Source organism: Candidatus Bipolaricaulis anaerobius, assembly GCF_900465355.1.
Lineage (GTDB): Bacteria > Bipolaricaulota > Bipolaricaulia > Bipolaricaulales > Bipolaricaulaceae > Bipolaricaulis > Bipolaricaulis anaerobius.
In genome coordinates, this window is the sequence record NZ_LS483254.1 from 57672 (window position 1) to 963852 (window position 906181).

The following is a 906181-nucleotide window of genomic DNA, read 5'->3' on the forward strand; positions in this document are numbered from 1 at the left end:
ACGTGGCTCACCCCTCACGATGTCCCCTGCCCTGAGGTGCCCGAGACCGGGCCGACGTTCGCGGCCAACGCGCGCCTCAAGGCCCAGACGATCGCCATCGCCACCGGATACGCGACCCTCGCCGAGGACTCGGGCCTCGCGGTGGATGCCCTCGGGGGGGCGCCCGGGGTGCGCTCAGCGCGGTACGCGGGCGATCCTCCCGATCCCGCTGCGAACAACCGCAAGCTCCTCGCGGCCCTGGCGGGCGCGACCGACCGCCGCGCTCACTTCCGGACCGTGGCCGCCCTCGCCCTCCCCGATGGCCGCGTCTGGACCGCGGAGGGCGTGCTCGAGGGGACGATCGCGGAGGCCCCGCGGGGGCACGGTGGATTCGGGTACGACCCCCTGTTCATCCCCGCGGGGGAGAGGCGCACCCTTGCGGAGATGTCCCCCGCGGAGAAGGACGCGATCTCCCACCGCCGCCGGGCGCTCGAGGGGCTGCGGCCGGTGCTGGCCGCCCTGGGGGAAGACGGGTAGTCCGTACCAAGTTGATTCCAAAAACTACTGCGCGGGGGGAAGCGAGCTCGTGAGCTCCTCGAGGAGCTTCTTCTGCTGACGGGTGAGCTTCTGGGGGACGACGACCTTGAGCCGCACGCGGAGGTCGCCCCGCCGCCGACCGTGGGGGAGGCCCTCCCCGGGGAGGGTCAGCACCGTATCCGGATCGGTGCCGGCGGGGATCCTCAGGTCGGCCTCGCCGCCGAGGGTCGGCACCTTCACCACCCCCCCCAGGACGAGCGTCCCGTAGTGGATCGGCAGTTCCACCTCCAGATCCGGGCCGCGACGCTTGAACACGGGATGGGGCTGGACCTCCACCGTGACGTAGAGGTCCCCCGGTGGCCCCCCGGCGATCCCGGCGTTCCCCTGCCCGGCGAGCCGGAGGCGCGCCCCGTCCTCGACCCCTGGCGGGATCTCGATCACGATCTCCGCCTTCTCCCGCACCCGGCCCTCCCCGCCGCAGTTCGGGCAGGGCGACTCGGCGAACTCGCCCACCCCGCCGCACTCCGGGCAGGCCCGCACGTTGACGAACATCCCAAACATCGACCCCTGGCGGTATTCGATCTGGCCGCGGCCCTTGCAGGTGGGACAGGTCTTGAGCCCGGTCCCCGGCGCAAGGCCCGACCCCCGGCACCGGCTGCAGGCGGCGTAGCGGGCCGCCGTGGCGCGGAGCTTGGCCCCAAACGCCGCATCCTCGAGCGATAGCCGCACCCGGTACTCGAGGTCCTCCCCCCGCTGGGCGCGACCCGCCCGGTCGCGGGTCCGTACCCCCTCCCCGAAGAACATGTTGAACAGGTCATCGAACCCGCGCCCGCCGAAGAACTCGCCGAACGCCTCCCGGGTGCGCCGGAAGTCCCCCGGGCCGAAGTCGAACCCCTGCTCGGGGCCGGCGTGCCCGAACCGGTCGTACTGAGCCCTCTTCTGGGGGTCGGAGAGCACCTCGTACGCCTCGGCGATCTTGCGGAACCGGCGCTCCGCCTCCTTCTTGTCCCCCTGGTGGGCGTCGGGGTGGTACTCCTTGGCCAGGCGGCGGAAGGCACGCTTGATCTCGTCGGGTGAGGCGTCGCGCTTCACACCGAGGGTCTGGTAGTAGTCCTCGGGCAACGGCTACTCCTTATCCTCCTTGTCGTACGGGATGTAGTCCCCCCGCCCCGGCGTCGGGCCCCCATTGTCGGTCTGGGTGGCCTGTCCTGCACCCTGGTAGGCAGCCGCGGCCACTTCCCCCGCCAGGCGGCGGAGTTCCTCCATCCCGGCCCGGATCGCGCCCGTATCGGCCCGCCCGTCGAGCTTCTCCCGCAAGCTGCGGATTGCCGCCTCCACCTCGCCGCGTTTCGCGGCGGGGACCTTGTCCCCCAGCTCGCCGAGGGTCTTCTCGACCGTGTGCAGGAGGGTGTCGGCTTGGTTGCGCGTCTCCACTTCCTCCACCCGCCGCCGGTCCTCCTCGGCGTGCTCCTCAGCGTCCTTCCTCATCCGCTCGATCTCGGCCTCGGTCAAGCGTGACGTCTCCTTGATCTCGATCGAGGCGGACTTGCCCGTCGCCTTGTCCTTCGCCGTCACGTTGAGGATCCCATCCGCGTCGATTTGGAACGTGACGTCGATCTGGGGCACCCCCCGCGGGGCAGGGGGGAGGTCCGTGAGCTGAAACCGCCCCAGCGACTTGTTGTCGGCGGCCATCTTCCTCTCCCCCTGGACGACGTGGATCTCGACCTGGGTCTGGAAGTCGTCGGCGGTGGTGAACGTCTTCGTCTTCTCCACCGGGATCGTCGTGTTCCGCTCGATCAAGGGCGTCGCCACCCCGCCCAAGGTCTCGATGGACAGGGTGAGCGGGGTCACGTCGAGGAGGACGAGGGACTGCATGTCCCCGGCCAACACCGCGGCCTGGATCGCCGCGCCGAGGGCGACCACCTCGTCGGGGTTGATGTCCTTGTTCACCTTCGCCTTCCCGAACACCTCCGCCACGAGCTCCTGGACCTTCGGGATGCGGGTTGATCCGCCCACGAGGACCACCTGGTCGATGTCCTTGGCGCTGAGCTTCGCCGCGGACAGGGCGGAATCAACGATCCGCATCGTCCGCTCGAGGTAATCGGAGATCATCGCCTCGAACTTGGCGCGGGTGAGGGTCCGCTCGAGGTGCTTCGGGCCCTTGGCATCAGCGGACAGATAGGGGAGCGAGATCCGCGCCTCCATCCGGCTGGAGAGGTCCTTCTTCGCGGCCTCGGCTGCGTCCCGCAGGCGCTGCATCGCCTGGGGGTCCCCGCGCACATCGATCCCCGTCTCCGCCTTGAACTCCTCGACCAACCAGTCCGCAATCCGCCGGTCGAAGTCGTCGCCCCCAAGCTGGGTATCGCCATCGCTCGCCACGACCTCGAACACCCCCTCCCCGATGTCGAGGATCGACACGTCGAACGTGCCGCCGCCGAGGTCGTAGACGAGGATCTTCTGGTCCTTGTTCTTATCCAGACCGTACGCCAACGCGGCCGCGGTCGGCTCGTTGATGATCCGCAGCACCTCCAGGCCCGCGATCTTCCCGGCGTCCTTCGTCGCCTGGCGCTGCAGGTTGTTGAAGTAAGCGGGGACAGTGATCACCGCCTTCGTGATCTTCGTCCCGAGGAGCTCCTCCGCATCGCGCTTGATCTTCTGGAGGATGAACGCCGAGATCTGCTCCGGCGTGTACTCCTCCTCCCGCCCGTTCACCTTCACCCGGAACCGCCAGTCCGTGCCCATCTTCCGCTTCACGGAGAGCACGGTGCGGGTCGGGTTGAGGACCGCTTGGCGCCGGGCGAGCTGCCCGACGAGGACCTCCCCTCCGTCCGTGAACGCCACTGCCGACGGGGTGATCCGCTCTCCTTCCGCGTTCAACAGCACCTCGGGCCGTCCCCCCCGCACGAGGGCACCGCAGGAGAACGTCGTGCCGAGGTCAATCCCGATGATCTTCTCTTTCTCCGTCACGTTCGGACACCTCCTGATCTCTTCCCAAACTCACCTTCACCTTGGCCGGTCGCACCACGCGGCCATCGCGCACAAAACCGCGCTCGAATTCGGCCAGGATTACGTTCCTTTCTGCATCGGATTCCTCCACGAACAGGGCCTCGTGGTAGAGGGGGTCGAACGCCTTGCCCACCGAGTCGTACCCCTCGCACCCCAGCCGGCGCAGGGCCTCCTCGACCAGTCCCTGGACCTGGATCAGGCCCTCGCGGAGGGGGGAGGGTTCCTCATCGGCGTGGGCGAGGAGGGCCCGCTGCAGGGCGTCGTACACCGGGAGCAGCGCTAGCGCCGCCTCATCCCGTGCCTTCTCGCGGAGGATCTCCTGCTCCCGGGCGATGGCCTTGCGGTAGTTGTCGAACTCCGCCGCCAGCCGGACGAGAGCAGAACGCAGGCGCTCGATCTCCTCCCCCGGGGCGCCCGGCGCTTCCGGCCCCCCCCCCTCGGCGAGGAGCGGTTCGTCGTGGCGGTCTTCCGTCATCCTTCCTCCTTGGTCGAGCCGGCGGCGAGGAGCGCCCCCAGCCGGCCGGCCACGTACCGCGCTGCGGAGAGGGCACGTGCGTAGTCCATCCACAGCGGCCCGAGCACCCCTGCCACCCCGCTCCCCCCCAGGTAGGGGGCGGACACGAGGCTCAGGTCGGCGAGCTCGGGGATCGAGCCATCCCCCACGTGCACCGCGATCTCCTGCCCGCGGTCGTTCCCCAGCGCGCGCACGAGGTCCACGAACGCCGTCCCTTCCTCGAGGACGCGCAGCAACGCCTGGCCCCGATCGAGGGCCCATTCCGGAGATCGCACGGCGAGCTCGGCGAGGAGGTGGGGCCAGCCCTCGACGTAGAGCCCGTGGTCCGGTTCTCGCTCCGCCAGTTGCCGCAGGATCGCCAGTGCCGCCACGGCAGCCCGGCTGTGCCACCCCTCCGGAACCGGCCGCGCACCGAGCGGCGATTCGGCCAGCGTGTGATCCTGGAGCCAGCGGCTGAGGAACCCCTCCGCCTCCGCCAGCTCCTCGGGGGCGAGGTCGAGGTCGAGGGGGAGGAGCCGCGACTCCACCGTGCCGAGCTCGGACACGGTCACCGCGAGCACCGCCCCTGGCCGCACCCGCCGCACGAAGAGCGAGCTCGTGCGCATGTGCTCCCGCGGCGGGGGGATCACAAACCCCAGCTCCCGCGTCATCGCCGCAAGCAGGGTCGCCGCGCTGCGGAAGAGGTCGGGGAGCATCCCCAGCTCCACCTCGTGCCGCTCGGCAGGGACGGACGATGGCCCCTCCCCCAGCTTCGCCAGGTCGAGGAGCCACTCCGCGAAGAACTTGAACCCTTGGGCGGTGGGGACCCGCCCCGCCGAGGGGTACGGCTTCACGAGGTAGCCCTCCCCCTCGAGCGCAAGGAGCTCGTTGCGGATCGTGGCTGGACTGAACCGGTGCCGGTACTCCGTCACCAGCTCCCGCGACGAAACGGGCTGGCGGGTCCGGATGTACCGGTCCACGACCTCGATGAGGAGCCGCGCTCGCCGTCCCTGCACTTAGCACTCACCACCTTTGATTGCTAACTTGATGATAGACGGTCCACCCCGAAGTTCAAGTCAAGGTGGCGGCGTATCCTGGACGGCAGCCACGGTCCGCCGGGGGATGGTTCCCCCCTAGGTGGTCTTCCCGCAGCAGTGCTTGTACTTCTTCCCCGACCCGCAGGGGCAGGGGTCGTTGCGGCCAACCTTGTGCTCCTCGCGCCCGACCGGGGCGGTCGAACTGCGCGCCGCTCGGGCAGTGGTGGAGGTGGTGGCGCTCATCACCGGCGTCCGCACCGGAGCGGGCTCGGTGCGGACGGCGAGGCGGGGGTTGAGGAGGAACCGCAGCGCCTCCTCCTCCGTGCGCACGATCATCTCCTGGAAGAGCCGATGGGCCTCGCGCTTGAACTCGATGAGGGGGTCCGTGCCCCCGTAGGCGCGGAGCCCGATCCCCTCTCGCACCTCGTCGAGCTCCAGGAGGTGCTGGCGCCAGTTCTCGTCCATCGTCCGGAGGAGGACCATCCGCACGATGAGGGGGTAATGGGGGGAGAGCCTCGTCCACTGGGCATCGAGCTGGGCCTGGACGAGGTCGCGCACCGTCGCCACGAGGTCCTCGCGGCGGTGGAGGGGGAGCTCCGCCGGGGGCTGGGCGAGCACCTGACCGAGGTCCCGCTTCAGCCCGGCGAGGTCCCATCCCTCGGGGGCCGAACCCGGCGCGTAGCGGTCCACGAGGATCTCCCCGAACTCGCCGGCCATCTCCGCGAGGTGGGAGCGCAACGCCTCGTCGTCCGGGGTCTCCCCGGCCTCGGGGAGGAGGAACCTCTCCCGGAGCGCGTACACCGCCTCGCGCTGCTTGGCCATGATCTCGTCGTACTCCAGGAGCCGCTTCCTGATCTCAAAGTTCCGCTCCTCGACCCGTTTCTGAGCTCTGCGGATCGAGCGGGTGAGGAGGTCGTGGGTGATCGCCTCCCCCTCCTTCACCCCGAGGCGCTCCATGAGGGTAGCGAGGCGCTCCCCGCCGAAGATGCGCAGCAGGTCGTCCTCCAACGAGAGGAAGAACTGGCTCGAGCCGGGATCCCCCTGGCGGCCGCAGCGACCGGCGAGCTGGTCGTCGATCCGCCTCGCCTCGTGACGCTGGAACCCGACCACGGCGAGGCCTCCCCGCTTGATCGCGCCCTCCCACTCCGCGGCCCGGAACGGGCGGCCCACCTCGGCGCACCATTCCCGGATCCGTTCCAGCGCCGCCTTGTGGTAGGCGGGGTCGTCGTCCGCCGCGGACACGATCGCCTCCCGCTCCGCCGCGGCCTCCGCTCGGTACTTCTCCAGAAGCTCGCGGTACCGCTCCGGCTCCACCTCCGGGTCCGCCTCGGCCCGCGCCCGGGCCTCGGGGTTCCCGCCGAGGACGATGTCCGTCCCCCGCCCGGCCATGTTCGTGGCGATCGTGATCGCCCCCGCTCTCCCCGCCTGGGCGATGATGTGGGCCTCCTTCTCGTGGTACTTGGCGTTCAGCACCTGGTGGGGAAGCCCCCGCTTCTTGAGGAGCCGCGACAGGTCCTCCGAGTCCTCGATCGAGGTCGTCCCGATCAGCACCGGCCGCCCCCCCTGGTGGAGCCGCTCCACTTCGTCCGCCACCGCCTCGAACTTCCCCTTCTTCGTGCGGTAGATGATGTCGGGGAGAGCTTCCCGGATCAGGGGGCGGTTGGTGGGGATCTGGACGACGTCGAGGCCGTAGATCTCCTTGAACTCGTCCTCTTCCGTCTTCGCCGTGCCCGTCATCCCGGCAAGGCCCTTGTAGAGGCGGAAGTAGTGCTGGAGCGTGATCTGGGCGAGGGTCTGGTTCTCGCGCTGGATGGGGAGGTTCTCTTTCGCCTCGATCGCCTGGTGGAGGCCGCCCGAGTAGCGACGGTCCGGCATCAGCCGGCCAGTGAAGTCGTCGACGATGATCACGCGCCCATCCTTCACGATGTACTGCTGGTCGCGGTGGAAGAACATCCGCGCCCGGAGCGCCGTCTCGAGGTGGTAGCGGGCGGTGGTGGCCCCCGCGTCGGCGATGTTGTCGAACTTCAGGAGCTGCTCGGCCTTCCTCCACCCGGCCTCGGTGAGGGAGAGGCGCTTCTGCTCCTCGTTCACCTCGAAGTCCTCCCCCGGCTTGAACAGCTTGGCGAGCCGGGCGAAGTCGCGGTACTGGCGGGCCGTGTCCGCGGTGGGCCCGGAGATGATGAGCGGCGTCCGTGCCTCGTCGATCAAGATGTTGTCGATCTCGTCCACGATCGCGTAGTCGAGGGGCCCCTGCACCATCTGGGAGCGGCTGACGACCATGTGGTCGCGGAGGTAGTCGAACCCGAACTGGGCGTTCGTCCCGTAGAGGATGTCGCAGGCGTAGGCTGCCCGCCGCTCATCGGGGGGCGTCGTCTCCTGGAGGAGGCCCACCGTGAGGCCCAGGAACTCGTACACCGGCCCCATCCACGCCCGGTCGCGGCGGGCGAGGTAGTCGTTCACCGTCACGATGTGGACCCGCCCCACGAGGGCGTTGAGGTAGGCGGGCATGGTCGCGACGAGGGTCTTCCCTTCCCCCGTCTTCATCTCCGCGATCCGCCGCTGGTGGAGGACGATCGCCCCCATCACCTGAACGTCGAACGGGCGGAGCCCGATCGTGCGGGCGGCCGCCTCGCGCACCGAGGCGAACGCCTCGGGGAGGAGATCATCGGGGGTCTCCCCCGCGGCGAGGCGGGCGCGGAACTCGTCAGTCTTCGCGCGGAGGTGAGCGTCGGACAGGGCCCCGGCCCGGTCCGCCCACGCGTTCACCTCATCCACGCGCGGGAGGAGTTTGCGCAGGCGCTGTTCGTTCGTTTGTCCGAACAGGAAGTCAATCCCATACCGAAGGGAAGGCATAAACGACTATACGACTCCCCCCGCGGGGCCGCAACCGACCGGGAAGGCCCGGTCACGCCGTGGGTTCTCCCCCCTCACCTTCGGCTCCCCTCTCCCGCCGGGGGAGAGGCAGGTGAGGGGGGCGTGGCCCCCGGTCGCGCGCTAGAACCAGAGGGCGAGAGCCACCGCCGCCAGCGCGAGGACGACCCCCGTCACCCCGAGCACGAACGCCGTCTGCGCCTTCTGCGCTGCCTCGGCCCCCGCTCCCTGGGCGACCTGCGCGATCTGGACCTGCAGCGCCTGGACCTCGCGGTTCAGCGCCGTCTCCAGCGAGGAGACGCGCGTCGTGAGGGTCGTAATCTGCGGGGTCAGGTCCACCCCAGACCGCGTGCCCTCGAGGTTCTTGATCGCCCGCGACAGCCACTGTGCCGCGTCGTAGCGGAGGAGGGGCGCATTCCCGGAGAACTCGCCGCCCGCCCCGATGACGATGATCCCCCGTTGAACGAGGTCCTGCACCGCAGAGTAGGCGGGATGGGTCGTGGGCACATCCACGAACATCCCGCCGATGCCTGCGTCAGCGAGGCCAGGGGTCATCGCCCACAGCGAGAGGGCCACCATTCCGACTAGCCAACACACCACACGTCGCATCGCTCGATCGCCTCCTTAGGTTCAACGTGACCCACGCTACGGACCCGACGCCTCCCCCTCAAGGAAACGGGTTCCATCGCGAGGGGACGCGCGCCCGGAGAACAGGGAACGGGGTAGAATGCCCCCATGGCGGAGCATGGGAGGAAGAGGAGCTGGCAGGAACTGGCCCCCCTCGACCGGGGGGGGATGGCCGAGGCCTTGGCCGGGTTCCCCGTCCAATGCCGGGAGGGGCTGGCGCTGGGGGAGGGAGTGCCCCTGGACGGGCTCGCCGGGTTCTCGCGCGTGGTGGCCCTCGGGATGGGCGGATCGGGCATCGCCGGCGCGCTCCTGACGACCCTCCTCCCGGTGGAGGTCGTGCCGGTGCGGGACTACACGCTCCCCGGTTGGATCGGGGAGGAATCGCTCGCCATCGCCCTCTCCTACTCCGGGGACACGGAGGAGACCCTGTCCGCGTTCGACGAGGCACGGACGCGGACGAAGCGCGCGGTGGCGGTGACCTCGGGCGGGGAGCTCGGCGCGCGATGTAGCGCGAACGGCATCCCGTGGATCCGGATCCCGCCTGGCCACCAGCCCCGGGCAGCCCTGGGGTACCTCCTGTTCCCCCTCCTCGGCCTGTTCCGCCGCCTCGGGCTCATCCCTGACCTTGGGGAGGCCCTGGCCATCCTCGACGAGCTCGCCCGTGAGCTCGCCCCGGGAGGGGAAGAGAACGAGGCTCAACGGCTCGCCCAGCGCCTCGCCGGCCGCGTCCCGCTCGCCTACGGGGCAGGGCCCACCGCGCCGGTCGCGGTCCGCTGGAAGACCCAGGTGAACGAGAATGCCAAGGCCCCTGCGTTCTGGGCCGAGCTCCCCGAGCTCTGCCACAACGAGGTCGTGGGGTATGAGCTCATGGGCCGGCTCCTCCCCCAAGGGACCGTGGTCTTCCTCCGCTCCCGGCACGACCACCCACGGGTCGCGCGGCGGATCGCGATCCTCGAGGAGATCCTCACCAACCGGGGCCTCGACTGGATCGAGGTCTCCGGCCGTGGGGAAGGGCTTCCCGCCGAGCTCCTATCCCTCCTCTACCTCGGGGACTGGACGAGCTACTACCTTGCCCTCCTCGGGGGGGTGGACCCGACCCCGGTCGCGATCATCCGCGACCTGAAGGACCGCCTCTCCCGCTAGGGTCCAAGCCCTGGCCGTTCCCCTCCGCCCGCCGGAGCCCTGGAGGCTTCAGGCGTGGACCTCCCCTGCGAGGGTCATCTGGGGCACCCCCTCCTTGACAGGGAACCGCCTGGCGGAGTATCATCCTATCAATTCCGCAAGTGGCAGCGAGGGGGTGAGAACGGGGCACACGGGGCGGGGCAGAATCGACTTCGTACTTTCCCAGTACACGAGTGACGTGAAGGAGGAGGTCGTAGATGAAGAAGAGGCTGGGGTTGCTGCTCGGGCTTGTCCTGGTAGCGGGTTTGGTCGGCGTCGCGGCGTGTCCTTCCGTAGGTCTTCCTGTGGCCAAGGTGGATGCCATCGGCGGCGGCAACTACATCGTCTGGGTCCAAAACACCACCACCTGCGATGTGACGACGATCAAGGTGTTCCTCATGGTCCCCACGACGACGTTCCAAGTGCTCCCCTTCGGGCCGGCGGCAACGGCCACCGGTGCTGGCAGCGTTTGGACGATCCAGATCGCCGCCCCTGGGCTCAAGCCAGGTGGGCTGATGCTGCTGGGCCTGAAGGGTGTTTCCCCTGTTGTGCCGGGCACGTGTGAGGCGCTCGTGAAGTACCTATTCGTCAGTCCTCCGTGCCTAGAGTAGGGCGCCGGGGGACGCGGAGTAGCCTTGTGACTGGAACGCAGTAAGGAGGAACGAGGATGAAGAAGCTACTCGTAGGGGTGTTGATGGCGACCCTGGCGCTGGGGGCCGTAGCCCGCAATGGCGCGTGGGTTGACGAGATCGTGATGACGGAAGTCGTGCAGCTTGGTGAGGGCGTGGCAAAGCTCGCTGCCGGTGATCTTGATGTTTACGCATTCTCGATCACCGACCGCAACCTGTTCAACCAGGTGCGGGCGAACCCCGGGCTGAAGTACTATAGCTCGTTCGGTTCCTACAACGACCTCACGTTCAACAACGGGGGGGCGGGGGGCGCGTTCTTCAGCGATGGGCGCCTGAACCCGTTCGGGGTGGCCGCGATCCGCGAGGCGATGAACTGGCTCATTGACCGCGACTACATCGCCAACGAGATCATGGGGGGCCTCGCCATCCCCAAGTACACCTTGATCAACTCCGCGTTCCCGGATGCGGAACGGCACCGCGACCTGATCGAGGCCGTGGAGGACTACTACGCCTACGACTTCGCCAAGGCGGAGGCCGTCGTCACCGCTGAGATGGAGAAGCTCGGTGCGGTGAAGGTGGACGGGAAGTGGACGTACAACGGGAAGCCGGTCGAGATCATCGGCCTCATCCGCAGCGAGGATGAGCGCACCGGGATCGGGAACTACTTCTGCGACCAGCTGGAGAAGCTCGGGTTCACGACGGTGCGCCGGATCGCGCGGAGCGCGGATCTCGCCCCGCTGTGGCAGCGCACCAACCCCGAGGAAGGGAAGTTCAGCTTCTACACCGGCGGCTGGGTGGGCGGCATCGTGGACCGGGATGTGGGCGACAACTTCGACCAGTTCTACTCGAACCGCGTCATGCCCTACGCGCAGTGGGTCCAGGCCCCGTGGCCGGAGGACCTCCTCACCTACTCTGACCGGCTGGCCCGGAAGGACTACACCACCATGGACGAGCGGGCTGCTCTCCTTGAGCAGATGGTGTGGGCGGCCCTGAAGTTCTCGAACATGATCTGGGTCGTTGACCGCACGGGGTTCAACCCGGTCGTGGCGGACCTCTTCCTCGCGGCGGACGTGGCGGGCGGCATCTACTACTCCACGGAAGTCGGCCCCACCATCCAGTACCAGAAGGATGGGGTGCCGGTGGAGGGGGGGACGGTCCGGCTCGCCATGCCGACGCTCCTTCAGCAGCCGTGGAACCCCCTCAACGGGTCGAACTTCGTGTACGACATGTTCCCGATCCGCATCACCTCCGACACGGGCGTCGCCACCGACACGCGGGACGGGCTCTTCTGGCCGAAGCGGATCGAGAAGGCGGAGATCACCGTCCTCAAGGGGCTCCCGGTTGCGGCAACCCTGCCGTGGGTGACCCTCAACTTTGTGGACAAGATCGAGGTCCCGGGTGACGCGTGGGTGGACTGGGACGCCGCGAACCAAAGGTTCATCACCGTGGCGGAGAAGTACCCGAACGGGCTCCCGGAGGAGATGGCTCCGAAGCGGTACTCCCGGGTCTACTACCCGGCGGACATGTTCCAGACCGTCAAGCTGCACGATGGGAGCCCGATCTCGGTCGCGGACTTCGTGATGTTTATGATCCTCACCTTCGACCAAGGGAAGCCGGAGAGCGCGATCTACGACGAGGTCATGGTGCCGGAGCTTGAGCAGACCCTGCGGTCGCTCTGCGGCGTGAAGATCGTGTCCACGGACCCCCTCATCATTGACTACTACTCGACCATCTGGTACCTCGATGCGGAGTGGGCAGTGGCCGACTGGTGGCCGTACTACTCGCAGGGGCCGGGGTTCTGGCACGTGCTCGCCGTCTCGATCCTCGCTGAGGCGAACAAGGAACTCGCCATGTCGGAGGCCAAGGCGGATCTGTTGGGGGTCGAGTGGACGAACCTCATCGCGGGGCCGTCGCTGTCCATCCTCGCCAAGTACCTCGACGAGGCCATCGCCACCACCTACATCCCCTACGCGCCGACGCTCGGGCAGTACATCACGGCGGCGGAGGCTCAGGCCCGGTACGCGAACCTGAAGAAGTGGTACGAGGAGAAGGGCCACTTCTGGGTCGCCGATGGGCCGTTCTACCTTGAGAAGGCGTACACGACCGAGAAGATCATCGTCCTGAAGAGGTTCGAGGACCACCCCGATCCGGCGGGGCGGTTCGACTTCCTCCTCCAACCGAAGCAGTAGGGAGAACGACCGTACGCTTTTGGGGAACAACGAACGCCGGGGGTTGATCCCCCGGCGTTCTCTTAGTACACTGACGCCTCCAAGCCCTGCGCCATTGGAATCGGCGTAGGCTCAAGGAGAGGTGAGCGGGTCCCTATGAGAGCGAATCTACTGCAGCTCATGCGCTACTCCATTACCAAGGCCATCATGCTCGGGATCGCGCTCGTGATCGCGCTCTATCTCACGATCCTCATCGTCAACATGGGCGGGAGGCTCGACGAGGTCCGCAAAGCGGAGATCTCGTTCGCGGTCTCGCAGGCTGTGCTGGCCGATCCCGGCAACGCGGGGATCCCTCCGTCGGAACTGAAGAAGCAGATCGATGCCCGGACGGAGATCGAGTTCCGCAGACTCGGCCTAGATAAACCCTTCCTCCTCCGCAGCTTCAGCTACCTCACGACGGCGATGTCCCTCAGCCTCGGCCGCGCCGAGCAACTCGTGAGCGACAGCGGCTCCCGGCTGGTGAGGCTCATCATCCTCGAGCGCCTCCCCGCAACGCTCGTCCTCTTTGGGACAGCGAACCTCCTCATCTTCTTCACCACCCTGTGGGCCGGGCTTGCCCTGTCACGCCGCTACGGGAGCTGGGTGGACCGGGTGGTGGTGACCCTTGCCCCGACCTCCGCCGCGCCTGGCTGGTTCTACGGGATCTTCCTCATCCTCATCTTCGCCGCGGCCCTGGGGGTGCTGCCGTGGGGAGGCATGGTGGATGCCCCTCCCCCCAAGACGACGCTCGGCTATGCGGCCAGCGTCCTCCGCCACATGATCCTCCCCACGCTGGCCATGTTCCTGAGCGCGTTCTTCTCCTCGGTCTACGCCCGACGGACCTTCTTCCTCATCTACGCAAGCGAGGACTACGTGGACCTCGCCAAGGCGAAGGGGCTCCCCTCCCGGGCGATCCAGAACAGGTACATCCTCCGTCCTACGCTTCCCACGATCATCACCAGCTTCCTCCTCATGATCATCGCGATGTGGATGGGGGCGATCATCCTGGAGACCGTGTTCAACTGGCCCGGTCTGGGCAGACTCTACATGCAAGCCGTCAACATCAACGACACGCCCACCATCGTCGGGGTGATGGTCATCTACGGTTACCTCCTCGCCGCTTCCGTGTTCCTGCTCGAGTTCATCTACGCCATCGTCGACCCGCGGGTGCGGATCGGGGCGGGCGCGAAGAAGGGGGTCTAGGAATGCTTCAGAGGCTGAAGACACTCCAACGCTATCCTTCGGCCATCATCGGGATCGTCGTCCTCGCGATGCTCTTGACCGTTTCCATCTACGCCGTGATCGCCATCCCTTACGGCGAGGCGATCCGCCTGTGGCGCGGCGGGCCCGGGGTATGGGATGACAACCCACGGAACGCAGCCCCAGTCTGGTTCGACTGGTTCACAGGCGACAAGCTGCCGCGGACGATCATCGTCAGCACCGCGGATGCGGGGGTCAAGCGGGTCGAGCCGATCGCGGGAGGGAAGAGCCGCGTCGAGATCACGCTCCCGTTCACGTACAACTACGATCGCTTCCCAAGCGAACTCATCCTCAACTCGGAGGCCGTCTCGGAAAGCAGTACCCGCACGCGGTTCTCCGTCTTCTGGCGAACGCCGGCTGGGGACATGGTTCCCCTCGCCACCAACCGGGCGATGCGGGCCACCGATAACTACTACATCTCCCAGGACCTGAACGTCTCGTCCCAGCTTCCGGCGGGGACGGCGCGACCCGAGGTCGGCCTGTTCTCCGATTACGCCGTTTCGGCCCCCGAGAAGGAACGGACCCCCGTCAAGGGGAACTACGCCGTCGTGATCCAGGCTGAGATCCCCGAAGGGGCGGACTACAACGCGCGCCTCGTCGTGTACGGTACCGTGCACGGCGTGGCGGGGACGGACCACCGGCGGCGCGACCTGACGGTGGCCCTCCTGTGGGGAGCGCCGTTGGCCCTCGTGTTCGGCCTTGCCGCCGCAGTCGGAACCAGCCTGATCACGTTCGTCCTCTCGGGCATCGGCACCTGGTACGGCGGGGCGCTGGACGCCCTGTTTGAGCGGCTCACCGAGATCACGATGATCATCCCGTTCTACCCGGTCCTGATCATGATCGGTCAGTTCTACAATCGGAGCCTGTGGATCATGCTGGGGGTCACCATCGCGCTCAGCATCTTCGGGGGGGCGATGAAGACCTACCGGGCGATGTTCCTCCAGGCCAAGGAAACCCCGTACATCGAAGCCGCCCGAGCCTATGGAGCGGGGAACATGCGGATCGTGTTCCGCTACCTCTTGCCGCGGATCGTCCCCGTCCTGCTCCCCACCTTCGTGACCATGGTCCCCAGCTTCGTCTTCCTCGAGGCGTCCATCTCCGTGCTCGGGCTGGGCGATCCAGTGCTCCCCACGTGGGGGAAGATCATCAACGATGCCCAGACGAACGACGCCCTGTACAAGGGCATGTACTACTGGGTGGTCGAGCCAGCGGTGCTCCTCATGGTGACCGGATTCGCGTTCTCGATGCTCGGTTACGCGCTGGATCGGGTCTTCAACCCGAGGCTGAGGACGGTATGAACCAGATCAGAGCCATAAACCAGACCAGCACGTCCTCCCCCCGGCAGGGTTCCCCGGACCAAGGCAGCCAGAGCCTCCTCGACGTGCGAAACCTCTGCCTCCATTTCCGGACCTCGCGTGGCGTTCTCCAAGCCGTCGACGACGTGTCCTTCTCCATGCGGCGTCGACGCTCGATCGCCATCATCGGGGAGTCAGGATGCGGGAAAACGTCCCTCGCCCGGGCCATCCTCCGGCTCCTGCCGCGGAACGTCCACACCTACAAGGGGGAGGTCTACCTTGACGGGACGGACGTGATGAAGCTCTCCGATGAGTGGTTCCGGCAGAAGGTGCGCTGGACGAAGGTCAGCATGGTCTCCCAGGCGGCGATGAACGCCCTCAACCCCGTGCTCAAGGTGGGGGCCCAGGTCGCTGAGCCGCTCATCGTCCACGAGCGGATGACGAAGCGGGACGCCCTTGCTCGCGCCCGGGAGGTGTTCCGGATCGTCGGCGTGCCGGAGGACTTCCTCCAGCGCTACGCGTTCGAGCTCTCGGGGGGGATGCGGCAGCGGGCGATCATCGCCATGGCCCTGGTCACCAACCCCACCCTGGTGATCCTCGATGAACCGACCTCCGCCCTCGACATGCTCACCCAGGCCAACATCTTCAATGCCCTCAAGGACATCAAGAACCAACTCGAGGTGGGGTTCATCCTCATCACCCACGACATCTCGACCTCGAGCGACCTCGCCGATGAGGTGATCGTGATGTACGCCGGCCAGCTCGTGGAGCACAGCCTGTCCACCACAGCCTACCGTGCTCCGCTCCACCCCTACGCGCGGGGGCTGATGTCGAGCGTGCCCACGCTCCGCGGGGACAAGAAGCTCGAGTTCATCCCGGGCCAGCCGCCGAGCCTCATCAACCCGCCGAGTGGGTGCCGGTTCGCAGTTCGCTGTCCGCAGCGGTTCGAGCGCTGCGACCAGGAGCCCCCCACCTTCACCGTGGGTGAACACGGGGAGCTCGTGAAGTGCTGGCTCCACGCCAAGGAGTAGCCGAAACCATGGCCAACGATGTTCTTCTGTCGGTGAAGGATCTCCACACCTGGTACGAGCTCAAGAAGTGGGGGTTCCTCCACGCTGGCTACGTGAGGGCCGTGGACGGGGTCAGCTTCAGCCTGCACCGGGGTGAAGCCCTGACCATCGTCGGGGAAAGCGGGTCCGGGAAGACCACGCTCCTCAAGACGATCCTCGGCCTCGCCCCCAAGACGAAGGGCGAGATCGTGTTCGCCGGCCAGAAGCTCGATGGGAAGAAAGGGAGGATCGAGCAACTCCGGTCCAAGGTCGGTTTCGTTCAGCAGGATCCCTACGGGGCGCTCCCGCCGTTCATGACCGTGCGCAAGATCCTCGAGGAGCCGATGCTCATCAACAAGTTCGGCACGGGGGCCGAGCGCGAGCAGCGGATCCGTGAGGTCATGGAGGAGGTGCGGCTCCTGCCGGTGAACGACTTCCTGGCGAAGTACCCCCACATGCTGTCGGGGGGGCAGCAGCAGCGGCTGGTGATCGCGCGGGCGATGATCCTCCAGCCGTCGCTCATCGTGGCCGATGAGCCGGTGTCCATGCTCGATGCCTCGGTGCGGGTGGAGGTCCTCGAGCTCATGCGGCGCATCCAAACGGCCCACAACCTCGGGGTGATCTACATCACCCACGACCTCTCCACCGTTCGCTACTTCTCCGAGCGCGTGTTCATCATGTACGCGGCGAAGGTGGTGGAGCAGGCCGGGGTGGATGAGATCGTGCACAACAGCCTTCATCCCTATGCGAAAGCCCTCCTCGCCGCGATCCCGGACCCCGATCCCGACAACGCGCACCGGTACCGGGATGTCCCGTCGGGCGAGCCGCCGAGCCTCGTCAACCCGCCGAGCGGGTGCCGGTTCCATCCCCGCTGCCCGGTGAAGATCGAGGGCCGATGCGAGGTGGAAGTGCCCCCGGCCTTCGAGCCGGTAAAGGGCCACTTCGTCGAGTGTTGGCTCTACAAGGCATGATGCGCGGCCCGCGGGGACAGATCGCGAGCGCCGTGGTGATGATGGTGGTGGCGGTGGTCCTCGCGTTCCTGATGGTCCTGCGCCTGATCGAACCCACCCTCGGGTTATGTTTCGCCTCGTTCATCCTGTCGGTGGGGGGGATCCTCCTCGGCATGATCGGGCTCTCCCACTACGTGCGGCCCAGGGATGGGGGCAAAGGCTAGCCCCGTGACGTCAGGGTCGCACATCGCCTTCCGGGGCCGGGCGATCTCCGTCGCGGTGCGGGCGACCCCGGCCGGGCGGCGGGAGGTCGTGCTCCACCCCGGGGCGGCGGCGGCGCTCGTCCGCGATCGCGCGGGTCGGGTCCTCCTCGTGCGACAGCAGCGCGAGGGGGCCGCCGGTCCGCTGTGGGAGATCCCCGCCGGCGTACTGGAGCGAGGGGAACGACCGCTCGCCGCTGCGAAGCGGGAGCTCCTCGAGGAGACCGGCCTCACCGCCCGCCGCTGGCGCTACCTGGGGACCGTGTACCCCACGCCCGGCTACTCCACCGAGCGAACGTACCTCTTCCTGGCCGGGGATCCGTCCGGGGAGCCGGAGGCCCGGTCGGAGGTGGACGAGGTTTGCTTCCTCACCGTGGCCGAGGTCGAGCGCCTCGCCCGGTCCGGCGCGGGCGATGCCAAGACCCTCGCCGCGCTAGCGCTGGCCGGGGAATCCCCCTGAGTGGGAACCGCCTCACCGGCGTCCACCGGTACGGGAAAGCTCCCCCTCACCTCCCCTCGCCCCCTTGGGGGGAGAGGGACTACGGGTGAGGGGCGCGATCCGACATCGAACGCCGGGGGATCCGCACCCCGCGCTCGCGGGCAACCGCGATCGCCTGCTCGTACCCCGCGTCGGCATGGCGGGCGACCCCGAGGCCGGGATCCACGGTGAGCACCCGCTCCAGACGGCGGTCGGCGGCCGCGGTGCCATCGGCGACGATCACCATCCCGGCGTGGATGCTCTTCCCGATCCCGACCCCCCCGCCGTGGTGCACGCTCACCCACGTCGCCCCACACACGGCGTTGAGGAGGGCGTTCAGGATCGGCCAATCGGCGATGGCGTCGGAGCCGTCGAGCATCCCCTCGGTCTCCCGGTACGGCGAGGCCACCGATCCGGAGTCGAGGTGGTCCCGGCCGATCACGATCGGGGCCTTGATCTCCCCCTTCCGGACGAGGTCGTTGAAGAGAAGGCCGGCCTCGGCCCGCTCCCCGTACCCGAGCCAGCACAGCCGCGCCGGAAGCCCCTGGAACCGCACCTTCTCCTCCGCCTGTTGGATCCAGCGGCGCAGGCCATCGTCCCTTGGGAAAAGCTCCACCACTGCCCGATCGGTGCGCTCGATGTCCTTGGGATCGCCGGAGAGCGCCACCCACCGAAACGGCCCCTTCCCCGCGCAGAACATCGGGCGGATGTAGGCCTGGACGAACCCGGGGAAGGAGAAGGCGGTCTCGTGGGCGAGCCCCCCCTTCTCCGCCTGGGCGCGGAGGGCGTTCCCGTAGTCGAAGACGATCGCCCCCCTCTCCCTCATCTCCGCCATCGCCCGCACGTGGCGGACCATCGAGGCGTAGGAGAGCTCGATGTACCGTTGAGGATCGCGCTGACGCAGGGCAACGGCCTCGGCGTAGGCCATCCCGCCCGGCACGTACCCCGCGAGCTCGTCGTGGGCCGCGGTCTGATCGGTGACCACGTCCGGGATCGCCCCCTGCCGGAGGAGCTCCGGGTAGATGTCGGCGGCGTTCCCGAGGAGCCCGATGGAGATCGGCTCACCCTTTTCCTGGTGCTCGCGGGCGATGCTGAGAGCCTTGTCCAGGGAGTCGGTCCAGGTGTCGAGCTGACCAAGGGAGAGGCGGCGCTTTATCTTGTCGGGGTTGATCTCCACGATCAGGCCGACCCCATCGTTCATCGTGATCGCCAGCGGTTGAGCTCCCCCCATCTCCCCGAGCCCAGCGGTGAGGACGAGCCTCCCGCGGAGGGTGCCGCCGAAGTGCTGCCGGGCGCACTCGGCGAGGGTCTCGTAGGTCCCCTGGAGGATCCCCTGGGTTCCGATGTAGATCCAGCTCCCGGCCGTCATCTGCCCGTACATGGTGAGCCCCTGCCGCTCGAGCTCCCGGAATACCTCCCAAGTTGCCCACTCGGGAACGAGCATCGCATTCACGATGAGGACGCGCGGCGCATCCTCGTGGGTCCGGAACACGGCCACCGCCCGGCCGGACTGGACGACGAGCGTCTCGTCGCCTTCGAGCTCGCGGAGCGACCGGACGATCTGGTCGAAGTCCGCCCACGACCGGGCGGCCTTCCCCGTGCCCCCGTACACGATGAGGTTCGCCGGGTCGCCGGCCACCTCGGGGTCGAGGTTGTTCATGAGCATCCGCAGGGCGGCCTCCTGGGGCCATCCCTTGCAGGAGAGGTTCGTCCCCCGCGGGGCGCGCACCGTCCGCGCGTTCGTCTTTTCCATCGCGAGCGTGATGGTAGAACGAACCGCCGCCCCGGTAAAGGCCGTTCGCCCCGCCGGGGCCGTCTCGGGTAGAATGGCCGCCATCCACTAGGAGGTGGCAGATGAAACGGTCGTTCGTGTTTGCCCTGCTTTGCGTGGTAGGGTTTTCGCTCGCCCCGGTGTGGGGGGCGGAGGGGGGACAGGCGGGGAAGCTCGGGGTCGGGGGGAGCTTCAACCTCGCGCTGGGATCGCCGATCCTTGACGTGTTCTATGAGATGCCGACCGGGGACAACTCCGCTGCTCGGTTCACGCTGGGCGTGTGGGCGTTCGCCCAGGGGGCGATGGCGTTCTCGGTGGACGCCTCGTACCTCATCCTCCCGGCGCTCGACGGGTTCGCACCCTACTTCGGCGGCGGGGTGGGGGGGATCGCGGCGATGGCGGGGGGAATTGGCGGTGTCGCCCAGATCAACCTCTCCGCGAACGGGATCGCGGGGGTCTACTTCGCCCTGTCGGATACGTTCGGGCTCTACGGCCAGATCCGGCTGATCGGGATCGTGAGCCTGGCCAACATGCAGATCGCCGCCCTCCTCATGCCGGGGGTCGGCCTGTACGTCATGTTCTAGAACCCACGATCTTCGCGACCATGGCCGGGGCAGGCTCGCGGGCCTGCCCCGGTTCGTTTCGACCGGAGCGTCCCCTGGCGAGGGGTGCGCCGTCCTTCCCCGCGCTGCGCGACGCCCCTACCCTCATGACCGGTGGAGGGAAGAGCACAGTTGAAAGCCGTGATCGGTTCGCTCGTCCTGGTCGGGCTCCTCCTCGGCCTGGCCGCCCTCCTCGTGGGGACCGATCCCCCCCCGGCCGCGGTCGCGGACTACCTTCGCCTCCAGGAGGCCCGCGATCGCCTCCCCGGATCGCTCTCCGAGCTCGCATCACTGGCTGACCGTGACGATGGCGTGGGCTGGCAGGCCCGGGTCGCCCTCGGCCGGTGGCACCTCGCCCACGGGGCCCCTGCCCTGGCGGTGCCCATCCTCCGCTCCGCCCTCGCCCTCTACCCCACCTCCGACCTCCGGGCGGACCTCGCGCGGGCCCTCGAAGGAGCGGGCCGGGCCGCCGAGGCGCGCGGGGAGTGGGAAGCGCTCCTCCCTCACCCGGACGCGGTCCAGGCCGTCCTCCGGCTGGAGGGCGATCCCCTCCGGGCGGCCGCCGCTCTGACGAAGGGAGGGGCTCCGGGCGAGGCCCTGACCGTGCTCGCCGCGGTCGGGGGGACCGAGGCCGCGCTCGAACGGGCGCGGGCCCTCGCCGCCCTCGGCCGGCCGAAGGAGGCGCTCCCGGAGTTCGAGCGGTACCTTGCCTCCATCCCCGGGGATCGCGGGGTCCACCTCGAGTACGGCCGCGCGCTCGAACGGGCCGGGGAGCTGGACCGGGCCCTCCTCGCCTACCGCGCCGCCGGGGCGGCGGGAGCCTACGCAGCCGGGCTCGTCCTCGAGGCCCAGGGGCGGGCGGAGGAGGCGATCGCCGCCTACCGCCAGTCCCACGAGCCGGAGGCGAAGTGGCGGGCGGGGCGGCTCCTCGAGGCCCAGGGGCGCCCCCGCGACGCGATGGACCTCTATTGGGAGCTCGCCCGCGGCACCTCGCGCGTGCGCGACGATGCCGCCCTCCGCCTCTACCTCCTCCACCGGGAGCGGGGGGAGGCGACCCAGGCGGCGGACGCCGCCCGCCTCCTCTCCCCGGCCCTCGCCTGGCTCGCCGGCGTGCCGGCCGCTCCGTTCGCCACGGCCGCGGACCCACTCCCGTCGTTCCCCCCAGCCATGGCGCTGGCCGATGCCCTCCTCTCTGCGTCCCCGAGCGGGGACGGGCGGCAGTGGGCGGAGGTGGAGCTCGCGATCGCGGAGAGCCGCGGCTCCCCAGCCGACCGGCTCGCGATCGGCGAGTGGCACCTCCGGCACGGCGACTGGCGCGCCGCGTTCCGGGTCGGGAGCGGGGTCCTCCCGAGCGTCCCCTCCCCCCGCGCCTACCGCCTGGCCTATCCCCTGGCGTGGTGGGACACCGTGGTCCACTGGGCGGGGGAATACGGGGTGGATCCGTACCTCGTCCTCGCCGTGATCCGTGAGGAGAGCGGCTTTTCCCCCACCGCCGTCTCCTCCTCCGACGCCCGGGGCCTGATGCAGCTCCTCCCCTCCACCGCCCGCTGGATCGCGGAGGAGAAGCTCACGATCCCGTACCGGGAGGGGGACCTCTTCTCCCCCGCGGTCAACATCCAGCTCGGGACGTGGTACCTCGGCTCCCTCCTCCGCGAGTCGGGGGGGGACCTCGCGTGGGCCGTGGCCGCCTACAACGGGGGCCCGGGGAACCTCCGTCGGTGGACGGCCGGGGGGATCGCGAGCTCGGCCGACCTCCCGGCCCACCTCCGCGCGACCGAGACCCGCGAGTACCTGGGGAAGGTCCTCACGAGCTGGCTCACCTACCGTTGGCTGTACGGGAGTTGACGGCGATCGTCGGGGAGGGGGCGACCACGGTGGTGTGGGGCGGGATGTCGGTCCGCACCACAACCCCGGCCCCGATCCGCGCCCCCTCCCCCACCCGGATCGGCCCCAAGAGCACCGCCCCCGCCCCGATCACGACCCCGTCCTCGATCGTCGGGTGGCGCTTCCCGCGCTTCCGCGACACGCCGCCCAGGACGACCCCGGAGTAGAGGTGGACGTCGTTCCCGACCTCGGCCGTCTCGCCGATCACCACCCCCATCCCGTGGTCGATCGTCACCCTCCATCCGAGCCGAGCCCCGGGGTGGATCTCGACCCCGGTCGCGGCCCGCACCCCGTGGGCGAGGACCCGCGCCAGAAGCCGCAGCCTGTGATTCCACAGCCAGTGGTGGATCCGGTGCAGCCACACCGCATGGAGCCCGGGGTAGCAGAGGACGACCTCGAGCGAGGACCTCGCCGCCGGATCGCGGGCCCGCATCGCGGCGATGTCGTCGCGGATCCGGCTAGCCACCATCCCCTCCCGGGACCCGGAACAGCGGGGTGGAGAGGTACCTCTCCCCTCGGTCGGGGAGGACCACCACGACGGTCTTCCCGGCGCACTCCGCCCGCCCGGCAACGCGGAGCGCCGCGGCGAGGGCGGCCCCGGACGAGATCCCGGCCAGGATCCCCTCCGTGCGGGCGAGCCGCCGCGCCATCGCCTCCGCCTCGTCCGCGGCCACGGGGAGGACCTCATCGAGCACCGCCCGATCGAGGACCGGGGGCACGAACCCGGCCCCAATCCCCTCGATCCGGTGTACGCCCGGGCTCCCCCCGGCGAGGACCGGCGACGCCTCCGGCTCCACCCCCACGATGCGGACCCCGGGCCGGCACCGCTTGAGGAACCGCCCCACGCCGGTGATCGTCCCGCCGGTCCCGATCCCGGCGACGAACACGTCCACCTCCCCGCCGGTGTCCCGCCAGATCTCCTCGGCCGTGGTGCGCTCATGGGCGCGGGGGTTGGCCGGGTTTTCGAACTGGTTCGGCAGGAACGCCCCCCGCGCGGCCAGCTCCTGCGCCGCGCGCACCGCCCCGGCCATCCCCGCCGCGGCGGGGGTGAGGACGAGCTCCGCCCCGAGGGCGGCGAGGATCGCCCGCCGCTCGGGGGACATCGCCTCCGGCATCGTGAGGACGAGCGGGTACCCGCGGAGCGCGCACACGAAGGCGAGGCCGATCCCGGTGTTCCCCGACGTCGGCTCGACCACGGTCGTCCCTGGCACGAGCGCGCCCCGCTCCTCGGCGTCGGCGATCATCGCCCACGCCACCCGGTCCTTGACGCTCCCGAGCGGGTTCCACATCTCGAGCTTGGCGAGGATCCGCGCCCCGGTCCCCTCCCCGAGCCGGAGACGGACGAGGGGGGTGTTCCCGATGAGCTCGGTCACGGCCAGATGGACGGGCACCCTAACCTCCCGGGAGGCGATGAGAAGATCCTGTTCCGAAGTGGACTACCGCGACGGGGGGACGCCGCGACAAAGGCGACCACCCCGGCAGAACCCCTGTCCCCTCACGCGCACGCACCCCCGTGACCGAAGTTGGGGCGGAGGGTAGCGCGTCCCCGCCCCGCCGTCAACCCCGTATCCTCTTGGCCGTTCCCGCCCGGGGAGATCCGCCTGCCGTGGCACCCCCGGTCGGGGGCCCTTCCCGGAGACCCTGGGTCGGCGCCGCTCGCCCCGCCCTCTCCCCCAAGTTCCTTTTCCCCTTCCTTGAGGGAGGGGCGCGGGGGAGGGTGACCCCCTCACCCTCCCCTCTCCGGGGGGGAGGGATTGAAGGTGAGGGGGCGGTCGCTCGCGGAGCCCGGCCTCCGCCCGACGGCCCCACCGCCCACGGTGACAGCCATCACCCCGGAACTCTTGACAGGGGACGGCGGGGTCACTATCATCGGCCATGTATCCTCTGGCAAAGGGAGGTGGTGGGCGGGACGAAGGGACTCATGGGTTGGCGGGGTTTCGGGATCCCGAATGTGTGGAACCACAAACTGAAATTGACCTAGGTACTAAGGAGGATGGATCTATGAAGCGGGCTCTCGCAATTGCAGTTGCGCTTTGTACGTTGGGAATCGTGGGGTTCGGTCAGATCACGGGCAAGTGGACGGGCAACGTGTGCCTCCTGCCTACCACCACGCTGACGAGTGGCCTGACCATCGGGTACACGATCAATGGGATCACGATCACGAGCATCAGCAGCTTCGGCGCCACGGGGCTCACCGGGGAGCAGTTCGCCCTCACGGGCGCGTTCGGCCCGTTCAACCTCAGCGGCAACATGTACTTCGATGTCACCGATGTTGCCTACATGGGGAGCAAGATCTCGACGAGCTTCGACTTCGCCGGGGTCGGGGTCGGCCTGAAGGTCCTGCACTGGGACTCAACCTACACCGCCAACATGTTCACCGACAGCAGTGTGTTCCCGTACACCCGGCCGTTCCGGGAGTACCCGATCCTTGTAGCAAGCCCGTGTCAGACGGAGCCGGGCGTGTGGGGCATGATGTACATCCTGACGGGGAAGGTGGAGCCGCTCAACGTCCGGGCCTCGTTCGTCGACTGCTGCGAGGGGATCGAGTTCTACGACCTCTATCTGTGGCTGGACGACGTCTCCCTGTGCTGCGGGATCGCCCTCGATGCGGAGGTCTACTTCCTGAAGGAGGGCGGCTTCCAGTACCTGTCCCTCTCCGGGTTCAGCATCCCGCTCTGCTGTGGCGTGTACTTCGACTTCGGGATCGAGTTCGGGGTGGACTACAAGGAGATCTCGTTCACGCCAGGGTTTGAGGGGCTCGGGGTCGAGGGGTGCTTCACCGTGTACGGCGACGCCCTGTTCGACGAGGACGCGCCGATCTGGGAAGGGATCGAGATCTACGGGTTCAGCCTCAAGTGCACGCTCGGCGACTGCAACTACTTCGAGATGATCGAGGCGTTCGACCCGGGGTGGATGAACACCTACGTCCTCTCGAGCGCGGATGACTTCAACATCGGGTGCGGCGAGTTCGAGCTCATTAAGCTCGGGTTCTGCGGCGCGGCTTGCTGCGGCGGCCAATACACCGTCGACCTCAAGATCTGGTTCGGCGAGGCGGGTGGCCTGTTCGACATCACCCGGTTCGGGTTCGCGGCGGGGATCCCGCTCATGCAGAACCTGACCCTCAACGTGACGGGCGCCATGCCGGCCGGCGGCACCTGCCAGGTCACTTCGACCTTCTGCGTCGGCTGGACGTTCACGTTCTAGTTTAGTTTCTGTAGTCGGGGCACGTCCCCGACGACGATCACGGGCCCCGGACTCCGGGGCCCGTTCTTTTCCCCCTCACCCTGCCCTCTCCCCCCATCGGGGGGAGAGGGATTGAAGGTGAGGGGGGGGAGGGAAAGAGAAGGGCCCCGGCTTGGCCGGGGCCCCCACAGCTCGATCCGACTTAGCGGCAGCCCGCCTCGGATTCGACATACTCGATGTCGTAGTGGATGAACGTGCAGTCAGGCCAGGTGGCGCGGCCCGAGCAGAACCCGACGCGGAAGTTAGCCGACGGCAGGAGCGCCGAGGCCCCCGGCCGTGCGCTCAGGATGAGCGGGTTCGCCCCACCCGGCGGGTTCACCTTGCACGACCGCAGGTAGACGATGCTCTGGGGTCGCGAGGCTGGTTTGGCCACCCCGTCGCCGTCGGTGTCGAGGTACAGGGTGAGCTGCATCGAGGTCGCCCCGGTGAGGTCGAACGCGAGGTCGGCCCACCCGGAGCCGATCGTCCCCGTCCACACGAGCTTCGTGATGCCACCGGAGGCAGTGATCGCCGGGCTCGGCCCGGCGGGAGTGAACACGCGGTTCGCGAACGTCCCCCGGGTTTCGAGGGTCACCGCGAACGGCCGCGGGGAGGTCCAACTCGCGTCGCCGGCGACGGTGACATGCCACTTGTTCTCCACGTCGCCCCACACGTAGATCCCGGGGCGGTCGATCGTCGGCATCCCGGGGAGGGTGGGAGGAGGCGGCGGTGGCGTGCCAACCTGGATCGTGCGCGTCGTGGTCCCGGTGGCGCCGAGGTTGTCGGTGACGGTGAGGGTGACGACGTAGACCCCGGCCAAGGTGTAGGCCTTGGTGATGGGCATCCCCGTCCCGGTCGTGCCATCGCCGAAGCTCCAGCTGTAGGCGGTGATCGTCCCATCCGGATCGGACGAGGCCGCTGCGTTGAACGTGACGTTCTCCCCCGGATCGGGGTTCGGCGGGGAGAAGGTGAACGACGCCGTAGGGGGCTGGTTCGGCGTCCCCACGGTTACGGTGCGGGTGGTGGTGGCGGTCGCGCCCCGGTTATCGGTGACGGTGAGGGCCACGGTGTAGGTGCCACCGGAGCTATACCGCTTCTGGATCTGGGATCCGGTCCCGGTCGCCCCGTCGCCGAAGTTCCAGGCCCAGGATGTGATCGTGCCGTCGGGGTCGCTCGACCCCCGGCCATCGAACGTGATCCACTGGTTCGGAAGCGGATTCGCTGGCGAGAAGGTGAACGACGTCGTCGGGGGCTGGTTCGTGGGAAGGATGATGGTGAATGGCGCGCTCGCCTCCGCCCACGAGCCACTGGGCACGTTCGCGGCGAGCCAGGAGCGGACCTGGGATAGGAACAACGCCCCGTTCGTGGCGAGGATCGGGAACCCCGTGCCGTAGCTCGTCGGGAAGTAGGGGATCACCCGGTCGGAAGCGAACCCGACGATCTGCTCGGGGCCCACTGGCTCCGCCGTGGTGTAGGAGTAGGCCGTGGTCCGCGGGAGCTGGGTCGTCCCCGCGGGAAGCTGGGGGCTTGGCTCCCACCGGTTGGGGAAGATGAACACCGCCCGCCCCGCCGCGTCGAGCTCGATCAGGTACACGTAGCTCGCCCGGGACAGGGTCACCGTGACCCGCACCGGCTCGCCCACGGCGTAGGTGGACTTGTTGGTGGCGACGGTGAACCCGAGCGCCGGCACGGCCGCGGTGATCGTCACCGGACGGGTGTTGTTCGCCTCGTCCGATTCGCTCACCTGACCGTTGGCGTCCGCTATCGCGGTGAACGTCTCCGGGGAGGTCGAGAGAGGCAGGCTGAACGTCCGCATCGTGGACGCCCCGGCCGCGAGGGACGAGACCGTCGCGTCCTGGTACGAGGCCGCTCCCTGGAGCCGCAGGACGAACGAGCCCGCGGAAGCGGACCCCTGGTTCCGCACCGTCACCTGGAACGTGACCGTGGACCCGAGGGTCGGGGTCGGCGGACTGTAGGTGATCGCGTCCACCACGAGGTCCGGACGGGCCACCGGCCCGGTCACGGTCACCGGACGGGTGTTGTTCGCCTCGTCCGATTCGCTCACCTGACCGTTGGCATCCGCCGTGGCGGTGAACGTCTCCGGCGAGGTCGAGAGCGGTAGGCTGAACGTCCGCATCGTGGACGCCCCGGCCGCGAGGGACGAGATCGTCGCGTCCTGGTACGAGGCCGCTCCCTGGAGCCGCAGGACGAACGAGCCCGCGCTCGCCGAACCCTGGTTCCGCACCGTCACCTGGAACGTGATCGTGGACCCGAGGGTCGGGTTCGGCGGACTGTAGGTGATCGCGTCCACCACCAGGTCCGGACGGGCCACCGGCCCGGTCACGGTCACCGGACGGGTGTTGTTCGCCTCGTCCGATTCACTCACCTGACCGTTGGCATCCGCCGTGGCGGTGAACGTCTCCGGCGAGGTCGAGAGGGGCAACGTGAACGTCCGCATCGTGGACGCCCCGGCCGCGAGGGACGAGACCGTCGCATCCTGGTACGAGGCCGCTCCCTGCAGCCGCAGGACGAACGACCCCGCGGAAGCGGACCCCTGGTTCCGCACCGTCACTTGGAACGTGACCGTCTGCCCCAGGGTCGGCGTCGTTGGACTGTAGGTGATCGCGTCTACGATGAGGTCGGCCTGGGCCACGGTCTGGGGCCGGGCCTCGAGCCGGCCCGCGCCGAACGCATACGGATCCCCCATCGGAACGCAGAACGCAAGGATCCGGCTCGCAAGCGAGCTCCGGTTCAGGCTCGGTGCCTCCGCCTTGAGCAAGGCGGCGACCCCGGCCACGTGTGGCGCCGCGGCCGACGTCCCGGGGAACGGGCTGTAGTAGCTCACCCCGGTCGTGACGTTGTCCGGGGCGGCGAGGTCGGGCTTGGCGCGCCCGTCCCCGGTCGGCCCGCGCGAGGAGTAGGGGGCGATTGGCCCACTCGTATAGTTCGTCCAGTTGATCGCCCCCACCGACAGGACCTCAGCTGCGTTCGCCGGGGCGGGCATGCTCGATTCGGACACGGCGGGAGTGAGGTCGTGGACGATCGAGAACACCGAGAGGCGTCGCGTGGCCCCGCTCGCCTTCTGGATCCGCACCCGGTACGTCCCGCTCGACCCGGCGGTCGTGGTGATGCGCTCCGTCGGCTGCTCGGTCCCGCCCTGGGTAGCGGTGGAACTCGCGACAAGCGTGCCGGTCGGGCCAAAGAGGTAGAGGTCGTAGTCGTCCCCCGTCGCCGGCCAGGCGTCCCACGTGAGGTAGAACGCGATCTGCTGCCCGGCGGTGGCGGCGAAGGTGACTTCGGTGTCGTGCCATCCATCGGAGTTCCCATCGGTGAACGTGGCCCCGTAGTGCTTCTGGCCACTGTTCCCCGCCGCCTGGATCCACAGGATCCCGGCCGAGGTCGCCCGGCGGGCGATGTCGGCGATGGTCCCGGTGCCATCGTAGAAGTTCGTGTTGTACCAGCCCAACGAGTGGTTGATGATGGAGATCCCCTCGGAGATGCAGTACGTCACCGCGTTATCGAGGTCCACTTCGTTCCCGATCTTCACGAGGTAGAGCTGGGCATCGGGGGCGATGTCGTACACGATCTGGGCCACGGCCGTGCCGTGGGAGATCCCGGTTTCGATCCCGGTCCCGGTGAAGTCGCGGGTGACGACGGAATAGGGGAGATCGCCCTGCGCTTGCGAGGTGGCAAGGCCGCTGAACCCGAGGTCGATCACCGCCACCTTCACCCCCGACCCGCGGATCCCGGCGGAGTGGAACGCGGATGCGCCGACGAGGCTCGCCCCTTGGGACGTGACCGCGAGCTCATGGGGGATGTACGGCAGCCGCACGTAGACCCCCGGACCGACCTGGGCGAGGAAGCTCTCCAGCTGGGAGAGGGGGACCGACACCTTCGTCAGTCCGAGGGGGGAGGAGACCGGCTCCACCGCGACCCCGAGCGGGGCCACCCCGCCCTTTGACTCGATGACGAGGGTCACCGCGTCCCCGGCCGGGGAGAGGGGGATCCCGAGCATGCCCGCCACCTTCGTCAGGGCATCGCGGGCCTGGGCCGGGACCTTGGTGAGGGCGGTGAGGACACCGGTCGACACGACCTGCCGCGTCGCGGCAACAAACGTCTCCAGGGCTCCATCCACATGCGGGTTCCTCTTCTCCGTCTTCGTGATCGTGACGGGTCCGATCGAGAGGGGAACGCCCACCCTCGTCGCCTCCGGCGCCCTGGTGCCCCCCGCCGGGAGGTAAGTAAGGAGCTGGACCGATTCCTTGACCCGCGTCGAGCGGGCCGACACGCCGGCGAACGATTCCGCCCGCCACGGGAGGACGACGCCGATCGCCCGCCCCCCGTACCGGTAGATCTCGAGGCCAGCGGCCTGGAGCTGGGAGGCGTAGGGCGTGAGGTCGGCGAACCGCGCGGCGACGTTCGGCGCCCAGGTCGTGAGCGCCTGGGCGACGTCGAACCTCGCCATGCCGATCCCCACGAGGAGGTACACCTGGTTGTAGAGGGCGGCCTCGTTGTAGTCCTTCACGGTCGCGGCGAGCCCGGCCCCCGCCGCTTGGGCAACGACCGCGTCCCACGCCGCCCGGTCCGCATCGAGGGCGACGATCTCCACCTGGCCCAGTCCGGCACACCCGAACGCCAGGATCAAGGCCACGGACAGTAACGTCGGGGCTCGTCCCCGACGAACGTTCTTATTCCAGCGCTCTCTTGTCATCCTCATCTTCCTCACCCCTCCGCCGGGTACGGGGTGAACGGCGGTCGCACCGCCCTCACCGCCGGATCGCGGCCCAGTTCAGGGAGGAGGCCGATCGGGATGAGGAGGTCCATCAGCTCCCCCGTGGAGCTGAGGACGTACGGCTCAAGGTCCTCGGCGAGCGCCCCGCTCGCCTCGGCCACCACCCGCACCCGGAGCCCCATCCGCTCCAGGCCATAGTCCCGCGCCGCCCCGAACCAATCCGGATGCTGGACGAGCGCCCACAGGGTCGGATCGAGGTTCACCCCCTCCGGCACGCGCGGGAGCTTGAGGGGAAACTCCACCACGGTGAGGGTGACCGAACACCCCCTCTCGAGGAGCCCGAGCTCTTGGAGGAGGGAGACGAACGCCTCCCGCGGCGGGACCATCACGTCGCCCCCCGTCCACACGATGAGCTCAGCGCGGTCGCGATCCCCGCGCAGGATCGCCCTCTCGATCCCCTCCTCCATCCCCACGAGGAAGTGATCGCCGTCCAGGTACAGGTAGACCCCTCCCGCGAGGAGTTCTTCCTCGTCGTCCGCGCCGCGCACCACGAGCCCGTCCGCGGTGAACACTGCGGTCGGGGTCCCGAGGTCCTCCGCCCGCGCCGCCAGTTCATCCACCGCTCCGGCGGGCGGGGCGACCTCGCCATAGAGGTAGACGGGCGTCTCTGCAAACGCTGTCCCCGTCACCAGAACGACCGCCAGCACGACCACCATCCGCTTCACCATGGGTATCCCCCCTTGTGCTCGAGGGAATATACAGTGCGGAGGCCGGACCGGTTCCCCTCGCCCCCCGGCGCCGTGGGGAACGGCCCCCCTCACCCTGCCCTCTCCCCCGGAGGGGGAGAGCCCCCCCACCTTGCCTCTCCCCCCGCTGGGGGGAGAGGAATCAAAGGTGAGGGGGAGCCGTCGTAGCGGCGGGGCGCGCCCCCACTTGCCCGCGGCCCGCGGGCGGGAAACAATCGGGGCATGACGGGATCGCGGTTCGCGCGCCAGATGGCCCTCCCCGCGATCGGCCGGGAGGGCCAGCGCCGGCTTGGGGAGTCCTCCGCCCTCATCGTGGGGTGTGGGGCGCTCGGGTCCCACACCGCGGAGGCCCTCGCCCGGGCCGGGATCGGCCGGCTCATCCTCGTGGACCGGGACCTCGTCGCGGAGACGAACCTCCACCGCGTCGCCCTGTTCACCCCCCCCGACCTCGGGCGGCCGAAGGCGGAGGCCGCGGCGGAGGCCCTCCATCGCCTCGCCCCGGACGTCGCCATCGCCTCCCACGTCGCCCATCTCGGGCCCAAGCTCGCGGAGGAGGTCGTCCCGCAGGTGGACGTCGTCCTGGACGGGCTCGATAACTTGGAGACCCGCTACCTCATCAACGACGCCTGCGTCAAGCACCGCGTGCCGTGGGTCTACACGGCGGTCCTCGCCACGCACGGAATGACGATGCCGATCGTCCCCGAGCAGGGGCCGTGCTTGCGGTGCCTGTTCCCTGACCTCCCCCCGCCCGGGACGATCCCGACCTGCGCCGAGGCCGGGATCCTTGGCCCCGTCCCCGCCGCCCTCGCCGCCTGGCAGGCAACGACCGCGATCCAGATCCTCGTCGGGAGCGCGGACCTCGCACCAGGGCGGCTCGTCCACCTCGACCTGTGGGCCGGTCGGGCGGAGACGATCTCCGTCGCCCGCGCCGCGGGGTGCCCATGCTGCGGGGAGCGCCGGTTCGGGTTCCTCCCCTGATCCTCCGCCGCGGCCTACGGGCGAGGGTACACTGGGCCCCATGGACCGGACCCAGGTCGTGATCGTGGGCGGGGGGCCGGCGGGGTACGTCTGCGCCCGCCGGCTGGGGCAACTGGGGGTGGAGGCGGTGCTCGTCGAGAGGGCGCACCTCGGCGGGACGTGCCTGAACGAGGGCTGCATCCCCACCAAGGCCCTCTACGCAGCCACGTCCCCGTTCGGCCACCGTCGGACGTTCGCCCGGATGGGGATCGCACTCGACGTCACGGCGGACCTCGCGGCGATGCGGGCGTGGCTGGACGAGGTGATCGTCGGCCTGCGGGGCGGGGTGGAGAAGCTCCTCGCCGGATCGCAGGTGGACGTGGTCGCCGGCGAGGCCCGGATCGCCGGGGCGGGGGAGGTTCGGGTGGTCACCCCGCGCGGGGAGAGGACGCTCGCCGGCGACGCGATCGTCCTCGCCACGGGATCGAGCCCGATCGAGCTCCCCGGCCTCCCGTTCGACGGGGAGCGGGTGTGGTCATCGCGGGACGCGCTGGAGCTTCCACGCGTGCCGGAACGCCTCGTCGTGGTCGGGGGCGGGGTGATCGGGCTTGAGCTCGGGACCGTGTACCGGCGGCTGGGGAGCGAGGTGTGGGTGGTGGAGCTCCTCGACCGCCTCCTCCCCGGGGTGGGGCTGTCCCGCCGCGGCGAGGCCCTCCTCCGTCGCGCCCTGACCGCTCAGGGGATCGAGGTCCGGCTCGGGGCGCGCGCGGAACGGCTCACGGGAAGCGGGGTCGTCCTCCGCACCGGGGCAGGCGAGGAGGAGGTCCCGGCGGATGCCGTCCTCGTGGCGGTGGGCCGGAAGCCCCAGCTTGACAAGCTTGGCGTGGAGAACGTGGGGGCGAGGATCGAGCGAGGGTACGTGGCCACGGACCGCGCGTTCGCAGCTGCCCCGGGCGTGTACGCGATCGGCGACGTGCGCGGCGGATGGCTCCTCGCCCACAAGGCGTCGCACGAGGGCCTCGCCCTCGCCGAGCTCCTCGCCGGGGATCGGGTGGCAGGGGGGGAGGCAGTGGTCCCCCAGGCGATCTTCACCCAGCCCGAGGTGGCCCTGGTGGGGATCCCCCTCGATGAGGCCGCCGCCCAGGGCCTGCCCGGGGGGAGGTTCCCCCTGGCCGCGCTCGGCCGGGCGTGGGCGGAGGGGGAGACCGAGGGGCAGTTCCAGGTCGCGGCCGACCGCGACGGAAGGGTCATCGGCGCGGAGATCGTGGGGCCCCACGCCTCGGACCTCATCGCCGAGGCGACGCTCGCGATCCAGGCCGGGCTCACGGTGCGCGAGCTCGCGGAGACGGTGCACGCCCACCCCACGTTCCCGGAGGGGCTGTGGGAGGCAGCCCTCGCCCTCCTCGGCCGGCCGCTCCACACGTCCTAAACGGGGGTTCAGGAGCGACCGGCGAGCCACATCGCGAGGATGAGGAGGACGAGCAGGACGAGGGGCACCGCGATCGCTGGCCGGGCCCACCGCCGGAGGATCGCCTTCTCGGGGGGGCTGACCTCCCCCGCCCGCGGGTAGCGAACGTCCAGGTGCTGCGCCTTCTTCAGCATCTTCACGGACTGGGAGATCTTCCCCTGCCGGCGGTACACGACCCCCAGGTTGTGGTGCGCGGAAGCGTGGTGGGGATCTTCCTCCGTCGCCCGAAGGTAGGCGTGCTCGGCCCGGGTCAGGTCCCCGCTCGCGAAGTAAAGGTTCCCCAGCCGGAACAGGACCTGGGCCTTCGCCTCCCCGTAGCGGAGGGCGTCCATGAGGAGGGCGATCCCCTCCTCGTAGCGGCCCGCGCAGCGGAGCTCCTCCGCCCGGGCGAGGGCGTCCTGCACGACCTCCGCCCGCGCCGCCGGGGTCAGGCCCGTGGGGTCGGGCAGAGGAGCGAGATCCGTTCCTTCACCGTCTTGATGTCGAGCCATGTCTGGTATTTGGGGCTCCCCTTCGCCTTGCTCGCGTTCCGCAGGAGGTAGCTCGGGTGGTACATGGGGAACACCTCGATCCCCCCCTTCCAGCGGTGGAAGGTCCCCCGCACCTGGGTGATCCCCTCGCTCCCCCCCAGGAACCACTGGGTCGGGGTGTTGCCGAGGGTGACGATGACCCGGGGTCGGATGAGGGCGATCTGGGCAGCGAGCCAGTCCCAACAGGCCTCCACCTCCTGGCGCGTGGGGACCCGGTTCCCCGGGGGGCGGCACTTGACCATGTTCGCGATGTACACCCCCTCCCGGGACAAGCCCACCGAGGCCAGGATTTGGGTGAGGAGCTGCCCCGCCGGGCCGACGAACGGGCGGCCGGTCTCATCCTCCACCTCCCCCGGCCCCTCCCCCACGAACAGGAGCGGGGAACGAGGGTCCCCCTCCCCGAACACGACCGTGCGCCGACTGTCCGCAAGCGGGCAGCGGCGGCAGTCCGCCGCCTTCTGAGCGAGGAGGTCCAAGGTGAGCTCAAACCCGCCGGACACGAACACCCCCGGAAAACTCGGTTCGATGTGAGGTGGAGCGGGCAACGGGGATCGAACCCGTGACCTGCAGCTTGGGAAGCTGCCGCTCTACCAACTGAGCTACGCCCGCTTCGGCAGCACCATCATACCTCCCCCCGCCGCAGCCAGTCAAGGAAATGCCCAGCGCCGGCCTCACGCCGCCCGGAGGGGCTCCAACGCGGGCATGGATTTCCCACGCAGGAAGTCGAGGGTCGCTCCGCCCCCGGTGGACACGTACCCAAACCGATCGGCAAGCCCGAGCTTCTCCACCGCCTCCCCCGTCTCCCCGCCCCCGACCACGGTGAACGCCGGGGAGGAAACGAGGGCCCGCGCGACCGCGGCCGTCCCCGCAGCGAACGGAGGGTGCTCGAACGCCCCGAGCGGGCCCGTCCACACCACCGTCCCCGCCCGCGCCACCACCCCCGCGAACCGCTCCACCGTGGCGGGCCCGATGTCGAGGCCCATCCACCCATCGGGGATCGCGTTGGCGGGGACGACCACCGTCTCCGCGTTCGCCGCCAGCTCGCGCGCCACGACGAGGTCCTCGGGGAGGACGATCTCCGTCCCCCTCTCCTTCGCCGCCCGCAGGAGAGCGCGGATCGTGTCCACGAGGCTTTCATCCACCACCGACTTCCCCACCCGGTGCCCCTGGGCAGCGAGGAAGGTGAACGCCACCCCTCCCCCGATGAGGAACCCATCCACCCGCGGCAAGAGATCGGTGAGCACCCCGAGCTTGTCCCGCGCCTTCTTCCCGCCGACGAGGATGTGGTACGGGCGGCGGGGGTTGTCGCGGATTCCGGACAGGACTTCCACCTCCCGCTCCATGAGGAACCCCGCGTAGGCGGGGAGGAACCGCGCCACCCCGACCGTGGACGCGTGGGCACGGTGGGCCGTGGCGAACGCGTCGTTCACGAAGGCGTCGAACGGAGCGGCCAGCTCCCGCGCGAATGCGGGGTCGTTCTCCTCCTCTTCGGGGTGGAACCGCACGTTCTCCAGCACCACCACCCCCCCCGGCGGGAGGCCCTCCACCGCCCGGGAGACCTCGTCCCCCACACACTCCGGCAGGGCGCGAACGTCCGTCCCGAGGAGCTCCCCGAAGCGCTTGGCCACCGGTGCCATCCGCAGCTCCTCGACCACCTTCCCGTCCGGCCGCCCGAGGTGGGACAGGACGGCGACCCGCGCCCCCCGCTCCTCCAGCCACCGCACCGTGGGGAGCACAGCCCGGATGCGGCCGTCCTCCGCCACCTGGCCGGCGGAGAGGGGGACGTTGAGGTCGGCCCGGAGGAGGATCTTCAGACCCCGCGGCGAAAGATCACGAACCGTACGCAGTTCCATCGCAACCACCGCCCCCATTCTAGGTTCCGGACGCGGGAGGGACAAGGCAGTGGGGTATGATTGGCCCGTGAACGGATGGGTGGTGGCGGCGGTGTTGCTCCTCGGGGGGGTCCTCGCCCTCGCCCCCACCGTGTGGTCGTGGCTGGATCCCGCGTCCCCCGCCCGCACCGTGGAGAGGCTGTTCGTGGTCCTCAGCTCGTGGAACGGGATCCGCGACCTCGTGGCGCACGTCGTGCTGCGGGGCGTGGAGGGGGAGACCGCGGCGCGGGTGACCTTCCTCGCCCCCGCCAACCTGCGGCTGGACGTCCTCGCCCCCGAAAGCCTGGCCGGGACAGTGTTTGCCCTGCGCCCCGTCGGGGAGGAGTGGCTGTTTGTGCACTATCGGCCAGGGATGGACCTTGGGATCGAGGCCCGGATCGCAGCGCAGGAGCTCACGGAGTCCCTCCACCTGCCGGCGCTCGCCGAGGTGGAGGAAGCCTTGCGTCGCGGCGAGGTTCAGGTGAGCTACGTCCCCGCGGGCGGCCTCGCCGATCCCACGTTCGATGAGTACGACCTCGGCGGACTCCCTGGGCCCTTCCCGCGGATCGTCCTCCGCGTGGATCCCCCAACGTCCCTCCCGCGGGGGGTGGCCCTCTACGCTGATTTAGCCCAGACTCCCACCCTCACGATCGAGGTGGCACGGGACTCGGGAGCGGCCGACCCCACCGGGGAGTGGCTCATGGAGGTGAACACCGGCCTCGAGCTACGGGACGTGTTCCGGCTGGACCCCCTCCCGCACCGCTGGCTCGCCCCACTTCCCCCGGGAGGCTAGCTGTCCTTCGCTGCCAACCGCCGGATCTCGTCCAGCTTGAGGTCCTTCTCCACAAACTCCTCGAACTGCTCCTCTTCCACGAACGGGGACTCGATCGCTGACTTCTCAAACACCGCTTCCTCGATGAAGATCGGAGCTTGGGTTCGCAACGCCAACGCCACCGCGTCGGACGGGCGGGCGTCGATGTCCCGGGTTGCCCCCGCCGCATCCCGCACCACGAGGCTCGCGTAGTAGGTGTCGTCCTTCACGGACGTGATCACGGCCCGCTCGAGGTTCCCCCCCAGCGTGTTCAGAAGCTCCTTCATCAGGTCGTGGGACAATGGGCGAGGGAACGTGTGCCCTTGGAGCTCGATGGCGATGGACATCGCCTCCTGCTCTCCAATCCAGATGGGCATCGCCTTCGTCGAATGGCGGTCCTTGAGGAGCAGGACCGGCGTCTTCGTCGTTGGATCGAGAAGCAGCGCTCTCACCTCGGCTTCCCTCATTCCTGGCCTCCTCTTCCTCTCCTAAGTCGCGAAGATTATAGCAAAGCAGAGGAGGACAGACCATGGCCTGCGTTACACTCGCGGGAGGGTGGCACGCCGCCCCCGGCAGAGGTAGCCTCGCTGGGCCATGGCCCGTGACCTCATCGCCCGCAACCGCCGCGCCCGCCGCGATTACGCGATCGAGGAGATCTACGAGGCGGGGATCGCGCTGCGCGGCTCGGAGGTGAAGTCCCTCCGCGCCCACCGGGCGTCCCTCGATGAATCCTACGCGCGGGTGAAGGACGGGGAGGTGTGGCTGTTCGGGGCCCACATCGCGCCCTACGGCCCCAGCGGGGGCTACGGACACGACCCCGAGCGGCCGCGCCGCCTCCTCCTCCACAAGCGGGAGATCGCCCGGCTCATCGGCAAAGCGGGGCAGGCGGGGTACACGCTCATCCCCCTCTCCCTCTACTTCAACGACCGCGGCTACGCCAAGGTGGAACTGGCCCTCGCCCGCGGCCAGACGAAGGTGGACAAGCGGCGGAAGATCATCCAGGAAGAGGAAGAACGGCGGGCCCGCGAGGCCTTGAAACGGTTCCGCTAGTCGGCGAGCGTCTCCGCAACCTCGGCGGCGAGGATGGGTTCAATCAAGGGATCGAGGTCCCCATCCAGGATCTCGGCCAGGCGGTACACGGTGAGCCCGATGCGGTGGTCGGTGACGCGGGCCTGAGGGAAGTTGTAGGTGCGGATCTTCTCCGAGCGGTCACCGGTCCCGATCTGCTTCCGGCGGGTCTCGCGCAGCTCCGCGGCCCGCTCGTGGTCCTGGATCTCCCACAGCTTCGCCCGGAGGACCCGCAGGGCGAGCTCGCGGTTCCGGTGCTGACTTCGCTCATCCTGACAGGAAACGACGATCCCCGTGGGGAGGTGGGTGATGCGGACCGCGGTCTCGTTCTTCTGCATGTGCTGGCCGCCGGGGCCACTGGCGCGGTACGTGTCCATCTTCAGGTCGTCGGGGCGGATCTCGACCTCGACCTCCTCCGCCTCGGGGAGGACCACCACGGTGGCGGTGGAGGTGTGGATGCGGCCGCTCGCCTCTGTCTCCGGGACGCGCTGCACGCGGTGAACACCGGATTCGTAGCGGAGCCGGCCGTACGCTCCCTCCCCCTCGACCGCGAACACGACCTGCTTCATCCCCCCCAGGGGGGTGGGGTGGGTATCCATCACGCGCACGGTGAACCCCTTCCGCTCCGCGTACCGGCTGTACATGCGGAAGAGCTCCGCCGCGAACAGGGCCGCCTCTTCCCCTCCCGCGCCGCCCCGGATCTCCACGATCGCGTTCTTGCGGTCGCTCGGGCTGTCGGGGAGGAACAAGCGGAGGAGCTCCTGGGATAGGGCTTCCGCCTTCGCCCGATCGCGCTCCAGCTCCCGCCGCAGGTCCTCGCGCAGGGCATCGTCCGTCTCCTCGCGGAGGAGCTCCTCCTCCTCAGCGATCGAGCTGAGGAGCCGCCGCAGGTCCCCGCCCCGGGCGACGATCTCGCGCAGACGGGCATAGCGGCGGGAGAGGTCAGCGAAATCGGGGCGGGAGACCACCCCCGGCTGGGAGAGCTCCTCTTCCAGCCGCCGCAGCTCAACCTCTGCCTCCTCCACCCGGGAAACGATCCGGTCCACGGGCGAAGGGTAGCCGAAAACCGGGGGACCGACACCCGGCACAGCGATTCAGGTAGCTCTCCGGAGGTGGCGTACCCCATTCGGGCCGGCCACGAAGAGGTCGGTGGCAAGGCCGAGGAACAGGCCATGGGCGACGATCCCCGCCCGTGCCTCGAGCCCGCGGGCGAGGCCATGGGGGTCGCGGATGGGCCCGAACCGGCAGTCGAGGATGAAGTTCCCCTGGTCGGTTCGGAACGGCTCCCCAGCGGGAGCACGGCGCAGCGCGACCGCGGCCCCGCGGGATTCCAGGTACGGGATGTGCGTCTTCCACCCGAACGGGATGACCTCCACCGGGAGCGGGGATCGCGTCCCGAGGGCAGAGGAGAGCTTCCCCTCGTCCACCACGATCGCCTCCCGCTCGCTCGCCTGGGCGACGACCTTCTCCCGGAGGAGCGCCCCTCCACCGCCCTTGATCAGGTTCAGGTTGGGGTCCACCTCATCCGCCCCGTCGATCGTGAGGTCGAGGGTGGGATGCTCATCGAGCGTGGTGACGGGGATCCCGAGCTTGCGCGCCTCGGCCTCGACCTGGGTCGAGCAGGGGACACCGGCGATGTCCCGCAGCGTGCCCGCGCGGAGAAGCTCAGCGATCCTGACCAGGGCCTGGTGGGCGGTCGTCCCGTGCCCGAGGCCGAGGATCATCCCCGACCGGACGAGCTCCACCGCCCTCTGTGCCGCTTCCCTCTTCAGTCGGTCGTCATCGCTCATGGCTCCCCGCAGGATCCCATCCTATAATGGGGATGGAGGTATTGCCAGTGAGCATTCGCAATCTCGACAAGATCTTCAACCCCCACCGGGTGGCCGTGATTGGGGCGAGCAGCAACCCGGGCACGGTGGGCTATAGCGTTCTGCGCAACATGATCAACGCTTCCTTCAACGGCGTCGTGTACCCCGTGAACCCGAAGCGGGAGTCGGTCCAGGGCATCCAGAGCTACCCCGACGTCGCCTCCCTGCCGCGCACGCCGGACCTCGCCGTGATCTGCACCCCCGCGACCACGGTGCCAGGCCTGGTGCGGGATTGCGGGGCGCAGGGGATCCGCGGGCTCGTCATCCTCTCCGCCGGGTTCCGCGAGACGGGGGCGGAGGGGAAGGCGCTGGAGGGCGAGGTGAAGGCCGCCGCCGCCGAGTTCGAGGGGATGAGGATCATCGGCCCCAATTGCCTCGGGATCATCGTCCCCCGCATCGGGATGAACGCGACGTTCGCGGCGGGGCATCCCGCGGACGGGAACGTGGCGTTCGTCTCGCAATCGGGGGCGCTGTGCACTTCGATCCTCGACTGGGCGGTAGAGGAAGGGATCGGGTTCTCCTACTTCGTGTCGGTGGGGAACATGCTCGACGTGGACTTCGGCGACCTGATTGACTACTTCGGGGAGGACGAGCACACGCGCTCGATCCTCCTCTACATCGAATCCGTGACCGAGGCGCGCAAGTTCATGTCCGCATCGCGGGCGTTCGCGCGCTCGAAGCCGATCCTCGTGTACAAGGCGGGCCGGTTCGCCGAGTCGGCGAAGGCGGCGAGCTCCCACACCGGGGCGATGGCTGGGGAAGACGCGGTGTACGACGCCGCGTTCCGGCGGGCGGGGATGGTCCGCGTGTACGAGATCGGGGACCTGTTCGACTCCGCCGAGCTCCTGGCGCGGATCCGCCCGCCCAGTGGGTCGCGGCTGGCGATCCTCACCAACGCCGGGGGGCCGGGGGTGATGGCCACCGACGCCCTCATCGCCCGCCGGGGGACCCTCGCTCCCCTCGCCGCGGAGACGCTCGCCAAGCTGAACGAGATCCTCCCCCGGTTCTGGTCCCATGGGAACCCGGTGGACGTACTGGGGGACGCCCCCCCGGAGCGCTATGCGGCGGCGCTGGAGATCCTCCTCGCTGATCCGAACGTAGATGCGGTGATCGCAATCCTCGCCCCGCAGGCGGTGACCGATCCCACCACCACCGCCCACGAGGTGAGCGCGATCGCCACGAAGTCCCCCAAGCCGGTCCTCGCGGCGTGGATGGGGGGGCGGCTCATGCGCGAGGGAGTGGAGCTCTTCAATCGGGCCGGCGTCCCCACCTACGCCACCCCCGACCAGGCAGTGGAGGCGTTCATGCACCTCGTGGACTACGCGCGGAACCTGGAGCTCCTCTACGAAACCCCGCGGGAGATCCCGGTCCGGTTCCCCCTCGACCAGGCGACGATCCGCACGCAGGTGGCCCCCCTCCTCAGGAAGGCGGAGATCCTGTCCGAGGCGGACTCGAAGAAAGTCCTGGCGGCCTATGGGATCCCGGTGGTGCAGCCCCTCATCGCGGGCACTGCGGACGAAGCGGTGGCCGCGGCGAAAAAGGCGGGCTACCCGGTCGTGCTGAAGATCCTGTCCCCGGATATCACCCACAAGACCGACGTCGGGGGGGTGGCGTTGGGGCTTCACTCCGACGACGAGGTGCGCACGTCGTTCGCGCGGATGTTGGATGAGGTGCGCGCCCGCCGGCCTAAGGCGCGCCTGGAGGGGGTCACCGTGCAGCGGATGATCGATACCTCGCGAGGGTTCGAGCTCCTCGTGGGGGCGAAGAAGGATCCCACGTTCGGGGCCGTGCTCATGATGGGAATGGGGGGCATCGCCGCTGAGGTATACAAGGACACAACGCTGGCGCTCCCCCCCTTGAACGAACGCCTCACCCGGCGCCGGCTGGAGTCGCTCCAGAGCTGGCCCCTCATCGAGGGGTACCGCGGCCGGCCCGGCGCGGACATCGATCTCCTCGTGGAGACGGTCATGCGCGTCTCGTACCTCGTCGCCGACTACCCGGAGATCAAGGAGCTCGACATCAACCCCCTCGTTGCCTCGCCCGATGAGGTGGTGGCCGTGGACGCCCGCATCGTCGTAGACCAGGAGGCGCTCAAGAACCCACCCCGGCCCTACTCCCACCTCGCGATCCGCCCCTACCCCGAGGGCTACACCCGCCAGGCCACCCTCCGCAACGGGACCAAGGTCCTCCTGCGGCCGATCCGCCCCGAGGATGAGCCCCTCTGGCACGAGATGCTCGCCGTCTCGTCGCGGGAATCGATCCGGTTCCGGTTCCGGTACCTGTTCAAGGAGTCCACGCACCAGATGGCGATTCCGTTCTGCTTCATCGACTACGATCGGGAGATGGCGATCGTGGCCGAGATCGAGGACGGGGGGAGGAAAAGGATCGTCGGGGTGGGACGGCTCGTCGTGGGCCCGGACCCCACCACCGCCGAGTACGCGGTGTTCGTGGCCGACCCGTGGCAGAACCAGGGCCTGGGGGGGGTGCTGACCGACTACTGCCTGGAGATCGCCCGCAACTGGGGCGTGCAGGTGGTGACAGCGGAGACGACGCCGGACAATGTGCGGATGATCGCGATCTTCCAACACCGGGGGTTCAAGATCGAGCACCGCACGCAGGACGGGGTGGTCCTCGCCCAGCTCCTCCAGGGCTCGCCCTCGCCGTAGCGGGGCGCGGTGGTGTCCCCGGGGGGATTCGAACCCCCGTTTCCGGATTGAAAGCCCGGTATCCTAGACCACTGGACGACGGGGACAGGGGCCAGCTGTAAGTCTACAGGTCTGGCCATCCCCCGCCAAGCCCGGCCCCCGCTGCCGTTGTGGGTCGTGCAGGATTCGAACCTGCGACTCCCGGCTTAAAAGGCCGGTGCTCTACCGACTGAGCTAACGACCCCTACCCCAACCGCACGTCGCGGACTTCCCGGGAGTGGAGGCGACGGCGTGCCGATTCGCTACCTGGTGGGTCGTGGAGGATTCGAACCCCCGGCCCGCGGATTAAGAGTCCGCTGCTCTACCGACTGAGCTAACGACCCCCTGCCCCAAGTCCACGGAACAACCCCCACGCTGACCCAGGGTGATTGGCGACGGTATGGTACGGGCGATGGGCCAGCTCCGTCAAGGTGCTACAATGGGCCTGAATGGAAGGCCTGTGGCAGGGTCGGGCGCCCCTGGCGGAGCGGCTGCGGCCGCGCAACCTGGGGGAGGTGATGGGGCAGCGGCACCTCCTCGGGGAGAGGGGGCCCTTGCGGGCGCTCCTCGAGGGGGACGTGGCCGTCCCACTCGTGTTCTGGGGGCCGCCGGGCACAGGGAAGACCACGGTCGGCCGGCTCATCGCCACGCACTGGGGGGCACGGTTCATCCAACGCTCGGCGGCGTTGGCCACCGTGACCGAGGTCCGCGAGGCCCTCCTCTCCTCCCGCGACACGTGGCGGCGGGCCGGGCAGAGGGACCTCCTGTTCCTGGACGAGGTCCATCGCTGGAACCGCGCCCAACAGGATGTGCTCCTCCCGTTCCTCGAGGAAGGGGCAATCCTGTTCATCGGAGCCACGACCGAGAACCCGTCGTTCGCCCTCCGGTCCGCCCTCCTCTCCCGGGCCCAGCTGTTCCTGTTCGAGCCCCTGTCCGCGGACGAGCTGCGCGCCCTTCTGGCGCGGGCGCTGGCCGACGAGCGGGGCTACGGCGGTCGGGTCTCGCTTGAGCCCGAGGCCGGTGAGTTCCTCATCCGCCATGCCGACGGCGACGCACGCAGACTCCTCACCGCGCTCGAAACGGCGGTGGCGGCGCTCGGGGAAGGGAAGCTCTCGCTCGCCGCGGTGGCGGAGGCGGTGGGGAAGAAGGCCCCCCGCTACGACCGGGCGGGGGAGGAGCACTACAACCTGATCTCCGCCCTCCACAAGTCGGTGCGGAACTCCGACGTGGACGCGGCCCTCTACTGGCTGGTGCGGATGCTGGAGAGCGGGGAGGACCCGCGCTACGTCGCCCGGCGCCTGGTGCGGATGGCGAGCGAGGACGTGGGGCTCGCGGATCCAAGTGCGCTATCCCTCACCGTAGCGGCAGCGCAAGCCGTGGAGCAGGTGGGGATGCCGGAGTGCGCCCTGGCCCTCGTCCAGGCAGCGGCTTACCTCGCCCTGGCCCCGAAGTCGAATGCCCTCTACCTCGCCCATCATGAGGTGAAGCGCGACGTTATGGAGACGATCAACGAGCCGGTGCCCTTCCACCTCCGCAACCCGGTCACGGAGGAGATGAAGGACCAGGGCTACGGGAAGGATTACCGCTACGCCCATGACGAGCCGCAAGGGGTGGCGGCGATGCCGAGCCTCCCCGAGGGCCTGCGCGACCGGGAGTACTACCGCCCGAAGGACGTGGGATGGGAGGGCCGGATCTCAAAGCGGCTCCAGGCACTGCGGGCGCTCATCCGCAGTCGGCCCCGCCCGTAGGTTCGCTTATACTCGGGGCGTGAAGGTCACCGTGAAGCTGTTCGGGGAGTTCCGCGCCGCGGCGGGAGCGGACCAGATCGAGCTCGACCTCCCACGAGGGGCGACCTGTGGCGAGGCCCTCCGCACCCTGGCCGAACGCGAGCCCTCGCTCGGGGAGCTCCTCTTCGCGGGCGACGCTCTCCACGACCACCTCCACGTGTTCGTGAACGGCCGGAATGTGGTCCACGACCAGGGGCTCGCGACGCCCCTCTCCCCGGGCGACGTGGTGACCTTCTTCCCCCCCCTGAGCGGGGGATGACACGTTGCGCCGCAGGCTAGGGATGGCTATGCTGGACGCAGTCCGCGCCAAAAGCGGCGCGTGAAGGAGGGCAGGGATGGCTGAGGTTCGGCTGAACGAGGTCACGAAGAAGTTCGGGAACTTCACGGCGGTGGATCGGGTGACCCTCGAGGTCCACAACGGCGAGTTCGTCGTCCTCGTCGGGCCCTCCGGCTGCGGGAAGACGACGAGCCTGCGCATGGTGGCGGGCCTGGAGGACGTCACGGCGGGGGATATCTACATCGGTGAGCGGCGCGTGAACGATGTCCCCCCCAAGGACCGCGACATCGCGATGGTGTTCCAGAACTACGCTCTCTACCCCCACATGGACGTGTACAACAACATGGCGTTCGGGCTCAAGCTCCGCAAGGTCCCGAAGAAGGAAATCGAGCGGCGGGTCCACGCCGCAGCGGAACTCCTCGGGATCAAGGAGAAGCTCAAGGCCAAGCCGCGCGAGCTGTCGGGAGGGCAACGGCAACGGGTCGCCCTCGGGCGGGCCATCGTCCGCGACCCAAAGGTGTTCCTGTTCGACGAACCCCTGTCCAACCTCGATGCCAAACTGCGCGTGCGGATGCGGGCTGAGCTCGCCGAGCTCCACCTCCGCCTCAAGACGACCACCGTGTACGTGACCCACGACCAGGTCGAGGCGATGACCTTGGGACAGCGGGTGGCGGTGATGAAGGACGGCGTCGTCATGCAGTACGACAAACCGCAGACGATCTACGATCGCCCGGCGAACATGTTCGTCGCGGGGTTCATCGGCTCCCCGGCGATGAACTTCCTCGAGGCGCGCCTCATCTCCGAGGATGGGCGCCTCTACGTCCAGGGCAAGGGGTTCAAGCTCGTCGTCCCGGAGGAGAGGGCATCGGATGGGCTGCGGGCCTACGTGGGCCGGGACGTGGTGTTCGGCATCCGTCCGGAGGACATCCGCACCCCGGAGATGGTGCACGAGGAGAAGGCCGGCCGGACGTTCTTGGGCAAGGTGCGGGTCCGGGAGCCCCTCGGTGATGAACAGATCATCTACGCCGACGTCGCAGGCGATGAGATCGTGGCCAAGCTCGACCCCCGGCTGGCGATCGAGCCTGGCCAGGACCTCACGTTCGTGGCGATGGTGGAGCGGCTGCACCTCTTCGACAAGGAAACCGAACGGGCGATCGCCTGACGAGGAACCCAGCGGAGCCCGGACCAGCGAGGTTGAGGATATGGCGCTCAGGCAGACCTACCTCAGCATGAAGAGCAAACTCCCCCCCGGCGCGGAAACGGTGCTCGTGATGCGTGGCCGCGGGAACGATGACCTGGCCCCAGCGGAGGAGCTCTTCCACGAGTTCAGTGAGCTCAAGGGGGAGTTCGTCCCCGGCTGCGGCTACCCAAGCGCGATCCACTATGCGTGGGAGAAGAGCGACTACGAACGGCGCTTCCGCTCCCAGATCCGCGCGAACCCCCGCGCCCTGGCACGCCTCAAGGAACTGGCGGACCGCGCCACGACGCGCGACATCTTCCTCATCTGCTACGAGGGCGAGGACAAGCCCTGCCACCGCCACCTCTTGCTCGAGATCGCCCAAGAGGAGTTCGGCGCAATCGTGGACCCGCGGCCGTTTCGGCCAGCGGGAGATCCGAACTCTCCCTGACGCGGGCTTCGTCCCACAATGCGCGCCTCTACGCCCGTTGTGACAAGCGGAGGCTTGCCAGTTCCTCCTCCACCACCTGCCCGAGGCGGCGAACCCCCTCCTCCAGCTGCTCCGTCGTAGCGCTGGAGAACGAGAGGCGCATCGTGTTGTGGCCCGTGCCGTCCACGAAGAACGGGGCCCCGATCACGTACGCCACCTTGTGGTCGAGGGCGCGGGGGAGCATCCGCTCCGTGTCCAACTGGTCCGGGAACCGCGCCCACAGGAACAGGCCCCCCTCGGGCTTCGTCCATGAGATCCCCTCGCGGCGGGGCATGTAGCGGTCGAGGGCGCGGAGCATCGCATGGCACTTCATCCGGTAGTGGTCGCGGATCGTGCGCATGTGGCCCTCCACGTCGTAGTCCTGGAAGAACCGGACGGCGAGGCGCTGGGTGAGGGACGAGGTACAGAGGTCGGTGGCCTGCTTCATCGTCACCACCTTCTCCAAAATCTCCCGCGGCCCGGCCAGCGCCCCCAGGCGCAGGCCAGCGGCGAGGACCTTGGAGAACGTGAACAGCACGACCACCCGCCCCTCAGGGTCCAGCGAGGCCACGGACGGCACGGGCTCTCCCGTGAAGCGGAGCTTGCGGTACGGCATGTCCTCGACGATCACGAGGTCCTCCCGGCTCGCGATCTCCACCAGCCCGCGTCGCTTCTCCTCCGACCATGTGACCCCTGACGGGTTCTGGAAGTCGGGGACGACGTAGATGAGCTTCGGGGTCTGCCCAGCCCGCCGGGCGGCAGCGATCGCGTCGGAGAGACGGTCGAGGTCCATCCCGTCATCCTCCAGCTCCACCCCGACGAGCCTCGCCTGCATCGCCTCGAACGCCTGGATCGCCCCGATGTAGGTGGGGAGCTCAACCAACACCACATCCCCTGGATCGAGGAACACCTTGGCGATGAGATCCAGCCCTTGCTGCGACGCGCTCGTGATGAGGATCTGGTCAGGAGAAAACCGCATCCCGTCTTCCGCAAACCATCGTGACAGGGGTTCCCGGAGGGGGAGCTTGCCCTCCGTGGTCGTGTACTGGAGGGTCTTGCCTGGGTTGTTCCGGATCTCATCCGCGGCCACCTGGGCGAGGAACTCCCGGGGGAACGTGTCCGGGTCGGGGAGTCCGCCCGCGAACGAGATGATGTTCGGCTGCTCGGTGAGCTTGAGGAGCTCCCGGATCACCGACCGGCGCGCCGTTTTCATACGCTCCGCGTACAACGGGTTCATGCCATCCCTCCTTCGGTCACTGCACGAGCCGAGCGAACAGGGGCAGGAGCCCATGGGCCACACACGTCCCGAGCAACGCCCCCCCCACGATATCGAGCGGGAAATGTTCCCGCAGGTACACGCGCGACAAGCCAATCAGCGCCGCCATGATGTAGAGCACCACTACATTCGGCCACCACGGGTAGAGCCGCAGGATGAGGTACGCCATCGCGAACGCGACGGTGGTGTGGTTGGAGGGGAACGAGGCGTCGGTGAGGAACTGGTGGTGAAAACCATGGCGCGAGAACTGTGGACGAGGCCGGCCGGAAACGGATTTCGTCATCTGGGAAAGGAACACAGAGGTGATGACCACCCCCAGACCGATGAGCACGTTCGCCTGGTCCCCCTCCGTCCCGAACGCGATGAGGGCCAGGGCCAGCGCGCCCCACAGGTAGCCGTAGCCGAGGTAGGTCGCCACGACGAGGAGGGGATCGAGACGGCGCAGGATCCGCGACGCGCTCACGATATCCATCAGCTCCTCGTCCCACTCCCACACCCGCTCCGCCCACCGGTCGAGGCGGCGGCCGATCCGGCGGAACGGGAAAGCGTGGGCCGCGGTCATCGCAGGGGCGGGAACGCCAGCACCTCCCGGATCGAAGGGGCATCGGCGAGCACCATCACCAACCGGTCCACCCCGAACCCGATCCCCGCCGCCGGGGGCATCCCCAGCTCCAGGTCGCGCAGGAAGTCCTCGTCCAGGGGGTGGGCCTCCTCGTCGCCGGATGCGCGGAGCGCTTCCTGCATCGCAAACCGCTCCCGCTGGTCATCCGGGTCATTCAGCTCCGAGAACGCGTTGGCGACCTCGCGACCGGTGAAATAGAGCTCGAACCGCTCCACCAGGTCATCCCGGCCCCGCTTCCGCTTGGCAAGCGGCGAGATGTCGAGCGGAAAGTCGAGGACGAACGTCGGGTCCCACAGGTGGTCCTGCACCTGCGTCTCCAGGAGGTGCTCGATCACCTTCCCTTTCGGCCCCCGGCGCAGGGGAGGCGGGATCGGGATCCCCCGCCGGTCGATCTCCTCCAGGAGCTCGGGGAGGGGCTTCTCCACGTCGCAGCCGCTCCCCTGGGCCACCAGCTCGAGGAGCGAGGCCCGCCGCCATGGCCGGGTGAAGTTCACCTCCCGGCCCTGGTACGTGATGCGGGTCGCCCCGGCCACGGCGAGGAGGCAGGCCTCGACCATCCCCTCTGCCAGCTCCATCGCCCGCTCGTAATCTTCGTACGCCTCGTAGGCCTCGAGCCCGGTGTACTCCGGGTTGTGCATCGAGGAGATCCCCTCGTTGCGGAAGTTGCGGCCGATCTCGTACACCTTCTCCAGCCCCCCCACGAGGAGCCGTTTCAGGTAGAGCTCCGGCGCCACCCGCAGGTACAGGTCGCGGTCGAGCGCGTTGTGATGGGTGATGAACGGCCGCGCCGTGGCCCCGCCGTAGATGGGCTGGAGGATCGGGGTCTCCACCTCGAGGAACCCCTCCCGGTCGAGGTAGGCACGGCAGGCGCGCAGCGTGGCGGCCCGGACCACGATCGCCCGCCGGGCATCGTCGTTGGCGATGAAATCGAGCGCCCGCTGCCGGTACCGCGTCTCGACGTCCCGGAGGCCATGCCACTTCTCCGGAAGCGGCCGCAGGGACTTGGCAAGGAGGGCGAACTCCCGCACGTCCACCGTCAGCTCCCCGGTCTTGGTCGTGAACGGCTCTCCGGAGATCCCCACGATGTCCCCGAGGTCGAGGTCCACGAACCGCCCGTACGCGTCCGCACCCAGGCCGTCCGTCGCGGCGTAGACCTGGATCCGCCCCGACCGGTCGAGGACGTTCCCGAACGCCGCTTTCCCCATCCGGCGGAGGGCGACGAGCCGCCCGGCGAGGCTCACCTCGGCCCCGGTGCGCTGGTGGGGGCCCAGGGACCCGAACGCCGCCCGCACCTCGCCCACGGTGTGGGTACGGGGATAGCGGTAGGGATAGGGGGCGATGCCCTGGGCCCGCAGGCGGTCGAGCTTCTCCCGGCGCGAAGCGAGGAGGTCAGCCTCGGCCACGGACATCCCCGCCGTGGACCGCTCTCCGGCGCATCCCCTTCCCCAAGCTGCGGGTGGCCATCGTCAACGGCGCTCGATCCCCAAGATCTTGTACTTGATCTTCTTCCCCTGGGTTTGGACCGTGATCATCTTCCCCTTGCTGTACGTCTGGAGGGCTTGCCCGACAGGGGAATCCACCCCGATCCGGTTCTGGAGGAGGTCCACCTCGGCCGGGGGGACGAGGGTGTAGGTCGCGACCTCGCCGGTCTCCACGTCCTCCAGGATCGCTCGGGCGCCGATCCCCACCTCGTCCGGGCGAAAGTCGTCCTCGGTGATGATGCGCGCCGTCTCGAGTAGCTCCCGCAGGGCACGCGCCTCGGCCTCGATCATGTCCTGTTCCTGCTTCAGGTACAGGTATTCCCTGTTCTCCCGCACATCGCCCCCGCCGTGGTCCTTCGCTTCCTTCAACCGCTGCGGGATCTCCTGGTACAGGCGGTGCTCGAGCCGTTCGAGCTCAGCCTTCTTCTGTTGGTAGCCCTCTTTCGTGAGGAGGGTTTCTTTGGCCATCGCTCACCTCCCGGAACTCTTCGACCAGCCGCTCGCTCAGGTCCCCTGGGCGCAGGCGCGTGGCCTCTTTGCGGGGGATGACCACCGTGTCGAGGTAGGCGAACGCCTCCTTGTGGAGGCGAAACCCCTCCCGCACCGCCCGCTTCACGCGGTTCCGCGTCACCGCCCCCCCCAGACGCCGCCCCGCGACCACGAGGAGCCGGGGCGTCGGCTCTTCCTTGCGGAGGATTCGGAACGAGAACAGAGGAGCTTCCAGGCGTTGACCGCGTTGAAACACGGGGGCGATATCCCGCCGTCGGCGGAGGCGGTGGTCACGCCCAAGGGTTGGGCTCATGTTCATCATGAACGATACCCGTTCTCGGGACCGGCATCAACTGGTCCCCCCCTGCGACCGGCGCTAAGCTGGAGGCTTGTATGAAGCGGACGAAGATCGTGGCCACGATCGGCCCCCGCTCCCGCGATGAGGAGACCCTCGCCGCGCTGATCGCGGCTGGGGTGGACGTCGCCCGCGTCAACACCTCCTACGGCGGCCACGACGACCATGCCTCCCTGGCGCAGCGTGTACGGGCCGCGGCGGCCGCGGCGGGGCGGACGGTGGCCCTCCTCCTCGACACGCGCGGGCCCAAGGTGCGGGTGGGAACCCTGGCCGATCCGATCCCCCTCTCGCCGGGGGAAGAGGTGGTCCTCGGCGAGGGAGGGATCCCCCTCACCCATCCCCAGGCCGTGGACGGGCTCGCGAGCGGGGTGAGGATCCTCCTCGCCGACGGGATGCTCGAGCTCGCCGTGGTCGGTCCGGTGCGGGGGGGCGTGCGGTGCCGGGTGATCCGGGGCGGCCTCCTCCACGGGGGGAAGGGGGTCAACATCCCCGGGGTCGCCCTGTCCCTGCCCGCCCTCACCCCGTTCGATCGGGAGTCCCTGGCCCGGGCCGGGGAGATGGGGTTCGACTGCGTGGCCCTGTCGTTCGTCCAACGCCCCGAGGAGCTGGCCGAGGCACGACGGATCGTGGGGCAAGGGCTGTGGGTGCTGGCCAAGGTCGAGCTCGCCGAGGCGGTGCGGCGAATGCAGGAGATCGTGACCTCCTCCGATGGGGCGATGGTCGCCCGCGGCGACCTCGGGGTGGAGGTGGACCTCTACCAAGTCCCCCTCGTGCAGCGGCGGCTCGTGGACCTGGGCAACACACAGGCCAAGCCAGTGATCGTGGCGACCCAGATGCTGCGGTCGATGGTGGACTCCCCGGTCCCGACCCGCGCCGAGGTCGCCGACGTGGCAAACGCTGTGTGGGACGGGGCGGACGCGGTGATGCTCTCCGAGGAGACGGCGGTCGGGAACCACCCTCTGGCGGCGGTGCAGGCGATGGCGGCGGCCGCCCGGGCGGCGGAGTCGGGCGACGTGCCGATCCGCGTCCCTGGGCTGGAGAGCGGACTCGTGGGGGAGGTATCAGCAGCGATCGCCTGCGCGGCGGGACGGGTGGCGGCCGAGGTCGGAGCACAGGCGATCGTGTGCGCCACCACCTCCGGGTGGACAGCCCGCCTCGTCGCCGCCCATCGCCCCTCCGTCCCAGTGGTGGCCACGACGCCCCACCGGGACGTGGCGCGGAGGCTAGGGCTCGTGTGGGGCGTCCTCCCCCGCGAGATCGCCCCGGCGCGGGACGAAGGAGACCTCATCCATAGCTCCCTCACTGCGGCGCGGGAGGCAGGGGCGGTTTCCCCGGGGGACCGCGTCGTCTTCACCGCCGGGCTCCCGTTCCACGAGCCGGGGACGACGAACCTCGTCCGGGTCCTCACAGTACCGTGATCGGCGGGCCTCGCCGAATCCACGGGGAGACGGGCCCGGGGCCACGGTTTGCCGCTAGAACGGGGGTTCGTCGGACGGAGGTCCTTCCTTCTCCGCCTCCGCCGCCTCGCGCTCCAGGCGCTCCGTGATCTCCCGCACCTGCATCTCCGCGGCCGTGATCTTCTGCCGGCACAGGGTCACGAGCTCCGCCGCCTCCGCCACGAGCCCGGACAGGGCATCGATATCCACGTCCCCGTCCTCGATCAGGCGGAGGATCTCATCGAGCCGGGCCACGGCTTCGCTGTAGGAGCGATCCTTTTTGGCCATCCCGTCACTCACCTCCCTCTTCCCCCTCCGAGCGGGCGCGGAGGGTCCCCCGCTTGAGCTGAAGTCGCAGGAGCGCCTGGGGTGGGGCCTGACGGGGATCGGTGACCACCGCCCCCTCGGCCAGGCGCACGATCGCGTACCCTCGCTCCACAACCCGCCGCGGGTCGAGAGCGTGGAGACGCTGGGCATGTCCTTCCAACCGTTCCCCGGCCCACACGAGCCGCATCCGGGCCCGCGCGGGGACGAGGAGGGTGACCTGGGAGACCCGTTGGCGGGCGAGGGACAGGTCGCGGTTCGCCCCGCGCCCGACCCGCCCCGCCACGTCATCGAGGCGCGCAGCCGTTCGTCCGAGGAGGGCGTCGGTGGACCTCGGGAGGGCGAGGCGGAACCTCATCACGTCCTGCTGTGCCCCCTCCAGGCGCCCCCGCACCCCGCGGCGGAGGCGCCGTGCGCGGTGGACGAGCTCCCGCCTCTCCTCCCCCACGCGAACGGTGGCCGCCCGCACCAGCCGCTGCACCCGCTGGCGGTGGGCCCCGTTCTCATCCTCAACCCGCACCCGCGCCCGGCCGAGGGCCTGCGCCGCCGCCTCCTCGATCCGGCTCAGGGCCTGCCGCACCCGCTCCACGACGAACTGGGCGGCGGCCGTGGGGGTCTTCTGGCGCCACCCCACCTCGTCCAGCACAGAGCGGTCCTCCTCATGGCCGATCCCCACCACCACCGGGAGGGGAAAGGTGGCTACCGCCCGGCCGAGGGCCTCCGAGTCGAACCACGCGAGGTCGGTGCGGGAGCCCCCGCCCCGGCAGATGAGCACAGCGTCGAACTCGTGGGCACGATCCCGGAACCAGTCGAGCGCGTTGAGAACCGATGCCTCCGTGCTCGGGCCCTGGACCCGCGCCCCATGGACGACGATCTGGAACGAGAACCCCGATTCCTGGAGCGTGCGCAGGACGTCGTGTTCCGCATCCGAGCCGAGGCTTGTCACGAGGCCGATCCGCAACGGGAGCTCCGGAAACGGCAGCGATCGGTTGCGGTCGATGAGGCCCTCCGCCGTGAGCCGGCGCACGATCTCCTCGCGGCGGCGCGCGACCTCGCCCAAGGTGTAGGCGAGATCGAGGTCGCGCACCGCAACTTGGTACCGGCCCCACTCCGTGTGGAGGTCCACCGTCACCAGGACGCGTACCTGGACCTCGTCCTCCAACTGAAACGGGGCCCCCCCACGCTGTAGCTTCGCCTCCAGGCGCTGGCGATCCTCGGGGGACAGGACGGCCTCCACTTGGGCGAGGACTTCGCCGCCCGGCTGGCGCTCCACGAGTTGGAAGCTGACCCATTTCTTGTGGGCGTTCCGGTTGAACCCACTCACCTCCCCCACCACCCACAGTGGGGAAGGGAACGCCATCAAGACAGCATTGCGGACCTGGAGGTTGAGTTGGGACACGGTGAGGTGCTGACCCAACTCTCCCCGGCGGGCCTCGTACAGCCGGCGCGTCTCCTCGTCGAACGTGAACCCCTCGGCGCCCAGGAGCTCGACCGTCGCCGCGACGTGCTCCGTGGGCACCGTCCAGCATTTCTCCCCCTTGTTCCACTGCCGCCCGGGGAGCCCGCGCACGAGCGCGACGAGCCGAGGGTCGTAGGGGAACTCGATCCGGAGGAGGCCGCGGTCGTCAGCGGTCACCCGGCGGGTCGGGGAGGAGTTCCTGGTGGGGTCCATGCCCCCACCGTAGCCGCGGAGGGAGAGGACGGCAAGGGGGAAGGACGGCCATTGGGGCCCGCGGGGGGCACGGCGTATCATTCTTGACAATGGACAAACAATGGGACGTGGTCATCGTTGGAGGCGGGCCAGCCGGGCTTTCCGCCGCGATCTATGCCCCACGCGCCGGCCTCGCCACCCTGCTCGTGGAGGGGGCCGTGCCCGGCGGCCAACTGCTCGAAGCCCCCGCGATCGAGAACTACCCCGGGTTCACGGAGCCGATCCCCGGGATCGAGCTTGCGGAGAGGATGCGGGGCCAGGCCGAGCGGCTGGGGGCGCAGTTCCAGGCCGCCACAGCCAGGGGGCTCAGCGGGCGTGGTGGGGGATGGGTCCTTGCGACCTCGGATGGGGAGCTGCGGGCGCGGGCGGTGATCGCGGCCACGGGTGCCCATCCCAAGGAGCTCCCCGCCCCAGGGGCTACGGAACGCGTCGGGCGCGGCGTCTCCTACTGCGCGATCTGCGACGGGTTCTTCTTCCGGGGCAAGGACGTCCTCGTCGTCGGGGCGGGCGACGGCGGCCTCACCGAAGCGCTCGTCCTCTCCCACCTCTGTTCCAAGGTGTACCTCGCCGTCCGCCATCCCCAAACCGATCCCCACGCCATCCGCGCCAAGGCGGCCCTCCGCGAGCAGGTCCTGGCTCAGCCGAACGTGGAGGTGCTGTGGAACGTGGCTGTGGACGAGGTGCGCGGCGAGGGGAAGGTGGAGTCGGTCGTCCTGCGAAACCTCGCCACGGGTGAAAAGCGCGAGCTCCCCGTGGACGGGGTGTTCGTCAAGATCGGGTGGAAGCCGAACACGGACTGGCTCCGCGGCGTCGTGGAGCTGAGCCAAGCCGGCTACGTGACCACCGACTCCCTCATGGCCACCTCTCGCCCCGGCCTGTTCGCGGCGGGGGACGTGCGTGATCCCGCCGGGCGGCGGGCCCAAGCCGTGATCGCAGCAGCAGAAGGGGCGTTGGCTGCCCTATCCGCGGAGTGGTATACTCGCATGCTTTGATCCTTCAAGCCGATCGAGGAGGATAGAGATGCCGACGCGGTTCAAGCGTCACATGACCATACCGGAGTTCTTGGCACGTTCTGTGCAGCAACATGGGCGACGGGTAGCGGTGCGGGTCCCTGTGACCCGGGGCGGCGTCCAACAGTTCCAGGACGCCACGTACCGCGAGCTGTGGGATCTGTCGGGGAAGCTGGCGGCGTGGCTTGCCGGGCAGGGGATCGGCGCGGGCGACCGCGTAGGGCTGATCTCGAAGCCGTCGGTGGGATGGGCGGTCGCGTTCTTCGCCGTGCAACGGCTGGGGGCGGTAGTGGTGCCGATGGACGCTGGGCTCCAGCCGGGCGAGGTGGCACGGCTGCTCACCGAGTGCGAAGCGAAACTCCTCTTCTGTTCTCCTCAGCGCTACCACGAGTTCACCCCCCTCACCCAGTCGGTTCCGACCCTGAACGAGGTGATCTCGGTGGACGTCGCCCTCGGCGCAGTATCCCTGTGGGATGTCCTTCCCGACCGCGAAGTTGCGGTTCCCGATGCGCATCCCGACTGCGAAGACCTCGCCGTCCTCATGTACACATCCGGCACCACCGACGACGCCAAGGGCGTCATGCTCTGCCACCGCAACATCACCTCCGACATCGAGGCGTTCCTCAAGGTGGTCGAGTTCACGTCCGAGGACAGCCTGGTGACGATCGTCCCCTGGTACCACATCTACGGTCTCACCACGACCCTCCTCGCCCCGCTGTGGGTGGGAGCGACCGTGACCTACACCGACGATTATCGAAACCTCATCGCCCTCGCGCGGCGGGTGGGGGTGACCGTGCTCGTCGGCGTGCCCAAGCTTTACCACTCCCTGTACCGCCGGATCCTGGAGAACATCGAGGGGAACACAGCCCGCAGGATTTTGCACCGCTTCGTGCCGCGCCTTGTCGGGAAGCTCCTCAAAGACAAGCTCCTCGGGCCCCAGTTCCGGTTCTTCGTGTCCGGCGGGGCCCCCCTCGCCGCCGACGTGGGGGCGGGCCTGCGACGCCTGGGGATGGGGATGATCGAGGGCTACGGCCTCACCGAGACCGCGCCCGTGCTCACGATGAGCGATCCGTTCACGCCCATCCCTGGCAACGTTGGGCGGCCGCTCCCCGGCGTGAAGGTGAAGGTGGACAAGCCCGACCTCGAGGGGTACGGCGAGGTCATCGTCTGGGGCCCCAACGTGATGCTCGGCTACTACAAGAACCCCGAGCGCACGGCCGAGGTGCTCACACCCGACGGCTGGTTCCGCACGGGCGATATCGGGAAGCTCGACGTGGAGGGGCGGTTGTTCCTCGCTGGCCGGAAGAAGAACCTCATCGTGCTCGAGTCCGGGAAGAAGGTCCACCCTGAGGAGCTGGAGTGGGAGTTCTTGCGGATCCCGGAGGTGGAGGAGGTCCTCGTGTACGAGGACCGAAGCCGGGGCGAGCCGATGGTGGCAGCGATGGTGTACCCGAACTGGCAGGTCCTGAAGAAACAGGGGATCGAGACTCCCGACCAAGCGAAGGCGCGGGTGTGGGAAGCGATCCGGGAAACGCAGCGGAACATCGCCCCATTCAAGCGCCTGCGGGACAAGGATTGCATCAAGATCGTCGACCAGCCGTTCGAGAAGTCAACCAAACAGGACATCAAGCGGCACCTGTACGTGAGGGCGTGACCTGCTTTCGCCACGCCAGATGGGGTGTAGTCCCCAGAAGTGCACCAGTCCGAGTGAGAGGACCCTAGGGGCATGCCCCCATCTGCGGTCTACTCATACGGTCCAAAGCAACTTTTAAAAGTGCTGAGTAGTTTGGCAAGCTAATGTACGACCGCCTTTCATTGTCCCCCCCCGCCATCTCTCGATCGCCGTCCTCGCTTCCGAACCAGTGTCGGTTCAGACATTCATTCCACAACCGCCCGTTGAAGGTCGACCCGGCTGTCTCCACCGCTTGCGGTGACAGCGCGGGCAGACTCAGCCTCCCAAGGCCTGGACCCCCTAGGGTACGCCCCCAGCGGCCGCCTCCCCATTCAGCGTTTCTTCATCTGCCATCTCCGCATCATCCGGTAGGCTTCGCCTAAAGTCCCTCCTAGAGGCAGCATCCATTCCGGAGGACTTGTCGGACGCACTGTGATCCAGAACGTGTCTGTACCGGATCTACCGCGGTGTTGGGGAGTATGCCCGATTACGTGTTGCCGCAGAGTCTCCTTCGAGATGACCCAACAGTGCGCTTTGAACGGCGACACACCCAGACATACAGCGAAATCATAGTTCTGATCACGAATTTGCTGGAACTTGTAGACACCGGTTTCCCACAGCGTCGAGAACTTGATCTCTACCCGCTGCCCAGCGATAACCCGGTCAGCTTCTCGATCATGGGTGGCTGTAACATCGAGGCCTTTTGCTGCACACCAGCCCGCTACAAGCTGTTCCCCGATCTTCCCGATCTGACGAGAGGGTCGCGCTTAAATCCAGGCAAACGGACTTCCAGCCCAGGGGTCCTCTGTTCCCTCGCGAGTGTAATCAGGTTTGAGCTCACTTGCGATCGAAGCGAGCAACAGAACATCAGCATCCGTAATCTCAGGGCACATCTGGATGTCCCTGTGAAGAAGGTGGAGCTGAGAACAGGGTCGGCTGGCACTTCTGCCCGCGATGTAGTTGAGGATCGAAACCCACCCATTCGATTCTGTCTACGCCATCGAACCGCTTGGCCATGACCGCAAGAGCTTCGGGGTTGTTATCCACAAGGACAAACCGCCGGCCAAGCTCAAGGGCCGCGACACCCGTGGTCCCACTCCCAGCAAAGAAGTCGAGGACGAGGTCGCCTGGTCTTGAGGATGCCCGGATGATGCGCCGCATAATCCCAAGAGGCTTCTGGGTGGGATAGCCTGTCTTCTCTGAACTGTTCGTAGGAACAATCGTGTGCCACCATACGTCTGTTGGAAGCTTGCCTCGGGCTGCCTTTGCTGGACCAACCAGGCCAGGCGCCAGATACGGGATGCGCTCGATTTCATCGCTATTGAAGACGTAATGAGTTGGGTCTTTCACATAGAACAGTATGTTGTCATGCTTCGGAGGCCATCGGTTCTTCGGTCTTCCGCCATAGTCGTAGGCCCATATTATCTCGTTAATGAAGGAGTCTCGTCCGAAAATCGAATCAAGAAGGACCTTGCAGTAATGCACTTCTCGGTAGTCAATGTGGAAATAGAACGCGCCGTGCGGAGCCAGTACACGCCGAGCTTCGAGAAGCCGCGGTTCCAGAAAACCAAGATAGTCATCGAATACATCGGAGAACCGCTTCGTTCCCAAGGCAATCGTCCGGTAACGGTCGCCCTGGAACCCCACGCGTTCACCGTCTACTGCGCGAACTGTCCTCAGTTGTGTCCTCTGCTGTACCTTGCCTGTGTTGAACGGAGGGTCAATGTAGATCAGGTCGACAGATGCTGATGGAAGCATCTTGAGTACTTCGAGATTGTCGGAGAAGAAGATCTGGCCGACTACCGTGTCCTTCATTTGCTCCCCCAGTCCCTATCGGCCGGCATCGACGGATGGAATTTTGCCAACCCATCTCTCACGGTAGAGCCACCCCGCCTTCCCCAACAGGATCGTCCTCTCATAGTACTCCCCACGATAACCTCCTCGCCCTGCCCCGACAGGCAGTGGCTCACGCCTCCAATAGTCTGCTCAGTGCTTCCCATTCCTCCTTGGGGATGGTGTAGGTGTGCTCGCGGCCGGGGAAGGCGCCGCCCTTCACGTCCTTGATGTAGGCCTGGAACGCCGCAAGCATCACCGCCGACACGTCGGCGTACTTCTTCACGAACTTCGGGGTGAACGCCTCGAACAGCCCCAAGATGTCATGGACGATCAGGAGCTGCCCGTGACAGGCCGGCCCGGAGCCGATGGAGAGGATCGGGACCTTCGCCCGCCCGGTGATGACCTCGGCGACCTTGGCCGGGATCGCCTCCAACAGGATCGAGAACGCACCAGCCTCCTCCAGGCACTTCGCGTCCTCGATCAACGCCTTGGCGGTGGCGGCGCTCCGGCCCTGGGACTTGAGCCCGCCGATCGCGCTCGCCGCTTGCGGCGTGAGGCCGATGTGCCCCATCACCGGGATCCCCGCCTTCACGATCGCCTCCACCCGCTCCGCCATCCGCGCCCCACCCTCGAGCTTGACCGCGTCGGCCCCGCCCTCGGAGATGAACCGGCCGGCGTTCACGATCGCGACCTCGTTCGAGGGCTGGTAGGACATGTACGGCATATCGCCCACCACGAACGCCCGCGCGGCGGCCCGGCTCACGGCGGCGGTGATCGTGACCATGAACTCCATCGTCGCGGGGAGGGTCGTCCTGTGCCCAAGCAGGCACATCGCCCCGGAGTCGCCGACGAGGATCATGTCCATCCCCGCCCGGTCCTCCAGGAGCGCTGTCGGATAGTCGTAGGCGGTGAGGAACGTGATCTTCTCCCCCCGCTCCACCATCGCCCGCAGCTCGGGGATCGTCACCTTAGTCCGCGTCTCATCCATCGCTCCTCCTTGTGGTGGATGGTAGCGTGGCCCCCGACCGGGGCCAAGAGCCAGCCCGGGTGGTCGGGAGGTCGGTCCCAACGTAGGCTTTCCGCCATGGTTGGGCAGCTCAGCGGGGAGGAGGTGAGGGCACCCCTCCTCGCATGGTTCAGACGAAGCGCACGGGACCTCCCCTGGCGAAGGACCCGCGATCCCTACGCAATCCTCGTCTCGGAGATCCTCCTCCAGCAGACGAGGGTCGAGCAGGCGCTCCGATACTACCCCCGGTTCATGGCGGCGTTCCCCAACCTGGGCGCCCTCACCCAAGCGGCAGAGGAAGATGTGCTGCGGGCCTGGGCGGGAGCGGGCTACTACCGGCGGGCGCGGAGCCTCCACCGGCTGGCCCGGATCGTGACCGAGACCGGCCTCCCCACCCGGGCAACGGAGCTCGCCGAGCTCCCTGGGATCGGGCCCTACACCGCGGCGGCGGTGGCCTCGATCGCGTTCGGGGAGCCGGTCGCCGCGGTGGATGGGAATGTGCGGCGGGTCCTTGCGCGCCTGTTCGCCGCGGAGGACCCGAGCGCCCGCTGGCTGCGGGCTACGGCGGAGGGGCTCCTCGATCCGGAGGATCCCCGTTCGTGGAACCAGGCGATGATGGAGCTCGGGGCGACCGTGTGCACGCCGAAGGATCCCCGTTGCGCCTCCTGCCCCGTGGCGGGGTCCTGCGCGGGGAAGAACGACGCGGGTCGGTACCCCGCTCCCCGGGCACGGAGGCCGAGGTCGGTCCTAGCGACGGCCCTCGTCCTGCGCGCGCCGCAGGGGTACGTCCTGGAGAAACGTGATGGGCAGGCCCTCGGTGGCCTGTGGGGGGTCCCGCTAGCCGAGGGAGCGGACGGGCTGAACGCGCTCCTCTCCCGGTACGGGGTTCGGGATCCGCAGGCGTTGGGCACGGTGAGGCATGCCTTCACCCACAAGCGGCTCTCCGTCGCCGTGTACGAGGCAAGTTGGGAGGGCCCCGGCGAGGACCCGCAGGCGCGCCCGCTCTCCCAGCTCGACCGGAAGATCCTCGCCCTGGCCGAGTGCGGACGGTGACCGTAGCCCCCGCTACCGGCGAAACGGGATCCGCCCGAGTTGCGCGGGAAAAGGGGGCGATCGAAAATCCTCCTCGGGAGGTCGAGATGAAGGTCGTGGCGGTCATCGGACACAAGGGAGCGGGGAAGACGACGTTCCTCCGAGAGCTCATTCCGGTCCTCATCGAGCGCGGGCACCGCGTGGGGACAGCGAAGCACGTCGCCCCGGACGTGGAGCCGGACCATCTCGGAAAGGACACCCAGCTCCACCGCGAAGCGGGGGCGGAGCGCGTGCTCCTCTACTCCGACCGCCACGGGGCCCTGTTCTGGGACCACGAGGGCACGCCGCTGAAGGACTACCTCGACCGGTACATGGCGGACCTCGACCTCGTCCTCCTCGAGGGGTTCAAGACCTCGGACTACCCGAAGATCGAGGTCTACCGGTCCGGGGAGCCCCTCGCCGGGCGGATTCCCGTCCTCGCCGTGGTCTCGGATCGCCCGGTGCGCGTCCCGGATGGGACCGAGGTCCTCCCTCTCGACCCGGAAGCCGTGGCCGATTTCCTCGAGGCGGAGATCCTCAGCCCCTGACGCGTCGTGAGGGGAAGCGCGTGAACGAGCTCTACGCAAGGATCTATGATCTCATCCGCCACATCCCGCCGGGCAGGGTGGCGACGTACGGGGACATCGGGGCGTGGGCTGGGTGTGGGGCGCGCACGGTGGGGTACGCCCTCGCCGCACTGCGGGGGAGGATGGAGCCGCCCGTCCCGTGGCAGAGGGTGATCAATGCTGACGGGGCGTGCAGTCTGGGTGAGGAGCAGCAGCGCTTCCTCGAAGAGGAGGGCGTGGTGTTCGGCCCCGATGGGCGGACCGACCTCGCCTTCTTCAGCTGGGACGGTCCGTGACCCAGGCCCGGGCTAGGGGATGACCCACGGCAAGATCGCGAGCGCGATCCACGCCACCAGGAACGCCATCGGGAGGAGGGCCGTGGTCAGGCCGGCCAGGGCGCGGGAGAACCAGCCCAGACGGGTGACCCCGGGGTACCACTCGTCGAAGTGTGGGGTGATCCGGGGGCTACGGACCGGCTGCCCGATGAGGAGCCGGAAGCTACTGCGGTGGAACTCCGCCCCGGCGAACTCCCCCTCCAGCTGCCTGAGGAGCCCCTGCCAGTGGGCGACCTCATGGGCCATCCGGTGCTGGAGGGCGAGCCAATAGGTGCTGATCAAGACCCCAAACCCCGCCACTACCGTGGTCAGGCACTGGAGGGCTGTGGTCGCAACGTATCCATTGTAGGCGTCCTCGACAACGGCGATCCCGAGCACGACGCCCAGGATGAGGAGGAGAACGCTCACAACAAGACACGTCCCGCCCAAATTCCAGTACGTGCGCTCCTTATTGGCCGCCGTCGCGCTCACGGCCTGGTACACCGACAACCATTCGTGCAGTTCCACCGCGGCACCCCCTCGTGGGCTTGCCCTGACCTTAGGCGGGGACGACCCGGACCAAAAGGAATCGGTTCAATCTTCGATTGGACACTTGTCCCCCACCGGGCCAAGGGCGTTGTGGGGAACTGGAAAGAAGTCCTCCCCTTGGCCCCGTTGGAAGTTGACGCGTTCCTGTATCCCGCACTAAACTGCATCGCTGTGGGCGAGGTGCTACCGGGTTCAGGGCGTTGTCAACTGTATTCCGCAGAGGATCGTGCGGAGAAGGCGTGCGGGGCCATCCTGGAGTCGATCGCCGATCTTGCACTGCGGCAGACCCCGTTTCGCCGGGTCGTGGTCAGCGCCTACGATCCCCCTCTGACCCGAGCGGGGGAGGTCTCCCGCGTCGTGGCGTACGCCGCGCGCGGGCTCACCCCCGAGGACGAGGCCCTGCTGCGTCGCTTCGTTGAGCAGGGTGGAACCGTTACTGCCTCTCGCTTCCCCCCCTCCTACCGGGCCAACGCCTCCTACTACATCCCCGCCGGAGCGGCCGCAGCGGAGGTGGCCCCCGCCGTGAAGAGCCGCCGCCGGTTCATCGTCCCGGGAGGCTGGCACCAGGACGACCTCCTCCTCACCCCGGTTGAATTCGAGGGGCAGATCCTCGGGGCGATCTCGGTGGATGACCCCCGCGACGGATCTCGCCCCACCCCAGCCACGCTCCGCGCGCTTGCGGAACTGGCACGGATGGCGGCCACCTCCCTCTCCCGCACCGAGGTCCGCTGCGACCCCGACCAATCCCTGCTCCGCATCCTCGCCGAGCACTGCATGGCTGGATTCCTGGTGACGGATGGGGATAGCCTCTCCTACGTGAACGGACGGATTGTGGAGCTATTCGGCTATTCACGGGAAGAGCTCCGCGCCCTGCGGCCGTGGTGGCAGCTCATCCATCCCGACGAGCGGGCGATGGTCCTTCACCCGACGGGGGAGATCCAGCGGACGGGAGTGAGGGCGCGCGGCGTGCGCAAGGACTCAACCACGGTGTGGCTCCTCGTGCGCTCTTACTCCCTGCAGTGCCTGGACCGCCAGGCGCACCTGCTGGACGTCCTCGACATCAGCGACCAGGTTCAAACCGAAGAGCTCCTGCGGGAGAAGGCGATGCACGACCCCCTGACCGGGCTTCTCAACCGGCACTACTTCGACGAGACCATTCACACAGAGCTGAAGAGGTCCCAACGCTACAAGAGGTCGTTCACCCTCCTCCTGACCGACCTGCGGGGGTTCAAGCGGGTGAACGACCAACTGGGGCATGCGCGGGGGGATGACGTCCTGCAGGCCATCGCCCAGCTCATCCGCCGGACGCTACGCGAGAGCGACTGGGTCGTGCGGTACGGGGGGGACGAGTTCCTGATCGTCCTCCCCGAGACGGCGGCCCCGGTGGACGCCGTGGCCCAGCGGCTGCGGACCGCGGTCGAGCTGTGGAACCGCGAGCACCTGCCGGAGCTCCCGATCGCATTGGACATGGGGTGGGCCACCTGGACCCCCGACCGTCCGTGTACGATCCGCGACCTCCTCGAGGCCGCCGACGCCCAGTTGTACGCGGAAAAACAGCGACAGGGCCTGCGACCCTAGCGGTGGGCCCGGTCATCCCAGGATGAGCGCGCGATGAGAAGATGGGCGCGCATCGTGGCGTTCATCGCCCTCGCCGGGCTGGAGACAGCCCTGACCAGTGCGGCTCCCCTCCCGGAACGGATGATCCTCACGGGGACGCCTCCGTTCGGCCCGACGTGGCTTGCCACCGGAGAAGGAGCTCCCATCCCGGCCGGGTGCGGACCAGAGGCGGCGCGGATCCTCCTCGCTTACTACGACCGCCGCTACGGGTACCGGTTCGTGGGGGACGATCCGGGCGGGGCGATCGGTGAGATCCACGGGCGGATGGGGACAGTGACCGTTCTCTGGGGGGGAGTGCGCCAGGGACTCACCTGGCCATGGTCGTTCGTCCCCGGTCTCGCGGCGTACGTCACCGCCCGCTACCCGGGCGGGGCGACGATAGGGACCTTGGACGGGGATCCGGGTGCGGCCTTTGCGCGATCGGTGGACCTGGTGCGCCGGGGGGTCCCGCACGTGATCCTGTTCGACTGGCAAGGGACCGGGGGGATCTTCCCCAACCACTACGCGGTCGTGGTGGGCTACGACACGAGCGAAGGCCGCCAGCTCCTCGTCCTCAACCCCGGTTGGGGGTACGACTTCCAGCTCCTCAACATGAGCGATCCGGCAGTGGCGCCGGTGACCCTGTTCTGGATCGAGGAGATCCGCGATCCTCCCGCTGCCGAACCGGGGATCCCAATCGGGCCCCCGTCGGGGGTCGGGATGTGGGAGGTGGACGCGGCGGGGCGCCTCCAGTTCCGGCCGGTCCTCCGCCTCCACCACGACCCCCGGAGCGCCGTGCGCTGGCCAGCCTCGTCCCAGGTGGAGTTCCTGGTCCCCGGCGCGGATGACCTGGCGATCGTCACCTGGGACGCCCACTGACCCCGTCCAGGTTGGCGGGAGGAGGTGAGGCCGCTACAGTGGCGGGGTGAGACCATCGTGACCACGCCCACGCGCAACTTGGCCCTCGAGCTGGTCCGGGTGACGGAGGCCGCCGCCCTGGCCGCGGGGAGGTTCATGGGCCGGGGCGACAAGACCGCCGCGGATCGGGCAGCCGTCGAGGCGATGCGGTTCATGCTCGCCAGCGTCCCGATGGACGGGGTCGTCGTCATCGGAGAGGGGGAGAAGGACGAGGCCCCCATGCTCTACAACGGGGAACGGGTCGGCACAGGTGATCCTCCTCCCGTGGACATCGCGGTGGATCCCATCGATGGCACTCGTCCCCTCGCCACCGGCAACCTGAACGCGATCTCCACGGTGGCGATCGCCCCCCGGGGGACGATGTTCGACCCCGGGCCGTTCGTGTACATGAACAAGATCGCAGTGGGGCCCGACGCGAAAGGGAAGGTGGACATCACCGCCCCGGTGGAGGCGAACCTGCGGGCGATCGCGCGCGCCAAGGGAGGCCGGGTCGAGGACCTCACCGTGATCATCCTCGACCGGCCGCGGCACGAGGAGCTCATCGCGCAGGTGCGCCGCCTGCGCGCCCGGATCCGGCTCATCCCGGATGGCGACGTGGCGGCGGCGCTCATGACGGCATGGCCGGAAGCGGGGATCGACGTCCTCCTCGGGATCGGTGGGACGCCGGAGGGCGTGCTGGCGGCGTGCGCCCTGCGGGCGATGGGGGGGGAGATCCAGGGGCGGCTCGTGGCCCGCACCGCGGACGAACTCCGCCGAGGTCGGGAGATGGGGTTCGAGTTCGATCGCACGTTGACCATGGATGACCTCGCGGCCTCGGACGACGTGTGCTTCGCCGCCACCGGGATCACGGACGGGGAGCTCCTGCGGGGCGTGAAGTACTCCGGCGGCGGGGCGACCACGGACAGCCTCGTCGTGCGCGGCCTGTCGGGCACCGTGCGCCAGGTGCGGGCCATCCACCGTCTGGAGAAACTGAACCGGATCAGCCCGATCCCGTACTGAGGGCTAGCCCTCGAAAACGGGCACGAAAGTTGAGGTACGCGGTGGGAGGAGTAGAGTTCCCATCATGCGCGTAGGCTACGTGCAGTTCGCTCCGGAGTTCGGGGAGGTGAGGCGGAACCTGGACAGGGTTACGGAGCTCCTCCTCCGCGAGCGGGCCGACCTGTGGATCCTTCCGGAGCTATTCAGCACCGGCTACCAGTTCGCCACCGTCCGTGAGGCGGTGGATCTCGCGGAGCCGGTGCCGAAGGGCCCCTCCACGACCCGCCTCCTCGCCCTCGCCCGGGAGGGTACCTGCCACCTCGTGGCCGGGCTCGCCGAACAGGCGGGTGGCCGCGCCTACAACTCCGCGGTGCTCGTCGGCCCCACGGGCCTCATCGCCCGCTACCGCAAGGTCCACCTCTTCTACGAGGAGAAGCGCTTCTTCGCCCCGGGGGATCTCCCGTTCAAGGTCGCCGACATCGGCCGGGCGCGGGTCGGACTCCTCGTGTGCTACGACCACTTCTTCCCCGAGGCGGCCCGCGCGCTCGCCCTCCAGGGAGCCGAGCTGATCGCCCACCCCGCGAACCTCGTCATGCCCGGGCTCGCCCAGCTCACGATGCGGGTGCGGGCGATGGAGAACCGCGTGTTCACCGTGACCGCGAACCGGATCGGGGTCGAAGCGCGCACCGGGGAGACGCTCCGCTTCACTGGCCTGTCCCAGATCGTGGCCCCCAACGGGGATGTGCTCGTCCAGGCTTCTCAGGACAGAGAAGAAGCGCGGGTGATCGAGATCGACCCCGCTCAAGCGCGGGACAAACACCTCACGCGTCTGAACGACGTGTTCGCCGACCGCCGCCCGGAGTTCTACCGTTGCCTGGTCCAACCAGACAGGGCCGAGGGGTAGAGGGGCCGATGTTCAAGGTCGCCACGTTCAACGCGAACTCCATCCGCTCCCGGCTCCCCGTCATCGCCGCCTGGCTCGCCCAGGAGAAACCGGACGTCCTCTGCCTCCAGGAGACAAAAGTCCAGGACCACGAGTCCCCAGCTGCGTTCTTTCGGGAGAGGGGCTACCACGTCGTGTTCCGCGGGCAGAAGGCCCACGCCGGGGTCGCCCTGGCCAGCCGGGCTGAGCCCACGGACGTCCGCTATGGGCTCGACGACGGCGGCCCCGCGGACGAGGCGCGCCTGATCCAAGCCACGGTGGAGGGGATCCCGATCGTCAACACGTACGTCCCCCAAGGGCAGTCCGTGGACTCCCCCCTCTTCGCGTACAAGCTGGAGTGGCTCGCGCGGATGAGGGACTACTTCACCCGCCACTTCTCGCCTCGGAAGCCCCTCCTCTGGTGCGGGGACTTCAACGTTGCCCCAGAGGAGATCGACGTCCATGACCCGCAGCGCCTCCAGAAGCACGTGGACTTCCATCCCGAGGCCCGGGCGGCCTTGGAGCGCGTCCGGGAGTGGGGGTTCGTGGACGTGTTTCGCCAGCACCACCCGGGCGAGCACGGGCAGTTCACGTTCTGGGACTACCGCGTGCGGGGTGCGTTCGAGCGAAACGTGGGGTGGCGGGTAGACCACATCTGGGCCACGCCGCCCTTGGCGAGGAAGTCGGTTCGGTCCTGGATTGATCGCGAGGCGCGGCAGGCGGAGAAGCCCTCCGATCACACGTTCCTCGCCGCCGAGTTCGCTCTATAAGACCCCCCGCGCCCGGCGGGGATCGCACGCGGCGTTCCCCCCACTCCCCCCGGCCGTGGTAGGATTCGGGTGGAGGTGATCCACGGTGAAGGAGTTCTCATTCATCCTCGGGAACAACCCAGGGGCCCTCGCCGAGATCTCGGAGGAGTTGGGGGCGGAGCACGTGAACCTGGAGGCGGTCGCTGGCCTGACCGTCCTCGATGAGGGCGTGATCTCGATCGTGACCGACAACGCCGACAAGACGCGCAAGGTCCTGCGCGCCAAGGGGGTCGAGTTCGAGGAGAGGGAGGCGCTGGTGATGGCCCTGCCCCATCAACCGGGGCAGCTCGCCTCGATCCTCAGCCGGCTCGCCGATGAGGGGATCAACGTCCTCTCCTGCTACTGCACCGTGGAGAAGAACCAGATCGTGCTCACCGTAGACCAGGTGGACCGGGCGAAGGCCATCTTCCGCATCCCCTGACCGGGATAGATGAGCGAGCCGTGCCCAGTGCCTCCGTCCGCATGTACGGGGAGCTGAACGATTTCCTCCCGCCGGGATGGCGCCAGGAGGCGATCGCCTACACCTTCCAGGGGACCCCGGCGGTCAAGGACGTGATCGAGTCCCTCGGCGTCCCTCACGTCGAGGTGGAGCTCGTGCTCCTCAACGGCGAGTCGGTGGACCTCGCAGCGCGGCTCGGCCTGGGCGACCGGCTGGCCGTGTACCCGAAGTTCGAGAGCCTCGATGTGACGGGGCTCCTCGCGGTGCGGCGGGAGCCCCTCCGCCGGATCGCGTTCCTCCTCGATGGCCACCTCGGGAAGCTCGCTCGGTACCTGCGGCTACTCGGGTTCGACGCCGCCCACGCCAATGGGTTCCCGGACGAGGAGCTCGTCGCGGCGGCATCCCGCGAGGAGCGGATCGTCCTCACCCGCGACCGGGCGCTCCTCAAGCGCAGCGTCGTCACCCATGGGTACTGGGTGCGGTCCACGGACCCCATCGAACAAGCGCGGGAGGTCGTGCGACGGTTCGACCTCGCAGGCCACGTGCGCCCGTTCACGCGGTGCCTGGTCTGCGGCGGCCCCCTCGCTCCGGTGGCCAAGGAGGAAGTCGTGGAGCGGATCCCCCCCCGCGTGGCCGCGTGGCGGGACGACTACCTGCGGTGTACTGGCTGCGGGAAGCTCTACTGGGAGGGGACCCACCACCCCCGGCTCCGGGCGACGGTGGATCGGATCCTGGAGGGAAGCGCAGTCAGTGGTCCAGGTTGAGGCGGAGGAGGGGGAACTCCGGATCGTCCCGGAGGATCTGGAACCCGTGGCGGAGGTAGAACGCAGCGGGACCGGACGGGTTCTCCGCGCTCTCTTTCCGGGCAAACGTCTCCAGCGTGCTCAACCCTCGGCTACGTAGCTCGCGCAGGATGTCCTGGAGGAGGAGGCTCCCCCAGCCGCGTCCGCGGTGGGCGCGAGACGGGAAGAACAGGCACGCCAGGAACACGGCGTCGTCGCTCACCGGCCCCGCTGGGCAGGATCGCGCGTTGGGGAAGAAGCTCGGGGGACCGTACTGGGCGTAGCCCACGGCCTGGCCGTCGGCATAGAGGAGGCGGCCGCACTCCCCGAACTCCGCCCGCACCCGGCGGACCCAGGCGAGCTTCCGTTGGAAGGCCTCCGCTCGGTTCCCCGCCTTGGGATCAGCCCAGAGCTCAGGGTGTTCCCAATACAAGCAGTACTTGCAGCTCCACGGGGGAGCGTCCCACTCCGGCGCTCCGGCAAGGTTGTCCTCTACAAGCGGAAGAGCAGTCATGTCTTGAGGGAGTCAGTATTCCACCTGGACTTTCCCCGCTTCGGTGGACAGTCTAGCGCTTGACGCCCACGCTGTCTGCCTGACCGTGGTCGTCATCCGTGACCCCTGTATTCCACTGACCCTACACCAACGGGTTCTCCCGTCTCCTCAGCAACGCTCCCTTCCCGGTGGTACCTCCGTTCGTACCCCGTCGGGGTCTCGTACCCCAACGCCGAGTGCCGTCGGTGCGGGTTGTACCACCCCTCGATGAACGCGAACACCTCCCGTCGCCCCTCATCCCGGGTTTCAAACCTCTGGCGATCGAGAAGCTCGCACTCCAGGGTTGCAGAGAAGCTCTCACAGAGCGCGTTGTCGTGGCAGTCTCCCACGGATCCCATCGACGGCCGGATCCCGGCCTCCCGGCACCTCTTCCCGAACGCAACGGCCGTGTACTGGCTCCCGTGGTCGGAGTGATGGATCACTTCCCGCGGCTGGCGTTGCCCGATCGCCATGTTCAGGGCCTTGAGCACGAGTTCCGTCCGCAGAGGCGCCTCCATCGCCCACCCCACCACCCGCCGGCTGAACGCATCCACCACCGCCGCTAGGTACAGGGTCCCTTCCCCGGTCGGGATGTACTCGATGTCCGCGACCCACAGCCGGTCCGGCGCCTCGCTGGTGAACTCCCGCTTCACCAGGTCCGGGGCCGGCTGCGCCTCCGGATCCCTCTTCGTCGTCCCCCGGCGCCGACGCCGGCTGGTGCCCGCCAGCCTCCCGCATCAGGCGAGCCACGCGCTTGCGCCCCACTCGGATCCCTTGCGCCCTGAGCTTCGCATGGATCCGTGGTGCGCCGTACGTCCCACGGCTGCGGGCATGGATCGCCTCGATCCGTTCCCGAAGCCGCACGTCCTCCCGCGCCTGCCGCGACGGGAACCTTCCCATCCACGCGTAGTACCCACTGGTGGAGACCTCCAGCACGCGGCACATCGTGGCCACCGGATAGCGAACCTGGTGTGCGCTCATGAACTCGTAGACCCGGGTGGTACCGAGCCGGTCTCCCGAGCGAACCAGGCCGCGGCTTTTGCCAAGATCTCCCGCTCCAGGCGGAGCTGTCGGTTCTCACGGCGCAGCCGGCGCAGCTCTTCTCGCTCCCCCGTCGTCATCCCCGAAGGGTCGCGGCCCTCATCGCGGTCCGCCTGCTTCACCCAACCCCGGATCGTCTCGTAGGACGGCTCGAACTCGCGGGATAGCTCCCGCGCTGCCCGTCCTGCCCGCACCAACTCCATCTCTCGCCGGAACTCCGGCGGGTGCGGCGGACGTGTCCTCGGCATCGTCAACATCTCCCATGCAAGCCTAAGGGTGTCCACGAAACCGGGTCAACTCCATAGCTACAGCTCCCTCCTAACCCATATAATGGTGTCAACCCACGGCGGGTCCCGAGCAACAGGCACCGCGGGGGGGGCGGACTATGAAGGCAGAAGGCAACAGGAGCGCGAAGCACTCGTCCAAGAATAGGAGAGCTATTCGTGGCGTCAATGGGACACCGAGTCGAGCAGAATCGAAGGCCCGTGTTGGCGACTCCGTTCCGGCTGTGGGCCCGGAAGTGAAGGCTCTCCGTCCCAGATCACCTAGCGGGGACTTCTCGAGTCACGAGCTTGTTACCCTTGCAGTCTATCTTCTTGGGGGAGGCTCACATGCTGTCGATACCGAGGATGTTGCTGTCAAGGTGAACGAGCTCGCTCCCGGCAAGTTTGTGTGGAAGCGTTACCCTGCCCAGATAAACCTTGAGATCGTCCGCGTCTACCTCTCTGACGCAAAGAAACAATCTAAGGGCGCCTATCTGACGGGGTCCGGTACTAATGGATGGCGGATCACCCGGCGGGGGCTGGAGTTCGCTCGGAGACGAATCGGTGAGCTGCAAGGCGAAGGCGCGCCTCAGTCAGTCGCCAGGCAGCGAGATGGGCGATGGCGGTCGCGCGAAAGGAAGCGATTGCTTGCATCAGATGCCTACGCTCGCTTCAGGACCGGCGGCGCGAGTGCTGTCAGTCGACAGGACGCAGAGAGGTTCTTCCGTGTTGACGAGTATGTAACTGGACCTGCTCGGGAGACGAAGGTGGCTCGCATCTTAGAAGCCTTTGGAGATGATCCCAGGCTAGGTAAGGTTGTGCGGGCAGTGGCAATCCTTCTTGAGGGGGCGATGAGCGATGGTTGACGGAACACAGCACCTTCTTGTTAGGTCCCATGTCGCACGAGATCTCCTTCAGAACGCAGCGCTGTTCAAGACCGACAAGCTCGTGGTCTGGGAGTACGTCTCCAACGGGCTGGAGTACGTTGATCCGGTGGTGAACCCGGTCGTCCGGGTGGAACTGGATAGTCGTTCGAAGCGTATCACAGTACAGGACAACGGAAGGGGGATGGACTGGGCGGGGCTTGAGAACTTCTTCCTGATGCACGGAGAGAACGTTGATCGCAAGCTAGGTAGGCCCGGCCGTGGTCGGTTCGGGACAGGCAAATCTGCAGCCTTTGGAATAGCAGATGTCTTGCGAGTGACCTCTGTACGAAATGGTCGGTGCTCAAAAGTCGAGTTGCGGCGAAAGGACATTGAAGCTCATAACGGTGAAGGCCCGATCCCTGTGAACGTGCTAGAGAGGGACAAACCCGTATCAGAACCTAATGGCACGGTTGTGGAGATAGAGAGTATCCACCTCCAAGCGCTGGACCAACCTGCGATTATCCGCTACATTGAACGGCAGATTGCACGGTGGCCACGCAATGTGACTGTAATCGTCAACGGCCAGGTGTGCTCTGTTCAGGAACCAGCTGCCTGCAGGGAGTACATCTTCAAGCCGACTGGTTCTCTGCTCCAAAGACTTGGCGATGTCCAGCTCGTTGTGAAGGTGTCGAAGACACCCCTAGATGAAGAGCAGCGAGGGATAGCGGTCTATTCCAAGGGGGTTCTTCACGAAACAACACTGGGTGGCAATGAGAATCGCGAGATGTCGCAGTACATCTTTGGCTTGCTTGATGTACCGGCGCTGGATGATGATCGGTCACCGATACCCGCCTTTGATCTGAGTCGCTCCATGCGGCTGAACCCCAACAACGAACTCGTCCAATCCATCCATGCCTTCATTGGACAGAAGGTCGACGAAGTCCGAAGAGAACTTGTGGAAGAGGAGAAAAAGAGGAGAAGAAGCGAGGAGGCCCGCACCCTTGCCCGCCGGGCGGATGAGATTGCGAGAGTCATCAACCAGGATTTCCAGGAGTTTCTTGAGCGGGTGGCGCGCATTCGCTCCCTCGGGCATGGAGTCCCGGAACGCACTGGTCAGCAGGCGCGGTCCGGGAGCGACCAGAGAGATTTGGTCATTGGCGGGGATCTGCCCGCTCAGGTGATTGCCTCGACCGGCGGCCTTGGTGCAAGTGGTGAGGGTGGAAATCGTGGTGGGACCCCTAGGAGTATCAACCCAGAAGTAGCTCCCGGTGACGCAAACAGCGAGGTAAGGGGACGACCTGCTGGAGGACGTGGGAACCGTTTTGGTGTGTCCACCGGGGGGTTCAGGGTCGAGTTTCAGAGGATGGGACCGGAAGAGCGCCGCGCTCATTGCCTTACAGACAGCCGGGTGATCTACGTCAACCTCGATCACCCTCAGATCGTGGCTGCCCGTGAGGGTAACAACATTAACGACCCTGGCTTCCTGCGGCTTGTAACGGAGGTTGCCTTCACGGAATACGCGATAGCGCTTGCGCATGAGCTTGCCAGTCGGGGTGAGTTTATCGATTTCACAGACCCAGCGGTACATATCCGCGAGACCCTCAACCGAGTTGCCCGACGAGGAGCAGCTTTGTACTCCTAAGGTGATCGGTCGTGACCACTGGTCGGTTCCCACGTCGTGGGCAAACGATCGCGCCCGCCCTCCTAGCAGACATCCTCAGCTGCCGGGCAGGCGACTACGTGTCAGGCCTGCCCCCAGAGGCTGCACAGGAAGTTCTGTCCAGGTTGAGCAAAGAGACTTGGCAGAGGTTCCAGCCAACGGTTTGTGTCCTTCTCGGAAAGGCGGTGGTAGCGCGCACCGCGAAGGTGATCTCTGGTGGCTCACCCGAACTCCGAGCGGCTCTTCTGAAGAGGAGGCTTCCTCAGCTCCCCGGGTCAGTTCACGTGGATGATCTGTCAATAGAGGCAAGAACGCGCGGGGTATTGATGAGAGCCGGGTTGGGCCAGATCTCCGAGGCCCTAAGCAGAGAGACCGCGGTTGGGGACCTGCTGGACCTGCAGGGTCTTGGAGCACACGGGTTAGTCGACCTGTTGGCCGGTCTCGATGGCTACCTCGAGGGCGGCCCACGGACCGAGCGCCCAGCTCCCGAATCCTATCTCTTGCGGGCACGCCTCCGTCACCCGCGTCGCGCGTGGCAGAAGGGACCGCCTCGCAAGAATGAAGGCGACGACCTCTCCGTAACATGCGAGCTCATCCAGCAGGCGTCGTCTCTGTCTGAAGTCACGGCTGATGACCCCCGATTTGGCGCGGCGATTCGTTCACTGTGCCCAAGAGCCAGAACCCTCCTCGAGTGCGCCCGAGAGCTAGAGCGTTGTAGTCGTCCAGAGGAGCGGCGATCGTCACTCGCTGAACGACTCCTTGAACTTGCTTCACGGCTCGAGAGCGCACAGGCGTCATGTCTTGAGCAAGAACTGAGTGAGATAGCCACAGCCGTGAGTGGGAGGCGTAGCGGACGGATCACCACAAGGCGCCTCGGCTGGGACGGCAGGGGGGGAACGACTCTGCAGAATCTTGCAGACGAGAATGGAGTCACTCGAGAACGGATTCGGCAGATTGTCGCGTCGTCGTGTGAGAGGCTGGCTGGTGTCCGTGTCTACGCACCTGTGCTTGACAAGGCACTCTCACTCGTTCGCGAAACGATTCCGTCACCTGCAAAGGCCGTCCAGGAAACCCTTCTGAAGCGTGGGATCACCAGGTGCGCCTTTGACCTCCGCGGCCTCGTGAGTGCTGCCGAGGTACTTCGACCGACTGTCTCCATCTTGCTGTGTGGCCGACTGATCACTTCCTCTGTCGACCGAGGTGACATTGCGGCGATTGCCAGAGGAGCGCGGCAGGCGGCATCGCGGCGGGGTATGGCAACTGTCAAGACCGTGCAGGAGGGCGTGCGGGTCACTACCCAGCGCTTGGTGTCTCCCTCGCTGGTTCAGCACATCCTGCAGGGGGAGCGGGACCTGCGCTGGCTGGACACTGAGCACCAATGGTTCTGTTTCCGCAGATCCAGCCGCAACGCTGCGGCCACTCACATCAAGAGGATCCTCTCTCTGGTTCCCAGGATCCATCTTGAAGAGCTTCGGGAAGGAGTGTGCCGCCCTCATCGGATGAGAGGGATGTGGCCCCCTGTAGATGTTCTCAAGGAATTCTGTGTGGGTCTTCCGTTCTGCACCGTGGATGGCGACTTCGTAGCGCGAACCGTTCCCCTTGACTGGCGGCAGGAGCTGAGCGGACGCGTGACAACGATTGTCCACATCCTGTTTGAGAATGGCATGGTCATGAGGGTGGACGATCTCGAAGATGAGTGCCTGAAGCGAGGCATGCCGCGCTCAACATTCTGGAGTTACATCAGTTACTCGCCCGTTCTCCAGAAGTATGCAGACTCTGTGTATGGGATACGTGGCGCTGAGGCAAGTCCTGGTGTGATCCAGGCTTTGATCCGCAAGAGGGATCCCCGACGGCATCTGAAGGACTACGGCTGGACTCCGACTGGCGCCGTCTGGATGATGTTTCGAGTCTCAGCGGCCATGTTGCGTTCTGGGGTGCTCCCGGTGCCATCGGCGATGAGAGACCAGTTAGCAGGGGAGTTCTCCTTGAAGAGCGCCGACGGAGCGACCGTCGGGAGGCTCGTCTCCAAGGCAACAGGGACGTGGGGCCTTGGGCCACTGTTCCGCCAGCACGGGGCGAGCCCTGGTGACTTCCTATTGCTGACTGTGGATCGACAGAAACGTGAGGCGGTGGCGTGGCTTGGTGACCGAACCCTCATCAACCAGGTCCTTGCCGCTCTGGGCGCGCCCATCCATGCATCAGAAAGTTCCCCGTGATCTGCTGTGAACCGCCCCGGGTTCACCGGAGGGTACTTCATCTGAGTCCGGCCACGAGGGCCGGAGCCTCCTTGGGGTGGTAGTGTAGCTCCTCGAACGCGGCGGGTGAGATGTGCCCGATCGGCTCAAGCAGCCGCTTTGTGTTGAACCAATCCACCCAGTCGAGTGTCTCGAACTCGACATGCTCCACCCCCCGCCACGGTCCCCGCTCCTGGATCACCTCCGTCTTGTACAGTCCGATGATCGTCTCAGCGAGAGCGTTGTCGTAGGAGTCGCCCACGCTTCCCACCGACGGCTCGATCCCCGCCTCCCTCAGGCGCTCGGTGTAGCGGATCGAGAGGTACTGCACACCCCGGTCGCTGTGGTGCACGAGCCGCTGCGTGTCAGGCCGGGCGTACAACGCCTGCTCGAGGGCATCGAGCGCCAGGTCGCTCCGTAGAGACCTCGACACCCGCCACCCGACGATCCGACGGGAGAACGCATCGATCACGAACGCCGCGTACACGAACCCCGACCAGGTAGCCACGTAGGTCAAGTCCGCCACCCACAGCTGGTTGGGTCGGCTGGCCGTGAAGTCACGCTCGACAAGATCAGCCGGACGCGCTAGGGCTTCCTCGGGGATCGTCGTGCGGATCCTCTTCCCCCGGACAGCGCCCACCAGCCCCATCCTCCGCATCAACCGCTCCACCGTGCACCGCGCTACCGTGACCCCTTCTCGCCCGAGCTTCCGCCACACCTTCCGCGCTCCGTAGATCCGCCGGTTCTCCTCACACACGCGCTGGATCTCCTCGCTCAACGCTGCGTCACGGTGAGCACGCTCGGGTAGCCGTGAGGGGTTCCTCTCGCGTGCCTTCTGTTCGTAGTAGGTCGACGGGGCGATCGGTAGCACCTCGCAGATCGGCTCGACCCCGTACTCCTCCCGGTGCGCATCGATGAACGACGTCATCTCTTCCGTCGGCGGTCGAGCTCCGCTTGGGCGAAAAAAGCTGACGCCTTCCTGAGGATCTCGTTGGCGCGCCGCAGCTCGCGGTTCTCTCGCTCGAGTTCCTTCATCCGCGCCCGCTCATCGCTCGTCACTCCGCCGCGACGTCCAGTGTCGATCTCTGTCCGACGCACCCACGTGCGCAGCGTCTCCGGCGTACACCCGATCTTGCCGGCGATCGACACGATCGCTGCCCACTGGGACGTGTGCTCCCGCTCGTGCTCGAACACCATCCGCACCGCCCGCTCCCGTACCTCCGGGGAGTACCTCGCTGACTTCGCCATGTCCCCATCCTCTCAAGCTGACAGGCCTCCGGCAATCTCGGGGCGGTTCAGCTGGCTTGAATGGGGCGAAGGACCCCATTCCGTCTACTCAGCCCGTGCCGTATGGTACCCGCGGCTTCCATCGGAACTTCGTGCTAGAGCGCGCCTGGGCAGGGAACGTGACATGCGTGAAGCGTGCGCGGGGATCAAGGACAGGATCTCACCGAGAGACAGAGGAAGAACTCGCGGTTGCCGGCCGGGCCGAGGAGCGGCGAGGGGGTACTTCCCCGGACCGTCCAGTCCAGTTCCTGTTCGGCGAACGCGGCGATCCCGTCCACCACCGCCTCATGCACGGTCGGATCGCGGACCACGCCCCGGCGCACCGCTTCCCGCCCGGCCTCGAATTGAGGTTTGACGAGGGCGATCACGTCTCCTCCCGGTTTCACGATCGTCGCGAGCGGCGGGAGAACGAGCCGGAGCGAGATGAACGACACATCGACCGTGGCCAGGTCCACCCCTTCCCCGATGTCCTCGGGCCGGAGGTAGCGGGCGTTCACCCCCTCCCGCACGACGACCCGCGGGTCGTTCCTGAGCCTCCACGCGAGTTGGCCCCGTCCCACATCCACCGCATACACCCGCTCCGCCCCGCGCTGGAGGAGGCAGTCCGTGAACCCCCCGGTCGAGGCCCCCACATCGAGGCACGTCTTCCCTTGTGGATCGACCCCGAACGCGGCGAGCGCGGCTTCGAGCTTGTCCCCGCCACGAGAGGCGTACCGCGGAGGGGTGGACACCTCGATCACGGCGTCGAGCGGGACTTCTGTTCCCGGCTTGTCGCGAAGGTCCCCGGCCACCCGCACCCGGCCGGCGCGGATGAGGGCCTGAGCCTGGGCCCGCGACGGGGCGTAGCCCCGCGCGACGAGGAGGAGATCCAGCCTCTCCTTTCCTCCCTTCATTGCCTCGCCGCGCGCGGACTCATCCCCTCCCAGCCACGACCTCCCCGGCCCGCGCGCGGTTGAACGTAGAGAGCCCGTCGGCGAGGACCGCGCACGCCCGGCGCAGGTCGTCCGCCTTGAGGACGTACGCCCCACGGGCCTCGTCCTTCCCGAGCCCCGGCGTCACGTAGAACCCGCTCCCCGGGGCGAGCATCACCGTCTCCGGGCCGGGGTAGTCGGTGAGCATCCAGCGGATGAACGCCTCGGAGTCCTCCACCGGGAGGCCCATCATCACGTAGAACGCCCCCTCCGGGACGCGGAATGTGATCCCGGGGATGTCAAGGAGTTCTTTGCAGAACAGGTCCCTCCGCATCCGGTACTCGCCGATCATCTCCTCAACCACGGCCCGGTGGTTCGGATCGGCCATGAACGCGACGAGCCCCAGCTGCTCAAACGTGGGGGCGGAGAGGCGGATCGTGGCGCACTTGTTCGCCGCGGCCATCACGTCCTTGTTGCGGGACACGAACGCCCCAATCCGGGCCCCGCACGCCGACAGCCTCTTCGAGATCGAATCCACGAGGATCGCCCGATCGCGGACCTCGGAAAAGGTGAGGAGGCTCGTGTGCCCTCCCTCGTACACGAACTCCCGGTACACCTCGTCGGAGATGATGAACAGATCGTGCCGCAGCGCGATGTCCACCACCATCTCCAGCTCCGCCTTCGTGTACACGACCCCGGTCGGGTTCCCGGGATGGGAGAAAAGGATCGCCTTCGTGCGTGGGCCGATGTGGGCCTCGATCTCCCGGCGCGGGGGGAGGTGGAACCCGTCCTCGCGGCAGGTGGTGATGGGCACGATCTCGACGTTGGTGAGGCGGGCGTAGCCGAGGTAGTTCGGGTAGAACGGCTCGGGGACGAGGACCTGATCCCCTGGATCGCAGGCGATGGTGAGGGCGAACGTGATCCCCTCCGATCCGCCGATCGTGATGAGGACCTCCTCCTTGGCCACCTGGAGGCCACACTCCCCGTAGTAGCGGGCGAGGGCCTCCATGGCCTCCGGGATCCCGGGGGACGGGGCGTAGTCGAGCACCTTGACCGTGGCCTCGTGGACCCCGCGCATGAACGCAGCCGGGGTGGGGATGTCCGGCTGGCCGATATTCAGGTGGTACACCTTCTTCCCTCGCTTCTTTGCCTCGACGGCAAGGGGATACAGGCGGCGGATGGGTGAAGCGGGGGCAGCGACGCTGCGGGCAGAGAGCTTAGGCATGATCGAGAACCCACACCTCCTTTCTGGTGGGCAAATCAGCAGGGGTGATCGTCACCTCGGACTTCTTGACGCGCTTGATGGGCAAGCCGACCTCGTCCAGGAACTCGTCCACCGGCCGGATCGGCCAGTCCTTCACGACCTCGGTGCGGTAGTGCATCGGGATCACAACCTTGAGCTTGGGGAGCGACCGCACGACCTCGCTCGCCTCCTTGGCCCCGATCGTGAAGTGGCCGCCCACGGGGAGCAAGGCCACCTCTACATCCTGGAGGGGCTTGAGCTGCTCCGCGTTCAACGTATGGCCGAGGTCGCCGAAGTGGGCGAGGGTCACCCCATCCACCGCGAACCGGAAGATGACGTCTTGGCCACGGTCGCGGCCCCCCTTCGCATCGTGGAACGCCGCGATCCCGCGGAACGCGATCCCGCGCACCACCTTCTCCCCGATCCCGCGCACCACCTCCGGCGATCCCTTCACCCGCCCCACCGCGTTGTGGTCGAAGTGATCGTGGGACACGGTCACGATGTGGGCCGGACCCTCCGGCGCCTGGTAGGGGACCTTCTCCTCATACGGGTCGGTGAGGATCACCGTGCCATCGCTCACCTCGATCCGAAAGCAGGCGTGGCCCATCCACTTGAGCTTCACACCCGTCACCTCCTCGCAGAGCTACTCTATCCGAGCGGGGTGGGGGCAGGCAACCGGGCGAGGGCCCGGTTCAGGAGGTGGACCACGAGGTCGTCGTAGGACAGGCCGACCGCGTGGGCGGCACGGGGGAAGAGGGACATCTCGGTGAGGCCGGGAAGGGCGTTCACCTCGAGGAGGTACGGCGTCCCGTCGCGGGCGACGCGAAAGTCGGCCCGCGACAGGTCGCGACAGCCGAGGACGAGGTGGGCCTGGCGGGCGATGTCCTGGATGTGGGCGGTGAGGTCGGGGGGGAGCTCGGCCGGACAGGAGACCGCGCAGCCCCCCGGCGTGTACTTCGCCGTCCAATCGAACAGGTCGCCCTCCCGCGGCCTGACCTCGACGAGGGGCAACGCCACCACCTCCCCGTCCCGGTCGAGGATCGAGGCGGTGACCTCACGACCGGGGATGAACCGCTCGGCAAGGAACTCCCCATACCGGGACAGGAGCGCACTCGCCACCTGTTCGAGCTCCGCTCGGTCCCGGACGAGGTGCACCCCCACGCTCGACCCCTCCCGCCGCGGCTTGAGGACGAGCGGGTACCCGAGCTCCGCCGCTCGGGCGAGGGCCACGGGATCCCCGCCGGTGCAGAGGGCCCACGCCGGGACGGGGAGGCCCTTCCCTTGGAACGCCTTGCGGGACTCGCTCTTGTCCATCGCGAGCGCCGAGGCAAGCGGCCCCGACCCCACGTACGGTTTCCCCATGAGGTCGAGGAGGAGCTGCACAGTGCCGTCCTCGCCCGCTCCCCCATGGAGGATGTTGAACACGGCCGCGAACGGGGCCAACCGTTGGGGCAGGCCATCGTAGGTCCTGATGTCCACGAGCTCGGCGTCCCACCCCTGACGCACGAGGGCGGCGTGCACGCCCCGACCGGAGAGGAGGGAGATCTCCCGCTCCGCCGAGTCCCCGCCGCACAACACCGCCACCCGCGGACTGGTCACTGTCCGATCCTTCCCCCTGCCCCTCCGCGGGACAAGGCCGGAGGTCCTCCGCGAGGGGGCCGCCTGCCGGGCAACCATCCCCGCGCTCTCCGGCGTCTAAAGGAGGCGGGCCCCGAAGGCCCATCAGTCAGGAGAGAGAAGGGGCGGGATCCTTTTCAGGTCATCGTTCCGGAGGCAGGCCACCACCTCGGAGGCCGCGGCGCAGGCGGCGGGAGTGAGCCCCTCGCCGAGGGAGCGGTCGGCGGGCTGGATCCCAATGAGGACGATCTCCCCCACGCATCCCCGCACCGTGGAGAGGAGGAACGGCAGCGGAAGACCGTGGGTGGAGCCGAGCATCTGCTCCCCAGCCGCCAGCGGCAGCCGGCGGACCGAGCCGGGGGGAAGGCCCATCTCCGCCGCGTCCACCACCACGAGGAGGTCGGGGGCGATCCGGTGCACGATCCCGAGCGCGTTCTCCACACTCAGGCCGGCGGTGAGGACCTCCCAATCCGTCCCCCGCACCCCCGCGGCCACCTCCACCCCGACGCCATCGTCGCGCCGCAGCGGGTTCCCGACGCCGAGGACCACACGCCGCATGGCGCCCCCAACTAGGCGGGGGCCTCGCGGACGAAGGTCCGGAACGGCTGGGCCAGTGCCCTCATCTCATCCCGGTTCGCGATGAGGACGCGCCGGCCCGGAAGGGCCACGAACCCCCGCTCCTTGAACTCGGACAAGACACGGATCGCTGTCTCGGTGGACACGCCCGCCATCTCCGCCAGCTCCGCCCGCGGCAGCTCGACCCCGATATCCCATCCCCCCGCGGTCTCCTCGCCGAACGCCTCGGCGAGCTCGACGAGGGCCCGCGCGACCCGTTCCCGTGCAGAACGGGACGTGATCTCAACGAGCCGATCGCCGAACACCTTGTTCTCGTGGGACAGCCTCTCGATCAGGTGCAGGGCCACGCTCGGGTGACGGCGGAGGAAGGGCAAGAACTCCTCGCGGGGGATGAACATGAGGCGCGACGGTTCGAGGGCCTTGGCGTAGCAGGTGTAGGTCTCCTGATCGAACAGCGTCTTCTCCCCAAGGATCTCCCCCGGCCCGAGGAGCTTCAGGATCTGGGAGTGGCCGCCCCGGGTGTGCTTGGCAAGCTTGACCTTGCCCCGACACAGGATGTACAGCCCGAACGCGAGCATCCCCTCGCGAAAGATCATCCCCCCCGGCTCGAACTCCAGCGGCCGCATGAGGGAGATGAGTTCCTGCCAAGCGGACTCCGACAGGTCGGCAAAGATCCTGGTGCAGGCGTGGGGACAGGCCTGACAGAACTCCGTTGCCCGCGGAGACTGAACCTTGACCTCCCGCATTGTCCTCACTTGTACCGCAATCCCCGGCGAGAATCCAGTCCGCCTCGTCCCCTTACTCGCTCCGTCCCCGGGCCGGGTCCACATCGGGGGGGACCCCGCCCGAACTGGATTGGCGGATGACGAGCCCGCCGGAGATGATGATGCTCAGGGCCTCTTCCGCGGTCAGGGAAACGGGGGCGATCTTGCTGCGGGGGATGAACAGGACCCACCCCGACAGGGGGTTGGGCGCGGTGGGGATGTACACCGACACCACATCGGGCGTGAAGAGGTCGCTCACCACAGTGGCATCCTCGTTCGTGATGAAGCCAAGGACGTGGGAGCCAGGCTGGGGGAACTCCACAACCACCATCCGCCGCCCCTGGAGGATGGTGGGCTCCGGACGGAGCACGACGCGGGCCAGTTGGCGAGCTCCCCAGTACAGGTTGCGCACGCCGGGCACGGCCAGCATCACCCGCTCCACGGCCCGCAGGAGGCCTCGCCCCAACCAATGGCGGGCCGCGGCCCCCACGAGGAGCACCACGAGGAGGGTGATGGCCACCTCGGTCCCCGGGATGTACCGCCCGATGAGGCGCCGCATGAGCCCCGCGAAGGCCGTGTGAGGGCCAAACAGAGCGTACGCCAGCCGGTAGAGGAGCCAGAGGAGGTACGCGGTCAGCCCGAGGGGAAAGAGCGTGAGGAGCCCCGAGATGAACGTCACCCTGGCCCACCGTAAGAACCGCCGCATCGGCTCACTTGTACGTCAAAGTCGCCACGCCTGCAAAAGAAAACCCCGCTGGACCACGGAGCGGGATTCCGGGTACGCTACAGGCGGCGCCTGCGCAGGCGGGCGCCCACGAAAGGAGGAAATGGCCTTGTCCAGTCCGGCGGTGCTCATCGCGATGATCGGTGGCGTGGCGATCTCTCTGCAATCCCTGTTCTCGGGGGTCATCGGGTCCAAGGTGGGCGTGGCGGAGAGCATCTTCATCGTCCACGCGGGGGGGATGCTCCTCGCGGCGGTGATCATCGCCTTCCTCCGCGGGGGGAACCTCGCCGCGTGGAACACCGTCCCCTGGTACACGCTCACCGCTGGTTTCTTGGGGGTGGTGATCGTGGGCTCGATCAGCTACACCGTCCCCCGGATCGGGCTTGCCTCCACCCTCACCCTGGCCGTCGTGGCCCAGCTCGTGGTCGGGGCGATCCTCGACCACTTCGGCCTCCTCGGCGCGGTGCAGCGGTCGTTCGACCTGCCGCGGATCCTCGGGCTGGCCATCCTCGGTGTGGGCACGTGGCTCGTCATCCGCTGATCGCGGAGGGGCGTCCCCCTCGCCCGACAACGGGGTTGACGGCGCCCTCCCCAGCAGGTAGGGTTGGGCCTGCTCCAAAGGAGGAGACCCATGGTGTACCGGAGGTATGTTTGGCTCGGCTAGCTTCCTAGCTAGCCCTTTGAGGTTCTCTCCTTCCTCCCTCTGCATTCCCCCCGTGGAATCGTGGTGGCGCCCTTCGAACTGAGTCGGAGTCGCGGCTAAGGATCTAGACCAGTTCGAAAAGAGGTTTCACCCCATGAAAACGAGATTCTTGCTCCACGAGGAGGAGTTGCCCCACCGTTGGTACAACGTGGCTGCCGACCTGGATCGTCCGTTGGATCCCCCGTTGGACCCGCGGACGAACGAGCCCCTGTCTCCCGAAGCGCTGGCGGCCTTGTTCCCGCGCACGTGCATCGAACAAGAGATGTGCAGCGACCGGTTCGTGGACATCCCGGAGCCGGTGCAGGAGGTGTACCGCCGCTGGCGGCCGACCCCGCTCCAGCGCGCGGTGAACCTGGAACGGGCGCTCGGGACCCCAGCGCGGATCTACTTCAAGTACGAAGGGGGAAGCCCCACCGGGTCCCACAAGGCGAACACCGCGGTCGCCCAAGCGTACTACAACATGGTCGAGGGCACGAAGAGGCTCACCACCGAGACCGGGGCTGGGCAATGGGGGAGCGCGCTTGCGTTCGCGTGCGCCAACTTCGGCCTGGAGTGCACGGTGTTCATGGTCCGCGTTTCCTACGACCAGAAGCCGTACCGGCGGGCGATGATCCGCCTGTTCGGGGCGAAGATCCTCCCTTCCCCGTCGAGCCGCACCCAGGCTGGGCAGGCGGTCCTCGCTATGCACCCGGATTCACCAGGGTCGCTCGGGATCGCGATCTCGGAGGCGATCGAGGAGGCGCTGCACGGGGAGAGGACGAAGTACTCCCTGGGGAGCGTCCTCAACCACGTCCTCCTCCACCAGACGGTGATCGGCCTGGAGGCGATCCAGCAGCTGGACCTCGCCGGGGAGTGGCCGGACGTCGTGGTGGGCTGCGTGGGTGGGGGATCGAACTTCGCCGGCCTCGCGCTCCCCTTCTTCGGGGAGGCGCAGGCGGGACGGAGGTCGCGGCCCCGATTTTTGGCCGTGGAGCCGGTGGTGTGTCCCACCCTCACCCGGGGCGAGTTCCGCTACGACTTCGGGGACACGGCGCGGCTGACGCCCCTCCTCAAGATGTACACCCTGGGAGCGGACTTCGTCCCTCCGGCGATCCACGCCGGAGGCTTGCGCTACCACGGGATGGCCCCGATCGTGAGCCGGCTCGTGGCGGACGGGGTGATCGAGCCGCTGGCCTACGCGCAGAAGGAGGTGTTCGAGAGCGCGGTTCTGTTCGCCCAATCGGAGGGGATCATCCCCGCCCCGGAGACAGCCCACGCCGTCCACGCCGCGATCGAGCTCGCCCGCCGCTGTGCGGAGACAGGTGAAGAGAAGGTTATCTTGATCGGGTTCTCCGGCCACGGGCACTTCGACATAGCGGCGTACGACAGCGTCGTCCAGGGAATAGGCTAGGAAAGCTCGGCCCGGGCGGGCTCCTGCCCGCCCGGGCATCTCACCTAACGAGCGCTCACAGCAGCTCCCCGGCCCGCCTCAGGAACGCCACCACGAGGTCGAGGGTCGCCTCGAGGTCCGCGAGGTACAGCGTTGAGACCGGGGAGTGGATGTACCGGCACGGCACGGACACCACCCCGGTGAGGATCCCCCCCCGCTCGAGGTGGATCGCCCCCGCGTCCGTGGATCCGTAGGCGGGGAGCTTGTACTGGTAGGAGATCCCATTCTCGTCGGCGATCTTCTCCAGGAACCGGGCGAGCTTGGGCTTGACCGTGATCGAGCGGTCGGCAAGGGTGATCGCCGGTCCGTGCCCGAGGCGTACCGGCTGTTTCGCCTCCGGGACCCCGGGCATGTCCGCCCCGATCGTCCCCTCCAGGGCGAGGGCGAGCTTGGGGGCCACGCGGTACGCGGCGGCCTTCGCCCCCCGCAGCCCCCCCTCCTCGTGGACGGCGAAGTTGACGACGAGCTTGTAGGGGAGCTTCTCCTTGGCCAGGATCCGCAGCGCCTCAGCGGCCACGAGGCACCCCGCCCGGTCATCGAACGCCTTCCCCGTCACGTACCCCTCCTGAAGCCTAAGGAACGGGTAGTGGATCGTCGCCGGGTCACCGATGTGCACGCCGAACGCCTCCGCCTCGTCCCGGCTGCGGGCCCCGATGTCCACGAACAGGTCGTCGAGCGGAACGACCTTGTCCCGGTCCCCGTCCGACTGGATGTGGGGCGGGGTGCTCCCGATGACCCCGTGGACCTTCTCCCCGCTCCGGGTGAGGATCGTGAGGCGGTGGGCCATGAGGATCCGGTCGTCCCATCCGCCGAGGGCGGTGAGGCGCAGGAACCCGTCCTTCTCGATCCACTTCACCATGAACCCCACCTCGTCCATGTGTGCATCGAGCATCACCGCGTCCCCGCTCCCCCGGGAGCAGGTGAGGTTCCCGAGGGTGTCCGTCTCGCAGCTCTCCACGTACGGGGAGACCATCCCGTGGAGGACCTCCCGCGCCTCGTCCTCAAACCCTGCCACCCCGAACGCATCGGACAACTTCTGTAGCTTCTGTTCCAGGTTCACGCGCTCTCCTTTCGATCCGGTGCAGGATTATACCGGCTAGGCGTGGAGGGCCTTGTAGAGGAGCTCCGCCGTGGAGCGGGGGAGGCCAGGCACGGAGAGGAGCTCCTCGAGACTCGCCCGGCGCAGTCCGTCCACGGACCCGAACCGCGCCAGGAGCAGGGCCTTGCGCCGCGGGCCGATCCCAGGAACGGTGTCGAGGAGGCTTCCTAAAGTCCTCTTCTCGCGCAGGGTGCGGTGGTAGGTGATCGCGAACCGGTGCGCCTCATCGCGGATCCCCTGGAGGAGCTTGAGGGCAGGCGAGCCGCGGGGGAGCCGGATCGGATCCGCACGACCCGGCACGTAGACGAGCTCCTCCCGCTTGGCAAGCGCCGCGACCTCGATCCCAGACAGGTCCACCTCCGCCAGAGCCCGCTCCGCGACCCCGAGCTGGCCCTTCCCCCCATCCACAAGGATCAGGTCGGGGAGGTCGGAGAACCGGCCGCGGGCCACGGACGGATCGGAGATCTCGGCGAGGCCGTGGCGGAGCCGGCGGCGGAGGACCTCGGCCATCATCGCGTAGTCATCGGGCTTCCCCGAGATCCGCACCCGGAACTTGCGGTACGCGTCCCGCCGCGGCCGACCTCCCACGAACACGACCATCGAGCCGGTCGCCTCCTGCCCCTGGAGGTTCGAGATGTCGTACGCCTCGATCCGCCACGGGCGGGCGGAGAGGCCGAGGGCCTCCCCGAGCTCGTCCACCGCCTCCTCCTCCGCCGGGGGGGCGGTGACCTTTTCCGCCTGCTTCAAAGCCAGGGCCGCGTTGCGCTCCGCCATCTCCAGGATCGCCCGCCGCTCTGGGGAGCGGGGGACGCCGATGTGGACCCGCCCTCCCCGCCGGCCGGCGAGGTAGGCAGCGAGGGCCCCCGACTCCGCCACCGGAACTGGAACGAGGACTTCGCTCGGGATCGCTGTCGTACGCGTGTAATACTGGTCAAGGAACTCCTCCAGTGCCTCCTGGGGGGTGGAGCCGGGAGGGAGGGCGAGGGGGAACCCCTCCCGCCCGATGAGGCGCCCCGCCCGTACGATGAGGACCGCACCATGGCCTCGCTCCTCGTTCACCTCTACTGCCACCGCATCGAGGTCCACCGGTTCGGGGAGGGCCACCGCCTGCCGCTCCCGGATCCGCTCCAGGGCGTGCACGGTGTCCCTAAGGCGCGCTGCGTGCTCGAACCTCTCCTCGCCGGCCGCCCGCACCATCTGGAGGGCGAGGTCCTCCACCACCTGCTCCACCCGGCCCTCGAAGAGGAGCGCCGCCGCGTCCACTGCCCGCCGGTACTCCTCCGGGCTCACTAAGCCCGCGCACGGTCCGGAGCAACGGCCGATGTGGTAGAGGAGGCACGGCCGCTCGTAGCGCTTCTCCCCGACGGGCAGGTTGCAGGTGCGGATCGGGAATAGCTTGTGGGCGAGCTTGACCACGCGGCGCATGGAGCGGCTCGACGTGAACGGACCGAAGTAGCGGGCGCCGTCGCCCGCGGGTCGGCGCACAACGAGGACCCGGGGGAACGGCTCGGCGGTGATCTTGAGGTAGGGGTAGCGCTTGTCGTCGCGGAGGCGGGTGTTGAACCGGGGGCGGTGTTTCTTGACGAGGGCATCCTCGAGGACGAGGGCGTCCTCCTCCGTCCCGGTCACGATCACCTCCAGGTCGCGCGCCTCGCGCACGAGGAGGCGCACCTTGGGCGAGAGGGTGCGGGGGGACTGGAAGTAGGAGCGGACCCGGTCGCGGAGCGAGGAGGCCTTCCCGACGTAGAGGATCGTCCCGTCCCCGCCGCGGAACAGGTACACCCCGGGGGACTTGGGGAGGTCCCCCACCTTCGCCGCGAGGTCTTCGTTGGCCATGATCGTCCTCATTCTCCGCGGGAAGCGACGGACTTGCAGGTGCCGCCTCACCCCCTTCCTCGGGGGGCGCGAGAAGGTCCAACCGCTCCGCAACCGAGGGTCAGGACTCTCCAATGCCGGAATCCTGTTAGTACGTTGGGCGTCCTTGGCTGACGCCTGCGCCGTCCTCTTCTAGCCCAAGCATGGGGGCTTCCTCGGCCCACCAGGTCGAGCCAGGGCAGCTGTCACGGCCTCCCGGAGCTAGGGTCGCAATCCCTTTCAGGGTTCCGTAGGTGGTTCTACTGATGCCACCCCACAGGAGCACAAAGGGGTTGCCACTGGGGGGGAACATACTGACTCACAAACTTGTCGCCCACCGCCGGGTGATTCCTACCGCCGGCCGACACTTCGCCGGCCCGCTGGCCAAGCTTTCCAATATCGTGGAGGAGGCCGGCCAACGCTGCCCGAGTAGCGAGATGACGCTCGTCCGCTCCCATTGACCCCCCAGGTGCCGTCCAGTATAGGAAGGCTCAACTTGGGAGACAAGTGCGCCGGCGCGGGGGAGAGCGTGGAAGGCACGAGCAAGAACTAGAACCGGTGGGAGAGGAGGCCCCGGCAGGGGGCGAGGGCCAGGGCGAGGAGGAAGAAGGCAGTCGCCACGAGGACGATCGCTGCCCCGCTCGCGATCCCAAGGTAGAACGAGACGTAGAGGCCGATCACCCCGGCGAGGATCCCCAACACCGCCGCGAGGCCCATCATCCACGGGAGACGGCGCGTGAGGAGGTACGCCGTCGCCGGCGGGGTGATGAGCATCGCCAGCACCAACGCCACCCCCACCGCCTGGAGCGAGATGACCACCGTCACCGCGATGAGGAGGAGGAGAAGGTGCCGGAACAGCCCCGTCCGCAGCCGGAGCGTGGCGGCGAACGTGGGGTCGAACGAAACGACGAGGAACTCCTTGTAGAAGAGGACGACCAGGAGGATGACCACCGCCCCGATCCCGACCGTAAGCCCGAGGTCCGCTGGCGATACGGAGAGGACGTTCCCGAACAAGAAGTGAGCGAGATCCACCGCGTACCCGCGCACGGTCGAGATGAGGGCGATCCCGAGGGCGAACATGCCCGCGAACACGATCCCGATCGCCGTGTCCTCCTTCAGGCGACTGCGCCGGCTCACCTCCCCGATCCCAAGGGAAGCCAGGATCGCCGCTCCGAGGGCCCACAGGAGGATCGGGCCGCGGTCCCCCCGATGCACGAGGTACCCCACCGCCACCCCAGGGAGGATGGAGTGGGCGAGTGCATCGCCGAAGAACGCCATCCCCTGGAGGACGACGTACGTCCCCACCACAGCGCACGTCCCCCCCACCACCACCACGGCGAGGAGGGCCCGCACCATGAACGGGTAAGAGAACGGACCTACGAAAAACTCAACGATCCCCATGGTCGCCCCCTTCGCAGCACGTGTCGCTGAGGGCGACGGGTCCGGACGGGGTCTGGAAGATGCGCAGGCCGGTGCCGTACGCGGCGCGCAGCCGGTCGCCCGTGAACACCTCGGCGGGCGGGCCAAACCCGATCGCGCGCCCGCCCAGGAGGAGGGCGAGGGGGAAGTGGGCCTGGGCGAGGTCGAGCTCGTGGAGGGCGACGATGGAGGTGATCCGCTGTTCCCGGAGCCGGCCGAGGAGGTCGAGGATCCCCGCCTGGGCCGGGGCATCGAGGCCCGCGAGGGGCTCATCGAGGAGGAGCACGGTCGCCTCCTGGACGATGGCCCGGGCGATGAACATCCGCTGCTGCTCCCCACCCGATAGCTCCCCGATCGGCCGGCGGGCGAGGTGAGAGATCCCGACGAGGGCCAATGCCTCCGCGACCCGCTCCCGGTCCTCTGCCCCCGGCCATCGCAGCGGGCCAAGGCGTCCCGTACGGCCCATCAGCACCACGTCGCTCACCGCCAGGGGGAAGCGGAGGTCCACCCCCAGCCGCTGGGGGAGGTAGGCGATGCAGATGTGTCGCGCCGGCCGCTGCCCGAAGATCCGCACCTCGCCCACTGTGGGGGGGAGCGTCCCTGAAAGGACGCGGAGGAGGGTCGTCTTCCCCGCCCCGTTCGGGCCGACGACGGCCAGGAGGTCGCCCGGTTCGAGCCGGAACGAGATCCCAGCGAGGACGGCCTTCCCATCGAGGACGACCGCGACCTCCCGCACCTCCACCGCCGGGCCCGCGGCATGGGCGGGGTCGGGACAGGTCCGGCTCGCGCGGATCCGCTCCCTCGTCATCCGCGGAGCGCCTCCACGATCCGCCGCACGTTCTCCCGCATGAACGAGAGGTAATCCGGGGCCGGGCCGTCCAGCGCGGAGAGGGATCCCTGGAACAGGACCACCACCCTGACCCCCGTGTCGCGGGCGAGCTCGGAAGCGAGGTCGGGGTTGAACTCCGGGGACACGAACACGGCCGGCACGCCCAGGTTGCGGATCCGGTCCACGAGGATGGCCCTGTCCCGCGCCGAGGGCTCGGCGAGGGTGCTGAGGGCGGGGATGATCGCCCCCCCTACGACGAACCCGTAGCGGTCTGCAAAGTACCCGAGGGCCCAGTGATCCGTGATGAGGACGCGTCGCGCGGGGGGGAGGACGGCCACCTGTTCCTGGATCCACCGGTCGAGCGCGGCGAGCTCCTCCCGGTACGCCGCGGCGCGGGCGGCGAACTCCTCCTTCCCGGGGGGGTCAAGCCTGCCGAGGGCGGACTCGATCGTGCGCGTCCACTCCGCGACGAGTAGCGGATCGAACCATACGTGGGGATCGGTCCCGCCGTGGCCCTCGCCGGGAGCGAGCGCGCGCAGGGGGAGCCCAGCGGAGAGGTCCACCACCTTCCCCTGGAGCTCGGGGGACGAGAGGATGCGGGCCAGTCCCTCCTCAAGCCCCGCCCCGGCGATGAACACCGCGTCCGCGCGAGAGAGGGCGACGAGGTCCTGCGGCGTGGGCTCGAACGTGTGGGGATCCGTCCCCGGGGGGAAGAGGATGGCCAGCGCCACCCTCTCTCCTCCCACCTCCTTGACCACGTCCCCCACGATGGACGTCGTCGCCACCGCCGCGACGGGGGCGCCGAGTGAGGCAAGGGAAAAGGAAGCCACTGCCATGCCGACGAGCCATTTCGCTGCGGGCACAGGTTCAGTGTAGCGTTGGCTCCGCAGGAGGGCAACACAGCGCGGCGAACGAACGCGCGATCCGCGCAGCGAACCACGGAGGAGGGACATCGCACAGGACAGCGCTGGCCCCGTGAAACGAAAGGGGTGAGAATGCAGGCGAGGGGTTCGGAGCGGGGATGGATGTAGCCACAGTGGTGATCAGCGCCGCAGGGGGCCTGGCCCTCTTCCTGTACGGGCTGCGCGTCCTGAGCAGTGCCCTCAAGCGGGCGACCGGCGAGCGGGTGCGCACCCTCTTGGAGCGCCTCACCGATACGCCGTACCGCGGTGTCCTCGTGGGCATCGCCACCACCGGGGTCCTCCAGTCGAGCAGCGTGGTGATGGTCCTCCTCATCGGGCTCATCAACGCCGGGGTCCTCTCGCTCCGCCAGGGGATGGGGGTCATGCTGGGGGCAGAGATCGGGACCTCGGTCACCGCCCAGCTCATCGCGTTCCGGATCGGCGACTACTACCTGCCGATCATCGCCATCGGGTTCGTGCTGGCCGAGCTAGGCCGCGGTCGCCGGGGGGGCGATGTCGGCCGCGCGCTGCTCGGGTTTGGGCTCTTGTTCCTGGGGATGGACGTGATGTCCGATGGGCTGCGCGGCCTGGCGGAGAGCGAGATGGTGGTGAACCTCCTGTCCTCGCTCGGTACGAACGTGCCGCTCGGCGTGCTCATCGGAGCGGGCGTCACAGCGGTGATCCAAAGCTCGTCGGCGATGACCGCGCTCGTGATCGCGATGGGGTCCGCCGGCGTCCTCCCCCTTCCCGCGGCGATCGCCCTCATCCTCGGGGCGAACATCGGCACCACGGTGACCGCCCAGATCGCGTCGGTGGGGGCGTCCCTCGCCGCGCGGCAACTGGCGCGGGCCCAGCTCCTCGTGAACGCGATCGGCGTGGCCGTGTTCATCCCCCTCGTGCCGTGGTATGCCGCGCTCATGGCGCAGACCTCGCCCCTCCTCGCCCGCCAGATCGCCAATGCCCACACGCTTTTCAACGTCGCCAGCACGCTCGCCTTCCTCCCCCTCACCGGCGGGCTGGCGTGGCTGGCGGGACGGATCACCCACGGCCAGCCGCCCGTGGTCTCCACCGGCCCCGTGCACCTCGCGGAGGCGTTCCTCGCCGCACCCGCGGTAGCGCTCAGTCAGGCGCGGCACGAGCTCCTGCGGATGTCGGACCTGACCCACGTCATGATCGAGCAGTGCCGCCACGGGCTCCTCGAGCGCGAGGAGGCTCCCCTGAGCGAGGTCCTCGAGATCGAGCGCGCGGTGGACGAGCTGAAGACTGCGATCGAAGCCTACCTCGAGCGGATCCCCACCGACGCCCTCTCCACCCGCGACGAGCGGCGGTTGCACGTCCTCGACCACGCCACCGGTGACATCGAGCGGGTGGGGGACCAGGCGGTGAACATCGCCGAGCGGGGGAGGGTCATCCTGGCGAAGGGGTACCCCCTCTCCGCGCCCGCCCGTGCTGACCTCCAGACGATGTTCGACAAGGCGACGGCCCTGTACCGGGAGGCGGTAGAAGCGCTGCGGGACGAGGATCAGGACAAGGCCCGGGAGGCCCTCCGCCTCGAGGCGGAGGTGGACCGCCTCGAAAAGCAGTCCAAGGAAGCGCACTTCCGGCGCGTGGACGAGGGGATCTGCCAGGCCGAGGCAGGGGCGCTGTACCTGGAGATCCTCCATAACCTGGAGCGGATCGGCGACCACGCCGTGAACATCGCTGGCGACGTCCTCTACGCCCTATGAGAGGAGCCTGAACCGCTAGCCCACCTTCCCCACCGGGGCGAGGTAGATCGTGAACTCGTCCTCCCCGTCCACCCCCAGCAGGGCGTCCATCCTCTCCTGGTGGTAGGCACCGACCGCACACGTCCCGGCGCCGATCGCCTCGCAGGCCAGGTACAGGTTCTGGCACATGTGGCCCGCATCCATGGCGATCACCTTGTGCGAGGACACGCTGTACCGCCACTCCGTGCGGTAGGGGACGGTTGTCCACGCGAACACGACCGCCGCCTGGCCCACGAACTCCTGCCCCAGGCACCCCGCGGTAACCTTCGCCGGGAAGTCTGGATCCGAACGAAGGAATACGAGCGAGTGGTCAAGGGGGAGGTACCGGTACAGTCCCGGTGCGAGGCCCGTGACCCGGTTCACGACGAGGTACGTCTCAAACGGGTGACGCGCCCCCGCCGAGGGCACGGTGCGCAGGCTGGCCACCCCGTCACGTACGATCCGCTGCACGCCCTGGACGGACCACAGGAGGAACGTGAGCTCCTCCAGGGTGAGCGGATCCGCGGTGAACCGGCGGCGGCTGCGGCGGGAGGAGATGGCATCGCGGAGGGGAACCTCGCCCACACGAAGCGTCTGCGGATCGGGGAGCTTCACGACGGGCGCCCCGTCCGGCGCGGGCCTCTGGAGAGGGGGATGGGGGATCCCCTTCCTCTGGTCGGTCTCGATCTCCTGCGCCCTCGCCCAGGCTGTAGCCTTCAGGAACTGGCGACCAAGTGTGATTTCGTCCATCGCGCCCTCCTTCCTCTGCGCGGGTACCCAAGCTTACCCTGGACCGGGGCACCCCCGCACCGGGCGGGGACGATCCCCAATGCAGGCCTCTTTGCGGTTCCCGCGGCCCTCGCGAAGCTGGCCGGCGGGAAGAGCAGCGTCCCCTAGCTCCCCCGCTCGCGATCGAGCCACGCCTGGAGGATGAGGACGGCGGCGAGCTCGTCCCGGTGCCCTTTCCGTCTCCGGGCGGAGAGCCCCCCTTGGCGAAGGACGCGGTCGGCCTCCGAGGTGGTGAGCCGCTCGTCCACGTAGTGAAGCGGGAGGCGGGCCCGCTCCGCCACGGCCTGGGCGAGGTCGCGGGTCTTCCGAACCTGCTCCCCCTCGGTCCCATCCATGTTCAGGGGGAGGCCGACCACGAGGGCCCCGGCGCCGGTAGCATAGGCGAGGCGGGCGAGGTGCTCCGCATCCGCGTTCAGGCCCTGGCGTACGTAGACCCCGCGGCCGTGGGCGATCGTCCCCGTCTCATCGGAGACAGCGATCCCCACCCGCCGATCCCCGATGTCGAGCCCGAGCGCCCTCATCCCTTGGCAAGCAGGGTAAGGGCGCGGCGGATGAGCTCCTCCACCGAGGCATCCGGGGATTCTCGCACGAGCTTCTCCACCGCCCGCCGCGCTTCCGTCTCCGGGAACCCGAGGACCTTTGAGGTGAGGGCCTTCACCACCACCTGGGCCTTCTCCGCCGCAGGGGACGGCCCTGCGGGGGCCCACGTGGCGAGCTTCTCCGAGAGCTCGACCATCACCCGCTGCGCGGTGCGCCGGCCGATCCCCTTCACCCCGTCGAGGGCGGAGAGGTCCCCCTGGCGCACCGCTGCGGATAGCTCGGCGGGGGGAAGGGCCGACACCAGCCGGAACGCAAGCTTAGGCCCTACCTGGGGCACGGAGAGGAGGGTCACGAACATCTCCCGCTCCTCCCGCGTCGCGAACCCCCACAGCTCAATCCCATCCTCGCGCAGGATGAGGTGGGTGAGGAGCCGCACCTTGTCGCTCGCCCGCAGATCGTTCACCGTCCGGGCGGGCACTGCCACCCGCAACCCCACCCCCCCCACCGCCACCACGAGGAACTCCTCCCCCACCTCGGCGATCGGCCCCTCGACGAACTCAACCATCGCTGACCTCCCTCACCTCGCCCCACGGGAAAGCGGCGGCCTGGAACAGGGGAGCATTGGCCTCGGGGAGGACGAGCTCGATCTCCGCGCGGTCGGTGAACCGCTGGGAGAGGACACGCCCATCGTGCCTGCGGGCGAGGGAGAGGAGCGCCCCGACCGCCCCCGGCTCGGCAACAACGCGCAACCTCCGCGAAGGGACGAGAGGACGGACGCCCGCCGCAACGAGGGCCGCGCGGGCCGCATCGCGGTACGCCCGGGTGAGGCCTCCCACCCCCAGCTTGACCCCGCCGAAGTAGCGCACCACCGCGACGAGGACATCCCCCAGCTCCTCGCCCTCAACAAGGCTCAGGATCGGTTTGCCCGCGGAACCGGGTGGCTCCCCATCGTCGCTTCCCCGACCCGCGCCGGATCGGAGGCGGTACGCGTACGGGATGTGGCGCGCCGCGTGGTGTTCCCGCCGGAGCCGCCGCAGGGCCTCCTCCACCTCCTCCGCCGTCGTGACGGGGAGGGCGGCCGCGAGGAACCGCGACCTCTCGCGGACGAGCTTCGCCTCGGCCGGCCGAAGGATGGTGTTCATCCCACCTGCGGGGGCGGCTCGGTCCGGGCGAGGGTTGCGAGCTCCGCGAACGCCCGTCGGACCTTTGGCTCCTCGCCCACAAGGAGGAGGGTCACCGCCCCCGCCCCTGGCCCGACTCCCCCGCTTGCGAGGTGCGCGGCCCGCACCCCATACCGGAGCGCGATCGCCTCGACCTCGGTCACGACCGTCCCCACGAGCGGGCACAGGCCCACCGGCGACCCGGTGGCCTCGTCCACCCTTCCGATCCCCACCTCGCGGGCGAGGTCGGCCACGAAGCCGTGGATGGACTTGGCGCACGAGATCGGGATCACGATCTCCACCCCCCGGGCGAGGGCGGGGACCGCGAACTTCCCCACCGTGCCCCCGGCGGGGGAGGCCATGAACACCCCGCACACGCCGGCCGGGTCGAGGACGTTCGCCCCCTTAATGAGGACGTCCCCCCCACGAAGCTCCCCGAGCGCCTCGTCCGGGGAGAGCTCGATCGGCTGGCCGCGGCGGAGGACGAGGGGCGTCGCCTGCCGCTCCGCGGGGAGCGAGGCGAGCGTGTCTCCGATGTACCCCGCGCAGAACCTCTCCCGCTCGATCCCCCGGCCGAGGAGTTCCTCGGCCACGTAGCCGTTCGTCGTCCCGAGGGCCACGACGACAAGCCCCTCCCGGAGGGCGCGCTCTACCGCCGGGAGCTCCGCCACCCCCCGTGCGATGAGCCGCCGCGCCGCCCCTGGCGGCAGGACAACGATCGCCCGATATCCGGTTGCGTCCCCATCCCCGTGCATGCTATAACACTAGCCAACGAGGTTGACTTCGGCAAAGGAGTGATCGGATGGTCTTCACACGCGAGGAGTACGAGCGCGAGCGGCGGGAGTTCCGGTGGGACATCCCCGTGGGGTACACGATCGCCGGGGCGGTGGACGGGCATGCCCGCGCCCACCCGGACAAGGCATGCGTCCTGTGGGAATCGGAGAAGGGCGATCGGCGGACGATGACGTGGGGGGAACTCTCCGACCTCTCGAGCCGGTTCGCTTCGGTCCTGATGGGGCTCGGGGTGAAGGCAGGCGATCCGGTGATGCACATCTTCCCTCGCCTCCCAGAGGCGTTCGTCGCCCAGATCGGGACGTTCAAGGCAGGCGGGGTGGCCGTGCCCGGCACGGACATGCTGCGCGCCAAGGACATCATCTACCGTGCGGAGACGGCCGGGGCGCGCACCGTGATCGCCCACGTCTCGGCGATCGGCGAGGTGGAAGAAGCGCGGGGCAAGTGCCCGCTCGAGCACTTCATCCTCATCGGCGGGGAGAGGCCAGGGTGGATCTCGTTCGAGAAGGCGCTAAAGAACGCCCGGCCCGCGGATCCCGTCCCCCTCACCGCGAACGACCCCCTCACGATCAACTTCACCTCCGGCACCACCGGGAACCCGAAGCCGGTCATGCACCGCCACCGCTGGCTGTATGGGCACTCCCGCGTCACCGCCCGCTACTTCTGGGGGGCGAACCCCGACGACCTCATCTGGGCCACCACCGCCCCGGGCTGGGCGAAGTGGTACTGGGCGCCGATGGGGGTCGGCCTCACCATCGGCTGCACCCAGCTCATGTACCACGGAAGGTTCGACGCCGAGCGCTACCTCGACCTCCTCGCCCGCTACCCGGTCACCAAGCTCTGCGCCACCCCCACCGAGTACCGGCTCCTCATCCAGGTCCCGGACCTCAGGAAGCGCCAGGTAGCGCTCGTGGACGCCGTGTCCGCGGGGGAACCCCTCAACGCGGAGGCGATCGGGGTGTTCCGCGACGCATTCGGGATCACGATCCGCGATGGGTACGGCCAGACGGAGTCCGTGTGCTTGGCCTGCAACCCGCCGGGCCTGCCGGTGAAGCCTGGTTCGATGGGCCTCCCCACCCCAGGCCCCAACGCAACCCCCATCAACGAACAGGGGGAACCCATCAAGCCGGGCGAGATCGGGGAGATCGCCGTCCCAGTGGGGAACCCGGGGATCTTCGACGGGTACTGGAAGAACCCTCAGCTCACCTCCCAGGTCCTGTCCGGAAAGTGGTACCGCACCGGGGATCTCGTGCGCTTGGACGAAGATGGGTACTTCTTCTTCGAGGGCCGGGCTGACGACGTGATCAAGGCCTCCGGCTACCGGATCGGGCCGTTCGAGGTCGAGGACGCCCTCGTCTCCCACCCCGCCGTCGTCGAGGCGGCGGTGATCGGAGCGAACCACCCCGTGCGGGGCCAGATCGTGAAGGCATTCGTGGTCCTCGCCACGGGGTACCAGCCATCGGAGGCGCTCGTGGCTGAGCTCCAGGATCACGTGAAGAAGGTCACCGCCCCCTACAAGTACCCGCGGGAGATCGAGTTCGTGGCCGAGCTCCCCAAGACGACGAGCGGAAAAATCAAGCGCGCCGAGCTGCGGCGGCGCGATGCTGAGCGCAGGATGGGGGACTGACGAGGAGGGAGAAGTGGACGAGGCACGGCTTGTCGCGGCGGCGGTGGAGGCGCGGAGGAGGGCCTATGCCCCCTACTCCGGGTTCGCGGTAGGGGCAGCCCTCCTCTCCACGGGGGGGAAGCTCTTCACGGGGTGCAACGTGGAGAACGCGTCCTACGGGCTCACCGTGTGCGCGGAGCGGGTGGCCCTGTTCAAGGCCGTGTCCGAGGGGGTGCGGGAGTTCGCGGCGATCGCCGTCGCCTGCGGGGACTCCCCCTGCTCCCCCTGCGGGGCGTGCCGCCAGGCCCTGTACGAGTTCGCCCCCAACTTGAAGGTGATCCTCGCCGATGGAGAGGGGAGGAGATGGGAGGCGCTGCCGCTCTCCTCTCTCCTCCCCAAGGGGTTCGGGCCCGCCGACCTGGCGGGCGGATGACCCACAGCTAGAGGATCTTCATCGACGCGGACAGGTTGAAGTCCACCGACCACCCGGTCTGCCCAGGGGCCCTGCTCACCGAGAGGCCAACCCCGAGGTTCGCCTGTCCGAGGGTGAACGCGAGCTGGACGTGGGCCGACACCGAGTCCGCCGAGTCGCGATCGCGGGGTTGCACCCGCTGGAGCGCGAGGCCCGCCTGGAGGGAGGACGTCGCGCTCAGCGCCTGCTCGTAGGACGCGGTGGCGCTCAGCGTGTGCTCGTTCACGATGTCAAACGGCCCGGTGGCCACAGCGCGGAGCAGGATTTGGGCATCGGGAGTGGGAGCGTGCGCGGCGTCGGCGGAGACGGTGACAACCAGGTCCTGCTGCCCCCCGTAGGGGTCAACGAGCTCGTAGCCGAACCCAGCCTGAAGGGCCCACCCACAGTAGCGCTGCGCCGCGGTGGAGAGGATCTCGTCCTCGATCGCGAGGACCGCCCGCGGGTCAACGGAGGCCCCGGCCGCACCCTCGATCAGCACCACCACGGCCGCGGCAAGGTCCTTCGCCGCCTGGAGGGCGTCCTTCCCCTCAGCGTACTCGGCCCAGCGGCCGATCTCGTGGGCGACGTCGAGGAGCGTCTGGTCGGGGAGGGTCCGCGCGATCACCTTCCGGTCCAGGAGGAGCTTCTGGATGCGGAACGCCTTCGCGAGCGGCGTCACGTCGGCGAACCGGCCGTAGCCCGCGCCGAGGGTCAACGTCACCCCCGGCTGGGGCTGGCCGGTCGCGTAGCCCGCGTTGAACCCAGCAAACCCGAAGAAGGGCTCACCGGAAACGAAGTAGTACCGGGCTGTCCCCGCCCCCTGTGCGGCAACGCTCGCCAGGCCCAGGTTCACGAGCCCCAGTTCGCCGAGGCCGGTGAGGCTATACCCAAGGCCAGGGGAGTCGAAGAGCTTGCTCAGGCTCATCGTGGCCCGGCCCGCGTTGACATCCACCCCAGGCGTGGCCACATCATCGAAGTAGCGGTACGTCCCCGTGACCCAGAGGCTCGTCAGGTCCGTCTGCGGGGGTCGGTAGTCGCACAGCCCCACGGCCCCGAGGGCACCCACCCCAACGAACGCCACACCCACCACGGTCGCCACTGCGATTCTCATCATCCTATGATCCCTCCTCATCTGCGGTTCGCCGCAGATGAATTCCATTATACACAACAGGAGGGGGCAAGCGAAGGAACCTGTGCCCCACAGAACCGCGCGATATCGGGTCTAGCCCTGGAACTGGGCGCGGACCTCCGGGGTGAGCTCGGTGACGCCCCCCTCCCCGATTCGCACCCAGGCCGTCCCAAGCTTGAAGATCACTTTCTCCCCCAGCGCCAGGATGGGGCCGATCTCCGGGAACCTGTCCAGAAGGGAAAAGTAGGCGTCGCTGAGGTAGACGATATTCACCGTCGGCGTGTCTTCCTCGTAAGTGCTCTCCTGCCAGACATCGTCCACAAACAAGAACACCCGGCCCCCGACCTCGCGGACGTAGTCGGCCCTCTGCGCGGCCTCGGCCTCGGCGAGGGACTTCGTGGCCTGGGCGGCGCCGACTCCTGCAGGCCCGGTCGGAACTGCCATCGCCAACGGGTTCACGTACGCCGCTGTGCGCTCCTCCTCCCGCACGAGGAACGAGGTGTAGGGGGTGGCGATCCCGTACTGCGTGGCGAGCTCGATGATGATCGGCTTCAGCTCGTCCTCTGTCTTCTCCTTGAACCGGATGAGGTTGAGGAGGTGCCCGATCTTCCGCGCCGCCCACAGCCGGGGGAGGGAGCTCGCCTCGGTGGCTGCGGCGGTGAACTCCACGTTGTAGGTGAGGACTACGTCCTCCGGCCCTCGCTCGCCCGTGAGGACGATCGTCGCCGGACCGCTCCCGGTGTACCGCCCGAAGAGGGCAAGCTGGGACCCGTAGAAGAGGTCGGGGAGCTGCACCGGGTAGAGGTCGGACACTTCGCCGCCGTCCACCTGTAGCGCGAGGTCGGCCAGCGCTGGCGCGGCGATCTTCGTGTAGAAGGACGACAGCGCGAGTTCCAGGCTCTCCCCCGGCACCACGTACGTCGTTGTGCCGCGGTTCTGCTCAGCGAGGAGGTCGAGGAGCTGGGTGTTCACGTCGTAGCCCACCCCGAACGCGAACAACCGCGATCGGGACGTGTTTGCGGCCGTCACGTCGCGAACGATCGTGTCTGTCACCGTTTTCCCGGCGGTGGGAAGGCCGTCGGTGAGGAACAGGACGTACTGCGGCCGATCGGCCGGTTGGAGCCACTCCATCGCCTGGAGGAGGGACTCGTGGATGTTCGTCATTCCCCGCGCGGTGAGCTGGCGCACCTCGCGCTGGGCCGCAGCCACGTTCGCTGCACTTGCCGAGACGAGACCGGAGGTGAGGCCGAGGATCTCGTGGTCGAACGCGACCACGCCGAAGCGGTCCTCGGGAGTGAGGCGCTCGAGGATGAACGCGGCTGCATCCCGTGCCTGGACCATCTTCTCCCCCTCCATGGACCCCGACCGGTCGATCACCAGGACGAGGTCCTTAGGGAGGGGAGCGAGGTCACGAACGGCGGGCGGGGTGACGAGCACGAGGAAGAACCCGTCTTCGTCGTCGGGCTTGTAGGCGAGGAAGTCCAACCCGACGCCCTCCCCGGTCAGGGAGTAGTAGAGGATGAAATCACGATCGGGCAGAACATCCTTGTCCACGTAGAGCGCGCGGGCGCTGGTGGGCGCCTCGCGGCCAACGATCACGGGGTGAGTCGGGGAGTACACGCTCCCCACGGGCCGGCTCGCTTTCACGACGACCTCGACCTTCACTTCCTCAAGCGGCTTGGCCGAGAACCGCTCGGGGGACAAGGGATACCGGTAGCGGAAGAGGCCGCCCTCGGGGGAGAGGAGCTCCACGTATTCGAGGGCGATCCGACGCGTCTCCCCAGGCTCGATCGGGAAGATCCGGGCCCGGAACGCCCCCTGCCCGATGTACTCGAGGAGCGCCGGGTCGCGGGCCTGGCGGAGGTAGGAGAGGTAGATCTCCCGTGCCTCATCGGCGGGGAGAACGCCCCCGACCACCGGTTCGCCGTCTACCCACAGGGTGAACTCCTGGATCACCGCTCCCGAGGGAAGGGGAAAGACGTAGGTCCCCTCGACCGGGAACTCGCCATCGTTGCGGAACGCCTGGTCCACCTTGGTGGTGGCCACACCGTTCTCGATCGTCACCGTCACGTGGTGGTAGACGATCGTGAGCCAGCGCAGGGGGGGACCGGGGATGTCCGGTCGCGGGATGGGGACGATGATCCCATCCGCGAAGCCGGGTACGAGCGGCGCCAAAATCGCCACCAGCGCGACAATGAACCCCAACATTTTCCGCATGCCAACCACCTCCCAGCATGGGGATCTACACGGCGGGAGGCCCGGCGGTTACATCGGCTGGCCCTTTCCGGTTAGCATCGAAGGCCATGGGGTACGTGAAGTTCCTCGGCACGGCGGGGGCGCGGTTCGTCGTGGCCCGCCAGCTCCGGTTCTCGGCCGGGACGTGGATCGAGCTCGGGGGGACGCAGCTCCTCCTCGACCCCGGCCCGGGGACCCTCCTCCGGGCCCGTCGGTCCCGCCCTCCGCTCGACCCCGCCAATCTCGCCGCAATCCTCCTCTCCCACAAGCACCTCGACCACTCGACCGACGTGAACATCATGGTCGAGGCGATGACCGATGGCGGCTACAAGCGACGAGGGGCACTCCTCGCCCCGTCCGATGCGTTGGAGGGCAACGATCCGGTGGTCCTTCGGTACGTCCGCCCGTTCCTAGAACGGATCGAGACCTGGAAAGAGGACCACAAAATCTGCGGGGTGAGGATCCGCCCCGTGCCCCACGCCCACGGGACCGTGGAGGCGTACGGCCTCGTGCTCGACTCAACGGAGGGGAGGGTCGGCTTCGTCACGGATTGCCGCTTCGCCTCCGGCCTCGCCGCGCACTACGCGGGGTGCCATCTTCTCGTCCTCAACGTCGTCCTGAAGGACTGGAAGCCGGAGATCGATCACCTGTCCCTCCCCCAGGCGGGGGAGATCATCGCCGCCGTGAGGCCCAAGGTTTCCGTCCTCACCCACTTCGGGACGACGATGCTGCGGGCGAACCCGCGCCTCCTCGCGGCGGGCCTCGCCGAATCCCTGGGGATCCCAGTGATCGCCGCGAGCGATGGCCTGACCGTGGAAGCGGCGGAGTGGGGGGGAACCCCATCCCACTTGTCGGCCGCGGGTGATCAGGCAGACAATGGCAGCGGAGGTGGACGATGAAGCGAGTTTTGTTCACGGTGTTGTTGGGGGTGGGCCTCCTCGCGGGAGGGTGTTCTGAACCTCAGCTGGGGAAACCACCGGTAGCGGGCCTGTGGTACAACCCGTGGCGGGGAGAGGTGCCGCTCCTCGTCACGTTTGTGAGCCAATCTCAGCCGGGTGATGGCCAGATCGTGGGCTACCACTGGGACTTCGGGGATGGGTCCGTGAAGGAGGGAGGGGCAACGGTCACCCACTGGTACACGCGGGAGGACACGTTCTACCCCACCCTCACCGTGACCGACGAAGCGGGGCTGACGGCGACCACGCGCGGCGTGGTCGAGCCCGGCGTGTCGTACCCGCTCGACGTCGTGGAGTGGAGCGCGGAGGAGGAATCCTTCGGCCAACGGGTGGTCGGCCGAGTCAAGAACATCGGCGACCGCACGATCAACGAGGGCCGGGTGGTCGTTCAGTTCAGGGACAAGGACTGGATCGTCGTCCAGGAGAGGTCAAAGATCCTGGGCGACCTGGCGCCGGGGGCCGAGCAGATCTTCGAGGTCACAACCGCCCTCCACCTGAGGGAACTAGGAGCGCCCCACCACACGATCTACACCGAGGTCATCCATCGCGACCATCCTCTGTCACCGTAGGTCGGCGGGAGCGGGGATCGCGATCCCCGATTGACGGAGGACCTCGAGGAGGTGGTCGAGGTCGCGGATCATCACCGCCCACACCCCGGCCACCTCTCCCTGTTCGTTCACGAACGCGGTGAACGGGTAGCGGAGGTTGTCCGCGAGCTGGTAGCGACGGGTGACGGCGGCGCCGGGATCGTAGACGATCGGGAACGTGATCCCCCGTTCGGCGACGATCGCCGCCACCTCGGGCCACCTCTCCGGGCACACCCCCACCACCGCGACCTCGCTCCCGTAGAGGCGGTGGAACTCCTCCAGCACGACGAGGTCGTGCTTACATGCCCCGCACCAGGTGGTCCAGAATGCGATCACGATCGGCTTCCCAACTGCACCGGCCGTGGTGAAGTCCCCGCGGCCGGACAGGGAGAATGGCGGTGCCTGTTGCCCAACGATGGGGAAGGTCCCTTCGCCGGGGCGGCCCCCCGGCGGGGAGAGGAGGAGCCCGGCCCCGAGGAGGATGACGAGGACGAGGCCCACGAGGCGGAGGTCCATGGCCTCAGTCTACCTGGGGTAGGAGGCGTGGACGAGCTGGCCGAACGCGAGCCCGCCGTCCCCTGGCGGGACGAGGCGGTGGGTCACCAACCGAAGCCCCGCCCCCTCAACCTCCCCGCGGACTGTGGTCGCAATCGCGTCGTTCACCGCCACCCCGCCGGTGAGGCCCACCGTGGCGATCCCCCGCTCCCGGGCGGCCTCGATCGCCAGCTCGGCGAGGCCGCGGGCGAGGGCCGCTTGGGCCGTGGCCGCGAGGTCGGCCTCGCTTTTCCCCGTGGAACGGAGATCGGAGAGAGTTCGGAACAGGTGCACGGTGTCGAGGATCCGTCGCCCGGCGAGCTCCCGCACCGCCAGGGGAACGGGATGGACATTCCCCCTCCGCGCCGCGGCCTCGAGCCTCATCGCCGGCTCTCCTTCATACGTCCGCTCCCGCACGATCCCCAGCCACGCCGCAACCGCGTCTAGGAATCGCCCCGCACTCGTGGTGGAGGGGCAGTTCACTCCCCGGTCGATTTGGAGCCGCACCGCATCGAGTTCGACGGGGGAAAGGCCCGCTTCCGCGGGGTCGAGCCCCGCGGCGAGGAGGTAACTGGCCGCCATCCGCCCTGGGCGGAGGGTCGCCCGGTCCCCCCCGGGGAGGGGGAGCGGGCGGAGCGAGCCTATGCGTTCCCATTCCCCGCCGCGCCAGGCGATGACCTCCCCCCCCCACGCCTCCCCGTCCGTCCCATAGCCGTACCCATCAGCAGCGATCCCCACCAGCTCCTCGATCCCGTGCTCGGCGGCGAGCCCCGCGACGTGGGCGACGTGGTGCTGAACCGGGATCGCCTCCCCCAACTCGAAAGCGAGGCGGGTCGTGGCGAACCGGGGGTGGAGGTCGCACGCGATCTTCTTCGGAAGGGGAAGAGAAGTGAGGTGGAGGAGGTGATCGAGCGCCCTGCGCAGGAACTCGAGCGTATCGAGGTATTCCGTACTACCGATGTGCTGGGAGAGGTAGGCCTTGCCGTGGCCGTAGAGGGCGAAGGCCACGTTGAGGTCCCCCCCCAGGGCGAGGAGGGGCTCTTCCCCGAGGTCGAGGGCGATCGGCTCCGGGACCCAGCCCCGCGACCGGCGGAGGAAGGTCGGGGCCCCGCCCGTGAGGCGCACCACCGAGTCGTCACAGCGGGCGACAATCCGCCGGTTGTGGAGGAGGAACCCGTCGGCGACCCGCGAGAGGTCGGCCAGGATCCGCTCATCCGCGATGAGCATCGGCCGGCCTGGGTAGTTGGCGCTCGTCATCACGAGCGGGAACGGTAGCCCCCCCAGGAGGAGGTGGTGGAGCCCGGTGTAGGGGAGCATCACCCCCACTGTGTCCAGTCCCGGGGCGACCGCGGGGGCGAGGGAGCCCCCGCGGAGGGGGAGGACGACGATCGGTCGCCGAGGAGAGCGAAGGAGGGCCCATTCCTGGTCCGAGGGGGAGGCGAACGTGGTCAGCTGGTCCTCCCGAGCCATGAGGGCGAACGGCTGGCCGGGGCGGCCGAGCCGCCGCCGGAGCTCGGCCACAACCTCCTCCCGCGTCGCATCGCAGGCGAGGTGGGTTCCGCCGAGACCCTTGATCGCCACGACCTTCCCCGCCTGGAGGGCCGCCTGGGCCCGCCCGAGCGGGTCTGCGGCCTCATCGCGGCCGCCTTCAATGTAACGCAGCTCTGGGCCACAGATCGGACACGCGATCGTCTGGGCGTGGTAGCGGCGGTCGAGCGGGTCGCTGTACGCGCGCTGGCAGTCCGGGCACATCCCGAACTCGCGGAACGCCGTCCGCGGCCGGTCGTAGGGGAGGCCTTCGATCACCGTGAACCGGGGGCCACAGTCGGTACAGCTCGTCGCCCAGTACCCGTGGAACCGGCTCCCGGGATCAGCGATGTCCTTGAGGCAGGCCACGCAGGTGGCGACATCGGGCGGGATCGTCCCGCTCCCTGTTCCTCCATCCCGAGACGGGACGATCCGGAACCCGTCGCTCCCGTTGGGGGGGAGGTCCGCCTCCTCCAGGCGTTCGATCACGGCGAGGGGGGGCGCCGAACCGCGGAGCGCGGCGGCGAACCGGGCAACGGAGGCTGGATCCCCCTCGACCTCGATCTCCACCCCCGCGTCCCCCAGGTTGCGCACATGCCCGGCCAGGCCCTCGCCGACCGCGGCGCGGTACACGAACGGGCGGAATCCCACCCCTTGGACGGTACCCGTGACGTGGATCCTCTTCCGCACGCGCTCGGCCATCGAGGGACGAGTATAGACGTGGCCACCCCCTCTGTCCCCCCGCGGGCGGACGATGGAGGTTGGACGGGCGGAGGGTGAGGGGTGGAATAGAGGGCACATGGTGCGGGCCGAGGTGGACACGGGGGTGGTGCGGGGGAACCTGGAGCGGCTGCGGGGATGGCTCCCCCGCCGGGTATCCATCCTGTTCGTGGTCAAGGAGGATGCCTACGGCCATGGCCTCCTCCCCGTGGCCCGCGCTGCGCAAGGGATCGTTGACTGGTTCGGAGTCGCCTCCCTCCACGAGGCCCGGGCGCTGCGTCGCGCCGAATTCAAGCAGCCGATCCTCATCATGACCCCGCCCGTCGGCCCGAGCCTCGTCCAGGCGATCCGTGAGGGGTACCACCTGCCGCTTGGCGACAGCGGGATGATCCCCGAGCTCGAGGCCGCCTCCGCCCGCGCCGGCCGGCGGGCCCTCGTCCACATCGAGGTGGACACGGGGATGGGGCGGTTTGGCCTCCTCCCCGAAGAGGTGGATCAGGCCCTTTCCGTGATCCACCCCGGTCGGATCGAGGTCGCGGGGGTGTACTCCCACCTCTCGTCGGCGAACGGCCGGTCTGAGGAGGACCTCGAGTTCACGCGGGCTCAGGTGTGGTGGTTCCGCCACATCCTCAAGGAGTGGGAACGGCAGGGGATCGAGATCCCGTGGCGACACCTCGCCAACTCCGCCGCCGTGCTCGCGTTCGATGAGGCGACCGCCTCCCCCCTGAACATGGTCCGGGTGGGGACCGCAGCCTACGGCTACCCCGAGGGGCCGGTGGCCCCGCCGGTGGAGCTCATCCCTGCGGCGCGGGCGTGGACCGAGATCGCGGCGGTGCGGGACCTCCCGCGGGGGTGGCCAGTGGGGTATGGCCGGGGGTACGTGACCCCCGGTGCGGCGCGGGTGGCGATCCTCGCCGCCGGGTACGGGGACGGCCTCCGGCCCGAGCTCAGGCGGGTCGTGATCCGCGACCAGGCGGCGAGCCTCGTCGGGAAGCTGGGGATGGACAGCGTTGCTGCTGACGTAACGGCGATTGAGCGGATCCGCCGCGGCGACCGGGCGCTCCTGTTCGGCCCGGGCGTATGCGGACATGAGGGCTGGATCTGCCCCGTCCTCGTCCCCGTCCTCCTCTCCTCCCACCGCCGCTGGACGGGCTAGCCCTCGACGCTTCGCTGCCATCGTCCACGGACAGGCCGACGATGGCGAGGTCGCGCCCCTCGATCACCTCGGCCCGGCCCGCGCAGCGGGGACAGGCGAGCACGGGCACGGCGAAGTGCCACCCCTCCTCGCTCACGTACCTCACCGGCCCCTCGTACCCGCACCCCAAGCAGCGCACCTTCACCGGGATCCCCTCGATGCGGAGCTCCGACCCGGCGACTTCTGTCCCGTCCGTAAGGATCCGCCATGCTTCGGCCAACGCCTCTTCGGAGAGGATGAGGAGCTCCCCTTTCCGCACGTGGACTTCCCTCACCCGCCCGGCCACCGGGTGCGCGCGGAGGTACTCCGTGAGCCCGGCGAGGAGGGCATCGGCGAGCGAGTACTCGTGCACTAGAGGCCGAGGGAGGCGAGGAGCTCGTCCACCCCCCGGCCGCTCCGGGCGTCGGTGAGGACGACCTTCCCCTGCGGGTTGAGGCGGCGATAGTCGTCCACCAGGACCATCGGATCCACCCCCACGAACCCGGCCAGGTCCACCTTGTTCACGGCCACGACGTCGGTCTGGGTGAAGATCTTGGGGTGCTTGCGCACCATGTCGTCGCCCTCCGTGACGGAGATCACCACGAGGTCGCCCGCGGTGCCGAGGGGGAAGTCCGCCGGGCACACGAGGTTCCCCACGTTCTCGATGAACAGGACATCCACCTCCGCCAGCGGGAACCCTTCCAGGGCATGGCCAACGCGGTGGGCGTCGAGGTGGCAGTCGTCCCCGGTGTTGAGGTTGGCGGCAACGAGCCCGGCCGCGACGAACTTCTGGTGATCGTCATCCCCAGCGACGTCCCCGGCGATCGCCCCCACCCGCACCCCTTTCTCCTTCAATCGCTCCGCGAGGCGGAGGATGAGGAGGGTCTTCCCCGACCCGATCGCCCCCATCACGTTGAACGCCCGCACCCCACGCTCCTGGAGGAGCTTGTAGTTGTAGGACGCGAGCTCGAGCTGGTGCTTGAACACATCTTGGGTCCCCACTCGGATGTCGTGCATACGAACCCGATGATACCCCCATCGGGGGAGGACGCCGAACCGGCTCCCCATCCGATCGTAACCTGCAATCCGTTTGCACCATGGGTTCGCCCACGCTATAGTCCGGCCAGCATGCGCCGGGTGGCGGAGTGGGTGACGACGGCGGCGGGCGCTTTCGCCGTCTATCTTCTTTTCGCATCCTTCACGGGGAGCTGGGGCGTGTGGGCTCCCGACGAGCTCATCGCGGGGGCGGTGATCTCCCTCGTCATCGGCCTCTGCACCGGGGCGTACGTGTGGAAGCGGGGCGGGTGGCGCCTCCTCCAACCCCATCGCTGGTTTCTCTTCCTCATCTACCTCGGGGGCCCGTTCCTCTATGCGCTGGTCAAGGCCAACCTCGACGTGGCGTGGCGGGTGATCACCGGCCGGATCAAGCCCGGGATCGTCCGGTTCAACCCCAACCTCACGACCGACGCCGGGCGGACGTTCCTCGCCAACTCGATCACCCTCACCCCGGGCACCCTGACCTTGGACATTGACGAGACGACGGGTGACTTCTACGTGCACTGGATCAACGTGAAGGATCCCTCGCCGACGGCCGACGACGTGTGCGGGCCGTTCCCGAAGTGGGCACGGAGGGTGGCGGAATGATCGTGGCCCTTCCGTTTGCGGTGGGCGGGGTGGCCCTCCTCGTGTCCATCCTCGTGTGCATGGTGCGGCTCTCGATTGGCCCCACCGCTGCCGACCGGGCGGTGGCGTTGGATACGATCAACACCCTCGTCGTGGCGACGATGATGCTCCTCGGGGCGGCGTTCGACGAGGTGGTCCTCCTCGATGTTGCCCTCGTCTACGCGCTCCTCTCCTACGTGGGGACGCTCTTCATCGCGCGGTACCTCGAAGGGGGGCTCGATTGAACGGGCTCATCTACACATTCCTCGCGATCGGGGCCGTGTTCAATGCCCTGGGGTCCGTCGCCCTCCTGCGGTTCCCCGACGTGTACACCCGCATCCACGGGGCAACGAAGTGCACCACCTTCGGCTCGATCTTCTCGATCCTCGCCGTTGCTGTGTACGGGATCGTCCAGGGCGGCGGGGCGGGGGGCACGATGGCAGTGCGGGCGGCCCTCGCCCTTATGTTCCTCCTCCTCACGAACCCCACCGGGTCCCACGCCCTGGCGCGGGCGGCTCATCGGTCGGGGATCAAGCCGTTCCGGGCCGTGGTGGACCGCCTCGAAGAGGCCCATCACGCCTCGCCCGACGGTCACGGATCGGAGGGGGCGCGATGACGATCTGGGCCGTTCTGCAGGTCCTGATTCTCGTCCTGATCGTGGTGGGGTCGGTCCTCGCCGTGTGGCTGAAGGACCTCCTGGCGAGCGTGATCGCGCTTGGCGGATCCAGCCTCCTCCTCTCCCTCGAGTTCTACCTCCTCCAGGCCCCGGACGTCGCGATCGCTGAGGCCGGGGTGGGGGCGGCCTTGACGACGGCGATCTTCGTCCTCGCCATTCGCAAGACGCAGCGAAAGGAGGAGGAATGAAGCGCTGGCTGACGCTGGCTGCGTTCGCCGTTGTCGCGGGGTGCCTCCTCCTCGCGGGGGCGGAGATGCGCCCGTTCGGGGTGCCGCGGTCCGACCTGATGGACCGCTATTTCAACGCCTGGTCCCAGAAAGAGGTGGCGGCGAACAACGTCGTCACGGCGATCGTGTTCGATTACCGAGGCTACGACACCCTGGGCGAGGCGACCGTCTTGTTCGTGGCCGTGGTGGGGGTCACCCTCATCCTGCGGAGGATCAAGAAATGAGCGTTGTCGTGCGCACGATCGCCCGGATCCTCGTCCCGGTGATCCTCGTGTTCGGGGGGTATGTGATCCTCCACGGGCACCTCACCCCGGGCGGTGGGTTCCAGGGTGGGGCGGTGGCTGCATCGGCGGTGGCCCTCGTCCTCGTCGCGTTCGGGGCGCCGGCGGTGAAGAAGCTCAAGGCCCCGTTCTCGATCCTCGAGGACTTGAATGGGGTCGCGTTCGTGGTCCTGGGATTCCTCGGCCTGGGGTTCACGTTCTTCGCGAACTCGCTCGCCGGGATGGGGGGCCTGTTCGGGACCCCGGTCCCTCCCGGGCCCAACCCCGGGTACCTCAACACCGCAGGGACGCTCCCCCTCATGAACTGGGCGGTGGGGCTCAAGGTGATAGGCGGCCTGGGGACGGTGCTCGTCCTGTTCGGGCTGGTCGGGAGGGACGATGATCGGTAATACCCCATTTGTGGTATGCATGATCCTCGTCGCCCTTGGGCTGTGGGCCCTCCTTTTCCGGAGGAACCTTGTGAAGATCGTGATCGGGCTCACCCTCATCGAGAACGGGGTGAACCTGTTCCTCGTCGCCACGGGCTATGTGCAGGAAGGAGTCGTCCCCATCTACACCTACGCCCCACCGGACGCCACGATGGTCCTCCCCACACCGCAGGCCCTGACCCTGACGAGCATCGTGATCGGGCTCGCCACCACAGCGCTCATGCTCTCGTTCGCCGTCGTCATCCATCGCCACAAGAAGACACTCGATGGCCGCAAGATGACGGAGCTCTCCGGATGAACCTCGCCGCGCACGCCCCGATCCTCGCCATCGCCGTGCCCCTCCTCGGCGGGTTCGCGCTCCCGCTGTGGGGGAAGATCCATCCGTCCCTGCGGGACCTGTGGCTCGCCCTCGTCGCGTCCCTTACGGCGGCCCTCATGGGGTTCGTGGCGGTGCAGGTCCTCACGACTGGGATCCAGGTCTACACCCTGGGCGCCTCCTCCCCCGGGGAGACGCTTTCCCCGGGCGGGTTCCCGATCCGGATCGTGCTCACCGTGGACGCCCTCAGCGCGTTCATGGGCGCGATCGCGACCCTCCTGGCGGTGGTGGCGTTCACCTACGCGTGGCGGTACCTCGAGGAAGAAGAGGGGAAGACCCTCGCCCTCACCCTGGGCACGCTCCTCTGGGCGGGGATGATCGGGATGGCGTTCACCGGGGACCTGTTCAACCTGTTCGTGTTCTTCGAGGTGACCTCGATCGCCGCCTGTGGGCTCATCGGCTACCGCACCTGGACCTCCCGCGGGCCGGAGGCGGCGTTCAAGACGATGGTCATGTACACGGTGGGGGGGCTGTTCGTCCTCCTTGCAATTGCCCTCCTGTACGGGGAGTACGGGGCGCTCAACCTCGCCCACCTCGCCCGCCTCATCGCGGGAACGACGGTGGACCGGATCGCGCTCGGGCTCCTCCTGGGGGGGTTCCTCATGAAGGTGGGGGCAGTGCCCTTGCACATGTGGGCGCCCGATGCCTACGGTGAGGCGCCGGCCCAGGCGGTGATCCTCCTCGTCGCCAACACCCAAACGTCCCTTTACGCCCTGTTCCGGATCCTGTTCACCCTCTACGGCGGGGTGGTCGATCCCGCGATCGGGTGGCTGGTGGTGGGGCTGGGGATGCTCACCCTGGTGGTGGCGGCCCTGATGGCGGTGGTGCAGATGGACCTCGGGCGGCTCGTCGCGTTCGGGGCGGTGTCCCAGATCGGGTACATGCTCCTCGGGGTCGGGGTCGGGCTGACCGTGATCTCCTCCCAGCCCGCGTTCGGCCTCGTCGCGATCCAGGGCGGGATCTTCCACATGCTGAACGATGCGGTGGCGATCGGGCTCCTCTTCCTGGCGGTAGGGGCGGTGGAGAAGGCCGCCGGGAACCGGAACCTAGACACCCTGGGCGGGCTGGGGCACGACCTGGGGTGGACGACGGGGTTCTTCCTGGTGGGCTCGCTCGCCCTGGCGGGGATCCCGCCCCTCAACGGGTTCGCCTCAAAACTCATGATCTACGAGTCGAGCTTCGCCCTCTCCCCGATCCTGGCCGCGCTGGCGATCTTGGCCTCGATCCTCCTCTTGGCCACGTTCGTGCGCGCGTTTCAGGGGGCGTTCCTCGGGCCACGGCTCGCCCCACCTAAGCCCGTTCCGACCGCGATGCTCGTGGCGATGGGGGTCTTGGCGGTGGGCGTCCTCGCCCTGGGCCTGTTCCCGGAGCTCGTCGTTCGCCACCTCGTGGCACCCGCGGCGAAGGCACTCTGGGAAGGGCGGGAGGCCTACCTGCGGGCGGTGTTGGGAGGATGAGATGACGCTCCTCACGGGCGAAGGGTACTGGAGCCCACTCCTCTGGCTTGCCGCTGCCGCGGGGGTGGTCCTCCTCTCCCTCCTCATCTGGTCCCGCGGTCGGAAGGGCTACAACCGCGCCACGGAGCAGGACCTGCCCTTCCTCTCCGGGGAAAAGCGGGAGGGGGTTCACGTCGGGGGGGGGCACCTGTACTGGGGGTTCGTGGAGGGCCTGCGGCCGTACGTGGAGCGGCTGCGCCTCTCCCACAGCGGGTTCGTCGGCGACTACGTCGCGTGGTTCGTCGTCATGCTCGCTGTCGTGTTCCTGATCGTCCTCGTGGGGGGCTGAGATGGGCCTAGCCTCGTTCAAGCGGGCGCTGTGGGTATTCCATATCGCAACCGGCTCGTGCAACGGCTGCGACATCGAGATCGTGGCCGCCCTCACCCCCCGGTACGACGTGGAGCGGTTCGGGATCAAGCTCGTCGGCTCCCCGCGCCATGCCGACGTCCTCCTCGTCACCGGCCCGGTGACGCGGCCGATGGCGGAGCGGCTGAAGCGCGTCTACGAGCAGACGCCGGACCCGAAGGCGGTGGTCGTGGTAGGGGGGTGCGGTGCGACATCGGGCGTGTTCTACGATAGCTACAACGTGGTCGGTCCGGTGGACGCGATCGTCCCCGTGACGGCCTACGTCCCAGGGTGCCCGCCGCGGCCGGAGGCGATCATCCACGGCGTGGTGACGGCGGTGGCGCAGATCGAGGCCGCCGCGGCAGGGGAGAAGAGATGACGGTGGATCAGGTGAAGTCCGCGCTCACCCGCGGGGTGCCCGGCCTCACGATCGAGGAGCGGCCGCGCCAGGTTGGGGTACGGGAACCGGTGACCGTGGCCGAGGTGTGGGCCGAGATCGGCCGGGAGGGCCTCCTCCCGGCAGTGGCGGCCCTCAAGGCCGCTGGGCCCTTGCACATCTCGATCATCTCCGGTCGGGACAGGGGAAACGAGATCGAGCTCCTCTACCACTTCGCCGTCGGGTACGGGACGCCCGGGGGGGAGGTCATGGTTACCCTGCGGCTAGATGTCCCCGCATCCGATCCCACCGTGCCCTCGATCTGTGCGCTCCTCCCCGGAGCAGAGACGACCGAGCGGGAGAAGATCGAGTTTCTCGGGATCCACTTCACCGGGATCCCGTCCACCGACCACGTGTTCCTCCCCGACGGGTTCCCAGGCCACCCGTGGCGGAAGGGCGATCCGGAGACGGAGAAACTCGTGAAGCGGCTCGTGGAGTGGGAGGGCAAGGATGCCTGACCAGGTGTACGAGATCCCGATTGGCCCCATCCATCCAGCGCTCAAGGAGCCGATCCGGTTCACATTCAAGGTCGAGGGGGAGCGGATTCGGGGGGTGGACATCCGGCCCGGGTTCGCCCATCGCGGGATCGAGTTCATGGGGATGAAGCGGAACCTCATCCAGACCCTGTACCTCTCCGAGCGGATCTGCGGCATCTGCTCGATCTCCCACCCCATCACGATCACGCTCGCCGTGGAGCGGGCAGCGGGGATCGAGGTCCCGCCCCGCGCCCAGTACCTGCGGGTCATCTTCGCGGAGCTGGAGCGGATCCATTCCCACCTCCTCTGGGCCGGAGTCGCGGCGCACGAACTGGGGTTCGACACCCTCCTCCACCTCACGTGGAAGGTGCGGGAGAAGGTCCTCGACCTCCTGGAGGAGCTGTCCGGAAACCGCATTGACTACGCGATCCCGATCTACGGTGGGGTACGGCGGGACATCACCCCCGAGCAGTACCCGCAGGTTGAGGCGATGGTCCGCTACTACCGCGGCCTCCTCGATGAACTCCTCGACGCGTTCCTCCGCGACCCGTCCGTGGCGGCGCGCACGCGCGGGGTGGGGGTCCTCGAGCCGGAGGAGGCGGATTCCCTGTGCGCGGTGGGCCCCACCGCCCGGGCGTCGGGCCTCGCGAAGGATGTGCGCCAGGATAGGCCGTACCTCGTCTACGGCGACCTCGGGGTGAAGGCGATCACCCCCCGCGAGTGGGGCCTCGAGCCGCGCGGCGACGTGTACGACAAGGTGGTGGTCCGCCTCCTTGAGGTGGGGCAGTCCCTCGACCTCATCGAGCGCTGCCTCGTGGAGATGCCGGAGGGCGAGATCACGTCGTTCCCCAAAATCCCCGCTCTGTTGGCTTACCTGAAGAAGGCCGACGGGGAGGGCCTGGGGTGGCACGAAGCGCCGCGGGGGGAGGTCATCCACTACATCCGCCTCGAGGCGGGGGTCGAAGAACCGGTGGTGTGGAAGGTGAAGGCGCCCACGTACTCGAACCTCATGAGCTGGGTCCCGATGTTCGTGGACCAGGAAATCGCCGACATCCCGATCATCGCCGCCTCGATCGACCCCTGCATGTGCTGCATGGACCGCGTGCACATGGTGGACGACAGCTCCGCGTCCATGGTGCAGAAGGAGGAGCTCCTCCGCCTCTCCCGCGCCAAGACGGAACGGATCTGCCGTGGCGGAGGCCCAGCATGAGCGCCCTTCACCTCCTGTGGCAGGGAGCGGCGGTGCTCGTGGGTGGGGGGATCCTTGGGCTCGTGTACAAGGGATTCGACCGCAAACTCGCGGCGCGGATGCAATCGCGGATCGGCCCCCCCCTCCGCCAGCCGTTCCTCGACGTGGGGAAGCTCCTCGTGAAAGAGAGCGTCGTCCCCAAGGATGCGGTGGGGTGGCTGTTCCGGGCGATGCCGTTCCTGGCCGTGGTCGCCTCGTTCACGGTCCTCCTCTACCTCCCGTGGGGGCCGTTCCCGGCGATCCTGAGCGGCCATGGGGATGCGATCCTCGTCCTGTACCTCCTCGCTGTGCCCGCCCTCGCGATGGCCCTCGGCGGGTTCGCCTCCGGGTCGCCGTTGGCCACCGTGGGCGCCCAGCGCGAGATCGTGATGCTCATGTCCTACGAGTTCCCCCTCGCCGTGGCCGTGGTCGGCGTGGTGTGGCGGCTGGCGACCTTGGGCGGGGGGCCCGCGTTCTCCTTGGCCGCGATCGCGGCCGCCCCCCTGTGGACCCAGGTGGGTCCGCTCGGGGTGATCGGCCTCGCGATCCTCGCCTTCTGCCTCCTCATCGTGACGCCCGCCGAACTCTCCAAGATCCCGTTCGACATCCCCGAGGCGGAGACGGAGATCGCGGGTGGGCTGATGGTTGAGTACTCGGGGACGTACCTGGCGCTCTTCTACCTCGCCGATGCGGCGAAGACGATCGCCATGGCCGCCCTCGTCGTGACCCTGTTCGCCCCGTACGGGATCGCTGGCCTCCTCGGCCTCAGTGGGGCCGGGGCGCAGGCGGTGGACCTCGCGTTCCACCTCGTGAAGATCTTCGCCGTGATGTTCACCGCCGTGACCACGGTGCGGGTGGCGATGGCCCGCCTCAAGGTGGACCAGGTGGCGCGCGGGTTCTGGCTCCAGATCACGGCTGTGGCCGTGGCGGGACTGGTGCTGCTCGTTCTTGACCGGATGGTGATGGGATGATCCTCAAAACCCTGTTCTCCCAGCTCTTCACCAGGCCGGCGACGAACCGGTTCCCGGCGAAATACATGCCGAAGTCCGTGGTCGGGTTCCTGGGGCGGGTGAAGGAGGGGAAGGCGACCCTCGTCCCGCCCGTGCCCGTGCCGCCCAAGTTCCGGGGGAAGATCGCCTACGACCGGGAGAAGTGCATCGGGTGCCAGCTCTGCATCCGGGTGTGCCCGGCGAAGGTGATCGAGTTCCTCCCCGAGGAGAAGAAGATCCGGATGCACGTGGCGCGGTGCACGTTCTGCGCCCAGTGCGTGGACGCTTGCCCGGTGGACGCCCTCGCCGCGAGCCCGGACTTCCTCCTCTCCGCTACCGACCGTAGCTCCGCTGCCCTGACTGTGGAGTAGGCGCGGGAGGCCGCTTCAGCGCGGCGCGACCTCGAGCCACGCCCCTGTCTGCGCGCAATCCTCAGGGTCCCCGATGTTGGACTGCCCGCCGGTCTGTCCGACCGCAAGACCCGCCCCTCACGATGCGCATAGGATCAACCCTAGAACAACGGGAATCTAAGGGAGAGACTCCACCAGGACAGGTAGGGCCATGCTTCCCAGCGCTCGGAGATGCGGTCTCCCGGCGGTTGAGGTAGGCCAGGACCGCCACGACGATCAGGGTCTGAATCCGCGATATAGCCCTCGATGGACTTGAGCAGCAGGAGAGCTACCCCGAATCGAAACTGCCCTGTGATCCAGCTAGCATAATCGAGCTGAACCTCAACAGATGCACCTATCCAGCCAAAGCTATACCAGAGAACTGTTCTCTGTTTGTCAGACCGGTCTAGCACTGAGATGTCCGTCACCCCTCCCACATCAAAGATCAGCCGCGTTGGCAGCAGACTACTCTCAAGAAAGTGGGGGTTTAGGTAGACGCCAATGCCTGCCCCCGTTAGCGTGAGGGGTCCCGAGAAGACCAGCGGGAGAACTGGACTGAGATCACATTCCACCCAGAGAATTGGAGTGTTGACGCAGTTCTTCTGCGTAGCATCTAAGTCCGAGCAGACGAGCCAGCCCTGGAGCAGCCTTGTTCCGAACTGTGGCCCAGTCCCGTGCTTTTGACGCTGAAACCCAAGCCCTTCCAGCCAGGATGAGACGACATCCCAGAGCACAGCCTTCCCCGTCTGCTGCACCTCTATGACTCTCCGAAGCTCGGTCGCGTTCTCCGCGCCGTCACGTACTAAAGTCCTGATAGTAATGGTGGCTCCTGACTCGAACTGTGAGAGCGAGAGCCAGCCAGGCTCTATGACTCGGCCGTTCGCATAGTGTGTGATCTCTGCGATGCCGGACTCGTCTTGCGCGATCACGTCGATGAACAGAGGAGCACTGCGCGGGATTCTTCCAGGGGAAGCTGCAAGACTCCACAACACAACGACCGGTGGGGTATTGTCGGTGTAGAACGTGTGTTCCAAAATGGCTTCTTGGCCGACCTTATCTCGTACTTCAAGCCTGATACTGTGCTCACCATCTGGCCAGTTCTTCGTGTCCAGAGACAGAGAACGATCGCCGCCTACGTAGACTCCATCCACATACCACGCCATTGACGAGATGTTCTCCTCCTCGATCTCAGGACGGAGCCGCAACGTTCCGCTGACCGGAGTGCTTCTCTCCAACCCCAGAGACGTGATACGAGGCGGAGTGTTGTCAACGACGAAACCAACAGTGGCAGTCCCAGAGCGCTCCGATGGGCCCACCGCAATCGCGGTGAGTGTGTAGTGGCCATCGGCGAGTCCCCAAGTGTTGAGGACGGGCCGGGTAAGCGATCTCTCGCCGTTGAGCAGTATCGTAACGCCCATTGTCGTCTCTTCAGCTTCCACAATGACTTCAACCTCACCACTCACGACATCGCCATCTTGCGGATGAAGGATCGAGACCGCAGGCGGAGTGTTTCGAACGAAGAAACGAACGGTCCTTTCCCTAACTACCACATTCCCGCGAAGCACTCTGCATAGGAGCTGGTGCTCACCCTCAGAGAGTTGGGTCGTGTCGAGTACGAAGGGGAAGCCCTGCCACGCCATTCCGGTACCGGCGAGTTCAACCGTTACCCGATCGTACGGCCAACCGAAAACCGAACCTCTGACTATGATCCTCCCGGCGACGTACTGGGAGTCAGCCGGGTCGTAGACGGTGACGTCGACATCGTGCTTCAGGAACGATTGGTATGTGTACCAAACTCCAACTGCAGTGACAACAACGCCCAGCACCGTGATGAGTCCCAGGCCCGTGGGCGAACGCAACCACCGAAGGGCTTTCCATAGAAGTGCGAAGCCCCTACCCAGACAACCGAGCGCCTTGCTGACCATCCTGGCCAGACGGTTCATCAGACGTTTCGCGACCTCGAAAACCTCACGGGGGTTTCCCATGATCAACCACCACTGTGTCCAAGCTTGGCGCTCTAGTGTATCTTAGCCGATGAGGGAAGTAAGGGGGACGCTGGTCGCTCCGCGTCGTCCCTTCCTTGTCCCTGAACGCCGAACATCTGTATGGCAGGGTCAGACCTTCATTCTTAGGGTCTTGTGGACAAAGGATGGCCAACTTGTGAGCCTGGGGATGAATGTCTGGATCTGAAGGTCACGATGGACGCCCTCGCCGCGAGCCCGGACTTCCTCCTCTCCGCTACCGACCGTAGCTCCCCCGCCCTCATCGTCGAGTAGCCGGAGCGGGATCGGGCGCTCACCCAGGATGATCCGCTCCGGCACGGGCCTGTATTGCCTGAGGACCCGCGATGGTGGACTGCAGGACCCGACCCCCAACGCGATGAGGTTTCTTGGGTAGGGCAATAGTGGGTAGCAGCCACGTTCGTGGGGCACTCGACCCCAAAACTAGCGACGTGGCCCCGCTACGGCTGCCGGTAGTTCAGGCGCCCTTGCTGGAAAGGACGATATTCTGCCGTGTCAGCATCCGGGAAAGGAACCCCACCACGCCTATGGCAATCACCGTGATCGCCAGGTACCAGAGCGCGAACGACCACGAGGTCAAATCGAACACGCCGGTGGCCAGCCCCAGCGGTATCCCAATCATCAACCCGAAGGAGAGCAGGAACATCGGCGCGAGGGCGGCGTCTGGATCACCGGCCAACGCATAGAGTATCATGAAAAGCAGCAGCCCAAAGAACAGCAGCGGGTTGATCATCAGTCCGAGCACCACCGCCGGCACCGGCAGCACGAATCCGTAGCCGGCGGGGATACAGGCTCCCAGGTTCATCACCAGCACCACTGTGGCCGTACCAGCAATCGCAGGGATATATGCCGGTAGGAAAATGGCGAGAGACTTGCCCAGCCAGAGCGCTCGCGGGGTAAGGGGGGTGGCCATGAGACAGGCCAAGTTGCCGTTAGCTTTTTCCTTGACAACCGGCAAATTGCCAAAGGTGCCGATGAACGCGAGCAGGATAACCAGCGGCAGGAAATATAGCACTAGGCTGACGAATAGGGATATCAGCGGCGCCGCCAGTTCGTCCCCGAACCACGGCTGCAGGTTGAGAGCGGTGGTAATCCCCGCCGACGCCACCACTACCACTGCTGCCGCGGCGATGAGGATGATCCGGAAAGCTGTTGTCCGCCTTACTTCCCTGCATTCCGTCCTCAAGACGATGGTGGTGTGTTTCACCGGCCATTCCTAATTGGAAAGAATGATGTTCTCCGCCGTCAGCCTCGATCGCAGCCCGATGACGATGGTCCCAATTACCGCCGCCAGCCCGAGGTTTATCGCCAGGAACAGCCATGAACTGGCATCAATGACGTCATGGACGGCAAGCTGTATCATCACGTTGACCATCACCGGCAGGAACAACTGGGCGATCACGTTGCCGTTGGCTGCCCGGGATGTGAGCCCCACCAGGTGCACCAGCAACCCCAGCGCCAGGTAGACGAGCGGCACGCCCACAAAACTGGAGAGAGCTATCCATGGATTGAGAACGAATCCGATACCAGGCAGGAAATATACGCCGTTGACGATGACGAGCACCAGCACCGCCAGCGCACTCCCAAATAGCGTGCCCGGGACCAAAATGGATAAGCTCTTGCCCATCCAGATATCCTTTGGCCGGACGGGGGTCGCCAGCAGTGACTGCAGGTTGCCACGTGTCTTCTCGCGCACCAGCGACTGAAACGCGAAGGAGTTAAGTGTAATGCCTACACCGAGGAAGCTAGCCGCATAGACGATGATGCCCAGGTACGCTTCCAGCCGGGAACGGTCCGGCACAACCGATCCCATTTCCGGCTCCAGCAAGAGGATGCAGAACAGGATAGTGACGCCAGCGACGCAGATGAAGGTGATGGATAGTACAATGCCGAGAGCTATTTTAAGTCTCAGATTGCTACGTATGCTGGCCCGCATGATAAGCCTAGTGTAACTCATCCTTGCTCCACCTCTTTCAGGATGGTCGCGTACATTTCTTCCAGGGAGGCCTCTTTCTTCCCGGCTTTCTCAATCATGACGCCACGCGTCGCCAGAAAATTGACGATGTCTCCCACCGTAGCACCGCCCTCATCGGGTTCGAAGATGAGGCTCTTCCCGCTCATCTCGCGGAACCCAAATTGCGGCCTCTCTCTCAATTCCCCAAAGATGTTCTCCGGTACCGCTCCAGCGATCTCGATGGTGATGTCGCTTTTCCCCATCTTCCGACGCAGCCCTTCCAGTTCTCCGTAAAGCTTGATCACGCCCCGGTCGATGAGCGCGATGCGGTTGCAGATGCGCTGCACCTCGTCCAGGTTGTGGGAACTGAACAGCACCGTTTTCTTCTCCCGCCGAGCGATGTCCAGCAGGATGTTCCGTATCTCTATCTGCCCGGAAGGGTCGACTCCGGCCGTAGGTTCGTCGAGGATGAGCACCTCGGGGTTGTGCACCATGGCACGAGCCAGCGAAAGCCGCTGCCGCATCCCCCTGGAAAACGTCCCCACGCTATCCCCGGCCCGTTCCGCCATCCCCACCAGCCCGAGCACCCTCTTGATACTGGTAGCTGCGTCCTGGACGTCATAGATTTGCGCGTAGTATTCCAGGTTCTCTGCGGCGGTCATCGTGTCGTACAGGCCGTCCGGGTCCAGGGCGAAGCCTATCTTCATCCGCGTCGCGGCATCGTCAATGTCCTGACCAAAGATCGAGACGCTGCCGCTGTCAGCGCGGAGCAACCCCAACAGGATACGGATGGTAGTCGTCTTGCCGGCGCCATTGGGCCCCAGATACCCGAAGATGTCGCCGACCTGGACGTCAAAGCTGATGTCCTTGAGTACCTCCCGGTACCCTAGCGTCTTCCTCACGTCTTCAATGTGAATAGCTGATGTCATTCCGTCACATCGAGGATCTTGCTGCATCAGCATTTGTTATCACTGTTCCTGTCAGGCTGTATGCTATTGAACAGTTCAACGGTACCTTTCAGGTTTTTCTGGAGGAGGGGGATCGTGGTGATGGCAATGCCCTGCGCCAGGTCGCCGAGGACGAGCAGCTTGTCGCCCGGCGCAATGGCGAAGTCTTTCCTCGCCTCCGCCGGTATGACTATCTGTCCCCGCTGCCCAACCGTTACCGAGCCGTAGAACTTCCTGCCTTCCGGGCCTTGTAACGCCTTGTTCATGGTGCACCATCCTGTATTGTATACATGTATGAAATGCATGATATCCTAGGTGGAAAGCGCTGTCAAGAGGAGACAGGGCAGATGCGCCAAGCGATGGTGATCCACCAGGAAACACCGAATGGTTGGGGCTGCAAAGCATGCCCGACACACTGCCGGGCGGATTCCCCTGCTTCGGGTTCCTGGTCACAGCGCTCCCAGGCGTCCGTATCCACCGCTGGGGAGAAGGTGCTGTACGGTTGGCCGCGGAGGACCACCCGATCGACAAGGAAGGGGACCCGCGCCGACCCCCGTGTGGACCGGGGGCGAGGACAGGCGCATACTAACGACTCGGGGTCGCGAGGCGCACTTGCCGCGCCCGGTCGAACCGGGGTACACTCCAGGGCGAGTAGCTCAGTGGAAGAGCATCCGGCTTACATCCGGAAGGCCAGAGGTTCGATCCCTCTCTCGCCCAGTTCGTAGGTTCGGGGACGTGGTCTAGGCTGGACTAGGACACCGGATTGTCACTCCGGAGACCGCGGGTTCAAATCCCGTCGTCCCCGCCAGCAGTACGGTCGCACGTCAGTAAGTCCCAAGGCCACGGTCGGAGTTGACACGTGCGACAGGGTGCGGGCGAGGTAGCTCAGGTGGTAGAGCACACGGCTGAAAACCGTGGTGTCCCCAGTTCGACTCTGGGCCTCGCCACCACATCGGCCCGTTGAACTCCCGTGGCGGGCAAGGTAGGGTGACGGAGTCCATGGCGCATACCGCGGAGGAGATCTGGCAGAAGGCGAAAACCCTGCTCGTCAAGGAGATCCCCCCTGTGAACTTCGCGGCGTGGATCGCCGACGCCCGCGCCAAGACCGCCGATGAGGGAACGCTTGTCCTGGAAGTGCCGTCCGTCCTCGCCAAGGGAGGCATCGAGCGGCGCTACCGATCGCTCGTGGAGCGGGTGGTGGAGGACGTCGCCGGCCAGCCGCTGCAGCTCCGGGTCCTGGTCGCGGAGTCGCCGCCGGCCGCCCCTGCGCTCGACCCCCACCTCGCCCGCCGCTACCACGGGTCGCTCCCCCTCAACCCGGAGTACACGCTCGCCACGTTCGTCCAGGGGAAGAACTCCCAGCTCGCGTTCGCCGCAGCCCAGGCAGTGGCTGAGGCCCCGGCCCGCGCCTACAACCCCCTCTTCATCTACGGCAGCGTCGGCCTGGGGAAGACCCACCTCCTCCACGCCATCGGGGCCCATGTCCTCACCGCGCCCACCGATGCCTCAGTCGTGTACACGACCTCGGAGCGGTTCGCGATCGAACTGATCCAATCCATCGGCGCCAACACGACGGAAGGGTTCCGCGCCAAGTACCGGACGGTGGATGTGCTCCTCATTGACGACGTGCACTTCCTCAAGAACAAGGAGGGCACCCAGGAGGAGCTGTTCCACACGTTCAACGAACTCTACGGGAACGGGAAGCAGATCGTGCTCTCCTCGGATCGGTCCCCCGATGAGCTCCAGGGGCTCCAGGACCGCCTCGTGTCCCGCTTCCGGTGGGGCCTCGTTGCCGATATCCAGGCCCCCGACTTCGAGACCCGGTCTGCGATCCTACGCGAAAAGGCGCGGCGGCGAGGGCTGGAGGTGCCCGATGAGGTGGTCGACCTGATCGCGTCGCGGATCACGACGAACGTCCGCGACCTCGAGGGCGCGCTCATCCGTGCCCTGGCCTACGCTGAGCTGTGCCAGGGACCCGTCACCCCGGCCATGCTCGAGGAAATCCTCCCCAAGGAGGACCTCTCCCGAAAGCTCACCGTGGAGGCGATCAAGGCTGAGGTGGCGGCCGCGTACCGGATTCCGGTGAGCGATATCGAGAGCCCGTCACGGAAGAAGGAGCTCGTCCAGGCTCGCCAAATTGCGATCTACCTCGCCCGCGAACTCACCGAGACTTCGTTCCCCGCCCTGGGGAGGTCATTCGGAGGGCGCGATCACACCACGATCATGCACTCCTACCAAAAGATGCAGGAGCTCCTCCGCCAAATACCCCTCCTCCGCAGCGAGATCGAGTCCCTCCGCGCGACGATCCTGAAAAAGTACGGCCCATGAGGTTGTCCCCATCCAACCGGGGATTACCCTGTGGAAAAAGCCTTACCCGCCTGGGGATAACCCCGTCCCGGCACGGGAAAAAACCTGCGGATGACCCAACAAGAACCCTTTCCCCAACAAGGCTCCCCCGGACAAACGTCCTTTCCCCAGGTTTTCCCCAGCCCTCTCCCCACGGGCGGGCAGCCTTCCCGTGGAACGCCCCGCAGTTATCCCCAGAGACGAGGGTGTCCCTACTACAATAACAAGGGTTATGAATAAACAAGACATCTGGCAGTGGTTGGGTCCCCTCGCCCGAGGCTGGGGAGCGGAAGACGCGCTCCGGGCCCAATCCGCGGTGCTCCTCTGGCCCGCCACAGGCCTCACCGCGCTCGCCCGGCCCCTGTACGTAGACCGCGGCGTACTGCACCTCGCGGTGGCGAGCCACGTCGTGGCAGCGGAGCTCAACCTCCTCAAGGGGAAGCTCCTCGCCCGGCTGAAGGAGGTCGCCCCGCAGTGCGGGGTGGTGGACCTCCGGTTCCAGATACGGAGCGGGGAGGCGTCGTTCCACCCGATCGTCGTTCCACCTCCCACCGCGGCCGACCTCCGCGAGGCGCGACGGGAGCTCCCTCCGCGGCTCCCGCCGGAGCTACAGCGCGTGCTTGCGGAGGCAGTGGCGTGGGCTACGGCGCGGGATCGGGCGATCCTCGTCGCCGGCGGGTGGCGGTGTACGGGGTGTGGGCTCGTCCTCGTGAAGGAGAAGGATGTTTGCCCGGTGTGCGGCATTGAGCGGTTCGCAGCCCGTCGCTAGACTCAAGCGATGAGGATCGTGTCGAGCACCGTTCTCGCCGTTCGCTCTGCGGAGGGGCGGACCGCGGTCATGGCCTGCGACGGCCAGGCGACGATGGGGAGCCGGGTCGTGAAGACCGGGGCGCGCAAGGTGCACCGCATCCACGAGGGCCGCGTCCTGGTCGGGTTCTCCGGCGGCACTGCGGATGGGATGACGCTCCTCGAGCGGCTGGAGGCGGAGCTCGCCTCCCACGGGACCCTGCGCCGGGCAGCGGTGGAGCTATCGCGGGACTGGCGGACCGATCGCACCCTGCGCCGGCTGGAGGCGGTGGTGGTGGCCGTATCGGAGGAGGGCCTGTTCCTCCTCACCGGGGAAGGGGACGTGATCGAGCCGGACGATGGCCTGGTGGGGATCGGCTCCGGCGGCGGGTACGCGGTGAGCGCGGCGCGGGCGCTCCTGCGGCACGCCCACCTCCCCCTGCGCGAGGTCGCGGAGGAGGCGCTGCGGATCGCCTCCGAGATCGACATCTACACGAACGACTGTGTGACCCTGGAGACGGTGACTTGGTAGTCGGGGCAGGCGTTGTCGGCGAAGGGCGGACGGGGTAAGGTTCGGGACATCCTTTTCCTAACAGGAGGTGTGGGATGGCCACCGTGGTTTTGCCGAGCGGCGAGCTGGTCGAAGTCCGGGGAGGCGATCTCCTCGCGGTCCTCAAGGAGCGGGGGGAGACGGCCGTCGCGGTCCTCGTGGACGGGCAGCTCCAGGACCTGCGGGACCCTCTGCCCCCGGCAGGCGAGGCCCGCGCGGTCGGCTTGGACCACCCGGCAGCGCTCGAGGTGCTGCGGCACACGGCCTCCCACATCCTCGCCCACGCCGTGACCCGGCTCTACCCCGGGGCGAAGCTCGCCATCGGCCCAGCCATTGACGACGGGTTCTACTACGACATCCGGTTCCCGGAGCCGGTGAACCGCGACGATCTCCCCCGGATCGAGGCGGAGATGAGGAAGATCGTCGCCGAGAACCTCCCCATCGAACGGGTGTGGCTCTCGCGCGCGGAGGCGGAAGCGTTCCTCGCCGAGAAGGGCGAGGTGTACAAGCTCGAACTCCTCGCGGAGATCCCCGACGAGCGGATCTCGTTCTACCGCCAGGGGGAGTTCCTCGACCTCTGCCGCGGCCCCCACCTCCCCGCAACGGGGCTCGCCAAGCATCTGACGCTCCTCGACGTGGCCGGCGCCTACTGGCGGGGCGACTCCCGTCGCGACATGCTGACCCGCATCTACGGGACCGCGTTTCCCACCGCCGAGGCGCTCGCCGAGCACCTGAAGTGGCGGGAGGAGGCGCGGAAGCGGGACCACCGCATCCTCGGCCCCGAGCTCGATCTCTTCTCGATCCAGAATGAAACGATCGGGGCGGGGCTCGTCCTGTGGCACCCGAAAGGGGCGCGGGTCCGCCACGAGATCGAGACCTTTTGGCAGGGGGAGCACTACAACGCTGGCTACCAGCTCGTGGTGAGCCCGCACATCGGACGGGCCCGACTGTGGGAGACCTCCGGCCACCTCGATTTCTACAAGGACGGGATGTACGCGCCGATGGATATCGAGGGCCAGGAGTTCTACCTGAAACCGATGAACTGCCCGTTCCACATCGCGATCTACAAGACCCGTACCCGCTCCTACCGCGACCTGCCCATCCGCTACGCCGAGCTCGGGACGGTGTACCGGTTCGAGCGGTCGGGCGTGCTGCACGGGCTTCTGCGGGTGCGGGGGTTCACCCAGGACGATGCCCACATCATCTGCCGCCCCGACCAGATCGAGGACGAGGTCCTGGGGTGCCTGGACCTGACCCTTCGCATCCTGGGGGCGTTCGGGTTCCGTGACTACAAGGTTGCCCTGTCGGTGCGCGATCCGGAGCACAGGGAGCACTACATCGGGAGCGACGCGATGTGGGACGAGGCGGAGATGTCCCTCGTGCGGGCCCTGGAGCGGAGGGGGCTCCCTCACACCCGGATGGAAGGGGAGGCCGTGTTCTACGGGCCGAAGATCGACCTCCATATCCTCGACTCCCTCAAACGTTCCTGGCAGCTCACGACGATCCAGTTCGACTTCAACGAGCCGGAGCGGTTCGACATGGCCTACATCGGCGACGATGGCCAGGCCCACCGGCCGTACATGGTCCACCGGGCGCTCCTCGGGTCGCTCGAACGGTTCTTCGGGATCCTGATCGAGCACTACGGAGGGGCGTTCCCGGCCTGGCTCGCGCCCGTCCAGGCGGTCGTCCTGCCGGTGACGGAGGCCGAGGTCCCCTACGCGGAGGGGGTGACGGACGAGCTGCGGGCGGCGGGGATCCGGGCCGAGGCGTGGACGAAGGAGCGGAAGACCCTGCGCTGGCTCATCCGCGAGGCCCAGGTGCAGAAGGTCCCGTACATGCTCGTGTGCGGGGCGCGGGAGGCGGCGGGAGGGGTGGTGGCAGTGCGGCTCCGCACCGGGGAGGACCTCGGTCCCCAGCCGGTGTCGGCCGTGGTGAGCCGGATCCGCGAGGCGGTGAGCTCGCGGGGGACGACGCTGTAGGGGAGGGGATCGTGCTCACGATCAGCGCCATCAAGGCGGACATCGGGAGCGTGGGCGGGCATACGTGCCCGTCGCCGCGGATGGTGGAGGAGGCGCGGGCCGCGCTGCGGGATGCCGTCGCGCGAGGGCTGCTTGTGGACTTTGCCGTCACCTACACCGGGGATGACGTCTGTCTCCTCATGACGCATCGGAACGGGAGCGGGCATCCCGACGTCCACAACCTGGCGTGGGACGTGTTCAAGCGGTGCACGGAGATCGCCCGGTCCGAGGGGCTGTACGCCGCCGGCCAGGACCTCCTTAAGGACGCTCCATCGGGGAACGTGCGGGGAGCTGGACCGGGCTCAGCGGAGATCACGTTCGACGAGCGTGCCCCCGAGCGCAGGGCAGAGGCGTTCCTCGTGTTCACCGCCGACAAATGCGGACCCGGCGCGTTCAACTTTTCTCTGTGGGCTGTATTTACAAGCCCGCTCTACAACGGGGGGCTCATGCTTCCAGCGATGAAGAAGGGGTTCAAGTTCCGCATCATCGACATGGAACATGCCCACGGTGATCGGGTGGTGGACCTCGTCTCCCCGGAGGAACACGTGGACCTGGCGATCCTCTTGCGCGATGAGAACCGTTTTGGGATCCAGTCCATCCACTCCCGCCTCCACCCCGGCCAGCAGGTGGTGGCCGTGTCCACGGACCGCCTGCACACGATCGCCGGCGAGTACAAGGGGAAGGACGATCCCGTGGCGATCGTGCGCACCCAGGGCGTCTTTCCGGCGCCGGAGGAGGCGGTGAGCCCGTTCGTGGTCGCCCCGTACGTGGCCGGTGGGGCGCGGGGGAGCCACACCATGCCCTTGATGCCAGTTCCCATCAATACCCCCGTCACCGGGCCGTACTGCCTGCCGCTCGTCGCGTGCGTCGCCTATTCCGTGAGCCACGAGGGGAAGCTCTCTCCAGGGGTGGACGTGTTCGGGAACCCAGTGTGGGATCACGTGCGCCTCAAGGCGCAGGAGAAGGGGGAGTGGATGCGGCAGCAGGGGTTCGTGGGGGCAGCGATGCTCCCCATGACCGAGCTCGAGTACAGCGCGTTCCGCCGATCCCTCACCGAGCTCGAGGGGAGGTTCCGCGACCTCGGGTGAGAGGGCCCGCGCGGTGGGTTAGGGGCCGCTAGCTCCGATCGCGTCCGCGACGTCGGGGAGGTCGAGGGCGGCCAGGAGCCCCTTGAGGGGCACGCCGTCCCGGCTCCACCCGCGGGCCTCGTAGTAGTCGTCGAGGAGGGCCTGGAGTTCTTCCGCACTCACCCGATCCCCCGCCGATGGCCCGTCCGGGATGGGGAGCTCCATCACCCGCGGCGGGAGGTGGTCGTCCTTGCGTGAGAACCCCTCCCGGACGTTGAACGCCCGGGCGAGGTTGTACGCCCTCTCCCCGACCGTGAGGAGCTCCGCCGCCGTCAGTGCGAGGCCCGTCTGGGCCGCGACCATCTCCGGCAGGCCCTCGAGGAAGTAGATGTGGCGTGTGAACTTGCACACACCGAGGGTGTCGTACACCGCCATCAGGTCCTCGAGGAGTCGGACCTCGAATCCCTTCCCGCGAAGGGAGTGCCGGTCCGCGGTGAGCTTCCACCACGAACCCCCGTACTCCAGCCCGTACACGCCGCCGGTGAGGTGGTCTCCTCCCCGGAAGGAGACGGCGAACGCGAGCGCCACCCCCTTCGACCCGCGGATATCGTAGGCGGGGAGCTCCATCCCCTTGATGTGGATCGCGAACGAGGCGCCCTTGCCGAGCCGGTCACAGGCGGCCTTCGTCCCATCGGCGAGGAGCGCCCCTGTCTTCCCTTCCCGGCGCCCCATCTTTTCCAGCACGGCGAGCATCGCGTCGGCGTCGCCGAACTTGAGGTCGATCCCGTCGAGGTCCACCTTCGAGAGGAGCCCCCGCTCGACGGCTTCCATCGCCCACGCCACGGTCACCCCGGCCGAGATCGTGTCCAGCCCCAGGACGTCGCAGATCTCGTTCGCCTTGGCCACGGCCTCGATCGAGGCCACCTCCGGGGCTCCCCCGAGCGAGTAGAGGGTCTCGTACTCCGGCCCGTCCACCTCCGTCCCGGCGTACTTCCCCTCCTTGACCTGGAACAGCTGCCCGCAGGGCTTGGTGCAGGTTGGGCAGGCGACATTCCGTGCCACGTACTTGGGGGCCCAGTAGTACGGGTCGAGCTCGATCTTCCCGTCCGCGGCGCGGGCGTAGGCGCTCTTGAAGTACCCCCATTGCCAGTTCTTGGACGGGAACGTGCCGGACTCCCGGTTCATCCAGTCGAGGAACTCCCCGCTCCCGTAGCTCATGTCCGCCTTCGTCACCGGGTGGTCGCGGATGATCCCCTGCCAGTGGGAGACGATCTCCTTCATCCGGCCGCGGTCGTGGACAGGGACCGGGCCCGTCCCCTTGACGAGGATCGCCTTCAGCTTCTTCGCCCCGAGCACCGCCCCGCCCCCGCCGCGGCCTGCCTGGCGGCCGTCGCATTCGATCGTGGAGATGAGGGACAGGTTTTCCCCCGCGGGGCCGATGGCCACCGTGCGGTACCCCTCGCCGAACCGGGTGCGGAGGGCCTTCGCCGTCGCGCGGAGGTCGAGCCCCCACAGGTCGCTCGCGTCCTCGAACCGCGCCTGGCCGTCCTCGATGATCAGGACGACGGGCGCCTTGCTCGCCCCGGTCAGGAGGAGGGCATCCCACCCCGCCTTGCGGAGCGCGATCCCCGCCCAGGCCCCGGCGACGGAGCGGGCGAGCGTGCCCGTGAGGGGGGAGCGAAAGGTGAACGTCGTCTTCGACGCGGTGGAGATCCCATCCCCGGTGAGGAGGCCGGGGACCATCGCCACCACGTTCTTCTCCCCGAGGGGATCGGCGCCCTTGGGGATCCGGGTCCAGGCGAGGTGCGCCCCCAACCCGAACCCGCCGAGGAACAGGCGGTACGCCTGGTCCGGCAGCGTCTCCACCGCTGTCTTCCTCTGCGAAAGGTCCGCGACCAGCATCTTCCCCGTCACACCGTTCATGTCTCCCCCCTTCGTGTCTGTGGTCTGGCGCTCGGCTGTGCTCTGCCGGCCACCGTGCCCGCCAGCAAGCGTTCCGCGGCGAAGCCGCACCAGAGCCGAGTATAGCTCCACCCCTCCGTTCAGGCCCGACCGATATGCGCCGAGGTCAGGGCATGCGGCGGCGTAGAACCCTGGACTGGCTTGCGCGCGGATTGCTGCAGTGCCTCTAGCCATGGAGGGAAGTTCCCGGTCTCCCGTTACCTTGGGTCCCTCTCCCCCCGATGGGGGGAGAGGCACGGAGAGGGGGGAACGTCCTCCGCGGTGAGAGCGTATGGGGTCAGCCTTGGATCAGCCGCTCCAGGTACTCGCGGATCTCCGCCAGGCCGTAGATCGTGCGCCGGGCCTCCAGGTCATCGAGCCACGCCTCGGCCACCGTCTCGTCGCGGATCACCTCGACGTCGTCCACGTCCAGGGCAGTGAGGAGCCGCCGCGCCTCCGCCTCGATCTCGCCGTCGTGGGCCCGCACCATGAACCTGCGCATCTCCGTCTTCTCCCAAGACGAGTGTAGCCGAACTCCGCTGGTGCGATCTAGCTAGGGGAGCCTCGCGGGATCGGCTCCCGTCCAGGGTACACTCCCCACGAGGAGGCCCTGTGGAGAGACTGCTCGTCGGAGCCCTGGTAGCGGCAGTATCGGTGGTGGGCGTGGGGGAGCCACCGGCTGAGCTCTACACCTACCTCGCCGCTACGGCGGGGGAGGGGACGTGGGAGGTCCGGTCCATCCAACCGGTGGGTACGGGGCGGGTGACGGAGATCGGCCTCCGGTCCCAAACCTGGCGCGGGATCCCGTGGGATCACGTGCTGACCGTGTACGAGCCGGGAGAGGTCCTGGTGGAGGACGTTCTCGTGCTCTTCATCTCCGGGGATCCCGGGCCCGGGGACGTCCTCCTCGGGAGGACGGGGGCGGCCCTCTCCGGCCTCCGGTTCGCCATCCTCAGCGGGGTGCCCAACCAGCCCCTGTTCGGCCTACGCGAGGACGCCCTCATCGCCCATACGTTCGAGCGGTACCTGGTCGAGGGGGACCCGGACTGGCCCCTTCTCCTCCCAATGGTGCGCAGCGCCCACGCGGCGCTGGAGGCCCTGGATGCGCTCGCCCCCGGCCTGTGGGGCACGGAGCTGCGGGGGGTCGTGGTCGCCGGGGCGTCCAAGCGCGGCTGGACGGCCTACCTCACCGCGGCCACCGCGCCCGCGCGGGTGGTGGGGCTGGCCCCGATCGTGTTCGATTTCCTTAATATCCCGGCCCAGCTTCAGCACCAGGAGGAGGTGCTCGGTGGCCCGTCGCCGATGCTCGACGCCTACACGTCGCGCGGGCTCACCCGGGCGTTTGCGACCTCGGAGCGTGGGCTGCGGCTGGCGCAGATCGTGGACCCGTACACGTACCGGCATGCCCTCACGATGCCCAAGCTCATCATCGCGGGGTCGAACGATCCTTACTGGACCGTGGACGCGACGAGCCTCTACTGGCCAGGCCTCCCCGACCCGAAGCTCCTCCTCGTCGTCCCCAACGCCGGGCATGGGCTCCTCGACGTGTTCCGGGTGGTGAGCTCGGTCGGAGCGTTCGTGCGGCTCGTGGCGCGGGGGGAGATCATCCCGACGGTCCGGTTCACCTCGGACGGGGCACGGGTTGGGGTGGAGACCGATCGCGAACCGGATGAGGCGCGGCTGTGGGTCGCCGCGAGCGCGACCCGGGATTTCCGGTTCGCCCGCTGGGAGGAACGGGAGCTTAGGGGGGAGGGGCGGGCGTGGGAAACGGTGGTTACCCCTCCCGACGCGGGGTACCTCGCGTTCTTCGCTGAGCTCGTGTTCGCGGTGGACGAGCTCAAGCTCTACGTCTCCTCCCCCCCGCAGGTCCTCGGCCCGTGACGGCCGGCGCTCGCTTGGTCCCCCCTATCCTCCGTCGCAAGGAGGAGACCATGAGATGGAGACTCGCGCTCCCCGGTACGCCGGAGCCCCCTAGCTCTGGCAGCGGGGGCAGGAGTAGGTGCCCCGTCCGCCGAGCAGCGAGCGCTCGATCCGGGCCCCGCACCGCGGGCATGGTTCCCCCTCCCGGCCGTAGACGGAGAGCTCGTACCGGAACTCGCCGTTCTCCCCGGTCGGCCCCCGGTAGAGGCCGTCCGCGAGGGTCGTTCCACCGGCGGCGATCGCCCGTTCGAGGACGGACGGGATCGCGTCCTCGAGCCGGGCGACCTCCTTCCGGGACAGGGAGCCCGCGGGTCGGGTGGGGGCGATGCCCGCCCGGAACAGGATCTCCGCCGCGTAGATGTTCCCGATCCCCGCGATCTTTTTCTGGTCCATGAGCCACAGCTTGACCGGCATCCGGCTCCGCGCGAGGGCTGCGGGGAGCCAGGCGAGGTCCCCGAACGGCTCCGGGCCGAGCTCGTCCACGAACCGTTCCACGACCGCGGTGGTCCCCAGGCGGCGCGGATCCACGAGGTGGGCTCCCCCGTCGGGAAAGCGGAGGGACAGACGGACCTTCCCGGTGGGCTCCCTTGTTCCCCACGCGAGGCGGCCGCTCATCCGCAGGTGGAGGACGAGGGTTCGGTCCCCGAGGTCGAACAGGATGTGCTTCCCCCGCCGGGAGAGGGATGCCACGGTCGCGGGGAGGGCGAGCGTGGGGACGATAGGGGCGAGTTTCGGATCCCGCACTTGGACGGAAAGGATCTCCTTCCCCACCACGTGGGGCCGTAGCCCGCGGACCATCGTCTCCACCTCGGGGAGCTCGGGCAAGCTAGCCCGTCCCGGTGCGGGTGTAGATCGGTTTCCCGGCGAGGAACGTCAGATCCACCGCGAGCTCCCCCCACGGGGCCTGAGCCGGGTCCCGAGACAGGACGACGAGGTCCGCCCTCTTCCCCGGGGAGAGCGTCCCGAGGTCCGGTTCGGCGAACGCAGCGTAGGCTGCCCCTTCCGTGTAGGCGCGGATCGCCGCGGCGAGGGTGAGCTTCTGGGGCGGGTGGGGAGGATCGAGGGCGAGGCCGATCCCGTACAGGGGGTCCATCGGCATCCCATCCGACCCGAACGCAAGGGGGATCCCCCGCTCGCTGACCCAGGCATGGGGGTCCATCCGCGCCTCCCGCTCCGGGCCCAGGCGGTCCTCGTACATCCTTCCCCGTCCCGACCACTGGAGGAAGTTCGGCTGCATCGAGGCCACGAGCCCGAGGGAGGCCACCCGGTCCAGCTGCTCAGGGGTGGGGAGTTCGAGGTGCTCGATCCGATGCCGGTCCAGGCGGCCCACCCCCGCGGCGTGGGCTGCGGCGAGGGCCTCCTCGATCGCCCGGTCGCCGATGGCGTGGACGGCGAGCTGGAGCCCCGCTTCGCTCGCCTCCCGCCCCAGGCGGGCAAGCTCAGCCCGCTCGGTGAGGAGCTGTCCCAGGCCCTTTCCGTCCCTGTACGGCGTGTTGAGCGCCGCGGTACGGGCCCCGATTGAGCCGTCGGCGAACGCCTTCACTCCCTGGATGGTGAGGAGGGGGGAGCCGAACCCATGGCTCACTTGGAGCTCTTTCGCTGCCGAAAGGTTGTCCGCCGGGAGGTAGAGGAAGACCCGGGTCTGGAGGGTGCCTCGCCGCAGGGCGACCTGGTAGGCGGCGAGATCGCCAGGGCCGGCCATGTCACCAACTGCTGTCACCCCGAGCGAGGCGGCGTGGCGCGAGGCGACGGACACGGCCTCGGCGAGCGCCTCCGGATCGGGCTGTGCGGCGCGGATGAGGTCGGAGGCCGCGTCCTCGCGGAGGTGGCCCCGGTTGCGGTCCACGAACTCCCCGTTGGGGTAGGAGCAGTGGGCGAGGGCGAGGGTGTTGGCGGCCACGAGGTGCCCGTCCACCCGCACCGCGCAGCATGGCTGGTGGGGAACGGCCCGGTCGAGATCGGCCCGTTCCAGGTACCGCTTCTCCGGCCACCGCGACTCGTCCCACCCCCGGCCGACGATCCACCCCCCGGGGCGGGCCCGCGCTGTTTCCCGCAGCCGGTCCAGGGCTTCCCCGAGCGACCGCGCTGCCCCCAGCCCAACGTAGAACGTGTGCTCCAGGCCCACGCGGATGAAATGGGTGTGAGCGTCGAAGAACCCGGGGAGGACGGCCCGCCCGCGGAGGGAGATCAGGGCCGTCTCCGGCCCCGTCAGGCGGAGGAGCTCGGGGGAAGCTCCCACGGCGGCGATCCGCCCGCACCGGACGGCAAGGGCATCCGCTCCGTCGGCCCCGAACAGTGGCCCCCCATAGAGGATCAGATCCGCTCCCATCGCCGCGCCATTATCTCCCATCGGGGAGCCGGTCGGGACCGGGGGGCTTCCCTCGCCAGGGACGTGCTGTACGATTGAGGACGATGGAGACGCAGCTCCTCGCTCCGGATGAGGAAGGGATCGTCGCCGCCGCGGCCGTCATCCGCCGGCAGGGGATCGTGGCGTTCCCGACGGAGACGGTGTACGGCCTCGGGGCGGACGCCATGGTGGCGCGGGCCGTGGCGCGCGTGTTCGCGGCCAAGGAGCGGCCCCGGTTCGACCCCGTGATCGTCCACGTCGCCTCCCCCGAAGATGTTGGGACCCTGTGGACGGAGGTCCCGCCGCTCGCGCGGAGGCTCATGGAGACGTTCTGGCCGGGTCCCCTGACCCTCGTCCTCCCCCGCCGGCGGCGGGTCCCGGCGATCGTCACCGCCGGCCTGCCCACGGTGGCGGTGCGGATGCCGGACCATCCCGTGGCCCTCGCCCTCATCCGGGCGGCGGGGAGGCCGATCGCCGCTCCGAGCGCGAACCGGTTCGGACGCCTCTCCCCCACCCACCACGACGACGTCCTCTCCCAGCTCGCGGGGCAGGTGGACGCAGTCATCGCCGGTGGGCCGACCCCGGTTGGGATCGAGTCCACCGTGGTCTCGCTCGCGGAGGAGGTGCCGGTGGTGCTCCGCCCGGGGGGGACCCCGCTCGAGGCGCTGCGGGAGGTGATCCCCGAGCTGCGCACTGCCCCGCCCCTTGGCCCATCGGCCTCGCCGGGGACGCTCCCCCGCCACTACCTCCCCGCTACCCCCCTCTTCCTCCTCGATCACGGTCCTGTCCCGGAAAGGAGCGAACAGGTGGACCGGCTAGCGTGTGGGTTCCTCGCGTTCCGCGAGGAGTGGAGCGGGTTCGGGCGGGTGGAGGTCCTCTCCCCGGGGGGGGACCTCGTCGAGGCAGGGGCCCGGTTCTTCTCCACCCTCCATCGGCTCGATCGGGCGGGGCTCGCGGCGATCATCGCCGAGCCGATCCGCGAGGAGGGCCTCGGGGTGGCGATGATGGACCGGCTGCGGCGGGCCGCGGCGGGGCGGGCCTACCTGGGCGAGGGGCAGGTGTGGATGGCGCGTAACTGAAGACCGAAGGAGGGGCCGATGAGCGCGAAGGACAAACGGGTTGCAGTGCTGGTGGCGGACATGTACCAGGAATTGGAGTTCTGGTACCCCTACCTGCGACTGAAGGAGGAAGGGGCCTCGGTCGTGGCGGTGGGGCCGGAGAAGCGGGAGTACAAGAGCCGACTTGGCTACCCGGTCCCGGCTGAGCTCGCCGCGGCCCAGGTTCGCACGGCGGACTTCGAGGCAGTGGTCATCCCCGGCGGGTACGCCCCGGACTACATGCGCCGGAGCCCGGCCCTCGTCTCGTTCGTGCGCGAGATGGCGCAGGTGGGCAAGCCGGTGGCGGCGATCTGCCATGGGGGGTGGATGCTCTGCTCGGCGCGGGTGGTGAAGGGGAAGCGGGTCACGAGCGTGGCCGCGATCCGGGACGACCTCGAGAACGCCGGGGCGACGTGGGTTGACGAGGAGGTCGTGCGCGACGGGAACCTCATCACGTCACGCGTCCCGAGCGACCTGCCCGCATTCCTGCGGGCGATCCTCGCCGCCCTCGGGTAGGGCTCCTACCGGCTCCCCGGGGGAAGCCGGGCCTCGACCCGGACCACGGCGGGGCCGATGAGGTCGAGGGCCTCCCCCTCGCGGACCGGGAGGGAACTGCCTCCTGAGGCGAGGGGCAGGGCCATCCCCCGCCCGGCGAGCCAGTCCACTGCCCGGTGGATGGACACGGCGAACCCGACCTCCGGCCCGCCCTCCGCCGCCGCGCTGCCCGTGACGATCCCCACCACCTGCCCGGCCTCGTTCACGAGCGGGGCCCCGCTGTAGCCAGGCCGGAACGGGTCCTGGGTGGCGATGAGGTCGCGGAGGACCGTCGTCTCCGGCCCCACCGCCCACCACCCGACGCCGACGACGTGGGTGGGCAGGGGAAGCGGCTGGGCCGCCCCGGTGGGGTGCCCCACCGCCACAACGGCGTCCCCAACCTTCGGCCGATCCAGCGCCAGCGAAGCCACGGGGAGCGGCGGGGCGTTGTCCATCACGAGGAGGGCGAGGTCGTGGTCCGGACTGAGGGCGATCGCGGTCGCGCGGTGCCTCTGCCCTTCCCAGTACACGGCGATCTCGCTTGCCCCCCGCACGACGTGGGCGGCGGTGAGGACGTACCCGCCCGCGGCGATGCCAAATCCGGTTCCGGATCCCGTCCTCTCGCGGGGGAGGAGGCCGGGGATGAACGTGGCGAGGAGGGCGCCCGCGAGGAGGAGAGAGAGGAAAGGAACCCACCACCGCCGCGGGGGGAGGGGCTGCGGTTCCCCCTCGGGCTCGAGGGGGAGCTCGTCGGTCATCGCCGCTCCCGACGTGCGGTGAGCCGCTGGGCCCGAGCTACCGGCGATGCCTGCTGCGACCCCGTCGTTCCTCCCGACGTGCGGCCTGGAGGGGCTTCCTCTCCTGGCTCCCCGGGACAAGGAGCGATCGCAGGAGCCGGCGGTAGGCATTGGCTGCTCGTTCCAGGTCGGCCACGGGAACGTGCTCGTCGGTCTGGTGGGCGAGGGATTCGTCCCCCGGGCCGTAGCCGACGGTGGGGATCCCCCGCCGGGCGCACGACTCCACGCCATCGGTCGAGAACCGCCACACGCGCATCGGCGGCGAACCCAGTCCCTCCCAGGCCCGGCGGGCCCACGGCTGCTCGGGGTTCATCCACCACGCGGGGAAGAAGCACTCCGCCCCGAATTTCTCCCCCGTGTAGGCGACGAGCTCCAGGCGCTCGATCTTCGCCTCGACCTCGAGCCCTTCGTACGCGGCGAGGACGGACGCCGGCGTCTCGTCGCGGGAGATGCGGCGGTCGATGAGAACCCAGCACCGGTCGGGGACGACCGGGCCATCGGACGGCGTCCCGATCGCCACCGGTGTTGCTGTCTCCTCGCCGAGGAGGGGGTCGTCGGGGAACAGGGCGTCGAACGTGAGGGGAAGCGTTTCCACCATCCGCACGATCGCGTTGTCCCCGAGGTGCGGCATCGCGGCGTGGGACGCGCGGCCGTGGGCCTCCAGCCGGATCACCGCCCGGCCGCGGTGGCCGATCCCCAGGCGGAGGTCGGTCGGCTCGCTCAGCACCACGAGGTCCGGCCGTTCGACCTGGTCGAGGACCCGCGCCAGGACGACCCCTTCCGCGGTTTCCTCGTGGGGCACGTAGACGAGGAGGAGAGTTCCCTCGATCTCCTGGGAGAGGGTGGCTGCGGCCGCGACCTGGGCTGCGATCGCCCCCTTCATGTCCGCGGCCCCTCGTCCCCACAGCCTCCCGTCCGCGATCTCCCCGGAGAACGGCCCCCTGGTCCATCCTCCGCTCTCCCCCCCCGGCACCGTGTCGAGGTGCCCCTCCACCATCACCGTCGGGCCCTCCCCACGGGAGATCCTCGCCACGACCGATCCCAACGGCCCGCGCTCGACCTCGCAGAACCCTTTCAGGACCTGGATCAGTCGCTCGGCCACCTCTCCTTCCATCCCCGATGGGCTTGGGATACGTACCAGTTCTTGGGCCAGGCGCACGGGGTCAGTCATGAGAGGTGGATCTCCACGATGTCCTTGTCCTGAACCACGTGATCCTGCGGGGCATGCTGGCCCTCGAACCGGCCCGAGCCCCACAGGCGCACGTAGCGCAGCCGGCTCACGAAGTCCTTGTGAATCTGCTCGACGACGTTCAGCACCGTTGCTCCCTCCCTGATCGTGTACGGTTTCGATAGGTCGGGGGGGTGGCCCGGCTTCTTCGTGTACACCCGCACCACCCCCGAATGGCGAAAGATGAGGACCCGCACTTCCTCCAGCCCCTCTCCGGTCGCGGTGGAGGCGACCGCGGCTGGGTACCGGCCGTCGGCCCAGGCGAGGAACGCTGGGATGCGATCGCGTCCGAGGTCGGCCTTGAGCCCGAGGGCGACCGTCTGCCGCTCCACGACCCGCCAGTCCACCTGCCGGCTCGCGCCCTTCGTGAGCAGGGTGTGGTGCGCGGCGAGGAGGGCGATCGCTTCCTCCGTCTCGCGCTGCCAGCCAGGGCTCCCCAGGTCCACGCACAGCGCCACCGTGTCTGCGAGGCGGATCAGCCCGTACACCCATCCCTCGGTGTAGTCCCGGGTGATCGGTGGGAGGTCCACGAGCTGGATCTGGATGTCCTCAAACTCCATCATCCCCGGCTGCGGCCGGACGGTGGTCAGCGGGTAGGGGGCGATGTCCGGGGTGGCCCGGGTCAGGGCGGCGAGGAGGGACGACTTCCCGGCGTTGGGGACGCCAACGAGGGCCACCTGAGCCGCCCCCTCCCGCGGCACGTGGTAGCCGACCGCACCTCCCTTGCCGGATCGCCGCTGTTGTTCTGCCTTCTCCTTCAGCTTAGCGATCCGCCGCCGGATGTCAGCCTGCATCTTCTCCGTCCCCTTGTGCTTGGGGATGGTGGCGAGCATCTCCTGGAGCGCGTCCAGTCGCTCCTCATCCGTCTTGGACCGGTTGAGGCGGTCCCGGGCAGCGAGGAAGGCGGGGCTCAGGTTGGCGGGCATGTCCTCTGATTGTAGTGACCGGCTGAGTCCCCTTCTAGCGGAGCTCGGGACGGACCGGATATAGTACCGATGATGGTCTCCTCTGCGTCGGATGATGTGATCTCCGAGGTCGTGAACCCCCGCACCGGGCGGGACCTCGAGCTGGGGAAGGTCCTCGACGGGGTGGCGGCGTTCGCCGCTTCCACGCTCGGGGCCGAGGCGGTGCGCGCCCTCTCCCCGCGGTCCGACCGGGCCGCCCTGGAGCGGGAGTTCGCCCTCGTCGGGGAGATGGAGGAGGCCATCCGCGCGGGGTTCTCTCTCGGGGGAATCCACGATCTCTCCCCGCTCCTCGCCGCGGCCCGCGATCACGGGGCCCTGCCCCCGGACCGGTTCCTGACCGTCGCCGCCACCTTGACCGCGTGCGGTGAGGTGCGGCAGGCCCTGGCCGGATCGCGGCTCCTCGGGCTCAAGGCTTTGGGAGAGAGGATCTCCGACCAGACCGATCTCCTCCGCGCGGTCTGGCGAGCCGTGGATGAGCGGGGGGAGGTGCGACAGGACGCGACGCCTAAGCTGCGGGACCTCTATCGGGAGCGGCGGGGGCTTGTGGACCGGATCACCGACCTCCTCCGCCGATACCTGGACCATAACCGCGACCTCGTCCAGGAGCCGGTGGTGACCCAGCGCGGCGGGAGGTTCGTGGTCCCGCTCAAGGCCGGGGCGCGGGGGGCATCGGTGGTGGTCCACGAGATGTCGGCGAGCGGCCAGACCCTGTTCGCCGAGCCGGCGGCGGCGGTTGAGCTCAACAACCGGCTGCGGGAGGCCGATGACGAGATCGAGCGCGAGGTGCACCGAATCCTGGCCGAGCTCACGGGGATGCTCCTCGAGGAGGAGGGCCACCTGCGGCGCGACCTGGCGACCGTGGCCCGGCTGGATGGCCTGTACGCCCGGGCGCGGTACGGCCAGGCGGTGCGGGGAGCGCTGCCGACCCTCGTCGAGGATGGGCGGATCGAGCTCGTGGAGGCCCGCCACCCCCTCCTCGGGGACCGGGCGGTGCCGGTCTCGATCGCGTTCGGGGGGACGAAGCGGGTGGCGGTGATCACCGGCCCCAACACGGGCGGGAAGACCGTCCTCCTGAAGACGATCGGCCTCCTTACGGTGATGGCCCAGAGCGGGATCCCGATCCCCGCCTCGTCGCGGACCGTGCTCTCCGTGTTCCCCAAGGTGCGGTCGGACATCGGGGAGGAGCAGTCGATCGAACAGAGCCTGTCCACCTTCTCCTCCCACATGACGAACATCGTGGGGATCCTCTGCGACGTCGATGAACGGTCCCTCGTCCTCCTCGACGAGCTGGGGGCAGGGACCGATCCTCAGGAGGGGGCTGCGCTCGGCCTGGCGATCCTGGAGCGGATCCTCGAGATCGGGGCCACCGCAGCGGTGGCGACCCACCTCACCCCCCTCAAGCACTTCTCCGTGTCCCATCCCGGCGTCCTCTCTTGCTCGATGGAGTTCGACCTGGAGACCCTCTCCCCCACCTACCGCGTCCAGGAGGGGGTGCCGGGGCGGTCGTGTGCCCTCGAGATCGCGGATCGCCTCGGGCTCCCCCGAGAGCTCATCGAGCGGGCGCGCGGCGTGTTCACGTCAGGCGAGATCCGCGCCGAGGAGATCATCGCCGAGCTCGAGCGGGAGCGGGGGGCGGCCCGCCGACTGCGGGCGAACCTTGAGCTGGAGCGGGAAACTCTGAGAAAGCTGCGGGCGGACTATGAGAAGAGGCTCCTCGCCCTCCAGGAGAAGAAGACGGAGGCCATTGGCCAGGAACTGGCGCGGCTGGAGGGGGAGATCCGCGCTGCGCGCAAGGAACTCTCGGCGCTCATCGCCCAGGCCCGCGCCGCCGGTTCGGCCGAGGAGCGGAGGGCTGTTCTCAAGCGGGTGGAGGAGATCGCGGCTGAGGTCCCGGCGGCTCCTGGCCCCGTCCACCGCCCCCTCGCGGTGAGGGAGGGGATGGTCGTGCGCGTGCGCGCGACGGGGAAGGTGGGCACCGTGCTGTGGGTGGACGGGGACCGGGTCGGGGTCGAGGTGCGCGGGCGGAGGGTCGAGCTCCCCCCCGAGGCGCTCGAACCCGCCGAAAGCGTGCCCGTACCGCGGGCACCCGTGCCCACCCTCGGGCCGGTGAGGGAGGTGAGCCTGGAGCTCTCCGTGCGCGGGCTCTCCGTATCCGAGGCCGAACGCGAGGTCGAGGCCTGGCTCGATCGCCTGTTGCGGGCCGGGGTGTCCACGGGCCGCATCGTCCACGGCAAGGGGACGGGCGCGCTGCGGGAGGCCCTCCACGGCTACCTCCGCCGCGCCCCGTACGTGAAGCGGTTTCACCTCGCCCCCCCCGCCGAGGGCGGCGATGGGGTCACGATCGTCGAGCTGGGGTAGCTGCTAGCGGACCTCGACCCAGATCGGGTTCGTGTACGCCTGGTCTCCATCCGTGGCCACGACCCGCACCACGTACCAGCTCCCCGGGGTGGGGGCATCGGCGAAGGTGACCGTGGCCTCCGCCCTCCCGTCGAGCGGGAAATCGCGCACCACTTCACCGTTCTTGATCACCTGAGCGAGCGCGAGGCCCCGCGGTGCCTCGCGCGGGGCGACGAACAGCTCGGCTTGGAGCCGGATCTCCTCCCCCCTGGCGAGGACGACGGTGTCCCCCGGTCGGGCGGCCCCGCCCTGGGCGGTGAAGTCCACGAGGGGGCCGTAGGTGGCGAACGCCCGTCCCTTCCCCAGCGCCGCGAGCCACTTCTCCACGGTGAGCTCGCCCTCCACGTACACGTAGGTGCGGGGGCGGCCGTAGATGTGGGTGGGATCCTGCCAATGGTGGGCATCGCTCCCTGCCACGGCCACGTAGCGCTTCCCTTCGTTCCAGAACGCGAACAGCTGTTCGACGGCGCGCTGATCCTCTTCATCGAACTCGCTGTTGGCGATCTCGATGAGGTCGAAGTTCGGGTCGAAGAAGTCCCGTCCCAGGGCCTCGAAGTAGGGCGCCCCCGACCAGTAGGGGTGAGCGACCTGGATGAACTGGGCCCCGTGGAGGCGGGCCTCGGCGAAGGTGGGGGCAGGGGATCCCACGCCCATCCACACCATTGGCGGGATCTGTGGAACGTAGGGATCGACCGGGTACGCTGTCCAGTGCCAGCGGAAGGCGGTGATCTCGACTCCGAGGATCACCGGGAACCCGCGCTTCTTGGCGGCGGAGGCGAACGGGGCGTGCCCGTCGCCGGTGTTGTGGTCGCTCAGGAACCCGATGTCGAGGCCCGCGGCCAGCTGCACGGCGATGAGCTCGTCGGGGGGGGTGGAGGCATCGAAGCTCGCGTTGGAGTGAGCGTGGAGGTCCACCCCGTAGTAGCCCCACGCCTGGGAAGGAGAGAACCCCTGCGGGAACTCGACCTCCACCCGGACTTCTTCCCCGGCCTGGACGGTGATCTCCCGCACCTCCGCCCCCCGCGCGAAGCCAGCCCCGTGCTCGACGACCAGGGTGTAGGCCCCGGCGGGGAGGGAGAACCGGGCGCTCCCCGGGGCGACGACAGAGCTGTAGAAGATCCCTGCCACTTCGCCATCCGTGCGGGCCACCACCCGCACATCCACCGGCGAGCCGGCCAACGTCGCCCCTACCGCGACCTCGCCCGTTCCCTGGGCGAAGGCGATGGACGGCCCAACTGCACACAAAAGACACGAGAATAGCACCACAGCGCTACGCACTCGGATCCTCTGGTTCATCGAAACCTCCCTCGTTCAGTGGGCTTCTGCCGCTCACAAGGATAGCCCCACCCCCGCGCCGCACAACCGGGAGTGGGGGGCACGTGCCCCGGGACGTGCCGGATGCGGCTGCGGATCACGGGCAGTAGAATGTGAGCTGTGAACCACGAACCCAATCCTCCCCGCTGCGGGCGGCCAGGGGTGTAGGGTGTGCGGCATCTTCGGCATCGTGACGGGCAAGGACGAGGCCTTGGGTCCGCTCCTCGTCGAGGCGGGGAAGCGCCTCTCCTACCGCGGGTACGACTCCGTCGGGTGCGCCACCCTGACCTCCGACGGCCAGGTTGACCTGCGCAAGGATGTGGGGAGGATCGAGGACGTCGCCCGCCGCCTCGCTTTCCACGAGATGCGCGGGACGCGGGGGATCGTCCAGCTCCGCTGGGCCACGTTCGGGGCTCCGTCTCAGGCCAATGCCCAGCCCCACCTCGACTCGGACGGCGACCTCGTTGGCGCTCACAACGGGAACGTCGTGAACAACGTTGAGCTGCGAGAGGCGTTCATCGGCCAAGGGATGGTCGTTCGCTCCACGAACGATGGCGAGACATGCGTCCACGCCGTCGAGCGGTACGTGGACCAGGGCTTCTCGATGCTCGATGCGATCCGCCACGCGTACCACGACCTCGCGGGGGATTACGCGTTCGTGATTGGGCGGGTGGGGGAGAACCGGCTCTACGCGTTCAAGAAGGGATCCGGGCTCGTCGCCGGGGTCACTGATGGGATCTCCGTGGTGTCCTCCGACCTCCCCTCGCTCCTCCCCCTCACCCGGCGCATCGTGAGGGTCGAGGATGGGGAGATCGTGATCCTCGAGCCGGGGCGGATCGAGCTGCGGCGGGTCGAGGATGGGCGCCGGATCGAGCGGGAGGTGGAGGCGATCACGGAGACGATGGAGGAAGCGCAGAAGGGCGGGTTCGCGCACTTCATGCTCAAGGAGATCCACGAGCAGCCGCGGCGGGCGGGGGAGATGCTCCACCTCTACGACGCTTCCCCCCATGTGGCGCCGCTGGTGGAGCGGATGAAGGCGGCACGGAACCTGTACCTGGTCGGGTGTGGGACGAGCTACCACGCGTGCCTGCTTGGGGCGACGTACATCGCGCGCCTGGCGGGCCGGCCGGCGATCCCCGTCCTCGCCCCCCAGTTCGTCCCCCAGTACGTGCCGGCAGTGGGGCGAGACGACGTGGGGGTGTTCGTGAGCCAAAGTGGGGAGACGAAGGATGTCCTCCTCGCCCTGGAGGCAGCACGCGGGCGTGGACTGGAGCCCCTCGCCCTCATCAACGTCATCGGCTCGACCCTGATGCGGGAGAGCCGTGCCTACCTCCCCTTGGCCTGCGGCTACGAGATCAGTGTCCCGGCGACGAAGACGTTCCTCAACCAGGCGCTCGCGTTCCTGTACCTCGCCCTGAGGATGGGCGGCCATTCCACCGCGATGCTCCACACGCTCCCGGGCCTGATCGAGGAGACGATCGGCGCGGCGGAGGTAGCTGTAGCGGGCCTCGCCGAGTCCCTCGCGCGGCACGATGACCTGTACTGCCTCGGGTACGGGCTGACCTACCCCATTGCCCTCGAGGGGGCGCTGAAGATGAAGGAGGTCACCTACGCCCACTGTGAGGGGATGCTCTCCACCGAATTCAAGCACGGCCCCCTGTCGGCGGTGACCGACGGGTACCCGGTGATCTTCGTGGCGGGGCCGGAGGACGTGGCGCGGATCGTGAGCGGGGTGAACGAGGTCACGTGCCGCGGCGGGTGGGCGATCGCGATCGGGGAAGAGGACCCGCGGCTGCGGGCCAACGCCCACGACCTCGTCGTTCTTCCCCCGGCGGGGCCGCTTTTCAACCCTCTCCTCGCCGTGGTCCCCCTGCAACTCCTTGCCTACCGGCTGAGCGTGGCCCGCGGGCTCGACCCCGATTACCCCCGCAACCTGAGCAAGACCCTCACTGTGGACTAGAGGCGAGCTGCTCGAACCGCGCCACGCGCTCCCCGAGGATGGCGAGCCCCCCCTCCCAGAACGATCGCGCTTCGAGATCGAACCCGAACCGACCGGCGAGCTCCGCGGCGGGGTAGATCCCGACCGAGGCGAGGAGGTCGTCGTAGCGGGCCACGAACGCTTCTCCCTCCGCGAGGTACTTCTGGTACAGGGCGAGCCCGAACAGGAGCCCGAACGTGTACGGGAAGTTGTAGAAGTCGGTCCCGTAGTAGTGCGGCTTCACGGCCCACATGTAGGGGTGGTAGGTGGCCAACGCATCGCCGTACGTCACCTTCTGCGCCTCCACCATGAGCGAGCAGAATTCCGCCGCGGAGAGTTCGCGGCTCGCCCGATTCTCGAACACCGCCTTCTCGAACAGGAACCGGGAGTGGATGTCCACCACCACCTGGGCTGCCCCCTGGAGGTCGGTCTCGAGGATCGGGAGCTGTTCTTTTTCCGACAGGGCAAGCAGCGCAGCCTGGACGACGATCGTCTCGTTCATGATGCTCGCTGTCTCGGCCAAGGTCATCGGGTACGTCCTGAGGAGCGGCGGCCTCTCTCGCAGGCAGTGGTTGTGGTAGGCGTGCCCGAGTTCGTGGGCGATCGTGGACACGGAGTCGAAGCTCTCTTCGAAATTGGCGAGGATGCGGCTCTTCCCTCCCCCGATGGACATGCAGTACGCCCCACCGCGCTTTCCCACCCGAGGCTCGGCATCGATCCAGTTCTCGCGGAACGCGATCTCGGCCACCGTGGCATCCGACGCCGAGAAGGTGCGGAGCTGGCCCACGATGAACGACGCTCCCTCGTCCCACGTCCAGCGTTTCTCGCCCTTCCCCACCGGGGCGGCGAGGTCCCACCAGTCGAGCACCGCCTTCCCGAGGAGGCGGGCCTTGGCGCGGAAGTAGCGCTTCCAGATGGGGAAGCTCGCCACGACCGCATCCTGCATCGCCCCGAGGGCCTGGGGGGAGATCCGGTTCCGGACGAGAGCTGGTTCCAAGTCATCGCGCCACCGGCGCTTCCGGTTGAGGGTGGAGGCCTCGCCCTTGACCCCGTTCAACGCTGCAGAGAGCGGCACCTCGTGCGCCTTCCAGGCCGCGATCTCTGCATCGTACGCCTCCTTGCGGACCCGGGGGTCTAGGCTGTGGGCGAGGTTGCGGACCGCGGTGATGGGGAGTTCCTTCCCCCCCACGGTGGCCGTGATGAGGCTGGAGACGTTCCCGTGGAGCTTCGTCCACGCGCTCCCCCCGGAGAGGCGGAGCTCGGAAGCGAGGATCTCCTCACGCTCGCTCATCATATGCTCGGCCTGGACGCGGGCCTCGTCGAGCATGAGCTTGTACGGGCCAGCGCCGATCGCCTCCGGGTCGAGCCGCGCCAGCCACGCCGTGAGGCGGGGCCGGAGGCGCTCGTAGGCGAGGAACATCTTCTGGAGCTCCGAGAGCTTTGCCTGGGCAGCCTGGTTTGTGCTGTCCGTATCCACGTGGGCGGACACGAACGCCCGCACGGGGAGGAACGCTTCCATCATCCCGTTAATCGCGGCTGTGATCTCCTGGAACGCGGCGCGGTCGCCGTCGCGCATCGGCCGCGGGCCAACCTCGTGGCGGTCGAAGAGGGGCTCCAGGGTGTGGAGGCGGGCCTCGACGTCGTTCCACGCTGCCTGGAACTCACGGGAGTCGAGGCTCGGGAAGAGGGGCGAAAGATCCCATCGGGGCAGCTTCTTGGTCATGGGAGAAGTATACCCGGCCCGCCGCTTCGCCCACCTCCCGAGCGGATGACGGACGATGAGGACGGGCGGACGAGCCTCTCCGGCGTGGACGTCTACCCGGACGTCCTCTCCTGGGCGGCGCGGATCGAGGACGCGGGAAGGAAGCTCGCGATCTCGGCGTCCTCTGCGTGCTCAGCAGTGTGGCTAGGGTCTTCTGCCTGAGCTTGCTTCAGCAAGTCAGCCGATGAAGGTGTGCGGGTCGGCGGTGAACTGGGCGAGGCCGATCGCCTTCTCTTCTCCGGAAGCGAGATCCTTGAGCTTGATCTCTCCCCGGGCGAGTTCGTCGGGCCCTAGGATCGCCGCATAGCGCGCGCTGCGGCCAGCGATCTGCATCGTCTTGCGCAGGGATCGCCCCATGTAGTCAGTGTCCGCTGAGATCCCATGTCGGCGCAGGCTTGCGAGGAGCTTCGCTCCCTCGCGCTTCGCGTCGCTGCCGATCGGGACGAGGTACACCTCGAGGGCAGGCTCCGCCGCGCCGGGAGGGGCTCCTTGGCCGGAGAGGACGAGCACCAGGCGCTCCATCCCGCCGGCGAACCCCACCGCCGGGGCGGGAGGGCCGCCGAGGAGTTCCACGAGGTCGTCATAGCGCCCCCCGCCGAGGAGGGCATCCTGGGCCCCCAAATCCTCCGCGCAGAGCTCGAATACCGTCCGCGTGTAGTAGTCGAGCCCCCGGACCAGGGTGGGATCCAGGGTGTAGCGAATGCCGAGCGCCTGCACGAACTCCTGGACTTGGGTGAAGTGCTCCCGACAGGCTTCGCAGACGTGGTCTAGGCTTTTGGGGGCAGCGGCGATCGCGGATTGGCACTGCGGCTGCTTACAGTCGAGGATCCGCAGTGGGTTCTCCTCTAATCGCCGCCGACAGTCCGGACAGAGGTCCGCTTGCTGCGGGAGGAAGTGGCGCCGCAGCGCCTCCCGATACGGCTCCCGATCCTTGCGGCAGCCGATCGTGTTGAGGCGAAGGGTCAGCCTCTTCCGATCGAGCCCCAGCTTCTCCATTAAATACGCAGCGACATCCATCACCTCGGCGTCGAGGGCGGGATCGAGCGACCCGATCGCCTCAACCCCGTACTGGTGGAACTGGCGCTGGCGCCCGAGCTGGGGCTTCTCATAGCGGAACATCGGCCCAAGGTAGTAGAGCTTGGCGAGGTCGCCCGTGGCGTGCAGCCCGTGCTCGATGTAGGCTCTCACCACGGATGCCGTCGCCTCGGGCCGCAGGGCGAGCGGCAGCCCCTTCCGGTCGGGGAACACGTACATCTGCTTCTCCACGACCTCAGTCTCCTCCCCGACCCCCCGCGAGAAGAGCTCGGCCCGCTCCACGAGGGGGACGCGGATCTCGCCGTACCCGTAGAGGGCGAACGCGGCGCGGATCTCCTGTTCCAGCTTCTGCCACCGCGGGGCTTCCTCGGGGAGGATGTCCCGCATTCCGCGCACGCTCTCCACCTTCATCTTCCGATCGCCCGCTCCAGGTTGATCATCTCGACGAGGGCCTCCGCGGCCTGGGCGCCCTTGTTCCCCACCTTTCCCCCCGCCCGCTCCAGGGCCTGGTCCATTGTGTCGGCGGTGAGGACCCCGAACGCCACCGGGATGGGGAGGTCGAGGTTGAGTTTGGCGATCCCCTTTGCCGCCTCGGCCGCCACGTACTCGAAGTGGGGGGTCGCCCCCCGCACCACCGCGGCGAGGGCGATGACGCCGTGGAACTGCCCCGATGCCCCGAGCACCTGAGCCGCCCGAGGGAGCTCGAATGCCCCCGGCACCCACGCCACCGTGATGTCCTTCTCTGCCACCCCCAGCCGGCGCAACCGGTCGAGCGCCCCGTCGAGGAGCTCCTTCGTCACGAGGTCGTTGAACCGGGATACGGCGATCCCGACCTTGATCCCCTTTCCATCGAGCTTCCCTTCGTACGCAGCCATCGGTTCCTCCTTCGCGCTACACCTTATCGAGCTTGTGCCCGAGTTTCTCTTTCTTCGCCTTGAGGTAGCGCAGGTTGTACGGGTTGGGTTCGATCTCGATCGGCACGGTGTCCACGATCGTGAGCCCGTACCCGGACAGGCCGGCCACCTTGCGCGGGTTGTTGGTGAGCAGCCGGATCCGCTTCAGTCCAAGGTCCACGAGGATCTGGGCCCCGATCCCGTACTCGCGCAGGTCCGCCGGGTACCCCAGCCGCAGGTTCGCCTCCACCGTGTCCAGGCCCTGGTCCTGGAGCTGGTAGGCGCACAGCTTGCCCAGGAGGCCGATCCCCCGCCCCTCCTGGCGCATGTAGAGGACGACCCCGCGCCCCTCACCCTCGACCATCTGCAGCGCGGTGCGGAGCTGGTCACCGCAATCGCAGCGGAGCGACCCCAGCGCGTCCCCGGTCAGGCACTCCGAGTGGACCCGCACGAGGGGAGGCTCGTCCCCGCTCAGGTCGCCCTTGGTGAGGGCGACGTGCTCCTGGCCGGTGAGGATATCGCGGAACGTGACGATCCTGAAATGCCCGTATCGCGTCGGCAGCTCTGCCTCGCAAACCCTTTCCACGAGCTTCTCCCGCTGTTTGCGGTGGGAGATGAGGTCGGCGATGGTGAGGATGGGGAGGCCGTGCCGCTCGGCGAACGCCAGGAGATCGGGCAGGCGCGCCATCGTCCCGTCCTCGTTCATGATCTCGCAGATCACCCCCACCGGCTGGAGGCCGGCCAGGCGACACAGGTCCACGGTGGCCTCGGTGTGCCCGGCCCGGCGCAGGACGCCCCCTTCCCGGGCGATGAGGGGGAACACGTGCCCGGGGCGGGTCAGGTCCTCGGGCCCGGTGGTGGGGTCGGCGAGGGTGAGGACCGTCCGCGCCCGGTCGGCGGCGGAGATCCCGGTGGAGACGCCCCGCCGTGCGTCTACGGAGATCGTGAACGTCGTCTCGTGGCTGTCCTCGGGGGGCTCGATCATCGGCCTGAGCTCAAGCCGTTTTGCCCGCTCCCGGGGCAGGGGCACACACAGGAGTCCCCGCCCCTCGCGGAGCATGAAGTTGATCGCGTCCGGGGTCGCCTTCTCCGCCGCCAGCACGAGGTCGCCCTCGTTCTCCCGGTCCTCGTCGTCCACGACGATGATCATCCGCCCCGCACGGAGCGCTTCCACTGCTTCTTCGACTGTCGCCAGTTTCACCTCTCCCTCCACGTCCGCACGTATTTCGCCAGGACGTCGAACTCCAGGTTCACCCGCTCCCCCCCCCGGCGGTGGGAGAGGTTTGTCTGGTGCCACGTGTAGGGGACGATCGCGCACCGGAACGTGCCCTCCCCCACAGCGAACGGGGTCAGGCTGATCCCGTCTACCCCCACCGATCCCTTGTCGGCGAGGAGGAGGTCGAACCGGGGGTCGAACGCGATTTCCACCACGACTTCTTCCCCCCGCCGCTCGATCCAGGCGACCTTCCCCACCGTGTCCACGTGGCCGAGGAGGAGGTGCCCCCCGAGCTCTTCTCCCACACGGAGGGCCGGTTCGAGGTTCACCGGATCCCCTGGGCGGAGGTCGCCGAGCGTGGTGCGGCGGACCGTCTCTGCCGACAGGTCCATCACCGCCCGCCCGGCGTTCGCCTCGGTTACGGTCAGGCAGACCCCGTTCACGGCGAGGCTCGCCCCGCGAGGGAGGGCGAGCTCCCCGGCCTGGACGACGAGGTGGTGAGGGGAGCGCTCCCCCACCCGGCCCACGGAACGCACGATGCCGGTGAACATCGCGGGGGGAGTGTACGTCCGGCAGGGGGTTGTCCCAAGGCATGTTGTGGCGGGAAGCTCTCCCCGGTAAAGTCGCAAGGTTATGCGCGTGTGCATCCTTGTCCTCAGCATCCTGGCGACGATCGCGTGTCCCGTCTTCGCTGCCTCTGAGCCGGTGGAGATCCGGCGTTCGGTCGAGGAGGGGACGGAGATCGTCCAGGTCACGACGAGCCTCCTCCGCTACACGTTTTCCGCGGCGGGCGGGACCATGAAGAGCGCGTTCGTTCACTTCGCGTCCTACGGCTCGACCCCCCTCGACGCTGTTCCCGGTTGGGGAAGCGGTGCCCAGCCGACGTTGGCGTATGGGGTCAGCCTCCCGTTCGAGGTCTGGCTCGGTGAGGAGGACGCCGATCTTCGGGCCTACACGATTGAAACGACCCAGCCCACGCCGGAGGAGGCGGTGGTTCGCATCGCCTACGAGGGAGAGGGCTTGCGTGCGGAGAAGGCCTTTCGGGTGGGGTGGGATGACCTGTACACGATGGACGTGGACCTCCACATCCGCGCGCCCGGGGAGAAGATCCGCGTCATCGTCGGTCACCGCCCGACTGGGAGCGGAGTCCCCGACCTCGTCTTCCTCTACGATGGAAAGACCTCCAATGCCCCGCTCGCCCCCGGGAGCTATGCCCAGTTCCAGGGCCTGGGCCTTGTGGGCAAGGATCGGGTGTACTTCCTCCGCCTCGCTGAGGGAGATGCGGTCCCGTTCTTTGCGGTGAACGAGTCCGGCCATCCCGTGTTCGGCGTCGAAGGAACGGGCGAGATCCTCCTCCGGGGCACCCTCTACACGGGCCGCAACCGGTACGTGCTCCTCGAGAAGGCGGGCCTCGCCGCCGTCGCTCCGGTGGGCTTCTTCTCCCAGTTCCTGGTGTGGGTGATGAAGTTCTTCGAGTGGCTCTACCATTTGACCGGGAACTACGGGTGGGCGATCCTCCTCTTCACCCTCATCACGCGCATCATCATCTATCCCCTCATGCGCAACCAGTACCGCTCGATGGCGAAGATGCAGCGCCTGGCACCGAAGCTTCAAAAGCTCCAGGAGAAGTACAAGGATGACCGCCAGACCCTTCAGCAGCAGATGATGGAGCTCTACCGCCAGGAGAAGGTGAACCCTCTGGGAGGGTGCCTCCCCCTCCTCCTGCAGTTCCCGATCCTGATCCTTCTCTGGCAGGCGATCATGTACTCGGCGGAGCAGATCCACCTCTCGCCGGCGTTCCTCTGGCTTTCCGATCTCTCCCAACCTGATCCCTACTACATCATGATCGTCCTCGCTACCGGAGCCCAGCTCGTCCAGCAGTGGCTGACCCAGCGGCGGATGCCGGAGCAGCCAAAGGGTGGGGCCCAGATGGTCGGGTGGGTGTTGCCGATCGTGATGGCCCTCCTCTTCCTGAGCTTCCCGGCCGGGTTGTGGTTGTATTGGTTCGCGTCCACGCTCCTCCAGATCGGGCAGCAGATGATCTTCGACCTCGAGATGGCTCGGGAGACGGCGCGAACCGCGAAACCGGATGCCCCCCCAGCTCCTTGATGCGGCGCGGGAGTTCGGCGTGGGGCTCTTGCAGGTGATGGGAGAAGAGGGCCACGTCGAGGCTACGGCGGAGGGCGAGGGGGTGTACGTGGATCTGCGTGGGGTGCGACGCCTTCCCACCGACGCTGCGTTCCGCGCTGCCCTCTCCCGCGTTGCGCGCCTGTACCTCAAATCCCACTACGGGCAGGACGTCCCCGTCGTTGTAGACGTCAACGGGGAGCTCCTCGTCCACCGCGAGGAGCTGGCGAGGAAGGCGCGGGATGTGGCGGGCCAGGTGGTTATGGAGGGCCGCCGGATCGAGCTCGCCCCGATGCCCGCCGACGACCGGCGGGTGGTCCACATGGCCCTCGCGGACGTCCCCGGGGTACGGACGTCCTCCGTCGGCCGCGAGCCCAACCGCCGTGTGGTGGTCGAGCCCGCTACCGAGTAAGGGAGCGCGACACCGTCAGATCCGACGCGACACGAGGCTCCGGAAGAGCATCAAGACGGGGATGATCTCCAACCGCCCCACCCACATGTTGAAGCAGAGGACGAGTTTGGCCAGAAGTGGCATCCCAGGGTTGGTGATCCCCACCGACAGGCCGACGTTCCCTTGGGCCGAGGCGACCTCGAACAGGAGGTCAGCGAGTCGGAACCCGGGGACGAACCATCCCACGAGGAGCACCCCCATGAAGAGGAACGCCATCCACAGCATGGCCAGCACCCCCGCTTCGCTGATGCGGCGGTACGCGGTGAGCTCAGGCAGGGCTTGATGCCCTATCCGCAGCGGGATCAGTGCGTCGGGGGAGCGCGCCAAACGTTTGAGTTGCCAGCTTGCCCCGCGCACGAGGAACAGGAACCGCATCACCTTGATCCCGCCCGCGGTGGAGCCCGCTGCCCCGCCGATCACCATTCCCACGGTCAGAACAAGCTTTGCGATGTCCGACCACCCGTCGAGGGGGACGGTTTGGAAGCCGGTGCAGGTCAAGGCAGAGGCGAACTGGAACGTCCCCTCGCGGAATGCTGTGCCCATGGGGGCGCGCCCTAGCTGCATCCCCCCCACCAGAAGCGCTCCCCCCGCGGTCAGGAGCAAGAGCGCCCGCGTCTGGACGTCGGAGGAGAGGACCCGCGGGCCGTGCTGCAACACGTGGTAGTGGACGACGAAGCTGATCGCCCCCAGGAGCATGGCGAGGATCACGACGATCTCGATCGCCACGGAGTGGTAGTGCCCGATTCCGTCTGGCCAGATCGAGAACCCGCCGGTAGCGATGCCGGTCATGCCGTGGTTCACCGCGTCCCAGAGGGGCATCCCTGCCCCCCACAGGCCCGCGATGGCGAGGAACGTGTAGAGGAGGAAGATCCACCACATCGTGCGCACGGTGGAGATCACCGAGGGATGGATCTTCTCTCCGTGGGCTTCGGCGAAGTACAGGTTGGCGGCGGTCATCCCGGGGCCCGCGATGAGGGTGATCATGAGGACGATCACCCCCATCCCCCCCACCCATTCTGTGAACGACCGCCACCATTGGAGGGTCCGGGGGAGGAGGTCCGGCCGCAGGGCCATCGTGAGGCCGGTGCCAGTGAATCCGGATACGCTCTCGAAGAACGCGCTCGCTGGGTCGGTGTAGGGGAGGACTCCGCTACCGGGGCCGATGGACACGAGCCACAACGGAAGCGCACCCAGCGTGGCCACGACGAGCCACCCCACCGCAGCGGCGACGAGCCCGTGCTTGAGCTGTGCCTCGGGCGCCCGGCGGAACGGGAGGTAGAGGAGCGCCCAGACCCCGAGGGAAGCGAGGGCGGTCGCCCCCAGCGGCCCCAGGGCGTAGCCTTCCCCGAACACGACCGCCACGGGGAACGACCCCACCGCCATCGCCCCGACCACCAGCGCCAGGAGCCCCACGTCCCGGAGGACGATCGGGAGATCGTTCGTTCTCATGTCTTCTCGTCCACTTGCCCTACCGGCCGGGAGCTGGCCTCAGGGGGCTCGCCCGTCCTCCGCTCCGCGCCCGGTCACAGCCAAAGGAGCTGGAGGAGGATGTGGGCGGTGGCGACCGCGCTGATGCTGAACAGAGCGCCGATCTTCATGAACTCCCCCAGGCGCACCTTGTGCCCCGCCTTCTCCAGGGCCCCGCACGCGAACACGTTCGCCGTCGCCCCGACCGGGGTTAGGTTCCCACCCAGCCCGGTCCCGACGAGCATCCCGAACAGGAGGGGGAACGGGTTGGCCATCCCGATCGCGGTCGCCATGTGCGTGCAGACGGGGATCATGAGCATCGTAAACGGGACGTTATCCACGAACGACGACAGGGCCACCGAGATCCAGGTGAGGAAGACCAGGGCGAGGGTCGGGCTGTTGACCCCGAGCTTCACGATCCCGTTCGCGAGGTCCGTCAGCAAGCCGACATTGTTCACGGCGCCCACGACCACGAAGATCCCGATGATGTAGGCGAGCGAGTGCCAGTCGAACTCGGTGATGACCTTCTTCGCCCCCTTCGCCTCGATCAACAGGGCGATGACCCCCACCGCGAGCCCGATGTAGCCGATCGGGACCCCGAGGTAGGGAGCGATCGCGAGGGCAGCGATGCCGCCCACGAACAGGACGGCGGGAAGGATCCTCATCTCCACCTTCTCCACCTCGACGTGGACGGTCTTCTTCATCTTCCGCATCGTGGTCAGGTAAAGGACGACGAACCCCACCGCCACCGCCACGATCGAGATCAGCCCCAGCCCGATCCTCCCCTGGAACCAGTAGAAGTCGAAGAACGTCATCCCCGTCTGCCGCGCGAGGATGAGGGCTGGCGGATCGGCGATCATCGTCACCGTGGTCACGATGTTTGAGGAGCAGGAGATCGCGATGAGGTACGTGGTGGGAGATGACCCGGCTGCCTTGGCGAGCGCGAACCCGATCGGGACCATCATCAGCGTGACCCCCACGTTCTCCATGAACGCGGACAGGAACGCTGTTAGGACGCACAGGGCGAAGAGGGCCATCCCTTCCGTGTGCGAGCGTCGCGCGAGGTAGTTCGCCAGCCGCGCCGGGACGCCGCTCTCGGAGAACACGATCGAGACCATGAGGAAACCCCAGTAGATGGCAATCACGTTCCAGTCGATCGCTTCGAAAAGCGCGGTCTGGGGGGAGAGCGCCCCGATCGCCACGAGTAAGATGGCGGACGCGACGGATACGTAGGAGATCTTGACCTTGCGCCACAGGATCAGGCCGTAGCACACGACGAAGATCGCGAGGGTTACCCACTTCACATCCACTGCCTACCTCCTCCCCAGCCTCGTGGGCCCGTCTGGGTCAGCGCGCGCCTCCGTGTCGGTAAGCGCGTGGAGGGCCCGGTTGCGTTAGCGCCGTCTCGCGTGAATGCGCTCCGCGGTCAAGGTCCACCAGGCGATGACGGGGTTGGCGATGAAGATAGAGGAGTAGGTTCCCACCACAACGCCTACCAACATCGCGAGGGCGAACGGTTGCAGGGATCTGCCTCCAAAGATGAAGAGGACGATGATCGCGATGAGGGTTGCGCTTCCCGTGGTGAGCGTTCGGCTGAGCGTTTGGTTGATCGCCTTGTTCATCGTCTCGATGAGGGGGGCCTTTTTCGCGATCCGCGTGTTCTCCCGCACCCGATCGTAGATGACGATCTTGTCGTTGAGCGTGTAGCCGATCACGGTGAGGATGGCGGCGATTGCCGTCAGGTCGAACTCGAGCTGGGTCACTGCGAAGAGCCCGACCATGAGAATTACGTCGTGTATCAGGGAGACCACTGCCGCTACACCGTACTTGAGTCGGAACCGGAATGCGATGTAGAGGAGCATCGCCGCCAGGGAGATGAGGACGGCCTGCCAAGCGCGGGTGACGGTCTCTCCTGAAACTTGGGGGCCGATCTCGGTGATGCTGAATTCGATCGGCTGGGGGAGCCCCGAGTCAGCAGGCGGCTCTGTGAGAGCGGACCGCACCCGTTGCCATATTTCCTCCGATACGCTCGGTAGGGATATAACCTTGCCGGGGACCGACACCGTGCCCTCGCCCGGCGAGGTGCGCGCTCCGGTCACGGACTGGACACTAAGGTTGGGGGCAGGGGTGACGTCGGCAAGAAGAGGCTCCAGATAGGCCCGCACCGCCTGATCGGAGAGGGTCGTGTCCGTCGGGTAGAACACGGTCAGTTGGAGGCCGCCTGTGAAGTCCATCCCGAGACGAAGCCCCACGGTGACCAGAGCCACGATGCTTGCCACCACAAGGAGCGTAGACAGCGCGAGGAAGTACTTCGATTTGCCGAGGAAGTCGAAGTGGGTCATGGAGATCCCTCGGTCACGACTGGTCGAGGGACTTGGCGAGCCGGGCCTTCATCCGCGCTGCCCGGTTGGGGTGGATCACGCCGCGTGCGGCCGCCTTGTCCACCGCCTTCTGGAGCTGGGGGAGGGACGCACGGGCTTCATCCACCTGTCCCGCCTCCGTGAGCTTCTGGACCTTTCTTCGCCAGTACCGAACCGCACTTCGGCGCGCATCGTTGCGCCGACGCCGGGTCGCGCTCTTGCGCTCCTCACGTTTGGCCGAGCGTTTGACTGGAATGGTGGATCTCCTCCTTAGCTAGCGAATGCCAGGGCGCATGGTAGCCCTTCCCTCCCCGCGGTGCAAGGGCAGGACGAAGGTCCTCTTGCCGCCCCGGGGGATCGTGGCTAAGGTAACGCCGGTTACGTTCGCGAGGAGGACCTCGGGTGATCGAACAGGTACGGAAGCGCGATGGGAGCGTTGTCCCATTCGAGCGAGAGAAGATCGCGTCCGCCATCGGGCGTGCCCTCGGCGAGGTGGGGCGCGGCGACGCGGACCTCGCGGCCCAACTCGCAGCCCGCGTCGAGCAGATGCTCTCCGGTCGGTTCGGCCCCCTGTTCGGTCCCCCCCACGTTGAGGAGATCCAAGACGCGGTGGAAGAGGTCCTCATGGCGGCCGGGCTCCCCGACGCGGCGCGGGCGTACATCGTCTACCGTCACCAGCACAAGCAGCTCCGGGAGATCAAGGAGCTCGTAGATCCCGAGCTCGTGGGGAGCTACCTCAACGGCCAGGACTGGCGGGTACGGGAGAATTCGAACATGGCGTTCTCCCTCCAGGGCCTGAACGTGTTCCTCACCGAGAAGATCATTGGCCAGTACTGGCTCACGAAGGTCTACCCGGAGCCGATCCGGAGGGCGCATGTCGAGGGGGACTTCCATATCCACGACCTCGGCACGCTCGGTCCGTATTGTGTGGGGTGGGACCTCGCGGATCTCCTCCGGCTTGGGTTCCGCGGGGCGCGGGGCAAGGTGGAGTCGCGGCCCCCCAAGCACTTCCGGGTGGCGTTGATGCAGGCGGTGAACTTCCTCTACACCCTGCAGGGCGAGGCAGCGGGGGCGCAGGCGTTCTCCGGCGTGGATACCCTCCTCGCCCCGTTCATCGCCGCCGATGGCCTATCCTATTCGGAGGTGAAGCAGGCCGTTCAGGAGTTCGTGTACAACCTGAACGTTCCCACCCGTGTCGGGTTCCAGACCCCGTTCACCAACGTGACCCTCGACCTCCGGCCGCCGCCGCACCTGGCGGGCCTCCCCGCCCTCGTTGAGGGCAAGGAGTTCGGGACCTACGCCGAGTTCGGGCGGGAGATGGGGATGTTCAACCGCGCCCTGGCCGAAGTGATGGCGGCCGGCGATGCCCGGGGCCGGGTGTTTACGTTCCCCATCCCCACCTACAACGTAACGGGTGACTTCCCGTGGGACGACCCGGACCTCGTCCCGTTGTGGGAGATGACAGCCAAGTACGGGATCCCCTACTTCGCGAACTTCCTCTCCTCGGACATGAAGCCGGAGGACGCGCGCAGCATGTGCTGTCGGCTCAGGCTCGACGTGCGCGAGCTGCGCCGGCGGGGGGGAGGGTTGTTCGGGTCGAACCCCCTCACCGGCTCGATCGGGGTTGTGACCTTGAACCTGCCGCGGCTGGCATTCCTCGCGCGGAACGAGGGCGAGTTCTTCGATCGGCTGCGCGGGTTGCTGCAGGCCGCCGGCCGCTCGCTCATCATCAAGCGCAAGCTCCTGGAGCGGCTCACGGACCAGGGGCTGTACCCGTACTCCAAGTTCTACCTGTCCTCGATCAAACAGGAGACAGGCGAGTACTGGGCGAACCATTTCTCCACGATCGGCGTGATCGGGATGAACGAGGCGGCCCTCAACCTCCTCGGGGTCAACCTCGCCCACGAGGAAGGGATCCGGTTCGCGCGCTGCACCCTCGAGTTTGTGCGCGAGACCCTCGTTCAGTTCCAAGAGGCGACCGGGCACCTGTGGAACCTTGAGGCGACCCCCGCCGAGGGGACAGCGTACCGGTTGGCGATGCTCGATCAGAGGAGGCACCCCGGGATCCGGGTCGCCAACGACCGCGCTGTGCGGGAGAAGGGAGCGGCCCCCTACTACACGAACTCGTCCCAGCTCCCGGTGGACTTCACCGATGACCTGTTCCGCGCCCTGCAGCTCCAGGAAGAGCTGCAGGCCCTGTACACGGGGGGGACCGTGTTCCACGCCTGGCTCGGGGAGCGGCTCCCCTCGCCCGAGTCGGTGAAGTCGTTCGTGGTGAAGGTGCTCACGAACTTCCGCATCCCCTACCTCACCCTCACCCCCACCTTCTCCGTGTGCCCCCACCACGGGTACCTCCCCGGTGAGAAGCGCTATTGCCCCCAGTGCGACGAGGAGCTCATCGTGCGCCATCAGAAGGCCCAAGGAGGCGTCTGTGTCCACGTACCGTGAAGATGAACAGGGGAACCTGATCCTAGACGATGGGACCGTCATCCCGGAGGCGGAACGGGTGAAGGCGGAGGTCTACTCGCGCGTGGTGGGGTACCTGCGGCCGGTCGAGCAATGGAACATCGGCAAGCAGGCCGAATTTGCGGATCGGAAAGTGTTCCGGCTCGCCCCCGCGGACGACCGAACCGGCTAGCTGTGGAGATCGCCCATCTCCAACCCCTCTCCCTCCTCGACTACCCGGGGAAGGTGAGCGCGGTGGTGTGGACGGTGGGCTGCAACCTCCGCTGCCCGTTCTGCTACAACGCTGAGCTCGTCCTGCCTGGGTTGGCGCACGGCCTCCCCCGCCTTCCCCTGGAGGAGGTGGTCGCAGCCCTGACCGAGAGGGCGCGGTTCCTCGACGGGCTCGTCGTCACCGGGGGCGAACCGGCCCTCCACCGCGACCTTCCCCTCCTCCTCAGGGAGGTGAAGGAGCTCGGCCTCCGCGTCAAGCTCGACACGAACGGGACCCGTCCCGCCGTCCTTCGCTCCTTGCTCGGAGACGGGCTCGTGGACTACGTGGCCCTCGACGTCAAGGCGCCGTTCGCGCGGTACCCCGAGTTCACGGGCCTTCTCCCCCTGCCCCATGTAGCGTCGGAGCCTGTCCCCGACGTCGTCACGCTGGTTCGGGAGTCGGTCGCTCTCGTTCGGGAGCGCGCCCCGGACTACGAGTTCCGCACCACGGTCGCTCCCGGGCTCGCTCCAGACGACCTGTTCTCCATCGCTCACGGGATCAGGGGTGCCCGGCGCTACGTGCTGCAACCGTTCTTCGTTCCAGATGGGAAGCGGCTTGTGGACGAGGAGTGGCGGGGCCGACCAGCTCTCTCTTCAGACACGTTGCGGGCGCTCCTCCCCGAACTTCAGAAGAGCGTGCCGACCGAGCTCCGCGGCTAGTCGAGTCCCACCCGGGCTCGCACCTCGCGCATCGTCTCCCGAGCGATCGCCTGCGCCCGCTGGGCGCCGTGGGCGAGGATTTCGTCCACATCTCCGCGGGCGGCGAGCTCGCGGCGGCGCTCCCGGACCGGGCGCAAGGCGGCCATGAGGTGGGTGAAGAGGGCCTCCTTGAGGTCGCGGTAGAGGAGCTTCCCCACCTTGTGGTCGCGGCGGAACGCCTCCACCACCTCCTGTGGGGCCACGAGTTCAAGCAGGGAGAACAGGTTGGCGACACCGGGGGACATCCCCTGGCCCGGGGTGAGCCCGACGTCAGTCACCGCCGAGCGGACCTTCTTGCGGATGCTTTCCTCCGGCTCCATGAGGCCGATGTAGTGGTCGGGCCCGGCGGACTTGCTCATCTTCCGCTCCGGATCGGCGAGGGACATGATCCGCGCCCCCTCACCGAGGATCGGCTCCGGCTCGGGGAATGTTCCCCCGAACCGGAAGTTGAACCGCCGCGCGATCCGCCGCGCCTCCTCCAGGTGCTGGACCTGGTCCTCCCCCACCGGGACGTGGTCGGCGCGGTAGAGGAGGATGTCCGCTGCCTGGAGGACCGGATAGTAGAACAGGCCACCGTTGATGAACTCCTGCTCCGCGGCCTTCTCTTTGAACTGGGTCATCCGGGTCAGGTCCCCGTAGGAGGCGACACAGCCCAGGATCCAGCACAGCTCCGTGTGCTCTGGGACGGCGGACTGGACATAGAGGACAGACCGCTCAGGGTCGATCCCGCACGCGACGAGGTCGAGGGCGAGCTCCCGTCGCGCCGTGCGGAGCTCGGCGGGCACCGTGTCCTCGTTGGTGAGGGCGTGGTAATCCACGATGCAGTAGATGCAGTCGTTCCCCTGCTGGAGCTCGACCCAGCGCTCGATCGCCCCGAAGTAGTTCCCGATGTGGAGCTCCCCTGTTGGCTGGATGCCTGAGAAGATGCGCATGGATGATCGGCGGCAGTATAGGGAGCTTCGCGCCTGCCCACAAGAGACTCTCCTCGGCAACCAGCGGGACGGAGCCGAGTCGGGACTTGTTCGAGGAATGATCTGGTTGGACGAGGTTCCTTGTTCTGAGTTGACTCTTGTTCTGACTTGACTATTATGATCTTACTAAATAATAGACCGAACGATAGGTCGGCCATAGGAGGTGACCGCGCAGGATGACCGATCCGAACGCGAAGCCCTTCACTTGCACCTCCTGTGTGTCCCGCTCCAGGTGTGTCCTATCGGCAGTGGAACCCGAAGTCCTCGCGAGCTCAGCGTCACGCGTCCAGTGGGTCCGTTTCGAGAGGGGAGGGACGATCATCCACGAGGGGACTCTCTCCACGGGGTGGGCGATCCTGTGCCACGGGCGAGCCAGGCTCACCGTGAGCACAGAGAAAGGGAAGAGGCTGCACCTGCGTTTCTACGGCTCGGGCGAGCTCCTTGAGGCGTCGCTATCTGAACCTCACGGTTTCTCTGTGACGGCCGTAGCCCATTGCACCATCGGGTTTGTCGCAAGAGAGCACGTCCTGGATCTTGGTCGGCGGTATCCTGAGTTGCTCTTCCAGGTCCACCAGCGGTTCGAAGAGACACAGCGTCATCTGGCAACGAGGCTGGTGGATCTCGCCTACGCCGGCACCCGGCAACGCCTGGTGCGGGTGCTCCTGGAACTCGGGGAGGAGCACGGGGCAGCGGAGGGAGGTGGGGTGCGGATCGACATCCCGCTTTCGCTCCGCGACCTGGCGGAGATGATCGGAGCAAGCCGACAAGCGACCTGCAAGGAACTCCAGCTGCTGCGTGCCAAGGGGTTGATCGAAGTTGTGTGGCCGAGGGTCTTCCTCTCGGACCTGGAGCACCTGCGCCAGCTCAGCTGACGAATGTCCTGCTCGCGGAAGGACCCTTGTTCCAGACTGCTCTTCGCCCTCTACCTACATTCGCCTCGGCGAACGCCGTCGTTCGCCAAGACGAACGGAATCGTTCAACTTGGTGGTTGATCGCGGGTTCAGGCTTTCGGATACTATATCATTCTTAACTCCAATGTGTGAAGGAGGTGAAGTATGGTGTTTGATGTGCAAGAGCTGACAGTGGAGGAATTGAAAGCGCTGCCGGACTTAATCGGGGAACTGGCACTTGGCTGCGGCTACATCCTCTGTGGGGCTTGCGAGAAGCCGCAGTAGCCACAGGACGAGCCGAGGCCACCGTAAGGAAGCGGTGGCTCGGCTGTTGCAGGGGGGGAATCAAGTGGCAGAGAGGTGGCGGATCTGGCCAGCGCCGGGTGAGGGGCGGTTCATCGTCTTCGACACCGAAAGTCTGCGCTTCCTTGAGGTCGAGAGCAGGGTTGCCGAGATACTCGAGGGGGTAATGGAAGGTGCGCCGTATGCAAAGCTGGCGGCTGAGGCCCGCTGCTCGGAAAACGACATCTCGGCATTGCTGCTGCGCCTTCAGGGCGATTCAGCGCCAACGAACGAGGAGCCGGCGGGGCGCGTGCCAGCGCCTCTCGGCAAGCTTTCCCTCAATGTCTCGCATATCTGCAATATGCGGTGTTCATACTGTTATGCGAGAGGAGGGGACTACGGACACGGCCCCAGCTTGATGTCAGCGCAGACGGCTGTCGCGGCTTTGGAAGTAGTACGGGAGAGGTTTGGAGGCTGTCGGACGATTCAGTTCTTTGGGGGGGAGCCCCTTCTCAACTGGCCAGCGATACTCGCCGTGTGTGAATACATAGATGCTAACTGGCGGGATCTGCCTGTGCAGCCCCGCCTCGGCGTGGTTACCAACCTAGCCTACCTACCAGACCAATTCGACAAGATAGTGAACCACTTCCAGCTTCATGTGACAGTAAGCCTGGACGGACCTGCGCAAGTAAACGATCAACACCGGCTTCTGCTGGATGGAGGAGGTAGCTACCGCGTGGTTGCTGAGAATATTCGAAGGCTGCAATCTGCAACATCGCAACCCCGTGCAGTTGAAGCGACGTTCACCATGGCCCATCGGGCACAGGGTTGGACTGGCGACACGTTGCGTGCGTTTTTTCAGGATACGTTTGACATCAGCGTAGTCCTCGTCGCACCTGCGTGGGACCCCAACCAGCCGGGTCTTGCCCATGAGCTGGCGCCTTTCGTTCGGGATCGAGTGACCTGTCTTGCGCCTGGGATCACATGCCGAGAGACGGTGGACCCATCAGGGTTGTTCGACATGCTCCCCCTCGCCTCGAAGAAGAACTCCCCATACTGGTGCGGGGCCGGGCTTGCCACGCTGACGGTGACTCCCGCCGGGGACATCTACCCATGTCAGCTGTTCCTCGAACGGCCCGAGTTCAGAATCGGAAACGTCCGCCATGGAACCTGGGATAGCGGAGTTGTGGAGCGGCTTCGTGGAAACACCAAGACAGCGGATCACGTATGCCGAGCGTGCGAAGTAAGATGGGCATGCCGCGGCTGCATTGCAGTGGCGCTGGCCAGTCGAGGCACGCTGAACCCCCGCGATGAGAACTTCTGTAAGCTGATCAGGCAAGGAGCGGAAGAAACACTAAAAGGGTATAGGATCATACTGCTTTCCGATGGAGCGACAAGGCAGCGGGTACGAACCATCGTGGAACGGGCCTTCACCAGTCGAACTTATGCCTAGCCGGCTTGCTGGCTATCATCGGCTATTGGCGTTGCCGGCTTCCGTGGCTGCGGCGGCTCCGTTTGCGACTTACCTTGCCGCTTCTTCTTTGACGTTGTTCGGTGACTCCTTGTTTGAGATGGCTGTGATCTGGCACATTATGGAGGCAACGGGTTCTGCTGCTGTAGTCGGGGGGGTCGCGGCTGCGATTCAGCTACCTGTAGCGCTGAGTGCGGCTTTCGCCGGCGTGTTGGCCGACCGCTGGAGCCGGAAGAAGCTGATCGTCTTCTCGAAGGTAGCGCGAGGGAGCGTCGTGGCCAGCGTCTTCCTCTTCTATCGGCTGGGGGTGCTAACACCCTGGCACCTGCTGGCAGTTGGCGTTCTCGACTCGTTTATCCAGGTTCTAGGCGGAGCCGCCAGCACGGCAGTGATCCCGAATCTCGTGGATAGAGAGAGGGTGATGACAGCTAACTCCTGGCTTGAGGGCATACGTACGGGCACCCCGATCGCTGCGCAGGGCTTGGCCGGGCTCATCATTGCTGCCACGGGGATTGCTGGAGCTGCTGGGATTACCTCAACGCTGTTTCTCGCAGGCGCAGGGTTGTTCGCTCTCATTGCTGATGTTCGGTACGGAGGCGGAGGGAGCAAGGGTAGGCGGCTTACTGGGAGGGTCTTTGCCGTGGAGTTCTGGAACGGCTTAAGGCAGGCGCTGCGCAGTAGAGCTGTCAGGTGGTTGATGCTCGTAGGTTTGGTAACGAACCTGCTTATTGCTGGACCAATCTTCGTTTTGATGCCGTTCTACGCGTCTACGGTGTTGGAGGCGGGAGCTTCAGGATACGGGTACATGAAGGCGGCGATGACCGTGGGCTCCCTTATCGGTGCTCTCGTTGTAGGGCGTTTCGGCAGACGGATGACAGTAGGGGCATGGCTCGGAGTGGGCATCGGTGTTCTCGGAGCGCTGCTCGCTTCTCTATCATTTTCGCCTTCTCTCTGGGTGGCGTGCATCCTTTGGGCAGTCGTGGGTATATGCCTGCCTATCGTCAACATACCGGTTTTCACTGCGCTGCAGTTGTCCACGCCTGATGACCGCCGGGCCCGGACGATGACCGTCTTCATGACTCTGGCAGGTGCTAGTACGCCAGCCTCGTTGGCCTTGGTTGGTCAAGCGGTGAGAGTGGCGGGGATCGAAGGGACGTTTCTTGCTACAGGCTTGCTGGTGACTCTGGTGGGCATCGGAGCGTGGATTTGGAGAACTCGGTTCGAAATTGCTGCTACGTCGTGGTGAAGGCACGGCCCGTGCTGAACTGGGCAGTTGACGCCTGCCGGCCAGGCAAGGGCCGGGAGCAGATGGGTTTCATGTTCGTACGGCCCCTCGGCGAGACAGGGCGTTTCGCCTGTTGCGAGTTCATACCGGTTCCCGACAATCGACTCCTCCGCCAGGCACGTGATGCCATTACTTCAGACCCACTCTGCCTAATCTGGGCGTGTCGCCACGCCAAGGAGACGGGGACGGTTCTGTTCATGGTTCATACCCATGTAGCCGTGACAGCGGCGTTCTCTGAGCTAGATGACAAGACAGAACGAAGAGTCGCTCGCTGTGTCATGGAGCTAACGGGTGTGGAGCGGTTTGGAGCGGTCGTCTTGTCGTTGAAAGAGCACCGAGCGCGACTCTGGCAAAGCTGCGGCGATGATCTCGTTCAGACCGCCGTGACGCTCGAAGCCTGAGCAACGCAGAGGGGGAAGAGTGTCCTTTTCTGTAAGGAGGGGCCTTGGGGCAACGTTGATCGTGGTCGCTCACCGCCTTTCTACGATCTACATGGCTGACCGGATCTACCTCCTGGAAGGGGGACCCGTCGTCTGTAAGGGCGCGCATGGAGAACTCCTTGCGCGCTGCCACGGGTACCGCGCCCTGTTTGAGAAGCAGCTCGTGCACGAGAGCGGGGTGCGCCCCTGAAGCGGGACCACCAGGACGACTAACGACCGACGACCGACCTTCGGGTGTATTCTCCCCTGGGAAGAGAGGAGGGGTGAGGTGAGCACGCAGAACGGCAGGTACAGTTCGGCGTTCAAGTTCCAGGTGGTGTTGGAATCCCTGAAGGCTGAAGGAAAAGGCGGGGAGGCTCAGGTGGCCCGGGCGTACGGGATCCACCCAGTGACGCTGTCCAACTGGAAGAGGCAGTTCCTCCAGCGTGGACCGGAGGTGTTCGGGGGCACAGAGGAGGTCAAGGGGTACGAGAAGAGGATTGCGGATCTGGAGCGGGTAGTCGGCCAGAAGGAAGTGGAGATTGCGCTTCTCACAAATTTCTTGAAGGGGCGCTGACGGTGGACAAGAAGATCGAGCTGGTGGAGGTGCACCGTGGGAAGCACGGGCTCAACCGATGCCTGCGTGCCCTGGGGGTATCGAAGGGGACCTGGCATCGCCACCAGTGCCGTCCGGCAGTGCCCGCAGCGGACGAGAAGCTGAAAGCGGAGGTGCTATCCGTGGTGCGGGAGCATCCGGCGTACGGGTACCGGAGGATCCAGGTCGAGCTGCGGGAGCGGACCGGGGAGCGGGTGAACCACAAGCGGCTGCGGAGGCTGCTTGGCACCTGGGATCTGGCTCTGCCTCGGAAGGTGGCCCGCCCCTGGCCGAGCGGGGTGCGGCAGATCCTCAGGACGGGCCGAGGGAAGCTCGATCTGGTACAGGGAAGGGAGATGGAGCCGCTGGAGGCACTGTCGACGGACTTCACGGAGATCCGGTACGCTGGGGGAACGAAGAAGGCGCACCTGATGGCGATGGTGGATGTGGGGAGTGCGTGGGTGCCGGGGTGGGCGGTGGGGTCCTCGGCAGACCGCAGCCTGGCCCTGCGCTGCTGGGAAACGGTGAAGGAAGCGTTGGCTCACGTCGGCCGGGGAACGGAGGGGGTGATCGTGCACCACGACCACGACGCGGTGTACACAAGCTACGACTGGTTGCAGACGCTCCTCATCCGGGACCGAGCGCGGGTGTCCTACGCTGAGCGGGGTGCGCGGGACAACCCGTGGATCGAGTCGTTGTGGGGCCACTTCAAGGTGGAGAACGGTTCACTCCTCTCCGAGGCGGCGACCCTGGAGGAGCTGGAGTGGGTCATTGACCGGCAGATGCTGTACTACAACCAGGAACGGCGGCACTCGGGACTTGGCTACCGAGCGCCGATGGCGTACCTGGAAGACGAGGGGATCCACCCAAAGGTCTTAGTCGAAATCGGCCCTCGAAGTGGTTCCGTTTTAGGGGCGCAGGTCCGAGGGAGGCTGCTCCCGAGCAGAGCGCAGCAGCGGAGGGGTGAGACATGGCGGTGGCGTATGAGGTGGCAGGGCTGACAAAGCGGTACCCCGGGCCGAAGGAGGTGCTCGCCAACGACCGCATCGACCTTTGCATCGCCACAGGGGAGATCGTGGGGATCTTCGGCCCCAACGGCGCGGGCAAGACGACGCTCGTGCGACAGCTGATGGGCCTCCTCCGTCCTACCGCGGGCCAGATTCGGCTGTTCGACAACGATCTCGTCCGTGAGCCCACGATAGCCACAAATCACGTGGCCTACTTTGCTCAGGAGACCTCGTACTTCTGGTACCTGAAGCCGCGCGAGCTCTTGGCGATTACGGGCCGATTGCGAGGGCTCACGTCAAGAGAGGCGAACAGCCAGGCGTATTCGTTGCTGGGTAAGTTCAATCTAGGGAACCTGGCGGGGAAGACCCTGTCCCGCCTCAGCTTCGGGCAGGCGCGGTTCGTGGCGCTGTTATCGGTGTTCATGGGAAACCGGCCGATCCTGATCCTGGACGAGCCGACGAACGATCTCGATCCCCTGCACCGGCGCGCCTTCTGGGACTACCTGTGGGAGGTGAACAGTCGAGAAGGGACCACCGTGCTCCTCGTTACCCACAACGTGCACGAGGCGGAGCACGTGGTGCACCGGGTGGTGATCGTGGATGCAGGGCGCATCGTCGCCTCGGGTACGCCCGGCGAGCTCAAGGCGGGGCTGGAAGGTCAGGTTCGGGTGGAGGTTGCTCTGGCGGAGCCCCTCAACAATCACGAGCTGCCGACGTTCGCAGGCTGCGAGAGGCTCCCCGCGAAGCGGAACACCCTCTTGCTCCAGACGGCCCGGGAGAACGTGGAGGCGGTGATCCGTGCTGTGTACGACCGTTTCCCCTCAGGCGCGGTAAGCGACCTGCGGGTCGTCCCCCCGACCTTGGAGGACGTCTATGTGCAGACCGTGGGGAAGGAGTGGGGATGAAACGGGTGTGGACCAAAACGAGGAAACTCGTGGTGGATAGCTGGCTAGTGTTCGTCAGCCGGATGTTCGAGGTCCGGCACATGTGGGTATGGTCTGTGGTCATGATCAGCTTCTTCCCGCTCTCGATCATGGGCTTCCTACTCCTGTTCGGCGAGTCTACGCCGGAGCGGATCCTCTACATCGTCACCGGTAGCATCACCAACGCCGTTTCCCTCCAAGCAGGGCTATCGTTGGGGCAGAGGATCGGGAGCATGAAGGCCCACCGAGTGTTCGACTACTACGCTTCCCTTCCCATCTCGAAACTCTCGTTCATCTTTGGGCTCAACCTGAACGCGTTGCTTTTGTGCGTGCCTTCGTCCCTTATCCTTCTGACCATCTCCATGCTGGCCTTCCGGTTGCGGATTGTGAACCCAGCTCTCTTCGTTGCGACGTTCGTGCTCGGGGGGTTCTCTCTGGCTGGGGTGGGGGCAATGATTGGGTTCTACAGCCGCAGCGGCCAGATCGCGGGTATCCTCACCCAGGTTGTCGATCCAATCCTTGTGTTTTTCGCTCCAGTGTACATGCCCGAGGATGTGTTGCCGACCTTCCTTCGCTACACGGCGCCGTTCCTTCCCACCACGCACGTGGCACGGCTGTTGCGCGCCGCGTTCGGGCATCCCACGGAGCGGATATACCAACCCATAGTCATCCTTGTCGGGTTCATCTTCATCACGGTGATCCTTGTCCAACGCGGGCTGGACTGGCGCGGCGACCGCCCGTTGGCCTGAGAAGTGTCGATAGGGACTGAAGGCGCTGGATCCGGAGACGGTCGCGCACTTCTGCACCCCCGAACCGGAACGCAGCATGGGGTTGTTGACAGGCGCCGGAGGCGTCGAGGAGGGAGAGGAAATGTGGGAGATCCTCCATAGGGTGAAGCGGACGTTCGAACGGAGCCTGCCCGTGACCGGGCACGTGCGGCTGGAGGTGCGCACCGAGAGCGGCGACGTGGCCGTGCGGGAAGGAGCTGATGACGTTGTTCGCGTCCGGGGCCGGATCTGGGTCTCAGGACCTCGCGATGAGGTCCGGGAGGTGCTGGAGGAGATCGAGCGTCATCCACCGGTCGAGCAGATCGGTTCCACCCTCCGGATCGGCGACCTCCCCTCGCGGCTCGAGCGGGACAACTGCTCGGTGGCCGCTGACTACTGGATCGAGGCGCCTGTCGATACGGAGGTTCAGGTGGAGGTGGACTCCGGGGACGTGAAGATCGTTGGGTTACGGGGGCCGGTCGTGGCGAAGCTCGGTTCGGGCGATGTCGAGGTGGCGCGGATCGAGGGCGACCTCGAGGTGCAGGTGGACAGCGGGGATGCGGAAGGAGGTCAGCTCCGCGGGAGAGCATGGTTCGACATAGACAGCGGTGACCTCGATCTGTGCGACGTCCGGGGACCTGTCCGAGCGGTGGTCGACTCGGGGGACGTGGCGTTGGCCGATCTCGGCCCTGAGCTGGAACTGAGCGTGGACTCGGGGGACGTCAGCCTCGCCTCGGCCGTGCCCGACGGGGCACGGTGGAGGGTGTATACGGACTCGGGCGACGTCGCGGTCTGTCTTCCCCGCGGCAGCCGATGCGTGATGGAGGCGGAGGCGAGCTCGGGGGACCTCGACTGCGACCTTCCGCTGGTGGTGGAGACCGACGACGAAGGGGCCTCGGCTCGCGGTACCCTGGGAGAGGGGGCCACGGCGCGGATCGAGATCTCGACCGACAACGGGGACATCGCCCTCCGCTGGAGGGACCGGTAGACCTCGGGGACCCCATCGCACCCGGAACGCCCCGCGATCGCAGGGTGGCTCGCGAACCGGCCCGCGCGGTGAGTTAGTGATCGCATCTGCATTCCGCGTGGTTCCATCGGCATGGAGGGAGAACAGGTTGGCGACACCGGGGGACATCCCCTGGCCCGGGGTGAGCCCGACGTCAGTCACCGCCGAGCGGACCTTCTTGCGGATGCTTTCCTCCGGCTCCATGAGGCCGATGTAGTGGTCGGGCCCGGCGGACTTGCTCATCTTCCGCTCCGGGTCGGCGAGGGACATGATCCGCGCCCCCTCACCGAGGATCGGCTCCGGTTCGGGGAATGTTCCCCCGAACCGGAAGTTGAACCGCCGCGCGATCCGCCGCGCCTCCTCCAGGTGCTGGACCTGGTCCTCCCCCACCGGGACGTGGTCGGCGCGGTAGAGGAGGATGTCCGCTGCCTGGAGGACCGGATAGTAGAACAGGCCACCGTTGATGAACTCCTGCTCCGCGGCCTTCTCTTTGAACTGGGTCATCCGCGTCAGGTCCCCGTACGAGGCGACACAGCCCAGGATCCAGCATAGCTCCGTGTGCTCCGGGACGGCGGACTGGACATAGAGGACAGACCGCTCAGGGTCGATCCCGCACGCGACGAGGTCGAGGGCGAGCTCCCGCCGCGCCGTGCGGAGCTCGGCGGGCACCGTGTCCTCGTTGGTGAGAGCGTGGTAGTCGGCGATACAGTAGATACACTCGTTTCCCTGCTGGAGCTCGACCCAGCGCTCGATCGCCCCGAAGTAGTTCCCGATGTGGAGCTCCCCTGTTGGCTGGATGCCTGAGAAGATGCGCATGGATGATCGGCGGCAGTATAGGGAGCTTCGCGCCTGCCCACAAGAGACTCTCCTCGGCAACCAGCGGGACGGAGCCGAGTCGGGACTTGTTCGAGGAATGATCTGGTTGGACGACGGTACCCTGAAGCGCTGCTTGCCGCCCACCACCGACTTGCCCATGAGCAGGGCCGTCTCGTGCGGCGGCTGGTGGATCTCGCCTACGCCGGCACCCGGCAACGCCTGGTGCGGGTGCTCCTAGAACTCGGGGAGGAGCACGGGGCAGCGGAGGGAGGTGGGGTGCGGATCGATATTCCTCTTTCGCTTCGGGACCTGGCGGAGATGATCGGAGCAAGCCGACAAGCGACCTGCAAGGAACTCCAGCTGCTGCGTGCCAAGGGGTTGATCGAAGTTGTGTGGCCGAGGGTCTTCCTCTCGGACCTGGAGCACCTGCGCCAGCTCAGCTGACGAATGTCCTGCTCGCGGAAGAACTCTTGTTCCAGACTGCTCTTCGCCCTCTACATTCGCCTCGGCGAACGCCGTCGTTCGCCTAGACGAACGGAATCGTTCAGCCAGCTGATTCCCGCTGAGGAGCACACCGCCATACGCTAGTGCCAGCTGCAAGTAAGGGGGTGATCGGAATGGTGGCACTCAAGCTGAGAGTGACAACCCCTGAACGGCAAGATCCGGGGCAGCCCGTAGCCATGACCGGACACGGCCACGGGCACCATTGTCACGCCAGTCCAGACTGAGTTGTCTGGGATGCCCAGCCTGGGGCCTCAGTGCGCCGCCAAAGGACCCCAGGTTGGGCTCTGCACTGAAAGGGTGGGTGTCTGCCATGGGCATGACAGACTTTCGGACGATCTCTCTAGGCGAGGGTGCTTCTGTGGTGTTGGAGCCAGAGACCTTGCTTTGGGTGATTGCAGAGTCGAAGCAGCTCAAACAGGCTCACAGGCTGTTGAGCGATACCTATAGCGAGCTTCAAGATGATCTAAAGCAAGACACTGAGCGAATGAGGACCTCCCATCTCGTTGACATGATAGAGCTCCATCCGACAGCAGTATGCAATATGCGGTGTGCGTACTGCTACATACCGGAAGCGTACCGCAAGCGACCCTTGGTTATGAGCCGTGACGACGTTGATCGGGTTGTGCGTAAGGTACTCTCATGGGTAGAGGAGAAGGGAGGCATGAAGAGGATCATCTTTCATGGTGGTGAACCTCTCTTGGCCAGGGATTCAATCTTCCCGGTGATCGACAGGTACTGGCGTGATGTTGAGTTCGGGATTCAGACGAACGCCACGCTCCTGACTCAAGGGGATGCAGACTTCATCAAGGAGAGGAATGTTCATGTTAGTCTTTCGCTCGACGGTCACACAGCGGAAGTGAACGATAGGTGTCGTCAGTACTCCAATGGGGGCAGCACGTTTGATGATGTAGTGCGTAACATCAGCCTGTTCAGGGATTTCGAATGGAATGGCGTGATCGTTACGATCACCAGACACAATGTTGGCTATCTGGCCGAGATGCTGCGCTTTCTGTATGGAATGGGCATCCGGTCGGCTCTGTTTAACCCTGTTTCACCAGCGAATCCCGCAGCCGCTCTGCTCATGCCAAAGACCGAAGATCTCCTTGCAGGCTACAGAGGGTTGATCAATGAGCTAGTACGGCTCAATACTGTACCGGGAGCTCGCCGTTTCGTTGTCGATAACATCGAATCGCTTGTCGTTGCGCTCGTCACATCGAACATGCGGGTGCTCTACTGCCATATGACGCCTTGCGGCGCAGGAAGATTCATGTACGTCATTGACCCTGCAGGCTACGTCTACCCGTGTTCTGAGTTTGTGGGGCATGAGGAGTTCCGCTGTGGCAACATCTTCTCTGACCCTATGGCCGAAGTGCTCGATGCTCCTCCCTGTAAGCGGCTTCGCGCCAGGTATGTTGAACGAGTAAAAGGATGCATATCCTGCGAGTACCGGATGATCTGCGGGGCGAACTGCCCAGCTGCTGTTCAGAGTCTGTCAGGCAACCTGGACGGCAGATCGCCCTACTGCGAGTTCCTCAAGGGGAGCGTGAACTTGATCTTCCGAACATTCCTTGATCACGGCATCGAGAGTGCATTCTGCCTTGTGAGCACCAGATTCGAGGAGATGCTGCGAAAGAGTGCATTGCTTCTGGATGCGAGCCAAGGCGGTGCGAGGCAACCCCGTGCGTAGAGCCCTTGGGGATTATTCCCTCATCCTGCGCTCGAAGAATGTGCGCACTCTGGTTGTCTCCTCGTGCCTATTGTCCTTCATGCGTGGACCGCTGACATGGCTGTTCCCCATCCTCTTGCTGCGTGCTGGGGGCCCGCTGTTTCTAGGGGTAGCGTTCGCAGTCGCGAATGTTGATGACACAGTGATGTCGTTCGTCGGTGGCGCGATGGCTGACAGATGGGGAAGAAGACCGATCCTTCTCTTCTCTCGGCTGATGTACGTATGCGGGGCGTGTCTCCTGCTGGCCTCGATGTTCGTGGGGGGGGCCTTGAGCCGGGCTGCTCTTTTCATTGCAGTGTTGTTCGCTTACGGGATGAGTGGGATCTCTCCCGGCGCTTCTTCCGCCCTGCTTGTGGAGTCGGTAGAGCCCCGCCATGTGGGGCGAGCCTTTTCGTTGCTCAGCAGCTCTTCTCTGCTGTTCCGCAGTCTTGGATCAGCGGCCCTAGGCGTCATCTATCAACGGAGCGTGGTGGCGGGCGCCTTCATGCTCATCCTTTTCGCCCTGAGCAGCACGCTGCTGCTGTTCTGTGTGCGCGAGACGCTGCCTTCACAATCTGCTCGAGACGGAGAGCGGTTAGTCGGACACTTCGTGAACACGTTCCGCTCCGTCGGTCAGCTTGGCCTACTCGGTCTGGCTCCGCTGCTTCTTCTTGTTGTGGGGAACGGCCTTGGCCATGGAATTGGTGGCAACTACTTCGCGCCCCTGCTCGAGGAAGGTCACGGGGTTTCGCTAGCAGTTCTCGGCGGTGTCTTCTCAGCGATCCCCCTTCTCCAAGCTACCCTAGTGCTCCCCGCTGGGTGGTTGGTGGACAGACGCGGTCCCTTCCTTGCTCTGATAACTGGGAATGTGGTCGCCGGCGGGTGGGTAATGCTTGCGGGCGTGACAAAGTGCGCGGATCTTGCCGTTGCGGCAGTAGTAGTCTCGGGATCGCTAGGTGCGTTCCACGGGATAGGGTATGAGACAGCGGTGGCTAGGCTATCGAACGATCGTATGCGAGCCACTCTATTCGGAAGCCTGGAAACGTTGTGGAATGCGATGTTCATAGTAGGACCCCTTGCAGGGGGGGCATTGTATGGGTTTCGGTCAGAACTGACTTTCATCGCTGCCGGGGCGATCCTCATGTTGACTTTCTTGCCGACCCTGGCAATGAGATACCACGCTGGGCAGAGTGGACAATCACGCCGGGGCGGAGAGTCGCCTTGGTAGGCAACGAAGAAGCCCTGCGAGACACGGCGGTGGCGTATGACCCATCTTCTACAGTTCCCGGCGCTGTCAGGGGCTAGAACGCAGACGGGATCGCACCGCAGGGTGACGAGATGCCAGAACCTGGTGCCAGGGTATGTGCCGTAGGTCTTGGCATCGTCTGTTGTTCTCACTACTGTGGAGGTGGTAGGTGATCGAGGATGTTCATCCGCCAGAAGAAGGTTAGGCCGCACGTCTACCTCCAGCTCGTGGAGAACTGCTGGGAGGAGGGAGCTACCCGCCAGCGGACCGTGGCGAGCTTGGGGAGGTTGGATCGGTTGCAGGAGAGCGGGCAGCTTGAGGTCCTTCTGCGGTCGCTCGGGCGGTGTTTGCCAGCGTCGTGCACCGCCTGTTTGAGTCCGGGTCCGACCGTCAGGCGGTACGGTTCCTGCGGGACGTGGCCGTCCCGGATCGGACTCCCTGGCGCTCTACCACCTGTACCGGGCGATGCGGTTCCTGGGGGAGGGCAAAGACCGGATCGAGGAGAAGCTCTTCGCGAGGAACCGCGACTTGTTCACGGACCTCAGGATCGTGTTCTTTGACACGACGAGCCTCTACTTCCACGGGGAGGGGGGCGAGCTGGGAGCGCGGGGGCACTCTCGGGATCACCGGCCGGAGCTCAACCAGGTGGTGGTGGGAGCACTTCTGTCCGGTGACGGGCGCCCGATCAGCTGCGAGGTGTACCGGGGGAACCAGACGGATGTGCGGGCGCTCTTGCCGGTGGTGGACCGAGCGCGGGAGCGGTTCGCTCTCCAGGAGGTGTGCTTCGTCGCCGACCGGGGGATGGTGAGCGACGCCGTGATCCGGGGGCTGGAGGAACGAGGCCTCGGGTACATCCTCGGGATGCGCCTGCGGCGGGCCAAGGAGGTCCGGGACGTGGTGCTGTCCCATCCTGGGCGGTACCGGAGCGAAGAACCATGAGAGAACGGCTGCGTCGTGTTCTTGAGTTCTGGCGGGAACACGTGTTCCGGTACCGCGCGCTGTGGGGTCTCGCGTTCACGTTGCACCTCCTCTTCTTCGCGTTGAGCGGGATCCTTCCCTTCTTCTTTAAGCGGGTGATCGACGCCGTGACCGTCCTCGACCCGCGGCTGTTTGCCCTCTGGATCGCGGTGTTCCTGGGCACGGAGATCGCCCAGGTGGTCCTCCTCTACACTCGGGGCTACGCCACGCGGCGCCTCGAGCTCAAGGTGGAACAGGACGTGCAGCTGGCGATGTACCGTAGGTTCCACACTGCGCCCTACGAACAGGCGTTGAAGACGAAGGCCGGCGAGGCGCTGCAGAGGCTGACGAGCGACGTGCCGCGCGCCTCGCCCCTCATCGTGAAAAACGTGGCCGAGCTCGTCGGGCACATCGTGCTCGTGGTGATCGTGCTTTCCCTCATGTTCGCCATGGCCCCGCTGCTCGCGGCGATCGCTGTCGCGTTCGTCGCCGTGTACACGGTGGGGTTCCGCCTCTACGGGAAGCGAGCCCCCGCTCTCGCCATCCGGCGCCAGGAGGCCGAGGCGCGGTACGTCGCTACGGCCGAGGAGGGCTTGGGCGCCCTCTACTCGGTGCGCGTTCAGGCCGGCCTGCGCGGGGTGATGGACCGCTTCTCCCGGGCCCTCGGGGCCTACCTGCGGGAGGGGTTCGCCCTGTACAAGCTGACCCTCCTCTTTCAGGGCGGGTTCACAACCCTGATCACTGTCGGCTCGGAGGTGGCGGTGATACTCACCGGGGCCTGGCTCATCTTCCGCGGGGAGGCCACGGTGGGGACCCTGGTCGCCTTCAGCCAGTACATAAACTGGCTGTACGTGTTCGTGGGCTTCATGTCCGGGTTCGCCGCCGAGATCGAGCCGGCCCTCGTCTCGCTCGGGCGGGTGCAGGAGGTCCTCTCCTGGCCTGAACAATGGACGGTGGAAGAACCTCAGGTCCCGACGACGGTGCCCGATCATCCGTACGCGGTCGAGGTGCGGGACCTTGACTTCTCCGTGGGCGGGATGTCCGTCTTCCGCGGGCTCTCGCTTCGGGTGGAGCGGGGCCGGATGACGGCCGTCGTTGGGCGGAGCGGACTCGGGAAGAGTACCCTCCTCAACCTGATCCTCGGCCTGTACCCTGTTCCGCCGGAGAAGGTGTTTCTGTTCGGGCGGGACGTGACGGAGATCCCCCTCCCCGAGCGGGTGGGGATGGTAGCGGTGGTAGAGCAGGAGCCGAAGTTCGTGAGCGCGGGCGGGAGCCTGGCGGATGTCCTCGGAGCGCCGGAGGAGAGGATCCGCGAGGTGGCGCGGAAGCTGGGCCTGGACGACTTCGTTCAGGACCTTTTCGCCCGCGACCTCGCTTCGGCCAAGCTCTCCGAGCTCTCGGGAGGGGAGCGGAAGCGGCTCGGGGTCCTGCGGGGGTTCCTCCGGGAGGCCCCCCTGCTCCTCCTCGACGAGCCGACCGCGTTCCTCGACGAGCGCACCGCAGCTACGGTTCTCGACCACATCCGCACGAACTTCCCCGGGGTTACGGTAGTCGCGTTCTCCCACGACCCCCTGGTGTGCGACCGCTGCGACACCGTGATCGACCTCGAGCGCGGCGCGCCGCCGGGTTGATCCTCTTGGCTTTTGCGGGATGAGCGCGCGGAGGCTATAGTCGAAGCGGTTGATGGACGACTCGCTCGATGTCGTGGTCCTGGCGGCGGGCAAGGGGATGCGCATGCGTTCCCACCGCCCGAAGGTCCTCCATTCTCTCGCTGGCCTCCCCCTCCTCGAACACGTCCTCCGCACGGCGTTCTCCCTTTCCCCACAGCGGGTCGTGGTCGTGGTGGGCCACGGCGGCGACGCGGTGCGGGCCGCGTTCGCGGAGCGAGGGGTTATGTTTGTGGACCAAGGGGAGCCCCGCGGCACGGGCCACGCCGTCCTCGCGGCGCGGGAGGCGGTGGCCGCGGGCACGTTCCTCGTCCTCCCCGGCGATGTCCCGCTCGTCCCCCCGGAGGCCCTGCGCGCGCTCGTCCGGTTCCATCGGGAACGCAACGCCACGGTCTCCTTCCTCACGATGGAGCCCGCCGCGCCCGGCCCCTACGGCCGGGTGGTGCGGGGCGAAGATGGAAAACCGCTGCGGATCGTGGAGGCGGGGGATGCGACCCCAGAAGAACGGGCGGTTCGTGAGCTCAACTCCGGGATCTGGTGCCTGGAGAACGCCCCCGCGGTGTGGGAAGCGCTCGGGGGGCTCTCCACCGCCAATGTGAAGGGAGAGCTTTACCTCACCGACCTCGTAGCCCGTTTTGCCGAAGAGGGGACGGCCGCTGCCCTTCCCTGGCCGGACGCGGACGACCTCTTGGGGGTGAACGATCGGGCTGATCTTGCCCTGCTCGAACGCCTCGTCCGGGAGAGGATCCTCACGGCGTGGATGCGGGATGGGGTTACGGTGACGGACCCCTCTGCGGTCTATCCGTCCCTCGATGCGGCGGTGGGGGAGGACACGGTCCTCCACCCCGGCACCCACCTCCTCGGGCGCACCGTGATCGGACCGGGGTGCACCGTTGGTCCGAATGCTTACCTCATCGATTCCCGCGTCGGGGAGGAGGCGCAGGTGTGGTACTCCGTGGTTGAGGGGGCGGAGGTGGGGCCGGAGGCAAGGATCGGCCCCTATGCCCACCTCCGGCCGGGGTCGCGGATCGGGAGGGGGGCCAAGGTTGGGAACTTCGTCGAGGTCAAGGCAGCCACGCTTGGGGACGGGGTCAAGGCCGGGCACCTCGCGTACATCGGGGATGCCGAGGTCGGGGCGGGGGCGAACATCGGGGCCGGGGCCATCACCTGCAACTTCCAGCCCGGGCGCAGGGAGAAGTTCCGCACCGAGGTCGGCCCGCGGGCATTCATCGGCAGCAACGTATCCCTCGTCGCGCCGGTCCGGATCGGGGAGGGAGCGGTGGTGGGGGCGGGTTCAGTGATCACGCACGATGTCCCCCCCTACGCCCTCGCCCTCGGGCGGGCCCGCGAGGCCGTGACGCCGGGGTGGGCGCGCCCCGCCGAAGAGGGAGGCCATGCCTAGGAAGAAGGGAGTGGAAGATGTTCGGATCCTTTCCGGGAGGGCGAACCTGCCGCTCGCCCGCCGCATCGCGGAGATCCTCGGGGTCGAGCTGTGCGAGGCCGATGCCCCGGGCCAGGACGGCCCGAGCTACGCTCCGGGCCGGTTCCCCGATGGAGAGGTCAGCGTGCAGATCCGGCAGACGGTCCGGGGGAAGGATGTGTTCGTCGTCCAGCCGACCTCGCCCCCGGTGAACGACCACCTGATGGAGCTCCTCATCCTGGTGGACGCGCTGCGGCGGGCTTCCTGCCGCGAGATCTGTGCCGTGATCCCCTACCTCGGCTATGCTCGTCAGGACCGGAAGATGACGGGGAGGGTCCCGATCTCGGCCCGACTCGTGGCCGACCTCCTCGAGGTGGCGGGGGTGGACCGGGTGCTGACGATGGACCTCCATGCTGGACAAATCCAAGGTTTCTTCTCCGTGCCCCTCGATCACCTGCGGTCGGACCGGATGCTCGCCAAGTACATCTACGATCACCATCACGACTGGCTGAACAAGCTCACGGTCGCCTCCCCCGACCTCGGCGGGGTATGGCGGGCGCGGCGGATGGCGAAGCGGTTGGGGGAGCTTCAGGGCGATGGGGAGCTTCCTCTGGCCGTGGTCGTGATGCAGCGCGACGAAGAGGGGAAGGGCGTGGTGGTGAAGGACGTGATCGGGAAGGTACGGGGCCGCAACGTGCTCCTCGTGGACGATATCCTCGCCAGCGGGCGGACGCTCGTGACGGCGGCGGAGGAACTCACAAGGAGCGGGGCGAAGGAGGTGTTCGCCGCCTGCACCCACGGGGTGTTCGCCGGCGATGCGCTGCGGGTCCTCGACACGCCCCAGTTGCAGCGGGTGTTGGTGACCGATACCATTGCCCCCCGCGACGAGGTCCGCAGGGCCCCCCAGATTGAGATCGTTTCGGTGGCCGAGTTCTTCGCGGACGCGATTCGCCGCATTCACCGCCACGAGTCGATGACCGATCTCCTGGCGTACATCCCGATGTGAGTGGAGGAGGATCTGGATGCTGGTCAATGCGACACGACGGCCTCTTACCGTGAAGGCGGGGGCCCTCCGCCGGCAGGGGTTCGTCCCGGCCGTCCTGTACGGTGCCCATGTGGCTTCGCTTCACGTTTCGATCCCGGAGAAGGAGCTTCTGAACATGCTCGACCACGTGACCCGCTCCACGCCGGTCGAGGTGAAGGTGGATGGGAAGAAGACTTATCACGTCTTCCTCAAAGAGATCCAGGTCCATCCGATCACGGAGAAGTTCCTCCACCTCGACCTGTACGTCGCGGATCCGGAGCGACCCCTGGAGATGAACGTCCCGGTGCGGTTCATCGGCACGCCGCGCGGGATCAAGGACGGCGGGGTGTTCGAAGCAGTGCACAGCTACATCCCGGTCCAGGCCCTGCCGGCGAAGATGCCGCCCCGGATCGAGGTGGACGTGTCCGACCTCGGCATCGGGGATTCGATCCTCGTCAAGGACCTCCCGTGGCCGGAGGGCGTCGAGCCCCAGCTCCCCCCCGAGGACGCGGTCGTAACCGTGGCCGCGCGGCGAGCGCTCGAGGTGGAGGCCCCGGTGGCGGCGGAAGCGGCGGAGGCCGTCCCGGCTGAGGGCGCTGCGGTTGAAGAGGAGAAGCCGACGGGAGGCGAGCAACCCGCGGCTTGAGGGCCGTCGTCGGGCTGGGGAACGTCGGACCGGAGTACGCGGCCAGCCGCCACAACGTCGGGTTCTGGGTCGTGGAGCGCCTCCTCGCACGTGGTCGCTGGCGGGGCGAGACCCACCCGTGGGGGGAGGTTCATCGCAGCTCCTCAGGGTACCTGCTTCGTCCATTCACGTACATGAACCGGTCCGGGGAAGCCGTGCGCGAGCTTCTCGCCAGGTTTCCCCTCACTCCCCAGGACCTTCTCGTCGTCTACGACGAGGCCGATCTACCGGTGGGGGCCCTCCGGCTGCGGGCCCGGGGAGGGCCGGGGACGCACCGTGGGATGGAGTCCGTCCTCGCTGCCTTGGGGACGGACGATGTGCCCCGCCTCCGGGTGGGGATCGGCCGGCCGGCGGATGGAGGGGATTGGGTGGAGCACGTCCTCTCTCCCCCTCCCCCCGCCGAAGCGGATGCCCTCGCTCGCGCCGTGGACCTCGCCGGCGAGCTGGCCTGGGCCTTCCTCACCGGGGGGCTCGCCGCGGCCCTGGACCGCTTCTCCCGTGAGCGGGGAACGACGGACCGTATAATCTGACCGGAGGTCGCTGATGTACGAGAAGTTCTCCAAGGATTCCATGAAGCTCTTGGCTGCGTCCCAGGAAGAGGCGGGGGATTGGCGCCACCGCTACGTGGGGACAGAGCACCTGCTGCTGGCCGCAGCGCGTATGGAGGGATCGCGCGTGGCGCGGTTCCTCGATGCCAAGGGCCTTAACTACGAGCGGATCGCGCGGTTCGTTGAGCGGCAGAAGGGGAGGGGGAAGGTCCACGTGTCCCCCGACGAGCTCGAGCCCACCCAGCGCCTGCGGCGGGTGATGAAGCTCGCCTACGAGGAGGCGCGGCGGGACGGGGCGGAGACGATCGAGCCGGAGCACCTCGTGTTGGGGATCCTCCGCGAGGGGGAGTGCACGGCGGCGGAGATCCTGCGCTCCCAAGGGGTTGACCTCCGTGCCGCGCGGGAGTATTTCGCTCCCAGTCGGCGGGGCGGGGTGCGGGTTCGCACGAGCCATGCCCGCCTGCCCGGCGAGCTCGGCGAGTTCGGCCGGAACTTGGTCGAGGAGGCAGCGAGCGGCGCCCTCGATCCCGTCATCGGCCGGGAGCGGGAGCTGGAGCGGGTGGTGGAGATCCTGTGCCGGCGGAAGAAGAACAACCCGGCCCTCATCGGCGAGTCCGGCGTGGGGAAGACGGCAATCGTGGAGGGCCTCGCTCAGAAGATCGCCGCGGGGGACGTGCCGTCTGCTCTCGCCCAGAAGGAAATCATCGAGCTCGACATGGCGGGGATCGTCGCCGGCACGAAGTACCGCGGCGAGTTCGAGCAGCGGCTGAAGACGATCCTCAACCAGGTCATGAGCGTGGACAACATCATCCTGTTCATCGATGAGCTGCAGACCGTGGTCGGGGCCGGCGGGGCGGAGGGCGCGATCGACGCCTCGGCGATCCTCAAGCCTCCCCTCGCCTCGGGCGCCCTTCAGTGCATCGGCACGGCGACCCCCGACGACTACCGAAAGTCGATCGAGAAGGATCCCGCCCTCAAGCGGCGGTTCAAGACGGTGTACGTGGACGAGCCGTCCGTGGAGGACACGGTGAAGATCCTCCACGGGCTGCGGCACTGCTACGAGGAGCACCACGGGGTCCAGATCACCGACGATGCCCTGTGGCAGGCGGCGCGGCTGGCCGACCGCTACATCACCGACCAGTTCCTCCCCGACAAGGCGATCGATCTCATCGACGAGACCGCGGCCAAGGTGCGGCTGGCGGCGACCGAGCTCCCCCCCGAGGCGCGGGAGCTCCTCGAGGAGATCACGAAGCTCGAGGACGAGGAGGAGGCAGCGGTAGCGGATCAGAACTACGAACTTGCCGCGAGGATCCGCGACCAGCGGACGGCGAAGGTTGAGGAGCTAAAGAAATACGAGGAGGCCGGCCGGGAGCCCCTCGTCCCCGTGGTGGGAGGGGAGAAGATCGCGGCGACCGTGTCCGCGTGGACCGGGATCCCGATCCGCCACCTCCAGGAGGAGGACACGGCGCGGCTCGTGCACCTCGAGGAGAAGATCCATGAGCGGTACGTGGGCCAGGACGAGGCGGTGAAGTCCGTGGCTCGCGCCATCCGCCGTGCCTACGCCGGGGTCAAGGATCCCCGCCGCCCGATTGGATCGTTCCTCTTCCTCGGGCCGACCGGCGTTGGGAAGACGGAGCTGGCGCGGACCCTCGCTGGGTTCCTGTTCGGGGACGAGGATGCTCTGATCCGCATCGACATGTCGGAGTACGTGGAGAGGTTCGCCGTGTCCCGCCTTGTGGGCGCGCCTCCGGGGTACGTGGGGTACGAAGAGGCGGGCCAGCTCACCGAGGCGGTGCGCCGCCGTCCTTACTCTGTCGTCCTGTTCGACGAGATCGAAAAGGCCCACCGCGACGTGTTCAACATCCTCCTCCAGGTGATGGACGACGGGATCCTCACCGACTCCCAAGGGCGGAAGGTGGACTTCCGCAGCACGGTCCTCATCATGACCTCCAACGTGGGGAGCAAGTTGATCGTGGACCGGACAGGGGTCGGGTTCAGCACGGCGGACGTCGAGTCGGAGCAGGCGTACCGAGACATGAAGGCGCGGGTGATGGGCGAGGTGCGCAAGGAGTTTTCGCCCGAGTTCCTGAACCGGCTTGACGACGTGATCGTGTTCCACTCCCTCACCCGGGAACAGGTGAAGGAGATCGCTGACCTGTTCATCGACCGGTTGAGCCGACGGCTCAAGGAGGAACACGGGATCGAGCTCGTCCTGGGCGCTTCGGCGTGGGAGGTCATCACCGAGCGGGGTTACGACGAGAAGTACGGGGCCCGTCCGATGGGACGGGCGATCGAGCGCCTGCTCGAGGACCCGATCGCCGAACGGATCCTCACCAAGGAGTTCCCCCCGGGGTGCCGGGTCGTGGCCGAGGGTCAGGACGGGGAGATCGTGGTGCGGAAGGACTAGTGGCCTACCGCTGCCGGGAGTGCGGCTACCAGTCCCCAAAGTGGCTGGGCCGTTGTCCCCAGTGCGGGCGGTGGGAGTCGTTCGACGAGGTCGGCGCGCCGGCTGGGGGAGGGGGGAGCGGGGAGCCCCCGCGCTCCCTCTCGGAGGTCCCCGCCCTGTCCCCCGAGCGCCTCGCGACGGGGCTTCCGGAGGTGGATCGGGTCCTGGGGGGCCTCCTCCCGGGAACGGTGGTCCTGTTCGGGGGGGAGCCAGGGGTGGGGAAGTCCACCCTCCTCCTTCAGCTCGCCGCCCGGCTCGCGGCGCGGCACGGGAAGGTCCTCTACGTCTCCGGTGAGGAAGCCGTGGCCCAGGTCAAGCTGCGGGCAGAACGGCTGGGGATCTCCGAACCCTCCCTCTACCTCCAGTCCGAGCAGGAGCTACTCGCGATCGTGCGCGCGGTGGAGGAGATCGAGCCGACGGTGCTCGTGGTGGACTCGCTCCAGACCGTGCTCGCCCGGCCCGATGGCGGTGAGATTGGGAGCCTCACCCAGGTAAGGGAGGCCGCCGCCCACCTCGCGCGGTTGGCCAAGGGGCTGGGGATGGTCACGTTCCTCGTCTCCCACATCACGAAGGGGGGTGAGTTCGCCGGCCCGAAGACAGTCGAGCACCTCGTGGACGTGGCGCTGCAGCTCGAGGGGGTGCGGGAGGGGGACCTCCGCCTCCTCCGCTGCCTGAAGAACCGGTTCGGATCCACGGCCGAGGTCGCCGTCCTCCAGATGGACCCGACCGGGCTCAGTGAGGTCGCCAACCCTTCCCTCTTCTTCGTGTCCCAAGATCGCGCTCCCAAGCCGGGGGCGGCGATCGTCCCCGTGCTCGAGGGGTCGCGGACCCTGCTCGTCGAGATCCAGGCCCTCATCGCCCCGGGGAGCGGGTTCGGCCCGCCCCAGCGGCGCACCGCCGGGCTCGATGTCAACCGGACCTCCGTCCTCCTGGCCGTGATCGAGAAGTACCTCGGCGTCCACGTGCGGGCGATGGACGTGTACCTCGCCGTGGCGGGAGGGCTTGAGGTGCGGGAGCCAGCGGCCGACCTCGGGGTCTGTGCCGCGATCCTGGGGAGCCTGCGGGGCCGTGCCATTCCCCCTGACACCGTCGTCCTGGGCGAGGTCGGCCTGGCCGGGGAGATCCGTCCGGTGCGGAAGGGACCGGAGCGCCTCCAGGAGGTGGCGAAGCTCGGGTTCGCCCGGGCGGTGGCGCCGCCGGGGTCCCTCCCCAAGCGGCTACCCTTGACCGTGGTCCAGGCGCGTACGCTTCAGGAAGCGATGGAGGCGCTTGAACTGACCTGATATGGAGGGGAAGAAGGATCCGCGGCTGGAGTTCCTGCGGCTCACCGCGCCGGGGACGCCGTTGCGGGACGCGATCGATCGCATCCTGCAGCTCGGCCGGGGCGGGCTCCTCCTCGTCGCCAACCGGGAGGTCGCGGGGCCCCTCATCGCCGCCGGGTTCGAGCTCAATGCTCCGTTCACGCCCCAAGCGATCGTCGAGCTGGCGAAGATGGACCGCGCGGTGGTTGTGAATGAGGAACTGGAGACGATCCTCTATGCCAACGCCCACCTCGTGCCGAGCCCGACGATCCCGTCCCAGGAGACGGGGACCCGTCATCGGGTGGCGGAACAAGTGGCGCGGGAGATCGAGCGGCTCGTGATCGCCATCTCTGAGGATCGCCACCGGGTGACCCTGTTCCACGGCGAGTGGAGGTACGAGCTCCAGGACATCCAGACCTTGTTTGTCCGCGTCTCACAAGGGCTGCAGATCCTGGACCGGTACCGGCGGGAGCTGCGGGAGCTCCTCACGGCATTGGCCCCCCTGGAGTTCGAGCGCCGGGTGTTCCCGTCCCACGTGGCGGCGGTCCTCCAGCGCGCCCTGTACATGATGGAGCTGGAGCGCGATGTGGAGAGGACGCTCGTCGAGCTGGGGGTCCACCGGGAGCTCCCGGAGCGGCACCTCACGGTCCTCATGCGCGGGGTCCGCGAGGAGATGGAGCTCCTCGTGCGGGACTTCAAGTCCGACCCCCGCCCGGCGGAGGAGATCGTGGACGAGCTCCTCGCCCTGGCTCCGGAGGACGTGCTGCGGCCGGATGTGATCCTCCGTCCGTTGGGGATCACCACTGACCAGGAGCTGGAGGAACCGATCCCGTCGCGGGGGTACCGGCTTCTGTCCAAGGTCCCGCGCCTCCCGGTCTCCGTGATCGAGCGGCTGATCGAGGAGATCGGGACCGTGGACAAGGTGTACCGCGCCTCGCGACGGCAACTCGATCGGGTGAAGGGGATCGCTGAGGCCCGCGCCCGGGCGATCGAGTTCAGCCTGAGCCGGTTCAAAAACGGGTACACGGGGACGATGGACGGGTTCTAGTAACGGTTTGGGAGTATGACAGAACATATGAGAGGGATGACGATGGGGGAGATGGAGCGGATCGAGCGGGCCGCGCAAGCGCTCGCCAAGCTGGGGACGCCGGAGGTGGCGGTGATCCTCGGATCGGGCCTGTCCGGGGTGTTCCCTGTGGCGGGGGAGCGGGCGCTTTCGTTCACGAAGATCCCGGGGTTCCCCGCCCCATCCGTGCCCGGGCACGCCGGCGAGGTCGCGGTGGGGGAGGTATCCGGGCGAACCGTCCTCGTCCAGCGGGGAAGGGTCCATCCCTACGAGGGACATCCCCTGACCGACGTCGTCCTCCCCGTCCGCGCCTACGCCCGGCTGGGGGTGCGGGTCCTCGTCCTCACCAACGCCTCTGGGGGGATCGCCCACGGCCTCGAGGCGGGGGACCTCGTCCTCCTCTCCGACCACATCAACTTCCTCGGGGATAACCCCCTGCGCGGCCCGAACCTCGATCCGCTTGGCCCCCGCTTCCCCGACATGACGGAGGTCTACGACCCCGCGCTGCGCGAGGTGGCGCGGGACGTGGCGTGGGAGCTCGGGATCGGCCTCAAGGAGGGGGTGTACCTGGCGACCTTCGGCCCCTCCTACGAAACCCCGGCCGAGATCCGGGCGTTCCGGGCGCTCGGGGCAGACCTGGTGGGGATGTCCACCGTGCCCGAGGCGATCGCCGCCCGCCACGCTGGGCTGAAGGTGCTCGCGATCTCCTGCGTCACCAACCTCGCCGCCGGGGTGTCCCCTCAGCCTCTCTCCCACGACGAGGTCATCGCGACTTCCCGCCGCCGGGCAGCGGACCTGGGGCGACTCCTCACCTCCCTCATCCCCCGCCTGTAGCGGTTTGGCCGCCGCCCGTCCTCCAACCGGGATCGATGTAGAAGCGCAGGATCGGGCGGGGGGAGGAGGTCGCCCTCGTCCATGGGTTACTTCCTTGGCCCTGGCCAGTATAATCGGGGTGCGGGAGTCCCCGCGCTCGAAGCGTGGCGGACGGGAAGGGGGTGAGAGACGACCATACGTGCGGGACCTCATTCAAGTGACGAGTTGACCATTTGAAGGAGGAGACCATGAAACGGCTTACGGTTTTACTGCTGTGTGCGTTGGTGGTGGGGGGAGCGTGGGGGTGGGCCGAGGATTGGACGTTCACGATCCTCCACACGAACGATACCCATTCGCAGCTCGAGAACATGGCCCGCCAGGCGACGCTCGTCGAGGAGATCCGCGTTCAGGTGCCGGACGTCCTCTTCCTCCACGCCGGCGACGCGGTGATGGGCACGCTGTACTACACGGTGCACAAGGGAGCGGCCGAGGCGTGGGTCCTGGAGCAAATGGGGGTCACGGCGATGACGCTCGGGAACCACGAGTTCGACGGCGGGCCGGAGGGCCTGGCCCGGTTCGCGCAGGAGGTGAGCTTTCCCCTTCTCTGCGCCAACTTCGACTTCACGGGGGAGCCCCACCTCGCGGGGAAGATCCTCCCCTACGTGGTGGTGGAGGCCCCAGGCGGGAAGGTGGGGGTCCTCGGCCTGACCACGGAGGGCACGGCGTGGAGTTCGAGCCCGGGCCCCAACGTCGTGATCCGCGATCCGGTTGCCGCGGCGACGGCGGCGGTGACCGAGCTGACGGCGCTCGGGGTGAACGCGATCATCGCCCTCACCCACCTCGGCTGGGAGGAGGACCTCGAACTGGCCCAGTCGGTCACCGGGATCGACATCGTGGTCGGTGGCCACTCCCACACGTTCCCTGAGGGCTACCCGGTGGTGGTGGAACGGAAGCTCATCAACATCAACACCGCGACAGCGGAGGAGTTAGAAACGTTGCGCGGAATCGGGCCGGCGTTGGCCCAGCGCATCATCGCCTACCGCCAAGAGCATGGCCCATTCCAGGCGATCGAGGAGATCACGAACGTGAGCGGGATCGGGCCGGCCACGCTCGCCGGCATTCGCGATCGGATCTCGGTCGTGGATGCCACCGTGCCGGCCTTGGTCGTGCAGGCCGGGGAGAAGGCATCCCATCTCGGCCGGCTGGAGGTCACGTTCGATAGCGAGGGCGTCCTCGTGGCGTGGGGCGGGGAGCTCGTCCCGGTGGAGGAGCTGCCGATGGAGGAGACGATTGCGGCCCAGCTCGAGGTCTTCCGGGGCCCGATCGATGCGCTGAAGGCCGAGGTGATCGGGGAGACGACGACCGACCTCGACGGGGAGCGGGGCCACGTGCGGACGCAGGAAACGAATCTCGGGAACCTTGTTGCCGACGCAATGCTGTGGAAGGCGGCCCCGGCTGGGGCCCAGATCGCGATCTGCAACGGCGGGGGGATCCGGGCGTCCATCCCCGCGGGGAAGATCACCTTTGGCCAGGCCCTGGAGGTCCTCCCGTTCGGGAACTACCTCGTGGTCCTCTCCCTCACCGGTGAGCAAATCCTGGCGGCCCTCGAGAACGGGGTATCCCAGGTGGAGGGCGTCGCCGGCCGGTTCCCCCATGTGGCCGGGCTGCGGTTCACGTGGGACCCCGCGCAGCCCGCTGGGCAACGGATCGTGTCCGCGGAGGTCCTCACGGAAGATGGGTTCAAGCCGATCCGTAAGACGTCCACCTACAAGGTCGTCACGAACAACTTCCTCGCGAGCGGCGGAGATGGGTACGACGTGTTCCGGCAAGCCAAGGAAACCACGATCCTCGCGTTCGTGGAGGCGGAGGTGCTCGCCGAATACCTGCGGACTCACTCCCCGGTCAGCCCGGAGGTGGAGGGGAGGATCCTCGAGAAGAGGTAGGCGCAGGATCGGGGGTCGTCACGGGGCAGGGCAAAGCGCCCTGCCCTTCACTTGTCCGTTCGGGCGGTGCCATGGGGCGGGAGTTCCCCGGACCTCCCGTGGGGGGAGTAGAATCCCAGCTCATCACAGGGGGGACCATGACGACGGAGGAGATCCTGGCGCTTGCGCTCGCGATGGCGGGGCTCGATGAGGTCCCGGCGGACACGGCGATCTACTGCCCGGGCGAGGGGATCCGGCGCATCCTCGTCGGGATCGATCTCGAGGGGGCCGAGCTCATCCTGGCCAAGGAGCGGGGGTTCGACCTCGCCCTCGCCCATCACCCCGCGGGGGGAACGGCCGTCCTACGCATGGACGAGGTGTTCGCCCGCCACATCGGACTGATGGTAGAGGCAGGGGTTCCGGAGGCGGTCGCGAGGGCAGCGGTGGAGGAGAAGCGCTACGAGGATCGAATCACGGGCCAGATCCGCAACTACGATCGCCTCCCTGCCCTCGCCCGCCTCCTCGGGATCGCGTACATGAACATCCACACCCCGCTGGATGAGATCGGCCGGAGGCGGATGGCGGAGGCAGCGGCGGAGCTCGCCCCGCACGCCATCGTGGCTGACCTCATCGCCCATTTGTGCGCCCGGTTCGGCGAGTTCCGCCATGCCCTCACCGAGATCCAGTGCCTGGTCGGGGATGGTCGCAACCGGTTGGGGCACGTGGCGGTGGCCCACGGGGCGGGGACGAACGGGGGGTATCCCGTGGCCAAGGCCTACTTCGATCACGGCGTGGACACGGTGATCTACATCCACTGCCAGCCGGCGGTGGCGAAGCAGCTTGCCCGGGAGTATGGGAGCACGGGGAAGAACCTCCTCGTCACCGGGCACATCGCGAGCGACTCCCTCGGGATCAACCCGTTCCTCTCTGCTCTTGGGGAGCGGGGCCTGGAGGTTGTCCCCCTGGGGCTCGTTCCCCCCGGCGGTGGGTGATCCCCCGCCGTGCGACCGCCCTTCACGGGATGGGATCTCCTCCGGCGGCACCGCGATCTGCGGTTCCTCTTTCTCTCGAACACCCTCTGGAGCAGCGGGGCGATGCTCTACAGCTTCGTGTGGCCGAACTACGTGCGCGACCTCGGCGGGACGGAGCGGGAGATCGGGCTCCTCTCTTCGCTCATGTTCGCCACGGTCGCCGTGACCCTCCTCCCCGGGGGCTGGCTCGCTGACCGCGTCGAGCGGCGGGCGCTGATGGTCGTTACGTGGGGCCTCGCCGCGTTCGCCCCGCTCCTCTATGCGTTCGCCCGGAGCTGGCACAGTCTGATCCCGGGGGCGATCCTGTACAACATCTTCCTCGGCTGGCCGGCGATGGAGGCGTACATTGCCGATTCCGTGCCACCGGAGGCCCTGGCGCGGGCGTTTACCCTCACCGGAGCCGGGTTCTCCATGGGGGCGATCCTCTCCCCCCTTCTCGGGGGGTGGCTTCTCCCGATCATCGGGATGCGGGGCCTGTTCTTCATGGCGTTCGCGCTCTTCCTTCTCTCCACCGCCGTCCTCGCCCTCCTGGCCCCAAGCCATCCCCGTCCCCGCCCCGCCGGCCCGGCGGTCCCGCGCGGTCAGCGCCGCGAGATCGCTTGGTGGACGGCGCTCTCCATCGTTGCGGCGTTGGGGAGCGCGGCCCTTCGCCCGTTCCTCGCTCCCTACCTCGAGGACGCGGTCGGGTGGGCCCGGTCGTGGATCCTCGCCTCGAGCTCCCTCATCGCCGCGGGCGAGATCATCCTCGCGCCCGTGCTCGGCCGGATTTCGGATCGGGATGGCCGGCACGGCCTGGGCCGGGGGCTCCTCCTCACGGCGGGCGGGGCGTGCCTCCTCCTCGGCGGGCCGTGGGCAGTCGTTCCCGCTCTGCTCCTCCTCGGCGGGGACAGGGTGACGGGTTCCCTGTTCCGGTCAGCGATTGGGCGCTGGGGAGGGGCGCGGCGGGGGGTCGTGTTCGGTGGGACGCTCGTCCTGGTGAACGCAGCCCAGGCGGTGGGCCCTCTGGCCGGAGCCCGCCTCTACGCCCTCCGCCCGGACGGTCCCCTCCTCCTCGGGGCGGGCCTGTATGCCCTGGCGGGCATCGCGGTGGGGTTATGGCGCGGCCGAGGCGTGCCCGCTGCCGGGGGTACCCTCCGATGACCGGACCGTAGCCCACAGAAGAACGGGGCCGCCCGCGGCGGCCCCGTAGCCGTTCGGCACAGGCCGATCCCTACAGGCCGAGGGCCTCGAAGACGAGGGACCAGTCGAGCGCAGCCATGAACTTGTCCACCGTGTCCAGCCCGAACGAGCCGATGAGGGTCGTGAGGAGGTTCTCTATCCCCTCCGCCGGCGCAACCGTGAGCATCCCGGTGAGGACCTGCGGGCTCAGGCCGAGGCTGCCGAGGGTGTCGGCGAGGGACGTGTTGACCGTGAAGAACTGGGTGAGGAGCGAGGTGAACGCCTGGGGATCCGCGTCCCGCAGCGCGACAAGCCCGCCCGAGATGACCTTGATGAGGGCGGGCACGGTCGCGAAGTAGGGTTTGCCCGCCGGCTTATCCCCCACGAGCCACATCACGAGGGATGGCTCGGCCGTCGCCGGCTCCCAGCGCAGCTCGACGAACCCGTGCGGGGCGAGCTTGCCCTCGAACAAGAACTCCATCCCCTCATCCGTTCCCGTGACGTTCTCCAGGCCTCCGAACACCTCGACCTTCCCCACCAGCGTGACCGGCTCGTCGAAGGCGATGCGGAGCCCGGTGACGGCCTGGCCACTGGTATTGGCGAACCAGTGGATGGTCCGCGTCCCGACCGTGAACACCCGCATGTCGACCCCCTGCCCGATGGCAAGGCCCGCGAGGGCCAGGGTGAGCCCGAGGAAAAGCACACACTTCTTGGTAAACACCGGCACCACCTCCCGTCAAGATGAACAGGAATTCTAGGGACGCGACAGGTGCGTGCAACCCAGGTCAGACGACGGCCTCCCCTCTCCCGCGACGGAGATGCGCTCGATCTCACCGGCTGAAGGCTCTTCTTCGCTCCGCGGCTCCTCCACATCGGCTCGCCGGGAGGTCCACGGTCCCGCGCGATGGTGAGGGCCAGCGGACCGAAAGGAGGTCAGATGCCCCAAGGAGGGCACCATGGCAGGAAGGGGGTTGTCCTCGTGGCGATCGGGGCGGGGGGAGCCAGCCCTCGCCGCTCTGTACGCGCGTCCCCCGAGCTGACTGCCCGCGGGGGGCGTCCTTGGTCAAGGCACGGGCCACCCGTAGAATGGCCCAGGAGGAGCCGATGATGGACATTGTGGTGCCCGACCTAGGAGAGGTGGGGGAGGTCAAGCTCGTGCGGTGGCTGGTGGCGGCGGGGGAGGAGGTCGAGGCCGGGGAGGCGGTGGCCGAGGTGGAGGCGGAGAAGGCGGTGTTCGTGGTCGAGGCACCGGTGGCAGGGGTGTTCGACCGGATCATCGTCGGCCCCGGCGGGATCACCCGCCCCGGGGAGGCGATCGCCCGCCTGAGGGCCGGGTGACGGCCCTCTACGCTGACCTCGGTCGGATCCGGTACGGCCCAGCTTGGGCGATCCAGCGCCGCCTCCAGCGCCTGCGGGAGGAGGGACGGGTCTCCGACGTCATCCTCGTTCTCGAACACGAGCCGGTGATCACGATCGGCCGGGCGGGGCGCGGGGAGCACATCCTCGCCACCCGGGACGAGCTAGATCGGGCCGGGGTGGAGGTCGTCGCGATCGAGCGGGGGGGGGACGTCACGTACCATGGCCCAGGCCAGCTCGTCCTGTACCCGATCCTCGACCTGCGGGAGCGAGGGAAGGACCTCCACCTCTATGTGAGGGACCTCGAGGAGATCATGATCCGGGTCGCCCGTTCGGTTGGGGTGGAGGCGGTTCGCCGGACCGGGTTCCCCGGGGTGTGGCACGATCGGGGGAAGCTCGGCGCGGTGGGGATCCACGTCCGGAACTGGATTACAATGCACGGGCTCGCCCTCAACGTGGACCTTGCCCCGGATGGGTTCCGGTGGATCGTCCCGTGCGGGATCGCGGGGGCGCAGGCGGTGTCCCTGTCCGATATCGTCGGGCATCCGGTGCCGATGGGGGGGGCGCGGGACGCGGCGCGCACCGCGGTGGCGGACGTGCTGGGGGTCGAACTCGTCCCGGCTTTGGAGGAGGAGATCGCGGAGTGGAGGAGCGAAAGCCCGATTGGCTGAAGGTCACGGTTCCTACCGCCGCCGTGCCGGTCGCGCGCCGGGTGGGTGAGGTGCTGGACCAGCTCGGGATCCCCACCGTGTGCCGTTCGGCGCGGTGTCCGAACCTGCCGACGTGCTTTGGGGCGGGGACGGCGACGTTCATGATCCTGGGCGATGTGTGCACGCGCACCTGCCGGTTCTGTGCGGTGACCCACGGCCGGCCCGCGGCCCCGGATCCGGGTGAACCTGCTCGCCTCGCACAGGCGGTGGCCGCCCTGGGGCTGCGCTACGTCGTCCTCACCTCAGTGGACCGGGACGACCTCCCCGACGGAGGGGCGGGCCACTACGCGGACGTGATCCGCTACCTCCGGGGGGCTGTGCCGACTGCGGTCGTGGAGGCCCTGATCCCCGACTTCGCTGGCGAGCAGGAGGCGCTGGCGGCGCTGATCGACTCCCGCCCCCACGTCGTGGGGCACAACCTGGAGACGGTGCGGCGGCTGACCTCGCTCGTGCGCGACCGCCGCGCCGGGTACGACCTCTCCCTGTCCGTCCTCCGGACGGCGAAGGGCCTCGACCCGAACCTGGTGACGAAATCGACACTTCTCCTTGGGCTCGGGGAGAGGGAGGAGGAAGTCCAGGATGCGCTCGCTGACCTGCGTGGGGTGGGGGTGGACGTGGTTGTCCTCGGCCAATACCTGCGCCCGACGCCGCGCGAGCTCCCCGTGGCCCGGTACGTGCCCCCGGACGAGTTCCGGTGGTGGGAGGACCAGGCCCGATCGCTCGGGTTCGCGGCCGTCGTCGCGGCGCCGCTTGCCCGCACCTCGTTCCGGGCCGCGGAGGCCTACGCCGCCCTGCGATGAGGTTCCTCCTCGACCTCGAGTATCGCGACCCTCTTCTCAACCTCGCCCTCGACGAGGCGATCCTCGGCGCGGTGGCGCGGGAGGAGGTCCCTCCCACCCTCCGCGTGTGGCGCAACCCGCGATGCGTGGTCGTGGGCCGCGGCCAGAGGATCGAGGACGAGGCTGACCTTGAGGCGTGTGCTCGCCTGCGGATCCCGGTTCTCAAGCGGCCCTCCGGGGGAGGCGCGGTGTACCACCACGCGGGGAACCTCAACTTCTCCCTCACCCTCCCTCTCACGGCGCCCTGGACCTCGGTGCGGGAGTCGCAGGGCTACCTCACCGGGCTCCTCTCCTCCGCCCTCGAGGAGAGGTTGGGGATCGAGGCCGAACCGCGGGGGGGGGCGGTGTTCGTGGGGGAGGCCAAGGTCTCCGGGTCGGCCCAACTGCGGCGGAGGGCGCTCCTCCACCACGGGACGCTCCTCCTCTCCCCCGACACGGTCCCGATGGAGGCGCTCCTCCTCGCCCTGCGGGCGGGGTACGCGCCGCACGGCGTGCCCTCCCAGCCCGCTACGGGCGGTGACCTCTCCTCCCTCACCGGGCATAGGGTGACGATCGAGGAGGGGATCCGCCTGATCCTCAGTGCGTTCCGTCCGCTCGGGCGGGCGGGGCTCGCTGCGATCTCGCTCCGGGAGTGGGCCCTCGCCGATGCCCTCTCCTCGGCGCGGGGAGGCTCCTGAGCCGTGCTCGACCCCACCGATCTCGACACGATCCGGTGGCAGCTCGGCCGCCCGCCAGCCGGGGCCCTCGCCGTGGCCTGCCGCTGCCCGTACGGGCACCCCCAGGTGGTCCTCACCCACCCCCTCCACCGGCGGGGGGCGGAGTTCACCGTCTTTCCGACCCTGTTTTGGCTCTCGTGTCCGTTCCTCGTGACCGCGGTCGGGCGCCTGGAATCCGGGGGGGCCGTGAAGAGGTTCGAGGCCCGCCTCGCAACCGATCCGGACCTCGCGGCGCGGTACGCCGCCGCCCACGATGCCTACCGACGGGAACGCCTCTCCCTCCTCTCCCGGGAGGAGAGGGAGTTCCTATCGAGGGTTGGGGCGGGGGGGCGTTTGGAGACAGGGATCGCCGGGCTCGGGAGCCCCCATCGGGTGAAGTGCCTCCACGCCCACCTCGCCCACTTCCTCGCCCGCGGCGGGAACCCGATCGGGGAGGCGGTGGCGGCGGAACTGCCCGCGCTCGCCTGTCCTCCCCAGCGGGTGGAGTGCGTGGCGGGGGCCCACGGGGCGGGACCCTCGGGTTGCCATCCCTGAACTTCGTTCCCTATACTCCTCGTTGAAAGGAGGTATTCATGGAAGACTATCTTACGTTTCGGAAGATGCTCACCCCGGTGGCGATCCAGGTCATCTTCTGGATCGGTGCTCTGGCGTGCGTCGTATTGGGATTGGTGATGATCGTGACCGGCGCCTCGACCCACTACGGCGGCGGGGGGCAGGTGCTGTCGGGGGTCCTCACCCTCCTCCTCGGCCCGATCATGGTCCGGATCTCGTGTGAAGTACTGATCGTGGTGTTCCGCATTCTGGACACCCTGGTCGAGATCCGGGACAAGCTCCAGAGCTGAACTCGGAGGGCTCTCCCCGGTAAAGGAACGGGGCCGCCCGAGGCGGCCCCGTGATCTTGCTGCGTTTCTCTAGCTTCTACGGGTCTGCCGTGACCGAGGGCGGGTGGTTCACGTTCTGGACCAGGATCACGAGCGAGTCGCGGACCAGTTCCCCGCACGGGTCCACCACGCACAGGACGACGGTGACCTCCATCAGGTCACATCCCTCGACCTCCGGGGCGATGAACAGCGGGCACAGGGTGTCGGCGTTGGCGAGCGTGCCCGCGCTGGCCCACCAAGAGACGGCGAGCCTCTCCCCATCCGGATCCCCCGCCTTGCCGAGGATCATGATCTGCGCCTTCTCCGGCACCTGGAGGTCCGGACCGGCGTCGGCCCACGGTGCCTTGTTCAGGTTCCGCACGTGAACGCGCATCGTGTCCCTCGCCACTGCGCCGCAGGCATCGGTCACGGTGAGGGTGAGCTCGACGGTTTCCCCTTCGCAGTGGGAGACGAGCGGAGCGGTGTAGACCGGCTGCAGGGCGCGAGGGTTGTCGAGCGATCCGCGGCCGCAGGCGATCGTCCACAGGTAACTCAGGGCATCGTCGTCCGGATCGCACGCGGAGGCGAGGAGGTTCACCTTGCCGCCCTCGTCCACGGCGAGATCGGGGCCGGCGTCCACCGCCGGCGGGTGGTTCACGTTGAGCACGTGGAGGATGAGTTCGTCCTGGGCCTTCGCCCCACAGGCGTCCACGGCGACGAGGGTGACGACGACCTTCTCCCCGTCACAGGACTTGACCCACGGCGCGTGGTACGTCGTCTCGAACGCATGCGGATCGGAGAACATCCCCTTTGGAGCAGACCAGGTGATGGCGACCGCGTCCCCATCCGGGTCATCGACGTGCGCCTTGAGGACGATGCTCCCGCCCTCGACGACCGTTTTCACTTCCGCAGTTGTGGTGCACACCGGCGAAACGGGAGCCGCGGGGAGGCACTTGGCGGGCGTTGCTGGGGCGCACGGGGGCGGGGTGGGTGCGCACGGGGCGCAGGTTCCCTCGTCGTGGACGAAGTTCTTCCCCGGTCCGCCGTCGATCACGTTGCACCCTGGCCCGCCGAGGATGGTGTCGTTGCAGGGCCCGCCGAACAGCTTGTCGTTTCCGGCTTCGCCCTCGATCCGATCGTCCCCATCCTCCCCGTAGACGACGTCGTCGCCCGAGCCGCCGAACAGGAGGTCATTCCCCGGCCCGCCGACGATGAGGTCGTCCCCATCCCCACCTTGGACGAGGTCGTCCCCCGGTCCAGCGAGGAGGAGGTCGTTCCCGGAGAACCCGAACAGCTGGTCGTTTCCGCCGAGCCCCACGATAAGATCGTTCTCAGGCGTGCCGAACAGGACGTCGTCTCCATCCGTGCCCACGATGATCTTCGCCGGCGGGTTCTTCTCCAGGAAGCACAGGATGACGTTCCACATCGGGTCCGTGCACACCGGATACGGGAGATGCTCCACGAGGAGGGCCACGATCTGCGGATCCACCGTGTACGCGGCGAAGCAGTCCGGGATCGCGGGCGGGGTCGGCTCAACCGGGGACACCACCTCGCGGAACAGGGCCGGCAGGTCAGCTGGATCGTGGGCGACCACGAACTGGCCGCACCCCGCCGCGGCGAGGGCCCGCAGCGCGGCCTCGTCGGCCGAGGTCACGGCGAGGCCCACCACGTCCACCGTGTAGCCGAGCGCGCACATCCGCCGTGCCTCGGCGATCGGGTCCCCTCCACACGTTTCCCCCCCGTCCGTGAGGAGGACGATCCGCGCCGGCGCGGGCACCCGCGCTGCGATGAAGCGGAGCGACTCGGCAAGGGGGGTCTTCCCCATCGCTGTCAGGTTGGCGACCGTGGCCGTCAGAACCGACCGCTCTACCTCCCCATAGGCCCCGAATGCCGCGATGAGTTCGATATCGCGGCACGTAGCGGGTTCCTGCGCCTTTGGGATCCGATGCCCGAACACCGCGATCGCGAACTCTGCCTCCGCCGCGAGGTCGTTCACGGCCAGGGTCAAGGCCTCCTTGGCCCACGCGAACTTCGTCGTCCCGCCATCGAGGGCCAGGTTCATCGAGTCGGATGCATCGAGGATGAACGCTAGCCTCTGCGGGGCCGCCCCCGCCGTCAGGGCGAGGGCACACAACACCACGAACAACAGGGTCTTCCTCATCGTCGCCTCCCTTGGCTCATCTTCATGTGTCCACTGCCGACGCCCCACGGGGCACTCCTCCGCGGGACAGCCGGGAGGAGTATAGCGGGGAATTCGTTCCTGATCTGTAATAGAAGCTACATTTCACGCACGGACGTACTTCCGGCCCGCCAGCTCCTGGATGTGGCCGGCGAGGACGAGGTCGAGGAGGATCCGGGAGACCTGGGCGTGAGGGAGGCCAGTGCGGGCTACGATCTCCGATGGGTCGAGGGGCTCCTGGGAAAGGAGGTCGTAGACGAGCTGGCTCTCCGGGGGGAGGAGGGGAGAGGGGGGGAGGGGCAATGCCGGCATCCCGAGCTCAGACAGGACATCCTCGACCGTGAGGACGGGCTTTGCCCCCTCCTGGATGAGGCGGTTTGTGCCCCGTGAGGCGTCCGACGTGATCGGGCCTGGGACGGCGAGGACCTCCTTCCCCTGGGCGAGCGCGTAGTCCGCGGTGATGAGCGCCCCCGATCGTTCGGGCGCTTCCACCACGACTACGGCCCGGGCCAGCCCGGCGATGATCCGGTTCCGGCGAGGGAAGGTCCATTGGGCACCGCGTGTCTCCCACGGGAACTCGGACAGGACTGCGCCGCGCTTGGAGATCTCCGCGATGCGGCGCTCGCTCCCCGCCGGGTACGGGTTACCGAGCCCGGAGCCCAGCACGGCGATCGTGCGCCCGGCGGACAGGGCGCCGTCGTGGGCGGCGGTGTCGATCCCCGGGGCGAGCCCCGACACCACGGTCACCCCCCGGCCGGCCAGTTCCGCCCCCAGCTTTCTCGCCACGAGCCGGCCGTAGCTCGTACAGCGACGGGTGCCCACGATCGCCACGGCACACCCGTCGCGGGAGCCCTCCCAACGGCCGAGCATGTACAGGACCGGCGGGGAGGCGGGGATCCCCCGGAGGGGAGGCGGGTAGTCCGGGTCGTCGTGGGTGAGGATCCGCGCCCCAGCCCGCTCCGCCAGCGCGAGCTCCCGCTCCGGGTCCGCGGCCTGGCGTTCGGAGAGGACCTTGTCCCCCACCTCCTGCCGGAGGTCCGCGGGGAGCCCTTCCCCGAGGCAAAGCCACGCCTCGACCGGTCCCCCGCACCGCCGCAGGAGGAGGTCCCGCCGTCGCGGGGTCAGGGACGGGAGGAGGTTCAAACCCACCCACGCCAGCTTGCGGTCCATCACGGTGATGGTAGCCGCCCCCGCCCGGCGTGGGGTAGGATGGGCGTCAAGGAGGGCGGACATGGCACGGCATGTAGGGATCGTTGCTCTGGTGGTGGGGATCGTGGGCGCGGTGGGGGCTTCCCAGGGTGTGGTCGCGGGCAACTTCGACGAGCACGCCCTGGCGCGGGTGGGGGCGGAGACGTTCGCCGTGGCCCAGGGGCGGACGGTGGAGATCCGGTCGTGGGCGGACCCCAGCCGGGCCAGCCGGACTCTGCAAGGAGCGGAGGCGTTCGTCGTCTCCCTCGCTGCCTCCCCCGATGGCCGGCTGATCGCGGCGGGGGACAAGGACGGGCACATAATGGTGTGGGAGATCGCCTCGGGCAAGCTCCTCATGAAGGAGTACGCCCACCGGTTCTCGGTGTGGACGGTGGCGTTCTCGCCGGACGGGACGCTCCTCGCCTCGGGGGGGTTCGACAGCACGGTGCGCCTGTGGGACACGAGCTTGTGGATCGAGGTCGGGCTCCTCATCGAGCCCCGGCTTGTGAATGCGGAGTACAAGAACCGGGCCCACATGGGGTGGGTGCGGTGCGTGACCTTCTCCCCCGATAGCAGGACCCTCGCCACGAGCGGCTGTGACGGGTACGTGCGGGTCTGGGATGTGGATACGCTCCGGCTCAAACGGGATGCGATCCAGGCCGGGATCAACGTGTACTTCGTGGCCTTCTCTCCCGATGGGCAATTCCTCGGGTGCGTCACTAACCCTGGCGAGATCCGAATCTACCGCACCGACACGTGGGAAGAGGCGCTGCGGCTCCGCGCGGAGAGGGTGAGCGGCGGGAGAGCGAGTTCTGTGTACGTGATGGCCTTCTCCCCGGACGGGAAGAGGATCATCTGCGGCGGGTTCTCGAACAAGGTCGAGGTGTGGGACCTGGCGTCACGGGCGATGATCTCCGAGCACCCCGGCCACACGGACAGCATCTGGGGCCTCGTGGTGTTCCCCGATGGCGAGCGGGTGGTGACGACGTCGCGGGATAAAAGCATTTGGCTGTGGAGGATCGGGGGCTAGCTGCGCGGGGGGAGCGGGTGGTGGCCTGCCAAGTCTGCCCGCGGCTCGTCTCCTACCGGGCGGCGGTGGCCCACGCGAAGCGCCGTTCGTTTCGGGAGGAGGTCTACTGGGGTCGTCGGGTTCGGGGATCCTCGCGCGCGGCTTCTCATTGTGGGATTGGCCCCGCTCCCCACGGCGCGGGGGACTTCCTCATGGGCTCCCTCCACCGGGCCAGCCTCGCCCTGGGACGGATCGCGTTCGACGGGTGCGGACGCGCTCTGCGCGAGCTCGGGGCCGACGGACGCCTGCTCCCCTTCGCTCCCGGAGCGAGCTACGCGCCGGGCGCAGGGCTCCCGACCCTCGTTGCCTCCTCCCATCCTTTGCGGCAGAACACCCAGGCCGGCCGGCTCACCGTGGCGATGTTCGATCGAGCGCTGGCCCGTGCCCTGTCTCCTCCCGCGCCGCCTTGAGGAAGAGGATCCCGCCTGCGGCGAAGAGGGACCACAGCCCGAACCCCGGGCCCACCGGAAGCGACGCACCGGGGAGGGACGAAAGCCACCGCACCACGGCGAGGTAGGGACCGACGAGGACCCGTTCCGCCACGAATCCGAGCGGCAGAGGAACGGGGAGCGCGGCGAGGGAGAGGAGGAGGATCCCACCCCATAGGATCGCCCCCGTCCACGGGACGAGGACGAGGTTTGCGAGCACCCCGTACAGGGAGACGTAGCCGAACACGGTTCCAACGATCGGGACTGCCCCTGCTTGAGCACAAAGGGTCACCGCGGCGGTATCCGCGGCCCAGCGGACCAAGCGAGGGAGCTTTCCGCGCACCGCGGATTTTGTCCATCCGGGGAGGAACAAGAGGATCCCCGCCGTAGCGAGGAACGAGAGCTGGAAGCCCGCGTCGAACGCCGACCATGGCCACAGCGTGAGGACGACGATCGCCGCGAGCGCAAGCCCCTGCAGCGGGTCGAGCCACTTCCTCAGGACCCACCCCCGCTCCCAGAGGAGCCAAAACAGGCCGAGGACGGCGAACATGATCCCCGCCCGGATGAGGGAAACCCGCGCCCCGCCGACGAGGACGTAGAATCCAATTGCCGGAACGAGGAGGAGGTACCGCCAGCCAGGGCGGATCCGCAGGAGCCCAAGCAGCCACCACCCCCCCGCGGCGAGGATCCCCACGTGGAGCCCGGAGAGGGCGAGGACGTGGGCCACGCCTGCCATGCGAAACGCCTCCTCGTCCTCGTCGGGGAGCCGGCCCCGGGCACCGAGGAGGAGCGCGGCGAGGAGGTCCGCCGCCCGCGGGGAGAGGGCAGCGTCGAGTCGCGCGACGAGATCCTGCCGGACACGCGATGCCCACCGGGCGGGCCCTGGTCCGCCTGTGGTGAGGACCTCGAGTTCGGCTGCCCAGAACAGGCCATGAATCCCGCGCCGGGCGAGGCTCGTGCGCCACGCCTCCGGTTGCGGCGGCGCCCACTGCCCAACCAGCCTCACCCGATCCCCTGGGCCGACGCGAGGGGCCTGGGGTGCGTACGCGAGGAGCCGCACCGGGAGAGAATCCAGAGCGAGGGTGAACGACACGTTCTTCGCGCGGGGCTCGGGGATATCGAGGACGCGGCCCGTGATCTCTTTCAGATTCGGAAGCTGGAACTGAAGGTAGGGCGGGAGCGCCTCCGTGACCGGGAGGGCGAGGCCCACCGCGAACGCGGCGATCCACAGCGCCACCACCGACCGGCGCCACCCTGCGAGGAGGAGCACCGCTCCCGCCGCGGCCAAGGGAAGGGGCCCGGGGTGGAGGAGGTCACCGAAGGCAATCCCGAACCCGAGGGCTACCCCAAGCCCAGGAAGGAGAGCCCGTCCCATTGGCCATCGCCTCCGTGGGGAGTATAATCAAACTGCTTGGGGGTGACCGGTCTCGACGGGAACACCGAGGCCAGGCGGCAGGCGGAGGTCCGTCTCCTCCTAAATCCGACGGAACGGCAAACAAACGCCGACTATGCAACTGTTCCTGCTTACGCCCTGAACTAGGCGTAGGCCGTCCGCGGCGCCCCCGCCCGTGGGGTGCCGTTAGGGCGTCGACAAGACGGGCTGGTCCAGGTGGCTGGCCTTGGGCGACCTGGATGAAACCGAACGAGGCTGAGGGCCGAACGATCCCGCCCGTGGGAGCGTGACGCCCGAGATGAAAAACGCGGGCTAAGCTTGTAGAAGCCGAAGCCGAGGGGTTTTCGGACGGGGGTTCGACTCCCCCCACCTCCACCAGGCGGCGTAGCCAAGCGGCAAAGGCGAGGGACTGCAAATCCCTTATTCCCCGGTTCAAATCCGGGCGCCGCCTCCAGAAGGGCGGAGGACGGGTGGTTAGCTCAGCTCGGTAGAGCACGCGCTTGACGTGCGCGGGGTCGCAGGTTCAACTCCTGCACCACCCACCACCTGACGGCGCCTCGCCTCCGGCCGCGAACTGGGTATACTTATGCCGTGAGTTCGCGCCCTTCTGCTCAAGGCCCAATCCCACCGCATGCCTCACCTCCCAGCCTAAGCAGGAGGGCGCTGCTCATTTCTTGACGGGGAACGGAAGGGGTGGAACGTCATGACCATGGCTCAGCCGCGGTGCCTCGTGGCGGGGGTCGCGTGAGGATCGCCGTGGGCCAGTTCAACCCCACCGTGGGCGACTTCCCTGGGAACCGGGAGCGGATCCTGCGGCAGGTCGCCCAAGCGCGGCAGCAGGGCGCAGACCTCGCCATCTTCCCGGAACACGCCCTCCTCGGCTACCCGCCACGGGATCTCCTCCATCGCCCGGGGTTCCTCGATGCGGCGGACCGGGAGTTCGCTGCGATCGTGGAGGCGAGCCGCGACATCGCCATCGTGATTGGCCACATCGCCCGCGCTGGGACGCGGCCCGCCACCAAGGCCGACCCATCGGCGGCCGCGTTCGGGGGCGATCTCCTCCTCCACAACGCCGCGTTCCTCCTCGCCGACGGCAACGTCGTCGGGCACCAGGCGAAGCATGAGCTTCCCTCGTTCGATGTGTTCGAGGAGGAGCGGTACTTCACCCGTGGCACGGAGATCGTCGTGCTCGAATGGCAGGGCCTGCGCCTCGGGCTGTCGGTGTGCGAGGACTTCTGGCACGAGGGAGGGGTGCTCGCCGCCCAAGCGGGAGCGGGGGTGGATCTCCTCATCAACGTGTCGGCCTCCCCCTACTTCCGCGGCAAGCCCCTCCTCCGCTACGCCCTCGCCCGGGGATGGGCGGAACGGGCCGCTGTCCCGTTCGCCTACGCGAACCTGGTGGGGGGACAGGACGAGCTCGTGTTCGATGGCGGATCGTTCGCACTTCGGCCCGACGGGGCGTTCCTCCTCTCCGCCCCGCGGTTCGCTGAGGGGTTGTACCTGTTTGACACCGCTGCTCCTCCGGTAGCGCCCCCCCGCCCGGACGGGATGGACTGTGTGCGCGAGGCGTTGGTGGTGGGCATCCGGGACTACATTGAGAAGAACGGGATCCGGGGCGTCGTGGTCGGGATCTCGGGCGGGGTGGACTCGGCGGTCGTGGCGGCGCTTGCCTGCCAGGCGCTGGGGCCAGAACGGGTCGTGGGGACGTTCTTCCCGAGCCCGTACACCGCAGCCGAATCCGCACAGGAAGCGCGCTACCTTGCGAGGACCCTCGGGATCCGCTGGGTGGAGATCCCCATCGAGCCGATCGTGGCCTCCTTCAGCGAAGCCCTCTCCTCGCACATCCCCGTGGTCGGCCTAACCGCCGAAAACCTGCAGGCGAGGGTGCGGGGGGTCCTGTGGATGGCGCTCGCCAACGCGATGGGCTACGTTGTCCTCTCCTGCGGGAACAAATCAGAGATCGCCACCGGGTACAACACGCTCTATGGGGACACGGTGGGGGCGCTGGCCCCGATCGGGGACCTCGTCAAGGCCGAGGTGTACGAACTCGCCCACCTCATCAACGCGCAGGCCCCGTGCCTCCTCATCCCGGAGGGGACCCTCTCCCGCCCCCCCTCCGCCGAGCTGCGCCCGAACCAGCGGGACGACGAGGACCTGCCTCCCTACGACGTGCTGGATCCGATCGTGCGCGCGCTCGTTGTGGAGAACCGGTCTTGGGATGAGCTCACCCGTTCGTTCGACGAAGGCATCGCTCGGGACGTCGCCCGCCGCCTCCGCGCCTCGGAACACAAGCGGCGACAGTTCCCCCTCGTCCTCAAGGTGTCACCGAAGGCGTTCGGGATGGGCCGCCGGTTCCCCATCACCCACCGCTTTGCGGGGTGAGCCGCTGCCCTACGGGATCTCGGGCCGGCGGGAGCGGCGCAGGAACGTGGGGATGTCGTAATCGTCGCGGATCCCCTCCCGCTCCAGCCGCTCGAGGACGATCTCCTCGTTGGCCTCCATGATCTCCCCGCCCTGACCAGCGGGGAACCCGGTCGCGATCACGGTCACCTTCGCCTTCTGCATCCCCTCCCGGATCGCGGCCCCGAAGATGAGGTCAGCTTTGTCGGACAACGCCTCTTGGATCGCGCTCGCGGCCGCGGTGACCTCCTCCAGGGTGAGGTCCTCCCCGCCGGTGATGTTGAGGATCGCCTTCTTCGCGCCCTTGACGCTGAAGTCAAGGAGGGGAGAGGAGATGGACTTGCGGGCCGCCTCGCGCGTCTTGTTCTCGCCGTCGGCCTCGCCGATCCCCATCAGGGCCGTCCCTGCCCCCTTGAGCACGGCCTCCACATCCGCGAAGTCGAGGTTGATGAGCCCGGGGACGGTGATGAGCTCGGTGACGCCCTGGACACCCTGGCGGAGGATCTCGTCCACCAGCTCGAACGCCCGGGTGAGGGGCATCTCGTGGGGGGCGACCTTGAGGAGGCGGTCGTTGGAGATGGTGATGATCGCGTCCACGTTCTTCGCCAGCTGCTGCACGCCCCGCTCCGCGCGCTGGGAGCGGGCCAAGCCCTCGAACGAGAACGGCCGGGTGACGATCCCCACCGTGAGGATGCCCATCTCCTTGGCGATCTCGGCTACGACCGGCGCCCCTCCCGTCCCCGTCCCGCCGCCCATCCCTGCGGTGATGAACACCATGTCCAGCCCCTCAAGCAGGTCCGCGATCTCGTCCCGCGATTCCTCGGCCGCCTCGCGCCCGACCTCGGGATCGCCCCCTGCCCCGAGCCCACCCGTGCGCTTGGTCCCGAGCTGCAACCGGCGGTGGGCCTCCACGATCTCCAGTACCTGGGCGTCGGTGTTCATCACCACGAGCTCGACGCCCACCATCCCAGCCTGGGCCATGCGGCTCACGGCGTTCCCGCCGCCGCCGCCGACCCCCACGACCATGATCTTGGCTGGGCTCTCCCCCATCACGCTCACCCCCGGAGGAAGCTGCGGAACCACCCGAACAGCTTGCCCAGCATCCCTTTCGACCCCCGCGTGCGCTTCGTGGGCACGAAGTCCCGGGTCTCCACCGCGTACTTGAGGAGCCCGATCCCGGTGGCGTAGATGGGGGACTCGACGATGTCCCGCAGCCCGTGGATTCCCTGGGGGAGGCTTCCCACACGGGCGGGGAGCCCATAGCGCTTCTCGATGTACTCCGCGATCCCGGAGAGGAGCGCTGTACCGCCGGTGATCACCACGCCCGCCGGGATGAGGTCCCGGTAGCCGGCGTCCTCCACCTCCTGCATCGCGAGGTCGAGGATCTCCTCCACTCGGGGCTCGATGACCTTGGCGAGCTTCTTTCGCGACACCTGTTTTGTGCTCTCCCCTCCGATCGTGGCCACTTCAATCTTTTCGTCATCGCCCACCGAGTCAACGAGGCAAGTTCCGTACTGTTTTTTGATTCGCTCCGCCTCTTCGATCGGGGTCTGGAGGCCCACGGTGATGTCGTTCGTGATATGTTCGCCGGCGATGGGGATCGTCTTCGAAAACCAGATATCCCCGCCGCGAAACACGGAGATGTCGGTCGTTCCCCCGCCCGAATCGAGGAGGACAACGCCCAGCTCCTTCTCCGCTGAGGAGAGGACCGCCATCGCCGAGGCGAGGGGCTCGAGCACGATCTGGGAGATCCCGATCCCCACCGCTTCCACGCACCGCACGAGGTTGTGGACCGCGGTCACCGATCCGAGCACGATGTGCACGTCCACCTCGAGGCGGGTCCCGGTCATCCCTACCGGGTCGGTGATCCCTTCCTGGCCGTCCACGATGTACTGCCGGGGGATGACGTGGATGAGTTCCACATCCGGGGAGAGGGGCATCGTCCGTGCGGCCTCCACCACCCGCCGTACGTCCTCGGCGGTGATGATCCGGTCCGGCCGCGTGATGGATACGGTCGCGGAGTTGTTGAGGGAGCGGATGTGCTTCCCCGCGATGCCGACGTAGGCATTCTGGACCCGCACATCGGCCATGTTCTCCGCTTCTTCCACCGCTTTGCGGATCGACTGCACGGTGCGGCCGATGTCGACCACGACCCCCTTTTCCAGGCCCCGCGACGGCGATGTCCCCAGACCGATGACCTCGATGTACTCGTCGACCACGTTGGCCACCAGACAGGCCACCTTGGTCGTCCCGACATCCAACCCCACCATCAGCCGCTCCCGACTCATCGAACCACCACCTTCATCTCGTTCGCTTCAGGATCACCTCGTCGCTCACGCGGAAATCCACCGTGGCGCACTCGGCAAGCAGCCCTCGCTTCCATAGTTCCTCCAGGATAGCAAGTCGGTCCCCCAGTTGGCCAATCTCGCCCAAGAAGAGGGTCGGGGACCGGTCCCCCTTGGCGATAACATTGGTGGGGTCAGAGATATCGAACATCGGGAACCTCTCGCGCACCGTGGGATCCAGTCGCGCCACGGCCCAAGCGGCCTGCACCGCCTCCGGGGACACCCGCGCGCCATCCCGGCGGGCCCCGACCACCACGGGTGTCGTGCCGGGCTCGAGGATCACCCCCTCGGCATCCACCCACACCGTCGCCCCCCCTTGCAGCTGTACCTGCACCGCCGGTTCCCTCTCTTTGATCTCCACTTCCACCCGCTTCCCAAGCGGGCGCACCCGGATCGTCACATCCAAAACCCGGGGGTCGCGCTGAATCCAGTCCGCGATTCCCCTCGTTTGTAATCGAAGTACATTAGCACCGAGCAGAATACCTGTCAACTGTTCGGCGGCGACGTAACGCGTGGAAGAGACCCACACTTCCCCCACCCGCCACCAGCCGCCCCAGCGCAGGGCCACGCAAATGGCGATGAGGAAAGAACAAACGATGCACCCGACCCGGGCGGCGCGGATCACTCCCCCACGACCTCAAGCTCCAGCTTGAGCCAGACCCCGAACTCGCTTACGACGGTGTCCTGCACACGATCCACGAGCTCCAGGACGTCGGAGGCGCGGGCGTGGCCAAGGTTACAGATGAAGTTGGCGTGATGTTCCGAGACCACGGCATCCCCGATGCGCGCGCCCTTGAGGCCACACTGGTCGATCAGCCAGCCCGCGGACCTCCCGTCGGGCGGGTTTCGGAACACGCACCCCGCCGATGGGAGCCCCAGCGGTTGGCTCTTGGCCCGCTCCCGGAGGAACGGGGCCAGGTCCTGGCAAGGCTGGAGGCGCAGCCCGACCGCGAGCACGGGGAGGCGCAGCCGGCGGAACAGGGAGTCCCGGTAGGTGAAGCCGCACTCCGCGGGGGAGAAGGTGTGGACGCGCCCGGTGGGGAGGAGGGCCTGGACCCACACCACCTGTTCTGCGATGGAGCCGTGCCTCGTCCCAGCGTTCATCGCCACCGCCCCCCCTACCGTGCCCGGGATCCCGGCGAGGGCCCACGCCCCGCGGCGGGCGACCCGGGCGAGCGGCACCCCGGCTCCCACCCGGAGGAATTCCCCTTCCTCATGCCAGGAGCGCAACCCGGCGGTGGAGAGGACGAGGCCGGGGAACCCCCGATCGGGGATGAGGAGCTTGGACCCACCGCCCAGCATCCGCCACGGGAACCCATGGCTGCGGGCTCGCACCACGGCCTCCGCCAGCGCGTCCTCGGTGGGCGGCTCGTACAATGCGAACGCCCTCCCACCGATCCGGAACGTGGTGTGGGGGGCGAGAAGTTCCTCGGCCCTCAGCCCTCCGGGGAGGTCCCTTAGGATCCGTAGGAGAGCCCGTGCGCCATCTCCCGCGCCAGCTTCCATATGTCTCCCGCGCCGAAACAGGCCACCACGTCCCCCGGCTGGATCGCCTCCGCTGCCGTATCCAACGCCGCGTCGAGGCTGTCCCGATAGACAGCGTTCCCCCCTGCGCCGCAGATCGCCTCTGCCACGTCGCGCCCGCTCACGCCGGGGATCGGCCGCTCGAACGCTGGATAGATCCGGGACACCACCACCTGGTCCGCCCGCGCGAGCACCGTCCCGAACGCGCCGGCGAGGGCCTGGGTTCGGGAGTAGCGATGAGGCTGGAAAATGGCGACGATCCGCCGGTCCGGCCACCCCAAGCGGAGCGCGGCGAGCCCGGCCGCGACCTCGGTTGGGTGATGGGCATAGTCGTCCACGACCAGGTAGCCGTTCTCCTCGAGGACCTCCAGCCTGCGGCGCGGCCGGGCGGCCGTGGGGAGCGAGAGCACGAGGTCGCGGAGGGGGATGTCGAGGAGGACGCCGGCCGCGAGAGCGCCGAGCGCATTGAGCACGTTATGCGGGCCCGGGCCGGGGACCTCGACCTCCCCTGCCTTGTCCCCCCGCAGGAGGAGCTCGAAGTTCGATCGCTCCCGGTGGTACTCCACGCCCACCGCCCGCAGGTCTGCGTGAGGCGAGAGCCCGTACGTGAGCGGCCTGTGCTGCGACCGAGCGGCGTCGAGGGCGATTGGATCGTCGGCGCACACCGCGACACGATCGGCGCGGGCGACGAACCGCGCGAACGCCTGCCTCAGCCCCGCGAACCCGCCGTAGGTCCCGATGTGGTCCGTGTCCACTGAGGTGAGGACCGCCACCCGGGGGGTGAGGCCGACGAACCGCCCGTCGGACTCGTCCACCTCGGCCACGAACGGTTTCCCCCGGCCCAGGACCGCGGACGGAGCAGCGGGCACTTCGCCTCCGACGTAGTAGCCCCCCTCCCCGGTGACGTTCGTCACGAGGTGGGCGGTCCAGGCGGCGGTGGTGGTCTTCCCGTGGGTGCCGACCACCGCGACGAGATCCCTCCCCCGGATGATCGTCCCGAGCGCGGGCAATCGGGGCCAGCACGGGATCCCGCGCGCCGCGCGGATCTCCGGGTTGGCGGGCGAGATCGCGGACGAGTACACGATGGCGTCCACCCGGTCCGGCACCTGCTCCGCGCGGTGCCCGACGTGAACCTCGGCCCACGCCCGGAGGGCCATCGCGCGGGCCGAATCCCGGATGTCGGACCCGGAGATCGTGGCCCCCCCTTCCCGGAGGAGGTGGGCCAGCGCTGCCATCCCCTCGCCCCCGATCCCGATCAGGTGAACCCGTCCTGCGAAGCCGTTCATATTCGTATGCCCTCCACGAGTGAGATGATCGCCTCCGCCGCCCGGCGGGCCGCCTCCGGCCGGGCGGTCGCCCGCGCTGCCGCGGCCATGTCGCGAAGCCTGCGCTCGTCCCTCCACAGCGTGCTCACGAGCTCCCCCAGCTCACACCGGGCTCGTTCCTCGGGCACCACAACGCACCCCCCGGCCGCCGCCATCGCCTGCGCGTTGTCGTGCTGGTGGTGTCCGGCGGCCCCGTTCCACGGCACGAACACCGTTGGCCGACCCGCGGCCGCCACCTCCGCCACCGTCGTGGCCCCCGCCCGTGCCACGACGAGGCGTGCCTGGGCCAGGGCATCGGAGAACGGGTCCGCGTACGGCACCACCTCCGCCGCCACCCCTGCCCGGGCGAGCGCAGCGGTGGCGTCCTCAACCGGGACCGCCTGCCCGGTGACGAGGCGCAGCCGCAGGCCGGGGGTCCGCGCCAGCTCCGGGGCGGCCCGGAGCATCGCCTCGACCAAGTTCCGCGACCCAAGCGACCCTCCCACCACGAGGAGCTCGTCCCCGAGCTGGGAGGGGACCGCCGCCACCTCCCTCCGCACCGGGTTCCCGGTCACGAGCGCCCGCGCGGTCCGGGGGACCCCGTGGGTCGTCGGGAAGGAGAGGAGCACCCGGTCCGCCAGCCGAGCCAGGGTCCGATTGGCAAGGCCCATCCGCGCGTTCTGTTCATGGATCACGGTTGGAACGCGGAGGAGCCACGCCGCCACCACGGGGGAGAACGCGGCGTGGCCCCCGGTTCCAAACACGACGTCGGGCTGGAACTGGCGCACGAGGACGAGCGCGCGGAGGAGGTTCCCCGCTGCGCCCACGGCGGAGCGAGGCCACGTCCACGGCCGGCGGCGGTCCACCCCGCGTGAGGGGAGGGCGTAGAACTCGATCCAGGGGTGCCGCCGCACCACCCTCCCTTCGAGCCGAGCAGGGTCGCCGATCCACCCCACCCGGGAGAGCGCGCCCTGGGCGCGTAGCTCCTCGACCACGGCCAACGCTGGGTACACGTGGCCCCCCGTGCCCCCTGCAGCCACGAGGATCCTCATCCCTTCCCCCCCGGCACAAGCACCCCTACGGTAGAGTGCCGGCCCGCGCGGGCCACGCCGAGGATCAGCCCGCCCAAGATCAGGCTCACCATGAGCGATGACCCGCCATAGCTGAGGAACGGCAGCGTCAGCCCCTTCACCGGCATCACCCCTACTGCCACCGCCAGGTTGAACAGGGCCTGGAACCCGAGGAGGAACGATGCCCCCCATGCGTAGAGGGCCCCCAGCCGGTCCGGGGCCTGGCGGGCCGCGCGAAACCCGAGGACGACGAGGGCTCCCAGGAGGCCAATCACGCACAGCGCGCCCACGAGCCCTGTCTCTTCAGCTACGATGGCGAACAGGAAGTCGTTGTGCGCTGCCGGAAGGTAGAACAGCTTCGCCCGGGACGCCCCGAGCCCCCGGCCGAACAGGCCGCCCGAGCCGACCGCGACGAGCGATTGGAACGTCTGGTAGCCGTACGTGTCCCGGTACGCCTCGGGGTGGAGGAACGCCACCAGGCGCTCCACCCGGTACCGAGCGAGGAACAAGACCACGCCCGCCACGGGCAGCCCGCCGAGGAGGGTGAGGAGCAGGTGGCGCAGGGGGACGCCCCCCACCCAGAGGAGGAACCCCACCGTGACCACGTACAGGAGGAGCATCCCCGAGTCGGGCTGGAGGAGGAGGACCAGTCCGAACAGTCCCAGGATAAAGAGGTACGGGAGGACCCCTTCCCGGTAGTTCTTCACGCGATCCCCACGCCGGACGAGGGATCCCGCCACATACAGGATGAGCGCGACCTTGCCCACCTCGGAGGGCTGGAACTGGAATGGGCCGAGCCGTAGCCAGCGCGCTCCGTCGGCGAGGGGTGGGATGAGGGTGAGGACGAGGAGGACGAACACCCCCCCGATCAGGAGATCATCCACCTTCTCCCACACGTGGTAATCGAGCCGCCACAGCACGACCAGGCCCACCAGCCCGAGCACCCCCCCCACGATCTGGCGCTTGAGGAGCGCCCAGGGGTCCCCGGTCAGGCGGACGGAGAGGGGGAGGCTCGCCGAGGACACGAACAGGAACCCGGCCAGGAGCAAGAAAGAAAGGACGACGGCGATCCTGCCCTCGAGGCTCCCCATGGCGAACGTAGTATGGCGCACATGTCCCCTCCCCCGAAGGACCGCGGGGGCCGCTCCCCCGGCTATCGTTCCGGGGACGAGGTGTTGGCTGTCCCTCCCTCAGGGGACAGACCGGCCGCGGGCCGAGCGAGGGCAGAGAAGGCGCGCTGGAAAGCGTCCCCCCGTTGAGCGTAATTCGTGAACTGATCGAAGCTTGAGCAGGCCGGGGACAGGAGCACGGTGTCCCCGGGCCGGGCGGCGCGGTACGCCCGGCGCAGCGCGTCGGTCGGGTCGTCGGCCATCTCGTAGGGGATCGCCGCCGGTGCGAGGAGGGCGGCGAAATAGGCCTGCGACTCCCCGATGAGGACACAGGACCGCACCTTGTCCCGCAGGATAGGGACGAGGGCATCGTAGCCCCCCCCCTTGTGGCGGCCCCCAAGGATGAGCACCACCCGGCCCGGGATCGCGGCGAGGGCGGCGGCGGTGGCGTGGGCATTTGTGCCCTTGGAGTCATCCACGAACGCGATGCCCTGGACCTCCCCCACCCGCTGCAGGCGGTGGGGCTGGTGGAGGGCGGGGGCGATCGCGCGGGAGGGGGGAGGGGAGGAGGCAAGGCCTGGGTACGCGGCGCACGCCGCGGCCCACGCCGCGGCGAGATCGCGACGGAGGTGGTCGGGCATCCCATCCCCCCACCCCGCGGGGAGGGCCACCCGATCGTAGTCCACGCACCGCGCCCGCGGGGAAACCTGCGCCAGGACCTCCTGCGCCAGGACCGCGGCGTCCTCGTCCGCCTGGCGCGCGAGGAGCTTGGCCTTGGCCGCGAAATAGGCAGCGAGCGTCCCGTGGTGGTCAAGGTGGTCGGGCGCGAAGTTGAGCCACACCGCAACCGTGGGACGGAAGGCCTCGACCCACTCGAGCTGGTACGAGCTGACCTCGAGCACCCACGGCCGGCCCTCCACCTCGCCCACGGTGGAGATCGCCGGGCACCCGATGTTCCCTGCGACCACGGGATCCCAGCCCGCGGCACGGAGGATCGCCCCCACGAGCGCGACGGTCGTTGTCTTCCCGTTCGTGCCGGTGACGGCGATGAGGGCCTCCGGCCGGCCGAGGCGGAAGGCGAGTTCGATCTCCGACCAGATCGGGATGCCCCGCCGTCGCGCCTCCCCGAGCACGGCCGCCTGCGACGGCACGCCCGGGCTCGGCACGACGAGGTCCGCCTCCACCCCGCGCCCCGTGTGCCCACCCTCTTCCCATTCCACGCCGTAGCGGGAGAGGAACGCCCGCTCGTCGGGGGCAAGCGATCGTGCCTCGGAGACGAAGAGGGACACCCCGCGGGGGGCGAGGGCCTCCACCACGGCCTTCCCCGTCCGGGCGAGGCCGATCACGCTCACCCTGCGGAACGGGAAGGGTGGCTCCATCAGCCGTCCGGGGCGGAAGAAATCCGCCGCTCGAGGACCTGGTCGGGGGAGAACCGCTCCAGCCTCAGGTAGTGGTCCGCCGCCGAAAACAGCGCCTCCTCCGGGACCAGGCCCACGATCTCCGTCCCCACCACCGCTACCCCATGCCGGGCCGCCTCGCTGCGCACGAGGTCGAGGGCCCGGGCGAGGGGGGTCTTCTTATAGTTGGTGAGGTTCATCGAGACCTGGACGATCCCCCGATCCGCGAGGGCCACGCCGAGGGCCTTCACGTAGCGGAGGCCACCGGAGGAGCCGCGCACGGCCCGGGCGATCGCCTTGGCGACCTTGAGGTCGGCGGTACCGAGGTTCACGTTGAACGCGATCAGGAACTCCCGGGCCCCGATCGCGGTTGCGCCGGCGGTGGGGTGGAGGACCCTCTCCCCGAAGTCGGGGGCCCACTCCTCCCGGAGGATCTTGTCCGCGAACCCCTCGAACTCGCCGCGGCGGATCTCGGCCAGGTCACGGCGCTCGGGGCGGCTCGCCGCTTCCTCGTACAGGTACACCGGGACCCGAAACCGCTCCCACACTTCGCGGCCGACGCGCCGGGCGAGGGCCACGCAGTCGGCCATCGTCACCCCCCGCACCGGCACGAACGGGACCACGTCCACCGCCCCCATCCGCGGGTGTTCGCCCCGGTGGAGGCGGAGGTCGATCCGGGGGAGGGCGGCCGCGAACAGGCGGAGGATCGCATCTGCCACCCCGTCGGGGTCCCCGACGAGGGTGAACACGGTGCGGTGGTGGTCGGGGTCAGACTGGACGTCGAGGAGCCGCACCGTGGGCCCGCTCTGAAGTGCCGCGGCCATCGCCTCGATCGCGGCCCGATCCCGGCCCTCGGACACGTTCGGCACCGATTCGACGAGGCGCTCCCCCATCGTCAGGCCCTCCGTTAGGCGATCAGCGGGTTGGGAACAGGGCCCACAGCCGTCCTTCTACGTCCGAGGAGAGGTCGATCACGGTCGACTCGCGGCGGAACATGACCACATCCTTCGTCCTCAGGACGAGGTCGTAGCCCTTCTCGTTCGCGACCTGTTGCGTGATCTCGAGGATCTTCGCTGCCGCGACCTGGGTGAGGAGTTGATCGAGCTGTTGGAACGCCGTCTGGAGCTGCTGGAGGCGCTCGTTGAACCCGGTCATGTCGAGGATCGTGACCTGGGCTTCCTTCACCGCCTTCTCGACCTCGTCCACGATCGGCTGGGCCTGGGTCCGCAGACTCTGGAGGTCCGTCCGCAGGGTGAGGAACCCTGGCGAGGCGATCATCTTCTCGAGCATCGCCAGGTTCACCTGGAGCGAGGCCTGGATCAGTTCCGCCTGCAGGCGGAGGTACCGCTGCTGGTAGGCGTCCAGCTTGATCTTCCCCGCCGCGTAGTCGGCCTGAAGGGTTTGGATGTCCCGTGCCTTGGCCTCCATCGCCGCCCGCTCCGTCTGGACCTGGGGAAGGAACACCCGCGTGAACAGGGTCTCTGCGTCCACGACCCCGACCCGAAGCCCGCCCCCGCTCGTTGTGATCCCCGCGACCCTCGTTTCCAAGCTCGCTACCCGCTCGGTGAGCTTCGCCACGTCCCCCTCGGGGGACTTCGCCGGGAACGCAAAGCTGCCCACGAGGCCGCCCACGAACCCCAGGATCAGAGCCCCTGCGATCAAACCCACGATCCACTGTGTCTTCATTGGTCTCCTCCGTACTGGGTGAACTGTACCCTAGAACATCGGGCTCATCCCGAACTCGAACGCGGGGACCCACGTCGGATCGCGGTCGTTGGGCCACGCGAGCGAGATCCGGACAAACATCCCCGCCACATTCGCCGCGAGCTCCAGCCCGCAGGACGCCTTCACCGTCCCATCCCACGTTGCGCCGAGGTCTGTGAACAGGGAGATCCACGACCCCGCGGCGATCTCCACCCGGAACTCGCCGTTGAGGAGGCCGTGACGATCGGTGCGCACGCTCTTCGCTCCCCGCACCGAGTCCACGCCCCCCAGGCTGAACTGGTACCTCTCGGGAAGGTCCCAGCCCCAGCGGACCATCGCCCGCCAGGCGAGGACCGCCCGCGCCTCCCCGCGGAGCCCGGAGAGATCGAGGGGCGAGAACCCCGCGAGCTCCGCGTTCAGGGCCAGGTACTCCACCCCCGGGGCGAACGTCCCCGCCTTCTCGAGCGACATCCGCCCCCGGCTCCCGGTGCGGGGGAAGAACGGGCTGTCGCGGTCATCGTAGGAGAGCCCGACCTCGGCGGACGTTCGCGGTTCGAGGGCCTCCCGGTCGGGGAGGGTCCACGCCTGCTCGCTCGTCAGGCCCAGCGACAGGTCAAGGTAGGGGGCTAGCGGGTAGGCCACGGCCGCCCGGCCGCCCACGGTCACCGTGATCGGGTCCTCGTCCGACTCCTTACGGTAGAGGTCCAGGCTCACGAGGTCGAACACGGGGAACGAGTGGCTGTCAAACGAGAGCCCCCACGTGGTCGACCCCCCTCCGGTGAGGCCCCGGTCGAGCGATAGTGACAGGTCGATCGCCTTCCCGAGCACGTTCTTCTGGTTGTAGGTGAGGTTCCCCACGATCCCGTGGTCCTGAGGGGAGAACGCCAGGTTTCCCCCGATGCTCCCCAGCTTCTCGATGTCGGTGACGGTGACCTTGAGGACGAGCTCGTCGGCGGCCCACCGCGGTTCGAGGACGACGTCCTGGAAGTACCCGAGCGCCATCAGCGCCTGACGTCCGGCGGCGAACCGTCCCTCGGTCAGGAACTGGCCAGGCTGGAGGCCCATCACCCGCTCGATCACCCACCCCGCGGTGCGGGTGCCCTCGTCGACCTCGATCCGGCTGATGCGGCCCTCCTTCACCGTCACCGCGAGCCGGGTTCCCTCCACTCCCTCCCCTACGAACTCCACCATGAAGAACCCCTCCCGCCGGTAGTAGTCGTAGACGGGGCCGAGGGCCTGGAGGACATCGTAGTTCGTGGCCGGCTCCGCGGGCAGGGGTCCGATCCGGCTGCCGACCTTCTCCACGGGGAACGCCGTCACGCCGCGGAGGTCGATCCCGGTGAGGGGGGTCGGGACCGGAAGGAGGACCCGCTCTACGAGGTCCCAGATCAGCCACAGGCCGCCCTCGCCCGCTTCCGCCGCCACCGCTCCGGATTCGAAGAACACGGACCGGCCGAGTCGGCCGAGCGAGGCCTGGATCTCGGAGATCCTTCCCACCTCACCCACGGGAACGGAGACGAGCTTCCGGGCCTCCTCCTCCGGGATGGTGGACAGGCCGCGGAAGCGGTGCCCGACGATCACCAGTTCCTCGACCCGGAACACGAGCTCCCCTCCCCTGAGATCGGGCACGATCTGGACCGTAGCCCAGTCCATCTTCTGGTACTCCTCGACGAGTGCCCCGAGCGCTGCCTCGAGCTTCGTCTGGTTCAGGACCTCCCCCTCGTTCACCCCGTGTGCGGTGAGGACCTCCCGTAGCTTGGCCTCGGAGGGGCGGTTCCCGCCGCGGATGGCCTCGTTGAGCCATGACCAGAGGGTGCCTTGCCCCTTGGGCGCGGGTGGCAACCCCTCGAACACGATCCGTTCAATCTGCGGGTATTCCACAACCCTGAACCGCACGATAACCAGGTCCCCCTCGAACGCGAGCTCCGGGGTCACCTGCATGAAGTAGCCGAGCCTCTGGATATCCTGGACGGCGGCGAGCACCTCGTCCCGCGTGACCTGCTCGTCCACCGCAAACGGCACTGCGGCCAGGATGTCGTTCGTGGGGACATGATCGTTCCCCACGACCTCGATCCGCCCCACGGTGAACTCCTGGGCCAGCGCGAGCCCCGCCCAGCTTGCGACTAGAAGGATGATCCCTAGCTTCTTCACGCTGTTGCCTCCTCTGGAAACGCTCGGTACTGCAAGGCTTCCGCCACGTGTTCGGGCTCGATGGTAGCGGAGCCGGCGAGATCCGCAATTGTGAGGGCGACCTTGAGGGTGCGGACGTAGCCTCGTCCGGTGAGGGCAAAGTGGTCCACCGCCCGGCTGAGGAGGGCCTTCGCCTCCGGCCCGATCCGGCACAGCCGCCGCACCTCCCGCGGCCCGATCTCGGCGTTCGTGCGGGTCGAACCAGCGAACCGTCGTTGCTGGACCTCGCGCGCCGCGGCCACCCGCTTCCGCACCGCCTCCGATGGCTCCCCTCCCCCGTCGGCGAGGAGTTCATCCCGGGTGAGGCGGGGCACCTGGACGAACAGGTCCACCCGATCGAGGAACGGCCCGGACAGGCGCTTGCGGTAGGCCACCACCTCGTGGGGCCGGCACCGGCAGGGGCGGAGCGGGTCGCCGAGGTGCCCGCATGGGCAGGGGTTCATCGCCCCGACGAGCATGAACGACGCCGGGAACGTGATCGACGTCCCGGCGCGGACGACCGTGATCCGGCGCTCCTCCAACGGCTGCCGCAGCGCCTCCAGCACCTTGCGATCGAACTCCGGCAGCTCATCCAGGAACAGGACCCCGTGGTGGGCGAGCGTGATCTCGCCGGGACTGGGGATCCCGTGGCCACCTCCCACCATCCCCGCGTAGGACACGGTGTGATGGGGGGACCGGAACGGGCGCCAGCAGAGGAGCGGCCGCCCGGGGGGCAGAAGGCCGGCCACGGAGTAGATGCGCGACACCTCCAGCGCTTCGTCGAAGGTGAGCGGGGGGAGGATCCCCGGTAGGCACTGGGCGAGGAGGGACTTCCCCGCCCCCGGCGGGCCGACCATCAGGATGTGGTGTGCCCCGGCCGCGGCGATCTCGAGCGCCCGGCGGGCATGTTCCTGGCCCCTCACGAAGGAGAGGTCAATCCAGTCCGGCGGTTCCTCCGCGGGGACCGTCCGCGGGGCGGGAGGGATCGTGTGCTCCCCGCGCAGGAACCCGACCGTCTCGCCGAGGGACGCCACCGGATGTACGGCGAGTCCGTCCACGAGCGCTGCCTCCGCCGCCGAGGGGGCCGCCACGACCGCCCGCCCGATCCCCGCCTCGTGCGCGGCGAGGGCCATCGCCAGCGTCCCCCGCACCGGCCGCAGGCTCCCATCGAGCGCGAGCTCGCCCAAGAAGACCGTGTCCGCGGTCGCCTCCGGGCGCACCTGGCCGGTGGCGACGAGGAGGGCCACCGCCAAGGCGAGGTCGAACCCCGCCCCCTCCTTGCGGAGGTCGGCCGGGGCGAGGTTGGCCGTGATCCGGAGCTGGGGGAAGGAGAGGCCCGCGTTGCGGATTGCGGACCGGACCCGTTCCCGCGCCTCCGAGACCTCCTTCTCGGGGAGCCCGACGATCGCGAACCCGGGGAGGCCGGGGCTGACATCGCACTGGACCTCGATCAGCCGCGCCTCGATCCCGTACGGGGCAGCGCTAAGGACCTGGGCGAACATCCTCCTCCCGGAACGCATCGCGGATGTGGTGCAGGCCGTGGGGCCCTATCGCCACCACGTCGAACCGCACCGGGACCTCGGGCTCCCCCCCGAGGAAGGCGAGGGCCGTCCGCCACAGCCGATCGCGCTTGCCGCGGGTGACCGCCTCTTCCGGAGTCCCGTGCGCGTCATCGGCACGGGCTTTCACCTCCACGAACACGACCGTGGGGCCGTCCCGGGCGATGATGTCCACTTCCCCGCCCCGCCAGCGCCAGTTGCGGGCGACGACCCGCATCCCTTGGGACCGCAGGTGCTGGCAGGCGATCTCCTCCGCTCGTTTGCCGTCCATCGCTCCCGATCATAGCCCAAGTAGCCGAAAACGGTCGTGGATCCGTATACTGCATCTCGTGAGCATCCTCGTCCGCGGCACGGCGGTCGTGCAGCGTGCGGAAGACGGCGTCGTCCCGCACGCCGACGTGGTGATCGAGGGCCGCCGGTACGAGGCGATCCTCCCCTCCGGGGGGGCCACGGAGGAGTTCGACCGCGTGGTGGACGGCGAGGGATGCCTCCTCGTCCCCGGTCTCGTCAACGCCCACACCCACCTCGCGATGGCCCTGTTCCGCGGGTTGGCGCGCGACCTCCCCCTCGACCGGTGGCTGGCAAACGAGATCTGGCCTCGGGAACGAAAGCTCACCGCCAAGGACGTGTACTGGGGTTCGCTCCTCGGGCTGGCGGAGATGATCCGGGGTGGGACCACGGCGTTCGCGGACATGTACTTCTTCATGGACGAGGTGGGCCGGGCGGTGGAGGAGGCTGGGCTGCGCGCCCTCCTCTCCTACGGGATCATCGCCCCGACCCCGGAGCGGATCGAGCCCGAGCTGAAGAGAGCGGAGGAGCTCGTCCGGACATGGGAAGGAGCGGCGGATGGTCGGATCCGCACAGCGTTTTCCCCCCACGCCCCTCTGACCTGTTCCGCCGATGGATGGCGCCGCGCCGCGGCACTGGCCCGCGAGAATCGGGTCCCGATCCACACCCATCTTGCGGAGACGGAACAGGAGGTCGAGCGGATCCGCGCTGAGACGAAGCACTCGCCCGCTGAATGGCTGGAGGAGCTGGGCGTGTTCTCCATCCCCGTCATCGCGGCTCATTGCGTCCACCTCTCGGAGAAGGACATCGAGATCCTCGCCGCCCACGGGGCGACCGCGGTCCATTGTCCGACCTCGAACCTAAAGCTCGCCGCGGGGATCGCCCCCGTCCAGGAGATGCTCCGGGGAGGGGTCAACGTCGCCCTGGGTACAGACGGGGCGGCGTCGGCCGGAGATCTGAACATGATCGAGGAGATGCGGCTCGCCGCCCTGCTCGCCAAGCACCGGGCCCGCGATCCCGGGGCCCTACCCCCCGGGGAGGCCCTGCGCTGCGCCACCACCCGCGGGGCGATCGCCCTTGGCCTGGGGAAGGAACTGGGTACAATCGAGCCTGGACGACGGGCCGATGGTGTGCTCGTCCGCATGAACGGACTCCATGTCTGCCCCGGCTACGACCCGCTCGCGGACCTCGTCTACGCGGCGCAAGGGCTCGATGTCGAGGCGGTGTTCGTGGACGGACGGCCGCTCCTCTTGAAAGGGGAGATCCAGACGCTTGACGTGGACGAGATCAAGGGGCGGTGCCGACAGCTTGCCCGTCGGTTCCGCTAACTGAACCCTTCTCAGGCGCGCCAGCTTGAGATCGGGCGATTGGAGGTGGAGTGTGGCGCTTTCGAAGGAAACGAAACAAGAGACGATCAGGAAGTTCGCGAAGAATCCGACGGATACAGGTTCGGCCGAGGTTCAGGTTGCGCTCCTCACGGCGCGCATCAACCAGCTCACCGAGCACCTGCAGGTCCACCGCAAGGATTTCCATTCCCGCCGCGGGTTGCACAAGATCGTGGGACAGCGCCGGCGGCTGCTTCAGTACCTGCGTCGCACCGACCCCCGTCGGTACGCGCAGCTCATCCAGGAACTCAACATTCGAGGTGTGTGACGGGCATGCCACAGGTAGAGATGATGCTTGGGGGAAAGGCTCTCCGGTTGGAGAGCGGGACCATTGCCCGGCAGGCCGATGCCGCGGTCCTCGCGACGTGGGGCGACACGAAGGTCCTCGTGACGGTGGTCTGCCAGCCGACGACCCAGGAGCTCGATTACTTCCCGCTCCGGGTGGATTTCGAGGAGAGGTTCTACGCGGGGGGGAAGATCCCCGGCGGGTTCTTCAAGCGGGAGGGGAGGCCCTCCGACGACGCCGTGCTCGCGGCGCGCCTCATCGACCGCCCGATTCGCCCCTTGTTCCCCGATGGATACCGGGAGGAGGTTCACATTGTGGCCACCGTCCTCTCGGCGGAGAGGGATGCGCCACCGGACGTGGTAGGGCTCCTCGGCGCCTCGGCGGCGCTCATGATCTCCCCCGCCCCGTTTGCCGGGCCGGTGGCCGCGGTGCGGTTGGGGATGGACGAGGAGAGGATCGTCGTCCACCCGACCGATGATGTTCGCGAGGGAGGGCGGATGGACATCGTCGTTGCTGGGACCCGGTCCACAGTGACGATGGTGGAAGGCCACCTGCGGGAGGTTGCGGACGAGCAGGTGGTGGAGGCGATCGAGGCCGCCCACGCGGTCATCCGGGAATTGATCGCGTTCCAGGAGAAGTTCGTTGCCCAGCACACGATCGCCAAGAGGACGGCGGCGGTGCCCACCGCCGAGATCCTGGACGTGCGCGGCAAGGTGAGGGAGCTCGTGTGGCCCCGCCTGCCCGAGCTGCGGGCTGCTCCCACCAAGCTTGCGCGGGAGAGGATGGCGCAGACGCTCGCCACCGAGGCCGCGGCAGCGGTGACCGCCGGGTACCCGGAGGAGAAGCAGGCCATGATCGCTGCCCTCGTCACCCAGCTCTTCGACGACGTGTACCGGGAGTTCGTCCGTCAGGCGATCCTCGACCGGGGGGAGCGGATGGATGGGCGGCGACTCAATGAGATCCGGCCCATCTCGATTCAGGTTGGGCTTCTCCCCCGCGTCCACGGATCGGCCCTGTTCACGCGTGGGGAGACCCAGTCCCTCGGCACGTGCACCCTCGGGGCGACGCGCCGCGATGCCCAGATCGTGGACCTGATGATGGAGGAGGGATTGAAACGGTTCATGGTCCACTACAACTTCCCTCCCTATGCCACGGGCGAAGCAGGGCGGATCGGCTCCCCCTCCCGCCGCGCGATCGGCCACGGCCGGCTCGCGGAGGGAGCGCTATTGGCGGTGCTCCCCTCGGAAGATGATTTCCCCTACATCATCCGCGTCGTGTCGGAGATCACGGAATCGAACGGGTCCTCGTCCATGGCCTCCGTGTGTTCGGGGAGCCTCGCGATGATGGACGCCGGGGTCCCCCTCAAGCGGCCGGTGGCGGGGGTGGCGATGGGGCTCGTCGGCGATGAGGCGACGGGCAAGTATGTCATCCTCACCGATATCCTCGGCCTGGAGGACCACTACGGGGACATGGACTTCAAGGTCGCGGGGACCAGGGAGGGCGTGACCGCGTTCCAGCTCGACGTGAAGACGGGCGGCATCACGCCCGATCTCATGCGGCAGGCGATGGCCCAGGCCCGCCAGGCGCGGTTGGCGATCCTCGACCAGATGGACGCCGTCCTCCCCAAGCCGCGGCCGTCCCTCTCCCCCTATGCCCCGTGTCTCGACGTGGTGAAGGTCAATCCCGAGAAGATCGGGGCGATCATCGGCCCCGGGGGGCGGGTCATCCGCAAGCTCCAGGAGGACACGGGCACGGAGATCGACATCGAGGACGACGGCACGGTGAAGATCGTGGGCGATTCCGCCGATGCGGTGGGCCTCGCCCGGCAGGCGATCGAGGAGCTCACGGCGGAGGTTGAGGTGGGGATGACCTTCCACGCCAAGGTCGTGCGCACTGCCCCGTTCGGGGCGTTCGTCGAGCTGCGGCCGGGGGTGGACGCCCTCGTCCACATCTCGAACCTGTCCGATGGCTACGTGAAGAAGGTTGAGGACGTGGTCCGGGTTGGCGACGAGATCCTGGTCGAGGTGATCGAAACCGACGAGAATGGGCGGATCCGCTGCAAGGTTGTCCAGGAGAAGCCGCAGCTCAAGGTGGGGGACATCATCTCTGGCCAGGTCACGAACGTCGTGGACTACGGGGTGTTCGTGGAGATCGCCCCCGGCGTGCGTGGGCTCGTCCACAAGTCGCGCCTCGGGACGCAGGCCGAGCCGGCTGAAGTGGCGAAGAAGGGCGACCGGATGCTCGTGGAGATCATGGAGATCGAGGAACAGGGCCGGTACAAGCTGCGGCGGGTAGTGCCCACCGAGCCCTCCGCACCCAGCGCATGACCGAGATCTACCCTGGCTGCTACCGGGGGGAGACCGCCTCGGGCCTGACCGTGTTCGCGGAGCCGATGCCGTACCTCAACTCGGTCTCGGTTGGGCTGTGGGTGAAGGCGGGGGGGCGGGATGATCCTCCCGGCAAGGAGGGGCTTGCCCACTTCCTCGAGCACATGACGTTCAAGGGCACGGAGCGCCACAGTGCCGCCGAGATCGCTGAGGAGATCGACGTCCTGGGAGGGCACCTCAACGCGGCGACCACGAACGAGTACACGTTCTACTACACCGAGGTCTTGGCAGGGGGGCTCCCCGCTGCCCTCTCCATCCTCGAGGAGCTCGCTACGATCCCCCGCCTTGCCGAAGACGATCTCGCGCGGGAGCGGGTGGTGATCGAGGAGGAGATCCGCACCATCGAGGACAGCCCGGAGGACGTGGCGTTCCAGCTCCTCCACGAGGCCCTGTGGACGGGGGGGCACCCGCTTGGCCAGCCCGTGGTGGGGAGGGTAGCGTCCGTGGCCGGTCTTGGCCTGGGCGATCTGCGGGGCTTCTTCCGCAGCCGGTATGCCCCTTCCCAGATGGCCCTCGTTGCCGGTGGGAGGGTGGTCCCCGACGAGCTTTTCTCCCTCGCGTCGCGGTTCGGGTCAGCCCATGATCCGACCGGGACGCCGGGGCGCCATCCCCCGCAGCCGGGGGCGGGGGTTGCCCTCGCCGAGCGGGGCATCCAGCAGGTGCACGTCGTGGTGGGGTTTCCCACCGTGCCCATCGGCTCCCCTGACCGGTACGGGATCGAGGTGTTGAACTCCCTCCTCGGGGGAGGGGTCAGCTCCCGGCTCTTCCAGCGCGTGCGGGAGGAACTGGGGCTTGTCTACGCAGTGTTCTCCGCGACGTCGTACCACTCCGATGCGGGCCTGCTCGCCATCTATGCCGCTACGGAAGAGCGGAAGCTCCCTCAGGTCGTGGACCTCGTGGGGGGAGAAGTGGACGCCCTCGCCCACTGTCCGCCTGCGCCTTCGGATCTCTCTCGCGCCATCCAGCGCCTCCAGAACGCATTTCTCCTCAGCCTCGACGATCCCAGTGGGCGCATGGTGAGGTTGGGTACAGCGGCTGTGCTCGGACGAACCCCGGCTGCCCCGGAGGACGTCCTCCGCCGTCTGGGGGCCGTGGCCGCCGACGAAATTCAGGACCTCGCCCAGCGGTACCTCGTCCCGGACAGGGCGGCGTGGGCGGCGGTCGGGCCGTCTGCCGACCGGCTGCGTCAGCTCCTTGGGCGGCACGTGGGGGTGGCCTGATGCGCACCGCGCTCTACCCGGGGAGCTTCGATCCGATCACCTACGGTCACCTCGATGTCCTGAAGCGGGCGAAGCGCCTGTTTGACGAGCTCATCGTGGCGGTGGTGGAGAACCCGCGAAAGACCTCGCTCTTCACGGCCGAGGAGCGGCGGGAGCTCGTCGCCGCTTCCCTCGTCGAAGAGGGGGTCTGTGGCGTGCGCGTCGTGACCTACTCCGGGCTCCTCATCGAGTGCGCGAGGGAGCTGGGGGCGGTGGCGGTGGTGCGGGGGCTGCGGGCGACCTCCGACTTCGACTATGAATTCCAGTTCGCCCTCACGAACCGCGACCTCGCGAGCGACATCGAAACCGTGTTCCTGATGACCGCGGGACAGTACTCGTTCCTCTCCTCGTCGCTCGTGAAGGAGATCGGCCAGTACGGGGGCGATGTGGCGAAGTTCGTCCCCGCGTGCGTGGCCAAGGCATTGGCCGCGAAGTTTGGGACGAAGCGGAGATCCAAGGGGGCGAGGTGACCGATCCCCGCGTGGAGGCGATGGCGAAGGTCCTCATCGGGTACTCGCTAGAGGTGACGGGGGGCGACCTCGTCCAGATCCAGGGGAGCCCGGAGGGGACCCCGCTCCTCCTCTCCCTCTACGAGGAGGTGCTCGCTCGCGGCGGGCACCCTTGGGTTCAGCTCGGGCTCGACGAGGTGGATGAGGTGCTCTACACGAGGGCGAGCGAGGCCCAGCTCGACTTCGTTCCGAAGTTCGTGGCGGAGATGGTCGAGGAGATCCAGGCCTCGGTCTCGGTGTGGACGGAGACGAACACGAAGCGCCTCACCGGCGCTGATCCGGCCCGCCAGGCCCGGCGGGGGAAGGCGCTGCGCCCCTTGTCCGAGCGGTTCCTCGAGCGGGCTGCCGCTAAGGAACTGCGGTGGACGACGACCCTCTACCCCACCCATGCCTTCGCCCAGGATGCGGAGATGTCGTTGCGGGAGTTTACGGAGTTTGCCTTCAAGGCCTGCCTCGTCGGGGAGGAAGACCCGATCGGTGCGTGGAGGGAGATCTCCCGCCGGCAGCAGGCCATCATCGCCTGGCTTGAGCCGCGGAAGGAGATCCACGTTCTGGGCCCAGATACGGACCTTCACCTGACGGTTGGGGGGCGGACGTGGATCAACTGCGATGGCCATGAAAACTTCCCCGACGGGGAGATCTTCACTGGCCCGATCGAGGACAGCGTGAATGGCTCCATCCGGTTCACGTACCCGGCGTGCAGCTATGGCCGCGAGGTGGAGGATGTCTCCCTCGAGTTCAAGGGAGGCCGGGTGGTGAAGGCGACGGCGGGGAAGAATGAAGAGTTCCTCCTCGCGGTGCTCGACACAGATCGCGGGGCCCGTTACGTGGGAGAGTTCGCGTTTGGCACGAACCCGGGGATCCAGCGGTTCACGAAGAACACGCTGTTCGATGAGAAGATCGGGGGCACGGTCCACCTCGCGCTCGGGAAGGGGTACCCCGAATCGGGGAGCAGGAACAGCTCCGCGATCCACTGGGATATGGTGTGCGACCTGCGGCAGGGCGGGGAGGTCCACGTGGATGGGGCCCCGTTTGTGAGGGACGGGGCCTTCCTCGTCTAGCGATGGACGCCGGCCTTCAGGACCAGGTCGTCCTCGTCACCGGCGCCTCAGGGGGGATCGGGGGCGCAGCGGCCCGCCTGTTCGACCGTGAAGGGGCCCACCTCGTCCTCCACGGCCACCAGAACCTCGCGGCCCTGACCGCGCTCCAGGGGGAGCTCGTCGGGGAGAGCCTCGTCGTGTCCGCCGATCTGACCGAAGAAGAGGGGGTCGAGCACCTGTTCCGCAAGGCCCTCGATCGGTTCCGGAAGGTGGATATCCTCATCGCCAACGCTGGGATCTGGCCCCCGGCCGAGGAGCCGATCCACAGGATGAGCCTTGACCGGTGGCAGCAGACGATCGCCACCGACCTCACCTCCGTCTTCCTCTGTGCGCGCGCGTTTTTCCGCGTCCTGGAGCGGACGAAGCCGGAGGCAGCGGCCCTCGTGATCGTGGGGTCCACGGCCGCCGTGTTCGGGGAGGAGGGGCACGCCGACTACGCGGCCGCCAAGGCCGGGATCACCTACGGGCTCACGCGGTCGCTCAAGAACGAGATCGTGAGGATCGTCCCCCGCGGGCGGGTGAACGCGGTGTGCCCGGGGTGGGCGAGGACCTCCATGTCCGCGGCCGGGCTCTCCGACCCCGCCCACGTGGCGCGGGTCCTCCAGACGCGGGCCCTCCTGCGGATTGCCCAGCCGGAGGACATCGCCCACGCGATCCTGTTCCTCTCCTCGGATCGGCTGGCGGGGCACATCACGGGCGAGGTCCTCACCGTGGCCGGGGGGATGGAGGGGCGCCTCCTCCATCTCCCGGAGGAGATCGATCCGCGTCGGGCGTGACGCGATCCGGCCCCTCGCCTCTCCGCTGACCGGGTTCAGCCGTCCGTAGTCGCTGCCTCGACGACCGACTTCTGCCAGCCCTTCGAGAGGAGGAACCCCAACGCCACTAGACCCGACAGGACATTGGAGAGCGACATCCCCCACCATACCCCATCCGCTCCCAACCCGAGGGTGAACCCGAAGAGGTAAGAAAGGGGGATCCGCAGCACCCACAGCCGCACGACCCCCAGGATCATCGTCGGCACGTTATGGCCGGATCCGCGGTAGATGGCCATCGCTGCGAAGAACGTGCCCAAAAATGGCATGCTCACCGCAAACGCGCCGATGAACTGTGCCCCCACCGCGATCACATCCTGCCGTTCGGGGATGAAGAGGGCCACCACCGGGTAGCGAACGAGCCATAGGAGGACTGCCTCGACGGAGAGGATGACGACGAGAGCCGTGATCCCCTTTCGCACGAGGTCCCGCGTGCGGGCCATCACCCCTGCGCCGAGGGCCTGGCCGACCATCGTCGTCAGCCCCGTGCTCAGGCCGTCGGTGACGATGAACAGGATCCCCAATACGCGATCCCCGATCCCGTACCCGGCGAGGGCCACTTCCGCGTTGGGGAGCCGACTGATGAGCGCTGTCATGATCACGAACCCGAACGACATGCTCGACTGGCCGATCGCCGCCGGGACTCCAATCTGGAGGCTCTTGGCCATCCACCCCCACTCCGGGACCATCGCCGACGGCTCCAACCGCAGGTGGTCGCTCCCCCGCCCAAGGAGGATGAGGAAGGCGAGCATCGCCAGGCCCTGCGAGGCGATCGTGGCGTAGGCTGCACCGAGGATCCCCATCTGGGGGAGCCCTCCCCATCCCAGGACGAGGAACGGGTCGAGGGCCATGTTGACGAGGGTCCCCGCCCCGTTCACGAGGAGGGGGGTCACCGTGTCCCCGGTGGCAGCAAACGCAGCGTGGAACAGGCCTGGGAGGACCATCGTCGGGAGGCCGATGAAGATGACCTTGATGTACTGCGAAGCCGCGCTCGACACTGCTCCCTCCCCGACGAGGAGGTCGAGGAGGAACGGGGACGCGAAGTAGCCCCCCACCCCGAGGACGATCCCCGATACTGCGGACAGGATGAAGAGCTGATTCAGGGCGTGGTTCGCCTCCGTGGGCCGTCCTGCCCCCATGTACTGGGCCACGAGCGCGCTCACTGCCGCCCCGCCGAACCCGGAGATGAACGAGATGAGGAACCACACGATCGGCCACGAGACCTGGATCCCGGCCACCGCCGCCGCCGAGGTCTCGGGGGGGAGCCGCCCGATCCAGAACGCGTCGGTGAGGTTGTACAGGGTGAAGATGAGCGAGCCCAGAACGGCTGGGCCGCCGATCCGGGCCATCGTCTTCAAGGCCGGGCCGGTCAGGATCTCGTCGCGGGAGGGGGTTCGGAACCTCATGGTGAAGGCCGAAGTATACCCGAGACCGCTTGTGGTTGGGTTGACGCTGGCCTGGCACTTGGTAAAGGTCCGTTTCTCCACCCCGGAACAACGCCGATCCCCGCGCCCTTAGTAGGAAGCCCGTCCATGTTCCCGGTGGCGCTCATCTTTCTCGGCTCCTGTGGAGTGACGATCGCCCTCACCCGGCGCCGGCCGCACCCCTACCTGCGGCTGCGGGAGCGAGGGATCCGCGTGGAGAGCTACTTCCTGGGCGCCCTCCTCGGCCCGCTCCTCATCCTCGCCGCCTCCCTCGGCGTCCTCGCCCGGCAACTCGGGACTCCTATAATCCGAACACGGGTGGCCGATGCGCGAACCAGGGCTTGATCACTCCCACGTAGCATCGAGGATATTGTGAGCAGTCCAGCTCTCCTCCTCGCTGTGGGGGCCGCTGCCTTCTGGGCGCTGTCCCAGGTTCTCACGAAGGAGGGGCTGCGGCGGATGGACTTCGTTGCGTACGGCGTGGTCCGTCCCCTGTTCGCCTTGCCCTTCATCGTGGCCTATGGGTTCATCACCTCAAGCCTCCGTTTCCCGGAGCTGGGGCTGGTGGGGATCGCCGCCTGCGGGGGGGTCATCGATTCGTTCCTGGGCACCCTCCTCTACATGTTTTCTCTGCGGAGGATCCCGGCCCACCAGGCCGCTCCCCTGTCGAGTACGGCCCCGTTCTGGGGGGTGGTGACCGCAGTCCTGTTCCTCGGGGAGAGGCCGCACCCCATCGTGTTCGTCGCGGCCGTCTTGGTCGTCTTGGGAGCGTACTTCCTCGGGAGCCGACGATCGGGCGAGACCACGGGTCGTCCTGTCGTGGGGACCCTGGCCGCCCTGGGAGCCGGCGTGCTGTGGGGGGTGGCGGAGACGCTCCCCGCCAAGCACTGCCTCGCCCAGGGGATGACGCCCATCACCTACCAGCTGATCATGGTGGGCGCAGCCGCCGGAAGCTGGGGACTCCTGGCCATTTGGCGGAGGCGTCACCTCCACTGGTCCCCCAAGGGCCTCGGGATAGCCTTTCAGAGCGCGTTCGCCGGCTTCTTCCTCGGCTGGCTCCTCTGGCTTTCCGGTCTCTCCCTCGCTCCAGCCAGCGTGCTCGCCCCGGTCCGCGGCTCGACGATCCTGTTCTCCTTCCTCCTGAGCATCCTGCTCCTCCACGAACGGCCCTCCCTCCGCGCGGTTGTCGGGCTCCTGTTCGTGTCCGCTGGCGTTTTCCTCGTCTCCATCATGGCCTAGCGCTTGTCTCAGTGAACTGTGTGCTCGAACGGAGTTTTCCAGAGCTTGCCTTAGCGCACATAGGTTGGGCACGAAACAAGACCTTGTTCAAGTCCTGTTTCGTCCATCCACATCCAGGCCCTCTCGCTCACGCCTCTCGCGTCGGGTAACCGGTGATGAGGAAGTCCTCGCCTACGCGCTCGATCGAAAGGTCACGGACCCGGATCGCCTCGGCCGGGTCAGCGACGCCGTCCCCGCCCACCGCGGGCACGGCGTCCCGCCCGCCGAGGATCACGGGGGCATAGAAGAACGCGATCTTGTGGACGAGCCCCGCGGAGAGGAACGACCCCGCCACCTCCGACCCGCCCTCGACGAGGAGCGAGTCCGTCTCCCCCCCCAACCGACGGAGGAGCGCGCCGAGGTCCACCCTGTCCCCCTCCCCCGGTAGCCGCCACACCTCGGCCCCCCTCGCCCTGAGCTCGGCCTCGGTCTCAGCTGGCATCCGATCGCCGGTTGCGATGACGGTCCTCGCCTCGCCTGACAGGACCTTCGCTGCCAGAGGAGTCCGCCCCTCGCGGTCGAGGATGACCCGCAACGGCTGGGGCCCCTCCACCTCGCGGACGGTGAGCGAGGGATCATCGACGAGCACGGTGCCCACCCCAACGAGGATCGCCCCGTACCGCGCCCGCAGCAGATGGACCCGCCGCCGCGACTCGGGCCCGGTGATCCAGCGCGACCTCCCAGTCCGGGTGGCGATCTTCCCGTCGAGGCTCAGGGCGAGCTTCAGGACGACGAACGGGGTCCGCGTGCGGATCCAGTGAAAGAAGACCTCGTTCAGGCGCTGCGCCTCGTCGGCCAGGACCCCCTCCACGACCGCGACCCCCGCCTCCCGCAGGCGGACGAGGCCGCGGCCGCTCACGTGCGGGTTGGGATCAGCTGTGGCCACGATCACCCGCTTGATCCCAGCCTGGAGGATCGCATCCACGCACGGCGGGGTCTTCTTCCCCGGGAACGCAACGCACGGTTCGAGGTTGAGGTAGAGATCCCCTCCCCGCGCCCTCGCCCCGGCCTCGAGGAGCGCCACCGCCTCGGCGTGCGGGCCGCCGCACACGGCGTGGTGGCCCTCGGCGATGACCTGGCCATCCTTTACCACCACCGCCCCGACGAGCGGGTTGGGGCGGGTCCACCCCGCCCCGAGTTGAGCGAGGTCGAGGGCCCGCCTCATGAACGCTTCGTGCGTCCTGCTCTCGTCCATAACTCGAGCGCTGCCGCGTGGGGATCGGGCGTCCCGAAGATCGCCGATCCGGCGACGACCACGTCCGCCCCAGCCTCGACCACGTTCCGCACGTTCCCGGGGCCGATCCCCCCGTCCACGGCGATCTCCACCGCTCGCTCCCCGATCTCCCGGCGCAGAGCCTGAATCCGTCCCACGGCGTCCGGGAGGAACGCCTGGCCCCCGAACCCGGGCTCGACGCTCATCACGAGGACGAGGTCCACCATTCCGAGGTATGGGAACACCTCCGCGAGCGGCGTTCGCGGGCGGGATGAGATCCCTACCCTGCACCCGAGGTCTCGGATCGCGCGCAGCGCCTCCTCCGGCGGATCGGCTGCCTCGATGTGGAACGTGATCGAGTCCACCGGGCTGACCTGGAACTCCCGCGCGTAGCGGACCGGGTGCTCGATCATGAGGTGGATCGCGAATGGAAGCGAAGTGTGCTTTCGCAGCGCATTCGCGACCGGCGGGCCGAACGTGAGGTTGGGGACGAAGTGCCCGTCCATCACGTCGAGGTGGAGGAGGTCCACCGCCGGCTCGACCCGCTCCACCTCGCGGGCGAGGCAGGCGCAGTCCGCGGCGAGGAGCGAGGCGGCGAGCTTCACCCTTGGCGGCGCCTGGAGATGAGGAGCATGGACAGGAGCTGCAACGCCGCCATCGCCGCCGCGGCGACGTAGGTCAGGGCAGCCGCAGTGAGGACCTGCTTCACCCCGCCCAGCTCCTCCCGGGTCACGATCCCGCTTGAGCTCAACGCCGCAATTGCCCGCCGCGAGGCGTTGAACTCGACGGGCAACGTGACGAGGGTGAAAAGTACAGCTGCGGAGAACAAGATGATCCCGATGTTGACAAAGAGCTCCGACTGGAAGAGAAGCCCGATGACGAAAAGTGGTAACGCGAGCTGGCTTCCGAAGTTCGCCACGGGGACGATCGTCGAGCGGAGGGCGAGCGGGGCGTAGTCCTGGGCATGTTGGATGGCGTGGCCTGCCTCGTGAGCGGCCACCCCCACCGCAGCGACGGAGGGCGAGTTGGGGGCGGAGAGCCGCAGGGCCTTGGCACGGGGATCGTAGTGGTCGCCGAGGGTCCGATTGGTGGTCTCGATCTTGACCCCGCTCACCCCCGCCTCGCGCAGGATCACCTCGGCAACCTGGCCCGCACTGATCCGCCGCTGGAGGGGCACGTTGATGTATTTCGCGTAGGTGCTCCGCACCCTGTACTGGGCGTAGATCGCGAGGATGAGGGCGGGGAGGAGCACGAACAGCGTCTCCGGGTAAAACAGCCACAACATGAACTACCTCCTTCGCGTCGAAAGGTGGCCGGGGTAAGGGAGAGGGCCGTAGGCCGGATTCTGTCGTGGGGGGCCATTCATCTAGGCGGCCTACCCGGAGGCATCGGACGGGCCATCCTCAACCGCCTCCCTATTTGGCCTTGCTCCGGCTGGGGTTTACCGTGCCCGGGCGCCTCACGGTCCCGGCGGTGGGCTCTTACCCCACCGTTTCACCCTTGCCCGCACCTCCCCCCCACCCTCTCCCCGCAGGGAGAGGGGGATCAGGGGAGACCGTTGGCGGTCTGTTCTCTGTGGCACTTTCCAGGGGTCGCCCCCTCTCGGGTTGCCCCGAGCAGCCTGCCCGGCGGAGTCCGGACCTTCCTCAGGGTTTCCCCCGCGGCCCCCTGGCCGTCTCCCTACCGCCGGCTTGCCCTCGTGTACCGACAGCGAGGGCACACCCACAGTATACCCCCGAGCGAGGGCCGCCGCCTGAGGGGGCGCAGGCAGTGGGGACAGAGGAACGCGCGCGCGGCGAGGATGAGAGCCCCAATCCCGATCAACCCCGCCACCGCGTAGGCCCAAGCCCACGACCGCCGTCCCTCTTGAGGTTCCTGCCGCCCCGTCGTGAGGAGGGAGAGCAAGCCCGCGGCGAGGTTCTCTACAGCCACCGCTGGCTGGGCGCGGTTCGCTGTGACCCGCGCCTCCGCGAGGAGGTCCTCCCACTCCGGCTGGGGGAGGAGGGGACCTACCCTCTCCCCGGCACGGGCTGCGACCTGCCACCTCCGATCCTCTCCCCGCAGGAACACGACGAGGAGGGCATCCTTTGGGAGCCCCCACGCGGAGAAGATCGCCCGCGCGTAGAGATCGATGTCCCCGAACGGATCGTGCCAACTCGCGAGGTAGACGAGCGACACCCCGCGTTCCTTGAGGGAACCGATGAGGTGCTCCAGCTGCTCGCGATCCGCCCGCTCGAGGGTCTGGCCGTAGTCGTTGATCGCGCCGACCGGTTCGGGCAGAGGCTCGGCCGCTGCTAGGACGGAGGCAAGTAAAGGAACCGCGAACAGTGCTCGCAGGTCACGACCTCCCGCTCGGACTTCACCTTCTCCACCGTGGTCTCGACGAGGCGGAGGTGGCACCCGCCGCACATCCCTCCCACCACCGGCACCACCGGGCTCCCCCCGCTTCCCAGAAGCCGTTCGTAGTGCCCGCGGAGACGTAGGGGGACGCGCTGGAAGATCTCGTCGCGCCTGACGCGGAGGGCATCCTGCTCCGCCAGGATCGTGGCCCGCCGCCGGGCGAGCGCACCGAGTTCCTCCTCGAGCTCCCGCCGCCGCCCCTCGTGCGCGATCGCCTCCTCCCGTAGCTTTCCCTCGTCGGCGTCCGCTTCCGCCATCAGCTGGAGCGCCTCATCGGCCAGGGTGTCGAGCTGCCCGCGGAGGAAGGTCACCTGCTCCCGCAGGTGCTCCATCTCCTTGTAGGGGATGATGTCGTGGTCGAGCTTGTGCTGGTAGGTGCGGATCTTCTCGTCGGTGGAATCCACCTCGCCTGACTTGGCGAGGGCGGAGAGCCGGAGGGCGCGATGGCCCTCCTGGCGGCGACGGAACGCTTCCTCCTCGCTAGCGAGGAGGGTCCGGAGCCGTGCCTCCTCCCTCTCGAGGTCGGCCAGGCGCCCCGCGAGCGTGCGCAGGCTCGCATCGGCCTCGGCGAGGGAGAGGAGCTGGGCGAGGGACTCGTTCATCGCTCCATCACCACCAGGTCCGGAAAACGCTCGCGGAGGAGTCGCCCCACGTGGCCCACGAACGGTTGCTCCGTCTCCTGGTGGCCGAACGCGACTGCGGTGAGGCCGGATTCGGAGGCATCGCTTCCGTCGTGATAGCCGATCTCGCCCGTGAGGAAGAGGTCAGCGCCCGCGGCCAACGCGTCCTCCCACAGGCTCCCTCCGCTTCCCCCGCACAGGGCGACCCGCCGTACCTCCCGCTCCAGGTCCCCGTACACGGCGTGCGGCTCGACCCCCCCCAGCGCGCGGCCGAACCGGGAGACGACGTCGGAACCCGAGGCCGGTTGCGGTAGATTCCCCACCCTGCCCAGTCCATGCCGGGGAGACGGGTTCTCCAGGGGGTACACGTCGTAGGCTACCTCCTCGTAGGGATGGGCCCCCTTCATTGCGGCGAGGGCGGCGGGGAGCCGGTCGGAGGGGACCACCGTCTCCAGCCGCACCTCGTCGGCCCGCTCCTCCCGCCCCGCTTCCCCGAGGTAGGGATGCGATCCCGCCCGCGGGAGGAACGTGCCGATCCCAGGGGCACGGAACGAGCAGTGGCCATAGAGCCCGATCTCCCCCGCTCCTGCCCCGAACAGGGCCTCCGCCACCCGGTCCTCGTGCCCGCGGGGCACGAACACGGCGAGCTTGACGAGCCTCCCCCGGGAGACGAGGGGCCGCAGGGAGACAAGGCCGAGGGCCCCGGCCAGGGCCTCGCCGAGCCCTCCCCAGGCGATGTCGTAGGGGGTGTGCACGGAATAGCAGGCCGTCCCCGAGCGGACGAGGAGCAGGAGCTTTTCCCCGCGGGGCGTCCCGGGGAGGAGGCGGTCGAGGGGGCGGAAGAGGAGCGGATGGTGCGTCACGACGAGGTCCACGCAGGACAGGTCGCGCGCGACGTCGAGGCTGAGGTCGAGGGCGACCACGGCCCGTCGGCACGGCCCCGCGAGCGGCCCCACCTGGAGCCCGGACCGATCCCAGTCCTCCGCGAGCGCTGGTGGGAAGAGCTCGTCGAGGAAGGCCACCACGTCCTGGCGATCCATGTCGGGGCGAGTGTAGCGGCCCGGTCGCTTGCCAGGCAAGGAACAGCGGCTACCATGGCCGCCGATGGCGGGACACACAGGGACCGCGGACCTTCCCCTCCACGAGGGCCATGCCCCGCGGTGGTTGTTTGCGCGGATGGTCCTCCTGGCGCGGGAGATCGTCCTCGCCCTCGCCGATGAGTTCGGGACAGAAGGGGTGCTGGCCCGGCTCTCTGACCCCCGCTGGTTTCAAGCGTTGGGGTCCCTCCTCGGGTTCGACTGGCACTCGAGCGGCCTCACCACGACCACCTGCGGGGCGGTGAAGGAGGCGCTGCGCGCGGTGGGGGACGAGATCGGCCTGTACGGAGCAGGGGGCAAGGGGGCTGCCTCGCGGCGAACGCCGCTGGAGATTGCGGAGGCCGCGCCACGGCTCGCCGTCGAGCCAGGGCCGCTCGCCGACGCGTCGCGGATGGCGGCCAAGGTGGACTCCGCTGCCCTCCAGGATGGGTTTCAGATCTACCACCATGCGTTCTTCTTCGATCGGGCAGGGCGGTGGTGTGTCGTCCAGCAGGGGATGAGCGAGAAGACGGGCCTGGCCCGCCGCTACCACTGGTTCTCCGAGGCCGTTGCGGACTTCGTGTGCGAGCCCCACGCCGGGATCGTGGGACCGCGGTCCGATCTCGTCCTGAACCTCGTGGCGCGGGAAGCCGATGGGTTGCGGAGGGCAATCCCCGAGGTCGCCCGCGAGCCGCCGGAGCGGTTGGTGAGCGAACTCTCGCGCTTGCAGGCCCTGACCCTCCCCCGTCGGCACGCCCTCCTCGTCTCCGATCTCGACCCCCAGCGGCTGCGCACGGTGTTCCTCTCCTCCTATGCGAGCGAGGCGACGGACTTTGCGGGGCTCCTCCGCACCCGGGGGGTGGGGGCGAAGGGCCTGCGGGCCCTCGCCCTGCTGGCCGAGCTTCTCTACGGCACCCCCGTCTCGTTCCGCGATCCGGCCCGGTTCGCCTATGCCCACGGCGGGAAGGATGGGATCCTCTACCCGGTGGACCGGGAGACCTACGATCGAACGATCGGGATCCTCCGCCGGGCAGTGGAACGGGCGCGGTTGGGGGAACGGGAAGAGCTCGCCACGCTACGGCGGTTGGCGTCGGTTGAACCGGCCTTCATTCGGTGGCCCCCTGGGCGGCCACCGGGACGCGGATGACCTTCTTCTTCCACGTCCCGCGCCCGAGCCACAGGACGAGGGCGATCCCCGCCAGGAAGTTGCTGAGGGCCATCCCCGCCCACATCCCCGTCGTCCCGAACCCCAGTGGATAGGCAAGGGCCCAGGACAAAAAGACCCGCAACACCCACAGCCGGACGATGGACATCACCATCGGCGGCACGGTGTGGCCCGAGCCGCGGAACGTGGCCGCCGCTCCATCGAACAGGCCGAAGAACGGGATCGAGGTCCCGAACACGGCGATGAACCAACTGCCCTCCCGGATCACGTCGGGGTCGGCCACGAACACGCTGAATAGCGGGCGGCGCAGGAAGAAGGCCAGGCAGTACACCCCGATCAGGGAGAGGAACGTGGCGGTGATCCCCCGGCGGGCGATCGTCTCCGCCCGCTCGGTCTGATCGGCCCCCAGGTTCTGGCCGATCATCGCCACGAGGGCGTTCGCCGCTCCCAAGCTGATCACATTGACGAGGTTGATGAACCGGTTCCCCACAGTGTAGGAGGCCACGACCGCCGTCCCGAACCCGGACACGAGCCCCATCATCACCACGAACCCGAGCGAGCTGCTCGTCTGATCGAGGACGTTGGGGAGGCCCACCCGGAGGATGGGGAGGAGCCGCGCGCGGCGGGGCCGGAGATTCCTAAAGTGGACCCGTAGCCCTGCTCGGCCGGAGAAGAGGATCGTCAGTCCGACCACGGCGATGAGAACGCGCGAGAGGACGGTCGCAAGCGCCGCGCCGGCTACCCCCCACTCCGGGAAGGGCCCCCAGCCGAAGATGAGGAGCGGGTCGAGCACTGCATTCAGAAGGAGTGAGGAGACGTGTAGGTACATCATGAGGCGGGTGTTCCCCAACCCCACCATGAGGCCGCCGAACGCCTGGGCAAGGAACATGAACGGGAGCCCTGCGCACTCGATCCGGAGGTAGAGGAGCGCCAGAGGAAAGAGATCCTCCGGCGCACGGATGAGACGCAGCACCGCGGGGGCAGCCGCGAACCCGGTTGCTCCGAGGACGACCGATGCCAGGGCAAGGAAGCCTAGGATTTGTCCGGCTGACTCCTCTGCTCCCTTCTGATCGTGGGCCCCGTAATGCTGGGCTACGAACGCCGTCCCGGCAGCCTGGAATCCGCCGGCGAACGACATGAAGAAGAACAGGATCGGCCAGGCCATCCCCGGTGCGGCCATCGCTGCCGTGCTCAACTTCCCGAGCCAGAACGCATCCACGAGGTTGTACAGCGCCTGTACGGCCCCGGTGAGCATCGCCGGCCAGGCCAGGAGGAGCATCGTCGGGAGGATGGGCCCCTTCAGGATTTTCTCGCGCACGTACCTTGGGTTCATCGGCTGAAGGAGGAAGTATACACGACGGAACAGGGGAAGGAAACCGACTATTCTTGGTGCGCCCGGAGATCGTCGCCAGGCAGAGGCCATGGGGAGAAGGCAGTTGGAGGCAGGTGGTGCTCCTCTTAGGCGAGCTCGGCGGCATGGGAAGGAGAAAGGCGGCTGAGTGGAGCTCTCGCACCTGGGGAGAGATCCGCAGCGAGAATGGCCTTCTAGTAGGGAGCTGGTTGGGTGCACTACTAGAACCTGGTCTGGCCTCACTATGGGGCGGGGATGGACGGGAATCCCTCGCTCTGGAAACTGCGGAAGCTTGGATGCGATCTAGGTGAGGACTCCATGCTATTTCCACCCCTGATAGTGGGCAAGGTCAGTGCCGACAGAACAGGTTGGGGTGGTAACGACCTCCTGGCCCACTACACGAAACGCCTCAACCGCGTGCCAAGGCGAGGATGCTCTCGGGTGGCCACGGTCCACCGGGATGGAGCGGAGGTCGGAGCGGTGGCTTGACGCTTGGCATTCTATAGCGTATACTGTTGGCATAGCGTCTGGCGGGCGTTGCTCTCGACGGACGCGTCAGGAGGTGGAACATGTTGATCGAGGTGGCAAAGGTGCGGGATGTGCCGCCAGGAGGGCTAAAGGCCGTGGAGGCAGGGGGCAAGGAAATCGTCCTGGCCAACGGCGATGGGAAGATCTATGCCATCGCCCGCCGCTGCGGGCACATGAACGCCCCCTTGGAGAAGGGAACCCTGGCCGGAAACATCCTGACCTGTCCTATGCATGGGGCCCGGTTCGATGTCACCACCGGCAAGGTGAAGAGCGAACCGCCGGAGGGAGGACCGATGCCATCTGGGCTTCCCGAGTCATTCGTCCACCATATGGAGCGCCTGGGGTCCCTCATGGCCGAGATCAAGACTTACGATCTCCCCACCTATCGGGTCCAGGTGGAGGGGAACACCATTAAGGTCGAGATCTGAAATCAGCGTCGTAAGGGGGAGAACATGCCGCAAGAGATACCGTCTTTGGTCGCTGTGGGCCTCAATCTTGGGGGGTTGGCCGCTCTCCTTTTCCTAGTGGCTAACCTGGCAGTGATCTTCCATCTCGTGCAAAGGTTGATCGCCCCCAAGAGCCGCTGGGCCTGGCTCGACGGACTGCGGCGCCGCTGGCATTACGTACATTACATCGGCAACCTGGCCATGGTCGGGGCCATGATCGCCCACGCGGCGCTGTTAGGCCCGTATGCCTCGCCGTTGCATTGGCTCTTGGTGGCGCTGCTCGTCTGGATGGCCGGCGTTGGCATCACCCTACGCTTTACCAACGCCTCGCCGAAGGTCAAGCGGGGGCTTTCCCGCCTCCACTCCCGGTGGTACATGTTCGTGGCTGTGTTGGTGGTCTTGATCGCGGCGCACATCTGGTCACTCCCAAATTTCCCCTACCCCCTGGAGTAGGCGGGGTCACAAAAGGAGTCAAAAAATGGGAAAAGAGTTGAAGTATCCCCGGCTTTTTGAGCCGATCACGCTGCGTGGGGTGGAGATCAAGAACCGCATCCTCTGGCTTCCGCATGAGCCCCATTTCGGCAGCAACGACCACCTGCCCACGCGTCAACAGCTCTACTACTACCGGGAGCGGGCCCGGGGCGGCGTCGGGGCCATCGGCGTCCCCAGTTTGGGCGTCCACCGTAGCGGCACCTATGCTGGCCTGGTCGACGCCTACCGCCCGGAGAGCATCCCCGGGCTCCGGGCCATTGTGGATGCCGTCCACGCCTACGGGGCCAGGATCTATGCCCAGCTCACCCACTTCGGGAATCAAACCAAGAGCGCGGAGACGCACGGCCCGGCCTGGGCGCCCTCGGCCGTCCCAGACCTCACGGTGCGCGAGCTCCCCAAGGCGATGACGGTGGACGAAATCCAGGAACTGGTGGCATCCTTCGCCCGGGCGGCGGAAAATGTGCTCGCCGCCGGCTTCGACTGGGTGGAGATCAAGGTGGCCCACGACGGCATCCTGCGCCAATTCCTCTCCCCCGCGAAGAACAAGCGCACCGATGCCTACGGCGGCTCGCTCGAGAACCGCGCCCGGATCGTGATGGAGGTGCTGCGAGCCGTCCGGGACGCCCAGGGCGACGTCCCCTTGGGCGTCCGCCTGTGCCTAAACGAGTATATCCCCCACGGCTACGGCGTAGATGAGGCCGTGGAGTACGCCAGGATGTTCGCCACTGTGGCTGACTACATCAACACCGACGCGGGCACCTGGGAGTCCATGCACTACATGGTGCCACCGATGACCATCCCCATGGGCTACTTGCTTGGAGACGTGGCGCGCATCAAGCAGGCGGTGAACGTGCCGGTGATCGGCACCGGACGCATCGTGTGGCCGCAGACCGCCGAGCAAGCGCTCGCCGATGGGGCATGTGACATGATCGGCATGGCCCGGGCGCTCATCGCTGACCCCTACTGGGCGGAGAAGGCCCAGCGTGGGGCGCCGGAGGAAATCCGCGGCTGCATCGGCTGCAACCAGAAGTGCATCGGCCGGCTGCTTCAGAACCTGCCCATCTCCTGCGTGGTCAACCCCACCTCGGGCTACGAGCGTGAGTTCGGCGCCGAGTTTTTTTACAGGCCCACGCGACGGCCCCGGAAGGCAGTGGTGGTGGGCGGAGGGCCAGCGGGGATGAAAGCCGCCGAAACCATGGCCCGACGCGGGCATCAGGTGGTGCTCTTCGAGAAGGAGAGGCGGCTCGGCGGACGGGTGAACTGGGAAAGCGCCCTGCCCAATCGCCGCGGCGTCTCCGGTGCCGGCCGTTACCTGGAACAAACGGTGACCGGGCTTGCCCGGGTCGAGGTCCGGCTCGGCGTGGAAGCGGATGTGGATGCCGTCCTTTTGGAGCAGCCCGACATCGTAATCGTCGCCACCGGGGCGATGCCGGTGGCCGAGCTCCCGGGCGTGGAAGCCGCGGGCAACCTGTATCACACCCTGGATGCGCTCGCGGGACGGGTGGAGGGGGAAACGCTTTTGGTGATGGACAACGACGCCACCGAGGAGGGGGCCGGCGTGGTGGAACTCCTGCTCGGGCAAGGCAAGACAGTCCATTGGGTGACCCCGGTCTTTTTCAACGGACAGGACATAAACGTCGTTGTTTCCATTCCTTATTATCAGCGCCTAGGCGGCCGGGATGTCGGGCTTTATCCCATGAGCGTGGTGACCGGCTTCGCTCTGGGCACCGCAACGCTCCTCAACGTTCAGTACGGCACAAGACAGGAGATCACTTGGGTAGACGCCATCGTGGTGACGGGGGTTTGGGCCCCGAAAAACGAGCTCTATGAAAAGCTCCAGGGGCGACTGCCCCGGCTCCTCATCCTCGGGGATGCGGCGGCGCCGCGCACCTTGGCGGCCGCCCTGGGCGACGCCATGAGCCTGACCGAAGACCAAATAGAACATGGCAAAAAGAGGAGGTGAGAGACGATGAAGAAGTACCAGTGTCCGACCTGTGGTTACATCTACAACCCGGATGTGGGCGACCCCAGTGCAGACATCCCGCCGGGCACGCCCTTCGATGACCTGCCCGACGACTGGGTCTGCCCGGTATGCGGGACCCCTAAGGCGGAGTTCGCGCCTGTTGACTGAGGAGGTTAGCGTGCCCGCGTGGACAGTTGTGGCCGAAGCGGATGCCATTGGCGAGGGAGAGCTCCGGGCCGTCTCCGTGGCCGGGCTTCCCATCCTCCTCGTCCGGCGCCAGGGGCAGGTGTACGCTCTGGATGAGCGCTGCCCTCACCTTGGCTGCTCATTGGCCCGGGGGACTTTGGAGGGCTACATCCTGAAATGCCCGTGCCACGACTGGCGGTTCGATATCCGCACCGGCGAGTTCCTCGCCGCCCCGGAGATCAGGCTCCCCACTTACCCGGTCCGGGAGGCCGCGGGGAAGCTTTTCATCGTACGAGGAGACTAGCATGGAGGAGAAAAAGGTATTCTTGTACGCGATAAGCACCTGCCCGTGGTGTCGGAAGACCAAGCAGTTCTTCACCGATAACCACGTGGAGTTCGATTTTGTGGATGTGGACCTTCTGGAGGGCGAGGAGCAGGAGAAGGTGATGGACGAAGTGTATCGCCTGAGCGGGGCCCGTGCTTTTCCCGTGGTCATAATCGGCGAGACGACGGTGGTCGGTTACCGTCCTGACCGCTACAAGGAACTCCTGAAGATCCCTTGACCATCGTTCAGTCGGGAGGGGAGATGGAGATCGAGGCGCGGAAGCGTGAGCTGCGGGAGTGGTTTGGGAGGGTGGTCGATGTGCTTGGCTACAAATTCAGCCCCGACGAGGAGCTCGTGGACTTCTTGCTCGAGCAGGAGGTTTTGCTTGAGCGCAAGACCGGGGCTCCCTACTGTCCCTGTCAGGGCCGCACCGGGAACCGGGAGGAGGATATGCTGATCGTTTGTCCCTGCATCCCCTTCCACCGCAAGCACTTCGACGTGATGAAGCGGTGCTGGTGCGGACTTTTCGTGCATAAGGACGTCGCCGACCCAAGTGCTCTCCCCCAGATCCCCCTGACCGAAATCACCTAAATACCGGCCAGTTGAGCCGAAGGCTAGGGGCTTGTCCCCCATCCCGGCGGGTACACAAGTCTTGTGCCCAGTCAGCCTTCTTTTGAGAGCGGTGGGGAAAGGTACTGGCGGGCCCAGCGGTCGATGGCCCCGATGACCTCCCGGAGCGCTAGCCCAGCTTGGGTGAGCTCATAGGTGGTGTGCGGGGGCATCACCGAGTGCACTGTCCTCTTCACGATCCCCAGCTCCTCCAGCCGATCGAGCCGTTGGGCCAGGGTGGCTGGGTTGCAGCCGCCCACGGTGCGAGAAAGCTCGTTGAACCGCCGCGGCCCGTCGAGCAGGGCCCGAATGATGTGCAAGACCCACTTCTCCTGGAGGAGATCGATGGCCACCTCGGCCGGACATCGTTCCCTTTCTTCACCCATTCCAACTCAATGGTAACCCTTCGGCGTGTGATCGCGAGCTAACTCTCGCCCCCGATCGTGCATTTCCCTAGAAAGCGTGCCCAGGCCTGATTACGGGACGGTTTGGTTTGGGGCACGGCGTGGCATCTTTTGATTCTCCCAATCGTTTCCGGATCCGCGGTGTGAGATCGCGCGCCCCAGCCGAATTCTAGTGGGTGTCAAGGCGATCAGCGTCAATTTGGGCGCTACGGCCCTTCAGGTCAAGCACTGGTGCCCGTCCGTACGGCAAGGATGCCCTCCTCCCCGTCCACGGGCAGGACCTGAGCCGAGGTTGCCCCGATGGGGTTGGGGCGGTGCGGCAATTGGGTGGCAACTTCGCTTCTGAGGCCGATCGCGAGCCGGAACGGGAGCGCTAGGGTCCGCCGTGCTCCCCCCGCACCTATCCCGAACGAGAACGACCGGAAGCAGCGTAGCCTGTATCACGGAACTAACTCCTTACCGCACCTCACCATCTTCCATCGGGACCTGCCCCGCCGCCGGGTTCAAGGCAGCGAGGACCGGCAACCATGTCTTCCATGCTGGAACGAGCCATCGCCTTGATTGCCCTCGTGGTGCCACTGACATGCGCCGGCCTGGGGGCGGAAGTCAACCTCCCTCCGCGGGCCGAGCTCATGGTGGTGAACGTGATCCCCGGCGTGCCAGCGTCGTTCGAGCTGGCAGCTTCTGACCCCGACGGCGATCCGCTGACCTTCACCGTCCTTGGTGGCCCCCACCATGGGCAGTTGGTGGGGGATCCTCCCCACCTGACCTACATCCCCGAGCTGGGCTCTTGGGGAACGGACGAGATCACCTTCTCCGTGGCTGACCCCTATGGGGCGATCGACCTTGGGCTGGTCAAGCTCTGTGTCACGCCTCAGATCCCCACCCACTACATTGGCGATGCAGACGCGCTTTCCAAGGTAGGCCTGGCCGAACTGGCGGTGCATCTTGCCGGCCAGCAGGTCCAGGTGTGGTACATCTTCACCGAACGCGCGGGGGTCTTCGCTATCGGGGAGGTGATCCCAGTGCTCCTCCCTCCGGGCGGAGAGGTGAGCTGGGTGGGCATGTGCTGGGTGGGAGCTGAGGGTGTCCACCTTGAGTCGCCAGCCACGGACTGGGACGCCGCGGGGTTGCTTCATGTCGCCACGCGGTCCCTGCCAGCAGGGGCCTACATTCTGACCGTGGTCAAGCACCGTGAGGCGTTCTCGTTTCTCATCGCGCTGAAGGGAACGCCCGACGAGGGCACCCATCTCGCCGCTGGTGACCCGCGTGAGGAGCAAGGAGGATGAACATGCGTGCGTTCAGGATCATAGGTGTAGCGACTACAGTCGTGATGGCCTTGTCCGGGTGGGCGGCCGACGCTCCGATGCAGGTGGTGTTTGTCCCCTTCGACACCCCCACCTTGTTTGTCCTCGCTACGGGGGATCAGGGCCTGGCGTACACGATCCTTGAACTCCCCACCCAGGGTGTGCTCGTTGGGATCCCTCCCTACCTCACCTACATCCCCCGCGCCGGGTTCTCCGGGACGGATTGGGTGCACTACCTCGTCCAGACCGATCAAGGGCAGTGGGATCTCGGGACGGTGCAGCTCGTCGTCTTTTCACCCGGGGCCACGATGAGCCCATTCGTGTTCACCAGCGAGGCGGAGCTTGGCTGGTCCGGGCCGACGTTCGCCCTGGATAGCTACCGGTTCGTCTTCGGCGTCCAGGCACGGTTCACCTACTTCGAGCAGGCGTTGCGGGCGACCTGGACCGACGCGGGGTTCACGTCGTTCGTGGGCACGACGCGGGTCGCTCTCGATGGATCCTGGCCCAGCCCTTGGCGCCTTCCCATCACCCTCACCCTCGACTTCGATCCCACCGGTCCGACGTTCAGATCGTGGAACGTGGACGCCCGCACGACGATCGCAGGGGTGACCTGGGCCTACACCTTCTACTCTCCATCGGGGTTCCTGTTCGTCGTGACCGAGAACGTGGATGAGATCGTGACCGCACTGGCGTTGGGACAGATCGCCGATCCGCTACGCGAGGAGTTCGCGGACCATGGGTACACCCTTTCCCCTGGGGCGTCGGTGTCGCCGTCCGGGGGGGGATGGGAACTGACCAGCGGTGCGTGGATCTTCCGCATTGTGGAGGGCGATGGAACGCTGACTGTCTACCTCGAAGGGACCTACGCTACGTTCCAGGTACAGGGGGCGCTCGGCCCGATCGCGTTCGACAGTCGGACTACGTTCGTCCATCTCACCCCCACCTTCGGCGAGCAAAAGCTCACCCTCCGGGGCCCATGGATCTGTGAGGGGTGCCCCACGAATTGGGAACTGAACTTCGCGCAGACCAAAGCCGGGTTTGACCACCTGAGCCTCCTCATCAAGGACGTCGAGATCCCATGTCCAGGGTGCGGGGCCATTCAGACTTTCTTCGACATCGAGGTCACGTTCACCGTAGACGAGAAGAAGCTCGAGCCTTCGCTGCGGGTGAGTTCAGGCTTCGTGGCCTGTGTCAGGCCGCTGGTGGCCCTGGCCACGCCGGAGACAGGGTTCGGGCTGTCGGGCTTCGACCTCTACGGGATCGAGATCAAATGCGAACTCGCTAGCGGCTACATCCTGCGCCTCGCGACCTCGTTCAACCCCCTCCAGGATTCCTCCGTTACGGGGTACGCCCAGTTCTTCGAGCTGTGGCAGCTTGAGGGGCCGGTGGTCCCGTGCTGTGGGAACCCAGGCCGGTTCCAGCTATCGGCGTATTTCGGTCGCGAGAGCGGGTCCCTCTTTGGGCTGGGGATGGGGAACATCATCCTCTACTTCCCCGTGTCGCGCGAGGTCCTCGTCAACGTCGGCCTCAAGTTGGGGGAGGTGGACCCCGGCGATCCAGCCAAGACCTGGATCCTTGCCGTAGGGTCGAAGGGGCTGTTCTAGCTCGATAGGAAGAGGTCCCGGAACGCAGCGAGGACGGCCCGGTGGCGGCCGGGGATGAGGACGTGGTGGTTCCCGAGGGGCTCGCGGAGGAGGCGTGCGAGGGCCCCTTTGGGCATCTTGAAGGCGACTTGGGTCCGGCAGAGGTCCTCCCGATCTGGGTGCTCGGGGAGGACGGACCCCTCGACGAAGAACCCCTCCTCCAACCCCTTCCCCCCGAACCGGACGAGGGTGTAGGGGCCAGGGCGAACCCGCCCCGCCACGGCGAGGCCGAGCCCCGACTCGAAGTGGGTCCGCAGGCGGTAGGAGGCGACGAGGGAGAGGGGCACCGTGCAGTGGGCGAGGATGAGCCGTTCCCTCTTGAGGTCGAGGTCGGCGGGGTTGGCGAGGAACCCCGGGCTGCCGGTCAGCTCCTGCGCGACGATCAGCGCCAGCAGTGCCGGCAGGTCCCCTTCGCACCCTCCCGGGATCCCGGCATCGGACAGGCACGCCAGGGCCCAGCACGCGGTCATCCGGTGGGGGAGGAGCCCGAAGCAGGCGATGGTCAGGGCGTCCAACCCTTCCTCCTCGACCAGCTGTGCCAGGGCAGCGTGGACACGGCTCGCCATCGTTCGCTCCCCCTCCCCGATCCCCTCTCCGTTTCCTCCGATCGGGGTTGCCCCCTCCCGCGGGAGGCGGGCGAGGACGGCATCGAGCGGGAATGGACGCACGGTCCACCCGAGCTTCCCCGCGAGCGCGTCCGGGCTCGGTGAGCTGGCCACGAGCCATGGAGAGGGGTCCCCGATCAGCCCCACCACCTTCCCCCTCAGGTTCCGGGCGAGGGCCACCGCTTGCCCCAGGACGGGGAGGGCTACCTCCTCTGCCCCGAGGTGAGAAAGCCACACTGGGCGGTGGTCCTGACGTAGGCGGGCCGCGATCTCGAGCGCTGCGGGGAGGGAGTTGTGGCCGGGGTGCGTGAGGAGGACGATCGGTCCCCGCGCCCGGTCAGCGAACGCGAGGGCCTTCCTCTCCGTTCCCCCGGTGAGGATGAGGAGGAAGTGGGCCGGCTCGGCCGCGATCGCCTCCTCCTCCACCGCGACCAGCTCCACGTTCGCCCGCTCCCGAAACGCCTCGACAACGGGACGCACCAGGTCCTCCCCCGCGCCGTGAAGGCCCGAGGCGAGCGGAAGCACCGGCACTCGAATCTCAGCCATCGTTCTCTCCTCTCATCGGCACGGTGTAGCCGAGCGGGTTTGCGAGCACGAACGTGAGCTTGGGGATCCGGCGCACGGAGAGGCGGCGGGCGAGCCGGGCCCGGATGAACGCGCGGTCGTGGGCCAGGGCAGCACGGGCTTTCTCCTGATCCGCGGCCCCCCCCTGGAGGGCCACCGCCACCACCGCCTCCTCCCCATCCGGGGAGAGCCGCACCCCCATCACGGTGGGCAACGCGACGCGGAGGGCGGGGTCCTTGACCTCGAACTCGAGGATCGCGGCGACCTCGTGGGCGATCGTGGCCACGAGCCGGGAGCGGTTGTGAGTGGACATCACAGGATGGAGAGGTTGTGCCCCTCGATGTAGTAGTCCCGGCTTCCCTGGAGCGTGTCGAGGAGCTTCATCAGCACCTCATCGGTGTGCCGGCGAGCGTTGGAGAGGCAAGCGAACCCGAGGACCGCGCTTTTGGGATCGTCCAAGCTATCCAGTTCCGCTGCTGACACGTTGAATTCCCGCCTCGCTCGGGCGAGGACCGGTGCCACCACCGACCGCTTCTCCTTTAGGGTCCGCGGACCGGGGAGCCTCAGCCGCACCTGAAGCACGCCCACGGGCATCGCTCTAGACCAGGACCTCCTCGACGGTGTAGATCTCGAGGGTGTCCCCGGGACGAACATCGTTCCAGTCGCGAATGCGGATCCCGCACTCCCGGCCCGCCTGCACCTCGCGCACATCGTCGGTGAACCGCTTGAGGGATGCGATCTCTCCCACGAACACCTCTTCCCCGTTGCGGAACGCCTTGACCCTCCCCCCCCGCACGACGCGCCCCGCGCGGACGGAGCATCCCGCGACCCGGCCCACGCCTTCGATGTCGAACGTCTGGAGGACCTCGGCCTCGCCCACCTTGACCTCGCGGTACTCGGGCCCCAGCAGCCGGCGCAGGGCCCGTCCCACGTCCTGGGTGAGGTCGTAGATGATGTCGTAGGTCCGCACGGGGATGTTCCGCTGCTCGGCCAGCCGCGCCGCCTTGCCATCCACCCGCACCGCAAACCCGACGACTAGGGGCTGGCCTTCCTCCTCCGCCGCGGCGAGAAGGACGTCGGACTCCGTGATCGGCCCCACGCCGGCGTGGAGGAGCTCGAGCTCCACCCCATCGGCCTTGAGCGTTCCCAGCTCGTGCTTGGCCGCATCGAGGGCGCCTGTGCTCGCCGCCTTGAGCACCACGACGAGCTTCTTCGTCTGGGCGATCTGGATGAGCTCCTCGAACGTCTTGGGGGCCCGCACTGCCCGCCGCTCTTCCATACTGGCCCGCGCCCTCTCTGCTGCGATGCGGCGGGCCTCGTTGGGGTTCTCGATCCGCTCGACCGCCTCCCCTGCTGGGGGGACCCCATCCAAGCCGAGGATCTGGACCGGCGTTCCTGGGCCAGCGGCGGCAACGCGCGCGCCCCGGTGGTCGAGGAGGGCCCGCACCCGGCCCCACGTGCTCCCCGCCACGAGCACGTCCCGCTCCCGGAGGGTCCCGTTCTTCACCACAACCGTCGCGAGCGGTCCCCGGGTTGGGTCGAGGTTCGACTCGATGATCGTCGCCTCAAGCTTCCCCTCCGGATCCCCGTAGATCCCCTCCATGTCCGCTACGAGGAGGATCATCTCCAGAAGCTCATCCACCCCCTGCCCGGTGAGGGCGGAGACGGGGACCGTGACCGTCGTCCCCCCCCACTCCTCCGGGGTGTATCCGAGCTTGGCGAGGTCCTGGAGGACGCGGTCCTTGTTCGCACCGGGCTTATCCATCTTATTGATGGCGACGATCATCGGCACGCCGGCTGCCTTGATGTGGTCCACCGCCTCCAGGGTCTGGGCCATCACCCCGTCATCGGCCGCCACAACGAGGATGGCGATGTCCGTGACCTGCGCCCCGCGGGCCCGCATCGCCGTGAACGCGCGGTGGCCGGGGGTGTCGATGAACGTGATGAGGCGTTCGTGGACGGACACCTGGTAGGCCCCGATGGACTGCGTGATCCCACCCGCTTCCCCTTCCGCGACGTGGGCCTTGCGGATCGCGTCGAGAAGGGTCGTCTTCCCGTGATCGATGTGGCCCAGCACGGCCACGACGGGTGGGCGGGGCGTCCCGCGCGGCTTCGGAGGGGCCTTCGCTTCTGCGGGAGCTTCGCTGGGGGTGGGAGGGACCCGCTCCCGGAAGAACTCGCGGATGAGGTCCGCCTCCTCGTCGGTCACCGTGCTCACCGCTCTCAGTCCGGGCATCCCCAATGCGACGAGGGCCTCCAAGAGGTCCTTGGAAGGGATCCCGAGGTCACGGGCGATCTCGTACACGCGCTTCTTGGTCAAGCTCCTCCTCTGCCGGGCGTCACGCCGGCGTCAGCCGGTGCCGTCCCTTGCTCCTTCGCCGGGCGAGCACGGCCCGTCCGGCCGGTGTCCGCCTGCGGGCCAGGAACCCGTGGACGCGGTACCGGCGCCGACGATGGGGTTGGTAGGTGCGCTTGGGCATGAGTCCCTCCTTCTCGTCCTCTCACCGCAATTTCGCCCATTCTCCCTTGGATTCGGCTGGGGTGCAACGTGGGTTGTGGCGAAAGGAGGACCTGGACACCTCGCCACCGGGTGCGGCAGATCGGAGGGAGGGTCCCCGCATCGGCCAGCCACGAGGCGAGGTACCGCTGGACCTTGGCCTCCCCGGGGTAGCCCCACCCGAAGTCCCCGAACTGGCGGCGCAGGGCGACCACGTACCCATCCCGCACCACCTTCGCCAGGAGCGAGGCCGCCGCGACGGCCGGATGGTCGCGGTCCGCCTTGGGGACCACCGAGATTCCCTCCGGGGGGAGCCCCGACCGGGCGGAGAGGGAATCCCTGAACTTGGGGATGGCCCGCGGCCCGACCGGGGTATCCATCACGATCCGGTCCGGGGAGAGGGCGGACGCGATCCGCAGGGCTGCGTCTCGTTCGAGGGAGGTGAGGTTCTCCTGGTTCACCGCTGCGGCCGGGACGACGACCGCCCTTGCCCGGACCCCCGACCGCGCGATCGCCCGCACCAAAGCGCACCTCTCCCCGCGCGGGACGCGCTTGGAGTCGCGCGCTCCCAGCTCCCATAGTCCTAGGAGGTCCTCCTCCGCGACGCACACTCCCGCTACGACGAGGGGCCCGAGCACCGCCCCCCGCCCCGCTTCATCGATCCCGAGGACCTTCCCCACCCTCACCGCCAGGACTGGCGGTGGCGCTGCCACCGCCACCAGGTCACGAGGCCCGGGACCACCTCCCGCCGCTTGAAGGGAAAGACGAGGAGGGCTCCCGCGATGAACCCACCGATGTGGGCGAACCACGCTACCCCCTCCGCTCCCCCGAGGTCGGCCAGGCCCGAGAAGAGCTGGAGCAGGAACCAGAACCCGAGGAGCAGGAGCGCCGGGATCTCCATGAAATGGAGGAAGATGAACAGGGGGACCACGGTGAGCACGCGGGCCCAGGGAAACAGGACGAGGTAGGCTCCCAGCACCCCCGCGATCGCCCCTGACGCCCCGATCATGGGGATCGTGGAGCGGGCGCTCACCGCCGCCTGCAGCACCGCCCCCCATGCCCCGGTGAGAAGATAGAAGAGGAGGAACCTCCCGCGCCCGAGAGCGGCCTCGACGTTGTCCCCGAATATCCAAAGGTAGAGCATGTTCCCCAGGAGATGGAGCCACCCTCCGTGGAGGAACATCGAGGTGAGGATCGTGACCCAAATCGGGAACGGCACCGTAGGCGCGAGGTCCGTCCCCGACCAGAGCTCCGCGGGGATGAGCCCGAACCGAATCACAAACTGATCCCGTTCCGTGACGGGGTAGAGGCAGCCCCGCCCGTACCGGCGGTACATGACGGGATCGAGCCCCGGGGCGGACTGCCCGAACGTGGTCTCCCATTCGCAGCGATCGAGGAACACGAGCCAGCTATCCGAGTAGCTCAGGGTGTAGAGGAACGCGGCCACGTTGAGGACGATGAGGGCGATCGTGACGTAGGGCACGACCCCACTCGGCTGACCATCGCGCACCGGGATCATCTTGGGCTCCTTGAGTTCCATTCTAGCGCCCGTGAAGGGGGAGAGGTAGTTGTGTCCTCGCCACCTTCCCTATACCATGGCCGGGAGAAAAGGAGGGGTCAGTGGAGCTTCTGCGCAAGCTGTCCGAGGCGGCCGGGGTTCCGGGCCGGGAGGAGGAAGTGCGGACGATCGTCCGCGGCGCCCTGAAGGGGCATGTGGATACGGTGGAAGTGGATCGGCTCGGGAACCTCATCGCCCACAAGAAGGGCCAGGGCCCGAAGGTGGTCGTGGCTGGCCACATGGACGAGATCGGGTTCCTCGTGTCCCACGTGGATGAGGAGACGGGGTTCTTGCGGATTGAGCCCGTGGGAGGGTTCGATCCGCGGACCCTCATCGCGTCGCGGGTCACCGTCCACGCCAAAGGGGGGCCCCTTCTCGGCCTCATCGGCACCAAGCCGGTCCACATCCTCACCGACGAGGAGAGGAAGAAGGAGATCCGGATCCAGGACCTGTTCGTGGACATCGGGCTCCCCGGGAAAAAGGCGGCAAAGGCAGTGCGGGTGGGGGATCCGGTGACCCTCGTTCAGTCGTTCGCCCGCGTCGGGGATCTCGTGTCGGGGAAGGCCCTCGACGACCGGGTCGGGGTGTACGTGGGGATCGAGGCCGTGCGGCTGCTGAAGAAGCACCAGGCCGATGTGTACTTCGTGGGGACGGTCCAGGAGGAGGTCGGGCTGCGGGGAGCGCGGGCGAGCGCGTTCGCGATCAACCCCGACATCGGCGTCGCCCTCGACGTGACCCTGGCCTGCGACATGCCCGGCGTGTCCGCCCACGAGCAGGTCACGAAGCTCGGGAAGGGCGTGGCGATCAAGGTCAAGGACTCCGCCTCCATCTCCCATCCCGGTCTCGTGCGGTTCCTCGTTGAGCTCGCTGAGGAGAAGAAGATCCCGTATCAGATGGAGATCTTGCCCCGCGGAGGGACCGACGCGGGCGCGATCCAGCTGGCACGGGAAGGGGCGGCGGTGGTGACCCTGTCCGTCCCCACGCGGTACGTGCACTCCGTGGTGGAGGCCGCCCATGTGGACGATATCGAGGCTGCGATCGCCCTCCTCGCGGCATTCCTCGATGCCTGCCCTCGGGCCGACCTCGCGCTGTGAGGGCGGGCTCGCCCGGGAACTGAGGAGGATTCGCTGAAGAGGATCCTGTTCCACGACGTGGACGCGATCGCGACCTTCGACCGGGACCGGCGTGAACTCCAGGGGGGGTGGCTCCTCGTCGCGGGGAACCGGATCGCCGCACTGGGGACCGGACCTGCTCCGCGGGGGCCGTTCGACGAGGTCGTCTCCGGCCGCGACCGGGTGATGATCCCAGGGCTGGTGAACACCCACCATCACCTCTACCAGACCCTGTTTCGCGCCGTGCCGGGGGCGCAAGGTAAGAAGCTCTTCGACTGGCTTCTGTTCCTGTACGAGGTGTGGCGGGGGATCGACGAGGATGCGGTGCGTACCTCGGCGATCGTGGGGTGTATCGAGCTCCTCCTCTCCGGCTGCACCACCACCACTGACCACCTCTACCTTTTCCCCCGCGGGCGGGAGCGGCTCACTGACCTCGAGATCGAGGCGGCGGGGGAGGTGGGGATCCGGTTCCATCCCACCCGGGGTTCGATGTCGCTCTCCCGCGACGAGGGAGGCCTTCCTCCGCCGGATGTGGTCCAGAGCGAAGAGGAGATCCTCGCTGACAGCGAACGGCTCATCGCGCAGTGGCACGACCCCTCGTTCGGGGCGATGGTGCGGATCGCCCTCGCCCCCTGCTCCCCGTTCTCCGTGACCCCGGAGCTGATGCGGGAGACGGCTGAACTGGCCCGGGAGCACGGGGTCCTCCTCCACACCCACCTCGCCGAGACGACCGATGAGGAGGCGTTCTGCCTCTCGAAGTTCGGGATGCGGCCCGTGGACTACCTGGAGGACGTGGGCTGGCTCGCTGGCGACGCGTGGCTCGCCCACCTCGTCCACCTCACGTCGCACGACATCCGGCGGCTGGCGCGGGCCGGGGTGGGGATGGCCCACTGTCCGAGCTCGAACATGATCCTCGGGTCGGGGATCGCCCCTGTGCCGGAGGCCCTGCGGGAGGGGATGGCGGTGGGCCTCGGCGTGGACGGGTCCGCCTCCAACGACACCTCGAACATGGTCCGCGAGGCGCGGCAGGCGATGCTCTTGGCCCGCGTGAAGCAGGGGGCGGAGGCGATGAGCGCCCGCACCGCGCTCGAACTCGCGACTCGCGGCGGGGCGCGCGTCCTCCACCGCGAGGAGGAGATCGGTTCCCTGGAAGAGGGGAAGTGCGCTGACCTCGTCCTGTTTGATCTTTCCGCGCTCGAGTTCGCCGGCGCGGCCGACCCCGTGGCGGCCCTCATCCACTGCGGGGCCCAGTACGCCGATCTTGTGATGGTGGACGGCGAGGTCCGCGTGCGGGGGGGCAGGCTTGTGGATGAACGCCTCCTCGAGTTCATCCCCCGCCAGCGCGCGCTGTCGCGGCTGCTCGTCGAAGGCCGGTGAGGGTCGAGGTCCACATCTTCTTCCCGTTCCGCACGGAGATCGGTGAGGATCCGATCTCCCTCGACCTCCCTTCCGGGGCGGACGTCGCAGCGGCGGTGGCGGCGCTCGGGGAACGGTATCCCGTCTTGCGGGAGAGGATCTACGGACCCGATGGTCGGATCGGTCGCCACGTCTTGGCCCTCGTCAACGGGACGGCGGTCCAGTTCAAACAAGGGTTCGCGACCCCACTTTCTGACGGCGCCGTTCTCACCCTCCTCCCGCCCGTGGGCGGTGGGTAACCGGGGCCGCCCTCGTCCACGTCCCTGCCATGGGTTTGAAGGAGGTGCTCCATCGCCCTCGAGGATCCTCGTTGTGCCTCCGCACTTGGGGGCAAGGAGGAACCACGATGACAAGGCAGAAGAAGATCGTGCTGACGGGAGTCCTGGCACTCGTGGCCGGGCTCGCCACGGCGTTCGTGGTGCTCGGTCAGACCACGGATGTCCAGACAGCAGACGCAACGGCAACCCGACCCGACCTCTGGGCGAAGGTGGCCGCGAACCTCGGGATCACGAAGGATGCGCTCAGGGCCGCGTTCGACCAGGCGGAGATCGAGATGATCGATGCAGCGTTGGCGGCCGGGACCATCACCGAGGACCAGGCGAGAGAGATGAAGGCGAGGATCGAGACCCGGAGGGCGCTGGACGCGGTGCTCGATCAGGCAGTCGCCGATGGGAAGATCACCGAGGAGCAGCTGGACCTCCTGGGGGGGTGCGCCGGCCTTGGCCGCGCGAGAGAGGGAGGGTTCACGTCCCATGGCCGGGGAGGTGGGGGGCCGGGGCTCATGGGCCGCTAAGGAGGTCCCGTTTCCCCGAGCGACGGGGTGCGCCGAGCGCCCCGTCGCTCGGTTCTGCCTGTCCCCTCGCTGGCTGAGGTGAGAGGCCGTCGTTAGCGGTTGAGGTAGCGGTTGCGGGGCCCGTACAGGGCCGCGAGCTCGTCCACGGAGAACTCCCGTGCGCTGAAGTACACCGTGAGCTCGAACTCCGACTCCGCGCCGAAGAGTTCTGGACCCACCTTGATCGTGTACGTCCCTGGGGAGACAGCATGGGCTCCCGTGTACACATCGGTAAAGCTACCGGGACGGAACGTGACTCTTTTCCCCGCCGGGTCGTACAAGGTGGCACGAATCTGTTGCCCCCGCTCAAACACCAGCGACAGGGCGACGTAGCCCGGCGCGGTGATGTTCAGGTTGTAGGTGATGGTGTGGCAGCGGCCCAGGCTGAGATCGGAATCGCTGTTGCACGTGGCGAGGCGGCGGATCCGACCCCGCGCCTCGAAGATGACCGTGATGCTCGCCCCGGTCACGGCGGTTCCGGGGCCGATGGCCCCCGAGGTGCCATCGAGGGTCCACGATGCGTACATCGCCTCGGCGAGGGGGAGGTAGGTCGGGAAGAGGTCGGTGGGAGCGGTGAACGCCCATGAGTGGAACACCCTGTTGTCGGCCCCTGCCGCCACAACGCGCCATTGGCGGAACGTCTCCCCCTCATGGCTGAACTCGGCGACGTAGCCGGTCCCGGTGGGGTAACCGGTGGTGTCGATGCATACCAAGGAGCTTCCCGAGACGAGATCGCACTTGTAGGCGTTGAGGAGGTCCTGTGGGGTCTCGTAGCGGCCGCCCAGGAGGGTCGAGGCAAAACTCGCGATCGTGACCGTGGTGTAATAGGCATCCGTCCCTGCCTTGCCGGAGAGAAGGAGCGTGTAGTCGTTTTCTTTAGTCGCGACCCACTCCGCAGGATAGCGGATACAGTACCCATTCTCTTCCCAGCAGTACACCTGGTTGAGGTTGACCGTAGCTCCCGCGGTGAGGGCACAGCACATGACCATGCCCAGTATCGCCATCCACACCGACCTACCCATGGCACCTCCTTTGAGACAGTGCAGTATACACCTCGGCTGTGTGGTGAAGGTAGCCACCTTCGGACCACCGATCAGAGCCCAACCTCATCTTCACGGCTGCGCGCCGCGATCGGGGTTCACCTCGTCCGCGGTGCGGGGAGAGCGATGGGGAGATGCCTCGCCAAGAAGGAGGGCCGACCTCGGGCCGGCCCTCTATCCGTCCGTTCCGGGAGCCCTACACCTTCGGCGGGGGCGGGATGTGCCCCTGCTTCTGGAGGATCTCCACCTCGGCCCGCGCGTGACGGATCATCGTCTCGGCCTGCTTCCGGAGCTCGGCCTTCGGAAGGACCCGCCGCGCCACCCCCTGCTCGATCGCCTTCAGGCCCACCGCTACCGCCTCGTTCACGAACACGTCGAGGTCCATCATCGAGGGGACGATGTAGTCCTCGCGGAGGCCCTTCTCCTCAGCGTTCTTGGCGATCGCTTCCGCAGCGGCGATCGCCATTTCGTCGGTGATCGTCTTGGCGAATACGTCCAATGTGCCGCGGAAGATGGCGGGGAATCCCAATGAATTGTTGATCTGGTTCGGGAAATCCGAGCGGCCGGTGCCCACGATCCGCGCCCCCGCTTCCACCGCCTCCCAGGGCCAGATCTCGGGGATCGGGTTGGCGCACGCGAAGACGATGGGGTCCTTGGCCATCCGCTTCACCCACTCCGGCTTGATCGTCCCTGGGCCGGGCTTGGAGTAGCCGATGACCATGTCCATCCCTTCCATGGCCGTGGGGATGGCATCCTCGACCTTCGCGCACCGGCGGTTCTCGGCGTTCGTGCGGCCGACGATGTCCTTCGTGTACCTGAACAGGGTGTCGAAATCGGGGCGCTCACGGTGAACGATCCCGTTGATATCGGTCATCACCACGTTGCCGGGATTCACCCCCCACGCGATCAGCACGCGGAGGGTGGCGATCCCCGCCGCCCCCGCGCCGATCATGGCGATGCGGGCCTTGTGCTTGGGGATGCCCTTCAGCTTGAGGGCATTGATGACCCCAGCGACCGTCACCGCGGCCGTGCCCTGCTGATCGTCGTGCCACACTGGGATCTCCGTCTCCTCCCGCAGCCGATCGAGGATGTAGAAACACTTTGGACTTGCGAAGTCCTCGAGGTTGATCCCCCCGAACGCGGGGGCGATCCACTTCACGGCCTGGATGATTTCGTCGGCGTCCTTCGTGGCGAGCGTGATCGGGAACGCATCCACCCCGCCGAGGTACTTGAAGAGGAGCCCTTTCCCTTCCATCACCGGGAGCGCGGCGTGGGGGCCGATGTCGCCCAAGCCCAGCACCCGCGTGCCATCGGACACAACGGCGACCATGTTCCCCTTGTTCGTGTACTCGAATACCTTCTCCGGGGCTTCGGCGATTTCGCGGCAGGGCTGGGCGACGCCGGGCGTGTACCAGATCGCGAAGTCGTCGTAGCCGGTGATGGCGCACTTCACGCCCAGTCCGACCTTGCCCCGGTAGAAGGCATGCCAGGCCGGGGCCTTCCTCCCCGGCTCCTTCGCCTTGGCGAGCAGTTCCTCGACGTTCGGCTTGTTTTCCTTCATTCCCCCTCCCTAAACTATGAGCGGATCCGGGCGCGAATCCCCTTCATGTTCGCCTCGACCTGGACCGCGAGGTCCTTGTAGAGCGATTTGCCGTGGCTATCCATCGCCACGACGAGGGGCCCAAACCGCTCCACCTCCATGACCCAGATCGCCTCCGGCATCCCCAGTTCCTCGAGCCAGTGGACAGCCGCCACCCGCTTCACAGCCTTCGCCGCCAACGCCCCCGCCCCGCCGGTGAAGTGGGTGTACACCGCCCCGACCTCGCCGAGGGCGGCGAGGGTCTTGTCGCCCATCCCGCCCTTGCCGACGATGATCCGCGTCTTGAACTTGCGCAGGAAGTCGGCCTCGAAGAGCTCCATTCGGGCCGAGGTTGTGGGGCCGGCGGCGAGGATCTGCCACCTTCCCTCCACCTTCTGGGCCACTGGGCCGCAGTGGAACAGGGCCAATCCCTCCACCGGAAGCGGGCTCCCCCGCTCGAGCATCATCTTGTGGGCCTCGTCGCGGGCGGTGAACATCGTCCCCGAGACGTAGATCACGTCCCCGGCCCGGAGGGCACGGGCGTCCTTCTCCGAGATCGGCGTTGTGAGCACGCGATCCATCACGCCACCTCCATCCGTCCATCCGCGCGCACGCGCACGGTCGCGCGGCGGTGGGCCCAGCACTGGGTAACGATCCCCACCGGCAACGACGCGGGATGCCGGTGGGCGTATTCGGCGTGCACCGCCAACACGGTCGTCTTCCCCCCGAGCCCCATCGGCCCCACGCCGGACGCGTTGATGAGGTCCTCCAGCTCAGCCTCGAGCGCGGCCACTTCCGGCTCGGGGTGCCGCTGCCCGAGGGGGCGCAGGAGGGCCGTCTTCCCCAGCTTCAGGGCAAGATCAGCCCCGCCCCCGATCCCGACCCCGACCACGGTCGGCGGGCAGGGGAGGCCGCCGCAGCCCACCACATGCTCGACCACTGCCTCCTTGACCCCCTTCAGCCCGACGCCGGGGGCAAGCATCTTCAGGGCGCAGCAGTTCTCCGACCCCCCGCCCTTGGGGAGGATGTGGATCTCCGCTCCATCCCCGTCCGTCATCTCCCACGTCACGGCCGGGATGTAGCGGCCGGTGTTGTCACCGGGGTTCTTCCCGGTGAAGGGGTGGACCGTGTTGGGCCTGAGGGGAACCGCCTTCGTCGCCAGCCGCGCCGCCTCGGGGAGGGCGCCCACGAGGGCGGGGAGGTGGGGGAATCCCATCCCCAGTCTGACGAAGAACGTAATCGTCCCCGTATCTTGGCAGATCGGGACCATGCCCTCCCGAGCGATCCGCACGTTCTCCAGGATCGCCTCCAGCTGCACCCGGGCCGGTCCTGCCTCCCGGTCGCGGGCCGCCTCAAGCGCCCGCACGACATCGGGCGGAAGGATCGTCGCCGCCTTGCCGATCGCCAGAGCTAGCTCGTTGCCGAAGTTCACTTGTTCCCTCCCATCTCCGCCACCTTCGCCGCGTACATCTCGTGGTAGGTCGGTTTGTCTACGTCGACGAATTTGCCGACGAGGAACGGCTTCCCAGATACGATCTCCGCCTCCTTGGGGTCCGCCCCGTGGCGGATCACAGCGTGGTCTGCGTAGTAGCGCAGCTCGTCCAGGCCCTCCCCGATCCGGTTGCGGCGGCCGTAGTTCGTCGGGCACGGGGAGATGACCTCCACAAACGTGAACCCCTCGTGGGCCATCGCCTCCACGAGCCCCTTCTGGAGGCGGCGGCCGTCGAGCGTCGTCCACCGCGCGACATAGCTCGCCCCGGCCGAGGCGGCGAGGTGAACGAGGTTGAACGGGTGCTCGAAGTTGCCGAACGGGGTCGTCGTGGTCTTCCCGTCGAGGGGGGTGGTGGGCCCGCACTGGCCGCCCGTCATCCCGTAGTTGAAGTTGTTCACGCACACCACGGTCAGGTCGAGGTTGCGCCGCGCCGCATGGATGAGGTGGTTCCCGCCGATCGCGAACAGGTCCCCGTCGCCGGAGATCACGGCCACGTGGAGTTTGGGGTTGGCGAGCTTGAGGCCGGTGGCGAACGGGATCGCCCGGCCGTGGGTGGTATGGTACGCGTCCAATTTGAGGTAGCCGGCGATGCGGCCGGTACAGCCGATCCCCGACACGACCGCGACCTCGTCGGGATCCCACCCCAGCTCATCGAGGGCGTAAAGGAAGTTCCCGAGAACCGTTCCCAATCCGCACCCGGAGCACCAGATGTGGGGGATACGGTCCGTGCGGAGGTACTTCTCCATCGGGTGCCGGGCCCCGGGGACGATCTCGAAAGCGGGCTTCGTCTTCACCTGCATCGTGCCACCTCCTTGATCCCGGCGAGGACCTCCTCGGGGGTGTGGATCCGCCCCCCAGCGTGGGACACGCCCGCGAGAGGGACCTTGCCCCGGGTCGCCCGCTCCACCTCGCGGCTCATTTGCCCCAGGTTCAGCTCCACGACCGCGATCCCCCTCACCTGATCCGCAAGGGCCCGCACCCGCTCGTCGGGGAACGGCCACGCCGTGATGAGGCGCAGCATCCCCGCCTTGATCCCCTGCTGACGGGCCTGGGCGAGGGCTCCGTAGGCAACGCGGGCGGAGATCCCGTAGGACACGACCGCGACCTCGGCATCGTCGAGGCCCACTTCCTCGTAGAGCGTGTACTCCTCCCGGTAGCGGAGGACCTTCTCTGCGAGCCGACGCACGAGCCTGTCGTGGGCCTCGGCGGACATGTCCGGGTACCCTCGCTCGTCGTGGGTGAGGCCGGTGACGTGGACCCGGTACCCCTCGCCCGCGCACGCCATCGGGGGGACGAGGTCGGGATCGGGCTGGTAGGGGATGAACTCCTCCGGCGGGACCTGGGGCCGCCGCCGGGGGGCCAGGGGGACCTCGCCCGGGATCTCCACCCGCTCGTACATGTGCCCCACCACCTCGTCCGTCATGAGGAGCACCGGAACCCGGAACCGCTCGGAGAGGGCGAACGCGCGCACCGTGAGATCGAACGCCTCCTGGGGGGAGGCAGGGACGAGGGCGATGATCTCGTAGTGGCCGTGGGAGCCCCACCGCGCCTGCATCATGTCCCCTTGGCCAACGGCGGTGGGGAGGCCGGTCGAGGGCGCACCGCGCTGAACATCCACCACCACGCACGGGGTTTCGGTCATGATCGCCAGGCCCAGGTTCTCCATCATCAGCGAGAACCCGGGGCCGGAGGTGGCGGTCATCGCCTTGGCCCCGCCCCAAGCCGCTCCCACCACCGCCGCCATCGCCCCCAGCTCGTCCTCCATTTGGATGAACGCCCCGCCCACCCGCGGCAGGCGCCACGACAGGCGCTCCGCGATCTCGGACTGCGGCGTGATCGGGTAGGCCGCGAAGAACCGACACCCGGCGGCGATCGCCCCTTCCGCGATCGCCTCGTCGCCGTTCATGAAGTGAATCCCGGACAGGGTGGCCTTAGGCGGCATCCTTTACCTCCGCAGTTTCTTTCTCCGTCCAGATGGCAAAATCAGGGCACACGAGCTCGCAGAACCCGCACATCACACACGCATCGGGGTCCACCACCTCTGGGGGATGGTACCCCTTGGCGTTGAAGTGTTCCGATTGGGCGAGGACCTTCCGCGGACAGTACTCGATGCAGAACCCGCACCCCTTGCAGATGTCGTCGAGGACGTAGACGTGTCCCTTCGGTACCTTCCACCGCTTCGCCCCCTGCGTCATAGCAGGTCCACCATCCGCGACAGGGCCTTCTCGCCCCGGTACTCGGGGAGGAGCAGGGGCGCTTTCCGGTCCGCGGGGACGCCCGCCGACTGTAGTTGCTCCACGTACCGCCTGACGTGGGCGAGGGTAGGGGCGCCTAGGGTGGCTTTCTTGGCGTGCCCGGCGGCGGCGATCCCGGCCCTCCGGCCGAACACGTTGTAGTCGAGGAGCGAGTTCCCCATCAGCCGGTTCTTCCCGTGCACCCCGCCCTCGACCTCGCCCGCGGCAAATAGCCCGGGGATTCCCGTCCAACCGTGCTCGTCGATCACCACCCCCCCATTTTGATAGTGGAGGGTGGGGTAGACGAGGATCGGCTCCCGGGTCGGATCGATGTCGAACCGCACGTACATCCGGTGGATGGAGGACAGGGCCCGCTGGAACGTGCCCTTGCCGTGGATCATGTCCACCATCGGCGTGTCCAGCCACACCCCGACCATCCCCGTGGGGGTGGGAACCCCCAGCCCGCGGCCGCCCTTCTCCGGGGAGGCGCACTCGCGGATGAACGCCGCCGACTCCACGTCGCGCGGCTCCAAGGGGTGGACGAACACCTCCCCCAGCCGGTTCAGGGGTAAGGCGTCCATCCCCCGCACCTTCTCCGTGATGAGGAGCCCGACGAGCTGCTCCGGGTAAGCAGCGCCGGTGGGATGGTACTGCACGGCGTCGAGGTCTCGGAGCTTCGCCCCCGCCCGGTAGGCGAGGACGAGCCCATCGGCGGTGGCACCGTAGTGGTTCGTGGTCGGGAACCCCTGGATGTGCAGCCGGCCCCAGCCGCCGGTGGCGAGGACGACCGCCTTCGCCCGCACCACGGTGTACTCGCTCGTCTCGAGGTTCCACAGGACGGCGCCCACGACCTGGCCCTGGCCATCGGTGAGGAGCTCCACCGCCGGGGAGAACTCGAGCACTGGGATGCCGCGGCTTCGCGCCTCATCCCGCAACACGCGCATGATCTCGAGGCCCGTGTAGTCCTTCGCCGAGTGCATCCTCTTCCGGGACGTGCCCCCCCCGTGGATGGTGATCATCGTCCCGTCAGGCTCCTTGTCGTACATCACCCCAAGGTCTTCATGCCAGCGGATGACGCTCGGGGCATCCTCCACCAGGGCCCGTACGAGCTTGGGGTCGTTGGTGAAGTGCCCGCCCCCCAGGACGTCGAGGTAGTGGATCGCCGGCGAGTCGTTCGCCTTGTCCGCGGCCTGGATGCCGCCCTGGGCCATGATCGAGTTCGAGTCGCCGTGGCGGAGCTTGGTGGCGATGAGGATCCGCTCGGCGGGGATCCCGGACTGGTGAGCCCAGATCGCCGCCACCGTGCCCGCTCCCCCCCCGCCGATCACGAGGACGTCCACGTCGTGGTCCGGCTGCGAGACATCCACCGCCCGCGGGTCGAGGAGGGGGTACGCCTCGAGGAGGTCGGCGAGCTCATGGGGCACAGGTTCCCCCCACGATGCCCCCACCTTGAGCTTGCGCTTCCCCTCTGGCCGGTAGTCGGGGTGAAACCCCTTGAGGAGGGCCTCCTGCTCTTGAAGCGTGAGCCGCGGGGGCTTCGTGGCCATCCGTGCTGGCCGCGTCGCCTCCACGCGCTCGATGGACTCTTGGATCTCTTTGGGATAGGTGGCCACGCCTCCTCCTTAACTCTCGATCTCGCGGGCCTTGTAGGCCGCGACGAGGGCGTCCCTGCCAAGCGACAGGAGGGCGTCGAGGTCGGACTTGAACACCCCGGCGGCGATCTCCTGGACACGTTTCTGGACGTGCAGCGCCCGTGGGGTGAGGTAGGCCCCGTTGAGCCTCCGGGCGAGCTGCCACACGTGGTGGTGGGAGATCTCGGCCGGGCAACGCATCGTGCACAACCCGCACGATACGCAGTCGAACGTGAACTCCGCCACCTGGGGGATGTCGCCGCGCAGGGCCGCCTGGACGGCGTCCATCACCTCCAGCTTCTGCGGGCAGGCCTTGGTGCACGTGTTGCAGGCCACACAGCGGGCGAGCTCGGGGAACAAGGCGAGGAGGGTCTCCCCGCGGGGCTGGAGGTCGGTCAGCTGGTACGGCGGCCGCTCGGCGGGGGTGAAGGGGAGCTGGGCGATGTACATCCCGTCCTGAACCGGGGTCTGACAGGCGAGGTCGGCGTAGAGCCGGTAGTCGCCCCGCAGCCGGTACACCGTGGCGCACGCTCCGCAGTAGCCGCCCCGGCACCCGCACCCGCGGCCGAGGCGGTACCCGGCGTACTCCATCGCCTTCATGATCGTGAGGCCTTCCGGGACACGGTACCCCTTGCCCATGATGAACACCGTCACTTCATTCATCTCGCACCCCCAGAGGGAACAGGTTCGCCGGTTCGTCCGCCCCGAACGCCCACCCCAGCACCTGCCCGAGGTAGAGGACGGGGAGGGTCGGTGCCGCCGCGGGCCGGCGCTCGGCGAGGTTGAACTGGCACAGGGGGCAGGTCGTGACCACGAGGTCCGCCCCGCCGCCCCGCGCCGAGCGGAGGATCCTCCCCACCCTCTCGGTAACGATATCGGATCGGCCGACCGTGAGGTAGGCCCCGCAGCACTCCATGCGTTCCGGGAAGGGGACGGGCTCTCCGCCGAGGGCCTCCACGACGCGCTCCATGACCTCCGGCCGGTCCGGGTCGTCCACCGCGAACTCCCGCGGCCGGAGGAGGACGCACCCGTAATACGTGGCGACCTTGAGCCCGTTCAGGCTTCGCTTGACCTGGGAGGCGAGCTTTTCGTACCCCACCTCGTCGCGGAGGAGGGGGAGGAGGTGGACGACCTCGATTCCGCCCCGGAAATCCTCCTCCGTATCCAGGAACGCGTTGATCCGCGCCAGTCGCTCTTCCTCGCGCACGAATTGGGATGAACGTTTGAGCGTTCCGTAGCACATCGCGCACAGGGTGAGCACCCGTTTCTCTCCCATCCCCTGGACGCGGATGAGGTTCCGCACCGGCCCCACGTGGCGCATGAGGTCGTCCTGGGCGAGGGAGTACACCGTGCCGCAGCAGTTCCAGCGCGGGATCTCCGCGACCTCGTACCCCAGCGCGGCCAGCGCGTGGAGCGTCCCCGCCTCGTCGGGGCGGGCCTGGTCCTTCATCGCACATCCCGGGAAATAGGCGAGCTTCTTCATGGCGTGAGTTTCCTGTACGCGCCGACGAGGGCGATCTGGGGATAGGGCCGGTCCGGCACCACCGGCGCTGGGGTGATCCCCTTCCGCAGGGAGAGGAGGCGCAGCGCCTCCATCGTCTTGGCGATGTCCACGCCCTTCGGGCACCGCACCGCACATGCCAGGCACGAAGCGCACACCCACGGGGCGGAGAGACGGAGGGCCGCCTCGTCCCCGAGCTGAACCAGGCGCAGGACCTGGTTCGGGAGCGCGTCCATGTGATCGGCGAACGGGCATCCCGCGGAGCACTTCCCGCACTGGTAGCAGGCGTAGGGGTTCTCCCCCGATAGTTCCTCCACCCGCCGCGAAAACGGCGCCTCCAACCGATCCCGCGATAGGTTCAGTTCGCTAGCCATCGCTCCACCTCCGCCACCGCCCGCGGCACGGCCTGGGCCACCTGAGGGGAGAGCCCCCGCTGGAACGGGACCTTCTCCTCGACGCCGATCGCGAGGGCCCACGTCTCAGGGACGGGAAGGCCCACCGCCCGCAACGCGGCCAGCCCCTGCGCAAGGCCCAGACCGTGGAGCCAGGACCCGTGGTCCATCGTCCGTCCTCCGTCGTCCACCGAGAGCGGGATCAGGGCCACCTCCCCCACGGGGAGGGCCGGGCAGGCATCCACGACGAGGGCCCGCTCGAACCCGACGAGGGACTGGGCGAGGGGGAGCCCCCCGCGGATCGCCTCCCACACCTCGACCCCCGGCTGAGGGGGGACCCTCTCGACCACGGCCGGCCCCACGCCGTCGTCGGCGCGGTCCGGGTTCCCCAGCGCCACGATCACCTGGCGGCGCACGGCGCTAGCGGGAGATCCGGCGTTCAAGGCGCCCCTCCGCGTTGTAGATTTCGATGGCCAACGGCATCTCCCCGGGCAGGAAATGGGTCGCACAGGCGAGGCACGGATCGTAGGCGCGGAACGCCATCTCGATCCGGTTGAGGAGGACCTCGTCGAGGTCCTTCTTGCGCACCACGCCCTCCGCCATCCCCTTCACGGAGAGGCCGATCCCCGCTGCGTTGTGCGTTGTGGCCACGATGAGGTTCACCTCCGCGATCAGCCCCTGCTCGTCGAGGGCGTAGCGGTGGAACAGGGTCCCCCGCGCGGCCTCGACCACGCCCACCCCTGCCCCGGGTTCCCCGAGCTTCCCCCGGATCTCCGTTTCCGTGAGGCCCTTCTCCTCAGCGAGGGCAGCCGCGGCCTCCGCCGCCTGGACCATCTCCACAAGCCGCGCCCAGTGGTAGGCGAACGTGGCGTGGACCGGCTTCGCCCCGAAGAAATCGAGGAACCGCTCGTACTCCTCCTGGGCAAGGGGGGTCGCCATCCGCTCCGCGACGTTGAGGCGAGCGAGCGGCCCCACCCGGTAGATACCGGATCCCGCGCCGGCCTCAAACCCCGTCCACCCGGGCTCCTTCAGGTACGGGAACTTCACATACGTCCAGGGCTCGCTGCGCTCGGCGATCCTGTCCAGGGCCGCTGCCCCGTCGAGCCGGAACAGCTCCGTCCCGTCGGGGGACACGGCCCGCAGCTGGCCCCGACAGAAGCTCGGCGCAAGGTTGGGATCCACGAGGCCCAGGTAGTGGGTCGGGAGGTGGGCCTGGGGGAGGGCGAGGAGGGATTGGTAGCCCGGATCGGGGAGGACCTCCTCGTGGAAGAAGGTCACGAACGTCCGAGCGAGGGCGACCATCGCCGCGGTGTGGGAGCGGATCTCGTTCCGCTCATCGCCGGTGAGGGGGCGGGCCACGCCCCCGGGGAGGGCGAACACGGGGTGGATTGCGCGCCCACCGATGATCTCCAGGATCCTCTGGGCCCGCGCCCGCACCGTGACCACCTCCCGCCCAAGCTCGGGGAACGCCTCGAGCACGCCGAGCACGTTCCGGTTCGCCTTCGGGGTGTCCGCCGGAAGCAGCAGGTCCGGCCCGCCGAGGAACACGAGGTGGAGGAGGTGGTCGGCGAAGATGTACGTGTTGTAGAAGAGCTCCCGTTGGATCCACGCCGGCGCGGGGACCGCGGCGTTGTAGGCAGCATCGAGGGCCCGGGCGGAGGCGAGGTGGTGGGCCTCCGGGCACACCCCGCAGATCCGCTCCGTGATCTGGGGCATCTCCTCTCCCGGGCGGCCGCAGCAGAACGCCTCGAACCCCCGCAGCTCGGGGACCTGGAGCACGGCGCCCTTGAGGCCACCCGCCTCGTCGAGGTAGAGGAGGATCTTCCCGTGTCCCTCGAGGCGTGTGATGGGATCGATCGTGAGCTTCTTCAACCGCTCCTCCTCTTCGTTGTCGCGACGTAGGAAGGGAGAGAGTACTTGTAGAGCGTCCCCAATGGGTCAACGAGGGAGTCGAGGACCGCGTCCTCGGCGGCGAACGACGCCTCGCCCTCGTCCCCTGCCCGCACGAGCGAGGCGAGGGTGGAGATCATCGCCAGCCCGGGGTCGCCGGCGCGGGGGGTCGGACCGAGGCACCCCGTGCACGGCATCCCCGCCTTCGGGCACGCTGCCCCGCATCCCCCGCGGGTCACCGGCCCCAGGCAGATCATCCCCTGGTCGAGGAGGCAGGCCTCCGGATCCGGGACGAGCTCGTGGGGGCGGACGATCTTGGCAAGCACCCGGTCCTCCCAGGTGCGGGGGCACTCCTCACAAAGGGCCTTGTCGTGGGCGAACACGTGGCCCGCCGGGGGGGGCTCGCCGGAGAGGAGGGCATCGAACAGGAGCCCGATCAGCGCGGGGGGCGGAGGGCATCCGGGGACGACGTAGTCCACCGTGACCTCGGCAGAGAGGGGCTGCGCCTGCGGGAGGAGCTTGGGGGGGGCATCCTCCGCCTCTCCTCCCGGCGGGGGGGCGATCGCAAAACCGTCCCCGTAGACCCGGCGCAGGGTCTCCTCGCGGGAGACGAGGTTGGCGAGCCCCGGCACCCCCCCGAGATGGGCGCACGCCCCGAACGCGACCACGAGCTGTGATTTCTCGCGGAGGAGGTGGACCATCTCCACGTTCTCCTCCGTGCGCAGGGTGCCGTTGATGAGGGTCGCGGCGAGGGAACGGGGGGCGAACGCCTCCACGTCGGCGCGCTTCGCGTCCACGAGGGCGGGCCAGAACGCGATCTCCACCTTGGCGAGTACGTCGAGGAGGGGGGCGCCGAGTTCGAGGAACGACACATCGCACCCCCCGCATCCCCCTGTCCAGTACACGGCGATCTTCGGCTTGCCGACCATCGTCAACCCTTCCTCCGGGACGGGACCGGGGGTGCGGCGGATGGAGCCGCTTCCACGGAGTCCGTCCGTGGCCCCAGCGCCCGCAGTTCCTCCACGAACTCGCGCATCAGCCGGGCGAACTTCGCCCCCTCGGTGGCCGATACCCATTCCAGCCGCACCCGCTCCGGCTCGATCCCCAGCTCGGACAGCATCCGCTTCAGGAGGTGAACCCGGCGGCGGGCCTTGTAGTTCCCGGATACGTAGTGGCAATCCCCGGGGTGGCAGCCTCCGATGAAGACCCCGTCGGCTCCCGACCGAAACGCCTCCATCACCCACTGCGGCTCGACCCGCCCCGAGCAGTTGACCCGGATCGCCACCGCGTTCGGGGGGTAGCGGAGGCGGCTCGTGCCCGCGAGGTCGGCACCTGCTCCGGCACACCACCGGCACAGGAAGGCCACGATCCGCGGCTCGAACTGGGCCTCAGCCACCGGCCACCTCCACCGCCTCGGCCAGGGCCGCTCGGATCATCCTCTCCACCTGGAGATCGGTGTGGTTCCGCATCGTCATCGCCCCGGACGGGCAGGCGGCGACGCACGTGCCGCACCCCTCGCAGAGGAGCTCGTTCACGTGGGCCACGTCGCCGGGGGTGATCGCCCCGTACGGGCACTGGGGGACGCAGATGGAGCACCCCGAGCAGAGGTCCTCGTTCACCTCCGCCACCTCCGGGGAGTGGGTGAGGACGGGTGCGGACAGGATGGCGATCGCCTTCGCCGCCGCCCCCGAGCCCTGGGCCACCGCCTCCGGGATGTCCTTCGGGCCGTGGGCCGCGCCGGCGAGGAAGATCCCCGCGGTGAGGGCCTCGAGCGGCCGGAGCTTGGGGTGGGCCTCCTTGAGGAACCCCTCCCCCCCGCAGGCGATGCGGAGCTTGCGCGCGAGCTCCCCCGTTCCCGCGGACGGGACCATCGCCTGGGCGAGCACGACGAGGTCAGCGGCCACCTCGACCCTCTTCCCGGTGAGGGTATCCACCCCCCACACCACGACCTTATCCCCGTCCCGGAACACCTTGGCCACCTTGCCCCGCAGGTAGAGGATCCGCTCGTCCTCCATTGCCCGGACCACGAACTCCTCGTAGTCCTTTCCCCCGGCGCGGATGTCGATGTAGAACACGTACGCCTTCCCATCGTGCACGTTGTGGCGGTACAGGAGGGCGTGTTTGGCGGTGTACATGCAGCAGATCTTCGAGCAGTACGACTTGTGGAGCTCGGGATCGCGGGACCCGGAGCACTGGACGAACACGACCTCCATGGGGACCTTCCCATCGGACGGGCGGCGCACCTCGCCCTTCGTCGGCCCGCCCGCGGACAGAATCCGCTCGAACTCCAGCCCATCGATCACGTCAGGCACAGTGCCGTAGCCGTACTCGGCCATCCTCTCCTTTTCGTAGAGGTCGTAGCCGGTGGCGACGACGATCGCCCCCACGTCCTCCTCGATCCTCTCCTCCGGCATGTCGTAGTCGATCGCCCCCGCGGTGCACACCTTGGCGCACTCGCTGCAGCGGAGGGGGTTCAGCCCGAGGCAGCTTCCTTCGTCGAGGGTGTAGGAGGAGGGGACGGCCTGGGGGAACGGGACGTAGATCGCCGCCCGCTCCGAGAGCCCCCGGTCGAACTCGCTGGGGACGCGGATCGGGCAGGCCTTGGCGCAGTCCCCACACAGGTTGCACTTGTCGGGGTCCACGTAGGTCGGCCTCTTGCGGATCACGACGTGGTAGTTCCCGAGGTACCCCGTGACCTCCGCCACTTCGGAGTAGGTGAGGAGGCGGATCCGCGGGTGGCGGGAGGCCTCGACCATCTTCGGGGTGAGGATGCACTGCGAGCAGTCGAGGGTGGGGAACGTCTCCGAGAGCTGCGCCATCCGCCCCCCGATCGAGGGGGTGCGCTCGACGAGGAGGACCTCGAACCCAGCGTCGGCGATATCGAGCGCGGCCTGGATCCCGCTGATCCCGCCGCCGATGACGAGGCACTTGGCGGCATGGCCGACCTCGATCGGGGACAGGGGGTGGTTCCCCTTCACCTTCTCCACCATCGCCCGCGCGATGCGGATCGCCTTGTCCGTGGTCTCCGGTCCCTCGTGGACCCACGAGCACCCCTCGCGGATGTTCGCGATTTCGAGGAGGTATGGGTTGAGCCCCGCCTCCTCCGCCGCGCGGCGGAACGTGGTTTCGTGCATCGAGGGCGAGCAGGCGGCGACCACAACGCCGGTGAGGCGGTGGTCCCCGATCGCCTTCTTGATCATGTCCTGGCCGGGGTCGGAGCACATGTACTCATGGCGGGCGGCGTAGACGACGCCGGGGTAGTGGGCGATCGCCTCCACAACCCGTTCCACGTCCACCGTCGCCGCGATGTTCTTCCCGCAGTGGCAGACGAAGACCCCGATCCGCGGTCCGCTGCCCCCTGACCGGTGGCCGGCCTCGGGGCCGGGATTGCGGTTCGCGGGTGACGGCTCACGGCTCACGGTAGTGCTCCTTCACGTACGCGTACCCGGCCTCGAACGCCTTCTCGTTGAGGCCGCGGGTGTGGGGGGGGACGGCGGCAAGGACCGCCTTGAGAAGGGCATCCTTCGATACCGTCGGCACGGCAGCGGCGAGGGCGCCCAGGATGACCACGTTCGCCACGATCTTCCTCCCCAACCCTTCCGCGATCCGCGTGGCGGGGACGAGGAGGAGCCGCACGTCTGGGCGCGGCTCGTGCTCGACGAGGTCTTCGTCGAGGATGAGCGTGCCCCCGGGTCGGAGGTCGTGGCTGTACGTAGCATAGGCCTCCTGGGACATGATCACCGCCACGTCGGGGGTGCTGACCACCGGGTAATCCACTGCCGTGTCGGCCACCACGACCTCGGCGGCGCACGCCCCGCCACGGGCCTCCGGGCCGTAGGACTGGGTGAGGACGGCGTGTTTGCCATCGAAGAGGACCGCTCCCTGTCCCGCGATGCGGCCGGCGGAGATGATGCCCTGCCCGCCGAACCCGGCGAACCGGATTTCCTGACGCATGGTTTGTCCAAGGGTACCCCGCACGCACGGTCCTCACCATGACGGAGATCAGTCCGCAGGATGATCGTGGGCATCCGTTGGGGCGAGAGGGCCGTACCCCGCCCGTTGCCCTTGTGGGGAATGGTGGGGTAGGATCGGTCCACCACCGAAGGAGGGGCATGTGCAGACCTACGTGCTTCTGAGCCGACTCACCGACGAAGGGGCGAAGACGATCACGGAGAAGCCGGAGCGGATCCTCGAGGTCAACCGGGAGATCGAAGCCCTCGGGGCGAAGGTCATCCACCAGTACGCCGCGCTCGGGCGGTACGACTTCGTGACGATCATCGAGGCCACGGGGGCGATGGCCGTCGCCCGTGTGGCGGTGGCAATGGGGGCGCGCGGTACGGTGAAGATCGAAACGCTGAGCGCCCTTCCCATCGACGATTTCGTCGCCAGGATTCAGCAGAAGTAGGATCCGTGGTGACGATGAAGCGTGGCCTGGGGCTCGTCCTGTGCGCCGTGTGGGCGGTGGCGGGAACGGGTGGGGCATCCCTCAGCTGGTTGTGGGAGGTGGAGGCGGCCTGCCCGTGCTCCGCGACCGGGGGGACGGTCGTACAGTTTCAGGTCCCGGAGGGGTCCCCGACCACGGTCTCCCTCTCCGTGTCCGCCACCCCACCGCGGATGGTCTCCCTCGCGCCCCTTGCCCTCCTGGGCGGGGGGGCACCCGCCTCGTCCGGTTGGGGCACGGCGACCACGGTCTACACGTTCACTCCGCCCCCCGGGAGCGCGGGGCGTGAGGTGGAGATCGTGTACCGGGCCGCGGCGGATGGGGTGGCGCCCGTGGACCTGCGGATCACGGTCAGAATCGGTCCGCCGAACCCATCCTGTACCCTTCCGCCACCTTCCCCGGCCACATCCCCTCCTACCGCCCGGCTGTACTGGGAGGCGGGCCGACCGATCACGTGGGCCGACTTCTGGGGGGAGCCTCCTCCCGACCGTGATCCGCAGGCGGCGGCGGGGATTGCCCTCGCCCTCGAGTACAGCCTCACCCTGGCCACGGGACGGGAAGGGGCGGTCTGGCAGGCCCGCATCGCGAGCTCGACCGTCACGGCCGCGATGGAACGGGACCGGTCGTGGGCCCTTTCGGGCCGGCGGACCGCGGCTGGGCTCAGCCACGAGCAGAGGCACTTCGACCTCGCCGAGGCCTACCGCCGCCTCCTCGCCGCGCAGCTCCCGGGGATCGTGGGGACCGGCACCACCGAGGCCGATGCCCACCGGGACCTGCTTTCCCAGGCCGCGGCCGCGTTCCGGGATGTGAACGACCGCCACGCTTCGCTCCAGGCCCAGTACGACCGCGAGACGGACCACGGCCGCGACGACCTGCGGCAGGGGGAGTGGGAGCGGAGGATCGCGGCGTGGCTCCTTGCCCCCTCCTCCCTCCCCTAGCCCCCGGCGGCCTTGGTCAGGTTGTCCTCGATGCACCACCCGGTGTAGCCCGCGTCGAACTCCACCCGCCACCACACCCACTCCCCCGCCCTCTCCGGGCCGCCGATGACCTTCCCCTCCACCCCGGCGGGGGCCGAATCGCGGTAGTTGACGTGGGTCACTGGGGCGTTCTCCGTCCCCGGTCCCGTCCGGACGCGGACCGCGCTCGTGACCCGCACCCGGTCTCCCACCTTGAACTTCGTGGAGGCCACCGCCGGGAGGCCGACGATGAGCGGGCTCGGCTCCGCTGGGGCCTGGGTATAGGTCGTGTTCGCGTCCTTGCCCACGATGAACTGGATCGTGTACGTCCCCGGCGAGGTCACGATGAACTCCCACACCGCGGTGCCCTGCTTCCCCGCCGCCACGGTCACGTCCTTGGCGGGCAGGGTCACCGGCACGTTCGCGCTGTCCTTCACGAGTGCGCGGACGAAGAAGGTCCCCGTTCGGTTCCCCGTGTTGGTGAACGTGACGCTCAACGGGACGGTCTTCCCTGCCTCGACCTGTACTGGATTGCTCGGGCTGTAGGCGTCGATCTTCGCCGTCACCCGCCCGCACCCGGCCAGGGCGGCGACGAGGAGCCCACACGCCGCCACCGGCACCAGAACCTTGACCCATCTCTTCGTATGCTGACCCACGGTACCCTCCAGCGCAGCGAACTGTGATCTGCATTACACGGTAGCCGGTGGTTCCCTTCGGCCAAGGTCAGAGGTGACGTGAGGAAGTTCCCCGTGTCTCCCCCCCGAGCGCATGGCGGCCCGCCCGGGGCGCGGCTACCATCGTGGGTACGGCCGGCGAAGGCTCGGGAAGCGTTTCCTCACTATGGACAAGCTCATCATCCGCGGCGCTCGGGAGCACAACCTGAAGGGGATCGACGTCGAGATCCCCCGGGATCGCCTCGTCGTCATCACGGGGATCTCCGGGTCGGGGAAGTCCTCGCTCGCATTCGACACGATCTACGCTGAAGGGCAGCGCCGCTACGTGGAGTCGCTCTCCGCCTACGCCCGCCAGTTCCTCGGACTGATGCAGAAGCCGGACGTGGACTTCATCGAGGGGCTGTCGCCCGCGATCGCGATTGACCAGAAGTCCCGCTCCCACAACCCCCGCTCCACCGTGGGCACGGTGACGGAGATCCACGACTACCTGCGGCTCCTGTTCGCCCGGATCGGCCACCCCCACTGCCCGCAGTGCGGGCAGCCGATCGAACGCCAGACGGCGCAGCAGATCACGGACCAGGTGATGGCCCTTCCTGAGGGGACCGCGGTTCAGATCATGGCCCCCGTGATCCAGGGCCGCAAAGGGGAGTACAAGAACCTGTTCGACGACCTGAAACGGGAGGGGTTCGTGCGGGTGCGGGTGGACGGGGCCCTGCGCACCCTCTACGAGCAAATCGAACTCGACCGCAACAAGCGCCACAACGTGGAGATCGTCCTCGACCGGATCAAGGTCACGGACAAGAAGCGTAGCCGGATCGGGGATTCGATCGAGACCGCCCTCCGCTACGGGCAGGGGCTAGCGATCGTGGAGGTGGTTGGGCAGGGGGAGCGCCTGTACTCGGAACACTTCGCGTGCACGACGTGCGGGGTGAGCCTGCCGGAGATCGAGCCCCGGCTGTTCTCGTTCAACTCGCCGTTCGGGGCCTGCCCGACCTGCGACGGCCTCGGGGTGCGGATGGTGGTGGACCCCGACCTCGTCATCGATCCCCGCCGCTCGCTCCGCGAGGGAGGGCTCCTCCCCTGGGCGAGCACCAAGTCCCGCTGGATCGCGGCGCTCCTCGATGGGGTGTGCCGCGCCTACGCGATCGACCCCAACCGACCCCTGGGGCAGCTCCCCCCGGCGAAGCTCCACGTCCTCCTCTATGGGACTGACGGGGAGCCGGTGGAGTTCACCTACACCACGACCTACGGCCGGACCCGCGTCTACCAGCGGCCGTTCGAGGGGCTGATCCCAACTCTGGAGCGTAACTACCGGGAGGCGACGTCCGAGGAAGCGCGGGAGGGCATCGAACAGTACTTGTCCGCCCTCCCGTGCGAGGTGTGCCGCGGGGCGCGGCTGCGGCCGGAGGCGCTCGCGGTGACGGTGGGGGGGAAGAGCCTGTGGGACGTGACCCGCCTCCCGGTGCGCGAAGCGCTCGCGTTCTTCACCTCGCTTGAGCTGACCGAGCGGGAGCAGCTGATCGCCCACCAGATCCTGAAGGAGGTCCGATCTCGCCTCCAGTTCATGGTGGACGTGGGGTTGGACTACCTCACCCTGGACCGGTCGGCGGGGACCCTCGCCGGGGGGGAGGCGCAGCGGATCCGGCTCGCCACCCAGATCGGCTCCCAGCTCACCGGCGTCCTGTACGTGCTCGATGAGCCCTCGGTGGGGCTCCACGCCCGGGATAACCGGAAGCTCCTCTCCACCCTGAAGCGGCTGCGGGACCTGGGGAACACGGTCCTCGTTGTCGAACACGATGAGGAGACGATGCGCGAGGCGGACTACCTCGTCGACCTCGGCCCGGGGGCGGGCATCCACGGCGGGTACGTCGTCGCCACCGGGACCCCGGACGAGGTCGCGGCCGAGCCCCGTTCCCTCACCGGCCAGTACCTGGCGGGGACGCGGCGGATCCCGATTCCGTCCGCGCGGAGGAGGGCGGATGGTCGGTGGCTCGTCGTGCGGGGGGCACGGGAGCACAACCTGAAGGGGATCGACGTCCGCTTCCCCGTGGGGCTGTTCACGTGCATCACCGGCGTCTCCGGGTCGGGGAAGTCCACCCTCGCTGAGGAGATCCTGTACCGAGGCCTCGCCTGGCGGTTGGGGTATATGGTGGGGAAACCGGGGCTTCATGACGGAATCGAGGGGGCCCAGTACTTCGACAAGGCGATCGAGATCGATCAGTCACCGATCGGGCGCACCCCGCGCTCGAACCCGGCCACGTACACCAAGGCGTTCGACCCGATCCGGGAAATGTTCGCTGCCACCCCCGAGGCGCGGATGAGGGGGTATGAGCCGGGACGGTTCTCGTTCAACGTGCGGGGAGGACGGTGCGAGGCCTGTCAGGGCCAGGGGAAGGTGAAGATCGAGATGCACTTCCTCCCCGATGTGTACGTGCCGTGCGAGGTGTGCCACGGCACGCGCTACAACACGGAGACCCTCGCCGTGCGCTACAAGGGGCGGACGATCGCGGAGGTCCTGGAGATGACGGTCGAGGAGGCCCTCGGGTTCTTCTCCCCCATCCCCCCGATCCGGGAGAAGCTCCAGACCCTGTACGATGTCGGCCTCGGCTACATCAAGCTCGGCCAGCCGGCGACCGAGCTCTCGGGGGGGGAGGCGCAGCGGGTGAAGCTCGCCCGGGAGCTGGCCCGCCGGGCCACGGGGCGCACCCTGTACGTCCTCGACGAGCCGACGACCGGCCTCCACCCCGAGGACGTGCGGAAGCTCCTCTCCGTCCTCCACCGGCTGGTGGATGTGGGGAACACGGTGGTCGTGATCGAGCACAACCTCGATGTGGTGAAGACTGCGGACTGGATCATTGACCTCGGCCCGGAGGGAGGGGAGGAAGGGGGCCGCGTGATCGCGGAGGGGCCGCCGGAAGCGGTGGTGGGGGTCCCCGCCTCGTACACAGGCCAGTTCCTGCGCGGGAGCCTCGCGCTTTCGGAGGTGGCATGACCGGGGTCTGGGTTGCGGTCGGGTTCCTTGCGGTGATGGTGCTGGCGTTGGCCGTGATCCTCATCCGACGGCGGCCGGGTTCGGACCTCGCCCGCGAGCTTCCCACCCTCCGGGAGTCCACGCGGCTCCTCTCCGATCAGGTGAGCCAGCTCGCGCAGCTCGTGACGACCCAGCTGGGGACGCTCTCCTCCCAGGTCTCCGATCAGCTCGCGAGCACGGCCCAGCTCCTCCAGAGGCAGGAAGGGACCCTTGGCGAGCGGTTGACCGCGGTCCAGGGGGTGGTGGCCGACGTGCGGGAGAGGCTGGGAGGCCTCACCGAGACCGGCCGCCGCCTCACCGAGCTCGCCCAGGACCTCGCCTCCCTCCAGGAGATCCTCCGCGCCCCCAAGGCGCGGGGCGCGATCGGGGAGTGGCTCCTCGGCGATCTCCTCGCGGAGGTGCTCCCCCACGATCGGTACCGGGAACAGTACCGGTTCAGCACCGGGGAGGTGGTGGACGCCGCCATCTTCCTCGAGGGGACGATCGTCCCGGTGGACGCGAAGTTCCCCCTCTCCGGGTTCGAGCGCCTCCTCTCTGCGGCCACGGATGAGGAACGAAAGAAGCACAAGCGGGCCCTCGTGCGCGATGCTCAGAGGCACGCCGACGGGATCGCCGAGAAGTACATCCGGCCCGAGGAGGGGACGGCCGACTTCGCCCTCATGTACGTCCCCGCGGAGGGGGTGTACCACGAGCTCCTCATCCCGGAGGGGGATCTCGACTTCCTCGCTTGGGCGATGGGGAAGCGGGTCGTCCCCTGTTCCCCGAACTCGTTCTATTCCTACCTCCGATCCGTGGCGATGGGGTTGCGGGGGATGGCCCTGGCGCGCAACGTGCAAGAGGTGTTCGGCGAGCTGCGGGCGGTGGAGGGGTTGATGGAGAAGATGGAGGGAGAGATGCAGACCCTCGGCACCCACCTCCGCAACGCGCGGGGGAAACACGAGGAGATCGAGAAACTGGTCGGCGACATCCAACAACGGCTGACCAAGCTTGCTCGGCAGGAGGGTGAGGGATGAACGGCGTGTACGGGCGGTACCTGGATGTGGATCTCACGCAGGAGGCGCTCCGGGAACGGGAGATCCCACCCCGGTGGTACGAGCTCCACCTCGGCGGGAGGGGGATCGCGGCGCGGCTCCTCCTCGATCTCGTTCCCCCCGGGACGGACGCGCTGGCCCCGGAGAACGCCGTCATCTGGGCGACCGGTCCATTCCAGGGGACGGGGCTCGCTGGCGCGGGCCGGCACGTCGTGATGGCCGTATCCCCCAAGACGGGGTCCATCGCCGATTCCTATGTCGGCGGCTACGTCGGCCACGAGCTCGGGCGGTCCGGCTATGACGGGATCATCGTCCGCGGCCAGGCCAGGGAGCCGGTGTACCTCCTCCTCGCCGCGGGACGGGCCGAGCTCCGCGCTGCGGCCGACCTGTGGGGGAGGATGACCGGTGACGTGGACGCGATCCTCAAGGGAAGGCACCCTGGTGTGCACGTGGCCGCGATCGGCCCCGCCGGGGAAAAGCTCGCCACCCAGGCGTGCATCATCCATGACGCGAACCGGGCCGCGGGCCGGCCGGGGTTGGGGGCGGTGCTCGGATCCAAACGCCTCAAGGCGATCGCGGTCCAGGGACACCTGGAGAAACCGCTGGCAGACCCGGCCGGGTTCGCCCGGGCGCAGGCCGCGTTCGCCCACGACCTCATGGACGAGGGGACGCAGCGGTTCGGGGAGCTCGGCACAGCCCGCGGGCTGGCGTGGCTCTCCGCGATGGGGATCCTCCCCACGAGGAACTTTCAGGAGGGCACGTTCGATCGCGCGGCCGAGATCGGGGGGGAGAGGATGGCGGAGACGATCCTCATCGGCCGCGAGACCTGCGCCGGGTGCCCGGTGCGCTGTAAGCGCGTGGTGAAGACCACGTTTGGGGGGAGGGAGGTCCAGCCCGGGTACGGGGGGCCGGAGTACGAAACCCTCGCTGCGCTGGGGTCCCTCTGCCTGTGCGCCGACCTCGCGGCGATCGCGCTTTCAAATCAACTCTGCAACGCGTATGGCATGGACACGATCTCGGTCGGGGTCGCCATCGCCACCCTCATGGAGGCCTCCGAGAAGGGGCTCATCGCGGAACGCATCCCGTGGGGCGATGGGGGGGCGATCGTGGCCTGGGTGGAGAGGATCGGGCGCCGGGAGGGGCTAGGGGACGCGATCGCCGCCGGACTCGACCGCTGGGCCCGTGAGGTCGGGGCCGGGTTCGCGGCCCTGGTGAAGGGGGTTGAGGTGCCGATGCACGAGCCGCGGGGCAAGGTCGGCCTCGGGCTCTCCTACGCCCTGAGCCCGCGCGGGGCGACCCACATGGAGGGGATGCACGATACGATGCTCGAGACCGACTCCCCCACCCCGGAGCTGGGGATCACGGAGCGGATGGATCGGTTCGCCCTCCGCGGGAAGGCGCGGGTCGTGGCCACGTACGAGGACCTGCGGTCGTTCGTGAACTCGCTTGTCCTGTGCTCGTTCGTGACGCAGGACGCCGGCCCCCGCTACAACTACCCCCTCATCCGGGAGCTCCTCAGGCACGCCACCGGGATCGAGCTCGGCCCGGAGGAGATGCTCACCGTGGGGGAGCGCAACTTCGCCCTCCTGCGCCTCTACGCGGGCCGGGCCGGGCACGGGCCGGAGGAGGACCGGCTCCCTCCGCGGTTCCACGAGCCCCTCCCCCGGGGCGCCTCCGCGGGGCGGCCGATGGACCCGGCGACGTTCCGGGCTGAGGTCGCGGCGTACTATCGCCGGCGGGGGTGGACGAAGGACGGCCTGTCCGCGGCGAAGCTGAGGTCGCTGGGGCTGGAGGACCTCGCCGGGACGTGACACGGATCCTCGTCGTGAGCGATGAGGTCAGCCCTGCCCTGGAGCGATCCCTCCCCGGACAGGGGTTCGGCGAACTCGACCTCATCCTGTCCTGTGGCGACCTCCCCTACGATTACCTCGAGTACCTCGTGGATGCGTTCGATGCCCCCCTCCTCTACGTCCACGGGAACCACGATCATCCTGTGGAAACCGAGGGCCGCCTCATCACTGCCCCGCAAGGGGGGACGAACGTGGAGGGCCGCGTGGTGGAGGCGGCGGGGCTCCTCATCGCCGGCCTCGGGGGGAGCCCGCGCTACGCGCCGGGCGGTACGTACCAGTACACGGAGGGGGAGATGCGGAGGCGGGTGCAGAGGCTCGCCGGGCGGCTGCGGTGGGCCGAGCTGAGGGGCCGGAGGCTGGACATCCTCCTCACCCACGCTCCCCCGCGGGGGATCCACGACCACACGGATCCCGCCCACCAAGGGTTCCAGTCCCTCCTCCCCTTGGTGGAGCGCCACCGGCCCCGCTACCTCATCCACGGCCACTCCCCGCCCCGGCCCGGCCACCCCACCCGGACTCAGAGTGGGGCGACCGGGGTCATCCATGTCCGGGGCCATGCCCTCCTTGAGGTGCCCGATGCCTGATCCCCGCACCCCGTGGCAACGCCTGCTGGACGGGATCTTCAACCACGTCCGCCGGGAGCCGACCCTGCTCCTTCCGTTCGACTGGGTGAGGAAGAACGTGGGGACGAAGGCCTGGCGCTACAAGGGCCTCCAGGAGGTGGAGGTCGAGAAGATCGTGGGGAGCGTGAACCGCTACCAGGACTTCGACCGCGCGTTTTTCCCTATCCACGGGGCTTCCCCCCGCCTGCGGCAGATCGAGGATGCCTGGCGCAGCGGGGAGATCCTGCCCCCGGTCAAGTTGTACCAGATCGGGGACGCCTACTTTGTCGAAGACGGCCACCACCGCGTGGCGGCGGCGCGGCGGGCCGGGGCACGGTCCATCGACGCTGAGGTCGTGGAGTTCGTCCCCCTCGTGCCCATCTCCGCGACCGATACCCCGCGCGACATCCTCGTCAAGGCCGAGTACGCGGCATTCCTCGCCCAGACGCACCTTGACCGCCTCCGCCCCGACCAGGAGATCCTGTTCTCCGAGCTCGGGAAGTACAAGATCCTCCTCGAACACATCGCTGTCCATCGCTACTTCCTCGGGATCGAGCAGCAGAGGGAGGTGCCGTACGAGGAGGCGGTTGCCTCGTGGTACGACCGGGTGTACCGGCCGCTCGTGGACACGTTCCGCCGCACGGGGGCCCTCGCCCACTTCCCTGGCCGGACCGAGGCCGACCTCTACGTGTGGGTATCGGAGCACCTCCATTACCTGCGGGAGATGTACGGGCCGGACGTGGACCTCGAACAGGCGGTGCGGGACTACACCCACCGCTTCGGGATCCTGGGCGACCCGCCCCCCTCCTCCACCCTGTAATCCCCATCACGCACCAGGTTCCGCTCCCCCGCGGACCCCCTCCCTCTCCCGGCGGCGTGCGCCGGGATACACAGGGACGGCAACAGATGAAGGAGGTCCTGCCGATGAGACGACTGGGGATCGCGCTGGTGTGTGCCGCTGCTGTAACCGTGCCCTCGATGGCCCAACTGAGCGGAAGCTGGGAGGCAAGCCTCCTCATCCTCCCTTCCCCACCAGGGGTGACTCTGGAGACGTGCGTTCTCACCCTGGGGTACGGCGTGGCGGCGGGGTGGCAAGTGACAAGCACCTCGACGTTCGGCACCCTCGGCCTCACCGCTCAGGCGTTCGGGGTCCTCGGCGCGTTCGGGCCCCTCTCCATCACCGGCGGGATCGAGTTCAACCCGCAAGCTGGGACCATGGTGACGGTGACCTACCCCGCAGGGTGTACACCGCAGACGGAATCCGTGAGCCTTGTCTCTCCCGCCTACAAGTTGGCCTGGTTCAAGACCGAACTGAGCTTCCTTGGCGCCGGGGTGGCCTTCCAACTCAATCATTGGGCCTATCCCTACACCTTGGATCCCACGGATCCCGATGACGTCGAAGATTACCTCTGGCCGTGCTGCCCACCCCAAACGCAGAGCTACACCCTCCTCGCCCTCATCGTGAGCGCCCCCCCCGCGACCCTGACCGCCCGCTTCTCTGACTGCTGCACGGGGATCGCGTTCACCGATGTGACCCTGACCCTGTCGGACGCCTCCCTCTGCTGCGGGATCACCCACGATATTGAGGTCTACTTCACGAAGGCCGGGTTCGGGCACCTCCTGTTCACGATTGACCTCCCGATCTGTTGTGGGATCTCCATCGAGGCCTCGATCACGTACACCGTCACCCAGAAGGAGCTCTCCGTAAAGCCGAAGTGGAATGGGCAGGGGCAAGCGTGCTTCGAGGTCTACGGTGATGTCCTGTGGGACTGGGACGAGGAGCCGATGACCATCACCGGGCTTGCGATCTACGGGTACAAGCTTCGCTGTGACTTCAGCTCCTGCTCCTACGCCGAGTTCATGACCGCCCTCGATGTCGCCGAGGTCGAGGAGATCCTCGACGATGAAGACCTCTTCCAGGATCTCGAGTTCGAGTACATGAAGCTTGGATTCTGCGGGCCCGGGTGTTGCGGTGGAATGTACACGCTCGCCCTGGCCGTCTATTTCCAGCCTGAGGGGACCCTGTTTGGGTTCACGAGGATCGGCGCGGACCTCGGAGTCCCCCTCCTCGCCAACTTCCGGTTGACCCTCTCGTTTGGGGTCACGGCCACGGGTGGGCCCACCACCCTGGCCGTCGGGTGGGTCCTCACCTTTTGAGAGAGGATTCCTGTTTGAGTCGGGCCCCGGGTTTCCGGGGCCCGTCCTTTGTTGGGGACAGGGGGGCGCGTACAATCACGTCAACCTAAGCGCGAGACCAGGAGGACGTCGTGCGGGTGGTGGGCGCAGCATCCCTCGTCCTTGCCTTCGCCCTGGGGGCGCAGGCCCAGCCCCCAATCTCGGGGGCATTGGACCTGACCCTGGGGCTCCTTCCCGCGTTCGAGCTTCAGGGGTGCTCGCTCACCCTCAAGGCCACCGTCGCCGGGCTCGGAGTAGAAAGCGAGTCCACGTTCTACCACGATGGCCTCCGCTACCAGAGCTTCTCTTTGTCCGGACCAGCGGGCCCGTTCGATCTCGAGGGGAAGATCTACTTCCACGCCCAGGAGGTGCGCTACCGGCGGGCATGGGCCCACCTGGAGATGGCGATCGGCGATGGAACCCTCCTCCTCAGCGCCTACCACTTTGGCTCAGCGGGGGAGTACACCTCCTCCGACAAGGACAGGTTCGGGCCCTGGCCGTGTGTGAACGCGATCCCGTGGGATGAGGCGTGGCAGCACATCGGGCGCACGCTCTACGTGGAGGGACCGGTCGTGGGGTACGACGGGTCGGGCCCCCTCAAGCTGTACCTCGGCCGCCTGCCTCCCGATCCGGAGCGGCTCGAGGTCTCCATCTCCGCCGCGAATGTCGCCAAGTTCGAGGAGGCCTTGGGCCCGCAGTTCTGGCAGGGCCTTGTGGGGAAGGTCGTGTGCGTGCGGGGGACGATCAAGGACGTCCGCTACACGACCCCCCCCGCCCATTCTGCCCCCCAGGTGACCGTGTCCAGCACCTCTGACCTCACGGTGGGCTCCTGTTGCGGGCTGCGGCCGGATACGACCTGCCCCCACCCCCTCATCCTCTGGTCCGAGGTCCTTGAGCATGTGGGGGAGGCCGTGTTCATCCAGGGACCGGTGGCGAGCGTGACCTCGCCCGCGGGGTACCGTCGCCTCCGCCTCGGGGGAGGGGAAACGGTCCCCAACCGGCTGGAGGTGTACATCCCTGAGACTGCCCTGCCGGCCTTCCAGGACGTGTTTGGGGGTTCTTTCCCCAGCAGCCTGATGAATAAGACGATCTGCGTCCGGGGGATGATCGGCACGGGCCCCCCGGCGGCGGAGAACGTCGCCCGCGTGGTCCTCACCGATCCCGGCGATCTCTCGATCGGGCCGTGCTGCGGGGCGGATCTTCACACGGGAGGCCTGTTCGTGGCGCGGACTCACTTCGCGTGGGACCGCTGGTCGTTCACCGTGGACCTTTCCGATTGCGGAGTCGGCCTGGGCCTCCTCCAGGCCACGGCCGCGCTTGAGGGCTATCCCCTCGCGGACGGCCTCCGGCTCGACCTTGGGCTCACCTTCTCCAAGTGTCGCGGGCTGGACGCCGTTACCCTCACGCTTGAGGGGCTCTCGGTGGGCTGCTGCGACCTCGCCGCCGAGGTCGGGATCTCCCTCACGCCGGGGAAGAAAACCGTGACGTTCACGCGCATCTGGCCGCGGCTCTCCGGCTGCCTCACCGTGTACGGAGACGTAGATTGGAATGGGTCAAGCTTCACGGGGATCTCCTTCTACGGCTGGCGGGTTTCCTGCTCGTTCGGCCCGGTGAAGCTGGGGCTCGTCACCGCGCTCGATCCCGATGCGGTGGAGGACATGACCGACGTCACGTTCTACGCCGACGAGTTCGAGTACGTTGAGATCTCGTCCACCGGGGGTGGCTGCTGCGGAGGGTCGATCACCTCGACCACAGAACTGTGGTTCGGGGCGAAGGGGACGGTCGGCGGCCTGCAGCGGGTGCGGCTCACGCTCGAGATCCCCCTCGCCGCGAATGCGACCGTATCCGCGAAAGGGCAGTGGAACTTCGTCAAAGCCGAACCGTTGGAATGGTTCAACGTGGGAGGGAAGGTCTCCTTCTAGCGGCCCGTCTGAGAGCGCCGGCATCCTCAAGGGAGGTGGCCGTGGGGGCGGAGCCTCTCCTCGGGCTCTGCGGCGAGCCACTGGCAGAATGCGTTCAACCTCTCCGCGGCCGCGGTGAGGAGTGCCTCCCCCTTTTCCGCTGTGGCGCGGGAGGGGTTCCCCGTCGCGCCGCTTGCGGAGAAGTCGCGCGTGTCGAACCCGACCTCGATCCCGTGGAGGCGCTTCCCCCACTCCGGGGCCGCCCCGGCGATGGCGTCCGCATACCGGTTCGTGTCCACGAGCTCGGGGGCGAACGCGAGCACGGCGGAGGTCTCCATCTCCCCGGCATGGGACCCTCCCGTCTCGATTACGGCCGCGATCGTCTCCGGGATCGCCCTCCACCACGAGAAGACAAAGCAGAAGATCCCTTCCCCGCGGAGGGTCCGCGCCGCCTCGTCGAGGGCAGCGGTGTTGCCGCCGTGCCCGTTCACGAACACCATCCGGCGCACGCCGTGCGTCCCAAGCGACCGGGCGATCCCGAGGACGTAGTCCCGGAGGAGAGAGGGCTCGACCCACAGCGTACCCCAGAACTGACGGTGGTGCTCGGACACCCCCACCGGCACGGTGGGGAGGACGAGCCACCCCCCACGAGCGCTCGTCCGCCGCGCCACCTCGGCTGCGGTGAGGTGGTCGGTCCCGAGCGGGAGGTGCGGTCCGTGTTGCTCGGTGGACCCCACCGGAAGGAGAGCGACCCGCGCCTTACCCAGTCTGTTCCTCGCTTCAGCCCAGCTCATCCGAGAGAGTTCCATCCCGCCTCCTTTGAAGATCCACATTGGTTGCTTAGCCTGTGCACCATCGCTATCCTTTGCCAAGTCTAAGGAGGTACGATGCACAGAGCAATCGCGATCTTACTGAGTGGGGTGGCTCTTGTCGTGGGCGCGGCGGCTGAGCGCGGGCCCATTGTCATCCTTTCCGATGCCGATTTCACAGCCGACAACGGGGTGATCGGCGGCGCGGGAACCCCCGCTGATCCCTACCTGATCGTGGGGGGGCAGATCCGCGTCCCTGATGGGGAGCTCTACGGGATCCGGGTCGAGGATACCACGGCCGCGTTCGTCATCCGGGGGTGCCTGGTGAGCGGAGCGATGGACTCCCGCGGGGCCGCGATCTACCTCGCCGATGTGACGGGAGGGACGATCGAGGATTGCTCAGTTAGCGATAGCATCAATGGGATCCGCATCCAGACGTCGCGGGATATCGCGGTGCGCGACACCTTCCTCGGCGTGTACGGGGTCGGGTTCCAGGTGTTGGGGCTCGAGGCGGAGCACTTTCGGCACGCGGTCGAGCCGACCACCACCGTGAACGGCCAAGAGGTCCGCTACTACTACGGGGCCTCTGGGCAAGTCCTGGAGGGGATCGCCGCGGGGAACATCACGCTCGCCGCGTGTCGCAACGTGACCCTCCGGGGGGCGAAGATCGACAAGGGGGATGGGATCACGGTTGCCTTCTCCGAGGGCGTGCGGATCGAGAACGCGGACATCTCGCGCGCGATGGGGAACGGGGTGTTCATCGTCTCCTCCCCGGGCACGGTGGTCGTGGATTCCCCACGGATTGCGAACTGTGCCCAGGCGGGGATCTCGGTCCTCCTCTCGGATCGGGTGTGGGTGGAGAAGGTTGGGCTGTACGCGAACCAGGTGGGGTTGCTCGTGAACGGCTCCGACGGGGTGATGGTGCGGAACAATGCGTTCGCCGCGAATTCGATCGGCGTCCTTGTGACGGGCGGGGCGCAGGAGACGGTGATCCAGCAGGGGCTATTCTACCAGAACAACCATGGGGTGGAGATCGAGACGTCGCAGGGCGCGGTGGTGGAGGCGTGTGCGTTCACCGAATCCGATGTTGCCGTGTTCATCGAGGGCGGGGCCCAGAACCCGCGGGTGGCGTACTCGACGATGGCCCAGGTGGGTTATGGGATCTCAACCCTCGGTTCGTATGGGGTCTACGAACGGAACCTCATCGCGCGGGCGAATATCGGGCTCATCTTCGAGGAGGCCTATGGGCAGGCCACCCCCACCGGCAACACCGTCCGCCACAACGTGCTCTACCGCTCTACGGACGCGCTGTACCTCGGCACGGAGACGAGCGGGACTCGGGTCTACGAGAACCTGATCTGGGATTGCAGCCGCGCGGCGCGGGACCTCGGGAAGAACCTGTGGGCCCCCGACGGGCGGGGGAACTGGTACTCCGACTACACAGCGCCGGACGAGAACAAGGATGGGATCGGCGATCTCCCGGTCCTGTTCGGGGGCGGGGGCGAGGACGCTGCTCCGCTCCTGGACCGTGGCTTCTACCCTGGCCTGCCCGGGGTGGTGGGGACGATGCGCGAACAGGCCCTGATCCTGGCGGACGCGGCCGGGAACCAGGCGAACCTCGTAGCCCGCGTCGCCGCGCTCCCGCACGAGAGGTTCATCGGGTTCCAGGGGATCCCGAGCGAGACGGGAAAGGACCTCGCGATCCTGTTCGTGTTCGAGGCCCCCACGGTGAGCCAGTTCCACATGCAGAACGTGTTCCTCCCGCTCGACCTCGTGTTCTTCGCCGCCGACGGGGCGTTCCTCGGCCGGACGACGATGGAGGCCGATTCGAAGGACCTCTACGGGGCAGCTGATCCGTTCACATTTGCGCTCGAGGTGCCAGCGGGAAGGCTCGCCGCACTCGGGCTGGGGCGGGAGGTCACGCTCACCCGGGTCCCGTGATCCGGACTGTACTCTTCGACCTCGACGGGACCCTCGTTCGCTACCACGGGGTCGCCTTCGAGTCGAGTTGGGGCGCGCTCGGCGTGGCCGCAGGGGTCGGGGAGCTGTGGGACGATCTCCTCGCCCGCTACCGGGGGCGGCTGGATGAATATCCAGACTGGGTGAGGGAGAACGCTTCCCTGCTCCGCGGGGTGCCTCTCGCCCGTGTAGAAGAGGCCCTGTTCCCTCCCCCCTACGCCCCCGGCGTCCGCGAGGCGGTTGCCGAGCTAAAGGAGGCCGGATACGTCCTGGGGATCGTGTCCTCGGGGGTGAGCCTCGTCGCGGACCGGGTTCGGGAGGAGCTCGGCCTCGCTTTCGCGATCGCGAACGAGCTCCTCGTCGCGGACGGTCGGTTCACGGGGGAGGCGGTGGTGCGGGTGGGCCTGGGCGAGAAGCGCGCCGTGGTGGAACAGGTGGCACGCCAGCGGGGCCTGTCCCTCGGGGAGGTCGCGTTCGTGGGGGATCACCTGAACGATATCCCGGTGTTCGCAGCCGTGGGGTACGCGATCGCCTACGCGCCGAAGGAGCCGGAGGTGGCGCGGGCTGCGCACGCGGTCGTTGACCACTTCCGCTCGATTCCCGAACTGGTGCGGGCCGCGAGTTGACGGCCCATGCGGGGATCGCCACAATGGCCGGTAGGCCATGGACCGCGAACGGGGGAGAGAGGAGGTCGCCCAGAAATGGCGGGAGCTTCTCGGGGGAGTCCAGGATCAGCTGCTCCGCGCGTGCCTTCCTACCTCCCCAGATAAGGTCCGACGGGACCGCGGTGTCCTCCTGATCGAGATCGACTCACCGTTCAAGAGAGACTACGTCCAACGCAAGCTGGGGAAGCTCACCGAGGCGGTGCGGGCCGTGTTCGGGGAGGTCGAGGTGCATCTGACCGAGCCAGGGGAGCAACGCACGCTCCCGTTTGAAGAGGAGGCCACGATACCCGTGCCCGCGGAGGCCCCCGCCCATCCCATGCCGGCGCGGATCCTCGTCCTGGGGATCGGGGGTGGGGGGATCAACGCCCTCAGCCGGATGCGCGACGCCAAGCTGGCGGGGGTTCGCCTGGCGGCCCTCGACACGGATCGTCAGGTGCTGTCCTCGTTCCATGGCGGGGAGGGTCTTCTCCTCGGCCAGCGGGTGACCCATGGCCGGAGCACCGGTGGGGATCCGGACAAGGCGCGCCGGGCGGCGGAGGAGGCTGTGGCGGAGATTGAGGATCTCATCGCTGACGCCCACCTCGTGTTCCTCACCTGCGGGCTCGGGAAGGGGACGGGCGCGGGCAGCGCGCCGGTGGTGGCCCAGATTGCCCGCTCCCGTGGCGCGCTCACGGTGGGGGTGGTCACCCTCCCGTTTTCGTTCGAGGGGGAACTACGGGCCCAGCGGGCCCAGGCGAGCCTGGCGCGGTTGGCGGAGAAGAGCGATGTCCTGATCGTGGTCCGCAACGATCGCCTCCTGGAGATCGTCCCCAACGTCTCGGTGACCGAGGCGTTTCGGCTCGCCGATGACGTGCTCCTGCGTGGGGTGCGGGGCATCTCCGACCTCATCACCGTGCCCGGCTTGGTCAACCTCGACTTCGCGGATGTCGCCTCCGTGCTGCGGGGGGCGGGGACGGCGATGATGGGCATGGGGGAGGACCGGGGCGAGAACAGGGCCCTGCGCGCGGCGAAGGCAGCGGTGACGAACCCCCTCCTCGAGGGGGGGACGATCAAGGGGGCGCGGCGCGTCCTCCTCAACATCACCGGCGGGGAGGATCTCACGCTGACCGAGGTGACCCAGGTGGCGGAGTTCATCCGCCGATCCGCTGCCGCCGAGGCCGATATCACGTTCGGGGCAGTGATCCAGCCCCAGCAGAGCGGGAAGGTCGAGGTGACCGTGATCGCGGCCGACTTCCGCGAGGTCGCAGTTGAGGAGGAGGAGAAGGAGCGGCCGCGGCCCGTCATCCCCCGCCGGACCCCCGGCGAGGACCTCGACATCCCAACGTTCCTTCGGCGTTCGGAAGGCTGACGATGGCCCCTCCGGCCGCAGGCCCGCGTGGTTCGTCCCGCCGTGGGCCGCACGTCCTCTCGGTGTTATGGGCGGTCGTCCTCGCCACCGCCCTTTCCGGAACCTCCCTCGCCGCATCGGTCCGGTATGAGCTAGCGATCTCGGTCGGGGCAGGGGGGGAGATCTGGGGGGAGGCCACCGTCCGCGGGGTCGCCCCTGCCGATTGGCCAGAGGCCGTGTTCCGCCTGTACCCGGCGGCCCCCAGGGGCGACCGTCTCGCCCTCCGTGGGGCGTGGGTTGAGGGCCAGGAAGTCAGTTGGGAATGCATCGAGCCGACGACGGCGACCGTGGCCATCTCCACCGGAGCCGGGGAGGAGTTCACGGTGGCCCTCGCCTTCGCCGGGACGGTGCCGGAGTTCTCATCCACGGACGGATATGGGGCCTATGCCCGCTCCGCGCACGCGATCGTCCTCTCCCAAGCCTACCCAATCCTCGCCCCGTGGGACGGAGGGTGGATCGCCTACCCCGTCTTCCCGTGGGGCGATCCGCTGGTCGCGGAGGCCGCGGACTACACGCTCGACCTGGCTGTGCCCGACGGGTGGACCGTCGTCGCGGGCGGGACCGAGGTCGAGATCGCCCCGGGCCGGTACAGGGCTGAAGGGGAAAGCCTGCGGGAGATGGCGGTCGTCCTCCTCCATGGGTACGAACTCCAAACGGCGTCGGCGAACGGGGTTGAAGTGCACAGCTACTCTCGGCCCGAGCACGCGGAGGCGAGCCGGGCCGCGCTCGAGATCACGGTGGCCGCGCTCGACGTGTTCGCGCGCCACTTTGGCCCCCTCTCCCTTTCCGAGCTCGATGTGGTCGCGGTGCCCCTGCGGGGGGCGGCAGGGATCGAGTACCCGGGCCTCATCCTCGCCGGGGAGGGCTACTACAGCCGCTATCCGTCCGATCCTCTGTTCTTTCCGATGATCTTCGCCCACGAGGCCGCCCATCAGTGGTGGTACGCCGAGGTGGGGAGCGACCAGGTGGCCGAGCCATGGGCGGACGAGGCGCTCGCCACCTACACATCCGGCCTCTACTTCGAGTCCGAGGGGAGGTCCGCCGAGATCCTCCGCTACTGGGAATCTGGCTACGCCCAAGGTCGGGCGCGGAACAGGACCGCTGGGATCACAAGCCCAGTGTGGGAGTTCCCGAACGGGGACGGGTACGGGGGGATCGTGTACTCCGGTGGCGCGCTCTTCTTCCATGCGGTGCGGGAGAGGATGGGGGATGACGCGTTCTTCCGCGCCCTCCGCCGCTACCGGGAGGAGTTTCGGGGGCGGATCGCCTCCGGGGCGGACCTCCTCGCGGCCCTCGCCGCAGAGAGTCCTTACCCGCTCGCCGACCTCATCGCGGATTGGCTCGGGCTCTAGGCGCCGCGGCCGGACGTCCCGAGGCCGGGGACACGGAGCCTCTTCTCGACCCAGCGCATGGTCAGGGTGAGGAGGAGCACCACCGCGAGGTAGATGGCCGCCACCACGAGGAACAGCTCGAGGAACCGGAAGTTCTTCGCGGCGATCGTGCGCCCGACCCCCATCAGATCCGCCGCCCCCACCATGTACACGATGGATGAGTACTTGAGCATGTAGATGAGCTCATTCGACCATGGCGGGATCACGAGCCGCAATGCCTGGGGGATGATGACGTGGCGGATCGCCTGGAGGCGAGTGAGCCCGATCGACCGCGCGGCCATCATCTGCCCCGCTTTGACGGATTGGATCGCGCCGCGGAAGTACTCCGCCTGGTAGGCCGCGGTGTTGAGGGCCATCGCTACTAAGCCGGATACGAACGGGGTGAAGACGATTCCCACGTTGGGGAGGCCGAAGTGGACGATCATGAGCTGGACGAGAAGGGGGGTCCCCCGGAACAGGTGCACGTAGGCGCTTGCCAGCGCGTAGAGGGGGGAGAGCCATCCCCGCGCGTAGACGCGGAGGAGGGCGAGCACGATCCCCACGAGCGCCCCGAGGGCCATGCAGGCCGCGGTGAGCTCAACGGTGAGGACGAGGCCCCGACCGAGCTGGGGCAGCCACGCCCAGTCGAAGACGAGGTTCATGCCGCGTCCCCGTAGAGCTCGCTGATCTTGCGCAGGAAGTCCCCCGTCCGCGCCACTTCGGGGGAGCGGAACATCTTCTCCGGCGGCCCCTGTTCCACGATCACCCCGTGCTCCATGAACACGATCTCGTCCGCTACGCTGCGGGCGAACCCCATCTCGTGGGTGACGACGATCATCGTCATCCCCTCCTCGGCGAGCTTCACCATCACCCCCAGCACTTCGCCGATCAGCTCAGGGTCGAGGGCGCTGGTGGGCTCATCGAACAGGATGAGTTGCGGGTCCATCGCCAGGGCGCGGGCGATCGACACCCGCTGCTGCTGGCCCCCCGACAGTTCGGCGGGGTAGGCGCTCGCCTTGTCGGCGAGCCCGACCCGCGTCAGCTCCGCCATCGCCCGCTCCGTGGCCTCCTTCTTCCCCATCCCCTTCACGCGGAGGGGGCCGAGCCGCACGTTGTCCAGCGCCGTGAGGTGGGTGAACAGGTTGAAGTCCTGGAACACGAACCCGATCTGAGATCGGATCCGGTTGAGGTTGGTCCCCTTCCCCGTGACCTCGCTGTCCCCCAACCACACCCGCCCCCGATCGGGCTCGGTGAGGCGGTTGATGCAGCGTAGGAGCGTGGACTTGCCCGTGCCCGACGGGCCGATGACGACCTTCGTCTCCCCCTTCACCACCGTGAGCGAGACGCCGCGGAGCACCTCCTCCGTCCCGTACCGTTTGTGCAGGTCCTCCACCCTTAGAAGCGGCATCAGCCCCTCACCTCCAGCCCCGGCACGCGCAGCCGCCTCTCCAGAAGGCCGATCCCCCAGTTCCCAGCGTAGGTGAGGATGAGGAACATCAAAGCCACGACGATGAATGCGGGCAGGGCGAGGGGGAAGTTACGGGCAGTGAGGTAGCGGGCCTGGCGCATCACCTCCACCACGCCGATCCCGTAGGCGAGCGTGGTGTCCTTGAGCACGGACGAGAACTCGTTCGACCAGCCGGCCAGCGACAGGCGCAGGGCCTGGGGGAGGATCACGTGGCGGATGACGCCGAGCCGGCTCATCCCCAGGCTGCGCGCGGCGAGGGACTGCCCCGGTGAGATCGTCTGGATCGCCCCACGGAAGATCTGGGACTGGTAGGCTGACGAACGGAACCCCAACGCGAGCACCGCGGCGAGGAACGCCGAGATCTCGACCCCGAACTGGGAGGGTCCGAAGTAGAATAGGAACAAGAGCACGAGCTCCGGGACCCCCCGGAAGAACCATTCATAGGCGAGGGCGAGCGCCCGGAACGGGCGCGGGGCATACACCTCGACCAGGGCCACGACCACGCCGATGACGAGCCCTAAACTGAGCAGCCCGGCGAGGAGCTCGAGGTTCACCGCCAGGCCCTGAAGGAGGACCGGAACCTTGGGCCAAAGCTGAGACCAGGATTCGAGCGTCAATGGGTCAAGTCATACGGGGGAGGGGTCTGCGGCCCCTCCCCCGCTTGGGTTCACTCGGTCACCAACGCCGCGAACGTCTGGGCGAACTTGAGGACGTCCTTCTCTACGAGGAGGATGTCGATGGATGCCTCCCACGCGGCCTCGATCTCCTCCAGGCCCGGCCCAAAGTAGGCGGAAACGAGGAGGTCCCACGCTCCGGATTCCTTGAGCTTCCCCATGCCGGAGCTCAGGAGGGGAAGGATCCCCTTCGGATCGCCCTTCGCGACGAGGAAACCGAATTGCTCCCCCGTCTCGATGATCCCCGCGATCTCCAGCAGCCCCGGGTACTGGGCCACCGCCTGCCGCGACGGATCCACGTCCTGCACCACGGCGTCCAGACGCCCGGCGAGGAGGTCGAGGACCGCCTCCGGATAGGTCTCGTAAAGGACGAGGGTCACATCCGGGTACTGCTCCTCTACCCATCCCGCCCCGGTCGTGCCCCGCTGGGCTCCGACCTTGCGCCCCGCCGCCAGCGCCCCACCCACGTCGAGGCCCGCCCCGGCGCGCGTGACGACCGCCTGATCCGAGGTCCAGTACGGCTCGGAGAAGTCCACCACCTGGGCCCGCTCCTCGTTGATGGTGAACCCCGATGCCCCGATGTCCCCCTTGCCGGCGATCACGGCCGGGATGATCGAGTCGAACGGGGTATCCCGGATCTCGATCTCGTAGCCCTCCACGATCGCGATCGCTCGCATCACGTCGAGGTCGAACCCGAGGTAGGCCCCCTTGGCGGACACCCACTCGAACGGAGCCCACGCGATGTCGCAGAGGACGACGTACTTCGGCTGGCCCATGGCCAGGGCCCCCACGGACAGAACCGCCGCCAGAACAAGAACCGCGCCTCGCCTCACCTTGACCACCTCCGAAAGGATGGATGATTCAGTTGTACTATACGCGGGAGGAGGTGGGGCCGTCAACAGGGGCTAGGGGCGATCGAGGTGGCGGCGGGCCCAGTCCGCTTCCTCTCCCGGCAGGAGGAACGGCTCGGGGGGGACGAGCCGGCGGTGGCGCGCGATCTGGCGGTAGGGGAAGCGGTGGACGAGGAAGGCCCAGCTCAGGGCGAGGTCGTTGTAGGACCGGCGGGCGAGGTCCCGCTCCTCGTCGGCCTGGGCCAGGCGGTCCTGGGCCTGGCGGATGGCCTCGATCCGCTCCCGGGGGAGGCCGCGGTAGATCTGGAGGAGGACGTCCTCCACCGCCCGATCCGCGGCGGCGAGGTCGCGGGGACCGGTGGCCTGGCGCAGCTTGGCCACGGCCTCCCGTAGCCGAGGCCTCCCTTCCGGGACGTACCCCGCCTGCTCGAGCTCCGCATGCATCGCCTCGAGGGCGGTCGCTCTCTCCGCGAGCGCCTTCTCTAGCTCCCCCCACGCCGCGGTGACCCGCGCCAGGCCGCGCGTGACCCGCCGCGTCCATCGCCACCACAAGATGAGAGCCGTCCCCACGACGAGGAGGGCGAGGACGAGCCAGGAGATGGGGTTCATCCCGTCACCAGCTCCGCCCTCCCCCGCCGCCCATCCCCCCCCCGGAGAACCCGCGCCCCCCGAACCCCGACCCGCCGCTCCACCCGCCGCTATGGGCCGAGCGCGGGGCCGAGGTGGCGGCGCTGTAGGCGCTATGCTGGAGGGCGACGAGCCTCCTCCCAAACCAGTACGGGGCGAACGTGGGGAACCGCCCCTCGTACCACTGGGGAGGCTGGGCGAGGAGCCCGTCGAACTTCTTCGTCCACAGCTCGGTCAGCCCGAGGGCCATCGCGTAGGGGAGGAGCTCGTCGAAGTGCTTCTCCCGGGCCGCGAACTCGATCCGGTCCACCTCAGCGCGGCGGATGTACTCCACCAACCCCAGCACGCTCCGCAACGCCTCGGTCCCCTTCCCCGTCCGCTTGGGCATGAACGGGGCGAAGAGGAGGATGATGAGACCGGAGACGCCGAGGGCGAGGCCGAGGTAGAGGGACTGGGTGAGGGACCCGAGGAAGGCGGCGAGGACGATCGTCCCGATGCCGATCCCGTAATAGGCGCTGCGCACATGGTTGGGGTTCCCGAGGTAATACCCGTCTTCGCTCAGGTCCATGTACAGCCGGGTCTTGAGGCCTGGCATCTTGTCGTACAGCTTGTACTTGAGGTCGGAGAGCTTCCGACTCCCCGCCCCGCCGAGCAGGGCGTCGCGCAGGGCCTGCTCGTACGGGGTGAGCGGGGCATCGCTCTCCGTGGCCACGAGCTCGAAGTCGTCGGGCTCGCGAGCGCTTTCGTCTGTCCAGATCTCGCGGATCTTGATGTGCCCCTTCGTGGCTAACGAGAGGATCCCCGCCGCGAAGTCGCGCGGATCGACGCGGTTATCGAGGAGCACCCCCGCCTCGGCCGGGCCCAGGCCAGCGATCGGCGTGTACTCCGGGGCCACCGACCCCACCTTGGGATCGCGCCCTCGCTTCCACCACAGGGTGAACATCCCGACCAGGATGAGGATCGGGATCCCCGCGTACAGGTTATCTTGGAGGAACCACAGGAATCCCTGCCACGCCCCGGGGAGGGCCACCGTTCCCTCCGGGAACCGCACCGCGACCGTGAGCCCCTCCCCCGCCCGCAGCCCGGCTGCCTCGCCCACGAGAGAGCCGTCAGCCCACCCCAACTCCCACGGGCCCATGGTCCCGTACGCACCGCGGTACCCTACTGTTCTCACGTCGGTGGGGGCGACCTCAGGGGGGAACGCGATCTCGACCCGAGCCCGGGCGATGGGCATCGCCCAGTCGGTTCCGATCGCGTTCCAGTAGAGCTCGATCTCCTCGTCGTAGCGGCGCAGGGCTCGCCGGAGTTGGTAACGGATTGTATACGCAATCGGGCCGCGCACGGTGCGGTCCGGGTCGCCGATCTGGAGGACGAGGTTCTTCCCTTCCGTGTACTTCCGGTACGGAACCGGCTCGCCCTCCGCCAGGACCTCGTCCACCGTGACCCGCAGCCGGTAGGTCTCCCCCGTGGGGAGGCGGTAGGAGATGGGGATCTCGCGGTAGACCCCGTGGCGGGCGACGTCGAAGTACACCACGATCTCCTCGCGCACGGCGACGGATCCGTCCTCCCCGATCTCCGCCCGGACGGAGTAGCTCTGGATCTCCTCCCCGCAGCCGAGGATGGGGAACAGGAGGGCGAGGACGAGGGCGAAGCGCGTCATCGGCTGAAGTCCACCTTCGGCGGCTCCGCCATCGTCTCCGAGGGGAGCATGTAGAACTCCCGCTCCTTGATTCGGAACAGGTTTGCGATCATGTTCTGGGGGAACACCTTGATCGCCGTATTTAGATCGCGGACCACCGCGTTGTAGTAGCGGCGCGAACGGGCGATCTCCTCCTCCAGCTCCTCGAGCGACTTCTGAAGCGCGGTGAAGTTCACGTTCGCCTTCAGCTCGGGGTAGTTCTCCGCCACGGCGAACAGCGACTTGAGGGTCCCGGCGAGGACGTTGTCCGCCTCGGCCTGCTCCTTGGGCGTCTGCGCCTTCATCGACGCCGAGCGGGCTTCGGTCACCCGCTCGAACACCTCCCGTTCGTGGGTTGCGTAGCCCTTGACCGTTTCCACGAGGTTCGGGATGAGGTCGAACCGCTTGCGCAGCAGGGTGTCGATCCCCCGCCATGCCTCCTCCGCCCGCACCCCGAGCCGGACGAGCTTGTTGTACACCACGGTCACCCACAGGAAGAGGAGGACGAACACGCCTAGGACGATCCACCCGATCAGCGATCCGAAGTCCATAACACCACCTCGAGGCATTCTAAGCGAACTCTCTCCGGACGGCGAACCGTGGCCGGGCGCGGCGGGACCGGCTAGACTCGGAGGCGATGAAGCTCTACCTGGACACGGCGAACGTGGCGGAGATCCGCGAGCTCTCCTGGCTCGTGGACGGGGTGACGACGAACCCGTCCCTCGTGGCGCGGGAGAAGCGGCCGTTCTCCGAGGTGCTAGGGGAGATCTGTGGGATCGTGCGCGGTCCGGTGTCGGCAGAAGTCGTGGCCCTCGATCGCGACGGGATGATCCGCGAGGCGCGGGAACTGGCGCGCGTTGCCCCGAACGTGGTCGTGAAGATCCCCATGACCGAGGCCGGGATGCAGGCCGTGCAGGCCCTGGCGCGGGAAGAGGTGCACACGAACGTGACCCTCGTCTTCTCCGCGAACCAGGCCCTGCTCGCCGCCAAGTGCGGGGCGACCTACGTCTCCCCGTTCGTGGGGAGGATTGACGACGCTGGTGGGGACGGGATGGGCGTCGTGGCGGAGATCCTCCCGATCTACCGCCACTACGGGTTCCCGACCGAGGTCATTGTGGCGAGCGTGCGCCATCCCGGCCACGTCCTCCAGGCGGCCCTCCTCGGCGCGCCCATCGCCACCGTGCCCTACGAGGTCCTGAAGAAGCTGTTCGGGCACCCCCTCACCGAGGCGGGGATTGCCCGGTTCCTCAAGGACTGGCAGAAGGTCCCCAAGGCCTGACGGGTTTGCGGCCCAGATTCGACGTTCAGGGACGAACCACGGTGGGAACGACCTGGCCATCGCGGCCGGCGAGGGGGGTGGCGGCAACGAGGGCGGAGTAGATCGCCTCTTCCGTGGCCTCGGCCGCGGCCCGGTACAGGCCCCCCATCGTCGGGGAGCGATCGGCGATGAGCTCCATCGGGATACGTTCCACCCCCCGCGGGATCCGCCACCCGATGGAGAAGGCAACGGTGAAGTCCCCGCTCTCCGTGGTGGCCGGGGCCCCGGTGCGGGCAGCGCCGAGGGAGGCCCGGCGGGCGAGCCGCGACAGTTGTTCGGGGGAAAGCGGGGCATTTGTGGCCAGGACCACGATGAGCGAACCCGTCGCCCCTTGTTGATCAGGCGGGCTGGCCCTCGCCGGTGCCGGGAGGCCAGGGGGGGGACGGAGGTCTTCCCGGCGGCCCATGTTGGGGAGGGCGAGGGCGCCCACCGTGAACGAACCCACGGCGCGGGACGCCGTTCCGATCCCAGACTTGAGGCCGAACGCGACCATCCCCGTCCCGGCTCCCACACACCCTTCCTCGACATGCTCCGCCCCTGCCCCCAGGGCGGCCAGGGCGTCGCCCTCCGTCACAGGACGGGCCTCGATCGCCGACAGTCGGCCATCGTTACACTCCAAGACGACGGGGTTCACGGACCGCGCTGAGGGATGTCGGGCGAGGGTCCAGGTGAGAAGCGCATCGGCGCACCGGGGTACGGCGAGGGTGTTCGTGAGGAGGATCGGGGTCTCCAGTTCCCCGAGGTGGAGGATCTGCCAGAGCCCCAACGCCTTCCCGTGGCCGTGGAGGACGAACACCCCGGCCGGAAGGGGCTCCGCGTAGGGATCCCCGGGGGGGAGGATCGCCGTGACCCCGGTGCGGATAGCGTTTGCGCCTTCGCCGTGGGCGATCGTGTGGTGCCCGACCCGCACCCCGGGGACATCGGCGAGCGTTCCCCCCGCTCCGGGCGGGAGCTGCCCCAGCGACAGACGAGCGTCACGAAACGCGTTCACGCGTAGAGGAGGAATTCGTACGGGTGCGGCCGACCAGCGAGCTCCCGGATCTCGTCCTCCTTGACCGAGATCCAGCGGTCAAGGAGTTCCTCAGGAAATACTCCACCCAGGGTGAGGAAGTCGTGGTCCCGCTCCAGGGCCGTAAGGGCCTCGCCGAGGCTCCCCGGGAGGGATGCGATGCGCCGTTTCCCCCCCCGTGCAGCGAGGCCACCTTCCACCGGCCCCCACCCCTTCGCCACCGGATCTACCCCCTCTCGGATCCCGTCCACGCCGGCCATGAGGCACGCCGCGAGCGCGAGGTAGGGATTGGAGGTGGGATCCGGCGGCCGGTACTCGATCCGGGCGTGGGCGGGGTCGGTGAGGTAGCCGGGGATGCGGACCGCGGCGGTGCGGTTCGCCCGGCCGAACGAGAGGTGGACCGGGGCTTCGAACCCCGGCCCCAGGCGGCGGTAGGAGTTCGTGGACGGGGAGACGAGGGCGGAGAGGGCCCGGCCATGAGCGAGGAGGCCTCCCACGTAGTGGAACGCGGTCTCGGAGAGGCCTTCCTCGCCTGAAAACAGGTTCACGCCCTTTGCAGCGAGGTATTGATGGAAGTGGAGGCCGCTGCCGGCCTGGTTGTGGAGCGGCTTTGGGAGGAAGCAGGCCACGAGCCCTTCCGCGGCGGCGAGGCGGGAGATCGCGTCCATGGCCAGGGCCGTCCAGTCCGCCGCGTCGAGGAGCCTTCCCAACCCAAGTTCGATCTCCATCTGTCCCAACGCCCCCCCCTCGTGGTGGTGGTAGCGGACGGGGATCCCCCACTGGCCGAGGGTCTCCACCACCCGCTGTCGGAGGAGCCGTCCCTGGTCCTCCGGCCCGCCCGCGTGGTAGCCGGAGCGGGGGCCCGGCACCGCCCGCGGCCCGGCTGCCCCGAGCGGGCTCACCTCGACCCATTGGGCGAGGGGCGCATCCTCGATCCAGATCGCGTCGAACAGGTAGAACTCGAGCTCTACCCCGAACCGCGCCTCGTCGGCGATCCCCGCGCTCGCGAGGAACGCCTCCGCCGCCTTGGCCACCGTCCGCGGGGCGAGGGGATGAGGCCCCTCGTCGGGCTGGGCGAGGTCGCACAGGAGGACGACCGATGGCGGGTCGCGGGTCGCGTCCACGCGGGCGGTGGAGAGGTCGGGGATGAGGACGAGATCCCCTCCCGGGAGCCCATAGTGGGAGGCCGCTGCTCCCACGCCGTTGGCGAAGGTGGCCGGGGTGAGTTCGCCGGCGGGCAGGGTCAGGCAGCGCAGTCGGCCCAGCAGGTCGGCTGCGCGGAGGTCCACCCAGCGGATGTCCTCGGCCTGGATGAGGGCAACGAGCTCGCTGAACGTCATCCTCCCTCCTACGGTTGGGGGAACGCGAGGTCGGAGGGCCCCCACTGCGAGAGTACCGCCCCGGGGAGCGAGGTCTGGATGAGCTCGTGGATGATCTCCGCGTGCTTCACCTTCTCGCGGCCCCAGTCGGCGAGCATCTGCCCCGACACCCACGGCTTGTACAACGCCCCTGGGCCGGCGACGCACGCGGGGCCCGGTTCGAGCTTGAAGTAGCACGGGGCGCAGGTCCGCACCATCTCCGGGGCATCGTAGAACCGGTTGAACCCGCCGAAGCTGTCGGTGAGGAAGATGTGGAGGTCCATCGGCAGGCGCACGGCCTGGCGGATCGCGGCCAGCTCCGGCAGGTCGAGGTCCCCCACCGGATTGAACGTGTTCGCCCCCAAGCTCTCGAGGACCTTGGCCCCCGCGGCGTTCCCGTGCCCGGCGAACACCGAGACCTTGAACACGACGTCCGGGGGGAGATCCCCCGTGGCCCTCATCTGGGCAAGGAGCCACAGGAGCCCCTCGTCGAGGACGAGGAACCCACGGAACCCAACCTCCACCGCGCGCACGATGTCGGCGATCACGTAGCGCAGCTGATCTGAGCCCCGAAACCGGAGGCCGGACATGCTCCCCTCCGGCGTCACGAGCTGGCGGCCGGTGTCCCACCCCGAGCGGGGGCCGGGGGTGAGGATCACCTCCACCTTCGCCTCCGCCGCGATCTGGGCGAAGGCCTTGAGCTCGCTCCGGGTGAGGAGCGTTGCCCCCATGACCACCGAGATCATCCGGTGCACGGCGATCTTTCGCTTGCGCGCTTCGTCGATGACCGCCTCCAGGACCTCCGGCCGCTCGACCCCGGAGATCTCCATCCGGTACTGGGCCCCGTCGGGGAAACGGTGAGGGCTCGTCGGGAGATCGTACGCATCCCGGCCCGGGATCCCGTGTTTCTCCATGAGCTTTGCTACCTTCCGCTGGTCCATCGTGCCTCCTGATTCGGTTGAGGAGTGGACCGATGATACCCGCAACGGAGGGCAGCGGGGTGAGGGGCTGCACTCGCCGGATGGGCAGGAGATCACGTGCCCCCTCTCGGTGACCGGCCCGACTCGCAGCAAGACCGCGACCGAGCCTCTCGATGACGCCTGCCATCGAACTCCGCAACCTCACGAAGCTCTACGGCCCTTCTCCAGGACCGCACGGGGGGCCTAGCTCCGGACATCTCCCCGTGCTGTGCAGACCCGGTTTCGTCCCATCCCTTTTGCGCGGTACAGGGCCCCATCGGCCGCGTGCACGAGCTCGTCCGGGGTCACGCCGTGGTCGGGGAAGGCCGCGGCCCCGGCGGACAGGGTCGGACCCGTCCCGAGACCGAGGCCAGGGACCATGGCCGCGGCGAACGCGCGGCGAATTTCGTCCGCCCGCCCTACGGCCGTGGAGAGGTCCGTCTCCGGCAGGACGAGCACGAACTCCTCCCCCCCCAGCCGACAGGCGATGTCCCCCGGGCGGGTGAGGCGGGTCAACAGCCGTCCGAGCACAACGAGCAGCTCGTCCCCCACGCGGTGACCGTAGGTATCGTTCGTCTTCTTGAAGAGGTCGATGTCGAACAGCACCACCGCCAGAGGGCGGCCGTCGTGCGTGGCCCGCTCGAGGAGGCGGGGGAAGGCCTCGTCGAAGTACCGGCGGTTGAACACCTTGGTCAACGGGTCGCGGAGCGCCTGCTCCCGAAGCTCCTTCTGGAGGCGCTGGACCTCCTGAACCTGTGCGTGCAATTCCTCGTTGGCCTCCTGGAGCATCGTCTCCGATCGATACTGCCCGGTCACGTCGCGGACAACGAGGAGATGGCCAGTGGGCCCCGCGATGCCCCCCTTCAGGGGTGTCACCCGCACGTCGAGGCGGAGGAGGGGATCCTGGGACGCGGTGAGCTCGAGGTGGGACTCCTCATGCGGGAGGAGATGGGGTGCGATCTCCGGCCAGATCGCAAGCGCGTGAGCTGCTTCCGTTCCGAGGGCCTCCGCCGCCAGCGAGAGGAGAGCTCGCGCCGCTGGGTTGGAGTCCACGATCCGCCCCGCGGCGTCCACCACGATGATCCCGTCGCTCATCCGTTCGATGAGCGCCTCGCGGGCCGCCGGCACCAGCTTGAACAGGTGGAGGGGGACGATGGCGACGGAGAGGGTGAGCCCGCTCAGGAGGAAGCTGATCGGCGCGAGGTCCAGCCCCGGGACGGGGGTGAGGCCTATCGTGTACAGGAGGCCACCGAGGATGGGGAACACCGCAGCAACCAAGATGGCCGCCGTCTGCCGCCGCTGGGGAATGGGCGCGCGGAGGGCAGAGGAGACGAGCAGGGACATGGCCAGGGCGAGGTAGATGTAGAGCCCAACGACCACGATGAAGAAGGCCGGGCCGTGGTGGTAGACGAGGATGTTGGACCTCGGCGGCCCGGAGGTGAAGCCGGTCCAGATCCAGTGGTGAAGGTCGTTCGTCGCCACGAGGGCGACCTGGGCGATGGGGAGGGCCCATAGGAGCGCCAACGTGCGCCGCGACCTCCCCGCGGTCCGCCCGGTGTAACGGAGGGCGAAGAAGAGGAACAGAGCCGCAGAGCTTCCTGAGCCCGCGTATTCGAGGGTGGACAGGAGGATCTTCAGACGGAGCGGGACGGCGGCAGATTCCAGCCCCACCGCGAGCGCCCACCACGCTACGGCGAACATGGTGGCGGCGAGAGCAGGGATGCCCCGGATCCGGCGGTAGCGCATGAGGCCAATCGCCACCCCAACCGCGAGGGCACTCGTGGTAAGGAGCACGATCGCCAGGGGTGTCCATTGCCAGGTCATACTGAAGGTGATTGTCGGATAAACAAAGAGGATGGCCCGGACCTCAGTCCCTTCCCCCCTGGACTGTGGTCGCGGGCGATTCGGTCACGGCAAGCCGGACGGGGCCCTGTGTAGCTCGAAATTGAGGAGGGCATCGCCGTCGAACGTGAACCGTCCGGCGAACCGCTCGCCGCGGAGCATCCACGGGAACCAGATGCGGTCATCGGCCCACATCCGGTCGAACGGGATCTCATCCACGGGGACCCAGAACGGGATCGCCTCGTCCGATTCCCGTGGCTCGCCGCGGCAGTCGCCCGCCCGAAACACGTGGACGAGGAGGGAAAGGCCGTCGGTGAACTGGAACCGGAGCTCACCGCACGGTTCGACGCCCAGCGGGGTGATCCCCAGCTCCTCTTCCACCTCGCGCACCGCGCACGCCGCCGGCGTTTCCCCATGCTCGACGTGGCCGCCCGGGCCGTTGACCTTGCCCGCCCCCAGGCCCCGCTTCTTGTGGATGAGGAGGATCTGCCCATCGCGGATGACGAAGAGGAGCGTTGCCTCCTGCTCGGGTTCCCACCTCGCCCAGTCGATGTCTTCGATCCTCATGTCCTAGAGGACATTCTACCCGGGCCCGTGCCCGGGAGGAGCAAGTTCCCACCGGATGATGATTCTCGCGAGGTGAGCCGGGGCAAGCGAGACCTCTCCCGGTCGGTTCGATGTTTGGGGCCGTGGTGGCGCCAGGGGGTCACCGGCGGTGAGGGACGCGTCCCCCGTCTGCTGGGTCTCCCCGAAGCGGCGGATAGCGAGCCGCTCCTCTATACTCCCGATGCCCCCGGTGATCGGGGAGCCCGCGCCCTGGGGTTGTGCTTACGGCCCTCTCGCGAGCGGGGGGGCAGGGCTTGCCCGTAGGCGAAGGAGGTGCGTGAGGAAGGGGACGTTCGAGCCGGATAACGTTGAGCTGGTGGGTATCGCGGCAGCTGCCGGTCGGGGATGTGGTGTGTCCCGGTGTGGGACTACGATCACGGCGACAGCGCTGGAGCCAAGGTGGCCACCCAACCGGGGCAACTTCCACCTGCATCCTTGTTGAGGAGGGACCAGAGTGCTCAAGGACTTGCTCTATGCCTTTAGGATCCTAAGCCCCATTGTCTTCGGTCTCGCATTGTTTCAAATCCTGATCCTGAGAAGCCCCCTTCAGAAACCCTATACCCTGTTGGGAGGTTATCTCCTGACCCTTGTCGGCCTGTTTATGTTCTTGAAGGGGATCTCCCTCTGCCTGATCCCCATCGGGGAATCCGTTGGCTCCAACCTGCCGGCGTTGGGCAGCCGAGTGCTGATCATCGGCGTGGGGTTCCTGTTGGGGTACCTGTCCACCCTGGCTGAACCGGCGCTTCAAGCCTTGGCCATGGAGGTTGAGGAGGTTTCTATCGGCGCTTTGCCGAAGAGCACGCTGGTCCATGCGGTGGCCGTCGGCTTCGGCGTCGGGATGTCGCTAGGCATCGCCAAGATCCTCTTCCGGATCTCCTCAGCGAAGATCATCATCCCTCTCCTATTGGTCAGCCTTGTGCTCACGTATTTCGCCCCGGCGGGCATCGTGGGCATCGCCTTTGATTCTGCCAGCGCCACAACCGGTCCGATCAACATTCCCATCAGCATGGCGATCGGCATCGGCCTTTCCAAAGTCATTGTCGGTAGCGACCCGTTGCTGAACGGGTTTGGCTTGGTGGGCCTTACTTCACTTGGCAGCGCCATTTCCGTTCTGGTGATGGGGATGTTCAGTGGGATCTAGCTGGTTAGCAGAGAATGAGGGGGGTCCAGTTATGCACTTCATCGTTGTGATCATCGTCGTGGCCCGCGGGCAAGCTGACCACGTCGTGGAAGAAGCGAAGAAGGCGGGGGCATTGGGGGCTACCATCCTGTTCGGACGGGGGACAGGGGAGAAGGAGTTCAGGAAATTCTTCGATCTGCACATTGAATCATCCAAAGAGGTCATCTTCATACTGACCGAAGAAGAGAAGAGCAGACCGATCGTCAAGGCCGCGGTCGAGGCTGGGAGGCTCAACGATCCAGGGACCGGCATCCTCTTCACCATGCCGGTGATCGATGTCATCGGCCTGCACCATCGGGAACCCCTGTAGGTGCAACTTCCGTGGCCTCACGGGGCACCAGACCAGCGGGGGTGTCTTCGGCCGGTCGGGTGGAGGGAGCCACCGCCGCCGGGCGGGAACCCGTGGTTCCGCTCAAGGGGAGGAAGCGGGCAGCGCAGAATGCGTTTCCCCAAGCCCGAGCAGCTTGGGAACCGGAGTGGGTTCAGCTGGCCGCTCGCCCGCGCCACACACCTGGGCGCGTATAATCGGGCCCCATGACCCTCGACGAGCTGGAGGCGCGGTGCGAGGAAGTGCGGATGGAGTGGGCGCAGGCGAGCGCCGCCGCCCACGACCCAGAAGCGCTAGAGGCGCTGCGGGTCCGGTTCCTCGGCCGCAAGGGTTCGGTCACGTCGCTCTTCGACGCGCTTCGTGCCCTTCCCCCCGATGCGCGGGCCACCGCCGGGAAGCTCCTCAATGCCCTCAAGGGGGAGATCACCGCCGCGCTCGACGACCGTCGGGGGGCGCTCGAGCGGGAGGCGATCGGAGCCCGGCTCCAGGCTGAGCGATGCGACCTCTCCCTCCCCGGGACGTGGCGGCCGCTGGGGCGGCTCCATCCCCTGACCCAGGTCCGCCTCGAGATCGAGGACATCTTTCAGAAGCTCGGGTTCGATGTGGCGAGTGGGCCCGAGGTGGAGACGGACTACTACAACTTCGAGGCCCTCGCGATCGGGGCCGATCACCCCGCGCGGGACGATTGGGACTCGTTCTATATTGAGGATCGCCTCCTCCTCCGCACGCACACCTCGCCGGTGCAGATCCGGGTCATGAAGTCCCAGCCCCCTCCGGTGCGGATCGTGTGCCCGGGCCGCTGCTACCGGCGGGACGACCCCGATGCCACCCACTCCCCGGTGTTCCACCAGATCGAGCTTTTGTGGGTGGAGAAGGGGCTCACGATGGCCCATCTGAAGTGGATCATCGGGGAGTTCGTGAGCGCGTTCTTCGGCCCCGGGTACGAAATGCGCTTCTCTGCGGACTTTTTCCCGTTCACCGAGCCGTCGGCCCAGATCCACATCCGCCGACCCCCCGGGGATTGGCTGGAGATCATGGGGGCGGGGATGGTGGACCCGGCGGTCTTGGTCGAGGTCGGCTACGATCCGGAGGAGGTCAGCGGGTTCGCGTTCGGGCTCGGGGTGGAGCGGATGGCGATGCTCCGCTGGGGGATCGAGGACATCCGCCTCTTCTACCAGAACGACATCCGGTTCCTTTCACAGTTCTAGGCGCCTCGCTCGACCAGGCCTTCCGCCTCACCCCCCATCGCGGGTCGCCCATTTTTCCCTAGCGGGCACCCCAGGTGCGGAACGCTGCCTTGCCCTCCGCGGTGAGGAACGCCCAGCGGATGAGGCTCGTCCGATCGCGGTCAAGCGAGATCCCCCCGTGATCGAGCCAGGCGTGGACGGCTCCCAGGAGTTCCTTGATTCCCTGCGGTGTGGGGGCGGAGAGGAGGGCCGCCATCCGGGCAGGGATCTCCTCCGGAACGCCGAGGAGCCGCAGCTCCTCCGCCGCCCAATGGCGGGTCGGGGCCCACGAACCGCAGACCACGGCGAGGAGCTTCGTCAGAGCCACTAAGCCTTCCCCGAGGACGAGCCGCGTGGCGAGGTCGCTCCCCCGGTCGAGGCACTTCGCCGCCCGGCCGAGGGCGAACACCGTCTCCAGGTAATGGACCCGCACCCGCGTCGCTTGCACCTCCGCCGGCAGCGCTGCCAGACGGGGGAACAGCTCACCAAGCAAGCGCTGGGGATCGTGGAGGATCACCGCGTGCTGGAACGGGTAGTGGTCGAGGTCGAGGGGCGAGCGCTCCATCGCCGCGAGCTCGCTCCACGGCCGGAGGTAGAACTCGTGGTCCACCCGCCGCGGTGGCCCATCTTCGATTGCGAACACGTGCCGCTCCTCCAGCCCGGTTCGCTCATAGGCCTCATCCTCCACCGCGACCTCGAGGTCGTAATCGGAGATCCGGTCCCGGAACGGTCGGCTCGCCGAGCCGACGAGGTACACCCCGATCACCCCCGGCCGCCCTACGTACCTCTGCGCAAGCTCCCGTGCGTGCTCCATGGGCGAATCCTACCCGCGAAGGGTGGGGGAGCCGGGACAGGCCCGAGGCCCGTGGCCGGGCGTGGCTCCCCGACCCGCAGGCCCCCGCCCAGCCGTGAGGGGGCTCACCGCCCCGCGTGGCGACGGCCGCGGTCGCTAGCCCAGCCCCGGAGCACCTCCGCGACCCACATCGTACGCCCTCGCTTCCCCATCAGGGCCCACAGCGAGGAGGGTCCCGTTCGGCATGGGTTCCCATCCCGCCCGGCCGTCCACGGGTTCGGACGCCACGACCACGGCCCCGTCCCCCCCGCGCCGATGGAGGGTGTAGTAGTCTGGATCCCGGGTGTGGCAACAGAACGCGTAGAGGGAGGAGCCGTCGGTGAGGAGGAGGTTGAGGGCGGTGTAGTCGTGGATGAACCCGAGGAGCTCCCGCAGTGCCTCGACCAGCCGGTCCGGGGTCCGCGGGTGCCACGCCCCTGCGAGCCAGTCCAGGATTCGCTGGGAGTCCGTCCCGCTCCCGTCCCCGAGGGATGATGTGTCCCGCACGGTCCCGTTGTGGGCGAGGAACACCCCGTCCCGAACGAGGGGGTGGGCGTGGATCGCCCCCCGCATCGCCCGGTACTCGGGCGAGGCCTTGCGGGCGTGGGCGATGAGGAGCGTCGTCTCCGGGGACGGATCCCCGGGGAGCCCGTCGTTCCCAGCGAGAGCCCCCCCGCCCCAGCGGTGGAGCCTCATCCGACCCCGTGCGTCGCGGTAGGCCCACCCCACGCCATCGCGGTGGGGGGCCTTCGCCCCGCGGAGGCTGAGCGCGAGGAGCCCATGATCCTCCAGGAGGTACCGGCGGAGGGGGAACGGTGTTCCGGCGAGGGCCCCGACGAGCCGGCACATCGTCCGACTACCCCTCGACCTCTTCGGCGAGGAGCCGGCCCAGCTCCTGCGCCCCCTCGAGGGGCCTCTCCTCGTCCTGGGCGAGGTCCCCCCGACCCGCCACGCCGTAGTACGGGTAGCGCTTCACGGTGAGCGGGGTCATGCGCAGGGACACGGCGAACTGGAACAGGTACTGGAAGACGTCCCACGGATCCGTGCCCCCGGTCGCGGCCACGAGGGCGCACGGCTTGTCCTCGAGCAGGTGGGCTCCCTTGTGGTGGCGCAGGTCGTGAAAGTAGGCCAGGCACACCAACCGCTCGCACACCGCCACCAGCCGCGATGGGACGGGGAAGTAGAGCGGGGACCCGATCACGAGGCCGTCTGCCTCCTCCATCTTCTGGATGAGGCCCGGGAAGTCATCCTTGACCACGCACTTGTAGGGCGTCTTGGCGCAGACCTCGTAGCAGCCCTGGCAGGGCCCGATCTCGAGCTCGGACAGGTGCACGGTCTGCGTCCGCATCCGGGGCTTCGCTTCCTTGACGGCGCTCAGGACCGCCTCCACCAGCTGGCCCGTGTTCCCCTCGTTGCGCATCGAGCCGACGATGCCGAGCACCTTCATTGCGCCACCTCCGGGGCCGAGCGTACCGTCCCGGGCGCGGCGGGTGCAAACCGCCCCTTCACCGTCCGCGCTTGCGGGCGGCGAGGAGGTCCTCCACGGGAAGCGTGTTCAAGATATGTTCCGCCGTCGCCCAGCCGCGACGGGCGGTGATGACCCCGAACTCGAGGAAGTCGAGGTGGCCAACATCGTGGGCATCGGTCCCGATCGCGAGCCGGGCCCCGAACCCGATTGCCCGCCGGATGAGCTCCGCCCCGAGGTCGAGCCGCTGGGGATGGGCGTTCACCTCGAGCGCGGTCCCCGTCTTCGCTGCCCGGCGGAACACCTCGTCCCAGTCCGCCTCGCAGGGGGGGCGCTCCCCGATCAGGCGGCCGGTGGGATGGCCGAGGATGTCCACCCCCTCGTCCTCCACCGCCCGCAGGAGGCGGTCCGTCATCTCCTTCCTCCCCAGCCGGAGGTGGGTGTGCACGGAGGCGATGACGAGGTCGAGGTCCTTCAGGAGGTCGCGGGGGACATCCACCGTCCCGTCGCGGGCGATGTTCGCCTCGACGCCCGTGAGGAGCGTCAGGCCAGCTGTCTCGTTCCGGCGGCGCACCTCCTCGATCTGGCGGCGGAGGTCGTCGGCGGATAGCCCGGGGATGGCCTGGGCGAACCGGAGGTGGTCCGTGATCGCGATCGCCCGGAGCCCGCGCTCCGCGGCGGCGCGGGCCATTGCCAGGAGGGTCGCCTCCCCGTCCGAGGAATCGGTGTGCACGTGGAGGTCGCACCGGACCCGGCGCGCGTCCACGAGCTCGGGGAGGGTGCCCGCCTCGGAAGCAGCGATCTCGCCCCGGTCCTCGCGCAGCTCGGGCGGGATGTAGGCGAGGCCGAGCGCCCGGTAGATCCCCGCCTCGTCCTCTCCGGCGAGGACCTCCCCGTCCGCGGAGGTGAGCCCGTACTCGGAGAGCTTCCACCCCCGAGCCGCCGCCCGCTCGCGGAGGCGGATGTTGTGCTCTTTCGAGCCGGTGAAGTACTGGAGCGCTGCGCCGAACGCATTCGCGGGGACGAGGCGCAGGTCCACCTGGAACCCGTCGCTGAGGCGGATCGAGGACCTCTTTGGCCCCTGGGCGAGGACCTCCGCCACGTCGGGGAGGGAGCAGAACGCGCGCATCGCCTCGTCCGGGCGGTCGGACACGGCGAGGAGGTCGAGGTCGCCCACCGTTTCCTTTCCCCGCCGCAGCGAGCCCGCGGGCTCCACGTGCCGGTAGAGCCCGGTCGCCATGAGCTGCTCCACGAGGTGGCGGGCGAGGGGCCACGCCCGGCCGAGGAGGAGCCGCTTCTCCGCCCCCCGCGTCTCGGCCAGCCCTCGCCTGATCTTCTGTTCCGTCTTCTCCCCGAGGCCCTTCACGCTGCGGATCCGCCCCTCCGCGGCGGCCCGTTCGAGGTCGGCCAGGTTCCGGATCCCGAGCTCCTCATAGAGGAGGCGGGCCGTCTTCGGCCCGATCCCCTCGACCTGGGTCAACGCGCGCAGCTCCACGGGGAGCTTCGCCTTCAGCTCCTCGTGGTAGGCGAGCTTCCCCGTGGCCACGATCTCCGCCACCTTCTGCGCGATCGCCTCCCCGACCCCGGCGATCTCGGTGAGCCGCCCCTCCGCCGCGAGGTCCTCGATCGGCGTCGGACAGTCCTCGATCGCCCGCGCCGCCCTTCGGTAGGCCCGGGGCTTGAACGGGACGCCCTCCAGCTCGAGGAGGTCCGCCACCTCGTACAGGATCTTCGCCACGAGCGCGTTCTTCATTGGTGGAGCTCCGTGAAGCGGCGGAACGAACGGTCGTAGGTCCGCTCCACCTCCGGGGGGAAACAGCATGCCGGGAGCTCGCCCTGGCTGAGGTGGTAGGCGAGGCAGGCGCAGCAGTTCCCCTTGCGTGGGCACGTGGGCCAGGTGCACGGGCAGCGGGCCAGGTTATCGTCGAGCTTCGGACAGGTCGACATCGCGTCTCCCCACCGGGTCATGGGGGCTGACGGCTATAATGCCCCAGACCATGAGCAACCGGCAACAGATACTGAAACGCATCCTGGACGATACAGGCGGCCACCGCCCCCACTACGAACGGTACTCCCTCCTCGCCGTCCCGGCGACGATCGAGGCCCTGTTCGGACTCCCCACCACGGGGCCCTCCCTCAAGGCCGAGCTGGGCCTCCCCCCGTCCGAGGTGGTGATGAGCGTGATTGTGGATGGGCTCGGCTACCACAGTCTGGAGGCACTGCGCGAGAAGGGGGTGGTGGATCTCGGCCCGACCCTCGCCGGTGGTCACTACCTCCCCCTCACGTCGGTGTTCCCCTCCACGACCACCGCAGCCCTCTCCTCCCTCTCCACGGGCTTGAGCCCGATCGGCCACGGGGTGCTGGGGTACAAGCTGTTCCGGTCCGAGGTGGGGTCGGTGGTGGATATGATCCGCCTCACCACCCCCGGCGGCCGCGACAACGCGCTGGAGAAGCTGGGCATTCCTCCCGAGCGCGTGCTGCAGGCGAGCACCGTGTACCAGCGACTGGCCGCGGCGGGGGTGGCGACGACCCTCTTCCTCCCCAAGTACCTCGTGGATTCGGGCCTGTCCCGCGCCCTGTACCAGGGGGTGGAGCACACGGTGCCCTACCTCACCTCGTCCGACCTCCTCATGCACATCGCCCACGCGGGGCGGGGCCCGAAGCCGGCTCTCCTCAGCGTGTACTGGCCATCCACGGACAGCCTTGGCCACGTGTACGGTCCCACCACCCAGGCCTTCGAGCTGGAGGTGGCCCACGTGTTCCGCATCCTGGGCCAGGCGTGCGCGATGCTGCCCCGGGGGACGACCGTCCTCGTTACCGCCGATCACGGGTTCCACGAGGCGGATCCCGCTGCCGACATGGTCTCCTGCCCCGCTCATCCCGCGCTGCGGGATGGGCTCCTCCTCCCCCCGGTCGGGGATCCCCGCGCCTCGTACCTATTTGTACGGCGCGGGCACGAGGAGGAGGTGCAGGCGTTCTTCTCTCACTCGTTCCCCGACGAGTTCGCCGTCCTCGCGGTCGAGGAGGCGTTGGCCCGCCAGCTGTGGGGGCTCGACGAACCCACCCCGTCTGTGCGGGCCCTCCTCGGCGACCTCCTCGTCCTGTCGCAGAAGCGCAAGTTCCTCCTCTGGCCGACGGAGGAGTTCAAGCTGAGGGGGCTCCACGGGGCCCTCACCCCGGGCGAGCTGTACGTGCCGCTCCTGGCCAAAGTGGTGTGAAGGAGGCGAGAGTGGCGAGCGTGAAGAGGATCGCCGACATCAAGGTGCGGGATATGTCGAATGGGGCGGAGATCGTGGGCGTCCAGAAGCGGGTCCTGATCGGTCCGGCCGATCGGGCGCCGACGTTCGCGGTGCGCCAGTTCACCCTTGGCCCCGGCGGCCACACCGCGGCCCACAGCCATCCGTTTGAGCACGGGGTGATCGTCCTCCGCGGGACGGGGACCGTCCTCACCCCCACCGGCCCGGTCGAGATCGGGGAGGGGAGCGTGGTGTTCGTCCCCCCCGGGGAGCACCACCAGTTCCGGAATACCGGCCCCGGATCGCTAGAGTTCCTGTGCGTCATCCCCGTCGAGCACGAGACGTGACCGTGGATGGCGCAGCGGGTGTTGGTGGGGCTATCGGGGGGAGTGGACTCCACGATCGCTGCCCACCTCCTCCGTGAGGCGGGCTACGAGGTCCACGGCCTGACCCTGTGGCTCTGGGATCCCGCCGGTCGACGGGAGAACCCCTGCTGTTCGGTGGATACGGCTTCCCTCGCCGCCCGTGAGCTGGGGATCCCCCATGAGGTGGTCGAGGTCGGGGCGGAATTCCGCCGGCTCGTCGTGGAGCCCGCGCTCGCAGCCTACCAGAGCGGCCTCACCCCCAACCCGTGTGCGGTCTGCAACCGCGAGGTGCGGTTCTCCCTCCTCGTTCGGGAGGCGGAGGCGCGCGGGATCGCGTTCGTCGCCACCGGGCACCACGCCCGGATCCGCCACGCCGCGGACGGGGCCCACCTCTGGCGCGGTGCCGACCCCGCCAAGGACCAGTCCTATTTCCTCTACCGCGTCCGCCGCTCCGAGCTCGCGCGCGCTCTGTTCCCGGTGGGCGAGCGGACGAAGTCCGAGGTCAAGGCCCTGGCGGAAGCCCTCGGCCTGACGGCGGCCCGGCTCCGGGAGAGTCAGGACCTGTGCTTCGCCCCGGGGGGCATCCCGTCCCTCATCGCGGATTCCCCGCCCGGCCCGATCCTCGACCTCTCCGGGCGGGTGGTGGGGGAGCACCGGGGGCTCCCCCACTACACCGTGGGCCAGCGGCGCGGCCTTGGCCTGTCCTCCCCGGAGCCCCGGTACGTGGTGGCCCTCGACGGGAGGACGAACGCGGTGATCGTGGGACCGGAAAGCGCCCTGTACGCCGATGAGCTTGTGGCCACGGATCTCTCCTGGATCGCGGGGGCACCGCCGGGAGCGCAGTTCAGAGCGGAAGTCCAGATCCGGTACCGCAGCCCGGCTACCCCGGCCGAGGTCGCGATCGGGGGGGAGGAGGCCCGCGTCCGGTTCGCGCATCCGGTGCGGGCGATCACCCCGGGCCAGGCGGCCGTGTTCTACCGCGGGGAGGAGGTGTTGGGCGGGGGGATCATCGCCTCCCCCTGCTAGCGTCATTCGGGAAGGGGGACCCCGGCGAGGCGTGGATCGAGGGCGTCCCGCAGCCCCTCCCCGAACAGGTTCATCCCCAGCACGAACAGGAAGATCGCGATCCCGGGGAAGGTGGAGATCCACCATCCCCGTGCCGCGTACAGGTACTGCCGGCCGTCGGCGATGATCGTCCCCCAGCTCGCCTGGGGGGGCTGAATCCCCAATCCGAGGAAGGACAGCGCGGCCTCCATGAGCACCACCCACCCCACGCGGAGGGTTCCGATGACGATCGCGGACGGGATCACGTTGGGGAGGAGATGGCGGAACAGGATCCGGGTCGGCGTAGCGCCGATGGCGCGGGCCGCCTCGACGAACGCCGCCTCCTTCATGGTCAGGACCTCGCTGCGCACGATCCGGCACGAGGTGGTCCATTCCTTGAACGCCAGCGCGATCACCATGTTCAGAAAACCTGGGCCGAACAGGGCCATGAGCGCGATCGCCAGGATCAGGTACGGGAATGCCAGCAGGACATCCACCGTGCGCTGGATCACCGTGTCCACCCATCCCCCCACGTAGCCGGAGATGAGGCCGAGGCTGACCCCGACCACGGTGCAGACGACGATCACGAGCAGCCCAAGGGAGATCGAGACGCGCGACCCCGCGATGATCCGGCTCAGGAGGTCTCGCCCCAAGTTGTCCGTCCCCAGCGGGTAGATCCAGTCCCCCTCGGCGGACACGGCGGGCGGCTGGAGGCGCCGGGAGAGGTCCCCGCGGGTCGGATCGTGGGGGACGATCCACGGGGAGAGGAGGGCGATGAGGGTGAACGCCCCCACCAGCCCCGCCCCTCCGAGGGCGAGGCGGTTACGCCGGAACGCGCGCCACGCCCGGCCCCTCACCTCTTCCCTCCTCCCGCCGCGACGCGCGGATCGAGCCGGGCGTAGGAAAGGTCGGCGATGAGATTGAGGAAGACGTAGGTCACCGCGTACACGAGGACACAACCGCGGATGAGGGGATAGTCGCGGCTCTCCACCGCTTCCACCACCAGCCGCCCCAGGCCTGGCCAACTGAACACGGTTTCCACCACCATGTTCCCGCCCAGCAGTGCCCCCACGTTGAGGGTGATCGCGGTCACCACCGGGAGCAGGGCGTTGCGGAGGGCGTGGCGGAGGATGACCCATCGTTGGGGCAGGCCCTTGGCCTGCGCCGTGCGTACATAGTCCTGATGGATCGTTTCAAGCAAGCTCGACCGGGTGAGGCGCATCGTCATCGCCATCATCCCCGCCGATAGGGCGAGGGCGGGCATCACCAGGTGCCGCAGGATGTCCACGAACGCGGGCCAGTTGCCCTGCAACATCGCGTCCAGGAGAAGGAAACCTGTCTGCCAGTGGAGGCCGGTGCCATAGGATGCCCGCCCCGCCACGGGGAGCACCTTGAGCATCACCGAGAACACGAAGATGAGGATGAGGCCCAGCCAGAAGCCGGGCAGGGACACCCCGAGGAGGGAGACCGTCGTCCCGATCGCATCGAGCCACGTGTTGCGCCGCACGGCGGCGACCACCCCCGCCGGGATCGCCACGAGGAGGGCGATGAGCGATGCGAACAGCGTCAACTCGATCGTGGCCGGGAGCCGTTCCCCGATCAGGGTCGCCACCGGGCGGCGGTAGATGATGGACTGACCGAGGTTCCCGCGCAGGATTCCCCCGAGGAACAGCCCGTACTGCTCAACAAACGGGCGATCCAGGCCGAACTCGTGGCGGACACGCTCGATCTCCTCCTGGGACACGATCCCCGCCTGACCCATGAATAGCTGCACCGGATCTCCCGGGGTGAGGTACATGAGGAGGAACACCACGAACGTCACCCCGAGGAGCACGGGGACCGCTTGCCCCAGCCGTCGCAGGATATAGCCGGACACAGAAAGAGTGGGGAGGGGCGCCGATCGCCCCTCCCCTAACCCATCTACAGGATCAGATCCACGTCGTGGAGGTTGATCCGGCTATCCGGACTCGGCTTCCACCCGACCACCCGCGCGTTCACCCCGTACGACTCCTGCGCGACCCACAGGAACGCCATCGGAGCATCGTCGTAGATCACCTGTTGCGCGATGTGGTAGGCCACCCGACGGACCTCCGGGTCCACCGTCACCCGCTCCGCGAGGTCGATCAAGGCTTCCAGCACGCGGCTCGAGTACCCACTGAAGTTCCCGCGCTCCCCGGTCACGAGCTTGGGGATCATGATGTCGTTCGGCTCGAGGGTTGAGTTCCCCCAATCCCCGAGGTGCATCATCCGCGTCCCGGCGAGGAGCTCCGCCTGGAGGACGCCCCACTCCCACACCTGAACCTTGGCGTCGATCCCCACGTCGCGCAGCATCTCGGCGATGACGAGGGCCACATCCTGGAAATGGGCCTGTGTATCGATCGTCACGCTGAACCCGTTCTCGTAGCCAGCGCGAGCGAGGAGGGCCTTTGCCTTCGCCGGGTCGTACCCATAGGGGGGGATGGGGGCGTAGAACGGGGAGTCGGGGGACATGATCGTGGGGATGGGCGTGGCCAATCCATCGAGGATGAACTCGATGATCGTGTCCACGTCAATCGCATAGTTGATCGCCCGCCGCACGCGGACGTCATCGAACGGAGCCATGTTGACGTTCACCTCGAGGAACGTGCTGCGGGTCCCGCGTACGCTCATCACGGCGAGGTTGGGATCGGCGTCTACCGTTGCAATCAGGTCAACCGGGATCCGGGTCGCGATGTGGATTTCGCCGGCGCGGAGCGCGGCAATGCGGGTCGAGGTCTCAGGGAGGACCCGGAAGATGACCTGGTCCAGCTTCGCCGGTCCGACCGGTGGCAGGTCGGGGGGGCCGCCGTAGTACCCATCGTGGCGCTCCATCACCACCTGCTGTCCCCGATCCCAGCGCACGAACCGGAACGGCCCAGTGCCGATCGGCCGTTCCCCGAACTCGGCGTCGCCGACCGCCTGCACGTAGTGCTTGGGGACGATCAGGGTGTGGGGAAGGAACGACGGGAGCGCGGCGAACGGGACCGAGGTGATGAGCTTGACGGTGAGCGGGGAGATGGCCACGGCATCCGTCACGGGGTCGAGGAGGCTCTTGCGGGGTGAGGTCAGCCCGCCGATCCTCCCCTCCTTGACCGTGCGCTCGACCGTGAACACCACATCCTCGGCCGTGAACGGCGTCCCGTCGTGCCACGTTACCCCGTCCCGCAGGTGGAACACCCATTCCCGGTCCGAGAGGCGTTCCCAGGACACAGCGAGCTCTGGCACGATCCGGCCCTCCGGCGTCCGTGTCACCAGACCGTCGAACATGTTGCGGAGGATCGTCTCCGTCTCCCGGTGGCGGAAGTTGCCGGGGTCCATCGTCATCGCGTCGGCCTCGATCCCCACGACCAGCGTCTTGATGGCCTGGCCTGAGCCGAGTACGGAGACCGCGAGTGTGATTGCAAACAGCAGAAGATGCACAATTAGGTTCCTCTTCATCTCTCCCTCCTTGTGTGAGGTGTAGGATGACGGTTGCATCAGGGGGAGTTCGTGCCCATCTCACCTCCCCGGTTCTGTGGGATAACTGCAACCTTCAGAATACCAGTCGACCTCTCCCGGCGCAAGGCGAGGCAGGAGCGGGGACCCCAGGCGGCCTGGAGAGGACAGGATCAGGCGAGCTTCGGTGGGATGACGATCTTCCCCAGGTTCTTCTCGTACTTCTCGATGTTCTCCCCGATCGCCTCGTGGAGCCGTTTCATGTGGCGGGGGGAGAGGATGACCCGCGACACGAGGATCGCCTGCCCCCGCTCCGGGGTCTGGGCCTGGGGATCCACGAGGAGGAAGTCGAGGAAGAACTCGTCCGGCTGGTGCGAGATCACCGCCAGGTTCGCGTACACGCCTTTTCGCGTATCCATTTCTGCGCCGACCTGCATTTCCCGTTCTGTAGCCATGGCACCTCCGACGGCATCGTAGCCGTCGCGGTGAAGGCGATCAACTTCCCGCCACGCGTTCGGCTTGGCCTGCCGGGAGGATCCCGTATAATCCCCGGTCCCCATGCGTGGCATCTTCCGAGAGCTGTGGCGGTACCGCTGGCGCCTGCTCACTGGCGTCCTCGCTCTGTTCGTGGTGGATACCCTCCAGCTCATCGCCCCGCTCGTCGTGCGCAGCGCGGTGAACGACCTCGTTGCCGGGACGGGGGAGCACCTCGTCCGCTACGCCCTCTACCTGGTGGTGATCGCGGCGGTCGTGTTTGGGTTCCGGTTCCTGTGGAGGATCCTCCTCTTCGGCGCGGGGCGCCTCATCGAGCGGGACATGCGCAACCGCCTCTACGCGCACCTCCTCAAGCTCTCCCCCGCCTACTACGTCGAGCACTCCACCGGGGACCTCATGGCCCATGCCACGAACGATCTCGAGGCCGTGCGCCGCTCGTGCAGCCAGGGGGTCCTCATGGCCTCGGACGCGGTGATCATGATCTCCGTCTCCCTCGCGGCGATGATCGGGATCTCCCCCCTCCTCACCCTGTACGCGTTCGTCCCCCTGCCGTTCATCACCCTCGCCGTGGTCGGGTTCGGTCGGCTCATCCACCGCCGGTTCGAGCGGGCCCAAGCCGCGTTCTCGGCGCTCACGGAGCGGGTACGGGAAGCCCTGTCTGGGGTCCGCCTCCTGCGGGCGTTCGCGCGAGAGGAGGGGATCGAGGGGGCGTTCTCCGTCACGAACCGGGAGAACGTGGAGGCGAACATGGCCCTCACCCGGGTGTCGGGCGTGTTCGACCCTGCCGTGGGGCTCCTCGCCGGTCTCGGGACGGTGATCATCCTCTGGTTCGGGGGACGGGGCGTCCTCGGCGGCACGCTCAGCCTGGGGGACCTGGTGGCGTTCATGAACTACCTCGGGATGATGGTGTGGCCGATGATGGCCATCGGGTGGGTCGTGAACACCCTCCAGCAAGGAGCAGCCTCGATGAAGCGGCTGGACAGGATCTTCGCCGAGGAGCCGGACATCACGAGCCCCGCTGAACCGCTCCCGATGCCGTCCTCCCGGCGGATCGAGTTCCGCGATCTCACCTTCACCTACCCCGGCACAGCTCGCCCCGCCCTGCGGGACGTGAACCTCATCGTGGAAGAGGGAACGACCTTGGGCGTCGTCGGCCTCACCGGGTCGGGCAAGTCCACCCTCGTCCGTCTCCTCCCCCGCCTGTACGATCCCCCGCCGGGGACGGTGCTCCTCGGCGGAGTCGACATCCGCCTCCTCGACCTTGGGGAGCTGCGAGGGCAGATCGCGATGGCCCCTCAGGACGTGTTCCTCTTCTCGGCCACGTTGCGGGAGAACATCGCCTACGGCCGACCGGAGGCGAGCGAGGACGAGGTGTGGGAGGCAGCGCGCCTCGCCGGGCTCGCCGAGGAGGTCGCGTCGTTTCCCGATGGCCTGGACACGATCGTCGGGGAGCGGGGGGTGACCCTGTCCGGGGGCCAGCGGCAGCGGGTGGGGATCGCCCGGGCGCTCCTCCTCAATGCGCCGATCCTGATCCTCGATGACGTTCTGTCGTCGGTGGACGCCCAGGTCGAGGAGGAGATCCTCGGCCACCTGCGGGGCGTCCTGGAGCGGCGGACGGCGATCGTCGTCGCCCACCGCATCACCGCCGTCCGTGAGGCGGACCACATCATCGTCCTCGACGGAGGGCGGATCGTGGAGCAGGGGGACCACAGCCACCTCGTGCGCCTCGGGGGGCTCTACGCGCGGCTGAACGAACTCCAGCAGGCCCTCGTGCGATGAACGGACACCACCACGGCTTCGAGGACGAGCAGCTCGGCAAGGCGATCGACTTCCGCCTCCTCGGGCGGATGATCCGCTTCGCCCGTCCGTACTGGCTCCTCTTCGTCTCGGCGTTCCTCCTCGCGGGGGGGATCACGGTCATCGAGCTCGCGATGCCCTACGTCGTGAAGACGGCGGTGGACACGGTCCTCGTCCTGCCGTGGCTCGAGGTGCGGGCCGATGTTCCCCCCGTCGAGGGGGCGATCCCCTACGATCCGGGCACGTTCCTCGTGGACGGGCGGACCCTCCCCGAACCCGTGCGCGCGGCGCTCGAGAAGGAGGGACGGGTCCTCCGCCGGTTCCTCGTCGTCCCCCCCGACGGGGCCGAGGCTGAGCTCGTCGCCCGCTATCCAACGGCGTTCCGCCTCACCTCCGCGGGATACGCGGCCCCCGAAGAGACGCTGCGGGGCCTCCCGAGCGGGGATCTTCTGCGGTTGCGGGCGTCGGCGATCCAGATCCTGGGGTTCCTCACCCTCGCCTACATTGGGTTCCTCCTCGTACGGTTCCTCTTCACCTACGGTCAGGTGTACACGATTCAGTACGCGGGGCAGAGGATCCTGTACGACATGCGGCGGGCCGTGTTCGGGCATCTGCTACGGCTCCCGATGAGCTACCTCGACCAGCAACCGGTGGGGCGGCTCGTCACGCGGGCCACGAACGACGTGGCGGCGATCAACGAGGTGTTCACCCAGGTCCTCGTCCGGCTCCTGCAGGACCTTCTCATGATCGCCGGCGTGTTGGGGATCATGTTCCACCTCAACCCCCGCCTTGCCCTCCTCCTCCTCGCGCTCACCCCGTTCATCCTCGTCCTGGCGTTCTGGTTTCGGAAGCGGGCCCGCGAGGCCTACAGCGCGGCGCGGCGGATCCTCGCCCGGATCAACGCCTACATCGCCGAGTCCCTGTCCGGGATGACGATCATCCAGCTCTTCCGCCAGGAGAAGCGCAGCATGGAGGCGTTCGCCGACATCAACCTGAGGTTCTTCCGGGCCCAGATGCGCTCCATCACCGTGTACGGCGTATTCGGGCCCGTGATCTCGGTGATGCAGAACGTGGCCCTCGCCCTCCTCATCTGGTACGGAGGTCGCGAGGTGCTGGCCGGGGCGTTCACCCTTGGGGCGCTCGTCGCATTCACGAGCTACATCCGCATGCTCTTCCAGCCGATGGTGAACCTCTCCGAGCAGTACAACATCCTCCAAGCGGCGATGGTCGCTGCGGAGAGGATCTTCGGGATCCTCGACGAGCCTACGGAGCCAACGGGCACCCGCACGCTTCCCGTCCTCCAGGGGGAGATCGAGTTCCGCAATGTGTGGTTTGCGTACAGCGACGAGGATTGGGTTCTCAAGGACGTGTCGTTCAAGGTCGCCCCCGGGGAGAGGGTGGCGATCGTCGGTCCGACCGGGGCCGGGAAGACGACGGTCGTGGGCCTGATCCTCGGGTTCTACCGTCCCCAGAGGGGGCAGATCCTCGTGGACGGGGTGAACCTGGCCGAGCTCGACCTCCACGACTACCGGCGGAAGCTCGCCCTCGTCCCCCAGGAGGTGTTCCTCTTCTCCGGCGACGTGGCGGAGAACATCCGGATGTGGGACGGGGTCGTCCCCCCCGAGGTTGCCGAGCAAGCGGCGAAGGCGGTCGGGGTCCACGACCACCTCGTCCGCCTCCCCGACGGGTACGGGACCCAGGTCAAGGAGCGTGGGGTGCGGCTGTCGGTGGGGGAGCGGCAGCTTCTGTCCCTGGCGCGCGCCGTGGCGGCTGAGCCCAAGCTGATCGTCCTCGACGAGGCGACGGCGAACATCGACTCCCAGACCGAGGCCCAGGTCCAGCAGGCATTGGAGCGGGTGCTGGCCGGCCGCACCTCGATCGCGATCGCCCACCGCCTGTCCACGATCCGCAATGCGGATCGGGTCTTGGTCATCCACGAGGGGAAGCTCGCCGAGCAGGGGACGCTCGCCGAACTCCTCGCGAAGAAGGGCCTGTTCTGGGCGCTGTGGCAGCTCCAGTTCGCTGCCGGCGACGCGCCGCCCGAGCCGGCGGAATGAGCGCCTTGCCCCGGACCACCTGTTCGAGCGCCTAAGCCCCCGCTCCCAAAGGAGTGCGGGATCCAACGTTGCCCCTGCCGCTCAGGCCAGCGCCCACTCGGCTGACAGGGCCTCGGCCTGCTCCAGGACCGTCCGCGTGGCCTGCTCCTGCTTGTCCGGCGGATAGCCGTACTTGCGCAGAACGCGCTTCACGAGCACCCGCAGTTGCGCCCGCACGTTCTCGCGGAGGGTCCAGTCGATGGTCACGTTGGCGCGCACCACCCGCACCAGCTCGCGAGCGATCGCCTGCAAGGTTTCATTTCCCAGAACCTGCACCGCGCTATCGTTCGTCTCCAGCGCGTCGTAGAAGGCCACCTCGTCATCCGTGAGCCCCAGTTTCTCTCCGCGTCGGCCCGCCTCACGTAGGTCCTTCGCCAAGGCGATCAATTCTTCGATCACCTGCGCCGTCTCGATGGCCCGGTTCTGGTATTTCTTGATCGCATTCTCAAGAAGCTCGGCAAACGACCGGGCCTGCACCAAGTTCTTTCGCCCGCGTGCCTTGATCTCGCCTTCGAGAAGCTTGCGCAGCATTTCGACCGCCAAGTTCCTTTGCGGCATGCCGCGCACTTCCGTTAGGAACTCATCGGACAGGATCGAGATGTCCGGCTTCTTCAGCCCGGCGGCCGCGAAGATGTCGATGACCTCATCCGAAGACACCGCCTTCGAAACGATCTGCCGAATGGCGAACTCCACCTCTTCCGAGCTACGACGGCCTTCGCCCGTGCTCTTCGTAAGTACGGACTTCACGGCCTGGAAGAAGGCCACGTCGTGCCGAATTTCCAGCGCCTTCTCATGCGGGACAGCGAGCGCAAACGCCTTCGACAATTCGCCCACCGCCTTCACAAGCCGATTCTTGCCGTCATCCTGAGCCAGCACGTGTTCCTGCGCCGCCGGCAGCACCGATAGCCGCGCCTGCGGATCACCCGTAATCCATGTCGACCAGTCGAAGCCGTGGAATATTCCGCAACAAACCTCGTAGCGCTCCAGCATGACCGCCACGGCCTCTTCCTGATTAATAGCTGTCTGCCCCTTGCCCCCGCTCTCGGTATAGTTGGCCAAGGCCCGCTTTAGCTGGTCGGCCAGGCCCAGATAGTCCACCACCAGGCCGCCGGGCTTATCCTTGAACACGCAGTTCACTCGCGCGATGGCCTGCATCAGCCCGTGGCCGCGCATCGGCGACCGCCTCTATTTCCTCAAGGAGGATCTCAAAAGCCTCGTTGACTTCGTTCTCATCCACGGCGCTCACCTTCGAGTAGATCCCGGAACTCCAGAAATCCACGGCTGCCGAGGTAGTGGATGATCCGCTCCGCTTCCTTCCCCGCGGTGGGATTCCGCAATGCCACTGCGAGGATCCTTCGGATATGATCGCGGCTTGCGTAGAGCTTCCACCCTTCACGGTCCCCTTCGGCAAGTATCCTCAGGCATTGAGCTGATTCCACAGGATGGCTTTCCACAGTCCTTGCAAGATGCTCCAGCACCATATGTTCGGGGTCTGTCTGATGGACGAGTTGGAGCGATTCGAAAAGCTGCGCAATGGCCCAGCTCACGTCGAATTTGTCCGATACAAACCACCAGCCAAAGGCTGCCATTTCTTTCTCGAAATCGGAGGGCTGTTGTGCCTTCTTGGCGATGGCAAGACGCAGTTCCCACAACTTCTTGAGCCGATCCAGGATTTCTGCTGGAATATCCCCTTTCGTTTGCTTCAAAGCCCGCCCTACGAACTCTATGGCGTGACCCCGAAGGCCGTCTGGCGCCTTTTCCCAAAAGGCCGTAAGCAACGGCTCCCCAAGTGAGAGCTTGCCACGCCAGTAGAACACCATGAGGTGCTCCGCAAGCCTCTCGTCCGGGTTGGCGAGCCACCGGGTGTCGTCGCGACGGCAACCTATCCGCTCCACTGCATGGCGGTATTGCTCGCGGAGAATGTCCAAAACGTTGTCATAAGGCCTGCAGAATGTTACGTAAGTGTTCCACGCGGCCTCGAGAAGCGCCTCTTCCCCTTGGCCAATTGGGAAGATTCTCTTTGCATTGTCACGTGCCCACTTGGAATCCAAAAGGACGAGCCATGGGAACCACTGGCCGTAGACTGCGCGGATGGCGGGCGATGGCTCTTGCGCCACGTCGAGATGGGCGTCCAGCACTTCCCGGACCTCGGGCATCTCATCGAAGCCCCTGCGAGGCTGATCCTCGGCGTCTGCTTGACCATCCATGTGCCGCCGCACCCAAAGGGCATAGCGGACGACGGCGTGCATAGCCTCGCCCCGTGTAGTGTTAATTGAGAGCGTGGCCGGGTCCATGTCGGAGCCGCCGTAACGCTCTTCGTACTCCGGCGTAGGATCGGGGTCGTTAGTCAGTGGTTTCAGAATATGCCACACCTTTTCGCGAAGGTGGATGGGGATACTGCCCGCACCATCGTCAAAGCCGGCGGAGAGTAAGTGCGCGATCGCCTTGCGTGTCCAGCTCCAGTCGGGATCGGCCTCCATTCGCTTCACCCGCCGGCCCTCGATCTCGCGTGGCTGCGCCAGAACCCATTGGCAGAGATCGAGTACCGACTCCCAATCGAAAGCCCTGGCCTGCTTAAAGCCTTCCCGGAGGCCGAACAGGACAGCGCGGACGTATGTCGGGTCCAGGCCTTGGAAGCATTTAGCCTCGACTGCGAAAGGTCCCGGATCTTGCGCGACGACGGACGACAGCACGTGGCCCAGCCCTTCCGGAGAAGGCTCGCAGAAAACGTTGTCCGGAGGCCTCCATGTCTTGAGGAATTCCACAATTTCCGCGACGGACATTCCTTTGAGCTCGTCGGCTGACTTGGGGATCGCCGGCCCTACCCATCCGCCTTCCCTGTATATCAAAAACTCCGGATGCTCTGGCTCGCCGTAGTGCTCGACGAGCGTTCGATAGCGTTCCTGCCAATCCTGGGGCAGATTCTCAGACCCAATCCAGGCCAGCTGGTTCCGTTGCCATACCTCGCGGTAGTGGGTAATCTCCTCATCGAATGGTGCAGAACCATTATCGCCTTGCCGCTGTTCCCTGAGCCGCTCTATGTCCGGTCCCGCCTCGATCCAGCCGAGGATCTTGGTTTGGTCTTTCTCTGTAAGGCGAGAGAAGCTCGCCTGCATCAGCAGGATGTATTCGTGCTGTGTCCCAACGTCATCAAACAGGTTACGATTCGTCAGCCGTGTTGCGATAAGCGGTAAGGCCTGATCGGCAAACACCCGGAGAACGTGCAGGGCGATCCGTCGAAACACCTTCCAGGGCCTGCGCTCGAGGGCGTTAACAACTTCTTCCATATTTGCTTTACGGGAACGCACGGTAAGTTCCGCAACATCCCGGACACCAGAAACAAGGGCGTCCTTGATTGTGTGCCCGAGGTTCTGTGTATGTTCTTCAATCGCTGGGCGCCGGACGTACGAATAGTCCTCCGGCCCGTGGTCATCTTCCCGAGTCCGCGAAAACCGAATGGTCTTCTCCAAGAGATCGCATAGCACTTCCAGGGCAGGAAGACCGGCCGTCCTTACCAGTTCCGGATAGTATTTCTTGAGGATCTCCTCGTAATTCCAGGTGTCGAAGCGCGCCCGCGGCTCCGGCGGGAGCCGGCAGTCCTCTTTCGACGCGGCCTCCATGCGGCGTTCGCCCGGAAGGACATCCAGCAGCACGCTGGCCACACGCAACGCCTCCTCAGTCCGGCCACCTTTCGCCCAATGCTCGATGAGCTGCCCGAGTTTCTCCGGCAGCAGCCAATCCGGTCGCTCCGCCCACTGCGCCGCCTTTTCCACAAGTGGTGCCGACACCTCAGCCGGTATTGCAAGCATCGCGTCCACAAGGTCCCCCAGTACATTGGTGTTTTCGGTATCGTCCATTTCCCGGATGATTTCGGCTACGCGCTCCGGCTTGTGCTGAGCCATGCGGGCGAGGTACCGCGCCTCGGGCCAAGGGGGAAAACGGATCGTGCCTTCTTCATCGTTTCGGATCGGCTGAGGTGGATGTCGGAAGAAACCCTTTTGTCGAAGTGGCTCAAGCCACTCCGGGTTTTCGAGGCGGTCAAAGAAATAGCGATACTGTTCGGCGTACACAAGCAGTGCTAATGCTTGGTCGACCTGCTCAGGAGTTGGTTTGTTCCAAGATTTCATCTAAAGCCTCCACAGTCTTGAAGAATTCTCTTACCATCGCTGACAGTGCCCACTCAAAGCTCTCAAAGCGGTCTTTCAGTTCATCGCCGCCCATCTCGGCATCCTTCTGACCCCGCTCATGTGCACGTTCAACAAACCATTCGGTTGTTTTTAACCAATTATCAATTCGCGGCCTAAGGGTTGCCTCCGATACGCAGTTGTTTTGGTCGATTGCCAAAAATAGACGCCTCGCTGCTTCGCTTCTTGTCTCACGTGCCCGTTCATGATCTCTTACAAGGTTGGCCACTTTTTGGAAGACAGGGTACGGAAGTGGAATATCATCATTGGAAGGTAAGGCATCCCCTTCGCTTACTCTTGTCGGTGTCGATCCATCAAAAGGAAGGCCATGCCTTTTCCAAAGGTTGCCAATGTCATCAAGGCAGCTCTTGTAGTCGAGCCGCCATCCAGCTTTAGGCCCTGCTATGATATCCGGCAAGCGGTTTCTTATCTCTCGCACAGCATGCGCAACGAAGCGAACCCGGCCGGGGAAAGCCTCCGAAAAGATCATACGTAGTGCGCCTTCGTAGAACTCGCCGAGCGACGGAGCGTTGCTCTCGAACCATAAGCGCAAGTCCATGCGCAGTGGAGTCCAAAAGTCCGGATAGCGAACCTCCATCACAACTCCCCCCGAAATGCCCTGTCCAGAATCGCCTGCTCCAGGAGTTGAAATTCCGCGTCGGTGGTCGCCTGGATTTCCTTCAGGGCCTTGATCTTCTCCTGCACCGCCTCCAGGTGCGCCAAGATCCGCCGCTGCTCATCGAGGGGCGGGAGGGGGATGGGAATTGACCGCATTGCGCCTTGGGTCAGCTTCGGCCGAGTTGCACCGGTTAGAAATGGGCGCAGGTCATAGGCGACAAGGCAATAGTAGAGCAATTGATTGACCAGATGGTCGGGCCTGCCACGCAAAATATGCACATGATTGTTAGCCCAGAACCGGCCGCTCATGATGTAGGCGGTAGGTTCGCCGGGCCCATAAAATCCGCCGTCTTCTGCAAGTAGGACAAATTCACCAGCGTGGGTGTGCCCATCAACGTAGTCTATGACACCATTGGCGCCGCAATAGGGCACATTACCCGGGATGCGAACTTTCTTCTTGACTGGCTTTCTTAGCGTGTCCCAAACCTCACACACTTCCCCCAACCGCACCCAGCGCCAGCCGGGAGGCGGTTCGGCACCGGGGCGGGGGAAGGTCTCGGCAAGGGTGGATTGCCACAGGCGCTCGGCGTCCTCCTTGGCCTGCTGCCGCAGGCGCCGCGCCTCGCGCACCTGCGCCATCAACTCCTCGATCCGCGCCACAATGCGGCGTTGTTCGTCGAGAGGTGGGAGGGGGATTATCATTGGAGATAATGTTAAGCGGGTTATTTGCGGTTGAGCGGATCCGCCGATAGCTTCTCTGAGATCTGTTGATTTAATTACCCAATAGAGGTAATCCTTACGTAAGCCCTCAATTACTGGAGTTACAACCATTGCATTGCCAGTTATCCACGACCGGGGTGAGGACATGTTGACCGTACCACAGGTAGCACCGCGACAAGTAACAAGAACTTCAGATTCTTCATGATTGAATTGGTAGTAATTACCAATGATTCCATTAGCCCCAAAGACAGGATACGGTCCTGGGTTACGCTTCATCTCCTGCACTGTAATTGTTTTGGGCTGATACAAATTGCACACCTCCCCCAACCGCACCCACCGCCAGCCTTCGGGGAGTTTGTAGAGTCCCTCAGTCATGGGGAGCCACCTCCCCGTTGTTGTTGCCGAGGAGTTCGCTTAGCTCCTCCACGATACTCAGGATCTCCCGCTCGCGCTCAAGGAGGCCCGCCACGATCTCCACCGGCGAGGGAAGCGCCTCGGCCTCCTTGCGGTTCGGGTTGCGGGCGGTGAGGTCGTAGCCGCGCCCTTTGACCTCATCGGCAGGAACGATCCAGGAACGCTCGGAAAGGCTGGCCTCAAACGGGCCCTGGCCTTTGCGATAAGCATCCCATGCTTTCCAAAGTCGGCGGGCCTCTTCAAAGTGCTCGTCCTGGATGGGGCTTCCCTTGCTAAACTTTTTCAAGCCCCCCGGCAGAGGCAGTTCGTAATACCATATCTCCGTAGTCGGTCCGGGTCGCTCGAAGAAGAGGAGCGCTGTCTTGACATCAGAATAGGGCGCAAAGGTGCCGGGCGGGAGGCTCACCACGGTATGCAGATTGAACTGCTCCAGGAGGTCACGCTTGACGTCGGCAAAGGACCCGCCGCGAAATAGCGTCCCTTCGGGCACGACCATCCCGCAGCGGGCGCCGTCCCGGGGCTTGAGCCTCTTCATGATGTGCTGGACGAATAGGAGCTCGGTAGCTGTGGCCTGCACTGGAAAGTTGGCCTGGATGTGCCGGCCTTCTGTGCCCCCGAATGGGGGATTGGTGAGCACCACATCGTAGCGCTCGGTGACGTTGCGGATATTCTCCTCGAGGGTATTGCGCCGCATCACGCGGGGGGCGGTCACGCCGTGAAGCACCATGTTCATGAGGCCCAGGAGGGCCGGCAAAGGCTTCTTCTCCTGGCCAAAGAAGGTTTTTTCCTGCAGGGTCTTGTGGTCTTCCAGGGTACGCTCGGATTTTATCATGAAGAGGTAGGCCTGAGCCAGGAAACCACAGGTGCCACAGGCAGGATCATAAACGGTCTCGCCGATCTTGGGGGCGACGAGCTCCACCATAAAGCGCACCACCGGTCTCGGCGTGTAGAACTCGCCGGCCAGCCGGTTCTCGCTGCCCAGATGGCGTAGGAGCTCTTCGTACACCTGGGAGACGGTGAAAATGTCGTCCTGACTATGGAAGTCGATGCCATTGATGATGGTCAAGACATCCTTGAGGTTGTAACCCGAGGCGCAAACAATAACGTTGCGCTCGGCGAACACGCTGCGGATCGTCTCGCGCAGGGGATCGCCTCCCAGACTCTGAAGGTAGGGAATCAACCGGCCTTGGACGAACTCCAGCAAGCGATCAGCGGGCCAGTCCTTCGTAGCCCATGCGCTCCAGCGCAGGTCGCCATCCAGAATGCGGGTGTAGGGGCGGCCGGCAAGCTTTGCTTGAGTCTCCCACTCCTCTTCCTGGGCGTCCAAGAACCGCAGGAAGAGCAGCCAGGCCAGATGCTCGATGTATTCCATGACGCCACCGCAGTTGTTGTCGCGGCGCAAGATGTCGCAGGCCCGCCAGATTTCGTTGGCAAGGGATTCCCGAGTTTGAGGCCCGTTCATGCTGTTACCTCCTCAGCGTAGATTCGTTTTTGCATTTCCTTCAGAGACTGACCGAGTAACTCTGCACCGCCGAACCACCCGCTGATCCTGGCGGCACCGCCCCACTCTCGGAAGGGTGAGACCCCGAAAATCTCCGGCTCAAGCTGCTCGATGCCGCCAATGCGGTATTTGTCGAGGAGCTCCAGGATGACCTTGCGAGCATCTTCCTTGTGAGCGGCAATGAAGGCTTGCTCACGGTTTCGGAACCCGGCGGCCCGCTCGCTGCGGGTGCGGATAGGGCTGCCGAAGGCGATATGGCAGAGAAGGTCGAAGGCGTCTGCTTCGGGCTGGCCAAGGACTTCGGCGAGCACCTCAGGATGGATGCTGGAACGGCGCAGCTCTTCCAGGAAAGCGCGGCGGCGCGTGCTATCCACCCAGATGTCTCGCAGGGCTGTGCGGCTGTCGGCAGACCGCAGAATGCGGTGTTTGGTGTAGTCGCGGTATTGCTCGAGCGTGAGCTGCTCGCCTGTGGACTCGATCAGGAATATCGCTTCATCGGCAATGCTCACCTCGAGACCTTCCACCCGAATCCTTCCGCCCTTTTTCCTCGCCGGCTTGAGGCCAACAGCTTCCTGAATCGTCTGGTCTGTCAATGTTTCCACGACGATGGTGCGGCTCACAAAGCCCTTGGCGCTCACCATGAGCTGGAGGTTGCCAGCGGGAAGGCGGTCAAAACTGAAACGGCCATTTTCATCGGTCTGGATCGGGCCTCGCTGGCTGTTGGGCCCGGTTCGGACGCTAACTCGTGCGCCGACAATCAGGTCGTTTGTGTCGGCATGAAATACGACCCCCTCTAAGACGGCAGTCTGTGGGCCATTAGGCGGCTCCGGCGGCGGCAGTGGAGGACGATCCCATTCATCAAAGAGGCGGGTCGCGCCCGTGTAGTCGATAATACGGAACCAGTACTTGTCAGTGGCGGAATCCAGGCGACTGCCGCGTCCGATGATTTGCTTGAACAGAATGGGCGAAGACAGCGTCTTCATGAACACGATATTGCGGCACGAAGGGACATCGACACCCGTCGAGAGAAGTTCCGCCGTCGTCGCCACAACCGGGGCATGTTTGTCCGAGTCGGCGAAGGCCTCCAGCCAACGGCGACCTTCTTCGCCTTCCTCAGAGATGATGGGGACGGCGTAGTTGTCGAGCCCGGTCTCGGGTCCGAATTCGTCCTGGAGCAGGCGGGTGACCAGCCGCGCATGTTCCATGTCCACGCAGAAGACCATGGTTTTTTCCCTCGCACCGAAGCGGCGCAGGAGCCCTGCCAGATGGCGCACCATCTCCCGGGTCCGGTCCGGAAGGGTGATCTCTCTTTCGAATTGGGGCGTGGTGTAGACCTCGCGCGGCTCCACCTCTTCGGGGATAAAGACCTCCGCTCCCTGTTCTACAGCCTCCTGCAGATGCAACCCAGTCGCGTCAACAGTCGTTCGCACGCGATGCACCTTGTAAGTGGCCAGGAAGCCGTCCTCGATACCTTGCCCCAAGCTGTATTGATACGCTGGTGGCCTCCAGGTGCCCCGGCCCGGGTCGTCTGCGTCAATGGCAACCCCGGGTTCTTCGGCGCAGAAGTAAGCGTAGGTGTCCACATTTTCGTCCTGTTTGGGCGTGGCAGTCATGCCGAGTTGCATGGCAGTGCCGAAGTGATCGAGGATCTCCCGCCAGGTCCCAAAACCCGAACGGTGGCACTCGTCGATAATCACGAGGTCAAAGAAGTCTCGCGGAAATTTCTCGAAGAGGCGTTTACCCACCTCATCCGGGCCCCACAGCGTCTGATAGATCCCGAAGTAGAGGTCCCGCGTCAAGTTGGCCGGATGCCCTTCGATCTTGAAGCGAGGCTCGCTCGTTCCGTCGGCGAACGGTGCGAAGGTATTGTATGCCTGGTTGCGCAGCACGACGCGATCTGCCAGGAAGAGAACGCGCCCGGGGCGGTCGGGATGCCGGCGCTGGAGCCAACCCGATTTAACGAGCTTCCAAACGATCTGGAAGGCGACGAAGGTCTTGCCGGTTCCGGTGGCCATCGTCAGGAGGACGTGCTTCTGGCCGCGCACAAGGCGCTTGATGACTTCGCGGATGGCCACTTCCTGGAAGTAAAACGGCGTTTTCCCGCATAGGCTTTCCGGGCAGTATGGATGAAGGAGCGGATTGCTCCGCTTGCCTACGCCGTATTCCTCTGGGCGCTCGGCGACGCGCGACGCATCTGGGCTTCCCTGATTCTGTTGCCATCTCTCCCACAGCTCACGGGGACTCGGGAATCGGTCAAGAACCTGGGTTGACTTTGTAAAGAAGTCGAATTCGATGATCTGGTGACCATTCGCAGCGTAGGCGAACGCGAGCCCGAGCTCCCTGACATAGCGTTTGGCTTGTTCAAGCCCAGCCTCGGCCGCTTCCGCCTCGGACTTCGCTTCGACAACGGCGATGGGAAAAGAATCAGAAAGACGCAAAAGATAGTCCACCTTGCGGGCCTCGCCCCTGCGAACCCGATCGCCCACCAGGATGACGCGCCCCTGCGTGTACCGCTGGTCCCGCTGGTAGTAGTGCTCCCTTGTGATTTGCGTGTCAGCCCAGCCTGCGGCTTTCAGTTTCGGGTCGATGAGCGTCGCCCGCGTGTCCGCCTCGTTTCTCATGCGGTAGCCTCCACTTCTGGAAGGAGATCGTCCGCCGGCTCTCCGCCCAGGTCCTCGATGCCGGGCCGACAGAGACAGGGCGTGTCGCGAAGCTCCGTGTCCGGCTCGTACTCCACCGCCCGCGGCTTGCCGTGGATGTGGACCTCAAACAGCCCGCGTAAAGGATCAGGCGCCGTGCCAGGCTTGTGAATCTTCTTGATAACCAGCGGTGCGTCGTCGGCACGCTCAACCGTTTCCCGAAGCGCTTTAATCTCCTTGGGGGTGTAGGTGCGCTCGGTGTCGATACCTTTCAGGCGCAAGGGGCGCTCCACCGTCACCTTCCAGTAGCCGAAGGCCGCGTTGGGAAAGATCTTGGACTGCTCGGTCTCCTCAAATTTGTGGAAGGTGTCGAGGACGCGACGGATGTCCTCTTCGGATAGCTCGCAGTTCTTCTTGCCCAGGTTCTTGCGCAGGGGCTTGCACCACTGCGTGGCATCGATGAGCTGCACGCGGCCTTTACGGTGCTCGGGCTTCCTGTTCGTGACCACCCAGACGTAGGTGGCAATGCCGGTGTTGTAGAACATGTTGAGCGGCAAAGCGACGATGGCCTCGAGCCAGTCGTTTTCGATGATCCAGCGGCGGATGTTGCTCTCGCCCTGGCCGGCGTCCTCCGTGAACAGCGACGAGCCGTTGTGCACCTCGGCGATGCGACTGCCGAGCAAGGTGTCGTGCTTCATCTTGGAGAGCATGTTCACCAGGAACACCATCTGGCTGTCGCTGGTGTGGGTGATGAGCGAAAGCTCCTCGCCCGGTGCTGCACGACAAAGCGCGGATCCTTGATGCCACTTTTGCCGCCCATGCGTTCCAGGTCGCTCTTCCAACCCTTCCCGTAGGGCGGGTTGGAGAGCATGAAGTCGAACTCCCGGTCGGGGAAGGCGTCGTTGGAGAGCGTCCAATGCTCCGGCCCGCCGACGATATTGTCGGCAGCGTTGCCCTCGCCCTTCAAAAGCAGGTCGGCTTCGATGATGTTTTTGCGGATCTCGCCCTCGCCCGATTGGTTGGAGGACATCGAACCGTTGGCCAGGACGAAGCCCGCGAGCCCCGTCGGGGTCAGGTGGTAGATGAAGTGCTGGACCCAGGCGAAGTTGGCGTTCCCCGCGGGCGGGATGCCGTATTTCCAGCGCTTGTCGTCCTTGAGGCGTTCGCCACCCCAGTCGGAATCGTTGAAGGGCGGATTGGCAAGGACGAAATCGGCCTTGAGATCGGGGTGCAGATCGCGGTGAAAGCTGTCGGCGTGTTCCTGGCCAAGGTTGCCGTCGATGCCGCGAATGGCCAGGTTCATCTTGGCCAGCCGCCAGGTGGTGTGGTTCGATTCCTGGCCGTAGATGCTGATGTCGCCGATCCTGCCGCCGTGGGCCTCCACGAACTTCTCCGACTGGACGAACATCCCGCCGGAACCGCAGCAGGGGTCATACACACGGCCTTTATAGGGACTGAGCATTTCAACGAGGAGCCTGACCACGCAGCGGGGCGTGTAGAACTGACCGCCTTTTTTCCCCTCGGCGCTGGCGAACTGTGAAAGGAAGTACTCGTAGACACGGCCGAGGATGTCTTTGGAGCGGTTGGCCTTGTCGCCCAGGCCGATGTCGCTGACCAGGTCGATGAGCTGGCCGAGGCGCTGCTTATCGAGGCGGGGGTGGGCGTAGTCCTTGGGGAGCACGCCCTTGAGCGAGGGGTTGTCGCGCTCGATGGCGAGCATGGCATCGTCGACCATCTTGCCGATGGTCGGCTGCTTGGCGTTGGCCTTGAGATGAGACCAGCGGGCTTCTTTTGGAACCCAGAATATGTTGACGGCCCGGTACTCGTCGGGGTCTTCCGGGTCGGCTCCCTGGGCGCGATCCGCCTCGAGCTGCGTGTGCTGCTCCTCGAAGGCGTCGGAGATGTACTTGAGGAAGATCAGGCCGAGCACGACGTGTTTGTACTCGGCGGCGTCCATGTTGGAACGCAGCGCGTCGGCCATCTTCCACAGCTGGGCTTCGTAGCCCACTGTGGCACCGGTGGAATCTGCTCGCTGCGCGCTCTTCCTCGCCCTGGGCATGGCCGAACCAGAACGATCGTACCGACCCCGCCCGCAGCGGACAACAGGCGGCCTACGTTCAGGGGCCGGCCTCCTCCTGGGACGGGGGGCGGATCGCCCACGTCGTCCCCTCGGGGCCATCGCGGAGCTCGATCCCGAGCTCGCCCAACTGATCCCGCACCCGATCGGCAAGGGCGAACTGCTTCGCGGTACGGAGTTCGGCGCGGAGTTCGATGAGGAGCCGGATCAGGTCTTCGGCGAGGCCTTCCGTCGCTGGGCGGCCGGCCTGGAACAGGCCGAGGCTCGCCCCGAGCTCCCGCACAACCGCAGCGGCGGCCTTCGCTCCCGCCACGTCGCCCCCCTGCTGCCGACGGTGCCCCAGCCCCACGATCTCCTGCAGCACCGCGAGGGCAGCGGGGGTGGTGAAGTCCTCCTCCAAGGCGTCGTGGAACCGCCGCCTGAGCGCGTCGAGCTCCGCGGTGGGCCCGGGGGCGCCCCCGTCGGGGAGGGCCTCCGCCGCCCACAGGAAGTCGTACACCCGGTCCACGGTGCGCTTCGCCTCCGCCAGGCCGTCGTGGGAGAAGTCGAGCGGTTTCCGCCAGTCGCGGGAGAGGTAGAAGTAGCGCACGGCCTCGCTGCCGTACCGCCCGACCACGTCGCGGGCGTACTCGAAGTTCCCGATGGACTTCCCCATCCGCTCGCCGCGTACGGTGAGGAGCCCGTTATGGAGCCAGATCCGCACGAACTCCTTTCCGGTGGCCGCCTCGGCCTGGGCGAGCTCGTTCTCGTGATGGGGGAAGATGAGGTCGCTCCCGCCGGCGTGGATGTCGATCGTCTCCCCGAGGAGATCGCGGGACATGACGACGCACTCCGTGTGCCACCCGGGGCGGCCCTCCCCCCACGGGGACGGCCAGGTGGGCTCGCCGGGCTTGCCCTTCTTCCAGAGGGCGAAGTCGAGCGGATCCCGCTTCCTCTCGTCCACCTCGACCCGCGCCCCTGCCTCCTGCTCGTCCCTCACCCTCCCCGACAGCTTGCCGTACCCCGGGAAGCTCCGGACGGAGAAGTAGACATCGCCGTCCACGACGTAGGCGTGCCCGGAGGCAACGAGGCCCTGGATGAACGCCACCATCTTGGGGACGTAGTCGGTGGCCCGGGGAGCGTGGGTCGGCTCCCTTACCCCCAGCGCCGCCAGATCGCGGAAGTACTCTGCGGTGTAGTGGGCAGCCACCGCGGCCGGGGTGCGCCCCTCCTCCTGGGCGCGGCGGATGATCTTGTCCTCGATGTCGGTCACGTTCTGGACGTAGATCACGGTGTAACCACGGCTCTCCAGGTACCGCCGCAGGGCGTCGAACACGATCATCGGCCGGGCGTTCCCGATGTGGATGAGGTCGTAGACGGTGGGACCGCAGACGTACATCCGCACCGTGGTGTCGTGGACGACCAGCTCCTCGAGCTTCCGGGTCAGCGTGTTGTAGAGGCGCATCAGCTCAGCCCTCCTCTCGCTCGTGCCACGTCGCCAATCCTACGCGGGAACTGGCTCCCTCCCAAGGCCCGCTCCCGGGCATAATGCGGCCATGGACCTCGGTGCGGTGGGGCAGGTGCTTCTCCTCTCCGCAGCCCCGCTCGCGGAGCTGCGGGGCGGGTTGCCGCTCGCCCTGTCGCTTGGGTTCTCCCCGGCGACCGCCTACGTCGTCGCGGTGGTGGGGAACCTCCTCCCCGTACCGCTCCTCCTTTTCGGCCTCTCCGCGCTCATCCCCTCCGCGGGGAGGATCCCCGGGCCCCTCGGCCGGGCCGCCCGGCGCTACCTCACCTGGCAGGAGACCCGCCACCGCACACGGTTTGCGAAGTTCGGGGAAGGGGCGCTGGTCCTCCTCGTCGCGATCCCCCTCCCGATGACGGGGGCGTGGACGGGGTCCCTCCTCGCCGTCCTGTTCGGGATCCCCTGGCGCCGCGCGCTCCTCATGATCTCGCTCGGGGTCCTCCTCGCCGGGGTCATCGTCCTCCTCGCCTCGCTCGGCGTGATCGCCGTCTTGTGACCCGTTTCGCCTGATGTGGCGCGGCGCGGGATGACGGGTATAGTCGGGCATCATGGCTGAGGAGAACACCCGGTCCCTGGATATCGCCGAGCTCATCCGCCGTCACCCCGCGGAGATTGCGGAGATCCTCGCCGCGCTCCGCGAGGAGGAGGCAGTGGAACTCCTGCGCCGCCTTTACCTCCGCCGCGCCGCCGCCGCGCCGCTGGGGGAGATGGAGCCCGAGGAGGCGGCGCGGCTCCTCGCCGAGCTCAACCGGGAGGATGCTGCCCACATCCTGTCCCACATGGAGCCCGACGACGCGGTGGACCTCCTCGCCGAGCTCCCCCCGGAGACGGTGCGGGACATCCTGTCCCGCCTCGAGACGCAGGAGGCGAAGGAGCTAGGGGAACTCCTCTCCTATCCCCCCGACACGGCGGGCGGGCTCATGTCCACCGAGGTCGTGGCCCTCCCCGCGGACATGACCGCGGAGGAGGCGATCCGGGAACTGCGCGCGAGGGCGGAGGAGGCGGAGACCGTCTACTACGCGTACGTCGTGGATGACCGGGGCACGCTCCTGGGGGTCCTGTCCCTGCGCGACCTCGTCCTCGCCCGTCCCACCACCCCGCTCCGCCAGATCATGAACGCGGACGCGGTGACCCTCCCCGTGACGATGGACGTGGAGGAAGTGGCCCATCTGTTCGACAAGTACAACTTCCTCGCCCTCCCGGTGGTGGACGAGAATCGGAAGCTCCTCGGGATCGTCACGATTGACGACGTCATCGACGTGATCCGCGAGGAAGCGACGGAGGACGTGCTGCGGCTGGGCGGCATCCCGGCGGGAGAGGAGCACCCGCTCGATCCACCGTTGAGCTCCGTGCGCAAGCGCCTCCCATGGATGATGGCCTACATCCTCCTCGACCTGGCGATCGTTGCCGTAGTGGCCCACTTCGAGCAGACGATCGCCCAGATCACGTTTGTGGCAAGTCTGATGCCCCTTATCGCCGACATGAGCGGGAACGTGGCGTCCCAGGCGCTCTCGGTCGCCATCCGCGGGATCGCCACCGGGGAGGTCCAATGGTCCGATCTGCCCCACGTGATGCGAAAGGAGCTCTTGGTCGGCATCCTGAACGGACTCATGTTGGGGGCGGAGATCGGGCTCATCACGTTCCTCCTGTGGCGGAAGCCCCTGTTCGGAGTGGTGAGCGCGGTGGCCCTGATGGGAAACACGATCGCTGCCTGTTTCGTCGGGGGGGCTCTCCCCTACGTGCTGAAGCGGCTCCGGCTGGATCCGGCGATGGTCTCGGGCCCCGTGGCGACCACGGTCGCGGACATCACCGGGTTCTTCCTCTTCCTCGGACTGGCCACGGCGTTCCTCCCCTACCTCACTTGACCGGGGCCGCCCGCGGGCGGTCGCTCGCCCCCGCTGGGTACGCTATACTCCGGCTCAACCTTTTCGCTCTGCGGCGGCCGGGATCGAACGGGGTCGGGGTGCGCCTTGTGGAGCGTGGGGAGTGCGCTCGTCGCCATTCTGGATGGGACGAACGGAGCGCGTAGACTACGGGAAAAAGGAGTGATGGTATGATCGCATACGCTCAGACGGGGACCGAGACGACGACCCAGTCCATGATCACCCTCGTCGTGATGCTGGTGGCGTTCGCCGCCATCTTCTACTTCCTCCTCATCCGGCCCCAGCGCCGGCATCAGAAGGAGCATCGCGACCTCCTCGGATCGCTCAAGCGCGGGGATCGTGTGGTCACTGCGGGCGGGATCCTCGGCACGATCGAGGACATCAGCGAGGATTCGGTTCTCCTCGCCGTTGAGGATGGGAAGATCCGGCTTTCGAAGGGCAGCATCGTGGACAAGGTGCGGAAGTAGGTGCGACGATGAAACGTTCGGACTGGGTTCGGTTTGGCTTCGTACTGGCAGCCCTCTTCGCCTCGATTGGCCTCCTCTACCCGTTCTTCCCGTTCCAGGACGTGATCAAGCTCGGCCTGGATCTCCAGGGAGGGGTGCGCCTCGTGCTCGAGGCGCAGGTCCTCGACCCGGCGACGGGCGAGCTCATCCCGCTTCGCGAGTCCCAGCTCGAACCGGCGAAGCAGCAGGACGCGGTGAACCAGCTGGTGACGATCTTCTCGGAGCGGGTGGACCAGTATGGGATGGTCAACGCCGAGATCCGGCCCTTGGGACGGGATCGGGTCGAGGTCAAGATCCCCAAGGTCCAGGACCCGGAAGAGGCGCAGAGGCTCCTCGGGAGCACCGCCCTCCTCGAGTTCCGCAAGGTGATCGAGGCCTCTTCCAACCGGGAGGACCTCGAAGCGCGCAAGGGGTTCCTGTTCGATGTCCTGCCCAACAAGGACCAGAGCGAGTGGTACCTCGTCGAGGTCGAGCCGCTTCTCACCGGGGACGTCCTCGACAACGCGGTGGTCCGCACCTCCACCGACCCGCGCAACCCCGGGTTCCTCATTGCCCTCACCTTCAATCGTGACGGGGCAGAGAAGTTCGCCGAGGCCATCCGGCGCATGCAGGTGAACGATCGGTTGGCGATCATCCTCGACAACGTGGTCTACTCCGCCCCGCTCGTGGCCGACTCGATCAAGCAGGCGGCCCAGCAGGGGTGGAGGGCTGTTCAGGACTCAACGACGATCACCGGCCGGTTCACCCTCGACGAGGCGAAGCTCCTTGCGGCCGTGCTCCGGTCCGGGGCCCTCCCGACCCAGGTGGCGATCATCGAACAGCAGACGATCGGCCCGACCCTCGGCGCGGAATACGTGCGGCGGGGGATGACCGCCCTCGTGGCAAGCTTCGCCCTCGTCCTCGTCTACATGCTCGTCTACTACCGCTGGTTGGGGATCGTTGCCGACGCCGGGCTGGTGATGACGATGCTCCTCGTGTTCGCCGCGCTGCGCGCGTTCGGGGCGACCCTCACCCTGCCCGGGATCGCGGGGCTCGTCCTCACCATCGGCATGGCGGTGGATGCGAACGTGATCATCTTCGAGCGGATCAAGGAGGAGCGCCGCACGGGCAAGGCCCCCAGGGCGTGCGTCACCGCTGGGTTCGCGAAGTCCCTGTCTGCGATCCTCGACGCAAACATCACCACGCTCATCGTGGCGTTCATCTTGTTCCTGTTGGGCTCGGGGCCGGTGGAGGGATTCGGGATCACGCTGGGATTGGGGATCGTGGCCTCGATGTTCTCCTCCCTCGTCCTGTCTCGCCTCCTCCTCGAGACGACGGGGCTGGGGGAGTTCATCCCGGTCCGGTCCGCGCCAGACCGAGGGTGAACTGGTGCAGGGCAGCCTCAGGGGAGATCTGGCCGGTCTTGATCTGGAGGTCAAGCGCCTGAAGGGAGGCAAGGAGCCCGACGAGCCTTGCCTCCCCCCAGCGGCGGGCCTGGTCGAGCCGCCGCCGGACAAGCCAGGGCGGGCCGGCCGGCTCGCGGCCGTCCTCGCTCGCGGCGAGGGCAGCGAGGAGCGCCCGCACGTGGCCGACGAGGGAGAAGAAGAGGGGGGACGGGTTCCCACCCGCGGCGAGGAGACGCCGTAGCTCGGCCAGGGCGGCGGGGATCTCCCGCGACCCCACGGCGTCGAGGTACGCGTACGCCGGCCCCGAAGAGGAGGAGAGGAGCTCCCGCCACCGCGCGGGGAGCCGTTCCCCCTTCCACAGGGAGAGCTTCTCCACCTCCTGGGAGAGGAGGAGCGTGTTCCCCCCCGCCGCCTCGATGAGGGGGTCCACCACCGCGGCCGTCCCCGCCAGGCCCGCCTCGGAGAGGAGCTCGGAGGTGAGGGCCCGCAGAGTGCGGCCGGTCGGCGTGGGGAAGGACGTGGCTTCCTCGGCGGCCTGCACCACAGGGCCCCTCAGTGCAGCGCCGACGAAAGCCACCCCGAGGTCGGGCGGCACCCCCCGCGCCAGCGCCCGCACCAGCCGCTCCTCCCCCATCAGGGGGTCCGCCCGGCGGACGACGATCGCCCGCGGCTCCCCGAACAGGTCCGCGCTCCCCAGCTCCTCGATCAGCCGATCGAGGCACGGTTCGTCCCCGAACAGGACCACCCGCCGCGCTTGGCCCCACGACCCCAGCGCCCGGGCGAGGGCCCGCTCCGCAAGGAGCGGGTCCCCCCAGTAGGCGACGATCCGCGGCCCGGCCATCGCCGAACGTTACCTCCCCCCGGACACGGCTACAATGTTGAGCTTGTGGGCCCATGCGGCTACCATCCCTCCCGCGCCGAGGTGGCGGAATTGGCAGACGCGCTGTCTTGAGGGGGCAGTGGGCTTCGGCCTGTGTGGGTTCAAATCCCACCCTCGGCACCAGGACCGGTGGAGCCGCGCATCGTCGTGGACGTGATGGGGGCTGATCGCCCTCCTGCCGAGCTCGCGGGGGGGGCGATCCGCGCTGCTACGGCCCTCCCGATCCGACTCATCCTCGTCGCCCATCGGCCGCTCCTCCCACCCCTTCCCCCCGGAGTGGAAGTCCTCGAGTGCCCGCCGGCTCCCGAGCACGAGGAGGGGGCGACCCGCGTCGCACGCCGGGAGGACACCTCGATCGCCCGGGGCCTGGACGCGCTCCGCCGGGGAGAGGCGGATGCGTTCCTCTCCCCCGGCAGCACAGGGGCGGTGGTCAGCGCAGCCATCCTCCGTCTGGGGCGGCTTCCCGGGGTGGTCCGCCCCGGGCTCTGCGCCTCGCTCCCCACCCTCCGCGGCGAGGTGCTCCTCATCGACGCGGGGGCCACCGCCGATTCCAAGCCCGCCCACCTCGTTCAGTTCGCGGACCTCGGTGCGGCCTACGCCCAGGCGGTGCTCGGCATCCCCTCGCCCACGGTGGGCCTCCTCAACATCGGGACCGAGCACGGGAAGGGGGACGCCCTCACCCGGGAAGCCCATCCCTTGCTTGCCCGTACGGCGGGGTTTGTGGGCAACGTCGAGCCCCATACGATCCTCACCGAGCGGCCGGTGGATGTCGTCGTCGCGGGCGGGTTCAGCGGGAACCTGTTCTTGAAGGCGGTCGAGGGGGGAGCGGAGGCGGTCCTGACGATGGTGAAGGGCGCCCTCCGGAGCTCGGCCCGCGCCCGGCTCGGGGCCTTGCTCTCCCGTCGGGCGCTGCGCGCGGTGGCGCAGAGCCTCCGCTACGAGGAGCACAACGCTGCCCCCCTCCTCGGGGTGAACGGCCTCGTGACCGTCGCCCACGGCCGGTCCGACGCCGCGGCGATCGAGGGAGCCCTGCGACGCACGTTTCAGGCCAGCCGATCCCAGATCGTGGAGGTCCTTCGCTCCCGCCTTTCCTCCCCTCCCGCCGAGCCGGGGCTTGCCAACCCGGGGGATCCCCGGGTACCCTCCGCCACCCCCACGGCCGCGGCCTGAGGGCCGCCACAGGGGAGTGGTGTTGCGCCGTGCCGGGGGGCCCTATATAACTGGCCCACGCTTGGGACGGCGCCGCCCCGCGGTGGGGCAGCGAGGAGGTGTGGGATCTATGAGTGAGATTGCCGATCGGGTACGGGAGATCATCGCCGAGCAGCTGATGGTGGACCTCGATGAGATCACCGATGAAGCGTCGTTTGTGAACGACCTCGGTGCGGACTCCCTCGATACGGTCGAGCTGATCATGGAGTTCGAGGACGAGTTCGGGATTGAGATCCCGGACCAGTACGCGGAGAACATCGCCACGGTGGGGGAGGCGATCGCCTACATCGAGGCCCGCGTCCACGAAAGGGAAGGGGCGGGCGGGGCGTAGGGGACGCCACCCGGAGGCGGACGATGAGATCCGTGTACATCGAGGAACTGGGCCAGCACGTGGGGAGCGAGGTGCTCATCCAGGGCTGGCTCTACAACAAGCGCTCCTCGGGCAAGGTGCGGTTCGTGCTCGTGCGGGACGGGACGGGCCTCGTTCAGGGGGTCGTCACCCCCACGGCGGATCCGGCCGCGTTCGCGCTCGCGGACTCCCTTCCCCAGGAAGCATCGCTCCGCATGGGGGGGACGGTGAGGGCCGAACCGCGCGCCCCCGGCGGGTTTGAGGTCACCGTGACCCACCTTGAACCGGTCCATATCCCGACCGCGCCGTTCCCGATCGGGCTCAAGGAACATGGGCCCGGGTTCCTGATGGACCACCGCCACCTCTGGATCCGCAGCCGCCGTCAGACGCCGATCCTCCGCCTGCGGGATGCGGTGCTGTGGGCGATCCGCTCCTTCTTCCACGAGCGGAGGTTCGTGGCCACCGAGGCCCCGGTCCTCGTCGGGACCGCGGTTGAGGGGACGACGACCCTGTTCCCATTGGACTATTTTGGGACACCGGCCTACCTCTCCCAGTCCGGCCAGCTCTACCTCGAGGCGACGTGCGCGGCGCTGGGGAAGGTGTACTGGATCGGTCCCGTGTTTCGGGCGGAGAAGTCGAAGACCCGCCGCCACCTGACCGAGTTCTGGATGGCCGAGGCGGAGCAAGCGTTCCTCGACCACGAGGGGAACCTCGCCCTCCAGGAGGACCTCGTGCGCTACGTCGTCGAATCGGTGGTGGCGGAACGCCCCCGCGATCTGGACGAACTGGAGCGCGATTCGTCCCTCCTGCGCCGTGAGGTGGCCGAGCCGTTCGCCCGGGTCACGTACCACGAGGCGGTGGCCCTTGTCCAGGCGGCGGGGGTGGCGATGGAGGTTGGGGACGACTTCGGGGCCCCGGCGGAGGACGCGTTGTCGCAGCACTTCGGCCGCCCGGTGTTCGTGGAACGGTTCCCCGCTGCGATCAAACCGTTCTACATGAAGCGCGATCCGGGGCGGCCCGACCTCGCCCTGTGTGCGGACCTCATCGCCCCCGAGGGCTACGGGGAGATCATCGGTGGCTCGCAGCGCGTGGACAGGGAGGAGGAGCTCCTGGCCCAACTGCGGGAGGCGGGCCTCCCGGAGGAGCCCTACCGCTGGTACCTCGATCTCCGCCGCTGGGGTGCGGTCCCCCATTCCGGGTTCGGCCTCGGCGTGGAACGGACCGTGCAGTGGATCGCCGGAATACCCCACATCCGCGAGGCGATCCCGTTCCCGCGGACCCTCGACCGCCTGTACCCTTGAGGGTGAGGGTGGCGTGGGTTACACTGGGGGCCCTGACCCATCACGTGGGTCACCCCCGTCCACTCCCCTACGTTCGTGGAGGGGGATCTCGCCCGTGGCGGGCAGGAGACACGACGGCGTAAGGGCTGTCCCGGCTGCGCCGCCTCCTCGAATCGGCTGTACCATGAGCGTGGGCGGCTGCCCTAGCGGTAGCCGCCCACCTCAGCCCCTGACGAGCGAACGTCAGCGCTTCTTCACTGCCAACTGGCCGCGCTGATCCACCACCGTTAGGCGCTTGGCGACCAGGGTCTTCAGGTTCTTACCGGGCTTGAACGCCGGAACGACCTTCGCCGGCACCATGATCCGCCGCTGGGTCTGCGGGTTGATGCGCTGCGACTGCTTCCGCGTGCGCACCTCGAACTTCCCGAACCCCGTCAGGAGGACCTCCTCGTTGGCGGCGATGCTCTCCGTGATGATGTCAATCGTGGCATCGAGCGCCTTCCGAGCGTCCTTCTTCGTAAGCCCAGTCCGCTGTGCAATCCGATCTACCAGTTCTCCCTTGTTCATTGTAACACCCCCTCCCTGGGTCAAAGATGCGCTAGTATAGAGCTCTTTCCCGGTGTTGTCAAGTGTGAACGTACTTCCCATGCCCCTTTTCGCGGAAAAGCGGTTGACGACGCACGGCGAGAGGGGTAGAGTTCGGGGTGATACGTGATCTTTCCTGAAGGAGGGACGCCGGTGGCCGGTGAGGTGCGCGATTACGAGATGGTGTACATCCTCCGCCCTGACCTCGATGAGGAGGGGCGGCGGGCCAAGATCGCTAAGGTCCAACAGATCATTGAATCCGAGGAAGGCACCGTCCAAACGACGGACGAGTGGGGTACCCGCATCCTCGCCTACGAGATCGACCATTTCCGCGAGGGGTACTACGTCCTCGTCACGTTCGCCCTCCCGGCCGATCGGGTGCGCAAGGTGGAGGAGAGGCTGGCGATGGACGATGCCCTCCTCCGCTACCAGACCGTGCGGGTGAGCAAGAACTAGGATGAGCGACCTCAACCGGGTCGTCCTCACGGGACGCCTCACGGCCGACCCCGATCTCAAGTACACTCAGAGCGGCCGGGCGATGCTCCGGTTCGACATCGCGGTCAACCGGCGGTGGGTCAACCCGGAGAGTGGGCAACCCGAGGAAGAAGTGACCTTCCTCCCCATCGTGGTGTGGGGGAAGCAAGCTGAGAACTGCGCAGCTTATTTGCGCAAGGGACGCCAGGTGGCGGTGGATGGACGGCTTCGGGTGAGGTCGTTCACCACCCAGAACGGGGATCGGCGGCGGACCACGGAGGTGGCCGCGCAGTCGGTCCACTTCCTCGGCGGCCGGCCGACCACCGCCGAGCCGCAGCCGACGGAAGAGGGGACCGAGACCCCCCCCGATCCTTCACCCGAAGAGGAGGTTCCGTTTTGACGATGCAGCACCAACGTAAGGTCTGTCGTGTCTGTGATCAGGGATTGGAACTGCGGTACACGGATCCGGAGACGCTCCGCCAGTTCGTCAACCGCCGGGGGAAGATCCTCTCCCGCCGGGTGTCCCGCCTCTGTGCCAAGCACCAGAACTGGATGGCAACCGAGGTCGATCGCGCCCGCAAGCTCGCCCTGCTCCCCTACGAGGACAAGCCCTAACCGCCCCTCTCCCATGCCCCGCACAGTCGCCTTCCTGTTCGACAGTGGGGGCGAGGATCTGGTCGGACGGGCAAGGACGGCGTCAGCCAAGGCCCTCCTTCGCCGCATCGTGACCCATCCCCAGGTGGACGAGGTGGTGGTGGCGACCCCCCGCCCCGAGGCGTGGATGGGGGGTGGGGTCGAGGTGGAGCCCGATCCCCCGGGGCCGTGGGCGTTCGGGGCTCGGTTCAGCGCCCTCATCCGCAAATTCCGGCCGGAGCGGCTCCTCTACTTCTCCGCCGGCAGCGCGTTCCTCCTGCCCGATCCCCTGCTCGACCGCTTCATCACCGCGGCACCGACGGGATCCGCGTACGCCGTGCTCAACAACTTCTACTCCACCGATTTCGCGCTCCTCGCCCCTCCCGCCGCGTTGGGGGACCTGACGCGGGACAACCCGATCGGGACCCGGCTGTGGGGCGCAGGGTACGCGTGTTATGAACTCCCCCGATCGGCGGGGACCCAGTTCGACATCGATACCCCGGGCGAGCTGCAGTTCCTCGCGCTCCACCCGTCCCTGCCCCCTGAGCTCCGGGACGTCCTCGCGGTGGTCTCCACCGCGCGCGCCCAGCAGGTCCTCGAGGTGTTGGTGGACCCGGAGAAGGAGCTCGTCCTCCTGGGGAGGATCGGGGCCCACCTCGCCCACCACCTGGAGAGGGAGGCGGCATGCCGGACGAGGATCCTCTCCGAGGAGCGGGGGATGGAGTCGAGCGGCCGCGCCGAGCGGGGCGCGGTGAGGTCCCTCGTCGGAGCCCTGGCCCACGGCCGGACCGCGACCGAGCTCGTGGAGCTCCTCTCCCAGTTCGGGGACGCCGTGGTGTGGGACACGCGCGTCCTCATGGCCCACCTCGGGTTCTGGCCCCCCCCGGGGGAGCGGTTCGCGTCCGACCTCCTCGATCCCACCGGGCTCACGAACCCCGTCCTGCGGGAACTGACCGCGGCCTGTGCCGGCGCAGCGGTCCCGTTCCTGTTGGGTGGGCATGCCCTCGTCTCCGGGGGGATGTACCTCGCCCTTGAGCTGGCATGGACGAACGCGGACCGGGCGGTCCGGTTCCGTCCGTTGCCCTTCCCCGATTAGGAGCCTACCGTGACCGATAGCGACGTGTGGACGATGGAACTGGCGAAGGTGGATCGGGCGGTGGAGGCCCTCATCCAGGCGGAGGAGGAGCGCCAATGCCGCAAGATCATCCTCATCCCGTCGGAATCCCTGACCCCCCGTGCTGTGCGCGAGGCGATGGGGAGCGTGTTCACTTCGATCTACGCTGAAGGGTACCCGCGCGAGGAGATGCTCCGCCTTCCGGAGGACCGGCTGATGGAGATCGCGGAACAGCTCGCGTACTTTCGCCGCTACAGCGATCGCCGGTTCTACAAGGGGGTCGAGTTCGCCGACCTCGTGGAGGCCCTCGCCTGTCGCCGCGCCGCGGAGTGCTTCGCCACCCCCGACGTCAGGGCTGACGACATCTTCGTCAACGTTCAGGCGCTATCGGGCGCGGCAGCGAACATGGCGATCTACGATGCCCTCCTCCGGCCGGGGGACACGCTGATGGCGATGGACCTCTCCCAAGGGGGCCACCTCTCCCACGGGTCGCCGTTCCACCAGTCCGGCCGACGGTACCGGATGGTGCGCTACGGCGTGGATCCGCGGACGGAACGCCTCGACTATGCCCAGATCTCCGACCTCGCCCGGCAGCACCGCCCCCGGATGATCATCGCCGGGTACACGTCGTATCCGTGGGCCCCGGACTGGAAGGCGCTGCGAGAGATCGCCGCCGGCTGCGGGGCGTTCCTCATGGCGGACATCGCCCACACCGCGGGGATGGCGATCGCTGGGGCCTACCCCAGCCCGGTGGGGTACGCCGACGTGGTCATGTTCACCACCCACAAGACCCTGTGCGGCCCGCGGGGGGCGATCGTCCTCTCCTTCGATCCCGAGATCGCGGCCCGGATCGACGCGGCGGTGTTCCCCGGGGCCCAAGGGGGCCCCCACGTGAACAAGTGGGCTGGCATCGCCGCCGCGCTCGCGTTGGCCAAGACGCCGGCGTTCCGCGACCTCCAGCACCGGACGGTCGCCAACGCCGCCTCCCTCGCGACTGCGCTCCGGGAGCGGGGCCTGCGCCTCGCCTACGGCGGCACCGACACCCACCTCCTCGTCCTCGACCTCCGGGCGATCCGCCCCCCCCGTGGGGGAGAGCTGATGGGGGAGATCGCAGCTCGGATCCTCGATCTCGCCGGCCTGGTGGTGAACAAGAACACGATCCCCGGGGACGCCTCGGCCGCTGACGCCCGTGGGCTCCGGTACGGGACTCCGTGGGCCACCCAGCGGGGGATGGGGAAGGAGGAGATGGAGGAGATCGCGGACATCTCCCGCCTCGTCCTGACCTCGATCTACCCGTTCACGTACCAGGGCGTGACCGGCCCCCTCCCTCGCGGGAAGCTCCCCCTCGCGGTGCTCACCGAAGCTAAGGAGCGCGTGGAGGCGCTCGCTTCGCGGTTCAGCGGGCGCGCTTTCCGGTCCCCCAGCGGGCGACGGCCCGCGGCAAGCGGCGTCGCGGCGCTGCGGGTACGGGGCGGCCGGGCGGCCCAGCTCCTCCACGAGGCGTGCACCGCTCACGTCCTCTCCCTCGATCCCGGGCAGGGGTGCCGCACCCTGTTCCTCGATCAGGAGGGGACGATCCTCGCCGCGGCGATCGTGGGGAGGCTGCCCGACGACCGCTGGGGCCGGCCGGAGTTCGCCGTCCTCGTCCCGAGCGACCGGGGCCCCGTTGTGGCGCAGTGGCTCACGGCCCTCGCCGATGGCTACGTCCTGTTCGATCCCGACGACCTCTACCGCAAGGTGCAGGGCCCGGCGGTCGTGGAGCCCGATGCGGGAGGTGCCTCGTTCCGCCTCGCCGACGGGGCGGTTGTGTCGGCCGAGATGGACCTCTTCGCGGGCGCCCCCCGGTCGGGGGATGCGTTGGAAAGCCGCCCTGACCTCGTCTCCCCGCGCAAGCCCTACTTCATCGGGTGCCAGCGGATCCGCCTGGCGGGGGGCAAGGAGCCCTACGCGCCGCACGCTCCCAGCGCTGGCATCGCCCGCACTCCGCTCTCCGACTGGCACCGCGACGCCGGGGCGCGGATGGCCGAGTTCGCCGGGTTCACGATGCCGCTCTGGTACACGTCGGCCCTCGCGGAGCACCGGGCGGTGCGGGAGGCGGCGGGGCTGTTCGACCTTGGGCACATGGGGGCGTTCTCCGTCGCGGGCCGCTACGCGGAGAGCTTCCTCAACCTCGTGACCACGAACTACGCGGGGTGGCTCCAGCCGGGACAGTCCCAGTACGCCTTCCTCCTCACCCCCGACGGGGCGGTGGTGGACGACCTCATGGTGTACCGTCGGTCCCGCGACCACTTCCTGCTTGTGGTCAACGCCGCGAATGCGAGCAAGGATTGGGACTGGCTCTCGGCGATCAACTCCGGGAAGGTCCTCCTCGACCCTGACCGGCCGTGGGTCGAGCCGGATGGACCGGTGACCCTCCGCGACCTCCGTGGGGACAACCCCGACGCGCTCGTGGACATCGCCCTCCAGGGGCCGTGGTCCCGGGCCCTCCTCGAACGGCTCCTTACGGGGCCGGACCGGCACCGACTCACCTCCCTCCGGCGTGCGGAGTTCTGCGAGCTCAGCGTGGATGGGGTTCCTGTCCTCTGCGCCCGCACCGGGTACACGGGCGAGCCCCTGGGGTACGAGATCCTCGTCTCCCCCGCGCAGACGATGCGCCTGTGGACGACGCTCCTTGCGGCGGACAAGGAGCGCAACCTGCAGCCGATCGGGCTCGCCGCGCGGGACTCCCTCCGAACGGAGGCGGGCCTCCCCCTCTACGGCCACGAGCTGGCCGGATCCCACGAGATCCTCCCCCATGAGGCGGGGTTCGCGCCCTACGTGAAGCTCCACAAGCCGGCGTTCGTCGGTCGGTCTGCCTACCTCCGCGCCGTCGCGGGTTGGACGCGGGAGGTGGTGCGGTTCTCCATTCCCGCCGGTCAGCGGCCGGTGCGGGCGGGGACCCCGGTCGTGGACAAGGGGGGGCAGGTGGTGGGGTGGGTCACGAGCTGTGTCGTGCTGGAAACGGGCCAGGTGGGGATGGCCCTCCTCTCCGTGCGCGGGCTGGGGGAGGGGACGCCGCTGGGGTTCGTCCTCGGCGCCGAGCGAGGCCTTCCCGAGAAGATCGAGCCGGGGGCGCGGCTCCCCCTCCCGGTGTGGGGCGCGGTGCTCCCCCGGTTCCTCAAGCGGGACGCCCTCCCCATGGCGGGGGAGGACTAGTCGCTCTTCTCTTCCTTCTCCGCGCGGAGGCTTGCCCGGATCTCCGCCAGCCGCTGCGCCACGCGGTGGTAGAGCGTGCCCTCCGGGTACGTGCCATCGGGACCAACCTCGCCTGCCGGGATCCCGAACAGGATCTCCACCCCCTCTTCCACCGTGGCGCAGCTCCAGAGGTGGAACTCCCCCGCGGCGACCGCCTGCACCACATCCTCGGGGAGCATCAGCTCGTCCACGTTGGCGGCGGGGAGGATCACCCCTTGGTCGCCGGTGAGGCCGAGCTCCCGGCACACGAGGTAGTGGCCCTCCACCTTCTCGTTGACCCCCCCGATCGCCTGCATCCGCCCCTTCTGATCGATGGCTCCCGTCACGGCGACCCCCTGCCGGGCGGCGACCCCGGACAGGGCAGACAGGAGGGCGAACAGCTCCGCTGCTGATGCGGAGTCGCCCTCGACCCCGGAGTAGGACTGCTCAAGGGCGAGGCTCGCCCCGAGCGTGAGGGCCTCCCGCTGCCCGAACTGGGCGGCGAGGTAGCCCTTGAGGATCATGACCCCCTTCGTGTGGAGCTTCCCCCCGAGCTCGGCCTCGCGTTCGATGTCCACCACCCCGCTCTTGGCCGTGAACACGTTCGCCGTGATCCGCGTCGGCTTTCCAAACGCGAAGTCCCCCAGGTCGAGCACGGCGAGGCCGTTCACCTGCCCCACCGCTACCCCTTGCACGTTCACGATGAGTTTCCCCCGCCGGATCCACTCCCGGACCTTCTCGGCGAGGAGGGAGTGGCGGTACTTCCCCTTGGCGATCGCCTGTCGGACGTGGTTCGCGTCCACGGCGCTCGCTCCCGCCTCGCGGGCCCAGAAGCTCGCCTCGGCGACGAGGGAGGCGAGGGTCCCGAACCGGGTCACGAGCTTGGCCTGATCGGAGGCGAGTTCGGCCGCGTGCTCGACGAGCCGCGCCACCCCCGACGGGTCGAACGGGAGCACGGCCGGGTTTTCATCCCGACACATGCGGACGAACCGCGCCAGCGCCTGGACGGACGCGTCCGACCACGGCATCACCGTGTCGAAGTCAGCCCTGATCCCGAACAGTTTCCGGAAATCCTCGTCGTAGTGGTGGAGGAGGTGGTAGAGGTACGGGGATCCCACGAGGAGGACCTTGACATCAAGGGGGATCGGCTCCGGGCGCAGTCCCTCCGTGGACGCGAACCCGAGCATCTGGGCTGGGTCCTCGATCCGGATCTCGCCGGCCTTGAGCGCGATCTTGAGCGCGTCCCAGGAGAGGGCGGCCCGCAGCAGGTTCGTGGCGGTGAGGACGAGGTACCCACCGTTCGCCCGGTGCAGGGCCCCGCCCCGGATTTGGGTGAAGTCCGTGGTCACGGCCCCGAACTGGACCCGACGCTCGATCGTCCCGAACAGGTTCGTGTAGGTGGCGTTTCCTTCTACCACCACGGGCGCCCCTTCGCTCCCCGAGCGGTCCACGACCACGTTCACCCGGTAGCGGAGGAACCGATCCCCGCCCTCGGGGAGCGGGATCGGCACCATCGGCGGTGGCTTCTTGTTCGCAGTCTGAAACTGCTCCACGTTCTCCAGGATGTCGGCCTTCACCTCGGCCAGGAAAGTCGGCACGCGTTCGATCCCGCTGTACTTCTCCCGAAGCTGGGCGAACCGCGGCTCGACGAGGAACTCCACAGCCTGCTTCGTGAGGAGGTGCTGGGCCTCCTGCCACGTCTCGTCGAGCTTCGCCAGGCGCTGGAACGTGTCCCGAATCAGGCCCTGCAGCTCCTCCTGCCGGCGGCGGATCTCCGCGCGGTCGGCCTCGGGGAGGGAGGCGTATTCCTCCTGCGAGTACGGCGTCCCGTCGCCCTTGAGGGGGATCGTGTTGATCCCGAGGGGGGTACGCTGGAGGGCGAATCCGAGCTGGGCCGCCTTCGCTTCCAGCTCGTGGAACTCCTCGTCCCGCTCATGGGAGATCCTATCCCGTTCCTTTTTCGTGCGGGTCTTGAACTCGTCGGACTCCAGCACCCGCGGCAGTTCGTGGGCCACGAACTCGATGCACCGCTCCATGTCCTGGCGCAGTTCGCGCCCCCGCCCCGCCGGGAGGAGGAGGTAGTGGGGCATGTGGGGGACCCGGAAGTTGTGCACGTAGCAGATGTCCGGCGGGACCGGCCTCGTCCGCGAGACCTGTTCCAGGAGGCGGGAGACGGCGGAGGTCTTGCCGAGGCCCGGTTCGCCGGACACGTAGATGTTGTACCTGTGCTGGGGATCATGGAGCGAGAGCCCCAGCCACAGGGCCTCGATCGCCCTCTCCTGGCCCACGATGTCCGTAAGGGGTGCGAGGTCATCGGTGGTGGAGAACGAGAAGGTACGGGGATCGCACGTGCGGCGGAGTCGAGCAGGAGGCAGCTCTCGGTTCATAGGTCCGTTATCATACCCAGCGATGAAGCGCGTTGCCATTCTGCTCTCCTTCTTCACCTGGGCGGCCGGGGCGGTGCCCGTCGTCCCCCTCGCCACGACCCCCGACGATCCGCAATACGTCCGCTTCGTCACCGATCTCGTCGCGGGCGCGCGGGAGGAGGTCCTGGCTTCCCTGTCCGACATCCGCCGCTACACCGGGGATGGGGCAACGGAAGGCCTCCTGGTGGCCCTCGCCGACGCTGCCGCCCGCGGCGTGCGGGTGCGGGTCCTTGCGGAGCGGCGGGAGACGGATCCTCTGTTCGAACAGAGGGGAGCCGCCGAGTACCTGGCGGAGCGGGGGGTAGGGGTGCGGTGGGACGCGCCGGAGGTGACCCTTCACACGAAGTTCCTCGTTGTGGATCGGCGGTGGGTGGTGGTGGGCTCGACCCACTGGACGATGTCCGCCCTCACGCGGAGCGTTCAGCTCGACCTCGCGCTCGAATCTCCGGAGCTGGGGGCCGCGTTCGGGGAGTTCTTCGACCTCCTCTGGGAGGGGCAGCTTAAGGCGATCCCCGCGCACCCCCCGCCCCCGTGGCCGGAGCCGGCGGTGGTCCCCCTCCTCGACCCTCCTCAGGGCGGGCTCCATGCCCGATACCTCCCGGACCTGATCCGCCGGGCCGAGCGTTCCGTGCGGCTCATCCTCTACCGACTGGGGTACTACCCGACCTATTCCGATAGCCCCTCGAACCGCATCGTGGAGGAGCTCTGTGCCGCTGCGGCCCGGGGGGTCGTGGTGCAGGTCCTTCTGGAGGGGGGGGAGGATTTCGCGGATCTAGCCCACGACAATCGGGTGGCGGCGGCGTACCTCACTGCCTGCGGGGTCGCGGTGCGGTTCGATGCGCCGGGGACGACCCTCCACGCCAAGGGGTTGATCGTGGACGGGCGGGACGTCCTCGTCACCTCGGCCAACGGTTCCTACTCCTCGCTTGTCCACAACGTCGAGGCGGGGATCCTCCTCCTTTCCGCGCCCGAGGTCGGCCGGCCCCTTGCCCACTGGTTCGACGTGCTGTGGGACGAGGCCCGACCCCTGCCCTAGAAGGTGAGGGGGCCCGCCACCGGGACGCTCACGCGTTCCTTGTGGTCCCCAACGGTGACGATGCCTGTGACCGAGCACGCCAGGCGGGCCCGCGCCCTGGCCGACGGAGGGTAGAGGACATACTGGAGGACCAGCTCCTGGCCGGGATAGAGGACGGTGGCGGAGGCGGCGAGGATCTCGAGCTGCCCTTGCTCGTTCATCCGCGCCGGATCGAGCGACGTCGCTGTCCAGCCCGGCGGAACGTCCACCGTGAGGCCTGGGCCGAAGATCTCCGTTCGGGCCCGGATCACAACCGTCACCTCGGCCACATCCCCTGTCCAGCGGACCTCCCCCACGGCCCCCAGCCGGGAGTCGGCGACCACCACCACGCCGAGCTGGGAGATGGATCGGCTGCCTTGGATGACGTCCACCATGACGTTCCATGCCCCGGCGGGCACGGTCCAGTTCGCCCACGGCTGGTTCGTGGTCGCATCGGGGCGCCCATCGCCGTTGAAGTCCCATTTGAACTGGGCGCCAGCGGGGGCCCCGCTCACCTGGAAGCTCACCTCGCTCCCCGGCTCGGGGATCGCGGTGGATGGGATCAGGGCGAGGCCCTGACCAAACGAGAGGACCCCGATCATCAAGCATGCGGTCACCATGACCGTTCGCATCGTCGCCTCCTTCGGGGGCAGGCGGGGGCCGTGACCTCGGCCCCCGCCACCCTCAGTGCTGAGGAAGACCAGGTTCTGCCTAGCGGTCGCAGACCCCCGGCGCCCGGCCGGGAAGCACCTCGCAGATCGGGGTGCCCGTGAGCCAGAGGGCAATGATCGTCTTCATCGTCTCGTAGTCCACGATCCCTGGGGCACACGTCCGCGGAACCTTCGTCCCTTCGAGCCAGAACGCGATCGCCCGTTGCACCTGCGGGAACGTGATCTTGTCCGAAAGCGAGAGATCGATCGTATCCCGAACCACATCCCAGCGGGAGATGGCCACGATCACGTTCAGGCAGTCGGTGAGGTCGACCCGGCTCGCGCCCGTGACCTCGACCTCGAGGCAGGGGTGACCGCTGTCGGCGCGGCCGACGACCGTTTCCGACGACAGCACCTTACAGGGATCCGGCGGAGTGGTTTCCACCGTCACCGTGGGTGGGACCTCGACCTGGTAGATGATCGTCTTCGTCTGCCCGGCCTTGAGGGTCCCGGTGAATGCCCACTGGTCCACGCCCGGCTTGTAGGTGAAGCCGTCGTTCTGGATCGGGGTCACCCGCCACCCGATGGGGAGGTCCTCGTCGAGGCCCACGCCGTACACGTCCCGGTCCGTCGTGATCTCCACCTTGACCGTGAACCTGTTGCCGACGACATTGCCCGCCGAGTCGTAGAACCCGATGACAACGCCCTCGCACGGGATGGGGGTGATGATCCACCGTTGGGCCTGGAGGTTCGCGGGGGCCATCGTGGGGAGCGGCTGGTCAATCGCCGTACAGGATAGCGAGTACGCGGCGATGAGCTTCAGCATGTGCAGGCTGATCCGTTCGCCACAGGCCTTCACCACCGGCCGATCGGTCCGCCACAGCTCCGTGGCGCGGGCGAGTTGGTCGGCTGTGATCGCTTCCGACAGCCGGAGGTCCACCCGATCCTCTTCCCCTGGCATCGCGGCCGGGACGAGGTGGGCTACCGCTTCGAGGACGGAGAGGCAGTCGTTGACAAGGAAGCACGACTCGCCGGCGACCTCGAACTCGAAGTCGGGGACCTTGGCCTGGAAGATGCCGGTGATGCAGAACTGCTGCGGGAGGCGGATCGAGGCGAGCAGTTCGACCTCCGGCACGGTCACATCGTAGATGATGACCCGCTCAGTGCCCGCCTTGATCGGCTCCAAGAACACCCACTGCACCTCGGCCCGTTTGAAGATCGCGCCGCCGTTGGCGACCGGCGTGATCTCCCAACCCACCGGTGGGTTCTCGTCCAGCCCCGCCCCCGCCAGGTCCTGATCCGTGTGGATCCGTACCTGAACCCGAAACGCGTACCCCGGAAGGGCGGTGGTGGTGGAGATCGAGCGGACCGCGGTCACGGTGACGAGCGATACGAACACCGGCATCGAGTAGGTTGTCTCCATCCCCGTGTTGTCCACGAGCGTCAAACGGATGGTGTACGAGCCACCGGTGAGGTAGGCGTACTTCACGGTCGGTTCCGTGCTCTCCAGGTCCACCACGCCGTCGCCGTTGAAGTCCCAGCGGTAGCGGACGATGGACCCATCGGGATCCACGCTCCCCGAGGCGTCGAATGTCACCTGCTGGCGCGCCCGCGGAGCGGCCGGGCTGAGGACGAGGTTGGCCACCGGCGGCTGGTTTGTCATCCCCTGGATCACGATCGGCTCAGTCGTGTTGAGCTCAAGCCGCGTCGGGGCGTTGATGTTGCCGGACTTGACCACGATCCTCTGCACCCCGGAGAACGCGCCGGGGGTGAGGGTGATCCTGAACTCCTCTCCGAGCGGGCCGAACACGCCCCCATCCGTGCTGTTCGCCCCCCACGTCCACAGGATTTGGTACTCGCCGTTCGCGAGGACGTACTCATCGTTGAGCTCGGGCAGGAAGATCGCGAACAGGGGGAACCCCTCGTCATCCTTGACCACGAAGTCCGCCCCGATGGGGAGATCCGTCAGCGTGAGCCGCACGTTCCCGCCCGCGCCGGTGTCGGCCTTGTTCACGATGAAGAAGAGGTACAGGTCCTGCGTCGTTGGCTCCCGGTACAGGAACAAAACCAGGTTTCCCGTCTCCGCGAGCTCGTTTCCGCTGCGGGACAGCCCACCATCGTAGGCATAGAACTCAGCGGCCGCCTTCGCCCCCCCCAGCGGGGGGATCGCGGCCTTGACCGCTCCCTGGGTCACCTGGAAGTAGCCCTGCGCGCTCAAGGGCACGGCGACCATCAGGGAGACCAAGAACCATAGGCTGGTCTTCCTCACCATCGTCAACCTCCTTACCTTGTGCACCACAGCCAGTCTAGCGGCAAACTCTGTTCGTGTCTGTAACTGGGATCACCCCCCGGCGTCATCGGTGCATCAGAGGGACAGGCTACCCCGGGCGCGGGACGGACTGCGGGAAAGAGGAGGATCCTCCGCCCCCGGTTTGTCACGGGGCGAGGGGACCTGGATCACCTGGCTTCCGGTCAGAGAAGGTTACAGGGAGAAGGCAGATGGAGTCTGGGCCGCGTGCGGGTGGTCGGGCCCCGGGTAGATCTTCAGCTTGCGCAGCATCCTCCGCCCGAGCTCGTTCTTGGGGAGCATCCTCCGTACCGCAACCCGGATCGGGATCTCGGGGTGCTGGCGCTGGAGTTCGCGGTACGGCGTGGCCGTGAGGTGGCCGATGTACCCCGAATGGCGGTAGTACATCTTCTGATCCCACTTCTTTCCCGTGAGGCGGACCTTATCGGCGTTGATCACGATCACGTAGTCGCCCACGTCGAAGAACGGCGTGTACGTCGGTTTGTGCTTGCCCTGAAGGATCGTCGCTACCTTGGAGGCGAGCCGTCCGAGCGGCTGGTCCGTGGCATCCACCACGAGCCAGTCGCGCCGGAAGGTCACCCCGGCATCGCCCTTCTTGGCCATGTACGTCTTCTGCATCCCTGCCTCCTGGTATGGGGCCGGATCATAAACGCTGGCGGAGCGGACATCAACCGCGCCGGCTTGGTCACGCGATGCGCACGGCGAGGGAACCGATCCCCTCCACCGCCACCTCCACGGTGTCCCCCCGGTGGAGCTCGCCCACGCCGGACGGCGTTCCCGTCAGCACCACGTCCCCCGGCACGAGCGTCATGAACGCGCTTGTGTACGCAAGGAGGTGGGGCACAGGGAAGATCATGTCCGCGGTTTGGCCGTGCTGGCGGAGCTCTCCATTCACATGGGTGCGGATGGAGAGCGCCCGGGGATCGAGGTCGGTCTCGACCCACGGCCCCAGCGGGAGGAACCCGTCAGCTGATTTCGCGCGAACCCACTGTAGATCCGTCTTCTGGCGGTCGCGCGCTGTGAGGTCGAGGGCGCACGTGTAGCCGAGGACGTAGTCCAAGGCCTCCCGCTCGGGGACGGCCTTCATGCGGCGGCCGATCACGACCGCTAGCTCCCCCTCGTAGTGGAGGGAGTGGGTGAACGGGGGGTACGGGATCGTCTCCCCGGGGGCAGCGAGGGCATTGGGGGCCTTGAGGAACAGCCCCGGCTCGGCCGGTGCCTCGTCCGGGTGCCCCATCTCCCGGATGTGCTCCCGGTAGTTACGTCCCACGCACACGATCTTCGTCGGCCGTGCCGGGGGGAGGAGCCGGACCTCACCCAAGCGAAACGTCCGCCCGGTGGTGCCCCCGCCCGGACCACGGGTCACCCGGATCTCATCACCGTCGAGGGTCCCCCATGTCCCTCGACCGAAGCGCACGATCCTCACTTGCTACCCCGCTCGATCATCGCCTGCTCACCGGGACCGGTCCCGATGAGCGTCACCGGAACGCCGAGCTCCATCTCGACGAACCGCACAAGACCGCGGGCCGCGGAGGGGAGCTCCTCCTCGTCGCGTGCCCCCGCGATGTCCTCCCCCCAGCCGGGGAGGACCTCGTACACCGGTTCGGCCCGCGCGAGGTCCTCCACCCGGGCCGGGAACGCCGCGCCCCCCTGTCCCGCGATCGTGTAGGCCACAGCGACCTTGATCTCGTGGAGCCCGGAGAGGACGTCCAGCTTGGTCAGGGCGAGCTCGGTGAACCCGTTCACGCGGTGGGCATGGCGCAGAGCGACGAGGTCGAGCCAACCGCAGCGGCGGGGGCGGCCCGTGGTCGCCCCGTACTCTCCTCCCCCCTCCCGCAGCCGGTCCCCCACCGCGCCCAACTCCTCGGTCGGGAACGGTCCCTCTCCGACGCGGGTCGTGTAGGCCTTCATCACCCCGACCACCCGTGCCAAGTTCACGCGGACCCCCGTGCCCCACCCGATGCCGTGGACGGTGGTCGTGGAGGAAGTCACGCAGGGGTACGTCCCGAGGTCGAGGTCGAGGAGCGTGCCCTGCGCTCCCTCGAACACGACGTCGCTTCCCCCGTCGAGGGCGGTCGCGATCGCGCGTTGGGCGTCCCCGATCCGATCGGCGAACCGCTCCCGGAACCGGAGCAGTTCGCCCCAGACCTCCTTGGGGTCGGGCCCGCCGCCCGCCCGTTGTGCGCACTCTATCAGGTGATCCAGCACCATCTTCTCATCAGCGAGATCAGCCAACCGCAGGCCTCGCCGGGCGACCCGATCCTCGTAGCAGGGGCCGATCCCGCGGCGGGTGGTGCCGATGCGATCGGCCGCCCCGCTCAGCTCTTCCCGCAGGCGGTGGAAGGGCAGGACGAGATGGGCCCGTTCCGAGAGGAGGAGGTCCGGCGCGGGGCGGCGTTGAGCCTCCAGTTCCCCCAGCTCCCGCTCGAGCTCCCACGGGTCGAGCGCCACACCGTGTCCCACCACCCCCTGGCACCGCGGGTGGAGCGCGCCCGATGGGACGAGGTGGAGCCGGGCCGTGCCCCGCCCGTCCTCCACCGTGTGCCCGGCATTGGCCCCCCCGTTGAACCGCACGCACATCCGCGCGGTCCGGCACAGGTGGTGGACCACCTTCCCCTTCGCCTCGTCCCCCCACTGCGCCCCGATCACCGCGACCGCTGGCATCCCTGCCCCCCGCTGCGCTTCAGCCACACCCGCCCGGCCCGGCCGTGGACCTCCAGTTCCGCCTCGTGCTCGGCGCCTGGGAGCGCGCCCTCCCTCACCGCCACGGCGAGCACCTCATCGCGGATCCGATCCGCGAACCGGCGGAAGATCTCCCCGAGATCCCCGTCGTAGCCGATCTCGATCCGGTCCGTGACCAGGAACCCCGCTTCCTTGCGGGAAAGCTGCAGGCGGTGGACGAGCTCCCGCAGGTCTCCCTCTGCCCGAAGCGTCTCGTCCACCCGCAGATCGAGGGCCACCGCCCCCTCCGGCCCCGTGCTCACCACGAACCCCTCCACCGGCCGCCACTCCACCTTGACCGACTCCGGATCGAGCACCACGGGGTTCCCCTCCACCCGCACCTCGATCCGGCCGCGGGAGGCGAGGTCCGCCGCGAGCGTCGCCGGATCGGCCTGGGAGAGAGCAGAAGCGATCTTGGGGAGGAGTCCCCCGTACAGGGGGCCCAACCGCCGGAAGTCGGGGGTCACCTTCGGCACCCGATACGGGTCGAGGCTGTCCGTGAGGACGATGCGGGCCACGTTCACCTCGTCACGGACGAGGCCCCACAGCTCGTCGGGGATCACCTCGTCCCCCCCCTGGCGAAGGACGTGGAGGGTGGGGAGCGGTTGGCGGACCTTGACCTTCGCCACGTTGCGCGCCCCGAGGGCGAGGGAGGCCACCCGGCGCACGCGGGCCATCTGCGCCTCGAGGGAGGGGTCGCGCCCGGACGGCTCCGGCCAGTTGGCGAGGTGGATGGAGTCTGGATCATTTTCCATCCGCAGGGAAGCCCACATCGCCTCGGCGAGGAACGGGGTGAACGGGGCGAGGAGGAGGGCCAGGGTCCGCAGGGCGTCGTACAGGGTCCCGTACGCGCACAGCTTGTCCTGGGTCAGACCCTCACCCCAGAACCGCGGGCGAGAGAGGCGGATGTACCAGTTGGAGAGATCGTCCACGAGCTCGTCGATCTCCCGCGTCGCCGTGAGCGGATCGTACCCATCAAGCGCCGCCGTGACCCGCTCCACCGCTCCCCCGACCCGCGACCGGAGCCAGCGGTCGAGCGCCGGGCGGTCCGCCGGAGCGGGGACAGAGGTGGACGGAGCGAACCCGTCAATCTCCGCGTAGAGGGCGAGGAAGTCGTGGCAGTTCCGCACCGTATCGAGGAACCCGAACCGGGCCTGCCGGGCGCCGGTTGCGTCGTACCGCCGCTCGTTCCACGGCGCGGACTCGGACGCGAGGTACCACCGCACCGCATCCGCGCCGTGAGCCGCCACGATCGGCATCGGATCGAGCACGTTGCCCCGGGACTTGCTCATCTTCTGCCCTTCAGCATCGAGCCCCAGCCCCGTGACGAGCACGTTCCGGTAGGGGGCGGATCCGTGGAGGAGGACCCCCGTGACGAGCATCGTGTAGAACCAACCCCGGGTCTGATCGAGGCCCTCGCTGATGAAGTCCGCGGGGTAGGATTCCTTGAATTGGTCAACGTTCTCGAACGGATAGTGCCACTGGGCGGTGTGCATCGAGCCCGAGTCGAACCAGGTGTCGAGGACGTAGGGCACCCGCCGCATCACCCCCCCGCACGGGCAACGGAGCTCGACCCGATCCACATAGGGACGGTGCAGTTCCACGGCCCGGGCGAGGTCAGGATCGAGGGCGTGCGCGACGAGCTCCGCCCGCGAGCCGACCACCTTCATTCCCCCGCACGTGGCGCAGATCCACACCGGAAGCGGCGTCCCCCAGTACCGATCGCGGGAGAGGGCCCAATCCCTGAGCGAACTCAAGAAATCACCGAACCGGCCCCGCCCAATATGCTCAGGATGCCAGTTCACCTTCTCATTCTCCTCGATCAGTTTGTCCTGAACCTTCGTGGTGGCGATGAACCACGAGTCGAGGGCGTAGTAGAGAAGCGGGGTGTCACACCGCCAGCAGAACGGGTAGTCGTGGTCGTAGGTCTCCTCCCGGAACAGGCGCCCGCGCTGGGCGAGGTCCTTCAGGATGAGCGGGTCCGCGTCCTTCACGAACACGCCGGCGGCGAGGGGGAACTCGTCGGTGAACCGTCCCCCGCGATCCACCGGTTGAAGGAAGGGGAGCCCCTTCTCCTGGCCCAGGTCGTAATCCTCCTCCCCGAACGCGGGGGCGATGTGGACGATCCCCGTCCCCTCGTCGAGGGACACGAACGCGGCCGGCCATACCTGGTATGCATCGTTGCTCTGTGCCACACGGTACAGGGGCGTGTAGTGCCGGTGGAGAAGCTCGTGCCCTGGGAAGACGCGGAGGATGTTCGCCTCCTCCCCCAGCACTGCCGGTACCCGGGCCGCGGCGAGGATCAGCCGTTCCCCCCTGTACACGACCTCCGCGTACGAGGCGTCGGGGTTGACCGCCACCGCCACGTTCGCGGGGAGCGTCCACGGGGTCGTCGTCCACACCAACAGGGAGACATCCGGGTCATCCGCGAGGGGCATCCGCACGAACACGGAGGGGTCAGCCACCCGCTGGTACCCCTGGGCCACCTCGTGGGAGGAGAGCGATGTCCCGCAGCGGGGGCAGTAGGGCAAGATCTTGTGGCCCTGGTAGAGGAGGCCGCGGGCATGGATCTCCCGGAGCTCCCACCACAGGGTCTCGATGTAGTCATCGTGGTAGGTGACATAGGGGTGTTCGAGGTCGATCCAGAACCCCATGCGCCGGATCATCTCTTCCCAGGCCCGGATGTAGGTCCGCACAGAGCCCTTGCACTGGGCGACGAACTCCTCCACCCCGTAGCGCTCGATCTCGGCCTTGGTGCTGATCCCAAGTTGCTTCTCCACCTCGAGCTCCACGGGAAGGCCGTGGCAATCCCACCCCGCCTTCCGGCCGACGTAGCGGCCGCGCATCGTGTGGTAGCGGGGGAACAGGTCCTTCTCGAGCCGGGCGAGGAGGTGCCCGATGTGGGGATAGCCGTTGGCCGTGGGGGGGCCTTCGTAGAACACGTACCGGGGGCAGCCCAACCTCTGTTCGAGTGACCGCGCGAAGACCTGGTTCTCCTCCCAAAAGGCGAGCACGGCGGCCTCGCGCTGCGCTGGATCTGCCTCAAGCTTCGTGAACCCCACCCGTTCCTCCTACCTGTCCCCCAAATCCATGGGTTTTCTCGCTAGGGAATGCCGGCAAGATGCTCGCGGACGTTATACCTGCCCCTGGGGGGGCAGGATGAAGCAACAGATCCACGTTCGCTCAACCATCGCGATCTCCGGGCGCAGTATACCCCGCCCTGCGCACGCGGTCGAACGCCGCTCCGACGTCGCCGAGGGCGGAGCGGAGGTCGAACGCGGACCGCAGGTCCTCCCGGCTCAGCCGGGCGCGGACGATCGGGTCCGCCGCTGCCACCTGGGCGAGGTCGCTTCCGGTCGCGCGGGCCATGGCGGCGAGGCGGGACACGAGCTCGTGGGCCTCGCGCCGGCCGAGCCCCGACCGCACGAGGGCGAGGAGGAGCCCCTCCGAGAACGGGAGGCCCCGCGCTTCCTCGATCCAGGCCCTCATCCGGTCCGGGAAGATCACGAGGCCGCGCACGAGGCCAGCTGCCCGGTCGAGCATGTAGTCCACGAGGATGAAGCTCTGGGGGAGGAGGACCCGCTCCACCGAGGAGTGCGACATGTCCCGCTCGTGCCAGAGGGCGTTGTCCTCCCAGGCGGGGCCGATCCCGGCCCGTACGACACGGGCCAGGCCGCACAGCCGCTCGGAGAGGATCGGGTTCTTCTTGTGGGGCATCGCCGACGATCCCTCCGGCCGCCCCTCCGCGACCTCCCCCACCTCGGATCGGGAGAGGTGGCGGACCTCGAGGGCGATCTTCTCGACGAGGGACGCCGCGGAAGCGAGGGCGAACAGGACCTCCGCGTGCCGGTCCCGGGACACGATTTGGGTCGCGATCGGACAGGGCCGAAGCCCGAGGGAGGCGAGGGCCCGTTCCTCGGCCTGGGGAGGGTAGTGGGCATGGGTCCCCACCGCGCCGGAGAGCTTCCCCACTGCGATCCCGTCCCGCGCCCGGCGGAGCCGGGAGACCACCCGCCCCAGCTCGTCGTACCAGGCGAGGGCCTTCCGTCCGAACGTGGTCGGCTCCGCCCACTGGCCGTGGGTCCGGCCGAGGATCGGGACATCGCGATGCCGCTCCGCGAGCTCCCCCACCGCCTCCCCCAGCCGCGCGGCCTTGTCGAGGACGAGGTCGAGGCCCGCGACGAGGGTCAGGGCGAGGGCGGTGTCCTTGACGTCGGACGAGGTGAGGCCGTAGTGGAGCCAGCGCCCCTCCGGGCCCACGGCCTCCTCGAGGGCCCACAGGAACGCCAGGAGGTCGTGCCCCGTCTCCTCTTCCCAGGCCCGAATTCGGTCCCGATCGATCCTCGCCCGCGCGGAGACAGTGGCCGCTGTCCCAGCCGGGACCCCGTCTGCTTCCTCCAGGGCCGCGAGGGCGGCGAGCTCGACCCGCAGCCAGTTCTCGTACTGGGCGTCGGGCGTCCAGAGGTCCTTCATCGGGGCGAGCGCATACCGATCGAGCGTCACGGATGAAGGATAGACCGTTACCGAGTGGCGTGCCAACCCCTGGTCTCCGTGAGCTGACGGCTATAATCCTCCTGAACCGGAGGAGGGCCTGGTGAACCGAACCGAGAGTGTAGCCGTGAACGCCGTGCGATTCCTCGCTGCGGACATGGTGGAGGAGGCGAAGTCCGGTCACCCTGGGCTCCCCCTCGGCGCGGCGCCGATGGCCTATGTTCTGTGGACGCGCCACCTCACGCATAACCCCCGCGATCCGGCGTGGCCGGACCGGGACCGGTTCATTCTCTCTGCGGGGCACGGGTCGGCCCTCCTCTACGCGCTCCTCCACCTCGGGGGCTACGACCTCCCCCGGGATGAGCTGGCGCGGTTCCGGCAGTGGGGGAGCCGGACCCCAGGGCATCCTGAGGCCGGGGTGACCCCAGGGGTGGAGGTGACGACCGGCCCGCTGGGGCAGGGGCTGGCGATGGCGGTGGGGCTGGCGATGGCCGAGGCCCACCTCGCCGCGCGGTTCAACCGCCCCCCCTACCGGGTCGTGGACCACACGACCTATGTCCTGGCGAGCGATGGGGACCTCATGGAGGGGATCTCCGCCGAGGCGTGCGGCCTCGCGGGGCACCTTCGCCTGGGGAAGCTGATCGTCCTCTACGATCGGAACGGGATCTCCCTCGCTGGCTCGACCGAGCTGGCGTTCACCGAGGACGTGCCGGCGCGGTTCGCCGCCCAGGGGTGGCACGTGACCGAGGTTTTGGATGGGAACGACCTCACCGCGCTCGACCGCGCCCTGCAGGCGGCGCGGGAGGAGACCGCCCGCCCCTCGCTCATCTGTGTCTCGACGACGATCGGCTATGGGGCTCCGCAGAAGCAGGGTACGTTCCACGCCCACGGCTCCCCCCTCGGGGAGGAAGAGCTGCGGGGGGCGAAACGAGCCTTGGGCTGGCCGGAGGAGCCCCCCTTCTTCGTCCCGGACGAAGCCCGCCGGCCGTTCCAGGACGCGGCGGCCCGCGGCGCGGAAGCCCAGAAGCGATGGGACGAGGCGATGCGTGGCTACCGGACGGACCACCCCGAGCTCGCCCGGGAGCTCAGCCGCCGGCTGCGGGGCGAGCTCCCCGTCGGCTGGGATGCGGGCCTTCCCTCGTTCGCGGCAGGAGGGAAGGCGATCTCCACCCGCAAGGCATCGGAGGCGGTCCTGCAGAGCCTCGCCAAGGCCGTCCCCGAGCTCGTCGGCGGGTCGGCGGACCTCAACCCGTCCTGCCTCACCTGGCTCAAGGGGGAAGGGGACTTCCAGGCCCCCGGCCGCCGGGCGGGCATCCAGGGCGCGGTCGGCGGCCGCTGGGATCACGGTGGGCGGAACCTCCACTTCGGCGTTCGCGAGCACACGATGGGGGCGATCGCGGTGGGGATGGCCCGCCACGGCGGGGTGCGGCCGTTTGCCGGCACGTTCCTCGTCTTCTCCGACTACATGCGGCCCCCGATCCGGCTCGCCGCGCTCATGGGCGCCCCCGTCGTGTTCGTGTTCACCCACGACTCGATCGCCCTTGGCGAGGACGGCCCAACCCACCAGCCGGTGGAGCACCTCGCCTCGCTGCGTGCTATTCCCAACCTGACCGTGATCCGGCCCGCCGATGCGGGCGAGACGGTCGCGGCATGGCGGGCAGCACTTGAGCGTCAGGAGGGGCCCACCGCCCTCGTCCTCACCCGCCAGGATCTCCCCGTCCTCGATCGCTCCCGCCTCGCCCCCCCCGCTGGGCTGCGCAAGGGGGGATACATCCTGTGGGAGAGCTCCTCGGGCGCCGTGCCGGAGCTCATCCTCATCGCCACCGGATCGGAGGTCCACCTCGCCCTCGCCGCGGGGGAGGAGCTGGCGGGAAACGGCCTCCGGGTGAGGGTCGTGGCCCTTCCAAGCTGGGAGCTATTTGACCGTCAACCTGCTCCGTACCTGGATCACATCCTCCCTCCCGCGGTCCGGGCGCGGGTGGCGGTCGAGGCCGGGATCCGGCTGGGGTGGGAGCATTACGTGGGCCTGGAGGGAGAGATCGTTGGGCTGTCGTCGTTCGGGGCGAGCGCCCCGGGGCCGGTCCTCCTCCGCGAGTTCGGGATCACCCCTTCCGCCGTCGTCGCCGCGGGTCAGCGGGTCCTGGCGCGAGTTGCTGCTGCCAGAGAGCGCGACTACCATGGGCCGGCGGGTCCGTAGCTCAGGGGTAGAGCAGCCGGCTCATAACCGGTTGGTCGCAGGTTCAAACCCTGCCGGGCCCAGAACCCAGTTCGGTTGAGGAGGGGGGATGCGGAAGATCTTCGTGAACGTGGATGGCAGTTCCCACGGTAGCCCTGGGGAGGCCGCGATTGGGATCCTCGTCACGGACGAGAAGGGCCAGGTCCTCGGGCAGGAGTCGAAGCTCATCGGCCGGGCGACGAGCGACGTCGCTGAGTACAAGGCCCTCCTCGACGGGATTCGCCTCGCCCTCGCTCTCTCCCCGGACGAGGCGGTGTTCCTCACTGATAACCAGGTCGTCGCCAACCAGGTCAATGGGTTCTACCAGGTCCGCGAGCCCCACCTCGAGCTCCTGAACCGCAACGCCCTCGATCTCCTCTCCAAACTCCCGCGCTGGCGGGTGAACTTCGTGGAGCGGGAGATCAACCACCCTGCCCACCGCCTCGCGGAACAGGCGTTCCGGGAGCGGAGCCGCCAGGAGCGGGAGCGAGCCGATCTCACCCGCGAGATCGGGTACCTCCTCGATGGCCTGCCGGTGGACGAGCTGCGCCGGCTCGTCGCCTACGTGCGATCGCTGCGCCCCTAGATGCGCATCGTCCTGCAACGGGTGAGCGAGGCGAGCGTACGCGTCGCGGGGCGCGAGGTCGCCCGGATCGGCCGGGGGCTCCTCCTCCTCGTGGGCATCGGCAGGGGGGATGATGAGGATGAACTCCGGTTCTGGTCGCGCAAGATCCCTGAGCTGCGCGTTTTCCCCGACGACGACGGTCGGATGAACCGCTCACTCCGCGACGTGGGGGGGGAGATCCTGTGCGTATCCCAGTTCACCCTCTACGGGGATGCTTCCCAGGGCCGCCGCCCCGGGTTCGACCGGGCGGCGCCGGGCAGCGAGGCCGCTTCCCTGTACGAGACGTTCCTCGCCCGGCTGCGGGAGGAGGGGTTCCCCGTCCAGAGCGGCCTGTTTGGGGCGCGGATGGAGGTTGCCCTCGTCAACGACGGGCCGGTGACCTTGATCTTGGAGCGGGCGCCGGCACAATTGGGACGCACCTAAGGAGGGTTGATGGCTGCAGTTCCGAAATCACGAAAGTCCCACCGCGAGGTGAGGCTTCGCCGTACCCAGTGGCGGGCGCAGATGATGCCTGCTGCCGTGTGTCCGCAGTGCCACGAGTTCCGGCTCCCCCACCGCGTGTGCCCGTCGTGCGGGTACTACAACGGGATGGTCGTGGTCCAAACGGAGAAGAAGTAGCCCCCTACGAGACGGGGCGCCCCTCCACGAGGAGGATCGGGAGGGCCACCACCATCAGCATCGCCCCGAGGAGGAAGGCGGCGGGGAACCCGATGAAATCGGCGACGAATCCCCCCGCGAGGGCGCCCAGCACGTTCCCCAACCCCGCCACGGCGTTGTAGATCCCGAGTCCCTGGCCTTGGAGTCCGCTCGGGGAGAGACGGGAGACGATCGCCGTCACTGACAGTTGGAACAGGGCCCACGTTGCGCCGGCCACGCCCCACAGGAGAGGAAGGAGCCAGCGCGCCACGTGCGGGGTGGTGAGGGCGAACCCCACGAACATCCCGGCCCGGCCGAGGAGGGCGAGCGCCGCCGCCGGGCGGTGGCCCCACCGCGCAACCGCGCGGCGCGCCAGTCCGAACGCGACCACGCTCACCCCGTGGTGGACCACGTTCAGCGCGAACACGAGCTCGCTCGGCCATCCCAGCTCCTGGCGCACGAACACGGGGAACGGTGCGAACACGATGGAGAATCCCCCGAAGGCGAGCATCGCCGCGTAGTAGCACAGGACCAAGTCCGGCCCGAAGGCCGTGCGCCCCTGCAGGAACCGCACGAGTTGCGATGGGCGGAGGATGTCATAGAGCTGCACAGGGCCGTAGCGGAACCGCTCGTAGAGGAAATTCCCTACCGCAACCGCGATGTCCCGGAACGAAGGGGCCTCGATCTGGATGCGGGGCTCGCGGATCTCCCGCAGGGCAACGAGCAGGCCTCCGAGCGCAAGGGCGCCCACGATGATCCCCAGCGACTTGAGGCTCCACCCTTCCCCGAGGGCCCGCCCGACGAGCGCAATCCAGCCTGCACCCAACGCGAGGCCGAGGGTCCACCCCACCCCGCAGTACACGTTGAACCGGGCGATCTCCCCCTCCCAGTGCTCCTTGGGGAACCCGGCGAGGACGAGGAGGATCGATACCGACGAGGCGGCCATCCAGGCGAACGCAACCCAGCCGTTGACGAGGAGCAGCTGGGGGAGCTGCGTGATGAGCGGGAGGAGGAGGTAGGCGATCCCGACCCCGAAGAAGCTCAGCGCGACGAACACCCGCCGCCGCCGGGTGCGGTCGAGAAGCCTCCCCCACACCAGGCTTGCCACCATGTTCATCAGGCTTCCCACGGCGGCCAGGGTTCCCACCGTGCCCGCCGTCGCCCCAAGGTAATAGGCGTAAAGCGAAAGGAGGGGCGACGCCGCACCCATCGCTGCGTTGGACAGGACGTACGCCCAGTACCAGCGGGGGGCCCTCATCCTCGCTCCAGCACGGCGACCGACTCCCGCAGCCCGTCGGGATCAGGGATCTCGAGCACGATGGGGCCGCGGTACCCGGCGCTAGAGAGCGCTGCCCATGCCGCCCGCCACGGCAGGCTCCCGCGGCCGAGGGGCAGGTGTTCATCCCGCTCCCCGCGGTTATCGTGGAGGTGGACGTGGACGAGCCTCTCCCCGAGCGCGGCCACGTAGGCCGTGGGGTCCCCTCCGGTGGTGTGGAGGTGGCCGAAGTCCAGGCACGCCCCAAGCCCAGGGAACCGATCCACCGCCTGAACGTGCTCCGCTGGGGTGTGCACCATGTCCCACCCGCGGGGGCGCTGCTTGTTCTCGAGCGCGACCTGTACCCCTTTCCGCGCGGCACGGGCGAGGATCACCTCTATCGCCAACGAGAACCGGCGCCAGGCGAGGTCCCGTTCCCCCGTGAGGGGCAGGTAGTCTGAGTCTACGTGCCCGGGATGGACAACGAGGAGGCGCGATCCAAGGTCGGAGGCAAGGTCCAACGCCCCGATCACCTCCTCCACCGATGCCGCAGCGATCGCGCGCAGGGGGGAAGCGAGGTTCAGGTCATAGATCGGCGCGTGGACCGTGCTCCACAGGCCGCGCTCCGCCAACTGGTTCCGCAACCGGAGGCGCACCGCGGGCGAAAGGTCCCCCGGGCCGGCGGCGCGGGGGTCGGCCCGCAGCTCGACCCCGCCCAACCCGAGCCCAAGCGCCAATTCGAGCCACCGCTCGACGTCCATCCCCGGCCACAGGAATGTGGACAGCCCCAACTGGTGTCGGTCCATCCTACCCCATGCGGATGCCGCCGTTGGCGGAGACCGTCTCCCCGGTGATGTAGCCCGCCTCCTCCGAGCAGAGGAACGCGATCACAGCGGCGATCTCGTCCGCCGTGGCCACGCGGCCGAGGGGGATTTGGGCCCGGATCTCGTCCCCCCGCGCGGCGAGCGCCTCCTGGTTGATCTCCGTGGCCACGAACCCGGGGCACACCGCGTTCACGGTGATCCCGAACGGGGCCACGGCGAGGGCGAGGGACTTCGTGAGGCCAAGGAGGCCTGCCTTGGCGGCGGCGTAGTGGATCCCGTGGGCCGAGCCGGTGAGGGCCCGCAGGGAAGAGACGTTCACGATCCGCCCGTACTTCCCCTCCCGCATGTAGGGGACCGCGTGCCGCGAGCAGACGAACGCGGCCGTGAGCCCCACCGTGAGCATCCGTTCCCAATCCTCGAGCGACAGCTCCTCCCACGGCACCCGTTGCACGTAGCCCGCGTTGTTCACGAGGATGTGGAGTCCTCCCAGGCCCTCGGCCGCTTCGTGGACGAGGTCCCGCGCCTGTTCCAAGTCGGCGAGGTCGGCTTGAAGGATGAAGGCCCGGCTGCCGAGGCGTTGGATGGCCGCCGCCACCTCCTCCGCCGCCGTACGCTGGGTACGGTAGCTCAGCGCCACATCGCAGCCCTGCGCGGCAAGCTTCACCGCTGCCGCAGCCCCGATCCCCCGCGATCCGCCGGTGACGAGCGCACACCGTTTCATCGCATCCCCTAGGTGCCGAACAGGCGGTCCCCGGCATCCCCCAGGCCGGGGCGGATGTAGCCATGGGCATCGAGCTCCCGATCGAGGGAGGCCGCGTAGACTGGGACGTCGGGATGGGCGTTGTGGATTGCCCGCCGCCCCTCCGGGGCAGCGACGAGGCACAGGAACCGCACATCCCGCGCCCCGCGCTCCTTCACGATCGATACCGCACGGGCAGCCGACCCGCCGGTGGCGAGCATCGGATCGACCACGATCACCAACGCATCGCTCAGGTTGGCGGGGAGCTTGGCGAAGTACTCCACGGGCTTGAGGGTCGCAGGGTCCCGGTAGATCCCGATGTGCCCGACCCGGGCGCTGGGGATGAGGTCGAGGACGCCGTCGAGCATGACGATGCCTGCCCGGAGGACCGGGACGAGCACCACGGGGCGGGCGAGCTCCACCCCCGCCGTCCGCTCGAGGGGGGTCTCCACCTCGACCTGGCGGAGGGGGAAGTCCCGCGTGATCTCGTACACCATGAGCGCGGTGACCTCCTCGAGGATCTGCCTGAACTGGAGGCGGTCCGTGCGCCGATCGCGGAGCATCGTGAGCTTGGCCTTGATCAGCGGGTGCTCGACGAGGACGAACGTAGCCATGGTGGTGCCTAGGGTAGCGGGGAAGACGGCGCGCGCAACCCTAGATGAGGGACAGGTAGGGATGCTCCTCGCCGAGGACCGTATCCAGGTGGACCTGCCACAGCTTGAGGGTTTTGTAGAGGGAGGCCACCAGCCACCGCCGCACGTCGTCGCGCGGACCGACCATGGCGTGGACCCTCTCCTCGAGGGAGTTCCGCGGTGGCCCCTTCTGGATCCACTGGGCGAGGGCCTCGCCGATGTCGCGCAGGGTGGAGATACGCTCTGGGTCGAGCTTTGGGGCGATCCGGAGGGAAGGGATGCACACGAGTGCCGACGGCGGTTCGCCGTTCCCGATGCTGTGGGCGAGGCGGTCGAGGTTCCACAGTAGCGTGTAGGCACAGGGATGTTGGGCGACCACGGAGAGGGGGGCCTCCTCTCCATCCACGAGGGCGCGCGCGGGAGGGAACTGGGCCTTGTCCGCCCAGCGGTCGAGGGTTGCATCGAGCGCTGCCGCTCCCTGGCCGATCCCCAGGACGACCTCCCCCATCGCGCGGGCCGCCTCGGCCCGCTCCGGGGTGTGGGTTCCGAGCGAGCCCACGAGGGGACCGCTCCCGTTGCCGTGGTCGGCCCACTGGACCAGCCCCGTACCGAGGCGGAGGAGGTTTCGCTGTACGGAGAACGGGATGTCGCCGCAGCCGCCGAACCGCGGCCAGACGCGCCCCGCCCCGATCATGGCCAGGACCTGTTCCAGGCCCTCCAGGAACCGATGGGCACAGGGCTCAAACCCCCACCGCGGCATCCGGTCCCGGACGAGGATCGCCCACCGGGGGAGGGAGATCTCCTCGCTTAGGCTGTTCAGGTAAAGGATCTCTTCGTCGAACGCCTCGCGGCCATCGATCCCTGGGGCCTCCCACCACTCGGCGATGCGCCTCTCTGCGACCTTCACCCTCTCCCTCCCTCGCCCGTTGCCGGCGGAAACCGGCCTAGACGCGACTCGGCTTGAGATCAGGAACGACCCGAGAGCCCCATTCTACCCCGTCCCCTTGCCCCCTCAACGGACGCGGCCGAAGAGGGTTCACCCCCTCCCGCTCCGCCTCTCCCAGGGGCGTCGGAACCGGTTCTCCTTCCCTGCGATGAGGCGGCGGATGTTCTGGCGGTGGGTGTAGAAGATGAACGGCACCAACCCCACCGTCACCGCCCGCACCGCCGGATGCACGGCGTACGCGGCGGTGCGATCGAGGAGGAACGCGGCCACGGGGAGGGCCACCGCTGCGGTGAGGGACGCCAGGGAGACGATCCCCGTTCCGAACGCGACAAGGGCGAATGCTCCGGCCGCGATCGCCGTGGGGAGCGGGGCGAGCGCGGCGAGCACCCCCGCCGCTGCGGCGACCCCCTTTCCCCCCCGGAACCGAAGGTAGGGTGTGAACACGTGCCCGAGGATCGCGGCCACCCCCGCTGCCATCCCGAGGTACACCCTCTCCCCCTCCCACACGGGAAGGAGCGGCAGCAGGCCCGCGGCGAGGTAGCCCTTGGCCACATCCAGCGCCATCACCGTGATCCCCGCTTTCCACCCCAAGGTCCGCAGCGCGTTCGTCGCTCCCACGTTCCCCGACCCCACGCGGCGGATGTCCACCCCCCACAGTCGGCCGATGAGGAATGCCGTTGGGATCCCGCCAAGCAGGTAGCCCGCCGCCACGATGAACGCGTAGGAGATCACACCCATGGTTCCATCATAGCGCGGCTCCCTCCGCCGGCACCACGGATGGGTGTGGCTACTCGGTGGTCAATGCCTCTACCGGGTTCAGCCGCGACGCGCGCCACGCCGGCCACGCGCCGGACAGGGCGCCGATCACAAACGAAGCGGCGACCACGCCCAGGATGAGCGCGGGCTCGAACACGGGTCGGAACGATCCCACGCCGAGTGCTGGCCCAAGGAGGCGCGTGCCGAACAAGCTTAGGATGCCGCCCGCGATGAGGCCGAGGACGCCGCCGATGAGGCCCATCAGGCCGGAGTCCACGAGGAACAACGCCATCACCTGGCCGTCGCGGGCGCCGACCGCCTTGAGGATGCCGATCTCCCGTGTCCGCTCCAGGACCGACGTGTACATCGTGTTCATCATGCCTACCCCTCCGACGACCACCGCCACAGCCGCGATGCTCGCCAGCACGGTGGCGATCATTCCCAGGGTGCCCTGGATGCTTGCCGCGATCTGCTGCACGGAGGTCGGGGTCCCTCGTACGCCCTGCGCAGTGAGCTCAGCGGTGATGCCGGCGAGCACCTCTGCGACGTCGGCCCCAGCGGCCATCCGTGCGATCGTGGTCAGGTTCCCATCCTGGCCGGTCCACAATGCCGTTGCGCGCTCCTCGAGGACGAACAGGGAGTCGTCGGTGTTCGTCATCCTCCGCGTCAGGAACGAGGCGCCGCTGGTGCGGGCCGCATCGGTGGCGATCCGCGTCGCGCTGACGGTGGCCCCCCTGGCCGCCTCGTCGTCCGCCGCCCTCGATGGAGCGAGGATCCCGACCACGGTGAATGCCTCCCCGTCCACACGGATCGTGTCGCCCACCGTGACCCCGAGGCTCGTCGCGCTGCGCGCGCCGACCACGACCTCATTCGTCGCGGTGCCGGTGAACGAGGTGCCACGCTGGACCTCGAACCCGCCGACGATGGACGGGAACGCCTGGAGGAAGCCCTGCGACAGGGTGGTGAGCCGCAGGAACCCGCTCGCCGCCGGGCCGTCCACGCTCACCACCCGCGTGCCCACGTTGCCGGCCTCGACCAAGCCTGGAACGGCCTGCACGAGCTGCTCCGTGTCCACGGCGCTGACCGGGGGGAGCCCCGCTCCCGCGGCGTTTGCGGCGGATTGGCCGATCCGGCTGGGGTCGAATGTCCCTCCGCTGGAGGGGGGCGTGGCCGTTGCCTGGCCCCTGCCAGGCTGGGAAGCGGGAGCCGTTCCTGGTCCGAACGTCCCCTCTTCGGGCGGGCCGGCCATGCCGCCGGGGGCGATGATGATGATGTCGTACCCGATGTCCGTGAACTCCTGAAGCACAGCGCGCTCGACCCCGGTCCCGATGGAGAGGAGGGACACGACGGCGGTTACGCCGATGAGGACGCCGATTACGGTCAGCCACGAGCGCGTCCTCCGGCTGCGGATGCTCCCGATCGCGAGCTTGATCAAGGGGAGGATCACGGGCGCCCTCCGCTCCCTTCGGAGAAGGATTCCACCTTTCCATCGCGCAGGGCGATAAGGGCATCCGCCTCCCGAGCGATCTCCGGGTTGTGGGTCACGACGACGATGGTCTTGCCGGCGCGCACGAGGCTACGGAGGAGCTCGAGGATGCGCTCTCCGGTCCCCGTGTCGAGGTTGCCGGTTGGCTCGTCAGCTAGGATGAGGGGGGGATCGTGGACGAGGGCGCGGGCGATGGCCACGCGCTGCTGCTCGCCGCCGGAGAGTTTCGTCGGGCGGTGGTGACTGCGGTCGGTCAGCCCGACCACGGTCAGGGCATGGAGGGCCTTCTTTCGCGCCGTGGGCGCGGCCTCGCTGCGCAGGAGGAGCGGTAGCTCGACGTTGCGCAGTGTGGACAGGTTCGGGATGAGGTTGAACTTCTGGAACACGAACCCCACCTGGGTGGCACGGAACTCGGCTCGCCTCCGCGACGAAAGGGAGCCCAGGTCTTGGCCGTCGTAGGTCACACGGCCACTCGTCGGCGTGTCGAGGCATCCCGCCAAGTGGAGCATCGTAGACTTGCCCGAGCCGGAGGGGCCCATGATCGCGGTCAGGTGCGTGCGGGGGATCTCCACCGAAACGCCGCGCAGCGCCTCGACGCGCGTTTCGCCCATCGGGTAGGTCTTATGGACATCGTGGAACGCGATCAACGGTCCTCCTCAGGGCGTGTAGACGAACTCGGATAGCTCGACCGAGCTGAACATCCGGAACGGGTGCTCGTCGGTGGAGGCCGCGCTGTAGCGGAACACCATCTTCGCCGGGAACGGCAGCAGCCCGCGGATCGCTAGATCCACCGCGAACGCGAGATCGATCTCAACGTTCATGTAGTCGGCGTGGGTGTAGGTGCCGTGGATGACCTGAACCCCGGCGATCGTCCCCAGTTCCCCGGCTTGGAACCGGCCACCATCGGGGAGGAGGTAGTTCTTGCCCGGTTCGATCGCCGCGGAGGCGATGGTGGAGAGGGGGGAGAGGTCAAGGGTCCCGCTCGCGTCCTCCGGTACGTGGATGCCCAGCCGGGGGAGGGGGATGCCGAAGAACCCGATGTTCACCATCTCCAGCGACACCGTCTCCGTGCTCGTCGAGACGACGGAGTAGGTGCCGTCAGGAAGCAGCGTGATCTCGGTCGTGGTGGTGGAGGGCTGGATCCCTCCCTGACGGGAAATGGTGTAGGTGTACTTCAGGTAGCCGCCGGGGAACGTCCCACCCCCGAACAGGTTGACGGGGGGCTGCCCCACCCCCGGTTCGTCCGTCTGAGCGCTGCCGACCAGGGCAAACGTGGATCCGAGGAGCAGCGCGACGATGGTGGCACCGAACCGCCGATCTCCCTTCATGCTGAACCTCCTTAGGCATCGAGGGCGGCAGTGTCCGCGCGCGCGGGGAAGGTCCCGTGGCAGGCCTGTGGCAGAGCTGTGGAGGAATCGCCGGGCTCGCCGCGGGCCTCGCCCGGGCTTCTCGGCTCCGGCGGGCCGCGCGGCCGAGAAGGGGGAACGGCATGCTATACTTCCTCCCGCATGGAGCTCTGCGACGAGGTGGTGATCGAGCCGGTCCGGGATAGGGTGGGCTACCGCGCGTGCGAGCGGCTGCAGCAGGAGGTGTGGGGGTTTGCGGACGTGGCGGTGATCCCCGACCACCTCATCCACATGGTCACGAGCGCGGGCGGGCTCCTCCTCGGCGCGTTCGACGGGATCGGCCCGGGGCGGGAGATGATCGGGTTCACCCTGTCCGTGGTCGGCCTCCTCGCTGGGACGACCCTCCGCCACCACTCGCTGATGGCCGCGGTGCGGCCGGATTGGCAGGACCGGAGCATCGGCTACCGGCTCAAGTGCGCCCAGCGGGAGCGCGTGCTCGCCCAAGGGATCCGCATCATCACCTGGACGTTCGATCCGCTGGAATCCCGGAACGCCCACTTTAACCTCAACAAGCTGGGGGGGGTGGTCACCGAGTACCTGCCGAACTACTTCGGGGAGCTTCGCGACGTCCGCAACCGGGGGATCGACACGGATCGCCTTCTGTGCCAGTGGCACCTCGACTCGCCGCGGGCGAAGGGCCACCTCGCCGGGGAGAGGCCGCCCGCCCTTGCCTTGGGGGATCTGGAGACGATCAACCGCACCCAGCGTACGGCGACGGGGCTCCGTGCCCCGGCTGGGTTCCGCCCGGACCTCCGGGCCCCCAACCTTCTGTTCGAGATCCCGTCTGACCTCCAGACGGTGCGCCGAGCAGACCTCGATCTCGCCCGGACTTGGCGGCTTGAGGCGCGGCGGGCGCTCGGCGCGTACCTCGATGAGGGCTACCTCGTGACCTCGCTGTTCCGCCAGGGGGATCGGAGCTTCCTCGTCCTGGAGAAGGCCTCCCTCGCCCAAGTCCTGGAGCGGCCGTGATCCGGATCGAGCGTGCGACCCTCTCCCTCGTGGAGCTGCCCCTCGTCGCCCCGTTCGTGACGAGTTTTGGGGAAGAGAGGATGCGAACCGCGCTCCTCCTCTCCCTTGCTGCCGACGGGCTCACGGGGTGGGGGGAGTGTGTGGCCGATCGTGGGCCGTGGTACTCCGCGGAGACGACGGATACGGCCCGCCACGTGATCCTCGACTTCGCCCTCCCCTTCCTCGCGGGGAAGGGCATCTCCCATCCCACGGATGTCCCCCGGCTCCTCGCCCCGATCCGCGGGCACCCGATGGCCAAGGCCACCGTGGAGGCCGCCTTGTGGGATCTCCACGCCCAGCGGGAGGGGAAGCCCCTCGCCGCGGTCCTCGGGGGAACACAGGACAGGGTCCCCTCCGGGGTGAGCGTGGGGATCCAGCCCGACATTGCGACGCTCATCTCCCGCGTCGCGGCGTACGTTGCGGCGGGGTACCAGCGGGTGAAGCTCAAGGTGAAGCCGGGGTGGGACCTTGAACCCGTGGCCGCGGTGCGGGAGCAGTTTCCCGATCTCCCCCTGTCCGTGGACGCCAACGCCGCGTACACGCTCGATAGGGCCCCTCACCTCGCGGAGCTCGATCGGTTCGGGCTCCTCATGGTCGAGCAGCCCCTGGCCTATGACGACCTCGTCGGCCATGCCCGGCTCGCGGGGACCCTGCGCACCCCGCTCTGCCTCGACGAGTCCATCTCCTCCCCTCACCGGGCATGGGAGGCGCTCGAGCTCGGAGCGTGCCGGATCATCAACGTCAAACAGGGTCGGATCGGGGGCCTGTCTGCGGTCCTCGCCGTGCACGACCTCGCTCGGGCGAGGGGGGTCCCCTTGTGGTGTGGGGGGATGCTCGAAACGGGGATCGGCCGCGCCGTCAACGTCGCCCTGGCTTCCCTCCCGGGGTTCACGCTCCCCCACGACATCTCGGCCACGGACCGCTACTACGAGGAGGACATCGCGCTCCCCCCGTTCCGCCTGGAGGAGGGGTGGGTCCGCGTCCCCCAGCGGCCAGGCTTGGGGGTGGAGGTGGACTTGGCGCGGCTTCACCGGTTCACAGAAGCAGCGTGGGCGTGGCGCCCGTGAGGAGGGATGGATGACGAAAGCGGAACTGGCGAAGATGATTGACCACACGGTGCTCGGGCCGGAGACGGGACGCGCCGCGGTGAGGCAGGCGTGTGCGGAAGCGGCTCAGCACGGGTTCTACGCGGTGTGCATCCCGCCCGGGCATGCGGCGTGGGCGAAGTCCCTCCTCCGGGATACGGAGGTGCGCCTGTGCACGGTCGTCGGGTTCCCCCATGGCCAGCACAAGCCGGAGGTCAAGGCGTGCGAGGCGCGGGCCGCGGTGGACGATGGCGCGGACGAGGTGGACATGGTGGTGGACGTGGCCGCGCTCAAGGAGGGGGATCGGTCCCGCGCCCTCGCCGACATCCGCGCGGTGCGGGAGGCAGCGCCTCGGCCGATCGTCCTCAAGGTGATCCTGGAGTGCTGCCTCCTCTCCGCTGAGCAGAAGGTGGTCGGGGCGAAGCTCGCCCAGGAAGCAGGGGCGGACTTCGTCAAGACCTCGACGGGGTTCAGCACCGGGGGGGCGACGGTCGAGGACGTGGCCCTCCTCCGCCGCACGGTGGGGACGGCGCTCGGGGTTAAGGCCGCGGGCGGGATCCGCGACTACGAGACGGCCCTCCGCATGATCCAGGCCGGGGCGAACCGCATCGGGGCCTCGAAGGGCGTTCAGATCCTCGCCGGGGCGCCCGAGTAGGCTATGGCCGAGCTCTCCCGGGATCGGGGGATCGTCCTCCGCACCCAGGACCACGCTGAGACGGACCGGATTGCGGTCCTCCTCACCCCCCGCGGCCGGCTGGACGTCCTGGCGAAGGGGGCGCGGCGCCTGGAGGGACCGGTGGGGGCGGTGCTCGATCCGTTGCACGTCGTGGACGTGATCCACTACCGCCGCCGCGGCCTCCACCTCCTCAAGGAGGCGAGCCTCGTGCGCACCTTCCCCCATGTCCGGGGCGACCTCGAACGGGCCACGGCTGCCCTGAAAGCCCTGGCGTGGGTGGTGGACCTCGTGCCCGCCGACGCGCCCGATGATCGCCCCTACGCCCTGACGTTGGAGGCCCTCGCTGGCCTCGACGAGGGCCTCCCTCCCCCCGTGTTCACCGTGGCCTATCTCCTGCGGCTCCTTGGCGCCGGCGGGCATGCCCCCCATCTCCGCGGTTGCGTCCGGTGCGGGGCCCTCGTTGGCCTGACGTGGTCCCCCGAAAGGGGCGGGCTCCTCTGTGTGCGCTGTGGGGGCCGGGGGGAGCCCGTCCCGCCCCGCCTGTGGCGGTCCCTCGATGCCCTGGCCCGCCTCCCCGTGCCGGCCCTCGCCCGGCTGAAGCTCGCCGAGGAGGACCTCGCTGCCGGGATCCGGCTCCTCGACGAGTTCCGTGTGGCCCAGCTCAGCCGGTAGCGTCCTCGCCCAGCGGACGGAGCTCCCCCAAAAGGAAAGGGCCCTGGTTCTCCAGGGCCCTCTTCATCGGCACAGCTTGGGTCTAGCGCGGTGTCACGTTCTTGGCTTGCGGCCCCTTTGGGCCCTGCTCGACGTCTAACTCCACGACTTGGCCCTCGCGCAGGCTCTTGAACCCAGGCATGGTGATCGCCGAGAAATGCACGAACACATCTGGGCCTCCATCCTGCTCGATGAAGCCATACCCCTTCGCGTCGTCGAACCACTTCACTTTACCCGTGGCCATTCGGTTGTTCCCCCCTTTTCTTGTGTCTCGACCGTCTACATGAGCCCCTCTTCGCTGCATAGGGAAACCCCGAGCAGCCACTGCGGTGCTGCATTTCGTACGGTCCTACGGTCGCAAGTATAGCCGGGAAGGGGAGGAAAGCAACTCCCTTGGACGACCGGTTGCCCCCCGGTACACTCCGCTTGGGACGAACCATGGACACGGCTGAGCAGGAATTCATCGAGGAAGCCCAACGCCAGGATGAGGCAGATGCCCTGTCCATCTACCTCGCCGAGGTGGCACGCCTCCCGCTCCTTGAGGAGAATGAGGAGCGGGACCTCGCCATGCGGATGCGCAACGGCGATCACGGGGCACGGGAGCGCCTCATCGTGTCCCACCTGCGCCTCGTCGTGTCCATGGCCCGGGAGTACGGTGAGGTTGGGCTGGACCTCATTGACCTGATCCAGGAGGGGAACCTCGGCCTCATCGAGGCGGTGGATCGGTTCGATCCCGAGCGGGGAGTTCGCCTCTCCACCTACGCCCGGTGGTGGATCCGCCAGGCGATGGGGGCAGCGATCGAGCGCCAGGCTCAGATGATCCGGATCCCCGTCCACCTGTTCCGGGCGATCGTCCGGTTCCATCGCCTACGGGCGAGCTTCGGTGGCAGCGAGGTCCAGGAGTGGGGCGACCTCCTCCTCGCCCCGGGGATGACCCTCGATCGCGTGCAGCAAGTGGAACGGACCGTGGCGGATGTCATCTCCCTCGACAGCCCGCTCGCAGATGACGAGGGCCTGGAGACGCTCGACGAGCTCGTCGCGGATGAAACGCTGCCCGGTCCGGAGAAGGCTGCGCTGCAGGCCCTGTTCCACGACGAGCTCATCGCGGTCGTGAACCGGCTCCCGGCCCGCGACGCCCAGATCCTGCGCTGGCGGTATGGCCTGGAGGGAGGAGAGCCCTGGACCCTGGCCGAGGTCGGGGAAGCCCTCGGCGTGTCCCGCGAGCGGGCCCGCCAGCTTGAGGAACGGGCCCTGAAAAGGCTGAAGGAAGCGTGGGGGGAGAAGGCCCTCCAGTTCTACCGCCAGCTCATCGCCACCGCCTAGTAGCCGATGAGGCGGCGGAACTCCGCTTCGGTGAGCACGGGGATCCCCAGTTCGCGCGCCCGGTCGAGCTTGCTCCCCGGGTTCTCCCCGGCGACGACGTAGTCCACCTGACGTGACACGGTGGAGGCGACCCGACCTCCGCGGGAGGCCACGAGGCGCTGGGCCTCGTCACGGGTCAGCCCCCCGAGGGTCCCCGTGAACACGAAGACCTTGCCCGAGAGGGGGCCTGCCTGCGGCTCCCCGGCGCGGGGATCCACCCCGACCGCTGCCAGTTCCGCGATCAGCCGCTGGTTCTCCTCGTTTCGGAAGAAGGAAACGATGCTCTGTGCGATCTGGGGGCCCACACCGCGGAGCGCCGTCAGCTCCTCCACTGTGGCGTGGGAGAGGGCCTCCAGCGAGGGGAACCGCTCCGCGAGGAACTCCGCGACCCGCTCCCCCACATGGCGGATCCCGAGGGCAAAGATGAGCCGGGCGAGCGACATCCCCTTCGAGCGCTCGATCTCACCGAGCAGGTTCTGAGCTGACTTCTCCCCCATCCGCTCCACGGCCAGGAGGTCCTCGCGGCGCAGTCGGTACAGGTCGGAGATGCGCGCGACGAGCCCTGTCTCGACGAGCCGGTCCACGAGCTTCTCCCCCAACCCCTGGATGTCCGCTGCCCGGCGGGAGGCGTAGTGGAGGATCGCCTCCTTGATCCGCGCGGGGCAGGACAGGTTCTCGCAGCGGTGGGTTGCCTCGCCCGCCGGTCGCACCACTGGGCCCCCACACGCCGGACAGAGCTCGGGCATCTGGAACTCCCGTTCCTCTCCCGTCCGGCGTTCGGGAAGGGCGCGGACGATCTCCGGGATCACTTCCCCCGCCCGCCGCACGATCACCCAGTCCCCGACCCGCACGTCCTTCCGGCGCACCTCGTCCTCGTTGTGGAGGGTGGCCCGTGACACGGTGACCCCGGACACCTCGACCGGATCGAGGTGGGCCACGGGGGTCAGGGCCCCGGTCCGCCCCACCTGGACCACGATCTCCCGCACCCGGGTCAGGGCCTCCTCAGCGGGGAACTTGTACGCGATCGCCCATCGCGGGGCGCGGGCGATCTCCCCCAGCCTCTCCCGCTGGGAGAAGTCGTTCACCTTGACCACCATCCCATCCGTGGCGTACGGGACCTCGTCCCTCGCGGCGAGGAGCTCGCGGTAGTAGGCCCGGACCTCGGGGAGATCCCGGCCCAGCTTCCACCGTGGGTTCACGGGGAGGCCGAGGGAGGGGAAGGTGGTCAGGAGCTGGGCCTGGGAGCGGATCTCGATCCCCTCCACCCGTCCCACGTGGTAGCAGAAGAGCTTGAGGGGGCGGCGGGCGGTGATCGCGGGGTCGAGCTGGCGGAGGCTCCCCGCCGCGGCGTTGCGGGGGTTGGCGAACTCCGGCTCCCCGCGACGGGCCCGTTCCTCATTCAGCCGGAGGAACGCCGCCTTTTCCATGTACACCTCGCCCCGCACCTCGAGGAGGCGGGGCACGCTCCCGTTCACCGGGAACAGCCGCAGCGGGAGCTGGCGGATCGTCCGCAGGTTGGCCGTCACATCCTCGCCCACCCGACCATCGCCCCGCGTGGAGCCGACGACGAACACCCCGTCCTCGTACACGAGCTCCACCGATAGGCCATCGAGCTTCGGCTCGCACACGTACTCCACCTGCTCCTCCCCGAGGAGCCGCCGCACCCGGTCGTGCCATTCCGCAAGCTCCTCATCGCGGAAGCAGTTCTGGAGGGAGAGCATGGGGAGGGCGTGGGGGACGGGGCGGAACTCGGCCGCGGGCGGTGCGCCGGCCCGCTGGGTCGGCGAGTCCGGCGTCACGAGCTCGGGGTAGCGGGCCTCGAGGTCCACGAGCTCGCGGAACATCCGGTCGTACTCAGCATCGGTGATCTCGGGACGGTCCAGGACATGGTACAGGTAGTCGTGGCGCCGGATCTCGGCGCGCAACGCCTCCACCCGCGCTCGGACCTCCGTTGGGACGGCCATCCCCGCTCCTCTAGGCGCGGTCTCCGTCCGCCCCCGGCTCCCTCTCACTCCGCTCGTAGGCCTCGATGATCGCCTTCACCAAGGGATGGCGGACCACGTCCCGGCGGTCGAGGTGGACAATCGCGATCCCCGGGACCCCGGCGAGGATCTGCCCCACCTCGGCGAGGCCCGATGGCCGGCCCTCGAGGTCGACCTGGGTGATGTCCCCGGTCACGACGGCCTTCGACCCGAACCCAAGCCGGGTGAGGAACATCTTCATCTGGGTGTGGGTCGTGTTCTGGGCCTCGTCGAGGATTACGAACGCATGGTTGAGGGTCCGCCCGCGCATGAACGCAAGCGGCGCGATCTCGACCCGCCCGTTCTGGATGTGCTTGTCAAGCTCCACGGCTGGGATCATGTCGTAGATCGCGTCGTACAGGGGCCGCAGGTACGGGTTGACCTTCTGGAAGATGTCGCCGGGCAGGAACCCCAGCTGTTCCCCCGCCTCCACCGCCGGTCGGGTGAGGATGATCCGCTTCACCTGGCCCCGCTTCAGGTACCCGAGCGCCATCGCCACGGCGAGGTACGTTTTCCCCGTCCCCGCGGGGCCGATCGCGAACACGGCGTCGTTATCCCGGATCGCCTGCACGTACTGGCGCTGGCCCGCGGTCTTGGGGCGGATCGCCTCCCCCCAATGGGTGACCTGGACGATATCGGTGAGGAGACCGGCGAGATCCTCCCCGTCCTTGACCTGGGAGATGAGGTACCGCACCTCGTCCGGGGTCGGTTGGTGATTGCCCCGCACCACCTCGACCAGTTTGCCGAGGAGCCGCTCCAGCTGCCTGACGTCCTTCTCCTCCCCCTCGAGCTCGATCCGGTCCCCGCGCGTTGCGATGTGGACACCGGTAAACGCCTCGCCGAGGAGCCGCAGGTTGCGGTTGTACTGGCCGAGGACCCCTACCGCCACATCGTGGCTCCCGAACTCAATTTCAGCTACTCTGCGTCCGATCCGCCCTCACCCCCACAAGGTGTCCGGTGGCCCGCGCCACAAGGCGGGCCGGGACGATTGTACCGCGTGGTGCCGCGCATCCACGCACCTCCACCACAAGGTAGTTCTCGCTCCGGCCTCGGACAGCATCCCCTGCTACCTCCTCCGCCGCCACCTCGACCTCGGCCCCGAGGAACCGTTCCTGGGAAGCACGGGACCACCCGTCGGCGAGGGAGGCGAGCCGGGCCGCCCGGCGGGCAGCTACGGCGGCGGGGACCTGCGGCGCGAACCGCGCCGCCGCCGTCCCTGGCCGGGGGGAGTAGCGGAAGATGTGCACGTTGAGGGGCGAGAGAGAATCGAGGACCTCCACCGTGTGCGCGAACGCCCCCTCGTCCTCCCCCGGGAACCCTACCATCGCGTCCGCCCCGAGGGTGGCCTGAGGCACCGTGCGCCGGAACGCCTCGGCCCGCGCGACGTACTCCGCCGCAGTGTAGGGGCGCCTCATCCGCTCCAGGACCGCATCGTCGCCGGACTGGAGGGGGAGGTGGAGGTAGGGGCAGAGGCGGGTCTCGCCCGCGAACAGGGCGATGAGTTCGTCCGTGACCCCGTCCGGGTTGACGGACGAGAGCCGATAGCGGACGCCGGGCACGGCGAGGAGGGAGGTGAGGAGGTCGGTGAGCGTGGGGCGGGAGGGGAGGTCCTCCCCGTACTGGGCGAGGTTGATCCCCACGACCACGATCTCCGGATGTCCGGCTCGGGCGAGGGACTCCGCCTCGGCGCGGGCCGCTTTGGGCGTCTTGCTCCGCAGCGGCCCCCGCACCTGCCACGTCCGGCAGAAGGTGCAGCCCACCGTGCAGCCGTCCTGGACCTTGAGCAGGGCCCGGACCCTCGCCTCCCGGCCCGTGATCCTCTCCCCGTCGAGGTCTCCCCACTTCCCCTCGCCTGGCGGCCCACCCACTAGGAAGCGCCGGATTGCGTCCACGATCCGTTCCTTGTCGCGGTTCCCCACGAGGAGATCCGCCCCCGCCCGCGTCAACCCCGGCCCGGCTCCGTCCGCCCCGCACCCCACGGCCACGATGAGGGCCGCGGGGTGGTCGCGCCGGAGGCGGGCGATGAGCTGGCGGGACTTCCGGTCGGCGAGGGTGGTCACGGTACAGGTGTTCACCACGTGGACCTCCCCCGGGGCCTCCCCCTCCGCGAGCTTCTCCGCGAGGAGGTGGGACTCGTACTGGTTGACCCGGCACCCCACGGTGTGAACGATGGCCCTCATTCCGTGTGCCGCTCTACGGTGAACCGCCACAGCCGACATGGCTCGTCGGCGGAGATCCCAGCCTTCATCTTCGCGATCCGGAGCTGCTCCTCCACCGTGTCCACGCCGGGGAGGTCGGGGAGGAGGAGCCCCCGCCGCCATCCCGCCTCGACGATCACCCCGTACCGGCGGGGATCGAGGTCGGCCGCGCGGCACGGCTCGGGCGGGGAGAGCACATCCACCGAGAGGGAGACCTCAGGGAGCTCGTCCGGGGTGAGGGGAGGGAACCGTGGGTCCTCCGTCGCCGCACGGATCGCGTTCGCGATGATCTCCTCGGCCAGGTTCTCCTCGGTCGGCTGGTAGGTGCCGATGCAGCCCCGCAGCGCCCCTCCTTTCTTGATGGACACGAACGCTCCCCGGCGGCGGGAGGCGAGCTCCGGCGGCAGGCCAGGAGGAGGGGAGATCCGCCGCCTTTCCCTCACGTACGCCGCAATGCTCGACCGGGCCAAAGCCACGTAGGGATCCATCGGACTCACGCCCCGCGAGCGTATCCGATCGGGGGGCGGCGTCAACCGCGGCGTTTGACGAACTGCCCACTCCCTGGCTAACCTCTCCCCGACATGCGGCGTGTGGCGATCGCTATCGGGCTTGTCCTGACCGGGGTGGCGGTGACCCTGTTCATCCTGTTCTCCCAGACCGAGGTCACGCGGACCCTCCGTCAGGGGTCGCCCGTGTACGTGCTGGTGGTGGGGGTGGACGAAGGAGGCCCGAGCACGGCGCACGTGCACTCCGTGGCCGTGGCCGTTGTTCAACCAGGGGGCAGGGCGAGTTGGATCAGCGTGCCGCGGACCCTCACCTGGCCCACCGCAGCCGGCTGGACCTCACTCTATGCCCTGTATCCCTCCGAGGGCATCGCCGGCATGGCCCGCCGCCTGAGCGCGCTCCTCGAGGTCCCCCTCCCCTATTGGGTGGTGATGGACTTCACCGGGCTTCGCACGATGGTGGACCTGGTCGGGGGGGTGGAGGTGATGGTGGAGACCCGGCTCGTCTACCAGGACCGCTCCCAGAACCTGTTCATCGACATTCCCCCCGGACGACAAACGCTCGACGGGGCGAAGGCGCTCGACTTCGTGCGGTACGAGGACGGCGACGAGCTCGGCCGGCTGGCGCGGCAGCACCAGCTCCTGCGCGCACTGGGGGAGGAGGCACGGGCCATCCCCTCCGCCGCGTGGCGGACCACCGTCGAGGCCATCTACGACGCGGCGCGCACGAACCTCACCCTGTGGGAGGCCCTGGACCTGGCGCGGGCGCTTGGTGACGTCCCCCCGGAGCGGGCAACGTTCGCCATCGTCCCCACCCTCCCCCGGGCTGGAGCGAGTAGTGACCAGATCCCAGATCTGGTGCGGCTGCGCCGGCTCACCCAGTCCCTCGTCCGCGGGCCGACCTTCCTCACCCGCGACGAGATCCGCGTCCTCGTTCTCAACGGGACGGGCCAGAAGCTCCTCGCCACGCGGACCGGGGCCTGGCTCGCTGACCGGGGATTCCAGGTGACGGGGACGTCCGATGCTGACCGGTCCAACTACCCCTGCACCTACCTTGTGGTGCGGGAGGAGGACCGCGCTAAAGGGAAGGCCCTCCTCGAGGCCCTCCCCCCTGGAGTGCAAGGAGGGGTGCAGATCAAGACCGACCGTGAGTTCGACCTGGCACGGGTGGGCGGGTGGCCGCAATATACGGACGTGATCCTGATCTTGGGAGCGGGGTTCGATGTCCAATCCTGAGCGCGACCTCCTTGATCGGGCCGCGGCCCTCATCGTTGCCAAGAAAGGAGCCCGACTGACGGTGGTGGATGTGGGTGGATCCTCGATCCCCACCTCGTACTTCCTCATCGCCAGCGGCGAGAACCCGCTCCACGTAAAGGCCCTCTGTAACGAGCTCCTTTCGAAGCTGCCGCTTGCCCCCCGGCACACCGAGGGGGTGCAGGAGGGCCGGTGGGCGCTTCTTGACTACGGCGACTTCATCGTGCATGTCTTCCACGACGAGGTGCGGGCCTTCTACGACATCGAGGGCCTGTGGCCGGAACGACAGGTCGTCCCCTGGCCTGGCTTGCGCGCCTCCCCTCCCTCGGTATAATCCCGGTGGTCGTCACCCCTGGATATCCCCCAGGGGGGACGGTGTGCTTGTGGATGATAATCTGGTCCTTGAAAAGTGAATAGAGCGTCTGCTACGTAAGTATAGTAAGGGCGGACGGGGGATCCCTTGGCAGTCGAGGGCGATGAAGGGCGCGGCCAGCTGCGATAAGCCCCGGGGAGCCGCTGAGCAGGCTATGATCCGAGGATGCCCGAATGGGGAAACCCACTGGACCGTTGAGGCCCAGTATCCAGAGCCGAAACACCCAAGTAGGCTCTGGAGGCAAACCCCGTGAAGTGAAACATCTCAGTAGCGGGAGGAAAAGAAATCAACCGAGATTCCCCTAGTAGCGGCGAGCGAACGGGGAACAGCCCAAACCACGTGGGTGTAAGGCCACAGCCGTTGCCCAGGTGGGGTTGAGGGATGATCATGGAGGCCCCTGTGGGGGCCTCGGGGAGTCACCAAAGCTTTCTCTAGCCGAACAGCCAGCAAAGCCACTGGAAAGGGCGACCGGAGAGGGCGACAGTCCCGTAGGCGAAAGGGGGAGCTCTTCCTGGTGATCATCCCGAGTAGTGTCGGACACGTGAAATCCGGCGCGAAGCTGGGGGGACCACCCTCCAAGGCTAAATACCAACGACTGACCGATAGTGCACCAGTACCGCGAGGGAAAGGTGAAAAGGACCCCGGGAGGGGAGTGAAATAGAACGTGAAACCGTCCGCCTACAGTGCAGTGGGAGCCTGGGCCCGGTTCCGCAAGGGGCCAGGGACGGGTGACCGCGTGCCTTTTGCAGTATGAGCCGGCGAGTTGCGCTTCGTGGCGAGGTTAAGCCCCTCTGGGGCGGAGCCGTAGCGAAAGCGAGTCCGAATAGGGCGTTCAGTCACGGGGCGCAGACCCGAAGCCAGGTGATCTACCCATGAGCAGGATGAAGTGCGCTTGACCGCGCACGGAGGTCCGAACCCGTAGGTCGTGCAACGCCTTGGGATGACTTGTGGGTAGGGGTGAAAAGCCAATCGCACTTGGTGATATCTGGTTCTCCCCGAAATGGCTCTAGGGTCAGCCTCACGCTCGAGGCGGCCGGGGGTAGAGTACTGGCTGGGGAAGGGGGGCAACCTCCGACCTCATTCAAACTCCGAATACCGGTTTGCCGCTCCGTGGGAGTGAGACGGCGGGGGATAACCTCCGTTGTCGAGAGCGAAACAACGCAGACCACCAGCTAAGGCCCCCAAATCCAGGCTAAGTGAGCAAGGCGGTGTGACCGCCTAAACAGCTGGGAGGTTGGCTTAGAAGCAGCCATCCTTTAAAGAGTGCGTAATAGCTCACCAGTCTAGCGACCGCGCGCCGAAGATGTAGCGGGACTAAGCCTGGTGCCGAAGCTGTGGGTGGGGTCCGCAAGGGCCCCGCGGTAGGGGAGCATTCCGCTGTAGGTCGAAGCTGGGCCGCGAGACCTGGTGGACGACGCGGAAGAGAGAATGCCGGCTTGAGTAGCGAGAGATGGGTGAGAATCCCATCCACCGAATGCCCAAGGTTTCCTGGGGAAGGCTTATCCACCCAGGGTTAGGCGGGCCTTAGCCAAAGCTGAAAAGCGTAGGTGATGGACAGCCGGTCAACATTCCGGCCCCTCCGGATCAGCGTTACGAGCGAAGGGGGGACGCCGCAGGAGGACCTCCGCAGGTTCACGGTTACACCTGTCCAAGCGCCAAGCCAGGGGAGGCAGGCAAATCCACCTCCCCGAGACCGTCCTGTCTCGCCTCCGGGCGAGGCGGGACGAACAGGCGAGGCGTGATGGCGAGCCCCGTAAGGGGCGAAGGGAGGGCCCTTCAGCGGCCGAGAAAAGCCTCTAGCCAGCTGATCTGGAGTCCGTACCGCAAACCGACACTGGTAGGCGAGGAGAGTATCCACAGGTGGGCGAGCTAACCCTTGTCAAGGAACTCGGCAAAATCGCCCCGTAACTTCGGGACAAGGGGCGCCTCCTGGGTTGCCGGAAGGTGGCCTGGGGGGCCGCAGAGAAACGGCTCAAGCGACTGTTTACCAAAAACACAGGTCCCTGCTAACCCGAAAGGGGATGTATAGGGGCTGAAACCTGGCCACTGCCGGTAGGTCAAGGAGAGGGGTGCAAGCCCTGAACTGAAGCCCCGGTGAAGGCCGGCCGTAACTATAACGGTCCTAAGGTAGCGAAATTCCTTGTCGGGTAAGTTCCGACGCGCATGAAAGGTACAACGACTTGAGCGCTGTCTTGACGAGGGGCTCGGTGAACTCGAAGCACGGGTGAAGATTCCCGTGACCCGCGGTGGGACAGGAAGACCCCGTGGAGCTTTACTGTAGCTTGGCGTTGGGTCTCGGCATCTGCTGTAGAGGATAGGTGGGAGGCTGTGAAGCCTGGGCGCTAGCTCAGGTGGAGCCACCCTTGGAATACCACCCTGCAGCTGTTGAGGCCCTAACCGCAGGCCGTTAGCAGCGGCCGCGGGACCGCGTTAGGCGGGCAGTTTTGCTGGGGCGGCAGCCTCCTAAAGAGTAACGGAGGCGCACAAAGGTCCCCTCAGGCTGGTTAGCGATCAGCCGGTGAGTGCAAGGGCAGAAGGGGGCTTGACTGCGAGGCCTACAAGCCGAGCAGAGGCGAAAGCCGGTCCTAGTGACCCGCTGGCTTCCTCGTGGGAGGGCCAGCGATCATCGGACAAAAGTTACCCCGGGGATAACAGGCTAGTACCGCCCGAGAGTTCACATCGACGGCGGTGTTCGGCACCTCGATGTCGGCTCACCCCATCCTGGGGCTGTATCAGGTCCCAAGGGTCGGTCTGTTCGCCCGTTAAAGGGGTTCATGAGCTGGGTTCAAACCGTCGTGAGACAGGTTGGTCCCTATCTACCGTGGGCGTAGGAGGCTTGAGGGGGTCCGCTCTCAGTACGAGAGGACCGGAGCGGCTGGGCCGCTGGCGAACCAGTTGCCCCACCCGGGGCATGGCTGGGTAACTAAGCCCGGACCGGATAAGAGCTGAAGGCATCTAAGCTCGAAGCTGACCCCAAGATGAGGCCTCCCCATGTAAGGGCCCTTCGAGACTAGGAGGTTGATAGGCCGCAGGTGGAAGCCCGGCAACGGGTGGAGCCGAGCGGTACTAATCGCCCGATCGTCTTACGTAGCGGACGCTCTATTCACTTCTCAAGGCCGGTTTGGAGATTCCAGGCGGCAGATGGCGGAGGGGAAACACCCGGTCCCATCCCGAACCCGGCAGTTAAGCCCTCCAGCGCCGATGGTACTGGGCTGGTAACGGCCCGGGAGAGTAGGTCGCCGCCTGGATCTTTTTTTTCGCCTCCCCATCCGCTATCCTCGCAGGGTGCCCATGACCAAGCCCACGGACCACCTCTCCCTGTACCGCCGGTTCCGCCCGCAGCGGTTTGGGGAGGTCGTGGGCCAGGACCTCATCGTGGCCACCCTCCGTCGCGCCGTGGCGGGAGGGAGACTCGGTCACGCCTACCTCCTCTCCGGCCAGCGCGGGGTCGGGAAGACATCGGTGGCGCGGATCCTCGCCCGAGCCGCGAACTGCCTTTCCCCCGAGGATGGGGAGCCCTGCAACCGCTGCGAGTCGTGCCAGCGCATCCTCCAGGGCCTGGCCCTCGACGTGGTGGAGATCGATGGGGCCTCGAACCGCGGCGTGGATCAGATCCGCCGGCTGCGGGAGGAAGTGGCCTATGTGCCCGCGGGGAGCCGATACAAGGTATACATCATCGACGAGGTGCACATGCTGACCGGGGAAGCATTCAACGCCCTCCTCAAGACCCTCGAGGAACCTCCTCCCCATGTCCTGTTCATCTTCGCCACCACTGAGCCCCACAAGGTCCCCGCCACGGTGATCTCGCGCTGCCAGGCGTTCGAGTTCCAGCCGATAGCCGAGGACGCGATCGCCCAAGTGTTGGTGACGGTGGCGCAAAGGGAGGGGATCGCCCTCGCTCCCACGGCGGCCGAGCTCATCGCCCGACGCAGCCGGGGGGCGCTGCGGGATGCCCTCGTCGTTCTCGACCAGCTCGGCCACGCCGGTGAGGTGACGGAGGAGGCGGTGGTGGACCTCCTCGGGCTCCCTCCCCTCTCGCTGGTGGACGGGTTCCTCGAGGCCCTGGTCGGGCGTGATGCGGACCAAGCGCTCGCGATCGTGGCCGACCTCTCGACCCGGGGGCGGGACCTCGCCCTGTTCCTCGAGGAGGCGGCGAGCCGGGCCCGGGACCGGATCATCGCCGGTGAGGCCGCGCTCATCCCCCTCGCCCAGCGCCTGATCGAGCTCCGGGGGGAGCTGGGCCGGGCGTTCTCCCGCCGCCTCCACCTGGAGGTGGCGATCGTCGGCCTGTGCGGTCCGCCGCGAGCGGGGGCGGGAGAGCCCCGTTCGCCAGGACCCGTCCGCGAAGCGGAGCCCCCCCCGTCCGCCCCCCCTCCTTCCGAGCGGGACAGGGAACCCCGGGAGGCGCTGCAGGAGGCGATGCCCCCTCGGCCGGAGACATGGGAGGCGATGCTCCAGGCCGTCCTCGACGAGCGGGTGGCGGTGGCGGCGTTCCTCGCCCCCGCCGAGGTGATGTGGGCCGATGGCCTCCTTACGGTCCGTCTCCCCCCCGATTGCGGATACCATTATGAGTCGCTCCTCGAGCCCGCGGTTCGCGACTACGTGGAGGCCACGGCGCACAAGTTCTTCGCCCCGCTCCTCGCCGTGCAGTTCGTGTGGGCCGGGGCCCATCCTAAGCCTTCGCTCGAGGAAGGGGCGCGGATCCTCGCCAAGGCAGTGGAAGGAAGGATCCTCGGGGAGGGTGATGATGGGAGCAAGTGATCTGCGGAACCTGATGAAGGAAGCGCAGCGGTTGCAGGCCGAGGTCGCGGAGAACCAGAAGAAGCTCGCCGCGGCGGAGGTCGAGGCGACCGCGGGCGGTGGCGTGGTCAAGGCCGTGGTCACCGGACATGGGGACCTCCTGAGGGTCGAGATCTCCCCCGAGGTAGCGCGCCCCGAGGACGTGGACCTCCTGGCTGACCTCATCGTCGCGGCGGTGCGCGAGGCCCAGGCGAAAGCGAAGGAACTGGCCCACCAGACGATGGCCCCCCTGGCGCGGCTCCTCCCCCCCGGGTTCGGTCCATGAGCGAGCCCCTCGAGGAGCTCCTCGGGGCCCTGTCCCGCCTCCCGGGGATCGGCCGCCGCTCGGCGGAGAGGATCGCGTTCTTCCTCCTCGCCAAGCCGGGGGAGGGGAAGCGGCTTGCGGAGGCCCTCGCCGGGCTCGATCGGATCGGGCGCTGCCCCCAGTGTGGGAACTTCGCGAGCGACGGCCTCTGCTCGATCTGCCGGGATCCGAAGCGCGACGGGGCCACGCTCTGCGTCGTCGCCCGCCCATGGGAGATCCCCCACCTCGAGCGCACCGGGGAGTACCGTGGCCGGTACCACGTGCTGGGCGGGCTCGTTTCTCCCAGCCAGGACATCGGCCCCGAGGACCTCGCCGTGGCGGGCCTCGTGGAGCGGGTGAAGGCAGAGGGCGTGCGGGAGGTGATCCTCGCCCTTGAGCCCAAGCTGGAAGGCGACCTCACCGCGATGCATCTCCTGCGGGTCCTCAAGCCGCTGGGGATCGCGGTGTCGCAGCTTGCCCACGGGATCCCAGTGGGGCGGGATCTCGAATCGGCCGACGAGCTCACCCTCGGCCGTGCCCTCAAGGGCCGCACCCCTCTCTAGCTGGTACGCCCGGCAGGATTTGAACCTGCGTCCTCTGCCTCCGCAGGGCAGCGCTCTATCCCCTGAGCTACGGGCGCACAAGATCGGTGATCAGTGTACAGCGCAGCAGTTCTCGGTTCACACCCATCGAAGGACCGGCGGCTGCGCCTCTGGCGGAGGGACGGGGATTCGAACCCCGAAGGCCTTTCAGCCGTACCGGTTTTCGAGACCGGCTCCTTGCCGTTCGGACATCCCTCCGCTCCCGAGTATCGTCCGATCGGGGGGACGCGTCAACGGAACGCCGATCAGGAACGCTGGGACAGGATCCCGGCCATCACCAGGGCTGCCCCCACCCCCTGGACGGGATGAAGCATTTCGCCGCGGAGCAACCACCCACCGAGCGCGGCGAACACGGGCTCCATGGCGAGCACGGTCGCCATCCGCGCGGCCGACGTCCGCTGCCCCGCCCAGAGGACGAGGGCGAACGCCCCGGTCGTGGCCAGCGCGGAGGTCACCCCCACCGCAACCCACACCTGCGATGAGAACGCGAACGCGATCTCCCCGTGCCACCCCGCCCCGGCGAGGGAGAGGAGGGCAACGAGGCCGAGCTGCGGGGCGAGGAGGGTCCGGGGATCGCCGGCCTTGGCGTACCGGTCGAGGAGGACGAGGTGCACCGCGAACGCGACGGCGCACAGGGCCGTCAGGCCATCGCCAGTCCACGTCCCCCCCGCGAGCGACCCTCCGCCGAGGGTGAGGAGGGCCAGCCCAACCGCGGCCAGGGCGACCCCTCCCCACGTCCTCCCGCTCGGCCGGCGCCCGAACGCCCACCCCACCACCGGGACGAGGACCACGGACAGCCCTGTAATGAGGCCCGACTTCTGGGCGGTGGTGTAGAGGAGCCCCCACGTCTGGAGGAGGTACCCCCCACACAGGGCGAGCCCGAGGATCCCTCCCCAGCGCCAGTTGTTCCCAGAGCGAGCTTCTCGCCGTCCAACGAGGAACGGAAGGGCGAGAAGCGTCGCCAGGCTGAACCGCAGGGCGAGGAACCACAACGGACCGACCTCCTGGAGGGCATCCTTCACCAGGACGAACGTCCACCCCCACACCGCGCTGGTGAGGAGGAGGGCCAACGTTGCCATTAGGCGGAGATGAAATGGATGACGTCGCCGTCCTGGACTGTGTAGTCGCGGCCAGCGCGGTGGACCCGGCCCGCCTCGCGGAGCGCCCGCTCGGAGCCCGCGGCGAGGAGGTCCGCCAGGGGCATGACCTCCGCCAAGACGAACCGGTCGCGGAAGTCGGTGTGGATCGCCGCCCCCGCGTCGGGGGCCTTCGTCCCAGCAGGGACCGTCCACGCCCGCACCTCAGGCCCCTCCACTGTGTAGAACGTGATCACGGCGAGGAGCCGGTACGCCTCGCGTACGAGGCGGACGAGGGCCGACTCGGTGAGGCCGTATTCCTGGAGGAACGCCTGCCGCTCCCCTTCCTCGGGGCACGCCTCCCCGAGTTCGGCCTCGAGCTTCCCCCGCACGATGATCCACCCCGCCCCGCTCTCGCGGGCGACCTCCGCCACCGCCCGCGACAGGTCGTTTTCGCCGGCGTCATCCACGTTGGCCACGAACAGGACGGGCTTTGAGGTGAGGGGCGCCAGCTCGCGGAGGAGGGGCATCTCCTGGGCGGAGAAGCGAAGCGTGCGGATCGCCTTCCCGTCACGCACGGCATCCAGGAGACGATCCAGCAGGGCGACCTCCTCCTGCGCAGGCTTATCCCCGGTGCGGGCGGCCTTCGCCGTCCGCTCCCGCCGCCGCTCGAGGGTCTCCCGGTCCTTGGCGAGGAGCTCCCCTTCCACGACCTGGATGTCGCGGCGCACATCGAGCTCCCCCATGGGGTGGGCGATGTCCGGGTCCGGGAAACAGCGCACGACGTGGAGGATCGCCTCCACCCCCCGGATCTCGGCGAGGAACTGATTCCCCAATCCCTCCCCCTGCGATGCCCCCTCCACCAGGCCGGCGATGTCCACCACCTCGATCGTCGTCGGGACCTTCTTCTTCCCGGGGAACAGGGCATGGAGGCGGTCCAGCCGCTCGTCGGGGACGGAGGCGACCCCGTGGTGGGGCTCGATCGTGCAGAACGGGTAGGCCTCGACCCGCGCCCCGGCCAGGGTGAGGGCGTTGAAGATCGTGGACTTCCCCGCGTTGGGGAGCCCCACCAGGCCGAAGCTCCGGCTCACCGAAGGGCCTCCTGGACGAGGCGGGCGACCTCGGTCGGGGTGCGGGCGACGGGAATCCCCGCTTTCTCCAGCCGGTCCGCCTTTGCCTGGGCGGTATCGTCTCCGCCGGTCACGATCGCCCCGGCGTGGCCCATCCGCTTCCCCGGCGGGGCCGAGAAGCCGGCGATGTAGGCGACGAGGGGCTTCGTCCCGTTCTCCGCCCACCACCGCGCTGCCTCATCCTCCGCCCCCCCTCCGATCTCCCCCATGAGGACGACCGCCTCCGTCTCGGGATCGTCCTCGAACAGGGGGAGGAGGTCCACGAACGAGCTCCCGATGATCGGGTCGCCCCCGATCCCGACCACCGTGGACTGCCCGATCCCGGCCTGGGAAAGGTGGTGGGCGATCTCGTAGGTGAGGGTCCCCGAGCGGGACACGATCCCCACCGGTCCGGGGATGAACGCGGCGGGCGGGATGACGCCCATCTTGGCCTGGCCGGGGGAGATCACCCCGGGACAGTTGGGGCCGATCAACCGGACCGGGTAGGCGCGGAGGAGGTGGTAGGTGGGGAGCATGGCGTGGAGCGGGATCCCCTCCGTGATGCATACGAGGAGAGGGATCCCCGCGGCCGCCCCTTCGAGCAAGGCCTCCGGGGCGAACGCGGCTGGGACGAACAGGACCGAGGCATCAACCCGCTCGGCCTCCACTGCCTCGGCCACCGCGTCGTACACCGGGATCCCGTCGAGGGACGTCCCCCCCTTGCCGGGGGTGACCCCAGCCACGACCTTCGTCCCGTACGCCACCATCTGCCGGGTGTGGAACGCCCCCTCGCTTCCGGTGATGCCCTGGACAAGCACCTTCGTGTCCGCGTCAACAAGGATCGCCACGGTCCCCCTTTCGCTGCACAAGGATCACACCCTGAGGATACGAAGGAGGTGAGGGCCTAGGCAACCTGCAGTCCGGCACGGGTCCCGATCGCCATGGGGGGTCCGTGCTTGACACACTGCGGGGAGGCGGGTATAAACCCGCCGCTCGGATGATCCAGTACCTCATACGGCGGCTGCTGTGGGCGATCCCAGTTCTCCTGGCGATCATGGTGGTCACGTTCTTCCTCGCCCGCGCCATCCCCGGAGGTCCGTTCGATTTTGCTGGTGAAAAACAGCTTCCTGAGTCGGTCCGCAAGAATCTGGAACGGAAGTACGGCCTGGACCGGCCGATGTACGTGCAGCTCGGGAAGTGGATCTGGGATGGGATCCGGTTCGACTTTGGCCCATCCTACGCTTCGAGATCCCAGACCGTGAACGACATCCTCAAGCGCACGTTCCCGATCTCCTTCCAGCTCGGTTTTCTCGCCCTGCTTTTCGCTTTGCTTATTGGGATCCCTCTCGGGACGATCGCGGCCGTGAAGCAGAACTCGCCCATCGACTATGGGGCGACCTTCCTGGCCATCCTCGGGGTGTCCATGCCCACCATGATGACCGGCCCGCTCTTGATGTGGGTATTCGCCATCATCCTGGGCTGGCTGCCGACGGCGCGGTGGGGGACGGACTACACGCAACTGTACCTTGGGTTCTTCCCCAACATCTTCTCAGGGAAGTTCTGGCTCCATGCGATCCTTCCTGCGGTCACCCTTGGGCTGGCGTACTCCGCATCCATCGCCCGCCTCACCCGGGCGAGCCTCCTCCAGGTCATCCGCGAGGACTACATCAAGACGGCCTACGCGAAGGGCCTCCCGGCACGGCGTACGATCATCGTCCATGGCCTGCGGAACAGCCTGATCCCCGTCGCGACCGTGCTCGGCCCGATGTTCGCCGGCATCGTGACCGGGAGCTTGGTCGTTGAACAGATCTTCGGCATCGCGGGCATGGGGAAGTACTTCGTGACGGCTATCACCAACCGCGACTACCCGATGATCATGGGGTCAGTCCTCGTCTATTCGGTGCTCCTTGTCGCTGCCAACATCGTTGTGGACGTGAGCTACGCCTGGCTCGATCCTCGCATTCGGTACGACTGATGAGTGCGAAGAAACGGAGGGATGCTCGCGAGGAGGAAGTGAGGGGGCGGAGCCCGCTCCAGGACGCGTTCCACCGGTTGCTCAAGCATCGCGCGGGCACGCTGGGGGGGATCTTCATCATCCTCGTCATCCTGGTGGCCTTGTTTGTGGACACGACGATCCCCGCCGCCATCTTCGGCGGGGAGGTGAAGCCCCTGATCGCCCCCAAGCATTTCGCCGAGGTGAGCTTCTTCGAGCGGGATCTCCCGCCCGGAACGCCCGGCTATCTCCTGGGAACGGACTACCTGGGGCGCGACATCCTCAGTCGGACCCTCTATGGGACCCGGATCTCCTTGTCCATCGCCATAGTCGCCGCACTGGTGAGCCTCGTCATCGGGCTCACCTACGGGATCATCTCCGGTTTCGCCCCGACGCGGGTGGACAACGCGATGATGAGGTTTGTTGACTTCCTGTATGGGTTCCCCCTCATCATCTTCGTCATCCTACTCCAGGCTTACTTCAAGGCGGTCAGCCGGAGGGGAGCGACGGGGCTGGTGGGCGTGATGGTCAACATCGACCGCGCGCTCGGGGGGATGTTCTTCCTGTTCGTGGCGCTGGGCGTCCTCAACTGGATCGGCATGGCCCGCCTGGCGCGGGCGCAGACGCTCTCCGTGAAGCAGAAGGAGTACATCGAGTCGGCGCGCGCCCTGGGGGCGGGGAACCTGCGGATCGTGTTCCGCCACGTGCTTCCGAACATCCTTGGGCCGTGCATCGTTTCCGAGACGCTCGCCATCCCGGGGTACATCTCTACCGAAGCGTTCCTCAGCTTCATCGGGCTTGGGGTAACCCCGCCCACGCCGAGCTGGGGGTTGATGATCTCCGAGACCTATGCAGCCATCCGAACGTACCCCTGGGAGTCGTTGATCCCCGGGGTGGCCCTGGCCCTGACCACGCTCGCCTTCAACTTCCTGGGGGACGGGCTCCGCGATGCGTTTGACCCCAGGTTGAGGGGGACGTAGACTACTAGTAGCATATGTTGTCCCCTTGTAGGTCTGGCTAGCTCAGGGGAGAGGAGGTGGTCGGCCGAACCGAAGTGAGATGTCGCGGAAGGAAGAAGGTGCAGTGCGGACCTTGGGGTGGAGATAAAGGAGGTGCTTGATGCGGCTGAGCAAGCTTGCAGTAGTGCTCCTCGTGAGTTTGGTGGTGTGGCCCGTTATGGGCCAAGTGATCATGAACCGGAACCTGGGAACGGAGCCGCCGTCAGCAGACCCGGCGGTCAGCACGGATACGACCTCGATCGAGATCATCGAGCACATGTTCCTCGGGCTCGTGGACCTCGATGAGGTGACGATGGCCCCTGTCCCCGAGCTCGCCACGTCCTGGGACGTCTCGGAGGATGGGTTGACCTGGACGTACCACCTGCGGAACGATGTGTATTGGGTGCGGTACGATACCGCAGTGGGAAGGGTCCTCCAGGAAACAACCACCTTGCCCGATGACGCGATATCGATCCTTAAAGAGGGGGAGCGGGAGCTCTTCGTGGGCAAGGGCGCGGACGGTAGCAGCTACGTCGTTGCGCAGCGCGCAGATGCCAGTGGCTTCTTCCGGCTCGTCTCGGCCTACGACGTGGAGTACGGCGTCAAGCGGACGCTTGATCCGAGGACGGCTTCCGACTACTCCTACGTGCTGTACATCGTCCAGGGGGGCTACGAGGCGAACACGACCGATCCGACTTCCCCGGACTTCCCGGCCCTGATGGACGCAATCGGGGTGAAGGCCCTCGATGCGTTCACGGTGCAGTTCACGCTCATTGCCCCGGCAGGGTACTTCGGGCAGATCGCCTCGATGTGGATCGCCCGCCCTCAGCCGAAGTGGGCCATTGATGCCTACGGCGACTCATGGACCGAGCCAGGGAACATCGTCACGAACGGGTCCTACGCCATGAAGTCCTGGATCCACAACGACAGCATGGTGTTCGTGCGCAACCCGTACCTCCCGGACGAGCTGTGGGGCGGTGGGAACATTGACGAGGTCCATTGTGTGATGATCGTGGAGGAGTCGACGGCGTTCGCGATGTACCTCAACAACGAGCTCGATACGGGCGGCGTCCCGCTTCCGGAGATGGACCGGGTGAAGGCGGACCCCGTGCTCTCGAAGGAGCTCACGATCCGGCCGTTCCCCTGCACGTACTACTACGGGTTCATCACCACCAAGGCGCCGACGAACGATGTGCGGGTGCGGAAGGCCCTCTCGATGACGATCGATCGGCAGACCATGATCGACCAGGTCACGAAGGGCGATCAACTCCCCGCGAATACGTTCGCTGGCGGGTCGATCTTCGGCAATGCCGCCCTCGACCCGCGGATCGCTCCCTGGGCGCTCCCCGAGAAACTCGGCGGTTGGGGCTACGATAAAGCGCTCACCGAGGCCCAGAAGTTGATGGCCGAGGCCGGGTATCCAAATGGAGCAGGCCTCGAGATCATCCTCATGCACAACTCGGGTGAGGGCCACGCCCGAATCGCCCAGGCAGTGCAGGCGATGTGGACGAAGGCCTTCCCGGAGGCGAGGTTCACCATTGAGGTCCAGGAGTGGTTGGTCTACCTGACGACGATCTCCAAGGAGACCCCGGTGGAGAACATGCCCAACGTGTACCGGCTCGGCTGGTGCCAGGACTACCCAGACGAGAACAACTGGGTGCACGAGGTGTTCAACCCGACCTACGGGAACAACGATCCGCGGATGAGCCCGGACGACCCGCAGGTGGGGGCGGCCGTGGCCGAGTTCGATCGGCTGACGACGCTCGCGGGGCGGCTCACCGACCCGGCGGAGCGCCAGAGGCTGTACTTCGAGGCGGAGCGGCTCCTGTGTGACGAGATCGTGGCCATTGCCCCGATCTACTACTACACCCAGATCGCGCTCACGAAGCCCTGGGTCACCCGGCACTGGCATGACACGCCGCACTGGGACACCTGGAGCATCGATGCCGAGCTGAGGGCCCAGATGATGGGCTAGACCGAAGTGTTGAGGGTAGCGGGCCTCCCCTCGAGGGAGGCCCGTTCTTTCCCCTGCTTCCCTGAGGGATTCCGGCTATCATCCCTGCCACACGTATGGGATACCGGCGGCACCGTGGGCTGAGATCGGTCAGCTCCATCCTCCTCGGGTTGGTCGTACTCTCTCTGGCGGGGTGTGAACCCCGGCGGACCGACCCCATCCGCTCCGGATGGAGCCGGGGTCTTCCCCTGGCTGCGGCCTCCCTCGGGGACGCTCCCTCGCTCGTCGTGTCCCCGGACGCGCGGTGGATCGTGTGGGGCGACCAGGTAGCTGGGGAACCGCAGCTCCTGATGGGACGCCTGAGCCGAGAGGCCAGCCGAGAAGGGGTTACCCCCCTTCCTCTCTCAGCTACCTACCCCCACGCCCCCCGCCTGTTCCTTCGTGACGAAGAGCTCATCCTGTTCTTCCTTTTCCGCACAGGATCTGGGACCGACCGCCTCGCCAGTCAGCGACTGTCCGGGGAGGGGGAGCCGCTAGGGGTCCCCTGCCCCGTGTCTCCCGAGGACCACGACGTGGATTCGTACGCTGTGGTCCAGACAGAAGGGGGATATGTCGCCGTCTGGGAGGAACCGAGCCTTGGGCTCCACATCCAGACGATCACGGAGGATCTCGAGCTTATGGGCCCGCCGGTGCTCCTCGCGCCGCGGGGGGGATCTCCGGCCCTCGCCGTCGACCGATCGGGCGACGTTCACGCGGCGTGGCTCGTATCACCGGCCCCCGGTGTTGCCGAGCTCTACTACGGGCGGATTACGCTCGCCAGCCCATCCGTGCCCGAGCCTCGGTACCTCGGCAAGGTCACAGGGGGGTTGGGCGCTCTGTTCTTGGGCCCGGAGTTGGCCTTGGACGAACAGTGGGCCTATGCCGCCCTCTCCGTGGACTACCGCGGCGGGACCAAGGCCGGCACAGTGGAGACCCAGGTCTTCGCTGTCTCCCAGGATGCTTCGGAACAGGTTCACACGATCTCCCTCTACGTTCCCCCCCTCCTCCCCGAGACCGTCACGGATTTGGGGAACGGCCTCCTCGTGGACCCGGTGCCGGAAGCTCCGCGCCCGGGGGTGAACGTCCGTGTCCTCTCCGGCTATCCGGTAGAGGAGGATTTCGCACTGATCACAGTTGCGGCGAAACTCTCCTCCCTCCGGAAGGAGGAGTTCCAACCCGCGGTCGTGTCCTTCCAAGGCGGGCGCGAGGTGGGCTGGTGCCCGGTCGCTGTCACCCAGGGATCCCCGGCTGCCGCCGAGCTCGTGCGGTCACCTGTGGGCTGGCACGTGGTATGGCTTGACATGCACGCCTCCGGGGAGTACTCCGTCCTCTATGCCACGACCTCCTCAGCCGAGCGCGCGATCCTCGACCGGTTCTCAGCATCCGACCTCGCCCACGTCTTCTTCACTGTGCTCTCAGGCATCGTGGGGGGGCTCGCTTCCATCCCTCTTTTCCTCCTGGCAGCGGTGCCAGGGCTCCTCGTCATCGCTGGACACTACATCCTCGGTGGTGAGGGGGATCTCCGATTGTGGCGATCCAGGATCCTCCTCGCGGTCGGCCTCGTCCCCTACGCGGCGCTCAAACTCCTGTTCATCTCCGGCCTGGTCGTCGAGTTCCCGTTCGCTGGGTGGATGGCGCCGTCCGTGGCCAGGGCGCTCTCCATCGCTCTTCCCGTTGCGTTCCTCGGTACGGGCCTGCTGGCGGTGGGGGTGTACTGGCGGCGGTCCGATGAACCAGGGCTCCTCCCCGCGTATGTTCTGTTCATCGTGGTGGACATCGTCCTTTCGCTCTTTCTCGTGGGGCCGTCGCTGGCTGGAGCGTGACCGAGAAGAGCGGTGGTGGGAAGGGGGACCTTCGTCGGTTGGGGCGAGCGCGATTGTGACCCCGTAGCCCCGCCTGACGGGCACCCCTGTCGCAGGACTAAAGCGAAAGGGAGCCGCCATTGGGGATGAGGCGGACCTCGATCGGCTCCCCCCGCAGGCCCGTGACGAACAGGTCCGGCCGTTCGGTGTGGAGGGGCACCAAGATCCGCGGCCGAATCTCGCGGGCCATCGCCAGGAGCTCCTCCCCACTGGCGTGGCCGGAGGCGTGGAGCCCCCCGCCGAACGAAAGCTCCCCGTGCCCGTCCACCGCGAACCCGTGGACCTCGAACCCGAAGAGCTGGAGCCAGTTCCAAAGCCGGTGCATATCGATCGCCTGCTCCTCCCCATACGCTTCGCTCGACGAGTAGATGTACACCCCGCCCGTGGGCCGGATGTCGAGGAGATTCTTCAGATCCCAAAAGCTGAACGCGAGGAGGAACCCGCCCGGATCGGCCCGCACCTCGTCGGGCCCCACGAGGCGGGCGCGGTGCCGCTCGCGGAGGTCCCGGTTCCAGATGTCGGGCTTGACCACAACGTCATCGTACACGACGAGGTGCGGGGAGCCCACCACGCCCTCCATCCCCCCGCACCGGGCGAGGGCCTCGAGGAGGTACATGTCCTTGGCGAGGATCGCCAGCCGCCGATCGGTCGCTGCGGCGATAGCGAGGAAGGCTGTGAGCCTCTCCACGTGACGGGGGCTGAAGTCGGCGAGGACGAGCCGTCCCTTGCCCCGGACGACGATGTCGTGAGCTCGCGCCTGGACCTGTTCCTCGGTCGTGCACTCCCCCTCTGCCCGGCCGGCCCGCGTCCCCTCGCTGAGGAGGAGGGCGGGGCGCAGGGCCCGCGCCTCCTCGATGAACCGCCGCGTCGTCTCCCCCTCGGTGCCGTGCCGGCGGAGGTCGCCGGTGTACACGACCCAGCCTCGGTCGGTCTCCACGGCGTAGGCGAGGGCGCCCGGGACGGAGTGATCGACGGGGAACGCCCGCACTTCATACCCTCCCACCCGGCCCGCGAACCCGTGGATCCCGGCCGGTTCGAGGCCGCGGCCGCTCGGGCTCGGCGAGGAGGAGAGGAACTCCCGCAGCTCGGGGCCGGCCTCACCTCCGATGAATCGGATCTCCCGCCCCTGAGCAGGCCGTTCCTTGACCCCCGCGGCGGTGAGGGCGCGCCTGCTCTGGGGCACGCGGGGCACGACGTACGCCGTCTCGGCATAGAACTCGGACTTGCCCGCGTCCTGGATCGCCTTCAGAACAGCCCACCCCCGCGGGGAGGCACCCACTGGGATCTCCGGCCGTACCACGCCGAGGAGGCCACAGTGATCCATGTGGGGATGGGAAAGGAGGATGAGCTCCACGGCGAGGTCGTCTCCCGCCGGGGCGAACCCCTCCACCCAGAGATCGGGCCGGTAGAGGTCGGGGCAGGGGGGAATGAGCCCGAGCTGCCACAGGTCGGCCAAGCCCTGGGAGCTCCGCGGCTTGAGGTACTCCTCGAAGTACAGCCCGAACCGCTTGTAGTTGATCCCGAAATCGAGGAGGAGCCGGCTCGCGCCGGTGTGGAGGAAGACCTTCGTCCCTCCGATCGAGTCCGCTCCATCGAGGATCCTGAGCTCCACGGCCGCCGTATCGTACCATGGATCCCGTGCGTTGGGCTTGACCGGAGGGGAGATGAGCGAACTGGTGCGGCTGGGGAGCGGCGACGTGGTTCAGGCAGCGGAGGCCCTCGCCGCGGCGTTCCGGGACTACCCGCTCCTCACCTTCGCCTGCCCTCGCCCGGAGGAACGAGGCCAGTTGGCCCGAGCCTTCTCCCGGGTCATCCTTCACTACGCCGCCCGCTACGGGGAGGTCTACGCGACCTCGCGCGTCTTTGAGGGCGTGGCGGCGTGGGTCCCCTCGTCCCACTTCCCGATGACGTTCGGGAAGATCATCCGCTCGGTCCCCCCCTCGGCCCTCCTTGCCCTCGCTCGTCATGGGGGCAGCCGGCTGCGGGCTGCCGGGGCCCATCTCGACGCGCTGCAGCGACGACTCGCCCCGCCGGGCCACCTGTTCCTGTTCATCCTCGGCGTTGCCCCCCAGTTCCAGGGGAAAGGCCACGCGGGCCGGCTCCTCCGCCCCGTCCTCGCCAGGCTCGACCGGGAGGGCCGCCCGTGCTACGTGGACACGGTGAACGGGAAGGCGGTGGCCATGTACGAGCACTTCGGGTTCCGCATCGTCGCCGACTCACCCCTCCCGGGAACCGATCTCACCGCGTGGGCCCTGGTGAGGGACCCGGTGCCCCCGCTTCCCGGCACGAGGGGACAGGGCGCTGTTCTCCCTACCAGGGACGGGGAGGGGCCTCGGGCGAGCCCACCGGCGGGCCGAGGATCTCCCCGAGGACGATCGCGAGCTGCGGATCCGTCCGCACGAGGTCCCGAACCCTCGTGCCTATCTCCTCCGTCACCGCTTCCCCCCCGCCGGAGGCTCCTCATGGCCGCGCGGCCGCTCTTCGGGCTTGGCGATCCCCTCGCGCATCGCGGTGTCGGCCTGGATGTTCCGCAGCCGGTAGTAATCCATGATCCCGAGCTGGCCCTTGCGGAACGCCTCCGCGATCGCGCGCGGGATCTCCGCCTCAGCCTCCACCACCGCCGCCCTCCTTTCCTGAACGAGCGCCAGCATCTCCTGCTCCCGGGCGATGGCCATCGCCCGCCTCTCTTCGGCCTTTGCCCGCGCCACCTTGAGGTCGGCCTCGGCCTGGGCGGTCTGGAGCTCGGCCCCGATGTTGCGGCCCACGTCCACGTCAGCGATGTCGATCGACAGGAGCTCGAACGCGGTGCCGGCGTCGAGGCCCTTGGACAGGACGAGCTTGGAGATCGAATCCGGGTTCTCCAGGACTTCCTTGTGGGAGTTGGCGGACCCGATCGCGGATACGATCCCCTCTCCGACGCGGGCGATCACGGTCGCCTCGGTGGCGCCACCCACGAGGCGCTCGATGTTCGCCCGCACCGTGATCTTGGCGATGGCGAGGAGCTCGATCCCGTCCTTGGCCACCGCTGCCACCTTTGGGGTCTCGATCACGCGTGGGTTCACGCTCATCGCCACCGCGTCGTACACATCGCGGCCAGCGAGGTCGATCGCCGCCGCCCGCTGGAACCCCAGGGCGATCCCAGCCTTGTCGGCGGAGATGAGCGCCCGCACCACCCGTTCCACGTTCCCCCCCGCGAGGTAGTGGGCCTCGAGGTCGGAGGTGGTGAGCTTGATCCCCGCCTTCCACGCCGCGATCATGGGCATGATCACGCGATGGGGGTTCACCTTCCGTAGGCGCATCCCGATGAACGTCATCGGACCCACGGGGACGCCCGCCGCGAGCGCAGAGACCCACAGGCCCACGGGGACGAAGTAGAAGAACAGCCACAGGAAAAGGAGCGCCAACGCTCCCAGGACGATCCACAATGTCATCCCTCCCATCTAACCCTCCTTTCGCTTGCGCACGACCTTACGGAATCCCTCGTCGCGCACGACCTCGACCTCGGTCCCCTTGGGGAGGAATCCCTCCTCCGCCACGACGTCCAGGAGCTCACCCTGGAAATCGGCCTGCCCCACCGGCCGGAGATCAGTACGAGCGATCCCGGACCTCCCGACCCATTCCGTGGGCGCAACCTGCGTCTTGTCCCCGGCGTGGCTGGTGATCGCCGACTGGAGGATCACCCCCCCTAGCCGGAGCCGGGAGCGGGGGAGCCGGGTGAGGATGACCACGGTCAGCGCGAGGCCGACCAGAAGGGCAAGGGACACCGCGCCCACGGCGGGCCCAGCCTGACTCGGTTGGGTGAAGGGCCCGACCATCGCTGAATAGAGGCCAAGCCCGATCAGAACCAGCCCAACGATCCCCGCCAGCCCGAAATCGGTGGCGGTGAACACGAAGATCTCGAGCACGATGGCCACAATCCCGGCTGCGAGGAACACGAGCGACTCCCACCCTGCCAAGCCGGCGAGGTTGTGGGCCCAGAAGAAGGTGGCGACCGACGCGAGCCCGATCGCGCCGAACACCCCGAACCCCGGGGTCACGGCCTCGACGAGGAGGCCGAGGACGGCGATCGCGATGAGGAGGGCGGACAGCCAGGGGGTGGTCAGGGTCGCTACCGCGGAGTCCACCCACCGGGGGTGGTGTTCCTGCACCACCATCCCCGTCAGGCCGGCCGCGTCAAGGAGCTCGCCGAGGGTGGCTGCATCGCCGTCGGAGTACCCCCACTCGGCTGCCGAGCGGGCGGTGAGGGTGAGGAGCTTCCCCCGCTCCACGAGGCCGGGGATCTCCACCGCCGGGTCGACCATCGCCTCCGCTACGTTCGGATCGCGGCCGCGCTCCTCGGCCGTGGCCCGGAATAGGCCGCGCACCGCCGAGATCGTCTTCTCGGGCGCGGTCGTCAACTCCCCGCTCGCGTCGAAGTAGACGGGGGTGGCGGCGCCCATCACCCCCCCGGGGGCGAAGTAGATCCGGTTGCAGGCAAGCGCGAGGAGCGCCCCCGCCGAGTACGCCTCCCGGTTCACGTAGGCGATCGTCGGCACCCTGGCCCCGAGGATGAGGTCGCGGCACGCCATCGCAGCGTCGAGGTAGCCCCCGGGGGTCGCGAAGTCGAACACCACCGCCGCCCCCGCCGCCTCCGCCTCGGCGAGGCCCGTGCGCACGAAGGGAACGGTCCCCCGCCCGATCTCCCCTTCGATGCGAAGGAGCCACACCTCCGCCCCCGTGCCGACGAGGGCCACCAGGCTGACGAGCGTAACCAGGGCGAGCTTCCTCACGAAAGGATTGTAGGGCCAACCGCGGTGCTGCAACAACCGGGGAGACACGGCGTGGTTTCTTGACCGGGATCACCCCCCCTTGTCCCGCGCCGGCGGTTGGGGTTCAATTCCCGTCATGGAGGCCCCCACCGCGACACCGCGCTCCCTCTGGACGGCGGATGGCCTGTCCCTGTTCGTTCGGGTCTGGCCGGGGGAGGGCAAGGGCTGGCTGGGGATCATCCACGGCTACGGCGAGCACTCCGGGCGGTACGACGGGTTCGCGCGTTGGTTGAACGCGCGCGGCTGGTCTGTGGCGGCGTGCGACCTGCGGGGCCATGGCAAAAGCCCGGGGCGACGGGGACACATCCGCCAGTTCTCGGACTACCTCCACGACGCCACCGCCCTCCACGGGTTCCTCCAGGGGCGCGCCGGGGGAAGGCCCGTGTTCCTCCTCGGCCACTCCCTGGGCGGGCTCATCGCCATCCGGTACGTCCAAGGAGGGGCGGAGGGCTTGGGTGGGCTCATCCTGAGCGCCCCGTTTCTGAAGGCGGAGCTCCCGATCCCCACCTGGAAGGTAGCCCTCTCCCGCGTCCTCTCGCGTGGGTGGCCCTCGTTCTCCAGTCCGAGCGGCCTGGTGGGGACGCTCGTGAGCCGCGATCCGGAAATCGTGGCGGAGTACGGGCGCGACCCCCTCATGCACCGGCGGGCCACCGCCCGCTGGCTCACCGAGACCTTGAAGGCGCAGGAGGACGCATTCGCTTGGGCCCCCAAGCTTCCGATCCCCCTCCTCCTCCTCCACGGCGACGCTGACCCGATCGCCAACGTCTCCGCGACGCGCCGCTTCTTCGCCGCCGCCGGATCCCAGGACAAGACCCTGAACGTCTACGGGGGGTTCCTCCACGAGGTCCTGAACGAGATCGGGAAGGAACGGGTGTGGGAGGACATCGCCTCCTGGCTCGACGACCGGAGCCACACGGAAGACAAGATCAGAACGAAGGAGGTCATGTGCTGAAGAGGATCCCCATCCAGACCACGCGCCGCGAAGAGGCGCGGGACATCACCGACGAGGTCCAGGGAGCGGTTGCTGAGTCGGGGACGCGGGAGGGGTTCGTGATCATCTACATCCCCCACGATGCGGCGGCGGTGAGCATCCACCGCGCGCTCGGAGAGGCCAATGCCCCAAAACTTGATCAGATCCTCGACGCTGTGAACCCGGATCGGGAGACGCCGGAGTACACCAAGGCCGCGTTCGTTGCCCCCACCGAGGTGGGGGTGGTCGAGCATGGCCGGATGGTCCTCGGCGACGACCAGCGCGTGTACTTCTACGAGTTCGATGGCCCCCAGGAGCGGGCGGTGTACGTGTACGTTGGGACCTAAGTTGACGGTCCCCCCGTGGCCGCGGTAGGATTCACGTGATTCCCCGGTAGCTCAGTTGGCAGAGCAGCCGGCTGTTAACCGGCGGGCCGGAGGTTCGAGTCCTCCCCGGGGAGCCACCGGGCTAGCTGCGGATCCGGGTGGCCAGGTTCGCCTCCACTACCGGTGAACCCTTACCCTTCTCCTCGATGGTGCCTTCCAGGTGCTCCACGGGGAAGCCGGTTCCACCCGCGCTAGCGATAGCTACAGCACCTGGATCCCTCGCTCCTTTAGCTCTCCCTCGGTGCAGGGGAGCTTCAGCCCCTTATCGTAGACCACTTGAGGTTGATGGAGATGACCCGGTCCCAGGTTTCCTCGGTACAGTCGGCGGTGGGGGCCCTCCTCCCCTCGATGCCGGCGTTGTTGAACGCAACATCCAGCCGGCCAAAGTTTTCTATCGCCTGGTTTACCGCCCTTTCCACCTCGGCCGGCTTTGACACGTCGGTCCCAACGAATATGGCCTCCCCGCCAGCCTTCCTGATCGCTTGGGCCGCTTCCTCGCCTTCCTTGACCAGGACATCGGCCAGGACGACCTTGGCCCCTTCCCGGGCGAAGGCCAGCGCCGTCGCTTTCCCAATCCCAGCGGCCGCCCCCGTGACCAGGGCCACCTTGCCGCTGAATTTCCCTGCCATAACTTCCTCCCTCACATGGTCAAGACGATCTTGCCGAAGTGCAGGCTCTTCTCCATCCGCTCCTGGGCTTCCCGGGCTTTCGAAAGCGGGTACGTTTTGTCCAAGACCGGATGGACCCGTTTCTCCTCGACCAGCTTGAACACTCGCTGGATCTCATCAGGCGTGCCTCCATAGGAACCGATATAGGCGATCTCCCGCCGGTACAGATCCTGGAGGTTCACCGTGATCTCCGCCCCGGAGGTGGCGCCACAGGTGGCGATGCGGCTGCCTTTGCGCACCGCAGCATTGCTCTCCCTCCAGGTGGTGTGGCCAACCAGCTCCACAACGAGGTCTGCGCCGGAACCGTTCGTCAGGCGTTTCACCTCCTGGGAGAAATTATGAGAGGAATCCACAATCACATCGGCGCCGAGGCCGCGGAGTCTCTCCCCTTTTTGGGGATCCCGGGTGGCGGCGATGACCCTTGCTCCCAAGGCGTGGGCGATTTGGACGGCGGCCGTGCCCACCCCGCCGGTCGCACCCACCACGAGCACATCCTCACCTGGCCGCAGCTGCGCTCTGGTCACGATCATGTGATAGGCGGTGGTAAATGTCAGGAATATAGATGCAGCCTCAATGAAATTCAGGCCCTTGGGGAGAGGCCAAACGTTGGCGGCAGGAATAGCTACGTATTCTGCATAACAGCCATCGTGGGCGACCCCGATGAGCTGGGCTAAAAGGTTCGGTGTGTGGTACGCGCGAGGGGGATAGATCCACGGCGTGACCACAACCCTGGCGCCTTCTTCCACCCCGGTAACCCCGGGGCCAAGTTTTTCCACCGTTCCCGCCCCCTCCGAGCCCAGGATCCGCGGCAGCTCAACCGGCATATTCCCGGTGCGTACCCAGATGTCGAGGTGGTTGATGGCCGCCGCTTGCAAGTTGACCAAAACCTCCCCCGTCCCGGGGACGGGGTTCGGCACTTCCTCGATCCGGAGAACTTCCGGCCCTCCTGTTGAATGGATGCGCACTGCTTTCATGCTCCACCCTCCCGTGCCGGAAACCCATATGGACTGGTAGACCCAAGCACATATGTCTCCATGTATTCCCTAAGGGCCAAGGCGTTGCGGTGTTGGCGATCCTTGGCCCCATAGAGAATGGTTACGACGCCATCCCTCGCCTCTTCGGCGATGGTGGTCAAAAGATCAGGTTGAGTTGCAAGTTCAGCAAAATAGCGCCGCTTGAATTCCGGCCACCTCTCGGGGTCGTGGCAGAACTGTTTCCTGATCTCGCTATCGGGGGCGATGTCCCTGAGCCACAGGTTCACCTGGGCCCGTTCCCGGGATAGCCCCCGTGGCCACAGGCGGTCCACCGATACCCGCAGGCCGTCCTCAGGCGTCGCGGGGTCATACACCCGCTTTACCTTGATCATCTTTCCCCCTTGATCCTATTTGCCAGCTCTTCTGCCAGGGAGCGGGCCGCGTTCTCTTCCTCCTCGGTGGCCCGGCCGTGGACCCCCAGGGCGCCAATGAGTTCAATCCCGGTGGGGGCGAGGATCTCCTGGGCCTGGCGCACGGCGCCCCCGGCCCAGCCGTGGGAACTCAGCACGGCGGCGTACTTGAGGGGCGGCTTGAGGGCCCGGATGAGGTTGGCGGCGTTGAGGGCGGCGGGGTGGAGGCCGCCCAACACGGTTGGGGCCCCGAGGACGAGCGCCCGCCCGTCCACGAGGTCACCGGCGAGGTCGCCCACGTCCACCTGCGCCAGGTCGTGCACGGCCACTCGGATCCCCTCGCCGAGCAGAGTCTCCGCGACGATGCGGACGAGGCGCTCCGTGGACCCCCACATGCTCACGTAGGCGACGACGGCCTTGGGCAATGTCTCCCCTGCCGTCCACTTTCGGTACAGGTCGAGGATCCGCTCCGGATGGCGCCACAGTGGGCCGTGGCTCGGAGCGATGAGCTCGATCGGGAGATCGGTGAGCTTCTTCAGCGCCCGCTCCCCGGCCTTGTGGAACGGCATCATGATCTCGCCGAAGTACATCTGGGCGCGGACGGGAAGGTCCGCCACTTCGTCATCGTATACCCCGGCCGCGGTGTGGGATCCGAAGAAGTCACACGGGAAGAGGATCTTGTCCTCAGCGAGGTAGGTGAACATCGTCTCCGGCCAGTGGAGGAAGGGCGCGTCCACGAACCGCAGCGTTTTGCCTCCCAGATCGAGCATGTCAGCGTCCGTCACGACCTGCATCCGCTCCCGCGGCACCTGGTAGTAGCGGGCGGCCATGTCGGCACCCTTTGCGGTGAGGACGAGCCGCGCCTGTGGGCTTGCCGCGAGGACGATCGGGATCGCCCCGGCATGGTCGGGCTCAGCGTGGTTCATGATCACGTAGTCGAGCGTCGCTGGATCCGTAATCGCCCCGATCTTGGCCAGCAGCTCGCCCTCGAACCCGGGATTGACCGTGTCCACGAGGGCTGTCTTCTCCCCCTGGACGAGGTAGGCGTTGTACGATGTCCCGTGGGGAAGCGGGATCAACCCGTCGAACATCCGTCGGCCCCAGTCCTTGACCCCGACCCAGTGCACGCCCTTCCTAAGCTCGATCGCGATCGGCTTCATCGGTTCCCTCCTCCAGTTCATCCACCAGCGCTGCCGCTCGGCGGAGGTGGGGGATGACGATCGACCCGCCCACCACCAACGCGACCGACAGCGCTTCCATGAGCTCCTCCCCCGTCGCCCCTGCCTCCCATGCCCCGACGACGTGGTAGGTGATGCAGTCGTCGCAGCGCAAGACGAGGGAGGCCACCAGGCCGAGGAGCTCCTTCACCTTGCGGGGCAGCGCCCCATCTTCGTAAGCCTGGGCATCGAGGGCGAACAGCCGCTTCGTGACGAGGTCTGCCCGCTTAAGGACGATCTCGTTCAACCGTTCTCGCTCCGCGAAGAACTCTTCCCGCTTGCCCATCGTGTCCTCCTTCGCCTCCCTCAGTCGTCGAGGAGGCGCCGTTCTCCGGAGATCTCTTGGAGCGGTCCGATGTCCTGGGTCACCTCGACCGTGCCCAGGTACTCCCCGTTCGTCCCGCGCACCGGGAAGTACCGAATGTACACGAGCTTCCCCTGGAGCGGGAGCCAGAACTCGGCCTCGTCGCGCTTGCCCTCCCGGAACTCCCGCAGGATTCGGTCCACGATGTGGACGCTCTTCTGGGGGTGGCAGTCCTGCACCTTGCGCCCGATCACGGCCGGGGTGCGGACGAAGATCCGGTCCTTCGTCTGGTTGAAGTAACGGACGGTGTCGTCCTTGTCCACGAAGGTGATATCCACGGGCAGGGTGTTCAGCACCGCCTCCAGCTCATGGACGGTGAACTCGCCCGTCGGGAGCCGCACGCGGCCCTCCGTCGCCGGGCCAGGTTCGGAACGGGTAACAGGGGGCACCGGCGCGGCGGGAGTGAAGCAGCAGTAGCCGATTTCGTCGAATTGAGCCCGGATCTCATGCCACTCCCCCTCCGGGATCACCTGAAGGGCGGTCGGGAAGAGGATGCGGTTCTCCTTGAGGAAGTGGGAGGAAAGCCGTTCCCCCAAGGCCACGGAAAGCTCCCGGAGCCGTCCCCTTTCTGCGGTTTGGATCCCCTTCTTGAGCTTGCGGATCTCCTGGTGCTCGTTCCACAGGACCCGCGGTGGCTCCACGACCCCGTGCTTCTCCACCATGGGGAACAGGACGTTCTCCTCCCGCAGGTAGTGTCGCTCCGACTCCTCGAGGTGCTCGCGGATGTGGGCCAGCTCCTCTGGACTTCCTTGCCCCTGGGCTAGGCGATTGAGCTTCTCGGCGATGCGGAGGAGCTCCCGGTGCTCGGCCATGAGGATCCCCACCGGGTGCCAGGGCGGGGTAGGAACCTCCGTATTGGCGAGCGCCTCCTCGAACAGGCTCAAGTGCAGGTCACAGAGCCCCAGTAGCTCTTCCCGCGGCAATCCCTCCCGCACGAGCTCGTCCTCGAGCTGAGCGATCTCCTGCGGAGAGACGTTCCCCACGGCGTCGCGAAACGCAGCCTTGAGGCGCTGCGGGCTCTCCCCGGCATGCAGCCGGTGCAGGATCTCCTTCAGCGCCTCCTTCCTCGTGTTGCCCATCATCTCGCTCATCTCTGTCTCCTCCTTCCATTCAGGATTGACCTCGCATCCGTGCAGCGAGGGACCCGATCGTCGTCCGCTCGAAGAAGTCCACCACCTCGTCCCGGACTGGATCCCACACCTGGGCGAGCGGGCAATCCGGGTTCCCCGGGCAGGGATCCACCTCAAACGGGCATTCCCGGAACGAGGCCTCGCCTTCCGTGACCCGGATGATCTCGGCGAGGGAGATCTCCTCCGCGGGCCGGGCGAGGGCGATCCCCCCACCCCGGCCCCGGGCCGAGGCGAGGATCCCCGCCCGCACCAGCGGGGGGACGAGCTTGGCCAGGTACGGCTCGGGGACCGGTCCATCCGCGGCCAACTCGCGGACCGTGGCCGGGCCGCCACCGCGCGCGGCGAGGCGGATCAGGGTCAAGATCGCATACTTGCTCGCCAGGGAGAGCCTCATCCGCTGTCTCCAGATAATCGGATCTTCTTATCGCCTTTATAGTAGGGCCGACGCAGCTCTTAGTCAAGGGGGGGTTGCCGTCCTCCGGCTTACGGGTGGGGTCCGCTGGAATATAGCTAGCCCGTGCGGGCCTCCGTCGGGGCCAGTTCGACGGGCGCTCCTGGGGACCGAGCTCAGGCCAAGGGGTCCTCTATCACCCGCAGGGACCAGCTTACCGTTGCTCCCTTCCGGGCCTCGCGGGGTTCACCGGTATGCGTCGCAGAGGGCTCGACCGTCATCGCCCGGGGCTCCCAGGCCGATTCCGTCTCCCCGTCCTCTCGGGAGGCCCATCGGCTCCACGTATAGCGGGTTTTGGATGCAGGGGACCGCTAACCCCCCACCTGCACGGGCCGACCGGACAGTCTATGGTCGTACGTCGGGAAGTCAACATGTCGCGACAGTAGCTGGAGTGGGCGTCGTATCAGGGACTGGGCGAACTCGGTGTCTCTCCTCGATGGTTCCGTCGTTGATTGCCGGCTTGTAGTTCCCCGGCTGTCCTTCTGGCGGAGGGGGTGGGATTTGAACCCACGGCACCCTTTGGGGGTGCACCTGCTCTCCAGGCAGGTGGCTTCGGCCGCTCACCCACCCCTCCGTGACTGGATTCTAACCATCGGCTCTGGCTTCGGCAAAGCCCATGAGAACCCGTCCCCCGCTTAGAATACGTACGTACTCCTCGGCCTCTCGCCCAGTGCGGAGTTCTACGAGAGGGTGAAGTCGGTCGCCCAGAGCGTGGCCGGAGTGGCGAGGGCACACGGTGGGGGGTCAGGTCTTCATTTTTGGTGTTTCCTCGCCTCTGCCACCCGGTTGGCGATGACGCTCACCGTCGAGTAGTACAACCCCAATGCATTCGCCACTTCCTTGAGAGTGTACCCGGAACGGCTTGGTAAATCCGCTCATTTCGATCGGAGTTGTCCTTGATGCCGGAAAAGAGCTCCTCTAGTTTGGGCCGGGTCACCAGCCTCTCTCTTCGAGGAATCTCCACCGTGGGGGACCTCGGGGGACCTCCCTCGCAATAGAGGTTCCAGCGCCTCCACGAACCGCTCCGTCCCCAGGATCACCCCACCGCGAAGGTCAGCCCAGACGTCGGTCCCGCTCCCCTCCTTGACAAACTTCCGATATTCCTTCTCCGCCCGAGCACGGTCCTGGTGAAATTGGGACAATATCCAATCCGTGGCGAGAAAGTCTGAGGGTTCTTCTTCCCCGGCTGTCGCTCGGTAGCTGCTCCACCGCCAAGCGTCAGCCAAAAGTGAACACCTGCCCCCTGCGCTGTGCGTTCAAGAAGCTCAACCGGTCTTCGTCGTCCAGGAAGATATCCTGGCGGTCATTACCACGGCTTTTGATGTGGTGCACCGCGCCACCATATTCGATGCGTAACGGGCGTGCCATGCGACGAGTATATCGCGCCTAACACAAAGGGTGAAGACCTGACCCCTTCACACTCATTGATTTTCATCTATTCGGATGAAGTGAGTAGTCAACAATCCGACTCATTAGTATGCCGTTCTCCCCTTTGCGGATTTCATCCTGCATCACTCCAACGACATCGAATCCACATGCTTTGAAGAAACGAGAGGATCTCACATCACTTTCTGCCGTTATCAAGCTGACTTTCCAATAGCCTTTCGTACGGGCTTCACTGATTATATGGTTCACTAGTGTACGCCCTATGCCTTGACGCAGATTCTTCTGCGCAACCGCTATTTGGTCTATCCAGCCACCTGCTGGCCATTTCCTGAGATTGCAGTACCCGACGATGTCTTCACCTATTTCTGCAACCAACACTGTCGCCTTCTGAGAGATACTTGCTTTTGCCAAGGCTTCGGCGTTAGCCATCCAGTCAAAGGGATAGATCTGGAAAAACGCTTGCTCCGCGATTACCGCCACCTTCTGGACGTCGATAGGCACCATATTTCGAACATCTACTCGATTCACTGAAGAAATCTCCCGAATATCACAATCGGCCTAGTTTCAGTATATACCAATGTCTAATTCCCTATAGCCCCTCTTGGTCACGTCCCGTCAAGTGGTGGAGATTGGGTTCCTCGTCGGTAGTGACGAGCTAGACGGCGATCACCTCCTTCGGGACCTCCAGAGCGAGGACTTCGGGCTCCTCGGGGGGAGCTCCCGTAGAGGGCGGCCATCGACCCCAGGCTGAAGTAGCGGCGCACGGCCAGCCACTCGTCCCCCTGTTCCTCCAACACCGCCCCGATCAGCCGGAGCGCCGACCGTGCGTTCGGGAAGATCCCCACGACGTTGCATCTCCTCTTGATCTCGCGGTGCAACCGTTCAAGGACGTTCGTCGAGTGGATCCTCCGCCAGTGCGCCGGCGGGAACGCCATGTGCGTGATCACGTCCTCCCCCGCCTCCCGGAGCAGATCCGCCGCCTTGGGGTACTTCCCCTCGAGACTCCCGGCCACCAGCTCCAGTTGGTCCCGCGCTGCCTCTTGGTCGGGCTGAGCGAAGATCGTTCGCACCCATGCCCCGACCAGTGGCTGCGCTCCCCGCGGGACCAGCCCCAACAGGTTCCGCATGAAGTGCACCCAGCCCCCTTCCCGAACCTTGACCACCGTTGCATCCAACCACACGTACGGGGACTCCCCGGTCAAGGGACGGTTGCGGAACGCCTCCATCCGCTCGTCGAGGGCGGCACAGATCCTGGACACCTCGCTCCGGGAGATCCCGTCGATCCCGAGGGCCCGGACAAGGTCGTCCACCTTCCGCGTGCTCACCCCGTGGACGTACGCCTCCTGGACCACCGAGAGCAGGGCCTTCTCCGTCCTCCGCTGGGGCTCAAGCAACGCCGGGAAGTAGCTCCCGTGCCGGACCTTGGGGATCCGGAGCGTCACCGTGCCTACCCGGGTGTCCCACCGCCTCGGGCGATACCCGTTGCGGTACGTTCGGCGGCTCTTCGTTCGCTCGTACCGCTCGGCCGGGGGTCTTCTCCTTCACCTCCGCCTCCATCAGCTCTTGGACGAGAAGCACCAGGCCCTCCTTCAGGGCGTCCACCTCCGTGTCGCCCCGGTACTTGCGCAGAAGCTCCCTAAGCGCGATCCTCACATCGGCCATCGGTTGGGTTCCTCCTTTCAAACTGAGATAGCTCCCAAGGAACCCTCCGGTGGCCTTCCCGTCAAGGCCGCCGTGCCCACCTGCACGGCACACCGCCCTCACGCCACCGGATCTACACCACGTCCTGGGACTCTACCTTTTCCGGCTCATAGAGTTTCATTGGCTCTTTTTCAGCCCACCACTCAATCTTCTTTACAATAATCTTTAGCAAACAAAAGTCGTTGGATTCTGGACCATTGGGGTATACTCTACTCAAATCGAAAGCTGGGTAAACTTGGGTCCAGAGTCTCCAGAATCGCTTTTTCTCCTCCAGATTTTGGATTTGTTTAGCTTCCCCAATGACAATGGCGACTTTTTCACCTTTTGCACTATGAGGTGGTTGAACAAAGGTAAGACAAACCTTAGGATTTTGCTCTATTTGTTTCACCTTTCTTGAAGTGCCGCGTGTACCTACCCAAATCGACATATCACCTTCAACAATTGGGCTAACTGGACGTACTCTTGGTTGATGACCTTCACATGTCGCTAAATACGCGGGTTCAATCTCCTTTATTATTTCGACTATTTTTTGTCTTTCAGATGATGTCATAATATCTCTCCTTTTTAGACATTTCGCCTAACTTGGTCATCTCCGAACCGTAGTGCGGAAATCCTTCCTTGGAGATGAAATATCCGAACCGGGGTTCGCTAATTCCACCCTATCTGACTCCCCACCTTCGGCCCTTCTTTTCCCTATGATCTCATCCCAACGACTGCGGATGGCTACGATATTCCGCTCAATCACGTGCGTATAAATCTCGGTCGTCTTAGAACTATTGTGCCCCAACATCTTCTGAATGATACAAGTTTAGCGTCCGGCTGTCAAGTGGGGGAATTGCCTCGTTAAAACTGTTACCGAAGGGGTCATCGGTTCCTCATAAACTGGGTTACCGAAGTCCAAAGGAGGGACCGATGACCCGTGCCAGTATAGCAGAGTTGGTGGAGACCTGGCGGCCCGAGAGATGCGCCGAGCGAAACTCGGCGACTCTTCTGAGGTATCTACGGGCCAGCCGGAAGGAGAAGACCCGGATCCTGGACGAGTTTGTAGCCCAGTCTTTTCTCAGCCGAAGATGAGCATGAAGGCGTGAGCCGTCAGGGTACTGTAGCCCGCGGAGCGAAGGAACGGAAGAGCTTGACCTTCTCCTGGTGAACAAGGAGAGCGTACTCGGTGTCGCTGTGGCGTTGGGCGATCCGTTCCAGCTCCGCCATCGTCACCCCCGGCCGCAGGTACTGCTCGGCCTGGGGCAAGCTCTTGAGCTTCTCGTACGGCGTGAGGTACGCGTCGTAGCGCTTGCGGGTCTTCCCTTTGCGGTCCACGAACTCAGTCGCGTACCCGCACGGGCGGTGGTAGTTGAGGTGGACGTTGAGGGTCTTTCTGTAGAACGCCTGGATCTTCTCTGTCTGTTCTTGAGCGATCCACCTGTACCCCATCTGCTTGCGGACGATGCTCCCGTTCTTGCCTTCCACCAGGGCCTGATCGTCTTTCGGGCGCGGCTCTTCGTGAACGCGAACCGCAGCTTCGCCAAAAGCTCCGCCACGACGCGGTTGATGGCCGCTCCGGAGAGCCGGTTATGGGCGTTGTCCACTTCCGCCGGCAGTGCCCCGATCTTCATGGGTGTAGTTGGTAGGGAACCGGTGCCGTTGGGGCTGTATTTGTGCTGTCAGAGCGTCCCCTCCACCCAGGCGTAGGTCTCCCGCCGCGCCTCTCCCCGGAAGCTCAACGTCCCACTGGACTTGAGGAACGCCGCCCTCTCCTCCATCGTCATCACCCGTGAATCGCTCACCATGACGGTCATCGCCTCCCAGATTGGGACTCACGCGTGCCTCCGCCCCACAGCGGTGCTCACCTTGCGTGAGGACCTCGGGCCTCCCTCATGCTCATCTTGCGTGAGACAACCCTCACACTGGAAGGCGCCGATTCCCTTACTAGAATAGAGCAGTTGTTCGGGCAGTCTGGAGGGACACGCTGGGTTTCCCGAAGGAGGGGACATGGATCACGCGCGACGGCGGGAGGAGCTGGGGCGGAGAATGCGGAACCGGGGGCTGGACGCGTTCCTCGTCATCAACGTGGAGCGGTCGGATCGCCCGAACCTGCGCTACCTCACCGGGTTCACGGGCTCGTTCGGGATCCTCATCGCGGGGGAAAGATCGCTCTTCGCCACCGACTCCCGCTACACGGAGCAGGCGGGGCGGGAGATCGCAGGCCTCCCCGTGGAAGAGGTCAAGGGGCGGTGGCTTCCCTGGCTCGCCGAGCGGCTGAAGGCGCTCGGGGTCGCAAAGGTTGGGATCGGTGCCCAGAGGACGAGCCTTCACGTGTACCAGGAGCTCACGCGGCTTGCGTCCGGGATCGAGTTCGTTCCCCAGACGGGGCTCGTCGAGGAGCTGCGGCGGGTCAAGTCCGAGGAGGAGATCGCGCGGATTTCCGCGGCGGCGAGGCTCACCGACGAAGGTCTGCGCTGGGTCGTGGGGAGGCTCGCGCCGGGGCAGAAGGAGCGCGATGTGGCCCTCGACCTCGAGGTCTGGTACCGCCGTCACGGGGCGGAGGGCGTGGCGTTCGACCTCATCGTGGCCGGCGGCCCGGGGAGCGCGATGCCTCACCACCGCCCCACTGACCGGGCCATTGCCCGGGGCGATGTGGTCCTGTTCGACATCGGAGCCCAGGTCAATGGGTACTGTGCGGACCTCACGCGCGTGGTGGCGGTGGGGGACCCCGGTGGGGAGGTCCGCGAGGTCTACCGCACTGTTCTGGAGGCAAACCGGGCCGGCCTGGCTGCGGTGCAGGCCGGGAGGACGGGGAAGGACGTGGACCAGGCGGCCCGGGATGTGATCGCGCGTGCCGGACACGGCGACCGGTTCGGGCACGGCCTCGGACACGGCGTGGGCCTGGAGGTCCACGAGGCCCCCACCGTCGGGCCGTCCTCCGACGACGCCCTGGAAGTCGGCACCGTGGTCACGATCGAGCCCGGGATCTACCTCCCGGGCCGGTTCGGGATCCGGATCGAGGATCTCGTGGCGGTGACCGCGGACGGGTGCCGCATCCTCTCCTCGTCCCCCAAGGACGAGCTCCTCGTGGTCTAGGATGGACCTCGCCGACCTCGCGGCGCGGGTGCGGCAGGAGACGAGGATCAACGCCTCGCCACGGGACATGGAGCGGGTCCTCGCCGCGATCCTCACCTCCGAGGACATGTGGCGGGTTCTGGAGCTGGCGGAGGTGCCGCTCCTCGTCGTCTGCAGCGCACTGCGCGCCCTCGCCGCGGAGGGCCGGGTGAGGTGGGACACGGGCCTCATCCGCCTCACGGCGGAGGGGGAGGAGGCCTGCGCTCGGTTGGGCATCGCTCCCGTCCGGACCCTGGACTGTCCCCGTTGCCGCGGCCGCGGGGTCGAGGGGGGCTTCCTGCACGACGTGGCCACCGCGTTCCACCGGATCGCCGCCCACCGGCCCGAGGCGTCCCAGGAGTTCGACCAGGGCTACGTGACGGAGGACACGACGATCGCCAGGATCGCCATGCTGTGGAGGCGCGGCGACCTTGCGGGGAAGGACCTCCTCGTCCTCGGGGATGATGACCTGGTCTCCGTGGCGGCAGCCCTCACCCGCCTCCCGCGGCGGGTGGCCGTGCTCGATGCGGACCCCCGCATCACCTCGTTCGTGGAGGAGGTCGCCTCTCAGGAGGGACTGGGGATCGAGGCCTTCGCGCACGACCTCCGCCAGCCTCTCCCGCGCGAGGTTGAGCGCCAGTTCGATGTGTTCTCCTGCGACCCCACCGAGAGCCTGCCCGGGTTCCTCCTCTTCGCGGGACGAGGGGTGTCCGCCCTCCGTGGCCCGGGGAGCGCGGGGTACCTCGGGCTCACCCACGCCGAGGCGTCGCTCGCCAAGTGGCGGGCGATCCAGGAGGAGCTTCTCGCCTGGGGAGCGGTGCTCACCGATCTCCGGGACGGGTTCCACACGTACGTGAACTGGCCGTACGTGGAGGCGATGCGGGGTTGGGAACACCTCCCCGTGCGGCGGGTGCCGGGGAGGCTCGAACCATGGTACAGGTCCGCTCTCGTGCGCATCGAACTCGTCACGGAGGCGAAGGTCGAGCTCGGGTGCGTCCCCGGGAACATCTTCCTCGACGACGAGGCGGCGACCACGTGACCGGCAACGGGAGGAAGGGCGACAGGAGGAGGTGCTTCCCCTATAATGCGCGTAACGATGGCTCGTCAGAATAAGCAGGTGGGAGAGATCGGGGAGCCCGAACCGGGAGGAGGACGGTTTATCCCCCGCCGGGCGTTCTTCACCCGGGGTGTGGGGCGCCACAAGGAGGAGCTTCGCTCGTTCGAGCTCGCCCTCCGTGATGCCGGGATCGAGAAACTGAACCTCGTCCACGTGTCGAGCATCATCCCCCCCGGGTGCAAGATCGTCCCCCGCGCCGAGGGGCTGCGGGCGCTTGAGCCGGGACAGATCGTGTTCTGCGTGTTCTCGCGCTGTGTCTCAAACGAGCCCCATCGGCTGATCGCAGCGTCGGTGGGGTGTGCGATCCCCGCGGATCGCACCGCCTACGGCTACCTCTCCGAGTACACCTCGTTCGGGAAGAAGGAGCAGCAGGCGGGGGACCATGCCGAGGACCTCGCCGCCTCGATGCTCGCCTCGACCCTCGGGATCGAGTTCGATGACGAGCTCGTCTGGGACGCGAAGAAGGAGATCTGGAAGATCTCCGGCAAGATCGTGCGCACGATGAACATCACCCAGTCCGCGGTCGTGGACAACAAGGGCTACACCACGGTCGTGGCGGCGGCGGTGTTCCTGCCCTAGGACCATGGACCCCACCAAGCACGACTACCTCCGGACCCCGGTGGAACAGCTCGACCCGCGGGCGTTCGACCTCGTCCCCCTCCTCGACGCGATGGGGAGGACCGCGTTTCAGGCCCGCAATCTGGCCCGGGCAGCCCATACCTACGATCGGATGCTCTCGGATCCGGACTGCACGATCATTCTCTGCCTCGCCGGATCCCTCGTCAGCGCCGGCCTCGGGCGGACGATCTCCGTCCTCCTCGAACACGGGATGGCCGATGCCGTCGTGGCCACGGGGGCGAACATCGTGGATCAGGATTTCTTCGAGGCCCTTGGGTTCCACCACTACCTCGGGAGCCCCGATGTGGACGATAACGTCCTCCGCGAGCTCCACATCGACCGGATCTACGACACGTTCATCGATGAGGATGAGCTACGGGTCTGCGATCGCACGGTGACGGAGATCGCGGACGCCCTCCCTCCCCGTGCCTATTCGTCGCGGGAGTTCATCCGGGAGATGGGGCGGTGGCTCGTCGCGCGCGGGATGGGGGAGGGCTCGATCACCCGCCTTGCCTACGAGAATGGCGTTCCCATCTTCTGCCCAGCGTTCTCCGACTCCAGCGCCGGGTTCGGCCTCATCCTCCATCAGTGGCACCACCCGGACCGGCACGTGGCGATCGACTCGGTGAAGGATTTCCTCGAGCTGACGAAGATCAAGATCGCGGCGCGGGAGACGGGCCTCGTCATGGTGGGGGGAGGGGTCCCCAAGAACTTCGCCCAGGACGTGGTCGTGGCGGCGGATGTCCTCGGGGTCGATGCCCCAATGCACAAGTACGCGATCCAGATCACGGTGGCCGATGTGCGGGACGGAGGCCTGTCCGGCTCGACCCTCAAGGAGGCGAGCTCGTGGGGGAAGGTCGCCCAGGGTTTTGACCAGATGGTGTTTTCCGAGGCGACGCTCGCCCTCCCGCTGCTCGCAAGCTACGTCTACCACAAGGGCTCGTGGAGGGGGCGCACCGCGCGACGGCTGAGCGATGCGCTGGACGCCGCGTCGGTGCCCACCCGAGGCTAGCCCCCCTACGTTGGAGGGGAACGCTCCCTTCACTACAATCCCCACGCGTGACTCGGGACGGGCTGGGCCCACCCCGCAGGGAGCGGTGAGGGCCACTCGTTTTGTCTCAACCTACGTCACAGGGGGTGAACGATGCGTGGACTGGGACGGCAGCTTGTGGTCGAGCTGTGGGATTGCACTCAGAACACGAACGATGCCGAGGCGATCCGGGAGGGCCTCTATCGGGCGGTGGAACGGGCCGGGGCGTCGGTGATCGGTGTCCACGTTCATCCGTTCAAGCCGCACGGGGTGTCGGGGATGGCGATGCTCTCCGAATCCCACATCTCCGTGCACACCTGGCCGGAGATCGGGTACGTCGCGGTGGACGTGTTCACCTGCGGGGAGGACGTGACCCCCGAGGGGGCGGTGGAGGTGCTCCGCGATCTGTTCCGGCCCGAGCGGACAAGCGTGATCGAGATCCGGCGGGGGCTCCAGTGAGAGGCGGGGCGTGGGTGACGGAAGAGCAGGCCCCCGGGGTTCGGTTCTCGCTGGCCGTGGTGGAGCCCATCCTCCACCTCCGCACCCCACACCAGGAGCTCGATCTGGCCCGGACCCACGCGCTGGGGCAGGTGCTCACCCTCGATGGGCGGATCATGGTTACGGAACGGGATGAGGCGTTCTACCACGAGATGCTCGTCCACCCTGCGCTCCTCGTCCACGATCGCCCGGAACGGGTCCTCGTCGTGGGCGGCGGTGACGGTGGCGCGTTGCGGGCGGTCCTCTCCCATCCCCCCGTCCGCGAGGTGACCCTGGTCGAGATCGACGCGGACGTGGTCGCCTGCTGCCGAGCCCATCTCGCGGCCGTTCACGGGGGCGCGTTCGACGATCCGCGTGTGCGGATCGTGATCTCGCCCGCTGAGGACCACGTGCCCTCCTATCGGGGATCGTTCGACGTGGTGCTCGTGGACTCCCCCGACCCGATTGGGCCGGGCCGCGCCCTGTTCGCGCCACGGTTTCTCGCCGCGTGCCGGGCGGCGCTGCGTCTGGGGGGAGTGGTCGCCCTGCAGGCGGGGCCCCCGTTCTACCAGCCCCAGGTCCTCCAAGGTGCGGTGGGCGACCTGCGGGGCCTGTTCCCCCAGGTCGCCCCCTACGTCGGGTTCGTCCCGAGCTACCCGTCGGGGATGTGGGCGTACGTCCTCGCCAGCGAGCGCGACCTCGGGGCAAGTGAGGGAGACCTTGAGGAGCGGTTCCACGCGCGGGGCCTTCGCACGCGGTACTACACCCCGCGGGTTCATCGGGCGGCGTTCGTCCTCCCCCGGTTCGTGGAGGAGCTCGTCCGAGGCGCGGAGGGACGATGATCGGGCCGCTGCGGTTCCTCGGGCTGGACACGCCGCTTGAACGGGCGCGGGTGGCGATCCTTGGGGTGCCCGTCGAGCGCACCGTGTCCTACCGCGGCGGGCCGGCGCAGGCCCCGACCGCGATCCGCGCTGCGTCGGACTCGATCGAGCTCTACTCGCACCTCTTCCGGTGCGATCTCGCCCACGTCGGGGTGTGCGATCTCGGCGATGTGGATCCCCATGCGTCCCTGGCGGAGATGCTTCACGCCACGGAGGCCGAGGTGGGACGGATCCTTGATCTCGGGAAGGGGATCGTCGTCCTGGGGGGGGAGCACACGGTGGCGCTCCCCGCGGTCCGCGCGGCGGCGGGCCGTGGTTCCGTCCAAGTGGTGGCGCTCGATGCCCACACCGACCTGCGTGAGGAGTACGGAGGGGAGGAGGTGGCCCACGCCACCGTGCTGCGGCGGGTGAGTGAGGTCGCGGCGCGCCTCGTGATCGTGGGGGCGCGCTCGTTCTTCGGGGAGGAGGTCGGAGAACCGTTCTTCGCCCCGCCGGAGGGGATTGCGGACCGGCTCTCTCCCCGCCTCCCCGTGTGGCTGACCCTCGATCTCGATGCCCTCGATCCCGCCCTGTGCCCCGGGGTGACGAACCCCGAACCGGGCGGGCTCACGTATGGGGACGTGATCGGGATCTTCCGCACCCTGGGTCGGTTCCGGGTGGTGGGGATGGACCTCGTCGAGCTCGCCCCGCCGTTTGACCCGTCCGGCGTGTCGGCGATCACCGCAGCCAAGCTTGTTCTGGAAGCGATCGCCGCGTTTTGGGGCCGTAGCGTAGGTGAGGACGCCCGCCGCGGCTGACGGGCTAGGGGAGGGCCGGGCGAGCGAGGAGCTCCTGGACCTCGGCGGCGGTGGGGAAGGAGAGCGGCCCCCCCTGCCGCGCGGCGGCGAGGGCCGCGGCGGCCGTGGCGAACCCCGCTGCCTCGTACGGCCCCCGCCCGCCGGCGAGCTTCACGGCCAACGCTGCCCGGAACGCGTCGGCCGCCCCGGTGGGATCCACCACGGGCAGGCTGTGGCCGGGGAAGCGGGTCGCGCCCGCCCCCTCGATCAGGTAGGCCCCATCCGGGCCAGCGGTGATCACCACGCTCCGCACCCCGCGGGTGAGGAGGGCCTGTCCAGCCCGGGCCGCCTCCTCGGGGCTGCTCCCCGCTGTCGGGGAGGCCAACGCCTCCCGGCTCCCGACGAGGAAGTCCACCCGCTCCCAGGGGAGCGAAAGATCGCGGGGCGGAATCGGGTGCAGGACGACGATCGGCCGGGCGGGGGGGAGACCGGCGAGGAGGGAGACAAGCGCCGGGGCGGGGATGGCGAGGTCGAGGAGCACGGCATCCGCCTCTCGGATGGGGGGAAGGAACCGCGCAATGTACGCTTCGTCCACCCCTCCGTTCGCCCCCCCGGCCTGGGCGGCGAGGAACTGGCGGGTGGGCTCGATGAGGAGGAGCGACGCGCCGGTGGGGTCCCGCACCGAGCGCTCCACGGCCGCGATCTCGACCCCTGCTCCGCGGAGGGAAGAGAGGATCTCGTCCCCGAACGGATCTGCTCCCACGCGGCCGTACAGGGTGACCTCGGCCCCGAGGCGGGCCGCGGCGATCGCCTGCAGCGTCCCCGTCCCCCCGGGCTCGCGCCCAACGCCCCGACTGGGGACCATCTCCCCAGGACGGGGAAGGCGGTCTACCTCCGCCACGAGGTGGATGCTGAGCGTCCCGAGCACGGCGATCTTCACAACGGGACCGTCTCGTGCCAATCCGCGATGTGTGTCCGGCAGCCCGCAGACGCGAGCCGCGCGGCGAGGGAGTCGAACGCGGGGGGCTCCCCATGGACGAGGAACACCTCGCGCGGATCGGCATGAAGCGTCCAATCGACGAGGATCGGGAGGTCAGCGTGGGCGGACAGGCCCTCGATCTTGTGGACCGAGGCCCGCACCGGGACGATCGAGCCCAGGATCTCGACCCGCGATGCCCCGTCCGCGATCTCCCGTCCGAGGGTCCCCATCGCCTGGTAGCCCACGAACACGAGGGCTGACTCCGGGCGGGGGAGGTTATCGCGGAGGTGGTAGAGGACGCGTCCCCCCGTGCACATCCCCGATCCGGCGATGATGATCGCTCCCGAGTCCTCTCCGATCTTCTTCGACGCCTGTCGGGTGAGGGTGTACTCGAGGAGCTCGAAGTCGAACGGATCCTCGCGCCTCTGGAACAAGCGCCGGGCGGGGGACGGGAACCGCTCCGAGTACCGCTCGAAGATCCGCGTCGCCTGCGTGGCGAGGGGGGAATCGAGGTAGATCGGGCAGCTTGGGATTCTTCGCTCCTGCCACAGTCGGAAGAGGAGGTAGAGGACCTCCTGGGTCCGTTCGAGGGCGAACGAGGGGATGACGACGTTCCCGCCGGCGGCGAGGGCATCCACGATCGCGTCGCGGAGCTCCGCCACCGACGCTTCAAGGGGAGGATGTTCCCGATTGCCGTACGTGGACTCCAGCACCACGATGTCGGCCTTGGGTGGGTAGGATGGGTCCTCGACGAGGGGCTTGCCGCGGTTGCCGAGATCGCCCGAGAACACGACCGTCTTCCCCTCCGCGTGGAGCTCCACAAACGCCGCCCCCAGGATGTGGCCCGCATCATGGAACCGGAGGCGGACATCCCCGTTCAGGGCGATCTCCTCCCCGTACTCGAGCTGGGTCCCAAAGAGGTCGAGGGAGGCGAGGGCGTCGGCCGCGGTGTAGAGGGCGTCCTCTCCTTCTTCTTCTTGGATCCGGGCGGCGTCCATGAGCATCGCGTGGGCGATGTCCCGCGTCGGCCGGGTGCAGATCCCACGGCCGCGGAACCCCTCCCGGAACAGACGCGGGACGAGGCCGAGGTGGTCGAGGTGGCCATGGGTGAGGACGAGCCAGTCCACTCCCTTAGGGTCGAATGGGAACGGGGCTGTGTTGCGGGCCTCGAGCTCCGGGGGCCCCTGGAACATCCCGCAGTCGATGAGGATCCTCAGGTCTCCTACCTCGAGGTGGAAGCACGAACCCGTCACCGTGCCTGCCGCTCCGGCGAACGTCAGCTTCATCGCGCCCTCGTCAGTGGGAACCCCGGGCGTGGACCGTGGCCTGACACCGCGGGCACGTGGCGCTGGTGAGATGGGCGTCGAACTCCTCCCGGAACCCGACGAGGGCGCTGCGCACGGGAAGGGCCACCGATTGCCCGAGGGGGCACAGGGAAGCGGCCCGCATCGCGTCCACGATCCGCACCATCTGGTCGAGCGTCCCCCCGTCCGCTGTCCCCGCCTGGAGGGAGGAGATCAACCGCACCAGGACGTCGGTCCCGCTCCGGCAGGGGGCGCACTGGCCGCACGACTCGTGGCGGAAGAACCGCAGCACGCTCGCCAGCATGTCCACCATGCAGGCCGACTCGTCCAGCACGAGCACCGCCCCCGACCCGAGGGCGGCGGCCCGCTCGGCCAACGCGTCGAAGTCGAGGCGGACATCGAGCTCGCGCGGGGGGAGGAACGCCCCCGCCGCCCCGCCGATGAGGACGCCGTGGAGGGTCCGGCCGGGGAGGAGCCCCCCTCCCAGTTCGTAGATGAGGGTGCGGAGGGTGGTCCCCATCTCCACCTCGACCAACCCGGGGTAGCAGACGTTCCCGAGGATCGTGTACACCTTCGTCCCGGGGCAGCCGGGGGTGCCGAGGGTGCGGTACCATGCCGGGCCGCGGCGGATGATGTCCGGGACGTTCGCCAACGTCTCGACGTTGTTCACGACGGTCGGCTTCCCCCACAGCCCGTAGGTGACGGGGTAGGGGGGACGGATGCGCGGCCAGCCCCGCTTCCCCTCCAGGGACTCCAGGAGCGCTGTCTCCTCGCCGCACACGTAGGCGCCCGCCCCGGGGCGGACCTCGACCCGAAACGAGAAGTCCGTATCGAACACGCGCTCCCCCAGGACCCCCAATGCCTCCGCATCCGCGATTGCCCGCTCGAGGCGGGCGATGGAAAGCCGGTACTCGCCGCGGACGTAGATGATGCCGACGTGGGCCCCCACCGCGTACCCAGCGATCGCCATCGCCTCAAGCAGCCGGTGCGGGTCGCCCTCCAGGATGAGGCGGTCCTTGAACGTGCCCGGCTCTCCCTCGTCGGCGTTGCACACCACGTACCGTTCCCGATCGGAGGCGGTGCGGACCGCGGACCACTTGATCCCCGTCGGGAAGCCGGCCCCGCCGCGCCCTCGCAGCCCGGAGCGCTTCACGAGGTCGAGGACGTCGTCGGGCGACAGCACGGTGACGGCCCTCCCCAGCGCCTCGTACCCCCCGGTGGCGATGTATTCCTCGATCCGCTCCGGGTTGATGGCCCCGCAGTTGGAGAGGACAACCCGCGTCTGGCGGCCGAGCACGTCCGCCGGCCGCGCCACCGGGGCCATCGTCGGGAGGCGTAACCTCGCCACGGGGCGGCCCTTGAGGAGGTGCTCCTCCGCGATCGGGCGCGCGTCGGCCGGCGTGACGCCGGCGTAGTACACCCCGTCCGGCTGCACGGCGAGCACGACCCCGTGCCCGGAGATCCCGAGTGACCCCGTCTCCACCACCTGGACCTCGCCCTCCAGGCCGAGGTCGGCGATCGCCGCGCGCAACGCAAGGATGACCTCCTCCACGCCCGCCAACCGGGCCTCGTCGTCCACCCCCACGAGGACGTGCGCTCGGGCGAGGCTCATCGCTCCCCCCGGTACCGGGCCAGCGTCTCCCGCACCCGCGCCGGGGTGAGGTTCCCCACGACCTCATCGTCCACCATCATCACCGGCGCCACCCCGCACGCCCCGAGGCAGCTCGTCAGTTCGAGCGTGAAAAGGCCATCGGGCGTGGTCTCCCCGATGTCCACCCCGAGGACCCGCCGCAGCTCGGCGAGGGCCGACCATGCTCCGGCGAGGTGACAGTTCGGTGATTCGCACAGCCGGACGATGTGCCGCCCCCGCGGGCGGAGGCTGAACATGGAGTAGAACGTGGCCGCGTCACGGACGGCCGACAGGGGGAGCCCGACGTGGGACGCCGCGAGGGCCAAGTCATCGGGGGTCAAGCAGTTCCCCGCGTTCGCCGTCTGGAGGTCGTGGAGGAGGGCGAGGAGGGCCGAAGGCGAGCGCGGGTGACGGCTGGCGATCGCGTCCTTCGTTAGCGTCTCTTCCTTCATCGGGGCTCCTTCTTCACCGCGCCGAACGGGCACGCATCGAAGCATGCCCCACAGCGGATGCAGAGCTCGTCAGCGATCCGGTACGGGGCCTTCCCCGCCGTCCCCTGGGCGGCCCCGGTGGGACAGGCGCGGCGGCAGGCATCGCAGCCGCGGCATGCTTCGGGGACGACCACGTACCGCACGAGGTTGGGGCACACCCCGGCTGGGCAGGACCGGTCCCGAATGTGGGCCAGGTATTCCTCGGGGAAGTAGCGGAGGGTGGACAGGACAGGATTGGGCGCCGTCTGGCCGAGCGCGCAGAGGGACGCGTTCTTCATCATGTCCCCGATCTCGGTGAGTCGCACCAGGTCCTGCTCCGTTCCCTCGCCGGCGACGATCCGGTTGAGGATGGCGAGCATCATCTGCGTTCCCACCCGGCAGGGGACGCACTTGCCGCATGACTCGTCGGCGGTGAACTCGAGGAAGAACCGCGCCATGTTCACCATGCACGTCGCGTCGTCGAGGACGATCACGCCGCCTGACCCCATGATCGCCCCGTGGCGGGACAAGGAGTCGTAGTCCACCGGGATGTCGAGGAGGGAGGCGGGGAGACAGCCTCCGGATGGTCCGCCGATCTGGACAGCCTTGAACTCCCGCCCGGCGGGGACCCCACCCCCGATGTCGAACACGAGCTCGCGGAGGGTGATCCCCATTGGGACCTCGACGAGGCCCGTATTGCGTACCTTGCCGGCGAGGGCGAACACCTTCGTCCCCTTGCTCTTCTCCGTCCCGACGGCGGCGAACGCCGCCGGCCCTCCCAGGACGATGTGGCGCACGTTGGCGAACGTCTCCACGTTGTTGATGAGGGTGGGCTTCCCCCACAGGCCGTGGGTCGCTGGGTAAGGGGGCCGCGGCCGGGGCTCGCCCCGCCGGCCCTCGATCGAGGCCATGAGGGCTGTCTCCTCTCCACACACGAACGCCCCTGCCCCCATGCGGAGCTCGATGTCGAACGAGAAGTCGCTCTCGAAGATCTGCGCCCCGAGGAGCCCCAGCTTGCGGGCCTGGGCGAGCGCCACCTCCAGCCGCCGGATGGCGAGGGGGTACTCCGCCCGGACGTAGACGTAGCCCCGGCTTGCCCCCACGGTGTAGGCGGCGATCGCCATCCCCTCCAGGACTGAATGGGGGTCCCCTTCGAGGATCGCCCGGTCCATGAACGCCCCCGGGTCGCCCTCGTCAGCGTTGCAGATCACGTACTTCGTGTCCCCGGCCGCCGCCCGCACGAGCTCCCACTTCGTCCCAGTCGGGAACCCCGCCCCCCCCCGGCCGCGCAACCCGGACTGCTTGACGGCGGCGATCACCTCGGCGGGGTCCAGCGTAACGACCTTCCCCAACGCCTCGTACCCCCCGGTGGCGATGTACTCCTCGATCTTCTCCGGGTCGATCGTGCCACAGTTGCGGAGGACGAGCTTCATCTGGCGGGAAAAGAACGGGATCTCCTGGGGCTGGGGGGCTCCCTCTGTCCAGAGGAGCCTCCGCACCGGGCGGCCCTTCAGGAAGTGCTCGCTCACGATCTCCGCCGCGTCGTCCGGCTTCACCCGCACGTAGAACGTCCCCTCCGGGTACACGAGGAGGACTGGTCCCAGTTCGCACGGCCCCATGCAGCCCGTCTCCACGATCTGCACCTCGGACAGGAGGTCGTGCGAGCCGAGCTCATCGAGGAGGGCTCGCTTCACCTGATCGCTCCCCGACGACTGACAGGCGGTCCCCGAGCAGAGGAGGACCTGGATGCGCCTCATGGGTTCCCCCTTTCCCCGAGGTACGCCCGCAATCGGCCCACCAAGGCCTCTGCGGCCCGCCGCGTGCGGGGGGACAACCCCTCCCCGAGCGACAGGTCGCGCGCGGGCACGGTCGCCAGCCACGCCAGAGGAGCGTGGCCGAACAGGTGCTCTGCCCACGCGAGGAGGCCGCGGGGCGTGAAGGCATGGGTCAGGGCGGGGCGATCCCCAGGGCGGACCCGTTCCCACCGCACCGGGCCCGCGCCGACCCGGGCGTCCACGAAGATCACGAGGTCGGCGACCGCCACTTGCGGGATCAGTTCTGGAACGAGGTCCTGAGCTCCCATCACCTTGACGTCGTCCGTATTGTGGAGGCGGCTGGCCACCCACAGCCCCGCGCCGTCGTCCCTCCGCAAGGGGTGGCCAAGGCCAATGATGAGGATCATGCCGCCCGCACCACCTCGTCCAGGATTTCCCCGTCCGGGCCGAGGAGGACCACCTTGAGCGGCATCTGGCCCGCGGCGTGCACCGAGCAGGAGAGGCAGGGGTCGTAGGCGCGGATTCCCCCCTCCAGCCGGTTGAGGAGCCCCTCGGTGATCTTCTGTCCATCGAGGTAGTGATGGGCGATCTGGGTCACGGTGCGGTTCATGGCGAGGTTGTTGTGGCCGGTGGACACGATGAGGTTCACCCTTTCCAGGACACCGTCCTCGTTCACCCAGTAGTGGTGGAAGAGGGTCCCCCGCGGGGCCTCGTGGACCCCCACCCCTTCTTGCTCGTTCACCCCCGCCTCGGCCCGCACCCGCGGGGAGAGGATCTCCGGGTCCTCTAGATATAGGCCGATTCTCTCCAGCGCCGCCACGATCTCGATGAGGCGGGCATAGTGGTAGTGGAACGAGCTCGTCACCGCCTTCCCGTCCGCGGTGGCGCGGAAGCGGGTGAGGGCCGCGTCGGCGAGCGGGGTCCCGATCCGATCACAGCAGTTGAGGCGGGCGAGCGGCCCCACCCGGTACAGCCCGTCCGGGTACCCTGCTTCCTGGAAGTACGGGAACTTGAGGTAGCTCCACCCCTCCACCGCTTCCCCGATGTACTCGGGGTAGCGCGCCGGGTCGAGGCCATCCGCGACGATCGCGCGGTCGGCATCCACGAACCGGATCCTCCCCCCGTGGTGCTCCCACGCCCCATCCTCCCCGACGAGGGACATGAACAGGGATGGGAAATCCCCGAACGAACGGACCTCCTCCGCCCACCCTGGCACGCTCTTCTCGTACAGGGCAAGGGCATCCTGGGCGATGCGCATCGCCTCAGGGAGCTTGGCCGCCAGCCGATCGCGGGCTTCCGCGGTCAGGGGGGCCCGCACGCCCCCCGGGACGGCCCACGCGGGGTGGACCCGCCTCTCGCCGAGGGAGGAGATGATCTCCTGGCCATACGCGCGGAGGCGGATCCCGTTCAGGGCGAGCTGAGGGTCTGCCGCAGCGAGGCCGAACACGTTGCGTGCTTTGGGATCGGAATCCCATCCGAGGAGGAGATCGGGGGAGGAGAGGTGGAAGAAGGACAGGGCATGGGATTGCACGTACTGGCCGAGGTTCATGAGCCGCCGCAGCTTGTCCGCGGCCCGTGGCGGGCGGACGGCGAGGATCGCGTCGCCGGCCTTGGCCGAGCACAGGAGGTGGGACACGGGACAGATCCCGCAGATGCGGGCGGTGAGCGCCGGCATCTCCCACAGGGTGCGGCCGCGACAGAACCGCTCGAAGCCACGCCCCTCCGTGACATGGAACCGAGCCCGGCTCACCTTGCCGGCACGGTTCAGTTCCACCGTGATCAGGCCGTGGCCCTCGATTCGCGTTACGGGTACTTTGATCTCGCGCAAAGGCACCCCCTGCGTCATCCGAACCGGAGGTCCGCGCCGGTGAGCTCGGGCCTCTTCCCGGCGAGGAGCCCCTGGAGGAACACCCAAATCCGGTCCGCCGGTGGTGGACACCCCGGCAGGAAGCGGTCCACGGTCACGATGGCGTGGAGGGGGAGCGCTTGGGGAAGGAGCTGCGGGACATCGCCCTCCTCCAGCCCGGGGACCTCGCCCTCCCCGTACACCGTTCGCAGCACTTCCTCGCGGTGGATCGGATTGCGGAGCGAGGGGACGTTCCCCGTGACCGCGCAATCCCCGAACGCCACGAGGATCTTCGTCTTCCGCCGCATCTCCGTAAGGAGATGCCGCTGCTCGCTGTTCCCGATCGCGCCTTCGACGAGGAGGACGTCCACGTCGTCGGGGTACTCCTTGATGTCCACGATCGGCGAGTACACGAATTCCACCTTCGTTGCCAGCTCCAGGAGCCGCTCGTCGAGGTCGAGGAACGACATGTGGCACCCCGAGCAGCCGGAGAACCAAACCGAGGCGACGCGGACCTTAGGCACGGGGCCTCCTTTCTGTGATCTCCGCGAGGAGGGCGGGCCGCTTCTCCTGCTCGGCGGTGATCTTCCCCTTCTCGAACAGGGCGCCGGTGGGGCATGCCTGGACGCATTTCCCGCACCCAGTGCAGGTCACCGATCTTCCCCACGGGTCGCCGAGATCGGCCTCGACCAGGGTGTGGACCCCCCGCCCCGCGAATCCCCACGTGAACGCGCCCTCCACCTCCGCGCACGCCCGCACGCAGCGGCCACAGAGGACGCACCGGTTGTGGTCGATCCCGAACTTGGAATGGCTCGCATCGACCGCCAGGGCGGGGAAGCGGTAGGGGAAGGTCACGTGATCCATCCCGAGTTCCGTCGCGAGGTCCTGGAGCTCACAGTGCCCGTTGGAAACGCAGAACGCGCAGATGTGGTTCCGTTCAGCGAACAGAAGTTCGAGGATCGTCCGGCGGAGGGAGGTCAGCCGGTCGGAGTTGGCGACCACGTCGAGGCCCTCCTGGGCCGGGGTGGCACACGCGGGGACGAGTTTCCCGTTCCAGTTCCGGATCTCGACCAGGCAGAGCCGACACGCGCCGACTGGACATAGCGCCTCGAGATGGCAGAGGGTGGGGATGCGGACCCCGGCCGCACGCGCGGCGTCGAGGATCGTCTGCCCGGGCTCGGCCTGGGCCGGGACATCGTCAATGCGCAGGTTGATCATTCGTCACCTCCCGTGCCTCCACCACCCGCTCGGAGAGGGGGCGACCGTTGACCACGTGTTCGGCCACGATCCGCCGGGCGAAGGCCTCGTCCACTTCCCCGTAGATCGTGATCCGGGTCGGTTCGTGGACTTCCACGATCGGCTCTTGGGCGGCGAGCCCCTTCTCCCCGGTCTGGGTGACGACCACATCCCGGAGGTCGCGGCGGGCGACCTCGTCCAGGATCGCCCGCAGGGTCTGGCGGGCCCCGGCGGCGATGCCCGATGTGCCCATGCCGACCACGATCTTCACCCGGGACGGCCCCCCGCGGAGCCGCAGCTCGGCCTCCGCTCGCTCCCGGATCCTCCTCAGCTCATCGAGCTTCATTTGTCCTCCTTCAGCCCAACCGCGTCCATCCCTTCCCGGAGGGCCTCCTCCAAAAAACAGAGCACCTCGGGGTGGGTCAGCGGGATGTCCCCGATGCGCTCACGGATCTCGCCTGTACAGAGCCGCCACGTCCCCCGATCATCGCTGAGCTCGACCGTGAACTCAACCCCGGGGCTGGTGGCGATGAGGGGGGCGAGGGTGCCCGCGAGGTCCCCCAGGGGAGGGCGATCGGGGTGGTCCCATCCCAGGCGAGCGCGGACCCGCGTTCCCCCCTCCGGCCGCGTCTCCACCGCCCAGCTCCCCCCCGTCTCCTCCGCCGTCTGGGCGAGGAGGGGGAGGCCAAGGCCGACCTGCGATCCCTTTTTTGTCGTGTAGAAGGGGTCCATCACTCGGGCGAGCTCCGGCTTCGGTATCCCCGCCCCATCATCGGAGACCTCGATCAGGAAAGAGTCACCGCATCGGGAGAGGGAGATCGAGACGTGCCGTGCCCCAGCCCGCAGGGAGTTCTCGACGAGATCGGCGAGGTGCATCGCCAGATCCTCGATCATCCCCCGCCCTCTCGGATCTGACGGAGGATGCGCTTCGTCCTCTTGGGATCGAGTTTCCCGTAGACATCGTCGTCCACCATCATCACCGGGGCGAGGCCACATGCCCCCAGGCAGCGCACCCCTTCCACGGTGAACGCGCCGTCGGCGGAGGTTTCCTCCAGGCCAACGCCCAATTCCTCGCGGATCGCCTTGAGGATGTTCTCCGCTCCCCGCACGTGGCACGCCGTGCCCAGGCACAGGCGCAGCGTGTGCCTGCCCACCGGGTTGGTGCGGAAGAAGTGGTAGAACGTGACGACGCCCCGCACCTGGGACAGGGGCACCCCCACCACCGCGGCGACCACGGCCTGGGCCCCTGCGGGGACATGCCCAAGCTCGCTCTGGACGCGGTGGAGGGCCTGGATCAGTTCCGACGGCCGCCCCGCGTAGGCCTTGACCAGTTCCGCGACCCGGGTCTCAGTGGCTACGGTCATCCTTCCTCCTTCACTTCTCGGCTCGGCCGCACCTTCCGGCCGCCCCGGCCGCGGAACGCGTCTCGGAGCTCAGCGAGGGTCGGTGCCGCGATGAAGTACTCCGTCCACGCCCGCCCAATCTCCTCCGGGAAGTGGGCATCCGAGCCGCGCACGATCGGGCGCCCCCGCAGCGTGGGCCACGCCGCGAGCGCCTCTTCGACTGGGGTCCACGGTGCGATCTCCACCGCCTGAGGCCACTCTCCTTCTGGGAGCAGGCCCAGCACGGCGAGGAGGCCCCCCGGCACCCGCTCCACATGGGCCGGAACGGCGACCCCCCCTCGCTCCTCGACCCGGCGCACGACCTCCGCGAGCGGAAGCGCCACCGGGGAGAGGAGGAGCCGCTCCACCCGCCGCACGATCTCCTCACGCTCATCCACGACGACCTGGTCCCCGAACAGGTCCGGATCGCACGCGATATCGGGGAGGTACGAGTAGAGCTCCTCCTGGAGGAGGAGAGCGGCTTCCTCGTCGGCGAAGTACGCGAGGACTTCGACCTCTTCCGCGGTCTGAATCTCCATTCCCATGAGTACGATCGGCGCCCCGGCGGCGAGGCGCCGCACGTACCGTCCGTTCTCGGCCGCATTGTGGTCGCAGATCGCGATGAGATCAAGTTGGGCTCGCCGCGCCTCGGTCACGATGCGCGGCGGGGACATGGCGAGGCTCGCGCAGGGGGAGAGGGTGGAATGGATGTGGAGGTCGGCGCGCCACCACCTCATGGGTGAAGCACGCGGTAGAGCTTCCCCGCGACCACGAACGCGGGGTCTGCGGAGAGGAACAGGTTGACCCGTTCCTGGGCGGCACGGGCGATCACGTCCGGGGTGGGGCGCAGGCCCCGCGGGAACACGATCCCCGCGACATCGCGGAGCTTTCCTACCGCAACCACGTTGAGGTGGCGCTGGTGGGTGATCCAGAGGTCCCCCGCCTGGGCGTGGGCGAGGACGTCCGAGAGGAGATCGGAGCAGTAGCCGCCCCGGACATCCCGGGTGAGGTCAGCGCCGACGAGGGTCTCCCAGCCTAGATCCGCCACGATCTTCGCAACCTCCATCCTCCCTCCTTAGAAGAACGGGACCCCGAGGAGGATGGTCGCTCGGACCACGGTGCCCTCCCCGACGCGCGATCGGATCTCGAATAGATCGGAATTCTGTTCCATGTTGTTGATCCCAAGCCCCGCCCCGAACCCGAGCTCGCGCGCCCAGTCGGGGGCAGTGGAGTACCCAGGTTGGCTCACCAGTTCCACGTCAGCGATGCCCGGTCCGTCGTCGGAGAACAGGAGCTCGACGCGGTCCTCCTTCACGAGGAGGATGACCCGTCCACCATGGGAGTAAAGGACGATGTTCATCTCCCCCTCGAAGCAGATCACGCTCGCCCGCCGCACCACGTTGGGGCTCATCCCCAGGGCGAGGAGCTCGCGGCGGACCTCGGTGGACACCGTACCAGCCTGCTCCAGGTCGCGGGGGGCCACCGGGTAGATCCGTCTAAGAACGAGTGGCGTCCGGGGGGGCATGGTCGAGGGGCATTTGTTTGCGCTGCGCCGCGTGCAAACCAGCTTTGTAGAGGATGCCGCACGTCTCGAACATGATCCGGCGGGTGGCGAGGAGGGGGATCCCCGTTCCCATCGCGTACTCGACCGTGGCAGTGGCCGGCAGCTTCCCGCGCACGAACAGGACGGCCCCCATGTTCATGACCTCGGCGACCCGCACCACCTGGGGGGTGATCATCCCCGTGATGAGGAGCACGCCTTCTTCTTGGACCATCGCCAGGACGTCGGAGAGGAGGTCCGCGGCGAAGGCGCGGCTCACTTCCCGTTCCGCCTGATCGGCGCCGGTGATGAACTCGGCCTCAACGAGCTCTGCGATCTCCCGTAGCTTCACCGCCCCTCCTCACGCCCCAAACTTCGGGCCCAGGTCACAGTACCCGAGGAGCTGGGGCACGAGCCGGCCCGCGAACCGGCCGAGCCCGCCCCGGCCCGCGGCCCGCTCCCCGAACGCCCTGCTCCCGTCCGGTCGCACCGCCGGTCCCACGAACAGCACAGGCACCGGGTCCGCAGTGTGCTCGCCCACCGCCGGGGGGGTGGTGTGGTCCCCCGATACGCAGAGGTGGACGGCATCCCACGGGAGGTCTGCGAGGAGCGGGGCGAAGAACTCCCGGTCAGCGCGCTCGATGAACTGCCGTTTCGCCTGCGCATCCCCGTCATGGGCGGCATTGTCCGTGCCCTTGATGTGGACGAAGATGAGCGCGGAATCCTCCCGGGCCGATAGAGCGGCGCGGGCCTTGGCGCGGAGGTCGGTCTTGAGGTCGCCGGTCGCCCCGGGAACGTCGAGCACGGTGAGGCCGGCCAGCCGCGCCACCCCCTTGTACAGGGCTCCGCCGGCGATGCATACCCCCCGGATCCCGTACTCATCCGTGACCGGCCGGAGGTGGGGCATCGCCGCCGCCCCGCGGAGGAGGATCGCGTTCGCCGGAAGCTCGCCGCGGCGGGCTCGCTCCCGGTTCAAGGGGTGGTCGCGCAGGGCCTCGTGCGCGCGGCGGGTGAACGCGTTCACGATCTCCGCGGTCCTCCGCGCCCCTGCCTCATGCCCTTCCGCCCGGCTCACCGGGACGCCGACCGCGTGAGGGTCCGTCTCCGAGACGGCGGGGGAAAGCCCCGGCCCCCGCAGGACGAGGGCGCCCCGGTGCTCGGTCGAGGCGCGGAAGAAGAACTCCACCCCGAAATCGTCGAGCCGGATCCCGTTGATCGCCTCCTCGAACGGCTTCCCATCCGGGAGCCGCCCCGCGCGCCGATCGAGGACGATGAGCTCCCCGTCCCGTTCCTCCACGGTCGCGAAATTGGCCCGGAAGCAGACGTCGCCCCCGCGGACGTCCATCCCGATCCCGAGGGCCTCGAATGCCCCGCGGCCCGTGTACACGCGCTGCGGGTCGTAGCCGAAGATGGAGAGGTGGGAGGTGTCGGATCCCGGCCGGACGCCGGGGGCGACGGGGTCCATCAGGCCGAGCGCGCCGCGGGCGGCGAGGCGGTCCAGGGCCGGGGTCACGGCCCGTTCGAGGCACGTCGCCCCATTCAGGTCCGTGGGCCGCCCGGCGAGCCCGTCTAGGATGACAAGGATCCCAGTCATCTTCTTCATCCCTGGCTACCTGTCCTGGATCTCGCCGAGGAGCTCCACGGCCCGGAGCTTGACGTACCCGTTATCGAGGGCAGCCTCCCCGAGCGGGGCATCGATGATCTGCTGGAGCTCCTCCCGCGCCTGGGCCCATTCCCCGGCGGGAATGAGGTAGTACTGAGCGAAGAAGAACCGGTTCTCGAGGTAGTCGGGGTAGGAGGCGATGGCCTCCCCAAGCAGGGTCCGCACCTTCTCCGGGTCCTTGGAGAACGGGTGCTCGGCCCAGTATGCGGCGAGGGCCCGCAACGGGCCGCCGTAGATGTACCCCCGATCGAGCTCCAGACACCGCTCGATCAAGGCCACGAGCTTCTTGTCATCGCCGCGCAGCGCGGCGGCCACGAGCCCCATCCCCCCTCCCAGCTCGACCTTCCGCGCCCAGTTCGAGTACGTCCAAAAACAGGCCGCGATGTCCGTGCTCGTCCGCACGGCCTCGACGAACCCCTTTTCCTTCTCGACCCGCACGAACTCGGGGTCCGCGCGGAGGGCCCGTTCCCCGTACTCCTGGCCCTTGACGTGGACATCGGCCTTCTCCTTCTCGGGGAGGAAGATGTCGGCCAGCGTGTAGTAGCAGCGGGAGAGCATGTTCAGGGCATGGGCGTAGTTTTCATCTTGGGCGAGGGCCTGCTCGTAGAGCTCGATCGCCCTCTCCAGCATCCGTTGAAGCTCCGCGGCGACACTGGGCGTGTATTGGGTCACCCAGATCTCCTCGAACAGGGCATCGCCCTGAGCGGCGAGCTCGGCCGCGGTCTCGCCGAGGGAGGGCACGACCAGCGCGGCGAGGAGGGACACGATCCAGAGTGTTCGGCGAAACACGACACACCACCTCCACAGTGGGTTTCCGGTACTATACAGACGAGGCACGGGGGCGGCAACAGGGCATAGATCAGGTTATAGTACGCGATCAGCGCGATCAAAGGAGGCACCATGGCTGTTCGAGTGGATCAAGACATGTGTACGGGATGTGGGTTGTGTTCGCAGGTCTGCCCAGAGGTGTTCGAGGTCGGCGATGACGGGTACGCCCACGTGATCAAAGGAGCGGACCAGTCGCTCTCCTGCGTGGACGAGGCCATTGACCAGTGCCCGGTCGGGGCGATCAGTAGGTAGCTGGAACGGGCGGGCCTCGACCGTGGCCCCGCCTTACGGCCCATGAAACGCGTCGGCCTCGCCCTCAGCGCGGGCGGCCCGCGGGGGGTCGCCCACCTCGGCGTCCTGCGCGCCCTCGTCGAGGCCGAGATCCCCATCTGCGCCATCGCTGGGACGAGCGCAGGATCCTATGTGGGGGGGCTGTTCGCGGCGGGAGTGCCCCTCCCCGAGATCGGACAGTTGTGGGAGGAGCTGGGGTTCTGGCGAACGGCGCGGTTCCTCCTCCCCACGTTCCCGTGGCGGGGGTGGAGCTCGGGGGAGGAGCTGCGGCGCGTCCTCCTCGAGATCGTGGGGGAACGGCGGATCGAGGACCTCCCGATCCCGTTCGCCGCGGTGGCCACCGATCTTGGCTCCGGCGAGCCGGTTGCCATCCGCAGGGGGAGCCTCGCCGACGCGATCCGTGCCTCCCTGTCCGTGCCGGGCCTGTTCGTGCCCGTGGATCTGGATGGCCGAGCATTGATCGATGGCGGAGTGGCCCACCCCTTGCCGGTGGATGTGACACGGGAGCTCGGGGCGGAGGTGGTGGTGGCGGTGGACGTCCTCGTCCCCCCGGCGGAGAAGCACCTCACCCGGGTAACGGTGTTCGGCGTTCTCTTCCAGATGGCGACCATCTTTCAGAAACGGATCGCCGAGCTCGAGGTCGCCGCGATGCAGCCGGAGGTCCTGATCTCCCCTGACTTCAGCGACGGCCCGCCGACGTACGCATCCGTCGGGATGGCAGCGGAAGCTGGCTACCGGGCTGCCCAGGCCGCGCTCCCCGCGATCCGCGCTCTCGGCACGTGACCCCCACCCCGGCGACTCGGGCGGGCCTCGTCCTCACGCTCGGGGTCGTGTCCCTGTCCTGGGCGGCGGTCCTCATCCGCCTCACCGTGTCCCCCGCTGTGACCGTCGCTGCCTGGCGGATGACCCTCGCCGCGGCCCTCCTGGTCCCCCTGTGGGGGGTTCGCCGGGCCCGCCTCTCCCGGCGCGGGCTGGGGCTGGCCCTCGTTGCGGGAGGGTTCCTCGCCCTCCACTTTGCCCTGTGGACCGAGTCCCTCCGCCTCACGACGGTGGCGAGCTCGGTGGCCCTCGTCACGACGAACCCGCTCTTCGTGGGGCTCCTCTCCTCCCTCTTCCTCGGCGAGCGGCCGTCGCAGGCCTTGTGGCAGGGGATCGGCCTGTCGGTGGCGGGGGGCCTTCTCATCGGGTGGGGGGACTTCGCGCTCGGGGGAGCGGCCCTCCTCGGCGACGTGCTCGCCCTCCTCGGGGCAGTGGCCTCCTCCGCCTACCTCCTCGTCGGGCGACGGGCGCGGGACGAGGGACCCCTGGTGCCGTACGCGACCGTGGCGTACGGGATAGCAGCGGCCCTCCTCCTTGCGGGGGCAAGCGGGGGTGGCGATCCGCTCCCCCTGCCTACGGAGTGGCTTTGGATTGCGCTGCTGGCCCTCGGCCCTCAGCTCCTCGGGCACACGAGCGTGAACTGGGCGTTGCGCCGGTTCCCCGCCTCGGCGGTGGCGGTGGCGATCCTCGGCGAACCGGTGGGGGCGACCCTGTGGGCGTACCTTGTGTTCGGGGAGGTGCCGGGGATCCCCCAGGGGATCGGGATCGTCCTCGTTCTCCTCGGGATCGTGCGCGCCCTGCGCGGGGTGAGGCTCTAGCCTCCGAGTGACCCGGGAGCGGGGGGATCGTGGCTGAAGGGGGATGTGTGCTCTCTTTCGGGAGCGGGCTGCCGCGCGCGATCACGTCGAGGGCCTCACCTCTCCCCAGCGGGCGCACCTCAGGTAGCAGGCTGGATCGGGACGAGGATGTAGCCGGTGTTGAGGTCGCCAAAGCAGCGGTAGCCCGTCTCCCCCCAGTACCAGAGGTGGAGGGCGATGTGAGCGCAGAAGAGCGCGTCGAAGAGGTCCTCCACACGCTTCAGCTCCCGGCCGCGGAGCCCCCGCACCGTGATACCGTTGAGCAACCGATCCGCTTCCATCGCCGGCTCGCCCCGGGCCAGGGAGGCGAGGAGCCCCTTCAGGCGCTCGAGCTCCTCCCACTGCACCGCGGAGGGCCGGTCCCGGCGGGCCTTGTACTTGAGCGTCTTCTCCAGCCCGAACAGCTCGACCATCCCCGGGTGGGGGTACACCTCGACCACCTGACGGGTTGAGGCCTGGCGCCGGACCTTAGGCGTGTGGGCGAACCCGAGGCCACCCAGGCGGGTGACGAGGATCTCCCCCCGCACCTCGGGGCCGAGGCGGGCCCGGTTGGCGGGGTAGGCCCCTGCCTCACCCTGGCGGTACCTTTGGGAGAGGGCCCGGTCACAGGGCCTCGTCCCCCCCTCGTTGGGAACGACGAGTGGGGCATCGATCGCCACGAGGGCGCTCTCTTCTCCGACGCCTTGGGCGATGAAGGAGAGGACCTCTGCATCGCCTCCAAGCGCGCTCTCCCACACCCGGGGCCGGCCTGTGGTGCCATCCCAGTCGAGGACGACGGCCCCGGACGTGTTGCGGGGCGACCAGGCGAGATCCACCCCCACGAACCGCAATTCCCTACAGCGGCGGGGTCTCGGGCTCTGCCTCGAGGATGGACAGCTTGTATTCGCCGCTCCCCTCGCGCCGGACGATGCGGATGAACAGCTTGCATACGCCGTCGAGAAAGCACTCCCCGAGCGATTTACAGTCCACGCCGGGGTAGCAGGGGACGCGGATCGTGGAGGGGGAGGACACGTCCAGACACTGGGCGAGGACATCCCCGCACGGATCGTGAACGAGGTGTAGGTCTACGACGAGGCTCCCCGGGTCCACCCATACCAGGAAGGCATCTCCGTAACTCGCCTCGATCCTGTACCAATCCTGGTAGTCACCCTCGCCAAGCGTCCCTGAGTAGTGTCCGGGCTGGAGGAGGACGGCATCTTCTTCGCCTGGACCGTAGGACTCAGGGAGGTCCTGGCGGGCGACGGAGGAGAGATCGAGCCCGGGGAGGAGGCACTCCGCCGGCGGATCGCCGGGGGAGCAGAGGAAACCTGGGCCAGCAAGGCACGTCGGTTCGGGAGTCGGAGGGGGAGGCTCGGGCGGGGGGGGAGGGGTGGGCAGCGTGGGCAACGGGATGGGAGTGGCGGCCACGGGCGCGGCCCCGAAGGTGAGGCTGCCCCATGAGAAGCCCACGTGGGGATCGCACCCCAGCACGCGCTGGGCGACGATCACGAGTTCGGAGCTGGTGGGGAAGATCCGCGTCTCCCCCCGCACCGGATAGCCCACCAGACACTGGGCGGAGGCGGGGGGTGTGGCGCGGAGCCACAGTTCCGCGCGCTGCCAGTACGGATCGCCTGGGGAGCGGTAGTACAGGCGCACGAGGACGTCCCGTGCCGCTTGACACGTTGCGCAGAGATCGTCCGCTACCCCTTCCAGGACGAGGGGCAGGGCAGCCCCTGGTGGGACATTCGACACGTGCCAGGTGGCCGTGTCCGTCAGCCGGGCGTCGGAGAGCCAGCACTCCTCCCCCCGCTCCTCCCCTGAACAGAGGAACGCATCCGTCTGCACCGCCCATCCCCACGAAGGCAGGGCGAGGCAGCCCAGCGCGAAGGCGATCAGGGATATCCGTCTCACCACCCACCACCCCCTTCGGAACGGAAGCCATTCTAGGGCGCGAGGGGGGGCAGGGGCAAGTGGGATGCCCTTCCACCCGCCGCAGGCCACCGGGCAATGCTGGGTTCCGGTTGCCCACCGGGCGAACAGGTCAGGTCACAACGCCGCCTCGACCTCGGCCCGGAGGGCGTCCTTCACCCCGGAAGGGGCGAACGAAGCCGCGGCGCTCGCGATGAGGAGCGCCCGCACCTCGTCCCGGCCGAGGCCGAACGTGTCCACGACTCGCCACAGCTCCTCGGTCGCGGAGGTCTGGGACATGAGCCGGTTGTCCGTGTTCACGGTCACTGGGATCCCCAACTCGAGGTAGCGCTGGAGGGGGTGATCGGAGAGGGAGTGCATGAACCCCGAGATCTGGAGGTTGCTCGTCGGACAGGTCTCGAGCGGGATCCGCCCCGCGCGGACCCTCTCCTCCACGGCGGGGTCCTGGAACAGGTACACCCCGTGCCCGATCCGCTCCGCCCCTAGATCGAGGGCCTCCCCGATGTGCTCCGGGCAGCAGCCCTCCCCAGCGTGGAGGGTTACGTGAACGCCCGCCTCCTGGGCGAGGTGGATTGCCTCGGCATGGGGGAGGAGGGGGAACCCCCGCTCGGGGCCAGCGAGGTCGAATCCCACCACCCCCTGGTCGTGGTATCGGCCAGCGAGCCGGGCCACCTTCGCCGACCGTTCCGTTGGCTCGTTCCGCATCGCGCACAGGATGAGTCCGGTGGAGATGCGGAGTTCGGTCTCGGCGCGCCGCATTCCGGCCAGCACTGCCTCGACGACCGCGCTCGGGCTCAGGCCCCGCCGCAGGTGGAGGAGGGGAGCGAATCGGATCTCGATGTAGATCACGTTTTCGCTCGCCGCGTCCTCACAGAGCTCCCACGCCGCCCGTTCCAGGGCCTTTGCTGTCTGGAGGAGGGCGACCGTGATCCGGAACGCCTCCAGGTACTCCTCGAGCGGACAGGGCACGGGGGGGAGGACAGCCACCTCCACCTCGGTGGCGATGCGTGGCCGGTGCCGCATGGGCAAGGCATCCCACAGCTCGCGCACCGTCCCGGGGCGGAGCGAGCCGTCGAGGTGGACATGGAGGTCGAACTTCGGCAAGCGGGCCACCGTCTCCCGGCCAAGGACGCGGTCCATACCCTGATCGTAGCCTGTCCCCGCGCTCATGTCAGGGCCAGTTGACGGCGTGGCGGATCCCGTCCCTCCGGCAGCGCGGGGTCGGGTGCTGCTTTATGTGCCCTGTACGCTACACTGGGGCTCATGGTGTGGGACGTGGTGGTCGTGGGAGGGGGGCCGGCGGGCCTGTTCGCGGCCGTGTCCGCGGCGGAGGGGGGGGCGCGGACGATCGTCCTCGAGCGGATGCCCACCCCTGGCCGCAAGATCCTCGCCTCCGGCGGGGGGCACTGCAACCTGACGCACGGGGGGGAGATCGCGGACTTCCTTGACCACTACGGAGGGGGAGATCGTCCGGGCGCCGGGGGGCGGTTCCTGCGGCCGGCCCTGTACGCGTTCTCGAACGCGGCCCTCGCGGCCTACTGCGCTGAGCGGGGCGTTCCCGTGGTGGAAGATCGAGATGGCCGCGTGTTCCCCGCTTCCCGCCGGGCGCAGGATGTGCTCGACCTCCTTCTCAGGGAGGCCCGCCGCGAGAGGGTGGAGATCCGAACGGGCGTCCGGGCCCGGTCTGTGGAGGCAAAGCGGGGAGGGTTCGTCGTCCGGGCTCGTGACCGTGGCCAACCGGTGGCCGGCGGACGGACCGTCATCCTCTCCACCGGCGGCCGATCGTACCCGGCGCTCGGGGCCACCGGCGACGGCTATCGCCTTGCTGCGTCGCTCGGGCACCGGATCGTCCCACCCCACCCCGCGCTCGCCCCGCTCATCATTGAGCGGGACGCGTTTGCTCCGTTCGCGGGTTGTGCTGGGGTCTCGCTCCCGGGCATGGCAGTGGCCGTCGTTCGCGACGGATGGCGTAAGGCTGAGGCGAGGGGGGATGTCCTGTTCACCCATCGTGGCCTCTCCGGCCCCGCGGTCCTCGACCTCTCCCGCCACGTCCGTCCCGGGGATGAGCTGCGCGTCCCACTTCTTCCGAGCGGGGGCGATCTCCCCGCCGTAGCGGAGGGCCTGGGAGCGCGCATTGAGGAGCATGGGAAGCGGACCGTGGTCCGCATCCTCCACGAGATGGGCGTCCCCGAACGGCTGGCTCGGTCCGTGGTCGTTGCCCACGGCCTCGCCCCGGGGACGAGGGCGGCGAACCTGCCACGGGGTGCCCACCGCGCTTTGGCGCTGAGCCTCGCCGGGGGCCGCACTTTGGGGCACCCGTTCCCCGTTCTCGCGCTCGGGGGGTGGAACGAGGCGCTCGTCACCCGGGGCGGGGTCCGCCTGAGCGAAGTGGATCCGAAGACGATAAGGAGCCGGCTCGTTCCGGGCCTGTTCTTTGCCGGCGAGATCCTCGATGTGGATGGCGATACCGGGGGCTACAACCTCCAAGCCGCCTTCTCCACCGGCCATCTCGCTGGGCGGAACGCAGCGCGGATCGCCCTCCCTCATGATTCTCCTCCGGGAGCGGTGGGGCCAGCAGGGCGATCCTCCGCCTGAGGGAGCCATGGGGTTCCCTGGGCCAAGATCAAGGCCCGCGCGGCGAGCCTTAGCGTGAGGGTGGGAGAAAGCGAGAGAGGAGAACAACCAGGGGGCCGAGGCACGGCCCCCTGGAGGGTTGCGACCCGCGACCTACTCCTTGTAGATGCGGTAGACGTTGATGTCCATCGTGATATCGAGCGAGAGCCCCTTTACGTTCGCCCGACGCGCGGTGACCATCTCGTCCGTCATCGACCACAGTGGAACCCATGGTACGTCAATTGTGCTCAAGATCTGGACGCCTTTGTACAGCCCCGACCTCTCAGCAATATCCACCGTAGATGTGGCGAGTTCGAGCATCCACTTGTAGGCCTCGTAGTTCGGGTGATGGTTCATGAATGTCCCCATCGACTCGGGAGCCTCGGTCAACCACGGAGCCAGGAAGTTCGAGGTCTCAAGGTAGTCCGGGTGCCAGCCCAGCAGGAACATGTCGAAGCCCCCCTGTGACATGCGCTCGGAGTAAGCGGCCCACTCTAGAGACTGGATGCGTATCTTGATCATCCCAGTTTCCTCAAGGCTTCCCGCGATGACGGTCGCTACATCAGCCTCGAACGTTCCATAGTGGCTGGGCGTGTACCACAGATTGAGCTCGACCGGTCGGGCCTCGCTGTAGCCAGCCTTGGTGAGGAGTTCCCGCGCTACGGCGAGGTCCCGCTCGGGGAACGTTGGCAGGGCACCGAAGAACGGCGGATCGACATTCGGCACCATCGTGTAGATCGGGTCAACGATGCCGCTGAACACCTGGTCGATGATCGCTTGCCGGTCGACTGCGTACGCGATCGCGCGGCGCACGAGGACTTCATCCACCGGGGGTTGGGTGACGTTGAAGAGGAGGTATCGGATCCCTGGGCTGGGCGGCCAGTACTCGACGATGACATTGGGGTTCTTCTCCAAGTCTGCGATGTCCTGGGGAGCCAGGGTGCGGAACACGAAGTCGACGTCTCCGGCCTCGATTGCCGCGCGCAGGGTCGCCGCGTCGGCGTACATGACCTCGATGACCTCGCGCGATTTCGGGGCGGGTCCGTAGTACCCGTCGTAGGCCTCATACTTCACATATTGGTCGGGCTTGTACTCGACAAGCTTGTACGGTCCAGTTCCCGCGTACCGGCCCCTGGTGTATTCATTCTCGCCGACGGATGGGTCCAGGGAGTAAATCAACGCCGGGGCAACCTGACTCGTCATCCGCGACAGGAAAATAGCGTCCGCATAGGTAAGTGTGATCCGAACCGTGAGCTTGTCTACTGCCTCAATCTTCTGGATGTAGGGCTTGATCAGCCCGACGCCACCTTTTGGCCCATCGAGGCGGATCGTTCTCTCCAGCGCGAACTTCACCGCCTGCGCATCACAGTCCTTCCCATCCCAGAACTTGACTCCGGGACGAAGGTGGAAGGTGTAGACCATGCCATCATCTGAGATCTCCCAACTCTGAGCCAGATCCCCGACGATCTCCAACGTCTCGTCGTCAAGCTTGACGAGAGCACCCGTGGTGTGACGTAGCACGTGCCAAGTGTAGGCGTCATACGAGTTTTCGAACGAGAGCTCCGTGACGCGGTCTGTCGTTCCCATGATCAGAGGTTCGACGGCCCCCGCACCCAATCCGAGCAATCCGACAGCCACCAGAACGACCAACATCCTCGCCATCTTCGCCATTGTTGCCCCTCCTTGTGAGCCACGAAGGATCACCACGGAACTGGACCAATGATGTGTCCGGTTATCACCTCCCCCTAGTGCCGTATAGCACAACCTTAGTAACGCATCCTAGCACGGGAGGGTGTGCAGGTCAACTGCCCGTCCGGGCGGCGCCTTAGGGCATGGTGCCTGGCTTTTGGGGCATGGTCAGGCGAAATGCTCCTTTCCCCAGAGCGAGCCGAATGGCGAGGTGGTGCGTCTCCACCACCCCGATGACGCGGACTTCGCCCCATCGGTCTTGAGTTTGCCGCGTTCCCATTCGCCTCCGAGCGGTAGGTCCGAGCGATGCTGCCTAGGATCTCGAGAGGTCAGCGCTCTCCGGGCCAACTAGATCTTGTGCCTTCGTTTCGGATTGACAAGATCGCTTACCCCTTCTCCGATCAATCCGAATCCCAGGGAGAGGAAGACAATCATCAACCCTGGGAAGGTGATCAGCCACCAAGACCCAGATTGTAGATATTTTTGGCCATTTTGGATGTCAAACCCCCAATCAGGGGCCGGAGGTGGGAGACCGAATCCAAGGAACGACAAAGCGGCCACTGTGAGGATCGCATCCGCCAAGTTGAACGATGACACTGCCATGATCGCATTGACTGTGTTGGGCGCCATGTGACGCAAGACGATGCGGGTTCTAGATGCCCCAACGGCACGGATAGCCTCGATGTAGGTCGTTTCGCGGACCTTCAGCACCTCCGCCCGCGAGACTCGAAAGTAGGTTGGCACGTAGACAATCGCGACTGACCAGATCATCGGCTGCAACCCTGCGCCGAGGACGACGACGAGGGTGATCGCAAGGATGATCGACGGAAACGAGTAGAGCGCGTCCATCGCCAACGAAAGACCTCGGTCGAGCCATCCCCCGAAGAAGCCGGAGATCCATCCGAGAACCGAGCCCCCGACCATGCTGATGGCGACAGCGGAAAACGCGACGATCAAGGATGCTTTGCCTCCGCTGATGACGCGACTGAACACATCCCGTTGGAGCTGATCGGTTCCCATCCAATGCTGGGCTGAGGGGCCCTGCAACCGCGGCGCGCTTCGGTACTGCATCGGATCATAGGGCGTGAAGCCCGGAACCTGCCCGAGGATGGTCATGATGATGAATCCGCTCACGATCACGATTCCAACGAGGAGGATCCGCTCACGGGCGACCAGCCGTGCGCCACGGCCGATGCGGCTTATGGCTTGTGCACCCCCATGAGAGCTGGTTTCTGAGATCGGTTTCACCGTCACCTCAGTACCTCACGCGGGGGTCGATCACGGTGTAGAGAACGTCAATGATCAGGTTGATCACCGAGATGAAGATCGCGATAAAGATCACGGTCCCCTGGATCGCGGGGTAGTCACGTGCAGTGATCGAGCTCATCAGGTAGCTCGCGACCCCTGGCCAGGAGAAGACCGTCTCCGTGAGAACAGCCCCCCCCATGAGGATGGCGAACTGGAGCCCGAACACCGTGACGATGGGAATGAGAGCGTTGCGCAGCGCATGCCTCAACACAACCCCCCACTCCCGCAAGCCCTTGGCCCTTGCTGTCGTAACGTAGTCAGCGTCAAGGACCTCGAGCATGCTGGCCCGCGTCATCCTCCCCAAGAAACCCGCTTGAGCGAACCCCAGTGTGATCGCCGGCAGAATGAGGTGTCTCGCCGCGTCGGCCACCCAATCCCAGCGCCCCTGGAGCATCCCGTCAAGCAGGAAGAAGCCCGTCTTCGATTGGAAGGCGTAGGATATGTTTCCGCTCAGGGGCTTGGCCACGGGGAGCCAACCGAGTTTCACTGCGACAAACACCTGAAGCATGAGTCCCAACCAGAACAAGGGGACTGCAAAGGAGCCGATGTGGAATACCCGTATCGCATGGTCAATGACCTGGCCGGGCCGGGTGGCCGCGATCACACCTGTAACAAACCCCAGGAGAACCGCCGCGAGGAGCCCGAAGATGGCGAGTTCCACCGTTGCCGGGAGGCGGCTGAAGAGCTCCCTGAGGACGGGCTGGCTGGTGCTCATCGACGTGCCGAAATCGCCCCGGATGATCTGCCCCAAGTACTCCCCGTATTGGTGAATCAGGGGCTTGTCGAGTCCAAGCTTCTGCCGGTGCGCTTCGAGGACTGTCGGTGAGACGTTCCTTCCTCCCAGCATGGCGAGCACCGGGTCTCCGGGCATCACACGGAGGATTACGAACACAATCGTCACCAGGATGAAGAGCATCGGGATCGTCAACATCAGCCGTTGCGCTATGTACCGTGAGATTCCCCCCATGCTCTCCTCGCTCCGCTCCGCCACCCTCGGTGGCCTGAATCAAGGTCGTCAGCATACCAGGGGAAACGAGGCAGGGCAAGGGAAGAATGGCCTCATGCACAAGACGTGGTCCTCGCGTTCGCGCGTCGCCCCACGATCCCGAGGCCTGGCGCAGCTGCTTGAGCCTGCGCTGTCGGCCGGTCCGCTGGGCGACCAGGCGGGGGTTGACCGGTCGCTCCTCCTTGGGTACAATTGTTTTGTAAAACGTTTAGCCAAAATGAGCACGAATGCGACTTCTAAGCTACTTCAGGCGTTGTGGGACCCGGACGGGGCCACGCGGCGGGAGCTGGAGTCCTCCCTGGGGCTATCGCGCCCCACGGTGGACAGGGCCCTCGCCGACCTCGTGAGCCGTGGCCTCGTCGTCCCGGTGGGGACGCGATCCCTGCGGGGTGGCCGGCCGGCAACGGTGTACCGCCTCGACGGGAGCGTCTGCAGTGTGGTCGGGGTGGATCTTGAGCTTCCCCAGCTCATGTTCGTGCTGTCCGATCTGTGGGGGAACCCTCAGGAGTCCCTCCCGCTGGCGCTGGACGGTGGTTCGGAGGACCCGGTCCCCCTGCTGCGGCAGGTGGGGGAGGAGCTCACGGAGTGGCTGACAGGTCTGAGCATCACGTGGCCCCGCGTCGGGGGGGTCGGCGTTGCCCTCCCCGCGTTCGTCACCAATGGGGTGGCAAGCTTTGCGGGGAAGACGATGCCGTCCTGGCGGGGGGTAACGGTTCGGGAGATCCTGGAGCGGGAGGTTCCGGCGCGGGTGCATGTGCATCACGATACTCACGTGATGGCCCTCGCCGAGGCGTGGGGTTCGGGATGGACGGAGGGCACGCTCCTCTATGTTGCCCTCCGCCCTGGGCTCGCTGGGGAGGTCCGGTTTGGGGCAAGCCTTCTCGTCGATGGGCGCCCGTACCGGGGGGCCCACGGCCACGGCGGCTCCCTGTACCGGGCGTACGTAGCGAGAGAGGAGATGGAGGGCTGCAGCGCGAAGGAGAGGGTGGATCTCCTCGTAGAGAGGGCAGTCGGCTTCCTCGTCCATGCTGTAACCCTCCTCGACCCGGAGCGGGTGGTCTTCCATGCCGAGATGTTGGGGGCGGACGAAGAGGCATTCCTCGCCGGGTGTCGCCGGCGACTCCGGGTGGAGCTGGCCGGGGAGTTCCTGGACCAGTACAAGGTGACCCTCGCCGTGGAGCGCGGCCCAGCCGCGGCCCTCGGCGCCGCGATCGCAGTGGTCGAGCACCTGCGCGACAACCCCGAGGCCCTGTTCACAGGACAAGGAGGTGAGAGAGGGAGGAGGAGTTCTCGAGCGAAGAGGACCACGGTTACACCACGAAGAAAAGGAGGTAGCAAATGACAAGGCGACTGGTGGTTGGTCTTCTGTTGGCAGGTCTTGTGGGGGGCCTCGCCCAGGGAGCGGTGACGATCATGGTCCTGTGGAGCGGGGACGAGCTGGCGGCGTTCCAGAAGGTGGTTGACGCCTTCCAGGCTCAAACCGGGATCACGGTCCGGGTGGAGAGCGTAGGCCGGGATCTCCCGACGATCCTTGCCACCCGGGTGGCGGCGGGGAACCCGCCGGACCTCGCCGGGATGCCGAACCCCGGCCAGATGGCGGAGTTCGTGGCCCGCGGGGCCCTCATCCCGGTGGACGGCCTCGTCGACCTCGCCCAGTTCCCCAAGGCGTTTGTGGACCTGGCCACCGTTGATGGCAAGGTCTATGGGATCTTCATCTCCGCCGACCTCAAGTCCCTCGTGTGGTACAACCCTGATGCCCTCTATGCTGAAGGGCTGGCGCCAGCGGACTCCTGGAATGAGCTCCTGTACATCACCGAGGCGCTAGCCGCCCGGGGGAAGACCCCGTGGGCGGTGGGCCTCGAGTCCGGGGCAGCTTCCGGCTGGCCGGGCACGGACTGGATCGAGGACATCATGCTCCGCACCGCTGGCCCTGAGGTCTACGACCAGTGGGTAAACCACGAGATCCCCTGGACCCATCCCGCGGTGAAGCGGGCGTTTGAGCTGTTCGGGGAGATCGTCCGCAACGAGGCTTACGTCTACGGCGGCACGACTGGGGCTCTCTCCATCAACTTCGGGGACTCCCCGGCGGTGCTGTGGGATCCCACCCCGGGCGCGTATCTCCACCGTCAGGCCACGTTCATCAAGAGCTTCATCGCCGGTGCCCACCCTGAGCTCGATCTCGATCGGGATGTGGCGTTCTTCGTGTTCCCGCCGATCGACCCCCAGTGGGGGACTCCGCTCCTCGGGGCGGGGGACCTCATCTCCGCGTTCCGTGACACCCCTGAGGTGCGGGCGTTCCTCCAGTACCTGGCCGGCCCAGAGGCCCAGGTCATCTGGTGCGGGGCGCTGGGGAAGCTTGCCACGAACGTGAACGTGGATCCCAGCATCTATCCAGATCAGCTGACCGCCCAGGCGGCGGAGATCCTCAAGGGCGCTGAGATCTTCCGGTTCGACGCCTCGGATCTCATGCCGGCCGCGGTGGGGTCGGGTGCGTTCTGGAAGGGCATCCTCGACTATGTGTCGGGCGTGCCGCTCGATCGAGTGCTCCAGGAGATCGAGGCCGCGGCGCAGGCCGCGTACTAGGGTCGTAGGTCCGTGTGCGCCGGGGCGGGGCGACTCTGCCCCGGCGCACACTCCTTCCCAAGGAGACCGGCATGAACATGGGACGGGCCCACTGGCTGTACCTCGCCCCCGCCCTCCTACTCCTGGGGGTGTTCCTCGTCTACCCGAGCGCGGAGACGATCCGCCTCAGCTTTTATGGCCCACGTTCGGATACTTTCGTCGGGTTCCAGAATTACATTCAAGCCTTCACGTCCCGACCGATGATCATCGCGTTCCGCAACAACCTCCTGTGGCTCGTCGTGTTCACCACATTCACGGTTGGGATGGGCCTCGTCCTCGCCGTGCTCCTCGATCGGGTGCGCTACGAAGCCGTCATCAAGTCGGTGATTTTTCTCCCAATGGCCATTTCCTACGTGGCAGCGGGGGTGATCTGGCGGTTTGTGTACGCGTTCCGTCCGGCGGTTTCCCCCCAGATTGGTCTTCTCAACGCAATCGTGGTCGCGTTGGGGGGGCAGCCGGTGGGATGGCTCATTGAGCGACCGTGGATCAACAACCTCGCCTTGATCGTGGTGGGGGTGTGGGTGTGGACCGGGTTCTGCATGGTCGTCCTCTCCGCGGCGTATAAAGGGATCCCCAAGGAGATGCAGGAGGCAGCCCGGATCGACGGGGCCAACGAGTGGCAGGTGTTCCGCCACGTCACCATCCCCTTCCTCAAGTCTACCCTGGCCGTGGTGACGACAACGATGATCGTGTTCGTCCTCAAGGTGTTCGACATCGTGTACATGATGACGAACGGCGCCTACGACACCGATGTGATCGCCAATCGGATGTACAACGAGATGTTCCAGTTCAACAACTACGGCCTGGCGAGCGCGATCGCGGTGGTCCTGTTCCTGGCGATCATCCCGTTCCTCGTCATCAACGTGCGGCGGTTCCGGACCCAGGAGGCAGTGAGATGAAAGCCACGCGGATACTCAAGAGGCTACCGCTTCACCTCCTCGTCATCACCCTCGCTGTGATCTGGCTCGCCCCGTCACTGGGGCTCCTCGTGAGCTCGTTCCGGCCCCGGCAGGACCTCCTCTCCTCCGGGTGGTGGACGGCCCTCGTCACCCCAAGTTATTGGAGCCAGTTCACCCTCGACAACTACCGCGATGTGCTCACCAGCCAGGGGATGGGACGCGCCTTCCTCAATAGCTTCATCATCACTGTCCCCACAACTCTGCTTACCCTCGCCATCGCTGCCCTCGCTGCCTACGCGTTGGCGTGGATGAACTTCCGCGGCCGGCAGCTCCTCCTCATGACGGTGATCGGGCTCATCGTGATCCCGCTCCAGATGACCCTCATCCCCGTGCTGCGCATGTTCAACGTCCTCAAGCTCTCCGGGACCTTCCCTGGGATCTGGCTTGCCCACGCCGGCTATGGGCTCCCGCTCATGATCTACCTTCTGCGCAACTTCTTCGGGGCCCTGCCGCGGGAGCTCTTCGAGTCCGCGTTCATCGATGGGGCGACCCCGTTCCGCGCGTTCGTGAAGCTGGTGCTCCCGCTGTCGGTCCCGGTGCTCGCCTCGGCCGGGATCTTCCAGTTTCTCTGGGTGTGGAACGACCTCCTGGTGGCCCTGGTCTACCTGGGAGGGTTTGAGGAGGTCGCTCCCCTGACCCTGAAGCTCTCCCTCCTTGTGGGGTCGCGGGGCCAGGACTGGCACCTCCTCACCGCAGCCGCGTTCATCTCCATGATCGTCCCGATGATCGTCTTCCTCTCCCTGCAGCGGTACTTCGTCCGCGGCATCCTCGCCGGGGCCGTCAAGGGGTGAGCCAACTGACCGCCTTGGAGGAAGCGGGAAGGGCAGCATTGGACCGCCTTCGGGTTGAGGTCAGGATCGGCGAAGAGAACTTCCATCTTGCAAATGCGGGGATGATGAAGGACCGAGTTAGGTTTGGGATCTTTCCTCGCGATCTTCTTACCACCGGGCTCATCGGGGGTGAGGAAGCCCTGATGCGGGAAACACTGCGGTTTTGCGGCGCCACAATCGGTCGACGCCGAGACCCGCGGACCGGAGAGGAGCCAGGGCGGGTGCTCCACGAGCTTTACCCCTACGAACGTGAAGGGTTGTCGACCCGGTACAACGCCTGCGAGACGAGCCAGCTGTTCCTTATTGGGGCGGCGCAGTGCTTGCGTGGCGGTGATGAGGTGAGCTTGGCTGTGATCCGAGATGCCCTGCGGGCAGCGGGGGAGTACATGCTCCGCCACCTCGAAGACGACCTGTTCTGGGAGGACCCGCGCCAGGCGGGGGCGGAGCGGTACCTCCTCTCCTCCACCTACTGGAAGGACTCGTTCCTCCCCGGGCAGCGAAGGCTGCAGTTCCCGGTGGCGTACACCCTAGTCCAGGCCCAGACGGTCGCTGCCTTCCGCGCGCTGGCCGCGCTGACCGAGCCCCTTGACCTCGGGTTCTCCCCCGCCACCCTCGCTCGGCAGGCCCGGGCCACAGCGGGAGCGATCTGGCGAAATCTATGGGACGAGGACACCGCCTACCCTGCCCTGGCCCATGACGGGAGAGGCCTCGTCCCGGGGGTGAGCTCAGACGGGCTGCATCTGCTCGCCTACCTCAGGCCGGAGGACGTGCCCCTAGAGAAGCGGGAGCGGATCCTCGGCCGGGCGGGTGAGCTGGCCACCCCCCACGGATTCCGTACCTATGCCCCTGGTCAGCCGGACTACTCCTCCACTGGGTACCACCAGGGCGCGATTTGGCCGTTTGAGCAGTGGTTCATCGGCCGAGGGGCGATCGTCCACGGCCTCCCCGACGTCCTCGCCACCGCCGAGCGGGTGCTCTACGCGCTTGCCGACCTTGGGTTCGTTGAGCTATTCTACTGGGACGAGGAGAAAGGCCTCCGTGGACCAGGCGAGATCCCTGGCGAAGGGTGTGACCTTCAGCTGTGGTCGGCCGTGGTCCCCGAGGGGTTCCGTCGTTTGCTATCCGGAGGTGAACGGGGGGGTACCCCCTAGTCCATGGAAGCATTGGGCATCGAGCAGTACGTACCCTACGTCGGGGAGGAGATGGTGGCAGCCGTGTTCCAGGCGGCGCGCCCCCTGTACGGACTACGGCTCCTGCACGTGAACTCCACGTTCCACGGGGGAGGAGTGGCGGGGATGCTCCACTCGCTCATCCCTCTGATGAACGACGTTGGGATCAACGCCGACTGGAGCCTGCTGTATGGGGATCCTTCCCTGTTTCAGGTCACCAAGAAGCTCCACAACGCTCTCCAGGGAGAGCCCGTCGAGCTGACCGACCGCGAGGTGGCCGACTACCTGCGGGTGAACGAGGCGTTCGCTCGGTACAGCCCTCTCGCGGACCATGACATCATCATCGTCCACGACCCGCAACCTCTCCCCATGATCCGCTACCAACAGCGGGTGAACCCCTGGGTGTGGCGGTGCCACATCGACATCTCCACACCTCACGACTTGGTATGGGAGGCACTCAAACCGTTCATCCTCCGCTACGACGGGGTGGTCGTCTCGTCGGAGGCGTTCCGCAAGCCCGATCTCCCTGTAGACACCCACATCATCGCCCCGGCCATCGATCCCCTGTCTGAGCTCAACCGGGAGTTGACTACAGACGAACTGGCGAAGAAGCTCGATCAGTACAAGATTCCCCTCGATAAACCCATCCTCGTCCAGGTGTCCCGGTTCGACAAGTGGAAGGATCCGCTGGGCGTGCTGGAGGTGTTCCGGCGGGTAAGGGAAGCGGTGGACTGCCGGTTGGTGATGGTAGGGAATATGGCTACCGATGATCCCGAGGGGCCGCAGATCTTCTCTCAGGTGCAGGAGCAGGTGCAGGAGATGGGGGATGTGCACCTCATCACCCAAACCGATGCCCTCCTCGTGAATGCCCTCCAGAGGTCGGCGGCGGTGGTGATGCAGCTGTCCCGCCGTGAGGGGTTCGGCCTCACTGTGTCCGAGGCACTGTGGAAGGAGACCCCGGTCGTGGCGACCAACGTGGGGGGGATCCCCCAGCAGGTCCTCCACGGCCAGACCGGCTACCTCGTCGAGCCCGGCGATTACGAGGGGGCGGCGGGCCTCGTGACGCGGCTGCTGCAGGATCCCGAGCTTCGCCAGCGGATCGGCTCCCAAGGCCGGGAACACGTGCGCCAGAACTTCCTCATGCCGCGCCTCCTCCTTGACTGGTTGAGGGTGCTGGTTGAGCTAGCTTAACCCCGGCACCCCCGGGTGAGGAACGGGAATTGCCTCCTGGTTGGGGAGGAGAGAGCGGGCCCGCGCCGATTAGCCCTCCCGCCCGGAGCCGGGTACCATGCCCAAGAAGGAGGGATCAGTATGGCACCGAAGAAGCTCAAGGACATGCTGAACATGGCGATCTCCCGGGAGATCCAGGTCTCGATCCAGTACATGTGGCAGCACGTGCGGGCCACGGGGATCGAGTCGCTCGAGGTCACGGACCGGCTGAAGAAGATCGCGATCACGGAGATGAAGCACGCCGAAGCGATCGCGGAGCGGCTGGACTACCTCGGGGGCGAGCCGACGACCGAACCGGCGCCGATCGAGGTCGGGAAGACTCTCTCCCAGATGATCGACCTCGACATCAAGGCCGAGGAGGAGGCGATCGCCCTCTACCGCGACATCATCAAGCTCGCGATGAAGGAGGAGGACTTCACTACGAAGAAGCTGTTCGAGGGGATCCTTGCCGACGAGGAGGAGCACCACAACGAGTTCCAGGTGTTCAAGGGCCGCTAGATGGGGTGGCGGGAGCGTCTGCAGCGGGAGTACCTCGAGGCGGACCGCGAGTTCGTCGAGGAGGTCCTTCCCCTCGGCACCGTGGACGCGAGCGCGTTTGGGCTGATCGCCGATGCGACGCGGTACGTCCTCGTGCGCGAGGGGGGGGAGGTCCACATCCGCCCCGAGATCGCGTCCCTCGACGAGGTGCTGCGGTCGCTTGCCCAGGCCGGCTCCGCCGTGGCGAGGGACGATGCCCGCGCGGCGGTGATCCGCTTCGCCTCCCTCTGGGAGGGGAAGGCCCGCGCGCGGGGGAGATGGGACGAGACGGTCGGCACGGCGGAGGCGGCGGGGGAGGTCACGGCGGTGGAGCGGCGGCAGGACGAGAAGCCCTTTTGGAAGCGGCTTTTTCGTGGATAGGGGCAAACGAAAACCGGGCCTCGGCCCGGCACAAAGAGAAGTACGACAGCCGTAGCCCCTTGTCAAGGGGGTAGGGCAGATGTCTCGGTCCGTGGGCGGAGGGAGGGCCTAGCGATGGACCTCGTTGTGCGGATCGCCGGCGCGGCGGGGCAGGGTGTGCAAACCCTTGGCGACATCCTCGCGCGCAGCCTCTTCCGCCGTGGCCTGTACGTCCACGGGGAGCTCTCCTACCACTCCCGGATCCGGGGTGGGGAGAACGCGTTCACCCTCCGCATCGGGGACGCTCCCGTCGCGGCCCCGGCGCGCGACGCTGACCTCCTCCTCGCTCTGAACGAGGAGATGTTCGATCTGTACCGGTCCCACCTTCGCGCGGGGGGGCGCGTGGTCGCGGACGAGGGGGTGAAGGACGATGTCGTCACATCCGTGCCTGCGGTGCGCCTCGCCCGGGAGGAGGTCGGGCTCCCCATCGCGGCCGGGGTGGTCCTCCTCGGGGCAGCGGCGCGGCTCCTCGGGCTCGATCCGGGCATCGTGGGTGACGAGGTCCGTGGCGCATTCGGGGAGAAGGCGGAGCCGAACCTGCGCGCGCTCGCCCTCGGCTACGAACAGGTCCGGGGCGAGGTGGGGCGCCTTCCTCCTCCCCAGTTTGGGCGTGGGGAGAAGATGCTCCTCACCGGCGGGCAAGCGGTAGGGGCGGGGGCGATCGCTGCTGGCTGTCGGTTCCTCTCCTCCTACCCCATGACCCCGGGGACGCCGGTCATGGAGTTCCTCGCCCACTACGCGGCGGAGTACGGGATCGTCGTCGAGCAGGCCGAGGATGAGATCGCAGCGATCAACATGGCGCTTGGGGCCTCCTACGGTGGGGCCCGATCCATGGTCACCACCTCCGGGGGCGGGTTTGCGTTGATGGTGGAGGGGCTGTCCTTGGCGGGGATGATCGAGACCCCGATTGTGATCCACCTCGGCCAGCGGCCGGGCCCGGCTACAGGCCTCCCCACCCGAACCGGGCAGGAGAACCTCCTGTTCGCCCTTCACGCGGGCCACGGCGAGTTCCCCCGCTACCTCGTTGCCCCCACGGACCCCGAGGACGCGTTCTACCTTACGATGCGGGCCTTCGAGCTCGCGGAGGAGTACCAGGTCCCCGCGATCATCCTCACCGATCAGTTCGTGGTGGACTCGTATCAGGTTGTCCCGGCCCTCGATCCAGCGCGGGTCGCACTGCGCAGCCATGTCCTCGCCGCGGACGAACTGGCGCGAATGGAACGCTACGATCGGTTCTCCCTCACCCCAAGAGGGGTTTCGCCCCGCGCGCTCCCGGGGGTGTCCGGCAAGCTCGTCCTCGTGGACTCCGACGAGCACGACGCCTTCGGCCGGATCACTGAGGACCTCGCGATCAGGAAGGCGATGGTGGAAAAGCGCCTGCGCAAGGGGGATGGGCTCCGGGGAGAGGTTGCGCCCCCCGAGGTCTACCCGGCGGGGCGGCTCCGTGGGAAGCGGGTTCTCCTCGGGTGGGGGTCCACCTATGGGGCAATCCGGGAAGCAGTGGAGATCCTCGGGGATGAGTACGCCCACGTCCACCTCCGCGAGCTCTGCCCCCTGCGGACCGAGGAGCTCGAGCGGGTGTGGGATGAGGCTGACGAGGTCGTCCTCGTGGAGGGGACGGCCACCGGACAGATGGGGAAGTGGATCGCTGCCGAGACGGGCCTTCGACCGCGCCGGTTAGTCCCTCGTTATGACGGACGGCCGTTCACCGCTCGGGAGATCGTCGAGGGGGTGAGAGGATGAACGCGGAGCAGTACCTTGCAGATGTGGAGCTCGCGTGGTGCCCGGGATGCGGGAACTTCCAGATCCGGAAGGCGTTGGCCCAGGCCCTCTCTTCCCTGGGCCTTCCCCCGCACCGGGTCGTCCTCGTCACCGGGATCGGCCAGGCGGCGAAGATCGTGCACTACCTCACCGTGAACGGGTTCAACGGCCTTCACGGGCGGACGATCGCCGCCGCGGCCGGGCTCAAGCTCGCCCGGCCCGATCTCACCGTGATCGCTGAGTCTGGGGATGGTGACCTGTACGGCGAAGGGGGGAACCACCTCCTCCACAACATCCGCCGCAACGTGGACCTCACCGTGATCGCCCACGACAACCGTGTCTACGGGCTCACCAAGGGCCAGGCCTCCCCCACGGCCCCATTGGGATACACGACCCGCGCCCAGCCGTTCGGCTCCCTCTCTTCCCCATTGAACCCGCTTGCCCTCGCTGTGGCCCTTGGTGCCCCGTTCGTGGCCCAGAGCTTCTCCGGGGAGGTGGAGCGGACGGGTCGGCTCATCGCCGACGCCATTCGGCACAAGGGGTTCTCCCTCGTGAACGTCCTCCACCCCTGTCCGAGCTGGAACAGGGTCCAGAACTTCGCGTGGTATAAGGAGCGGCTCGCTCCCTTGGAGGAAGGGGGCCACGACAAGCGGGATCGGATGAAGGCCCTGGCGGTAGCCCTCCTCGGCGGGGAGCGGATCCCAATCGGGGTCCTGTACGAGGAGGAACGACCGACGTTCGAGGAGCAGCACCCCGTCCTCTCCGGCGACCCGGTTGGGCTCCGTCCCCTCCCGCGACCGGAGGAGGTCCGGCGCCTGGTGGCGTCGTTCTCCTAGGCCCCGAGAGTGCGGTACGGGCTCTGGCACGGGGGGCGAGCGGTGTAGTGGATCCGGCCAGCGCCGAGGTCCATGACGACGGAGAGCGATGTCCGGTAGTTCAGATCCAAGGGGAAGAGGGGGCTTTCATGCCGGCACACGGAGTCGGGATGCCCTTCGTGGTCGCGCAGGGAGTCCTGGACGCTCGCGAGCGAGAGGGGACCCCGCCCCGCCGCGCCGACAAGGAGCTCCGTCAGGCGTCTCTGGCGGAGGTCGGTCGAGCGGCGCTCCTCGGCGAGGGGCTCCCGCACGTCCAGCGTGTCCTTGGCAAGGAAGTGGTTGGCGTGGACGAGGATCCCATCAGCTGGCTCCACGCGGGCGGTTCCGTTCGGCGCTCGCTCCAACGACACAGCTTCCCCGGTCGTGGCGTCCCCGAGGAGGAAGTTCGCCGATCCCGGCGCCCCCCCGTCCGCGACCGCCGCAATCGCACGCTCGAGGTCGGGGGAAGAGAGGACGCGCCACGTTCGGACGTGGAACGGGACCCCCTCCCCGTCCCAGTGGTCGCGGTGCGACAGGAGGCCATTCACGGCGAGGCCGATCCCGGCTGAGTTGAGGCCGATCTTTCCCCCAGCGATCCCGGCCTCGGTGAACGCAATCACGGTGAGGTCGCCCCAGGCGACCCTCAGCCATAGTCCCTCCACGTCGGGGAACCAATCCCAGTTCTCCCCGAGGAGAAGCCTCCCCCCCGTGCGCGCGGGGAGGAGGGCGAACGAGGTGCACGCCGTGGCGAGCCCCGTCGCGGCGAACTCCCCGTAGAAGAGCTCGTACCGGGCGTTGAGGGCAGCGATCGCGAGGAGGGGGAACCCGGAACCCGCGGCCACGCCCTCCACCATCGCCGCGTAGGGGGGGTCCAGCTCTGCCACGCGAGCGAACCACACCCCCGCCCGGCGGAGGACCTCCTCCCACCCAAGGCCGATCTCGTCTCGGTAGCGGCGGGTGTAGAGGGCGAGGTTGGTCGCGATGAGGGCCTTCGCCCCGCGGCCATGGCCGTATCCGATCGTGTACGGATCCCCGGCGAGGTCGAGGAGGGGGCATTCCTCCGTCATGGGAGGCCCCCTGCACCCGATCCACGGCGGGGGGCGCGGGACCAAGCGCGCTCCTTGCCCATCGCGGCCTTCCCAATCTCGATCATCGCATCCCCCGACCTCCGAGCGGCCCCGCTCGAACCGCGCAGGGCTGGGCATCTCCCAGTTGGATCCTACGGGAGCCCGTGCGGAAGCGCAATCGCGGGGACATCCCCGTGAGAGGGAGGCAACTTCCCTGGGCCGCTCAGTCCGCGAGGCGATGGACGGAGCGGTACACCTCCCGCCGGCTCAGGTTCAGCTGGTCGGCCGTGATCTTGCGGGCTTCCTGGGGGGAGAGGCCGGCAGTGAGGAGGCCTTTGTACACCTGGCGCGCCCTCTCCCGGGGGACCGCAGGCGATCCTGGCTCGTCGGGAGGCCCGACCACGACCACGATCTCCCCCCGGATCTCCGCCCGCTCGGCGAACTGGCGCCGCACCTCGTCGGCGGTTCCGCGCACGAACTCCTCGTGGACCTTCGTCAGCTCGCGGGCGACGACCACCGGCCGGGCGGCCGCCACCTGGGCGAGCTCCTCCAGCGTGGCGCGGATCCGGTGGGGGGACTCGTAGAAGACGACCGTCCAGTCCACGGTGCCCACCGTCTCAAGGGCCCGCCGACGGGGGCCCTTGAGACGGGGGAGGTGGCCGAGGAAGAGGAACCGGTCCAGCGGAAGTCCCGACGCGACGAGGGCGGCGAGGAGGGCGCTCGGCCCGGGAACGGGCACCACGGGGATCCCCTCCGCCACGCACGCCCGCACCAGCGGATAGCCGGGGTCGGAGAGGAGCGGCGTCCCCGCATCCGAAACGAGGGCCACCTTCTTCCCCTCGCGGAGGAGGGCCAGCACCTGGTGGGTCCGCTCCTCCTCTGCCCCCTGGTACAGGCTGGGGGCAAACGGGGTGTGGATGCCGTAATGGGAGAGGAGCACCCGCGTCCGCCGGGTGTCCTCGCCGACGATGAGGTCAGCCTCGCGCAGGGTCTGCAGCGCGCGGAGGGTGATGTCCGCGAGGTTTCCGATCGGGGTCGAGCACACGAAGAGCGTCCCCGCCATGCCCGGATTATCGGCTCTCCTCACTGGGGATCACAGCCCCCGGTTGCAGTTGGCAGCGCCGGCGGCTAAGGTTCGCTCGTGAACGAACATCTCCGTGATCTGCGCGACCGCATTGAACGCCTCGGGCAGAGCCTCGGTGCGGATGCGCTGCGGGCGAAGGTGAAGGCGATCGAGGAGGAGATGGCCCGCCCCGGGTTCTGGGAGGATCGGGCGACAGCCCAGGGCAAGGTGCGGGAGCTCGAGGCCGCCAAGGACCGCCTCGGCGGGTACGACCACCTCACAGCGGCCCTCGACGAGGTCGAGGTCCTGTTCGAGGTCGCGGAGGAAGAGGGGGACGCGGGGGCGCAGGCCGAGGCCGAGGAGGCACTGGCCAAGCTCGCGGAGGAGATGGAGCGGGTACGGATCCAGCTCCTCCTCTCCGGCCCCTACGATGGGAACGACTGCTTCCTCGCCCTCAACGCCGGGGCCGGGGGCACGGATGCCCAGGATTGGACGGAGATGCTCCTCCGCATGTACACCCGATTCTGCGAGCGAGCGGGGTTTGCGGTGCGGCTCGTGGACGAGACGCCCGGCGAGGAAGCGGGCCTCAAGTCCGCGACCCTCGAGGTGAAGGGCCGCCGCGCCTACGGGCTTCTCAAGGGCGAATCCGGCGTGCACCGCCTGGTCCGCATCTCCCCGTTTGACAGCCAGGCCCGCCGTCACACCTCGTTCGCCTCGGTCACGGCCACGCCGGTCGTCCCGGAGGACGATCTCGTTATCTCCGAGGACGACCTCCGGATCGACTCGTTCCGCGCTGGAGGGCCCGGCGGGCAGCACATGCAGAAGAACGAGACCGCGGTCCGCATCACCCACCTCCCCACCGGGATCGTCGTTGGATGCCAGAACGAGCGCTCTCAGCTCCAGAACAAGCTCACCGCGTTGCGGATTCTCCGGGCGCGGCTCCGGGCGCTCATGGAGCAGGAACACGCGCGGAAGATCGAGGAGCTGCGGGGGGAGCTCGCCGACATCGAGTGGGGGCACCAGATCCGGTCCTACGTTCTGCAGCCGTACCAGCTGGTGAAGGACCACCGCACCGGGGTCGAGGTGGGGAACGTCCAGGCCGTGCTCGACGGCGACCTGTGGCCGTTCATCTGGGCATCGCTTGAGGCGGGACAGGCTTCGCAGAAGGCTTAGCTCGTCTGTGGCCTCCCCTTGAGAGCATCGCCCCCCGGAGGGAGGGCGTGGCACGCACCTCGCGTTCCCCCTGCCCCGCGGGTCCAGGGCGTAGCGCACCGCACGCCGAGCGACGTCAGTGGAATGCCCACTCCGCAACGGGTACGGCCAAGCTTCCCCCGGTGCTGAGGCTGATCCAGGCATTGGCCATGAAGCCCGCCCAGGGTGAGCCCCGCTTGCGGCTCCGCAGGCGCTCCTCGTCCCGTGGGCCGCTCCGGTTAGGCTCAAGCGCCATTCCTGCACGAGCAGGGTGAACGCGTAGGGCTGGCCGAACGCGTCCACCGCGAACCCTCCCGCCGGACGGGGTCTAGCCGAGCCCCAGCTGCCACGTGTATTCCCCCGGGGGCCGTTTCACGGGATCGATCGGTGTCTGGGAACAGGACGCCCTACCCACTGAGTCACAACTTGTGAACCTACCTCTAGAGGGCTAGGACCGGGGAAGTGCACCTCTCCGCCATCAACCCTCATCCGCCACCACTCGTGCCAGGGCCCAGAGAAGGTCGAGCACGTTCGCCATTCGTGCACCGTACTCATAGCGGTAGCATCCAAAGCCATCGAGTATCGTGCTTGGCTCAAGGCCAACAAACCGGATGGTTCGCTCGTGGTCGATGATCAGAGGTCCTGGACACCCGTAGTAGAGCTGGGCGATCTTCCCATCCTGGTCCCAGACGATCTCCCAAAATGGTGCGAACTTGTCAAGCCAGGCCGCTGGTGGTAGCTCCGGATCAGTGATGACCATGACGAGGGCGACCTTGGACCGGTATTCCTCAACGCCTGCTACGCTCTCACCAAACTTGCTGACTTCCTCACAGATGTCCCTCGAAGGACAGCCGGGGCAATCACGAAGCTCTCCCATGCCCGCGGCGCAGAGGCGTGGGGAGATGAGAACAACAACCGTCGCTTGGGCGCTCAGCTGGGACAAGGTGACCTCGCGGCCGTCCAGGGTTTGGGCGTTGAAGTCAGGCGCGGGCCAACCCGGAGCAAACACCGGCCGATTGCACAAGGATTGCTCAACCCGTTCTACCCGGACCCGTCGGCCGCTTGGGCTCACCTCGGCAAGGGCGTAGCATTGGGTACCGATCGCGAACGTCTCTCCCGGAAGGAACGTCTCATATGGACAGGAGGGACAAAGCCGGCCATCGCCGTCATTGTCTACAAGGACACCAGTATGTTCGATGTCGTCGTATCGACCGTCACCATTGGCGTCGTAGATGCCGTACAAGAGCGTCCTCCCCTCGACATCCAGTAGCCCCTGCTGGAATCCTCCAGAACGTGCGTGAAGGGAGTACGGGGAGAGATGCCCGGACTCGGGCATAATGATGGGGTCCCAACTGTAATCGGGCGCCGCGCTGAGGCGGATCGAATAGGGGAGATGCCCTTCTGCACCGTAGTCGACGAGAACCGTGTACTGCCAAACATATTCATGCCATCCGTACTTCCACATCCAAAGGCCGTCTCCATCGTCGGTTAGATCTCTATTGCCATTCGAGTCTAGCCAAAGTCGAGGGCCCCCGCCGTCCCCGGGCCAGAACGCAACATGGACTACGGTGTTCTCCCCGCTGCCTAACTGCAGCATGCCGTACCAGATCTCGTTTCCTCCCCGAGGCATTGCAAACAGCGCCTCGTGCGGCTCGGACGTAAGGGGAATCGTGGTTGGCTGCTCCCACCACACAGGACATCTCCCAAGCTCAGGCAGTAGCCCTATGAAAGGTTGCACCTGAGCGAGCGCGGGAACCGAACCCACCACGGCTGCGAGGGCCACCACCGCCACCTTCATCCACCGTGCCATCTCCATCACCCCCTGTGAAAGTGACTCCGATTCTAGGGTCCTGCTCTCCGTCAAGTCCAGCGGGAGGGATACGGGTCGTCTTGCTCGCCGCGGACGCTGGATCGGTGCCGGGAGCTTGGCTACGGGATTCCGAGGAAGGAGAGGATCCCGCGGAGGATCCCGTCCGCGATCTTCTCTTGGTAGGCAGGGTCGAGGAGCTTCGCCCGTTCACCGGGGCAGGAGAGGTACCCCACCTCCACAAGCGCGGTCGGGAGCGAGGCGTGGCGGAGGTAGAGGGTCTGGCGGTGGACGCCCCGGTCGGGCGCCCCGGTGGCCGCCGTTACGGCCCGTTGCACCTCCCGCGCCAGCCGCAGGCTCTCCCCTCCGGCGCCTGTATCCACCCACGTCTCGACGCCGCATACGATGGGGTCGCGGTAGTAGTTGGCGTGGATGGAGAGGTAGAGGCTCGCGCCGACGGCCGCGGCGAGTTCGAGCCTTTCGAGGAGGGTCGGGTAGGCATCGGAGGAACGGGTGAGGATCACCCGCAGGCCCGAGCTTGAGGCAGCCCTCTCTTGGACGCGGAGGGCGATCGCCAGGTTCACATCTTTCTCCTGAACTTCGGCGACGACCGCTCCCGGGTCGTGGCCGCCGTGCCCGGGGTCGACCACGACCACCACCGCCGTCGGGGGGGGCTGCGACAGGCTTGCCACGATCCCCACCGTGAGCACGACGACGAAGCTGAACAGGAGGAGGACGATGGCCGACTTGGGCACGGGGGGAGGATACGGGGGAGGGACGTGGTGGGGCGGGGCGGATGTCCCTTGCGGAGGTTCCCTTCTGCAACCCTTGACAGAGCGCCCCTTCCGGGGTAGGTTTCCATGTTGAAAATGAGTTTCGATTTCCCAGTGCCCCTGTCCTCCCTTCCCCCCGGGGGAGTGGGGAGGGTGGTGGCGGTCCATGGCGGTCGGGGTCCCTCCCTCCGCCTGCGGCGGTTGGGGGTGCGGCCGGGGGCCCTCGTCCGCGTCGCGACCGTGGGGGGATGGGGGGGCCCGGTCCTCGTGGAGGTGGATGGCTGTCAGGTCGCCCTCGGCCGCGGCCTCGCCCGGCACATCCTCGTCGAGCCCTGCGGCCCCTCACCGCGCGATGGCCACTGACCGCTGGGGCGCAGGAAAGGAAGGGCGCAACCCTCAGCGGGTCGCCCTCGTTGGGCAGCCCAACGCCGGGAAGTCCACCCTGTTCAACGCCATCGTCGGGTACCGCGCGGTGGCATCGAACTTCCCCGGGACGACGGTGGAGGCCCTGCGCGGGCGGGCGAACATCGGCGGGCGCCGCGGGGAGGTCGTGGACCTCCCCGGCACGTATTCCCTCCTCGGGGGCGACCTCGCGGAGCGGGTGACGCGGGAGTTCCTCCTCTCCGGGGACGTGGATGCGGTCATCCAGGTCGCTGATGCCTCCCTCCTCGGTCGGTCGCTTGCGCTGACCCTCGAGCTCGCCGAGCTCGGGATCCCGATGGTCCTCTGCCTGAACATGATGGACGAGGCGGAACACAAGGGGATCTCGATTGACGTGGACGCGCTCGCGGATCTCCTTGGGATCCCGGTCGTAGCGGCGGTGGCGAGCCGTGGGCAGGGGCTGAGCGAGCTCCTCGCGTCCCTCCCCGCCGCCAAACCGGCGCGACGTCCTCCCTACGCGGCCGATGTCGAGCGGGCCCTGGCCCGAATCGTGGCGACGCTCAAGGGGGATCCCGGCGCTCCGATCCACCGTGCCGCCCAGCTCCTCGGGGGGGAGGGCGGACAGGCCGCGCTCGATCCTCAGACAGCGCGCGCGGTGGAGGAGGCTCGGGCCGAGCTTTCCCAGGGGCGGGGCGAGGATCCGGGGGTGATCCTCGCCGATGAGCGCCACGCCCAGGCGATGCGCCTGTTCGAGGCCGTGGCCCGGGTTGGCCGGCCCCAAGTCGGGTGGAGGGAGAGGCTCGACGACGTCCTCATGCACCCCGTGGCTGGCTACCCCTTCCTCGTCCTCATCCTCCTCGGCCTGTTCGCCCTCGTGTTTTGGGCGGGGGGGACGGTGGAGGGGATCCTCTCCCCATGGCTGGACGGGCTCTCGGGGCGGATTGCGGCCGCGCTGGGCACGGGCCCGCTGGCGGCCCTCCTCGGCGGGGCGTGGGATGGCCTCGGGGCAGGGATCGCAATCGTCCTCCCCTACCTCGTCCCGTTCCTGCTCCTTCTCGCGTTCCTCGAGGACGTGGGGTACATGCCGCGGGTGGGGTTCCTCCTCGATGGCCTGATGCACAAGGTCGGCCTCCACGGAAAAAGCGTGATCCCGTTCCTCCTCGGCTACGGGTGCACGGTTCCCGCCGTGCTCGCCACGCGCATCCTCGATGACGAGCGGGATCGGCTTGTCACGGCCGCGTTGGCGGTGATGATCCCCTGCGCCGGGCGGACGATCGTCATCATGGGCCTCGTCGGGAGGTACGTGGGGCCCGGGGTAGCGCTCCTCCTCTACGTGGGCAACGTGGCCGTGGTCGCGCTGGCGGGGTGGGTCCTCACAAGGCTTCTCCCCGGGGAGGGACCGGGGCTGATCCTGGAGATCCCCCCCTACCGCCGCCCGCGGGCGAAGAACCTCCTCGGGAAGACGTGGCTCCGGCTGAAGGGGTTCATCGCGCTGGCGTGGCCCCTCCTCGCCGTGTCGAGCGGCCTCCTCGCCCTGGCCGAGGCGTTGGGGTGGGCACGAGGTCTCAACGCGTCCGTGCGGTTCCTTACCTGGCCGCTCGGGCTCCCCTCCGAGGCCGGGGTCCCGCTCGTCCTCGGCATCCTGCGGAAGGAACTCTCCCTGGTGATGCTCGACCGGGCGCTCGTGGGTGGGGTGGCGGCCCTGACCCACGCCCAGATGATCGTGTTCACTGTGTTCGTCCTGTTCTACGTTCCCTGCCTGGCTACCGTCGGGGCATTGGGCAAGGAGCTCGGCTGGCGGCGGACGGGGCTCGTCGTCCTCGGGACGACGGCGGTCGGGCTCCTCCTCGGGGCCTTCGTCCGGCTCCTCGTCTAGCCAGGGGAGCGGGGGCCGAAGAGGAGGGTGCCGAGGCGGATCATCGTCGCCCCTTCCTCGACGGCTACCTCCCAGTCCGCGCTCATCCCCATGGACAGGGTATCGAGGGCAAAGCCTTCGTCCCGTAGCGCCGCGAAGAGCTTCCGCATCGCCCGGAAGTGGGGCCGCGCGTCCTCCGGCCTCTCCCCGGCGGGGGGGATGGCCATCAGGCCCCGCAGGTGGAGCGAGGGGAGGGCGCGAACCTCCCGGGCGAGGGTGGGGATCTCCTCGGGGGGAACTCCCCCCTTGTGGGGCTCGCGGCCGATGTTGACCTGGAGGAGGACGGGAAGCTCCTTCCCGTGGGCGGCGCAGGATGCGGAAAGCCGCCGGGCGAGCTCGGCGGAGTGGATCGTCTGTACCCAATCGAACACCCGCGTTGCCCGGTTCACCTTGTTCGTCTGGAGGCGGCCGATCATGTGCCACGTCGCCGGCTCGAGGACAGCCCCCTTCTTCCGTTCCGCGTCCTGGACGTAGTTCTCCCCGATGTGGCCGATCCCCGCCGCGATCGCCTGTCGGACCTCGTCCGGCGTCCACCCCTTCGTCGCCGCGACGACCGTCACCCCGGACGGAACCCGCCGCAGGACCTCTCGGCAACGCTGAGCGATCGCTTCCGATGGTGACATCGCCAGCGAGGATATCCGGGGATAGGAGTGTCTTGCCAGGCCCGGACGTGCCGACGTACGATATCCCGCCATGCGCGAGGCGATGCTATGGGAAGGGGCCGGGGAGGGGCGGGTGCGGTGCGCGCTCTGCGCCCACCGGTGCCTCATCCCTCCCGGGGGGCGCGGCGTGTGCTCTGTCCGCGAGAACCGGAACGGGACGCTCCACACCCTCGTCTACGGCCGCCTCGTGTCCCAGACCCTCGACCCGATCGAGAAGAAACCCCTCTACCACTTCCTCCCTGGCTCGCCGGCCCTCTCCATCGCCGCGATGGGGTGCAACTTCCGGTGCGACTTCTGCCAGAACCACGTCATCTCCCAGTACCCGCGGGAGCACCGGGGAGGGATCCTCGGGGAACCTGTCTCGCCCGAGGACGTGGTGCGGGCCGCTCGGGACACCCACGCCCCGATCATTGCCTACACCTACACCGAGCCGGCGGTGTTCTTCGAGATGTGCTACGACACGGGGAAGATCGCCCATGGGCAGGGGATCCGGAACGCCTTCGTCACCAATGGCTACCTGACCGAGGAGGCCCTTGCCGAGGCCCAGGGCTGGCTCCACGCTGCTAATGTGGATCTCAAGGCGTTCTCGGACGACTTCTACCGCCGGTACTGCGGCGCCTCCCTCCAGCCCGTGCTCGATACGATCCGGCGGATGGTGGCCCAGGGGATCTGGGTCGAGGTGACGACGCTCGTCATCCCGGGACGGAACGACGCGGACGAGGAGCTGGGATGGATCGCGCAGTTCCTCGCCGGGGTCTCCCCCGATATTCCGTGGCACGTGTCGCGGTTCGTCCCCTCCTATCGGGCCCAGGACCTCCCGCCGACCCCGCTGGAGACCCTCCGCCGGGCGCGGGACATCGGGCGCGAGGCGGGCCTACGGTTCGTGTACCTGGGGAACTTCCCCGGCGAGGGGGAGGACACGACCTGCCCCTCCTGCGGCCGGCTCGTCATCCGGCGCTACGGGTTCCAGATCGTCAGGAACGCGCTCCTCGAGGGCCATTGTCCGCACTGTGGTGAGGCGATCCCCGGCGTCTGGAGCTAGCGGCGGAGGGTGATCCGGCGGCGGTCGTCGCCCGCGTGTTCGAGCGTGACCCACACAGCCTGGGGCGGGATGAGGTCCGCGATCCGGTCCGCCCACTCCACGGCCGTCACCCCGGCGGACGGGGGGAGGAGCTCCTCGAGCCCGACCTCGGCGAGCTCGCGGGGGGAGGTGATCCGGTAGGCATCGAGGTGGTGAAACGGGATCCTCCCCTCGTAGCTGCGGGCGAGGAGGAAGCTCGGCGAGAGGATGGCCTCCTTCACGAACAGCCCGCGGGCAAGGCCTCTTACGAACGTCGTCTTCCCCGCCCCGAGCTCCCCGACGAGGGCCACCACATCCCCATCCGTGAGGAGGGAGGCGAGCCCGAACCCCACCTCCTCCGTCTCCTCCGGGCCGTGGGTGCTGACGATCCGCTCCATCTAGGTCCGGATGCGAGCCCCGAGCGGCTGGAGGCGGGCGAGGATCCGCCCCACCGCCGCCTCGACCTCGTCCGAGGCCAGGGTCCGCTCCGGGTCGCGGAACGTGACCTCGTAGGTCAGGCTGAGGTGGCCGGCGGGGACGCCCTCCCCGCAGTAGAGGTCGTACAGGAACGCGCTCTCGACGAGCGGCTCGGCGAGGAGCTCTCCCCGGACGATCCCTTCGGGGATGTCCTGGGGCACGAGGAGGGACAGGTCGCGCTTCGAGGCCGGCGAACGGGGGAGGGGGTGGTGTTCGGGAGGGCGGGCCGCCATGCGGAGGGGAGGAAGGGCCAGCTCCAGCGCCAACACCCGCCGCTCGCCGGGGAGGGCGGCCCTCAGGGCGGGGGAGAGCTCGCCGAGCCATCCGATCAGCGTCCGCGGCCCGCGGCCCTCACGGGGCGCGAGGTAGATCCCGGCCCGGCGGTAGGGGTGGAGCCGGACGTCCTCGATCTCCCCGAGGGCGGCGTTCTCGATGCGCAGGGCGGTGAGGAGGGCGTCGAGGAGCCCCTTCAGGTCCGCCGGGGAGTGCTCCCGCTTCCCAGAGAGGGGGAGGGGGGAACGGCCGGCGAGGGCGATCCCCACGCGGTCCTCCTCCGTCACCGCCCCATCGCGGCGCAGGAACACGCGGCCGACCTCGAACACGGCCACGCCCGGCGCCTGGGCTTCGAGGTTCCCCCGCACGACCGCGAGGAGCCCGGGGAGGAGGCTCGGCCTCAGCCCATCCCCGCCCTGGGCGAGCGGGTTCCGCAGCCTCACCTCGGCCTCCTCCGCGGGGAGGAACCCCGGGGTGTAGGCCTCGACGAGGCCCAGCGCGGCGAGGATCCCCCGCACCCGGTCCGCGAACGCTTCCCGGGGGTCCTTCCTCCCGATCCGGGGCTCGGTTCGCGGGGCGAGGGCCGGGATCCGGTCATAGCCGTACAGGCGGGCGACCTCCTCGACGAGGTCGATCTCCCGCCCGAGATCCTGCCGGAACGGGGGGATCCGCGCATCCCAGGCATCCCCGCGATCCTGGACGGTGAGCCCGAGGCGGGTCAGGCCCTCCGCGACCTCGGACGGGGGCACCTCGACCCCGAGGAGCTCCGCCACGCGTCGCTTGCGGAGGGAGACGAGGCCCGCCCGTGCGGGAGCGGGGTAGGCGTCCACCGCTCCGCGGGCGATCGCGACCTCTGCCTGCTGGGAGAGGAGGGCGCAGTAGCGGCGGGACGCGAGGTCCGCCATCTCGGGGGACAGGCCCCGCTCGAAGCGCAGGCTTGCCTCGGTGCGGGCGCCCACCGCCCGCGCCGAGCGCCGCACCCGGGCCGGGGCAAACGCGGCCGCCTCGAGGAGGACCTCGCGGGTGCCCGCGCTGACCTCGCTCTCCGCCCCCCCCATCACACCGGCCACGGCCACCGGCCGCACCGCGTCTGCGATCACAAGCACCTCTGGGGAGAGGTCCCGCTCTACCCCATCCAGGGTCCTGATCCTCTCCCCCCGCCTTGCCCGACGGACGACGATCCGCCCCTCGGCGAGCTTCCCCTGATCGAACGCGTGGAGGGGGTGCCCCAGTTCGAGGAGCACGTAGTTCGTGACGTCCACCGCCAGCGCGAGCGGCCGCATCCCGCTCTTGAGGAGCCGTGCCTGGATCGGAACCGGCGATGGGCGATCGGCGATCCCCCGGATGATGCGGGCCACGTAGCGGGGGCAGTCAGTAGGATCCTCGATCTGGACATCGGTCAGGCTGGCGGCGGTGGGGGGAACTTCGGGGAACGAGAGATCTGGATCGCGCACCGTGGTCCGGTACAGGGCGGAGATCTCGCGGGCGATCCCCACGATCCCGAGGAGGTCCGGCCGGTTGGACGTGATCTTGAGGGAGAACACGGTGTCCGGGAACCCAACCAACAGCGCGAGGTCCGCCCCCAGCGGGAGGTCCGGGGGGAGATCCCAGATCCCGGCCGATTTCCCCTCCAGCCCGAGTTCCTTCTGGGAGAGGAGCATCCCCTCGCTCTTCACGCCCCGGATCGTGGCCACGGAGAGTTCCCCCCCCGGAAGGCGGGCACCGGGGAGAGCGAGAGGGAAGAGGCCTCCCGCCCGCGCGTTATCAGCGCCGCACACGACGGTCCGGTGGTCCGTCCCCGTTTCGACATGGCACAGGGAGAGGTTCCTTGCTTTCGGGTGGGGCTCGACCGCCACCACCCGGGCCACGACCACCCCCTCCGCGTCCAGGGACTCGATCCGCTCCACCTCGAGCCCGGCCACGGTCAGCCGCTCGGCGAGCGCCTCCCGCGGGACCTCGGGAAGGTCCACGTACTCGGAAACCCAGTTCAGGGATGCCCGCACCTCTCCTCCTTCCCCCTACAGGCCGACGATGCCCAGATAGAGGACGCCTTCGCCGACGGGGGAGAGGGGCCACCCGATCCCCACCACCGCCGTGAACCCGAGGAGCCCCCCCAGCGCCTCAACTTGGATCATCGCTTCGGCACCGACCTCGAGATAGGTCGGGATTATCTCCCCTCCTTCCCCCTCCCGCCACAGCCGGGCGAGGGAGGCGTAGAGGCGGGAGCGGACCTCGGTCACGAGCGCTGCCCCGCCCAGGGAGTAGTCCGGCCGGAGCGGAGGGAGCCATATCCCTAGCGAGGCGAAGGCCTTCCGGTCCCCGTGGGGCGGGTTCCCCGCGATCCGCGTTCGGAACTCGCTGAGGGCGGGAAGGAAGGCCGACGGGAGGTCGGGGCTGGCCAGGCCGACCCCCACGGTGAGGGTGAGGTAGAGATGGGGAGCGAGGCCGAGGAGCTGGGTGTGGCTGAGCTCCGCTTTCCATCCCTCCGGCGGGATCCAGAGGAGGGACAACCCGCCGCTGTGGGCGCGGGCGAGCTCCTCCTGCCATCCGAGCTCGACGCCGAGCGTCCACAGGGGCTGGCGGGCCACGGTGAACGTGAGCTCGCCCACAGGTTCCCAGTACGTTCCCGCCGAGCCAAGGCGCGGCGTGGCCCACAGGTGGCGGGTCAAGGAGATGGCCCCGACGAGGGTCTCTCCCACTGCGGCCCCCCCCGTCATCGTCCACTCGCGGCCGTAGCGGACCCATCCGCTCACCGCCATCGCCTGGGGGTACACCCCCCACCCGAACCGATCGAGGTAGCGGATCGTCATCCCCTCCGTGGCGGCGTCAGGCTGGACGAGGTAGGCATCGAGGGGCAACTCGTTCCGATCGAGCATCACCACGAACCGGCGGGGCCACGCGTTGTTGAGCCGGTCCACGTCAAGCGCACGGTGATCGGGATCCACCACCGCCTCGCGCACCGGGAACGGGGTGCGGAACTCGATTGTGGCGGACATGGCCCCCGCATCCCAGGTCTGGGAAGATCGCTCCCCCTCCGCCCCTCGGACCTCCACCGTCACGGGCATGTACCCGGTCCCGGCCCGCGTGACGTGGACGGCTGTGACGTGTTCCTCTCCGTCCCTCGCGCGCACCATCCCGGCCGCGGCGTAGTCGGCCCACGCCTCACCGTACACCCACTGGGAGAAGAACACCTCCCAGCCTTCCCCTGTCGCCCCTTCGAGGAGGGCCTGGAGGTCGGAGGACGTGAACATCCCCGACCGCGCTTGGGCATGGGCCTGGCGCAGCACCCCGTCGAACGCCTCCTCCCCCGCAAGCGACGCCGCGGCGCGGAGGACGAGGTACCCCTTGTCGTAGAGGCGCACTGCGGACGCCTGCTCGTAGCGGACTTCGCCCCCTGGCTTGACCACCGCCTCATCGAACCCCGTGAACGCGGTCTGGAGGTAGGGGAGCTCGGTCATGTGCTGGCGGAGGTTCATGAACCCCAGCTGGCGGTTCACCAGCTCCTCCCCGAGGCCGTGTCGTTCGAGTTGGAACACGTTTCCCCCGTCCGCCCCGAACGTATCCTCGTACCAGCGGAGCGCCAGGTACTGGCTCATCCCCTCGGAGAGCCAGTTCTCCGCATCGAGGTCCACCCCGATCCCGATCCCCCACCACAGGTGGGCGAGCTCGTGGGCGAGGATGTACCGGCTGTAGCGGGACAGGATCCCGCCTGCGGTGAGGTCGAACCGGCGGAAGAGCCAGCGGGGGAGGTACACGACCCCATCGGCGGTCATCGCGACCCCAATCTCGTTTGGGTGCTCGACGAGGAGGAGCCGGCCCTCGGGGTAAGGGCCGTACTTCTCCGCGTAGTAGGCGAGGATCTCCGGGAGGTAGGTCGCCAGCGCGCGGACCAGGTCCTCGTCGCCGGGCAGGGCAACCGCCTCGACCTCGATCCCCTGAAGGGGAACCGTCGCCCGGCGCAGGGTCCCCTTGGGCGCGAGGAAGAGCGACACCGAGCGCACGGGCGCGGAGAAGCTGGTTGTGAATGCGGTCCGCTCACCGTCCTCCTCTCGTGTCACCTCTCCCGGCAGGGCGGCCTCCCACCCCGCGGGCACGGTGAGCGTCACCCGGTAGTCGTGCGCCGACAGGAGGAGGGGCCACGTCCCATCCATGGGCGGCGAGGCGGGCAACGGATGCCACCCGAACCGCCACGTGTACACGTCGCCGAGTCTACCTGGCTCGCCAGCCCAGATGTGGGGGAACCTCGTCCGGAACGCGATCAAGAGGTCTCCTTCCCCCTCCGGCAGCTCGACCCGGAGGAGGACATCGTCCAGGGAGTAGGTCTGGAGCGTGGGGGGGGCAGGGTGGAGCTCGAACGGGAGCTCTTCCTCCCCATCTGGGGTGGACCACGCCACCCGCTCAATCACCGTCCACGCAGGGTCGAACCCGCTAACGTAGGACCCGTCCTGCGCCAGGGGGGAGAGGTACGGGTTCGGTTCCCGTCCGAAGTTCCCGAGGAGGGCGAACCACGCTTCTCCAGGGGAGGAGTCCCATCCCATTCGCATCGTGCCGACGATGGCGTGCTCGTCGGGGACGAACGTGGACTCGATCTGCACCGAGGAGGCCAAAGCCTCTCCGGCAAGGGTCAGCAAAAGGCAGCACAGCGCGCTCCGCACGTTGATCCTCCTAGGTGGGCTCTTCATCGGGTTGCGGTTCGGGGTTAAGGGCGAGGCGGACGGTTGTGATCTCGCGGGCGCTCGCCCGTTCGACCGTGATCTCGGTCCGTCCGATGTGAAGCTTCGTCCCGACCTCTGGGATGTCGCCCAGGCGTTCCAGGACGAGCCCGGCGATCGTCACCGCTTCGTCCTCGGGAAGGTCTGCCCCCAGGCTCCGGTTCACCGTGCGGACCTCGGCGTCCCCGCCCACGATCGCCTCGGTCGGGGACAGGCGGCGGATGAGGGGCCGGGGGCGGCGGCGGTCGTACTCGTCCTCGATCTCCCCCACGATCTCCTCGAGGATGTCCTCCAGGGTCACGATCCCCACCACCCCCCCGTACTCGTCCACGACCACCGCCATGTGGGACCGCTCCCGTTGGAACTCCTGGAGGAGGGCACCGATCGGCTTCGTGGTCGGCGTGAACGACACCGGGCGGAGGAGGGAGGTGAGGGAAACGTTCGCCGGGGGCTCCCCGAGGTGGGCAAGGAGGTCCTTGGCATGGAGGAGCCCGACGACGTTGTCCTCCGTCCCCTGGTACACCGGATAGCGGGAGTGGCCGTCGGACACGATGAACTTCACCACCTCGGCCAGGGGGGTCCCCACCTCGATCGTCTTCATGTCGGTGCGGGGGACCATGATGTCTTCGGCCGTGATCTCGTCCAGGGAGAGGATCCGCCGCATCATGTCCCCATGCTCTCGGGAGAGGGCCCCCCGTTCCTCCCCCAGCTCGATGATGGACACGAGTTGGTCCTTGGAAAGCGATGCCCGCTCCCGGGAGAAGAACTCGATCCCGAATGGACGCACCAGGTACGCCCCCGCCCTGCGGAAGAACTGCACCACGGGATGGGAGGCCCGCGTCAGCTGCCACATGGGGACGATCACCGCCATCGCCACTGCCTCCGGGCGGTTGCGGGCGATGTTTTTGGGGGTGATCTCCCCGATGAGGAGGAGGAACGTCGTCAGGACGACCGTGGAGATGAGGCCTTGCGCGTACTCGGGGAGGGTCGGGAGGAGGCGCAGGAAGAGGAGGGTGGCCAGGCTCGATGCCCCGACGTTGACGAGGTTGTTGTAGATAACGAGGCAGGTGATGAAGTCGTTGGGATCGCGCAACAGGTGCTCGAGGGCCTTCACCTTCTGTTTCGAGGAGGTCCGGCGAAGGAGGTGGAACACCCGGAGCTCGGAAAGAGCAGACAGTGCCGTCTCAGAAGCGGAGAAAAAAGCGGAGAGAAGCAGGAGAAGAAAAAGGACGATACCTTGCGACTCTGGGGTCACCTCTCCATCACCTCACTGAAGATTATAGTCGAGGTTCGCCCCGACCCTGGTCACCATCCCCACCGTGGTCGTTGTGGGTCGGTCCTGCGGGACGTAGACTTCACCCCTAGTGTTTGAGTCGTTGACCGAGCGGCTGTCCCAGGCGTTCCAGAGGCTCCGTGCCCCCGGGCGGCTCACCCCGGCAGAGGTCGAGGCCGGGCTGCGCGAGATCCGGCAGGCCCTCCTCGCCGCCGATGTCCACTACGGGGTGGTGCGCGATCTCTTGGCGCGGGTCGAGGAACGGTCGGTTGGGGAGAAGGTCGTGGAGTCGCTCGCCCCTGCCGAGCAGCTCCTGGGGATCGTGCGGGCGGAGATGGCGGCGGCGATGGGGGGCGAGGCGACCAAGCTTCGCCTGGCGGGCCGGCCGGCGATCGTCCTCCTCGTCGGCCCAGCGGGATCGGGGAAGACGACCACCGCGGGGAAGCTGGCGCGGCATCTCCTCCGCAAGGGACGCCAGCCTTTCCTCGTATGCGCCGACCCGCAGCGCCCGGCGGCGGCGGAGCAGCTCGCGACCTTGGCCTCGCGGCTTGGGATCGCGTTTGCCCGAGCGGTGGAGGACCCTGTCGTGGAGGTGACCCAGGCGGCAGAGCGGGCCCGGCGGGAGCTCCGCGACGTCCTGATCGTGGACACGCCGGGCACTCCCCCCGGAGCGGCGCCTCCCCCGTTCGTGGCCGATCTCGTGGCCGCCCTTGAGCCAAGCGATGTCCTCCTCGTCCTCGACGCGCTCGTGGGTCAGGAGGCGGTGCGGATGGGCGAGGCGTTCGCCCCCCTTGGGATCACGGGGCTCATCCTCACCAAGCTCGACGGGGATGCGCGGGGGGGGGCCGCCCTCTCCCTGCCGACCCGGCTTGGGGAGCCAGTCCTGTTCGTGGGGGTGGGGGAGAAGCCCGAGGACCTCGAACCGTTCGATCCCGGGCGGATGGCGGACCGGATCCTTGGGTTCGGCGATCTGGCTGGGCTGGCGGAGGTGCTCGCCGAGGCGGGGGGGGAGGAGGTCGCGGCCACGGCGGCCCGGGTGCGGGAGGGGACGTTCACCCTTGAGGACTTCCTCATCCAGTTCGAGGCGATGAGCCGCGCCGGACCCTTGGACCAGCTCCTCGCCAAGATCCCCGGCTTGGGTAAGGTCGCCCCCGACGAGGAGGTGGAGTCCGAGCTCAAGCGGTCACGGGCCATCATCCAATCGATGACGGTTGAGGAGCGGCGCCACCCCCATATAATCGGGTCTAGCCGCAAGCGCCGGATCGCCCGCGGTTCGGGAACTACTGTTCAGGAAGTGAATCAGCTTCTGTCCCAATACGAGCAGGCGCGGCGCCTTGTGCGCGGGCTAGGCAAGCAGCGACGGCCCCCGGGAGGGGGCGGACGCGTTCCAGTGATGAGGTGATGGGATGGTCAAGATCAGGCTCATGCGGGTGGGCAAGCGCAAGCAGCCCAGCTACCGGATCGTGGTGATGGAGGGGGCGGACAAGCAAGGAGGCCGGGCTGTGGCGACGATCGGCCACTACAACCCGCTCGCCGAGCCCGAGGAGTTCACGCTGGACACGGAGGCCGCCCTGTCCTGGCTCCGTCGGGGGGCCCAACCGTCCGCGGCCGCCCGCCGCCTGTTGGCGAAGAGCGGCGTCCTCAAGGCGCTCGAAGACGCCCGATCGGGCCGCGGCGCTGCGCCGGGCGAAGGAGATGCTGGCTGACCTCGCGCGGTACCTCGTCCGCGCGGTGACCTCGCGGCCGGGCGGGGTCTACGTCGAGCACATCCGTTCCGGGGATGTGGATTTTTTGTTCCTCCGCCTGACCGGGCCCGACGACCGAGGGCTCGCCGCCCGCGACCGGGAGGCCCTCGCCACGGTCATCGAGGCCATCGCTGCGCAGGCCGGCCAGACCGTGATTGTGGACTGGAAATGAGGTTTGACGTCGTCACCCTCCATCCGGAGATGCTTCTCCCGTTCGCCGCGGAGGGGATCCTCCGGGGGGCGCAGGACAAGGGATTGATCGAGATCCATCTCCACGACCTGCGGCTCTTCTCCCCGGAGGGGGGGATCGTGGACGACCGGCCGTTCGGGGGTGGGGCGGGGATGGTGATGCGGCCGGAGCCGTTCGCGCGGGCTCTTGCGGCGATCGGGCGCGAGGGCGGGAGGACGCCGTACACGGTGCTCCTCTCCGCGCAGGGGGTCCGCTTCTCCCAGGAGATCGCGCATGCCCTGGCCCGGGAGCGCGCCGTGGCCCTCCTCTGCGGCCGCTACGAGGGGGTGGACGAACGGGTGGCCGCGCGGTGCGATCTCGAGCTCTCGATCGGGGACTACGTCCTCGCGGGGGGCGAGCTCGCCGCGGCGGTGGTGTTGGAGACGACGGCGCGGATGGTGCCCGGGGTGGTCGGGCGCCACGAGTCGGCAGCCACTGACTCCTTCTACTCCGGGGCGCGCTTGGGGTACCCCCAGTACACCCGCCCCCGGGTGTTCCAGGGAATGGAGGTGCCGGCCGTCCTCCTCTCCGGCGACCACGAGAAGATCCGCCGCTGGCGGGAGAGGGAGGCGTGGCGGAAGACCCTCCGCCACCGCCCTGACCTCGTGGGATTGAACCTTCCTCCAGCGGAACGGGGTGAGGCGCCGTGAGCCGTGAGGGCCCGATCGTCCGCCAAGGAGGTAGAGATGCAGCTCCTTGACCTGTATGTGCTTGTCTTGCGGATTGTGGGGATCTGGGTTGCGTTCTACGGGCTCGTCTACCTGACCGCGTTTGTGAGCGCCGCGAGCGTTGGGTTCCTCATTCAGTGGGCGTTCGCCCTCGTGGTGTACGGGGCCGCGGCGTTCGTCCTCCTCCGGTATCCCTCCGCCGTGGCCAAGTGGCTGGTGCGGGACGAGGGGGAGAAGGACCTCACCCTCGGCCTCTCCGCGCGGGACCTCCAGTCCGTCCTCGTCTCCACGATCGGGTTCTACCTTGTGGTCACGGGGATCCCGGCTCTCGTGGCCTCGCTCATCCAACAAGCCCAGTACAGATCGGGGATCGTCTGGCAAGGGGTTGTGCGGCCCGCGGTGCAGCTCATCATCGGGGCTCTCATCCTGACCCGGCAGAGGTGGGGACCGCGGCGGGTGGGTGGGGGCAACTAGCGGTGTTTCGGGGTACGGTGGCGGGGTGATCCTGACCACCCGCCGGCTCACGCTTGTGGCCTGTCCCGTTGAGGTCGCCCAGGCGCTTCTCGGCGAGGGGGCGGAGCGGATCCTCGGCGCCGCGGTCCCGTCCGGCTGGCCGTCGCCGGAGCTCACGGGGATCCTCCCCCTCTACCTCCAGGAGCTCCTCCACGACCCGAGTGCCCTCGGGTGGGGGATTTGGATCCCCATCGATCGGGGAGCGAACGCGGTCGTAGGGGATGCGGGGTTCAAGGGCCGGCCGGCTCCGGACGGGACCGTGGAGATCGGGTACGGGACCGCTCCCGCTTTCCGCGGACGGGGCTACGCCACCGAAGCAGTGCAAGCCCTCATCGGTTGGGCCTTCACCCAGCCCGCGGTGGGACAGGTCGTCGCGGAGTGCGTGCCGGAGAACGCGGCCTCGATTCGCGTCCTGGCGAAGGCCGGGTTCCGGTGCACCTCTGCTCAGGCGGGATCCCTGCGCTGGGCGAGGTCGCGCCGGATATGATCGCGCGGAGATGGGCGCCCAACGTAGTCCGGTTCAGGCGGTCGTGTTCGATTTGGGCGGGACGCTGCTGCAGGAGATCCCCGGGTCCGATGGCCCGCTCCCCGACGGGCCGAGGATCGAGGCGACCCCCGGCGCGAGGGAGGCCCTGCGGGCGCTTCACGGCCGCTACACCCTCGCCGTGGCCACGAACGCTCGCCTGTCCGATGAGCGCCACGTGCGGAAGGCCCTCGCCCAGGTCGGGCTCGATCCCTACCTGGCCGCGGTGGTCACCGCGCACGACGTGGGGAAGGGCAAGCCCGATCCCGGGTTCTTCCACGCCGTGCTGGAACGCGTCGGCTGCCCTCCCGCGGGTGCGGCGATGGTCGGGGACGGATACGGGACCGACATCGTCGGCGCCAAGGAAGCCGGGCTGCGGGCGATTTGGTTCAACCCTGCTTGTTCCCCCGGTCCGCTCGTCCACCCCATCCACGACGCGGAGGTTCCGGCCTTGGGGGATCTCCCCTCTACCTTGGATCGCCCGTTTCCCCCCGATCTCGCCGCGGCCCTTGCGATCCTGCGTGAGCACGCTGTCCCCGAGAACATCGTGCGGCACTCGCTCGCCGTGGCAGCGGTCGCGCACCGGCTCGCGTGGTGCCTGCGGGCGGAAGGGATCCCGGTGGATCCCCTTCTCGCCCACCGGGGAGGGCTCCTCCACGATCTGGACAAGCTTTCCGTGGGGGACCACACCGAGCACGGGGTGAAGGCAGGACAAATCCTCCGCGAGCTAGGTTGGCCAGACCTCGCCGGGATCGCCGAGGAGCACGTCCTGGGAGCGAACCCCCACACATGGGAGGAGAAGGTCGTCCACTACGCGGACAAGATCGTGGAGGCGGACCGGGTGGTGGGGCTCGCGGAGCGGGTGAGCGGCCTCTCCCGCCGTTACGTTGCCGATAGAGACCGGATCGCGCGCGCTCTCCCCCTTCTTTGCGCCCTGGAAGAGGAGATTGTGGGGCCCCTCTCCGCGCCGCGGGAGGAAGTGATGGCCGAGCTGCGGGCGCTCGACCTTCGGCTCCCCCCGTTTGTCGCAGCGTGAGATCGGGCCTATCATCGGCCCACCTAGAGGAGGGGAGCGAAGATGAACCAGGATAGGCACGTGCGGAGCCGGTGGTGGGGACTTGCGCTTGCGGCGATGGGCCTCGCGCTCACCGGGTGTGGCCTCCTCGACCTCCTGCCGGAGCTGCCCCCGGATCAGGCCCCGACCGGGGTCGCGGCGTCTCTGGGCCAGTTCGAGGACCGAATCGAGATCTCGTGGACCGCTGTGGCAGGGGCGACCACCTACCGCGTATTCCGCGCCGAAAGCGCAGAGGGGACGGGCGTCCTCATCGGAGAGACCCCGTCCCTGGTCTACAGCGATCCGATGGGGGCAGCCGACTGGGGGCACCTCTACTGGTACCAGGTCGCGGCATGCAACTCCGCGGGGTGCGGGCCCCGGTCGCCTTCTGTCCCCGGCTACGCGGGCTACCTCCCCGCCCCGACCGGCGTCCAGGCGAGCCAGATCTACGCCGATAGGATCGTCGTCACATGGGATCCAGTGCCCGGCGCCACTTACTACCAGGTGTACCGGGATGTGACCCCGGACGGGGAGTTCGAGATCGTGGCGAACAACGTCACCGCGACGTCGTTTGAGGATCGGACGGCGGTGCCCGGGACCTTGTACTACTACCGCGTGAGGGCCTGCCACGCCACGGGCGGTAGCGCGCTCTCCCAACCCGCCCCCGGCCGCCGCGTGCGCTAGGCTCGCCCGGGCGGTTGGCCTCCCCCGCGAGCGAGGGTACCATGCTGGGGATGACGCTCGCCAATGCCCTCACCACGCTGCGGGGGCTGCTCGCGGTGCCCACCGTAATCGCTGTCCTGGGCGGCCACTGGCAGGCCGCCCTCATCCTGTTCCTGGTCGCGCTGGCGACGGACATCCTCGACGGCTGGGTAGCGCGGAAGGGCCATCAGGTCACGATCGTGGGCCAACTCCTCGATCCCCTGGTGGACAAGGCATTCTACCTCGCCCTCTTCTCCGCCCTCGCCGTGGTGGGTCGGATCCCGTACTTCGGGTTGGGCCTGTTCGCTTTTCCCCAGCTCGGACTGGCGGTGGGGGCCCTCGTTCTGTGGCAACGGCGACAGGAGTTCGTGGCGGAGTGGCCCGGGAAGGCCGCGGCCGGGCTCACTGCGCTCGCGGCCGGCCTCCTCCTCCTCTCCCCCCGTACGATCGGCGTGTTCTGGGGCGCGGTGGGGGGACAGTTCATCGCGGGGGTGTACTACCTCATCCGCCGAACCACGACGCGAACTCCGGCGGAGGTTCCGCCTCGCACTCCATCCATGCCCCGCTAGCGGGGTGGCGGAACCCAAGCCGCCACGCGTGGAGGAGCAGCGGTCCCCCTCCCCTCCCGTAGAGGGGATCGCCGACGACGGGGTGCCCGATCGTCGCCAGGTGGACCCGAATCTGGTGGGTCCGTCCCGTGCGGGGCCGGACGACGAGCAGGGCCTCGTCCTCCCGCCGGCCGAGGACGGAGAACTCGGTGTGGGCGTCCTTCGCCCCCCCGATGCGCATCCGCCATGGTCGGGCGCCATCGCGCCCGATCCGCCCGGCGATGGTCCCCTCGTCCACCGCGAGGGCCCCGTGCACGACCGCGAGGTACTCCTTGTTCACCGTGCGCGCCCGGAACTGCGCGATCAGCCCCTCCAGCGCAACCGGGGTCTTCGCCACCACGAGGGCCCCCGTCGTGGCGGCGTCCAACCGATGGACCACCCCCGGCCGGTTGGGGGCAGCGGGGGCAAGGGGCCCTCGGGCGAGGAGGATGGACACCACCGACACCGTGGTCCCAGGCCCTCCCGGGTGCACGGGGAGCCCGCGCGGCTTGTTGACCACGATCAGATCACTGTCTTCGTACAGGACGGGGATCGCAGCCGGGGTGGGGACGATCCCCGGCCCGCTCCAGGTCACCTCGATCTCCTCTCCGGCCCTCAGCCGGCGCGACCGGGAGGGCGTCCTTCCTCCGATGTGGACCGCTTCGCTCGCGATGAGTGACTGGGCCTGGGATCGGGGGATCGCCAGCCGGCGCGCGAGCAGCCGGTCCAGCCTCTCCCCGTCCTCGCCCTCCCCCACGAGGATGCGATCTCTACGAATTCCGCTCGTTGTGTCCGTCACTGACGGCAAGTATAATCCTCAACATGGAGGGGGTTCAGGAAAAGCTCGATGCACTCGTGCACCAAGGCGCGGCCGCGGCCGACCTGGAGGTGTACCACTGGGAGCTCCGCCGGGCCGGGGCCCGGGTCTACCTCACCGTGCAGGTGGATCGTCCCGGGGGCGTGACGGTGGACGACTGCGCCCGCGCCAACCGGGCGATCGGTGCCCTGTTGGATGAGGCCGATCCCTTGCCCTCGTCCTACCTCCTCGAGGTATCGTCCCCGGGCCTGGAGCGTGGGCTGTGGGAGCCGCGCCACTACGCCCAGGCGGTAGGGAAGCTCGTTCACATCAAATTGAGACCGGAAGGGACCCAGCGCGGGCGGCTCGTCCGCGCGACCGCGGAGGCGGTCACCGTCGAGAGCGATGGCGTGGAGGTCGCGATCCCGTTCGCGCGGATCACGGGTGCCCGCCTCGTGTACGAAGGGGAACAGGGGCGGCGATGAACGTCGAGTTCCTGGAGGCGATTGAGGAGATGGCCCGCGCGCGCGGCCTTGACCGCGAGGTCGCGTTCGTCGCGATGGAGAAGGCCATTGCTGCTGCCTACCAGGCTAAATTCGGGGGCGAGGAGCCGCCACCGGTGGAGATCGATCGGCGGTCGGGGGACGTCCGCGTCAATGGGGAGATCTTCGACCTCGTCCGGGAACTGGGGCGCATCGAGTCCCGCCGCGCTGAGGACTTCTTCCGCCGGGAGATCCTCCGCCATCGGCGGGAGGGCCTCTACGAGATGTACGCCTCCCGGATCGGGGAGATCCTGAACGGGTTCGTTCATCGGTTTGAAGGCCGCGATGTGTGGATCAACTTGGGCGAGGTGGAGGCGCTGCTCCCGAGCGAGGAGCGGATGCCCACCGAACGGTACGTCCCTGGCCGTCGGCTGCGCACCTACCTCTACCGCGTGGAGAAGCTCCAAGGCGATCCGCGGATCTACGTGTCCCGGGCCCACCCCGATTTCGTGGCCAAGCTCCTCGCCCTCGAGGTGCCGGAGCTGGAACAGGGGATGCTCGAGGTGGTGAAGGTGGCCCGGGTGCCGGGCACGAAGTCGAAGGTCCTCGTGCGGGGGGTGGATCCCCGCATTGACCCGGTGGGGAGCTGCATCGGCCCCGGCGGGAGCCGGATCCGGGCCGTGAGCCGGGAGCTCTCCGGGGAGAAGGTGGACATCGTGCGCTGGAACGAGGATGTGCGGCAAGTGATCCGGGGGGCCCTTGCCCCAGCCAGCACGCTGGAGATCGAGCTCGACGAACCCGCCAAGAAGGCCGTCGTCACCGTGCCGGGGAGCGACATCTCACTCGCCATCGGTCGCGATGGACACAACGTGGAGCTCGCTGCCAAGCTCACCGGGTATGCCATCACCATCCGCACGCCGTCCGGGGAACGCGCCCAAACCCGCTAAGCCTCCCCGGCTGCGGGACCGACTGTTCGCGGCCCTCGCCACGGCCTCGACCCGTTGGCCGTGGCTCATCGTTGCCCTGTTCGTGGCCCTCGCGGCCATGTCCTACGTCTACGTCCGCGATTTTCGCATTCGCACGGACTACCTCGATCTCCTCCCCCAGCAGGATCCCCTTGTCGTCAAGTTCCAGTCCGTGGAAGAGGAGATCGCGAGCACGGATGTGATCGCGGTCCTCCTCACCCTCGTCTCCCCGCCGCCGGACATGGCCGAGCGCGAGCGGGCCCTCATCGCGGCCGCGGAGCGGGTGATCGGGGAGCTCGATCTGGGGCCGTCCTCGGATCTCATCTCCGCCTCGTACCGCGTTGGGGAAGGGATCGTTGTCCCCCCCGAGCTCCTCATCTTCCGAACCCTTTCTCCGGCTGAGCTCGAGCGGCTGCGGGAGATCGCCCGTGAGGTTCAATCCCAGTTGCCGGCCCTTCCCCCGGCCCGATCGTTCGCGGAGATCCTGGCTACGGTCACCACCGCCGAGGCGACGGACCCCGCGGCGGTGCGGGCCGCGCTCAGCGAGCTCGTGGCCACCGGGCACGCCGCCCGGGATCTCCTGGAGGGGATCCTCGCGGGGCAAGAGCTGGTCGCGGAGGCCGCGACGATCGCCCGGGCCGTCAAGGACCGACCCGCCCCCCAGGAGAGAGGTGAGCCGATCCTGTCGCGGGACCGTAGCCGGCTGGTCCTCCAGATCTGGCCGTCCCGTCGGCCGACGGAATCGCTTGAGTACAACCGGGCTGTCTCCGTCGCCGTGCAGGAGGCGGTCGCGCGTGCCCAGCTGGGGGACCTCGGGGTCGAGGCGGGGATCACCGGGGCCTACGCGATGACGGTGGAGGCGGAGGACACGATCCGCCAAGACATGAACCTCGTGACGATCATCTCCACGGCGGCGGTGTTCAGTTTGCTGTTTGCCATCCTCCTCAAGCCGTCCCTGTGCCTGGCTGCCATCATCCCCATCACGCTCTCCGCCCTGTTCACCATGGCGTGGGCCAAGCTCGCGGTGGGGGGGTTCAACCTCCTCACCGTGTTCCTGCCGGCGTTGGTCATCGGGCTGGGGGATGACTTCTGCATCCACATCCTCTCCCGGTACGTCGAGGAGCGGGCCCATGGGAAGGACGTGAAGGGGGCGCTTGCGATCGCCGTGCGCACGAAGGGGGGAGCGTGTTTCACGGCCGCGGCGACCATCGCCGGGGTATTCGGCTGTCTCCTCCTCTCCCATTCCCGCGCCCTGTGGGAGATGGGGGCGATCATGGCGGTGGGGATCCTGTTCCCGCTCGCCGGAGCCCTCCTCCTCACCCCGGCTCTGGTGGCGTTGACCGTGCGCGACCGCCGCCCCCCCCGGAAGCGGTCCCTGGGGTCCACGGCGCTCCTCCACTCCGCCTACCGCCGCTTCCTCCGCCTCCGGCCGGGCGTGGTCGCGGTCGGCCTGATCCTCACGGGATCCATCGTGTACCAGGCAACGCAGGTTCAGTTCAAGTTCGCGTCGAGCGATCTGGCCCCGGTCACCCCAGCGGTGACGGTGCTGTCCACCCTCAACCGTGAGTTTGCAAGCGAGGTCTGGCTCGGCGATTCGTTCCAGTTCTTCGTTGACCGGCCCGAGGATATCGCCCCGCTGGAGGAGGCGCTCGCCAGCCACCCCTTGGTCCAGGCCACGGTATCGGTGCGGGACCTCCTCCCCCAGGAGCTCCTCGGGGGCGAGATCTCGATCCTCAACCTCCCCGTGGGCGAGGTGCGAAGCGGGGTGGAGGATCTCGGGGAGACGCTCGCCCGCTGGGATGCCACCCTCGGCGCGCTGCAGAACCTGATCGTTGACCTCGCCCAGCTGGAGTTCCTCGCCCTCCTCCAGGGGCGCCCGGCGTTGGCGGAGGCGCTTTCGGCGGGGAGCGATGATCTCATCGCGCTCCTGTGGGAGCTGGAGGGCGTGGATGCCCCGACCGAGCGGGCGCGACTCGAGGAGATCGCGGGGGATCTTGGGGCCCTCGAAGAGCTGGTGGCGAGGGTGACGGCCCTCCCCCCAGAGCCACAGCTCTTAGACCAGATCCTCGCCCTCCTCCCGGCGGAAGTGCGATCGCAGTATGGGACAAAAAACGGGCGGTACATCGTCGAGGCGAGGATGGCGCCCACCCTCTACCAGGGCCGCAACCTCCAGGAGTTCCTCGACTGGGCGGATGGGCTCGGCGTGGAGCGCCTCGGGCTCCCGGAGGTCGGCGCCCGGCTCGAGGAGTACATGAAGCGGGACTTCCTCCTCTCCACTGTCCTCGCGGTGGTGATCATCTTCCTCCTCGTGTGGCACGACTTCCCGCGGCCCTCCGAGGCAGCCCTCGCTCTCGCCCCGTTGGCGATGGGCTATGTGTGGATGCTCGCCGGGATGACCCTCCTCGGGGTCCAGTTCAATTTCACCAACATCGCCATCTCCCCCCTCCTCATCGGGATTGGGATCGACAGCGCGGTGGTCCTCCTCCATCGGGTGGCCGAGGAACGCGCTGCGGGGGGGGATGCCGTGGCCCGTGCCGCGGCGACGACCGCCATCCCCATCGCGTTCAGCTCGCTGACGACGATGGCGACCTTCGCCGCGCTCCTCACCGCCCGCACCCCGGGGCTCCGCCTCCTCGGCACCTCGGCCCTCCTCGGACTGGGGTTCACCCTCCTGTGGAGCCTGACGTTCCTCCCCGCTGCCGCCGCCCTGCTGGTTGAGAAAGAGGAACCGAAGGAATAAAGTGCTCTCTACCGAAGGAGAAGATCGTATGGCCTGGATCGGTTGGCTGGGAGCTGTGGTGTGGGCCGTGCCGGCGTGGGCGCAAGCCCAGGCCGCGAAGGCGCCTGTCCAGCCGGGCGCGCCCTTCCCCTGGCTCTCCATTGGGATCGCCCTCGCCGCCCTTGCCGTCGGGGTAGCGCTCGGGCTCCTCTTCGCCCGCCTCCGCCACCGCCACGTGAACCGCCGGGCCGAGGTGATCCTGAGCGAGGCCCGCGGGGAAGCGGAACGGGTTCACCGGGAGCGACTCCTCCTCACCCAGCACGAGATCGAGGAGCTCAGGGAGCGAGAGGAAGAGCGCCTGCGCAAGAAGGAGGCCGAGCTCGCCCAGCTCGAGGAACGCCTCCGCCAGCGCGAGGACCGGATGGAGAAGAAGGTCCAGTACCTGGAGACGATCGAGGCCTCGATCCGCCAGGACGAGGCGGAGGTTGCCCACCTCCTCGAGACCGGCCGCCAGCTCCTCGCCGAGGAGCGGGCGCTTTTGGAGCGGCTGAGCGGGCTCACGGAGGAGGAGGCCAAAGAGTACCTTCTGAAGCTTGTGGAGGCGGAGTCGGAGCGGTACTTCGCCCGCAAGATCAGCGAGGTGGAGCGGCGCACGACCCAGGAGGCGGAGCGCCGGGCTCGTCGCATCCTCGCCAATGCTGTGCAGCGCTACGCCCTCGACTACGCGGAGGAGGCCACGGTCACCACCGTCCCCCTCCCCAGCGACGAGTACAAGGGACGCATCATCGGGCGGGACGGGCGCAACATCCGGGCGTTCGAGGCCCTGACAGGGATCGAGGTCCTCGTGGACGACACGCCGGAGGCGGTCGTCCTGTCCTCATTCCACCCCGTGCGGAGGGAAGTGGCCCGCATCGCCCTGGAGAAGCTCCTCGAGGACGGGCGGATCCACCCCGCCCGGATCGAGGAGACGGTGCGCAAGGCAAAGGACCGCGTGGAGGAGGCGATCCTCGAGGCGGGGGAGAAGGCCGCCTTTGAGGTGGGGATCGAACTCCCGAGCGACCTCATCCAGCTCCTGGGCCGCCTCCACTTCCGGACAAGCTACGGCCAGAACCAGCTCCAGCATGCGCTCGAGGTGAGCTTCCTTGCCCGGCTCCTTGCCGAGGAGATCGGGATCGACCCCAAGCCCGCCAAGCGGGCGGGGCTCCTCCACGACATCGGGAAAGCGGTGGACCACGACGTGGAAGGGCCGCACGCCCTCATCGGGGCCGATCTGGCCCGGCGGGCGGGGGAGCCATGGCCGATCGTGAACGCGATCGCTGCCCACCACGGCCAGGCGGAGCCGGCGACCGTGACCGCGGTCCTCGTCCAGGCCGCGGATACCCTGTCCGCGGCCCGCCCCGGGGCGCGCCAGGAGACCTACGAACGGTACTGCCAGCGGCTGGAGGAGCTGGAGAAGATCGCGTCCGCCTATCCCCTGGTGAAGGAGGCCTACGCCATTCAGGCGGGGCGGGAGGTGCGGGTGATCGTGCGGCCGGAGAAGACGACGGATGACATGGCGGCGAAGCTTGCGTATGATATCGCGCGCCGGATTGAGGAGCAGGTGCAGTACCCCGGGGAGATCAAGGTGACCGTCATCCGTCAGGCTCAATTTGTGGACACGGCCCGCTAAGGAGGAACGGTGAACGTTCTCAAGATCGCAGCGACCTCAGCAGCCAGCCTCGCCGCCGGGGCGGTGGCGAACACGTTCCGCGAAGAGGGGATCGCTGAGCTGCAGGCCATCGGCCCCAAGGCGGTGAACCAGGCGGTGAAGTGCATCGCCATCGCCCGAGGGTACGTCGCCTCCAGCGGGGTGGACCTGTACTTCGTCCCCTCGTTCGTGGAGGTGGACGTGAGCGACGAGACGAGGACCGGTATCCGGTTCACCGTCCGGTCGCGAACCCCGGTGCCGATCCTCCGCCCCCGCCGCAAGGAGGCCCCTCCTTCTCCCCCGGAGCCGCGCCAGACGGGAGAGTGGAACGACATTTGATCCCTACGTGCGCGGGATCGGGCGGACGGGGAGGAAGGCGCGTGACCAAGGACGGGCAGGGGGATAAGAATCCATGAACTTCTTCAAGCGACATCAGAAGATCATCATCTGGCTGCTTGTGATCGGGTTCCTGGCGTCGATCGTCGTCGCCGGGGGACTGCGCTGGCTGAGCTCGCCGCCGGAAGGGAGCGCCGAGGAGACGATCCTCCTCGTGGACAGCAAGAAGGTGACCCGCGAGGAGTTCACACGGGTCTACGGGAACCTCATCGACTATTACACGCAGCTGTATGCGATGTACGGCCTGGATTTTGAATCCATGTTCCAGGGGGCGGAGGGGGCGTTCCGGATGCTGCCGTACATGGCCCAGGCCGCAGAAGAGATCGTGCGCTCGGTCATCCTCGACCAGGCAGCGCGGGAGCTCAAGGTGACGATCGCCAAGGCCGAGCTGGACCAGGCGGTGCGCGCGCAGTACCAGACCGTGCTCACGCAGTACGGGCTCACCGAGGAACAGCTCAAGGAGCTCCTCGAGTATCAGGGTTCGACGCTGGAGGCGTACAAGAAGGACCTCGCGACGAGCCAGGAGGCCCAGTTGCGCGAGGAGCGGGTGCGCCAGCTCGTGGTGGGCCCCATCGAGCCGACGGAGGCCGATCTCCTCGCTTACTACGAGGCGAACCAGGATCGGTACCAGACTGAACCGGAGAGGATCCGGGTCGGCCACATCCTCGTCCGCGAGGCGAAGCTCGCCGATGAGCTCCTCGGGCAGGCCGCCGCTCCCGATGCGGACTTCGCGGCGCTGGCCCAGGCCCACTCCCTCGATGAGGCGACGAAGGAGACCGGAGAGACGGACTGGTTCTCCTACTCCTCGTCCCCGTTCTCGGACAAGGTCACCGACGCGATCTGGTCGGCGGAGGTGGGGCAGGTCAAGCTCGTGGACGACGACGAGGGGTTCCACATCGTGAAGCTCCTCGCGCGGCAAGAGGCGGTCGTCCCCCCGTTCGCCACGATCCGCGACACGGTGAAGTCGGATTACATCCGCGACGGGGAGACGAAGCGCTGGGATAGCTGGTACACCGCGCGCCGGGAACGGATCGAGGTGAAGGCCCTCGATCCGGTCCTCTCCGCCGCGGTGGCGTATGGATCCGACAAGGCCGCGGCCCTGGCTGAGCTTGAAGCCGCCCGCAGCGCTGGCACGTCCGACGATCCCTACCTCACCTACTACATCGGGCGCCTCCACGAGGAACTCCTCACGGAGGCAGCGGCGAAGAGGATCGAACTGGAGGGGAAGGAGGGGCGCACTGCGGCGGAGGAGGAGGAGCTTGCCCGCCTGCGGACGGAGGAGGCGCACCACAAGGAGCAGGCCATCGCTGCCTACCTTGCGTTCATCCAGACGGGGATAGGCGACGAGGCGTTCTTCCAGCGCCTGCTCTCCCTCGCCCCGGAGAGCGCTGAGGCGCGGTACGCCCTCGCCGAGATGTACCGCCAGGCCGGGAAGTGGGTCGAAGCCGAGACGGAGTACCGGCAGGCGATCGCGCTGCGGCCGACGTTCGTGGAGGCCTACGTCGGCCAGGGGGACGTGCTGATGGCCCTCAACCTCTACCGCCCCGCGAGCGAGGCCTACCGCCACGCGCTCGACCTCCAGCCGGGCAATGTCACGCTCAGCCTGAAGCTCGCCACGGCGTACGTGAAGGACAACCAACCCTCCCTCGCCGAGCCCTTGCTTCAGGACGTGCTTTCCCGCGAGCCGAACAACGCCACCGCCCTCACCCTGGCCGGGGATCTCCTCCTCGCCCAGGGGGACACGGCGGGGGCGATCGCCCGCTACGATGCGGCGTACAAGCGGGGTCTGACCGCGGATGCCCTCCTCAAGCTGGCGGGGGCGTACCTCGCCGCGGGGCAGACCGGGGAGGCGAAGAAGAGGTACGAGGACGCGATCCGCCTTTTTCCGTACCGTCCGGAGGGGTACCTCGGCCTGGGCGACGTGCACCTCGAGCTGGGGGAGCAGGGCAAGGCCCTCGACTCCTACCGCCAGGCCCTCCAACGCGCGGCCGCGGTCTCGCTCAAGGAGACGATCGCCCGCAAGATCGTGGACCTCGACCCCAGTGACCTCCGCACCCGCTTCCTCCTCGCCGGGTACTTCCGCGACCAGTACAAGTACGATGGGGCGATCCCCCAGTACGAAGCGATCCTTAACCTCTCCCCCGGGAACCTCGATGCCCTGATCGGGCTGGGGGACTGCTACCTCGCCAAGGTCCAGTACGATCGGGCGCTCGATTACTACCGCCAGGCGCTCGACGTGGCGACGACGCCCCAGCAGAAGCTCTCCATCTACACCCAGATGGTGGCGGTCGAGGAGGGGAGGGCAGGAGGCACGTTGGGACCGACGGGGCTTGAGTTCCTGTGGCAGCGGGCCCAGCTCTACGCCGAGCTCGGTCGCTCCGAGGAAGCGGTGGCGGATCTAAAGCGCATCCAGACGGCCGATCCGTCCTTCCGGTCGGCCGAAGTGGCCGCCCTCCTCACGAAGCTCACCCTCCCCCAGCCGCAATGAGCGGGTCCCGTGATCCCCTCCGGGCGCTGGAGGAGCTGCTCGAGGTGATCGCCCGCCTCCGCGGGCCGGAGGGATGCCCGTGGGACCGCGCGCAGACCCACCGCACGCTCGTCCCGTACCTCATCGAGGAGGCGTACGAGGCGGCGGAGGCGGTGGCCGATGGGACGGCGGAGGAGATGCAGGACGAGCTAGGGGATGTCCTGCTGCAGGTTCTCCTCCACGCCCAGCTCGAGGCGGAGGCGGGGAGGTTCGGGATCGGTGAGGTGGCCGATGCCCTGCGGCGCAAGCTCGTGCGGCGCCATCCCCACGTGTTCGGGGAGAAGCAGGCTTCGACGCCGGACGCGGTCCGGGTGCAGTGGGAGGAGATCAAGGGGGAGGAGGGGCGCTTCCGGCGCGAGCGACGGGGGCCGACCCTGGTGAGGGCGGCGAAGTTCGTGGAGGTCCGCGAGGCGGAAGGGAGGCCGATCCCCGTTGGCACGCGGCTGCGCCTCCCGGAGGACGTGGCCGATCCGGAGAAGCTGGTGGCGGAGATCCTCGTCGAGGCTGCCGCCTTGGCGCGGCGGTTGGGCTGCGATCCCGAGCTCTCCCTTCAGCGATTCCTCGCGCGGGAGGAGGCCGATGGGTAGCCGGTTCACGGCGCTGCAGGCCCTTCCGCGGCCGTCGGACGCGGTCACGATGTGGGTGGAGACCGATCCAGACGCGATCCACTTCCTGGACGCGGTGTTCGCCGCCGGACCGGGGGTGGGCAACGTGCGCCGCGAGTACCGTGATGAGGGCCCCCGACGGATGTTCAAGCTGTTCGTCGCCCCCGGGGCAGAGGACGAGGCGATGCGCACCCTCCGCGCGGCGGCGCGGTTCGTCCGCGTGGGGGAGGTCCGGATCGAACGGTGAGGTGGGCACATGCGGACCACGTGGCACGCTCGGTCCACGAGGTGGACTACAACCGCCTTCTCCGTGACGGAATCCAGGCCATCCTCTACGACCTCGAGAACACCCTCTGCCGGTGGCAGGAGTGGGAGCTCGACGAGCGGACGCGGGCCCTCCTCCACCGGTTGGGCGAGCAGGGGGTCGCGCTCGCCGTGCTCACGAATGCCGCCCTCCCCCCCGGCCATCCCCTCGTCCGGGAGCTGGAGGGAGGGGGGGTGGTCGTGGTCACGAGGGCGCGCAAGCCGCTCCGTCGCGGGTTCCAAACCGCCCTGTGTCGCTTGGGGGTCGACCCGGGGCGGGCGGCAATGGTGGGCGATCAGGTGCTGACGGACATCCTCGGTGGGAAGCGGGCGGGGTTGGTCACCGTCCTTGTGGACCCGCTCGGCCCTGATGAATCGCGGCTGACGAAGATCAACCGTCGACTGGAACGGCTCCTCGGCCGCCGGTCCCCCGCGGGGGGGGCATCCGCCGCCCCATGACCCGCCCCCCGCCGCTTCTCGCCCTCCTCGGCCGGCTGGGGCTGGACCTGCCGGACGACGTCCTGCGCACTGCGGTGACCCACGATTCGTACGCCAACGAGCACGGGGGGGAGAGCAACGAACGCCTGGAGTTCCTCGGCGACGCGGTCCTCGACCTCGCCGTGGCCGATTTCCTGTTCCACCTCTTCCCCGAGCGGGACGAGGGGGAGCTCTCCAAGCTGCGGGCGGTCGTAGTGTCCCGGCCGGTGCTGGCGGAGGTTGCGGCGGGCCTGGGGCTGGGCGAACTCCTCCTCCTCGGGAGGGGGGCGGAGGAGGGCGGGGCGCGGGACCGGCCTTCGGTCCTCGCCGCGGCGCTGGAAGCGGTGGTCGGGGCAGCGTTCCTCCACCATGGCTACCCCGCGGCGCGGGCCCTCGCGGAGGCTCTCCTCGGCCCGCGGATCGCCGCCCACGGGGCGGAGGGAACCCCCGACTACAAGTCGCTCCTTCAGGAACTGGGTCAGGCCCGGTTCGGGGAGCTCCCCCGCTACGAGGTCGTCGCCACCGAGGGGCCGGAGCACAAGAAGGTGTTCGCGGTGCGGGCCTCCCTCCCGGCGGGGGAGGCCGTCGGCCGCGGCCGGTCGAAGAAGGAGGCCGAACAGGCAGCGGCGAAACGACTCTACGTCGGGCTGACCTCCCCGGGAACGGACTGAGCGGCCTCCCCCGGTCTGCTCGGGCGTCCCGCGGTATCATCGAACGGAGTGAAGGAGGCGACCATGCGCAAGTGTCTAGCGTTGGCGGTCGTGCTGATCCTGGGCGTGGCTGCGGTCGGGCAGATCGAGGAGGTCCGCGACCTCGGGTACGGGAACAAGCCGTTCAACCCCACCGACACGGGCCTCGTGATGCGGGCCCTGCTGCGGGATAACGACGCAGGGAATCTTGATCCAGTCTACTTTACAAGGCTAGCCGTCGCGAACGTGGGGACGGCGGCGGCGGAGTTCGAATGGGTGGAGCTGCGGATCGAGATCGCTGGGCAGAAGAGGGTCCTCGCCCGCTCGACGGGGTTCCCGATCGCGGAGGTCCTCCTCCCCCGTCCCGTCGAGGAGCGGATGCTCCCCGATGACGGGGAGGCGTGGATCGAGGTCTGGGTCAAGGTGACGGAGGACATCGTCCACGGCCACACCGTCCAGCCCCAGATCCGGTTGTGGTGGTCGGAGGGCGATGCGGGGGGGACGATCGAGCTCACCGACGGCGTCGCCGACACGTTTGTGGTGGACGAGAGCTTCGGTGCTCAAGGCCTTCCCGGCCCCGAGGGTGGGGTCCTCAACCCGGGCGATGTGTTCCTCGTCGCCGAGGCCGAGGTGTGGGATACCCCCGACGTCAACGCACACCAGATGTACGTCGTTTCGGTGCGCGTGGATGGTCCGCGGGAGCTTATCTGGACCGTGGACATCAACAACGGGGTCACCCGGATCGAGGTTCCGGCGGGGGTGGAGGTCCAGCTCCCGGAGCCGGCGTTCGTCGCCTACGACACCTACGATGAAGTGCGGCCAGGGCCGGTCCGGCTGTGGGTGACCGTGCCGCCGACGTTCCTCCCCGTGGAGCCGGTGCGGGTCGCCCCGAGCTGGGCGGTCACCGTGCGCGAGGGGGCCCAGGGCCCTCAGGCAGGGTCGTTCGCGTTCTCCGATCCCCTCCCGGATACGGTGGTGGCCGCCGGGCTGGAGTCGTTGACCGTGAGCGTGCCCGATGCGGGGCGCGTGCTCACCGTTGTCCCGGCCACCCTCGCTTACTCGACCCTCACCCTCACCGACGCCGACCGGAACCAGACGCCCATCCGGCTCGATCAGCTTGAACTCGGGGCTCGGGGGACGGTCTCCTCCCAGATCACCGCGCTCGAGCTCTACGACACAGGGGGGAGGTTCCTCGGCTTCACGGATGGGATCAAGCCTCTGCCCCTTTTCACGCCGGCGGGGAAGCCGATCCTCCTCTCGGATGACGGTTCGTTCTCGCTCGTCACGACGCTCTCCCTGGGCGGGAAGATGCCACTGGGGGGGAGCCTCCTCCTTGCCCACCGGGTGAAGGTTGAGGAGGCCCTGCCGTACGACTGGCTGTACAACTCCGCTGCGCTGACGAAGTTCGCCGGCGTGCAGGAGGTCGTGCCGGCGAAGGCGATCTTCTTTGGGCAGCCCAAGATCCAGCTCGCCGCTGTCGGATCGACGGTCGAGATCACGACCGACGGGGAGACGGTGGGCGTGTTCCAGGGCGTGCTCAGGTACACCCCGCGGGAGCCCCTCTCTCTGGAGGAGGTGTCCCTGCAGCTCATCGCCGAGCCCCCCTACCGGATCACCCAAGAATCGCTCGACCGGGAGAAGGGTGAACTCACGTTCCGGGTTGAGGCAGCGCGGGCCCAAGCGCGGGCGGGGAAGCTCGTCACGGTCCAGCTGGTCGTGGGCCGCGTCGCGGATCCAGCGGTGGAGGTGGCGGTTGAGCTCACGTCTGTGAAGCTCATCGACTGGGCGGGGATCGAGCTCCCGTTCACCTTGAGCCCGGGGAAGGCCACGATCAGCCTCACCGCCGTCACCCTCGGCCTGGAACAGGTGGAGGGCGCGCTCCGCATCACCGCGGACAGCGCGGTCATCGGGACCCTTGGGGGGGCCTTCACCTACGAAGCTGGGCAGCCGCTCTCGTTCACCCGTGTCGCCTCCCCTGAACCGTACGCAGTGGCGGCGTTCGATCCCCAGGCCGGGGTTGTCTCGTTCCGGACCGCGCTCATCCCGGGGAACGCCCCCGCGTCAGGGGAGATCCTCGTGGCGGCGTTCGCGGCGGGGGGGAAGGTAGCGGTGAAGCTCGAGATCGCTGAGCTCCTCGATGCCCAGGGGAAGCCGTACCCGTTCGCTCTGCCCGTGGATGCGGTGGAGGTGGGCCCGTAGGGGGCCTATAATCGCGAGGTGGGTCCCATCGTCTAGGGGTCGAGGATACCGGGCTCTCATCCCGGAGACAGGGGTTCAAATCCCCTTGGGACCAGAGTGAGGGGCGCTGCGTGGGCGGCGCTCTTTTTCTGTCAGCCGATGAGGGATCCGATCTTCCCCTGGACGGCGGAAAGGAGGGATCCCTCGCGGTCCGCGCGGTAGACGACGATCGGGAGCCCGTGGTCGGCGGCGATCGCCACCGCGGCCCCATCCAGTACCCGCAGCCCCCGCGCCAGGTACTCGCGGGGGGTGAGCCGGGGGAGGGGCCGCGCCGTGGGGTCCACCTTGGGGTCAGCTTCGTACACCCCATCCACCTTGGAGCCCTTGAGGACGACCTCGGCCCCCACGGCGAGGGCGCGGATCACCGCCGCCGTGTCCGTGGTCACGAACGGGTTCCCGGTGCCAGCGGCGAACAGGACGACGTGACCGGCCTCGAGCGCGGCGCGGGCCTGCCAGGGGTTCACCTCCTCCGCCACCCCGGGGCAAGGGAGGGCCGACAAGAGGAGGGACTGGACCCCCACTTCATTCAGGGCCTCGCGGAGGGCGACCCCGTTGATGAGGGTCCCCAGCATCCCGATCGCGTGGCCTGCTGTGGGCGGGAGGTGGGGGAGGGCCGAGCCGCGGGCGACGTTCCCCCCCCCGGTGACGACCCCCAGCTCGACCCCGGCCCCGCGGGCCGCCTTGATCTCGCTCGCGCAGAAACGAAGGCCCCCTGCGTCGAGGGGGCCGTCCGGTCCGGCGAGGAGCTCGCCCGACAGCTTCACCAGCGCCCGGCGGTAGCGAAGGCTCACCCCACGCCCACCTCGAACCGTGCGAATCGGCGGATGACGACCGGCTCCCCGAGCTTGGCCCCGAGGTCGGCGAGGAGGTCCTCCACCTTCAGCGCCGGGTCCCGCACGTAGGGTTGCTTCAGGAGGCAGGTCTCCTCGTAGAACTTCTGGAGCCGGCCCTCCACGATCTTGTCCACGATGTGGGGGGGCTTCCCCTCCTTCTCCGCCTTCGTGCGCTGCACCTCCCGCTCCGCGGCCACCGCCTCGGGGGGAACATCCTCCGGGCTCACCCAGCGCGGCTTGGCCGCCGCGATCTGCATCGCGAGGTTGCGGATGAACTCACGGAACGCCTCCGAATTCGCGGCGAAGTCGGTGGAGGTGTTCACCTCGAGGAGGACGCCCACTTTCCCCGAGTGGTGGACGTAGGCCTCGACCCGACCCTCCTTCGCCTCGCGGGATTGGCTCGCCAGGAATTCCTTCCCCTCCATGCGGAGGATCGTCTTCGCCTTCTCCAGGTCCCCGCCCGCCTTGGCGAGGGCCTCCTTGCAATCCACGATCCCGATCCCGGTGTCGGCGCGGAGGCGCTTCACCAGTTCCAAGTTGACGTCCGCCATCATTCCTTCCCTTCCTCTCCCGCCAGTTCCTCCCACATCTCCATGAGGTGGGTGTCCGTCTCCACGTTCAAGAGCTCCGGCTCCGGCATCCCCTGCGGTTCGCCCGGCTCGGCCGGGGCCGGCTCCGCCGTCTGCAGTCCCTCCCGCCCCTCGATCACCGCGTCGGCGATGCGGGCGGTGATGAGGCGGGTGGACTTGATCGCGTCATCGTTGCCGGGGATCGGGTAGTCCACCATGTCCGGGTCGGAATCCGTGTCGCAGATGGCGACGATGGGGATGCCGAGGAGGTTCGCCTCCCGCACCGCGTGGACCTCGACGGTGGGATCAATGAGGTACACCGCCCCGGGCAGCCGGTCCAGGGTGCGCAGGCCATCGAGGTTCCGCCGCAGGTAGTTGAGCTCCTTCTCCAGCTTGATCCGTTCCTTGAGCGGGAGACGCTCGTACTTTCCTTCCGCGAAGTTCCGCTCCAGCTCCAGCATGTGCAGGATGCGGCGGCGGATGACCTCGAAGTTGGTGAGGCAACCTCCGATCCAGCGCTGGTTCGTGTACGGGCTCCCGCACCGCTTGGCCTCCTCCTCGATCGTGGGTTGGACCTGTCGCTTCGTCCCCACGAACAGGATGGGCTTGCCCTGCGCGGACTGGCTCCGCACGAACTCGTAGGCGCGCTCGAACAGGTCGAGGGTCTGCCCGAGGTCAATGATGTGAATGCCCTTCCGTTCAGTATAGATGTAACGGGCCATCTTGGGGTTCCATTTTCGGGTCCGGTGCCCGAAGTGGACCCCGGCCTCCAAAAGATCCTTCATCGAGAGAAGCGCCAAACTACCTCCTCCTTTCGCCACATGGGGCCGTGAGTATGGGGCCAAGTATAGCCCCCCAATTCGCGCTGGGCAATGCACGTCGGGGACTGGCGGGGGCGCTCGCTGGGGAGGTATGATCGGGCCGTGGCCGACCGAGGTGAAGAGGGGATTCTCCACGTCCCGCGCAACGAGGAGGCGGAGCAGCTCGTCCTGGGAGCGGCGCTCCTCGAGCCCGACGAGGTCATCCCCACGGTGGCCGATCGCCTCAAGCCCGAGCACTTCTACTTCCGGGCCCATCAGATCATCTACCGCACCCTCCTTGACCTGTTCGAGGAGGGCGAGCACGCGGACGCCGTGGCGGTGGCGAACCGCCTCGAGGAGAGGGGGCAGCTCGCCAAGGTGGGAGGTCGGAGCTACCTTGGGGAGATGATGGGCCGGGTCACGACGATCACCGCGGTGGACCACTATGCGGGGATCATCGAGGACAAGGCCCTCCGGCGCTGGCTGATCGAGGCGGGGGGGAAGGTGTCCGAGCTCGCCCAGCAGGAGGACCTCCCGCTGGAGGGGGTGATGGATCGGGCGGAGGAGGCGGTGTTCGCCATCGCCGAGCGCCGGTCCGCTCCCAGCTTCCACTCCCTGCGCGAGTTCCTGGACGACCATCTGGAGATGCTGATGGAGGTCCACAAGGACCCCCACCGGCGGCCGGTAGCGGCCCTGTCCACCGGGTTTGAGGAGTTCGACGCCCTCACGTCCGGCCTGCGGAGGTCGGACCTCATCGTGCTCGCGGGTCGGCCGGGGACGGGCAAGACCTCGCTCGCGCTGGGGATCGTCCGCCATGCCGCGATCGTGGAGAAGAAAAAGGTTGGCCTGTTCTCGCTCGAGATGACGAAGGAGCAGATCCTGGAGCGCCTGCTCTGCGCGGAAGCCCAGGTGGACCTGCAGCGGCTGCGCGATGGGTACCTCCCCGCCGCGAAGTGGGGGCTCATCGCTGAGGCCGCGGGACGGCTCCACGATGCGGTGATCCTCGTGGATGATGCATCCACGGCCTCGGTCCTCTCCATCAAGGCCAAGGCGCGGCAGATGATGAGGAGGCACGATGGGCTGGACCTGGTGGTGGTGGACTACCTCCAGCTCGTGGAGGCGGGGATCAAGAGCGATGTGCGGGAACAGCAGATCGCCTACATCTCGCGGGCCCTGAAGGCGCTCGCCCGCGAGCTCGAGGTGCCGGTGATCGCCTGTTCCCAGCTCAATCGGGCCGTGGAGCGACGGGAGTCCAAGCGCCCCCAGCTCTCCGATCTCCGCGAGTCGGGGGCGATTGAACAGGACGCTGACCTGGTGGTGTTCATCTACCGGCCCGACTACTACGACGACCCCGATCAAACGGGGCCAGTGGCGGAGACGGAGATCATCATCGCCAAACAGAGGAACGGCCCGCTCGGGAAGTTCCGCCTCATGTTCCACAAGAGCTCGGCCACGTTCTACTCCCCGACCAAGCAGGGGGAGGTCGTGCCGTTCTAGAGATCGCGGGGAAAGGAGGGACGTTGATTCCGCAGGAGCTCCGGTACACGAAGGATCATGAATGGGTCCGCCTGGAGGGCGACAAGGCGCGGGTGGGGATCACCGAACACGCCCAGAAACAGCTGGGGGACATCGTGTTCGTTGAGCTCCCCCCCGTGGGGGTGGTGGGACGGCGTGGGGACCGCCTGGCGACCGTGGAGTCGGTGAAGGCGGTGGGGGAGGTGTTCGCCCCCCTCAGCGGGGAGGTGGTGGAGGTCAATGCTGCCCTCCCCGGGTCCCCCGACCTCGTGAACAAGGATCCCTACGGCGAGGGGTGGCTGTTCGCGATCCGGGTCGCCGCGCCCATGGAAACGGGTGAGCTCCTCGATGCCGCCAGCTATGAAGCGCTCGTGAAGGGCAGCGGATGAACCCCTACCTCCCCCACACCGCGGCCGACATCCGGGCGATGCTGGAGGCGATCGGCGTCCCCGACGTGGACGCCCTGTTCTCCGATGTCCCGGCTGCGGTCCGGGATCGGTACCGGCCCGTCGGGCTCCCCCCCCACGACGAGCTTTGGGTGCAGCGGCACCTCACCGGCCTCGCCGAGCGGTCCACCGGCCGGAGGCTGATCCCGTTCCTCGGGGGTGGGTTGTACGACCACTACATCCCGCCCGTGGTCGGCCACATCCTCTCCCGGTCCGAGCTCTCCACCGCCTACACCCCCTACCAACCCGAGGTCTCGCAGGGGACCCTGACCTGGATGTTTGAGTACCAGACCATGATCTGCGAGCTCACGGGGATGGAGGTGGCCAATGCCTCGCTGTACGACGGGGCCACTGCGCTCGCCGAGGCTGTGCTGATGGCCCATCGCGCTACAGGGGGGAAGAGGATCCTCGTCCCGCGCTCCCTCCACCCCCGTGCCCGGGAAGTCCTCGCCACCTACGCGTGGGGGGCTGGCCTCACCCTCCACGAGGTCCCCTACGACGAGGACGGCCGGCTCGCCCTCGAGGGGATCCCGGACGGGGCGTGCGCGCTCATCGTCCAGCAGCCGAACGCGCTCGGGGTCCTCGAGGACCTCACCGGGCTGAAGGATCGTCTGGGGAAGGCGTTCCTCATCGCGCATGCGAACCCGATCCCCCTCGCCGTGATCGAGCCGCCGGGCTCGTTCGGGGCGGACGTGGTGGTGGGGGAGGGACAGCCTCTTGGGAACCCGCTTTCCTTCGGGGGGCCCCTCCTCGGGTTCTTCGCGACGCGGATGGCCCACCTGAGGCGGATGCCGGGCCGCGTATCGGGCCAGACGCGCGATGTGGACGGGAAGACGGGGTACGTGATGACCTTCCAGACCCGCGAGCAGCACATCCGGCGCGAGGGGGCGACGTCGAACATCTGCACCAACTCCGCCCTCTGCGCCCTCGCGGCCACGGTGTACCTCGCCGCGATGGGGCAGGAGGGGCTGAAGCGGGTAGCGCTCCTGTCGTTTGAGCGGGCCCATGGCCTTGCGGCGCGGATCGCGCGCGTCCCCGGGTACCAGCTTGCGTTCGCGGGGCCGTTCTTCCACGAGTTCGTGGTGCGGTGCGCGGATCCCGTCGGCGCGGTGGCCAAGCTGCGGCGGGCGGGGATCGCCGTCCTCCCTCCGCGCGTCCTCGCCCCGCTCGGGATCGAAGATGGGTTCCTCGTCGCGGTCACCGAGAAGCGGACCGCAGAGGAACTGGACCGATTCATGTCCGCCCTGGAGGGAAAGTGAGCACGATCTACGACCGCGGTGCCCCTGGCCGGCGGGCGGTCGCCTTGCCCCCGCTTGCGCAGCCGGAAGAGCAGGTCCTTTCAGGTATCCCAGCCGGGCTACGGCGCCAGGGTGCGCCCCGCCTCCCCGCGGTCTCGCAGCCTGAACTCGTCCGCCACTACACCGCCCTCTCCCGGATGAACTACGGGGTGGACACGGGGTTCTACCCGTTGGGCTCGTGCACGATGAAGCACAACCCCAAGCTCCACGAGGACCTCGCGCGCCATCCCGGGCTCGCCGATCTTCACCCCCTCCTCCCCGACGAGGAGTGTCAAGGGGCGCTTGCCCTCTTGTGGGAGATGGGGGAGTGCCTGAAGGGGATCGCCGGCATGCCGGGGATCACCCTCCAGCCGGCGGCGGGGGCCCATGGGGAGCTCACGGGGATGCTCCTCATCAAGAAGTGGCTTGAGGACCACGGGGAGCTCGGTGCGCGGACGAAGATCCTCCTCCCCGACTCTGCCCACGGCACGAACCCCGCCTCGGCGGCGATGGTCGGGTTCTCCGTCGTCTCCCTCCCGTCCGACCGGCGGGGGCTGGTGGACCTCGCTGCCCTCCGGGGCGCCCTCGGCCCGGACGTGGCAGGGATCATGCTCACTGTCCCCAACACCCTGGGGCTGTTTGAGGAGGACATCCTCACCATCACCTCGCTCGTCCACGACGCGGGGGGCCTCTGCTACTTCGATGGGGCGAACCTCAACGCCTACGTCGGCCGGGCCCGACCGGGGGACATGGGAGCGGATGTGTTCCACATCAACCTCCACAAGACGTTCTCCACCCCCCACGGCGGGGGCGGCCCCGGAGCGGGTCCGGTGACCGTGTCGGAGGCCCTGCTTCCCTACCTACCTGTCCCCGAGGTTGTGCGGGAGGGTGGGGAGTTCAAGCTCGCCTGGGATCGGCCGAAGTCGATCGGTCGCGTCCACCCCTACTTCGGGAACGTGCTCGTCATCGCCAAGGCCCTCGCCTACATCCTCACCCTGGGGGACGACGGGCTGCGCGAGGTGTCGGCGGGGGCCGTCCTCGCGGCGAACTACCTCAAGGCGAAGCTCGCGGGCCCGTACAAGCTCCCCTACGATCGGCTCGCCAAACACGAGTTCGTCCTGTCCGGGGAGGGCCTGGATGGGGTGCGCACGCTCGACATCGCCAAGAGGCTCATGGACTATGGGTTCCACCCCCCGACGGTCTACTTCCCGCTCATCGTCCGGGAGGCGCTCATGATCGAGCCCACTGAGACCGAGCCACGGGAGACCCTCGACGCGTTCGCCGCGGCGATGCTCGCCATCGCCCGGGAGGCCCGCGAACAGCCGGAGCTCCTCCACGACGCTCCCCATACGACGCCGGTGCGTCGGCTCGATGAGGCGCGGGCGGTGCGGGAACCCCGACTGAAGTTGGATCTAGGGGACCGATAGGGGCTCGCCCCTAGCCGTGCCTTTCTTTCTCCCCCGCACCTAACCGGTGAGCTGTTCGATGGCGGACTGGGGGACGTGGCCCTTCGTGAACACGGTCACGTTGTCCCCGGCCCGGATCACCGTGCTGCCCGAGGGGATGACGAGGTCCCCGTCGCGCTCCACCGCGGCGATGAGGAGCCCCTCCGGGATCAGGCCCTGTTTGCCCGCCTCGCGGAGGGTGAGGTCCACGAGGGGAGAGTCGGCGGTGATCGTGATCCGGAACACCTGGGCTCCCCCGGGGAGCGCCACCAGATCGCGGACGTGGGGATGCCAGGCTGAGTGGTAGAGGTAGCCGGCGACGATGATGTCGGGGTTCTCCATGACATGGGCCCCCAGACGGCGGAACAGGTCCACGTGTTCAGGGTTGTTGACCACGGTGACGATCGTCGGGACGCCGAGGTCGCCGGCGGCGGCGACGACCATGAGGTTCGTCGCATCGTCGTGGGTGGTGGCGATGAGGGCATCGGCCCGCTCCGCCCCCGCCTCACGGAGGATGTCCGCCGAGGCCGCATCCGCGTTGAACACGAGCACATCGTAGCGACGGATGATCGCCTCCGCCTTCTTGGGGTCCCGCTCGATGACGGCCACGTTGTGCCGATCGCGCACCGCGAGGTCGATGATCGCAGACCCGATCCCACCCGCGCCCACGACGATCAAATACATGAGAATGTATGGTACCCCTCGGCCTGCGCCCGGTCCACAGCCCCTTGGTCCGCCCGGGGCAGGTCCGTTAGGATCAGGGTGTGCGAACGTTCGTGATGGTCAGCCACACCGTGCCCCTCGAGGGGGAGTTCTCCCTATCCGACCTCCCGGGCGGGGCAGGCCGCCTCGACGTCCTCTGTCGGGCGGCGAACGATGCGTTCCTCATTTCCCATGGGATCCGCCCCGCGGTGGCGTTCCACTTCGTGATCCAGGACCAGCTGACGATCAGCCTGTGGGGGGGCCGCCTGCGGCACCTGAACCCGGATGAGCGGTCCACGGGCGCCCTCCTGCGGCAGGCGCTGCGCACAGCCCACGACCTCCCTCTAGGGGAGGAACGGCCGTCCACCCCGGGGATCACGGTGCGGCGGATGGGCCTAGGAGGCCTCCTCGATGACCTCCGAGCTGCGGGGAACGCGCCCCTCGTCCTCGACGAGGCGGGGGCTCCCCTGCGCGGGGCGAGGCTTCCGGAACGCCCAGCGTTCCTCCTCTCCGACCACCGCAACTTCACCCCGGCCGAAGAGGCCCTCCTCGCCGCCCTCCCGCGGATCTCGGTGGGGCCAGTGGTCCTCCAGGGGCACCAGTGCATCACCCTCGTCCACAACGAGCTCGATCTACAGGAGGTAGGATGAGCAATTGGGAGCTGCTGACCACGGTGATCGGGTCCCCCCAGGCCGAGCTCGTGGCGAGCTTCCTGCGAGGCGAGGGGATTCCTGTCCAGTTCAGGAGCCACGTTCCACCGTCGGTGTATCCGCTCACCGTGAACGGGCTCGCCGAGGTGCGGGTCCTCGTCCCGGCGGTGGATCTCGACCGGGCGCGAGAAGTGCTCGCCGCGTTCAGGATGGGGGAGGAGGACGACCACGGGGACCGACCGCCCTGTTGAGCCCTGGCTTGCGCAGGCGCGGGAGGCCCTCGTCTCCGAGCTGCGGGACGAAGGGATCCGCGACGAGCGGGTGCTAGGGGCCCTGGCCCGGGTCCCCCGCCACGCGTTCGTCCCCCCCCACCTCCTGCCCCATGCCTACGAGGACCGTCCCCTCCCGATCGGTCACGACCAGACCATCTCCCAGCCGTACATCGTCGCCCTGTCCACGGAGGCCCTCGCCCTCCAGCCCACGCACCGCGTGCTCGAGGTCGGCACGGGATCGGGGTACCAGACGGCGATCCTCGCCGAGCTGGCGGGTGAGGTGTACACGGTGGAGCGGCTCCCCGAGCTTTCCCTCGCCGCCCAGCGGAGGTTGGGCGCGCTCGGGTACACGAACATCCGGTTCCGCGTGGGGGATGGGACGGTGGGCTGGCCGGAGGAGGCACCGTTCGATGCGATCCTCGTCACCGCTGGCGCGCCGCGGGTCCCCGACCGCCTCCTGTCCCAGCTCGCCCCCTACGGACGGCTCGTGATCCCGGTGGGAGGACGGTTCAATCAGGAGCTGGTCCTCGTCCACCGCGACGGGGGGCAGTGGGTGGAGCGGCGCCTCTGCCCGTGTACGTTCGTTCCCCTGATCGGGGAGGAGGGATGGACATGATCGATCTACGTTCGGATACGGTGACCCGGCCCACGCCCGCGATGCGGGAGGTGATGGCTGCGGCGGAGGTGGGGGACGACGTGTACGGTGAGGACCCCACCGTGCGCCGGCTCGAGGAGCGGGCCGCCGACCTCCTCGGCACGGAGGCGGCGTTGTTCGTGCCGTCGGGGACGATGGGGAACCAGACCGCCATCGCCTGCCACACCCGCCCCGGCCAGGAGGTCATCGTCGAGGAGGGGTCCCACATCTACAACGTGGAGCTGGCGACGATGGCCCGCTTCTCCGGCGTCCAGCCGCGGGTCCTCCCCGGGGAGAGGGGCGTGTTCACCGCCCGCCAGGTCGCGGCCGCGATCCGGCCCGACATCTACTACCTCGCCCCGACCGGGCTCGTGTGCCTGGAGAACACACACAACGCGGCCGGGGGCCGGATCTGGCCCCTCGCCGCGGCGCGGGAGGTCCTCGACCTCGCCCACGGGCGGGGGATCCCCGTCCACCTCGATGGGGCGCGCATCCTCAACGCTTCCGTGGCGACGGGGATCCCGGCCCGGGAGCTCACCTTGGGGTTTGACTCCGTCATGTTCTGCCTGTCCAAGGGGCTCGGCTGCCCGGTGGGATCCCTCTTGTGCGGGTCGCGGGAGTTCATCGCCGCTGCCCGCCGGACCCGCAAGGCCCTCGGGGGCGGGATGCGCCAGGCGGGGATCCTTGCCGCGGCGGGCCTGTACGCCCTCGACCACCACGTGGACCGCCTCGCCCAGGACCACGTCCACGCCCGGCTCCTCGCCGACGGGCTCGCCTCCCTCCCTGCCCTGTCCGTGTGGCCCCCGGACACGAACATCGTCATCTTTGAGATCGCGAGGGGCCCCGATGCGGAGGCCCTCTGCCAGCGGCTGCGCGACCGGGGCGTGCTCGCCTCCCCGGCCGGGGCTGGGACCTCCGCCCGGCAGGTGCGGATGGTGACGCACCTTGGGATCTCCGCCGCCGACGTGCAGCGGACGGTTGACCTCGTGGGGCGGGAACTCGGTACCGCGAGGGCGTGACGAACCGGCCCCCACTGGGGGGGGCCTGTCCTCGGATCCCCGCCCGTGCGGGCGTAGCCTCCATCACGTGAGGCTGAGATGCGAGCGATCCTGGCAGGGCTAGTGGTGGCGGCGGTGGGCGTCGCCGGAGGGGCAACGACCCTCGCGGTGGGCTCGGCGGCCCAATGGGTCTTCGTTGATGTCCCGAGCCTGAACACGTTCATCCGCCTCGCCAATCAGACGATCGCCTTCGTCAACGAACGGGCGGGGAGCGAACCCGTCCCCCCCATCCCCGCGCTCGGGCCGGGGGTCGGCCTGCGGCTCAGCGAGGCGGTGGGGGGCGTGCTGCGGGTGGGGCTGCAGATGGCAGTGGCGAACGTCGGCACCCGCACCCAAGGGACGTGGACTGCGGAGGAGACGTCGCATCCGGTGGACATAAGCCTCGACGTCGGCTTCGTCGCCTTCGCGGCTGAGCTGGACCTGGTCCTCGTGCCGGAGATCCTCATCGTGAGCGCCTCCGCAGGGTGGGGAAGCGCGCGCATTGGCTACCGGTGCGTGTTCCCGCCCACGCTGCCGACAGATTGGTCGCTCCCGTTCCTGCCTGAAGCCGAGGACACGACCTACACCGGCGCGGGGCCGGTGGGGACGGTGGCGGTCCAGGTCTCCCTTCCGCTCGGGCCGGGGGCGAGCGCGGGGTTCGAGGTCGGGTTCCGGCTCACCGCCCCGAGCGTGCCGCGGGCGGGGATGGGCGTACTCGACCTCAACGCGGATGGATTGGGCGATCCCGTTGGGTTTTCCGGTCCCTGGCTGGGGCTAACGGTGCGGCTGGAGTTCAACCTGTGAGGGGGTGTGCGATGAAGAGGATATTCGTGGTCGGGTGCGCACTCGTGGCGCTCGTTCTGGGGGGGTGCACGTCGAAGTTCCAGGCCGTCCCCCCGGAGGCCCTGTTCGCGCTTCGTCCCAGCGCTGGCGTGGCTCCCCTCACCGTGGTGTGCGACGGGTCACTCTCGTTCTCCGAGAACGGGAGGGTTGTGGAGTACATCTGGGACCTCGGGGATGGGACCCGGGCGCTGGGGCCGATCGTCTCCCACACCTACCGCCGGGGGGGGACGTTCCGGGTGACGCTCGAGGTGTACGACGAGCAGGGCCTGTCGAGCCGCCGTGATGGGCGTGTCGAGGTGCAGTTCGCCCCGCCGACGGCGAGCTTCTCCTCCGCGCCCTGGCGGCCGGGGACCGGGGAGACGATCTGGTTCGATGCCTCCACATCCACGTCGCCCAACGGAGCGATCGTCGAGTACCGCTGGGCGTTCGGAAATGGGGATTGGGACGTGGGAGAGAAGGTTGGGTACATGTACTGGTACGGGGGGGCGTACCCCGTGACCCTGACCGTTGTGGACGAGGCCGGGGCCGTGGCCTCGGTGACCCAGGTCATCGAGGTCCAGGGCGGGCCAGGTTGCGCGAGGTGAGACATATGAGGAAACGTGTGGGGGCGCTTGCCGTAGGAGTCGGGCTTCTCCTCGTCTCCGGATGCACGCCCGAGGTGGGGCCGCTGCAGAGGATCAGCGCGACGATCATCGCCTCGCCCGTCGAGGGCCAGGCCCCGCTCGCCGTGCACTTTGACGCGACCCGGTCCGCCGATCCCGAGGGGCCCCTCACCGACCACCTGTGGGACTTCGGGGACGGGAGCCCCGTCGTCGCCGGCCGGGAGATCCAACACACCTACCAGCGGGCCGGTGAGTACCTGGTCACGCTCGTCGTGGTTGGCCCCTCCGGGACCGGTCGGGCGACGACGTTCGTGCGTGCTCTCAACAACCCCCCCACGGCGGCGTTCACGTTCCTCCCCGCCGACCCGTTCCAGGGGGAACCGGTCTCGTTCGATGCCTCCGCGTCCTCCGATCCTGATTCCGACATCGCCCACTACGTGTGGGACTTCGGCGATGGTGCCACCGGCGAGGGGAAGATCGTGAGCCATGCCTTCGCCAACCCTGGGGAGTTCCTGGTCATCCTCACCGTCACCGATGCCGCGGGCGCCGAGGCGAGGGCGACGCGGCTCGTGGTGGTGGAGGACTGTAGCTCTGGGGGTTGCGGCAGACGGTAGTCGAGAGCCCGCTTCCGCACTCACCCTCCGCGCCTCCCCTGCCCAGGCGGGGGAGGCGCCCCCCTTGACGGACGGCTACTCGTTGTGGGGGATCTGGAGCGTGGTCCCCCCGATGAACTCCCGTACGAGGTGGTCGCCGGGGATGAGGGCGTGGTCCTCGGCCTCCCACAGGGTCAGCCCCGCCACCTGGCCGAGCAAGCTGCCGATGCGCCGGTAGCGGATCCGCGCATCGAGGAACGTATCGTAGGGAGCGACCTCCTCTGGCTTCGGCCAGATCCCATCCGGAAGGAAAAACGGCTTCAGCACAGGAAGGTCGAACGGCATCCCCCCGTTCACGACGTGATCGGCGAGGCCCATCAGGGGGATGATCGAGAACAGTTCACCGCTCCGCACGTAGTGCCAGTGGAGGAGGGTCTGGAGCGGGGGATGGTTGCGGTGCTTGACATCCCGCAGCATCCGGCGGAGGAGCCGCACATCCGTGAACTGGGTCAACCGTTCGCTCGTTCCGTCCCCCTCGTAGAGCATGTTCGCTGCCTCAATGTACAGCCAGAACATCGCCTCGCGGGCGATCCCGGTCGTGAGGGGGGGATAGAGCCCGTGGAGGCAGTCGAGGAGGAGGAGCTGGCCCTCCTTCAGCCGCACGAGCTTCGTCCCCACGCGGCGGCCCTCCTTGAAGCTATAGATCGGCTTCTGGATCGCCTGCCCGTCGAGGAGGGCGCGCAGGTGACGGTTGATGGTCTGGATGTCGAGGGCCTCCGGCGTCTCGAAGTTCCGATCGTTGAGCCAGTCCGTGGGGTGCTCGACGAGGGGCCAGAAGTAGTCATCGAGGTTGAGCATCAGGAATTCGAGGCCTTCCTTCCTCAGCCGCTGGAGGAGCTTGACCGTGGTCGTCGTCTTCCCCGACGAGGATGGCCCGGAGACCCAGATCACCCGCAGGTCCCCAGTTGCGGCGCGGGCGAGGACGGCCGTGGCGGCCTCGTCCACCGAGCGCTCGTACCGCTCCGTGGCGGCGGCGACAAGCTCGGGGAGGTGGCCCAACCGGACGATCTCGTTCAGCCCGGCCACGGTGTCACAGCCGTGCTCGCGGTTCCAGGCGAGCGTCTCGTGGTGGAGGGGGACCGGATACCCGTTCCCCACGAACTCGTCCATCGTGATCGCCCCCGCCCGCACCCAATACTTCCCCCACCGCCAGCACTCGTAGGCATCGGCCACGGTGACGAACCCAAAGCTCCGCAGGACATGGACCACCGTGTCCTGGATCTCCTCGACGGTGGGGGGAAAGTTGGCGATCCAATGCCGCTGATCACGGTTGAGCGTTGCCACCACGACATCGGATAGGAACTCCGCGATGTGCTCGTCGTCCCCGTACGAGAAGAGGCGCTCGTTCACCCCCGGCACGTGGTCGAGGGAGAACCCGCCCACCGACTGCACCGCCCGGAGGATGGCGTGGATGATCCGTCCCTGGTCGAACGCGACGAGCGACCGGTCGCGTTTCCTGACCTTGCGGATCCTGTTTTGCACAGCCACGCAAGGATTATACCGTTCGCCGCTCCGGGCGATCCCTGTTTCGGGAACGGCAGCGTTCGCCTCCCCACTGCTTACGGAATGGGCGTTTCGTAGATCCGCCACGTCTTGGCGAGGCGCCCGCCCATCGCCTCGCAGGCGCGGAGGATGAGGTCGTTGTCCTCGAGGAGCATGGACGCCTCGCCGGCCCGGTACCCTTTCCCCCAGGCGATCGTGAGCACCTCGTGGAACAGGACCGCGTCCACCCCCATCTTCCGGTACGGAGGGCAGATCCCGAAGAACATCACCCGCGCCGTGCGGATCCGGCGCCGCCGGGCCAGCAGGCGCAGCGCCCGCATGAGGTCGAGATCGAGCACGGGGTTCCAGGTCGGCCGGAGGGCCACGTTCGGGTCCGGGATCGCCCCGATCATCGCCGCGAGTTCCCCGTCTACGTAGGCGAACCGGATCAACTCCGGGTCGGCGATCGCCTTCAAGCTCTTCGCGAGCGCCTTCGCCTCCCCGTCCGTGATCGGGAGGAACCCCCAGTTGGCGGCCCACGCCTCGTTGTAGACCCACGCGAGACGCTCCACATCTTCCAGGAGGTGTCCCAGGTCGAACGGGCGGGTCTCGATCTCCCGGCGGGCCCGGGCGGCCGCGACGAGGCGCTCCAGGCGGGGGTCCCCGGGCTGGGACGGAGCAATCCAGTACGCATGGTAGTCCTTGACCTTCCGCAGGCCGTACCGCTCGAGGTGCTCCCCGTAGTAGGGCGGGTTGTGGGTGAGCTCCACCGTGGGCGGGGTATCGAACCCGCGGACGAGCACCGCCTGGTGGGACTCGTGGGTCGCGTTGGAGTACCCGCCCGGTCCGCGCATCGCATCTACCCCCCGCTTGGCGAGCCAGGCCCGGGCGCTATCGAGGAGGGCCTCGGTGACCGCGTAGTCCGGGACCGCTTCGTAGAACCCGAAGGATCCGAGGTTTGCGTTGTGGTAGTCGTTGAACCGGTGGTTGACCGCGGCCGACACCCGGCCCATGAGGCGGGGGCCGGAGCGGGCGAGGAAGTGCGTGACCTCGGCCGTCTCGTGGTAGGGATGGGCGGGGGTGAGGAGGCCAGTCAAGCCAAGGAGCCGGCTCCCGAGGAGGTCGGCGGTGAGGGGAGGGGTCCAATTCGGGTCCCCGCGGTGGATGTGCCACGGGACCGCAACGAACTGCCGCAACCGGCGATCCCCAAGCGGGATCTCCTCGATCGTAAGCCGGGCCATGAGCCCCCATTATCCCCGGTCTGGGCCGGGGATGCCGGTTCGCCGCCGGGGCGCATCGTAAAACCTCACCCCGCAGGGATCGGGTATAATCCCGCCGTTGCGACACCATCCAACTTGAGGTGAATCCATGAGCAAGACCAAGGTCATCATCATGGGCGCTGCCGGCCGCGACTTCCACAACTTCAACGTTGTGTTCAGGGATAACGACGCCTACGAGGTGGTTGCGTTCACCGCCACCCAGATCCCGGGGATCGTGGGGCGCCGTTACCCCGCGGAGCTCGCCGGGCGGCTCTACCCGAACGGGATCCCGATCGAGCCGGAGGAGCGCCTCCCCCACCTCGTGCGCGAGAAGAATGTGGACCGGGTGGTGTTCGCCTATTCCGACGTCTCGCACCAGCACGTGATGGAACGGGCGGCACTCGCTGCTGCGGCGGGGGCGGACTTCTGGCTCCTGAGCCCCCGCTCGACCCAGCTGGTGGCCAAGAAGCCGGTCGTCGCCGTGTGTGCGGTGCGCACGGGTGCCGGCAAGTCCCAAACCACCCGCCGCGTGGCCCAGATCCTCCACGAGCAGGGGAAGAGGGTCGCCGTGGTCCGCCACCCCATGCCCTACGGGGACCTCGTCCGCCAGAAGGTGCAACGGTTCGCGTCGTTTGAGGACCTGGACCGGGCGGAGTGCACGATCGAGGAGCGCGAGGAGTACGAGCCCCACATTCAGGAAGGGTTCGTGGTCTATGCGGGGGTGGACTACGGGGCGATCCTCCGTCAGGCGGAGGCGGAAGCCGACGTGATCCTGTGGGACGGGGGGAACAACGACTTCCCCTTCTTCCGGCCCGACTTCCTGATCGTCGTCGCCGACCCGCTGCGGGTTGGGCATGAGAACACGTACTGGCCTGGATCCGTGCTCGTCCGCCAAGCCGCTGTGATCGTGATCAACAAGGTGGATACGGCGGGGATCGAACCGGTGGAACGGCTGCGGGCCTCCCTTTCCTCCCTCAACCCGCGGGCGAAGGTCGTGGAAGCGGCGTCCCCGATCACCCTCGACGCGCCGGAGCTCGTGGCGGGGCGGAGGGTGCTCGTGATCGAGGATGGGCCCACCGTCACCCACGGGGAGATGCCGTTCGGGGCGGGGGCGGTGGCGGCACGGAAGCTCGGGGCGACCTTCGCCGACCCGCGTCCCCATGCGCAGGGGTCGCTCGGCGACGTGTACAAGGCCTATCCCCACCTCGGCCCGGTGCTGCCCGCGATGGGGTACGGGAAGAAGCAGATCGAGGAGCTCGCCCAGACGATCGCCCGCGTCCCCTGCGATGCCGTCGTCATCGCGACGCCGGTGGACCTGCGCCGCCTGATCGCGATCGAGAAGCCGTCAACCCGGGTCCGGTACGATCTTCAGGAGATCGGCCATCCCACGGTGGCCGACCTCCTCCCCCGGTTCTGAGACAGGGGTCCAGGGCCGCCCGGACAAATGGGGCCGGGCGGCCCGTCCAGTGTGCCCCGCTGGGCCCGGTCATCTCCGTACCCTCGTCCCATGAGGTGGTCTGAGATGAGAAAGCGTCTCCTGGGTGTGCTCGTCGTGACCCTGGTGTGGGGTGCCACATCCTGGTCCCAATCCCCGACCTTCTCCGGCTCACTCGGGATCGAGGTCGCCTTCACGCCGTCGTCCTCTTCGCTCGACCTCGCGTCCGCAGTCACCCTCGCCCTCGCATGCGACCGGGCGGAGGTCATCAGCCGAACGGAGCTCTCCCTCACTGGGCTTGAGGCCGAGCACCTCATGATGGGGGTCGATCTCGATGGGATCGGCCTCCGGAGTGGGATGAGGTTCGATCCGTGCTTCTCCAAGTACTGGTTCGAGGTCCGGGGTGGGTGTTGCCCATGGGAGCTCGGGGGGCTGTTCCTCGTGGAGAACCTCGCGGAGGCATGTGCGACGCCAGCCTACACGGTCGGGCTCGTCCTCGACCTCGGCGTCGCCTGGCACCCGGGGTTCTTCGCCCGCAGCCTCACTGGGTTCGGCGTGACGGGCCTCGATCACCTGCTCGACGACGACCCCACCACCGACCTCACTGCGGTGTCCGGGGTGTGGTTCGAGGAGGAGCTCCTCCACCTCGGCTTCACGAGCGCCTGTTTCCGCGCCGACTCCCGGGTCCTCCTCAACCCGTACGGCCTCGCGTGGAGCGAGCTCGGCGCGAGCTACATCTACCCGGATCCGGAGGCCGAGCTCGGGGCGCGGATCCGCCTCAATGGGAGCTTCGGCCTGAGTTGGGCCAAGCTATTCCTCGGGGTGCGGGTGCCGCCGGTCGGGATCCGGCTCGTGACCGCGTTCAACCTCGGAGGGTTCGTGTCCCAGGAGGTGTGGGTGGAGGTGGTGTTCTCCTGGGTCCGCATCCACTCCCGGACGCAGTTCGATTTCGGCGGCCTCATTCAGAGCACGGTCGGGATCGAGCTCGACTTCTGACGCCTGCGGGTTGCCGGCTCGGGAGGGGGGGCTATCATCCCTTCCATGGACGAGGAGCGGATGAACCCGTTTGGACCTGCCCCCGAGTTCACGCTGCCGTCGGCGGCGGGCGGGGCGGTGTCGCTCCCCGATCTAGCGGGCTCGTACGTCGTCCTGCACTTCTTCCCCCGCACCGGGACGCCCGCCTGGGCCGAGGACGTCCGTGCCTTCCAGGCCCTCCTCCCCGAGTTCACCTCCCTTGAGGCGCGGGTGGTGGGGATCGCGCCCGATTCCCTTTCCACCCTGGCCCGGTTCGCGGCGAATGGTGGCCTCACCCTGCTCTCCGATCCCGATTGCGCTGTGGCGAGGGCCTATCGCGCCGTCACGCCCGAGGGCCGGGTCCAGCGGGCGACGTTCCTCGTCGACCGGGCGGGGTCCATGCGCTGGGCGTGGTGGCGGGGGAAGGTGGCCGGCCACGCGGAGGAGGTCCTCGCCACGTTGCGGGCGCTGCAGGCCGCGGACGAGGCTGTCAACCCACTCATCCATAGCCGGCGGGCGTACCGGGCCCTGTCCGGAGAGCCCGTGGCCCGGGAGGCCCTCCAGCGGCTGGTCGAGGCGGCCCACCTCGCCCCCTCCTGCTTCAACAACCAGCCGTGGCGGTTCGTGATCGCCCAAGGGGAAACGTTGGACAGGGTGAAGGGGGCCCTGTCCGGGGGGAACTACTGGGCGAAGCGCGCCCCGGCGATCCTCGCCCTCGCCAGCCACCGCGACCTCGACTGCAAGCTCTCCGATGGGCGCGACTACTTCCTATTCGGATGCGGAATGGCCACCGGCCTGCTCATGATCCAGGCGACCCAGATGGGGCTCGTTGCCCACCCCATCGCCGGCTACGATCCCCACGCAGTCAAGGAGGCGCTGGGGATCCCGGAGGAGTACGTCCTCATCACGCTCATCGTGATCGGGAAGCGGGGAGAGGCGAGCACGCTCAGCGACAAGCACCGCGCGATCGAGCTCGGGCCGCGGGAGCGGAAGCCCTTGTCGGCCGTGGTGGCATGGAATAAGTTCGGTGACCTGTACCAGACGGAGGGCATATGACGAAGAACGATGTACTGAACGCGATCCGCGGCCGGAGGAGCGTGCTCCGGTTCGAGCCGAAGCCGGTGAGCGAGGACGAGGTGGAGGCGATCCTCGAGGCGGGGAGGTGGGCCCCGTCGTTCGCCAACTCCCAGCCGTGGACGTTCGTTGTGGTGCGGGACGAGGAGACGAAGGCCAAGTTGGGGGCCCTCGTGGAGCGGCTCGCCTTCGCGCGCCGCGGCCAGGTCGCCCTCACCGGGAAAGGGGTCGGCGACGCGCCGGTGCTGATCGCGGTCGTCGTTGACCCGGTGAAGGATCCGGGGCACTGGATCGAGGCGGGGGCGGTGGCGACCCAGAACATGGCCCTCATGGCCCACAGCCTGGGGCTGGCCTCGTACTGGGCGGGACTACGGGGTCGGGCGGAAGCGGAAGTGAAGCGGATCCTCGGCATCCCCCGCGGGATGAGGGTTGTGGCCCTCCTCCCCATCGGCCGGCCCGCGTACACACCGCGGGAGGTGGAGCGGGTGCCTCTCTCGGAGATCGTGCGCCGCGATCGGTTCGGAGGTTAGCCGAAGCCGCCCCCGCGCGGGTCGGAGACGACGGTCAGCACGGGTTCACCGCCTTGAGCCCGTGCCCGGTGAGGGGGAGCACGACCTCCTCCCCAGGGCCGATCGTGCCTCGCGCGATGAGGGCGGGGAGGGCAGCCACGGCGAGGGCCGCCGTCGGCTCAACCCAGATCCCTTCCTCGCGGGCGAGCTCCGCCTGCCCCCGGAGGATCTCCTCTTCCCCCACCATAACGGCATCCCCATCCACCGCCCCGAGCGCGGCCAGGACCTCCCGGCCCCGCTTGGGGCGGGGGATTCGTGCCCCCTCGGCCACCGTGGCCCGGGGGTCCGGCTCGACCGGGTCCCCCCCGCCACCGGCGCGGACGAGAGGGGCACAGGCCTCAGGCTGGACGATGTGGAGGCGCGGCACCCGTCCGATCCACCCCCGGTCGCGCAGCTGGGCGAACCCCTGGACGAGCCCGAGGAACAGTCCGCCTCCTCCCACCGGGACGACGACGTGGTCAGGGATCCGACCCTCCTCGCCTAGCTCGTAGGCGAGTGTCGTCAGGCCGGCGACGAAGTACGGCGAGGCGTTGTGCGAGGCGTAGAGGAGGTCAGGGTCCTTAGCGCATGCCTCCCGGACCACGTCCGTGGCCCGCTCCCGTGGGCCGGGCACGCGCACCAGCTCCGCCCCGAGGGCTTCGATCTGGGCGAGCTTGGGCCCCGAGGCATGGGCCGGCACGTAGAGGACGGCGCGGATCCCCGCCCGGGCAGCGTAGGCGGCGAGGGCCGCCCCGGCGTTCCCCGACGAGTCATCGGCCACCGCCCTCGCCCCGAACGACCGCAGGACGGCGACGAGCACCGCTGCCCCCCGGTCCTTGAACGAGCCGGTGGGGTTCGTCCCCTCGACCTTGAAGAGGAGGTTCACCCCCAGACGGGGGCCGATGCGGAGGGAAGGGATGAGGGGGGTCCCCCCCTCGCCCAGGGTGATGGGATCCACGGTGGGGAGGAACGGGGCGTACCGCCACACCCCGCGCCCGGTCAAGCCCGCGGCAGTGGAGCCTGCCGGCGGGTCCGGCCGGTAGTCGAGCGGGACCCGGCACGTCGGGCACGGCAGCGGCACCGCACTCGGCACGGTGCGGAAGCCGCACAGGGGGCACCGCAGTTCGCCTCTCATCCCGTGGCCCACATCCCCGCGAACCTTCGGGCATCGGAGACCATCGTGTCGTTGTTGAAGAGCACATACACGCGTTCGGCCTCCAGTCCCCGAACAGTGTCCCGCAGGCGCTCCAGGTCGTGGTCGCTGTAGGTGTAGCGGTACATCCGCGCCCCCGGCGGGGACCCATGGAGCCGCAGGTACGCGATCTCCCCCCCCGTGACGGGGAGGGTTCGGAACGGGTCGGTGCCGTGGACGAGGGAGTGCTTCCGGCACAGGGCGGCCACCCGCTCCGGCTCCTCGTCCCACTGCCCGCGAGGCTCCCACACGAGGGTGAGCCCCCCCCGGTCGACCGTGGAGAGGAACTGGGCCAGAGCCTCCTCGTGGTCCGGCTTGGGGGAGAATGCAGGCGGGCACTGGAGGAGGAGCACCCTCGCCCGCAGGGCGCGGGCCACCTCGACCGAGCGCGCGAACCCGGCGCGGGCTTGTGGGCCCTGGAACCGCGCGTAGTGGGTGATCCCGCGGTGGGCCTTGACCGTGAACTCGAACTGTGGGTTCACTCGATCGGCGAGATCCCGCCACCGGCGGACGGTCGCGAGCGGGGGGAGGCGGTAGAACGTGGAGTTGACCTCGACGAGCGAGAACTGGGCAGCATAGAGTTGGAGCCGATGCCGGCCCTGTTCCCCCCCGGGCGGCAGCGCCGACCAGCCGCAACAGCCGATGCGGACCTCCACCTCGGGATTATAGGGCCCCTCTGGCTACGCCGCGTCCCCGACGCGGATCTCCTCCTCCCACCGGCGCAGCTTGTTGAGCACGGCGTAGGCAGTGAGGTCGAGGTGGAGGGGGGTGATCGAGACGTACCCGGACAGGACCGCCCACACATCGGTATCCTCCTCGCCTGCGGGTGGGGAGGAGAGCATCTCGCCCGCCAGCCAGTAGTAGGAACGGCCGCGGGGGTCCTCGCCCCGCACGAGGTCGTCGGTCCAGATCTTGCCGCCGAGGCGGGTGACCCGGACCCCTTTGGGCACGCCGCGCGGCACGTTCACGTTGATGAGGGTGCGGACGAGCGCGTCCCGCTCCGCCAACGCCAGCCTCGCCACCCGCGCCGTGAGCGCCGCTGCTCTCTCGTAGTCTGGGTTCCCTTCCCGCCCCTCGTCGGGCCCGAGGTCGAGGGACACGGCGATCGCCGGGATCCCCGCCGATGCCCCCTCCATCGCCGCGGCGACCGTGCCCGAGTAGGTCACGTCGTGCCCGATGTTCGCCCCCATGTTGATCCCCGCCACGACGAGGTCGGGCCGGCGCGGGGCGAGGCCGAGGAGGGCGAGGAGCACGCAGTCGGACGGGGATCCGTTCGTGACGTGCACCTCCTCCCCGTCCGGGAGGTGGGCGCTCGAGAACCGCAGCGGCTTATGGAAGATGCGGGTCCGCGATGCCGCGGACCAGTTCCGGTCTGGGGCGAGCACCCATGGCTCCCCGACCGTGGCGAGGGCCCTCCGCAGGGCGAGGAGCCCCGGCGAGAGGTACCCGTCGTCGTTCGTAACCAGGATGAACGGCCGTTCCATCGTCCCCTCCGGGCGTTCAGTCTAGCTTCCCCCGCCCTCAGGCACAAACCGGTACAGGGAGAGCACCGTCTCCCCGTAGGCCCGCCGTATCTCCAGGACGAGGGGGCCGTACCGATCCGCCAGCGGCTCCTTGTGGAACGACTCCGCCACCACCACTGCCCCAGGGAGGAGGGGGCGGAGCTCGGCCAGCGCCGCGACCGTCCGGGCGGCGAGCCCGCTTCCATACGGGGCGCCGACGAACACGAGGTCGAACGCCTTCCCCTTTCGCGCGAGCGACCGCAGCGCCGTGAAGACATCGGCCTCCACTACCTCCGCCCGTGTGGCGCACCCCAGCCGCCGGATGTTCTCGCGGATGAGCCGCACCGCCTGATCCGAGCCGTCCACGAACACGGCGCGGGCCGCGCCGCGGGAGAGGGCCTCCAGCCCCACCGCCCCCGTCCCGGCAAAGAGGTCGAGGAACTGCGCCCCGGGCACGAGCTCGCGTACGGTGTCGAACAGGGCGAGGCGGACCCGGTCCCGCAGCGGCCGGATCCCCGCGCCCCGCGGTCCCACGAGCTTCTGCCCCCGGTACTCCCCCGCGTCGATCCGCACTTGCACCCTCCTCCCCACGGGCTACGATGCGTGGGTCCCCGGAGGATACCCCAAGGAGCGAGAGCGTGCGGTACGACGTCGTGGTGGTGGGAGCTGGGCCGGCTGGGCTGTTCGCGGCCCTCGAGCTCGCGGGATCGGGCCTGTCCACGGTCATCGTGGACAAGGGCCTCGCCCCGCGCGAGCGGACGAGCAACACCTGTGGGGTGGGCGGAGCCGGCGCGTTCTCCGATGGGAAGCTCAACCTCACCCCCCGCATCGGCGGCGATCCGGAGGCGATCGGGTGCTCGGTCGGCGAGCTGGAGGACCTCATCGCCTACGTGGATGACACGTTCACCCGTTATGGGGCGCCCGCCCAGTACTCGGGGGAGGACCCCGAAGCGCTCGCCGAGCTGAAGAAAGCAGCGGCGCAGGCAGGCGTGGAGTTCATCGCCGGCCGCCAGCGCCACATCGGCACGGGGCGGATCCGGGAGGTCATCGACGCCATCTACCGCGACCTCGCGGCGCGGGGGGTCGAGTTCCAGCTCGGGAGGGCGGCCGAGGAGATCCGCCACCGCGGCGGGCGGTTCACCGTCGTCGTGGAGGGGAAGGAGATCGAGGCCCGGTACGTCCTCGCTGCGCCAGGCCGGGTCGGCGCGTACTGGCTGCGGGAGGTGGCGCGGTCGCTCGGGGTCGGTCCCTCGTTTGGGCCGCTCGATGTCGGGGTGCGGGCGGAGTTCCCGGCCGAGCTCTACGACCCGATCGAGCGGGTGATGTACGACGCCAAGCTGCGCGTGCGCGCCCCGACCTACGACGACATGGTGCGCACCTTCTGCACCAACCCCCGCGGGTTCGTGGTCCAGGAGGACCACGGTGAGTTCGTGCTCGTGAACGGCCACGCCGAAAACGAACGCAAGAGCGGGAACACGAACTTCGCGCTCCTCGTGCACATCGAACTCACCGACCCCGTGGAGGACACGACCGAGTACGGCCGCGCGATCGCGAAACTGGCGACGACGATCGGCGGGGGGAAGCCGATCGTGCAGCGGCTGAAGGACCTCTCCCAGGGGCGGCGGTCCACGCTGGACCGGATCCGGCGGGCCTCCGTCCGGCCGACCCTGGAGTCGTTCACTCCCGGGGATGTGTCGATGGCCCTCCCCCACCGCGTGGTGGTGGACATCGTGGAGGCGGTGGACGTCCTGAACCGACTCATCCCCGGCCTGTCCGCGGAGGGGACGCTCCTTTGTGCCCCGGAGATCAAGTTCTACGACACCCGCTATGCGGTCGGACCGGGGATGGAGACCGCCCTCCCCGGGTTCTACGTGGCCGGGGACGCGTCGGGGCACTCCCGGGGGATCGTGTTCGCCGCCGTGACCGGGGTGTTGGCCGCGCGGCGGATCCGGGAGAAGGCGTCGCGATGAAGCGGATCGCCGTTCTCACGAGCGGGGGCGACGCGCCGGGGATGAACGCCGCGATCCGCGCCGTGGTCCGCACGGGGGTCGCGCGGGGCTGGGAAGTTCGGGGGGTGCGGCGGGGCTATGCCGGCCTCGTCGGGGGGGAGATCGTGCCCCTCGGGGCGCGGGACGTGGGGGGGATCCTCCAGCTCGGGGGGACGATCCTCGGGAGCGCCCGCTGCCCGGAGTTCCGCACCGAGGAGGGCCGGCGGAGGGCACTGCGCGCCCTCGTCGGGCAGGGGATCGAGGCCCTGGTCGTGATCGGAGGGAACGGCTCCCAAGCCGGCGCCTACGAGCTCTCCCGGATGGGGTTCCCCGTCGTCGGCGTGGCGTCCACGATCGACAACGACCTCGCCGGCTCGGAGGTTACGATTGGGGTGGACACTGCCCTCAACGTGGCCCTGGAGTCCATCGACCGCCTCAAGACCACCGCCTCCTCCCACGGCCGGGCGTTCCTCGTTGAGGTGATGGGCCGCCACTGCGGCTACCTCGCCCTCATGGCGGGGATCGCCGGCGGGGCAGAGGCCGTGGCCATCCCCGAGGTGGAGACGGATCCCGAGGCGCTCGCCCGCGAGCTGCGCGGGGCCTACGAGCGGGGGAAGAGCCACGCCCTCGTCGTGGTGGCGGAGGGAGCGCAGCTCAACGCGACCCGGCTCGCCGAGTACTTCCACGAGAACGAGAAGCGGCTCGGGTTCGAGCTAAGGGTGACGATCCTCGGCCACGTGCAGCGGGGAGGGGCGCCGGGGGCGTACGACCGGCTGCTCGCCACGCGCCTCGGCGCGGCAGCGGTGGCCGCCCTCGCCCGCGGAGAGAACGGGGTCCTCGTGGGGTGGGTCCGAGGAGGGGTGACGACGACCCCCCTTGCCGAGGTCGCGGGGCGGCAAAAGGCGCTCGACCCGGAGCTCTTCGAGCTGGCCCAGGTGTTGGCCCGGTAGATGGACCCGGCCAGGGCCGCCAGCGCGGGTTGTGCCCGGCCACGGTCGGCACAAGCGCCTCTCACAGCCAGGGGGAGAGGAGAGCGTCGGTCAGGTCCTGGGGAGGGCCGATGAAACGGATGATGCCCTGCCGGTCGAGGAGCACGGTGCGGGGGATCGCCTGGATCCCGAAGAGGTAGGCCACGGCGCGCGCCTCAGTGAAGGGAGCCCACAGGGCGATGAACCCGCGGTACCCGTAGGCCTCTAGGAACCGGGTCGCGTCTTCCTTGCGGTAGTCCAGGCTCACCGCGATCACCTTCAGCCCCCGCGGGGCGTACCTCTCGCGGAGGGACTCTAGAAGCGGGACCGAGACCTGACATGGCTTGCACCAGCTGGCCCAGAAGTCGAGGAGGACCGGGCAGCCGCGGAACGAGGACAGGTACACGGGGTTCCCGGAGAAGTCGGGAAGGGAGAAGTCCGGCGCCCGTTGCCCGACGTGGTTCCCCACCTCGATCCCTGCCACGAGGACCGGGGAGGCCGGGCACGGGGGGTCGGCGGCGTGGGCCACCGTCGCCCCGGCCAGGACGGCGAGGGTGCCCACCGCGAGGCCGAGCCAAGATGTCCAGGTTCGCATCACCGGCATGACGGAACGCTACCTATTGCCCTGTGGAGGCGCCGTGGATCGCCGGCGGAGGCCCGGTGAAGACGGTTCTCCCGCGGTCGGTTGCGGGCTCCACCGGACGTGGCGAGAATTCACGGCGCCCTCTACCAGGGAGGGATGGGTGAGCGGACGAAACCGCCGGTCTTGAAAACCGGTGAGCGAAAGCTCCGTGGGTTCGAATCCCACTCCCTCCGCCAGGATCGCCCCGGCGTTGGGCCGCGCTCCTCCGAGCCGCTCCGACCGCCTCCGTAGGTCCAACGTCCCTCCCCGAGCGGGTACCATCGGGCCCATGCCCCTGCGTGCAGCGCTCATCGACATGGACGGCACGATCTGGGAGACCCCGGTCCGGATGACGGCCGTGCGGGAGGAACTCGGGCTCCCCCTGGACGGCCGCACGATCCTCGATGGGATCGCGGACCTGCCTCCGTCCCGGCGGGCCGAGGCGGTGGAGGTCCTGCGGGCCCGGGAACGGGAGGGGGTCGAGCGGGGCTGCCTCCGAGCGGGGACGCGCGAGCTCCTCGACCTCCTGCGGTTCAGCGGCGTGAAGACCGTTCTCGTCACGAACAACTCCCGGGAGAGCACGGACGCCGTCCTCGCCCGCCACGGGCTCCCGTTCGACCTCGTGGTCACGCGCGATGATGGACCTCTCAAGCCCGATCCTGGGGCGTTCCTCGGTCCGCTCGCCCGGCTGGGGCTGAGCCCCGGGGAAGCCCTCGTCCTCGGGGATTCCCACTTCGACCTCCAGGCCGCGGTGGCGGCCGGGATCCACGCGGTGGTCCTCGTTGCGCCGCGGGAGTGGATGCGGGCCTACTTTCCCCCCGGCGCAGCGTACCACGAAGTCCCCGACCTTGACGCGGCGCGAGAGGTCGTCCGCCGTCTCCTCGCCGCAAAATGACGGGGGTGCCACCAGGGCACCCCCCGCAACCCCAGAGCTTCCCCTACGCCCAGCCACGCAGCTTGACCGCCTCGGCCACGCGCTCCACCGCGACGAGGTACGCGCCGACGCGGTTGGGGACCTTGTGTTCCTTCGCCGCGTCGTGCACGGCGTGGAAGGCCTTTGTCATCTTCTCATCCAAACGTCGGTTGATCTCGGCCACGTCCCAGTGGAAGTTGTACGCATTCTGCACCTGCTCGAAGTAGGAGACGGTCACCCCGCCCGCGTTACAGAGGAAGTCGGGGATCACGTAGATCCCCTTCTTCTGCAGGACCTGATCGGCCTCGGGGGTGGTCGGACCGTTGGCCGCCTCGGCGAGGATCTTCACCCGACCGGAGATCCGCCCCACCGTATCCGCCGTGATCACGTTCTCCATCGCGGCGGGGATGAGGACATCCACGTCCAGCCCCAGCCAGGCGTCGCCGGCGAGGGCCTCGTACCCAGCCTGTTCCGCCTTCGCGCGGTCCACGGTGCCGAAGGTGTCCGTGATCGTCTGCAGGAAGCGCGGATCGATCCCGCCCTTCTTCGTGTACGTGTAGGCCCGCCGGTCCTTGTGGTCCCAGCAGGAGACGGCGAGCACCCGCCCCCCCAGCACCTCCCGGTAATGGATCGCGGCGTACTGGGCAACGTTCCCAAACCCCTGGATCGAGGCGGTGGTGGACGCCGGGTCCATCCCCAGGGCGGCGAGCGCCTCGCGGATCGCGATCACGACCCCCAGCCCAGTCGCGCCCGTCCTCCCCGCGGATCCGCCGAGGGGGATGGGCTTCCCCGTGATCACCCCCGGCGCGGCGTGGCCGACGATCGTCTCGTACTCGTCGAGCATCCACGCCATGATCTGGGGGTTCGTGCCGACATCGGGGGCGGGGACGTCGCGATCGGCCCCGATCGCAGGGGCGAGGGCACGGATGTACCCGCGCGACAAGCGCTCGAGCTCCCCCGGGCTCAGCTCTTTGGGGTTGCACACGATTCCGCCCTTCCCTCCCCCCAGCGGCAGGTCCACGACCGCTGTCTTCCACGTCATCCACGCCGCGAGGGCCCGTACCGTATCCACCGTCTCATCGGCGGCGAACCGGATCCCGCCCTTGCACGGGCCACGGGCGTTGTTGTACTGGACCCGGAACCCCTCGAACACCCGCACCGACCCGTTGTCCATCCGCACCGGGATCCGGACGTGGAATTCCCGGAGCGGCCAGCGTAGGAGCTCGTGTAGGCCGCGGTCCAGCTTGAGCACCCCCGCCGCCTCATCGAGCTGACGCTGGGCGATCAGAAACGGGTTCAAGCTGGCTACTTCGCCGGTCACCATGCGTTCCCTCCCTTGGTGAGGTGGGGCGTTCGTGCCCTACCCCCGCGCGATGTTAGGGGATGCCAGCGGCTTTGCAAGGCGGGGAAGCCCTAGGTCGGCCACGCGCGCCGGGTGGCCCTTGGACGCTCCTCCAGCTTGCCCTGAAGCTTGGCCCAGGTATCGCGGAGGGTCACGATGCGGTTGAACACGGGGAGGCCGCGCCTGGTATCCTGGTCGACGCAGAAGTACCCCTTCCGCTCGAACTGGAACCGCTCCCCGGCCTGCGCCTCCCCCAGGCACGGCTCGAGCTTGCACCCCCTGAGGACGACGAGGGAGTCAGGGTTTAGGTTCCCGATCCAATCCTCTCCCTCCGGGACGTCGAGCGGATCGGGGACCGTGAACAGGCGGTCGTAGAGGCGGACCTCGGCGTCCACGGCGTGGGGCACGGAGGCCCAGTGCAGGGTCGCCTTCACCTTCCGCCCATCCGGGGCATCGCCGCCGCGTGTGGCCGGATCGTAGGTGCAGTGCACCTCGACCACCCGGCCGGAGGGATCCTTCACGACGCCCGTGCACCGGACGAGGTACGCGTACCGCAGCCGCACCTCCCGCCCCGGGGCGAGGCGGAAGAACCCGGGCGGCGGGTCCTCCCGGAAGTCCTCCTCCTCGATCCACAGCTCCCGCGAGAACGGGACCTTGCGCGTCCCGTACGAGGGGTCCTCGGGGTTGTTCACCGCGTCGAACCCCTCCACCTTCCCCTCCGGGTAGTTCGTGACGACGAGCCTCACGGGCTCCAAGACGGCCATCCGCCGCGGGGCGCGCTTGTTGAGGTCGTCCCGCAGGCAGTGCTCGAGGAGTTCGATCTCGCGGATGCTCTCCGCCTTGGAGACCCCGATCCGGCGGACGAAGTCCGCGATCGCCTCCCGGGTGTAGCCGCGGCGGCGGATCCCGGCGAGCGTGGGCATCCGCGGATCGTCCCACCCCCGCACGTGTCCCTCCTGGACGAGGCGGAGGAGGAGCCGCTTGCTCATCACGGTGTAGGTCAGGTTGAGGCGGGCGAACTCGATCTGGCGGGGATGGTGGACGCCGAGCTGGTCGAGGAACCAGTCGTAGAGCGGGCGGTGGTTCTCGAACTCCAGCGTGCAGATGGAGTGGGTGATCCCCTCGATCGAATCCGACTGGCCGTGCGCCCAATCGTAGCTTGGGTAGATGCACCACGTGTCCCCCGTTCGGTGGTGGCGGGCGTGAAGGATTCGGTACAGGACAGGATCGCGCATGTTGAGGTTCGGGTGGGCCATGTCGATCTTGGCGCGCAGGGTGCGGGACCCTTCCGGGAACTCCCCGGCCCTCATCCGGCGGAAGAGGTCGAGGTTCTCCTCCACGGATCGGTTGCGGTACGGGCTGTCCACGCCGGGAGGGGTGATGATCCTCTCCCCATCCCGGATCGGCTGGCCGCGCGTCCGGCTCAGCTCCTCCGGGGATAGGTCGCACACGTAAGCCACCCCCTTACGGATCAGTTCCTCGGCCCATTGGTAGAGCTGCTCGAAGTAATCGGAGGCATAGAACTCGCGATCCTCCCAATCCGCGCCCAGCCAGCGGACATCCCGTTTGATCGCTGCCACGTACTCCTCGCTCTCCTTCTCCGGGTTCGTGTCGTCGAAGCGGAGGTTGAACTTCCCCCCGAACTCCTGGGCGATCCCGTAGTTGAGGAGGATCGCCTGGGCGTGGCCGATGTGGAGGTAGGCGTTCGGCTCGGGGGGGAACCGGGTGTGAACCCGGTCGAACCGCCCCGCGGCGAGGTCGTCGCGGATGATCTCGCGGATGAAGTCCACCGGTTCGGCCATATCGCTGGGCACGGGGGCGATCTTACCCGAGGGGTCAGTCGCCGGTGAGGCGGGCCACCTCATCCTCGTCCTCCGTCCACTTCGGCTTCACCTTGACGTGGAGGGAGAGGAACACCTGGTGGCCGAGGAGCTGCTCGAGGTCCACCCGGGCCTGGGTCCCGATCTCTTTCAGCTTCGCCCCCCGGCTCCCGATGACGATCGCCTTCTGTGACTCCTTGGCGACGATGATCGTGGCGTAGACGGAGGTCAGGGGCGGGGCCTCCCGCTCCGCGATCTCCTCCACGGCCACCGCGGTGGCGTAGGGGAGTTCCTGGTAGGTCTCCGCATACACCTTCTCCCGCACCACCTCCGCCGCCACGAACGCGAGCGGGCGGTCGGTGGTCGTGCCCTGCTCGTACGCCGGCGTTCCTTCCGGGAGGTGGCCGATGATCACGGCGAGGGCCCGGTCGAGGTTCGTGCCCTTCGTGGACGAGATGGGCACGATGTCGTTGAACATCTCCAGGCGATCGTAGGCGAGCAGGGTCTCGGGGAGGGTGTTGCCCCGTGCCTGGTCGCTCTTGTTGACGAGGAGGACCTTCGGGCAGGGGAGGGTTTGGATCTTGGGGAGCATGAGCTCGTCATAGGGATCCACCTTCCCGCTCGGCTCGACCATGTACGCGACCGCGTCGAGGCCTGCGAGCGAGCGCAGCGCCTCCCGCTGGAGGTGGGCGGAGAGCTTGTTCACCGGTGGGTGGAGCCCCGGCGTGTCCACGAACACGACCTGGGCCTCGGGGGTGGTGAGGATGCAGCGGATGCGGTTGCGCGTCGTCTGGGGCCGCGGGGAGACGATGACGACCTTCCGTCCGAGGGCGGCGTTGATGAACGTGGACTTCCCCACGTTCGTCCGGCCCACCACGGCCACGGTGCCGGTCCGGTAGCTCATGTTGGGTTCAACCTTCCTTCCTGGATCGCGTGACGGACCCGCCCGATCGCGTCGCCCACGTAGCGGTCCTCGCCCGGCGGGGGGACGAGCTCGGCCAGAACGGCGTAGAGGGGCCGGCTCGCTGGCGAGAGGTCCTCCTCCCCGGCGAGGGCCACCGCCCACCGCGCGGCCACGCCCTCCAGCGCGACCTGGGAGAGCACGTTCTCCGCGATGCGGCCGGTCTTCCAGGCCGACGTCGCCCCCATCGCGTTGTGGTCCTCCTTCCCCCCCGACGTGGGGATCGAGTCCACCGCGGCGGGGTGGGCGAGGACCTTGTTCTCCGCAGCGAGGGCGGCTGCAGTGTACTGGAGGAGCATGAGCCCTGAGCTCGTCCCGGGTTCCGGGGAGAGGAACGGGGGGAGCCCCCTCCCCTCGGAGGTGAGGAGGACCGCCAGCCGCCGCTCGCACGATGCCCCGAGCTCCGCCAGTGCGATCCCCAGCCACTCCGCGGCGAAGGCGAGGATCTCCCCGTGGAAGTTCCCCCCGGCGAGGGCCGTGCCGCCCCCCTCGGGGAGGAGGAGCGGGTTATCCGTGGCCGCGTTCATCTCCACCCGCAGCCGCCCCTCCACCGCCCACAGGGTCTCCACCACCGGCCCGAGGAGCTGGGGCAGGCAGCGCAGGGAGTACGGGTCCTGCACGTCCTCGTTGGGGGAGTCGGTGAGGGCGCTCCCGGCGAGGAGCTCCCGCAGCCAGGAGGCGACCTGGACCTGCCCGGGGTGGGGCCGCGCCGCGTGGATCCGGGCATCGAGGGCCTCCGTCCTCCCGCGGAGGGCCTGGAAGGAGAGGGCGGCGCAGGAGAGCCCGGCCTGGAAAGCCCGCCAGCCCATAGTCCAGGAGAGGAAGAGGGAGGCGAGCATGTAGGACGTCCCATTGAGAAGGGCGAGGCCCTCCTTGGGGGCGAGCTCCGGGAGCGGGGCGAGGCCGGCCCGGCGCAGGGCCTCCGCCCCAGGGAGCTCCTCCCCGTGGAGGCGGGCCCGTCCCTCCCCGAGGAGGGGCAGGGCGAGGTGGGCGAGCGGCACGAGGTCCCCCGACGAGCCAACCGAGCCCTGCTCGGGGACGATGGGGTGCACCCCCGCGTTGAGGAGCCCCACGAGGAGGTCCACGAGCTCCGGCCGCACGCCCGACGCCCCCTGGAGGAACGAGTTCAGGCGGAAGAGGAGCATCCCCCGCACGAGCGGGTCGGGGAGGGGCGCGCCGACCCCCGTGGCGTGGGAGAGGACGATGTTCCTCTGGAGCCGGGCCAGGTCCGGTTCCGGGATCCGCACCGTGGACAAGGCGCCGAACCCCGTGTTGATCCCGTACACGGGCTCTCCGCGGCCGAGGATCGCGAGGAGCGCCCGGTGCGAAGCCCCAACCTTCGCCCGCACGGATGGGGCGAGGGCGATCGGGGTCCCCGCGAGGATGATCGCCTCCGCGTCCTGGGGCGTGAGATGGCCATCGAGCTCGATCACGGTCGCCCAGTATAGCCGTTCCGTACGGGGGAGCGATGCCGGTGGGTATACTCCCCGCATGGACCTCCTCGTGTACGGGATCGGCGAGCTCGCGACCCCGGTCGGCCGGGAGCCCAAGGGGGGGGCAGGGCAGGGGGAGCTGACTCTGGTCCGCGATGCCTACGTGCTCGTCCAGGACGGGCGGATCGCCGAGGTGGGGGAGGGACGGTGGCCCCGCTTCGCCGGCCCAACCCTCGATGCCGAGGGCCGGACGGTGACCCCGGGACTGGTGGACCCCCACACCCACGCCGTGTTCGCCGGGAACAGGGTCCAGGAATTCTTGGCCCGTGCCAAGGGGGAGAGGTACACGGGCGGGGGGATCCTCACCACCGTCCAGGCGGTGCGGGAGGCGCCGGAGGGGGAGCTCGTCCGGCTCGCCCGGCCGAGGCTCATGCGCGTGCTCGAGCTTGGGACGACGACGGTTGAGATCAAGTCCGGCTACGGCCTGACCCTGGAAGCTGAGCTCAAGCTCCTGCGGGCGATCCGCCGCCTGGGGGAGGAGCTCCCCCTGACGGTCGTCCCCACGTTCCTGGGCGCCCACGCCTTCCCCCCAGAGATCCCCCGGGAGGAGTACATCCGCCGGGTGGTGGAGGAGATGATCCCCACCGTCGCGGGGGATGGGTTGGCCAGGTTCTGCGACGTGTTCTGTGACCAGGGGTTCTACACCGTGGTGGAGGCCCGAACGATCCTCCGCGCGGCGCGGGCCGCCGGCCTGGGGGTGAAGGTCCACGCCGATGAGCTTTCCGGGGTGGGGGCGGCCGAGCTCGCCGCTGAGCTCGCCGCCACTTCGGCCGAGCACCTCCTCCACGTCTCGGAGGAGGGGATCGCCAGCCTCGCCAGGTCGGGGACGATCGCGGTGCTCCTCCCGGCCACGGCCTTCCTCCTCGACGAACCCTATCCCCCGGCGAGGAAACTCATCGGAGCCGGGGTGCCCGTGGCCTTGGGCACGGACTTCAACCCCGGCTCGTCCCCCGTCGCGTCGCTCCCGCTCATCCTCTCGCTCGCCGTCCTCCGGATGGGGATGAGCCCCGCGGAGGCCCTTGTCGCGGCCACGCTCAACGCGGCGGCGGCGATCGGCCTCGCCAACGAGGTGGGATCGCTCGAGCCGGGGAAGCAGGCCGATCTCGTGGTGTGGGACGCCGCATCGTACGAGGAAATCCCGTACTGGATCGGGCAGAACCTGGGGCAGGCCGTCGTCGCGCGGGGGAGGGTGGTGTGGAGGTCCTCGCCTACGCCAAGCTCAACCTGACCCTGAGGGTGGTCGGCCGGCGGGCCGATGGCTACCACGAGCTCCAGTCCTTGGTCACGGCGGTGGACCTCGCGGACCGGATCACCCTGACCCGCGCCGCCGAGGGGGTGACCCTCCGCGCCCCGCCCGAGCTCGGTCCCCCGGAACGGAACCTCGCCCTCCGCGCGGCGCACGCCCTCCTTCCTGCGGGGGAACCGGGGGTGAGGATCGAGATCGAGAAGGGGATCCCCGCGGGGGCGGGCCTTGGCGGGGGGAGCGCGGATGCGGCGGCGGTCCTGGCAGGGGTGAACGAGCTCCTCTCCCTCGGGAGGACGTGGGAGGAGCTTGCGGCGATCGGGATCACGCTCGGGGCGGACGTCCCGTTCTTCCTCGGGCCGGGCCCAGCGTGGCTGGAGGGGATCGGGGAGAGGGTGAAGCCCGTCGCGATCCCCATTCCGGCTGCGTTCCTGATCCTCGTCCCCCCCTTCCGCTCTCCGACCCCGGACGTGTACCGGGCGTTCGACGAGCTGGATCTCCCCCTGTCCCCGCGGACGGAGCCCGTGCCGGGGCCGGGGTTCCCGAACGACCTCTGGCCGGCTGCGGTCCATCTCTTCCCCGAGCTCCGACGGTGGCGGGACCTCCTTGCCCGGGTCGCCCCGGGCGGGGTGGGGATGACGGGGTCCGGTTCGGCCCTGTTCGCCCCCTTTCCCAGCCGGTCGGCCGCCGCGGCGGGGCGGCGGAGGATCCGGCCCGACGTGGAGGGGGAACTGCTCGTTGCGTCCCCGATTCGGTCGGGGTACCGTATCCGGGCATGAGGATCGCCATTGACGGGCCGGCGGCGGCGGGGAAGACAACCCTCGCCCGTTCCCTCGCCGAGGAGCTCGGGTACCTGTTCGTCCCCACCGGCGCGATGTACCGCGCGGCGGCCCTCGCCCACCAACGCGGGATTCCGGTCGAGCGCCTGGAGATCGCGGTGGGGGCGGGAGGCCGGATCTACCTTGACGGGGAGGATGTGACGGATCTCCTTACGCACCCCGACCTCGATGAGCTCTCCTCCCAGCTCGCCCTGAACGGGCGGGTCCGGCAGCGCCTCGTCGAGATCCAGCGCCGGATCGCGGCGCACGGGGACGTGGTGATGGAGGGGCGGGACATCGGGACGGTGGTCCTCCCCGATGCTGAGCTGAAGATCTTCCTCTGGGCGACCGACGAGGAGCGGGCGCGGCGGCGCCTCGCCGAGCATGGGGGGGAGTTCGCGGACGTCCTCGCTGCGATCCGGCGGCGGGACGAGCGGGACTCGACCCGGCCGGACTCCCCCCTCCGGGCGGCCCCCGATGCGGTGGTGGTGGACACCACGGGGAGGACCCCCGAGGAAGTGCTGGCCTCTGTCCTGCGGCTGGTCGAGGAGCGCCGTGCGCAGCTGGCTCGCTGATCGGGTCCGCGATCTCGCCTACGGGTTCCTCGTCCTCCTCGTCGGGCCGATCGTGGCGGTGCTCTTCCGCCTGTCCGTCCGCGGGAGGGAAGCCCTCAGCGGACGGGGGATCCTCGTCGCCCCCCACCGTTCGTACTGGGACATCCTCCTCCTCTGCGTGGCCTGCGGCCCGTTCCGCCGCATTACGTTCCTCGCCCGGGAAGGGCTGTTGCATAATCCGTTGTTCGCCCCGTTTGTGTGGGGGTTCGCGGTGGCGATCGATCGGGAGTCGTTCGGGGTCGAGGATTACCGCCGCGCGCTCGCGGCGGCGAGCCGCGCCCGCCTTCTCGGGATCTTCCCCGAGGGGACGACCCGGCCCGGTGCAGAGCCGAAGGCGGGCGCCATCCGGTTCGCGGAGCGCCTGGGCCGCCCGTTGATCCCCGTGAACCTCGTGGCCCGGGGCCCGTACCCGCCGGCGCGGTTCCTCCGGGTCCCGGTGCGCTTCCCCCGGATCGAGGTGCGGATCGGCGCCCCGGTCACGGTGGGCGAGCTCGGCCGCGGCCTTCCCCCCGATCTTTCCCGTTCCGAGCGCTACCGCCTCCTCACGGAGCGGTTGATGGAACTCATCCGGGCGACGTGATTTGAGCCCGCCCTAACGGGGCGATATGATCGACGTGTTTACCCAGCGGGGGTTCGCCGTGGAGTGCGGAGAAGTAGCGGGCCCGAACACGGGGAAACCAACGAGGTGGTGGCGGATGGTGGAGTGGATCCAGATGGAGGAGGCGCTCGACGAGAGCGACGTGCGGCTGTTCAGCCGCGGGGACACGGTGCGGGGCCGTGTGGTTCAGGAAGCGGGCCAGGACATCCTCGTGGACATCGGGTACAAGTCCGAGGCCATCCTCCCCAAGCGCGAACTGGCGCCCCACCACGAGGTGGCCCAACCGGGCGAGGAGATCGAGGTCCTCATCACCTACATCGATGAGGAAAACGGCACGGTGTACATCTCCGAGCGCCAGGCTTACCTCTCCAAGCGGTATGGCGAACTCGAACGGGCCTACAAGACGGGTGCCTCCGTCTCCGGCGTGATCCTCGATGAGGTGGGGGAGGCGGGGTACAACGTCAGCCTAGGGGGGATCCGCGCCTTCCTTCCTGCTTCCCACCTCGGCAAGGGCATCTCCACCAAGATCGAGCGCCTGAAGGGGAAGGACCTCGAGTTCCGCATCATCGAGTTCTCCCGCCGCAACCGGAACATCGTCGTTTCCCGCCGCGAGTTCCTCAAGGAGCTTGAGGAGAAGGAGCGGGACGCGCTGTTCGCCTCCCTCACCCCGGGGACGGTGGTCGAGGGGACGGTGAAGAGCGTGGTGGACTTCGGGGTGTTCGTGGACGTGGGGGGCCACGACGGCCTCGTTCACCGCACCGAGATCTGTTGGAAGGACGTGCCCGTACCACCTCCCGACAAGTTCGCGCCCGGCCAGAAGGTGCAGGTGATGGTCCTCGAGGCGGACCGGGAGGAGGGGAGGATCTCGCTCTCCATGAAGCGGCTGCGCCCCGATCCGTGGCAGGGGATCGCCGAGCGCTACCCCCCGAAGGCGCGCGTCAAGGGGAAGGTCGTGTCCGTGACCGACTTCGGGGCGTTCGTGGAGCTGGAGGAGGATGTGGAAGGCCTCGTCCACATCTCCGAGCTCTCCTGGACCACCCCCAAGCACCCGAAAGACGTCGTGACCGAGGGCGATGAGGTGGAAGTGGTGGTCCTGGCCGTGGACGCGGACCGCAAAAGGATCAGCCTGTCCCTGCGCCGGGCGCTGCCCGATCCGTGGGACGACGTCGGCCACCGCTACCCGCGGGGCGCCCTCGTCGAGGGCAAGGTCACGAACGTCACCGACTTCGGGGCGTTCGTGGAGCTCGAGCAGGGGGTGGAGGGCCTCATCCACATCTCGGAGATCTCCTGGCAGCGGGTCGGGCATCCGAAGGAAGTCCTCGCGCCGGGGCAGACCGTGCGGGCGATCGTGCTCAAGGTGGACGAGGAGGAGCGCCGGATCAGCCTGTCGTTGCGGGCGCTGCAGCAGGATCCGTGGGAGGAGTTCCTCGAACAGTACTCGGTGGGATCCATCGTGTCGGGGCCGATCACCCAGATCAAGGATTTTGGGGCGTTCGTGCGCCTCACCCCGGCCGTGGAGGGGCTGATCCACGTGTCCGAGATCTCGCCGGACCGGATCGCCAGCCCATCGGAGGCCCTCCGCCTCGGGCAAGAGGTGTCGGCGAAGATCATCGGGATCAACGAGTCCAAGCGCCAGGTGCGGCTCTCGATCAAGAAGATCGCCGAGGAAGTGGAGGACGCGGAGAAGGATAGGTTCCTCACCCCCCAGGCCGGCCGCGAGACGTTCACGCTCCGGGAGAGGCTGAAGGGGCTGACGGAGGAGGAGGAGGGGGAGTAGGCTCGATCACGACCACCGCCGCCGCGTAGCGGGCGGTGTGGGTGAGGGAGACGGGGTAGAAGCGGCCCTGCCAGGCGAGGCAGGGCCGTTCGCGGTCCACGACCACCTCGATCTCGTGGAACGGCACGGGCCGGCGGAGGGCCTTGCGGAACGCCTCCTTGGCCGCGAACCGCGCTGCCAGCCGCTGCGCGGTGAGCCGGGGGGAGGAGAGGGCGTAGGCGAGTTCAGCTTCGGTGAACAGGCGCCGCAGCCGGGGCGCCCCGCGCCGCTCGATGAGGGCGGAGATGCGGTCCACCTCCACGAGATCCACGCCTAGGGCGAGCATCGTCGGATCCGGGATCGTTCCGCGACGAGGATCGCCTCCACCCGTTCCACCGCTTCCTCCAGGCGGTCGTTCACCACCAGGTAATCGAACTCCGGGATGTGGCGGACCTCCTCTTCGGCGATCGCGAGCCGGGCGGCAAGCGCGTCGGCGGACTCCGTGCCGCGGCTGCGGATGCGCCGCACGAGCTCATCCCGGCTGGGGGGGACCATGAACACGAGGACCACCGGGTGGGGGAGCCCGGACCGGCGCAGGGCGAGCGCCCCCCTCACCTCGACGTTGATCACCACATCGCGCCCTGCCGCGAGCGGGCCCACCACCGCGGCCCGCGGGGTCCCGTACCGATGTCCCTGGTACGTGGTCCACTCGAGGAGCTCCCCGGCACGGATCATCCGGTCGAAGGCTGCGTCCGACACGAACGTGTAGTCGCGGCCGTCGGCCTCATCGGGACGGGGGGGGCGGGTCGTCGCGGACACGGAGAACACGAGGGACGGATCGCGGCGTAGGAGGGCAGCGATGACCGACGACTTCCCCGCCCCCGACGGGCCGGCGATCACGAGGGCGATCCCGTGCCCCCCCTGCACATCCCAGCCCGTGGGGAGGAAGTCCCTCATTCCACGTTCCGGGCCTGTTCCCGGATCCGCTCCACCGCGAGGCGGATCTGGCCCGCCGCCTGAGCGAGGTCCACGGATCGGGCCTTGGCGGAAAGCGTGCCCGCCTCGCGCCCCATCTCCTGGGCGAGGAACTCGATCTCCCGCCCCAGCGGGAGGTCGGAGTCAAGGAGGTCCGCGAACCGGGCGAGGTGGCTCTGGAGCCTGTCCAGCTCCTCGCGCACGTCGCTCCGCTCCGCCCACAGGACGAGCTCGGTCGCGATCCGTGCTGGGTCAGGGTCGAGCCCGAGCTCCTCGATCCGGGCCCTGATCCGTCCCTGGGCCTCGTCGAGGGCGTGGGGGGCGAGGCGCTCCGCGTCCGCGATCGCCGCCTGGAGGAGCTCCGCCTCGCGGGCGAGCGCCGCCCGGAGCGACTCCCCCTCGCTCTCCCGTGCCGCCACCACCGCCTCGATCGCCTGGCCCAAGGCCTCGTCCACGACGGGCCACATCTCCTCCTCCTCCGGCGCCGCCTCCGCGAACACGCCGAGGGAGAGGAGGTGGGCGAGGGTGGGCCGGTCCGCGAGGCCGAGCTCCTGTTGGAGTCGGGATAGGTCGTGGAGGTACTGGCGGGCCGCGTCGAGCCCGAGCTGCTTCGGGCGGCTCCCGCTCTCCCACCGCACGTGGAGTTCGAGTGAGCCCCGTACGAATGCGTCCCGCAGGCGCTCCTCGCACCTCTGGGCGAGGAGGGGCAACTCGGCGAGCCCGCGCACGCGGACCTCGAGGAAGCGGTGGTTGAGGCTGCGCAGGTCCACCTGCACGGCGTACTCGCCGCGCGTGGCCCGCGCCCGGCCGAACCCGGTCATGCTACGCAACATCGTCCACCCGCTGGAAGAGCACCGCCGCGTACCCCACCACCTGGTCGAGGTGTCCCCCCACCTCGCCCGACGTGCGGTAGTCGAGGAGCGCTGCCCCCAGCAGCCCCGCCTCCCGCGCCGCGACGAGGAGGAGGGCGATCGCCCCCACGCCGCAGATCGAGATCCGGTAGCGGAGCACCGCGTCGTAGAACCCGTCCACATCCAGGTTCAGGATCGGGACGAGGGCCCGGCGGTCCTTCTCCCGTGCCACCGGGTCCGGCTCGTAGTGGGTGAAGTCGCTCGACGCGATGAGGAGGAGCGGCCGGTGGGCGATGAGCCTTCCCAGTGCCGCGCCGGCTGCTTTGGACCTCGCCACGCTCAGGGGGTGGACCACCACCGGGACGACGGGCAGTGCGGGGAACAGGTACCGGAGGAACGGGAGCTGGACCTCCACCGAGTGCTCATCGGTGAAAGGAACATCGTTCTGGTCAGCGCCGAGGGCCTCCGCAACCTCGCGGGAGAGGTGGGCAGGCACGGGCACCTCCCCGAGCGGGGTCTCCCAGGCCCCCGGTTCCGCGACCGTGATCGGCCCGCCGAGCCCGGTGTGGTTCGTGCCGAGGATGATCGCCGCCTCCGGCTGCCCGAGCCGCGCGAGCGCCCGGTATCCCGCTCCCGCCACCGCGCCCGAGTAACGGTACCCGGCGTGGGGGAGGATCGCCCCCACGGGATTCGTCAGCGCCTGGGTGGTCAAGGTCGAGGGGCCTCGCCCCACGGCGGCCTCGATCTCCTCGCGCAGCCGCCGCGGATCGGCGGGGTAGAACGTTCCAGCGGCACACGGCCCGCGCCGTCCCATCGGACCATTGTACCGAGGATCGAATCGGGAACGCAACGGTTGCCCGTCGGGGGAGGGGGGGCTAGAATGCGCGGGCACTGGGAGATCGGCTAACGGTAGGCCGACGGGCTCTGGACCCGTTAGTGGGGGTTCGAATCCCTCTCTCCCAGCCAGGGAGGCCCGTCACCGCGGAGCGCTGTCCCCTACGGCAGTTCCGTCCACCGTAGCCAGTCGGGATCGGTCCGGTTCGCAGTGGGGGTGCTGAGCTCGGCGGTCGCATGGCTCGCCGCCCCCAGCCGTAGGTCGTAGAAGAACCACTGACCCGAGAGGAACTCATCGCGGACCGCGGGAGGGAGGTACCCCACCGGGAAGTACCCCGAGGTCTCCGGGTCTCCCGTCGTCTCGCAGAATACGTAGTACTTGCCGGCGTAGGTGTAGTAGCCGACTTCGTAGGGCGCGTTCTCGATGAACGAGGGGTGGACCTCCACGGCGGCCGCCGCATGGTGCGCGAGGAGGATCAAGTGGACCCCGTAGCCGAGCGGCCGCACCAGGGACGTGTAGAGGATCGCTGTGTCCTCGCAGTCCCCATGCCCCTCGACCAGGGTTTCGATGGGATACTTTGGCCATTCCGCCGGCTGATCCTTCGTGTAGGGGATGGCGGCCGTCACGAAGTCGAGCGTGAACTGGAGGGTTTGGTGGTAGAGTTGCCCGGCGGTGTAGCGCTCCCCCATCACCCGGGCCAACTCCGCAGCCAGAGCTTCGACATAGGCATCGTCGTTGGGATCAGTCACGTACCGATACCAATCGCAACTCTCATCGCTGCACCACGGCCGATGGGTCTGGCGACGGTAGAGCGCATACAGGTCCGTGGGGATGCGGAACTCCCAGGTCCAGGACGTGCCATCCGACTCCCAGGCGAACGAGCGGACGTAGGCCTCGGGTTCGGCGTAGAAGCACCCGGAGACGGAGCACAGCGTCCCCGCCGCCACGAGCAGTGCCCATCCTCGCCGCCGGTTCACCCTCCGCACCGCGCTTCGCCCTACGGCTCGACCTGCCACAACCGCACCACCTTGTCGGCTCCGCCCGAGGCGAGGGTGCGCCCATCGGCCGTGTAGGCCAGGGCATTGACCTGGGCCGTGTGCCCGGGGAGGGTATCCCGTTCCTTTCCCGTCGCCACATCCCACACGACGATTGTGCCGGTAGCGGAGGCGGTGGCGACCGATTTCCCGGCCGGGGCGAACGCCACGGCGCGCAGCTCGGGGCCGGCCGGGGCGAGCGTCCGGGCGAGCTTCCCCGTGGCCCCGTCCCACAGCAGGGCCTTCCCGTCCGCGCCCACGGACCCGAGGAGCTTCCCATCCGGCGAGAACGCGACGGAGCGCACCGCACCGCCGTGTTCGGTGAGGGTGTGCTTCAGCCGGCCGCTGCCCACTTCCCATACCCGCACCGTGCGGTCATCCGACCCGGAGGCGAGGGCCTTCCCGTCCGGGGAGAACGCGACCGCCCGTACCGCGCCCGTGTGTCCGCTCAGGGTGCGCCACGCCCTCCCGGTGGAAACCGCCCACAGCCGGACCGTGGCATCCGATGACCCGGAGGCGAGGGTCTTCCCATCGGGGGAGAAGGCGACCGTCCACACCCCGCCCGTATGGCCGCGCAGGACGCGCACCTCCTTTCCGGTGGCGACGTCCCACAGGCGGACCGTGTTGTCGTTCGACCCGGAGGCGAGGGTCTTCCCATCGGGGGAGAAGGCGAGGGCGTACACCCCGCCGGTGTGGCCGCGCAGGATGAGGGCCTCCTTCCCGGTCGTGGGGTCCACCACGCGGATCGTCCCGCTCGGCGCGCCGTGGGCGAGGCGGTTCCCCGCCACCGCCAGGCACAGGATCGGCTCCGACGAGGCGAGGCTCGGGACGAGGGTCAGCTCGGTCGTGATCCGGCTCGTGTTGCCCGCTCGATCCCTGAGCTCGATGACCACGGTCTTCGCTCCCGGCGCGGCCGACCCGCCGCTGCCCGCGAGGTCCCACGCCACGCTGGGCGCAAACGGCTGCCAGGGCCCCCACGTGCGGCCGTCGTTGGAGAGGCGCAGCGAGGCCACGCCGCTTCCGGGCTCGGTCCCCGCGAGGTCCGAGGCCTCGATCGTGAGCGTGACCTGGGGGGCGAACACGTGCTGCGACCCGCTGTTCCCGGCGACCTCCCCGCTCGGGGGGGTGCGATCGGCGCGGAGGAGCGCCTCGGCGCAGGCCTTCTCGTTCCGGTTCCCCGCGTGGTCCTCCAGCCACACGTACACGACGTGCTCCCCCTCGGGAGGGGAGGCGACGAGGAACGGGTTCCCGACCGCGCGGGTCCCGTCCTCGGGGCCCTGCGGCGCGGATCCGATCGTGTACCAGGCCGCTGCGATCCCGGTCAGGTCCTCCGGGGGGGCCCAGGCGATGGAGATCTCCCCCGCGGTCCATTCCTCTGGGGACACGGTCAGGCCCGTGGGGGCCGCCGGCGGATCGCGGTCGAGGGCCAATGCCGTTCCCCCGACCGTCCCGCGGGCGTTCCCGGAGAGGGAGGCGAGCGTCGCTTGGCCGGACACGGTCGCGTGGGCGTCGCCCCAGATACCGTAGCCACCGCTACCCTGGACCTCGTTGTCCCGCAGGTCGGCCAGGGAGGCGGCGATGTGGATCCCGTCCTTCCCCGCTCCGGAGACGGTGCAACCGGCGATGAGGGCTCGCGATCCGAGGGTGACGAGGATCCCGTGGTCCGCGGCGCCGGTGACGGCGGTGTCGCGGACGGTCACGGACGCGCTGCGGATGACGATCCCGCTCGGGCCCTCCACCGCGCAGTCGGAGATCAGGACGCCGGAGCTGTCCTCGAGGTGGATCCCCCCGCTGTGGACGGTCAGGCCGTGGAGGGTGACCTGGCCCGTGCCGAGGACGTACACGTGGCCCTCGATGACGCTGGGTTCGTTCCCCGCGCTGCGGATGTCGAGCGGCTTCTTCAGCCACACATCGCCGGGGTAGGTTCCCGGCTGGACGAGGATCGTGTCGCCGGGCGCGGCGGCGGCGATCGCCTCCGCGAGGCTCGTATATGGGCACTCCGTGGGACAGACGATCCATGTCGTTCCCTGGGCCAGCCCTGCCCACAGAAGAAGGCCCACCACCACCCCTCCCGCCCTCGCCCTCATGCACCGCCTCCTCGGGGCTCCCGCCCCTGGGTAGCCGCCCGTCTTATAGCCGTGGCCGGGGACCGGGTCAAGGTGGATCGAGCCACGCCTGGAGGGCTACCTCGAGCGGGGCGAGGACGGCCTCCGCCTGAGCGCGCGCGGCGGTGGAAACCTCGGAGCGGGCGCGGGCGAGCTCGCGGCGGACCGGGGAGTCGTCGAGGGAGAGGGCGTTGGCGTCCACATTCGCCACGGCGGCCTCCGCCGCTGCTCGGGCGAGGTGGACCGCGGTCGCGAGGTCGCTCCGGGCGACCGGGGGGCAAAAGGGGGCCATCGCCGCGGCGAGGGTGAGGGCATCGGCGGCGAGCCGGGCCGTGGCCAGCGGGACCTCCGCCGCCCGGGCGAGGGCCTGATGGAGGGCGGCCGAGCGGTGGGCTTTCTCCTGGGGCGTGGAGCGGGGGAGGGTAAGGGCGCTCGTCACGCCGCGGTACGCGGCGATGTCGTCGGCGGCGAGGTCCAGGAACCGCTGCTCCTGCGCGCGGGCCTGCTCGCGGTGGGCCGTGAGGGACGCCACCAGCGCGGGATCCTTGGTCCGCCGGAGGGCAAGGGAGGCCACCATGTGAAGGAGGGCGGCGGCTCCGGCGCCGGCGAGGGCGGCCACGGCCCCCCCGCCAGGGAGGGGGTCCTGGGACGCCACCGCGTCCAGGAACTGGCGAACGGTCCACTCCCCCATCGGGGCATCCGGCACCGCTTCTTCCCTCCCTCGGTTCGGCATCGCCCACGGACGTGGGCCTGCCTCCGAATCTTACCGTACCGGGCACTGAGAGGCCCGAGCGGCGCGGCTCTCCGACCGAGCCGTGGACGGGACGGTGGGGGGCGGGTAGACTGGTCTATTCCAAGTTGGAATAAGCGGGGGGATGCGGATGGAGGAGCTCGTCCTCGGGATGCTGAAGCTGGGCCCGGCCCACGGCTACGAGCTGCGGAGCCGGGTCCGCGAGGAGCTCGGGCCGGCGTGGCGTGTGGCCTCGAGCCAGCTCTACACCTGGCTCCGGCGGCTGGAGGAGGGTGGGTACGTTTCGAGCGCGCTTGCGGAACTGCCGGGAGGACCCCCGCGCCGGGTGTACTCCCTCACCCCGGCCGGGGAAGAGCGGTTCTGGCAGTGGCTCCTCAAAGGTTCGACCTCCCCCCGGCGGGCGCGCGGGTCGTACCTCATCCGGCTCTACTTCCTGATCCGGTTCGCCCCCCACCACCTCGCCACGTACGTGGCCGAGGAGCGGGCGGTCCTCGACAAGCGCCGGGCGCGGCTCCTCGCGCGGGACACGGGTGAAGACCCGTTTCGGGAGGCAGTGCGGCGGCTGCGGCTCTCTCAGGTGGAGGGCGGCCTGAGGTGGCTCGATGGCCTGGCGGATCTGGTTGCAGCAAAGGAGGAACCATGAAGGCATTCGGAGTCGGGTTCATGATCGTCGTCCTCGCGGTCGGGGGATGGGCACAGGGCCTCACCGTGGTGGACCAGGCCGGGCGTACGGTGGAGATCCCCGCCGTGCCCACGCGGGTGGCGAGCGCGTTCGCTGTGGCCACCGCGTACGTGTACTCGCTCGGAGCGGGCGACCTCGTCGTGGGGGCCCGCTACCTTGGGATCCCGGATTCCCCCATCGCCCGCGGGGTGATGGCGCGGATCGACCCGCAGTGGGAGGGGAAGGGGTTCCCCGGGGATGTCACGGTGGAGACGATCGTGGCCTTGAAGGCGGACCTCGTCGTGGCGGGGGTGAGGCACCAGAAGCTCGCGGAGCTCCTCGGGGACGTGGGGATCCCGACCGTCCTCTACGCCGCGGAGACGTTCGATGCCGTGCGCGCGGCAACCGAGCTCACGGGGAAGATCCTCGGACGCGAAGAGGCCGCGGCGCGGCTCGTCGCCCTGTTCGATGAGGTGGTGGCCGAGGTGGCAAGCGCCGTCCCGGCCGACGAGGGGGGTCCGCGCGTCCTGTTCGTGGGCACCGAGCCCCTCCGCGTGGCGGCGGCGGGGATGTACCAGGCGCAGCAGATCGCCCTCGCCGGTGGCCGCACGGCGGCGGAGGACCTCGCGGGGACCTCGTGGCAGAACGTGAGCCCGGAGCAGTTCCTCCTCTGGAACCCCGATGTGATCGTCATCGCCTCGTACGGGACTGCTGTCCCCGCGGACTACCTCGGGGATCCCGTGTTCCAGGGGATCACCGCTGTCCAGACGGGTCGGGTGTACAAGATGCCCCAGCTCCTCTTCGCGTGGGACAACCCGATCCCGGAGTCGGTCCTCGGGATCGTGTGGCTCGCTGAGCTGCTGCACCCGGGGACCCTTCCCCTGACGCTGGGCGAGTACGCCGCCCGTCTGTACCGCGACTTCTATGGGGTCGAGCTCACCGAAGAGGAGCTAGCGAGTATCATCGGGCCGTGATCGCGTCGCTGATCCTGTTCCTGGGCCTCCTCTCGTTCCCTGCGGGAGGGCAGGGCATCGTGGTGGACCAAGCCGGCCGGGAGGTGGCCCTCCCCCCGGCGGTGGAACGGGTGGTGTGCCTCCACAGCGGGACGAGCTGGATCGTGTATGCGCTGGGTGGGGGGGAGGCCTTGGTGGGGGCGTACTACGCGAGCCTCCCCTCCCTCCCCCTCGCCCAGGAGGCGCTCGCCGGGCTCGACCCGGGTTACCGAGGGAAGGAGCTCCCTGTGCAGCCGACCGTGGAGGCGATCGTCGCCCTCCAGCCGGATGTCGTCCTCGCTAGCTCCGTCGTCCACGGGACGGGATTGGCGCCGCTTCTCGAGGAAGTGGGGATCCCCACCGTGCTCTACTACCCGGAGACCCTGGGCGGGATCGAGGAGGCGATCCTCCTCACGGGGAGGGTCCTCGGCCGCATGGAGCGGGCCGAGGAGCTCGCCGCGCGGTTCAGGGAGATCAGCGCCCGGGTCACGGCGGGGACCGCGGCGCGGGAGCCCCGCCCCCGCGTGTACTTCGCCGCCTACTACACCGTCCTGAACGTGTACGCCGGGGATGTGATCCAGAACGTCCTCATCGAGCTCGCGGGCGGGATTCCAGTTGGGCGCGCCCTTTCCCCCCGGCCGGGGCTCTTCTGGCAGCGGGTGGATGCGGAGAGGCTCCTTTTGTGGGACCCGGAGGTGGTCCTCGTCCCCGTCTACAACCAGGCCGACCTCGTGGCCCTCGCGTCCGACCCGATCTGGCAGGGGGTGACCGCGGTCCGGACGGGTCGGGTGTACCGGTTCCCCGAGTTCTTCGCGTCGTGGGACATCCCGGGGCCGGAGGTCGTCCTGGGGCTCCTATGGCTCGCGGAGACCCTTCACCCCGGGTCCACCGGGCTCGACCTGGTGACGGAGGTGATCCGGTTCTACGGGGACTTCTACGGGTGCCATCTCACCCCGGATGCGGTAGCGGCCCTGTTCGGCCGATGAAGCGGTCTGTGCTGGTCGGGGGGCTTCTCCTCCTCCCCCTGCCGGTGATGTTCTTCGCCCTCATGGTCGGGCGGTATCCGATCGCGCCGGGGGAGGTATGGGCTGTGATCGGGCACGCCCTACTGGAGGGGGTGGCCCACGTTGGGGAGTGGGTCGTGGTTGGCCTCATCCGGGTTCCGGAGATCGTCAACCCGGCCTGGGCGTTCCCGGACCTTGTTGAGGAGGTGAGCCGGTTCTTTGTGGTGCCCCCCCTGGCGGGGGTGGAGCCGGTGGTCCAGGCGCTTGTCCTGCGGATCCGCCTCCCGCGGATCGGGGCCGCGGCGTTGGTGGGGGCGAACCTCGCCGTGGCGGGGGCGGTGTACCAGGGCGTGTTCCGCAACCCCCTGGTCGAGGGGCGGCTGCTGGGGGTGAGCTCGGGGGCGGGGCTGGGGGCAGCGCTGGCGTTCCTCCTCTTCCCCCAGCCGGCGGTGGTCCAGGCGTTCGCCTTCGCGGGGGGGGCGTTGGGGGTGGCCCTCACCGCGCTCCTCGGGTGGACGTTCGGAGGGGGGGTCCTCGTCCTCGTCATCGCGGGGGTGCTCGTGGATTCGTTCCTGTCCGCGGTCCTCGGGCTCGTGAAGTACGCGGCCGACCCGCTCGGGACCCTCCCCGCGATCACGTACTGGCTCCTCGGGGGGCTGAGCGGGGTCCGCGTCCCCGACCTCCTCCCCCTCGGCATCGCCTCCGGGATCGGCCTCTCCTTCTTCCTCCTCGCCCGATGGCGCCTCAACCTCCTCACCCTCGCCGACCAGGAGGCGGAGGCGCTCGGGGTGAGGGTCCGCCCGACGCGGTTCCTCGTGGTGGGGATGGGGACCCTCCTCGTCGCGTCCGCGGTCTCCGTAAGCGGGACCGTGAGCTGGGTTGGGCTGCTCGTGCCCCATGCCGCCCGGGCGGTGGTGGGGCCGGACTACGCGAAGCTCCTCCCCGCCGCGGCCGGGTTGGGGGCGGCCCTCGTGGTGGCCCTCGACACGCTCGCCCGCACCCTCCTCACCGCGGAGATCCCGTTGGGGATCCTCACCGGCCTCCTCGGGGCCCCGCTGTTCCTCGTCCTCTTCCTCAGGTTCCTCCGGGAGCGGGGGGGGTGGCGGTGAGGCTCCGGGCGGGAGGGCTCGTCTACGCCTACATCCCGGGCCGCCCGGTCCTGCGCGGGATCACGCTCGAACTTCGCTCCGGGGAGACGGCGTTCCTCCTCGGCCCGAACGGGAGCGGGAAGACGACGTTCCTCGACTGCATCGGCGGCCTGCGGCCCCCCGCGGAGGGGGAGGTCCTCCTCGACGATCGGCCGCTCGGGTCGTTCTCCGCCCGGGAGCGGGCGCAGCAGGTCGGGTACGTGCCCCAGTTCCACGAGCCCCCGTTCAACTTCACGGCGTGGGAGGTGGTCCTCATGGGCCGCGCCCCCTACGTGCGTTGGCTCAGCCAGCCCAAGGAGCGGGACCGCCGCGCCGCCGATGAAGCGCTGGCCGCCCTCAACCTGGCAGGGTTCCGGGATCGCCCCTACTACACCCTGAGCGGAGGGGAGCGGAGGCTCGTCCTCGTGGCGCGGGGGCTCGCTCAGGGGGCGGCGTTCCTCCTCCTCGACGAGCCGGATGCTCACCTCGACCCGGCGAACCAGCACCGGGTCCTCCTCGCGGTGCAGGAGGTGGTGGGGGAGGGCCTCGGCGCGGCGATCACCTCCCACAGCCCGAACAACGCCCTCCTCTACGCGGACCGGGTGGCCCTCTTCTCCACCGGGGAAGTCCTCGCCCAGGGAGCGCCGGGCGAGGTCGTCACGCCTCCCCTCCTCGAACGGGCCTACGGGATCCCGTTCGTCTCCGTGGGCGATGGCCCCGGTCCGCGGGCCGTCCTCCCCTCCCTGGAGGATCAGCGCCCCACGAGGTCGAGGAACCCCTGAACGGGAAGGTGGAGAGGGCGAGCGAGCTCCCATTCCTTTTCCCGCCGGGCAAGCTCCGCCGCCGCGGCGAACGGGGCATAGGGATCGTCCGGCCAGTACCGCTCGTCCACGAGGACCGTCGTCCCCTCTCCCAGAACCTCCCTCCACCGGGCGAGCGGGACCCAGTCCGGAGGACGGGCAAACGTGGGGTGGAGGAGGAGGAGCTTTTCCGCCACGGGGGCCGCGGCGAGGAACCGTTGAGCGAAGAGGAGGGCGTCCTCCGTCCCGAACGGGAGATGGAGGGGAGGGATGCCGGTCCGTTTGCAGAACCGGCTATCGAGGGAAGTGAAGCAGTCGAGGATCACCACATCGTCTCGCCCTCCCGCGGCGCGGTAGGCCCGGTAGGCGAGCTCGCTATAGTCCGTTGGGTGGGCCGCCGGGACCTCGACGAGCGTGATCCCCGCGCCGGCCGCGAACGCTTGCAGATCCTGAGCGAACGCGTTCGGGCACCCCCACTCCGACTCCCGCCGGGCGATCGTCGGCCCCGGCGAGGGGTAGTGGGCGAGGTAGTCCTCCGGCCCGATCCCGCCCAGGCCTCCGATCTGGAGCCAGATCCCGTCCCCGAGCTCCGCTTGGGGCCAGGGGTAGGTGCCCTCGGCGAGGATGAGCGTCCCCCCCGGGGCGAGGTGCTCGCCGATGAACTCCCGGTACGGCCGGGGCAGGGAGAGGAGCCGGACCCGGATGAGGCAGGCATGGGCGACGAGGTCTCGGTCGTGGATCGGGTCGTAGTGAACGATGAGCTCATACCGGCCGGGCGCGGCGAGCTCCCGCGCGGCGCGGGCGGTGGCGGCGTACGCCGCGAGGTCATCCGGCTGCACCTCGTGGCGGATCCCGATCAGGGCGCACACGGGGAGGAACGGGGCGTCGAGGAGGGCTGCGAGGTGTGCCACCCCCCCTCCTGGCGAGCCGAGGACGATCGCCGGGTACTCCCGGTTGGGGTAGCGCCGGACGTAGTCAGAGAAGAGCGAGTCGGGGTCGAATCCGGCGAGGGCCGTTGCCGGGTACCCCACGGAGAAGCGCATCCCCCACCCGATCACGGCCTCCCGCACCGCCGGGGGGAGATGGCGCAGCACGGCCATCACCGGGCGGGACGCCTCCGGGTAGGGGTCCCGCAGCCCGCGCCCCGTCCCGCCGAGGGCCCGCGCCACCTCCCCCACCGCCCGCGCCGCGGAATCGAACGCGAGGGGGACCACCGGGGGTGGTTGGTTCACCGCGAGCACTGCCCCGATGAGGGCCACGAGGAGCACCCACGTCATCGGAAGTGCCGATCCACCTCGTGCAGGTACTCCGCCGCCTTCACCTTGGCGTGGCGGTTCCAGAACGGCCAGTCCCCGATCGGGGCTTCCAGCACGTAGTGGAGGAGGTCCTCGAACAGGGCCCGGTCCTTGGCCCGTCGGGCGTACTCCCAGGCGTAGGCGATGTGGTTCTCGAGGTACGTCGGATCGAGGGTCAGTGCCCACTCGAAGTAGGTCTTCGCATCGGCGAGCTTGACCCCGAACAGGATCCCGTAGTCGGAGAGGTTGGCGAGGAGCGCGCCGTACGCCTGCGGTCCCGATCCTCCCCAGTACCCCGGGTCGAGCTCGATCACCCGCTCGTACATCGTACGGATCTTGCCGAGGCTCGCGAACGCCGCGAACGGGTTCATCCGTCCCAGGAGGAGGCCCCAGCTGTGCCCCGTCCACAGGATCGCGGCCGGGTCCGTGGTACGGGCGAGGAGGGCGCGGAGCTTCTCATCGGAGAGGCTGAGCCCTTCGTCGAGGCCCGAGAGACCGAGGGAGCGGAACCCGTAGTCGGCCGCGGTGCGGAGGATCGCTTCCTTTTCCTCCTCCGGTGCAAACACGGCCCGCTCGTACCAAACTTGGGCGAGCTGCGCGAGAACGGCCGCGTTCCCCGGTTCCGCGGCGAGGAGGGCCTCGTAGACCCCGATCAGCCGTTCCATGTTCGCAAGCTCGTACCGCATCGGGAACAGGGCCTCCGCCTCCGCCGTGAGGTCGGCCACCGACTGCGCCCATCCGCTCCCCGCCATCGCCGCGATGGCTAGTATCGATAGGACTCTCCGTATCATGGCCTTCGAGCGTAGCGTGCGGTCCCGGCACAGACGATCGGGGATTTGGCTAGAATGGGTTCCGTCATGAAGGCGGTCGTGCTGTGCGGGGGCGAGGGGACCCGGCTCCGCCCGTTCACGTTCACCCAGGCCAAGCACCTCCTCCCCGTCGCCGGCCGGCCGGTGGTCGAGCACGCCCTGGGGGCGGTACGGGAGGCGGGGATCCGCGAGGTGGCGATCGTCGTCAGCCCGAGCGTCGCGGGTCAGTTCCGGGAGCGGTTGGGGGACGGGGCCCGGCTCGGGCTCCACCTGTCCTACGTCCTCCAGCCCGAGCCGCGGGGCCTGGCCCACGCCGTCCTCTGCGCCGAGGAGTACGTGGGAAACGAGGCGTTCCTCGTCTACCTCGGGGACAACCTCCTTGAGAAGGGGGTGACGGGCGTGGTGGACCTGGTTCGGTCGCGAGAGCCGTCCGCCGTCGTCGCCCTGTGTCCGGTTGACGATCCCCGGCGGTTCGGGGTGGCGGTGATCGAGGGGGGGCGGCTCGTGCGGCTCGTCGAGAAGCCCAACGATCCCCCGAGCGACCTCGCCATCGTCGGCGCGTACGCGTTCACCCCGCTCCTCTTCCAGGCGGCGCGGGAGGTGAAGCCGTCGTTCCGTGGGGAGCTCGAGCTCACCGATTGCCTTCAGTGGCTCGTCGATCGCGGGCACCTCGTTCTCCCCTACATGGTGGACGGGTGGTGGCAGGACGTGGGCCGGCCGGCGGACCTCCTCGTCGCGAACCGCCTCCTCCTGGCGCAGGTCGAGCCGCGGATCGAGGGGGAGGTGGACGGGGACTCGACGATCGAAGGGCCGGTGGTGATCGAGCGCGGGGCGCAGGTGATGGGGAGCCGGGTGAGCGGGCCTGCCTTCATCGGGGCACGGGCGGTGGTCGAGCGGTCCACCATCGGCCCCCACGTCGCGATCGGGCCGCGGGCGACCGCCCGCGGGGCCGCGATCGCGGCGGCGATCGTCATGGACGAGGCGTTGGTCGAGGGCGTGGCCCTCCAGGGGTCCGTGATCGGCCGCCGGGCCGCCGTGCGGGGAGGCAGGGTAGCCGTGCAGACCTGGTTGGGAGACGACGGGGAAGTGCAGCTGGAGCCGTGATCCTTCAATCCCTCTCCCCCTCTGCGCAATCCCTCTCCCCCCGAGGTGGAGGGGGAGCACCCATGGAGAACGAACATCGTGGGGCAGGGGACTTACTTGGCATCAGCGGTTCGCCCCCGGGCAGCTAAAGGAGGGTGGATGATCCTCGTCACGGGTGGGGCAGGGTACATCGGTAGCCACACGATCAAGGAACTTCTGCGCGACGGCCAGGAGGTGGTCGCGCTGGACAACCTGTCCGCCGGGCATCGGGAGCTCGTCCTGTGCCCGGAGTTCGTGGAGGGGGACCTCGCCGATGCCGCGCTCCTTGCGCGCACGTTCCGGCGGTACCCGATCGAGGCGGTGATCCACTTCGCCGCCCATACCTCCGTCCCCGAGTCGGTGGCGAACCCGCGGAAGTACTACCAGAACAACATCGTGAGCGGCCTCTCCCTTCTCGACGCGATGGTCGAGTGCGGCGTGAACGCGATCGTGTTCTCCTCGAGCGCTGCCGTGTACGGCGATCCGGTGCGCGTCCCGATCCCCGAGGACCACCCCTGCGCCCCGAAGAACCCCTACGGCCGGACGAAGCTCGCCTTCGAGGGGATCCTTCACGACTACGGGGTCACCTACGGGCTGCGGCACGTGTCGCTCCGGTACTTCAACGCCGCTGGCTCTGATCCCGACGGGGAGATCGGCGAATGCCACGATCCCGAGACCCACCTCATCCCGATCGTCCTCGAGGTCGCCGCCGGGGTGCGGCGCGAGGTGCAGATCTTCGGCACCGACTACGAGACGAAGGACGGGACAGCTGTTCGGGACTACATTCACGTCTTCGACCTCGCGCGGGCGCACGTCCGTGCTCTGGGGGCGCTCGAGGGGGGAACGGCGGCGCCGGCCTACAACCTCGGGACGGGGCGGGGGTACACGGTGCGCGAGGTGGTGGAGTGTTGCCGGAGGATCACCGGCCGCGAGATCCGGGCCGTGGACGCACCGCGCCGGGCGGGGGACCCGGCGGCCCTCGTGGCCGATCCGTCCCGGGCGAAGAGGGACCTCGGCTGGGAGCCCCGGTTCACCACCCTCGACCCCATCGTCGCGACCGCCTGGAGGTGGATGCTCCGCCGCCGGTAACCGCGCGCCCTGTGGCCGACCGGATCCGGTTTCGGAGAACGGCGACGGCATGGGGTTCCCCGCTACCGAACGAGGCCATGCGTCGGGCTTCCTGCCCGACGGCAGTTCGGCCTAGGGTTATCCTGAAGTTAGCATTTCTTGTCCTGGCCCGATCGCCTGGCGACAATAGGGGCTGGCAGAAGGGGGGTGGGCGTGCGGTACTTCGGGACGGACGGGGTGCGCGGGGTGGCGGGGGTGGACCTCACGGCCGACCTCGCGTACCGCCTGGGGCGGGCGGCGGGGCTCGCCTTCCGCCCAGGGAACGTCCTGGTGGCCCAGGACACGCGCCTCTCCGGGCCGGCCCTTGCGGCGGCCTGTGCGTCCGGGCTCGCCGCGGCCGGCTGCGATGTGGACCTCGCGGGGGTCCTCCCCTCCCCCGCCGTGTCCCACCTCGTGGTCCAGTCCGGGTACGGGCTGGGCTGCGTCGTCTCGGCCTCCCACAATCCTCCCCCCGATAACGGGATCAAGTTCTACGGCCGCGATGGGCTGAAGCTATCGGTTGCCGACGAGGAACGGGTGGAGTCCCTCCTCGAAGCTAAGCCCCGCGCCGGCCCGGGGGGGAAGGTTGCCCCTTACCCGGCGGCCGAGGAGGGTTACCTCGCGTTCCTGCGGGAGAGGGGTGCTGGCCTGTCTCTTGCGGGCGTGAAGATCGTTCTCGACTGCGCCCATGGGGCGACGGCGCGGGTTGCGCCGATGCTCTTCGCTGACCTGGGGGCTGACCTCGTCCTCCTCAGCGCGGAGCCGGACGGGGCGCGGATCAACGCTACCGGTGCCGCGGCGATGGATGCCGTAGCCGCAGCCGTCCCCGCCCAGCGGGCCGACCTTGGCATCGCATTCGACGGCGACGGGGATCGGGCCTTGTTCGTGGACGGCCGGGGCGATGTCGTGGAGGGGGATCGCCTGATGGCGGCCCTCGCCCCGTACCTTCTCGGGTGGAACGAGCTCTCCTCCCCTCGGGTCGTGTTCACCGTGCTCGCCAACCTCGGGGCCGAGAGGTACCTCTCCGCACGGGGGTTCCGGGTGGAGAGAGTCCCGGTGGGGGACCGCAACGTGGCGTGGGCGATGCGGGAGGGGGGGAGCGACCTCGGGGGGGAGCCCTCCGGCCACATCATCTACCGCCCGTGGGCCGTGACCGGGGACGGGATCCTCACCGCCCTCCTTGTGCTGCGGGTCCTCATCCGGGTGGGGACCGACCTTGGTTCGCTCGTGGCGCCCGTGCCCCTCTACCCCCAGGTACGGGCCGACGTCCTGGTGGCCGATCGGGAGGCGGCGCTCGCCGACCCCCGGGTTCAGGCCGCGATCCAGGCCGCCAAGGCCCAGCTCGACGGGACCGGCCGGCTGGTCGTGCGTCCGTCCGGGACCCAGCGCCTCATTCGGATCATGGCCGAGGGCCCCGACGAGACCGTCCTGCACGGGGCCGTTGATCCGATCGCGGACGCCCTCGCGTCCCAGAGGATTGACACCCAACGAACCCTCCAAACTTGAGGCACGAAACAAGATCTGAGTCGGCGAGTGTTCCCCGCCCGGCCGGTGGTGGCGATACGGTTGGATAGCGAACCGCTCTCCGCGGGGACTCGGATTGCCAAGAACGCCACGTACCTCTTGGTGAGCGACGTTGGGGTGCGCATCATCACCGCGCTCGTTGGCATCCTCGTGGCGCGGTACCTCGGTCCCGAGCAGTATGGCGTGCTCTCTTTGGCCCTGGCCCTCCTCGGGATCGCGGCCTACCTGACCGACCTTGGCCTCACTCCGGTGATGATCCGCGAAGGCACCAAACCTGGGGCAAGCATCCCGGAGCTCCTTTCGGGCACCCTCCGTCTCCGGCTCCTATTCGCCGTGGCTACGACGGTTGTGATGGTCCTCCTCGCTTGGTTCTACTACCCGTCGGCCACCGTGCGGACGGTGATCCTTGTCGTGGTCCTGCCCGGGATCTGGGCAGGAGTGTTCCGGGGGATCGGCACGGGCTACTTCCAGATGACTCAGGAGATGCAGTACGTAGCCCTCATCAACGCGGTGGCCGCGCTGGCGGGGGCGGGGATGTTCCTCCTGGCCGTGCTCATGCGCTGGTCGTTCCCGGTTCTATCCATCGGTTACGGGCTTTCCGCGGTCGTGGGGGGAGTTCTCGGGTTTCTCCTGGTGCGGCGCCGGGTTGCGTTCGGCAGGGGCTGGCATCGCGGTCTGCTGACGGGCCTCCCCGCGTTCACCCTCGGGGGAGGGCTGGGCCTCCTCCTCCCCCAATTGGGCCCCCTGCTCCTCCCCCACGCCGCCGGCCTAGAGGAGACCGGCTTCTTTACCGCGGCGTACCGGATTCCAGCAGTGCTTCTGGCTGTGCCTGGCGTCGTGGCGACTGCCTTCTACCCACAGCTCTTCGCCTATGGGGCCAGCGATCGGCAGGGGCATCGAGCCCTCAGTGCCCGGGAACTTCGCCTGATGGGCTCCCTTGGGCTCCTCCTTGCCATTCCCACCTCCCTCCACGCGCGATGGATCGCGAGCGTGGTGTTCGGGGCCGCATGGGTCGAACAGGGTGGACCGGCGCTAGCGCTCCTGGCGTGGACGGTGGCCTTGGCCAGCGTGAACTGGCCGCTCGCCGATGCCCTCACCACCCAGGGGCTCCAGGTGCGACGGGCAGAAGTTCAGGCGGTGGCCGTGGTGGTGGGGGCTGGTGCGTATTGGTTCCTGGGCCGGGGCTGGGGTGCACTGGGCGCGGCGGGGGCGGCGTTGGCCGTTGAGACAGTGCTGACGGTGGGCTTCCTCGTCCTCAACCCGGACGCACGGACGCTCGTCCGCACAGGGCTCCTCTCCGTGGTCGTGAAGGCGTTGGTGTTGGTGGCGTTGGCTTGGGCCGTGACGTGGGTGGTAGGATCCGGCTGGCTCGGGTTTGGGCTCACAGTGACAGCAGGGGGGATGGTTCTGGTGCTGGATCGAGAGATCAGGGGATACACAGTGCAAGGGATGAAGATGATCGTGCGCACGGCGCGCGCCGCGAGGGTAGGTCGGGGGGTACGATGACCCCGCAGGTGTCGGTCATCATGCCCGCGTTCAACACGGGCCGATGGATCCGTCAGGCGATCCAGTCTGTCCTCGATCAGACCTTGACTGAGGTCGAGATCCTGGTCGTGGACGACGGTTCAACCGATGATACCGTCGCGGTTGTAGAAGGCATCCAGGACGAACGCGTTCGGCTTCTCCGCCAACCCGAGAACCGCGGCGTCAGCGCTGCGAGAAACGTTGCATTGGATCATGCGCAAGGGACGTGGGCGGCGATCCTCGATTCGGACGACTGGTTGGCCCGACGGGACCGACTTGCGACGCTCGTCGGTCTTGGGGCTGCGCACAAGGCGGACCTCGTGGCCGACGACCTCTACCTGGTGGAGGAGGGCAAGGACCACGCCTGGGCGACGATGCTGGGCCAGAACGCGCTCCGATTGCGGGAGCCTACCTGGGTGGACCTTCCGATGTTTGTGAAACACGACCTAAGCCCGATCAAACCTCTGGTGCGCGTGGCGTTCCTCCGCGAGCGTGGGATCCGGTACGATGAGACTTTGCGCATCACGGAGGACTGGCGGTTTTACATGGAGTGCCTTCTTGGTGGAGCCCGGTTGATCCTCTTTCCGGAGCCGGGCTATGCCTACCGCATGCGCCCTGGATCCCTTTCCCGAGGCGTGTTGCCTCTTCTGGGCCAGGTGGAGACGAACTTGTGCCAATACCTTGGCGACAAGCGGATGGCGGCATACCCAGAGGTGATCGCCCTTCTTCAGGAGAAGCTTGCCGCGGTCCGCAGCAATCTGCGGTATTACCGCGTGATGGCTCCGCTCAAGGAACGGAACCTGGCCCGGGCTCTCGCCGCGGCGATTCGCACCCCGGACTTCCCGTGGCTCTTTGCTTTGCGGGTTACGAATATCGTGGACTATCGGGTGCGGCGCCGGCGGGTGAAGTTGAGCTTGCCGGAGTGAGGATGTCACCAAGTAACCAGAGTCCGCGAATTACGGTACTCACCCCAACATTCAACCGTGTCCAACTCCTTTCGCGCATTCACCAGAGCCTCGTTGCCCAGACGGGAAGAGACTTTGAATGGATCGTCGTGGACGATGGTTCAACCGATGGTACGGGGGTGCTCGTGCAGGCGTGGGCGGCGGAGAGCCCTTTCCCCATCAGGTATGTATGGCAAGAGAACGCGGGGAAACACGTCGCCGTGAACCGTGGCGTGCAATTAGCCCGTGGCGAGCTCCTCCTCATTTTGGATTCCGACGACTGGTTGGTTCCCAATGCCCTGGCGCGCGTGGGTTACTGGTGGGGTTCCATCCCCGAGGCACAGCGCGACGAGTTCGCTGGTGTCGCTGGGTTATGCGCGTTTCCCTCGGGCGAGGTCGTCGGCACGCGGTTTCCGAAGGACGTGCTCGATTCGAATTCCATCGAGGTCCGCGTGCGATACCGTGTCCAGGGCGACAAGTGCGAGGTGTGGCGCACGGACGTCCTTCGGCAGCATCCGTTCCCGGAGGATCTGGGTTCATTCGTGACCGAGGGCCTTGTGTGGAACCGAATCGCCCGACGCTATGGGTTGCGGTTTGTGAACGAAGTGTGGATGGTGAAGGAGTACCAGCCGCATGGGCTCTCTGCGAGGAGCCTGGAGCTCCGGGTGGGATCGCCGCAGGCGGCGAAGGTCTACTACAAGGAGTTTGCAGAGACGCCGGACATGGGCATCCCCTTCACCCGCCGGCTGCGGGAGTACGCAAACTTCACGCGCTTCTCCCTCCACGGTCAGATTCCCCTGGCTCAACAGGCCATTGAAGTTCGCTTCAAGGGGCTGTGGGCTGCTGCCACACCGATTGGGTTCCTTCTGTACCTGCGGGATCGCCTCAAGCTGGGCGGTCAGAGGAGGCGCCGATGAGGGTTGCCCTTTTCTTCCCCGCCCTCCTTGGCGGCGGGGTCGAGCGGGTGATGGTGAACTTGGCCGCCGGGTTCGTGCGTAAGGGCCTTGACGTGGACATGGTGATGGGGAAGGCCGAGGGCCCACTCCTTTCTGATGTGCCGTCGCAGGTGCGGATCGTGGACCTCGGCGTGGTGCGGATGCACCGGGCCCTTCCCGGTCTCGTGCGCTACCTGCGGGAGGAGCGGCCTCACGCCCTCCTCTCGGCCTTGGATCATTCCAACGTGGTTGCCCTTTGGGCGAGGGCCATCGCGCGGGTCCCGACGCGCGTCGCGGTGAGCATCCACTGCGATACGAGCCAAGTGGTAGAGCAGGCCCACTCTCTACGTGATCGCTTCGTGCGGACATGGACGCGCCCGTTCTACCGGCGGGCTGTGGCAGTGATCGCCGTCTCCCAAGGAGTGGCGGAGGATCTCGTGCGCCACACCGGCGTCCCGCGGGAGAAGGTGCGCGTGATCTACAACCCGGTGGTGACTCCGGAGCTCTTCCTTCGTGCAGAACTCGATCCTGCCCATCCGTGGTTCTTCCCAGGGGCTCCACCGGTGATCCTCGGCGTGGGACGCCTGGCCAAGCCAAAGGACTTCGCAACGCTGATCCGTGCGTTCGCCCGAGTGCGACAGGTCCTGCCAGCACGGCTTCTCATCCTCGGGGAAGGAGAGGAGCGGTCGAGCCTCGAGCGCCTGGTGCAGGAAATGGGATTGGATGGGGAGGTAGCCCTTCCGGGTTTCGTCGGAAACCCGTTTTCGTTCATGAAGCGCGCGGCCGTGTTCGCCCTCTCGTCGCGGTGGGAAGGTCTGGGTAATGTGCTGATCGAGGCCCTGGCCCTCGGCACGCCCGTGGTCGCCACGGATTGCCCGAGCGGGCCCGCGGAGATCCTGGAAGGCGGGAAGTGGGGTCGGCTTGTGCCCATGGGAGATGACGCCGCTCTCGCGGAGGCGATCGTTGCGACGCTTGCCGAACCACGGCAGTTGCAGGCCGCTCAGGAACGGATGCGGGAAAGGTTCGGGCTGGACGCGGTTGTCGAGCAGTATCTCGATGTCCTGGGGCTGAGGTGAAGCGGGTCCTCTTCGTGATCACAGGCCTAGGCCTCGGCGGGGCCGAGACGCAGCTTGTGCACCTGGCTACCCGACTCAAGGCACGCGGTTGGGATGTACGAGTGGTCTCCCTTACGCCGCCCAGAGCTTACGTCCAGGAGCTGGAAGCAGCGGGAGTGCCCGTGATTTCGCTTGGGATCAAGGGAAAACTGCCTGATCCTCGACCTGTCTTTCGACTGGCGAAGATGATTCGCACCTGGCGGCCCGAGGTTGTCCACAGTCACATGGTGCACGCCAACCTCGTGGCACGGCTCGTCCGACTCCTGGCGCCGGTCCCGGTGCTCATTTGCACAGCTCACAACATTGATGAGAAGGGGCAGCGAGGGTCAGGGCGTCTGCGCGAAATGGCATACCGACTTACTGACCCATTATGCGACCTCACTACTCAAGTGAGCCGAGCAGGGCTGGAACGCTATGTGCGTATAAGGGCAGTACCCCGGCACAAGATCCGTTATCTCCCGAATGGCATAGACACAGAACGATTCCGCCCTGATCCTGAGCTTCGCGCGCGCCTGCGACAGGAGTTGGGATTGGAGACTGCCTTTGCTTGGCTGGCGGTGGGGCGGTTCGTCGTCTCGAAGGACTACGCTAACATGCTCCAGGCGTTCTCTCGAGTGGCCCCAGAGCGGAACGAGGGGTGCCTTGTGATAGCCGGCGATGGCCCCCTACGCCCTTCTATGGAACAACTGGCTAGCGATCTAGGAGTAACAGAGCGGGTGAAGTTTCTCGGTACTCGTCGGGATATCCCGGCTTTGATGGACGCTGCGGACGCATACGTAATGTCCTCGGCTTGGGAGGGACTGCCCATGGTGCTTCTAGAAGCCGCGGCGAGCGGCCTTCCCATCGTGGCCACTGATGTGGGCGGAAACTCTGAAGTCGTGATCGACGGCAAGACCGGGTTCCTCGTGCCGCCGAAAGACCCTGACGCCTTAGCTCAGGCGATGCTGCGTCTCATGGGTCTTCCCCCGGAGGAGCGCCGCCGGATGGGTGCAGTCGCCCGTCAGCATATTGAAGCCAACTACAGCCTGGACCGCGTCGTAGACCAATGGGAGGCTCTCTACACCGAACTTCTCGAGCGCAATGGGATAAGGCCCCGTCGGATGGCATTCCGGGGGAGGAGGGAGTGAACCGTTTTCTCTGGGCGGGAGCGTTAGGAGCATCGCTCCTGGTAGCCGTGGTCCTGCGCCAGCCCATGGTCGGCCTCCTCTTGGCCAGCTCAGCCTGTGTGGCTGCAGCTCTGGGCAGGTCTCTTCGTGTTCTGCCCTGGGTAGTCTTGGCGCTGAAGCTTGTCTTGCTCGGCGCGGTTTCACTCCTTGTGCCGGTCCTCTGGCCGGAAGGCGGGGGGTTGATCCCAGTTAACCCAGACCAGCACCTGTATGTGGAGACTGCGAACCGCATTGCGGACGCGCTTCGCGTGTCTCCCCTGAGCGTGGATTACGCTGGGATCGTCGGCCTTCACAATCGCTCCTACAGTGTGACGCTGGGATGGCTCGCCTACCTCAATGGAGGGGGGAACCTGTTCCTCTACCGTTTGTTCAACGTGTTCATCTCGTTACTGCTTGCTGGGCTCGCATATGTTCTGGCCCGCCGGCTCTATCCCCGCTCGTTGCAGGCTGCGAGCCTCGTTTTCCTGGGGGTCGCGATTCTTCCAACCGTGAATGCCTATTCGATGTTCATCCTGCGGGATGTCCTGATCGCTGCGATCGTGATGTCGGTGGCGCTTGGCCTCTTTGATCGGCGGCACTGGCTTACGATCGTGGGACTGGTTATGGCCTACTTCACACGCATCCAGTTGTTCTTTCTGTTGGTGGGAGCGGTAGCGCTCTTTGCGGCCCTGAGGTTCGTGCGACGTTTTGGGCGATACGGCCCAGTGCTGCGGGGAGTCTTGCTTGCGGCGTTCGCGATCGGTGGTTTCTACGTGGCGCCTCTCGTCTTGCCGCCAGAGTACGACTACAGCCATGCTTCGAGCCTTCTCAGTTTCGGACGGTTCCTGGTCCATCTTGTCCCTTCGCTCCTTGGACTCGATTTCCTCTTGGTTGACCCGGGATCCCTCGAGCTCGGGCGGTCCACGTTGGTGGCGGCGCGGCTCCTTTTGGTGGACGCATGGCTTGTACCGCTCTTGTTCTTGGGGATTGTTGTTCATTACCGGCGGATGGAGAGCCAGTGGCGCGAGTTCTACTTATGGGTTTGGGCGGTCACCATCGGCTATATGGCCGGGTATTGGATTGCTTACGGAACCGTGTTCGTTCGCCTTCTGATGCCGTTGTATCCACTCTTCCTCTTGGCAGTGCCAGCTGTGGTGCTGAAAGGGAAGTCCAGGGGACGAGGGAAGGCGCTAGAGAGCGTGCATGGTTGAGGAGAACCGAGCAGAGAGTAGAGGGCTGCCTCTAGCCCCGGTGTGGAACCACGTTGTGGCGTTCCGCATCCCGTTCATGAGGCTCCTCCAGAGTTGGGGCTACGAGGTCCACGCCGCGGCTTGGCCAGCGGAGGGGCGTAGGGGCGAGCTCGAGGCGGCTGGGGTGCAGGGGTGGGACATTCCATTCGCCCACTCGGACACGGGTCTTCGGAGCTTGCGCGTCCGGGAGGAGGACACTGCATGAGAATCCTGTATGTGATAACGGCCGCTGAGTGGGGTGGAGCGCCGCTCCATGTGCTTCAACTGATGGAGTACATGGTGAAGCAGGGCCATGAGGTGGGCCTGGTGGCCGCGCCGGAGCCGCGGCTCATGACAGGGGCGAAGGCGCTCGGCGTGAAGGTATTCCCCAATCCCCACTTCGTCCGGCCCGTCAGGCCGTGGAAGGATTTCCGCGCTTTGTGGCCGATCTTCCGGGCGATGAGGGCCTTCAAACCCGATCTCGTGCATGCTCACAGCACCAAGGCCGGCTATGCGGCCCGTCTGGCGTGCGCGGTCTTGCGCAAGCCCGTCATCTTCACCGCCCATGGCTGGGCGTTCACCGAGGGGCGGAGCCTTTGGAAGAGAAAACTCCTGGCCGGGGTAGAGCGCTTGGCCGCCAAGGTGACGGCCAAGATCATCTGTGTCTCGGAGCACGATCGGGAACTGGCCGTTCAATGGAACGTGGCCAAGCCGGGAAAGTTGGCCGTCGTCCATAACGGGATCGACCCTCGCCCTTTCCTGGAGGGGGGCGGCGCGCCCCTCCGCGAGGAGCTCGGGCTAGAAGGTTCAGTTGTGCTGACCTTTGTCGGGCGACTCGCTCCCCCAAAAGACCCGCTCACGCTGCTTGAGGCAGTGAAGACTTTGCCCAAAGGGGTGCTGCTGGTGGTGGGGGATGGGGAACTCAAGCCTCCAGTTGAGGAATACGTCCGGGAGCATGGCCTTGAGGAGAAGGTGCGTCTTTTGGGGGAGCGGAGTGATGTACTGCGCATTCTCGCAAGCTCCGATGTCTTTGTCCTATCCTCGCGTTGGGAAGGCCTCCCCTACACGATCATCGAGGCCATGATGGCTAAGCTTCCGGTGGTGAGCACCAGAGTGGGTGGGGTGCCGGAGCTTGTGGAAGATGGAGTTACCGGGTTCCTCGTTCCGGCCGAGGATCCCCCGGCCTTGGCCGAAGCCCTCCAGACGCTCCTCGACGATCCAGAGCTCCGCCGCCGCATGGGCGAGGCGGGCCGCGAGAAGGCCCTCAGGGAGTTCACCCTCGACCGTATGCTCCGCGAGACGGGGCGGACGTATGAGGAAGTGGTCGAGGGGAGAAGACCATGAGGGCCACGTATTGGCCCCCTCACGACGGCCACGTTGCACCGGGGCAGCGATCGCGTGCTGTTTTGACTTAGGCCATGGCTTAGCCTGCACTGGCGGTGATAGAGGTGAATTTGGATGGCCCTGCAGGTGAACATTCATGAGGCGAAGACCCACCTTTCCCGGCTCTTGGCTCGGGTGAGGGAGGGCGAGGAGATCATCATCGCCAAGGCCGGTAAGCCCATCGCGCGGTTGGTGCCAGTGGGAGAACGGCCAGTCCAACGCCTCCCTGGGAGTGCCAAAGGCAAGGTGGCCATCGCCCCTGATTTTGATGCTCCACTCCCTGAATCTGCGCTTGCGGAGTTTGAGAGATGAGGCTCCCACTGGACACCCACACGTTTCTGTGGTGGATCACCGATGACCCCCGCTTGTCTGGAAAAGCTCGCGAGATCATCGGCGACGGGAAGAACTAGCTACTCCTCAGCGCAGCCAGCGGTTGGGAGATGGCCATCAACGCTATTGAGAGCCTGCCCATCCAGATGAGCCACACCCTGCATGTGTATACCCTCCCGGAATACCACCGGGATCCCTTCGATCGCCTGCTCATCGCCCAGGCTCGTTTGGAAGAGTTGCCCATTTTGACAGCCGATCCCCAGATCTCTCGCTATCCGGTGGAGGTCATCTGGTAATCGGTGGGGAGTTGTCTCAGGTCAAGTTTGGTTTTTGACGTTTGCGCGGGAGCTCTCAACCCACCAGGCCGGCCGATCATGTCATCCGCTACCCCGACCGGTTCCTGGCGATCCTGGATGCCGCGGTGAGGGTGGTCGCGGATGGGGAACACTTGGTGACTTTGGGGATCGTCCCGGATCGCCCAGCCACGGGCTACGGATACATCCGCCGCGGGGACCGCCTCGATCAGCTGGGCGAGGTCGGTGTCTACCGGGCCCGCGGGTTCACGGAGAAGCCGGATCGGAACCTAGCAGCCCAGTTCATCTCCGCGGGCGAATACCTGTGGAACAGCGGGATGTTCGTGTGGAGGGTGGACACGCTCCTCAACGCCATCGCGAGACACATGCCTGATCTCCACGCCGCGCTGCGCGAGATCGAACCCCACCTCGGTCGGCCAGATTGGGCAGAGGCGGTGGCGCGGCAGCGGGGTAGTCATGTGCAGTTCGTACACGCTGGCAAAACCATCAAACCAGGAACGTTCAGCGAAATGCTCAGGAAAGCGGGCTGACTGTTGAACAACTGCAGGAGCTGTTCTGAAACCTGGAGATGGACTATCAGCGACTTGGTTCGGCGGCAGGCGTTTGCTGTGGCGCACGGGCGAACACGTTTGGGTCACCTCGGACGTCGCCTGGGATAAACCCGGTGGACCTGCTCAGGCCCCTGAGGGGACAATGGGGCAAGGGGTTGACGCTGTGACGGCACGGGTGAAGGGAGAGGCGTGGAAGCGCATCGCGCGCCCGGTGACGCTCGGCTACATGGGGTTCCTGGCGTACATGAGCCTGGGGAGAGCCTATCCCCCCATGCTCGACCGGGCCCTCGCCACGTGGGGGTCAACGGTGTTCCATTTCGGAGGGTACGCGCTCCTCGCGATCCTCTTCGCCTGGACGCTATCGCGGAGAGGCCGGCACCGGCCCTGGCTCGCCATTGCGGCGGCGGTTGGCTATGGTGGCCTCCTTGAGACCCTCCAGTTCCTCGTGCCGGGGAGGATGCCCTCCGGGCTGGATTTGGGGATCAACTTGGCGGGCGCGGTCGCCGGCGGAGTTTCCCTCTGGGGCGTGGCTTGCACCATGGCCCGGCGACGCAGACCGGGGCAGGAAGCGGTGGGTTCCCACTGAGTTTGTCTCCCGGACATGTGGTGTGTAGCATGGCGCTCGATGGGTGATTCGGAGAGGGTGCCGTGATCGGGATCCCGTTCGGGGTCGCCTTGGTAGCAACATTCCTCTCCACCATGGTTTTGATAAGGCTGTGTGCCCGGGCTGGGATCGTCGGGCGCGATGTCAATAAGCCCGGGCAGCCGGAGATCCCGGAGATGGGGGGGCTGGCGATCGTCGCGGGGTTCTGCGCCGGGATCCTCTTCGCGCTGGGGATGATGAGCTTTCTGCACCTCTTCCCCCAGGTGAACATGCTCCTCCTCCTGGCCGTGATCGCCACAGTCCTGATGCTCACGTTGATCGGAGTGGTGGATGACCTCCTGGATATGCGCCAATGGGTCAAGGCTCTCCTGCCCCTTCTTGCGGCAGTGCCGTTGATGGCGGTGCGTGCGGGGCATAGCACTGTGTGGATACCGTTTGTGGGCAGGATCAACTTCTGGATCTACTACCCCTTGGTGCTGGTCCCGCTCGGGGTCACCGGCGCCGCTAACGCGGTCAACATGCTCGCCGGGTTCAACGGGCTTGAGGTCGGGATGGGGATCGTGGCCATGGGGAGCCTCTCGGTGATCGCCTGGCAGACGGGACAGGCCACGGCGCTGCTCCTCCTCTTGTGTGGACTGGGGGCGCTCCTGGGGATGCTCTACTTCAACTGGTACCCGGCCCGCATCTTCATCGGCGATGTGGGGACGCTCTCTATCGGGGCAATCCTCGCTTCCGCCTGCATCATCGGCAACTTCGAGGTGGCCGGGGTGATCGTGATCGTGCCCTATGCGGTTGATTTCCTGTTCAAGGCAGCCCACGGGTTCCCGAGCAAAGGGTGGTGGGGGGATTTGGGCGAGGACGGGAAGCTTCGTTGCCCCACCCGCAGGCTGGTGAGCCTCCCCCAGGCGATCCTGAAGGTCACCGGAGGGCTGCGCGAGCGGTCGCTCGTGCTCATCCTAATCGGGTTCGAGGCGTTGTGCGGCTTCGCTAGTGTGCTCTTCTACCTCCGGGCGTGACCCGGCCCCGACTATAATCGCCCCCGGTGAACCGGGAACGGGAGGGGACATGGAGCTAAGGACGGTGCGGATCGAGAAGCCGGATGACGTGAACCTGATCCTCGGGCAGGCCCACTTCATCAAGACGGTGGAGGACCTCCACGAGGCGCTGGTGACCGCCGTGCCGGGGGCGAAGTTCGGGCTCGCGTTCTGCGAGTCGTCGGGCCCGGCCCTCGTGCGCCTCTCGGGAACGGATCCCGAGCTCGTGGAGCTAGCTAAGCGGAACGCGCTCGCCCTCGCCTGTGGCCACGCATTCATCCTCTTCCTGCGCGGGATGTACCCGATCAACGTCCTCACCGCGGTCAAGCTCGTCCCCGAGGTGTGCGGGATCTTCTGCGCCACGGCGAACCCGGTGGAGGTGATCGTCGCCGAGACGGACCAGGGGCGGGGGATCCTCGGGGTGGTGGACGGGGTGAGGACGAAGGGCGTGGAGGGGGAGGCGGACCGGGAGGAACGGAGGTCGTTCCTGCGCCGGATCGGGTACAAGCTGTGACCCTCCGCGCGGTGCTCCTCGACCTGGGTGGGCCGGTCCTGGACGAGGAGGCGGAGTATGAGGGCTGGGAAGCATCCGTCGTTTGCGCGCTCGCGGCGGAGGGGGTCACTGTCCCCCCAGCGGAGTTCGCGCGGGAGCTCGGGGCGGCGATCGCCCGCTGCGACCCGGACGCCCACCTCTCCGCGGTGTGGAGCTTCGTGCGGCCGGATGTGGACCGGTTTCGCCGGATTCGCGGCGCGTTTCGCGACCAGAGGCGGGCGTTCGTTGAGAACCCGCGCGGCGTCGCAGTCCGCCCCGAGGCGCGGGAGGCGATTCCCACGCTCGCTGCCCGCTATCCCCTCGCCATCGCCGCAAACCAGCCGAAAACGGTGCTGTCCCAGCTTGAGGAGGCGGGGCTGCTCGGCCACTTCCGCTGGCGGCGCGTCTCGGAGGGGATGGGGATCGGGAAACCCTCCCCGCTCTTCTTCCGGATGATCCTCGACGGCCTCGGTGTCTCGGCGGAGGAGGCGGTGATGGTGGGGGACCGGCTCGACTTCGATGTCTTCCCGGCGAGGCTCGTCGGGATGAGGGCGGTCCGCGTCCGCGTTGGGCTGTACGCGGGTCAGGAGCCGATCTCCCCCCTCCATGTCCCCGACCTCACCCTCGCCACGCTGGCCGAGCTCCCTGCCGCCCTGGCCTCGCTCGGGTAGCTCCCCCTTCGGGGGGGCGTGCGCGGGGAGACTTTTCGCCGGAGAATCGAGCTGTGGAACACTACGACGTGGCTATCGTCGGAGGGGGGCCGGCCGGTGCGGTGGCCGCCCGGGCCACGGCGCGGGCTGGAGCCCGGGTCCTCGTGGTCGAGCGGGCTCCCCGCCGCCCGCCGCGCTGCACCGGCCTCGTCGGGGCCCCGTTCCTCGACCTCGTGGCGGTGCCTCCGTGCCTCGTCCTCCGCGAGGTCCGGGCGGTGCGCGTCTGCGCTCCCGGCGGCGGGGTCCTCGGGTTCCGCGCTGCAGAGCCGAAGGGGTACGTGCTCGACCGAGGGGGGCTCGATCGGTGGCTCCTCGACCGGGCGGCCGAGGCCGGGGCCACCGTAGTGTGCCCGGCCGCGGCGGTGGGCGTGGCAGGCCAGGTCCTCCACACGACGGCGGGCCCCGTGGAGTTTGGGGTGCTCATCGCGGCGGATGGGGCGATGAGCGCGGTCCGCCGGTGGGCGGGCCTCTCCCCGTCCGCGGAGGTCGTGGTCGGGGTGCAGGCCATCGTCGCGGCGGCGTCTCCCGAGGGCGGGGACGAGGTCGAGGTTCACGTGGGGAACGAGCTCGCTCCCGGTGGGTTCGCGTGGGTTGTCCCGGCAGAGGAGGGGACGGTGCGGGCCGGGCTCCTCACTGCGGCTGGGCGCGGGGCGTACTCCCTCCTCGACCGGTTCCTCGCCCATCGGTTCCCCGGGGAGCGCGTCGTTCGCCGGGAGGGGGGGCTCATCCCGCTGGGCCCCGTACCGTGCGCGGCAGGGCCGAGGGTCCTCCTCGTCGGCGATGCCGCCGGCCAGGTGAAGCCCCTCTCCGGGGGTGGGCTCCTGTTCGGGGCGATCGCGGCCCGGATCGCCGGGGAGGTCGCGGCGGAACGCCCCGATCACCTTGCGGAGTACGAGGCCCGCTGGCGGGCTCTACTGGGGGACGAGATCGCGTTCGGGCTCCGGGGCCGGGTGGCGTTCGTCTCCCTTCGGGATGGGGAGCTCGATCGGATCGTCGCGGCGCTCGATCGCCCTGAGCTCCACCGCCTCGTCGCCGCGGAGGGGGACATCGATCATCCGTCCCGTCTCGTTCAGGCGGTGGCGGCGCGGCCGGGCCTGTGGCCGGCTGTGATCCCGCTCGTGCGGGCACTCGGGGGCTGGGCTCGGGTGCGGGAGCTCGCCCGCGGTTTGCCCTCCGCCGCCGGGCCGGGATAGACTCCCGCGTGCCCACGGGGAAGGCCGGGAAAGGCAAGGGACGCCGCGGCGGTCCCACGGTGCCGCCGGGCGGTTGGCTGTCCCGCCTGCGGTTCTGGGGGTTGGTGTTCTTCCTCCTCTCGATGCCCCTCTTCTTCTCGCCGTGGAACACGGAGTACGGGTACGCAAAGACGATCTACACCCTGGTCACCGTCTCGCTTCTCCTCATCCTGTGGGCAGTGGAGTCCTTCCCGCGGCGGGAGGTGAAGGTCGAGGTCTCGTGGCTCTTCCCGCTCCTCCCCGCGCTGCTCCTCGCGGCCCTCCTCTCCCTCTCCGGGGGGACGCCGGCGGGGGTGGTTCTCCAGTCGGCGACCGTCATCCTCTACTTCGGGTTCATCTTCCTCCTCGTGGTGAACGCCCCCCTCGGGGATCGGGAGGTCGTCCTCCTTCTCGGGGCCCTCCTCCTGGCGGGGTTCGGGAACGCCCTGTTCGGCCTCCTCCAGTACGTCGGGGTGGCCCCCGGGGCGGCGGGAGATCCCTTGATCGCCACGATGGGGAACCGCCAGTTCCTGGCCGGGTTCCTCTCCTACCTCGTCTTGCCGGCGGGGATCCTCCTCGTCCGGCTGCGGAAGGCGTGGGCGTGGGTCCCCGCGCTCGTCGCGATCGGGTTCATCCTCGCGGTGATGCTCCTCACCCGTCAGGTGGGGGTGCGGCTGGGCCTGGTGGCGGGGCTCCTGTTCGTCGCGTTTGGGATCGGGTTCTGGCCAAGCCGGGCCGGGACGCGGTACCGCTGGCTGGCGGCGATCGCCATTGGCACCGCTGCCCTGGGCGGGGTGCTCGGGGTTCAGGGCCTCGTCTACGCCGTAGCGGTGGGGGGAGGGGCGGCCGCAGTGTGGGGACTGGGGAAGCTCCTCCGCCGGCTCCCCCTCCTGTGGATCCCCACCGTGGGCCTGCTGGTGGCGGCGGTCGTCCTCCTCCTCCCCCCGACCACGCCGCTCGCTCCGGTGAGGGAGCTCTGGGAGCGCCAGTCGGGGGCGATCCGGGCGTGGGACCTCTGGGTCGGGTACGAGATGTGGCGCGACCAGCCGCTGTTCGGGGTCGGCCTCGGGGGGTACAAGATCCAGTTCGTCCCGTACAAACCGGAGTTCCTCTCCTCCCCCCAGGGGGCGGACTACGCGTTTCCGTTCCCGCGCGCGGATCAGGCCCACAACGAGTACGTCCAGGTGGCCGCTGAGCTCGGCACGTGCGGGGTGATCGTGCTCCTCGCCGGGCTCGCCCTCGTGGGGTACTGGGGGTTGCGACGGGTGAGTGCGCAGAAGGATCCGGCGAAGCGGGTCGAGCTCCTCCTCCTCGGCGGGGGGCTGATCGCGGTGTTCGTCCACGCTGTTCCCACGTTCCCGTTCCACCTCCCCGCGTCGAGCCTGGCGTTCGTGACGATCCTCGGGCTCGCCTTCTCGCCGCGCTATGGGCCGGTGGGGGACCTCGCGGTGACGCTCCGGGGCTATCGGCTCAAGCTGACCGCCGTGGTCCTCTCCCTCCTCTCCGGTGTCGTGTCGGTGGTCGCGGTGCGGGACATGGTTGCCGATGCCTACCTCCTCGCCGGGCAGGTTTCGTTGGGGTACGGCGAGGTCGCGCTCGCCCAGGAGCAGCTCTCCCGCGCGGTGGAGCTCGACTTCTGCCCCCGGGTGAGCCTGTACTGGCTGGGGATGGCACACGCCCAAGCGGGGGACCTCGCGCAGGCCCAGGCTGCACTGCGGGCTTGCCTCAACCGGTACCGGCCTGAGGTGCTCTACCTCCAGCTCGCGTCGGTGGACCTCGCGGTGGGGGAGACGGAGGAGGCGCGGGCGCTCCTCGCAGAGCTCCTTGCCACGATCCCGCCCCGGGAGATGGAGCTCGAGGCCCGCTACCTCCTCGCGGTCGCTGACATGTCCGATGGGGACCTCCTTTCCGCCCAGCGCCGCCTGGAGGAGATCCTCGCCCAGGACCCGCACCACGAGCTCGCCCAGTTCCAGCTCGGGGAGGTGGCGCGGATGAGGTACCGGTGGGATGAGGCACGCACCCACTACGAGCGGACGCTTGCGATCATCGCCGCGAAGGAAAAGGCCCTCCAGGCCGCGTACGGGACCCAGGTCTCGCTCGCCCAGCTCGGGGAGCTGCGGTCTCAGGCGGAGCGGCTCCGCGACCTCCGGGCGCGGGTCGAGGCGATGCTGCGCGAGATCCCGTAGCAGTCAGGCGCGGTCGGGACCGTAGCGGCGGTAGAGGATCAGGGCCGCGGGCCCTGCCCCGAACCCGAGCTCGCGGAGGATCCCCTCGATCGCGCTCCCCCGCACCGGCTCTCCGTCCCACGTCCGCACGGTCAGTCGCCGCCTGGGGCCGGAGACGAGCGTGGTGAGGAGTTCGAGCGCGGGCCGGAGTTCATTCGGGGGAAGGCCGGCGAAGTTCGTGAGCCTCTCCCCCTCGATCGCGAGCACAGGGCAGCCATCGCGCAGGACGAGGTACGAGCCAGGTCCCGTGCGGAACCGTCGACCCGGGTCCGCAGGGTCGGTGAGGGGGAACGGCGCCCCCGCCCCATAGAGGAGAGCCGGGTCGGTGGACGGGAGGAGGGACCACCCCGATCCGGGGCCCTCCAGGCCGCGGAGCACGTCCTCACGGGCGAACTGGGCTCCCGCCAGGCCCTCCACGAGGAGGCCCCGCGCGAGTTCCCCCCGCCACTCGCGGCGGGTGAGGAACGGGTAGAGCTCCCCCCACGGCACGGCGCCCCCGTCCCAGGCGAGGATCCCCCGGGAGAGGATCCCGTACCGGGTGAGGAGGAGATCGAGGAGCGCCTCGCGCTCGTCCTCGACGAGCTCCCCCCCGCCGGGCGGGAGGAGGGACCACCGTCCGGTCCCCCCGCGCCAGATCCGGGTCTTCCCGGGCCGCAGCGGCGGCGGACCGGCGTGGAGGGGGGCCAGTCCGTCGTTCGTGACGATCCCCGCCCGGGCAAGCTCCCACAGTGCCACCGCGCACTGGGTGGCGGGGAGCCCGACGTCGCCGGCGAGCTCGACGAGGAACCGCGGGCCCCGCTCCCTCAGCCGGTCCACCAGCGCCGCTTCCACCGGGGCGAGCTCCTCCTTCCGCACGGGATACGCCTTGGCAAGCCACGGGGCGTTCGCGCGGTGGGCGAACGCGACCGCGAGGTCCCGTCCTCCCCCCGGCCGGCCCAGCCACACGAACTCCCCGCTCCGCAGGAGGTCCTCGACCCACGCCGGCTGGTACCCGGTCACCCGGCTCGGGAGGACCTCCCCGTCCCACGACCTCCACGGGAGGGCGATCCCCTGGAGCTGGGTCAGGACCTGGGCGAGCCCCTCCGCCTGACGCACCCGGCCCTCCGGCGTGCGGTGCTGGTGGCGGAGGAGGAACGCCTGGAGGGCCGCCGGGGGCTGGGGGTGCACCTCGCCCCGCCGCGCGGCGAGGGAAAGCCGCTGCAGCCGTTCGAGCGTCTCCTTCCGCGTCCACACCCGCTCCCCCTGCCAGGTCCCGACCACGAACGGCGGGACAGCTACCGCAGACTCGATCACACTTTCAGGGAATGGGTACCTCTCCCGGAGGGTCGAGCGGAAAGCGAGGGCGCGGCTCGCCACGTGGCGCCGGACGATCCCGACCTGGGCCTCCTCATCCCCGGCGAGGGCGGCCCGGTAGAGGGGGAGGTCCTCTCCCGTTACGAGCCGCACCGCGGGCTTCGACCCGGGGAACTCCACCCACGCGATGGAGCCGGCAGCGAGGAGTCCGGGCACGGCGCCCCGCGCGTCGGGGGATGCCACGGCGGCGAGCTCGTCCTCCCCCACGTCCCCCACCCGGCGGAGGAGGGCGAGGAGCTCGGCCCCGGTCCGTGCCCACCGGCCCTCGCCGCTCCCGCGGAGCTCGCCGTCCACGCGGTCCACGGCGCGCGGGTCCACAAACCCGGCGAGGTCGCGGCCGAGGAGGGGGAGGAGATCGCATGAAGCGATGCCCGTGGGGACCGGGCCCGGCTTGGGCTCGTCCCACTGGTAGAGGTACGCCGCCTGGAACTCCCAGAGGAGGCTCGCCGCGAACGGGGAGGGGGCCACCCCGTGGTGGACGGCGACCTCGACCTCGCCCCGCTCCAGCCTCCCGAGCCAGTCCCGGACGCCGTCCACGGGCAGGATGTCCTGGAGGATCTCGCGGTAGGTCTCCGTGACGAGGGGGAACCCGGGCTGGGCCCGGACCGCTTCGAGGAGGTCGCGCGCCGAGAGCCGCCTCAGCCAGAACGAGCTCCGCCTCCCCGGGCGATCGCGGGGGAGGAGGAGGGCCCGGCCCGCGTTCTCGCGGAACCGAAGGCCGAACAGGGGCGAGCGGGCGAGCCCGGCGAGGAGGAGGCGTTCCACCTCGTCCCCGCGGAGCCCCTCGATGATCGCCACCGCCCGCTCGAACGGGACCTGGGTCAGCCGGAACAGGATCCCCGAGTCGCTGTGGAGGGAGGCCGGCTCGAGCCCCACCTCGTCCCGGAACCGGGCGAGGAGGGCCAAGCGCAACGCAAGGTGGAACCGCTTCCCGTACGGGGTGAGGACGGCGAGGCGCACCCCTCCCCCCTCGTCGGGGAACCCCTCGATGACGAGGCGGCGGTCGGTGGGGACGATCCCCCGCTCCCGCTGGAGGGCGACGTAGCGAACGGTGTTCTCGGCCGCGGCGGAATCGAGGGCGCAGGCCTCCCCCAGCCACGGGACGAGGTCCGGGTCGCCGAGCCGGGCCTCGATCTCCCGGGAGAGGACCCCCACCGCCTGGCCGAGGTGGAGGTCCCGGCCGTAGGCCTCGCCACGCCAGAATGGGATCTTGGCCGGCCCGTCCCCCGCCGCAACCACGACCCGGTCGTGGGTGATGTCGAGGATCCGCCACCGGTTCAGGCCGAGGACGACCACCTCCCCGACCCGCGCCTCGTACACGAATTCCTCGTCGAGCTCCCCAATTCGGTCCCCCGCCTCGGTGTACACCCCGTATTGACCGGTATCGGGGATCGCCCCGCCCGAGGTCACGGCGAGGCGCTGGCTGCCGGGGAGGGGAAGCAGAACATCGTTGACCCGGTCCCAGGCGATCCGCGGCCGCACCGACCACGGCCCGGGCTCGGCGAGCATCGTCAGGACGGAGTGGAACGCGTCCCGGGGCAGGTCGGAGAACGGGGCCGCGCGGCGGACGATCCGGAACAGGTCGTCCACCGGGATCCCCCCTAAGGCGACGATGGCCACCACTTGCTGGGCGAGGAGGTCCAGCGGCCCATGGGGGATGTGGAGCGGGGCGAGGTCGCCCGCGCGCATGGCCCGGGCGAGGGCTGCCATCTCCAGTAGGTCGGCCCGCGTCTTGGGCAGGAGCCTTCCCCGCGACGGGGCGCGGTAGAGGTGGCCGGCCCGCCCCACCCGCTGCAGCCCTCGCGCCACGCTGTGGGGCGATTCCACCTGCACGACGAGGTCCACCACCCCCATGTCGATCCCCAGCTCGAGGCTTGCTGTGGCCACGATGGCCGGGATCTCCCCCGCCTTCAGCCGCTCCTCGATCTCCCGCCGCCGCTCCTTAGCCACCGAGCCGTGGTGCACCTGGACGAGCTCGTACCCCGCCAGTTCGTTCACCTCGGCCGCGATCCGCTCCGCGGCGCGGCGGTTGTTGACGAACACGATCGTCGCCCGGTGGGCGAGGATGAGCTCGTGCAGCCGGGCATAGATCGAGGGCCAGATCGAGCCCTCGGGGAGGGCCGTCAGGTCCGGGACCGGCGCCAGGACCAGGAGGTCGAGCCCCTTCCGCAGGCCGGCGTCCACGATCTGGACCGGCCTCTTTTGGCCATCGTCCCCGAACCCGCCCAGGAACCGCGCCACTGCCTCGAGCGGCCGGATCGTCGCCGACAACCCAATCCGCTGGAACGACCGCCCGCCGGGTTCCGGTTCGCCCTTCGCATCCGCCGGGGAAGGGCTGCGGACGAGGGCCTCCAGCCGTTCGAGGAGGAGGGCGAGGAACGTCCCCCGCTTCGTCTCCGCCACGGCGTGGATCTCGTCCACGATCACGGTCCTCACCCCGGCGAGCGTCTCCCGGGCCCGGGGCGAGGTGAGCATGAGGTGGAGCGACTCCGGGGTCGTGATGAGGATGTGGGGCGGCCTCCGGACGAGGCGCTGTCGCTCGGAGGGCGGGGTGTCTCCGGTGCGGACCCCGACCCGGACCTCGGGGAGCGCGATCCCGCGCGCCCGGGCGAGGGCCTGGATCTCCGCGAGGGGCCCCTGGAGATTCCGCTCGATGTCGTAGCTGAGGGCCTTCAGGGGCGAGATGTACAGGGTGTGGACCCCGGGAACCGCGGGCGGCTGGGTGAGGAGGCGGTCGAGCGTCCATAGGAACGCGGCGAGGGTCTTCCCCGACCCGGTCGGGGCGAGGAGGAGGGTGTGGGACCCGGCGGCGATGGGCGGCCAGCCGAGCTCCTGAGCCGGGGTCGGCGTCCCGAGCTCGGTCCGAAACCAGTCCCCGACGAGCGGGCTGAACCTCGACAGCGGATCGGGGGGAGGAGCCGCCGTCCTTTCGGTCGCGGTCACAGCTCGATTCTAAGCCGCCCGCCCCCGACGGGTGGCACCGCCCCCGAGCCTCCCCTACACTTTGGGCGCTCAAGGAGGATGGATGCGCACGCTATCCCAAGTGCTCGACGAGACCGCCCACAGGTTCCCCGCTCGGCCGGCCCTGTTCTACGAGGGAAGAACGATCTCCTACCGTGACCTCGCCCGGGAGGTGGACCGCCTCGCCGCCGGGTTGGTGGCGTTGGGGATCGAGCCCGGCGATAAGGTCGGGATCTGGATGTCGAACATCCCGGAGTGGATCGCGGCCTATTTTGCGATCGCCAAGGCAGGGGCCGTGGTCGTGCCCATGAACACCCGCTACAAGACCCACGAAGTGGCCTACATCCTCGGGAACGCGGAGGCGAAGGCGGTGTTCATGTCCCAGGGGTTCCTCGGGATCGACTACGCGGCGATGCTCGCCGAGGTCCGGCCGAACCTCCCCCTCCTGCGGGAGGCGATCACCGTGGGCGGAGAGGCCCCCGGGCTGCGACCGTACGCCGACGTCCTCGCCCGCGGCGGGGACCGCGCCGCCCAGGCCGAGGTCGCGCGCCGCGGGGATGCAATTGACCCGAACGATTGCGTGTTCATCCTCTACACCTCGGGCACGACCGGCCACCCCAAGGGGGCGATGCTCTCCCACGTGAACATGGCCGAGAACGCCCGCCAGATCACGGAGGTGCTCCACGCGACGGAGGAGGACATCTTCCTCCTCCCCGTCCCGTTCTTCCACTGTTTTGGGTGCGTGATGGGGATCCTCGGCGCGGTGACGTGGGGGGCGGGGATCGTCCCGGTGCCCGTGTTCAAGGCCGATGTGGCCCTCGATCTTGTTCAGAAGCACCGGGTGAGCGTCCTGTACGGGGTGCCGACGATGTTCGTCCTCGAACTCGAGGAGCAGCGCAAGGCGGCCGCCGCCGGTCGGCCCTACGACGTGGCGAGCCTGCGTACGGGGATCATGGCCGGCGCCCCGTGCCCGGCGGAGGTGATGCGGGGGACGATGGACGACCTCGGCTGCAACGTGTGCATCTGCTACGGGCTCACCGAGGCCTCGCCCGTGATCACGATGACCCGGTTCGACGATCCGTTGGACAAGCGGGTGGAGACGGTGGGCAAGCCCCTCCCCGGGATCGAGGTGAAGGTCGTGGACGACGCGCGGCAGGAGGTCCCCGTCGGCGAAACGGGGGAGCTCGCGTGCCGCGGGTACAACGTGATGCTCGGCTACTGGAAGGACCCCGCGGCGACGCGCCAGGTGATCGACGACGAAGGCTGGCTCTACTCCGGCGACCTTGCGACCCTCGACGAGGAGGGGTACGTGCGGATCGTGGGCCGGAAGAAGGACATGTACATCGTGGGCGGGTTCAACGTGTACCCGGCGGAGGTGGAGGAGGTCCTGTTCACCCACCCTGACGTGCAGAACGTGTCCGTGGTCGGGGTCCCGGACCCCGTAATGGGGGAGGTGGGGATGGCGTTCCTCATCCCCCGTGAGGGTCACACCCCCGATCCCCAGGAGGTCGTGGACTTCTGCGCCCGGAGGATCGCGGCGTTCAAGGTGCCGCGGTACGTGGTCGTGGGCCACGAGTTCCCGATGACCTCGTCGGGGAAGGTGCAGAAGTACAAGCTCGCCGAGCGCGGGAAGGAGCTCGTCGCCTCCGGCGCGGCGCGGAGGCTCGAGCCCCGCAAGCCCGGGCGGTAACCGATCGGCGGTCGGGCAGCTCCTGCGGCTCCGGGGGGAGCCCCGGCGGACGAAGGGATCCTCCGTCCCCCTCGTGACCCGTGTATGCTTGGGGCGTGGACTTCGCACGGTACCTGGTTCACCCCGAGCGGTGGGAGGAACTCCCCCCGGAATGGGACCTTCTCTTCGCCCGGCCGGCACAGCTCGCGGTGGAAATCGGGTTCGGGAACGGGGAGTTCCTCTGTGAAGCCGCCCACGCGCATCCGGAGTTGAACTGGGTCGGGTTCGAGACGAGCCTCACCTGCATCGTCAAGGCGGGGCGGAAGCTTGCGCGGGCGGGAGCGGAGCACGTCCGCCTTGCACGGGTGGATGGCCGGTTCGCCCTGCGGGAGCTTTTCCCGGACGAGAGCGTGGAGCGGGTGGTCCTCCATTTTCCATGCCCGTGGCCGAAGCGGAGCCATGCTGAACGGCGGGTGATGGATGAGGGCTTCGCCCGGACCCTGGCCGCTATCCTCCGGCCCGCAGGGAGGTTCGAGCTGACCACGGACGTCCTTCGCTATGCCGAGGACGCGGCGGGGGACCTCGCCGCGATGGGGTTCCGCGTCGCGGGGCCCGAGGCCGTGGCCGCCGGCGGTCCGGGCACGCGCTACGAGGCCAAGTGGCGCCGGGAGGGCCGCCCGATCTGGCACCTCCGGGCGGAGCGGGGGAGGAAAGGGAGTACACTGCGCATCGCGGAGGGGATGATGCCCCATGTGCGGGTTCACCAGTCGGTTTCGGGGGACGCGGTCGCGCGTCTCGGTGGGCTGAAGGAGGCCTGGCCCGGGGGGGCGTTCGTGATCAAGGAGGCCTACCTCTCCCCCCGTGGCGCGGCCCTCCTCCGCGCGTTCTCCACCGACGAGGGGTTTGAGCAGCAGTACTTCCTCGCCCTCGTGCCCGAGGACGGGGCAACGCTTGTCAAGCTCGACGGGGCGGCGGTGCCGTTCCGCACCCCGGCCGTGAAGCGATCCGTGGCCGCGGTCGCCGCGGCGTTGGAGGGACGATGAGGCATATCCTGCTCGTGGTGGCCGTGGTGGGCGCGGGAGCGCTCGCCTGGGGAGGAGAGGTGGGGGCCCAGTTTGAGGTGGGGGAGCGGGCAAGCGGGATCGGGTGGGTCCAGCTCTCGGGCGGTGGATCTCCGGTCCAGCTGTCGGGGCGCATCGAGGGGGACCTCCTCTGCGGCTGCCTCCGCCGGGCCCAGGTCGGGGCGTCCACGGTGTGGGGCGGATGGTCCTCTGGGGTTGAGGCGGGGGTGCTCGCGAGCGGCCGGGTGGATGCCTCGGCCACGGGCTCGTGGAAGGCCGTGACGCAGGCGGACCTGGGCCTCGTCTCCGCTCAGGTGGGGGGGAAGGCGACCACGGTGGACCTCCTCGGGGGCCGGTTCTTGACCGCGGCGGGGTGGGCGTTCGGCCGGCTCGATGCCGATCCGTGGTGGGTCGAGGTGAGCGGGAACGCGGCCTGGCCGGGAGGGAGCCCCCATGCCGAACTCCGGCTCGGCCTCACGGGGCCGATGTGGGCCACCCTCTCCCTGTCCGATGCGGGAACGGGCCTCGAGTTGGGATCCGGCCCCCCAGAGATGTCCATCCAGACCTACCTCTCCCTTCGCCCGGCGTTGCAGACGGTCACGATCGGGCTCGGGAGGGAGGGCGTGCGCCTCCAGCTCCGGCTCACGGTCCGCGGGGAGGGGTTGCCATCGGGAAGCCTCACCCTGACCGCGACCGAGGCTCCGTGGCTGGGGACGGTGGTGGCCTCCTTCTCCGGGCTCGCGCTGGAGAAGGTCAGCGTCGAGATCCGGCACACGCTCGGGACGGACCCTTGAGTTAGCGCGGGCCCCACTGGGGGGGTACGTAGTCGGGGAGGGCGACGGCACCGAGGAGGCCCGCATCGTCCCCGAGTCGGGTGAGCTCGATCTCTGGCGATCCGCGGGCCATCGTTCCGACCGAAGCGAGGACCTGGGGCCCGAGGAACCCCCACGACCCGGTGAGGCCGCCCCCGAGGACGATGAGCTCTGGCTCGAGGATCTCCCACAGGATCGCGATCCCCTGCCCCAACGCCCGACACGCGTCGGCGACGAGGGCGTGGGCATGGGGATCCCCGCGCTGGGCGCGCTCCACCACCTCACGGGCGGAGAGGGCCTCCCCAAGGGCCTCGGACCCGCGGCGGGCCAGGCTCGCCCCCCCCGCCAGGGCCTCCAGGCACCCCTTCTTCCCGCACCCGCATGGTGGGCCGTCGGGGCGGAGCACGATGTGCCCGATCTCCCCCGCCTGGCCGGTCGCTCCCCACACCACGCGGCCGCCGGACACGATCCCGCCCCCGATGCCGGTGGACCAGGTGAGGTACACGAAGTCGCGGCGACGGTGGCCGAACGCGAGCTCCCCGATCGCCGCGCAGGTGGCGTCGTTGGCGAGGTACACCGGGCAAGCGAAGGCGCGCTGGAGTTCCTTCGTCACCTCGACCCCGTTCCAGTGCGGGAGGTTGGGGCATCCAAGGATCCTCCCCTCCCGCATGTCCATGGGGGCCGGGGCCCCGACCCCGATCGTGGCGGGGCGAGCCCAGCCCGCGGCGGCGAGGACCTCTCCGATCGCCTCCCGCACCTCGTCGATCCCGCGCGTGGGGAACGCCCGCCGGGCGACGATCCGCTCCCCTTCCACCGCCGCAACCCGGGTCCGGGTGCCCCCGATGTCCACCCCGATCGCCCGCGCCATGGCTCCGATCATACCGGCCGCTCCTCCCATCGGGGAGAAGGGCGGGGTATAAACGAAGGGGGGCTTTCGTGAAGAAGAGGCAGCGCCGGGTGCAACGGATGTGGGTTATGGGGGGGATCCTCCTCCTTCCCGTGGCGTTGGGGTTCATCCCCGGCGTACCCCATCCGTTCCTCAACCTGTTCCTGTGGTGGGTCCCTCCGCCGCCGCGGGTCGAGGTCCCGGCGCCGCTCCCGGGCGTGGAGCGGGTGCTCGTGATCGCCCCCCACCCGGATGACGAGCTCCTGGCGTTGGGGGGGACGATCGCCCACCTCACGGGGGAGGGCCACCAGGTCCTGGTCGTGTTCGTCACGAACGGCGACGCGAACCAGGCCGCCAAGCAGGTGTTCACCTTGAACCCGCTGCGGCGGGCCGAGGACTACCGCGCCCTGGGGTGCCGGCGCCAGAAGGAGGCGGTGGCCGCCCTGCGGATCCTCGGCGTGCCCAAGACCGCGGCGGTCTTCCTTGGGTACCCAGACCAGGGGCTGACGGCGCTCGGAAGCGAGAACTGGGAGAGAGGGAACCCTTACCCGAGCCCCTACACCCAAGCCAACTACCCGTTCTACCGCAACAGCTTCAGCCTGACCGCGATGTACTGTGGGGAGGACCTCGTGGCGGATCTGGCCACGATCCTGCACCTGTTCTCCCCGACCGTGATCTACCTTCCCCACCCCGAGGATGGCCACCCCGATCATCGGGCGGCGGCGCAGTTCACGCTGATCGCCCTGCTCCGCGGGGAGGTGGAGGGCGATCCCGAGCTGCGGCTGTACCTCGTCCACGCCCCGAGCTGGCCTGCCCCGCGGCGGCTGGCCATGGACCTCACGCTGACGGTCCCCACCGCCCTCGACCCTTGGGAGTGGAGGAGCCACGAGCTCACGGAGGAGCTGGTCGGGCTCAAGCTTCGGGCGATTCAGGCCTACAGCTCGCAGCGCATCACGAGCGGGAGGTTCCTCGCCAGTTTCGTCCGCCAGAACGAGGTCTATGCGGTATCTGCCGCATCAGATCTCCCGGGCGGGCCTGCCCTCAGCAGGTGACCAGGGAGGGGCGAGCGGGGCCCTGCTCCCCCGGGGCCATCGCCGGGAACGGCCGGGGGACAGCAGCCGGCAGGCGAGGTCCGTGATCCGGGATCGTGATCCCGGCCCGCGTCCGGGGTGGCCAAGCGCACCGTGGGCCCCGGCGCCGCGTCCAGGTGCGGTTTGGGTTGTGGGGAGCGTTTCTTGGGCGTAGAATTCCAATGTCCCCATGCCTGAACGGATTGAACCCGCGTTCATTGAAGACGAGATGGAGCAGTCGTACATCGACTACGCTGTCTCCGTCATCCGGGCCCGCGCCGTCCCCGACGTCCGCGATGGACTGAAGCCGGTGCAACGCCGGATTCTCTATGGATTCAGGGAGCTCGGGCTCCTGCCGGGGAAGCCTCCCCGCAAGGCGGCGCGCATCGTGGGGGAGGTGATGGGGAAGTTCCACCCCCACGGGGACATGGCGGTCTACGAGGCGATGGTCGGCCTCGCCCAGGACTTCTCCACCCGCTACCCGCTCGTGGACGGGCAGGGGAACTTCGGATCGGTGGACGGGGACGAACCGGCGGCGATGCGGTACACGGAGGCGCGCCTCGCCCCGATCGCGCGGGAGTTCCTCGACGAGCTCGATGAGGAGACGGTGGACTTCCTCCCCAACTTCGATGGCTCGCTCGAGGAGCCGGAGGTCCTCCCCGCCCGGTTCCCGCACCTTCTTGCCAATGGGGCGTGGGGGATCTCGGTCGGGATGACGACCCAGATCCCGCCCCACAACCTGGGGGAGCTGATCGCGGCCACGCTGTACGTCCTCGACCATCCCGATGCCACGGTGGACGAGCTCCTCCCCCTCATCCCGGGGCCGGACTTCCCGACGGGGGGGATCATCGTCGGCCGGGATGGGATCCGCGCTGCCTACGAGACTGGGGAAGGGAGGCTCACCCTCCGCGCGCGGGCGTTCGTGGAGGACGAGCGGATCGTGATCACGGAGATCCCGTACCAGGTGCGCAAATCCGCCATCATAGAGAACATCGCGGCCAAGGTCAAGGATGGGAGCCTCGAGGGCATCGCGGACCTCCGCGATGAGTCGGACCGGGAGGGGCTGCGGGTCGTGATCGAGCTCAAGCGAGGGGTGGATGGGCACCGGATCCTGCCGCGCTTGCTCAAGCTGACCCCGCTCGAGCGCACGTTCGCGTGCCACTTCCTCGTCATCCAAGATGGGGGCCCGCGCACGCTCTCCCTCCCCGAGATCCTGAAGGCGTTCCTCTCCTTCCGGCGGACGACGGTGCGGCGGCGGACCGAGCATCGCCTCCGGGTCGCCCAGGAACGGGCCCACCTCCTCACCGGGTTCAAGCTCGCCCTGGAGAACCTCGACCAGGTGATCGAGATCATCCGCAGCGCGTCCGAACCGGCGGAGGCGGAGGCCCTCCTCGCCGCCGAGATCGGCCTCTCCCCCAAGCAGGCGGATGCTGTCCTCAAGATGCGCCTCTCCCAGCTCACGAAGCTCGAACGGCGCAAGGTCGAGGAGGAGCTGACCGAGCTCGCGACGAAGATCGGGGAATACGAGGCCGTGCTCGGCGATCCCGGCCGGCTGGACGCCCTCATCCGCGATGAGCTCCAGGAGATCGCCCGCCAGTATGGGGATGGGCGGAGGACGACGATCGTCGAGTCGTCGGAGGAGGTCGAGCTCGCTGCCCTCGATGCTCCCCGCCTCGACGTGATCCTGTGTGTGACGGGCAAGGGATACGTGAACACCACCGGCTGCGAGGCGTACCGCGCCCAGGGGCGGGGCGGGAAGGGCGTGATCGGGATCCGCCCCAAGGAGGGGGACTACCTGCGGACGATGGTCACCGCCCACACCCACCAGGACCTCCTCGTGTTCACCGACCGCGGCCGCGTGTTCAAGCTCCCCCTCGCGCGCCTCGAGCCGGGCGACCGCGACTCGGTGGGGAAGAACCTGCGCCAGTTCTTGGAGATGGGCCTGGACGAGGAGATCCGCGCCGTGCTCCCCGTGGATGGCTATGACGGTGGATACGCCCTGCTCGCTACCCGCGAGGGGATCGTGAACCGCAACGCCCTCTCCGATTACGCCAACGCCCACACGAAGGGGATCCTCGCCCACTCGATCCCCGACGAGGACCGCCTCGTGGACGTGGCGATCACCCATGGGGGTGGGCAGATGGTCCTCGCCACGGCAGGCGGGCACGTGATCCGCTTCCCGGAAGAGCAGGTGCGCGTCACGCGGCGGCCGTCAAAGGGCGTGATCGGGATCCGCCTCGCCGCGGGGGACCGCGTGGTGGGGATGGTGTGGCTCCCCCCCGCTGAGACGGAGAAGCGGCTCCTCTTCGTGACGGAGATGGGACAGGGGAAGCGCGTGGAGCTATCCGATCTCCCCCTCCAGGGCCGTGGCGGACGGGGGGTCATCGGGATCAAGCTCGACGGCCATGGCGGGCCGCTCGTCACGGCGATCCTCGTCGCCGAAGACGACGAGGTGGCGCTGTCCACGGCGGGGGGGAAGGTGATCCGGTTCCCCGCGGCCCAGGTGAGCACGTTCTCCCGCTACGCGCGGGGGGTGCGCCTGATCCAGGTCGAGCCCGAGGACCGGGTGGTGTCGGCGGTGGTGGTGTGACCTCCGTCGGCGTGGGGGGGCAAGCTAAGGAAGGGTGAGGATGGATCTACGGACTGAAGTGGAACGACAACTGGCGGTGATGGAGCGGAACGCGGAAACCCTCCTTCCCCGAGACGAACTGGCCCAGAAAATCGAATGGTCGCTCCGCCAGGGGAGGCCACTGCGGGTCAAGCTCGGCATTGACCCGTCCGCCTCTCAGCTCACGTTCGGGCACGCTGTCGTGCTGCGGAAGCTGAGGGAGTTCCAGGAGTTGGGACACACCGCGGTCCTCGTGGTGGGGGACTTCACCCGCCGCATCGGCGATCCGTCGGGGAAGTCCAAGACGCGGGAGCCAATGTCGCCGGAGGAGATCGAGCGCAACATGCGCACCTACCGGGAGCAGGCGTTCCGGATCCTCGATCCCCGGCAAGCGGAGGTCCGCTACAACTCGGAGTGGTTGGAGAAGCTGACCCTGGCTCAGGTGATCGGGCTCACCGCCCGGTACACGGTGGCGCGGATGCTGGAGCGGGAGGACTTTCAGCGTCGGTTCCGCGAGGGGTCAGCGATCACGATCATGGAGTTCCTCTACCCTCTCGCCCAGGCCTACGACTCGGTGGTGGTGCGGGCCGACGTCGAGCTCGGCGGATCCGATCAGAGGTTCAACCTCCTCATCGGCCGCGATATTCAGGAGGCCTACGGCCAGGATCCCCAGGTCATCCTCACGATGCCCCTCCTCCTCGGGACCGATGGCACATTCGCCATGTCCCAGTCCCGCGGGAACTACATCGGGGTCGGGGAGGAGCCGGAGGAACAGTTCGGGAAGATCATGTCGCTCCCCGACGAGCTCATGCCCCAGTACTACCAGCTCCTGACCGATATCCCCTGGGAGGAGGTCGCCTCGTTGCATCCGAAGGAGGCGAAGAAGAGGCTCGCCGCGACCCTCGTTGGGTGGCTGCACGGCGAGGACGGGGCGCGGCGGGGCAAGGAGCACTTCGAGCGGGTGTTCGAGGAGGAGCAGCCGCCGGAGGAGATGCCGGAGGTCGCGGTGGGGGACCTGCTCGATGCCGACGGGACGGCGAACATCGTGGATCTCCTCATCGCGGCGGGGCTGGCCTCCTCGCGGTCCGCGGCGCGGCGGCTCGTGGAGGGAGGGGCGGTGGAGCTCAATGGGGACAAGATCTCCTCTCCGCGGGACCGGGTTGCGGTGCGGACGGGAGCGGTCCTCCGGGCGGGGAAGCTCCGCTTCGTCCGCCTCAAACCCTAGTCGACCTCAATCCTCCTGGCGCCAGTCGAGCTCGCCCCATTCCCCAGCGAGGAACGCGAGGTCGGCCGGACAGACGTCCCCCTTGGCGTTGTCGCGGATGGTGTTGGCCCCGCCGCGGACGCGCCCGGTGAAGACGTACCCTGCTCCGATGCAGTATCCGTGGTACAGGGCGATCCCTGCCCCCTTGCTCCCGACGATGGAGTTCCCCACGATCTCGGCCTGGGCGGAATCGCGAAGGGCGATGCCCCCGCTCCCGCCGCTCTCGGTGACGAGGCAGTCCGTGATCACGGCCGCGGCCGTCTCCCCGAGGCCGATCCCCCACACTTCGTTCTGGGTGAACACGGTCTCGCGCACGGTGGCGGTGGCCTGTTCCCCTAGCCATATCCCGCCCTGCTCGTTGCGGGATAGCCGGCACCGCAGGAGCTCCAGGGCCGTGTCCCCCACCGCGTGGATCCCGCGCAGGTTGTCGGATAGGACACAGTCGGTGACGACGGCGCGGGCATCGGCGTCCATCACCAGCCCCTCCGATCCGTATCCCACGGCCACCCCCGTCAGGGCGAGGTCGGCCCCGCCGACGAGGGACACCACCGCCGACTCGCGGGTGGCCTTCGCGGTGAGGAGGACGATCCCCTCCGCTTCGATGCGGATCGGTTTTCCGAGCGTGACCCCCGCCGGGTAGATGCCCTCGGCGAGGACGAGCTTTCCTCCGGGGAGGAGCGCGTCGGCCGCTTCCTGGATCGTGGCGTAGTCGCGGCTGGGGAAACGGACTTCCTCCCGGGACGCCGCGACAAGGGGCGCCCGCAGCGAGCCGGGGAGGTTCCCCACGAGGTCCACCCCGTTTCCCTGCATCCGGTTCCCTCCCCCCGACGGGGGAATGCGGGACAGGGACAGGATCCCCTGGGCGGTCCACCCCTCGATCCGGTTGTCGCGGATCTCCGCGTGGGCCGCGCCCCGCACGGAGATCCCCACTCCCCGCCCTCCGGAGATGGTGGACGCGACGATGGACCCCACCGCTGTGCCTTGGAGTTTGATCCCATCCCACCGGACGCGGGAGACGGTGCAGCCAGCGAGGCGGAGGGAGGACGCTTCGCGGGCCACGATGCCGTCCCACGTCCCCTCGACCGTGGACGAGGTAAGGGTCACCTCCGCCGCATCCTCAGCCCACACCCCGGCGTCGCGGTGCCCAGCGATCGTGCACCTGGTCAGGTCGGCGGACGCCTGGTCGCGGACCCACAGCCCGTAGCCCTCACAGGACGAAATGGTGGACCCGGTTGCGGTGAGATGGCTCTCGTCGCGGATCCACAGGCCGTGACCTTCACAGCGGGTCACGGTGGACTGGGTGAGGATGAGCCGGGCCGTGTCGGCGAGCCAAACCCCGCTCGAGCGGTTGTCCGCGATCGTGACTCCGTCCAGGGTTGCTTGGACCTGGCCTTGGATGTGCACGCCGTACCCGGTGTTGGCGCTGATCGTGGAGCTGTGGACCGACACCAACGCCCTATCGTGGAGTGCGACCCCTGGCCCGCGGTTTTCGGAGAAGGCGGAGCGCTCGACCTCCACCGTGGCCTCCCCGGCCACGAGGAGGCCGGCGGCCCCGCTTGCCTCGCTGAACTTGATCCCAACGATGACGACCGTCCCCTCGCCCGCGAGGGGACCCTCGATCGTGAGGGCGGGATGGCCCAGTTGGGCGCTGCGGACGATGGTCTTCGTGGGTCCCGCCCCGCGGAGGGTAGCGGGCTTCGTCACCCGGAGGCTCTCCGTCCACGTGCCGGCCCCGAGGCAGATCACCGCTCCCGGTGGGGCGAGGTCGAGCGCGGCCTGGATCTCTTCCCCCGGCCGCAGGGAGATCGTGCACGGGACGCCTTCGTCTTCCCCCGGACGGGCGCAGGAGACGAGGAGGACGGCCACGAGGCCGAGCGCCACCCACCGGAGGATCCGTGTCACGTCGCGCATGGGCGGCGATTGTAGAAACCGTCACTCCCCTCCGCCACCGCGGCGGCCGATGTCGTGCCGGCGAATCCCCACGGGTCCGCCCCACCGGCGCGGGCCGGGCTACCGCCAGCCCGTCACAGGGTGCGCATCTCCTGCGCCTTCTTCTCCACGAGTTCGTCCACCCGCTTCACGTACTCGGTCGTGAGGTCGTCGAGGGCCTTCTGCAACCGATGATGGTCGTCCTCCGCCAGCCGGCCGTCCTTCTTCTCGGCCTCGAGCTTCTCCCGCACCTCGCGCCGCACGTTGCGGAGGGCGACCTTCGCCTCCTCGGCCCTCTTCCCGACGATCTTCACGAGCTCGGTGCGGCGCTCCTCGGACAGGCGGGGGATCTTGATCCGGATCACCTGCCCGTCGTTCTGGGGGTTGAGGCCGAGGTCGGCGGCGAGGACGGCCTTCTCGAGGGCGGGGATCTGGGCGCGGTCGAACGGGCGGATCGTGATGAGATCGGGATCGGGGGCCACGATGTGCGCCACGTGCTTGAGCGGGGTGGGGGTCCCGTAGTAGTCGACCGTCACGTTCTCCACGAGCGCGGGGTTGGCCCGTCCGGTATGGATCTTGGTGAGCTCGGCCTGTAGCACATCCAGAGTCCGCACCATCCGTTCCCGTGCCCCTCGCATGAGTTCATGTTCCATGACCGCCCCCTTCGCGCGAATCCTAGCCCTGGTGCTCCCCCGCCGCAACCAGCGATAATCTGGCATGCGCCTGCGGATGGATCGTCTGCTTGCCGACCACCCGTTTGCGGGGGAGATCCTCCGCCGCCTGGAGGAGGCCGGGCATACGGTGGTCCTCGTGGGGGGCGTTGTGCGCGATGCTCTCCTCGCCGCGCAGCGGGGGGAGGAGTTCGTGGCCCAGGACGTGGACATCGCCACCTCGGCCTCCCCGGAGGAGGTGCGGAAGCTTTTCGCTGACTGGCACGTTCTCTCCGTGGGTCAGAGCTTCGGCGTCGTCGTCCTCGTGGCGCCCCGCGGGGGACAGCAGTACGAGGTGGCCACGTTCCGCACCGAGGATGGGTACAGCGATGGACGGCGGCCCGACCGCGTTGAGTGGGGGACTCTTGAGAAGGACGTGCAGCGCCGGGACTTCACCGTGAACGGCCTCGTCGCCACGGTGGAGGGGGAGGTCCTGGATTGGGTGGGGGGGATCCCCGATCTCGCGGCGGGCGTCGTGCGGGCGATCGGCGACCCGGCGGCGCGGTTCGCGGAGGACCGCCTGCGGATGCTGCGCGCGGTGCGGTTCGCGTGCCAACTCGGGTTCACGATCGAGGGGGCTACCGCTGCCGCGATCCGGACCCATGCCCCGCGGATCACGTCCGTATCCTGGGAGCGGATCCGCGACGAGCTCCTCCGCATCCTCGCCACCCCCCGTTCGGGGGAGGGGATCCTCCTCCTCGACGACCTGGGCCTGCTTGAGCCCATCCTCCCCGAGATCGCGGCCCTGCGGGGCGTGCCCCAGCCCGAGGCGTACCACCCCGAGGGCGATGTGTTCACCCACACCGTGGCCGCCCTGCGCGTGGCGGATGGGCTGTGGGACGATCCCCGGCTCAAGTTGGCCGTGCTCTACCACGATGTGGGGAAGCCCGTCGCGTTGGCACGGTCGGGGGGGGAGAACATGGGCGGGCACTGCGGGATTGGGGCGGACATCGCCGCCCAGGCCTTGACGCGGTTGCGGCTCCCGAAGCGGGATGTGGAGTGGGTGGTCCACCTCGTGCGGGAGCACATGCGGGTGGCGCGCCTCCCGGAGATGGGGCTCGGCAAACAGGTTCGCCTGCTGGGGGTGGGGGAGGACGAGCGAGCGCCCAGCGGGGACCTGCCCCGGCGCTACCCCCTGTTCGCCGATCTCCTCCGGCTCGTGGTGTGCGACGCCGAGGCGAGCGCCCACCGCGCGCGTGCCTGGCATCCCCTCCTCGCGCGCACCGTGGGGTTGCTCGTGCACCTCCGCCGGGTTTGCGGGATCCGCTACGCCCGCGAGCTCTTCACCGGGGACGATCTCCTCGCGATGGGCCTCCCCCCCGGGCCCCAGCTTGGGGAGATCCTGGACCGCGTCCAGGAGCGGATCCTCTCTGGTGAGATCGCGACGCGGGACGAGGCGCTGGGCTACGCTGCTGAGCTGGTGCGAGGTCAGAGGTAAGCCCGGGTTCGCCCCGCATGTCCCCTCGGACGCTCGCATCTCCCCTCGCCGGGATGGGGCCATCCCGGTACCGTGGGCCGCGATGAGCGTCCTCAACCTTGGCCCGGAGTTGACTGTCCCCCTCGAAGAGGTCGTCGGCCAGTGCGTCGCGATCCTCGGCATCCGCGGTTCCGGCAAGTCCAACACCGCAGGGGTGATCTTCGAGGAGCTCCTCGAAGCCCATTACCCGCTGTCCCTCATCGACATCGACGGCGAGTACTTCGGCCTCAAGGAGAAGTACGAGGTCCTCGTCGTCGGGGGGGGTGACCACGCCGATGTGGAGCTGAGCATGGCCACTGTGGGCGAGGTGGCGAACCTGTCCCTCCACGAGGGGGTCCCGGTGATCCTCGATGTGTCCGACATGCTCGGCGGGGAGCGGGAGGCGGTGGTCTTCGACTACCTGACCCGGCTCTGGTCCCTCGCGGGCCGGCTGCGGACCCCATACCTGATCGGGATCGAGGAGTGCCACGAGTTCATCCCCCAGGGGGTGCGGACCCGGCTCAAGGACGTCATCGCCCGCATCGCCCTCCGTGGCCGGAAGCGGGGGCTGGGGGCAGTGGTGATCTCCCAGCGCTCGGCGAAGGTGGAGAAGGATGTGCTCACCCAGGCGGGGATGCTGTTCCTCCACCGGGTGGTCCACGAGGCGGACATGCGCGTGTACGGGGAGCTCCTGCCCTGGCGGAAGCCCGAGGCGAAGGAGATCGTGTCCCACCTCGGGATCGGCGAGTGCATCTTCCTCTCCGGCACCGTGGCCCGTAAGGTGAAGGTGCGCCTGCGGACTACGTTCCACGGCGGGTACACCCCGTCATTTTGCCCCGTGGAGTCCCCCAAGCTGCGCCAGGTACGGGGCCGGCTCCTCGAGGCCCTCGCCCGGGCGCAGGACGCGGCCTCGCGCCCTCCCGCGGAGGCCCCGGCGCCGCTCGCGCTGCCCCCTGCCCCGGAGTGGGACCGCGCCCCCGATGCCCCCTCCATCGTGGGGAGCACGGACCTCCCCCTGCCGGTCCTCGTCCGGGTGGATCGGCTGCTTCGTCGTCTCCGCCGCTTGCCTCCAGTCCAGCAGCGGGTGGTAGGGTTCCTCGTTCGCGAGGAGCCCACCGCCTACACCACGGACGAGCTCGCGGCGTGGGTGGACTGCCCGGAGGCCCTCCTCCGGGTGGAGCCGCCGGTGGCCGCGCTCGACCTCGGCTTGGTGGCCTGCGAACGCCTGGCGCGGGGCATCACCTACCGGGGGATGGTGCGCCAGTATGTCGACGAGGCGTTCCGCGGGTTCATCCCGAGCCTCGGTCCGGAGGGGACGCGACAGCTGGTTGCCTATCTCCGTCGGCAGATTGCCGACCTCGCCCCCGTTGAACGTGATTTAGCTTACACCCCTTGACGATCCGCCCTTAAGTGTGGTAGGATGCGGAAGACCCGGGGGGTGAGTTCCTGTCATGAGGCTGCACGTCGAGGAACGTTATGCTTCGGATTCGGATGCCGTCCCCAAATACGTCGCGAAGAAGGTAGAAGCCCTCTCCCGCTACTTCGATCGGATCCTCAAGTTGGACGTCATCTTGGAGGTCGAAGGGCCGCTGCAGCGGGTGCAGATGATGGGGTACCTCGTCAACCACAAGGTGGTCAAGGCCAAGGCGGAGACGAACGACATGTACGCCTCCATTGACCAAGCGGTGGACAAGATGCAGCGCCAGCTCGTGCGGTACAAGGAGCGCCTGCGGGTGTCGCGCAAGACCGGGCATACGCCGCCCGCGGGGCGCAAGGTCACGTCGGGGCCGCAGATCGAGCTCGTGGACGACTACGTACGGGAGCCCCTCACCCCGGAGGCGGCGGTGCGCGAGCTCGAGCGAAGTGGGCGGGAGTTCCTCGTGTTCTTCCAGGCTGACGACGACCAGCCCGCGGTCCTGTTTCACCGCGGGGACGGCCTGTACGGCCTCGTGGTCCCCCGCCGCTAGATGATGCGTAAGGAGGACGGACGCTAGCGGTCGCTTTGTACTCGGGGAGTGTGGCGAGCACCGTCGCCGTACGGCTGGCGGAGCAAGCCGGGGTCACGCATCTGCGCCTCGTCTATTTTCGGTCCCCGTTCTTCTTGGGCGAGGAGGGGGTCGTCCTCCGCGCGCAGCGGTCGGTGGGCGGGCGGCGGTTTCAGTCCATCACGCTGAAGCGGGATTTCCTCGCCCTGGGGCAGCGGGGCAGCGAGCCCTCCTTCCCGTGCGGGGCATGTCGGCGCCTCCTCCTGGATCGGGTGGGGCGGCTGGTCCGCCGCCTCCATGCCGACCTCGTGGTGACGGGGGAGGTGGTGGGGAAGGGCGGGTTGGGCGTGGAGGAGCTCGTGAACCTGGATCGGGCAGCGGGGCTTGCGGGGCGGGTGCTGCGCCCTCTGTCCGCCCGCCTCCTGCCTCCAACCCATGCCACGGGGAAGATGGGAGGGAGCGTGTTCCAGGCTCTCACGGCGGGAGATGGTCTGGCGGGAACGCTCGCCGCGCTGGCCCGGGAATTGGGCCTTGTCCCCTGGGAGGACGACCGGGAATGCCTCCTCACCGACGGGGGGCTCGTGCGTCGGCTGCGGGACGTGGGTTCAGAGACTCCCCTCACGGAGAACCTGGTCCAGCTCCTCCGGTTTGAGCACTTCTACCAGTTGGGGAGGGAGGCACAGGTCGTCGTGGCGCGGACGGCCGAGGAGCAGACCCGCCTTCAGCCCCTGTTCCTGCCGTCGGATGTTCGCCTCTACGTGCAGATCCCGCGCTCACCCCTGGCGTTGGTCCGCGCCCCCTGGATGGCGAAGAGCCCGGACGAGCGGGCGTGGATCATCGCCGCCGCTGCGGAGCGGATGGCGGAGGCCGCGGGGCTCCCCCGCGCCCCGGCATGGGTCGTCCGGTTCCGCTGCGAATTGGAGGCGGAGACCCACCAGATGCGGCTTCCCATTGATGGGAGACCGGCGCCAGCCTTGATCTTGTCGTAGTTGGACCTATAATTGGCCGGTTGGTGCGACGGGACACCCCAGGAGCGCAATAAGGAGGAGAGATTATGCCCATTTATCGTTACCGCTGCTCCCGCTGTGGTACCGAGTTTCGCGAGCTGCGTGGGGTTCAGGATCGGGCCCTCGTGCGGTGCCCCGGGTGCGGCGCATCGGAGGTGACGCGGCTCCTGCCGCGGTTCGGCGTTGTGTACAAGGGGAGTGGGTTCTATACGACGGATTACCGACGGGCGCGGTCGGGGGGCGCTTCGTCCGACGGTGCGACGGATGGGGAGTAGGCCTGTTCGGCCTTTGAGGTGATGTGGAGTGGCTATTTCCGGGGATGACATCAGGCGGATCAGGCTAGGGCTGGCCTCGAGCGAGGAGATGCTCTCCTGGTCGCGGGGAGAAGTGACGAACTCCGAGACCATCAACTACCGCAGCCACAAGCCCGAGCGCGGCGGGCTCTACGCTGAGGAGATTTTCGGTCCGGAGAACGACTACGAGTGCACGTGCGGCAAATACCGCGGCAAGAAGTACGAGGGCATCACGTGCGACAAGTGCGGGGTCCTCGTCACCGACTCCGCGGTGCGCCGGGTGAACATGGGGCACATCCGGCTGGCGAGCCCGGTGGTCCACTTCTGGTACCTGAAGGGGGTGGCGAGCCCCCTGTCCCGCCTCTTGGGGATCAAGCGGCGGGACCTGCGACGCATCGCGTACTACGAGACGGAGACGTCCCGTGAGGACCTGTTCGTTGTGACGCAATCGGGGTCCCCCAAGGTGCGACAGGGGGAGACGCTCTACGGGACGGAGGTCCGCATCCTGGCGACCGCGTTCACGTTCCAGGTGGAACAGGCCTACCTCATCACCAAGGCGCCGCGGGTGGTGGCCGACGAGGGGGGGGAGGTCCAGATCGAGGTGCGGAAGCTCGCCAATGGGGAGGCGTTCCGCGCCCTGGTGATCGGCCGCCACGAGTACCCGGTGACGCCCGACGCCGAGGTGTTCGTCGAGGATGGGGATACGGTCGAGGCCGGGGAGACCCTCTGTGAGCGGCCGGCGGGCGAGCTGTGTTCGCAGACGATGTTCGAGATGCTGCGCGCGCGGTACGAGGGGGTGGAGGGGACCCCGATCCAGGAGGTCGTGGACAACCTCGCCCACCTCGTGGTGCGGGTGGGGGAGAACGTCCCCCTGCGGTTGGGCCAGGAGCTATCCACCTTGGAGGCGCGGGCCTACGAGCGGTGCTTCCCGGGCGGGTTCGAGGCCACCACGGGAGCGGAGGGGATCAAGCGCTTGCTGGGGGCGCTGAACCTGGACGCGCTCGCCGATGAACTGCGGGAGGAGCTCGATCACACGGTGAACCAAGGGGAGAGGCGACGCATCCTTCACCGCCTGGAAGTGGTGGACCAGCTCCGCCAATCCGGCAACAACCCTGGCGACCTCGTGCTCGAGGTCATCCCCGTCCTCCCCCCTGCCCTGCGGCCGATGATCCAGCTCGAGGGGGGGAAGTTTGCGACCACGGACCTGAACGACCTCTATCGGCGCATCATCAACCGCAACAACCGCCTGAAGAAGCTCCGCGAGATGGGGGCCCCGGAGATCATCCTCCGCAACGAGCGGCGGATGCTGCAGGAGGCGGTGGATGCCCTCATCCACAACGAGAAGAAGGACAACCCGATCCGCGGCCGGGACAACCGCCCCCTCAAATCCCTGTCCGAGCGGATCCAGGGGAAGCAAGGGCGCCTTCGCCGCCACCTCCTCGGCCGGCGGGTGGACTACTCCGGCCGGGCGGTGATCGTCGTTGATCCCGAGCTCAAGCTCCACCAGTGCGGGATCCCGAAGAAGATGGCGCTCGAACTGTTCAAGCCGTTCATCCTCGCCCGCCTGGAGAACCTCCCCTATGCCGACTACGATGAGATCAAGAACAAGGCGCTCGCCGGCGGGCTGCCCGAGGTGTGGGACACCCTCGATCAGCTCATCCAGGAGTATCCGGTGCTCCTCAACCGCGCGCCCACCCTGCATCGCCTCTCGATCCAGGCCTTCCAACCGGTGCTTGTGGATGGGGATGCGATCCACATCCACCCCCACGTCTGCCCGTCCTACAACGCCGATTTCGACGGCGACCAGATGGCCGTTCACCTCCCGTTGGGCAAGGAGCCAGTCCAGGAGGCGTGGGAGCTGATGCTGTCCGCGCGGAACACCCTCTCCCCGGCCCACGGGCGGCCGCTCGCGCTTCCCACCCAGGACCAGGTGTACGGGTTCTACTACCTGACGATCCTCGACCCGGACGGCGTGGGGAAGGGGAAAGCGTTCCGCTCGATCGACGAGGCGCTGAAGGCCTACGACCACGGCGCGGTCGGCCTCCACGCCCCAATCCGGATCCGCATCGACGGGGGGATCGTGGAGACCACGCTCGGGAGGGCGATCCTGAACCAGGCTCTCCCCCCCGATCTCCGCGACTACGGGGCGACGTTCGACGCCCGCCGGGTGCGGACGGTGCTCGAGCAGTGCTACCTCCGCTACGGCTGGGAGCGCAACGCGGAGGTCCTGGATGAGCTGAAGACTTTGGGGTTCCGCTACGCGACCCTGTCGGGGCTGACGATCGCTGTGCCGGACTGCGAGATCCCTCCGGAGAAGGCTGCCCTGGTGGAGGAGGCCCAGGCGCAGGTGGAGCGCATCAACCGGATGTACGCGCGGGGGCTGGCCACGGAGGAGCAGCGCTACCAAGCCGTGACGCGGGTGTGGCGGGAGACGGTGGATGCAGTGGAGAAGGCCACGATGGCGAACCTGTCACAGAAGCCGTTCAACCCGGTCCATGCCATTGTCGCCTCCGGGGCCCGTGGCTCGGCCGGTCAGGTGAAGCAGATCGCGGGGATGCGGGGGCCGATGGCCGACCCCCAGGGACGGGTCCTCGAATGGCCCGTGATCTCGAACTTCCGCGAGGGGCTGTCGATCTTGGAGTACTTCATCTCCACGCACGGCGGGCGGAAGGGCACGGCCGACACCGCGCTGCGCACCGCGAGCGCGGGGTACCTCACCCGGCGGTTGGTGGACGCCTGTGTGGACGCGATCGTGAAGGAACAGGACTGTGGGACCCGCCAGGGGGTGGAGATCGATCCGCTCTACTTCGCGCCTCAGGGGCAGGTGATGGAGGGCATCCCTGATCGGATCTACGGGCGGGTGACTGCGGAGCCGATCCGGGATCCCGCCACTGGGGAGATCCTCGTCGAGGCCGGGGTGATCCTGGATCGGGAGACTGCGCAGCGGGTGGGGACGCTCGAGGTGTCCCTCGCGCTCGATGGGGAGGGGATCGAGGACCGCGTCGGCTTCTGCAAGACGGTGGGCGACCTCTACCACCCCGAAACGGGCGTGCTCCTCGTGCGGGATAGCGAAGGCCTCTCCCCGGAGCTCCTCGACGAACTGCGGGGGGCGGGGGTTCGCGAGGTGCGGGTCCGACCGCAGATCGTGATCCGCTCCCCCGCCCTGTGCCAGACCCCAGGAGGGCTGTGTCAGATGTGCTACGGCCTCGACCTCGCGTTCCACCGGCTGGTAGAGCTGGGGACAACGGTCGGGGTCATCGCTGCCCAGTCCATCGGCGAGCCGGGCACCCAGCTCACGATGCGGACCTTCCATACCGGCGGCGTGGCGGGGCTGGACATCACCCAGGGCCTGCCCCGTGCCGAGGAGCTCTTTGAGGCGCGCAAGACGACGAAGGCGCCCCACGCCACCGTGGCCCCTCTCTCCGGCCGGATCACCCACATCGAGACGACCCGCTCCGGCCGCGAGGTGGTGGAGATCACGTCCGAGCCCCATACCGTCGTCCTGCCCCGCATATTCGTCCACGTTGCCGAGGGGGAGGAAGTGGACGTGGCGAAGTTCCGTTCCCTGTGTAGCCCGATCGAGGGGAGGGTGTTCCTGTTCGAGGAGGACGGGGAACGGTACCTGGCTGTGCTTGATGAGGCTGGACTGGACAGGATGTACATCGTTCCCCCCGAGGCCGAGATCAAGGTCGCCCACCGGGCGACGGTGGAGGAAGACGAGGCGTTGACCACGGAGTACCACATCGAGGCACCGGTTGCCGAGATCTCGGGTCGGATCACGCTCCAGCAGGAGAGCGGGATGAGGCGGGTCATCGTCCGTGGGGAACGGGGCGAGACGCGCGCGTACGAGATCCCGTACGGGTCACAGGTGCTGGTCCAGGATGGAGAGGAGGTTGAGGCGGGGAAGAAGCTCGCCACCCGGTCGCGGCCGCTCGTCCTTCGCACCGACACGGCGGGGACCGTCCTCATCGGGCCGCGCTCCGTGGCGGTGGTGGCGGGGAAGGGCCGGGCCGTGATCGCCCCCATCACCCCCGACCTCCTGCCGATGGTGGAGCACGGTGCGCCGGTGCGGGAGGGCCAGGAGCTCTTCCAGGTGACCCTCCCCCCGGGCGAGGTGGTGCTGGTGGACCGCGTGGAGACGGCGAACGAGGTGGCCACGGTCCGCGTCCGCTACCGGGCGCAGGTGGAGTGTGCTGAGGGGACGATCGTGCGGGTCGGGGACAAGATCGACCGCGGCGAACCGGTGTCGAAGGGCGTGATCCCCCCCCATTACCTGATGGAGGTGGCCGGCGTCCAGAAGACCCGCGAGTACCTCCTCGTCGAGCTGCAGAAGGTCTACAAGTCCCAGGGGGTGGACATCAACGATAAGCACTTCGAGGTCGTGATCCGGCAGATCCTGAACAACGTGCGGATCGTGGATCCGGGGGAATCCACCTTTCTCTTGAACGACGTGGTCCCGTTGGAGATCTTCCAGCGCGAGGTGCGGCGGCTCGCCGAGGAGAACGAGGCGATTCGTCGCGGCCGGGATGATCTGATCGGGGCCAAGCTCCTCGCCCCCCTCGCCCGGGGAGGGGCCACCGTGGCGGAGGCGGGGGAGACGATCACCCGCGAGGCCCTCGACCGGGCGATCGCCCTTGGCGTTCGGCAGGCCCGGGTCGAGATCCACGGCGAGGCGCAGACGGTGCGCCTCCTTGAGTACCGGATCCCGCAGGGGGAGCGGGAGCTCCTCCGCATCTCCCGGGCGGCCCTCCTCCGCAAGTCGTGGCTCGCGGCGGCGTCGTTCGAGCGCACGACGAAGGTGCTCGCCGATGCTGCCCTGCGCGGAGAAGACGACTACCTGGATGGGCTGAAGCCCTGTTTGATGGTGGGGAAGAGGATCCCCGTGGGTACGGGGTTCCCTGGCCGAAACGCTCCGGCCTCCCCGGAGTTGAAACCGTAGGTAGGGGAACCTAGAATCGCTGATGAGGAGATATGCCGACGTTTAATCAACTTGTGCGTTATGGACGGAAGCCGCAGCGGTCGAAGAGCAAGTCCGTGGCTCTCGCCGGCTGCCCCCAGCGCCGCGGTGTATGCCTGCGCGTGTTCACCCGCACCCCCAAGAAGCCGAACTCCGCGTTGCGGAAGGTGGCGCGGGTCCGCCTGTCGAACGGGCGCGAGGTGACGGCGTACATCCCCGGCGAGGGGCACAACCTCCAGGAGCACTCCCTCGTCCTGGTGCGGGGCGGACGGGTGAAGGACCTCCCCGGCGTGAAGTACCACATCATCCGCGGGGCGCTCGATGCCGCAGGCGTGGAGGGCCGCCGCCAGGGCCGGTCCCGGTACGGGATGCGCCGTCCCAAGGAGGGTTAGGTGCCCACATTCGATGTCGTCATCCCGGGTCGGGATGTAGCGGCCGACGTTCGCCAGGGCTCCAAGCTCGTGGAGAAACTCATCAACTACGTGATGTGGGACGGGAAGAAGTCGCTTGCCCGACGCACGGTGTACGAGGCGTTCGACCTCCTCGACCGCCGGGGGGAGGGTCCGGCGCTGGATACGTTCCTCAAGGCTGTGCAGAACTGTATGCCCAAGATCGAGGTCCGCTCCCGTCGGGTGGGGGGAGCTGCGTACCAGGTGCCGTTTGAGGTCCCCGCGCACCGGCAGACGATGCTCGCCCTGCGGTGGATGGTCCAGGCGGCACGGGCCCGCTCCGAGCGGACGATGCCCGAGCGGCTGGCGGGCGAGATCTCCGCTGCGGCCCGCGGCGAGGGTGGGGCCTACCAAAAGAGGCAGGAAGCCCATCGCATGGCCGAGGCGAACCGGGCGTTCGCCCACTACCGCTGGTAGGCGCCCTCCGCATCCTCGGGGCACGCTGATGGCGGAGAGTGACGTTCGCAAGATCCGCAACATCGGCGTGATCGCCCACATCGATGCCGGCAAGACCACGCTCACCGAGCGCATCCTCTACTACACGGGGAAGATCCATCGCATGGGCGAGGTCCATGAGGGGACCACCGAGATGGACTGGATGGATCAGGAGCGGGAGCGGGGCATCACCATCACCGCGGCGGCGACGACCGCCATGTGGAATGGGCACGCGATCAACATCATTGATACCCCAGGCCACGTAGACTTCACGGCGGAGGTGGAGCGCAGCCTGCGGGTCCTCGATGGGGCAGTGGTCCTCTTCTCCGGCGTGGAGGGCGTGGAATCCCAGTCCGAGGCGGTGTGGCGCCAGGCCGATCGGTACCGGGTCCCCCGGCTGGCCTTCGTGAACAAGCTCGATCGGGTGGGCTCCGATTTCTCGCGGGCGGTGCAGGACATGGTGGACAAGCTTGGGGCGACGGTGCTGCCGCTCGTCGTGCCCTGGCGGGATCGCGAGGGGCGGCTCCTGGGGATGGTGGACCTCGTGCGGTGGGCCGCCCTCCGCTGGGACCCCGCGGACCTCGGCCGGACGGTTGAGGCCCTGCCCATCCCGCCCGAGGTGGAGGGCGAGGCCACGGAATGGCGGGAACGCCTTCTGGAAAAGCTGGCCGAGGTATCGGATTCCGTCGCTGAGCAGTACCTGGCCGATGGCGACGTTGCCCCGGGCGACATGGTCGCTGCGCTCCGGCAGGCGACGATCGGCCGGCTGTGGGTGCCCGTCCTGGGGGGCGCGGTCCTCGAAAACGTGGGAGTCCAACCGGTATTGGATGCGGTGGTGGACTTCCTCCCCTCCCCGGATGACGTGCCGCCGGTGCAAGGCTTCACCGCGAGCGGGTATCCGGAGTTCCGCCGCGCCTCGGCTGATGAGCCGTTCGCGGCGCTCGTGTTCAAGGTGGCGAGCGATCCCTATGCCGATCGGCTCCTCTATACGCGCGTCTACTCCGGGACCGCGGCGGAGGGCGAGGTGGTGCTGAACGCAACTTCTGGGCGCAAGGTGCGCTTGGTGCGTCTGTTCCGCCTGCACGCCAACCACCGCGAACGCCTGGCGCAGGTCACGGCGGGGGACATCGTGGGGGTGATCGCCTCCGGCCCGGTGTTCACCGGCGAGACGCTCTCCGATCCGGAGCATCCCCTTCTCCTGGAGCGGATCGCGTTTCCCGATCCGGTGGTGTTCTTCGCCGTCGAGCCTCGCTCCGAGCGCGAGGAGGGACCTCTTCGGGAGGCGCTCGACCGCATTGCGCAGGAAGACCCGACGTTCCAGGTGCGCGAAGACGAGGCGACGCGGCAGATTTTGGTGGGGGGGATGGGCGAGCTGCAACTCGAGGTCCAGCTGCGGCGCATCCGGGAGGAGTTCGGGGTCCCGCATCGGGTGGGGAAGCCGATCGTCGCGTACCGGGAGACGCTTGCCCGTCCGCTGGAAGTCACCGAGGAGTGGGACCAGGTGCTGGCTGGCCGGAGACAGTACGCGAAGGTCCTCGTCCGGTTTGAGCCCCTTCCCCGGGGGGCGGGGTTCGAGTTCCGCGCTCCTGTCCCGGCAGAGACCCTCCCGCCGGAGTTCGTGGACGCGGTGCGGCGGGGAATTGAGGGAGGGCTCGGGGCGAGCCCGGTGGGGGGGTTCCCGGTGACCGACGTGCGGGCTGTGCTCCACGGCGGCCGGGCGCACCCCGCGGACTCGTCTGAAGTCGCGTTTGAAGCGTGTGGGACCCAAGCTTTGCGCCGCGCGCTCGAGGAGGGAGGGACCCTCCTCCTGGAACCCGTTGCGGAGGGCGATATAATCACGCCCACCGAGTATCTCGGTGAGGTGGTTTCGGATCTGGGTCGTCGCCGAGGCGAGGTCCAGTCCATCCAGACCCGAGGGGTGGTGGAAGTCATCCGCTGTGCCATTCCCTTGGGGGAGACCTTCGGGTACGCCACCCAGTTGAGGTCCCTGACCCAGGGACGTGCGGTTCATACCCTCCGGGTGACCCGTTACGACGAGGTGCCCCCAGGGATCGCGCGTGAGGTGCTGAGGAGTCGAGGATACGATGGCTAGGGAAAAGATCAGGATCAAGGTGCAGAGCTACGACCACGAGCTCGTTGACGCCGCTGTCCGCAAGATCGTGGACACCGCGATGGCGAGCCGCGCCAAGGTGAGCGGCCCGATCCCGCTCCCCACCGAACGACGTCTGTACGCGGTCCTCCGCTCGCCTCACGTGGACAAGCGATCCATGGAGCACTTCGAACGCAAGGTCCACCGACGGTTGATCGACATCAAGGAACCGACCGCGGCTACGATCAACGCGCTCATGGAAGTGGAACTCCCCACTGGGATCGACATCGAAATCAAACTGTGAGGGACGAGATGCCACTTGAGCTGATCGGTCGCAAGGTCGGGATGACGCAGTGGTTCGACGGGGAGGGGCGGGCGGTGGCGGCCACGGTCATCGAGGTCGAACCCTCGGTCGTCGTCGAGGTCAAGACCCCGGACCGGCACGGGTACGCTGCGGTTCAGTTCGGTGCTGGCGCGGTGGCCGAGCGCAAGGTGAAGCGACCGATCCTTGGCCAGTTCCGCAAGATCGGCATCCCCCCCCGCAAGCACCTCTACGAGGTGCGGGTGGATGATCCGAGCCGGTTCTCCCCCGGAACGGAGGTCGGCGTGGACCTGTTTGCGGCCGGGGAGATGGTGGACGTCACCGGGATCTCCAAGGGGAAGGGGTTCCAGGGAACGATCAAGCGCTGGCGGTTCCACTCCCGGCCTCGGTCCCACGGCCACAAGTGGTTCCGGCGGCCAGGCGCGGCGGGGCGCGGGCTGACGAAGGTCGTCAAGGGGAGGAAGTACCCCGGCCACGCCGGCGTCCAGCGGGTCACCGTGCGGAACCTGGCAGTGTTGGCGGTCGACAGCGGTCGGCGGTTGCTCGTCGTGCGGGGATCGGTCCCCGGCCCGCGGTCGGGCGCGCTGCGGATAAGGAAGCACGATGCCTAACGTTCGCATTCACCGGTTCAACGATCCGGAAGGGGTGCCGACCGAAGCGGCGGTGGCGGAGGCCGTGTTCGGCGCTCCTGTGTCGGCGGACCTTCTCCACCGGGCGGTACGGATCCAGCTCCTCAACAAGCGTCAAGGGACGGCGGCGACGAAGACGCGGGGCGAGGTCTCCGGTGGGGGGCGGAAGCCGTGGGCGCAGAAGCACACGGGCCGGGCCCGCCACGGTTCGACGCGATCCCCGCTCTGGCGCCATGGGGGCGTGACGTTCGGCCCCCAGCCGCGGGAGTGGTCGCTTGCGCTCCCGGTGCGGATGCGGCGGAAGGCGCTGGCGGCGGCCCTCTCCTCCCGCTACGGGGGGGAGATGGTGTGGGTTGTGGACCGCATGGGGTTCGACCGGCCGCGCACCAAGGACGCGATCGCCCTTTTGGGGCGGCTCGGCTGCCCAGCGAAGACGCTGGTCGTCGTCGCTCCTGAGGAGTACGGGATCCCCGTGGCGAACTCGTTCCGCAACATCCCCGGCGTGACCTGCATCCGTGCGGATGCGGTCACGGCCTACGACGTGCTGGCCCACGACGGGATCCTCCTCACGGAGGGAGCGGTGCGGGCACTGGAGGGGCGGCTGAGCCATGGGTAGGGAGATCTATCTGGAAGATGTGATCCTACGCCCGGTCCTGTCGGAGAAGACGTGGCGGGGGATGGAAGAGGGCAAGTACACGTTCGAGGTGGCGGCGGATGCCGGCAAGAACGAGATCCGTACCGCAGTGGAAGGCCTGTTTGGGGTCAAGGTGGAGCGGGTGTGGGTCATGAACCGGTCCGGGAAACCGCGCCGGACCCGGCTCGACCGACGCCACGGGCGGACGCGGGGGGAACGGCGGGCCATCGTCCAGCTCGCCCCCGGTCACAAGATCGACATCGTGGGGTGAGCTAGAATGGGCCTCAAGAAGCTCAATCCAGTTACGCCAGGGCAGCGCCACGCCGTGGCCCCCGACTACGGGGAGCTGACGCGGGACAAGCCGGAGAAGGGGCTTGTCGCCCCGCTCGCCCGCAGCGTCGGCCGCAACAACCAGGGGCGGATCACCACGCGCCACAAGGGAAGCGGCCACAAGCGCCGCTACCGGTGGGTGGACTTCGCCCGCGAGAAGCACGGGGTTCCGGCGCGGGTCGTGTCCGTGGAGTATGATCCCAACCGGTCGGCGTGGATCACCCTTCTTCACTATCGGGATGGGGAAAAGCGCTACATCCTTGCCCCGCTGGAGCTCAGGGTGGGGGACGTGGTTGAGGCGGGGGAGAGCGCGGAGCCCAAGCCGGGCAACGCATTGCCCCTCCGGCGCATCCCGGCCGGGACGTTCGTGCACAACGTGGAGCTCTACCCCGGTTCGCGGGGGAAGGTGGCGCGGGCGGCCGGGACAGCGGCCCAACTCCTCGGGCGCGAGGAGGATCGGGCGATCCTCCGCCTTCCCTCGGGTGAGATCCGCGTGTTCCACGTGGCGTGCATGGCCACCGTGGGGCGGGTGAGCAATCCCGACCACAAGAACGTGCGGCACGGCAAGGCGGGCCGGGTGCGCCACCTCGGGCGGCGGCCGAGCGTGCGAGGGGTGGCGATGGGCGCGGACGATCACCCGCACGGAGGCGGCGAGGGCCGCACCGGGGAGGGTCGGCCGTCGAAGACGCCGTGGGGGAAGCTCGCGCGGGGCGTTCCGACGCGGAAGAACAAGGCGAGCGATGCCAAGATCCTCAAGAGGAGGGAGTAGATGGCGCGGTCGAGGAAGAAGGGACCCTTTGTAGCCCGCGACGTCCTGGAGAAGCTCGCCAAGGTCAAGCGCGGGGAGATCGCGGAGATCGTCACTTGGTCCCGGAGCTCGATGATCACGCCGGAGATGGTGGGGATCACGATCCGCGTCCATAACGGCCGGACGCACGTCCCGGTCCGGGTGACCGAGGCCATGATCGGTCACCGCCTGGGCGAGTTCGCGCCAACGCGGGTGTTCCGTGGCCACGGCGGCGTGAAGAAGAAGACCGCGGTTCCGAAGTGATCGAGGTGACGGGATGCGGGAAGCGATAGCCAGAGCGCGTTTTGTGCGGATGTCCCCCCTCAAGGCGCGGCTCGTGATCAACGAGATCCGGGGCAAGCCCGTGGCTGAGGCGCGGCAGATCTTGGCCCTATCGCCGCAGAAGGCGAGCCGGTTCATCCGCAAGGTCCTCGACTCGGCGGTGGCCAACGCTCAGCATAATTTCGAGATGGATGTGGACAGGCTGTTCGTGGTGCGCGCCGTGGTGGATGAAGGGCCACGGGTCCGACGGCTGAACCCGCGAGCGTTCGGGCGCGCCGATATCGTGCGCCGGGCGATGGCCCACATTACCGTGGCCGTGGCGGAGAAGGAGGAGTAGTGGGTCACAAGACGCATCCGGTCGGATTCCGGATTGGGGTCCTCAGGAAGTGGCGTTCGAACTGGTTCGCCCCCGACGCCCTGGTCCCCGAGTACGTGGCGGAGGACTGCCGCCTGCGCGCGGAGATCCACAACGCGTACAAGGGGGCAGGGCTCGCCGAGACCCTTATCGAGCGGACGACCGAGGGGCGGGTGACGGTCACGATCCGCGCCGCTCGGCCCGGGATCATCATCGGGCGGGGAGGTGCCGAGATCGCGGCCCTCCAGGAGAGGCTGTCCCGAGAGGTCGGGCGTGAGGTGCGGATCGGGGTCATGGAGGTCGAGCGCCCGGAGTTCGAGGCTCCCCTTGTGGCCCAGGATGTCGCGTTTCAGATCGAGAACCGGATCAACCCATACCGGGCGATGAAGGAGACGTTGCGCCGGATCATCGCCGCGGGGGCCCAAGGGGCCAAGATCCGGATCTCGGGGCGCCTCGGAGGAGCCGAGATCTCGCGGTCGGTGGAGATGAAGGAGGGGCGTGTCCCGCTCCATACCCTACGTGCTGATGTGGACTACGGACTCGCCGAGGCGTGGACGAAGTACGGGGTGATCGGGGTCAAGGCGTGGGTGTTCCGCGGCGAGGTCTGGTCCATGTCCGACCGCTCCGGGTCGGAGGTGAAGTGAGATGCCGGCTCTGTTTCCCAAGCGGACGAAGTACCGCAAACAGCAGCGGGGGAGGATGAAGGGGATCGCCAGCCGGGGGGCGGAGGTCGCGTTCGGGGAGTACGGGATCCAGGCCCTGGCGCCGGCGTGGATCACGAGCCAGCAGATCGAGGCCGTGCGGACCGCGCTCGCCCGCGGCACGCATCGCGGCCGGGTTTGGGTGAGGATCTTCCCCGATAAGCCCTACACGAAGATCGCCGCCGAGTCGCGGATGGGCAAGGGGAAAGGAGCGGTCGAGAACTGGGTTGCCGTGGTGCGGCCGGGGCGGGTCATGTTCGAGTTCTCCGGCGTGACCGAGGCCGAGGCCAAGGAGATCCATCGCCGTGTCTCGTGCAAGCTGCCCATCCCGACCCAGCTCAAGGTGCGGTTCCAGTTGGGAGGGGAGCGATGAAGGCCCGGGAGCTGCGGGATCTTTCCACGGACGAGCTGCGCGCGCGGGTCGCCGAGGGGAAGAAGAAGCTGTTCACGCTGCGGTTCCAGCTCGCCTCAGGTCGACTGACGAACACGGCGGAGATCGGGAAGGCGAAGCGCGACATCGCCCGCGCGTTGACCGTGCTTGAGGAACGGGAAGATGCGTAAACAACGGATTGGCCGGGTAGTGAGCAACCGGATGATGAAGACGATCGTGGTGCTCGAGGAGCGCCTCGTCGAGGCCCCCCTCTACGGGAAACGGCAGCGGCGGCGGACCAAGTACTATGCGCACGACGAGGCCGGCCAGGCGCGGGTGGGGGACATCGTGCGGATCGAGGAGACGCGCCCCCTATCCACGCTCAAGCGGTGGCGGCTCGTGGAGATCGTGCGCCGCGCGGAAGGGTGAGACGATGATCTTCCCAACGACACGGCTCACGGTGGCCGACAACACCGGGGTCAAGGAAGTGGAGTGTATCAACGTGCTCGGCAAGAAGAGCGCGGCCGAGATCGGCGATATCGTAGTCGCTTCCGTCAAGAAGCGGATTCCGACCTCGGAGTTCACGAAGGGCAACATCGTGCGGGGCGTGGTGGTCCGGACGCGGGGCGCGTTTCGCCGCGAGGACGGTAGCACGATCCGCTTCGATGACAACGCGGTGGTGCTCGTCGACAAAACGTTGCAGCCCCTGGGGACGCGCGTGTTCGGGCCTGTGGCACGTGAACTGCGGGAGCGGGGGATGATGAGGATCATCTCGGTCGCCCCGGAGGTCGTGTAGGGAGCGGGAGGAGCGATGCGGAAGGTGCGAAAAGGGGATCGGGTCAAGGTCATCTCAGGCGACGACCGGGGGAAGGTCGGCAAGGTCCTCCAGGTCTTCCCGGAGAAGGGCCGGGTCCTGGTGGAGGGGGTCAACATCGTGACCAAACACCAGCGCCCAACCCAGGCCGTGCGCGAGCCGGGGATCATCAAGCGGGAGTCCCCCGTTCACCTATCGAAGGTGAAGGTGATCTGCCCGGAGTGCGGTGCCCCCAGCCGGCTGGGCGTGGCCGTGGTGGAGCAGCAGAAGCTCCGTCGCTGCAAGCAGTGTGGGGCGACGTTCTAGCGCCATGCTCTACACCCAGTACCGTGAGGAGATCGTCCCGCAGCTCATGAAGGAGCTCGGGTATGCCAACGTGATGCAGGTCCCGCGGGTGGAGAAGGTCGTGGTGAACATGGGCGTGGGCAAGCATGACGACCCGAAGGTCCTCGAGGGGGCGATGGCGAACCTCGGGCAGATCGCAGGGCAGAAGCCTGTCGTGACGCGGGCCCGGCGTGCGATTTCGGACTTCAAGATCCGGCAAGGGGATGCGATTGGGTGCATGGTGACCCTGCGCGGGCCGCGGGCCTACGAGTTCCTGTACAAGCTGTTCAACGTCGCCCTTCCTGGGATCCGCGATTTCAAGGGGGTTTCTCCGGATGCGTTCGATGGGCGCGGGAACTTCTCGATCGGCCTCTCGGAGCAGATGGTGTTCCCGGAGATCTCCTACGACGACGTCGTCCGCGCTCAGGGGATGGACATCACCATCGTGACCACGGCGCGCACGGACCGGGAGGGCAGGGCGCTCCTCGCGGCGCTGGGGTGTGCGTTTCGCAAGGAATAGGAGGGAAGATGGCGCGCAAGGCCATGATTGAGAAGGCGAACCGGCGCCCGAAGTACGCGGTGCGCAAGCGCAACCGGTGCCGGCTGTGCGGGCGGTCGCGGGCGTACATCGGCGATTTCGGCCTGTGCCGGCTCTGCTTCCGCAAGCTCGCGCTGGACGGGCAGCTCCCGGGCGTGAAGAAGGCGGCGTGGTGAGGAGGAACGGATGACGGTGAACGACCCCATTGCCGATATGCTCGCTCGGGTCCGCAACGCGCTCGCCCGGTCCATGACCGAGGTGACGATGCCGTCGTCGCGGATGAAGGTGGAGATCGCGCGGATCCTGGCAGAGGAAGGGTACATCGAGTCCTACACCGTGGACGAAGGCGAGCCCTTCCCCACCCTCCGCCTCACCCTCAAGTACAAGCGAGAGGGGACCCGCTTCCGCCGCCCGGCGATCCAGGGGCTGCGGCGGGTCAGCACCTCCGCGCGGCGGGTGTACGTGGGCGCTGACGAGATTCCAAACACGCGGGGGGGCCTGGGGACTTCTGTGCTCTCCACCTCGCAGGGGATCATGACCGGCCGCGAGGCGCGGCGGCGCGGGATCGGCGGCGAGCTTCTGTACGAGGTGTGGTGAGACGATGTCCAAGATTGGGAAGAAGCCCATCCGCATCCCGCCGGGGGTCGAGGTCACGGTTCGCCCGGGGCGGGTCACTGTCCGCGGTCCCCAGGGGACGCTGGAGTGCCCGTACGAGCCGGAGTTCGTGGCGATCGAGGTCGCGGACGGGGAGGTGCGCGTGGAGCGGAAGGCTGAACGCGCCCCGTTCCGGGCTCGCCATGGCCTGTACCGGGCGCTCATCGCGAACATGGTGCGCGGTGTGACCGAGAAATGGCAGAAGGAACTGGAAATCCAAGGGCTGGGGTACCGCGCCCGCGCCGAGGGCCGCGCCCTCGTCATGGAGTTGGGGTACTCCCACCCGGTGCGGTACGAGGTCCCCGATGGGATCGAGTTCTCGGTTCCCGAGCCCACTCGGATCGTGATCCGCGGGATCGACAACCGGCTGGTGGGCCAGGTCGCGGCGGACATCCGCGCGTTTTGCCCGCCCGAGCCGTACCGCGGCACCGGCATTCGCTATCGGGGGGAGGAGATCGTGCGCAAGGCAGGTAAACTGGGGGCGAAAGGGTGACGGTTATGGCCAGAACAACACGCGCCGACCATCGGCTTAAGCGGAAGGCCCGCATCCGGCGCCGGATCCACGGGACCGCGGACCGTCCCCGCCTCTGTGTCTACAAGAGCCTCCACCACGTCTACGCCCAGGTTGTGGATGATGCCCAGGGAAGAACGATCGCGTCCGCGTCCACGCTGTGTGCGGCCGTGCGGGAGCGCGGGGTGGGCAATACCGTGGATGGGGCGCGGGCCGTGGGGGCGATCGTGGCGGAGCGGGCGCGCGCGGCCGGCATCCGCGAGGTGGTGTTCGATCGCTCGGGCTATCCCTACCACGGCAAGGTTCGCGCCCTGGCCGAGGCGGCCCGGGAGGGGGGGCTAGAGTTCTGATGGCGAGGTACCCGGAGCAACCAGCGCATGAGGTCATCGACATCCGCCGGGTGGGCAAGGTCACCAAGGGCGGGAAGCGTCTTCGGTTCCGCGTCGTGGTCGTTGCAGGCGACGGCGCGGGCCAGGTCGGGGTGGGGGTGGGGAAGTCGGTCGAGATCCCCCAGGCCGTTCAGCAAGCGATTCGCGATGCCATGAAGCATCTCGTGACGGTCTCCGTGCAGAATGGGACGATCCCCCACGAGGTGCGGGGTCAGTTTGGGGCCGCCAAGGTCCTCCTCCGGCCGGCCTACCCGGGCACGGGCGTCATCGCAGGGAGGACGGTGGGGGCCGTGTGCCGCATCGCCGGGGTGCGCGACATCCTCACCAAGGCCCTCCGCTCCACGAACCCGCTCAACCTGGCGCGGGCTACCCTCGATGGGTTCAGGCAGATCGAGGGGGCAGAGATGGTCGCAGCCCGACGGGGGAAGACCGTGGCGGAGATCATGGAGGTCGAAGATGCAGAGACTCGATAACCTGCGGCCTACCCCGGGGAGCAAGCGGGGGAAGAAGCGCGTCGGGCGGGGCTATAGCTCCGGCCACGGCGGCCACGAGTCCGGGAAGGGGACGAAGGGCCAGAACTCGCGGTCCGGGGTCACGGTGCGACCCGGGTACGAGGGAGGGCAGACGCCCTTCTGGATGCGATTCCCTAAGCGCGGGTTCCACAACGTGGCGCGGGTCGAGTACGCGGTGGTGAACGTGGGCGAGCTCGATGCCCGGTTCGAGGCGGGCGACGAGGTGTCGCTTGCCGTGCTCACCCACCGCGGCCTGATCAAGGACCCCAAGTGTGGGCTGAAGGTCCTGGGCGAAGGGGAGCTCACGAAGGCGCTCGTCGTGAGGGCTGATCGGTTCAGCCGGACGGCGAAAGAGAAGATCGAGGCCGCCGGTGGGCGCGCGGAGACCACGCAGCCCGTGGCGGACCCGGGCGAGGAGGCCTAGGTGCTGGGGCGCATTCGCCAGGTGTTCGCGATCGAGGAGCTACGACGGCGGATCCTCTACACCCTGGGGATGCTCCTCGTGTTCCGGATCGGCGCCCATATCCCCGTGCCGGGGGTGGACACGAGCAAGCTTGCGGATGTCCTCGCGGGCGCATTTGGAGCGGGCCTGTTCCAGTTCATCAACATGTACACGGGCGGGGCACTGCAGCAGTTCTCATTGTTCTCGCTTGGCGTTATCCCGTACATCAATGCCTCGATCATCCTCTCCCTCCTCATCCCGGTGTTCCCCCGCCTGAAGAAGCTCCAGGAGGAAGGGCGGGAGGGGAGGAGGAAGCTGACCCAGTACACGCGGTGGGGGACGGTGGCCCTGGCGCTGGTCCAGTCTTACGCGATGGGCGTCCTGGTGATCCAGTACGGGTTAGCCCAACCGTCGGTGGGCTTCTACCTGAGCACGATCATCTCCCTCACCGCGGGCACCGTGTTCCTGATGTGGGTGGGGGAGCGGATCACGGAGAACGGGATTGGGAACGGGGTCTCGATGTTGATCATGGCCGGGATCGTGGCCCGCCTCCCCGCGGAGATCCAGCAGGCGGCGCTCGAAATCTCGGCCGGAACGGTCCACCCGCTGTGGGGGATCGGGCTGATCGTGCTATTTGTGGCCGTGATCGCGCTGACGGTGATCGTTCAGCAGGGCCAGCGGAAGATCGTCATCCAGTATGCCAAGCGCACCTCGGGGCGGCGGGTGTATGGGGGGCATACGACCCATCTTCCGTTGCGGGTGAACCAAGGGGGAGTCATCCCGATCATCTTCGCCTCGGCGATCCTCACCCTCCCCAGCTCGATTGCGACGTGGGTGCCCCAACTGAACTGGCTCCAGAGCTATGTGGCCCCCGGAAGCACGATCTACCTTGTGGCCTACGTCCTCCTCATCTTCTTCTTCACCTACTTCTACTCATCGCTCGTGTTCGATCCGAACGACATCGCGAAGAACCTGCGCGAGGCCGGCGGGTTCGTACCCGGGGTTCGGCCCGGGCAACCGACAGCGGACTACCTGGGCTCGGTGACGAACCGGTTGCTCCTCGTGGGTGGGGTGTTCCTGGCGGGGATCGCCGTCCTCCCGTTCATCTTCTCCGCTGTGTCTGGCTTGCAGGGGTTCTCGATCGGCGGGACCTCAATCCTCATCCTCGTCGGGGTGGGCATTGACACGATCATGCAGATCGAGGCCCACCTCGTGATGCGTCAGTACGAGTCCCTCATCAAGGGCTCCGCGTTCCTGGGGAGGAAGGGCCTGTGAGGAACGTGGTCCTCCTCGGTCCGCCGGGCGCAGGGAAAGGGACGATCGCGGTGCGGGTGGCCGAAGAGCTGAATCTGTTCCATCTCTCTACCGGGGATGTGCTGCGGGAGGAGGTGGCGCGCGGGACGGAGCTCGGGAAGGAAGCGCGCGGGTTCATGGATCGCGGGGAGCTCGTGCCCGATGAGGTGGTGCTGGCCATGGTGCGGGAGAGGGTTCGCGGGCGGGGGGGGGTCCTCCTGGACGGGTTCCCGCGCACGCTAGCCCAGGCCGACGGCCTGGCGAAGTTCCTCCCCGTGCATGTGGTGGTGTACCTCGCGGTGGGGAAGGATGAGGTGGTGCGGCGGCTCGGGAGCCGGCGGGTGTGCGCGTCGTGCGGGGCGGTGTACAACCTCGTCACCCAGCGCCCGCGCACCCCGGGGCGCTGCGACCGGTGTGGCGGAGAGCTCCGCCAGCGGCCTGACGACGCGCCGGAGGTGGTGGCGCACCGGTACGAGGTGTACGAGCGGGAGTCCCGCCCCCTCATCGAGCATTACGCCCGTCAGGGGCTGCTCGTATCCGTGGATGCGGCCCGGCCTCCGGAGGCTGTGGTGGCCGACGTGATCCGGGTCCTTCGCTCGTGATCGCCCTCAAGACGGAGGCCGAGCTGAGGGTTGTGGCGGAGAACGCCCAACTTCTCGCCGAGATCCTGGTTGAGGTGGCGCTTCACGTGGAGCCGGACGTGGAGACCGCGGAACTTGACAGGTTCGCGGAGGAGCGGATCCGGGCCGCAGGGGCCCGTCCCGCGTTCAAGGGATACCATGGGTACCCGGCGAGCCTGTGCGTGTCCGTGAACGAAGAGATCGTTCACGGCATCCCTTCCTCGCGCCGGATCAAAGCAGGCGACATCGTGTCGCTCGATCTCGGCCTGGCGCGGGGGGGGTACGTGGCGGACGCGGCGCTGACGGTGGGCGCGGGGGAGATCACGCCCGAGGCGGAGCGGTTGCTTTCCGTGACCCGCGGTGCCTTGCAGGATGCGATCCGAGCCGCTAAACTTGGCGCTCGCGTTTCGGATCTCTCTCACGCCATCGGCCGGCATGTGAGCCGCCATGGGTTGTACGTGGTGCGGGAGTTCGTGGGCCACGGCATCGGCCGGGAGCTCCATGAGGATCCCCAGATCCCGAACTTCGGAGAGGGGGGGCAGGGGGCGGTGTTGCGGGAGGGGATGGTCCTCTGCCCGGAGCCGATGGTGAAGGGGGATGATCTCCCTGTTCACATCAAGGACGATGGGTGGACGGCCGTGACGGCGAGCGGGTCACTTGCCGCGCACTACGAGGAGATGATCGCGGTGACCCCGGACGGGCCCGCAGTGCTGACGGGTGGGATTTGGGAGGCGTTTTGTCGAAGAAGGACGTGATCCGGGCGCGAGGAGAGGTGACGGAGGTCCTGCCCGACTCGATGTACCGGGTGAAACTGGACAACGATCACGATGCGCTGTGCGTGGCCTCAGGCCGGATGCGGAAGAACTTCATTCGGGTGGTGGTCGGGGATCGGGTGGTTGTGGAGTTTTCCCCCTACGACCTCACCCGGGGACGGATCGTGTACCGTGAGACGTGAATAGGAGGCGAGGGTGAAGGTCCGGAGTTCAGTGAAGAAGATGTGCGAGCAGTGCCGGGTCATCCGTCGCGAGGGACGGTTGTGGGTCGTATGCCGCAACCCCAAGCACAAGCAGCGACAGGGGTAGGCCATGGCACGCATCGCGGGCATCAACCTTCCGGCGAAGAAGCAGATCGCAGTCGCGTTGACCTACATCTACGGGATCGGGCCGTCGCGGGCGCGGGAGATCCTCGAGCGGACCGGCGTGGCCCCGAACACGAAGGTCATGGACCTAACAGAGCAGGATGTGACTGCGCTGCGGCGCGAGGTGGAGTCCTACCTGGTCGAGGGTGACCTCCGGCGCCAGGTACGCGCGAACATCCAGCGCCTGACGGACATCGGGTGCTACCGTGGACTGCGGCACAAGGTGGGGCTCCCCGTGCGGGGTCAGAAGACGCGGACCAATGCCCGTACCTGGAAAGGGCCCCGGCCGGCTAAGGCCGGAAAGAGGAAGTAATGGCTCAGGCACGGAAGAAGAAGACGATCCGCCTCGACCGGGCGCGGGTGCACGTCCACTCCACGTTCAACAACACGATCATCACCGTGACCGACCTCACCGGCAACGCCGTCGGGTGGCAGTCGGGGGGGACGGCCGGGTTCACCGGATCGCGTAAGGGCACGCCGTACGCCGCGCAGCTGGCGACCCAGGCCGTGGTGCGGGATCTGAAGGAGTATGGTGTGCGGTCCGTGATCGTGACCGTGGATGGCACGGGCTCGGGCCGCCAGGCCGTGGTGCAAACGCTGCGCTCGCTCGGGATCCAGGTCGAGGAAGTGCGGAACGTGACCCCGGTCAGTCACAGCTAGGAGGCGGCGAGGATGGGCAGGTACACGGGTCCGAAGTGCAGGCTGTGTCGGCGGGAGGGCGTAAAGCTCTTCCTGCGTGGGGATCGCTGCTATTCGGCGCAGTGCCCGATCTCGAAGCGGCCCCAGGTTCCGGGCCAGCACACTCGCTTCCGGCGACGGGCGACGCCCTACGCGATTCGCATCCGTGAGAAGCAGAAGCTCAAGCGGATCTACGGCGTTCGCGAGGCCCAGTTCCGCCGGTACGTGGAGGCGGGGAAGCAGTGGAAGGGCGTCACGGGCGAGGCGATCCTGATGTCGCTCGAGAAGCGGCTGGACAACGTGGTGTACCGCGCTGGCTTCGCCCACTCCCGGAACCAGGCGCGTCAGCTCATCGGCCATGGGCACATCCTCGTGAACGGGCGGCGGGCGGACATCGCCTCTCGCCTCCTCGGCGAGGGGGACATCGTGGAAGTACGTCCCCAATCCCGCGACAAGCTGCGGCCCCAGATCAAGGAAGCGGCCGAGCGCCGGCCGGTCCCGACCTGGATGACGCGCGATCTCGAGGGGCTGCGGATCCAGGTGAATGCCGAGCCTACTGTGGAGGAGATCGAGCAATCGGTCAACATGAACCTGATCGTGGAGTTCTACTCGAGGTAAGATGGCTTCCTTTGTCTACCCAGATACGGCAACGTGGGCTGAGTCGGACGATCCGTGCTATGGGCGGCTGGTCGTGGCGCCGCTGGAGCGGGGCTACGCTACGACGTTGGGCAACGCGCTGCGGAGGGCACTTCTGTCGGCGATCCCCGGAGCAGCCGTGGTGCGGGTGCTCTTCCCCGGCCACTTCCACGAGTACGACACGATCGCGGGCGTGCGCGAGGACGTGCTCCACATCATCCTCAACCTGAAGGGCCTCGCGATCCGGTGCCAGGACGAGGCCTTGCACCGCCTGTACCTGAACGCCACCGGCCCGGGGGAGGTTCGGGCAGGCGATATCGAGACCCCGACGGGGGTCGAGATCGCCAACCCCGCGTACCCCATCGCCACCCTCGACAAGAAGGGGAAGCTCGAGCTGGAGATGGAGGTCGAGGTCGGGCGTGGGTTCCGCTCCGCTGAGGAGAACAAGCGGGACGATGCGCCGCTCTCCCTCATCCCGGTGGACGCCGACTTCTCCCCGATCGAGCGGGTCAACTTCACGGTGGAGGCGACGCGCGTCGGTGGGCGATCCGGCTACGAGCGTCTGATCCTCGATGTGTGGACGAACGGGGCGATCACACCTGCCGAGGCGGTGGGCCAGGCCGTGGCCGTGCTGCGCGAGCACCTGGCCCTCCTCGAGGGCGTGCGGGCGGAGCGGGGGGGGCGGGAGGCGGAGTCCGAGGTCTCGGAGGAGCTCCTCCAGCCCCTGCTTGAGTTGGGGTTTGAGGTCCGGGCCTGCAACCTGCTGCGGGAGGAGGGCGTGATCACCCTCCATGACCTGTTGGCGCGGACCCGCGAGGAGGTCTCCGATATCCACGGGTTCGGCGAGAAGACCCTCGCCCGGCTCGAGGAGCGCCTCAGCGAGCTCGGCTACGCGCTGCGTTCGGAGAAGGAGGACTGATGCGCCATCGCTGTAACGTACCCAAGCTCAGCATGAGGAGCGACCGCAGACGGGCCGTGGTGTCCGGACAGGCGAGGGACCTGATCCTGTACGGCAAGGTGGACACCACCCTCGCCCGGGCCAAGGCGACCCAAGCTCTGGCGGAGCGGCTCGTGACGTGGGCCCGAACAGGCGAGCAGGCCGCGCAGCGGCGGGCGTTCGCCATCCTCCAGAGCAAGGAAGCTACGGAGAAGCTGTTCTCCGAACTCGGGCCGCAGTACCGCGACCGCGAGGGCGGGTACACCCGTGTCCTCAAGCTCGGACCGCGGCGGGGAGACGGGGCGGAGGTGGCCCGCCTCACCTGGACCTAGTGCCCGGCCGACCGGTGGTCCCCCCGGCAGCGACGGTCGTCGGCCCCTACTCGCCCGGCGTACAGGGGGGGCCATTCCTGTTCATCTCCGGCCAACTCCCTCTCCTCCCCACGGGTGAGCTCGCGGCGGGGCCGATCGGGGATCAGACCAAAGTTTGCCTGCGGAACATCGCCCAGGTCGTCCAGGCGGCAGGGGGGTCGCTGCGCGACCTCGTCAAGGTGACGATCTACCTCGCCAACATGGACGATTTTCCCGCGGTCAACGAGGCCTATGCGGCGTTCTTCGATCGCGATCCCCCGGCGCGCGTCTGCGTTGGCGTGAGCCGCCTCCCCAAAGGGAGCCGGATCGAGATCGAGGCGATCGCCTACCTCGGGCCTAGCCTGTAGGGTAGAGACACCCCGCCGCACGGCGACGGGAGAGCGCGGCCAGCATCTCCACCACCATCTCGGGAAGACCGTAGCGCGGCTTCCAGCCCCAGTCGGTTCGCGCGGCCGAGTCATCGATCGAGCGGGGCCACGAGTCAGCGATCGCCTGGCGGAAGTCCGGCACATACTCGACCCTGAACCCGGGGACGTGCTTCCGGATCTCCGCGGCGAGCTCTCCGGCGGTGAAGCTCATCGCGCTGATGTTGTAGGTGCGGTAGCGCAGCTTCGCCCCCGGCGCCTCCATGAGGTCCAGCGCCGCCTGCAAGCAATCGGGCATGAACATCATCGGGAGCATCGTGTCCTCGCGCACGAAGCATGTGTACGGCTTCCCCTCCACCGCGGGGTAGAACATCTCCACCGCGTAGTCCGTCGTTCCCCCCCCCGGCGGGGTTTCGCTGGAGATGATCCCCGGGTAGCGGAGCCCGCGGATGTCGAGCCCGAACCGGTGGGCATAGTAGTCGCAGAGGAGCTCGCCCGTGACCTTCGTCACCCCGTACATCGTCGTCGGGGAGAGGACCGTGTCCTGGGGGGTGCGGTCGCGGGGGGTACGGGGCCCGAACACAGCGATCGAACTGGGGTAGAAGATCTGACGGATCCCGCTCTCGCGGGCGAGCTCAAGCAGGTTGTACAGCCCATTGACGTTGACGTCCCACGCCCGCTGGGGGTGCTGCTCGCCGGTCGCGGAGAGAACGGCGGCGAGGTGGTACACCGTTTCAATCCCGTGCTCCCGGATCACCCGGGCCAGCGCATCTCGGTTCGCGACATCGAGGGACACGAATGGCCCGGAGGAGGCGAGCGCCGCGGAGGCTGGCTTGCGATGGCCCGCCGCAATCACCGCATCTCCTCCGTACCGCTCGCGCAGCACGAGGGTGAGCTCTGATCCGATCTGCCCGGTGGCCCCTGTGACGAGAATGCGCATCTGTCCTCCCTGTGGTGTGAAAGTGTTCAGATGGGCATTCTACCCGCCCACGGTTGCTTGGGCGAGGCGGGCTGGGTAAGCTGCCGCCGAGGAGGGAGCATGGGGAAGTACGATTTCATCACCGCTGAACTCGCCGATCTCAAGGCACAGGGCCTCTACAACACGATTCGCACAATTGAGAGCGCGGTCGGGGCGTGGACTGTTGTGGACGGGAAGCGTGTTTTGAACATGTGTTCAAACAACTACCTCGGGTTCGCGAACGACCCCCGGCTGGTGGAGGCGGCGCGGCAGGCGGTCGCGCGGTACGGGGTCGGTCCGGCCGCGGTGCGCTCCATCGCCGGCACGATGACCCTCCACGTCGAGTTCGAGCGCAAGCTCGCCGCGTTCAAGGGAACCGAGGACGCGATCTCACTTCAGTCCGGGTTCTGCGCGAACCTGTCCGCGATCCCGACCCTGATGGGGGCGGGGCACGTCCTGTTCACCGACGAGCTCAACCACGCCTCGATCATCGATGGCTGTCGGCTGACGAAGGCGGAGCGCGTCATCTACCCCCACCGCGACGTGGGGGCGCTGCGCAGGGCCCTCGCTGAACATAAAGCCGCTTCGCGGAAGCTCATCGTCACCGACGGCGTGTTCTCCATGGATGGGGACTTGGCCCCCCTTCGCGAGATCGTGGCCGTCGCCGAGGAGTTCGATGCCCTGGTGATGGTGGACGATGCGCACGGGGAGGGCGTGCTCGGCTCCCACGGACGGGGGATCGCCGACCACTTTGGCGTGCAGGGGAGGGTGGACATCGAGATGGGCACGCTCTCCAAGGCGTTCGGCGTCATGGGGGGGTACCTGGCGGGCCGGCGGGAGATCGTGGAATACCTGCGCCAGCGGGCGCGGCCGTTCTTGTTCTCGAGCGCGGCCACCCCAGCCGACGTGGCGGCCTGCACCACCGCCGTGGAGATCCTCGAGAAGAGCGACGAGCCGGTGCGGATGCTGTGGGACAACGGCCGCTACCTGAAGGGGCGGCTCGCTGATCTCGGGTTCGACATCGGCCACTCCGAGACCCCGATCACCCCGGTCATGCTCGGCGAGGCAACGACGGCGTGGGAGTTCTCGCGGCGGCTGTTCGCGCGGGAGGTGTTCGCCCAGGCGATCGTCTTCCCCACCGTGCCCAAGGGGAAGGCCCGGCTGCGGGTGATGGTGTCCGCCGTGCACACGAAGGAGGACCTCGACTTCGCGGTGGACGCGTTCGCCCGCGTGGGCCGTGAGTTAGCTGTGATCTAGGGAGCGCGCGTGGAGGCCCTGGAACTGTTCGCCCGGATCCTGTTCGCCGCGCTGGTGGGGGCGGCGATTGGGCTCGAACGTGAGCTGCGGGGGCGCGCGGCCGGCCTGCGGACGCACATCCTCGTCTGCGCCGGGGCGGCGCTGGTGATGGTCCTCGCCGGGGAGCTCGGCCACCCGGATGGCCCCGGCCGCGCCCTGGCCGGGATCGTCACCGGGGTAGGGTTCCTCGGGGCGGGGGCGATCGTCCGGACACGGGACATCGTGCGGGGGGTGACCACGGCGGCCTGCATCTGGCTCGTCGCCGTGCTGGGGGCCGCTGCCGGCCAGGGCCTGTACATCCTCGCGGCGGGGAGCGCCGCCCTGACGCTGCTCGTCCTGTTGGGGCTGAACCGGGTGGAGCGCCTCGTCCCCGCCCACTCCTACCACACCGTGACCGTCCACGCTCAGGGCACGGAGGTGCAGCGCCTCGATGAGCTGTGCCGCGGGGTGTTCTCCGGAGCGCGGCAACGGGTCCTCGCCCTCGATGTCCGCCTCGACCGGTCGAAGGACTTCGCCTCGCTCACGTTCTACGTCCGGAGCCGCGGCGAGGTCCGGTCAGCCCAGCTTTCGGAGGAGCTCCTTGCCCTCCCCGGCGTGTCCCGCGTCAGTTGGCAGTGAGCCGGGGCCGTTTCACAGGCCGAGTTCGCTCTGGATCCCCTGCATTGCCGTGAGGACGAGGGTGGCGAACTCGTCGAGGGTGAGCCCAAGCTGCGTGCACCGTGCGATCCCCTCCCGCGATGCCGACCGGGCGAACCCCTTCTCGCGGTAGCGGTGGACCACGTTCTGGGCGGTGAGGCCGGCCAGCCGTCCGGGGTGGACGAGGGCGGCGGCGACGATGAGGCCGGTGAGGGGGTCCACTGCGGCGAGGGCGTGTTCGAACGGGGTGACGGGCTCCTTGCGCCCGGCGTGGGCGAGGATCGCGTCCAGGAGCTCGGGATCGTCAACCCCCTTCTCCCGCAGCCGGCGCACGGTGATCTCCCCGTGGCGCTGGGGATCGTCCTTCGTCTCCTCGTAGTCCAGATCGTGGAGGAGCCCCGCCAGCCCCCACCGGTCGGGGTCGCCGCCGAACCGGGGCGCCAGCGCCCGCATCGCCGCTTCCACGGCGAGCATGTGCTTGACGAGGTTCTTCGTTTTCACGCTTTCTTGGACGAGGGCCAACGCTTCCTCTCGGGTCATCGCGTCTCCTTTTGCCCATACGGGCACACGTCGCGCAGGGGGCACGCCGGACAGCGGGGCTGCCGCGGCCGGCAGACCTCCCGGCCAAGGCGGATCAGGTGGAGGTGGAGCTCGCGCTCCTGCCCCGGCGGGACGAGGGGGGCAAGGGCGTCATGGGGGTCGCCCGTTTCGTCCGTGAGCCCCAGTCGCTTCGTGACGCGGGAGATGTGGGTGTCCACCGGGAAGAACGGACGGCCGAACCCGAACAGGAGGACCACGTACGCCGTCTTCTTCCCCACCCCGGGGAGGGAGAGGAGCCACTGGACAGCCTCCTCGTCCGGGAGCTGGGCGAGGAAGTCGAGGGTGAGGGTCCCCCGCTCGTCGCGGAGCCGAGCGAGGACGGCGTGGAGGCGCTTCGCCCGCTGGTGGTGGAGGCCAGCGCCCTGGATCGCCCCGGCGACCTCGCGCGGGGGGGCGGCGAGAACATCTTCCCAGGTTGGGAACCGGCAGCGGAGCTCGGCGTAGGCGCGGTCGCGGTTGCGGTCGGACGTGTTCTGGGAAAGAATGGTCCGCACGAGGAGATCGAGGGGGGGCTCAGGGTCGCCATGGTCCACAGGTCCGAACCGGCGACGAAGCCGGTCCGCCACCTCGACCATGTGGGCTGCGCGGTCCATGATCGGGAAGGATAGGGGCGCCCGGGCGAGAGGGCAACATCGGGCGGACCGAAGGAGGGCCATGCTTCGCGTAGATACGGAGACGACGGTCGTCGTGCGGTGTCAGGACGGGGAACGGCTTCCCGATGCCTTGCTCGGCCTCGGCCTCACGGCCGCGGGCTTGGTCGCGGGGGTCGGGATGGTGCGGGACCTTGCGCTCGGGTACTGGGACGGGGAGAAGTACGTTGAGGAGCGAATCGCGGAGCCGGCAGAGCTCCTCTCACTCCAGGGGAACCTCGGGGATGAGGGGGGGAAGCCCGTGCTCCATGCCCACGCCACCGTGGGGCTGCGGGGCGGGCGGGCGATCGGCGGGCACCTCCTCGCGGCGACGGTGCACAACACGGCGGAGATCATCCTCCTTCGGCTGCCGGGGGTGAGGATGCGCCGACGGCGGGACCCCACCGGGCTCCTCGGCCTGTACCCCGAGGCCGCTGCGGGTTGACGGGCTTCCGGGGCGGGGCTACAACCGGGTTAGCGAAGGTGGCGGAATCGGCAGACGCGCTGGCCTTAGGAGCCAGTGCCGCAAGGCGTGCGGGTTCGAGTCCCGCCCTTCGCACCACCTGGCCTCAAGAGCATTCGCCCGTATAATCCCAGGGTCAGGCGGGAATAGCTCAGTTGGTAGAGCGCCACCTTGCCAAGGTGGAGGGCGCGGGTTCGACCCCCGTTTCCCGCTCAGATCGCGCCGGGGTGGCGAAACTGGCAGACGCAGGGGACTTAAAATCCCCAGAGCGAAAGCTCGTGCGGGTTCAAATCCCGCCCTCGGCAGAAGCGGGGTGGAGCAATTAGGCAGCTCGCCGGGCTCATAACCCGGAGGTTGCTGGTTCAAGTCCAGCCCCCGCAACCAGACTGTGGCAGGAAGCCCCACCGTGAATGGACGTGGGGCGAGGGTGTCGGCGGTGTAGCTCAACCGGCAAGAGCGCGCGGCCCATAACCGCGAGGTTCAGGGTTCGACTCCCTGCGCCGCCAGTTCGGGGGGATGTAGCTCAGTTGGGAGAGCGCCGCGTTCGCAACGCGGAGGTCGGCGGTTCGACTCCGCTCATCTCCACCAAGCCTCCATCTTCGGCCCGAAGACTGGCTTGTCGTGGCGCCGCTCGCCGGCCCCCCGCTTCCCTTGGTACGTCTGATGCTCAGTCGGACAATTTGGGGATTGACAACCGCGGATGAACGGGCTACGTTGCCCATTGTGACGATTCCGAACCAGATCACCCTCGCCCGGATCCTCGCCACGCCGTTGTTCATGTTCTTCCTCTATGCGGAAGGGACGATCTTCAAGATCCTCGCCCTGGCCATCTTCGCCCTCGCCGCCATCTCCGATGCCGTGGATGGGTACCTGGCGCGGGCGTTGCACCAGGAGACGCGGTTTGGGGTGTTCGCGGACCCGATCGCGGACAAGCTTTTGGTGACCGCGGCCTTCGTTTCCTTCGTCGAGCTCGGGGAACTCACCGCTCCCCCTGTCGTGGCGATCCTGGCCCGGGAATTCCTCGTCACCGGACTGCGCATCCTCGCCATTGGGGAGGGGATAACGATCCGGGCAAGCATCCTCGCCAAACTGAAGACCCTGTCTCACATTGGCCTCGTCCTGTTCATCCTCTCCACCCGCTACTTCGGCCTCGGGCCGTGGGGGCACGGGCTGAAGGATGCGTTCCTGTACCTCGCCGTAGCGCTGGCCGTCATCTCTGGGGCGGAGTACTTCTGGCGGGCTCGGCAGGTGTTCCGCGGGATGTCCGTGCCACACTGAGCGGGGACAGAGGGGGCATGGTCGGAGGTCTTGCGACCTCCTTTTGTGCGCAACGGCCTCCTATAAACTGTTGGGGGATACCCAGGGAGGTCATCCAATGACACGACGGTGGTTGGTGTGGGGTCTCGTTCTCCTGGTGGGAGCCACGGCGTGTGCTGATACGCTGTACCTCAAGAGCGGCCAGAAGGTGGGGGGGGAGCTGTGCGGGGTAACCGCGGATTCCGTGGCGTGGTGCGCGACGGGCGGTCTCCAGGTCCGATTCCCGCTGGGGGATGTGGCGCGTGTCGAGTTCAGCGTGGATCCGGTGGTGAGCCCGCGGCTGGCGGAAGGGGAATGGCGTGCGGCGATGAGGAGCGCGCAGCGGGAGCTCACCTCGTGCCGCTCGGCGCGGTACGGTCTCATCCTCGGCGGGCTGACGTTCGTGGGGGGAGGGTACTGGCTGGGGATTCAGGGCTACGAGGCTGGCGACGTCATCATCGCCCTGGGGGCGGTGGCGGCGGGGCTGGGCGTGATCGCACCGAGCCCACGTTGTCCGCTCCTGGAGGAACGGGTGAAGGCCCTCACCCGGATCGGGCTCGACCACGGCTGGCTGTACTGACCCCGTCTTGGGGCCACGGCGCCCCTGCCCGGGGAGAACCGGGGCGAAGCCCTCCTTGACGGCTGCGCGCCCCGTCGGTATAAAAAAGCGTCCTGGGCGGACTTCCCCGAACCGTCTAGCCGTTAGTCCGGGGGCGTAGCTCAGTTTGGGAGAGCACCGGCTTTGCAAGCCGGGGGTCGGCGGTTCGATCCCGCTCGCCTCCACCAGGCCTTCGGGCCGGCGTGCCCCCTCACCCGTGTTCGTGCCCGTCGCCTGAGGAGCCCCTAGCCGCAACGCGCGTACAGACCGGGGGATAGGGCGATCCACTGGACCTCCATGGGAAGTTCGCGGTCCCTCTATCGGGCGGGAGGAGCATGCGGGCGTGGGTAGGATGCCTAGCCCGCTTCCCTCCCATCCTCCGAGTTGTCCGAGGGGCCCCGTTCGCGGGGCCTCTTCGCTCTTTTCACCCTTCTTCGCGGGGCGCCACCGGGCCCCGATGGCGGGGGAAGGGGAGGTACTCCACCGTGCGGGCTTGGTGCACCGGCTGCGGATAGAGCTGCATCAGCTTCAGTACCTCGTTTGGCATCTCCGCCGATACGGGCAGCCCCAGCCTCTTCGCCTCCTCGTAGGTGATGGGGTAGTCGTGGGTCCAGCGACCCTCGGTCAACACCTTCGCCAGCTCCTCGCACGTGTCGTCCGGGTACCGCCCGGCCAGGATCTCCTTCACCGCGGCTTGCACTTGGCGGATCGCCTTCTCCGCCGTGTCGGCCAGGATCAACGTGCGATCGTCGATCCTCTCCACCGGCTTCTCCTTGACGATCTTCAGCACCGAGGCTGCCGGGTACTCGCCGAGCTGGGGGTCCACCGGCCCCAGCACCGCGTGCTCGCACATCACGATCTCGTCCGCGGCCAGGGCGATCAGGGTCCCGCCGGACATGGCGTAGTGGGGCACGAACACGGTCACCTTGGCGGGATGGCGCCTGAGGGCCCGGGCGATCTGCAACGCCGCCAGGACGAGCCCCCCCGGGGTATGGAGCACGATGTCCACGGGCACGTCGGGGCCCGTCATGTGGATGGCCCGGATGACCTCCTCGGAGTCGTTGATGTTGATGTAGCGGAACACGGGGAAGCCCAAGAAGCTCATGGTCTCCTGACGGTGGATGAGGGCGATCACCCGTGAGCCCCGCATGTGCTCGACCTTGGCGAGCAGCCGCTGGCGGGAACTCTCCAGCATCTGCCGCCTGAGGACGGGCTGGAGGGCGGAGAGCATGAGGAAGATCCAGAAAAAATCAAGGATGGTCATGCTGTACCCCCTTCACCCGCTCCGGACCGGGACAGGCAGAGGGCAAGCGCCCGCTTCCCCCAACCGTACCCCACCTGCCGCTCTTTGTGCCCCGACATGGGAACCCGGAACATGATATCCCCGTCCCCGATCCGGATCCAAGCCCGCGTGCGGTGTGGGAACCCTCCCCGGGCGGGCGGTGTAGATCGGGTAGAGGTGATGGAGATGAAGCCATGGATCACCCTCGTCCTCGTCCTGGCGTGCTCGGCCGTTGGAGTGGCCCAATCCGGGCCATCGCCTCTCGGGTTGGTTCCCACACCCGTTCCTGGCCTGTCCGCCACCGTGTGGGTGGAGCGTTCGCAGTACACGGTGGGGGAGACGGCCCGGATCCACTTCTACATCTCCCAGGCGGCGTACGTGTACCTGTTCGACATCGAGCCCACCGGGAACGTGCGCCTGATCTTCCCGAACCCGTATTCCCCGAACGCGTACCGCCCGGCGGGGGCCCATGTCCTCCCGGACCAACCCACTTACCAGTTCCGGGTCACGCTTCCGACAGGGCAGGAGACGGTGCAGCTCGTGGCATGCACCCAACCTCTCGCGATGCCGATGGGTACCTACGCTGATCCCTACCCCCTCCTCGGCCCCGACCCGGAGTCGGGCCGGGTGGCGGTGCTCGGCCTCGTGCCCGAGCCGAGCTGCGGGTGTTGTGTGACAGCTTGGACCACATTCCAGATCGTGCAGGCCACGTCACCGGGGTTCTGGCCGTGCCCCCCCTGTTGGGGGGTCGCACCGTGTCCCCCGTGTCAGGGCATGGGGTACATCGCACCGGGCGTGGGCTGGTTCTGGCGCCCATCCGGGGGGTGGCAATTCTTCGTCGGTGAATGCCCGAGCGGTCCAGGGTACTGTTGGTACCTTGGATCCGACGGGCAGTGGAACTTCAAGATTCAACTCTGTTTTGGGAACTGCCCGTAGCGAGGGCCAGCCTCCCTTGGGGGAGGGGCCTCCCTAGCCCCTCCCCCCCCTCCTTCAACCGTCGTGCGCAGCGATCCATGCCCTGAGGAGGGTCCAGGCCGCGCCCTTGTCCATCGGCTGATTCCCGCTCCCACAGCGAGGGGAGAGCACGCAGCGCGGGCATCCCTCCTGACACGGACAGGAGGCGAGGAGGTCCGCGGTGCGGCCGACCCAGTCCCGCACCCGCGCGTGGAGGAGAGGGGCGATCCCGATCCCGCCCGGGAACGCATCGTACACGAGCACGGTCGGGAGGCCCGTATCCGGGTGGTGAACGGAGGAGGCCCCGCCCACATCGCCCGGCTCGCAGAGGGCGATGAGGGGGACGAGGGCCACGAGGGCGTGTTCGGCCCCATGGAGCCCGCCCGGGGAAGGCGTCGCAAGGGGCAAGGCCCCGTGCTGGCTCCCGCTGCGCGACGTTTGGCTGTCCCTGCCCCACGTGAGCCACACCCCCTCCGAGGTGAACTCGACCGGTGGGAGGTCGAGGGGCCGCACGTCCACGACCCGCCCCCGATCAAGGACCTTGTAGGCGGGGATCGTCTCGCGGATGGACACCGTCCCGAGCCCCAGATCGCTCGTCGGCCCGGAAGGGGGTCCTTGAATCCGCGCCTCCTCCAGGGTGAGGGCCTTCGTGGTAAGCCCGTCCGTGGACGGCTCGGCCACCGCGATCCCCGTTTCAAGGTCGAGGGAACACACGCGGAACGCCTCCCCCTGGTGGAGGAACACCGCGCCGGGGAACGCCTCGCGTCGCGCGCGGTGCTCATCCCACGTCTCGAGGACTTCCCCCTCCACGAGGATCGGCACCTGTCGTGCGGTGAGGGCGTTCAGGGACACCGCTTCCGCCGGGCGGACCCGGCCGGCGTACGACCACCCGTTGGGCGTGGTGGCGAGGAGGCCGGCCTTCTCGAGAGAAGTCGCATCCCCCTCCTCCGCCCCGAGGAGGGGGAGCTCGTCCCGGCGCAGGGGGAACTCCGCCGCCGCACAGAGGAGATGCCGCACGGCGAGCTCCTTGTGGCGCGGGTTGAGCACAGGGATCTCCACTTTCCCCGCGGCGAGCTCCCCGGGGCGACGGAGGAAGTAGCGGTCGAGGGGGTTCTCCTGGGGCAGGTAGACCACGAGGGCGTCGCGCCCCGACCGGCCGGCCCGACCCGCCTGCTGGCGGACCGAGGCCACCGACCCGGGGTAGCCGACGAGGACCACCGCATCCAGCCCGCCCACGTCCACCCCCAGCTCGAGAGCGCACGTCGCGGCCACGAGGCGCAGCGTCCCCTCCCGCAGCCCCCGCTCCAGCTCCCTCCGCTCCTCGGGACGGTACCCGGCGCGGTACGACGCGACCGCGCTACCCGATCCCGAGTCGGACGTGGCGCGTTCAGCCAGCAGCCGTTCCTTCACCGCCTGGGCGAGGGCCTCCGCCATCCGCCGCGACGGGAGAAACGCGAGGGTCTGTGATCCTTGGTGGATGAGGAACCGGCAGAGGTCCACGGCCTGCGGGAAGAGCGATCGCTCGGGATCGAGGTCCGGATCCCACGCCCACCACGTGCGTGCCCCCTGGGGCGAGCCGTCTCGGTCCACCACCGCCACCGGCCGGCCGAGGAGGCGTTCCCCGAGAAGGGAGGGGTCGCCCGTGGTCGCCGAGGCCACCGCGTAGGTCGGATCCGCCCCGTAGCGGGCGAGAACCCGCCCCAGGCGCCGCATGAGGAGGGCCACCCCTGACCCGAACACGCCCCGGTACCAGTGGCCCTCGTCCACGACCACGTACCGCACCCCCCCGAAGAACGGGGCCCAGCGGTGGTGCCACTCCAGGTACTGGTGGAGGGCGTACGGGTTCGTGAGGAGGATCTGCCCCTCCGCCCGCAGCCGGGGTCGGCGGTGGGACGGGGTATCCCCGTCGTAGACGTCCACGCGCCCCTCCACCCCCAGCGCTCGGGCGAGCTCGGTCCACTTCCCGAGCTGGTCCTGGGCGAGGGCCTTCATCGGGTAGAGGAGGAGTGCGGTGGCGGTCGGATCTTCAGCCAAGGCCGCCACGATCGGGAGGGCCATCGCGAGCGTCTTCCCCGACGAGGGGCCGGTGGCGACGACCACGTCCTGACGGGACATGAGCCGCTCCATCGCCTCCGCCTGATGGGCATAGAGCTGGATCCCCTCCCTCGTCAGCCAGGCGCGGGCCTTCGTCGGGAGCCCCTCCGGGGGCGCGGCGTACACGCCGGGCCGGGGCGGAACGACGAAGGAAGAGACGACCTGCCCGTGGTACCACGGCTGGGCAGCGAGGGCGGAGAGGAGGTCAGCCAGGGTGGGTCACCCGATCGAGGAGGACGGAGAGGAGCCGGGTCAGGGTGAGGACATCCTCCCGATTGTGGGCGATCACGGGGCGGAGGGTCGCTGCCGATCCCGTGCGGAGGTAGTTCTCGTAGAGGGCGGGGACGTGCTCCCCCGGCACGTCGAGCTCCCGCTCGACCCCGAGCACGGCCCGCTCCACCTCGCCCAGCGAGCAGTCGCGGAGCTCCCCTCCCCACCGCCGCCGGGCGAAGAAGAGGAGGTCAAGGTGCACCGGTTCCGGCAGCGGGCCCAGCCCATGGTAGGCACACCGGCCGCGGAGGTGGTTCCAGTCGTAGGCCTTCCCGTTGTAGGAGATGACGATCGGCTGGGGAGGGAGCTCCTCACGCAGGGCGGAGAGGATCGCCGGCTCCTCCCCCAATGTGCGGGCGAGGTACTGACGGACCTCGATCCCGCCGCCGCTCAGCCGGCCGATGCCGATGAGGAACGCCGGGAGCGAGGAGAGCCCCAGGGTCTCGATATCGAGGAACACAAGGTCCTCCCGGTCGGCGAACGCGAGGAGGTGCAGGAGGAGGTCATGCGACGGTGAGAACCGCCGCGAGATCCCGTCGTGGAGGAGGGCGAGGTCGCCACGGGCGAGCGCGGACAGCCAGCCGCGGGCCTGCGAGCCGTACCGAGGATGGGCAGCGAGGTCGGCGAATGTGCGGGCGCCCGCTGCCCGCAGCCCTCCCTCTCGCACCGGCCCGATCCCGAACAGGAGCGAGAACGCCTGGGCCACCGCCTCTGTGGAGAGCGACCGGTCGGGGAACGCGAGACGCGCCGGGTGGGCCGAGACGAGGGCAAGGCAAGGGCCGTACGCCGTCGCCACCTCCTCGCCCGCTCCGAGGGAGGCCGGCGCGGCCGGGGGGATGGCCGGGGCCACCCCCGCTCCCCCGAACGCGCGGGCCAGGCTGGCGAGGTACCGCTTCTCGTCCACGCCGGGATTATAGGCCCTGTGGCGGAGTTCAGCTTCGTTGCAGTCAGGCGGGAGGGACGTAACCGCCGCGGCGAGCTTTCGGGCGTGGTCCTCCACAGTGCGCAGGGCGTCCTTGAGGCTCGACATCGCGGGGAGTATAGGGGGGAGAGCGTCGCTGCGGCCAATAGCACCCCCAGAACATCTTGGCGGCATCCTCTGCTCACGCTAGAGTTGCGGACATGGCTCTGAACTGGTCGCGGGAAGAGGCGCGCCTCTATCAGCTCGCCGCCGTCGGACTGCACGGAAAGCGCTACCCCGAGGGCGAGGACGGGATCCGCGAGGCGTTCCGGGACCTCCGGGCGGTGCAGCTCGATCCGCTCCCGATCCTGGGCCGCAACCACGACCTCGTCCTCCAGTCCCGCGTCGGGGGGACGCATCCGGGGATGTTCCTCGACCTCCTGCACCACAAGCGGCTGGGGTTTGAGTACTGGGACAAGATGCTATGCGCGATCCCCATCGCCGAGTTCCCATACTTTCGGGCGCTCATGGAAGCGGGCGGGGAGCAGTGGGAAAAGCGGCGCGAGGCGCAGCTCGATCACGATCATCCGGGGGCGAAGGGCGCTGTCCTGGAGGCGGTGCAAAAGAGAGGTCCCCTCTCCACAGTGGAACTGAAGGAGCTCTCGGTCGCGCAGGGAGCCTATCGGGGCTGGAAGACGACCCAGGCCGCCGGGGCCGCGCTCGAGGTCCTGTGGAACCGGGGTCTGCTCTCGGTTTCCCACCGCACAAACTACCGGCGCTACTTCGATCTCACGGAACGGGTCGTTCCACCGACGATCCTTGCCTACCCCACCCCGCGCGGGGAAGAGTTCCTGCGCTACCTCCTCCGGAAACGGGTGGACATGGTGGGGTTGCTCCCCACGGGTGGGGCCGCCGAGACGTGGATGTCGCTCCAGCAGGCCCGCACGGATGGGCTACCCCAGCGGATGGTGGACGAGGGGGAACTGGCGCGGGTCGAGGTGGCGGGGGTGCGTACTCCGTTCTACGCCCGCCCCGACGCGGAGCTGGTCCTGCGCGCAGCGGAGGAGATCCCGCTCGACGGGCAGGTGCGGATGATTGCCCCCCTCGACCCCCTCCTGTGGTGCCGGGATGCCCTGGCCAAGGTGTGGGGGTTCTCCTACGCATGGGAGGTGTACAAGAAGCCCGACCAGCGCACCTACGGCTACTACGTGCTCCCCATGCTCCAAGGGGACCGGTTCGTGGGACGGTTCGATGGCAGATACGACACCACCGCGCAGACCCTCCACGTCCTCGGGTACTGGATGGAGCCGGATGGGCTTCCCCTGCGGCACGCTGCGATCCGGGACGGGCTCGAGCAGTTCCTGGAGTACCTTGGCGGGGTGCGGATCGCCTGGCCCCGGCGCCGGTAGCGTCGGGCTTCATGCCCGACGGCCGTTTGGGCTGGTCTATCGGGTGGCGGTGCGGCGGTGGTTCGCGGGAGAGGTTGAACGGGCTTGCCGGATCGCGACGCTGTCTGCGGGGTAGAATGATACGAGCACTCTTGGGAGGTGGATCGAATGAGGTTATTGCGGAGGATCGTGACCAGCGGCGGAGTAGCAGCGTTCTTTTTCTTTTCCTGGGTCATCATGATGCTCTGGAACAGCATCATCGTCGGGCACCTCGAGCTGACGAAGCCCCTCTCCTACCTTCAGATCTGTGGGCTGTGGTTCATGATCACCCTCTTCCTCGCCTGGACGGGGATCGGCATGGGGGGGGTCCGGTCGTGGTGGTGGGGTGAGCGCCGTAGCGAGGACTTCGGCCGCGAGATCGAGCACAGGATCAAGCGCGGCTTCGCTCACTGGGTGGGTACAGAGGAGGACATAGACTGGGACGAGCTCGGTGAGAGGATCGAGAAGAAGATCAAGTCCCGCCTCAAGGAGTGGCTTGCCGAGGATACCCACTGACGCCGTACCCTCACCGCTGGGGGGAGGAAGAATCGGACCGTGGGCCTCGGACTCCCTCGTTCCCCGGGTTCCCTCTCCCTCTATAGAGAACAGGGTGAGCTCCGGTCGGCCGCCGGGTTTATTGCGAAGCTACTCCTCCCGGCGCACGATGAGCCGCGATCGTTCCTGATCCACAACCCTCACCCGATCGCCCTTGCGGATCGGGTGCCCTTCGGCCCGGGCCCGCCAGTGCTCGCCCTTCACGAGGACCCAACCCTCGGGCGCGAGATCGTCCTTGGCGATCCCGGTCAGGCCGACCATCGTCGTGAGCGGCCGCGGCCTCCGCCGCTGGGCCAGGAGCCCCTTCGAGGCGATGAACAGGAACACCAGGGTCAGGGTCCCCACCGTGGCAGCGACCGTGCCCCACGACAGCCGTAGCGGCGTGCCCTCGAGCTCGAACAGGGAGAAGGACCCGATGAGGAGGCTCACCACGCCCCCCACGGTGAGGATCCCATTGGTGGGGGTGAAGGCATCGAGCACCATGAGCAAAACCCCGAACAGGACCAACCCGATCCCGACGAAGCTCATGGGGAGGATCTGGAGGCCAAGGATGGCGAGGAAGAGCGAGATCCCCCCTCCGACGAGGCCGATCCCGATCCCGGGGGTGAAGAACTCGTAGATGAGCCCGTACAGCCCGAGGAGGAGGAGGATGTAGACGAGGTTGGGGTCCGCGAGGTAGGAGAAGAACTTCTCCTTGAGGGTCATCCCGATCTCCCGCACCGGCAGGCCCGCGGTATGCAGCACGCGCCCATCCGGGAGGGCGTAGCCATCGAGCGCCGCGAGGAGGGAAGGGAACGAATCGGCAATGAGCTCGATCACCCCGAGATCGAGGGCCTCGGTGGCGGTGGCGGTTGCCGACTCGCGCACCGCCCGCTCCGCCCAGTCGGCGTTGCGCCCCCGCAGCTCGGCCACAGACCGGATCCGGGACACAGCGTCGTTCAGCGCCTTCTGAATCGTCGGATCGTCCTCCGGAGCCGTCTCCCCCGTGATCGCCACGGGGTGAGCAGCGCCGGTGCTCGTCCCGGGGGCCATCGCCGCCACGTCGGCGGAGATGAGGATGAACGTGCCCGCGGAGGCGGCCCGTGCCCCCGCCGGTCCAACCCACACCACGACCGGGACCGGGGAGGAGAGGATTGCCTCCATGATCTCCTTCATCGCCGTGTCGAGCCCGCCTGGCGTGTCGAGGACGAGGACGACGAGCTCAGCCCCCGCTTGGCTCGCCTCGCGGAGCCCCCGCACGACGTAGGAGCTCGTGGCCGGGTTGATCGTCCCGTCGAGGGACAGGCGCACCACCTCGCACCCCGCCGGAACGACGGCGACGATCCACACCGCAGCGGCCAGCAGAAATCGGCGCATCACCCTCGATTGTAGCGAACCCCGAACCCTCGCGATCGGCCACCTGGATCGGTGAAGGGCAGGCCGGGAGGGAGCGAGGGGGAGGCTTCCCTCCACAATTTGGCGATCGGGGGCGGATCGCTACAATGAGTGAAAAGGAGGGGACATGTCACATCGCGACATTCGGGTGAGAGGGGAGTGGGCGGGGATGTTCTGGTTCGCGGGATGGCTCTTCACCCTCGCCTTCACGAAGCTCCTGTGGTGGCAGGCGATCCTCGCCCTCGTGGTCTGGCCGTACTACCTGGGGGTCCACCTCCGCTAGCTTTGCCCCAGGGGTGAGCCGGCCTTGGGATTGCCGGAGAGTGTGGAGTTGACGGTGTCTACGGCAGGGTTGAGTTTTCCTTATCGGATGCGCTCTGCGGAGCGATAGGTACTGCCCCTTGCTCCCCGGGAACGAGCCCACCGACATCCCTTGACCTCGTGCCCCCCGCTGGGCGTGGTGAACTCGGGAGCGATGACGAGGGGCCGCCGCCCCCGATCGGATACGGTTATAGGTAGGGTGTGCGGCGGGATCGGTGAGGACTTGGGGGCGACCCACCGCCCCTTCGGGTGGTGTTCTTCCTCCTGTGGCCGATCGTCCTCATCCCGATTGGGCTTGCCCTGCGGCGGCGGTTCACCCGACGAAGGTAGGACGAAACGGTGGAGCAGCGTCTCTTCTGCTCACGGTGCGTGGGGCGCGAATAAGCCCTCGTTTACGTGACGCGGCGAGTTCGGTTCGGTAGAATCCGCTCGATGTTGCCCGTGCCGTGCTCTTCCTCCGCCCGGATCCTCCGAGGACCGTTCCGATGAGGATCGAACACCATCCCATCCTCCCCCTGGAGCGGGGCGAGCCGTTCCCGTTCACGTTCCACGGGAGGGAGCTCCCGGCGTTCCCCGGCGAGACGATCGCCGCCGCCCTGTTCGCCCATGGGATCAGGATCTTCGGCCACCACGCGAAGGACGCCTCGCCCCAGGGGATCTTCTGCGCGAACGGCCAGTGCGCACAGTGCTTGGTGATCGCGGACGGGATGCCGGTGAAGGCGTGCATGACCCTCGTCCGACCTGGGATGAGGGTCGAGCCCGCCGATGGCCTCCCTGTACTGCCGCCCGTCCCCGCCCCTCCACGGATGAACGAGATCGAGCGACTCCGAGTGCCCGTCCTCGTGATCGGCGGCGGCCCCGCCGGGATGTCGGCGGCGATCGAGCTCGGAGCCCACGGGATCCAAACCCTCGTCGTTGATGACAAGCGCCGGCTGGGTGGAAAGCTCGTCCTCCAGACGCACCGGTTCTTCGGGTCCACGGACGCCGTGTACGCCGGGACGCGGGGGACGGACATCGCCACGCGGCTCGAGGCGGAGGTCCGCCGCCATCCGTCGGTCGAGGTATGGCTGGACTCGGTCGCCCTGGCCGTGTACAGCGACCGCGCGGTGGGGATCCTCCGCGAGGGGCGGGCGTACGCGCTCGTCGTTCCGGACGTGCTCCTCGTCGCAGCCGGGGCGCGCGAGAGGTCGCTCCTGTTCAAGGGGAACACCCTTCCCGGCGTGTACGGGGCGGGGGCGTTCCAGACCCTCGTCAACCGCGACCTCGTCCGGGCCGCGGACCGGCTGTTCATCGTTGGGGGCGGGAACGTGGGGCTTATCGCCGGCTACCACGCGCTCCAGGCGGGGATCGAGGTCGTGGGCCTCGTCGAGGCGCTGCTGGAGTGCGGGGGGTACAAGGTTCATCGGGACAAGCTCGCCCGCCTGGGAGTCCCCATCTACACCTCGCACACGATCCTGTCCGCCAACGGCCGCGATCAGGTGGAATCGGTGACGATCGCCCAGGTGGACCCCTCGTTCCGGCCGATCGAGGGGACGGAGAAGACATTCCCCTGCGACACGGTGCTCGTGGCAGTCGGCCTCGACCCGGTGGACGAGTTCTACCACAAGGCCCGCGCGTTCGGGATGCCGACGGTCGCGGCCGGCGATGCCGAGGAGATTGCTGAGGCGTCGGCGGCGATCTTCTCCGGGAAGATCGCGGGGCGTCGGATCGCACAGGCCTTGGGGAAGCCCGACGTGGAGATCCCGCCGGAGTGGGAGCGGATGGCGCAGATTCTCAAGTCCAAGCCAGGCGCGCGGGGCACCCCCTCGCTTCTGCCCTTGGGGGACGTGTTCCCTGTACTGCATTGCCAGGAGGAGATCCCCTGTAACCCCTGCGCGTCGGTGTGTCCCCAGGGGCTGATCCGGATCGATCCCCACGATATCCGGAGGAGGCCGGAGTACGTGGCAGAAGGGAAGGCGTGCCTGGGGTGCGAGCGGTGCGTTGTCGTCTGCCCGGGGCTCGCGATCACCCTGGTTGACTTCCGCCGGGACCGGGGGGCCCCCACGGTCACGGTCCCATTTGAGTTCGGTGGGGAGTCCGTGCGGGAGGGGGAGCGGGTGACGGCGGTGGGCATCTCCGGCGAGGCGTTGGCCGAGGTTGTGGTGACGGGGGTGCGGGCGATCGCGCGGAACGACCGCACGGTCCTCGTGAAGCTCTCCGTCCCCGCCGCGGTTGCGACGCGCGTCGCCGGGATCCGGCTGGGATCCGGCTGGAGCACGGACGCCCTCCCCGAGGCCGTGATGCGATTCGATGACGATGAGATCCTGTGCCGCTGCGAGCGGGTGACGGTGGGGGAGGTGCGGGCCCTCATCCGCCAGGGAGTGCGCGACATGAACGAGATCAAGGCCGTCACCCGCGCCGGGATGGGGGCGTGCGGGGGAAAGACGTGCGGCCCCCTTATGAAGCGGTTGTTCCGCGAGGAGGGGGTCCCCCTGAGCGAGGTGCGGGATTATGTGCCCCGCCCCCTGTTCGTGGAGACCCCGCTCCGCCTTTTCGCCGGGGCCGAACACGACGGGGACGCGCGATGAGGGGCAGTGTGTACGATGTCGTAGTCATCGGGGCGGGGAGCGTTGGTGCCCCAGCGGCTCTCTCCCTTGCCCAGGCTGGCCTCGACGTCCTCGTGGTGGATTCCCTGCCCAGCGTTGGACAGGGGTCGAACAAGGCGGCGATCGGGGGGATCCGCGCCACCCACTCCGACCCAGCCAAGATTCGCCTTTGCCAGCGCACGATCGAGATCCTATCCGGCTGGGAAGAGGCCCACGGACAGGAGATCGAGTGGCGGAGCGGCGGGTACGTGTTCGTGGCCTACACGCCCCGCGAGGAGAAGCTCCTCCAGGACCTCCTCGTGATCCAGCACGCCTACGGGCTGGGGATCGAGTGGCTCGATGCGAAGGCCCTGCTTGACATCGTCCCCGACCTCAACCGCCGCGGGCTCATCGGGGGGACGTACTCCCCCGGTGACGGCCATTGCTCGCCGCTCCTTGCTTGCCACGCGTTCTACGACGAGGCACGGCGGCTGGGGGCCACGTTTCAGTTCGGGGAGGAGGTGACGGGGATCGAGGTCCGGGAGGGGCGGGTGCGGGCGGTGCGAACGAACAAGGGCCGCTACGGTACGCCGGTGGTCCTCAACGCTGCCGGGCCATGGGCCCGCGCGGTGGGGAAGCTCGTCGGGCTCGACCATCCCGTCCAGCCGGACTCCCACGAGGCGGGGGTCACGGAGCCGGTGGCCCACTTCCTCGCCCCGATGGTCGTGGACACCCGGCCCGCGCCCGGCTCGTCCAACTACTACTTCCACCAGCTCGCCTCGGGGCAGTTCACGTTCTGCATCACCCCGCAACCGCCGATCCTGGGCGAGGACTGCCGGGAGACGAGCGCGTTCCTGCCCATGGTCGCCCGGCGGATGGTGGACCTCATGCCGCGGCTGGGGAACCTGCGTGTCCGCCGGACGTGGCGCGGCCTCTACCCGATGACCCCGGACGGATCCCCCCTCGTTGGCTGGGCGCAGGAGGTCGAGGGATACGCGATGGCGATCGGAATGTGCGGGCAGGGGGTGATGCTTGGGCCGGGCCTGGGCGAGCTCCTCGCCCGCATGATCACCGGGGCGCTCCTCCCCACCGATGGCGAGGTCCTGAAGATCCTGTCCCCCTATCGCGCGTTCGCAGGCCAGGAGGCCCTGAGGTGATACGAGGGTGCGGGTCGGGACCGCACACGGCGGGACGAAGCGCCTCGCACGCCTTGTTGGTCGGGGCGACTGGATTTGAACCAGCGACCCCCTGCTCCCAAAGCAGGTGCGCTTCCGAGCTGCGCCACGCCCCGCTGTAAGCTCGTCGCCAACGGAACTCTACCGCGCTTGGCTCGTCCGTCAACCTCGCCGGGTGGCCCTTGTCCCGACGGGAGCGGGCCCGTACCCTTCCGATAGCATGATCCCTCAGCTCTACGTCGGACCGGGAGCCCGCGCCGCCGCCCTCGCTCAGGCGGCTTCCGAGTTGGGGGGCTCGCCCGCAGGGCACCCCGATGCGTGGTGGGGGGTCGCCGAGGCGGGGGAACTGGGGATCGACCGGGTCCGGGAGCTCATCCTGTGGGCGCGGTACGGCCCGGTGCGGGCGGCCCGCAAGGTGGCGGTGATCGGGCCGGCGGAAAGGTTGACCCGTGAGGCGGCCAACGCGCTCCTCAAGCTCTTGGAGGAGATGCCCCCCCATCTTGGGGCGATCCTGTTCGCGGAGGCGCTCGACCGTGTCCTCCCCACGGTGCGCTCGCGGTGCGCGCTCGGATGGTGTCCGGGCGCACTTTCCCAAATCCAGGCTGCGCTCCGCACGGCGGGGTACACGGAAGAGGAGATTGCGTTCATCGCCTCGCTCCTCGATGACCGGGTCGAGGATGCCGCGGCGTTCCTCGCTGAGCGCCGCGATCCGCTCCAGGAATGGCAGGAGGCGGAGGCTATGGCGAGGGGCCTCCCCCTGGCCGAGCTGGTGGCGCAGTTTGCGTCCCACGCTGCGGACCCCCTTCGCCGACGGGCATTCGGACGCCACCTCATCCAGACCCTCTCCCGCGCTACTGCGGATGAGGTCCTCTCTGCCGCGGACCAGCTGGCCAGGGATGGGAAGGGGACCGTGGCCGCGTTCCTCGGCGAGCTGGCTCGCTTCCTGGCGGTGGAGGCGCCCACGGCGTGGCCGACCCTCCCGCCCGATGTGCTCCTGTCCTGGGCGCGCAAGGCCTCGCTCTCCCGGGGGGAGCTCGACGACAACGCGAACCCGCGGCTTCTGGCGGAGGTGGTGGTCCTGTGGCCGCGGAGAAGCTAGGGGCGCTTGTCCGGCGGCGGGGGCCGCTCTGTGACATCCACCTCGCCGTGTGGGACGGGGCAGTGGGCGATCCGGGCCAGCTGTGGGTGGAGGAGGAGGGCCACACCAGCTGGCTAGCCCGGGTCCTCCAGTCCCCCCTCTGCAACCCCCCTGCCCCGCGGACGCGCCTCGTCCGCCCCGCTTCGCCGGAGGACCGGGCGACGTTTGAGGCCCGCAGCGCGGAGGCGGAGGAGCTGCGCCGGTTGGCCCAGGAACGAGCATCCGACCTCTCGCTCCCGATGCGGTTCTTGGGGGCGGAGCTCGACCTCGAGCGGACCTTCCTCCGCCTCTACTTCACCGCCCCCGAGCGGGTGGACTTCCGGGAGTTCCTCCGCGAGCTGGGGGCGGCGTTCCGGCTGCGGCTCGAGCTCCACCAGATCGGGCCCCGCGACGCGGCGCGGATCCTGGGGGAGGTGGGGCCGTGCGGGCGGCCCCTGTGCTGCCGGACGTTCCTCCACAAGCTGCGTCCAATCCCACTTGAGCTTGCGTTCGAGCAGCAGCTCTTCCTGAGCCCAGAGCGGCTCACCGGGGTCTGCGGCCGGCTGATGTGCTGTCTCGCCTACGAGCACGAGCAGTACCGCGAGGCGCTCGACGGGCTCCCCAAGATGGGGGCGCGGATCGAGGTGGAGGGACGCACCGGGAAGGTCGTCGGCCTCAACGCGTTCCAGGGGACGTTCACCGTGCAGTGGCCCGACGGGACACGGGCCGAGCTGAACGGCGAGCAGCTCCGCAACGACCGTCATCCGTAGGGTCCGAGACCGCACCCTAGAGGGCTAGGGGGCGATGCGGAGCCCGTCGGGGAGGACCTCCTTCAGGTAGACCACGAGCCCTTCGCTCGGGGAGTCAATCGCCAGGAGGAGCTCGCCCTGGCCGTACAGCCAGACCTCGCTCTCCCCAAGCTGTACCCGGTACCGCTCCGCGGGGAGCATCCTCTCTCCGACGAGGAGGCCCACCTCCTCCGGTGGGTATCCGATCAAGGGAGCCACCGTCCGCCGCCCCGACCGAACTGCGGTCACCTCCGCCTGCGCGGTGCGGGCGTGGGCCTGAAGGTACCGGTAGACAGCGAGCCACGGCCCCACCGCGTCGGCCCCGAGGATGGCGAACGGGGGGAGCGCGGCCAGGGTGATCTCCTGCTGGAACAGGCCGGACCCGAGGGTGATGCGGGGTTTCCCCTCTGTGATGCGGACGGAGACCTGCGCCTCCCCCTTCTCCCGGTAGTAGATCGGGTTCCAACCTGGGTCGAGGACGAGGCTCGCCGTGGTCTCCCCGTTCCCCCCCTGTGCCGTGGAGTCGACCCGGTAGCCGGAGTCGACGAGCCACAGCGTGAACGCCTCATCCCCTGCCCATTGGCCGGCCCGTTCCCAGGCGTACGTGCCCTCCTCGATCTGCACCCCTCCCTCCAGCCCCGGGATCTCCTCCGCACCGGGCACGAGGAGCATCACCACGCCCGCTACGATCGCCCCGATGAGCAGGATCCTCCATGGGTCCATGTTCGTCCCTCCTTACGTGGATCGTACTGGGTCCCCGCCGCCCCGGCGAGCCGATGCGGATCCGCCGAGGCCGGGAGGGGACGCTGTGCCCTCACCTCAACACGCACTCTTCACGGTCCGGCCGGCGATGATCTCCTCGGCCAGGGCGGTGGGGACGGCCTCGTAGCGGGCGAACCGCATCGAAACCTGGCCCCGACCGCTCGTAAGGCCACGGAGCTCGGTCGTGTACCCGAACATCGCCGCCAGGGGGACCTCGGCGTGGACGATCGGGACCCGGCCCCGGGGCTCGAGGGCCACGATCCTCCCCCGCCGCGCGGCCAGGCTCCCCAGCACGGCCCCCAGGTCCGCCTCCGGCGCGGTGACCTCGACGTCCATCATCGGTTCGAGGAGCCGGATCCCCGCCTTGCGGCACGCCTCGCGGAACGCGGCGGCCGCACAGGTGCGGAACGCCTGCTCCGAGGAGTCCACCTCGTGGGCCGATCCGTCGAGGAGGACCACGCGGACGTCCACCATCGGGAACCGGGCGTAGGGCCCTGCGGCCATCGCCTCGACGATCCCCCGTTCCACGGCTGGGATGTACTCCCGTGGCACCCTCCCCCCCACGACGCGGCTCTCGAACTCGAACCCCGCGCCCGCCCTGGCGGGCTCGACGCGGAGGACGACGTGGGCGTACTGACCATGGCCGCCGGTCTGCTTCACGAGCTTCCCCTCGTGCTCGACCGTCCCGATGACGGTCTCCCGGTAGGCAACCTGCGGTTGGCCAACCGTGACCTCGACCCCGAACTCGCGCCGGAGCCGGTCTACGATGATCTCGAGGTGCAGCTCGCCCATCCCCGAGATCACCACATCGCCGGTCTCGGCGTTGGGGCGCACGATGAACGTCGGGTCCTCCGCGGACAGGTCGGACAGGCCGCGGCTCAGCCGATCGCTGTCGGTCCGCCGGGCGGGGGCGATGGCGAGGTCTACCACCGGCGCTGGGAACTCGATCGGGGCGAGGACGATGGGGCTGTCCTCGCGTGTGAGGGTGTCGCCGGTGTAGGTCTCGCTGAGGCCCACCGCGGCGCCCACCTCGCCGGCCCGCAGTTCATCCACCGGCTCGCGGTGGTCGGCATGCATCCGGAACAGGCGGCCGATGCGCTGCCGCTTGCTGCGGCTGGCGTTGAGGACGAACTCCCCTCCCCGCAGAACCCCTGAGTAGACGCGGAGGTAGGTGAGCTTGCCCACGTGGCGGTCAGCCTGGACCTTGAATGCGAGCGCCGACAGGGGCTCGCTGTCGAGCGGGCGGCGCCCATCCTCCGCCCCGTCCCACGTTCCGCGGACCGGCGGGAGGTCGGCCGGGGAGGGAAGGAAGTCCACCACCGCATCGAGGAGCCGGCGGATCCCCTTGTTGCGGAACGCGGCCCCGGCGAGCACCGGGATCAGCTTGCCCGCCACCGTGGCCTTCCGTAGGGCCGCCGTGACCTCCTCGACCGTCGGCTCCTCCCCGGCGAGGAACTTCGCTAGGAGGTGATCATCCACCTCCGCTGCCCGTTCCAGGAGAGCATCGCGCGCCGTCTGCGCCTGTTCGAAGAGGGCCGTGGGCACCGGCCCGACCTCGATCTCCGTCCCCCCTGCCTCGTCCCGGTAGTAGATCGCCTCCATCCGCAGGAGATCCACGAGCCCGGCGAACTCCTCCTCAGCGCCGATCGGGATCACCACCGGCACCGCGCTCGCCCCGAGTTTGTCGCGGATCTCGCGGACTACGCCCCAGAAGTCGGCGCCGGTGCGGTCCATCTTGTTGATGAACGCGATCCGCGGCACCTCGTACTTCGTCGCCTGCCGCCACACCGCCTCCGATTGAGGCTGGACCCCTCCCACGGCGCAGAAGAGGGCCACCATCCCGTCCACCACGCGCAGGCAGCGCTCGACCTCGGCCGTGAAGTCCACGTGCCCCGGCGTGTCGATCACGTTGATGCGGTGTCCCTTCCAGTTCGTCGTCGTCGCGGCAGAGGAGATCGTGATCCCCCGCTCTCGTTCCTGGGGCATCCAGTCCATCGTCGCCTGCCCATCGTCCACTTCACCGATGCGGTGGACGCGGCCGGTGAAGTACAGGATGCGTTCAGTGACCGTCGTCTTCCCAGCGTCGATGTGCGCTGCGATCCCGATGTTGCGCACCTTCGTGATGTCGTGTTCCCCGTTCATTCCAGTTCCTCCATCCTTCAGCCAAACCAACCCCATCCCGAGCTAGCGGGAAGAGAGCCCTTCATCCCATGTTCCTCTGAAATGGATCGCGAGTACCCGACAGAGAGGCAAGGGAAATCTAGAGGGTGGCTAGGATAAACGACCGGGCGCTCCCCGTCAACGGCCCCTGGTGTGCGCGGGGAGGCCGGACCTCTTCCCACGGCCGGCGGTCCCCGGACTCCCTTCCCCCGTGGGACGTGCTATCATCGCCCCTCGCTCAAGGAGGATAGATGTCCCGATCGAGGACCTGGATCGAGCGGTTCGACCCCGCGACCGCCCGGTCGGATGCGATGCGGGGGTTTCATGCGCTATCGAACCGGATTCGTGCCGAGTGTTGGCCCGATGACCCGCCGCGTGAGCTTTCCGTGCTGCGGGCCGCGATGACGTCGGTCCCCGCATGGTGGGGCGTGCGGTGGTGGGTGGCGTGGCGCGACGGACGGGTCGTGGGCAGTGCCGAGCTCGAGATGAACTGCACAAAGGAGAACCGGCACTTGGCGTGGTTCGATGTCTCCGTCCTCCCGGAGTACCGACGCCAGGGGATCGGCACCGCGCTCCTGGGGACGATGGCCGAAGCGGCCCGCGCCGACGGTCGCCGGCTCCTTACCATGGGCACGGTCGCCACCGCCCCGGATGGGGAGGCATTTGTACGTCGCCTGGGGGCGCGGCCAGGGCTGATCCAAGAGATCAACCAGCTCCGCATCCAGGATGTGGACCGGGCGCTCCTCCACGCGTGGCAGGAGCGGGCCCCGGACGATGCGTTCCGCCTCGGGTTCTGGGAGGGCCCGTACCCGGAGGCGGACCTCGCGGATGTGGTGAAGATGCACGAGGTCATGAACACCGCCCCGCGCGGTGAGCTCGAGATGGAGGACTCTCACATGACGCCGCAGATGATCCGCGACCAGGAGGAATCGCTCCGCAAGCGCGGGGTGGAGCGGTGGACCGTCTACGCCCGCCATATCCCCACCGGCCGGATCGCTGGGTTCACCGAGGTCGCCTGGAACCCGCCCGAGCCGGAGATCGTCCACCAGTGGGGGACCGGCGTGTTCCCGGAGTTCCGCAACCACGGGCTGGGGCGATGGCTCAAGGCGGCGATGATCGAGAAGATCCTCGCCCAGCGGCCGGGGGCGAGGTTCGTGCGCACGGGGAACGCGAGCTCGAACGCGCCGATGCTCAAGATCAACCACGAGCTTGGGTTTCGCCTCTACAACACGACCACGGTCTGGCAGGTGCCGGTGGAGCAGGTCTTGACCTACGTTGCTGAGGTCGGGTAGCGGGCGGCGGAGGGTTCATCGCCGCGGCGGGGCCAACGGCTCCCCTCGGGGCTCAGGCTCGAACCGGTACACCGCGCAGTCGGCAAGTGGGCGGTACCCGATCCGACGGTAGATCTCGTTTGAAGTTGGGTTGGCGAGGTCGGTGTAGAGGGTGCAGAACGCACATCCGCGGTCGAGGAGGAGCTGGCTCAGGGCAGCCACGCACGCCGAGGCGTACCCCCTCCCGCGGCACACGGGCGGCGTGTAGACGAGGCTTACCGTCGCCCCGCGGGCCGACCGGCGGGAACTCCCGGCCATCGAGACCGGGCCCTGGTGGTCCCACACCACGAGCGTTCCCGATTCGAGGAATCGCTCCACCATCGCCTGCGGATCGGGCGGAGGATCGTGGGGGGCGGCTTCAGCGTGGAATGCGCTCGCCCAGTCGGCGAGGAGCGGGAGGTCCTCCTCCCTGGCGGGGCGCATCGTCCCGGGGACGCCGGCGGGCGGCACGACCGACCGAAGTTCGTAGATCCGCGTTCTCATCGCGATGTGGGCGCGCACTGCTCGTCGCTTCTGCCACAGGTCCGTGAAGGCGGTGGCGGCGGGGAGCGGGCCGTTGACCCCCGGGAGGTGCGGATCAGCGGTCGCGAGGTGGTCCACCAGGGCCTCGATCGCGCCGCGGTGTCCGCCCGGGGAGGCGAGGATGAGGGGAAAGGGCGGGGTGCGGATCGCGGCCGCGAAGAGCTCGCGACCTAGCCCGACGGTCAGGAAGTAGGGGGCCTCGTCCCCGAAGGCGTGGCCATCCCTCACCTGGGCCGCGATCCCGAGGATGAGGTTGTGGAGGGCCTCCTCGCGGAGGAGCGGCCCCTCGGCGGATGAGAGGAACGCTGCGGCACTGGGATGGATCGTTAATTCCATGGACCACCTCCTCGTTGGCTAGGGGGGAAGTGTACCGGGTTGGGGGGCCGAGGTTCGCTCGCGAGGGGACAGGGGGCCGGGAGGAACCCTCTCTGCCGGGCTATGCTCGAAGTGGGTGATCGCGCATGCGCAAGACTGTTCTCTCGCTGATGGTCCTCGTTCTCGTCGCCACGACGGCGTGGGCAGAGCTGGTTCGCCGGGGGCCGATCCTCATCACCTCTGACCAGGACTTCACCCCGGAGAACGGCGTGGTCGGCGGGTGGGGCGTGTTCGGCGACCCGTACATCATCTCCGGGGTCAGGATCGATGCGGGAGGAGACGACTACGGGATCCTCATCTCGGGCACGATCCGCCCCGTCCTCATCCGCGATGTGGAGGTCCTCGGGGCGCGCACGGCCGGGATCAAGGTCCAGAGTGCAAAGGGCGTCACGATCGAGGACGTCCGGGTGCGGGGCTGTGCCGTCGGGATCAGCGCCTTCCTGAGCACGGAGGTGATCGTGTCCCGGGCCTGGATCGAGGAGTGCCCTGATGGGGTAAGGCTCGTCTTCTCGTCGGGAGTGGATCTGTATGATCTGCACGTATCCCGGTGCCGAACGGGCGTGTGGTTCGCTGGGACCACCGGGTCGCTCCTCGCGGGGGCGGTGATCGAAGCGTGTGACGTCGGGATGGCGGTCGAGCTCGGCTGCGAGGGGATCGTGGTAGCCCAGAACGCGTTTCTGGGGTGCCGGCTTCCCGCGCGGTCGGACGGTGGGGCGGCGTGGGACAACGGCGTCCGCGGGAACTACTGGGAGGGATTCGTCTCCCCGGACGAGGATGGGGACGGGATCCTTGACCAGCCCTACCCTGTCGGGCCGGAAGAGGAGGACCGGTTCCCGCTTGCCTCATGGTCTGAGCTATAGGTCCGGAGCGCCCGCACGATCAGGATTCCCCCTGTCCACAGGACGAGCGCCCCGCCCACGAGCCCCCAGAACGGGATCGAGACCCGGACCTGGGTGAACCCCACCCCCACCAGGAGGCCGCCGGCGCAGAGCGCGGTCGCGCGGAGGAGCGCGGCGCGGGCGAGGCGATGGGTGGCTTCGGGCTCTCCGCGCTGAAGGCGGGAGATCCAGAGGAGACCGAGGTCCCAGCTCCACAGGGCGAGGGCGACCACGGCCAGGGCGCCCGTGAGGGGGGCGACGAAGCTCAACCCCGCGGCGAGCCCGATGGCGAGGCAGAACCCGAGCGTGAGCCAGCCCCGCTTGCGGAAGGCGATCCCCAACGCCCACGCCCCCGGCACAGCGAGGGAGAGCCACCACCAGGGAGCGAGGGTGAACCCGAGGGAGCTCCACGAGAGGAGCCATGCCGCGAGGATCCCCATCGCGGCTAGGATCACCTTGCCCTCCGCCACGCGGCCACGGCCTGGGGGGCGAGGGGGTAGCGGACGTCCCACACCAGCGGCCGGGCCCCTGCTGCGAAGGCCTGGCCGATCATCGCCCCCCGCTCGAGGGCGAGGATCCGGCGGGCCAGCTCGACCTCGGGGCCAGTTCCGCAGGAAGGCTCCGCGAGGGTCGTCGGGTCCACCACGAGCACAAGCGCACGGTAGCCCCGTGCGATGAGCACCCCGAGGTCCTCGGCATCCCCGGGGAGGAGGGGGGAGACGAGGACGATCTGCGATCCTGGCCGGAGGAGGCGGGTCGGGAGGTGGGCCAGTTCCGCGAACACCTCCGACGAGCCGATCGTGGCTCGTGCCAATTTGTGCAGAAGGCGCTCCCCATGCCGGCGGCCGTATCCGGGGAATACCCAGTCCAAATAGGCCCCGTACACGAGCAGCCCCACCCGGTGGCCCTGGGAGAGGAAGGCCTGGCACAACCCCGCCGCGGCCCGGGCGGCGTGGTCGAGGAGGTCCGGTTGCCCGTGGTACGCGCGAGCCCGCACATCGAGCACCACCGCGACGTCGGCGGCCCGTTCTTCCTCGAACTCGGCGACCACGAGCTCGTCCAGCCGAGCCGATGCCGGCCAGTGGATGCGCCGGATCTCGTCACCGGGCCGGTACTCCCGCGTTCCGAAGAACTCGAGCCCGGTGCCCCCGCGCCGGGAACGGGCGGTCCCGGATTGGGGGAGGGTGCGCCGGGGGGCGATCGCGATCCCGGACAGGACCTCAAATCGCGGCAGGACGACGAGCTCGGCCGGGCAGGGCAGCTCCTCCTCCCACGTCGCATAGCCGAGGCGGTCCTCGGCCGCAATGCGCACCACGGGCAGGGGGTAGAGGCCCCGTCGGACGCGGGCCGTGTAGCGGAGGGTGAGCGCTTCTCCCGTCGCGAGCTCCCGGATCTGCTCGGTCGTTCCGTCCACAAGCTCCAGCCCCGGGGGGAGGGGATCCGCAACAGCTACGACCTCGACCCGCGAGCCCTTGTTCTCGACCGCGACCGTGATCTCCACTTCCTCCCCCTCCCACACCCGGGCTTGAGACAGGGTGCGGTGGGCCGCCAGCCGTGGCCGGCGGTCCCAGGCGGCGAGGGCATACCCACCCACGAGGTGGACGGCGATGGGAAGGGAGAGGAACGCCACGGGCGTCAACCGCAGTCCGAGCCCGACCGCGAGGAGGAGCACCAGGATGGCAAACTCAACCCGCGCCTTGCGGCTGACCATCAGCCTGCCTTCGGGACCGGGGTCTGGGCGAGGATGTCCGCGATGATGTCCTCGGCGCGGATGTCGCGGGTCCACAGTTCGGGGGAGAGGATCAACCGGTGGGCGAGCGCCGGCCCGGCCACCGCCTTTACGTCATCGGGGAGGACGTAGTCCCGCCCCGCGAGCGCGGCCCGGGCGCGGGAAATCTTGAGCAGGGCCAGCGTCCCCCGTGGGCTTGCCCCCACCGCGAGCGAAGGGTGGCGCCGCGTCGCGGCGACGAGGGCCACCATGTACCCGAGGAGATCCGGATCCACGTACACCTCCTCCAGCGCCTGGCGCAGCGCGAGCACTTCCTCGGGACCGGTCACCGCGGGGAGCGAGACCTCCTCCCTCTCGCGGGCGATCCGGCGGCGGAGGATCTCCTCCTCCTGGGGAGGCTCCGGGTAGCCGAACCGGACCCGGACGAGGAACCGGTCCACCTGGGCCTCTGGGAGGGGGAATGTCCCCTCGTACTCGATCGGGTTCTGCGTGGCCAGCACCACGAACGGCTGCGGCAGTGGCCGCGTGTCGCCCTCCACCGTGGCCTGCCCTTCCTGCATCGCCTCGAGCAGGGCGGACTGGGTCTTGGGGGTGGCGCGGTTGATCTCGTCGGCGAGGATGAGTTGGGCGAAGATCGGTCCTGGTCGGAACTCGAACTGCCCCTCCTCGCGGCGGTAGAGGTGCGTCCCCACGATGTCCGCCGGGAGGAGATCGGGGGTGAACTGGATCCTCCGGAACGAGAGCCCGAGCGTCCACGAGAAACAGCGCGCGGCGAGGGTCTTTGCGAGCCCCGGGTAGTCCTCCAGAAGGACGTGTCCTCCGGCAAGGATCGCCCCTAGGATGAGGGTCAACGGCTCACGTTTGCCGACGATGACCTCTTCAATGCGCGACAGGACCGCGTCGCCGCGCTCCGCAACCTCACGTACCGTCAAGGTGTCCTCCTTTGGCGTAGTGGGAGAGGGCATCCACTGCCGCCGCGAGCTGTTGGGGGTAGTCGGCCGCGGGGAAGGGGAGGCGCCGGGTGGGGTGAAGGATCGAGGACAGGGCGTGGTTCGGCGGCCAGCGGCCCGCCTCAAGGTCGTCCCACGCCTGCCGCGGCGAGACCGCGTCGCGCCGGACCCTCAGCGCGACTGCGACCTGGGCCAACCGCTGGGCGAGCTCCTCGCGGGCGCGGGGGGAGGTCACCGCCCGCTCGATGACCGCCACGAGGCTCGCGAGCTCCGAGCGGTCCCGCGGTTGAGGGGAGGGGCGCCCGGTCCCGGTCGGCCGCGGTCCGGCCCGTGCCCCTAGGCGGAGGGTGAGGTAGCCGAGGGTGAGGATCACCAGGATCCACACGACCCCCTGATGGAGGGAGTCGAGGAACCAGACCACCCGGACGAGGGCATCGAACACCCACCCCGCTACCCACCGCAGGGCGTAGGCCAACCCTCCGGCGAGGAGGAGCCCGAGGGCGATTCGCTTTGCCCTACCTGCACGCCCGCTCGATCGCGGCCAGGGCGGCCAGGGCCTCTTCGCGACGGGGCTCGCTCTCCTTGTGGCCATAGCGTACCTCCTCGAACAGCCGGGTCAGGGCTCGCACCGGCTCCTCGCGGAACCCAAGGGCGACGAGCCGCTCCGCGAGCTCGTGCGGGGTGAGGCTGGGGATCCTCGTCTCCCTCACGCGCGGGGAGAGGATCTCCACCATGCGCAGCCAGCACCGGATCACGACGTCGGACACGGGGAGGCCTCGCGCGAGTTCGGCCGTGGCGGATTCAGCTGCGTCTTGGATCTCATCGGTGACCGACCCCGGGCGCGGCCAGAACCGCCGCCCCCCCCACCATGCGAGGAGCCCTCCTCCGACTCCCCCGGCGAGGTAGGCGAGCCACGGGGGCACACGGGGCGGTGGGGGGGCCTCCTCCGCGCCTTTTGGGTCCAGGCTTGGCCCGGGGAGCGCGAGGAGGGGGGCCTCCTTGCCGGCGAGGACGTCCGCGAGCGTCGGGCGGAGGGATTCCGCAACCGCGTTGGCCACGACGATGAGCGCGACGAGGAGGAGCAACCCACGCAGGCACTTCGCCCGGTACTCCCGGGAGAGGATGCACCCCACCACCTGAGCCGCGAGCAGGGCGAAGAGCGCGGCCATGATCGCGTCAAGCAACCACTCCGGGCCCGAAAGGGGGAGGGCGCCGCCCGGTCCAGGGAGGAGCCCTTCGTCCCCTCCCGCCCCACCGCGCGGCCCACGGAACTCGATCCCCGCGAGCCCGGCAAGGAGGAGCCCGAGAAGGGCGATGAGAAGCCCGCCGAGGAGGGCCAGCCGCACCCGGGTCATGGTTCCAGGCGAAGGCCGAGCTCCCGCAGCTGACCCTCATCCACCGGGGCGGGGGCATCGGTGAGGGGGCAGGCGCCGGTGGTTGTCTTGGGGAACGCGATCACCTCGCGGATTGAGTCCTCACCGGCCATCATCATCACCCACCGGTCGAGGCCGAACGCGATCCCCCCGTGGGGCGGCGCCCCGTACTCGAGCGCCCGGAGGAAGAACCCGAACCGCCGCTCCGCCTCCTCCTCCCCGATCCCCAGGATGCGGAAGATCTGCTCTTGGAGCTCGCGGCGGTGGATCCGGATCGAGCCCGAGGCGAGCTCGATCCCGTTCACCACGAGGTCATAGCACTTGGCCCGCACCTTTGAGGGGTCGCGGGCGAGGAACGGGAGGTCCTCGTCGCGGGGGGAGGTGAACGGGTGGTGCTCGGACTCCAGCCGCCCCTCTCCCTCCTTGAACAGCGGAAAGTCCACGATCCACGCGAGTGCCCAGCGGTCCTGCGGGATCAGGCTGAGTTCGGCCGCCAGGCGCAGCCGGAGGTCGCCGAGGGCGGTGGAGGCGACCTCGGGCCTGCCCGCGGCGAGGAGGACGAGGTCGCCGCGATGGGCTCCGGTCTGCGCGGCGATGGCGGAGAGCGTCTCCGCCGAGACGTGCTTCCCGAACGAAGACGTGACCGCCTCGCCGAGCTTGACCCACGCCAGCCCGGGGAGACCATGGCCCTGCGCCGCCTCCTCGAGCTTGGCTAGCTCGCCCCGCGATCTCCCGGCCCCGCCGGGCACGGGAAGTGCCCGCACCGCACCCCCCCCGGCCACGACCTCGGCGAACAGCCGGAGGGGCCCCGCGGCGAAGAGGGACGACACGTCGGCGATCTCCATCCCGAACCGGAGGTCCGGCTTGTCTGACCCGTAGTGGGCGATCGCCTCCGCGTACGGGAGACGGGGGAGGGGCAGGGCGATCTCCACCCCGATCGTCTCCCGGAACACGTAGGACGCGAGCCCCTCGAGGAGGGGGAAGAGCTCTTCCGGGTCCTCGAGGAACGCCATCTCCAGATCGAGCTGGGTGAACTCCGGCTGCCGGTCCGCGCGGAGGTCCTCGTCGCGGAAACAGCGCACGATCTGGAAGTACCGTTCGATCCCGGACGTGACGAGGATCTGTTTGAACAACTGCGGCGACTGGGGGAGGGCGTAGAACGTCCCGCGAGCCAGCCGGGATGGGACGAGGAAGTCCCGTGCCCCCTCCGGCGTGGACCGGGTCAGCATCGGCGTCTCGACCTCTACGAATCCCTCCCGGTCGAGGTAGGTGCGGATGGCCATGCAGGCACGGTGGCGCAGGCGCAGGTTGCGCTGCATCTGCGGCCGGCGCAGGTCGAGGTACCGGTAGCGGAGCCGGGTCTCCTCGCTCGGCAGGCCCTCCTCGGCGACCGAGAGCGGGAGCGGCTTCGCGCGCGACAGGACCTCCACTTCCTCCGCCTCGACCTCGATGTCCCCCGTGGGGAGGGACGGGTTCCGCGCCTCGCGGAGGCGGACCGTGCCTGCGATGCGGATCACGTCCTCCCGGGACAGGTGGGCTGCGTTGCGTAGGACGAGCTGGACGATCCCTGAGGCGTCGCGGAGGTCCACGAACGTGATCCCGCCAAGATCGCGCACCCGGTGGACCCAACCGGCGAGGACGACCTTCCGCCCCGCTGCCTCACGCCGCAACTCCCCGCACTTGTCCCGCTGCATGGTGGTCTCCTTTGTGGCCTTGTCGTCCCAGCGCTGGGCTGGGCCGATGTTCCCCTCTCCCCGCGCGGTGGACGGTCCCTAGCCGCGAACGCAAATTGTAGTGGGAACGGTCGTGGATCACAGGGGGAGGGCGGACGGGCAGATCGTGCGGTACGCGCAGGAGGAGCAAGCAGCGAACGAGGGTTTTGCCGCGAAGGCACCGGACCGGATCCCCGCTGTGGCATCGCGGATCGCGGCCAGGGCGCGGTCGGCCAGGCGGTCGGTCGGCGTCGCCCGGCCCACCACCACCTCCGGCGTGAGGAAGCGGAGCTGCACCTCGTGGGGCCGGTCCCCGAACATCCGCTCATAGCCGAGGGCATAGATCGCCAGTTGGAGCGACTCCCTTGCCCGGTGGTCGGCGGCCTCCTCCCCCACCTCGGACGTCTTGTAATCGATGATCAGGGCCTGGTTGCCAATCCGGTCCACGCGGTCCCAGTACCCGATCACCTTCGCCTCCCCCTCCACGAAAGCGAAGAACTTCTCGACGAACGTCGGCTGCGCGCCGGAGGCCTCCTCGAACCGGTGGAACGCGGCCAGGGCGGCCGCGCCGTGGCGGAGCATCTCCTCCTCGTGGGCGGCGGACAGGAACCCCTCCGAGCGCCAGGCGTGGCGGAACACGGCCTCGAGTTCGGCGAGGGGGAGGGTCCTCCCCTGGACCTTGGCGAGGTGGTAGGCCTGGATCGCTTGGTGGACCGCGTTGCCGAGGATGACGATCGGATGAAGGCGGATCGGGACGCGCAGCACATGGACGTAGCGGTACTTGAGGGGACAGGTGAGCCAGTCGTCCACCTGGCGGAAGGAGAGCTGGAGCGGCCCCGTGCCCTCGGAACCCGGGGCGGGTGGCGGGGGTTCCCCCCCTTGGCGGCGGATCCGGAGCAGGGCCGGCGCCTCGGGGGATCGTTCCCCCTGTTCGCCGAGGGCCTCGAGGACGAACCGCGACACCTTCGCCATCCGCTTTCGGGGCGCCTCGCCCGGCGGACGGTAATCATCGGCGGAGAGGAGGTACAGACGGCGTTTGGCGCGGGTCATCCCCACGTAGAACAGGCGCCGCTGCTCCTCGAGGTGGGCGATGTCCTCCGGGATGTCCTCCCCCCGCAGGCCGCGGGGGAGGACGAACGTGGGCCGCGTGATCCGCCCCGGGAAGAAGTCCTCCACCAGCCCGGTGAGGAACACGGCCACGAACTCCATCCCCTTTGCTTGGTGGAACGTCATCACCTGCACCGCGTCCACCCCCGGCTCCGCCTCCCCGACCATTGGGTTCCACCCCAGCTCCCGCAGCTCGTCCACATAGCGCACGAACCACGGCACGCGGTCGTAGCGGGCCACCTCCTCGAACCGATGCACCACCCGCTCGAAGAACTCGGCGATGTGCTCGACCGCCTGCCCGGCGGCGGGGTCATCGGACTGGGCGAGGGCCTGCAGGTAGCCGGTGCGCTCCATCAGGAACGCGTAGAGGACGCGCCCGGCCGGGTTGCCCCGCGCGAGGTCCTCGCACGCCGCGAGGTCGGCCAACGCCCGTGCGGCCGCCTGCTGGCCCTCCTCGCTCAGGGAGCCAGCGGCGACGGCCGCGGCGAGGACCTGGCGAAGCGGGCGGTGTTCCCGCTGGGAGCGAGAGGTGAGGAGAGCGAGGTCCTCCCCCCCCAGGCGGTAGATCGGGGACCCGAGGAGATGGTAGAGGGACTGGCTATCCCCGGGGTCGGCGAGCGTGCGCAGAAACGACATCATGAGCCGGATGACCTCTTGGTCGAACATCCCGGCCCGGAACCGGCCCGCGAGGGTCCACGGGATCCCCTCCTCGGACAGGGCGCGCAGGTAAGGGTCCGGGCGGTACCGGTTCCTGTACAGGAGCGCTATTTCCCGGTACGGGACGCCGGCCGCGTTCAGCTTGCGCACTTCCCTCGCCACAAACTCCGCTTCCTCTTCCACCGATGGGAACTGGCGGTGCACAGGGGGGTGCCCTGGACCGTGGATCGAGGTGAGCTCCTTGGTGATCGAGTACGGGATCTCCCCGCGGAGGGAGAGAGCCTCCAGGCGGTAGGAATTGGCGCGGATGAGCCTCGTCGCGGCATCCAGGATCCCTTGGGTTGAGCGAAAGTTCTGGGTCAGCACCACGACCTTGGCGAGGGGGAACGCGCGGAGGAAGGCGAGGAGGTTGTCCCAGGGCACCCCGCGGAACCCGTAGATTGCCTGGTCGTCGTCCCCCACCGCAGTTGCGTTCCCGTGCCCGGCGAGGAGCTCGATGAGCCGGAGCTCAGCGCGGCTTGTGTCCTGGAACTCGTCGGCGAGCACGTGGGGGAACCGCTGGTGGTACTCGGCGAGGAGCCCCGGTCGGCCCTCGAGGAGCCGCACTGTGCGCACGATGAGGTCCCCGAAGTCCATCACCCCGTCCCGCTCGAGGAGCTCCTGGTACGCGGCATAGCAGTCGGCGAGCTCGCGGTGGAGGTCGGCCTCGTCGGAGGGGAGTGAGGCCGCTGCCCCGTCGCACCACGCGCGGTAGGCCTCGGGCGACACGGCGTCGTCCTTCGCCCGTCCGATGAACGAGAGGAGCGGTGTGAGGAACCGGAGCGGCTGGCGCAGCGCCCGCGGGCGCAACGTGCGCACCGGCAGCTCCGTGAGGTGGTCGAGGAGAAACACCCGCTGATCCCACTCGTCGAGGACGCGGAAGTCGGGGGGGAGACCCGCGAGCGGTGCGTTCTCGCGCAGGATCCGCTCGCCCACGGCGTGATAGGTCGCGACCCACGCGTCGAGGGCGGCGTAGCGGACCCAGTCGAACGCCCGGTCGAGCATCTCCTCGGCCGCCTGGTGGGAGAAGGTGAACACGAGGAGCTGACTCGGGCGCTCGACGATCCCCTCGGCGATGAGGTGGGCGATGCGGCGGGTGATGACCGTCGTCTTTCCCGTTCCGACCCCGGCCAGGACGAGGAGCGGTCCCCCGCGGTAGGTGACCGCAGCCCGCTGTTCCTCGGTGAGCCCGCTCAGGATGTCCGCCATCCCCACGAGTGTATCCGCCCCGCGACCCCCCTCTGCTCCTACCCGTTGGAACCGACCGCGTCGCGAGGCTACCCTTGCCCCATGAACCCGTTCAACCTGTTCCTTGTGTTGGCCCTCGTCGGGACGATCCTCGCGGCGGGGGTGGTGGTCATCTCGGAATGCCGGGATGCGGAGCTCGTCGCCCTCTCCGCCACCGTCACCGATAAGGCGATCGTGGTCCGGGAGAAGACGGTGACGACGACGGTCCCCTCCGGAGGCTGCTCAACCTGCCCCGGTAGTGGATCAGGAGGTTCCACCACCGTGACGTCGGTCGTTCAGGAGGAGACCTTCTTCGTGACCCTCGACGTGGTCGAGGACGGCGCGGTGAGCCCGCAGCGGGTGGAGGTGTCCGAGGCCCTGTACCGTGAGCTGAAGGTCGGGGATGCCGTGGAGTGGCGGGTGCTGCGCGGCAAGGCGTCCGGCCGCCTGTGCAGCCGGCCGGAGATCCTCATCCCCGAGCCGGTGCCGTAGTACCGAGCGGGGGAGCGCCGACCGCCGTACGGGAAGGGCCCCAGGATGGCCCGGGGCCCGTTCCTCCCTGAACCGTGGCTATTTTGTGACCTCGACCTGATCCACCCGCAGGTCGCAACCGTAGTCGAGGATCACGACCGTGAGCCGCGGCTGGATCACGCGACGGTTGGCGAACGCGTAGGAGATCGTGTACCGACCGTCGTCGGCCTGGCCGTCCCCATCGAAGTCCCCGCGCTGCAGGTCGCGGCTCAGGATCTCCACCCGGAGATCAACAAGAACGTTCGTGTCGATGTCGATCGTGACCGTGTCCGCTGTCCCGTCGTGGTTTGTATCGGTCAGCCACAGTCGGTCATCGCAGACTCCGTCGAGGTCGAGGTCAGAGCCGAACGCGCATGGGAAGCTCGTCGGGTCATTCGGGTGCGTCCCGGCAGCGATCTCGTCATCATCCGCGAATCCGTCCCCGTCCGTGTCCACCGGCGTCTGCACCACCGGACGGGCGATCGGGATGAGCTGGGTGTTGCAGGGGTCCTCGTCCAGCCCGTCGATGAACCCGTCCGAGTCCGAATCGCGGTTCGTCGGGTCGAGCACCGGCACGAACCGGACATAGAAGTCCACGTCGTCTTCATCGATGAGGCCATCCCCATCGTTGTCCACCTCGTCTACAGGGTCTTCATCGATGAAGGTGTCGCCGTCGTTATCGAGGCTCACGAACAGGAGCTCGGTACACACCCAGCGCACTTCCGGCCCATCGTAGATCCAGTCGTTGTCCGTGTCGTGGTCGAGCGGGTCGGTGGGGTTGAACGGGAAGAACGATGGCGGGTTGGCCTGCCCGCGGAGTTCCTCCAGATCCGTGAGCCCGTCGTGGTCGGTGTCAGGGTCGCACGGGTTCGTCTCGAGCGGGCTCCCGTAGGCGGGGCCAGGGATCGGCCCGTGGTGGCCGTAGTCGAAGTCGCTTGGGAGGAAGTCGAAGTGCCCGTCGTGGTTCAGGTCCTCTTCCCCATCGAGGAGGCCGTCTTCGTCGGAGTCGGACGTGAGCGGGTTCATGCACCCGCAGGCAGGCTTCACGTTGTTCGCCTCGGGGTACACGACCGTGATCGGCCGCCCGAAGAGGTCCGTGGCTGGAATGAGGGATTGACGGGACACCGAGAACGAGAGGCGCTCGAACCCGTCGCCAACGGCATCGCCATCGGTGTCCGGGTTGTTGGGATCCGTTTCTCCTGAATCCCACGCGCCATCCCCATCCTCGTCCTCGCCGATCCCAAGCGGGTTCGGATGGCCACCGATCCCGGTACGGCACCGTGGGCTAACCACCACACTGGGATGGCCGCTCGTCATGTACGGGGTCCGCGCCCCGCCGTCGCACAGGCCGTCGGCATCCGTGTCACAGTTGGCGGGGTTGGTGGGGTTCGACCCGAACACCTCCGCTGAGTCGAGGAGGCCGTCGTCGTCGGTATCCGGGTCGAACGGGTCGGTCGGGATCGGCCCTCCGCCGGTCTGCTCGTGCCAGTCGTTGCGCCCGTCGTCGTCGGTGTCCCAATCACCGGGATCGGTCCCGATGGCGACTTCCTCGCCATCGAGGAGGCCGTCCCCGTCCGAGTCGGGATCGCACACATTCCAGATGGAATCATCGTTCTGCTCGCCACCGGCCGGAGTGACGACCGTGCGCACGGTTCCAGGTGCTGCATCGGTCGCGCCGGTGACATCGGCGAAGTCCTCGTAGTGGGTCCAGCTGTAGGTGACTCCGACCGCGACGAACGTGCGTACGACGACCGCACCATCTTGGATCCCGTCGTCATCGGAATCGTCGTCATTCACGAATGGGCACTGCATATCGCGGGTGCCGCCAAGGGCCCCGGCCAGCGTACTAAGACCGCTACCCGAAAACTCCTGGGGGTCGAACAGGTGATCGTCGTCGGTGTTGATGTCCAGCGGATTGCTTTCTTGATCGAACGTCCTCTGCGGCCACGTCCCAGCGATGGCGATCAGCTCATCGGAATCCATCAACGTGTCGTTGTCGGAGTCCTGGTCGAGCGGGTCGGTCCCGGTGATGTTCACCTCTTCGTAGTCTGATAGGCCGTCGTTGTCCGAGTCGTTGTCTAGTGCCGGGATTGTGGCGATCATCGAAGCACCTGCGGCTGGAACGAATGTGTACGGCCCGAGCTGGCTGTTCCTGGTTCCCGGAGGCGACCCCGCTGGTCCCGTCCCCAACGGAAGGACCGTGGAGACCGCCTCGGGTATCACGGTGTTGAATCCTGGGATCGGCCGCGGTCGGCCAAGGATCGGTCCGCCGCCAAGCAAGGCCACCTCCTCACCATCGAGGAGCCCGTCGCCGTCGGTATCAGGATTGCACAGATTGCACTCCCAGTAGTCGACGGATTTCGTCGCCTGAGACCCCCAGTCCCCGATGCTGATTCCCGATCCACCGACGCCCAGCATCCCATCGTGGTTGGCGTCCTCACCCCCATCCTGGAGGCCATCATCGTCGGAGTCGTCATCGTTGACGTACGGGCACACCAGGTCGTCGACTCCGTCCGTGCTCAGGTGCAGAAAGCGATCACTCCCGGTCCCGTTGTACTCGACGCTGTCGATCAGTCCGTCGTCGTCCGTGTCGGGATCGAGCGGATCAGACACTTGCGAGAACGTGCGTTGCGGCCACGTTCCTCCCGTGACCAGCAGCTCGTTCAGGTCGGAGAGCGTGTCGTTGTCTGTGTCCCAGTCCAGGGGATCGGTGTGGGTGACGTTCACCTCTTCGCCGTCGGAGAGCCCGTCGTCGTCCGAATCCATGTCGAGCGCGGGCACGGTATGCGCAATCGTCGCGCTGTCCTGAGACGTCACGGCCACCGAGCCTGCGCCGAGCTGCCACTCCTCCTGACCGTCGTCGAGCCCGTCGCCGTCGGTGTCTGGGTTGCAGAGATTTGTCTCCCCAGTTCCGATCGTTTGGGTGGTTCCGATCGTCCCGAGGTCGAACTGCCCGTCCTTGTCCAAGTCCTCGTGGCCGTCTTGGAGGCCGTCGTCGTCCGAGTCGTCATCGCCGACGTACGAGCACACGTTGTCCGGCACGCCCCCTGAGGTCCTCAGCATTCCGAGCCCCGAACCGGGGTACTCGACCTGGTCGGGCAGCCCGTCGTCATCGCTGTCGGGATCGAGCGGGTCCGAGACCTGAATGAACGAGCGATTCGGCCACGATGAGCCCACCACGGCAATCAGCTCGTTCGCGTCGCTGAGCGTATCATTATCGCTGTCCTGGTCGAGCGGATTCGTGTGGGTGATGCTCACTTCCTCACAGTCGGAAAGTCCGTCGTTGTCCGAGTCGTCGTCGAGCGCAGGGATCGTGGCCGTCAAGGCCGATCCGTCCTGCCCGAACACGGTCGAGACTCCGCGCGGCGCAACTGGCTTGAATCCACTGCTGGTGACCGGAAGACCGCCGAGGAGGGCGACCTCCTCTCCGTCCGTCAGCCCGTCGCCGTCCGTGTCGGGATCGCAGAAGTCTGTCTCACCGGTCAGGGAGGATTGCGTCAACGAGTCGCCGATGTCGCCCGTCACGCAGGTCCCGTTGCCGTCCCAGCTCTCGAACCCGTCCTGCAGTCCGTCGTCGTCCGAGTCGTCGTCGTTGACGAACGGGCACCCGGCTGCGATCTCGACGTCGTCCCGCAAGCCGTCGCCGTCCGTCTCCTCCATCAGTGGGTCCGCGTGGTCTCGGATGTCCGCGAACCCCCAGGTTTCGGCCTCTCCGACCGCGGCGAGGCCTTGTCCGCCGTCGATCACCGTGTCGCAGTCGGTGTCGGCCACGCAGAAGTTCGTGTGGGTCAGGCTCTGCTCGTCGCCGTCGGGGATCCCGTCGTCGTCGCTGTCCGAATCATTTGGGTCGGGGCGCCGGGACCCTCCGTAGTACCCGCTCGCTTCTTCGAGCTCGTCCCAGTCGCCCATCCCGTCGCCGTCGGTGTCCCACTTGTCGTAGTCCGTGTCGGTGACATTCTCCTCGAGGACATCGGGGAGTCCGTCGTCGTCAAGGTCGGTGTCCATCGACATGATGGCGATGTCGAGGAGGATGCCCGCGCCCGCGACGACGGCCTTGGCGATGTCGCTGTAGGGAATCGTAACGCCCGTCTGGACGACGACCCCGCCCGTGATGACCCCGTCCGGAATGACGTCAAGGACGAGAGCTGTTGTGTCAAGGCCGAGCTTCACCGCCTGCAGCGCGACCTCACTCGCGTTCAGGTCGAAGATCATCTGAGCGACGTTCTTGCCGCCGGAGCCGCAACCGTCGTCGCACTCGGAGCCGTCCGAACCGTCGCCCAGATCGTCGGGGAACTGGTCGTACCGCTCGATGTTCACGGAGCCCGTCGATCCGAGGTGGGTCCTGTCAGTCGGCCCGAACTGCACCGTCACGTTGACGAGCGGCGACGTGGTGTTGAAGTTGCCCGTGCAGGTGAGCGTAGCGCCGGAAAGGCCTGTGCACGGGTACTCGTTCGGCTGGAGCAGATGGATGTTCCCCTGGAGGATCGTGTCGGTCCCCGCATTGCCCGAGTCCTCTTGCACGGTAGCTGTATACGTCACGCCGGCTGGTGTGCCGGAACCGGTGACCGTGGTGATCGTTGGGCGCCGCTGGATGGCCTGGCCAAACCCGCCCCCGCTCGCAGCGTGGATCCCGTCATTCGGCGTGTAGTGGGCGTAGATTGTGTCGATGCCGGCATGGCCGTCAAGTCCGAGACACGTGTAGGTGAACGTTCCTGAGGGTGCGGCCCCAGAATTAGGAACCTGAGTCGCGTCACTGCCCAGGTACGATGAGTAGCTCAACGTCCCGAACGGGGCCGTCGCGGTGCCGGGGATCCCGTCAGCCTCCTCCACCGTGACCGTGTAGCTGCATTCCTGATTGACGAGGATGGTATTCGTACAGCCGTTGACGGTCACCTCGGTCGGGCGGAGGAGGACGGTCAATAGTTGGGTGGTGGACTTGCCGATGTGCACCGCCGACCCGTTATAGGTCGCGGTGATCGTGGTCGTGCCGGCATCGAACGCGCCGGGAGTGTAGATCACACTCAGATTGCCACTTCCATCCAGCGGCCAAGTGGTACCGGGGGTCCCGCTTACGGTGAAGGCTCCGTTCTTGCCACCATCATCGAAGGTCACGTCACCGGAAGGAGTGATTGGCGTTCCGGCGGCGGTGTCGTCTTCGACGTGAACCTGACAGGCGACATTCTGGAGAATGTACGCGGTCGTGGGGTCGAGTACGAGCTGGATATCGGCGGCCCGCTTGATGATCGCCTGGGCGAAGCTGCCGCTGCTTCCGCTGTGCGTGCTATCGCCGGCGTAGGTGGCGGTGAACGTGTGGGGCGTGGTCTCCCCGCTAGTCGGGGTGTAGGTGAACGTGAACTCGCCGGCATCCGCGGCGACGAGCGCGTGCGACCACGAAGTGGGTGTTCCCTGGTCGGTAGGGCTGACGCTGACCGATACGGTTCCCGTGGGCATCGAAGACGCACCGGGAGAGGTGTCCACAACGCGCACCGTGACCGTCACTGTGTCACCCACGACGAGCGCCGTGTCGGATCCCATGACGAGGGTGGTCGTCTCCCGCTTGCTCGCGGTGTGCTCGGCCGTGGCCGTGCTGCCCGCGAAGCGGCCGTCGCCCGGATATGTGGCGGTGATCGTGTGGGTGCCGAACGGGATCTGTGTGGTCACCAGAACTGCCTCGCTCTTATTGGTCCCTGAGCTCACAAGTTCCGCGCTTCCCAGAGGCGTGGTGCCGATGCTGAAGCTCACCGTGCCTGTCGGGCTGCCGCCACCGGTCTCAGCCGTGGCCGTCGCCGTTAGGGTAACCGCCCCCCCGACCACCGAGGGGTCCGGCTCGTCGGTCAGAGCCAACGTGGTCGCGACCGTGGTCACCTGGTGGGTCGTTGATCCGCTCGACCCCGCGTAGTTCGCGTCCCCCTCGTACACGGCGGTCAGCGTCCGCGTCCCCGCAGCCCCTGACGAGCTGAGGAAGCAGCTCCACGCGCCCTCCACCAGGTTCGCTGCACAGGTCTCCCCGGTGTCGTCGCGCACGGTCACCGTTCCCGTGGGGACGCCAGATCCAGGCGATGTCACGGTCACCTCTCCGCTTACCGTGTATGAGTCCCCGACCCACGATGACCCGCTGGGGATGAATGTGACTGTCGTGCTTGCCTTGTCCACGGTCTGGGTCAGCGGGTTCAGCACATTGTCGCTTGGGTTGAAGTTCGTGTCGCCGCTGTAGTGGGCAGTGACAGCCACTGGGCTTTCAATGTGCGCGAACGAGCGGGAGCACGTAGCGGTCCCCCCGCTCAGGGGACAGTCGGCTGCAATCAGGTTTCCGCTGGCGTAGAAGTCGACCGTCCCCGTGGGGGTCCCCGAACCAGGGGACACTGCCGAGACGGTCGCGGTGAACGTCACCGATTGCCCGGTGACAGACGGGTTTGTGGAGGATCCAACCGAGACGGTTGTGCTGGCCTTATCGACTTTCTGGTCAAGCGGAGATGAAGTGCTTGGGTTGTAGTCGGTCGTTCCGGAGTACTCGGCTGTGATCGAATGACTTCCAACAGAGAGGGAATTTGTGGAAAAGTTCGCTTTGCCTGTGCCTGTATCGACTGTGACGCTGCCCAGGACGGAAGTTTCATTTTTGAAAATCACCGTGCCGCCATCAGGTACGGGGTTTACAGTGGCGGTGAACGTCACAGGCTGACCGTGCACCGATGGATTGACGTCTGAAGTCAAGGTGGTCGTGGTATTGGTCGCCCCGAATCCGATGAGGCCGAGCGCAAAGACCAGGCCCAGGACCGGGATTAGCACCCGGCGGGATCGGTGACCGGCATGGCCCCGCGCATCTCGATTTCCGCATGAAAACCAGTTCATCTCTTCCTCCCTCTTGCGCATCGCTCTAGAACACATAGCCGATCGTCACTCCGAACTGGGCCAGTCCGCCGCGGCCGAACACCACCGTGAACCCCACCTGAACAGGGCTGAGGTTGAGGCCAAACCGAAGGTTCAGCGCCGAGAACGCCAAGCCCTCATTGGACTGCCACGAGTAGCTGAGCCCGTAGTTGGACGTGAACAGCCCCTGGTTGAGCGCCAGGGTGAATGACGCCCCCGTCACCCCCTTGTCAAGGGTGGCGGTGGCGGTGGCCGAGCACGAGCCGCTCGTCCAACCGGCGTTGAACTGGTGGCGGTAGCCCATGTTGAGGCTCGCGGAGGACAACCCGCCCGAGGCGTCGAACTGGAGGTTCAGCGTTCCCACCGAGGTCGGGATGCTCACCGAGAACCCGCCCCACGTGAGGCCACCGGTGATCCCCAGCGTGAACGAAGTGCCGATCGAGATGTCCTCGAACAGGGTGAGGGAGACGCTTCCAGTGAGCGAGATGAACGGATCGTCCTTGGGTTGGATCCTGAATGTGATCCCCATGCGTGGGTGGCCGATCGGCCCCACGCACCACGGGCAAGGGAACGGGATATCCGTGAACGATACGGTGAGGTACATCGCGTCGGGGTTGGCCTTCCCGCTTGTCGAGTGTTTCTTCACGGTGAACGAGCCCGCCTCGGCGCCGAGGCACATCTGTACCGTGATCTTCATCCCTGCTCCGGCATCGGCGCTGAGGGTGATCAGGCTCCCGAGGGCGAAGCTCTGGTCGGAGGCCCGGTAATGGTCGGGAGCCCCGGGCGGGTTGTATTCTGCGCCGGGGTTGGGGAAGTTGAGGTCCTGGAACACCGCGATCCACTGGACCCCCATCCCGGAGAAGTTCCCCGACGCCTCCATCCGCGCTTGGGCGAAGAGCAGATCCCCCGGGGGGATGACGGCCACGTTGGGCAGGTTGTTGGCATCCACCACTGATTCGTAGGGCACGGCGAAGCACAGCTCCGAGCTGAGCGCGATCCCCGCCCACTTGCCCGCGAGGCCAAGGGCGAGATGCTCGGGCCCGGGGATCCCGAACACCGTGCCGATGGTCACAGCAAGGGAGTCAAACGAGCACTTGAGGTTGATCCCCACTTCGAGATCCCACGCGAACACCGTTCGCTCGCACGGCGTGTCGAGCTTGATCTCGTCTACGATGCTGCACGGTAACGGGAACCCCATCAGGCTGACCGTCGTGGATCCACTCATCAGGCCAAACCCGGGTGACGACGCGAGCGCCCAGCTACCCCACCCGGCCCATGCACAGCACAAGGCCAAAACCCAACGCCGCTTCCTGCCCACCCGCCCCTCCTCGCCCTCCCCGCCCTGCGAACGTATCGTGGATCACTTTCACAAAAACGTGCGATTGTTGCGTGATCGGATGCGGTTGTCAAGTTGGGTTTTGGGCCACTATTTTCCGGTAGAAGGTGTGCTCTTCCCTTATGGTCTGACCATTTCCCTGATCCTCGATCCTTCCCTTCCCACTGGGATGGGGGTACACTCGCCCCGCACCCGATTGGGCTTCCGCCATTGGCCGCTCTCCCCGCGCTCCGCGCGAGGGGCGGAGCGAAATGAGGCGGGTCCAGGGACGGGAAAGGAAGGATCCAGTGGACAAGCGAACGATCGCCGAACCGTACAAGATCAAGGTCGTCGAGCCGCTGCGGGCGACCACTCGGGACTACCGCGCGGAGAAGATCCGCGAGGCGGGGTACAACACGTTCCTCCTTCGAAGCGAGGACGTGTACATTGACCTCCTCACCGACTCCGGCACGTCGGCGATGAGCGACAACCAATGGGCGGGGATGATGCTCGGCGACGAGGCCTACGCGGGCTCCCGCAACTTCTACCACCTCGAGGCCGCGGTTCAGGAGATCTACGGGTTCCGCTACGTCGTCCCCACCCATCAGGGCCGGGCGGCGGAGCACATCACCTCCCAGCTCCGCATCAAACCGGGCCAGTATGTCCCGATGAACATGTACTTCACCACGACCCGCGAGCACGTCGAGCTCGCGCATGGGATCTTCTACGACTGCATCATTGACGAGGCCCACGACCCGGCGAACCCGCATCCCTTCAAGGGGAACGTGGACCTCGCCAAGCTGGACCGCCTGGTCCAGGAGAAGGGTCGGGACGCGATCGCCTACCTCTCCCTCGCCCCGTGCGTGAATATGGCCGGGGGGCAGCCGTTCTCGATGGGCAATCTGCGCCAGGTGGCGGCATGGGCCCGCCGGCACGGGATCCCGATCATCTTCGATGCCACCCGGGCCGTGGAGAATGCCTATTTCATCCAGCAGCGGGAGCCAGGCTACGCGGGGAAGCCCGTTCGCGAGATCCTGCGCGAGATGATGAGCTACGGCGAAGGGTGCACGATGTCCTCGAAGAAGGATAACCTCGTCAACATCGGGGGGTTCATCGCCACGAACAATGAGGAGTTCTTCGTCCAGGCGAAGGAGATGGTGGTGGTGTACGAGGGCCTCCACACCTACGGCGGGCTTGCGGGGAGGGACATGGAGGCGATCGCCCGCGGGATCTACGAAATGGTGGATGATGCCTACATCGCGAGCCGCGTGCGCCAGGTGGAGTACCTGGGGAGCCGCCTCCGCGAGGCGGGGATCCCGATCGTCGAGCCGGTGGGGGGGCATGCCGTGTTCGTGGACGCGAAACGGTTCCTATCCCATCTCCCCCAGGAGGAGTTCCCTGCCCAAGCCCTCGCTGCCGCCCTGTACGTGGACAGCGGCGTGCGGGGGATGGAGCGGGGGATCGTGAGCGCAGGGCGCGATCCGGTGACGGGGGAGCACCGCCGGCCGAAGCTGGAGCTCGTTCGACTGACGATCCCCCGCCGTGTGTACACGAACCTCCACATGGACGTCGTCGCCGAGAGCTGCATTGCGCTCTATGGGGAACGGAGAGCGATCCGTGGCCTGAAGATGGTCTACGAGCCGAAGAAGCTCCGCTTCTTCCAGGCTCGGTTCGAGCCGATCGTCCCCTAGCCCGCGGGGGATCCAACCGTCGGCCGGCTGACGGCTCCGCGCACAAACACCGCGCCCGAACGCCTAGAGCCCGTACACCTCGCTGTACTTGGTGCGCACGTAGCGCAGGAAGGGCTCGGCGGAGAGCCCGCTCCCGGTGACCCGCCGCACGAGCTCATCGGGCAGGTACACCCGACCATGGCGATGGACGTTCTCCCTCAGCCATTCCCGGATCGGGGCGAGTTCGCCCGCCTGCACCTTGCCCCAGAACCGCGGGATCTCCCGCTCCGCCGTCTCCGTGATCTGGGCCCCGTACAGGTTCCCCAGGGTGTAGGATGGGAAGTACCCGAACATCCCCCCCGACCAGTGCACGTCCTGTAGGACGCCGTGGGCATCGTCGGGTGGGGTCACCCCGAGGTAGTCGACCATCGCCTGATTCCACCGCGCGGGGAGCTCGTCCACCGTTAGCCGGCCCTCGATGAGGTCCACCTCGAGCTCAAACCTGAGGCAGATGTGGAGGTTGTACGTGACCTCATCGGCCTCGACGCGGATGAGGGACGGTTGGGCGCGGTTCACGTGTCGCCAGATGGCGTCGGGCTTCGTCCGGGCCAGGGCCGGGAAGTGGCGGATGAGGTGGGGATGGCTGTAGCGCCAGAAGGCGCGGCTGCGCCCAATCTGGTTCTCCCAGAACCGCGACTGGGACTCGTGGATCCCGAAGGAGGCCCCCCCGGCGAGCCCGGTCCAGGCGAGCTGGGGATCCACGCCCTGGCCGTACAGGGCGTGCCCGCCCTCGTGGAGGGCCCCGAACAGCCCCGGGAACGGATCGTCCTCCTGGTAGCGGTTCGTGACTCGCACGTCGCCCGTGCCGACTTCGATCGTGAACGGGTGGACAGTGTCGTCGAGCCGTCCGCCTGCGAAGTCGTACCCGATCCACCCCAACGCCTCGCGGCACAGTTGGCGTTGGGCGTCGAGGGGGAACATCCCGGCGGGGAGCTCGTGGGGAGGCGTGCCGCGGGAGAGCTCCTTCAGGAACGCGACCAGCTCCCGGCGTAGGCTCCCCAACAGGACCCGGAGGGCCGCGGTCGTCATCCCGGGCTCGTACTCGTCCACGAGGGCGTCATAGGGGCTCTCCTTGTACCCGACCAGCTCCGCTATCTCTCGCACCAGGCTCACGACCTCGGCGAGGTGGGGGCGGAACAGGGCGAAATCGGACGTGGCCTTGGCCTTCTCCCATACGGTTTCGGCGCGGCTCGTGGCCTCGACGAACTGCTGGTAGAGGTCGGGCGGCACAGCGCGGTTCCGGGTGTAATCGCGCTTCCAGACGCGGAGAAGGGCCTGATCCACCTCTGTGGGCGCCCCATCGCGCTCGGCGGCGGCGAGGAGTTCGCCCATCCGATCGGACACCACCCGCTCGAACGCCAGCCGCTCCAGTCGGCCCAGGACCTTGGATCGCGCTTCGGCGCCTTTCTCCGGCATGTGGGTCCGCTGGTCCCAGGCGCACAACGCGATGGCCGAGTACAGCTCGCTGATCTCCCGCACGTAGTCCTTCAGTTCCTGCAGGGCGCCCATGTCACATCCTCTCCGTGCGACCGGTGAACGTGAACTGCGCGATCCGCGCTTTGGGCACGAGGACCGCCCCCACCCCTTCGCCATGGGTGATGAGCTGCAGGGTGCGGCCCACCGCCTCCACGTTCGCCAGGGCGCGCAGGCCGGACTCGGTGACGCGCATGTCCTCCACTGCCCCCTTGATCTTCCCCTCCTCGATGAGGAACACCCCGTCGCGGGTCATCATCGTGATCACGCCCCGCATCGGGTCCACGGTGCGTGCGTAGTGGAACCGCGTGACGAGGAGGCCTCGCCCCACCCCGGAGAGGAGCGCGTCATCCGTCGCCTCCCCAGGCTCCATCACGAGGTGCATCGGCATTGGGGACCACCCCGCTGCCGACGGGGGGAGCGCATGCCCGGTGGACACGGTGTTCATGAGGGCCGCGGTGCGCGAATCGTGGACCACCCCCTCCGCAACCCCGGCCCGGAAGAAGTACACCCGCGTCTTGGGGACTCCCTCGAAATCGAACGGCATCACCGTCGTCTGGGGGTGGAGGCCGTCGTCATACACGGTCACGCGCTCGGAGACGAGCTTCTGGCCAAGCTTCCCCACGAAGAAGCTCCGCTTCTCGAGGAGCGCCCGGGCAGAGAACCCCATCGAGGAGAGCATCCCCAGCAGGGTGGCCATTGCCGGCTCCTCGAGGACGACCGTGTACGCCCCGGGCTCGAGCGGCTTCCGCACCTCGGCAAGCTGTGCCTTCGCGAGCGCCCGGTCGGCGGCCTCCTCGGGCACGAAGTCGGCGAGCTTGGTGCCGGAGAACTCGGCGTACCCGGACCCGCCGCTCTTCCCCATGACCACGGTCACGAACCGTACGGAGGAGGCGCGGTGGTGGGCATCCACACCGCGCGTCGTGCGCACCCATAGCTCGCTGCCCCCGGTGGAAAGCGACCCCGAGGCGTTGAAGCCAATGGCCGCCGCCCCTTTCACTGCCCGCGCCACAAGCTCAGCCCGCTCGTCGGGATGGGCGTTCCACGTCGCCTCGTCCCAAACGCTCACGGTTGGGATCGGACGCGGGGCAGGAGGGGAGAAGCCGGCAGGGCGGGTTTGGGCCCGGGCCATCGCCGCTGCCTCCCTGGCCGCCCGTGCCAGACCCTGGGCGGTGAGGTCGTTCGTCGTCACCACGCCCGTCTTCCCCTCCACCCACGCCCGAATGTGAACGGCCGTGTCCACCGCCGCCACGTTCTGGTGGATCTGACAATCCGTGAACCGCGTCAGCTCCTCCCGGCTGCGGATGGCGACCAACTCCAGGTCGTCGGCGATCCGTTCCTTGAGCACACCCTCTAGCAATGCATCTACGTTCATCGTTCCCCCTTTCTAGTCTGACAGATTGAGCTTGCCCCTCAGTCGCGTGAAGAACGACCCTGTGCCCGCCAGGCGGACGAGGAGGGTCTCCGCCGGAGCCGTGGTCACGTTCACCATTGCCTCCGGCTCCAGCTCGCAGACGGAGTTCCCATCGAGGAGGAGGCGGCCCCGTCGCCGCAGGCGGATCGAGATCTGCGCTTGGGGGGGCACGAGGCATGGCCGGACCCCCAACCGGTGCGGGGCAAGCGGGACGAGGAGGAGACCCGCCACGGATGGGGCGAGAACCGGCCCCCCGGCGGCGAGGGCGTAGGCGGTGCTCCCGGTGGGGGTGGAGATGATCAAGCCATCGCCCTCCACGGCCAGCGCCGGCTCCCCGTCCACCGCCACTTCGAGCGCAGTGAACCGCTCGGCATCCGGTCCCACTGCCACCGCGTCGTTCAACGCGGAACGGACGAACCCCGGTCCCGCGGCCAGGAGGCGCGCCCGGCGCTCCACCCGATACTGCCCCGTCGCCACCAGATCGAGGGCGCCCTCGATCTCCTCCCCGTCGCAGGCGGCGAGGAACCCGAGGCCTCCCGCGTGCGCGGCCAGGACCGGGGTCGGGTGCGGGTAGACGAGCGCCGCGGCCCGGAGGAGCGTCCCATCGCCCCCCACCGCGACCACGAGGTCCGCTTCGCTAGGGGCTCCCTTCCCCGGAACGGTCGCGACGGCGATTCCTTCCCTGCAGCACCAGGCCAGCCCCCGCTCCGTCGCGGCGACCGCGGCCGGGCGGGCCAGATTCGGGACGAACAGGACGCGCCTAAGTGCCACCCCGCGCCCCCACGAACTTCCACCGGCACAGGACCCGCTCCCCAAGCTCGAGGACGACGTAGAACAGGAGCCCGAGCAGGGCCAACCCCACCACGCCGGCGAGCGAGATGTCCCCCCGGAACGTGTAGTACTCGATGAACCGTCCCAGACCTGCCCCCGGCCCAAGGAGCACCCCGAGCTTCGTCTCCGCGATGTAGAGCATGGTGATCCCCAGCCCGACCGATACCCGCGCCGCGGTGAGGACGCTCGGGAGGGTCGCGGGGAGGACGACGTGGCGGTAGATCTGCCACCGCGTTGCACCGGCGGAGCGGACCGCGGTGACGTGGGAGGGGACGATGTACTTGGCTGCTCCCTGGGCAGCGACGACGACCTGGAAGAAGAGGGCCATCACCACCACCACCAGCCGCACCACTTCCCCGAGCCCGAACGCAAGGTAGAGGAAGAGGAGGAGCGCCACCGGCGGCATCGGGTAGAGGAGGTAGATGAGGGGCGAAAGGTACCGATCCAGTTTGGACTCGAACCCCACGGCCAGGCCGAGGGGGAGGCCGAGGAGGAACGCCACGACGAGGGCGATCAGGAACCGCAGGGCCGAGGTCCCGAACGCGCTCGCCAGGGTGCCGATGTTGTCCACCGCCGCGGCGAAGGTGACCCACGGCGTGGGGAGGATCTCCCGCCCCCGCGATACCTCGAGGAGCCACGACACCCCCGCCCACAGCAGGACGACGACCGCCATCGCCAGGAGGTAGTTCAGCATAACCCGCAGCGTCCGCATCATGATCCGTTGCTCCCCAACAGGGCCTGCCGCAGGTGGGCGACCTGGGCCGTGAACTCCGGCGTCCCCCGGTACCCCGGCTCGCCCATCCCCGGGTTCTCGATGACCTCCACCACCCGCGCTGGCCGCGGAGAAAGGACGAGGATCCTCTTCCCGAGGAACACCGCTTCCTCCATGTCGTGGGTCACGAGGACGCCGGTGAACCCCATCTCCCACCACAGGCCAAGGATGAGGTTCTGGATGTGCTCGCGCGTGAGCGAGTCGAGGTTTGCGGTCGGTTCGTCCATGAGCATCACCCGCGGCTGGAGGGCGAGCGCCCGGGCGATCCCCACCCGGCGCTTCATCCCCTCCGAGAGCTCGCTCGGGAAGCGCCGCTCGAACCCAGCCAACCCGAGCTCGGCGAGGACCCGCCCCGCGGATTCCTTGCGCCCTTGAATGCGCAGGGCCAGCTCGGCGTTGGCGCGCACGGTCTTCCACGGGAGGAGCCCCGCGTCCTGGAGGATGAGGGCCACGTCGCGCCGTACCCCGCGCACCTCCTCCCTGTGGATCCGGATCCGCCCCGCCGTCGGGTGGAGGAGCCCATCGAGGGCGAAGAGGAGGGTCGTTTTTCCACACCCCGACGGCCCGACGACGGACACGAGCTCGTAGCTGTCCACGGCCATAGACAGGCCAGCCACCGCGGGCACGGCGGCCCCCCCGCGCCCGTAGATCAGGGTGAGGCCCTCGACCTCGATCATCCGGGAGGGGGGACGACCGCGGCCTCGTAGGGGAGCGGAGACCGCAGGTAGTTCTTCCCGAGGGCCCACGCCATTACCCGGTCGTACACCTCCGGGTCCACCGCGCCGGGCGCGGGGAAGGTTGGGATCACGATCGCCGCGATCGCGGCCTCGATCTGGGTCCGCACCTCGGGGGCGGCGGTCTCCGGCCCGCTGCCGGGGAAGAAGAGGTCCACCGCCCACGGGAGGGCCGCTGCCACCACCGACTCGCGGTCCTCGCTGTTGAGCTGCGCCACGGACTGCCGCACGGCGCGGAAGAACGCGGCGAGGATCTCCGGCTGGGATTCGAGGAGCGATCGGCGGACCACGAACACCTCGGGTGGGAAGCTCGCCCCAGGTACCCACGTCAGGACGGTGAGCGTCGGCTTGCCGGGGAAGGTGTAGGTGAGGATGTAATCCGCGTGGGGCCGCGGAAGAACCCCTACGGCCACCATCCCGAGAAGGGTCCAGGTGGAGTTGACGAGGAGGTCGTCCTGGCCAATGTACAGGTCCGCAGGGACCGTGACCCCACACTCCTGGAACACCCCGTCCACGACGAACTCGAGATCCGACTGGCGCGGAACAGCGATCTGGACACGGCTTCCGCTTGCAATGCGCGCCATAAGATCGTCCCAAGTAGCGATCCGCGACAACGCCGGCGGGGTGATGAAGGCGAGGTGATCCTTCGCCGGTTCAGGGGAGAAGGCGGTCCCCCCGATCACCGCCTCCCGGGGAGCGCTCGCCACGAGGAGGATCGCGCCGGTGAGGTCGGTCACGATCGCGTCCACCTGGCCGGCCTGGAACGCGAGCATCCGATCGCGCTGGCTGGGGAGGGGGATCAGCTCGACCTCGATCCCCTCAGCGCGGAACAGGTCCCACGCCGTGGCCATCACCACCGGCACTGCGCCCATCGCCGGCGGGAGGGACACCTTGAGGGGGGCGGCGAGGGACACGATGGGGACCGCGGTCACAACCGCGAGTACGGTCAGAGTACGCATGGCATCGCATTGTACCGCAGGCGCCGGCGACCCAGCAATCCCGCGGCTGGTGGTCCCGGGGATGGGGCCTCCCGCTCCCGACGCGGTAGCCGGGGAGGTTCTTCACCCGCTTGGGTAGGGGGGAGGGGATCCTCCGTCGTGGAGGCCGTGGAGGAGGGCGTCGGCCGCGGGGCCCATGATCTCCGGGATGTACCCCCCCTCGAGCACGCAGAACGCAGGGAGCTTCAGATCCCCGAGCACGTAGCCGACGTCGTAGAAGGCCTCCACATCCAACCCCAGCGAGGCCAGCGGATCCTCCCGGTACGTGTCGAACCCGGCGGAGATGGCGAGCTCCTCGAACCCACTCCCCGCTTCGTGGAGGGCCCGTTCGAGGGTCTCCACATACAGCGCCTTCCCACACCGTGGGGGGAGCGGGTAGTTGAGGCAGTTCCCGCGCGACGCGTGGCCCGTGCCGGGGTAGTTGTAGATGCGGTGGAGCGAGATGTAGGTCACGCGCGGATCCCCATAGAACACGGCCTCCGTCCCGTTCCCGTGGTGCCCGTCGATGTCCACGATGAGGGTCCGCTTCCCGGAGCGCCGCACGGCGATGGCGAGGTTGTTGTAGTAGCAGAACCCGCCCAAGAACGATGGCCCCGCATGGTGTCCCGGAGGGCGGAGGATCGAGAACCCGCGGCGGAGCTCGGCGAGGAGGGCTCCTCCGACCGCGAGGCGGGCGTAGAACCCGATGTTGGGGTAGTGCGGGCAGTCCGGATCGTGGAAGTCCCCGCTCTCGACGCGGCGGACGTGGTCGGGGGTATGCACGGAGAGGAGGTCTTCGTCGGTGGCCGGCGTGGGTTCCACGAACGGGTAGCCGAGGCGGGCGAGGTAGTGCTGGAGCATCCGCACCCGGGCCGGTCCCTCCGGGTGTCCCACGGCGTGGTACTCCAGGCACCTCTCGCTGAAAATGACGTCCATGGCCCCGGATTATGGTGATTCCCGCCCCCCAGGACAACGGCTGATCCTCGCCTCAGGTTCTCCGCGAAGGATCGAGCTCTTGCGGCTCCTCTGGCCGGAGTTCGAAACGGTGACCCCCGCGGTGGAGGAGGGAGAAGTGGCCGCGCCGGAGGGCCTCGTCCGGATCGCCCATCGCAAGGCGGAGCGGGTGCGCGCCCTGCGGCCGGAGGGGATCGTGATCGCGGCCGACACGGGCGTGTTCCGGAACGGGAAGGCCTACGGAAAGCCGCGCGACCTCCGGGAGGCATGGGGCGTCCTCCGGGCCCTGAGCGGCGGATGGCACTCCGTGTTCACGGGCCTCGTCGTGGCCGCGCCGGGGGCCACCCGGGAGACCCTCGTTGAGACCCGCGTCGAGTTCAAGCCCCTCTCCGACGACGAGATCCGGCGCTACCTCGCCCGGGAGGCCGTGCTCGACAAAGCGGGCGCGTACGCGATCCAAGGGGGAGCGGCCCCGTTCGTGACCAGGATTGAGGGCGAGTTCTTCAACGTGATGGGCCTCCCCCTGGCGACCCTCTACGCCCTCCTCCGCGATGTCGGATGGCAGCCCCCCGAACGTTGAGATGGCTCAGCCTGCCTACCTCGGCCTGACGGAAGGCGCGCTGCGCGAGCGGGCGGAAGGACTGCGGGCCCTCGCCTCCCCGTGCCGCCTGTGTCCACGGGCGTGCGGGGTCCACCGGGACAGGGGAGAGAGGGGGTTTTGCCAGGCCGGGCTCGCCGCCTGGGTGGCAAGCTTCGGCCCCCACTGCGGCGAGGAGGGGGTGCTGGTAGGGGAAGGTGGGTCGGGGACGATCTTCTTCTCCGGTTGCGTCCTCCGTTGCCTGTTTTGCCAGAACGCCACGATCTCCCAGCTCGGGGAGGGGGAGGAACTGCGCGTCGCGGACCTGGCGCGGATCATGCTCCACCTCCAGGAGCTGGGGTGCACGAACGTGAACCTCGTCACCCCGACCCATCAGGCCCCCCAGATCGTGGCTGCACTCTCCCTGGCCCGGGAAGCCGGGTTGCGGCTCCCTCTGGTATGGAACTGCGGTGGATACGAGTCGGTGGAGGCGCTGCAGCTCCTCGCCGGGATCGTGGACATCTACATGCCGGACTTTAAGTATGGCGATGACGCGGCTGCCGCTTCCCTCTCAGCTGCGCCGGACTATGTGGAGCGGGCGCAGGAGGCCCTCCGCGAGATGCACCGCCAAGTGGGGGATCTCGTGGTGGAGAACGGGGTCGCCGTGCGCGGGCTCCTCGTCCGGCACCTCGTCCTCCCCCACGGGATCGCCGGGTCGGAGGCCGTCTTCCGCTACCTCGCTCGCGAGATCTCGCCCCAGACGTTCGTCAACGTGCTGGCCCAGTACCGGCCTGCCCACCGGGCGTGGGAGAGGGCGGAGCTCGCACGACCCATCACCCGCGCCGAACACGAGGCCGCCCTCGCCTGGGCGCGGCGGTTTGGGCTCGATCGCGCCGGCCCGCACTGACTTGAATTGTAGATCAGTTTCGGCAATGATCCCCGCGACAAAACCTACCCAAGGAGGGGTTCATGCGTAACGTCCATAGCAGGTTGTTTACCCCGGGGCCCACCGAGGTTCGCCCGGAGATCCTCCAGGCCATGGCCACTCCGCAGATCTACCATCGCTCTCCCGAGTTCCGCGAACTGTACGCGGAGATCCAGCCCAAGCTCCAGAAGTTCCTGTACACGGAGCAGACGGTGCTCCTCTTCACGTCCTCCTCGACGGGAGCGATGGAAGCTGCGGTGCAGAACTGCGTCAAGAAGAAGTGCCTCAACCTCGTGAATGGGGCATTCAGCGACCGGTGGCACGAGATCACGGCCACGTGCGGGATCCCGTGCGAAGCCCTGAACGTGCCGTGGAACGTCGCGATCAAGCCGGAGATGGTGGAGGAGAAGCTCGCCAGCGGCGAGTTCGACGCCGTAACGCTTGTGTACAACGAGACCTCGACCGGCCTCATGAACCCGCTCCCCCAGATCGCGGAGGTGGTCGGGAAGTTCCCGGGCGTGCTCCTCCTCGTGGATGCTGTGTCGGCGATGGGGGGCGTGAAGATCGAGTTCGATGCCCTCGGCTTGGACGTGTGCTTGGCGGGGGTCCAAAAGGCGTTGGCCCTCCCGGCCGGGCTCGCGGTGTGTGCCGTCTCCGATCGCGCCCTGAAGCGAGCCGAGGAGATCAAGCCCCGCACCTACTACTTCAGCTTCCCAGTGATGGTGAAGTCCCACCAGAAGAACGAGACCCCGGCCACCCCCTCGATCCCGCACTTGTTCGCCCTCAATGCTCAGCTCGATGCGATGTTCGCCGAAGGCCTCGACCGCCGGTTTGGCCGTCACGAGACGATGGCATCCCTCGTCCAGACGTGGGCCAAGCGGCACTTCGGCCTCTACCCTGAGGAGGGATACTGGTCGCGGACGGTGAGCTGCATCACGAACACCCGCGGAATCTCCGTGGATGACCTGAACAAGACGTTGGTCAAGGATTACGGGATGCGCATCTCCAATGGCTACGGCGATCTGAAGGGCAAGACGTTCCGCATCGCCCATATGGGGGATCTCACCGTGGTTGACGTCCGCGGCCTCCTCGGTGTGATCGACACGATCCTCGGGCTGTAGGGAGGGGGTATGCGGGTCCTAATATGCGATCCAGTGGAAGAGAAGGCCCTCGCCCGGCTCCGTGGGGCCGGGATGGAGGTCGTGGTCCGCACGGGGATGGCCCCGGATGATCTCGCGGCGGAGCTCGCCAAGGGGTACGACGCGATCGTCGTTCGATCGGCGACGAAGGTGCGCAAGCCCGCGCTCGACGCGGCGCGGGGCCTCAAGCTCATCGTCCGCGCCGGGGTGGGGCTGGACAACGTGGATAGCGACCACGCTCGGGCGAAGGGGATCGAGGTCGTGAACACGCCCAAGGCCAGTTCGGACTCCGTGGCGGAGCTCGCCTTGGCCCACATGTTCGCCCTCGCCCGCTCCCTCCCCCAGGCCACGCGCTCCATCCAGGACGGCAAGTGGGAGAAGAAGGCATTCGTGGGGATTGAGCTCCAGGGGAAGACCCTCGGCGTGGTGGGGATCGGGCGGATCGGCCAGGCCCTTGCCCGGCGTGCCCTCGCCCTCGGGATGAAGGTGATCGCCTGCGACAAGTTCCTCACGGCCTCGCCCATCCCCGGCGTTCCCCTCGTTCCCTTCGCCGATCTCCTCCGGCAGAGCGACTTCGTCTCCCTCCACGTCCCGGCTGACCCGGCCGGTCCCGTGCTCGGGGGGCGCGAGTTCGCCCAGATGAAGGACGGGGCCTACCTCGTCAACTGCGCCCGCGGCGAGGTGGTGGACGAGGGAGCGCTTCTCGTCGCCCTCCGGTCGGGCAAGCTCGCCGGGGCGGGGCTCGACGTGTTTTCGGTCGAGCCACCCACCAACCTGGAACTCGTCCGCCATCCCAAGGTCACCCTCACCCCCCACATCGGGGCCCAGACGAAGGAGGCCCAGGAACGGATCGGGGACGAGGTGGTGGAGATCCTCCTCCGGCACGCGCGGGCGGGTTGACGATGGCGGTCGTCTACCCCTTCCGCGGCCTCCGCTATGACCCCTCGCTCGTGGGGGACCTCTCGAACGTCGTCACCCAGCCCTACGATCGGATCGGCCCCGACGAGGAACGGGCCTACCTTGCGCGCTCGCCCTATAGCTACGTCCGCCTCATCGGGACGAAGTCCCCTCCCCCGGACGAGGCGGACTACGCCCGCCGGGCGGAGCTCCTCCGGGCGTGGATTCGCGATGGGATCCTGGTCCACGACGAGGAACCGGGGATCTACCTCTACCGTCAGAGGTTCCGGATGTCCCTCGACCCTCATCCGTCGCTCGGGGACCGGAAACCGGAGGCCGTCCTCACCCGGCAAGGTCTGATCGCCCTCCTCGACCTCGCGCAGAGCGGGGCGAAGGCCCACGAGCACACCCTGCGCGGCCCGAAGGAGGACCGGCTGAAGCTCCTCCGGGCCACGGAAGCCCACCTCGAGCACATCTTCCTCCTCTACCGCGATCCGGCGCGCACGGCGACGGCTGTGGCCGAAGGGGCGATCGCCGGGCGCCCCCCCGACCTCACTGCGCGGGACGACTTCGGGAACATCCATGACCTCTGGTACATCGCGGATCCGGACACGGTGAGGACCATCCAGGGCGCCTTCGTTCCTCTTGAGCTCTACATCGCCGATGGGCACCACCGGTTCGAGACGGCGCGGGCGTTCATGCGTGAGTGCGGGGCCAAGGGGTGGAGACCAAAATCCCCTCAAAGTTTCACAGCATTGCCCGTCACCCTCGTCAACGTCGAGGAGCCGGGGTGCGTCATCCGTCCGACACCGCGGGTCGTGCACAGCCTGCCCGCGTTCTCCCCTCAAGCGTTCCTGAAGGAGGCGGGGCGGGAGTTCGCCGTCGCGCCGGTGGGGTCGCTCGCTGAGGCGAAGGCGGCCCTCGCCGCCGCGCAGGGGGCAAGGCACACGTTCATCCTCTACGCCGAGGGGAAGTTCTGGTCCCTCACCCTCCGTGACGAGAGCCGGCTGGACCACCTCATCCCGGGCGATCATCCCCCGGCGTGGAAGCGGCTCGATGTGGCGATCCTCCACAAGGCGATCCTCGATCCGCTCCTCGGGATCGACGATGAGGCCCTCGCCCGTCAGGCGAACGTGGACTACGCACACACCGCCGAGGAGGCGATCGCCCTCGTGGATGCGGGGAGGGGCCAGGCCGCGTTCCTCCTCAACCCGACCCGGGTCGAGGACGTGCTCACCATCGCCGACCTCGGGGTCTCGATGCCCCAGAAGTCCACCGACTTCTACCCCAAGCTCCTGTCGGGACTTGTGGCGATGACGATGGAGATCGAGAAGCCATGAGCCATCGCCCGCAGCCCCCCATGATCTTCTGGTAGGAAGAGGGTGGGGCGGAGGCACTGGCCTCCGCCCCTTGGGTGGGATCGCCGTGGATGTGGCCACGGCGGGGGTGGCAGATCCTGATCACCTTGCGCTGCCAACTTCTCTTGCCAGGAGCGCATCCTGGTGGGGCAAGGACCCCTGGGCTTGCCCGCCCATCACGGCGGATGGTGCCCCCTCGCCCTGGACGTAACGTGTAAAACCTATGGACTTCCGATGGAGGCAGGAGCGCACCGCCGAGGTTTGCGATCGGACCCGCGGAGCCACGTTGCCTGGCCGGCGCGGATGGGGGACGATCATGGGGAGGAACGACCCCGTGGACCCTGCACCGCTCCTACAGCTCCTCGCGGACGGGAACCAGCGCCACGCGCGTGGCGCCCACCGCCATCCCCATCAGGACGTGTCCCGGAGGGTGGACCTCGCCTCCGGCCAGAGGCCGTGGGCCGCGATCCTCGGCTGTTCCGACTCGCGGGTCCCGCCGGAGATCGTGTTCGACCAAGGGCTGGGTGACCTGTTCGTCGTCCGCACCGCGGGCCACGTGTGCGATGCCGCGGTGACGGCCAGCCTCAGCTACGCTGTCGTGCACCTGCACGTGCCGCTGGTGGTCGTCCTCGGCCACGGGGGGTGCGGCGCCGTTCAGGCGGCCCTCAACCGGCGTCCTGCTGAGCCCGCGGACTGCCTGTGCACCGCGATCGAGCCGGCGATCGCGGTGGCGCGCCTCGGCCCAGGTGACTTGAGTGCCCTGACCGTGCGGTTCCACGTTCAACGGACGGTGGAGCACGTGCGCGGTGCCCTGCCCGGCCTCCCCCGCGCGGATGTGGTGGGCGCGGTGTACGACCTCGCGTCGGGCATTGTGGAGTTCCTTGACCTCCTCTCCCCGCTTGACTTAGCGTGGCCACCGGGTAGGATGCCTCAGTAACTGGGACGTTGTCTCGTATTTTGAGACACGCCCCTCTTTCTGAGGAGTGATGCGCGTGGCGAAAACGTTGACGGAGAAGATCCTCGCCGAGCACATCGTGGACGGCACGCTCGGCAAGGGACGCGAAGTCGGGATCCGGATCGATCAGTGCCTGACCCAGGACTCCACGGGGACGATGGCGTGGCTGGAGTTCGAGTCCCTCGGCCTGGACAAGGTCCAGGCTGAACTGGCTGTTTCCTACAGCGATCACACCTCGCTCGGGTTCAAGGGGGAGTCCACCGACGATCACCTGTTCCTGCAATCCATCGCCTCCCACTATGGGGCGAAGTTCTCCAAGAACGGGAATGGGGTCTGCCACCAGGTCCATTACGAGCGGTTCGGGATCCCGGGGAAGACGCTTCTCGGGTCAGACTCCCATACTCCCACCGCCGGCGGGCTGGGGATGCTCGGGATCGGAGCCGGCGGGGCCGACGTCGCGGTGGCGATGGGCGGGGGCCCCTTCTACCTCACCGTGCCCAAGGTGATGAGGGTCGTCCTCACCGGGAAGCTCCCATGGGGGGTCACGGCGAAGGACGTGGCCTTGGAGATCCTGCGCCGGATCTCGGTAAAGGGGGGCGTGGGATACTTCCTCGAGTTCACCGGCCCGGGGGTGAAGATCCTGTCCGTCCCTGAGCGGGCCACGATCACGAACATGTGCACCGAGACCGGGGCTACGTCGTCCATCTTCCCATCCGATGCGGTGACGAAGGAGTTTCTGGAGCTGGAGGGCCGCGGATCGGACTGGCGGCCGCTCGTCCCCGATCCCGATGCGATCTACGATGCGACGGTCGAGATCGATCTCTCCGCGCTCGTCCCCCTCGTCGCCATGCCGGGAAGCCCCGACAATGTGGTCCCGGTGACGGAGGTGGCGGGGACGAGGATCGATCAGGTGTACATCGGCTCGTGCACGAACGGCTCGTACCGTGACATCAGGGTCGTCGCGGAGCTGCTCCGAGGGAGGCGGGTTGCCAAGGAGATCGACGTCATCGTGTCCCCCGGATCCCGCCAGGCGTGGGAGATGCTCATCGCCGACGGCAGCTTCCTTGCCCTCACCCAGGCCGGGGTGCGGATGATCGAGCCGGGGTGCAACGCCTGCATCGGGATCGGGTTCGTGCCGGGGACGAACTCGCTATCGCTGCGCACGGTGAACCGGAACTGGAAGGGCCGCGGCGGGAACGAGCTCGCGAAGCTCGCCCTCGCGAGCCCGGAGGTGGCGGCGGCGTCCGCCCTCAAGGGTGTGATCGCCGACCCGCGGGAGCTCCCCCCGGTCGCGGTCCGCGTGACGGATCTCATCGTGGACGACACGCTCATCATCGAGCCGGAAGGGGGGGCCGTCCCCGTCCGGCGGGCGCCGAACATCGTCAAGATGGCCCCTCCGCGGCCGCTCCCGGCGGTCCTGAAGGGCGAGGTCCTGATTGTGGTCGGGGACGGGGTCTCCACTGACGCGATCCTCCCCGCGGGCCCCCTCACCCAGCACCTGCGCTCGAACCTGCCTGAGATCGCGAAGTTTACCTTCCACTACGAGGACAAGACCTTCGCCGCCCGGGCAGTGGAGAAGGGCGGCGGGTTCATCGTCGCGGGGGAGAACTATGGCCAGGGCTCGTCGCGCGAGCACGCGGCCCTTGCCCCGTGGCAGCTCGGGATCACGGCCGTCATCGCCAAGAGCTACGCCCGGATCCACAAGGCGAACCTCGTCAACGTGGGGATCCTCCCCCTCGTCGGCGACACCACGGGGATCGATCAGGGAGACATGTTGGAGATCGATATCTCCGATCTCACGCGCCCGCTCGTGGTGCGCAACCTCACCAAGGGGACGGAGGTCCCCGTCCGGGCTGAGCTCTCCGAGCGCGAGCGGCGGATGGTCAAGGCCGGGGGGCTTCTCGCGATGGCCCTCGCTGGCCGCCGGTAGCCACCGGGGGAGCAGGTGAACACGCTCGACAAGGCCCTGCGGATCCTCACCCTATTGGGGGAAAGCCGGTGCGAGCTGAGCGCTGCGGATATCGCTCGCTCGCTTGCCCTCCCCCGGAGCACGGCCTACCGCCATATCCTCGCCCTCAAATCCCAGGGCTTGGTCGAGGAAGACCCGGGCACGGGCCGCCTTCGGCTGGGAGCGAGGCTCCTCCAGTTGGCAGGGGGGGTGCGGAGGCAGGGCCTCGTCGAGGTTGCGCTCCCGCAGATGGAGCGCCTCGTCGCTGAAACTGGGGAGACCGTCATCCTCGCCGGGCTGCACGGGACGAGCGGGATCTGCCTCGAGCGGGTGGAGGGACACCACGCGTTGCGCGTCTCCCACGAGCGGGGGGCGATCTTCCCCCTCCATGCCGGGGCGACGGGGAAGGTCCTCCTTGCCTACCTCCCCCGAGAGGATCAGGAGCGGATCATCGCCCAGGGCCTGCCCCGCTTCACCGCGACCACGATCACCGCCCCGGGGGAGCTGAGGGCCGAGCTCGCCACGATCCGGCGCCTCGGGTACGCGGAGAGCGACGGGGAAGTGATCCCCTACACCTACGGCCTCGCCGCGCCCATCCTGACCGGTGCGGACCGCATCGTCGCCGCGCTGGGCGCCTCGGCCCCGAGCACGCGGCTGGACGCGAAGAGCAAGGGGCCTTTCTTGAAAGAGCTTTCCGCCACGGCACGGGCCATCGCCCGGGAGCTTGTGGGCCAAGATGCGAACTAGAGGCTACCGAAGGAGGTTCACTGTGACCGAACGCGTTCGAGTTCCGGAAGGTGGCGAGCCGATCGCCATGACACCGCGCGGGCTCGAGGTCCCCCCCCGCCCGATCGTCCCCTACATCCGCGGCGACGGGATCGGGGTGGACATCACCCCGGTCATGATCCGCGTCGTGGATGCCGCGGTGGAAAAGGCGTACGGCGGGAAGAGGAAGATCGCGTGGATGAAGGTCTACGCTGGCGATGAGGCGATCGCGCACTACCATCCCGGGCTCACGGAAGAGGAGATCAAGGCCATCCCGCCTGAGGAGCGCCAGAAGCTGTACCTCCCGGAGGAGACGGCGGAGGCGATCGCGAAGCACCTCGTAGCGATCAAGGGGCCGCTCACGACGCCGGTCGGGGGCGGGATCCGCAGCTTGAACGTCACCTTGCGTCAGATCCTCGACCTCTATGCGTGCGTGCGGCCGGTGAAGCACATCGGGACCCCCGCTCCGGTGCGGGAGCCGGAGAAGGTGGACATGGTGTTCTTCCGCGAGAACACAGAGGATGTGTACGCGGGGATCGAATGGCGGGCCGGTTCCCCCGAGGCCGACAAGGTCATCGCCTGGCTGCGCAGGGAGATGAAGGTGAAGTCGATCCGCTTCCCCGAGAGGTGCGGGATCGGGGTGAAGCCGATCAGCGAGGAAGGCTCGAAGCGGCTCGTCAAGGCGGCGATCGACTACGCGATTGCCGATGGCCGGACGAAGGTGACCCTCGTCCACAAGGGGAACATCATGAAGTTCACCGAGGGTGCGTTCCGCGACTGGGGGTACGAGGTCGGGAAGACCTATCCCCAGATCGTGACCGAGGACGAGGTGGCCACGACCTACGGGGGGGTGGTCCCGCCCGGGAAGATCGTCCTCAACGACCGGATCGCGGACCAGTTCTTCCAGCAGATGCTGCTCCGGCCCGACGAGTACTCCGTCATCGCCACCACGAACCTGAACGGCGACTACATGACCGACGCCGCGGCGGCCCAGGTGGGGGGGCTCGGCGTCGCGCCGGGGGCGAACATCAACTACGCAACCGGCCACGCTGTGTTTGAGGCCACCCACGGCACGGCCCCCAAGTACGCCGGCCAGGACAAGGTGAACCCGGGGAGCTTGATCCTCTCCGCGGTCGAGATGCTGAAGTATTTGGGCTGGCGCGAGCCCGCCGACGCCATCCTCCGCGCGATCAGCGCCGCGATCGCCTCAAAGCGCGTGACCTACGACCTCGAGCGGCTGATGCCGGGGGCGACCCTCGTCTCCTGCTCCCAGTTCGGCGAAGAGATCGTGAAGCACCTGTAGGGGGAGACCATGGCCCAGAGAGGGATCCGAGAGTACGATGCGAAACGGATGCTCGCCCGCGCGATCGGTGAGTACTCCCGAGGCAAGTTCCGGCTCGACGATCGCCTCGTCCTCGTCACGCCGGAGACGGACCTCGCCACGCTCGAGGCCGACCACCCGTGGCTGGCGAAGGAGAGGCTCGTCGTGAAACCCGACCAGCTATTCGGGAAGCGCGGAAAGAACAAGCTCATCCTCCTCAATGCCGACCTCGCGGCGGCCAAGGCGTGGATCGCCGCGCGGATGGGGAGCGAGGTGACGATCGAGGGCGCCGGCGGCACGACGACCGGGGTCCTCACCCACTTCCTCATTGAGCCGTTCGTTCCCCACGACGCGGAGTACTACCTCGCGTTCACGAGCTCCCGCGATGTCGACACGATCCACTTCTCCCCCCAAGGGGGCGTGGACATCGAGTCCGTGTGGGACACCGTGGTCTCGATTGACGTCCCGGTGCTGGCCGACCCGATGCAGGTGCGCGTCCTCCCCGAACTCCCCGACATCCCCCACCGGGATACGGTCGCGGAGTTCATTCAAGTGCTGTACAGGATCTACGTGGACTACCACTTCACCTACCTCGAGTTCAACCCGCTCGCGTTCTTCCGCGGGAGGCTCATTCCGTTGGACACGGTGGCCAAACTCGACGACACGGCGGCGTTCCAGTGCGCGGAGAAGTGGGGGGAGATCACGTTCCCCCGCCCGTTCGGTCGGCCGACGACCAAGGAGGAAGCCTACGTGGAATCGCTCGACGCGAAGACCGGGGCCTCGCTCAAGCTGACCCTCCTCAACCCCAACGGCCGGGTGTGGCTCCTCGTCGCCGGCGGCGGGGCGAGCGTCATCTACGCCGACACGGTGGTGGACCTCGGGTTCGGGGACGAGCTCGCCAACTACGGGGAGTACTCCGGCGACCCCTCGACCGAGCTCACCTACGAGTACACGAAGACCCTTCTCGACCTCATGACCAGGAACCCCGATCCCCAAGGGCGGCCGAAGTACCTCCTCATCGGGGGCGGGATCGCCAACTTCACCGACGTTGCCAAGACGTTCACCGGGATCATCCAGGCCCTCGAGGAGTACAAGGACAAGCTGCAGAAGAACCACGTCAAGATCTACGTCCGGCGGGGGGGGCCCAACTACAAGGAGGGGCTAGAGAACATGCGGCGGCTGGGGGAGCGGATCGGCGTCCCGCTCGAGGTGTACGGCCCGGAGACGCACATGACGCGCATCGTATCCCTCGCCCTCGAGGAGGCCCAGCGATGAGAAACGACTACGAACTCTTCACCGCGGACACGAAGGCGTTCATCTACGGCGAGCAGCTGCGCGCCGCGCAGCGGATGCTCGACTTCGACTACCTGTGCCGGAGGGCGGAGCCGTCGGTAGCGGCCCTCATCACCCCCGAGCGCGGCGGGTTCGAGAAACTGTTCTGGGGGACGAAGGAGATCCGCATCCCGCGGATGACGAGCCTCGCCGAGGCGGCGGCCCTCTTCCCCGAGGCCGATGTGCTCGTCAACTTCGCGAGCCAGCGCTCGGCGTACGACGTCACGGTGCAGGCCCTCGACATCCCCACCATCCGCACGATCGCCGTGATCGCGGAGGGGATCCCCGAGCGCCAGTCGCGGCGGATGGCGGCCCTCGCTAGGGCGAAGGGGAAATGGATCATCGGCCCCGCCACGGTGGGCGGGGTCAAGGCCGGCTGCTTCAAGATCGGGAACGCCGCGGGCACGATGGAGAACATCCGCGAAGCGAAGCTGTACCGGCCCGGCTCGGTCGGGTTCGTGTCCGTGTCCGGCGGGCTCTCCAACGAGGCGTACAACATCGTCGCCCGGGCCACAGATGGCCTGAACGAGGGGATCGCGATCGGCGGTGATGCCTACCCCGGCTCGACCCTCCTCGATCACCTCCTCCGGTTCGAGAGGAACCCGGCGATCAAGCTCCTCGTCTGCTTGGGGGAGGTAGGGGGCACCAAGGAGTACGAGATCGCGGAGGCGGTGAAGGCGGGCCGGATCACAAAGCCCCTTGTGATGTGGGTCACAGGGACGTGCGCCAAGGTCCTCCCCGGCCAGGTCCAGTTCGGTCACGCCGGGGCACGGGCGGACACCGCGGCCGAGACGGCCGATGCCAAGAACGCCGCCCTCCGCGAGGCGGGGGTGATCGTTCCCCACTCGTTCGACGACTACGGCCTCATGATCGAGGAAACCTATGAGCGACTGGTTGCAGAAGGGGTCATCGTCCCCGCGCCCGAGGTCACGCCGCCCACGATCCCGCTCGACTATGCCCAAGCGCGGGCCGAGGGGCTCGTGCGGCGGCCAACGCACTTCATCTCCACGATCTGCGACGAGCGGGGCGATGTCCACAACTACTGCGGCGTCCCTATCGATCGGGTGATCGAGGAGGAGTACGGGATCGGTGGGGTGATCGGGCTCCTGTGGTTCAAGAAGGACATCCCCCCTTACGCCCGTGAGTTCATCGAGATGGTGATCCAGGTCATCGCCGACCACGGGCCGGCGGTCTCGGGGGCCCACAACACGATCGTCGCCGCCCGGGCGGGAAAGGACCTCATCAGCTCGCTTGTTTCGGGGATCCTCACCATCGGCCCGCGGTTCGGGGGGGCCGTCAACGGGGCCGCGGATCACTTCCTGTACGGGCTACGGAACAAGCTCGCCCCACGGGAGTTCGTGGACGAGATGAAGAGGCGCAATGTGCGGATCCAGGGGATCGGCCACCGCCTGCACTCTCTGGAGAACCCCGACGCGCGGGTCGAGCTCATGAAGGCGTTCGCCAGGGAGCACTTCCGGGCGACCCCCCTCCTTGACTACGCCCTCGCCGTGGAGGCCGTGACGACCCAGAAAAAGGGGAACCTCATCCTCAACGTGGACGGTTGCATCGGGGTCCTCCTCGTGGACCTCCTCACCGAGCTCAAGTTCACCGATGCCGAGATCGACGAGATGATCCGGGCGGGGCTCTTCAACGCGTTCTTCGTCCTCGGCCGCTCGATCGGCCTCATCGGCCACTACTTCGACCAGGTGCGGCTGGAGCAGGACCTGTACCGCCATCCGCTCGACGACATCCTCTACGACGTCCCACCGGCCCCTGAGAAGGTTGGGTAGACGAGCAGCGACTGGACGCCTCCCGGCGGTCGGGCCGCCGGGGGGCTCCACACCCGGTTCCGCTCGTTCGCTTTGGGGAGCGCAGATGCTGGTCTCTTTCGACCCGGTTGCTAGGCGGAGGGGGGGAGGCGTGAACCTGCGGCCGGACAGTGAAAAAGGATCGATCGAGCTGAACAGCCTCAGCCCATTCGCGGTCGTCCGGTCCGGGCGGGAGGGCCGTAGCCTGGCCGTGCCGATCGAGCGCGTCCCCCGAATCGGAAGCCAGGGTGGACCGCAGCCCCCTTGACCGCCACTGCGGATCCCATCACACTCTTCCCGTGGACGTCCGCCCCTCGATGGATCCGCCCGCGGTTGCGCCCGGTGTTCATCGCGCGCGCGAAGGGGGAGGCCCGGAGAAGCCCGGGCAGGCGATCCTGTTCGCCGACATCCGCGGGTTCACCTCCTACACGCGCGAACATGGGGACGAGCAGGCCTACCGCCTCGCCAAGGCGTTCACGACCCTCGCCGAGGGCCGCGTGGCGGAGCACGGCGGCCGGGTCGTGAAGACGTTGGGGGATGGGATCATGGCCGCCTTCCCCGCGGCGCCGGCGGGCGTCCTGTGCGCCAAGGGGATCCAGGAGGAGGTCGCCCGCCGCAACGTGGCCCATCCCGATGACGCTGTCACCAGCGGGATCGGGATCGCCTGGGGAACCCCCATTGAGGAGGACGGCGACCTGTTCGGCTTCGTGGTCAACCTGGCCCAACGCCTGGCGGATCGGGCACGGGGCGGCCAGATCCTCGTCTCCCCGTCCGTGGTCGAGCGCACCGCCGGGGAAGGGATCCGCTACCTCTACCTCGGAATCCACGAACTGAAGGGGCTTGGACCTCAGGAGATCTACGAGCTCATCTGGCGCGACGAGATCGCCCGCATCACGACGAAGGAGGGACGTCTGAACCTGGTCCTGACCAAGGACGCCCTGGTCGTGGAACTGGGGAAGGCAGTTCAAGAGCAGGTGCAGCTCGTCCGGAAGCTCCTCTCCGACCGCGCCGGGCGCCGTCGGGGCCTGCGCGGATTCCTCACCAACCAGACGGTGGGGTTCCTCGAACGGCGCATCCCCCAGATGGTGGATCGGGCCCTGTTCCAGGCCGGCTTCGGGCTCGAACATCCGTTGACGGACGTCACTGCCTCGTTCAGCCGGAACACGCTCACCGTGAAAATCCGTGGCCACCGCGGGATCCGGCTGGGGCCGAAGGACGTGGATCCCTGGCTTGCCGCCGAGTTCGTCGCGAAGCTATCTCAGCTCAAGGCGGGTCTGGTTCAATAGGTCGGGGTCGACCTCGCTGGGTTAGGCGTGGGGGAGCACGAGTTCGCTCACCGTGGTGATGATCCCGAGGACGAGGAACGCGGCCCCGATCACCTTCCCCAGCCGTTCTTCGGAGGCTAGGTTGGCAAACCGTGCCGCCATCCAGGCCCCAATCGCCCCACCGGCCGCCCCGATCAAGGCGGCGGATATGGGAAATGGCCCATAGAGGCTGTGGCCTACAGCGCCGGTGAACGCGGTGAACACCATGATCAGTACCGACGTCCCCACCGCGCTGTGAACGGGATAATCGAGGACGAAGAGGAGGATCAAGGACATGGCCTCTCCTCCTCCGGCTCCGACCGTGCCGCACATGAGCCCGATCCCAAGCCCGAAGAGAGCGGACCACACGGAGCTGTGCCGCTTAAATAGCGAAAGATCGACGCGTTCCTTGAATGCCTGGGCCCGTACATTGATGGGCTTCCGCATGAAGCTGATCCCCATGAGAAGGATGATGATTCCGGTCGCCCCCCCGAGGCTCGCCGAGGGGATGTACGTAGACCCCCAGCTCCCGATCAATACGCCGACCACCGCGGCGGCGGCCATGGGAAGGCTGGCGCGAAACTTGACGCGGCCATTGTGGGCGTAGGTCAATGCGGCCACCAAAGAAGCGATCACATCGGTGGCCAGGCTTACGCCGATCGCCTGGTATGCCTCGTAATCGAGAAAGGTTACAAGCATGGGGACAACCACCGTGGCCGCTGAGGCCCCGATGATCCCGGTGACCACCCCTGCCCCCCACCCGGCCAAAAGCGTGACCAAAATGGAAGTGATCATGGCCTTCCGGGAAAACTACTCCACCGTGGCCCGGCGGAAGGCAAAATGGGCCACGGCCATGAAGGCGATGGCTAACCCGACCACCACGCCCAAGCTGGGGGCCATCCCCGCCCAGTTCCAGCCCGAGATGGTGAGCTCCCGGAGCGGGGCCACCGCGTGGGAGACGGGGTTCACGCTCGCGATCGCCGCCAGCCAGCCGGGCATGGCCTCCTTGGGGAACAGGGCGTTGCTGGTGAACATGAGGGGCATGGTGATGAAGTTCACGATCGCCATCAGCGTCTCCTGAACCTTGATCGTGGCGGCAAGTGCGAGGGAAAGCCCGCTCAGGATCAGGCTGAAGCACATGGCGATCGCCAGGATCACCACCACCCCGCCCCAGCCGGCCGCGAACCGCACCCCAAGCGCGTAGGCGATGAGGACGATGATCAGCACCTGAATGCCGCTTTGGATCGCGGCGGCGAGCATCTTCCCGAACGGGATCGCCGCCCGGGAGATAGGGGAAGCCATGAGCTTCTCCAGGTATCCGATCCGCCGGTCCCAGACGATGGACATCCCGGCGAACACCCCCCCGAAGAGGACGGTCATCAGGATGATCCCCGGGGTCATGAACGCCAGGTAGTTTTCCGTCCCGAACATCTGGACCGCCATGGGATTTTGGGTCAAGCCCTGCATCATGTTCCCCATGAGCCCGAGCCAGATCACCGGCTGGATCACGGTCATGATGAGCCGCACCCGGGCCCGGAAGAACTTGATGAGCTCCCGCCAAGCGACGTACCAAACATCGGAGAGAAGGGTCATCGGCGCAGCCTCCTTTGGGCGCGGCGAGCTCGGTGGAGCTCCTCCCGCGATCCCCCTTCCTCGCGGATATCCCGGCCGGTGAAGTGGAGATAGACGTCGTCCAGGGATGGCCGCTTGAGGCGCACGGAGTCAATCCTCACCCCGTGCTGAACCGCCAAGGAGAACAGTTCCGGGATCACCTGGTCGCCGTGTTGGCGGACCACGATCCGCTGAATGCCATCCTCGGCCTGGCTCACCTCCACGATCTCGGGAAGGGAGCGGATCGCCTCGAGCAGGGACAGGGTCGCCGGCCCGGAGTCGAGGAACCTGACGGTGATCACATCTCCGCCGATCTGGGCCTTGAGGGCGCCGGGGCGGTCCAGGGCCGCGATCTTCCCGTGGTCGATGATCGCCACCCGGTCACAGAGGGCATCGGCCTCCTCCATGTAGTGGGTGGTGAGGAAGATCGTCATCCCGTGCTCAGTCCGGAGATTCTGGATGTAGTCCCAGATCACCGCTCGGGTCTGAACGTCCAGGCCCAATGTCGGCTCGTCCAAGAACAGGATCCGGGGGCGATGGATGAGGGCGATGGCGATATCCAGGCGCTTGAGCATCCCCCCGGAGTAGGTCTCCGTGAGGTCGCTTCTCCTCTCCCACAGGCCAAATAGCTCGAGGATCTCCCGCCCGCGCGCGAGGACCTCCTCCCGGGAGAGATGGAAGAACCGGCCCTGGAGGTAGAGGTTTTCCCAGCCCGTCAGCCGATCGTCGATCGCGGTCTCCTGGGCGGCGTAGCCGATGTAGCGCTTCACCGCTCCTGGATGGCGGATAGCGTCCACCCCGTGGACCCGGATCCTCCCTTGGGTGGGGCGGAGGAGGCCGATCACACACTTGATGGTCGTGGATTTCCCCGCCCCGTTGGGGCCCAAAAAGCCAAAGATCTCCCCTTCGCCGACCGCAAACGAGATATCATCCACGGCAACGAGGTTGTCGTGGTAGATCTTGGTCAGTTCCTCAACTTCGATCATGTCTTTCATTCTGAACCTCCGCGAGCCCTTCGAGCTTGGCAAACGTTTCCCCGAGGATCGCGAGGGCCCGTTCTCCCTTGCCCTCCTGAAAGGCGCGGAGGAGGAGCGAGGCCAGGCGAGGCATGATGCCCCACGGCCAGTCCTCCCCGATCGCGGTCCCAACGAATCTCTCCGCTTCCCCAAACCGCCTGACCCACTCCTCACAATTGGCCGCGGATTCCGCCAACGCGTCCTGGCCGGCCGCGGTGAGGGACCACAGGGTCCGGTCCCCCTCGCGGCGGCCTTGGATGAGGCCGGAATCGGCGAGCAGTTGAAGGAGCGGGTAGACCGAGCCCGGCGAGGGCCGCCAGCCCACCCTGACCCCAAGCTCGCGCATGACGTCATAACCCGTCCGCTCCCCTTCGGAGAGGAGGCGCAAGGTCCAATGGCGCAATAATCCTCCGGGATACACGGGATACATTGTTCGGCTCCGATATATCGGGCCCGATTATGCCCGCCCGGCTTCCTACGTCAAGGCTTCGCCGCTGCGGCCGGAGGAGGGGGGTTCCCTGCCCGTCTCCGCCGGCGCGCGGTGGTGGGCAGGTTGCAGCGAGCGGGCGCCCTCGCTATACTGCGCTTTTGTAGATCAAGATACCCCATGAAGGTCTCCGCTATCATTCCAGCATTCAACGAAGCGGAACGCATCGCGGCTGTGCTTGCCCCCCTCACCTCCTCGCCCGCGGTGGACGAGGTCATTGTCGTGGACGATGGGTCCACGGACGCGACCTCCGCGGAAGCGGAGCGGTTCGGCGTGCGCCTGGTCCGCCTGCCGGAGAACCGCGGCAAGGCGGCGGCGATGGCCGCTGGGGTGGAAGAGGCCCGCGGTGACGTTCTCCTGTTCCTCGATGCTGACCTCACCGGCCTCACCCCGTCGCACATCGCGACGATGGTGGATGCCTACCGGGCAGGGGACGCCGACGTGGTGATCGGCGTGTTCTGCGATGGGCGCCTTGGGACCGACCTCTCGCAGCGGATCGCGGGGTTCCTGTCCGGACAGAGGGTGATGTCCCGCGCTCATTGGGAGCGGGCCCGCGGCGCGGTGGAGGACACCGAGTTCGGCATCGAGACCGCGCTGACACGGCTGGCGCTGAAGGAAGGATGGCGGACGAAAAAGGTCATGCTGAGTGGGGTGAGCCACATCCGCAAGGAGGAGAAGCGGGGGTTCTGGCTCGGGTTCACCGACCGGATGGCGATGTACTGGGATGTCGTTCGGTCGTTCTTCCGCAAGCTGTGACGAGGGGGGCGGAGGCTCTGGCCTCCGCGACCCGTACGAACTGGATCGTCAGGGGTGATGTGCCATGGAGATGAGCGAGGTCCGCAGTCTGGGGTTGGAGAAGCTGACGGGACTAGCGCAGTCCCTCGGGGTCGACGGAACCGGCGACCTCTCCTCCGTTGAGCTCGAGCTTGCCGTGATGCGCGCCCTGGCTGAACGGCAGGAGTTGGTGGTGGAAGGGATCCTCGAGATCATGCCCGACGGGTACGGGTTCCTCCGCGAGCGTTCCTGCCTCCCCAGCCGGTACGACGTGTACGTGTCCCCGTCGCAGATCAAGCGGTTCGGCCTCAAGGACGGCGACCTCATCCGCGGTCCGGTCCGCCAACCGCGGGAGGGTGAGCGGTACTTCGCCCTACTCAAGCTGGATCAGGTGAGCGGGCTCGATCCGGAGCAGGTGCGCAAGAGGGTGGACTTCCAGCAGCTGACGCCGCTCCACCCCAACGAACACCTCGTCCTCGAACACGACCCCGATGAGCCCTCGACGCGGATGATCGACCTCTTCGCCCCCATCGGGAAGGGGCAGCGTGGCCTGATCGTGTCCCCCCCCAAGGCCGGGAAGACGACCCTCCTCAAGCACATCGCCCATGGGATCGAGGCGAACCACCCCGACGTGCGCCTCCTGATCCTCCTCGTGGACGAACGGCCGGAGGAGGTGACCGACTTTCGGCGATCCGTGAAGAAGGCGGAGGTCATCGCGGCGACGTTCGACATGGAACCGCAACACCACACGCGCATTGCCGAGCTCGCCACTGCTGAGGGGAAGCGCCTCGTGGAGTCGGGGTACGACGTGGTGATCCTCATGGACTCCCTGACCCGGCTTGGGCGGGCGTACAACCTCTCGATTAGCCCCTCCGGGAAGCTCCTCTCCGGCGGCATTGACCCCACCGCGCTCTACAAGCCGAAGGAGTTCTTCGGCGCCGCCCGGAACATCGAGGAGGGTGGGTCCCTCACCATCATCGCCACCGCCCTCATCGACACGGGGTCCCGCCTCGATCAGGTGGTGTTCGAGGAGTTCAAGGGCACCGGGAACATGGAGCTCGTTCTGAACCGCGATCTCGCCAACCGCCGCATCTTCCCGGCGATCGACCTCGTCCAATCGGGCACGAGAAAAGAGGAACTCCTTCTCCAGCCAGATGTCCTTCGCCGGGTGTGGATCCTCCGTAAGCTCCTCATCGAGATGCCGGACCCGGGAGCAGCGCTGGAGTTCATCAAGAGCAAGATGGAACAGACGCGAACGAACAAGCAGTTCCTGGAGCTGATGAACAGTGAGTGAGAACCCCCTCCTCGCGGCAGCGTTGGCGTTGCTGCTCTTCCCCTTGCTGTTGGCCTCGTTCCTCCCGCCGGCGTCCGTCGGCGGGCCGGTCCTCCCGATCGCGGCGACTCAGGCCACGTGGTCCACGTACACGGTCCAGGCCGGGGACACCCTGTCCGGAATCGCCCAGCAGGCCGGGGTGCCGCTCGACTACCTCATCGCCAGCAACGATGTGGATCCGTCCCGCCTGCGGCCTGGTCAGCAACTCGTCCTCCCCACGGGGGGGGTCCTGCACACGGTGAAACTTGGCCAGACGCTCGCTGACATCGCCAAGAGCTACGAGGTCGCGGAGGCTGCGATCCGACTCGCCAACCGCCTGACTGGGGAACCCACCGCCGGGATGCGGATCCTCATCCCCGTCCCTCCGGTCGTCCCCCAGGCCACGGCACTGGCGTTGGGCAAGGGTGAGGCGACGCGGTTCTCCTGGCCCGCCCGCGGCCCGATCTCCTCCCCGTTCGGCCCCCGCATCCACCCCATCTACCGTGTCTCCTCGTTTCATTCTGGGGTTGACCTCGCCATTCCCGAGGGAACGCACGTCCACGCGGCCGCGTCGGGGCGGGTCGTCACCGCGGGGTGGGAGGGAGGGTACGGCCTCCTCGTGGTGGTGGACCACGAGGATGGCTACGCCACGTACTACGGCCACCTGTCGCAGCTCCTCGTCTCGGTCGGGCAGTTCGTGGAGATCGGGCAGGTCGTCGCCCGCTCAGGCAACACCGGTCTCTCCACCGGTCCTCACCTTCACTTCGAGGTCCGCTGCGACGGTGTGGCCGTGGACCCGCTTCTGTTCCTCCCGTGATCGGGATCGAGGGCGGGCGGCCGCTGCGCGGGACCGTGCGCGCTGCGGGCGCGAAGAACGCCGCCCTGCCCGCGGTGATGGCGAGCCTCCTCACCACCGAGCCCGTGGTCCTCGAGAACGTCCCCCACCTCCTCGACGTGGACGCGGCGGTCGCGTTGGCCCAGGCGGTGGGGAAGGAGGTCACGTGGCAGGATTCGGTGATCCTCCTCCGTGGCGGGGATGAACTCGCCCCCGAGGCGCCAGCCGAGCTCGTCCAGCGCATGCGGGCGTCGTTCCTCGCCCTGGGGCCGATCCTCGCCCGCACCGGCGAGAGTCGGATGCCCCTCCCCGGCGGGTGCGCGATCGGCCCGCGACCGGTGGACCTCCACCTCGTCGGGCTGCGGCAGCTGGGGGCGACGTTCGACGTTCGGGGGGGGATGGTCCACGCCCACGCCCCGCGCCTGCGGGGGACCACGGTCTACCTCGACTACCCCTCGGTTGGCGCCACCGAGCAGCTCCTCCTCGCCGGCGCGCTGGCTCACGGGACGACGACGGTCGTCAACCCGGCCCGGGAGCCGGAGGTGGTCGACCTCGGCTGGCTCCTCTCGGCGATGGGAGCGGAGGTGACCTGGCACGAGGACCGGGTGACGGTGTGGGGACAGAGGACGCTCGGCGGGGCGACCCACCGCGTGATCCCGGACCGCATCGAGGCCGGGACGTACCTCCTCGCCGGGGCGATCACCCGCGGCGAGGTCACGGTGGAGGGCGCGCGCCCTGACCACCTCGATGCCCTCCTCGCCAAGCTCAGCGAAGCGGGGGCGCGGGTGGAGACGAACGGGGACCGGATCACGGTGGGGGTCGAGGGCCGGCCGGAGGCAGTGAACGTGCAGACCCTCCCCTACCCGGGGTTCCCGACAGACCTGCAGCCGCCGCTGATCGCGTTCCTCGCCACCGCTCGCGGCCGGTCCACGGCGCGGGAGACCGTGTTTGCATCCCGGTTCAACTACGTCGGGGCGTTGGCGCAGATGGGGGCCCAGGTCCAGGTGAGCGGGGACACCGTCCTCACCGACGGCGTGGAGACGCTCCACGGGGCGGAGGTAGAGGCGACCGACATCCGGGCCGGGGCGGCCCTCATCCTCGCCGCCCTCGCCGCGGACGAGAGGACCGCGATCCGCGGGGAGATGCACATCGCCCGCGGCTACGCCGATCTTCCGGCGAAGCTGCGGGGCCTGGGCGCGGAGGTATGGGCCACAGGCTGATCGAGGATTACCTCGGGCGGCGGGCGCGGGCCTACGGTGGAGAGAGGGTCCTCCTCGTCGACGTTGTCTCGCCTGGGTCGGACGAAACAGAGCGCATGGCGGAGCTCCGTTCTCTTGCCGCCACCGCTGGCGTCCTCGTTCTGGGAACCGTGGTCCAGCACCAGCCTCACCCCCACCCCGGCACGTTCTTCGGGCGGGGGAAGGCGGGCGAGATCCGCGACCTCGGGCACAGCCTTCAGGCGGACACGCTCGTCGTGGGGTCGGAGGTCTCCCCGGCCCAGGCCCGCAACCTCGAGGAGGCAACGGGACTCAAGGTCGTGGACCGCTCCCAGCTCATCCTCGATATCTTCGCCCAGCGGGCGGGGACGAAGGAGGCCGCCCTCGCGGTGGAGCTGGCCCAGCTCGAGTACCTCCTCCCGCGGCTGCGGGGCTGGGGGCAGGCCCTCACCGACCCCGGTGCGGGGATCGGGACGAGCGGCCCCGGGGAGACGCGCCTCGAGCAGGGGCGGAGGGCGGTCCGCCACCGGATCCAGGTCGTGCGCCACGAGCTCCGGAAGGCGGCCCAGGATCGAGCGATCCAGCAGGCGCGCCGCCGCCGCGCTGGCCCCCCCGAGGTCGTGCTCGTGGGGTACACGAACTCCGGCAAGTCCACGCTCTTCAACCGCCTCACGGGGAGCGATGTCCTGGTCGAGGACAAGCTGTTCGCGACCCTCGACACGCGGGTACGGCAGGTCGCGTGGCCCACCGGGGAGGCCCTCGTCACGGACACGGTGGGGTTCATCCGGGACCTGCCCCATGAGCTCGTGCCGGCGTTCCAGGCTACCCTCGGCGCGGTGCGCGATGCCGCGGCCCTCCTCCTCGTCCTCGACGTGACTGCCCCCGCGGCGGAGGATCACCTGCGGGTGGTGCGGGAGGTGATCGCCGACGTGCTGGGCCCGGACCGGGTCCCCCCTCCAACCCTCCACGTGCTCAACAAGCTCGACCTCGTCTCCACTCAGGAACAGGAAGCGCGCCTCGCGGCCCTGGAGAGGGAAGCGGTGCCCCACGTCGTCGTGTCCGCGAAGACCGGAGGAAACATGGCATCCCTCCTCTCCGCTCTGGACTCAATCCTCACGGTTCGCAGCCGCGGCTGAGGCGAGAGGGGTTCACCGTTCGCTTTCCGCGGCCCGGGTGGCTTGTTCGATCAGGAGGCGGAGGGCCGGGAGGGAAGCCTCCATCGCCTCCTCTCCTGCCCGGACCCCCTCCGCAGCGTGGAGGTAGCTCACCCCGACGGAGGATAGGTCGGGCCGAACGAGGAGGTCGGCCGGCCAGAGGGCGAGTTTGAGGTGCACGATCTCCTGCTCAAGGATGGCCACCGCCTGGTTGAGGATGCGGTAGATCCCCGGGACGGAACGCCCCGCACCCGGTTGTTCCCCGAATGCCTCGTCGCGGGGCCTGGCCACGGTTGCTGCCACCAAGGTCCGGGCGCTCAACTCCTTCCCCAAGCGGGCGGGGAGGCGTCGCCCGGGACGGTGCCGCTCGGCGCTCAGGGGCCGGGGGACGGGGACGATGTCCACCCCGATCACGATCTCTGCTCCGAGGTCACGGCACGCGCGCACCGGCAGGGGTTCGACGAGGCCACCGTCCACGAGGAACCGGTCCCCCCACCGGAGGGGCGGGAAGATCCCGGGGATGGCGGAAGAGGCCCGCAGGGCGTCCACCAGGGGCCCCTCCCGCAGCACGACCGCCTCCCCCGTGTCGATGTCGCATGCCACCGCCGCGAAGGGAACGGGGAGGTCCTCGATCCGGATGTCCCCGAGGGCGGAGCGGAGGTAGCTGCGCAGCCCGCTGCCCGAGCTCAGCCCGGCGCGGGGGAAGGTGGGGAGGAAGCTCCGCACCACCTTGGGGAGGTCCGTGTTCAGCCACTCTTCCTCGATCCGCTCCGGCGATAGCCCCGCCGCGTAGGATCCGCCCACCACGGCCCCGATGCTGGACCCGCTCACGGCGGAGATTGGGATCCCCTCCTGGGCGAGCACCTTGAGGACGCCGGCGTGGGCCGCCCCGCGCGCCCCACCCGACGCGAGCGCAAGCCCGATCTTCGTTTGATTCTGTTCCGTCATCCCACGCTCCCCCGCCTGAGCGCGAACGCCGCGGCCTCGCCCGGTCGGACGTCGCCCCACGACGAGCCCTTCTCTCACCGCTGCTGCGCGACCGCCTCCGCGGGGACCCCGGCCACGCGGTCTGCCTCCCGGTCGAGGTACTCGCGAACCCACACCGGATCCAGCACTTCCGCACAGGCTGCCCCGTAGGCGAGGAGCCCCTGGATGTAGGCCGGGTCCTCCAGGGCCATCTGCGCTTCGCGGTTGATCGGTTGTGGGCCGTGCCGTTTGATCAGGGGAAGGAGGAAGTCGAAATGGTCCCGATGAGGACAGGGACGGATGAGGTTGCGGGTTGCCTCGGGCTTGGTCTTGTAGCCGTAGCCCAGCTGCCACTGGCGGATGTCCGCGAAGAACGGGATCTTCATGAGGTCGTTGATCGTCCCCCCCGCCGCGTAAAGGCGGTGGATGTTCGCTCCCGCGTAGGGGATGAACACGCAGGGGGTCACATCGCCGTTCCAGTTGATGTAGAAATAGCCACCGGACCGCCCAGCTGCCACGCAGCCATGGCAGGCCGTCCCACTGTTCCAAAAGTCCATGAGGAAGACCTTCTTCGTCCGGATGACGTCCCACATCCGGCGCTGGAGCCGCAGCCGCTGTTCGGGGGTGACCATGAGGGCGAGGTCGTACCCCCGGCCGATCGGCATGTACTGGAAGATCCAGCCGTAGAGGGCCCCTTGCTCCTCGAAGTAGAACCTGACCACCTCATCCGAGAGGAGCTCGTCGCAATTGTCGCGGGTTGCGGTCATAGAGATCCCAAATGGGACCCCTTCCGCGCGGAGGTGACCGAACGCCTCCACCACCTCGGCGAACACCCCCTCCCCCCGCCGTCGTTCCGTCGTCGGTGCCTTCCCCTCCACCGAGATCGCCGGGGTCACGTTCCCCACTTCGGCCAACCGCTTGGCAACGGACCGATCGATGACGGTGCCGTTGGTGTAAACGAGGAAGTAGAGCTTGGGGTGCCGTTCCGCCACATCGAGGAGGTCGCGGCCCTCGCTTCGGTACAGGAAAGGTTCCCCACCCGAGATGACGGCGAACCGTGCCCCCCAGAGGTCCTCCATCTCCTGCACGATGCGGTCGAAGGTGCTGAAGCTCAACGTGCCTGGGCTCTCCTCGGTCCCCGCGTAGCAGCCCGTGCAATTCAGGTTGCAGGCCCGCGTCGGGCTGATGGTGAGGAAGCCGGGAGGGGACTGCCCGTACGTTTTACAAAACGCTTCCCGGGCGGGGTGCGGCCCCAACGCGTGGGCAGCGAACTCGAGGAACCCCTGCCAGGCACGGGGGGAGATCGTGCCCGTCTTGAGCCCTCGGTGGAAGGAGTAGAGGAGGGAGCGGAGGGTGAGCCACTCGTCCCGCGCCACCCCCGGCAGGTTGTCCGTACGCCGGAGGAACTCCCCCACGGCCCGGTCCGCCAGCCGCACCGCGCTCCCCCGCACCGGCCGGGCCGAGAGGACCCGGAACAGGGCGCGCAGCGCGCCGGGGCTGGGGGCGACGAGCACGGGCCGCTTCAGTTCGCGCCGAGGAACGGGAGAAGCTTCCGTTTCCATCCTGACCTCCTCATGTGGTTGGGCATAACCCGCTCCACAGGAACGCCGTGAGTTCCTGAGCGGCCTGATCGGCAACGCGCGCCGCTGACTTTCCGGACGCGGAGAGGCGCAGGGCCACTGCCTCCACCGCCCCCAACATGGCGTACGCGGTCAGCACGGGATCACAAGGCTGGATCTTCCCTGCAGCGATGCCCTCCTCGATCACTTGGGCCAGGTATCCGGCCCCCTCGTCATAGATCCGCTGGGTCTTGACGTGGAGGCCAGGGGTCGGGTCTAGCCACTCGCGGCGGATCAGGCGCGCCACGTCCTTCCGTTCTCGGAACAGGGCGAAGTGCTCCGCCATGATGGCGCGGATCTGAGCCTCGAGGGGCTCTCCCCGCGCCCGCAGCTCGTCGAGAAACCGCCGCCTCCGTTCGATCTCCCCCCGGAGGAGGCACTCGAGGATCGCCTCCTTGCTCCGAAAGTAGTGGTACACGGTGCCGATGGACACCCGCGCCGCCTGGGCTACATCCCGGATCCCCGCCCGGTGGAAGCCGCGCTCGGCGAAGAGGCGGGCGGCTGCGCTCAGGAGTCTGCGTTCCAATGCACTTTTCTCTTGATCTTTAGAACGAGCGTTCGTTCGCATGGCCCAATATCTATAGCTCATCGAGGTTTCCTTGTCAAGAGGTGGAGCCGACTGCGGCCCCGGGGCGGCCGACGGCTTCCCCCCCGTGCGGCGCGAGGAGAAGCCCGTTGCGGACTCCCGTCCGCAGGGTAAGATGGCGCCAAGGTAGGTGATCCCCATGCGAAGGATGATTGCGATTGGGGTGTTGGTGTTGGGAGCGGTGGCTGCGGCGGGCAGCCCTGTCGTCACCCTCTACTCCGGTGGCTTTGGGTATGTCCGCGAGCTGCGCGAAGTGGAGCTGGCTTGGGAGGGGGACCTCCTCCTTGATGGCCTCCCCCTCACCATGCTCGTGGATAGCCTGGTCGTGGACGGGTTGACCGTGGCCCGGGTGGATCCCCTGGAGCGGGGCAGCACCGCGATCGAGGACCTCGTCGGGGCCAGGGTCACGGTGTTCGCCCACGGGGAACGGTTTGCGGGCCGCCTCCTTGCTACGGGGCCGGGGCTCGTCCTTGCCACTGCGGACGGCCTCATGTTCCTCTCCTCCTACGATCGGATCGTGGCCCCGTTGCCCGTCGAGCCACCGCTGGTGGACCACCTCTCTCTGAAGGTCCGGTACCGGGATGCCCAGCCGGGGCGGACCGAGATCGGGGTGCGGTACCTCGCCGAGGGCCTGTCGTGGAACGTGACCTACACCGCCACGCTCGCTGACGCCGCGCTTCAGTTGCGCGGAGTGGTGGCCGTTGAGAACCGGACCGGGGTCGAGTTCAGGGGGGCGCAGGTCTCGCTCGTCGCCGGTGAGGTGTACCGTCCGACGGCGAAGGCCCCCGAAGGGCTGGGGGTGCGGGCCCTCGCCCTTTCCTCCGAGTACGAAGCCGCTCCGGCGTTCGAGTACCACCGCTACACCTTCCCGGAACCGCTCGACCTCACCCCCGGGGTCGCGTGGGCCCCGTTCATCTGCGGGACCCTGTCCTTCACCCGTGCCTACCGGTTCTCCGGCGGGGCCGTCGAGGTGAGGGTCCGGTTCACGAACGCCCTTGCGCCCCTCCCCGCGGGCGAGATCCGGTTCTACGACGAAGGGGAGGAGCTCTTCGTGGGGGCAGCAGCGATCGGCCATACCCCGCTCGGCAGCGACGTTGATCTCGCCGTGGGGGCCGCGTTCGACCTCACTGGGGAGCGGGTCCAGGAGTCGCGGCAACGGATCACGGACGCCCTCTACCGGGACACGTACCGGATCGCCCTTCGCTCGGCCAAGGACGCGCCGGTCGAGGTCGAGGTGGTGGAGACCCTCCCTGGTACATGGACGATCATCGACCCTAGCCTTCCCTACGAGCGCCTCGATGCCCAACGGGTCCTGTTCCGGGTTCTGGTGCCGGCGGGCGGAACGGCGGACGTCCACTACACCGTGGAATGGCAGTACTAGGCACCGGCTATGGAGACCCTCGAGCAGGAGCTGGCTCGATTCCCGGACGGGTATCGGCGGGCGATTGAGAAGGCGCTGGAACGGGTTCCGGTACGGAACGGGGTGGTTTCGATTCGCGATCTGTGGTTGGAGACCGCCCTCCCGATGGACCTGATCGCCGACCTCCTTCAGTCGGATGGGATCCAGATGCCTCCCCACATCGTGCGGGTGGACCTTGAGCGTTCCCCCCGGAGGGGGCGACATGGCTCTAGCAGCTAGGATCAAGTTTGGGACCGATGGTTGGCGCGGCGTGATCGCCGACGACTTCACGTACGCCAACGTGGCGCGGGTGGGAGCGGCGATCGCGGCTTCCCTCCACGATCCCCGGCGGAGTGGCCTTGCCCCCTATCGGGAGTGGGGCGTGCCGTGTCGTCCCGCGGCGGCAGGTTTGATCGTGGGCTACGACACGCGCTTCCTGTCTGCGGAGTTCGCCCGCCATCTCGGCCGCGCCGTGGCCGAGGCGGGGATCCCGGTCCAGGTCACGGATGGTCCCGTCCCCACCCCCGCCGTATCGGCTGCGGTCGTGAAGCGGGGATTGGCAGGGGGGGCGATGATCACCGCCTCCCACAACCCGCCCCAGTGGAGCGGGGTGAAGTTCAAGCCCGAGTACGGCGGATCGGCCACCGCCGAGATCACAGCCCTCATCGAATCGCACCTTCCCCCCCACGCCCCGGAGATCGGGGATCCCCCGGTGGAGGCGGTGGCGATCAAGGAGGAATACCTCGCTCGGCTGAGGGACGCGGTGGACCTGCGGGAACTGGCCCGCGCCCCCCTCTACGTGGTGGTGGACGCGATGTACGGCTCTGCGCAGGGATACCTCGCTAGCCTCCTTAGGGCGGTGCGCATCCCCCACCTCGCGGTCCGCTCGACCGTGGATCCCCTGTTCGGCGGCAAGAAGCCGGAACCCTTGCCGGAGAACGTGGTTCCCCTCAAGGCAGTGATCCGCTCCCTGCGGGCGCGGGCGCGGGGGCGGATCGTGGTTGGCCTGATCACGGATGGCGATGGAGACCGGGCGGCAGCGATGGACGAGCGAGGCCAGTTCCTCGACACCCACCGCACGGCTGCCCTCCTCGTGTGGCACCTCAGCCAGCATCGGAACCTGGACGGGATGATCCTCAAGTCGTTCGCCCTCACGGACATGATCGGGAAGCTCGCGGACCACGTGGGCGTTCCGTGGCGGGAGATCCAGGTCGGGTTCAAGTGGGCGGTGGAGGACCTCGTGACGGGGAAAGCAGCGTTCGCGGGCGAGGAGTCCGGCGGGTATGGGTACGCCTGGCACCTGCCCGAGCGGGATGGGGTGCTCTCGAACCTCCTCCTCCTCGAGCTCGTCGCTGCGACCGGCAAGCCCCTCGGCGCCCTCGTCGAGGAGCTGTTCGAGCTCGTCGGGCCGCACCACTACGCGCGGCGCGACCTTGCCCTCCCGACCCGTCTCGAGGTCATGGAGCGCCTGGCCGCCGCCCCCCCGGAACGGCTGGCCGGCCAGAGGGTGGTCAAGGTGGAGACCTTGGATGGGCTCAAGCTGCGCCTTGATCGGGGCTGGGTCCTTTTCCGGGCCTCCGGGACGGAGCCTATCTTGCGGCTCTACTGTGAGATGGACTCCCCCGCCGCCGTGCAGCTCGTCTTGGGCGAGGCGGAACGGCTGGCAAGGGGGGGGCTCCTGTGAACCAGGAATCCTACGATCCTCACGCGATCGAGGAAAAGTGGCGGGATTTCTGGCGGGAGAGGGGCTACTTCCGGGTCGACACCGCCCACCCGAAGAGGAAGTTCTACTACCTGAACATGTTCCCCTACCCGTCCGGGTACCTCCACGTCGGCCATGGCCGGAACTACATCATCGGCGACGCGATCGTGCGGTTCCTCCTCATGCGCGGCCACGACGTCCTCAACCCGATGGGGTGGGACGCGTTCGGCCTCCCGGCGGAGAACGCTGCCATCGAGCGGGGGATCCACCCGCGGGACTGGACGCTCGCCAACATCGCCTACGCCAAGAACCAGTTCCGGGCGTGGGGGATCGAGTACGACTGGGAGCGCGAGGTCACGACCTGCCTCCCCGACTACTACCGCTGGACGCAGTGGCTGTTCTTGAAGCTTCATGAGAACGGCCTCGCCTACAAGAAGCGGGCCGCGGTGAACTACTGCCCGAACTGCAAGACCGTGCTCGCCAACGAACAGGTGGTGGGTGGGGCGTGCGAGCGGTGCGGGACCCCGCCCGAGCAGAGGGAACTCGACCAGTGGTTCTTTCGGATCACGGCCTACGCGGACCGGCTGCTCGCGGATCTGGCGGACCTGGCGTGGCCCGACCACGTGAAGAAGATGCAGGAGAACTGGATCGGCCGCTCCGAGGGGGCCACGATCGCGTTCCGCTGCGAGGGGGGGGAGGAGATCCGCGTGTTCACGACCCGTCCCGACACCCTGTGGGGAGCGACGTTCCTCGTGCTCGCCCCCGAGCATCCGCTCGTGGACGCGCTCACCGTCCCGGAGCGACGGGCGGAGGTGGAAGGGTACCGACGCGCGGCGGGCTGTGCCTCCGAGATCGAGCGGCTGTCCGCGGAGCGAGAGAAGACCGGCGTATTCACGGGATCCCGCGCCCTGAACCCGGTGACGGGGGAGCCGATCCCGATCTGGGTCGCCGATTACGTGATGCCGACCTACGGCACAGGGGCGATCATGGCCGTGCCCGCCCACGACGAGCGTGACTTCGCGTTCGCGCGGGCATTCGGGCTCCCGATCCGCGTCGTCGTCGCTCCCCCGGACGGGCCGGCCCTCGACGCGCGCGCGATGGGAACCGCCTACACCGGACCGGGGACGATGGTCCGCTCCGGCCCGCTCAGTGGGACTCCGGCCGCGACGGCCATCGCGCGTACGATCGCCTACCTCGAAGAGCAGGGGATTGGGGAACGGACAGTGGTCTACAAGCTGCGGGACTGGCTCATCTCCCGCCAGCGGTACTGGGGGGCCCCGATCCCGATCGTATACTGCGACCGCTGCGGGGTCGTCCCTGTGCCCGAAGAGGCCCTCCCCGTCCTCCTCCCCGAGGTCCCGTTCATCGGGAAGATGGGGCTCGCCGACATCCCCGGCTATGCGGACACGGTCTGCCCCCGCTGTGGAGGGGAGGCGCGACGGGACACGGACACGATGGATACGTTCGTGGACTCGTCGTGGTACTTCCTCCGCTTCGTGTCCCCCCACGCGGAGGAGGTCCCGTTCGTGACGGAGGATGTGAACCGCTGGCTCCCGGTGGACCTCTACGTAGGGGGGGTCGAGCATGCTATCCTCCACCTCCTCTACGCCCGGTTCATCACCAAGGCCTTCCACGACCTGGGGTACGTGGGGTTCACGGAGCCGTTCCGCCGCCTGTTCACCCAGGGGATGGTCTGCCATACCGCCTACAAGTGCCCCCAGCATGGCTGGCTGTACCCGAAGGAGGTGGACGACCTACGGTGCACGAAGTGCGGCCGGGAGGTCGCGACCTCGTACTTCGCGATGTCGAAGTCGAAGAAGAACGTGGTCGAGCCCGCGGACATCATCCAGCGCTACGGGGCGGACACGGAGCGGCTGTACACCCTGTTCATGGGCCCGCCGGACCGGGACATCGAGTGGTCGGAAGAGGGGATCCGCGGGGCGTGGCGGTTCTTGAACCGGTTCTGGAACCTGGTGGTCGGACAACTGCCCCACCTCGCCGGGATCGCTGGAGAGCCGGACCCCTCGCGGTTCGGCCCTGCCGAGCGCGCCCTGTGGCAGAAGCTCCACGCCACGGTGAAGAAGGTGACAGAGGAGTTCGGGGAGAGGCTGGGCCTGAACACGGCGATCGCGGCGATCATGGAGCTCGCCAATGAGGCTGCGGCGTACGTGGAGGGTCCGGATCCTGACCAGCGACTCGTGCGCGCGGTGCTCTCCCGGATGATCCTCCTCCTCTCCCCGTTCACCCCGTTCCTCGCCGAGGAGCTGTGGCACAGATTAGGGGAGGAGAAGGCCATCCTCGACACGCCGTGGCCGGAGTACGATCCGCGCGCGGTGGCAGGGGACGAGGTGGAGGTCCCGGTCCAGATCAACGGCAAGGTGCGGACCAGGCTGCGCCTGGCGGCCCACGCCGCCTCCGATCCGGACGCCCTGCGGGAGGCCGCCCTCGCGGCTCCCGATGTCCAGGAACGCCTCCGCGGCCACGAGGTCCAGCGGGTGATCGCTGTCCCGGGGAAGCTCGTGTCGATCGTCGTGCGATGAGGCGCCCATGGCGGGGCAGGTGAAGCGTGAGTGAACCGACGATTACGGTCGTCGTTCCCGTGCTGAACGAGGAAGGGTTCCTTGCGGAGACGCTCCGTTCGCTCCGCGCGCAGACGTTCACCGACTTCGAGCTCATCGTGGTGGACAACGGGAGCACCGACGGGAGCCCGGAGATCGCCGCACGGTTCGCGGACCGGGTCCTCGTTGAGGGGAGGAGAGGTCCCGCGTGGGCAATGGCGCGGGGGTTCGCGGAATCCCTAACCGGCTACATCACCGCCGCCGACGCCGACACCCTCTATCCGCCGGACTGGCTGCAGAGGATGGTCGCCGCCTTGGAGCGGCCGGAGGTGGTGGCGGTGTACGGCCCGATCGGGTTCCGGGAGTACAGGAACCCGATCCGTGCCGCGACGGTCGTCGGGTATACCCTCCTCGTCTGGGCATCGCGGCCCTGTGGGGTGCACCAGGTAGGGGCCGCGAATTTCGGGATGAGGCGGGCGGCCTACCTCGCAGCGGGGGGGTATCCCCCATTCGCTGACCTCGTCGCCCCCGACTTGCGCCTCGCTCGCCGGCTAGCCCAGCTCGGAAAGGTGAGGTATGTCCCTGATCTTGTATGCTATACCTCCAACCGGCGGTTCGCGGGGAGGAACGTGGTCCCCGCAAGCTGGAAGGCATTTCGGACATGGCTCGAGGTCGCCACGGGTCAGGAGAAGCTTCGCTGGCAGAGCTTTTGGGCGCGCGGTCCGTCGGCGAAGCCTCCGCGATGAGGCGGGGGGCGATGGGATGAAGATCGGGATCTTCACGGATACCTACACGCCGGACTCGAATGGGGTGGTCACCGTGGTCCGGCTCATGGAGCGCGAACTGAGGAAAGGGGGCCACGAGGTCCGCATATTCGCCCCCGCCCATCCCGAAGTGCGGGAGAAGAGGGAGGATGTGTACCGCTTTCGCTCGGTGCGGTTCATCCTCTACAAGGGGTTGCGGGTCGCCCTCCCCTACAACCGCCGGGCCTTCGCGGCCCTGAAGGACCTGGACATCGTGCATAGCCACGACCCCTTCTCCGTGGGACTGGTTGGGTTCTGGGCTTCTCTCCGCTATGGGATACCCCATGTGCACACCTACCACACCCAATACGTGGAGTACCGCAAGTACTTGCCCTATCCCTTTCGCCCGTCGCGCCAGGTGGTGGAACGGCTCAGCCGCATGCTCTGCAATCGCTGTGATGCCGTGATCGCTCCCTCCAGTCACATTGAGCGCGAGCTGCGCCGGTACGGGGTCAAGGTCCCTGTCCATGTCCTTCCGTTTGGAGTGGATGAGGAGGCGTACACCCGTCCCCCGACGTGGGACGTTCGCCAAGCCCTCGGGCTCCCCCCAAGCTCGGAGATCCTCCTCTATGTGGGGAGGCTAGGGTGGGAGAAGAACATCGAGTTCCTGATCCGGTCCTTCCGCCGGATCGCCAGGGAGCGTTCCGGGGCGTGGCTGGTGCTTGTCGGGGATGGCCCCCACCGCCCGAAGCTGGAGGGACTCGTACGTGAGCTGGGGTTGAGCGAGCGGGTGGTGTTCGTCGGTTACCTCCCGTGGGAGCGCTTGATCGATCCCTACCGTCAGGCCACGCTGTTCGTGTTCGCCTCGAAGACGGAGACCCAGGGGCTGGTGGTGATGGAGGCGATGATGGGCGGGACCCCTCCGGTCGCGGTGGAGGCGATGGGGGTGGCGGATCTGATCGTCTCGGAGGAGACAGGGCTGCTCGTTCGGGAGGATGAAGCCGCGTTCGCTGACGCGTGTCTGTCCCTCCTCGCGGACGAGGAGCGGCGGAAGGAGATGGGGGAGAGGGCGCGGAGATGGGCGGCAGCGCACAGCGCCCGGGCGTCGGTGGCCCGGTTGATGGAGATCTACGAGGGCCTCCGGAGGGAGTGGGCCAGAAGGCACACCTGCGCTCAGATCGCTGGCCCCATGGCCTGAGCAGAGGTCGCGCTATGATCGGCCGCGCGCTCGCGGTGGGGAAACGCGCGATCCTCTCCCTGCCCTGCGGCCTGGGGGTGTTGGCCCTCCCGCTCTTGGTCGAGGTTCGGGTCGAGGGGCCTCGCCCCCATGGGCCATGTGTGCTCGCCGTGACGCACAGCGGGGGGCCCGATCCCCTCTACGTGGCGAGGGCTGTAGGTTCATGGCGCACCCCGGCCCTGTTCTCGATCGACCCGCGCTATCCCTTCCTGCGCCCGTTCTACAGGGCACTCTGGCGGTTCGAGATCCGCGAAGGAGAGAAGGAGTTCAACCGGCGGACCCTCCGCGCGGCCGTGGAGCACCTCCAGAAGGGGGGGCAGATCATGGTCTTCGCCGATGGCCCGGACTTCCGGCGCGGGACACTCAAGCCGGGGGCGGCCGTCCTGGCGCGCCGGGCGGGGGTCCCCGTTGTCCCGATCGGCCTCGAGAACGCGCACATCCTCCCCCCTCAAGGAGAGGAGCTCGCCCTGGGGCCGCTCTTTTTCCATGTCGTTCGATCGTTGCGCCGCAAGGGCTGGATTTGCGTGCACTTCGGTGCGGCCGTGTTTCCGGATCCTTCCCTCCCCGAGCGGGCGGACGTGGATCGGATGATGCGCCTGTTGGAGAGGAGCTTCGACCGCTACCACCGGCGCTTCGTGGGGCTCCCCGGACCCGTCTGGCCTAGCACGCAGCGAGAAGGTGGGTGACCTCCTCGGCCGTTTGGTCACGGTTCCCTCGGGTGAGGTGGACCACGCGGTCGGCCCCGTGGCGGATCCGGTAGGCGAGGGGATGGTTTGAGGCGCGGTGGACGGTGACGAGGAGGTTCTGGGCCTCCTCAAGAGCCCGGTCCACGGCGCGAACGAACCGTGGGGAATGGAGCTCCATCGGCCCAACCTCGTCCACCACCACGAGCCTCGCGCCTTCGATCGCCCGTTCGATGGCCTGGGCGCCGATCTCATCGAGATCGCGGAGGTTGAGGCGGTACCGCCCACACGACGGTCCAGCGGCGAGATGAAGGTGGGCGAGGATCCCTTCCGCTCCCGTGGCGAGGTCGCGCACGGAGAACCCCACCCGCCGGCCGCACTTCCTGATCTCGGCCGTGACCATGCCGCCATACGAGAGCGGCACGTCCTCCACGACCTGTCGGACGAGGGTGGACTTCCCGACGCCTGGATTCCCCGTCACCGCGATCTTCATCCCCGCTGCCCCGGACCGGATTCTACTGCCGAGGGCGTATAATGCCCGCTCCAGGTTCGATGCTCCACAACGAGGTGATCGAGGTGATGAAGATGAGCAGGCGCTCGCTGGGGCTGCGGCACCTGCCGCGGAACATCTGGGCGGTGGGCGCAACGAGCTTCCTGATGGACGTGTCGAGCGAGATGGTCCTCAACTTGCTCCCCCTGTTCCTGGCCAATGTGCTCGGCGTGGGGACAACCCTCATCGGCGTGATCGAAGGGGTGGCCGAGGCCACTGCCTCGCTCGTCAAGGTGTTCTCGGGCTGGCTCTCGGACCGGCTGGGGCAACGGAAGTGGCTCGCCGTGGCGGGCTACGCCCTCTCGGCCGCGGCGAAGCCGTTCTTGTACATCGCTTCGTCTTGGGAGGCGGTGGCCGGGGTGCGGTGGGCCGATCGGGTGGGCAAGGGGATCCGTACCGCGCCCCGCGATGCCCTTGTCGCGGATTCGATCGACGAGAAGCGGCGGGGGTTGGCGTTCGGCTTCCATCGGGCGGCGGACACGGGCGGGGCGATGGTCGGCATCCTCGGGGCCCTGGCGGCGGTGTGGATGACGCAGGGTGGGGTGGGGCAGCTCACCGCGACCACGTTCCGCACCGTCGTCCTGGTGAGCCTCGTCCCGGCAGGGTTGGCCGTGGTCGTCCTCGCCCTGGGGGCGCGCGAGGTGGGGGCGGCGAGGAGCGCACGCCCCCCCATCCGGTTCCGCGCCTTGGGGCGGCCGTTCCTCGTGTTCCTCGGGATCGTGGGCCTGTTCGAGCTCGGCAACTCCGCCGATGCCTTCCTCGTCCTGCGCGCCCAGACCCTGGGCACGAACGTGCTCGGCATCCTCGGCATGCTTGCCGCGTTCAACCTCGTCTACACCCTCGTCTCCACCCCCGCCGGCGCCCTCTCCGATCGCATCCCCCGGCGGACGGTGATCGTGGCCGGGTGGGTCGTCTACGCCGGGATCTACCTGGGCCTCGGCCTCGCCGGCGCGGTGTGGAACATGTGGGTCCTGTACACCGTGTACGGGGCGTACTACGGCGCTGCCTACGGGACAGCGAAGGCGCTGGTCGCAGACCTCGTGCCCGTCGAGCTACGCGGCACAGCGTACGGGACCTACAGCCTGGTGGTGGGGGCGATGGACCTCCCGGCATCCGTGATCGCGGGCGCGCTCTGGCAGAGCATGGGCCCGGGGGCGCCGTTCTTCTTCGGCGCCGCCGTCGCCCTCCTCGCTGCGGGCGCGCTCTGGATCTGGGGGAGGTCCCGCGTGGACCAGGCGGGGTGAGGGCTGCCCCGGTCCTCCCGTGGGCCGGATCTACCCTGGAGAGGCGGGCGGGCCCCGCGCATACTCACGCGGTACGCTCGTTTCTCTCAGGAGGACGGGGTGCGCAGGTGAGCCGAACGCAAGAGAGCCTGGAGCTGGACAAGGTTCCAGCTAAACGTTTCGCAACGTTTCGTTCGGGTACAAACCGGGAGCCGATCCCCTCTTCGTGGAGGTGAGCTTCGGCCCCCCCCGGGGTGGACGGGGGTGATCGGCGCCAATGGGGCGGGGACGACCACGCTCCTCCGTTTGGCATGCCGAGAGCTCTTCCCCCAACGGGGGACGATCCGCGCGCCGGATCATGTTTTCTACTGCGCCCGACGGACGGATGACCCGCCCCTCGAGCGCGGCGCGTTCCTTGCCTCATGGGACGGCGCGGCCGGGGCGGGGAGGACATTCCGGTTGCGCCAAGGCGGGGTTGGCGAAGGGAGGAGGGGGCGATAGTATCAAGGTCAGCGGAGCGTGGCGCAGCATGGTAGCGCACTGGCATGGGGGGCCAGGGGTCAGCGGTTCAAATCCGCTCGCTCCGACCAGGGTCGCCGGGTAGGGGGCCTGACGCGAGGGCGGGATGCCCGAGCGTTGCCACGTGTGCGGTGTCGATAGCCGATGATTCGAATTGGATTCCTCATGTCGGACACGGGCGGCGGCCATCGCGCGGCCGGGAAGGCGATCGAGGCCGCGCTCCACCACCTCTATCCGAACGCGTTCCAGTGCGAGTACTTCGACGTCTTCCGCCGCTGCGGGCTGCCCCCGTTCTGCTGGGCGCCGGAGATCTACCCGTGGTGGGTGGCCCACCACCAGCCGTCCTACGATTTCTTCGTCTCCCAGACGGATCGGCTCCTCGCGACGCGGCTCGGCCGTCGGGGCCTTCCCTCCTGGGTCCTCCGCAAGGGGCCCTGCCTCAAGGCCCTCGCGAACTGGCAGGCGATGGTCGTCCTCCACGCTGGGTTCAGCGGGTACGCCGTGGCCGTCCGCCGCGCGGCCCAGAGGGAGATCCCCCTCCTCACCGTGATCACGGACATGGCCTCCCCCCACAGCGGGTGGTTCCACCCCGACGTGGAGCGGTGCCTCGTCCCCACCCCGAGCGCGATCGAGAGGGGGCTGAAGCTGGGCTTGGCTCCGGACAAGCTGCGGCTCGTCGGCCACCCGGCGCACCCCAAGTTCGCCCTCCTCACCCAGACGAAGGCCGAGGCCCGGGATGAGCTCGGGTGGGACCACGACCTCCCCACGGCCCTCGTCGTGAGCGGGGCAGAGGGGATGGGGGCGATGGAGGCGCTCGCCCGGTCCCTCGACGGCCTGGGGGTGCAGCTCGCGATCGTCGCCGGGAGGAACGAGGCCCTCGCCGCCCGGTTGCGGGCTGTCCCGTGGCAGAACCCGGCCCACGTATACGGGTTCGTGACGAACATGGAGATCCTCATGCGAGCGGCGGACGTCCTCATCGGGAAGCCTGGGCCGGGGGTGATCGCCGAGGCGGCGATCATGGGCCTCCCGATGATTCTCACCGGGGGGATGGTGAACGAGCTCGCCAACGTCCGGTTCGTGACGGAGGCCGGGGCGGGCGTGTACGCGAAGAGGCCGGAGGAGGTGCGGGCCGCCCTCGCAGGTTGGATCTCCTCCCCCGACGAGCTCGCCCGCCGGAGGGAGGCTACCCAGAAGATCGCGTACCCCAACGCTTCGCTCGAGGTCGCCCACGAGATCGCTGCCCTCGCCCGTGCGGCGGGAGCGGGTCCGGCCTGATCGCGTGGCCTCCCCCAAGGATCAGCGGCTCGTCCTCATCGCGGGCGGCCTCCTCTGTGTTGGGTTGGCGGTTCTCGGCTGGATCCTCCCCATCGTCCCCGCGACCCCGTTTCTCATCCTCGCCGCGTGGTGTTTCGCCCACAGCTCCCCCCGCCTCCACCGATGGCTCATCGGGAATCGCCTGTTCGGACGCTACCTCCGCGACTACGAGGAAGGGCGTGGGCTCCCCTGGACGTGGAAGGTTGGCTCGCTCCTTCTCGTGTGGGGCTCGGTCGCGGTCTCCGCGGTGTTCATCGCCCGCACGGCGTGGCTCCGCCTCCTCCTCGTGGCGATGGCCCTCGGCACGACGTGGTACACCCTCCGCCTCCCCACCCGTCGGGGGTAGCTCCACCTCGTCGGTTGGCAGCCCGCTCTCTTGCCTGGGCGGCGGTCCGAACGTACCAAGGTGTTCTGGGATCCCGCTCAACCTGCCACGCTGGGGCAGGGTGAACCGACCCCCCGGGGCGCTTTCGGCGAGCGCTCGTACCGGGTAAGCTCATTTCGGTTGAAGGAGGCATGACATGCGGATGCGCGCGGTTGTGGCAGTTCTCGTTGTCCTCGGGATGGGGGCCTTTCTCGCTGGCTGCGACAAGGGAACTCCCCCCACGATTTCCACTCCGCCCACGGCCCAGACGGCCTGCGTGGGGGGGAAGGTCACGTTCAGCGTGACGGCGGCTGGCAAGGCGCCCCTCTCCTACCAGTGGAAGAAGGACGGGACAGCGATCTCAGGGGCGACCAACGCCACCTATACGATCGGCTCCGTCGCGGCGGGAGATGCGGGGAGCTACACGGTGGTCGTGACCAACGCTGCGGGCAGCATCACCTCGGCGGCGGCCGTGCTCACCGTGAACGTTCCTCCCACCATCACCGCCCAGCCCGCTGCCCAATCGGCCTGTCTGGGGAAGTCTGTCTTGTTCAGCGTTACCGCCACGGGAACCCCGCCCTTCTCCTACCAGTGGAAGAAGGACGGGACCACCATCGCTGGCGCTACGACCGCGATCTATACGATCCCCGCTGTGACCAACGCTGATGAGGGGACCTACACCGTGGTGGTCACGAACGGCTGTGGCAGCGTGACCTCGACCCCCGCCGCCCTCTCCCTGGGCGCCGCCCCCACGATCACCTCCGAGCCCACGGCCCAGACCGTGTGCGCCGGCCAGCCTGTTGAGTTCACCGTGGCCGCCACGGGAACCCCTCCCCTCACCTACCAGTGGCTGAAGGATGGGGGGGAGATCGGCGGCGCCACGGCTGCGACCTACACCATCTCCGCCGCTGCCTCCACGGACGCCGGGGCCTACTCCGCCACGGTGGCCAATAGCTGTGGGACGGTGACCTCGCGCGCCGCTGCGCTCACCGTGGGCACCGCTCCCACCATCACGGCCCAGCCCGCATCCCAGGCCGCCGTCGCCGGGAGCTCTGCCACGTTCAGCGTCACCGCCACGGGAACTCCGCCCTTCTCCTACCAGTGGCAGCGGGACAACGCCGACATCGCGGGCGCAACGGAGCCGAGCTACACGATCCCTGCCGTCGCCAGCGCGGATGCCGGTAGCTACACCGTGGTCGTCACGAACCCGTGCGGGAGCGCCACCTCGGACCCCGCCCTGCTCACCGTGACCCCCGCCGCCACGGAGCCGGTACCGCCTCCCGCCGTGACGGGCCCGTTCATCACCGTCAATGGCCATCCCCTCGACCGCGCGGCGTTCGACAGCATGCGGGAATCCATCCTCGATTACTACGCCCAGCTGTACGCTCAGTTCGGGATCGACATCGAGGTCTTCCGCGCTGGCGCGCGGGGCCGCCTGTTCGACCTCGACCTCGACCTGACCGCCCTCACCGCTGTCATCACCCGCGGCCTCGTTGAAGCCGAGGCGGAGCGGCTGGGGGTCGTCATCACGGGGGAGGAGACCGAGGCCGAGTTCCAGAAGCAGTACCAGGCGATGCTCGACACGTACGGAATGGCTGAGCAGGACCTCGTTGACTACTTCGCGATCTACGGCGGGACCCTGGAGGAGTTCAAGGAAGAGGGGCGGGCGAGCGTGACTGAGCAGCTCCTCTACGCCGCGGTTCAACAAGCGGTGGTGGGCCCGATCGAGCTCTCCGAGGATGAGCTCCGCGCGTACTTTGAGGAACACAAGGCCGACTACAGCACCGAGGAGCAGATCGAGGCCTCGCACATCCTCGTCGCTACCGCGGAGGAAGCGCAGGCGATCCTCGATGAGCTCGCTCGCGGCGCTGACTTCGCCGAGCTCGCCCGCACCCGGTCCACGGATACCGGCAGCGCCGCCCAGGGCGGGGCGCTCGGGTGGTTCGGGCGCGGGGTGATGGCCCCCGAGTTCGAGGAGGCGGCGTTCGCCCTTGAGGTCGGGGAGACGAGCGGCATCGTCCAGACCGATTTTGGGTTCCACATCATCCGCGTCACCGACCGTCGCGCCGCGAGCGAGCCCGAGTTCGAAGAAGTGGCGGACCGCGTGCGGGCCGACGCCGAGCGCGCGATCGCGCGGGAGAGGTTCGATGCCTGGCTGAAGGCAGCCCGCGAGGAGGCGACGGTCGTCATCTCTGACCCCATCCTCGAGGCGATGTACCTGAAGGACCTGGACCTCGACCGCGGGATCGCCGCGTTCGAGAGGATCCGGGACGAGGGGGTGGTCGAGGAGGAGTACATCTCGTTCATCATCGGCTCCCTGTACGAGGAGAAGATGGCGTCGCTCCAGTCCGAGATTGAGCTCCTCACGACGCAGCTCCCCGAGGGCCCCGAGCGCGAGGCCGAGATCGCCCGGGTGGAGGGGGAGGTCGAGAAAGCGCGTCAGGCCGCCCTCGCCGCCTATCAGGAGGCCCTGAAGGCTTTCCCCGACGACGAGGATGTCCAGGAGCGGATCAGCGTGCTGGAGGGGAAGGAGGCCCTCCCGCGCTAGAGGGGGAACGGGATCTCCTTCGCTAGGGCGCCCCGCCCTGGGCCGCGGGCTCAGGGCTGGGCGGTGAAGGCCTCCGTGCGGAGCTCGACCCAATCGAACTGCCACGGCCAGAGGTAGGTCGGGATCATGAAGGACCGCTCCTCACCTGGTCGGATGTCCCAGAGCTCCCGGTGCGCCTCGCCCACGAGCACGTGGCCCGGCTCGCGGTAGAAGCGGGCGTAGACTTCGGCATGGGTCACGCGCTGGTCCGCGCTCGCGTTGCGCACGACCCCCTCGATGAGGGATCCGTAGTACTCGGGCCCAAGCTCCCACCGCACCACGTCCAGGGGGTAGCTTTTCCCGTAGCGCAGGACGCGCATCGCCGGGGAGGTGCGGCGGCACACGCCCCCCTCCGTCGCCGACTCCTGGGTTACGGTGAGGGTGACGGGGAACTCCTGTTCCTCAAGCCCGTCGGGATCCCGGTCGAACACGTGCTGCACGACGGGACCGGTGCCTGTCACCCCGTCCCCGAACTCCCACTGGTACCCGACGATCTGTCCCTCGCTCGCGAATGAGTCCCCGGCGTCGAACGTCACCAGAAGGGGGAGCTCCCCTTCCTCGGGGGAAACGCGGAACGTCGCCACGGGGGGAGCCACCCCCCGGCACGGATCGGGCGCCACGCGGGTGCAACCGGAAAGGAAAAGCGTCCCTCCCATCACCACGGCCCACCATCGCTTCATCTCCTCCTCCTTGTCGGGGCGGACAGATGGCCTTGTCCTCCCTCCCCGTTCGTGCTAAAGTGTGGTCGCCTAGGCACCCATCCTCCCGGCGTCGTGCTGGGATCGTACAAGGAGGTGGGAGTTTGGCCATAGAGAGGTGTACGACGTAGTTGGTAACGGAACGGCCCGTGCTCGGCGCGGGCCGTTCCTCTCTTTCCCGTCATGCCTCCTCGGGCACCGCGAACCCGCCATGATCGGCCCGGCGATGGTAGGCCTCGATGCCCGCCGGGATTCCCTGGACATCGTCCACCACCCGGACCAGGCGCGGGTCGTCGGCCCCGATCGTCCCCTGGGCAGCGAGCGGGCCCGTGATCCAGTCCATCAAGCCTTTCCAGAACTCGCTCCCCACCAAATAGATCGGGAACGGACGGACCTTGAGGGTTTGGATGAGGGTCAGGGCTTCGAACAACTCGTCGAGCGTTCCGTAGCCGCCCGGGAACACCACGAACGCGGACGCGTACGTGACGAGCATCACCTTGCGCACGAAGAAGTAGCGGAACGAGAGGGCACGGGTTTGGTATGGGTTGGGGGCCTGTTCGTGGGGCGTGTAGATGCTGAGGCCGATGCTCTCCCCCCCTGCCTCGAACGCGCCCTTGTTCGCCGCCTCCATGATCCCCGGTCCCCCGCCGGTGAGGACGGCGTACCCTGCCTTGGCGAGCGCGGCCCCGAGGGCCTCGGCGGCGCGGTAGTACGCGGGGCGGAGGCCATCGCGGGCGGACCCGAACACGGCCACCGCTCGTTCCACGCCTGCCAGGGCCTCGAACCCGGCGGCGAACTCCCCCAGGATCCGGAACATGTGCCAACCGTTCTCCGCCAGCGCGTCCGTCACGTACTCCCGCTCCCCGCGTCGTGCCGCCATGACCCCCTATCCTACACGCGGCGCCCCGGGGAGGCCCCTGAACGCGGGCTCGGGGTGCGCTAAGCTACCCCCGATGGAACTGCCACGGTCGTTCGGGATCGTGCTTCACCCCACGAGCTTCCCCGGCCGGTGGGGGATCGGGTCCCTCGGCGCGGAGGCGCGGGGGTTCCTCGATTGGCTCAGCGCGGCGGGCGGCCGGTGGTGGCAAGTCCTCCCCCTCGGCCCGACCGGGTACGGAGATTCGCCCTACCAGTCCTTCTCCGCGTTCGCAGGGAACCCGTACCTCCTCGACCCGGAGGAGTTCCGCGCCCGCGGCTGGCTCCCCGCGGGCGAGCTTCCGTCGTTCCCGGAGGAGAGGGTGGACTTCGGCCGGATCTACGAGACCCGCTGGCCCCTCCTCCGCCGCGCCTACGCTGGCTTCCTCCGCCATGGGTCGTGGGGGGAGAAGAGGGACCTCGGCCGATTCAGCCGCTGCGAGGACGACTGGCTCCCCGATTACGCCCTGTTCATGGCCCTCAAGGCCCAGTTCCGGGGAGCTCCCTGGTCGTCGTGGCCGGCCGAGCTCGCCCATCGCGCCCCGCGCTCCCTGTCCGCTGCCCGGCGCGCCCTCGCCGAGGACGTCGGATTCCATGCCTGGACCCAGTGGCGGTTTCACCTGGCATGGGATGCCGTGCGGGCGCATGCCCGCGAGCGGGGGGTCGGGATCATCGGCGACATGCCGATCTTCGTCTCCCACGACTCGGCCGATGTGTGGGCCCATCCAGAGTTCTACCACCTCGACCAGGGGGGGAACCCCACCGTCGTCGCCGGGGTCCCGCCGGACTACTTCAGCGCCACCGGGCAACGGTGGGGGAATCCCCTCTACCGGTGGGATGTGCTCGCGGCGGATGGGTTTCGGTGGTGGATCGCCCGCGTCCGCCACGCGCTCCGCACCTGTGACCTCGTGCGCATTGATCACTTTCGGGGATTCGAGGCGTACTGGGAGATCCCCGCCACCGAGCCGACCGCGATCCACGGGCGGTGGGTCCCGGCCCCCGGGGAGGCCCTCCTCGCTGCAATCCGGGCCTCCCTCGGCGACGTGCCGATCGTCGCCGAGGACCTCGGGGTGATTACCCCGGCGGTGGAGGCCCTCCGCGACCGGTTCGGGCTTCCCGGGATGCGGGTCCTCCAGTTCGCGTTCCAGGGCGGGGACGACAATCCCCACCTCCCCCACAATTACCCCGAACACGGACGGGTCCTCGTCTACACGGGCACCCACGATAACGACACGGCCCGCGGCTGGTTCCGGACCGCCCCCGCGATGGAGCGGGAGCGGGCCCGGGCCTACCTCGCTGGGAACGGGATCCGCCTCGAGCGGGACGAGGACGCGCCAGGGGCGTTGATCCGCCTTGCCCTGGGATCCCGGGCTGCCCTGGCGCTGATCCCCCTCCAGGATGTGCTGGGTCTGGATAGTTCAGCTCGCATGAACCGCCCCGGCCGACCGGAGGGGAACTGGACCTGGCGGTACAGGAGCGGAGCGCTGACCCAGACTGCCGCACAGGAGCTGCGGACCCTCGGCACGGAAGCGGCGCGGGTTGCCCCGTTCGGTCCCGTTCGGTAGCCTAGCTCCCATCCGCACGGACAGATGCCGGGAGAGGAAACAGACATGCCGGAGAAGAACGAACTGATGGAGAAAGTTGTTTCGCTATCCAAACGACGGGGGTTCATCTTCCCGTCGAGCGAGATCTACGGCGGGATCGGTGGGTTCTGGGACTACGGCCCGCTGGGGGTCGAGCTGAAGCGCAACGTGCGTGAGGCGTGGTGGCAGGACATGGTCCGCGGCCACGACGACACGACCCCGCCCCCGGGCATGCCCTCCCCCTACGCCATGGTCGGGCTGGAGACCTCGATCGTCATGCACCCCCAGGTGTGGAAGGCGAGCGGCCACTACGATCTCTTCCACGACATGCTCGTCGATTGCCGCCAGTGCAAGGCCCGCTTCCGCGCGGACCAGCTCGCCACGAGCCAGTGCCCGGAGAAGCCGTCCAAGCGCCCCGGGGAACACACGACCTGTGACCTCACCGAGCCTCGCGAGTTCAACCTCATGTTCAAGACCTACGTCGGGGCCCTCGTGGACCCGGAGAGCGAGGCCTACCTCCGGCCGGAGACGGCCCAGGGGATGTTCACCAACTTCAAGAACGTGCTCGCCACGGCGCGGGTGAAGCTCCCGTTCGGGATCGCCCAGATCGGAAAGTCCTTCCGCAACGAGATCACCCCCCGCTACTTCACCTACCGGTCGCGGGAGTTCGAGCAGATGGAGATCGAGTTCTTCTGCCGCCCCGTGGAATCACGCCTCTGGTACGAGTACTGGCGCGACCGCCGCTTTCGATGGTACGTGTCGCTGGGGCTGTCCGGGGAGCGGCTCCGCCTCCGTGAGCACGGTCGGGAGGAGCTGAGCCACTATAGCTGCGGGACGGCGGACATCGAGTACGCGTTCCCGTTCCTTCCCGCGGGCGAGTTCGGCGAGCTGGAGGGGATCGCCCACCGCGGCGACTTTGACCTTCGCTCGCACATGGAGGGGAAGCTCGTCCGCCGTGGGGAGGAGCTGGTGGTGGAGACAGGTCCTGATGGCAAACCGCGCTATCCCGGGAGCGGCAAGGACCTCTCCTACTTCGACGAGGAGACCAAGGAGCGCCTCATCCCCCACGTCATCGAGCCCTCGGCGGGGGTGGACCGGTCGATGCTCGCCTTCCTCTGCGAAGCCTATGCTGAAGATGCGATCCCGGACGAGAACGGGATCCCCCAACCCCGGGTCGTGCTGAAGCTCCACCCCCGCCTCGCCCCGATCAAGGCGGCGGTGTTCCCCCTCATCCGCAAGGAGGGGATGCCGGAGATGGCCCTCGACCTCTACCGCGAACTGAGGAAGAACTGGAACGTGGACTATGACGATAGGGGCTCCATCGGGCGCCGCTACCGGCGCCAGGATGAGTCCGGGACCCCGTTCTGCTTCACCGTGGATGGTCAGACGATTGCCGACGGGACCGTGACCGTGCGTGACCGCGATACGACAGTGCAGGAGAGGATCCCGATGACGCAAGTCGCCCCCTTCCTCCAGGAACGGCTTGTCACGGGCTAGGGACGACCGCGCCCGGCCTCCATTGACGGATGGGGGAACCGCACTATACTCGCGATCAGTTGTCCTCACGGATGGGGCGACGAAGGAGGCGAGGCCACGATGAAGGAGAAAAAGGCGGACAAGCCGAAGCAGCCGAAGAAGCCGTGCGGCGGCTAGCACCATCGGTACGCGAAACGCTGGTCTGTGATCAGTATTCCGGATGGGGCGCGGAGTCGCCCCATCTTTTGGCGGAGGCAGCGGGCGCGGCCGGTTGCGCCCAGGCGATCGCGATTTGACGTCCCCCAGGAAACAGCATATGCTTAGCCCCAAGCTGAGCAGGACCGGGAGGCGTTATAGCAAGCGGGGGAAGCGGACCATACACAAGGAGGAGAATCCCCTTCGGGCAGCGCCGAGCAATGGCTCCCCCGATTCCGAAATGGAGTCGCCACACCGGTAGGCTACATTCACGTGGGCACGGGGCATGCTGCGGAGGGGAAGGAGGACCATGACGAAGAAGCGTATCAAGCTGTGGGTAGTGCTGGTTGGAGCTCTCGCGGTGTTGGGCTTGCTGGCGGGGTGTTCGAGCGCTAGTTTCAATCTTCCGAAGACCCTGACTGCGATGTCCATCCCGCAGGGCAGGTCGGCTACTCAGAAGATCACCATCACGCGGACCGGCGACTTCAAGGGTGAGGTCGAGTTCACCGTCACGGGCGCTCCCACTGGGATGACCGCCAAGTTCGACCCTGTGAAGACCACCACCACCGGCACCGAGACCACCCTCACCCTCACGGTGGGGGATGCGGTGGCGGTTCAGAAGTACACGCTCAAGGTCGTCGCCACCAGCGGCAAGACGAAGAAGGAAGTGCCGCTCGAGGTGAACGTCCTGGTGAAGCCAGACTTCACGCTCGCCACCAATCCGGCTTCCCTCACTGTAAAGGCGGGGGCAACTGGCACGGTGACGATCAACCTGACCCGCAACGCCACCATGACGGGGGCGATTGCGTTGACCCTTGAGGGCGCTCCGGCGGGGGTAACGGGGACGTTCAACCCGGCGTCGGTCACGGCAGCGACGAGCACCCTCACCCTCAACGTGGCCACCACGGCCGCCGGCGGGACCTACAACCTCACCGTGCGCGGGAAGGGCGACGGGGTGGACAAGACGGCGGTTGTGAAGCTCACCGTTGAGGCTCTCCCCGACTTCAACCTCGTGCCGACCCCGAACGCAGTCCAGGTGAAACCGGGTGCGTCGGCGGATGTGGCGATCGCGGTGAACCGGGTGGGCGGGTTCGCGGAGCCTGTTCAGTTCGAGATCGAGGGCCTTCCCACCGGGGTGACGGCGGCGTTCGACCCCAACCCGGCTCCGGCAGGGACGACGACGCTCAAGCTCACCTGCGGGACCTCCGCCGCTCCCGGCGCGTACACGGTTCGCGTGAAGGGAACAGCGGGGACCAACTCCAAGGTTGTCAACATCAACCTCACGATTGCCCCGTAGGGCACGCGCGAGGGGTACGATTTCGGGGGCGACAGCTCGTCGCCCCCGTCCTTTTTTCTACCCGCTGAACCAGCGGGTCCACGAGTGGTGAAGGACCCGGGCCTCGCGGGCCACAACCCGCGCCAGCTTATGGGGGTCGTGCTTCACCGTGAGCTTCCCCTCCACCTCCACCAGATCGAGGAGCGGGGCGCGGATCACCCGCAGCCCCAGCGCCTTCGCCCCGCGCAGGTCATCCAGCACCGGCACGCTCCCCTCCGCGCGGTAGCGGGCGAGGATCTCCGGCGGCGGGAGCTCGCTGTTGACGACCACGGCGTGGAACCGCCGCAGGTTCACGTACTCGGCGAGGGCGTTCAGGTGATCGCTTGCCGAGAACCCGTCCGTCTCCCCCGGCTCGGTCATGAGGTTCATGATGACCATCTTCTCCGCCGGCGCGCGGGCGATCGCATCCGCGATCCCGTCTACGAGGAGGACGGAGATGATGCTCGTGTACAGGCTCCCCGGCCCAACGAGGATGAGGTCAGCGTGGGAGATCGCGTCCAGCGCCACCGGATAGGCCTGCGCTGGCCGGGCGAGGCGCAGGCGGCGGATCGGGGTGTGGGCTTGCGGGATCTCGGCCTCCCCCACGACCTCCCGCCCATCGGCGAGTTCGGCGACGAGGTTGGTCCGGTCCAGGGTCGCGGGGACCACCTTCCCGCGCACGGACAGGAAATAGCTCGCCTCCTCGACGGCGCGGTCGAATCCCCCCACCGCCTGTTCCATCCCCGCCAGAAGGACGTTCCCCAGCGAGTGCCCGACCAGGCCTTCCCCAGACTGGAACCGATGGAGCATGAACCGGGCCATCCGCTCCTCATCTTCCGCCAGGGCCAGGAGGCAGTTCCGGACATCGCCGGGGGGAAGGACATCGAGCTCGGCCCGCAGGCGGCCGGAGCTCCCCCCCGTGTCCATCACCGTGACCACCGCGGTGAGGTTGGCGGTGTAGGCCTTGATCCCCCGCAGGAGGGTGGAGAGGCCGGTCCCACCACCGATCGCGACGACGTGGGGCGCGGCGCGGAGGATCCGCCCTTGGTACAGGGCCTCCGCCACCGACCCGCCGCGGCGTGGGGAAACGGCGTGCAGGATTGCCCGCACCGCACAGGCCATCCCCACCACCATGCCGATGAACCCCACCGCCACCACCACCGCCCCGAACACGGGCCGCCACAGGAACGGAACGTGGCGCAGCACCAGCGTATACAGGGTGCGCATTCCCTCGTCCCCAACCAAGCACACGACCCCGAACGCGACGAGGGCGATCCCGGCCAGGGCGAGGAGGAACCACCGCTTCACCCCGATCCCCGGGAGGAGGAGCTTCAGGACCGATGGGACCCTCATCCCCACTCCACCCGCACCCCGGGGCCCAACTGGGCGAGCCTCTGTCTCAGTTCGGGGCTGGGCTGGACGGCGTACTGGGGGCCGGCCTCCACGACGAGGGCTCGCTCCCCCTCGCGCAGCCGGAGCCGCGCTGGTACCGGGCCGGGGTGGTCGGCAAGGATCCCGCTCAGGTGGGCCGCCGTCTCCGGGGTGGCGAGGTCGAGGGGGAGCTCGATTACGCAGTGGGTCGGGCTGGACGCCGGAGGGACGAGGGGATCCACGTCGAGGGCCTGCAGCCGCCGCGATCCGTTCCGCTCCGACCACCGCACGCGTAGGACGAGGAGCGCCCGCTCACGGAGCAGCGCGGCCCGGGTGGCGTAGAGGCGTGCCCCCACCACTACCTCCGCTTCGCCGCTGGGATCCTCGAGCGTCAGGAACGCCATCGGCCCTTCCTGGGTGGGGACGACCTTGAGCGTTTTCACCTGGCCCGCGACCGTGAACGGGCGGCCCTCGGTCCCGGCATCGGCGAGGGGGATCGCCCCCCGCGCCCGCAGCTCCGCGGCGTAGGCATCCAGCGGGTGCCCGGAGAGGTAGAGGCCGAGGAGCTCCCGTTCGAACTCGAGGAGCGTCTCCCGCGGGAACTCCGTCTCCTCCACCGTGAGCTTCGGGGCAAGCTCCTCCGCCTCGAAGAACGACTGCTGGCCCGACGCTCGCTGGGACCGGGTGAGCTGCGCGAGGCGCATCCCCTCATAGACGAGGGCCATGAGGGCCTGACGGGGGAGCCCGAATCGGTCCATCGCCCCCGCCTTGATCAGGGACTCCACCGCCTCCCGGCTCACGCGCTCCGGGTCCATCCGCTGGCAGAAGTCGAAGAAGTTCCGGAACCCCGCACCGCGGCTGGCGAGGATCGCCTCCACGGCGCCCGTCCCGACGTGCTTGATCGCCCCCAGGCCGAACCGGATCACCCCCTCCCCGACCGGGGTGAACCCCACCGCCGACTCGTTCACGTCCGGGGGCAACACTTCGATCCCCATCCCCCGGCACTCCTCGATGTAGGCCGCCACCTTGTCCAGGTTGTCCTGGACCGAGGTGAGGAGGGCGGCCATGAACTCCGTCGGGTAGTGGGCCTTGAAGTACGCGGTCCAGTAGGTGATGAACGCGTACGCGGTCGCGTGGGCCTTGACGAACCCGTACCGCGCGAACTTCTCGATATCGGAGAAGATCTTTTTTGCCTCCGTGATGGGGATCCCGTTCCGGACGCAGCCGTCCACGAACCGGGACTCCATCTCCGCCATCTCTTCTGGCTTCTTCTTCCCCATCGCCCTCCGCAGGAGATCGGCTTCCCCCAGGGTGAAGCCGGCCAGCCGTTGGGCGAGGAGGAGGATTTGGTCCTGGTAGATGGGGAGGCCATACGTTTCGGAGAGGACCTCCTCCGCGGCGGGGTGGGGGTAGGTGACCGGCTGGCGCCCGTGCTTCCGCTCGATGTAGTCGTCGGCCATCCCCGAATCGAGCGGGCCTGGGCGGAACAGGCCGAGGATGGCGATCAGGTCTCGGAACTCCGTCGGCTCGAGCCGGCGGATGAGGGCCTTCATCCCCGGGGACTCGATCTGGAACACCCCCGTGGTCTGCCCGGACTGGATGAGCTCGTACGTTGCCCCGTCGTCGAGCGGGATCCGCCCCAGGTCCACCTCGACCCCCGTCCGCTTCTCCACCAGCCGCGTCACGTCATCGAGGAGGGTCAGGTTGCGCAGGCCGAGGAAATCCATCTTGAGGAGGCCCACCGCCTCCACGTCGTGCATGTCGAACTGCGTCACGAACTCCCCGTCGGCGAGGCGGAGGAGGGGCACGAACTTCTCCAGCGGCTCGGGGGCGATCACCACCCCTGCGGCGTGGGTTGAGCTGTTGCGGAGCTGCCCCTCCAGCCGGCGGGCGATGGCAAAGAGGCGCCGCATCTCCTCCTCCCCCTCGGCGAGCTCCTTGAGGGCCGGCACCTCCTCCAACGCCCGGCGCAGCGTCATTTTGAACGGGACGAGTTTTGCGATCCGGTCCGACTTTTCGTAGGGTAGCCCCAGCACGCGGGCCACGTCCCGCACCACCGACCGCGCCGCCATCCGGTCGAACGTGGCGATCTGGGCGAGGTGGTCGCGGCCGTACCGTTCGGCGACGTAGCGGATGACCTCGTCCCGGCCCCGGACGCAGAAGTCGATGTCGAAGTCGGGGAGGGTCACCCGGTCCGGGTTCAGGAAGCGCTCGAACAGGAGGTTGAACCGCAGCGGGTCCACCTGCGTGATGCCGAGGGCGTACGCCACGAGGGATCCCGCGGCCGAGCCGCGCCCGGGACCGACGGGGATCCGCTTCCGCCGCGCGTAGCCGACGAAGTCAGCGACGATGAGGAAGTAGGGGGCGAGGTTCATCCGCGTGATTACGTCGAGCTCGTAGTTCAGCCGCTCCTCAACCGGGGGCGGGAGGGGGTCGCCGAACCGGGCCCGGGCCCCCGCCCGCGCCTGCTCGATCAGTTCCTCGTTCGGGGAGAGGACACTCGGGTAGCGGGGCAGGAGGCGCCTCCCCAGGTCGAGCTTGAGCTCGCACTGCTCCGCCACGGCGATGGTCGCCGCGAGCGCCTCCGGGACCTCCGCGAACCGTGCCCGCATCTCCTCCTCGGTCAGGAAGTGGTAGCCATCCCCATCGAACGACCGCGCATCGGGGTCGGACAGCTTCTTTGCGGCCTGGATGTTGATGAGGACGCGGTGCGGCTCACGGTCCTCGGGGGAAAGGTAGTGGACGTCGGCCGACGCCACCACGGGAAGGTTCAGGCGCCGGGCGAGCGCGATCTGGTCGCGCACGAGCGCCTTATTCCGCTCCAGACCGTGATTTTGAAGCTCGAGGTAGAACCGGCGGGGGAAGATCTCCGCATACCGCCCCGCCGCCGCCGCGGCCTCATCCCGCCGTCCGTGGAGGAGGTGGCGCTGCACCTCGCCCGACTCGCAGGCGGACAGGGCGACGAGCCCCGTCGCGTGCTCCGCGAGGAGTTCGAGGTCCACCCGCGGCTTGTAGTAAAAGCCTTCGGTGTGGGCGCGGTTCGCGAGGACGAGGAGGTTCTGCCACCCCGTTTCATCCGCGGCGAGGGCGACGAGGTGGTACGGGGAGCGGCCCGTCGCGGGATCGCGGGAATGGCGGGAGTCCGGGGCCACGTAGAGCTCCTCCCCGAGGAGGGGCTTCACCCCGGCCTCGGTCGCCATCCGGTAGAACTTGATCACGCCCGACAGGTTCCCGTGGTCGGTGAGGGCGAGGGCCGGCATCCCCAGCTCCGCCGCCCGGGCCACGAGGTCGCGCACGCGGCCCATCCCATCGAGAAGCGAGTACTCCGAGTGGACGTGGAGATGAACGAACGCCACGCTACCTCCGCACGATGACGATCCGTTCCTCGTCGGGGAACCCCCAATGCAGCCTCTGCCGCGCCTCCCGCTCCACCACCTGGGGGAGGGGGGCCTCGACGAGCTTCTGGCGCAGGGCCGCGATCTCCGCATGGACGGCCTGGTCCCGGGCCTGGAACGCCCGGACGTCCGCCGCGGCGTCGCGGATGGCGAACACCCGCGTCCCGAACACCCATCCCAGGCCGAGGATCGTCACCACGGCCAGGGCGAGGGGGAGGTACCCCCTAGCGGGGCCACGTCGCCATCGGCGGAGCATAGGTATCCTCGATGCGCAGAAGCTCGTTGTACTTCGCGACCCGCTCCGAGCGGGAGACGGATCCGGTCTTGATCTGTCCGCACCCGGTCCCCACCGCGAAGTCGGCGATCGTCGTGTCCTCCGTCTCGCCAGAGCGGTGGGAGATGATGCAGGCGTAGCCTGCCCCGTGGGCGAGGTCCATCGTGCGGAGCGTCTCCGTCACCGTGCCGATCTGGTTCAGCTTGATGAGGATCGCGTTCGCCGCCCGGCGCTTGATCCCCTGGGCGAGCCGGTCCGGGTTCGTCACGAAGATATCGTCGCCCACGATCTGGATCGTGGAGCCGAGCCGGTCCGTGAGGAGCGACCATCCCTCCCAATCCTCCTCCGCGAGCCCGTCCTCGATGGATACAACCGGGTACGCCTTGGCCCACTGCGCGTAGAGCTCGACGAGGTCCGCCGCGCGCCGCTCGCCTGCCAGGCGGTAGATCCCGCGCTCGGGCGCGTAGAACGCGGTCGCGGCGCAGTCGAGGGCGAGGGCGACGTCCCGTCCCGGCTCATATCCCGCGTCGCCGATCGCCTGGACGAGGATGCGGAGGGCCTCCTCGTCCGTCGCGAGACGAGGGGCGAACCCGCCCTCGTCCCCCACCGCCACGGAGTGCCCCTTCCCCGTCAGGATCTTGCGCAGGGTGTGGAACACCTCCGCCCCATAGCGGAGGGCCTCCACGAAGACGGGGGCCCCGAGCGGGACGATCATGAACTCCTGGATCGCGAGGCCGCTATCGGCGTGGGCGCCCCCGTTGATCACGTTCATGAGGGGGATCGGCATCCGGCCCGGCCGGGCGCCGGCGAGGTACTTCCAGAGCGGGATCCCGAGCGACGCCGCCGCCGCCTTGGCGCAGGCGAGCGACACGGCGAGGATCGCGTTCGCCCCTAGCTCCGCCTTGTTCGGAGTCCCATCGCGCTCCAGGAGCAGGGCATCGATCTCCTCCTGCCAGAGGGGGTCGAGGCCCTCGATCTCCGGGCCGATGATCTCGTTCACGTTGTGGACCGCGCGCTGGACTCCCTTCCCCAGGTACCGGTCATCTCCGTCCCGCAGCTCGACGGCCTCGTAGGTGCCGGTGGACGCGCCGGAGGGCACAGCGGCCCGCGCCGCGGTGCCGTCCTCGAGCGTGATCTCCACCTCCACGGTCGGGTTGCCGCGGGAGTCCAGGATCTCCCGTGCCCAGACGTCCTCGATCAGGTTCATGCGTTCACCTCGGGCTGGAGTGTACGGGTTCCCGCCCGCCGGGCCAAGGAAGCCCGTCCCACCTCAACCGGCCTCTCCGGTTCTTCCTGCGGGCGGGCTCGATCCTCGCGGCGGCCCTTGGTTCCCCCCTACTGGTGGAGGTGGGTTTGGTCACCGACACGGCCCACTTCCTGACACTATACTGACCACACCGGACACGGGGGCACGGGTGGGCGGACAAACGCCTGGGGCCGGGGTAACCCCGATCCTCCGCAGCGTGATGCCGCTCACCTAGACTGGTCACCGTGCCAAGAAACCTCGTGATGAGGGGAAGATGAGTTTGATGAAGCCTACGGAACCGGGTTCCTGGCGTGTGGGCGCCGGCCGGCCCGAGCTGGGGGAGGAGGTTTGGCGATGAAACGATTCCTGTTGGTTGTGGCGGCGGTTGCCCTCGCGGCACCGGCGGTGGTGGCGCAGACGTTCAGCAATGTCTCGTTGGCCGATGCCAACGTGGCGCCGGGTTCGTGGGTGCTGGCGCAGGTGATCACCCAGACCGCCTCGGGTACGTTCACCGTGACCCAGGTCAAGGTCGTCAACACGGCGACGGACCCGCTGTCGGGAACCGACGTCGAGCGGATCGAGGTTCGGCGGGCGAGCGACGGCAAGGTCATGGGGGCGGTGGCCACGGGGTTCGCCAACTTCACGACGGCGGGGATCGAGATCCCCACCACGGCCAATAACGCGTTCAACGATGCGTTCGACCTCGAGATCTGGGTCAAAGTGCAGGTGAGTGCCTCCCTAAGACAGAAACTCCAGCTCGGGACGACCAGCACCCCAACAGTCATTACAACCAACAACCCGATGGACCACAACGTGGCCTACCCCACCGCAGCGGCCACGTTCACTACGCAGCCTGTCTGGTTCATGGATGTCCCGACCGGCGAGCTGCCTGTGTACCGCGAACAGAAGTTCCTCGCCGCCCGGTTCGAGGTCAACAACCTGTCGGTGGGGGCCTCGCGCACGGTGAGCCGGGTGGACGTCTGGAACGATGGCGACCCGATCAAGCTGACCGGGGCGTACCTGGCGAAGATCGAGGTCATCCGCGCCCGGGACGGAAACCGCCTGGGGGAGAAGACAAGTGGGTTTGGAAACTTCACTGCTGCTGGTCCGCCGCAACCGTGGGTCGAGATATCCACCGGCTCCCATAACACGATCGCCGCGTACAGCCTTGAGGTCTACGAAATCTGGATCACGCTCCGAAATGACGCTCCGACCGGGCACCGCCTGCGGCTCAAGGCGCAGGTCCGGCTTACGGGCACGGGGTACGACGTCGTCCACTCGGTCTGGGGCACCGCGCCCCGGTTCATCGTCGGGGCTCCCGTTGGGTTTGAGGAACTGACGAACCAGGATCTCACCGGCGGGCGAATCTACTCCGGGCAACGGTTCCTCGCCCAACGGATCGAGGCCCGGGACAACGACCTTGACCCGTACAACGTGACGATCGAGTCGTTCATGGTCCAGAACGTGGCCGACTCGGGGGCGCGGCTGGCGGAGACCCAGGTCGCCAAGGTCGAGGTGCGCCGGGGCAGTGATGGGGCCCTCCTCGGCGAGGTGACGGACGCTTCTGGATTGAACGCGGGCGGGGTTCGGATCCCGCCTGCAGAAACCGCGATCGGCAACAACACGGTCGCCGACGACACGTCGGAAACGTTCGAGATCTGGGTCACGCTCAAGACGGGAGTTCCCCACGGCCGAACCCTCAAGCTCCAAACGACTGTCTGGCACACCGAGAGCGGGTACCTGTCGGGTCCGGTGGTACCCGGGAACGCGGCTTTCGAGACCGGCCCGGACGCGGGTGAGGGGTTCGAAACGGCGACCCCGGTGACGATGTCCAATCGCACGGTATTCCAGGGGGTGCTGTTCCTCGCTCAGCGGCTCGACCTCCGGGACAACGATCCGGACCCGTACGACGTGACGATCACCTCGCTCATGATCCGCAACTACGTTCCGGACAACCCGCTCGCCGACCAGCATGTGGCGAAGATCGAGGTGCGCCGGAAGTCCGACGGGGCGCTCCTCGGCGAGGTTACGGACCCGGTGGGGCTGAGCCTGGCCGGTGTGCGCGTGACAACGGGTGCCAACAACCTCGTGCCGGACGATACGAGCGTGGAGCTTGAGATCTGGGTCACCCTCAAGAGCACGGCCCCATCTGGGCGGAAGCTGCAACTGGAATCGGTGGTGTGGCACACCGAGGGCACGGCGACGAAGGCAACCACGGAACTGGTGGGCCCGGCGACGTTCACCACCGCGACTGGTCAGGCGCCAACGGGGGTGGACTTCAGTTGGACGCCGGCGGCGCCGGAAGCGGGGATCGAGGTTACGTTCACGCCCGCCACGGGCATCGCCGATCCGTCGGGGGACATCACCAAGGCCACGTTCCACTGGGACTTCGGTGACGGGAAGACGGCCCAGACCACGGGCTCGGCCTCTGTCAAGCACACGTATGCGATCGGCGGGACCTACCAGGTGACCCTCACCGTGACCGGGGAGGGCGGCTTGGCGAGCTCGAAGACGAAGCCGGTCGAGGTGACCGGCAAGCAGCCTGTGGTGGACTTTACGTTCACGCCTGCGGAACCGGCTGCCGGTCAAGCGGTCACCTTCACCTCTCAGGTGACGGATCCGGCGACTCCGCCGCTCACGCCGTACACCTACGCCTGGGCGTTCGGCGATGGCGGAACTTCCACGGCCGCCAACCCGCAGCACACGTACACGGCAGCTGGCACGTACACCGTGATCCTCTCCGTCACCAACAGCCGCGGGGAGGTCGGGAGGAAGGAGAAGACGATCACGGTCGTCGCTTCCCCGGTGAACCGGCGGCCGGTGGTCACCGCGATCGCCGTCAGTCCGGCGGCGCCCGTGGTCGGTCAGACGATCACGTTCACAGCCACGGCCAACGACGCTGATGATGACGCGATCACAGGCTACGAATGGAAGCTTGGGGATGAGACCGTGGTGGCGACGACCGCGAACAGCACCACCCATACGTTCACCACGGCCAATGTTTTTCGGATCCAGGTGCGGGCTCGCGACGCGGGAGGGTTCGGGGAGTGGTTCTCGTTGGACGTGTACGTCCGCCCTCAGGGTGGGGCGGCGGTCGGGACGAAGGCTCTCGATAACCCCGCTCGGACGCAGTGTCGGATCCAGATCCTCCTCCCTCCCGGAGCGACCGACGTCTCGATCCAGATCTTCGATATGCTGGGCCGGGAGGTCCGGCGGAGCGAAGTGGCGGGCACGCAGTTCACATGGGATCTCAAGGACGGGAACGGTCGCTCGATCGCCGATGGGTTGTACTTCTACCTGATCACGGCCACCGTCGGAGAGAAGACGGAGCGGTCGGAGATCGGGAGGATCCTTGTGGTGCGCTGAGGAGGGGATGATGCGACGAGCGTTCGCGCTGTTGGGTGTGGTCCTCGTCGGGGGGGGTATAGCCCTCGGCCAGGGCTTGCCGAACCCGTTCGATGTGGGCCTCGGGGTGCGGGCGATGGGGTTCGGCGGGGCCTCTATCGCCATCGCCGAGGGGACGGAGGCCCTCCTCACCAACCCCGCCGGCCTCGGGTGGTCGAAGGGGATCCGCGCCGACTCGAGCCTGTCGAGCGTGCTTGGGCTGTACTCGGTGACGTGGCTCGCCGGCTCGGTCCCCAACTACGGGGCAGGGCTGGGGTACCTCGGGGTCGGTGGGATCACGGACCCGGAGGGCGATCCTCTCCCGTTCTCCCACTTTGCGGCGGTGGTGGGGGCAGGGTTCGACCTATCGGGGATGCGGATCTTCCCGTTCCCCGCTGCCGGCGGCGCTGCCGTCAAGTACCACCGCGCCCAGATCGCGGACGAGACGGGGAGCGGGTTCGCCCTGGACGTGGGGTTCCTCGGGCGGATGAGCACACCGTTCGGGCGGCTCCAGTTCGGCCTCGCGCTGCGGGAGTTCGGGTTCGGGGCCACGGTGGGGGAGACGGGCGATGGGTGGTCCACCGACCTCGCGGCGGGGGTGGCGCTCGTGAACCCGATGGGGTTCCTCCTCACGGCGGACCTCACCGCGGAGTACACCGCGCTCGGCGTGGGGTGGTCGGCGATGGGGCTGTTCGAGGTCCGCGCCGGCCTGCGCCTCCAGGCGGGCGTGCAGTGGGCGCTCGGCCTCGGGGTGAACTGGGGGATGTTCGTGATCGACTACGCCCTTCTCACCCACCCAACCTTGTCGGCCTCCCACCGGTTCGGGTTCGGGGCCAAGTTCTAGAACCGAACGGCGAGGGTCACGCCGAGGAACAGGGCGTGGGTTGCGTCGCTTTCGGGCGTAAGCCCGAGGATGTGTCCGAGCTCGGCGCTGAGCCCCCACATCTCTCCCACTGGCTCCGCTCCCAGCGCCACGAGCAGGGTATCGAGCGGGAGCCCGAGGTCGGCACGGGTCGTCACGTCGAGGGCCTGATCCTTTAGCTGAACGGACGTCTCCGCGGTGAGGGCCCCCGACGCGAACGGCCACGTAACGCGGTTCGTGACCGAGATCTGCTGGTCGCGGGGCTTCCAGGAGAGGGTGAGGACATCGCGCCATCCCTCAGGCTCCCATGTCAACCGAAGGACGGCCTCCTCCTTCTCCGTGACCTCGGTCGGGTAGCGGGGGTGGGAGAGGAGGGTCCACGACCTGTCCCATTGGAGGGAGGTTCGCACTCCGCGCCAACCCGCGTGCTCCCACGCGAAGGAAAGGGCCAGGGTTTGATCCGTTCGCTCGGTTACCACCTGGAGGCCCTGCCCGACCGTGACCTTGAGGCGGAGGACGACCGGGGACTGCACGAGGTCGGCCTCGAGGCGGGCCGTCCACCGCTCCTCGGTCGGGGTCTCGCTGAGGGTCGCGAAGAGCCGCGGGGTGAGGTCCCCCCCAGGGACGGGCCACGCTGGCCACCGCGCGTCGGCCTGGATCGTGCGCTCACTGCGCCACGCGTCGGTGGTGAGGTGGTGGCGTAGGGATTCCTGCCAGCTCGCGTTCAGCGAGATCCGATCGAGGGCAGAGGCCCACTTCACCGTTGCGCGGAGCGTCTCCTCGCCCAAGGTGCCCGTGGTGCGGACGGGGCGGGTCCAGCTGAGGTCCGTGGTCCATCCCGGGGCCGGCTGAAGGGAGGCGGTGGCCCCCAGCTGGCCGGCGGCGTGGAAGGTTGGATAGCGCAGGGTGCCGCTCGTCGAGAGCCCCCACGACCACGCCTGGGTCGTGTTGGAGAGCCCGGCCCGCCAGCCCATCTCCAGCCGCTCGAACGCCGCCACGCCGCTTCCGGTGACGGTGGGCGTCACGGAGAGGGACGCGGTGGGCCCGTCGGACCAGCGCCAGTCGAGGCTCGCCGTGAGCCGGCTCTGGGGGCGGGTGGTGAGGTTCACCACGTCCCACCCCCCGCGCAGTTCGAGGGTGGTGGGCCCGGCTCCCGTGTAGCGAGCGGTGAAGCTGATCCCGTGGCCATCGGACCTCCCGGACCGGCCGATCTCCTCGTATCCGGGGAGGCGGCTCGCCAGGCGCACGTCCCACTGCCAGTCGCCGAAGGTCCGGCTGAGGTAAAGCCCCCCGGAGATCCCGTACCGGGTGTGCTCGGCGGCGGGGATGTCGCGGAATCGGGAGAGGTCGCGCCCATCGAGCTTCGTCTGGGACTGGGTGAACCGTTCGGCGCGCTCGCCCACGCGCCACAGGTCGAGCCGGAAGTCCTCCCCGGCGATCGAGGCCGCCCAGACCGCTCCCTGACCCACCCCAACCGCGGTCACGGGGCCCCCTACGGCCGGGGCGGACCCGCCCTCCTGCCACAGCCCATCCGCGGCCGCGTACCAGAGCGCCCCCTCGTAGAGGGTGAGGTCGTACACGGCCTTCCCGAGAACGACCCAGCCTGCTCCCATTCCCCCGCGCAGGATGCGGATCCCGTGGTCGGAGGCCACGTACACGTCGTCCCCCCGGGCGAGGAGGTCGTGGATCGGCCCCGGGGCCTCGGGGACGTGGGTCCAGCCCTGTTCGCTTTGGACGTACAGCCCATCGGCGGCGCCGAGGTAGAGGACGCCCGCGGCCCACAGGAGGGAGGTGGGCCTGGTGTCGTCCGCGGGAAGGGTCAGCGGTTGCCAGCGCTTGGGGCTCTCCGCATCGGCAGGGGCAAACGAGGCCAGGCCGTTGTCGGTCGCAACGTAGACGAGCCCGCCCCCGCTCGCGAGGGCGAGGACCTCCGTCCCGGGCAGACCATCGTCCTTGGTGATCCTGACCCAGCTTCGCACGCGATCGAACGGGGTCGGCTCGGTGAGCCGGACCACGGTCAGCCCCCCATCCGTGCCCACGAGGAGCTGGCCGGGGAGGGCGAGCAGGGCGGATACGGCCCGCCCGGCAAGGCCGTGGGCGGCTCCGTATCCGGTGAACGCCCCGTCCTTGTACACGGTGAGCCCGTTCTGGTGGCCGAAGATGACGTACGCGCCGTCGGGCGCTTGGGCGGCTGAGATGGCATGGACCCGGTTCGGGGAAGGGATCCGTGCGTTGTCATCGGATGGAAACACGTTCTCCGCTGCCGCGACGCTGAGGCTGTACGCCCACCCAGCGACCTCGCCGGCCAGGGCGAGGGCGGCCACGGTGTGGGTGTTGGGCATGGTGCGGGTGGTAGGAAGGGGCGTGCCGAAGTCCATCGCCCGGTACACGGCGAAGTGGAGCGCGTCCCACCCCGGCACGTTCACCGTCAGCCCGAACAGGATCCGCTCGTAGTCGGTGACCACGCCCAGCCCACCGCGCTGGCGCTCGAAGTCCACCCGGAGCTCGTCCTCCGGCCCGAGGGGGGCGAAGAGGAGGAGGATCCCCGCCTCGTAGTCGAGCGTGTAGTCCGTGTTCCGCACCAGGAGGTTCCCGTTCAGGTAAACCCGTTCCGAACCGGGGACAAGGGATAGGCCAAGCGCGAACGAGCCTCCCTCCCGCTGAAAGGCGAACGTCACGCGCAGCGCCCCGTCGGTGAAGAACCCGTCGGGGAACGAGATCCGCAGGACGCCGTCCGCGGGAAGGAGGGTCCAGGCGAACTCCGCAAGGTCGGGATCGGTGGAGGGGCGGAACTCCTCCTCCCCGGGGAGGAGGATCCAGACCTCGACCGTGTCCTCGATCACGTCCCGTTCGCCCAACGAGAGGTAGCGGCGGTACTGGGCTTCGGGGAAGGGGTAGGCGTCCTCGTCCACGAGGACGGCGAGGAACGCGCTCCATTCGTCGAGGAAGCGGGCTTCGAGTTCGCTCCCCTCGATGAGGGGATAGGTCCTCCGGTCGTTTCCGGTGAGCCCGAGCCGGGTGTTGTGGGCCTCGATCGCCTCCTGGATCCGCCGCCGGGCCAGGGCAGCCGGGGCGAGGCGGAGGGCGAGGTCGTCACCGCCGTCGCGGAGGACGAGGAATTCCCCCCCCGCAAGCGGGGTCACGAGCTCGGCCGCGAGGTCCTCCTCGAGGTAGCCGAGGCCCCAGTCGGCCAGGAACGCCCACAGGGCGGCCGAACCATCCACGCGGAGCGCGACCTCGGACAGGCCCTCCACGAACTGGATCCGGAGCGGCCAGTAGGCGAGGCCCTCCACGGAACGGAGGTACGGGGCGGGACGCCACGGCTCGTCGGGGTCGTTCACCGTGAACGTCGCCTCCCCCGTGCCGCGCTCACCATAGAACGTGCGGGACTCGGAGATCCCCTCCAGCCGGGTCACGAGCGCTCCCACCGTGACCTCGTCCCCGGCGTAGGTGCCCCGCGCCCCGAGGACGCGCTTGTTGTACACCCCGAGGCCCTCTCCCTCCGCCCCCACCACGAACCGCCCCAGTTCCCCCGTCCACGGCGTGTGGTCCACGGTGAGGAGGAAGTCCTGGAACTCCGGGCCCAACTGGTCATTGAAGCTCGCGGTGAGGGTGATGAGATCGAGGGCCGTGCCCGTGATCTCGGCGCGGAGGGACTGGGTCAGTGCCGGCTGCCCCGGGGACAGGCTTTCGTCGGCCAGGAGGCCCGCGGAACCCAGCCCGAACCGGATGGTCCACGTCTTCTCCCCGGTTACGGTCAGGTTGAAGCTCGGGGTCTGTTGGGCGATGGCGGTGCAACCGACGACGAGGAGAAGGAAGATGGCTTTTCTCATCATAACCTCACTGTGAAGGATACGCGGAACGTAAGGGGCAGGACGGGAGGGAGGACGAGCGCCCAGTCCAGGGCGAACGGCCCCCAGCCGACCGTCCCCCCCATCGCGATCCCCGCCGGGCCGTACCCAGCCCGGACGAGGAGCCAACCCACCCCGAGCTCGCCCCCGACCGCGAACGACGGGCTCCCGCCCACGTCGGACACGTCGCCGGCGAGGGTAAGGGTCATCCCCCCCACGTCCACGGGGAGGGCCATCCCCACCGCCCACTCCGCGGGCCAGGCTTCGCCGGGCACGGGGGCGTGGGACAGGACGGACCTCCCCACGGCCCCGATGTGGATTGGACCGCGCCAGAGGAGGGCGAGATCGAGCGCGCCGCCGATCCCGGCGGTGGGGGCGATCGGTCGCAGGAGGCGCGCCCGCACTCCGGCGCCGACGGGCCCCAGGCGCACGCCGGCCCCGAGGACGGCGCCCGCCGCGCGGAACGCGAGGCCAGGGCCGATCGTCCCCGCATCGAGGCCGATCCCCGCCCCCCCGAGCCCGGCTCCCGTCACGGACACGGCCCCCAGATGGGCAGCTCCGAACAGGTCTGCGTAGGTGGACAGGATCTGCACGCCCTCGACCCACGGAAGGCCCGCGGGGTTCGCAAACAGAGCATCGGGGGAGGCGAGGGCGACCCCGACCCCGGCCATGCCCGCGCGGCGGGCGCCCGCGGCGAGATCGAACAGGATGTCCCCCCCGACGAAGCCCTGGCCAACCCCGACCGATCCCAGTGCCACGAGGAGCGCGAGCAGCCAGCCCCTCATCGCTGGACCACCACCCGCACGATCTCCGACTGACTCTTATCCGTGACGAGGACGGCGAGGTAGAGACCGCTCGCCACCCGTCGGCCGTCGTGGGTGGTCAAGGGCCACCGCGCCTCCCCCGCGAGGGGGCCGACGAGCTGGGTATAGAGGAGCTTCCCCGCGAGGTCGTAGATGTGGAGGCTCGCCCAGCCCGTCCCGGTCGGACAACGGTAGCTGAAGCGTGCCTCGGAGGACACGGGGTTGGCCAGGGCGATGAGGACCGGTCTCTCCACCGGCGCGGCCCCGCCGATGAGCTGTGCGGTCCGGGCGATGTCGAGCTTTCCCGCTCCCCATGCCTGGCTCGGCGCTACGCCGACCTCGGCATCGGCCCGCGCCCCGGAGGTGAGCGCATCCTTGACCTCCGCCGCGGTGAGGTTTGGCCGCCGGGAGAAGAGGAGGGCAACCGCTCCCGCCACGTGGGGGGCGGCCATGCTCGTCCCGAGGAGCATCGTGTACTCCCCGCCCGCCAGGGTGAGCCACGGCGCCGCGGTTGCGTTCTGGGACCGGGCGGAGGCGATCCAGGCCCCCGGGGCGGTCAGGTCCGGCTTGAGGCGGCCGTCGCGGGTCGGCCCGCGCGACGAGAATGAGGCGAGCGCCCCGACCTCCCCGTCGGCCGTCTCCTCTCCCGCCACCGAGGTCCAGTGGGTCTTCGTGATGTAGGCACCCACCGTGATCACGCGCGCGGCGTTCCCCGGCTCGCAGATCGTGGAGCTCGTGTCCCCCTCCCGGAACTGGGCGGCAGCGGCGTCCTCTACCCACCCGTCCACGTGCCCGCCCCCGAGGATCGGGGTCAAGGTGACCGCCCACGTCGTCCCGGGGGTGATGTCGGTGAGGGCGACGAAGATGTAGCGCGCCAGGTTGCGCGGATCGGGGAGCGAGGTGTTGTCGAGCCAGATCCCACCGGAGGAGGTGGACACCCAACGCTGGCTCCCGGGGAGGACGGTCGCGGTCTCTCCACTCGGGGACCGGACCTCGATCGAGTAGGTTGCGGTCCCGTTGTACCAGAACTGGGCCGAGACCGTACCCTTCTCCGCCTCGAGGTGCCATGTCGTCGTGGCCCACACGTCCCCCGCGACGTGGATCCTCCGATCCCCTTCGTTCCCAGCGGCGACGACGATCGCCCGGCCGGGGCGGTCGGCGAGCTCGTCGAGCATCCGCTCAAACAGCGAGCTCCCATCGTGGGGGCCGCTGTGGCCGCCCAGGGACAGGTTGACCACCGCCGGCATCCCCAGCGCCTCCGCCGCCTCGAACACGAACCGCGCCCCGTCCACCACCGTGTCGTGGTAGAACGTCGTCTTCACGACCACGAGGTCCGCGTCGGGGGCGACCCCGCGCCGCATCGCGGCGGAGGCGGAGCCGTCCCCCGCGGCGATCCCGGCGACGTGGGTCCCGTGCCCGTGCGAATCCAAGGTGGGCGAACTGCCCCTCGCAATCGCCACCTCCAGTTCCGCGCGGGAGAACGCCCGCCCGTAGTAGGTCTCCGCGCCGGCGCCGTCGTCCCCCCACCACGAGGGGAACCCCGTGGCGCCGACACCGGTCTGGTCCCACAGCCACAGGATCCGCGACCCCTCCTCGGTCCCGTTCCCGTCGCGGTCTACGCGGAAATCGCGGTGGAGGATGTCGAGCCCCGTGTCCACGACCCCCAGGATCACGCCCCGGCCGGCCGTCGCGGGGGTGCCGTACCATAAAGCGGGGGCTCCGACCTCGGGGACGGAGAGGTCGAGCGCTGGGGAAAGGGGCCGGCTCGCCTCGATGTAGACGACTTGAGGGTGGTCAGCCAGGGCGGCGAGGTCAGCGACGGCCACCTCCCCCGTGGCGAGGGTGTTCACGACCCCGTGAGGGCGAAAGAGGGGGATCGTCCAGGCTGCGCCAGGATCCTCGGTGAGGAGGAGGACGCGCACCGCCGTCCGTTCCGCGGGCCCGGGGGCCACGGGATCCCCCCCGAGGGCGACGAGGGCGGAGAGCGTCTCCGGGGAGAGGAGGGCCGCGGGCCCGTCCCCTTGCTCGGCGTGGACGAGGAGGCGGAGGAACGGATCGAGCTTCTCCGGGCCAGCGAACGCAGCGGCGGAGAACAGGATAACGGCGAGGAGACGCAGGAGGCCGGCCACAGCTTGGCATTGTAGCCATAGCATCTGGATCGAGCCAGATTCGTTGATCCGTGGGGGGGGTGGGCTACAATGGTCATTGTATGGACCGTCGTTCGATTCAGCCGCCCCGGCCCTTGCGCAGCATCACGTTCCTCCTGGTGCTGGTGATGATCGGCCTCCTGATCAGCCAGGCCTTCTGGCCGTCCAAGCCCCGGACCGTCGAGTTCTCTTACTCGGACCTGCTCGCCCAGATCCAGAGTGGGAACGTCGCAGAGGTCGTGATCCAGGGCTCACGGATCGAGGGCGTGCTCAAGGTAGCGGAGATCCGTAATTTCGTCGTCCAGGGCCCGCCGGAGGGGTCCCCCCTCTACGCCGAGTTGGCGCAGGTGATGGAGGACCAGGGCGTGGTGTACCGGTTCCAGGCCCCCGGCGGGGCATCGTGGATCCTGCCCCTCCTCGGGTATGTGCTCATCATGGCCCTATTCGCCGTGTTCTTTGCGTACATGATGCGCCGCATGCAGGGGGGGAACCCGTTCACCTTCGGCCAGTCCCGGGCCAAGCTCGTCGCCAAGGAGTTCACGAAGGTCTCGTTCAAGGACGTGGCGGGCATCGATGAGGTCCTGGACGAGGTGCGGGAGATCGTGGACTACCTACGGGATCCGGGGCGGTTCGTGCGCCTCGGGGCGAAGATCCCCAAAGGGATCCTCCTCGTGGGGCCGCCGGGCACGGGGAAGACCCTCCTCGCCCGCGCGATCGCCGGCGAGGCCGGCGTCCCGTTTTTCTCCATCTCCGGGTCGGACTTCGTGGAGATGTTCGTCGGGGTGGGGGCAGCCCGGGTGCGGGACATGTTCCAGAAAGCGAAGGCGAGCGCCCCGTGCATCGTGTTCATCGACGAGATCGATGCCGTGGGCCGCAAGCGGGGCGCGGGCTTGGGGGGTGGGCACGACGAGCGGGAACAAACGCTGAACCAGCTCCTCTCGGAGATGGACGGGTTCGAGCGGAACGCCGGGGTGATCGTCCTCGCCGCCACGAACCGCCCCGATGTCCTCGACCTCGCCCTGCTCCGCCCCGGGCGATTCGACCGCAAGATCGCAGTTCCCACCCCTGATCTGCACGGGCGGGAGGCGATCCTCAAGGTCCATATCCGGGACAAGAAGCTCTCCCCGGACGTGGATCTCTCCGTCCTCGCCCGCCGCACGCCGGGGTTCGTGGGGGCGGACCTCGAGAACCTGTGCAACGAGGCCGCGCTCCTCGCCGCCCGGCGGAACAAGGAGCGCATCGAGCTCGAGGACTTTGAGGAAGCGCTCGACCGCGTGCTCACGGGGCTGGCACGCAAGGGGATGTACATCAAGGACGAGGAACGGCAGCGCATCGCATACCACGAGTCCGGCCATGCCCTCCTGAACAAGCTCCTCCCCCGCCTGGGGCCGGTGCACAAGGTGACGATCGTCCCCCGGGGAACGGGGGTCCTCGGGTTCTCGCAGCGCCTGCTTGAGGACAAGTACTGGACGTCCAAGGACGACCTCCTCGACATGCTCACCTGGACGTTCGGCGGGCGGGGGGCGGAGGAGATCGTGTTCGGGGAGCAGAGCACCGGTGCGGCGAACGACCTCCGCGATGCGACCGAGCTCGCGACGAAAATGGTGATCGAATACGGCATGTCGGAGGGCCTGGGCCCGATCAACCTGGGGAAGGAGCGCACGAACATCTTCCTCGGTGAGGAGATCGTACGCAGCGACGCGCACTCCGAGGAGCTCGCGGCGGCAGTGGACCGCGAGATCCGGGCGATCCTCAACCAGGCCTACCGGCGGGCGAAGGATCTCCTCGCCCGGAACCGCACCGCCCTCGATCGGATCGCTCAGGAGCTCTTGCGGCGGGAGTCGCTCGACGGCGAGGAGATGAACGCCCTCCTCGCTGACCTCACCCTTCAGCCAACGGGATGAGCCCTGTTCCGCTCCGGGTCGCCATCCTTGGGGCGACGGGCTCGATCGGGACCCAAGCCCTGGACGTGATCCGCGCTCTGCGGCGGGAGGGACGTCCGCTCGAAGTCGTCGCGGTCGCGGCCGGGCGGAGCGTGGAAGCCCTGGCCTCGACCGTCCGCGAGTTCGCGGTGCGACGGGTGGGGATCGCCGGCCCCGCCGAGGCGGACCGGTTGCGGCCGCTCGTCCCTCCGGAGACGGAGATCGTCCACGGACCTGACGGGCTGGCCCATCTCGCTTCCCTTCCCGAGGTGGACCTCGTCCTGAACGCGGTCGTGGGCGCACGGGGGCTCGGCCCGACCCTCGCCGCGCTCGCCGCCGGGAAGATCCTCGCCCTCGCCAACAAGGAATCGCTCGTGATCGGCGGCGAGCTCGTCCGGCGGGCACGGCCCAGGCGCGACGCGATCATCCCCGTGGACTCCGAGCACGCTGCCTTGTTCCAGCTCCTTAGGGGGATCGATCCTCACGAGGTGGACCGCGTCTGGATCACCGCCTCCGGCGGCCCATTCCGGGACCGGTCCCCGGCCGAGCTAGCTAGCGTGACCCCGCTGCAAGCCCTTGCCCATCCGGTGTGGCCGATGGGGAAGCGGATCAGCGTGGATTCAGCGACGCTCGCCAACAAGGCGTTCGAGGTGATCGAGGCCCACCACCTGTTCGCCCTCCCCTGGGAGAGGATCGGCGTCCTTGTCCATCCCCAGGCCCGCGTGCACGCCCTGGTCGAGGTCGTCGACGGCACGGTCCTTGCCCAGCTCGCCCCTCCCGACATGCGGATCCCCATCCGCGCCGCCCTCACCCACCCTGAGCGCTGCCCCCCTCCCCCGGCCCGGCTCTCGTTCGCGGAGCTCGACCTCTCGCTTGCGGCGCTCCCGGCGGGGCGGTATCCGACTTTCGATACTGTCCTCGCGGCGGGGAGGATGGGGGGGACGGCCCCCGCCGTGGCGAACGCGGCCGACGAGGTGTTCGTGGAGGCATTCCTGCGGGGTGAGATCCCGTTCCCAGCGATTGGGGAGGGCATTGCGATCGTGCTCGACGATCATCGCGTGAGCCCTGTCCAGGACGTGGCTGACGTCATCGCCGCTGACAACTGGGCGCGGGAGAGGGCGCGAGCGGTTGTGGCACAGCGCCGCTGCAGCGTATAAACTAGGTCACTATGATTACCAGCAAGCGTTTGGGGTACGGAGTGTGCGTGCTGTACGAGCTTGCGACCCGCAAGGAGGGCTACCACTCGGCGCGTGAAATTGCGGAAGGATACAGCGTCCCTGAGGCATTCGTTCGCAAGATCCTCCTCGATCTGCGCCGGGCGGGGTTGGTTACCGCGCAGAAAGGGCGCACGGGTGGGTACCAGCTGGCCCATGCTCCGCACGAGATCGTGCTGGGGCAGGTCATCGCCGCCCTCGAGCCGGAGCCCCCGGCCCTCGTCTACGGCCGGCAGCGCGGCGGCGGGTTCGTGACCGGGCAGGACTGTCCGGTGGACCCGTTCTGGAAGGGGATCGAGGAGGCGTTCACCCAGGCGCTCGCGGCGAGCACGCTCGCCGATGTGGTGGAGAGGTCGCGCCCCCCAGCCAAGAAGCGAACGCCTGCCGCGAAGAAGACGCCGGCCCGGGGCCGGAAGAAATCCCGTCGGTAGTCGTGCCTACGGAAGAGCAGGTTCGCGCCGTCCTCCGCGGGATAACGGATCCTGAACTCGGGCTCAACGTGGTTGATCTCGGGCTTGTGTACGGGATCGAAGTCGCGGGGAAGCGGATCCGCGTGCGGATGACCCTCACCACCTCGACCTGCCCGTTCGCTGCCACGCTCCCCGCGCAGGTGGAGGAGGCACTCCGGGCCGCGTTTGCGGGGCACGAGGTGGAGGTCGTCCTCGTGTGGGAGCCCCGCTGGACCCCGGAGAGGATGTCCGAGGACGCACGCCGCCAGTTCGGCACCCCGTGACCCGCGACCTGTGCGCCATCTGCGGGGAGAGGGTCGGGGACCGGCGCTGTCCCGGCCTCGATCGGAGCTTGTGCAGCACCTGCTGCGGGGCGCACCGCGGGAGATCGGTGCGCTGCCCGCCCGACTGTGCCTACGGCCGGGTCGCCGAGGAGCGGCTGCGGGAGCGGCGCGCGCGGGAACTCGAACGGGCGTGGGTCCTGTGGTACCGCGAGCTCGCCTCATCCGGGGAGGAGGGGATCTGGCCCCACGTGGAGCTCCTCGCGGAGGCGTTGGCGGCGCTCGTTCGCGACGGAGGGGGCACCGATGCCGAGGTCGAGGGCGCGCTGCGGCATCTCGACCGTGCCCTGTCCCCCGTGGTCCTCGTCCCCACACCGCCGCCGCCGCTGGGACGGGCCCTGGCGGAGGAGGGGCTCCTCCCCCTCGTGCAGGAGGGGAAACTCGATGGGGAGGGGCTGAGGAAGGCTGTCCAGGCCTTCGTGGCGTGGCTGGCGGCCTATCAGGCCCCGGACGAGCCCCTCAAGTTCGTGCGCGGGTTGCTCGGCCTGTTCCCGCCCCTCCCCCCGGAACCCGCGGGGCTCATCGTCCGCCCGCCAGGGACCGCGTGATCCCGAGGATCCAGGCCAGGGCAGCGTAGAGGGCGACTCCCCCGGGGACCCCCACCCCCACCGCGACCCACGGTCCATACGCGGAGAGGAACGGCCGGAGGAGGAGGAGCGCCCCGGTCATTCCCCCCACGGCGAGGGCCAGCCGCCCGATCTTCCGAATGGGGACCCATCCTGGGCAGCGTCGCCACAGGAGGAGTCCGAGGAGGAGCGCATCCACCCACCCCGCCACGCCGGTGGCGAGCGCGAGCCCGAACGTGCCCCACACCCGCACCCACCACAGGTTGAGCCCGACGTTCACGACGAGGGCGATCGCCCCCGCCAGGACGGGGAGATGGGGCCGTCCGAGGGCGAACCACGCCCGTGAGAACAGGTACACGAGGGCGTAGGCCCAGAGGCCGCTCAGGTAGCCGGCGAGGGCGGCATAGGTGCGGGCCGTATCGGCAGCGGTGAACGAGCCCCGCTCGAACAGGACGGTGAGGATCGGGCTCCCGAGGACGAGGAGGCCGGCCAGGGCGGGGAGGATGAGGGCGGCGGTGGTGAGGAACCCCCGCTCGACGGCCTGCCGGAACCCTTCGGTGTCCGACCGCGCCGCGAGGCGGGACAGCCGCGGCAGGGCGGCGGTGGTGACGGATACAGCGAGGATCCCGAGCGGGAGCTGGAAGAGGCGCATCGCGTATTGGAGGGTGGCGATCGAGCCTGGGGCGAGGTACGAGGCGAGCCGGTTGTCCACGAGCGTGTTCAGTTCCGCCACCATGAGGGCCCCGATCGCGGGGAGGAGCCGCCATGCCACCCCCCCCAACGCGGGATGGGGGGGCCAGAGCTTCCAGGGGCCGCGCCACAGGGGCCGGAGCGGGGGGAGGAGGAGGAGGAACATCCCTGCTCCCCCGATGAGCGAGCCCAGGGCGAGGCCGAGGACCGGCGGGTCCATCACCCGGGATAGGACGACCGCGCCGAGGAGCATCCCCCCGTTGAGCATGGCCGGGGCGAGCGCCGGAAGGAAGAACCGGCCGTGGGCGTTCAAGATCCCCCCCGCGAGCGCGGCAAGCGAGATGAACCCGATCAGCGGGAACATCCACCGCGCGAGCGCCACGCTCTGGGCCATCGTCTCCGGCGCGAACCCCGCCGCAAGCACGGGCACGTAGGACGGGGCGAACAGGACGCCGAGGGCGCACAGGATGGGGAGGAGGAGGAAGAGGTAGACGAACGCCGAGCGGGCGAGGGCATCGCCTTCCCCCCTCTCCCTCGCCTGGGCGTAGACGGGGAGGAATGCCGTGGCGATTCCCCCTTCCCCGAGGACCTGGCGCAGCGCCTGGGGGATGAACAGGGCGACGAGGAACGCATCGTACCCGGCGGAGGCGCCGAAGGCGTAGGCGATCGCGGCATCGCGGACCAGGCCAGCGAGCCGCGACACGATCGTCCCGCTCGCCCCGCGGAGGACGTCCCCCAGAAACGACCCCCCGCCAACGTCGGCGGGGCTCAGGGGAGGTGTTCCCTCGTCCGCGGGCGCAGCGTCCGTCCCACGAGAGTCCATGATGGTCGGAAGTTCGCCCGCGCCGGTCCCGCGGTCAAGACCTGCTGGGACTCCGGGGGGTGCCCTCGGTGGCCCGATCGGCCCGGTGACCTGCTCGTTTCCCCGGCGGGAACGGGGATCGCCGGTGCGGCGACCCCGTGCGGACCCAGGCGAGCGGCTAGGCAGCTGGCGTTACGATCAGCTTGACCGTGGCCGTGATGTCCTCGTAGAGCTGGATCTCCGCCTGGTGCTCGCCGAGCGTGTCCACGGTCTCCATCCGGATCCGCTCCGGGTCGATCTTCACCCCGAACCGGTCCGCGATCTCCGTCGCCACGTCCTGCGGGCGCACCGACGCGTACAGCTTGTCCGCATCGTGAACGCGGCGGGTGAAGAGGAGCTCCACCCCGGCGAGCTTTTCGGCCAGGGCATGGGCCTGGGTATGGCGATCGGCGAGCTCCGCTTCGTACTGGGAGCGAAGTTGCCCGAACCGGGCCAGTTCGTGAGGCGTGGGGACCACGCCGAGCTTTCGGGGCAAGAGGTAGTTGCGGGCGTAGCCGTCCTTGACCTCGACGACGTCCCCGGGGATCCCCAATCCTGCTACCTCACGGGTCAACAGCACCTTCACCTGTATCCCTCCTTGACCGGCCAATGGTAGAGGCGCAGTACCGGAAGTTCAAACGGCGCTATACTTCTTCACAGGAGCGAGGAGACGATGAGGTTCGATCTTAGCGCGCTGCGGGGGGACCCGGGACGCCCGTTCAACCTGAGCCAGGATGTGGACCTTCCAGTTGTGGAATGGCAGGGGGAAGCCCTGCGCGTCCTGGGGCCAGTGCATGTTGAGGCGACCGCGGTCTACCAGGAAGAGGGGGTCCTCCTTCGGGTGTCGGTGCGGGCCCGGGTGCGTCGCACGTGCTCCCGGTGCCTGGCGGAGCTCGTAGAGAATGTGGCGGAGGACGGGACCCTGGAGGTCAACCCGGACGAGATCGCGGGAGCCTACCTTGAACTGGGTCCGTTCATCGAGGCCGGGTTGCGGCTCGGTCTCTCCCCCAAGCCCCTCTGCACACTGGGCTGCCTGGGGATCTGTCCCGAGTGCGGAGCCGATCTCAACCGCGAGCGGCACCGCGAGGGCTGCCACGGGCAGACGAAGCGGCTCGACCCGCGGCTGGCGAAGCTGCGCGAGCTCCTCGACGAGCCCCCCTCGGAACGATGACCGGTGGCGTGACGGGACTGGGCAGCGGCGCGGCGGGAGTGCGGGTCCTCGGCGTGGATCCCGGTCTCTCGGCGACCGGGTACGCGGTGGTTGAGAGGCGTGGCCGCGCGTTCGCGGTGCTCGATGCGGGCACGATCCGCACCCAGCCGGGGACCCTCCACCCGGAGCGGCTCGGACGGATCCACGATGCGCTGGCCGCGGCCTTGGTCGCCTATGGGCCCCAGGCGGTAGCGGTGGAGGACGTGTTCCTGGCACGGAACGCACCGTCGGCGATGGCCACCGCGGAGGTGATCGGGGTGGTGAAGCTCCTCGCCCGCGGACGGGAGCTCCATTCGTTCCCTCCCCGGCAGGTCAAGAAGTGGATCTGCGGGAACGGCGCGGCGCCCAAGGAACAGATGCTGGCGATGGTGAAGGCCCTCGTGTCGAGCGACGAGACAGCGATGGAGGAGTGGTCCGACCATGCCGGGGACGCGGTGGCGATCGCCCTCTGTGCGTTCTTCGCCGGAGGCCGATGACCATCTACGAGGCGCTGGGGATCGCGGAGGTCCCGGAGCGCCTCCTCGTGGTGGACGGCCATTCTGCTCTCTACCGCTCGTTCTACGCCGTCCCCGGCCTCACGACGACGCGTGGCGAGCCGGTGGGCGCCCTGTACGGCTTCTTACGCACCCTGCTCATGGTGCTGCGGGAGTATCCATCCCGCTACGTCGCCGTCGCCCTCGACGCGGGCGGGGTCACGGTGCGCCACGAGGCGTACGCGGGCTACAAGGCGACGCGGAAGCCGACCCCGGAGCCGCTTGCCCAGCAGCTCCCCCGCGTGCCGGAGGTCCTGAAGGCCTTTGGGATCCCGTGCCTCCTCGTCCCTGGCTACGAGGCCGACGATGTGATGGCCACCCTCTCCTGGGAGGCGGAGCGAACGGGGATCCCCGTCCTCCACCTCACGGGCGACAAGGACATCGCCCAGCTCGTGTCGGACACGGTGAAGCTCCTCCGCCCCGGCCGGCGGCCCGGGGACCCGTTCACCATGCTTGACCGGGCGGAGGTTGAGGAGAAGTTCGGCGTCCCACCGGAGCGGATCCCCGACCTCCTCGCCCTGGAGGGCGACGCGTCGGACAACGTGCCGGGCGTGACGGGGATCGGGGAGAAGACGGCCCGCGAGCTCCTCCGCGAGCACGGCTCGCTCGACGCCGTGCTCGCGGGGGCGGACCGGGTACCCAACCGGCGGGTCGCCCGCGCCCTCGCCGCCGGCCGCGACGACGCGCTCCTGTCGCGGGAGCTCGTGACCCTGCGCGAGGTGCCGCTCCCCCTCGCTGTTGCCGACTGCGTGCCCCAGCCGCTCGACCCGGAGGTGCTGCGCGCCGTGCTCGAGGGCCTCGAATTCCGCACGATCCTCGCCGAGCTCGCCCTCGACCGGCCGGCGACCTCCGACGGGACGTACGAGGTCGTCACGGACGAAGGTGTGTTCGCTTCAGTCCTTGAGGCCTTGGGGGAGGCGGAGGAGTTCGCCCTCGATCTCGAGACGACGAGCACGGACCCCCTCACAGCGGAGATCGTGGGGATCTCGCTTGCCATCGGACCGGAACGGGCGTGGTATATCCCGGTCGGGCACACGTACCCTGGCGCCCCACGCCAGCTCCCTCTCGCCCACGTCCTCGCCGGGCTGCGGCCGCTTCTTAAGGGGGAGCGGCCGCGGATCATCGGGCAGAACCTGAAGTACGACCTCCAGGTCCTCGCCACCCACGGGATCGAGGCCCGTGGGGTCGCGTTCGACGCGATGATCGCCCACTGGCTCCTTCACCCCGATGCCCCGGCCCACGGCCTGGACATCATCGCCCGCTCCGAGCTTGGGATCCGGGTCCAGACCTACAAGGAGCTCCTCGCGGCCGGTGGGGAGAGGGGCATTCATGAGGTTCCCCTCGACCGCGCCGCCCGCTACGCGGGCGAGGATGCCGCGGTCGTGTGCCGGCTCCGGCCCGGGCTCACCGCCAAGCTGCGCGAGGCGGGGCTGGGGGGGCTGTTCGACGAGGTCGAGATCCCACTGATCGAGGTCCTGCGCGTGATGGAGCGGCGGGGGGTTCTCCTCGACGTGGACGCCCTCTTCGCGCAGGGGAAGGAGCTTTCCCTCCTCATCGAGCGGCTGCGGGACGAGCTCTACGCGCTTGCGGGTGGGCCGTTCAACCCCAACTCCACGCCCCAGGTGCGGGAGGTCCTCTACCGGAAGCTCAAGCTCCCCATCCTCGGGCAGCGGAAGACGGGCCCCGCGACCGATGCGTTCGTCCTCCGCGAGCTCGCCTCCTACCACGAGTTCCCGGGCAAGCTCGCCGCGTACCGGGAACTGGAGAAGCTCAGGAACACGTACATCGAGAAGCTCCCGACCTGCGTCCATCCCCGCACCGGGCGGGTCCACACCTCGTGGAACCAGACCGGGACCGCCACCGGCCGCCTCTCCTCCTCTGATCCTAACCTCCAGAGCATCCCCGCTGGGCACGAGGCGGGGGTGGATATCCGGCGCGCGTTCGTCGCCCCGCCGGGGCGGGTCTTCCTCGGCGCCGACTACTCCCAGATCGAGCTCAGGATCCTCGCCCACCTCTCCGGCGACGAGAACCTGCTTGCCGCGTTCGAGCGTGGGGAGGACCTCCACCGCCGCACCGCGGCGACCCTGTTCGACGTCCCGCCGGAGGCGGTGGACGGCCGCATGCGCGCGGTGGCAAAGAGGGTCAACTTCGGGATCATTTACGGGATCAGCCCGTACGGCCTGGCGCGCGACCTCGGGATCCCCCAGGCCGAGGCGAAGGGCCACATCGCTCGGTTCTTCCAGGCCTACCCCAAGGTTGGCCCGTTTCTGGAGGGCCTCGTCGCCGAGGCCCGCCGCACCGGGTACGCGCGGACCCTCCTTGGCCGCCGGCGGCCGCTGGGGCCGGCGGGGAACGGGTTGGCGATGGCGGGTTCGGCTGGGTCCGCAGAGCGGAACGCGATCAACACCCCGATCCAGGGTTCGGCGGCCGACCTCATCAAGCTCGCCATGCTCCGGCTCCACGCGGCGTGGCAGGTGGGGGATCTTCCCGCGGAGATGATCATCCAGATCCACGATGAGCTCGTGTTCGAAGTCGACGAGCGCGACGCCGATCGCGCCGCGGGCGTGGTGAGGGAGATCATGGAGGGCGTGGGGGACCTCCGTGTCCCGTTGCGGGTTGACGTCACAGCTGGCCGCAACTGGGGCGAGATCTAGCAGGGAGTCCTTCCTTACTGCCCGATCGGGGGCTCGGGGGGGACTTCACCGGGCCCCGCCTCGCGGGCCAGTCTGCCCCTATGTTTCACGAACACGTCCTTCCAGCGCCCAGTGCGGAAGACAAGGGCCATCCCAATGCCCTGCACAATGTCGGAGGCATTGATGCCGAGCCAGATGCCCGTGGGGCCCAATCCAACCCCCCGGGCGAAGAGATAGGCGACCGGTATCCGGAAACCGAGTTGGCCGATGGCATTGATGATGGTGGGCGTTCGGGTGTCGCCCGCGCCGTTCATGGCCTGGGAAAGCACGAGCGAGAAGGTAAGAAACGGGAACGTCACAGCAAGATAGCGCAGGAACGAGCTGCCAATCGCGATGACCTCGGGGTGGTCGTTGAAGGCCCCCACGATCGTTGGCGCAAAGATCAGGAAGGACAAGGCTACTGGGACCGCGATGTATTCGTAGTACAGCACAGCGCGCCAGGCAGATTGTGTGGCTCGTTCCGGGTTTTCTGCCCCCAGGTTCTGCCCGACCAGCACCGCCGCCGCACTGGCAAATCCCGAACCGGGCACCATGATGGCTGTTCTGATACGTGATCCGATTCCATATGCTGCCAGGGTGACATCCCCAAACGAGGTGACCAGACGCATCAGAAAGAGGAACGAGATCTCCCGGACGAGGACCTGAAGCGACGCAAAGGAGCCGATGCTCACGATTCTTTTGAGCAACGGGAAGTTGGGTTTGAGACATCTGAGCCGCAACCGAAGCGTGGAGTGTCCGAAGAGGAGATGGGCGAAGAGCACCACGACGCCAATCCCTCGGGTGAGAACCGTTGCTAAGGCCGAGCCTGCTACGCCCATTGCCGGGAAGGGGCCATATCCCATGATGAACATTGGGTCAAGGATGATGTTGAGGATGTTTGCGATGATCAGCGCATACAAAGGAGTCCTGGCATCTCCGGAGCCGCGTAGAGCGTATTCCATTCCCACCGCAAGGAAGATCGCAATGGAAAAGGCGAAGTTGATGCGGAGGTACTCCGCGGCGTAGAGCAAGACGTCGCCCGTGGCACCGAAGAGCTGGAGGAGCGGTTCGACCAAGAAGAGCGCCGTGAGCAGCATGATGCCGGCCCCGATGACACTGAGGATGAACGTTTGCCCGAGGACATCGTCCGACATCTCGTAGTTCTTTTCCCCAGTGTAGTGGGAAATGACGGCCATTGTCCCCACGGCAATCCCCTGCACCAACATCATCAGTATGGCGACAACCGTCCCGGCAATCGAAAGGGCAGCTACTTCAACATGTCCCAATCCCCCCACGAAAAACAAATCTACCATTGAAAAGAGGTCCTGTAGAGCCCCGGTCACGATCATCGGGGCGGCCAGTTTCCAAATGGACCGAGAAAGCCGGCCGTCTACGAGGCCCTGTTCGATCTTTCGCTCTCGTTGCTTCGCCATGTTCGTCTTCGTAGTGACCGCGGGGTGCGGGCCGACGCCCAGTGTCCCGCGGTTCTAGGGGGTACGGCACCTGGCTCGCGCCGCCCTCCGGCTTTTCTCGCCCCCGGTCAAGAGCCGGTCGCTCTTGAAGATGCGGACCGCCACGGCGATGACCACCGCCGAGAAGACGGCCGAGTAGGCGATCCCCCCGAGCACCAATGGGTATTCGTCGAACATGAGGGCGCGGATGGCCATCATGGGGTGGGAGAAGGGGATCACAAACAGGACAGCTTGTAGTCCAAGCGACACGGTAGCGAAGTCCTTGAACATGATGAGGAACATCGGGATCATGGCCATGGCGGTGATGGGGAAGAGCAGGGTCTGTGCGCTGCGGTAGTCTCGGGCGAAGGTTCCGAGCACGATGCACAGAGCAAGGCCTGCCAGAAGCGCCAAGAATAGGGACCCCCCCACCAGAACGTAATCCAAAAGTCCAAGGGCCAACCCGTACTGGCCGAGGTCGATCGCCCCCATCTGGAACGACCGCATGTAGAAGCTGAAGCCGAGCATGTAGATGAGGGCCATGACCAGGCCCACCAGGGCGCTCCCCACGATCTTCCCGGTGACGATCGAGCTCCGGCTCACCGGCATGGTGAGCAGGGTCTCCAGGGTTTTGCTCTCCTTCTCCAGCCCCATCGAGGAGATCACCGTGCTCCCGGCCATCATCATGAGCATCATCACCAGGAGGGGGATCATGATGGATTGGGACATGAGCGTGTTCGAGATGGCAGTCGGGGAAACCCCGGCGATCGTCTTCCCCTTGACCAATGTGGTGTCAGTCCGCGTTGTGGGGTTCAGGATCACCTCGGGGTTTAGGGGGATGCTCCCTTCGAGGAGCGCGGCTGTGATCGCTTGATTCACCGCCGAAATTGCGCCCTCGACCGGGGCCGAGGAGATGAAATCCATCATGCCCAAGCCCCTCATGATCCAGTGGATCTCGATGGTGCCGGGCTCGCCCCCGAGGATCTTCTCACTGAAATCCTGAGGGAACACGAGCAGAGCCACGCCGCCGCCCTCTTCGGTGCGCCCCAGCCCCTCTCCCACGTCGGTGCCGCTATGGACGACCCGGGCGGTGGCCCCGAGGACTGTCGTAGCGATCTGGGAGAGAGGTCCCTCGTCCTGGTCCACAACCCCGATCACTGGCCTCTGAGTGACCTCTTCCCCGATGTCCCCGACCACGCCCCCCATCATGGCGAAGATGACGGCTACGACCACGATCGGGATCAGGGTCTGGGGGGTGAGGAGTTCCCGGACCTCCTTAGCTATGATGTTGCGGATGCCCATTTCACCACCTCGGCAAACACGTCCTCGATGTTCCCCGCCTCGTACTTCTCCTTGAGCTCGGCGGGCGTTCCCGTCTCCACGATCCTCCCCTCGTGGATGAGGGCGATCCGGTCGCAGAGGAGCTCCACCTCGAGCATGTTGTGCGATGACAGGAGCACGGCGCTCCCTTCCTTGGTGGAGTTTCGGATGATCCCCCGGATCTCCCGGGCATTGATGACATCCAGCCCCGCGGTGGGCTCATCCAACACCGCGAGCTTGGGTTCCGTCATCAGCGCCCGACCCACGAGCAGCCGCCGCGTCATCCCTTTGCTCAGGGTGGAGATCTTGTCGTTGATCCGCTCGCCCAGGTCCGCGATCTCCACCCCCCGTTCCACCATCTGCTTCACCTTCTCCCCGTTTCCGAAGAACCGGGCGATGAACTCCAGATACGCACGGCCGGTGAGGTTCCTGTAGGCCCCGGCCTCCTCGGGGAGGTAGCTTATGATCCTCCGCACGGCGTCGGATTCCGTTGCCACGTCGTGGCCGAACACCCGGACGGAGCCGGAGGTCATCCTAAGGAGCGTGGCCACGACCCTCAACGTGGTGGTCTTGCCGGCGCCGTTGGGGCCGATGAGCCCGAAGATCTCCCCCTCCCGAACGTCAAAGGATATCCCCTGGACCGCCTTCTGGGCGCCGTAATCCTTGCGGAGATCCCTCACTTCCACCGCCTGCATTCAATCCTCCTTATGGTGCGTGCCCGGGCGCGCTCCCTAGAACAGCCCGCGGACCTCACCCGTCTCCGCGTCCACGTCGATCCGACGGAACGCGGGGTCGGACCCGGTGCCGGGCATGAGGGCGATCGTCCCCGCCACCGGACACAGGAACCGCGCCCCGGAGAAGAGGAGCACATCCCGGATGGGAAGAACCCATCCCGTGGGCACCCCCTTCCGGTCGGGATCGTGGGAGAGCGAGAGGTGAGTCTTCACCATCATCGTTGCGTAGTCGCGGAACCTCGGATCGGACTCGAACGCCTTGGCCTTCTCCTCCGCCGCGGGGGCCCAGGAGACCCCGTCCGCCCCGTACACTTCGCGGGCGATCCGGTCCACCCGCTGCCGGAGCGGCATCTCCGGGGGGTACAGGAACCGGAACTCCGCGGGCTCCTCGCCCGCCTCGATCACAGCATCGGCCAGTTCGAGCGCCCCTTCCCCCCCCCTCCGCCAGTGCTCGCCCACGGCGCACCGCGCGCCGGCGGCCTCCACGTGCCGCCGCACGAGGCCCACCTCCGCATCCGTATCCGTGGGGAAGCGGTTGATGCACACCACCGGGTTCACGCCTGACTTGCGCACGATCGCGATGTGGTGGAGGAGGTTCGCCACGCCACGCTCCACGAGAGCGAGGCCCTCCTCTTGATACGCCTTGGGGAGCGGTTTCCCCGGCACGACCCGTGGTCCGCCGCCGTGCATCTTCAGGGCCCGGATCGTGGCCGTGATCACCGACACCTGCGGGGCAAGGCCGCTCAGGCGGCACTTGACGTTCCAGAACTTCTCGAACCCAATGTCGGCCCCGAACCCGCTCTCGGTCACGTGGTAGTCCCACAGCGCGAGGCCCACCCGGTCGGCGAGGATCGAGGACTGGCCAACGGCGATGTTCGCAAACGGTCCGGCGTGAACGAGGACAGGTTGGTATTCGACCGTCGCGCAGAGGGTGGGATGAAGGGCGTTCCGCATCCAGGCTGCCATCGCTCCCCCCACCTCGAGGTCGTCGCAGGTGATGGGATTCCCCCGTTTATCGTAGGCCACGGTCATCTCCCCGACCCGCGCCCGTAGGTCCCCGAGGTCGTGGGCGATGGCTAAGATCGCCATCAGTTCAGAGGAAACAGAGATTTGGAACCCTGATTCCATCGGGACCCCGTTCTCCTTCCCCCCCAGGCCGATCACGATCTGGCGGAGGGCCTGGGCGCAAAAATCCAGCGCCCATTTCATTTCCACCCGCCGCGGATCGATGTCGAGCCGCTTGAGGCCGCGCTTCGCCAGCCCCTCATCGGTGTAGTTCGCCTCGTGGTGCAGGCGCGCGGTGAGGGCGACCAGCGCCAAGTTGTGGGCGTTCGTGAGCGCGTCGATGTCCCCCGTGAGGCCCATCGTGAACTCGGTCATCGGGATGAGGAGTGCGTTTCCTCCCCCCGCGGCCGTGCCCTTGATGTTCATCGAGGGGCCGCCTGATGGCTGACGGATCGCCCCTCCTGCGTCCATCCCGCGCCGGGCGAGGCCCTCGATGAGGCCGAGGGTGGTCGTCGTCTTCCCCTCGCCAAGCGGGGTCGGGGTGATGGCGGTGATCTCGATGTACTTCCCGGCCGGCCGGGCATGCCGCCGGTTGAGGATCCGGCGGGAATCGAGTTTGGCGACCCGGCCGTAGGGGAGGACTTCGTCTTCCTTAAGGCCGAGCCTCCTCCGCCACTCGGCAGGGGACGGCATCCCCTTCTCCGCCTCGGCCGCGATCTGCCAATCTGCCAGCACCGTCGGATCGTACGCCATTGCGCTCACCTCGCCGGTTGGGCCTGCGCTTCACAGGCGGCCACGGTGTTGCCAAGGAGCATCGCCACCGTCACCGGTCCTACCCCTCCCGGGACAGGGGTGATGGCGGCCGCCACCTTGCCAACGGCCTCGTACTCCGTGTCCCCCACCAGTCGGTACCCCTTCGGTGCCGTGGGGTCATCCACCCGGTTCACCCCAACGTCGATCACCACCGCCCCCGCGCGGACCATGTCCGCCGTGACCAGCCGCGGCCGCCCCACCGCCACCACGAGGATGTCCGCCTGGTGGGTGAATGCCCCCAAGTCAGGCGTCGCTGAATGGCACAGGGTCACCGTTGCATCCCCCGCCGGCCCCTTCTGGGAGAGGAGGATCGACAGCGGCCGCCCGACGAGGGCGCTCCGCCCCACGATCACCACGTGTTTCCCCGCCGGAGGGTAGCCGCTGCGGTGAAGGATCTGCTGAACCGCGTGCGGGGTACAGGGGAGGAGGTACGGATCCCCGCGGACGAGCCGGCCGATGTTCTCGGGATGGAGGCAGTCCACATCCTTTGCCGGAGCCACCGTCCCGCACACGCGCTCCGGGGATAGATCGGGGGGCAGCGGGAGCTGGACGAGGACCCCGTGGAAGCGAGGGTCTTCGTTCAGGGAGGAGACCACGGCCAAGAGCTCGTCCTCCGACGTCCTCGTGGGGAGGACCGTCGTGGTGGAGAGGAGGCCCAACCCTTGTGCCGCCCTCTCCTTCTGGCGGACGTACGAGGCCGAACTCGGGTCCTCCCCCACCCGGACGATGGCCAGCCCGGGGACGATCCCCTTCCGCGCTAGATCCGCGACCCGCGTCCGGAGCTCAGCCTTGATCTGGGCCGCGATCTCCTCCCCGGAGAGAATCCGTCCCACCGCTAGGACCCCTTCTTCATGGGAGGGCGAAGCCCCACGAGCGCGACGACGATCCCCACTGCGGCGAGGGCCATCACGGGCGGGAACACGGCGACGTACGAGCTCAGGTCATGGAGGAGGCCCGACATCACGTTCCCCACGATCGCCCCCACCCCGTACGAGGTGAACACGAGCCCGTAGTTCTCGGCGTAGTGGGCGGTGCCGAACAGGGTCGCCGTCGCGGCCGGGGCGATGGCGAGCCACCCCCCGAGGTTGAGCCACAGCAGGCTGAACCCCACGAAGTACGCGACCTGGCTCCCCCCAGCCCGCCACAGGAGGAGGGCGGCGAGGAAGATGAGCACGAACGAGAGCGTGCTCGCGTAGCGCGGGGTGAGGCGGTCCGTCAGCCAGCCGAACAGAGGTCGTCCCACCCCGTTGAACACGGCGAACACCGACACGGCGGCCGCGGACAGCCCTGCTGAGAGGTTGGCCACCTCCTGACCGAATGGCGCAGCGATGCCGATCGCCATCAGGCCCGCGAGGCACCCGATGGTGTACGTGCCCCACAGGGCCCAGAACGTGGGCCTCCGCACCATCTCGCGGCGGTCGAGGTCGAGCGCAGAGGGCGCGGCCTTCCCCTGCGGGGAGGCCACCCTCCACCCGGCGGGAGGGAACACCATCGGTAGGGAAGTGAGGACCATGACCACGAGGAACGCCACCCCGAGGACGAGGAACGTGCGGAGCGGGCCGTGGGCGGAGATGAGGGCGTTCATGATCGGGGCGACGACGAGGGCCGAGGCACCGAACCCGGCAAGGGTGAGCCCCACCGCCAGGCCTCGCCGGTCAGGGAACCATCTCCCGGCCACGGCGATCGGGCAACCGTACGCCACACCGACCCCCGCTCCCGCGATCACCCCGTAGAAGACCGTCAGAACCCCGATGTTGGGAGAGAAACCCGCGAGGATCCAGCCCAGCCCGACGAGGATGCCCCCGAGGATCCCCGTCTTCCGCGGCCCCCACCGCTCGACGAGCCCCCCTGCGAGCGCCATCCCGAGGGCGAACACGGCGAGGAAGACCATGAACGGGAGGCCACTTGAGGTCGCGCTGATCCCCCACAGCTCCTCCAGCGGCTTCCGGAATACGCTGAACGCGTAGACCGCTCCCATGCACACGTTGGCCACGAACCCCAGCGCCACGTACCCCCACCGGCCCTTCTCCGCCGGCAGTCCCAGCACCCGCATCTCCTCCATACTCCCCCTCCTCGCGCGAACTCAAGGGGCGGACCCCTGGTCCGCCCCTGATCGTGCCTCCATCCCCGTGATCGCCTACCTACGCCTTGTACCCCACGGCTTTCTGGAGGTCCTCGACGCACTCCGGGTTCCGCAACGTGGTCAGGTCACCGATCGGCTCGTTGCGGACGAGCGCCTTCAGGATCCGGCGCATGATCTTCCCGGAGCGGGTCTTCGGCACGTCTTCCGTGAAGTAGATCGCCGCTGGCCGTGCCGTGGGCCCGATGTGCTGATCCACCGTTTTGATGAGATCCTTCTTCAGGTCCTCCGATGGATGGACACCCTTCTTGAGGAGGACGAACGCCACCGGGACCTCGCCCTTCACCTCGTCGGGCTTGGAGACCACGGCGACCTCGGTCACGAGCGGGTGTTGGGCGAGCGCGTCCTCGACCTCGGCCGTCGCCAGCCGGTGGCCAGCGACGTTCATCACGTCGTCCACCCGGCCCGTGATGCGGATGTTCCCCATCTCGTCCATCCGCGCTCCGTCCTTGGTGAAGTAGAGCCGGGGGCCGAACTCGCCGAAGTACGTGGCGCGGAACTTCTCGCTGTCCCCGTACAGTCCCCGCAGCAGGGCCGGCGGAAACGGCGGCTCCATCACAAGATAGCCGCCATCGCCCGTCTTCACGGGGACCCCGCCCGCGTCCACGATCTTCGCCCGGATCCCCGGGAAGGGGCGGCCGGCCACAGTGGGGATGAAGGGGCCGATGCCGGGCAGGGCCTGGACACAGGTCGCCCCGGTCTCGGTCTGCCACCACGTGTCGATGATCGGGCACCGCTTGCCCCCGATGTGCTCGAAGTACCAGTGCCATGCCTCCTCGTTGATCGGCTCCCCGACCGTCCCCAGGACCCGCAGGGAGGAGAGGTCGTGCTTGGCTGGCCACTCCTCGCCCCACTTGACGTGCATCCGGATCGCGGTCGGCGCGGTGTAGTACACCGTCACCTTGTGCTTGGCGATGATCTGCCACATCCGGCCGAAGTCCGGGGCATCGGGCGTCCCCTCGTAGACGAGCGTCGCTACCCCGTTCATGAGCGGGCCGTAGTTGATGTAGGAGTGCCCGGTGATCCACCCCACGTCAGCGGTGCAGAAGTGGATGTCGTCCTCGTGCAGGTTGAAATCCAACTTGGACGTTGCATAGACCTGGACCGCGTACCCACCGGTGGTGTGCATTACCCCTTTAGGTTTCCCCGTCGTGCCCGACGTGTAGAGGATGAAGGACAGGTCCTCGGCGTCCATCTCCTCCGGCGGGAAGTGCGTGGACTGCCCGGCGACGGATTCGTGGTACCACACGTCGCGCCCCTTCTGCATCGGGATCTCGTTCCCTGCCCGGCGGACGACGACCACCTTCTCCACTGAGGTGCCGGTCAGAGCTTGGTCCGCCTGCTGCTTGAGCGGGATCTTCTTGCCACGGCGGTAGTAGCCATCCGCGGTGATGAGGACCTTCGCCCCGCAGTCGAGGAGCCGGTCCCGGAGCGACTCCGGCGAGAACGCCGAGAACACGACCGTGTGCACGGCGCCGATCCTCACCACGGCCTGCATCGCGATCACGGCCTCCGGGATCATCGGGAGGTAGATCCCCACCCGATCCCCCTTCCGGACCCCGAGCGCCTTGAGGGCGTTGGCGAACCGGGACACCTCGGCGAGGAGCTCCTGGTAGGTGAAAATTCGGCTGGGCTCGTCCACTGGCTCTGGCTCCCAGATGAGGGCGGTCTTCCCCCCCTTCCCCGCTGCGACGTGGCGGTCGAGCGAGTTGTAGGACAGGTTAAGCTTTCCGCCCACGAACCACCGATAGGCGAAGGGCTCATCCTCGTAGGCCTTCGTCCACTGTTTGGACCACGTGAGCTGGTCGGCTTGCTGGGACCAGAACGCAATCGGATCCGCTGCCGCCTGGGCGTAGATCTTCGCATCCGATGCCCAGGCATGCACCTTCAGGGCCTCACTCGGCCAGTACCAGTTCTCGCGCTTGGGGTCGGGGACGACCCACTGCACTCCGTTCAACGTCGCTTCCTTCACCACTGTGGTATGCCTCCTTCGTCGGGTCAGGCTGGACCCGCGGCATGATACCCAAGGCCTAACCCCGTTCACAGGCGAGGCTCCACGATGGATCATTCCTCGCCGACGGTGACGAGGTCGCGGAACCCGTCGAGGGTTTTGGGACCGATCCCCGGTACGCGGGTCAGGTCATCCACCTGTGCGAACGGGCCGTGCTCCTCCCGGTAGGCGACGATGCGCGCCGCGAGGGCGGGGCCGATCCCGGGGAGCTTCTCGAGGTCCGCGGCGGAGGCCGTGTTGATGTTGATCTTCCCCGGGAGCTTGAACTCGATCGGGATGACGACTGCTGGGATGTCCACCGGTTCAAGGCGGGGCGGAACGGGAGAGGGGGGAGGGATGAGGCGCAGGCCCGCCCACACGAGGAGGGCGAACACGAGGGCGGCCGCCGCCCAGAACCGCGGCTCCGCGGGAGGCCTACGGGAGGAGCTCCTTGATCCGCTGGACACCCCACTCCTCCTGTTGGGTACGGGCGAGTTCGGGTTGGCGCTCGTACCGGTCCCGGGCGAACTTGGACTTCCAGTGGCGGAGGAGGATCTCCCGCAGCTGGGCCCGAAGGTTGGGGTCGGCGAGGGCCGGATCGCGGGCCAAGCTCTCGACCTCGGGGAGGTACACGTTCACGGACGCAGCTCGATCGAACAGGCTCAGGCTCCGCTCGGGATCGGTGGGGAGAAGGGCCAGCGCTTGGCGGAGGAGCTCGCGGCGGTGGAGCTCCTCCCGGGCCCGCTCCGCCATCCGCTGCCCGTGGGCGCGGTAGGCCGCTAGCCTCCACACGGGGAAACGACGCACCTCATGGGGACAACCGTTGTGCGAGGGGAACGCTTGAGGGTCGGCCACGATCCGGCCGTGCCACGCCAGGCAGCCCGCGCAGGTGCGCCACGATACGGCTGTGTAGCACTGCCAGAGCGAGGTTCGGCCGCGGAGTAGGTATCCCAGAATCCGCACGGAATCGGTCATCGTCGTCATGGTGCCGAGGGTGGGAGTCGAACCCACACGCCCGTCTCCGGGCACGGGATTTTGAGTCCCGCGCGTCTGCCCATTCCGCCACCCCGGCACTCAGGGGATTATAGCTCCGCGGCCCGGCATGCTGGGCACACCCCGTACCCCTGCACGACGACCTCCGCGAGCGTGAACTCGTGGCGCGCCGCGGCCTCGGTCACCACCTTCTTCAGCGCCGGGTCGGAGAACTCCACCACCCGCCCGCACCGGCGGCACACGAGGTGGCCGTGGTCCTCCCGCCCCAGCACGTGCTCGTAGTGGGCGTGGGCCTCGCCGAACGACACGCGGCGCACGAGCCCCGCCTCCTCGAGGAGTTCCAGGGTGCGGTACACCGTGGCCGCCGACGAGACCACGCCCCGCAGGGCGGCCCACAGGTCCGCCGCCTCGAAGTGGGCGGGGAGGGCGAACACAGCCTCGACCACGGCCCGCCGCGACCGGGTGACGTGGAGGCCCCGCCGCCTGAGGAAGGTCTCGAACATGTCCACCGCACGGGTCATGTCCGCACCACTGTGCCGCAGCGCTGGGCGACCGTCAACCCGGCCCGCGGAGGAAGATGAGGCGGCCCACCTCGACCCCGGTCTCCTGCGCCACCGGCGGACACTTCGCCTGGAGGAGGAAGAAGAGCGGCGCTCGCTCCGCCGATAGGCCCTCGAAGTTCCCCATCCCCTTGCTCAGGATGAGCTCTGCGCTTCGGAACCAGGTTCGGAACTGGGGCGAAGCGGAGGGAAGGCTCACCCCGGGGATGTCGGACCCGGTGGTGATGACCTCCGCGACCTCATCCAACCCGACCACGTGGGCATCGTCGGTCGTGGCGTCGTTGAGCGTGGGCCCGCCGCGCACGGCGACAGTCACCGTCAGGCCACGGGCCCGCAGTTCCTCGATGAGGATCCGATCGAGGACGATCTCCCCCGCGTTGTCGGCGAGGTAGAGGACCCCCCGCACGGCCGCAAGCGCCTCACGGAAGCGATCGTAGTCGCTCCGCGCGAACGGGAGGGCGGCCGCCGCATCCACTCCCGTCCAGTCGAGGCGGGGGTGGAGCCCGAGGTCGAGGCTGTTCCCCGCCGCGGCCAGCCGCAGCGCGTGGAGCAACGGATCGGGAGCCCGGGCGACCTCATCCTTCCACTGTGCGTACTGGGCAAGGGCCGCGGCGTTGGCCGCCTGCTTCTCCGCGTGGTACGGATCGGCGACCCCGAGGGTCCTCCGCAACGACCGGCCGGCTTCCGCCCCGACGAGGATCGGGGGCTGTGATCGGTCCCAGTACGCCGCGAGCCGGGCGACCTCCGTCGCGATCCCCCACGCCGCCGCCTCTCCAGCCCGAGCGAGGCGTGCTCCGGCCACGGTCGCCCGCAGGATGCACGGGATGCACTCCGGGTAGGTCCTCACTGGGGGCTCTCCTGCTCGCCACGGTTCTTTCGCCGGGCCCGGCCCGTGGAGGGCCCCTGCCTAGTGCCGATTGCCCCCGTTTGTGGGGCACCGATCACGAGCGACCAGATCGCGTCAGCGACCGCGAGGAACGGTTCGCGAATGCTCGGCACCAGCACCGCAGGCTGGCCTGTGTCCCCCCCGCGGACCACCTCCGGGATGAGTGGGATGCGACCTAGGAAGGGAACGTCCATCTCTCGAGCGAGCCTCTCCCCGCCGCCCGTTCCGTAGAGGTCGATCTCCCCCCCGCAGTGAGGGCAGACGAGGGACGCCATGTTCTCCACTACGCCGATCCTGTCCACGCCCACCTTGCGGGCGAACGTCACCGCCTTGCCCGCATCGAGGAGGGCCACGTCCTGGGGCGTCGTGACCACGACCGCGGTCGCTGCCTTCCCCACGAGCTGGGCCACGGACAGGGCTTCGTCCCCTGTCCCCGGGGGGAGGTCGGCGACGAGGAGGTCGAGGGGTCCCCACTCCACCTCCTCGAGCAACTGCTGGATGGCCTTCATCTTGAGTGGCCCCCGCCAGATGACGGGGGCGTCTCGAGTGGGGAGAGCGAACGCGATCGAGGCCACCGCCAGGTTGTGGGGGGTAACCACGGGATAGAGTTTCCCATCGCGGATCGGCATCGGTCGATCCTCGATGGCGAGCATCTTCGGCACATTCGGACCGTGGAGGTCGGCATCGAGCAGCCCGACCTGCATGCGGTGGGCAAGCGCGACCGCAACGTTCACGGCCACCGTTGACTTCCCCACACCGCCCTTCCCCGACAGGACCATGAGCACATGCTGTGGCTTGTTCATCTCCTCCCCCTTCGAAACCCTCTACACGCCTTCTCCCCCGCCCTGAGGGCCTCTGAACCCCTCAACCGTACGACGAGGTCGTCGTCGACTCCTTCCCCGTGCAGTGCCCGGGAGCCCCAGAGTCCTCAGCGTTGGCCAGGCGCGCTGCCGCCTCGCGGGTCCTCGGCGACGGGATCCCACCGAGGGGGAACCCACCTCGAACGAGGCGGAGCTTGGCTCCGCTGATCTCGGCGGCATGGCTCGCCGTTCGTTCCACGCCGGGGTAGGCGCACCCTAAGATGAGCACACCGCCCTGCGGCGTGGCTATCACCAGTTCGTGTTCCCGTACCGTACGGCCCATCGTCCCCATCGACAAGAGCGTTCCTCCAAGGTCGCAGGGCTCGTCCACGAGGTAAACCCCGCGCCTCGTGCCCGCTGTCGGAGGTGGGAGGCCATCCCCTCCGGGGCCCACGCGCGTACCCCTGTGGCCTTCTCTAGCACGTAGGGGAGCCTGCCGACGTGGTTGCAAGCGGCATGGTGAAGATGTCAGTGATGGGGGCCAGGTCCACGTCCATGGCCTGTGAGTTGTGCGCGAGCACCAGCCGATCTGACCCGGTATCGAATAGGAGTCTGCATTCCCTCATTTCGACGAGGGCGCAGACTCCCCCATCCCCCGCGGAGAGGGGGATAGGCTACGCTGTCGTACGGGACGAGAACGTGCATCAGCTAGCTCAACGCTCCGGTCGGACACCCGGGCAGGCACATCCCGCATCGCCGGCAGAGGGCCGAACTCACCCACGCTTTCCCATCGCCCATCTCGATTGCCCGGTGTGGGCAGGCATTGGCGCATTGTCCGCACCCGATGCACTTCGCCATATCCACGATGGGAACGCCGGTCTCCGACGTTGCGGCGGCTCTGAAGCGCGCTCCCGGGGCAGCCATTCCCTGCGCGCCGCCCCCGCCGAGCCTTCTTCCCCAGCCGCGGCCTCCGCTGCGACCCAGCCCCCTGCCTCAGCCGGCAAAAGGTCCAGTTCCGTCACCCTGCGGCATCGCTTTCCTCCTTCGCCGTACGCAATTCGCGTCCAGGGAGGGCCCGTTTTCTAGCTTCACCGCTAGCCTCGCTCATCGCTTCCTCCTTTTGGCCACTTGGGCCAGGCTCGTCGCCTCCAGGAACGCCACGATCTTTTGCCGCACCGGGTCCCACAGGGGCGCCAGGGGGCAATCCTCCTGCCCTCCACAGGGGGTGAGGGAGAAGGGGCAATCCAGCATGAGCCGGTCCCCTTCCACTGCCCTGATCGTCTCGGCCAGGGAGATCTCCTCCGGGGGGTGGGCGAAGGCGAGGCCGCCCCGTTTGCCCCGGGTGGAGGTGATGATCCCGGCCTGCACCAGGGGGGGGATGAGCTTGGCCAAGAACGGCTGGGGGATCCCGGCAGCCTGGGCCAACTCCCGGATCTTGAGCGAGCGATCCCCGGCAGCCAGCTCCGTCAGGGCCATGATCGCGTACTTTGCGGTACGGGAGAACATGTTCAAGATAAATCGACCTCTTTATCCCTTTATTATGGCCAAGTTCCCCCCCCTGTCAAGCCTGGGAGTTGCCACAGAGAACGCACAGAGCCTACCGCCAAACCACCGGGAATTGGAGGTTCCAATTCTAAAATGATCCTTTGAATCTCGGCGTCCTAGTGGTGGCTTTTTTCTCTGTAACTACGTGCAAAACCTCTGGGTTTGAGACATCACAGGGGGAAGCCGCTTACTCGAACCGGCGGGCGAGGAGCCGCATCCCCGGAACCACGAACGCCAGAGCAAAGCCCAGGAGGACGAGCGCGTCCACGTAAGCCGCCGCACCCGGACCCCAAAAGGCGCCCCGGAGCCCGTCCACGGCGTAGGTGAGCGGAAGGACGCGGGCCAGGACCTGAAGCGCCCGGGGCATGGCCGCAACCGGGTACACCACCCCGCTCAGGAAGATCATGAGGAACCGGGGGAGGTTGAGCAGCGTCTGGGCCTCGAACACCTCCCGCACTAAGACGCACAGAAGTGCCCCGAGCGAGGAGAACGCGAGGAGCGCCGGGATCGTCACCGAGATGAGGTAGACCACGTTCACAGAAAGGCCCAGGGCGAGGATCGACCCCAGGGCGACGGCGGCCGTCATTATCAAGCCGAACAAGACGCCCCCAAGCACCTTGCCCAGGAACACCGCCGGCACGCCGATGGGCGCGAGGAGCAACCGCTCGAGCGACCCCAGACGGAGCTCGAAATTGATCACCACCGCCTCGGCCGCCGTGGTGCTGAACAGTGCCGTCATAGCGATGAGACCAGGAACAAGCTCAGCGAAGTCCCGTGGGCTCCGCAGGTAAAAGGCGAGGATCCAAGTGATGGGGAACACGGTCCCCCAGCTCACCGCTGGGGGCTTGAGGTAATAGGTGCGCATGTCCTTTTGGACGATGGCCCAAACGCCGCGCAGCTCATCCCGCCACATCACTTCCCCTTCTCCTGAGTCATCGCCACTGGGCTCAGGTCGGTGATCTTGAGGAATGCGTCCTCCAAGCTAGGTTTTACGGTGTTCACGGCTTCGATCGCCACCTCCTTCTCCTCGGAGAAGGCGAACACAACCCTATACGCTTGAGCGGGATCCCCGCCCAGGATACGAAGTTCATGGCCGCTCATCGCCACCACCTGCGCGCCGGGGAGGCGGCTGGTAAACACATCCCGCGCCTCGGGCACGGGTTTTCCGAACCGGACCTCGATCACCGAATTCCCCCCCACTGCTCGCTTGAGCTCCGCCGGGGTCCCAGTCCGCACTACTTTCCCCGAAACCAAAATGGCGATCCGGTCGCAGAGGAGGTCGGCTTCCTCCAGGTAGTGGGTGGTGAGGAACACCGTCACCCCTTGGTCGTGGAGCCCAGCGATCAAGGTCCGCAGTGATCGGGCTGCGGCCACGTCGAGGCCTAATGTGGGCTCGTCCAAGAAGAGGAGTTTAGGGTGGTGAACCATGGCCGCGGCGATGGTGAGGGCCCGCTTCATCCCCCGCGAAAGCGCAGCAAAATGGCTATTCTTGCGATCCTCCAGCCGGAACATGCGCAGGAGTTCCTCTGCCCGGCGCCTTCGCTCCCCACGCGGGACCCCGAAGAGCTCCCCCATGAACAGGAGGTTATCCCTGGCCGAAAGCTCGTCGTAGAGGTTGGATTGCTCGGGGACAACCCCGATGTGTCGTTTCGCTTGGGCCGCCTGCGTGCGGATGTCAAAGCCAAGCACGCGGGCCGTGCCGGCGGTGGGCTGAGAGAGGCCGGTGAGCATGCGGATGGTGGTGGTCTTCCCAGCCCCGTTTGGGCCGAGGAACCCAAAGATTTCCCCTTCTTGGACCGCGAAGCTGATTTGGTCCACGGCGAGCAGGTCCCCGTAGGCCTTGGTGAGCCCCTCAACCTGGATCACCCGGTCCACGTTCATTCACTCTCCGCTCGCCAAGCCCGGCACCGTCTTCCAGAACTTCGGGGGCCTTCCCCCGTACCAGTAATGTGCGTATACACGCCTCACCAGTATACTCAGCCCTGCCTATTCCGCCAAAACCTTGGACGCCTTGGAGGTAGTGAATGGAGCTTGGTGAGCTCGCGGAAAAGAAACTTGGCGAGGCCCTGGACCTCAACGTGGTGGACTACTGCATCGCCCTGAGCGACGTCTATGTGGAACTCGCTGGGGGGTATCTCGGCCTCTACCACACCCCGCTCGAGGATTTTGCCCGATTCCCGTTCTGGCCCCTCTTGGGAAGCTCCGCACGGGATCTGTTCGCGCTACGAGAGGAGGGGAACATGGCCCTCCGGGCGCTCGCCTGGGCGGCGGCCAATGCCGCCTCGGTCCCGGCGCTCCGGAGGCGCACGGATCTCCTGTTCGATGCCTCCCCAATCGAGCTTCTCGGGGCGAAGGAAGGGGACAGGGTCCTCGTGGTGGGCAACATGGGCCCGTTCGCGCACGAGCTTTTGGGGTTGGGGGCGGAGGTGACGGTGCTCGAGCGCAATCCCCGCTTGCGGCATGGGGCCCTGCCCGACACGTTCATCGAGGCCCTTCCCATGGATTTTGCCGCCGCAGTGGTGACCGGCGCCGCCATCGCCGTCCCCACCTTTCCCAGGCTCCTTGAGCTCATCAAGGCCATTCCCAACCGGGCCATCGTCGGCCCTTCGGCGGGCCTTCTCCCCGCGGCCCTGCACGAAATCGGCTTTCGGCTCGTGTGCGGGGTGCTCGTCGAGGATGTCCCAAAGGTGAAGGAGTGGCTTAACCAGGGGAACTTCGTCCAAGGCGGCCCAGGAACCCAAACGGTGAAGGAGCTCGGCGGCGCTGTCAGGACTTGGTGCTCGGTGCAATAGAACCGTCTTTCGGGCCACAAGCACCGTAAAGCCCGCGGAGGCATCGTAACCCTCCCGGGGAAGTTCAAGTTCGGTAACTTGGCCTGGCGGCTGAAACAGGGTGGAGACGCAGTATTCAAGTCGAAAGCTTGTCTCTGTAAGCAATGCTTCGAGCTCGTCCAGAGTGTAGAACAGGGCATGGGAGTAGAACGGATGCCCCCTCTTCCCCTCCTCGACATAGAGCCTACCCCAGGGGCCATCTCCAATAGCTTTCTGGACGGGGCAATGCTCACGCCGATCCCCAAGCTTTCGGCGAACCGGCCGCTCCCTACCCCGACCTCGAGCCAGGGCCGGGGAGTGCCGAAAGGACTGCGCGAAACGCCTCAAGTTCGATCTGAAACGGAAGGTTTCCCTCCTCATCAAACCAGGCGTCGTACCGTTCGGCCAGCCGATCGAACAGTTCTTCGGTCCCTTTATCCTCCAGGGAATCACCCCGCACTACGGCCGGAGAGCTTGCGCAGGTAGAACCGCTCTCCACGATAGGTGAGCTCGACGAGCTTTCCCTCTGCAAGAAGTCTTCGCACCACTTCCCAGGCGGCGCGGTCTCTTGCCAGGAGTTCCTGTACGGCTTGCTTGCGCATGGGGTGAACGGCGGTGATGGAGAGGAGATCTTGGACAGCGTCCCCAATAGTGGAGAAGGCATTTCCCTCGTAGCCGATGAGGAGCTCCACTCGGGGAAGGCGTTCGCTGAATAAGGCATAGGCACGGGCCACTGCACCTTCGTCCGCGGGCTTAACCCACGCCTCTGCCGGCGGCCGCATGGGGATCGCGATGTAGGCGATAGCCGGTTCCAACTCTGCGAGGAGCTTGGCTGTCTTTTCGAGCTCCGCGGTGTCCTCATTCAAACCCTGGATTAGCATCGTCTCGCTGGCGAGCGTTCCTCGGAAAGTGCGGGCGAATTCCAGCAGACCCTGTTTGATTTCAGCCAGGTCGAGTTCCTTGTGCGGCCGATTGATCCGCCGCCAAACCGGTTCACTTGCTGCATCCACCTTGAGGGATACCCAATCCGCCTGGGAAAGCTCCTCCCGGACGGCTTCGCGGAAGATGAGCGAGCTGTTGGTGATCACGGCGACGGGGATGCTTAATTGCTTCAGCAACTCGATCTCTTGGCCCAGGTTTAGGTCCAGGGTGGGCTCCCCGTCCGGGACGAATGTCAAGTAGTCCACCGGCTCATCCTTCCTCCGCAGCTCGCTCAGCCTCGCTTCCACCGCCCGGATGATCTCCTCCGGATCGTAGAACGCATCCCGGTCCACCTGCATCCGGAACGTGCGGCCAAGTTGACAATAGACGCAGGAATAGGTGCAAATCTTTGGGGGGATGTTGTTGATCCCCAAAGACCTCCCCAGCCGCCGCGACGGCACGGGTCCAAATGCGACCTCCACCGTGTTCATCCTTTGCCAGCCATGGTGTCCGCATCCGTACTCGGTAAGAACCCACCACAGGTAGGCTCCGTGGATAACCGCTCGGTGGCCGGCCCCGCTCTTAGTCCCACCGTATCCGATAGTCTTCCCCACAGGGCGCGCATCGCTTTCGCTGCCGGGCCGCTGCCGTACTCGACGACGGGGTGCTGGGCGACGAGGGCCGCCACCACCTGCTCGTCGTAAGGGATCTTCGCCAGAACGGGGATGCCCTCTCCTTGGGCGTAGGCGTCGATCTCGTCCGCGAGATCGGGGGCAAGGTCGGCTTTGTTGATCGCGACCAGGGGCTGGGCTCGGAAGTGGCGCGCCACCGCCACCACCCGTTCTAGGTCGTGGAACGCTGACAGGCTCGGCTCGGTTACGATCAACACCGCGTGGGCCCCGGATAGGGAGGCAATCACTGGGCAGCCGATCCCCGGCGCCCCATCTACCAAAAGCAACTTCTGCCCCTCCAGCCGGGCGAGCTCCCGCGCCCGCCACTTCACCTGGGCTACGAGCTTCCCTGACGCCTCCTCACCGGGTTTGAGCTCCCCATGTACCAAAGTGCCATACGGGGACTTGGAAATGTAGATCCAGCCAGAAAACCTAGGCTGGAGGCGAACTGCGCCCGCCGGGCATACGTAGGCGCAGGCCCCGCAACCCTCACAGGACAGGGGATCCACGGCATAGGCTCCGTCGCGGCAGGAGATGGCCCCAAATCGGCAGGCCGCCTGACACGCCCCACATGCTGTACACGCCTTGACGTCGATCATGGCGACCTCCGAGCCCTCGTAGCCGATTGTTTTCTGCACCTGGGGTTGGAGGAGGAGGTGGAGGTCGGCCGCATCCACGTCGCAGTCAGCAAGCACCGCGTCGTGGGCCAACGCGGCGAGGGAGGCGACAACGGTCGTCTTCCCAGTACCTCCTTTGCCGGAGATCACAACGAGTTCGGTCATGGGGCTCGTGGTGCGGCCTGGAGAATACCGTCGTAGAGCCCTCGGAAGGCCTCGTTCCACTCCGGGAATGCTGCGACGAGCGGGATGCCATGGGCGTAGGCGGCGGCGATGCGCCGGTCCATGGGGATCCGCAGGAGCACGGTGATGCCCGCCTCGATACAGTACCGTTCGAGCGTGTCGGTGCCGATCCCATCCTTGCTGATCACAACCCCGGTCGGGATGCCGAGGATCCGCGTCACCTCGGCTGCGAGCCGGAGATCGTGAAGGCCGAATGGGGTCGGTTCCGTCACGAGAACGGCGAAGTCCGCGCCCCGGAGGGTTTCGATCACCGGGCACCCTGTACCAGGCGGGGCGTCAAGGATGGTCACTCGCTCATGGTCGATCCGTTCTTTCAGGCGGCGGACGATCGGGGTCGCCATCGGCTCCCCCACGTTGAGGACGCCGCGACGGAATCGGATGCCTTGGGCGTCTCCTTCCTCGATCCACCCGATGGTTCGCGGTACCTCCCGGATCGCACGCTCCGGACAGGCGAGGGCGCACAGCCCACACCCGTGGCAGAGCTCGGGGTGGAAGAGAACCTTCCTCGCGACCATGGCAAGGGCCCCAAACCGACATGCCGCCGCGCAGAGGCCGCAGAACGTGCACCGGCCGAGGTCTACCTCGGGGACCAGGATCTCCACCGGCTCGTGGGCGGTGATCTGCGGGGCGAGAAAAAGGTGGGCGTTCGGCTCCTCCACATCGCAGTCCACGAGCTCTACGGGAGTCCGATCGCCCAACGCTAACGCGAGGGACACGGCGACGGTCGTCTTGCCGGTGCCCCCTTTCCCTGAAGCCACGGCGATCCGCAGGGGCTCAGCCGCCGTGATCATGGAATAGGTGCCTAGCGCAGGCCTCAGCCCCGGGGAGTTTTCCTGATTGCCACGCCTGAATTGCCTCCCTCACCGTTCCTGAGGCCCCGGTACACACCTCGATGCCGCTTTCATTGAGGAGGGCGAGGGCCCTCCGGCCGAGGCCGGAACACAGGACCACATCCACCCTGCTTTGGGCGAGGAGCTCGGCGGGGAGCCCTGCGCCGCCCATGTGCTCGGAGACGTTTTCGAACACTTCTACTTCACCGGTGTCGGTGTCGTAGATCGTGTAGGTGGGAACGCGGCCAAAATGCTCACCCACCCGATCGTCAAGGCCGCCTCCCCCTGCGGTGGGTACGCATACCCTCATTTCCGTCTCCTCACCACGTCGGTGGATACGGGTAGGCCGGCGACTGCGGGCAATATGGCTGCCCCCTCATCTGGGGAACCGGTCTATACCCTCCGTAGCCCCAGTAGGGGGCGTAGCCGTACCGCCACCAACCCCTGGGGAGCCAGGGATAGAAGCGGCAGAATGGGTACGGATTGCCCATCCCGCGTCCCATCCCCCCGAAGCCGCGCCCGCGACCGTAGAACCCTCTAGGCATCTCGATCTCCCTCCTGCATCTCGCTCAGTCTCCGACGGACTTGGTCCAGCTGTTTCTCCAGATCCGCGATCCTCTGCTTCAGAGCCTGCGGATCCGCGTTCGGTCCGGGGCCCTCCTGTCCAGAAACGGCCCCTCGTCCTGCGGTGTACATGCCCCCGCCGAGCCCGCCGCCCATGCCTTGTCCCATGCCACGACCCATCCCTGCCCGACGCCCCATCCCCCTTCCGGGGCTTCCCCCCATGCCGGGGCCCGGCGCGGCCGCCCTAGGGCTCGGGGCAAGCCTCCCGGAGGTGTAGGCGAGCACGGCCTCCTGCACCGTCATCCCGCTGACGGGGATCATCTGGATCCCCGCGGCGGAGAAGACGCTCGAGACGTTCGGGCCGAAGTTGCCGGCGAGGGCAACCTGCGGCGCGTGCTTGGCGACCAGCTGGGCGGCCTGGATCCCCGCCCCGGAGCCCGCGTCCTGGAATGGGTTCGGGATGACCTGGGATCCGCGAATCTCCGCGCCGTCGAGCTCGACGATCGTGAACGTCGGAGCCCGGCCGAACACTGGGGAGATGTGGTCACCCAGCCCACCGTTCCCCGTTGCTGCCAGCAACCGTACGCTCATGCCGACCCCGCGGTGAGTTCGTCCAGCCGCGTCTTGATCTGGGCCAGTTCGGCCTCCAGTGCCTGAGCTCGGCTGGACAGGAAGGCCACCTCGTCCTCCTGGCTCGGAGCTGCCATCCCCCCTGGACCCTGCCCCCACGGGGGGGCCGGCGGAACCCCCTGAGCCCACCATGACGCGAACGCAGGCACTTGGCCTGTCTGAGCGAGGTACGCCGCCCCCGGCGGCATCCCGCCCCAGCCCGGGGAGTATCCGAACCGCATCCAGCCCGGGAGTCCGGTTGCGTAGTACATGTTCCGGTAGCGCATGGATATCACCTCGACGAACATTGTAAGCATACGCTCACAACTGTCAAGAGCGAGTATGCGAATGATTCGCACCTGCTGATTCCGTTGCTTTTCATTGCAGGATGGGATCCGGGTCACTACCATCGCTCTATGCCGAGGCCTCCCAAGCCCCGTTGGTGCGAAGCTCGTCCCCCCCAGCAGGGGTTCAAACCGGTGGGAGTGCCGCTACGCGGGCTGGAGATGGTAAACCTGTTCCTGGACGAGTTCGAGGCCCTTCGACTGTGCGACCTCCTCGGGCTCGATCAGGATGAGGCGGGCAAGAAGATGGGCGTCTCTCGGGCAACGGTGCAGCGGCTTCTCACCGCGGGACGGGCGAAGGTTGCGGACGCACTCGTTCATGGGAAGGGGATCGTGTTCACCGGGGGGGACCACATCCGCATGCCCCCGGGGCGCCATCGGTGGGGCGGCCGCCGTGGGGAGGGTACCATCGGCCCATGATGCGCTGGGGTGGGTTGATCGTGGCCCTTGCCGTCCCCGTGGTGGCACTCGCTGTTCCCGTCGAGCTCCACTACTTCTGGGCCGCCACCTGTCCGGACTGCCAGGTGATGAAGGCCTACCTGCGGACCCTGGCCGCGGACTACCCCGACCTGCGGATCATCGAGCACGAGGTCGCCTACAGCGCTAGCGAGTTCCGGCTGATGGTGGACCTCGCCGCGGCCTACGGGGTTACCGAGGTGGCCACGCCGGTGGTCGTGGTGGGGGACCTCGCAAGCGTCGGCATCGGCCGCGCGGCGGAGCTGCGGATCGCCGAGGAGGTGGCGCGGTGCGCCGCCGAGGGGTGTGAATCGCCCCTCACCCGCCTCCATCCTGTTCCCATCCCCCCTCCGGACGACGAGGGCGCCCCGCCGGGCTCGGGCTCGTGGGGCGTTGCCCTCGTGTTTGGCCTGGTGGCCGTCCTCCTCGTGGCGTGGATCGTGACGAGGTAGCCGGGGGATCGGAGGGGACTCCCGTGCCCCGACAGCCTGAACTACAATCGGGGTGATGGCGAAGGTCACGACCGGGGAGCGGTTCCAGCTCAAGACGAAGCTCAAACCCCAGGGCGATCAGCCCCAGGCGATCGCCGCGCTCACGGCGGGGCTGCGGGCAGGGCATCGCTACCAGACCCTCCTCGGGGCCACCGGCACGGGGAAGACCTTCACCATCGCCCACGTCATCCAGAACATCCAGCGCCCGACCCTCGTCATCGCCCACAACAAGACCCTCACCGCTCAGCTGTACGGCGAGTTCCGGGAGCTCTTCCCCGATAACGCGGTCCACTACTTCGTCTCCTACTACGACTACTACCAGCCGGAGGCGTACATCCCCCAGACCGACACCTACATCGAGAAGGACGCCCAGATCAACGAAGAGATCGATCGCCTCCGCCACGCTGCCACGGCGTCGCTCCTCTCCCGGCGGGACGTGATCGTCGTGGCGTCGGTGTCGTGCATCTACGGCCTTGGCTCGCCCCAGGACTACGCGGCCCTGTCCGTGACGCTCGAGGTGGGGCGCGAGTACGAGCTCGACGAGGTCCTCCGCCAGCTCGTCATGCTCCAGTACCGGCGGAACGAGCTCGCGTTCGAGCGGGCGACGTTCCGGCTGCGGGGGGACATCCTGGAGGTCATCCCTGCTTCGGAGGAAGTGGGGTACCGGATCGAGTGGTTCGGGGACCAGGTGGAGCGGATTTCAACCGTGGATCCGCTGACGGGAAATGCACTTAGCGAACGGACGCGCGCCACGATTGCCCCTGCCACGCACTACGTGACGCCGGACGAGCGCCTGAAGCAAGCCTTGGCGGGGATCGAGGCCGAGCTCGACGAGCGGCTGAAGGAGCTCCGCGCGGCGGGGAAGCTCCTCGAGGCGCAACGGATCGAGCAGCGAACCCTGTTCGATCTGGAGATGATGCGGGAGATGGGGTACTGCCCAGGGATCGAGAACTACTCCCGCCACCTCGATGGCCGCGCGCCCGGTGAACCGCCATGGACGCTCCTCGACTACTTTCCCCCGGACTTCCTCACCGTGATCGACGAGTCCCATCAGACGGTGCCTCAGATCAACGGCATGTTCCACGGCGACCGATCGCGCAAGGGGACGCTCGTTGAGTACGGGTTCCGCCTCCCCTCCGCCCTCGACAACCGCCCGCTGACGTTTGGGGAGTTTGAGGAACGGGTGGGGCAGGTCATCTTCATGTCCGCGACCCCGGCCGACTACGAGCGGCGGGTCTCCGCGAAGATCGTCGAGCAGATCGTGCGGCCGACGGGCCTGGTGGATCCCGAGATCGAGGTCCACCCGGTCCAGGGGCAGGTGGACCACCTCCTCGCCGAACTGCGGGCGGTCACCGAACGGGGGGAACGGGCCCTCGTCACGACCCTCACCAAACGGATGGCAGAGGATCTCACCGACTACCTCGTCGAGCTCGGGGTGCGGGCCCGCTACCTCCACTCCGAGATCGAGACCCTGGATCGGGTGGACATCCTCCGCGATCTGCGGCTCGGGAAGTTCGACGTCTTGGTCGGGATCAACCTCCTGCGGGAGGGGCTCGATCTCCCCGAGGTGTCGCTGGTGGCGATCCTCGATGCCGACAAGGAGGGGTTCCTCCGCTCGGCGACCTCCCTCATCCAGACGATCGGCCGCGCGGCGCGGAACGTGCGGGGCAAGGTCATCCTCTACGCGGGCGAGATCACCGACGCGATTCGCCAGGCGGTCGAGGAGACGAACCGGAGGCGAGAGATCCAGCTCGCCTACAACCGGCGGCATGGGATCACGCCCCGCACGATCGAGAAGGAAGTGCGGGACATCGTCGCCGAGTTCTCGGGCCGCCGCGCGGAGCCGATCGAGATCCCCAAGGAGCCGGCCAACCTCCCCCGCGCGGAGATCGCTGAGCTCGTGCGGGCGCTTGAAAAAGAGATGAGAGCCGCCGCGGAGCGGCTGGAGTTCGAGCTCGCCGCCGCCTACCGCGACAAGCTCCGCGAGCTGCGACGCCTCCTCTAGGGCGTTAGCGTGCCCGGCGCCTCCGCGCCGTCCCCGTGCCCGGCACCCTCGGACTACGGGACCGGAGTTCCAGAAGTCGAAGATCCCTTGATTCTCCACAGCGTCCCACGATCACCGCCACAGCTCGACCGGCTGTGCGGGGGTGAGCATCCGGTTCAGGTCAGGCCTCCGCCCGATGGGCAGGTAGCGAAGCAGGATCCCGTAGAACGCACCCTCCTCCTCGAAGAAGAGGTCGAGGAACGGATCGGACAGGACCTCCCCCACGTTGTCCCAGGTCACGGTGAGGGAGATCCCGAACGGAACCCCGTGTGCTCGGAGATACGTCATTGCTTGCTGGATGCCGCGGAACCTCCCGTTCCCCCGCCGACGGTCCGTGATCTCTTCACCCCCCTCGACGGAGATAGCAGGGGTCAGATTTCCGAGCTTCCCGAGCCTCTGCGCGACGTCAAGGGTGATGAGGGTGCCGTTCGTGAATAGGAGGTAGAGGAACCTTCGGTGGCGGGCGACAAGGTCGAGAACGTCGTCCCGTCGCTCTTGTAGAGGAGGGGGGGGCCGCCGGAGAGGACGACGAGCCGGGCGTCCCAGCGTTCTCGGCCCTCGGCGAGAACCCGGTCGAGGATGGGCCTCGGCGTAGCAGTCCGAGCAGCGAAGGTTGAAGAAAGGATGTAGAATCGACGCGCCAGGCCACCTGTCAACGCAGGGCCCATGGCTTAGGGGGTGATCTTATGGCTGCGACGTTCGAGCTCTACAAGGACAAGAGCGACAAATGGCGGTGGCGACTCCGGCACTCCAACACCAACGTGATCGCGTCCTCGGGGGAGTCCTACTCCTCGAAGGAAGCCGCGATGAACGGTATCGAGTCGGTGAAGGAGAACGCGAAGGGGGCTCCGATCAAGGAAGTGAAGGAGTAGACCCTTTTCCCCCACTGCCCTCGCTGAAGGGCAGGGACGCGCGAAGCCTGAGGGAGGAAGAGAGAGCTTGAGCTCTTCTCCCCGGGGTTTTGTAGTGGATATTGTCTGGCGAGACAGGAGGAAGCTGTGGAACTCATCAAGATGATCACGAGCCAACTGGGGGTCACCGAGGAACAGGCCAAGGGAGGAGCCGGTCTTCTCCTCTCGCTTGCCAAAGGGAAGCTGGGAGAGCAAGACTTTGCCAAGATCGCGAAGACGGTCCCCGGGGCCGATGACCTCCTCTCCAAAATCCCCTCAGGAGGCATTGGCGGGATGCTCGGGGGGCTCGCGAAGAAGGTCACCGGGGGCGGCGGGCTAGCTGATCTGGCAAGCCTTGCCGGGGGGTTCAAGAAGCTGGGGCTCGAGAGCGACATGGTAGGGAAGTTCGTCCCGATCGTCGTGTCTTTCGTGCAATCGAGGGGGGGAGATGCCGTCAAGGGCCTTCTAGAGAAGGCACTGAAGTAGATCTTCAGAAACCACCGAGGACGTACCGCCACGTCTGCGGTCGGCGGAGGAGCTCAGCCTCCAGGAGGAGGGCGGGGGGCCCGGCTGGACCCGCGAGCAGCCATTTCCCCACGGCGCGCGGCGTCATCTTTCCCCGAGGCTACCCCGGCTTTCGTCCGGCGGTGCCCCGAGGTCGGGCCGGGTGAGCTCTTTTTTCCCCCGGCACGAGATCCGTGGTCGCGGTCAGCCCCGCCACGACGTGGGCGATGAGTTTCGCCGCGTTCGCGACATCTGTCAGGGACACGACCTCGCACGGGGAGTGCATGTACCGGTTGGGGATCGAGACGAGGGCGGTGGCCACCCCGGCCCGGTTGAGCTGGATCGCGTTGGCGTCCGTCCCGGTCCCGGCGGGCGCTGGCTCCACTTGGTACGGGATCTTCGCCTTTTTGGCCGTCGCCACAACGAGGTCGAACAGCTTGGGGTTGATGTTCGGCCCCCGGGCGATCACAGGGCCCTTGCCGAGCATGATCTCGCCGAGCCTTTTCTTCTCCCCCTCTGTGCCGGGGGTGTCGGTGGTGTGGCACACGTCCACGGCGATCCCCACCGTCGGATCGAGGCCATAGGCGCTCGTCCGCGCCCCGCGGAGGCCGATCTCCTCCTGGACGGTGGCCACCGCGAACACGGCCGCCTTCGGCTTGAGGGCCTTGAGCTGGCGCAGCGCCTCGAGGACGACGAACGCCCCGATCCGGTCATCCACGCCGCGGGCGACGAGGAGGTCGTCGGACAGCCGGTCCGGATTGTGGGCGAGGACGATCGGGTCCCCGATCTCCACCTTCTTCAGGGCGTCGGCCTTCGATTCGGCACCGATGTCGATCCACAAATCCTCGACCTTGACCACCTTCTTGCGGTCCTCCTCGTCGAGGAGATGGATTGGCTTGCGGCCGATTACCCCGAGGACGCGGCCCGTCTTCGTCTGCACCCATACCCGCTGGCCGGGGAGGATTTGGCCGTCCCAGCCCCCGATCGGGCGGGCATAGAGGTAGCCCGAGTCCGTCACGTGGGACACCATGAGCCCGATCTCGTCCATGTGCCCGGCGAGCATCACCCGCGGGGCAGCGGATTCGTTGACGGACGCGAACGCGTTCCCGTGAAGGTCCACCCACGTCCGCTCCGCGAACTTGCCCGCTTCCTCCCGCCATACCGCTGCCGCCTCGGCCTCGAACCCCGACGGGCTGATCGTCGCGAGAAACCTTTCCAGGAACGCAACCTTACCCTTGTCCATCGTGCTCCCTCCCGTTCACAAGATGAAGGAGTCTACCACGTTGGGGCGACCCGCACTGGGCGAAGCGGGATCCGAGGGGTATACTGGCAGGAGAACGGGTTTTGTCGCTCCGCGAGGGGGGTGAGAGCCGTCAGAAAGGGCGTGGCGTTGCGGTCGAGAGAACCGGGAAGGCAGTGAAGTTCTAAGGAGGCAACGCACATGAAACGGGTGGCTTGGATTGCGGTAGCTCTCTTGGCGATGGGCGCGGTGGCCATGGCGGCCAATCCGGTCAAGATCACGTTCTGGACACATGAAGACCCCAACCGGACGCCGCTTGAGGAGGAGTACATCCGACGGTTCGAGGCGCTCTACCCCCACGTGACGATCGAGCGGGTGACCTACCCGTCGGCGAAGATCGCGGAGGTGCTGTTGACGGCGTTCGCGGCGGGCCAGGGACCGGACATGTTCAACCTCGAGATCAACGACGCGTATCCCTACCTCGTCATGGGCCGGGTCGCGCCGCTGCGGCCGGAGTGGGTGGGCTACGCGGACGTGGACACGATCCTCGGGGCGTACCTCGAGGGGACCCTCGATCCCGTCTATCGGGACGGCCAACTGTACGGCTTGCCGCTTGAGCTGACGATCTGGTCAGTGTTTGTGAACAAGAAGTACTTCCGGGAGGTCGGCCTCGACCCGGACACGGACTACCCGCGGACCTGGGAGCAGATGATGGAGGTCTCGGAGAAGCTCGTCATCCGCGAGGGCGAGATCATCAAGCGCCGGGGGTTCGACTTCCGCTACGGGTATTACCTTGAATGGCTGTTGCCAATGGTCGAGCAGCTCGGCGGGTCGTTCCTCAGCCCGGACGGGCAGACAGCAATCATCAATGACGAGGCGTGGCTCCAGGTGCTGCGGTACCTCCAGCAGTGGGGCCCGCTTGGGAAGAACCTCGGTTCCCCCACCTACAAGGCGGCCCGCTCGCTCTTCAACTTTGACCGGAACGAAGTGACGATGTGTTTGAGCGGCTTCTACCAGATCGCCCGGATCAGGAACGACAACCCGGCGTTCTACGAGAGCGGCGAGTGGATGGTCATTCCGTTCCCCGTGTTTGAGAACGCGGTCCAGGACATAGCTGCCCACTACTACGGGCACTACTACATGGTGAACGCGCAGAGCTCACGTGAGACCCAGGAGTGGACATGGCGGTTCATCGCCTACATGCTCTCGAACCCGGAGGAGTACCTCACCAAGGCCGGCCTGATCCAGCCTCGGAACGACCTCCTTGCCTCCGATGTGTACGCAGCGCAGCCGTTCGGCGACGTGTTCGCGGCGGACATGGCCCGCTCGTCGATGGTGCAGTTGCACGTGGCCAACCCGGAGTTCAAGCAGCTCCTGGATGACGCCGTGAAGGCAGTGATGCTGCAGGGCGTGACCCCGGAGGATGCCTTGGCCACGCTGCGGCGGAAGGCGAACGAGGTCCTCGCGGAGTACAAGTAGCCATATGGGCAGCATGGGTAACTAAGGCAGGAAGAGGGCCCGGGCGTCCGGGCCCTCGTGCTTTCTCTAGAAGACGAGGGGGCGTCTTGCGGAAAAACGGGCACACGCGGGGGATCTGTGAGCGCCGCGGCCGCTGGGGCTGGGCGTTCGTCGTGCCGAGCTTGGTCTTCTTCGGGTTGTTCAGCATCTATCCGGTCCTGAACGCCCTCTACCTCAGCTTCTTCCAGAAACATCTCCTCTCCACCGCGCCGCCGAAGTTCATCGGCTTCGGGAACTACCTGTACCTCTTTCACTCGCCGACGTTCTGGAACTCGCTTCGGGCGACCGCCATCTTCACTGGGGGGGCGTTCTCGCTCCTCGTCGGGTTGAGCCTCATCCTCGCTGTGTTCATCACCTCGCGGAGGAAGCTCCAGCGGTTCCTCCAGCTCGCGTTCTTCTCCCCAGCGGTGGTGTCCACGGTCGTGGCGGCCGCGATCTGGCTCCTCATCTTCGACCCGCGGGGGATTGCTAACCAGCTCGTGAACGCGCTCGCAGGGACGCCGGGCGTAGACCATAACTGGCTCGCGGCGCCGGCGATGCTCCAGCTTTCGACGATCCTTGTCTACGTGTGGAAGTACGTCGGGTACTTCACGATCATCTTCATCACTGGCATCGGAAGCATCCCGCGGTCGCTCTTCGAGGCGGCGCGGGTGGATGGGGCGAGCGTGTGGCAGACGTTCTGGAAGATCACGTTCCCCCTCCTCAAACCGACCACGCTCCTCGTCTCGGTCATGGCGATGATCCAGTGCTTGAGGACGTTCAGCACGCAGTATTTCTTTTCCCAGGCCGGATCACCGCGGTCACCGATCGATGTGATCACGCTGAACGTGTACCACACCGCGATCCGGAACTTCCAGATCGGCCGGGCGAGCGCGTTGAGTTTGATCCTGTTCGCGATCATGTTGCTCTTGAGCTGGCTCCAGTTCCGTCTGGCGCGTTCGGAGGAGGTGAGCTACCTGTGAGGGGGCGCCGAGGGTTGGCGAAGGGCCGGTCGGTGGTGGCCACGGTTGGGGTGTGGGTTGTCCTGGGGCTGATGCTCGTCTACGTTCTAGGTCCCCTCGTATTTATGGCCACCGCTTCGCTCATGCCGGCGAGCGAGGTGACGCGCATCCCGTACCGGTGGATCCCCAACACGTTCTACTGGCAGAACTTCTGGCAGGCGATCCGGGGGAACGATGGGCGGTTCTACTTCGTGCGGAACATGGTGAACTCCCTCTTCGTCGCCACCGCGATCACGCTGACCACGGTCGTCCTGTCCACGGTCACGGGCTACGGGCTTGCCAAGTTCACGTTCCGGGGCAGGAAGGCGATCATGCTCCTCATCGTCGCCACGATGATGATCCCGTTTCAGGTGATCATGATCCCCCTCTACATCATCACCACGAACATGGGGATGCAGAACTCGTACGCTGGCCTGATCGTCCCGTTCTTGGTGAACGCGTTCGGCGTGTTCCTCATGCGCCAGCACCTTCTCACCTTCCCCGATGAGATCCTCGATGCTGCCCGCATCGATGGAGCGAGCGAGGTGCAGATCCTATGGCGCGTCGTGTTCCCCAGCAGCTGGCCAGCGATCGCGACGTTGGCCGTCCTCACCTTCCGCACCCAATGGGATAACCTCATGTGGCCGCTCCTCATCGCCCAGAGCCGCGAGATGCAGACGATCCCGCTCTACATCACGCTGTTCGCTGAGGAGAAGTTCACCGATGAGGGGGCGATGATGGCGACCGCGGTCCTTGCCTCCCTGCCCATGGTCGTCCTCTTCCTGGGGTTGTCGCGGTACTTCGTGGGGGGAGCGCGCCTCTTCTCCGCGCAGAAGGGGTAACTCGTGAGGCTCGTGATCTCCGATCTGGGCGGCGTGGTGGTGGACAACGCGGATTCGGTGCCGGCCATCGCGGCGGAACTGGGGATGCCCGCGGAGGCCTTCCGCGCCCTCATGGGTGAGGACACGCGGCTTCTCATGGAGGGGACGATCACCCCCCTGGAGTTCTGGTCCAGATTCCGCGACCGGACGGGGCGGGAGGTTGGGGAGGACCTCTGGGAGAGGGAGTTCCGGCCGCGGACGAACCCCGCCGTCCTCACCCTGCTCACTCGGGTCCGGCGCCGGGCTCGGGTCGTGGCGGGGACGAATACGATGGAGCCCCACTGGCCTGCGCTCCAGAGGCTGGGCCTCCTCGCTGCATTCGATGCCGTGTACGCGTCCCACCGGATGGGCCTTGTGAAGCCCGATCCGCGGTTCTACGGGCGGATCCTCGCCGAGGAGAGGTGCCCTCCGGCGGAGGCGTTGTTCTTCGACGATGTCCTGGAGAACGTCGCGGGGGCGCGCGAGGCCGGGATCACCGCGTGGCAGTTCCGCGATCCAGGCAGCCTGGAGTCTGCCCTCCGCTCGTGCGGGCTCCTCAACGGCCGACCGTAGCCTCCTCCCCTAGCAGGTGAGATGGAGGAGGGCGCACACCCGCTGCGAGCGGGAGAGGTCGTTGAACGCCTCCACCGCCTCGGCCGTTTTCTCGGCGACGAGCTCGATCGCCCTCCCTTTAAGGACGCGCATCGCATCAGTGGTCACCTGGAGGAGCCCGGAGAACCCCGTGCCGATGACGATCGTCTGGGGCGAGGCGGCAAGGGCGGGTTCGAGGTCCTCCGGGTACACGCGGTGGCCCTCCCGGCGGCGCCAGTCGCGGATCTCGGTCGGGGTGACGACGAGGTCGTGTTTGTAGACGACCCCGTCCGCCTCGATGCGCCCGAAGTGGTAGTTCGCCAGTCGCATCCGTACCACCTCCTGGCCGTATGGTAGCGAGGGCCGCGGCGAGGAGCCACAGGCAGCCGTTCGGGAACCTTTTCCCCTGAGGCGTGTATATCCTAGCATGCGCTATAGCTGAGTGCTATAGTGGTCCATTCTCTTCCCGCGAGGGAAGGAGGCGGTTCTCATGAACAGCGCGTTCGGTAGGTTCGTCGCGCTGGCCTTGCTCATCACGGGGGCGCTTCTCCCCGTCCTCGGGCAGACCACGCACCAGCCGTTCCTCCAGGATGTCGCGGCTCTCGCCGAGGCTCAGGCCGCCGCGGCCGCCCAAGCGGCAGCCCAGGCCCAGGCCGTGGCCGCTTCGGCCCAACGGCTCTTGGAGGGACTCAATGTGGCCCCGTTCCTCACGGCGGCGTCCGCGGCCAGTGCGGATGCCCAGGCAGCGGCCCAGGCGGTGGCCCAGGCAGTGGCCCGCGCCGAGGCAGAGGCGCGGGCGACGGTCCGTGCATGTGCGGAGGCGGTAGCGGAGGCCGAGGCGAGCGCCCAGGCGTGCGCCGCGGCGGCCGCGCAGGCGGAGGCGGCGGCTCACGCGTTCGCAACGGCGTGTGCACAGGCACAAGCCGAAGCTAGCGCGTCGGCGGTCGCATGCGCGGACGCGGATGCGGAAGCGGCGGCCGCGGTGGCGGCGATCGTCCGGGCGTGCGCGGTGGCGAGGGCGGAGGCCGAGGCGAGTGCCGCGGCCTGTGCCGCCGCGGCGGTGGAGGTGGAGGCCTACGCCACGGCGACGGCTGCGGCGTTGGCCGAGGCGGAAGCAGCGGCCTACGCCCAGGCTCGCGCGGCCGCGGCTGCCCTCGCAGCCGCCCAGGCTGAGGCCCGGGCATGTGCCGAGGCAGCGGCCCAGGCCAAGGCATCTGCCCAGGCGGTGGCAAGCGCGCGCGCCTACGCCGCGGCCCAGGCGGCGACCTCAGCCCAGGCCTCCTCTCAGGCGCGGGATACGGCCCAGGTCGTGAAGCAGCGCATCGAGGACGCGGTCCCCTGCGTGACCGTGGTCGCCGAGATCGGTGGCACGGTGGACGCGCTCGTGACCGCGGTGGCGACGGCCAGCGCCACGGCCCAGGCCGCAGCCCAGGCCACGGCGCGCGCTGAGGCGTGGGCGGTCGCGCAAGCGGAGGCGGCCGCCCAGGCCCAAGCGCAGGCGGAGGCTCAGGCCCAGGCGTGCGCGTTCGCCTACGCCCAGGCGGAGGCGGCGGCACGGGCCGTCGCCCAGGCCCGGGCGAAGGCGGAAGCGGAGGCGAGGGCAGCAGCGAGCGCGATCGCGGTTGCCCATTCATCGGCGCAGGCTCAGGCCGCGGCGTGCGCCGCCGCGTACGCTGAGGCGGAAGCGGTGGCCGCGGCGGCTGCGCAGGCGATCGCCTCGGCGAAGGCCGCTGCTGAGGCGGAAGGGACGGCGATCGCCACTGCATGCGCCACGGCGCAGGCGTCGGCGAGCGCGATGGCCCGCGCGATCGCCTCAGCGAAAGCGCAGGCCGAGGCTCAAGCTACCGCTTGCGCCCAGGCGTGCGCCCAGGCAGATGCGGCCGCGCAGGCAATGGCGAGCGCGGTCGCGTCCGCCAGGGGCACGGCCGAGGCGCGCGCTTCGGCGGCTGCGAGCGCCTATGCCCGAGCCCAGTCGGAGGCAAGCGCGATGAGCGCAGCCGTGGCGGCGGCGGTGGCCGAGGCGAAGGCCCAGGCTGCGGCAGCGGCGACAGCAGCCGCGACCGCCCGCGCAGAGGCCACAGCCTGTGCAACCGCAGTCGCGTCTGCATCCGCATCCGCCGCCGCATCGGCGTCGGCGGCGGGGACAGCGGGGAGCACGGCCTATGCCGAGGCCTACGCTCAGGCGGAGGGGTTCGCCGCGGCTGAGGTGCTCGCTCGCGCTGCCGCGTGTGCCCAGGCCGCAGTCCAGGCCCAGGCGGCAGCGGAAGCGGCGGCGGGCGCGTATGCGCGGGCCCAGGCCGCCGCGGCAGCCGGGGTGCAAGCGGTAGCCCAGGCGGCCGCGGATGCGCAGGCAGCGGCCCTGGCGTGCGTTGAAGCGCAGGCTCAGGCGGAAGCGGAGGTTGCGGCCGGGGTGCAGGCGATGGCCCAGGCGATCGCTCAGGCTCATGCCGCAGCGCACGCGGCGGCGGAGGCGGCCGTAGCGGCCTACGCCCAAGCGGTGGCCTGTGTCGAGGCCTACGCAAGCGCGCAGGCGGAAGCGATGGCCCATGCCCACGCCGCCGCCCTCGCCCAAGCGGACGCCGAGGCGTGTGTTGCCGTCTACGCAGAGGCAGCCGCGACGGCGCTCGCCAAGGCGGCAGCGGCGGCCTACGCCTCTGCTACCGCGTTCGCCGGGGCCCAGGCATCGGCGTTCGCGTGCGTTCAGGCCCTCGCGCTCGCGGAGGCGGAGGCGTACGCCCAGGCTCAGGCCTGTGCGTTGGCCCTCGCCCACGCGGAGGCGAGCGCCACAGCCACGGCTGAGGTGAGGGTCCGCGCGGCCGCGTTCGCTGCGGCGTGTGCGGAAGCCCTTGCCCAGGCCCAGGCGATGGCCCAGGCCTGCGCGCAGGCGGCGGCCACGGCGGCCACGTCGGTTGAGATTGTCCCCACCATCGAGGCATCCATCCAGACGTTCATTGACCCGCAATGCCTCCAGCCGACGTGCGAGCAGTACGTGCCACCGACCCCCACCGGCTGTCCCGCCACGCGGGAGCTGACGTGGGACTTCGGACAGCTGACGGCGGGGAGCAGCGTGAACTCCACGAAGTTGTTCCCGGCGGATCTCGCGAGCGCGGTTTCCTCGCTGGGGGTCGTGTCCGCGACCCGCGTGAGCTCCACGTTGCCCGCCAGCCTCGCGTTCGACCTCATCCTCTCCTCGCGGCAGGGCAAGCTCTCCGGCACCGTGCCCCGCGAGGGCGACAAGTGGAGTGTCGTGTACAACTTGCTCGACCGGAACCAGTGCGTGGTCCTGCGGCTCACAGTGGTCATCTACACGGCGGCGACCACCACCCAGTGCCCGCAGTTCACCGGGCTGAAGTGGGACTTCGGCGAGGTTCCTACCGGACAGCACCTCCTCACAACGAAGGCCATTCCGGCGGGTGATCTCTCCCGGTTCCGGTCGGCGGGGATCACCCGCATCACCCGGATCTCGTCGAACCTCCCCACCGGGGCCGAGCTGAACCTTGACCTCAACCAGGGGCTTGGGATCCTCACCGGAAACCTACCCACGGCGGGGGCGAACTACGAGGTCCTGTTTGGACTCTTCGACGCTCGGAACTGTGAGCTGTTTAGGTACTCCGTCTCGCTGCGGACGGCGGCAGCCGCCCGCGTGCCCGACCTCACGGTGCAGATCCGGGTGGCGGTGGAGAAGGTATGCGACAAGGAGTACAGCCACCTCGTGACCGTATACTGGCAGGCGAGCGGGGGGACATCCCCGCTCTTCGTGGGACCGATCAGCCTCGTCTATCCGAACGGCACAACCCAAGCCCTCGTCGGGACCTTCCCCGCATCTGGGTCGGTCGGGATTCGGGCGAACCTCTCCGGGGGCGGCTCGGTCACGGTGCGGGTCCAGGCCAATGACTCGGCCGGGCGAACGCAAACCGCCGAACAGAAGGTGGACCTCGAACCATGTGTCCAAATCGTCATTCCTGGCCCGATCGTCCGCCCGCTCGGGTACACGCTCGAGGTGTACGCGCGGCGGCAGGTCAGTGTGACGCCCGGGTACGAGGAGCTGCGGGTGCCGGTGCGGATCACTGGCGAGACGGAGGACCGCGTGACCCCATTCAGTAGCATGTTCTCGGCGGGGTCGCCGGTGACCCTCAGGTTCCCAGGGCGAATCCAGGGCGGAGCGTATGGCCGCGGTCCCATCTACTACGACGAGTGGGTGGGGGATGCCACCACGCCCACGCGGAAGAACGGTACCTGGGACGCAAGGCGTGAGTACTACCTGATCACCGTGACCATGAGCGCCAAGGTGAAGCTCGTCGTCTGGTACCAGGACATCATCGGGTAAGGACGGAAGCGCGACCAAGGGGGCGGGCGCGGCCCGCCCCCTTTCGTTGGCACTGAGGGGATCGGCTGCGATGCGCTGCCCCCAAGGTTCGCGGAGCCCCACGCGCGGTTCGCAACGCCCAGCGGGAGCGGATCGCCCGGCGGCCTTAGGGGGTAGAGCCGGCGAGGATCCGCTTGGCGAGGGTCAGGTCTTCGGGGCGGGTCACCTTCAGGTTCGCCGGGTCGCCGGGGACGGTCGCCACGGGGTGGCCGAGGGAGAGGACGGCGGCCGCGTCGTCGGGGAGCTCGCGGCCGTGGTGGTGCGCCTCCGCGTAGGCCGTGAGGAGGAGGTCCCGGCGGAACCCCTGCGGGGTCTGGATGAGGACCCAGTCCCGCCGGTCCAGGGTCTCGCTCTTGAGGAACTGGTCGCGTGCCCGGCGCACGGTGTCGGCCACGGGGAGGACGGGCACGGCCGCCCCATGGTACCGCGTGGCCGCGAGGACCCGCTGGATGAGGCTGGGCGTCACAAGGGGGCGGGCCCCATCGTGAACGAGGACGTACTCCCCCCCCGCGCGGGACAGGCCTGCCCACGCCGAGTCGGCCCGGCGTTCTCCCCCCACGACCCCGTGAAGGGGGAGGCCCACTTGAGGGAGGGAGGCCAGGCGCTCTTCATCCCCACTGCGGATCACGACGACGATCTCGTCCACTGCCCCGCAGGCCGCGAAGGCCGCGAGCCCGTGCCAGAGGAGGGGCTGCCCCGCGAGGAGGGCCCACACCTTGTTCCCCGCACCGCCGAACCGCGTCCCCGCACCGGCGGCGAGGATCACCGCCGAGGCGCTCACGTTACCCCTCTGCCGGCCGGTCGAACGACAGCTTCCTGAGGCCTGTCCCGTCGGGGTTGATCGTGTACGCGCCCCACTGCCCTCCCCGGTCGGAGTTGAACAGGATCGGCCCGACCGCGGTCCAGACCGGGTTGGCATCGGTGGCCGCGTCCGACGTCACCCGGAACACGGTCCCTGTCGCCACTTCTACCGTGAAGATGTCCCAGTTGTTCTCATCCTGGACGTACATGAACGCGATCCGTTCCCCATCTGGGGACCAGCTCGGATAGACGATGTCGCGCTCCAGCGCGAGGACGAGCCGTTCTTGTCCCGTTGCCAGGTCGAGGGCGAACAGGTTGTAGCTCTTCTCGCCCTTGGCGATGTAGGCGAGGGTCGTCCCGTCCGGCGAGAGAGCGGGCTGCCAGAAGTCCACCGGCTGCTCCTCGCCGCCGAAGAACGAGCAGCCAGTCACGATCAGACCCAGCACTGCGAGGATCAACCCCTTGAACGTAATGCGTACCACATCGTCCCCCTTTTTTCGCTACAATGCGTTTACTTTGTCCCATTGTACGGGGGAGAGGTAGGGTGGCTCCAAGTACGGTTCAGACGAGGGAGACAGTGGTGCGCGGCTCCCAGGAGCTCGCCGCGGCGGGGGTCCTCGCCGCGCCCCGCGAGGCACGGCGGCTCTTCGCGCTTGCCGCGGGTTCCCCCCTAGACCTAGCGGGGACGGCGGTCCCTCCTTCGGTTGGCCGAAGGTATCGGATGCTCGTCGCCGCTCGGGCGAGGCGGGTTCCGTTCCCACTCCTCGAGGGGGAGACCGGGTTCCTCGACTTCGACGTCGCCGTCCGGCCCGGGGTGTTCATCCCCCGTCCGGAGACGGAGGAGCTCGCCGAGCGGGCGATTGTGGTCCTCCGCTCCCTCCTTCCCCACCCCCGCGCCCTCGACCTGGGGACGGGGACAGGGGCCCTCGCCGTGGCCCTCGCGCGGGCGCGGGACGATGGACAGGTGCTCGCCGTGGACGTGAGTCCGCGCGCTCTGGCCTGTGCACGACGGAACGTGAGGGCCCATCGCCTGGAGGCGCGGGTGGAGATCCGGCGATCGGACTGGTTCTCCTGTGTCCGGGAGGCGTTCCACCTCATCGTGGCCAATCCCCCCTATGTGGCTCGGTGTGAATTCCCGTCCCTCGAACCGGAGGTGCGCCTCTACGAGCCCCGTCGCGCCCTCGACGGGGGGGTGGACGGCCTGGACGCGCTGCGGGTCATCCTCAGTCGGGCCCCGCACCACCTCCTTCCTGGGGGAACGATCCTCGTCGAGATCGGGGCCCGTCAAGGGCCCGCTGCCCTCGCGATCGCCCGCCGCGTGCCCGGCCTCAGGGAGGCACGGGTGGAACGCGACCAGAGCGGCAAGGAACGGTTCCTCATCGCGCGATGCGTATAGCAATTCAGGTCTCGGAGCTGCGGTATGCGACCGACGACGGGGTGCTCGTCCTGGATGGTTTCTCCCTCGGCGTCCCCGGAGACGGGTTCGTGTTCGTGGTCGGCCCTCCCTCGTCCGGGAAGACCCTCCTCCTCGAGCTCATCCTGCGGGAGAAGGTCCCCACCGGGGGACAGATCCTCGTCCTCGGCCGGAACATGGCCCGCCTCTCCCCCCCGCGGGCGCGGGAGCTGCGGCGGCGGATCGGGTACATGCCGGAGGGCTCGGTCGTCCTCGACCGGCGTTCCGTCCAGGGGAACCTCGAGTTCAAGCTGCGCGCGCTCGCGATCGGGGAGGCCGAGGCGAGAGAACACATCGCGCGGGCCGTGGAACTGGCCCATCTCCGGGGGGAGGAGGCGACGCCGGCGGCGGCGCTGGACGAGCTCGGCCAGAGGAAGCTCGTCCTCGCCCTTGCCCTGTGCCCAGAGCCAGCGGTGCTCCTGTGCGACGATCCGTTCCGCGGGCTCACAACGGAAGGCCAGGATGAGTTCGTGGCGATGCTGCGCGCGCTCAACGAGGCGGGCGTGGCTGTGCTGGCCACGACCCGCGACCCGGATATCCCCGCGCGGCACGGGTTTCCGCCCCGCGACCGAGCCCCTCTCCTCCAGTACACGGTGTACCTCCGGCCGGGGGTGACGGGATGAGCCGCGGGCTTTGGTTCCTGATCGGAGACGTCCTGCGGCGGAGCGTCACCCGACCTGCGGCGCTCATCGGGTGGGCCCTCGCCGTGGCGGCCGTCCTCCTGAGTGGAACCGCTCTGTTCCTCATCCCCACCGGGCCCGGGGCGGCCGGGGCGGGCGCCGAGGCGTACCTCCTTGCCCAGCTGTCCACGGCCCCGTCAGAAACGGCCATCGCCCACCTGGCGAGCGAGGTCTGGACGTGGCCTGGGGTGGACGGGGTGACGTTTCGCTTCCCCGGGGAGGATGACCCCGTCCCGATCAGTCAGCGGACCCTCGTCGTGCGGCTCCTGTCCCCCGACGCCCGGGCCGCGGTGGAATCCCGGTTGCGGGTCCTGACCGAGGTCGCGGGCGTCCAGTACCACGAGCGGCCGTTCGCCCGCACCCGCGTCCCGCCCGCATCGCGCATCGTGGCCATGGTGGCACTCGTGGCCACGCTTGCCCTCGCCCTGTGGCTTGCCCAGCGTGCGGTGACGGGCACAGCGACCGCGTGGGGGAGGGAACTCGCGCTCCTAAAGAGCTGTGGGGTGAGCCCGGCCCTCCGGCGCACCCCGTTCCTCGCGCTTGGGGCAGCCGCTGGTCTGACGGGAGGAGGGCTCTACATCGGGATCTGCTGGGCCCTCTGGGCAGGGGGAGGGTCCGTGCCCTACCTTCGCGATATCGTCCCGAGTTTCCCCTACGTGTGGGGAGGCCTCGTCGGGAGCGGGCTGGCGATCGGGGTCGGACTCGGCCTCGTAGGGGCCCTCATCGCAACCCTCTCCCCTACCTCGCACGCGTAGCGAGCCTCGCCCACGCTTTCGGGATGGCGTCCGAACTCCCTCCACACCGTCTCCTCATCGGCTCCACAGCGGGCGGCTACAAGCGGGCGGCGTGTTGGGTGGATCGGCCACCGCTCTCCGCGGAAGATCGCTCCATCGGTGACCTAAAAGGAGGAGGCATGAGGATCAAGGTCGGTGTGATCGCCCTGGCAAGCGTGCTCGCGGTGGGCATGGGTGCACTCGGGCAAGCCAAGTTGGAGTCGTTTCCGCAAGGGACGACGACAATGGCCTTCCGCATCGTGGCCGAGGACTTGAGCGAACCCCAGGCCCTCGAGCTCCAGGTGATCGCCCACCCGGACGGGACCTACACGGTGCGGATGGTGCTCGAGGCCAGCGGGACGGCGGACCAGCTGTCGGCGTTCGGGTTCGTGTTCGGGGCCGCGGGGCTGCTGTATGGGGGAGGGCAAGACGTGAGCCTCGCCGCGCTCCAGACCCTGATGGACCAGCGCACCCGTCTCCAGGAGGGCCAGGAGTACGCCCTCCCCGGCGGGGGATCGTTTACCGACGTCGCCTTCGTGACCATCGCTGGCGTGCAGTGCATCGAGGGCACGATCGTCGATCCCCGCGCTCCAGATGCCAAGACCACCGTGGCGTTCAGCCTCTCCCACCCGGTGTACACGACGCCGCGGGTCTTCGTCGAGCGGCGGCGGGACGGACGCTGGCAGACGGTCTTCTCGCTGGAACTGGTCGGGTACACGTTCGTCGCGGGATGAGATCAACGATGCCTCTGCTCGACCTCCGGGGGATCACCAAGGTGTACCCGCTCGGCAAGACTTCAGTGCACGCGCTGCGGGGGGTGGATCTCACCATCGAGAGGGGGGAGATCGTGGCCGTGATGGGCCCGTCCGGGTCGGGCAAGTCCACCCTGATGCACATCCTGGGGGCGCTCGACACGCCGACGGGCGGGGTGGCCCTGCTGGACGGGCAACCCCTGCACGAGCTCTCCGAGCACCAGCTCGCCACCCTGCGCGGCCGCAAGGTCGGGTTCGTGTTCCAGACGTTCAACCTCATCCCGACGCTATCGGCGCAGAGGAACGTGGAGCTGCCGATGATCTTCCTCGGGGTCCCGAAGCGGAAGCGGGCCGCCCGGGCGCGGGAGCTCCTGATCAAGGTCGGGTTGGCCGATCGTGTCCACCATAGGCCGAACGAGCTCTCCGGCGGTGAGCGGCAGCGCGTCGCCATCGCCCGCGCCCTGGCGAACGACCCGGAGATCATCCTCGCCGATGAGCCCACCGGGAACCTCGACTCGGAGACGGGGGCAACAATCCTCGCTCTCCTCAAGAGCCTGAGCACTGCGGATGGGAAGACCGTCGTCCTCGTGACCCACGATCCCGACGCGGCCCGCATCGCGGACCGCATCGTACGCATGCGCGACGGACGCGTGATCGAGGAGATGTCCCATGGTTCGTGACTTCATGGCGTTGGCGGGATCGAGCATCCTCCACCGTCGGGTTCGCAGTTGGCTGACCGTGATCGGCGTCTTCATCGGGATTACGGCTGTGGTCGCCCTGATCTCGATTGGGCTGGGCCTCGAGCGGACCGTCAGCGACGAGGTGGCGAAGGTGTTCGGCGTGGACACGTTCCTGCTTGCCCCCCAGCGGATGTCCGATGCCGGGCGCAGTAACGGCCTCGCTCAGTACACGCTCGACCTCGAGTGGTTGCGCACGGTGGACGGTGTGGCCACGGCCGCGGCGGTGCGGCAGCGTACGGCGTTCGTGGAGGGACAGGCCGGCCCGGATGGACGCGTGACCCAAGGGTTCCTCCCCGTCTTGGGCCTCTCCCCCGAGCTGATCACGTCGTTCCCATCGTTCATCGGCCCGCTCGAGCTCGAACCCGGCGGGCGCCTGTTCGGCGAGGACGAGACCCTCGTCGCGGTGCTGGGGAGGGATGTCGCAACCCGACTGCACGTGGAGGTGGGGCAGACCATCGTGATCGCGGGGGATGGGGACAAGCCGGAGCTCACACTCACGGTGATCGGGATCGTAGCACCGTCCGCCGAACCGTCACAACAAGGGTTTGCCAGTGGCGTCTCGCCAAGTGGCGATACGATCTACGTCCCCTATGACACGATGGATCTCTTGTGGGGACCAGCCAACGACGTGCTCACCACCCTCGTGCGCACCGAACCGGGACGCGATGTGGACGAGGTCGCCGCGCGGGTGCAGTTGGAGCTGCGGGCACGGGGGTCGGAGGTGGCCGCGGTGACCTCCAGCGACATCAGCAGCGCGATCGGGACGGTGACCTCCACCGTGAGTGCGTTCCTGGCCGGGATCGCCGGGATCTCCCTCCTCGTGGGGGGGGTGGGGGTGATGAACACGATGTACACCTCCGTCCTCGAGCGCACGAAGGAGATCGGGATCATGAAGGCGGTCGGGGCAAAGAATAGCCATATCCTGTCCATCTTCCTGATCGAGTCGGGGCTGATGGGGCTCGTGGGCGGGATCGTGGGCACGCTCCTAGGGGTCGGGGTCAGTTCCCTGGCCTCGGCCGTGATCGGGCGGATCTTCGATGTTCGGGTGGCCGTGGTCGTGAGCCCATCGCTGATCGTGGCCACGCTGGCCGGGGCATTCGCCCTCGGCGCGGTCGCCGGCCTGTGGCCCGCGTGGCGGGCGGCGAAGCTGCCGGTGGTGGACGCGCTCCGCTACGAGTAGGCGGGCCGCGTTCGCGTCCTACGCAAGGAGGAAGGCCATCCGACCGGAGCGGTGGCCGCCGCGGTGCCTGGTGGTCGCGCTCGCCCTTCGCGGCGCGGCGGATGGGGTTGTGGCGGTGTGGCGTCCAGCCCCTGAGGGGCCAGAACCGGCTGCGGTGAAGGGTATCCCGGACGCGTGGATCTCCCCTTCCCCCGGGGCCGAGGCCACGGCCCCCATCCCGCCCGGAGGGGGGCCCCATGGCCCGGGTCGAGCCGGGAGGCGAGCGGGCCATCCTCGCCGGGGGAAGCCGAATCGTCGCCGCCACCTACCGCCTTCCCAGCGCCGGGGATGCTGTGCTGCTCGTCCGAGGGCGTAATTCCTCGGTGCGCGGGTCGGGGAGGGAACTGACTCCCGATACGTATCCCGCTCAGGCTATTCTCCCAACGAATTTGAGCTCGTCCCCTGACCTGCGGGGGGATCTTGATCGACCGCGACCTTGATCCGCCCCCGCCTCAGGCTGAGGAGGCCCCGCCGCACGAGGAGTTGCACTCCGATCCCCACGAGGACGAGGTCCACGAACCTGAACACGACGTTAAACGCCACCCCGCCGCTCGCGGGGATCCCGAGGAGCGTGAAAATCGCCACCCGCCCCCCATCGGTGAGCCCGAACCCGCCGGGCGCAAACCACAGGAAGGCGTTCACGAAAACGCTCAACGTGAAGTAGAGCGAGAGCTGGGGGAACGTGAACAGGGCACGCTGGGTGGAGAAGAAGAAGATCTGCGGCCGGATGTAGTTGAGGAAGACCGTGAGGAGCTGGAACCCGAGCGCGAGGAAGGTGAACCCCCGGTATTGGGTGAACGCGCGATGGATCTCGTCCTCCATGTCCGCGACGTGCGCCGCCGCGCGGAGGACCCGCTGCCGTCCGGGGAGGAATCGTGCCGTCCACGCAACCACGCCCGATAGCCAACGCGCGTTCCGGGTTAGGGGGATGAGGGCAACGACGAGGAGCAGGGCCAGGGTCCCGAGGGCGACCGCGATCGCTCCCCTTTCAGCGGCCGGGATTTGCGGGGCGGCCACCGCGAACACGGCGCCGATTGAGGCGAACGCGATCATGGCGAATCCGGCCAGGATTCGTTCCACCACCACGGTGGCCATCACCCGGGCCATGGGGACGCCCTGATCGCGGGCGACCCAGTAGGCGCGCACCGGTTCGCCACCGAGGTAGGCCGACGGAGTGAGGTACGTGACCGTGAACCCAGCGAGCAGCGGGGGCACGATGTGGCGGAACGAGGTGGCGATCCCCGCCCCCCGGAGGAGGGAGTACCAGCTCAGGGACCAGGCCAGCATTGACGCGACCACGCATAGCACCACGGCCAGGAACCCCATGATCCCCATGCGCACGATCTCCGCGAACACCTGCGCCGGACCGCTGAAGTAGATAAGGAGCCCGAACAGGGCGATGCCGCCGACCACGAAGACGAGGAGAGCGATCCAGCGCAGGGTGGCCCAACGCGAGCGCGGCGGTCGGGGATCGATCATGCGCCCCTCGCCTGTCGGAGGAGAAGCTCAAGCGCGGCCTCGCACGCCGACCAGCGGTTCCCGTCGCGCGATCCGCGGAAGCGGTGCTCCTCGACCCAGATCCCGGTTGGGGCGGCGAGGGCGACGTATACGAGGCCCACCGGCTTGTCCGGCGTCCCGCCGCCGGGCCCGGCGATCCCGCTGATGGCGAGCGCGTAGTCGGCGCTGAGCCGCTCCCGCGCGCCGCGGGCCATGGCCTGGGTGCACTCCGCCGATACCCCCCCGTGGTCGGCGATGATCTCCCGGGGCACCCCAAGGAGCCTCGTCTTGGCCTCGTTGTGGTAGGCGATGATCCCGCCGCGGAAGTACACCGATGCCCCGGGGACTGCGGTGATCCGCTGACCGAGGAGCCCGCCTGTGCACGACTCGGCCACGGCGAGCGTTCGGCCCTGTGCCCGGAGCACGTGGCCTACTTCGATCTCAAGCATCCCCACTCCCATCCCATCCGGTCAGCTACCATTCCTTCTAAGTTTCCTCTCCGATCCGGGTCCGTGCAACCGGATCCCTTGCCCGATCCCCGGCCGATGACTATCATCCTCCCCTACGCTGCGAGGGAGCCGATGGCTGGTCATTCCAAATGGGCGAACATCAAGCACCGGAAAGGGGCGCAGGACAAGAAGCGGTCCAGCCTCTTCTCCCGCATCACGCGGGAGATCATCGTCTGCGCTCGGCAGGATCCCAACCCCGAGACCAACGTCACCTTGGCCGCGGCGATCGAACGGGCTCGCGCCGCGAACATGCCCAAGGACAACATCGAGCGGGCGATCAAGAGGGGCGCGGGAAACCTGGACGGGGTTCAGTATGCCGAGGTGACCTATGAGGGCTACGGCCCAGGGGGGGTGGCGATCCTGCTGCGCGCGCTCACCGATAACCGGAACCGCACCGCGGCGGCGGTGCGCCATATCTTCGAGGGCCACGGGGGAAGCCTCGGGGGTGAGGGGAGCGTGGCCTGGCAGTTCGACCGCCGCGGGGTGGTGGAGGTCATCCCCGGGGATGCTGATCGGGAGGGGCTCGTCCTCGTTGCGGCCGAGGCCGGGGCGGAGGACTTCCTGGACGAGGGGGAGACCCTCACCTTCTACACCCCGTCGAGCGCGGTGGCTGCGGTGCGGGACGCGCTGAAGGGACAGGGAGTGACCGTGACCCGCGCCGAGATCGCCCTTGTCCCCAAAACCACCGTGCGGGTGGAGGGGAAGGACGCGGAGAGGCTCCTCAAGCTCATGGATGCGCTTGACGAGGAAGAGGACGTCCAGGAGGTCGTGGCGAACTTTGACATCCCGGACGAGGTGTTGGTGCAGGTCGAAGGAGGCTAGATGCGAGCTGTGGCGGTGGCGCTGGCGGCGGTGGTCGGGGTGGGCATGGTGGGGTGGGCCCGGCAGGAGCCGAACCCGATCCCGCTCATCCACGGGATCGCTTCGTTCGCGATCCCCGGCCTCGGGCAGTACCTCAACGAGGAGTACGATAAGGCCCTCACCCACTTCGCGGTGGACGTGGCGCTGGTCGTCGGAGGAGGGTACCTGGCCGCGATCCTGCCCTACCCCGGGTTCTCCCTGTACTGGGGCGTGGGCGTCGTGCATGCCCTGTGGGCGTTCTATTCGGGCTGGGACGCGTATCAGGTCGCGCTGCAGCGGGAGGGGATCTCCCTCGAGGTCTCGCCGACGGGGTTCGCGGTCCGCTTCTAGGGGGCCGGAAGTTCACGAGCGGATCCGGAAAGCCCCACCGCAGCCCAGCGAGGAGGGCGATGCTCGCTAGGGTTCGGGAGGCGATCCGCCGGTACGGGCTCCTTGGCCCAGGGGAGCGCGTCCTCGTCGCCGTGTCCGGGGGAGCGGATTCGCTGGCCCTCCTCCATGCCCTCGACCGTCTGCGGGACGAGCTCTCGCTCACCCTCACCGTGGCCCACCTCGACCACGGGATCCGGCCGGACACGGCGGAGGACCTCGCCGTGGTGCAGGGGGCGGCGATGGGCCTTGGCTTGCCCCTCATCTGCGACCGGGTGGATGTGCCGGCCCTCGCGCGGGCAACGAAGATCAACCTGGAGGAAGCTGCCCGCCTTGTGCGCCGGGAGTTCCTCACGCGGGCGGCGCGCGAGGTGGGTGCGGGGAAGATCGCCCTCGGCCATACGCGAACCGATGTCGCGGAGACCGTCCTCCTCCACCTCCTCCGCGGCGCAGGCCCTCGCGGGCTCAGGGGGATCCTCCCGTCCACACCTCCCTACATCCGTCCCCTCATCCTCCTCTCCCGGGAGGAGACGCGCTCCTTCTGCGCACGGGAGGGGATCCCGTTCCGCGACGACCCGACGAACGAGGACCGGAGCCTCCTGCGGAACGCGATCCGCCACGACGTCCTCCCCATCCTCTCCCGCCGCAACCCGCGGGCCGAGGAGGCCCTCGCTCGGGCAGCCGGGCTCCTCGCTGAGGCGGAGGAGGCCTTGGCCTGGGCGGCGGACCTCGCTCACGCTGAGGCCTCTCGGGAGGATGGCCTCGACCTCGAACTCCTCCGCTCCCTCCCGCGCAGCGTGCAGACCCTCGTCGTCCGGCGGGCAGGGGAGGAGGCCGGGGTCAGCCTCGCCCAGCGCCACGTTGAGGCGGTGGTGGAGGGGATCCGGCGCGGGCGGGGCGAGGTCCACCTCCCCCACGGGCTATCTGCGCGGATCGGAAGCGGGGTGCTCCAGTTCGGTTCCCCCGATCGGGGCCTCGCCCTCCCGTCGGCGTGGGAGGTGCCCGGCGAGGGAGAGGCGGTGATCGGGGAGCTCGGGTGGGCGTTCTCCTTGCGCCGCATCCCGCGGCCCCCGCGCCTCGTCCCGCCGAACCCGTTCACCGCCTACCTTGATCCCCACCGGCTCGCCCCCCCCCTCCTCGTGCGCACGCCGCGGCCGGGGGACCGCCTGCGCCCGTTCGGCCTTGCGGGGACGAAGCGGGTGCGCGATCTCCTCATGGAGGCCCACATCCCGCACTGGGAGCGGGGACAGTGGCCCCTCCTCTGCGACGGGGTGGGCATCGCGTGGGTGGTGGGGGTGCGCCCAAGCGAGGATCATCGGGTGGCGATGGAGACGGACGAAGTCCTGCGGGTCGAGGCGAGACGGCTGTGACCACGTTCCTCCTCTTCGTGGGGACGATCCTGTTCCTCGTGGGGATCCACGAGGGAGGGCACTTCCTCGCCGCGAAGGGCTTGGGGATCGCGGTCGAGGAGTTCGCGCTCGGGTTTGGGCCGCCGGTGTGGGCGCGCCAGCGTGGGGAGACGCGGTACAGCGTTCGTATTTTCCCCCTCGGGGGGTTCGTGCGCCTCGCCGGCGAGTCGGAGGCGGCCACCGAGGTCCCGTTCGAGCGCACCTACTACGGCCAGCCCGCGTGGAAGCGGTTCGTGCTCTCCCTGTGCGGCCCGCTGGCGAATGTCGTGCTCGCCGTGGCGGTGGCGGTGGGGGCGATCCTCGGGTTTGGCCTCCCGCGGCCTCAGGTAGCAGGCCTCGTCCCGGGGAAGCCGGCCGCGGAGGTGCTCCAGGTGGGGGACGTGATCCTCGCCGTCGGCGGCCGCCCAGCGTGGGCCACCGACGACGTGGGGGCGAGGATCCGGGCCCTCGCTCCCCAGCCCGTGCCGTTCCGCATCGAGCGGGGAGGGGAGGAGATGGAGGTCACCATCACCCCCACGTTCTCGCCCGCCGACGGGCGGTACCTCGTTGGGGCGTACTTCCTCCCCCAGATCGTGCTCGCGGAGATCGAAGCGCTCTCCCCAGATGCCCCCCTCGCTCGGGCCGGGTTCGCGCCGGGCGACCGGATCGTCTCCGCCTGCGGGGAACCTGTGAGCTCATTCTATGATCTGTACGCAATTTGGGAGGACGGATGCCGGGAGACGGTGGTGGACCGGGCGGGCGACCGGCTGGACCTCCCCCTCCCGGATTCGGTGGACGATCTCCTTGAGGGGACCTCGTTCCGCACGCTTGCCCCCCGCTACGAACGTCCGGCCCCTGCAGAAGGGGTGGTCCTCGCGTTCCGACAGATCGCGGACGCGATGGTGGGGTTCGTCGCAACGATCCGCGGGCTCATCACTCGTTCTATCCCCGCTGGGGAGGCGGTCGCAGGCCCAGTGGGGATCGCGGCCCTGTTGGGCGAGGGCATGCGGGCGGGGCCGGTCGTGCTCCTCCTCCTCGTGGCCTTGATCAGCCTCAACCTCGCCCTGTTCAACTTGATCCCCTTCCCCGCCCTCGATGGGGCCCGGACGGTGTTCGCCCTCTACGAGATGGTCACCCGGCGCAAGGTCTCGCCACGGGTGGAGATGGTGGTGCACGCGGTGGGGTTCGCGATCCTGTTTGGGCTCCTCATCCTGATCACGTTCCAGGATCTCCGCCGCCTGTTCGGATGATGAGGGCCACCGCCCACGCGCCGATCCCCTCCCCTCGGCCGAGGGCGCCTATCCCCTCCGGTGTGGTCGCCTTCACGGACACCGCACTTACGTCAGCGCCGAGCACCGCCGCGATCCGCTCGCGCATCGTCGGAACGTAGGGGGCGAGGACCGGCCGCTCTGCCACCACTACCGCGTCCACCTGCTGAGGCTCGTACCCCGCCGCGGCGAGCAGGGCGATGGTGCGGCGGAGGAGTTCGAGGGAGGAGATCCCCTCGTAGGCGGGATCGGTGGTGGGGAAGTGGTGCCCGATGTCGCCCAAGGCCGCCGCCCCAAGGAGGGCGTCGCAGAGTGCGTGGAGAAGGACGTCGGCGTCCGAATGGCCGTCCAGGCCGAGACTATGGGGGATCACGACCCCGCCGAGGATGAGGTCGCGCTCCGGGGCGAAGCGGTGGAAGTCGATGCCGAGGCCTATCCGGATGTCCATCCCTCTCCCAATGCCTCGTCTACGATCTGCCGGGCGAGGGCGGGGGAGAACCCGCGCCGGAGGAGGAACGCCGCCGCCCGGTTGCGGGCGACGTCGGGGGCGAGATTCTGCCAGAGGGGCATCCGCGCGGCGAGGGCACGGCGGGCGAGGTCCGCCTCCGTGAGGTCCGGTAGCGCCGCGAGGGCGGCCTGATCTGCGAGCATGGCCTCCACCCCCCGCTCCCGCAGCTCCTGAGCGATCAACCGCCGCGCGCAGGGTCTGGACAGGACCCGATCCTCAGCGTAGAGGCGGGCGAACAGGGCATCGTTCACGAGGCCCGCGTCCTCTGCATACGAGAGCGCGGCCCGCGCGACCTCGGGGGGGAACCCCTTCGCCGCGAGGCGCCGCCGCACCTCGGCCACGGTCCGGGGGCGATACGTTACAAGTCGCTCCACATAGGCCTTGGCCGCTGCCTCATCCTTCGCGCTCACGGGGCGTCGGCTCCGGCAGGCCCGCCTTCTTCCGGATGTCGCGGATGATCTGGTCGGTGAGGTCGGGGTTGTCGCGGAGGAACTGGGCCGCCTGGGCGAGACCCTGGCCGAGGCGGGTGTCGCCGTAGGAGTACCAGGAGCCGGAGCGGGTGATCACGTCCAACTCCACCCCGCAGTTGATCGCGTCCCGCTCGCGGACGATCCCCTGGCCGTAGATCACGTCGAAGCTCGCCTCACGGAATGGGGCGGCGACCTTGTTCTTCACCACCCGCACGTGGGCCTTCATCCCCACGCGGTCATCGCCCTCGGCGATCTTTCCCTCGGCCCAGATGTTCATCCGCACCGATGCGTAGAACTTGAGGGCCCGGCCGCCGGAGGTGGTCGTGCCCGGTCCCCACGGCCCGGACTGGATCGTGGACCGGATCTGGTTCACGAAGATCGCCACCGTTTTGGACTGGGCGATCGCCGCGGCGAGCTTCCTCATCGCCTGGGACATGAGCCGGGCCTGGAGCCCGACCTGGGCATCGCCCATCTGCCCCTGGAGCTCGGCCTCCGGCACGAGGGCGGCCACCGAGTCCACGGTGATGATGTCCACCGCGCCGGACCGCACGAGCTGCTCCATGATCTCAAGGGCCTGCTCGCCTGAGCTCGGCTGGGAGAGGAGGAGGTGGTCGAGGTCAACGCCGATCGCGCGCGTGTAGTTGGGGTCGAGGGCGTGCTCGGCGTCGATGAACGCCGCCGTGCCTCCGAGCTTCTGCGCCTCGGCGACGATGTGGAGGGCAAGCGTCGTCTTCCCCGATGCCTCCGGTCCGAAGATCTCGATCATCCGCCCCCGGGGGACGCCCCCCACGCCGAGGGCGATGTCGAGGGCGAGCGACCCGGTCGGGATGACGTCCACGCCTGTGGCGATCGGTTTCTCGCCCAGCCACATGATCGCGCCCTCGCCGTAGGACTTCTGGATCTGCTTCAGGACATTGTCGAGCACTTCTCGCTTTCCCATGGACCGCCTCCGCTAGGTATCGTAATGGCCATTACCTTCGTTGGCAAGGGGGCTCCGGGGACACGCGACGGGACCGCGCCATCTCGTTCCTTGATCTGGGGGGAGGGATGCCTATAATTCGTTCATTGCGTGCGCTCCGAATGCGCCCCCCCGAGAAGAAAAGGCGGTGGCATGAGCGAAGACAACCCCTACTCCACCCATCCCTGGATCCGCCATTACCCGGAAGGGGTCCCGGCCCGGGTGGAGACGCCCGCCGTGCCGGTGTGGACCCTCCTCGACCGAGCGGCCGCGGCATTCCCCCGCCGGACGGCCCTCCACTACTATGGGGCCAACCTGCCCTACCGCGAGCTCCGCGAGCAGGCGGATGCGTTCGCAGCCGGCCTGGTGGAGCTCGGCGTGCACGGGGGGGACCGGGTGGCGCTGTACCTCGTCAATAGTCCCCAGTTCGTGATCGCCTACTTTGGGATCCTCAAGGCGGGGGCGGTCGTGGTGCCGGTGAGCCCCGTCTACTCGAGCTCGGAACTCGCGTTCCAGCTTGAGGACAGCGGGGCGAGCTACGTCGTGTGCCAAGACCTCCTCTACGGGAACCTCGAGCGGTCTGGTGTGCGCCTGAATGGGGTCATCGTCACCGGAGCCCACGAGTACCTTCCCGCCCTGAAGGGGGTGTTCGCGAAGAAGCCCCCGCTCCCCACGGGCCCCGGCGTGCACCCGTTCCAGAAGCTCCTCCGGGGGAGGGAGAGCGCGTTCTCCGCCCCGTCTCTTGATCCGACCACGGACCTCGCGATCCTGCCGTACACGGGTGGGACATCGGCCCAACCGAAGGGCGTGCAGCTGACCCACGCCAACCTCGTCGCCTGCGCGGCCCAGCTGCGGGCGTTCTTCCCGGACCTCACTGAGGGCGGGGAAGTGGTCGCGGCCGCGCTTCCCCTGTACCACATCTACGGCCAGGTCGCGATCCTCCTCGTCGGGGTGACCCTCGGCGCGACCATCGTCCTGTTCACCTCGCTCGACCTGGGGCAGATCCTCGCCACCATGGACCGGGAAGGCGTGACCGTGTTCTACGGTGTGCCGTCGCTGTACGAGGTCCTCCGCAACCACCCGAAGACGACGTGGGTCAACTGGAAGAAGATGAAGATCCTCGTGAGCGGGGCCGACGCCCTGCCCGAGGCGACGGCTGCGGGGTGGGAGGAGCGTACCGGGAAGCCGATCCTCGAGGGGTTCGGAATGACGGAGACGGCCGGGGTGAGCCACGTCAACCCCCCGGCCCGCATCAAACGCGGGTCGTTTGGGATCCCCCTGCCCAACGTGGACGCTGTGGTGGCCGATCCCGAGGGAGGCGCTTACCTTCCTGTCGGCGAGGTGGGGGAGCTCCTCCTCTCCGGCCCCAACATCACCGCGGCCTACTGGAACCGCGCTGAGGAGAACAAGCGAGCGTTCCGCGAGGCCCACGGAAAGCGGTGGCTCCGAACGGGGGACCTCGTACGGATGGACGATGAGGGGTACTTCCATTACTACGCCCGCACCAAGGACCTCATCAAGTACCGCGGGTTTTCGGTGTTCCTGCGGGAGATCGAGGAGGTGCTGACCGCCCATCCGTTGGTGAAGGCGGCCGGCGTGATCGGGGTCAAGGACCCCAAGGTCGGCGAGTACCCGATGGCGTACGTGGTCCTGCGGCCGGAGGCCCGCGGCCGGGTGACGGAGGCCGATATCCGCGACTACCTCAAGGAGAGGCTCGCCCCGTACAAGGTGCCGAAGGTCGTGGAGTTCCGCAGCGAGCTCCCCAAGACCGATGTTGGGAAGGTATCGCGACGCGATCTCCGCGAGGAGCTGGAGGGGATGTGACGGAGCACTTCTTCGCGGTCGCGAACCTCTCGAAGCGGTTCGGGGGCCTGGAGGCGGTGCGGCGGGTGAGCTTCTCCGTGGGTCCGCAGGAGATCGTGGGCCTCATCGGCCCCAACGGGGCGGGCAAGACGACGGTTGTGCGGTTGATCATGGGCCTCCTGCGTCCCGACGAGGGCAAGGTCCTCTGGAAGGGGGAGGACATCACCCGCCTTCCGACGTGGAAGAGGGTGGTACGGGGGATCACGGGCACGTTCCAGAACAGCCGTCCCATGAAGCAGCTCCCCTTGATCGCCAACGTGATGGTCGCCCTCCACAACCCGCGCCTGGCCCGCCAGGGGGAGTGGGTGAAGACGGTCGAGGCCCGGGCCCTCGATGCGCTCGAGTTCGTGGGGATCTCCGATCTCGCGCTCACCCCCGCGTCGGCCGTGTCCCAGGGCGATCTCAAGCGGCTCGAGATCGCCCGGGCCATCGCCACCGAGCCCGAGCTCCTCATCCTCGACGAGCCGTTCGCCGGCCTCACCCAGGCCGAGACGCGGCTCCTCGCAAACTCCATCCACCGCCTGCGGAAGGGGGGCCGGTTTGGGCGCCTCCACAGCGAGGGGTGCGCGATGATCATCGTCGAGCACAAGCTGTCGGAGCTGATGAGGATCGCTGACCGGATCGTCGTCATGCATTTTGGGGAGGTCCTCGCGGATGGCCCTCCCGAGCAGGTGGTGCAGGACCCGCGGGTGGTGGAGGCCTACCTGGGCCGGGTGGGGGCGCACCTGCCGGGGGGGTTCTGATGTTCCAGGCGATCCAGGCCCACGAGCTGTCCGTCTCCTACGGGACGGCCCTCATCCTCCACGACGTGGGGCTGGAGGTGCGCGACGGGGAGCTGGTGACCGTCGTCGGCCCCAACGGGGCGGGCAAGACGACCCTCCTCCGGACCCTCGCCGGGCTTGTGTGGTGGGAACAGCACGCGTTTCGGCACGAGGACGTGCGGCTGAGCGGGCGGGTCTGGTTCCACGAGGAGCGCATCGATCACCTGCCCGCTCACGAGATCGCCGCCCGCGGCCTCATCCTGTGTCCGGAGCGGCGCCGGCCGTTCCGGGAGATGACGGTGCGGGAGAACCTCATGGCGGGGGCGTACCTCGTGCGCAGCCGCCGCGAGGTGGCCGCGCGCTTGGCCGAGGTCCAGCGCCTGTTCCCGATCCTGTGGGACCGGGCCCCCCAGCGGGCGGGCACCCTCTCCGGGGGAGAGCAACAAATGCTCGCGATCGGCCGCGCCCTCATGAGCGGCCCGAAGCTCCTTCTCATCGATGAGCCCTCCACCGGACTTGCCCCCGTGGTGAAGGAGCCCTTGTTCGCGCGGATCCGCGAGGTGAAGGAGCTGGGGATCGCGGTGCTCCTCGTGGAACAGGATGCGGCGATCAGCCTCTCCATGGCCGACTGGGGGTATGTCCTCTCCCAGGGGAGGGTCGTGGCGGAGGGCCCGCCGGAAAACCTTCTCGTGGATGAGGTCGTGCGCCGCTCGTACCTCGGGCTCTAGTCCCGGAGCTCGGCCCCGCACGCCCGGCACGTGCGCCGAGTGGCGACGTTCCGCACCCGGCAGCTCGGGCAAACCCGCTCAATCCGGTCCCGGACCCACGTCGTGACTCCCTGGGGCATGAACCGGAGGATGAACAGCACGATCAGGGCGAAGATGAGCATCCGGTACTGGGGGAGGACCACGTGCAGGAGATCGAGAGCGGGGAAGAGGATGAACGCGCCCGTGACCGGTCCGTAGACCGTGGCTGCCCCGCCGAAGATCGTCCAGATGATGGGCTGAAAGGACATGAACAGGTCGAGGTTGCTCGGGCCGGCGATGCGGGTGACGTGGGCGTACAGCGCTCCCGCCACCCCCGCGGTGAACCCCGAGATCGCGAACGCGAGGAGCTTGTAGCGGATCGTGTTGATCCCGAGGGCCCGCGCCGCTACCTCGTCCTCGCGGATCGCGTGGAAGATTAACCCCACCCGCGACCCCGCGATCCGCCACAGGATGAACACCACGACGAGCATCGTCCCCACGATCAGGTAGTACTCCCCGACCCGCGTCGCAGCGAGCCGCGCGATGCGCCAGATCCCACCCTCACCGCCGGAGAAGCCGGGGAACATGAACACAAGGCCGGTGAGCATGAGCGGGAACGCCAGCGTGGCCAAGGCGAGGTAATGCTTCCGCAGGCGGAGACAGGGGATGCCCACGGCGAGCCCGGCGACGGTCGCGGCCACCGCGCCCAACGGGACGGTGAGGGAAGGGGGGAGGCCGAGGTGAAGGCCGAGGAGGGCGGTTGTGTACGCCCCCGTTCCGAAGAACAGGGCGTGACCGAGGCTGATCTGGCCCGCATAACCGGCGAGGATGTCCCAACTCGTGGCGTAGATCGCGAACACGGACGCGAGGATGAGCATGCGGAGGAGGTACGGGTCCTGAGTGAAGAGGGGCAGGATGAGCAGCGCGATCACGAACGCGACGGCGATGATCCGCGTCGGGAGGACAAACACCTCGGCCCGAAGGGAGTGGAGGAACGAGCGCAGGTAGTGCACGCTACCGTTCCTCGGCGATGCTTGCCCCGAACAGGCCCTCGGGCCGGACGAGGAACACGCAGACCATGATCAGGAGAGCGACCGCCGTCCGCAGGTACGAGCCGCCGGGGACGAGGAACACCACCACCACCTCCGCGAACGCAAGGATCACGGCTCCGATCAGGCTTCCCTTCAGGCTCCCCAGCCCACCCAAGACGACCGCGGCGAGCACGATCACCAAGGGGTGCATCCACATCTGGGGTTCGACCGGGGACAGGGGCGCGATCGCCGCCCCGGCGAGCGCGGCGAGGAGGAACCCCAGCGCCATCACGATGGCTGTCACCCGGTTCACGTTGATCCCCATCAGGTTCGCCACCTCGCGATCCTGGGCCGCGGCGCGGATCGCCAGCCCGAGCCGCGTGTGGGAGAGGAGGAGCCACACCCCGGCGAGGCACACCCCAGCTAGAACGAGGGTCGCCATCTCCTGGTTCCCCACCCGCACCCCGGCGATGAGGGTGTAGCCGGGGAACGCGGGAGGCACATGCCGCAGCTCGCTCCCGAAGACCGCCATCGCTACCTCCTGGAGGAGGATCGCTGTCGCGAGGGTGGTGATGAGCACCGTCGCCTCCACCTCGCGTACGGGTTCGATGAACACCTTGTAGATCGCAAGGCCAACCGCCATGACCCCCACCGCAGTGAGGGCTGTCGCTACGGGCATCGCTAGCCCGACCTGGACGAGGTAGAAGATCCCGTACGCTGCGATCATGTAGAACGCAGTGTGGGCGAGGTTGAGCACGCGCCCGACCCCGAACACGAGCCCGAACCCAAGGGAGAGCATGGCGTAAACGCCGCTGTGGACGAGACCGTTGACGAGGATGTCGGCGACCATGGTGAGAAGGGGCCCCCGCCGGGGCCCCTCCGTACGTTTCTAGCTCCCGCTCGCCCGCCAGTGGGCCTCCACCCACGGCGGGATCAGGTAGGGGACCGTCCCCGGAGCGCTGATCACGAGGTCCGGCGCGGTCACGGGATCCGGCCGCCATTCCTGTGGCCAGAACGCCTTCGGCGCCCCGTCCTGCCACTGCACCCCGATCGCCGTGGTGTAGCCAGGCCCCCACGTCACATCGTGCACCTCGTCGAACACGAGGCGCCCGATCGTCGCGACGTAGTCGGTGGACTCGAGGGCCTGGATCACGGCATCGGTCTCAAGCGAGCCCGCCCTCTGGATCGCGTCGGCCAGAACATAGATCGCATCGTAGGTCCCCGCAGTATAGATCGGGAGCTCGCCGAACCTCGCCCGGAACGCGTCCACGAACGGGAGTGTCTTCTCTGTGACCGCCACCCCATCGGCGTAGATCCCCACCGTAGCGGCATAGGCCCCGAACCCCCCGGTGGCATCGAGCCAGCTCTGGGCTTGGGCCTCAACGTTGATCCCCACCGCGGCAACGGGAATCTGGAGGCGCCCCCAATCGCGGCCGAATACGACCCCCACCGGGCCGGAAAACACGGTGAACACGATGTGGGCGCCGGACCGCTCCACCGCCGTCAGCTCCGCGGCGACGCTCGTCGCGAGCGCGGACGGTCGCCACGTGCCGACGTGCTTCCCACCCAGCCCGCCGAGGGCGAGGGGGGTGTTCGCCATCAGTTGGACGAAGGTGACGATCGAGTTCGCCCACGCAGCCTGCTCAGCGACGATGGCCACCTTCGGCTCCGCGATCCCCAGCTCGCGCCGGAACTCCTCCATCACCTCGCCGAGGAGGATGAACGCGACGCGGGCGAGGGAGGTGGAGGGCACCGGCGTGACCCGAAACAGGTACTTGTAGCGGTTGTAGTCCTTATCCACCCGACCCGCAAGCAGGGCATCGTCCGATGCCCCGGCGATCATGAAGATCTTCTTGTAGTCGGCCGCGACCTCGGTCATGGCGAGCATCGCCTCCGTGCGGAACCCGCCAACGAGGAAGTCCACCTTCGATGCGGTGATCGCCCGTTCTACGGCGCTCACCGCGTCGGGCCCCGGTTGCATCTCGTTCGAGTCCACGCGCACGAGCTCGAGGGTGTACGTCGTCCCGCCCACGGTGATCCCACCGGCGGCGTTGATCTCCTCGGCTGCGAGCGTGGCCCCCTGCCAATGGTGGGCGCCCTGGATGTACGTCATCGGCCCCACCACGCCGATGCGGATGACCTGCCCGGATGCGCCCATCCCCACCACGGATAGCGCAACCAAAAGGTAGCAAATGAGGGATCTCACTTCGGACACCTCCCGAAACAGAAGATGAACTACAGTGTAGCCCGCATCACGGTTCCGTCAAGCGCGGAATTCTCCCGGCCAGAACGCGCTCGTACAGGGCGCAGTATTGCCGAGCCGGGACGGCCCAGGAGTGGTCCTCGCCCATCCCGCGCACCATCAGCCGTCGCCAGGCCCCGCGATCGGAGCGCCACAGGCGCACCGCTCGGCTGAGGGCGGACAGCATCGCCTCCGCCGTGTAGTCGGTGAAGGTGAACCCGTTCCCCGAATCCGTGACCGGATCGTAGTCGTGGATCGTATCGCTGAGCCCGCCCGTGGCGCGGACGACCGGCACCGTGCCATAGCGGAGGGAGTAGAGCTGGTTCAGACCAGCGGGCTCGAACCGCGACGGCATGAGGAACAGGTCCGCCCCCGCCTCGATGCGATGGGCCCACTCTTCGGAGAACTGGATGAGGGCCCGCACGCGCCCCGGGTAGCGCCGCTCCGCGCCCCGGAAGAACGAGGCGTACCGGGGATCCCCCTCCCCCAGGACGACGAATTGGATCCCGAGAGCCATCATCCGCTCGAACGCCGTGAGGACGAGATCGAACCCCTTCTGCTCAGCGAGGCGGGACACCATCGCGACGAGCGGGCCGTCCGCCGGGGCGAGGCCCAGCGCGGTTTGGAGGGACCGCTTGTTCTCGTACTTTCCGCTCGGGTCCGCCGCCGAGTAGGGAGCCCACAGGTGGGGATCCGAGCTAGGATCCCACACGACGGTGTCGATCCCGTTCAGGATCCCGGTGAGCTGGTCCCGCCTCGCGCGGAGGACCTCCTCCAGCCCCTCGCCCTGAGTGAGGATCTCGCGCGCGTAGGACGGGGAAACGGTGGTGATCCAATCCGCGGCCTGGATCCCGCCCTGGAGGAGGTTGATCTGGTCCCCTCTCGTCACGAGTTGCCAGCCGACGCTGTTCAGGCCAAGGTTCTCTCCCCTCGCCCGCGGGAACGATCCCTGGTAGGCGAGGTTGTGGATTGTGAGCACCGATCTCGCCGGAGCAGCCAGTTCCGCGCGGAGGTACACCGGGATGAGGGCGGTGTGCCAATCGTTGGCGTGGACCACGTCGGGAAGCCACCCACTGGCCGGACCGAGGTCGAGCGCGGCCCGCGCCAGAAACGCGAACCGTTCCAGCTCATCGGGGTAACCCCCGCCTCCCTCGCCGTAGATCCCCGGGCGGTCGAACAAGGGATCGCACCCCAGGGCGTACAGCGGGACCTCGCTTCGGGAGAGAGAACCTCGGAACGCCTGGCAGGTCCGTACCTCGCCCCCCACGGCGACGGGGAAGGTCGCGACGGGGGTGAGATTCCCCGCCCTCTCCGTCACCATGCGGTACTTCGGGGTTACCACCGCGATCTCCACCCCGAGGTCGGCCAGGGCCCGCGGCAGGGCAGCCGCGACATCCCCCAACCCCCCCACCTTGGCATACGGGGCCACCTCTGCGGAAACGAACAGAACGCGCATCGCACACCTCCACCATGATCATAAAAAGACGGTCCGCTCGCGGCGGACCGTCGGCGTAGCCGATGCGAACGGGCTCCTCCGTCAGCGGTCCTCGGTCACTTCCACCGTGAACCGCCACACCCCAAGGAGGGCGGACGCAGGGTCACTGCCCACGTACACCGGGATCTCCAGGTCGTAGGAGGCGAGGGTCCACGGCGCCGCGAGGGTCAGGGTGTGTTCCCCTACATCGGGGTGTTCATCGCCCTCCTTCGCCCGCAGGGTGAGGGAGAGGTGCTTCTCTTCGCCCGTGTAGAGGACGAGGGGGAGCTCTTCCCGAACGATCTCCTTCTCCTCCCCGTTCAGGGAGTAAGTGAGGGTCCACGTTCCCTCCCCCCCCGGTTCCTCAAGGAGGGAGATCGAGGTGAGGGTGACGCGGAACGCAAGGGTTGGAGCGGGGGGCTCAGGCGTCGGCTCTGGTTCGGGCTCTAGCTCTGGCTCCGGAGCGGGCGCAGGGGTGAGCGTCGGGGCCTCGTCGCGGCCTGTCCCCCCTACCTCAAAAGGGGCCTTCCCTCCTGCCGCGGGTTCGGTGGCCGGCGCGGAGTCATCCTTCCACAGGATCGCCGTCTGCACGCCCTCCCGGTTCCCGTAGAGGTCGAGCGCGTAGTACTCGATCCGGTACGGCCCCTCCGGTCCGGGGACCATGAACGGTTCAGTGTAGGACCGCCAGTCGCCGCCCTCGATCCGGTAGAAGATGTTGGCCATCCCGGATGCGTCGTCTGCTCTGAGCTCGAGCTTCGTCCGCGACGTGATCCACAGCTTCCCGTCCGGGGCGAAGTAGTGGGGGCCGTCCGCCACGATCCGCGTCACCGGGGGTTCGATGTCGAGGTAGATGACAAGCTGTTTCGTCCTCTCCTGGTTCCCGAGCTTGTCCACGGCGTAGTACTCCATCCGCACCATCGCCCGGTCGGGGAGCGGGAACGGGTCGCCGTAGGTCAGCCACTGCCCCTCGTCGAGGCGGTAGAAGATCTTGTCCACACCGACCCCGATGTCGGTGGCGACAAGCCGCACGAGGGTCCCCGGGGCGAGGGCGACGATGCCCCGCTCCCCGAGCGCCGCGAGGTCCAGGGTGCTCAGACGGGTCGCCCCCGCGGGGAGGCTCACCGGCGGCTCCATGAGCGGGTACAGGTCGGGGACGAGTTCGTACGGGGTATCCCCGATCCCGTTCTTATCGAGGTCGGTACCGCGGTAGTCGGACCAGTAGTTGCCGCGGCCGTCCTTGAACCACTGGTTCGGGACGCCCTCCGTGCGGGCGGGGAACCCGCAGTTCACGATGCTGTTCCCGTAGATCGTGTTCCCCTGGGCCGCCGGCCCGAGGACGATCCCGTGATCGCAGTACCCGATCGCGTTCCCGGTGATGACGGTCCCCGAGGTGACGAGGAGGTGGATCCCCACCCGGCCCCCGAACACGGCCGTGCCCTCGATCCTCCCGTTCCGCACGTTGGAGAGGAGGATCCCCGCCTTCTCGAGCGGGTAGCGGATCTGGCAGTCGCGGATCACGAAATGGGCCCGCGTCCCGTCCACGTAAATCCCGTAGTCGTGGCCGCGGGTATCGATGATCCACCCCTCGATGATGTAGGGGTCCTCCGGTGTGCCGGCACCCTTGACGACCCCGTTCTCCCAGGTGAACTGGGCATCACCGTAGATGTAGATCGGCCCGTGGGGCGCCCATCCTTGGCCCCAAGCGATGGCCGTGCCAAGGGCCATCGCTACCAGCATCACGGTCAACTTACGCATGGTCTCCCTCCTTGGGATGAATGCACTGCAGGGATGGTACCCCGCCATCCACGTTCTGTCTGTGATCGGTGCCACGCTCCGCCGCGGTTCGCCCTCGGGTGGGCGTTCCCGCTAGCCGAGGCTCCGCTGCCCGAGGAGATCGGCGAGGAGGGGGGGGAGGACCACGGTCCCGTCTCGCTGCTGGTTCTGCTCGAGGAGCGCCGCGAACAGGCGCGACGTGGCGAGGGCCGAGCCGTTCAGGGTGTGAACGAACCGGGGCTTGCCCCCGTCGGCGGGTCGGTAGCGGATGTTCCCCCGCCGGGCCTGGTACTCCTCGCAGTTCGAGCAGGACGAGACCTCGTAGTAGCGGTCCTGGCCGGGGAGCCACACCTCGACGTCCACCGTCTTCGCCGCCTGCTGAGCGAGGTCCCCTGCCGGGAGGAGGGCGACCCGGTAGTGGAGCCCGAGCCTCTGCAGGATCGTCTCCGCCTGGCGCACGATCTCGTCGAGGGCAGCGTAGGAATCCTCCGGGGTTGTGTAGTGGAACAGCTCGACCTTGTTGAACTGGTGGACGCGGATCAGCCCCCGCTGTTCCTCCCCGTACGCCCCCGCCTCGCGGCGGAAGCAGGGGGTGTAGGCGACGTAGCGTCGCGGGAGGTCACTTTCGGCGAGGATCTCGTCCCGGTGGAGGTTGACGAGGAGGGCCTCCGCGGTTGGGTTGAGGTAGAGGTCATCGTCGGGGCAAGCGTAGACCTCAGACGCGAACTTCGGGAACTGGCCCGAGGTCACGAACGACGGCCGGTTGGCGAGGATGGGGGGGAGGACCGGGGTGTAGCCATGTTCGCGCACGTGGAGCTCGAACATCCAGTGGAGGAGGGCGAACTCAAGGCGCGCTCCCGCCCCTACATACATCGGGAACCGCGCGCCGGTGACCTTGGCCGCTCGCTCCAGGTCGAGGAGCCCTAGATTCTGGGCGAGGGCGACATGGTGCTCGGGGGGGAACGCGAATTTCGGTTTCTCCCCGAACGTGCGGAGGATGACCTTCTCCTCCTTCATCCCCTCCGGGACCGACTCGTGGGGGAGGTTGGGGAGGGAGAGGAGCTGGGCTTCGAGCTCCTGCTCCACCACCTGGAGGCGGGCCTCGACCTCCTTCCGCTCCGCGGCCACCGCGCGCATCTTCGCCAGCACCGGATCCCGCTCCGCGGGGCGACCATCCCGTCCGAGGGCGGCGATCCGCTCCGAGGCTTCGTTCTGCTGTCGGCGGAGGTCATCCGCTCTCTGGGAGAGGGAGCGCCGCTCCTCATCGAGGGCGAGGAGCGGGGCGAGGTCGAGCGTGGGATCGCGGCGGCGGAGCCGAGCAAGGACCCCTTGGGGATCGCTGCGGATGAGACGTAAGTCGAGCATGGGCAAAGTGTACCCGTGTCTGCAGGTCGTTCCACGCAGAAGGAGCTGTCGTGAATCGCGATGGATTGCCCGGTACCATGGACCTGCCATGAAGGCGATCCTTTACTCGAAGGCGCTCTACTCGACGTGGATCTACTACGCCCCGGACCGGATCCTGTTCGACTGCGGGGAGGGCGTGAGCTCGTGCCTCGAGAACCGGGTGTTCGCGATCAAGCACGTCTTTCTCTCCCACGGTCATGCCGATCACATCTCGGGCCTGATGAGCCTCATCAACATCCGCAACAACGCGATGGGGGATCATGAGAAGGAGCTCCGCATCCATTATCCGGCGGGGAGCCATTTCGTATCGGAGCTCATCCACTACTTCGCCCGTACGAACCGCAATCTCCAGTACGACCTGGAATGGATCCCCCTCCAGGCCGGCGATCGGGTGACCCTCCTCGCCGGACGGATGCCCCGCTTCATCGAAGCGTTCGGGACGATCCACGCCCGCGGTGAGCCATCGCTCGGGTACAACGTGTGCGAGGTTCGGCGGCGCCTTAGGCCCGAGTTTCGCGATCTGGCCCAGGAGGAGATCGTGGCCCTCGTCCGCGCGGGGAAGCGGGATGAGATCTCCGAGGAGTACACGCAGTACCTCATCTCCTACGGCGGGGACTCGGTTCCCCTCAACCCAACGTCGGTTCGAGGGACAGAGGTCCTCTGCCACGAGGCGACGTTCCTTGCCGAGGAGGACCGGAAGGAGTACAAACACGCGACCCTGTGGGAGGCAGTGGAGGTCGCCCGCAAGGCGGAGGTCGAGAAGGAACTGATCGTGTACCACCTCTCCAGCCGGTACCGGGGAGAGCTCACCGCCGTCGCCCGCGAGATCGAGGGGATGGGCCTTCCGTTCAAGGTCCGCCTCATCCCACCGGGCGAGCTGGTCGAGATCGAGTGAAGGGGGACGCATGGCACGCAAGTACATCCGAGTGACGACCGAGATCCCTGGCCCGAAGTCCAAGGCGGCGCTGTTCCGCAAGGAGAGGTACGTCGCCAAACCCCTCGCCCCCCTGGCGCCGTTCTGCGCGGCGCGCGCCGATGGCCCTGTGGTGGAGGATCTGGATGGGAACAGGTTCCTCGACTTCTCGGGCGGGTGGGGGGTGATGAACGTCGGGCACAACCACCCCAAGGTCGTGGCCGCGGTCCAGGAGCAAGCTGCGCTGACCCTGCACACGGATTTCACCTCTGTCCCCTACGAGCCGTACGTGGACCTGGCGAAGAGGCTAGCGGAGCTCGCCCCGGGGCCGACCCCGAAGAAGTGTGCGTTCTTCAACTCCGGCGCCGAAGCCATCGAGAACGCGGTCAAGATCTCCCGCGTCGCCACGGGGCGCAAGGCGGTGCTCGTGTTCGACTACGCGTTCCACGGGCGAACCCTCCTCACGATGACGATGACCCACCGGGCGATCCCGTACAAGGCGGGGTTCGGGCCGTACGCCCCGGACGTGTACCGGCTGCCCTATCCCTACCCGTACCGGTCCCCGATCGCGATGGCGGCGATCGAACGGCGGATGCTGTCGCTCGTGGACCCCCAGGAAGTGGCGTGTGTGGTCGTGGAGCCGGTGATCGGGGAAGGGGGGTTCATCGTCCCCCCGCCCGAGTTCCTCCCCTTCCTGCGCGAGCTCTGTGATCGGCATGGGTTCCTCCTCGTGGCGGACGAGGTCCAGTGTGGGGTCGGGCGGACGGGGCGGTTCTTCGCCTGCGAGCATGCCGGAATCGAGCCAGACCTGATCTGTGTGGCGAAGTCCATCGCCGGGGGCCTGCCTCTGTCCGCGGTGGTCGGGAAAGCCGAGGTCATGGATGCCCCCATCCCCGGCTCGCTCGGATCCACCTACGGCGGGAACCCGGTGGCGTGCGCGGCGGCCCTTGCCGTGCTCGACGTGATCCAGGAGGAAGGGCTCCTCGCCCGCGCTGACCACATCGGGGAGGTCCTGATGCGCGAGCTCCGGGCCCTCGAGCGCACCTACCCCGTGATCGGCGATGTGCGGGGGCTGGGGGCGATGGTCGGGATCGAGCTCGTCCGCGACCGCAAGTCCCGCGAGCCGGCCCCTGAGGAGACGAAGCGCGTCCAAGGCGAGGCCCTGAAACGCGGGGTGATCTTCCCTACCGCTGGCCTGTACGGGAACGTGGTCCGATTCCTCGTGCCCCTCACGATCCCCGACGACGCCCTCCTTGAGGGGATCGCCGTCCTCGGGGAGGCGTTCGCCGCCGCGGCGAAGTAGCCCGCCCTGGGGTCCTGCGGCAGGGGAGGAACGGTCGGCGTGGCCGGCTCAGGGCAATGGCATGAACCGGTGCTGGTCGCGGAAGTGGTGCGCTTCCTTGCCCCCGCCCCGGCGGCGCTCATCGTGGACGCGACGGTCGGGACCGGGGGGCATGCGGAAGCTCTCCTCGCCCGAGGGGCGAGGGTGATCGGCATCGACCAGGATCCCGCAGCCCTCGACCGGGCCCGGGAGAGGCTGAGGCCGTACACGGATCGGGTTCAACTCCTCCCCGGGAACTTCCGCGATCTCCCCGCGCTCGTCCCGCCCGTTCCCCGAGTGGACGGGGTCCTGTTCGACCTCGGCGCATCATCGCTCCAGTTCGACTCCCCGGAGCGCGGGTTCTCCTTCCTGGCCGCCGGGCCATTGGACATGCGGATGGATCCCACCGCCCCTGTCACGGCCGCCGACCTCGTCAATCGCCTCCCGGAGGCGGAACTGGCCCGCATCCTCTGGGAGTACGGCGAGGAGCGGTACGCGCGGCGGATCGCGCGGGCGATCGTCCAGCAGCGGCCCCTTCGCACCACCACCGAGCTCGCCCGTCTCGTGGCGTGCCTCTACCCCCCCGGTCGCCACCGCATCCACCCCGCGACGCGGACGTTCCAGGCGCTGCGGATCGCGGTGAACGACGAGCTGGGGGCGCTCGAGGCGGGTCTCGCCGGGGCGGTGCGTCTTCTCGCCCCGGGCGGGGTTCTGTGTGTGATCTCGTTTCAGTCGCTTGAAGACCGGATCGTGAAGCACTTCCTCCGGCGGGAGGCCCTCACCGGGCGGCTGGAGGTCCTCACCAAGAAGCCGCTTCGGCCGGGGGAGGATGAGGTGGGCCGCAATCCTCGTGCCCGGTCGGCCAAGCTCCGCGCGGCGCGGGTGCGCGAGGTGGGCCCAGGCTTGGTCAGCTGTCCGTGATCGGGGCGGCGGCCCGTCCTACCCTCAGGGTGTGCGTCGGTCCAGGGCCAGAGTTCCGCACCCTCGGGAACGGGGTCGCCTTCGTAGCCCCGCCGGGGGAGGTGTGGTCCTCGTCATCGCGGTAGGGGCGCTCGTAGCGGGGCTTCTGTTCCTCTACCTGTGGCAAGGGGCGGTCCTGTCCGAGCTCCGGGCACAGCGGGCGCAGATCCTCCTCGAGCTCGAGGAGGTCGAGCGGGTGCGGCTCGACCTCGCCTACCAGGTGGACCGCGCCTACTCCCTGGACGAGGTCGCCCTCCGCGCCCGGGCGCTGGGGATGGTCCCGTTCGACGAGGAGCGCACCCGGTACCTCGTCCTCGAGGGGGGCAGCCATTAACCGCGCGGAGGCAGCGTTCCTCGTCCTCGGGCTGGGGGGGCTGGTCGTGGTCGGTCGCCTCGTCCAGCTCCAGGTGGTGGAACACGACCACTGGGCGACCGTGGCCCAACAGATCCAAGAGGACGTGCTCGAGATCCCCGCTCAGCGCGGCCCGATCTACGATCGAAACGGTGTTCCCCTCGCCTACGACGTCCCCGCCTACGAGATCGCGCTCGATGGCTACCTCCTCACCAAGCCCGAACTCCTGATCAGCCTCCTCGTCCGCGAGCTCGGGATGTCCTCGGAAGAGGCGAAGGACAAGGTGTACCGCACGGCGTACTTCACCTGGCTCGCGCGGGGGGTGGACTACGAGGTCGGGCAGAGGATCCGGGCCCAGGCGGAGAGTCTGGGGATCAAGGGCCTTCTCTTCTTCGACTCCTGGAAGCGGGCCTACCCGCAGGGGCCGTTGGCCCTGGCCGTGCTCGGGGTGGTGGGGGTGGATGGGAACGGGCTTGCCGGGATGGAACTCCTCTTCGACGAGGAGCTATCGGGCCGGCCGCGGCGGATGCGCCTCCTCCGCGGTCCTGGTGGGCAGATCTACGACCTATGGGAAGAGGATCCCGGCGCAGCGGGGAAGCCCCTTCACCTCACCCTCGATGCGCGCATCCAGTGGGTTTGCGAGCGGGAGGTCGCGCGCGGCATGGGGACGTACCCGGGGGCCGAGCGCGGGTTTGCCCTGGTGATGGACCCCGGCACGGGCGAGGTCCTCGCCCTCGCCCATGGCCCGGCGGTGGACCCGGCGCGCCCCGATCCGGCGCTCCTCCATCCGTGGTCGGTCACGCACGTGTTCGAGCCGGGGTCCGTGTTCAAGGCCCTCGTCGGCCTCGCAGCGTTCGACCAAGGCGTGACCGCCCCCGAGGAGTCCTTCTCCGGCGACTCGCCGATCCTCGTCCAAGGGGCCGCAGTGCAGAACGCCCGCGGGAAGAGCTACGGGACGATCACGTTCCGTCGGGCGATGGCGCAGTCCGTGAACACCGTGCTCGTCCAGGTGGCCCAGAGGCTGGGGACCGCGCGCACCCACGCCTACCTCGCCCGGATGGGGTTCGGCGAGAAGACGGGGATCGAGCTCCCCGGCGAGGTGAACGGGATCCTCAACCCGCCCGAGAAGTGGACCGAGCTCGACCTGGCCGTGACTTCATTCGGGCAAGGGATCGCCGTGACCGGGATCCAGCTCGGAGCAGCGTTTTCGGCGCTGGCGAACGGGGGGACCCTCTTCCGCCCGCGCCTCCTCCCCGGGCCGGCCGAGGTGCGGGGGCAGGTCGCCTCGCCCGACGCCTGTCGCACGATGCGCGAGGTCCTCCGCTACGCGGTGAACCCCGACCCGAACGGGGATCCCAGCCTCGGCACCGCCGCCGACGTCCCGGGGTTCGGGGTCGCGGGGAAGACGGGCACAGCCGAGATGGCCCTCCCCGGGAGGGGCTACGTCGCTGACCACGTCACAACCGGGATGGCCTCGTTCTTCCCGTGGGACGATCCGCAGTACATGGTCCTCGTCGTGTACCAGACCTCGACCAACCCCGAGTTCTGGAGTGGCTCGACCGCCGTCCCGAGCGTGGGGGAGATCGTGCGGGGGATGGCCCAGCTTGGGATCGTGCGCCCCTACGCCCCGACGACCGCGCTCGGCCGGTCCGGGTAGGTCAGGTAGAGGAGCCCTCCCCACCCATCCACGGCCCGCGCCACCGTCTCCAGCGCCAGCGCGGGCGTGTTGTTCTCCGCGGAGAGGTGGGCGAGGAGGACTTGCTCTAGCCCACTCCCCAGCAGGCGGATCGTCCGGCCGGTTTCCTCGTTCGCGAGATGCCCCTCCGGGCCGAGGATCCGTAGCTTCAGGGGCCACGGGTAGGGCCCGGCGAGGAGGAGGGGGACGTCGTGGTTTGCCTCCAGGGCCACCGTCTGGCACGTCGAAAGCGCGGAGAGAACGGTGTCCGTAATCTGCCCGAGGTCGGTGGCGATCCCGATCCGCGACCCGTTCGCCTCCAGCCTGAGCCCAACCGGCTCCCGCGCGTCATGGGGGATTGGGAACGGGAAGATGTGGATCCCCTCAAGCTCGATCCCTGGCCCGAGCGCGGTCCCCTCGATCCCCAGGGCCCGCAACGTGCCCGTGCTCGCCGCCACCCGCACCCCGCGCCGGAGGAGGGGATCGAGGCCCCGCACGTGATCCGCATGCTCGTGGGTGAGGAGGACCCACTTCAGCCCTGCGAGGCTCATCCCCGCCCGCGCGGAGCGGGCCTCGATCTCCCGCCAGGGGAGCCCAGCATCCACGAGAAGCGCCCCCCGGGGCCCCTCCACGAGGAGGACGTTCCCCGCGGATCCGCTTCCCAGCGCGCAGATTCTCAACCCTGGCTGCGCCCGTGCAGCGCGTCGAGGAGCTCGATCGGAACAGGGAACACGATCGTGGTCGCGTTCTCGGTGGAGATCTCCGACAGGGTCTGAAGATACCTGAGTTGAAGCGCCCCCGGGGCCTCGAGCATGATCGCCGCCGCCTCCCGCAGCTTCTCCGCAGCCTGGAACTCCCCTTCGGCGTTGATGACCTTGCTCCGCCGCTCCCGCTCCGCCTCCGCCTGCCGGGCAATCGCCCGCTGCATCTCGGTTGGGATCTTCACGTCCTTCACCTCGACCGTGCTCACCTTGATCCCCCACGGATCGGTGTGCTCGTCAATGATCTGTTGGAGCTCACGGTTCACCTTGTCCCGTTCGGAGAGGATGTCGTCCAGCTCTACCCTCCCGAGCACAGAACGGAGCGTGGTCATCGAGATCTGGCGGGTGGCCTCGATGAAGTCGAGGACCTCCACCACTGCCGCCTGGGGGTCCAGCACGCGGAAGTACACCACCGCGTTCACGCTGACGGGGACGTTGTCGCGGGTGATCACCTCCTGGGGCGGCACGTCGAGGGTGATCGTGCGCAGGTCCACCTTCACCATCTTGTCCACGATGGGAATGATGAGGAACAGCCCTGGCCCCTTCGCCCCGACGAGGCGGCCTAGGCGGAAGATGACCCCCCGCTCGTACTCCCGAACGACCTTGATCGCGCTAATTAGGAACAGCACGATCACCGCGATGATAATCCCTAGCGCCATGTTCATGATCCCCCCCTTGTCGCTCCCCGTGCGAAGAGCGCTGCTACGAGCCAGACAGCGAGGGTGACGATGAGCCCTCCCCGTCCCCGATTCCTTCCTTGCATACGGCATGATAGAGCCATAGGATGGGCTCTGTCAATCGCGAAAGGAGGGGAACGTGCGGACCCCGCTCGTGGCTGCGAACTGGAAGATGCACAAGACGATCCCCGAAGCGCGGGCCTATCTGGAGCGCCTGCTCGAGCTTGTGGGCCGCGAGGCTGGGGTGGAGGTGGTCGTGATCCCGTCCTTCACCTCCCTCCCCGCCGCCGCGGAGCTCCTCGCCGGGACGCCGCTCGGCCTCGGCGCGCAGGATGCCTATCCTGAACCTGCCGGCGCCTATACGGGCGAGGTGTCGGTGACCCAGGTGGCCGACGTCGGGGTCCACTACGTTTTGTGTGGGCACTCCGAGCGAAGGAACCTCTTCGGGGAGGGCGACGAACTTGTGGGCCGGAAGGTGCAGGCCGTGGTCGCCCATGGAATCACGCCGATCCTGTGCGTGGGGGAGACCCTGGACGAGCGCCGTGCCGGGGGGGTGTGGAAGGTCGTGGAGCGACAGCTGGAGAGAGGCGTCGCCGGGCTAAACGACAATCCGCGAGGGCTCGTGATCGCCTACGAGCCGGTGTGGGCAATCGGGACTGGCGTGGCGGCGCAGCCGTCCGATGCCCAAGCGATGGCGGCGCGGATCCGGGTCTGGCTCCGGAAGCGGTTTGGAGCTCGTGGCGATCGGGTCCGCATCCAGTACGGAGGATCCGTTAACACGGACAACGCGGGGGGGTTCCTCTCCCTCCCTGACGTGGACGGAGCCCTCGTGGGTGGGGCGTCCCTCGACCCCGACACATTCTGGGCGATCGCCCGCTCCGCCCACCGCTGAGCGGGAGCCACACCGCAGAGGCCATCACGGCCGTTCCCGATGGCTTCCCAACGGGATTCAGATCCCCCCGGCCCAGCTCCCCGGGGAGACCCGTCCTAACCACTCATCCAGGCTGCACCGGGTAGAGTCCCAGGACGTGGTGTAGATCCGGTGGCGTGAGGGCGGTGTGCCGTGCAGGTGGGCACGGCGGCCTTGACGAGAAGGCCACCGGAGGATTCCTTTGGAGCTATCTCAGTTTAGAAGGAGGAACCCAACCGATGGCCGATGTGAGGATCGCGCTTAGGGAGCTTCTGCGCAAGTACCGGGGCGACACGGAGGTGGACGCCCTCAACGAGGGCCTCGCCCTCCTCGTCCAGGAGCTGATGGAGGCGGAGGTGAAGGAGAAGACCCCCGGCCGAGCGGTACGAGCGAACGAAGAGCCGGCGAACGTACCGCAACGGGTACCGCCCAAGACGGTGGGACACTCGGGTGGGGTCGGTGACGCTCCGGATCCCCAAGGTCCGGCACGGGAGCTACTTCCCGGCCTTGCTTGAGCCCCGGCGGAGGACGGAGAAGGCACTGCTCTCGGTGGTCCAGGAGGCGTACGTCCACGGGGTGAGCACGCGGAAGGTGGACGACCTCGTCCGGGCCCTCGGGATCGACGGGATCTCCCGGAGCAAGGTGTCCAGGATCTGTGCCGCCCTCGACAAGCGGATGGAGGCGTTCCGCAACCGTCCCTTGACCGGGGAGTCCCCGTACGTGTGGTTGGATGCAACGGTGGTCAAGGTCCGGGAAGGGGGCCGGGTGGTGAACATGGCGGCGGTGGTCGCCGTGGGAGTGACCTCGACCGGAGAGCGAGAGGTCCTGGGGTTCGACGTGGGGGCTGCGGAGAGCTACGGGTTCTGGGTGTCGTTCCTGCGGGGACTCGCCAGCCAGGGACTCGCTGGGGTGAAGCTCGTGATCTCCGATGCGCACGTCGGCCTCAGGCAAGCCTTGTCCGAGGTTTTGGCGGGGGCCTCTTGGCAGCGGTGCCGGGTGCACTTCATGCGGAACCTGTTGGGGCTGGTCCCGCGGGGAGCGCAGCCACTGGTCGGGGCATGGGTGCGAACGATCTTCGCTCAGCCCGACCAAGAGGCAGCGCGGGAGCAGCTGGAGCTGGCCGGGAGTCTCGAGGGGAAGTACCCCAAGGCGGCGGATCTGCTCCGGGAGGCGGGGGAGGACGTGATCACGCACATGGCGTTCCCCCAGGCGCACTGGCGGAGGATCCACTCGACGAACGTCCTTGAACGGTTGCACCGCGAGATCAAGAGGAGATGCAACGTCGTGGGGATCTTCCCGAACGCACGGTCGACGCTCCGGCTGATCGGGGCGGTGCTAGAGGAGCAACAGGACGAGTGGCTGGCCGTGCGCCGCTACTTCAGCCTGGGGTCGATGGCGGTTCGCTACCGGGGCTCCCCGAAGGACCCGGAAGTCCCCGCTCTGGAGGTCCCGAAGGAGGTGATCGCCGTCTAGCTCGTCACTACCGACGAGGAACCCAATCTCCACCACTTGACGGGACGTGACCCTACTCCTCGTGGTTGAACCTGATCGAGGTATTGTTCAACCTGGTACAGGCAAAGGTCCTGTGCCGGGGATGTTTCCATCTAAGGAGACGTTAGTCAAGAAGACCCTGGAGTACATCGACCAGTTCAACCAGGAGGGGAACTTCTTCCAGTGGACCAAGCCGGCGGAGGTCGTCTCCCGTTTAATCATCCGACGCGATACTAGCCTTCTTGTTCCTCTAGCACTAGCGTCCAGATGCGCTTGAGCGGTAGCTCGGACTGGATCTCTGGGCTCAGTCTTTCATATGTACGGTAGATGGCTTGGACGAGGTCCGACTGGTCCCATAGCGAGATCGAGAACGCATGTTGCCGTGCCTCGCGCAGCGCTTCAGTGGTGAACCCACTCCACGAGACGAGGAGCCCCTGGGTCGCCCTGAAGCTCGACATCGTCCCCTGCAGGGCACGCAAGACGGTGACGCCGGTGGGCTCTTCCGTTGCCTTGACCTGGACACACAGCACGGGCTGGTCGAGCCCAAGTGGCCCACGCCCAGCCAGGATGTCCACTCCTCGGTCAGGCCCTGGGGGGGACACGGTACCTTTGAACCCTTCTGCCTCCAGAATGGCGGCGACGAGCCGCGTCATGTCGTGACCGGTGAAGTGCTTGCGCACGTAGGCGATAATCTGGTCGTGGGCAGCCTGAGCGATGTCCAGGATTGGCGCTTCCTCGTCCGTCGGGAATTTCCCCTCGGCAACCAACCCGGGGTCCGCCTTCCCCGCGAGCACAGCCGCCACCCTTGCTTCCGCATCATTGCGACTGATCCGGCACACGGTCATGAACGCACGGAATGAGTAGAGAAGGTCTTGTCCGAAGGCCGATCGGGGCACCGTGCGCTCCCAGCTGACCTGCCGGATGTGGCGCATTTCTTCACCGAGCCTCCGATATTCGTACGGTCCCTGAACACGACCAAGCGCGATCTGCCCGGGGCGAGTTTTGCGCGGCAGGACGACGATATCGCCCACCGTCATCTCTTCCCGAAATGCCCACAGCTGCCGGGCCAGGTTCGCGGCTCGGTGGATCGAGGCTTCTGGATCGGCTGCCTGCAGTGTGGCTACCAGGTCCTCCAGCGTCCGGAACTCGTTGAGGTCGCCCACGTCCCGAAAGCCAATGATCGCCAGGCCTTCCGAAAGAGCCATCTCCTCGTCCTCTCCGTGGACCCCTGCACGAGCTAACCACACCGGCCTCGCTGTCAATTCCTTCGCCATAGCTCCTCTCTCCCCTTATGATACAACGCGAACGTGGGCGAAGGCCTGTCTTACCCCCTATTAGCCGCCAATTCTTCGTCGGCTGCCCCGTTTTGGGGGCAGCGCTTTAGTTTTAGTGTTCCATGAGGTCATAGCATGGCTTCACTGTTGGGGCTTCTTGGCTTGGGTGATGCTGGAACTAGCCACGCTGATCGTGGGTACGCGACGCCAGGTCACGTCCCGTCAAGTGGTGGAGATTGGGTTCCTCGTCGGTTGTGACGAGCTAGACGGCGATCACCTCCTTCGGGACCTCCAGAACAAGGACTTCGAGCTCCTCTGGGGAGCTCCCGTAGAGGGCGGCACAGATCCTGGACACCTCGCTCCGGGAGATCCCGTCGATCCCGAGGGCCCGGACAATGTCGTCCACCTTCCGCGTGCTCACCCCGTGGACGTACGCCTCCTGGACCACCGAGAGCAGTGCCTCCTCCATCTACACCACGTCCTGGGACTCTACCCCGTTTTTGCCTTTCAGAATAGGTTATGGGAGAAGATGATCTCGCCGGCGCGGAGCGTGGCCCCAACGGTGAGGTCCGGGTCCAGGAGGACGAGGTCGGCCGTCGCCCCCACGGCAAGGGCCCCTCTCTCGCCACCGATCCCGAGGACATGCGCTGGGTTCGCGGTGACGAGGGAGAGGGCATCCTCAAGGGGGAGGTTCGCGAACCGGATCGCGTTCCGGATCGCCCGGTCGAGCGTGAGGGCCGACCCGGCGAGGGTCCCATCGGCAAGGCGGACCTCCCCGTGCTGCAGCCGGACCTCCCGGTTCGCGAAGCGCCACCTCCCATCCGGCATCCCCGCAGCGGATGTGGCGTCGGTCACCAAGCACAGCCGGTGGAGGTCCCCCCGCCCGCGGAGGAACTCGACCACAAGGTGGACGAACGCCGGATGGACGTGGACCCCGTCGCAGATGAGCTCGAGCGAGGCCGCGGAAAGGAGCGCTGCCCCCACACACCCTGGACCCCGATGGTGAAGCCCACCCATCGCGTTCCCGAGGTGGGTGACATGATGTGCCCCATGGCGAAGAGCGACGGACGCCTGTTCGTACGTGGCGGCGGTGTGGCCGATCGCAGGGACGGCCCCGATCCCTTGGATCTCGGCGACGAGGTCGAGCGCCCCGGGGAGCTCGGGGGCGAACGTGACGACCCTGACCTCGGTCTCGAACCCCGCGACGAGCTTCCGGAACGCCTCCCGACTCGGTGGGAGGAACCCCTCCGGATCGAGGGCGCCCGCCTTCTCCGGGTTGAGGAACGGCCCCTCGAGATGAACCCCCAGGATCCCCGGCACGCCGGCGAGGGCGGCGATCGCCTTCCGCATCCGCTCCACGGGGGCAGACGCGATCGTGGCGAGGAGCCCCGTCGTCCCGTGCCCGGCGTGGAACCGCACGATCGCCTGCGCAGCCTCCGGGTCCCCATCCGCGAAATCGGCTCCCGCCCCACCGTGAACGTGGAGATCGAGGAACCCCGGGGCGAGGTACCGGCCGTCGGCATCGAGCACGCGGGTCCCCGGCGCCTTCACCTCGCCCAGGGCGGCGATCTTCCCCTCGCGGACGAGACAGTCCCCGTCACGGACTCCGGACGGGAAAACGAGCCGCGCCCCCCGGATGAGGAGGCCCGCCCTCGCCATGTCAGCCCCGCCTCAGCCGGGGCGGCGGACGACGAGCCGGGTGTAGTCGCGGACGGAGGCGAACTCCTCCACGGCGAGGGTCGCCCCGATCAGCTCCTCGCGCTCTCGCTCGGGGAGCGCGTCCCCTACGTTGGCCCGGAACTTGGCGAGGAGTTCGGCATCGGAGAGGGGTCGCTCCGGCTCCCCCTTGGCGAAATCCTCCACCCGGCGGAAGCTCCGCCCGTCGGCGAGGGCGATCGTCACGATCGCCCGCTTCACTTTGGGGAACAGGGCGTCGATCTCGGGGTTCTTTACGACCTTAATCTTCCCAAGGAGCTCCCGCACGAGGGGGTCGCCGAGCGCCTCCGCGGTGAAGTCACTGGGGAGGACGTTCCCCTTGGCCAGGGCGACGGCGATGCAGTAGGGGAGGGAATGATCCGCCGTCTCCTTCGTCGTAGGATGGTACTTCTCCGGGTCGGAGAGGATGTCCGCCCCGCGGGCCGTCGTCTCCACGAGCACGGAGGCCACCGCGCGCGGTTCGATGGCGTGTTCGGCGCGCAGGGCCAACACGGCGGTGATCGGCTGGTGGGTAAGGGCCTCGGTGGGAAACGCCTTGTAGGCGCACTCGGTGATGAGGAACTTCTGCCCGAGGCCGGAAACGAGCGCCTCCGGGTCCCACTTCACAGTGTGAAGGACCTGGAACAGGCCCTCCTTGCCCTCGAACACCTCCCCTGGACCGGTGTACCCCTCCGCGGCCAGGAGCGCTGCCCGCACCCCGGCCTCCACGGCCAGCGGGTCCGCCGCGTTCTTCATGTTCGTAAGCTTGCCCGCCACGACTCCCCCGAGGGTGAAGTGGCTCGACCCGGAGATCCCCACCGCAGCCACGAGCTCGTCCAGGGAGAGGCCGAGCATCCTCCCCGCGACAAGGGGGCTAGCGAACTGGGTCAGGCTGGCGTGGTGCCACCCCACCTCGCGGATCCCGGGGTGGGCAGCGAGGCAGAGCCGCATCTCGAGCTCGTAGGCGAGGACAATCCCCACGAGGAGGTCCTTCCCAGTGAGGCCGCGCACCTCAGCCGGGGCCAGCGCGGCGGGGATGAGGTCCGAGGGGTGGGACGGGTCCTGCTTCCAGTAGATGTCGTTGTAGTCGAGGGCCCGAATGAGGAGGGAGTTCATGAGCGCGGCGAGGGGGAGGTTGGTACGGGTCCCGTAGCCAAGGACGGTCGCCTGGCCCGCCCCCCCGAGCTTTCCCACGTAGCGATGGGCGGCCTCCGTGTCCGGGAGGCCTTGGGCGGCGAGCGCACACCCGATCGAATCGAGGAGGAACCGCTTCGCCTCCGAGCGCGCTGCGGCGGGGATGTCCCCGTAGCGGAGCTCACGAGCGAACCGGGCCAGCTGGCGGCTGATCGTGTCCATGATCCCTCCTACTGGGAAGCGGCGGCGATCGCTTCGGCCATCGCGTCGGTGGAGGACGTCCCGCCCATGTCGTAGGTGCGCACCTTCCCCTCGGCGAGGACCCGCGCCACGGCCCGCTCGATCCTCGCCGCCCGCTCCCCCTCGCCCAGCCAGTCCAGCATCATCTTCCCGGCGAGGATGGACGCGATCGGATTCACCTTGTGCTGCCCCGTGTACTTGGGGGCCGAACCGTGGGTCGGCTCAAATACCCCGAGCTCGTCCCCGATGTTCCCCGAACAGCCGAACCCAAGCCCGCCCACCATCTGGGCGCACAGGTCGGAGATGATGTCCCCGTAAAGGTTTGGAGCGACGAGGACGTCGTAGTTGAACGGGTTCTTGAGGAGCCACATGCACAGGGCATCGATGTTGGCGTGGTCGAACGCGATCTCGGGGTAGTCGGCCGCTACTGCCCGCGTCACCTCAAGGAACAGGCCGTCCGTGGCCCGCACCACGTTCGCCTTGTGGACCGCGGTGACCTTCTTCCGCCCGTGCGCCCGGGCGAACTCGAACGCGGCGCGAGCGATCCTCTCCGATCCGCGACGGGTGTTGATCTTGCAGGAGATCGCGTACGCGTCGGGCGGGAGGTCCCGGAACGGGGCGAACGGCTTCGCCAGCCTGTTGAGGGTCTGCGCAAGCTCAGTCGGAACGGGCCGGAACTCGACCCCCGCGTAGAGGTCCTCCGTGTTCTCCCGGAACACGACGAGGTCGATCCCCTCCCGGTAGTTGAGGGGGCTCCCGGGGTACGCCTTGCATGGCCTCAGGCACACGTAGAGATCGAACAGTTGGCGCATGCGCACGATCGGCGACCGGTAGGTGAGGCCCTTGCCGCGCAGGGCCGGGGAGAGCTCCGCCTCCGCCTCCGCGGCGGGCTTGGACGTGATCGCCCCGAACAAGGCGGCGTCCACCGTGTGGAGAAGGTTGATCGTTCGCTGCGGGAAAGGATCCCCCTCCTCGCACCAGAACCGCCACCCCACATCGCCAGGGATGTACTCAGCATCGAACCCCACAGCATCGAGGACGAGGCGGGCCGCCCCGAGCACCTCGGGCCCAATGCCATCCCCGGGAAGGTACGCGATTCGGAACTTGGCCATTCATGCCTCCTTGGCGAGTTGGCCCCTCAGGTAGGGGATGAGTCCACCGGCGGCGAGGATCTCCTGCACCACACCGGGGAGGGGCGGGAACGGGTACTCCTTCCCGCGGTGGATGAGCACCCCCCGCTCGGGATCGATCTCCACCCTGTCTCCAGACTGGATCACATCCACCGCGTCCGGGATCTCCAGGACGAGGAGGCCGGAGTTGATCGCGTTGCGGAAGAAGATCCGCGCGAACCCCTTCGCCACCACGGCTCCCACCCCAGCCGCGACGAGGCACGTCGCCGCCTGCTCCCGGGATGAACCGCACCCGAAGTTGCGGCCGCCCACGATCACGTCCCCCGGCTTCACCTCCCGCGCGAACGAGGGGTCAAGGTCCTCCAGGGCGTGCTTCGCCATCTCCGCGGGCTCCATCCGCGCGTAGGTGTACCGCCCGGGGAAGATGACGTCCGTATTCACGTTGTCCCCGTACTTCCAGGCGCGTCCAGCGATCATCTCTCCTCCTCCAGAAGCCGCCGGGGGTCGGTGATCCTCCCGGTCACGGCCGCCGCCGCGGCCACCGCCGGAGAACCAAGGTACAGCTCAGCATCCGGTGACCCCATCCGTCCCTTGAAGTTCCGGTTCGAGGTCGCCAGGCCGACCTCACCGGGGGCGAGGACGCCCTCGTGGGCCCCGAGGCACGGTCCACAGCCGGGGTTGAGGACGAGGGCCCCTGCCTCGGCGAACAGGGCGAGCAGGCCCTCCTCGGCAGCCTGGATCCACACCTCGCGGGATGCGGGTACGATGAGCATCCGCACCCCCTCCGCCACCGGCTGGCCGGCCATCACCTCCGCCGCCAGGCGCAGGTCGTCGATCCGACCGTTCGTGCACGTGCCGATCACCACCTGGTCCACCCTCTTCCCCGCAACCTGCGAGATCGGCACCACATGGTCCACGTCCGGCGGGCACGCCACCTGGGGCTCAAGCCGGCTCACGTCGAACCGGATCGTGTCCTGGTAACGGGCGTCGGGATCGGGGTAGACGGGGGTGAAGGTACGGTCGGTGCGCGCCGCGAGGTAGCCAAACGTGATCTCATCCGGGGCGAAGAACGCGTTCTTGGCCCCCATCTCCGCGGCCATGTTCGTGATCACCATCCGGTCGGGGACCGTCATCCGCGCGACGAGGGAGCCCGTGAACTCCACGGACTGGTAGAGGGCGCCGTCGGCGCCAAGCTTTCCGATCACGTGGAGGATCACGTCCTTGGCGGTGACGAGCTCGGAAAGGGTTCCATCGAGCTCGATGCGGAGGCTCGTCGGGACCTTGAGCCACAGCTCCCCGGTCGCCCACAGGGCGGCCATCTCCGAGCGGCCGATCCCGGCGGAGAACGCCCCCACCGCGCCGTAGGTCGGGGTATGGGAGTCCGCCCCCAGCACGAGGTCCCCCGGCCCGGCCAACCCCTCCTCCACCACCACCTGGTGGCACACCCCGCGCCCAACGTCGTAGAACCGGATCCCCTGCTCGCGCACGAACTCCCGGATCTCCTTATGGTTCTCGGCGTACTCCACGCTCGCGGCGGGCACGACGTGGTCGAGGATGACCACGAACTTCTCCGGCTCCTTGACCCGCTTCCGGCCGATCTTCCCGAACAGCTTGGCGATCGCCGCCGTGTTGTCGTGGGACATCCCCAGGTCCGGCCGCACGGTCACGATCTGCCCCGGCTCCACCGCAGCGAGGCCTGCCTTCTGGGCGAGGATCTTCTCGGCGAACGTCTTTCCCACCGTGCCTCCTTTACGGAATCGCGTCGAACGTGATGAAATCCGCGTGATGGACCACCGCCCCCTCGGAGGAACGGGGGTAGGGGTCCCCTTCCTTGGAGTGGACCGCGATGATGTGCACCACCTCCGGGGGGAGCCCCGCCGCGTAGGCGAGGGCCGCTCCGGAGAACGGATGGCGGAGGGCCTTCCCCGACCGGGACTTCTGGAACACTCCTCCCACCTCCTCCACCTCGACGAGCTTCCCCACGTCGTGGAGGAGGGCCCCCGCGAGGAGGACGTCCCGGTTCAGGGGGACGCGGCCCCCGAACACGTCCTGAAACGTGTCGCAAGCGGCGCGGGCGATCCGCGTCACGGCGCGCACGTGCTCGACGTAGCTCACCCCCGACGCCTTGAGGAGGGTGAACGGGATCCGCACCATGTCTTCCGGCTCCCATCCCCCCTCGGCGAGGGCACGGGTGTAGGTGGCGAGCACCCCCTCCCGCAGGGCTCGATCCTCGATCCACCCCACCTCCGGCAGGAGCCTTTGCAGTTCATCGGTCATTGCCATCCCTCCACCTTCCGCACCACGTCGATCACCGTTCCATCGCGCCACTGAATCACGCCCACAACCTCGTCCCCGAACAGGGGCTTCTTCCCCGCCCCCACGAGTCGCTCCGCTTCCTCCTTCATCTCGGTGAGGGTTCGCACGGGGAGCCCTGCCCGGCGGAGGTCGGCGGCGAGGTCGGCCCGACGGGGGTTCACGGCGATCCCGCGCTCGGTGACCACGAGGTCGATCACCTCCCCCGGGGTGGTGACGGTGGTCACCTGGTCCCGGATCATCGGCACCCGCCCCCGCAGGGTGGGGAGGGTGATCACCGTCACCCCCGCCCCGCTCGCCACGTCCTGGTGCCCCCCGATCCCGTGGAGGAGCTGCCCATCGGAATGGGTGTTCACATTCACGTTGAACTCGAGGTCCACCTCGGTCCCCCCCAGGAACGCGAAGTCGAGCATGTAGGTGGCACACCCAAGCGAGTTGTAGTCCGCGTAGAACCCAGGGGTCATCGGCTGATGGCGGGGGTGCGTGCGGTGGGAGGCGATCGCCTCCTCGTCGAACGCCTGCCCATCGAGGATCGTCCCCACGAGGCCCTCGTTGAGCATCGCCACGAGGTAGCGCGTTGTCCCGCCGATCGCGAACGCGGCCCGGACTCCGGTCGCCCTCATCCGGCGGGTGAGGAGCTCGAGGGCGGCGAGCGAGATCCCCCCCGCGCCGGCTTGGAACCCCATCCCGTTCCGCACCAGTCCTGCCGCTTCCACCGCCCGCACCGCGAGGTCGGCGATCTTGAGCTGGGTTGGGGAGCGGGTGATGCGGAGGGTGCCCGTGACGATTCCCGCCGGATCGCCCACCTGATCGACCACCACCACCTGGTCCACGTACCCCTGTTCGATCGTGGGCGGGACGGCGGGGTAGGGGGCGAGATGGTCGGTGACGACCACCGCGTGATCGGCGCACCAGGAATCGATGACCGAGAACGAGATCGGGCCGCAGGCGTGAGGACCGTTGATCCCATTCGCGTTCCCGTAGGGGTCGGCCTCGGAGGCGGCGATGAACGCGACGTCGATCCCCACCTCACCGCACGCCACCGCCCGCCAGCGGCCGCCGTGGGAACGGAGGATCGGGGGTTCACGCAGCTTCCCGCCCTGCGAGACGAACGCCCCGATCGGGCCGTTCAGCGAGCCCTCGATCCGGGTGAGGACCCCCTCCTGGATGTAGCGGACGAGGGGCTCGTGGCAGGGGAAGAGGGCGGTGGCGAACAGCCTCAGGTCCCCGATCCCCAGCTGGGTACAGGCATCGACGACCTGGAGGACGAGCCGGTCCCCATCGCGGAAGCAGTGGTGGAAGGAGATCGTCATCCCATCGCGGAGGCCAGAGCGGCGGATGGCCTCCTCCAGGGACGGGGCGACCTTGTCCGCCCCGGGGCGGATCGTCTTCAGCGGCCCCCCGGCCCGACGGCCCGCGGGGACGGTGACGAACGCCCCTTGATACGGCCGCAGCGGCCGCCCGCCCAGCTCCTCCGGGATCTCCCGTCCGAGTGCGTTAGTCGGCATCGTTCCCCTCCCCGACCTGGGCGAGGATCCTCTTCGCCCGCTCGAGCACCGGGCGATCGATCATCCGCCCCTGGTAGGCGATCACCCCGCGCCCCTCCTTCGCAGCGACCGCCGCCGCTTCCACCGCCCCGCGCGCCCACGCCACTTCCTCGGCGCTGGGGGCGAACGCCCCGTGGACGGTCCCGATCTGGAGGGGATGGATGACCCCCTTCCCGTCGAACCCGAGGTCCCGCGCCCGTTGCGCCTCCTCACGGAGCCCCGCCTCGTCCTCCACGTTCGGGTACACGGTGTCCGATGCCTGGACCCCGGATGCCTTGGCGGAAGCGACGAGCTGGGAGCGCGCCCAGAGGAGGGTCTCCCACGACCGCCGCGCCCCCACCTCGCGCGTGTAGTCCTCGGCGCCGAACGCGAGGCAGGCCACCCGCTCCGAAGCCCGGGCGATGTCCGCGGCAGTGAGCACCCCCCGCGGCGACTCGATGATCGGCATAATCCACAACGGCCACGGGACGGAGTACGCCGCCTCGAGCGAGGTAAGGAGGTCGGCGAGCGCGAGCACCTGGGCTGGGTCCTCGGCCTTGGGGAGGCAGATCCCGTGAGGGCGACTCCCCACGACGAGGGCGAGGTCATCCGCTCCCCCTGCGTCGAGGGGGTTGATGCGGACCCACAGCTCCGTTCGCCCGAAGTCCATCGTGGCGAGGACCCGGCGCACGAGGAACCGGGCGCTGTCCTTCTCGGGGAGGGCCACGGCGTCCTCCAGGTCGAGGAGGAGGCAATCCGGCCCGAATGAGTCCGCAAACGCGAGCAGCCGCGCTCCTCCGCCGGGCACGTAGAGGCGGCTCCGCCGGAGTCGGGAGCGGGATGTGGGCGTGCGGTCCACGACCGGGAGGGAAGACCGGAACGGTTCCTCGCTCCCCAGCGACCGGGCGAGCGCTGCCTCCAGCCGGGCGAGGATGACGTGGTCGTACGCCCCCTCCTCCCCGATCTCCACGTGGGCTCCGTCCACCCCGTACCCACGGAGGGCCTGGCGGATCAACGTTACGACGTGTTCCTCGTACATGGGGCCGGTCCTCGTCCGCACGGAGACCGTGAGGCGACCCGCGGGCCGCACCCGGACGAGAGCATCGGACCGATCCTCCGTTCCCGCGCTCGCTTCTTGAGTGGGACGCATTTCACCTACCTCCCGCTTCCACGCCCGGCCCGGGGGCTCCCCGGGACCGCAACAGGGGAAATGGCACTGCCCCGCGTCCTTCCCCAACCTCAGTCGTTACTAGATTGTACGCCCTCCGGGAACGAGGGGCACGGCGGAGGAAGGGGACACGGGCCACCCTCGCTGGCAGGTGCCGGCCGTTATAATGGCCCAACTTGACGAGGAGGTGGGCGATGGAGAAATGGGAATGCACCGTATGTGGGTGGATCTACGACCCAGCCAAGGGCGATCCGAGCCAGGGCATTTCGCCCGGGACGGCGTTTGAGGATCTCCCCGAGGATTGGCTGTGCCCGGAGTGTGGTGCCCCGAAGGACATGTTCGAGCTCGTGGGCTAATGGCGTTCGTCGTGGTGGGTGGGGGGGTGGCCGGGTTCACCGCGGCCCGCACGGTGCGGTCCCTCGAGCCGGGGGCGGAGATCACGGTCGTCGAGGCCGAACCGGCCCCGTACTACCTGCGCCCTGGGTTGATCGAGGTCCTCGCCGGGCGGAAGACCCTTGCGGAGATCACCCCGTTCCCGCGGGCGTGGTTCGAGCACCGACGGATCGCCTTCCGGTCGGGGGTTGCCGCGGTCCGCCTCGACCCGAGGCCGCACCGGCTGCGCCTCTCCTCGGGCGAAGAGCTCGCCTACGATCGGCTCCTCCTCGCCTGTGGGGCGGAGGCGGTTCAGCCGGAGGTGCCGGGCGTGCACCTTGCGGGCGTGTTCACCCTCCGCTCGGCAGCGGACGCGGAGCGGATCCGGACGAGGGCCGAGGCGGTCGCGGCCGCAGCCGTCATCGGGGGCGGGTGGCTGGGGATCGAAGTCGCCCGCGCCCTGCACGACCTCGGCCTCGCGGTGACGCTCCTCGAGCGAGGGGCGTGGCTCCTCAACCGGCAGCTCGACGAGGGCGCGGCTCGTATCCTGACGGGGATCCTCGCCGACCAGGGGATTGAGGTCCGCGTCCGGGCGGCGTGCGCAGCGGTGCTGGGGACGACGGAGGTGACCGGGGTTCTCCTCGCGGACGGGAGTGAGATCCGTGCCGGGCTCGTGGTCGCCGCGGCCGGGGTTCGACCTCGGATCGCGCTCGCGGCCGAAGCGGGGCTGGCCACCGGCCGGGGGGTGATCGTGGACGATCACCTCTCTACGTCGGACCCCGACGTTTTCGCCGCGGGCGATGTCGCGGAATGGCGAGGCCACGTATACGGGATCGTCCCTGCCGCGCGGGACCAGGGCGAGGTCGCGGCGCGGAACATGGTCCAGCCGCGCTCGGTTCAGTACCCGGGAACCCCCCCCTCGAACAAGCTCAAGGTGGCCGGGGTGGACCTCCTCTGCCTGGGCAATACCCAGCCCCAGGGCGGGGCGCTCCGCGAGATGCGTCACGCCGATCCGGTGGCCGGGCGGTACGTGAAGTTCGTCCTCGGTGAGGATGGGGAGCTCGTCGGCGCGATCCTCCTCGGCGCCGCTGACCTCGCGAGGCCGGTGGAGGAACTCGCCCAGGCCGGGGTCCCCGCCGAGGACGATCTGAAGCTCCTCCTCGCGTCCTAGCGCGGACCGACGGCCCGGCCCATCGGGGGGACGCCCACCCGCGGCCTCCATGGATTCACCACAACCGTGAACGGAGCGCTCCACACGGGCCGGGCAACCTCGTACCCTGACCAAGGAAGGAGGCACGATGAGGAAACAGACGAAGAGGGCAGCGGTGGGCCTGGTGGCCCTGGTAGCGGTAGCGATGGTGACGTTCGCGGTCTTCGCCCAGACCGATTCCGGAACCGCAGTCTCCGAGTCGAAGGGGTTGCTCGCGAGGGTGGCAGCGAACCTGGGGGTGAGCGTGGACGAGCTCGTGGCGGCGTTCACGACCACCCGCCTGGAGATGATTGACGAGGCGCTGGCCGCCGGGGAGATCACCGCGGAGCAGGCCCAGGCGATGAAGGAGCGGATCGAGGCCCGTCAGGCGCTGCGCGACGTGCTCGCCGCGGCGATCGAGGACGGGACAATCACCCGCGATCAGCTGGCCCTCCTCCGCGGGCAGCCGGACCGGGGGCCCTGGAAGATGAGGGACCGGCGGATGGATCGGGACTGCCGGTAGCGGAGGCGCGGGGACAGGGCCGATCAGCCCCCCTGGTTGAGCGCGGCGCGGTAGAGCTCGCAGTACTCCCGCACCATCCGCCGCGTGGAGAAGCGAGGGGCGATGGTCCTGATCGCTTCCTTCATCACCCGCACGAACCGATGAGGGATCTCGTCGGGGCCACGGTCGTAGTAGAGCGGGACCACCTCCCGCTCCAGTAGCTGGTACAGGGCGTCGGCATCGGCGGCGGTGCGGTCGCCGGGGATTCCGTCCCCTCCGAACGCCCACCCGTTCGTCCCGGTGTACCCCTCGGGCCACCACCCATCGAGGATGGATAAGACGGGGACGCCGTTCACGGACGACTTCATCCCGCTCGTCCCGCTCGCCTCGAGCGGTGGGAGGGGGGTGTTGAGCCACACGTCCACCCCCGCCACGAGGTACTTGGCGAGGTGCTGGTCGTACTCCGCCACGAACGCGATCCGGCCGGCGAACCGGGGGTCGAGGGCCAGGCGGTACACCTGCTGGATGAGGCGCTTCCCCTCGAGATCAGCGGGGTGGGCCTTGCCGGAGAAAACGAGCTGCACGGGCCGGAGGGGATCGGCGAGGAGCCGCTGCAACCGGTCAAGGTCGTGGAGGATGAGGGTCGGCCGCTTGTATGCGGTGAACCGGCGGGCGAACCCGACGGTGAGGACGTGTGGATCGAGGAGGGTGCCGGCGGCGATGAGGCTCGCTGCGCTCGTCGTCCCACTCTGCCAGCGGCGGCGAGCCCGGGCGTCGATCTCCGCGATGAGCGCGTTCTTCCGCTCCTCGTGGACCCGCCACAGTTCCTCGTCCGGGATCCCCTCCACCCCCTCCCAGGCCGCGGGGTCGTCGGGCCGCTCCCGCCACGCCGGGCCGAGGTAACGATCGAACAGGGCTTGGACCCGCAATGGCTCGCTCCACGTTGCGAGGTGGACTCCGTTCGTGATGGCGCGGATCGGCACGGCCGTGTCGTCCCACCGCACGCCTGACCACATCCCGCTCGCCACCGCAGCATGACGTCGGCTGACGGCGTTCGTGGTATGGCTCAGGCGCATCGCGAACGCGGTCATGTTGAACCCCGCTCCGGGATCGGCCGGGTCAAGCCCGAGGGCGAGGACACCATCGCGGGGGATCCCGGACCGCTCGCAGTACGGCAGGAGGTACCTCTCGACCAGCGGGAACGGGAAGAGGTCGGTCCCCGCCCGGAGGGGGGTGTGCGTGGTGAACACCGTTGTCCCCCGCACCGTGGAAACGGCCTCCGACCAGCTCATCCCTCCGGCGGTGTGGGCCGCCAACCGTTCCAGAGAGGCGAACGCGGGATGCCCCTCGTTCAGGTGCACAGCCGCCGGGGTCTCCCCCAACGCGCGCAGGGCCTGCATCCCTCCGATTCCGAGCACGATCTCCTGGCGGAGCCGTTGCTCGATGTCCGCGGTGTACAGATCGTGGGAGATCGCCCGATCCCACGGCTGGTTCTGTGCAAGATCGGTGGTGAGGAGGTAGAGGGGGATCCGCCCGACCATCGTCCGCCATACCCCAATGTAGATTGGGGGATCGAAGAGGGGAACGGGGACGAGGAGCGCGTTCCCCTCCCGGTCGGCGGCGCGACGGAGCGGGTAGGCGGAGGTGTCGAAGGGCTCGCGGATCTCCTCCTGCCACCCATCGTCGCGGAGCCGCTGGCGGACGTAGCCGTGGGAGTAGATGAGCCCCACCCCGACCAGCGGGAGCCCGAGGTCGCTCGCCTCCTTGAGGGTATCCCCGGCGAGGATCCCCAGCCCGCCTGCGTAGACGGGGAGGGAGACGTGAACCCCGAACTCCGCGGAGAAGTAGGCCACCGACCCCGGCGATGCCTCGGGGTGGCCGGGGAACCCGCGCGGCGGGGTCCCGGTCTCGCGGCGAAACTGCTCCATCACCCGGTCGTAGAGGGCAAGGAATGCCGCATCGCCGGCGGCCCTCTCGAGCGCCTCCGGGGAGATCAGGCTCAGGATTCGCACGGGGTTGTGCCCGCTCTCGCGGTACGCCTGGAGGTCGAGGGCCCGCCAGAGCTCCCTCGCCTCGGGGTGCCAGCTCCACCACAGGTTGTAGGCAAGATCGGCCAGGCCGCCGATGCGTGCCGGCAAGTTGGGGATTGGATCGTTCTCCATCTTGAGCTGGATTGTAGCCCCGCCCGCACGAGACCCCCACACCGAGAGTTGTGTTTGTGGGAACTGCACCCTATCATGACGGACCGACGGGAGAACGGACGATGGGGGATCGCGAGGTGCGCATCGTGGACGGGGAGCCGACCTTGCTCACAGAGCAAGACCTGTGGCTGTTCGCCGAGGGGACCCACACCCGGCTGTACGAGGTCCTTGGCGCCCACCCAATCACCGTCGAGGGGAAGGCGGGGACCCTGTTCGCGGTGTGGGCCCCCGATGCGGAGGCAGTGTCCGTGGTCGGCGACTTCAACCGGTGGGACCCGGAGCGCCACCGGATGCGACCCCACCGACAGTCAGGGATCTGGGAGTGCTTCGTCCCCGGTGTTGGCCCGGGCGCCCTCTACAAGTACCACCTCACCTCACGCCATGGCCCGCGCCTCCTCAAGGCCGATCCGTTCGCGTTCCATTCCGAGGTCCCCCCCCGATCAGCGTCGGTGGTGTGGGATCTCGCTTACCGGTGGGGGGACTCCGCCTGGCTCCAGGTGCGGGGCGAGCGCAATGCCCTGGGCGCCCCGATCTCCATCTACGAGCTCCATCTCGGCTCCTGGCAGCGCACCGAGGATGGGCGCTACCTCACGTACCGCGAGCTCGCACCGCGGCTGGCGGCCTACCTCGAGGAGCTCGGGTTCACCCACGTCGAGTTCCTCCCCGTGATGGAGCACCCGTTCTATGGGTCGTGGGGGTACCAGATCACGGGCTACTTCGCCCCCACCTCGCGCTACGGGACGCCCCAGGACTTCATGTACCTCGTCGATTACCTTCATCAGAAGGGGATCGGGGTGATCCTCGATTGGGTCCCGTCCCACTTCGCCACGGATGGCCATGGGCTCGGGCAGTTCGATGGATCACACCTCTACGAGCACGCCGACCCCCGCCGCGGGATCCATCCCGACTGGGGAAGCTTCACCTTCAACTACAACCGGCACGAGGTGCGGAGTTTCCTCCTCTCCAGCGCCCTGTTTTGGCTCGAACAGTACCACGCGGATGGGCTACGGCTGGATGCGGTCGCCTCGATGCTCTACCTCGACTACTCCCGCGCGACGGGGGAGTGGATCCCCAACGAGCAAGGGGGACGGGAGGACCTCGCCGCAATCGCGTTCCTGCGCAAGCTGAACGAGGAGGTGTACCGCCAGTTCCCTGACGTGCAGACGATCGCCGAGGAATCCACCGCCTGGCCGATGGTGTCCCGTCCCACCTCGCTCGGGGGGCTCGGGTTCGGGCTGAAGTGGGACATGGGGTGGATGCACGACACGCTCCACTACATGGCCAAGGACCCCATCCACCGCAAGCACCACCACGACAAGCTCACGTTCCGCATGCTCTACGCCGCCCATGAGAACTTCGTCCTCCCCCTCTCCCACGACGAAGTGGTCCACGGGAAGGGGTCGCTCCTCGGGAAGATGCCGGGGGACGAGTGGCAGAAGTTCGCGAACCTCAGGCTCCTGTTGGGCTACATGTACGCCAGCGCAGGCAAGAAGCTCCTCTTCATGGGGGGGGAGATCGGGTCGTGGCGGGAGTGGGACCATGAACGGGCGGTCGAGTGGGCCCTCCTCGACCACGCCCCCCATCGCGGCGTCCAGCGCTGGGTGGCGGACCTGAACCGACTCTATCGGACGGAGCCCGCGTTGCACACGCGGGATTGCGGGGACCTTGGGTTTCAGTGGGTGGAGGCGAACGACGCTTCCTCGAGCGTGGTCGCGTTCCTGCGGTGGGGGCGCGAAGGCCGCGACGTAGTCCTCGTGGTGGGGAACTTCACGCCGGTGGTGCGCTCCGGCTACCGCGTCGGGGTCCCGTACCCGGGCCGGTGGGTGGAGCTCCTCAACGGGGACGCGACGAGCTACGGCGGAAGCGGGCAGGGGAACTTGGGTGGGCTGGACGCGGAGCCGATCCCCAGCCACGGGTTCCCGCACTCGCTTCCGTTGACGCTCCCCCCGCTGGCGACGCTCTTCTTGAAACCGGGTCCCGCGCAGTCTCCCTAGGGGTACGGGAGCGCGTCACGCCCCTGTCTCCTCTCCCTCCGGGATGAGCCCGATCCGGCGCACCGCCCCGCGCAGGTTCTTGGCCAGCCGCTTGTACTGCTCCTCCAGGTCCGGGGTCACCGAGCGCGGCGTTTTCGCGAGCGCCTGCTCGAAGTGGAGCATCGTGACCTCGCGCGCGGTGAGGGCCTCGCGCAGGGCGATCCGACCCGCCTTGCGGCACACTTCGGCGATGTCGGCCCCCGTGTAGCCGGCGGTGGCCGCGGCGAGCTTCTCCAGGTCCACGTCGGGGCCGAGCGGCATTGTCCGCGTGTGGATGCGGAAGATCGCGAGCCGCGCTCCCTGATCGGGGACGGGGACGTAGATGAGCTCGTCGAACCTCCCGGGGCGGAGCAGGGCGGGGTCCACGAGGTCAGGTCGGTTCGTGGCCCCGATCACCACCACCCCCCGCAGCTCCTCCAACCCGTCCATCTCAGCGAGCATCTGGTTCACGATCCGCTCCGTGGCGTGGGGCTCGCCGAGGGCGGACCCCCGGCGGGGGACGAGGGCATCCAGCTCGTCGAGGAACACCACCGCCGGCGCGACCTGCCGGGCGCGGCGGAACACCTCGGCGATCCTCTGCTCGCTCTCCCCATACCACTTGGAGAGGAGCTCGGAGCCCTTGGCGGTGATGAAGTTGGCCTGGGACTCGCTGGCCACCGCCTTGGCGAGGATCGTCTTCCCCGTCCCCGGCGGACCATAGAGGAGGATCCCCTTCGGCGGCGTGATCCCCAGCCGCCGGAACGCCTCGGGGGTGGTGAGGGGGAGCTCCACCGCCTCCCGCAGGAGCTGCTGGACCTCCTCCAGCCCCCCGATGTCGGCCCACGTCACGGTCGGTACCTCCACCATCACCTCCCGCATCGCCGAGGGGCGAACCTCCTTCAGGGCACGATCGAAATCCTCCCACCGCACCACGAGCTCGTCGGCCACCTCGGGGGGGATCCCCGCCTCGTCGAGGTTGATCTTGGGAAGGAGCTTCCTCAACACGTTCATCGCGGCCTCGCGAGCGAGCGCCGCGATGTCGGAACCGACGAACCCATGGGTGAGGCCGGCGAGCCTGTCCAGATCCACATCGGGAGCGAGGGGCATCCCCCGCGTGTGGACCATCAGAATCTCCTTGCGGCCGTCCCGATCCGGGACCCGGACCTCGATCTCGCGGTCAAACCTCCCCGGGCGGCGCAGGGCAGGGTCGATCGCCTCCACGCGGTTCGTGGCCGCGATCACAATCACGTTCCGCCGCTGCCGGAGCCCATCCATGAGGGTGAGGAGCTGGGCCACCACCCGCCGCTCGACCTCGCCCGTCACCTCGGCTCGTCGCGGGGCAATCGAGTCCAGTTCATCAATGAAGATGATCGCGGGGGCGTTCTTCTCCGCCTGCTCGAAGATCTCTCGCAGCCGCCCCTCCGACTCCCCGTAGAAGCGGGACATGATCTCGGGCCCGGAGATGGCGATGAAGTGGGCATCGGTCTCCGTGGCCACCGCCTTGGCGAGCAGCGTCTTCCCCGTCCCCGGCGGGCCGTGGAGGAGGACCCCCCGCGGCGGCTCGATCCCCAGGCGATCGAACAGCTCAGGCTTCTTGAGGGGGAGCTCCACCATCTCCCGGATCTTCTGGATCACGTCGCGCAGGCCGCCGATGTCCTCATAGGCCACCTCCGGGACGTCCCGGCCGCGCTCCGCCACCTCGACGTGCTCGGGGAGAAGCTCGATCCCCGTGTCGGGGGTGATGCGGACGAGGCCGCCAGGCTGGGTGCTGACCACCTTGAGGTGGATCTCCCCCAGGCCGAAGGCCGGCCCCATCTGCTGCGTGAACTCCCGGAAGATGCGCTCGAACAGGAGGTCGCCCCCGAACGGGCTCCCCTCAGGCCGGGCCGCGGTGGACACGACATCCCCCGTGCGCACGACGCGGCCGACGAGGACGGCCCGCAGGCTGTCCGGGGGAGCCACGAGGTGAAGCCCCTTCCGCGCTGGGGCGAGGGTCACCTGGGTGGCGGGTTTCCACTTCGCTTTCCGTATCTGCACCGTCTCCCCCACGCCGACGCCCGCGTTGGCCCGGATGAGGCCATCGATGCGCACGATGTCGAGCCCGGCATCGGCCTGGTAAGCGACGGCGGCGATGGCCCCCGTGACGCGGGCCCCTTCGAGCTCGATCGGCTCGCCCGGCGAGATCCCGAGTGCCGCGATGTGTTCGGCGGTGAGGCGGGCGATCCCCCGTCCCACATCCGGCTGGTGGGCCTCGGCCACCTTCAGTTTCAGTTCAACCTGTTCTTCCTTCGGTGTCATCGGTATCCGTGGTTCACCCGACGAATGGTAGCGTGGCGCCGCCGGCTCGACCATAGGGATGGCTATAATCGTCAGCGTGCGCCTGTTCTACTGCGTGGAACTGGGAGATGATGTGCGGGCGGGCATCGCCCGGAGCGCCCGCTCGCTTCAGGCTAGGATCCGAGCCGGGACATGGGTTGCGCCGGAAAATCTCCACGTCACGCTCCGGTTCCTGGGGGAAGTGGGGGAGGACCTCGTCCCACCCCTGGAGGAGCTCGGAGCGGAGGCTTCTTCCCAGCTTACGCCGTTCGAGCTACGCTTCGACCGGTTCGGGGCGTTCCCGAGCCCGTCCCGGGCCCGCGTGTTGTGGGCCGGGCCGACTGTGGACAGTGCCCCCTTCGCGGCCCTCGCCCACCGGATTGAGGAAGGGGTGCAGGCGCTCGGGTTCCCGCCGGAAAGGAGGCCGGCCCATCCCCACGTGACCCTGGCCCGGCTGCGGGTCCCGCAGGACCTCGCCCCCGCGCTCGCGGAGGCCCCTCCCCCTGATCTGCAAGCATGGGTGGACGATCTCACCTTGATGGCGTCTGAGCTCCGGCCCGAGGGCCCCCTCTACACCCCGCTCGCGCGGTGGTCCCTGGGGGGATGATGCCGTACGAGATCCTCGACCACGAGGCCGATGCCGGGGTGCGGGGGATCGGGGCGACCCTCGACGAGGCGTTCGCCGAGGCGGCGCGGGGGATGTTCTCCCTGATGGCGGACCTCGCTCAGGTTCGCGCGGAGAGGGAGGTGGAGATCGAGGCCCACGGCGATACCCTGGAAGGGCTCCTCGTGGCGTGGCTGGGGGAGCTCCTGCGGGAGCGGGACGTGCGGGGCATGCTCTTCTCCCGGTTTGCGGTGTGCATCGTGGGGGAGGACAGCCGGTGGCACCTTGTCGGCCGGGCCTGGGGGGAGAGGATGGACCCCGGGCGGCACGAGTTGGGGGTCGAGGTGAAGGCAGCCACCTACGCCGGCGTGCGCGTCGCGAAGAGAGGGGATGCCTACATCGCCCAGTGCATCGTGGACCTGTAAAGGAGGGAATATGGAGCTGAAGAGGATCGGCGACTTCGCATGGGAGCTCCCCCGGGCCGGGGAGATGCGGGTCCCGGGGTGGATCTTCGTCTCAGAGGAGCTCCTCCGGCCCCTCCTCTCCGGAACGGAGGGAGGGGAGGACGAGGGAGGCGGGCACGAGTGGAACGCGCTCGTCCAGGTGAGGAACGTGGCCTGCCTCCCCGGGATCGTGACGGCCTCGATCGCCATGCCCGATATCCACCCCGGCTACGGGTTCCCCATTGGAGGGGTCGGCGCGTTCGACCCCGATGGGGGGGTGGTGGCGATGGGCGGGGTCGGGTTCGACATCAACTGTGGGGTACGGGTCCTGACAACCCCCCTCTCCCGATCCGACGTCGAGGACCGGAAGGAGGAAGTGGCCGATTCCCTGTTCGCCCACGTCCCAGCGGGCCTCGGGTCGGAGGGGAAGATCCGCCTCACCCTGAACGGGGTGGACGAGGTGCTCAAGAAGGGGGCTGCCTTCGCCCTCGAACGCGGGTACGGGCTTCCCGAGGATCTCATGTACATCGAGGAGAACGGGCGGATGGACGGCGCCGATCCCGGTGCCGTATCCGCGAGGGCCAAGGAGCGGGAGTTCCGCCAGATCGGGACGTTGGGCTCGGGGAACCACTACCTCGAGGTCCAGTACGTGGAGGAGATCGCCGACCGCGCGGCGGCCCGCGCCTATGGTCTGGAAGAGGATCAGATCCTCGTCGCGATCCACTGCGGCTCGCGGGGGCTGGGGCATCAGATCGGACAGGACGCGCTCCCCGAGCTGGAGCGGGCGAGCCGCAAGTACGGGATCCCGATCCGGGAGCGGGAGCTCGTGTGCGCTCCGATCCGCTCCCCCGAGGGGGGGAAGTACCTCGCGGCGGTGTTCGCGGGGATCAACTGTGCCTTTGCCAACCGCCAGGTCATCGCCCACCTCGTGCGGGAGGTCCTCGCCCCCCTGTTCTCGCTCCCCCATGGGGCGATCCGCACCCTGTACGACGTGGGGCACAACAACGTCAAGTTCGAGCGCCACCGGGTGGACGGGGAGGAGCGGACGCTCCTCGTTCACCGCAAGGGCTCCACGCGCGCCTTCGGCCCCGGACGGAGGGAGAACCCAGATCGGTACCGGGCCGTGGGTCACCCGATCTTCGTAGGAGGGACGATGGGCACCGCCTCCTACATCCTCCGAGGGACGGAAGTGGGGATGGAGAAAGCATTCGGGTCCGGGATCCACGGGGCAGGGCGGGCGATGTCCCGCGCCAAGGCCAAGAAGCGCTGGCGGGGCCAGGAGCTCGTCCAGGACCTGGCCAAGCAGGGGATCACCGTCCGCGCTCATTCCTATGCGGGGGCAGCGGAGGAGGCGCCCGGCGCGTACAAGGACGTGGACCTCGTGGTGGAAGCGGCGGTGGGGGCGGGGCTCAACGCGCTCGTGGCCAAGGTCCGGCCGCTTGTGTGCATCAAGGGGTGAGGGATGAAGAGGACCCTCTGGATCGCGCTCGCAGTTGGGTTGGGGGCGATCGGCGCGCCCGCCGATCCCGTGGCGACGTGCACCCTCCGCTGGCTTGCCGCGGTCGGGTTCTCCCCCGATGGGTCCCTCATCGTGACCGCGTCCGACAACGGGCTCGTTCACCTCTGGGACGTGAGCGAGATCCTCACCGCACCGTGACGATCGAGGATTGGATCCGGGGCCACGTTCCCGTGGAGGCGAGCACCTCGGCCGCGCTCCGCTACGAGCGGATGATTCGGCAGGCGGCCGAGCCCCTGCCGGGGGTCCACCGCCCGGCCGACCCCGCTCAGCCGTTCGATTGGGTGGAACAGGCGCAGATCGGGGCGTTCCTCGCCGCCCTCGGCGAGGCCCGTCGCGTGCTCGACATCGGCACCGGGGACGGGTGGCCCGCGCTTCCCCTCGCGCGGCGGGTGCCGGAGGTGGTAGCCCTCGATCCCTCCCCCCGCCGGGCCGCCCATGCCCAGGACAACGCGGTCCGCCTCGGGCTCAAAAATGTGGAGGTCGCGTGCGCACCCGCTGAGGAGCTCCCGTTCCCGGACGGTTCGTTCGACGGCGCCGTCGCGGCGTGCGCGATCGAACAGAGCACCGATCCAGCGCAGGCGCTTCGGGAGGCGTTCCGGGTCCTCCGATCCGGGGGGCGGTTCGCCGCCATGTTCGAGGACCTGTCCGCCGAGCTGAGGAGCCCGATCGAGGAGACGGCTGAGCTGTACAGCGACGGGGAGCAAGCAGTGTACCGGCTCGTCCACCGCTCGCTTGCCCCCCTCCGCGAGGTGGAGTACGAACTCCGGTTCCGGGCGAGCCCCGGCCTACGTTCCGCTGCGGAGGAGGTGCGGCCCGTGCCCACGTTCCGCGCTACCCCGGCCGAACCGGGGCTGAGGCCGGTGGCCCCCGACGATCCCGTCCTCGGGATCCCCCTCCTCGAGGCGTCGTGCGACGAGCTCATCGCGGCGCGGTCCTTCGAGCTCCGCCACCGCTCCCCCGCGGAGACGATCGCCCTCGTCGCCGAGGCAGGGTTCGAGGGGACCCGGGCGTATGGGAACATCACCTGGCTCGCGCGGGACTTCTTTGGCCCCGCCCACCGCGACGGCCTCCTTGCCGAGCTCGCCCCACACATGGACGGGATCACCCGCGCCTTCGGTCACCTCTATGCCGCCGTTCCCGTGGGGAAGACATCGGTGTTCTTCCTCGTAGCCAGGAAACCGTGACCCGCGCCGGGGGGCGCGGAGATCTCCGTCCACGCGCTCGGTGAGGACCGGGCGATCGCAACCCGCCTCGCTAGTTCGTCCCCTCCCGGAGCGCAGCTTGGGAGATCTCGTCCTGGACCTGGACGAGGTTCAGGCGCCGGTACAGGCCATCGTGGGCCATGAGCTCAGCGTGATTCCCCCGCTCCACGATCCGCCCGTCCCGCAACACGACGATCTCGTCCGCGCGGCGTACGGTGGACAGGCGGTGGGCGATGACGATCGTTGTCCTCCCCACCATGAGCCGTTCCAACGCCTCCTGGATGAGGAGCTCCGTCTCCGTGTCCACCGCCGAGGTCGCCTCGTCGAGGATGAGGATCGGCGCATCCTTCAGGACGGCGCGGGCGATCGCGAGTCGCTGCCGTTGGCCGCCAGATAGCTTCACCCCCCGCTCGCCGATCATCGTGTCGTACCCCTGGGGCAGCTCGGCGATGAAGTCGTGGGCGTTGGCGACGCGGGCCGCCTCGATCATCTCCTCCTCCGTAGCGTCGGGCCGGCCGAAGAGGATGTTCTCCCGCACCGTCCCGTGGAACAGGAACACCTCTTGGAGGACGAGGCTCACCTGACGGCGCAGGCTGGCGAGCGTGAGGTCGCGGAGGTCGTAGCCGTCGAGGGTGATCCGCCCCTGACACGGGTCGTAGAAGCGGGGGATGAGCATGACGATGGTCGTCTTCCCCACCCCGGTCGGGCCAACGAGGGCCACCACCGACCCGGGGGCGATGTCGAGGTTGATGTCCTCGAGCACCATCTCCCCCTCGCTGTAGCGGAAGCTCACTCCCTCGAACCGGATCGCGCCCTTCGCCCGGCCGGGGAACTCGATCGCATCTGGACGCTCGGCCACGTCGGGCTCCTGCTCGAGGAGATCGGCCACCCGCTCCGCACCAGCGACCGACTGTTGGATGCTCTCCCACACGTTGCTCAGCGCCCGCACCGGCTGGTAGAGGAGCTCCAGGTAGAGGAAGTACGCAACGAGATCCGCGATGGGAAGCGTCTGGTTCAGGACGAGCCTCCCGCCAAAGTAGATGAGAACGATTGTCCCGAGCGACGCAGCGAGCTCGACCGCGGGGTGGAATACGGCCATCAGGCGCAACGCGTGCAGGAGCGAGTCCCGATAGCGGACGATCCGGGTCCACACGCGGTCCGCCTCCGCCTCCTCCCGGGTGAAGGCCTGGATCTCGCGGATCCCCGACAGGTTGTCGTTGAGGGCGGCGTTCAGTTCCCCCAGTGCGACCTGGCGCTGGCGGAACGCGGGCCGCACGTAGCGGGCGAACCCGCGCATCGCGAGCACGATGAACGGGATGGGGATCATCGAGAGGAGCGCGAGCTGCCAGCTCATGCTCATGAGGACAGCTGTGACGCCGGCGAGCATGAGCACGTTGACGAACACGTCGGGGATGGCGTGGGCGACGAGCTGCTCAAGGAGCTCGGAGTCGTTGACCATCCGCGACATGAGCTGGCCCGTCTGTTTGTCCTCGTAGAAGCGGAGCGACAGGCGCTGGAGGTGGCGGTACACGTCGTTGCGCACGTCGGCGACCACGTGCCAGCCAGCGACGTGGGCAGCGTAGGAGCGCGTGAACTGCATCAGGGCGCGCAGGATGTACACGGCGAGGGCGAGCAGGGCGAGCCGCGCCACGAGGGTGAGCGCCTCCGGACCCGCCCCCGGATCCGTGACCGCGGCAACCATCGTCCGCACGATCCACGGGGCAACGAGCTGGACCCCGACCAGGACGAGCATGCTCGCCACGGTCAGCACAAGCGAAAGCCGGTACCGCTTTGCGTACTGGAAGACCCAGGCCAGTCCCTTCACCGCCCCTCCTCACGGGAACGTCAGGGGCATCCCCCTGGCGAACCAGGCCGCATTGTACCCGCGTCCGCCTGGGCCCGCAGTCCCTCGCGTCCGGTGCGCGATGCGGTGTTCTACCCCCGCCCTTGCCCCTCCACGGCCCGGGCCCCCCCGCGGCACGGTGAAACCGCGGGTGCCCCGACGGTGTAGAATGCGGCGGAGGTGGTAGCATGATGAAGCGGGCAATTCTCTCGACACTGGCGATCGTGCTGCTCGGGGGAGGTCTGGCGCTAGGACAGGTGTGCTGCCCTCCGCCCCCGTGCTGTCCCCCTCCCCCCCCGGAACCACCCTGTTACACCACGTTCTGGGTCGGGGAGCCGCTCTTGGTGGAGCTGGTCATCCCGTGGGGCCTGTTCTGCTGTTGCTGCTGTGGGACGACGACGATGATCACGGGGTGGTCGGTGGAGGCGTTCAGCGGGGGGGTCGTGTACCAGTACACCTACCCCGCTCCGGTGAGCGCGGACACGCAGATCGTGTGGGACCAGAAGGATCTCGCCGGGGTCCAGGTCGCACCGGGGTTCTACACGATCACGGTCACAACCACGGACAAGGTGGTGCAGACCTACGTGAAAATCGACGAGAAGCAGAGCGATTGCTGCTTCTTCCTCTGCACACCGCTCTCTAGGCCGTGCGGGATCTCACTCTGTGATCCGTACCTCAAGGTATCGCGGGCCCCAACCTGCACCACGTGTGGCGATCCGTGTTGCGGCCCGTGCGGCTGCCTCCCGTTCCTGTTCTTCCTCGGCATCGGGAAGTGAGTTGCCGGAGCTCCCGGATCTGGAGGTCGTGCGGGACATCCTCTCCCCCCGGATCGTGGGGCAGGCGGTCCGGGGGGTGGAGGTCAACCGTCCCGATCTCCTCCGCACCGGGGAGGGAAGTGTATCCCTCCTCGTAAGGAAGGAACTCCACGCGATCGGGCGGCGGGGAAAGTACCTCCTCTTCTCGTTTGGGCCGGAGGCTCACCTCCTCGTTCACCTCATGCGCTGGGGATGGCTGTGGCACGGTCCGCATGGGTACACGCCGACCACGGCGACCCAGCTCCGGCTGATGTTCGACGATGGGTCCGATCTCCGCCTTATCGAGGCGCGGTCGCCGTACCTGGCGGCGGCGTGGGTGGTTCCCGATCCGAAGACCGCTGAGCCGTTGCGGGGCCTCGGCGTGGAGCCCCTGTCCGCTGAGTTCACCCCGGAGGTCCTGCGCCACCTCATCGCGGGGAAGCGCCGGCCTCTGAAGCGGTTCCTCACGGACCAGTCGCTGATCGCCGGGATCGGGAACGCCTACGCGGACGAGATCCTGTTCCGGGCTCGGCTATCCCCGGTCCGCTACACCCATACCCTGACGGAGGACGAGCTCGACCGTCTGTGGCACGCGATCGGGGAGGCCCTGCGCTGGGCGATCCGCGAGATCCGGGCGCGGGTGGGGGACGTACTGTTCGATCGTGAGGTGCGCGACTTCCTCTTCGTGCACGGAAAGAAGGGCGACCCGTGTCGGGAGTGCGGGACCCCGATCGCGGAGATCCTGTTCGAGGACGCCCGGACCAACTACTGCCCACGCTGCCAGGGCCCACGCGTCGCCCCTCCGCTCCGTCGCGGGTGAGACCATCAGGAGAGGAGGAGGACGAGGATCGCCTTCTGGGCGTGGAGGCGGTTCTCGGCCTGATCGAACAGGACTGAATTCTCGCTCCGGGAGGCCTCGTAGGTGATCTCCTCCCCATAGTGGGCCGGGAGGCAGTGCATGACGAGGCAGCCCCGGTTCGCCAGCGCCAGGAGGTCGAGGTCGATCGTGAACCCGCGGAATGTCCTCCGGCGGGCCTCGGCTTCGTCCTCCTGGCCCATGCTCGCCCAGACGTCGGTGTACAGGATGTCCGCGCCCCGCGCCGCTTCCCGCGGGTCGTGGACGATGTCCACCGTCGCCCCACCGCTCCGCGCGGCCTGGACAATGTCCGCGTTGGGCTCGTGCCCCACGGGACAGGCGATCCGGAACTGCAGCCCGAACGCGGCCGACGCCTCGAGGAGCGAGTGGGCGACGTTGTTCCCGTCACCGATGAACGCCAGGGTCAGGCCCGGTAGCGATCCCACCTTCTCGCAGACGGTGAGCATGTCCCCCAGGGCTTGGCACGGGTGATGAAGGTCGGATAACCCGTTGATCACAGGGACCGTGGCGTAGCGCGCCAGCTCCTCCACAATGTCGTGGCCGAACACCCGCGCCATGATCCCATCGGCGTACCGGGAGAGGTTGAGGGCGATGTCCTCCGTCGTCTCCCTCTTCCCAAGCTTGATGTCCTCGGGCCCAAGGTAGAGGGCGTGTCCGCCGAGGTGGGTCATCCCGACCTCGAACGAGACGCGCGTCCGGAGGGATGGTTTTTGGAAGACCATGGCGAGGGTCTTCCCCGGGAGCACGTCGCGGTGCGAGATCCCCGCCCGATGTTCCCGCTTGAGGTGCCGCGCGAGATCGAGGGCTTCCCGCAGTTCGGGAGCCGACCAGTCAGCGAGGCGCAGGAAATGCCGGTTCACGGCCTACCCCCTCTCACGAAGACGACTCCACTTCCCGCACGGCGATCCCCCGCCGGGCGAGGTCGGCGATGAACTCTGGGTAGAGCTCACTCGTGATCGCGTCCTCCGGGGGCACGATCCCCCGCCCCCGGATCTTCCCTGCCCCCACGAAGCGGGCGCCGATCGCGGCTGCGAACCCGGTGACGCGGGCCATGGACGAGATCCCCGTCACGGGGTCCGCCTCGTCCCACAGGTAGTAGTCCACCCGGGCCTGCCGGCCGGCCTTCGTTCCCAGGACCGTGTTCCACATCACGCATACGTCCCGCTCGCCTGGTCTCGGTTGGAGCCGCGGGGTGAGCAGCCGCGCCAGGAACTCCCGCGGGACGACCGCCATCCCATCGAGGCGGACCGGGTCGAGGTCGAGCAGTCCGCACTCCCGCAGCACGTCCACCGCCGCGTAGTGGCCCGGCCAGCGGATCGTTTTCTCCGCGAAGTCCCCGAGCTCCGGCCGGGTATAGATGAAGGAGGGCATCCCGGGGGTGATCGCGCACTCCAGGGTCTCGTTCACTCCGAACTGGCGGAACGGGAACGTCTCCCGGTCGGTGAGGGCGTCGACCTCCACCACCCGCCCGTTTTTCTTCACCTGGACCTTGATCATGTACTCGCGCAGCACGTGGTCGAACGCCCACGTCACCATGTACCGCAGGGGATGACGGGCCGCGGCCGCCTTCTCCGGGATCCCCCCCACCCGCGCCACTGCCGACCGGGCCCGGTCCAGCTTGCGGATCCCCTCCCCAACGGTGATGTTGGAGATCCCGGGCGCGAACCCGATCCCGTCCAAGAACGTGACCTCGTTGCGGAGGGCCTGTTCGTGGAGCCACTCCCCGTACTCCTCGGCCGTCATGCCGGGGGGGAGTTCGAGCCCCTCCGTCTCGTAGGGGTCTGGCCGGCGATGGTACTCCTCGAGCATGTCCACAACGTGCACCCCGTGTTCGATGGCCTGGTGGGCCGCCCGGTAGCTCGTGCGGCGATCGGGGAGGGCATTCACCACCACGTCGTAGTCAGCGAGGACCTTCCTCACGCCCCCGCCCGCCACATCGCCGGGATGGAGCACGACCTTCTCGCTCCCGATCCACTGTTTCGTCCGCTGGAGGGCATCCGGCGACCGGGAGACGAGGCCCACGGCCTCTACACTGTCCTCCCGCACCAGATCCCAGGCCACCGCCGCTCCGATCTTCCCTGTTCCCCCGAAGACGAGGATCTTCATGCTCGTTCACATCCTTTGTACGGATCGCACACTAGTCGGTGAACTTCTTCGTCACGATGTGGGTGCTCGTCGAGGACACGCCCTCCACCTTGCGGATCTCCTCGGTCACGATGTTGTGGAGCTCCGCCACGGAGAAACTCGCGGGGAGCTCCTCGAACTCGAGGTAGGCGATGATGTCGTAATCGCCGAACACGGTATCCACCCGCTTCACGTGCGGCTTGGTGCGGAGGATCTCCGCGATCTTCCCCTCTGTCGCCCCGCGACAGCGGACGAGGACGTATGCTGCAACTGCCATCAATGACCCCCTTCTTTCCGGTCCAGATGGTAGCCGGCCGCGGCAGAGGAGGCAAAGGTCCTTGGGACCCCCGGAGGCGGGCGGTAGAATGCGGCCCATGGATCCCGTGCGCGTGCGGTTCGCTCCCAGCCCCACCGGATACCTCCACGTGGGGGGGGGACGGACCGCCCTGTTCAACTGGCTCTATGCTCGGCACCACAAGGGGACGTTCATCCTCCGCATCGAGGACACGGACCGCACCCGCTCCACCGACGAGGCGATCGAGCAGATCTTCGCCTCCCTGCGCTGGCTGGGATTGGATTGGGACGAAGTGTACCGCCAGACGGACCGCTTCGATCGGCACCGCGAGGTTGCCGCCGAGCTCACACGCCGGGGGGCGGCCTACGAAAAGGACGGCGCGCTATGGTTTAGGATCCCCAGGGACGGGGCGACGACCGTCCATGACCTCCTCGCCGGCGACGTGACGGTGCAGCACACGGAGCTCAAGGACCTCGTCATCCTCCGCTCCGATGCCACCCCAACCTACAACTTCGCGTGCGTGGTGGATGACCACGACATGGGGATCACCCATGTCATCCGGGGGGCGGAGCACCTCAACAACACCCCCAAACAGCTCCTCATCTACGAGGCGCTGGGGTGGACCCCCCCAGCGTTCGCCCACGTCCCGCTCATCCTCGGCCCGGATCGGACGAAGCTCTCCAAGCGCCACGGGGCGGGGTCGGTCCTCGACTACGACCAGCGGGGGATCCTCCCCGAGGCGCTCGTGAACTTCCTCGCCCGCCTGGGATGGTCCCATGGGGACCAGGAGGTGTTCACGCGCGACGAGCTCGTGGCCCTGTTCGACCTCCCCGGGGTCAACACGTCGGCGGCGGTGTTCGACGAGGAAAAGCTCCTCTGGCTCAACCATGAGTGGCTGCGGCGCCTCGATCCCCACCGGCTGGGGGACCTCCTCGCGGACCGGATCGTGGGGCGGGGGGTGGCGGATCGGGCCACGGTCGAGGCAGCGGGGAGGGACAAGCTTGCCCGGGCCGCGGTGCTCCTCCGCGAACGGGGGAAGACCCTCGTGGAGATGGCGGATCGCGCCCGGCCGTACCTCCCTGGCCCGATCCCCCTCCCCGACGACGCTCTGGACCTGTTCACTTCCGATGTGAGGGCCGCACTGCGCATCCTGGCGGTGCGGGTGGGGGAGTTGGACGACCCGACGGCCCACGGGTTCGAGACCGCGCTGCGACAGGTGGCGGACGAGCGGGGCCTCCCGTTGAAGACCCTCGCCCCCGCGGTCCGTGTCGCGGTGACGGGGTCGCGGGTCGGACCGGGGCTGTTCGACGTGCTGGCGGTGGCGGGCCCGGAGATCGTCGCAGCCCGGGTGGAGGCCGCCGCGCAGGAGGACCGATCGTGAGGGTTGTTCTGGCCGCTCTTGTGTTGTGGAGCGCCTGGGGCCTCGCCCTGGGGGAGGAAGTGCGCCTCGCTCCGGCCCCGGAGGGGATCGCGGGCGACTGGGCACAACCGCTCATCCCCCTGCGCCTGAAGGCCACCCCGGCCCAGGCGGTGCGGTTCGATGGTCCCCCCCTCGCCCTCGCGCAGTGGGGAGAGGTCACGCTGGGCACCGCGCACTACCCGTTCCTCCTCGGGGTACGGGCCGATGGGCAGGCCGACCTGTGGGTGGATAGGAACCGGGATCAGGTGATCTCCGGCGACGAGCTCGTCGCCGGCGCCCGCGCCCCCGAGTACGTGGAATGGGGATCCGAACTTCAGGCCACCCCTGCCGGGGGAGAGCCCTTCCCTTACCCGCTCACCGTCCTATGGCCCGCGGGGCGCGGGTACGTCTACCTCCTCGGCGGGGCCCCCCGTCACGGCGAGCTCGGGGTGGACGGGGCCCGCGTCGCGTTCGTGCTCGTCGATGGCGACCTCGACGGAACCTACGGGACGAAGGGGGACTTCTACGCGGTGGACGTGGACAGGGACGGGATCATCCACGGCGATCCCGACGGCCACGAGCGGTTCGCCCTCACCGAGGCGTTCACCGTGGGGAAGGAGAGCTACCGCCTCTCCCAGATCCACCCCGGCGGTGCGTCGGTGACGCTCACCCCCACCGGCTACGTCTCGCCCAAGCCGCCCCTCATCCCCGGCTTCCCCGCCCCCGAGGTGCGTTTCACCGCGTTCCCCGATGGCGATCCGGTGGCCCTGTCTGACCTGCGGGGGAACATCGTCCTCGTGGACTTCTGGGCCACGTGGTGCGGGCCGTGCATGGCCGAACTCCCCCATCTCCGCGAGCTGTACGCGGCGTACCACGACGCGGGGTTCGAGATCATCGGGCTCAGCCTGGACACGAGCGAGCAGGAGCTCCGCACCGTGCTCGATAGCGAACGGATCCCGTGGCCGGTGGCGTTCGAGGGCCGCAGCTGGGACAACTCGCTCGCCCAGCTCTATCGGGTCTACCAAATCCCCACATCCTACCTCCTCGACCGGGACGGGATCATCCGCTACCGCGACCTCCACGGGGAGGAGCTCGCGGAGAAGCTGACCGAACTCCTCGCCGCGGCCACGCCCGAGCCGGAGATGGCGCCTGCTCCGATCGCGTCCGGCCCGCCCGTCCCGATCCTGGAGATCGTGGTCCCGCCCGAGGTCAGCCTCGCCGCGGGTGAGCCGCAGGTCCTCGCCGTGAAACTCGTCAACACCGCCCCTTACGACGCGGAGGAAGTGAAGGTCTCCGTCCAGGGGCTCCCGACCCAGGTCGAACTGGAGGTGGGGACGATCCCCGCGTTCGGGGAGCGGGTGGCCGAGCTTGCGGTCGCGCCCCCCGCCGAGTCGCAGTCTTGCTCGGTGGCGGTTGTGTACCACTACTGCATCGGCGATTCCTGCTTCCAAATCGAGGACGCGGTGGGCGTCGCGTTCGCGCTCGGGGAGCCCGCACGGCAGCCGTCCGGGATCCCCGTGGGGTGGATCCTCATCGCCCTCGGGGTGGGGTTGATCCTGGCGGTGGTGCTGCGGGGCCGCGGGCTGTTCGTCGTCGCGCTATTGTTGGTCGGCGTGGCCGGGGCGAGCCTCGCCGTGGGGATCCTCCGCGGGCAGGCGACCCAAGCGAGGCGGATCGGAAGCGTCCTCTGCACGGCGTGCGTGGGGATCGAGGAGGTCCGCACCGAGGCGCCGACCCTCTCCCCCGCGGAGCGGGAGGCGTTCGCCGCGTTCCGGGGATCCGCGCACCTCGTCGTGTTCCACACCCCGTGGTGCCGATCGTGTCCCTATGTCCAAGCCCTCGTCGCCGAGGTGGCACGGGCCAACCCGCGGATCAGCTATGAGCTTGTGGACGCTGATCAGGATAGGGCACGCGCTGAGGCGGCCGGGGTCGCCGCAGCGGGGAAGGTCGTCGTCCCGGCGATCCTCGTCGCGGAAACGGGACGGGTCCTGTTCGGGACGAGTGACCTTTCGGCGCGGATCCTCGCGGCCCTCGGGGAGATCCGGTGACACTGCGCACCGTCCGCCGGGGGACCCAATCCCTGGGGATCCTCCTCGGTATCTTCGGCGCCACCGGGATCGGGATGACGCACCTCATCTTCCCCGGACTCCACTGTTACGCGTGTCCACTCGCGATCACCGTGTGCCCGATCGGGCTCATGCAGAACCTCATCATCTCCGGGACGGTCCCATTCTACTTCCTGGGGGCGGTCGCCGCCTATGGGCTCCTCCTCGGCCGCGGCTGGTGCGGCTGGTTCTGTCCGTTCGGGACGGTGAACGACCTCCTCTCGTTCCGCAAGGTCCGCTTCGTGCGGGCCCTGTCGCCCCTGAAACTCCTCGTCCTGGTGGGGACGGGCGTGGCCGCGTGGCGCCTCGCCGATACGTGGTTCTGCAAGCTGTGCCCTGCGGGATCGCTCACCGCCTCCCTCCCCTACCTCGGGCTCGGCGTGGCCGAGGTGAACGCGCCGTTCCTCCTCCACATGGCGACCCTGGCCGCGGTGGTGGGGGGGATGGTCCTCGTCTCCCGGTTCTGGTGTCGCTACCTCTGTCCGATGGGGGGGCTCCTCTCGTTGTTCAATCGGGTGAGCTTCTTTGGCCTGCGGCTCCGCGGCGAGCGGTGCACGGAGTGCGGCCTGTGCACCCGCTCCTGTCCAATGGGGATCGAACCCCACCGGAAGATCAACTCCGCGGACTGCATCAAGTGCGGGGAGTGCGTGGGGTCGTGCCCAACCACGGCGCTCTCCATCGGGTTCTCCCTACCGGGGGCGAGGGGCCGTGATCCGCTACGCTCTGCTGGGTCTCCTCCAAGGGCTGACGGAGTTCCTCCCCGTCAGTAGCTCCGGGCACCTCGTCCTCGCCCAGGCAGCCCTGGGGGTAGACGCGCCGGGGGCGGCCCTCGAAGCGGCCGTCCACCTCGGGACCCTCCTCGCTCTCCTCCTCCACTTCCGCCGCGACCTCACCCACCTCGTGGTCCGGGCGGGCCAGCGGGGGGAGGAACAGCGGTACATCGGGTACCTCGCCCTCGGCACGCTGCCGGTGGCCGTGGTGGGCCTCCTCGCCCGCGGACCGATCGAGCGGGCGTTTGCCTCCCCATCGCTCGTGGGAGGGATGCTCCTCGTGACGGCGCTCGCCCTTCTCCTCGGCGACCGGTGCGCGGGACGAGCCGCGCGGGAGAGGGTGCGGCTGCGCGATGCCCTCGCCGTGGGGGTGGCCCAGGCGGTGGCCCTCCTCCCCGGGATCTCCCGGTCCGGGTCCACGCTGACGATGGGGATCGGGCTCGGCCTCCGGCCGACCGTGGCGGCGCGGTTCTCGTTCCTCCTCGCAATCCCGGCGGTCGCCGGCGGGAGCCTGTTTGCCCTCCTCGGGGCGATGACCGAACCCGGCCTGGATTGGATCGGCCTCGCTGTGGCCATGGGCTGCGCGTTGGGGAGCGGGCTGATCACGATCCGCGCCTTCCTGCACATCGTCCGGTCCGGCGTACTGTGGCCGTTCGCCCTCTACTGCGCGGTCCTGGGAGGGGCGGCGCTCGTGATGGGATGATTGACCGCCCACGGCTGGACCTATGACCGCCTGCGGCGCGGACGGGAGGCCGCAGCGAGGTAACCTACATCCACCCCCCCGAGTACACCGGACGTTGGCCCCCCCAGCCCGGAACCCGACACTCGCAAGGCCATGGTTGGGACCTCTACGTGGAAGCTCGCGGTACTGGGTGGGCTGCTCGGGGTAGCGGGGGCGATGGGCTATGGGATGGCCCTCCCCGCGGAGGGGTTCTGGACCAGTGGGGAGAGGTATGCGGATTGGTACTGGCTTAATCCGCAGTGCGGGGCCCAGTGGGACTTCCTCAGTCTCCCTACCGGTGGCGATTCCCACATCGCGGTCGAGGCGTTCCTCTGCCTTTCCCTCCCGAACGGGAGTGCGCCCGCGGAGATCGAGGTCCGGTTCCAGATCGGAACCGCAGCGGAGAGGGGTCGGCTGTGGGTGGCCCGCCTCCAGCGGATCCAGTGGGAGGGGGGGCACGCGCTGTACTTCGGCCAGCTCTTCCTCTCCCGGCGGGAGATCGGGCTCGGATCGCGCCTCACGGTGCGGCTGGACGGTTCCCAGGCGGGGATTCCGTTAGGGATCCATCCAACCTCGGTTCGGATCTCGGTGGGGCCAGGAGGAGGGCTCTCCCCCGTCCTCGCCGCCGCGACCCCGAACGGACAAGGGGGAGGACAGGACGAGGTGGTGGCCGCCGGGATGGCGACGGAAGTCTCCCCTACCCGGACCCTGCCCGATTCCAACGCCGCCGAGTCGGCGCCGTTCCTCGCCCCCGGGACCTACCGTGGGTCGTTGGGGTGGGCGGGACCGTACGCGACGCTGAACGGGAAGGGCGTGTACCGGGTCAACCTGCGGGCGGGCGAGATCATCACTGTGCACATCGAGACGGGGTCCCCGTGTGCGCTCTCCCTCCTCGATCCCAGCGGACGGAAGGTGGGGGAGATCGAGGGGAGCTCGTGGCTCGGGTTGGAATACCGGGCCCACGCGACCGGGGCCTGGCAGATTGTCCTCTCCTGCCGGGAGGCGGGTTCCCGCTTCCCCTACACCCTCTCCCTTGAGATCCGCTGACCGGTCCGCTAACGGCCGAGGCGATGGGCGAGGTCGGTCCATTCCAGCCGGACCGCCACCGGGCGGCCGTGCGGGCACCGTGCTGGCTCCTCGGTCGCCTTCCAGTCGCGGATGAGCGCTTCCTGCTCCGCGGCGGGCAGCGGCTCCCCAGCCCGGATCGCCGCCGCGCACGCCACTTCCCGCCATAGCTCAACGAGGGGCGGCTCCCCGTCCAGCAGTCGCTCGGCCACCGCTCCAATCGGCTCCTGGAACCCAAGCCGCGATTGCCGCTCGGCGAGCGGCGCCGGCCAGCCGCGAAGGAGGAACGCCCGCTCCCCGAACGCCTCCAGGTGGATCCCCAGGCGGCGGAGGGCCGGGAGCGCCCGGCGCAGCGCCTCCGCCCGATCGAACGGGACCTCGATCTGCACCGGGACGAGGAACTCCTGGGCCGGGACAGTGGACCCGGTGTCAGCTCGCTCGAACAGGACGCGCTCGTGGGCCGCATGTTGGTCCACGATCTCCAGGCCGTCCGCTCCCTCGACGACGATGTAGCTCGCCTGGGCCTGCCCCACCACCCGCCACGGTTGACCGGCCGGGCCGACAGGCGGGGCGAGGAGGGGGACCGCGGGACCGATCTGCGCGGAGGGCACGAGCCCCCCACTTGGCTCCCCCGCACCCGGCCGCTCCGGCATCCCCCGCCCGCCGAGGGCGCGCAGGGCAGCCCGTCGGAGGAGATCCATCACCGCCCGCTCTGATCGGAACCGCACTTCCTCCTTCCGGGGGTGCACATTCACGTCCACCAGCTCGGGGTCCACCTCGAGGTAGAGGAAGAACGCCGCGTGCTGCCCCCGAGGGACGTAGCGCGCGTAGGCCTGCGCCACCCCGAGGGCGAGGACGCCGGGGCGGATGGCGCGTCCAGAGAGGAACAGGTGCTGATCCACCCGCGTCGGACGGGCGAGTTCCGGCGGGCCGAACCACGCCCGCAACCGCAGCCCCGGCTCGTCCATCTCCACGGGGGCGAGCTGGGAGGCGAACGCCTCCCCATACACGTGCCCAATGCGCACGGACGGATCCCGCGCCGGGGGCACGTCGAGGAGAGGGCGGCCTGCGGAGCGCACGGCGAACCCGATCTCGGGCTGGGCGAGCACGATCCGGCGCAGGGTGGAGAGGAGGCGCCGCGCCTCGGCCGGCGGGGAATCGAGGAACTGGCGCCGCGCGGGAACGTTCCAGAATAGATCCCGCACCTCGACCGTCGTCCCCACCGGCCGCGCCACAGGCCGCGCCCCCGTGATGAGCCCCCCCTCGACCCGGATCTCGTGGCCCTCCTCCCCCCCAGCCGGGCGCGACGCGAGCGTCACCCGGCCGACGGCGCAGATCGCGGCCAACGCCTCGCCGCGGAACCCAAGGGTGCGGATGTGGCGGAGATCCTCCTCCGTGGTGAGCTTGCTCGTGGTGTGCCGCTCGATGGCGATCCGCATCTCGTCAGGGGCCATCCCCACACCATCGTCGCCCACGCGGAGGAGGTCGATCCCCCCACCCTCGAACTCCACCGCGATCTGCCCCGCGCGGGCATCGAGGGCGTTTTCCACAAGTTCCTTCGCCACCGAGGCCGGGCGGTCCACCACTTCCCCGGCCGCGATCTTGCGGATCACCGCCTCCTCCAACCGCCGAATGGGCATTGCGGGGCAAGGCTACTCCCCGTGGCCCCCGGTTGCCACGGCAGCCGGTCAGCGCTACCCTCCGCCCAAGACAGGACAAAAGGAGGCAAATCAGATGCATACCGTGCCCGAGCTGGTCCCACTGCTGGGGCTTTCGACCGAGAACCAGGTCCGGAACAGGATCGAGGCGATCCGAGACCTCCTCCTGGGCTCGCTCCGGCGCGGCCCCAACAACCAGATCCTCGTCACAGAGGAAGGCCTTCGCCTCCTCCGCGACCTCCAGGCGTTGTGCGAAACCGGGCATACACTGACCGAAGCGTCCAACCTCTTGCGCTACAAGACGCAGAGGGACGACGAGAAGATCTCGGCCGGTTCGTCAACACTTGCCCACCGTGAGGCTAAACCGAACCAAACGGAGGAGGCGGGGTGGGCGGCGCTGGTGGAACACCTCGCGGCCGAGGTGCGCGAGCTCGCGCAGCGGGTCGCTGCCCTGGAGGCCGCATCCCACCGCAGTGGTCCGCCCCCGGCCTGGTGGGAGCGGTGGCGGTAGGGACAATGCTCCCATGACCAGCGAGACGAAACTTGCTCAGGTGAAGGAGGCGATCGCCCGGTCGCAGCGACTGCGGACCCTGTCCGCGTGCTCGAACATCACCGCGATCGACCGCCTCAAGATCAACGACCACGGGCCAACCCACGTCCGGATCGTGACCCGGATCGCGCTGCGGATCCTGGAGCTCCTCCACGGAGCAGGGGTCAGGCTGGGGGTGACGGACCACGGGCTCGGGTACGAGGAAGCGCAGGTGGTGGTCCTCCTCGGGGCCGCGCTCCACGACGTGGGCCACGCCATTCACCGCGCCGACCACGAGCTGTTCTCGATGATCCTCGCGCCAACCCTCCTCGATGAGCTCCTCACGGGGATCTACGACGAGCCGGTACGGACGGTGCTCCTCGCTGAGACGATGCACGCCATCTGGGCCCACCGCGCTGCCGTGCGTCCCCTCACCGTGGAGGGGGGCGTCCTCAAGGTCGCGGATGCCCTCGACATGGAAAAGGGGCGTGCCCGGATTCCGTTCCGGGTCGGTGAGCCCACGATCCACAGTGTGTCCGCCCTCGCCATCGAGAAGGTAGAGATCAAGCCGGGGAGGGAGAAGCCGGTCCACATCCACGTGCGGATGACGAACTCCGCGGGGATCTTCCAGCTCGATAGCCTCCTCAAGGAGAAGCTCATGACCTCGGGGCTGCGCGAGTACATCGAGGTGTCGGCGGAGATCGAGGGCGAGGAGAAGAAGATCATCGACCGGTACACCCTCGACTGAGGGGGCCGTAACGGGCCTCCGCGGGCGGGGGGACGGGGAAAGACCCGCGCCGGTCGATGGGCGGCCGCTGTGGCCCTCTGGGCGGGGCACTTGACAAAAGGCCCCTTTTGTCAAGTCGCCCCACCCCAGGACGGCGTTCCGGGCACGGTTTGACAGGCCGGTCGCCCTTATGTAAAGTGCGATGTTCCAAATGTAAAGTCTGAGGAGGGGTGCCGATGCCGCTTGAGCTCACGCAGGAGGACTTCCTCACCCCGGACCAGGTCCGGCGGCTGAAGGCCCATGCCCGGCGGGAAGCAGACGCAGCCCGCCGCAACGGGCACAAGGGACCGGTGCGGGACTGGGCAATCCTTCACGTGGCCCTCGATGCCGGGCTGCGCGTGTCGGAGATCGTCGCCCTGCGGATCGGGGATCTCCTCCTCGAGCCCGGGCACTCCGCGATCATCGTCCGCCGCGGCAAGGGCGGCAAGGAGCGTGGGGTGGACATCGGCCAGGCCCTGCGCGACCACCTCCGCGAGTACATCGCGTGGAAGCGGACGGCGGGGGAACCGGTGGGGCCGGAGGACCTCCTCTTCCTCTCCCCCCGCGGAGGCCCCCTCACCCGGCAGGCGGTCTACCTCATGTTCAAGCGGTTGGCCCGCGCCGTGGACCTCCCGTCGCGGTTCACGATCCACTCCTGTCGCCACACCTATGCCTCGATGCTCTACCGGGCATCCCGGTTCAACCTCCGCCTCGTCCAGAAGCAGCTCGGTCATGCCTCGATCCGCACGACCCAGGTCTACGCTGACGTCCTGTCATCCGACGCGCTGGAAGCGGTGAACGGCCTCCCACAATGACTTGGCTCGCCTGGACCGTTCTCTGTGCGGTAGCCGTGGCGCAGCCGGGCTGGGCAGAGGTGCAGGTGGGGGGCGAGGTGGGATGGCAGGGGCAGGCGGTGCTGGGCGAGGTCAACCCGCTCACGATCACGGTGACGAACGGCAAGAGCTCCGTCCTCTCCGCCACGCTCCGCGTCGAACAACGTGTGGGATCGGGGTGGCGGGGCGCGGGGATGCAGCGGCTGCGGGCCCCGCTCCTCCTCGCTCCGGGGGGCCGGGCACGGTTCGCGTTCCCGTGGCCGGTCGAGGCGGGCTCCGCGCCGGTGACGGTGGTCGTCGAGGAAGATGGAACGGAGCTCGCGCGGGCCACGCTCCCCCTCCGGTTGATGGTGGAGAAGCCGATTGCGACCGTGGGGTCGGTCGTGGCGTACCCCGCGGGAGGGCCGATGATCGCCCTCGCCCCGGAGGACCTCCCCGAGGACCCGTTCCTCCTCAGCCCGTTTTCGGAAGTCCGCCTAACCCGAGGAGCCGCGGTGTCCGCTCCCGCGGCGGAGGCACTCGCGGCGTGGGCCGCGTTCGGCGGCGGCCTGGTCCGCGACGGGGAGACCCCAACTGTGATCCCGTCGCTATCGGCGGCGGATCTCGCCGACGCCGTGGCGCGCCATGGCCCCCGTCCCCCCCCGCGGGGCCTCCTCATCGGGGGAACCGTGCTCTACCTGATCGCGCTAGGGTTTGCGCTTCCACCTCTCTCCCGCCGCGGCCGGCCGTGGGGGATGGCCGCCCTCATCTCCGTCGTCCTCGCGTTCTCCCTGTTTTATCCACTTTTCTTCGGATCCCCACAAGCGATAACAATGCTACTATACTCGCTTTCCTCACGTGATGTTTCACGCTTTTCTTATGATACGCTCGTCATCGTCCCCATCCGGGAGGGGATCCAGGAGGTTTCGGGGTGGTGGGTGGAGCGGGTTCCTCCGGGAACGGAACGGTCAGGGATGGATATCGAGTGGGCGTGGGGACCCGATGGGCCACGGACCATCGTTGCGGCGAATCCGGGACAAACCATGATCCTATGGAGGTATGGGCGGGCGTGGGCCGCCGGCGGGACCCGGCACGTGGTGGGGAGCGTGGCGGTCGACGCTGGGTTTGCTCCGCTCCTCGCCGCGGTGGGACCGGTCGCCCGCGCGGGGGACCTTGTGTACACGGAGCGGATCGCGGAGCGCCAGGGGGGCGCTGCGCGGTACGAGTACCGGCTGAGGTGGGAGCCCGATGGCTAGCCTGTCCGAGCACCTCACTAATCCATACCATGCGTTCGTCATCCTCGTCGGGAGTGCGTTCGCCGCGGCGATCCTCTGGCCGGAGTCCGCCCCCGCGGCCCTCGGCCCGCTGATGCGGGGACCGTTCCTTCCCCATGCGGTGGCGTTCCTCATCGGGTTCCTCGCCCTGGAGATCGGGGAGGCGGAGCGGGGGTACGGCGCGTACCGACCTCCCCGGCGGGCCGCGCGCCTGGGAGGACTGGTCGGGTTCGGGTTGGTGCTCGTCCTGCCGTTCCTCCTCGTCCATCGGGTGGAGGCAGGGCTCCCCTGGCCGCAGTTCGCGGCGATCCTCGGCTTCCTGTACGCCTACGGGCTGGCCTGGGCGCTGGTTGGCCACGGTGCAGCGGCGGTTGTACACTGGGAGGGGCTTCGGTTTGTGCTCGAGTACGGGGCCCTCCTCGCTGTCATCGTCCTCCCGGCCGGCGCCGGTCTCCCCATCAGTCCCATCCCCGCGATCGGCGGGCTGTGGGCGGGCACGGGGGGCGGATGGGGGGGGCTCGCCCTGTACGCGGCGTTCGATGCCGGGGCGCTGGGAGCGTGGTTATGGACGAACGGGCGATCCTCCGGTGCGTGAGACGATGGGTCCGGGCCCGCAACGGGCTCCGGGCGGGCTTGGTGGCGGTGGCGCTCGTCCTTGGGGCGGCCCTCGCCGGCCGCCTCCTCGGCCGGTCCTTGCCGACCGTGGTGTGGCTTGCCGTCCCGGCCCTGGCGGCGGTGGGGTGGGGCTGGCCCCTACCCTGGGAACGGCTCCTCCTCCAGGTGGGACGCAAGCTCGGGGTCGGGGAACGGCTCGCCGCGCTCGACGTTGTGATCGAGCGCGGTAGTTCCCCCCTGGCAGGCCCGCTCTGCGCGGAGATCGTCGCGGCCCATCCCCGGGGGTGGCGGCTCCTCGCCGGACCGGTGGAGTACGGGGCCTCCGCGCTCGTCGTGGCCCTCGCGGTTGCGGTGGGGTTCGCCTCCCCCCTCTCGGGAGCTCCGCCGCAGGCGGCGGCGCCCGCTGCGGAAGAAGTGGTTGGGACCGTGCCCCCTCCGGACGAGGCCGCAGGCGAGGCCCCGCCCCCCGTCATGGAATCCCCTGCGGTCTACCCAGCTCAGGCGGAGATCCCCGCGTACTCCCCGTATCACGACCTCCTCGCCTCGATCCTCGGGCTGGAGGACGCCCTGACGGGCGGGTTGTCCGGGGACGAGGTGGCGGCCCGGCTCGCTCAGGAGGAGGGCCTTCTTCGCCAGCTCGCGGAGCGGATCGCCGCGGCCGCGCCGGGTGGGCTATCCCCCTCCGAGCGAGCGGAGCTCGCGCCTCTGGCCCGTCAGGTGGCACGGCCCGATCTCCGCGAGCGGCTGAGCGAGCTCCTCGACCAGGGGGGGGAGGCGCCGGCCTGCGAGGCCGAGGAGGCCGTGGCCGCGGTGCTCGCCGCGGCGGACCGAGCAAGCGAGGACGGGGAGCACGAACCCACGGGGGCACTGAGCGACGCTCCAGTTGCCGGAGCTGGCTCGGGCACGACGACGGGGGGCTCGGCGGAGGGGAAGAAAACGGTGGCGGGCCCGCCCGCCCCCCGCGACGCGGAGCTCGATGGGAGCGATCCGTTCGCGGGGGGAGAGGAGGGAGCCGACTTCCCGGGGACGGTCGGCGGCGGGCCGGTTGAGTCCGGCCCGACCGGGGACTGGGCTCCCACCCCCGGCGAAGAGGAGCCGAACGTGGTGGTGGGAGGGGAGGGGGAGATGCGGGCGTACATCGTCCCCGGGATCCCCGGGGAGCCTTCCCCCAGTGCCGGGAACGCCCCCCCCGCGCTCACACCGCAGGATGTGGAGGTGACCCTCCGGGCGCGGGGGATCCCCCCCGAGCTGCGGAGCCTCGTCCGCCGCTACTTCGAGCTCATTGGAGGGAACCCGTGATCACAGAACGAGACTTGATCGAGGCCCGGGAGGCATTTTGCCTTCTCCGGGAGAAGATTGCAGGCGTCATCGTGGGCCAGGAGGAGGTCGTCGAGATCGCGCTGTGGGCGCTCCTCGCCCGGGGACACGTCCTCCTTGAGGGGGTGCCGGGGCTGGGGAAGACCCTCCTCGTGCGCTCGCTCGCCCGCGCGCTCGGTCTATCCTTCTCCCGCATCCAGTTCACCCCCGACCTCATGCCGGCCGACATCGTGGGCACGAACGTGTTCTCCGGGGACGGATTCCGGTTCCTGCCCGGGCCCGTGTTCGCCCACGTCGTGCTCGCCGACGAGGTGAACCGAGCCACGCCGAAGACCCAATCTGCCTTGCTGGAGGCGATGCAGGAGGGACAGGCCACGATCGGCACGGAGACCCATCCCTTGCCGAACCCGTTCACCGTGCTCGCCACCCAGAACCCGATCGAGATGGAGGGGACCTACCCCCTCCCCGAGGCCCAAGTGGATCGGTTCCTGTTCAAGGCCGAGGTGGGGTTCCCCGACGAGGGGGAGCTCGTGGAGATCGTGCGTCGGAACACGGAGGGCGTGGGGATCCGCCTTCCCGAGCCCATCCTCTCCGCGGACGCCGTGCGGCGCGCCCAGGCCGTGGTGGCGGAGTACCCTGTGCCACGGCCGCTCATGGAGTACGCGGCGGCCCTCGTCCTCGCCACCCATCCCAAGAGCCCCACCGCGCCGGAGGCGGTGCGGCGCTACGTCCAGTACGGGGCGAGCCCCCGGGGGGGCCTCGCCCTCATCCTGGGGGCCAAGGGGCGGGCGTTCCTCGCCGGCCGGCACCACGTGGGGGTGGAGGACATCCAGGCTGCGCTGCGGCCGGCGCTTGTGCACCGGGTCATCCCCAACTTCCGCGCCGACGCGGACGGCGTCGGGGCGGGCCAGCTCGTGGATGAGGCGGCCCGGGCGGTCCGCGTGCCATGACCGATGGCCCCCTCTCCCCGTCCGAGTTGCGGGCCCTGGCGCGGGCCCGGATCACCCTCCGCCGGCCGGGGGGAACCCTCCCCGGTGGCCACCTCGCACGGCGCAAGGGGACATCCGTAGAGTTCGCCGACTACCGCCCCTATCAACCGGGGGACGACTTCCGCCTCATCGACTGGGCCGTGTACGCCCGCCACCGGCGGCTGGTGACGAAGACTTTCGCCCACGAGGTGGAGGCACCTCTGTACCTGTTCCTCGACACAAGCCGCTCGATGGGGGAGGGCAACAAGGCCTCGTTCGCACGGCGCCTCGCCGCGGCCCTCGCGTTCGTCGCCTACCGCGGCCAGGACCGGTTCGCGATCTACCCGTTCCGCGACGCGCTCGTCGCCACCCCGGCACCGCGCCGGGGGAGGGTTGCCCTCTCCACCGCGTTCCAGTCCCTCATGGAACTTTCCGCCGCGGGCGAGACCGACCTCCCCCGGTCCCTCGCCGCGTGGGCCGAACTAGGGCCTGAGCCAGGCCTGTGCGTCCTCATCTCCGATTTCCTGTGTCCGGATGGGTACCGGGATGGGCTCCTCGCCCTCCGCCACGGCCGACATGCCGTGGCTTCGGTGCAGGTCCTGTCCGCGGCCGATCTCGATCCGCCCCGGTGGGGGGAGGTGCGGCTCCGCGACGTGGAGACCCACCGCGGGAAATCCCTCGTCCTCGGGGCAGGCGCAGCCCGCGCTTACCGCGCGGCACTCCGGGAGTGGAACGAGGGACTGGCCGCAGCATGTCGGGAGCTACGCATGGCCTACTTCCTGTTCCGGAGCGATGCCGCGCCGGTCGAGGCCGCGTTGACCGTCCTCGCGGGGTGGGGCCGGTGAGCTTCCTCCTTCCGTGGGGATGGGCCTGGCTCACCTCCGGGCTGGTCGTGGTCGCCCTGTACCTCCTCCGGCGGCGGGAGCGGGAGGAGCCCGTGTCCGCCCTGTTCCTGTGGGAGAGGATCCCCCCCGATCGGGCGAGCCGCATGGCACGGCTGCGCGCCCGGTTCGACCTCCTGCTCCTCCTCCAACTCCTCGCGGTGACCCTGTTCGCGGTCGGCCTCGCCCACCCCATCGTCCGTGTCCCCCGCACCGCCGGGGCGACGGCGATCGTCCTCGATGGCTCAGCGTCGATGGCCGCAACGGGCCGGGCCGACGCGGCACTGGCTGAGGCCCGGCGGCTGATCGGGGATTCCTCTGGCCCGTGGTCGGTCGTGGTGTGGGCCGACCCGCCGCGGGTCCTCGTCCCGCGCACCGCGAACCGCGAGGAGGTCCTCGCCCTCCTTGGCGCGTACCGCCCCACCCTTGGCGCCCGACCGCCCCTCGGCGAGGCCCTTGCCCTCCTCCCCAGCGGGTTCGGCCGCACCGTCGTCATCACCGATGACCCGCTTCCCGACCCCGGCGTGGAGATCGTCGCCCTCCCCGCCCTGGACAACCTGGCGATCGTCGCGTTCGCGGCCCGCTCAACCCCCGACGGGTCGGGGTACGAGGCCCTGGTGCGGGTCCGCAATGACACGGACCGGTACCAGGATGTCCAGGTGGCCGTCCACACCGGTGCGGGGACGTACCTCGGGTCGCGGCTCCTCTCGCCGGGGTCCGAGGATCGGTTCGTGTTCCAGATCGGGCTCGTCCAGACCTCGCTCCGTGCCGAACTCCTCCCCGAAGATGGGTTCCCATGGGACAACGTGCGCTACGCCGCCCTTGAGGGAGGAGCCACGGTCCGCGTGCGGTGGGTGGGCGAGGAGGACCGCTACCTGTGGGCCGCCCTGCAGGCGGCGGTCCCCGTAGAACGGGTCGGCTCCGGGGGTTGGGATCTCACCGTGGCCGTGCGGACCGAGTTGCCCGTTGCCCCGCCCGGGCCCCTCCTCCTCGTCGGGGCGGGCTCTCCCGAGGCCTCCCTCGGCGAACCCGAGCCGGCCGGGCCGATCCGGGGCGAGGCATCGCCCCTCCTCCGCCACGTCGTCCCCGAGGAGTTCCGTGCCAGCGCCGTGCATCCGCTGACCCTCCCCCCCGACGCGACCGTGGACCTGTGGGCGGGGGATGCCCCGGCCCTCAGCCACTGGGAACGCACCGACGGGCGCCGGGTCCTCCTCACCCTGGACCTCCCCCGGTCCAACCTCCCCCTGACGGTGGACTTCCCGATCCTCCTCCGGAACGTGGTTACCTGGCTCCTGCCTTACCGGCCGCGGCCGACCCTCGTCGTGGGGGAAGCGATCGAACTGCCGCCGGGGACGGAGGTGAGCACCCCAGCCGGCCCGGTGAGTGGGGTGTGGATCCCCGACCGACCTGGGCTGTACGAGCTCCGCGGGGCGCGGCGGGAGGTGATCGCCGTGAACGTGCCGTACGAAGAGTCCCTCCCCGGCCGGGTTGCGGTTCCCACCGCGGTCCCCATATCCAAGACCCTGGCTGATCTCACCGCCTGGCCGTGGCTCGGGGCGGCGGCCTTCCTCGTCCTCACTGCCGAGTGGGGCCTGGCGCGGCGGAGGGGGGTCTGATGCGCTTCCTCACCCCGTGGGCCCTTGCTGGGCTCGTGCCGGCCGTAGTCGTGCTCATCCTCTCCCTCCGCCGGCGGGCCCTCCTCGGACGGGCCGTGACGCTCGCCCTCCTCGCCCTCGCCCTCGCCGGCCCGGAGGTCGCCGTCCGCCAGACCGGGGAGACGGTCCTCTTCCTCGTCGACCGATCGGCGAGCGTGGGCGAGGAGGCAACGAACGCCCTCCCCGAGCTCACTTCCTCCGTCCTCGCCCGCGGGGGGAAGGTCGGGGTGATCTCGTTCGCCGACGGGTCCCAGGTTTCGCAGTGGCCGGGGGTGGGCGAGATCCCGAACGGGGGAGCGTTCTCGTCGTTCGGGACCAACATCGGGGCGGCGGTGGACCTCGCGCTCGCCCTGGCCCCCGCTGGGGCGCAGATCGTGCTCCTGTCCGACGGCCGCGCGACAGGGGGGGACCTCCTCGCCGCTGCGGCGCGGGCCCGCAGCCAACGGGTTCCGATCCACGTCTGCTCCGTCGGCCAGACTGACCTCGTCCGGTTGGCTGAATTCACGGGTCCCCGCGAGGCGCCGCTGGGGACGATCGCCCTCGCCGCCACGGTCGAGGCTTCGCAGCCGACCGCGGCCACGGCCCATCTCTACCGGGGTGGTGAGGAGATCCGGGCCATTCCCCTCGACCTCCCTGCCGGGCGGACGCGCCTCTCCCTGGCCGATGCGCCCCCCGAGGCCGGGTTCTGGAGCTACCGGGTGGAGGTGAGGGCGAACGGCGATCGGATCCCTGAGAACAACGCCCTTCCGTGGGGGGTAGCCGTGGGCGAGCCGCCGGGGATCGTCGTCGTTGGGTTGGGTCCGACCGCGACCGACGAGCTCCTCACCGCGGCGGGGCTCACGTTCCGGCGGCGGGAGGCCCTCGCGGTGGAGGATTTGGCCGGAGCGGGGCTGGTGATCCTCGACGACTACCCCCTCGCGCTCCTCGGCACCCGCACCCTCGACGCGCTCCGGTCGTACGTCGCCGGGGGGGGCGGGCTCCTCGTCATCCAGGGTCGCCAGGCCGTGGCCGGCTACCTCGGCCCCGTCGAGGAACTGCTTCCCGTGACCTACACCGTCCCCGAGCGGGTCCAGGAGGCGACGGCAGCGGTGGTGTTCGTCCTCGACCGGTCTAGCTCGATGTCCGCCCAGGCCGGAGGCGCGACGAAGATCGACCTCCTCAAAGAGGCCGCCGCGGCCGCGGTGGAGGCAATGCCGGGGGAGGACATCGTCGGTGCGGTCGCATTCGACCGGTATCCACAGTGGATCGTGCGCCCGGGCCCCGTGTCCGAGGTCCGCGAGGAGCTGTTTGAGGGGCTGCGCAGGCTGACCGCAGACGGGGGGACATACCTGTTCACCGCCCTCGACCAGGCGGTGAAGGCCCTCCTCCCGCTCGAGGCCCGCGTCCGCCACGCGATCGTGATCTCCGACGGGAAGACGATCCGCGACGAGGCCGCCCTGAGCGCGCTCCTCGCAGAGGTGAGCGAAACGGGGGTCGGCGTGACGACGATCGCCATCGGGACCGATCCCGATCCTGAGGTCCTCCGCACGCTGGCCGAGGTGAGTGGGGGGCGGTCCTATGAACTGGCGGCGATGACCGATCTCCGGCCGGTGCTCGTGCAGGAGACGGAGCGCGTGTCCCGCCCCCGGTTCATGGAGCGGGAGACGGCCGTCCTCCCCGGACCGGGGGCTACCGCGTTCCCTCTATCGGGGGAGCTCCCCCCCCTTGCCGGCTACACCCTCACCTTCCCCAAGCCCACCGCCGACGTCGCGTTCCTCTCGCCCGCCGGCGATCCCCTCCTCGCCCGCTGGCGGGTCGGCCTCGGGCAGGTGGCGGTGCTCAACGCTGACATGTCTGGGATCTGGACGAGGGATTGGCTCCGCTCCCCCCAGCTCGGCGAGCTGTGGGGCCTCCTCCTTGGGCATCTGTGGGGCGAGCGGCAGCGCGTGCGCGTGGACTGGGAGGTCGTCGGGCCGACCCTGCGCCTGGGGGTGGAGGCGGCCGAGGGCGGGCGGTGGACGAACCGCCTCGAGCTCACTGGCGAGCTCGTCGGTCCCCGCAGATCGTGGTCGCTTTCCTTCGAGCAGGTCGCACCGGGGCGGTACGAGGCCTCCCTCGCTACCCCTGGGTCCGGGGCGTACCTCCTCACGGTGAGCGAGCCCTCCGGCCGCTACGGGGGGTCGTTCCCGGTCGTCCTCCCCTACTCGGCCGAGCTCGCCGCGTTCGGTCCCGACCTCGACGCCCTGAGTACGATCGCGCGCCTGTCAGGGGGCGAGTTCGTGCGCGACGAGCTCCTCCCCCCCTCATCGGGGGCGGGGCGAGCGTGGACCCCGATCGGCCGGGCCCTCCTCTGGGCAGCGGCGTGTTCCCTCCTCCTCGATCTCGCATTGCGCAAACTTCTCGTGTAGGTACGGACCTTCTGGCCTACGTCCCCCCACGCTCGGCTGTGAAGCCACGGCTGCGGCAACCCACCATTTGACGATCCGGCATCGTCCGCTGTATGATCTCAACCACGGGTAACGAAAGTCACAAAAAGGGGGTTGAGAGTAGAACCAATTAGCTTGTGGGAGTTCACAGCGTCTGGAGATCGTTCAAGTGCAGGCATACAACGCGATCTAAAGGAGGAAACGATGAAGTGGGGAGAGAAGGTTACGCAGAGGCTGGGCGTTCGTGGGTTGTACGTTGTTCTTGCCATTACGCTCCTCGCCATCCTGAGCGGGGCTCACCACAAGTGGGGGTAGGGTAGCCTACAAGGTCACAGGTAACCCAGGTTGATGCCAGGGGGGGTGGTGACCCCCCTTACTTCTTTCTAGGCTCCCAGGGTGACAGCTTTGCCTCGGAAAGCCCGCGTATATTGGGGTCTGGTTGTGGCGGCAGGCTTGGTATGCTGCGTCTTCTACCTGAGTCAAATCAAGCTTACTTCCGAGTTTGCCCTGACCTGGATCTTGCTTGTGGTCGTCGACTTCCTTGCCGAGATCTACGAGGTGGAGTTGATCCCGGAGAGAAGGACGTCAGTGGCTGTATCGGTTGGCGCCGCCGCCGTTTTCATCGGCGGAGCTCCACTAGGGATCGCGACGTTATGCGTCGGGTCGCTGGCAGCTGAGGTTCTTCTGCGGTGGAACAAGCTGGCCCGGGGGCCGGGGAAGTTCTTCACCTTTGTCGGATTCAACCTCGGCCAACTCATGATCTCGGTCACGGCGGCGGGCCTCGTCCTCGAAGCTATGGGTGGAGCTCCTCCGCCCTACGCCTCCGGGACAGACTTCATCCCTCTGGTGGTGGCGTTCCTGACCTACGACATTGTCAATGCGTCACTCGTGGCGATGATCCTCCACCTCACGGAGGGGGTGCGCTTCACCTACCTTCTCCGGTTCGACCTTCGTCATCTCCACGTTCAGTTCCTAACCTTGGGAGTACTAGCGATCCTGATGGCGATCGTGTACCCCCTCTCCCCATGGTACGTGCTCCTCGTGGGGAGCCCGCTCATGGTCGTCCAGATTTCCATCCGCAGCTACGCACGGCTGCGCCAGCAAGCCAAGGAGGCGTTCGAGAGGATCACCCGGATCGTCGGGGAACGTGACTTCTACACCGGGACCCACTCTGCGAACGTGGCCGAGCTCGCCGTGAAACTGACCCGGAAGCTGCGGCTGCCGGATGAAGTGGTGGACCAGGTCGAGGCCGCAGCCCGCGTCCACGATCTGGGCAAGATCGCGATCCCGGACAGCATCCTTCTCAAGCCAGGGAAGCTCACCGCGGAGGAGTGGGCACTGGTGAAGCGCCACCCCGTCGTCGGGGCGGAACTCCTCCAGGGGCTAGAGATTTACGAGGAGATCGCGGATGTCGTGCGGCACGAGCACGAGCACTGGGATGGCGGGGGATACCCCGATGGGCTGAGCGGGGAGAAAATCCCCTTGGGGTCGCGGATCATCGCCGTGGCCGATGTGTGGAGCGCCCTCACCACCGACCGCCCCTACCGCCCAGCCTACACCGCAGACGAGGCGCGCACGATCCTCAAGGCCATGGCGGAGAAGGAGCTCGATCCCAAGCTCGTGGACCTCTTCCTCACGGTCGTGAACTGAGATGCGTCGCGTGCCTCGCCCAGGGGAACCCCGACCAGCACGCCTCGTGCCCACCGACGGTCCGGTGGGACGGCCCGTCAGCTCAGACGCCATTGCTCACGAGGTGCGATGTTCCCGAGCTCGAAGAGAGGAGGCCGCGGCGGGGACCGCGGGATGAGGGGATGCCGCTCCTCTGGGCCGTCGGGATCGGGATCGTGGCCGGGCTCATCCGCCGAGGGAACTTGGCGAACCTCGGCCAGCTCAGGCTGCGCGCTCCCTGGTTGATCCTCATCGCCCTCTTGATCCAGGTCCTCATCTTTCCCGTGGGGACCAGGGGCCCCCTCATCCCCGGGGGCACAGCCTACCTCCACCTCGTCTCCTATGCCTCCCTTGCGGCATTCATCGGACTGAACCGCCGCTACTCGGAGTTCCTCATCATGGGGGTGGGGCTGGCCCTCAACCTGATCGTGGTCGCCGCCAACGGGGGATACATGCCGGCCTCGGCGACGGCCCTCGACCGGGCCGGGCTGTCCGAGGTGGCGGCCGCCCTCCAGGAAGGAGGCCGGTCGGGAAACACGATCCTCATGGGCGAGGGAACGCGCCTCAACTTCCTCGGGGACTTCCTCTACCTCCCGGGGGGGGTCCCCCTCGCCTCAGCGTTCAGCATCGGAGATATCGTCCTAGGCCTGGGGTTGGCCGTGCTCCTCGCCCGGCGCATGGTCAACCGGGCTAGACCCAACCATCAAGGGACAGGTTCGGATCCGGCACCAGGGTGAGGGAGCCGGGGCAACCGAGCGCGGTGAACCGATGGTGGGCGCAGGCGGCGACGATCGCTGCGTTGTCCGTGCACAGCGCCGGAGGAGGGAACGCGACTTCAATCCCGCGCTCGCCGGCGCGTAGGGGCAGGACCTCCCGCAACCGACGGTTGGCAGCAACGCCCCCCACGACCACGATCCGTGTGAGCTCAAGCCTCCGCGCCGCCTGGACCGCTTTCTCCGCGAGGACGTCCACCACCGCCTCGAGGTAGCTTGCGCACAGGTCGGGGACAGGCGTGGACGGGTGATCCCGCAGCCAGTACACGGCTGCGGTCTTGAGGCCGGCGAAGCTCATGTCGAGGCCCGACCCGATCATCGGTCGGGGGAACGCGACCGCGGTGGGATCTCCCTGGCGGGCCAGTTCGTCCATCCGCGGCCCGGCGGGGTACCCCAGGCCCACGAGGCGCCCCACCTTGTCGAGCGCCTCCCCCGCCGCGTCGTCCCGCGTCCCACCGACGACCTTGTAGTCCCCCCACTGCCGCACCCGGACGAGGAGGGTGTGTCCCCCGGAGGCGACGAGCCCCAGGAACGGTGGCCCCGCTGCCGGCTCGCTCAGGCGCTGGGCGAAGAGGTGGGCGGCGAGGTGGTTCACCCCGATCAGGGGCACGTCCCGCGCCACGGCGATCCCCGCGGCATGGGACATCCCCACGAGGAGCGGGCCGACGAGGCCCGGCCCGTAGGTCACCCCGACCAGTTCGATCCCGTCCCAGCCGATCCCCGCCGTGGCGAGGGCTTCCGCGACGAGGGACGGCAGCTTGCGCAAGTGGTCCCGCGACGCCGCCTCCGGCATCACCCCCCCATAGCGGGCGTGGAGGTCGGTCTGGGAGTAGACGAGGTTCGCCAGGATCTCGTCGCCTCCCCGGAGGATCGCCACCGCCGTCTCGTCACAGGAGGTCTCGATACCGAGGGCGATCATGGTCGGGGGATCGGTGATCCGGGAACGGTCCACGCAGTTCGCGAAGGCTTGTTACCCGTCACGGATGCATTCCGGCTTGAGGATGGCCACGAACGGGAGGTTGCGGTACACCTCCGCATAGTCGAGCCCATATCCCACGACGAACAGGTTCTCCGGGAGGACGAACCCCACGTAGTCCACCGTCACCTCGACCTCCCGGCGGTGCGGCTTGTCGAGGAGGGTGCACACGCGGAGGGTGGCCGGTCCACGGGCGGACAGGCCAGCGAGGAGGTGGTGCAGGGTGTGGCCCGTGTCCACGATATCCTCCACGAGGAGCACATCGCGGCCGCCGATCGCACAGTCGAGGTCCTTCAGGATCCGCACCTCGCCGGGGCTCGTGCCGTTGCCATAGCTCGACACGGCCATGAAGTCGTACTCGATCGCGAGGTCAAGCGCGCGGATGAGGTCAGCCATGAACGGCATCGCCCCCTTCAGGATCCCCACCACGAGGAGCGGTCGGCGGCGGGGATCCCGCCCTGCGCCGCCCCGGTAGTCGGCGGCGATCTCCCGCCCGAGGTCCCGCACCCTCCGGGCGATCTCGTCCGCCGAGATCACCACCCGTTCGATCTTGTCCATCCACGCTGTCTCCACGTGCCCTCCCGAGGAACACCCTCCCCGCCAGATTCCGAACGGGGAGGGTCCCAGCTTACCGCGGTCGCGCTCCACCCGTCAACCGCTCGCGAGGGACGAGAGGTCGATGAGGAGGTTCCCGGAAACGCGACGCCGGTAGTCGGCCGAGGCCCGGAGATCGGAGATCGGTCGCACCGCGGACGAGAGGGCATCGCGGAGCTCAGCCAACGCCTCCACCGTGAGCGGGCGTCCCACGAGCGCCCGCTCCACCTCCCGCGGCCGGAGCACGGTGGGCGCCACCGACCCGAGGGCCAGACGCGCCTCGCGAACCGCCCCGTCCTCCACCCACACCAGGGCCCCCAGCGAGGCCACAGCGATGAGGAGGGCCTGCCTCCTCCCCACCTTGCGGAAATAGGGGTGGGCCCCGTCCTGCGGCAGGGGGATCGCGAGGGAACGGATGAGCTCCCCCGGTTGAAGGGCGGTCCTCCCTGGGCCGAGGACGAACTCCTCCACGGGCAACGACCGCTCCCGAGCTGGTCCCACCACGTTCACCCGCGCCCCGAGGAGGTACAGGGGGATGAGCCCATCCCCCGCCGGAGAGGCGTTGGCGACGTTTCCCCCCAGGGTTCCCATGTGGCGAAGGGCGGGGGAGCCGATCGTGCCGAGGGCGAGCCTGAGGATCGGGAGCTGGGCCGTGGCTGGGGCAGAGAGGATCTCGGCGTGGGTCGCGGCGGCCCCGATCTCGACCCCACCCTCCGTCGTGCGGATCCCGCGGAGCTCGGGGAGCTCCCCCACGTAGACGAGGAACGGTGGGCGTTCGGCGCCCTTCCGCAGGCGAACGAAAAGGTCCGTTCCGCCAGCGAGGGGCTTGCCCCCCTCGCCGGTAAGGCGGACGGCGTCCGCAAGGTCCCGCGGCTGGACGATCTCAGGCAGGCCCACGATCCCTCACCCTCCCCGGGAGATCCTCCGGAGCGTCCACGTCCCGGACCACGCCCGGATCGTCCCACGGGATGACCTCGCAGTCCCCCACGAGGCCGCGCGCCCCGCGGTCCCCGGAGAGCTGGAGGAGGGCGGGCCGCAGGGAGGGAGGGAGGTAGACGGGGAACCCCCGGCGTCCGCGGTAGGCGGGCGCAACCGGACGATCCCCCGCCCGGCCGAGGACGGCCCGCGCCGCGGCCTCAGGGACCCACGGCATATCCCCCAGAAACACGAGCATCCCGCCCGCCACCGCTTCCGCCGCCCGGCGGAGGGAGCTCCCCATCCCGTCGTGCCAATCCTCGTTCACAACCAGGTGCCAGGGGAGGTGAGCCCCCTCTCCCCGGGAGGAGAAGAACGCTTCCCGGATGGCGGTCGCCTCCGCGCCGAGGACGATCAGGCGTTCGTCCACGGGAAGCCGCTCCACGAGGTCCACGACCCACGAAAGGAGTGGCCGGCCCTCCACGGGAACGAGGAGCTTGGGGCGCCCCATCCGTCGTCCCTCCCCCGCGGCGAGCACGACCCCGGTCATCGCCTCCGCTCCGCCGCCCGAAGCACCGCCTCCACCACCTGCTCGTACCCCGTGCACCGGCACAGGTTCCCGGACAGATACTCCCGGACCTCGTCGGCGGTCGGGGAGGGGTTCTCCGCGAGGAGGGCCTGGGCGGCCATGATCAACCCCGGCGTGCAGAACCCGCACTGAACGCCCGCGGTGGCGAGGAACGCCTCCTGCAACGGGTGGAGCTGGCCGGAGGCGGCGAGCCCCTCAATGGTGAGGACATCCCTCCCCTCCACCTGGATCGCCGCGGTGAGGCAGGAAAGGCGAGGCTTCCCATCCACGAGCACCGTGCATGCCCCACACTCCCCTTCTCCGCACCCCTCCTTCGTCCCCGTCAGGCCGAGGTCCTCGCGGAGGAGGTCAAGGAGCCGCCTCCCCGGCGGCACGTCCACCGTGACCGGGCGGCCGTTCACGCGGAACGAGAGGGTCATCCCTCCACCACCTTCGCCACCGCGGCGAGCGTGGGCGGGATGGCCCGTGGCATCTCCACCCCCCGCAGGGCGCCCTCGGGATCCTTGAGGCCGGAGCCAGTCACGAACAGGACGACGCGGGAGCCGGGGGGGATCGTCCCCTCCCGCAGGAGGCGGAGGAGCCCGGCGTAGGGGGCGGCCCCAGATGGCTCCGCGAACACCCCCGTCCGGCGGGCCAACTCCTGCCCCGCGGCCACGATCTCCTCGTCGGTCACGGTCACGAACCCTCCGTCTGTCTCCGCAACGGCGAGCACGGCGCGCAGGGCGTCCTGGGGGTTCCCGACGCGGATCGAGTCGGCGATCGTCTCCGCTCCCTCCGCGGCGGGGAGGACCGGCTTCCCCTCCCGGTAGCGGGCGAAGGCGTGGGCGATCGCCGCCGCGCCAGCCGCCTGAACCCCGTACACCCGGGGCGCCCGCTCGGCAAGCCCCACCTTGACCAATTCCTGAAACCCCTTGGCGATCCCCGCCACCACCGCCCCGTCGCCCGCCGCGACGAGGGCGAAGTCGGGCAGGTCGCAGTGCAGCTCCTCCCCCACCTCGAGGGCTCCCGTCTTGTTCCCCTCGACGACCATCGGGTTCTGCCCGTCGGAACGGTTGTACCACCGGAACCGGTCCGCCGCCTGGACCGCAAGGCCGTAGGCCTCGTCGTACGTTCCCTCCACCGGGAACACGGTCGCCCCGAACGCGAGGAGTTGGGCGAGCTTGGCCCGGGGGGCAGCCTGGGGGACGAAGATGGAGCACGGGATCCCCGCCGCGGCGCAGAACCCGGCGGTGGACGTGGCCGCGTTCCCGGTGGAAGCGCACACGAGCGCCCCCCGCCCGAGCATCCGCGCCGCGGCGATCGTGACCGCGGTGCCCCGATCCTTGCACGAGGCGGTGGGGTTGGCCGTATCGTCCTTCACCCACAGGGAACCGAGGCCGAGCTCTGCAGCGAGGGTGGGGCAGGCGTAGAGCGGCGTCCACCCCGCCCGCAACGGTACACCGTACTCCGCGGCGAGGGGGAGGAGGGGCTCGTACCGCCACAGGGAGAACCGTCGCCCCGCGGCGAACGCCCTCGGATCGAGGCGCCGACGGAGGGCGCGGTAGTCGTAGAGGACGTCGAGCGCGCCGGCCACCGCTCCGCAGCGGGGACAGACGTGATCCACGGTCCACGGCGCGTACTCCCGCCCGCAGGTCAGGCAGCGGAAGGCGATCGGTTCACCCATCGGCCCCCCCTCGGATCAGGAACGAAAGCGAGCCCGTCACCCCACGGAGGAGGACGAGCATCTCCGCGGCCGGCCGCAGCGACCTCTCCCCGGAGAACGGCTGCTTCAGGGTCTGCTCCCGCACGCGGATGTCCGGCGTGAAGGCCACGGTCACGAAGGGGTCCTCGAACATCATCCCCCCCTCCTCCACCGCGAGGGTGGACTCGATCCCTCCCTCCCGACGGCGGACCGACCCGTGGCGGATGAAAAAGGCGGGACCTGCGTCACGGGCGAACGCCTCCTCGTCCAGGAACAGGCGGGGCTTATCGCGGTACGGCTTCCCATTGTGGACGCAGAACGTGGCGCAGTTCCCGCACTCGTTGCACAGGTCGTCCAGGTGGACGATCTGCCGCCCCTGCCGGACCTCGAACGCCTCCTCCCTCACGGCCACGAGCGTGCCGTGGCGACAGGCGAGGACGGGGAGCGCCCACCGCAGGGGGTCCACCGCATAGGCGAGGTTACTTCGGTTCGGGCAGACCTCGACGCACTTGTCGCAGAACGTCGCGCACTGAACACAGCGGCTCGCCTCAGCCCGCGCCTCCTCCGCGCCGAGGGTCGCCTCGACGAGGTCGAACCCCGTGCGCCGTTCCCGCGGGAGCACGGCCGGACTGCGGCGGGGGAGGATCCGCGCCCGCGCCCGTTTGGCCCGTCCCATCTCGTCCCGGGAGAGGGTCAGTCTTGGGGCCGGCCATGACCGGAACGGGATCCCGATCTCCCGGCAGATCGCGGCCGCCGCGCGCCGACCGTCGGCACAGGCCGCGACGATCGTCGCCGGGCCCCGCACCGCGTCCCCTCCCGCGTACACGCGCGTCGGCCCGGCGGCCCCCGTCTCCGGATCGGCGGCGATTCGCCCGTCCTTTCCAATTTGGATCCGGCTCCCAGCGAGAAACCCCATCTCCGGGCGTTGGCCCACGGCGACGAGGACCGCCCCCGCCGGGACCTCGAATCCGCTTCCCGGAACGGGGATTGGGCTCCGCCGTCCGTCTGGCCCGGGCGCGCCGAGGGTCGTCCTCACACAGGCCACCCCCACCACCCGGCCGGAGCGGCGCACAATGTGCTCGGGGGAAACGAGCTCGAGGAGGGCATTCCCCTCGGCGAGGAGGTCCTCCACCTCCTCCCACTCGGCGGGCATCTCCGCCCGGCTGCGGCGGTAGAGGACGGTCACCGGCTGCCCAGTCAGGCGGTGGGCGGTCCGCGCCGCGTCCATCGCCGTGTTCCCCCCTCCGATGACAACGACGGGGGAGCCGAGCGCGGGTTCCCTCCCTGCGGCCACGGCACGGAGGAAGGAGAGGGCTCCCCACACCCCCTCCCCCTCCTCGCCCGCGATCCCAAGCTTCGCCTCCCCTTGGAACCCGCACCCCACATACACCGCGGCGAACCCGTCATCGAGGAGCCCCTCCGGTGGCCCCGCGACCGGGTGGTCGAGGACGATCTCCACCCCGAGGTCCCGGATCCGTTGAATGTCCGCTCCCACCACCGACCGCGGAAGCCGGAACGGCGGGGCGAGGCGAAGCATTCCCCCTGGTTCGCCGTCCTTCTCGAACACCGTGACGCGAACCCCGCTCAGGGAAAGGAAGTACGCCGCGGAGAGCCCGGATGGACCGCTCCCCACAATCGCCACCTTGCGGCCGGTGGCGGGCGCTGGCGAAGGGAGGACGGGGGCCCCCCCCCGTTCAACCGCGAACCGCTTCAGGGCACGGATCCCTACCGCCTGTTCGTAGTTATTCCGCGTGCAGCGGCGCTCGCAGGGGTGGGGGCAGGCGTAGCCCGTCACGCCGGGGAGGGGATTCTGGTTCAGGATCCCCGCCAGAGCCTCCCCGGCTGCGCCGCGGGCGATGCGGCACGCGTAGCTCGGGACGTCCTGGCCGATCGGGCACGCCTCCGTGCACGGGGCGGTGATGCAGTCGAAGAGGGCGAGCCCCGACGTGACCTTGGGCAAGCCGTCCGGGAAGTAGCCCTTCCGGTACCGCGGCGCGGCGAGGGCCTCCTCCGCGGCCCGATCGAGGGCTGCGAGCTTGTTCTGCGCCAGCTCGTCCAGGTTCCGCGCCCGGCGGGCGCGCATTGCCCCTTCCAGGTTCTCCAGCCACCCGCCGAGGCGGGCGTACCCCCCTGGCTTGAGGAGGTCGGACGCCGCGGTGACGGTGCGGGCCCCACAGGCGAGGATCGTTGGGACGTTCACGCTATCGGCCCCTCCAGCGTAGGACACGGCGAGATCGCCCTCAAACTCCCGGGCGAGGCGCCGGAAGAGGGCCATCGTGATCGGGTACAGGGCCCGCCCGGACATGTAGACCTCGTCCCCGGGAAGGGTTCGCTTGTGGTTGGCCATGGCCAGGGTGTTGGAGAGCTTGACCCCGAAGGTCAGCCCTTCCCGGCCGGCCACTCCGTCGAGGGCCGTGATGAGCTCCACCGCCCGGTCGTACGGAAGGTCATGGCCGAACACGCGGTCCGGGATCGCGATCTCCCGGAACCCAAGGCGATCATGGAGGATCCCGAGCACCTCCTCCTTGCCGAGGAGGGTCGGGTTCAGCTTGACGAACGTGTGGAGGCCCCGCTCCACGAGGAGGTGACGCCCGATCTTCTCGATCTCGTCAGGTGGGCAGCCGTGCATCGTGGACAGGGTCACGTTGTCCGTGATCCGGGATGGGATCTCGATCTCGGCGAAACGCGGGAAGTTCCTCCGCAGGGTCCGGCGCAACTCCGCGATCTCCGGCGACGCATCGGTCAGGCGGTCCATGAACGCGGCCATGCGCGGGCTCCGAATCCCCTCAAGGTCATAGCCCACGCTCATGTTGAACACCGTCCCCACCGGGCCAGGGAACCCGAGGGCGTGGTGGAGGACGTGGATGAGGACCCAGGCCTTCACGTACTCGCCCGCGGACTGGTCGAGCTTGAGCTCCTGGGACCACTCCACGTTGTACCCCTCGTCCGCCATGTCAATGCACGGGCGGGGGATCTGGAGCTCGTCGTTGGCTTGCACCGTCTTCAGCTCGATGAACCTCCCCCCACAGAGCCAGGAGGCGACGATGTTCTGGGCGAGCTGGGTGTGGGGGCCGGCGGCGGGGCCGATCGGCGTCGCCAGGGGATGGCCGACGAACTCCCCGCGGTACGGGGCATCGGCCCGGGGGACGTGGAACAAGGACCGCGGGATCCCGAAGATGGCATCCTTCTCCTTGAGCTCGCCGAGGGCCCATCGGAGGAGATCCTCGAACGGCTGGACCCTCATCCGATCAGACATGCCTCGCCCCTACACGCGCGCCCACAGCCGCTCCGCGGCGCCCCGGGCAATCGCGAGGGCCGCCGTTTCGTCCAGTCCCAGGACCTGCCCCTCCCGGAGGCGCACCTCCCCGCCCACGATCACCGCCCACGGCCGCAGCCCCTCGTTGATCGAGCCGAACAGGAGGTGGGCAAGGAGGTTCCCCGCGTCGAGGGGGGTCGGCGGGTCGTAGTCCCACACCACGAGGTCGGCCGCGTAGCCCGGGGCCAGTTTCCCCAACGGGACCCCGAACGCGCGTTCGGCGAGGGCGTAGTTGTGGTGGACGAGGGAGAGAAGGGCGGGATCCCCAAGCGCCGTCGGATCGCCCGTGACGTGGTGCGCGAGCAGCCGCGCCGCGAGGAGCTCCCCCACGATGTCACATCCGAACCCGTCCGTTCCGATCCCGACCCGGACCCCGCGGGCGAGCATCGCCCCCACCTGGGCCGCCCCCACCGCGTTGTTCATGTTCGAGCGCGGGTTGTGGATCACGCTCGCCGGCCGCTGGGCGAGGAGGGCGAGCTCGGCCCCCGCGAGGTGGACCCCATGGATGAGGAGCGTCCCCTCGGTGAGGATCCCGAACCGATCCAGCCTCTCTGCGGTGCGAACACCGTGTTGGTGGAGGGCGTCCAGCGGGTCCTCCTTCCCCTCGGCGAGGTGGATGTGGAACGGAAGCTTGAGGGGAGCAGCCGCCTCCCCCGCGCGGGTGAGGGTCTCATCGGAGAGGGTGAACGAGGCGTGGAGCCCCATGTGGGCAGCGAAGTGCCCCCCCTCCCTCTCCTCACGGGCGAACCGGACGTTCTCCGCGATCCCCTCCTCGCGCTCCCTCTCCCCGCCGCGGTCCGTGACCTCGTAGCAGAGGTCGGCCCGCAGCCCGACCTGGGAGATGGCCCGTTTGAGCTGGGAGAGCGACCCCGCGATCGCGGCCGGAGACGCATGGTGGTCGAACAGGGACGTCACCCCGCACCGGAGATGGCCCACTGCCCCCACGAGCGCCGACTGGTAGACCGTGTCCAGGTCGAGGGCCCGGTCGAGCTTCCACCACAGCTGGTCCAGGATCTCCCGGAACGAATGGGGGGAGAAGTGAGGGAGGGGCATCCCCCGAGCGAGGGACGAGTAGAGGTGAGCGTGAGCGTTGACGAGACCGGGGGTGACGAGGCGCCCCCCCGCATCGATCCGCTCAGCCCCCGCGACCTCCGGCGCTGGGCCAGAGCTTGTCGCCGCGATCCTATCTCCCTCGATGAGGAGGTACCCGGAGGGGTGGCACGTCCCCCCCAGGTCGGCAATCCGCGCCCGTTCGATGATCAAGGCCATGCCACAAGTGTACCGGCTCCCCTTGCAGGGACCAACGGCCTCACCCCTCCCGGAACAGGGGGATCGTGGAACCGGATTCCACGTCCACAAGTCCCTGATCCGTGAGGCGGAGGGCGGGGATCACGGGCAGCGCGAGGAGGGAAAGGGTCATGAACGCGTTGGTGAGCGTACATCCACACCGGCGGAGGCCTTCGTGGAGGGCATCCATCCCCTGCGCCACCTCCTCGGCCGACCCGGTGGAGAGGAGCCCGGCAATGGGGAGGGGGATCCACGCCAACACTTCCTCGCCCCGGACGAGGCACACCCCCCCGCCTTCCTCCGCCACTTGGTTCCCCGCGCGGGCCATCGCCTCCCGATCGGTGCCGACGACGAGGAGGTTGTGGCTGTCATGGGCGACCGTGCTCGCCAGGGCGCACCCGGCGGCGAGGCCCAACCCCCGCACGAACCCCTGCCCGATCCGGCCGCTACGCTGATGCCGTTCGACCACCGCGGCGTACGCCACGTCGGGGACGAGCTCGACCGTCCCCTCGCGCACGGGGAGGCTCATCGTCACAGCGCGGGTCGGGGCCTGGTTCTCGATGACCTCGATTGCCCATACCTCGACTTCCCTGTCGGGGGCCCCTACGGCGAAGTCGGCCGCGACGAGGGGACGGGCGAGCCGCACCGTGTTCTTTGCCCACGCCGGCTGGGGGAGGGAGGCAAAGGGGTGGACGGCTGTCCGTCCCTCGTCCACGACCTCCCCCCCCGCGATCACCATGTCAACGGAGAACCGGCCGAGGTCGGGCACGAGGAGGATATCGGCCCAGCGCCCCGGCGCGATCGCGCCCACGTCCCGCGCCACCCCGAAGTGCTCAGCTGTGTTCAACGTGGCCATCTGGATCGCGACCACCGGGGGGATCCCTGCCTCGATCGTCAGGCGCACCACCTCGTCCATATGGCCGTGGGAGAGGATCGTCTCCGCATGACGGTCATCGGTGCAGAGGAGGACGTGGCGGAGGTCGATCCCCGCCTCGCACACCCCGCGCACCCCCGCCAGGAGATCCTGCCAGGCTGAACCCTGGCGGAGGATGGCCCGCATCCCCTGCCGAACCCGGGCCAGGGCATCCTCAGGCCGCGTCCCCTCGTGGCAGTCGGCCGGCCCCCCCGCAGCGTAGGCGTGGAAGGTCGGTCCCAGATCGGGCGATGCGTAATGCCCCCCCACGACCTTCCCCGCTGCCAGGGCGGAGGCGATCTTCGCGTGGACCACCTCGTCCCCCGCGACCACCCCGGGGTAGTTCATCACCTCTCCCAGGCCGACGACCTCCGGCCAGCGGAGCGCCTCCGCCACCTCCTCCGGGCCGAGGGCAGCCCCGGCCGTCTCCAAGCCCGGCGCGGCGGGGACACACGACGGGACCTGGCCGTAGACCCGGAGCGGGGTCCCCTGCGCCCCGTCGAGGATGAGCCGCACCCCGCGGAGCCCGAGGACGTTCGCGATCTCGTGCGGATCAGCGAACACGCCCGTCGTCCCGTGGGGGAGGACGGCCCGGGCGAACTCGGACACGGTGAGCATCGAGCTCTCGATGTGGACATGCGCATCGAGGAGGCCGGGGACGAGGTACCGGCCCCGGGCGGGGATGACCCGCGTCGACGGGCCGATCAGCGCCTTCGCGTTCGGCCCGCAGTAGGCGATACGGCCCTCCACCACAGCGATATCCGTGTGGTCAAGGATCTCGCCGGAGTGCACGTTCACCCACCGGCCGTCGCGGACCACGAGGTCCGCCGGGCGACGCCCCATCGCCACCGCCACGAGATCCCGCGTCACTTCATGGAGAGGCCTGCGGGAGCCGTTCATGATAGGAAAGAGGGGCGGCCACCGCGGCCGCCCCCCACACCCGCGTCACGCCCCTTACGGCTCACCCGGCCAGGGGCCGACCACGCCCTCCACCGCCCACTCCAGGGTGATGAGGGCATCCACAGACATCCACATGCCCTCGGGCACGCGCAGGATCCCCTTCCGGTCGTAGATCGGGCCCTGGAACGGGTCAAAGGTCACGCCTGGGTCGGCCATCTGGTTGTAGCGCGTCATCACGAGATCGTAGGCGGAAATCTTGCCGAAGACGGGATGGTCTACGCTGTAGGCCTTAAGGTCGTCCTCGAACACGGGGTTGATCATCATCCCCGGCTTGGCCCCGACCTCCACCGCCTTCTGGGAAAGGAGCCACCAGTAATCCACATGCTCCAGGTTCTCGTTGGTGTAGATCCCGTCGTGGACCTTCTGGAGGAAGTCGAGGTAGATCGCCTCCCAGTGGACGAGCTGGCCGGACACCACGTAGTCGGGGGCGAAGTCGTACATCGGGGAATAGTGGCCGAAGCTGGGCAGGCCATGCTCCGCTGCCACCTGGACCACGGTGGGAGAGTCCTCGGTGAACGCGAACACGTCACACCCCTCGGCCACCAGGGCCTCAGCGGCCTCCTTGGCCGCCGCCGGGTTGAACCACTCGTAGATCCAGCGCACATGGACCTCGGCCTGGGGGTTGACCTCCCGGACCCCGATGGCGAAGGCGTTGAGGTGCCGCTTCACTTCCGGGATGGGGAACGCGCCCACGTAGGCCACCTTGCCCGTCTTGGTGAGCGCTCCGGCCATGAGGCCGTTCAGGTAGTAGACCTGGTAGAAGTCGGCCATGTAGGTGGCGAGGTTCGGGGCCCTCATGAACCCCGAGCAGTGGGCGAGGACCACCTCCGGGTAGCGCAGGGCGGCGGCGTAGGTCCCATCCATGAACCCGAAGCTCGTGGTGAAGACGATGTCACAGCCCTGACGGACCAGCTGGTCGATGTAGGTCTCCACCTCGCCCTCGGGCACCGACTCCACGTACACCGTCTCCAGCCAGGGGAAGTGCTCTTCGCAGATCTCGCGGGCCACGTTGTGAGCGTGGGACCAGCCGTAGTCCCCGATGGGCCCGACGTAGATGAACCCCACCTTCATGGTCTCCGCGGCCAGGCCCAAGGTGGAAAGACCGGCCACCGCTGCCACGATCGCCGCTATCTTCAGTCCCTTCCTCACTTTAACCTCCTTGTATGCTCTGGCTCGTCACCCATGACTCCGCGCTGATCACCGATTCATCCCCGGTTCTCACCCCCCCGTTCACTTCTCTCCCCGGGCATACGGAACGCCGAGGGCCCCCGGTGCTCCCCGGCGGCGCTGGGCGCCCCCGAGCCCCACAAAGGTCAGGACAATTATAGCGGCAGCGTAGGGCATGAGCTTGAGGAGCTCCGGAGCCACCCAGGGCTGCAGCCGATAGGACAGGTGATACAGGGCGCCGAACAGGACCGCCCCCCCGATCGACTGGAGGGGATCCCAGGCCACGAAGATGGTGAGGGCGATCACAATCCAGCCCATCCCCCCGGTCATCCCCTCCGTCCAGGCGGGGCGGTACTCTACGGACAGGTACCCCCCGGCCACCCCGGCGAGGATCCCCCCGAGGATGACCGCCAGGTACCGCACCAGGTACACGTTCACCCCCAGGGCATCGGCGGTGGCCGGGGACTCCCCCACCGACCGCAGCGTGATCCCCCACCGGGTGCGGTACAGGAGCACCCACAGCACCACCGCCAGGACCAGACCCAGGTAGGTGATGATGCTTTGGTCCTGAAAGAGCATCGGTCCCAGCACCGGGATCTCTGCTAGCCCCGGCACGGTGACCGGGGGCAGGGGGTGCTTGAGGGGGATGCCCTCCCACCCCCGTCCAAGCAAGCCCGAAAGTCCCAGGCCGAACATGGTGAGGGCGAGGCCGGAAACGTACTGGTTGGCCCGCAGGGTCACGGTGAGGAAGGCGTGGATCAGGGCGGCCCCGCCCCCCGCTGCCGCTGCCACCAGGATCCCCAGCCCGGGGTTCCCGGTGGATTGGGCCACGGCAAACGCGGAGAACGCTCCGATGGCCATCATCCCCTCCACCCCCAGGTTCACCACCCCGGACCGCTCCGCGTACACCTCCCCCAAGGTCCCCCACAGGAGCGGGGTCCCGTAGGCGAGCGCCCTCCCGATCGTGCTGATGAGCCACTCTTCCCAACCCATCTCTCACCCCTCGCTCTCGGCCCGTTGGGGTGCCCAGCGGACATGCCAATACATGAGGAGTTCGCTCCCGATCAAGAAAAATAGGATCAGTCCGTTGAACACGTCCGTGACCTGGAACGGCATCGCCAGCGCCACCTTGATCACGTCCCCGGCGGCGAAGATGAGCCCAAACAGGAGTGCGGTCACCACGGCGGCGAGGGGGCTCCCCCTGGCCAGCCAGGCAACGATGATCGCGGTGTAGCCATAGCCCATGGAGATGTGGGCCGGGCTACGCAGCCGGTAGTGGACCCCCGCCATCTCCCCCGCCCCGGCCAGCCCCGCCAGTCCCCCCGAGATGAGCATCACCCAGAGCGTCACTTTGAGGAAATCGATCCCCGCGTAGCGGGCGGCGTCCTGGGACTGCCCCACCACCCGGGTCTCGTAGCCAAGCTTCGTCCGGGAGAGGAGGAACGCGCAGGCGATAGCCATGGCCACCCCCACCACCAGGGTGATCCAATGGATGCGGGTACCGGGGATCAGGGGCAGGCGTGCCGCTGGGGGAAAGAGGTCGCTATAGGCAAACCCACGGGCGGTGGGCCCCTTCCAAGGGCCATGGACCAGCCACTCCACGATGTACATCATGATGTAGTTCATCATCAGGGTGGAGATGACGTCGTTCACTTGGAACTTCACCTTGAGCAGGGCGGGGATCATCCCCCACACGGCGCCGGCGAGGAACCCGGCCAAAAACATGGCTGGGAGGAGCCATGGATCCGGGAGGCCGGAGAACAGGGCCACCCCGGTGGCGGCCACCGCCCCGGCGAGGATCTGCCCCTCGGCGCCGATGTTCCAAAACTGGGCGCGGAAGGCCACCACCAGCCCCACCCCGCACAGGATGAGGGGGATCGCCCGCCGCACCACCTCCGCCCACCCCTGGGGGCTTTGGAGCGTCCCCTGGAAGATGACCCGGTAGGCATGCCACGGGTTCACCCCGTAGCCCCAAAAGATCACCGCTGCCACCAGAAGCGCCAGCACCACCGCGAGCAGGGAGATCCCGAGCACCGCCCCCCGCGATGGGGCAAGGCGCCTCTCCACCACGAACGGTCCAATCCTCTTCATCGCGGATCACCCATCACGGATCTTGTGCCGGCCATCATGAGCCCGATCTCCCCAAGCTCTGCCTCGGAAGCCTCGACTATCCCCATGATCTCCCCGCGGAACATCACGGCGATCCGGTCAGCAAGCGATACGATCTCCTCCAGGTCCTCCGATACGAGGAGCACCCCGGCCCCCGCGTCCCGCTGCCGGAGGAGGAGCTGCCGGATGAGCTCGGTGGCCCCCACGTCCAGCCCATAGGTGGGATGGGCGGCCACCACCAGCCCTGGCTCCCCGGAGAGCTCCCGGGCGAGGATGAGCTTCTGGATGTTCCCCCCGGAGAGGAGCTTGGCCGGGGTTCGGGGGGAGGGCGTCATGATCTCATACTCCTCGATCGCCTGCTCGGCAAACTTCCTCACCTCCGAAAGCCGCAGGAGCGGTCCACTGGAGAACGGGGGCCGGTGGTGCTTCTTCAGGATGAGGTTCTCCTCCACGGTCATCCCGGGAACGATCCCCATTCGGAGGCGCTCCTCGGGGATGTGGGCCACCCCAGCATCGGCCACCGTTCGCGGCGACCTGTTGGTGAGGCTTTGCCCCAACACCACCACCTCCCCCCCCTGGGCCCGCCGGAGACCGCAGATCACCTCCACCAGCTCCCGCTGCCCATTCCCCGCCACCCCGGCGATCCCCACGATCTCCCCCCGGCACACGGTGAGGGAAATGCCCCGGAGGGCGGGAAGCCCCCGATCGTTCAGGGCCCGGAGATCTCGGAGGACGAGGGCCTCCGTCCCCGGCGTACACTCCGCCTTGGAGATGCGGAACACCACGTCCCGCCCCACCATCATCCTCGCCAAGGAAGCCTTGTCCGTCTCCGCCACGGGCAGGGTGTCGACCACCTTGCCCCGGCGCATCACCGTCACCCGGTCCGCCGCCTCCATCACCTCGTCCAGCTTGTGGGTGATGAAGATGACCGCATGCCCCTCCTCCTTCATGCGCGCCAGGACCTTGAATAGCTCCGCCGTCTCCTGGGGGGTAAGGACGCTGGTGGGCTCGTCCAAGATCAGGACATCCGCCCCGCGGTACAGGGCCTTCAGGATCTCCACGCGCTGCTGCTCGCCGGCGGAGAGCTGCCACACCCGGGCCTTGGGGTCGACGGGGAGGTGGTAGCGCTCGCCGAGCTCCCGGAGGCCCCGCTCCACAACCCGGGCCGGGCCGAAGAATGGGGTCCCCTGAAGGCCCAACGCCACGTTCTCCGCCACTGTATGGGGATAGACGAGCTTGAAGTGCTGGTGGACCATGCCGATCCCGCACGCGATGGCATCGCGGGGGGAGCGGATGTTCACCTTCCTGCCCTTGACGTAGATCTCCCCTGCGTCCGGGTGGTAGAGGCCGTAAAGGATGTTCATCAAGGTCGTCTTCCCGGCACCGTTCTCCCCGAGGAGGGCGTGGATTTCGCCGGGGCGGACATCGAGGGTGATCCGGTCATTGGCCACGACCCCCGGGAACGACTTGGTGACCCCCTCGAGGAGGATCAGAGGCGGGTAGTTCTGGTTCCCATCGAGATCGCCAGCGCCCGGGGCGGCCATCATGAGGGACCAGTATAGCGACCCCCCGTTGCGATGGTCAAGTTGCCTGACAGGTTGGGCGGCCGCTATACTGCGCCCGGTGAGTTGAGGTGCGCCTGACGGGAATTCGCCGGTTCCACTTCGCCCGGGATGCAGAGGAAGCCCTTTCCCTCCTCGCCGCCTACGACGGCCGGGCGGCCCTCCTCGCGGGCGGGGTCGACCTCCTGCGGTCCCCGCGGGGCGACATCGAAGGGGTCATTGACATCACGCGGATCGGCCTCTCCTACGTTCGCGAGTCCCGCGGCGGCCTCGTGATCGGGGCCACGACGACCCTCACCGAGGTCCTCGCCTCCGCTGCGGCCCCCGCGTACGCCGGAGGCCTGCTCGCCTCCGCCCTGAGCCAGGTGGCGGTCCCCCCGCTCCGGAACATGGCCACGCTCGGGGGGGCGCTCGTATCGGCCCATCCGTGGGCCGACATCCCCACCGTCCTCGTGGCCCTCGGGGCGGAGGTCCGCTGGCAGGGGGAGAAGGAAGGGAAGGCGCCGGTTGAGGAGCTGTACGGGACCTCGTTCCGCGGGCTGTTCCGCCGCGCCGTAGCGCTGGAGGTGGTCCTCCCGCCGTGGGAGGGAGCCTTCGTCCACGAGAAGGTCTCCCGCACCCGGTACGATATCGCCCTCCTCAACGCGTGCTGCGGCGTAGGGCTCGACGGGGAGGAGATCCGGTGGGCGCGGGTCGCCGTCGGAGCACGGCCCAACCGAGGGGAGAGGCTCCCCTGGGCCGAGGAGGCCCTGATCGGCCGCAAGCCCGGAGGGGAGCTATGGAACGAGGTTCAGAGGCTGGTGGAGAGCCGGGTCGAAGTGGGAGATGACCGCCGCGCGGGGGCCATCTGGCGCCGCCGCACCGCGGGGGTCCTCGTCCGCCGGGCCCTCGCCCGCGCTGCCCAACGGGGTGGGACGTGATGTTCCCTTTTCAGCAGGACCAGTGCGGAGACAGGATGAAACTCTCCTTTGAATTGAACGGAATCGAGCACTACCTCGATGTCGAGCCGGGCGAGCCGCTCCTCTCCCTCCTCCGTCGGTTGGGGATGAAATCTGTGAAGGAAGGATGTGGGACCGGAGACTGCGGGGCGTGCACCGTGCTTTTGAATGGGCGGGCGGTGCGGTCGTGCCTTATGGTCGCCCCCCAAGTCCAGGGGAAGCGGGTCATGACCCTCGAAGGGCTGGGCACGGTGGACGATCCTCACCCGCTCCAGGAAGCGTTCCTCGAATGTGGGGCTGTGCAGTGTGGGTTCTGCACGCCGGGGATGATCCTCGTCGCCTATGAGCTCCTCGCCCGCACCGGCGATCCCACGCCCGACGACGTGCGGAAGGCAATCGCAGGGAACCTGTGCCGGTGCACGGGGTACGTGAAAATCGTGGATGCGGTCCTCCGCGCTGCGGAGTGGAAGCGGGAGGGAAGATGGCGGTAGAGACGCAGCAGAGGGGGGCAGTGGGCCAGAGCGTGCGCAAGGTGGACGGGCCGTCCCTCGTCGCGGGGAAGCCCCTGTTCACCCTCGACCTCGACATCCCGGGATCCCTCGTGGGGGCAATCCTCCCCTCCCCTCACGCCCACGCCCGGATCGTCAGCGTGGATACGTCCGAGGCTGAACAGGTCCCGGGGGTGCGGGCGATCCTCCACCACGGGAACGTGCCCCGTGTCCCGTACACCACCGCCGGGCAAGGGTGGCCGGAGCCCTCCCCCTACGATACGGTCCTGTTCGATACGAAAGTCCGCTTCGTCGGGGACCGGGTGGCGGCGGTGGCCGCGGAGACGGAGGACGCAGCGGCGGAGGCGCTAGCTAAGATCCGCGTGGAGTACGAACTCCTTCCCCCCGTCCTCTCCTCCGAGGAGGCCCTCGCCGCCGGAGCCCCGATCATCCACGACGAGCCGGATGCGGAGGGGATCTACGATGCTGCGCACAACATCGCCGCGGCAGTGGACATCCCGATCGGGGACGTGGCGGCGGCCCTCGCCGCGGCCCCGGTGACGGCCGAGGCGACGTGCGAGATCCCGTACTCCCAGCACGCGACGATCGAGCCTCACTGCGTAATCGCCTACTTCGACGACGCGGGGCGGCTCATCCTGCGCACCTCGACCCAAGTCCCATTCCACGTCCGGCGGATCGTAGCGAGGGTCGTTGGGCTCGACCCGGCCCGGATCCGGGTCGTCAAACCCCGCATCGGCGGGGGGTTTGGGTCCAAGCAGGAAGTCCTCCTCGAACCGGTGGCGGCGCTGCTTGCCCGGCGGACGGGCCGGCCGGTGCGGATGACCTACACCCGCCAGGAGGTGTTCGTGGCGAGCCGGACCCGGCACCCGATGAAGGTCACGGTGAGGCTGGGAGCGAGCAAGGACGGAACCCTCCACGCCCTGGAGATGGGCGTCCTCTCCAACACCGGCGCCTACGGGGCCCACGCCCTGACCGTGCTCTCCAACGTGGGATCGAAAACGCTCCCCTTGTACAACAAGGCACCTCACGTCCATTTCCACGGGAGAGCGGTGTACACGAACCTCCCCGTGGCCGGTGCCTACCGCGGGTACGGGGCGACGCAGGGGTACTTCGCCCTCGAGGTGGCGATGGACAAACTCGCCGAGAAGCTGGGCCTTGACCCGGTGGAGCTCCGGAGGAGGAACCACATCCGGGTCGGGGAGACGTCGCCCATCTTCGAGAAGATCGGGGAAGGCCGCGAGGGAACGGCGCAGATCGTGCGGTCGTGCGCCCTCGAGGAGTGCCTCAGGATCGGGGCGGAGCGGATCGGGTGGCGCGAGAAGCGGGGCCAGCGACGCGAGGAAGGGCCATGGGTCCACGGCCTGGGGATGGCGTGTGCGATGCAGGGATCGGGGATCACGGGCGTGGACATGGCGGCAGCGACCCTCGTCATGCAGGACGACGGGAGCTTCCGGCTCCTCGTGGGGGCCACCGACCTCGGGACGGGGTCGGACACGATCCTCGCCCAGATCGCCGCTCAGGAGCTCGGCGTGCCGGTGGACCGGGTCCTCGTCTACTCCTCGGACACCGACTTCACCCCGTTTGACACCGGGGCCTACGCCTCCAGCACGACCTACGTGTCGGGGAACGCCGTCCTCCGGGCCGCGTCCGAGGTGCGGGCCCAGATCCTGGACGTAGCAGCCGCGGCCCTGGGGGAGCGCGCCTCCGCCCTCGAACTCGCCGCTGGCGTGGTGCGCAGCCGCAAATCGGGGAAGTCCCTCACCCTGAGCGAGGTCGGCCACCGCGCGACCTACGTGGCTGATCAGCGCCAGATCGCGGCCACGGCATCCTTCGCCTGTCCCGAGTCCCCGCCCCCGTTTGCCGCGTTCTTCTGCGAGGTCGCGGTGGACCGCGAGACGGGCGTGGTGCGGGTCGAGCGGTTCGTGGTCGCCGCCGACTGCGGGGTGGCGATCCACCCCCAGGCGGCGGAGGGGCAGCTCGAGGGGGCGGTCCTCCAGGGAATCGGCCATGCCCTGTGCGAGGAGATGCTCTTCTCCCCACGGGGCCGCTGCGTGAACGCCGGGTTCTTCGATTACAAGATCCCGTCATCCCTCGATGCGCCCGAGATCGAGACGATCCTCGTCCCGAGCGAGGAACCGACCGGGCCGTGGGGGGCGAAGTCCATCTCCGAGGTCGGGATCAACGGGCCGCTGCCTGCGATCTCGAATGCGATCTACGACGCAGTGGGGGCGCGGATGGTCCGCGCTCCGTTCACGCCGGAGCGGGTGCGGTTCGTCCTCGGCGCGGTCCCCTAGCCGGGCGCGGACGGGCCCCTACCGGCGGAGGCGCGCCCGGCGGGCGAACCGGGATGAGCCAGGCCGCGCCTCACCTGCCACCGCCCCGCCGTAGTCGAACCCGGGAAGCCGTCGCGACTCGATCGGCTTCCCCACCGCCTTCTCCACCCAGCTCCGCAGGAGGCGGTCCGCCGGCGCGGACAAACTGAGGGCGTGGCCGGTCTTGGCGAGTCGCCCCGTGCGGCCCACGCGGTGGGTGTAGGCGTCCACACTATCGGGCAGGTCGAAGTTGATGACGTGCGTGATGTCCTCCACGTCAATCCCCCGCGCCGCGACATCGGTGGCAACGAGGATCTCGTACTCCCCGGACCGGAACCCGTCGAGTGCTCCCTGCCGGTCCCGTTGCGACATGTCACCCTCGATCGCCGCCACGTTGAGCCCCGCACCGGACAGGAACGAGGCAAGGCTCTGGGCGCGGCTCTTGGTGCGCGTGAACACGAGCACCCGCCCCGTCGCCGGGCCCTGGAGGAGGGCGAGGAGGAGGTCCCGCTTTCGCCCCTCGGTGATCGGGTAGAACGCGTGGGACACCGTCTTCGCCGGGACACCCGCGTCCACCTGCACCGTGACCGGAGCGCGGAGGATCCCCTGCGCCAGGCGGCGGATCTCGGGGGGCATCGTTGCCGAGAAGAACAGGGTCTGCCGATCGTTGGGCAGGAGGGCGAGGATGCGCCGGATGTCGGGGAGGAACCCCATGTCGCACATCCGGTCGGCCTCGTCGAGGACGAGCACCTCGACATGGGAGAGGTCGAGCGCCCGATCCCCATCGAGATCGAGGAACCGCCCGGGGCACGCGATCACGACGTCCACGCCCCGCCGGAGCGCGGCCGCCTGGGGCCACTTCTTCACCCCGCCGTAGAGGGCGACACTGCGAACGCCGATGTCCCTCCCGAGCAGGCGGGTCGCCTGGTGGATCTGCTCGGCGAGCTCCCGCGTCGGGGCGAGCACGACCGCGCGCACGTGGTCCCCCGGCCGCTCTGCGAGGCGGTGGAGGATGGGGAGCATGAACGCCGCCGTCTTCCCGGTTCCGGTCTGGGCGACGCCGATCATGTCGTGCCCCTCCAGGATGACGGGGATCGCCTGCTGTTGGATCGGAGTAGGGTGGGTGTAGCCAGCGGCCTCGATCCCGGACAGGATCCGGGGGTGAAACGCGAAACTTCTAAAATCCACTGAAAGCCTCCTTGGCCTTCGTGAGCCAAGTCGCACTCTCAGCTCAGGGTCTCGGTTGGCAACCCCGCGATTGGGGTATGCGATGCATCGTTTGGGTTTTCTTGAACGAAGTATACGCGCTGTTGCCGGATCCGCCAGTCGCAGGCACCGCGGGCGATCCCTCAGGGCCTGCTACCGACCCTCGGCGGCACGGCGGGCGAGGCGGTCGGCGCGCTCGTTCTCCGCATCCCCGGCGTGGCCGGCGAGCCAGTGGAAGTGCACTCGGTGCATCCCCGTCAGCCGATCGAGCTCCCGCCATAGGTCCTCGTTCGCCAGCGGGAGGAGCCGCTTCCCCTCCCGCCGCCGCCAGCCCTCCTCCTTCCAGCGGGGGAGCCATTCCGTGATCCCCCGCTTGAGGTAGACGGAGTCCGTGAACAGGTCCACTTCCGCTGGCTCGCGGAGGGCACGGAGGGCCTCGATCGCCGCCCGGAGTTCCATCCGGTTGTTCGTCGTCCGCTCCTCGCCTCCGGAGAGCTCCTTGCGGTGAGGGCCGGAGAGAAGGACCGCCCCCCATCCACCGGGGCCGGGGTTCCCGATGCACGCGCCGTCGGTGTAGATCCTTACTTTCTTCACAACAGGGATGTATAGCTGGTCCCCCTTCTTCTGTCGAGGTCGCGGGGCGCCCCACGGGGCCCCATTGCCCGCAACCGGGTACGATGAGGGGTCGGGGTGGGGCCCGTGTCTTCTGCCCGACCAAGGAGAGAAATATGAGGGAAACCGCTGCCTGCCTGTTGGTGGCCCTGGGAATTGGGCTCCCCGCCTTCAGGAGTGGGGAAGGAATGCCTCCATTCGACCTCACCGGAACGTGGGCGGTGATGCAGGTGACCTCGGACATCGTCGTCTACCCGTTCGTGGGCCAGCGCATCCGCACCACGACCCTCATCCTCCACGTCGAGATGGGGCAGACTGGGAGCATCGTCACGGTGTCGGAGACCCACTGTCTCGTGGATACCGACGACGGGACGGGCATGGTCGTCACCGAGATCCCGGACGCCTTCCTCCGCTCGCTCGGCACTGTGGACCGGATAGCCACGCTGGAAGGAACGGGCGAAGGGTGGCGGTTCGTCGAACTCTGGCCGACCGAGGTCCACGGGGCCCGGCTCGCCGATCCCGTGAGCGACCCGCTGCCCACGACCGCCGATGATCCCCGCATGTTCGACCAAGACGGGGATGGCCAACCCGGGATCACGGTGCGGGTGAGGGTCCTCGGCCTCATCTCGGGTGAGGTGTACGTTGTGCAGCGCCTGTCGAAGCTCCTCGACGGGCAGGTGCTGGCTCCCGACCTCATCCGCGGGCTCCTCACGTGGACGAACGAGCAGGTGACGCTCGGGGCGAGCAACCCATTCCTCAACGCGGGCGGGGAGGCCCACGTCGACCCGGTGCGGGAGCGGAGCTACTTCGTGGCGATCCGCGTCCCAGCGGGGACGACCTGCGCGAATCTCACGGCGAACTGGCGGACCCTGTTCGATCGCTAGCGCGGATCGTGCTCGACGTGGATCTGCCTCCCCTTCCACGTGCCGCGGCCCCGCAGGTGCCAGAGGAGCGATCGCAGGGCGATCCCGAAGACGAGGAGGATCGTCACCGGGTAGAGGAGGACCTGAGCAAGCGGCAGCCGGAACCGCACTGCGGAGAGCACCCACGTGACGAGGGACAGCCCGATCGTGGCCGCTGCGGGGACGATCATCCCCTCGGCCACCCTGCCGCCCACGGCATTCAAGATGAGGACAAGCGGGGGTTGACAGGCGAGCCACAGGAGCCAGGTCCACACGAACAGGTATAGCGGGACGTTGTACCGGAACACGGGGAACAGGTTCTTCGCCAGGCCCCGCGCCGCCTCGTTCCACCCCTGGTACATCCGCGTCGTGACCCGCCCGGATCCGTCGAGGAACGCCCAGCCGAGGCCTGCCCGGTGCACGTTGCGGGCCAGGGCGAGGTCGTCCACGACCTCGGACCGGATCGCGGCGTGGCCCCCGACTGCCTCGTACGTTCCCCGCCGGAAGAGCATGAACTGCCCCACCGCGGTCGGTATCCGTCGGGGGAGGATGAACAGGACAAACGTGTGGATGACCCATGCCAGGACCGGGATCACGAGCCTCTCGCCCCAGCTCCCCACCGCCTGGCGGGGGAGGACGCTCAGCACGCCCGCCCCCTCCGCGTGAAGGGCCCCCACCGCGTCGCGCAGCGCCAACGGATGGTGGACCGTGTCGGCATCCGTGAACAGGAGGAGCTCGCTCTGGGCAGCCTGGGCGAGCTGGTGGCACGCCCAGTGCTTCCCGAGCCAGCCAGCGGGGACCGGCTCCCCGGCGAGGACCCGTACCCGTCCCCCGGACCGCGCCGCGATCTCCTGGAGCAACGCCCACGTCCCATCGTGGGAGTCATCGTCGAGGACGATCACCTCGAACTGCGGATAGTCCTGGCGGAGGAGGGACTCCACGCAAGCTTCAATGTTCCGCTCCTCATCGCGGGCGGGGACGAGGATTGAGACCGCGGGGTACTTGGACAGAGGGGGGTGCCTGCCGAGCCGCCGCATCGCGACGAGGTTCGTGAGGGAAATGCCCGCCAGGACCGCCATGAACACGGCCAGGCTCCACTCGTGGGAGACGAAAAAGCTCATGTGGATCCCCCTCGCGGGCGCCACCGCGGCGGGGAGCGGAGCTCACGGCGGTGGGTCCAGACGAGGAGGGCAAAGTTCGCTCCCAAGGTCGCAAGGAGCCACGGCTCGGCCCGACGCAGGATGAGGTACACGGCGACAACGGGGAAGGACAGGATCACCGTCCACCCGTCCACCGCCTGCACGGTCCGGACGAGGGCAAACGAGAGCCCGAGCACGGTCGGGACCTCCCAGTACGTGAGAGCGGACCACGCCCCGAATGTGGATGCCACGGCCTTCCCGCCCCGGAAGGCGAGCCAGGGAGAGAACGCGTGGCCGAGGAGGGGGGCCAACGCCACCGGGAGAAGGGCCCAGCCTCCGAGGCCCCCGCGCGAGCGGGCGAGCGCGACGGGGAGGGCGCCCTTGGCCACGTCGAGGACGAGGGCGAGGAGCCCGACCCGCCACCCCTCCGCCCGCCATGCGTTGACCGCTCCCGGGTTCCCGTCCCCCCGGGCGCGGACATCGGTCTTGGTCCAAATTTTCCCCACCCAAACTGCGAACGGGAGCGATCCCAGTCCGAAGCCGAGGAGAAAGAAGAGGAGGACCGTCATCCCCACCCCCCGGATCGGCACCCCCCTGCCCGATCGGCCATCGCCGGAGTCTACGCGATCCCCCGCCAACAGGGGAACCTTGTCCCACGGAAGGGAACGGGCTATCCTCCTTTAGCACTAGGGCGTAGCCAAGTGGCAAGGCAGCGGCCTTTGGAGCCGCCATTCGGAGGTTCGAATCCTCCCGCCCTAGCCCATCTCCACGGAACTGCCGCACCGTCGCTCCACCATCTCCATCCCACCGGGGCACCCTCGTCGCGCCTCCCCACCAGGAGGCAAAGGAGGAACGACGATGACCCAATGGAATGTGGTTCTCCTGACAGGGCTTGCGGTGTTCACGTCGGGCATGTCCGTCGCCCTGCTCCGCTGGGCGTGGAGGAGCACTGCTCTGCGGCCGGTCCGCGCTCCTGTCCCCCGGGGGCCCTCCGTAGCGAGCGAGAGAACCCCGCTCGGGAACGAGAGCATCCTGTGCCCGGCCCCGTCCCTCGCGCAACAAGGAGGGGTTCCCGGTCCCCCCCGCGGCGAGTCCTAGCCTCCCCCACCGGCGCAGCGGGGCCCATCCACTCCGCTGCGCCGTTTTCTATCCGTCCACCGCCCTAGAACACGTTCTCCGCAAGCCCCTCATCGTCGCAGACGATGACGGTCGCCTTCTCCACAAGGGGGTAGGCGGACAGGGCGCGCGAGAACGCGACAAGGTCCGCATCCCGCCGCGGCTTCACGAGGTAGGTCAACTCCACACGCTCCCCGTCGCAAGCGGAGCGGGTGCCGATGAGGCGAACGGACTGGAAGTGGCGTTCGAATGCGTCGCGGGGGTAGGCAGGCTCGCCCCCCCCTCCGCTGGGGATGGTGAACTTCACCAGCGTCTCACCATGGGGGCGCTTCCCCAGGCGGAGGAACCGGACAGCGATCATGCATAGCCCGATGAGCCCCACGCCCGCGGCCGTCTCGGCGTACATCCCCACCCCAGCCCCCATCCCCGCCGCCAGGCCGAGGAAGATGAACGCCGCATCCCGGGTGTCCTTCACCGGCGTGCGGAACCGGACCACGGCCAGCGCCCCGACGAGGGTGAACGCCCGCGCAACCTGATTGGAGATGATGACCATGACGAGCGACACGATGAGTGCGAGGTAGAGAAGCGTGTGTTGGATCGTGATCGAGAACGCGGCCCCCGGCGTAGCGAGGCGGTAGACGAAGGCCACGTACAGGCCAAGGCCGAGGCTGACCCCGACCGCCGCGAGCACCGGCAGCAGGTTGCCAAGAAGCGGTTCAGAGGAGCTGAGCATGGGCCCCTACCCCCTTCGTTGTGGCTGAGTTAAGAACGACATGTTCAATGCTCGCGGCGTATTTGGAACACGCCCGCCAGAGGAGGGGAAACCGCCGCGTGAGCTCGCGCAGGGTCCACGGGACCACACCGCTGAACTTGACCTCGAGGATCGCCCACCGGGTGAGGAGCGGACGGAGGTCCCCTTCATCGTACATCTCCTCGAGGCGGGGGACCGCCTGGGCCCGGAGGTTCCGATCGAGGGTGATCCTCACCGTATCCTGGTCCGCCCATTCCACGTACGCCTCGCGCTCGTAGGCGATGAGCACCGTGGGGACGAACGCCTGGCGGTCCATGCGGTAGAGGAGGCGTTGCACGACGGTCGGACAGCCCGCCGCGGCTGGGGAGCCCAGCCCATCCCGTGCGGCAAGACATCCCAGCCAGGCATCGTTCAGCCGCGCCTTCTCCTTGCGGTAAAGGTGTCCCTGACGGGCTTTGCGTTCGAGAAAGATGGGGGCCGACCCCGGCTCATTGTAGGTGCGGACGCGGTACTTCTCCCGGACCGGTGCGCCGTTCTGTTTGGCGTGGTAACAGATGAGCCCTGGGGAGTCGAAGTACACGCTGCGGACCGTGTAGGCGTTCCCGGGCCTCCCTCGAGCATGGGGATCCACCTCGAGGCGGGCGGCGAGGAACCGGGAGACCTGCCGTGCCTCCTCGGGCGAGAGGAGGTACTTGCGCTCAAGGCGGCTCGTCGTCCCCGGCCCGTGGCCGCCGTTCCCGCTTCCGCGCAAGGCCTCGGCCACGGCGTCGAGGCCGGGACCCGCGGAGCCCGCACCGCTTCCGGTGCCGCGCCGAAAGAGGCCGTAACGATGGGATGGGGGCTGCACCGTTTCGGACGAGGCGCGATGGAGGGCACCCGGGTCACCCCCGGCCGACCCACTCAAGGGACATCCTCGTCCGCCTTCCGCGAACTGAAACTCCGTCCTCCTCATCGGTCCCATGATGGCCCCCTGATCGTCGCCAGACCTCGCCTACCAGCCTGGCGGCCTGATCCGAGACGCCCCGGCGTAGGTGACATTCCCGGCGACCGTGAACCGGGCGACCTCGGTCCCGGGGGTGTAGTCCCCCCCCGCGGAGAGGCCATCCGTCGCCGCGCCGGCGGAACGCCCCCCGAGGTAGATGGCGTAGGTGGAGCCGTTCGTAAGGAGCGGAGAGGCGACGACCACGGACTGGTACGCCTTGGCCGGGGCGAAGGTCAACACGTCCCCACCCCCTGCCGCGGCGATGTGGAACAGGCTCCCCGCCGGCTGGGGCGTGGTGAAGGTCATCAGCACCGAGTTCACGGTCGAGGAGGTGCTCGGGGCTTGCGCCATCCCCGCGCTGCCGGCAGCGACGAGGAGTCCGCCCGTGATCTTGAACGTGCCGTAGTAGTCGAGCGCCCCGTTGTCGCTCCGCGTCGGACCGTGGATGAGCACGGTCCCCCCCGTCATCGCGATCGAGCTGTTGACGTCAAGCCCGTCTCCACCGGAGTTGATAACGATCCATCCCCCATTCACGAACAGCCAAGTGCTGGAGGACGAGGCCATCCCGGGACGGCCCAGCGGCATCGCCGCCGCCCCGCCGGAGGTGGCGTTGATCCCATCGTCGGTGGAGGTGATGCGGACCTCGCCGGAGTTGACCGTGATCGTGTTCCCCTCCACCCCCTCGTACGACGCCTTGACCTGGATCTGCCCCCCATTGATGATCACCGCCTCGTCGGCGTGGATCGCGTCGTCGCCCGAGGCGAGGGTGAGGGTTCCGCCGTCAATCGTGATCGTTCCATTCGAGTGAAGCGCATCATCGGCGGAGTCAACGAGGATCGTGCCACCGGTGATCATCAGGTCCACACCGGCTTTGAGCCCCTTCATGCTTGGGAGGCTCGTGGCCGTTGACGGGGGCCGCCCGGGGAACCCCATCCCGCCGACCGGGTTCTGTCCAACGTTGTTGGCACTCCCGCCCCCCGACAGGACTTCGATCGTCCCGCCGTGCACGACGAGGCGTGTCTCGGCCTGGATCCCATCCTCCCCGGATGTGATGCGGATCGTGCCGCTCTCGATCGTGACCGTGCCTCGCTCTGGATCCTCGTCGTTATTCGATTGCATCCCGTCGGCACCAGCGCGGATCGTGATCGTGGCCTCACTGACGGTGATCGAGTCCCGGCCCTTGATCCCGTCGTTGACCGCCGCCACCGTGACCGTCGCCCCGCTGAGCGCCAGGTCATCCTTGCTCTGGATCCCATTACTGTAGTTTCCGTTCACGGTGAGGGATCCGGTCCCTGTGATCACGAGGTCGTCCGCACTGAACAAGGCAGCGTTCGGCTCATCGGCCCCCGCAACCTCGTACAGGTAGGAGCTCCCGTCCGTGAGGGTGTTGTCCGTGCCCGCGGCCAGGCTGATCACGACGTCCTTGGCCTGAGCGATGTAGATCGGAGAGCTCGTCGAGCAGGTGATCCGCGCCCCGCCGAGGACCAGGTTCACGGGACTGTTGTCCGCCGAGGAGACAACGACCTGGCCGTCATCCAGGGTGCCGCGGATGTGGTACGTCCCCCCGGCCGTGATGAGGAGCCGGGACCCTTGGGCAACGGCCCCGGTCCCCGTCACCTGGATCGCGCTCCCGGCGAGGACGATCTCGGTCACGGTGGGGCTTGTTGAGGCTGCGGCCAATGCGGTCGTGAAGCCGCTCCCCAATGCCAGAATCGCAGCCCCTCCCGAGGCGTCGGCCGCCGCTTGGTCCGCCCCTTCCCTCCCCCGCTGCGTCACGCCACCGGCGACCGCGGCCGCCAGGGCGAGAGCGATCACGCCAACCGTCCACTTCGATCGGTGCATGGTCTCGTACCTCCAAGGCCGGGGAGGGTAGCCGCGACGGGTCGGTGCATCGTGGCAGAGTTGTGGCTACGGTGTGGAGATGCCCTCGCCTCCATCGGGGGCGAAACGGCGACCCCGTAGGCTGACCCGCCGACTGTAGGGTACACTTTCCCCTGGTTGTTTCGTTCCCCCACCGAGAGCGTGCACCCAAGGAGGGAGCCCGTACCCATGACCGAACCGACGACGCGCACCCGCGCGAGCTCCGACGGCGCGTGGAAGCTCCGGGTCAACCTCTTCACCCGAGTCCTCCTCCTCGCGGTAAAGCTGGGCGCGTTCGCCTACACAGGGTTCCTCATCATGCTCAGCGAGGCCCTGAACAACCTCGTGGACATCGTCGTCACCTCGTCCCTCCTCCTCAGCCAACGGATGGGGCGCCGCGCCGCCGACCGCGAGCATCCATTCGGCCATATGCGGTTCCGGTACGTCGTTTCCCTCATCGTGTCCGTTGCGTTCATCACCGTCACCGGGCTGCAGATCCTCCGCGAGGCGATCGCGCGGCTCATCTCCCCGGTACCGCTTGAGCACCCGGAGATCGCGCTCTACGTGCTCGCCTTCTCGTTCGTGGTCAACCTGATCCCCCTCGGGCTCATGCTCATCGGCCAGAGGCGCGACATCACGGTGAAGACCGCGCTCTACGACAACATCAACGACGAGATCACGATCCTCGCGTCGGTGATCGGCGTCCTCGCGGCCCAACGGGGGTTCCCCCTCGCGGACCCCATTGCGGCGATGTTCGTTGCCGGACTGATCGGGGTCATGGCGGGCAAATTGATCCGCGAGAACACGTACGTACTCCTCGGCCTCTCGCCCAGTGCGAAGTTCTACGAGAGGGTGAAGTCGGTCGCCCAGAGCGTGGCCGGAGTGGCGGGGGTACACGACATGATCGCCGAGTTCATCGGCCCCGACGCGATTCACCTCGATCTCGATCTCGAACTGGCACCTAACACCACGGTTCAGGAGGCCGATCGGCTTGTCGCCGAGCTTGAGGAAAAGCTGCGAGAACTCAACGTAGTTCACTGCACGATCCGACCCTGCGCCCACACCGGCCACGAACGGCACATCAGCGACTAAGGCCCGCGTCCGCCGCGGAGTGGTGACGTACTCCCTGGGAGATCGTCCACAAGCCAGATCAATCCTGTTCACAACTGACGCAACGAAGGAGAGGAGAGATTCCGCAGCGGGGGTGGCCCGCCGCCGGTGGCAGGTCCACCTGCTGGGAGCAGAACTCCGGCGCTCCCCATTCCACGAACAGATCCGCCAGCATGTCGATCACATCCGCCGATCGCAACCTGCGGCCCACCGTGATCGCCAAACACTCCCGGCTGTACTCGTCCACCACCGTCAGCATCCGCACTGGCGCGCACTCTCCGTCCGGTCGTGGAGGAAGTCGTAGGTCCACACATGGTCCTCGTGGGTGGCCCGAACCGGGACGCCCCACGGCGCTGACGCTTGCGCTTCCGTGGCTGCGTCAGCCCCGCCCCAACCGCTGCACTGTCTTGTGGTGATCCCACACCCTTCCCGACGCAACATCGCCCACGCCGTGCGGTAACCGGCATAAGGATGCTCCCGGGCAATGACCTACAGCCGTGCCTCAAGCTCCTCGCCCTCCTTCCGCTTCACCAAACGGCGCTGATAGGCCGAGCGAGACATCCCGACCAGTTGGCAGCTACGCCGCTCCGGCACCTGCAACTCCACAAGCTGCCCCCACAGTTGCGTCGCGCCGGCGGCGCTACAGTTTTTCGAATCACCTCCTTCATTGCCTCGATCTCAAGGTCGCGGTCAGCGATCATCTTCCTGAACTGCGTGTTCTCCTGCCTTAGCCGCCAGTAGTCCCGCACCTCGTTCACCCCCATCCCCCGAAACCGCTTCCGCCAGGATCGCCAAGATCTCTCGGCGAACCGACTGCGCTTCATCCTCTCCTCCCATCAGTTCCCCGATCCTCCACTATCCCCCAGCCGGAATCCTTAGGTGTACGCCCGAGAAGCGATGCTGAAGAAACCGGGCTCAGATGATTTGTGGGTGGAGTTATCTTCCCCTCTTCACAGGCTTCCGCCTTTTGTGCTATAGTGTGCCATGAAAGGAGGGTTGTAGAGAGCTGCGTAACTCCCAAGAAATAGCGGATTAATGTAGGAAAATCTGGGAGCGGCGGCCCGTATAAACGCCGGCTATCCCGAAGTTGCGGGATAGAAAGGAGGAGGTATGGACGTTCGAGTGCGGCGTAGAGTGGCGATGGGAGCGGTCGGGTTGGTCCTTCTCGCTGGAGTCGTTCTTCTGGCCACGGGTTTTTACAAAGGGGATACGTTAACAAGCGAAAAAGCCAAAGCGGCCATTGATATCTTTGTTAAACAAGAGGAGGAAGAGTGGGGAGAGGAATATGAATATGGAGTATATGACGGTGTATATCAAGAAGGAAACAGGGCTTTCGCTTGGTTCTGGGTAGCTATGGATGGTGAGAAGATGGTACATGCTGCAATCTTTCTCCGTCTAACGGACAAGCGATGGATTCTGTCCGGCTGTACATCTCCACACGATCAGCCATACGTGCTACCTGAGGAGGAAGAGACGCGTGCTGGTTATGTGTATGCTCCACCGGAGCCGATTTTTGTCCCTTGACCGCTCTACCGGTAGGGAGCTTGGGGACAATCCAGCCGATCGCGTCTGGCTTTTGGCCCCGGAAGCGTTGCGAGCCGGCGGTTGGGGTTGTAAATATAGGGAGGTCACAGGGCTGACCGAAAGAAGCGGCGGCCGACGGGGTCAGACCTTTGTTCTTAAGATTCCCACCTAACTGCACCCGCCCCTTCTACTGCCGCCCAGCACACTCCGCCCGTCCCTGCTAGCGGTTGTGGCTCGTTGTCGGACAGCAGGCGAGACTACTGCCGGCGGATCGCCTGAGAGGTCGGAATCGCGAACGAAAGTGCAGTGCTCGCTCGGGGGTCTTGGGCTGCGATAAGCACGAGGGGGAGGTCGCGAAAGCGGGCGCGGAGTTCCCAACGGTCCCCGAGGTACTCGGCGCCCTCGACCGCGGCCACGAACGGCCCATCTCCCAGGTGCACCCACTCCGGCCGGAAGAAGAGGAACACCTCGTCCCCTTCCCTTGCCTCCCCGCGCTCGGCGGGAAACCTCTCTCCAGCGACCTCGACCAGAGCCCGGTCGCCGTCCACGGACACAACCTTGCCTGGCCAGAGGTTAGCCCGGCCGAGGAAGGCAGCCACGAACGAAGTCCGCGGCCGCGCGTAGAGCTCCGCCGGCGGGGCGACCTGGTCGAGCCTCCCCTCCCGCATCACCGCCACCCGATCGGCGAGGGCGAGCGCCTCCTCCTGGTCGTGGGTCACGTAGAGGGCGGTCATCCCGAGCTTCCCGAGGATCGCGCGCAGCTCGCCGCGAAGCTCCTTGCGCAGCGCGGCGTCGAGCGCGGACAGGGGCTCGTCGAGGAGGAGGATCCCCGGCTCGGGGGCAAGGGCCCGGGCCAGGGCCACCCGCTGCTGCTGCCCGGCGGAGAGCTGATGCGGCTTCCGCCGTTCGTACCCGGAAAGGCCGACGAGCGAGAGGAGCTCCTCTACCCGCGCCACCCGATCCACCCCCCGCCGGAACCGGAGGCCGTACGCGACGTTCGCCCCCACGGAGAGGTGGGGGAACAGGGCGTAGCTCTGGAACACGAGCCCCACCCCGCGCCTCTCCGGCGGCCAGTCGGTGGCGTCGCGGCCGGCGAGGAGGACCTGGCCCGCATCGGGCTGCTCCAGGCCCGCGATTATCCGCAGGACGGTCGTCTTCCCGCACCCGGACGGGCCGAGGAGGGCAACGGTCTCCCCGTCGGCCACGGCGAGGGAGAAGTCGGCGACCGCGGTCACCTCCCCGAACCGCTTGGTGAGCCCGCGGACCTCAAGCACGGGATCCCCCCAGCCAGCGGGAGCCGGCGCGGTCCCACGCCCACGCGGCGAGGGCGGTGGTGACCATGAGCACGGTCGCCATCGCCGACGCCGCCCCGAAGTCGCGGCTCCCCAGGAAGTGGTAGATCGCCATCGGCATCGTCATCACGCCCGGTCCAGACAGCATCGCGACCGCGGTCATCTCCCCCAACGAAAGGGCGAACGCGAAGGCGCCCGCGGCGAGGACCCCGTTCCCGAGCAACGGCAGGGTCACGGTGCGGAACGCGCTGAGCGGGCCCGCCCCGAGGGTCCGCGCGGCCTCGGTGAGGGTGGGGTCAAGGGAATCCCACCGGGGGCGGATCGCCCGCACCACAAACGGGTACACGATCAACGTGTGGGCAAGGACGATCGCCCATCCCCCCCCGAGCGCGGAGAGGGGCGGCCGGCGGAACGCGAGGAGGAGCGCGAGCCCCAGGACGACCGACGACACGGCCAAGGGGGCCATGAGGAGCGTCTCCAGGAGGCGCGACCTCACCCGGCGCAGGACAGCGCTCACGCTGATCCCGAGGACGAGGGCAAGGCCCGTCGCCCCGAGGCCAACCAAGAGGCTCATCCGCACCGCACCCCGGGGGGAGGACTCGATGAACGGGTTCCAGGCCGGGGAGGCGATCATCCGGTACCAGTGGAGGGTGGGGGACGCGCCACCGGGAGCGGGGTGGAGGAACGAGTCAGCGATCACCGCCCCGATCGGGCCGAGGAAGACGACCGCCGCCGGAAGGAGGTAGAGGAGCCACAACGCCCGGACGGGCCGGTCCCGGGAGAAGAGGGGGACCGTTGGGGCGGGCCGGCCCCCGTCCTGGGGAGCGGAGAACGCGCCCCCTCCCCACAGGTGGAGGTAGGTGAGGACGAGGGACAGGCCGAGGGTGATCGTGGCCAGCGCCGCCGCGCGGGGCAAGTCCATCAGCACACCGCGGGCGTAGAGGTACACCCCGACCTCGATCGTGGCGTAGCGCGCCCCCCCCAGGGCGAGCGGGATCGAGAACGAGAGGGTGCAAAGCATGAACACGAGGGCAAGGGAGGAAAGGAGGGAAGGGAGGAGCAGGGGAAGCGTCACCGTCGCGAACGCGCGGGCCGGCCGCGCGCCGAGGGTCCGCGCCGCCTCAACCAGACCTGGGTCAGCCCCCTCCCACGCCGCGTTCACAAACCGCGCCACCACCGGCGCGTTGTAGAACGCGTGGGCGAGGACGACCGCCCACAGGGTGTACAGGACCCGGATCGGTGGCTCCCCAAGCCCAAACAGGCCCATCAGGAACCGGTTGAGGTGCCCGGAGCGGCCGAAGAAGAGGATGAACCCGAGCGCGACCGTGATCGAGGGGAGGACGAACGGGACGATCGTGAACGCCCGCAGGAGCCCCCGCCCGGGGAAGTGGTACCGGGTGAGGAACCAGCCGAGGGGGAACCCGAGGGCGAGCGAAAGGAGGGCGGACAGGCCGGCCTGCTCCAGGGTGAACAGGATCAGCCGCTGCACATAGGGGTCGGAGAGGGCAGCGAGGATCCGCTCCCCACTCCACCGCCCCTCGACCTGGAGCCCCGTGCGGAGAACGTCCCCCAGGGGCCAGAAGAACGTGACCCCCAAGAAGAGGAGGGGCAGGAGGGCGAGCGCCCATCCTGCCCCATTACGGAAACTTATGGCTCGCCGAGGATCTGCTGCCACGTGGTGATCCACTCCGCGAGGTGGTCGGCGGCATCGGTGGGGAGGATGAACACCGGGTGCGGGGGAAGCACGGCGTAACGGGCGAAGTCCGGCAGGAGCTCGACCCCATCGTGAACGGGGAACATCCACTGGGATGTGGGGATCAACTCCTGGATCTCCGGCGAGAGGACGATATCCAGGAACGAATGCGCAAGATCAAGCTTCGCTGAGGTCCGCACGATCCCCATCCCCTCGATGAGACGGTATCCCTCCCCATCTAGGGTCAGCACGTGGTAGGTCGCCGCGCCCCCTGTGAGGTAGGCGTAGGCCGCATCGGTGGAGTAGGAAAGGACGATCGGCGCCTCGCCCGCCTCGAACATCGCGAACGCCTCGCTCCACCCCTTGGTGATGGTGAGCGTGTTGGGGAGGAGCGCCTTCCAAAACGCGGGCCAGTCGTCCCTAAAGTGGGCCACTGTCCACAGGAGGAACGCGAGCCCGGTGGTGGAGGTCCGCGGGTCCTGGAGGATGATCTTCCCCGTGAGCTCCGGCCGGAGGAGGTCGGCAAACGTCCGCGGGAGAAGATCGGCGGGCAGGGCGTTGCTCGCCACGAACGCGACGTAGCCGTGATCAAACGGGAGAACCCGTCCCGCACTGTCGAAGTGGAGGTCCTCCGGGACGTGGGCGAGGTTGGGGATGAGGGTTGGATCGTAGGGTTGGAAGACCTCCGCCGCGAGGGCGCGCGGGAGGTCCATCGCCGACACGCCGAGGAATACGTCAGCGTCAGTCGCCCCGACGGCGAGCTCGGCGATGAGGCGGGACAGCATCTCCGCCCCGCCGCCTGGGGCAACCCACACGAGGTCCACCCCGGGATGGGCGGCCTCGAACGCCTCTTCGATCGCGGCGGCCGGCCCGTCGCGAACGAACGACCGGTACGTGTACACCACGAACCGCTCCGCCCCGACCGCGGTGCCGCCCACGGCCAGGGCCACGATGAACCCCACGAGCTTCTTCATGGGACGCCTCCTTGGGGACTGGGGATCGGATCTCCCCGCGGGGCGAGAGGACAGCTTGCGGCGGTCCAGGCGGGCTGAACCTCGGTGGGCCTCGTTCGCATGGGTAACCTTTCCTCCGCTGGCATAACCCAGATCAGGTTCTGGGGTCGAGGCGTGGGACCTCCTCTCAGCCCCGTACGGGCTCCCCCAGTTACCCCGGAGCGATTATAGGGGACGTGGCTCCCCGTGCCACCCTGAGCTCCTCTCCCCCCAGGGGGCGGGTCTAGGGTGCCGGTCCCGAGAAGTGCCTGAACCCCCGCGGCGCGAGGGGGATCTCCTCCCCCGTGGGGAGGACGAGCCAGCGGCCCGCGGGGGCGGGCAAGACCTCCCCCACCACGGACACGGGCGTTCCCGTCTCGACCGAGACCCGTTCGGACAGGACGCGTGCTGCGTCGGGCGGGCAGGTGAACACGAGCTCGAAGTCCTCTCCATGGAACAGGGCGAGGTCCCACGGCGGCTCCCCGGCGAGCTCCGCCACCCGCGCCACGGCCGGGGGCACGGGGAGCTTCTCCGCGTGGATCCTCACTCCGACCCGGCTCCGGTCGCACAGGTGCCCGACGTCGCTTCCCAGGCCATCGGAGAGGTCGGTCATCGCCGTGGCGAGCCCAGACGCGGCGATGAGGCGGCCCTCCCTCACCCGCGGGGTCGGGACGAGGTGGCGGGCGACGAGGGCCTCCCCCTCCGCGGCGGGAACGGGGAGGTCGGCCCGTCCGCTCACGATGAGCCCGGCTGCCGCTTCCCCCAAGGCTCCCGTCACCAGGACGAGGTCCCCCGGCCTGGCCCCGGCGCGGGTGAGAAGGTGCGCCCGGGGCACCCCTCCTACGAGCGCGAGGTCGAGGACGATCCCGCCCGGGGAACGGGCGACGTTCCCTCCCACCACTGCGACCCCGAACCGCTCTGCCTCCTCCTCAAGGCCGGCGTAGAGCTCCTCCACCCACGCCAGGGCCAGGTCCGGCGGGAGGACGAGGGAGACGAGGGCGTGCGTGGGCCGGCCGCCCATCGCCGCGATGTCGCTTGCGTTCACAGCAAGGAGGCGCCGACCGAGGAGGTGGGGTGGGATGCGGTCGAACACGAAATGGCTCCCCTCCACCTGGCTGTCCACGGTGAAGAGGACGAGACGGTCCCCCCCGAGGTCGAGGGCAGCCGCGTCATCGCCGATCCCCACGACCACGTCCGGCTGGGCGGAGGCTACGATCCGCGCCAGCCGCGCGATGAGCGGGAACTCCCCCACGTCCGCGATGCGCATGCCCCTCATCCTAACGGGAAACCGAGGGCCATGTCGCCCGCTTGCCGCACGGAGGGGAAGCGCATCTAAGCACCGATCAGGCCGCGGATCCCGCCTCGCGCGAGGGCTCCCTCAACCCGACAGCAAGGAGGGTCGCGGGGACGAGGCACAACGTAAGGAGCCCGAGCGCGACCTCGAGCCCCAAGAGGTCACCGAAGTACCCGACCCCGCCGATGAGGAGGGCCCCCACCCCCCACGCGAGCCCCATCAGCACGCCGGAGACGAGGCCTTTTTGCTCGGGGACAAGCTCCTGCCCGAGCACGACCGACACGGGGATCGAGCCGACGAGCACAGCCCCCGCCAGGGCGAGGAACGCAAACGACAGCCCACCATCGGTGAGGAGGAACAGGTAGAGGAGGGGGATCGCCCCGCCCACCGACCCCACGATGACCCTCTTCCGGCCGAACCGGTCGGAGAGCCGCCCCCCGACGAGATCCCCCACTGCCCCGGCCAGGGAGTACACGGTGAGGGAGAGGCTGGCCATCGTCAGGGAGGCCCCGCGCTCGGTCCACAGGACAGCGAGGAACGTGAGGTAGGATGCGCTCACGAGCTCCCGCAGGGCGGCGATGCCCCACAACCGGGCGAGCTGGCCCGTGGCACGGTGGTCGCGCAGCCGGGACTGCCTCTCCCGCGCCGGCCGCGCCTCGCGGGGCAGGGCCCGCACGAGCAGGGCTACGACACCCGCCGCGGGGAGGAGGAGGAGCGGGGTGAACGCCAGGCCCAGGTTCCCCACCACCCACGCGATGAGGAGCGGCCCGAACGCCGATCCGAGGGTGCCCCCGGCGGAGAAAAGGGCCATCGAGATCCCCCGCCGGCCATCCGTTCCCGACACAAGGGATGCCCCAGCGGGGTGGAACGCCGCGGTCCCGATCCCCGCCGCAACGAGGGCCGCAGCGACCGCCCAGTACGTGGGGAGGATCCCGAGGAGGCCCATCGCCGTGCAGGTGAGGGCCGGACCGAGGAGGACAAGCCACCGCCCCCACCCCCGATCGGCGAGCGCCCCGAGCGGGAGCTGGCCGAACGCTGACACGCTCGATCGAAACGACGATAGCACCCCAGCGGCAGCGAGGGAGATCCCGAACCGGCTGATGAGGAGGGGGAGCAAGGCCGACAGGAACGCGCCGTACCCGTCGTTGAGCCCGTGGCCGAGGGCGAGGGGCCACGTGGGGCGGCGACGCGGCGCGGGCTCTTCCCGGATCAAGCGCCGTTCGCCACCAGGTCCAGCACCCGCTCCGGGATCGCCGGGTACGCCCGCAGGCGGCTCCCGGTGGCCGACGAGACCGCGTTCGCCACCGCAGCGTGAGACGCCATGAGCGGGACCTCGCCGAGGCCCTTCGCCCCGAACGGCCCGCCCGAGTAGGGGGCCTCGACGAATGCGACCGCGATCCCCGTCGGCACGTCGCGCGCCGTCGGGATGTGGTAGGAAGTGAACGAGGGGGCGAGGATCCGGCCATCGCGGGACGGGAGGTCCTCCATGAGGGCGTACCCGATCCCCTGAGCGATCCCGCCGATGACCTGGCCGCGGGCGGTCGCCGGGTTCACGATCCTCCCCGAGTCGTGCACGGCCCAGAACCCGGTCACGCGCGTCTCCCCGGTGAGGAGGTCCACCTCGACGAGGGCGATGTGGCACGCGTAGGCGTACACGAAGTACGCGTTGCCGCGGCCCGTGGCGGGATCCCAGTCCACGGGCTTCGCCTCCGCCCAGCCCGTGGCCCCCATGTCCCAGTTATGGGTCCACATCCAGCGCGCAACCTCGGCGAGCGACGAAGAACGAGCGGGGTCCTGCGGGTGGCAGAACCGGTGCCCCTCAACGGTGAACTCGGGGCAGCCCAGGATCGCGCGGACGGCGTCCTCGATCCGCAGCCGCAGCCGCCGCGCCGCGTCGAGGACCGCCATCCCCTGCACGGTCGTCGTGCGCGAGGCCACGGTGGGACCGGAGTCGGGGACGCGCGACGTGTCCACCGGCGCAACCCGGACCATCCCCACTGGGATCCCGAGGCCATCGGCGGCGATCTGGGCGAGCACCGTCTCCGCCCCTTGCCCCATCTCCGTCGTCCCCACGGCAAGGGTGACCGACCCGTCCGCCTCCAGTTTGAGGTAGGCCCCCGCCTTATCGAGGAGCGGCGCCTTTGCCCCCATCCCCACCCCGTACATCACCGTCGAAGCGCCGATGCCGCGGCGCTTGAACCGCTCCCGGCGGTTGAACGCCGCAACCTCCGCCTGCACCTCCTCCCAGCGGGAGATCTCCCGCGCCTTCGCAATGCACGCCGCAAGCCCCACCGACTCCGTGAGGACCTGGCCCGTGGCTGTCTCGTCCCCCACCCGCAGGGCGTTCCTGGCGCGCAGCTCGAGCGGGTCCATCCGCAGCCGGCGGGCGAGCTCGTCCATCTGCGACTCGTGGGCGAAGATGACCTGGGGGGAGCCGAACCCGCGGAACGCCCCGCAGGGCACGGTGTTCGTGGCCACGGAATAGGCGTCCACCTTGACGTTGGGGATCCGATACGGGCCCGGGGCGTGGACCAAGCCCCGCCACAGGACGGCGCTCGACAGAGTCTGATACGCCCCCGCGTTGTAGTAGAACTCGACCTCGACCGCGGTCAGGGTTCCGTCGCGCTTGGCCCCGGTGCGGTAACGGATGATCCCCGGATGGCGCTTGGAGGTGGTGGCGATGTCCTCGGACCGATCCAGGACGAGCTTCGCCGGCCGGCGAAGCTTCCAGGCGACGACGGCCGCCAACGCCGCGAGGTGGCTCGGCACATCCTCCTTGCCCCCAAACCCCCCGCCGGTTGCGGTCTGGACGATGCGGACCCGGGCCAAGGGCAATCCCAATACGTTGGCAACAGCGTTCTGCACGTAGAACGGGCATTGGAGGGTTCCGTACACCGTCATCCCCCCATCCTCCGGGACGGCGATCACCCCTTGCGGCTCGAGGTACGCGTGCTCCTGATACCCGACCTCGTACTCCCCCTCCACGATCACGTCAGCGTGAGCGAACCCATGGGCAAGATTGCCCTTGCGGATGACCATGTGGTTGAACGCGTTCCCCTCGTCCGCCGCATCCGGGCGGGCAATCGGGGGCGCGCCAGGGGCGAGGGCATCCCGGGGATCGAACACCGCCGGTAGATCTTCGTACGCGACCTGCGCCCGCGCGGCCGCCTCCTCAGCCGCATCCCGCGTCTGGGCCGCCACAAGGGCGAGCGGTTCCCCGACATAGCGGACCACACCCCCGGCGAGGAGCGGCATGTCGCGGTAGATGATGGGGACGATGTTCTCCCCGGGGATGTCCGCCACGGTGGCGATCCCCACCACGCCGGGGGTGGACCCCACCCCCGACAGGTCGAGGCGCACGACCCGGGCGTGGGGGCGCTCGGAGCGGATCGTCTTCACGTGGACCATCCCTGAGAACACGAGGTCGTCCGCGTAGCGGGCCTCGCCGCGCACCTTCGCCTCGGCATCGAGGCGAGGGACAGCCGTGCCCACGATCGGATCGCTCTCCCCCTCACTCCGCCGCTTCATGACCGCCCTCGCTCCTTGAGAGAACGGATTGTAGCCGACGCGGCGGGACAACGCCCTTCCGGCCGGTGGGGTTGACAGATCCCCCCCCGCAAGCGACGCTCCGGGCGGATCCGGATGAACTCACGGAGCGGACTCGGGGTCTTCCTCGTCATCGGCCTCAGCGTCGCAACCGCCGGTCAGGCGCTCGACGTGGCCATTCGCGATACTCCGTTCGCGGCCGTCTTCACCTCCGGTGGGAAAACGGTCGTCGAGGTTGTGGATGCGAACCGATCGGCGCTCTACGTGAACGGGTGGGGCGGCCGGGCGTCCCTCGTGGGCCCGCCCCGCGTGGTCAAGGACGGGGACGGGACCGAGCTCACCTACCGCACGTCCGACGGCCGCACGGCGCGCGTCGAGCTCCGGCCGGCCGAGGAAGGGGCGATCCAAGTGCGGTTCTCCGTCGCGGGGAAGGCACGCTGGGAGCGGCTCGGGATCACGCTCCGCGTATCGGAGGACGAGGGGTTCTACGGGCTCCTGGAACGCCCCGTCCAGGGGATCCTCCACGAGTCCTTCCCGCCCCGCGACGCGGGGTTCAACCTCCGTGGACAGGAGGTCTGGCTGTACGTCCTCCCCACCCATGCTCTCTACAGCCCGTTCTTCGTCTCCTCCCGGGGCTGGGGCCTGTACGTGGAGAGCTCGTGGCCGGGGATCTACCGGTTCGGCCGGGATGGGAGGGGACGGCCCACCCCCACCCAGGTCACGATCGAATACGAGGGTCCGGAGCTCGTGGTCCGCATCTTCGGCGGGGCAACGCCGCTTGAGGTGGTGGAGAAGTACAGCCGCACCGTGGGAACGACCGTGCTCCCCCCGGAATGGGTCTTCGGGCCATGGCGCTGGCGGGATGAGGTGTGGAACCTCCCCACGTTCTACGATGGGACCCCCGCCAGGGGGCCCTACAACTCGATGGTCGTCGAGGACATCTTGATGATGGACGCCCTGGGGATCCCATGCTCCGCCTACGTCCTCGACCGGCCGTGGGCCGGGGGGACGATGGGCTACGGGGATCTCGAGTTCGATCCTGAACGATTCCCGAACGCAGAAGCGATGCTCGCTTGGCTGAAGGGCCGCGGCGTGCAGCCGGTCTTGTGGCTCGGGCCGTGGGTCCTCGATGCGCGGCGGGCGGAGGCGGTGACGCGAGGATACCACGTGCGAAAGCGCATCCCGTACCCCCCGCGCGCGGCGCTCCTCGACTTCACCTCTTCCGAGGCCGCGGCGTGGTGGCAGGGGCTCCTCGCCCCGCTCCTCGACCTCGGGATCGCCGGGTTCAAGCTCGACCGGGGCGACGAGGATGTCCCCGACGGTCTCCTCTTCTCCGGCTCCTATTCCGATGGGACGGGCTACCGCGAGGGGCACAACGCCTACCCCCTGTGGTTCGCCCGCGCCGCCCACGGAGCGCTGCCCGACCCGGCTGACTCCCTCCTCCTCGTCCGCGCCGGCTGGGTCGGGACCTCAACCTACGCGATCGCGTGGGGTGGGGATCCGGCGTCGAACGAGTGGGGCCTGCGGAACTCGGTCCTCGCCCTCCAGCGGGCGGCGGCGATGGGCTTCCCGATCTGGGGCTCGGATACGGGCGGGTACACGGGCCGGCCGTCGCGGGAGGTCTTCGCACGCTGGCTTGGGTTCTCCGCGTTCTGCCCCCTGATGGAGGTCGGGCCAACGGCGAACCTCGCTCCGTGGAGCTGGCCCCCCGACGGCACCCCGGCGCGGGTGGATGCCCAAGGGTACCGGTTCGCCCCGACCTACGACGAGGAGCTCGTCGCGATCTGGATCCTCTACGCCCGGCTCCACGACGATCTCCGGGCCTACACCTATGCCCAGGCAGTGGCCGCCCACGAGCGGGGCACGCCGATCGTGCGGCCACTCGTGTTCGTTCATCCCGACCGGCCGGAGTACGTGGACCTCTGGGAGACGTACCTCTATGGACCCGATCTCCTCGTGCGCCCGGTGTGGGAACGCGGGGCAAGGTCGGTCACGGTCCACATCCCGCCTCGGGAGTGGCGCGACCTGTGGACGGGGGAGACGTGGGAGGGGCCACGGACCATCGCGGTCGAAGCCCCGCTCCACGTCATCCCGGCCTACGTTCGGGTGGGAAGCGAGCTTGACCACCTCGACCTTGCGGCCCGGTGGGTAGAGGCCCAAAAGCGGGCTCGGTCACAGCCTGACCTCAGCTCGCTCCTCCCGGCCCACGGGTGGTGAAGGCGAGGGCGTTCGGCCGCTTCGGGGCGCGAAGCCGGCGGGCCCATCGTGCACCTGACCAGTGCCTTCGATATGCTATTTGATGTGCTAGTGGATCTGGTATCCTTAGATGCGAGGGGGCGGCATGGCTCAGCAGAGGGGAAGCAGCCCGAAGAGACGGGTCGAGCAGTACAAGCATAAGGATAAGGAACGGCTGAACAACCCACCGGCGGGCCTGGTAACGCCGGAGACCGACCCCGATGCTGGGCAGAAGAAGACCTACGCCTACGATCCCCACCTCGATCCGCAGCTCGTATGGGCGGGCAAGGCCGAGCACACCTCGTTCGAGGTCCCAACCGTCTCCCTCCATGTTCACGAGCGCATTGACCCGTCCACGATCATCGAGGCGGTTCTGAAGAGGAATGGGGAACAGTACCAGCCGTCGCTCTTCGAGACACCGGAGGAGAACCCCCCGATCCGCCAGGCGGTGGAGTTCTACAAGCACGCCCACGGCTGGAGCAACCGCCTGGTCGCCGGTGATTCGTTGCTGGTGATGAACTCGCTCTTGGAAAAAGAGGGCATGGCGGGCAAGGTGCAGATGATCTATATCGACCCGCCCTACGGCATCAAGTACGGCTCCAACTTCCAGCCTTTCGTGAACAATCGCGATGTGAAGGACGGTAAGGACGAGGACCTGACCGCCGAGCCGGAGCAGATCCGCGCCTTCCGCGACACCTGGGAACTGGGCATCCACTCGTACCTTACCTACCTGCGTGATCGGCTGCTGCTAGCGCGGGAGCTCCTCACCGAGAGCGGCAGTATCTTCGTCCAGATCAGCGACGAGAACGTCCACCACGTCCGGGAGTTGATGGATGAGGTGTTTGGAAAAGACAATTTTGTCTCAGTCATTACAGTTGAAAAAACAAGTGGATTCACCGAAATATTAATCCCTTACGTCACTGATTTCCTTGTTTTGTATGCGAAGGATAAGAAAACCACAAAATACAATCAGCTTTATTCATCAAAAAAAATAGGTGGCGAAGGTGGTGTTGGATACACGAATATCGAATCTCCAGACGGGCGGGAAAGCCGACCACTGACGAAAGAAGAGATGGACGATCCGAGACGAATCCCAAAAGGATGGAGGCCGTTTTTCCTCGGTTCATTGGCAAGCCAAGGACAAAGCGCCAATACGACTGTTGAATTCGAGTTTAATGGAAAAAATTATTTTCCCGGACATGATCGACATTGGACAGTTTCATTAGAGGGATTGAAGAGATTAGCAGAAGTTGGACGAATTGCTGAACGAGGAAATGGAATTGCTTATGTGAGGTATTTAGACGATTACCCGGTACAACCAATAGTTAATGTCTGGAGTGATACTGGGGGTGGTGGCTTCATTCGAGAAAGAAAAGTTTATGTCGTTCAGACAGCAATTAAAGTCCTTGAGCGCTGTCTCCTCATGACCACCGACCCGGGTGACCTGGTCTTCGACCCGACGTGTGTGCGGAAGGGGACGGGGGTCTGGGGGAGCCCCACCCCGGCCCTCCCCGTACACGGGGAGGGAGCATCCTTGTCCCCCCGTTTACGGGGGGATCACAGGGGGGCTACTTCCCCCCGTTTACTGGGGGACGATAGTGGGGCTACTTCCCCCCGTTTACGGGGGGATGATAGGGGGGCTGCCGTAATCCCCATCGAAACCATCCGGCCTGATGACTACGTCCTGGGCCATGGTGCTCAACCCCACCGCGTCCTTCGGCTCATCCGAAAATGGTATCGTGGGGAAATGATCGGCATCCGCCATGAGCACAGTGAACAAACCCTGTGGCTTACCGCCGATCACAAAGTGCTGGCCCACCGACGTCCGCACACGCTCGGTGGCCGCTTAGATTGGTCGGCCATCCCTCAACCCCTTCGCGGCAGAAGTAAAGAACTCCGCCGAGAAATGACCCCGCCCGAGCGAAAATTATGGCAGGTGCTGAGGAAGAACCAACTGGGTATCACTTTTCGTCGTCAGCATCCCATCGGGCCATATATTGGCGATTTCTACTGCCGCGAGGCTGCCCTTGTGGTGGAGGTAGATGGCGCCGCCGCCCACGGTACTGAGGAAGCGCTTGCCCATGATCAGGCGCGCGACGCCTTCATGCAGTCATTGGGGCTGAAAATAATTCGCATTCCTGCGGTGGACGTGGAACGCAACCTCGAAGCCGTCTGGCAATATATCGGCGACGTATCCAGTCAGCAATTCTCGCCCGAGACGGCGGAATGGATAGAGGCGAAAGAGCTTCGGAAAGGTGATCTGGTCTTTTTCGGCGCGGGTCGTATGCCGGCTCGAATCGTCGAAGTCATTACAGAATTCACAGAGGAAGAGGTCTATGACCTGGAAGTCGAAGGTGTCCACTCTTTCCTGACAGAAGTCTGTGCTGTCCACAACTGCGGTTCCGGCACCACGGCCTATGTGGCCGAGCAGTGGGGCCGGCGCTGGATCACCTGCGACACCTCGCGCGTGGCGCTCACCCTTGCCCGCCAGCGCTTGATGACCGCCATGTTCGACTATTACGAGCTGGCCCATCTCAACGAGGGCGTGGGGAGCGGCTTCAAGTACAAGACCGTCCCGCATGTGACCCTCAAATCCATCGCCAACAACCCGGAGATCGACGGCATCTACGCCCGGATGCATCCCGCAGTCGAACAGGCGCTTGCCGAACTCAATCGTGCGCTCAAAGGCAAGCCAGTCAAGTTCAAAGTGACCCAGGGTGGGCGTCAGGGGCAATTCGTGGACTTTGCCGCTCCCGATAGTGCTACCCTCACGATGCCAAGCGGTCAGGTGGTCAAGGTCAACGGACTGTTGGAATCTGAGGTGCCCTTTGAGTTTCCCGCCGATTGGCCGAAGGAGACGAGGCAGGCCTTCGAGAGCTTCCATCGGGCGCGCCGGGCGATGCGGGAGAAGATCGACGAGGCGATCGCCCAGCACGCGCCGCAGGAGACGCTCTACGACCAGCCCTTTGTGGACCGGAAGAAGGTGCGTGTGACCGGCCCGTTCACGGTCGAGGCGGTACCTGCACCGGCGGTCAAATCCATTGAGGAAAGTCTCACCCCGACCCTCTCCCAGGGGGAAAGGGAGCCTACGGCCGACGCGTCCGTTGCCCGTTCCGGCGAGACCCTTCGCCAGGCAGAATGGCGCGACGAGCTTCTCAAGACAGGCATCCGCGGCAGGGGAAGACAGTCCATCCGCTTCGTCCGTCTGGAACCGCTGGCGGGTTGTCGCTGGCTCCATGCCGATGGGGAGACAAGCGGCAACGGCGCCACCCGTGCAGTCGTGTCCTTCGGACCGGATCATGCTCCCCTGGAACAGCGCCAGGTGGCAAGTGCCCTCGAAGAGGCCCAGAGGCTTGTTCCCCGGCCCAAGCTCATCATCTTCGCCGCGTTCCAGTTCGATCCCGAGGCGGCGAAGGACATCGAGGAGACCAACTGGCCTGGGGTGACGCTCCTCAAGGTGCAGATGAACGCGGATCTTCTGACGGAGGATCTGAAGAAGAAGCGGGCATCGAACGAATCGTTCTGGCTCATCGGCCAGCCGGACGTGCAGGTGGAGCGGATCACCGAAGGAGAACACGCAGGCAAGGTGCGCGTCTCGGTGAACGGGTTCGACTACTACAACACGGTGACCGGCAACATCGAGTCAGGAGGGCCGGAACGGATCGCGATGTGGCTTCTCGACACGGACTACGATGGCCGGAGCCTGTTCCCCCGCCAGGTCTTCTTCCCGATGGCCGGCGACGACGAGGGCTGGGCGAAGCTCTCCCGCAACCTCCGGGCGGAGATTGACCCCGACCTCATCGAAGCCTACCGGGGGACAGTCTCACTCCCGTTCGGGCCCGGGGAGCACAAGCGCATCGCGGTCAAGATCGTGGACGATCGGGGCATCGAGAGCCTGAAGGTGATGAATCTCAGGTGATGCCATGCTGACCAAGCTCACAATACGCAATTTCAAGCTGTTTGAGAACGTCGAGATCGAACTCGGCGAACGCGTCGTGCTCATCGGCCCCAACAACGCCGGCAAGACCTCGGCATTGCAGGCGCTCGCCCTGTGGGACGTGGGGACGAAACGCTGGCTGGAAAAGCGCGGCGGCGGCGCGGTGCCCGAGAAACGCCCGGGCGTGACCATCAACCGGCGCGACCTGGTCGCCGTGCCGGTGCCCGTGGCCAATCTGCTCTGGCGCGATCTGCACGTCCGCGAGGGCAGCCGTGCGCAAGGCAAGACCCGCACGCAGAACGTGCTCATCGAGATCGCCGTCGAAGGCGTGGACCAGGGGAAAACGTGGGCGTGCGGGCTGGAGTTCGATTACGCCAACGAAGAGTCCTTCTACTGCCGGCCGCCGCGCGCCACGGATGGCCAGCGACTGGACGTGCCGTCGCATCTTGCCGAGCTTCGCCTGGCCTACCTACCGTCGATGTCCGGCCTTTCGCCCCGCGAAGACCGGCTGGAGCTGGGCACGATCAACGTGCGGCTCGGGGAGGGGCGCACGGCAGAGGTGTTGCGCAATCTGTGCTGGCAGGCGCTCCAATCGGAGAACGGCGATCGGAAGTGGCAGCGGATCGCTGAGCGGATCGAGGCACTGTTTGGCGCGAGGCTCAACGAACCGCGTTACATCAAGGAGCGCGGCGAGGTGGTGATGGACTACCGCACGCGCGAGGGGATCACGCTCGATCTGTCGGCGAGCGGGCGCGGCCAGCAGCAGACGCTGCTCCTGCTCGCGCACATGGCCGTGAATCCGGGCGCGGTGCTACTGCTCGACGAACCCGACGCGCACCTGGAGATCCTGCGCCAGCGGCAGATTTACCAGGTGCTCAGCGAGCAGGCAGAGGATACAGGCAGCCAGATCATTGCCGCCAGCCACTCGGAAGTGTTCCTTAACGAGGCGGCCGATCGTGACATCGTGATTGCCTTCGTCGGGAAGCCGCATCGGATCGATAACCGCGGCAGCCAAGTGCTCAAGGCGTTGCGTGACATCGGCTTTGAGCATTACTACCTCGCCGAAGAGACGGGCTGGGTGTTGTATCTCGAAGGCTCGACCGATCTTGCGATGCTCCGGGCCTTCGCTAGCGCATTGAAGCATCCGGCGCAGCAGTTTCTCGACCGGCCGTTCGTGCACTATGTCGGCAACCAATCGCGCGAGGTGCGAAAGCATTTCCACGCTTTGCGAGAGGCCAAGCCGGACCTTGTCGGCATTGCCATCTATGACCGACTGGATGAGAACTTGCCGGACGATCCGAGGCTTGTGCAACGGATGTGGACGCGGCGCGAGCTGGAGAATTATCTGTGTCAGCGGGAGACACTGCTCGCCTATGCCGAAGAGCAGGGGCGCAGACAGCAAGGCGACCTCTTCGGCGTGGCATGGCGGACGGCCATGGAGGAGGCCATCCGGCAGGTCGAAGGCGCCCTGCGGAGGTCGGACAAGGACCCGTGGAGCACCGACATCAAGGCGAGCGACGAATTCCTCGAGCCGTTGTTCAAGCAGTTCTACGAACGGCTTGGTCTGCCGAATCTCATGAGCAAGACCGATTACCACGCGCTGGCGGCTTTCGTGCCGGCGAACGCGATCGACCGGGAGATCGGGCAAGCGCTCGACGCCATCGTGGCTGTGGCGGGTGCTGCGAAACCGCGCGGGACCGCGTAATGGGCAAGACCACCATCGGCCGGCTCATCATCAACTCGCCGTTCGAAGAGCCGCAGCGGCACTGGCGCTACGACCGCGAGACGCGCACCTTCGACCTCGTGGACGGGCGACGGCCGGCGGGCTACGTGGTGGCCTCGGGCGAGTCGCGCGCCTTCGACGATCCGGGCATCTTCGTCGAGATTCCGCTGGTCAACCAGATTCGCCCGCGCGTGGCGGCGTGGCGCAACGCAGGCTATCCGGGCGTATCCAGTATCACCAAGCGGCTGCTGGAGCACTGGCGCGACCCGGAGGAGTTCGACGCGCGGCGGTTCTTCTTCTGCCAGCTCGAGGCCATCGAGACCCTGATCTGGCTGACCGAGGCGCCGGACTCTGAGCGTGTAGGAATCGAGATCCCCGGTGACGGTGGGGAGATCCTGCGCCGCTGCTGCAAGATGGCCACTGGGGCCGGCAAGACGATTGTGATGGCGATGACCATCGCCTGGCACATCCTCAATAAGGTGACCTACCCCCAAGATCCACGGTTCGCGAAGAACGTGCTCGTGATTGCTCCTGGGCTCACGGTGCGCAATCGGCTGGCGGTCCTGGGGCCCTCGGCACCGGGGAACTACTACGAGGAGTTCCGCATCGTGCCCCCCAGCCTTCTCGAAAAGCTGCGTCAGGGGCGAGTGCTGATCCGGAACTGGCACGTCCTCAACTGGGAGACCGACACCCAGATCGCGAAGAAACGCAGTGTAGACAAGCGCGGAGCCAAGAGCGATGAGGCCTACACCCGCGAGGTCCTGGGAGAGATGGCAAACGCGCGGAACTTCCTCGTCATTAACGACGAGGCGCACCACGCATGGCGTGTGCCCGCGGAGTCGAAGATCAGAGGGGTTGCGAAGGAGGACATCGAGGAAGCGACGAAGTGGATCGGCGGATTCGATCGGCTCCACCGCACCCGAGGCATCCTCGTCGCTTACGATTTCAGTGCCACACCGTTTGCCCCGTCAGGGAAGAAGAGCACGGAGGAGGCTCTGTTCCCGTGGATCGTGAGCGACTTCGGACTCAACGATGCCATCGAGTCCGGCTTGGTGAAGACCCCCCGTGTAGTCGTCCGGGATGATGCGGTGCCCGATGCGAAGACGTATCGCTCACGGCTCTACCACATTTACAACGACCCCGAGGTGAAGGATGACCTGAGCCGGAAGGCCGAACCTCATGAACCCCTCCCTGACCTCGTCCTCAACGCCTACTACCTGCTTGGTTACGACTGGAATGAGACTGCGGAGCACTGGGAGAAGGCGGGAATGCCCACGCCTCCGGTGATGATCACTGTCTGTAACCGCACCGAAACCGCGGCCCGCGTAAAGTATGCCTTCGACCACCACCAGATCCGGATCACCCGACTCTGTGACCCCAACTGCATCCTTCACATCGACACGAAGGTACTGAAGAAGGCGGAGGAAGAAGAGGAGCCCCTCACAGCCGTCAGTTCCATCCCTGATGACGAAGAGGGGGAAGAAAACGGCGAACCCAAACGCAAATTGACGAAGAACGAGCAGGCAGAGGTCCTTCGGCAACAAGTGGACACCATCGGACGGCTTGGGCAGCCCGGAGAGAAGATCCAGAACGTCATCTCGGTCGGGATGCTCAACGAAGGCTTGGATGCGAAGACCGTGACGCACATCATGGGCCTGCGCGCGTTCACCAGCCAGCTCCTATGTGAGCAGGTAGTCGGACGGGGATTGAGGCGGACGAGCTACGAAGTGGACCCGGAGTCTGGTCTGTTTGACGCGGAGTACGTCAACATCTTCGGTGTTCCGTTCACCTTCTTGCCTCACGAGGGAGCGCCTTCCACCGTGGCGCCGCCGAACCCCAAGACCGCGATTGGCCCGGACCCAGCGAAGGCAAAGTACGAGATCCGTTGGCCTTGCATTGTCAGGATTGACCACGTGATGCGACCAATTCTCTCGTTGGACTGGGACAAGATCGCCCCGCTGTACCTTGACGCCTCACAGACAGCGAAGGTCGCGGAGTTGGCCCCCATCGTGGAGGGGAAACCCGACCTCTCGAAGATTGCCGCCATTGACCTGGAGCGGCTGGCCCAGGAGTTCCGGACCCAGAGGATCATCTTCGAGACGGCCCGCGATGTCTATGACCAGATGCAACATCGCTGGCAGGGAAGTAAGGAAGTCCTACTGGCTCAGCTGGTCCGGATCGTTGAACAGTTCATCCGCTCCGACAAGATCCTCATCACCCCATCTTCCTTCTTCCACAGCGACTTACGCAGGCGGCTCATCATCACCCTGAATATGTCCCGAGTTGTGCAGCACATCTGGGAGGCGATTCGGTTTGAGAACGCGGAGCGCCTGGAACCCGTGTTTGACCGCGATCATCCGATTCGCTCTACGGCAGACATGACCACGCGGTACACAGGTAAGCCCTGTGAGCGGACACAAAAGTCGCACATCAACTTCTGTGTCTACGACAGTACCTGGGAGGCATCCGATGCGTTCACCCTCGACCACAGCCCTCTTGTGGAAGCGTGGGTGAAAAACGATCACCTCGGCTTCGAGATCTTGTACCTGCACAAGGGGATCGTCCACAAGTATCGTCCTGACTTCCTCATCCGGCTTAAGTCCGGGGAGATGCTTATTCTGGAAACGAAAGGACAGGTCACAGAACAGGACCGGACGAAACTGAGGTTCCTCGATGAGTGGGTGAGGGCGGTGAACGCCCATGGAGGGTTTGGCTGCTGGCGGTGGGCAGTTGTCGAAGGTCCAGGCGAGATTCAAGACGTCATCGCAAACCACAGCTAGCAGCCTACGCGGAACTACGAACCATGAACCTTCGCACGTCGGCTTCCTGATGAACGGGCGTACGAGCTAACGGAACCTCCGCGCATCGGTCGGCACCGGTGACAGCGGTTCTCACACCCCCCACTAGCGGCGGGGCGGGATGATCTCGTCCACGATCCCGTACGCCTTCGCTTCCTCGGCGCTCATCCAGAAGTCGCGGTCCGTGTCCTTCTCGATCTTTTCTTTCGGCTGGCCGGTGTGCTTGGCCAAGATCTCGTTCACCCGATCGCGGGTCTTCATGATCTCGTCGGCGTAGATCTTGACATCGATCGCCTGGCCGCCGACGCCGGACACCCACGGCTGGTGGATGAGGATCTTGGCATTGGGGAGGGAGAACCTCTTCCCCTTGGCCCCACCGGCGAGGATGATCGCCGCGGCCGAGGCGGCCACCCCGACGCAGATCGTGCGCACCGGGCACTTCGTGGTCTGCATCGTGTCGTAGATCGCGAGCGCCGCCGACACGTCGCCCCCGGGGCTATTGATGTAGAGCTGGATGTCCTTCTCCGGGTCCTCGGCCTCGAGGCTCAACATCTGGGACACGATCCACTCCGCCCCCACGTACTGCATGACCCGTCCCGGGGCCCCGGTGATGATCGTCCCGGACAGGAAGATGATCCGGTCGGCGAAGAGCCGCGCCAGGACCTGGTCGTAGTAGGACATCAGGCGTTCCTGCTCGGTGAACCGCTGCATCTTCATTCGTGCCTCCTCGCTTGGGAGATGACCCAGTCCGCGGCCTTCTCCAGGACGAGCGCGACCCACACCGCGCTCTCCTCGCGGCCCTGCTCCTCAGCCCGCCGCTTCACTTCGTCCTCGTCCGGTTGGAGGCCCCTCGCCTCCGCCACCCGCTGGGCGACGATCTCCCGCCGCAGCTTGCGCCGCACTGCCTCCTCCAGCCGCGGCCTCTGGTCGGGATGGAGCCGCAGCTCCTTCATCTCCGCGGCGACGGCCTCGGCGAGGAGGGTGGGGGGGACTTCGATCCCGAGGGCATCGGCCGCCGCATCGAGCGCCGCCAGCCGCCGCGCCTGCAACCGCCGCGCCTCCGCGACCCGCCCGAGCTCCTCGCGTACCGCCTGCTCGAACGCCTCCCACGAGGGGTGCCCGTAGGTCCCGGCTGCCTCCTCCAGGGTGGGGAGGAGGAGGCGATACACCCCGGTCACGGAGAACACCTCCGACCGGCCGCCCTCCTCGGTGAGGGTGACCCGTTCCCCGGCCCTCACCCCGAGAAGCTGCCTCCCGATGGGGCGGGACGCGGTGGCCTCACCTTCCCAATCGCGGCCGGCCCGTTCAAGGCGGATCACGTCGCCCTCCTCGGCCGGCCCGTCCTTCGGCTCGAGCACCGCTGCCTCGCGGCGGAGGTCGGCGAGCACAGCCTGAACTTCATCGTCCGTGACCTCCGCCGGCGGGGGCTCCGGGACCTCCACCACCAGCTCGTCCGGGATCGCCACCTCAGGGAGGACGGCGAACTTAACCCGGAAGGCGAGGCGCTCGCCCGGCGTGAACGCGGTCGTCTCCACGGCCGGCGTGGTGACCGGATGCAGGTCCAGCTCCCCTAGCGCCCGGGAGAGCCACTCCCGGATCAGGTCTTCCTTGAGGTCGCGGGCGAACTCGTCCGGGCCGTACTGGCGGAGGATGAGGTCCTCGGGGGCCTTGCCGGGGCGGAACCCGGGCACCGTGAGCTGAGCCCGGGCCGCGGCGAGGAGGTCCTGTTCCTTCTTCCGGATCTCCTCCGCTGGCACCTCGATGGAGAGCACGACCTCGCTCCCCTCACGTTCGACGGTAAACCCTCCCTCGGTCACGGTACGGGATTATAGCCGCCTAACCCCACAGCCCGGAGAGGAGGGCCCACCGAAGCCCAATCAGGTGGAGCGCGATCGCTTCCGCCCCCGTGAACACGACCTGCAGGACCCCGAGGAAAAGGAGGGCCACCACGATCACCAACCCAAACTGCTCCCAGCGCAGAAGCGCGAGCCGCCACCGCACGGGAAGGAAGTAGGCGAGGACCTTCGAGCCATCGAGAGGGGGGACGGGGAGGAGGTTGAACAGCCCCAGCACGAGGGAGAGGAGGACGATCAGGGCGACGAACGCGAGGACGTAAGCGTTCCTCACCCCGAGGGCGACGAGGCCGCGACCGAGTCCGGCAGCGGCGAGGGCCATCGCGAAGTTCGTCCCCGGCCCGGCGAGGCTCACGTAGAGCGTCCCCTTCCACGTGTCGCGAAAGTAGTACGGGTTGATCGGGACCGGCTTCGCCCACCCGAACACGACCAGGCTCCCGCCGACGAACTGCCGCAGGAGCAGAAGCCCCAGCGGGAGGACGACGGAACCGATCGGGTCGAGGTGCTTGAGCGGGTTCAGGGTGAGCCGCCCCGCTGCCTTGGCTGTGGGATCGCCGAGCTTCCACGCCACGTAGCCGTGGGCCACCTCATGGGGGATCACGCACAAGAAGAGAGCTGCAAGGGAGAGCAGCCCGTAGACGAGCTCGATCACGGTCCCCTGTCCCCCGGGACGACGAGGACCTCCTCCCTCTGGAGCGTCACCATGCCTGGCGGTGCCCCCTTTCGTTTGCGCACATAACGGGCTTCAGTGTAGCTGATCGGGACCTTACGCTCACCCCGCGCCCGCGAATGCCAGGCCGCGAGCTCCGCGGCCCTTTCCAGGACCTCGCGGGGCACAGGTCGCCCCTCCGTACGGATGATGACGTGCGCGCCGGGAACGCCGCGGGCGTGCAGCCACAGGTCATGGGGGCGGGCACCCTGGACGAGGCGGTCGTTCTCCTCTCCCGATCGACCGATCTGGATCGGGAAGCCCTCCACAACAAGCTCGCGGGGGCGCGCGGCCGGGGCGGGCTTTTCGCGTGGGGAAGCGGGGGCAAGGGCAGCGGTCTCCCCCGCCACGTACGGGGCGAGGTGCGGCTCCTGGGTGAGGAGGTCCCGCAGGTCCCGCAGCCGCCGGATCTCCGCCGCAAGCTCCTCGCGGCGAGCGGGGGTCCTCGCGAGCCTCCGCCGCAGTTTCTTCGCCTTCGCATAGAGCGCATGGGCCTGGGCTGCCGGAGGAAGGGCCGGGTTGAGCTCAAGCTCAACCGGTCGCCCATCGAACCCCTCCACGACCGCCACCGCGGCCCCCCGGGGGATGTCCGCGATCCGCGTGAGGATGAGGTCGGCCTGCGCCTGGAACTGTTGCCAGTTCTGCGCCTCGGCCTCCGCCGCGGCGAGCGCGGCGAGGGCCCGTTCCCGCCTCCGCAGGGCCCGCTCGACCTGGTCGAGCTGATCCCGGGCGAGCCCCACCCCCAGGCGCTGCTCGAGGAGATGGTCCAGGGCTTCGCTGAACGAGGGGAAGGTGGCGTCCGGCTCTCCAAGGTCGGGACGGGGGAAGAAGCTCGCCACCCTCCCGCTCGCCGTCCTGTACAGGTATCCCGCTGGGGCTTGCGCGAGGAGGTCCGCCGCGAACGCGGCCAGTTCCTCCGGTGCCGGGGGGTGCCCCACGTGGGCGGCGGCGGCGCGGCGGAGGAGGGGCCCCAGGCCGGTTACGGGATCATCGGCGGCCGCAAAATCCACGGGCCGTAGCTCCCCCCCGCGGAACGAGGCCATCCGTCCATCGCGGGCGAGGAAGAACACGTCCCCCTGCCGTGGGCGGAGGTCGAGGACGAGGTCAGCCTCCGGGAACCGGAGGCGCACCACCCGGTCCAGTCCAGCCTGATCGAGGGCGAGGAGGGGTTGTCCGGCGAGCGAGCGGAGGAGCATGCAGAACGGGGGAGGCGAGGGGAGGGCGGGCGGGCGGAGCGAGGTGCGGTGGAACGCCTTGCCCCCGGGGTCGAGGACGAGCGCCCCGCGCGGGCGGTAGGTGCGGAGGAAGAAGACGTCCCCCACCTGGTGGACCTTCGCCAGGCGCGCTCCCTCGAGGGCCCGCGCCTCCTCCAGCGCCTTCCGAAGCTCAATCCCCTCCACGACGGGACTCTACAGCGGGCAGATCGACACGCAGATGTCGAGGATGAATTTCTTCTCCGGATGGGTCTCGTGGTCGTTCAGGTAGACCTCGTAGCACATCCGATCGTCGGGCTGGTAGCCGCTCGTGGAGATCCACTCCATGAGCGCGCTCCATGCCGCCCCGAACTGGTCCCCAGCGATCTCCACGTGGGCCACCGCGAACAGCCCGCCGGGGATCGTCATCCTCTTCACGGGGTCTTCCACGGCCGTGTTCTCAGGCACAGTGATGCAGACGCTCGACGTGAGGTTGGCCTCCTCGACCACGTCCGGATCGTTGTGGTACACGGCGATGACCTTCGTCTCCGGGAACCGGAGGAGCCCGCGGGGCCCGGCCCAGTGCAACAGTCTCTCGAACGCGCTCCCGATCCTGTTGTACGGCCCCACATGGCGGATACAAGCCACATGGAGCTCCGGAAGCTCCTTCACTTCCACCGTCATCTCGACCTCGCGACCGCTTGGGTTGGTCATGGCGCCAGTGTACGCGAGGCGGAGGGCGGAGGAACGCCCCCCTCCCACCCTCTCCCCCAGGGGTGGGAGAAGAGAGGGAGCGCCCATGACGAAGGAACATCGTAGGGGAGAGCGCCTCCATGCCATCGGTGACAGCGACTCTCACCCAACGTGCGAGGGGGTGTCGCGCGCCGGGCCTCCCTTCCCTCCATCTCCCGTCCCTGCTATACTGCCGACGCGAATCAAGGCTGCCGGCCTCTCCAAGGGGGCTTCGAGGTTGACAGCTCTAGAGAAGGGCTTGGCTCGTCGTGCTTGGGACGGCAGAGCGCCCGGGAGGAGAGGATGGGCGGGAAGAGGATAGCGGCAGCGGTACTTGTGGCGGTCGGGGCAGGGCTCCTCACGGGGTGCTGCCTCTTCAGCGGAGCCCCCACGGTCTCGATCATGGGACCTTCGACCGCGACGGTGGGCACGGCAGTGACGTTCACGGCCACAGCAACCGGCGGGAGCTCCCCCTACACGTACACGTGGAGCGTTGGTGGCTCAGGATCCACCGTCAACTACACGTTCACCTCGGCCGGGACGCAGACGATCGGGGTCACGGTCACGGATAACTGCGGGAAGCAGGCGAGCGCCATGTGGCCCGTCACCGTCTCCGAGGGCTCCGGTGGCGGGGGCAACCTCACCGGGATGTGGAACGGGACACTGTATCTCCAAGGCGCACCGTACCAGTTCGCGCTGCAGCTTGCGCATCAGGGACAAAGCGTCGTCGGCACGGCGTTCATAGCTGGGCTGAGTTCTCCCGGGAGCGGATCGTACACCGCCGGCCAGTTCATGTTCCAGTTCGAGCTCCCGGGCTCTCAGGACATGCTCACCCTAACCGGTACGTACAACCCCTACGCGAACCAGTTGAGCGGCAGAGTGACCGTGGCCGGAGGGATCGAGGTCGGTAGTTGGACGGTCATGCGATAGGGAACCGGACAGGTCACGCCGCATCGCAGTAGAAAGTGTGTCGCGCCGCGGGCCGTCGTTCCTTGCGGCCCCTCTTGCTTTCGGTAAGCTACTCTCACCGGCCGGCGTAGCTCAGCAGGCAGAGCAGCCGCTTCGTAAGCGGCGGGTCGGGGGTTCGATTCCTCCCGCCGGCTCAGGAAGGCAGTCTCAAGTCCGCGGGCGAAGGCTTGAGGCTCCGGACTTGGACTGTACCTCCGGGGTGAGAGCGATGGAGAAGGGCACGTATCGGGTGAAGACGGGGTTCGCGGAGATGTTCAAGGGCGGGGTGATCATGGACGTCACCACCGCTGACCAGGCGCGGATCGCCGAGGAAGCCGGGGCCGTAGCGGTGATGGCCCTGGAGCGGGTCCCGGCGGACATCCGCGCCCAGGGCGGCGTGGCCCGGATGGCGGATCCGCAGAAGATCAAGGAGATCCAGGCCGCGGTCTCGATCCCGGTCATGGCCAAGGCGAGGATCGGCCACATCGCCGAGGCGCGGATCCTGGAGGCCCTCGGGGTGGACTTCGTTGACGAAAGCGAGGTCCTCACCCCGGCCGATCCGTTCCACCACATCGACA

The 906181-nt window shown here is 68.2% G+C and carries 846 protein-coding genes, 30 tRNA genes, 2 rRNA genes, 3 other RNA genes, 13 pseudogenes, 1 riboswitch and 1 other annotated feature (2 of these 896 only partly in view); of the genes and pseudogenes, 482 read left to right on the plus strand and 412 right to left on the minus strand.

The window, feature by feature from the left end; all coding sequences use genetic code 11:
* Window positions 1–516, plus strand: partial view of an RdgB/HAM1 family non-canonical purine NTP pyrophosphatase gene (gene rdgB, locus BARAN1_RS00270; protein ID WP_122030359.1) — the 3' portion only. 78 nt of this gene lie to the left of the window's left edge; the window shows 516 of its 594 coding nt (coding positions 79–594); the start codon falls outside the window, past its left edge; the stop codon is at window positions 514–516.
* Between the two features lie 24 nt (window positions 517–540).
* Here rdgB and dnaJ read toward each other — a convergent pair whose 3' ends face one another.
* The 6 genes from dnaJ to BARAN1_RS00300 all read right to left on the minus strand — a co-directional run bounded on the left by dnaJ (window position 541) and on the right by BARAN1_RS00300 (window position 8532).
* The gene (gene dnaJ, locus BARAN1_RS00275; protein WP_122030360.1) at window positions 541–1638 is read right to left on the minus strand and encodes a molecular chaperone DnaJ; all 1098 of its coding nucleotides are present in this window, start codon (window positions 1636–1638) and stop codon (window positions 541–543) included.
* 3 nt (window positions 1639–1641) lie between these two features.
* Window positions 1642–3483 carry a molecular chaperone DnaK gene (dnaK, locus tag BARAN1_RS00280; protein WP_122030361.1) on the minus strand — a complete coding sequence of 614 codons (1842 nt, stop codon included), beginning with the start codon at window positions 3481–3483 and terminating at the stop codon, window positions 1642–1644.
* Window positions 3452–3997 (minus strand): nucleotide exchange factor GrpE, encoded by a 546-nt coding sequence (locus BARAN1_RS00285; RefSeq protein WP_122030362.1) that lies wholly within the window; start codon window positions 3995–3997, stop codon window positions 3452–3454. The genes dnaK and BARAN1_RS00285 overlap by 32 nt, the downstream gene beginning before the upstream one ends.
* Window positions 3994–5031, minus strand: a complete 1038-nt coding sequence (locus BARAN1_RS00290) for an HrcA family transcriptional regulator (protein ID WP_122030363.1) — start codon at window positions 5029–5031, stop codon at window positions 3994–3996. Before BARAN1_RS00290 ends, BARAN1_RS00285 begins: the two co-directional genes overlap by 4 nt.
* A 117-nt stretch (window positions 5032–5148) precedes the next feature.
* Entirely contained in the window at window positions 5149–7905 is a 2757-nt protein-coding gene (secA, locus tag BARAN1_RS00295; RefSeq protein WP_122030364.1) for a preprotein translocase subunit SecA, read from the minus strand.
* Window positions 7906–8046: 141 nt separating this feature from the next.
* Window positions 8047–8532 carry an S-layer homology domain-containing protein gene (locus tag BARAN1_RS00300; RefSeq protein WP_122030365.1) on the minus strand — a complete coding sequence of 162 codons (486 nt, stop codon included), beginning with the start codon at window positions 8530–8532 and terminating at the stop codon, window positions 8047–8049.
* 126 nt (window positions 8533–8658) lie between these two features.
* Here BARAN1_RS00300 and BARAN1_RS00305 point away from each other — a divergent pair, with 126 nt between their 5' ends.
* From BARAN1_RS00305 to BARAN1_RS00345, 9 genes are all read left to right on the plus strand, one after another.
* Window positions 8659–9693: a bifunctional phosphoglucose/phosphomannose isomerase gene (locus BARAN1_RS00305; RefSeq protein ID WP_122030366.1), complete on the plus strand. Its 1035-nt coding sequence runs from the start codon at window positions 8659–8661 to the stop codon at window positions 9691–9693.
* Between the two features lie 236 nt (window positions 9694–9929).
* Window positions 9930–10322: a hypothetical protein gene (locus BARAN1_RS00310; protein ID WP_122030367.1), complete on the plus strand. Its 393-nt coding sequence runs from the start codon at window positions 9930–9932 to the stop codon at window positions 10320–10322.
* A 56-nt stretch (window positions 10323–10378) separates the two neighbouring features.
* Window positions 10379–12529 (plus strand): ABC transporter substrate-binding protein, encoded by a 2151-nt coding sequence (locus BARAN1_RS00315; protein ID WP_122030368.1) that lies wholly within the window; start codon window positions 10379–10381, stop codon window positions 12527–12529.
* 159 nt (window positions 12530–12688) lie between these two features.
* Window positions 12689–13750, plus strand: coding sequence for an ABC transporter permease (locus BARAN1_RS00320; RefSeq protein ID WP_231944265.1), 1062 nt, complete (start codon window positions 12689–12691; stop codon window positions 13748–13750).
* Between the two features lie 2 nt (window positions 13751–13752).
* On the plus strand, window positions 13753–15105 hold the full coding sequence (locus BARAN1_RS00325) for an ABC transporter permease (RefSeq protein ID WP_122030370.1): 1353 nt from the start codon (window positions 13753–13755) through the stop codon (window positions 15103–15105).
* A 155-nt stretch (window positions 15106–15260) separates the two neighbouring features.
* The gene (locus tag BARAN1_RS00330; protein ID WP_231944266.1) at window positions 15261–16133 is read left to right on the plus strand and encodes an ABC transporter ATP-binding protein; all 873 of its coding nucleotides are present in this window, start codon (window positions 15261–15263) and stop codon (window positions 16131–16133) included.
* An 8-nt stretch (window positions 16134–16141) separates the two neighbouring features.
* The gene (locus BARAN1_RS00335; RefSeq protein ID WP_122030372.1) at window positions 16142–17122 is read left to right on the plus strand and encodes an ABC transporter ATP-binding protein; all 981 of its coding nucleotides are present in this window, start codon (window positions 16142–16144) and stop codon (window positions 17120–17122) included.
* Window positions 17122–17325, plus strand: a complete 204-nt coding sequence (locus BARAN1_RS00340) for a hypothetical protein (protein WP_122030373.1) — start codon at window positions 17122–17124, stop codon at window positions 17323–17325. Before BARAN1_RS00335 ends, BARAN1_RS00340 begins: the two co-directional genes overlap by 1 nt.
* A 4-nt stretch (window positions 17326–17329) precedes the next feature.
* A complete protein-coding gene (locus BARAN1_RS00345; RefSeq protein ID WP_157959326.1) occupies window positions 17330–17821 on the plus strand; it encodes an NUDIX hydrolase in 492 nt (163 codons plus the stop codon).
* Window positions 17822–17900: 79 nt separating this feature from the next.
* Here the strand turns inward: BARAN1_RS00345 and hutU are convergent, their stop codons facing one another.
* Window positions 17901–19592 (minus strand): urocanate hydratase, encoded by a 1692-nt coding sequence (gene hutU, locus BARAN1_RS00350; RefSeq protein WP_122030375.1) that lies wholly within the window; start codon window positions 19590–19592, stop codon window positions 17901–17903.
* A gap of 101 nt (window positions 19593–19693) precedes the next feature.
* On the opposite strand from hutU, the gene BARAN1_RS00355 reads away from it, so the two are divergent.
* On the plus strand, window positions 19694–20194 hold the full coding sequence (locus BARAN1_RS00355) for a hypothetical protein (protein WP_122030376.1): 501 nt from the start codon (window positions 19694–19696) through the stop codon (window positions 20192–20194).
* 159 nt (window positions 20195–20353) lie between these two features.
* Window positions 20354–22057 carry a lytic transglycosylase domain-containing protein gene (locus BARAN1_RS06740; protein ID WP_269460778.1) on the plus strand — a complete coding sequence of 568 codons (1704 nt, stop codon included), beginning with the start codon at window positions 20354–20356 and terminating at the stop codon, window positions 22055–22057.
* Here BARAN1_RS06740 and cysE read toward each other — a convergent pair.
* Both cysE and cysK read right to left on the minus strand, forming a co-directional pair.
* Complete coding sequence (gene cysE, locus BARAN1_RS00365; protein WP_122031724.1) at window positions 22029–22562, minus strand: serine O-acetyltransferase; 534 nt, start codon at window positions 22560–22562, stop codon at window positions 22029–22031. The two genes, BARAN1_RS06740 and cysE, sit on opposite strands and share 29 nt — an antisense overlap.
* A complete protein-coding gene (cysK, locus tag BARAN1_RS00370; RefSeq protein WP_122030378.1) occupies window positions 22555–23487 on the minus strand; it encodes a cysteine synthase A in 933 nt (310 codons plus the stop codon). The genes cysE and cysK overlap by 8 nt, the downstream gene beginning before the upstream one ends.
* 610 nt (window positions 23488–24097) lie before the next feature.
* Between cysK and BARAN1_RS00375 the strand changes: the two genes are divergently transcribed.
* Window positions 24098–25300, plus strand: a complete 1203-nt coding sequence (locus BARAN1_RS00375) for a hypothetical protein (RefSeq protein WP_157959327.1) — start codon at window positions 24098–24100, stop codon at window positions 25298–25300.
* Window positions 25301–25481: 181 nt separating this feature from the next.
* Here BARAN1_RS00375 and BARAN1_RS00380 read toward each other — a convergent pair whose 3' ends face one another.
* Both BARAN1_RS00380 and BARAN1_RS00385 read right to left on the minus strand, forming a co-directional pair.
* Window positions 25482–29969: a CARDB domain-containing protein gene (locus BARAN1_RS00380; protein WP_122030380.1), complete on the minus strand. Its 4488-nt coding sequence runs from the start codon at window positions 29967–29969 to the stop codon at window positions 25482–25484.
* A 71-nt stretch (window positions 29970–30040) separates the two neighbouring features.
* A complete protein-coding gene (locus BARAN1_RS00385) occupies window positions 30041–30778 on the minus strand; it encodes a hypothetical protein (protein WP_122030381.1) in 738 nt (245 codons plus the stop codon).
* Window positions 30779–31018: 240 nt separating this feature from the next.
* Between BARAN1_RS00385 and BARAN1_RS00390 the strand changes: the two genes are divergently transcribed.
* Both BARAN1_RS00390 and lpdA read left to right on the plus strand, forming a co-directional pair.
* Window positions 31019–31774, plus strand: a complete 756-nt coding sequence (locus BARAN1_RS00390) for a HesA/MoeB/ThiF family protein (RefSeq protein ID WP_122030382.1) — start codon at window positions 31019–31021, stop codon at window positions 31772–31774.
* A gap of 40 nt (window positions 31775–31814) precedes the next feature.
* Window positions 31815–33182 (plus strand): dihydrolipoyl dehydrogenase, encoded by a 1368-nt coding sequence (lpdA, locus tag BARAN1_RS00395; protein WP_122030383.1) that lies wholly within the window; start codon window positions 31815–31817, stop codon window positions 33180–33182.
* An 8-nt stretch (window positions 33183–33190) separates the two neighbouring features.
* Here the strand turns inward: lpdA and BARAN1_RS00400 are convergent, their stop codons facing one another.
* From BARAN1_RS00400 to BARAN1_RS00415, 4 genes are all read right to left on the minus strand, one after another.
* On the minus strand, window positions 33191–33712 hold the full coding sequence (locus BARAN1_RS00400; RefSeq protein ID WP_122030384.1) for a tetratricopeptide repeat protein: 522 nt from the start codon (window positions 33710–33712) through the stop codon (window positions 33191–33193).
* On the minus strand, window positions 33649–34251 hold the full coding sequence (locus BARAN1_RS00405; protein ID WP_174202511.1) for a uracil-DNA glycosylase: 603 nt from the start codon (window positions 34249–34251) through the stop codon (window positions 33649–33651). The genes BARAN1_RS00400 and BARAN1_RS00405 overlap by 64 nt, the downstream gene beginning before the upstream one ends.
* A 33-nt stretch (window positions 34252–34284) precedes the next feature.
* Window positions 34285–34360 (minus strand) — tRNA-Gly (locus BARAN1_RS00410).
* A gap of 62 nt (window positions 34361–34422) precedes the next feature.
* Entirely contained in the window at window positions 34423–35604 is a 1182-nt protein-coding gene (locus tag BARAN1_RS00415; protein ID WP_122031726.1) for a phosphoglycerate kinase, read from the minus strand.
* Between the two features lie 67 nt (window positions 35605–35671).
* Between BARAN1_RS00415 and BARAN1_RS00420 the strand changes: the two genes are divergently transcribed.
* Window positions 35672–36415, plus strand: a complete 744-nt coding sequence (locus tag BARAN1_RS00420; RefSeq protein WP_122030385.1) for a hypothetical protein — start codon at window positions 35672–35674, stop codon at window positions 36413–36415.
* Here the strand turns inward: BARAN1_RS00420 and BARAN1_RS00425 are convergent.
* Window positions 36412–36900 carry a bifunctional nuclease family protein gene (locus tag BARAN1_RS00425; RefSeq protein WP_122030386.1) on the minus strand — a complete coding sequence of 163 codons (489 nt, stop codon included), beginning with the start codon at window positions 36898–36900 and terminating at the stop codon, window positions 36412–36414. The two genes, BARAN1_RS00420 and BARAN1_RS00425, sit on opposite strands and share 4 nt — an antisense overlap.
* A gap of 127 nt (window positions 36901–37027) precedes the next feature.
* Between BARAN1_RS00425 and smpB the strand changes: the two genes are divergently transcribed.
* Window positions 37028–37483, plus strand: coding sequence for an SsrA-binding protein SmpB (gene smpB / locus BARAN1_RS00430; RefSeq protein ID WP_122030387.1), 456 nt, complete (start codon window positions 37028–37030; stop codon window positions 37481–37483).
* On the opposite strand, the gene prfA is transcribed toward smpB, so the two are convergent.
* Together prfA and rpiA are read right to left on the minus strand one after the other, a co-directional pair.
* A complete protein-coding gene (gene prfA / locus BARAN1_RS00435) occupies window positions 37480–38538 on the minus strand; it encodes a peptide chain release factor 1 (protein WP_122031727.1) in 1059 nt (352 codons plus the stop codon). The genes smpB and prfA overlap by 4 nt on opposite strands.
* A gap of 57 nt (window positions 38539–38595) precedes the next feature.
* Entirely contained in the window at window positions 38596–39291 is a 696-nt protein-coding gene (gene rpiA, locus BARAN1_RS00440) for a ribose-5-phosphate isomerase RpiA (protein ID WP_122030388.1), read from the minus strand.
* Between the two features lie 47 nt (window positions 39292–39338).
* Here rpiA and BARAN1_RS00445 point away from each other — a divergent pair, with 47 nt between their 5' ends.
* Complete coding sequence (locus BARAN1_RS00445; RefSeq protein ID WP_122030389.1) at window positions 39339–42035, plus strand: bifunctional acetate--CoA ligase family protein/GNAT family N-acetyltransferase; 2697 nt, start codon at window positions 39339–39341, stop codon at window positions 42033–42035.
* Window positions 42036–42045: 10 nt separating this feature from the next.
* Here BARAN1_RS00445 and BARAN1_RS00450 read toward each other — a convergent pair.
* From BARAN1_RS00450 to BARAN1_RS00460, 3 genes are all read right to left on the minus strand, one after another.
* Window positions 42046–42121, minus strand: a tRNA-Glu gene (locus tag BARAN1_RS00450).
* Between the two features lie 64 nt (window positions 42122–42185).
* Window positions 42186–42258 (minus strand) — tRNA-Lys (locus BARAN1_RS00455).
* 63 nt (window positions 42259–42321) lie between these two features.
* Window positions 42322–42397 (minus strand) — tRNA-Lys (locus BARAN1_RS00460).
* A gap of 105 nt (window positions 42398–42502) precedes the next feature.
* Here BARAN1_RS00460 and BARAN1_RS00465 point away from each other — a divergent pair.
* The 4 genes from BARAN1_RS00465 to BARAN1_RS00480 all read left to right on the plus strand — a co-directional run bounded on the left by BARAN1_RS00465 (window position 42503) and on the right by BARAN1_RS00480 (window position 45745).
* On the plus strand, window positions 42503–43801 hold the full coding sequence (locus BARAN1_RS00465) for a replication-associated recombination protein A (protein WP_122030390.1): 1299 nt from the start codon (window positions 42503–42505) through the stop codon (window positions 43799–43801).
* 19 nt (window positions 43802–43820) lie between these two features.
* Window positions 43821–44099 carry a ubiquitin-like small modifier protein 1 gene (locus BARAN1_RS00470; RefSeq protein ID WP_122030391.1) on the plus strand — a complete coding sequence of 93 codons (279 nt, stop codon included), beginning with the start codon at window positions 43821–43823 and terminating at the stop codon, window positions 44097–44099.
* A gap of 76 nt (window positions 44100–44175) precedes the next feature.
* Complete coding sequence (locus tag BARAN1_RS00475; protein WP_122030392.1) at window positions 44176–45279, plus strand: ABC transporter ATP-binding protein; 1104 nt, start codon at window positions 44176–44178, stop codon at window positions 45277–45279.
* A 40-nt stretch (window positions 45280–45319) separates the two neighbouring features.
* Window positions 45320–45745, plus strand: coding sequence for a DUF488 family protein, N3 subclade (locus tag BARAN1_RS00480; protein ID WP_157959328.1), 426 nt, complete (start codon window positions 45320–45322; stop codon window positions 45743–45745).
* Between the two features lie 28 nt (window positions 45746–45773).
* Here the strand turns inward: BARAN1_RS00480 and BARAN1_RS00485 are convergent, their stop codons facing one another.
* The 5 genes from BARAN1_RS00485 to rnpA are packed head-to-tail and all read right to left on the minus strand — an operon-like array spanning window position 45774 to window position 49953.
* Window positions 45774–47000, minus strand: coding sequence for an aminotransferase-like domain-containing protein (locus BARAN1_RS00485; protein WP_157959329.1), 1227 nt, complete (start codon window positions 46998–47000; stop codon window positions 45774–45776).
* A 16-nt stretch (window positions 47001–47016) separates the two neighbouring features.
* The gene (locus BARAN1_RS00490) at window positions 47017–47601 is read right to left on the minus strand and encodes a phosphatase PAP2 family protein (protein WP_122030395.1); all 585 of its coding nucleotides are present in this window, start codon (window positions 47599–47601) and stop codon (window positions 47017–47019) included.
* Window positions 47598–49070 (minus strand): lysine--tRNA ligase, encoded by a 1473-nt coding sequence (gene lysS, locus BARAN1_RS00495; protein WP_122030396.1) that lies wholly within the window; start codon window positions 49068–49070, stop codon window positions 47598–47600. Before lysS ends, BARAN1_RS00490 begins: the two co-directional genes overlap by 4 nt.
* Window positions 49071–49127: 57 nt before the next feature.
* Complete coding sequence (locus BARAN1_RS00500) at window positions 49128–49610, minus strand: GreA/GreB family elongation factor (protein ID WP_122030397.1); 483 nt, start codon at window positions 49608–49610, stop codon at window positions 49128–49130.
* Entirely contained in the window at window positions 49558–49953 is a 396-nt protein-coding gene (rnpA, locus tag BARAN1_RS00505; RefSeq protein WP_122030398.1) for a ribonuclease P protein component, read from the minus strand. The genes BARAN1_RS00500 and rnpA overlap by 53 nt, the downstream gene beginning before the upstream one ends.
* 71 nt (window positions 49954–50024) lie before the next feature.
* On the opposite strand from rnpA, the gene pyk reads away from it, so the two are divergent.
* On the plus strand, window positions 50025–51404 hold the full coding sequence (pyk, locus tag BARAN1_RS00510; RefSeq protein ID WP_122030399.1) for a pyruvate kinase: 1380 nt from the start codon (window positions 50025–50027) through the stop codon (window positions 51402–51404).
* A 54-nt stretch (window positions 51405–51458) separates the two neighbouring features.
* On the opposite strand, the gene xseB is transcribed toward pyk, so the two are convergent.
* Complete coding sequence (gene xseB, locus BARAN1_RS00515) at window positions 51459–51710, minus strand: exodeoxyribonuclease VII small subunit (RefSeq protein ID WP_122030400.1); 252 nt, start codon at window positions 51708–51710, stop codon at window positions 51459–51461.
* Window positions 51711–51714: 4 nt separating this feature from the next.
* Window positions 51715–53418: an exodeoxyribonuclease VII large subunit gene (gene xseA, locus BARAN1_RS00520; protein WP_157959331.1), complete on the minus strand. Its 1704-nt coding sequence runs from the start codon at window positions 53416–53418 to the stop codon at window positions 51715–51717.
* Between the two features lie 89 nt (window positions 53419–53507).
* Here xseA and BARAN1_RS00525 point away from each other — a divergent pair, with 89 nt between their 5' ends.
* Window positions 53508–54449 carry an NAD(P)/FAD-dependent oxidoreductase gene (locus tag BARAN1_RS00525; RefSeq protein WP_122030402.1) on the plus strand — a complete coding sequence of 314 codons (942 nt, stop codon included), beginning with the start codon at window positions 53508–53510 and terminating at the stop codon, window positions 54447–54449.
* Between the two features lie 28 nt (window positions 54450–54477).
* Window positions 54478–56121 carry an AMP-dependent synthetase/ligase gene (locus BARAN1_RS00530; RefSeq protein ID WP_122030403.1) on the plus strand — a complete coding sequence of 548 codons (1644 nt, stop codon included), beginning with the start codon at window positions 54478–54480 and terminating at the stop codon, window positions 56119–56121.
* A gap of 900 nt (window positions 56122–57021) precedes the next feature.
* Here the strand turns inward: BARAN1_RS00530 and BARAN1_RS00535 are convergent.
* Window positions 57022–57954 (minus strand): DNA-methyltransferase, encoded by a 933-nt coding sequence (locus BARAN1_RS00535; RefSeq protein ID WP_122030404.1) that lies wholly within the window; start codon window positions 57952–57954, stop codon window positions 57022–57024.
* Between the two features lie 151 nt (window positions 57955–58105).
* The gene (panB, locus tag BARAN1_RS00540) at window positions 58106–58963 is read right to left on the minus strand and encodes a 3-methyl-2-oxobutanoate hydroxymethyltransferase (RefSeq protein ID WP_122030405.1); all 858 of its coding nucleotides are present in this window, start codon (window positions 58961–58963) and stop codon (window positions 58106–58108) included.
* A 96-nt stretch (window positions 58964–59059) separates the two neighbouring features.
* On the opposite strand from panB, the gene BARAN1_RS00545 reads away from it, so the two are divergent.
* The 3 genes from BARAN1_RS00545 to BARAN1_RS00555 all read left to right on the plus strand — a co-directional run bounded on the left by BARAN1_RS00545 (window position 59060) and on the right by BARAN1_RS00555 (window position 60914).
* Entirely contained in the window at window positions 59060–60034 is a 975-nt protein-coding gene (locus BARAN1_RS00545; protein WP_122030406.1) for an A/G-specific adenine glycosylase, read from the plus strand.
* Window positions 60035–60120: 86 nt separating this feature from the next.
* Window positions 60121–60600, plus strand: coding sequence for a molybdopterin-guanine dinucleotide biosynthesis protein B (gene mobB / locus BARAN1_RS00550; RefSeq protein ID WP_122031728.1), 480 nt, complete (start codon window positions 60121–60123; stop codon window positions 60598–60600).
* A 20-nt stretch (window positions 60601–60620) separates the two neighbouring features.
* A complete protein-coding gene (locus tag BARAN1_RS00555; protein ID WP_122030407.1) occupies window positions 60621–60914 on the plus strand; it encodes an MGMT family protein in 294 nt (97 codons plus the stop codon).
* Between the two features lie 12 nt (window positions 60915–60926).
* On the opposite strand, the gene BARAN1_RS06560 is transcribed toward BARAN1_RS00555, so the two are convergent.
* Window positions 60927–61460: a hypothetical protein gene (locus BARAN1_RS06560; RefSeq protein WP_162297724.1), complete on the minus strand. Its 534-nt coding sequence runs from the start codon at window positions 61458–61460 to the stop codon at window positions 60927–60929.
* Window positions 61461–61598: 138 nt separating this feature from the next.
* On the opposite strand from BARAN1_RS06560, the gene BARAN1_RS00560 reads away from it, so the two are divergent.
* The 7 genes from BARAN1_RS00560 (at window position 61599) to BARAN1_RS00590 (ending at window position 67907) form a co-directional block, all read left to right on the plus strand.
* Window positions 61599–63059 (plus strand): GGDEF domain-containing protein, encoded by a 1461-nt coding sequence (locus BARAN1_RS00560; protein ID WP_162297725.1) that lies wholly within the window; start codon window positions 61599–61601, stop codon window positions 63057–63059.
* A gap of 33 nt (window positions 63060–63092) precedes the next feature.
* Window positions 63093–63956, plus strand: a complete 864-nt coding sequence (locus BARAN1_RS00565; protein ID WP_157959334.1) for a cysteine peptidase family C39 domain-containing protein — start codon at window positions 63093–63095, stop codon at window positions 63954–63956.
* A 57-nt stretch (window positions 63957–64013) separates the two neighbouring features.
* A complete protein-coding gene (gene glpX, locus BARAN1_RS00570) occupies window positions 64014–64994 on the plus strand; it encodes a class II fructose-bisphosphatase (RefSeq protein ID WP_122030410.1) in 981 nt (326 codons plus the stop codon).
* Window positions 64995–65058: 64 nt separating this feature from the next.
* Window positions 65059–65877 (plus strand): nitrilase-related carbon-nitrogen hydrolase, encoded by an 819-nt coding sequence (locus BARAN1_RS00575; RefSeq protein ID WP_122030411.1) that lies wholly within the window; start codon window positions 65059–65061, stop codon window positions 65875–65877.
* Between the two features lie 8 nt (window positions 65878–65885).
* Window positions 65886–66665 (plus strand): exodeoxyribonuclease III, encoded by a 780-nt coding sequence (gene xth / locus BARAN1_RS00580; protein ID WP_122030412.1) that lies wholly within the window; start codon window positions 65886–65888, stop codon window positions 66663–66665.
* A gap of 85 nt (window positions 66666–66750) precedes the next feature.
* The gene (locus tag BARAN1_RS00585) at window positions 66751–67125 is read left to right on the plus strand and encodes an ACT domain-containing protein (protein ID WP_122030413.1); all 375 of its coding nucleotides are present in this window, start codon (window positions 66751–66753) and stop codon (window positions 67123–67125) included.
* A gap of 20 nt (window positions 67126–67145) precedes the next feature.
* Window positions 67146–67907 carry a Mut7-C RNAse domain-containing protein gene (locus BARAN1_RS00590; RefSeq protein ID WP_122030414.1) on the plus strand — a complete coding sequence of 254 codons (762 nt, stop codon included), beginning with the start codon at window positions 67146–67148 and terminating at the stop codon, window positions 67905–67907.
* On the opposite strand, the gene BARAN1_RS00595 is transcribed toward BARAN1_RS00590, so the two are convergent.
* Both BARAN1_RS00595 and BARAN1_RS00600 read right to left on the minus strand, forming a co-directional pair.
* Complete coding sequence (locus BARAN1_RS00595) at window positions 67891–68439, minus strand: GNAT family N-acetyltransferase (protein WP_122030415.1); 549 nt, start codon at window positions 68437–68439, stop codon at window positions 67891–67893. The two genes, BARAN1_RS00590 and BARAN1_RS00595, sit on opposite strands and share 17 nt — an antisense overlap.
* A 92-nt stretch (window positions 68440–68531) precedes the next feature.
* A pseudogene (locus BARAN1_RS00600) lies at window positions 68532–69746 on the minus strand (IS3 family transposase).
* Between the two features lie 395 nt (window positions 69747–70141).
* Between BARAN1_RS00600 and BARAN1_RS06460 the strand changes: the two are divergent.
* Genes BARAN1_RS06460 through BARAN1_RS06465 form a run of 3 tightly spaced genes read left to right on the plus strand, consistent with a single transcriptional unit; the run spans window position 70142 to window position 74503 of the window.
* Window positions 70142–70627, plus strand: coding sequence for a hypothetical protein (locus BARAN1_RS06460; protein ID WP_157959335.1), 486 nt, complete (start codon window positions 70142–70144; stop codon window positions 70625–70627).
* Window positions 70620–72269: an ATP-binding protein gene (locus BARAN1_RS00605; RefSeq protein WP_122030416.1), complete on the plus strand. Its 1650-nt coding sequence runs from the start codon at window positions 70620–70622 to the stop codon at window positions 72267–72269. Before BARAN1_RS06460 ends, BARAN1_RS00605 begins: the two co-directional genes overlap by 8 nt.
* 11 nt (window positions 72270–72280) lie before the next feature.
* Window positions 72281–74503 (plus strand): sigma factor-like helix-turn-helix DNA-binding protein, encoded by a 2223-nt coding sequence (locus tag BARAN1_RS06465; RefSeq protein WP_157959336.1) that lies wholly within the window; start codon window positions 72281–72283, stop codon window positions 74501–74503.
* Window positions 74504–74540: 37 nt separating this feature from the next.
* Here BARAN1_RS06465 and BARAN1_RS00615 read toward each other — a convergent pair.
* From BARAN1_RS00615 to BARAN1_RS00650, 8 genes are all read right to left on the minus strand, one after another.
* Window positions 74541–75769, minus strand: a protein-coding gene (locus BARAN1_RS00615; RefSeq protein ID WP_122030418.1) for an IS3 family transposase whose coding sequence is annotated in 2 segments (ribosomal slippage) — window positions 74541–75481 and window positions 75481–75769 — 1230 coding nt in all. Because the reading frame shifts where the segments join, the coding sequence is not laid out codon by codon here.
* Window positions 75375–75491: a sequence feature (AL1L pseudoknot), on the minus strand. Its footprint overlaps the gene before it by 117 nt.
* A 185-nt stretch (window positions 75770–75954) precedes the next feature.
* Complete coding sequence (locus BARAN1_RS00620) at window positions 75955–76701, minus strand: TlyA family RNA methyltransferase (RefSeq protein ID WP_122030419.1); 747 nt, start codon at window positions 76699–76701, stop codon at window positions 75955–75957.
* A gap of 19 nt (window positions 76702–76720) precedes the next feature.
* Window positions 76721–77944 (minus strand): pyridoxal phosphate-dependent aminotransferase, encoded by a 1224-nt coding sequence (locus BARAN1_RS00625; RefSeq protein WP_122030420.1) that lies wholly within the window; start codon window positions 77942–77944, stop codon window positions 76721–76723.
* Window positions 77937–78584: an MBL fold metallo-hydrolase gene (locus BARAN1_RS00630; protein WP_122030421.1), complete on the minus strand. Its 648-nt coding sequence runs from the start codon at window positions 78582–78584 to the stop codon at window positions 77937–77939. The genes BARAN1_RS00625 and BARAN1_RS00630 overlap by 8 nt, the downstream gene beginning before the upstream one ends.
* Before the next feature lie 26 nt (window positions 78585–78610).
* Complete coding sequence (locus BARAN1_RS00635; protein ID WP_157959337.1) at window positions 78611–79561, minus strand: D-alanine--D-alanine ligase family protein; 951 nt, start codon at window positions 79559–79561, stop codon at window positions 78611–78613.
* A gap of 123 nt (window positions 79562–79684) precedes the next feature.
* Entirely contained in the window at window positions 79685–80137 is a 453-nt protein-coding gene (locus BARAN1_RS00640; protein ID WP_122030423.1) for a hydrogenase maturation protease, read from the minus strand.
* Between the two features lie 11 nt (window positions 80138–80148).
* Window positions 80149–80901, minus strand: coding sequence for a Crp/Fnr family transcriptional regulator (locus BARAN1_RS00645; RefSeq protein WP_162297726.1), 753 nt, complete (start codon window positions 80899–80901; stop codon window positions 80149–80151).
* Window positions 80902–80953: 52 nt separating this feature from the next.
* On the minus strand, window positions 80954–81625 hold the full coding sequence (locus tag BARAN1_RS00650) for a DUF502 domain-containing protein (RefSeq protein ID WP_122030425.1): 672 nt from the start codon (window positions 81623–81625) through the stop codon (window positions 80954–80956).
* A 121-nt stretch (window positions 81626–81746) separates the two neighbouring features.
* Here BARAN1_RS00650 and BARAN1_RS00655 point away from each other — a divergent pair, with 121 nt between their 5' ends.
* Window positions 81747–82184, plus strand: a complete 438-nt coding sequence (locus tag BARAN1_RS00655; RefSeq protein ID WP_157959338.1) for a DMT family transporter — start codon at window positions 81747–81749, stop codon at window positions 82182–82184.
* A gap of 256 nt (window positions 82185–82440) precedes the next feature.
* Complete coding sequence (locus BARAN1_RS00660) at window positions 82441–83736, plus strand: TrpB-like pyridoxal phosphate-dependent enzyme (protein WP_122030426.1); 1296 nt, start codon at window positions 82441–82443, stop codon at window positions 83734–83736.
* 55 nt (window positions 83737–83791) lie between these two features.
* Here BARAN1_RS00660 and BARAN1_RS00665 read toward each other — a convergent pair whose 3' ends face one another.
* The 5 genes from BARAN1_RS00665 to BARAN1_RS00685 form a co-directional block, all read right to left on the minus strand.
* Window positions 83792–84835, minus strand: a complete 1044-nt coding sequence (locus tag BARAN1_RS00665; RefSeq protein WP_122030427.1) for a M42 family metallopeptidase — start codon at window positions 84833–84835, stop codon at window positions 83792–83794.
* A 36-nt stretch (window positions 84836–84871) separates the two neighbouring features.
* Entirely contained in the window at window positions 84872–86710 is a 1839-nt protein-coding gene (gene uvrC / locus BARAN1_RS00670; protein WP_157959339.1) for an excinuclease ABC subunit UvrC, read from the minus strand.
* Window positions 86711–87277: 567 nt separating this feature from the next.
* A complete protein-coding gene (locus tag BARAN1_RS00675; RefSeq protein WP_174202502.1) occupies window positions 87278–88129 on the minus strand; it encodes a metal ABC transporter permease in 852 nt (283 codons plus the stop codon).
* The gene (locus tag BARAN1_RS00680) at window positions 88116–88955 is read right to left on the minus strand and encodes a metal ABC transporter ATP-binding protein (RefSeq protein ID WP_122030429.1); all 840 of its coding nucleotides are present in this window, start codon (window positions 88953–88955) and stop codon (window positions 88116–88118) included. Before BARAN1_RS00680 ends, BARAN1_RS00675 begins: the two co-directional genes overlap by 14 nt.
* Window positions 88952–89839, minus strand: a complete 888-nt coding sequence (locus BARAN1_RS00685; protein WP_157959340.1) for a metal ABC transporter substrate-binding protein — start codon at window positions 89837–89839, stop codon at window positions 88952–88954. Before BARAN1_RS00685 ends, BARAN1_RS00680 begins: the two co-directional genes overlap by 4 nt.
* Before the next feature lie 158 nt (window positions 89840–89997).
* Between BARAN1_RS00685 and BARAN1_RS00690 the strand changes: the two genes are divergently transcribed.
* Window positions 89998–91605 carry a Na/Pi cotransporter family protein gene (locus BARAN1_RS00690; protein ID WP_122030431.1) on the plus strand — a complete coding sequence of 536 codons (1608 nt, stop codon included), beginning with the start codon at window positions 89998–90000 and terminating at the stop codon, window positions 91603–91605.
* Window positions 91606–91620: 15 nt separating this feature from the next.
* On the opposite strand, the gene BARAN1_RS00695 is transcribed toward BARAN1_RS00690, so the two are convergent.
* The 5 genes from BARAN1_RS00695 to BARAN1_RS00715 form a co-directional block, all read right to left on the minus strand.
* Window positions 91621–92373, minus strand: coding sequence for a SagB/ThcOx family dehydrogenase (locus BARAN1_RS00695; protein ID WP_122030432.1), 753 nt, complete (start codon window positions 92371–92373; stop codon window positions 91621–91623).
* Window positions 92374–92516: 143 nt separating this feature from the next.
* Entirely contained in the window at window positions 92517–92933 is a 417-nt protein-coding gene (gene ruvX / locus BARAN1_RS00700; RefSeq protein WP_122030433.1) for a Holliday junction resolvase RuvX, read from the minus strand.
* Window positions 92930–93517 carry a Holliday junction branch migration protein RuvA gene (gene ruvA / locus BARAN1_RS00705; RefSeq protein WP_122030434.1) on the minus strand — a complete coding sequence of 196 codons (588 nt, stop codon included), beginning with the start codon at window positions 93515–93517 and terminating at the stop codon, window positions 92930–92932. The genes ruvX and ruvA overlap by 4 nt, the downstream gene beginning before the upstream one ends.
* The gene (locus BARAN1_RS00710) at window positions 93510–94094 is read right to left on the minus strand and encodes a YigZ family protein (protein WP_122030435.1); all 585 of its coding nucleotides are present in this window, start codon (window positions 94092–94094) and stop codon (window positions 93510–93512) included. The genes ruvA and BARAN1_RS00710 overlap by 8 nt, the downstream gene beginning before the upstream one ends.
* Window positions 94091–94867, minus strand: a complete 777-nt coding sequence (locus BARAN1_RS00715) for a hypothetical protein (RefSeq protein WP_122030436.1) — start codon at window positions 94865–94867, stop codon at window positions 94091–94093. Before BARAN1_RS00715 ends, BARAN1_RS00710 begins: the two co-directional genes overlap by 4 nt.
* Window positions 94868–94914: 47 nt before the next feature.
* Here BARAN1_RS00715 and BARAN1_RS00720 point away from each other — a divergent pair, with 47 nt between their 5' ends.
* Entirely contained in the window at window positions 94915–96531 is a 1617-nt protein-coding gene (locus BARAN1_RS00720; RefSeq protein WP_122030437.1) for an acetate--CoA ligase, read from the plus strand.
* Window positions 96506–96943 (plus strand): cytidine deaminase, encoded by a 438-nt coding sequence (locus BARAN1_RS00725; RefSeq protein ID WP_122030438.1) that lies wholly within the window; start codon window positions 96506–96508, stop codon window positions 96941–96943. Before BARAN1_RS00720 ends, BARAN1_RS00725 begins: the two co-directional genes overlap by 26 nt.
* A 7-nt stretch (window positions 96944–96950) precedes the next feature.
* Here the strand turns inward: BARAN1_RS00725 and BARAN1_RS00730 are convergent, their stop codons facing one another.
* Complete coding sequence (locus BARAN1_RS00730; protein WP_157959341.1) at window positions 96951–98075, minus strand: hypothetical protein; 1125 nt, start codon at window positions 98073–98075, stop codon at window positions 96951–96953.
* 108 nt (window positions 98076–98183) lie between these two features.
* Window positions 98184–100307 carry a VIT domain-containing protein gene (locus tag BARAN1_RS00735; RefSeq protein WP_122030440.1) on the minus strand — a complete coding sequence of 708 codons (2124 nt, stop codon included), beginning with the start codon at window positions 100305–100307 and terminating at the stop codon, window positions 98184–98186.
* 86 nt (window positions 100308–100393) lie between these two features.
* On the opposite strand from BARAN1_RS00735, the gene BARAN1_RS00740 reads away from it, so the two are divergent.
* Complete coding sequence (locus tag BARAN1_RS00740) at window positions 100394–101224, plus strand: MBL fold metallo-hydrolase (protein WP_122030441.1); 831 nt, start codon at window positions 100394–100396, stop codon at window positions 101222–101224.
* On the plus strand, window positions 101221–101850 hold the full coding sequence (locus BARAN1_RS00745) for a PKD domain-containing protein (protein WP_122030442.1): 630 nt from the start codon (window positions 101221–101223) through the stop codon (window positions 101848–101850). Before BARAN1_RS00740 ends, BARAN1_RS00745 begins: the two co-directional genes overlap by 4 nt.
* On the opposite strand, the gene BARAN1_RS00750 is transcribed toward BARAN1_RS00745, so the two are convergent.
* Both BARAN1_RS00750 and hypF read right to left on the minus strand, forming a co-directional pair.
* Window positions 101842–102384 carry a peroxiredoxin family protein gene (locus BARAN1_RS00750; RefSeq protein ID WP_122030443.1) on the minus strand — a complete coding sequence of 181 codons (543 nt, stop codon included), beginning with the start codon at window positions 102382–102384 and terminating at the stop codon, window positions 101842–101844. The two genes, BARAN1_RS00745 and BARAN1_RS00750, sit on opposite strands and share 9 nt — an antisense overlap.
* A gap of 9 nt (window positions 102385–102393) precedes the next feature.
* The gene (hypF, locus tag BARAN1_RS00755) at window positions 102394–104631 is read right to left on the minus strand and encodes a carbamoyltransferase HypF (protein ID WP_122030444.1); all 2238 of its coding nucleotides are present in this window, start codon (window positions 104629–104631) and stop codon (window positions 102394–102396) included.
* A gap of 52 nt (window positions 104632–104683) precedes the next feature.
* On the opposite strand from hypF, the gene alr reads away from it, so the two are divergent.
* Window positions 104684–105805 carry an alanine racemase gene (alr, locus tag BARAN1_RS00760; RefSeq protein ID WP_122030445.1) on the plus strand — a complete coding sequence of 374 codons (1122 nt, stop codon included), beginning with the start codon at window positions 104684–104686 and terminating at the stop codon, window positions 105803–105805.
* Between the two features lie 91 nt (window positions 105806–105896).
* Here alr and BARAN1_RS06825 read toward each other — a convergent pair.
* Window positions 105897–106196, minus strand: a pseudogene (locus tag BARAN1_RS06825) (hydrogenase maturation nickel metallochaperone HypA); the annotation flags it as partial.
* The gene (gene hypB, locus BARAN1_RS00770; protein ID WP_122030447.1) at window positions 106196–106840 is read right to left on the minus strand and encodes a hydrogenase nickel incorporation protein HypB; all 645 of its coding nucleotides are present in this window, start codon (window positions 106838–106840) and stop codon (window positions 106196–106198) included. The pseudogene BARAN1_RS06825 and the gene hypB, both read right to left, overlap by 1 nt.
* Before the next feature lie 111 nt (window positions 106841–106951).
* On the opposite strand from hypB, the gene BARAN1_RS00775 reads away from it, so the two are divergent.
* The 14 genes from BARAN1_RS00775 to BARAN1_RS00840 are packed head-to-tail and all read left to right on the plus strand — an operon-like array spanning window position 106952 to window position 114815.
* Entirely contained in the window at window positions 106952–107467 is a 516-nt protein-coding gene (locus BARAN1_RS00775; RefSeq protein ID WP_122030448.1) for a Na+/H+ antiporter subunit E, read from the plus strand.
* A complete protein-coding gene (locus BARAN1_RS00780) occupies window positions 107464–107730 on the plus strand; it encodes a monovalent cation/H+ antiporter complex subunit F (protein ID WP_122030449.1) in 267 nt (88 codons plus the stop codon). Before BARAN1_RS00775 ends, BARAN1_RS00780 begins: the two co-directional genes overlap by 4 nt.
* Entirely contained in the window at window positions 107727–108101 is a 375-nt protein-coding gene (mnhG, locus tag BARAN1_RS00785; protein ID WP_122030450.1) for a monovalent cation/H(+) antiporter subunit G, read from the plus strand. The genes BARAN1_RS00780 and mnhG overlap by 4 nt, the downstream gene beginning before the upstream one ends.
* Window positions 108098–108349 (plus strand): hydrogenase subunit MbhD domain-containing protein, encoded by a 252-nt coding sequence (locus tag BARAN1_RS00790; protein WP_122030451.1) that lies wholly within the window; start codon window positions 108098–108100, stop codon window positions 108347–108349. The genes mnhG and BARAN1_RS00790 overlap by 4 nt, the downstream gene beginning before the upstream one ends.
* A complete protein-coding gene (gene mbhE, locus BARAN1_RS00795) occupies window positions 108346–108612 on the plus strand; it encodes a hydrogen gas-evolving membrane-bound hydrogenase subunit E (protein WP_122030452.1) in 267 nt (88 codons plus the stop codon). Before BARAN1_RS00790 ends, mbhE begins: the two co-directional genes overlap by 4 nt.
* Window positions 108609–109058 carry an MnhB domain-containing protein gene (locus BARAN1_RS00800; RefSeq protein ID WP_122030453.1) on the plus strand — a complete coding sequence of 150 codons (450 nt, stop codon included), beginning with the start codon at window positions 108609–108611 and terminating at the stop codon, window positions 109056–109058. The genes mbhE and BARAN1_RS00800 overlap by 4 nt, the downstream gene beginning before the upstream one ends.
* Window positions 109048–109395, plus strand: coding sequence for a sodium:proton antiporter (locus BARAN1_RS00805; protein WP_122030454.1), 348 nt, complete (start codon window positions 109048–109050; stop codon window positions 109393–109395). The genes BARAN1_RS00800 and BARAN1_RS00805 overlap by 11 nt, the downstream gene beginning before the upstream one ends.
* Complete coding sequence (locus tag BARAN1_RS00810) at window positions 109392–110930, plus strand: proton-conducting transporter transmembrane domain-containing protein (RefSeq protein ID WP_122030455.1); 1539 nt, start codon at window positions 109392–109394, stop codon at window positions 110928–110930. Before BARAN1_RS00805 ends, BARAN1_RS00810 begins: the two co-directional genes overlap by 4 nt.
* Before the next feature lies 1 nt (window position 110931).
* A complete protein-coding gene (locus tag BARAN1_RS00815; protein WP_122030456.1) occupies window positions 110932–111258 on the plus strand; it encodes a hydrogenase in 327 nt (108 codons plus the stop codon).
* Window position 111259: 1 nt separating this feature from the next.
* A complete protein-coding gene (locus BARAN1_RS00820) occupies window positions 111260–111694 on the plus strand; it encodes an NADH-quinone oxidoreductase subunit B family protein (protein ID WP_122030457.1) in 435 nt (144 codons plus the stop codon).
* Complete coding sequence (locus tag BARAN1_RS00825) at window positions 111691–112209, plus strand: NADH-quinone oxidoreductase subunit C (protein ID WP_122030458.1); 519 nt, start codon at window positions 111691–111693, stop codon at window positions 112207–112209. The genes BARAN1_RS00820 and BARAN1_RS00825 overlap by 4 nt, the downstream gene beginning before the upstream one ends.
* Window positions 112202–113437: a hydrogenase large subunit gene (locus tag BARAN1_RS00830; RefSeq protein WP_122030459.1), complete on the plus strand. Its 1236-nt coding sequence runs from the start codon at window positions 112202–112204 to the stop codon at window positions 113435–113437. The genes BARAN1_RS00825 and BARAN1_RS00830 overlap by 8 nt, the downstream gene beginning before the upstream one ends.
* Entirely contained in the window at window positions 113434–114426 is a 993-nt protein-coding gene (locus BARAN1_RS00835) for a respiratory chain complex I subunit 1 family protein (RefSeq protein ID WP_122030460.1), read from the plus strand. The genes BARAN1_RS00830 and BARAN1_RS00835 overlap by 4 nt, the downstream gene beginning before the upstream one ends.
* Window positions 114423–114815: a 4Fe-4S binding protein gene (locus tag BARAN1_RS00840; RefSeq protein ID WP_122030461.1), complete on the plus strand. Its 393-nt coding sequence runs from the start codon at window positions 114423–114425 to the stop codon at window positions 114813–114815. Before BARAN1_RS00835 ends, BARAN1_RS00840 begins: the two co-directional genes overlap by 4 nt.
* Before the next feature lie 140 nt (window positions 114816–114955).
* On the opposite strand, the gene BARAN1_RS00845 is transcribed toward BARAN1_RS00840, so the two are convergent.
* Entirely contained in the window at window positions 114956–116818 is a 1863-nt protein-coding gene (locus BARAN1_RS00845) for a hypothetical protein (protein ID WP_122030462.1), read from the minus strand.
* A gap of 153 nt (window positions 116819–116971) precedes the next feature.
* On the opposite strand from BARAN1_RS00845, the gene BARAN1_RS06470 reads away from it, so the two are divergent.
* Window positions 116972–117109 (plus strand): hypothetical protein, encoded by a 138-nt coding sequence (locus tag BARAN1_RS06470; protein ID WP_157959342.1) that lies wholly within the window; start codon window positions 116972–116974, stop codon window positions 117107–117109.
* 202 nt (window positions 117110–117311) lie between these two features.
* Here BARAN1_RS06470 and BARAN1_RS00855 read toward each other — a convergent pair whose 3' ends face one another.
* The 4 genes from BARAN1_RS00855 to BARAN1_RS00870 are packed head-to-tail and all read right to left on the minus strand — an operon-like array spanning window position 117312 to window position 120021.
* Window positions 117312–118061: a hypothetical protein gene (locus tag BARAN1_RS00855; RefSeq protein ID WP_122030464.1), complete on the minus strand. Its 750-nt coding sequence runs from the start codon at window positions 118059–118061 to the stop codon at window positions 117312–117314.
* A gap of 9 nt (window positions 118062–118070) precedes the next feature.
* Window positions 118071–118790, minus strand: coding sequence for an ABC transporter permease subunit (locus tag BARAN1_RS00860; protein ID WP_157959343.1), 720 nt, complete (start codon window positions 118788–118790; stop codon window positions 118071–118073).
* 17 nt (window positions 118791–118807) lie between these two features.
* Window positions 118808–119737, minus strand: a complete 930-nt coding sequence (locus BARAN1_RS00865) for an ABC transporter ATP-binding protein (RefSeq protein WP_157959344.1) — start codon at window positions 119735–119737, stop codon at window positions 118808–118810.
* Window positions 119738–119763: 26 nt separating this feature from the next.
* The gene (locus tag BARAN1_RS00870; RefSeq protein WP_122030467.1) at window positions 119764–120021 is read right to left on the minus strand and encodes an AbrB/MazE/SpoVT family DNA-binding domain-containing protein; all 258 of its coding nucleotides are present in this window, start codon (window positions 120019–120021) and stop codon (window positions 119764–119766) included.
* Between the two features lie 379 nt (window positions 120022–120400).
* Here BARAN1_RS00870 and BARAN1_RS00875 point away from each other — a divergent pair.
* From BARAN1_RS00875 to BARAN1_RS00910, 8 genes are all read left to right on the plus strand, one after another.
* Window positions 120401–120472, plus strand: a tRNA-Val gene (locus tag BARAN1_RS00875).
* Between the two features lie 12 nt (window positions 120473–120484).
* A tRNA-Asp gene (locus BARAN1_RS00880) sits at window positions 120485–120563 on the plus strand.
* A gap of 66 nt (window positions 120564–120629) precedes the next feature.
* Window positions 120630–120705: transfer RNA gene (locus BARAN1_RS00885), tRNA-Phe, on the plus strand.
* 37 nt (window positions 120706–120742) lie between these two features.
* Complete coding sequence (gene dnaA / locus BARAN1_RS00890; protein WP_157959345.1) at window positions 120743–122083, plus strand: chromosomal replication initiator protein DnaA; 1341 nt, start codon at window positions 120743–120745, stop codon at window positions 122081–122083.
* A 250-nt stretch (window positions 122084–122333) separates the two neighbouring features.
* On the plus strand, window positions 122334–122870 hold the full coding sequence (locus BARAN1_RS00895; RefSeq protein WP_122030469.1) for a DciA family protein: 537 nt from the start codon (window positions 122334–122336) through the stop codon (window positions 122868–122870).
* Window positions 122871–122879: 9 nt separating this feature from the next.
* Window positions 122880–123419 (plus strand): ATP-dependent protease subunit HslV, encoded by a 540-nt coding sequence (gene hslV, locus BARAN1_RS00900; protein WP_122030470.1) that lies wholly within the window; start codon window positions 122880–122882, stop codon window positions 123417–123419.
* A 74-nt stretch (window positions 123420–123493) separates the two neighbouring features.
* Window positions 123494–125416 carry a threonine--tRNA ligase gene (thrS, locus tag BARAN1_RS00905; RefSeq protein ID WP_122030471.1) on the plus strand — a complete coding sequence of 641 codons (1923 nt, stop codon included), beginning with the start codon at window positions 123494–123496 and terminating at the stop codon, window positions 125414–125416.
* Between the two features lie 11 nt (window positions 125417–125427).
* Entirely contained in the window at window positions 125428–126543 is a 1116-nt protein-coding gene (locus tag BARAN1_RS00910; RefSeq protein ID WP_320410388.1) for a fructose 1,6-bisphosphatase, read from the plus strand.
* Window positions 126544–126561: 18 nt separating this feature from the next.
* On the opposite strand, the gene BARAN1_RS00915 is transcribed toward BARAN1_RS00910, so the two are convergent.
* Together BARAN1_RS00915 and BARAN1_RS00920 are read right to left on the minus strand one after the other, a co-directional pair.
* On the minus strand, window positions 126562–128445 hold the full coding sequence (locus BARAN1_RS00915; RefSeq protein ID WP_122031732.1) for an aldehyde ferredoxin oxidoreductase family protein: 1884 nt from the start codon (window positions 128443–128445) through the stop codon (window positions 126562–126564).
* A gap of 316 nt (window positions 128446–128761) precedes the next feature.
* A complete protein-coding gene (locus BARAN1_RS00920) occupies window positions 128762–128965 on the minus strand; it encodes a hypothetical protein (protein ID WP_122030472.1) in 204 nt (67 codons plus the stop codon).
* 110 nt (window positions 128966–129075) lie between these two features.
* On the opposite strand from BARAN1_RS00920, the gene BARAN1_RS00925 reads away from it, so the two are divergent.
* The gene (locus tag BARAN1_RS00925; RefSeq protein ID WP_122030473.1) at window positions 129076–130344 is read left to right on the plus strand and encodes a PhoPQ-activated pathogenicity-related family protein; all 1269 of its coding nucleotides are present in this window, start codon (window positions 129076–129078) and stop codon (window positions 130342–130344) included.
* Between the two features lie 90 nt (window positions 130345–130434).
* Here the strand turns inward: BARAN1_RS00925 and mutM are convergent, their stop codons facing one another.
* The gene (gene mutM, locus BARAN1_RS00930) at window positions 130435–131208 is read right to left on the minus strand and encodes a bifunctional DNA-formamidopyrimidine glycosylase/DNA-(apurinic or apyrimidinic site) lyase (RefSeq protein WP_122030474.1); all 774 of its coding nucleotides are present in this window, start codon (window positions 131206–131208) and stop codon (window positions 130435–130437) included.
* Between the two features lies 1 nt (window position 131209).
* Window positions 131210–132712: an amidohydrolase gene (locus BARAN1_RS00935; protein ID WP_157959346.1), complete on the minus strand. Its 1503-nt coding sequence runs from the start codon at window positions 132710–132712 to the stop codon at window positions 131210–131212.
* Window positions 132713–132795: 83 nt separating this feature from the next.
* On the opposite strand from BARAN1_RS00935, the gene BARAN1_RS00940 reads away from it, so the two are divergent.
* Together BARAN1_RS00940 and BARAN1_RS00945 are read left to right on the plus strand one after the other, a co-directional pair.
* A complete protein-coding gene (locus tag BARAN1_RS00940) occupies window positions 132796–133809 on the plus strand; it encodes an L-threonylcarbamoyladenylate synthase (RefSeq protein ID WP_122030476.1) in 1014 nt (337 codons plus the stop codon).
* Between the two features lie 18 nt (window positions 133810–133827).
* Window positions 133828–134343, plus strand: a complete 516-nt coding sequence (locus BARAN1_RS00945; RefSeq protein WP_122030477.1) for a type 1 glutamine amidotransferase domain-containing protein — start codon at window positions 133828–133830, stop codon at window positions 134341–134343.
* A 5-nt stretch (window positions 134344–134348) separates the two neighbouring features.
* Here BARAN1_RS00945 and BARAN1_RS00950 read toward each other — a convergent pair whose 3' ends face one another.
* The 3 genes from BARAN1_RS00950 to BARAN1_RS00960 form a co-directional block, all read right to left on the minus strand.
* A complete protein-coding gene (locus tag BARAN1_RS00950) occupies window positions 134349–135119 on the minus strand; it encodes a S1C family serine protease (protein ID WP_157959347.1) in 771 nt (256 codons plus the stop codon).
* A 37-nt stretch (window positions 135120–135156) separates the two neighbouring features.
* Window positions 135157–136260 carry a M20/M25/M40 family metallo-hydrolase gene (locus tag BARAN1_RS00955; RefSeq protein WP_157959348.1) on the minus strand — a complete coding sequence of 368 codons (1104 nt, stop codon included), beginning with the start codon at window positions 136258–136260 and terminating at the stop codon, window positions 135157–135159.
* 65 nt (window positions 136261–136325) lie between these two features.
* Entirely contained in the window at window positions 136326–137312 is a 987-nt protein-coding gene (locus BARAN1_RS00960) for a GTPase (RefSeq protein ID WP_122030480.1), read from the minus strand.
* A gap of 69 nt (window positions 137313–137381) precedes the next feature.
* Here BARAN1_RS00960 and BARAN1_RS00965 point away from each other — a divergent pair, with 69 nt between their 5' ends.
* Window positions 137382–139709 (plus strand): endonuclease MutS2, encoded by a 2328-nt coding sequence (locus BARAN1_RS00965; RefSeq protein ID WP_122030481.1) that lies wholly within the window; start codon window positions 137382–137384, stop codon window positions 139707–139709.
* A 3-nt stretch (window positions 139710–139712) separates the two neighbouring features.
* On the opposite strand, the gene BARAN1_RS00970 is transcribed toward BARAN1_RS00965, so the two are convergent.
* Entirely contained in the window at window positions 139713–141026 is a 1314-nt protein-coding gene (locus BARAN1_RS00970; RefSeq protein WP_157959349.1) for a CehA/McbA family metallohydrolase, read from the minus strand.
* Between the two features lie 205 nt (window positions 141027–141231).
* Here BARAN1_RS00970 and glmS point away from each other — a divergent pair, with 205 nt between their 5' ends.
* Window positions 141232–143022, plus strand: coding sequence for a glutamine--fructose-6-phosphate transaminase (isomerizing) (gene glmS, locus BARAN1_RS00975; protein WP_157959350.1), 1791 nt, complete (start codon window positions 141232–141234; stop codon window positions 143020–143022).
* Here glmS and BARAN1_RS00980 read toward each other — a convergent pair.
* Window positions 143009–144763, minus strand: a complete 1755-nt coding sequence (locus tag BARAN1_RS00980; RefSeq protein ID WP_122030484.1) for a M3 family oligoendopeptidase — start codon at window positions 144761–144763, stop codon at window positions 143009–143011. The genes glmS and BARAN1_RS00980 overlap by 14 nt on opposite strands.
* A 45-nt stretch (window positions 144764–144808) precedes the next feature.
* Between BARAN1_RS00980 and BARAN1_RS06475 the strand changes: the two genes are divergently transcribed.
* On the plus strand, window positions 144809–144964 hold the full coding sequence (locus tag BARAN1_RS06475; RefSeq protein WP_157959351.1) for a hypothetical protein: 156 nt from the start codon (window positions 144809–144811) through the stop codon (window positions 144962–144964).
* Between the two features lie 15 nt (window positions 144965–144979).
* Here BARAN1_RS06475 and hisS read toward each other — a convergent pair whose 3' ends face one another.
* Genes hisS through BARAN1_RS06605 form a run of 4 tightly spaced genes read right to left on the minus strand, consistent with a single transcriptional unit; the run spans window position 144980 to window position 148497 of the window.
* Window positions 144980–146248: a histidine--tRNA ligase gene (gene hisS / locus BARAN1_RS00985; protein ID WP_122030485.1), complete on the minus strand. Its 1269-nt coding sequence runs from the start codon at window positions 146246–146248 to the stop codon at window positions 144980–144982.
* Window positions 146245–146712: a 6,7-dimethyl-8-ribityllumazine synthase gene (gene ribH, locus BARAN1_RS00990; protein WP_122030486.1), complete on the minus strand. Its 468-nt coding sequence runs from the start codon at window positions 146710–146712 to the stop codon at window positions 146245–146247. Before ribH ends, hisS begins: the two co-directional genes overlap by 4 nt.
* A 16-nt stretch (window positions 146713–146728) precedes the next feature.
* Entirely contained in the window at window positions 146729–147931 is a 1203-nt protein-coding gene (locus BARAN1_RS00995) for a bifunctional 3,4-dihydroxy-2-butanone-4-phosphate synthase/GTP cyclohydrolase II (RefSeq protein ID WP_122031733.1), read from the minus strand.
* Window positions 147928–148497: a riboflavin synthase gene (locus tag BARAN1_RS06605; RefSeq protein WP_157959352.1), complete on the minus strand. Its 570-nt coding sequence runs from the start codon at window positions 148495–148497 to the stop codon at window positions 147928–147930. The genes BARAN1_RS00995 and BARAN1_RS06605 overlap by 4 nt, the downstream gene beginning before the upstream one ends.
* Window positions 148498–148585: 88 nt before the next feature.
* Between BARAN1_RS06605 and BARAN1_RS01005 the strand changes: the two genes are divergently transcribed.
* Together BARAN1_RS01005 and BARAN1_RS01010 are read left to right on the plus strand one after the other, a co-directional pair.
* On the plus strand, window positions 148586–150055 hold the full coding sequence (locus BARAN1_RS01005; protein ID WP_157959353.1) for a YidC/Oxa1 family membrane protein insertase: 1470 nt from the start codon (window positions 148586–148588) through the stop codon (window positions 150053–150055).
* A complete protein-coding gene (locus tag BARAN1_RS01010) occupies window positions 150036–150485 on the plus strand; it encodes a Jag family protein (RefSeq protein ID WP_122030488.1) in 450 nt (149 codons plus the stop codon). Before BARAN1_RS01005 ends, BARAN1_RS01010 begins: the two co-directional genes overlap by 20 nt.
* Before the next feature lie 15 nt (window positions 150486–150500).
* Here BARAN1_RS01010 and BARAN1_RS01015 read toward each other — a convergent pair whose 3' ends face one another.
* The 4 genes from BARAN1_RS01015 to rpsT form a co-directional block, all read right to left on the minus strand.
* Window positions 150501–151973 (minus strand): TrkH family potassium uptake protein, encoded by a 1473-nt coding sequence (locus tag BARAN1_RS01015; protein ID WP_122030489.1) that lies wholly within the window; start codon window positions 151971–151973, stop codon window positions 150501–150503.
* 74 nt (window positions 151974–152047) lie between these two features.
* A complete protein-coding gene (locus tag BARAN1_RS01020; protein WP_122030490.1) occupies window positions 152048–153301 on the minus strand; it encodes an ArsB/NhaD family transporter in 1254 nt (417 codons plus the stop codon).
* An 84-nt stretch (window positions 153302–153385) separates the two neighbouring features.
* Entirely contained in the window at window positions 153386–154333 is a 948-nt protein-coding gene (secF, locus tag BARAN1_RS01025; RefSeq protein WP_122030491.1) for a protein translocase subunit SecF, read from the minus strand.
* Between the two features lie 13 nt (window positions 154334–154346).
* On the minus strand, window positions 154347–154607 hold the full coding sequence (gene rpsT, locus BARAN1_RS01030; RefSeq protein WP_122030492.1) for a 30S ribosomal protein S20: 261 nt from the start codon (window positions 154605–154607) through the stop codon (window positions 154347–154349).
* 146 nt (window positions 154608–154753) lie between these two features.
* On the opposite strand from rpsT, the pseudogene BARAN1_RS01035 reads away from it, so the two are divergent.
* Window positions 154754–156989 (plus strand): annotated as a pseudogene (locus BARAN1_RS01035) (ribonucleoside triphosphate reductase).
* A gap of 2 nt (window positions 156990–156991) precedes the next feature.
* Entirely contained in the window at window positions 156992–157726 is a 735-nt protein-coding gene (locus BARAN1_RS01045; RefSeq protein ID WP_157959355.1) for an anaerobic ribonucleoside-triphosphate reductase activating protein, read from the plus strand.
* Here BARAN1_RS01045 and trpS (BARAN1_RS01050) read toward each other — a convergent pair.
* The gene (gene trpS, locus BARAN1_RS01050; RefSeq protein ID WP_122030496.1) at window positions 157723–158697 is read right to left on the minus strand and encodes a tryptophan--tRNA ligase; all 975 of its coding nucleotides are present in this window, start codon (window positions 158695–158697) and stop codon (window positions 157723–157725) included. The genes BARAN1_RS01045 and trpS (BARAN1_RS01050) overlap by 4 nt on opposite strands.
* 287 nt (window positions 158698–158984) lie before the next feature.
* On the opposite strand from trpS (BARAN1_RS01050), the gene BARAN1_RS01055 reads away from it, so the two are divergent.
* From BARAN1_RS01055 to BARAN1_RS06835, 10 genes are all read left to right on the plus strand, one after another.
* Window positions 158985–159608 carry a Crp/Fnr family transcriptional regulator gene (locus BARAN1_RS01055; protein ID WP_162297727.1) on the plus strand — a complete coding sequence of 208 codons (624 nt, stop codon included), beginning with the start codon at window positions 158985–158987 and terminating at the stop codon, window positions 159606–159608.
* A gap of 367 nt (window positions 159609–159975) precedes the next feature.
* On the plus strand, window positions 159976–161361 hold the full coding sequence (locus BARAN1_RS01060; RefSeq protein WP_162297728.1) for a radical SAM/SPASM domain-containing protein: 1386 nt from the start codon (window positions 159976–159978) through the stop codon (window positions 161359–161361).
* A gap of 118 nt (window positions 161362–161479) precedes the next feature.
* Window positions 161480–162625 carry an MFS transporter gene (locus tag BARAN1_RS01065; protein WP_231944269.1) on the plus strand — a complete coding sequence of 382 codons (1146 nt, stop codon included), beginning with the start codon at window positions 161480–161482 and terminating at the stop codon, window positions 162623–162625.
* A gap of 71 nt (window positions 162626–162696) precedes the next feature.
* Complete coding sequence (locus tag BARAN1_RS06830; RefSeq protein WP_420196462.1) at window positions 162697–163065, plus strand: Mov34/MPN/PAD-1 family protein; 369 nt, start codon at window positions 162697–162699, stop codon at window positions 163063–163065.
* 91 nt (window positions 163066–163156) lie between these two features.
* A complete protein-coding gene (locus BARAN1_RS06480) occupies window positions 163157–163294 on the plus strand; it encodes a hypothetical protein (protein WP_157959357.1) in 138 nt (45 codons plus the stop codon).
* Window positions 163295–163372: 78 nt separating this feature from the next.
* Entirely contained in the window at window positions 163373–163660 is a 288-nt protein-coding gene (locus BARAN1_RS01075) for a transposase (RefSeq protein ID WP_122030501.1), read from the plus strand.
* Between the two features lie 2 nt (window positions 163661–163662).
* Window positions 163663–164679, plus strand: a complete 1017-nt coding sequence (locus BARAN1_RS01080; RefSeq protein WP_157959358.1) for a DDE-type integrase/transposase/recombinase — start codon at window positions 163663–163665, stop codon at window positions 164677–164679.
* Window positions 164649–165590 (plus strand): ABC transporter ATP-binding protein, encoded by a 942-nt coding sequence (locus tag BARAN1_RS01085; RefSeq protein WP_122030503.1) that lies wholly within the window; start codon window positions 164649–164651, stop codon window positions 165588–165590. Before BARAN1_RS01080 ends, BARAN1_RS01085 begins: the two co-directional genes overlap by 31 nt.
* Window positions 165587–166357 carry an ABC transporter permease gene (locus tag BARAN1_RS01090; protein ID WP_157959359.1) on the plus strand — a complete coding sequence of 257 codons (771 nt, stop codon included), beginning with the start codon at window positions 165587–165589 and terminating at the stop codon, window positions 166355–166357. The genes BARAN1_RS01085 and BARAN1_RS01090 overlap by 4 nt, the downstream gene beginning before the upstream one ends.
* 121 nt (window positions 166358–166478) lie before the next feature.
* Entirely contained in the window at window positions 166479–167363 is an 885-nt protein-coding gene (locus BARAN1_RS06835; protein WP_420196463.1) for a DUF4097 family beta strand repeat-containing protein, read from the plus strand.
* 174 nt (window positions 167364–167537) lie between these two features.
* On the opposite strand, the pseudogene trpS (BARAN1_RS06840) reads toward BARAN1_RS06835, so the two are convergent.
* A pseudogene (gene trpS / locus BARAN1_RS06840) lies at window positions 167538–168356 on the minus strand (tryptophan--tRNA ligase); the annotation flags it as partial.
* 15 nt (window positions 168357–168371) lie between these two features.
* Between trpS (BARAN1_RS06840) and BARAN1_RS01105 the strand changes: the two are divergent.
* The 16 genes from BARAN1_RS01105 (at window position 168372) to BARAN1_RS01180 (ending at window position 187672) form a co-directional block, all read left to right on the plus strand.
* Window positions 168372–168641: a helix-turn-helix domain-containing protein gene (locus BARAN1_RS01105; RefSeq protein WP_157959360.1), complete on the plus strand. Its 270-nt coding sequence runs from the start codon at window positions 168372–168374 to the stop codon at window positions 168639–168641.
* Window positions 168642–169011: 370 nt separating this feature from the next.
* A complete protein-coding gene (locus BARAN1_RS01110; RefSeq protein WP_122030506.1) occupies window positions 169012–170388 on the plus strand; it encodes a radical SAM/SPASM domain-containing protein in 1377 nt (458 codons plus the stop codon).
* Between the two features lie 79 nt (window positions 170389–170467).
* Window positions 170468–171634: an MFS transporter gene (locus tag BARAN1_RS01115; protein WP_231944306.1), complete on the plus strand. Its 1167-nt coding sequence runs from the start codon at window positions 170468–170470 to the stop codon at window positions 171632–171634.
* A 483-nt stretch (window positions 171635–172117) separates the two neighbouring features.
* Entirely contained in the window at window positions 172118–172591 is a 474-nt protein-coding gene (locus tag BARAN1_RS01120; protein WP_122030508.1) for an IS1634 family transposase, read from the plus strand.
* A complete protein-coding gene (locus BARAN1_RS01125) occupies window positions 172588–174240 on the plus strand; it encodes an ABC transporter ATP-binding protein (RefSeq protein ID WP_122030509.1) in 1653 nt (550 codons plus the stop codon). Before BARAN1_RS01120 ends, BARAN1_RS01125 begins: the two co-directional genes overlap by 4 nt.
* A 52-nt stretch (window positions 174241–174292) precedes the next feature.
* A complete protein-coding gene (glmU, locus tag BARAN1_RS01130) occupies window positions 174293–175678 on the plus strand; it encodes a bifunctional UDP-N-acetylglucosamine diphosphorylase/glucosamine-1-phosphate N-acetyltransferase GlmU (RefSeq protein WP_122030510.1) in 1386 nt (461 codons plus the stop codon).
* Window positions 175671–176702, plus strand: a complete 1032-nt coding sequence (locus BARAN1_RS01135) for a ribose-phosphate diphosphokinase (RefSeq protein ID WP_122030511.1) — start codon at window positions 175671–175673, stop codon at window positions 176700–176702. The genes glmU and BARAN1_RS01135 overlap by 8 nt, the downstream gene beginning before the upstream one ends.
* A 16-nt stretch (window positions 176703–176718) precedes the next feature.
* A complete protein-coding gene (locus BARAN1_RS01140; protein ID WP_122030512.1) occupies window positions 176719–177366 on the plus strand; it encodes a 50S ribosomal protein L25 in 648 nt (215 codons plus the stop codon).
* Entirely contained in the window at window positions 177363–177935 is a 573-nt protein-coding gene (gene pth / locus BARAN1_RS01145; RefSeq protein WP_122030513.1) for an aminoacyl-tRNA hydrolase, read from the plus strand. The genes BARAN1_RS01140 and pth overlap by 4 nt, the downstream gene beginning before the upstream one ends.
* 40 nt (window positions 177936–177975) lie before the next feature.
* On the plus strand, window positions 177976–180360 hold the full coding sequence (locus tag BARAN1_RS01150) for an ATP-dependent Clp protease ATP-binding subunit (protein ID WP_269460769.1): 2385 nt from the start codon (window positions 177976–177978) through the stop codon (window positions 180358–180360).
* Window positions 180360–181682 carry a DNA repair protein RadA gene (gene radA / locus BARAN1_RS01155; RefSeq protein WP_122030515.1) on the plus strand — a complete coding sequence of 441 codons (1323 nt, stop codon included), beginning with the start codon at window positions 180360–180362 and terminating at the stop codon, window positions 181680–181682. The genes BARAN1_RS01150 and radA overlap by 1 nt, the downstream gene beginning before the upstream one ends.
* A gap of 1 nt (window position 181683) precedes the next feature.
* On the plus strand, window positions 181684–182748 hold the full coding sequence (disA, locus tag BARAN1_RS01160) for a DNA integrity scanning diadenylate cyclase DisA (protein ID WP_122030516.1): 1065 nt from the start codon (window positions 181684–181686) through the stop codon (window positions 182746–182748).
* 15 nt (window positions 182749–182763) lie between these two features.
* The gene (locus BARAN1_RS01165) at window positions 182764–183600 is read left to right on the plus strand and encodes a purine-nucleoside phosphorylase (protein ID WP_320410389.1); all 837 of its coding nucleotides are present in this window, start codon (window positions 182764–182766) and stop codon (window positions 183598–183600) included.
* A 227-nt stretch (window positions 183601–183827) separates the two neighbouring features.
* The gene (locus BARAN1_RS06750; RefSeq protein ID WP_157959362.1) at window positions 183828–185522 is read left to right on the plus strand and encodes a 5'-nucleotidase C-terminal domain-containing protein; all 1695 of its coding nucleotides are present in this window, start codon (window positions 183828–183830) and stop codon (window positions 185520–185522) included.
* Between the two features lie 137 nt (window positions 185523–185659).
* Window positions 185660–186493: a hypothetical protein gene (locus tag BARAN1_RS01175; RefSeq protein WP_122030518.1), complete on the plus strand. Its 834-nt coding sequence runs from the start codon at window positions 185660–185662 to the stop codon at window positions 186491–186493.
* A 9-nt stretch (window positions 186494–186502) separates the two neighbouring features.
* Window positions 186503–187672 (plus strand): MFS transporter, encoded by a 1170-nt coding sequence (locus BARAN1_RS01180; protein ID WP_157959363.1) that lies wholly within the window; start codon window positions 186503–186505, stop codon window positions 187670–187672.
* 70 nt (window positions 187673–187742) lie between these two features.
* Here BARAN1_RS01180 and BARAN1_RS01185 read toward each other — a convergent pair whose 3' ends face one another.
* Complete coding sequence (locus BARAN1_RS01185) at window positions 187743–188411, minus strand: hypothetical protein (protein WP_157959364.1); 669 nt, start codon at window positions 188409–188411, stop codon at window positions 187743–187745.
* Window positions 188412–188797: 386 nt separating this feature from the next.
* On the opposite strand from BARAN1_RS01185, the gene BARAN1_RS06485 reads away from it, so the two are divergent.
* From BARAN1_RS06485 to BARAN1_RS01215, 6 genes are read left to right on the plus strand one after another with little or no spacing between them, the layout of a single operon-like run.
* Window positions 188798–189028, plus strand: a complete 231-nt coding sequence (locus BARAN1_RS06485; protein WP_157959365.1) for a lipoyl domain-containing protein — start codon at window positions 188798–188800, stop codon at window positions 189026–189028.
* Window positions 189025–189717: a lipoyl(octanoyl) transferase LipB gene (lipB, locus tag BARAN1_RS01195; RefSeq protein ID WP_122030521.1), complete on the plus strand. Its 693-nt coding sequence runs from the start codon at window positions 189025–189027 to the stop codon at window positions 189715–189717. The genes BARAN1_RS06485 and lipB overlap by 4 nt, the downstream gene beginning before the upstream one ends.
* Window positions 189690–190556 carry a lipoyl synthase gene (gene lipA / locus BARAN1_RS01200; RefSeq protein WP_122030522.1) on the plus strand — a complete coding sequence of 289 codons (867 nt, stop codon included), beginning with the start codon at window positions 189690–189692 and terminating at the stop codon, window positions 190554–190556. The genes lipB and lipA overlap by 28 nt, the downstream gene beginning before the upstream one ends.
* Window positions 190553–191272, plus strand: coding sequence for a lipoate--protein ligase family protein (locus tag BARAN1_RS01205; protein WP_122030523.1), 720 nt, complete (start codon window positions 190553–190555; stop codon window positions 191270–191272). Before lipA ends, BARAN1_RS01205 begins: the two co-directional genes overlap by 4 nt.
* A 3-nt stretch (window positions 191273–191275) precedes the next feature.
* The gene (locus BARAN1_RS01210) at window positions 191276–191845 is read left to right on the plus strand and encodes a DUF501 domain-containing protein (protein ID WP_122030524.1); all 570 of its coding nucleotides are present in this window, start codon (window positions 191276–191278) and stop codon (window positions 191843–191845) included.
* Between the two features lie 38 nt (window positions 191846–191883).
* Entirely contained in the window at window positions 191884–192153 is a 270-nt protein-coding gene (locus tag BARAN1_RS01215) for a DUF4282 domain-containing protein (RefSeq protein ID WP_122030525.1), read from the plus strand.
* Between the two features lie 76 nt (window positions 192154–192229).
* Here the strand turns inward: BARAN1_RS01215 and BARAN1_RS01220 are convergent, their stop codons facing one another.
* Together BARAN1_RS01220 and dprA are read right to left on the minus strand one after the other, a co-directional pair.
* Window positions 192230–194332, minus strand: coding sequence for a PKD domain-containing protein (locus BARAN1_RS01220; protein ID WP_122030526.1), 2103 nt, complete (start codon window positions 194330–194332; stop codon window positions 192230–192232).
* Window positions 194333–194455: 123 nt separating this feature from the next.
* The gene (gene dprA, locus BARAN1_RS01225) at window positions 194456–195583 is read right to left on the minus strand and encodes a DNA-processing protein DprA (RefSeq protein WP_122030527.1); all 1128 of its coding nucleotides are present in this window, start codon (window positions 195581–195583) and stop codon (window positions 194456–194458) included.
* On the opposite strand from dprA, the gene BARAN1_RS01230 reads away from it, so the two are divergent.
* Entirely contained in the window at window positions 195582–196568 is a 987-nt protein-coding gene (locus BARAN1_RS01230; protein ID WP_122030528.1) for a WD40 repeat domain-containing protein, read from the plus strand. The two genes, dprA and BARAN1_RS01230, sit on opposite strands and share 2 nt — an antisense overlap.
* Window positions 196550–197017, plus strand: coding sequence for a uracil-DNA glycosylase family protein (locus tag BARAN1_RS01235; protein ID WP_174202504.1), 468 nt, complete (start codon window positions 196550–196552; stop codon window positions 197015–197017). The genes BARAN1_RS01230 and BARAN1_RS01235 overlap by 19 nt, the downstream gene beginning before the upstream one ends.
* Here BARAN1_RS01235 and BARAN1_RS01240 read toward each other — a convergent pair.
* Entirely contained in the window at window positions 196956–198410 is a 1455-nt protein-coding gene (locus BARAN1_RS01240) for a ComEC/Rec2 family competence protein (protein WP_122030529.1), read from the minus strand. The genes BARAN1_RS01235 and BARAN1_RS01240 overlap by 62 nt on opposite strands.
* Window positions 198411–198448: 38 nt before the next feature.
* Between BARAN1_RS01240 and ssrA the strand changes: the two genes are divergently transcribed.
* The 4 genes from ssrA (at window position 198449) to BARAN1_RS01260 (ending at window position 200810) form a co-directional block, all read left to right on the plus strand.
* Window positions 198449–198806: a transfer-messenger RNA gene (ssrA, locus tag BARAN1_RS01245) on the plus strand.
* A tRNA-Cys gene (locus BARAN1_RS01250) sits at window positions 198807–198882 on the plus strand.
* Between the two features lie 14 nt (window positions 198883–198896).
* Window positions 198897–198973, plus strand: a tRNA-Val gene (locus tag BARAN1_RS01255).
* Window positions 198974–199172: 199 nt separating this feature from the next.
* Window positions 199173–200810 carry an NAD+ synthase gene (locus BARAN1_RS01260; RefSeq protein WP_122030530.1) on the plus strand — a complete coding sequence of 546 codons (1638 nt, stop codon included), beginning with the start codon at window positions 199173–199175 and terminating at the stop codon, window positions 200808–200810.
* Between the two features lie 9 nt (window positions 200811–200819).
* Here the strand turns inward: BARAN1_RS01260 and ftsZ (BARAN1_RS01265) are convergent, their stop codons facing one another.
* The 13 genes from ftsZ (BARAN1_RS01265) to BARAN1_RS01325 all read right to left on the minus strand — a co-directional run bounded on the left by ftsZ (BARAN1_RS01265) (window position 200820) and on the right by BARAN1_RS01325 (window position 215280).
* The gene (gene ftsZ / locus BARAN1_RS01265; RefSeq protein ID WP_122031738.1) at window positions 200820–201878 is read right to left on the minus strand and encodes a cell division protein FtsZ; all 1059 of its coding nucleotides are present in this window, start codon (window positions 201876–201878) and stop codon (window positions 200820–200822) included.
* A 5-nt stretch (window positions 201879–201883) separates the two neighbouring features.
* Complete coding sequence (gene ftsA / locus BARAN1_RS01270; RefSeq protein WP_122030531.1) at window positions 201884–203116, minus strand: cell division protein FtsA; 1233 nt, start codon at window positions 203114–203116, stop codon at window positions 201884–201886.
* A gap of 13 nt (window positions 203117–203129) precedes the next feature.
* Window positions 203130–203798 (minus strand): cell division protein FtsQ/DivIB, encoded by a 669-nt coding sequence (locus BARAN1_RS01275; protein ID WP_157959366.1) that lies wholly within the window; start codon window positions 203796–203798, stop codon window positions 203130–203132.
* On the minus strand, window positions 203795–204679 hold the full coding sequence (gene murB, locus BARAN1_RS01280; RefSeq protein ID WP_122030533.1) for a UDP-N-acetylmuramate dehydrogenase: 885 nt from the start codon (window positions 204677–204679) through the stop codon (window positions 203795–203797). The genes BARAN1_RS01275 and murB overlap by 4 nt, the downstream gene beginning before the upstream one ends.
* Entirely contained in the window at window positions 204631–205983 is a 1353-nt protein-coding gene (gene murC, locus BARAN1_RS01285; RefSeq protein WP_122030534.1) for a UDP-N-acetylmuramate--L-alanine ligase, read from the minus strand. The genes murB and murC overlap by 49 nt, the downstream gene beginning before the upstream one ends.
* Complete coding sequence (gene murG, locus BARAN1_RS01290; protein WP_122030535.1) at window positions 205980–207053, minus strand: undecaprenyldiphospho-muramoylpentapeptide beta-N-acetylglucosaminyltransferase; 1074 nt, start codon at window positions 207051–207053, stop codon at window positions 205980–205982. The genes murC and murG overlap by 4 nt, the downstream gene beginning before the upstream one ends.
* Complete coding sequence (gene ftsW / locus BARAN1_RS01295; RefSeq protein ID WP_122030536.1) at window positions 207050–208162, minus strand: putative lipid II flippase FtsW; 1113 nt, start codon at window positions 208160–208162, stop codon at window positions 207050–207052. The genes murG and ftsW overlap by 4 nt, the downstream gene beginning before the upstream one ends.
* A gap of 62 nt (window positions 208163–208224) precedes the next feature.
* Entirely contained in the window at window positions 208225–209526 is a 1302-nt protein-coding gene (locus BARAN1_RS01300; RefSeq protein ID WP_162297729.1) for a Mur ligase family protein, read from the minus strand.
* Window positions 209527–209558: 32 nt separating this feature from the next.
* A complete protein-coding gene (gene ftcD / locus BARAN1_RS01305) occupies window positions 209559–210470 on the minus strand; it encodes a glutamate formimidoyltransferase (protein ID WP_122030538.1) in 912 nt (303 codons plus the stop codon).
* A gap of 22 nt (window positions 210471–210492) precedes the next feature.
* Window positions 210493–211263 carry an OmpH family outer membrane protein gene (locus BARAN1_RS01310; RefSeq protein WP_122030539.1) on the minus strand — a complete coding sequence of 257 codons (771 nt, stop codon included), beginning with the start codon at window positions 211261–211263 and terminating at the stop codon, window positions 210493–210495.
* Between the two features lie 30 nt (window positions 211264–211293).
* A complete protein-coding gene (locus BARAN1_RS01315) occupies window positions 211294–213432 on the minus strand; it encodes a BamA/OMP85 family outer membrane protein (RefSeq protein WP_122030540.1) in 2139 nt (712 codons plus the stop codon).
* Window positions 213429–214952: a YifB family Mg chelatase-like AAA ATPase gene (locus BARAN1_RS01320; RefSeq protein WP_122030541.1), complete on the minus strand. Its 1524-nt coding sequence runs from the start codon at window positions 214950–214952 to the stop codon at window positions 213429–213431. Before BARAN1_RS01320 ends, BARAN1_RS01315 begins: the two co-directional genes overlap by 4 nt.
* The gene (locus BARAN1_RS01325) at window positions 214933–215280 is read right to left on the minus strand and encodes a YraN family protein (RefSeq protein WP_122031739.1); all 348 of its coding nucleotides are present in this window, start codon (window positions 215278–215280) and stop codon (window positions 214933–214935) included. The genes BARAN1_RS01320 and BARAN1_RS01325 overlap by 20 nt, the downstream gene beginning before the upstream one ends.
* A 58-nt stretch (window positions 215281–215338) precedes the next feature.
* Between BARAN1_RS01325 and BARAN1_RS01330 the strand changes: the two genes are divergently transcribed.
* Genes BARAN1_RS01330 through BARAN1_RS01360 form a run of 7 tightly spaced genes read left to right on the plus strand, consistent with a single transcriptional unit; the run spans window position 215339 to window position 222999 of the window.
* Complete coding sequence (locus tag BARAN1_RS01330) at window positions 215339–216625, plus strand: amidohydrolase (RefSeq protein ID WP_157959367.1); 1287 nt, start codon at window positions 215339–215341, stop codon at window positions 216623–216625.
* 52 nt (window positions 216626–216677) lie between these two features.
* Window positions 216678–216950 carry a 30S ribosomal protein S15 gene (gene rpsO / locus BARAN1_RS01335; RefSeq protein WP_122030543.1) on the plus strand — a complete coding sequence of 91 codons (273 nt, stop codon included), beginning with the start codon at window positions 216678–216680 and terminating at the stop codon, window positions 216948–216950.
* Between the two features lie 47 nt (window positions 216951–216997).
* A complete protein-coding gene (pnp, locus tag BARAN1_RS01340; protein ID WP_231944272.1) occupies window positions 216998–219295 on the plus strand; it encodes a polyribonucleotide nucleotidyltransferase in 2298 nt (765 codons plus the stop codon).
* Window positions 219292–220575, plus strand: a complete 1284-nt coding sequence (locus tag BARAN1_RS01345; protein WP_122030544.1) for a M16 family metallopeptidase — start codon at window positions 219292–219294, stop codon at window positions 220573–220575. The genes pnp and BARAN1_RS01345 overlap by 4 nt, the downstream gene beginning before the upstream one ends.
* Window positions 220575–221084, plus strand: a complete 510-nt coding sequence (gene coaD, locus BARAN1_RS01350) for a pantetheine-phosphate adenylyltransferase (protein ID WP_122030545.1) — start codon at window positions 220575–220577, stop codon at window positions 221082–221084. Before BARAN1_RS01345 ends, coaD begins: the two co-directional genes overlap by 1 nt.
* Window positions 221081–222184: an aminopeptidase gene (locus BARAN1_RS01355; RefSeq protein ID WP_122030546.1), complete on the plus strand. Its 1104-nt coding sequence runs from the start codon at window positions 221081–221083 to the stop codon at window positions 222182–222184. Before coaD ends, BARAN1_RS01355 begins: the two co-directional genes overlap by 4 nt.
* 2 nt (window positions 222185–222186) lie before the next feature.
* Window positions 222187–222999 (plus strand): SDR family NAD(P)-dependent oxidoreductase, encoded by an 813-nt coding sequence (locus tag BARAN1_RS01360; RefSeq protein ID WP_122030547.1) that lies wholly within the window; start codon window positions 222187–222189, stop codon window positions 222997–222999.
* A gap of 35 nt (window positions 223000–223034) precedes the next feature.
* On the opposite strand, the gene BARAN1_RS01365 is transcribed toward BARAN1_RS01360, so the two are convergent.
* The gene (locus BARAN1_RS01365) at window positions 223035–224441 is read right to left on the minus strand and encodes an MATE family efflux transporter (RefSeq protein ID WP_122030548.1); all 1407 of its coding nucleotides are present in this window, start codon (window positions 224439–224441) and stop codon (window positions 223035–223037) included.
* Window positions 224442–224567: 126 nt separating this feature from the next.
* Between BARAN1_RS01365 and BARAN1_RS01370 the strand changes: the two genes are divergently transcribed.
* Window positions 224568–224804, plus strand: a complete 237-nt coding sequence (locus tag BARAN1_RS01370; RefSeq protein ID WP_122030549.1) for a hypothetical protein — start codon at window positions 224568–224570, stop codon at window positions 224802–224804.
* 27 nt (window positions 224805–224831) lie between these two features.
* A complete protein-coding gene (locus tag BARAN1_RS01375; protein ID WP_122030550.1) occupies window positions 224832–225698 on the plus strand; it encodes a DMT family transporter in 867 nt (288 codons plus the stop codon).
* A 127-nt stretch (window positions 225699–225825) separates the two neighbouring features.
* Here the strand turns inward: BARAN1_RS01375 and ribD are convergent, their stop codons facing one another.
* The 7 genes from ribD to BARAN1_RS01410 form a co-directional block, all read right to left on the minus strand.
* Window positions 225826–226902: a bifunctional diaminohydroxyphosphoribosylaminopyrimidine deaminase/5-amino-6-(5-phosphoribosylamino)uracil reductase RibD gene (gene ribD, locus BARAN1_RS01380; protein WP_231944273.1), complete on the minus strand. Its 1077-nt coding sequence runs from the start codon at window positions 226900–226902 to the stop codon at window positions 225826–225828.
* Window positions 226899–227555, minus strand: a complete 657-nt coding sequence (gene rpe / locus BARAN1_RS01385; protein ID WP_122030552.1) for a ribulose-phosphate 3-epimerase — start codon at window positions 227553–227555, stop codon at window positions 226899–226901. The genes ribD and rpe overlap by 4 nt, the downstream gene beginning before the upstream one ends.
* Window positions 227552–228235 (minus strand): zinc metallopeptidase, encoded by a 684-nt coding sequence (locus tag BARAN1_RS01390; protein WP_122030553.1) that lies wholly within the window; start codon window positions 228233–228235, stop codon window positions 227552–227554. The genes rpe and BARAN1_RS01390 overlap by 4 nt, the downstream gene beginning before the upstream one ends.
* 34 nt (window positions 228236–228269) lie before the next feature.
* Window positions 228270–228630, minus strand: an RNA gene (rnpB, locus tag BARAN1_RS01395) — RNase P RNA component class A.
* On the minus strand, window positions 228631–229359 hold the full coding sequence (locus tag BARAN1_RS01400; RefSeq protein WP_420196454.1) for a TPM domain-containing protein: 729 nt from the start codon (window positions 229357–229359) through the stop codon (window positions 228631–228633).
* Window positions 229245–229952, minus strand: a complete 708-nt coding sequence (locus BARAN1_RS01405; RefSeq protein WP_122030555.1) for a zinc ribbon domain-containing protein — start codon at window positions 229950–229952, stop codon at window positions 229245–229247. The genes BARAN1_RS01400 and BARAN1_RS01405 overlap by 115 nt, the downstream gene beginning before the upstream one ends.
* On the minus strand, window positions 229949–231049 hold the full coding sequence (locus BARAN1_RS01410; RefSeq protein WP_157959368.1) for a Nif3-like dinuclear metal center hexameric protein: 1101 nt from the start codon (window positions 231047–231049) through the stop codon (window positions 229949–229951). Before BARAN1_RS01410 ends, BARAN1_RS01405 begins: the two co-directional genes overlap by 4 nt.
* A gap of 25 nt (window positions 231050–231074) precedes the next feature.
* Between BARAN1_RS01410 and BARAN1_RS01415 the strand changes: the two genes are divergently transcribed.
* Complete coding sequence (locus BARAN1_RS01415; RefSeq protein ID WP_122030557.1) at window positions 231075–232193, plus strand: DUF763 domain-containing protein; 1119 nt, start codon at window positions 231075–231077, stop codon at window positions 232191–232193.
* Here BARAN1_RS01415 and BARAN1_RS01420 read toward each other — a convergent pair.
* Complete coding sequence (locus BARAN1_RS01420) at window positions 232153–233544, minus strand: MATE family efflux transporter (protein WP_157959369.1); 1392 nt, start codon at window positions 233542–233544, stop codon at window positions 232153–232155. The two genes, BARAN1_RS01415 and BARAN1_RS01420, sit on opposite strands and share 41 nt — an antisense overlap.
* Window positions 233545–234131: 587 nt before the next feature.
* Here BARAN1_RS01420 and BARAN1_RS01425 point away from each other — a divergent pair.
* The 7 genes from BARAN1_RS01425 to BARAN1_RS01455 all read left to right on the plus strand — a co-directional run bounded on the left by BARAN1_RS01425 (window position 234132) and on the right by BARAN1_RS01455 (window position 238093).
* Window positions 234132–234518 carry a Rieske (2Fe-2S) protein gene (locus BARAN1_RS01425; RefSeq protein ID WP_122030559.1) on the plus strand — a complete coding sequence of 129 codons (387 nt, stop codon included), beginning with the start codon at window positions 234132–234134 and terminating at the stop codon, window positions 234516–234518.
* A 96-nt stretch (window positions 234519–234614) separates the two neighbouring features.
* The gene (locus BARAN1_RS01430; RefSeq protein WP_231944274.1) at window positions 234615–234989 is read left to right on the plus strand and encodes a hypothetical protein; all 375 of its coding nucleotides are present in this window, start codon (window positions 234615–234617) and stop codon (window positions 234987–234989) included.
* 25 nt (window positions 234990–235014) lie between these two features.
* A complete protein-coding gene (locus BARAN1_RS01435; protein WP_122030561.1) occupies window positions 235015–236991 on the plus strand; it encodes an oxidoreductase in 1977 nt (658 codons plus the stop codon).
* Window positions 236992–236997: 6 nt separating this feature from the next.
* Window positions 236998–237159 (plus strand): rubredoxin, encoded by a 162-nt coding sequence (gene rd / locus BARAN1_RS01440; RefSeq protein WP_122030562.1) that lies wholly within the window; start codon window positions 236998–237000, stop codon window positions 237157–237159.
* Window positions 237160–237169: 10 nt separating this feature from the next.
* Window positions 237170–237481, plus strand: coding sequence for a Rieske (2Fe-2S) protein (locus tag BARAN1_RS01445; RefSeq protein ID WP_231944275.1), 312 nt, complete (start codon window positions 237170–237172; stop codon window positions 237479–237481).
* Window position 237482: 1 nt separating this feature from the next.
* On the plus strand, window positions 237483–237740 hold the full coding sequence (locus BARAN1_RS01450; RefSeq protein ID WP_122030564.1) for a glutaredoxin family protein: 258 nt from the start codon (window positions 237483–237485) through the stop codon (window positions 237738–237740).
* A 23-nt stretch (window positions 237741–237763) separates the two neighbouring features.
* Entirely contained in the window at window positions 237764–238093 is a 330-nt protein-coding gene (locus BARAN1_RS01455; RefSeq protein ID WP_122030565.1) for a ferredoxin-thioredoxin reductase catalytic domain-containing protein, read from the plus strand.
* Window positions 238094–238164: 71 nt separating this feature from the next.
* On the opposite strand, the gene BARAN1_RS01460 is transcribed toward BARAN1_RS01455, so the two are convergent.
* Entirely contained in the window at window positions 238165–238497 is a 333-nt protein-coding gene (locus tag BARAN1_RS01460) for a winged helix-turn-helix transcriptional regulator (protein WP_122030566.1), read from the minus strand.
* Between the two features lie 554 nt (window positions 238498–239051).
* Between BARAN1_RS01460 and BARAN1_RS01465 the strand changes: the two genes are divergently transcribed.
* Entirely contained in the window at window positions 239052–239804 is a 753-nt protein-coding gene (locus tag BARAN1_RS01465; RefSeq protein ID WP_122030567.1) for an Ig-like domain-containing protein, read from the plus strand.
* 2 nt (window positions 239805–239806) lie between these two features.
* Complete coding sequence (locus BARAN1_RS01470; protein WP_157959370.1) at window positions 239807–241426, plus strand: hypothetical protein; 1620 nt, start codon at window positions 239807–239809, stop codon at window positions 241424–241426.
* Here the strand turns inward: BARAN1_RS01470 and BARAN1_RS01475 are convergent.
* From BARAN1_RS01475 to BARAN1_RS01500, 7 genes and pseudogenes are all read right to left on the minus strand, one after another.
* Window positions 241423–242616 (minus strand): hypothetical protein, encoded by a 1194-nt coding sequence (locus BARAN1_RS01475; protein ID WP_157959371.1) that lies wholly within the window; start codon window positions 242614–242616, stop codon window positions 241423–241425. The genes BARAN1_RS01470 and BARAN1_RS01475 overlap by 4 nt on opposite strands.
* Entirely contained in the window at window positions 242609–242947 is a 339-nt protein-coding gene (locus tag BARAN1_RS01480) for a ribosome-binding factor A (RefSeq protein WP_122030570.1), read from the minus strand. Before BARAN1_RS01480 ends, BARAN1_RS01475 begins: the two co-directional genes overlap by 8 nt.
* On the minus strand, window positions 242947–243222 hold the full coding sequence (locus tag BARAN1_RS01485) for a DUF503 domain-containing protein (RefSeq protein ID WP_157959372.1): 276 nt from the start codon (window positions 243220–243222) through the stop codon (window positions 242947–242949). Before BARAN1_RS01485 ends, BARAN1_RS01480 begins: the two co-directional genes overlap by 1 nt.
* A 10-nt stretch (window positions 243223–243232) precedes the next feature.
* Window positions 243233–244954 (minus strand): translation initiation factor IF-2, encoded by a 1722-nt coding sequence (infB, locus tag BARAN1_RS01490; protein ID WP_122030572.1) that lies wholly within the window; start codon window positions 244952–244954, stop codon window positions 243233–243235.
* Window positions 244955–244973: 19 nt separating this feature from the next.
* Window positions 244974–245114 carry a 50S ribosomal protein L34 gene (gene rpmH, locus BARAN1_RS06570; RefSeq protein WP_162297769.1) on the minus strand — a complete coding sequence of 47 codons (141 nt, stop codon included), beginning with the start codon at window positions 245112–245114 and terminating at the stop codon, window positions 244974–244976.
* A 145-nt stretch (window positions 245115–245259) separates the two neighbouring features.
* Window positions 245260–245850, minus strand: a pseudogene (locus BARAN1_RS06655) (hypothetical protein); the annotation flags it as partial.
* Window positions 245814–246650, minus strand: coding sequence for a rhomboid family intramembrane serine protease (locus BARAN1_RS01500; protein ID WP_122030574.1), 837 nt, complete (start codon window positions 246648–246650; stop codon window positions 245814–245816). The pseudogene BARAN1_RS06655 and the gene BARAN1_RS01500, both read right to left, overlap by 37 nt.
* A 101-nt stretch (window positions 246651–246751) precedes the next feature.
* Here BARAN1_RS01500 and BARAN1_RS01505 point away from each other — a divergent pair, with 101 nt between their 5' ends.
* The 4 genes from BARAN1_RS01505 (at window position 246752) to BARAN1_RS01520 (ending at window position 250010) form a co-directional block, all read left to right on the plus strand.
* A complete protein-coding gene (locus BARAN1_RS01505) occupies window positions 246752–247783 on the plus strand; it encodes a M42 family metallopeptidase (protein WP_122030575.1) in 1032 nt (343 codons plus the stop codon).
* A 57-nt stretch (window positions 247784–247840) separates the two neighbouring features.
* Window positions 247841–249178, plus strand: a complete 1338-nt coding sequence (locus BARAN1_RS01510; protein WP_231944276.1) for an 8-oxoguanine deaminase — start codon at window positions 247841–247843, stop codon at window positions 249176–249178.
* Window positions 249175–249456 carry a ubiquitin-like small modifier protein 1 gene (locus tag BARAN1_RS01515; protein WP_122030577.1) on the plus strand — a complete coding sequence of 94 codons (282 nt, stop codon included), beginning with the start codon at window positions 249175–249177 and terminating at the stop codon, window positions 249454–249456. The genes BARAN1_RS01510 and BARAN1_RS01515 overlap by 4 nt, the downstream gene beginning before the upstream one ends.
* A gap of 107 nt (window positions 249457–249563) precedes the next feature.
* Window positions 249564–250010 (plus strand): hypothetical protein, encoded by a 447-nt coding sequence (locus BARAN1_RS01520; protein ID WP_122030578.1) that lies wholly within the window; start codon window positions 249564–249566, stop codon window positions 250008–250010.
* Window positions 250011–250102: 92 nt separating this feature from the next.
* Here the strand turns inward: BARAN1_RS01520 and BARAN1_RS01525 are convergent, their stop codons facing one another.
* The 17 genes from BARAN1_RS01525 to BARAN1_RS01605 form a co-directional block, all read right to left on the minus strand.
* Complete coding sequence (locus tag BARAN1_RS01525) at window positions 250103–251071, minus strand: hypothetical protein (protein ID WP_157959373.1); 969 nt, start codon at window positions 251069–251071, stop codon at window positions 250103–250105.
* 214 nt (window positions 251072–251285) lie between these two features.
* A complete protein-coding gene (locus BARAN1_RS01530) occupies window positions 251286–252650 on the minus strand; it encodes an NAD(P)-dependent malic enzyme (protein WP_122030580.1) in 1365 nt (454 codons plus the stop codon).
* Between the two features lie 14 nt (window positions 252651–252664).
* Window positions 252665–253249, minus strand: a complete 585-nt coding sequence (locus tag BARAN1_RS01535) for a FumA C-terminus/TtdB family hydratase beta subunit (protein WP_122031741.1) — start codon at window positions 253247–253249, stop codon at window positions 252665–252667.
* The gene (locus BARAN1_RS01540) at window positions 253249–254100 is read right to left on the minus strand and encodes a fumarate hydratase (protein WP_122030581.1); all 852 of its coding nucleotides are present in this window, start codon (window positions 254098–254100) and stop codon (window positions 253249–253251) included. Before BARAN1_RS01540 ends, BARAN1_RS01535 begins: the two co-directional genes overlap by 1 nt.
* On the minus strand, window positions 254097–254960 hold the full coding sequence (locus tag BARAN1_RS01545; protein ID WP_122030582.1) for a 2-oxoacid:ferredoxin oxidoreductase subunit beta: 864 nt from the start codon (window positions 254958–254960) through the stop codon (window positions 254097–254099). The genes BARAN1_RS01540 and BARAN1_RS01545 overlap by 4 nt, the downstream gene beginning before the upstream one ends.
* Window positions 254951–256102, minus strand: a complete 1152-nt coding sequence (locus BARAN1_RS01550; protein WP_122030583.1) for a 2-oxoacid:acceptor oxidoreductase subunit alpha — start codon at window positions 256100–256102, stop codon at window positions 254951–254953. Before BARAN1_RS01550 ends, BARAN1_RS01545 begins: the two co-directional genes overlap by 10 nt.
* Window positions 256092–256355, minus strand: a complete 264-nt coding sequence (locus tag BARAN1_RS01555) for a 4Fe-4S dicluster domain-containing protein (RefSeq protein ID WP_122030584.1) — start codon at window positions 256353–256355, stop codon at window positions 256092–256094. Before BARAN1_RS01555 ends, BARAN1_RS01550 begins: the two co-directional genes overlap by 11 nt.
* Window positions 256352–257941 (minus strand): FAD-binding protein, encoded by a 1590-nt coding sequence (locus BARAN1_RS01560; RefSeq protein WP_122031742.1) that lies wholly within the window; start codon window positions 257939–257941, stop codon window positions 256352–256354. Before BARAN1_RS01560 ends, BARAN1_RS01555 begins: the two co-directional genes overlap by 4 nt.
* 75 nt (window positions 257942–258016) lie before the next feature.
* Window positions 258017–258688 (minus strand): 4Fe-4S dicluster domain-containing protein, encoded by a 672-nt coding sequence (locus BARAN1_RS01565; RefSeq protein WP_122030585.1) that lies wholly within the window; start codon window positions 258686–258688, stop codon window positions 258017–258019.
* The gene (locus BARAN1_RS01570; RefSeq protein WP_122030586.1) at window positions 258681–259508 is read right to left on the minus strand and encodes a CoB--CoM heterodisulfide reductase iron-sulfur subunit B family protein; all 828 of its coding nucleotides are present in this window, start codon (window positions 259506–259508) and stop codon (window positions 258681–258683) included. Before BARAN1_RS01570 ends, BARAN1_RS01565 begins: the two co-directional genes overlap by 8 nt.
* On the minus strand, window positions 259505–259900 hold the full coding sequence (locus BARAN1_RS01575; protein ID WP_122030587.1) for a 4Fe-4S dicluster domain-containing protein: 396 nt from the start codon (window positions 259898–259900) through the stop codon (window positions 259505–259507). Before BARAN1_RS01575 ends, BARAN1_RS01570 begins: the two co-directional genes overlap by 4 nt.
* A complete protein-coding gene (locus tag BARAN1_RS01580; protein ID WP_157959374.1) occupies window positions 259885–260361 on the minus strand; it encodes a hydrogenase maturation protease in 477 nt (158 codons plus the stop codon). The genes BARAN1_RS01575 and BARAN1_RS01580 overlap by 16 nt, the downstream gene beginning before the upstream one ends.
* Entirely contained in the window at window positions 260339–261790 is a 1452-nt protein-coding gene (locus tag BARAN1_RS01585) for a Ni/Fe hydrogenase subunit alpha (protein ID WP_122030589.1), read from the minus strand. Before BARAN1_RS01585 ends, BARAN1_RS01580 begins: the two co-directional genes overlap by 23 nt.
* The gene (locus tag BARAN1_RS01590; protein WP_122030590.1) at window positions 261787–262737 is read right to left on the minus strand and encodes an NADH-quinone oxidoreductase subunit B family protein; all 951 of its coding nucleotides are present in this window, start codon (window positions 262735–262737) and stop codon (window positions 261787–261789) included. The genes BARAN1_RS01585 and BARAN1_RS01590 overlap by 4 nt, the downstream gene beginning before the upstream one ends.
* A 2-nt stretch (window positions 262738–262739) precedes the next feature.
* Window positions 262740–263204 carry a hydrogenase iron-sulfur subunit gene (locus BARAN1_RS01595; protein ID WP_122030591.1) on the minus strand — a complete coding sequence of 155 codons (465 nt, stop codon included), beginning with the start codon at window positions 263202–263204 and terminating at the stop codon, window positions 262740–262742.
* Window positions 263197–265104: a CoB--CoM heterodisulfide reductase iron-sulfur subunit A family protein gene (locus tag BARAN1_RS01600; protein ID WP_231944295.1), complete on the minus strand. Its 1908-nt coding sequence runs from the start codon at window positions 265102–265104 to the stop codon at window positions 263197–263199. Before BARAN1_RS01600 ends, BARAN1_RS01595 begins: the two co-directional genes overlap by 8 nt.
* Window positions 265105–265216: 112 nt before the next feature.
* Window positions 265217–265762, minus strand: coding sequence for a 2-oxoacid:acceptor oxidoreductase family protein (locus BARAN1_RS01605; RefSeq protein WP_122030593.1), 546 nt, complete (start codon window positions 265760–265762; stop codon window positions 265217–265219).
* A gap of 160 nt (window positions 265763–265922) precedes the next feature.
* On the opposite strand from BARAN1_RS01605, the gene BARAN1_RS01610 reads away from it, so the two are divergent.
* Window positions 265923–266213, plus strand: a complete 291-nt coding sequence (locus BARAN1_RS01610) for a GYD domain-containing protein (protein ID WP_122030594.1) — start codon at window positions 265923–265925, stop codon at window positions 266211–266213.
* 14 nt (window positions 266214–266227) lie between these two features.
* Entirely contained in the window at window positions 266228–267187 is a 960-nt protein-coding gene (locus tag BARAN1_RS01615) for a DUF922 domain-containing protein (RefSeq protein ID WP_420196459.1), read from the plus strand.
* Here BARAN1_RS01615 and BARAN1_RS01620 read toward each other — a convergent pair.
* Window positions 267184–267861, minus strand: coding sequence for an SH3 domain-containing protein (locus BARAN1_RS01620; protein WP_157959375.1), 678 nt, complete (start codon window positions 267859–267861; stop codon window positions 267184–267186). The two genes, BARAN1_RS01615 and BARAN1_RS01620, sit on opposite strands and share 4 nt — an antisense overlap.
* A gap of 184 nt (window positions 267862–268045) precedes the next feature.
* Here BARAN1_RS01620 and uvrA point away from each other — a divergent pair, with 184 nt between their 5' ends.
* From uvrA to BARAN1_RS01655, 7 genes are all read left to right on the plus strand, one after another.
* The gene (gene uvrA, locus BARAN1_RS01625; protein ID WP_231944277.1) at window positions 268046–270871 is read left to right on the plus strand and encodes an excinuclease ABC subunit UvrA; all 2826 of its coding nucleotides are present in this window, start codon (window positions 268046–268048) and stop codon (window positions 270869–270871) included.
* Window positions 270868–271923 carry a DNA recombination protein RmuC gene (locus BARAN1_RS01630; protein WP_122030598.1) on the plus strand — a complete coding sequence of 352 codons (1056 nt, stop codon included), beginning with the start codon at window positions 270868–270870 and terminating at the stop codon, window positions 271921–271923. Before uvrA ends, BARAN1_RS01630 begins: the two co-directional genes overlap by 4 nt.
* The gene (locus tag BARAN1_RS01635; protein WP_122030599.1) at window positions 271920–273752 is read left to right on the plus strand and encodes an aldehyde ferredoxin oxidoreductase family protein; all 1833 of its coding nucleotides are present in this window, start codon (window positions 271920–271922) and stop codon (window positions 273750–273752) included. Before BARAN1_RS01630 ends, BARAN1_RS01635 begins: the two co-directional genes overlap by 4 nt.
* Before the next feature lie 14 nt (window positions 273753–273766).
* A complete protein-coding gene (locus BARAN1_RS01640) occupies window positions 273767–274375 on the plus strand; it encodes a metallophosphoesterase family protein (RefSeq protein WP_231944278.1) in 609 nt (202 codons plus the stop codon).
* A complete protein-coding gene (locus BARAN1_RS01645; protein ID WP_122030601.1) occupies window positions 274368–275213 on the plus strand; it encodes a transcriptional regulator in 846 nt (281 codons plus the stop codon). Before BARAN1_RS01640 ends, BARAN1_RS01645 begins: the two co-directional genes overlap by 8 nt.
* Before the next feature lie 104 nt (window positions 275214–275317).
* Window positions 275318–276550 (plus strand): hypothetical protein, encoded by a 1233-nt coding sequence (locus tag BARAN1_RS01650; RefSeq protein WP_157959376.1) that lies wholly within the window; start codon window positions 275318–275320, stop codon window positions 276548–276550.
* Between the two features lie 110 nt (window positions 276551–276660).
* On the plus strand, window positions 276661–278490 hold the full coding sequence (locus BARAN1_RS01655) for a hypothetical protein (RefSeq protein ID WP_122030603.1): 1830 nt from the start codon (window positions 276661–276663) through the stop codon (window positions 278488–278490).
* A 26-nt stretch (window positions 278491–278516) separates the two neighbouring features.
* Here BARAN1_RS01655 and BARAN1_RS01660 read toward each other — a convergent pair whose 3' ends face one another.
* On the minus strand, window positions 278517–279278 hold the full coding sequence (locus tag BARAN1_RS01660; RefSeq protein ID WP_122031743.1) for a creatininase family protein: 762 nt from the start codon (window positions 279276–279278) through the stop codon (window positions 278517–278519).
* Window positions 279279–279356: 78 nt separating this feature from the next.
* Between BARAN1_RS01660 and BARAN1_RS01665 the strand changes: the two genes are divergently transcribed.
* The 4 genes from BARAN1_RS01665 to BARAN1_RS01680 are packed head-to-tail and all read left to right on the plus strand — an operon-like array spanning window position 279357 to window position 284641.
* The gene (locus tag BARAN1_RS01665; protein WP_122030604.1) at window positions 279357–281219 is read left to right on the plus strand and encodes a right-handed parallel beta-helix repeat-containing protein; all 1863 of its coding nucleotides are present in this window, start codon (window positions 279357–279359) and stop codon (window positions 281217–281219) included.
* A complete protein-coding gene (locus BARAN1_RS01670; RefSeq protein ID WP_157959377.1) occupies window positions 281216–281863 on the plus strand; it encodes an HAD family hydrolase in 648 nt (215 codons plus the stop codon). The genes BARAN1_RS01665 and BARAN1_RS01670 overlap by 4 nt, the downstream gene beginning before the upstream one ends.
* A gap of 37 nt (window positions 281864–281900) precedes the next feature.
* Window positions 281901–283250 carry a cell division protein FtsZ gene (gene ftsZ / locus BARAN1_RS01675; protein ID WP_231944279.1) on the plus strand — a complete coding sequence of 450 codons (1350 nt, stop codon included), beginning with the start codon at window positions 281901–281903 and terminating at the stop codon, window positions 283248–283250.
* Window positions 283251–283252: 2 nt separating this feature from the next.
* Window positions 283253–284641: a M1 family aminopeptidase gene (locus tag BARAN1_RS01680; protein WP_122030606.1), complete on the plus strand. Its 1389-nt coding sequence runs from the start codon at window positions 283253–283255 to the stop codon at window positions 284639–284641.
* Here the strand turns inward: BARAN1_RS01680 and BARAN1_RS01685 are convergent.
* The 7 genes from BARAN1_RS01685 to BARAN1_RS01715 form a co-directional block, all read right to left on the minus strand.
* The gene (locus tag BARAN1_RS01685; RefSeq protein ID WP_122030607.1) at window positions 284638–285321 is read right to left on the minus strand and encodes an amino acid ABC transporter permease; all 684 of its coding nucleotides are present in this window, start codon (window positions 285319–285321) and stop codon (window positions 284638–284640) included. The two genes, BARAN1_RS01680 and BARAN1_RS01685, sit on opposite strands and share 4 nt — an antisense overlap.
* Window positions 285318–286067, minus strand: a complete 750-nt coding sequence (locus BARAN1_RS01690) for an amino acid ABC transporter ATP-binding protein (RefSeq protein ID WP_122030608.1) — start codon at window positions 286065–286067, stop codon at window positions 285318–285320. Before BARAN1_RS01690 ends, BARAN1_RS01685 begins: the two co-directional genes overlap by 4 nt.
* Complete coding sequence (locus tag BARAN1_RS01695; protein WP_122030609.1) at window positions 286067–286744, minus strand: amino acid ABC transporter permease; 678 nt, start codon at window positions 286742–286744, stop codon at window positions 286067–286069. The genes BARAN1_RS01690 and BARAN1_RS01695 overlap by 1 nt, the downstream gene beginning before the upstream one ends.
* Window positions 286745–286794: 50 nt before the next feature.
* Window positions 286795–287634 (minus strand): transporter substrate-binding domain-containing protein, encoded by an 840-nt coding sequence (locus BARAN1_RS01700; protein WP_157959378.1) that lies wholly within the window; start codon window positions 287632–287634, stop codon window positions 286795–286797.
* 72 nt (window positions 287635–287706) lie between these two features.
* Entirely contained in the window at window positions 287707–288261 is a 555-nt protein-coding gene (locus tag BARAN1_RS01705) for a hypothetical protein (protein WP_122030611.1), read from the minus strand.
* 4 nt (window positions 288262–288265) lie between these two features.
* A complete protein-coding gene (locus BARAN1_RS01710; protein ID WP_122030612.1) occupies window positions 288266–289939 on the minus strand; it encodes a DUF2207 domain-containing protein in 1674 nt (557 codons plus the stop codon).
* Entirely contained in the window at window positions 289936–290508 is a 573-nt protein-coding gene (locus BARAN1_RS01715; RefSeq protein WP_122030613.1) for a LemA family protein, read from the minus strand. The genes BARAN1_RS01710 and BARAN1_RS01715 overlap by 4 nt, the downstream gene beginning before the upstream one ends.
* Window positions 290509–290594: 86 nt before the next feature.
* On the opposite strand from BARAN1_RS01715, the gene fsa reads away from it, so the two are divergent.
* Window positions 290595–291236: a fructose-6-phosphate aldolase gene (fsa, locus tag BARAN1_RS01720; RefSeq protein ID WP_122030614.1), complete on the plus strand. Its 642-nt coding sequence runs from the start codon at window positions 290595–290597 to the stop codon at window positions 291234–291236.
* A 25-nt stretch (window positions 291237–291261) separates the two neighbouring features.
* Here the strand turns inward: fsa and BARAN1_RS01725 are convergent, their stop codons facing one another.
* From BARAN1_RS01725 to BARAN1_RS01745, 5 genes are all read right to left on the minus strand, one after another.
* Complete coding sequence (locus BARAN1_RS01725; protein WP_122030615.1) at window positions 291262–292266, minus strand: P1 family peptidase; 1005 nt, start codon at window positions 292264–292266, stop codon at window positions 291262–291264.
* On the minus strand, window positions 292263–293624 hold the full coding sequence (locus BARAN1_RS01730; protein ID WP_122030616.1) for a glutamine synthetase family protein: 1362 nt from the start codon (window positions 293622–293624) through the stop codon (window positions 292263–292265). The genes BARAN1_RS01725 and BARAN1_RS01730 overlap by 4 nt, the downstream gene beginning before the upstream one ends.
* A gap of 8 nt (window positions 293625–293632) precedes the next feature.
* The gene (locus tag BARAN1_RS01735; protein ID WP_122030617.1) at window positions 293633–294583 is read right to left on the minus strand and encodes a hypothetical protein; all 951 of its coding nucleotides are present in this window, start codon (window positions 294581–294583) and stop codon (window positions 293633–293635) included.
* 222 nt (window positions 294584–294805) lie between these two features.
* Window positions 294806–296425, minus strand: a complete 1620-nt coding sequence (locus BARAN1_RS01740) for a histidine kinase N-terminal 7TM domain-containing diguanylate cyclase (protein ID WP_122030618.1) — start codon at window positions 296423–296425, stop codon at window positions 294806–294808.
* Between the two features lie 84 nt (window positions 296426–296509).
* Entirely contained in the window at window positions 296510–297010 is a 501-nt protein-coding gene (locus tag BARAN1_RS01745; RefSeq protein WP_122030619.1) for an 8-oxo-dGTP diphosphatase, read from the minus strand.
* 493 nt (window positions 297011–297503) lie between these two features.
* Between BARAN1_RS01745 and BARAN1_RS01750 the strand changes: the two genes are divergently transcribed.
* From BARAN1_RS01750 to pheS, 3 genes are all read left to right on the plus strand, one after another.
* Window positions 297504–298190, plus strand: coding sequence for a DUF1538 domain-containing protein (locus BARAN1_RS01750; RefSeq protein WP_122030620.1), 687 nt, complete (start codon window positions 297504–297506; stop codon window positions 298188–298190).
* Between the two features lie 31 nt (window positions 298191–298221).
* Window positions 298222–298539: a P-II family nitrogen regulator gene (locus tag BARAN1_RS01755; RefSeq protein ID WP_122030621.1), complete on the plus strand. Its 318-nt coding sequence runs from the start codon at window positions 298222–298224 to the stop codon at window positions 298537–298539.
* A 224-nt stretch (window positions 298540–298763) separates the two neighbouring features.
* Window positions 298764–299765 (plus strand): phenylalanine--tRNA ligase subunit alpha, encoded by a 1002-nt coding sequence (gene pheS, locus BARAN1_RS01760; protein WP_122030622.1) that lies wholly within the window; start codon window positions 298764–298766, stop codon window positions 299763–299765.
* Between the two features lie 58 nt (window positions 299766–299823).
* Here pheS and BARAN1_RS01765 read toward each other — a convergent pair whose 3' ends face one another.
* The 5 genes from BARAN1_RS01765 to BARAN1_RS01785 form a co-directional block, all read right to left on the minus strand.
* On the minus strand, window positions 299824–300597 hold the full coding sequence (locus tag BARAN1_RS01765) for a nucleotidyltransferase family protein (RefSeq protein ID WP_122030623.1): 774 nt from the start codon (window positions 300595–300597) through the stop codon (window positions 299824–299826).
* Between the two features lie 135 nt (window positions 300598–300732).
* Window positions 300733–301464, minus strand: coding sequence for a class II glutamine amidotransferase (locus BARAN1_RS01770; RefSeq protein ID WP_122030624.1), 732 nt, complete (start codon window positions 301462–301464; stop codon window positions 300733–300735).
* 7 nt (window positions 301465–301471) lie between these two features.
* A complete protein-coding gene (locus tag BARAN1_RS01775; RefSeq protein WP_122030625.1) occupies window positions 301472–302062 on the minus strand; it encodes a flavodoxin family protein in 591 nt (196 codons plus the stop codon).
* A 58-nt stretch (window positions 302063–302120) separates the two neighbouring features.
* A complete protein-coding gene (gene polX / locus BARAN1_RS01780; RefSeq protein ID WP_122030626.1) occupies window positions 302121–303833 on the minus strand; it encodes a DNA polymerase/3'-5' exonuclease PolX in 1713 nt (570 codons plus the stop codon).
* The gene (locus BARAN1_RS01785) at window positions 303830–304048 is read right to left on the minus strand and encodes a DUF6485 family protein (RefSeq protein WP_231944280.1); all 219 of its coding nucleotides are present in this window, start codon (window positions 304046–304048) and stop codon (window positions 303830–303832) included. The genes polX and BARAN1_RS01785 overlap by 4 nt, the downstream gene beginning before the upstream one ends.
* Window positions 304049–304077: 29 nt before the next feature.
* Here BARAN1_RS01785 and BARAN1_RS01790 point away from each other — a divergent pair, with 29 nt between their 5' ends.
* From BARAN1_RS01790 to mnmA, 3 genes are read left to right on the plus strand one after another with little or no spacing between them, the layout of a single operon-like run.
* Window positions 304078–305298, plus strand: coding sequence for an alkaline phosphatase family protein (locus BARAN1_RS01790; RefSeq protein ID WP_157959379.1), 1221 nt, complete (start codon window positions 304078–304080; stop codon window positions 305296–305298).
* An 11-nt stretch (window positions 305299–305309) separates the two neighbouring features.
* Complete coding sequence (locus tag BARAN1_RS06755; RefSeq protein ID WP_269460772.1) at window positions 305310–305663, plus strand: cupin domain-containing protein; 354 nt, start codon at window positions 305310–305312, stop codon at window positions 305661–305663.
* Window positions 305664–305669: 6 nt separating this feature from the next.
* A complete protein-coding gene (gene mnmA / locus BARAN1_RS01800) occupies window positions 305670–306707 on the plus strand; it encodes a tRNA 2-thiouridine(34) synthase MnmA (protein WP_122030628.1) in 1038 nt (345 codons plus the stop codon).
* Between the two features lie 2 nt (window positions 306708–306709).
* On the opposite strand, the gene BARAN1_RS01805 is transcribed toward mnmA, so the two are convergent.
* From BARAN1_RS01805 to BARAN1_RS01820, 4 genes are all read right to left on the minus strand, one after another.
* Window positions 306710–307582: an ABC transporter permease gene (locus tag BARAN1_RS01805; RefSeq protein WP_162297730.1), complete on the minus strand. Its 873-nt coding sequence runs from the start codon at window positions 307580–307582 to the stop codon at window positions 306710–306712.
* The gene (gene nikB / locus BARAN1_RS01810; RefSeq protein ID WP_122030630.1) at window positions 307579–308601 is read right to left on the minus strand and encodes a nickel ABC transporter permease; all 1023 of its coding nucleotides are present in this window, start codon (window positions 308599–308601) and stop codon (window positions 307579–307581) included. Before nikB ends, BARAN1_RS01805 begins: the two co-directional genes overlap by 4 nt.
* A 44-nt stretch (window positions 308602–308645) precedes the next feature.
* Window positions 308646–310181, minus strand: a complete 1536-nt coding sequence (locus BARAN1_RS01815; protein WP_157959380.1) for an ABC transporter substrate-binding protein — start codon at window positions 310179–310181, stop codon at window positions 308646–308648.
* A gap of 170 nt (window positions 310182–310351) precedes the next feature.
* Window positions 310352–310633: a DUF3467 domain-containing protein gene (locus BARAN1_RS01820; RefSeq protein ID WP_122031747.1), complete on the minus strand. Its 282-nt coding sequence runs from the start codon at window positions 310631–310633 to the stop codon at window positions 310352–310354.
* A gap of 103 nt (window positions 310634–310736) precedes the next feature.
* On the opposite strand from BARAN1_RS01820, the gene BARAN1_RS01825 reads away from it, so the two are divergent.
* The gene (locus BARAN1_RS01825; RefSeq protein ID WP_122030632.1) at window positions 310737–312452 is read left to right on the plus strand and encodes an ABC transporter ATP-binding protein; all 1716 of its coding nucleotides are present in this window, start codon (window positions 310737–310739) and stop codon (window positions 312450–312452) included.
* Window positions 312449–314527 (plus strand): ABC transporter ATP-binding protein, encoded by a 2079-nt coding sequence (locus BARAN1_RS01830; RefSeq protein ID WP_122030633.1) that lies wholly within the window; start codon window positions 312449–312451, stop codon window positions 314525–314527. The genes BARAN1_RS01825 and BARAN1_RS01830 overlap by 4 nt, the downstream gene beginning before the upstream one ends.
* A gap of 81 nt (window positions 314528–314608) precedes the next feature.
* On the opposite strand, the pseudogene BARAN1_RS01835 reads toward BARAN1_RS01830, so the two are convergent.
* The 9 genes and pseudogenes from BARAN1_RS01835 to cysS all read right to left on the minus strand — a co-directional run.
* Window positions 314609–315742: pseudogene (locus BARAN1_RS01835) on the minus strand (type I restriction enzyme endonuclease domain-containing protein); the annotation flags it as partial.
* 53 nt (window positions 315743–315795) lie between these two features.
* Window positions 315796–318693, minus strand: coding sequence for a hypothetical protein (locus BARAN1_RS06490; protein WP_157959381.1), 2898 nt, complete (start codon window positions 318691–318693; stop codon window positions 315796–315798).
* Window positions 318665–319348: a hypothetical protein gene (locus tag BARAN1_RS06495; RefSeq protein WP_157959382.1), complete on the minus strand. Its 684-nt coding sequence runs from the start codon at window positions 319346–319348 to the stop codon at window positions 318665–318667. Before BARAN1_RS06495 ends, BARAN1_RS06490 begins: the two co-directional genes overlap by 29 nt.
* Window positions 319348–320463 (minus strand): restriction endonuclease subunit S, encoded by a 1116-nt coding sequence (locus tag BARAN1_RS01860; RefSeq protein WP_122030639.1) that lies wholly within the window; start codon window positions 320461–320463, stop codon window positions 319348–319350. The genes BARAN1_RS06495 and BARAN1_RS01860 overlap by 1 nt, the downstream gene beginning before the upstream one ends.
* Window positions 320456–321964: a type I restriction-modification system subunit M gene (locus tag BARAN1_RS01865; protein ID WP_122030640.1), complete on the minus strand. Its 1509-nt coding sequence runs from the start codon at window positions 321962–321964 to the stop codon at window positions 320456–320458. The genes BARAN1_RS01860 and BARAN1_RS01865 overlap by 8 nt, the downstream gene beginning before the upstream one ends.
* Complete coding sequence (gene hsdR / locus BARAN1_RS01870; RefSeq protein ID WP_122030641.1) at window positions 321961–324624, minus strand: EcoAI/FtnUII family type I restriction enzme subunit R; 2664 nt, start codon at window positions 324622–324624, stop codon at window positions 321961–321963. The genes BARAN1_RS01865 and hsdR overlap by 4 nt, the downstream gene beginning before the upstream one ends.
* Window positions 324621–325370 carry an HsdM family class I SAM-dependent methyltransferase gene (locus tag BARAN1_RS06575; RefSeq protein WP_162297719.1) on the minus strand — a complete coding sequence of 250 codons (750 nt, stop codon included), beginning with the start codon at window positions 325368–325370 and terminating at the stop codon, window positions 324621–324623. The genes hsdR and BARAN1_RS06575 overlap by 4 nt, the downstream gene beginning before the upstream one ends.
* Window positions 325355–326701, minus strand: a complete 1347-nt coding sequence (locus BARAN1_RS01875) for a type I restriction-modification system subunit M (RefSeq protein ID WP_231944281.1) — start codon at window positions 326699–326701, stop codon at window positions 325355–325357. The genes BARAN1_RS06575 and BARAN1_RS01875 overlap by 16 nt, the downstream gene beginning before the upstream one ends.
* A 58-nt stretch (window positions 326702–326759) precedes the next feature.
* Entirely contained in the window at window positions 326760–328163 is a 1404-nt protein-coding gene (gene cysS, locus BARAN1_RS01880; RefSeq protein ID WP_122030642.1) for a cysteine--tRNA ligase, read from the minus strand.
* A 91-nt stretch (window positions 328164–328254) separates the two neighbouring features.
* On the opposite strand from cysS, the gene BARAN1_RS01885 reads away from it, so the two are divergent.
* The 4 genes from BARAN1_RS01885 (at window position 328255) to secD (ending at window position 331973) form a co-directional block, all read left to right on the plus strand.
* Window positions 328255–328716 carry a COG2426 family protein gene (locus BARAN1_RS01885; RefSeq protein ID WP_122030643.1) on the plus strand — a complete coding sequence of 154 codons (462 nt, stop codon included), beginning with the start codon at window positions 328255–328257 and terminating at the stop codon, window positions 328714–328716.
* A gap of 52 nt (window positions 328717–328768) precedes the next feature.
* Complete coding sequence (gene mgtE, locus BARAN1_RS01890; RefSeq protein WP_122030644.1) at window positions 328769–330085, plus strand: magnesium transporter; 1317 nt, start codon at window positions 328769–328771, stop codon at window positions 330083–330085.
* Window positions 330086–330273: 188 nt separating this feature from the next.
* On the plus strand, window positions 330274–330570 hold the full coding sequence (gene yajC, locus BARAN1_RS01895) for a preprotein translocase subunit YajC (protein WP_231944282.1): 297 nt from the start codon (window positions 330274–330276) through the stop codon (window positions 330568–330570).
* Between the two features lie 8 nt (window positions 330571–330578).
* Window positions 330579–331973, plus strand: coding sequence for a protein translocase subunit SecD (gene secD, locus BARAN1_RS01900; RefSeq protein ID WP_122030645.1), 1395 nt, complete (start codon window positions 330579–330581; stop codon window positions 331971–331973).
* Here the strand turns inward: secD and holA are convergent.
* Window positions 331939–332835, minus strand: coding sequence for a DNA polymerase III subunit delta (gene holA / locus BARAN1_RS01905; protein WP_122030646.1), 897 nt, complete (start codon window positions 332833–332835; stop codon window positions 331939–331941). The genes secD and holA overlap by 35 nt on opposite strands.
* A 75-nt stretch (window positions 332836–332910) precedes the next feature.
* On the opposite strand from holA, the gene BARAN1_RS01910 reads away from it, so the two are divergent.
* From BARAN1_RS01910 to asnS, 4 genes are all read left to right on the plus strand, one after another.
* Window positions 332911–332997 (plus strand) — tRNA-Leu (locus BARAN1_RS01910).
* A 6-nt stretch (window positions 332998–333003) separates the two neighbouring features.
* Window positions 333004–334044 (plus strand): phosphate acyltransferase PlsX, encoded by a 1041-nt coding sequence (gene plsX / locus BARAN1_RS01915; protein ID WP_122030647.1) that lies wholly within the window; start codon window positions 333004–333006, stop codon window positions 334042–334044.
* A gap of 109 nt (window positions 334045–334153) precedes the next feature.
* Entirely contained in the window at window positions 334154–334414 is a 261-nt protein-coding gene (locus BARAN1_RS01920) for an acyl carrier protein (protein WP_122030648.1), read from the plus strand.
* A gap of 23 nt (window positions 334415–334437) precedes the next feature.
* A complete protein-coding gene (gene asnS / locus BARAN1_RS01925) occupies window positions 334438–335733 on the plus strand; it encodes an asparagine--tRNA ligase (protein WP_122030649.1) in 1296 nt (431 codons plus the stop codon).
* A gap of 222 nt (window positions 335734–335955) precedes the next feature.
* On the opposite strand, the gene BARAN1_RS01930 is transcribed toward asnS, so the two are convergent.
* Window positions 335956–336279, minus strand: a complete 324-nt coding sequence (locus tag BARAN1_RS01930; protein ID WP_122030650.1) for an HU family DNA-binding protein — start codon at window positions 336277–336279, stop codon at window positions 335956–335958.
* A 171-nt stretch (window positions 336280–336450) separates the two neighbouring features.
* On the opposite strand from BARAN1_RS01930, the gene rpsF reads away from it, so the two are divergent.
* The 5 genes from rpsF to BARAN1_RS01955 are packed head-to-tail and all read left to right on the plus strand — an operon-like array spanning window position 336451 to window position 341713.
* Window positions 336451–336753, plus strand: a complete 303-nt coding sequence (rpsF, locus tag BARAN1_RS01935; RefSeq protein ID WP_157959383.1) for a 30S ribosomal protein S6 — start codon at window positions 336451–336453, stop codon at window positions 336751–336753.
* Between the two features lies 1 nt (window position 336754).
* Window positions 336755–337171 carry a single-stranded DNA-binding protein gene (locus BARAN1_RS01940; RefSeq protein ID WP_122030652.1) on the plus strand — a complete coding sequence of 139 codons (417 nt, stop codon included), beginning with the start codon at window positions 336755–336757 and terminating at the stop codon, window positions 337169–337171.
* 2 nt (window positions 337172–337173) lie between these two features.
* Complete coding sequence (gene rpsR, locus BARAN1_RS01945; protein ID WP_122030653.1) at window positions 337174–337386, plus strand: 30S ribosomal protein S18; 213 nt, start codon at window positions 337174–337176, stop codon at window positions 337384–337386.
* A 13-nt stretch (window positions 337387–337399) separates the two neighbouring features.
* Window positions 337400–338500: a hypothetical protein gene (locus tag BARAN1_RS01950; RefSeq protein WP_122030654.1), complete on the plus strand. Its 1101-nt coding sequence runs from the start codon at window positions 337400–337402 to the stop codon at window positions 338498–338500.
* 9 nt (window positions 338501–338509) lie between these two features.
* Window positions 338510–341713, plus strand: coding sequence for a serine hydroxymethyltransferase (locus tag BARAN1_RS01955; RefSeq protein WP_122030655.1), 3204 nt, complete (start codon window positions 338510–338512; stop codon window positions 341711–341713).
* Here BARAN1_RS01955 and BARAN1_RS01960 read toward each other — a convergent pair.
* Complete coding sequence (locus BARAN1_RS01960; RefSeq protein WP_162297731.1) at window positions 341710–344118, minus strand: Lon protease family protein; 2409 nt, start codon at window positions 344116–344118, stop codon at window positions 341710–341712. The genes BARAN1_RS01955 and BARAN1_RS01960 overlap by 4 nt on opposite strands.
* Before the next feature lie 22 nt (window positions 344119–344140).
* On the opposite strand from BARAN1_RS01960, the gene BARAN1_RS06500 reads away from it, so the two are divergent.
* The gene (locus BARAN1_RS06500) at window positions 344141–345193 is read left to right on the plus strand and encodes a phospholipase D-like domain-containing protein (protein ID WP_162297732.1); all 1053 of its coding nucleotides are present in this window, start codon (window positions 344141–344143) and stop codon (window positions 345191–345193) included.
* Here BARAN1_RS06500 and BARAN1_RS01970 read toward each other — a convergent pair.
* From BARAN1_RS01970 to purB, 7 genes are all read right to left on the minus strand, one after another.
* Window positions 345190–345843: a hypothetical protein gene (locus BARAN1_RS01970; RefSeq protein WP_157959385.1), complete on the minus strand. Its 654-nt coding sequence runs from the start codon at window positions 345841–345843 to the stop codon at window positions 345190–345192. The genes BARAN1_RS06500 and BARAN1_RS01970 overlap by 4 nt on opposite strands.
* 79 nt (window positions 345844–345922) lie before the next feature.
* Window positions 345923–348133, minus strand: coding sequence for a PKD domain-containing protein (locus tag BARAN1_RS01975; RefSeq protein WP_122030658.1), 2211 nt, complete (start codon window positions 348131–348133; stop codon window positions 345923–345925).
* 210 nt (window positions 348134–348343) lie between these two features.
* Window positions 348344–348787: a 50S ribosomal protein L13 gene (rplM, locus tag BARAN1_RS01980; protein WP_122030659.1), complete on the minus strand. Its 444-nt coding sequence runs from the start codon at window positions 348785–348787 to the stop codon at window positions 348344–348346.
* Window positions 348788–348854: 67 nt separating this feature from the next.
* On the minus strand, window positions 348855–349595 hold the full coding sequence (locus tag BARAN1_RS01985) for a fumarylacetoacetate hydrolase family protein (protein ID WP_122030660.1): 741 nt from the start codon (window positions 349593–349595) through the stop codon (window positions 348855–348857).
* The gene (locus tag BARAN1_RS01990) at window positions 349592–350833 is read right to left on the minus strand and encodes an adenylosuccinate synthase (protein WP_122030661.1); all 1242 of its coding nucleotides are present in this window, start codon (window positions 350831–350833) and stop codon (window positions 349592–349594) included. The genes BARAN1_RS01985 and BARAN1_RS01990 overlap by 4 nt, the downstream gene beginning before the upstream one ends.
* Entirely contained in the window at window positions 350815–353952 is a 3138-nt protein-coding gene (gene ileS / locus BARAN1_RS01995) for an isoleucine--tRNA ligase (RefSeq protein ID WP_122030662.1), read from the minus strand. Before ileS ends, BARAN1_RS01990 begins: the two co-directional genes overlap by 19 nt.
* 121 nt (window positions 353953–354073) lie before the next feature.
* A complete protein-coding gene (gene purB / locus BARAN1_RS02000) occupies window positions 354074–355393 on the minus strand; it encodes an adenylosuccinate lyase (protein WP_122030663.1) in 1320 nt (439 codons plus the stop codon).
* A 145-nt stretch (window positions 355394–355538) separates the two neighbouring features.
* Between purB and tkt the strand changes: the two genes are divergently transcribed.
* The 5 genes from tkt (at window position 355539) to rpmF (ending at window position 358839) form a co-directional block, all read left to right on the plus strand.
* Window positions 355539–357578 (plus strand): transketolase, encoded by a 2040-nt coding sequence (gene tkt / locus BARAN1_RS02005; RefSeq protein ID WP_122031749.1) that lies wholly within the window; start codon window positions 355539–355541, stop codon window positions 357576–357578.
* Window positions 357569–357640, plus strand: a tRNA-Ile gene (locus BARAN1_RS02010). Before tkt ends, BARAN1_RS02010 begins: the two co-directional genes overlap by 10 nt.
* Before the next feature lie 26 nt (window positions 357641–357666).
* Window positions 357667–358182 (plus strand): ribonuclease HI family protein, encoded by a 516-nt coding sequence (locus BARAN1_RS02015; RefSeq protein ID WP_122030664.1) that lies wholly within the window; start codon window positions 357667–357669, stop codon window positions 358180–358182.
* Window positions 358183–358644 (plus strand): D-aminoacyl-tRNA deacylase, encoded by a 462-nt coding sequence (gene dtd / locus BARAN1_RS02020; protein ID WP_122030665.1) that lies wholly within the window; start codon window positions 358183–358185, stop codon window positions 358642–358644. It abuts the gene before it with no gap.
* Window positions 358645–358653: 9 nt separating this feature from the next.
* Window positions 358654–358839 (plus strand): 50S ribosomal protein L32, encoded by a 186-nt coding sequence (gene rpmF / locus BARAN1_RS06805; RefSeq protein ID WP_122030666.1) that lies wholly within the window; start codon window positions 358654–358656, stop codon window positions 358837–358839.
* Between the two features lie 4 nt (window positions 358840–358843).
* On the opposite strand, the gene BARAN1_RS02030 is transcribed toward rpmF, so the two are convergent.
* The 9 genes from BARAN1_RS02030 to BARAN1_RS02070 form a co-directional block, all read right to left on the minus strand.
* The gene (locus BARAN1_RS02030; RefSeq protein ID WP_122030667.1) at window positions 358844–360115 is read right to left on the minus strand and encodes an MFS transporter; all 1272 of its coding nucleotides are present in this window, start codon (window positions 360113–360115) and stop codon (window positions 358844–358846) included.
* Entirely contained in the window at window positions 360112–360918 is an 807-nt protein-coding gene (locus tag BARAN1_RS02035; protein WP_122030668.1) for a sugar phosphate isomerase/epimerase family protein, read from the minus strand. Before BARAN1_RS02035 ends, BARAN1_RS02030 begins: the two co-directional genes overlap by 4 nt.
* Window position 360919: 1 nt before the next feature.
* Window positions 360920–361657 (minus strand): SDR family NAD(P)-dependent oxidoreductase, encoded by a 738-nt coding sequence (locus BARAN1_RS02040; protein ID WP_122030669.1) that lies wholly within the window; start codon window positions 361655–361657, stop codon window positions 360920–360922.
* Between the two features lie 8 nt (window positions 361658–361665).
* Window positions 361666–362289 (minus strand): uracil phosphoribosyltransferase, encoded by a 624-nt coding sequence (gene upp / locus BARAN1_RS02045; protein WP_122030670.1) that lies wholly within the window; start codon window positions 362287–362289, stop codon window positions 361666–361668.
* A 40-nt stretch (window positions 362290–362329) separates the two neighbouring features.
* The gene (locus tag BARAN1_RS02050; RefSeq protein WP_122030671.1) at window positions 362330–363214 is read right to left on the minus strand and encodes a hypothetical protein; all 885 of its coding nucleotides are present in this window, start codon (window positions 363212–363214) and stop codon (window positions 362330–362332) included.
* Between the two features lie 129 nt (window positions 363215–363343).
* Window positions 363344–363991 carry a glycerol-3-phosphate 1-O-acyltransferase PlsY gene (plsY, locus tag BARAN1_RS02055; protein ID WP_122030672.1) on the minus strand — a complete coding sequence of 216 codons (648 nt, stop codon included), beginning with the start codon at window positions 363989–363991 and terminating at the stop codon, window positions 363344–363346.
* A gap of 49 nt (window positions 363992–364040) precedes the next feature.
* A complete protein-coding gene (locus tag BARAN1_RS02060; protein ID WP_122030673.1) occupies window positions 364041–365456 on the minus strand; it encodes an ABC transporter permease in 1416 nt (471 codons plus the stop codon).
* On the minus strand, window positions 365453–366142 hold the full coding sequence (locus BARAN1_RS02065) for an ABC transporter ATP-binding protein (RefSeq protein ID WP_231944283.1): 690 nt from the start codon (window positions 366140–366142) through the stop codon (window positions 365453–365455). Before BARAN1_RS02065 ends, BARAN1_RS02060 begins: the two co-directional genes overlap by 4 nt.
* Window positions 366143–366151: 9 nt before the next feature.
* Window positions 366152–366823 carry a hypothetical protein gene (locus BARAN1_RS02070; RefSeq protein ID WP_122030674.1) on the minus strand — a complete coding sequence of 224 codons (672 nt, stop codon included), beginning with the start codon at window positions 366821–366823 and terminating at the stop codon, window positions 366152–366154.
* 180 nt (window positions 366824–367003) lie between these two features.
* Between BARAN1_RS02070 and BARAN1_RS02075 the strand changes: the two genes are divergently transcribed.
* The 4 genes from BARAN1_RS02075 to recO are packed head-to-tail and all read left to right on the plus strand — an operon-like array spanning window position 367004 to window position 370342.
* Window positions 367004–367870 (plus strand): hypothetical protein, encoded by an 867-nt coding sequence (locus BARAN1_RS02075; protein ID WP_122030675.1) that lies wholly within the window; start codon window positions 367004–367006, stop codon window positions 367868–367870.
* Complete coding sequence (menC, locus tag BARAN1_RS02080; RefSeq protein ID WP_420196455.1) at window positions 367867–368976, plus strand: o-succinylbenzoate synthase; 1110 nt, start codon at window positions 367867–367869, stop codon at window positions 368974–368976. The genes BARAN1_RS02075 and menC overlap by 4 nt, the downstream gene beginning before the upstream one ends.
* 10 nt (window positions 368977–368986) lie before the next feature.
* The gene (deoC, locus tag BARAN1_RS02085; protein WP_122030676.1) at window positions 368987–369649 is read left to right on the plus strand and encodes a deoxyribose-phosphate aldolase; all 663 of its coding nucleotides are present in this window, start codon (window positions 368987–368989) and stop codon (window positions 369647–369649) included.
* Between the two features lie 3 nt (window positions 369650–369652).
* The gene (gene recO / locus BARAN1_RS02090) at window positions 369653–370342 is read left to right on the plus strand and encodes a DNA repair protein RecO (RefSeq protein WP_122030677.1); all 690 of its coding nucleotides are present in this window, start codon (window positions 369653–369655) and stop codon (window positions 370340–370342) included.
* Window positions 370343–370424: 82 nt separating this feature from the next.
* Here recO and BARAN1_RS02095 read toward each other — a convergent pair whose 3' ends face one another.
* Entirely contained in the window at window positions 370425–370625 is a 201-nt protein-coding gene (locus BARAN1_RS02095; RefSeq protein ID WP_122030678.1) for a cold-shock protein, read from the minus strand.
* A gap of 194 nt (window positions 370626–370819) precedes the next feature.
* Between BARAN1_RS02095 and BARAN1_RS02100 the strand changes: the two genes are divergently transcribed.
* Window positions 370820–371704: a sigma-70 family RNA polymerase sigma factor gene (locus tag BARAN1_RS02100; RefSeq protein WP_122030679.1), complete on the plus strand. Its 885-nt coding sequence runs from the start codon at window positions 370820–370822 to the stop codon at window positions 371702–371704.
* Here the strand turns inward: BARAN1_RS02100 and ligA are convergent.
* From ligA to amrA, 4 genes are read right to left on the minus strand one after another with little or no spacing between them, the layout of a single operon-like run.
* Window positions 371701–373707, minus strand: a complete 2007-nt coding sequence (gene ligA / locus BARAN1_RS02105) for an NAD-dependent DNA ligase LigA (RefSeq protein WP_122031752.1) — start codon at window positions 373705–373707, stop codon at window positions 371701–371703. The genes BARAN1_RS02100 and ligA overlap by 4 nt on opposite strands.
* A 10-nt stretch (window positions 373708–373717) precedes the next feature.
* Entirely contained in the window at window positions 373718–374653 is a 936-nt protein-coding gene (locus BARAN1_RS02110; RefSeq protein ID WP_231944284.1) for a PhoH family protein, read from the minus strand.
* Between the two features lie 22 nt (window positions 374654–374675).
* Window positions 374676–375944, minus strand: a complete 1269-nt coding sequence (locus tag BARAN1_RS02115; RefSeq protein WP_157959386.1) for a MiaB/RimO family radical SAM methylthiotransferase — start codon at window positions 375942–375944, stop codon at window positions 374676–374678.
* Entirely contained in the window at window positions 375941–376450 is a 510-nt protein-coding gene (gene amrA, locus BARAN1_RS02120; protein WP_122030682.1) for an AmmeMemoRadiSam system protein A, read from the minus strand. The genes BARAN1_RS02115 and amrA overlap by 4 nt, the downstream gene beginning before the upstream one ends.
* Before the next feature lie 102 nt (window positions 376451–376552).
* Between amrA and BARAN1_RS02125 the strand changes: the two genes are divergently transcribed.
* The 7 genes from BARAN1_RS02125 (at window position 376553) to recR (ending at window position 383738) form a co-directional block, all read left to right on the plus strand.
* Window positions 376553–377701, plus strand: a complete 1149-nt coding sequence (locus BARAN1_RS02125; protein ID WP_162297733.1) for an LCP family protein — start codon at window positions 376553–376555, stop codon at window positions 377699–377701.
* Window positions 377688–378053 (plus strand): ribosome silencing factor, encoded by a 366-nt coding sequence (gene rsfS / locus BARAN1_RS02130; RefSeq protein WP_122030684.1) that lies wholly within the window; start codon window positions 377688–377690, stop codon window positions 378051–378053. The genes BARAN1_RS02125 and rsfS overlap by 14 nt, the downstream gene beginning before the upstream one ends.
* Window positions 378054–378146: 93 nt before the next feature.
* A 23S ribosomal RNA gene (locus tag BARAN1_RS02135) occupies window positions 378147–381183 on the plus strand.
* 39 nt (window positions 381184–381222) lie between these two features.
* A 5S ribosomal RNA gene (rrf, locus tag BARAN1_RS02140) occupies window positions 381223–381340 on the plus strand.
* Between the two features lie 43 nt (window positions 381341–381383).
* Entirely contained in the window at window positions 381384–382853 is a 1470-nt protein-coding gene (gene dnaX / locus BARAN1_RS06760) for a DNA polymerase III subunit gamma/tau (RefSeq protein WP_122030685.1), read from the plus strand.
* Window positions 382837–383157 carry a YbaB/EbfC family nucleoid-associated protein gene (locus tag BARAN1_RS02150; RefSeq protein WP_122031753.1) on the plus strand — a complete coding sequence of 107 codons (321 nt, stop codon included), beginning with the start codon at window positions 382837–382839 and terminating at the stop codon, window positions 383155–383157. Before dnaX ends, BARAN1_RS02150 begins: the two co-directional genes overlap by 17 nt.
* The gene (gene recR / locus BARAN1_RS02155) at window positions 383154–383738 is read left to right on the plus strand and encodes a recombination mediator RecR (protein ID WP_122030686.1); all 585 of its coding nucleotides are present in this window, start codon (window positions 383154–383156) and stop codon (window positions 383736–383738) included. Before BARAN1_RS02150 ends, recR begins: the two co-directional genes overlap by 4 nt.
* A 1-nt stretch (window position 383739) precedes the next feature.
* Here the strand turns inward: recR and BARAN1_RS02160 are convergent.
* From BARAN1_RS02160 to sucD, 5 genes are all read right to left on the minus strand, one after another.
* A tRNA-Arg gene (locus BARAN1_RS02160) sits at window positions 383740–383815 on the minus strand.
* A gap of 73 nt (window positions 383816–383888) precedes the next feature.
* Window positions 383889–383975 (minus strand) — tRNA-Ser (locus tag BARAN1_RS02165).
* A gap of 47 nt (window positions 383976–384022) precedes the next feature.
* A complete protein-coding gene (locus tag BARAN1_RS02170) occupies window positions 384023–384856 on the minus strand; it encodes a DMT family transporter (RefSeq protein ID WP_122030687.1) in 834 nt (277 codons plus the stop codon).
* A complete protein-coding gene (ychF, locus tag BARAN1_RS02175; RefSeq protein WP_122030688.1) occupies window positions 384856–385944 on the minus strand; it encodes a redox-regulated ATPase YchF in 1089 nt (362 codons plus the stop codon). The genes BARAN1_RS02170 and ychF overlap by 1 nt, the downstream gene beginning before the upstream one ends.
* Window positions 385941–386810, minus strand: coding sequence for a succinate--CoA ligase subunit alpha (sucD, locus tag BARAN1_RS02180; RefSeq protein WP_122030689.1), 870 nt, complete (start codon window positions 386808–386810; stop codon window positions 385941–385943). The genes ychF and sucD overlap by 4 nt, the downstream gene beginning before the upstream one ends.
* A gap of 149 nt (window positions 386811–386959) precedes the next feature.
* On the opposite strand from sucD, the gene BARAN1_RS02185 reads away from it, so the two are divergent.
* From BARAN1_RS02185 to BARAN1_RS02200, 4 genes are all read left to right on the plus strand, one after another.
* The gene (locus BARAN1_RS02185) at window positions 386960–387937 is read left to right on the plus strand and encodes an ABC transporter permease (RefSeq protein ID WP_122030690.1); all 978 of its coding nucleotides are present in this window, start codon (window positions 386960–386962) and stop codon (window positions 387935–387937) included.
* A 38-nt stretch (window positions 387938–387975) separates the two neighbouring features.
* Entirely contained in the window at window positions 387976–388935 is a 960-nt protein-coding gene (locus tag BARAN1_RS02190; protein ID WP_231944285.1) for an ABC transporter permease, read from the plus strand.
* 139 nt (window positions 388936–389074) lie between these two features.
* On the plus strand, window positions 389075–390928 hold the full coding sequence (locus tag BARAN1_RS02195; RefSeq protein WP_122030692.1) for a peptide ABC transporter substrate-binding protein: 1854 nt from the start codon (window positions 389075–389077) through the stop codon (window positions 390926–390928).
* 95 nt (window positions 390929–391023) lie between these two features.
* Window positions 391024–392769 carry a hypothetical protein gene (locus BARAN1_RS02200; RefSeq protein WP_122030693.1) on the plus strand — a complete coding sequence of 582 codons (1746 nt, stop codon included), beginning with the start codon at window positions 391024–391026 and terminating at the stop codon, window positions 392767–392769.
* Between the two features lie 97 nt (window positions 392770–392866).
* On the opposite strand, the gene BARAN1_RS02205 is transcribed toward BARAN1_RS02200, so the two are convergent.
* Window positions 392867–394420 carry an MBL fold metallo-hydrolase RNA specificity domain-containing protein gene (locus tag BARAN1_RS02205; RefSeq protein ID WP_122030694.1) on the minus strand — a complete coding sequence of 518 codons (1554 nt, stop codon included), beginning with the start codon at window positions 394418–394420 and terminating at the stop codon, window positions 392867–392869.
* Between the two features lie 292 nt (window positions 394421–394712).
* Here BARAN1_RS02205 and BARAN1_RS06845 point away from each other — a divergent pair.
* A pseudogene (locus tag BARAN1_RS06845) lies at window positions 394713–394949 on the plus strand (hypothetical protein); the annotation flags it as partial.
* Window positions 394950–395118: 169 nt separating this feature from the next.
* On the opposite strand, the gene BARAN1_RS06765 reads toward BARAN1_RS06845, so the two are convergent.
* From BARAN1_RS06765 to BARAN1_RS02220, 3 genes are read right to left on the minus strand one after another with little or no spacing between them, the layout of a single operon-like run.
* On the minus strand, window positions 395119–395244 hold the full coding sequence (locus tag BARAN1_RS06765) for a hypothetical protein (protein ID WP_269460773.1): 126 nt from the start codon (window positions 395242–395244) through the stop codon (window positions 395119–395121).
* A complete protein-coding gene (floA, locus tag BARAN1_RS02215) occupies window positions 395241–396239 on the minus strand; it encodes a flotillin-like protein FloA (RefSeq protein WP_420196460.1) in 999 nt (332 codons plus the stop codon). Before floA ends, BARAN1_RS06765 begins: the two co-directional genes overlap by 4 nt.
* Window positions 396240–396248: 9 nt before the next feature.
* Window positions 396249–397577 carry an NfeD family protein gene (locus BARAN1_RS02220; protein WP_122030696.1) on the minus strand — a complete coding sequence of 443 codons (1329 nt, stop codon included), beginning with the start codon at window positions 397575–397577 and terminating at the stop codon, window positions 396249–396251.
* Window positions 397578–397692: 115 nt separating this feature from the next.
* Here BARAN1_RS02220 and BARAN1_RS02225 point away from each other — a divergent pair, with 115 nt between their 5' ends.
* The 3 genes from BARAN1_RS02225 (at window position 397693) to BARAN1_RS02235 (ending at window position 399049) form a co-directional block, all read left to right on the plus strand.
* A complete protein-coding gene (locus BARAN1_RS02225; RefSeq protein WP_122030697.1) occupies window positions 397693–398568 on the plus strand; it encodes an alpha/beta hydrolase in 876 nt (291 codons plus the stop codon).
* Window positions 398562–398933, plus strand: coding sequence for a YjbQ family protein (locus BARAN1_RS02230; protein WP_157959387.1), 372 nt, complete (start codon window positions 398562–398564; stop codon window positions 398931–398933). The genes BARAN1_RS02225 and BARAN1_RS02230 overlap by 7 nt, the downstream gene beginning before the upstream one ends.
* Window positions 398934–398973: 40 nt before the next feature.
* Window positions 398974–399049, plus strand: a tRNA-Asn gene (locus BARAN1_RS02235).
* 177 nt (window positions 399050–399226) lie between these two features.
* Here BARAN1_RS02235 and BARAN1_RS02240 read toward each other — a convergent pair.
* From BARAN1_RS02240 to BARAN1_RS06770, 15 genes and pseudogenes are all read right to left on the minus strand, one after another.
* Window positions 399227–399601 (minus strand): SDR family NAD(P)-dependent oxidoreductase, encoded by a 375-nt coding sequence (locus tag BARAN1_RS02240; RefSeq protein ID WP_122031754.1) that lies wholly within the window; start codon window positions 399599–399601, stop codon window positions 399227–399229.
* 11 nt (window positions 399602–399612) lie between these two features.
* Complete coding sequence (locus tag BARAN1_RS02245; protein WP_122030699.1) at window positions 399613–400614, minus strand: zinc-binding dehydrogenase; 1002 nt, start codon at window positions 400612–400614, stop codon at window positions 399613–399615.
* Entirely contained in the window at window positions 400611–401006 is a 396-nt protein-coding gene (locus tag BARAN1_RS02250; RefSeq protein WP_122030700.1) for a DUF488 domain-containing protein, read from the minus strand. The genes BARAN1_RS02245 and BARAN1_RS02250 overlap by 4 nt, the downstream gene beginning before the upstream one ends.
* The gene (locus BARAN1_RS02255; protein WP_122030701.1) at window positions 401003–402184 is read right to left on the minus strand and encodes an FprA family A-type flavoprotein; all 1182 of its coding nucleotides are present in this window, start codon (window positions 402182–402184) and stop codon (window positions 401003–401005) included. The genes BARAN1_RS02250 and BARAN1_RS02255 overlap by 4 nt, the downstream gene beginning before the upstream one ends.
* Window positions 402159–402527, minus strand: coding sequence for a carboxymuconolactone decarboxylase family protein (locus BARAN1_RS02260; RefSeq protein WP_122030702.1), 369 nt, complete (start codon window positions 402525–402527; stop codon window positions 402159–402161). Before BARAN1_RS02260 ends, BARAN1_RS02255 begins: the two co-directional genes overlap by 26 nt.
* A 20-nt stretch (window positions 402528–402547) precedes the next feature.
* A complete protein-coding gene (locus tag BARAN1_RS02265; protein ID WP_122030703.1) occupies window positions 402548–403696 on the minus strand; it encodes a DUF438 domain-containing protein in 1149 nt (382 codons plus the stop codon).
* A 19-nt stretch (window positions 403697–403715) separates the two neighbouring features.
* Window positions 403716–404129, minus strand: coding sequence for an RrF2 family transcriptional regulator (locus BARAN1_RS02270; protein ID WP_122030704.1), 414 nt, complete (start codon window positions 404127–404129; stop codon window positions 403716–403718).
* Window positions 404130–404250: 121 nt separating this feature from the next.
* Window positions 404251–404517, minus strand: an RNA gene (ffs, locus tag BARAN1_RS02275) — signal recognition particle sRNA large type.
* A 152-nt stretch (window positions 404518–404669) separates the two neighbouring features.
* Window positions 404670–404760 (minus strand) — tRNA-Ser (locus BARAN1_RS02280).
* A 644-nt stretch (window positions 404761–405404) separates the two neighbouring features.
* The gene (locus BARAN1_RS06680; protein WP_231944286.1) at window positions 405405–405554 is read right to left on the minus strand and encodes a hypothetical protein; all 150 of its coding nucleotides are present in this window, start codon (window positions 405552–405554) and stop codon (window positions 405405–405407) included.
* A gap of 63 nt (window positions 405555–405617) precedes the next feature.
* Complete coding sequence (locus BARAN1_RS02290; RefSeq protein ID WP_157959388.1) at window positions 405618–406073, minus strand: GNAT family N-acetyltransferase; 456 nt, start codon at window positions 406071–406073, stop codon at window positions 405618–405620.
* Window positions 406074–406177: 104 nt separating this feature from the next.
* Window positions 406178–407234: pseudogene (locus BARAN1_RS02295) on the minus strand (transposase).
* A gap of 112 nt (window positions 407235–407346) precedes the next feature.
* Window positions 407347–407823, minus strand: a complete 477-nt coding sequence (locus BARAN1_RS02300; RefSeq protein WP_122030706.1) for a pyridoxamine 5'-phosphate oxidase family protein — start codon at window positions 407821–407823, stop codon at window positions 407347–407349.
* A gap of 542 nt (window positions 407824–408365) precedes the next feature.
* A complete protein-coding gene (locus tag BARAN1_RS02305) occupies window positions 408366–408740 on the minus strand; it encodes a hypothetical protein (RefSeq protein WP_122030707.1) in 375 nt (124 codons plus the stop codon).
* A gap of 194 nt (window positions 408741–408934) precedes the next feature.
* Window positions 408935–409069, minus strand: coding sequence for a hypothetical protein (locus BARAN1_RS06770; RefSeq protein ID WP_269460774.1), 135 nt, complete (start codon window positions 409067–409069; stop codon window positions 408935–408937).
* A 193-nt stretch (window positions 409070–409262) separates the two neighbouring features.
* On the opposite strand from BARAN1_RS06770, the gene BARAN1_RS02310 reads away from it, so the two are divergent.
* From BARAN1_RS02310 to BARAN1_RS02335, 7 genes are all read left to right on the plus strand, one after another.
* Window positions 409263–410351, plus strand: a complete 1089-nt coding sequence (locus BARAN1_RS02310; protein WP_122030708.1) for a M24 family metallopeptidase — start codon at window positions 409263–409265, stop codon at window positions 410349–410351.
* A 1-nt stretch (window position 410352) separates the two neighbouring features.
* Window positions 410353–411408: a bis-aminopropyl spermidine synthase family protein gene (locus BARAN1_RS02315; RefSeq protein WP_122030709.1), complete on the plus strand. Its 1056-nt coding sequence runs from the start codon at window positions 410353–410355 to the stop codon at window positions 411406–411408.
* A gap of 57 nt (window positions 411409–411465) precedes the next feature.
* The gene (locus BARAN1_RS02320) at window positions 411466–412065 is read left to right on the plus strand and encodes a pyruvoyl-dependent arginine decarboxylase (RefSeq protein WP_122030710.1); all 600 of its coding nucleotides are present in this window, start codon (window positions 411466–411468) and stop codon (window positions 412063–412065) included.
* A gap of 4 nt (window positions 412066–412069) precedes the next feature.
* Window positions 412070–413116, plus strand: a complete 1047-nt coding sequence (locus tag BARAN1_RS02325) for a 1,9-bis(guanidino)-5-aza-nonane synthase (protein ID WP_122030711.1) — start codon at window positions 412070–412072, stop codon at window positions 413114–413116.
* Between the two features lie 132 nt (window positions 413117–413248).
* Window positions 413249–413593, plus strand: a complete 345-nt coding sequence (gene speD / locus BARAN1_RS06505; RefSeq protein WP_157959389.1) for an adenosylmethionine decarboxylase — start codon at window positions 413249–413251, stop codon at window positions 413591–413593.
* Window positions 413594–413607: 14 nt separating this feature from the next.
* Window positions 413608–414453, plus strand: a complete 846-nt coding sequence (gene speE / locus BARAN1_RS02330; RefSeq protein ID WP_157959390.1) for a polyamine aminopropyltransferase — start codon at window positions 413608–413610, stop codon at window positions 414451–414453.
* Window positions 414450–415289: an agmatinase family protein gene (locus BARAN1_RS02335; protein ID WP_122030713.1), complete on the plus strand. Its 840-nt coding sequence runs from the start codon at window positions 414450–414452 to the stop codon at window positions 415287–415289. Before speE ends, BARAN1_RS02335 begins: the two co-directional genes overlap by 4 nt.
* A gap of 4 nt (window positions 415290–415293) precedes the next feature.
* Here the strand turns inward: BARAN1_RS02335 and BARAN1_RS02340 are convergent, their stop codons facing one another.
* Genes BARAN1_RS02340 through BARAN1_RS02425 form a run of 18 tightly spaced genes read right to left on the minus strand, consistent with a single transcriptional unit; the run spans window position 415294 to window position 429882 of the window.
* Window positions 415294–416208: a PfkB family carbohydrate kinase gene (locus BARAN1_RS02340; RefSeq protein ID WP_157959391.1), complete on the minus strand. Its 915-nt coding sequence runs from the start codon at window positions 416206–416208 to the stop codon at window positions 415294–415296.
* The gene (locus BARAN1_RS02345) at window positions 416205–417533 is read right to left on the minus strand and encodes an MBL fold metallo-hydrolase (protein WP_122030715.1); all 1329 of its coding nucleotides are present in this window, start codon (window positions 417531–417533) and stop codon (window positions 416205–416207) included. The genes BARAN1_RS02340 and BARAN1_RS02345 overlap by 4 nt, the downstream gene beginning before the upstream one ends.
* Before the next feature lie 10 nt (window positions 417534–417543).
* Window positions 417544–419163 (minus strand): NADH-quinone oxidoreductase subunit NuoF, encoded by a 1620-nt coding sequence (gene nuoF / locus BARAN1_RS02350; protein ID WP_122030716.1) that lies wholly within the window; start codon window positions 419161–419163, stop codon window positions 417544–417546.
* Complete coding sequence (locus BARAN1_RS02355; protein WP_122030717.1) at window positions 419160–419633, minus strand: NADH-quinone oxidoreductase subunit NuoE family protein; 474 nt, start codon at window positions 419631–419633, stop codon at window positions 419160–419162. Before BARAN1_RS02355 ends, nuoF begins: the two co-directional genes overlap by 4 nt.
* Window positions 419630–421408 carry an NADH-ubiquinone oxidoreductase-F iron-sulfur binding region domain-containing protein gene (locus BARAN1_RS02360; RefSeq protein WP_122030718.1) on the minus strand — a complete coding sequence of 593 codons (1779 nt, stop codon included), beginning with the start codon at window positions 421406–421408 and terminating at the stop codon, window positions 419630–419632. Before BARAN1_RS02360 ends, BARAN1_RS02355 begins: the two co-directional genes overlap by 4 nt.
* The gene (locus BARAN1_RS02365) at window positions 421405–421833 is read right to left on the minus strand and encodes a hydrogenase maturation protease (RefSeq protein ID WP_122030719.1); all 429 of its coding nucleotides are present in this window, start codon (window positions 421831–421833) and stop codon (window positions 421405–421407) included. Before BARAN1_RS02365 ends, BARAN1_RS02360 begins: the two co-directional genes overlap by 4 nt.
* Window positions 421830–423260 (minus strand): Ni/Fe hydrogenase subunit alpha, encoded by a 1431-nt coding sequence (locus tag BARAN1_RS02370; protein ID WP_420196456.1) that lies wholly within the window; start codon window positions 423258–423260, stop codon window positions 421830–421832. The genes BARAN1_RS02365 and BARAN1_RS02370 overlap by 4 nt, the downstream gene beginning before the upstream one ends.
* 8 nt (window positions 423261–423268) lie before the next feature.
* A complete protein-coding gene (locus BARAN1_RS02375; RefSeq protein WP_122030721.1) occupies window positions 423269–423796 on the minus strand; it encodes an NADH-quinone oxidoreductase subunit B family protein in 528 nt (175 codons plus the stop codon).
* Window positions 423789–424490 carry a bidirectional hydrogenase complex protein HoxU gene (hoxU, locus tag BARAN1_RS02380; RefSeq protein WP_122030722.1) on the minus strand — a complete coding sequence of 234 codons (702 nt, stop codon included), beginning with the start codon at window positions 424488–424490 and terminating at the stop codon, window positions 423789–423791. The genes BARAN1_RS02375 and hoxU overlap by 8 nt, the downstream gene beginning before the upstream one ends.
* Window positions 424471–424854 (minus strand): (2Fe-2S) ferredoxin domain-containing protein, encoded by a 384-nt coding sequence (locus BARAN1_RS02385; RefSeq protein WP_122030723.1) that lies wholly within the window; start codon window positions 424852–424854, stop codon window positions 424471–424473. Before BARAN1_RS02385 ends, hoxU begins: the two co-directional genes overlap by 20 nt.
* A complete protein-coding gene (locus BARAN1_RS02390) occupies window positions 424851–425402 on the minus strand; it encodes an ATP-binding protein (protein ID WP_162297734.1) in 552 nt (183 codons plus the stop codon). Before BARAN1_RS02390 ends, BARAN1_RS02385 begins: the two co-directional genes overlap by 4 nt.
* Window positions 425399–425872 (minus strand): NADH-quinone oxidoreductase subunit NuoE, encoded by a 474-nt coding sequence (gene nuoE / locus BARAN1_RS02395; protein ID WP_122030725.1) that lies wholly within the window; start codon window positions 425870–425872, stop codon window positions 425399–425401. The genes BARAN1_RS02390 and nuoE overlap by 4 nt, the downstream gene beginning before the upstream one ends.
* Window positions 425869–426627: a PHP-associated domain-containing protein gene (locus tag BARAN1_RS02400; protein ID WP_122030726.1), complete on the minus strand. Its 759-nt coding sequence runs from the start codon at window positions 426625–426627 to the stop codon at window positions 425869–425871. The genes nuoE and BARAN1_RS02400 overlap by 4 nt, the downstream gene beginning before the upstream one ends.
* A complete protein-coding gene (locus BARAN1_RS02405; RefSeq protein WP_122030727.1) occupies window positions 426624–426956 on the minus strand; it encodes a serine kinase in 333 nt (110 codons plus the stop codon). The genes BARAN1_RS02400 and BARAN1_RS02405 overlap by 4 nt, the downstream gene beginning before the upstream one ends.
* A 9-nt stretch (window positions 426957–426965) precedes the next feature.
* Window positions 426966–427373 (minus strand): ATP-binding protein, encoded by a 408-nt coding sequence (locus tag BARAN1_RS02410; RefSeq protein WP_231944287.1) that lies wholly within the window; start codon window positions 427371–427373, stop codon window positions 426966–426968.
* 13 nt (window positions 427374–427386) lie between these two features.
* On the minus strand, window positions 427387–427782 hold the full coding sequence (locus BARAN1_RS02415; protein ID WP_197708813.1) for a hypothetical protein: 396 nt from the start codon (window positions 427780–427782) through the stop codon (window positions 427387–427389).
* 9 nt (window positions 427783–427791) lie between these two features.
* Window positions 427792–429024 carry a 2,3-bisphosphoglycerate-independent phosphoglycerate mutase gene (gene apgM, locus BARAN1_RS02420; RefSeq protein WP_231944288.1) on the minus strand — a complete coding sequence of 411 codons (1233 nt, stop codon included), beginning with the start codon at window positions 429022–429024 and terminating at the stop codon, window positions 427792–427794.
* Between the two features lie 15 nt (window positions 429025–429039).
* Complete coding sequence (locus BARAN1_RS02425) at window positions 429040–429882, minus strand: TRAP transporter TatT component family protein (protein ID WP_122030730.1); 843 nt, start codon at window positions 429880–429882, stop codon at window positions 429040–429042.
* A 111-nt stretch (window positions 429883–429993) separates the two neighbouring features.
* Between BARAN1_RS02425 and BARAN1_RS02430 the strand changes: the two genes are divergently transcribed.
* Genes BARAN1_RS02430 through BARAN1_RS02440 form a run of 3 tightly spaced genes read left to right on the plus strand, consistent with a single transcriptional unit; the run spans window position 429994 to window position 431849 of the window.
* Complete coding sequence (locus BARAN1_RS02430; RefSeq protein ID WP_122030731.1) at window positions 429994–430173, plus strand: ferredoxin; 180 nt, start codon at window positions 429994–429996, stop codon at window positions 430171–430173.
* 42 nt (window positions 430174–430215) lie between these two features.
* Window positions 430216–430995: a patatin-like phospholipase family protein gene (locus BARAN1_RS02435; RefSeq protein WP_122030732.1), complete on the plus strand. Its 780-nt coding sequence runs from the start codon at window positions 430216–430218 to the stop codon at window positions 430993–430995.
* Entirely contained in the window at window positions 430992–431849 is an 858-nt protein-coding gene (locus BARAN1_RS02440; RefSeq protein WP_231944289.1) for a DMT family transporter, read from the plus strand. The genes BARAN1_RS02435 and BARAN1_RS02440 overlap by 4 nt, the downstream gene beginning before the upstream one ends.
* 119 nt (window positions 431850–431968) lie before the next feature.
* On the opposite strand, the gene BARAN1_RS02445 is transcribed toward BARAN1_RS02440, so the two are convergent.
* The 3 genes from BARAN1_RS02445 to add all read right to left on the minus strand — a co-directional run bounded on the left by BARAN1_RS02445 (window position 431969) and on the right by add (window position 434936).
* Window positions 431969–432709 carry a DUF429 domain-containing protein gene (locus tag BARAN1_RS02445; RefSeq protein ID WP_157959392.1) on the minus strand — a complete coding sequence of 247 codons (741 nt, stop codon included), beginning with the start codon at window positions 432707–432709 and terminating at the stop codon, window positions 431969–431971.
* Window positions 432710–432722: 13 nt separating this feature from the next.
* On the minus strand, window positions 432723–433781 hold the full coding sequence (locus tag BARAN1_RS06510; RefSeq protein WP_157959393.1) for a hypothetical protein: 1059 nt from the start codon (window positions 433779–433781) through the stop codon (window positions 432723–432725).
* A gap of 132 nt (window positions 433782–433913) precedes the next feature.
* A complete protein-coding gene (gene add, locus BARAN1_RS02450; RefSeq protein WP_157959394.1) occupies window positions 433914–434936 on the minus strand; it encodes an adenosine deaminase in 1023 nt (340 codons plus the stop codon).
* A gap of 123 nt (window positions 434937–435059) precedes the next feature.
* On the opposite strand from add, the gene BARAN1_RS02455 reads away from it, so the two are divergent.
* The gene (locus BARAN1_RS02455; protein ID WP_122030735.1) at window positions 435060–436391 is read left to right on the plus strand and encodes a BaiN/RdsA family NAD(P)/FAD-dependent oxidoreductase; all 1332 of its coding nucleotides are present in this window, start codon (window positions 435060–435062) and stop codon (window positions 436389–436391) included.
* Window positions 436392–436523: 132 nt separating this feature from the next.
* Here the strand turns inward: BARAN1_RS02455 and BARAN1_RS02460 are convergent, their stop codons facing one another.
* The 3 genes from BARAN1_RS02460 to BARAN1_RS02470 all read right to left on the minus strand — a co-directional run bounded on the left by BARAN1_RS02460 (window position 436524) and on the right by BARAN1_RS02470 (window position 440373).
* A complete protein-coding gene (locus tag BARAN1_RS02460; protein ID WP_122030736.1) occupies window positions 436524–438080 on the minus strand; it encodes an ABC transporter substrate-binding protein in 1557 nt (518 codons plus the stop codon).
* Window positions 438081–438446: 366 nt separating this feature from the next.
* Window positions 438447–439346 carry an ABC transporter permease gene (locus BARAN1_RS02465; protein ID WP_157959395.1) on the minus strand — a complete coding sequence of 300 codons (900 nt, stop codon included), beginning with the start codon at window positions 439344–439346 and terminating at the stop codon, window positions 438447–438449.
* 7 nt (window positions 439347–439353) lie between these two features.
* A complete protein-coding gene (locus BARAN1_RS02470; RefSeq protein ID WP_157959396.1) occupies window positions 439354–440373 on the minus strand; it encodes an ABC transporter permease in 1020 nt (339 codons plus the stop codon).
* Window positions 440374–440629: 256 nt separating this feature from the next.
* On the opposite strand from BARAN1_RS02470, the gene BARAN1_RS02475 reads away from it, so the two are divergent.
* The 10 genes from BARAN1_RS02475 to BARAN1_RS02520 all read left to right on the plus strand — a co-directional run bounded on the left by BARAN1_RS02475 (window position 440630) and on the right by BARAN1_RS02520 (window position 450755).
* A complete protein-coding gene (locus tag BARAN1_RS02475) occupies window positions 440630–441754 on the plus strand; it encodes an ROK family transcriptional regulator (RefSeq protein WP_157959397.1) in 1125 nt (374 codons plus the stop codon).
* Complete coding sequence (locus BARAN1_RS02480) at window positions 441751–442995, plus strand: ABC transporter substrate-binding protein (RefSeq protein ID WP_122030739.1); 1245 nt, start codon at window positions 441751–441753, stop codon at window positions 442993–442995. The genes BARAN1_RS02475 and BARAN1_RS02480 overlap by 4 nt, the downstream gene beginning before the upstream one ends.
* A 71-nt stretch (window positions 442996–443066) precedes the next feature.
* A complete protein-coding gene (locus tag BARAN1_RS02485) occupies window positions 443067–443933 on the plus strand; it encodes a carbohydrate ABC transporter permease (protein ID WP_231944290.1) in 867 nt (288 codons plus the stop codon).
* A complete protein-coding gene (locus BARAN1_RS02490; protein WP_122030740.1) occupies window positions 443930–444784 on the plus strand; it encodes a carbohydrate ABC transporter permease in 855 nt (284 codons plus the stop codon). Before BARAN1_RS02485 ends, BARAN1_RS02490 begins: the two co-directional genes overlap by 4 nt.
* Before the next feature lie 260 nt (window positions 444785–445044).
* The gene (locus BARAN1_RS02495; RefSeq protein ID WP_122030741.1) at window positions 445045–445974 is read left to right on the plus strand and encodes an MGH1-like glycoside hydrolase domain-containing protein; all 930 of its coding nucleotides are present in this window, start codon (window positions 445045–445047) and stop codon (window positions 445972–445974) included.
* Window positions 445975–445977: 3 nt separating this feature from the next.
* Window positions 445978–447183 carry a glycosyltransferase gene (locus BARAN1_RS02500; protein ID WP_122030742.1) on the plus strand — a complete coding sequence of 402 codons (1206 nt, stop codon included), beginning with the start codon at window positions 445978–445980 and terminating at the stop codon, window positions 447181–447183.
* 120 nt (window positions 447184–447303) lie between these two features.
* A complete protein-coding gene (locus tag BARAN1_RS02505; RefSeq protein WP_122030743.1) occupies window positions 447304–447720 on the plus strand; it encodes a ferritin-like domain-containing protein in 417 nt (138 codons plus the stop codon).
* Window positions 447721–448119 (plus strand): hypothetical protein, encoded by a 399-nt coding sequence (locus BARAN1_RS02510; RefSeq protein WP_122030744.1) that lies wholly within the window; start codon window positions 447721–447723, stop codon window positions 448117–448119.
* 114 nt (window positions 448120–448233) lie between these two features.
* Entirely contained in the window at window positions 448234–449901 is a 1668-nt protein-coding gene (locus tag BARAN1_RS02515) for a 2-oxoacid:acceptor oxidoreductase subunit alpha (RefSeq protein ID WP_122030745.1), read from the plus strand.
* Window positions 449898–450755: a 2-oxoacid:ferredoxin oxidoreductase subunit beta gene (locus BARAN1_RS02520; RefSeq protein WP_122030746.1), complete on the plus strand. Its 858-nt coding sequence runs from the start codon at window positions 449898–449900 to the stop codon at window positions 450753–450755. The genes BARAN1_RS02515 and BARAN1_RS02520 overlap by 4 nt, the downstream gene beginning before the upstream one ends.
* Here the strand turns inward: BARAN1_RS02520 and BARAN1_RS02525 are convergent.
* On the minus strand, window positions 450752–451840 hold the full coding sequence (locus BARAN1_RS02525) for a C45 family autoproteolytic acyltransferase/hydrolase (protein ID WP_157959398.1): 1089 nt from the start codon (window positions 451838–451840) through the stop codon (window positions 450752–450754). The two genes, BARAN1_RS02520 and BARAN1_RS02525, sit on opposite strands and share 4 nt — an antisense overlap.
* A gap of 223 nt (window positions 451841–452063) precedes the next feature.
* Window positions 452064–452903 carry a 16S rRNA (cytidine(1402)-2'-O)-methyltransferase gene (gene rsmI, locus BARAN1_RS02530; RefSeq protein ID WP_122030748.1) on the minus strand — a complete coding sequence of 280 codons (840 nt, stop codon included), beginning with the start codon at window positions 452901–452903 and terminating at the stop codon, window positions 452064–452066.
* 78 nt (window positions 452904–452981) lie between these two features.
* On the opposite strand from rsmI, the gene prfB reads away from it, so the two are divergent.
* Complete coding sequence (gene prfB, locus BARAN1_RS02535) at window positions 452982–454076, plus strand: peptide chain release factor 2 (protein WP_122030749.1); 1095 nt, start codon at window positions 452982–452984, stop codon at window positions 454074–454076.
* A 496-nt stretch (window positions 454077–454572) separates the two neighbouring features.
* Here the strand turns inward: prfB and BARAN1_RS02540 are convergent, their stop codons facing one another.
* Both BARAN1_RS02540 and BARAN1_RS02545 read right to left on the minus strand, forming a co-directional pair.
* The gene (locus BARAN1_RS02540; RefSeq protein ID WP_157959399.1) at window positions 454573–455892 is read right to left on the minus strand and encodes a redoxin domain-containing protein; all 1320 of its coding nucleotides are present in this window, start codon (window positions 455890–455892) and stop codon (window positions 454573–454575) included.
* Window positions 455893–456023: 131 nt separating this feature from the next.
* Window positions 456024–456656, minus strand: coding sequence for an N-acetylmuramoyl-L-alanine amidase family protein (locus BARAN1_RS02545; RefSeq protein WP_157959400.1), 633 nt, complete (start codon window positions 456654–456656; stop codon window positions 456024–456026).
* Between the two features lie 114 nt (window positions 456657–456770).
* On the opposite strand from BARAN1_RS02545, the gene BARAN1_RS02550 reads away from it, so the two are divergent.
* Both BARAN1_RS02550 and feoB read left to right on the plus strand, forming a co-directional pair.
* Window positions 456771–457037 carry a FeoA family protein gene (locus BARAN1_RS02550; RefSeq protein WP_122030752.1) on the plus strand — a complete coding sequence of 89 codons (267 nt, stop codon included), beginning with the start codon at window positions 456771–456773 and terminating at the stop codon, window positions 457035–457037.
* Window positions 457027–458931 (plus strand): ferrous iron transport protein B, encoded by a 1905-nt coding sequence (gene feoB / locus BARAN1_RS02555; RefSeq protein WP_157959401.1) that lies wholly within the window; start codon window positions 457027–457029, stop codon window positions 458929–458931. Before BARAN1_RS02550 ends, feoB begins: the two co-directional genes overlap by 11 nt.
* Here feoB and BARAN1_RS02560 read toward each other — a convergent pair.
* Window positions 458928–459593 (minus strand): YggS family pyridoxal phosphate-dependent enzyme, encoded by a 666-nt coding sequence (locus tag BARAN1_RS02560; RefSeq protein WP_157959402.1) that lies wholly within the window; start codon window positions 459591–459593, stop codon window positions 458928–458930. The genes feoB and BARAN1_RS02560 overlap by 4 nt on opposite strands.
* 70 nt (window positions 459594–459663) lie before the next feature.
* Here BARAN1_RS02560 and amrS point away from each other — a divergent pair, with 70 nt between their 5' ends.
* A complete protein-coding gene (gene amrS / locus BARAN1_RS02565) occupies window positions 459664–460674 on the plus strand; it encodes an AmmeMemoRadiSam system radical SAM enzyme (protein WP_122030755.1) in 1011 nt (336 codons plus the stop codon).
* Here amrS and tsaE read toward each other — a convergent pair.
* From tsaE to BARAN1_RS02585, 4 genes are read right to left on the minus strand one after another with little or no spacing between them, the layout of a single operon-like run.
* On the minus strand, window positions 460671–461090 hold the full coding sequence (tsaE, locus tag BARAN1_RS02570; RefSeq protein ID WP_122030756.1) for a tRNA (adenosine(37)-N6)-threonylcarbamoyltransferase complex ATPase subunit type 1 TsaE: 420 nt from the start codon (window positions 461088–461090) through the stop codon (window positions 460671–460673). The two genes, amrS and tsaE, sit on opposite strands and share 4 nt — an antisense overlap.
* Window positions 461091–463445: a phenylalanine--tRNA ligase subunit beta gene (pheT, locus tag BARAN1_RS02575; RefSeq protein WP_122030757.1), complete on the minus strand. Its 2355-nt coding sequence runs from the start codon at window positions 463443–463445 to the stop codon at window positions 461091–461093.
* Between the two features lie 15 nt (window positions 463446–463460).
* Window positions 463461–466097, minus strand: a complete 2637-nt coding sequence (locus tag BARAN1_RS02580; RefSeq protein ID WP_157959403.1) for a M1 family aminopeptidase — start codon at window positions 466095–466097, stop codon at window positions 463461–463463.
* A 10-nt stretch (window positions 466098–466107) separates the two neighbouring features.
* Window positions 466108–467409, minus strand: a complete 1302-nt coding sequence (locus tag BARAN1_RS02585) for a hemolysin family protein (RefSeq protein ID WP_122030759.1) — start codon at window positions 467407–467409, stop codon at window positions 466108–466110.
* Window positions 467410–467518: 109 nt separating this feature from the next.
* Here BARAN1_RS02585 and BARAN1_RS02590 point away from each other — a divergent pair, with 109 nt between their 5' ends.
* From BARAN1_RS02590 to BARAN1_RS02630, 9 genes are read left to right on the plus strand one after another with little or no spacing between them, the layout of a single operon-like run.
* A complete protein-coding gene (locus BARAN1_RS02590) occupies window positions 467519–468829 on the plus strand; it encodes a signal recognition particle protein (protein WP_122030760.1) in 1311 nt (436 codons plus the stop codon).
* A 4-nt stretch (window positions 468830–468833) separates the two neighbouring features.
* Window positions 468834–469133, plus strand: a complete 300-nt coding sequence (rpsP, locus tag BARAN1_RS02595) for a 30S ribosomal protein S16 (RefSeq protein WP_122030761.1) — start codon at window positions 468834–468836, stop codon at window positions 469131–469133.
* Window positions 469123–469344, plus strand: a complete 222-nt coding sequence (locus BARAN1_RS02600) for a hypothetical protein (protein ID WP_122030762.1) — start codon at window positions 469123–469125, stop codon at window positions 469342–469344. The genes rpsP and BARAN1_RS02600 overlap by 11 nt, the downstream gene beginning before the upstream one ends.
* Window positions 469341–470051 (plus strand): tRNA (guanosine(37)-N1)-methyltransferase TrmD, encoded by a 711-nt coding sequence (trmD, locus tag BARAN1_RS02605; protein WP_122030763.1) that lies wholly within the window; start codon window positions 469341–469343, stop codon window positions 470049–470051. The genes BARAN1_RS02600 and trmD overlap by 4 nt, the downstream gene beginning before the upstream one ends.
* Window positions 470052–470087: 36 nt before the next feature.
* Complete coding sequence (locus BARAN1_RS02610; RefSeq protein WP_122030764.1) at window positions 470088–470543, plus strand: hypothetical protein; 456 nt, start codon at window positions 470088–470090, stop codon at window positions 470541–470543.
* A 25-nt stretch (window positions 470544–470568) separates the two neighbouring features.
* On the plus strand, window positions 470569–471069 hold the full coding sequence (locus tag BARAN1_RS02615; protein ID WP_157959404.1) for a GNAT family N-acetyltransferase: 501 nt from the start codon (window positions 470569–470571) through the stop codon (window positions 471067–471069).
* A 10-nt stretch (window positions 471070–471079) separates the two neighbouring features.
* Complete coding sequence (locus BARAN1_RS02620; protein ID WP_122030766.1) at window positions 471080–472141, plus strand: HAD-IIIA family hydrolase; 1062 nt, start codon at window positions 471080–471082, stop codon at window positions 472139–472141.
* Window positions 472142–472183: 42 nt separating this feature from the next.
* Complete coding sequence (locus BARAN1_RS02625) at window positions 472184–472843, plus strand: fibronectin type III domain-containing protein (protein WP_122030767.1); 660 nt, start codon at window positions 472184–472186, stop codon at window positions 472841–472843.
* A gap of 50 nt (window positions 472844–472893) precedes the next feature.
* Window positions 472894–473430, plus strand: a complete 537-nt coding sequence (locus BARAN1_RS02630; protein ID WP_157959405.1) for a CDP-alcohol phosphatidyltransferase family protein — start codon at window positions 472894–472896, stop codon at window positions 473428–473430.
* Here the strand turns inward: BARAN1_RS02630 and BARAN1_RS02635 are convergent.
* Complete coding sequence (locus BARAN1_RS02635; RefSeq protein WP_157959406.1) at window positions 473363–474247, minus strand: RluA family pseudouridine synthase; 885 nt, start codon at window positions 474245–474247, stop codon at window positions 473363–473365. The genes BARAN1_RS02630 and BARAN1_RS02635 overlap by 68 nt on opposite strands.
* A 23-nt stretch (window positions 474248–474270) precedes the next feature.
* Here BARAN1_RS02635 and rimP point away from each other — a divergent pair, with 23 nt between their 5' ends.
* The 12 genes and pseudogenes from rimP to BARAN1_RS02695 all read left to right on the plus strand — a co-directional run bounded on the left by rimP (window position 474271) and on the right by BARAN1_RS02695 (window position 487387).
* Window positions 474271–474729: a ribosome maturation factor RimP gene (gene rimP / locus BARAN1_RS02640; RefSeq protein ID WP_122030770.1), complete on the plus strand. Its 459-nt coding sequence runs from the start codon at window positions 474271–474273 to the stop codon at window positions 474727–474729.
* Window positions 474726–475673, plus strand: coding sequence for a transcription termination factor NusA (nusA, locus tag BARAN1_RS02645; protein ID WP_122030771.1), 948 nt, complete (start codon window positions 474726–474728; stop codon window positions 475671–475673). Before rimP ends, nusA begins: the two co-directional genes overlap by 4 nt.
* A complete protein-coding gene (locus BARAN1_RS02650) occupies window positions 475624–478431 on the plus strand; it encodes an efflux RND transporter permease subunit (RefSeq protein WP_162297735.1) in 2808 nt (935 codons plus the stop codon). Before nusA ends, BARAN1_RS02650 begins: the two co-directional genes overlap by 50 nt.
* Before the next feature lie 28 nt (window positions 478432–478459).
* Entirely contained in the window at window positions 478460–480079 is a 1620-nt protein-coding gene (gene rny / locus BARAN1_RS02655) for a ribonuclease Y (protein ID WP_122030773.1), read from the plus strand.
* A gap of 9 nt (window positions 480080–480088) precedes the next feature.
* Window positions 480089–480337: pseudogene (locus BARAN1_RS02660) on the plus strand (stage V sporulation protein S); the annotation flags it as partial.
* Window positions 480338–480509: 172 nt separating this feature from the next.
* The gene (locus BARAN1_RS02665) at window positions 480510–482981 is read left to right on the plus strand and encodes a tetratricopeptide repeat protein (RefSeq protein WP_122030775.1); all 2472 of its coding nucleotides are present in this window, start codon (window positions 480510–480512) and stop codon (window positions 482979–482981) included.
* On the plus strand, window positions 482978–483607 hold the full coding sequence (locus BARAN1_RS02670; protein ID WP_122030776.1) for a MazG nucleotide pyrophosphohydrolase domain-containing protein: 630 nt from the start codon (window positions 482978–482980) through the stop codon (window positions 483605–483607). The genes BARAN1_RS02665 and BARAN1_RS02670 overlap by 4 nt, the downstream gene beginning before the upstream one ends.
* On the plus strand, window positions 483600–483872 hold the full coding sequence (locus BARAN1_RS02675; RefSeq protein WP_122030777.1) for a hypothetical protein: 273 nt from the start codon (window positions 483600–483602) through the stop codon (window positions 483870–483872). The genes BARAN1_RS02670 and BARAN1_RS02675 overlap by 8 nt, the downstream gene beginning before the upstream one ends.
* Window positions 483869–484387, plus strand: coding sequence for a YqeG family HAD IIIA-type phosphatase (locus BARAN1_RS02680; RefSeq protein WP_122030778.1), 519 nt, complete (start codon window positions 483869–483871; stop codon window positions 484385–484387). Before BARAN1_RS02675 ends, BARAN1_RS02680 begins: the two co-directional genes overlap by 4 nt.
* The gene (gene rnc, locus BARAN1_RS02685; protein WP_122030779.1) at window positions 484384–485076 is read left to right on the plus strand and encodes a ribonuclease III; all 693 of its coding nucleotides are present in this window, start codon (window positions 484384–484386) and stop codon (window positions 485074–485076) included. Before BARAN1_RS02680 ends, rnc begins: the two co-directional genes overlap by 4 nt.
* A 63-nt stretch (window positions 485077–485139) precedes the next feature.
* The gene (locus tag BARAN1_RS02690) at window positions 485140–487293 is read left to right on the plus strand and encodes a hypothetical protein (protein ID WP_157959407.1); all 2154 of its coding nucleotides are present in this window, start codon (window positions 485140–485142) and stop codon (window positions 487291–487293) included.
* 21 nt (window positions 487294–487314) lie between these two features.
* Window positions 487315–487387 (plus strand) — tRNA-Glu (locus tag BARAN1_RS02695).
* A gap of 37 nt (window positions 487388–487424) precedes the next feature.
* Here the strand turns inward: BARAN1_RS02695 and BARAN1_RS02700 are convergent.
* Genes BARAN1_RS02700 through rpsB form a run of 3 tightly spaced genes read right to left on the minus strand, consistent with a single transcriptional unit; the run spans window position 487425 to window position 489534 of the window.
* Window positions 487425–488123 (minus strand): uridine monophosphate kinase, encoded by a 699-nt coding sequence (locus BARAN1_RS02700; protein WP_157959408.1) that lies wholly within the window; start codon window positions 488121–488123, stop codon window positions 487425–487427.
* Window positions 488120–488716 (minus strand): translation elongation factor Ts, encoded by a 597-nt coding sequence (locus tag BARAN1_RS02705; protein ID WP_122031757.1) that lies wholly within the window; start codon window positions 488714–488716, stop codon window positions 488120–488122. Before BARAN1_RS02705 ends, BARAN1_RS02700 begins: the two co-directional genes overlap by 4 nt.
* Window positions 488716–489534 (minus strand): 30S ribosomal protein S2, encoded by an 819-nt coding sequence (gene rpsB / locus BARAN1_RS02710; RefSeq protein ID WP_122031758.1) that lies wholly within the window; start codon window positions 489532–489534, stop codon window positions 488716–488718. Before rpsB ends, BARAN1_RS02705 begins: the two co-directional genes overlap by 1 nt.
* Before the next feature lie 123 nt (window positions 489535–489657).
* On the opposite strand from rpsB, the gene dnaB reads away from it, so the two are divergent.
* From dnaB to gcvPB, 4 genes are read left to right on the plus strand one after another with little or no spacing between them, the layout of a single operon-like run.
* Entirely contained in the window at window positions 489658–491031 is a 1374-nt protein-coding gene (gene dnaB / locus BARAN1_RS02715; RefSeq protein WP_157959409.1) for a replicative DNA helicase, read from the plus strand.
* Between the two features lie 23 nt (window positions 491032–491054).
* Window positions 491055–491438, plus strand: a complete 384-nt coding sequence (gene gcvH, locus BARAN1_RS02720; protein ID WP_122030783.1) for a glycine cleavage system protein GcvH — start codon at window positions 491055–491057, stop codon at window positions 491436–491438.
* Window positions 491435–492754 (plus strand): aminomethyl-transferring glycine dehydrogenase subunit GcvPA, encoded by a 1320-nt coding sequence (gene gcvPA / locus BARAN1_RS02725; protein WP_122030784.1) that lies wholly within the window; start codon window positions 491435–491437, stop codon window positions 492752–492754. Before gcvH ends, gcvPA begins: the two co-directional genes overlap by 4 nt.
* Window positions 492751–494199 (plus strand): aminomethyl-transferring glycine dehydrogenase subunit GcvPB, encoded by a 1449-nt coding sequence (gcvPB, locus tag BARAN1_RS02730; protein ID WP_122030785.1) that lies wholly within the window; start codon window positions 492751–492753, stop codon window positions 494197–494199. The genes gcvPA and gcvPB overlap by 4 nt, the downstream gene beginning before the upstream one ends.
* Window positions 494200–494238: 39 nt before the next feature.
* Here the strand turns inward: gcvPB and BARAN1_RS02735 are convergent, their stop codons facing one another.
* The gene (locus tag BARAN1_RS02735; RefSeq protein WP_122030786.1) at window positions 494239–494901 is read right to left on the minus strand and encodes a potassium channel family protein; all 663 of its coding nucleotides are present in this window, start codon (window positions 494899–494901) and stop codon (window positions 494239–494241) included.
* Window positions 494902–494981: 80 nt separating this feature from the next.
* Here BARAN1_RS02735 and trmY point away from each other — a divergent pair, with 80 nt between their 5' ends.
* The 7 genes from trmY (at window position 494982) to BARAN1_RS02770 (ending at window position 499571) form a co-directional block, all read left to right on the plus strand.
* On the plus strand, window positions 494982–495569 hold the full coding sequence (gene trmY, locus BARAN1_RS02740) for a tRNA (pseudouridine(54)-N(1))-methyltransferase TrmY (RefSeq protein ID WP_122030787.1): 588 nt from the start codon (window positions 494982–494984) through the stop codon (window positions 495567–495569).
* Window positions 495566–495820: a putative signal transducing protein gene (locus tag BARAN1_RS02745; RefSeq protein WP_122030788.1), complete on the plus strand. Its 255-nt coding sequence runs from the start codon at window positions 495566–495568 to the stop codon at window positions 495818–495820. Before trmY ends, BARAN1_RS02745 begins: the two co-directional genes overlap by 4 nt.
* Window positions 495821–495860: 40 nt before the next feature.
* A complete protein-coding gene (locus BARAN1_RS02750) occupies window positions 495861–496457 on the plus strand; it encodes a protein-L-isoaspartate(D-aspartate) O-methyltransferase (protein ID WP_320410391.1) in 597 nt (198 codons plus the stop codon).
* Window positions 496454–497494, plus strand: a complete 1041-nt coding sequence (ltaE, locus tag BARAN1_RS02755; RefSeq protein ID WP_320410390.1) for a low-specificity L-threonine aldolase — start codon at window positions 496454–496456, stop codon at window positions 497492–497494. The genes BARAN1_RS02750 and ltaE overlap by 4 nt, the downstream gene beginning before the upstream one ends.
* Before the next feature lie 78 nt (window positions 497495–497572).
* Window positions 497573–498316 (plus strand): hypothetical protein, encoded by a 744-nt coding sequence (locus tag BARAN1_RS02760; protein ID WP_122030791.1) that lies wholly within the window; start codon window positions 497573–497575, stop codon window positions 498314–498316.
* 11 nt (window positions 498317–498327) lie between these two features.
* Complete coding sequence (locus tag BARAN1_RS02765; protein ID WP_122030792.1) at window positions 498328–498939, plus strand: PKD domain-containing protein; 612 nt, start codon at window positions 498328–498330, stop codon at window positions 498937–498939.
* A 5-nt stretch (window positions 498940–498944) separates the two neighbouring features.
* Entirely contained in the window at window positions 498945–499571 is a 627-nt protein-coding gene (locus tag BARAN1_RS02770) for a PKD domain-containing protein (RefSeq protein ID WP_122030793.1), read from the plus strand.
* A 75-nt stretch (window positions 499572–499646) separates the two neighbouring features.
* On the opposite strand, the gene BARAN1_RS02775 is transcribed toward BARAN1_RS02770, so the two are convergent.
* Together BARAN1_RS02775 and BARAN1_RS06580 are read right to left on the minus strand one after the other, a co-directional pair.
* Window positions 499647–501098, minus strand: a complete 1452-nt coding sequence (locus BARAN1_RS02775; protein ID WP_162297736.1) for a uridine kinase family protein — start codon at window positions 501096–501098, stop codon at window positions 499647–499649.
* A gap of 71 nt (window positions 501099–501169) precedes the next feature.
* Window positions 501170–502333 carry an N-acetyltransferase gene (locus BARAN1_RS06580; protein WP_162297737.1) on the minus strand — a complete coding sequence of 388 codons (1164 nt, stop codon included), beginning with the start codon at window positions 502331–502333 and terminating at the stop codon, window positions 501170–501172.
* 127 nt (window positions 502334–502460) lie between these two features.
* On the opposite strand from BARAN1_RS06580, the gene BARAN1_RS02780 reads away from it, so the two are divergent.
* From BARAN1_RS02780 to BARAN1_RS02795, 4 genes are all read left to right on the plus strand, one after another.
* Window positions 502461–503768 carry a cyclic 2,3-diphosphoglycerate synthase gene (locus BARAN1_RS02780; protein WP_122030795.1) on the plus strand — a complete coding sequence of 436 codons (1308 nt, stop codon included), beginning with the start codon at window positions 502461–502463 and terminating at the stop codon, window positions 503766–503768.
* A 105-nt stretch (window positions 503769–503873) separates the two neighbouring features.
* A complete protein-coding gene (locus BARAN1_RS02785) occupies window positions 503874–504782 on the plus strand; it encodes a hypothetical protein (protein WP_122030796.1) in 909 nt (302 codons plus the stop codon).
* Between the two features lie 45 nt (window positions 504783–504827).
* A complete protein-coding gene (locus BARAN1_RS02790) occupies window positions 504828–505856 on the plus strand; it encodes a redoxin domain-containing protein (protein ID WP_231944292.1) in 1029 nt (342 codons plus the stop codon).
* On the plus strand, window positions 505853–506404 hold the full coding sequence (locus BARAN1_RS02795; RefSeq protein ID WP_122030797.1) for a nitroreductase family protein: 552 nt from the start codon (window positions 505853–505855) through the stop codon (window positions 506402–506404). Before BARAN1_RS02790 ends, BARAN1_RS02795 begins: the two co-directional genes overlap by 4 nt.
* A gap of 34 nt (window positions 506405–506438) precedes the next feature.
* Here BARAN1_RS02795 and thrC (BARAN1_RS02800) read toward each other — a convergent pair whose 3' ends face one another.
* From thrC (BARAN1_RS02800) to rsmD, 4 genes are read right to left on the minus strand one after another with little or no spacing between them, the layout of a single operon-like run.
* Complete coding sequence (gene thrC, locus BARAN1_RS02800; RefSeq protein ID WP_122031760.1) at window positions 506439–507557, minus strand: threonine synthase; 1119 nt, start codon at window positions 507555–507557, stop codon at window positions 506439–506441.
* A complete protein-coding gene (locus tag BARAN1_RS02805; RefSeq protein WP_122030798.1) occupies window positions 507554–508270 on the minus strand; it encodes a DUF72 domain-containing protein in 717 nt (238 codons plus the stop codon). Before BARAN1_RS02805 ends, thrC (BARAN1_RS02800) begins: the two co-directional genes overlap by 4 nt.
* Window positions 508271–508294: 24 nt before the next feature.
* On the minus strand, window positions 508295–509098 hold the full coding sequence (surE, locus tag BARAN1_RS02810; protein ID WP_122030799.1) for a 5'/3'-nucleotidase SurE: 804 nt from the start codon (window positions 509096–509098) through the stop codon (window positions 508295–508297).
* A gap of 21 nt (window positions 509099–509119) precedes the next feature.
* Complete coding sequence (gene rsmD / locus BARAN1_RS02815; protein WP_157959410.1) at window positions 509120–509689, minus strand: 16S rRNA (guanine(966)-N(2))-methyltransferase RsmD; 570 nt, start codon at window positions 509687–509689, stop codon at window positions 509120–509122.
* Window positions 509690–509754: 65 nt separating this feature from the next.
* Here rsmD and BARAN1_RS02820 point away from each other — a divergent pair, with 65 nt between their 5' ends.
* Window positions 509755–511086: an NAD(P)/FAD-dependent oxidoreductase gene (locus BARAN1_RS02820; RefSeq protein WP_231944293.1), complete on the plus strand. Its 1332-nt coding sequence runs from the start codon at window positions 509755–509757 to the stop codon at window positions 511084–511086.
* Window positions 511083–512054 (plus strand): 6-phosphofructokinase, encoded by a 972-nt coding sequence (gene pfkA / locus BARAN1_RS02825; protein WP_122030802.1) that lies wholly within the window; start codon window positions 511083–511085, stop codon window positions 512052–512054. Before BARAN1_RS02820 ends, pfkA begins: the two co-directional genes overlap by 4 nt.
* Before the next feature lie 61 nt (window positions 512055–512115).
* On the opposite strand, the gene BARAN1_RS02830 is transcribed toward pfkA, so the two are convergent.
* Window positions 512116–512676: a TlpA family protein disulfide reductase gene (locus tag BARAN1_RS02830; protein WP_122030803.1), complete on the minus strand. Its 561-nt coding sequence runs from the start codon at window positions 512674–512676 to the stop codon at window positions 512116–512118.
* A 129-nt stretch (window positions 512677–512805) separates the two neighbouring features.
* On the opposite strand from BARAN1_RS02830, the gene BARAN1_RS02835 reads away from it, so the two are divergent.
* Together BARAN1_RS02835 and BARAN1_RS02840 are read left to right on the plus strand one after the other, a co-directional pair.
* Window positions 512806–512891, plus strand: a tRNA-Ser gene (locus BARAN1_RS02835).
* 92 nt (window positions 512892–512983) lie between these two features.
* Window positions 512984–513589 (plus strand): HAD family hydrolase, encoded by a 606-nt coding sequence (locus tag BARAN1_RS02840; RefSeq protein WP_122030804.1) that lies wholly within the window; start codon window positions 512984–512986, stop codon window positions 513587–513589.
* Window positions 513590–513632: 43 nt separating this feature from the next.
* Here the strand turns inward: BARAN1_RS02840 and BARAN1_RS02845 are convergent, their stop codons facing one another.
* From BARAN1_RS02845 to BARAN1_RS02860, 4 genes are all read right to left on the minus strand, one after another.
* Window positions 513633–514931, minus strand: a complete 1299-nt coding sequence (locus BARAN1_RS02845) for a Glu/Leu/Phe/Val family dehydrogenase (protein ID WP_122030805.1) — start codon at window positions 514929–514931, stop codon at window positions 513633–513635.
* Window positions 514932–515020: 89 nt separating this feature from the next.
* A complete protein-coding gene (locus BARAN1_RS02850) occupies window positions 515021–516751 on the minus strand; it encodes a glutamine--tRNA ligase/YqeY domain fusion protein (RefSeq protein WP_122030806.1) in 1731 nt (576 codons plus the stop codon).
* A 34-nt stretch (window positions 516752–516785) separates the two neighbouring features.
* The gene (gene era / locus BARAN1_RS02855; protein ID WP_122030807.1) at window positions 516786–517673 is read right to left on the minus strand and encodes a GTPase Era; all 888 of its coding nucleotides are present in this window, start codon (window positions 517671–517673) and stop codon (window positions 516786–516788) included.
* Complete coding sequence (locus BARAN1_RS02860; protein ID WP_122030808.1) at window positions 517670–519223, minus strand: HAL/PAL/TAL family ammonia-lyase; 1554 nt, start codon at window positions 519221–519223, stop codon at window positions 517670–517672. Before BARAN1_RS02860 ends, era begins: the two co-directional genes overlap by 4 nt.
* Here BARAN1_RS02860 and hutI point away from each other — a divergent pair.
* The 5 genes from hutI to BARAN1_RS02885 are packed head-to-tail and all read left to right on the plus strand — an operon-like array spanning window position 519222 to window position 524273.
* Entirely contained in the window at window positions 519222–520451 is a 1230-nt protein-coding gene (gene hutI, locus BARAN1_RS02865) for an imidazolonepropionase (RefSeq protein ID WP_122030809.1), read from the plus strand. The two genes, BARAN1_RS02860 and hutI, sit on opposite strands and share 2 nt — an antisense overlap.
* Entirely contained in the window at window positions 520418–521245 is an 828-nt protein-coding gene (ispE, locus tag BARAN1_RS02870; RefSeq protein ID WP_157959411.1) for a 4-(cytidine 5'-diphospho)-2-C-methyl-D-erythritol kinase, read from the plus strand. Before hutI ends, ispE begins: the two co-directional genes overlap by 34 nt.
* Window positions 521242–521859 carry a (d)CMP kinase gene (cmk, locus tag BARAN1_RS02875; RefSeq protein ID WP_122030811.1) on the plus strand — a complete coding sequence of 206 codons (618 nt, stop codon included), beginning with the start codon at window positions 521242–521244 and terminating at the stop codon, window positions 521857–521859. The genes ispE and cmk overlap by 4 nt, the downstream gene beginning before the upstream one ends.
* Window positions 521840–522478, plus strand: coding sequence for a lysophospholipid acyltransferase family protein (locus BARAN1_RS06775; RefSeq protein ID WP_157959412.1), 639 nt, complete (start codon window positions 521840–521842; stop codon window positions 522476–522478). Before cmk ends, BARAN1_RS06775 begins: the two co-directional genes overlap by 20 nt.
* Window positions 522479–522503: 25 nt before the next feature.
* Window positions 522504–524273: a S1 RNA-binding domain-containing protein gene (locus tag BARAN1_RS02885; RefSeq protein ID WP_122030813.1), complete on the plus strand. Its 1770-nt coding sequence runs from the start codon at window positions 522504–522506 to the stop codon at window positions 524271–524273.
* Here BARAN1_RS02885 and BARAN1_RS02890 read toward each other — a convergent pair.
* Genes BARAN1_RS02890 through amrB form a run of 4 tightly spaced genes read right to left on the minus strand, consistent with a single transcriptional unit; the run spans window position 524221 to window position 526892 of the window.
* Window positions 524221–524598 carry a holo-ACP synthase gene (locus tag BARAN1_RS02890; RefSeq protein WP_122030814.1) on the minus strand — a complete coding sequence of 126 codons (378 nt, stop codon included), beginning with the start codon at window positions 524596–524598 and terminating at the stop codon, window positions 524221–524223. The genes BARAN1_RS02885 and BARAN1_RS02890 overlap by 53 nt on opposite strands.
* Window positions 524586–525209, minus strand: a complete 624-nt coding sequence (gene gmk, locus BARAN1_RS02895) for a guanylate kinase (RefSeq protein ID WP_122030815.1) — start codon at window positions 525207–525209, stop codon at window positions 524586–524588. The genes BARAN1_RS02890 and gmk overlap by 13 nt, the downstream gene beginning before the upstream one ends.
* Window positions 525206–526048, minus strand: coding sequence for a YicC/YloC family endoribonuclease (locus BARAN1_RS02900; RefSeq protein ID WP_157959413.1), 843 nt, complete (start codon window positions 526046–526048; stop codon window positions 525206–525208). Before BARAN1_RS02900 ends, gmk begins: the two co-directional genes overlap by 4 nt.
* A 1-nt stretch (window position 526049) precedes the next feature.
* Window positions 526050–526892 (minus strand): AmmeMemoRadiSam system protein B, encoded by an 843-nt coding sequence (amrB, locus tag BARAN1_RS02905; RefSeq protein WP_122030817.1) that lies wholly within the window; start codon window positions 526890–526892, stop codon window positions 526050–526052.
* Between the two features lie 78 nt (window positions 526893–526970).
* Between amrB and BARAN1_RS02910 the strand changes: the two genes are divergently transcribed.
* Window positions 526971–527044, plus strand: a tRNA-Gln gene (locus BARAN1_RS02910).
* Between the two features lie 30 nt (window positions 527045–527074).
* Here BARAN1_RS02910 and BARAN1_RS02915 read toward each other — a convergent pair.
* The 3 genes from BARAN1_RS02915 to BARAN1_RS02925 all read right to left on the minus strand — a co-directional run bounded on the left by BARAN1_RS02915 (window position 527075) and on the right by BARAN1_RS02925 (window position 530758).
* The gene (locus tag BARAN1_RS02915; RefSeq protein WP_157959414.1) at window positions 527075–527899 is read right to left on the minus strand and encodes a hypothetical protein; all 825 of its coding nucleotides are present in this window, start codon (window positions 527897–527899) and stop codon (window positions 527075–527077) included.
* Between the two features lie 11 nt (window positions 527900–527910).
* The gene (locus BARAN1_RS02920) at window positions 527911–530034 is read right to left on the minus strand and encodes a WD40 domain-containing protein (protein ID WP_122030819.1); all 2124 of its coding nucleotides are present in this window, start codon (window positions 530032–530034) and stop codon (window positions 527911–527913) included.
* A gap of 67 nt (window positions 530035–530101) precedes the next feature.
* Window positions 530102–530758 (minus strand): cyclodeaminase/cyclohydrolase family protein, encoded by a 657-nt coding sequence (locus BARAN1_RS02925; RefSeq protein WP_157959415.1) that lies wholly within the window; start codon window positions 530756–530758, stop codon window positions 530102–530104.
* A 169-nt stretch (window positions 530759–530927) separates the two neighbouring features.
* Here BARAN1_RS02925 and BARAN1_RS02930 point away from each other — a divergent pair, with 169 nt between their 5' ends.
* Genes BARAN1_RS02930 through BARAN1_RS02950 form a run of 5 tightly spaced genes read left to right on the plus strand, consistent with a single transcriptional unit; the run spans window position 530928 to window position 535369 of the window.
* Window positions 530928–531446: a PadR family transcriptional regulator gene (locus BARAN1_RS02930; RefSeq protein ID WP_122030821.1), complete on the plus strand. Its 519-nt coding sequence runs from the start codon at window positions 530928–530930 to the stop codon at window positions 531444–531446.
* Entirely contained in the window at window positions 531443–532438 is a 996-nt protein-coding gene (locus BARAN1_RS02935) for an ABC transporter substrate-binding protein (protein WP_122030822.1), read from the plus strand. Before BARAN1_RS02930 ends, BARAN1_RS02935 begins: the two co-directional genes overlap by 4 nt.
* On the plus strand, window positions 532435–533442 hold the full coding sequence (locus tag BARAN1_RS02940; RefSeq protein ID WP_122030823.1) for an ABC transporter substrate-binding protein: 1008 nt from the start codon (window positions 532435–532437) through the stop codon (window positions 533440–533442). Before BARAN1_RS02935 ends, BARAN1_RS02940 begins: the two co-directional genes overlap by 4 nt.
* Entirely contained in the window at window positions 533439–534569 is a 1131-nt protein-coding gene (locus BARAN1_RS02945; RefSeq protein WP_157959416.1) for a FecCD family ABC transporter permease, read from the plus strand. Before BARAN1_RS02940 ends, BARAN1_RS02945 begins: the two co-directional genes overlap by 4 nt.
* Window positions 534560–535369: an ABC transporter ATP-binding protein gene (locus BARAN1_RS02950; RefSeq protein WP_122030825.1), complete on the plus strand. Its 810-nt coding sequence runs from the start codon at window positions 534560–534562 to the stop codon at window positions 535367–535369. Before BARAN1_RS02945 ends, BARAN1_RS02950 begins: the two co-directional genes overlap by 10 nt.
* Here BARAN1_RS02950 and BARAN1_RS02955 read toward each other — a convergent pair.
* Both BARAN1_RS02955 and BARAN1_RS02960 read right to left on the minus strand, forming a co-directional pair.
* Complete coding sequence (locus tag BARAN1_RS02955; protein WP_122030826.1) at window positions 535339–536664, minus strand: hypothetical protein; 1326 nt, start codon at window positions 536662–536664, stop codon at window positions 535339–535341. The genes BARAN1_RS02950 and BARAN1_RS02955 overlap by 31 nt on opposite strands.
* Entirely contained in the window at window positions 536661–537434 is a 774-nt protein-coding gene (locus BARAN1_RS02960) for a TRAP transporter TatT component family protein (protein WP_157959417.1), read from the minus strand. Before BARAN1_RS02960 ends, BARAN1_RS02955 begins: the two co-directional genes overlap by 4 nt.
* A 105-nt stretch (window positions 537435–537539) precedes the next feature.
* Between BARAN1_RS02960 and BARAN1_RS02965 the strand changes: the two genes are divergently transcribed.
* The 20 genes and pseudogenes from BARAN1_RS02965 (at window position 537540) to BARAN1_RS03060 (ending at window position 556991) form a co-directional block, all read left to right on the plus strand.
* Complete coding sequence (locus BARAN1_RS02965) at window positions 537540–538595, plus strand: glucose-1-phosphate thymidylyltransferase (protein WP_157959418.1); 1056 nt, start codon at window positions 537540–537542, stop codon at window positions 538593–538595.
* Between the two features lie 138 nt (window positions 538596–538733).
* The gene (gene galE, locus BARAN1_RS02970) at window positions 538734–539702 is read left to right on the plus strand and encodes a UDP-glucose 4-epimerase GalE (RefSeq protein WP_122030829.1); all 969 of its coding nucleotides are present in this window, start codon (window positions 538734–538736) and stop codon (window positions 539700–539702) included.
* 192 nt (window positions 539703–539894) lie between these two features.
* On the plus strand, window positions 539895–541226 hold the full coding sequence (locus tag BARAN1_RS02975; RefSeq protein WP_122031761.1) for a phosphohexomutase domain-containing protein: 1332 nt from the start codon (window positions 539895–539897) through the stop codon (window positions 541224–541226).
* Window positions 541227–541253: 27 nt separating this feature from the next.
* Complete coding sequence (locus tag BARAN1_RS02980) at window positions 541254–542750, plus strand: oligosaccharide flippase family protein (RefSeq protein ID WP_122030830.1); 1497 nt, start codon at window positions 541254–541256, stop codon at window positions 542748–542750.
* Window positions 542747–543694: a glycosyltransferase family 2 protein gene (locus BARAN1_RS02985; RefSeq protein WP_122030831.1), complete on the plus strand. Its 948-nt coding sequence runs from the start codon at window positions 542747–542749 to the stop codon at window positions 543692–543694. Before BARAN1_RS02980 ends, BARAN1_RS02985 begins: the two co-directional genes overlap by 4 nt.
* 2 nt (window positions 543695–543696) lie before the next feature.
* Window positions 543697–544629: a glycosyltransferase family 2 protein gene (locus BARAN1_RS02990; protein WP_157959419.1), complete on the plus strand. Its 933-nt coding sequence runs from the start codon at window positions 543697–543699 to the stop codon at window positions 544627–544629.
* Entirely contained in the window at window positions 544626–545723 is a 1098-nt protein-coding gene (locus BARAN1_RS02995; RefSeq protein WP_122030833.1) for a glycosyltransferase, read from the plus strand. The genes BARAN1_RS02990 and BARAN1_RS02995 overlap by 4 nt, the downstream gene beginning before the upstream one ends.
* A 56-nt stretch (window positions 545724–545779) precedes the next feature.
* A pseudogene (locus BARAN1_RS06810) lies at window positions 545780–546184 on the plus strand (glycosyltransferase); the annotation flags it as partial.
* 108 nt (window positions 546185–546292) lie between these two features.
* Entirely contained in the window at window positions 546293–546889 is a 597-nt protein-coding gene (locus tag BARAN1_RS06815; RefSeq protein WP_320410392.1) for a glycosyltransferase, read from the plus strand.
* A 218-nt stretch (window positions 546890–547107) separates the two neighbouring features.
* On the plus strand, window positions 547108–548118 hold the full coding sequence (locus tag BARAN1_RS03005) for a hypothetical protein (RefSeq protein ID WP_157959420.1): 1011 nt from the start codon (window positions 547108–547110) through the stop codon (window positions 548116–548118).
* Between the two features lie 240 nt (window positions 548119–548358).
* Window positions 548359–549480, plus strand: coding sequence for a glycosyltransferase family 4 protein (locus tag BARAN1_RS03015; RefSeq protein WP_122030837.1), 1122 nt, complete (start codon window positions 548359–548361; stop codon window positions 549478–549480).
* Window positions 549481–549594: 114 nt separating this feature from the next.
* Entirely contained in the window at window positions 549595–549831 is a 237-nt protein-coding gene (locus tag BARAN1_RS03020) for a type II toxin-antitoxin system Phd/YefM family antitoxin (protein ID WP_122030838.1), read from the plus strand.
* A gap of 128 nt (window positions 549832–549959) precedes the next feature.
* Window positions 549960–550145, plus strand: a complete 186-nt coding sequence (locus tag BARAN1_RS06850; RefSeq protein WP_420196457.1) for a type II toxin-antitoxin system VapC family toxin — start codon at window positions 549960–549962, stop codon at window positions 550143–550145.
* A 41-nt stretch (window positions 550146–550186) separates the two neighbouring features.
* Entirely contained in the window at window positions 550187–550693 is a 507-nt protein-coding gene (locus tag BARAN1_RS03030) for a sugar phosphate nucleotidyltransferase (protein WP_122030839.1), read from the plus strand.
* 184 nt (window positions 550694–550877) lie between these two features.
* Window positions 550878–551300, plus strand: coding sequence for a VanZ family protein (locus BARAN1_RS03035; RefSeq protein WP_157959421.1), 423 nt, complete (start codon window positions 550878–550880; stop codon window positions 551298–551300).
* A 62-nt stretch (window positions 551301–551362) separates the two neighbouring features.
* A complete protein-coding gene (locus tag BARAN1_RS03040; RefSeq protein WP_122030841.1) occupies window positions 551363–552334 on the plus strand; it encodes an MraY family glycosyltransferase in 972 nt (323 codons plus the stop codon).
* A 49-nt stretch (window positions 552335–552383) separates the two neighbouring features.
* Window positions 552384–552866: an adenosine-specific kinase gene (locus BARAN1_RS03045; RefSeq protein ID WP_122030842.1), complete on the plus strand. Its 483-nt coding sequence runs from the start codon at window positions 552384–552386 to the stop codon at window positions 552864–552866.
* Entirely contained in the window at window positions 552863–553555 is a 693-nt protein-coding gene (locus BARAN1_RS03050; protein WP_122030843.1) for an HAD family hydrolase, read from the plus strand. Before BARAN1_RS03045 ends, BARAN1_RS03050 begins: the two co-directional genes overlap by 4 nt.
* 53 nt (window positions 553556–553608) lie before the next feature.
* On the plus strand, window positions 553609–554787 hold the full coding sequence (locus tag BARAN1_RS03055; RefSeq protein WP_122030844.1) for an NAD(P)/FAD-dependent oxidoreductase: 1179 nt from the start codon (window positions 553609–553611) through the stop codon (window positions 554785–554787).
* Window positions 554788–554795: 8 nt separating this feature from the next.
* Complete coding sequence (locus tag BARAN1_RS03060) at window positions 554796–556991, plus strand: tetratricopeptide repeat protein (protein ID WP_122030845.1); 2196 nt, start codon at window positions 554796–554798, stop codon at window positions 556989–556991.
* A 3-nt stretch (window positions 556992–556994) separates the two neighbouring features.
* Here BARAN1_RS03060 and BARAN1_RS03065 read toward each other — a convergent pair whose 3' ends face one another.
* Window positions 556995–561326, minus strand: coding sequence for a DEAD/DEAH box helicase (locus BARAN1_RS03065; protein WP_122030846.1), 4332 nt, complete (start codon window positions 561324–561326; stop codon window positions 556995–556997).
* 82 nt (window positions 561327–561408) lie between these two features.
* Between BARAN1_RS03065 and BARAN1_RS03070 the strand changes: the two genes are divergently transcribed.
* From BARAN1_RS03070 to BARAN1_RS03080, 3 genes are all read left to right on the plus strand, one after another.
* On the plus strand, window positions 561409–563034 hold the full coding sequence (locus BARAN1_RS03070) for an AMP-binding protein (protein ID WP_122030847.1): 1626 nt from the start codon (window positions 561409–561411) through the stop codon (window positions 563032–563034).
* 95 nt (window positions 563035–563129) lie between these two features.
* A complete protein-coding gene (gene trmB, locus BARAN1_RS03075; protein ID WP_157959422.1) occupies window positions 563130–564056 on the plus strand; it encodes a tRNA (guanine(46)-N(7))-methyltransferase TrmB in 927 nt (308 codons plus the stop codon).
* On the plus strand, window positions 564053–564868 hold the full coding sequence (locus BARAN1_RS03080; protein ID WP_157959423.1) for a hypothetical protein: 816 nt from the start codon (window positions 564053–564055) through the stop codon (window positions 564866–564868). Before trmB ends, BARAN1_RS03080 begins: the two co-directional genes overlap by 4 nt.
* A gap of 1 nt (window position 564869) precedes the next feature.
* On the opposite strand, the gene BARAN1_RS03085 is transcribed toward BARAN1_RS03080, so the two are convergent.
* Window positions 564870–565766: an ROK family protein gene (locus tag BARAN1_RS03085; RefSeq protein ID WP_157959424.1), complete on the minus strand. Its 897-nt coding sequence runs from the start codon at window positions 565764–565766 to the stop codon at window positions 564870–564872.
* 56 nt (window positions 565767–565822) lie between these two features.
* Between BARAN1_RS03085 and BARAN1_RS03090 the strand changes: the two genes are divergently transcribed.
* The 3 genes from BARAN1_RS03090 to tyrS all read left to right on the plus strand — a co-directional run bounded on the left by BARAN1_RS03090 (window position 565823) and on the right by tyrS (window position 570675).
* A complete protein-coding gene (locus tag BARAN1_RS03090) occupies window positions 565823–566824 on the plus strand; it encodes a PIG-L deacetylase family protein (RefSeq protein WP_122030851.1) in 1002 nt (333 codons plus the stop codon).
* 208 nt (window positions 566825–567032) lie between these two features.
* The gene (gene gyrA / locus BARAN1_RS03095; RefSeq protein WP_122030852.1) at window positions 567033–569432 is read left to right on the plus strand and encodes a DNA gyrase subunit A; all 2400 of its coding nucleotides are present in this window, start codon (window positions 567033–567035) and stop codon (window positions 569430–569432) included.
* Between the two features lie 40 nt (window positions 569433–569472).
* Window positions 569473–570675 carry a tyrosine--tRNA ligase gene (gene tyrS, locus BARAN1_RS03100; protein ID WP_122030853.1) on the plus strand — a complete coding sequence of 401 codons (1203 nt, stop codon included), beginning with the start codon at window positions 569473–569475 and terminating at the stop codon, window positions 570673–570675.
* Between the two features lie 6 nt (window positions 570676–570681).
* On the opposite strand, the gene BARAN1_RS03105 is transcribed toward tyrS, so the two are convergent.
* The gene (locus tag BARAN1_RS03105) at window positions 570682–572625 is read right to left on the minus strand and encodes a right-handed parallel beta-helix repeat-containing protein (RefSeq protein WP_122030854.1); all 1944 of its coding nucleotides are present in this window, start codon (window positions 572623–572625) and stop codon (window positions 570682–570684) included.
* A gap of 113 nt (window positions 572626–572738) precedes the next feature.
* Complete coding sequence (gene frr, locus BARAN1_RS03110) at window positions 572739–573296, minus strand: ribosome recycling factor (RefSeq protein ID WP_157959425.1); 558 nt, start codon at window positions 573294–573296, stop codon at window positions 572739–572741.
* Between the two features lie 64 nt (window positions 573297–573360).
* Here frr and BARAN1_RS03115 point away from each other — a divergent pair, with 64 nt between their 5' ends.
* The 40 genes from BARAN1_RS03115 (at window position 573361) to BARAN1_RS03310 (ending at window position 600638) form a co-directional block, all read left to right on the plus strand.
* A complete protein-coding gene (locus BARAN1_RS03115; RefSeq protein ID WP_122030855.1) occupies window positions 573361–574791 on the plus strand; it encodes a CCA tRNA nucleotidyltransferase in 1431 nt (476 codons plus the stop codon).
* An 82-nt stretch (window positions 574792–574873) separates the two neighbouring features.
* A complete protein-coding gene (locus BARAN1_RS03120; protein WP_122030856.1) occupies window positions 574874–576205 on the plus strand; it encodes an ATP-binding protein in 1332 nt (443 codons plus the stop codon).
* Window positions 576206–576260: 55 nt separating this feature from the next.
* Window positions 576261–576776 carry a ribosome hibernation-promoting factor, HPF/YfiA family gene (gene hpf / locus BARAN1_RS03125; protein ID WP_122030857.1) on the plus strand — a complete coding sequence of 172 codons (516 nt, stop codon included), beginning with the start codon at window positions 576261–576263 and terminating at the stop codon, window positions 576774–576776.
* A gap of 50 nt (window positions 576777–576826) precedes the next feature.
* The gene (locus BARAN1_RS03130) at window positions 576827–577783 is read left to right on the plus strand and encodes an adenine nucleotide alpha hydrolase family protein (RefSeq protein ID WP_157959426.1); all 957 of its coding nucleotides are present in this window, start codon (window positions 576827–576829) and stop codon (window positions 577781–577783) included.
* Between the two features lie 65 nt (window positions 577784–577848).
* Window positions 577849–578076: an FmdB family zinc ribbon protein gene (locus tag BARAN1_RS03135; protein WP_122030859.1), complete on the plus strand. Its 228-nt coding sequence runs from the start codon at window positions 577849–577851 to the stop codon at window positions 578074–578076.
* 28 nt (window positions 578077–578104) lie between these two features.
* Window positions 578105–583033, plus strand: coding sequence for a DNA-directed RNA polymerase subunit beta' (gene rpoC, locus BARAN1_RS03140; RefSeq protein ID WP_157959427.1), 4929 nt, complete (start codon window positions 578105–578107; stop codon window positions 583031–583033).
* A 32-nt stretch (window positions 583034–583065) separates the two neighbouring features.
* The gene (rpsL, locus tag BARAN1_RS03145) at window positions 583066–583443 is read left to right on the plus strand and encodes a 30S ribosomal protein S12 (protein WP_122030861.1); all 378 of its coding nucleotides are present in this window, start codon (window positions 583066–583068) and stop codon (window positions 583441–583443) included.
* Entirely contained in the window at window positions 583444–583917 is a 474-nt protein-coding gene (gene rpsG, locus BARAN1_RS03150; protein WP_420196458.1) for a 30S ribosomal protein S7, read from the plus strand.
* Window positions 583918–583945: 28 nt separating this feature from the next.
* Window positions 583946–586027: an elongation factor G gene (fusA, locus tag BARAN1_RS03155; protein WP_122030862.1), complete on the plus strand. Its 2082-nt coding sequence runs from the start codon at window positions 583946–583948 to the stop codon at window positions 586025–586027.
* Window positions 586020–586328: a 30S ribosomal protein S10 gene (rpsJ, locus tag BARAN1_RS03160; RefSeq protein ID WP_122030863.1), complete on the plus strand. Its 309-nt coding sequence runs from the start codon at window positions 586020–586022 to the stop codon at window positions 586326–586328. The genes fusA (BARAN1_RS03155) and rpsJ overlap by 8 nt, the downstream gene beginning before the upstream one ends.
* Before the next feature lie 8 nt (window positions 586329–586336).
* Entirely contained in the window at window positions 586337–586957 is a 621-nt protein-coding gene (gene rplC, locus BARAN1_RS03165; protein ID WP_122031764.1) for a 50S ribosomal protein L3, read from the plus strand.
* Window positions 586950–587591 (plus strand): 50S ribosomal protein L4, encoded by a 642-nt coding sequence (gene rplD / locus BARAN1_RS03170; RefSeq protein WP_122030864.1) that lies wholly within the window; start codon window positions 586950–586952, stop codon window positions 587589–587591. Before rplC ends, rplD begins: the two co-directional genes overlap by 8 nt.
* Window positions 587584–587880 (plus strand): 50S ribosomal protein L23, encoded by a 297-nt coding sequence (rplW, locus tag BARAN1_RS03175; protein WP_122030865.1) that lies wholly within the window; start codon window positions 587584–587586, stop codon window positions 587878–587880. The genes rplD and rplW overlap by 8 nt, the downstream gene beginning before the upstream one ends.
* Window positions 587881–587886: 6 nt before the next feature.
* Window positions 587887–588708 (plus strand): 50S ribosomal protein L2, encoded by an 822-nt coding sequence (rplB, locus tag BARAN1_RS03180; RefSeq protein ID WP_122030866.1) that lies wholly within the window; start codon window positions 587887–587889, stop codon window positions 588706–588708.
* Entirely contained in the window at window positions 588709–588990 is a 282-nt protein-coding gene (gene rpsS, locus BARAN1_RS03185) for a 30S ribosomal protein S19 (protein ID WP_122030867.1), read from the plus strand.
* A 13-nt stretch (window positions 588991–589003) separates the two neighbouring features.
* Window positions 589004–589345 (plus strand): 50S ribosomal protein L22, encoded by a 342-nt coding sequence (gene rplV, locus BARAN1_RS03190; RefSeq protein ID WP_122030868.1) that lies wholly within the window; start codon window positions 589004–589006, stop codon window positions 589343–589345.
* Window positions 589345–590007: a 30S ribosomal protein S3 gene (rpsC, locus tag BARAN1_RS03195; RefSeq protein ID WP_122030869.1), complete on the plus strand. Its 663-nt coding sequence runs from the start codon at window positions 589345–589347 to the stop codon at window positions 590005–590007. The genes rplV and rpsC overlap by 1 nt, the downstream gene beginning before the upstream one ends.
* Window position 590008: 1 nt before the next feature.
* Window positions 590009–590437 (plus strand): 50S ribosomal protein L16, encoded by a 429-nt coding sequence (gene rplP / locus BARAN1_RS03200; protein ID WP_122030870.1) that lies wholly within the window; start codon window positions 590009–590011, stop codon window positions 590435–590437.
* Complete coding sequence (gene rpmC / locus BARAN1_RS03205; RefSeq protein ID WP_122030871.1) at window positions 590434–590625, plus strand: 50S ribosomal protein L29; 192 nt, start codon at window positions 590434–590436, stop codon at window positions 590623–590625. The genes rplP and rpmC overlap by 4 nt, the downstream gene beginning before the upstream one ends.
* A complete protein-coding gene (gene rpsQ, locus BARAN1_RS03210) occupies window positions 590618–590863 on the plus strand; it encodes a 30S ribosomal protein S17 (protein WP_122030872.1) in 246 nt (81 codons plus the stop codon). The genes rpmC and rpsQ overlap by 8 nt, the downstream gene beginning before the upstream one ends.
* A gap of 4 nt (window positions 590864–590867) precedes the next feature.
* A complete protein-coding gene (gene rplN / locus BARAN1_RS03215) occupies window positions 590868–591230 on the plus strand; it encodes a 50S ribosomal protein L14 (protein WP_122030873.1) in 363 nt (120 codons plus the stop codon).
* A gap of 15 nt (window positions 591231–591245) precedes the next feature.
* A complete protein-coding gene (rplX, locus tag BARAN1_RS03220) occupies window positions 591246–591554 on the plus strand; it encodes a 50S ribosomal protein L24 (protein ID WP_122030874.1) in 309 nt (102 codons plus the stop codon).
* Between the two features lie 4 nt (window positions 591555–591558).
* Window positions 591559–592092, plus strand: coding sequence for a 50S ribosomal protein L5 (gene rplE / locus BARAN1_RS03225; RefSeq protein ID WP_122030875.1), 534 nt, complete (start codon window positions 591559–591561; stop codon window positions 592090–592092).
* Window positions 592093–592100: 8 nt separating this feature from the next.
* Window positions 592101–592286, plus strand: coding sequence for a type Z 30S ribosomal protein S14 (locus BARAN1_RS03230; protein WP_122030876.1), 186 nt, complete (start codon window positions 592101–592103; stop codon window positions 592284–592286).
* 10 nt (window positions 592287–592296) lie between these two features.
* Complete coding sequence (rpsH, locus tag BARAN1_RS03235) at window positions 592297–592707, plus strand: 30S ribosomal protein S8 (protein WP_122030877.1); 411 nt, start codon at window positions 592297–592299, stop codon at window positions 592705–592707.
* 4 nt (window positions 592708–592711) lie between these two features.
* The gene (rplF, locus tag BARAN1_RS03240; RefSeq protein WP_122030878.1) at window positions 592712–593257 is read left to right on the plus strand and encodes a 50S ribosomal protein L6; all 546 of its coding nucleotides are present in this window, start codon (window positions 592712–592714) and stop codon (window positions 593255–593257) included.
* 5 nt (window positions 593258–593262) lie between these two features.
* Entirely contained in the window at window positions 593263–593625 is a 363-nt protein-coding gene (rplR, locus tag BARAN1_RS03245; protein WP_122030879.1) for a 50S ribosomal protein L18, read from the plus strand.
* Window positions 593625–594137: a 30S ribosomal protein S5 gene (rpsE, locus tag BARAN1_RS03250; protein ID WP_122030880.1), complete on the plus strand. Its 513-nt coding sequence runs from the start codon at window positions 593625–593627 to the stop codon at window positions 594135–594137. Before rplR ends, rpsE begins: the two co-directional genes overlap by 1 nt.
* Window positions 594121–594600 (plus strand): 50S ribosomal protein L15, encoded by a 480-nt coding sequence (rplO, locus tag BARAN1_RS03255; protein WP_122030881.1) that lies wholly within the window; start codon window positions 594121–594123, stop codon window positions 594598–594600. Before rpsE ends, rplO begins: the two co-directional genes overlap by 17 nt.
* The gene (gene secY, locus BARAN1_RS03260; RefSeq protein WP_122030882.1) at window positions 594601–595893 is read left to right on the plus strand and encodes a preprotein translocase subunit SecY; all 1293 of its coding nucleotides are present in this window, start codon (window positions 594601–594603) and stop codon (window positions 595891–595893) included.
* Window positions 595890–596513, plus strand: coding sequence for an adenylate kinase (locus tag BARAN1_RS03265; RefSeq protein ID WP_122030883.1), 624 nt, complete (start codon window positions 595890–595892; stop codon window positions 596511–596513). The genes secY and BARAN1_RS03265 overlap by 4 nt, the downstream gene beginning before the upstream one ends.
* Complete coding sequence (map, locus tag BARAN1_RS03270; protein ID WP_122030884.1) at window positions 596510–597286, plus strand: type I methionyl aminopeptidase; 777 nt, start codon at window positions 596510–596512, stop codon at window positions 597284–597286. Before BARAN1_RS03265 ends, map begins: the two co-directional genes overlap by 4 nt.
* A complete protein-coding gene (infA, locus tag BARAN1_RS03275) occupies window positions 597268–597486 on the plus strand; it encodes a translation initiation factor IF-1 (protein ID WP_122030885.1) in 219 nt (72 codons plus the stop codon). Before map ends, infA begins: the two co-directional genes overlap by 19 nt.
* Before the next feature lie 13 nt (window positions 597487–597499).
* Window positions 597500–597613 (plus strand): 50S ribosomal protein L36, encoded by a 114-nt coding sequence (gene rpmJ, locus BARAN1_RS03280; RefSeq protein ID WP_122030886.1) that lies wholly within the window; start codon window positions 597500–597502, stop codon window positions 597611–597613.
* 3 nt (window positions 597614–597616) lie between these two features.
* Window positions 597617–597982 (plus strand): 30S ribosomal protein S13, encoded by a 366-nt coding sequence (rpsM, locus tag BARAN1_RS03285; protein ID WP_122030887.1) that lies wholly within the window; start codon window positions 597617–597619, stop codon window positions 597980–597982.
* Window positions 597982–598329, plus strand: coding sequence for a 30S ribosomal protein S11 (gene rpsK / locus BARAN1_RS03290; RefSeq protein WP_122030888.1), 348 nt, complete (start codon window positions 597982–597984; stop codon window positions 598327–598329). The genes rpsM and rpsK overlap by 1 nt, the downstream gene beginning before the upstream one ends.
* A 12-nt stretch (window positions 598330–598341) precedes the next feature.
* The gene (gene rpsD, locus BARAN1_RS03295) at window positions 598342–598965 is read left to right on the plus strand and encodes a 30S ribosomal protein S4 (protein WP_122030889.1); all 624 of its coding nucleotides are present in this window, start codon (window positions 598342–598344) and stop codon (window positions 598963–598965) included.
* Window position 598966: 1 nt separating this feature from the next.
* Window positions 598967–599902, plus strand: a complete 936-nt coding sequence (locus BARAN1_RS03300) for a DNA-directed RNA polymerase subunit alpha (RefSeq protein ID WP_122030890.1) — start codon at window positions 598967–598969, stop codon at window positions 599900–599902.
* A 32-nt stretch (window positions 599903–599934) separates the two neighbouring features.
* Window positions 599935–600252, plus strand: coding sequence for a 50S ribosomal protein L17 (rplQ, locus tag BARAN1_RS03305; protein WP_162297738.1), 318 nt, complete (start codon window positions 599935–599937; stop codon window positions 600250–600252).
* Entirely contained in the window at window positions 600252–600638 is a 387-nt protein-coding gene (locus BARAN1_RS03310; protein WP_122030892.1) for a RidA family protein, read from the plus strand. Before rplQ ends, BARAN1_RS03310 begins: the two co-directional genes overlap by 1 nt.
* Here BARAN1_RS03310 and BARAN1_RS03315 read toward each other — a convergent pair.
* A complete protein-coding gene (locus BARAN1_RS03315) occupies window positions 600628–601596 on the minus strand; it encodes an NAD-dependent epimerase/dehydratase family protein (RefSeq protein WP_122030893.1) in 969 nt (322 codons plus the stop codon). The two genes, BARAN1_RS03310 and BARAN1_RS03315, sit on opposite strands and share 11 nt — an antisense overlap.
* Window positions 601597–601695: 99 nt before the next feature.
* Between BARAN1_RS03315 and BARAN1_RS03320 the strand changes: the two genes are divergently transcribed.
* Window positions 601696–602871, plus strand: coding sequence for a glycine C-acetyltransferase (locus tag BARAN1_RS03320; protein ID WP_122030894.1), 1176 nt, complete (start codon window positions 601696–601698; stop codon window positions 602869–602871).
* Window positions 602872–602880: 9 nt separating this feature from the next.
* A complete protein-coding gene (locus BARAN1_RS03325) occupies window positions 602881–603528 on the plus strand; it encodes an MgtC/SapB family protein (protein ID WP_122030895.1) in 648 nt (215 codons plus the stop codon).
* Window positions 603529–603540: 12 nt separating this feature from the next.
* Here BARAN1_RS03325 and BARAN1_RS03330 read toward each other — a convergent pair whose 3' ends face one another.
* Window positions 603541–604086, minus strand: a complete 546-nt coding sequence (locus BARAN1_RS03330) for an HD domain-containing protein (RefSeq protein WP_122030896.1) — start codon at window positions 604084–604086, stop codon at window positions 603541–603543.
* Window positions 604083–604739, minus strand: a complete 657-nt coding sequence (locus tag BARAN1_RS03335; protein WP_157959428.1) for an endonuclease III domain-containing protein — start codon at window positions 604737–604739, stop codon at window positions 604083–604085. The genes BARAN1_RS03330 and BARAN1_RS03335 overlap by 4 nt, the downstream gene beginning before the upstream one ends.
* A gap of 61 nt (window positions 604740–604800) precedes the next feature.
* Here BARAN1_RS03335 and BARAN1_RS03340 point away from each other — a divergent pair, with 61 nt between their 5' ends.
* The 10 genes from BARAN1_RS03340 to BARAN1_RS03385 all read left to right on the plus strand — a co-directional run bounded on the left by BARAN1_RS03340 (window position 604801) and on the right by BARAN1_RS03385 (window position 607320).
* Window positions 604801–605220 carry a PPC domain-containing DNA-binding protein gene (locus BARAN1_RS03340; protein WP_157959429.1) on the plus strand — a complete coding sequence of 140 codons (420 nt, stop codon included), beginning with the start codon at window positions 604801–604803 and terminating at the stop codon, window positions 605218–605220.
* A 32-nt stretch (window positions 605221–605252) separates the two neighbouring features.
* A tRNA-Leu gene (locus tag BARAN1_RS03345) sits at window positions 605253–605337 on the plus strand.
* Window positions 605338–605378: 41 nt separating this feature from the next.
* Window positions 605379–605451, plus strand: a tRNA-Gly gene (locus BARAN1_RS03350).
* Between the two features lie 8 nt (window positions 605452–605459).
* Window positions 605460–605543: transfer RNA gene (locus tag BARAN1_RS03355), tRNA-Leu, on the plus strand.
* A gap of 2 nt (window positions 605544–605545) precedes the next feature.
* Window positions 605546–605622 (plus strand) — tRNA-Met (locus BARAN1_RS03360).
* Between the two features lie 48 nt (window positions 605623–605670).
* Window positions 605671–605744 (plus strand) — tRNA-Met (locus tag BARAN1_RS03365).
* A gap of 6 nt (window positions 605745–605750) precedes the next feature.
* Window positions 605751–605826, plus strand: a tRNA-Ala gene (locus tag BARAN1_RS03370).
* A 135-nt stretch (window positions 605827–605961) separates the two neighbouring features.
* Window positions 605962–606516 carry a CDP-diacylglycerol--glycerol-3-phosphate 3-phosphatidyltransferase gene (gene pgsA / locus BARAN1_RS03375; protein WP_157959430.1) on the plus strand — a complete coding sequence of 185 codons (555 nt, stop codon included), beginning with the start codon at window positions 605962–605964 and terminating at the stop codon, window positions 606514–606516.
* 97 nt (window positions 606517–606613) lie between these two features.
* The gene (locus BARAN1_RS03380; RefSeq protein WP_122030899.1) at window positions 606614–607114 is read left to right on the plus strand and encodes a hypothetical protein; all 501 of its coding nucleotides are present in this window, start codon (window positions 606614–606616) and stop codon (window positions 607112–607114) included.
* Window positions 607115–607243: 129 nt separating this feature from the next.
* Window positions 607244–607320: transfer RNA gene (locus BARAN1_RS03385), tRNA-Ala, on the plus strand.
* A gap of 236 nt (window positions 607321–607556) precedes the next feature.
* Here the strand turns inward: BARAN1_RS03385 and BARAN1_RS03390 are convergent.
* Entirely contained in the window at window positions 607557–608396 is an 840-nt protein-coding gene (locus BARAN1_RS03390; protein WP_122030900.1) for an SDH family Clp fold serine proteinase, read from the minus strand.
* Window positions 608397–608600: 204 nt separating this feature from the next.
* On the opposite strand from BARAN1_RS03390, the gene BARAN1_RS03395 reads away from it, so the two are divergent.
* The gene (locus BARAN1_RS03395; protein WP_157959431.1) at window positions 608601–609350 is read left to right on the plus strand and encodes a DUF4384 domain-containing protein; all 750 of its coding nucleotides are present in this window, start codon (window positions 608601–608603) and stop codon (window positions 609348–609350) included.
* Window positions 609351–609404: 54 nt separating this feature from the next.
* Here the strand turns inward: BARAN1_RS03395 and BARAN1_RS03400 are convergent, their stop codons facing one another.
* Both BARAN1_RS03400 and BARAN1_RS03405 read right to left on the minus strand, forming a co-directional pair.
* The gene (locus tag BARAN1_RS03400; RefSeq protein WP_122030902.1) at window positions 609405–611588 is read right to left on the minus strand and encodes a DEAD/DEAH box helicase; all 2184 of its coding nucleotides are present in this window, start codon (window positions 611586–611588) and stop codon (window positions 609405–609407) included.
* A gap of 79 nt (window positions 611589–611667) precedes the next feature.
* Complete coding sequence (locus BARAN1_RS03405; RefSeq protein ID WP_122030903.1) at window positions 611668–612762, minus strand: ribonuclease H-like domain-containing protein; 1095 nt, start codon at window positions 612760–612762, stop codon at window positions 611668–611670.
* A 92-nt stretch (window positions 612763–612854) separates the two neighbouring features.
* Here BARAN1_RS03405 and BARAN1_RS03410 point away from each other — a divergent pair, with 92 nt between their 5' ends.
* On the plus strand, window positions 612855–614042 hold the full coding sequence (locus BARAN1_RS03410; protein WP_122030904.1) for a winged helix-turn-helix domain-containing protein: 1188 nt from the start codon (window positions 612855–612857) through the stop codon (window positions 614040–614042).
* Window positions 614043–614189: 147 nt separating this feature from the next.
* The gene (locus tag BARAN1_RS03415; RefSeq protein WP_122030905.1) at window positions 614190–614576 is read left to right on the plus strand and encodes a hypothetical protein; all 387 of its coding nucleotides are present in this window, start codon (window positions 614190–614192) and stop codon (window positions 614574–614576) included.
* Window positions 614577–614705: 129 nt separating this feature from the next.
* On the opposite strand, the gene BARAN1_RS03420 is transcribed toward BARAN1_RS03415, so the two are convergent.
* Complete coding sequence (locus tag BARAN1_RS03420; protein ID WP_122030906.1) at window positions 614706–615971, minus strand: NfeD family protein; 1266 nt, start codon at window positions 615969–615971, stop codon at window positions 614706–614708.
* 145 nt (window positions 615972–616116) lie between these two features.
* Here BARAN1_RS03420 and BARAN1_RS06600 point away from each other — a divergent pair, with 145 nt between their 5' ends.
* The 3 genes from BARAN1_RS06600 (at window position 616117) to BARAN1_RS03430 (ending at window position 620031) form a co-directional block, all read left to right on the plus strand.
* The gene (locus tag BARAN1_RS06600; RefSeq protein WP_174202505.1) at window positions 616117–616272 is read left to right on the plus strand and encodes a hypothetical protein; all 156 of its coding nucleotides are present in this window, start codon (window positions 616117–616119) and stop codon (window positions 616270–616272) included.
* Between the two features lie 523 nt (window positions 616273–616795).
* Entirely contained in the window at window positions 616796–618877 is a 2082-nt protein-coding gene (locus tag BARAN1_RS03425; protein WP_122031766.1) for an FAD-dependent oxidoreductase, read from the plus strand.
* Window positions 618874–620031, plus strand: coding sequence for an NAD(P)/FAD-dependent oxidoreductase (locus tag BARAN1_RS03430; RefSeq protein WP_122030907.1), 1158 nt, complete (start codon window positions 618874–618876; stop codon window positions 620029–620031). The genes BARAN1_RS03425 and BARAN1_RS03430 overlap by 4 nt, the downstream gene beginning before the upstream one ends.
* A gap of 57 nt (window positions 620032–620088) precedes the next feature.
* Here BARAN1_RS03430 and BARAN1_RS03435 read toward each other — a convergent pair.
* Window positions 620089–620165: transfer RNA gene (locus BARAN1_RS03435), tRNA-Pro, on the minus strand.
* Between the two features lie 104 nt (window positions 620166–620269).
* On the opposite strand from BARAN1_RS03435, the gene BARAN1_RS03440 reads away from it, so the two are divergent.
* Both BARAN1_RS03440 and BARAN1_RS03445 read left to right on the plus strand, forming a co-directional pair.
* The gene (locus BARAN1_RS03440) at window positions 620270–621148 is read left to right on the plus strand and encodes a DNA polymerase III delta subunit-related protein (protein ID WP_122030908.1); all 879 of its coding nucleotides are present in this window, start codon (window positions 620270–620272) and stop codon (window positions 621146–621148) included.
* Window positions 621130–621936 (plus strand): PSP1 domain-containing protein, encoded by an 807-nt coding sequence (locus tag BARAN1_RS03445; RefSeq protein ID WP_157959432.1) that lies wholly within the window; start codon window positions 621130–621132, stop codon window positions 621934–621936. The genes BARAN1_RS03440 and BARAN1_RS03445 overlap by 19 nt, the downstream gene beginning before the upstream one ends.
* Before the next feature lie 24 nt (window positions 621937–621960).
* On the opposite strand, the gene BARAN1_RS03450 is transcribed toward BARAN1_RS03445, so the two are convergent.
* Entirely contained in the window at window positions 621961–622677 is a 717-nt protein-coding gene (locus tag BARAN1_RS03450) for a hypothetical protein (protein WP_122030910.1), read from the minus strand.
* A 96-nt stretch (window positions 622678–622773) separates the two neighbouring features.
* Entirely contained in the window at window positions 622774–624858 is a 2085-nt protein-coding gene (gene fusA / locus BARAN1_RS03455; protein ID WP_122030911.1) for an elongation factor G, read from the minus strand.
* 269 nt (window positions 624859–625127) lie between these two features.
* On the opposite strand from fusA (BARAN1_RS03455), the gene BARAN1_RS06780 reads away from it, so the two are divergent.
* The gene (locus BARAN1_RS06780; protein ID WP_122030912.1) at window positions 625128–626168 is read left to right on the plus strand and encodes a GNAT family N-acetyltransferase; all 1041 of its coding nucleotides are present in this window, start codon (window positions 625128–625130) and stop codon (window positions 626166–626168) included.
* A 15-nt stretch (window positions 626169–626183) separates the two neighbouring features.
* Here BARAN1_RS06780 and BARAN1_RS03465 read toward each other — a convergent pair whose 3' ends face one another.
* On the minus strand, window positions 626184–627065 hold the full coding sequence (locus BARAN1_RS03465; protein WP_122030913.1) for a GNAT family N-acetyltransferase: 882 nt from the start codon (window positions 627063–627065) through the stop codon (window positions 626184–626186).
* Window positions 627066–627190: 125 nt separating this feature from the next.
* Here BARAN1_RS03465 and BARAN1_RS03470 point away from each other — a divergent pair, with 125 nt between their 5' ends.
* Window positions 627191–627964 carry a right-handed parallel beta-helix repeat-containing protein gene (locus tag BARAN1_RS03470; protein WP_122030914.1) on the plus strand — a complete coding sequence of 258 codons (774 nt, stop codon included), beginning with the start codon at window positions 627191–627193 and terminating at the stop codon, window positions 627962–627964.
* On the opposite strand, the gene BARAN1_RS03475 is transcribed toward BARAN1_RS03470, so the two are convergent.
* The 7 genes from BARAN1_RS03475 to BARAN1_RS03505 all read right to left on the minus strand — a co-directional run bounded on the left by BARAN1_RS03475 (window position 627904) and on the right by BARAN1_RS03505 (window position 636758).
* Window positions 627904–628437, minus strand: a complete 534-nt coding sequence (locus BARAN1_RS03475; RefSeq protein ID WP_157959433.1) for a hypothetical protein — start codon at window positions 628435–628437, stop codon at window positions 627904–627906. The two genes, BARAN1_RS03470 and BARAN1_RS03475, sit on opposite strands and share 61 nt — an antisense overlap.
* On the minus strand, window positions 628434–629693 hold the full coding sequence (locus BARAN1_RS03480) for a DUF58 domain-containing protein (RefSeq protein WP_122030916.1): 1260 nt from the start codon (window positions 629691–629693) through the stop codon (window positions 628434–628436). Before BARAN1_RS03480 ends, BARAN1_RS03475 begins: the two co-directional genes overlap by 4 nt.
* Window positions 629693–630676 (minus strand): AAA family ATPase, encoded by a 984-nt coding sequence (locus tag BARAN1_RS03485; protein WP_122030917.1) that lies wholly within the window; start codon window positions 630674–630676, stop codon window positions 629693–629695. Before BARAN1_RS03485 ends, BARAN1_RS03480 begins: the two co-directional genes overlap by 1 nt.
* Window positions 630630–631253: a DUF7269 family protein gene (locus BARAN1_RS03490; protein WP_157959434.1), complete on the minus strand. Its 624-nt coding sequence runs from the start codon at window positions 631251–631253 to the stop codon at window positions 630630–630632. Before BARAN1_RS03490 ends, BARAN1_RS03485 begins: the two co-directional genes overlap by 47 nt.
* Window positions 631177–632016 carry a DUF4129 domain-containing protein gene (locus BARAN1_RS03495; RefSeq protein ID WP_157959435.1) on the minus strand — a complete coding sequence of 280 codons (840 nt, stop codon included), beginning with the start codon at window positions 632014–632016 and terminating at the stop codon, window positions 631177–631179. The genes BARAN1_RS03490 and BARAN1_RS03495 overlap by 77 nt, the downstream gene beginning before the upstream one ends.
* Entirely contained in the window at window positions 632013–633728 is a 1716-nt protein-coding gene (gene aspS, locus BARAN1_RS03500; RefSeq protein WP_122030920.1) for an aspartate--tRNA ligase, read from the minus strand. Before aspS ends, BARAN1_RS03495 begins: the two co-directional genes overlap by 4 nt.
* A gap of 117 nt (window positions 633729–633845) precedes the next feature.
* Window positions 633846–636758, minus strand: coding sequence for an ATP-dependent helicase (locus tag BARAN1_RS03505; RefSeq protein ID WP_122030921.1), 2913 nt, complete (start codon window positions 636756–636758; stop codon window positions 633846–633848).
* 81 nt (window positions 636759–636839) lie between these two features.
* Here BARAN1_RS03505 and BARAN1_RS03510 point away from each other — a divergent pair, with 81 nt between their 5' ends.
* Window positions 636840–637268, plus strand: coding sequence for a hypothetical protein (locus BARAN1_RS03510; protein ID WP_122030922.1), 429 nt, complete (start codon window positions 636840–636842; stop codon window positions 637266–637268).
* Between the two features lie 78 nt (window positions 637269–637346).
* On the opposite strand, the gene BARAN1_RS03515 is transcribed toward BARAN1_RS03510, so the two are convergent.
* The 3 genes and pseudogenes from BARAN1_RS03515 to BARAN1_RS03520 form a co-directional block, all read right to left on the minus strand.
* Window positions 637347–643676, minus strand: coding sequence for an Ig-like domain repeat protein (locus BARAN1_RS03515; RefSeq protein WP_231944225.1), 6330 nt, complete (start codon window positions 643674–643676; stop codon window positions 637347–637349).
* Between the two features lie 123 nt (window positions 643677–643799).
* A pseudogene (locus BARAN1_RS06855) lies at window positions 643800–644171 on the minus strand (Ig-like domain-containing protein); the annotation flags it as partial.
* Window positions 644161–645351 carry a hypothetical protein gene (locus BARAN1_RS03520; RefSeq protein ID WP_122030924.1) on the minus strand — a complete coding sequence of 397 codons (1191 nt, stop codon included), beginning with the start codon at window positions 645349–645351 and terminating at the stop codon, window positions 644161–644163. The gene BARAN1_RS03520 and the pseudogene BARAN1_RS06855, both read right to left, overlap by 11 nt.
* 389 nt (window positions 645352–645740) lie before the next feature.
* On the opposite strand from BARAN1_RS03520, the gene BARAN1_RS03525 reads away from it, so the two are divergent.
* Complete coding sequence (locus tag BARAN1_RS03525; protein ID WP_122030925.1) at window positions 645741–647159, plus strand: tyrosine phenol-lyase; 1419 nt, start codon at window positions 645741–645743, stop codon at window positions 647157–647159.
* A gap of 63 nt (window positions 647160–647222) precedes the next feature.
* On the opposite strand, the gene BARAN1_RS03530 is transcribed toward BARAN1_RS03525, so the two are convergent.
* The 7 genes from BARAN1_RS03530 to BARAN1_RS03560 form a co-directional block, all read right to left on the minus strand.
* Complete coding sequence (locus BARAN1_RS03530) at window positions 647223–648707, minus strand: carboxypeptidase M32 (protein WP_157959437.1); 1485 nt, start codon at window positions 648705–648707, stop codon at window positions 647223–647225.
* A 1-nt stretch (window position 648708) separates the two neighbouring features.
* The gene (locus BARAN1_RS03535) at window positions 648709–650046 is read right to left on the minus strand and encodes a TldD/PmbA family protein (protein WP_122030927.1); all 1338 of its coding nucleotides are present in this window, start codon (window positions 650044–650046) and stop codon (window positions 648709–648711) included.
* Window positions 650047–650058: 12 nt separating this feature from the next.
* Entirely contained in the window at window positions 650059–650856 is a 798-nt protein-coding gene (locus BARAN1_RS03540; RefSeq protein WP_157959438.1) for an NAD(+)/NADH kinase, read from the minus strand.
* Entirely contained in the window at window positions 650846–651610 is a 765-nt protein-coding gene (locus BARAN1_RS03545; RefSeq protein WP_162297740.1) for an ABC transporter permease, read from the minus strand. The genes BARAN1_RS03540 and BARAN1_RS03545 overlap by 11 nt, the downstream gene beginning before the upstream one ends.
* Window positions 651611–651627: 17 nt before the next feature.
* Entirely contained in the window at window positions 651628–652365 is a 738-nt protein-coding gene (locus tag BARAN1_RS03550; RefSeq protein WP_122030930.1) for an ABC transporter ATP-binding protein, read from the minus strand.
* Window positions 652362–653381 carry an ABC transporter substrate-binding protein gene (locus tag BARAN1_RS03555; RefSeq protein WP_122030931.1) on the minus strand — a complete coding sequence of 340 codons (1020 nt, stop codon included), beginning with the start codon at window positions 653379–653381 and terminating at the stop codon, window positions 652362–652364. The genes BARAN1_RS03550 and BARAN1_RS03555 overlap by 4 nt, the downstream gene beginning before the upstream one ends.
* A gap of 102 nt (window positions 653382–653483) precedes the next feature.
* Window positions 653484–654335, minus strand: coding sequence for a histone deacetylase family protein (locus BARAN1_RS03560; RefSeq protein WP_122030932.1), 852 nt, complete (start codon window positions 654333–654335; stop codon window positions 653484–653486).
* Window positions 654336–654414: 79 nt separating this feature from the next.
* On the opposite strand from BARAN1_RS03560, the gene BARAN1_RS03565 reads away from it, so the two are divergent.
* The 12 genes from BARAN1_RS03565 (at window position 654415) to BARAN1_RS03620 (ending at window position 668664) form a co-directional block, all read left to right on the plus strand.
* Window positions 654415–654933, plus strand: coding sequence for a Maf family protein (locus BARAN1_RS03565; RefSeq protein WP_231944227.1), 519 nt, complete (start codon window positions 654415–654417; stop codon window positions 654931–654933).
* Between the two features lies 1 nt (window position 654934).
* Complete coding sequence (locus tag BARAN1_RS03570) at window positions 654935–655837, plus strand: radical SAM protein (RefSeq protein WP_122031768.1); 903 nt, start codon at window positions 654935–654937, stop codon at window positions 655835–655837.
* A 62-nt stretch (window positions 655838–655899) separates the two neighbouring features.
* Entirely contained in the window at window positions 655900–656976 is a 1077-nt protein-coding gene (locus tag BARAN1_RS03575) for a pyridoxal-phosphate-dependent aminotransferase family protein (protein WP_122030933.1), read from the plus strand.
* A gap of 9 nt (window positions 656977–656985) precedes the next feature.
* Complete coding sequence (locus BARAN1_RS03580) at window positions 656986–657894, plus strand: D-2-hydroxyacid dehydrogenase (RefSeq protein ID WP_122030934.1); 909 nt, start codon at window positions 656986–656988, stop codon at window positions 657892–657894.
* 2 nt (window positions 657895–657896) lie between these two features.
* Window positions 657897–659231, plus strand: a complete 1335-nt coding sequence (locus BARAN1_RS03585; RefSeq protein ID WP_122030935.1) for a DUF1015 domain-containing protein — start codon at window positions 657897–657899, stop codon at window positions 659229–659231.
* Window positions 659232–659472: 241 nt separating this feature from the next.
* Window positions 659473–660186: a carbonic anhydrase gene (locus BARAN1_RS03590; protein WP_122030936.1), complete on the plus strand. Its 714-nt coding sequence runs from the start codon at window positions 659473–659475 to the stop codon at window positions 660184–660186.
* Between the two features lie 55 nt (window positions 660187–660241).
* Window positions 660242–662134 (plus strand): aconitate hydratase, encoded by a 1893-nt coding sequence (locus tag BARAN1_RS03595; RefSeq protein WP_122031769.1) that lies wholly within the window; start codon window positions 660242–660244, stop codon window positions 662132–662134.
* Between the two features lie 15 nt (window positions 662135–662149).
* Window positions 662150–662899 (plus strand): IclR family transcriptional regulator, encoded by a 750-nt coding sequence (locus BARAN1_RS03600; protein WP_122030937.1) that lies wholly within the window; start codon window positions 662150–662152, stop codon window positions 662897–662899.
* Window positions 662900–662921: 22 nt separating this feature from the next.
* Entirely contained in the window at window positions 662922–664220 is a 1299-nt protein-coding gene (icd, locus tag BARAN1_RS03605; protein WP_420196447.1) for an isocitrate dehydrogenase (NADP(+)), read from the plus strand.
* A gap of 9 nt (window positions 664221–664229) precedes the next feature.
* On the plus strand, window positions 664230–665513 hold the full coding sequence (locus BARAN1_RS03610; protein ID WP_122030942.1) for an ATP citrate lyase citrate-binding domain-containing protein: 1284 nt from the start codon (window positions 664230–664232) through the stop codon (window positions 665511–665513).
* A complete protein-coding gene (locus BARAN1_RS03615) occupies window positions 665510–667360 on the plus strand; it encodes a citrate/2-methylcitrate synthase (RefSeq protein WP_122030944.1) in 1851 nt (616 codons plus the stop codon). Before BARAN1_RS03610 ends, BARAN1_RS03615 begins: the two co-directional genes overlap by 4 nt.
* A 317-nt stretch (window positions 667361–667677) precedes the next feature.
* Window positions 667678–668664 carry an adenylate/guanylate cyclase domain-containing protein gene (locus BARAN1_RS03620; protein ID WP_122030946.1) on the plus strand — a complete coding sequence of 329 codons (987 nt, stop codon included), beginning with the start codon at window positions 667678–667680 and terminating at the stop codon, window positions 668662–668664.
* A 21-nt stretch (window positions 668665–668685) separates the two neighbouring features.
* On the opposite strand, the gene BARAN1_RS03625 is transcribed toward BARAN1_RS03620, so the two are convergent.
* Genes BARAN1_RS03625 through BARAN1_RS03640 form a run of 4 tightly spaced genes read right to left on the minus strand, consistent with a single transcriptional unit; the run spans window position 668686 to window position 671739 of the window.
* On the minus strand, window positions 668686–669477 hold the full coding sequence (locus tag BARAN1_RS03625) for a sulfite exporter TauE/SafE family protein (RefSeq protein ID WP_122030949.1): 792 nt from the start codon (window positions 669475–669477) through the stop codon (window positions 668686–668688).
* A gap of 15 nt (window positions 669478–669492) precedes the next feature.
* A complete protein-coding gene (locus BARAN1_RS03630; protein ID WP_122030952.1) occupies window positions 669493–670275 on the minus strand; it encodes an ABC transporter permease in 783 nt (260 codons plus the stop codon).
* The gene (locus tag BARAN1_RS03635) at window positions 670272–671279 is read right to left on the minus strand and encodes an ATP-binding cassette domain-containing protein (RefSeq protein WP_231944228.1); all 1008 of its coding nucleotides are present in this window, start codon (window positions 671277–671279) and stop codon (window positions 670272–670274) included. Before BARAN1_RS03635 ends, BARAN1_RS03630 begins: the two co-directional genes overlap by 4 nt.
* Window positions 671266–671739, minus strand: coding sequence for a PadR family transcriptional regulator (locus tag BARAN1_RS03640; protein ID WP_122030956.1), 474 nt, complete (start codon window positions 671737–671739; stop codon window positions 671266–671268). The genes BARAN1_RS03635 and BARAN1_RS03640 overlap by 14 nt, the downstream gene beginning before the upstream one ends.
* 177 nt (window positions 671740–671916) lie before the next feature.
* Here BARAN1_RS03640 and BARAN1_RS03645 point away from each other — a divergent pair, with 177 nt between their 5' ends.
* The 5 genes from BARAN1_RS03645 to hflX all read left to right on the plus strand — a co-directional run bounded on the left by BARAN1_RS03645 (window position 671917) and on the right by hflX (window position 677070).
* Window positions 671917–672552: a glycosyltransferase family 2 protein gene (locus BARAN1_RS03645; RefSeq protein WP_122030958.1), complete on the plus strand. Its 636-nt coding sequence runs from the start codon at window positions 671917–671919 to the stop codon at window positions 672550–672552.
* A 70-nt stretch (window positions 672553–672622) separates the two neighbouring features.
* The gene (rho, locus tag BARAN1_RS03650) at window positions 672623–673864 is read left to right on the plus strand and encodes a transcription termination factor Rho (protein WP_231944229.1); all 1242 of its coding nucleotides are present in this window, start codon (window positions 672623–672625) and stop codon (window positions 673862–673864) included.
* On the plus strand, window positions 673857–674699 hold the full coding sequence (locus tag BARAN1_RS03655; protein ID WP_122030962.1) for a peptidoglycan DD-metalloendopeptidase family protein: 843 nt from the start codon (window positions 673857–673859) through the stop codon (window positions 674697–674699). The genes rho and BARAN1_RS03655 overlap by 8 nt, the downstream gene beginning before the upstream one ends.
* A complete protein-coding gene (murA, locus tag BARAN1_RS03660) occupies window positions 674696–675937 on the plus strand; it encodes a UDP-N-acetylglucosamine 1-carboxyvinyltransferase (protein ID WP_122030964.1) in 1242 nt (413 codons plus the stop codon). Before BARAN1_RS03655 ends, murA begins: the two co-directional genes overlap by 4 nt.
* Window positions 675922–677070: a GTPase HflX gene (gene hflX / locus BARAN1_RS03665; protein WP_122030966.1), complete on the plus strand. Its 1149-nt coding sequence runs from the start codon at window positions 675922–675924 to the stop codon at window positions 677068–677070. Before murA ends, hflX begins: the two co-directional genes overlap by 16 nt.
* 12 nt (window positions 677071–677082) lie before the next feature.
* Here hflX and BARAN1_RS03670 read toward each other — a convergent pair whose 3' ends face one another.
* The 3 genes from BARAN1_RS03670 to BARAN1_RS03680 all read right to left on the minus strand — a co-directional run bounded on the left by BARAN1_RS03670 (window position 677083) and on the right by BARAN1_RS03680 (window position 680199).
* The gene (locus tag BARAN1_RS03670) at window positions 677083–678036 is read right to left on the minus strand and encodes a patatin-like phospholipase family protein (RefSeq protein WP_122030968.1); all 954 of its coding nucleotides are present in this window, start codon (window positions 678034–678036) and stop codon (window positions 677083–677085) included.
* Window positions 678037–678110: 74 nt separating this feature from the next.
* Window positions 678111–679616: a radical SAM/SPASM domain-containing protein gene (locus tag BARAN1_RS03675; protein ID WP_157959441.1), complete on the minus strand. Its 1506-nt coding sequence runs from the start codon at window positions 679614–679616 to the stop codon at window positions 678111–678113.
* A 10-nt stretch (window positions 679617–679626) separates the two neighbouring features.
* A complete protein-coding gene (locus BARAN1_RS03680) occupies window positions 679627–680199 on the minus strand; it encodes a TetR/AcrR family transcriptional regulator (protein ID WP_162297741.1) in 573 nt (190 codons plus the stop codon).
* A 199-nt stretch (window positions 680200–680398) separates the two neighbouring features.
* Here BARAN1_RS03680 and BARAN1_RS03685 point away from each other — a divergent pair, with 199 nt between their 5' ends.
* The 7 genes from BARAN1_RS03685 to BARAN1_RS03710 are packed head-to-tail and all read left to right on the plus strand — an operon-like array spanning window position 680399 to window position 688584.
* Window positions 680399–681640: a DUF4139 domain-containing protein gene (locus tag BARAN1_RS03685; RefSeq protein ID WP_157959442.1), complete on the plus strand. Its 1242-nt coding sequence runs from the start codon at window positions 680399–680401 to the stop codon at window positions 681638–681640.
* A 9-nt stretch (window positions 681641–681649) separates the two neighbouring features.
* A complete protein-coding gene (locus tag BARAN1_RS06585) occupies window positions 681650–681898 on the plus strand; it encodes a hypothetical protein (RefSeq protein WP_162297742.1) in 249 nt (82 codons plus the stop codon).
* Window positions 681882–683342, plus strand: a complete 1461-nt coding sequence (locus BARAN1_RS03690) for a phosphohexomutase domain-containing protein (protein ID WP_162297743.1) — start codon at window positions 681882–681884, stop codon at window positions 683340–683342. The genes BARAN1_RS06585 and BARAN1_RS03690 overlap by 17 nt, the downstream gene beginning before the upstream one ends.
* Window positions 683339–685900, plus strand: a complete 2562-nt coding sequence (gene leuS / locus BARAN1_RS03695) for a leucine--tRNA ligase (RefSeq protein WP_122030979.1) — start codon at window positions 683339–683341, stop codon at window positions 685898–685900. The genes BARAN1_RS03690 and leuS overlap by 4 nt, the downstream gene beginning before the upstream one ends.
* A 26-nt stretch (window positions 685901–685926) precedes the next feature.
* Window positions 685927–686664 (plus strand): glycosyltransferase family 2 protein, encoded by a 738-nt coding sequence (locus BARAN1_RS03700; protein WP_122030981.1) that lies wholly within the window; start codon window positions 685927–685929, stop codon window positions 686662–686664.
* Window positions 686665–686680: 16 nt separating this feature from the next.
* Window positions 686681–687859 carry a glycosyltransferase family 4 protein gene (locus BARAN1_RS03705; protein ID WP_162297744.1) on the plus strand — a complete coding sequence of 393 codons (1179 nt, stop codon included), beginning with the start codon at window positions 686681–686683 and terminating at the stop codon, window positions 687857–687859.
* Between the two features lie 14 nt (window positions 687860–687873).
* On the plus strand, window positions 687874–688584 hold the full coding sequence (locus tag BARAN1_RS03710; protein ID WP_157959443.1) for a lysophospholipid acyltransferase family protein: 711 nt from the start codon (window positions 687874–687876) through the stop codon (window positions 688582–688584).
* Here the strand turns inward: BARAN1_RS03710 and BARAN1_RS03715 are convergent.
* Complete coding sequence (locus BARAN1_RS03715) at window positions 688559–689074, minus strand: NTPase (protein WP_122030985.1); 516 nt, start codon at window positions 689072–689074, stop codon at window positions 688559–688561. The two genes, BARAN1_RS03710 and BARAN1_RS03715, sit on opposite strands and share 26 nt — an antisense overlap.
* A 41-nt stretch (window positions 689075–689115) precedes the next feature.
* Here BARAN1_RS03715 and BARAN1_RS03720 point away from each other — a divergent pair, with 41 nt between their 5' ends.
* The 5 genes from BARAN1_RS03720 (at window position 689116) to BARAN1_RS03745 (ending at window position 695099) form a co-directional block, all read left to right on the plus strand.
* On the plus strand, window positions 689116–690375 hold the full coding sequence (locus BARAN1_RS03720) for an MFS transporter (RefSeq protein ID WP_231944230.1): 1260 nt from the start codon (window positions 689116–689118) through the stop codon (window positions 690373–690375).
* A 492-nt stretch (window positions 690376–690867) separates the two neighbouring features.
* Window positions 690868–690944: transfer RNA gene (locus tag BARAN1_RS03730), tRNA-Pro, on the plus strand.
* A gap of 73 nt (window positions 690945–691017) precedes the next feature.
* Complete coding sequence (locus tag BARAN1_RS03735; protein WP_122030990.1) at window positions 691018–692148, plus strand: MGDG synthase family glycosyltransferase; 1131 nt, start codon at window positions 691018–691020, stop codon at window positions 692146–692148.
* Window positions 692123–692533, plus strand: coding sequence for a YbaN family protein (locus tag BARAN1_RS03740; protein WP_162297745.1), 411 nt, complete (start codon window positions 692123–692125; stop codon window positions 692531–692533). The genes BARAN1_RS03735 and BARAN1_RS03740 overlap by 26 nt, the downstream gene beginning before the upstream one ends.
* A gap of 175 nt (window positions 692534–692708) precedes the next feature.
* Window positions 692709–695099, plus strand: coding sequence for an immunoglobulin domain-containing protein (locus BARAN1_RS03745; RefSeq protein ID WP_122030994.1), 2391 nt, complete (start codon window positions 692709–692711; stop codon window positions 695097–695099).
* A 50-nt stretch (window positions 695100–695149) separates the two neighbouring features.
* Here the strand turns inward: BARAN1_RS03745 and BARAN1_RS03750 are convergent, their stop codons facing one another.
* Window positions 695150–695818 carry a PKD domain-containing protein gene (locus tag BARAN1_RS03750; protein WP_122030996.1) on the minus strand — a complete coding sequence of 223 codons (669 nt, stop codon included), beginning with the start codon at window positions 695816–695818 and terminating at the stop codon, window positions 695150–695152.
* A 199-nt stretch (window positions 695819–696017) separates the two neighbouring features.
* Entirely contained in the window at window positions 696018–696716 is a 699-nt protein-coding gene (locus tag BARAN1_RS03755; RefSeq protein WP_122030999.1) for an LOG family protein, read from the minus strand.
* A gap of 73 nt (window positions 696717–696789) precedes the next feature.
* Here BARAN1_RS03755 and malQ point away from each other — a divergent pair, with 73 nt between their 5' ends.
* The 3 genes from malQ to BARAN1_RS03770 all read left to right on the plus strand — a co-directional run bounded on the left by malQ (window position 696790) and on the right by BARAN1_RS03770 (window position 701302).
* Window positions 696790–698316, plus strand: a complete 1527-nt coding sequence (gene malQ, locus BARAN1_RS03760; protein ID WP_122031002.1) for a 4-alpha-glucanotransferase — start codon at window positions 696790–696792, stop codon at window positions 698314–698316.
* Window positions 698317–698382: 66 nt separating this feature from the next.
* Window positions 698383–699831, plus strand: coding sequence for a glycine--tRNA ligase (locus BARAN1_RS03765; protein WP_122031772.1), 1449 nt, complete (start codon window positions 698383–698385; stop codon window positions 699829–699831).
* A 484-nt stretch (window positions 699832–700315) separates the two neighbouring features.
* Window positions 700316–701302, plus strand: a complete 987-nt coding sequence (locus BARAN1_RS03770) for a COG1470 family protein (RefSeq protein ID WP_157959445.1) — start codon at window positions 700316–700318, stop codon at window positions 701300–701302.
* Between the two features lie 57 nt (window positions 701303–701359).
* Here the strand turns inward: BARAN1_RS03770 and BARAN1_RS03775 are convergent, their stop codons facing one another.
* From BARAN1_RS03775 to eno, 4 genes are read right to left on the minus strand one after another with little or no spacing between them, the layout of a single operon-like run.
* On the minus strand, window positions 701360–702673 hold the full coding sequence (locus BARAN1_RS03775) for a gluconeogenesis factor YvcK family protein (RefSeq protein ID WP_157959446.1): 1314 nt from the start codon (window positions 702671–702673) through the stop codon (window positions 701360–701362).
* Window positions 702670–706047 (minus strand): DNA polymerase III subunit alpha, encoded by a 3378-nt coding sequence (gene dnaE / locus BARAN1_RS03780; protein ID WP_157959447.1) that lies wholly within the window; start codon window positions 706045–706047, stop codon window positions 702670–702672. The genes BARAN1_RS03775 and dnaE overlap by 4 nt, the downstream gene beginning before the upstream one ends.
* A gap of 1 nt (window position 706048) precedes the next feature.
* Window positions 706049–706342, minus strand: coding sequence for a hypothetical protein (locus tag BARAN1_RS06515; RefSeq protein WP_157959448.1), 294 nt, complete (start codon window positions 706340–706342; stop codon window positions 706049–706051).
* Complete coding sequence (gene eno / locus BARAN1_RS03785) at window positions 706311–707567, minus strand: phosphopyruvate hydratase (RefSeq protein ID WP_122031011.1); 1257 nt, start codon at window positions 707565–707567, stop codon at window positions 706311–706313. Before eno ends, BARAN1_RS06515 begins: the two co-directional genes overlap by 32 nt.
* Window positions 707568–707960: 393 nt before the next feature.
* Here eno and BARAN1_RS03790 point away from each other — a divergent pair, with 393 nt between their 5' ends.
* A complete protein-coding gene (locus BARAN1_RS03790; protein ID WP_122031013.1) occupies window positions 707961–710972 on the plus strand; it encodes a PKD domain-containing protein in 3012 nt (1003 codons plus the stop codon).
* 10 nt (window positions 710973–710982) lie between these two features.
* Window positions 710983–711834: a PorV/PorQ family protein gene (locus BARAN1_RS03795; RefSeq protein ID WP_157959449.1), complete on the plus strand. Its 852-nt coding sequence runs from the start codon at window positions 710983–710985 to the stop codon at window positions 711832–711834.
* Here BARAN1_RS03795 and BARAN1_RS03800 read toward each other — a convergent pair.
* Genes BARAN1_RS03800 through BARAN1_RS06785 form a run of 3 tightly spaced genes read right to left on the minus strand, consistent with a single transcriptional unit; the run spans window position 711831 to window position 718635 of the window.
* On the minus strand, window positions 711831–715685 hold the full coding sequence (locus BARAN1_RS03800; protein ID WP_122031017.1) for a ligand-binding sensor domain-containing protein: 3855 nt from the start codon (window positions 715683–715685) through the stop codon (window positions 711831–711833). The genes BARAN1_RS03795 and BARAN1_RS03800 overlap by 4 nt on opposite strands.
* A complete protein-coding gene (locus BARAN1_RS03805) occupies window positions 715685–716488 on the minus strand; it encodes a hypothetical protein (RefSeq protein ID WP_122031019.1) in 804 nt (267 codons plus the stop codon). Before BARAN1_RS03805 ends, BARAN1_RS03800 begins: the two co-directional genes overlap by 1 nt.
* The gene (locus tag BARAN1_RS06785) at window positions 716485–718635 is read right to left on the minus strand and encodes a S8 family serine peptidase (protein ID WP_162297746.1); all 2151 of its coding nucleotides are present in this window, start codon (window positions 718633–718635) and stop codon (window positions 716485–716487) included. The genes BARAN1_RS03805 and BARAN1_RS06785 overlap by 4 nt, the downstream gene beginning before the upstream one ends.
* Before the next feature lie 80 nt (window positions 718636–718715).
* Here BARAN1_RS06785 and ftsH point away from each other — a divergent pair, with 80 nt between their 5' ends.
* From ftsH to BARAN1_RS03835, 5 genes are read left to right on the plus strand one after another with little or no spacing between them, the layout of a single operon-like run.
* Window positions 718716–720557 carry an ATP-dependent zinc metalloprotease FtsH gene (gene ftsH / locus BARAN1_RS03815; RefSeq protein WP_122031024.1) on the plus strand — a complete coding sequence of 614 codons (1842 nt, stop codon included), beginning with the start codon at window positions 718716–718718 and terminating at the stop codon, window positions 720555–720557.
* On the plus strand, window positions 720554–721732 hold the full coding sequence (gene dxr, locus BARAN1_RS03820) for a 1-deoxy-D-xylulose-5-phosphate reductoisomerase (RefSeq protein ID WP_122031026.1): 1179 nt from the start codon (window positions 720554–720556) through the stop codon (window positions 721730–721732). The genes ftsH and dxr overlap by 4 nt, the downstream gene beginning before the upstream one ends.
* Window positions 721733–721779: 47 nt before the next feature.
* Complete coding sequence (locus BARAN1_RS03825) at window positions 721780–722220, plus strand: RrF2 family transcriptional regulator (RefSeq protein ID WP_162297747.1); 441 nt, start codon at window positions 721780–721782, stop codon at window positions 722218–722220.
* Between the two features lie 2 nt (window positions 722221–722222).
* On the plus strand, window positions 722223–722522 hold the full coding sequence (locus BARAN1_RS03830) for a metal-sulfur cluster assembly factor (RefSeq protein ID WP_122031031.1): 300 nt from the start codon (window positions 722223–722225) through the stop codon (window positions 722520–722522).
* Window positions 722519–723127: a hypothetical protein gene (locus tag BARAN1_RS03835; RefSeq protein WP_122031033.1), complete on the plus strand. Its 609-nt coding sequence runs from the start codon at window positions 722519–722521 to the stop codon at window positions 723125–723127. The genes BARAN1_RS03830 and BARAN1_RS03835 overlap by 4 nt, the downstream gene beginning before the upstream one ends.
* On the opposite strand, the gene murJ is transcribed toward BARAN1_RS03835, so the two are convergent.
* Together murJ and rplI are read right to left on the minus strand one after the other, a co-directional pair.
* Window positions 723099–724658, minus strand: a complete 1560-nt coding sequence (murJ, locus tag BARAN1_RS03840) for a murein biosynthesis integral membrane protein MurJ (protein ID WP_122031035.1) — start codon at window positions 724656–724658, stop codon at window positions 723099–723101. The genes BARAN1_RS03835 and murJ overlap by 29 nt on opposite strands.
* Window positions 724659–724815: 157 nt before the next feature.
* On the minus strand, window positions 724816–725262 hold the full coding sequence (gene rplI / locus BARAN1_RS03845) for a 50S ribosomal protein L9 (protein WP_157959450.1): 447 nt from the start codon (window positions 725260–725262) through the stop codon (window positions 724816–724818).
* 87 nt (window positions 725263–725349) lie between these two features.
* Between rplI and BARAN1_RS03850 the strand changes: the two genes are divergently transcribed.
* From BARAN1_RS03850 to polA, 3 genes are read left to right on the plus strand one after another with little or no spacing between them, the layout of a single operon-like run.
* Window positions 725350–725847, plus strand: coding sequence for a YceD family protein (locus tag BARAN1_RS03850; protein WP_122031041.1), 498 nt, complete (start codon window positions 725350–725352; stop codon window positions 725845–725847).
* Complete coding sequence (locus tag BARAN1_RS03855) at window positions 725844–726362, plus strand: crossover junction endodeoxyribonuclease RuvC (protein ID WP_122031044.1); 519 nt, start codon at window positions 725844–725846, stop codon at window positions 726360–726362. Before BARAN1_RS03850 ends, BARAN1_RS03855 begins: the two co-directional genes overlap by 4 nt.
* The gene (gene polA, locus BARAN1_RS03860) at window positions 726359–729073 is read left to right on the plus strand and encodes a DNA polymerase I (RefSeq protein ID WP_122031047.1); all 2715 of its coding nucleotides are present in this window, start codon (window positions 726359–726361) and stop codon (window positions 729071–729073) included. The genes BARAN1_RS03855 and polA overlap by 4 nt, the downstream gene beginning before the upstream one ends.
* Window positions 729074–729087: 14 nt before the next feature.
* Here polA and BARAN1_RS03865 read toward each other — a convergent pair whose 3' ends face one another.
* The 17 genes from BARAN1_RS03865 to BARAN1_RS03945 form a co-directional block, all read right to left on the minus strand.
* Window positions 729088–730524 carry an MATE family efflux transporter gene (locus tag BARAN1_RS03865; protein WP_122031049.1) on the minus strand — a complete coding sequence of 479 codons (1437 nt, stop codon included), beginning with the start codon at window positions 730522–730524 and terminating at the stop codon, window positions 729088–729090.
* Between the two features lie 54 nt (window positions 730525–730578).
* Entirely contained in the window at window positions 730579–731844 is a 1266-nt protein-coding gene (locus BARAN1_RS03870; protein ID WP_122031052.1) for an ABC transporter permease, read from the minus strand.
* The gene (locus BARAN1_RS03875; protein WP_122031054.1) at window positions 731823–732557 is read right to left on the minus strand and encodes an ABC transporter ATP-binding protein; all 735 of its coding nucleotides are present in this window, start codon (window positions 732555–732557) and stop codon (window positions 731823–731825) included. The genes BARAN1_RS03870 and BARAN1_RS03875 overlap by 22 nt, the downstream gene beginning before the upstream one ends.
* A 36-nt stretch (window positions 732558–732593) precedes the next feature.
* Window positions 732594–734354 carry a formate--tetrahydrofolate ligase gene (locus BARAN1_RS03880; protein WP_122031056.1) on the minus strand — a complete coding sequence of 587 codons (1761 nt, stop codon included), beginning with the start codon at window positions 734352–734354 and terminating at the stop codon, window positions 732594–732596.
* A gap of 5 nt (window positions 734355–734359) precedes the next feature.
* Complete coding sequence (locus BARAN1_RS03885) at window positions 734360–735247, minus strand: bifunctional 5,10-methylenetetrahydrofolate dehydrogenase/5,10-methenyltetrahydrofolate cyclohydrolase (RefSeq protein ID WP_122031058.1); 888 nt, start codon at window positions 735245–735247, stop codon at window positions 734360–734362.
* Between the two features lie 2 nt (window positions 735248–735249).
* Complete coding sequence (locus BARAN1_RS03890; protein WP_122031060.1) at window positions 735250–736476, minus strand: L-lactate MFS transporter; 1227 nt, start codon at window positions 736474–736476, stop codon at window positions 735250–735252.
* Window positions 736477–736555: 79 nt separating this feature from the next.
* Entirely contained in the window at window positions 736556–738526 is a 1971-nt protein-coding gene (gene acs, locus BARAN1_RS03895) for an acetate--CoA ligase (RefSeq protein WP_231944231.1), read from the minus strand.
* A gap of 92 nt (window positions 738527–738618) precedes the next feature.
* Window positions 738619–739011 (minus strand): ComEA family DNA-binding protein, encoded by a 393-nt coding sequence (locus tag BARAN1_RS06820; RefSeq protein WP_320410379.1) that lies wholly within the window; start codon window positions 739009–739011, stop codon window positions 738619–738621.
* Window positions 738980–739519, minus strand: a complete 540-nt coding sequence (locus BARAN1_RS06715; protein ID WP_231944232.1) for a hypothetical protein — start codon at window positions 739517–739519, stop codon at window positions 738980–738982. Before BARAN1_RS06715 ends, BARAN1_RS06820 begins: the two co-directional genes overlap by 32 nt.
* 8 nt (window positions 739520–739527) lie before the next feature.
* Window positions 739528–739616: transfer RNA gene (locus tag BARAN1_RS03905), tRNA-Leu, on the minus strand.
* A 10-nt stretch (window positions 739617–739626) separates the two neighbouring features.
* Window positions 739627–740058: a Fur family transcriptional regulator gene (locus BARAN1_RS03910; protein ID WP_122031068.1), complete on the minus strand. Its 432-nt coding sequence runs from the start codon at window positions 740056–740058 to the stop codon at window positions 739627–739629.
* A 34-nt stretch (window positions 740059–740092) separates the two neighbouring features.
* Window positions 740093–740944 (minus strand): damage-control phosphatase ARMT1 family protein, encoded by an 852-nt coding sequence (locus BARAN1_RS03915; protein WP_122031071.1) that lies wholly within the window; start codon window positions 740942–740944, stop codon window positions 740093–740095.
* Entirely contained in the window at window positions 740941–741786 is an 846-nt protein-coding gene (locus tag BARAN1_RS03920) for an Mrp/NBP35 family ATP-binding protein (RefSeq protein ID WP_122031073.1), read from the minus strand. The genes BARAN1_RS03915 and BARAN1_RS03920 overlap by 4 nt, the downstream gene beginning before the upstream one ends.
* Before the next feature lie 705 nt (window positions 741787–742491).
* A complete protein-coding gene (locus BARAN1_RS06860; protein WP_122031078.1) occupies window positions 742492–742707 on the minus strand; it encodes a 4Fe-4S binding protein in 216 nt (71 codons plus the stop codon).
* Between the two features lie 180 nt (window positions 742708–742887).
* A complete protein-coding gene (locus BARAN1_RS03935) occupies window positions 742888–743289 on the minus strand; it encodes an RrF2 family transcriptional regulator (protein WP_122031081.1) in 402 nt (133 codons plus the stop codon).
* A 226-nt stretch (window positions 743290–743515) separates the two neighbouring features.
* A complete protein-coding gene (locus BARAN1_RS03940) occupies window positions 743516–744241 on the minus strand; it encodes an ABC transporter permease (protein ID WP_122031084.1) in 726 nt (241 codons plus the stop codon).
* Window positions 744241–745209 carry an ABC transporter ATP-binding protein gene (locus tag BARAN1_RS03945; protein ID WP_122031086.1) on the minus strand — a complete coding sequence of 323 codons (969 nt, stop codon included), beginning with the start codon at window positions 745207–745209 and terminating at the stop codon, window positions 744241–744243. Before BARAN1_RS03945 ends, BARAN1_RS03940 begins: the two co-directional genes overlap by 1 nt.
* Window positions 745210–745352: 143 nt before the next feature.
* Between BARAN1_RS03945 and BARAN1_RS03950 the strand changes: the two genes are divergently transcribed.
* Window positions 745353–746120: a Rossmann-like domain-containing protein gene (locus tag BARAN1_RS03950; protein ID WP_122031088.1), complete on the plus strand. Its 768-nt coding sequence runs from the start codon at window positions 745353–745355 to the stop codon at window positions 746118–746120.
* A gap of 467 nt (window positions 746121–746587) precedes the next feature.
* Here BARAN1_RS03950 and BARAN1_RS03955 read toward each other — a convergent pair whose 3' ends face one another.
* The 6 genes from BARAN1_RS03955 to BARAN1_RS03980 all read right to left on the minus strand — a co-directional run bounded on the left by BARAN1_RS03955 (window position 746588) and on the right by BARAN1_RS03980 (window position 750880).
* Window positions 746588–747541 (minus strand): radical SAM protein, encoded by a 954-nt coding sequence (locus tag BARAN1_RS03955; RefSeq protein ID WP_231944233.1) that lies wholly within the window; start codon window positions 747539–747541, stop codon window positions 746588–746590.
* Window positions 747542–747546: 5 nt separating this feature from the next.
* On the minus strand, window positions 747547–748512 hold the full coding sequence (locus BARAN1_RS03960; RefSeq protein ID WP_122031092.1) for a nucleotide-binding protein: 966 nt from the start codon (window positions 748510–748512) through the stop codon (window positions 747547–747549).
* Complete coding sequence (locus BARAN1_RS03965; protein WP_231944234.1) at window positions 748509–749381, minus strand: ATP-binding protein; 873 nt, start codon at window positions 749379–749381, stop codon at window positions 748509–748511. Before BARAN1_RS03965 ends, BARAN1_RS03960 begins: the two co-directional genes overlap by 4 nt.
* Complete coding sequence (locus tag BARAN1_RS03970; RefSeq protein WP_231944235.1) at window positions 749365–749682, minus strand: NifB/NifX family molybdenum-iron cluster-binding protein; 318 nt, start codon at window positions 749680–749682, stop codon at window positions 749365–749367. Before BARAN1_RS03970 ends, BARAN1_RS03965 begins: the two co-directional genes overlap by 17 nt.
* A 275-nt stretch (window positions 749683–749957) precedes the next feature.
* A complete protein-coding gene (locus tag BARAN1_RS03975; RefSeq protein ID WP_231944236.1) occupies window positions 749958–750563 on the minus strand; it encodes a NifB/NifX family molybdenum-iron cluster-binding protein in 606 nt (201 codons plus the stop codon).
* Between the two features lie 8 nt (window positions 750564–750571).
* Entirely contained in the window at window positions 750572–750880 is a 309-nt protein-coding gene (locus BARAN1_RS03980) for a hypothetical protein (protein ID WP_157959453.1), read from the minus strand.
* A gap of 129 nt (window positions 750881–751009) precedes the next feature.
* Between BARAN1_RS03980 and BARAN1_RS03985 the strand changes: the two genes are divergently transcribed.
* The 3 genes from BARAN1_RS03985 to uvrB are packed head-to-tail and all read left to right on the plus strand — an operon-like array spanning window position 751010 to window position 753889.
* Window positions 751010–751357, plus strand: coding sequence for a DUF134 domain-containing protein (locus BARAN1_RS03985; protein WP_122031101.1), 348 nt, complete (start codon window positions 751010–751012; stop codon window positions 751355–751357).
* Window positions 751354–751845 carry a thioredoxin family protein gene (locus BARAN1_RS03990; RefSeq protein ID WP_122031104.1) on the plus strand — a complete coding sequence of 164 codons (492 nt, stop codon included), beginning with the start codon at window positions 751354–751356 and terminating at the stop codon, window positions 751843–751845. Before BARAN1_RS03985 ends, BARAN1_RS03990 begins: the two co-directional genes overlap by 4 nt.
* A 55-nt stretch (window positions 751846–751900) precedes the next feature.
* Window positions 751901–753889 carry an excinuclease ABC subunit UvrB gene (gene uvrB, locus BARAN1_RS03995; RefSeq protein WP_122031106.1) on the plus strand — a complete coding sequence of 663 codons (1989 nt, stop codon included), beginning with the start codon at window positions 751901–751903 and terminating at the stop codon, window positions 753887–753889.
* A 111-nt stretch (window positions 753890–754000) separates the two neighbouring features.
* Here the strand turns inward: uvrB and BARAN1_RS06865 are convergent, their stop codons facing one another.
* Entirely contained in the window at window positions 754001–754561 is a 561-nt protein-coding gene (locus BARAN1_RS06865) for a radical SAM protein (RefSeq protein ID WP_420196461.1), read from the minus strand.
* 53 nt (window positions 754562–754614) lie between these two features.
* On the opposite strand from BARAN1_RS06865, the gene BARAN1_RS04005 reads away from it, so the two are divergent.
* Window positions 754615–754800 carry an HVO_2922 family protein gene (locus tag BARAN1_RS04005; protein ID WP_122031110.1) on the plus strand — a complete coding sequence of 62 codons (186 nt, stop codon included), beginning with the start codon at window positions 754615–754617 and terminating at the stop codon, window positions 754798–754800.
* A gap of 126 nt (window positions 754801–754926) precedes the next feature.
* The gene (locus BARAN1_RS04010; protein WP_122031112.1) at window positions 754927–755304 is read left to right on the plus strand and encodes a DUF2780 domain-containing protein; all 378 of its coding nucleotides are present in this window, start codon (window positions 754927–754929) and stop codon (window positions 755302–755304) included.
* 4 nt (window positions 755305–755308) lie between these two features.
* Here BARAN1_RS04010 and BARAN1_RS06790 read toward each other — a convergent pair whose 3' ends face one another.
* Both BARAN1_RS06790 and BARAN1_RS04015 read right to left on the minus strand, forming a co-directional pair.
* Window positions 755309–755431 (minus strand): hypothetical protein, encoded by a 123-nt coding sequence (locus BARAN1_RS06790; RefSeq protein ID WP_269460760.1) that lies wholly within the window; start codon window positions 755429–755431, stop codon window positions 755309–755311.
* 12 nt (window positions 755432–755443) lie between these two features.
* The gene (locus BARAN1_RS04015; protein ID WP_122031114.1) at window positions 755444–756565 is read right to left on the minus strand and encodes a M42 family metallopeptidase; all 1122 of its coding nucleotides are present in this window, start codon (window positions 756563–756565) and stop codon (window positions 755444–755446) included.
* 198 nt (window positions 756566–756763) lie between these two features.
* Here BARAN1_RS04015 and BARAN1_RS04020 point away from each other — a divergent pair, with 198 nt between their 5' ends.
* From BARAN1_RS04020 to BARAN1_RS04035, 4 genes are all read left to right on the plus strand, one after another.
* The gene (locus BARAN1_RS04020; protein WP_122031116.1) at window positions 756764–758041 is read left to right on the plus strand and encodes an extracellular solute-binding protein; all 1278 of its coding nucleotides are present in this window, start codon (window positions 756764–756766) and stop codon (window positions 758039–758041) included.
* An 86-nt stretch (window positions 758042–758127) separates the two neighbouring features.
* The gene (locus BARAN1_RS04025) at window positions 758128–759042 is read left to right on the plus strand and encodes a carbohydrate ABC transporter permease (protein WP_231944237.1); all 915 of its coding nucleotides are present in this window, start codon (window positions 758128–758130) and stop codon (window positions 759040–759042) included.
* A 71-nt stretch (window positions 759043–759113) separates the two neighbouring features.
* On the plus strand, window positions 759114–759902 hold the full coding sequence (locus BARAN1_RS04030) for a carbohydrate ABC transporter permease (protein ID WP_122031775.1): 789 nt from the start codon (window positions 759114–759116) through the stop codon (window positions 759900–759902).
* 3 nt (window positions 759903–759905) lie between these two features.
* Complete coding sequence (locus tag BARAN1_RS04035; protein ID WP_157959454.1) at window positions 759906–760493, plus strand: HAD family hydrolase; 588 nt, start codon at window positions 759906–759908, stop codon at window positions 760491–760493.
* A gap of 9 nt (window positions 760494–760502) precedes the next feature.
* Here the strand turns inward: BARAN1_RS04035 and BARAN1_RS04040 are convergent, their stop codons facing one another.
* On the minus strand, window positions 760503–760841 hold the full coding sequence (locus tag BARAN1_RS04040; protein ID WP_157959455.1) for an Mth938-like domain-containing protein: 339 nt from the start codon (window positions 760839–760841) through the stop codon (window positions 760503–760505).
* Between the two features lie 160 nt (window positions 760842–761001).
* Between BARAN1_RS04040 and BARAN1_RS04050 the strand changes: the two genes are divergently transcribed.
* Window positions 761002–764838, plus strand: coding sequence for a hypothetical protein (locus tag BARAN1_RS04050; RefSeq protein ID WP_157959456.1), 3837 nt, complete (start codon window positions 761002–761004; stop codon window positions 764836–764838).
* A gap of 145 nt (window positions 764839–764983) precedes the next feature.
* On the opposite strand, the gene ispD is transcribed toward BARAN1_RS04050, so the two are convergent.
* Window positions 764984–765658 carry a 2-C-methyl-D-erythritol 4-phosphate cytidylyltransferase gene (gene ispD / locus BARAN1_RS04055; RefSeq protein ID WP_157959457.1) on the minus strand — a complete coding sequence of 225 codons (675 nt, stop codon included), beginning with the start codon at window positions 765656–765658 and terminating at the stop codon, window positions 764984–764986.
* A gap of 1 nt (window position 765659) precedes the next feature.
* Window positions 765660–766160 (minus strand): TolB family protein, encoded by a 501-nt coding sequence (locus BARAN1_RS04060; RefSeq protein ID WP_122031129.1) that lies wholly within the window; start codon window positions 766158–766160, stop codon window positions 765660–765662.
* 62 nt (window positions 766161–766222) lie between these two features.
* On the opposite strand from BARAN1_RS04060, the gene prmC reads away from it, so the two are divergent.
* From prmC to BARAN1_RS04090, 6 genes are all read left to right on the plus strand, one after another.
* On the plus strand, window positions 766223–767074 hold the full coding sequence (gene prmC, locus BARAN1_RS04065) for a peptide chain release factor N(5)-glutamine methyltransferase (protein WP_157959458.1): 852 nt from the start codon (window positions 766223–766225) through the stop codon (window positions 767072–767074).
* The gene (locus BARAN1_RS04070; protein ID WP_122031133.1) at window positions 767065–767754 is read left to right on the plus strand and encodes an ATP-binding cassette domain-containing protein; all 690 of its coding nucleotides are present in this window, start codon (window positions 767065–767067) and stop codon (window positions 767752–767754) included. The genes prmC and BARAN1_RS04070 overlap by 10 nt, the downstream gene beginning before the upstream one ends.
* Window positions 767751–768566: a hypothetical protein gene (locus BARAN1_RS04075; RefSeq protein WP_122031135.1), complete on the plus strand. Its 816-nt coding sequence runs from the start codon at window positions 767751–767753 to the stop codon at window positions 768564–768566. Before BARAN1_RS04070 ends, BARAN1_RS04075 begins: the two co-directional genes overlap by 4 nt.
* Before the next feature lie 158 nt (window positions 768567–768724).
* Complete coding sequence (locus BARAN1_RS04080) at window positions 768725–769318, plus strand: hypothetical protein (RefSeq protein WP_122031138.1); 594 nt, start codon at window positions 768725–768727, stop codon at window positions 769316–769318.
* Window positions 769319–769326: 8 nt separating this feature from the next.
* Entirely contained in the window at window positions 769327–770016 is a 690-nt protein-coding gene (locus BARAN1_RS04085) for an ABC transporter ATP-binding protein (RefSeq protein WP_320410381.1), read from the plus strand.
* Window positions 770006–771256 (plus strand): ABC transporter permease, encoded by a 1251-nt coding sequence (locus BARAN1_RS04090; RefSeq protein WP_122031140.1) that lies wholly within the window; start codon window positions 770006–770008, stop codon window positions 771254–771256. The genes BARAN1_RS04085 and BARAN1_RS04090 overlap by 11 nt, the downstream gene beginning before the upstream one ends.
* Before the next feature lie 411 nt (window positions 771257–771667).
* Here BARAN1_RS04090 and BARAN1_RS04095 read toward each other — a convergent pair whose 3' ends face one another.
* Together BARAN1_RS04095 and BARAN1_RS04100 are read right to left on the minus strand one after the other, a co-directional pair.
* Window positions 771668–772774 (minus strand): lysylphosphatidylglycerol synthase transmembrane domain-containing protein, encoded by a 1107-nt coding sequence (locus tag BARAN1_RS04095; protein WP_122031142.1) that lies wholly within the window; start codon window positions 772772–772774, stop codon window positions 771668–771670.
* Window positions 772771–773241: a CinA family protein gene (locus BARAN1_RS04100; RefSeq protein WP_420196448.1), complete on the minus strand. Its 471-nt coding sequence runs from the start codon at window positions 773239–773241 to the stop codon at window positions 772771–772773. Before BARAN1_RS04100 ends, BARAN1_RS04095 begins: the two co-directional genes overlap by 4 nt.
* Window positions 773242–773373: 132 nt before the next feature.
* Here BARAN1_RS04100 and BARAN1_RS04105 point away from each other — a divergent pair, with 132 nt between their 5' ends.
* Genes BARAN1_RS04105 through rseP form a run of 4 tightly spaced genes read left to right on the plus strand, consistent with a single transcriptional unit; the run spans window position 773374 to window position 777166 of the window.
* The gene (locus tag BARAN1_RS04105) at window positions 773374–774123 is read left to right on the plus strand and encodes a YebC/PmpR family DNA-binding transcriptional regulator (RefSeq protein WP_122031147.1); all 750 of its coding nucleotides are present in this window, start codon (window positions 773374–773376) and stop codon (window positions 774121–774123) included.
* Window positions 774124–774492 (plus strand): hypothetical protein, encoded by a 369-nt coding sequence (locus BARAN1_RS04110; protein WP_122031148.1) that lies wholly within the window; start codon window positions 774124–774126, stop codon window positions 774490–774492.
* 59 nt (window positions 774493–774551) lie between these two features.
* Window positions 774552–775898: a tRNA lysidine(34) synthetase TilS gene (gene tilS, locus BARAN1_RS04115; RefSeq protein WP_122031150.1), complete on the plus strand. Its 1347-nt coding sequence runs from the start codon at window positions 774552–774554 to the stop codon at window positions 775896–775898.
* On the plus strand, window positions 775895–777166 hold the full coding sequence (gene rseP / locus BARAN1_RS04120; protein ID WP_157959459.1) for an RIP metalloprotease RseP: 1272 nt from the start codon (window positions 775895–775897) through the stop codon (window positions 777164–777166). Before tilS ends, rseP begins: the two co-directional genes overlap by 4 nt.
* Here rseP and ispF read toward each other — a convergent pair.
* The 3 genes from ispF to recA are packed head-to-tail and all read right to left on the minus strand — an operon-like array spanning window position 777132 to window position 779102.
* A complete protein-coding gene (gene ispF, locus BARAN1_RS04125; RefSeq protein WP_122031777.1) occupies window positions 777132–777626 on the minus strand; it encodes a 2-C-methyl-D-erythritol 2,4-cyclodiphosphate synthase in 495 nt (164 codons plus the stop codon). The two genes, rseP and ispF, sit on opposite strands and share 35 nt — an antisense overlap.
* Complete coding sequence (locus BARAN1_RS04130) at window positions 777617–778102, minus strand: regulatory protein RecX (protein WP_122031155.1); 486 nt, start codon at window positions 778100–778102, stop codon at window positions 777617–777619. Before BARAN1_RS04130 ends, ispF begins: the two co-directional genes overlap by 10 nt.
* Window positions 778086–779102 (minus strand): recombinase RecA, encoded by a 1017-nt coding sequence (gene recA / locus BARAN1_RS04135; RefSeq protein WP_122031157.1) that lies wholly within the window; start codon window positions 779100–779102, stop codon window positions 778086–778088. Before recA ends, BARAN1_RS04130 begins: the two co-directional genes overlap by 17 nt.
* A gap of 171 nt (window positions 779103–779273) precedes the next feature.
* Here recA and BARAN1_RS04140 point away from each other — a divergent pair, with 171 nt between their 5' ends.
* The 3 genes from BARAN1_RS04140 to BARAN1_RS04150 are packed head-to-tail and all read left to right on the plus strand — an operon-like array spanning window position 779274 to window position 782472.
* A complete protein-coding gene (locus BARAN1_RS04140) occupies window positions 779274–780944 on the plus strand; it encodes an AMP-binding protein (RefSeq protein ID WP_122031159.1) in 1671 nt (556 codons plus the stop codon).
* Window positions 780941–781726, plus strand: coding sequence for an ABC transporter ATP-binding protein (locus tag BARAN1_RS04145; protein WP_122031161.1), 786 nt, complete (start codon window positions 780941–780943; stop codon window positions 781724–781726). The genes BARAN1_RS04140 and BARAN1_RS04145 overlap by 4 nt, the downstream gene beginning before the upstream one ends.
* The gene (locus tag BARAN1_RS04150) at window positions 781726–782472 is read left to right on the plus strand and encodes an ABC transporter ATP-binding protein (RefSeq protein ID WP_122031163.1); all 747 of its coding nucleotides are present in this window, start codon (window positions 781726–781728) and stop codon (window positions 782470–782472) included. The genes BARAN1_RS04145 and BARAN1_RS04150 overlap by 1 nt, the downstream gene beginning before the upstream one ends.
* Here the strand turns inward: BARAN1_RS04150 and BARAN1_RS04155 are convergent.
* From BARAN1_RS04155 to serS, 6 genes are all read right to left on the minus strand, one after another.
* Entirely contained in the window at window positions 782469–783503 is a 1035-nt protein-coding gene (locus BARAN1_RS04155) for an ABC transporter permease subunit (RefSeq protein ID WP_122031165.1), read from the minus strand. The two genes, BARAN1_RS04150 and BARAN1_RS04155, sit on opposite strands and share 4 nt — an antisense overlap.
* Before the next feature lies 1 nt (window position 783504).
* Window positions 783505–784371: a branched-chain amino acid ABC transporter permease gene (locus BARAN1_RS04160; protein WP_122031167.1), complete on the minus strand. Its 867-nt coding sequence runs from the start codon at window positions 784369–784371 to the stop codon at window positions 783505–783507.
* Between the two features lie 39 nt (window positions 784372–784410).
* Window positions 784411–785727, minus strand: coding sequence for an ABC transporter substrate-binding protein (locus BARAN1_RS04165; RefSeq protein ID WP_231944238.1), 1317 nt, complete (start codon window positions 785725–785727; stop codon window positions 784411–784413).
* 46 nt (window positions 785728–785773) lie between these two features.
* A complete protein-coding gene (glgA, locus tag BARAN1_RS04170; RefSeq protein WP_122031169.1) occupies window positions 785774–787219 on the minus strand; it encodes a glycogen synthase GlgA in 1446 nt (481 codons plus the stop codon).
* Between the two features lie 81 nt (window positions 787220–787300).
* Window positions 787301–788992, minus strand: a complete 1692-nt coding sequence (locus BARAN1_RS04175; protein ID WP_162297748.1) for a right-handed parallel beta-helix repeat-containing protein — start codon at window positions 788990–788992, stop codon at window positions 787301–787303.
* 111 nt (window positions 788993–789103) lie between these two features.
* Window positions 789104–790375: a serine--tRNA ligase gene (gene serS, locus BARAN1_RS04180; protein ID WP_122031174.1), complete on the minus strand. Its 1272-nt coding sequence runs from the start codon at window positions 790373–790375 to the stop codon at window positions 789104–789106.
* Between the two features lie 88 nt (window positions 790376–790463).
* Here serS and BARAN1_RS04185 point away from each other — a divergent pair, with 88 nt between their 5' ends.
* The 5 genes from BARAN1_RS04185 (at window position 790464) to BARAN1_RS04205 (ending at window position 795617) form a co-directional block, all read left to right on the plus strand.
* Window positions 790464–791309 (plus strand): MBL fold metallo-hydrolase, encoded by an 846-nt coding sequence (locus tag BARAN1_RS04185; protein WP_157959460.1) that lies wholly within the window; start codon window positions 790464–790466, stop codon window positions 791307–791309.
* 10 nt (window positions 791310–791319) lie between these two features.
* Entirely contained in the window at window positions 791320–792630 is a 1311-nt protein-coding gene (gabT, locus tag BARAN1_RS04190) for a 4-aminobutyrate--2-oxoglutarate transaminase (protein WP_122031176.1), read from the plus strand.
* 39 nt (window positions 792631–792669) lie between these two features.
* Window positions 792670–793569 carry a 16S rRNA (cytosine(1402)-N(4))-methyltransferase RsmH gene (gene rsmH, locus BARAN1_RS04195; protein ID WP_122031178.1) on the plus strand — a complete coding sequence of 300 codons (900 nt, stop codon included), beginning with the start codon at window positions 792670–792672 and terminating at the stop codon, window positions 793567–793569.
* 103 nt (window positions 793570–793672) lie between these two features.
* Window positions 793673–793942, plus strand: coding sequence for a hypothetical protein (locus BARAN1_RS04200; protein WP_122031180.1), 270 nt, complete (start codon window positions 793673–793675; stop codon window positions 793940–793942).
* Window positions 793943–793988: 46 nt separating this feature from the next.
* Window positions 793989–795617 carry a peptidoglycan D,D-transpeptidase FtsI family protein gene (locus BARAN1_RS04205; protein WP_122031182.1) on the plus strand — a complete coding sequence of 543 codons (1629 nt, stop codon included), beginning with the start codon at window positions 793989–793991 and terminating at the stop codon, window positions 795615–795617.
* Here the strand turns inward: BARAN1_RS04205 and BARAN1_RS04210 are convergent.
* Both BARAN1_RS04210 and BARAN1_RS04215 read right to left on the minus strand, forming a co-directional pair.
* Complete coding sequence (locus BARAN1_RS04210) at window positions 795581–796315, minus strand: MBL fold metallo-hydrolase (protein WP_122031184.1); 735 nt, start codon at window positions 796313–796315, stop codon at window positions 795581–795583. The genes BARAN1_RS04205 and BARAN1_RS04210 overlap by 37 nt on opposite strands.
* Window positions 796312–797055: a slipin family protein gene (locus BARAN1_RS04215; protein WP_231944239.1), complete on the minus strand. Its 744-nt coding sequence runs from the start codon at window positions 797053–797055 to the stop codon at window positions 796312–796314. The genes BARAN1_RS04210 and BARAN1_RS04215 overlap by 4 nt, the downstream gene beginning before the upstream one ends.
* A 157-nt stretch (window positions 797056–797212) precedes the next feature.
* Here BARAN1_RS04215 and tpiA point away from each other — a divergent pair, with 157 nt between their 5' ends.
* Both tpiA and BARAN1_RS04225 read left to right on the plus strand, forming a co-directional pair.
* Complete coding sequence (tpiA, locus tag BARAN1_RS04220) at window positions 797213–797965, plus strand: triose-phosphate isomerase (RefSeq protein WP_122031186.1); 753 nt, start codon at window positions 797213–797215, stop codon at window positions 797963–797965.
* Window positions 797966–798222: 257 nt separating this feature from the next.
* A pseudogene (locus BARAN1_RS04225) lies at window positions 798223–799506 on the plus strand (IS256 family transposase).
* Window positions 799507–799707: 201 nt separating this feature from the next.
* Here BARAN1_RS04225 and BARAN1_RS04230 read toward each other — a convergent pair.
* The 10 genes and pseudogenes from BARAN1_RS04230 to BARAN1_RS04275 all read right to left on the minus strand — a co-directional run bounded on the left by BARAN1_RS04230 (window position 799708) and on the right by BARAN1_RS04275 (window position 809936).
* A complete protein-coding gene (locus tag BARAN1_RS04230; protein WP_157959461.1) occupies window positions 799708–800679 on the minus strand; it encodes a restriction endonuclease in 972 nt (323 codons plus the stop codon).
* A gap of 400 nt (window positions 800680–801079) precedes the next feature.
* A pseudogene (locus tag BARAN1_RS04235) lies at window positions 801080–801214 on the minus strand (transposase); the annotation flags it as partial.
* 41 nt (window positions 801215–801255) lie between these two features.
* Window positions 801256–802407: an N-acetylglucosamine-6-phosphate deacetylase gene (nagA, locus tag BARAN1_RS04240; RefSeq protein ID WP_122031190.1), complete on the minus strand. Its 1152-nt coding sequence runs from the start codon at window positions 802405–802407 to the stop codon at window positions 801256–801258.
* 12 nt (window positions 802408–802419) lie between these two features.
* Window positions 802420–803799, minus strand: a complete 1380-nt coding sequence (locus BARAN1_RS04245; RefSeq protein WP_122031192.1) for an MmgE/PrpD family protein — start codon at window positions 803797–803799, stop codon at window positions 802420–802422.
* Between the two features lie 8 nt (window positions 803800–803807).
* Entirely contained in the window at window positions 803808–804929 is a 1122-nt protein-coding gene (locus BARAN1_RS04250) for an isocitrate/isopropylmalate dehydrogenase family protein (RefSeq protein ID WP_122031194.1), read from the minus strand.
* Complete coding sequence (locus BARAN1_RS04255) at window positions 804930–805424, minus strand: LeuD/DmdB family oxidoreductase small subunit (protein WP_122031196.1); 495 nt, start codon at window positions 805422–805424, stop codon at window positions 804930–804932. It abuts the gene before it with no gap.
* Entirely contained in the window at window positions 805421–806686 is a 1266-nt protein-coding gene (locus tag BARAN1_RS04260; protein ID WP_122031198.1) for a 3-isopropylmalate dehydratase large subunit, read from the minus strand. Before BARAN1_RS04260 ends, BARAN1_RS04255 begins: the two co-directional genes overlap by 4 nt.
* A gap of 10 nt (window positions 806687–806696) precedes the next feature.
* Entirely contained in the window at window positions 806697–807224 is a 528-nt protein-coding gene (locus BARAN1_RS04265) for an HD domain-containing protein (protein WP_122031200.1), read from the minus strand.
* Window positions 807221–808768, minus strand: coding sequence for a citrate lyase subunit alpha (gene citF / locus BARAN1_RS04270; protein WP_122031202.1), 1548 nt, complete (start codon window positions 808766–808768; stop codon window positions 807221–807223). The genes BARAN1_RS04265 and citF overlap by 4 nt, the downstream gene beginning before the upstream one ends.
* Window positions 808758–809936: an aldolase/citrate lyase family protein gene (locus BARAN1_RS04275; protein WP_157959462.1), complete on the minus strand. Its 1179-nt coding sequence runs from the start codon at window positions 809934–809936 to the stop codon at window positions 808758–808760. The genes citF and BARAN1_RS04275 overlap by 11 nt, the downstream gene beginning before the upstream one ends.
* 212 nt (window positions 809937–810148) lie before the next feature.
* Here BARAN1_RS04275 and rd (BARAN1_RS04280) point away from each other — a divergent pair, with 212 nt between their 5' ends.
* The 3 genes from rd (BARAN1_RS04280) to BARAN1_RS04290 all read left to right on the plus strand — a co-directional run bounded on the left by rd (BARAN1_RS04280) (window position 810149) and on the right by BARAN1_RS04290 (window position 812038).
* Window positions 810149–810310 (plus strand): rubredoxin, encoded by a 162-nt coding sequence (gene rd / locus BARAN1_RS04280; RefSeq protein ID WP_122031206.1) that lies wholly within the window; start codon window positions 810149–810151, stop codon window positions 810308–810310.
* Window positions 810310–811497 (plus strand): NAD(P)/FAD-dependent oxidoreductase, encoded by a 1188-nt coding sequence (locus BARAN1_RS04285; RefSeq protein WP_122031207.1) that lies wholly within the window; start codon window positions 810310–810312, stop codon window positions 811495–811497. The genes rd (BARAN1_RS04280) and BARAN1_RS04285 overlap by 1 nt, the downstream gene beginning before the upstream one ends.
* 127 nt (window positions 811498–811624) lie before the next feature.
* Entirely contained in the window at window positions 811625–812038 is a 414-nt protein-coding gene (locus BARAN1_RS04290; RefSeq protein WP_122031209.1) for a hypothetical protein, read from the plus strand.
* 23 nt (window positions 812039–812061) lie between these two features.
* Here BARAN1_RS04290 and glgP read toward each other — a convergent pair whose 3' ends face one another.
* Window positions 812062–814179: an alpha-glucan family phosphorylase gene (gene glgP / locus BARAN1_RS04295; RefSeq protein WP_122031211.1), complete on the minus strand. Its 2118-nt coding sequence runs from the start codon at window positions 814177–814179 to the stop codon at window positions 812062–812064.
* A 101-nt stretch (window positions 814180–814280) separates the two neighbouring features.
* Between glgP and glgB the strand changes: the two genes are divergently transcribed.
* The gene (glgB, locus tag BARAN1_RS04300) at window positions 814281–816212 is read left to right on the plus strand and encodes a 1,4-alpha-glucan branching protein GlgB (RefSeq protein WP_122031213.1); all 1932 of its coding nucleotides are present in this window, start codon (window positions 814281–814283) and stop codon (window positions 816210–816212) included.
* A 15-nt stretch (window positions 816213–816227) separates the two neighbouring features.
* Here glgB and BARAN1_RS04305 read toward each other — a convergent pair whose 3' ends face one another.
* The gene (locus BARAN1_RS04305) at window positions 816228–818528 is read right to left on the minus strand and encodes a CDC48 family AAA ATPase (RefSeq protein ID WP_122031215.1); all 2301 of its coding nucleotides are present in this window, start codon (window positions 818526–818528) and stop codon (window positions 816228–816230) included.
* Window positions 818529–818586: 58 nt separating this feature from the next.
* On the opposite strand from BARAN1_RS04305, the gene thpR reads away from it, so the two are divergent.
* From thpR to BARAN1_RS04330, 5 genes are read left to right on the plus strand one after another with little or no spacing between them, the layout of a single operon-like run.
* The gene (thpR, locus tag BARAN1_RS04310) at window positions 818587–819153 is read left to right on the plus strand and encodes an RNA 2',3'-cyclic phosphodiesterase (protein WP_122031218.1); all 567 of its coding nucleotides are present in this window, start codon (window positions 818587–818589) and stop codon (window positions 819151–819153) included.
* Window positions 819153–819575 carry an archease gene (locus BARAN1_RS04315; RefSeq protein ID WP_157959463.1) on the plus strand — a complete coding sequence of 141 codons (423 nt, stop codon included), beginning with the start codon at window positions 819153–819155 and terminating at the stop codon, window positions 819573–819575. Before thpR ends, BARAN1_RS04315 begins: the two co-directional genes overlap by 1 nt.
* A 10-nt stretch (window positions 819576–819585) precedes the next feature.
* The gene (locus tag BARAN1_RS04320; protein WP_122031222.1) at window positions 819586–821052 is read left to right on the plus strand and encodes an RtcB family protein; all 1467 of its coding nucleotides are present in this window, start codon (window positions 819586–819588) and stop codon (window positions 821050–821052) included.
* 3 nt (window positions 821053–821055) lie between these two features.
* Window positions 821056–821250: a WD40 repeat domain-containing protein gene (locus BARAN1_RS04325; protein WP_122031224.1), complete on the plus strand. Its 195-nt coding sequence runs from the start codon at window positions 821056–821058 to the stop codon at window positions 821248–821250.
* Window positions 821247–822296: a class I SAM-dependent methyltransferase gene (locus tag BARAN1_RS04330; RefSeq protein ID WP_122031227.1), complete on the plus strand. Its 1050-nt coding sequence runs from the start codon at window positions 821247–821249 to the stop codon at window positions 822294–822296. The genes BARAN1_RS04325 and BARAN1_RS04330 overlap by 4 nt, the downstream gene beginning before the upstream one ends.
* A gap of 70 nt (window positions 822297–822366) precedes the next feature.
* Here the strand turns inward: BARAN1_RS04330 and BARAN1_RS04335 are convergent, their stop codons facing one another.
* Complete coding sequence (locus tag BARAN1_RS04335) at window positions 822367–824139, minus strand: ABC transporter ATP-binding protein (protein ID WP_231944240.1); 1773 nt, start codon at window positions 824137–824139, stop codon at window positions 822367–822369.
* 209 nt (window positions 824140–824348) lie between these two features.
* Here BARAN1_RS04335 and BARAN1_RS04340 point away from each other — a divergent pair, with 209 nt between their 5' ends.
* Together BARAN1_RS04340 and BARAN1_RS04345 are read left to right on the plus strand one after the other, a co-directional pair.
* Window positions 824349–824933 carry a T9SS type B sorting domain-containing protein gene (locus BARAN1_RS04340; RefSeq protein WP_157959464.1) on the plus strand — a complete coding sequence of 195 codons (585 nt, stop codon included), beginning with the start codon at window positions 824349–824351 and terminating at the stop codon, window positions 824931–824933.
* Window position 824934: 1 nt separating this feature from the next.
* Complete coding sequence (locus BARAN1_RS04345; RefSeq protein WP_157959465.1) at window positions 824935–825771, plus strand: Fpg/Nei family DNA glycosylase; 837 nt, start codon at window positions 824935–824937, stop codon at window positions 825769–825771.
* A 5-nt stretch (window positions 825772–825776) separates the two neighbouring features.
* On the opposite strand, the gene argF is transcribed toward BARAN1_RS04345, so the two are convergent.
* Genes argF through BARAN1_RS04360 form a run of 3 tightly spaced genes read right to left on the minus strand, consistent with a single transcriptional unit; the run spans window position 825777 to window position 828229 of the window.
* Entirely contained in the window at window positions 825777–826688 is a 912-nt protein-coding gene (argF, locus tag BARAN1_RS04350) for an ornithine carbamoyltransferase (protein WP_122031233.1), read from the minus strand.
* A gap of 13 nt (window positions 826689–826701) precedes the next feature.
* On the minus strand, window positions 826702–827934 hold the full coding sequence (locus BARAN1_RS04355) for a saccharopine dehydrogenase family protein (protein WP_122031235.1): 1233 nt from the start codon (window positions 827932–827934) through the stop codon (window positions 826702–826704).
* Between the two features lie 31 nt (window positions 827935–827965).
* Window positions 827966–828229 (minus strand): Lrp/AsnC ligand binding domain-containing protein, encoded by a 264-nt coding sequence (locus BARAN1_RS04360; RefSeq protein ID WP_157959466.1) that lies wholly within the window; start codon window positions 828227–828229, stop codon window positions 827966–827968.
* Window positions 828230–828326: 97 nt separating this feature from the next.
* Between BARAN1_RS04360 and gltX the strand changes: the two genes are divergently transcribed.
* The 5 genes from gltX (at window position 828327) to BARAN1_RS04385 (ending at window position 834289) form a co-directional block, all read left to right on the plus strand.
* Window positions 828327–829628: a glutamate--tRNA ligase gene (gene gltX, locus BARAN1_RS04365; protein WP_174202507.1), complete on the plus strand. Its 1302-nt coding sequence runs from the start codon at window positions 828327–828329 to the stop codon at window positions 829626–829628.
* Window positions 829625–831694, plus strand: a complete 2070-nt coding sequence (locus tag BARAN1_RS04370; protein WP_157959467.1) for a redoxin domain-containing protein — start codon at window positions 829625–829627, stop codon at window positions 831692–831694. Before gltX ends, BARAN1_RS04370 begins: the two co-directional genes overlap by 4 nt.
* Window positions 831691–832521, plus strand: a complete 831-nt coding sequence (locus BARAN1_RS04375; protein WP_122031245.1) for a 4Fe-4S binding protein — start codon at window positions 831691–831693, stop codon at window positions 832519–832521. Before BARAN1_RS04370 ends, BARAN1_RS04375 begins: the two co-directional genes overlap by 4 nt.
* The gene (locus BARAN1_RS04380; RefSeq protein WP_122031247.1) at window positions 832460–833224 is read left to right on the plus strand and encodes an undecaprenyl-diphosphate phosphatase; all 765 of its coding nucleotides are present in this window, start codon (window positions 832460–832462) and stop codon (window positions 833222–833224) included. The genes BARAN1_RS04375 and BARAN1_RS04380 overlap by 62 nt, the downstream gene beginning before the upstream one ends.
* Before the next feature lie 132 nt (window positions 833225–833356).
* Window positions 833357–834289 carry a hypothetical protein gene (locus tag BARAN1_RS04385; protein ID WP_122031249.1) on the plus strand — a complete coding sequence of 311 codons (933 nt, stop codon included), beginning with the start codon at window positions 833357–833359 and terminating at the stop codon, window positions 834287–834289.
* A gap of 8 nt (window positions 834290–834297) precedes the next feature.
* Here the strand turns inward: BARAN1_RS04385 and mutL are convergent, their stop codons facing one another.
* Window positions 834298–835947 carry a DNA mismatch repair endonuclease MutL gene (gene mutL, locus BARAN1_RS04390; RefSeq protein ID WP_122031251.1) on the minus strand — a complete coding sequence of 550 codons (1650 nt, stop codon included), beginning with the start codon at window positions 835945–835947 and terminating at the stop codon, window positions 834298–834300.
* Between the two features lie 103 nt (window positions 835948–836050).
* On the opposite strand from mutL, the gene BARAN1_RS04395 reads away from it, so the two are divergent.
* The 12 genes from BARAN1_RS04395 (at window position 836051) to BARAN1_RS04450 (ending at window position 849592) form a co-directional block, all read left to right on the plus strand.
* A complete protein-coding gene (locus BARAN1_RS04395; RefSeq protein ID WP_157959468.1) occupies window positions 836051–836476 on the plus strand; it encodes a hypothetical protein in 426 nt (141 codons plus the stop codon).
* A gap of 13 nt (window positions 836477–836489) precedes the next feature.
* Window positions 836490–837242, plus strand: a complete 753-nt coding sequence (locus tag BARAN1_RS04400; protein ID WP_122031256.1) for an HD domain-containing protein — start codon at window positions 836490–836492, stop codon at window positions 837240–837242.
* 215 nt (window positions 837243–837457) lie between these two features.
* Entirely contained in the window at window positions 837458–838075 is a 618-nt protein-coding gene (locus BARAN1_RS04405; RefSeq protein WP_122031258.1) for a tyrosine-type recombinase/integrase, read from the plus strand.
* Window positions 838072–839328: a DUF8726 domain-containing protein gene (locus tag BARAN1_RS04410; protein ID WP_122031260.1), complete on the plus strand. Its 1257-nt coding sequence runs from the start codon at window positions 838072–838074 to the stop codon at window positions 839326–839328. The genes BARAN1_RS04405 and BARAN1_RS04410 overlap by 4 nt, the downstream gene beginning before the upstream one ends.
* Window positions 839321–839941, plus strand: a complete 621-nt coding sequence (locus BARAN1_RS04415) for a hypothetical protein (protein WP_122031262.1) — start codon at window positions 839321–839323, stop codon at window positions 839939–839941. The genes BARAN1_RS04410 and BARAN1_RS04415 overlap by 8 nt, the downstream gene beginning before the upstream one ends.
* Complete coding sequence (locus BARAN1_RS04420; RefSeq protein WP_122031264.1) at window positions 839911–841260, plus strand: hypothetical protein; 1350 nt, start codon at window positions 839911–839913, stop codon at window positions 841258–841260. The genes BARAN1_RS04415 and BARAN1_RS04420 overlap by 31 nt, the downstream gene beginning before the upstream one ends.
* Complete coding sequence (locus BARAN1_RS04425; RefSeq protein WP_122031266.1) at window positions 841257–842228, plus strand: AAA family ATPase; 972 nt, start codon at window positions 841257–841259, stop codon at window positions 842226–842228. Before BARAN1_RS04420 ends, BARAN1_RS04425 begins: the two co-directional genes overlap by 4 nt.
* Window positions 842225–843091: a DUF58 domain-containing protein gene (locus BARAN1_RS04430; protein ID WP_122031268.1), complete on the plus strand. Its 867-nt coding sequence runs from the start codon at window positions 842225–842227 to the stop codon at window positions 843089–843091. The genes BARAN1_RS04425 and BARAN1_RS04430 overlap by 4 nt, the downstream gene beginning before the upstream one ends.
* Window positions 843088–844743 (plus strand): VWA domain-containing protein, encoded by a 1656-nt coding sequence (locus tag BARAN1_RS04435; protein ID WP_162297749.1) that lies wholly within the window; start codon window positions 843088–843090, stop codon window positions 844741–844743. The genes BARAN1_RS04430 and BARAN1_RS04435 overlap by 4 nt, the downstream gene beginning before the upstream one ends.
* Window positions 844743–847169 (plus strand): VWA domain-containing protein, encoded by a 2427-nt coding sequence (locus BARAN1_RS04440; protein ID WP_157959470.1) that lies wholly within the window; start codon window positions 844743–844745, stop codon window positions 847167–847169. The genes BARAN1_RS04435 and BARAN1_RS04440 overlap by 1 nt, the downstream gene beginning before the upstream one ends.
* Before the next feature lie 459 nt (window positions 847170–847628).
* Window positions 847629–848837, plus strand: a complete 1209-nt coding sequence (locus BARAN1_RS04445; RefSeq protein WP_122031276.1) for an HD-GYP domain-containing protein — start codon at window positions 847629–847631, stop codon at window positions 848835–848837.
* Between the two features lie 161 nt (window positions 848838–848998).
* Window positions 848999–849592: a DUF5317 domain-containing protein gene (locus BARAN1_RS04450; protein WP_157959471.1), complete on the plus strand. Its 594-nt coding sequence runs from the start codon at window positions 848999–849001 to the stop codon at window positions 849590–849592.
* Here BARAN1_RS04450 and tsaD read toward each other — a convergent pair.
* The 13 genes from tsaD to BARAN1_RS04515 all read right to left on the minus strand — a co-directional run bounded on the left by tsaD (window position 849546) and on the right by BARAN1_RS04515 (window position 865682).
* Window positions 849546–850547, minus strand: coding sequence for a tRNA (adenosine(37)-N6)-threonylcarbamoyltransferase complex transferase subunit TsaD (tsaD, locus tag BARAN1_RS04455; protein ID WP_157959472.1), 1002 nt, complete (start codon window positions 850545–850547; stop codon window positions 849546–849548). The genes BARAN1_RS04450 and tsaD overlap by 47 nt on opposite strands.
* 51 nt (window positions 850548–850598) lie before the next feature.
* Window positions 850599–851162 carry a hypoxanthine phosphoribosyltransferase gene (gene hpt / locus BARAN1_RS04460; protein ID WP_122031282.1) on the minus strand — a complete coding sequence of 188 codons (564 nt, stop codon included), beginning with the start codon at window positions 851160–851162 and terminating at the stop codon, window positions 850599–850601.
* 93 nt (window positions 851163–851255) lie between these two features.
* Window positions 851256–852095: an FAD binding domain-containing protein gene (locus BARAN1_RS04465; RefSeq protein ID WP_122031283.1), complete on the minus strand. Its 840-nt coding sequence runs from the start codon at window positions 852093–852095 to the stop codon at window positions 851256–851258.
* Window positions 852082–852663 carry a nucleotidyltransferase family protein gene (locus BARAN1_RS04470; protein WP_122031285.1) on the minus strand — a complete coding sequence of 194 codons (582 nt, stop codon included), beginning with the start codon at window positions 852661–852663 and terminating at the stop codon, window positions 852082–852084. Before BARAN1_RS04470 ends, BARAN1_RS04465 begins: the two co-directional genes overlap by 14 nt.
* A complete protein-coding gene (locus tag BARAN1_RS04475; RefSeq protein ID WP_122031287.1) occupies window positions 852660–853121 on the minus strand; it encodes a (2Fe-2S)-binding protein in 462 nt (153 codons plus the stop codon). The genes BARAN1_RS04470 and BARAN1_RS04475 overlap by 4 nt, the downstream gene beginning before the upstream one ends.
* Window positions 853118–854365 carry a threonine synthase gene (gene thrC / locus BARAN1_RS04480; RefSeq protein ID WP_122031289.1) on the minus strand — a complete coding sequence of 416 codons (1248 nt, stop codon included), beginning with the start codon at window positions 854363–854365 and terminating at the stop codon, window positions 853118–853120. Before thrC (BARAN1_RS04480) ends, BARAN1_RS04475 begins: the two co-directional genes overlap by 4 nt.
* The gene (ygfK, locus tag BARAN1_RS04485) at window positions 854358–857639 is read right to left on the minus strand and encodes a putative selenate reductase subunit YgfK (protein ID WP_122031291.1); all 3282 of its coding nucleotides are present in this window, start codon (window positions 857637–857639) and stop codon (window positions 854358–854360) included. Before ygfK ends, thrC (BARAN1_RS04480) begins: the two co-directional genes overlap by 8 nt.
* Before the next feature lie 9 nt (window positions 857640–857648).
* Window positions 857649–858968 (minus strand): amidohydrolase family protein, encoded by a 1320-nt coding sequence (locus BARAN1_RS04490; RefSeq protein WP_122031294.1) that lies wholly within the window; start codon window positions 858966–858968, stop codon window positions 857649–857651.
* A 40-nt stretch (window positions 858969–859008) separates the two neighbouring features.
* Window positions 859009–860769, minus strand: a complete 1761-nt coding sequence (gene ade, locus BARAN1_RS04495) for an adenine deaminase (RefSeq protein ID WP_320410382.1) — start codon at window positions 860767–860769, stop codon at window positions 859009–859011.
* 84 nt (window positions 860770–860853) lie between these two features.
* The gene (locus BARAN1_RS04500) at window positions 860854–861930 is read right to left on the minus strand and encodes a BMP family ABC transporter substrate-binding protein (RefSeq protein ID WP_122031782.1); all 1077 of its coding nucleotides are present in this window, start codon (window positions 861928–861930) and stop codon (window positions 860854–860856) included.
* A 159-nt stretch (window positions 861931–862089) separates the two neighbouring features.
* Window positions 862090–863019 carry an ABC transporter permease gene (locus BARAN1_RS04505; protein WP_122031298.1) on the minus strand — a complete coding sequence of 310 codons (930 nt, stop codon included), beginning with the start codon at window positions 863017–863019 and terminating at the stop codon, window positions 862090–862092.
* A gap of 3 nt (window positions 863020–863022) precedes the next feature.
* Window positions 863023–864117 carry an ABC transporter permease gene (locus tag BARAN1_RS04510; RefSeq protein ID WP_122031300.1) on the minus strand — a complete coding sequence of 365 codons (1095 nt, stop codon included), beginning with the start codon at window positions 864115–864117 and terminating at the stop codon, window positions 863023–863025.
* Window positions 864114–865682, minus strand: coding sequence for an ABC transporter ATP-binding protein (locus tag BARAN1_RS04515; RefSeq protein WP_320410383.1), 1569 nt, complete (start codon window positions 865680–865682; stop codon window positions 864114–864116). Before BARAN1_RS04515 ends, BARAN1_RS04510 begins: the two co-directional genes overlap by 4 nt.
* Window positions 865683–865768: 86 nt before the next feature.
* On the opposite strand from BARAN1_RS04515, the gene BARAN1_RS04520 reads away from it, so the two are divergent.
* From BARAN1_RS04520 to BARAN1_RS04530, 3 genes are read left to right on the plus strand one after another with little or no spacing between them, the layout of a single operon-like run.
* A complete protein-coding gene (locus tag BARAN1_RS04520; protein WP_122031302.1) occupies window positions 865769–866617 on the plus strand; it encodes an FAD binding domain-containing protein in 849 nt (282 codons plus the stop codon).
* Window positions 866618–866652: 35 nt separating this feature from the next.
* Window positions 866653–867126, plus strand: a complete 474-nt coding sequence (locus BARAN1_RS04525) for a (2Fe-2S)-binding protein (protein WP_122031305.1) — start codon at window positions 866653–866655, stop codon at window positions 867124–867126.
* Window positions 867117–869438 (plus strand): xanthine dehydrogenase family protein molybdopterin-binding subunit, encoded by a 2322-nt coding sequence (locus BARAN1_RS04530; RefSeq protein WP_122031784.1) that lies wholly within the window; start codon window positions 867117–867119, stop codon window positions 869436–869438. The genes BARAN1_RS04525 and BARAN1_RS04530 overlap by 10 nt, the downstream gene beginning before the upstream one ends.
* 18 nt (window positions 869439–869456) lie before the next feature.
* On the opposite strand, the gene BARAN1_RS04535 is transcribed toward BARAN1_RS04530, so the two are convergent.
* Both BARAN1_RS04535 and rnhA read right to left on the minus strand, forming a co-directional pair.
* On the minus strand, window positions 869457–870644 hold the full coding sequence (locus BARAN1_RS04535; protein WP_122031308.1) for a DEAD/DEAH box helicase: 1188 nt from the start codon (window positions 870642–870644) through the stop codon (window positions 869457–869459).
* A gap of 171 nt (window positions 870645–870815) precedes the next feature.
* Window positions 870816–871256 carry a ribonuclease HI gene (gene rnhA / locus BARAN1_RS04540; RefSeq protein ID WP_122031310.1) on the minus strand — a complete coding sequence of 147 codons (441 nt, stop codon included), beginning with the start codon at window positions 871254–871256 and terminating at the stop codon, window positions 870816–870818.
* A 206-nt stretch (window positions 871257–871462) separates the two neighbouring features.
* Between rnhA and BARAN1_RS04545 the strand changes: the two genes are divergently transcribed.
* Complete coding sequence (locus BARAN1_RS04545; RefSeq protein WP_122031313.1) at window positions 871463–872158, plus strand: hypothetical protein; 696 nt, start codon at window positions 871463–871465, stop codon at window positions 872156–872158.
* On the opposite strand, the gene BARAN1_RS04550 is transcribed toward BARAN1_RS04545, so the two are convergent.
* Window positions 872155–873297 (minus strand): glycosyltransferase, encoded by a 1143-nt coding sequence (locus BARAN1_RS04550; RefSeq protein ID WP_157959473.1) that lies wholly within the window; start codon window positions 873295–873297, stop codon window positions 872155–872157. The two genes, BARAN1_RS04545 and BARAN1_RS04550, sit on opposite strands and share 4 nt — an antisense overlap.
* Window positions 873294–873953 (minus strand): glycerol-3-phosphate acyltransferase, encoded by a 660-nt coding sequence (locus BARAN1_RS04555; protein WP_157959474.1) that lies wholly within the window; start codon window positions 873951–873953, stop codon window positions 873294–873296. Before BARAN1_RS04555 ends, BARAN1_RS04550 begins: the two co-directional genes overlap by 4 nt.
* Before the next feature lie 49 nt (window positions 873954–874002).
* Between BARAN1_RS04555 and BARAN1_RS04560 the strand changes: the two genes are divergently transcribed.
* Window positions 874003–874074: transfer RNA gene (locus tag BARAN1_RS04560), tRNA-Gln, on the plus strand.
* 403 nt (window positions 874075–874477) lie between these two features.
* Here BARAN1_RS04560 and BARAN1_RS04565 read toward each other — a convergent pair.
* The 3 genes from BARAN1_RS04565 to BARAN1_RS04575 form a co-directional block, all read right to left on the minus strand.
* Window positions 874478–875164, minus strand: a complete 687-nt coding sequence (locus tag BARAN1_RS04565; protein ID WP_122031319.1) for a hypothetical protein — start codon at window positions 875162–875164, stop codon at window positions 874478–874480.
* Complete coding sequence (locus tag BARAN1_RS04570; RefSeq protein WP_157959475.1) at window positions 875148–875945, minus strand: polyphosphate polymerase domain-containing protein; 798 nt, start codon at window positions 875943–875945, stop codon at window positions 875148–875150. The genes BARAN1_RS04565 and BARAN1_RS04570 overlap by 17 nt, the downstream gene beginning before the upstream one ends.
* Before the next feature lie 228 nt (window positions 875946–876173).
* The gene (locus tag BARAN1_RS04575) at window positions 876174–878006 is read right to left on the minus strand and encodes a carbohydrate-binding domain-containing protein (RefSeq protein ID WP_122031323.1); all 1833 of its coding nucleotides are present in this window, start codon (window positions 878004–878006) and stop codon (window positions 876174–876176) included.
* A gap of 207 nt (window positions 878007–878213) precedes the next feature.
* On the opposite strand from BARAN1_RS04575, the gene BARAN1_RS04580 reads away from it, so the two are divergent.
* Window positions 878214–879116: a cation diffusion facilitator family transporter gene (locus BARAN1_RS04580; RefSeq protein WP_122031325.1), complete on the plus strand. Its 903-nt coding sequence runs from the start codon at window positions 878214–878216 to the stop codon at window positions 879114–879116.
* A gap of 58 nt (window positions 879117–879174) precedes the next feature.
* Here the strand turns inward: BARAN1_RS04580 and BARAN1_RS04585 are convergent, their stop codons facing one another.
* A complete protein-coding gene (locus BARAN1_RS04585; protein ID WP_122031327.1) occupies window positions 879175–879399 on the minus strand; it encodes a hypothetical protein in 225 nt (74 codons plus the stop codon).
* Between the two features lie 845 nt (window positions 879400–880244).
* On the opposite strand from BARAN1_RS04585, the gene BARAN1_RS06520 reads away from it, so the two are divergent.
* Window positions 880245–880658: a hypothetical protein gene (locus tag BARAN1_RS06520; protein ID WP_157959476.1), complete on the plus strand. Its 414-nt coding sequence runs from the start codon at window positions 880245–880247 to the stop codon at window positions 880656–880658.
* Between the two features lie 257 nt (window positions 880659–880915).
* Here BARAN1_RS06520 and BARAN1_RS04590 read toward each other — a convergent pair whose 3' ends face one another.
* The 6 genes from BARAN1_RS04590 to BARAN1_RS04615 form a co-directional block, all read right to left on the minus strand.
* Window positions 880916–881932 carry an ABC transporter ATP-binding protein gene (locus BARAN1_RS04590; protein WP_122031329.1) on the minus strand — a complete coding sequence of 339 codons (1017 nt, stop codon included), beginning with the start codon at window positions 881930–881932 and terminating at the stop codon, window positions 880916–880918.
* Window positions 881925–883625, minus strand: a complete 1701-nt coding sequence (locus BARAN1_RS04595) for an ABC transporter permease (RefSeq protein ID WP_162297750.1) — start codon at window positions 883623–883625, stop codon at window positions 881925–881927. The genes BARAN1_RS04590 and BARAN1_RS04595 overlap by 8 nt, the downstream gene beginning before the upstream one ends.
* Window positions 883598–884617 carry a thiamine ABC transporter substrate-binding protein gene (locus tag BARAN1_RS04600; protein ID WP_122031333.1) on the minus strand — a complete coding sequence of 340 codons (1020 nt, stop codon included), beginning with the start codon at window positions 884615–884617 and terminating at the stop codon, window positions 883598–883600. The genes BARAN1_RS04595 and BARAN1_RS04600 overlap by 28 nt, the downstream gene beginning before the upstream one ends.
* 92 nt (window positions 884618–884709) lie before the next feature.
* Window positions 884710–884815, minus strand: a riboswitch (TPP riboswitch).
* Between the two features lie 64 nt (window positions 884816–884879).
* Window positions 884880–885902, minus strand: coding sequence for a thiamine-phosphate kinase (gene thiL, locus BARAN1_RS04605; RefSeq protein WP_157959477.1), 1023 nt, complete (start codon window positions 885900–885902; stop codon window positions 884880–884882).
* Window positions 885903–885978: 76 nt separating this feature from the next.
* On the minus strand, window positions 885979–887142 hold the full coding sequence (locus BARAN1_RS04610) for an MFS transporter (RefSeq protein WP_157959478.1): 1164 nt from the start codon (window positions 887140–887142) through the stop codon (window positions 885979–885981).
* On the minus strand, window positions 887139–889457 hold the full coding sequence (locus BARAN1_RS04615) for a xanthine dehydrogenase family protein molybdopterin-binding subunit (RefSeq protein ID WP_122031340.1): 2319 nt from the start codon (window positions 889455–889457) through the stop codon (window positions 887139–887141). Before BARAN1_RS04615 ends, BARAN1_RS04610 begins: the two co-directional genes overlap by 4 nt.
* Window positions 889458–889571: 114 nt before the next feature.
* Between BARAN1_RS04615 and BARAN1_RS04620 the strand changes: the two genes are divergently transcribed.
* From BARAN1_RS04620 to BARAN1_RS04635, 4 genes are all read left to right on the plus strand, one after another.
* Window positions 889572–891692, plus strand: coding sequence for a glycoside hydrolase family 31 protein (locus BARAN1_RS04620; protein WP_122031342.1), 2121 nt, complete (start codon window positions 889572–889574; stop codon window positions 891690–891692).
* A 124-nt stretch (window positions 891693–891816) separates the two neighbouring features.
* The gene (locus BARAN1_RS04625) at window positions 891817–895629 is read left to right on the plus strand and encodes a DUF559 domain-containing protein (protein WP_122031344.1); all 3813 of its coding nucleotides are present in this window, start codon (window positions 891817–891819) and stop codon (window positions 895627–895629) included.
* 4 nt (window positions 895630–895633) lie between these two features.
* Window positions 895634–897352, plus strand: coding sequence for an ATP-dependent nuclease (locus BARAN1_RS04630; RefSeq protein WP_122031346.1), 1719 nt, complete (start codon window positions 895634–895636; stop codon window positions 897350–897352).
* Complete coding sequence (locus BARAN1_RS04635) at window positions 897352–900150, plus strand: BPTD_3080 family restriction endonuclease (protein ID WP_122031348.1); 2799 nt, start codon at window positions 897352–897354, stop codon at window positions 900148–900150. Before BARAN1_RS04630 ends, BARAN1_RS04635 begins: the two co-directional genes overlap by 1 nt.
* Window positions 900151–900273: 123 nt before the next feature.
* Here the strand turns inward: BARAN1_RS04635 and BARAN1_RS04640 are convergent, their stop codons facing one another.
* Genes BARAN1_RS04640 through BARAN1_RS04660 form a run of 5 tightly spaced genes read right to left on the minus strand, consistent with a single transcriptional unit; the run spans window position 900274 to window position 904637 of the window.
* The gene (locus BARAN1_RS04640) at window positions 900274–900885 is read right to left on the minus strand and encodes an ATP-dependent Clp protease proteolytic subunit (protein WP_122031350.1); all 612 of its coding nucleotides are present in this window, start codon (window positions 900883–900885) and stop codon (window positions 900274–900276) included.
* Complete coding sequence (locus BARAN1_RS04645; protein WP_122031352.1) at window positions 900882–901985, minus strand: trigger factor; 1104 nt, start codon at window positions 901983–901985, stop codon at window positions 900882–900884. The genes BARAN1_RS04640 and BARAN1_RS04645 overlap by 4 nt, the downstream gene beginning before the upstream one ends.
* 19 nt (window positions 901986–902004) lie before the next feature.
* Complete coding sequence (locus BARAN1_RS04650) at window positions 902005–902673, minus strand: site-2 protease family protein (RefSeq protein WP_122031355.1); 669 nt, start codon at window positions 902671–902673, stop codon at window positions 902005–902007.
* Window positions 902670–904130 carry an NFACT RNA binding domain-containing protein gene (locus BARAN1_RS04655; RefSeq protein WP_122031357.1) on the minus strand — a complete coding sequence of 487 codons (1461 nt, stop codon included), beginning with the start codon at window positions 904128–904130 and terminating at the stop codon, window positions 902670–902672. The genes BARAN1_RS04650 and BARAN1_RS04655 overlap by 4 nt, the downstream gene beginning before the upstream one ends.
* Window positions 904131–904139: 9 nt before the next feature.
* Window positions 904140–904637: an AraC family transcriptional regulator gene (locus BARAN1_RS04660; protein ID WP_157959479.1), complete on the minus strand. Its 498-nt coding sequence runs from the start codon at window positions 904635–904637 to the stop codon at window positions 904140–904142.
* A gap of 321 nt (window positions 904638–904958) precedes the next feature.
* On the opposite strand from BARAN1_RS04660, the gene BARAN1_RS04665 reads away from it, so the two are divergent.
* The 3 genes from BARAN1_RS04665 to pdxS all read left to right on the plus strand — a co-directional run.
* Complete coding sequence (locus BARAN1_RS04665; RefSeq protein WP_157959480.1) at window positions 904959–905585, plus strand: PKD domain-containing protein; 627 nt, start codon at window positions 904959–904961, stop codon at window positions 905583–905585.
* 100 nt (window positions 905586–905685) lie between these two features.
* Window positions 905686–905758: transfer RNA gene (locus tag BARAN1_RS04670), tRNA-Thr, on the plus strand.
* 74 nt (window positions 905759–905832) lie between these two features.
* Window positions 905833–906181, plus strand: the start of a protein-coding gene (gene pdxS, locus BARAN1_RS04675) for a pyridoxal 5'-phosphate synthase lyase subunit PdxS (RefSeq protein WP_122031364.1). It continues 527 nt past the right edge of the window; the window shows 349 of its 876 coding nt (coding positions 1–349); its start codon is at window positions 905833–905835; its stop codon lies off the right edge, out of view.

Excerpts from the sequence above, each read along its gene's own strand:
- BARAN1_RS00575 (WP_122030411.1), top strand. The coding sequence starts at position 65,059 with ATGCGCGTAGGCTACGTGCAGTTCGCTCCGGAGTTCGGGGAGGTGAGG.
- BARAN1_RS02890 (WP_122030814.1), bottom strand. The coding sequence starts at position 524,598 with ATGCTCGCCCTAGGCGTGGATCTCGTGGAGGTGGACCGCATCTCCGCC.
- BARAN1_RS00660 (WP_122030426.1), top strand. The coding sequence starts at position 82,441 with ATGAAAACGAGATTCTTGCTCCACGAGGAGGAGTTGCCCCACCGTTGG.
- tkt (WP_122031749.1), top strand. The coding sequence starts at position 355,539 with ATGGTGGAGGAGGCGAAGTCCGGTCACCCTGGGCTCCCCCTCGGCGCG.
- BARAN1_RS03440 (WP_122030908.1), top strand. The coding sequence starts at position 620,270 with ATGATCCCTCAGCTCTACGTCGGACCGGGAGCCCGCGCCGCCGCCCTC.
- BARAN1_RS03875 (WP_122031054.1), bottom strand. The coding sequence starts at position 732,557 with ATGCAGGCGGTGGAAGTGAGGGATCTCCGCAAGGATTACGGCGCCCAG.
- BARAN1_RS00645 (WP_162297726.1), bottom strand. The coding sequence starts at position 80,901 with ATGCGGGAGGTCAAGGTTCAGTCTCCGCGGGCAACGGAGTTCTGTCAG.
- BARAN1_RS00775 (WP_122030448.1), top strand. The coding sequence starts at position 106,952 with ATGCGCCGGGTGGCGGAGTGGGTGACGACGGCGGCGGGCGCTTTCGCC.
- BARAN1_RS02185 (WP_122030690.1), top strand. The coding sequence starts at position 386,960 with ATGATCCAGTACCTCATACGGCGGCTGCTGTGGGCGATCCCAGTTCTC.
- BARAN1_RS02470 (WP_157959396.1), bottom strand. The coding sequence starts at position 440,373 with ATGGGGGGAATCTCACGGTACATAGCGCAACGGCTGATGTTGACGATC.
- BARAN1_RS06790 (WP_269460760.1), bottom strand. The coding sequence starts at position 755,431 with ATGACGCCGCGCGCCGTGGGGAAATGGCTGCTCGCGGGTCCAGCCGGG.
- serS (WP_122031174.1), bottom strand. The coding sequence starts at position 790,375 with ATGCTCGACTTACGTCTCATCCGCAGCGATCCCCAAGGGGTCCTTGCT.
- BARAN1_RS00465 (WP_122030390.1), top strand. The coding sequence starts at position 42,503 with ATGGAAGGCCTGTGGCAGGGTCGGGCGCCCCTGGCGGAGCGGCTGCGG.
- malQ (WP_122031002.1), top strand. The coding sequence starts at position 696,790 with ATGGAACTGCCACGGTCGTTCGGGATCGTGCTTCACCCCACGAGCTTC.
- BARAN1_RS06770 (WP_269460774.1), bottom strand. The coding sequence starts at position 409,069 with ATGACCGTCATGGTGAGCGATTCACGGGTGATGACGATGGAGGAGAGG.
- tsaD (WP_157959472.1), bottom strand. The coding sequence starts at position 850,547 with ATGATCGCCCTCGGTATCGAGACCTCCTGTGACGAGACGGCGGTGGCG.
- BARAN1_RS04340 (WP_157959464.1), top strand. The coding sequence starts at position 824,349 with ATGAAGCGGGCAATTCTCTCGACACTGGCGATCGTGCTGCTCGGGGGA.
- BARAN1_RS04525 (WP_122031305.1), top strand. The coding sequence starts at position 866,653 with ATGAAACTCTCCTTTGAATTGAACGGAATCGAGCACTACCTCGATGTC.
- BARAN1_RS03575 (WP_122030933.1), top strand. The coding sequence starts at position 655,900 with ATGCGTAACGTCCATAGCAGGTTGTTTACCCCGGGGCCCACCGAGGTT.
- BARAN1_RS02985 (WP_122030831.1), top strand. The coding sequence starts at position 542,747 with ATGACCCCGCAGGTGTCGGTCATCATGCCCGCGTTCAACACGGGCCGA.
- BARAN1_RS03105 (WP_122030854.1), bottom strand. The coding sequence starts at position 572,625 with ATGCGCGACGTGACACGGATCCTCCGGTGGGTGGCGCTCGGCCTCGTG.
- BARAN1_RS00840 (WP_122030461.1), top strand. The coding sequence starts at position 114,423 with ATGATCCTCAAAACCCTGTTCTCCCAGCTCTTCACCAGGCCGGCGACG.
- BARAN1_RS02830 (WP_122030803.1), bottom strand. The coding sequence starts at position 512,676 with ATGCCGGTGATGCGAACCTGGACATCTTGGCTCGGCCTCGCGGTGGGC.
- BARAN1_RS03550 (WP_122030930.1), bottom strand. The coding sequence starts at position 652,365 with ATGATCGAGGTCGAGGGCCTCACCCTGATCTACGGGCGCGGGGGGGCC.
- rplR (WP_122030879.1), top strand. The coding sequence starts at position 593,263 with ATGGCCAGAACAACACGCGCCGACCATCGGCTTAAGCGGAAGGCCCGC.
- BARAN1_RS04450 (WP_157959471.1), top strand. The coding sequence starts at position 848,999 with ATGCCGCTCCTCTGGGCCGTCGGGATCGGGATCGTGGCCGGGCTCATC.
- BARAN1_RS02115 (WP_157959386.1), bottom strand. The coding sequence starts at position 375,944 with ATGAGGGCCATCGTTCACACCGTGGGGTGCCGGGTCAACCAGTACGAG.
- recA (WP_122031157.1), bottom strand. The coding sequence starts at position 779,102 with ATGGGAAAGCGAGAAGTGCTCGACAATGTCCTGAAGCAGATCCAGAAG.
- BARAN1_RS03465 (WP_122030913.1), bottom strand. The coding sequence starts at position 627,065 with ATGGAATTAACGATCCATCCCAGTGCCGCAGCGTTCCTCTCATCCGCC.
- rho (WP_231944229.1), top strand. The coding sequence starts at position 672,623 with ATGAGCGAGGTCCGCAGTCTGGGGTTGGAGAAGCTGACGGGACTAGCG.
- BARAN1_RS01345 (WP_122030544.1), top strand. The coding sequence starts at position 219,292 with ATGACCGAGATCTACCCTGGCTGCTACCGGGGGGAGACCGCCTCGGGC.
- BARAN1_RS01680 (WP_122030606.1), top strand. The coding sequence starts at position 283,253 with ATGGCCCCTCCGGCCGCAGGCCCGCGTGGTTCGTCCCGCCGTGGGCCG.
- BARAN1_RS02195 (WP_122030692.1), top strand. The coding sequence starts at position 389,075 with ATGCGGCTGAGCAAGCTTGCAGTAGTGCTCCTCGTGAGTTTGGTGGTG.
- BARAN1_RS01605 (WP_122030593.1), bottom strand. The coding sequence starts at position 265,762 with ATGCGTCAGGAAATCCGGTTCGCCGGGTTCGGCGGGCAGGGCATCATC.
- glgB (WP_122031213.1), top strand. The coding sequence starts at position 814,281 with ATGGGGGATCGCGAGGTGCGCATCGTGGACGGGGAGCCGACCTTGCTC.
- BARAN1_RS01645 (WP_122030601.1), top strand. The coding sequence starts at position 274,368 with ATGCCTGATCCCCGCACCCCGTGGCAACGCCTGCTGGACGGGATCTTC.
- BARAN1_RS03080 (WP_157959423.1), top strand. The coding sequence starts at position 564,053 with ATGAGGCATATCCTGCTCGTGGTGGCCGTGGTGGGCGCGGGAGCGCTC.
- BARAN1_RS02390 (WP_162297734.1), bottom strand. The coding sequence starts at position 425,402 with ATGATCGAGGATCTGGCGATGCACCTCGCCGATCTCGTCGAGAACTCC.
- BARAN1_RS00310 (WP_122030367.1), top strand. The coding sequence starts at position 9,930 with ATGAAGAAGAGGCTGGGGTTGCTGCTCGGGCTTGTCCTGGTAGCGGGT.
- BARAN1_RS03765 (WP_122031772.1), top strand. The coding sequence starts at position 698,383 with ATGGAGAAAGTTGTTTCGCTATCCAAACGACGGGGGTTCATCTTCCCG.
- dnaX (WP_122030685.1), top strand. The coding sequence starts at position 381,384 with ATGACCAAGCCCACGGACCACCTCTCCCTGTACCGCCGGTTCCGCCCG.
- BARAN1_RS01815 (WP_157959380.1), bottom strand. The coding sequence starts at position 310,181 with ATGAAGAGGAACCTAATTGTGCATCTTCTGCTGTTTGCAATCACACTC.
- BARAN1_RS04415 (WP_122031262.1), top strand. The coding sequence starts at position 839,321 with ATGGCTAGCCTGTCCGAGCACCTCACTAATCCATACCATGCGTTCGTC.
- BARAN1_RS03585 (WP_122030935.1), top strand. The coding sequence starts at position 657,897 with ATGGCGGTCGTCTACCCCTTCCGCGGCCTCCGCTATGACCCCTCGCTC.
- BARAN1_RS01715 (WP_122030613.1), bottom strand. The coding sequence starts at position 290,508 with ATGGACTTCGGATCGCTGATCGGGTGGATCGTCCTAGGCGTGTTCGTC.
- BARAN1_RS02245 (WP_122030699.1), bottom strand. The coding sequence starts at position 400,614 with ATGAAAGCAGTGCGCATCCATTCAACAGGAGGGCCGGAAGTTCTCCGG.
- rpmH (WP_162297769.1), bottom strand. The coding sequence starts at position 245,114 with ATGCCCAAGCGCACCTACCAACCCCATCGTCGGCGCCGGTACCGCGTC.
- hutU (WP_122030375.1), bottom strand. The coding sequence starts at position 19,592 with ATGGAAAAGACGAACGCGCGGACGGTGCGCGCCCCGCGGGGGACGAAC.
- BARAN1_RS01110 (WP_122030506.1), top strand. The coding sequence starts at position 169,012 with ATGGGCATGACAGACTTTCGGACGATCTCTCTAGGCGAGGGTGCTTCT.
- BARAN1_RS00320 (WP_231944265.1), top strand. The coding sequence starts at position 12,689 with ATGCGCTACTCCATTACCAAGGCCATCATGCTCGGGATCGCGCTCGTG.
- BARAN1_RS02735 (WP_122030786.1), bottom strand. The coding sequence starts at position 494,901 with ATGTATTTGATCGTCGTGGGCGCGGGTGGGATCGGGTCTGCGATCATC.
- BARAN1_RS02260 (WP_122030702.1), bottom strand. The coding sequence starts at position 402,527 with ATGGGCAAGCGGGAAGAGTTCTTCGCGGAGCGAGAACGGTTGAACGAG.
- BARAN1_RS00835 (WP_122030460.1), top strand. The coding sequence starts at position 113,434 with ATGAGCGCCCTTCACCTCCTGTGGCAGGGAGCGGCGGTGCTCGTGGGT.
- BARAN1_RS00400 (WP_122030384.1), bottom strand. The coding sequence starts at position 33,712 with ATGGCTCGACATCAAGACGGTGAAGGAACGGATCTCGCTCCTCTGCCC.
- xseA (WP_157959331.1), bottom strand. The coding sequence starts at position 53,418 with ATGGACCCCACCAGGAACTCCTCCCCGACCCGCCGGGTGACCGCTGAC.
- murC (WP_122030534.1), bottom strand. The coding sequence starts at position 205,983 with ATGAACGGCTTCGCAGGACGGGTTCACCTGATCGGGATCGGGGGCGAG.
- coaD (WP_122030545.1), top strand. The coding sequence starts at position 220,575 with ATGCGCACCGCGCTCTACCCGGGGAGCTTCGATCCGATCACCTACGGT.
- BARAN1_RS01860 (WP_122030639.1), bottom strand. The coding sequence starts at position 320,463 with ATGACTGAGGGACTCTACAAACTCCCCGAAGGCTGGCGGTGGGTGCGG.
- BARAN1_RS02785 (WP_122030796.1), top strand. The coding sequence starts at position 503,874 with ATGAGAAAGCGTCTCCTGGGTGTGCTCGTCGTGACCCTGGTGTGGGGT.
- BARAN1_RS00475 (WP_122030392.1), top strand. The coding sequence starts at position 44,176 with ATGGCTGAGGTTCGGCTGAACGAGGTCACGAAGAAGTTCGGGAACTTC.
- hpf (WP_122030857.1), top strand. The coding sequence starts at position 576,261 with ATGAGGCTGCACGTCGAGGAACGTTATGCTTCGGATTCGGATGCCGTC.
- BARAN1_RS03735 (WP_122030990.1), top strand. The coding sequence starts at position 691,018 with ATGATTCGAATTGGATTCCTCATGTCGGACACGGGCGGCGGCCATCGC.
- BARAN1_RS06515 (WP_157959448.1), bottom strand. The coding sequence starts at position 706,342 with ATGCTCCGCCGATGGCGACGTGGCCCCGCTAGGGGGTACCTCCCCCTC.
- BARAN1_RS01735 (WP_122030617.1), bottom strand. The coding sequence starts at position 294,583 with ATGGACCAGCGGAAGGTAGCAAAGCTCATGGAGAAACACGGGATCCCG.
- BARAN1_RS04030 (WP_122031775.1), top strand. The coding sequence starts at position 759,114 with ATGCTCGTCTACGTTCTAGGTCCCCTCGTATTTATGGCCACCGCTTCG.
- rplF (WP_122030878.1), top strand. The coding sequence starts at position 592,712 with ATGTCCAAGATTGGGAAGAAGCCCATCCGCATCCCGCCGGGGGTCGAG.
- amrB (WP_122030817.1), bottom strand. The coding sequence starts at position 526,892 with ATGGGACGGCGCGGGCCGTGTGCCGCTGGAACGTTCTACCCCGCCGAT.
- BARAN1_RS02225 (WP_122030697.1), top strand. The coding sequence starts at position 397,693 with ATGGAGGCCCCCACCGCGACACCGCGCTCCCTCTGGACGGCGGATGGC.
- BARAN1_RS03390 (WP_122030900.1), bottom strand. The coding sequence starts at position 608,396 with ATGACCATCCTTGATTTTTTCTGGATCTTCCTCATGCTCTCCGCCCTC.
- BARAN1_RS01115 (WP_231944306.1), top strand. The coding sequence starts at position 170,468 with ATGCGTGGACCGCTGACATGGCTGTTCCCCATCCTCTTGCTGCGTGCT.
- BARAN1_RS02625 (WP_122030767.1), top strand. The coding sequence starts at position 472,184 with ATGAACCAGGATAGGCACGTGCGGAGCCGGTGGTGGGGACTTGCGCTT.
- BARAN1_RS03425 (WP_122031766.1), top strand. The coding sequence starts at position 616,796 with ATGAGGATCGAACACCATCCCATCCTCCCCCTGGAGCGGGGCGAGCCG.
- BARAN1_RS03450 (WP_122030910.1), bottom strand. The coding sequence starts at position 622,677 with ATGGACCCATGGAGGATCCTGCTCATCGGGGCGATCGTAGCGGGCGTG.
- BARAN1_RS01320 (WP_122030541.1), bottom strand. The coding sequence starts at position 214,952 with ATGTTCGCCCAGGTCCTTAGCGCTGCCCCGTACGGGATCGAGGCGCGG.
- BARAN1_RS03415 (WP_122030905.1), top strand. The coding sequence starts at position 614,190 with ATGAGGTTATTGCGGAGGATCGTGACCAGCGGCGGAGTAGCAGCGTTC.
- BARAN1_RS02560 (WP_157959402.1), bottom strand. The coding sequence starts at position 459,593 with ATGTCACCATCGGAAGCGATCGCTCAGCGTTGCCGAGAGGTCCTGCGG.
- rplM (WP_122030659.1), bottom strand. The coding sequence starts at position 348,787 with ATGCAGAAGACGTACATGGCCAAGAAGGGCGATGCCGGGGTGACCTTC.
- BARAN1_RS03720 (WP_231944230.1), top strand. The coding sequence starts at position 689,116 with ATGCCCGCTCCAGGTTCGATGCTCCACAACGAGGTGATCGAGGTGATG.
- gyrA (WP_122030852.1), top strand. The coding sequence starts at position 567,033 with ATGCCTGAACGGATTGAACCCGCGTTCATTGAAGACGAGATGGAGCAG.
- BARAN1_RS01785 (WP_231944280.1), bottom strand. The coding sequence starts at position 304,048 with ATGACCCGGTGGGGAGACGCGATGTCGACCTGTCCGAAGCTCGACGAT.
- BARAN1_RS02510 (WP_122030744.1), top strand. The coding sequence starts at position 447,721 with ATGGGGTGGCGGGAGCGTCTGCAGCGGGAGTACCTCGAGGCGGACCGC.
- BARAN1_RS04490 (WP_122031294.1), bottom strand. The coding sequence starts at position 858,968 with ATGGCCTTGATCATCGAACGGGCGCGGATTGCCGACCTGGGGGGGACG.
- frr (WP_157959425.1), bottom strand. The coding sequence starts at position 573,296 with ATGGAACATGAACTCATGCGAGGGGCACGGGAACGGATGGTGCGGACT.
- BARAN1_RS01885 (WP_122030643.1), top strand. The coding sequence starts at position 328,255 with ATGGACCTCGGTGCGGTGGGGCAGGTGCTTCTCCTCTCCGCAGCCCCG.
- BARAN1_RS03675 (WP_157959441.1), bottom strand. The coding sequence starts at position 679,616 with ATGGAAACGGAAGCTTCTCCCGTTCCTCGGCGCGAACTGAAGCGGCCC.
- BARAN1_RS00355 (WP_122030376.1), top strand. The coding sequence starts at position 19,694 with ATGAAACGGTCGTTCGTGTTTGCCCTGCTTTGCGTGGTAGGGTTTTCG.
- BARAN1_RS03685 (WP_157959442.1), top strand. The coding sequence starts at position 680,399 with ATGCGAAGGATGATTGCGATTGGGGTGTTGGTGTTGGGAGCGGTGGCT.
- BARAN1_RS02315 (WP_122030709.1), top strand. The coding sequence starts at position 410,353 with ATGGACCTCGCCGACCTCGCGGCGCGGGTGCGGCAGGAGACGAGGATC.
- BARAN1_RS02015 (WP_122030664.1), top strand. The coding sequence starts at position 357,667 with ATGCGGAAGATCTTCGTGAACGTGGATGGCAGTTCCCACGGTAGCCCT.
- BARAN1_RS06830 (WP_420196462.1), top strand. The coding sequence starts at position 162,697 with ATGTTCGTACGGCCCCTCGGCGAGACAGGGCGTTTCGCCTGTTGCGAG.
- BARAN1_RS01710 (WP_122030612.1), bottom strand. The coding sequence starts at position 289,939 with ATGACGCGCTTCGCCCTCGTCCTCGCCCTCCTGTTCCCCATCCTCGGC.
- BARAN1_RS03985 (WP_122031101.1), top strand. The coding sequence starts at position 751,010 with ATGCCGAGGCCTCCCAAGCCCCGTTGGTGCGAAGCTCGTCCCCCCCAG.
- BARAN1_RS06680 (WP_231944286.1), bottom strand. The coding sequence starts at position 405,554 with ATGGCACGCCCGTTACGCATCGAATATGGTGGCGCGGTGCACCACATC.
- BARAN1_RS02705 (WP_122031757.1), bottom strand. The coding sequence starts at position 488,716 with ATGGCGGACGTCAACTTGGAACTGGTGAAGCGCCTCCGCGCCGACACC.
- BARAN1_RS03135 (WP_122030859.1), top strand. The coding sequence starts at position 577,849 with ATGCCCATTTATCGTTACCGCTGCTCCCGCTGTGGTACCGAGTTTCGC.
- rpsJ (WP_122030863.1), top strand. The coding sequence starts at position 586,020 with ATGGCTAGGGAAAAGATCAGGATCAAGGTGCAGAGCTACGACCACGAG.
- BARAN1_RS03120 (WP_122030856.1), top strand. The coding sequence starts at position 574,874 with ATGAGCGTCCTCAACCTTGGCCCGGAGTTGACTGTCCCCCTCGAAGAG.
- BARAN1_RS02665 (WP_122030775.1), top strand. The coding sequence starts at position 480,510 with ATGAACTTCTTCAAGCGACATCAGAAGATCATCATCTGGCTGCTTGTG.
- BARAN1_RS00680 (WP_122030429.1), bottom strand. The coding sequence starts at position 88,955 with ATGACGAGGGAGCGGATCCGCGCGAGCCGGACCTGTCCCGACCCCGCC.
- BARAN1_RS02355 (WP_122030717.1), bottom strand. The coding sequence starts at position 419,633 with ATGAAGGAAGAGACGCTAACGAAGGACGCGATCGCCAGCCGTCACCCG.
- BARAN1_RS04275 (WP_157959462.1), bottom strand. The coding sequence starts at position 809,936 with ATGCGTCCCACTCAAGAAGCGAGCGCGGGAACGGAGGATCGGTCCGAT.
- BARAN1_RS04400 (WP_122031256.1), top strand. The coding sequence starts at position 836,490 with ATGACCAGCGAGACGAAACTTGCTCAGGTGAAGGAGGCGATCGCCCGG.
- BARAN1_RS00490 (WP_122030395.1), bottom strand. The coding sequence starts at position 47,601 with ATGACCGCGGCCCACGCTTTCCCGTTCCGCCGGATCGGCCGCCGCCTC.
- ligA (WP_122031752.1), bottom strand. The coding sequence starts at position 373,707 with ATGGCCGTCCCAACGGAGGTCCGAGCGCGGGTGGAGGCGTTGCGCGCC.
- BARAN1_RS01500 (WP_122030574.1), bottom strand. The coding sequence starts at position 246,650 with ATGATCCCGGTGCGCGATGGTCAGCCGAGTGGGGTCGTGCCCTACGTC.
- deoC (WP_122030676.1), top strand. The coding sequence starts at position 368,987 with ATGACGAAAGCGGAACTGGCGAAGATGATTGACCACACGGTGCTCGGG.
- BARAN1_RS01820 (WP_122031747.1), bottom strand. The coding sequence starts at position 310,633 with ATGGCTACAGAACGGGAAATGCAGGTCGGCGCAGAAATGGATACGCGA.
- rnc (WP_122030779.1), top strand. The coding sequence starts at position 484,384 with ATGACCCGCCCCCCGCCGCTTCTCGCCCTCCTCGGCCGGCTGGGGCTG.
- BARAN1_RS03490 (WP_157959434.1), bottom strand. The coding sequence starts at position 631,253 with ATGGCCACAAGGAGAGCGAGCCCCGTCGCGAAGAGGCCCTGGCCGCCC.
- rplQ (WP_162297738.1), top strand. The coding sequence starts at position 599,935 with ATGAGGAGCGACCGCAGACGGGCCGTGGTGTCCGGACAGGCGAGGGAC.
- secD (WP_122030645.1), top strand. The coding sequence starts at position 330,579 with ATGAAACGTTCGGACTGGGTTCGGTTTGGCTTCGTACTGGCAGCCCTC.
- BARAN1_RS03750 (WP_122030996.1), bottom strand. The coding sequence starts at position 695,818 with ATGAAGCGATGGTGGGCCGTGGTGATGGGAGGGACGCTTTTCCTTTCC.
- ftsZ (WP_231944279.1), top strand. The coding sequence starts at position 281,901 with ATGGACCGCGAACGGGGGAGAGAGGAGGTCGCCCAGAAATGGCGGGAG.
- BARAN1_RS04015 (WP_122031114.1), bottom strand. The coding sequence starts at position 756,565 with ATGGACAAGGGTAAGGTTGCGTTCCTGGAAAGGTTTCTCGCGACGATC.
- BARAN1_RS01215 (WP_122030525.1), top strand. The coding sequence starts at position 191,884 with ATGGAAGACTATCTTACGTTTCGGAAGATGCTCACCCCGGTGGCGATC.
- ftsA (WP_122030531.1), bottom strand. The coding sequence starts at position 203,116 with ATGAGTCGGGAGCGGCTGATGGTGGGGTTGGATGTCGGGACGACCAAG.
- BARAN1_RS06835 (WP_420196463.1), top strand. The coding sequence starts at position 166,479 with ATGTGGGAGATCCTCCATAGGGTGAAGCGGACGTTCGAACGGAGCCTG.
- secA (WP_122030364.1), bottom strand. The coding sequence starts at position 7,905 with ATGCCTTCCCTTCGGTATGGGATTGACTTCCTGTTCGGACAAACGAAC.
- BARAN1_RS02550 (WP_122030752.1), top strand. The coding sequence starts at position 456,771 with ATGAGTTTCGATTTCCCAGTGCCCCTGTCCTCCCTTCCCCCCGGGGGA.
- BARAN1_RS02860 (WP_122030808.1), bottom strand. The coding sequence starts at position 519,223 with ATGCGGGGAGTATACCCACCGGCATCGCTCCCCCGTACGGAACGGCTA.
- BARAN1_RS00535 (WP_122030404.1), bottom strand. The coding sequence starts at position 57,954 with ATGAAGGACACGGTAGTCGGCCAGATCTTCTTCTCCGACAATCTCGAA.
- BARAN1_RS04440 (WP_157959470.1), top strand. The coding sequence starts at position 844,743 with ATGCGCTTCCTCACCCCGTGGGCCCTTGCTGGGCTCGTGCCGGCCGTA.
- BARAN1_RS01615 (WP_420196459.1), top strand. The coding sequence starts at position 266,228 with ATGAAGCGTGGCCTGGGGCTCGTCCTGTGCGCCGTGTGGGCGGTGGCG.
- BARAN1_RS01875 (WP_231944281.1), bottom strand. The coding sequence starts at position 326,701 with ATGCCCAGGGCGAGGAAGAGCGCGCAGCGAGCAGATTCCACCGGTGCC.
- BARAN1_RS00330 (WP_231944266.1), top strand. The coding sequence starts at position 15,261 with ATGCGGCGTCGACGCTCGATCGCCATCATCGGGGAGTCAGGATGCGGG.
- BARAN1_RS00340 (WP_122030373.1), top strand. The coding sequence starts at position 17,122 with ATGCGCGGCCCGCGGGGACAGATCGCGAGCGCCGTGGTGATGATGGTG.
- BARAN1_RS01425 (WP_122030559.1), top strand. The coding sequence starts at position 234,132 with ATGTTGATCGAGGTGGCAAAGGTGCGGGATGTGCCGCCAGGAGGGCTA.
- dtd (WP_122030665.1), top strand. The coding sequence starts at position 358,183 with ATGCGCATCGTCCTGCAACGGGTGAGCGAGGCGAGCGTACGCGTCGCG.
- BARAN1_RS00425 (WP_122030386.1), bottom strand. The coding sequence starts at position 36,900 with ATGAGGGAAGCCGAGGTGAGAGCGCTGCTTCTCGATCCAACGACGAAG.
- BARAN1_RS02270 (WP_122030704.1), bottom strand. The coding sequence starts at position 404,129 with ATGAGGCTCTCCCTGGCGAGCAAGTATGCGATCTTGACCCTGATCCGC.
- BARAN1_RS02255 (WP_122030701.1), bottom strand. The coding sequence starts at position 402,184 with ATGAAGCCGATCGCGATCGAGCTTAGGAAGGGCGTGCACTGGGTCGGG.
- pfkA (WP_122030802.1), top strand. The coding sequence starts at position 511,083 with ATGAAGCGGATCGCCGTTCTCACGAGCGGGGGCGACGCGCCGGGGATG.
- BARAN1_RS01550 (WP_122030583.1), bottom strand. The coding sequence starts at position 256,102 with ATGCCGCCTAAGGCCACCCTGTCCGGGATTCACTTCATGAACGGCGAC.
- murG (WP_122030535.1), bottom strand. The coding sequence starts at position 207,053 with ATGAGGATCCTCGTGGCTGCAGGGGGCACGGGGGGCCACGTGTACCCA.
- BARAN1_RS04020 (WP_122031116.1), top strand. The coding sequence starts at position 756,764 with ATGAAACGGGTGGCTTGGATTGCGGTAGCTCTCTTGGCGATGGGCGCG.
- BARAN1_RS00715 (WP_122030436.1), bottom strand. The coding sequence starts at position 94,867 with ATGCACGGGGATGGGGACGCAACCGGATATCGGGCGATCGTTGTCCTG.
- BARAN1_RS03380 (WP_122030899.1), top strand. The coding sequence starts at position 606,614 with ATGACACGACGGTGGTTGGTGTGGGGTCTCGTTCTCCTGGTGGGAGCC.
- cysS (WP_122030642.1), bottom strand. The coding sequence starts at position 328,163 with ATGCGCCTCTACAACACGCTGACCCGGAAGCTCGAGGAGCTGGTCGTC.
- rpsH (WP_122030877.1), top strand. The coding sequence starts at position 592,297 with ATGACGGTGAACGACCCCATTGCCGATATGCTCGCTCGGGTCCGCAAC.
- BARAN1_RS04550 (WP_157959473.1), bottom strand. The coding sequence starts at position 873,297 with ATGAGCTTTTTCGTCTCCCACGAGTGGAGCCTGGCCGTGTTCATGGCG.
- BARAN1_RS04255 (WP_122031196.1), bottom strand. The coding sequence starts at position 805,424 with ATGATCGCTGGACGCGCCTGGAAGTACGGGGACAACGTGAATACGGAC.
- BARAN1_RS01470 (WP_157959370.1), top strand. The coding sequence starts at position 239,807 with ATGCGTGCGTTCAGGATCATAGGTGTAGCGACTACAGTCGTGATGGCC.
- hpt (WP_122031282.1), bottom strand. The coding sequence starts at position 851,162 with ATGGACAAGATCGAACGGGTGGTGATCTCGGCGGACGAGATCGCCCGG.
- BARAN1_RS03790 (WP_122031013.1), top strand. The coding sequence starts at position 707,961 with ATGAAACGATTCCTGTTGGTTGTGGCGGCGGTTGCCCTCGCGGCACCG.
- BARAN1_RS01365 (WP_122030548.1), bottom strand. The coding sequence starts at position 224,441 with ATGAGGTTCCGAACCCCCTCCCGCGACGAGATCCTGACCGGCCCGGCC.
- rplE (WP_122030875.1), top strand. The coding sequence starts at position 591,559 with ATGCTCTACACCCAGTACCGTGAGGAGATCGTCCCGCAGCTCATGAAG.
- BARAN1_RS06495 (WP_157959382.1), bottom strand. The coding sequence starts at position 319,348 with ATGGAGGTTCGCTATCCGGACTTTTGGACTCCACTGCGCATGGACTTG.
- BARAN1_RS01825 (WP_122030632.1), top strand. The coding sequence starts at position 310,737 with ATGCGTGGCATCTTCCGAGAGCTGTGGCGGTACCGCTGGCGCCTGCTC.
- alr (WP_122030445.1), top strand. The coding sequence starts at position 104,684 with ATGGAGGTTGGACGGGCGGAGGGTGAGGGGTGGAATAGAGGGCACATG.
- rplC (WP_122031764.1), top strand. The coding sequence starts at position 586,337 with ATGCCACTTGAGCTGATCGGTCGCAAGGTCGGGATGACGCAGTGGTTC.
- ftcD (WP_122030538.1), bottom strand. The coding sequence starts at position 210,470 with ATGGGGGAGCGCCTCGTCGAATCGGTGCCGAACGTGTCCGAGGGCCGG.
- BARAN1_RS02780 (WP_122030795.1), top strand. The coding sequence starts at position 502,461 with ATGAGCAAGACCAAGGTCATCATCATGGGCGCTGCCGGCCGCGACTTC.
- BARAN1_RS00650 (WP_122030425.1), bottom strand. The coding sequence starts at position 81,625 with ATGCGGCGGTTCTTACGGTGGGCCAGGGTGACGTTCATCTCGGGGCTC.
- gltX (WP_174202507.1), top strand. The coding sequence starts at position 828,327 with ATGGATCCCGTGCGCGTGCGGTTCGCTCCCAGCCCCACCGGATACCTC.
- BARAN1_RS06485 (WP_157959365.1), top strand. The coding sequence starts at position 188,798 with ATGGACATTGTGGTGCCCGACCTAGGAGAGGTGGGGGAGGTCAAGCTC.
- BARAN1_RS04575 (WP_122031323.1), bottom strand. The coding sequence starts at position 878,006 with ATGCACCGATCGAAGTGGACGGTTGGCGTGATCGCTCTCGCCCTGGCG.
- BARAN1_RS04070 (WP_122031133.1), top strand. The coding sequence starts at position 767,065 with ATGCGTATAGCAATTCAGGTCTCGGAGCTGCGGTATGCGACCGACGAC.
- recO (WP_122030677.1), top strand. The coding sequence starts at position 369,653 with ATGGCCGAGCTCTCCCGGGATCGGGGGATCGTCCTCCGCACCCAGGAC.
- BARAN1_RS04320 (WP_122031222.1), top strand. The coding sequence starts at position 819,586 with ATGGAGCTGAAGAGGATCGGCGACTTCGCATGGGAGCTCCCCCGGGCC.
- BARAN1_RS03935 (WP_122031081.1), bottom strand. The coding sequence starts at position 743,289 with ATGTTCTCCCGTACCGCAAAGTACGCGATCATGGCCCTGACGGAGCTG.
- BARAN1_RS04325 (WP_122031224.1), top strand. The coding sequence starts at position 821,056 with ATGAAGAGGACCCTCTGGATCGCGCTCGCAGTTGGGTTGGGGGCGATC.
- hypF (WP_122030444.1), bottom strand. The coding sequence starts at position 104,631 with ATGGCCGAGCGCGTGCGGAAGAGGATCCACGTCACGGGTACCGTCCAA.
- BARAN1_RS03805 (WP_122031019.1), bottom strand. The coding sequence starts at position 716,488 with ATGAGGGGCTGGCTGCTCGCGCTCCTCGTGGCACTGGGATCGGTCGGG.
- BARAN1_RS00720 (WP_122030437.1), top strand. The coding sequence starts at position 94,915 with ATGGTCTTCACACGCGAGGAGTACGAGCGCGAGCGGCGGGAGTTCCGG.
- BARAN1_RS01545 (WP_122030582.1), bottom strand. The coding sequence starts at position 254,960 with ATGCAGGTGAAGACGAAGCCCGCTTTCGAGATCGTCCCCGGGGCCCGG.
- BARAN1_RS02320 (WP_122030710.1), top strand. The coding sequence starts at position 411,466 with ATGGCTCGTCAGAATAAGCAGGTGGGAGAGATCGGGGAGCCCGAACCG.
- feoB (WP_157959401.1), top strand. The coding sequence starts at position 457,027 with ATGGCCACTGACCGCTGGGGCGCAGGAAAGGAAGGGCGCAACCCTCAG.
- BARAN1_RS03630 (WP_122030952.1), bottom strand. The coding sequence starts at position 670,275 with ATGACCCTTCTCTCCGATGTTTGGTACGTCGCTTGGCGGGAGCTCATC.
- BARAN1_RS00825 (WP_122030458.1), top strand. The coding sequence starts at position 111,691 with ATGACGGTGGATCAGGTGAAGTCCGCGCTCACCCGCGGGGTGCCCGGC.
- BARAN1_RS01690 (WP_122030608.1), bottom strand. The coding sequence starts at position 286,067 with ATGCCGCTTCTAAGGGTGGAGGACCTGCACAAACGGTACGGGACGGAG.
- ftsH (WP_122031024.1), top strand. The coding sequence starts at position 718,716 with ATGGACCGTCGTTCGATTCAGCCGCCCCGGCCCTTGCGCAGCATCACG.
- BARAN1_RS02200 (WP_122030693.1), top strand. The coding sequence starts at position 391,024 with ATGGGATACCGGCGGCACCGTGGGCTGAGATCGGTCAGCTCCATCCTC.
- BARAN1_RS00625 (WP_122030420.1), bottom strand. The coding sequence starts at position 77,944 with ATGCCTAAGCTCTCTGCCCGCAGCGTCGCTGCCCCCGCTTCACCCATC.
- BARAN1_RS02540 (WP_157959399.1), bottom strand. The coding sequence starts at position 455,892 with ATGAAGGTGGCGGTGGTGGCCCTCGCAGCCGTGGTGGGTTCGGTTCCC.
- BARAN1_RS03315 (WP_122030893.1), bottom strand. The coding sequence starts at position 601,596 with ATGCGCATTCTCGTCACAGGGGCCACCGGGCAGATCGGATCAGAGCTC.
- BARAN1_RS04215 (WP_231944239.1), bottom strand. The coding sequence starts at position 797,055 with ATGGCGCTAGGGATTATCATCGCGGTGATCGTGCTGTTCCTAATTAGC.
- BARAN1_RS02505 (WP_122030743.1), top strand. The coding sequence starts at position 447,304 with ATGGCACCGAAGAAGCTCAAGGACATGCTGAACATGGCGATCTCCCGG.
- xth (WP_122030412.1), top strand. The coding sequence starts at position 65,886 with ATGTTCAAGGTCGCCACGTTCAACGCGAACTCCATCCGCTCCCGGCTC.
- secF (WP_122030491.1), bottom strand. The coding sequence starts at position 154,333 with ATGACCCACTTCGACTTCCTCGGCAAATCGAAGTACTTCCTCGCGCTG.
- BARAN1_RS02630 (WP_157959405.1), top strand. The coding sequence starts at position 472,894 with ATGACGCTCGCCAATGCCCTCACCACGCTGCGGGGGCTGCTCGCGGTG.
- BARAN1_RS04095 (WP_122031142.1), bottom strand. The coding sequence starts at position 772,774 with ATGATCGATCCCCGACCGCCGCGCTCGCGTTGGGCCACCCTGCGCTGG.
- BARAN1_RS03340 (WP_157959429.1), top strand. The coding sequence starts at position 604,801 with ATGCTTCGCGTAGATACGGAGACGACGGTCGTCGTGCGGTGTCAGGAC.
- BARAN1_RS00305 (WP_122030366.1), top strand. The coding sequence starts at position 8,659 with ATGGCGGAGCATGGGAGGAAGAGGAGCTGGCAGGAACTGGCCCCCCTC.
- BARAN1_RS02930 (WP_122030821.1), top strand. The coding sequence starts at position 530,928 with ATGCGGATGGAGGAGCTCGTCCTCGGGATGCTGAAGCTGGGCCCGGCC.
- BARAN1_RS02675 (WP_122030777.1), top strand. The coding sequence starts at position 483,600 with ATGGGTAGCCGGTTCACGGCGCTGCAGGCCCTTCCGCGGCCGTCGGAC.
- nusA (WP_122030771.1), top strand. The coding sequence starts at position 474,726 with ATGAACGTCGAGTTCCTGGAGGCGATTGAGGAGATGGCCCGCGCGCGC.
- fsa (WP_122030614.1), top strand. The coding sequence starts at position 290,595 with ATGAAGCTCTACCTGGACACGGCGAACGTGGCGGAGATCCGCGAGCTC.
- speD (WP_157959389.1), top strand. The coding sequence starts at position 413,249 with ATGCGTGGACTGGGACGGCAGCTTGTGGTCGAGCTGTGGGATTGCACT.
- BARAN1_RS03525 (WP_122030925.1), top strand. The coding sequence starts at position 645,741 with ATGAGGCGGGTCCAGGGACGGGAAAGGAAGGATCCAGTGGACAAGCGA.
- BARAN1_RS01435 (WP_122030561.1), top strand. The coding sequence starts at position 235,015 with ATGGGAAAAGAGTTGAAGTATCCCCGGCTTTTTGAGCCGATCACGCTG.
- BARAN1_RS02795 (WP_122030797.1), top strand. The coding sequence starts at position 505,853 with ATGACGAAGAACGATGTACTGAACGCGATCCGCGGCCGGAGGAGCGTG.
- BARAN1_RS04305 (WP_122031215.1), bottom strand. The coding sequence starts at position 818,528 with ATGACACCGAAGGAAGAACAGGTTGAACTGAAACTGAAGGTGGCCGAG.
- rd (WP_122030562.1), top strand. The coding sequence starts at position 236,998 with ATGAAGAAGTACCAGTGTCCGACCTGTGGTTACATCTACAACCCGGAT.
- BARAN1_RS04510 (WP_122031300.1), bottom strand. The coding sequence starts at position 864,117 with ATGAAGAGGATTGGACCGTTCGTGGTGGAGAGGCGCCTTGCCCCATCG.
- BARAN1_RS03910 (WP_122031068.1), bottom strand. The coding sequence starts at position 740,058 with ATGACCCGTGCGGTGGACATGTTCGAGACCTTCCTCAGGCGGCGGGGC.
- ygfK (WP_122031291.1), bottom strand. The coding sequence starts at position 857,639 with ATGTCTGATCGGATGAGGGTCCAGCCGTTCGAGGATCTCCTCCGATGG.
- BARAN1_RS00415 (WP_122031726.1), bottom strand. The coding sequence starts at position 35,604 with ATGGAACTGCGTACGGTTCGTGATCTTTCGCCGCGGGGTCTGAAGATC.
- BARAN1_RS01730 (WP_122030616.1), bottom strand. The coding sequence starts at position 293,624 with ATGACGTTCAGCGAGCTCGTTGCCCTCATCCAGGCCGAGGACATCCGC.
- BARAN1_RS01325 (WP_122031739.1), bottom strand. The coding sequence starts at position 215,280 with ATGGACGGCAAACGAGCGGAGGAGATCGCCTGCCAGCACCTGCGGTCC.
- BARAN1_RS00325 (WP_122030370.1), top strand. The coding sequence starts at position 13,753 with ATGCTTCAGAGGCTGAAGACACTCCAACGCTATCCTTCGGCCATCATC.
- BARAN1_RS03865 (WP_122031049.1), bottom strand. The coding sequence starts at position 730,524 with ATGGCGAAGCAACGAGAGCGAAAGATCGAACAGGGCCTCGTAGACGGC.
- BARAN1_RS02485 (WP_231944290.1), top strand. The coding sequence starts at position 443,067 with ATGAACATGGGACGGGCCCACTGGCTGTACCTCGCCCCCGCCCTCCTA.
- BARAN1_RS00965 (WP_122030481.1), top strand. The coding sequence starts at position 137,382 with ATGATGGTCTCCTCTGCGTCGGATGATGTGATCTCCGAGGTCGTGAAC.
- BARAN1_RS06475 (WP_157959351.1), top strand. The coding sequence starts at position 144,809 with ATGACGGACGATGAGGACGGGCGGACGAGCCTCTCCGGCGTGGACGTC.
- BARAN1_RS00675 (WP_174202502.1), bottom strand. The coding sequence starts at position 88,129 with ATGGGGATCGTTGAGTTTTTCGTAGGTCCGTTCTCTTACCCGTTCATG.
- ruvX (WP_122030433.1), bottom strand. The coding sequence starts at position 92,933 with ATGAGGGCGCTCGGGCTCGACATCGGGGATCGGCGGGTGGGGATCGCT.
- BARAN1_RS00565 (WP_157959334.1), top strand. The coding sequence starts at position 63,093 with ATGAGAAGATGGGCGCGCATCGTGGCGTTCATCGCCCTCGCCGGGCTG.
- BARAN1_RS04230 (WP_157959461.1), bottom strand. The coding sequence starts at position 800,679 with ATGGCTCTTTCGGAAGGCCTGGCGATCATTGGCTTTCGGGACGTGGGC.
- BARAN1_RS06500 (WP_162297732.1), top strand. The coding sequence starts at position 344,141 with ATGAAGCGCGTTGCCATTCTGCTCTCCTTCTTCACCTGGGCGGCCGGG.
- tilS (WP_122031150.1), top strand. The coding sequence starts at position 774,552 with ATGCTCGCTAGGGTTCGGGAGGCGATCCGCCGGTACGGGCTCCTTGGC.
- BARAN1_RS03530 (WP_157959437.1), bottom strand. The coding sequence starts at position 648,707 with ATGGGCGCCCTGCAGGAACTGAAGGACTACGTGCGGGAGATCAGCGAG.
- BARAN1_RS01775 (WP_122030625.1), bottom strand. The coding sequence starts at position 302,062 with ATGAAGGTGCTCGGCATCGTCGGCTCGATGCGCAACGAGGGGAACACG.
- eno (WP_122031011.1), bottom strand. The coding sequence starts at position 707,567 with ATGAACCTGATCGAGGACGTCTGGGCACGGGAGATCCTGGACTCCCGC.
- BARAN1_RS02480 (WP_122030739.1), top strand. The coding sequence starts at position 441,751 with ATGACAAGGCGACTGGTGGTTGGTCTTCTGTTGGCAGGTCTTGTGGGG.
- BARAN1_RS03645 (WP_122030958.1), top strand. The coding sequence starts at position 671,917 with ATGAAGGTCTCCGCTATCATTCCAGCATTCAACGAAGCGGAACGCATC.
- BARAN1_RS03870 (WP_122031052.1), bottom strand. The coding sequence starts at position 731,844 with ATGGGCATCCGCAACATCATAGCTAAGGAGGTCCGGGAACTCCTCACC.
- BARAN1_RS02885 (WP_122030813.1), top strand. The coding sequence starts at position 522,504 with ATGATCGACGTGTTTACCCAGCGGGGGTTCGCCGTGGAGTGCGGAGAA.
- BARAN1_RS06750 (WP_157959362.1), top strand. The coding sequence starts at position 183,828 with ATGAAACGGCTTACGGTTTTACTGCTGTGTGCGTTGGTGGTGGGGGGA.
- BARAN1_RS01480 (WP_122030570.1), bottom strand. The coding sequence starts at position 242,947 with ATGTCCACTCACAACCGCTCCCGGCTCGTGGCCACGATCGCCCACGAG.
- amrS (WP_122030755.1), top strand. The coding sequence starts at position 459,664 with ATGCGCGAGGCGATGCTATGGGAAGGGGCCGGGGAGGGGCGGGTGCGG.
- BARAN1_RS00640 (WP_122030423.1), bottom strand. The coding sequence starts at position 80,137 with ATGCGGCGTGTGGTCCTCGGCGTCGGGAACCCGCTGCGGCGCGACGAT.
- BARAN1_RS06715 (WP_231944232.1), bottom strand. The coding sequence starts at position 739,519 with ATGACCGATTCCGTGCGGATTCTGGGATACCTACTCCGCGGCCGAACC.
- BARAN1_RS03635 (WP_231944228.1), bottom strand. The coding sequence starts at position 671,279 with ATGATCGAAGTTGAGGAACTGACCAAGATCTACCACGACAACCTCGTT.
- BARAN1_RS03535 (WP_122030927.1), bottom strand. The coding sequence starts at position 650,046 with ATGAACGTAGATGCATTGCTAGAGGGTGTGCTCAAGGAACGGATCGCC.
- dxr (WP_122031026.1), top strand. The coding sequence starts at position 720,554 with ATGAGCCCTGTTCCGCTCCGGGTCGCCATCCTTGGGGCGACGGGCTCG.
- BARAN1_RS02070 (WP_122030674.1), bottom strand. The coding sequence starts at position 366,823 with ATGAAGGGAGATCGGCGGTTCGGTGCCACCATCGTCGCGCTGCTCCTC.
- murJ (WP_122031035.1), bottom strand. The coding sequence starts at position 724,658 with ATGGACTCTCGTGGGACGGACGCTGCGCCCGCGGACGAGGGAACACCT.
- BARAN1_RS03880 (WP_122031056.1), bottom strand. The coding sequence starts at position 734,354 with ATGGCGTACGATCCGACGGTGCTGGCAGATTGGCAGATCGCGGCCGAG.
- BARAN1_RS00915 (WP_122031732.1), bottom strand. The coding sequence starts at position 128,445 with ATGAACGGTGTGACGGGGAAGATGCTGGTCGCGGACCTTTCGCAGAGG.
- rpsQ (WP_122030872.1), top strand. The coding sequence starts at position 590,618 with ATGCGTAAACAACGGATTGGCCGGGTAGTGAGCAACCGGATGATGAAG.
- BARAN1_RS02960 (WP_157959417.1), bottom strand. The coding sequence starts at position 537,434 with ATGGCGGGGAGCGGATGGGCGCAGTCGGTGGCCGACCTCACGGCGGAG.
- BARAN1_RS00390 (WP_122030382.1), top strand. The coding sequence starts at position 31,019 with ATGACGGGATCGCGGTTCGCGCGCCAGATGGCCCTCCCCGCGATCGGC.
- rpsP (WP_122030761.1), top strand. The coding sequence starts at position 468,834 with ATGGTCAAGATCAGGCTCATGCGGGTGGGCAAGCGCAAGCAGCCCAGC.
- hypB (WP_122030447.1), bottom strand. The coding sequence starts at position 106,840 with ATGCACGACATCCGAGTGGGGACCCAAGATGTGTTCAAGCACCAGCTC.
- mbhE (WP_122030452.1), top strand. The coding sequence starts at position 108,346 with ATGAAGCGCTGGCTGACGCTGGCTGCGTTCGCCGTTGTCGCGGGGTGC.
- BARAN1_RS03020 (WP_122030838.1), top strand. The coding sequence starts at position 549,595 with ATGGCCCTGCAGGTGAACATTCATGAGGCGAAGACCCACCTTTCCCGG.
- uvrA (WP_231944277.1), top strand. The coding sequence starts at position 268,046 with ATGGACAAGCTCATCATCCGCGGCGCTCGGGAGCACAACCTGAAGGGG.
- BARAN1_RS00740 (WP_122030441.1), top strand. The coding sequence starts at position 100,394 with ATGGGGTACGTGAAGTTCCTCGGCACGGCGGGGGCGCGGTTCGTCGTG.
- BARAN1_RS06850 (WP_420196457.1), top strand. The coding sequence starts at position 549,960 with ATGGCCATCAACGCTATTGAGAGCCTGCCCATCCAGATGAGCCACACC.
- BARAN1_RS04105 (WP_122031147.1), top strand. The coding sequence starts at position 773,374 with ATGGCTGGTCATTCCAAATGGGCGAACATCAAGCACCGGAAAGGGGCG.
- BARAN1_RS00595 (WP_122030415.1), bottom strand. The coding sequence starts at position 68,439 with ATGACTGCTCTTCCGCTTGTAGAGGACAACCTTGCCGGAGCGCCGGAG.
- BARAN1_RS01660 (WP_122031743.1), bottom strand. The coding sequence starts at position 279,278 with ATGGAACTCTCTCGGATGAGCTGGGCTGAAGCGAGGAACAGACTGGGT.
- BARAN1_RS03015 (WP_122030837.1), top strand. The coding sequence starts at position 548,359 with ATGAGAATCCTGTATGTGATAACGGCCGCTGAGTGGGGTGGAGCGCCG.
- BARAN1_RS03510 (WP_122030922.1), top strand. The coding sequence starts at position 636,840 with ATGAACCCGTTCAACCTGTTCCTTGTGTTGGCCCTCGTCGGGACGATC.
- BARAN1_RS01530 (WP_122030580.1), bottom strand. The coding sequence starts at position 252,650 with ATGAAGGAAAACAAGCCGAACGTCGAGGAACTGCTCGCCAAGGCGAAG.
- BARAN1_RS02150 (WP_122031753.1), top strand. The coding sequence starts at position 382,837 with ATGATGGGAGCAAGTGATCTGCGGAACCTGATGAAGGAAGCGCAGCGG.
- BARAN1_RS01565 (WP_122030585.1), bottom strand. The coding sequence starts at position 258,688 with ATGAATGAAGTGACGGTGTTCATCATGGGCAAGGGGTACCGTGTCCCG.
- nuoE (WP_122030725.1), bottom strand. The coding sequence starts at position 425,872 with ATGACCGTAGCCACTGAGACCCGGGTCGCGGAACTGGTCAAGGCCTAC.
- BARAN1_RS06605 (WP_157959352.1), bottom strand. The coding sequence starts at position 148,497 with ATGTTCACCGGCATCGTGCGTTCCGTGGGCCGGGTGGGGGAGCGCTCC.
- BARAN1_RS03690 (WP_162297743.1), top strand. The coding sequence starts at position 681,882 with ATGGCTCTAGCAGCTAGGATCAAGTTTGGGACCGATGGTTGGCGCGGC.
- BARAN1_RS03710 (WP_157959443.1), top strand. The coding sequence starts at position 687,874 with ATGATCGGCCGCGCGCTCGCGGTGGGGAAACGCGCGATCCTCTCCCTG.
- BARAN1_RS01650 (WP_157959376.1), top strand. The coding sequence starts at position 275,318 with ATGAGACGACTGGGGATCGCGCTGGTGTGTGCCGCTGCTGTAACCGTG.
- rplN (WP_122030873.1), top strand. The coding sequence starts at position 590,868 with ATGATCTTCCCAACGACACGGCTCACGGTGGCCGACAACACCGGGGTC.
- BARAN1_RS03580 (WP_122030934.1), top strand. The coding sequence starts at position 656,986 with ATGCGGGTCCTAATATGCGATCCAGTGGAAGAGAAGGCCCTCGCCCGG.
- uvrB (WP_122031106.1), top strand. The coding sequence starts at position 751,901 with ATGGCGAAGGTCACGACCGGGGAGCGGTTCCAGCTCAAGACGAAGCTC.
- BARAN1_RS01525 (WP_157959373.1), bottom strand. The coding sequence starts at position 251,071 with ATGGGTAGGTCGGTGTGGATGGCGATACTGGGCATGGTCATGTGCTGT.
- BARAN1_RS03430 (WP_122030907.1), top strand. The coding sequence starts at position 618,874 with ATGAGGGGCAGTGTGTACGATGTCGTAGTCATCGGGGCGGGGAGCGTT.
- gabT (WP_122031176.1), top strand. The coding sequence starts at position 791,320 with ATGGCACGCAAGTACATCCGAGTGACGACCGAGATCCCTGGCCCGAAG.
- BARAN1_RS00845 (WP_122030462.1), bottom strand. The coding sequence starts at position 116,818 with ATGGGAAACCCCCGTGAGGTTTTCGAGGTCGCGAAACGTCTGATGAAC.
- thrS (WP_122030471.1), top strand. The coding sequence starts at position 123,494 with ATGGCCACCGTGGTTTTGCCGAGCGGCGAGCTGGTCGAAGTCCGGGGA.
- xseB (WP_122030400.1), bottom strand. The coding sequence starts at position 51,710 with ATGGCCAAAAAGGATCGCTCCTACAGCGAAGCCGTGGCCCGGCTCGAT.
- BARAN1_RS04515 (WP_320410383.1), bottom strand. The coding sequence starts at position 865,682 with ATGATGGCCGCCCCGGGCGCTGGCGATCTCGATGGGAACCAGAACTAC.
- rpmF (WP_122030666.1), top strand. The coding sequence starts at position 358,654 with ATGGCTGCAGTTCCGAAATCACGAAAGTCCCACCGCGAGGTGAGGCTT.
- BARAN1_RS01415 (WP_122030557.1), top strand. The coding sequence starts at position 231,075 with ATGGCGGGACACACAGGGACCGCGGACCTTCCCCTCCACGAGGGCCAT.
- dprA (WP_122030527.1), bottom strand. The coding sequence starts at position 195,583 with ATGTCCGCCCTCCTTGACGCCCATCCTACCCCACGCCGGGCGGGGGCG.
- BARAN1_RS04630 (WP_122031346.1), top strand. The coding sequence starts at position 895,634 with ATGCTGACCAAGCTCACAATACGCAATTTCAAGCTGTTTGAGAACGTC.
- rplV (WP_122030868.1), top strand. The coding sequence starts at position 589,004 with ATGCGGGAAGCGATAGCCAGAGCGCGTTTTGTGCGGATGTCCCCCCTC.
- rpsM (WP_122030887.1), top strand. The coding sequence starts at position 597,617 with ATGGCACGCATCGCGGGCATCAACCTTCCGGCGAAGAAGCAGATCGCA.
- apgM (WP_231944288.1), bottom strand. The coding sequence starts at position 429,024 with ATGACTGGGATCCTTGTCATCCTAGACGGGCTCGCCGGGCGGCCCACG.
- rsmI (WP_122030748.1), bottom strand. The coding sequence starts at position 452,903 with ATGGCGGGGACGCTCTTCGTGTGCTCGACCCCGATCGGAAACCTCGCG.
- BARAN1_RS01630 (WP_122030598.1), top strand. The coding sequence starts at position 270,868 with ATGACCGGGGTCTGGGTTGCGGTCGGGTTCCTTGCGGTGATGGTGCTG.
- BARAN1_RS04160 (WP_122031167.1), bottom strand. The coding sequence starts at position 784,371 with ATGGTCGCCGACATCCTCGTCAACGGTCTCGTCCACAGCGGCGTTTAC.
- add (WP_157959394.1), bottom strand. The coding sequence starts at position 434,936 with ATGGACCGCGTCCTTGGCCGGGAGACGGTGGCCCGCTTGCCGAAGTTC.
- BARAN1_RS06480 (WP_157959357.1), top strand. The coding sequence starts at position 163,157 with ATGGCTGACCGGATCTACCTCCTGGAAGGGGGACCCGTCGTCTGTAAG.
- BARAN1_RS01635 (WP_122030599.1), top strand. The coding sequence starts at position 271,920 with ATGAACGGCGTGTACGGGCGGTACCTGGATGTGGATCTCACGCAGGAG.
- BARAN1_RS04420 (WP_122031264.1), top strand. The coding sequence starts at position 839,911 with ATGGACGAACGGGCGATCCTCCGGTGCGTGAGACGATGGGTCCGGGCC.
- ltaE (WP_320410390.1), top strand. The coding sequence starts at position 496,454 with ATGATCGATCTACGTTCGGATACGGTGACCCGGCCCACGCCCGCGATG.
- nuoF (WP_122030716.1), bottom strand. The coding sequence starts at position 419,163 with ATGAGCCTCGCCCGAGCGCACGTCCTCGTGGGGGTGGACGACGAGGCC.
- rplD (WP_122030864.1), top strand. The coding sequence starts at position 586,950 with ATGCCTAACGTTCGCATTCACCGGTTCAACGATCCGGAAGGGGTGCCG.
- BARAN1_RS00870 (WP_122030467.1), bottom strand. The coding sequence starts at position 120,021 with ATGAACAAGGCGTTACAAGGCCCGGAAGGCAGGAAGTTCTACGGCTCG.
- BARAN1_RS04110 (WP_122031148.1), top strand. The coding sequence starts at position 774,124 with ATGCGAGCTGTGGCGGTGGCGCTGGCGGCGGTGGTCGGGGTGGGCATG.
- BARAN1_RS00500 (WP_122030397.1), bottom strand. The coding sequence starts at position 49,610 with ATGGCCAAAGAAACCCTCCTCACGAAAGAGGGCTACCAACAGAAGAAG.
- BARAN1_RS01790 (WP_157959379.1), top strand. The coding sequence starts at position 304,078 with ATGAGCAACCGGCAACAGATACTGAAACGCATCCTGGACGATACAGGC.
- amrA (WP_122030682.1), bottom strand. The coding sequence starts at position 376,450 with ATGGATCCCTACGTGGCTTTGGCCCGGTCGAGCATTGCGGCGTACGTG.
- BARAN1_RS02170 (WP_122030687.1), bottom strand. The coding sequence starts at position 384,856 with ATGGCAACGTTGGCCCTCCTCCTCACCAGCGCGGTGTGGGGGTGGACG.
- BARAN1_RS02770 (WP_122030793.1), top strand. The coding sequence starts at position 498,945 with ATGAGGAAACGTGTGGGGGCGCTTGCCGTAGGAGTCGGGCTTCTCCTC.
- BARAN1_RS04285 (WP_122031207.1), top strand. The coding sequence starts at position 810,310 with ATGGCGTTCGTCGTGGTGGGTGGGGGGGTGGCCGGGTTCACCGCGGCC.
- BARAN1_RS02405 (WP_122030727.1), bottom strand. The coding sequence starts at position 426,956 with ATGGAGGTTGCGAAGATCGTGGCGGATCTAGGCTGGGAGACCCTCGTC.
- BARAN1_RS01755 (WP_122030621.1), top strand. The coding sequence starts at position 298,222 with ATGCACTTCATCGTTGTGATCATCGTCGTGGCCCGCGGGCAAGCTGAC.
- BARAN1_RS02250 (WP_122030700.1), bottom strand. The coding sequence starts at position 401,006 with ATGATCAAGGTAAAGCGGGTGTATGACCCCGCGACGCCTGAGGACGGC.
- BARAN1_RS00525 (WP_122030402.1), top strand. The coding sequence starts at position 53,508 with ATGGACAAACAATGGGACGTGGTCATCGTTGGAGGCGGGCCAGCCGGG.
- BARAN1_RS03715 (WP_122030985.1), bottom strand. The coding sequence starts at position 689,074 with ATGAAGATCGCGGTGACGGGGAATCCAGGCGTCGGGAAGTCCACCCTC.
- rd (WP_122031206.1), top strand. The coding sequence starts at position 810,149 with ATGGAGAAATGGGAATGCACCGTATGTGGGTGGATCTACGACCCAGCC.
- BARAN1_RS00655 (WP_157959338.1), top strand. The coding sequence starts at position 81,747 with ATGGCCTTGTCCAGTCCGGCGGTGCTCATCGCGATGATCGGTGGCGTG.
- BARAN1_RS00935 (WP_157959346.1), bottom strand. The coding sequence starts at position 132,712 with ATGGGAGCGGATCTGATCCTCTATGGGGGGCCACTGTTCGGGGCCGAC.
- rsfS (WP_122030684.1), top strand. The coding sequence starts at position 377,688 with ATGTCCAATCCTGAGCGCGACCTCCTTGATCGGGCCGCGGCCCTCATC.
- BARAN1_RS01150 (WP_269460769.1), top strand. The coding sequence starts at position 177,976 with ATGAAGCTCTTGGCTGCGTCCCAGGAAGAGGCGGGGGATTGGCGCCAC.
- nagA (WP_122031190.1), bottom strand. The coding sequence starts at position 802,407 with ATGGCGAGGGCGGGCCTCCTCATCCGGGGGGCGCGGCTCGTTTTCCCG.
- BARAN1_RS04615 (WP_122031340.1), bottom strand. The coding sequence starts at position 889,457 with ATGAAGCGGCGGAGTGAGGGGGAGAGCGATCCGATCGTGGGCACGGCT.
- disA (WP_122030516.1), top strand. The coding sequence starts at position 181,684 with ATGGAGGGGAAGAAGGATCCGCGGCTGGAGTTCCTGCGGCTCACCGCG.
- yajC (WP_231944282.1), top strand. The coding sequence starts at position 330,274 with ATGATCGCATACGCTCAGACGGGGACCGAGACGACGACCCAGTCCATG.
- BARAN1_RS04665 (WP_157959480.1), top strand. The coding sequence starts at position 904,959 with ATGGGCGGGAAGAGGATAGCGGCAGCGGTACTTGTGGCGGTCGGGGCA.
- BARAN1_RS03395 (WP_157959431.1), top strand. The coding sequence starts at position 608,601 with ATGAAGCCATGGATCACCCTCGTCCTCGTCCTGGCGTGCTCGGCCGTT.
- BARAN1_RS01450 (WP_122030564.1), top strand. The coding sequence starts at position 237,483 with ATGGAGGAGAAAAAGGTATTCTTGTACGCGATAAGCACCTGCCCGTGG.
- BARAN1_RS02400 (WP_122030726.1), bottom strand. The coding sequence starts at position 426,627 with ATGAGGTGGTGGCGCGCCGACCTCCACATCCATTCCACCCTCTCCCCC.
- BARAN1_RS01465 (WP_122030567.1), top strand. The coding sequence starts at position 239,052 with ATGCTGGAACGAGCCATCGCCTTGATTGCCCTCGTGGTGCCACTGACA.
- BARAN1_RS01120 (WP_122030508.1), top strand. The coding sequence starts at position 172,118 with ATGCGGTTCCTGGGGGAGGGCAAAGACCGGATCGAGGAGAAGCTCTTC.
- mobB (WP_122031728.1), top strand. The coding sequence starts at position 60,121 with ATGAAGGTCGTGGCGGTCATCGGACACAAGGGAGCGGGGAAGACGACG.
- BARAN1_RS03890 (WP_122031060.1), bottom strand. The coding sequence starts at position 736,476 with ATGGAGGAGATGCGGGTGCTGGGACTGCCGGCGGAGAAGGGCCGGTGG.
- BARAN1_RS01970 (WP_157959385.1), bottom strand. The coding sequence starts at position 345,843 with ATGCGAACGGTCATGGTGACCGCATGCTTGATGATCGGGGTCCTCTCG.
- BARAN1_RS03420 (WP_122030906.1), bottom strand. The coding sequence starts at position 615,971 with ATGCGCCGATTTCTGCTGGCCGCTGCGGTGTGGATCGTCGCCGTCGTT.
- BARAN1_RS03625 (WP_122030949.1), bottom strand. The coding sequence starts at position 669,477 with ATGATCACTTCCATTTTGGTCACGCTTTTGGCCGGGTGGGGGGCAGGG.
- fusA (WP_122030911.1), bottom strand. The coding sequence starts at position 624,858 with ATGAACGGGGAACACGACATCACGAAGGTGCGCAACATCGGGATCGCA.
- BARAN1_RS01590 (WP_122030590.1), bottom strand. The coding sequence starts at position 262,737 with ATGGTCGGCAAGCCGAAGATCGCCGTGTACTGGACAGGGGGATGCGGG.
- smpB (WP_122030387.1), top strand. The coding sequence starts at position 37,028 with ATGGCCCGTGACCTCATCGCCCGCAACCGCCGCGCCCGCCGCGATTAC.
- BARAN1_RS01920 (WP_122030648.1), top strand. The coding sequence starts at position 334,154 with ATGAGTGAGATTGCCGATCGGGTACGGGAGATCATCGCCGAGCAGCTG.
- BARAN1_RS03800 (WP_122031017.1), bottom strand. The coding sequence starts at position 715,685 with ATGAGAAAAGCCATCTTCCTTCTCCTCGTCGTCGGTTGCACCGCCATC.
- BARAN1_RS03670 (WP_122030968.1), bottom strand. The coding sequence starts at position 678,036 with ATGACGGAACAGAATCAAACGAAGATCGGGCTTGCGCTCGCGTCGGGT.
- BARAN1_RS01475 (WP_157959371.1), bottom strand. The coding sequence starts at position 242,616 with ATGGCTGAGATTCGAGTGCCGGTGCTTCCGCTCGCCTCGGGCCTTCAC.
- BARAN1_RS06580 (WP_162297737.1), bottom strand. The coding sequence starts at position 502,333 with ATGGCCCGGCTTACGATCGAGGAGATCCCGCTTGGGGATCGCCGGTTG.
- BARAN1_RS03300 (WP_122030890.1), top strand. The coding sequence starts at position 598,967 with ATGGCTTCCTTTGTCTACCCAGATACGGCAACGTGGGCTGAGTCGGAC.
- BARAN1_RS00300 (WP_122030365.1), bottom strand. The coding sequence starts at position 8,532 with ATGCGACGTGTGGTGTGTTGGCTAGTCGGAATGGTGGCCCTCTCGCTG.
- BARAN1_RS02455 (WP_122030735.1), top strand. The coding sequence starts at position 435,060 with ATGGTGTGGGACGTGGTGGTCGTGGGAGGGGGGCCGGCGGGCCTGTTC.
- BARAN1_RS00750 (WP_122030443.1), bottom strand. The coding sequence starts at position 102,384 with ATGGACCTCCGCCTCGTGGGCCTCGTCCTCGTCATCCTCCTCGGGGCC.
- BARAN1_RS04085 (WP_320410381.1), top strand. The coding sequence starts at position 769,327 with ATGCCTCTGCTCGACCTCCGGGGGATCACCAAGGTGTACCCGCTCGGC.
- BARAN1_RS01570 (WP_122030586.1), bottom strand. The coding sequence starts at position 259,508 with ATGAAGAAGCTCGCCTATTTCCCGGGATGTGCGATGAAGGACCAGGCC.
- trpS (WP_122030496.1), bottom strand. The coding sequence starts at position 158,697 with ATGCGCATCTTCTCAGGCATCCAGCCAACAGGGGAGCTCCACATCGGG.
- BARAN1_RS02745 (WP_122030788.1), top strand. The coding sequence starts at position 495,566 with ATGAGCAATTGGGAGCTGCTGACCACGGTGATCGGGTCCCCCCAGGCC.
- BARAN1_RS02460 (WP_122030736.1), bottom strand. The coding sequence starts at position 438,080 with ATGGCGAAGATGGCGAGGATGTTGGTCGTTCTGGTGGCTGTCGGATTG.
- hoxU (WP_122030722.1), bottom strand. The coding sequence starts at position 424,490 with ATGATCAACCTGCGCATTGACGATGTCCCGGCCCAGGCCGAGCCCGGG.
- BARAN1_RS01140 (WP_122030512.1), top strand. The coding sequence starts at position 176,719 with ATGCTGGTCAATGCGACACGACGGCCTCTTACCGTGAAGGCGGGGGCC.
- BARAN1_RS02035 (WP_122030668.1), bottom strand. The coding sequence starts at position 360,918 with ATGGACCGACACCAGTTGGGGCTGTCCACATTCCTGTGGCCGGGGATG.
- BARAN1_RS02310 (WP_122030708.1), top strand. The coding sequence starts at position 409,263 with ATGGATCACGCGCGACGGCGGGAGGAGCTGGGGCGGAGAATGCGGAAC.
- BARAN1_RS01065 (WP_231944269.1), top strand. The coding sequence starts at position 161,480 with ATGGCTGTGATCTGGCACATTATGGAGGCAACGGGTTCTGCTGCTGTA.
- BARAN1_RS01090 (WP_157959359.1), top strand. The coding sequence starts at position 165,587 with ATGAAACGGGTGTGGACCAAAACGAGGAAACTCGTGGTGGATAGCTGG.
- BARAN1_RS00800 (WP_122030453.1), top strand. The coding sequence starts at position 108,609 with ATGAGCGTTGTCGTGCGCACGATCGCCCGGATCCTCGTCCCGGTGATC.
- BARAN1_RS03610 (WP_122030942.1), top strand. The coding sequence starts at position 664,230 with ATGGCCCAGAGAGGGATCCGAGAGTACGATGCGAAACGGATGCTCGCC.
- BARAN1_RS00480 (WP_157959328.1), top strand. The coding sequence starts at position 45,320 with ATGGCGCTCAGGCAGACCTACCTCAGCATGAAGAGCAAACTCCCCCCC.
- BARAN1_RS02040 (WP_122030669.1), bottom strand. The coding sequence starts at position 361,657 with ATGAAACGGTGTGCGCTCGTCACCGGCGGATCGCGGGGGATCGGGGCT.
- BARAN1_RS02840 (WP_122030804.1), top strand. The coding sequence starts at position 512,984 with ATGCCCCTGCGTGCAGCGCTCATCGACATGGACGGCACGATCTGGGAG.
- surE (WP_122030799.1), bottom strand. The coding sequence starts at position 509,098 with ATGGAACGGCCGTTCATCCTGGTTACGAACGACGACGGGTACCTCTCG.
- rpsR (WP_122030653.1), top strand. The coding sequence starts at position 337,174 with ATGCAGCACCAACGTAAGGTCTGTCGTGTCTGTGATCAGGGATTGGAA.
- BARAN1_RS00920 (WP_122030472.1), bottom strand. The coding sequence starts at position 128,965 with ATGCGCAGGTTCATGGTGCGGGCCCACGACGGCGAGATCGAGGCGGAG.
- floA (WP_420196460.1), bottom strand. The coding sequence starts at position 396,239 with ATGACATTGTGGATCGTCCTGGGAGCGTTGGCGCTCCTTTTCCTGTGG.
- BARAN1_RS01705 (WP_122030611.1), bottom strand. The coding sequence starts at position 288,261 with ATGAACCCCATCTCCTGGCTCGTCCTCGCCCTCCTCGTCGTGGGGACG.
- BARAN1_RS02955 (WP_122030826.1), bottom strand. The coding sequence starts at position 536,664 with ATGACGTGGGTGCTCCTCGTGGCCCTCATCGGGGCAGTGCTCGCGGTG.
- BARAN1_RS04405 (WP_122031258.1), top strand. The coding sequence starts at position 837,458 with ATGCCGCTTGAGCTCACGCAGGAGGACTTCCTCACCCCGGACCAGGTC.
- BARAN1_RS00315 (WP_122030368.1), top strand. The coding sequence starts at position 10,379 with ATGAAGAAGCTACTCGTAGGGGTGTTGATGGCGACCCTGGCGCTGGGG.
- BARAN1_RS00335 (WP_122030372.1), top strand. The coding sequence starts at position 16,142 with ATGGCCAACGATGTTCTTCTGTCGGTGAAGGATCTCCACACCTGGTAC.
- asnS (WP_122030649.1), top strand. The coding sequence starts at position 334,438 with ATGAGATCCGTGTACATCGAGGAACTGGGCCAGCACGTGGGGAGCGAG.
- BARAN1_RS01010 (WP_122030488.1), top strand. The coding sequence starts at position 150,036 with ATGCCCCCCCAGCTCCTTGATGCGGCGCGGGAGTTCGGCGTGGGGCTC.
- BARAN1_RS01230 (WP_122030528.1), top strand. The coding sequence starts at position 195,582 with ATGGCACGGCATGTAGGGATCGTTGCTCTGGTGGTGGGGATCGTGGGC.
- BARAN1_RS01960 (WP_162297731.1), bottom strand. The coding sequence starts at position 344,118 with ATGAACCGAGAGCTGCCTCCTGCTCGACTCCGCCGCACGTGCGATCCC.
- BARAN1_RS00940 (WP_122030476.1), top strand. The coding sequence starts at position 132,796 with ATGGAGACGCAGCTCCTCGCTCCGGATGAGGAAGGGATCGTCGCCGCC.
- BARAN1_RS04100 (WP_420196448.1), bottom strand. The coding sequence starts at position 773,241 with ATGCTTGAGATCGAAGTAGGCCACGTGCTCCGGGCACAGGGCCGAACG.
- BARAN1_RS06585 (WP_162297742.1), top strand. The coding sequence starts at position 681,650 with ATGGAGACCCTCGAGCAGGAGCTGGCTCGATTCCCGGACGGGTATCGG.
- galE (WP_122030829.1), top strand. The coding sequence starts at position 538,734 with ATGATCCTCGTCACGGGTGGGGCAGGGTACATCGGTAGCCACACGATC.
- thrC (WP_122031289.1), bottom strand. The coding sequence starts at position 854,365 with ATGGGTGAACCGATCGCCTTCCGCTGCCTGACCTGCGGGCGGGAGTAC.
- BARAN1_RS06520 (WP_157959476.1), top strand. The coding sequence starts at position 880,245 with ATGGACGTTCGAGTGCGGCGTAGAGTGGCGATGGGAGCGGTCGGGTTG.
- BARAN1_RS01175 (WP_122030518.1), top strand. The coding sequence starts at position 185,660 with ATGACGACGGAGGAGATCCTGGCGCTTGCGCTCGCGATGGCGGGGCTC.
- BARAN1_RS01460 (WP_122030566.1), bottom strand. The coding sequence starts at position 238,497 with ATGGGTGAAGAAAGGGAACGATGTCCGGCCGAGGTGGCCATCGATCTC.
- lysS (WP_122030396.1), bottom strand. The coding sequence starts at position 49,070 with ATGTCCGTGGCCGAGGCTGACCTCCTCGCTTCGCGCCGGGAGAAGCTC.
- BARAN1_RS04660 (WP_157959479.1), bottom strand. The coding sequence starts at position 904,637 with ATGACCAACCCAAGCGGTCGCGAGGTCGAGATGACGGTGGAAGTGAAG.
- BARAN1_RS06860 (WP_122031078.1), bottom strand. The coding sequence starts at position 742,707 with ATGGCTGCCCCGGGAGCGCGCTTCAGAGCCGCCGCAACGTCGGAGACC.
- BARAN1_RS02965 (WP_157959418.1), top strand. The coding sequence starts at position 537,540 with ATGAAGGCGGTCGTGCTGTGCGGGGGCGAGGGGACCCGGCTCCGCCCG.
- BARAN1_RS02760 (WP_122030791.1), top strand. The coding sequence starts at position 497,573 with ATGCGAGCGATCCTGGCAGGGCTAGTGGTGGCGGCGGTGGGCGTCGCC.
- BARAN1_RS00745 (WP_122030442.1), top strand. The coding sequence starts at position 101,221 with ATGAAGCGAGTTTTGTTCACGGTGTTGTTGGGGGTGGGCCTCCTCGCG.
- BARAN1_RS00730 (WP_157959341.1), bottom strand. The coding sequence starts at position 98,075 with ATGATGAGAATCGCAGTGGCGACCGTGGTGGGTGTGGCGTTCGTTGGG.
- BARAN1_RS03320 (WP_122030894.1), top strand. The coding sequence starts at position 601,696 with ATGGGGAAGTACGATTTCATCACCGCTGAACTCGCCGATCTCAAGGCA.
- rpsD (WP_122030889.1), top strand. The coding sequence starts at position 598,342 with ATGGGCAGGTACACGGGTCCGAAGTGCAGGCTGTGTCGGCGGGAGGGC.
- hisS (WP_122030485.1), bottom strand. The coding sequence starts at position 146,248 with ATGAAGGTGGAGAGCGTGCGCGGAATGCGGGACATCCTCCCCGAGGAA.
- BARAN1_RS04315 (WP_157959463.1), top strand. The coding sequence starts at position 819,153 with ATGCCGTACGAGATCCTCGACCACGAGGCCGATGCCGGGGTGCGGGGG.
- BARAN1_RS03795 (WP_157959449.1), top strand. The coding sequence starts at position 710,983 with ATGCGACGAGCGTTCGCGCTGTTGGGTGTGGTCCTCGTCGGGGGGGGT.
- rplP (WP_122030870.1), top strand. The coding sequence starts at position 590,009 with ATGCCGGCTCTGTTTCCCAAGCGGACGAAGTACCGCAAACAGCAGCGG.
- BARAN1_RS02100 (WP_122030679.1), top strand. The coding sequence starts at position 370,820 with ATGGACACGGCTGAGCAGGAATTCATCGAGGAAGCCCAACGCCAGGAT.
- glgA (WP_122031169.1), bottom strand. The coding sequence starts at position 787,219 with ATGCGCGTTCTGTTCGTTTCCGCAGAGGTGGCCCCGTATGCCAAGGTG.
- BARAN1_RS01125 (WP_122030509.1), top strand. The coding sequence starts at position 172,588 with ATGAGAGAACGGCTGCGTCGTGTTCTTGAGTTCTGGCGGGAACACGTG.
- BARAN1_RS01685 (WP_122030607.1), bottom strand. The coding sequence starts at position 285,321 with ATGAACCTCGTCTTCGACTGGGCGTGGCTGCCCCAGCTCGGTCGGGGC.
- BARAN1_RS00710 (WP_122030435.1), bottom strand. The coding sequence starts at position 94,094 with ATGAACACCATCCTTCGGCCGGCCGAGGCGAAGCTCGTCCGCGAGAGG.
- BARAN1_RS02360 (WP_122030718.1), bottom strand. The coding sequence starts at position 421,408 with ATGAGGCGCATCCAGGTCCTCCTCTGCTCGGGGACCGCCTGTCAGTCG.
- BARAN1_RS02900 (WP_157959413.1), bottom strand. The coding sequence starts at position 526,048 with ATGACCGGGTTCGGCCGGGCGCGGGCCACGCGCGGCGAGTACGCCGTG.
- BARAN1_RS01930 (WP_122030650.1), bottom strand. The coding sequence starts at position 336,279 with ATGAACAAGGGAGAACTGGTAGATCGGATTGCACAGCGGACTGGGCTT.
- rnpA (WP_122030398.1), bottom strand. The coding sequence starts at position 49,953 with ATGATGAACATGAGCCCAACCCTTGGGCGTGACCACCGCCTCCGCCGA.
- rny (WP_122030773.1), top strand. The coding sequence starts at position 478,460 with ATGGCCTGGATCGGTTGGCTGGGAGCTGTGGTGTGGGCCGTGCCGGCG.
- rpsS (WP_122030867.1), top strand. The coding sequence starts at position 588,709 with ATGGCGCGGTCGAGGAAGAAGGGACCCTTTGTAGCCCGCGACGTCCTG.
- BARAN1_RS02475 (WP_157959397.1), top strand. The coding sequence starts at position 440,630 with ATGAGCACGAATGCGACTTCTAAGCTACTTCAGGCGTTGTGGGACCCG.
- BARAN1_RS00285 (WP_122030362.1), bottom strand. The coding sequence starts at position 3,997 with ATGACGGAAGACCGCCACGACGAACCGCTCCTCGCCGAGGGGGGGGGG.
- mutL (WP_122031251.1), bottom strand. The coding sequence starts at position 835,947 with ATGCCCATTCGGCGGTTGGAGGAGGCGGTGATCCGCAAGATCGCGGCC.
- ribD (WP_231944273.1), bottom strand. The coding sequence starts at position 226,902 with ATGAGGCGGGCCCTCGACCTCGCTCAACTCGGGGCGGGGTGGACCCGC.
- BARAN1_RS04410 (WP_122031260.1), top strand. The coding sequence starts at position 838,072 with ATGACTTGGCTCGCCTGGACCGTTCTCTGTGCGGTAGCCGTGGCGCAG.
- rpsL (WP_122030861.1), top strand. The coding sequence starts at position 583,066 with ATGCCGACGTTTAATCAACTTGTGCGTTATGGACGGAAGCCGCAGCGG.
- BARAN1_RS04355 (WP_122031235.1), bottom strand. The coding sequence starts at position 827,934 with ATGAAGATCCTCGTCTTCGGGGGAACAGGGAAGATCGGAGCGGCGGTG.
- BARAN1_RS02990 (WP_157959419.1), top strand. The coding sequence starts at position 543,697 with ATGTCACCAAGTAACCAGAGTCCGCGAATTACGGTACTCACCCCAACA.
- gmk (WP_122030815.1), bottom strand. The coding sequence starts at position 525,209 with ATGAGGGACTTCCTCCCCACGGGCTGGGATGTGCAGGGGGGGCACGGG.
- BARAN1_RS03640 (WP_122030956.1), bottom strand. The coding sequence starts at position 671,739 with ATGTATCCCGTGTATCCCGGAGGATTATTGCGCCATTGGACCTTGCGC.
- BARAN1_RS04245 (WP_122031192.1), bottom strand. The coding sequence starts at position 803,799 with ATGGACACGATCAGCCGCCAGCTGGCCCGGTTCGCTCGTGAGCTCCGC.
- BARAN1_RS01555 (WP_122030584.1), bottom strand. The coding sequence starts at position 256,355 with ATGACGCAGGGGGCGAAGCGGTGGAAGGTACCGAAGGGACACGTCTAC.
- BARAN1_RS00545 (WP_122030406.1), top strand. The coding sequence starts at position 59,060 with ATGGTTGGGCAGCTCAGCGGGGAGGAGGTGAGGGCACCCCTCCTCGCA.
- BARAN1_RS00605 (WP_122030416.1), top strand. The coding sequence starts at position 70,620 with ATGGTTGACGGAACACAGCACCTTCTTGTTAGGTCCCATGTCGCACGA.
- BARAN1_RS02690 (WP_157959407.1), top strand. The coding sequence starts at position 485,140 with ATGCGCAAGTGTCTAGCGTTGGCGGTCGTGCTGATCCTGGGCGTGGCT.
- BARAN1_RS01535 (WP_122031741.1), bottom strand. The coding sequence starts at position 253,249 with ATGGATCGCGTGCTCACAACGCCGATCTCGGAGAAGGACGCCCGTGCC.
- BARAN1_RS04545 (WP_122031313.1), top strand. The coding sequence starts at position 871,463 with ATGCCTCCATTCGACCTCACCGGAACGTGGGCGGTGATGCAGGTGACC.
- BARAN1_RS04475 (WP_122031287.1), bottom strand. The coding sequence starts at position 853,121 with ATGACCCTCTCGTTCCGCGTGAACGGCCGCCCGGTCACGGTGGACGTG.
- BARAN1_RS01455 (WP_122030565.1), top strand. The coding sequence starts at position 237,764 with ATGGAGATCGAGGCGCGGAAGCGTGAGCTGCGGGAGTGGTTTGGGAGG.
- BARAN1_RS01560 (WP_122031742.1), bottom strand. The coding sequence starts at position 257,941 with ATGGCCACGAAGCCCCCGCGGCTCACGCTTCAAGAGCAGGAGGCCCTC.
- rpsK (WP_122030888.1), top strand. The coding sequence starts at position 597,982 with ATGGCTCAGGCACGGAAGAAGAAGACGATCCGCCTCGACCGGGCGCGG.
- BARAN1_RS00385 (WP_122030381.1), bottom strand. The coding sequence starts at position 30,778 with ATGGTGAAGCGGATGGTGGTCGTGCTGGCGGTCGTTCTGGTGACGGGG.
- BARAN1_RS00810 (WP_122030455.1), top strand. The coding sequence starts at position 109,392 with ATGAACCTCGCCGCGCACGCCCCGATCCTCGCCATCGCCGTGCCCCTC.
- BARAN1_RS02325 (WP_122030711.1), top strand. The coding sequence starts at position 412,070 with ATGGACCCCACCAAGCACGACTACCTCCGGACCCCGGTGGAACAGCTC.
- pyk (WP_122030399.1), top strand. The coding sequence starts at position 50,025 with ATGAAGCGGACGAAGATCGTGGCCACGATCGGCCCCCGCTCCCGCGAT.
- BARAN1_RS04090 (WP_122031140.1), top strand. The coding sequence starts at position 770,006 with ATGGTTCGTGACTTCATGGCGTTGGCGGGATCGAGCATCCTCCACCGT.
- BARAN1_RS04565 (WP_122031319.1), bottom strand. The coding sequence starts at position 875,164 with ATGCTCAGCTCCTCTGAACCGCTTCTTGGCAACCTGCTGCCGGTGCTC.
- BARAN1_RS04290 (WP_122031209.1), top strand. The coding sequence starts at position 811,625 with ATGAGGAAACAGACGAAGAGGGCAGCGGTGGGCCTGGTGGCCCTGGTA.
- BARAN1_RS02240 (WP_122031754.1), bottom strand. The coding sequence starts at position 399,601 with ATGGCAGGGAAATTCAGCGGCAAGGTGGCCCTGGTCACGGGGGCGGCC.
- BARAN1_RS03330 (WP_122030896.1), bottom strand. The coding sequence starts at position 604,086 with ATGACCCGAGAGGAAGCGTTGGCCCTCGTCCAAGAAAGCGTGAAAACG.
- BARAN1_RS03520 (WP_122030924.1), bottom strand. The coding sequence starts at position 645,351 with ATGGGGTTCCCGTTACCGTGCAGCATCGTAGACGAGATCAAGCTCGAC.
- glgP (WP_122031211.1), bottom strand. The coding sequence starts at position 814,179 with ATGGAGAACGATCCAATCCCCAACTTGCCGGCACGCATCGGCGGCCTG.
- BARAN1_RS04265 (WP_122031200.1), bottom strand. The coding sequence starts at position 807,224 with ATGACCGATGAACTGCAAAGGCTCCTGCCGGAGGTGGGGTGGATCGAG.
- BARAN1_RS00690 (WP_122030431.1), top strand. The coding sequence starts at position 89,998 with ATGGATGTAGCCACAGTGGTGATCAGCGCCGCAGGGGGCCTGGCCCTC.
- recR (WP_122030686.1), top strand. The coding sequence starts at position 383,154 with ATGAGCGAGCCCCTCGAGGAGCTCCTCGGGGCCCTGTCCCGCCTCCCG.
- BARAN1_RS01240 (WP_122030529.1), bottom strand. The coding sequence starts at position 198,410 with ATGGGACGGGCTCTCCTTCCTGGGCTTGGGGTAGCCCTCGGGTTCGGG.
- BARAN1_RS01865 (WP_122030640.1), bottom strand. The coding sequence starts at position 321,964 with ATGAACGGGCCTCAAACTCGGGAATCCCTTGCCAACGAAATCTGGCGG.
- polX (WP_122030626.1), bottom strand. The coding sequence starts at position 303,833 with ATGAAGAACGCGCTCGTGGCGAAGATCCTGTACGAGGTGGCGGACCTC.
- pheS (WP_122030622.1), top strand. The coding sequence starts at position 298,764 with ATGACCCTCGACGAGCTGGAGGCGCGGTGCGAGGAAGTGCGGATGGAG.
- BARAN1_RS02620 (WP_122030766.1), top strand. The coding sequence starts at position 471,080 with ATGGGCGCCCAACGTAGTCCGGTTCAGGCGGTCGTGTTCGATTTGGGC.
- BARAN1_RS00735 (WP_122030440.1), bottom strand. The coding sequence starts at position 100,307 with ATGCGGAAAATGTTGGGGTTCATTGTCGCGCTGGTGGCGATTTTGGCG.
- BARAN1_RS01220 (WP_122030526.1), bottom strand. The coding sequence starts at position 194,332 with ATGAGGAAGACCCTGTTGTTCGTGGTGTTGTGTGCCCTCGCCCTGACG.
- BARAN1_RS01990 (WP_122030661.1), bottom strand. The coding sequence starts at position 350,833 with ATGCCAGCGGTCGCGGTGATCGGGGCGCAGTGGGGGGACGAGGCGAAG.
- BARAN1_RS04430 (WP_122031268.1), top strand. The coding sequence starts at position 842,225 with ATGACCGATGGCCCCCTCTCCCCGTCCGAGTTGCGGGCCCTGGCGCGG.
- BARAN1_RS00860 (WP_157959343.1), bottom strand. The coding sequence starts at position 118,790 with ATGCGGGCCAGCATACGTAGCAATCTGAGACTTAAAATAGCTCTCGGC.
- BARAN1_RS04250 (WP_122031194.1), bottom strand. The coding sequence starts at position 804,929 with ATGGCCAAGTTCCGAATCGCGTACCTTCCCGGGGATGGCATTGGGCCC.
- BARAN1_RS01390 (WP_122030553.1), bottom strand. The coding sequence starts at position 228,235 with ATGTTGTGGCTGTTTTACCCGGAGACGCTGTTCGTGCTCCTCCCCGCC.
- BARAN1_RS00815 (WP_122030456.1), top strand. The coding sequence starts at position 110,932 with ATGACGCTCCTCACGGGCGAAGGGTACTGGAGCCCACTCCTCTGGCTT.
- BARAN1_RS01745 (WP_122030619.1), bottom strand. The coding sequence starts at position 297,010 with ATGAGGATCGAAGACATCGACTGGGCGAGGTGGGAACCCGAGCAGGAG.
- ruvA (WP_122030434.1), bottom strand. The coding sequence starts at position 93,517 with ATGGTTGAGTTCGTCGAGGGGCCGATCGCCGAGGTGGGGGAGGAGTTC.
- BARAN1_RS04625 (WP_122031344.1), top strand. The coding sequence starts at position 891,817 with ATGGCTCAGCAGAGGGGAAGCAGCCCGAAGAGACGGGTCGAGCAGTAC.
- BARAN1_RS00865 (WP_157959344.1), bottom strand. The coding sequence starts at position 119,737 with ATGACATCAGCTATTCACATTGAAGACGTGAGGAAGACGCTAGGGTAC.
- BARAN1_RS06490 (WP_157959381.1), bottom strand. The coding sequence starts at position 318,693 with ATGAAATCTTGGAACAAACCAACTCCTGAGCAGGTCGACCAAGCATTA.
- BARAN1_RS01975 (WP_122030658.1), bottom strand. The coding sequence starts at position 348,133 with ATGGTGAGGAAGACCAGCCTATGGTTCTTGGTCTCCCTGATGGTCGCC.
- BARAN1_RS01205 (WP_122030523.1), top strand. The coding sequence starts at position 190,553 with ATGAGGTTCCTCCTCGACCTCGAGTATCGCGACCCTCTTCTCAACCTC.
- ftsZ (WP_122031738.1), bottom strand. The coding sequence starts at position 201,878 with ATGGGGGAGAGCCCAGCCAAGATCATGGTCGTGGGGGTCGGCGGCGGC.
- BARAN1_RS04005 (WP_122031110.1), top strand. The coding sequence starts at position 754,615 with ATGGCTGCGACGTTCGAGCTCTACAAGGACAAGAGCGACAAATGGCGG.
- BARAN1_RS03555 (WP_122030931.1), bottom strand. The coding sequence starts at position 653,381 with ATGCGTACTCTGACCGTACTCGCGGTTGTGACCGCGGTCCCCATCGTG.
- BARAN1_RS01085 (WP_122030503.1), top strand. The coding sequence starts at position 164,649 with ATGGCGGTGGCGTATGAGGTGGCAGGGCTGACAAAGCGGTACCCCGGG.
- BARAN1_RS03745 (WP_122030994.1), top strand. The coding sequence starts at position 692,709 with ATGCGGATGCGCGCGGTTGTGGCAGTTCTCGTTGTCCTCGGGATGGGG.
- BARAN1_RS01370 (WP_122030549.1), top strand. The coding sequence starts at position 224,568 with ATGTTCCCGGTGGCGCTCATCTTTCTCGGCTCCTGTGGAGTGACGATC.
- BARAN1_RS03070 (WP_122030847.1), top strand. The coding sequence starts at position 561,409 with ATGCGCACGCTATCCCAAGTGCTCGACGAGACCGCCCACAGGTTCCCC.
- BARAN1_RS03570 (WP_122031768.1), top strand. The coding sequence starts at position 654,935 with ATGGCTCAGCCTGCCTACCTCGGCCTGACGGAAGGCGCGCTGCGCGAG.
- era (WP_122030807.1), bottom strand. The coding sequence starts at position 517,673 with ATGAGCTACCGGACCGGCACCGTGGCCGTGGTGGGCCGGACGAACGTG.
- rpiA (WP_122030388.1), bottom strand. The coding sequence starts at position 39,291 with ATGAGCGATGACGACCGACTGAAGAGGGAAGCGGCACAGAGGGCGGTG.
- BARAN1_RS02670 (WP_122030776.1), top strand. The coding sequence starts at position 482,978 with ATGAGCGGGTCCCGTGATCCCCTCCGGGCGCTGGAGGAGCTGCTCGAG.
- ftsW (WP_122030536.1), bottom strand. The coding sequence starts at position 208,162 with ATGGGGAGCCTCGAGGGCAGGATCGCCGTCGTCCTTTCTTTCTTGCTC.
- BARAN1_RS03940 (WP_122031084.1), bottom strand. The coding sequence starts at position 744,241 with ATGTGGCGGGATGAGCTGCGCGGCGTTTGGGCCATCGTCCAAAAGGAC.
- BARAN1_RS04530 (WP_122031784.1), top strand. The coding sequence starts at position 867,117 with ATGGCGGTAGAGACGCAGCAGAGGGGGGCAGTGGGCCAGAGCGTGCGC.
- BARAN1_RS02365 (WP_122030719.1), bottom strand. The coding sequence starts at position 421,833 with ATGATCCTCATCATTGGCCTTGGCCACCCCTTGCGGAGGGACGACGGC.
- tsaE (WP_122030756.1), bottom strand. The coding sequence starts at position 461,090 with ATGGAGCGGATCGTCAGCACCCACGGCCCGGAGGAGACGGAGGAGGTG.
- BARAN1_RS00820 (WP_122030457.1), top strand. The coding sequence starts at position 111,260 with ATGGGCCTAGCCTCGTTCAAGCGGGCGCTGTGGGTATTCCATATCGCA.
- plsY (WP_122030672.1), bottom strand. The coding sequence starts at position 363,991 with ATGGGTGTGATCTCCTACGCGTTCATCGTGGCGGCGGGCTACCTGCTT.
- BARAN1_RS03085 (WP_157959424.1), bottom strand. The coding sequence starts at position 565,766 with ATGATCGGAGCCATGGCGCGGGCGATCGGGGTGGACATCGGGGGCACC.
- BARAN1_RS01310 (WP_122030539.1), bottom strand. The coding sequence starts at position 211,263 with ATGAAGACACAGTGGATCGTGGGTTTGATCGCAGGGGCTCTGATCCTG.
- BARAN1_RS06780 (WP_122030912.1), top strand. The coding sequence starts at position 625,128 with ATGTCCCGATCGAGGACCTGGATCGAGCGGTTCGACCCCGCGACCGCC.
- BARAN1_RS03405 (WP_122030903.1), bottom strand. The coding sequence starts at position 612,762 with ATGTCGAGCCTCAAGGACGCCCTGCGCACTGTGGAGGACCACGCCCGA.
- hflX (WP_122030966.1), top strand. The coding sequence starts at position 675,922 with ATGGGCCACAGGCTGATCGAGGATTACCTCGGGCGGCGGGCGCGGGCC.
- BARAN1_RS03775 (WP_157959446.1), bottom strand. The coding sequence starts at position 702,673 with ATGAGGGTCCCATCGGTCCTGAAGCTCCTCCTCCCGGGGATCGGGGTG.
- BARAN1_RS03850 (WP_122031041.1), top strand. The coding sequence starts at position 725,350 with ATGAGGTTCGATCTTAGCGCGCTGCGGGGGGACCCGGGACGCCCGTTC.
- BARAN1_RS03960 (WP_122031092.1), bottom strand. The coding sequence starts at position 748,512 with ATGACCGAACTCGTTGTGATCTCCGGCAAAGGAGGTACTGGGAAGACG.
- BARAN1_RS04505 (WP_122031298.1), bottom strand. The coding sequence starts at position 863,019 with ATGGGTTGGGAAGAGTGGCTCATCAGCACGATCGGGAGGGCGCTCGCC.
- BARAN1_RS04080 (WP_122031138.1), top strand. The coding sequence starts at position 768,725 with ATGAGGATCAAGGTCGGTGTGATCGCCCTGGCAAGCGTGCTCGCGGTG.
- BARAN1_RS02385 (WP_122030723.1), bottom strand. The coding sequence starts at position 424,854 with ATGAAGCTCGATGAGCTGAGGAGGATCCGGGAGCGAGCGGAGGCCGAG.
- BARAN1_RS02945 (WP_157959416.1), top strand. The coding sequence starts at position 533,439 with ATGAAGCGGTCTGTGCTGGTCGGGGGGCTTCTCCTCCTCCCCCTGCCG.
- BARAN1_RS00725 (WP_122030438.1), top strand. The coding sequence starts at position 96,506 with ATGCTGAGCGCAGGATGGGGGACTGACGAGGAGGGAGAAGTGGACGAG.
- BARAN1_RS04635 (WP_122031348.1), top strand. The coding sequence starts at position 897,352 with ATGGGCAAGACCACCATCGGCCGGCTCATCATCAACTCGCCGTTCGAA.
- BARAN1_RS04470 (WP_122031285.1), bottom strand. The coding sequence starts at position 852,663 with ATGACCGGGGTCGTGCTCGCCGCGGGGGAGGGACGACGGATGGGGCGC.
- rplX (WP_122030874.1), top strand. The coding sequence starts at position 591,246 with ATGCGGAAGGTGCGAAAAGGGGATCGGGTCAAGGTCATCTCAGGCGAC.
- BARAN1_RS02525 (WP_157959398.1), bottom strand. The coding sequence starts at position 451,840 with ATGACGGAGGAATGCCCCCTCCTCGACCTCGCCGGGGATCCGTACACG.
- BARAN1_RS04580 (WP_122031325.1), top strand. The coding sequence starts at position 878,214 with ATGACCGAACCGACGACGCGCACCCGCGCGAGCTCCGACGGCGCGTGG.
- BARAN1_RS01135 (WP_122030511.1), top strand. The coding sequence starts at position 175,671 with ATGCCTAGGAAGAAGGGAGTGGAAGATGTTCGGATCCTTTCCGGGAGG.
- BARAN1_RS03770 (WP_157959445.1), top strand. The coding sequence starts at position 700,316 with ATGACGAAGAAGCGTATCAAGCTGTGGGTAGTGCTGGTTGGAGCTCTC.
- holA (WP_122030646.1), bottom strand. The coding sequence starts at position 332,835 with ATGGCCGGGCCGCGGATCGTCGCCTACTGGGGGGACCCGCTCCTTGCG.
- BARAN1_RS00950 (WP_157959347.1), bottom strand. The coding sequence starts at position 135,119 with ATGACCGACGAGCTCCCCCTCGAGCCCGAGGGGGAACCGCAGCCCCTC.
- BARAN1_RS02935 (WP_122030822.1), top strand. The coding sequence starts at position 531,443 with ATGAAGGCATTCGGAGTCGGGTTCATGATCGTCGTCCTCGCGGTCGGG.
- BARAN1_RS04185 (WP_157959460.1), top strand. The coding sequence starts at position 790,464 with ATGAAGGCGATCCTTTACTCGAAGGCGCTCTACTCGACGTGGATCTAC.
- BARAN1_RS01520 (WP_122030578.1), top strand. The coding sequence starts at position 249,564 with ATGACAAGGCAGAAGAAGATCGTGCTGACGGGAGTCCTGGCACTCGTG.
- thrC (WP_122031760.1), bottom strand. The coding sequence starts at position 507,557 with ATGAGAGGCGAACTGCGGTGCCCCCTGTGCGGCTTCCGCACCGTGCCG.
- BARAN1_RS03965 (WP_231944234.1), bottom strand. The coding sequence starts at position 749,381 with ATGATCACGGCGGCTGAGCCCCTGCGGATCGCCGTGGCTTCAGGGAAA.
- BARAN1_RS03990 (WP_122031104.1), top strand. The coding sequence starts at position 751,354 with ATGATGCGCTGGGGTGGGTTGATCGTGGCCCTTGCCGTCCCCGTGGTG.
- BARAN1_RS03945 (WP_122031086.1), bottom strand. The coding sequence starts at position 745,209 with ATGAACGTGGACCGGGTGATCCAGGTTGAGGGGCTCACCAAGGCCTAC.
- BARAN1_RS02850 (WP_122030806.1), bottom strand. The coding sequence starts at position 516,751 with ATGGCCGAACCGGTGGACTTCATCCGCGAGATCATCCGCGACGACCTC.
- BARAN1_RS00695 (WP_122030432.1), bottom strand. The coding sequence starts at position 92,373 with ATGGACGAAATCACACTTGGTCGCCAGTTCCTGAAGGCTACAGCCTGG.
- BARAN1_RS02490 (WP_122030740.1), top strand. The coding sequence starts at position 443,930 with ATGAAAGCCACGCGGATACTCAAGAGGCTACCGCTTCACCTCCTCGTC.
- BARAN1_RS02435 (WP_122030732.1), top strand. The coding sequence starts at position 430,216 with ATGAAACGCGTCGGCCTCGCCCTCAGCGCGGGCGGCCCGCGGGGGGTC.
- BARAN1_RS03480 (WP_122030916.1), bottom strand. The coding sequence starts at position 629,693 with ATGGTCAGCCGCAAGGCGCGGGTTGAGTTTGCCATCCTGGTGCTCCTC.
- aspS (WP_122030920.1), bottom strand. The coding sequence starts at position 633,728 with ATGCAGCGGGACAAGTGCGGGGAGTTGCGGCGTGAGGCAGCGGGGCGG.
- BARAN1_RS04050 (WP_157959456.1), top strand. The coding sequence starts at position 761,002 with ATGAACAGCGCGTTCGGTAGGTTCGTCGCGCTGGCCTTGCTCATCACG.
- BARAN1_RS02845 (WP_122030805.1), bottom strand. The coding sequence starts at position 514,931 with ATGGTGACCGGCGAAGTAGCCAGCTTGAACCCGTTTCTGATCGCCCAG.
- BARAN1_RS02765 (WP_122030792.1), top strand. The coding sequence starts at position 498,328 with ATGAAGAGGATATTCGTGGTCGGGTGCGCACTCGTGGCGCTCGTTCTG.
- BARAN1_RS06600 (WP_174202505.1), top strand. The coding sequence starts at position 616,117 with ATGTCACATCGCGACATTCGGGTGAGAGGGGAGTGGGCGGGGATGTTC.
- cmk (WP_122030811.1), top strand. The coding sequence starts at position 521,242 with ATGAGGATCGCCATTGACGGGCCGGCGGCGGCGGGGAAGACAACCCTC.
- BARAN1_RS01665 (WP_122030604.1), top strand. The coding sequence starts at position 279,357 with ATGCACAGAGCAATCGCGATCTTACTGAGTGGGGTGGCTCTTGTCGTG.
- glmU (WP_122030510.1), top strand. The coding sequence starts at position 174,293 with ATGGACGACTCGCTCGATGTCGTGGTCCTGGCGGCGGGCAAGGGGATG.
- BARAN1_RS04600 (WP_122031333.1), bottom strand. The coding sequence starts at position 884,617 with ATGAAGAAGCTCGTGGGGTTCATCGTGGCCCTGGCCGTGGGCGGCACC.
- BARAN1_RS03615 (WP_122030944.1), top strand. The coding sequence starts at position 665,510 with ATGAGAAACGACTACGAACTCTTCACCGCGGACACGAAGGCGTTCATC.
- BARAN1_RS04040 (WP_157959455.1), bottom strand. The coding sequence starts at position 760,841 with ATGCGACTGGCGAACTACCACTTCGGGCGCATCGAGGCGGACGGGGTC.
- rplO (WP_122030881.1), top strand. The coding sequence starts at position 594,121 with ATGCAGAGACTCGATAACCTGCGGCCTACCCCGGGGAGCAAGCGGGGG.
- upp (WP_122030670.1), bottom strand. The coding sequence starts at position 362,289 with ATGGCTACGTTCGTCCTCGTCGAGCACCCGCTGATCAAGGCCAAGCTC.
- mgtE (WP_122030644.1), top strand. The coding sequence starts at position 328,769 with ATGGCTGAGGAGAACACCCGGTCCCTGGATATCGCCGAGCTCATCCGC.
- BARAN1_RS03545 (WP_162297740.1), bottom strand. The coding sequence starts at position 651,610 with ATGCTGAACTACCTCCTGGCGATGGCGGTCGTCGTCCTGCTGTGGGCG.
- BARAN1_RS04360 (WP_157959466.1), bottom strand. The coding sequence starts at position 828,229 with ATGGCAGTTGCAGCATACGTCCTCGTCCGCTGTCGCGGGGCGACAGAG.
- rpsE (WP_122030880.1), top strand. The coding sequence starts at position 593,625 with ATGGCGAGGTACCCGGAGCAACCAGCGCATGAGGTCATCGACATCCGC.
- BARAN1_RS01015 (WP_122030489.1), bottom strand. The coding sequence starts at position 151,973 with ATGAGAACGAACGATCTCCCGATCGTCCTCCGGGACGTGGGGCTCCTG.
- BARAN1_RS03560 (WP_122030932.1), bottom strand. The coding sequence starts at position 654,335 with ATGGACGTCATTTTCAGCGAGAGGTGCCTGGAGTACCACGCCGTGGGA.
- gcvPA (WP_122030784.1), top strand. The coding sequence starts at position 491,435 with ATGAACCCCTACCTCCCCCACACCGCGGCCGACATCCGGGCGATGCTG.
- BARAN1_RS02790 (WP_231944292.1), top strand. The coding sequence starts at position 504,828 with ATGGACGAGGAGCGGATGAACCCGTTTGGACCTGCCCCCGAGTTCACG.
- BARAN1_RS02265 (WP_122030703.1), bottom strand. The coding sequence starts at position 403,696 with ATGAGCGAGATGATGGGCAACACGAGGAAGGAGGCGCTGAAGGAGATC.
- rplW (WP_122030865.1), top strand. The coding sequence starts at position 587,584 with ATGGGTAGGGAGATCTATCTGGAAGATGTGATCCTACGCCCGGTCCTG.
- BARAN1_RS01740 (WP_122030618.1), bottom strand. The coding sequence starts at position 296,425 with ATGACCTGGCAATGGACACCCCTGGCGATCGTGCTCCTTACCACGAGT.
- trmD (WP_122030763.1), top strand. The coding sequence starts at position 469,341 with ATGAGGTTTGACGTCGTCACCCTCCATCCGGAGATGCTTCTCCCGTTC.
- BARAN1_RS03115 (WP_122030855.1), top strand. The coding sequence starts at position 573,361 with ATGCGCCTGCGGATGGATCGTCTGCTTGCCGACCACCCGTTTGCGGGG.
- BARAN1_RS02300 (WP_122030706.1), bottom strand. The coding sequence starts at position 407,823 with ATGACATCATCTGAAAGACAAAAAATAGTCGAAATAATAAAGGAGATT.
- BARAN1_RS03230 (WP_122030876.1), top strand. The coding sequence starts at position 592,101 with ATGGCGCGCAAGGCCATGATTGAGAAGGCGAACCGGCGCCCGAAGTAC.
- BARAN1_RS00485 (WP_157959329.1), bottom strand. The coding sequence starts at position 47,000 with ATGAACCCGTTGTACGCGGAGCGTATGAAAACGGCGCGCCGGTCGGTG.
- BARAN1_RS00960 (WP_122030480.1), bottom strand. The coding sequence starts at position 137,312 with ATGCCCGCCAACCTGAGCCCCGCCTTCCTCGCTGCCCGGGACCGCCTC.
- BARAN1_RS01165 (WP_320410389.1), top strand. The coding sequence starts at position 182,764 with ATGACAGAACATATGAGAGGGATGACGATGGGGGAGATGGAGCGGATC.
- BARAN1_RS04620 (WP_122031342.1), top strand. The coding sequence starts at position 889,572 with ATGAACTCACGGAGCGGACTCGGGGTCTTCCTCGTCATCGGCCTCAGC.
- BARAN1_RS03410 (WP_122030904.1), top strand. The coding sequence starts at position 612,855 with ATGGCTCTGAACTGGTCGCGGGAAGAGGCGCGCCTCTATCAGCTCGCC.
- BARAN1_RS04175 (WP_162297748.1), bottom strand. The coding sequence starts at position 788,992 with ATGCGTAAGTTGACCGTGATGCTGGTAGCGATGGCCCTTGGCACGGCC.
- BARAN1_RS00620 (WP_122030419.1), bottom strand. The coding sequence starts at position 76,701 with ATGAAGGGAGGAAAGGAGAGGCTGGATCTCCTCCTCGTCGCGCGGGGC.
- BARAN1_RS00790 (WP_122030451.1), top strand. The coding sequence starts at position 108,098 with ATGACGATCTGGGCCGTTCTGCAGGTCCTGATTCTCGTCCTGATCGTG.
- BARAN1_RS02335 (WP_122030713.1), top strand. The coding sequence starts at position 414,450 with ATGATCGGGCCGCTGCGGTTCCTCGGGCTGGACACGCCGCTTGAACGG.
- thpR (WP_122031218.1), top strand. The coding sequence starts at position 818,587 with ATGGCTATAATCGTCAGCGTGCGCCTGTTCTACTGCGTGGAACTGGGA.
- BARAN1_RS02345 (WP_122030715.1), bottom strand. The coding sequence starts at position 417,533 with ATGAAGCTGACGTTCGCCGGAGCGGCAGGCACGGTGACGGGTTCGTGC.
- BARAN1_RS01950 (WP_122030654.1), top strand. The coding sequence starts at position 337,400 with ATGCCCCGCACAGTCGCCTTCCTGTTCGACAGTGGGGGCGAGGATCTG.
- BARAN1_RS06575 (WP_162297719.1), bottom strand. The coding sequence starts at position 325,370 with ATGGTGTTCCTGGTGAACATGCTCTCCAAGATGAAGCACGACACCTTG.
- rplB (WP_122030866.1), top strand. The coding sequence starts at position 587,887 with ATGGGCCTCAAGAAGCTCAATCCAGTTACGCCAGGGCAGCGCCACGCC.
- BARAN1_RS00945 (WP_122030477.1), top strand. The coding sequence starts at position 133,828 with ATGAGCGCGAAGGACAAACGGGTTGCAGTGCTGGTGGCGGACATGTAC.
- BARAN1_RS01360 (WP_122030547.1), top strand. The coding sequence starts at position 222,187 with ATGGACGCCGGCCTTCAGGACCAGGTCGTCCTCGTCACCGGCGCCTCA.
- BARAN1_RS04150 (WP_122031163.1), top strand. The coding sequence starts at position 781,726 with ATGTTCCAGGCGATCCAGGCCCACGAGCTGTCCGTCTCCTACGGGACG.
- BARAN1_RS03705 (WP_162297744.1), top strand. The coding sequence starts at position 686,681 with ATGAAGATCGGGATCTTCACGGATACCTACACGCCGGACTCGAATGGG.
- BARAN1_RS04640 (WP_122031350.1), bottom strand. The coding sequence starts at position 900,885 with ATGAAGATGCAGCGGTTCACCGAGCAGGAACGCCTGATGTCCTACTAC.
- hslV (WP_122030470.1), top strand. The coding sequence starts at position 122,880 with ATGAGGATCGTGTCGAGCACCGTTCTCGCCGTTCGCTCTGCGGAGGGG.
- rimP (WP_122030770.1), top strand. The coding sequence starts at position 474,271 with ATGGAGGGGGTTCAGGAAAAGCTCGATGCACTCGTGCACCAAGGCGCG.
- BARAN1_RS03980 (WP_157959453.1), bottom strand. The coding sequence starts at position 750,880 with ATGCGCTACCGGAACATGTACTACGCAACCGGACTCCCGGGCTGGATG.
- citF (WP_122031202.1), bottom strand. The coding sequence starts at position 808,768 with ATGCCGACTAACGCACTCGGACGGGAGATCCCGGAGGAGCTGGGCGGG.
- BARAN1_RS02515 (WP_122030745.1), top strand. The coding sequence starts at position 448,234 with ATGGACCTCGTTGTGCGGATCGCCGGCGCGGCGGGGCAGGGTGTGCAA.
- BARAN1_RS00530 (WP_122030403.1), top strand. The coding sequence starts at position 54,478 with ATGCCGACGCGGTTCAAGCGTCACATGACCATACCGGAGTTCTTGGCA.
- hsdR (WP_122030641.1), bottom strand. The coding sequence starts at position 324,624 with ATGAGAAACGAGGCGGACACGCGGGCGACGCTCATCGACCCGAAACTG.
- BARAN1_RS02500 (WP_122030742.1), top strand. The coding sequence starts at position 445,978 with ATGGAAGCATTGGGCATCGAGCAGTACGTACCCTACGTCGGGGAGGAG.
- BARAN1_RS00805 (WP_122030454.1), top strand. The coding sequence starts at position 109,048 with ATGATCGGTAATACCCCATTTGTGGTATGCATGATCCTCGTCGCCCTT.
- BARAN1_RS02430 (WP_122030731.1), top strand. The coding sequence starts at position 429,994 with ATGGCTGTTCGAGTGGATCAAGACATGTGTACGGGATGTGGGTTGTGT.
- ribH (WP_122030486.1), bottom strand. The coding sequence starts at position 146,712 with ATGGCTGCGTACGAAGGGAAGCTCGATGGAAAGGGGATCAAGGTCGGG.
- panB (WP_122030405.1), bottom strand. The coding sequence starts at position 58,963 with ATGGATGAGACGCGGACTAAGGTGACGATCCCCGAGCTGCGGGCGATG.
- uvrC (WP_157959339.1), bottom strand. The coding sequence starts at position 86,710 with ATGGCCAACGAAGACCTCGCGGCGAAGGTGGGGGACCTCCCCAAGTCC.
- BARAN1_RS04500 (WP_122031782.1), bottom strand. The coding sequence starts at position 861,930 with ATGAAGGTGGGGTTCATCTACGTCGGGCCCATCGGGGACTACGGCTGG.
- lpdA (WP_122030383.1), top strand. The coding sequence starts at position 31,815 with ATGGACCGGACCCAGGTCGTGATCGTGGGCGGGGGGCCGGCGGGGTAC.
- BARAN1_RS04075 (WP_122031135.1), top strand. The coding sequence starts at position 767,751 with ATGAGCCGCGGGCTTTGGTTCCTGATCGGAGACGTCCTGCGGCGGAGC.
- BARAN1_RS02995 (WP_122030833.1), top strand. The coding sequence starts at position 544,626 with ATGAGGGTTGCCCTTTTCTTCCCCGCCCTCCTTGGCGGCGGGGTCGAG.
- BARAN1_RS01405 (WP_122030555.1), bottom strand. The coding sequence starts at position 229,952 with ATGAACGAGTCCCTCGCCCAGCTCCTCTCCCTCGCCGAGGCCGATGCG.
- BARAN1_RS02650 (WP_162297735.1), top strand. The coding sequence starts at position 475,624 with ATGCCATCACCATCCGCACGCCGTCCGGGGAACGCGCCCAAACCCGCT.
- BARAN1_RS01575 (WP_122030587.1), bottom strand. The coding sequence starts at position 259,900 with ATGGCTAGCGAACTGAACCTATCGCGGGATCGGTTGGAGGCGCCGTTT.
- BARAN1_RS02600 (WP_122030762.1), top strand. The coding sequence starts at position 469,123 with ATGCTGGCTGACCTCGCGCGGTACCTCGTCCGCGCGGTGACCTCGCGG.
- BARAN1_RS03505 (WP_122030921.1), bottom strand. The coding sequence starts at position 636,758 with ATGGCGGACATCCTGAGCGGGCTCACCGAGGAACAGCGGGCTGCGGTC.
- BARAN1_RS03920 (WP_122031073.1), bottom strand. The coding sequence starts at position 741,786 with ATGAACAAGCCACAGCATGTGCTCATGGTCCTGTCGGGGAAGGGCGGT.
- hutI (WP_122030809.1), top strand. The coding sequence starts at position 519,222 with ATGGACCTCCTCGTGTACGGGATCGGCGAGCTCGCGACCCCGGTCGGC.
- tyrS (WP_122030853.1), top strand. The coding sequence starts at position 569,473 with ATGGATCTACGGACTGAAGTGGAACGACAACTGGCGGTGATGGAGCGG.
- BARAN1_RS01770 (WP_122030624.1), bottom strand. The coding sequence starts at position 301,464 with ATGTGCCGGCTCGTCGGGGCCCTCGCCGGAACACCGTTCCCCCTCCGC.
- BARAN1_RS00980 (WP_122030484.1), bottom strand. The coding sequence starts at position 144,763 with ATGACCAAGAAGCTGCCCCGATGGGATCTTTCGCCCCTCTTCCCGAGC.
- BARAN1_RS02030 (WP_122030667.1), bottom strand. The coding sequence starts at position 360,115 with ATGAGGGCCCCCCGCTGGTACTGGGCGTACGTCCTGTCCAACGCAGCG.
- BARAN1_RS01420 (WP_157959369.1), bottom strand. The coding sequence starts at position 233,544 with ATGAACCCAAGGTACGTGCGCGAGAAAATCCTGAAGGGGCCCATCCTC.
- BARAN1_RS03855 (WP_122031044.1), top strand. The coding sequence starts at position 725,844 with ATGACCGGTGGCGTGACGGGACTGGGCAGCGGCGCGGCGGGAGTGCGG.
- BARAN1_RS00375 (WP_157959327.1), top strand. The coding sequence starts at position 24,098 with ATGAAGCGGGCTCTCGCAATTGCAGTTGCGCTTTGTACGTTGGGAATC.
- BARAN1_RS02075 (WP_122030675.1), top strand. The coding sequence starts at position 367,004 with ATGGAGCTCTGCGACGAGGTGGTGATCGAGCCGGTCCGGGATAGGGTG.
- BARAN1_RS03755 (WP_122030999.1), bottom strand. The coding sequence starts at position 696,716 with ATGGCGGCACGACGCGGGGAGCGGGAGTACGTGACGGACGCGCTGGCG.
- murB (WP_122030533.1), bottom strand. The coding sequence starts at position 204,679 with ATGGAAGCTGGCGCGGGAGATGGCGCACGGGCTCTCCTACGGATCCTA.
- BARAN1_RS04385 (WP_122031249.1), top strand. The coding sequence starts at position 833,357 with ATGGTTGGGACCTCTACGTGGAAGCTCGCGGTACTGGGTGGGCTGCTC.
- BARAN1_RS02095 (WP_122030678.1), bottom strand. The coding sequence starts at position 370,625 with ATGGCCACGGGTAAAGTGAAGTGGTTCGACGACGCGAAGGGGTATGGC.
- mnmA (WP_122030628.1), top strand. The coding sequence starts at position 305,670 with ATGGCGCAGCGGGTGTTGGTGGGGCTATCGGGGGGAGTGGACTCCACG.
- BARAN1_RS03590 (WP_122030936.1), top strand. The coding sequence starts at position 659,473 with ATGGACTTCCGATGGAGGCAGGAGCGCACCGCCGAGGTTTGCGATCGG.
- rpmC (WP_122030871.1), top strand. The coding sequence starts at position 590,434 with ATGAAGGCCCGGGAGCTGCGGGATCTTTCCACGGACGAGCTGCGCGCG.
- BARAN1_RS00895 (WP_122030469.1), top strand. The coding sequence starts at position 122,334 with ATGAATAAACAAGACATCTGGCAGTGGTTGGGTCCCCTCGCCCGAGGC.
- BARAN1_RS03335 (WP_157959428.1), bottom strand. The coding sequence starts at position 604,739 with ATGGACCGCGCAGCCCACATGGTCGAGGTGGCGGACCGGCTTCGTCGC.
- BARAN1_RS00780 (WP_122030449.1), top strand. The coding sequence starts at position 107,464 with ATGATCGTGGCCCTTCCGTTTGCGGTGGGCGGGGTGGCCCTCCTCGTG.
- BARAN1_RS02520 (WP_122030746.1), top strand. The coding sequence starts at position 449,898 with ATGAACGCGGAGCAGTACCTTGCAGATGTGGAGCTCGCGTGGTGCCCG.
- BARAN1_RS01940 (WP_122030652.1), top strand. The coding sequence starts at position 336,755 with ATGAGCGACCTCAACCGGGTCGTCCTCACGGGACGCCTCACGGCCGAC.
- BARAN1_RS01830 (WP_122030633.1), top strand. The coding sequence starts at position 312,449 with ATGAACGGACACCACCACGGCTTCGAGGACGAGCAGCTCGGCAAGGCG.
- BARAN1_RS00830 (WP_122030459.1), top strand. The coding sequence starts at position 112,202 with ATGCCTGACCAGGTGTACGAGATCCCGATTGGCCCCATCCATCCAGCG.
- BARAN1_RS03045 (WP_122030842.1), top strand. The coding sequence starts at position 552,384 with ATGGAGCTAAGGACGGTGCGGATCGAGAAGCCGGATGACGTGAACCTG.
- BARAN1_RS03485 (WP_122030917.1), bottom strand. The coding sequence starts at position 630,676 with ATGCCCTCTCCCACTACGCCAAAGGAGGACACCTTGACGGTACGTGAG.
- thiL (WP_157959477.1), bottom strand. The coding sequence starts at position 885,902 with ATGCGCATCGCGGACGTGGGGGAGTTCCCGCTCATCGCGCGGCTGGCG.
- polA (WP_122031047.1), top strand. The coding sequence starts at position 726,359 with ATGACCATCTACGAGGCGCTGGGGATCGCGGAGGTCCCGGAGCGCCTC.
- BARAN1_RS02920 (WP_122030819.1), bottom strand. The coding sequence starts at position 530,034 with ATGAGGGCGAGGGCGGGAGGGGTGGTGGTGGGCCTTCTTCTGTGGGCA.
- BARAN1_RS04140 (WP_122031159.1), top strand. The coding sequence starts at position 779,274 with ATGAGCGAAGACAACCCCTACTCCACCCATCCCTGGATCCGCCATTAC.
- BARAN1_RS02610 (WP_122030764.1), top strand. The coding sequence starts at position 470,088 with ATGCAGCTCCTTGACCTGTATGTGCTTGTCTTGCGGATTGTGGGGATC.
- BARAN1_RS03950 (WP_122031088.1), top strand. The coding sequence starts at position 745,353 with ATGGAGCTTGGTGAGCTCGCGGAAAAGAAACTTGGCGAGGCCCTGGAC.
- BARAN1_RS01765 (WP_122030623.1), bottom strand. The coding sequence starts at position 300,597 with ATGGAGCACGCACGGGAGCTTGCGCAGAGGTACGTAGGGCGGCCGGGG.
- fusA (WP_122030862.1), top strand. The coding sequence starts at position 583,946 with ATGGCGGAGAGTGACGTTCGCAAGATCCGCAACATCGGCGTGATCGCC.
- BARAN1_RS03495 (WP_157959435.1), bottom strand. The coding sequence starts at position 632,016 with ATGACCCGGGTGCGGCTGGCCCTCCTCGGCGGGCTTCTCATCGCCCTT.
- BARAN1_RS03470 (WP_122030914.1), top strand. The coding sequence starts at position 627,191 with ATGCGCAAGACTGTTCTCTCGCTGATGGTCCTCGTTCTCGTCGCCACG.